The sequence below is a fragment of the Buttiauxella sp. AC038 genome (assembly GCF_979253565.1).
Window position 1 is genome coordinate 173015 of the sequence record NZ_CEEDCQ010000001.1, and the last position, 922746, is coordinate 1095760.

The 922746-nt window shown below is 50.0% G+C and carries 834 protein-coding genes, 19 tRNA genes, 4 rRNA genes, 1 other RNA gene, 19 pseudogenes, 2 riboswitches and 1 other annotated feature (2 of these 880 only partly in view); of the genes and pseudogenes, 515 read left to right on the forward strand and 362 right to left on the reverse strand.

Annotation, left to right across the window (positions count from 1 at the left end):
* Positions 1–365: the 5' portion of a 7-cyano-7-deazaguanine/7-aminomethyl-7-deazaguanine transporter gene (locus tag AC0IXI_RS00800; RefSeq protein ID WP_064514660.1), read on the reverse strand. It extends 301 nt beyond the left edge of the window; only the first 365 of its 666 coding nucleotides appear in the window; it begins with the start codon at positions 363–365; its stop codon lies off the left edge, out of view.
* 175 nt (positions 366–540) lie between these two features.
* Between AC0IXI_RS00800 and tusA the strand changes: the two genes are divergently transcribed.
* The 4 genes from tusA to AC0IXI_RS00820 all read left to right on the forward strand — a co-directional run bounded on the left by tusA (position 541) and on the right by AC0IXI_RS00820 (position 3816).
* Positions 541–786: a sulfurtransferase TusA gene (gene tusA, locus AC0IXI_RS00805; protein ID WP_064514924.1), complete on the forward strand. Its 246-nt coding sequence runs from the start codon at positions 541–543 to the stop codon at positions 784–786.
* 198 nt (positions 787–984) lie between these two features.
* Positions 985–1968, forward strand: coding sequence for a TRAP transporter substrate-binding protein (locus tag AC0IXI_RS00810; RefSeq protein WP_310608871.1), 984 nt, complete (start codon positions 985–987; stop codon positions 1966–1968).
* 34 nt (positions 1969–2002) lie between these two features.
* The gene (locus tag AC0IXI_RS00815) at positions 2003–2512 is read left to right on the forward strand and encodes a TRAP transporter small permease (RefSeq protein ID WP_064561319.1); all 510 of its coding nucleotides are present in this window, start codon (positions 2003–2005) and stop codon (positions 2510–2512) included.
* A gap of 14 nt (positions 2513–2526) precedes the next feature.
* Complete coding sequence (locus AC0IXI_RS00820) at positions 2527–3816, forward strand: TRAP transporter large permease (RefSeq protein WP_064514654.1); 1290 nt, start codon at positions 2527–2529, stop codon at positions 3814–3816.
* Positions 3817–3853: 37 nt separating this feature from the next.
* Here AC0IXI_RS00820 and AC0IXI_RS00825 read toward each other — a convergent pair whose 3' ends face one another.
* The 4 genes and pseudogenes from AC0IXI_RS00825 to AC0IXI_RS00840 all read right to left on the reverse strand — a co-directional run bounded on the left by AC0IXI_RS00825 (position 3854) and on the right by AC0IXI_RS00840 (position 7654).
* Positions 3854–4264: a helix-turn-helix domain-containing protein gene (locus AC0IXI_RS00825; RefSeq protein WP_134185856.1), complete on the reverse strand. Its 411-nt coding sequence runs from the start codon at positions 4262–4264 to the stop codon at positions 3854–3856.
* Positions 4261–4571 (reverse strand): annotated as a pseudogene (locus tag AC0IXI_RS00830) (type II toxin-antitoxin system HigB family toxin). The gene AC0IXI_RS00825 and the pseudogene AC0IXI_RS00830 overlap by 4 nt, the downstream one beginning before the upstream one ends.
* Positions 4572–4713: 142 nt before the next feature.
* Positions 4714–6921, reverse strand: coding sequence for a Zn(II)/Cd(II)/Pb(II) translocating P-type ATPase ZntA (zntA, locus tag AC0IXI_RS00835; RefSeq protein WP_471681810.1), 2208 nt, complete (start codon positions 6919–6921; stop codon positions 4714–4716).
* Between the two features lie 106 nt (positions 6922–7027).
* Positions 7028–7654: a lysoplasmalogenase gene (locus AC0IXI_RS00840; protein WP_064514650.1), complete on the reverse strand. Its 627-nt coding sequence runs from the start codon at positions 7652–7654 to the stop codon at positions 7028–7030.
* Between the two features lie 265 nt (positions 7655–7919).
* Between AC0IXI_RS00840 and AC0IXI_RS00845 the strand changes: the two genes are divergently transcribed.
* Positions 7920–8276, forward strand: coding sequence for a DUF2500 domain-containing protein (locus AC0IXI_RS00845; protein WP_064514649.1), 357 nt, complete (start codon positions 7920–7922; stop codon positions 8274–8276).
* Positions 8277–8414: 138 nt separating this feature from the next.
* On the opposite strand, the gene AC0IXI_RS00850 is transcribed toward AC0IXI_RS00845, so the two are convergent.
* On the reverse strand, positions 8415–8684 hold the full coding sequence (locus AC0IXI_RS00850) for a DUF1145 family protein (RefSeq protein ID WP_064561314.1): 270 nt from the start codon (positions 8682–8684) through the stop codon (positions 8415–8417).
* Positions 8678–9271: a 16S rRNA (guanine(966)-N(2))-methyltransferase gene (gene rsmD, locus AC0IXI_RS00855; RefSeq protein WP_471681811.1), complete on the reverse strand. Its 594-nt coding sequence runs from the start codon at positions 9269–9271 to the stop codon at positions 8678–8680. The genes AC0IXI_RS00850 and rsmD overlap by 7 nt, the downstream gene beginning before the upstream one ends.
* Before the next feature lie 160 nt (positions 9272–9431).
* Here rsmD and ftsY point away from each other — a divergent pair, with 160 nt between their 5' ends.
* From ftsY to AC0IXI_RS00880, 5 genes are all read left to right on the forward strand, one after another.
* Positions 9432–11150, forward strand: a complete 1719-nt coding sequence (gene ftsY / locus AC0IXI_RS00860; protein WP_471681812.1) for a signal recognition particle-docking protein FtsY — start codon at positions 9432–9434, stop codon at positions 11148–11150.
* Between the two features lie 2 nt (positions 11151–11152).
* Positions 11153–11821, forward strand: a complete 669-nt coding sequence (ftsE, locus tag AC0IXI_RS00865; protein WP_034460521.1) for a cell division ATP-binding protein FtsE — start codon at positions 11153–11155, stop codon at positions 11819–11821.
* Complete coding sequence (gene ftsX, locus AC0IXI_RS00870) at positions 11814–12869, forward strand: permease-like cell division protein FtsX (RefSeq protein ID WP_134185846.1); 1056 nt, start codon at positions 11814–11816, stop codon at positions 12867–12869. Before ftsE ends, ftsX begins: the two co-directional genes overlap by 8 nt.
* 256 nt (positions 12870–13125) lie before the next feature.
* Positions 13126–13980 (forward strand): RNA polymerase sigma factor RpoH, encoded by an 855-nt coding sequence (gene rpoH / locus AC0IXI_RS00875; RefSeq protein WP_034499532.1) that lies wholly within the window; start codon positions 13126–13128, stop codon positions 13978–13980.
* Between the two features lie 347 nt (positions 13981–14327).
* A complete protein-coding gene (locus AC0IXI_RS00880; protein WP_413499651.1) occupies positions 14328–15431 on the forward strand; it encodes a branched-chain amino acid ABC transporter substrate-binding protein in 1104 nt (367 codons plus the stop codon).
* A 281-nt stretch (positions 15432–15712) separates the two neighbouring features.
* On the opposite strand, the gene panM is transcribed toward AC0IXI_RS00880, so the two are convergent.
* On the reverse strand, positions 15713–16093 hold the full coding sequence (gene panM, locus AC0IXI_RS00885) for an aspartate 1-decarboxylase autocleavage activator PanM (protein ID WP_413499652.1): 381 nt from the start codon (positions 16091–16093) through the stop codon (positions 15713–15715).
* Positions 16094–16509: 416 nt separating this feature from the next.
* Here panM and livK point away from each other — a divergent pair, with 416 nt between their 5' ends.
* From livK to ugpQ, 10 genes are all read left to right on the forward strand, one after another.
* Positions 16510–17622: a high-affinity branched-chain amino acid ABC transporter substrate-binding protein LivK gene (gene livK, locus AC0IXI_RS00890; protein ID WP_064514639.1), complete on the forward strand. Its 1113-nt coding sequence runs from the start codon at positions 16510–16512 to the stop codon at positions 17620–17622.
* Between the two features lie 70 nt (positions 17623–17692).
* Positions 17693–18619 (forward strand): high-affinity branched-chain amino acid ABC transporter permease LivH, encoded by a 927-nt coding sequence (livH, locus tag AC0IXI_RS00895; protein WP_064514637.1) that lies wholly within the window; start codon positions 17693–17695, stop codon positions 18617–18619.
* Complete coding sequence (locus AC0IXI_RS00900) at positions 18616–19902, forward strand: high-affinity branched-chain amino acid ABC transporter permease LivM (RefSeq protein WP_064514635.1); 1287 nt, start codon at positions 18616–18618, stop codon at positions 19900–19902. Before livH ends, AC0IXI_RS00900 begins: the two co-directional genes overlap by 4 nt.
* Positions 19899–20666, forward strand: a complete 768-nt coding sequence (gene livG / locus AC0IXI_RS00905) for a high-affinity branched-chain amino acid ABC transporter ATP-binding protein LivG (RefSeq protein ID WP_034460506.1) — start codon at positions 19899–19901, stop codon at positions 20664–20666. The genes AC0IXI_RS00900 and livG overlap by 4 nt, the downstream gene beginning before the upstream one ends.
* 1 nt (position 20667) lies before the next feature.
* Entirely contained in the window at positions 20668–21381 is a 714-nt protein-coding gene (gene livF / locus AC0IXI_RS00910; RefSeq protein WP_034499522.1) for a high-affinity branched-chain amino acid ABC transporter ATP-binding protein LivF, read from the forward strand.
* Positions 21382–21582: 201 nt separating this feature from the next.
* On the forward strand, positions 21583–22902 hold the full coding sequence (ugpB, locus tag AC0IXI_RS00915; RefSeq protein ID WP_064514633.1) for a sn-glycerol-3-phosphate ABC transporter substrate-binding protein UgpB: 1320 nt from the start codon (positions 21583–21585) through the stop codon (positions 22900–22902).
* A gap of 106 nt (positions 22903–23008) precedes the next feature.
* Positions 23009–23896, forward strand: coding sequence for a sn-glycerol-3-phosphate ABC transporter permease UgpA (gene ugpA, locus AC0IXI_RS00920; protein WP_064514631.1), 888 nt, complete (start codon positions 23009–23011; stop codon positions 23894–23896).
* Positions 23893–24738: a sn-glycerol-3-phosphate ABC transporter permease UgpE gene (gene ugpE, locus AC0IXI_RS00925; RefSeq protein WP_471681813.1), complete on the forward strand. Its 846-nt coding sequence runs from the start codon at positions 23893–23895 to the stop codon at positions 24736–24738. Before ugpA ends, ugpE begins: the two co-directional genes overlap by 4 nt.
* A gap of 3 nt (positions 24739–24741) precedes the next feature.
* Positions 24742–25812, forward strand: a complete 1071-nt coding sequence (locus AC0IXI_RS00930) for a sn-glycerol-3-phosphate import ATP-binding protein UgpC (RefSeq protein WP_471681814.1) — start codon at positions 24742–24744, stop codon at positions 25810–25812.
* On the forward strand, positions 25809–26552 hold the full coding sequence (ugpQ, locus tag AC0IXI_RS00935) for a glycerophosphodiester phosphodiesterase (RefSeq protein WP_064514624.1): 744 nt from the start codon (positions 25809–25811) through the stop codon (positions 26550–26552). The genes AC0IXI_RS00930 and ugpQ overlap by 4 nt, the downstream gene beginning before the upstream one ends.
* On the opposite strand, the gene AC0IXI_RS00940 is transcribed toward ugpQ, so the two are convergent.
* Positions 26539–26991 carry a DUF2756 family protein gene (locus tag AC0IXI_RS00940; RefSeq protein WP_064514621.1) on the reverse strand — a complete coding sequence of 151 codons (453 nt, stop codon included), beginning with the start codon at positions 26989–26991 and terminating at the stop codon, positions 26539–26541. The genes ugpQ and AC0IXI_RS00940 overlap by 14 nt on opposite strands.
* A 252-nt stretch (positions 26992–27243) precedes the next feature.
* On the opposite strand from AC0IXI_RS00940, the gene ggt reads away from it, so the two are divergent.
* The 3 genes from ggt to msrA all read left to right on the forward strand — a co-directional run bounded on the left by ggt (position 27244) and on the right by msrA (position 30451).
* Positions 27244–29010 (forward strand): gamma-glutamyltransferase, encoded by a 1767-nt coding sequence (gene ggt, locus AC0IXI_RS00945; protein ID WP_471681815.1) that lies wholly within the window; start codon positions 27244–27246, stop codon positions 29008–29010.
* A gap of 172 nt (positions 29011–29182) precedes the next feature.
* Complete coding sequence (gene msrB / locus AC0IXI_RS00950) at positions 29183–29695, forward strand: peptide-methionine (R)-S-oxide reductase MsrB (RefSeq protein ID WP_471681816.1); 513 nt, start codon at positions 29183–29185, stop codon at positions 29693–29695.
* Positions 29696–29725: 30 nt separating this feature from the next.
* Positions 29726–30451, forward strand: a complete 726-nt coding sequence (msrA, locus tag AC0IXI_RS00955; protein ID WP_471681817.1) for a peptide-methionine (S)-S-oxide reductase MsrA — start codon at positions 29726–29728, stop codon at positions 30449–30451.
* A gap of 33 nt (positions 30452–30484) precedes the next feature.
* Here msrA and yhhY read toward each other — a convergent pair whose 3' ends face one another.
* Positions 30485–30988, reverse strand: coding sequence for an N-acetyltransferase (gene yhhY, locus AC0IXI_RS00960; protein ID WP_134185834.1), 504 nt, complete (start codon positions 30986–30988; stop codon positions 30485–30487).
* Positions 30989–31441: 453 nt separating this feature from the next.
* Between yhhY and AC0IXI_RS00965 the strand changes: the two genes are divergently transcribed.
* The 5 genes from AC0IXI_RS00965 (at position 31442) to gntU (ending at position 36773) form a co-directional block, all read left to right on the forward strand.
* Positions 31442–32479 carry an oxidoreductase gene (locus AC0IXI_RS00965; protein ID WP_471681818.1) on the forward strand — a complete coding sequence of 346 codons (1038 nt, stop codon included), beginning with the start codon at positions 31442–31444 and terminating at the stop codon, positions 32477–32479.
* Between the two features lie 124 nt (positions 32480–32603).
* Positions 32604–33299, forward strand: coding sequence for a pirin family protein (locus AC0IXI_RS00970; RefSeq protein ID WP_134185830.1), 696 nt, complete (start codon positions 32604–32606; stop codon positions 33297–33299).
* A gap of 228 nt (positions 33300–33527) precedes the next feature.
* Positions 33528–34523 carry a gluconate operon transcriptional repressor GntR gene (gene gntR / locus AC0IXI_RS00975; RefSeq protein WP_064514609.1) on the forward strand — a complete coding sequence of 332 codons (996 nt, stop codon included), beginning with the start codon at positions 33528–33530 and terminating at the stop codon, positions 34521–34523.
* Between the two features lie 379 nt (positions 34524–34902).
* Positions 34903–35436 (forward strand): gluconokinase, encoded by a 534-nt coding sequence (gene gntK, locus AC0IXI_RS00980; protein WP_064514608.1) that lies wholly within the window; start codon positions 34903–34905, stop codon positions 35434–35436.
* Positions 35433–36773, forward strand: a complete 1341-nt coding sequence (gene gntU / locus AC0IXI_RS00985; RefSeq protein ID WP_064514606.1) for a gluconate transporter — start codon at positions 35433–35435, stop codon at positions 36771–36773. The genes gntK and gntU overlap by 4 nt, the downstream gene beginning before the upstream one ends.
* Positions 36774–36892: 119 nt before the next feature.
* On the opposite strand, the gene xylB is transcribed toward gntU, so the two are convergent.
* Positions 36893–38347: a xylulokinase gene (xylB, locus tag AC0IXI_RS00990; RefSeq protein WP_471681819.1), complete on the reverse strand. Its 1455-nt coding sequence runs from the start codon at positions 38345–38347 to the stop codon at positions 36893–36895.
* Positions 38348–38537: 190 nt separating this feature from the next.
* Entirely contained in the window at positions 38538–39860 is a 1323-nt protein-coding gene (gene xylA / locus AC0IXI_RS00995; protein WP_413499666.1) for a xylose isomerase, read from the reverse strand.
* 376 nt (positions 39861–40236) lie between these two features.
* On the opposite strand from xylA, the gene xylF reads away from it, so the two are divergent.
* From xylF to xylR, 4 genes are all read left to right on the forward strand, one after another.
* On the forward strand, positions 40237–41229 hold the full coding sequence (gene xylF / locus AC0IXI_RS01000) for a D-xylose ABC transporter substrate-binding protein (RefSeq protein ID WP_064514601.1): 993 nt from the start codon (positions 40237–40239) through the stop codon (positions 41227–41229).
* Between the two features lie 58 nt (positions 41230–41287).
* Positions 41288–42820: a xylose ABC transporter ATP-binding protein gene (locus AC0IXI_RS01005; protein WP_424220799.1), complete on the forward strand. Its 1533-nt coding sequence runs from the start codon at positions 41288–41290 to the stop codon at positions 42818–42820.
* A complete protein-coding gene (gene xylH / locus AC0IXI_RS01010) occupies positions 42807–43988 on the forward strand; it encodes a xylose ABC transporter permease XylH (RefSeq protein WP_134185822.1) in 1182 nt (393 codons plus the stop codon). The genes AC0IXI_RS01005 and xylH overlap by 14 nt, the downstream gene beginning before the upstream one ends.
* Positions 43989–44081: 93 nt before the next feature.
* Positions 44082–45260, forward strand: coding sequence for a D-xylose utilization transcriptional activator XylR (xylR, locus tag AC0IXI_RS01015; protein WP_134185820.1), 1179 nt, complete (start codon positions 44082–44084; stop codon positions 45258–45260).
* 78 nt (positions 45261–45338) lie between these two features.
* Here xylR and AC0IXI_RS01020 read toward each other — a convergent pair whose 3' ends face one another.
* A complete protein-coding gene (locus AC0IXI_RS01020; RefSeq protein WP_034460478.1) occupies positions 45339–46172 on the reverse strand; it encodes a protein bax in 834 nt (277 codons plus the stop codon).
* A 314-nt stretch (positions 46173–46486) separates the two neighbouring features.
* Here AC0IXI_RS01020 and AC0IXI_RS01025 point away from each other — a divergent pair, with 314 nt between their 5' ends.
* Positions 46487–48505 (forward strand): alpha-amylase, encoded by a 2019-nt coding sequence (locus tag AC0IXI_RS01025; RefSeq protein WP_471681820.1) that lies wholly within the window; start codon positions 46487–46489, stop codon positions 48503–48505.
* Between the two features lie 187 nt (positions 48506–48692).
* Entirely contained in the window at positions 48693–49949 is a 1257-nt protein-coding gene (gene avtA, locus AC0IXI_RS01030; RefSeq protein WP_471681821.1) for a valine--pyruvate transaminase, read from the forward strand.
* A 100-nt stretch (positions 49950–50049) separates the two neighbouring features.
* On the opposite strand, the gene AC0IXI_RS01035 is transcribed toward avtA, so the two are convergent.
* The 4 genes from AC0IXI_RS01035 to hydN all read right to left on the reverse strand — a co-directional run bounded on the left by AC0IXI_RS01035 (position 50050) and on the right by hydN (position 56160).
* On the reverse strand, positions 50050–51072 hold the full coding sequence (locus AC0IXI_RS01035) for a HoxN/HupN/NixA family nickel/cobalt transporter (RefSeq protein WP_134186039.1): 1023 nt from the start codon (positions 51070–51072) through the stop codon (positions 50050–50052).
* 4 nt (positions 51073–51076) lie between these two features.
* A complete protein-coding gene (hypF, locus tag AC0IXI_RS01040; protein ID WP_471683186.1) occupies positions 51077–53296 on the reverse strand; it encodes a carbamoyltransferase HypF in 2220 nt (739 codons plus the stop codon).
* A 115-nt stretch (positions 53297–53411) separates the two neighbouring features.
* Positions 53412–55562: a formate dehydrogenase subunit alpha gene (fdhF, locus tag AC0IXI_RS01045; RefSeq protein WP_134185813.1), complete on the reverse strand. Its 2151-nt coding sequence runs from the start codon at positions 55560–55562 to the stop codon at positions 53412–53414.
* 52 nt (positions 55563–55614) lie between these two features.
* The gene (gene hydN, locus AC0IXI_RS01050; protein ID WP_064514584.1) at positions 55615–56160 is read right to left on the reverse strand and encodes an electron transport protein HydN; all 546 of its coding nucleotides are present in this window, start codon (positions 56158–56160) and stop codon (positions 55615–55617) included.
* A gap of 260 nt (positions 56161–56420) precedes the next feature.
* Between hydN and AC0IXI_RS01055 the strand changes: the two genes are divergently transcribed.
* Both AC0IXI_RS01055 and AC0IXI_RS01060 read left to right on the forward strand, forming a co-directional pair.
* Positions 56421–56735: a type II toxin-antitoxin system RelE/ParE family toxin gene (locus AC0IXI_RS01055; protein ID WP_064514582.1), complete on the forward strand. Its 315-nt coding sequence runs from the start codon at positions 56421–56423 to the stop codon at positions 56733–56735.
* Complete coding sequence (locus AC0IXI_RS01060; RefSeq protein ID WP_083962926.1) at positions 56732–57016, forward strand: helix-turn-helix domain-containing protein; 285 nt, start codon at positions 56732–56734, stop codon at positions 57014–57016. Before AC0IXI_RS01055 ends, AC0IXI_RS01060 begins: the two co-directional genes overlap by 4 nt.
* A 78-nt stretch (positions 57017–57094) precedes the next feature.
* Here the strand turns inward: AC0IXI_RS01060 and hycI are convergent, their stop codons facing one another.
* From hycI to hycA, 9 genes are all read right to left on the reverse strand, one after another.
* A complete protein-coding gene (hycI, locus tag AC0IXI_RS01065; RefSeq protein WP_064514580.1) occupies positions 57095–57568 on the reverse strand; it encodes a hydrogenase maturation peptidase HycI in 474 nt (157 codons plus the stop codon).
* Positions 57561–57971, reverse strand: a complete 411-nt coding sequence (locus AC0IXI_RS01070; protein ID WP_064514579.1) for a formate hydrogenlyase maturation HycH family protein — start codon at positions 57969–57971, stop codon at positions 57561–57563. Before AC0IXI_RS01070 ends, hycI begins: the two co-directional genes overlap by 8 nt.
* A complete protein-coding gene (locus tag AC0IXI_RS01075) occupies positions 57971–58735 on the reverse strand; it encodes an NADH-quinone oxidoreductase subunit B family protein (RefSeq protein WP_134185809.1) in 765 nt (254 codons plus the stop codon). The genes AC0IXI_RS01070 and AC0IXI_RS01075 overlap by 1 nt, the downstream gene beginning before the upstream one ends.
* Positions 58732–59277 (reverse strand): formate hydrogenlyase complex iron-sulfur subunit, encoded by a 546-nt coding sequence (locus AC0IXI_RS01080; protein ID WP_471681822.1) that lies wholly within the window; start codon positions 59275–59277, stop codon positions 58732–58734. Before AC0IXI_RS01080 ends, AC0IXI_RS01075 begins: the two co-directional genes overlap by 4 nt.
* 12 nt (positions 59278–59289) lie before the next feature.
* Positions 59290–60999 carry a hydrogenase large subunit gene (locus AC0IXI_RS01085; protein ID WP_064514573.1) on the reverse strand — a complete coding sequence of 570 codons (1710 nt, stop codon included), beginning with the start codon at positions 60997–60999 and terminating at the stop codon, positions 59290–59292.
* A gap of 17 nt (positions 61000–61016) precedes the next feature.
* Positions 61017–61943, reverse strand: coding sequence for a respiratory chain complex I subunit 1 family protein (locus tag AC0IXI_RS01090; protein WP_471681823.1), 927 nt, complete (start codon positions 61941–61943; stop codon positions 61017–61019).
* A 10-nt stretch (positions 61944–61953) separates the two neighbouring features.
* A complete protein-coding gene (gene hycC / locus AC0IXI_RS01095) occupies positions 61954–63762 on the reverse strand; it encodes a formate hydrogenlyase subunit 3 (protein WP_471681824.1) in 1809 nt (602 codons plus the stop codon).
* Positions 63759–64364 carry a 4Fe-4S dicluster domain-containing protein gene (locus tag AC0IXI_RS01100; RefSeq protein ID WP_064514567.1) on the reverse strand — a complete coding sequence of 202 codons (606 nt, stop codon included), beginning with the start codon at positions 64362–64364 and terminating at the stop codon, positions 63759–63761. The genes hycC and AC0IXI_RS01100 overlap by 4 nt, the downstream gene beginning before the upstream one ends.
* An 87-nt stretch (positions 64365–64451) precedes the next feature.
* A complete protein-coding gene (gene hycA, locus AC0IXI_RS01105; RefSeq protein WP_064514566.1) occupies positions 64452–64907 on the reverse strand; it encodes a formate hydrogenlyase regulator HycA in 456 nt (151 codons plus the stop codon).
* 812 nt (positions 64908–65719) lie between these two features.
* On the opposite strand from hycA, the gene hypA reads away from it, so the two are divergent.
* The 7 genes from hypA (at position 65720) to yajD (ending at position 71989) form a co-directional block, all read left to right on the forward strand.
* Complete coding sequence (hypA, locus tag AC0IXI_RS01110) at positions 65720–66079, forward strand: hydrogenase maturation nickel metallochaperone HypA (protein ID WP_422569449.1); 360 nt, start codon at positions 65720–65722, stop codon at positions 66077–66079.
* A complete protein-coding gene (gene hypB / locus AC0IXI_RS01115; RefSeq protein ID WP_064561277.1) occupies positions 66072–66935 on the forward strand; it encodes a hydrogenase nickel incorporation protein HypB in 864 nt (287 codons plus the stop codon). Before hypA ends, hypB begins: the two co-directional genes overlap by 8 nt.
* Complete coding sequence (locus AC0IXI_RS01120; RefSeq protein ID WP_034460456.1) at positions 66926–67186, forward strand: HypC/HybG/HupF family hydrogenase formation chaperone; 261 nt, start codon at positions 66926–66928, stop codon at positions 67184–67186. Before hypB ends, AC0IXI_RS01120 begins: the two co-directional genes overlap by 10 nt.
* Complete coding sequence (hypD, locus tag AC0IXI_RS01125; protein ID WP_064514562.1) at positions 67186–68307, forward strand: hydrogenase formation protein HypD; 1122 nt, start codon at positions 67186–67188, stop codon at positions 68305–68307. Before AC0IXI_RS01120 ends, hypD begins: the two co-directional genes overlap by 1 nt.
* Positions 68304–69314 carry a hydrogenase expression/formation protein HypE gene (hypE, locus tag AC0IXI_RS01130; protein WP_471681825.1) on the forward strand — a complete coding sequence of 337 codons (1011 nt, stop codon included), beginning with the start codon at positions 68304–68306 and terminating at the stop codon, positions 69312–69314. The genes hypD and hypE overlap by 4 nt, the downstream gene beginning before the upstream one ends.
* A gap of 116 nt (positions 69315–69430) precedes the next feature.
* On the forward strand, positions 69431–71515 hold the full coding sequence (flhA, locus tag AC0IXI_RS01135; RefSeq protein ID WP_134186035.1) for a formate hydrogenlyase transcriptional activator FlhA: 2085 nt from the start codon (positions 69431–69433) through the stop codon (positions 71513–71515).
* 126 nt (positions 71516–71641) lie between these two features.
* The gene (gene yajD, locus AC0IXI_RS01140) at positions 71642–71989 is read left to right on the forward strand and encodes an HNH nuclease YajD (RefSeq protein WP_034460453.1); all 348 of its coding nucleotides are present in this window, start codon (positions 71642–71644) and stop codon (positions 71987–71989) included.
* Positions 71990–72032: 43 nt separating this feature from the next.
* On the opposite strand, the gene AC0IXI_RS01145 is transcribed toward yajD, so the two are convergent.
* Positions 72033–72497, reverse strand: a complete 465-nt coding sequence (locus tag AC0IXI_RS01145; protein WP_064514558.1) for an NUDIX hydrolase — start codon at positions 72495–72497, stop codon at positions 72033–72035.
* A 451-nt stretch (positions 72498–72948) separates the two neighbouring features.
* On the opposite strand from AC0IXI_RS01145, the gene wecA reads away from it, so the two are divergent.
* Complete coding sequence (gene wecA / locus AC0IXI_RS01150) at positions 72949–74049, forward strand: UDP-N-acetylglucosamine--undecaprenyl-phosphate N-acetylglucosaminephosphotransferase (RefSeq protein WP_134185803.1); 1101 nt, start codon at positions 72949–72951, stop codon at positions 74047–74049.
* Positions 74050–74135: 86 nt separating this feature from the next.
* Here the strand turns inward: wecA and AC0IXI_RS01155 are convergent, their stop codons facing one another.
* Positions 74136–74960 (reverse strand): AraC family transcriptional regulator, encoded by an 825-nt coding sequence (locus AC0IXI_RS01155; RefSeq protein ID WP_134185801.1) that lies wholly within the window; start codon positions 74958–74960, stop codon positions 74136–74138.
* 237 nt (positions 74961–75197) lie between these two features.
* Here AC0IXI_RS01155 and AC0IXI_RS01160 point away from each other — a divergent pair, with 237 nt between their 5' ends.
* The 4 genes from AC0IXI_RS01160 to ompA all read left to right on the forward strand — a co-directional run bounded on the left by AC0IXI_RS01160 (position 75198) and on the right by ompA (position 80784).
* Entirely contained in the window at positions 75198–76595 is a 1398-nt protein-coding gene (locus tag AC0IXI_RS01160) for an MFS transporter (RefSeq protein ID WP_134185798.1), read from the forward strand.
* A 9-nt stretch (positions 76596–76604) separates the two neighbouring features.
* Complete coding sequence (locus AC0IXI_RS01165) at positions 76605–78572, forward strand: glycoside hydrolase family 127 protein (RefSeq protein WP_413499500.1); 1968 nt, start codon at positions 76605–76607, stop codon at positions 78570–78572.
* Positions 78573–78891: 319 nt separating this feature from the next.
* Positions 78892–79515, forward strand: a complete 624-nt coding sequence (locus tag AC0IXI_RS01170; protein ID WP_134185794.1) for a helix-turn-helix domain-containing protein — start codon at positions 78892–78894, stop codon at positions 79513–79515.
* A 222-nt stretch (positions 79516–79737) separates the two neighbouring features.
* Positions 79738–80784 (forward strand): porin OmpA, encoded by a 1047-nt coding sequence (gene ompA / locus AC0IXI_RS01175; RefSeq protein ID WP_471681826.1) that lies wholly within the window; start codon positions 79738–79740, stop codon positions 80782–80784.
* A 178-nt stretch (positions 80785–80962) separates the two neighbouring features.
* Here ompA and AC0IXI_RS01180 read toward each other — a convergent pair whose 3' ends face one another.
* The gene (locus tag AC0IXI_RS01180) at positions 80963–81832 is read right to left on the reverse strand and encodes an ROK family protein (protein WP_064514544.1); all 870 of its coding nucleotides are present in this window, start codon (positions 81830–81832) and stop codon (positions 80963–80965) included.
* 188 nt (positions 81833–82020) lie between these two features.
* Between AC0IXI_RS01180 and exaC the strand changes: the two genes are divergently transcribed.
* Positions 82021–83559, forward strand: coding sequence for an acetaldehyde dehydrogenase ExaC (gene exaC, locus AC0IXI_RS01185; protein ID WP_471681827.1), 1539 nt, complete (start codon positions 82021–82023; stop codon positions 83557–83559).
* Positions 83560–83620: 61 nt separating this feature from the next.
* Here the strand turns inward: exaC and selB are convergent, their stop codons facing one another.
* The 4 genes from selB to AC0IXI_RS01205 form a co-directional block, all read right to left on the reverse strand.
* The gene (gene selB, locus AC0IXI_RS01190; protein ID WP_471681828.1) at positions 83621–85468 is read right to left on the reverse strand and encodes a selenocysteine-specific translation elongation factor; all 1848 of its coding nucleotides are present in this window, start codon (positions 85466–85468) and stop codon (positions 83621–83623) included.
* The gene (gene selA / locus AC0IXI_RS01195) at positions 85465–86853 is read right to left on the reverse strand and encodes an L-seryl-tRNA(Sec) selenium transferase (protein WP_424221431.1); all 1389 of its coding nucleotides are present in this window, start codon (positions 86851–86853) and stop codon (positions 85465–85467) included. The genes selB and selA overlap by 4 nt, the downstream gene beginning before the upstream one ends.
* 70 nt (positions 86854–86923) lie before the next feature.
* Entirely contained in the window at positions 86924–87532 is a 609-nt protein-coding gene (locus AC0IXI_RS01200; RefSeq protein WP_471681829.1) for a glutathione S-transferase, read from the reverse strand.
* A 38-nt stretch (positions 87533–87570) separates the two neighbouring features.
* Positions 87571–87873: a LysR substrate-binding domain-containing protein gene (locus AC0IXI_RS01205; protein WP_243839626.1), complete on the reverse strand. Its 303-nt coding sequence runs from the start codon at positions 87871–87873 to the stop codon at positions 87571–87573.
* Positions 87874–88335: 462 nt separating this feature from the next.
* On the opposite strand from AC0IXI_RS01205, the gene AC0IXI_RS01210 reads away from it, so the two are divergent.
* The 6 genes from AC0IXI_RS01210 (at position 88336) to AC0IXI_RS01235 (ending at position 93363) form a co-directional block, all read left to right on the forward strand.
* The gene (locus AC0IXI_RS01210; RefSeq protein WP_064514516.1) at positions 88336–90255 is read left to right on the forward strand and encodes a PTS mannitol transporter subunit IICBA; all 1920 of its coding nucleotides are present in this window, start codon (positions 88336–88338) and stop codon (positions 90253–90255) included.
* Between the two features lie 111 nt (positions 90256–90366).
* Complete coding sequence (gene mtlD / locus AC0IXI_RS01215) at positions 90367–91515, forward strand: mannitol-1-phosphate 5-dehydrogenase (protein WP_471681830.1); 1149 nt, start codon at positions 90367–90369, stop codon at positions 91513–91515.
* A 50-nt stretch (positions 91516–91565) separates the two neighbouring features.
* Positions 91566–92135: an MltR family transcriptional regulator gene (locus AC0IXI_RS01220; protein WP_471683187.1), complete on the forward strand. Its 570-nt coding sequence runs from the start codon at positions 91566–91568 to the stop codon at positions 92133–92135.
* A gap of 52 nt (positions 92136–92187) precedes the next feature.
* Positions 92188–92550 (forward strand): YibL family ribosome-associated protein, encoded by a 363-nt coding sequence (locus tag AC0IXI_RS01225; protein WP_064514511.1) that lies wholly within the window; start codon positions 92188–92190, stop codon positions 92548–92550.
* Between the two features lie 256 nt (positions 92551–92806).
* A complete protein-coding gene (locus tag AC0IXI_RS01230) occupies positions 92807–93061 on the forward strand; it encodes a type II toxin-antitoxin system Phd/YefM family antitoxin (protein ID WP_424221433.1) in 255 nt (84 codons plus the stop codon).
* A complete protein-coding gene (locus tag AC0IXI_RS01235) occupies positions 93061–93363 on the forward strand; it encodes a type II toxin-antitoxin system RelE/ParE family toxin (protein WP_064514508.1) in 303 nt (100 codons plus the stop codon). The genes AC0IXI_RS01230 and AC0IXI_RS01235 overlap by 1 nt, the downstream gene beginning before the upstream one ends.
* A 30-nt stretch (positions 93364–93393) precedes the next feature.
* Here AC0IXI_RS01235 and ghrB read toward each other — a convergent pair whose 3' ends face one another.
* The 5 genes from ghrB to AC0IXI_RS01260 form a co-directional block, all read right to left on the reverse strand.
* Positions 93394–94368, reverse strand: a complete 975-nt coding sequence (gene ghrB, locus AC0IXI_RS01240; protein ID WP_471681831.1) for a glyoxylate/hydroxypyruvate reductase GhrB — start codon at positions 94366–94368, stop codon at positions 93394–93396.
* A 58-nt stretch (positions 94369–94426) separates the two neighbouring features.
* On the reverse strand, positions 94427–95725 hold the full coding sequence (locus tag AC0IXI_RS01245) for an MFS transporter (RefSeq protein WP_413499506.1): 1299 nt from the start codon (positions 95723–95725) through the stop codon (positions 94427–94429).
* 69 nt (positions 95726–95794) lie between these two features.
* Positions 95795–96733 carry a sugar kinase gene (locus AC0IXI_RS01250; RefSeq protein ID WP_064514502.1) on the reverse strand — a complete coding sequence of 313 codons (939 nt, stop codon included), beginning with the start codon at positions 96731–96733 and terminating at the stop codon, positions 95795–95797.
* Between the two features lie 3 nt (positions 96734–96736).
* A complete protein-coding gene (locus tag AC0IXI_RS01255) occupies positions 96737–97486 on the reverse strand; it encodes a sugar phosphate isomerase/epimerase family protein (protein WP_064514499.1) in 750 nt (249 codons plus the stop codon).
* A gap of 110 nt (positions 97487–97596) precedes the next feature.
* On the reverse strand, positions 97597–98616 hold the full coding sequence (locus tag AC0IXI_RS01260) for a LacI family DNA-binding transcriptional regulator (protein ID WP_064514497.1): 1020 nt from the start codon (positions 98614–98616) through the stop codon (positions 97597–97599).
* A 246-nt stretch (positions 98617–98862) separates the two neighbouring features.
* Here AC0IXI_RS01260 and AC0IXI_RS01265 point away from each other — a divergent pair, with 246 nt between their 5' ends.
* Both AC0IXI_RS01265 and AC0IXI_RS01270 read left to right on the forward strand, forming a co-directional pair.
* The gene (locus AC0IXI_RS01265) at positions 98863–99405 is read left to right on the forward strand and encodes an isochorismatase family protein (RefSeq protein WP_471681832.1); all 543 of its coding nucleotides are present in this window, start codon (positions 98863–98865) and stop codon (positions 99403–99405) included.
* Positions 99402–100319, forward strand: coding sequence for a GlxA family transcriptional regulator (locus AC0IXI_RS01270; RefSeq protein ID WP_471681833.1), 918 nt, complete (start codon positions 99402–99404; stop codon positions 100317–100319). Before AC0IXI_RS01265 ends, AC0IXI_RS01270 begins: the two co-directional genes overlap by 4 nt.
* Here AC0IXI_RS01270 and AC0IXI_RS01275 read toward each other — a convergent pair.
* Positions 100316–101311 carry an acyltransferase gene (locus AC0IXI_RS01275; protein ID WP_471681834.1) on the reverse strand — a complete coding sequence of 332 codons (996 nt, stop codon included), beginning with the start codon at positions 101309–101311 and terminating at the stop codon, positions 100316–100318. The two genes, AC0IXI_RS01270 and AC0IXI_RS01275, sit on opposite strands and share 4 nt — an antisense overlap.
* A 142-nt stretch (positions 101312–101453) precedes the next feature.
* On the opposite strand from AC0IXI_RS01275, the gene AC0IXI_RS01280 reads away from it, so the two are divergent.
* From AC0IXI_RS01280 to glyS, 3 genes are all read left to right on the forward strand, one after another.
* Positions 101454–101765, forward strand: a complete 312-nt coding sequence (locus AC0IXI_RS01280; RefSeq protein WP_064514490.1) for a YsaB family lipoprotein — start codon at positions 101454–101456, stop codon at positions 101763–101765.
* A gap of 232 nt (positions 101766–101997) precedes the next feature.
* Positions 101998–102909 carry a glycine--tRNA ligase subunit alpha gene (gene glyQ, locus AC0IXI_RS01285; RefSeq protein WP_034460421.1) on the forward strand — a complete coding sequence of 304 codons (912 nt, stop codon included), beginning with the start codon at positions 101998–102000 and terminating at the stop codon, positions 102907–102909.
* A gap of 9 nt (positions 102910–102918) precedes the next feature.
* Positions 102919–104988 (forward strand): glycine--tRNA ligase subunit beta, encoded by a 2070-nt coding sequence (gene glyS, locus AC0IXI_RS01290; RefSeq protein ID WP_064514488.1) that lies wholly within the window; start codon positions 102919–102921, stop codon positions 104986–104988.
* 170 nt (positions 104989–105158) lie between these two features.
* On the opposite strand, the gene uspF is transcribed toward glyS, so the two are convergent.
* The 9 genes from uspF to AC0IXI_RS01335 form a co-directional block, all read right to left on the reverse strand.
* A complete protein-coding gene (uspF, locus tag AC0IXI_RS01295; protein WP_064514486.1) occupies positions 105159–105593 on the reverse strand; it encodes a universal stress protein UspF in 435 nt (144 codons plus the stop codon).
* 205 nt (positions 105594–105798) lie between these two features.
* Positions 105799–106089, reverse strand: coding sequence for an HTH-type transcriptional regulator (locus AC0IXI_RS01300; protein WP_064514484.1), 291 nt, complete (start codon positions 106087–106089; stop codon positions 105799–105801).
* 258 nt (positions 106090–106347) lie between these two features.
* Complete coding sequence (locus AC0IXI_RS01305; RefSeq protein WP_134185770.1) at positions 106348–107730, reverse strand: MFS transporter; 1383 nt, start codon at positions 107728–107730, stop codon at positions 106348–106350.
* Between the two features lie 287 nt (positions 107731–108017).
* Positions 108018–111548, reverse strand: a complete 3531-nt coding sequence (locus AC0IXI_RS01310; protein WP_471681835.1) for a 5-oxoprolinase/urea amidolyase family protein — start codon at positions 111546–111548, stop codon at positions 108018–108020.
* Between the two features lie 79 nt (positions 111549–111627).
* Positions 111628–112263 (reverse strand): urea amidolyase associated protein UAAP2, encoded by a 636-nt coding sequence (locus AC0IXI_RS01315; RefSeq protein ID WP_134185766.1) that lies wholly within the window; start codon positions 112261–112263, stop codon positions 111628–111630.
* Positions 112257–112970, reverse strand: a complete 714-nt coding sequence (locus AC0IXI_RS01320; protein WP_471681836.1) for an urea amidolyase associated protein UAAP1 — start codon at positions 112968–112970, stop codon at positions 112257–112259. Before AC0IXI_RS01320 ends, AC0IXI_RS01315 begins: the two co-directional genes overlap by 7 nt.
* A gap of 14 nt (positions 112971–112984) precedes the next feature.
* Entirely contained in the window at positions 112985–113749 is a 765-nt protein-coding gene (locus AC0IXI_RS01325; RefSeq protein ID WP_034460402.1) for an ATP-binding cassette domain-containing protein, read from the reverse strand.
* A gap of 9 nt (positions 113750–113758) precedes the next feature.
* A complete protein-coding gene (locus tag AC0IXI_RS01330) occupies positions 113759–114571 on the reverse strand; it encodes an ABC transporter permease (RefSeq protein WP_064514471.1) in 813 nt (270 codons plus the stop codon).
* Between the two features lie 14 nt (positions 114572–114585).
* The gene (locus tag AC0IXI_RS01335; protein ID WP_424221440.1) at positions 114586–115641 is read right to left on the reverse strand and encodes a putative urea ABC transporter substrate-binding protein; all 1056 of its coding nucleotides are present in this window, start codon (positions 115639–115641) and stop codon (positions 114586–114588) included.
* 60 nt (positions 115642–115701) lie between these two features.
* Positions 115702–115796, reverse strand: a riboswitch (guanidine-I (ykkC/yxkD leader).
* 315 nt (positions 115797–116111) lie between these two features.
* Between AC0IXI_RS01335 and AC0IXI_RS01340 the strand changes: the two genes are divergently transcribed.
* From AC0IXI_RS01340 to cspE, 4 genes are all read left to right on the forward strand, one after another.
* The gene (locus AC0IXI_RS01340; RefSeq protein ID WP_471681837.1) at positions 116112–116822 is read left to right on the forward strand and encodes a DUF3053 domain-containing protein; all 711 of its coding nucleotides are present in this window, start codon (positions 116112–116114) and stop codon (positions 116820–116822) included.
* A 157-nt stretch (positions 116823–116979) separates the two neighbouring features.
* Positions 116980–117249: a hypothetical protein gene (locus AC0IXI_RS01345; RefSeq protein WP_064514465.1), complete on the forward strand. Its 270-nt coding sequence runs from the start codon at positions 116980–116982 to the stop codon at positions 117247–117249.
* A gap of 14 nt (positions 117250–117263) precedes the next feature.
* Complete coding sequence (locus tag AC0IXI_RS01350; protein ID WP_083962923.1) at positions 117264–117602, forward strand: hypothetical protein; 339 nt, start codon at positions 117264–117266, stop codon at positions 117600–117602.
* 269 nt (positions 117603–117871) lie between these two features.
* Positions 117872–118084: a transcription antiterminator/RNA stability regulator CspE gene (gene cspE, locus AC0IXI_RS01355; RefSeq protein WP_034460397.1), complete on the forward strand. Its 213-nt coding sequence runs from the start codon at positions 117872–117874 to the stop codon at positions 118082–118084.
* A 64-nt stretch (positions 118085–118148) separates the two neighbouring features.
* Here the strand turns inward: cspE and yiiM are convergent, their stop codons facing one another.
* Together yiiM and sodA are read right to left on the reverse strand one after the other, a co-directional pair.
* A complete protein-coding gene (yiiM, locus tag AC0IXI_RS01360) occupies positions 118149–118823 on the reverse strand; it encodes a 6-hydroxyaminopurine reductase (protein ID WP_232921777.1) in 675 nt (224 codons plus the stop codon).
* Positions 118824–118893: 70 nt separating this feature from the next.
* Positions 118894–119514: a superoxide dismutase [Mn] gene (gene sodA / locus AC0IXI_RS01365; protein WP_064561221.1), complete on the reverse strand. Its 621-nt coding sequence runs from the start codon at positions 119512–119514 to the stop codon at positions 118894–118896.
* A gap of 465 nt (positions 119515–119979) precedes the next feature.
* Between sodA and AC0IXI_RS01370 the strand changes: the two genes are divergently transcribed.
* The 3 genes from AC0IXI_RS01370 to AC0IXI_RS01380 are packed head-to-tail and all read left to right on the forward strand — an operon-like array spanning position 119980 to position 122793.
* Positions 119980–120963, forward strand: a complete 984-nt coding sequence (locus AC0IXI_RS01370) for a TRAP transporter substrate-binding protein (RefSeq protein ID WP_134186027.1) — start codon at positions 119980–119982, stop codon at positions 120961–120963.
* A 17-nt stretch (positions 120964–120980) separates the two neighbouring features.
* Positions 120981–121493, forward strand: a complete 513-nt coding sequence (locus AC0IXI_RS01375; protein WP_134185757.1) for a TRAP transporter small permease — start codon at positions 120981–120983, stop codon at positions 121491–121493.
* On the forward strand, positions 121486–122793 hold the full coding sequence (locus tag AC0IXI_RS01380; RefSeq protein ID WP_134185755.1) for a TRAP transporter large permease: 1308 nt from the start codon (positions 121486–121488) through the stop codon (positions 122791–122793). Before AC0IXI_RS01375 ends, AC0IXI_RS01380 begins: the two co-directional genes overlap by 8 nt.
* 38 nt (positions 122794–122831) lie before the next feature.
* On the opposite strand, the gene rhaR is transcribed toward AC0IXI_RS01380, so the two are convergent.
* The 3 genes from rhaR to AC0IXI_RS01395 form a co-directional block, all read right to left on the reverse strand.
* Positions 122832–123677, reverse strand: a complete 846-nt coding sequence (rhaR, locus tag AC0IXI_RS01385; protein WP_471681838.1) for an HTH-type transcriptional activator RhaR — start codon at positions 123675–123677, stop codon at positions 122832–122834.
* Positions 123678–123751: 74 nt separating this feature from the next.
* Positions 123752–124585, reverse strand: coding sequence for an HTH-type transcriptional activator RhaS (rhaS, locus tag AC0IXI_RS01390; RefSeq protein ID WP_134185751.1), 834 nt, complete (start codon positions 124583–124585; stop codon positions 123752–123754).
* 265 nt (positions 124586–124850) lie between these two features.
* Positions 124851–125522: an oligogalacturonate-specific porin KdgM family protein gene (locus AC0IXI_RS01395; protein WP_134185750.1), complete on the reverse strand. Its 672-nt coding sequence runs from the start codon at positions 125520–125522 to the stop codon at positions 124851–124853.
* 484 nt (positions 125523–126006) lie between these two features.
* Between AC0IXI_RS01395 and rhaB the strand changes: the two genes are divergently transcribed.
* From rhaB to AC0IXI_RS01455, 12 genes are all read left to right on the forward strand, one after another.
* Entirely contained in the window at positions 126007–127479 is a 1473-nt protein-coding gene (rhaB, locus tag AC0IXI_RS01400; protein WP_134185749.1) for a rhamnulokinase, read from the forward strand.
* Positions 127476–128735, forward strand: a complete 1260-nt coding sequence (locus AC0IXI_RS01405) for an L-rhamnose isomerase (RefSeq protein ID WP_471681839.1) — start codon at positions 127476–127478, stop codon at positions 128733–128735. The genes rhaB and AC0IXI_RS01405 overlap by 4 nt, the downstream gene beginning before the upstream one ends.
* Before the next feature lie 99 nt (positions 128736–128834).
* A complete protein-coding gene (gene rhaD / locus AC0IXI_RS01410; protein WP_471681840.1) occupies positions 128835–129659 on the forward strand; it encodes a rhamnulose-1-phosphate aldolase in 825 nt (274 codons plus the stop codon).
* An 83-nt stretch (positions 129660–129742) separates the two neighbouring features.
* Positions 129743–130735 carry a rhamnose ABC transporter substrate-binding protein gene (gene rhaS / locus AC0IXI_RS01415; RefSeq protein ID WP_471681841.1) on the forward strand — a complete coding sequence of 331 codons (993 nt, stop codon included), beginning with the start codon at positions 129743–129745 and terminating at the stop codon, positions 130733–130735.
* A 102-nt stretch (positions 130736–130837) separates the two neighbouring features.
* On the forward strand, positions 130838–132349 hold the full coding sequence (locus tag AC0IXI_RS01420; protein WP_471681842.1) for a sugar ABC transporter ATP-binding protein: 1512 nt from the start codon (positions 130838–130840) through the stop codon (positions 132347–132349).
* Positions 132349–133356 (forward strand): ABC transporter permease, encoded by a 1008-nt coding sequence (locus AC0IXI_RS01425; RefSeq protein WP_422569574.1) that lies wholly within the window; start codon positions 132349–132351, stop codon positions 133354–133356. The genes AC0IXI_RS01420 and AC0IXI_RS01425 overlap by 1 nt, the downstream gene beginning before the upstream one ends.
* A complete protein-coding gene (locus tag AC0IXI_RS01430; protein WP_424222333.1) occupies positions 133349–134353 on the forward strand; it encodes an ABC transporter permease in 1005 nt (334 codons plus the stop codon). Before AC0IXI_RS01425 ends, AC0IXI_RS01430 begins: the two co-directional genes overlap by 8 nt.
* A 52-nt stretch (positions 134354–134405) precedes the next feature.
* Complete coding sequence (gene fucO, locus AC0IXI_RS01435; RefSeq protein ID WP_413499520.1) at positions 134406–135554, forward strand: lactaldehyde reductase; 1149 nt, start codon at positions 134406–134408, stop codon at positions 135552–135554.
* Positions 135551–135865 (forward strand): L-rhamnose mutarotase, encoded by a 315-nt coding sequence (gene rhaM, locus AC0IXI_RS01440; RefSeq protein WP_134185738.1) that lies wholly within the window; start codon positions 135551–135553, stop codon positions 135863–135865. The genes fucO and rhaM overlap by 4 nt, the downstream gene beginning before the upstream one ends.
* A gap of 402 nt (positions 135866–136267) precedes the next feature.
* Positions 136268–137581: a 6-phospho-beta-glucosidase gene (locus AC0IXI_RS01445; RefSeq protein ID WP_471681843.1), complete on the forward strand. Its 1314-nt coding sequence runs from the start codon at positions 136268–136270 to the stop codon at positions 137579–137581.
* A gap of 17 nt (positions 137582–137598) precedes the next feature.
* On the forward strand, positions 137599–138849 hold the full coding sequence (locus AC0IXI_RS01450) for a PTS sugar transporter subunit IIC (protein WP_413499522.1): 1251 nt from the start codon (positions 137599–137601) through the stop codon (positions 138847–138849).
* Between the two features lie 33 nt (positions 138850–138882).
* Positions 138883–139611: a GntR family transcriptional regulator gene (locus AC0IXI_RS01455; RefSeq protein ID WP_134185732.1), complete on the forward strand. Its 729-nt coding sequence runs from the start codon at positions 138883–138885 to the stop codon at positions 139609–139611.
* A gap of 30 nt (positions 139612–139641) precedes the next feature.
* Here the strand turns inward: AC0IXI_RS01455 and AC0IXI_RS01460 are convergent, their stop codons facing one another.
* Positions 139642–140607 (reverse strand): chemotaxis protein, encoded by a 966-nt coding sequence (locus tag AC0IXI_RS01460; RefSeq protein ID WP_413499523.1) that lies wholly within the window; start codon positions 140605–140607, stop codon positions 139642–139644.
* 165 nt (positions 140608–140772) lie between these two features.
* Here AC0IXI_RS01460 and AC0IXI_RS01465 point away from each other — a divergent pair, with 165 nt between their 5' ends.
* The 3 genes from AC0IXI_RS01465 (at position 140773) to AC0IXI_RS01475 (ending at position 144504) form a co-directional block, all read left to right on the forward strand.
* Complete coding sequence (locus tag AC0IXI_RS01465; protein WP_422569583.1) at positions 140773–141819, forward strand: LacI family DNA-binding transcriptional regulator; 1047 nt, start codon at positions 140773–140775, stop codon at positions 141817–141819.
* A gap of 161 nt (positions 141820–141980) precedes the next feature.
* Positions 141981–143051, forward strand: a complete 1071-nt coding sequence (locus tag AC0IXI_RS01470; RefSeq protein WP_471681844.1) for an SIS domain-containing protein — start codon at positions 141981–141983, stop codon at positions 143049–143051.
* A gap of 91 nt (positions 143052–143142) precedes the next feature.
* Positions 143143–144504, forward strand: coding sequence for a PTS transporter subunit EIIC (locus tag AC0IXI_RS01475; RefSeq protein ID WP_424222325.1), 1362 nt, complete (start codon positions 143143–143145; stop codon positions 144502–144504).
* 61 nt (positions 144505–144565) lie between these two features.
* Here the strand turns inward: AC0IXI_RS01475 and AC0IXI_RS01480 are convergent, their stop codons facing one another.
* The 9 genes from AC0IXI_RS01480 to fdhD form a co-directional block, all read right to left on the reverse strand.
* Complete coding sequence (locus tag AC0IXI_RS01480; RefSeq protein WP_471681845.1) at positions 144566–145123, reverse strand: P-loop nucleotide/nucleoside kinase family protein; 558 nt, start codon at positions 145121–145123, stop codon at positions 144566–144568.
* Positions 145120–145557, reverse strand: a complete 438-nt coding sequence (locus tag AC0IXI_RS01485) for a PTS sugar transporter subunit IIA (protein WP_134185720.1) — start codon at positions 145555–145557, stop codon at positions 145120–145122. The genes AC0IXI_RS01480 and AC0IXI_RS01485 overlap by 4 nt, the downstream gene beginning before the upstream one ends.
* Positions 145558–145566: 9 nt before the next feature.
* Positions 145567–145836 carry a hypothetical protein gene (locus AC0IXI_RS01490; protein WP_413499526.1) on the reverse strand — a complete coding sequence of 90 codons (270 nt, stop codon included), beginning with the start codon at positions 145834–145836 and terminating at the stop codon, positions 145567–145569.
* Positions 145837–145904: 68 nt separating this feature from the next.
* Complete coding sequence (locus AC0IXI_RS01495; protein WP_424222323.1) at positions 145905–146747, reverse strand: class II fructose-bisphosphate aldolase; 843 nt, start codon at positions 146745–146747, stop codon at positions 145905–145907.
* On the reverse strand, positions 146734–148101 hold the full coding sequence (locus AC0IXI_RS01500; RefSeq protein WP_064561195.1) for a PTS sugar transporter subunit IIC: 1368 nt from the start codon (positions 148099–148101) through the stop codon (positions 146734–146736). The genes AC0IXI_RS01495 and AC0IXI_RS01500 overlap by 14 nt, the downstream gene beginning before the upstream one ends.
* Complete coding sequence (locus AC0IXI_RS01505) at positions 148094–148408, reverse strand: PTS sugar transporter subunit IIB (RefSeq protein ID WP_134185714.1); 315 nt, start codon at positions 148406–148408, stop codon at positions 148094–148096. The genes AC0IXI_RS01500 and AC0IXI_RS01505 overlap by 8 nt, the downstream gene beginning before the upstream one ends.
* 11 nt (positions 148409–148419) lie before the next feature.
* Positions 148420–149400 (reverse strand): 6-phosphofructokinase, encoded by a 981-nt coding sequence (locus AC0IXI_RS01510; protein ID WP_413499562.1) that lies wholly within the window; start codon positions 149398–149400, stop codon positions 148420–148422.
* Positions 149401–150015: 615 nt separating this feature from the next.
* Positions 150016–150384 (reverse strand): acid resistance repetitive basic protein Asr, encoded by a 369-nt coding sequence (gene asr / locus AC0IXI_RS01515; RefSeq protein WP_064514407.1) that lies wholly within the window; start codon positions 150382–150384, stop codon positions 150016–150018.
* Between the two features lie 119 nt (positions 150385–150503).
* Positions 150504–151328: a formate dehydrogenase accessory sulfurtransferase FdhD gene (fdhD, locus tag AC0IXI_RS01520; protein WP_471681846.1), complete on the reverse strand. Its 825-nt coding sequence runs from the start codon at positions 151326–151328 to the stop codon at positions 150504–150506.
* Positions 151329–151625: 297 nt separating this feature from the next.
* On the opposite strand from fdhD, the gene fdnG reads away from it, so the two are divergent.
* The 5 genes from fdnG to AC0IXI_RS01545 are packed head-to-tail and all read left to right on the forward strand — an operon-like array spanning position 151626 to position 158121.
* Positions 151626–154676, forward strand: a complete 3051-nt coding sequence (gene fdnG, locus AC0IXI_RS01525; protein ID WP_424222322.1) for a formate dehydrogenase-N subunit alpha — start codon at positions 151626–151628, stop codon at positions 154674–154676.
* 12 nt (positions 154677–154688) lie between these two features.
* Positions 154689–155594 (forward strand): formate dehydrogenase subunit beta, encoded by a 906-nt coding sequence (gene fdxH, locus AC0IXI_RS01530; protein ID WP_064561184.1) that lies wholly within the window; start codon positions 154689–154691, stop codon positions 155592–155594.
* Positions 155591–156226, forward strand: coding sequence for a formate dehydrogenase cytochrome b556 subunit (gene fdoI, locus AC0IXI_RS01535; protein WP_471681847.1), 636 nt, complete (start codon positions 155591–155593; stop codon positions 156224–156226). The genes fdxH and fdoI overlap by 4 nt, the downstream gene beginning before the upstream one ends.
* Entirely contained in the window at positions 156223–157152 is a 930-nt protein-coding gene (gene fdhE, locus AC0IXI_RS01540) for a formate dehydrogenase accessory protein FdhE (protein WP_064514396.1), read from the forward strand. The genes fdoI and fdhE overlap by 4 nt, the downstream gene beginning before the upstream one ends.
* A 60-nt stretch (positions 157153–157212) precedes the next feature.
* Complete coding sequence (locus AC0IXI_RS01545; RefSeq protein ID WP_471681848.1) at positions 157213–158121, forward strand: alpha/beta hydrolase; 909 nt, start codon at positions 157213–157215, stop codon at positions 158119–158121.
* An 80-nt stretch (positions 158122–158201) separates the two neighbouring features.
* On the opposite strand, the gene AC0IXI_RS01550 is transcribed toward AC0IXI_RS01545, so the two are convergent.
* The 5 genes from AC0IXI_RS01550 to AC0IXI_RS01570 form a co-directional block, all read right to left on the reverse strand.
* Positions 158202–158762 carry an RNA polymerase sigma factor gene (locus AC0IXI_RS01550; RefSeq protein ID WP_413499564.1) on the reverse strand — a complete coding sequence of 187 codons (561 nt, stop codon included), beginning with the start codon at positions 158760–158762 and terminating at the stop codon, positions 158202–158204.
* Positions 158763–158767: 5 nt separating this feature from the next.
* Positions 158768–159244 (reverse strand): hypothetical protein, encoded by a 477-nt coding sequence (locus tag AC0IXI_RS01555; protein WP_471683188.1) that lies wholly within the window; start codon positions 159242–159244, stop codon positions 158768–158770.
* 198 nt (positions 159245–159442) lie between these two features.
* Positions 159443–159664 (reverse strand): YgdI/YgdR family lipoprotein, encoded by a 222-nt coding sequence (locus tag AC0IXI_RS01560; protein ID WP_134185701.1) that lies wholly within the window; start codon positions 159662–159664, stop codon positions 159443–159445.
* A 172-nt stretch (positions 159665–159836) separates the two neighbouring features.
* A complete protein-coding gene (locus tag AC0IXI_RS01565; protein ID WP_134185699.1) occupies positions 159837–160196 on the reverse strand; it encodes a hypothetical protein in 360 nt (119 codons plus the stop codon).
* Between the two features lie 299 nt (positions 160197–160495).
* Positions 160496–160822, reverse strand: a complete 327-nt coding sequence (locus AC0IXI_RS01570) for a type II toxin-antitoxin system HicB family antitoxin (RefSeq protein ID WP_471681849.1) — start codon at positions 160820–160822, stop codon at positions 160496–160498.
* A 282-nt stretch (positions 160823–161104) separates the two neighbouring features.
* Between AC0IXI_RS01570 and AC0IXI_RS01575 the strand changes: the two genes are divergently transcribed.
* On the forward strand, positions 161105–161299 hold the full coding sequence (locus AC0IXI_RS01575; protein ID WP_471681850.1) for a toxin-antitoxin system HicB family antitoxin: 195 nt from the start codon (positions 161105–161107) through the stop codon (positions 161297–161299).
* Between the two features lie 23 nt (positions 161300–161322).
* Here the strand turns inward: AC0IXI_RS01575 and AC0IXI_RS01580 are convergent, their stop codons facing one another.
* Positions 161323–162147: a DUF2971 domain-containing protein gene (locus tag AC0IXI_RS01580; protein ID WP_471681851.1), complete on the reverse strand. Its 825-nt coding sequence runs from the start codon at positions 162145–162147 to the stop codon at positions 161323–161325.
* A 36-nt stretch (positions 162148–162183) separates the two neighbouring features.
* Positions 162184–162278, reverse strand: a tRNA-Sec gene (locus tag AC0IXI_RS01585).
* A gap of 339 nt (positions 162279–162617) precedes the next feature.
* Between AC0IXI_RS01585 and yicI the strand changes: the two genes are divergently transcribed.
* Positions 162618–164942, forward strand: a complete 2325-nt coding sequence (yicI, locus tag AC0IXI_RS01590; protein WP_471681852.1) for an alpha-xylosidase — start codon at positions 162618–162620, stop codon at positions 164940–164942.
* Between the two features lie 90 nt (positions 164943–165032).
* Here the strand turns inward: yicI and AC0IXI_RS01595 are convergent, their stop codons facing one another.
* On the reverse strand, positions 165033–165626 hold the full coding sequence (locus AC0IXI_RS01595) for a YhgN family NAAT transporter (RefSeq protein WP_064514385.1): 594 nt from the start codon (positions 165624–165626) through the stop codon (positions 165033–165035).
* Between the two features lie 159 nt (positions 165627–165785).
* Here AC0IXI_RS01595 and asd point away from each other — a divergent pair, with 159 nt between their 5' ends.
* The 6 genes from asd to glgP all read left to right on the forward strand — a co-directional run bounded on the left by asd (position 165786) and on the right by glgP (position 176761).
* Positions 165786–166892 (forward strand): aspartate-semialdehyde dehydrogenase, encoded by a 1107-nt coding sequence (gene asd / locus AC0IXI_RS01600; protein ID WP_064514384.1) that lies wholly within the window; start codon positions 165786–165788, stop codon positions 166890–166892.
* Between the two features lie 389 nt (positions 166893–167281).
* Entirely contained in the window at positions 167282–169468 is a 2187-nt protein-coding gene (gene glgB, locus AC0IXI_RS01605; protein ID WP_471681853.1) for a 1,4-alpha-glucan branching enzyme, read from the forward strand.
* The gene (gene glgX, locus AC0IXI_RS01610; RefSeq protein WP_471681854.1) at positions 169465–171447 is read left to right on the forward strand and encodes a glycogen debranching protein GlgX; all 1983 of its coding nucleotides are present in this window, start codon (positions 169465–169467) and stop codon (positions 171445–171447) included. The genes glgB and glgX overlap by 4 nt, the downstream gene beginning before the upstream one ends.
* Positions 171448–171461: 14 nt before the next feature.
* Entirely contained in the window at positions 171462–172745 is a 1284-nt protein-coding gene (gene glgC / locus AC0IXI_RS01615) for a glucose-1-phosphate adenylyltransferase (protein ID WP_064514378.1), read from the forward strand.
* A gap of 112 nt (positions 172746–172857) precedes the next feature.
* Complete coding sequence (gene glgA, locus AC0IXI_RS01620) at positions 172858–174291, forward strand: glycogen synthase GlgA (protein WP_471681855.1); 1434 nt, start codon at positions 172858–172860, stop codon at positions 174289–174291.
* 22 nt (positions 174292–174313) lie between these two features.
* Positions 174314–176761: a glycogen phosphorylase gene (glgP, locus tag AC0IXI_RS01625; RefSeq protein ID WP_064514373.1), complete on the forward strand. Its 2448-nt coding sequence runs from the start codon at positions 174314–174316 to the stop codon at positions 176759–176761.
* Between the two features lie 59 nt (positions 176762–176820).
* Here the strand turns inward: glgP and AC0IXI_RS01630 are convergent, their stop codons facing one another.
* From AC0IXI_RS01630 to glpE, 3 genes are all read right to left on the reverse strand, one after another.
* Positions 176821–177579, reverse strand: a complete 759-nt coding sequence (locus AC0IXI_RS01630; protein WP_310606703.1) for a DeoR/GlpR family transcriptional regulator — start codon at positions 177577–177579, stop codon at positions 176821–176823.
* A gap of 22 nt (positions 177580–177601) precedes the next feature.
* The gene (gene glpG / locus AC0IXI_RS01635) at positions 177602–178432 is read right to left on the reverse strand and encodes a rhomboid family intramembrane serine protease GlpG (protein ID WP_413499537.1); all 831 of its coding nucleotides are present in this window, start codon (positions 178430–178432) and stop codon (positions 177602–177604) included.
* 177 nt (positions 178433–178609) lie between these two features.
* On the reverse strand, positions 178610–178939 hold the full coding sequence (gene glpE, locus AC0IXI_RS01640; protein ID WP_134186019.1) for a thiosulfate sulfurtransferase GlpE: 330 nt from the start codon (positions 178937–178939) through the stop codon (positions 178610–178612).
* A 318-nt stretch (positions 178940–179257) separates the two neighbouring features.
* On the opposite strand from glpE, the gene glpD reads away from it, so the two are divergent.
* Complete coding sequence (glpD, locus tag AC0IXI_RS01645; protein ID WP_064514367.1) at positions 179258–180766, forward strand: glycerol-3-phosphate dehydrogenase; 1509 nt, start codon at positions 179258–179260, stop codon at positions 180764–180766.
* Between the two features lie 99 nt (positions 180767–180865).
* Here the strand turns inward: glpD and malT are convergent, their stop codons facing one another.
* The gene (gene malT, locus AC0IXI_RS01650) at positions 180866–183574 is read right to left on the reverse strand and encodes an HTH-type transcriptional regulator MalT (RefSeq protein WP_064514365.1); all 2709 of its coding nucleotides are present in this window, start codon (positions 183572–183574) and stop codon (positions 180866–180868) included.
* Between the two features lie 376 nt (positions 183575–183950).
* On the opposite strand from malT, the gene malP reads away from it, so the two are divergent.
* On the forward strand, positions 183951–186353 hold the full coding sequence (gene malP, locus AC0IXI_RS01655; protein WP_471681856.1) for a maltodextrin phosphorylase: 2403 nt from the start codon (positions 183951–183953) through the stop codon (positions 186351–186353).
* Between the two features lie 8 nt (positions 186354–186361).
* The gene (gene malQ, locus AC0IXI_RS01660) at positions 186362–188443 is read left to right on the forward strand and encodes a 4-alpha-glucanotransferase (protein ID WP_471681857.1); all 2082 of its coding nucleotides are present in this window, start codon (positions 186362–186364) and stop codon (positions 188441–188443) included.
* Between the two features lie 75 nt (positions 188444–188518).
* Here malQ and nfuA read toward each other — a convergent pair whose 3' ends face one another.
* Positions 188519–189094, reverse strand: a complete 576-nt coding sequence (gene nfuA, locus AC0IXI_RS01665; RefSeq protein WP_064542768.1) for a Fe-S biogenesis protein NfuA — start codon at positions 189092–189094, stop codon at positions 188519–188521.
* Positions 189095–189152: 58 nt separating this feature from the next.
* Complete coding sequence (gntX, locus tag AC0IXI_RS01670; protein ID WP_064514357.1) at positions 189153–189836, reverse strand: DNA utilization protein GntX; 684 nt, start codon at positions 189834–189836, stop codon at positions 189153–189155.
* A 38-nt stretch (positions 189837–189874) separates the two neighbouring features.
* Here gntX and bioH point away from each other — a divergent pair, with 38 nt between their 5' ends.
* Positions 189875–190648, forward strand: coding sequence for a pimeloyl-ACP methyl ester esterase BioH (gene bioH, locus AC0IXI_RS01675; protein ID WP_424222216.1), 774 nt, complete (start codon positions 189875–189877; stop codon positions 190646–190648).
* Positions 190649–190725: 77 nt separating this feature from the next.
* Here bioH and feoC read toward each other — a convergent pair whose 3' ends face one another.
* The 5 genes from feoC to greB form a co-directional block, all read right to left on the reverse strand.
* The gene (feoC, locus tag AC0IXI_RS01680) at positions 190726–190965 is read right to left on the reverse strand and encodes a [Fe-S]-dependent transcriptional repressor FeoC (protein ID WP_064561159.1); all 240 of its coding nucleotides are present in this window, start codon (positions 190963–190965) and stop codon (positions 190726–190728) included.
* Between the two features lie 9 nt (positions 190966–190974).
* Entirely contained in the window at positions 190975–193296 is a 2322-nt protein-coding gene (gene feoB / locus AC0IXI_RS01685) for a Fe(2+) transporter permease subunit FeoB (RefSeq protein WP_134185672.1), read from the reverse strand.
* A 54-nt stretch (positions 193297–193350) separates the two neighbouring features.
* A complete protein-coding gene (feoA, locus tag AC0IXI_RS01690; RefSeq protein ID WP_064514348.1) occupies positions 193351–193575 on the reverse strand; it encodes a ferrous iron transporter A in 225 nt (74 codons plus the stop codon).
* Positions 193576–194087: 512 nt separating this feature from the next.
* Positions 194088–196418, reverse strand: coding sequence for a Tex family protein (locus AC0IXI_RS01695; protein WP_471681858.1), 2331 nt, complete (start codon positions 196416–196418; stop codon positions 194088–194090).
* 119 nt (positions 196419–196537) lie between these two features.
* Positions 196538–197011: a transcription elongation factor GreB gene (gene greB, locus AC0IXI_RS01700; protein WP_064514344.1), complete on the reverse strand. Its 474-nt coding sequence runs from the start codon at positions 197009–197011 to the stop codon at positions 196538–196540.
* A 237-nt stretch (positions 197012–197248) separates the two neighbouring features.
* On the opposite strand from greB, the gene ompR reads away from it, so the two are divergent.
* Positions 197249–197968, forward strand: a complete 720-nt coding sequence (ompR, locus tag AC0IXI_RS01705) for an osmolarity response regulator transcription factor OmpR (RefSeq protein ID WP_001157751.1) — start codon at positions 197249–197251, stop codon at positions 197966–197968.
* A complete protein-coding gene (envZ, locus tag AC0IXI_RS01710) occupies positions 197965–199317 on the forward strand; it encodes a two-component system sensor histidine kinase EnvZ (protein ID WP_034460303.1) in 1353 nt (450 codons plus the stop codon). Before ompR ends, envZ begins: the two co-directional genes overlap by 4 nt.
* A gap of 114 nt (positions 199318–199431) precedes the next feature.
* On the opposite strand, the gene pckA is transcribed toward envZ, so the two are convergent.
* The 5 genes from pckA to AC0IXI_RS01735 all read right to left on the reverse strand — a co-directional run bounded on the left by pckA (position 199432) and on the right by AC0IXI_RS01735 (position 205650).
* Positions 199432–201051: a phosphoenolpyruvate carboxykinase (ATP) gene (pckA, locus tag AC0IXI_RS01715; RefSeq protein ID WP_471681859.1), complete on the reverse strand. Its 1620-nt coding sequence runs from the start codon at positions 201049–201051 to the stop codon at positions 199432–199434.
* 409 nt (positions 201052–201460) lie between these two features.
* On the reverse strand, positions 201461–202339 hold the full coding sequence (gene hslO / locus AC0IXI_RS01720; RefSeq protein ID WP_064514340.1) for an Hsp33 family molecular chaperone HslO: 879 nt from the start codon (positions 202337–202339) through the stop codon (positions 201461–201463).
* A 27-nt stretch (positions 202340–202366) separates the two neighbouring features.
* On the reverse strand, positions 202367–202768 hold the full coding sequence (hslR, locus tag AC0IXI_RS01725) for a ribosome-associated heat shock protein Hsp15 (RefSeq protein ID WP_064514338.1): 402 nt from the start codon (positions 202766–202768) through the stop codon (positions 202367–202369).
* Positions 202768–203448, reverse strand: a complete 681-nt coding sequence (gene yrfG, locus AC0IXI_RS01730; RefSeq protein WP_471681860.1) for a GMP/IMP nucleotidase — start codon at positions 203446–203448, stop codon at positions 202768–202770. Before yrfG ends, hslR begins: the two co-directional genes overlap by 1 nt.
* A gap of 60 nt (positions 203449–203508) precedes the next feature.
* Complete coding sequence (locus tag AC0IXI_RS01735; RefSeq protein ID WP_134185666.1) at positions 203509–205650, reverse strand: intracellular growth attenuator family protein; 2142 nt, start codon at positions 205648–205650, stop codon at positions 203509–203511.
* Positions 205651–205979: 329 nt separating this feature from the next.
* On the opposite strand from AC0IXI_RS01735, the gene nudE reads away from it, so the two are divergent.
* Positions 205980–206540 carry an ADP compounds hydrolase NudE gene (nudE, locus tag AC0IXI_RS01740; protein WP_134185664.1) on the forward strand — a complete coding sequence of 187 codons (561 nt, stop codon included), beginning with the start codon at positions 205980–205982 and terminating at the stop codon, positions 206538–206540.
* Positions 206541–206588: 48 nt separating this feature from the next.
* Here the strand turns inward: nudE and mrcA are convergent, their stop codons facing one another.
* On the reverse strand, positions 206589–209141 hold the full coding sequence (gene mrcA, locus AC0IXI_RS01745) for a peptidoglycan glycosyltransferase/peptidoglycan DD-transpeptidase MrcA (RefSeq protein WP_064514330.1): 2553 nt from the start codon (positions 209139–209141) through the stop codon (positions 206589–206591).
* A gap of 80 nt (positions 209142–209221) precedes the next feature.
* Between mrcA and pilM the strand changes: the two genes are divergently transcribed.
* From pilM to trpS, 12 genes and pseudogenes are all read left to right on the forward strand, one after another.
* On the forward strand, positions 209222–210085 hold the full coding sequence (gene pilM / locus AC0IXI_RS01750) for a type IV pilus biogenesis protein PilM (protein WP_134185662.1): 864 nt from the start codon (positions 209222–209224) through the stop codon (positions 210083–210085).
* Positions 210085–210636, forward strand: coding sequence for a PilN domain-containing protein (locus AC0IXI_RS01755; protein WP_471681861.1), 552 nt, complete (start codon positions 210085–210087; stop codon positions 210634–210636). The genes pilM and AC0IXI_RS01755 overlap by 1 nt, the downstream gene beginning before the upstream one ends.
* Complete coding sequence (locus tag AC0IXI_RS01760) at positions 210620–211087, forward strand: HofO family protein (RefSeq protein ID WP_471681862.1); 468 nt, start codon at positions 210620–210622, stop codon at positions 211085–211087. The genes AC0IXI_RS01755 and AC0IXI_RS01760 overlap by 17 nt, the downstream gene beginning before the upstream one ends.
* The gene (locus AC0IXI_RS01765; protein WP_422569553.1) at positions 211077–211463 is read left to right on the forward strand and encodes a hypothetical protein; all 387 of its coding nucleotides are present in this window, start codon (positions 211077–211079) and stop codon (positions 211461–211463) included. The genes AC0IXI_RS01760 and AC0IXI_RS01765 overlap by 11 nt, the downstream gene beginning before the upstream one ends.
* The gene (hofQ, locus tag AC0IXI_RS01770; RefSeq protein WP_422569552.1) at positions 211402–212649 is read left to right on the forward strand and encodes a DNA uptake porin HofQ; all 1248 of its coding nucleotides are present in this window, start codon (positions 211402–211404) and stop codon (positions 212647–212649) included. Before AC0IXI_RS01765 ends, hofQ begins: the two co-directional genes overlap by 62 nt.
* Before the next feature lie 319 nt (positions 212650–212968).
* The gene (aroK, locus tag AC0IXI_RS01775; RefSeq protein WP_034460280.1) at positions 212969–213490 is read left to right on the forward strand and encodes a shikimate kinase AroK; all 522 of its coding nucleotides are present in this window, start codon (positions 212969–212971) and stop codon (positions 213488–213490) included.
* A 60-nt stretch (positions 213491–213550) separates the two neighbouring features.
* Positions 213551–214639, forward strand: a complete 1089-nt coding sequence (aroB, locus tag AC0IXI_RS01780; protein ID WP_064514320.1) for a 3-dehydroquinate synthase — start codon at positions 213551–213553, stop codon at positions 214637–214639.
* A 97-nt stretch (positions 214640–214736) separates the two neighbouring features.
* Positions 214737–216056 carry a cell division protein DamX gene (gene damX / locus AC0IXI_RS01785; protein WP_471681863.1) on the forward strand — a complete coding sequence of 440 codons (1320 nt, stop codon included), beginning with the start codon at positions 214737–214739 and terminating at the stop codon, positions 216054–216056.
* Positions 216057–216120: 64 nt separating this feature from the next.
* Positions 216121–216938: pseudogene (dam, locus tag AC0IXI_RS01790) on the forward strand (adenine-specific DNA-methyltransferase).
* A 45-nt stretch (positions 216939–216983) separates the two neighbouring features.
* Positions 216984–217661 (forward strand): ribulose-phosphate 3-epimerase, encoded by a 678-nt coding sequence (gene rpe / locus AC0IXI_RS01795; RefSeq protein ID WP_064514313.1) that lies wholly within the window; start codon positions 216984–216986, stop codon positions 217659–217661.
* Positions 217654–218355: a phosphoglycolate phosphatase gene (locus tag AC0IXI_RS01800; protein ID WP_422569550.1), complete on the forward strand. Its 702-nt coding sequence runs from the start codon at positions 217654–217656 to the stop codon at positions 218353–218355. Before rpe ends, AC0IXI_RS01800 begins: the two co-directional genes overlap by 8 nt.
* 4 nt (positions 218356–218359) lie before the next feature.
* Positions 218360–219364, forward strand: a complete 1005-nt coding sequence (gene trpS, locus AC0IXI_RS01805; RefSeq protein WP_064514309.1) for a tryptophan--tRNA ligase — start codon at positions 218360–218362, stop codon at positions 219362–219364.
* 109 nt (positions 219365–219473) lie between these two features.
* Here trpS and AC0IXI_RS01810 read toward each other — a convergent pair whose 3' ends face one another.
* From AC0IXI_RS01810 to nirB, 5 genes are all read right to left on the reverse strand, one after another.
* The gene (locus AC0IXI_RS01810) at positions 219474–219644 is read right to left on the reverse strand and encodes a DUF4223 family protein (RefSeq protein ID WP_064514307.1); all 171 of its coding nucleotides are present in this window, start codon (positions 219642–219644) and stop codon (positions 219474–219476) included.
* A 341-nt stretch (positions 219645–219985) separates the two neighbouring features.
* Positions 219986–221359 (reverse strand): siroheme synthase CysG, encoded by a 1374-nt coding sequence (gene cysG / locus AC0IXI_RS01815; protein ID WP_471681864.1) that lies wholly within the window; start codon positions 221357–221359, stop codon positions 219986–219988.
* A 19-nt stretch (positions 221360–221378) separates the two neighbouring features.
* Complete coding sequence (nirC, locus tag AC0IXI_RS01820) at positions 221379–222185, reverse strand: nitrite transporter NirC (RefSeq protein WP_471681865.1); 807 nt, start codon at positions 222183–222185, stop codon at positions 221379–221381.
* Positions 222186–222286: 101 nt separating this feature from the next.
* Entirely contained in the window at positions 222287–222613 is a 327-nt protein-coding gene (gene nirD, locus AC0IXI_RS01825) for a nitrite reductase small subunit NirD (protein WP_064514301.1), read from the reverse strand.
* Positions 222610–225162, reverse strand: a complete 2553-nt coding sequence (nirB, locus tag AC0IXI_RS01830; protein WP_471681866.1) for a nitrite reductase large subunit NirB — start codon at positions 225160–225162, stop codon at positions 222610–222612. Before nirB ends, nirD begins: the two co-directional genes overlap by 4 nt.
* Positions 225163–225389: 227 nt before the next feature.
* Between nirB and AC0IXI_RS01835 the strand changes: the two genes are divergently transcribed.
* A complete protein-coding gene (locus AC0IXI_RS01835; RefSeq protein ID WP_134185641.1) occupies positions 225390–226673 on the forward strand; it encodes a cytosine deaminase in 1284 nt (427 codons plus the stop codon).
* A gap of 30 nt (positions 226674–226703) precedes the next feature.
* Here AC0IXI_RS01835 and tsgA read toward each other — a convergent pair whose 3' ends face one another.
* Entirely contained in the window at positions 226704–227888 is a 1185-nt protein-coding gene (tsgA, locus tag AC0IXI_RS01840) for an MFS transporter TsgA (protein WP_471681867.1), read from the reverse strand.
* Between the two features lie 280 nt (positions 227889–228168).
* On the opposite strand from tsgA, the gene ppiA reads away from it, so the two are divergent.
* From ppiA to argD, 4 genes are all read left to right on the forward strand, one after another.
* A complete protein-coding gene (gene ppiA / locus AC0IXI_RS01845) occupies positions 228169–228741 on the forward strand; it encodes a peptidylprolyl isomerase A (RefSeq protein WP_064514292.1) in 573 nt (190 codons plus the stop codon).
* A gap of 107 nt (positions 228742–228848) precedes the next feature.
* A complete protein-coding gene (locus tag AC0IXI_RS01850) occupies positions 228849–229451 on the forward strand; it encodes a putative adenosine monophosphate-protein transferase Fic (protein WP_471681868.1) in 603 nt (200 codons plus the stop codon).
* Between the two features lie 33 nt (positions 229452–229484).
* Entirely contained in the window at positions 229485–230048 is a 564-nt protein-coding gene (gene pabA / locus AC0IXI_RS01855) for an aminodeoxychorismate synthase component 2 (protein ID WP_134185637.1), read from the forward strand.
* A gap of 100 nt (positions 230049–230148) precedes the next feature.
* Entirely contained in the window at positions 230149–231369 is a 1221-nt protein-coding gene (gene argD, locus AC0IXI_RS01860; RefSeq protein WP_413499556.1) for a bifunctional acetylornithine/succinyldiaminopimelate transaminase, read from the forward strand.
* A gap of 3 nt (positions 231370–231372) precedes the next feature.
* On the opposite strand, the gene AC0IXI_RS01865 is transcribed toward argD, so the two are convergent.
* The gene (locus AC0IXI_RS01865) at positions 231373–233457 is read right to left on the reverse strand and encodes a YccS/YhfK family putative transporter (RefSeq protein WP_471683189.1); all 2085 of its coding nucleotides are present in this window, start codon (positions 233455–233457) and stop codon (positions 231373–231375) included.
* A gap of 189 nt (positions 233458–233646) precedes the next feature.
* A complete protein-coding gene (crp, locus tag AC0IXI_RS01870; RefSeq protein ID WP_034499073.1) occupies positions 233647–234279 on the reverse strand; it encodes a cAMP-activated global transcriptional regulator CRP in 633 nt (210 codons plus the stop codon).
* Positions 234280–234594: 315 nt separating this feature from the next.
* Here crp and AC0IXI_RS01875 point away from each other — a divergent pair, with 315 nt between their 5' ends.
* On the forward strand, positions 234595–234999 hold the full coding sequence (locus AC0IXI_RS01875) for an OsmC family protein (protein WP_064514284.1): 405 nt from the start codon (positions 234595–234597) through the stop codon (positions 234997–234999).
* Positions 235000–235019: 20 nt separating this feature from the next.
* On the opposite strand, the gene AC0IXI_RS01880 is transcribed toward AC0IXI_RS01875, so the two are convergent.
* The 3 genes from AC0IXI_RS01880 to AC0IXI_RS01890 all read right to left on the reverse strand — a co-directional run bounded on the left by AC0IXI_RS01880 (position 235020) and on the right by AC0IXI_RS01890 (position 237248).
* Positions 235020–235898, reverse strand: coding sequence for a phosphoribulokinase (locus AC0IXI_RS01880; protein ID WP_064514282.1), 879 nt, complete (start codon positions 235896–235898; stop codon positions 235020–235022).
* A gap of 113 nt (positions 235899–236011) precedes the next feature.
* Positions 236012–236230, reverse strand: coding sequence for a YheU family protein (locus AC0IXI_RS01885; RefSeq protein ID WP_034460225.1), 219 nt, complete (start codon positions 236228–236230; stop codon positions 236012–236014).
* Position 236231: 1 nt separating this feature from the next.
* Positions 236232–237248: a hydrolase gene (locus AC0IXI_RS01890; RefSeq protein WP_064514280.1), complete on the reverse strand. Its 1017-nt coding sequence runs from the start codon at positions 237246–237248 to the stop codon at positions 236232–236234.
* A gap of 62 nt (positions 237249–237310) precedes the next feature.
* Here AC0IXI_RS01890 and AC0IXI_RS01895 point away from each other — a divergent pair, with 62 nt between their 5' ends.
* Positions 237311–237910, forward strand: coding sequence for a LysE family translocator (locus tag AC0IXI_RS01895; protein ID WP_134185631.1), 600 nt, complete (start codon positions 237311–237313; stop codon positions 237908–237910).
* A 34-nt stretch (positions 237911–237944) separates the two neighbouring features.
* On the opposite strand, the gene AC0IXI_RS01900 is transcribed toward AC0IXI_RS01895, so the two are convergent.
* The gene (locus tag AC0IXI_RS01900; RefSeq protein ID WP_471681869.1) at positions 237945–239849 is read right to left on the reverse strand and encodes an ABC transporter ATP-binding protein; all 1905 of its coding nucleotides are present in this window, start codon (positions 239847–239849) and stop codon (positions 237945–237947) included.
* A gap of 125 nt (positions 239850–239974) precedes the next feature.
* Here AC0IXI_RS01900 and kefG point away from each other — a divergent pair, with 125 nt between their 5' ends.
* The 4 genes from kefG to slyD all read left to right on the forward strand — a co-directional run bounded on the left by kefG (position 239975) and on the right by slyD (position 243237).
* Positions 239975–240526 carry a glutathione-regulated potassium-efflux system ancillary protein KefG gene (gene kefG / locus AC0IXI_RS01905; RefSeq protein WP_064514274.1) on the forward strand — a complete coding sequence of 184 codons (552 nt, stop codon included), beginning with the start codon at positions 239975–239977 and terminating at the stop codon, positions 240524–240526.
* Positions 240526–242334 carry a glutathione-regulated potassium-efflux system protein KefB gene (gene kefB, locus AC0IXI_RS01910; RefSeq protein WP_064514272.1) on the forward strand — a complete coding sequence of 603 codons (1809 nt, stop codon included), beginning with the start codon at positions 240526–240528 and terminating at the stop codon, positions 242332–242334. The genes kefG and kefB overlap by 1 nt, the downstream gene beginning before the upstream one ends.
* A 14-nt stretch (positions 242335–242348) precedes the next feature.
* Complete coding sequence (locus tag AC0IXI_RS01915) at positions 242349–242549, forward strand: YheV family putative zinc ribbon protein (protein ID WP_064514270.1); 201 nt, start codon at positions 242349–242351, stop codon at positions 242547–242549.
* A gap of 97 nt (positions 242550–242646) precedes the next feature.
* Positions 242647–243237 (forward strand): peptidylprolyl isomerase, encoded by a 591-nt coding sequence (gene slyD / locus AC0IXI_RS01920; protein WP_064514268.1) that lies wholly within the window; start codon positions 242647–242649, stop codon positions 243235–243237.
* A gap of 52 nt (positions 243238–243289) precedes the next feature.
* On the opposite strand, the gene AC0IXI_RS01925 is transcribed toward slyD, so the two are convergent.
* A complete protein-coding gene (locus tag AC0IXI_RS01925; RefSeq protein ID WP_034460204.1) occupies positions 243290–243508 on the reverse strand; it encodes a protein SlyX in 219 nt (72 codons plus the stop codon).
* A gap of 226 nt (positions 243509–243734) precedes the next feature.
* On the opposite strand from AC0IXI_RS01925, the gene fkpA reads away from it, so the two are divergent.
* The 11 genes from fkpA to bfr all read left to right on the forward strand — a co-directional run bounded on the left by fkpA (position 243735) and on the right by bfr (position 251926).
* Entirely contained in the window at positions 243735–244568 is an 834-nt protein-coding gene (gene fkpA, locus AC0IXI_RS01930; RefSeq protein ID WP_064514265.1) for an FKBP-type peptidyl-prolyl cis-trans isomerase, read from the forward strand.
* 177 nt (positions 244569–244745) lie between these two features.
* Positions 244746–245468 (forward strand): helix-turn-helix transcriptional regulator, encoded by a 723-nt coding sequence (locus AC0IXI_RS01935; RefSeq protein ID WP_034460202.1) that lies wholly within the window; start codon positions 244746–244748, stop codon positions 245466–245468.
* Positions 245468–245854, forward strand: a complete 387-nt coding sequence (tusD, locus tag AC0IXI_RS01940) for a sulfurtransferase complex subunit TusD (protein WP_064514263.1) — start codon at positions 245468–245470, stop codon at positions 245852–245854. The genes AC0IXI_RS01935 and tusD overlap by 1 nt, the downstream gene beginning before the upstream one ends.
* Positions 245854–246213 (forward strand): sulfurtransferase complex subunit TusC, encoded by a 360-nt coding sequence (tusC, locus tag AC0IXI_RS01945; RefSeq protein ID WP_064514261.1) that lies wholly within the window; start codon positions 245854–245856, stop codon positions 246211–246213. The genes tusD and tusC overlap by 1 nt, the downstream gene beginning before the upstream one ends.
* Before the next feature lie 6 nt (positions 246214–246219).
* Positions 246220–246507 carry a sulfurtransferase complex subunit TusB gene (tusB, locus tag AC0IXI_RS01950; protein WP_134185625.1) on the forward strand — a complete coding sequence of 96 codons (288 nt, stop codon included), beginning with the start codon at positions 246220–246222 and terminating at the stop codon, positions 246505–246507.
* 126 nt (positions 246508–246633) lie between these two features.
* Complete coding sequence (gene rpsL, locus AC0IXI_RS01955) at positions 246634–247008, forward strand: 30S ribosomal protein S12 (RefSeq protein WP_003023654.1); 375 nt, start codon at positions 246634–246636, stop codon at positions 247006–247008.
* Positions 247009–247098: 90 nt separating this feature from the next.
* Positions 247099–247569, forward strand: coding sequence for a 30S ribosomal protein S7 (gene rpsG / locus AC0IXI_RS01960; protein ID WP_034499040.1), 471 nt, complete (start codon positions 247099–247101; stop codon positions 247567–247569).
* A 93-nt stretch (positions 247570–247662) separates the two neighbouring features.
* Positions 247663–249777, forward strand: a complete 2115-nt coding sequence (fusA, locus tag AC0IXI_RS01965; protein WP_034499038.1) for an elongation factor G — start codon at positions 247663–247665, stop codon at positions 249775–249777.
* Between the two features lie 73 nt (positions 249778–249850).
* Positions 249851–251035, forward strand: a complete 1185-nt coding sequence (gene tuf, locus AC0IXI_RS01970; protein ID WP_232863769.1) for an elongation factor Tu — start codon at positions 249851–249853, stop codon at positions 251033–251035.
* Between the two features lie 148 nt (positions 251036–251183).
* Complete coding sequence (gene bfd, locus AC0IXI_RS01975; RefSeq protein WP_034461786.1) at positions 251184–251378, forward strand: bacterioferritin-associated ferredoxin; 195 nt, start codon at positions 251184–251186, stop codon at positions 251376–251378.
* 71 nt (positions 251379–251449) lie between these two features.
* Positions 251450–251926 carry a bacterioferritin gene (gene bfr, locus AC0IXI_RS01980; RefSeq protein WP_134187850.1) on the forward strand — a complete coding sequence of 159 codons (477 nt, stop codon included), beginning with the start codon at positions 251450–251452 and terminating at the stop codon, positions 251924–251926.
* On the opposite strand, the gene AC0IXI_RS01985 is transcribed toward bfr, so the two are convergent.
* Positions 251910–252428, reverse strand: coding sequence for a prepilin peptidase (locus AC0IXI_RS01985; RefSeq protein WP_424221958.1), 519 nt, complete (start codon positions 252426–252428; stop codon positions 251910–251912). The genes bfr and AC0IXI_RS01985 overlap by 17 nt on opposite strands.
* Positions 252429–252808: 380 nt before the next feature.
* Between AC0IXI_RS01985 and rpsJ the strand changes: the two genes are divergently transcribed.
* The 31 genes from rpsJ to AC0IXI_RS02140 all read left to right on the forward strand — a co-directional run bounded on the left by rpsJ (position 252809) and on the right by AC0IXI_RS02140 (position 267677).
* A complete protein-coding gene (gene rpsJ, locus AC0IXI_RS01990) occupies positions 252809–253120 on the forward strand; it encodes a 30S ribosomal protein S10 (protein WP_034461784.1) in 312 nt (103 codons plus the stop codon).
* Positions 253121–253151: 31 nt separating this feature from the next.
* The gene (rplC, locus tag AC0IXI_RS01995; RefSeq protein WP_064514251.1) at positions 253152–253781 is read left to right on the forward strand and encodes a 50S ribosomal protein L3; all 630 of its coding nucleotides are present in this window, start codon (positions 253152–253154) and stop codon (positions 253779–253781) included.
* A gap of 10 nt (positions 253782–253791) precedes the next feature.
* On the forward strand, positions 253792–254397 hold the full coding sequence (rplD, locus tag AC0IXI_RS02000; RefSeq protein ID WP_034461782.1) for a 50S ribosomal protein L4: 606 nt from the start codon (positions 253792–253794) through the stop codon (positions 254395–254397).
* A complete protein-coding gene (gene rplW, locus AC0IXI_RS02005; RefSeq protein WP_034461781.1) occupies positions 254394–254696 on the forward strand; it encodes a 50S ribosomal protein L23 in 303 nt (100 codons plus the stop codon). Before rplD ends, rplW begins: the two co-directional genes overlap by 4 nt.
* Positions 254697–254713: 17 nt before the next feature.
* The gene (gene rplB / locus AC0IXI_RS02010) at positions 254714–255535 is read left to right on the forward strand and encodes a 50S ribosomal protein L2 (RefSeq protein WP_034461780.1); all 822 of its coding nucleotides are present in this window, start codon (positions 254714–254716) and stop codon (positions 255533–255535) included.
* Between the two features lie 16 nt (positions 255536–255551).
* The gene (gene rpsS / locus AC0IXI_RS02015) at positions 255552–255830 is read left to right on the forward strand and encodes a 30S ribosomal protein S19 (RefSeq protein ID WP_001138115.1); all 279 of its coding nucleotides are present in this window, start codon (positions 255552–255554) and stop codon (positions 255828–255830) included.
* A 13-nt stretch (positions 255831–255843) separates the two neighbouring features.
* The gene (rplV, locus tag AC0IXI_RS02020) at positions 255844–256176 is read left to right on the forward strand and encodes a 50S ribosomal protein L22 (RefSeq protein ID WP_034461779.1); all 333 of its coding nucleotides are present in this window, start codon (positions 255844–255846) and stop codon (positions 256174–256176) included.
* 17 nt (positions 256177–256193) lie between these two features.
* Positions 256194–256895, forward strand: coding sequence for a 30S ribosomal protein S3 (rpsC, locus tag AC0IXI_RS02025; protein ID WP_000529945.1), 702 nt, complete (start codon positions 256194–256196; stop codon positions 256893–256895).
* An 11-nt stretch (positions 256896–256906) separates the two neighbouring features.
* On the forward strand, positions 256907–257317 hold the full coding sequence (gene rplP, locus AC0IXI_RS02030) for a 50S ribosomal protein L16 (protein ID WP_008927134.1): 411 nt from the start codon (positions 256907–256909) through the stop codon (positions 257315–257317).
* Positions 257317–257508, forward strand: coding sequence for a 50S ribosomal protein L29 (gene rpmC / locus AC0IXI_RS02035; protein ID WP_008457158.1), 192 nt, complete (start codon positions 257317–257319; stop codon positions 257506–257508). Before rplP ends, rpmC begins: the two co-directional genes overlap by 1 nt.
* Complete coding sequence (gene rpsQ, locus AC0IXI_RS02040) at positions 257508–257762, forward strand: 30S ribosomal protein S17 (RefSeq protein ID WP_034461775.1); 255 nt, start codon at positions 257508–257510, stop codon at positions 257760–257762. The genes rpmC and rpsQ overlap by 1 nt, the downstream gene beginning before the upstream one ends.
* 166 nt (positions 257763–257928) lie before the next feature.
* Positions 257929–258300, forward strand: coding sequence for a 50S ribosomal protein L14 (rplN, locus tag AC0IXI_RS02045; RefSeq protein WP_002438705.1), 372 nt, complete (start codon positions 257929–257931; stop codon positions 258298–258300).
* A 10-nt stretch (positions 258301–258310) separates the two neighbouring features.
* Positions 258311–258625 carry a 50S ribosomal protein L24 gene (gene rplX / locus AC0IXI_RS02050; protein WP_034461774.1) on the forward strand — a complete coding sequence of 105 codons (315 nt, stop codon included), beginning with the start codon at positions 258311–258313 and terminating at the stop codon, positions 258623–258625.
* Positions 258626–258639: 14 nt separating this feature from the next.
* Positions 258640–259179, forward strand: a complete 540-nt coding sequence (gene rplE / locus AC0IXI_RS02055) for a 50S ribosomal protein L5 (RefSeq protein WP_064514249.1) — start codon at positions 258640–258642, stop codon at positions 259177–259179.
* 13 nt (positions 259180–259192) lie between these two features.
* Positions 259193–259498, forward strand: a complete 306-nt coding sequence (rpsN, locus tag AC0IXI_RS02060; protein WP_034461771.1) for a 30S ribosomal protein S14 — start codon at positions 259193–259195, stop codon at positions 259496–259498.
* A gap of 30 nt (positions 259499–259528) precedes the next feature.
* Complete coding sequence (gene rpsH / locus AC0IXI_RS02065; protein WP_034461770.1) at positions 259529–259921, forward strand: 30S ribosomal protein S8; 393 nt, start codon at positions 259529–259531, stop codon at positions 259919–259921.
* A 13-nt stretch (positions 259922–259934) separates the two neighbouring features.
* Positions 259935–260468 (forward strand): 50S ribosomal protein L6, encoded by a 534-nt coding sequence (gene rplF / locus AC0IXI_RS02070; RefSeq protein ID WP_034461769.1) that lies wholly within the window; start codon positions 259935–259937, stop codon positions 260466–260468.
* Positions 260469–260477: 9 nt separating this feature from the next.
* Positions 260478–260831: a 50S ribosomal protein L18 gene (gene rplR, locus AC0IXI_RS02075; RefSeq protein WP_034461768.1), complete on the forward strand. Its 354-nt coding sequence runs from the start codon at positions 260478–260480 to the stop codon at positions 260829–260831.
* Positions 260832–260845: 14 nt separating this feature from the next.
* Positions 260846–261346: a 30S ribosomal protein S5 gene (rpsE, locus tag AC0IXI_RS02080; RefSeq protein ID WP_034461766.1), complete on the forward strand. Its 501-nt coding sequence runs from the start codon at positions 260846–260848 to the stop codon at positions 261344–261346.
* A 6-nt stretch (positions 261347–261352) separates the two neighbouring features.
* Positions 261353–261532 (forward strand): 50S ribosomal protein L30, encoded by a 180-nt coding sequence (gene rpmD, locus AC0IXI_RS02085; protein ID WP_004846568.1) that lies wholly within the window; start codon positions 261353–261355, stop codon positions 261530–261532.
* Positions 261533–261535: 3 nt separating this feature from the next.
* Positions 261536–261970: a 50S ribosomal protein L15 gene (rplO, locus tag AC0IXI_RS02090; RefSeq protein WP_034461765.1), complete on the forward strand. Its 435-nt coding sequence runs from the start codon at positions 261536–261538 to the stop codon at positions 261968–261970.
* Between the two features lie 7 nt (positions 261971–261977).
* Positions 261978–263309, forward strand: a complete 1332-nt coding sequence (gene secY, locus AC0IXI_RS02095) for a preprotein translocase subunit SecY (RefSeq protein WP_034461764.1) — start codon at positions 261978–261980, stop codon at positions 263307–263309.
* A gap of 30 nt (positions 263310–263339) precedes the next feature.
* Complete coding sequence (gene rpmJ / locus AC0IXI_RS02100) at positions 263340–263456, forward strand: 50S ribosomal protein L36 (RefSeq protein WP_000868187.1); 117 nt, start codon at positions 263340–263342, stop codon at positions 263454–263456.
* Between the two features lie 146 nt (positions 263457–263602).
* The gene (gene rpsM, locus AC0IXI_RS02105) at positions 263603–263959 is read left to right on the forward strand and encodes a 30S ribosomal protein S13 (RefSeq protein ID WP_034461763.1); all 357 of its coding nucleotides are present in this window, start codon (positions 263603–263605) and stop codon (positions 263957–263959) included.
* A gap of 16 nt (positions 263960–263975) precedes the next feature.
* Positions 263976–264365 carry a 30S ribosomal protein S11 gene (rpsK, locus tag AC0IXI_RS02110; RefSeq protein WP_004138423.1) on the forward strand — a complete coding sequence of 130 codons (390 nt, stop codon included), beginning with the start codon at positions 263976–263978 and terminating at the stop codon, positions 264363–264365.
* A 31-nt stretch (positions 264366–264396) separates the two neighbouring features.
* Positions 264397–265017 (forward strand): 30S ribosomal protein S4, encoded by a 621-nt coding sequence (gene rpsD, locus AC0IXI_RS02115; protein WP_064514247.1) that lies wholly within the window; start codon positions 264397–264399, stop codon positions 265015–265017.
* A gap of 25 nt (positions 265018–265042) precedes the next feature.
* The gene (locus AC0IXI_RS02120; RefSeq protein WP_034461761.1) at positions 265043–266032 is read left to right on the forward strand and encodes a DNA-directed RNA polymerase subunit alpha; all 990 of its coding nucleotides are present in this window, start codon (positions 265043–265045) and stop codon (positions 266030–266032) included.
* Between the two features lie 40 nt (positions 266033–266072).
* Entirely contained in the window at positions 266073–266459 is a 387-nt protein-coding gene (rplQ, locus tag AC0IXI_RS02125; RefSeq protein ID WP_034461760.1) for a 50S ribosomal protein L17, read from the forward strand.
* Positions 266460–266569: 110 nt separating this feature from the next.
* Positions 266570–266929, forward strand: coding sequence for a DnaJ family domain-containing protein (locus AC0IXI_RS02130; protein WP_413499869.1), 360 nt, complete (start codon positions 266570–266572; stop codon positions 266927–266929).
* Positions 266930–266931: 2 nt separating this feature from the next.
* Positions 266932–267351, forward strand: a complete 420-nt coding sequence (gene zntR, locus AC0IXI_RS02135; protein ID WP_471681870.1) for a Zn(2+)-responsive transcriptional regulator — start codon at positions 266932–266934, stop codon at positions 267349–267351.
* A 62-nt stretch (positions 267352–267413) separates the two neighbouring features.
* Positions 267414–267677 (forward strand): alternative ribosome-rescue factor A, encoded by a 264-nt coding sequence (locus AC0IXI_RS02140; RefSeq protein ID WP_074392011.1) that lies wholly within the window; start codon positions 267414–267416, stop codon positions 267675–267677.
* Here AC0IXI_RS02140 and mscL read toward each other — a convergent pair.
* The 5 genes from mscL to def form a co-directional block, all read right to left on the reverse strand.
* On the reverse strand, positions 267631–268044 hold the full coding sequence (mscL, locus tag AC0IXI_RS02145) for a large-conductance mechanosensitive channel protein MscL (protein ID WP_034461758.1): 414 nt from the start codon (positions 268042–268044) through the stop codon (positions 267631–267633). The two genes, AC0IXI_RS02140 and mscL, sit on opposite strands and share 47 nt — an antisense overlap.
* Positions 268045–268202: 158 nt before the next feature.
* Positions 268203–269579: a Trk system potassium transporter TrkA gene (gene trkA / locus AC0IXI_RS02150; RefSeq protein ID WP_034461757.1), complete on the reverse strand. Its 1377-nt coding sequence runs from the start codon at positions 269577–269579 to the stop codon at positions 268203–268205.
* A 48-nt stretch (positions 269580–269627) separates the two neighbouring features.
* On the reverse strand, positions 269628–270917 hold the full coding sequence (rsmB, locus tag AC0IXI_RS02155) for a 16S rRNA (cytosine(967)-C(5))-methyltransferase RsmB (RefSeq protein WP_134187854.1): 1290 nt from the start codon (positions 270915–270917) through the stop codon (positions 269628–269630).
* A gap of 76 nt (positions 270918–270993) precedes the next feature.
* Positions 270994–271941 (reverse strand): methionyl-tRNA formyltransferase, encoded by a 948-nt coding sequence (fmt, locus tag AC0IXI_RS02160; protein ID WP_134187856.1) that lies wholly within the window; start codon positions 271939–271941, stop codon positions 270994–270996.
* A 21-nt stretch (positions 271942–271962) separates the two neighbouring features.
* Entirely contained in the window at positions 271963–272472 is a 510-nt protein-coding gene (gene def / locus AC0IXI_RS02165) for a peptide deformylase (protein ID WP_064514237.1), read from the reverse strand.
* A 128-nt stretch (positions 272473–272600) separates the two neighbouring features.
* Here def and dprA point away from each other — a divergent pair, with 128 nt between their 5' ends.
* From dprA to AC0IXI_RS02195, 6 genes are read left to right on the forward strand one after another with little or no spacing between them, the layout of a single operon-like run.
* Positions 272601–273725: a DNA-protecting protein DprA gene (gene dprA / locus AC0IXI_RS02170; protein ID WP_471681871.1), complete on the forward strand. Its 1125-nt coding sequence runs from the start codon at positions 272601–272603 to the stop codon at positions 273723–273725.
* Positions 273697–274170, forward strand: coding sequence for a DUF494 family protein Smg (smg, locus tag AC0IXI_RS02175; protein ID WP_064514233.1), 474 nt, complete (start codon positions 273697–273699; stop codon positions 274168–274170). The genes dprA and smg overlap by 29 nt, the downstream gene beginning before the upstream one ends.
* 24 nt (positions 274171–274194) lie before the next feature.
* On the forward strand, positions 274195–274737 hold the full coding sequence (locus AC0IXI_RS02180; protein WP_064514231.1) for a DNA topoisomerase family protein: 543 nt from the start codon (positions 274195–274197) through the stop codon (positions 274735–274737).
* A 5-nt stretch (positions 274738–274742) separates the two neighbouring features.
* On the forward strand, positions 274743–275315 hold the full coding sequence (gene tsaC / locus AC0IXI_RS02185; RefSeq protein WP_413499866.1) for an L-threonylcarbamoyladenylate synthase type 1 TsaC: 573 nt from the start codon (positions 274743–274745) through the stop codon (positions 275313–275315).
* 3 nt (positions 275316–275318) lie between these two features.
* Positions 275319–276137, forward strand: coding sequence for a shikimate dehydrogenase (aroE, locus tag AC0IXI_RS02190; protein ID WP_471681872.1), 819 nt, complete (start codon positions 275319–275321; stop codon positions 276135–276137).
* Complete coding sequence (locus AC0IXI_RS02195) at positions 276134–276391, forward strand: DUF1488 family protein (protein WP_134187863.1); 258 nt, start codon at positions 276134–276136, stop codon at positions 276389–276391. Before aroE ends, AC0IXI_RS02195 begins: the two co-directional genes overlap by 4 nt.
* Here AC0IXI_RS02195 and AC0IXI_RS02200 read toward each other — a convergent pair.
* A complete protein-coding gene (locus AC0IXI_RS02200; RefSeq protein ID WP_413499868.1) occupies positions 276367–276921 on the reverse strand; it encodes a gamma carbonic anhydrase family protein in 555 nt (184 codons plus the stop codon). The two genes, AC0IXI_RS02195 and AC0IXI_RS02200, sit on opposite strands and share 25 nt — an antisense overlap.
* Before the next feature lie 510 nt (positions 276922–277431).
* Here AC0IXI_RS02200 and AC0IXI_RS02205 point away from each other — a divergent pair.
* From AC0IXI_RS02205 to rrf (AC0IXI_RS02235), 7 genes are all read left to right on the forward strand, one after another.
* A 16S ribosomal RNA gene (locus AC0IXI_RS02205) occupies positions 277432–278971 on the forward strand.
* A gap of 69 nt (positions 278972–279040) precedes the next feature.
* Positions 279041–279117 (forward strand) — tRNA-Ile (locus AC0IXI_RS02210).
* Between the two features lie 114 nt (positions 279118–279231).
* A tRNA-Ala gene (locus tag AC0IXI_RS02215) sits at positions 279232–279307 on the forward strand.
* A gap of 206 nt (positions 279308–279513) precedes the next feature.
* A 23S ribosomal RNA gene (locus tag AC0IXI_RS02220) occupies positions 279514–282422 on the forward strand.
* A 111-nt stretch (positions 282423–282533) separates the two neighbouring features.
* Positions 282534–282649 (forward strand): 5S ribosomal RNA (gene rrf / locus AC0IXI_RS02225).
* Between the two features lie 15 nt (positions 282650–282664).
* Positions 282665–282740: transfer RNA gene (locus AC0IXI_RS02230), tRNA-Thr, on the forward strand.
* A 39-nt stretch (positions 282741–282779) separates the two neighbouring features.
* Positions 282780–282895: ribosomal RNA gene (gene rrf / locus AC0IXI_RS02235) — 5S ribosomal RNA — on the forward strand.
* The 16S, 23S and 5S rRNA genes sit together here with 3 tRNA genes alongside, the layout of an rRNA operon.
* 97 nt (positions 282896–282992) lie before the next feature.
* On the opposite strand, the gene AC0IXI_RS02240 is transcribed toward rrf (AC0IXI_RS02235), so the two are convergent.
* The 4 genes from AC0IXI_RS02240 to AC0IXI_RS02255 form a co-directional block, all read right to left on the reverse strand.
* Positions 282993–283751, reverse strand: coding sequence for an amino acid ABC transporter ATP-binding protein (locus AC0IXI_RS02240; RefSeq protein WP_064514184.1), 759 nt, complete (start codon positions 283749–283751; stop codon positions 282993–282995).
* A 10-nt stretch (positions 283752–283761) separates the two neighbouring features.
* On the reverse strand, positions 283762–284862 hold the full coding sequence (locus AC0IXI_RS02245; RefSeq protein WP_064514182.1) for an amino acid ABC transporter permease: 1101 nt from the start codon (positions 284860–284862) through the stop codon (positions 283762–283764).
* Positions 284863–284871: 9 nt separating this feature from the next.
* The gene (locus AC0IXI_RS02250; protein WP_471681873.1) at positions 284872–286053 is read right to left on the reverse strand and encodes an amino acid ABC transporter permease; all 1182 of its coding nucleotides are present in this window, start codon (positions 286051–286053) and stop codon (positions 284872–284874) included.
* 70 nt (positions 286054–286123) lie between these two features.
* Entirely contained in the window at positions 286124–287149 is a 1026-nt protein-coding gene (locus AC0IXI_RS02255) for an amino acid ABC transporter substrate-binding protein (protein WP_064514179.1), read from the reverse strand.
* Between the two features lie 307 nt (positions 287150–287456).
* On the opposite strand from AC0IXI_RS02255, the gene AC0IXI_RS02260 reads away from it, so the two are divergent.
* Positions 287457–287594 carry a hypothetical protein gene (locus AC0IXI_RS02260; protein WP_471681874.1) on the forward strand — a complete coding sequence of 46 codons (138 nt, stop codon included), beginning with the start codon at positions 287457–287459 and terminating at the stop codon, positions 287592–287594.
* A 79-nt stretch (positions 287595–287673) separates the two neighbouring features.
* On the opposite strand, the gene AC0IXI_RS02265 is transcribed toward AC0IXI_RS02260, so the two are convergent.
* Positions 287674–287895 (reverse strand): hypothetical protein, encoded by a 222-nt coding sequence (locus AC0IXI_RS02265; protein WP_034459881.1) that lies wholly within the window; start codon positions 287893–287895, stop codon positions 287674–287676.
* A gap of 356 nt (positions 287896–288251) precedes the next feature.
* Between AC0IXI_RS02265 and AC0IXI_RS02270 the strand changes: the two genes are divergently transcribed.
* Positions 288252–288575, forward strand: coding sequence for a DUF1889 family protein (locus AC0IXI_RS02270; protein ID WP_134184857.1), 324 nt, complete (start codon positions 288252–288254; stop codon positions 288573–288575).
* A gap of 128 nt (positions 288576–288703) precedes the next feature.
* On the opposite strand, the gene fis is transcribed toward AC0IXI_RS02270, so the two are convergent.
* From fis to msrP, 10 genes are all read right to left on the reverse strand, one after another.
* On the reverse strand, positions 288704–289000 hold the full coding sequence (fis, locus tag AC0IXI_RS02275) for a DNA-binding transcriptional regulator Fis (RefSeq protein ID WP_000462905.1): 297 nt from the start codon (positions 288998–289000) through the stop codon (positions 288704–288706).
* A 25-nt stretch (positions 289001–289025) separates the two neighbouring features.
* The gene (dusB, locus tag AC0IXI_RS02280) at positions 289026–289991 is read right to left on the reverse strand and encodes a tRNA dihydrouridine synthase DusB (protein ID WP_064514176.1); all 966 of its coding nucleotides are present in this window, start codon (positions 289989–289991) and stop codon (positions 289026–289028) included.
* A gap of 401 nt (positions 289992–290392) precedes the next feature.
* Positions 290393–291274, reverse strand: a complete 882-nt coding sequence (prmA, locus tag AC0IXI_RS02285) for a 50S ribosomal protein L11 methyltransferase (protein WP_422568641.1) — start codon at positions 291272–291274, stop codon at positions 290393–290395.
* Between the two features lie 11 nt (positions 291275–291285).
* Positions 291286–292740, reverse strand: coding sequence for a sodium/pantothenate symporter (gene panF, locus AC0IXI_RS02290; protein WP_064514171.1), 1455 nt, complete (start codon positions 292738–292740; stop codon positions 291286–291288).
* Positions 292730–292972 carry a YhdT family protein gene (locus AC0IXI_RS02295; RefSeq protein WP_064514169.1) on the reverse strand — a complete coding sequence of 81 codons (243 nt, stop codon included), beginning with the start codon at positions 292970–292972 and terminating at the stop codon, positions 292730–292732. The genes panF and AC0IXI_RS02295 overlap by 11 nt, the downstream gene beginning before the upstream one ends.
* Before the next feature lie 99 nt (positions 292973–293071).
* Positions 293072–294418 carry an acetyl-CoA carboxylase biotin carboxylase subunit gene (gene accC / locus AC0IXI_RS02300; protein WP_064514167.1) on the reverse strand — a complete coding sequence of 449 codons (1347 nt, stop codon included), beginning with the start codon at positions 294416–294418 and terminating at the stop codon, positions 293072–293074.
* 10 nt (positions 294419–294428) lie between these two features.
* On the reverse strand, positions 294429–294902 hold the full coding sequence (gene accB, locus AC0IXI_RS02305; protein WP_064514164.1) for an acetyl-CoA carboxylase biotin carboxyl carrier protein: 474 nt from the start codon (positions 294900–294902) through the stop codon (positions 294429–294431).
* A gap of 21 nt (positions 294903–294923) precedes the next feature.
* Positions 294924–295376 (reverse strand): type II 3-dehydroquinate dehydratase, encoded by a 453-nt coding sequence (gene aroQ / locus AC0IXI_RS02310; RefSeq protein ID WP_034459855.1) that lies wholly within the window; start codon positions 295374–295376, stop codon positions 294924–294926.
* A gap of 232 nt (positions 295377–295608) precedes the next feature.
* Positions 295609–296208 carry a protein-methionine-sulfoxide reductase heme-binding subunit MsrQ gene (gene msrQ, locus AC0IXI_RS02315; RefSeq protein ID WP_134184855.1) on the reverse strand — a complete coding sequence of 200 codons (600 nt, stop codon included), beginning with the start codon at positions 296206–296208 and terminating at the stop codon, positions 295609–295611.
* Positions 296209–297213 carry a protein-methionine-sulfoxide reductase catalytic subunit MsrP gene (gene msrP / locus AC0IXI_RS02320; RefSeq protein WP_134184853.1) on the reverse strand — a complete coding sequence of 335 codons (1005 nt, stop codon included), beginning with the start codon at positions 297211–297213 and terminating at the stop codon, positions 296209–296211.
* 285 nt (positions 297214–297498) lie between these two features.
* On the opposite strand from msrP, the gene csrD reads away from it, so the two are divergent.
* The 8 genes from csrD to tldD all read left to right on the forward strand — a co-directional run bounded on the left by csrD (position 297499) and on the right by tldD (position 309813).
* Entirely contained in the window at positions 297499–299439 is a 1941-nt protein-coding gene (gene csrD / locus AC0IXI_RS02325; RefSeq protein ID WP_471681875.1) for an RNase E specificity factor CsrD, read from the forward strand.
* A 307-nt stretch (positions 299440–299746) separates the two neighbouring features.
* Entirely contained in the window at positions 299747–300790 is a 1044-nt protein-coding gene (mreB, locus tag AC0IXI_RS02330) for a rod shape-determining protein MreB (protein WP_000913396.1), read from the forward strand.
* A 68-nt stretch (positions 300791–300858) separates the two neighbouring features.
* On the forward strand, positions 300859–301884 hold the full coding sequence (mreC, locus tag AC0IXI_RS02335; RefSeq protein ID WP_064514156.1) for a rod shape-determining protein MreC: 1026 nt from the start codon (positions 300859–300861) through the stop codon (positions 301882–301884).
* The gene (mreD, locus tag AC0IXI_RS02340; protein ID WP_471681876.1) at positions 301884–302372 is read left to right on the forward strand and encodes a rod shape-determining protein MreD; all 489 of its coding nucleotides are present in this window, start codon (positions 301884–301886) and stop codon (positions 302370–302372) included. The genes mreC and mreD overlap by 1 nt, the downstream gene beginning before the upstream one ends.
* A gap of 8 nt (positions 302373–302380) precedes the next feature.
* A complete protein-coding gene (locus tag AC0IXI_RS02345; RefSeq protein ID WP_134184849.1) occupies positions 302381–302974 on the forward strand; it encodes a Maf family protein in 594 nt (197 codons plus the stop codon).
* Entirely contained in the window at positions 302964–304433 is a 1470-nt protein-coding gene (gene rng / locus AC0IXI_RS02350) for a ribonuclease G (protein ID WP_064514154.1), read from the forward strand. Before AC0IXI_RS02345 ends, rng begins: the two co-directional genes overlap by 11 nt.
* A 59-nt stretch (positions 304434–304492) precedes the next feature.
* Complete coding sequence (gene yhdP / locus AC0IXI_RS02355) at positions 304493–308293, forward strand: AsmA2 domain-containing protein YhdP (protein WP_471681877.1); 3801 nt, start codon at positions 304493–304495, stop codon at positions 308291–308293.
* Between the two features lie 74 nt (positions 308294–308367).
* A complete protein-coding gene (gene tldD, locus AC0IXI_RS02360; RefSeq protein WP_064514150.1) occupies positions 308368–309813 on the forward strand; it encodes a metalloprotease TldD in 1446 nt (481 codons plus the stop codon).
* 68 nt (positions 309814–309881) lie between these two features.
* Here the strand turns inward: tldD and aaeR are convergent, their stop codons facing one another.
* Entirely contained in the window at positions 309882–310823 is a 942-nt protein-coding gene (gene aaeR, locus AC0IXI_RS02365; protein ID WP_134184845.1) for an HTH-type transcriptional activator AaeR, read from the reverse strand.
* A gap of 159 nt (positions 310824–310982) precedes the next feature.
* Here aaeR and aaeX point away from each other — a divergent pair, with 159 nt between their 5' ends.
* The 5 genes from aaeX to AC0IXI_RS02390 all read left to right on the forward strand — a co-directional run bounded on the left by aaeX (position 310983) and on the right by AC0IXI_RS02390 (position 316057).
* Positions 310983–311186, forward strand: a complete 204-nt coding sequence (gene aaeX / locus AC0IXI_RS02370) for a p-hydroxybenzoic acid efflux pump operon protein AaeX (protein ID WP_034459825.1) — start codon at positions 310983–310985, stop codon at positions 311184–311186.
* Between the two features lie 7 nt (positions 311187–311193).
* Positions 311194–312126, forward strand: coding sequence for a p-hydroxybenzoic acid efflux pump subunit AaeA (aaeA, locus tag AC0IXI_RS02375; RefSeq protein ID WP_134184843.1), 933 nt, complete (start codon positions 311194–311196; stop codon positions 312124–312126).
* Between the two features lie 12 nt (positions 312127–312138).
* Positions 312139–314100: a p-hydroxybenzoic acid efflux pump subunit AaeB gene (gene aaeB, locus AC0IXI_RS02380; protein ID WP_471681878.1), complete on the forward strand. Its 1962-nt coding sequence runs from the start codon at positions 312139–312141 to the stop codon at positions 314098–314100.
* 199 nt (positions 314101–314299) lie between these two features.
* On the forward strand, positions 314300–315754 hold the full coding sequence (locus tag AC0IXI_RS02385; RefSeq protein ID WP_471681879.1) for an NAD-dependent succinate-semialdehyde dehydrogenase: 1455 nt from the start codon (positions 314300–314302) through the stop codon (positions 315752–315754).
* A gap of 30 nt (positions 315755–315784) precedes the next feature.
* On the forward strand, positions 315785–316057 hold the full coding sequence (locus AC0IXI_RS02390) for a barstar family protein (RefSeq protein WP_134184836.1): 273 nt from the start codon (positions 315785–315787) through the stop codon (positions 316055–316057).
* A 67-nt stretch (positions 316058–316124) separates the two neighbouring features.
* On the opposite strand, the gene yhcN (AC0IXI_RS02395) is transcribed toward AC0IXI_RS02390, so the two are convergent.
* From yhcN (AC0IXI_RS02395) to argR, 3 genes are all read right to left on the reverse strand, one after another.
* Entirely contained in the window at positions 316125–316391 is a 267-nt protein-coding gene (gene yhcN, locus AC0IXI_RS02395) for a peroxide/acid stress response protein YhcN (RefSeq protein ID WP_064514141.1), read from the reverse strand.
* A gap of 107 nt (positions 316392–316498) precedes the next feature.
* The gene (yhcN, locus tag AC0IXI_RS02400) at positions 316499–316762 is read right to left on the reverse strand and encodes a peroxide/acid stress response protein YhcN (protein WP_064514139.1); all 264 of its coding nucleotides are present in this window, start codon (positions 316760–316762) and stop codon (positions 316499–316501) included.
* A gap of 387 nt (positions 316763–317149) precedes the next feature.
* A complete protein-coding gene (argR, locus tag AC0IXI_RS02405) occupies positions 317150–317620 on the reverse strand; it encodes a transcriptional regulator ArgR (RefSeq protein WP_034459812.1) in 471 nt (156 codons plus the stop codon).
* 434 nt (positions 317621–318054) lie between these two features.
* Here argR and mdh point away from each other — a divergent pair, with 434 nt between their 5' ends.
* The gene (gene mdh, locus AC0IXI_RS02410; protein WP_232866313.1) at positions 318055–318993 is read left to right on the forward strand and encodes a malate dehydrogenase; all 939 of its coding nucleotides are present in this window, start codon (positions 318055–318057) and stop codon (positions 318991–318993) included.
* A gap of 70 nt (positions 318994–319063) precedes the next feature.
* Here mdh and degS read toward each other — a convergent pair whose 3' ends face one another.
* The 3 genes from degS to zapG all read right to left on the reverse strand — a co-directional run bounded on the left by degS (position 319064) and on the right by zapG (position 322197).
* Positions 319064–320131: an outer membrane-stress sensor serine endopeptidase DegS gene (gene degS, locus AC0IXI_RS02415; RefSeq protein WP_064514134.1), complete on the reverse strand. Its 1068-nt coding sequence runs from the start codon at positions 320129–320131 to the stop codon at positions 319064–319066.
* An 86-nt stretch (positions 320132–320217) separates the two neighbouring features.
* Positions 320218–321588: a serine endoprotease DegQ gene (degQ, locus tag AC0IXI_RS02420; protein WP_134184830.1), complete on the reverse strand. Its 1371-nt coding sequence runs from the start codon at positions 321586–321588 to the stop codon at positions 320218–320220.
* Positions 321589–321795: 207 nt separating this feature from the next.
* Complete coding sequence (gene zapG / locus AC0IXI_RS02425) at positions 321796–322197, reverse strand: Z-ring associated protein ZapG (RefSeq protein ID WP_064514130.1); 402 nt, start codon at positions 322195–322197, stop codon at positions 321796–321798.
* Between the two features lie 180 nt (positions 322198–322377).
* Between zapG and zapE the strand changes: the two genes are divergently transcribed.
* The 8 genes from zapE to AC0IXI_RS02465 all read left to right on the forward strand — a co-directional run bounded on the left by zapE (position 322378) and on the right by AC0IXI_RS02465 (position 329666).
* A complete protein-coding gene (gene zapE, locus AC0IXI_RS02430; RefSeq protein ID WP_064514128.1) occupies positions 322378–323496 on the forward strand; it encodes a cell division protein ZapE in 1119 nt (372 codons plus the stop codon).
* Positions 323497–323745: 249 nt separating this feature from the next.
* Positions 323746–324174, forward strand: coding sequence for a 50S ribosomal protein L13 (gene rplM / locus AC0IXI_RS02435; protein ID WP_064514126.1), 429 nt, complete (start codon positions 323746–323748; stop codon positions 324172–324174).
* Positions 324175–324188: 14 nt separating this feature from the next.
* Positions 324189–324581: a 30S ribosomal protein S9 gene (gene rpsI, locus AC0IXI_RS02440; RefSeq protein ID WP_034459799.1), complete on the forward strand. Its 393-nt coding sequence runs from the start codon at positions 324189–324191 to the stop codon at positions 324579–324581.
* Positions 324582–324899: 318 nt separating this feature from the next.
* Positions 324900–325541: a stringent starvation protein SspA gene (gene sspA / locus AC0IXI_RS02445; protein WP_034498882.1), complete on the forward strand. Its 642-nt coding sequence runs from the start codon at positions 324900–324902 to the stop codon at positions 325539–325541.
* Positions 325542–325544: 3 nt separating this feature from the next.
* Positions 325545–326042: a ClpXP protease specificity-enhancing factor gene (gene sspB / locus AC0IXI_RS02450; protein WP_064514124.1), complete on the forward strand. Its 498-nt coding sequence runs from the start codon at positions 325545–325547 to the stop codon at positions 326040–326042.
* Positions 326043–326213: 171 nt separating this feature from the next.
* Complete coding sequence (locus AC0IXI_RS02455) at positions 326214–326996, forward strand: transcriptional regulator NanR (RefSeq protein WP_064514123.1); 783 nt, start codon at positions 326214–326216, stop codon at positions 326994–326996.
* 180 nt (positions 326997–327176) lie between these two features.
* A complete protein-coding gene (gene nanA, locus AC0IXI_RS02460; protein WP_471681880.1) occupies positions 327177–328076 on the forward strand; it encodes an N-acetylneuraminate lyase in 900 nt (299 codons plus the stop codon).
* Between the two features lie 90 nt (positions 328077–328166).
* Positions 328167–329666, forward strand: a complete 1500-nt coding sequence (locus AC0IXI_RS02465) for an MFS transporter (RefSeq protein ID WP_064514119.1) — start codon at positions 328167–328169, stop codon at positions 329664–329666.
* 98 nt (positions 329667–329764) lie between these two features.
* Here AC0IXI_RS02465 and AC0IXI_RS02470 read toward each other — a convergent pair whose 3' ends face one another.
* Together AC0IXI_RS02470 and gltB are read right to left on the reverse strand one after the other, a co-directional pair.
* Positions 329765–331183, reverse strand: a complete 1419-nt coding sequence (locus AC0IXI_RS02470) for a glutamate synthase small subunit (protein ID WP_471681881.1) — start codon at positions 331181–331183, stop codon at positions 329765–329767.
* A gap of 9 nt (positions 331184–331192) precedes the next feature.
* The gene (gene gltB / locus AC0IXI_RS02475) at positions 331193–335650 is read right to left on the reverse strand and encodes a glutamate synthase large subunit (RefSeq protein WP_134184826.1); all 4458 of its coding nucleotides are present in this window, start codon (positions 335648–335650) and stop codon (positions 331193–331195) included.
* A 680-nt stretch (positions 335651–336330) separates the two neighbouring features.
* Here gltB and mnmL point away from each other — a divergent pair.
* The 4 genes from mnmL to mtgA all read left to right on the forward strand — a co-directional run bounded on the left by mnmL (position 336331) and on the right by mtgA (position 341275).
* Positions 336331–337263: a tRNA modification radical SAM protein MnmL/YtqA gene (mnmL, locus tag AC0IXI_RS02480; RefSeq protein ID WP_471681882.1), complete on the forward strand. Its 933-nt coding sequence runs from the start codon at positions 336331–336333 to the stop codon at positions 337261–337263.
* A gap of 50 nt (positions 337264–337313) precedes the next feature.
* A complete protein-coding gene (gene arcB / locus AC0IXI_RS02485) occupies positions 337314–339662 on the forward strand; it encodes an aerobic respiration two-component sensor histidine kinase ArcB (RefSeq protein WP_134184822.1) in 2349 nt (782 codons plus the stop codon).
* A gap of 234 nt (positions 339663–339896) precedes the next feature.
* Positions 339897–340550, forward strand: coding sequence for an isoprenoid biosynthesis glyoxalase ElbB (gene elbB / locus AC0IXI_RS02490; protein WP_064514111.1), 654 nt, complete (start codon positions 339897–339899; stop codon positions 340548–340550).
* A complete protein-coding gene (gene mtgA / locus AC0IXI_RS02495; RefSeq protein WP_064514110.1) occupies positions 340547–341275 on the forward strand; it encodes a monofunctional biosynthetic peptidoglycan transglycosylase in 729 nt (242 codons plus the stop codon). Before elbB ends, mtgA begins: the two co-directional genes overlap by 4 nt.
* Position 341276: 1 nt before the next feature.
* Here mtgA and npr read toward each other — a convergent pair whose 3' ends face one another.
* From npr to AC0IXI_RS02550, 11 genes are all read right to left on the reverse strand, one after another.
* Positions 341277–341549 carry a PTS phosphocarrier protein NPr gene (gene npr, locus AC0IXI_RS02500; RefSeq protein ID WP_034459769.1) on the reverse strand — a complete coding sequence of 91 codons (273 nt, stop codon included), beginning with the start codon at positions 341547–341549 and terminating at the stop codon, positions 341277–341279.
* Positions 341546–342400, reverse strand: coding sequence for an RNase adapter RapZ (gene rapZ / locus AC0IXI_RS02505; RefSeq protein ID WP_064514108.1), 855 nt, complete (start codon positions 342398–342400; stop codon positions 341546–341548). The genes npr and rapZ overlap by 4 nt, the downstream gene beginning before the upstream one ends.
* Before the next feature lie 53 nt (positions 342401–342453).
* On the reverse strand, positions 342454–342945 hold the full coding sequence (gene ptsN, locus AC0IXI_RS02510) for a PTS IIA-like nitrogen regulatory protein PtsN (protein WP_064514106.1): 492 nt from the start codon (positions 342943–342945) through the stop codon (positions 342454–342456).
* 78 nt (positions 342946–343023) lie between these two features.
* On the reverse strand, positions 343024–343311 hold the full coding sequence (hpf, locus tag AC0IXI_RS02515) for a ribosome hibernation promoting factor (RefSeq protein ID WP_064514104.1): 288 nt from the start codon (positions 343309–343311) through the stop codon (positions 343024–343026).
* A 22-nt stretch (positions 343312–343333) separates the two neighbouring features.
* Entirely contained in the window at positions 343334–344767 is a 1434-nt protein-coding gene (rpoN, locus tag AC0IXI_RS02520; RefSeq protein ID WP_134184820.1) for an RNA polymerase factor sigma-54, read from the reverse strand.
* A gap of 104 nt (positions 344768–344871) precedes the next feature.
* Positions 344872–345597 (reverse strand): LPS export ABC transporter ATP-binding protein, encoded by a 726-nt coding sequence (gene lptB / locus AC0IXI_RS02525; protein ID WP_034459758.1) that lies wholly within the window; start codon positions 345595–345597, stop codon positions 344872–344874.
* 6 nt (positions 345598–345603) lie between these two features.
* On the reverse strand, positions 345604–346161 hold the full coding sequence (gene lptA / locus AC0IXI_RS02530) for a lipopolysaccharide ABC transporter substrate-binding protein LptA (protein ID WP_471681883.1): 558 nt from the start codon (positions 346159–346161) through the stop codon (positions 345604–345606).
* Positions 346130–346705, reverse strand: a complete 576-nt coding sequence (gene lptC / locus AC0IXI_RS02535) for an LPS export ABC transporter periplasmic protein LptC (protein ID WP_064514098.1) — start codon at positions 346703–346705, stop codon at positions 346130–346132. The genes lptA and lptC overlap by 32 nt, the downstream gene beginning before the upstream one ends.
* Positions 346702–347268 carry a 3-deoxy-manno-octulosonate-8-phosphatase KdsC gene (kdsC, locus tag AC0IXI_RS02540; RefSeq protein WP_471681884.1) on the reverse strand — a complete coding sequence of 189 codons (567 nt, stop codon included), beginning with the start codon at positions 347266–347268 and terminating at the stop codon, positions 346702–346704. Before kdsC ends, lptC begins: the two co-directional genes overlap by 4 nt.
* Positions 347269–347284: 16 nt before the next feature.
* Positions 347285–348271 (reverse strand): arabinose-5-phosphate isomerase KdsD, encoded by a 987-nt coding sequence (gene kdsD, locus AC0IXI_RS02545; RefSeq protein ID WP_424221647.1) that lies wholly within the window; start codon positions 348269–348271, stop codon positions 347285–347287.
* A 15-nt stretch (positions 348272–348286) separates the two neighbouring features.
* Positions 348287–349264, reverse strand: a complete 978-nt coding sequence (locus AC0IXI_RS02550) for a calcium/sodium antiporter (RefSeq protein WP_134184816.1) — start codon at positions 349262–349264, stop codon at positions 348287–348289.
* A 231-nt stretch (positions 349265–349495) separates the two neighbouring features.
* On the opposite strand from AC0IXI_RS02550, the gene mlaF reads away from it, so the two are divergent.
* The 7 genes from mlaF to murA all read left to right on the forward strand — a co-directional run bounded on the left by mlaF (position 349496) and on the right by murA (position 354309).
* Positions 349496–350311, forward strand: a complete 816-nt coding sequence (gene mlaF, locus AC0IXI_RS02555; protein WP_064514090.1) for a phospholipid ABC transporter ATP-binding protein MlaF — start codon at positions 349496–349498, stop codon at positions 350309–350311.
* A gap of 7 nt (positions 350312–350318) precedes the next feature.
* Positions 350319–351101 carry a lipid asymmetry maintenance ABC transporter permease subunit MlaE gene (gene mlaE / locus AC0IXI_RS02560; RefSeq protein WP_064514217.1) on the forward strand — a complete coding sequence of 261 codons (783 nt, stop codon included), beginning with the start codon at positions 350319–350321 and terminating at the stop codon, positions 351099–351101.
* A gap of 4 nt (positions 351102–351105) precedes the next feature.
* A complete protein-coding gene (gene mlaD, locus AC0IXI_RS02565; RefSeq protein ID WP_134184814.1) occupies positions 351106–351657 on the forward strand; it encodes an outer membrane lipid asymmetry maintenance protein MlaD in 552 nt (183 codons plus the stop codon).
* Between the two features lie 18 nt (positions 351658–351675).
* Positions 351676–352305: a phospholipid-binding protein MlaC gene (gene mlaC, locus AC0IXI_RS02570; protein WP_134184812.1), complete on the forward strand. Its 630-nt coding sequence runs from the start codon at positions 351676–351678 to the stop codon at positions 352303–352305.
* Positions 352305–352607 (forward strand): lipid asymmetry maintenance protein MlaB, encoded by a 303-nt coding sequence (gene mlaB / locus AC0IXI_RS02575; protein WP_134184809.1) that lies wholly within the window; start codon positions 352305–352307, stop codon positions 352605–352607. Before mlaC ends, mlaB begins: the two co-directional genes overlap by 1 nt.
* A gap of 125 nt (positions 352608–352732) precedes the next feature.
* Positions 352733–352987: a BolA family iron metabolism protein IbaG gene (gene ibaG, locus AC0IXI_RS02580; protein WP_034459734.1), complete on the forward strand. Its 255-nt coding sequence runs from the start codon at positions 352733–352735 to the stop codon at positions 352985–352987.
* 53 nt (positions 352988–353040) lie between these two features.
* Entirely contained in the window at positions 353041–354309 is a 1269-nt protein-coding gene (gene murA, locus AC0IXI_RS02585; RefSeq protein ID WP_064514082.1) for a UDP-N-acetylglucosamine 1-carboxyvinyltransferase, read from the forward strand.
* A 41-nt stretch (positions 354310–354350) separates the two neighbouring features.
* Here murA and sfsB read toward each other — a convergent pair whose 3' ends face one another.
* Together sfsB and ispB are read right to left on the reverse strand one after the other, a co-directional pair.
* Entirely contained in the window at positions 354351–354614 is a 264-nt protein-coding gene (gene sfsB / locus AC0IXI_RS02590; protein WP_064514080.1) for a DNA-binding transcriptional regulator SfsB, read from the reverse strand.
* A gap of 224 nt (positions 354615–354838) precedes the next feature.
* Positions 354839–355810, reverse strand: coding sequence for an octaprenyl diphosphate synthase (gene ispB, locus AC0IXI_RS02595; protein WP_064514078.1), 972 nt, complete (start codon positions 355808–355810; stop codon positions 354839–354841).
* 260 nt (positions 355811–356070) lie between these two features.
* On the opposite strand from ispB, the gene rplU reads away from it, so the two are divergent.
* The 4 genes from rplU (at position 356071) to cgtA (ending at position 358931) form a co-directional block, all read left to right on the forward strand.
* Positions 356071–356382: a 50S ribosomal protein L21 gene (gene rplU, locus AC0IXI_RS02600; RefSeq protein ID WP_034498836.1), complete on the forward strand. Its 312-nt coding sequence runs from the start codon at positions 356071–356073 to the stop codon at positions 356380–356382.
* An 18-nt stretch (positions 356383–356400) separates the two neighbouring features.
* Positions 356401–356658, forward strand: coding sequence for a 50S ribosomal protein L27 (rpmA, locus tag AC0IXI_RS02605; protein WP_024549632.1), 258 nt, complete (start codon positions 356401–356403; stop codon positions 356656–356658).
* 118 nt (positions 356659–356776) lie between these two features.
* Positions 356777–357742 carry a DMT family transporter gene (locus AC0IXI_RS02610; protein WP_064514076.1) on the forward strand — a complete coding sequence of 322 codons (966 nt, stop codon included), beginning with the start codon at positions 356777–356779 and terminating at the stop codon, positions 357740–357742.
* A 16-nt stretch (positions 357743–357758) separates the two neighbouring features.
* The gene (gene cgtA, locus AC0IXI_RS02615) at positions 357759–358931 is read left to right on the forward strand and encodes an Obg family GTPase CgtA (protein ID WP_064514074.1); all 1173 of its coding nucleotides are present in this window, start codon (positions 357759–357761) and stop codon (positions 358929–358931) included.
* A 40-nt stretch (positions 358932–358971) separates the two neighbouring features.
* Here the strand turns inward: cgtA and pmrB are convergent, their stop codons facing one another.
* The 3 genes and pseudogenes from pmrB to dacB form a co-directional block, all read right to left on the reverse strand.
* Positions 358972–360030: a two-component system sensor histidine kinase PmrB gene (pmrB, locus tag AC0IXI_RS02620; RefSeq protein ID WP_471681885.1), complete on the reverse strand. Its 1059-nt coding sequence runs from the start codon at positions 360028–360030 to the stop codon at positions 358972–358974.
* A complete protein-coding gene (pmrA, locus tag AC0IXI_RS02625) occupies positions 360027–360689 on the reverse strand; it encodes a two-component system response regulator PmrA (protein ID WP_064514070.1) in 663 nt (220 codons plus the stop codon). Before pmrA ends, pmrB begins: the two co-directional genes overlap by 4 nt.
* A 3-nt stretch (positions 360690–360692) precedes the next feature.
* Positions 360693–362125, reverse strand: a pseudogene (gene dacB / locus AC0IXI_RS02630) (serine-type D-Ala-D-Ala carboxypeptidase).
* A 254-nt stretch (positions 362126–362379) separates the two neighbouring features.
* Between dacB and greA the strand changes: the two are divergent.
* Positions 362380–362856 carry a transcription elongation factor GreA gene (gene greA / locus AC0IXI_RS02635; RefSeq protein ID WP_034459707.1) on the forward strand — a complete coding sequence of 159 codons (477 nt, stop codon included), beginning with the start codon at positions 362380–362382 and terminating at the stop codon, positions 362854–362856.
* A gap of 106 nt (positions 362857–362962) precedes the next feature.
* Here the strand turns inward: greA and yhbY are convergent, their stop codons facing one another.
* The gene (yhbY, locus tag AC0IXI_RS02640; RefSeq protein ID WP_064514066.1) at positions 362963–363256 is read right to left on the reverse strand and encodes a ribosome assembly RNA-binding protein YhbY; all 294 of its coding nucleotides are present in this window, start codon (positions 363254–363256) and stop codon (positions 362963–362965) included.
* 126 nt (positions 363257–363382) lie between these two features.
* On the opposite strand from yhbY, the gene rlmE reads away from it, so the two are divergent.
* From rlmE to mtr, 18 genes and pseudogenes are all read left to right on the forward strand, one after another.
* Positions 363383–364012 (forward strand): 23S rRNA (uridine(2552)-2'-O)-methyltransferase RlmE, encoded by a 630-nt coding sequence (rlmE, locus tag AC0IXI_RS02645; protein ID WP_064514064.1) that lies wholly within the window; start codon positions 363383–363385, stop codon positions 364010–364012.
* Positions 364013–364068: 56 nt separating this feature from the next.
* On the forward strand, positions 364069–366006 hold the full coding sequence (ftsH, locus tag AC0IXI_RS02650) for an ATP-dependent zinc metalloprotease FtsH (protein WP_064514062.1): 1938 nt from the start codon (positions 364069–364071) through the stop codon (positions 366004–366006).
* A 99-nt stretch (positions 366007–366105) separates the two neighbouring features.
* A pseudogene (gene folP, locus AC0IXI_RS02655) lies at positions 366106–366930 on the forward strand (dihydropteroate synthase); the annotation flags it as partial.
* Between the two features lie 15 nt (positions 366931–366945).
* Entirely contained in the window at positions 366946–368283 is a 1338-nt protein-coding gene (gene glmM, locus AC0IXI_RS02660) for a phosphoglucosamine mutase (protein ID WP_471683190.1), read from the forward strand.
* A 234-nt stretch (positions 368284–368517) separates the two neighbouring features.
* Complete coding sequence (gene secG, locus AC0IXI_RS02665) at positions 368518–368847, forward strand: preprotein translocase subunit SecG (protein ID WP_034459692.1); 330 nt, start codon at positions 368518–368520, stop codon at positions 368845–368847.
* A gap of 45 nt (positions 368848–368892) precedes the next feature.
* Positions 368893–368979: transfer RNA gene (locus AC0IXI_RS02670), tRNA-Leu, on the forward strand.
* Between the two features lie 60 nt (positions 368980–369039).
* Positions 369040–369116 (forward strand) — tRNA-Met (locus AC0IXI_RS02675).
* A 210-nt stretch (positions 369117–369326) separates the two neighbouring features.
* On the forward strand, positions 369327–369779 hold the full coding sequence (gene rimP / locus AC0IXI_RS02680) for a ribosome maturation factor RimP (protein ID WP_072009469.1): 453 nt from the start codon (positions 369327–369329) through the stop codon (positions 369777–369779).
* A gap of 27 nt (positions 369780–369806) precedes the next feature.
* Positions 369807–371294: a transcription termination factor NusA gene (gene nusA, locus AC0IXI_RS02685; protein WP_034459687.1), complete on the forward strand. Its 1488-nt coding sequence runs from the start codon at positions 369807–369809 to the stop codon at positions 371292–371294.
* A gap of 24 nt (positions 371295–371318) precedes the next feature.
* Positions 371319–374003: a translation initiation factor IF-2 gene (gene infB / locus AC0IXI_RS02690; RefSeq protein ID WP_064514056.1), complete on the forward strand. Its 2685-nt coding sequence runs from the start codon at positions 371319–371321 to the stop codon at positions 374001–374003.
* A gap of 68 nt (positions 374004–374071) precedes the next feature.
* Positions 374072–374476 (forward strand): 30S ribosome-binding factor RbfA, encoded by a 405-nt coding sequence (rbfA, locus tag AC0IXI_RS02695; RefSeq protein ID WP_034459684.1) that lies wholly within the window; start codon positions 374072–374074, stop codon positions 374474–374476.
* Positions 374476–375420, forward strand: coding sequence for a tRNA pseudouridine(55) synthase TruB (gene truB, locus AC0IXI_RS02700; RefSeq protein WP_471681886.1), 945 nt, complete (start codon positions 374476–374478; stop codon positions 375418–375420). Before rbfA ends, truB begins: the two co-directional genes overlap by 1 nt.
* 153 nt (positions 375421–375573) lie before the next feature.
* Positions 375574–375843, forward strand: a complete 270-nt coding sequence (gene rpsO / locus AC0IXI_RS02705; protein WP_064514052.1) for a 30S ribosomal protein S15 — start codon at positions 375574–375576, stop codon at positions 375841–375843.
* Between the two features lie 245 nt (positions 375844–376088).
* Entirely contained in the window at positions 376089–378218 is a 2130-nt protein-coding gene (gene pnp / locus AC0IXI_RS02710) for a polyribonucleotide nucleotidyltransferase (RefSeq protein ID WP_134184797.1), read from the forward strand.
* Between the two features lie 117 nt (positions 378219–378335).
* Positions 378336–379220, forward strand: coding sequence for a lipoprotein NlpI (nlpI, locus tag AC0IXI_RS02715; protein WP_064514048.1), 885 nt, complete (start codon positions 378336–378338; stop codon positions 379218–379220).
* A 110-nt stretch (positions 379221–379330) separates the two neighbouring features.
* The gene (gene yrbN / locus AC0IXI_RS02720; protein WP_110510645.1) at positions 379331–379408 is read left to right on the forward strand and encodes a protein YrbN; all 78 of its coding nucleotides are present in this window, start codon (positions 379331–379333) and stop codon (positions 379406–379408) included.
* Positions 379401–381392 (forward strand): DEAD/DEAH family ATP-dependent RNA helicase, encoded by a 1992-nt coding sequence (locus tag AC0IXI_RS02725; RefSeq protein WP_134184795.1) that lies wholly within the window; start codon positions 379401–379403, stop codon positions 381390–381392. The genes yrbN and AC0IXI_RS02725 overlap by 8 nt, the downstream gene beginning before the upstream one ends.
* 157 nt (positions 381393–381549) lie before the next feature.
* Positions 381550–382792: pseudogene (gene mtr / locus AC0IXI_RS02730) on the forward strand (tryptophan permease).
* 31 nt (positions 382793–382823) lie between these two features.
* Here the strand turns inward: mtr and AC0IXI_RS02735 are convergent.
* The 3 genes from AC0IXI_RS02735 to ubiU all read right to left on the reverse strand — a co-directional run bounded on the left by AC0IXI_RS02735 (position 382824) and on the right by ubiU (position 385789).
* On the reverse strand, positions 382824–383819 hold the full coding sequence (locus AC0IXI_RS02735) for a luciferase-like monooxygenase (protein WP_064514042.1): 996 nt from the start codon (positions 383817–383819) through the stop codon (positions 382824–382826).
* Between the two features lie 81 nt (positions 383820–383900).
* Positions 383901–384785, reverse strand: a complete 885-nt coding sequence (locus AC0IXI_RS02740; RefSeq protein ID WP_064514215.1) for a U32 family peptidase — start codon at positions 384783–384785, stop codon at positions 383901–383903.
* Between the two features lie 8 nt (positions 384786–384793).
* Entirely contained in the window at positions 384794–385789 is a 996-nt protein-coding gene (gene ubiU, locus AC0IXI_RS02745; RefSeq protein WP_413499110.1) for a ubiquinone anaerobic biosynthesis protein UbiU, read from the reverse strand.
* 247 nt (positions 385790–386036) lie between these two features.
* Here ubiU and ubiT point away from each other — a divergent pair, with 247 nt between their 5' ends.
* Both ubiT and AC0IXI_RS02755 read left to right on the forward strand, forming a co-directional pair.
* Positions 386037–386561 (forward strand): ubiquinone anaerobic biosynthesis accessory factor UbiT, encoded by a 525-nt coding sequence (gene ubiT / locus AC0IXI_RS02750; protein WP_471681887.1) that lies wholly within the window; start codon positions 386037–386039, stop codon positions 386559–386561.
* The gene (locus AC0IXI_RS02755; protein ID WP_064514037.1) at positions 386555–387061 is read left to right on the forward strand and encodes a GNAT family N-acetyltransferase; all 507 of its coding nucleotides are present in this window, start codon (positions 386555–386557) and stop codon (positions 387059–387061) included. Before ubiT ends, AC0IXI_RS02755 begins: the two co-directional genes overlap by 7 nt.
* On the opposite strand, the gene AC0IXI_RS02760 is transcribed toward AC0IXI_RS02755, so the two are convergent.
* Positions 387045–387353 carry a GIY-YIG nuclease family protein gene (locus AC0IXI_RS02760; protein WP_064514035.1) on the reverse strand — a complete coding sequence of 103 codons (309 nt, stop codon included), beginning with the start codon at positions 387351–387353 and terminating at the stop codon, positions 387045–387047. The genes AC0IXI_RS02755 and AC0IXI_RS02760 overlap by 17 nt on opposite strands.
* Positions 387354–387406: 53 nt before the next feature.
* On the opposite strand from AC0IXI_RS02760, the gene AC0IXI_RS02765 reads away from it, so the two are divergent.
* Both AC0IXI_RS02765 and AC0IXI_RS02770 read left to right on the forward strand, forming a co-directional pair.
* Entirely contained in the window at positions 387407–387847 is a 441-nt protein-coding gene (locus AC0IXI_RS02765; RefSeq protein ID WP_134184787.1) for a YhbP family protein, read from the forward strand.
* A gap of 18 nt (positions 387848–387865) precedes the next feature.
* Positions 387866–388507, forward strand: a complete 642-nt coding sequence (locus AC0IXI_RS02770; protein ID WP_134184785.1) for an NAD(P)H-binding protein — start codon at positions 387866–387868, stop codon at positions 388505–388507.
* A 6-nt stretch (positions 388508–388513) separates the two neighbouring features.
* Here the strand turns inward: AC0IXI_RS02770 and nrdG are convergent, their stop codons facing one another.
* The 5 genes from nrdG to treR form a co-directional block, all read right to left on the reverse strand.
* Positions 388514–388978, reverse strand: a complete 465-nt coding sequence (gene nrdG / locus AC0IXI_RS02775) for an anaerobic ribonucleoside-triphosphate reductase-activating protein (protein ID WP_471681888.1) — start codon at positions 388976–388978, stop codon at positions 388514–388516.
* Entirely contained in the window at positions 388979–391114 is a 2136-nt protein-coding gene (gene nrdD / locus AC0IXI_RS02780) for an anaerobic ribonucleoside-triphosphate reductase (RefSeq protein ID WP_471681889.1), read from the reverse strand.
* Between the two features lie 346 nt (positions 391115–391460).
* Positions 391461–393119, reverse strand: a complete 1659-nt coding sequence (gene treC, locus AC0IXI_RS02785) for an alpha,alpha-phosphotrehalase (RefSeq protein ID WP_471681890.1) — start codon at positions 393117–393119, stop codon at positions 391461–391463.
* Between the two features lie 130 nt (positions 393120–393249).
* Positions 393250–394668 carry a PTS trehalose transporter subunit IIBC gene (gene treB / locus AC0IXI_RS02790; protein ID WP_064514023.1) on the reverse strand — a complete coding sequence of 473 codons (1419 nt, stop codon included), beginning with the start codon at positions 394666–394668 and terminating at the stop codon, positions 393250–393252.
* Between the two features lie 125 nt (positions 394669–394793).
* Complete coding sequence (gene treR / locus AC0IXI_RS02795) at positions 394794–395741, reverse strand: trehalose operon repressor TreR (protein WP_471681891.1); 948 nt, start codon at positions 395739–395741, stop codon at positions 394794–394796.
* 386 nt (positions 395742–396127) lie between these two features.
* Here treR and mgtA point away from each other — a divergent pair, with 386 nt between their 5' ends.
* The gene (gene mgtA, locus AC0IXI_RS02800; RefSeq protein ID WP_471683191.1) at positions 396128–398839 is read left to right on the forward strand and encodes a magnesium-translocating P-type ATPase; all 2712 of its coding nucleotides are present in this window, start codon (positions 396128–396130) and stop codon (positions 398837–398839) included.
* A 175-nt stretch (positions 398840–399014) separates the two neighbouring features.
* Positions 399015–401405 carry a beta-N-acetylhexosaminidase gene (locus tag AC0IXI_RS02805; protein WP_471681892.1) on the forward strand — a complete coding sequence of 797 codons (2391 nt, stop codon included), beginning with the start codon at positions 399015–399017 and terminating at the stop codon, positions 401403–401405.
* 65 nt (positions 401406–401470) lie between these two features.
* Here AC0IXI_RS02805 and ridA read toward each other — a convergent pair whose 3' ends face one another.
* The 8 genes from ridA to arcA (AC0IXI_RS02845) form a co-directional block, all read right to left on the reverse strand.
* On the reverse strand, positions 401471–401857 hold the full coding sequence (ridA, locus tag AC0IXI_RS02810) for a 2-iminobutanoate/2-iminopropanoate deaminase (protein WP_471681893.1): 387 nt from the start codon (positions 401855–401857) through the stop codon (positions 401471–401473).
* A gap of 76 nt (positions 401858–401933) precedes the next feature.
* Positions 401934–402395: an aspartate carbamoyltransferase regulatory subunit gene (pyrI, locus tag AC0IXI_RS02815; protein ID WP_471681894.1), complete on the reverse strand. Its 462-nt coding sequence runs from the start codon at positions 402393–402395 to the stop codon at positions 401934–401936.
* Between the two features lie 17 nt (positions 402396–402412).
* On the reverse strand, positions 402413–403345 hold the full coding sequence (gene pyrB / locus AC0IXI_RS02820) for an aspartate carbamoyltransferase (RefSeq protein WP_471681895.1): 933 nt from the start codon (positions 403343–403345) through the stop codon (positions 402413–402415).
* Between the two features lie 257 nt (positions 403346–403602).
* Entirely contained in the window at positions 403603–404082 is a 480-nt protein-coding gene (locus AC0IXI_RS02825; protein ID WP_064514009.1) for an arginine repressor, read from the reverse strand.
* Positions 404083–404238: 156 nt separating this feature from the next.
* Positions 404239–405708: an arginine-ornithine antiporter gene (gene arcD, locus AC0IXI_RS02830; RefSeq protein ID WP_064514007.1), complete on the reverse strand. Its 1470-nt coding sequence runs from the start codon at positions 405706–405708 to the stop codon at positions 404239–404241.
* 75 nt (positions 405709–405783) lie between these two features.
* On the reverse strand, positions 405784–406788 hold the full coding sequence (gene argF, locus AC0IXI_RS02835; protein WP_064514005.1) for an ornithine carbamoyltransferase: 1005 nt from the start codon (positions 406786–406788) through the stop codon (positions 405784–405786).
* A 95-nt stretch (positions 406789–406883) separates the two neighbouring features.
* Entirely contained in the window at positions 406884–407795 is a 912-nt protein-coding gene (locus AC0IXI_RS02840) for a carbamate kinase (RefSeq protein ID WP_471681896.1), read from the reverse strand.
* Between the two features lie 16 nt (positions 407796–407811).
* The gene (arcA, locus tag AC0IXI_RS02845) at positions 407812–409032 is read right to left on the reverse strand and encodes an arginine deiminase (RefSeq protein ID WP_471681897.1); all 1221 of its coding nucleotides are present in this window, start codon (positions 409030–409032) and stop codon (positions 407812–407814) included.
* A gap of 672 nt (positions 409033–409704) precedes the next feature.
* On the opposite strand from arcA (AC0IXI_RS02845), the gene AC0IXI_RS02850 reads away from it, so the two are divergent.
* On the forward strand, positions 409705–410157 hold the full coding sequence (locus tag AC0IXI_RS02850) for a NanQ anomerase/TabA/YiaL family protein (protein ID WP_064513999.1): 453 nt from the start codon (positions 409705–409707) through the stop codon (positions 410155–410157).
* 46 nt (positions 410158–410203) lie between these two features.
* Here AC0IXI_RS02850 and argF (AC0IXI_RS02855) read toward each other — a convergent pair whose 3' ends face one another.
* On the reverse strand, positions 410204–411211 hold the full coding sequence (argF, locus tag AC0IXI_RS02855) for an ornithine carbamoyltransferase (RefSeq protein WP_471681898.1): 1008 nt from the start codon (positions 411209–411211) through the stop codon (positions 410204–410206).
* The gene (gene argL / locus AC0IXI_RS02860; protein WP_424221085.1) at positions 411208–411276 is read right to left on the reverse strand and encodes a putative translational regulatory protein ArgL; all 69 of its coding nucleotides are present in this window, start codon (positions 411274–411276) and stop codon (positions 411208–411210) included. The genes argF (AC0IXI_RS02855) and argL overlap by 4 nt, the downstream gene beginning before the upstream one ends.
* A 99-nt stretch (positions 411277–411375) precedes the next feature.
* On the opposite strand from argL, the gene rraB reads away from it, so the two are divergent.
* The 6 genes from rraB to uhpT all read left to right on the forward strand — a co-directional run bounded on the left by rraB (position 411376) and on the right by uhpT (position 417708).
* Entirely contained in the window at positions 411376–411804 is a 429-nt protein-coding gene (gene rraB / locus AC0IXI_RS02865; protein WP_064513995.1) for a ribonuclease E inhibitor RraB, read from the forward strand.
* A 56-nt stretch (positions 411805–411860) separates the two neighbouring features.
* A complete protein-coding gene (gene miaE, locus AC0IXI_RS02870) occupies positions 411861–412622 on the forward strand; it encodes a tRNA isopentenyl-2-thiomethyl-A-37 hydroxylase MiaE (RefSeq protein WP_471681899.1) in 762 nt (253 codons plus the stop codon).
* Positions 412623–412747: 125 nt separating this feature from the next.
* Entirely contained in the window at positions 412748–413338 is a 591-nt protein-coding gene (uhpA, locus tag AC0IXI_RS02875) for a transcriptional regulator UhpA (RefSeq protein ID WP_064513989.1), read from the forward strand.
* On the forward strand, positions 413338–414840 hold the full coding sequence (gene uhpB, locus AC0IXI_RS02880; RefSeq protein WP_471681900.1) for a signal transduction histidine-protein kinase/phosphatase UhpB: 1503 nt from the start codon (positions 413338–413340) through the stop codon (positions 414838–414840). Before uhpA ends, uhpB begins: the two co-directional genes overlap by 1 nt.
* A gap of 9 nt (positions 414841–414849) precedes the next feature.
* Positions 414850–416178, forward strand: a complete 1329-nt coding sequence (gene uhpC, locus AC0IXI_RS02885; protein ID WP_064513986.1) for an MFS transporter — start codon at positions 414850–414852, stop codon at positions 416176–416178.
* A 138-nt stretch (positions 416179–416316) separates the two neighbouring features.
* Positions 416317–417708: a hexose-6-phosphate:phosphate antiporter gene (gene uhpT / locus AC0IXI_RS02890; RefSeq protein ID WP_471681901.1), complete on the forward strand. Its 1392-nt coding sequence runs from the start codon at positions 416317–416319 to the stop codon at positions 417706–417708.
* A 53-nt stretch (positions 417709–417761) separates the two neighbouring features.
* Here uhpT and AC0IXI_RS02895 read toward each other — a convergent pair whose 3' ends face one another.
* Positions 417762–418265: a GNAT family N-acetyltransferase gene (locus AC0IXI_RS02895; protein WP_064513981.1), complete on the reverse strand. Its 504-nt coding sequence runs from the start codon at positions 418263–418265 to the stop codon at positions 417762–417764.
* A gap of 197 nt (positions 418266–418462) precedes the next feature.
* On the opposite strand from AC0IXI_RS02895, the gene AC0IXI_RS02900 reads away from it, so the two are divergent.
* Positions 418463–419104, forward strand: coding sequence for a DUF898 family protein (locus AC0IXI_RS02900; RefSeq protein WP_471681902.1), 642 nt, complete (start codon positions 418463–418465; stop codon positions 419102–419104).
* Complete coding sequence (locus AC0IXI_RS02905) at positions 419020–419667, forward strand: DUF898 family protein (protein ID WP_471681903.1); 648 nt, start codon at positions 419020–419022, stop codon at positions 419665–419667. The genes AC0IXI_RS02900 and AC0IXI_RS02905 overlap by 85 nt, the downstream gene beginning before the upstream one ends.
* Positions 419668–419703: 36 nt before the next feature.
* On the opposite strand, the gene AC0IXI_RS02910 is transcribed toward AC0IXI_RS02905, so the two are convergent.
* From AC0IXI_RS02910 to pepA, 4 genes are all read right to left on the reverse strand, one after another.
* Positions 419704–420920 (reverse strand): IS3 family transposase gene (locus tag AC0IXI_RS02910; RefSeq protein WP_471681904.1). Its coding sequence is split into 2 segments (ribosomal slippage): positions 419704–420573 and positions 420576–420920, totalling 1215 coding nucleotides; the frame shifts between segments, so codons are not numbered across the junction.
* A 108-nt stretch (positions 420921–421028) separates the two neighbouring features.
* Entirely contained in the window at positions 421029–423884 is a 2856-nt protein-coding gene (locus tag AC0IXI_RS02915; protein WP_471681905.1) for a valine--tRNA ligase, read from the reverse strand.
* 6 nt (positions 423885–423890) lie between these two features.
* On the reverse strand, positions 423891–424349 hold the full coding sequence (locus AC0IXI_RS02920; RefSeq protein ID WP_471683192.1) for a DNA polymerase III subunit chi: 459 nt from the start codon (positions 424347–424349) through the stop codon (positions 423891–423893).
* 75 nt (positions 424350–424424) lie between these two features.
* A complete protein-coding gene (pepA, locus tag AC0IXI_RS02925; RefSeq protein ID WP_064513975.1) occupies positions 424425–425936 on the reverse strand; it encodes a leucyl aminopeptidase in 1512 nt (503 codons plus the stop codon).
* Between the two features lie 276 nt (positions 425937–426212).
* On the opposite strand from pepA, the gene lptF reads away from it, so the two are divergent.
* On the forward strand, positions 426213–427316 hold the full coding sequence (gene lptF / locus AC0IXI_RS02930) for an LPS export ABC transporter permease LptF (RefSeq protein WP_064513973.1): 1104 nt from the start codon (positions 426213–426215) through the stop codon (positions 427314–427316).
* Complete coding sequence (gene lptG, locus AC0IXI_RS02935; protein WP_064513971.1) at positions 427317–428396, forward strand: LPS export ABC transporter permease LptG; 1080 nt, start codon at positions 427317–427319, stop codon at positions 428394–428396.
* A 181-nt stretch (positions 428397–428577) separates the two neighbouring features.
* Here lptG and AC0IXI_RS02940 read toward each other — a convergent pair whose 3' ends face one another.
* Positions 428578–430080: a helicase HerA-like C-terminal domain-containing protein gene (locus AC0IXI_RS02940; RefSeq protein WP_134184756.1), complete on the reverse strand. Its 1503-nt coding sequence runs from the start codon at positions 430078–430080 to the stop codon at positions 428578–428580.
* Positions 430081–430216: 136 nt separating this feature from the next.
* On the opposite strand from AC0IXI_RS02940, the gene AC0IXI_RS02945 reads away from it, so the two are divergent.
* Positions 430217–431854 carry a glycerone kinase gene (locus AC0IXI_RS02945; RefSeq protein ID WP_471683193.1) on the forward strand — a complete coding sequence of 546 codons (1638 nt, stop codon included), beginning with the start codon at positions 430217–430219 and terminating at the stop codon, positions 431852–431854.
* A gap of 75 nt (positions 431855–431929) precedes the next feature.
* Here AC0IXI_RS02945 and AC0IXI_RS02950 read toward each other — a convergent pair whose 3' ends face one another.
* The gene (locus AC0IXI_RS02950) at positions 431930–432430 is read right to left on the reverse strand and encodes a M48 metallopeptidase family protein (protein ID WP_410371069.1); all 501 of its coding nucleotides are present in this window, start codon (positions 432428–432430) and stop codon (positions 431930–431932) included.
* A gap of 116 nt (positions 432431–432546) precedes the next feature.
* Between AC0IXI_RS02950 and rlmG the strand changes: the two genes are divergently transcribed.
* The gene (gene rlmG, locus AC0IXI_RS02955; protein ID WP_064513965.1) at positions 432547–433683 is read left to right on the forward strand and encodes a 23S rRNA (guanine(1835)-N(2))-methyltransferase RlmG; all 1137 of its coding nucleotides are present in this window, start codon (positions 432547–432549) and stop codon (positions 433681–433683) included.
* Here the strand turns inward: rlmG and AC0IXI_RS02960 are convergent.
* Positions 433680–435698, reverse strand: a complete 2019-nt coding sequence (locus AC0IXI_RS02960) for an oxidoreductase (RefSeq protein WP_471681906.1) — start codon at positions 435696–435698, stop codon at positions 433680–433682. The genes rlmG and AC0IXI_RS02960 overlap by 4 nt on opposite strands.
* A 464-nt stretch (positions 435699–436162) precedes the next feature.
* Between AC0IXI_RS02960 and AC0IXI_RS02965 the strand changes: the two genes are divergently transcribed.
* Complete coding sequence (locus AC0IXI_RS02965; RefSeq protein WP_413499157.1) at positions 436163–437545, forward strand: carbohydrate porin; 1383 nt, start codon at positions 436163–436165, stop codon at positions 437543–437545.
* Between the two features lie 38 nt (positions 437546–437583).
* Here the strand turns inward: AC0IXI_RS02965 and lsrK are convergent, their stop codons facing one another.
* Together lsrK and lsrR are read right to left on the reverse strand one after the other, a co-directional pair.
* Positions 437584–439182 carry an autoinducer-2 kinase gene (gene lsrK / locus AC0IXI_RS02970; protein WP_471681907.1) on the reverse strand — a complete coding sequence of 533 codons (1599 nt, stop codon included), beginning with the start codon at positions 439180–439182 and terminating at the stop codon, positions 437584–437586.
* A gap of 29 nt (positions 439183–439211) precedes the next feature.
* Positions 439212–440183 carry a transcriptional regulator LsrR gene (gene lsrR / locus AC0IXI_RS02975; protein ID WP_064513960.1) on the reverse strand — a complete coding sequence of 324 codons (972 nt, stop codon included), beginning with the start codon at positions 440181–440183 and terminating at the stop codon, positions 439212–439214.
* A 230-nt stretch (positions 440184–440413) separates the two neighbouring features.
* On the opposite strand from lsrR, the gene lsrA reads away from it, so the two are divergent.
* Genes lsrA through lsrG form a run of 6 tightly spaced genes read left to right on the forward strand, consistent with a single transcriptional unit; the run spans position 440414 to position 446138 of the window.
* Complete coding sequence (gene lsrA, locus AC0IXI_RS02980) at positions 440414–441895, forward strand: autoinducer 2 ABC transporter ATP-binding protein LsrA (protein ID WP_471683194.1); 1482 nt, start codon at positions 440414–440416, stop codon at positions 441893–441895.
* Positions 441892–442923 (forward strand): autoinducer 2 ABC transporter permease LsrC, encoded by a 1032-nt coding sequence (lsrC, locus tag AC0IXI_RS02985; protein WP_064513956.1) that lies wholly within the window; start codon positions 441892–441894, stop codon positions 442921–442923. The genes lsrA and lsrC overlap by 4 nt, the downstream gene beginning before the upstream one ends.
* Positions 442924–443925 (forward strand): autoinducer 2 ABC transporter permease LsrD, encoded by a 1002-nt coding sequence (gene lsrD / locus AC0IXI_RS02990; protein ID WP_471681908.1) that lies wholly within the window; start codon positions 442924–442926, stop codon positions 443923–443925. It abuts the gene before it with no gap.
* 2 nt (positions 443926–443927) lie between these two features.
* Complete coding sequence (gene lsrB, locus AC0IXI_RS02995) at positions 443928–444947, forward strand: autoinducer 2 ABC transporter substrate-binding protein LsrB (RefSeq protein WP_471681909.1); 1020 nt, start codon at positions 443928–443930, stop codon at positions 444945–444947.
* Positions 444948–444957: 10 nt separating this feature from the next.
* The gene (lsrF, locus tag AC0IXI_RS03000; protein WP_471681910.1) at positions 444958–445848 is read left to right on the forward strand and encodes a 3-hydroxy-5-phosphonooxypentane-2,4-dione thiolase; all 891 of its coding nucleotides are present in this window, start codon (positions 444958–444960) and stop codon (positions 445846–445848) included.
* Positions 445845–446138 (forward strand): (4S)-4-hydroxy-5-phosphonooxypentane-2,3-dione isomerase, encoded by a 294-nt coding sequence (lsrG, locus tag AC0IXI_RS03005; protein ID WP_064513947.1) that lies wholly within the window; start codon positions 445845–445847, stop codon positions 446136–446138. Before lsrF ends, lsrG begins: the two co-directional genes overlap by 4 nt.
* Positions 446139–446197: 59 nt before the next feature.
* Here lsrG and AC0IXI_RS03010 read toward each other — a convergent pair whose 3' ends face one another.
* On the reverse strand, positions 446198–447022 hold the full coding sequence (locus tag AC0IXI_RS03010) for a glycosyltransferase family 17 protein (RefSeq protein ID WP_064513945.1): 825 nt from the start codon (positions 447020–447022) through the stop codon (positions 446198–446200).
* A 119-nt stretch (positions 447023–447141) separates the two neighbouring features.
* Positions 447142–448533: a putrescine aminotransferase gene (gene ygjG, locus AC0IXI_RS03015; protein WP_208326135.1), complete on the reverse strand. Its 1392-nt coding sequence runs from the start codon at positions 448531–448533 to the stop codon at positions 447142–447144.
* Between the two features lie 453 nt (positions 448534–448986).
* Here ygjG and AC0IXI_RS03020 point away from each other — a divergent pair, with 453 nt between their 5' ends.
* Complete coding sequence (locus tag AC0IXI_RS03020) at positions 448987–449880, forward strand: diguanylate cyclase (RefSeq protein ID WP_471681911.1); 894 nt, start codon at positions 448987–448989, stop codon at positions 449878–449880.
* 3 nt (positions 449881–449883) lie between these two features.
* Here AC0IXI_RS03020 and AC0IXI_RS03025 read toward each other — a convergent pair whose 3' ends face one another.
* The 6 genes and pseudogenes from AC0IXI_RS03025 to proP form a co-directional block, all read right to left on the reverse strand.
* Entirely contained in the window at positions 449884–450606 is a 723-nt protein-coding gene (locus AC0IXI_RS03025; RefSeq protein WP_471681912.1) for an ABC transporter ATP-binding protein, read from the reverse strand.
* Positions 450593–451429, reverse strand: a complete 837-nt coding sequence (locus AC0IXI_RS03030) for an ABC transporter ATP-binding protein (protein ID WP_134184737.1) — start codon at positions 451427–451429, stop codon at positions 450593–450595. The genes AC0IXI_RS03025 and AC0IXI_RS03030 overlap by 14 nt, the downstream gene beginning before the upstream one ends.
* A complete protein-coding gene (locus tag AC0IXI_RS03035; protein ID WP_471681913.1) occupies positions 451422–452255 on the reverse strand; it encodes an ABC transporter permease in 834 nt (277 codons plus the stop codon). The genes AC0IXI_RS03030 and AC0IXI_RS03035 overlap by 8 nt, the downstream gene beginning before the upstream one ends.
* Entirely contained in the window at positions 452255–453304 is a 1050-nt protein-coding gene (locus AC0IXI_RS03040; protein ID WP_134184735.1) for an ABC transporter permease, read from the reverse strand. Before AC0IXI_RS03040 ends, AC0IXI_RS03035 begins: the two co-directional genes overlap by 1 nt.
* Positions 453305–453370: 66 nt before the next feature.
* A pseudogene (locus tag AC0IXI_RS03045) lies at positions 453371–454940 on the reverse strand (ABC transporter substrate-binding protein).
* Positions 454941–455246: 306 nt separating this feature from the next.
* On the reverse strand, positions 455247–456752 hold the full coding sequence (gene proP, locus AC0IXI_RS03050) for a glycine betaine/L-proline transporter ProP (RefSeq protein WP_424221594.1): 1506 nt from the start codon (positions 456750–456752) through the stop codon (positions 455247–455249).
* Between the two features lie 293 nt (positions 456753–457045).
* Between proP and AC0IXI_RS03055 the strand changes: the two genes are divergently transcribed.
* Together AC0IXI_RS03055 and AC0IXI_RS03060 are read left to right on the forward strand one after the other, a co-directional pair.
* Entirely contained in the window at positions 457046–458566 is a 1521-nt protein-coding gene (locus AC0IXI_RS03055; protein WP_471681914.1) for a methyl-accepting chemotaxis protein, read from the forward strand.
* Between the two features lie 96 nt (positions 458567–458662).
* Positions 458663–459694, forward strand: coding sequence for an NADP-dependent oxidoreductase (locus AC0IXI_RS03060; protein WP_064513927.1), 1032 nt, complete (start codon positions 458663–458665; stop codon positions 459692–459694).
* A 33-nt stretch (positions 459695–459727) separates the two neighbouring features.
* Here the strand turns inward: AC0IXI_RS03060 and AC0IXI_RS03065 are convergent, their stop codons facing one another.
* Positions 459728–460744, reverse strand: coding sequence for a LacI family DNA-binding transcriptional regulator (locus AC0IXI_RS03065; RefSeq protein WP_064513925.1), 1017 nt, complete (start codon positions 460742–460744; stop codon positions 459728–459730).
* A gap of 403 nt (positions 460745–461147) precedes the next feature.
* Between AC0IXI_RS03065 and ascF the strand changes: the two genes are divergently transcribed.
* Positions 461148–462605 carry a PTS cellobiose/arbutin/salicin transporter subunit IIBC gene (gene ascF, locus AC0IXI_RS03070; protein WP_471681915.1) on the forward strand — a complete coding sequence of 486 codons (1458 nt, stop codon included), beginning with the start codon at positions 461148–461150 and terminating at the stop codon, positions 462603–462605.
* A 17-nt stretch (positions 462606–462622) separates the two neighbouring features.
* The gene (locus AC0IXI_RS03075; protein WP_064513920.1) at positions 462623–464053 is read left to right on the forward strand and encodes a 6-phospho-beta-glucosidase; all 1431 of its coding nucleotides are present in this window, start codon (positions 462623–462625) and stop codon (positions 464051–464053) included.
* A 48-nt stretch (positions 464054–464101) separates the two neighbouring features.
* Here AC0IXI_RS03075 and AC0IXI_RS03080 read toward each other — a convergent pair whose 3' ends face one another.
* Complete coding sequence (locus AC0IXI_RS03080) at positions 464102–465037, reverse strand: LysR family transcriptional regulator (protein ID WP_471681916.1); 936 nt, start codon at positions 465035–465037, stop codon at positions 464102–464104.
* Positions 465038–465209: 172 nt separating this feature from the next.
* Between AC0IXI_RS03080 and AC0IXI_RS03085 the strand changes: the two genes are divergently transcribed.
* The 3 genes from AC0IXI_RS03085 (at position 465210) to AC0IXI_RS03095 (ending at position 468861) form a co-directional block, all read left to right on the forward strand.
* Complete coding sequence (locus AC0IXI_RS03085; protein WP_064513916.1) at positions 465210–466544, forward strand: MFS transporter; 1335 nt, start codon at positions 465210–465212, stop codon at positions 466542–466544.
* Positions 466545–466558: 14 nt separating this feature from the next.
* On the forward strand, positions 466559–467725 hold the full coding sequence (locus AC0IXI_RS03090) for a M20 aminoacylase family protein (RefSeq protein ID WP_064513914.1): 1167 nt from the start codon (positions 466559–466561) through the stop codon (positions 467723–467725).
* Between the two features lie 119 nt (positions 467726–467844).
* On the forward strand, positions 467845–468861 hold the full coding sequence (locus tag AC0IXI_RS03095) for a class I SAM-dependent methyltransferase (RefSeq protein ID WP_471681917.1): 1017 nt from the start codon (positions 467845–467847) through the stop codon (positions 468859–468861).
* Positions 468862–468894: 33 nt separating this feature from the next.
* Here the strand turns inward: AC0IXI_RS03095 and AC0IXI_RS03100 are convergent, their stop codons facing one another.
* The 4 genes from AC0IXI_RS03100 to AC0IXI_RS03115 form a co-directional block, all read right to left on the reverse strand.
* The gene (locus AC0IXI_RS03100; protein ID WP_232921237.1) at positions 468895–469398 is read right to left on the reverse strand and encodes a YjjA family protein; all 504 of its coding nucleotides are present in this window, start codon (positions 469396–469398) and stop codon (positions 468895–468897) included.
* A 116-nt stretch (positions 469399–469514) separates the two neighbouring features.
* Entirely contained in the window at positions 469515–470156 is a 642-nt protein-coding gene (locus AC0IXI_RS03105; protein WP_064513908.1) for a TetR/AcrR family transcriptional regulator, read from the reverse strand.
* Between the two features lie 109 nt (positions 470157–470265).
* Positions 470266–470739: a threonine/serine exporter gene (locus tag AC0IXI_RS03110; protein ID WP_232864649.1), complete on the reverse strand. Its 474-nt coding sequence runs from the start codon at positions 470737–470739 to the stop codon at positions 470266–470268.
* Entirely contained in the window at positions 470730–471506 is a 777-nt protein-coding gene (locus AC0IXI_RS03115) for a threonine/serine exporter family protein (RefSeq protein ID WP_034459513.1), read from the reverse strand. The genes AC0IXI_RS03110 and AC0IXI_RS03115 overlap by 10 nt, the downstream gene beginning before the upstream one ends.
* Positions 471507–471807: 301 nt before the next feature.
* Here AC0IXI_RS03115 and pobA point away from each other — a divergent pair, with 301 nt between their 5' ends.
* The 5 genes from pobA to AC0IXI_RS03140 all read left to right on the forward strand — a co-directional run bounded on the left by pobA (position 471808) and on the right by AC0IXI_RS03140 (position 475460).
* Positions 471808–472992: a 4-hydroxybenzoate 3-monooxygenase gene (gene pobA / locus AC0IXI_RS03120; RefSeq protein WP_134184717.1), complete on the forward strand. Its 1185-nt coding sequence runs from the start codon at positions 471808–471810 to the stop codon at positions 472990–472992.
* Positions 472993–473037: 45 nt separating this feature from the next.
* Positions 473038–473916: a helix-turn-helix domain-containing protein gene (locus AC0IXI_RS03125; protein WP_471681918.1), complete on the forward strand. Its 879-nt coding sequence runs from the start codon at positions 473038–473040 to the stop codon at positions 473914–473916.
* A 198-nt stretch (positions 473917–474114) separates the two neighbouring features.
* A complete protein-coding gene (locus AC0IXI_RS03130; protein ID WP_471681919.1) occupies positions 474115–474582 on the forward strand; it encodes a hypothetical protein in 468 nt (155 codons plus the stop codon).
* A gap of 20 nt (positions 474583–474602) precedes the next feature.
* Positions 474603–474764 (forward strand): LuxR C-terminal-related transcriptional regulator, encoded by a 162-nt coding sequence (locus AC0IXI_RS03135; RefSeq protein ID WP_471683195.1) that lies wholly within the window; start codon positions 474603–474605, stop codon positions 474762–474764.
* Positions 474765–474785: 21 nt separating this feature from the next.
* On the forward strand, positions 474786–475460 hold the full coding sequence (locus AC0IXI_RS03140) for a hypothetical protein (RefSeq protein ID WP_471681920.1): 675 nt from the start codon (positions 474786–474788) through the stop codon (positions 475458–475460).
* Positions 475461–475538: 78 nt separating this feature from the next.
* Here the strand turns inward: AC0IXI_RS03140 and AC0IXI_RS03145 are convergent, their stop codons facing one another.
* Positions 475539–475997, reverse strand: a complete 459-nt coding sequence (locus AC0IXI_RS03145; protein ID WP_422569279.1) for a YbaK/EbsC family protein — start codon at positions 475995–475997, stop codon at positions 475539–475541.
* A gap of 414 nt (positions 475998–476411) precedes the next feature.
* Between AC0IXI_RS03145 and AC0IXI_RS03150 the strand changes: the two genes are divergently transcribed.
* Positions 476412–477758 carry a PTS sugar transporter subunit IIC gene (locus tag AC0IXI_RS03150; RefSeq protein ID WP_064513892.1) on the forward strand — a complete coding sequence of 449 codons (1347 nt, stop codon included), beginning with the start codon at positions 476412–476414 and terminating at the stop codon, positions 477756–477758.
* 45 nt (positions 477759–477803) lie between these two features.
* On the opposite strand, the gene fhuF is transcribed toward AC0IXI_RS03150, so the two are convergent.
* Together fhuF and AC0IXI_RS03160 are read right to left on the reverse strand one after the other, a co-directional pair.
* Positions 477804–478592: a siderophore-iron reductase FhuF gene (gene fhuF / locus AC0IXI_RS03155; RefSeq protein WP_424221589.1), complete on the reverse strand. Its 789-nt coding sequence runs from the start codon at positions 478590–478592 to the stop codon at positions 477804–477806.
* Positions 478593–478690: 98 nt separating this feature from the next.
* A complete protein-coding gene (locus AC0IXI_RS03160) occupies positions 478691–479776 on the reverse strand; it encodes a GGDEF domain-containing protein (protein ID WP_064513888.1) in 1086 nt (361 codons plus the stop codon).
* A gap of 270 nt (positions 479777–480046) precedes the next feature.
* Between AC0IXI_RS03160 and AC0IXI_RS03165 the strand changes: the two genes are divergently transcribed.
* Positions 480047–480286 (forward strand): DUF1435 domain-containing protein, encoded by a 240-nt coding sequence (locus tag AC0IXI_RS03165; protein ID WP_134184877.1) that lies wholly within the window; start codon positions 480047–480049, stop codon positions 480284–480286.
* 50 nt (positions 480287–480336) lie between these two features.
* Here the strand turns inward: AC0IXI_RS03165 and AC0IXI_RS03170 are convergent.
* The 4 genes from AC0IXI_RS03170 to rsmC form a co-directional block, all read right to left on the reverse strand.
* Positions 480337–480423: transfer RNA gene (locus AC0IXI_RS03170), tRNA-Leu, on the reverse strand.
* A gap of 34 nt (positions 480424–480457) precedes the next feature.
* Positions 480458–480544: transfer RNA gene (locus tag AC0IXI_RS03175), tRNA-Leu, on the reverse strand.
* A gap of 29 nt (positions 480545–480573) precedes the next feature.
* Positions 480574–480660: transfer RNA gene (locus AC0IXI_RS03180), tRNA-Leu, on the reverse strand.
* A 119-nt stretch (positions 480661–480779) separates the two neighbouring features.
* Positions 480780–481814, reverse strand: a complete 1035-nt coding sequence (gene rsmC / locus AC0IXI_RS03185) for a 16S rRNA (guanine(1207)-N(2))-methyltransferase RsmC (RefSeq protein ID WP_064513886.1) — start codon at positions 481812–481814, stop codon at positions 480780–480782.
* A gap of 232 nt (positions 481815–482046) precedes the next feature.
* On the opposite strand from rsmC, the gene AC0IXI_RS03190 reads away from it, so the two are divergent.
* From AC0IXI_RS03190 to AC0IXI_RS03255, 14 genes and pseudogenes are all read left to right on the forward strand, one after another.
* On the forward strand, positions 482047–482469 hold the full coding sequence (locus AC0IXI_RS03190) for a DNA polymerase III subunit psi (protein WP_064513884.1): 423 nt from the start codon (positions 482047–482049) through the stop codon (positions 482467–482469).
* Positions 482438–482881 (forward strand): ribosomal protein S18-alanine N-acetyltransferase, encoded by a 444-nt coding sequence (gene rimI, locus AC0IXI_RS03195; protein WP_064513883.1) that lies wholly within the window; start codon positions 482438–482440, stop codon positions 482879–482881. The genes AC0IXI_RS03190 and rimI overlap by 32 nt, the downstream gene beginning before the upstream one ends.
* An 18-nt stretch (positions 482882–482899) precedes the next feature.
* Positions 482900–483574: a pyrimidine 5'-nucleotidase gene (yjjG, locus tag AC0IXI_RS03200; protein ID WP_064513881.1), complete on the forward strand. Its 675-nt coding sequence runs from the start codon at positions 482900–482902 to the stop codon at positions 483572–483574.
* 110 nt (positions 483575–483684) lie between these two features.
* The gene (gene prfC / locus AC0IXI_RS03205; RefSeq protein WP_064514205.1) at positions 483685–485274 is read left to right on the forward strand and encodes a peptide chain release factor 3; all 1590 of its coding nucleotides are present in this window, start codon (positions 483685–483687) and stop codon (positions 485272–485274) included.
* A gap of 342 nt (positions 485275–485616) precedes the next feature.
* Positions 485617–486234, forward strand: a complete 618-nt coding sequence (gene osmY / locus AC0IXI_RS03210) for a molecular chaperone OsmY (RefSeq protein WP_064513879.1) — start codon at positions 485617–485619, stop codon at positions 486232–486234.
* Positions 486235–486373: 139 nt separating this feature from the next.
* Complete coding sequence (locus AC0IXI_RS03215) at positions 486374–486535, forward strand: DUF1328 domain-containing protein (RefSeq protein ID WP_064513877.1); 162 nt, start codon at positions 486374–486376, stop codon at positions 486533–486535.
* Positions 486536–486667: 132 nt separating this feature from the next.
* Positions 486668–487738 carry a patatin-like phospholipase family protein gene (locus AC0IXI_RS03220; RefSeq protein ID WP_413499074.1) on the forward strand — a complete coding sequence of 357 codons (1071 nt, stop codon included), beginning with the start codon at positions 486668–486670 and terminating at the stop codon, positions 487736–487738.
* On the forward strand, positions 487735–488514 hold the full coding sequence (locus AC0IXI_RS03225) for a TatD family hydrolase (RefSeq protein WP_134184701.1): 780 nt from the start codon (positions 487735–487737) through the stop codon (positions 488512–488514). Before AC0IXI_RS03220 ends, AC0IXI_RS03225 begins: the two co-directional genes overlap by 4 nt.
* Positions 488515–488681: 167 nt before the next feature.
* The gene (locus AC0IXI_RS03230) at positions 488682–489959 is read left to right on the forward strand and encodes a NupC/NupG family nucleoside CNT transporter (protein WP_064513871.1); all 1278 of its coding nucleotides are present in this window, start codon (positions 488682–488684) and stop codon (positions 489957–489959) included.
* Between the two features lie 235 nt (positions 489960–490194).
* Positions 490195–490974 (forward strand): deoxyribose-phosphate aldolase, encoded by a 780-nt coding sequence (gene deoC, locus AC0IXI_RS03235; protein WP_064513868.1) that lies wholly within the window; start codon positions 490195–490197, stop codon positions 490972–490974.
* 59 nt (positions 490975–491033) lie between these two features.
* On the forward strand, positions 491034–492353 hold the full coding sequence (deoA, locus tag AC0IXI_RS03240) for a thymidine phosphorylase (RefSeq protein WP_064513866.1): 1320 nt from the start codon (positions 491034–491036) through the stop codon (positions 492351–492353).
* Positions 492354–492426: 73 nt separating this feature from the next.
* Positions 492427–493650 (forward strand): phosphopentomutase, encoded by a 1224-nt coding sequence (gene deoB / locus AC0IXI_RS03245; RefSeq protein ID WP_413499072.1) that lies wholly within the window; start codon positions 492427–492429, stop codon positions 493648–493650.
* 141 nt (positions 493651–493791) lie between these two features.
* The gene (deoD, locus tag AC0IXI_RS03250) at positions 493792–494511 is read left to right on the forward strand and encodes a purine-nucleoside phosphorylase (protein ID WP_034459469.1); all 720 of its coding nucleotides are present in this window, start codon (positions 493792–493794) and stop codon (positions 494509–494511) included.
* A 139-nt stretch (positions 494512–494650) separates the two neighbouring features.
* Positions 494651–494902: pseudogene (locus AC0IXI_RS03255) on the forward strand (type II toxin-antitoxin system HipA family toxin YjjJ); the annotation flags it as partial.
* A 149-nt stretch (positions 494903–495051) separates the two neighbouring features.
* Here the strand turns inward: AC0IXI_RS03255 and lplA are convergent.
* Positions 495052–496068, reverse strand: coding sequence for a lipoate--protein ligase LplA (lplA, locus tag AC0IXI_RS03260; RefSeq protein WP_471681921.1), 1017 nt, complete (start codon positions 496066–496068; stop codon positions 495052–495054).
* A gap of 19 nt (positions 496069–496087) precedes the next feature.
* Complete coding sequence (locus AC0IXI_RS03265; protein WP_064513858.1) at positions 496088–496738, reverse strand: YtjB family periplasmic protein; 651 nt, start codon at positions 496736–496738, stop codon at positions 496088–496090.
* Between the two features lie 119 nt (positions 496739–496857).
* Between AC0IXI_RS03265 and serB the strand changes: the two genes are divergently transcribed.
* The 3 genes from serB (at position 496858) to nadR (ending at position 500539) form a co-directional block, all read left to right on the forward strand.
* Positions 496858–497835, forward strand: coding sequence for a phosphoserine phosphatase (serB, locus tag AC0IXI_RS03270; protein ID WP_064513856.1), 978 nt, complete (start codon positions 496858–496860; stop codon positions 497833–497835).
* Positions 497835–499217: a DNA repair protein RadA gene (gene radA, locus AC0IXI_RS03275; RefSeq protein ID WP_064513854.1), complete on the forward strand. Its 1383-nt coding sequence runs from the start codon at positions 497835–497837 to the stop codon at positions 499215–499217. The genes serB and radA overlap by 1 nt, the downstream gene beginning before the upstream one ends.
* A gap of 89 nt (positions 499218–499306) precedes the next feature.
* A complete protein-coding gene (gene nadR / locus AC0IXI_RS03280; protein WP_064513852.1) occupies positions 499307–500539 on the forward strand; it encodes a multifunctional transcriptional regulator/nicotinamide-nucleotide adenylyltransferase/ribosylnicotinamide kinase NadR in 1233 nt (410 codons plus the stop codon).
* 44 nt (positions 500540–500583) lie between these two features.
* Here nadR and ettA read toward each other — a convergent pair whose 3' ends face one another.
* Positions 500584–502251 (reverse strand): energy-dependent translational throttle protein EttA, encoded by a 1668-nt coding sequence (gene ettA / locus AC0IXI_RS03285; RefSeq protein WP_064513850.1) that lies wholly within the window; start codon positions 502249–502251, stop codon positions 500584–500586.
* Positions 502252–502482: 231 nt separating this feature from the next.
* On the opposite strand from ettA, the gene sltY reads away from it, so the two are divergent.
* Positions 502483–504417: a murein transglycosylase gene (gene sltY, locus AC0IXI_RS03290; protein ID WP_134184695.1), complete on the forward strand. Its 1935-nt coding sequence runs from the start codon at positions 502483–502485 to the stop codon at positions 504415–504417.
* Between the two features lie 62 nt (positions 504418–504479).
* On the forward strand, positions 504480–504809 hold the full coding sequence (trpR, locus tag AC0IXI_RS03295) for a trp operon repressor (RefSeq protein WP_064513845.1): 330 nt from the start codon (positions 504480–504482) through the stop codon (positions 504807–504809).
* Here the strand turns inward: trpR and yjjX are convergent.
* A complete protein-coding gene (yjjX, locus tag AC0IXI_RS03300) occupies positions 504806–505321 on the reverse strand; it encodes an inosine/xanthosine triphosphatase (RefSeq protein WP_064513843.1) in 516 nt (171 codons plus the stop codon). The two genes, trpR and yjjX, sit on opposite strands and share 4 nt — an antisense overlap.
* Before the next feature lie 51 nt (positions 505322–505372).
* Here yjjX and gpmB point away from each other — a divergent pair, with 51 nt between their 5' ends.
* A complete protein-coding gene (gpmB, locus tag AC0IXI_RS03305) occupies positions 505373–506020 on the forward strand; it encodes a 2,3-diphosphoglycerate-dependent phosphoglycerate mutase GpmB (protein ID WP_134184691.1) in 648 nt (215 codons plus the stop codon).
* Here gpmB and robA read toward each other — a convergent pair whose 3' ends face one another.
* On the reverse strand, positions 506021–506890 hold the full coding sequence (robA, locus tag AC0IXI_RS03310) for an MDR efflux pump AcrAB transcriptional activator RobA (RefSeq protein WP_064513839.1): 870 nt from the start codon (positions 506888–506890) through the stop codon (positions 506021–506023).
* 207 nt (positions 506891–507097) lie between these two features.
* Here robA and creA point away from each other — a divergent pair, with 207 nt between their 5' ends.
* From creA to creD, 4 genes are all read left to right on the forward strand, one after another.
* Complete coding sequence (gene creA, locus AC0IXI_RS03315) at positions 507098–507568, forward strand: protein CreA (RefSeq protein ID WP_034459446.1); 471 nt, start codon at positions 507098–507100, stop codon at positions 507566–507568.
* Between the two features lie 13 nt (positions 507569–507581).
* Positions 507582–508277 carry a two-component system response regulator CreB gene (creB, locus tag AC0IXI_RS03320; protein ID WP_134184689.1) on the forward strand — a complete coding sequence of 232 codons (696 nt, stop codon included), beginning with the start codon at positions 507582–507584 and terminating at the stop codon, positions 508275–508277.
* On the forward strand, positions 508277–509704 hold the full coding sequence (creC, locus tag AC0IXI_RS03325) for a two-component system sensor histidine kinase CreC (protein ID WP_413499069.1): 1428 nt from the start codon (positions 508277–508279) through the stop codon (positions 509702–509704). The genes creB and creC overlap by 1 nt, the downstream gene beginning before the upstream one ends.
* A gap of 87 nt (positions 509705–509791) precedes the next feature.
* Positions 509792–511150 carry a cell envelope integrity protein CreD gene (gene creD, locus AC0IXI_RS03330; RefSeq protein WP_134184685.1) on the forward strand — a complete coding sequence of 453 codons (1359 nt, stop codon included), beginning with the start codon at positions 509792–509794 and terminating at the stop codon, positions 511148–511150.
* A gap of 71 nt (positions 511151–511221) precedes the next feature.
* On the opposite strand, the gene arcA (AC0IXI_RS03335) is transcribed toward creD, so the two are convergent.
* Positions 511222–511938: a two-component system response regulator ArcA gene (gene arcA, locus AC0IXI_RS03335; protein WP_034459438.1), complete on the reverse strand. Its 717-nt coding sequence runs from the start codon at positions 511936–511938 to the stop codon at positions 511222–511224.
* A gap of 96 nt (positions 511939–512034) precedes the next feature.
* Between arcA (AC0IXI_RS03335) and yjjY the strand changes: the two are divergent.
* The 6 genes and pseudogenes from yjjY to thrC all read left to right on the forward strand — a co-directional run bounded on the left by yjjY (position 512035) and on the right by thrC (position 518301).
* Positions 512035–512177: pseudogene (yjjY, locus tag AC0IXI_RS03340) on the forward strand (YjjY family protein).
* Positions 512178–512580: 403 nt separating this feature from the next.
* Positions 512581–513309 carry a tRNA/rRNA methyltransferase gene (locus AC0IXI_RS03345; RefSeq protein WP_134184683.1) on the forward strand — a complete coding sequence of 243 codons (729 nt, stop codon included), beginning with the start codon at positions 512581–512583 and terminating at the stop codon, positions 513307–513309.
* A 157-nt stretch (positions 513310–513466) separates the two neighbouring features.
* Positions 513467–513535 (forward strand): thr operon leader peptide, encoded by a 69-nt coding sequence (thrL, locus tag AC0IXI_RS03350; RefSeq protein WP_072009468.1) that lies wholly within the window; start codon positions 513467–513469, stop codon positions 513533–513535.
* Positions 513474–513591 (forward strand) — a sequence feature (Thr leader region). (Overlaps the previous gene by 62 nt.)
* A gap of 26 nt (positions 513592–513617) precedes the next feature.
* Positions 513618–516080 carry a bifunctional aspartate kinase/homoserine dehydrogenase I gene (thrA, locus tag AC0IXI_RS03355; protein WP_413499066.1) on the forward strand — a complete coding sequence of 821 codons (2463 nt, stop codon included), beginning with the start codon at positions 513618–513620 and terminating at the stop codon, positions 516078–516080.
* 1 nt (position 516081) lies between these two features.
* Positions 516082–517011, forward strand: coding sequence for a homoserine kinase (thrB, locus tag AC0IXI_RS03360; RefSeq protein WP_064513827.1), 930 nt, complete (start codon positions 516082–516084; stop codon positions 517009–517011).
* A gap of 3 nt (positions 517012–517014) precedes the next feature.
* Entirely contained in the window at positions 517015–518301 is a 1287-nt protein-coding gene (gene thrC / locus AC0IXI_RS03365; protein ID WP_134184679.1) for a threonine synthase, read from the forward strand.
* Between the two features lie 119 nt (positions 518302–518420).
* Here the strand turns inward: thrC and AC0IXI_RS03370 are convergent, their stop codons facing one another.
* Positions 518421–519761, reverse strand: coding sequence for an AppA family phytase/histidine-type acid phosphatase (locus AC0IXI_RS03370; RefSeq protein ID WP_471681922.1), 1341 nt, complete (start codon positions 519759–519761; stop codon positions 518421–518423).
* Positions 519762–520073: 312 nt separating this feature from the next.
* Here AC0IXI_RS03370 and AC0IXI_RS03375 point away from each other — a divergent pair, with 312 nt between their 5' ends.
* Positions 520074–520370 (forward strand): DUF2502 domain-containing protein, encoded by a 297-nt coding sequence (locus tag AC0IXI_RS03375; RefSeq protein ID WP_064513822.1) that lies wholly within the window; start codon positions 520074–520076, stop codon positions 520368–520370.
* Between the two features lie 32 nt (positions 520371–520402).
* On the opposite strand, the gene yaaA is transcribed toward AC0IXI_RS03375, so the two are convergent.
* The gene (gene yaaA / locus AC0IXI_RS03380; RefSeq protein ID WP_064513821.1) at positions 520403–521176 is read right to left on the reverse strand and encodes a peroxide stress protein YaaA; all 774 of its coding nucleotides are present in this window, start codon (positions 521174–521176) and stop codon (positions 520403–520405) included.
* Between the two features lie 69 nt (positions 521177–521245).
* A complete protein-coding gene (locus AC0IXI_RS03385; RefSeq protein ID WP_471681923.1) occupies positions 521246–522691 on the reverse strand; it encodes an alanine/glycine:cation symporter family protein in 1446 nt (481 codons plus the stop codon).
* 216 nt (positions 522692–522907) lie between these two features.
* Here AC0IXI_RS03385 and tal point away from each other — a divergent pair, with 216 nt between their 5' ends.
* The 3 genes from tal (at position 522908) to AC0IXI_RS03400 (ending at position 526008) form a co-directional block, all read left to right on the forward strand.
* Complete coding sequence (gene tal, locus AC0IXI_RS03390; RefSeq protein ID WP_064513817.1) at positions 522908–523861, forward strand: transaldolase; 954 nt, start codon at positions 522908–522910, stop codon at positions 523859–523861.
* Positions 523862–523971: 110 nt separating this feature from the next.
* The gene (gene mog, locus AC0IXI_RS03395) at positions 523972–524559 is read left to right on the forward strand and encodes a molybdopterin adenylyltransferase (RefSeq protein WP_064513815.1); all 588 of its coding nucleotides are present in this window, start codon (positions 523972–523974) and stop codon (positions 524557–524559) included.
* 123 nt (positions 524560–524682) lie between these two features.
* Positions 524683–526008 (forward strand): MFS transporter, encoded by a 1326-nt coding sequence (locus tag AC0IXI_RS03400; RefSeq protein WP_034459401.1) that lies wholly within the window; start codon positions 524683–524685, stop codon positions 526006–526008.
* Between the two features lie 55 nt (positions 526009–526063).
* Here AC0IXI_RS03400 and satP read toward each other — a convergent pair whose 3' ends face one another.
* On the reverse strand, positions 526064–526633 hold the full coding sequence (satP, locus tag AC0IXI_RS03405) for an acetate uptake transporter (RefSeq protein WP_064560874.1): 570 nt from the start codon (positions 526631–526633) through the stop codon (positions 526064–526066).
* Positions 526634–526929: 296 nt separating this feature from the next.
* Between satP and dnaK the strand changes: the two genes are divergently transcribed.
* From dnaK to nhaR, 4 genes are all read left to right on the forward strand, one after another.
* Positions 526930–528849 carry a molecular chaperone DnaK gene (dnaK, locus tag AC0IXI_RS03410; RefSeq protein ID WP_134184671.1) on the forward strand — a complete coding sequence of 640 codons (1920 nt, stop codon included), beginning with the start codon at positions 526930–526932 and terminating at the stop codon, positions 528847–528849.
* A 97-nt stretch (positions 528850–528946) separates the two neighbouring features.
* On the forward strand, positions 528947–530086 hold the full coding sequence (gene dnaJ / locus AC0IXI_RS03415) for a molecular chaperone DnaJ (protein ID WP_034459395.1): 1140 nt from the start codon (positions 528947–528949) through the stop codon (positions 530084–530086).
* Positions 530087–530308: 222 nt separating this feature from the next.
* Positions 530309–531487, forward strand: a complete 1179-nt coding sequence (gene nhaA, locus AC0IXI_RS03420; protein ID WP_471681924.1) for a Na+/H+ antiporter NhaA — start codon at positions 530309–530311, stop codon at positions 531485–531487.
* A gap of 66 nt (positions 531488–531553) precedes the next feature.
* A complete protein-coding gene (nhaR, locus tag AC0IXI_RS03425; protein ID WP_064513805.1) occupies positions 531554–532447 on the forward strand; it encodes a transcriptional activator NhaR in 894 nt (297 codons plus the stop codon).
* Positions 532448–532521: 74 nt separating this feature from the next.
* Here nhaR and rpsT read toward each other — a convergent pair whose 3' ends face one another.
* Positions 532522–532785 carry a 30S ribosomal protein S20 gene (gene rpsT / locus AC0IXI_RS03430; protein WP_064513803.1) on the reverse strand — a complete coding sequence of 88 codons (264 nt, stop codon included), beginning with the start codon at positions 532783–532785 and terminating at the stop codon, positions 532522–532524.
* A gap of 326 nt (positions 532786–533111) precedes the next feature.
* On the opposite strand from rpsT, the gene ribF reads away from it, so the two are divergent.
* Genes ribF through ispH form a run of 5 tightly spaced genes read left to right on the forward strand, consistent with a single transcriptional unit; the run spans position 533112 to position 538800 of the window.
* On the forward strand, positions 533112–534044 hold the full coding sequence (gene ribF, locus AC0IXI_RS03435) for a bifunctional riboflavin kinase/FAD synthetase (RefSeq protein ID WP_064513801.1): 933 nt from the start codon (positions 533112–533114) through the stop codon (positions 534042–534044).
* A 28-nt stretch (positions 534045–534072) separates the two neighbouring features.
* Entirely contained in the window at positions 534073–536889 is a 2817-nt protein-coding gene (gene ileS / locus AC0IXI_RS03440) for an isoleucine--tRNA ligase (RefSeq protein WP_134184669.1), read from the forward strand.
* Positions 536889–537395: a signal peptidase II gene (gene lspA / locus AC0IXI_RS03445; RefSeq protein ID WP_064513797.1), complete on the forward strand. Its 507-nt coding sequence runs from the start codon at positions 536889–536891 to the stop codon at positions 537393–537395. Before ileS ends, lspA begins: the two co-directional genes overlap by 1 nt.
* A 3-nt stretch (positions 537396–537398) precedes the next feature.
* Complete coding sequence (gene fkpB, locus AC0IXI_RS03450; protein ID WP_034459386.1) at positions 537399–537869, forward strand: FKBP-type peptidyl-prolyl cis-trans isomerase; 471 nt, start codon at positions 537399–537401, stop codon at positions 537867–537869.
* Entirely contained in the window at positions 537850–538800 is a 951-nt protein-coding gene (gene ispH / locus AC0IXI_RS03455) for a 4-hydroxy-3-methylbut-2-enyl diphosphate reductase (RefSeq protein WP_134184667.1), read from the forward strand. Before fkpB ends, ispH begins: the two co-directional genes overlap by 20 nt.
* Positions 538801–538871: 71 nt before the next feature.
* Here ispH and AC0IXI_RS03460 read toward each other — a convergent pair whose 3' ends face one another.
* The 6 genes from AC0IXI_RS03460 to AC0IXI_RS03485 all read right to left on the reverse strand — a co-directional run bounded on the left by AC0IXI_RS03460 (position 538872) and on the right by AC0IXI_RS03485 (position 545341).
* On the reverse strand, positions 538872–539777 hold the full coding sequence (locus tag AC0IXI_RS03460) for a dihydrodipicolinate synthase family protein (protein ID WP_471681925.1): 906 nt from the start codon (positions 539775–539777) through the stop codon (positions 538872–538874).
* Positions 539777–541489, reverse strand: coding sequence for a dihydroxy-acid dehydratase (ilvD, locus tag AC0IXI_RS03465; protein WP_471681926.1), 1713 nt, complete (start codon positions 541487–541489; stop codon positions 539777–539779). Before ilvD ends, AC0IXI_RS03460 begins: the two co-directional genes overlap by 1 nt.
* Before the next feature lie 14 nt (positions 541490–541503).
* Positions 541504–542910, reverse strand: coding sequence for an MFS transporter (locus tag AC0IXI_RS03470; protein ID WP_064513789.1), 1407 nt, complete (start codon positions 542908–542910; stop codon positions 541504–541506).
* 60 nt (positions 542911–542970) lie between these two features.
* Positions 542971–543612: a 2-dehydro-3-deoxy-6-phosphogalactonate aldolase gene (locus AC0IXI_RS03475; protein ID WP_064513787.1), complete on the reverse strand. Its 642-nt coding sequence runs from the start codon at positions 543610–543612 to the stop codon at positions 542971–542973.
* On the reverse strand, positions 543609–544511 hold the full coding sequence (locus AC0IXI_RS03480) for a 2-dehydro-3-deoxygalactonokinase (protein ID WP_471681927.1): 903 nt from the start codon (positions 544509–544511) through the stop codon (positions 543609–543611). The genes AC0IXI_RS03475 and AC0IXI_RS03480 overlap by 4 nt, the downstream gene beginning before the upstream one ends.
* Before the next feature lie 98 nt (positions 544512–544609).
* Positions 544610–545341: a FadR/GntR family transcriptional regulator gene (locus AC0IXI_RS03485; protein WP_471681928.1), complete on the reverse strand. Its 732-nt coding sequence runs from the start codon at positions 545339–545341 to the stop codon at positions 544610–544612.
* 100 nt (positions 545342–545441) lie between these two features.
* Between AC0IXI_RS03485 and rihC the strand changes: the two genes are divergently transcribed.
* The 3 genes from rihC to AC0IXI_RS03500 all read left to right on the forward strand — a co-directional run bounded on the left by rihC (position 545442) and on the right by AC0IXI_RS03500 (position 547800).
* The gene (rihC, locus tag AC0IXI_RS03490; RefSeq protein WP_471681929.1) at positions 545442–546359 is read left to right on the forward strand and encodes a ribonucleoside hydrolase RihC; all 918 of its coding nucleotides are present in this window, start codon (positions 545442–545444) and stop codon (positions 546357–546359) included.
* Positions 546360–546461: 102 nt separating this feature from the next.
* A complete protein-coding gene (locus AC0IXI_RS03495; RefSeq protein WP_413499055.1) occupies positions 546462–547025 on the forward strand; it encodes a glucose-6-phosphate isomerase family protein in 564 nt (187 codons plus the stop codon).
* Positions 547018–547800 carry a glucose-6-phosphate isomerase family protein gene (locus tag AC0IXI_RS03500; protein WP_064513777.1) on the forward strand — a complete coding sequence of 261 codons (783 nt, stop codon included), beginning with the start codon at positions 547018–547020 and terminating at the stop codon, positions 547798–547800. Before AC0IXI_RS03495 ends, AC0IXI_RS03500 begins: the two co-directional genes overlap by 8 nt.
* Positions 547801–547884: 84 nt before the next feature.
* Here AC0IXI_RS03500 and AC0IXI_RS03505 read toward each other — a convergent pair whose 3' ends face one another.
* The 5 genes from AC0IXI_RS03505 to AC0IXI_RS03525 are packed head-to-tail and all read right to left on the reverse strand — an operon-like array spanning position 547885 to position 552191.
* Positions 547885–548700 (reverse strand): PTS system mannose/fructose/sorbose family transporter subunit IID, encoded by an 816-nt coding sequence (locus tag AC0IXI_RS03505; RefSeq protein ID WP_034459364.1) that lies wholly within the window; start codon positions 548698–548700, stop codon positions 547885–547887.
* On the reverse strand, positions 548700–549497 hold the full coding sequence (locus AC0IXI_RS03510; RefSeq protein ID WP_064513773.1) for a PTS mannose/fructose/sorbose/N-acetylgalactosamine transporter subunit IIC: 798 nt from the start codon (positions 549495–549497) through the stop codon (positions 548700–548702). Before AC0IXI_RS03510 ends, AC0IXI_RS03505 begins: the two co-directional genes overlap by 1 nt.
* Positions 549498–549508: 11 nt before the next feature.
* Positions 549509–550003 (reverse strand): PTS sugar transporter subunit IIB, encoded by a 495-nt coding sequence (locus AC0IXI_RS03515; RefSeq protein ID WP_064513771.1) that lies wholly within the window; start codon positions 550001–550003, stop codon positions 549509–549511.
* 9 nt (positions 550004–550012) lie between these two features.
* A complete protein-coding gene (locus AC0IXI_RS03520; protein WP_064513769.1) occupies positions 550013–550441 on the reverse strand; it encodes a PTS sugar transporter subunit IIA in 429 nt (142 codons plus the stop codon).
* 4 nt (positions 550442–550445) lie between these two features.
* Positions 550446–552191: a class I mannose-6-phosphate isomerase gene (locus tag AC0IXI_RS03525; protein WP_471681930.1), complete on the reverse strand. Its 1746-nt coding sequence runs from the start codon at positions 552189–552191 to the stop codon at positions 550446–550448.
* A gap of 198 nt (positions 552192–552389) precedes the next feature.
* Here AC0IXI_RS03525 and AC0IXI_RS03530 point away from each other — a divergent pair, with 198 nt between their 5' ends.
* From AC0IXI_RS03530 to kefC, 7 genes are all read left to right on the forward strand, one after another.
* Complete coding sequence (locus AC0IXI_RS03530; RefSeq protein WP_064513763.1) at positions 552390–553397, forward strand: LacI family DNA-binding transcriptional regulator; 1008 nt, start codon at positions 552390–552392, stop codon at positions 553395–553397.
* A gap of 169 nt (positions 553398–553566) precedes the next feature.
* Positions 553567–554388 carry a 4-hydroxy-tetrahydrodipicolinate reductase gene (gene dapB / locus AC0IXI_RS03535; RefSeq protein ID WP_471681931.1) on the forward strand — a complete coding sequence of 274 codons (822 nt, stop codon included), beginning with the start codon at positions 553567–553569 and terminating at the stop codon, positions 554386–554388.
* 466 nt (positions 554389–554854) lie between these two features.
* A complete protein-coding gene (carA, locus tag AC0IXI_RS03540; RefSeq protein ID WP_064513760.1) occupies positions 554855–556015 on the forward strand; it encodes a glutamine-hydrolyzing carbamoyl-phosphate synthase small subunit in 1161 nt (386 codons plus the stop codon).
* A gap of 19 nt (positions 556016–556034) precedes the next feature.
* Positions 556035–559259 carry a carbamoyl-phosphate synthase large subunit gene (carB, locus tag AC0IXI_RS03545; RefSeq protein WP_064513758.1) on the forward strand — a complete coding sequence of 1075 codons (3225 nt, stop codon included), beginning with the start codon at positions 556035–556037 and terminating at the stop codon, positions 559257–559259.
* A gap of 162 nt (positions 559260–559421) precedes the next feature.
* Positions 559422–559655, forward strand: a complete 234-nt coding sequence (locus AC0IXI_RS03550; protein WP_064513757.1) for a YgdI/YgdR family lipoprotein — start codon at positions 559422–559424, stop codon at positions 559653–559655.
* Positions 559656–559759: 104 nt separating this feature from the next.
* Positions 559760–560290 carry a glutathione-regulated potassium-efflux system oxidoreductase KefF gene (gene kefF, locus AC0IXI_RS03555; protein WP_154150684.1) on the forward strand — a complete coding sequence of 177 codons (531 nt, stop codon included), beginning with the start codon at positions 559760–559762 and terminating at the stop codon, positions 560288–560290.
* A complete protein-coding gene (gene kefC / locus AC0IXI_RS03560) occupies positions 560283–562139 on the forward strand; it encodes a glutathione-regulated potassium-efflux system protein KefC (RefSeq protein ID WP_471681932.1) in 1857 nt (618 codons plus the stop codon). Before kefF ends, kefC begins: the two co-directional genes overlap by 8 nt.
* A gap of 54 nt (positions 562140–562193) precedes the next feature.
* Here the strand turns inward: kefC and AC0IXI_RS03565 are convergent, their stop codons facing one another.
* Positions 562194–562808 carry a LysE family transporter gene (locus tag AC0IXI_RS03565; protein ID WP_064513754.1) on the reverse strand — a complete coding sequence of 205 codons (615 nt, stop codon included), beginning with the start codon at positions 562806–562808 and terminating at the stop codon, positions 562194–562196.
* A 282-nt stretch (positions 562809–563090) separates the two neighbouring features.
* Here AC0IXI_RS03565 and folA point away from each other — a divergent pair, with 282 nt between their 5' ends.
* Positions 563091–563570 carry a type 3 dihydrofolate reductase gene (gene folA, locus AC0IXI_RS03570; RefSeq protein WP_064513752.1) on the forward strand — a complete coding sequence of 160 codons (480 nt, stop codon included), beginning with the start codon at positions 563091–563093 and terminating at the stop codon, positions 563568–563570.
* 171 nt (positions 563571–563741) lie between these two features.
* Here folA and apaH read toward each other — a convergent pair whose 3' ends face one another.
* The 6 genes from apaH to lptD are packed head-to-tail and all read right to left on the reverse strand — an operon-like array spanning position 563742 to position 570490.
* Complete coding sequence (gene apaH / locus AC0IXI_RS03575) at positions 563742–564593, reverse strand: bis(5'-nucleosyl)-tetraphosphatase (symmetrical) ApaH (RefSeq protein ID WP_134184647.1); 852 nt, start codon at positions 564591–564593, stop codon at positions 563742–563744.
* A gap of 4 nt (positions 564594–564597) precedes the next feature.
* Positions 564598–564975 (reverse strand): Co2+/Mg2+ efflux protein ApaG, encoded by a 378-nt coding sequence (gene apaG / locus AC0IXI_RS03580; RefSeq protein WP_034459334.1) that lies wholly within the window; start codon positions 564973–564975, stop codon positions 564598–564600.
* A 2-nt stretch (positions 564976–564977) separates the two neighbouring features.
* Entirely contained in the window at positions 564978–565802 is an 825-nt protein-coding gene (rsmA, locus tag AC0IXI_RS03585; protein ID WP_064513749.1) for a 16S rRNA (adenine(1518)-N(6)/adenine(1519)-N(6))-dimethyltransferase RsmA, read from the reverse strand.
* A complete protein-coding gene (pdxA, locus tag AC0IXI_RS03590; RefSeq protein WP_471681933.1) occupies positions 565799–566788 on the reverse strand; it encodes a 4-hydroxythreonine-4-phosphate dehydrogenase PdxA in 990 nt (329 codons plus the stop codon). Before pdxA ends, rsmA begins: the two co-directional genes overlap by 4 nt.
* Complete coding sequence (gene surA / locus AC0IXI_RS03595) at positions 566781–568073, reverse strand: peptidylprolyl isomerase SurA (protein ID WP_064513744.1); 1293 nt, start codon at positions 568071–568073, stop codon at positions 566781–566783. The genes pdxA and surA overlap by 8 nt, the downstream gene beginning before the upstream one ends.
* Before the next feature lie 53 nt (positions 568074–568126).
* Positions 568127–570490: an LPS assembly protein LptD gene (gene lptD, locus AC0IXI_RS03600; protein ID WP_471681934.1), complete on the reverse strand. Its 2364-nt coding sequence runs from the start codon at positions 570488–570490 to the stop codon at positions 568127–568129.
* A gap of 183 nt (positions 570491–570673) precedes the next feature.
* Between lptD and djlA the strand changes: the two genes are divergently transcribed.
* A complete protein-coding gene (gene djlA, locus AC0IXI_RS03605; RefSeq protein ID WP_034459322.1) occupies positions 570674–571483 on the forward strand; it encodes a co-chaperone DjlA in 810 nt (269 codons plus the stop codon).
* Positions 571484–571514: 31 nt separating this feature from the next.
* Here djlA and rluA read toward each other — a convergent pair whose 3' ends face one another.
* The 6 genes from rluA to araB all read right to left on the reverse strand — a co-directional run bounded on the left by rluA (position 571515) and on the right by araB (position 581646).
* Positions 571515–572174, reverse strand: coding sequence for a bifunctional tRNA pseudouridine(32) synthase/23S rRNA pseudouridine(746) synthase RluA (gene rluA / locus AC0IXI_RS03610; protein ID WP_471681935.1), 660 nt, complete (start codon positions 572172–572174; stop codon positions 571515–571517).
* On the reverse strand, positions 572174–575080 hold the full coding sequence (rapA, locus tag AC0IXI_RS03615) for an RNA polymerase-associated protein RapA (RefSeq protein ID WP_471681936.1): 2907 nt from the start codon (positions 575078–575080) through the stop codon (positions 572174–572176). The genes rluA and rapA overlap by 1 nt, the downstream gene beginning before the upstream one ends.
* Positions 575081–575223: 143 nt before the next feature.
* The gene (gene polB, locus AC0IXI_RS03620) at positions 575224–577584 is read right to left on the reverse strand and encodes a DNA polymerase II (RefSeq protein ID WP_471681937.1); all 2361 of its coding nucleotides are present in this window, start codon (positions 577582–577584) and stop codon (positions 575224–575226) included.
* A 75-nt stretch (positions 577585–577659) separates the two neighbouring features.
* Positions 577660–578355, reverse strand: coding sequence for an L-ribulose-5-phosphate 4-epimerase (gene araD / locus AC0IXI_RS03625; RefSeq protein ID WP_471681938.1), 696 nt, complete (start codon positions 578353–578355; stop codon positions 577660–577662).
* A 71-nt stretch (positions 578356–578426) separates the two neighbouring features.
* Entirely contained in the window at positions 578427–579929 is a 1503-nt protein-coding gene (gene araA / locus AC0IXI_RS03630) for an L-arabinose isomerase (protein ID WP_471681939.1), read from the reverse strand.
* 10 nt (positions 579930–579939) lie between these two features.
* Positions 579940–581646, reverse strand: a complete 1707-nt coding sequence (gene araB / locus AC0IXI_RS03635; protein ID WP_471681940.1) for a ribulokinase — start codon at positions 581644–581646, stop codon at positions 579940–579942.
* A gap of 340 nt (positions 581647–581986) precedes the next feature.
* On the opposite strand from araB, the gene araC reads away from it, so the two are divergent.
* Complete coding sequence (gene araC / locus AC0IXI_RS03640) at positions 581987–582832, forward strand: arabinose operon transcriptional regulator AraC (RefSeq protein WP_471681941.1); 846 nt, start codon at positions 581987–581989, stop codon at positions 582830–582832.
* Positions 582833–582932: 100 nt separating this feature from the next.
* Positions 582933–583706, forward strand: coding sequence for a DedA family protein (locus tag AC0IXI_RS03645; protein WP_134184628.1), 774 nt, complete (start codon positions 582933–582935; stop codon positions 583704–583706).
* On the opposite strand, the gene thiQ is transcribed toward AC0IXI_RS03645, so the two are convergent.
* The 4 genes from thiQ to sgrR all read right to left on the reverse strand — a co-directional run bounded on the left by thiQ (position 583690) and on the right by sgrR (position 588919).
* Complete coding sequence (gene thiQ, locus AC0IXI_RS03650) at positions 583690–584394, reverse strand: thiamine ABC transporter ATP-binding protein ThiQ (RefSeq protein ID WP_064514201.1); 705 nt, start codon at positions 584392–584394, stop codon at positions 583690–583692. The genes AC0IXI_RS03645 and thiQ overlap by 17 nt on opposite strands.
* Positions 584395–584472: 78 nt before the next feature.
* A complete protein-coding gene (thiP, locus tag AC0IXI_RS03655; protein WP_134184626.1) occupies positions 584473–586110 on the reverse strand; it encodes a thiamine/thiamine pyrophosphate ABC transporter permease ThiP in 1638 nt (545 codons plus the stop codon).
* Positions 586086–587069, reverse strand: coding sequence for a thiamine ABC transporter substrate binding subunit (gene thiB / locus AC0IXI_RS03660; protein WP_471681942.1), 984 nt, complete (start codon positions 587067–587069; stop codon positions 586086–586088). The genes thiP and thiB overlap by 25 nt, the downstream gene beginning before the upstream one ends.
* A gap of 36 nt (positions 587070–587105) precedes the next feature.
* A riboswitch (TPP riboswitch) is annotated at positions 587106–587205 on the reverse strand.
* Between the two features lie 25 nt (positions 587206–587230).
* A complete protein-coding gene (gene sgrR, locus AC0IXI_RS03665; protein WP_471681943.1) occupies positions 587231–588919 on the reverse strand; it encodes an HTH-type transcriptional regulator SgrR in 1689 nt (562 codons plus the stop codon).
* Between the two features lie 88 nt (positions 588920–589007).
* On the opposite strand from sgrR, the gene sgrT reads away from it, so the two are divergent.
* Both sgrT and AC0IXI_RS03675 read left to right on the forward strand, forming a co-directional pair.
* Positions 589008–589169, forward strand: coding sequence for a glucose uptake inhibitor SgrT (sgrT, locus tag AC0IXI_RS03670; RefSeq protein WP_072011208.1), 162 nt, complete (start codon positions 589008–589010; stop codon positions 589167–589169).
* Between the two features lie 141 nt (positions 589170–589310).
* The gene (locus AC0IXI_RS03675; protein WP_064513714.1) at positions 589311–590489 is read left to right on the forward strand and encodes a sugar efflux transporter; all 1179 of its coding nucleotides are present in this window, start codon (positions 589311–589313) and stop codon (positions 590487–590489) included.
* Between the two features lie 44 nt (positions 590490–590533).
* Here AC0IXI_RS03675 and hemW read toward each other — a convergent pair whose 3' ends face one another.
* Genes hemW through AC0IXI_RS03700 form a run of 5 tightly spaced genes read right to left on the reverse strand, consistent with a single transcriptional unit; the run spans position 590534 to position 593853 of the window.
* Positions 590534–591670, reverse strand: coding sequence for a radical SAM family heme chaperone HemW (hemW, locus tag AC0IXI_RS03680; protein ID WP_064513713.1), 1137 nt, complete (start codon positions 591668–591670; stop codon positions 590534–590536).
* The gene (locus AC0IXI_RS03685; RefSeq protein WP_471681944.1) at positions 591663–592256 is read right to left on the reverse strand and encodes an XTP/dITP diphosphatase; all 594 of its coding nucleotides are present in this window, start codon (positions 592254–592256) and stop codon (positions 591663–591665) included. The genes hemW and AC0IXI_RS03685 overlap by 8 nt, the downstream gene beginning before the upstream one ends.
* Positions 592257–592284: 28 nt before the next feature.
* Positions 592285–592575 (reverse strand): DUF167 family protein YggU, encoded by a 291-nt coding sequence (gene yggU, locus AC0IXI_RS03690; RefSeq protein WP_064513708.1) that lies wholly within the window; start codon positions 592573–592575, stop codon positions 592285–592287.
* Positions 592572–593126, reverse strand: a complete 555-nt coding sequence (locus tag AC0IXI_RS03695) for a YggT family protein (RefSeq protein ID WP_064513707.1) — start codon at positions 593124–593126, stop codon at positions 592572–592574. Before AC0IXI_RS03695 ends, yggU begins: the two co-directional genes overlap by 4 nt.
* Before the next feature lie 22 nt (positions 593127–593148).
* Complete coding sequence (locus tag AC0IXI_RS03700) at positions 593149–593853, reverse strand: YggS family pyridoxal phosphate-dependent enzyme (RefSeq protein WP_064513706.1); 705 nt, start codon at positions 593851–593853, stop codon at positions 593149–593151.
* Between the two features lie 15 nt (positions 593854–593868).
* Here AC0IXI_RS03700 and AC0IXI_RS03705 point away from each other — a divergent pair, with 15 nt between their 5' ends.
* The 3 genes from AC0IXI_RS03705 to AC0IXI_RS03715 are packed head-to-tail and all read left to right on the forward strand — an operon-like array spanning position 593869 to position 595598.
* A complete protein-coding gene (locus AC0IXI_RS03705; RefSeq protein ID WP_471681945.1) occupies positions 593869–594873 on the forward strand; it encodes a type IV pilus twitching motility protein PilT in 1005 nt (334 codons plus the stop codon).
* Between the two features lie 54 nt (positions 594874–594927).
* Positions 594928–595110 (forward strand): type II toxin-antitoxin system HicA family toxin, encoded by a 183-nt coding sequence (locus AC0IXI_RS03710; protein ID WP_424221869.1) that lies wholly within the window; start codon positions 594928–594930, stop codon positions 595108–595110.
* Between the two features lie 23 nt (positions 595111–595133).
* The gene (locus tag AC0IXI_RS03715; RefSeq protein WP_471681946.1) at positions 595134–595598 is read left to right on the forward strand and encodes a type II toxin-antitoxin system HicB family antitoxin; all 465 of its coding nucleotides are present in this window, start codon (positions 595134–595136) and stop codon (positions 595596–595598) included.
* On the opposite strand, the gene ruvX is transcribed toward AC0IXI_RS03715, so the two are convergent.
* The 8 genes from ruvX to metK all read right to left on the reverse strand — a co-directional run bounded on the left by ruvX (position 595595) and on the right by metK (position 602796).
* Positions 595595–596014, reverse strand: a complete 420-nt coding sequence (gene ruvX, locus AC0IXI_RS03720; RefSeq protein WP_064513699.1) for a Holliday junction resolvase RuvX — start codon at positions 596012–596014, stop codon at positions 595595–595597. The genes AC0IXI_RS03715 and ruvX overlap by 4 nt on opposite strands.
* On the reverse strand, positions 596014–596577 hold the full coding sequence (locus tag AC0IXI_RS03725) for a YqgE/AlgH family protein (RefSeq protein WP_134184875.1): 564 nt from the start codon (positions 596575–596577) through the stop codon (positions 596014–596016). Before AC0IXI_RS03725 ends, ruvX begins: the two co-directional genes overlap by 1 nt.
* 128 nt (positions 596578–596705) lie before the next feature.
* On the reverse strand, positions 596706–597653 hold the full coding sequence (gene gshB / locus AC0IXI_RS03730) for a glutathione synthase (RefSeq protein WP_064513696.1): 948 nt from the start codon (positions 597651–597653) through the stop codon (positions 596706–596708).
* 15 nt (positions 597654–597668) lie between these two features.
* A complete protein-coding gene (gene rsmE / locus AC0IXI_RS03735) occupies positions 597669–598400 on the reverse strand; it encodes a 16S rRNA (uracil(1498)-N(3))-methyltransferase (protein ID WP_064513694.1) in 732 nt (243 codons plus the stop codon).
* A gap of 53 nt (positions 598401–598453) precedes the next feature.
* The gene (endA, locus tag AC0IXI_RS03740) at positions 598454–599161 is read right to left on the reverse strand and encodes a deoxyribonuclease I (RefSeq protein WP_064513692.1); all 708 of its coding nucleotides are present in this window, start codon (positions 599159–599161) and stop codon (positions 598454–598456) included.
* 92 nt (positions 599162–599253) lie between these two features.
* Positions 599254–599769: a SprT family zinc-dependent metalloprotease gene (locus AC0IXI_RS03745; RefSeq protein ID WP_134184872.1), complete on the reverse strand. Its 516-nt coding sequence runs from the start codon at positions 599767–599769 to the stop codon at positions 599254–599256.
* A 72-nt stretch (positions 599770–599841) separates the two neighbouring features.
* Positions 599842–601236 carry a sugar porter family MFS transporter gene (locus tag AC0IXI_RS03750; protein ID WP_134184611.1) on the reverse strand — a complete coding sequence of 465 codons (1395 nt, stop codon included), beginning with the start codon at positions 601234–601236 and terminating at the stop codon, positions 599842–599844.
* Positions 601237–601641: 405 nt separating this feature from the next.
* Positions 601642–602796, reverse strand: coding sequence for a methionine adenosyltransferase (metK, locus tag AC0IXI_RS03755; protein ID WP_471681947.1), 1155 nt, complete (start codon positions 602794–602796; stop codon positions 601642–601644).
* Between the two features lie 471 nt (positions 602797–603267).
* On the opposite strand from metK, the gene AC0IXI_RS03760 reads away from it, so the two are divergent.
* The 4 genes from AC0IXI_RS03760 (at position 603268) to speB (ending at position 606722) form a co-directional block, all read left to right on the forward strand.
* The gene (locus AC0IXI_RS03760) at positions 603268–603363 is read left to right on the forward strand and encodes a hypothetical protein (RefSeq protein WP_420535598.1); all 96 of its coding nucleotides are present in this window, start codon (positions 603268–603270) and stop codon (positions 603361–603363) included.
* Between the two features lie 102 nt (positions 603364–603465).
* Positions 603466–603612, forward strand: a complete 147-nt coding sequence (gene yqgB / locus AC0IXI_RS03765) for an acid stress response protein YqgB (RefSeq protein WP_157092057.1) — start codon at positions 603466–603468, stop codon at positions 603610–603612.
* Positions 603605–605581 carry a biosynthetic arginine decarboxylase gene (gene speA / locus AC0IXI_RS03770; protein ID WP_471681948.1) on the forward strand — a complete coding sequence of 659 codons (1977 nt, stop codon included), beginning with the start codon at positions 603605–603607 and terminating at the stop codon, positions 605579–605581. Before yqgB ends, speA begins: the two co-directional genes overlap by 8 nt.
* Positions 605582–605801: 220 nt before the next feature.
* A complete protein-coding gene (gene speB, locus AC0IXI_RS03775; RefSeq protein ID WP_034457777.1) occupies positions 605802–606722 on the forward strand; it encodes an agmatinase in 921 nt (306 codons plus the stop codon).
* Positions 606723–606861: 139 nt separating this feature from the next.
* On the opposite strand, the gene loiP is transcribed toward speB, so the two are convergent.
* A complete protein-coding gene (loiP, locus tag AC0IXI_RS03780) occupies positions 606862–607620 on the reverse strand; it encodes a metalloprotease LoiP (RefSeq protein ID WP_034457774.1) in 759 nt (252 codons plus the stop codon).
* A 265-nt stretch (positions 607621–607885) separates the two neighbouring features.
* Between loiP and tkt the strand changes: the two genes are divergently transcribed.
* The 14 genes and pseudogenes from tkt to AC0IXI_RS03850 all read left to right on the forward strand — a co-directional run bounded on the left by tkt (position 607886) and on the right by AC0IXI_RS03850 (position 627283).
* Positions 607886–609877 (forward strand): transketolase, encoded by a 1992-nt coding sequence (tkt, locus tag AC0IXI_RS03785; protein WP_064560800.1) that lies wholly within the window; start codon positions 607886–607888, stop codon positions 609875–609877.
* A gap of 118 nt (positions 609878–609995) precedes the next feature.
* Positions 609996–611066 carry a 7-bladed beta-propeller protein YncE gene (yncE, locus tag AC0IXI_RS03790; RefSeq protein WP_471681949.1) on the forward strand — a complete coding sequence of 357 codons (1071 nt, stop codon included), beginning with the start codon at positions 609996–609998 and terminating at the stop codon, positions 611064–611066.
* Positions 611067–611202: 136 nt separating this feature from the next.
* Entirely contained in the window at positions 611203–613170 is a 1968-nt protein-coding gene (locus AC0IXI_RS03795; RefSeq protein ID WP_471683196.1) for a TonB-dependent receptor domain-containing protein, read from the forward strand.
* 369 nt (positions 613171–613539) lie between these two features.
* Positions 613540–614559 carry an erythrose-4-phosphate dehydrogenase gene (epd, locus tag AC0IXI_RS03800; RefSeq protein ID WP_134184605.1) on the forward strand — a complete coding sequence of 340 codons (1020 nt, stop codon included), beginning with the start codon at positions 613540–613542 and terminating at the stop codon, positions 614557–614559.
* Between the two features lie 48 nt (positions 614560–614607).
* Positions 614608–615771, forward strand: coding sequence for a phosphoglycerate kinase (gene pgk / locus AC0IXI_RS03805; RefSeq protein ID WP_134184603.1), 1164 nt, complete (start codon positions 614608–614610; stop codon positions 615769–615771).
* A gap of 101 nt (positions 615772–615872) precedes the next feature.
* On the forward strand, positions 615873–616952 hold the full coding sequence (fbaA, locus tag AC0IXI_RS03810; protein ID WP_064513655.1) for a class II fructose-bisphosphate aldolase: 1080 nt from the start codon (positions 615873–615875) through the stop codon (positions 616950–616952).
* Positions 616953–617480: 528 nt separating this feature from the next.
* On the forward strand, positions 617481–618419 hold the full coding sequence (gene tdcA, locus AC0IXI_RS03815) for a transcriptional regulator TdcA (protein ID WP_471681950.1): 939 nt from the start codon (positions 617481–617483) through the stop codon (positions 618417–618419).
* Between the two features lie 100 nt (positions 618420–618519).
* Positions 618520–619508 (forward strand): annotated as a pseudogene (tdcB, locus tag AC0IXI_RS03820) (bifunctional threonine ammonia-lyase/L-serine ammonia-lyase TdcB).
* Between the two features lie 87 nt (positions 619509–619595).
* Entirely contained in the window at positions 619596–620927 is a 1332-nt protein-coding gene (gene tdcC / locus AC0IXI_RS03825; protein WP_134184599.1) for a threonine/serine transporter TdcC, read from the forward strand.
* Positions 620928–620957: 30 nt separating this feature from the next.
* A complete protein-coding gene (gene tdcD, locus AC0IXI_RS03830) occupies positions 620958–622166 on the forward strand; it encodes a propionate kinase (protein ID WP_471681951.1) in 1209 nt (402 codons plus the stop codon).
* A gap of 64 nt (positions 622167–622230) precedes the next feature.
* Positions 622231–624525 (forward strand): formate C-acetyltransferase, encoded by a 2295-nt coding sequence (gene pflB, locus AC0IXI_RS03835; RefSeq protein ID WP_471681952.1) that lies wholly within the window; start codon positions 622231–622233, stop codon positions 624523–624525.
* Positions 624526–624684: 159 nt separating this feature from the next.
* Positions 624685–625539 (forward strand): small-conductance mechanosensitive channel MscS, encoded by an 855-nt coding sequence (gene mscS, locus AC0IXI_RS03840; protein WP_064513642.1) that lies wholly within the window; start codon positions 624685–624687, stop codon positions 625537–625539.
* A gap of 140 nt (positions 625540–625679) precedes the next feature.
* Positions 625680–626315, forward strand: a complete 636-nt coding sequence (gene argO / locus AC0IXI_RS03845; RefSeq protein WP_134184593.1) for an arginine exporter ArgO — start codon at positions 625680–625682, stop codon at positions 626313–626315.
* A gap of 233 nt (positions 626316–626548) precedes the next feature.
* A complete protein-coding gene (locus AC0IXI_RS03850; RefSeq protein ID WP_064513638.1) occupies positions 626549–627283 on the forward strand; it encodes an oxidative stress defense protein in 735 nt (244 codons plus the stop codon).
* A 114-nt stretch (positions 627284–627397) separates the two neighbouring features.
* Here AC0IXI_RS03850 and argP read toward each other — a convergent pair whose 3' ends face one another.
* The gene (gene argP / locus AC0IXI_RS03855) at positions 627398–628297 is read right to left on the reverse strand and encodes a DNA-binding transcriptional regulator ArgP (protein ID WP_064513636.1); all 900 of its coding nucleotides are present in this window, start codon (positions 628295–628297) and stop codon (positions 627398–627400) included.
* A gap of 168 nt (positions 628298–628465) precedes the next feature.
* Between argP and rpiA the strand changes: the two genes are divergently transcribed.
* The 3 genes from rpiA to AC0IXI_RS03870 all read left to right on the forward strand — a co-directional run bounded on the left by rpiA (position 628466) and on the right by AC0IXI_RS03870 (position 631372).
* The gene (gene rpiA / locus AC0IXI_RS03860; protein ID WP_134184591.1) at positions 628466–629125 is read left to right on the forward strand and encodes a ribose-5-phosphate isomerase RpiA; all 660 of its coding nucleotides are present in this window, start codon (positions 628466–628468) and stop codon (positions 629123–629125) included.
* Between the two features lie 280 nt (positions 629126–629405).
* Entirely contained in the window at positions 629406–630644 is a 1239-nt protein-coding gene (gene serA / locus AC0IXI_RS03865; protein ID WP_064513632.1) for a phosphoglycerate dehydrogenase, read from the forward strand.
* Between the two features lie 116 nt (positions 630645–630760).
* Positions 630761–631372: a DUF2238 domain-containing protein gene (locus AC0IXI_RS03870; RefSeq protein ID WP_471681953.1), complete on the forward strand. Its 612-nt coding sequence runs from the start codon at positions 630761–630763 to the stop codon at positions 631370–631372.
* 2 nt (positions 631373–631374) lie between these two features.
* On the opposite strand, the gene AC0IXI_RS03875 is transcribed toward AC0IXI_RS03870, so the two are convergent.
* From AC0IXI_RS03875 to zapA, 3 genes are all read right to left on the reverse strand, one after another.
* A complete protein-coding gene (locus AC0IXI_RS03875; RefSeq protein WP_471681954.1) occupies positions 631375–631971 on the reverse strand; it encodes a 5-formyltetrahydrofolate cyclo-ligase in 597 nt (198 codons plus the stop codon).
* Between the two features lie 26 nt (positions 631972–631997).
* Positions 631998–632181: non-coding RNA, 6S RNA (gene ssrS / locus AC0IXI_RS03880), on the reverse strand.
* A 41-nt stretch (positions 632182–632222) separates the two neighbouring features.
* Positions 632223–632552: a cell division protein ZapA gene (gene zapA, locus AC0IXI_RS03885; RefSeq protein ID WP_034457736.1), complete on the reverse strand. Its 330-nt coding sequence runs from the start codon at positions 632550–632552 to the stop codon at positions 632223–632225.
* A 168-nt stretch (positions 632553–632720) separates the two neighbouring features.
* On the opposite strand from zapA, the gene AC0IXI_RS03890 reads away from it, so the two are divergent.
* The 8 genes and pseudogenes from AC0IXI_RS03890 to AC0IXI_RS03925 all read left to right on the forward strand — a co-directional run bounded on the left by AC0IXI_RS03890 (position 632721) and on the right by AC0IXI_RS03925 (position 642988).
* The gene (locus AC0IXI_RS03890) at positions 632721–633299 is read left to right on the forward strand and encodes a YecA/YgfB family protein (RefSeq protein ID WP_134184585.1); all 579 of its coding nucleotides are present in this window, start codon (positions 632721–632723) and stop codon (positions 633297–633299) included.
* Positions 633300–633323: 24 nt separating this feature from the next.
* Positions 633324–634640 carry a Xaa-Pro aminopeptidase gene (gene pepP / locus AC0IXI_RS03895; protein WP_471681955.1) on the forward strand — a complete coding sequence of 439 codons (1317 nt, stop codon included), beginning with the start codon at positions 633324–633326 and terminating at the stop codon, positions 634638–634640.
* On the forward strand, positions 634637–635815 hold the full coding sequence (gene ubiH / locus AC0IXI_RS03900; RefSeq protein ID WP_471681956.1) for a 2-octaprenyl-6-methoxyphenyl hydroxylase: 1179 nt from the start codon (positions 634637–634639) through the stop codon (positions 635813–635815). Before pepP ends, ubiH begins: the two co-directional genes overlap by 4 nt.
* Before the next feature lie 24 nt (positions 635816–635839).
* Positions 635840–637042 (forward strand): FAD-dependent 2-octaprenylphenol hydroxylase, encoded by a 1203-nt coding sequence (gene ubiI, locus AC0IXI_RS03905; RefSeq protein ID WP_471681957.1) that lies wholly within the window; start codon positions 635840–635842, stop codon positions 637040–637042.
* A 524-nt stretch (positions 637043–637566) separates the two neighbouring features.
* Positions 637567–638664: a glycine cleavage system aminomethyltransferase GcvT gene (gcvT, locus tag AC0IXI_RS03910; RefSeq protein ID WP_471681958.1), complete on the forward strand. Its 1098-nt coding sequence runs from the start codon at positions 637567–637569 to the stop codon at positions 638662–638664.
* Positions 638665–638686: 22 nt separating this feature from the next.
* Complete coding sequence (gene gcvH / locus AC0IXI_RS03915) at positions 638687–639076, forward strand: glycine cleavage system protein GcvH (protein ID WP_064513618.1); 390 nt, start codon at positions 638687–638689, stop codon at positions 639074–639076.
* Positions 639077–639301: 225 nt separating this feature from the next.
* The gene (gcvP, locus tag AC0IXI_RS03920; RefSeq protein ID WP_471681959.1) at positions 639302–642175 is read left to right on the forward strand and encodes an aminomethyl-transferring glycine dehydrogenase; all 2874 of its coding nucleotides are present in this window, start codon (positions 639302–639304) and stop codon (positions 642173–642175) included.
* A 70-nt stretch (positions 642176–642245) separates the two neighbouring features.
* A pseudogene (locus tag AC0IXI_RS03925) lies at positions 642246–642988 on the forward strand (SDR family oxidoreductase).
* A 51-nt stretch (positions 642989–643039) separates the two neighbouring features.
* On the opposite strand, the gene AC0IXI_RS03930 reads toward AC0IXI_RS03925, so the two are convergent.
* The 3 genes from AC0IXI_RS03930 to AC0IXI_RS03940 all read right to left on the reverse strand — a co-directional run bounded on the left by AC0IXI_RS03930 (position 643040) and on the right by AC0IXI_RS03940 (position 644823).
* Complete coding sequence (locus AC0IXI_RS03930; RefSeq protein WP_471681960.1) at positions 643040–643315, reverse strand: pentapeptide MXKDX repeat protein; 276 nt, start codon at positions 643313–643315, stop codon at positions 643040–643042.
* A gap of 98 nt (positions 643316–643413) precedes the next feature.
* Positions 643414–644202 carry a molybdopterin-dependent oxidoreductase gene (locus tag AC0IXI_RS03935; RefSeq protein WP_134184570.1) on the reverse strand — a complete coding sequence of 263 codons (789 nt, stop codon included), beginning with the start codon at positions 644200–644202 and terminating at the stop codon, positions 643414–643416.
* Positions 644203–644211: 9 nt separating this feature from the next.
* Positions 644212–644823, reverse strand: a complete 612-nt coding sequence (locus AC0IXI_RS03940; protein ID WP_064513608.1) for a cytochrome b/b6 domain-containing protein — start codon at positions 644821–644823, stop codon at positions 644212–644214.
* 140 nt (positions 644824–644963) lie between these two features.
* Here AC0IXI_RS03940 and AC0IXI_RS03945 point away from each other — a divergent pair, with 140 nt between their 5' ends.
* Complete coding sequence (locus tag AC0IXI_RS03945) at positions 644964–645677, forward strand: response regulator transcription factor (protein ID WP_064513606.1); 714 nt, start codon at positions 644964–644966, stop codon at positions 645675–645677.
* Between the two features lie 3 nt (positions 645678–645680).
* Positions 645681–647147 carry a sensor histidine kinase gene (locus AC0IXI_RS03950; protein WP_134184568.1) on the forward strand — a complete coding sequence of 489 codons (1467 nt, stop codon included), beginning with the start codon at positions 645681–645683 and terminating at the stop codon, positions 647145–647147.
* A gap of 43 nt (positions 647148–647190) precedes the next feature.
* On the opposite strand, the gene AC0IXI_RS03955 is transcribed toward AC0IXI_RS03950, so the two are convergent.
* From AC0IXI_RS03955 to AC0IXI_RS03970, 4 genes are all read right to left on the reverse strand, one after another.
* On the reverse strand, positions 647191–648582 hold the full coding sequence (locus AC0IXI_RS03955; protein ID WP_471681961.1) for a cytochrome-c peroxidase: 1392 nt from the start codon (positions 648580–648582) through the stop codon (positions 647191–647193).
* Positions 648583–648784: 202 nt separating this feature from the next.
* Positions 648785–650218: a 6-phospho-beta-glucosidase gene (locus AC0IXI_RS03960; RefSeq protein WP_134184564.1), complete on the reverse strand. Its 1434-nt coding sequence runs from the start codon at positions 650216–650218 to the stop codon at positions 648785–648787.
* A 165-nt stretch (positions 650219–650383) separates the two neighbouring features.
* Positions 650384–651112: a MurR/RpiR family transcriptional regulator gene (locus AC0IXI_RS03965; protein ID WP_064513598.1), complete on the reverse strand. Its 729-nt coding sequence runs from the start codon at positions 651110–651112 to the stop codon at positions 650384–650386.
* 15 nt (positions 651113–651127) lie between these two features.
* The gene (locus AC0IXI_RS03970) at positions 651128–651724 is read right to left on the reverse strand and encodes an HD domain-containing protein (RefSeq protein ID WP_471681962.1); all 597 of its coding nucleotides are present in this window, start codon (positions 651722–651724) and stop codon (positions 651128–651130) included.
* A 183-nt stretch (positions 651725–651907) separates the two neighbouring features.
* Between AC0IXI_RS03970 and trhA the strand changes: the two genes are divergently transcribed.
* A complete protein-coding gene (trhA, locus tag AC0IXI_RS03975; RefSeq protein WP_134184562.1) occupies positions 651908–652561 on the forward strand; it encodes a PAQR family membrane homeostasis protein TrhA in 654 nt (217 codons plus the stop codon).
* A 145-nt stretch (positions 652562–652706) separates the two neighbouring features.
* On the opposite strand, the gene ygfZ is transcribed toward trhA, so the two are convergent.
* On the reverse strand, positions 652707–653693 hold the full coding sequence (ygfZ, locus tag AC0IXI_RS03980; RefSeq protein ID WP_471681963.1) for a tRNA-modifying protein YgfZ: 987 nt from the start codon (positions 653691–653693) through the stop codon (positions 652707–652709).
* Positions 653694–653939: 246 nt separating this feature from the next.
* Here ygfZ and sdhE point away from each other — a divergent pair, with 246 nt between their 5' ends.
* Together sdhE and AC0IXI_RS03990 are read left to right on the forward strand one after the other, a co-directional pair.
* Positions 653940–654206: an FAD assembly factor SdhE gene (sdhE, locus tag AC0IXI_RS03985; RefSeq protein WP_064513590.1), complete on the forward strand. Its 267-nt coding sequence runs from the start codon at positions 653940–653942 to the stop codon at positions 654204–654206.
* Positions 654187–654609 carry a protein YgfX gene (locus tag AC0IXI_RS03990; protein ID WP_064513587.1) on the forward strand — a complete coding sequence of 141 codons (423 nt, stop codon included), beginning with the start codon at positions 654187–654189 and terminating at the stop codon, positions 654607–654609. The genes sdhE and AC0IXI_RS03990 overlap by 20 nt, the downstream gene beginning before the upstream one ends.
* Before the next feature lie 7 nt (positions 654610–654616).
* Here AC0IXI_RS03990 and fldB read toward each other — a convergent pair whose 3' ends face one another.
* Positions 654617–655138, reverse strand: coding sequence for a flavodoxin FldB (fldB, locus tag AC0IXI_RS03995; RefSeq protein ID WP_422569332.1), 522 nt, complete (start codon positions 655136–655138; stop codon positions 654617–654619).
* Between the two features lie 100 nt (positions 655139–655238).
* Between fldB and xerD the strand changes: the two genes are divergently transcribed.
* The 9 genes from xerD (at position 655239) to AC0IXI_RS04040 (ending at position 665161) form a co-directional block, all read left to right on the forward strand.
* On the forward strand, positions 655239–656135 hold the full coding sequence (xerD, locus tag AC0IXI_RS04000; RefSeq protein WP_134184556.1) for a site-specific tyrosine recombinase XerD: 897 nt from the start codon (positions 655239–655241) through the stop codon (positions 656133–656135).
* A gap of 23 nt (positions 656136–656158) precedes the next feature.
* On the forward strand, positions 656159–656875 hold the full coding sequence (gene dsbC / locus AC0IXI_RS04005; RefSeq protein ID WP_034457702.1) for a bifunctional protein-disulfide isomerase/oxidoreductase DsbC: 717 nt from the start codon (positions 656159–656161) through the stop codon (positions 656873–656875).
* A gap of 7 nt (positions 656876–656882) precedes the next feature.
* The gene (recJ, locus tag AC0IXI_RS04010; RefSeq protein ID WP_471681964.1) at positions 656883–658616 is read left to right on the forward strand and encodes a single-stranded-DNA-specific exonuclease RecJ; all 1734 of its coding nucleotides are present in this window, start codon (positions 656883–656885) and stop codon (positions 658614–658616) included.
* A gap of 118 nt (positions 658617–658734) precedes the next feature.
* Positions 658735–659833, forward strand: a protein-coding gene (gene prfB / locus AC0IXI_RS04015) for a peptide chain release factor 2 (protein ID WP_134184552.1) whose coding sequence is annotated in 2 segments (ribosomal slippage) — positions 658735–658809 and positions 658811–659833 — 1098 coding nt in all. Because the reading frame shifts where the segments join, the coding sequence is not laid out codon by codon here.
* A gap of 9 nt (positions 659834–659842) precedes the next feature.
* Positions 659843–661357 carry a lysine--tRNA ligase gene (gene lysS / locus AC0IXI_RS04020; RefSeq protein ID WP_064513582.1) on the forward strand — a complete coding sequence of 505 codons (1515 nt, stop codon included), beginning with the start codon at positions 659843–659845 and terminating at the stop codon, positions 661355–661357.
* A gap of 52 nt (positions 661358–661409) precedes the next feature.
* A complete protein-coding gene (gene actS / locus AC0IXI_RS04025) occupies positions 661410–662195 on the forward strand; it encodes an amidase activator ActS (RefSeq protein ID WP_134184550.1) in 786 nt (261 codons plus the stop codon).
* Between the two features lie 222 nt (positions 662196–662417).
* Positions 662418–663665 carry a peptidase T gene (gene pepT / locus AC0IXI_RS04030; protein WP_413499025.1) on the forward strand — a complete coding sequence of 416 codons (1248 nt, stop codon included), beginning with the start codon at positions 662418–662420 and terminating at the stop codon, positions 663663–663665.
* The gene (locus tag AC0IXI_RS04035; RefSeq protein WP_064513577.1) at positions 663662–664861 is read left to right on the forward strand and encodes an MFS transporter; all 1200 of its coding nucleotides are present in this window, start codon (positions 663662–663664) and stop codon (positions 664859–664861) included. Before pepT ends, AC0IXI_RS04035 begins: the two co-directional genes overlap by 4 nt.
* A 226-nt stretch (positions 664862–665087) precedes the next feature.
* Positions 665088–665161, forward strand: a tRNA-Gly gene (locus AC0IXI_RS04040).
* A 148-nt stretch (positions 665162–665309) separates the two neighbouring features.
* Here AC0IXI_RS04040 and AC0IXI_RS04045 read toward each other — a convergent pair.
* From AC0IXI_RS04045 to AC0IXI_RS04060, 4 genes are all read right to left on the reverse strand, one after another.
* A complete protein-coding gene (locus tag AC0IXI_RS04045) occupies positions 665310–667535 on the reverse strand; it encodes a sensor domain-containing phosphodiesterase (protein WP_413499024.1) in 2226 nt (741 codons plus the stop codon).
* A 124-nt stretch (positions 667536–667659) separates the two neighbouring features.
* Complete coding sequence (locus AC0IXI_RS04050) at positions 667660–668958, reverse strand: sensor domain-containing diguanylate cyclase (protein ID WP_422569346.1); 1299 nt, start codon at positions 668956–668958, stop codon at positions 667660–667662.
* A gap of 224 nt (positions 668959–669182) precedes the next feature.
* On the reverse strand, positions 669183–669701 hold the full coding sequence (locus AC0IXI_RS04055) for a hypothetical protein (protein ID WP_471681965.1): 519 nt from the start codon (positions 669699–669701) through the stop codon (positions 669183–669185).
* The gene (locus tag AC0IXI_RS04060) at positions 669698–670480 is read right to left on the reverse strand and encodes a winged helix-turn-helix domain-containing protein (protein ID WP_064513558.1); all 783 of its coding nucleotides are present in this window, start codon (positions 670478–670480) and stop codon (positions 669698–669700) included. The genes AC0IXI_RS04055 and AC0IXI_RS04060 overlap by 4 nt, the downstream gene beginning before the upstream one ends.
* Positions 670481–671458: 978 nt before the next feature.
* Here AC0IXI_RS04060 and AC0IXI_RS04065 point away from each other — a divergent pair.
* Positions 671459–672064 carry a helix-turn-helix domain-containing protein gene (locus tag AC0IXI_RS04065; RefSeq protein WP_064513556.1) on the forward strand — a complete coding sequence of 202 codons (606 nt, stop codon included), beginning with the start codon at positions 671459–671461 and terminating at the stop codon, positions 672062–672064.
* A gap of 96 nt (positions 672065–672160) precedes the next feature.
* On the opposite strand, the gene AC0IXI_RS04070 is transcribed toward AC0IXI_RS04065, so the two are convergent.
* From AC0IXI_RS04070 to AC0IXI_RS04080, 3 genes are all read right to left on the reverse strand, one after another.
* Entirely contained in the window at positions 672161–673534 is a 1374-nt protein-coding gene (locus AC0IXI_RS04070; protein WP_134184540.1) for an HlyD family type I secretion periplasmic adaptor subunit, read from the reverse strand.
* Positions 673521–675692, reverse strand: a complete 2172-nt coding sequence (locus AC0IXI_RS04075; RefSeq protein ID WP_243839613.1) for a type I secretion system permease/ATPase — start codon at positions 675690–675692, stop codon at positions 673521–673523. Before AC0IXI_RS04075 ends, AC0IXI_RS04070 begins: the two co-directional genes overlap by 14 nt.
* Before the next feature lie 115 nt (positions 675693–675807).
* Complete coding sequence (locus tag AC0IXI_RS04080; RefSeq protein WP_471681966.1) at positions 675808–677151, reverse strand: TolC family outer membrane protein; 1344 nt, start codon at positions 677149–677151, stop codon at positions 675808–675810.
* 402 nt (positions 677152–677553) lie between these two features.
* Between AC0IXI_RS04080 and AC0IXI_RS04085 the strand changes: the two genes are divergently transcribed.
* The gene (locus AC0IXI_RS04085) at positions 677554–692169 is read left to right on the forward strand and encodes a retention module-containing protein (RefSeq protein ID WP_471681967.1); all 14616 of its coding nucleotides are present in this window, start codon (positions 677554–677556) and stop codon (positions 692167–692169) included.
* A 57-nt stretch (positions 692170–692226) separates the two neighbouring features.
* On the forward strand, positions 692227–692577 hold the full coding sequence (locus AC0IXI_RS04090) for a tryptophan synthase subunit beta (protein WP_134184536.1): 351 nt from the start codon (positions 692227–692229) through the stop codon (positions 692575–692577).
* Positions 692578–692851: 274 nt separating this feature from the next.
* Here the strand turns inward: AC0IXI_RS04090 and lapD are convergent, their stop codons facing one another.
* From lapD to AC0IXI_RS04115, 5 genes are all read right to left on the reverse strand, one after another.
* Positions 692852–694792, reverse strand: a complete 1941-nt coding sequence (gene lapD, locus AC0IXI_RS04095; RefSeq protein WP_134184534.1) for a cyclic di-GMP receptor LapD — start codon at positions 694790–694792, stop codon at positions 692852–692854.
* A 9-nt stretch (positions 694793–694801) separates the two neighbouring features.
* Complete coding sequence (gene lapG / locus AC0IXI_RS04100; RefSeq protein ID WP_064513550.1) at positions 694802–695440, reverse strand: cysteine protease LapG; 639 nt, start codon at positions 695438–695440, stop codon at positions 694802–694804.
* 82 nt (positions 695441–695522) lie between these two features.
* Complete coding sequence (locus tag AC0IXI_RS04105; protein ID WP_471681968.1) at positions 695523–696389, reverse strand: amino acid ABC transporter substrate-binding protein; 867 nt, start codon at positions 696387–696389, stop codon at positions 695523–695525.
* Position 696390: 1 nt separating this feature from the next.
* A complete protein-coding gene (locus tag AC0IXI_RS04110) occupies positions 696391–697305 on the reverse strand; it encodes an amino acid ABC transporter substrate-binding protein (RefSeq protein WP_064513521.1) in 915 nt (304 codons plus the stop codon).
* On the reverse strand, positions 697295–699490 hold the full coding sequence (locus AC0IXI_RS04115) for a putative bifunctional diguanylate cyclase/phosphodiesterase (RefSeq protein ID WP_064513519.1): 2196 nt from the start codon (positions 699488–699490) through the stop codon (positions 697295–697297). The genes AC0IXI_RS04110 and AC0IXI_RS04115 overlap by 11 nt, the downstream gene beginning before the upstream one ends.
* Before the next feature lie 762 nt (positions 699491–700252).
* On the opposite strand from AC0IXI_RS04115, the gene AC0IXI_RS04120 reads away from it, so the two are divergent.
* From AC0IXI_RS04120 to AC0IXI_RS04175, 12 genes are all read left to right on the forward strand, one after another.
* Positions 700253–702433: a sensor domain-containing phosphodiesterase gene (locus AC0IXI_RS04120; protein ID WP_243839607.1), complete on the forward strand. Its 2181-nt coding sequence runs from the start codon at positions 700253–700255 to the stop codon at positions 702431–702433.
* Positions 702434–702562: 129 nt separating this feature from the next.
* Positions 702563–704662, forward strand: a complete 2100-nt coding sequence (locus tag AC0IXI_RS04125) for a methyl-accepting chemotaxis protein (RefSeq protein ID WP_083962910.1) — start codon at positions 702563–702565, stop codon at positions 704660–704662.
* Positions 704649–705716 carry a chemotaxis protein CheB gene (locus tag AC0IXI_RS04130; protein WP_064513515.1) on the forward strand — a complete coding sequence of 356 codons (1068 nt, stop codon included), beginning with the start codon at positions 704649–704651 and terminating at the stop codon, positions 705714–705716. The genes AC0IXI_RS04125 and AC0IXI_RS04130 overlap by 14 nt, the downstream gene beginning before the upstream one ends.
* On the forward strand, positions 705713–707137 hold the full coding sequence (locus AC0IXI_RS04135; RefSeq protein ID WP_134184530.1) for a CheR family methyltransferase: 1425 nt from the start codon (positions 705713–705715) through the stop codon (positions 707135–707137). The genes AC0IXI_RS04130 and AC0IXI_RS04135 overlap by 4 nt, the downstream gene beginning before the upstream one ends.
* An 8-nt stretch (positions 707138–707145) precedes the next feature.
* Positions 707146–709290: a hybrid sensor histidine kinase/response regulator gene (locus AC0IXI_RS04140; RefSeq protein WP_471681969.1), complete on the forward strand. Its 2145-nt coding sequence runs from the start codon at positions 707146–707148 to the stop codon at positions 709288–709290.
* 11 nt (positions 709291–709301) lie between these two features.
* Positions 709302–709682, forward strand: coding sequence for a response regulator (locus tag AC0IXI_RS04145; protein ID WP_245163493.1), 381 nt, complete (start codon positions 709302–709304; stop codon positions 709680–709682).
* 33 nt (positions 709683–709715) lie between these two features.
* The gene (locus tag AC0IXI_RS04150) at positions 709716–711374 is read left to right on the forward strand and encodes a diguanylate cyclase (protein WP_245163492.1); all 1659 of its coding nucleotides are present in this window, start codon (positions 709716–709718) and stop codon (positions 711372–711374) included.
* Positions 711371–711895 carry a chemotaxis protein CheW gene (locus tag AC0IXI_RS04155; protein ID WP_064513506.1) on the forward strand — a complete coding sequence of 175 codons (525 nt, stop codon included), beginning with the start codon at positions 711371–711373 and terminating at the stop codon, positions 711893–711895. The genes AC0IXI_RS04150 and AC0IXI_RS04155 overlap by 4 nt, the downstream gene beginning before the upstream one ends.
* Positions 711879–712238, forward strand: coding sequence for a hypothetical protein (locus AC0IXI_RS04160; protein WP_064513504.1), 360 nt, complete (start codon positions 711879–711881; stop codon positions 712236–712238). The genes AC0IXI_RS04155 and AC0IXI_RS04160 overlap by 17 nt, the downstream gene beginning before the upstream one ends.
* Before the next feature lie 220 nt (positions 712239–712458).
* Positions 712459–713469: a sensor domain-containing diguanylate cyclase gene (locus AC0IXI_RS04165; RefSeq protein WP_422569056.1), complete on the forward strand. Its 1011-nt coding sequence runs from the start codon at positions 712459–712461 to the stop codon at positions 713467–713469.
* Positions 713470–713508: 39 nt separating this feature from the next.
* Complete coding sequence (locus AC0IXI_RS04170; RefSeq protein ID WP_064513500.1) at positions 713509–714690, forward strand: acetyl-CoA C-acetyltransferase; 1182 nt, start codon at positions 713509–713511, stop codon at positions 714688–714690.
* 472 nt (positions 714691–715162) lie between these two features.
* Positions 715163–715858, forward strand: coding sequence for an oligogalacturonate-specific porin KdgM family protein (locus AC0IXI_RS04175; protein ID WP_064513498.1), 696 nt, complete (start codon positions 715163–715165; stop codon positions 715856–715858).
* 180 nt (positions 715859–716038) lie between these two features.
* Here the strand turns inward: AC0IXI_RS04175 and AC0IXI_RS04180 are convergent, their stop codons facing one another.
* Entirely contained in the window at positions 716039–717214 is a 1176-nt protein-coding gene (locus AC0IXI_RS04180; protein WP_064513496.1) for an oligogalacturonate lyase family protein, read from the reverse strand.
* Positions 717215–717659: 445 nt separating this feature from the next.
* On the opposite strand from AC0IXI_RS04180, the gene kduD reads away from it, so the two are divergent.
* A complete protein-coding gene (gene kduD / locus AC0IXI_RS04185; RefSeq protein ID WP_064513494.1) occupies positions 717660–718421 on the forward strand; it encodes a 2-dehydro-3-deoxy-D-gluconate 5-dehydrogenase KduD in 762 nt (253 codons plus the stop codon).
* A gap of 59 nt (positions 718422–718480) precedes the next feature.
* On the opposite strand, the gene AC0IXI_RS04190 is transcribed toward kduD, so the two are convergent.
* The 5 genes from AC0IXI_RS04190 to AC0IXI_RS04210 form a co-directional block, all read right to left on the reverse strand.
* Positions 718481–719611 (reverse strand): oligogalacturonate lyase family protein, encoded by a 1131-nt coding sequence (locus tag AC0IXI_RS04190; RefSeq protein ID WP_134184520.1) that lies wholly within the window; start codon positions 719609–719611, stop codon positions 718481–718483.
* A gap of 83 nt (positions 719612–719694) precedes the next feature.
* Positions 719695–720984 carry an ABC transporter substrate-binding protein gene (locus AC0IXI_RS04195; RefSeq protein ID WP_134184518.1) on the reverse strand — a complete coding sequence of 430 codons (1290 nt, stop codon included), beginning with the start codon at positions 720982–720984 and terminating at the stop codon, positions 719695–719697.
* Positions 720985–720999: 15 nt separating this feature from the next.
* Positions 721000–722127: an ABC transporter ATP-binding protein gene (locus AC0IXI_RS04200; protein ID WP_134184516.1), complete on the reverse strand. Its 1128-nt coding sequence runs from the start codon at positions 722125–722127 to the stop codon at positions 721000–721002.
* A 13-nt stretch (positions 722128–722140) separates the two neighbouring features.
* Complete coding sequence (locus AC0IXI_RS04205; protein ID WP_064513487.1) at positions 722141–723055, reverse strand: carbohydrate ABC transporter permease; 915 nt, start codon at positions 723053–723055, stop codon at positions 722141–722143.
* Positions 723048–723938, reverse strand: coding sequence for a carbohydrate ABC transporter permease (locus AC0IXI_RS04210; RefSeq protein WP_064513485.1), 891 nt, complete (start codon positions 723936–723938; stop codon positions 723048–723050). The genes AC0IXI_RS04205 and AC0IXI_RS04210 overlap by 8 nt, the downstream gene beginning before the upstream one ends.
* 688 nt (positions 723939–724626) lie before the next feature.
* Here AC0IXI_RS04210 and wzz(fepE) point away from each other — a divergent pair.
* On the forward strand, positions 724627–725736 hold the full coding sequence (gene wzz(fepE) / locus AC0IXI_RS04215; protein WP_134184514.1) for an LPS O-antigen length regulator Wzz(fepE): 1110 nt from the start codon (positions 724627–724629) through the stop codon (positions 725734–725736).
* Positions 725737–725795: 59 nt separating this feature from the next.
* Here the strand turns inward: wzz(fepE) and AC0IXI_RS04220 are convergent, their stop codons facing one another.
* Complete coding sequence (locus tag AC0IXI_RS04220; RefSeq protein WP_064513482.1) at positions 725796–726119, reverse strand: cupin domain-containing protein; 324 nt, start codon at positions 726117–726119, stop codon at positions 725796–725798.
* 164 nt (positions 726120–726283) lie between these two features.
* On the opposite strand from AC0IXI_RS04220, the gene AC0IXI_RS04225 reads away from it, so the two are divergent.
* Together AC0IXI_RS04225 and AC0IXI_RS04230 are read left to right on the forward strand one after the other, a co-directional pair.
* Entirely contained in the window at positions 726284–726979 is a 696-nt protein-coding gene (locus tag AC0IXI_RS04225; protein ID WP_471681970.1) for an aspartate/glutamate racemase, read from the forward strand.
* 206 nt (positions 726980–727185) lie between these two features.
* Positions 727186–728352, forward strand: a complete 1167-nt coding sequence (locus tag AC0IXI_RS04230; protein WP_064513478.1) for an MFS transporter — start codon at positions 727186–727188, stop codon at positions 728350–728352.
* A gap of 1 nt (position 728353) precedes the next feature.
* On the opposite strand, the gene AC0IXI_RS04235 is transcribed toward AC0IXI_RS04230, so the two are convergent.
* Positions 728354–729277, reverse strand: a complete 924-nt coding sequence (locus tag AC0IXI_RS04235; RefSeq protein ID WP_471681971.1) for a LysR family transcriptional regulator — start codon at positions 729275–729277, stop codon at positions 728354–728356.
* A 112-nt stretch (positions 729278–729389) separates the two neighbouring features.
* On the opposite strand from AC0IXI_RS04235, the gene lysA reads away from it, so the two are divergent.
* Complete coding sequence (gene lysA / locus AC0IXI_RS04240) at positions 729390–730649, forward strand: diaminopimelate decarboxylase (protein ID WP_134184508.1); 1260 nt, start codon at positions 729390–729392, stop codon at positions 730647–730649.
* Here the strand turns inward: lysA and AC0IXI_RS04245 are convergent.
* Positions 730622–731650 (reverse strand): LacI family DNA-binding transcriptional regulator, encoded by a 1029-nt coding sequence (locus AC0IXI_RS04245; protein ID WP_134184506.1) that lies wholly within the window; start codon positions 731648–731650, stop codon positions 730622–730624. The genes lysA and AC0IXI_RS04245 overlap by 28 nt on opposite strands.
* 315 nt (positions 731651–731965) lie before the next feature.
* Between AC0IXI_RS04245 and AC0IXI_RS04250 the strand changes: the two are divergent.
* From AC0IXI_RS04250 to AC0IXI_RS04265, 4 genes and pseudogenes are all read left to right on the forward strand, one after another.
* A pseudogene (locus tag AC0IXI_RS04250) lies at positions 731966–733302 on the forward strand (PTS sugar transporter subunit IIC).
* 7 nt (positions 733303–733309) lie between these two features.
* Positions 733310–734737 (forward strand): glycoside hydrolase family 1 protein, encoded by a 1428-nt coding sequence (locus AC0IXI_RS04255; RefSeq protein WP_422569063.1) that lies wholly within the window; start codon positions 733310–733312, stop codon positions 734735–734737.
* A gap of 89 nt (positions 734738–734826) precedes the next feature.
* The gene (locus tag AC0IXI_RS04260; protein WP_134184500.1) at positions 734827–735600 is read left to right on the forward strand and encodes a GntR family transcriptional regulator; all 774 of its coding nucleotides are present in this window, start codon (positions 734827–734829) and stop codon (positions 735598–735600) included.
* Complete coding sequence (locus AC0IXI_RS04265) at positions 735597–736046, forward strand: GNAT family N-acetyltransferase (RefSeq protein ID WP_413499307.1); 450 nt, start codon at positions 735597–735599, stop codon at positions 736044–736046. Before AC0IXI_RS04260 ends, AC0IXI_RS04265 begins: the two co-directional genes overlap by 4 nt.
* A 3-nt stretch (positions 736047–736049) precedes the next feature.
* On the opposite strand, the gene galR is transcribed toward AC0IXI_RS04265, so the two are convergent.
* The gene (gene galR, locus AC0IXI_RS04270; protein WP_413499306.1) at positions 736050–737057 is read right to left on the reverse strand and encodes an HTH-type transcriptional regulator GalR; all 1008 of its coding nucleotides are present in this window, start codon (positions 737055–737057) and stop codon (positions 736050–736052) included.
* A gap of 687 nt (positions 737058–737744) precedes the next feature.
* On the opposite strand from galR, the gene aas reads away from it, so the two are divergent.
* Together aas and lplT are read left to right on the forward strand one after the other, a co-directional pair.
* Positions 737745–739904: a bifunctional acyl-ACP--phospholipid O-acyltransferase/long-chain-fatty-acid--ACP ligase gene (aas, locus tag AC0IXI_RS04275; RefSeq protein WP_413499305.1), complete on the forward strand. Its 2160-nt coding sequence runs from the start codon at positions 737745–737747 to the stop codon at positions 739902–739904.
* Positions 739897–741093 carry a lysophospholipid transporter LplT gene (gene lplT, locus AC0IXI_RS04280; RefSeq protein WP_413499304.1) on the forward strand — a complete coding sequence of 399 codons (1197 nt, stop codon included), beginning with the start codon at positions 739897–739899 and terminating at the stop codon, positions 741091–741093. The genes aas and lplT overlap by 8 nt, the downstream gene beginning before the upstream one ends.
* Positions 741094–741234: 141 nt before the next feature.
* On the opposite strand, the gene AC0IXI_RS04285 is transcribed toward lplT, so the two are convergent.
* The 11 genes and pseudogenes from AC0IXI_RS04285 to mutH all read right to left on the reverse strand — a co-directional run bounded on the left by AC0IXI_RS04285 (position 741235) and on the right by mutH (position 752299).
* On the reverse strand, positions 741235–742245 hold the full coding sequence (locus tag AC0IXI_RS04285) for an SIS domain-containing protein (protein ID WP_413499303.1): 1011 nt from the start codon (positions 742243–742245) through the stop codon (positions 741235–741237).
* A gap of 21 nt (positions 742246–742266) precedes the next feature.
* Positions 742267–743331 (reverse strand): SIS domain-containing protein, encoded by a 1065-nt coding sequence (locus AC0IXI_RS04290; RefSeq protein WP_413499302.1) that lies wholly within the window; start codon positions 743329–743331, stop codon positions 742267–742269.
* 7 nt (positions 743332–743338) lie between these two features.
* Positions 743339–744187 (reverse strand): PTS system mannose/fructose/sorbose family transporter subunit IID, encoded by an 849-nt coding sequence (locus tag AC0IXI_RS04295; protein WP_413499301.1) that lies wholly within the window; start codon positions 744185–744187, stop codon positions 743339–743341.
* A pseudogene (locus AC0IXI_RS04300) lies at positions 744165–744942 on the reverse strand (PTS mannose/fructose/sorbose/N-acetylgalactosamine transporter subunit IIC). Before AC0IXI_RS04300 ends, AC0IXI_RS04295 begins: the two are co-directional and overlap by 23 nt.
* A gap of 13 nt (positions 744943–744955) precedes the next feature.
* Positions 744956–745429 (reverse strand): PTS sugar transporter subunit IIB, encoded by a 474-nt coding sequence (locus AC0IXI_RS04305; RefSeq protein WP_413499299.1) that lies wholly within the window; start codon positions 745427–745429, stop codon positions 744956–744958.
* 15 nt (positions 745430–745444) lie between these two features.
* On the reverse strand, positions 745445–745867 hold the full coding sequence (locus AC0IXI_RS04310) for a PTS sugar transporter subunit IIA (RefSeq protein WP_314142437.1): 423 nt from the start codon (positions 745865–745867) through the stop codon (positions 745445–745447).
* A 103-nt stretch (positions 745868–745970) separates the two neighbouring features.
* On the reverse strand, positions 745971–748745 hold the full coding sequence (locus AC0IXI_RS04315) for a sigma 54-interacting transcriptional regulator (protein ID WP_471681972.1): 2775 nt from the start codon (positions 748743–748745) through the stop codon (positions 745971–745973).
* A 298-nt stretch (positions 748746–749043) separates the two neighbouring features.
* Entirely contained in the window at positions 749044–750084 is a 1041-nt protein-coding gene (locus tag AC0IXI_RS04320; protein WP_471681973.1) for an NADP(H)-dependent aldo-keto reductase, read from the reverse strand.
* A 394-nt stretch (positions 750085–750478) separates the two neighbouring features.
* Positions 750479–750697, reverse strand: a complete 219-nt coding sequence (locus AC0IXI_RS04325; RefSeq protein WP_034457556.1) for a YgdI/YgdR family lipoprotein — start codon at positions 750695–750697, stop codon at positions 750479–750481.
* Between the two features lie 126 nt (positions 750698–750823).
* Positions 750824–751537 (reverse strand): TerC family protein, encoded by a 714-nt coding sequence (locus AC0IXI_RS04330; RefSeq protein WP_134184490.1) that lies wholly within the window; start codon positions 751535–751537, stop codon positions 750824–750826.
* Between the two features lie 75 nt (positions 751538–751612).
* Positions 751613–752299, reverse strand: a complete 687-nt coding sequence (gene mutH / locus AC0IXI_RS04335; RefSeq protein WP_064513434.1) for a DNA mismatch repair endonuclease MutH — start codon at positions 752297–752299, stop codon at positions 751613–751615.
* Positions 752300–752984: 685 nt separating this feature from the next.
* Between mutH and rppH the strand changes: the two genes are divergently transcribed.
* The 12 genes from rppH (at position 752985) to recD (ending at position 771587) form a co-directional block, all read left to right on the forward strand.
* Complete coding sequence (rppH, locus tag AC0IXI_RS04340; protein ID WP_034457550.1) at positions 752985–753515, forward strand: RNA pyrophosphohydrolase; 531 nt, start codon at positions 752985–752987, stop codon at positions 753513–753515.
* Positions 753516–753527: 12 nt separating this feature from the next.
* Positions 753528–755774 (forward strand): phosphoenolpyruvate--protein phosphotransferase, encoded by a 2247-nt coding sequence (ptsP, locus tag AC0IXI_RS04345; RefSeq protein WP_471681974.1) that lies wholly within the window; start codon positions 753528–753530, stop codon positions 755772–755774.
* 328 nt (positions 755775–756102) lie between these two features.
* A complete protein-coding gene (gene lgt / locus AC0IXI_RS04350; protein WP_064513429.1) occupies positions 756103–756978 on the forward strand; it encodes a prolipoprotein diacylglyceryl transferase in 876 nt (291 codons plus the stop codon).
* Positions 756979–756984: 6 nt separating this feature from the next.
* Positions 756985–757779 carry a thymidylate synthase gene (gene thyA, locus AC0IXI_RS04355; protein WP_471681975.1) on the forward strand — a complete coding sequence of 265 codons (795 nt, stop codon included), beginning with the start codon at positions 756985–756987 and terminating at the stop codon, positions 757777–757779.
* Between the two features lie 184 nt (positions 757780–757963).
* A complete protein-coding gene (locus tag AC0IXI_RS04360; RefSeq protein WP_064513425.1) occupies positions 757964–758437 on the forward strand; it encodes a prepilin peptidase-dependent protein in 474 nt (157 codons plus the stop codon).
* On the forward strand, positions 758428–758988 hold the full coding sequence (locus tag AC0IXI_RS04365; RefSeq protein WP_134184480.1) for a prepilin peptidase-dependent protein: 561 nt from the start codon (positions 758428–758430) through the stop codon (positions 758986–758988). Before AC0IXI_RS04360 ends, AC0IXI_RS04365 begins: the two co-directional genes overlap by 10 nt.
* Positions 758985–759419, forward strand: coding sequence for a DUF2509 family protein (locus AC0IXI_RS04370; protein WP_064513421.1), 435 nt, complete (start codon positions 758985–758987; stop codon positions 759417–759419). Before AC0IXI_RS04365 ends, AC0IXI_RS04370 begins: the two co-directional genes overlap by 4 nt.
* Positions 759401–759742: a prepilin-type N-terminal cleavage/methylation domain-containing protein gene (locus tag AC0IXI_RS04375; RefSeq protein WP_064513419.1), complete on the forward strand. Its 342-nt coding sequence runs from the start codon at positions 759401–759403 to the stop codon at positions 759740–759742. The genes AC0IXI_RS04370 and AC0IXI_RS04375 overlap by 19 nt, the downstream gene beginning before the upstream one ends.
* 7 nt (positions 759743–759749) lie before the next feature.
* Positions 759750–763124 (forward strand): exodeoxyribonuclease V subunit gamma, encoded by a 3375-nt coding sequence (gene recC, locus AC0IXI_RS04380; protein WP_471681976.1) that lies wholly within the window; start codon positions 759750–759752, stop codon positions 763122–763124.
* A gap of 155 nt (positions 763125–763279) precedes the next feature.
* Positions 763280–766168 (forward strand): pitrilysin, encoded by a 2889-nt coding sequence (ptrA, locus tag AC0IXI_RS04385; protein WP_471681977.1) that lies wholly within the window; start codon positions 763280–763282, stop codon positions 766166–766168.
* Between the two features lie 44 nt (positions 766169–766212).
* A complete protein-coding gene (gene recB, locus AC0IXI_RS04390; protein ID WP_471681978.1) occupies positions 766213–769755 on the forward strand; it encodes an exodeoxyribonuclease V subunit beta in 3543 nt (1180 codons plus the stop codon).
* Positions 769752–771587: an exodeoxyribonuclease V subunit alpha gene (recD, locus tag AC0IXI_RS04395; RefSeq protein ID WP_471681979.1), complete on the forward strand. Its 1836-nt coding sequence runs from the start codon at positions 769752–769754 to the stop codon at positions 771585–771587. Before recB ends, recD begins: the two co-directional genes overlap by 4 nt.
* A gap of 24 nt (positions 771588–771611) precedes the next feature.
* Here recD and argA read toward each other — a convergent pair whose 3' ends face one another.
* Positions 771612–772943, reverse strand: a complete 1332-nt coding sequence (gene argA, locus AC0IXI_RS04400) for an amino-acid N-acetyltransferase (protein ID WP_064513409.1) — start codon at positions 772941–772943, stop codon at positions 771612–771614.
* 234 nt (positions 772944–773177) lie between these two features.
* On the opposite strand from argA, the gene amiC reads away from it, so the two are divergent.
* A complete protein-coding gene (amiC, locus tag AC0IXI_RS04405) occupies positions 773178–774434 on the forward strand; it encodes an N-acetylmuramoyl-L-alanine amidase AmiC (RefSeq protein WP_064560626.1) in 1257 nt (418 codons plus the stop codon).
* Positions 774435–774553: 119 nt separating this feature from the next.
* On the opposite strand, the gene AC0IXI_RS04410 is transcribed toward amiC, so the two are convergent.
* From AC0IXI_RS04410 to AC0IXI_RS04425, 4 genes are all read right to left on the reverse strand, one after another.
* Positions 774554–774630, reverse strand: a tRNA-Met gene (locus AC0IXI_RS04410).
* Between the two features lie 61 nt (positions 774631–774691).
* A tRNA-Met gene (locus tag AC0IXI_RS04415) sits at positions 774692–774768 on the reverse strand.
* Between the two features lie 62 nt (positions 774769–774830).
* Positions 774831–774907 (reverse strand) — tRNA-Met (locus AC0IXI_RS04420).
* Between the two features lie 62 nt (positions 774908–774969).
* Positions 774970–775046: transfer RNA gene (locus tag AC0IXI_RS04425), tRNA-Met, on the reverse strand.
* Between the two features lie 232 nt (positions 775047–775278).
* Between AC0IXI_RS04425 and mltA the strand changes: the two genes are divergently transcribed.
* Together mltA and tcdA are read left to right on the forward strand one after the other, a co-directional pair.
* Positions 775279–776379, forward strand: coding sequence for a murein transglycosylase A (gene mltA / locus AC0IXI_RS04430; protein WP_064513405.1), 1101 nt, complete (start codon positions 775279–775281; stop codon positions 776377–776379).
* Between the two features lie 81 nt (positions 776380–776460).
* Positions 776461–777270 (forward strand): tRNA cyclic N6-threonylcarbamoyladenosine(37) synthase TcdA, encoded by an 810-nt coding sequence (gene tcdA / locus AC0IXI_RS04435; protein ID WP_424221663.1) that lies wholly within the window; start codon positions 776461–776463, stop codon positions 777268–777270.
* On the opposite strand, the gene csdE is transcribed toward tcdA, so the two are convergent.
* Both csdE and csdA read right to left on the reverse strand, forming a co-directional pair.
* Entirely contained in the window at positions 777261–777701 is a 441-nt protein-coding gene (gene csdE / locus AC0IXI_RS04440; protein WP_422569073.1) for a cysteine desulfurase sulfur acceptor subunit CsdE, read from the reverse strand. The genes tcdA and csdE overlap by 10 nt on opposite strands.
* Positions 777702–778907 (reverse strand): cysteine desulfurase CsdA, encoded by a 1206-nt coding sequence (csdA, locus tag AC0IXI_RS04445; protein WP_064513398.1) that lies wholly within the window; start codon positions 778905–778907, stop codon positions 777702–777704.
* Positions 778908–779110: 203 nt separating this feature from the next.
* Here csdA and AC0IXI_RS04450 point away from each other — a divergent pair, with 203 nt between their 5' ends.
* From AC0IXI_RS04450 to rlmM, 4 genes and pseudogenes are all read left to right on the forward strand, one after another.
* The gene (locus tag AC0IXI_RS04450; protein ID WP_034457528.1) at positions 779111–779338 is read left to right on the forward strand and encodes a YgdI/YgdR family lipoprotein; all 228 of its coding nucleotides are present in this window, start codon (positions 779111–779113) and stop codon (positions 779336–779338) included.
* A gap of 369 nt (positions 779339–779707) precedes the next feature.
* The gene (gene gcvA / locus AC0IXI_RS04455) at positions 779708–780625 is read left to right on the forward strand and encodes a glycine cleavage system transcriptional regulator GcvA (protein WP_064513397.1); all 918 of its coding nucleotides are present in this window, start codon (positions 779708–779710) and stop codon (positions 780623–780625) included.
* A gap of 49 nt (positions 780626–780674) precedes the next feature.
* A pseudogene (locus tag AC0IXI_RS04460) lies at positions 780675–781069 on the forward strand (DUF423 domain-containing protein).
* The gene (gene rlmM, locus AC0IXI_RS04465) at positions 781062–782162 is read left to right on the forward strand and encodes a 23S rRNA (cytidine(2498)-2'-O)-methyltransferase RlmM (protein WP_064513393.1); all 1101 of its coding nucleotides are present in this window, start codon (positions 781062–781064) and stop codon (positions 782160–782162) included. Before AC0IXI_RS04460 ends, rlmM begins: the two are co-directional and overlap by 8 nt.
* A 41-nt stretch (positions 782163–782203) precedes the next feature.
* On the opposite strand, the gene xni is transcribed toward rlmM, so the two are convergent.
* Positions 782204–782974: a flap endonuclease Xni gene (xni, locus tag AC0IXI_RS04470; RefSeq protein ID WP_134184464.1), complete on the reverse strand. Its 771-nt coding sequence runs from the start codon at positions 782972–782974 to the stop codon at positions 782204–782206.
* A gap of 186 nt (positions 782975–783160) precedes the next feature.
* Between xni and AC0IXI_RS04475 the strand changes: the two genes are divergently transcribed.
* Complete coding sequence (locus AC0IXI_RS04475) at positions 783161–784345, forward strand: aminotransferase-like domain-containing protein (RefSeq protein ID WP_134184462.1); 1185 nt, start codon at positions 783161–783163, stop codon at positions 784343–784345.
* 52 nt (positions 784346–784397) lie between these two features.
* On the opposite strand, the gene kdgT is transcribed toward AC0IXI_RS04475, so the two are convergent.
* Positions 784398–785393 carry a 2-keto-3-deoxygluconate transporter gene (kdgT, locus tag AC0IXI_RS04480; protein ID WP_134184460.1) on the reverse strand — a complete coding sequence of 332 codons (996 nt, stop codon included), beginning with the start codon at positions 785391–785393 and terminating at the stop codon, positions 784398–784400.
* Between the two features lie 408 nt (positions 785394–785801).
* On the opposite strand from kdgT, the gene kduI reads away from it, so the two are divergent.
* Positions 785802–786638, forward strand: coding sequence for a 5-dehydro-4-deoxy-D-glucuronate isomerase (kduI, locus tag AC0IXI_RS04485; RefSeq protein ID WP_151993272.1), 837 nt, complete (start codon positions 785802–785804; stop codon positions 786636–786638).
* Positions 786639–786819: 181 nt separating this feature from the next.
* Here kduI and AC0IXI_RS04490 read toward each other — a convergent pair whose 3' ends face one another.
* The 4 genes from AC0IXI_RS04490 to queF form a co-directional block, all read right to left on the reverse strand.
* Positions 786820–788184 (reverse strand): L-serine ammonia-lyase, encoded by a 1365-nt coding sequence (locus AC0IXI_RS04490; protein ID WP_134184455.1) that lies wholly within the window; start codon positions 788182–788184, stop codon positions 786820–786822.
* A 66-nt stretch (positions 788185–788250) separates the two neighbouring features.
* Positions 788251–789549, reverse strand: a complete 1299-nt coding sequence (locus AC0IXI_RS04495; protein WP_134184453.1) for an HAAAP family serine/threonine permease — start codon at positions 789547–789549, stop codon at positions 788251–788253.
* 475 nt (positions 789550–790024) lie between these two features.
* Positions 790025–791389 (reverse strand): nucleotide 5'-monophosphate nucleosidase PpnN, encoded by a 1365-nt coding sequence (gene ppnN, locus AC0IXI_RS04500; protein ID WP_064513378.1) that lies wholly within the window; start codon positions 791387–791389, stop codon positions 790025–790027.
* A gap of 115 nt (positions 791390–791504) precedes the next feature.
* Entirely contained in the window at positions 791505–792347 is an 843-nt protein-coding gene (queF, locus tag AC0IXI_RS04505) for an NADPH-dependent 7-cyano-7-deazaguanine reductase QueF (RefSeq protein ID WP_064513376.1), read from the reverse strand.
* Positions 792348–792415: 68 nt separating this feature from the next.
* Between queF and syd the strand changes: the two genes are divergently transcribed.
* The 8 genes from syd (at position 792416) to AC0IXI_RS04545 (ending at position 800824) form a co-directional block, all read left to right on the forward strand.
* Positions 792416–792964, forward strand: coding sequence for a SecY-interacting protein (syd, locus tag AC0IXI_RS04510; protein WP_064513542.1), 549 nt, complete (start codon positions 792416–792418; stop codon positions 792962–792964).
* A gap of 654 nt (positions 792965–793618) precedes the next feature.
* The gene (locus AC0IXI_RS04515) at positions 793619–793948 is read left to right on the forward strand and encodes a YqcC family protein (RefSeq protein WP_064513374.1); all 330 of its coding nucleotides are present in this window, start codon (positions 793619–793621) and stop codon (positions 793946–793948) included.
* Entirely contained in the window at positions 793948–794718 is a 771-nt protein-coding gene (gene truC, locus AC0IXI_RS04520) for a tRNA pseudouridine(65) synthase TruC (protein WP_134184449.1), read from the forward strand. The genes AC0IXI_RS04515 and truC overlap by 1 nt, the downstream gene beginning before the upstream one ends.
* A 27-nt stretch (positions 794719–794745) precedes the next feature.
* Positions 794746–795195 carry a flavodoxin gene (locus AC0IXI_RS04525; protein ID WP_064513370.1) on the forward strand — a complete coding sequence of 150 codons (450 nt, stop codon included), beginning with the start codon at positions 794746–794748 and terminating at the stop codon, positions 795193–795195.
* A 347-nt stretch (positions 795196–795542) separates the two neighbouring features.
* Positions 795543–796904, forward strand: a complete 1362-nt coding sequence (locus tag AC0IXI_RS04530; protein ID WP_471681980.1) for an MFS transporter — start codon at positions 795543–795545, stop codon at positions 796902–796904.
* Entirely contained in the window at positions 796901–798250 is a 1350-nt protein-coding gene (locus tag AC0IXI_RS04535; RefSeq protein ID WP_422569078.1) for an enolase C-terminal domain-like protein, read from the forward strand. Before AC0IXI_RS04530 ends, AC0IXI_RS04535 begins: the two co-directional genes overlap by 4 nt.
* Positions 798251–798269: 19 nt before the next feature.
* Positions 798270–799604, forward strand: a complete 1335-nt coding sequence (gene gudD / locus AC0IXI_RS04540; RefSeq protein ID WP_064560571.1) for a glucarate dehydratase — start codon at positions 798270–798272, stop codon at positions 799602–799604.
* A gap of 71 nt (positions 799605–799675) precedes the next feature.
* Positions 799676–800824 carry a glycerate kinase gene (locus tag AC0IXI_RS04545; protein ID WP_134184445.1) on the forward strand — a complete coding sequence of 383 codons (1149 nt, stop codon included), beginning with the start codon at positions 799676–799678 and terminating at the stop codon, positions 800822–800824.
* 77 nt (positions 800825–800901) lie between these two features.
* Here the strand turns inward: AC0IXI_RS04545 and barA are convergent.
* Positions 800902–803660 (reverse strand): annotated as a pseudogene (gene barA, locus AC0IXI_RS04550) (two-component sensor histidine kinase BarA).
* A 60-nt stretch (positions 803661–803720) separates the two neighbouring features.
* On the opposite strand from barA, the gene rlmD reads away from it, so the two are divergent.
* The 7 genes from rlmD to adhP all read left to right on the forward strand — a co-directional run bounded on the left by rlmD (position 803721) and on the right by adhP (position 814479).
* Positions 803721–805034, forward strand: a complete 1314-nt coding sequence (gene rlmD / locus AC0IXI_RS04555) for a 23S rRNA (uracil(1939)-C(5))-methyltransferase RlmD (protein ID WP_471681981.1) — start codon at positions 803721–803723, stop codon at positions 805032–805034.
* A 56-nt stretch (positions 805035–805090) separates the two neighbouring features.
* Complete coding sequence (gene relA / locus AC0IXI_RS04560) at positions 805091–807319, forward strand: GTP diphosphokinase (RefSeq protein WP_134184439.1); 2229 nt, start codon at positions 805091–805093, stop codon at positions 807317–807319.
* Positions 807320–807381: 62 nt separating this feature from the next.
* Entirely contained in the window at positions 807382–808173 is a 792-nt protein-coding gene (mazG, locus tag AC0IXI_RS04565) for a nucleoside triphosphate pyrophosphohydrolase (RefSeq protein ID WP_471681982.1), read from the forward strand.
* A 225-nt stretch (positions 808174–808398) separates the two neighbouring features.
* Complete coding sequence (gene pyrG / locus AC0IXI_RS04570) at positions 808399–810039, forward strand: glutamine hydrolyzing CTP synthase (RefSeq protein WP_134184435.1); 1641 nt, start codon at positions 808399–808401, stop codon at positions 810037–810039.
* A gap of 84 nt (positions 810040–810123) precedes the next feature.
* A complete protein-coding gene (eno, locus tag AC0IXI_RS04575) occupies positions 810124–811428 on the forward strand; it encodes a phosphopyruvate hydratase (RefSeq protein ID WP_034497984.1) in 1305 nt (434 codons plus the stop codon).
* Between the two features lie 470 nt (positions 811429–811898).
* Positions 811899–813251, forward strand: a complete 1353-nt coding sequence (ltrA, locus tag AC0IXI_RS04580) for a group II intron reverse transcriptase/maturase (RefSeq protein ID WP_471681983.1) — start codon at positions 811899–811901, stop codon at positions 813249–813251.
* Positions 813252–813462: 211 nt separating this feature from the next.
* Complete coding sequence (gene adhP, locus AC0IXI_RS04585; RefSeq protein WP_471681984.1) at positions 813463–814479, forward strand: alcohol dehydrogenase AdhP; 1017 nt, start codon at positions 813463–813465, stop codon at positions 814477–814479.
* A 49-nt stretch (positions 814480–814528) separates the two neighbouring features.
* On the opposite strand, the gene AC0IXI_RS04590 is transcribed toward adhP, so the two are convergent.
* On the reverse strand, positions 814529–815641 hold the full coding sequence (locus AC0IXI_RS04590) for a M20 family metallopeptidase (RefSeq protein ID WP_471681985.1): 1113 nt from the start codon (positions 815639–815641) through the stop codon (positions 814529–814531).
* A gap of 299 nt (positions 815642–815940) precedes the next feature.
* On the opposite strand from AC0IXI_RS04590, the gene queE reads away from it, so the two are divergent.
* Positions 815941–816612, forward strand: coding sequence for a 7-carboxy-7-deazaguanine synthase QueE (gene queE / locus AC0IXI_RS04595; RefSeq protein ID WP_064513343.1), 672 nt, complete (start codon positions 815941–815943; stop codon positions 816610–816612).
* A 49-nt stretch (positions 816613–816661) separates the two neighbouring features.
* Here the strand turns inward: queE and AC0IXI_RS04600 are convergent, their stop codons facing one another.
* Together AC0IXI_RS04600 and AC0IXI_RS04605 are read right to left on the reverse strand one after the other, a co-directional pair.
* Positions 816662–818140, reverse strand: a complete 1479-nt coding sequence (locus AC0IXI_RS04600; RefSeq protein ID WP_422569084.1) for an FGGY-family carbohydrate kinase — start codon at positions 818138–818140, stop codon at positions 816662–816664.
* 27 nt (positions 818141–818167) lie between these two features.
* Entirely contained in the window at positions 818168–819472 is a 1305-nt protein-coding gene (locus AC0IXI_RS04605) for an MFS transporter (protein WP_422569085.1), read from the reverse strand.
* A 337-nt stretch (positions 819473–819809) separates the two neighbouring features.
* Between AC0IXI_RS04605 and AC0IXI_RS04610 the strand changes: the two genes are divergently transcribed.
* From AC0IXI_RS04610 to AC0IXI_RS04630, 5 genes are all read left to right on the forward strand, one after another.
* On the forward strand, positions 819810–820595 hold the full coding sequence (locus AC0IXI_RS04610; RefSeq protein ID WP_422569086.1) for an SDR family oxidoreductase: 786 nt from the start codon (positions 819810–819812) through the stop codon (positions 820593–820595).
* Positions 820596–820795: 200 nt separating this feature from the next.
* Positions 820796–822250, forward strand: coding sequence for an FAD-binding oxidoreductase (locus AC0IXI_RS04615; RefSeq protein WP_413499276.1), 1455 nt, complete (start codon positions 820796–820798; stop codon positions 822248–822250).
* A gap of 63 nt (positions 822251–822313) precedes the next feature.
* The gene (locus AC0IXI_RS04620; protein WP_413499275.1) at positions 822314–823669 is read left to right on the forward strand and encodes an MFS transporter; all 1356 of its coding nucleotides are present in this window, start codon (positions 822314–822316) and stop codon (positions 823667–823669) included.
* Entirely contained in the window at positions 823647–824408 is a 762-nt protein-coding gene (locus AC0IXI_RS04625) for an adenine nucleotide alpha hydrolase family protein (protein WP_471681986.1), read from the forward strand. The genes AC0IXI_RS04620 and AC0IXI_RS04625 overlap by 23 nt, the downstream gene beginning before the upstream one ends.
* An 8-nt stretch (positions 824409–824416) precedes the next feature.
* Positions 824417–825271, forward strand: coding sequence for an electron transfer flavoprotein subunit alpha/FixB family protein (locus AC0IXI_RS04630; RefSeq protein ID WP_471681987.1), 855 nt, complete (start codon positions 824417–824419; stop codon positions 825269–825271).
* Positions 825272–825291: 20 nt separating this feature from the next.
* Here the strand turns inward: AC0IXI_RS04630 and AC0IXI_RS04635 are convergent, their stop codons facing one another.
* The 4 genes from AC0IXI_RS04635 to queD form a co-directional block, all read right to left on the reverse strand.
* The gene (locus AC0IXI_RS04635; RefSeq protein WP_413499272.1) at positions 825292–825867 is read right to left on the reverse strand and encodes a glycerol-3-phosphate responsive antiterminator; all 576 of its coding nucleotides are present in this window, start codon (positions 825865–825867) and stop codon (positions 825292–825294) included.
* 20 nt (positions 825868–825887) lie between these two features.
* Positions 825888–826127, reverse strand: coding sequence for a 4Fe-4S dicluster domain-containing protein (locus tag AC0IXI_RS04640; protein WP_413499271.1), 240 nt, complete (start codon positions 826125–826127; stop codon positions 825888–825890).
* Entirely contained in the window at positions 826124–827404 is a 1281-nt protein-coding gene (locus AC0IXI_RS04645) for an FAD-dependent oxidoreductase (RefSeq protein ID WP_471681988.1), read from the reverse strand. The genes AC0IXI_RS04640 and AC0IXI_RS04645 overlap by 4 nt, the downstream gene beginning before the upstream one ends.
* A 116-nt stretch (positions 827405–827520) precedes the next feature.
* On the reverse strand, positions 827521–827883 hold the full coding sequence (gene queD, locus AC0IXI_RS04650; RefSeq protein ID WP_208326137.1) for a 6-carboxytetrahydropterin synthase QueD: 363 nt from the start codon (positions 827881–827883) through the stop codon (positions 827521–827523).
* Between the two features lie 312 nt (positions 827884–828195).
* On the opposite strand from queD, the gene cysJ reads away from it, so the two are divergent.
* The 7 genes and pseudogenes from cysJ to AC0IXI_RS04685 all read left to right on the forward strand — a co-directional run bounded on the left by cysJ (position 828196) and on the right by AC0IXI_RS04685 (position 837623).
* Positions 828196–830001, forward strand: coding sequence for an NADPH-dependent assimilatory sulfite reductase flavoprotein subunit (gene cysJ / locus AC0IXI_RS04655; protein ID WP_471681989.1), 1806 nt, complete (start codon positions 828196–828198; stop codon positions 829999–830001).
* A pseudogene (gene cysI, locus AC0IXI_RS04660) lies at positions 830001–831714 on the forward strand (assimilatory sulfite reductase (NADPH) hemoprotein subunit). The gene cysJ and the pseudogene cysI overlap by 1 nt, the downstream one beginning before the upstream one ends.
* Before the next feature lie 112 nt (positions 831715–831826).
* Positions 831827–832558, forward strand: coding sequence for a phosphoadenosine phosphosulfate reductase (gene cysH / locus AC0IXI_RS04665; protein WP_134184425.1), 732 nt, complete (start codon positions 831827–831829; stop codon positions 832556–832558).
* Positions 832559–832926: 368 nt separating this feature from the next.
* On the forward strand, positions 832927–834144 hold the full coding sequence (gene manD, locus AC0IXI_RS04670; RefSeq protein ID WP_134184424.1) for a D-mannonate dehydratase ManD: 1218 nt from the start codon (positions 832927–832929) through the stop codon (positions 834142–834144).
* A gap of 23 nt (positions 834145–834167) precedes the next feature.
* Positions 834168–835943, forward strand: coding sequence for a sodium:solute symporter family transporter (locus tag AC0IXI_RS04675; protein ID WP_471681990.1), 1776 nt, complete (start codon positions 834168–834170; stop codon positions 835941–835943).
* 95 nt (positions 835944–836038) lie between these two features.
* The gene (locus AC0IXI_RS04680; protein ID WP_064513330.1) at positions 836039–836815 is read left to right on the forward strand and encodes an SDR family NAD(P)-dependent oxidoreductase; all 777 of its coding nucleotides are present in this window, start codon (positions 836039–836041) and stop codon (positions 836813–836815) included.
* Between the two features lie 112 nt (positions 836816–836927).
* Positions 836928–837623, forward strand: coding sequence for a FadR/GntR family transcriptional regulator (locus tag AC0IXI_RS04685; RefSeq protein ID WP_064513328.1), 696 nt, complete (start codon positions 836928–836930; stop codon positions 837621–837623).
* A gap of 7 nt (positions 837624–837630) precedes the next feature.
* On the opposite strand, the gene AC0IXI_RS04690 is transcribed toward AC0IXI_RS04685, so the two are convergent.
* Complete coding sequence (locus AC0IXI_RS04690) at positions 837631–839742, reverse strand: heparinase II/III domain-containing protein (protein ID WP_471681991.1); 2112 nt, start codon at positions 839740–839742, stop codon at positions 837631–837633.
* 162 nt (positions 839743–839904) lie between these two features.
* Positions 839905–840945 carry an aminopeptidase gene (locus tag AC0IXI_RS04695; protein ID WP_064513324.1) on the reverse strand — a complete coding sequence of 347 codons (1041 nt, stop codon included), beginning with the start codon at positions 840943–840945 and terminating at the stop codon, positions 839905–839907.
* A gap of 270 nt (positions 840946–841215) precedes the next feature.
* On the opposite strand from AC0IXI_RS04695, the gene cysD reads away from it, so the two are divergent.
* From cysD to rpoS, 12 genes are all read left to right on the forward strand, one after another.
* A complete protein-coding gene (gene cysD, locus AC0IXI_RS04700) occupies positions 841216–842124 on the forward strand; it encodes a sulfate adenylyltransferase subunit CysD (protein WP_034497961.1) in 909 nt (302 codons plus the stop codon).
* An 11-nt stretch (positions 842125–842135) separates the two neighbouring features.
* A complete protein-coding gene (gene cysN / locus AC0IXI_RS04705) occupies positions 842136–843563 on the forward strand; it encodes a sulfate adenylyltransferase subunit CysN (RefSeq protein WP_064513322.1) in 1428 nt (475 codons plus the stop codon).
* Positions 843563–844168, forward strand: coding sequence for an adenylyl-sulfate kinase (gene cysC, locus AC0IXI_RS04710; RefSeq protein ID WP_471681992.1), 606 nt, complete (start codon positions 843563–843565; stop codon positions 844166–844168). Before cysN ends, cysC begins: the two co-directional genes overlap by 1 nt.
* A gap of 51 nt (positions 844169–844219) precedes the next feature.
* Positions 844220–844543 carry a DUF3561 family protein gene (locus AC0IXI_RS04715; RefSeq protein ID WP_134184418.1) on the forward strand — a complete coding sequence of 108 codons (324 nt, stop codon included), beginning with the start codon at positions 844220–844222 and terminating at the stop codon, positions 844541–844543.
* A gap of 184 nt (positions 844544–844727) precedes the next feature.
* Positions 844728–845042: a cell division protein FtsB gene (gene ftsB, locus AC0IXI_RS04720; RefSeq protein WP_064513316.1), complete on the forward strand. Its 315-nt coding sequence runs from the start codon at positions 844728–844730 to the stop codon at positions 845040–845042.
* Positions 845043–845062: 20 nt separating this feature from the next.
* Positions 845063–845773, forward strand: coding sequence for a 2-C-methyl-D-erythritol 4-phosphate cytidylyltransferase (ispD, locus tag AC0IXI_RS04725; protein ID WP_471681993.1), 711 nt, complete (start codon positions 845063–845065; stop codon positions 845771–845773).
* A complete protein-coding gene (ispF, locus tag AC0IXI_RS04730; protein WP_471681994.1) occupies positions 845773–846252 on the forward strand; it encodes a 2-C-methyl-D-erythritol 2,4-cyclodiphosphate synthase in 480 nt (159 codons plus the stop codon). The genes ispD and ispF overlap by 1 nt, the downstream gene beginning before the upstream one ends.
* The gene (gene truD / locus AC0IXI_RS04735; RefSeq protein ID WP_064513309.1) at positions 846252–847298 is read left to right on the forward strand and encodes a tRNA pseudouridine(13) synthase TruD; all 1047 of its coding nucleotides are present in this window, start codon (positions 846252–846254) and stop codon (positions 847296–847298) included. The genes ispF and truD overlap by 1 nt, the downstream gene beginning before the upstream one ends.
* Before the next feature lie 348 nt (positions 847299–847646).
* A complete protein-coding gene (gene surE, locus AC0IXI_RS04740) occupies positions 847647–848408 on the forward strand; it encodes a 5'/3'-nucleotidase SurE (RefSeq protein WP_424222893.1) in 762 nt (253 codons plus the stop codon).
* Positions 848402–849028, forward strand: coding sequence for a protein-L-isoaspartate(D-aspartate) O-methyltransferase (locus AC0IXI_RS04745; RefSeq protein ID WP_064513306.1), 627 nt, complete (start codon positions 848402–848404; stop codon positions 849026–849028). Before surE ends, AC0IXI_RS04745 begins: the two co-directional genes overlap by 7 nt.
* A 180-nt stretch (positions 849029–849208) precedes the next feature.
* Complete coding sequence (nlpD, locus tag AC0IXI_RS04750) at positions 849209–850294, forward strand: murein hydrolase activator NlpD (protein WP_471683197.1); 1086 nt, start codon at positions 849209–849211, stop codon at positions 850292–850294.
* A 182-nt stretch (positions 850295–850476) separates the two neighbouring features.
* Positions 850477–851469, forward strand: coding sequence for an RNA polymerase sigma factor RpoS (gene rpoS / locus AC0IXI_RS04755; RefSeq protein ID WP_034497934.1), 993 nt, complete (start codon positions 850477–850479; stop codon positions 851467–851469).
* A gap of 121 nt (positions 851470–851590) precedes the next feature.
* On the opposite strand, the gene mutS is transcribed toward rpoS, so the two are convergent.
* Together mutS and AC0IXI_RS04765 are read right to left on the reverse strand one after the other, a co-directional pair.
* A complete protein-coding gene (gene mutS / locus AC0IXI_RS04760; RefSeq protein ID WP_134184410.1) occupies positions 851591–854152 on the reverse strand; it encodes a DNA mismatch repair protein MutS in 2562 nt (853 codons plus the stop codon).
* Positions 854153–854299: 147 nt separating this feature from the next.
* Positions 854300–854781, reverse strand: a pseudogene (locus tag AC0IXI_RS04765) (CBS domain-containing protein); the annotation flags it as partial.
* Between the two features lie 68 nt (positions 854782–854849).
* Between AC0IXI_RS04765 and AC0IXI_RS04770 the strand changes: the two are divergent.
* Entirely contained in the window at positions 854850–855020 is a 171-nt protein-coding gene (locus AC0IXI_RS04770) for a hypothetical protein (RefSeq protein ID WP_162829812.1), read from the forward strand.
* Here the strand turns inward: AC0IXI_RS04770 and AC0IXI_RS04775 are convergent.
* The 8 genes and pseudogenes from AC0IXI_RS04775 to srlA all read right to left on the reverse strand — a co-directional run bounded on the left by AC0IXI_RS04775 (position 855017) and on the right by srlA (position 860619).
* The gene (locus tag AC0IXI_RS04775; RefSeq protein ID WP_134184408.1) at positions 855017–855634 is read right to left on the reverse strand and encodes a Fic/DOC family protein; all 618 of its coding nucleotides are present in this window, start codon (positions 855632–855634) and stop codon (positions 855017–855019) included. The two genes, AC0IXI_RS04770 and AC0IXI_RS04775, sit on opposite strands and share 4 nt — an antisense overlap.
* Before the next feature lie 40 nt (positions 855635–855674).
* On the reverse strand, positions 855675–856640 hold the full coding sequence (gene gutQ, locus AC0IXI_RS04780) for an arabinose-5-phosphate isomerase GutQ (protein ID WP_134184406.1): 966 nt from the start codon (positions 856638–856640) through the stop codon (positions 855675–855677).
* Positions 856633–857406, reverse strand: coding sequence for a glucitol operon DNA-binding transcriptional repressor SrlR (gene srlR, locus AC0IXI_RS04785; RefSeq protein WP_134184404.1), 774 nt, complete (start codon positions 857404–857406; stop codon positions 856633–856635). The genes gutQ and srlR overlap by 8 nt, the downstream gene beginning before the upstream one ends.
* 68 nt (positions 857407–857474) lie before the next feature.
* On the reverse strand, positions 857475–857834 hold the full coding sequence (gene gutM, locus AC0IXI_RS04790; protein WP_134184402.1) for a transcriptional regulator GutM: 360 nt from the start codon (positions 857832–857834) through the stop codon (positions 857475–857477).
* Positions 857835–857925: 91 nt separating this feature from the next.
* Positions 857926–858705, reverse strand: a complete 780-nt coding sequence (srlD, locus tag AC0IXI_RS04795; RefSeq protein WP_134184401.1) for a sorbitol-6-phosphate dehydrogenase — start codon at positions 858703–858705, stop codon at positions 857926–857928.
* A gap of 20 nt (positions 858706–858725) precedes the next feature.
* On the reverse strand, positions 858726–859088 hold the full coding sequence (gene srlB / locus AC0IXI_RS04800) for a PTS glucitol/sorbitol transporter subunit IIA (protein ID WP_134184399.1): 363 nt from the start codon (positions 859086–859088) through the stop codon (positions 858726–858728).
* 8 nt (positions 859089–859096) lie between these two features.
* Positions 859097–860061: pseudogene (gene srlE, locus AC0IXI_RS04805) on the reverse strand (PTS glucitol/sorbitol transporter subunit IIB).
* 9 nt (positions 860062–860070) lie between these two features.
* Positions 860071–860619, reverse strand: a complete 549-nt coding sequence (gene srlA / locus AC0IXI_RS04810; protein WP_134184386.1) for a PTS glucitol/sorbitol transporter subunit IIC — start codon at positions 860617–860619, stop codon at positions 860071–860073.
* A gap of 250 nt (positions 860620–860869) precedes the next feature.
* Between srlA and mltB the strand changes: the two genes are divergently transcribed.
* From mltB to luxS, 18 genes and pseudogenes are all read left to right on the forward strand, one after another.
* Complete coding sequence (gene mltB, locus AC0IXI_RS04815) at positions 860870–861943, forward strand: lytic murein transglycosylase B (RefSeq protein WP_064513298.1); 1074 nt, start codon at positions 860870–860872, stop codon at positions 861941–861943.
* Positions 861944–862201: 258 nt separating this feature from the next.
* Positions 862202–862894 carry a metal ABC transporter ATP-binding protein gene (locus AC0IXI_RS04820; RefSeq protein ID WP_064513540.1) on the forward strand — a complete coding sequence of 231 codons (693 nt, stop codon included), beginning with the start codon at positions 862202–862204 and terminating at the stop codon, positions 862892–862894.
* A complete protein-coding gene (locus AC0IXI_RS04825) occupies positions 862891–863775 on the forward strand; it encodes a metal ABC transporter permease (protein ID WP_471681995.1) in 885 nt (294 codons plus the stop codon). Before AC0IXI_RS04820 ends, AC0IXI_RS04825 begins: the two co-directional genes overlap by 4 nt.
* Positions 863772–864650: a metal ABC transporter substrate-binding protein gene (locus AC0IXI_RS04830; RefSeq protein WP_471681996.1), complete on the forward strand. Its 879-nt coding sequence runs from the start codon at positions 863772–863774 to the stop codon at positions 864648–864650. The genes AC0IXI_RS04825 and AC0IXI_RS04830 overlap by 4 nt, the downstream gene beginning before the upstream one ends.
* Positions 864651–864779: 129 nt before the next feature.
* Positions 864780–865289 carry a nicotinamide-nucleotide amidase gene (gene pncC, locus AC0IXI_RS04835; RefSeq protein WP_064513294.1) on the forward strand — a complete coding sequence of 170 codons (510 nt, stop codon included), beginning with the start codon at positions 864780–864782 and terminating at the stop codon, positions 865287–865289.
* An 83-nt stretch (positions 865290–865372) separates the two neighbouring features.
* Complete coding sequence (gene recA / locus AC0IXI_RS04840; protein WP_064513292.1) at positions 865373–866437, forward strand: recombinase RecA; 1065 nt, start codon at positions 865373–865375, stop codon at positions 866435–866437.
* Between the two features lie 75 nt (positions 866438–866512).
* A complete protein-coding gene (locus AC0IXI_RS04845) occupies positions 866513–867010 on the forward strand; it encodes a regulatory protein RecX (protein ID WP_471681997.1) in 498 nt (165 codons plus the stop codon).
* 362 nt (positions 867011–867372) lie between these two features.
* Positions 867373–870000, forward strand: a complete 2628-nt coding sequence (gene alaS / locus AC0IXI_RS04850) for an alanine--tRNA ligase (RefSeq protein ID WP_064513288.1) — start codon at positions 867373–867375, stop codon at positions 869998–870000.
* A gap of 249 nt (positions 870001–870249) precedes the next feature.
* Positions 870250–870435, forward strand: coding sequence for a carbon storage regulator CsrA (gene csrA, locus AC0IXI_RS04855; RefSeq protein ID WP_013574027.1), 186 nt, complete (start codon positions 870250–870252; stop codon positions 870433–870435).
* Between the two features lie 325 nt (positions 870436–870760).
* Positions 870761–870853 (forward strand) — tRNA-Ser (locus tag AC0IXI_RS04860).
* A gap of 4 nt (positions 870854–870857) precedes the next feature.
* A tRNA-Arg gene (locus AC0IXI_RS04865) sits at positions 870858–870934 on the forward strand.
* Between the two features lie 197 nt (positions 870935–871131).
* A tRNA-Arg gene (locus AC0IXI_RS04870) sits at positions 871132–871208 on the forward strand.
* A 64-nt stretch (positions 871209–871272) separates the two neighbouring features.
* Positions 871273–871349 (forward strand) — tRNA-Arg (locus AC0IXI_RS04875).
* 64 nt (positions 871350–871413) lie between these two features.
* A tRNA-Arg gene (locus AC0IXI_RS04880) sits at positions 871414–871490 on the forward strand.
* Between the two features lie 297 nt (positions 871491–871787).
* A complete protein-coding gene (gene yqaB, locus AC0IXI_RS04885) occupies positions 871788–872354 on the forward strand; it encodes a fructose-1-phosphate/6-phosphogluconate phosphatase (protein WP_471681998.1) in 567 nt (188 codons plus the stop codon).
* A pseudogene (locus tag AC0IXI_RS04890) lies at positions 872351–872778 on the forward strand (YqaA family protein). The gene yqaB and the pseudogene AC0IXI_RS04890 overlap by 4 nt, the downstream one beginning before the upstream one ends.
* A gap of 204 nt (positions 872779–872982) precedes the next feature.
* The gene (gshA, locus tag AC0IXI_RS04895; RefSeq protein ID WP_064513538.1) at positions 872983–874539 is read left to right on the forward strand and encodes a glutamate--cysteine ligase; all 1557 of its coding nucleotides are present in this window, start codon (positions 872983–872985) and stop codon (positions 874537–874539) included.
* 154 nt (positions 874540–874693) lie between these two features.
* Complete coding sequence (luxS, locus tag AC0IXI_RS04900; protein ID WP_134184367.1) at positions 874694–875209, forward strand: S-ribosylhomocysteine lyase; 516 nt, start codon at positions 874694–874696, stop codon at positions 875207–875209.
* A 74-nt stretch (positions 875210–875283) separates the two neighbouring features.
* On the opposite strand, the gene emrB is transcribed toward luxS, so the two are convergent.
* From emrB to AC0IXI_RS04970, 14 genes are all read right to left on the reverse strand, one after another.
* Positions 875284–876825 (reverse strand): multidrug efflux MFS transporter permease subunit EmrB, encoded by a 1542-nt coding sequence (gene emrB, locus AC0IXI_RS04905; protein WP_471681999.1) that lies wholly within the window; start codon positions 876823–876825, stop codon positions 875284–875286.
* Positions 876826–876840: 15 nt separating this feature from the next.
* Complete coding sequence (gene emrA, locus AC0IXI_RS04910) at positions 876841–878013, reverse strand: multidrug efflux MFS transporter periplasmic adaptor subunit EmrA (RefSeq protein WP_064513280.1); 1173 nt, start codon at positions 878011–878013, stop codon at positions 876841–876843.
* Positions 878014–878147: 134 nt separating this feature from the next.
* Entirely contained in the window at positions 878148–878678 is a 531-nt protein-coding gene (mprA, locus tag AC0IXI_RS04915; RefSeq protein ID WP_064513278.1) for a transcriptional repressor MprA, read from the reverse strand.
* Between the two features lie 85 nt (positions 878679–878763).
* Positions 878764–879105: an L-valine transporter subunit YgaH gene (gene ygaH, locus AC0IXI_RS04920; protein ID WP_134184363.1), complete on the reverse strand. Its 342-nt coding sequence runs from the start codon at positions 879103–879105 to the stop codon at positions 878764–878766.
* Positions 879102–879842, reverse strand: a complete 741-nt coding sequence (locus AC0IXI_RS04925; protein ID WP_154152829.1) for an AzlC family ABC transporter permease — start codon at positions 879840–879842, stop codon at positions 879102–879104. The genes ygaH and AC0IXI_RS04925 overlap by 4 nt, the downstream gene beginning before the upstream one ends.
* A 124-nt stretch (positions 879843–879966) precedes the next feature.
* A complete protein-coding gene (locus AC0IXI_RS04930) occupies positions 879967–881097 on the reverse strand; it encodes an MFS transporter (RefSeq protein WP_471682000.1) in 1131 nt (376 codons plus the stop codon).
* 212 nt (positions 881098–881309) lie between these two features.
* The gene (gene proX, locus AC0IXI_RS04935) at positions 881310–882302 is read right to left on the reverse strand and encodes a glycine betaine/L-proline ABC transporter substrate-binding protein ProX (RefSeq protein ID WP_064513271.1); all 993 of its coding nucleotides are present in this window, start codon (positions 882300–882302) and stop codon (positions 881310–881312) included.
* Between the two features lie 55 nt (positions 882303–882357).
* On the reverse strand, positions 882358–883437 hold the full coding sequence (gene proW / locus AC0IXI_RS04940; RefSeq protein ID WP_064513270.1) for a glycine betaine/L-proline ABC transporter permease ProW: 1080 nt from the start codon (positions 883435–883437) through the stop codon (positions 882358–882360).
* Positions 883434–884633: a glycine betaine/L-proline ABC transporter ATP-binding protein ProV gene (proV, locus tag AC0IXI_RS04945; RefSeq protein WP_471682001.1), complete on the reverse strand. Its 1200-nt coding sequence runs from the start codon at positions 884631–884633 to the stop codon at positions 883434–883436. The genes proW and proV overlap by 4 nt, the downstream gene beginning before the upstream one ends.
* Positions 884634–885066: 433 nt before the next feature.
* Positions 885067–886029: a class 1b ribonucleoside-diphosphate reductase subunit beta gene (nrdF, locus tag AC0IXI_RS04950; protein ID WP_064513266.1), complete on the reverse strand. Its 963-nt coding sequence runs from the start codon at positions 886027–886029 to the stop codon at positions 885067–885069.
* 9 nt (positions 886030–886038) lie between these two features.
* Positions 886039–888186, reverse strand: a complete 2148-nt coding sequence (gene nrdE / locus AC0IXI_RS04955) for a class 1b ribonucleoside-diphosphate reductase subunit alpha (RefSeq protein ID WP_424222369.1) — start codon at positions 888184–888186, stop codon at positions 886039–886041.
* Complete coding sequence (gene nrdI / locus AC0IXI_RS04960; protein WP_134184353.1) at positions 888159–888569, reverse strand: class Ib ribonucleoside-diphosphate reductase assembly flavoprotein NrdI; 411 nt, start codon at positions 888567–888569, stop codon at positions 888159–888161. Before nrdI ends, nrdE begins: the two co-directional genes overlap by 28 nt.
* Positions 888566–888802, reverse strand: a complete 237-nt coding sequence (nrdH, locus tag AC0IXI_RS04965) for a glutaredoxin-like protein NrdH (RefSeq protein ID WP_134184351.1) — start codon at positions 888800–888802, stop codon at positions 888566–888568. Before nrdH ends, nrdI begins: the two co-directional genes overlap by 4 nt.
* A gap of 217 nt (positions 888803–889019) precedes the next feature.
* Positions 889020–889451: a carboxymuconolactone decarboxylase family protein gene (locus AC0IXI_RS04970; protein WP_064513258.1), complete on the reverse strand. Its 432-nt coding sequence runs from the start codon at positions 889449–889451 to the stop codon at positions 889020–889022.
* Between the two features lie 131 nt (positions 889452–889582).
* Between AC0IXI_RS04970 and pdxR the strand changes: the two genes are divergently transcribed.
* A complete protein-coding gene (gene pdxR, locus AC0IXI_RS04975; protein WP_471683198.1) occupies positions 889583–890914 on the forward strand; it encodes a MocR-like pyridoxine biosynthesis transcription factor PdxR in 1332 nt (443 codons plus the stop codon).
* A gap of 105 nt (positions 890915–891019) precedes the next feature.
* Here pdxR and AC0IXI_RS04980 read toward each other — a convergent pair whose 3' ends face one another.
* Positions 891020–891346, reverse strand: a complete 327-nt coding sequence (locus tag AC0IXI_RS04980; RefSeq protein WP_034457412.1) for an ElaB/YgaM/YqjD family protein — start codon at positions 891344–891346, stop codon at positions 891020–891022.
* A gap of 160 nt (positions 891347–891506) precedes the next feature.
* Between AC0IXI_RS04980 and AC0IXI_RS04985 the strand changes: the two genes are divergently transcribed.
* Positions 891507–891848 (forward strand): DUF2002 family protein, encoded by a 342-nt coding sequence (locus AC0IXI_RS04985; RefSeq protein ID WP_064513255.1) that lies wholly within the window; start codon positions 891507–891509, stop codon positions 891846–891848.
* A 38-nt stretch (positions 891849–891886) separates the two neighbouring features.
* Here AC0IXI_RS04985 and alaE read toward each other — a convergent pair whose 3' ends face one another.
* Complete coding sequence (gene alaE, locus AC0IXI_RS04990; RefSeq protein WP_064513254.1) at positions 891887–892342, reverse strand: L-alanine exporter AlaE; 456 nt, start codon at positions 892340–892342, stop codon at positions 891887–891889.
* 334 nt (positions 892343–892676) lie between these two features.
* Between alaE and AC0IXI_RS04995 the strand changes: the two genes are divergently transcribed.
* Positions 892677–892964 (forward strand): DUF2623 family protein, encoded by a 288-nt coding sequence (locus AC0IXI_RS04995; RefSeq protein WP_064513252.1) that lies wholly within the window; start codon positions 892677–892679, stop codon positions 892962–892964.
* 45 nt (positions 892965–893009) lie between these two features.
* Here the strand turns inward: AC0IXI_RS04995 and AC0IXI_RS05000 are convergent, their stop codons facing one another.
* Positions 893010–893189, reverse strand: coding sequence for a hypothetical protein (locus AC0IXI_RS05000; protein WP_134184349.1), 180 nt, complete (start codon positions 893187–893189; stop codon positions 893010–893012).
* A gap of 83 nt (positions 893190–893272) precedes the next feature.
* Positions 893273–893797: a rhodanese family protein gene (locus AC0IXI_RS05005; protein ID WP_134184346.1), complete on the reverse strand. Its 525-nt coding sequence runs from the start codon at positions 893795–893797 to the stop codon at positions 893273–893275.
* 198 nt (positions 893798–893995) lie between these two features.
* Here AC0IXI_RS05005 and AC0IXI_RS05010 point away from each other — a divergent pair, with 198 nt between their 5' ends.
* From AC0IXI_RS05010 to AC0IXI_RS05020, 3 genes are all read left to right on the forward strand, one after another.
* Positions 893996–895531, forward strand: a complete 1536-nt coding sequence (locus tag AC0IXI_RS05010; RefSeq protein ID WP_413499259.1) for a sensor domain-containing diguanylate cyclase — start codon at positions 893996–893998, stop codon at positions 895529–895531.
* 67 nt (positions 895532–895598) lie between these two features.
* Positions 895599–896363, forward strand: a complete 765-nt coding sequence (locus AC0IXI_RS05015) for an EAL domain-containing protein (RefSeq protein ID WP_471682002.1) — start codon at positions 895599–895601, stop codon at positions 896361–896363.
* Positions 896364–896432: 69 nt separating this feature from the next.
* The gene (locus AC0IXI_RS05020) at positions 896433–897191 is read left to right on the forward strand and encodes an EAL domain-containing protein (protein WP_134184340.1); all 759 of its coding nucleotides are present in this window, start codon (positions 896433–896435) and stop codon (positions 897189–897191) included.
* A gap of 35 nt (positions 897192–897226) precedes the next feature.
* On the opposite strand, the gene AC0IXI_RS05025 is transcribed toward AC0IXI_RS05020, so the two are convergent.
* Genes AC0IXI_RS05025 through AC0IXI_RS05055 form a run of 7 tightly spaced genes read right to left on the reverse strand, consistent with a single transcriptional unit; the run spans position 897227 to position 903513 of the window.
* The gene (locus tag AC0IXI_RS05025; RefSeq protein ID WP_134184338.1) at positions 897227–899323 is read right to left on the reverse strand and encodes a flagellar biosynthesis protein FlhA; all 2097 of its coding nucleotides are present in this window, start codon (positions 899321–899323) and stop codon (positions 897227–897229) included.
* Positions 899310–900443 (reverse strand): flagellar biosynthesis protein FlhB, encoded by a 1134-nt coding sequence (flhB, locus tag AC0IXI_RS05030; RefSeq protein ID WP_134184336.1) that lies wholly within the window; start codon positions 900441–900443, stop codon positions 899310–899312. Before flhB ends, AC0IXI_RS05025 begins: the two co-directional genes overlap by 14 nt.
* A complete protein-coding gene (gene fliR, locus AC0IXI_RS05035; RefSeq protein ID WP_134184334.1) occupies positions 900443–901216 on the reverse strand; it encodes a flagellar biosynthetic protein FliR in 774 nt (257 codons plus the stop codon). The genes flhB and fliR overlap by 1 nt, the downstream gene beginning before the upstream one ends.
* Positions 901217–901222: 6 nt before the next feature.
* Positions 901223–901495 (reverse strand): flagellar biosynthesis protein FliQ, encoded by a 273-nt coding sequence (fliQ, locus tag AC0IXI_RS05040; RefSeq protein ID WP_166671967.1) that lies wholly within the window; start codon positions 901493–901495, stop codon positions 901223–901225.
* The gene (gene fliP / locus AC0IXI_RS05045) at positions 901492–902253 is read right to left on the reverse strand and encodes a flagellar type III secretion system pore protein FliP (protein ID WP_413499256.1); all 762 of its coding nucleotides are present in this window, start codon (positions 902251–902253) and stop codon (positions 901492–901494) included. Before fliP ends, fliQ begins: the two co-directional genes overlap by 4 nt.
* A complete protein-coding gene (locus AC0IXI_RS05050; protein WP_134184330.1) occupies positions 902250–902642 on the reverse strand; it encodes a FliM/FliN family flagellar motor switch protein in 393 nt (130 codons plus the stop codon). The genes fliP and AC0IXI_RS05050 overlap by 4 nt, the downstream gene beginning before the upstream one ends.
* Complete coding sequence (locus AC0IXI_RS05055) at positions 902635–903513, reverse strand: flagellar motor switch protein FliM (protein ID WP_134184328.1); 879 nt, start codon at positions 903511–903513, stop codon at positions 902635–902637. Before AC0IXI_RS05055 ends, AC0IXI_RS05050 begins: the two co-directional genes overlap by 8 nt.
* 470 nt (positions 903514–903983) lie before the next feature.
* Here AC0IXI_RS05055 and AC0IXI_RS05060 point away from each other — a divergent pair, with 470 nt between their 5' ends.
* The 7 genes from AC0IXI_RS05060 to fliJ all read left to right on the forward strand — a co-directional run bounded on the left by AC0IXI_RS05060 (position 903984) and on the right by fliJ (position 910645).
* Complete coding sequence (locus AC0IXI_RS05060; RefSeq protein WP_134184326.1) at positions 903984–905003, forward strand: sigma-54 interaction domain-containing protein; 1020 nt, start codon at positions 903984–903986, stop codon at positions 905001–905003.
* 79 nt (positions 905004–905082) lie between these two features.
* Positions 905083–905412, forward strand: a complete 330-nt coding sequence (fliE, locus tag AC0IXI_RS05065; protein WP_471682003.1) for a flagellar hook-basal body complex protein FliE — start codon at positions 905083–905085, stop codon at positions 905410–905412.
* A gap of 9 nt (positions 905413–905421) precedes the next feature.
* A complete protein-coding gene (gene fliF, locus AC0IXI_RS05070) occupies positions 905422–907113 on the forward strand; it encodes a flagellar basal-body MS-ring/collar protein FliF (RefSeq protein ID WP_134184322.1) in 1692 nt (563 codons plus the stop codon).
* On the forward strand, positions 907070–908128 hold the full coding sequence (locus AC0IXI_RS05075) for a flagellar motor switch protein FliG (protein WP_134184320.1): 1059 nt from the start codon (positions 907070–907072) through the stop codon (positions 908126–908128). The genes fliF and AC0IXI_RS05075 overlap by 44 nt, the downstream gene beginning before the upstream one ends.
* 3 nt (positions 908129–908131) lie before the next feature.
* The gene (gene fliH, locus AC0IXI_RS05080; RefSeq protein ID WP_134184318.1) at positions 908132–908881 is read left to right on the forward strand and encodes a flagellar assembly protein FliH; all 750 of its coding nucleotides are present in this window, start codon (positions 908132–908134) and stop codon (positions 908879–908881) included.
* The gene (gene fliI / locus AC0IXI_RS05085; protein WP_134184316.1) at positions 908874–910190 is read left to right on the forward strand and encodes a flagellar protein export ATPase FliI; all 1317 of its coding nucleotides are present in this window, start codon (positions 908874–908876) and stop codon (positions 910188–910190) included. The genes fliH and fliI overlap by 8 nt, the downstream gene beginning before the upstream one ends.
* A gap of 23 nt (positions 910191–910213) precedes the next feature.
* Positions 910214–910645 carry a flagellar export protein FliJ gene (gene fliJ / locus AC0IXI_RS05090; RefSeq protein ID WP_471682004.1) on the forward strand — a complete coding sequence of 144 codons (432 nt, stop codon included), beginning with the start codon at positions 910214–910216 and terminating at the stop codon, positions 910643–910645.
* A 5-nt stretch (positions 910646–910650) separates the two neighbouring features.
* Here the strand turns inward: fliJ and flgN are convergent, their stop codons facing one another.
* From flgN to AC0IXI_RS05110, 4 genes are all read right to left on the reverse strand, one after another.
* Positions 910651–911079 carry a flagellar export chaperone FlgN gene (gene flgN, locus AC0IXI_RS05095; protein WP_471682005.1) on the reverse strand — a complete coding sequence of 143 codons (429 nt, stop codon included), beginning with the start codon at positions 911077–911079 and terminating at the stop codon, positions 910651–910653.
* Positions 911080–911084: 5 nt separating this feature from the next.
* Positions 911085–911360 carry a flagellar biosynthesis anti-sigma factor FlgM gene (gene flgM / locus AC0IXI_RS05100; protein WP_134184302.1) on the reverse strand — a complete coding sequence of 92 codons (276 nt, stop codon included), beginning with the start codon at positions 911358–911360 and terminating at the stop codon, positions 911085–911087.
* 105 nt (positions 911361–911465) lie between these two features.
* On the reverse strand, positions 911466–911879 hold the full coding sequence (gene flgA / locus AC0IXI_RS05105) for a flagellar basal body P-ring formation chaperone FlgA (RefSeq protein ID WP_471682006.1): 414 nt from the start codon (positions 911877–911879) through the stop codon (positions 911466–911468).
* Positions 911870–912223, reverse strand: coding sequence for a hypothetical protein (locus tag AC0IXI_RS05110; RefSeq protein ID WP_471682007.1), 354 nt, complete (start codon positions 912221–912223; stop codon positions 911870–911872). The genes flgA and AC0IXI_RS05110 overlap by 10 nt, the downstream gene beginning before the upstream one ends.
* Positions 912224–912321: 98 nt before the next feature.
* Here AC0IXI_RS05110 and flgB point away from each other — a divergent pair, with 98 nt between their 5' ends.
* The 12 genes and pseudogenes from flgB to AC0IXI_RS05170 all read left to right on the forward strand — a co-directional run bounded on the left by flgB (position 912322) and on the right by AC0IXI_RS05170 (position 922131).
* Entirely contained in the window at positions 912322–912672 is a 351-nt protein-coding gene (flgB, locus tag AC0IXI_RS05115) for a flagellar basal body rod protein FlgB (protein ID WP_471682008.1), read from the forward strand.
* 18 nt (positions 912673–912690) lie between these two features.
* The gene (gene flgC, locus AC0IXI_RS05120) at positions 912691–913116 is read left to right on the forward strand and encodes a flagellar basal body rod protein FlgC (RefSeq protein WP_422569658.1); all 426 of its coding nucleotides are present in this window, start codon (positions 912691–912693) and stop codon (positions 913114–913116) included.
* Positions 913117–913119: 3 nt separating this feature from the next.
* Positions 913120–913800 (forward strand): flagellar hook assembly protein FlgD, encoded by a 681-nt coding sequence (flgD, locus tag AC0IXI_RS05125; protein ID WP_413499242.1) that lies wholly within the window; start codon positions 913120–913122, stop codon positions 913798–913800.
* 25 nt (positions 913801–913825) lie between these two features.
* Entirely contained in the window at positions 913826–915046 is a 1221-nt protein-coding gene (gene flgE / locus AC0IXI_RS05130) for a flagellar hook protein FlgE (protein WP_471682009.1), read from the forward strand.
* Complete coding sequence (locus tag AC0IXI_RS05135) at positions 915046–915777, forward strand: flagellar basal body rod protein FlgF (protein WP_413499240.1); 732 nt, start codon at positions 915046–915048, stop codon at positions 915775–915777. The genes flgE and AC0IXI_RS05135 overlap by 1 nt, the downstream gene beginning before the upstream one ends.
* A 23-nt stretch (positions 915778–915800) precedes the next feature.
* Positions 915801–916586 (forward strand): flagellar basal-body rod protein FlgG, encoded by a 786-nt coding sequence (flgG, locus tag AC0IXI_RS05140; RefSeq protein ID WP_134184288.1) that lies wholly within the window; start codon positions 915801–915803, stop codon positions 916584–916586.
* 33 nt (positions 916587–916619) lie between these two features.
* Positions 916620–917285 (forward strand): flagellar basal body L-ring protein FlgH, encoded by a 666-nt coding sequence (flgH, locus tag AC0IXI_RS05145; protein ID WP_471682010.1) that lies wholly within the window; start codon positions 916620–916622, stop codon positions 917283–917285.
* A gap of 12 nt (positions 917286–917297) precedes the next feature.
* Positions 917298–918392: a flagellar basal body P-ring protein FlgI gene (locus AC0IXI_RS05150; protein WP_134184284.1), complete on the forward strand. Its 1095-nt coding sequence runs from the start codon at positions 917298–917300 to the stop codon at positions 918390–918392.
* Positions 918393–918401: 9 nt separating this feature from the next.
* Positions 918402–918692, forward strand: a pseudogene (locus tag AC0IXI_RS05155) (rod-binding protein); the annotation flags it as partial.
* 107 nt (positions 918693–918799) lie between these two features.
* Positions 918800–920173 (forward strand): flagellar hook-associated protein FlgK, encoded by a 1374-nt coding sequence (flgK, locus tag AC0IXI_RS05160; RefSeq protein WP_471682011.1) that lies wholly within the window; start codon positions 918800–918802, stop codon positions 920171–920173.
* A gap of 21 nt (positions 920174–920194) precedes the next feature.
* Positions 920195–921103, forward strand: a complete 909-nt coding sequence (gene flgL / locus AC0IXI_RS05165; protein ID WP_471682012.1) for a flagellar hook-associated protein FlgL — start codon at positions 920195–920197, stop codon at positions 921101–921103.
* 5 nt (positions 921104–921108) lie between these two features.
* Positions 921109–922131, forward strand: coding sequence for a hypothetical protein (locus AC0IXI_RS05170; protein ID WP_471682013.1), 1023 nt, complete (start codon positions 921109–921111; stop codon positions 922129–922131).
* Between the two features lie 7 nt (positions 922132–922138).
* Here AC0IXI_RS05170 and AC0IXI_RS05175 read toward each other — a convergent pair whose 3' ends face one another.
* Both AC0IXI_RS05175 and AC0IXI_RS05180 read right to left on the reverse strand, forming a co-directional pair.
* Positions 922139–922606: a hypothetical protein gene (locus AC0IXI_RS05175; RefSeq protein WP_413499235.1), complete on the reverse strand. Its 468-nt coding sequence runs from the start codon at positions 922604–922606 to the stop codon at positions 922139–922141.
* Positions 922578–922746, reverse strand: partial view of a winged helix-turn-helix domain-containing protein gene (locus AC0IXI_RS05180; protein WP_471682014.1) — the 3' portion only. 761 nt of this gene lie beyond the right edge of the window; only the last 169 of its 930 coding nucleotides appear in the window; the start codon falls outside the window, past its right edge; its stop codon occupies positions 922578–922580. Before AC0IXI_RS05180 ends, AC0IXI_RS05175 begins: the two co-directional genes overlap by 29 nt.

Here is a 922746-nt window from a genome sequence, read left to right on the forward strand (position 1 = left end):
CCCAACGCGTACGCCATAAAGCTTGCGACAGCGATACGGGCGACGAACAGGTTGAAGTGCAGCAATGCTTCGAACCCTTGCCAGGTGCCCATGTAAAACAGTGCAGAAATGGCGTACGAAATAATTAGCGCGGGCAGCATCACGGCAAAAATTATGCGTCGTGCCAGAGGTGCACCAAAAATGCGTACCGTCAGGTCGGTTGCGAGGAAGATAAACGGAAAGCTAAACGCGCCCCATGTGGTATGGAAACCAAAAACCGAGACCGGTAATTGCACCAGATAGTTACTGGAGGTGATCACCAGCAAATGGAATAGCGATAGCCAAAACAGCGCTTTAGTGCGCTGAGTAGAATTGAACTGCGTCATTTTGTAGCCTTTTTAGTGGTGGGGTGAGGGAACCCAATACGCTTTTTAAAGCGGGGGCGATGATACTGCTTTAGTCCCGCTTTGCAATGGTTAATTTTAACGCAATCGTTCACGTGACTTGCACGAGAATCTTCCCGGCGTAAACTATCGCGGTTTGTTAAATTCGAGACCGATGATGACCGATCTTTTTTCTAATCCTGACCACACTCTTGATGCCCTGGGCCTACGCTGCCCGGAACCCGTCATGATGGTACGCAAAACAGTGCGCAATATGCAGGCTGGCGAAACCCTGCTGGTGATTGCTGATGACCCAGCCACTACGCGTGATATCCCTGGATTTTGCATTTTCATGGAACACGAACTGCTTGCTAAGCAAGTGGAATCATTACCTTACCAATACCTGTTGCGTAAAGGCCAGTAACGCCGCGCCAGCCCTTTGCTCCCCGCTTTGGGCTTCTGAACCCTCTTTGCATCTCTTATGAACCCCAATTTCATTTTTTGTCGCTTTTTGTGAAGTGCTTCACCCACGCTTTTCTCCACGTAGTCTAATTTTTAAACGACAAATTAAAACATTGTTTTACTTCCTACCTCACATTTCTACCTCTGCTGGAGCGACACAATGAAGAAGACCTTTCTGCCTGCTTTTGCTGGTTTATGTCTGTCTACCGCGTCAGTTCTGTTTGCACATTCTGCTATCGCGCAAGTGATTAAAGCTGCCGACGTTCACCCGGAAGGGTATCCGAACGTGGTTGCGGTTCAGCACATGGGCGAAAAACTCAAACAAGAAACCAACGGTGATTTAGAAATTAAAGTGTTCCCAAGCGGCGTGCTTGGCGATGAAAAACAGATGATTGAACAGGCGCAAATGGGGGCTATCGATATCATTCGCGTTTCGATGGCACCGGTTGCGGCAATCCTGCCAGATGTTGAAGTTTTTACCCTGCCTTACGTGTTCCGCGATGAAGACCATATGCACAAAGTGATCGATGGCGATTTAGGGAAAGAGATTGGCGACAAGCTGACTAACAACCCGAAATCCCGCCTGGTCTTCCTCGGCTGGATGGACTCCGGTACACGTAACCTGATCACTAAAAACCCGGTGGTGAAGCCTGAAGATCTCAAAGGCATGAAAATCCGCGTTCAGGGTAGTCCGGTAGCACTCGCAACACTTAAAGACATGGGCGCCAACTCGGTCGCCATGGGGGTGAGCGAAGTGTATAGCGGGATGCAAACCGGCGTTATCGACGGTGCTGAAAACAACCCGCCGACGTTTATTGCCCACAACTACATGCCAGTTGCCAAAAATTACACCTTGAGCGGCCACTTCATCACGCCAGAAATGCTGCTTTATTCCAAAGTGAAGTGGGACAAATTAACGCCTGACCAGCAGCAAAAAATCCTTACCCTGGCGCGTGCTGCACAAATGGAACAGCGTGAACTGTGGAATGCTTACAACAAACAAGCGCTGGAAAAAATGAAAGCCGGTGGCGTTCAGTTCCATGAAATCGACAAAGCCTGGTTTGTGAAAGCGACTGAGCCGGTTCGTAAAGAGTATGGCGATAAGCACCAGGACCTGATGAAAGCTATTGCTGACGTTAAGTAACTATTGTCGCTAACGCATTTGTGGAGGGCATCTTATGTCCCAACGCTACTCAGACTTGATGGATAAAGTTTATTTGCTGGCGATGGTTATTGCCGGGCTGTCTCTTTTGGTGATGACCATCATTATACCGATTGGGATTTTCTCTCGTTACGTTCTGAACCGTGGGGAATCCTGGCCGGAACCGGTAGCAATAATCTGCATGGTGACCTTCACGTTCATCGGCGCGGCAGTCAGTTACCGCGCCGGTTCACACATTGCGGTGAATATGCTGACAGACCGCCTGCCGCTGGCGGCGCAGACCTTTTGCGCACGTATCGTCGATTTGCTGATGCTGCTCATCTCACTGGTGATGTTCTATTACAGCTTCTATCTGTGTGCCGATTTATGGGAACAGCCTGTTGCCGAATTCCCGGTTCTCACTTCCGGTCAAACCTACCTCCCGCTGCCTGTCGGCGCGATTTTAATGATTCTGTTTGTTGTCGAGCGACTGCTGTACGGCTCTCAAGAGAACCGCCCAATCGTATTGCTGGGTAATCACGGTTAAGACCAGGGGATAACATGGACGCATTTATATTATTAGCCACACTAGCGGTGCTGCTTGCAGTGGGAATGCCCGTGGCCTTTGCCGTTGGGCTAAGCGCCATCGTGGGTGCGTTATGGATAGATTTGCCGCTGGAAGCGATCATGATTCAAATCACCAGTGGGGTGAATAAATTTACCCTGTTGGCGATCCCGTTCTTTATTCTGGCGGGGGCGATTATGGCGGAAGGGGGAATTGCCCGTCGCCTGGTGAACTTTGCGTATATTTTCGTTGGCTTTATTCGCGGCGGTTTATCGCTGGTGAATATCGTGGCGTCCACTTTCTTTGGCGCGATTTCCGGATCGTCCGTGGCGGATACTGCGTCCATTGGCAGCGTGATGATCCCGGAAATGGAGGCAAAAGGTTATCCACGCGAATATGCTGCTGCGGTTACAGCGAGTGGATCGGTACAGGCGATTTTGATCCCGCCAAGCCATAACTCGGTGATTTACTCGTTAGCTGCAGGCGGCACTGTTTCTATCGCAACGTTGTTCATTGCGGGCGTATTACCAGGGTTACTGCTCGGGGTCAGCTTGATGGTGATGTGCCTAGGGTTTGCCCATAAGCGCGGTTACCCGAAAGGTGAACGCATTCCCTTCAAGCAAGCGGTGAAGATTTTCTTCGATGCACTTTGGGGCCTGATGACGGTGGTAATCATCCTCGGTGGGATTTTGACCGGGGTATTTACCGCAACCGAATCGGCGGCTGTCGCCTGCGTTTGGGCGTTCTTCGTGACCATGTTTATCTACCGTGACTATAAATGGAACGAACTGCCAAAGCTGATGTTCCGCACCGTAAAAACAGTCTCTATCGTTATGATTCTGATTGGTTTTGCGGCAGCATTTGGCGCGGTCATGACTTACATGCAACTGCCGTCACGCATCACCGAATTCTTCACGTCGCTGTCAGACAACAAGTACGTCATTCTGATGTACCTCAACGTCATGCTGCTGCTGATTGGCACCCTGATGGACATGGCGCCGATTATCCTGATCCTCACGCCAGTACTGCTGCCGGTGACAAATTCGCTGGGCATCGACCCGGTGCATTTCGGGATGATCATGATGGTGAACCTCGGCATCGGTTTGATTACGCCGCCGGTCGGTTCGGTGCTGTTTGTCGCCAGTGCGGTGAGTAAGCAGAAAATCGAAGTAGTGGTTCGCGCTATGCTGCCATTCTACGCCATGTTGCTGGTGGTGCTGGCGATGGTGACCTATATTCCGGCCGTTTCATTGTGGCTGCCGCATATGTTGGGCATGACGAGTTAAGTTAGCTGTCTAACCCTCGTCCCGGATGGGGTGAGGGTTAGATAAACAATGCGGGAGAAATACCAAATCGCAGGGACAGCTTTCTGATGTGCTCAATAGTGAGCTGGCGTTCTCCGCTCAGTACGCGTGACACCATTGATTTGCTGCCAATTTCTTGCTGAAAATCACTTTGATTCAACTGGTATTGATCCATCAACGTTTTGAGCACGGCAATGCCGGATGGCAGGACATTCATTTGCTCACGAAAGGCGATAACCTCTGGCAGTTGGTTTTCATACTCAGAAATCTTCAGGCTGACTAAATCCAGCAGTGGGTTGGTTGGCTCATTGACCAGCAGATATTCCACCAATTCCAGTGCTGCCAGATACTCTTTCTCACCCGTGTTGCCCGCAAGAAACGGCACGGCGATTTTCAGCGCTTCAGCGGCTTTAAGTGCGTCTGCAATCATCTTTTCTTTCTCCGGTGAGTTTCGGTAAATCTGATGTAATCCGCATGTGTCATGATGTCGCGAACATAAAATTTCTGGCTTTCAAAAAATATGAGCGCAATTAACCGCAATTCGTTACGGGCAATATTGATGACATAGTGCTTGTCGAGATATTTAAAATTATCGAGTGTGGATAGATTTTCTTGAGTGATTCGGGTGTCGGGAAATACCCTTTTTCGATAATTCGCGCCAGCATGAGAAGTTCTTGTGCATGCTGAGGAAATCTTTTGCTGGCTTCGCTCAATGCTCTTAGAGAGATCAAATGCATACTTCGTCCTGAAGTTGACTATCTGGCAATTAATATACGCCTGGTTGCCAACTAGTCAACCAAGCGCCGAGAAATGCCATTGTCATCTGTGATGATTTTTCTTGCCAGCAGAGCACATTAAATGTCCGAGCCTTAACGCAAATTAACGCTTACGCAGCAACCGCAGAGCATTCGCGGTCACCAGCGCGGTCGCACCCGAATCGGCTAACACGGCAAGCCACAGGCCGGTGAGTCCCAGCAGCGTGGTCACCAGGAAAATCCCCTTCAACCCCAACGCGATAGTAATGTTCTGGCGAATATTATTATGCGTCGCCCGGGCAAGACTTATCATGCTGGCCAGCTCCGTCAGGCGGTTGTGCGTGAGAGCTGCGTCTGCGGTTTCGAGTGCCACATCGGTGCCGCTTCCCATGGCAATGCCGATAGTTGCGGCTTTCATGGCGGGAGCGTCGTTGATGCCGTCGCCAACCATCGCCAGCGGTGCACGGGCATTGAGTTCATTCACCGCGCTGACTTTGTCGGCAGGCAACAGGCTTGCGCGATAATCCATGCCTAATTCCTGCGCGATGGCGGCTGCTGCACGTGGGTTATCACCCGTTAGCATCACGCTCTGAACACCAAGCTTGTGCAGTGCAGCAACTGCCATTTTTGCATCGCTGCGTAAGGTATCGCGTAATGCCAGAACGCCAAGTAACTTGCCTTCTTGTAACAGGGCAACCACCGTCTGGCCTTCGGCTTCAAGCTGGGTGATTCGCTGCTGCCAGCCTGCATCCAGCACAGTCTCAGCAAGTTTACCCGGTGAACTGAGCAGCAATGTTTCGCCATTGATTGTGGCTTCCACACCAATACCTGCCAGCGCCCGGTGCGCACTGGTGTCGGGCAATGCCAGATTGCGGTTTTGCGCTTCACGCACTATCGCCTGGGCAAGCGGGTGTGACGAGCCAAGTTCCACTGCTGCAGCCAGCGCCAGCAGGTCGTTTTCACCGATCTCGCCATTCACTGCAATGGTGGTGACTTGCGGTTTGCCTGCGGTCAGCGTCCCGGTTTTATCGAAAGCGATATGCTGAATTTTTCCAAGGCGTTCGAGTGCCGCACCGCCTTTAATTAACGCGCCACGGCGAGCGGCCGCCGCAAGCCCTGAGGTGATCGCCGCAGGGGTAGAAATCACCAGCGCACACGGGCAACCAATCAGTAACAGCGCCAGACCTTTATAGATCCACTCGCCCCAGCTTTGCCCGAACAGCAGCGGAGGAATAACCGCCGCGAGCAGCGCAATCGCCATAATAATCGGCGTGTAAATCCGGCTGAAACGGTCGATGAAACGCTCAATTGGCGCCCGGCGTTCATCTGCTTCTTCAATTAAACGCAGGATGCGGTCGATTGCGCTATCGCCTGGTTCGGAAATGACTTCGAGCTGAACAAGTCTGTCGACGCTGGTGCTTCCTGCCGGGACTTTTTCATCTTGCTGGCGTTCAACCGGAATGGACTCGCCGGTTAATGCGCTTTCATCGAAACTGGCAAAAGGCGTTAGCAAGCGGCCATCAGCAGGCAAACGCCCACCGGCAGCGACTTCGATAACATCTCCCGGACGTAAATCAGCGAGCGCGATGCTTTCACGTTCACCATTACGAATACGAGTCGCGACTTCTGGTTTCAGCGCCATCAGTGCGCTCACACCACGGCGCGCGCGGCTGGCGGCGTAAGATTCCAGGCGCTCACCAATTAAGAACAGCAGTAATACCATCGCGGCTTCTGCGGTCGCCCCGATAAACAGTGCGCCAATGGCGGCAACACTCATCAACGTTTCGATGGCAAACCAGTTACCGGTGCGCATCAGGCGCACTGCCTGGCGTGCGATGGGCCACAGGCCAACCAGTGTGGTGGCGATGAACGCTATGTTGCCGAACGGGTGGTTAAACTGCTCAAGACCCCAGCTCAGCGCCATCATAACTATCAGTAAGATGAGCGGTAAATTTTCATGCCAGGCGGATGTTTTCGGGGCGGGGGCGGCACTGTTTCTCAGGTTGTAACCTGCAGCTTTCACGGCTTTTTCAACGTCGCCTCGAACATCGCGCTGCGCGGTGACCAGAAGTTTTTCCGTGCTGAACAACACCTGGACGCGCTGCACATCGGCAATTTGTTTGACGGCGTTTTCAACTTTGCGGGCGCAGGCGGCGCAGTCCATGCCATCGACCAACCAGCTATAACGTTCGCCGGTATCAGGCAGCATTTCTGTTTCCGGGGCTACAGTGGCGTTGCTACAGCAATCATTACCATGGCATGCGTCCGTTTTTATCGGCAACGGGCTGAGCTTTGCCTTCGCAAATTGTGGTGTCTTTGGGGAGTTGAGCATGCGCCCTCCTGGGTAATGATAATGTTCTCATTACGCATGTTACTCTCTGGAGTTGACTCCAGAGTCAAGAGGGAAACTTGAGGGGCGGTAAATACCGCCCGCAAGGTCAAATATACAGAGCGCGGACAATCATAAAGTGCCCGGCAAAATAGCATGCCGCAGCGATGGCGCTGTCACCTGTGAAGCGGCGGCGGTAATGGCTGCCCAGCCAGACTATGTTGCCCAACAGCAGCAGCGTTGCGCCAATAAAGCCTGAGAAACTCGGGCGTGTTGGCAGGAAGAAATAGAGCTCACCGGCCAGCCACACCATCACCAGCGTCATGCCGATAAACGTCAGAATCGGCCAACGGAAGGTTTCGAGGCGTGTCCAAATGACGGCGGTCAGTAGCGCGCCAATAACCAGCAGAACCAGCGGCAAAGGCCAGAAGAAACTGAACGTCATTTGGCTGGCAAAATAGAGGGTATACAACAGGTGCGACAGGAAAAACGCCCCGATGGCATACAACATGCGCTGGGTTGGAAGCAGGGTGAGAGCGTCACCGAGCAGCGTTGCCGCAAGCCCCGCGAGGATCAAATAGCCAGTTGCGTTGAACATCGGCGCTTGCCAGGCCAGCAGTAATAAAAGCAAAAGGGTGACAGGTTTGAAGACCCAGCGTTGCCAGGTTGGCCCACGGTAGGAGGCATCAACGTACAGCCAACCGGAGAAGAATACGGCGATGAATGACCAGAGCATGGCGTGTCCTTTTTCATGCCCTTCATCCTTCAAGCTGCAGGGGTGTTGGCTGCGCTCACTAACCCCAGTCACTTACTCAAGTAAGCTCCTGGGGATTAGCTCCCTTGCCGCCTACCTGCAACTCGAATGCTAAAGGACATTGAATTTAAATGTATCGCACAAAAAGCACGATGCTACCTGTCAGTCTAGTGGTTAACATCGTCAGATGACAACGCCACTGCGTGCAGGGTATTCTTAAAAGTGCCTGACAAATCGAGATAAATCTATGAGTAAAATGCCACTTTTCTTCATTGCTGTTGTTGCGGTTATCGTCGTGGCGGCGTCTTTTCGCTTTGTGCAGCAGCGCCGTCAGAATGCTGAAAATGATGCGGCACCGGTGATGGAAAGAAGCGTATTGGTGGCGACAAAACGTGAATCGCCAACCACCGATCGTCGTACACGACAGCGCCAGGTCACACCTGTCGAAGATACAATGCGTTATGAGGTTTGGTTTCGCCCACAAAGTGGCGGAATGGAACTAAAAATGCGCGTGACGGCAGAGCAGTATCACTCGATGAGCGTGGGTGACGCAGGGACTTTGCAGTACAAGGGAACGCGCTTTGTGGGCTTCATCCCCGACTAATAACAGGCTATTTTATTTGCCATTTTTGACCAGGGCAGTGCTCGGAATCCTCACGTACTGCGTGTACGCTCCGGTTTCTCCGCGCTGTCCGTGTCCGAACTGGCTGCAACAATTACGCTTGGTGGCACCGCATTATGATTATTTGCCCTGGCGGAGCTTCTTCTGCCAGACCAGCAGTTCAAATACCCCAAAGATAAAAATCTTAATCTGCTGAGCGCGACTGAGCGGTGGGCTGCCTTTTGGCTGAGTCGATTTCAGCAATGCTAACTGCATACCGTGCATCAGCACCGTGAAGATCAGCGCGACGTTAATGAAGATATTCAGCGGGCGCGGGAACGGATGGACAATATTTAGTAACAAAAATGCCCAGACGCCGAGCATCAACAATCGACCTATGTTAATCAGCATGACTCTGCTCCTTGAATTTCACGGCTATACAAACGATACGCGACCTGTCCCGCGACTTTTTCACGGTGCAAAGACCAGCTTACAGGCACTGCTGGCGTTCCGTTTTCCACTTCGCTTTCAACGTAAATCAGCGCTTCGTTAGTCAGCCAGCCATTACTTTCCAGTAAGGCTAATGTCTCTTCCAGCAAGCCTTTGCGGAATGGTGGGTCAACAAAAACGATGCTGTGCGGTTCACCGGGCTGCGCCAGGAAATTAAGCGTATTGGTGTTCACAACTTTTCCGTTGGTCGCTTTCAGCGTGGCGAGATTTTTTTGCAACTGCTGTGAAACATTGCGATCCATCTCCAGCAATGTGGCACGGCTCGCGTAACGCGACAAGGCTTCAAGCCCCAATGCACCGCTTCCTGCAAAACAGTCCAGCACGGTAGCATCGACCATGGTGGGTGCCAGCCAGTTAAACAGCGTTTCACGCACTCTGTCCGTGGTAGGACGCAGGCCAGGGCTGTCTGGAACGGGCAGTTTGCGGCCGCGCCATTGGCCACCAATAATACGGATCTGGCCGGTGCCAGTAGATTGCGGTTTTTTCATGAGACTCACTGCGATGCAATTTCTTGCCGTCTAGTGTAACGGTGTGTGTAAGGCGGGGAAAGTGATAGACTAAGGCATTCATTAGATAATTATTTTCAGTGCCCGTGGCATGCTCAATCGGGCCTGTGCCATGAATTAACAGCGAGGGGTGTGTTCGCAAATGGCGAAAGAGAAAAAACGTGGCTTTTTTTCATGGTTAGGCTTTGGCCAGAAAGAGCAGGCTTCTGAACAAGAACCAGAACAAAAAGTAGCAGAAGAACAACCGGTTGCCGAAGAAGTTGTTGAGCAAATTATTGAAGCTGAACAACCGCAAGCCGCTGACGAAACTGCACAGCCAGAAGAGATTAAGCCAGAAGCGCAAACTGAGATTCAGCCAGAAGTTTTACCTGAAGCTGAACCTGTTGTGCTTGAAAAGCATGAAGAACCTGAAGCCTTCGCTGAAGAGATCGTAGAAGTCACTGAAAAACTCGTCGAAAGCGAAGTGGCTGCGGTTGAAGCGGAAATTATTCCAGAACCAGAACCAGAACCAGAACCAGAACCAGAACCAGAACCAGAAGTTACCGCGCAAGCTGCGGTCGAACACGAAGAGTTGCCGGTTCCTGAAGAGATAGTCACGCCAGAAGCGGCGCAGGTTGAATCATTAGAAGAGTGGCAGCCTGAGCAAGAACCTGTCGTATCTGAAACTGTTGTCGAAGCGGTCGTTGAAGCCGAACCGGTTGTCGAGACTGAAGAACTTGTTGAACCTGAAGAGGTTGCAGTCGCTCCGGTTGAAGCTATCGCAGTTGAAGACGTCGTAGTTGAAGATATTGCGGTTGAAGAAGTTGTTATTGAAGCTCCGGTAGAAGACGTCGTTGAAGACGTTCCAGTTGCCGCCGCTATCGTTGAAGATGTTCCTGTGGACGTTGAGCCTGAAGAAACTCAGGCCGAAGAGGTCCAGCACGAACAAGAGCGACCAACCAAAGAAGGTTTCTTTGCTCGCCTTAAACGCAGCCTGATTAAAACCAAACAGAACCTCGGTTCCGGATTTATCAGTCTGTTCCGCGGCAAGAAAATCGACGATGATCTGTTTGAAGAACTCGAAGAGCAGCTGCTAATCGCTGACGTTGGTGTTGAAACCACGCGCAAAATCATCACAAATCTGACAGAAGGCGCGAGCCGTAAAGAGTTGCGTGACGCAGAAGCGTTGTACGGTCTGCTGAAAGAAGAGATGGGCGAAATACTCGCGAAAGTTGATGAGCCGCTGAAAGTTGAAGGCAAAACGCCATTCGTTATCCTCATGGTTGGCGTTAACGGCGTGGGTAAAACCACCACCATCGGTAAACTGGCTCGTCAGTTCCAGCAGGAAGGCAAATCGGTGATGCTGGCGGCGGGTGATACCTTCCGCGCCGCTGCCGTGGAACAACTGCAGGTGTGGGGCGATCGTAACAATATTCCTGTTATTGCTCAGCACACAGGGGCTGATTCCGCCTCAGTGATTTTCGATGCCATTCAGGCCGCGAAAGCACGTAATGTCGACGTCCTTCTGGCGGATACCGCTGGGCGTTTGCAGAACAAATCGCACCTGATGGAAGAGCTGAAGAAAATTGTTCGCGTGATGAAAAAACTGGACGGGAATGCACCGCATGAGGTTATGCTCACCCTCGATGCCAGCACCGGGCAGAATGCGATTAGCCAGGCTAAATTGTTCCATGAAGCCGTTGGATTGACAGGCATTACGCTAACCAAACTCGATGGTACAGCCAAAGGCGGCGTGATTTTCTCCGTTGCCGATCAGTTTGGTATTCCGATTCGCTATATTGGCGTCGGCGAGCGTATTGAGGACTTGCGTCCGTTTAATGCGGGCGATTTTATTGAGGCACTTTTTGCCCGAGAGGATTAACAATGATTCGCTTTGAACACGTTAGTAAGGCCTATCTCGGTGGGAGACAAGCGTTGCAGGGAGTGACCTTCCATATGCAACCTGGCGAGATGGCTTTCCTGACCGGCCACTCAGGCGCGGGGAAAAGTACCCTGCTCAAGCTTATCTGCGGTATTGAGCGGCCAAGCGCCGGGAAAATTGCTTTTGGCGGCCATGATATTAGCCGCCTCAAGAGCCGCGAAGTGCCGTTCCTGCGTCGCCAGATTGGAATGATCTTCCAGGATCACCATCTGTTGATGGACAGAACCGTTTATGACAACGTGGCAATCCCGCTGATCATCGCGGGTGCCAGCGGTGAAGATATTCGCCGTCGCGTTAGTGCGGCACTGGATAAAGTCGGCCTGCTAGATAAAGCGAAGAATTTCCCGATCCAACTCTCTGGTGGTGAACAGCAGCGTGTGGGGATTGCCCGCGCTGTGGTGAACAAGCCCGCCGTGTTATTGGCGGATGAACCAACCGGTAACCTCGATGACGCACTCTCGGAAGGGATTTTGCGTCTGTTCGAAGAGTTCAACCGGGTGGGTGTAACCGTTTTGATGGCGACGCACGACATGGGGCTGATATCCCGCCGTAATTATCGCATGTTGACGTTAAGTGACGGCCATTTGCATGGAGGCCTGGCAGGTGAATAAACGCAGCGCGCTCAATCACATAAAGCGCTTCAGCAACAAGCTGGATAAAATCAACTCGCTGAATAAGCTAGGGGATTTAGGTCGCTCGGTGAAAAAACGTGGCAAAGGGCCTCAGTCGAAAAGCAAATCTCTAAAAGGTGGCGTGAACGAACAGTTCCGTTACGCCTGGCAGGGCGCTTTACAAGACCTGCGCAGCAAGCCATTAGCTACTTTCCTGACGGTGATGGTTATCGCCATCTCCCTGACGCTGCCTAGCGTGTGCTACATGGTTTACAAGAACGTGAATCAAGCTGCCACGCAGTATTATCCTTCCCCACAAATCACGGTTTACCTCGATAAAGCGCTGGATGACAATGCCGCGCAGCAAGTGGTTGGCGCGATTCAGGCAGAAGAGGGCGTCGATAAAGTTAACTATCTTTCCCGTGACGAAGCGCTGGGTGAGTTCCGCAACTGGTCGGGCTTTGGTGGCGCGCTGGATATGCTGGAAGAAAACCCGCTGCCTGCGGTTGCCGTGGTTAACCCGAAACTCGATTTCCAGACTACCGACCACCTGAACACTTTGCGTGACCGCGTCGCCCGTATTAACGGTGTAGACGAAGTGCGCATGGATGACAGCTGGTTTGCACGGCTGGCGTCGCTGACAGGCCTTGTGGGCCGCGTAGCTGCGATGATTGGTGTGCTGATGGTTGCCGCAGTGTTCCTGGTCATTGGTAACAGTGTTCGCCTGAGCATTTTTGCCCGCCGCGACTCCATCAACGTGCAGAAACTGATTGGTGCGACGGATGGATTCATCCTGCGTCCGTTTTTGTATGGCGGTGCGTTGTTAGGTTTCAGCGGGGCATTTTTATCGCTGATCCTGACCGAAATTCTGGTGTGGCGGTTATCTTCTGCGGTGACAGAAGTCGCGCAAGTGTTTGGAACTAAGTTCGATCTTACCGGTTTAGGCTTCGATGAATGCCTGCTGTTACTGCTGGTTGCGTCCATGAGTGGATGGTTGGCGGCATGGATCGCAACGGTACAACATTTACGTCGTTTTACCCCAGAGTAAAAATTTTTTGATATACTTGTTCCCTGCTACGAATTACCCGTCAGCAGGGGACACGCTCCCACCTCGGTATGTGTTTCTCCTGCCCAGTTTCATAGCTCTGTCACATTTTGTGTGTAATATATGCACAGCTTTACAGTGAACTTGTGGATAACATCACTGTCTGAGTTTACTGTGGATGGTACGGTTTGGCGCTTGACGTGTGGTCAGGTGCAGCATGGTGTAGCAACCTGTACGTTAGTCTTAAGAGAGGGTTTGAATGACCAAAGAAATGCAAAATTTAGCTTTAGCCCCTGTTGGTAACCTGGAATCTTATATCCGGGCCGCTAATTCCTGGCCGATGTTAACGGCTGAGGAAGAGAAGGAGCTGGCTGAAAAGCTGCATTACCAGGGCGATCTGGAAGCAGCGAAAAGGCTGATCCTGTCTCACCTGCGCTTTGTTGTTCATATCGCTCGTAATTACTCGGGCTATGGCTTGCCGCAGGCTGACTTGATTCAGGAAGGCAACATCGGCCTGATGAAGGCTGTGCGCCGCTTTAACCCGGAAGTGGGTGTCCGTCTGGTGTCGTTCGCCGTGCACTGGATCAAAGCTGAAATTCACGAATACGTTCTGCGTAACTGGCGTATTGTGAAAGTGGCAACCACTAAAGCACAACGTAAGTTGTTCTTTAACCTGCGTAAAACTAAACAACGTCTGGGTTGGTTCAACCAGGACGAAGTGGAAATGGTCGCCAACGAGCTGGGGGTTTCCAGCAAAGATGTCCGTGAGATGGAATCTCGCATGGCGGCGCAGGACATGACGTTCGACATGGGCAACGACGACGATTCAGACAGCGCGCCAATGGCTCCAGTGCTGTTCTTGCAGGATAAGTCTTCTAACTTTGCCGATGGCATTGAAGACGATAACTGGGAATCGCACGCGGCTGATAAACTCAGCGACGCTATGCTGGGTCTGGACGAGCGTAGCCAGGATATTATCCGTGCCCGTTGGCTCGACGAAGACAACAAAAGCACGCTGCAAGAACTGGCTGACCGCTATGGCGTTTCCGCCGAGCGTGTGCGCCAGCTTGAAAAGAACGCGATGAAAAAACTGCGCATGGCCATCGAAGCGTAAGTTATTCAGCCAGACAAAAAAAACCGCCTTTCGAGGCGGTTTTTTTATGCCCGTCACTTTCCTTCCCTATTGTGAAAAAATTGTTATTCCAAAAACCGCAAATTCGGGTATGTTTTTAACTCTGAGTGCGGCGAAGGCACACGCGGTATTCGTAAATCAAAAATAAAATCGTGCCAAAACAACACAACAATTACCCATTAGCATTCGAGTTGCAGGTAGGCGGCCAGGGAGCTTATCCCGATGAGCTTACTAAGGTAAGTGATTCGGGTAAGTGAGTGCAGCCAACACCCCTGCAGCTTGAAGGATGATGGGTAAATACCAATCACAACAAAAATGGGGATCTCAGGATGAACATGAAGGGCAAAGCGTTATTGGCTGGTTGTATTGCGCTTGCAATGAGCAACGCGGCATTTGCTAAGGACATCAAAGTAGCGGTAGTTGGGGCGATGTCTGGCCCGGTTGCACAGTATGGCGACCAGGAGTTTACCGGTGCAGAACAAGCGGTTGCTGACATTAATTCCAAAGGCGGCATCAAAGGCGACAAACTGGTTATCACTAAATACGACGATGCTTGTGACCCGAAACAAGCGGTAGCGGTCGCCAACAAAGTGGTTAACGACGGCATCAAATATGTTATCGGTCACCTGTGTTCTTCTTCCACTCAGCCTGCGTCTGACATCTACGAAGACGAAGGTATTCTGATGATTACACCAGCGGCAACAGCGCCTGAGCTGACCGCGCGTGGTTACAAATTGACAATGCGCACCACCGGCCTGGACTCCGATCAGGGCCCAACGGCGGCAAAATACATCCTTGAGCATGTAAAACCGAAAAATATCGCGGTAATTCATGACAAGCAGCAGTATGGCGAAGGCCTGGCGCGCTCCGTTCAGGACAACCTGAAAAAAGGCGGCGCTAACGTGGTGTTCTTTGACGGTATCACCGCAGGCGAGAAAGACTTCTCAACGCTGGTGGCACGCCTGAAGAAAGAGAACATCGACTTCGTTTACTACGGTGGCTACCACCCGGAAATGGGCCAGATCCTGCGTCAGTCTCGTGCAGCAGGCCTGAAAACTCAGTTCATGGGTCCAGAAGGTGTGGCGAACGTTTCGCTGTCTAACATCGCGGGTGAATCAGCCGAAGGCTTGTTAGTGACTAAGCCGAAGAACTACGACCAGGTTCCGGCGAACAAACCGGTTGTAGATGCGATTAAAGCGAAGAAACAAGATCCAAGTGGTGCGTTCGTATGGACCACATACGCAGCACTGCAATCTCTGGCTGCAGGCCTGAACAAGTCAGAAGATCCGGCTGAAATCGCGACGTACCTGAAAGGCGCAACGGTTGATACTGTAATGGGTCCGTTGAGCTGGGATCAGAAGGGTGACCTGAAAGGGTTCGAGTTTGGTGTGTTTACCTGGCATGCTAACGGTACTGCTACCGACGCCAAATAATTTATCGGGCACCTTTCGCGCCGCAGATGCGTTGGCTGCGTTGTTACTTGGCCCATCCTTGGGCCTCGCCCTTGTAGGGCCGCTGCAAGCAGCGTTCAAATCTGTTCCTGACAGATTTGTTAACCCCGGTCACTTACTGGAGTAAGCTCCCGGGGATTTCACAACTTGCCGCTTTCCTGCAACGCGAAATGCTTCGATAAATGGGGGAGCGATAACAATTACAGTTATTTCCCCCCATTTTTGTAGGTCGGATAAGCGAAGCGTCATCCGACGCTTCTATATCACTTTCCCCAACCGCTATTCTCAGCAGTAAACCCTACCGCTTCCATAAACGCATTCATCACATCGCGGTCTTCTACTCCCGCGTCGCTCATCCACCAATCGGTGATGTCAGGATTATCACGAATTACTTCTTCGACCAGATACTGCCCAACGCCACGGCGACGGGTGATTTCACGTACCCGCAGCGAATCCAGCGCGGCTTCATTGCCCGTGAGCGTAACCCGCATCGCTCCGAGCAGTCGGTCATTAAATTTTGCAGCGTAAATTCTGTGAGTATCAGTCAAAGCAAGCGAAGCGCTGGAGTATTCCGGCCAGATCTTAGCAAGATCAATCTCATCCTGAGCACTACACTCAAACAGACGAATGATGGTGAGTTTCATAAGCGAGCTAACCAAAAAGCGGGAAAACCCCGAGTGTAACCAATTTATTTGCGCCAGACGCTTTATCTTTTATCTGTCATATACCAGACGATTAATTTTTACGGCAAACGTATGCCAGTTCGATAAGCGGTAGATTGAAATATGGTCAGTATAAAACCCTAAAACCTAGTGATTTATTCCGCTCTTTGTATCGCTATTTTATGCTGAAAAAGCTGCTTTTTTTTGTTTAACTATGAGCAAATACAGAATAATATCTTTGCTTAATAGCCTGAAAAATAGAGAGTTTAGCTTTAAAAATTGTAAATTTTGGCGCTAAGCCCTTAAAGGCGCTCATAAAAATGGTTAAAGGCTAAAAAACACACAGTGCGTTTTTTGGTCACTATAAAACCACATAATCACGAACAGGAATTGGATCTATGAAAATGAACGCGAAGACATTACTCGCTGGAGTTATTGCGCTGGCGGTGTCTCACGCGGCAACCGCAGCAGACATCAAAGTTGCGGTTGTTGGTGCAATGTCTGGCCCGGTTGCGCAGTGGGGCGATATGGAATTCAACGGCGCGCGCCAGGCAATTAAAGACATCAACGCTAAAGGCGGCATCAAAGGCGACAAACTGGTTGCGGTTGAATACGACGATGCTTGTGACCCGAAACAAGCGGTAGCCGTTGCCAACAAAATCGTTAACGACGGTGTGCGTTATGTCATTGGCCACCTTTGCTCCTCTTCCACTCAGCCTGCGTCTGATATCTACGAAGACGAAGGCATCCTGATGATCACTCCGGGTGCAACGAACCCAGAGCTGACTGCCCGTGGTTACAAAATGATTATGCGTACCGCTGGCCTGGATTCTTCCCAGGGCCCAACGGCGTCAAAATACATTCTCGACACTGTGAAACCGAAGCGCATCGCGGTCATTCATGACAAACAGCAATATGGTGAAGGCCTGGCACGCTCTGTACAAGACGGCTTGAAAAAAGGCGGCGCGAACATCGTCTTCTTCGACGGTATCACTGCGGGCGATAAAGACTTTTCCACGCTGGTTGCGCGTCTGCAAAAAGAAAATATCGACTTCGTTTATTACGGCGGCTACTACCCGGAAATGGGTCAGATTCTGCGCCAGGCCCGTGCTGTTGGCCTGAAAACCCAGTTTATGGGGCCAGAAGGCGTGGGTAACGCATCACTGTCTAACATCGCGGGTGCAGCAGGTGAAGGTATGTTAGTGACCATGCCAAAACGCTATGACCAGGACCCGGCGAACAAAGCTATCGTAGACGAGTTGAAAGCTGAGAAGAAAGATCCGAGCGGCCCGTATGTCTGGATCACTTACGCAGCCGTGCAGTCTCTGGCGACCTCGCTTGAGCGCACGGGTAGTGCAGAACCTGCTGATTTAATCAAAGATTTGAAAGCAAACGGTGCGAAAACCGTGATTGGGCCGCTGAACTGGGATGAGAAAGGCGATCTGAAGGGATTTGATTTTGGTGTCTTCCAGTGGCATGCCGACGGTTCGTCTTCTGTAGCGACGAAATAGTAGCGGCAATTCTGGATCATCCCACCTCCCCGACGGCTATGCGTTGGGGAGGAATAAATAAGGTTATTGTATGTCCGAGCAGTTCCTCTACTTCCTGCAACAGATGTTTAACGGCGTCACGCTGGGCAGTACTTACGCGCTGATTGCTATCGGTTACACCATGGTTTACGGCATTATCGGCATGATCAACTTCGCCCACGGCGAGGTGTATATGATCGGCAGTTACGTCTCGTTTATGATCATCGCAGCGCTGATGATGATGGGCATTGATGTGGGCTGGATGCTGGTGGGTGCAGGTTTCATTGGTGCTATTGTCATCGCCAGTGCCTACGGCTGGAGCATCGAACGTGTTGCTTATAAGCCGGTGCGTAATTCTAAGCGTCTGATTGCACTGATCTCTGCTATCGGGATGTCCATCTTCTTGCAAAACTACGTCAGCCTGACTGAAGGTTCACGTGATATTGCGCTGCCAAGCCTGTTTAACGGCCAGTGGGTCGTCGGTGCTAGCGACAACTTTACCGCAACCATTACCACCATGCAGTTGGTGATTTGGGTGGTGACATTCCTTGCGATGCTGGCGCTGACGCTGTTTATTCGCTACTCCCGCATGGGTCGTGCGTGCCGTGCGTGCGCAGAAGATTTGAAAATGGCGAGCCTGCTCGGAATTAACACCGACCGCGTTATCTCCCTGACCTTCGTGATTGGCGCAGCCATGGCTGCGGTAGCGGGTGTTCTGCTGGGCCAATTCTACGGCGTTATCAACCCATACATCGGTTTTATGGCCGGGATGAAAGCCTTCACCGCAGCGGTTCTTGGCGGTATCGGCAGTATTCCTGGTGCGATGATTGGTGGCCTGATTTTAGGTGTTGCAGAAGCGCTGACCTCCGCGTATCTGAGCACTGAATATAAAGATGTTGTCTCCTTTGCGCTGCTCATCGTGGTTCTGCTGGTTATGCCTACCGGTATCCTGGGTCGCCCGGAGGTAGAAAAAGTATGAAACCGATGCATGTTGTTTTGGCGCTGCTTTCGGCGGCCATATTTTTCGTGCTGGCGGGCGTCTTTATGGGCGTTCAGCTAAGTCTTGATGGCACTAAGCTTGTAGTCCACAGCGCTGAAACGGTGCGCTGGGAATGGGTGTTGATTGGTACGGCGATTGTCTTCGTCTTCCAGTTACTGCGTCCTGCATTCCAGAAAGGCATGAAAAAAGTCTCCGGGCCGAAGTTTGTGCTGCCTGCGTTAGATGGTTCTACGCCGAAACAAAAACTGTTCCTGGCGGCACTGTTGGTGCTCGCGGTTGCGTGGCCGTTTGTGGTGTCACGCGGTACGGTGGATATCGCCACGCTGACCATGATTTATATCATTCTCGGCTTGGGCCTGAACGTGGTTGTCGGTTTGTCTGGCTTGCTGGTTCTGGGTTACGGCGGTTTTTATGCCATCGGCGCTTATACCTTTGCGCTGCTCAACCACTACTACGGTTTAGGGTTCTGGACATGCTTGCCAATCGCCGGCCTGGTGTCTGCGGCGGCAGGTTTCCTGCTCGGTTTCCCGGTGTTGCGTTTACGGGGCGACTACCTTGCGATTGTGACGCTCGGCTTTGGTGAAATCGTCCGTATTTTGCTGCTCAACAACACCGAAATTACCGGTGGCCCGAACGGTATCAGCCAGATCCCAAAACCTACGCTGTTCGGTCTGGAATTCAGCCGCAGCACGCGTGAAGGCGGGTGGGACACCTTCAGCAACTTCTTTAACGTCGCCTATAACCCCGGCGACAGGATTATCTTCCTGTACCTCGTTGCGCTGTTGCTGGTTGTGCTGTCGCTGTTTGTGATTAACCGACTGCTGCGTATGCCGCTGGGCCGTGCGTGGGAAGCGTTGCGTGAAGATGAAATCGCTTGCCGTTCGCTTGGCCTGAACCCAACGCGCATCAAACTGACCGCGTTTACCATCAGCGCCGCGTTTGCAGGCTTTGCCGGTACGCTGTTTGCTGCACGTCAGGGCTTTGTTAGCCCGGAATCCTTCACCTTTGCCGAATCTGCATTCGTACTGGCGATTGTCGTGCTGGGCGGTATGGGCTCGCAATTTGCCGTTATCCTCGCCGCCGTGCTGCTGGTGGTGTCGCGTGAATTGATGCGTGATCTGAACGAATACAGCATGTTGGTACTTGGTGGCTTGATGGTGCTGATGATGATTTGGCGTCCACAAGGCTTGCTGCCAATGTCGCGTCCGCAATTGAAGCTTAAAAAAGAGCAAGTGGAACAAGTGAAAGGAGAGCAGGCATGAGTCAGCCATTGTTATCCGTAAACGGCTTGATGATGCGTTTTGGCGGCCTGCTCGCCGTAAACAATGTTTCTCTGGAACTGCATCCACAAGAAATTGTTTCGTTAATCGGTCCTAACGGTGCCGGTAAAACCACGGTGTTTAACTGCCTGACCGGCTTCTACAAGCCATCAGGCGGTACGATTCTGTTGCGTGATCAGCACCTTGAAGGGCTGCCGGGTCAACAAATTGCACGTATGGGCGTGGTGCGTACTTTCCAACACGTTCGTCTGTTCCGCGAAATGACCGTGATTGAAAACTTGCTGGTTGCTCAGCATATGCAGCTGAAAACGGGTGTGTTCTCAGGTCTTTTGAAAACGCCTGCTTTTCGCCGCTCACAAAGCGAAGCGCTGGACCGCGCTGCAACTTGGCTTGATCGTATTGGCCTACTTGAGCAGGCTAACCGCCAGGCGAGCAACCTGGCGTATGGCGATCAACGCCGCCTTGAGATTGCACGTTGCATGGTGACTCAGCCAGAAATTCTGATGCTTGATGAACCAGCGGCTGGCCTTAACCCGAAAGAAACGCATGAGCTCGATGAATTAATCATGGAGTTACGCAACCATCACAACACCACCGTGCTGTTAATCGAGCACGATATGAAACTGGTGATGGGCATTTCTGACAGGATTTACGTGGTAAACCAGGGAACGCCGCTTGCGAATGGCACGCCGGAGCAAATCCGTAATAACCCTGACGTAATCCGTGCATATTTGGGTGAGGCTTAATATGGAAAATATCATGTTGTCATTTGACCATGTGAGCGCCCACTACGGAAAAATCCAGGCGCTTCATGAGGTCAGTCTGCATATTAAACAGGGCGAAATTGTTACCCTGATTGGCGCGAACGGCGCGGGAAAAACAACGCTGCTCGGCACATTGTGTGGTGATCCGCGCGCTTCCAGCGGCAAAATTACTTTTGATGGCAAAGACATTACCGACTGGCATACCGCGCGCATCATGCGTGAAGCCGTGGCGATCGTGCCTGAAGGCCGCCGCGTGTTTTCTCGCATGACTGTAGAGGAAAACCTGGCGATGGGCGGCTTCTTTGCGGAACGCGACCAGTATCATGAACGCATCCAACGCGTTTACGAACTGTTCCCGCGCCTGCTGGAGCGCCGTATTCAGCGTGCGGGCACTATGTCCGGTGGTGAGCAGCAAATGCTGGCGATTGGCCGTGCATTGATGAGCCAGCCGCGTCTGTTGCTGTTAGATGAACCATCGCTCGGTCTTGCGCCAATTATCATCCAGCAGATTTTCGACACTATCGAACAACTGCGCAGCGAAGGCATGACCATCTTCCTGGTCGAGCAGAACGCCAACCAGGCGTTGAAACTCGCTGATCGCGGCTACGTGCTGGAAAACGGCCACGTGGTGCTGGAAGACACCGGTGATGCGCTTCTGGCTAACGAAGCGGTACGTAGCGCCTACCTCGGCGGCTAGTTTATCGCTTCAAACCTAAGGAGCCTTTTGGCTCCTTTTTTATGACATTTTGCCTCCAGTCATAATTCCTTCACTTCATCGTAACGATCCTGTCACCTCACGGTTATTTTTCTGTCATTCGCGCATGTCATGTTTTGATGCGAACAAAAACGCGTATTTTCGCGCAACTTATTCAACTCAAAATAATTCGAGAGATAAGACATGACTGCATCGTTACGACACACCGCAATTTGCCTTGCGCTAGGATGCGTATTTAGCAGCAGCGCTATCGCCGCCACCTCCATTCCGTTCTGGCATTCAATGGAAGGCGAACTGGGCAAAGAAGTTGATTCACTGGCTCAACGCTTTAACCAGACGCATCCAGACTACAAAATTGTTCCGGTTTATAAAGGTAACTACGAACAAAACCTGGCGGCAGGGATTGCGGCTTTCCGCTCGGGTAATGCGCCAGCTATTTTGCAGGTTTACGAAGTAGGCACTGCGACCATGATGGCCTCGAAAGCTATCAAGCCTGTGTATGAAGTGTTTAACGATGCGGGCATTAAGTTCGACGAATCCCAATTTGTGCCGACGGTTTCCGGTTACTACACCGACGCGAAAACCGGGCATCTGCTTTCCCAGCCTTTCAACAGCTCCACGCCAGTGCTGTATTACAACAAAGATGCCTTTAAGAAAGCTGGCCTCAACCCGGACCAGCCGCCAAAAACCTGGCAGGACCTGGCTGAATACACCGCAAAACTTAAAGCGGCAGGCATGAAATGTGGTTATGCCAGCGGCTGGCAGGGCTGGATTCAAATTGAAAACTTCAGCGCGTGGAACGGCTTGCCGGTTGCGACCAAAAACAACGGTTTTGATGGTACTGACGCCGTGCTGGAATTCAATAAACCAGAGCAGGTGAAACACATCGCTCTGCTGGAAGAGCTGAATAAGAAAGGTGATTTTAGCTACTTTGGCCGTAAAGATGAGTCCACCGAGAAGTTCTACAACGGTGATTGCGCCATCACAACAGCCTCTTCCGGTTCGCTTGCTGATATCCGCCATTACGCCAAATTCAACTACGGCGTGGGCATGATGCCTTACGACTCAACCATTCCGAACGCACCACAAAACGCCATTATCGGTGGGGCAAGTCTGTGGGTTATGCAGGGTAAAGACGCCGCAACATACAAAGGCGTTGCCGAGTTTATGCAGTTCCTTGCTCAGCCAGAAATCGCCGCTGAGTGGCACCAGAAAACAGGTTATCTGCCAATTACCAAAGCGGCTTATGACCTGACGCGCGAACAAGGCTTCTACGAGAAAAATCCAGGTGCTGATATCGCTACGCGCCAGATGATGAACAAGCCGCCATTGCCATTCACCAAAGGTCTGCGTTTGGGCAACATGCCACAGATTCGTACCATTGTAGATGAAGAACTGGAATCGGTATGGACCGGCAAGAAAACCCCTCAACAGGCGTTAGATAGCGCGGTTGAACGTGGAAATCAGCTGCTGCGCCGTTTCGAGCAGTCGACGAAGTCTTAAGTTTTGTTGGTGTCGGATGGCGCTTCGCTTATCCGACCCACGAAAGCCGTTGTAGGGTGGATTAGCGCATGCGACATCCACCATTAATCTCTATAAGAGCAACACTATGTCATCATCTCGTCCGGTGTTTCGTTCCAGCTGGCTTCCGTATGCCCTTGTCCTGCCGCAACTGGTTATCACCATTATCTTTTTCATCTGGCCTGCGGGCGAAGCGCTGTGGTATTCACTCCAGAATGTCGATCCCTTTGGGCTTTCGAGTACTTTTGTCGGGCTGGATAACTTCAAACAGCTTTTCCACGACAGCTACTATCTCGACTCTTTCTACACCACCTTAATTTTCAGTGGATTAGTAGCGGGTAGCGGCCTGCTGGTATCACTGTTTTTCGCCGCCCTGACGGATTACGTGATTCGTGGCAGTCGTATTTACCAAACGCTCATGCTGCTGCCGTATGCGGTGGCCCCGGCGATTGCCGCCGTATTGTGGATCTTCTTGTTTAACCCTGGGCGCGGCCTGCTAACCCACGTTCTTGAGCAGTTTGGTTACCACTGGAACCACGCGCAAAACAGTGGCCAGGCGATGTTCCTCGTGGTGTTTGCTTCGGTCTGGAAGCAAATCAGCTACAACTTCTTGTTCTTCTTTGCCGCCCTGCAGTCGATTCCTCGATCCCTGGTCGAAGCCGCTTCCATTGACGGAGCTGGCCCGGTGCGCCGCTTTTTCAAGTTGTCGCTGCCGTTGATTGCCCCGGTCAGTTTCTTCCTGCTGGTGGTAAACCTGGTCTATGCCTTTTTCGACACCTTTCCGGTTATCGACGCCGCAACAGGCGGTGGGCCAGTGCAGGCGACCACCACGCTTATCTACAAAATTTATCGCGAAGGTTTTGCCGGACTCGATCTCTCCGCGTCGGCCGCGCAATCAGTGGTGTTAATGCTGCTGGTGATCATCCTGACCGTGGTTCAGTTTCGCTTTGTGGAACGTAAGGTACGCTACCAATGATTGAGAACCGCCGTGGGCTGACGATTTTCAGCCACACCATGCTGATTCTGGGCATCATCGTGATTCTGTTCCCGCTGTACGTCGCATTTGTGGCGGCAACGCTTGATAACGAAGCCGTTTTTCAGACGCCAATGACGCTGATTCCGGGCACGCATCTGCTGGAAAACATGGGCTATATCTGGACGCACGGCGTGGGTGCCAACAGTGCGCCATTTGGCCTGATGCTGCTGAACAGTTTTGTCATGGCGATGGTGATTACTGTCGGCAAAATCACAGTTTCCATGCTCTCCGCTTTCGCCATTGTCTGGTTCCGCTTTCCGCTGCGTAACCTGTTCTTCTGGATGATTTTTATCACTCTGATGCTGCCGGTTGAAGTGCGTATTTTCCCGACGGTGGAAGTGATCGCCAATCTCAAAATGCTCGATAGCTACACCGGCCTGACGCTGCCGTTAATGGCATCAGCGACCGCAACCTTCTTGTTCCGCCAGTTCTTTATGACGCTGCCTGACGAGCTTATGGAAGCGGCGCGTATCGACGGTGCATCGCCGATGCGTTTCTTCCGCGACATCGTGCTGCCGCTCTCAAAAACCAACCTCGCGGCGCTGTTCGTCATCACCTTTATCTACGGCTGGAACCAGTATCTGTGGCCGTTGCTGATTATCAGCGACGTTAACCTCGGTACGGCTGTCGCGGGTATTAAAGGGATGATGTCGTCTGGCGAAGGCTCTACACAGTGGAACCAGGTGATGGCGGCGATGCTGCTGACGCTGATTCCGCCGGTAATTATTGTTTTAGCCATGCAACGCGCGTTTGTGCGTGGCCTTGTTGATAGTGAGAAGTAACCCATGGCAGGATTAAAACTACAGGCAGTAAGCAAAAGCTGGGATAACAAAACCCAGGTGATTCAACCGTTAACGCTGGATGTGGCAGACGGCGAATTTATCGTGATGGTTGGCCCGTCGGGCTGCGGCAAATCAACATTGCTGCGTATGGTCGCCGGCCTTGAGCGTGTTACCAGTGGTGATATCTGGATTGATCGCCAGCGCGTCACCGAAATGGAGCCGAAAGAACGCGGCATCGCGATGGTGTTCCAGAACTACGCGCTGTATCCACATATGAGCGTAGAAGAAAACATGGCCTGGGGGCTGAAAATCCGTGGCATGGGCAAAGCACACATCCAGCAGAAAGTGGTGGAAGCGGCCCGAATTCTGGAGCTCGATGGTTTACTTAAACGCCGCCCGCGTGAGCTTTCCGGTGGCCAACGCCAGCGTGTGGCAATGGGGCGCGCGATTGTGCGCGATCCGGCTGTTTTCCTGTTTGATGAACCACTCTCAAACCTTGATGCCAAGCTGCGTGTGCAGATGCGCCTGGAATTACAACAGCTACACCGCCGCCTGAAGACGACCAGTTTGTACGTCACACACGACCAGGTTGAAGCGATGACACTGGCGCAGCGTGTGATGGTGATGAACAAGGGCGTCGCCGAGCAAATCGGCACGCCAGTCGAAGTCTACGAACGCCCGGCAAGCCGCTTTGTGGCGAGTTTTATCGGCTCACCCGCTATGAACTTGCTGGAAGGGAATATCAGTGCTGACGGCTCGCGCTTTGAGCTAGCAGGCGGCATGGCGTTACCACTGGGAAATGCGGCAAACCTGCAACGAGGACGGTCTGTAACCCTGGGTATCCGCCCGGAACATATTGCGCTAAGCTCACAAACCGCAGGCGGAATCCCCTTTATAGTGGACACGCTGGAGATGCTCGGCGCGGATAATTTAGTGCACGGGCGTTGGGGCGAGCAAAAAATGGTGGTGCGCCTGTCGCACCAGGAGCGCCCGCAACCCGGCAGCACGCTTTGGCTGCATCTGCCTGAAAATAATCTACATTTCTTTGATAAAGAAAATGGACAACGTTTATGAGTAACTGGCCATACCCAAAAGTCGCGGCCCATCGTGGCGGCGGAAAACTGGCACCGGAAAACACGCTGGCAGCCATTGATGTTGGTGCGCGCTACGGTCATACCATGATTGAGTTTGATGCCAAACTTTCACAAGACGGGCAAATCTTCCTGCTGCACGACGACACGCTTGAGCGCACCAGTAATGGCTGGGGAATTGCGGGTGATTTGCCGTGGGATAAGCTGCTGAATGTTGATGCCGGAAGCTGGTTTAGCGGTGAGTTTAAAGGCGAGCCATTACCTCTGCTTTCGCAGGTTGCCGCACGCTGTAAACAGCACGGCATGATGGCAAACATCGAAATCAAGCCGTCGACCGGCACCGATACGCAAACCGGGCAAGTTATCGCTCTGGCAGCCATTGAATTATGGCAGGGGCAAACCGCACCGTTGCTGTCTTCGTTTTCTATCGAAGCGCTGGAGGCGGCGCAAAATGCCGTGCCTGAACTCCCACGCGGGTTGTTACTCGATGAATGGCGTGATGACTGGCGGGAACTGACCACCCGACTTGGCTGCGTTTCCATTCACTTGAACCATCAATTGCTTGATGAGTCTCGTGTGAATGAGCTTAAAGCGGCGGGACTGCATATTCTGGTTTATACGGTGAATGCTCCCCAACGAGCAGCAACGCTGCTGCGCTGGGGAGTTGATACCATTTGTACCGACCGTATTGACCAGATTGGCGCTGATTTTACGGCCCAATAGTTTTCAGCGGAATACTCGGCTGTAATGGCGCTGAGTGATTACTTTGGTTAAGCATGCTGCCATTGCTTTTCGGTTGCAGCATGTGATCCTGACTGCTTGTACTGCTACTTCCACTCAACATCCCGCCGTTGTTATTTGGCAACACCTGCTGCGTTCCTACTTCCATCTCATTCGGCAGCGTTTTTTTCACCTTAAAGACGTCCTGCTGGGAATTATTGTTTATCTGCCCTTCCAAATGCTGTTGTTGCATACGCGTCTGCGTTTGTAACTGCTGATTCAACATCCCTTTTTGCTGTATCTGCTGCGTTTGCATCTGCTGCTGCATGCGTTGCTGACTTGGGATCTGGTAATCCGGTTGGTTTGGATTATTCAGGGTATTAATCGGCTGTGCCAAACAGGTCAATGGCAGCACAGCCGCCAGCATGAGTATTTTTTTCATCTTCACTTCCTCCATTTGGGGGATCTACTAAGTTTAATCGTTTTCCGTAGTGACGAAGATTATTTAGGAATTATGGACCAGGCTTTATGGGCGATTGACTCTAAAACCCGTCGCCTTTCACGTTACAGATGCGTTGGCTACGTTCACTCACCCGAATCACTTAGTCCACTAAGCTCATCGGGATTCGTTCGCTTGCCGCCTTCCTGCACCATGGAATCCATAGGGTTTTATAAATATATGGAGAAAACAACGATGAAGCAGTGGAAAAAGATTCGTTTAGAAATTCTGCGCTGGATGACCGTTCCCGCGCTGATGATAGGACTGTGCCTCTGCGTTAGTGCTGCGCCCCCTCCGGTTGCAGCTCCTGTTTCCTACGGTGTGGAAGCGGACGTATATCACCCGGTACGTGCTGAAAATGGCATGGTGGCCTCGCAAGATTCACTCGCAACACAAGTGGGTGTCGATATCCTTAAACAGGGTGGCAACGCGGTAGATGCCGCCGTTGCCGTGGGCTTTGCGCTAGCGGTAACACACCCGCAGGCGGGTAATATTGGTGGCGGCGGCTTTATGATGCTGCGAACCAAAGATGGCAAAACCACCGCCATTGATTTCCGTGAAATGGCGCCAGAAAAAGCCACGCGCGATATGTTCCTCGATGCGCAGGGCAATGCTGACAGCAAAAAATCCCTTACTTCTCATCTTGCTTCAGGCACACCAGGCACAGTGGCAGGCTTCTCAATGGCCCTGGAAAAGTACGGTACTTTGCCGCTCAACAAAGTTATCCAGCCCGCCATCAAACTGGCGCAAGATGGTTTCACAGTGAATGATGCACTGGCGGAAGACCTGAAAGTCTATGGCGCAGAAGTGCTCCCTAATCACCCAAACAGCAAAGCTATTTTCTGGAAAGCTGATGGGGAACCGCTGCAAAAGGGCGACAAACTGGTGCAGACGAACCTCGCCAAAAGCCTGGAGATGATTGCCGAAAATGGCCCTGATGCCTTCTATAAAGGGGCCATTGCCGACCAGATTGCCGATGAAATGGCAAAAAATGGGGGGTTAATTAGCAAGGCCGATCTGGCGAATTACAAGGCTGTCGAACGTGCGCCAATCAGCGGTGACTACCGTGGCTACCAGATTTTCTCTATGCCTCCCCCGTCATCTGGCGGCATTCACATCGTTGAAATCCTTAATATTCTGGAAAACTTTGATCTCGGTAAATATGGTTTCGGCAGTGCCAATGCGATGCAGCTTACCGCTGAAGCTGAAAAATATGCTTATGCGGATCGCTCGGAATACCTCGGTGACCCTGACTTTGTGAAAGTGCCGTGGCAGGCGCTAACTAACAAAGCCTATGCCAAATCACTGGCGGAAAAGATAGACATCAACAAAGCGCGCCCGTCGAGTGAAATCAAACCCGGTAAACTCGCGCCGTATGAAAGTAACCAGACCACTCATTTCTCCGTGGTGGATAAAGATGGCAACGCCGTTGCAGTGACCTATACGCTCAATACTGTATTTGGCACCGGCATTGTTGCAGGCAACACCGGCATTCTGATGAATAACCAAATGGATGACTTCTCGGCTAAACCGGGCGTGCCGAACGTTTATGGGCTGGTCGGTGGCGATGCTAATGCCGTTGGGCCGCATAAACGCCCGCTGTCGTCGATGTCGCCAACTATTGTGGTGAAAGATGGCAAAACCTGGCTGGTTACAGGTAGCCCGGGCGGTAGCCGAATCATCACTACTGTGCTGCAAATGGTGATGAATACCATCGATTATGGAATGAACGTCGCTGAAGCAACTAATGCACCACGTTTCCATCATCAATGGTTGCCTGATGAGTTAAGAGTCGAAAAAGGCTTTAGCCCGGATACACTTAAGCTGCTGAAAGATAAAGGGCAGAACGTCCAGGTGAAAGAGGCGATGGGCAGTACGCAAAGTATTATGGTTGGGCCAGATGGCTCGCTATATGGCGCTTCTGACCCGCGTTCGGTTGATGATCTCGCCGCTGGTTATTAATCAATAACACCACTCCTCCCGCTGGGGAGTGGTGTTTTCACAGACTATTCCTTTCATTACTCATCTCGGCGCTGATAACTCCAGTTGTCTCAAAAAGTTTAATCTTTCGGGAGGATTCGGAGACTTGTTCTTTTGTAGTTTGGTGACATCAGATACTGGAAAAGTTGAGGTAATGATGATCAACCGACGTAATTTCCTGCTGGGAAGTAGTGTGGTTTCAGGCGTGGCGTTGATGGGGTTGTTACCATCGCTGTTTTCCCGCAAAGCTGTTGCGCAGGCACTGGCTGAAAAATTTGAATTCACGCTAACAGATGCCCAGTGGCATCAACGCTTAAGTGACGCGCAATTTTATATTTTGCGCGAAGCGGGCACCGAGCGGCCCTATACCAGCCCATTGAATGATGAGCACCGCAAGGGTGAATTTTCCTGCGCCGGATGCAAGCTTCCCCTTTTTTCTTCAGAGACTAAATTCGACAGCCATACAGGTTGGCCGAGTTTCTGGCAGCCTTTACCCAATGCAGCACTCACCAGCCGGGATATTTCGTTGGGTATGGTGCGCGACGAAGTGCACTGCCGCCGCTGCGGTGGGCATCTCGGGCATGTATTTGATGATGGCCCAAAACCCACGGGCTTGCGCTACTGCATGAATGGGTTGGCGATGATATTTACTCCAAAAGCGGTTTAAGTCAGGCATAACCTGTAAGTGAGTCTCTCCATGAAAATTAACCGAAAAAGTATTCTGTCTCTGCGTAATTACAGCTTAATTGTGGGCCTGGTGGCGGTATCCGCGTTTGCCTTTCAGAGCAGTGCCTGGTCGATGGGAGGAGCTGAACCCGCTGTGGTTATTCCCGCGCCTGCACGCGATGAAGCACCTGGCTCATCACACAGCGAAACTGCGTTGTTCTCTGGTGGCTGCTTCTGGGGAATTCAGGGTGTATTCCAGCACGTTAAAGGTGTGACTAACGCAGTATCTGGCTATGCTGGTGGCGATGCGCAGACCGCGAATTACGATCAGGTTAGTAATGGCGATACGGGCCATGCGGAAACTGTCCAGGTCACTTACGACCCAACTCAGGTGACGTACGGTGAATTGCTGCATATCTTCTTTTCTGTTGGCCATAATCCAACCGAACTAAATAGACAAGGTCCGGATACCGGAACGCAATATCGTTCAGCTGTGTTTCCGATGAATGCGCAGCAGTCCGAAGTGGTGAAAGCGTATATCGCACAACTGAATGGCAGCCATAGTTACAGCAAGCCGATAGTGACGAAAGTGGAAAGTAATGGGCATTTTTATCCGGCGGAGGCTTACCATCAAAACTTCTTAAACGACAATCCGAATCACCCGTACATTGTGGTGAATGATTTGCCGAAAATTAAAGAATTGCAGCAGTACTTTCCACACAACTACCGTGAGCAGGCTGTACTGGTAAAAGAATAAATTAAGCGGGGGAGGTGAACTCCCCCGTGGCCTTTACTGCATGTTCACTTTGTGGCGCGCCATATAATACGCATCCACATACTGCCCATCACGTAACGCGAAGTTTTTGCCTGTGCCTTCAATCTCAAAGCCGAATTTGCGGTAAACCGAGAGTGCAGGTGCATTATCAACAAACACTGTCAGCTCAATACGGTCGATACGCAGCCAGTTATCACACAGGTCGGTCATCGCGGCCATAAGCGCGCTGGCAACGCCTCTGCCTTGATAGTTGCTATCTACGCCCATACCAAATGTCGCGACGTGGCTGCGTCGCGCAGACTGCTCAACCATCAACATAAGCTGGCCAACAACTTTGCCATCAATACATGCGACCAGGTTACGGCTGCCTGGCTTCAGGTCGGCCATCCGATCGATGAACAGTTTTAGCGGAGGATGAGGAATATGTAGCGTGTCACGGTATAGCGCAGGCTGGGCATAAATTTGCTGCAGGGATTCTAAATCTCCGATTTCCGCGTGACGAACTACGATTTCACTCATTCCTTTTATCCTCAATTGGTTAGGTAACCCCTTCAACATTATTGACTTTTTAATTTTCGTCAACTGCCAATTTTTTCTAAAAAAAGTAGACAAGTGCGAATGATAATGATTATTATTGCCATGCGTTCAGGGGAGACCCCTACGGAGACATCCTGAAAGCACGACATTGCTCACATTGCTTCCAGTATTACTTTAGCCAGCTCTGCTGGCTTTTTTTGCCCTGCTTATTTGAAGCTGTAGCTGTGTTGGCTGCACTCACTCACCCGAATCACTTACATAAGTAAGCTCATCGGGATTCGTTCCCTTGCCGCCTTGCTACAACTCCAACTAATTTGGGCAAAACCTTCGATCTTTATTATAAAAACATTGTTTTCGTAGGACGGCTTAGCGCCGCGACATCCGCCAAATACTCAAGTATGGTAATTGCAATTCAAAGTCAAAAAGGACGAAGCAATGACCCTACACTGCGCTTTTATAGGTTTTGGCAAAAGTACCACGCGTTACCACCTCCCTTACGTTCTGGTCCGCAAAGATAAATTCCACGTTGCCCATATTTTCCGCCGCAATGAAAAGCCGGATATCGAGCAGCAGCCGGAATATAACCACATTCATTTCACCAGCGATCTGGACGAAGTGCTGAACGACCCGCAGGTCAAGCTGGTGGTGGTTTGCACCCACGCGGATAGCCACTTTGATTACGCGAAACGCGCGCTGGAAGCAGGCAAAAATGTGCTGGTGGAAAAACCGTTTACCCCAACACTTGCTGAAGCCAAAGAGTTGTTCGAACTGGCGAAAGCCAAAGGGCTGACCGTCACGCCTTACCAGAATCGCCGTTTTGACTCCTGTTTCCTGACGATGAAAAAAGCCATCGAAAGCGGAAAACTTGGCGATATCGTTGAAATTGAAAGTCACTTTGATATGTATCGCCCGGTTGCGGAAACTAAACCAGGGCTGCCGGCAGATGGTGCGTTCTATGGCCTCGGTGTGCATACCATGGACCAAATCATCTCGCTGTTTGGCCGCCCCGATCACGTTGCCTACGATATTCGTAGCGTGCGTAATAAAGCCAACCCGGACGATACCTTTGAAGCGCAGCTTTTCTATGGCGATATGAAAGCCATCGTCAAAACCAGCCATTTAGTCAAAATCGATTACCCGAAATTCCTGGTGCACGGCACCAAAGGCTCGTTCATTAAGTACGGTATCGACCAGCAAGAAACCAGCCTTAAAGCGTACATCATGCCGGGCGAACCGGGCTTTGCGGCAGACAGCAGCGTAGGCGTGCTTGAATATGTCAACGCCGCGGGTGAAACCGTACGCGAAGAGCTGAAACCGGAAGCGGGAGAATACGGGCGTGTATACGACGCGCTGTACGAAACCATTGTTAACGGCAAGCCAAATTACGTCAGAGAAATTGAAGCATTAACCAACCTTGAGATCCTCGAACGTGGTTTCGAGCAAGCTGCACCTTCTACTGTGACCCTCGCTTAACCAGAAATTTAACGCCTCTGACTCATTCACTTTTTTTGAACAGAGGCGTCAATTTTCACCCTCTATGATCATTTCCGATTCGGGTCCACACTTAGCCCATCAAACGAATTGCGGAGAAATGAAGATGATCTTTTTAAGAAAAGCTGAAGAACGTGGTCATGCGAATCATGGTTGGTTGGATAGCTGGCACACCTTCTCATTCGCTAACTATTACGATGCCAATTTCATGGGTTTCTCGGCATTACGTGTGATTAACGAAGACGTAGTGGACGCTGGAGAAGGATTCGGTACCCATCCGCACAAGGACATGGAAATCCTGACCTATGTGCTGGAAGGCGCGGTTGCACACCGGGACAGCATGGGGAATGAAGAGAAGGTTCCTGCGGGTGAGTTCCAGATTATGAGCGCCGGCACCGGGATTACTCACTCCGAGTACAACCCAAGCAAAACTGAGCGCCTGCGTTTGTACCAAATCTGGATCATTCCAGACAAAACTGGCATCACGCCGCGTTACGACCAACGTCGCTTCGATGCACCGCAAGGCCGCCAACTGGTGCTTTCACCGGATGCACGTGAGGGTTCCTTGCTGGTGAATCAGGATATGGAACTGTCGCGTTGGGCGCTGGCGAAAGACGAACAATCTGTTTATCAGATTCCGGCTGAACGCCGTATCTGGATTCAGGTCGTGAAAGGTGATGTGTCGATTAATGGCACTCAGGCCAAAACCAGCGATGCTATCGCCGTGTGGGATGAACAAGCGATTTCGATTCATGCCAATAGTGAAAGTGAGATTCTTTTGTTCGATTTACCTCCAGTCTAATACCCGTCATCCTTCAGGTTGCAGCGGTGTTGGCTACGTAAATTCGCCCCAGTCACTTACTTTAGTAAGCTCCCGGGGACTTATTTCCTTGCCGCCTTGCTGCACCCCGAATGATTTTGGGTATTTAAATGCATAATTACCGGTCACAACCTTCCTCGGAAACAGGGGAAGGTTGTGCTTTGTCCGTGCTAAACTTCGTTGTCGATAGTTAACCCGCACAGCAGGACAATGAAAAAGAAAAGACCGGTATTACAGGACGTTGCAGACCGCGTTGGCATAACCAAAATGACGGTCAGTCGCTTTTTGCGTAACCCTGACCAGGTTTCCGCTGCGTTACAGGTAAAAATTGCCGCAGCCCTTGATGAACTTGGCTATATTCCGAACCGCGCACCAGACATCCTCTCCAATTCTACCAGTCGCGCAATCGGCGTGTTGTTGCCTTCGCTTACCAACCAGGTTTTCGCTGAAGTGCTTCGTGGTATTGAAAACGTTGTCGATGCTTACGGCTACCAGACCATGCTTGCTCACTACGGCTACAAACCGGAGTTGGAAGAAGAGCGTCTGGAATCAATGCTTTCCTGGAATATCGACGGTCTTATCCTTACCGAGCGTACCCATACTCCGCGCACCTTAAAAATGATTGAAGTGGCGGGTATCCCAGTTGTTGAATTGATGGACAGCATTTCGCCGTGCCTGGATATTGCCGTAGGGTTTGATAACTTCGAAGCAGCACGCCAGATGACTGCCGCCATTATTGCGCGTGGCCACCGCCATGTAGCGTATCTCGGTGCACGTCTTGATGAACGTACTGTGATTAAGAAAAAAGGCTATGAGCAGGCGATGAACGATGCCGGCCTTGTGCCATATAGTGTAATGGTCGAAAACTCCTCCTCATATTCCACCGGTATTGAATTGTTCCGTCAGGCCAGGCGTGAATATCCGCAGCTCGACAGCATCTTCTGTACTAACGATGACTTAGCCATCGGTGCGGCATTTGAATGCCAGCGTCAGGGCTTGAGTATTCCAAAAGATATGGCGATTGCCGGTTTCCACGGCCACGATATTGGGCAGGTAATGGAACCGCGTCTTGCCAGCGTACTGACGCCGCGTGAACGTATGGGGCGTATTGGTGCTGAGCGTTTGCTGGCGCGGATACGTGGCGAAACTGTTACGCCGCAGATGTTAGATTTAGGTTTTACTCTCTCTCCCGGCGGTTCAATTTAATTCCCCCGTCATACTTCAAGGTGCAGGTGTGTTAGCTGCACCCGCGCGCCCCAGTCACATAGTTATCTATGTTCCTGGGGACTTACGGCCTTCCTGCACCTCGAATTATTTAGGGGGAATGGCAGTATTTTTTGATTTGGTTCACAATTATACGCTTTGCAAGCTAATGGTTATTGCTTATTGCGCAATCAGCTTAGACAATGTTACCGATAACAGTTACCCGTAACAGTTTTAATATTCCCAAAATAATTCGAGTTGCATCGCGGCGGCAAGAGAAGGAGTTCCGATGAACTTAGTAAACTAAGTGATTCGGACGAGTGAACGCAGCCAACAAAGAGGTAGCTTGAAGAATGAAGGGTATAACAGTCGGAGCTACGCTATGAGCACTACCAACCATGACCACCATATCTACGTCCTGATGGGCGTTTCTGGCAGCGGTAAATCTGCTGTTGCAAGTGAAGTAGCACATCAACTCAAAGCCGCGTTCCTTGACGGTGACTTCCTTCATCCTCGCTGCAATATCATGAAAATGGCATCCGGTGAGCCGCTCAACGATGAAGACCGCAAACCATGGCTGCAAGCGTTAAATGACGCGGCTTTCGCCATGCAACGCACCAATAAAGTCTCCCTCATTGTTTGCTCCGCACTGAAAAAGGTTTATCGCGACCAATTGCGCGACGGTAACCCAAATCTCTCTTTCATCTACATGAAAGGGGATTTTGAAGTCATTGAAAACCGTCTGAAAGCACGTAAAGGTCACTTCTTCAAAACTCAGATGTTGGTCACTCAGTTTGAAACGCTGGAAGAACCAAAAGCTGATGAACCTGATGTTCTGGTGGTGGATATTGACCAAACGCTGGAAGGCGTGGTGGCCAGCACTATTGATGTGATTAATGAAGGCAGTGCGCAGTGAGTACATTAACACTTGTTTTAACAGCAGTAGGTTCGGTTTTACTGCTGCTGTTTTTAGTGATGAAGGCTCGTATGCATGCCTTCGTCGCTTTGATGGTGGTTTCAATTGGTGCAGGGATATTTTCCGGGATGCCGCTCGATAAAATCGCGGCAACCATGGAAAAAGGCATGGGTGGCACACTTGGATTTCTGGCCATCGTCGTCGCACTCGGTGCGATGTTTGGCAAGATTCTTCATGAAACAGGTGCCGTAGACCAGATAGCCGTCAAAATGCTGAAGGCTTTTGGCAAGAGTCGCGCACATTACGCGATTGGCCTCGCGGGTTTGATTTGTGCGCTACCGTTGTTCTTCGAAGTTGCCATTGTTCTGCTGATTAGCGTGGCGTTTTCTATGGCCCGTCATACCGGAACAAACCTGGTCAAATTAGTTATTCCTCTGTTCGCAGGTGTCGCCGCTGCCGCAGCGTTTCTGCTGCCAGGGCCTGCGCCAATGCTGCTCGCCTCCCAGATGCACGCCGACTTTGGCTGGATGATTCTGCTAGGCCTGTGCGCCGCCATTCCAAGTATGATTATCGCCGGGCCGTTGTTTGGTAACTTCATCAGTAAATACGTCGAACTGCATATTCCTGACGACATCACCGAACCGCATCTGGGCGAAGGCAAACTGCCATCGTTCGGCTTCAGCCTGTCGCTTATTCTGCTGCCGCTGGTGCTGGTTGGCATGAAAACCATTGCTGCACGTTTCGTCGAACAGGGTTCCACGCTGTACGAATGGCTTGAGTTTATTGGTCATCCGTTCACCGCGATTCTGGTGGCGTGTCTGGTGGCTATTTATGGCCTGGCATATCGTCAGGGAATGGCGAAAGAAAAGGTCATGGAAATCTGCGGCCACGCGCTGCAACCGGCTGGCATTATCTTGCTGGTTATCGGTGCGGGCGGGGTGTTTAAACAAGTGCTGGTGGATTCTGGCGTTGGCCCTGCACTGGGCGAAGCACTGACGGGTTTAGGTTTGCCCATTGCTTTAACCTGTTTTGTGCTGGCTGCTGCGGTTCGCATTATTCAGGGTTCAGCAACGGTTGCTTGCCTGACCGCCGTTGGTCTTGTGATGCCGGTTATTGAGCAGCTGAACTATAACGGCGCACAAATGGCTGCTTTGTCGATTTGTATCGCGGGTGGTTCTATTGTTGTGAGCCACGTTAACGACGCTGGTTTCTGGTTGTTTGGTAAATTCACTGGTGCAACCGAAGGGCAAACCCTGAAGACCTGGACCATGATGGAAACCATCCTCGGCACCACGGGTGCGGTTGTTGGGATGATTGCGTTCTCGCTGCTGTCTTAAGCATTCGAGGTGGATATCGCTAACGCTAATCCACCCAACAACTGTTTTCCGTAGGTCGGATTAGCGCAGCGACATCCGACATTTACTGGGCGGGCACATCACCGCCCAGCAAAATATCTCTATGACATCAACGGCAAAAGCTGCTGATAAATCTGGCTAAACACTTTACGGCGAGTTTTGTAACGCTCATGGCGTGCCATATCTGGCTTGTGTTGCTGCTCAAGCGGTAACTGCGCAAGCATTGATTGCAAAGGTTTATCTGGTGACATGGCGATTTGAGCCAGACGCGCCGCACCCAACGCTGGGCCAACATCACCTCCCGTACGGTAATCCAGCGTTTGCCCACTAATATCTGCCAGCATTTGCCTCCAGTACGGGCTACGCGCACCGCCTCCGATTAGCGTCACGCTTTGTGGTGTCACTCCACAGGAATGCACCACGTCCATACCTTCAGCCAGCGCATAACCCACCCCCTCAAGCACTGCACGAGCCAACTCTGCCGGGCCATGTTGATGTGTCAGGCCAAAGAAAACCCCTTTTGCCTGAGGATTGTTATGCGGAGTACGCTCGCCGGAAAGATACGGCAGGAACCACACATCGCCTGCTTCCTCATTCGCTTTTTCAGCAGCTGCCAGTAATGCTGGAACGGTATCTAACCCGGTGAGTTTTGCAGCCCAGTCAAGGCAGGATGCGGCGCTTAGCATCACGGACATCAAGTGCCAGCGGTTTGGCAGCGCGTGGCAGAAACTGTGTACGGCGCTTTCAGGCTTACTGCGAAAGCCATCGCTAACGGCAAAGTAAACGCCAGATGTGCCCAGCGACAACATTGTCTGGCCGACATCCATCATGCCTACGCCAACAGCCCCTGCGGCGTTATCCCCACCGCCTGCAACAACTGGCACGGCGGACATATTCCAGGCCTTAGCCACGTCTTCTTTCAGCTTGCCGGTGATTTCACTGCCTTCGAATAATTCAGGCATTTGCTGGCGGCTCAGCTGGCAGGCGTCGAGCATTTTGTCGTTCCAGTCGCGCTTCGCGACATCCAGCCACATGGTGCCTGCCGCATCGGACATATCGCTGGCGAACACACCGGTCATGCGCAAACGCAGGTAATCTTTCGGTAACAGGACTTTATCTATTTGCGCGAAAACCTCAGGCTCATGGCGTTGAACCCATAGCAGCTTCGGCGCAGTAAAACCTGGCATCATCAGGTTGCCGGTAATCTTGCGAGATTCTGGTACGGCGGCTTCCAGCAGCGCACATTCTTCACCGCAGCGGCCATCGTTCCACAAAATCGCCGGGCGTAAAACGTTCTGCTGTTTATCAAGCAGGGTTGCGCCATGCATTTGCCCGGCAATCCCCAGCGCTTTCACGCCCTGAAGAGAATGCTGCTCGCCAAGTGCTTTCATTGCTCTGTCTGTCGCTTGCCACCAGTGCTCTGGATCTTGCTCAGACCACAACGGGTGGGGGCGTGAAACAGTCAGTGTTTCAGTGCGTGATGCCAACACCTCGCCTTGCTCGTCCAACAAAATCGCTTTAACACCCGATGTTCCGAGATCGATTCCTATGTACATACCGACTCCTACTTATATGCCCGTCATACTTCAAGTTTCAGGGGTGAGATCCTTTGCCGCGTTACTCGGCAGAGCCTCGCCCCGTTGGGGCCAGCGCAAGCACTGTTCAAAATGCTGAAGCCTTTTGTCCTGCAACTCGAGTTATTTAGGGCATTCGCTACAGGTTGCACTTCATGACTACGGCTTAAATTTATTTATCAAAAAGATAATGATTCACCAGGTTTTCCAGTAGCTCCTGATGCCCGCTTTGATGCTGCGGTGCCAGGTTATGCTGCTCAGCGTACTGTGCAATCTGCGCAAGAGACATTTGTCCTTTCAGAATTTGCTGGCCCAGTTCACCATTCCAACCGGCATAACGCTTCGCAACGCGTTTATCCAGTTCACCGTCTTCAATCATACGAGCCGCAATTTTCAGCGATAGTGCCATCACATCCATGGCCCCAATATGACCATAGAACAGATCGTATTTATCAGTGCTTTGGCGGCGCACTTTGGCATCAAAGTTCAGGCCGCCCGTGGTGAAACCACCTGCTTTCAGGATTTCGTACATCACTAATGAGTTTTCTTCCACGCTATTTGGGAACTGGTCGGTATCCCAGCCCAATTGCGGGTCGCCACGGTTGGCATCAACCGAACCAAAGATGCCCAGGGCAATAGCACTGGCGATTTCGTGATGGAACGAGTGACCCGCAAGTGTTGCGTGGTTTGCTTCGATATTTACTTTGATCTCTTTTTCCAGACCAAATTGTTTCAGGAAACCATAAACCGTGGCGACATCGTAATCGTACTGATGCTTCGTTGGTTCTTGTGGTTTTGGTTCGATAAGCAACGTGCCACGGAAACCAATTTTGTGTTTGTGCTCAACGACCATTTGCAAGAAGCGGCCAATTTGCTCGCGTTCTTGACGCAAATCGGTATTAAGCAGGGATTCGTAGCCTTCACGACCACCCCAAAGCACATAGTTTTCACCGCCCAGTTTGTGAGTGGCGTTCATCGCGGTCACCACTTGCGTGGCGGCCCAGGAAAACACTTCCGGATCCGGGTTGGTTGCCGCACCCGCACCAAAGCGTGGATTGGTGAAGCAGTTAGCGGTACCCCACAGCAATTTCACACCGCTTTCTTGCTGCTTTTGCGCCAGCACGTCGGTCATTTGTGCGAAGTTGTTCAGATACTCTTTCAGTGACGCGCCTTCTGGCGATACGTCCACATCATGGAAGCAGTAATACGGCACATTCAGTTTGTGGAAGAATTCAAACGCCACATCCGCTTTCAGTTTTGCCAGGCCTAATGCATCGCCTGCTTGTTGCCATGGACGTTCAAAGGAACCGGCACCAAACATGTCGGCACCGTTCCAGCAGAAGTTATGCCAGTAACAGGCGGCAAAACGCAGGTGCTCTTCCATGCGTTTACCCAGAACAATTTCGTCCGGATTGTAGTGGCGGAAGGCCAGAGGGTTAGTGGATTTAGTACCTTCAAAACGTACACGTTCAAGTTGGTCGAAATAGGCTTGCATAATTGACTCCGTAATCATAATCAAGAGGGGGGCGGCAAGTAAGAGATTCTGTAACTATCCTGTATTTTCCTCCGACGTTGCTCAATTACGTTATTTCACACTGCGATTAAGAGAATGCTCAAACGTGCGCCATCTCGCAAAAAATGATGAAAATAAACCAAAAAACAACTCGAGCATTATTCCAGTAAATATCGCAATGAAATGGATTTCTAAATTAAAGTACGATCGCCATCATAAATTAACAATTAAACAAAAAAACGTAATGAGAAGATAAAAATCTGTAATTGCTGGATTGCCATTCACAGACAACAATTGCCCGGTCGATAGATGTTAATAATATTTAATCCGATTTATCTCACCCTACAGGTATAACAAAATGAAGATTAAGAACCTTTTACTAACGTTGTGTGCCTCGCTCGTCCTTACCAGCATCAGCGGTATCGCTAAAGAAGTTAAAATCGGTATGGCAATCGATGATTTACGTCTTGAACGCTGGCAGAAAGACCGCGATATTTTTGTTAAAAAAGCCGAATCGTTGGGCGCGAAAGTCTTTGTACAATCCGCTAATGGCAACGAAGAAACGCAAATGTCGCAAATCGAAAACATGATTAACCGTGGCGTAGATGTGTTGGTCATTATCCCTTACAACGGCCAGGTTTTAAGTAATGTGATTGCCGAAGCAAAAAGAGAAGGGATAAAAGTATTAGCTTATGATCGCATGATTAATAATGCCGACATTGACTATTATATCTCTTTCGATAATGAAAAAGTCGGCGAATTGCAGGCGCAAAGTATTGTTAATAAAGTGCCTTCTGGTAATTATTTTTTAATGGGTGGCTCGCCTGTTGATAATAATGCAAAACTGTTCCGCGCCGGGCAGATGAAAGTATTAAAACCTTATATTGATAGTGGGAAAATAAAGGTTGTCGGCGACCAATGGGCTGATGGTTGGCTGCCTGAGAATGCATTGAAAATTATGGAAAATGCCCTCACCGCCAATAACAACAAAATTGATGCAGTTGTGGCATCAAATGATGCCACTGCGGGTGGTGCAATACAGGCGTTAAGTGCGCAGGGTCTGGCTGGCAAAGTGGCGATTTCCGGGCAGGATGCTGATCTTGCCGGGGTGAAGCGCATTATTGCCGGTACGCAAACCATGACGGTCTATAAGCCCATCACCAAATTGGCAAATACCGCCGCTGAAATTGCCGTGGAATTAGGAGAAGGCAAACAACCTGCATCTGATGCTGTATTGAATAATGGCATTAAAGATGTTCCCTCGCGTCTACTGACACCTATCGAAGTCGATAAAGCCAATATCGATAGCACCGTTGTGGCAGACGGTTTCCACAAGAAGAACGAGCTATAACCCACTCCGCCCGTGTTTTTTGCGCGGGCGATACCTTTAAAGCAGGTAAGGAGGGGTCATGCCTTGTTTACTGGAAATGAAAAATATCACCAAAGCTTTCGGCGTTGTGAAAGCAGTGGATAACGTCAGCCTGGCGGTGGATGCCGGTGAAGTGATGTCCCTTTGTGGTGAAAACGGCTCTGGTAAATCCACGCTGATGAAAGTGCTGTGCGGTATCTATCCCTACGGCAGTTACGAAGGTGACATATGGTTCGCCGGTGAAAAACTTCAGGCGAGCCATATCCGCGATACCGAACGCAAAGGTATTGCGATTATTCACCAGGAGCTGGCTCTGGTTAAACACTTAACAGTACTCGAGAATATTTTCCTCGGTGCTGAGCTTTCACAATATGGCGTGCTGGATTACGACAGCATGACGCTGCGCTGCCAAAAATTGCTGGCGCAGGTGAGCCTGAATATTTCCCCGGATACGCGCGTCGGTTCGCTGGGGCTTGGGCAGCAGCAATTGGTCGAAATTGCCAAAGCGCTTAATAAACAAGTGCGCTTACTCATTCTGGATGAGCCTACGGCATCACTAACTGAGCAAGAAACTGGGGTGCTACTAGCAATTATTCGTGATCTACAGGCTCATGGTATTGCCTGTATTTACATCTCCCACAAACTCAATGAAGTGAAAGCTATTTCCGACACCATTTGCGTTATCCGCGATGGGCAGCCGATTGGTACACGGGATGCGGCATTGATGCGTGAAGAAGACATCATCACCATGATGGTGGGGCGCGAGCTTACGGCGCTTTATCCTAATGAACCGCATCAGACTGGTGAAGAAGTGCTGCGCGTTGAGCACCTCACTGCCTGGCACCCGGTCAATCGGCATATCAAGCGAGTCAATGACATTTCGTTTTCACTGCATAAAGGTGAAATTCTTGGGATAGCAGGCTTGGTCGGCGCAGGGCGTACCGAAGCTGTGCAGTGTCTGTTTGGCGTCTGGCCGGGCAAGTATGAAGGTCGTATTTTCATTGATAATCAACCGGTCACTATCGGCAATTGCCAGCAGGCGATAGCTCACGGCATTGCGATGGTGCCAGAAGACCGCAAAAAAGATGGCATCGTGCCGGTCATGGCTGTTGGGCAAAACATCACACTTGCCGCATTAAGCCAGTTTTCTGGCGCGTTAACTCACCTGGATGACGCTGCCGAACAAAACTGCATTCTGCAATCGATTGGGCGACTGAAAGTTAAAACGTCATCACCAGAATTGGCAATCGGTCGCCTGAGTGGTGGCAACCAGCAAAAAGCCATTCTTGCGCGTTGCCTGCTTCTCAATCCACGCATTTTGATTCTCGACGAACCCACGCGTGGCATTGATATCGGCGCGAAATACGAAATCTACAAACTTATTAATCAGCTGGTTCAGCAAGGTATTGCGGTCATTGTTATCTCATCGGAATTGCCGGAAGTGCTCGGCCTGAGTGACAGAGTGCTGGTGATGCATGAGGGGCGAATCAAAGCCAATCTGATTAATAATAACCTGACCCAGGAGCAGGTTATGGAAGCTGCACTGAGGAGCGAAAAGCATGTCGAAAAGTAATCCGTCTGAAATGAAACTCACGGCACCTGCGGCATCACCTTTTGCCGGGCTGCGGGCACTTAATCTCCAGGTTTTTGTCATGATCGCGGCGATCGTGGTGATTATGCTGTTCTTTACCTGGACCACCGAAGGCGCTTATCTCAGTGCCAGAAATATCTCCAATTTGTTACGCCAAACCGCGATCACCGGGATTCTGGCGGTCGGCATGGTGTTCGTCATCATTTCGGCAGAAATCGATCTGTCTGTTGGCTCGATGATGGGTCTGCTGGGCGGAGTGGCCGCCATTTTTGATGTCTGGCTGGGCTGGCCTTTACCGCTCACGATTGCCGTAACGCTGGTTCTTGGCCTCGTTTTAGGTGCGTGGAACGGTTGGTGGGTGGCGTATCGCAAAGTGCCGTCATTTATCGTGACGCTTGCCGGGATGCTGGCGTTTCGCGGTGTGCTGATTGGTATTACTAATGGCACCACCGTGTCGCCAACCAGTGCGGCGATGTCGCAAATCGGGCAAAGTTACCTGCCAGATGGTATTGGCTTTGGTATTGGCACTTTAGGGCTGGTGATTTTTGTTGCCTGGCAATGGCGGATGCGCACTCGACGCCAGGCTCTGGGGCTGGAAACACCCGCCTCCACAGGTGTCGTAGGGCGACAAGCCATCACAGCAGTTATCGTGTTGGGGGCTATCTGGCTACTCAATGATTACCGTGGCGTACCTACACCTGTGCTGATCCTCACGTTATTACTGCTAGCGGGAATGTTTATGGCGACTCGCACAGCGTTTGGCAGACGTATTTACGCGATTGGCGGCAATATCGAGGCGGCGCGGCTATCGGGTATAAATGTGGAGCGCACCAAGCTTGCGGTGTTTGCCATAAACGGTTTGATGGTGGCGATTGCCGGGTTAATTCTCAGCTCGCGATTGGGGGCTGGCTCTCCGTCTGCCGGGAACATTGCTGAACTGGATGCCATTGCAGCATGTGTCATTGGCGGTACGAGTCTTGCTGGCGGTGTGGGAAGCGTTGCTGGGGCGGTGATGGGGGCATTTATCATGGCTTCGCTGGATAACGGCATGAGCATGATGGATGTCCCTACGTTTTGGCAATACATCGTAAAAGGTGCCATTTTATTGCTGGCTGTGTGGATGGATTCAGCAACAAAACGCAAAGCGTAAGTGTGCAAATGTTCACAATGCCGGGGCGATGTTTCCCGGCATTGTTGCAATTGTGGTATTGAGTTTAATGTTTTGTTATCAGGGAATAAAAGCATGTTTGAGAAACGTCATCGCATTACGTTGTTATTCAATGCCAACAAAGCCTACGACCGCCAGGTAGTGGAGGGAGTTGGAGAATATTTGCAGGCGTCTCAATCTGAGTGGGACATTTTTATTGAAGAAGATTTTCGTGCCCGCATCGACAACATCAAAGAGTGGCTAGGCGACGGCGTGATTGCCGATTTTGATGATACTGAAATCCAGCGTTTATTAGATGGGGAGGATGTTCCGATTGTTGGTGTAGGAGGGTCCTACCATTTACCAGAACACTATCCACCCGTACATTACATTGCTACCGACAACCATGCCCTGGTGGAAAGTGCATTTTTGCATCTAAAAGAGAAGGGCGTTCAACGTTTCGCCTTCTATGGTTTGCCGAACTCCAGTGGCAAGCGTTGGGCAATGGAGCGTGAGTACGCTTTTAACCAACTTGTGGCAAAAGAAAAATACCGGGGTGTGGTTTATCAGGGTATAGAAACGGCCCCCGAGAATTGGCAGCATGCGCAAAACCGCCTGGCGGATTGGGTGCAAACACTCCCTCCGCAAACGGGGATTATTGCCGTGACGGATGCACGTGCACGTCACCTGCTGCAAGTTTGCGAACATCTGCATATCCCTGTGCCGGAGAAGCTCTGTGTGATTGGGATAGATAACGAAGAACTAACGCGTTACCTATCGCGCGTGGCGCTCTCATCGGTTGCGCAGGGGACAAGGCAGATGGGCTACCAGGCCGCAAAGTTGTTGCATCGTTTGATGGACAATGAACCACTTGCTTTACAACGCATTCTGGTGCCGCCGGTGCGTGTGGTTGAACGCCGTTCAACGGATTACCGTTCTTTGCATGATCCCGCAGTGATTCAGGCAATGCACTACATCCGAAACCATGCCTGTAAAGGTATCAAAGTTGAGCAAGTTTTGGATGCTGTAGGGATCTCGCGTTCGAATCTCGAGAAGCGGTTTAAAGAAGAAGTTGGTGAGACGATTCATACAATAATTCACACCGAAAAGTTAGAAAAAGCGCGCAGTTTGCTGGTGTCTACGTCTTTGTCTATCAATGAAATATCGCAAATGTGCGGTTACCCATCACTGCAATATTTCTATTCGGTATTTAAAAAAGAGTATGACTCAACGCCGAAAGATCATCGTGAAAGGCATAGTGAAATATTGGTTTAGTGAATGAGTTAAGCAAAAAAAACGCCTTCGAATTGAAGGCGTGAATTATTACTTATTATTAACATTCTATTTTTTTAATTAGTTCGGTGCCATAAAGCGCTGATTGGTTTGGTACATCGCAAATAGGTAATTGTTATAGCTACTACCTTTTGTAGAATACCCTTTCAGCTTATGAATCATATTGCTGGCAGTCACTTCCTGATCCGCTTTACGCAATTGCGCACGTGATTTACGGAAGGAATTATAGGCCGGATGCGTGTTCAAATTTGTTACGTAAGCGTTAACGCCTTCTTTAACTGAATCGTAATGCAAATAGCCTTTAACTTTACCTGGTTCGCTGTTGCAATGGCGCTTGCTGCACTTCATACCAAACAAGTTGTTATTGCTACGGGCAAGTTTAGACGTACCCCAGCCGCTTTCAGCTGCAGCCATCGTTGCCACCATGTTGGTAGGAATGATGTCGACTTTTTCCATCAGCGTATTCCACGGCACACGCTTAGTATTACCATTCCACGCAATTTTGTAGCGCTGGGTAATTCCTTTCAAGCGAGTACGCTCTGATGGTGACCAGCGTTTTTCATACTGCTTAGAAACCAACCAGTTACGGTCTGCAGTAATCGCTGCATTTTGACTAGTAATATATGGCATGACCGTCCGGAGAAACGCTTTTTTTCTAGGTGTTCCGGAAGGGTATTTTCGCAAGTCAGGGAGCGATGCAATTTCACTATTGCGAGAATACTCTTTTTTACTACTTACCAATTTCTTACTGTGTGTCGTTGTGCTTTTGGTCTTAACTATGTGGGCTTTATGCGATTTTGGCTCATGTTTACTTGCTAATACCCCAGTTGAAAAACTGAAGGTGAGTAACATAAGTATCGCAGCCCCAAATCGTCGGAAATGGGTTGATATCATTAGATCTCCTGGTCGGATCGTTACGTTTCCAGTGCCTTATTTATAAAAGGTTTCGAATAAAGTAAACGCGGATACTAACAAATTTAGACCTTCTGAGCACCAAAATAAATAATCCGATTCTTAATTGATGTCACGTACGATCTTCTTATGACGGTAAAAAGTATCGTAATATGCGATGGTTATCCCATATTTGAGCAAACTGATAACCCCGTCACTCACCCTATTATCTCATCCCCAACTATCCATTTTGAGGATGAATTCAGTTAATTAAAACAGTGCCAAACTGAATAAAAGATAAACACGGGCTTAACCCTATGAAAAAATTACCTCTGCTATTTATCCTGTTCCCTGGACTGGTACAAGCCGCCTGGACAGCTCCCGGTTTACCTGCGTTTCAAGAGCAAAATCCAGGGCTATTTGTGAGCGAAGGTAAGCTTGCGAAAGGCATATTACCGCTCACTCTTAAATCAGATCAATCATGCTGGCAACCTGCGGAATCAATCAAACTTAACCAGGCGCTGTCGCTTAAACCTTGCGAAGGGGAAGCACCCGTCTGGCGTTTATTTCGTGAAGGAGAGTATCGGGTTCAAATTGATACGCGCAGCGGCACTCCTACGCTCATCCTGAGCGTCAATAGCGAGGCACAAGCCGCTCCTGTTGATGTTACCCGTCAGTGCCCTAAATGGGATGGTAAACCGCTCACAGTGGATGTCAGCAAAACCTTTGCTGAAGGTAGCGAGGTCCGCGATTTCTACAGCGGTGCTACAACAACGGTCAAACAAGGCCAGGTTACGCTGATGCCTGCGGCAAATAGCAACGGCCTGTTGCTTCTGGAATCAGCCTCTACCAAAGAGACTGCTCCGTTTAGCTGGCACAATGCCACGGTCTATTTTGTGCTGACTGACCGCTTTGAGAATGGGAATCCGAAAAACGATAACAGCTATGGCCGCCATAAAGATGGAATGCAAGAGATCGGCACGTTCCACGGTGGTGACCTGGCTGGACTAACCCAAAAACTCGATTATCTACAGCAACTGGGTGTGAACGCATTGTGGATAAGCTCGCCTCTCGAGCAAATTCACGGTTGGGTTGGTGGCGGCACAAAAGGGGATTTCCCACACTACGCCTACCATGGTTACTACACCATGGACTGGACAAAACTCGATGCCAATATGGGGACTGAGGACGAACTACGTACGCTGGTAGACGAAGCCCATAAACGCGGCATTCGAATTTTGTTCGACATCGTGATGAACCATACAGGTTATGCAACGCTTGCCGATATGCAGGAATACGATTTTGGTGCGCTGTATCTTAAAGGTGACGAGCTGACTAAAACCCTCGGCAAGCACTGGACAGACTGGAAACCAGGCCCTGGCCAGAGCTGGCACTCCTTTAATGATTACATCAACTTTGGTGATAAAACGGCCTGGCAAAACTGGTGGGGGAAAAACTGGATTCGCACCGATATTGGCAATTACGACTCCCCTGGATTTGACGACCTCACCATGTCGTTGGCCTTCCTGCCAGATTTAAAAACGGAATCCACACAACCGGCGGGCTTGCCGATCTTTTATCGCAATAAACCCGATACCAAAGCAAAAGAAATGGCGGGTGCAACGGTGCGAGATTATCTGACGCATTGGCTGAGCCAATGGGTGCGTGATTACGGCATCGACGGTTTCCGGGTGGATACGGCAAAGCATGTCGAAAAAGCCGGCTGGCAGCAGCTTAAAGAGCAATCTGTTACTGCACTGGCCGAATGGAAAAAAGCTAATCCAGATAAAAATCTGGATGATGCGCCGTTCTGGATGACGGGTGAGTCCTGGGGCCACGGCGTGATGCGGAGCGATTACTACAACAGCGGCTTTGACGCGATGATCAATTTTGATTATCAGGAACAAGCGTCGAAAGCGGTGGATTGCCTGGCAAACATCGATCTCACCTGGCAGCAGATGGCGACTAAATTGCAGGAGTTCAATGTTCTTAGCTACCTTTCCTCGCATGATACCCGCCTGTTCCGTGAAGGAGGGCAGCGTGCGGCAGAGTTGCTCTTGCTGGCTCCGGGTGCGGTGCAGATTTTCTATGGTGATGAGACTGAGCGCCCATTTGGCCCGACAGGTTCCGACCCGCTTCAGGGAACTCGTTCTGATATGAACTGGGGGCAAAATGTTGCCACTCTGTCGCACTGGCAGAAAATCAGCCAGTTCCGAGCCCGCCACCCGGCAATTGGCGCGGGTAAGCAGAATACACTGAGCATGAAGCAAGGGTACGGCTTTAGCCGTGAATCCGCAGATGACAAAGTGATGGTCGTTTGGGCGGGGGATCAATAACGAATGGCGCTTCGCTTACCCGGTCTACAAATGCACTTGTAGGCCGCAAAGCGAAGCGCAGTACTTAATGCTTTTTATCTTATCTAAAGCAGCATATTCCATGACTGCGACTATCCTTAATGCGTTTGCACCGCGTCTTCTCCGGCGTTATGGTTAGCCTCTTTTGATAGTCAAAGACCTCTACGTTATGACGTTTTCACTTTTCGGCGACAAATTTACCCGCCATGCAGGCATCACACGCCTGATGGAGGACCTTAACGACGGCCTACGCACACCTGGAGCTATTATGCTCGGTGGCGGTAATCCTGCCCAAATTCCTGCGATGAACGACTACTTCCAGGATTTACTGGCAGACATGCTGGCAAACGGGAAAATGACCGATGCACTATGCAACTACGACGGTCCGCAGGGGAAAAGTGAGTTACTTGGCGCGCTTGCAGAAATGCTGCGTACAGAATTAGGTTGGGATATTGCTCCACAGAATATTGCACTGACTAATGGTAGCCAAAGCGCATTTTTCTACTTGTTTAATCTGTTCGCGGGTCGTTATGCGGATGGCAGCACTAAAAAAGTCCTGTTCCCGCTCGCTCCGGAGTACATCGGTTATGCCGATTCAGGCCTTGAAGAAGACCTGTTTGTCTCTACGCGCCCAAATATCGAGCTGCTGCCAGAAGGCCAGTTTAAGTACCACGTAGATTTCGAACACCTACACATTGGCCCGGACACCGGCATGATTTGCGTGTCGCGCCCAACCAACCCGACGGGCAACGTCATTACCGATGAAGAGCTGATTAAACTCGACGCTCTGGCGCACCAGCATGGTATTCCACTGGTGATTGATAACGCGTATGGCGTGCCGTTCCCGGGCATTATTTTCACCGAGGCACGCCCGCTGTGGAATCCGAACATTATCCTTTGCATGAGCCTGTCGAAACTCGGCCTGCCGGGTAGCCGCTGCGGTATCATCATCGCCAATGAAAAAATCATCTCTGCGGTCAGTAATATGAACGGCATTATCAGCCTGGCTCCCGGTGGGGTTGGCCCGGCAATGGCCACTGAAATGATTAAGCGTAACGATTTGCTGCGCTTGTCTGAAACAGTGATCAAACCGTTCTATTACCAGCGTGTTCAGGACACGATCGCGACTATTCGTCGCTATTTATCGCCAGAACGCTGCCTGATCCACAAGCCAGAAGGGGCGATTTTCCTTTGGTTGTGGTTTAAAGACCTGCCGATTTCGACCGAGCTGCTTTATCAGCGCCTGAAAAAGCGCGGTGTATTGATGGTGCCGGGGGATTACTTCTTCCCAGGACTTGATAAGCCGTGGCCGCACACGCATCAGTGCATGCGCATGAACTATGTGCCGGAGCCGGAGAAAATCGAAGCGGGAGTGAAGATCCTTGCCGAAGAGATTGAACGCGCGTGGGCTGAAAGCGGTAATTGATTGAATTGTAACGGTGGATGTCGCTTGCGCTAATCCACCTTACAATGGTTTTCGTAGGTCGGATTAGCGTGAGCGACATCCGACATTATTCTGCAATTCTCTAGCGAACCACCAACGAATCGTATCCCTTCCAGCGGTAGTTCAGCATCGACACAATCCAGCAGCCAATAAACAGCCCAACCACGATAAAGCCCGCATTGCCGAGGTTTTCATTTAGCGCATCGACCCACTTCCACATGCCGGAGTGCAGGTTGAATTTATCCGCTAACAACCCTAACGCTTCCATGCCGCCAATAAACAGCGCCACCACAACGGATGTGCCCGTAATCGTCATGTTGTAATAGAGCTTGCGCTGCGGTTTGTTAAACGCCCAGCCATAAGCGCCAACCATAATCATATTGTCGAGCGTATCAATCAGCGCCATGCCGCTGGCAAACAGCGCTGGGAACACCAGAATCGACCATATCGACATCCCGCTGGATGCGCTGGCGGCAGAAATGCCCAATACGCCAATTTCTGTTGCGGTATCAAACCCTAAACCAAACAAAAAACCGACCAGATACATATGCCAGCTTTTGCTAATCAGCTTAAACGTGGAGCGGAATAGCCAGCTCATCATGCCGCCGCCGTTAAAATCGGTGTCTTCGGCAGACAGCGACTCGCCACGTTTTAACTGACGGAAATTGCGCCATACGCCGCGTAAAATCACCAGATTGACCAGCGCCATTGCCAGCAAGAAACACGCCGATACGGCAGTGCCAATCACGCCGCCCACATCATGGAACCAGTCCATATCATTTTGAAATGCCGCCGCGGTTGCGGCAATCGCGATAGACGCCAGCACCACAATGCTGGAATGGCCGAGTGAGAACCAGGCGCCGATACCAAACGGGCGTTTCCCTTGCTGCATCATCTTGCGCGTCACGTTATCAATTGCCGCGATATGGTCGGCGTCCACCGCATGGCGCAAACCGTAGCACCAGGCCAGGAGACTGGCGGCCATCAGCGCGGTGCTGTGGTGAAACGAAACCAGCGCCCAGGCCCAGGCGGCAAGATTGGCTGCGACTAAAACCACCAACAAAACAGCGGCACGCGGATTATCACGAAGAACACGCAATAACATCATTTTATCCTTGTGGGGGAAGGGTGATACGGGCGGCGGCAACAAGCGCCTGGCCCAATGCAAGGGCACCGTCACCAGCAGGCAACTGTGTCGGGAAGAGCAGATTGAAATCTACTAGGTGATACGAAAATCTTTCGCGCATCAGGCGGTTATGCAGCACGCCGCCGCTGAAGACGAGAGTCTTTATGGCGAGCCTTTGCGCATGGCTGCGGGCTAAATCAGCAAAACCTTTTGCCAGGGCGTCATGAAATGCCCAGGCGCGAGCGGACGCGCAGTCATGCCTGCTCAACCACTGCTGCCAGAATGTCGCCATGTCGAGCTGGCCTGCGATAACCGGCAGCGTAACGGGGTGGAGGCACCCGCGACTTTGTGACGCCAGTGCTTCGAAGCGGCAGGCGGCTTCCCCTTCATAGCTTTGCTGTAAGGGCGTGCAGTGCAGCGCCGCTGCGGCGGCATCGAAAAGGCGGCCCGTGGAGGAGGCGACTGGCGCATTAATGCCACGTTCAATGGCAGTGGCCAGCAATGGCCAGTTTTGTGCGCGAACGACGGCCGTTTCCGGGTGGCGTTGCCAGTCAGGTACAAACGCCAGGCAATGGGCGAGCAGGTTACGCCATGGCTGGCGAGCGGCGAGGTCGCCACCAGGCAGCGCCACTGCAGGCAAGCCACCGAGATGTTCACAGTCGCGATAGTTAACCCGCAGGCATTCGCCGCCCCAGAGTTGGTCGTTCTCGCCATAACCAATGCCATCAAGAGTTAGGGCAATCACATCGCCACCATCCTGTGGCCAGTTGTGTTCAGCCATACACGCCACCGCGTGAGCGTGATGATGTAAAACGGTGCTCACTGGCAAACACATTTCTTTCCCGATGCGGGAGCTGTGGTAGCCGGGATGCGCGTCTATGGCGACATGTTGCGCTTTAAAGTCATAAGCCTCACACATTAACGTGCGCGCTTTTTGCCACTGCTGTTCCACGCCTTCTTCAGCGAGATCGCCCAGATGCTGGCTCAGCACCGCCTGGTTGCCGCGCAGCAAGCAGAAGGTGTTTTTCAGGTCAGAGCCTAACGCCAGAATCGGCGGCAGTGCGTCAAAACCTGGGGGTAACGGAAGTGCATCTGGCACAAAACCTCTGGCACGACGCAGCATCTCACCGTTTGCCCGTACCACGGAATCATCCATGCGCTGGACGATATCGCGGTTGTGCAGCAACCAGCCGTCGGCAATCTCAGTCAACTCTTCAACCGCCTGCTGATTGGTTATGGCGGGCGGTTTGCCGTTTAAATTGCCGGATGTCATCACCAGCGGGCCACCAAAATCCTGCATCAAAAGGTGTTGTAGCGGGTTGGCTGGTAACATCACGCCAACTTCGCTTAGGCCTGGGGCGATAAACGTGCTTACTTCGTGCAAAGCAGATTTTGCCATTAGCACAATCGGTGCCGCTGGCGTGTTGAGCTGTGCCGTTACCTCTGCGGGCAACCGGTGCGAATCGGGCAGCATGACAGCCAGCGGTTTAGAAAGGCGATGTTTGCGGGCGCGTAAGCGCGAAACGGCGGCATCGTTGCTTGCATCAACCGCCAGGTGGAAACCACCCAGCCCTTTAATCGCGATGATTTTCCCGTCTTTTAACGCTGCAATGGCTGCTTGTAACGCCTCTTCGCGCGCGAGTTTTTGCTCGCCACATTGCCAACTAATTTGCGGCCCGCACTCCGGGCAGGCGACAGGCTGGGCATGGAAGCGGCGATCCATTGGGTCGCGGTACTCTTTTTCGCACGCCGGGCAGAGCGGGAACGCAGCCATCACCGTGTTTGGGCGGTCATAGGGCATGGCATTAATTATCGTAAAGCGCGGGCCACAGTGGGTGCAGTTGATAAACGGATAGCGATAACGGCGATCGTGCGGGTCATTCAGCTCGCTCAGGCAATCCGGGCAGGTTGCGGCATCCGGAACGATTTGCGTGTCCATCGAGCTGCTCGCGCTGTGGCGAATGGTGAAATCATGGGGGAGTGTTTCCCACAGCATTGTCGATTGTTCAATGCTATCGATACGCGCCAGTGGCGGGCATTTGGCGTGAAGCTGGGTGATAAACGCATCGGCGGGGGAAGTCAGGCGCACCAACACACCGGCGCCGTCATTGCAGACATCGCCTGTGAGTTTGAGAAGTTGTGCCAGTTGCCAGACGAATGGCCTGAAGCCAACGCCCTGTACTTTGCCGCGAATGCGTAGCATCACGCCGTTAAAATTCACTATAGGTACTCGTCTGGGGAAATTTTGTCGGATGTCGCTTACGCTAATCCGACCTACAAAACCCGTAGGAGGGATTAGCGCAGCGTCATCCACCGTTTTAAGCTTCTACTGCCTGGCGCAAACGCGCTTTCATATCGCTATACGTCGTCTGAGCGTAGTTTTCTGCCCACTGCTGGTCGGCAATTTGGCTGACGTTGACCGCGCAATACTTGGTTTCCGGTGTTTTGGAAATCGGGTCAAGGTTGTCCTGAGTCAGCTCATTACAAGCCCCAATCCACCACTGGTAAGTCATGTACACCGAGCCCACGTTAATGCGCTCGTTCACTTCGGCACGGCTGATAACTTTGCCGCGACGCGAACTGACCCACACCAGTTGCTTGTCTTTAATCCCAAGCAGGTTGGCATCTGTCGGGTTCATCTGCACAAAACCAGGTTCATCGGCCAGAGTCTGCAATGCAGCACAGTTCCCGGTCATTGAACGGCAGGAGTAGTGGCCGACTTCACGCACGGTGCACAGCACCAGTGGATATTCGGCATCCGGTACTTCGGCTGGCGCACGCCACTGCGCAGCAAACAGCTGGCCTTTGCCGGTTGGGGTATCGAACTTGCTGTCTTTGTAGAGATACGGCGTACCCGGGTGATCGAGCGTCGGACACGGCCACTGTACATGGCCCATATCGCCCATTTTCTCGTAGGTTACGCCATAGAAAAGCGGGCAGAGTTCACGCAGTTCGTCCCAGATTTGCTGGTTGTTGTCGTAGTGCATTGGGTAGCCCATCTCGGTGGCGAGCAGGCTGATAATTTCCCAGTCACGTTTGACGTTGTACTTCGCATCAATGGCTTTTTCAAAACGCTGGAAACCGCGGTCAGCACAAGTAAACACGCCGCCGTGTTCGCCCCAGGAAGTGGCTGGCAAAATAACGTCGGCCACTTCAGCGGTTTTGGTCATAAAGATGTCCTGCACGACGACAAAATCGAGCGCTTCAAAACCTTTGCGTACCAGGCCAAGATCGGCTTCGGTCTGCAACGGGTCTTCGCCCATGATGTAGTAGGCTTTCATCTCGCCATGGATAGCCATATGCGGTACTTCGGTGATACGCACGCCAACCTGGTCGTCCATATCTTCAACGTTGATGCCCCAGGCTTTGGCGAATTTCGCACGTACTTCTGGGTCAACCACATCCTGGTAACCCGGGAACTGGTTTGGCAGCACGCCCATGTCACACGCGCCCTGCACGTTGTTCTGGCCACGAACCGGGCCAACGCCGACGTTTTCACGCCCGAGGTTTCCGGTCAGCAGCGCAAGGCTTGAAAGCCCTTTCACTACGTCAACCGCCTGGCCGAACTGTGTCACGCCCATACCCCACATAATGGTGGCTGAAGGTGCGGCGGCAAAAGTACGCATTGCCTGACGCACCTGGTGCGCCGGAACACCGGTCAGGTGCTCAACGTCTTCTGGCGCGTAGTCTTTAACCACTTCACGGTAAGCGTCCAGGCCTTCGGCAAATTTCGCAACGTACTCGGTGTCGTAGAGATTCTCTTCGAGCAGCACGTAACCAAAGGCATTCACCAACGCCATATTGCAGCCGTTTTTCAGTTGCAGATGCTGATCGGCAATACGCGCGGTTTCGATGCGGCGCGGATCGCAAACAATGATTTTCGCGCCATGTTCTTTGGCTTTAATCACACGACGCGCCACGATCGGGTGCGAATCGGCGCAGTTATAGCCAAACACCAACAGGCATTTTGAGTTTTCGATATCGCCGATGGAGTTACTCATCGCGCCATTACCCAGCGTCACCTGCAAACCTGCGACCGACGGCCCGTGGCAAACACGCGCACAGCAGTCAACGTTGTTGGTATGCAGCACACCGCGTGCAAACTTCTGCATCACATAGTTGGTTTCGTTACCTGTCCCACGTGACGAACCTGTCGTCATAATTGAGCGTGGGCCATGCTGCTCTTTGATAGCTTTCAGGCGTTTAGCCGTGTAGCTAATCGCCTCTTCCCAGCTCACCGGCTGAAGCTTGCCGCCTTTTTCATAGCGGATCATTGGCTGCGTCAGACGCGGTGTGAGCAGCTTGGTATCGTTGAGAAAATCCCAGCCGTAATAGCCTTTCAGGCAGAGTTCATTTTGGTTAGTCACGCCATCAGCCGCTTCGGCACGGATAATTTTGTTCTTCTCAACAACCAGTTTCAGTTTGCAGCCTGCACCACAGTAAGGGCAGACGCTGGTAATTTTTTTCATCAGTAACAGACCTGTTAAAAGTTGAAAATTTCGTTCCCGTCAGGGGATGAAATTAGAAAATCAGGGATGAAGTTGCATCGAACGCAGCACGGCGGCGTTTTTCGGCACTCATTTGTTCAAGTTTATTGCGATCAACACAGATAATTGCGTTGGTTGGGCAGGCTTCCATACAGGCCGGGCCTTCTGAACGGGTGTGGCAAAGGTCGCATTTATTCGCTTCGGCTTTTTCTGCCATCACGTTAAGACCTGCACCGCTGTTACGTACAACAGGGCGAACAACCACTTCCATTGCGCCATACGGGCAGGCAACCACACAGGTTTTGCAGCCGATGCAACGTTCTTGCATCACATTCACAAACCCATGCTCGCGGCTGATTGCGCCATTAGGACAAACGTTGGCGCACGGTGCGTCTTCGCACTGGCGGCACATTGTCGCGGTGGAAACATTCACGCCTTTAATCACATGAATACGTGGAAGGAAGGTTTGCGGTGTTAATACCGCGCAATCTTGTGCTTCCTGATGTGCTACGACACAGGCCACTTCGCAAGTGCGACAGCCAATACATTTGCTCGAATCAGCAATGATGAAACGGTTCATCATAGACTCCTGGATAGAGTGTTTTTTTATAAGACTGCTCTAGGCATACATAAAGTGTGCCAACTTTGAAACTAGCGTGATTCAAGGCTTTGCGTATTGATCGGGGGAGGGGTGACAGTGACTTCGACACATTTGACGATGTCATTTGGGCAGATGACAGAGAGTTCTGGAAAGCTGCTCGCAGTTCGTGCCAATAAGTAGAGAAATTGATTAGGGAAAGCTTCCCCTCTTGATATGTTTCAGGGAACGGAGGGGTTAGAATGTATACAATATTGACGCATGGAGCTGCTGCTGAAGAACTTGTTGCTTTGCCTTCACAATTGCGAGGCCGCATGTTTCGCTTAATTGAACGTCTGGCATCTGAAGGTAATCAGCTAAAAATGCCTCATAGCCGAGTCCTGGGAAATGGGCTTTTCGAACTACGAGTTGGTGACAAAGATATTGCTCGAGCGGTCTATGCTTTTAGTTATGGGCAAACCATTTATATTTTGCATGCCTTTACGAAAAAGACAGCTAAGACGCCGGCTAACGCAATCGACATTGCCCGGTTAAGGCTGAAGGAGTTTATGAAGTGAAACCACTCTCTCTTGATGAATTGAAAACAAAAATGCTTTCTGATGCTGAGTCCGTTCAGGCATATAACGAAGCCGATCAGGAGCTGATGCTGATTCAGGCACTTTATGAAATGCGTGAAAGAGCAGGGCTTTCGAAAACAGAGTTGGCTAACAAACTCGGGACAAATTCATCAGGTATTAGCCGTCTTGAGAAGAACCCACTTAGCGCTAGCGTGAAGACGCTTGAACGCTATGCTGCAGCCTGTGGCGCAAAGATCTCACTCAATATTCAGTACATGTGATATCAAATGGTCGGATGTTGCTGCGCTAAACCCTACAAAACCTGCAAGTCAGATAAGCGCAGCGTCACCCGGCAACTATTACTCGAACTCCGGCGCTTCTAAATCCGCAAAACCGCCTTTAGCTTCCCAGCCCGCCAGACGTTGATACACCGTTTCCACCGCCGCTTTTATCGCGTCGGTCATCGGGTAGTAAAAGCCGACAATATCAGGCTGAATGCCGAGGAAAATCACCTCGCCAACATCTTCTTTAATCTGATCGATTAAATAGTTAAGCGGCATGTTGTGGGTGGTCATCATAAACATTTCAGCGATATCGTCCGGGTCGATGACACGGATTTCGCCTGGGTTCAGTCCCATATCTGTGGCATCAACCAGCAGCAATCTTTCCGGGCGCAATTCGCGAATTGCCACCACATCATTTTCAGGAGCGGTGCCGCCGTCAATAACAATCCAGTCGCCTTGTGGGGCGGCCTGGCATTTCTCGGCAAGTAGCGGGCCTGCGCCATCGTCACCCATCATGCTGTTGCCGACACACAGTAAAACGTTAGTCATAGCGTCTCCGTACCATCAAATAAATGGCGGGTTCTTGTTGAATAGCTTGCAGCATATCGAGCAATTCCTGGCTCCACTCTTGCTGCTGCTCAGTTTGCGTGGGTTTGGCGGCATCAAACGCTTTCGCCAGCAAAACCACGTGGCTTTGGTCGATAACGATTTCACCGTAACGCGGCACACCTTCCATTTTGCGCCGCGCTTCGCTGCCCTCTTCAAGCGTGGAAATCCACGCTTTGTAAGGCTCATACGAGCAAACCAGGTTCTCTTTCAGGCAGTCGATAACGCCGAGGTGGTGGCCGATTGCCAGGCTGTAATAAACCACCTGCTGCGCATCACTCGGTGTGTTGTCGTTTTCATCGACAAACTTACGGCTAAGCTGGCAAAACACCACCGACTCGCTCATTACACGCGCTCCTGCTTAACCAGATCTTCCAGATGCGTGACGATTTCAGTCAGACGCGGATCGTTCTCGTGCGCCAGCCACTGCTGAACGCTGCCGCCACCGGCGGTGAGGTTTTCCATATAGCTGTCAGCAATCTGGCGGCCATAGCGATAACCCGCAAGGCTGCGTGCGGCACGGTCGATACGAACACGCAATGGCTGAACCATATCCGGGTGCAGAATTTGCGCCGGTTGTGCATCCATTTCACTGGCTTCACGCGCGTGGATTTTTTGCTCCAGCAGACCAAGCGCCATCGCAAAACCATACAGCGTTGCCGCAGGCGTTGGAGGGCAACCCGGAATATAGACATCCACCGGAACGATTTTGTCGGTGCCGCCCCAGACGCAATACAGGTCGTGGAAGATACCGCCGCTGTTACCGCACGCGCCGTAGGAGATGCAAATTTTAGGGTCCGGCGCTGATTCCCAGGCACGTAGCGCGGGGGAACGCATGGCGCGAGTCACAGCGCCGGTAAACAGTAAAATATCCGCGTGACGAGGAGATGGAACAACTTTAATCCCGAAGCGTTCTGCATCGAAAAGTGGCGAAAGGGTAGCAAAAATTTCAATTTCGCAGCCGTTGCAACCGCCACAGTCAACGCGATAAACATACGCGGAACGCTTAATTTTTTTGAGCAGTGAGGCTTTCATGCTGGCGATGGATTCATCCACCGTCATTGGTACTGGCATGCCTTTATCGTCACGTGGACCGAGTAACATACTCATGAGCGCACCTCTCTTATCTGGCGGCTAAGATCGATTTGGTCGGAAGAGACCAGGCTTTGCTGGCGTTTGCATTCCGGGCAAGTTTCAAACGAGGCGCGATGCGCTTCGGCAAGCTTGTCGCCATTGTGCTCAAGCAAGGCAATCGCGTAATCAATCTCTTTTTGTACCGCGAAAGGCTTGCTGCACTGGCGGCAGTTGCACAAGTCAAAACGCGCCTGTTGCAGGAAGTCGGCTTTGTTCCAGACGGCCAGTTCATATTCCTGAGAAAGCTTGATGGCAGCCGTTGGGCAAACTTCTTCACAGCGTGCGCAGAAAATGCAGCGCCCAAGGTTGAAGGTCCACGCCAGTTGCCCCGCCACGAGGTCGGTTTCCACCGTTAATGCGTTCGATGGGCAGGCGTTAACACACGCCGCACAGCCGATACATTGCTGTGGATTATGTTCCGGTTTACCACGGAAGTTCGGATCCACGGCTATCGGTTGTAGCGGGTACGACTCAGTGGCCACGCCGCCTTTAATGGCTTTTTTGATGAAGTTAAACATGGTGACTCCAGCTTATTTCAGCGGCGAATTGGTGCGCTCAATGCTGTAGCGCTCAAGCTCTTTGTACGGCACCACTTTGGTCTTGCGCTTACGCACATCGACAATCGTCATGCGGTCGGTACATGAGTAGCAAGGATCCAGGCTGCCGATGATCAATGGCGCATCAGAAACGGTGTTACCGCGCAGCATGTAACGCAGTGTTGGCCAGTTGGCATACGTTGCCGCACGGCAGCGCCAGCGATACAACTTCTGGTTATCGCCAGTCATTGACCAGTGAATATCGTCACCGCGTGGTGCTTCGGAGAAGCCAAGGGCGAAGCGGTTTGGAATGTAGGTGAAACCATCTACAGCCAGTGGGCCGCCAGGCAGGTTATCGAGACCGAAATCAATCATGTTCAACGCGGTATAGACTTCGTTGATACGCACTTTCAGGCGTGAAAGCACGTCGCAGCCTGTTTCACTATGAACTTCCATTGGCAGCAAACCGTAACCAACGAACGGGTGATCGGCGCGGGTATCACGAGCGTGACCGCTGGCGCGAACCATTGGGCCGACGTTACTGAAATCGCGAGCGATTTGCGGGTCAAGGCGGCCAATGCCGACAGTGCGCTGTTCGATGTTTGGCGTGGTCATCAGAATATCGACCAGATCTTTCACTTCGCGACGCATCTGTTGGGCAAGCTGGCGCGTCTGGATCATGTCATCTTTCAACAGATCGCGACGAATCCCGCCGATCAGGTTCAGGCCGTAAGTCTTACGTGCGCCGGTGAGGATTTCTGCCATTTTCATGGACATCTCACGCACGCGGAAGAACTGCATAAAGCCTGAGTCGAAGCCAACAAAGTGACAAGCCAGGCCGAGGTTCAGCAGGTGGCTGTGCAGGCGTTCAACTTCCAGCAAGATGGCGCGGATCATCTGGGCGCGTTCTGGCACCACGATACCCATCGCGTTCTCAACTGAGGTGGTGTACGCGGTGCTGTGGGCGAAGCCGCAGATGCCACATACGCGGTCAGACAAGAAGGTGACTTCGTTGTAACCCATGCGGGTTTCAGCCAGTTTTTCCATGCCACGGTGGACGTAGAACAGGCGGTAATCGGCGTCGATAATGTTTTCGCCATCAACGAACAGACGGAAGTGACCTGGTTCATCGCTGGTTACGTGCAGTGGGCCAATCGGCACCACGTTGTTCTTCTTGCTGCCCAACTCATTGATGAACTGGTAAGTTTCCTGATCGCTGGTTGGTGCCGGGCGCTGACGGTAATCCATGCTGTCTTTACGCAGTGGATACAGGTCATCTGGCCAATCATCTGGCAGCACTAAACGGCGCTCATCCGGCAGGCCAACAGGTTGCAGGCCGTACATATCACGCACTTCACGCTCGCCCCAAACCGCAGCAGGAACGCGTGGTGTAACGGATGGGAACTCTGGTTTGTCAGCGTCGACTTCTACGCGCACGGTGATCCAGCATTTCACGCCGGTTTCCATCGAAAGCACGTAATACACCGCATAATTGCCGCACAACTGGCGTTCGTCGTTACCGAACAATACGGATAACCAACCGCCTTGCTGGTAGTAAAGCCACTCCACCACTTCTGGCAGCATGTTGAGCTTCACGGTGACGGTGATTTGGTCTTTGGTTTGCCACGCTTCGTCGATCACCGCATGAGGAAATTGCTTATGCAAAGCGGCGAGATAATGTTGGCCAATCTTTTCTTCAGACATAGATAAATTCTCTTAAATCACGCCGCCAGCAAGGAGACGAAGGCTAAAAAGGCAAAGCCAAAACCGGCCCAGGTAACTGTTGAGGCTTCCAGCATGCGTAAACGCGCCATACTGTTTTCAAACAGTGCGATAATCAGCACGCCAGCAACCAGTTTTACTGCCGCCAGAACCAGCGCAATCACGAGGCCGCCCCAGCTAAATTCGCTCATCTGGCCCCATGGCAGGAACACGCCAACAAACATCTGCAGCACGACCAATTGCTTGAGGGAAATCCCCCATTTCAGCACCGCAAAACCTGCGCCGCTGTACTCGGTCAGCGGGCCTTCCTGCAACTCTTGCTCAGCTTCTGCGAGGTCGAACGGCAGCTTGCCCATTTCGATAAACGTGGCGAAGGCACAAGCAGCGAGTGCCAGAATCAGCGTCAAACTCTGCGCGGCAGGCCAGTGGTAGATGGTGGAGGCGATATTGCTGATGTGAGTACTGCCAGCAACTTGTGCCGCAACCCACAGCCCCAGAATCAGGATTGGCTCAACCAGCACACCAAGCATCGCTTCACGGCTGGCACCAATGCCGGTAAACGGGCTACCGGTATCCAGTCCTGCAATCGCAAAGAAGAAACGGGCAATCGCGAATAGGTAGATGAGAGTTATCAAATCGCCCAGCGACGGCAGCGGTGACCAGAGGGTCACAACCGGCAGCGCGGTGGCAATCGTCAGCATGACGCCAACCATCACAAACGGCATCATGCGGAACACCCAACCGGACGCGGCCGGGGCCACGCTCTGGCGGCTGAACAATTTGAACAGGTCACGATATTCCTGCATCACGCCCGGCCCACGGCGGTTGTGCATGCGGGCGCGAGTGACGCGGGTAATACCGGACAGCAGTGGCGCGACGGCAAACAGAACCAGCGCCTGAATCAACGAAAAGAAAATGGTATTCATCTCAGGCTCCTTAAGCGCAAACCGCAACCAGCAACACGGCCAGTTCGATCATCGCCAGGCGACGGAACGTACCGGCAAGGCAATCACACTGCCAGCCAGGTACCCATTTCACCGGGTTCAGGGTTTTGCGCAGTTTCAGCAGTGGCGCGAACGCCGCTTTAACTGGCTGAGCAAAGCCACCCGCAGTAATCACCATCGCTTGTTCGTGGTCGTAGCCACAAACCCAGGCCGTGCCGCGTGTACGGTTTGGCAGACGATCGCCACGGAAAATCACCATCAGAATGAATGGCAGCAGTGGGCTGGCAATCAGCAGCAGGGTGATCATCGGTTGTGAAACGGTGGTGTTTGCGGTTTCCAGCGGCAGTGGAATTGCGTTTTGCAACAGCGGAATCAGCCACGGAGCGGCAACACCGGCAATCACACAACATGCTGCAAGCGCCGCCACACTCAGGTTCATCAGGAACGGTGCAGACGTCGCGTTTTCAGCTTCTGGTGTGCGTGGTGCGCCAAGGAAGGTGACGCCATAGACTTTCGCCATACACATCACTGCCAGTGCGCCAGTAATCGCCAGGCCTACAGCCAGCATTGGGCCTAAGAAACGTGCGATAAACAGCGGCAAGGTACCGAGATGGAAGAACGACTGATAAATCACCCACTCGCCGGCAAAGCCATTAAGCGGAGGCAGTGCGGCCATCGCCATTAAACCAACCAGCATCGCGATGGAAATCAGCGGCATACGCTTGCCGATACCACCGAGTTTTTCGATGTCGCGATGACCAGTACGGAACCACACCGCGCCTGCGCCAAGGAACAACGTGGTTTTGAATACGCTATGGTTGAACAGGTGATACAGGCCACCAATCATGCCGAGCGCAACCAGCGTGGATTCATTCAGTGCAAGACCCATCATGCCGCAGCCCAGGCCGAGTAGAATAATGCCGATATTCTCAAGGGAGTGGTAAGCCAGCAGACGGTTGATATTGTGTTCCATCAGCGCATACAGGCCGCCAATAAACGCAGTAATCATCCCCAGAATGACGACCAGAACACCCCACCACAGCGGCATAGTGTTGCTGATGAGCGAGAAGCTCATGATGCCGTACAGGCCAATTTTCAGCACAACGGCAGAGAATAATGCAGCAGCCGGAGCAGATGCATTGGCGTGTGCCTGAGGTACCCAACCATGAAGTGGGATAATGCCTGCCATCAAACCAAAACCAACCAGGCCCAGCAGCCAGACAACAGAGCTAATCGGCGCGCCGTTGGTCATCAGGTGCAATTCGGCGTAACTCAACGTGCCGTACTGGTTCCACAGCAACCAGCACGCAACCGCCAGCAGGACGGTGCCGAGACGGCCCAGCGCAAACCACAACTGCCCGGACTTCTGGCAGCCAGTCAGGAAGTAGCCGCTCAGTGCGACGATTTCTGCCAGCACAACTAACATGCCGATATTATCGGCCACCAGTGCTGCCACCGCTGCGGCCATCACCAGGTTTACCAACAAGCCATTAGCTTTAACGGCGTGATGACGATGCCAGTCGATATTAAACAGAGAGATAAACAGACCCGGCAGACCCAGCGTTACTAGCCAGATGCCGTTAAAGGCGTTGAGCTGTAGATGCAACTGCCAAACTTGCGCCATACCGCTAAACCCGGTTAACGCATCGAAACCGGCAATCAGTACCAGTACAGAGCTAATTGCGCCACCAAGCCCAGCAATAACGCCGCTCAGCGGTTTATTAAATGCCGTGATACCTGCCAGAATTGCACTTAGCAGAAAGCCCATCAGCGCCCAATGAATCAGGATAAAAGCACTCATTTTTTCACCTCTGGTTGGGTAAACAGAGTGAGATCGCCAAGCGTCGTGCCCAGAGTCAGTTCACGTTTAAGTTTGCTTGATTTGGCAATGTCATTGTTATCAACCACGCGCAGCGCTTTGGTTGGGCAGGTGCGTACGCACGCCGGACCATCTTCATCGAAACTGCACATGTCGCATTTCACCGCGATTGCGCGAATGCCAGGCACCCAGTCAATAAGCGTACTGACACGCGCAGGGGCCGGTGGCGCAGGTGGCGCTTTCGGGCTGTTAGCGTTTGCCGGGATATGAATAGGACGGCTGCCGGAGAATTCGATAGAGCCGAATGGGCAGGCGATAGCGCACAGTTTGCAACTTACGCACAGGCTTTCATTAAGCTGTACGGCCCCATCGATGCGGGTGATGGCATTAGCCGGGCAAACGCCCGCGCAAGGTGCATCTTCGCAGTGGTGGCACATTTGCGGCGCGGAATCATTAGCATCACGCATCACTTTCAGGCGCGGCATAGATTGCAGGCCATGCAGACGGTGCGTTTCAGAGCAAGCCGCCTCACAGGTGTGGCAACCCATGCAAAGTTTGGAGTCGGCGATAATAAAGCGATTCACCAGGTCTTCCTTAGAACACGTCATCAATTTTGACGAAACTGTGCCGACGGCTGTCGTTTCGACAGTTTTCGACACCCAACATGGCTATCAGGCCTGAGCGCTTTGTTGTAGCTGCCCCATCGATACCGGAGTATCGGTGTGAACGGCGCTGTACAAGCTTTCGTATACCGGGTGAATTTTTTCGAGGTAATGCTCGAGAACACTTTCACGGTTACGGTTGCTGATGCTGTTATCGATGCGGCCTTCGTCATCAAGGATTGCTTTGGCAATCAATACTCTATCTTCGCCATTACGCTTCTCAACGTAGTACTCGATGGTATGGCTGTTGAAGCCTTCGGCCAGGCGCACGTGAATGACGAAATGGTCAAATAAGAAGAAGCGCAGGGAATCATCAGGATTGCACCCTACGGCGTGATGCAGTTTTGCTTTAGAAAGGGTGATGCCCTGAATCAAGCTATTGCAGTAATGTTGCCATTGCGCGAGCAAGCGCTGGTGCTTGTCGGCAATGTATTCGGCTTTTTCGCTCAGTTCCCAAATGTTCATTATTAAATCACTCTGTTTTTGCTGTTGCGTCTACAGAGCACGTTTCGTGCCAATATTGTATTTTGTTGAAATTATTGGTTTTTGTATTAATAGGATACAAGTAGCCACAGGAATGACATGTCATTTCGTCATGTTTGACGGGGAGAATGTCGCCATGGGATATGCCAGCCTCGTTGTTTTCCGTTCACCCGAAAGTTATTCGTTCCCACATAGATCTGCGAACGGTGAACGTGCCAGGTGGCTCACGCCAGCCCCCTGGCGACCCCGGCGCCCGGTGATTAAATTGCCGCTGCGCGGTAAACCCCAGCTTATCCCCAACGTTCAGGGTCGTTCGCGACTCGTTCCAGACGATCGCTCTCTTTCGCTGCTCCCGGCAGCTCAACCCTGACTTATGGGTAACGCTGGGGCAATTTATACCGGGAACAAGGTCAAAACCGGCTCCGTGCTGTCTTTAGCTTTTGACGTTGACCTTGTGTTCCGGCTTCAATCGCGCCGTTTTTTACCCTTCAGTCGGGGTCACGTGGCCGGGAGCCACGTGAGTGAGCGATCGTCGGGAACGAATCGCGAACGACCCCGAATGTTGGGTGAAAAACGGTGTTTACCGCTTGCGGCGATTGATTTGCCGGACGCCTGGATTATCAAGGGGTTGGCGTAAACCCCTTGATACGTTCACCGTTCACAAATCCATGCGGGATCGAAAAACGTCCGGGTGAACGGAAAACCTCCATACCCTATATACCTCGTATGGGCATCGCCCCCAAATTCCTGGCATCATCCTTGCATTACCTCCAGCAGACATCCCCGGAGGCAATATGCACGAAATCACCCTCTGCCAACGCGCACTGGAACTCATCGAAGCTCAAGCCCGCCAGCACGGCGCCACCCGCGTTACTGGTGTTTGGCTTGAAGTAGGCGCTTTCTCATGCGTTGAGCAAAGCGCACTGGAGTTCTGTTTCGAATTAGTGTGCCGCGACACAGTAGCTGAAGGCTGCCAGCTTCATATTCACCAACAAGAAGCGGAGTGCTGGTGCTACGACTGCCAGCAACACATCACCTTGTTAACCCAGCTGGTACGGCGCTGCCCGTTGTGCGAAGGCAGCAATTTACGCGTAGTGGCAGACGATGGCGTGCAGATTAAGCGTCTGGAAGTGGAGGAGACGAATCATGTGTAGTACTTGTGGTTGTGCTGAAGGCAACTTGTATATAGAAGGCGACGAGCGCAACCCGCACTCAGGATTCCGTAGCGCACCTTTCGCGCCAGCTGCGCGCGCAACAATGCAAATCACCGGGGTGAAATTTGCCCCCACCGCCGATGAACAAGGCGACCTGCATTATGGCCACGGTGCCGCAGGCACCCACGCGCCGGGTATGACTCAGCGCCGTATGTTGGAAATCGAACTTAACGTGCTGGATAAAAATAACCAGCTCGCAGTGTATAACCGTGAACAGTTTGCGAAACAGCAACAGCTGGTCCTGAACCTGGTTTCAAGCCCGGGTTCCGGCAAAACCACATTGCTGACCGAAAGCCTGAAGCGCCTGCACGGCAATGTGCCTTGCGCCGTTATTGAAGGCGATCAGCAAACGGTGAACGATGCCGAGCGTATTCGTGCTACCGGCACGCCAGCCATTCAGGTGAATACCGGTAAAGGCTGCCATCTCGACGCGCAAATGATTCGTGATGCCATGCAGCGACTGCCGCTTGAGCGCAACGGCATTCTGTTTATCGAAAACGTCGGCAACCTGGTGTGCCCGGCGAGTTTTGACCTTGGCGAACGCCATAAAGTGGCGGTGCTTTCCGTGACCGAAGGTGAAGACAAACCGCTTAAGTATCCGCATATGTTTGCCGCCTCTTCATTAATGCTGCTTAACAAAATCGACCTGCTGCCGTATTTGCAGTTCGATGTTGAGAAGTGCCTCGACTACGCCCGCCAGGTGAATCCAAATATTGAAATCCTGTTGGTTTCTGCGACCAGCGGCGAAGGCATGGATGAGTGGCTTAATTGGCTGGAGACGCAACGATGTGTATAGGCATTCCGGGCCAGATTGTTGAAAAACTGCCAGACGGCAGCGCCAAAGTAGATGTGTGTGGTATCAAACGCGATGTAAACCTGATGCTGGTGGGCGATGCGCAAATCGGCCAGTGGGTGCTGGTTCATGTTGGTTTTGCGATGGCGATTATTGATGAAGCCGAAGCTCGCGACACCTTAGATGCCCTGCAAAACATGTTCGAAGTGGAACCCGATGTCGGCGGCCTGCTGTTTGGGGAAGAACGCGGATGATGCACTTCGTTGACGAATACCGTGCGCCGGAAAAAGTCATGCAGCTTATTGATGTGCTGCGTGAACGCGCCCCAAAACTGACTTACACCGCCGAGCGTCCTCTGCGCATTATGGAAGTCTGTGGCGGCCATACTCACGCTATCTTTAAGTTTGGCCTCGACCAGTTGCTGCCCGAAAACATTGAGTTTATCCACGGACCGGGTTGCCCGGTTTGCGTGCTACCGATGGGGCGCATTGATGCGTGTATTGAAATCGCCAGCCATCCGGAAGTGATTTTTTGCACTTTTGGCGATGCGATGCGTGTGCCGGGTAAAAACGGTTCGCTGATGCAGGCCAAAGCGCGTGGCGCAGATGTGCGCGTGGTTTACTCGCCAATGGACGCCCTGGCGATTGCGAGCCATGACCCAGATCGCAAAGTGGTATTTTTCGGCCTCGGTTTTGAAACAACGATGCCGACCACCGCGATTACGCTCAAACAAGCGAAAGCGCAGGGCATTAATAATTTTTACTTTTTCTGCCAGCATATTACGCTTATTCCAACGCTGCGTAGCTTGCTGGAGCAGCCGGATAACGGCATTGATGCCTTCCTGGCTCCCGGCCACGTCAGTATGGTGATTGGCACCGAAGCCTATGATTTTATTGCCACCGAGCATCAGCGCCCGCTGGTGGTTGCTGGATTTGAACCACTGGATTTGCTGCAAGGTGTGGTGATGCTGGTTGAGCAAAAAATCCATCAAAACAGCAAGGTGGAGAACCAATACAAACGTGTGGTGCCGGATGCTGGTAATAACCTTGCGCAGGAAGCTATTGCAGACGTATTTACCGTGCGTGGTGATGCTGAATGGCGTGGGCTAGGTACTATTAGCGATTCTGGCGTTCAACTGACTGACGAATATCGTCAGTTCGATGCGGAAGATCATTTCAAACCCGCACCGCAGCAGGTTTACGACGACCCGCTCGCCCGTTGTGGCGATGTGCTCACCGGGCGCTGCAAACCGCATCAATGCCCGATGTTTGGCAAAACCTGTAATCCACAAAATGCCTTTGGCGCACTGATGGTGTCATCTGAAGGGGCATGTGCTGCCTGGTATCAATATCGCAGCCAGGAGTGTGAAGCATGAAAACAATCGAATTGGCCCACGGCAGCGGCGGCCAGGCAATGCAAAAATTGGTAGCTGACTTGTTTATGCAGGCGTTTGATAATCCCTGGCTTGCTGAGCAAGAGGATCAGGCGCGTTTACCGCTGGCTGAACTCACCGCAAGCGGCGATCGCCTGGCATTTTCAACCGACAGCTATGTAATCGACCCGCTGTTTTTCCCCGGCGGCGATATAGGCAAGTTAGCCATTTGCGGTACGGCGAACGATGTAGCTGTCAGCGGTGCAACGCCACGCTGGTTATCCTGCGGGTTTATCCTTGAAGAAGGCTTGCCGCTTGAAACACTGGAGCGTGTGGTTACCAGTATGGCGGCTACCGCAAAAGCGGCGGGTATCGTGGTGGTTACCGGTGATACCAAAGTCGTGCAGCGTGGAGCGGCAGATAAGCTGTTTATCAATACGGCTGGGATTGGCGCCATTCCCGTAGGTTTGAACTGGGGTACGCAACAGATCGGCGTGAGTGATGTGCTGATTGTCAGCGGAACTCTGGGCGACCACGGAGCGACTATCCTAAATCTGCGAGAATCGCTGGGTCTGGAAGGTGCGCTAATCAGTGACTGTGCGGTGCTGGCACCTCTGATCGCGCCACTGCTCAATATTCCCGGGGTTAAAGCATTGCGTGACGCGACGCGCGGCGGCGTGAATGCTGTACTGCATGAGTTTGCAGCGTCGTGTGGTTGTGGAATGGAAGTGGCGGAAAGTCAGCTGCCATTGAAGCCGGCGGTGCGTGGTGTTTGTGAATTGCTTGGTCTCGATGCGCTTAATTTTGCCAATGAAGGTAAATTGGTTATCGCTGTAGAGCGTGAATCTGCTGAAGCGGTACTTACAGCACTGCGTGCTCACCCTTTAGGAAGGGACGCGGCAATTATTGGTGATGTTGTTGAACGTAAAGGTGTACGTGTCGCCGGGCTATATGGTGTAAAACGGACATTAGATTTGCCGCATTCAGAGCCGCTGCCACGCATTTGTTGACCTAAGCCAGGAGCGCTGTGTGCCGTCCTGGCTACACTAAAGCGTCTAGCGCCATTTATATGATAAATATATTCCCTACCCGGTAACTCACCGGGTCTATTTTTTGGATGAGCAAAATGCCATACACACCGATGAGTGATCTCGGGCAGCAGGGCCTATTTGATATTACGCGTACCCTGTTGCAGCAACCTGATCTCCCGGCACTTGCCAATTGCCTGACTCAATTGGCAAAACAAGGTGCGCTGGCGAACAGAGTGAATATTCTGCTTTATCATCCGCTACATCAGCGCGTGGCCTTCTATGGCATGGATAAACACGGCAAAGAACTGCATTACGAAGATGAAATGGTGCTGGCTAATGGGCCGGTGCGGCGTGTGCTTTCGCGCCCGGAAGCGTTGATTTGTACTCAGGAAGAGTTCAATGACACCTGGCCACAGGTGATGAACCTTGAACTGTATGCGCCCTTTGGTCGTTACTGTCTGTTGCCGCTTGCCGCAGAAGGGAAAATCTTTGGCGGCTGCGAGTTTATTCGCGACAACGATACTGCCTGGACAGATAAAGAACTCAACCGCATGCATACCCTGGCCCATGTTGTGGCCCTGGCTGCGGAACAAATCCAAAACCGTATCGACTCAAATCTAGGTTACCAACAACTGTGCCGCGAACGTGACGATTTCCGTATCCTGGTTGCAGTGACAAACGCGGTACTTTCTAAGCTCGATCTTGATGAACTTATAAGCGAGATCGCCAACGAGATTCACCACTATTTCTCGATAGACTCGATAAGTATCGTGCTACGCGGAAACCGCAAAGATCGCCTTACCGTCTATTCCACCCATTTCGTGAAAGAACAGTCGCCAATCCACGATCAGAGTGATGTCGCTTTAGGGGGGACACTTTCTGAACGGGTATTCAAAAGCGGTGAAATGCTGCTATTGAATCTGCATCACGGTGACCAACTCGCGCCATATGAGCGCATGTTGTTTGAAATGTGGGGTAACCAAATTCAGACGCTGTGTCTGCTGCCTCTCACTTTTGGCAATAACATTGTGGGTGTGTTGAAGCTGGCGCAATGTGAAGCGGGCGTCTTTACTCCGCAAAACCTCAAGCTTATGCGCCAGATTGCGGAACGTATTGCCATTGCAGTAGATAACGCGCTGGCGTATCAGGAAATCAATCGCCTGAAAGAAAACCTGGTCGATGAGAACCTCTATCTCACCGAGCAAATCAATAATGTCGCCAGTGATTTTGGTGAGATTATTGGCCGCAGCGACGTGATGTCGAATGTGCTTAAACAAGTCGAGATGGTAGCCAAAAGCGACAGTACGGTGCTGATCCTCGGCGAAACGGGTACCGGTAAAGAGCTGATTGCTCGCGCTATTCACAACCTGAGCGAACGCAACAGCCGTCGTATGGTGAAAATTAACTGTGCGGCGATGCCTGCCGGGTTGCTGGAAAGCGACTTGTTTGGTCATGAGCGCGGTGCATTTACCGGTGCAAATACTCAACGTATCGGGCGTTTTGAACTGGCAGATAAAAGCTCGCTGTTCCTTGATGAAGTTGGCGATATGCCGCTGGAGTTACAGCCTAAGCTGTTGCGTGTGCTACAGGAGCAGGAATTTGAACGCCTTGGCAGCAACAAAGTTCAGCAGGTCGATGTACGCCTGATTGCCGCCACCAACCGCAATCTGAAAGAGATGGTGAGTGAGCGTGAATTCCGAAGCGATCTCTATTATCGCCTGAACGTGTTCCCGATTATGTTGCCACCGCTCCGTGAGCGCCCGGAGGATATTCCGCTGTTGGTGAAATCTTTCACCTTCAAAATCGCCCATCGTATGAACCGTAATATTGACAGTATTCCAGCCGAAACCTTGCGCGCACTCAGCCGTATGGATTGGCCAGGTAATGTGCGTGAACTGGAAAATGTGATTGAACGAGCGGTTCTGTTAACTCGCGGCAATGTGTTGCATCTTTCCTTGCCTGAGATGGACTACCAGCAGCTGGAAGAAAAACCGATGCAGCTTGTCGCGAGCGAAGAAATCCGCGAAGGCGAAGATGAAGCGCAGAGAATTTTGCGTGTGCTGAAAGAAACCAATGGTGTGGTTGCCGGCGCACGTGGTGCGGCACAGCGATTGGGATTAAAACGCACGACGTTGCTTTCACGTATGAAACGTTTGGGGATTGATAAAGAGAAGATTTAGCCGGAAACTGGCTATATCCGTCCTACTTCAAATTGCGTCTTTGTTGGCCGCGCTCACTTGCCGCCGCGACGCAATTCGAATTATTTTGGGTATAAACCTACTTTTCTAACCTGGTAATGACGAATCATGGCACTGATCCCGAAAAACTATACGCGGCTGGAAAGCGGCTATCGTGAGAAAGCATTAAAAATCTACCCGTGGGTGTGCGGGCGTTGTTCACGTGAGTTTGTTTATTCAAACTTGCGCGAGCTGACGGTTCACCATATCGATCATGACCACACTAATAACCCGGAAGATGGCAGCAACTGGGAACTTCTGTGTCTGTATTGCCACGATCATGAGCACTCAAAATACACCGAAGCTGACCAATACGGCACAACCGTGGTCGCGGGCGAAGATGCACAGAAAGACGTGGGTGAAGCGACCTACAATCCGTTTGCAGATTTAAAGTCGATGCTTAATAAGAAGAAGTAGTTATCAGGTGGGCAAACATCACTGTGGCCCACCTTTTACATTTTTAATTCTCTGATTCTTCATCATCTACTATTTCCGCCAAGATCGTTGTCAGTCCCTCAGGGAATATCACCTCGTCAGTCTCTAGCAACTCTGATTGCGTCCACCATTTCTGCTGGCTTATCACCCGTTTTTCGTTTTCACTCCAACCCGCCTGTGAAAGCTCACTTTCAGAAGCATTGATGACATAAAAGCGCTCATCAGCCTGTACGGTTTCACCACTCGGTAGTTGCATCATGAATGTGCGTCGTGCAACAGATGGCCCGCACTCAAGCCTTACGAGGCCAGTTTCCTCGTGCAATTCGCGAATGGCTGCTTGTTCAAATGATTCTCCGGGTTCAAGGCCGCCTCCGGGCGTTGCCCAATAAACCTTTCCTTCCAGCGCATCATCACGATGAGAAAAACGAAATAATAGTACCGCACCGCTATTGTTGAGGATGAGCAAGCGAGAAGAAGGGCGAGTACGAATCTTCATTTTTTGTCCCGGCACTCCAGATCACCGCTAGAGATTTAAAGTTTCCATTATTATTAAGATATATTGATGGGCATAAAGAAAAAAACACAAAAAAAACCTGTATTAATTATTTGATGATTTTAAAAAAATAATATATGAGTAGCTCGGAAAGCAATTGGTAATAAAGTGGTTTTTTAAGGCTTTGTTTTATATAAACAATATAAAGTAACGATAAAAATAGTAACGTTACTAAACGTATTTCAGGCTAATACCTATCAGGAATTATGATTTTTGACCTGAAAATTTAGACGTAATATAATGGCGCTACTTTCGTATTTATCCTATGTTAATAAAATGTGTGGCTATCGTGCCAGTCCTACGCATTTAATGAATTTCTCTAATGTTTTGTGGAAATTTCTACATTCTCCATAGGGGCAACTTTGCTAAAAAGAAATAAGGTATTGCCATGAGTATCGAAGTTCTCATTATGTTCTTAACAGCGATGACTGCCCTCCTTATCGCTCGTCAGCTTGCCTTGAAGTGTGGTTTGGTTGACAAGCCCGGTGGGCGTAAGCAACACAAAGGAGAAATTCCGTTAGTCGGTGGGATATCATTCTACTGTGCCATAGTGGTTTTTTTCCTATTTTGGCCTGAAGTTCTACCGCACACAGAAACACATTTTATTCCCTACTTAATCAGTATCTCGCTACTGCTTTTCGTCGGTATTGCCGATGATCGTTTCGACTTGCCGGTGATACCTCGCGTGTTTATCCAGGCATTGTCTGCAGTTGTGATTATGGTTGATGGTTTATACCTTCATACACTCGGCCATGTGTTGGGTGGGTACGAACTCGTGCTCGGCCCAGTAGGTTACCTGGTGACGCTTTTCGCCACCTGGGCTGCAATCAACGCTTTTAATATGGTTGATGGTGTAGATGGCCTACTCGGCTCCGTTGCTAGTGCAACATTTGCGGCTTTGATGGTGGTCTTCCTACTGGCTGGTTCACATTTGCGTGCCATGTGGTGTTTATTGATGATTATTGCCTTAATCCCTTATTTAATGCTCAACATGGGGTTAATCGGTAATAAACGCTTCAAAGTATTCATGGGTGATGCTGGAAGTATGGTGATTGGTTTTACGATGCTCTGGCTGGTGATACTTGGAAGCCAGGGCGGCGAAGCTGTGATGGCTCCCGTTACGGCTCTGTGGGTAATAGCTCTGCCACTGATGGATATGGTGACTATCATGGTGCGTCGCATTCGCCGTGGACATAGCCCTTTCCGTCCTGACCGCGATCATTTACATCATATTTTAATGCGTAGTGGGTTAACGGCTCGCCAGACTGTGCTGGTTATGACTCTACTCACGGCAATTTTTGCTGGTTTCGGGATTGTGCTTTCCCAAATTGGTGTCGCGGAGTGGTTCTCTCTGGTCGTGTTCCTTGGCTTATTTACAGGTTATTTGGTGGTAAATAATAAGCTCCAAAAACGTAATCCAGATTTGAGAGCAAAAATTGGCCAGCAGTATAACGCTACTGCTAGTGCCGATATACCAACAGGTAACTGATAATTCAGCCTACTTCAAGTACAAAACCCACTCATTGTGGGTTTTGTACTTTTAGTCCTGGGAGCGGTCTTTATCAGCATTTACGCTCAATCCGAATTAATATGTATCTTACAGTAACGTCGCTTCCATGCTGCTGGTGTCAATCCCATCGCTTTACGAAACACTTTCCTGAAATACCCCACGTCCTGGAATCCGCAACATTCGGCAACTTCGCTAAGCGAGCAGGAGTCAGTAATCAGCATTTTCTCTGCACTTAGTACACGCTGGCGGTGAATGGCTTCGGTAATGGTTAACTGGAATGTCTGGCGATAAACACGGCCTAGATAATCCGCATTGCAATGTAACTTATCGGCGAGTGTGGAGGTGGAAATCGGCAGATGAAACTGCGTACGAATGAGCTGCTGTGCTTTGTACGCTAATGCAACTCCGCTGTTATCTGGCTGAGGGTTATCATTCGCGGCTACGGAAAGTTGTTGCATGATCAGCAATAAAATTAATTCCAGAGCACCGCTGCGGTTGATGGCTTCTTGCTCGCTTAAAAACTGGCGAAATAAAGAAATAACATATTGTGGGTTATGGACTTTCCCATGTTGTGGCAGGGAGATGAGCGAAGCGGGTAATTCTGTTTGTGATTCGTGCTGCGGATTAATTTCAAAGTGCAGCCAGTAGAATTTTAAATCCGCCGGGAAGGTTCCGACTCCGACGTGTTTTCTGTGAGGCCAAAGTAGCAGGCTTTCTCCCTCTTTTACGCTGAACAGCGTGTCATCCTCACGGATCGTAAGTGTCCCTTTTTCAACGAAAATCATTTCCCATGAGTCCAGTTTTCGCTGCGGGTGGTTACCCACGCCACGGGAAATAAACAAGCCACCGTTTTGCACGGAAATGGGTAAAGTAATTTTTAAATCAAGCAATTACGATTTTCCTCAAGCCACTTCATCAACCTAGTGTAGATAAGAAATACAGGGTGCAGTTATCGGTACTGGTATTTGGCGATCTCCCTCACAGTTTTATCTTCAGGTCGGAATCGTCACCTTTTTATACTTTGTTATCGCCTTGTTGATACTTAGATTGAATGCAAAATTATTCGGGTCATTTGCAAATACAAAAATAATAACTCCAGACTTTTTACCCGATGCGAGGCGTAAATCATGACCTCTACCCCTATAGATAATATTGCTACTTCGACGTTAAGTGACCGACTCTCCATACGCGAGAAAATAGGTTATGGATTAGGTGATGCAGGCGGCACCGTCATTACCTGCCTAATCATGAACTTCCTGACCTTTTTCTACACCGATGTGTTTGGTTTAACCCCGGCAATTGTCGGCACACTGTTTATCGCACTGCGTGTCTTTGACGCTATTTCCGATCCGTTAATGGGAATTCTTGCTGACCGAACCCAGAGCCGCTTTGGTCGCTTCCGTCCCTGGCAACTGTGGGTTGCTGTACCTATTGGCATTATCGGCGTATTGACCTTCACCGTGCCTGACCTTAGCGCCAACATGAAAATTCTGTGGGCATTCGGAACTTACCTTTTACTTTCAGTTGGCTATACCGCGATTAACGTCCCCTACTGTGCGCTGATCAATACCATGACCACACGCCATGATGAGGTCATTTCCTGCCAGTCCTGGCGCTTTGTACTTTGTGGGGTTGCAGGCTTCCTGGTTTCAGTTGGCCTCCCGTGGTTGGTAGAAATCATCGGCCAGGGCAATGCCGTAAAAGGCTACCAGATGGGCGTCGGCATTTTATGTGCGGTCGCGGTCGTAATGTTCTTGTGCTGCTTCTTCTGGGTTCGCGAACGTGTGCCATTGGCGCTGATGGGCAAATTCACGCTGCGTGAGCACCTGGCGGGTTTGCGCAAAAACGACCAGTTACTGCTGAGCCTGGTGATGTCGTTCCTGCTGATTAACGTCTTTAACCTGCGCGGCGGCGGCTACATGTACTTCATCACTTATGTGCTGCAAGGTAGTGCCGGCTTTGCTTCGCTGTTCTTTACCATGGTGACCTTTGCCTCGATTCTCGGTGCTGTGATTGTTAACCCTCTGGCCAAGCGCTTTGATACTGTAAAGCTTTATTACTACACCAATCTCGTACTGGCAGTGCTCGCGTTTGGAATGTGGCTACTGCCTACCGGCCCATCTTTCCAGACGCTGTGGTTACTGGTGATTCTGGCTAACGGCATCATTCTTGGTTTCACCTTACCGCTGCACTTTTCCATAATGGCCTTTGCTGATGATTACGGTGAGTGGAAAACCGGCGTGCGTTCCTCGGGCATGAATTTTGCCTTTAACCTGTTCTTTATCAAACTTGCCTGGGCTGCGAGTGCTGGGATCTTAAGCCTGGTCTTTATATTCGTTGCTTATAAGCCAGGACTAGAACACCAGACGCATGCTTCGCTTCAAGGCATTACCGCGCTGGAAACCCTGCTACCAGCAGCATTTCACTTATTATTGGCTCTGGCGATTCGCCGTTGCCGTCTGAATAATCCAATGATGGCGAAAATTTCTACTGACCTACGTCAGCGCCATGTCCAGACCGCCTGAGGAGTTGTTATGAATCAGCCAGATGTATTACAGGAAGTTGACCTGCACAAACTTAAAGTAACCGATGCGTTTTTGGGACAGTACCAACGCCTGGTGCGCGATGTGGTGATTCCTTATCAGTGGGATGCCCTAAACGACCGTATTACTGAGGCAGACCCAAGCCATGCTATCGAAAACTTTGAAATAGCGGCAGGTCGCAAAGATGGCGAGTTCTACGGCATGGTTTTTCAGGATAGCGATGTAGCGAAATGGCTGGAGGCAGTGGCATGGTCACTGTGCCAGAAGCCAGATGAGGATCTTGAGAAAACCGCAGATGAAGTTATCGAACTGGTGGAAGCAGCACAGTGTGAAGATGGTTACCTAAACACCTATTTCACCGTAAAAGCGCCAGAGGAACGCTGGACTAATCTTGCCGAGTGCCATGAGCTTTATTGCGCAGGGCATATGATTGAAGCGGGTGTCGCCTTCTTCCAGGCAACAGGAAAGCGCCGTCTATTGGGTGTGGTTTGTCGTCTGGCTGATCATATCGACCAAGTGTTTGGCCCAGGTGAAAATCAGCTTCATGGTTACCCGGGGCATCCTGAGATCGAGTTGGCGTTGATGCGTTTGTATGAAGTAACTGACAACCATCGCTACTTAGATCTCGTAAATTACTTTGTTGAGGAACGCGGAGCACAGCCGCATTTCTACGATATTGAATATGAAAAACGTGGACGTACCTCGCACTGGAACATTCATGGCCCGGCGTGGATGGTAAAAGACAAAGCCTACAGCCAGGCGCATGAACCGCTGGTGCTCCAGCAAACAGCTATCGGCCATGCGGTGCGTTTTGTCTACCTGATGGCTGGTGTTGCACATCTTGCGCGTTTGCATAAAGACGAAGAAAAACGCCAGACCTGCTTGCGTTTGTGGGACAACATGGTCCAACGCCAGCTGTACATCACAGGCGGTATTGGTTCTCAAAGCAGCGGAGAGGCATTCAGCTCGGATTACGATCTGCCAAATGACACGGTTTACGCGGAAAGTTGTGCCTCTATCGGTTTAATGATGTATGCCCGTCGTATGTTGCAAATGGAAGCCGACAGTCGTTTTGCAGATGTGATGGAGCGTGCGTTATACAACACGGTGCTGGGAGGCATGGCGCTGGATGGTAAACACTTTTTCTATGTGAACCCGCTTGAAGTTCATCCAAAATCGCTGGCCTTCAACCATATTTATGATCATGTAAAACCTGTTCGTCAGCGCTGGTTTGGCTGTGCCTGCTGCCCACCAAATATTGCACGTGTTCTGACATCGCTCGGCCATTATATTTACACGCCTCAACCGGATGCTCTGTATGTGCATCTGTATGTTGGTAACGAAATGGCCGTATCGGTGGGCGAGAAAGAGCTGCGTCTAAAAGTCAGTGGTAACTACCCCTGGAATGAGCAGGTCGATATCACCGTGATATCACCGCAGGCGGTGCAACATATCGTGGCACTGCGTCTGCCGGACTGGTGTGAAAACCCGCAAGTGCTGCTCAATGGCGAACCCTGCGTCGGTGACGTGCGCAAAGGGTATCTACATCTTAACCGCGAATGGCAGGAGGGTGATCGTATTAGCCTGACGCTGCCGATGCCAGTGCGTCGTGTATACGGCAACCCTTTACTGCGCCATGTCGCCGGGAAAGTTGCCTTGCAGCGCGGGCCGTTGGTGTACTGCCTGGAAGAAGCGGATAACGGTGCAGAATTGCATAACCTATGGTTACCAAAAGAGAGCACATTTAGCCTGATTGAAGGGAAAGGTATTTTTGCGCACAAGGTGCTGATTCAGGCTGATGGACTGCGTATGGCAAGCGAGCAAGCTGACCAACAGGCACTGTATCACTATGACAAATCACCGGTGAAAGCCGAGCCGAAAAAGCTCACTTTTATTCCATGGTTTAGTTGGGCGAACCGTGGGGAAGGTGAAATGCGAATTTGGGTTAACGGCGAGTAAGCCGAAATATTGGGATCTCTTGATGCAGAGATCCCAAGTATTTATCCTCTCAAAATAATAACCCAGCACACTGCTAAGTTATTTCATTTAAAATTAAATTGTTTCTGGATATTCCCCTTCAGTATTTCTGAAACCCCCTTAATAACCCCCTTGAAAAACCATGATTTTTTTTATTTTTAAACTAGATATATAATTAACCTGACTTGAAGAGGATTTGGTGGCTATTAGAACGCTAAATTATTGGTTTTACTGGAACACAGAAAGCTGAATTTTAGAAAAAGAGAAGGCACACTAAGCATTAATTTACTGAGGATAACCGATGACAATACCCACTCGCCCGGACGATTCTATGCAATGTCTGTTCTCAGCACTTGAACCAGTAAGTTCGGAGATAAAAGTTATCCCTCGCAAAAGAATGAGCTGGGAATACAAAGGTAAACCACAACTATATCTCTTTATGGAAGGTGAGATTTCGCTAGTACGTGTTACTGATGGTCTGGTTGTTGCAAGTGCTTATGATCCTCATATTTTTGGCTTGGGCGAGGCTATCCAGCCCAAGCGCTACCATATTCTACGTGTCGAGAAAAAGTCGCGAATTTTGGCCGTTGACGTTGAAAATGCATTAAAAATATTCGATGAACAGAACCTGTGGCGTGATGTATCCACTACCTTAGCTTATTTCAACGCTTACCTCGTTTATCGCGATGAAATGGTGTTGCAACAGCGTACTTACTCCGTCATTCGCAGCCACCTGCAGGAGATGATTGGACTGCCGCTCGAAGCTCGGCTCAACACTTCTATCCTTGATTATATTCGCCTGAGAACGCATTTATCGCGTAGCAGCATTTTGAATGTTATTTTCGTGCTGAAAACTGAAAAACATATAGAGATAAAGAGAGGCGGTTTTTTAGTCGCCATAAATAATTTGCCAGAAAAGATTTGATAATATCTTGGGTAATAGCACGAATGGCAAAGCTATAAAATTTTAGCACTTTATGTTAACTTTACGCATCGGTTGTATGATGCGCCTGAATATTTTTTTATTTAAAAATAAACTGTTTAATATTTCTAATTAAGGAACTATTTCCTTATTATCCCGTTCGACAAACTTATGGCGATTTAATTCTGAGTCGTTTGCTCAGATATGGGATATGTTAGGGAATATATGAAAAAGACTCTTGTGGCTTTAATCGTGCTGAACGCTTGCGCTGTTTCTAACGTATTTGCTGCGGCAGACGCGAACACCTGGTACGGCGGCGCTAAAATGGGCTGGTCGCATTATTTTGATGCCAGCGGCAACAAAGATTTCAACGATAACGTGAGCAACGCAACTGACTTTGATTTCGATAAAGACAACGTCAGCGGCGGCGTATTTGCAGGTTATCAAGTTCTTCCATGGTTAGCGGTTGAAGGTGGATACGACTACCTGGGCAACATGGGTATCAACGGTAATAACGGTGTTGCTGGCGGAAAAATGGAAAGCCAGGGCCTGCAACTTTCTCTGAAAGCGAGCTACGGCTTGACTGACAACTGGGATATTTATGGCCGTGCTGGTGCGATGGGTTACCGCGCAGAAGTTAACAACGCAGGTCATAGCAATTTTGAAACTGGCGTGCGCCCGTTGGCCGCAGTCGGTACTGAATATGCGTTTACCAAAAACTGGGCTGGCCGTCTGGAATACCAGTGGGTAAGCAATGTAGGTAACTCTAACCAGATTGGTATTAGCAGTGATGTAAGTTCGTTATCCGCAGGTGTTGTTTATCGCTTCGGCCAGCATGATGATGCAGTAATCGCACCGGTTGTGGAACCTACGCCAGCGGCTCCAGAAGTGAAGAAATTTAACCTGAAATCAGACGTGCTGTTCGGCTTTAACTCTGCAGAGCTGACTTCAGAAGGTCACGCAGCAATTCAGCAGCTGTACAACAGCCCGGATATGCAAGCGGCGAAAAACAGCTCAACAACAGTTGTTGGCTACAGCGATCGCCTGGGTTCAGAGCAATACAATCAGCAGCTTTCTGCTCAGCGTGCACAAGCAGTCGTTGATGCACTGATAGCGCAAGGTTTGCCTGCTCAGAATGTGCGTGCCGAAGGCCGTGGTGAAAGTGATTCCGTGACCGGCAATACTTGTGCAGACGGTATGCCTAAGTCACAACTGATTGATTGCCTGGCTCCAGACCGCCGTGTTGTGGTTGAGATTGCAGGCGAACAGTAAGTATTCACCCCTGAGAACGTGAATTCATCCCGAAAGTGCAGAAAGAAGTTACCTTGATTATTTCGTGCCACGCCCTGGAAGCATGTAAGCGCATTTTTCCTGTGTGGCACGAAATATGAAAGGTATATAAGAAATATTTCATTAATCGTCCGTTGCCCGACAAATTCGTCGGGCTTTTTTATTTCTGTTTTGCCAGCCAAACTGCGCCGAGCATGCCAGCTTTATTCCCCAGTTTGCAGGGGCGAATCGGCACTTGTAGCACATCCCAGAACTTAAACCCTTCAAGGTGACGTTCCAGCATTGGGTACAGCATCGGCTGAGTACTGACGCCGCCGCCCAGCAAAATCGCTTGAGGATCAAATAGCGAGACAACGCTATAAATCCCACGCGCCAGGTATTTCACCCAGTTGTCGATAACTCCCTGAATATGCAGATCTGTTTCAGCGCGGGCAAAAATATCCTGGCCGCGAATTTTCTCATCTGCCGGGATATTCATCTCGCGTCGACATGCATCCATCAGCCCTTTGGCTGATGCCAACTGATGCATGTCCTCACCATATTTTCCTACCGGCAATACGCCAAATTCACCGGCCCGGAAGTGCGAACCGCGCATCAGTTCTCGGTTTACGATAATGCCACCGCCAATGCCGGTACCAATCGTCACGCAGACCAGAGAATCATATTCATTGCCCGCACCCAACCACATCTCGCCGAGGGCTGCGCAGTTAGCATCATTTTCAACGGTAATTGGCAGGTCTGTTAGTTCGCCAAAAATCTCCAGCAAATTGCAGCCATCAAGAAACTCAAGCGCCCCCGCTTTGGGGACATTACCGGTATGAGGGTTGATATAGCCGGGGAAACTGATGGCTATCCCGGCAATTTCATTATGCTGTCGATAGCCTGCCACCACACTTTGCCAGGCATCCAGAAACTGCTGGCGGTCATAGTGAGTGTCATACTCTTCAGCGATCAGCACCTCCCCCTCTTCAGTGAACAAACCATGCTTAACGTGGGTGCCGCCCACATCGAAACTAATAAACAGGCGCATGAGCAATCCTTGTAGCGAAACGGGAAAAGGTAAACTTTAAGTATGTCTCAAAACCAATAACCTGCAGGCTGATTACTCTTAATCAGCGAAAAACCAATCCGTGACCTGTGTCGTAAAGCGCTCAAACATTGGCGAAGAATTCACCGCTGGCGACTACGCTTGAGAGTGCAAACGACAAGGAGATTCACATGACAAATAATCCTCCCGATACCCGAATTATCCCGGGCGAGTATGGTTTCCCGCTCAAGCTTAAACCTCGTTACAACAACTTCATTGGTGGCCAGTGGGTAGCTCCTGTCGAGGGAAAATACTACGAAAACCTCACCCCAGTTACTGGGCAACCACTGTGTGAGATAGCCAGCTCCAGTAAAGGCGATATTGATTTAGCGTTAGATGCCGCGCATGAGGCAAAAGCAGGCTGGGGCGCTATGTCAGTTCAGGAACGTGCCAATATTCTGCTAAAAATAGCCGATCGCATGGAGCAGAATATTGAGCTGCTGGCGGCGGCTGAGACCTGGGATAACGGCAAACCAATCCGTGAAACCAGCGGTGCCGACGTGCCTCTGGCTATCGACCATTTCCGCTATTTTGCTTCCTGTATTCGTGCTCAAGAAGGCGGCATCAGCGAAGTTGATGGCGATACTGTGGCGTATCACTTCCATGAACCTCTCGGTGTGGTAGCGCAAATTATTCCGTGGAACTTCCCACTGCTGATGGCGAGCTGGAAAATGGCTCCGGCACTGGCTGCGGGCAACTGCATTGTCCTGAAACCAGCACGTTTGACACCGCTGTCGGTTCTGCTGCTGATGGAATTGGTGGGAGATTTGCTACCGCCGGGTGTCATCAACGTAGTGAACGGTGCTGGCGGTGAAATCGGTGAATATCTGGCAACCTCCAAACGTATCGCCAAAGTAGCGTTTACCGGCTCCACTGAAGTGGGTCAGCAGATAATGCAGTATGCAACTCAAAACATTATCCCGGTCACGCTGGAGTTGGGCGGTAAATCCCCAAATATCTTCTTTGCTGATGTGATGGACGAAGAGGACGCATTTTTCGACAAGGCACTGGAAGGTTTTGCTCTGTTTGCCTTTAACCAGGGTGAAGTTTGTACCTGTCCAAGCCGTGCACTGGTGCAAGAATCTATCTATGAACGCTTTATGGAGCGTGCGATTCGCCGTGTGGAATCCATCCGCAGTGGTAACCCTCTGGACTCACGTACCCAAATGGGGGCGCAGGTGTCACAAGGGCAGATGGAAACCATCCTGAACTACATCGATATCGGCAAAAAAGAAGGGGCTGATGTCCTGACTGGTGGGCGCCGCAAAGCACTAGAGGGTGACCTGAAAGCGGGTTATTACCTCGAGCCAACCATTCTGTTCGGCAAAAATAATATGCGCGTTTTCCAGGAAGAGATCTTCGGACCGGTGCTCGCCGTGACGACCTTCAAAACCGTGGAAGAAGCACTGGAGCTTGCGAACGATACCGAGTATGGCCTCGGCGCTGGTGTCTGGAGTCGTAACGGTAATCTGGCGTACAAAATGGGTCGTGGCATTCAGGCGGGGCGCGTGTGGACTAACTGTTATCACGCTTATCCAGCCCATGCGGCGTTTGGGGGCTACAAACAATCCGGTATTGGGCGTGAAACTCATAAAATGATGCTGGATCATTATCAGCAGACCAAGTGCCTGTTGGTGAGTTACTCGGATAAGCCGTTAGGGTTGTTCTGATATGATCTGAAACAGACACGTCTCACTCTGGCATTGAGCCAAGTGAGATGTGTTGGTCACGCTATTTCTCAGCCAGGAATAGCGCTTTATCACGCAGTAGGTGGTCATTGCCACGGCGGCGGGTAAAACCAATTCGATCAAAGTATTCGAGAATTTGCACCGCCAGTTTGCGACCCACGCCGAGACTGTCTCGGAAATCCGCAGCGCTGGTAGCTCCTTGCGTTTGATCCAGTTCGCGGATCAAATTAGCAAAGGTTTGAATCCGATCGTTACGGTAATAACGATCTTTTAAGATCGCAGTCACTAGCCCAAGTTGCGCGGCAAAACGCAGTAGCTGACGTACTACTTGTTCATCTTGTTGTGTTTCCCGAGCCAGATCGCGTACCCACCATGGCTCATCACCAAATAGTGCGTCAATTTTCTCCCAAACTGCCAACTGCTCTGTGGAAAAGCCCGGTTTGTGATCGGGCAGATGCAGCCAGCCTTGTCGGCTTGCGAGTACCCCTTCCTGGCGCATTTTTTCAATCAATGCCAAAACCAGTGGCTCATCTTCACTTGGTAAAGCCATGCGACGCAGACGCTCACGACCAGGGCCGGGCTGGTCGTCATGCTGTTGGTGATAACGCTCCAGGGTATCGAGCAGTTTTTGCTTCCAGCGTGCGGCCATTTCCTCGCTAAGCAGGCTATTGCCCGCGCGAAGAAAATCGGTTCTGTTTAGCAACTCTTGTAAGCCCTGAGAGGTCAGTTGCCGTGCCCAGCCGAAATCAGTCAGGATTACGGCGCTTCGTTGTAGATGGATATCGAGCACCTGCTGGTCATTTTCTGCCTGTTTAAGCTGTTGTAACCATGCGAGGAATGCAGGCTGGCGTTTACCGCGGCGTGGAGCGTGCAGAAGAATGGCTCGCGCTCCTGCAAGTGTGACGCGAGCGGATATATCACGCAGAACCAGGCGGTCATTGTCTGCAAGCCATAACGGCGTATCCAGAACCAGTTCGGCGAGGTCATCTTCTAGCAGAGAAATGCGCCCGGTGACATGACTTGCTGCATGGTGGATATGCAGCGGCTGCCATTGTTGCAGCTGTGCATGGCTTTGCAGTTGAACGATCACGCGCTCAACGGACTGAAGGGGTTGTTCCGCTAGTAGCCAGTCGCCACGTTTGATATCCAGTTTTTCCGCATCGCCGCTAATGTTGATCGCTATGCGTTGCCCGGCAAAAGCGGTGTCGGTTTTACTATTTTGGGCATGTAAACCACGAACACGCATCGGTTTATCAGCACCGGTTAACCACAGCGTGTCACCAATTTTTACTTCGCCACTCAATGCGGTTCCGGTCACTACCAAACCCGCCCCTTTGACGGTAAAAGCACGGTCAATTGCGAGACGGAAACGGTGCTGGCGCGGGTGTGCACGTTCCGGCAGCGCAAGTAAGTGTTCACGTAGCTCGTCAATTCCTGTGCCACTGGTGGCTGCTGTGACAAACAAAGCCGCCTCTGGCCAGCCAAATTCACTGAGTGTTTCCAGCACCGCTTCGCGTACTTCATCTATTCGCGCATCACTCACCCGATCGGCTTTGGTCAAGGCCACGGTAAGCGACGGTTTGCCGGTTAATTGCAAGATAGCGAGATGTTCGCGAGTTTGCGCCATCACGCCATCATCGCAGGCGACAACTAACAGCGCGTGGTCGATACCCCCCACGCCTGCCAGCATATTGGCGAGGAATTTTTCATGCCCTGGCACATCAATAAAACCGGGAATGCGGCCATCGGATTGTGGCCAGTATGCATAGCCCAGGTCGATAGTCATGCCGCGCTTTTTCTCTTCGGGCAGACGGTCAGCATTCACGCCAGTTAAGGCTTGCAGCAGGGTAGTTTTGCCGTGGTCAACATGCCCGGCGGTAGCAATAATCATGGGTTCAGGTTCTCCATGAAACCAGCTTCATCTTCAAGGCCACGTAAATCCAGCCATAAGCGCCCATCGCTGATGCGGCCAATAATCGGTTTTGGTCGTTCGCGCAGGGCTTGTGTGAGCGCGGCAAGCGTTGCGCCACGCCCATCTTTTGGTGTGAACGTTAGCGCGGCACTTGGCAAACGATCCACCGGTAGTGAGCCGCTGCCAATTTGCGATAAACACGGTTCGACGCAAACGGTAAATTGCTCGCCATATTTGCTTTCAAGGGCAGGTAACAGGCGTTGTGCAAGCTCTGTGATTTCACTAGCGCTACGGGTTAGCAGGCGCAGCGTCGGCAATCGTTCGACCAGCGTTTCCGGGTGTTGATATAGGCGTAACGTCGCTTCGAGTGCAGCCAGCGTCATTTTATCGGCGCGTAATGCCCGTTTTAGCGGGTGGCTTTGAATGCGGGCGATAAGATCTTTTTTGCCGACGATAATGCCCGCCTGCGGGCCGCCGAGCAGTTTATCACCAGAGAAACTCACCAGGCTTACGCCTGCCGCAATCAACTGTTGCGGCATAGGCTCTTCTGGCAATCCCCACTGAGTTAAGTCGACCAGCGAACCGCTGCCTAAATCAGTAACAACAGGGATATTCAGCTCAGTTCCGAGTGCCACCAGTTCTGCTTCATCGACCGCTTTAGTAAAGCCCGCAACCTGATAATTGCTGGTGTGGACTTTCATCAATAGCGCCGTATTTTCATTCGCCGCCTGGCGGTAATCTTTCAAATGCGTGCGGTTTGTTGTGCCAACTTCCACAAGTTGGCAACCCGCCTGGCGCATCACATCAGGAATACGGAATGCGCCACCAATTTCGACTAACTCGCCACGTGAAACCACAACCTCTTTGCCGCTGGCACATGCCGCCAACATCAGCAATACGGCTGCCGCGTTGTTATTAACGATACAGGCGTCTTCCGCACCGGTCAGTTCACAAAGTAGGCCCGCCAATGCTCGGTCACGGTGCCCGCGCTCTGCACCATGTAAGTCATATTCCAGTGTTACGGGATAGCGCATTGCCTGAGTCACAGCCTCAATTGCGGCTTCTGCCTGCAATGCGCGGCCCAGATTGGTATGCAGTACCGTGCCGGTCAGGTTAAATACTGGTAATAGGGCGCTGCGCTGGCCTGATTCAAGCTGAAGCTGCGCATGTGCTGCCCAATCGTTGTTCCAGGGCGGCAGGATTTCCTGAGTGCGAATGTGTTCCCGTGCCACCTCAAGCATCTCTCGTAAGGTATTCACCACCTGAGTGTGGCCGAAATGGTGCAGCAAAGTGCTAAATGAGGCGTCACGTAACAGTTTATCGATTGCTGGAAGTTGGCTGTACAAGGTGCGATGGGTAGTCATAGCAAGCCGCAGAATGGTGAAATATTGCGATAGTTTACAGGGGGAGTTGCCCCCCTGTCATGGCGGGAGATCATGCTGTTGGCGGTTCGGTCCGTGCAAAACTTTCACGTTCGAAAAGTTTCTCAACCAGTTTCACTAAATGTGGGCGGTCGACACACCAGCCAGGCGAAACGCGACGGAAATTGAGATAGCCCACAGCGCATGCCACCGCAATGGTCGCGACGCTTAGGTTTTCCGCATCCAGTTTTTTATCTGCGACGTACTGTTCGAGCAGTGTCAGGCTGCGGCTGATTTTTTCACGTTGGCGCAGCAGTTCCGTTTCTGATTGCTGCTCCGACGGGCGCTGGCGTTCGCGTACTGAAACCAGAGCCGCGTCCATAATGCCATCGGCCAGCGCTTCTATCTGGCGCATTTGCAGTGCAGCTAATGGATCTCGCGGGATGAGGGCTGGGGCGATATCCAACAGCTCAAGATATTCGGCAATCACCGGTGAATCGAACCAGTATTGCCCATCTCCGGTGACCAGCGCCGGGACTTTGCCCAGCGGGTTGTATTGCGGCGTGTTACTTTCTGAAGTCCATGGGTTGTCGTTTACAAATTCAAAAGTTATACCTTTCTCCAGCATTATCACTGAAATTTTGCGCACATACGGGCTGGTGTAATTGCCGATCAGTTTCATCACATCGTCCATTTTTGCCAACAAAACGTAAGTATGGTTCAGATTGTTGGCAACGGCGATTTGATGTAGTCCAGAAACGCCCGCAGCCCACAGGTCATGTACTGGCGATTGGGGTAGTAAAGTTGCCACTGTTCGGGTTCAGGCAGCCACTCCTCCAGCATGCTGACAAGCTGGCCACTTTCCAGCCACGGCCTGGCCTGCTGCTCGTAGAGGTAACTGATACCCGCGCCACAGAGCACGGCTTCCAGCCCTGAATCCATATCGTCGACCGTGAAAAGCACTATCAGAACTTGTTTGAGCAGGCCCGAAGCTTTGTTGGCGCTGCATAATAAATAGTGCAATCGGTGGATGGCGCCTGCGCTTATCCACCCTATAACTAATAGTCTTGTGCGTTGCCGCTGCGCTGTAATTTTCTGACAAAATCAAATCAACCGACACCGCCGGGTTGCCCCGGATCACACTCCATAAAAATCACTTAAAATTTCTTGTGATGCTAATCACATATAAATAACAAAGTCACAACCATGAAATGTGATTCCCATCACGTTTAGGCGTCAACTATGCGCAAAAAATAGCTGCTGTGTTTTTTTACACACTGATTATGTGACGCAGATCTCCTGATCGTAGTTGGTCACACCCATCAATTGGTGATCCTTGTCACATAAATTTCCACTCGCTGGACAGTTTCACGATTCAGTGCCAAATTCGCCTCACTTAGAGCATCTGGCAGCGTTGCTTGCCACCACATTAACAATAAACCTCGGGCTGCTTTTCAGCACGTAAACACAATAAGGGGTGTGCGTATGTCATCCGATATCAAGATCAGAGTGCAAAGCTTTGGTCGTTTCCTGAGTAACATGGTAATGCCAAACATCGGCGCGTTTATCGCCTGGGGTATTATCACCGCCTTATTTATCCCGACCGGTTGGTTGCCAAGTGAAACACTGGCGAAACTGGTAGGCCCAATGATTACCTATCTGCTGCCATTGCTCATCGGTTATACCGGTGGTCGCTTAATCGGTGGCGACCGTGGTGGTGTGGTGGGTGCAATCACAACCATGGGTGTTATCGTCGGTGCAGATATGCCGATGTTCCTCGGCGCGATGATTGCAGGCCCTCTGGGTGGCTGGGCGATTAAACATTTCGACGCGTGGGTAGACGGCAAAATCAAATCCGGCTTTGAAATGCTGGTGAACAACTTCTCCGCTGGCATCATCGGTATGATTCTGGCGATTCTGGCATTCATGGGTATCGGCCCTGCGGTTGAAGTCCTGTCCAAAGTACTGGCGGCGGGCGTTAACTTCATGGTTGTTCATGACATGCTGCCACTGGCTTCTATCTTCGTAGAACCAGCGAAAATCCTGTTCCTGAACAACGCAATCAACCACGGTATCTTCTCACCGTTGGGTATTCAGCAGTCCCACGAACTGGGCAAATCAATCTTCTTCCTGATTGAAGCAAACCCAGGTCCAGGTATGGGCGTGCTGTTGGCGTACATGTTCTTCGGTCGTGGTAATGCTAAGCAGTCTGCGGGCGGCGCGGCAATCATCCACTTCCTGGGCGGTATCCACGAAATTTACTTCCCATATGTGCTGATGAACCCACGTCTGATTCTGGCCGTTATCCTCGGCGGTATGACTGGCGTGTTCACTCTGACCATCCTGAACGGCGGCCTGGTTTCTCCGGCATCTCCGGGTTCCATCCTGGCAGTTCTGGCGATGACACCAAAAGGTGCGTACTTCGCGAACATCGCAGCAATCGTTGCAGCAACAGCAGTCTCCTTCGTGGTCTCAGCAATCTTGCTGAAAACCAGCAAAGTTAAAGAAGAAGACGATATCGAAGCAGCAGCTCGCCGTATGGCAGAGATGAAAGCTGAATCTAAAGGTGCAACTGCGCCACTGGCGGTAGGTGCTGGCCTGTCTAACGACCTGAGCCACGTACGTAAAATCATCGTAGCGTGTGATGCAGGCATGGGTTCAAGTGCCATGGGTGCTGGCGTGCTGCGTAAGAAAGTCAGCGATGCAGGCCTGAAAAATATCTCCGTGACTAACTGTGCAATCAACAGTTTGCCGGATGATGTTGACCTGGTGATTACGCACCGTGACCTGACCGAGCGTGCGATGCGCCAGGTTCCACAGGCACAGCATATTTCCCTGACCAACTTCCTGGATAGCAGCCTGTACTCCAACCTGACCGAGCGTCTGGTGGCCTCCCATAACCTGAGCGAGAAAGAAGTGAAGGTAATGAGCAGCCTGGAAGACAGTTTCGTACCAAGCGAAGAAGGGCTGTTCCGCTTGGGTGCTGGCAACGTGTTCCTCGGCCTGACTGCCACCAACAAAGAAGAAGCCATTCGCTTTGCGGGTGAGCAACTGGTGAACGGTGGTTACGTCCAGCCTGAATATGTTGATGCGATGTTTGAACGTGAAAAACTGACCCCAACTTATCTGGGTGAAGGTATCGCAGTTCCGCACGGTACAGTTGAAGCGAAAGACCGCGTACTGAAAACCGGCGTTGTGTTCTGCCAGTACCCACACGGTGTTCACTTCGGTGAAGAAACTGATGATATTGCCCGCCTGGTTATCGGTATTGCCGCTCGCAATAACGAACACATCCAGGTTATCACCAGCCTGACCAACGCGCTGGATGATGATTCAGTGATTGATCGCCTGGCGAATACCACCAGCGTTCAGGAAGTTCTCGACCTGCTGGCAGGTAAGAAGTAAGTCTCCATTTCCCTCTCCCGAATGGGAGAGGGTTCTGGTGAGGTTGGTCAATACCACAAACCTCCTCACCCGAACCCTCTCGGGTAATTCAAATTTAAGAAGGTGAACGACATGAAAGCATTACATTTTGGTGCAGGTAATATCGGACGTGGCTTTATCGGAAAATTGCTGGCAGATGCCGGTATTGAACTGACCTTTGCCGATGTAAACCAGACTGTGCTGGACGCGCTGAATGCGCGCCATAGCTACCAGGTTCACGTTGTTGGCGAGCAAAAGCAAATCGATACCGTTTCCAATGTTAATGCTGTTAGCAGCATTGGCGATGAAGTTATTACTCTGATTGCCGATGTAGACCTGGTGACCACGGCAGTCGGACCGGTAGTGCTTGAGCGTATTGCACCAGCCGTGGCGAAAGGTCTGGTTCTGCGTCGTACCAACGGTAATGAGAAACCACTGAACATTATCGCTTGCGAGAATATGGTGCGCGGCACCAGCCAGCTTAAAGGCCACGTCATGAAGGCGCTGTCGGAAGATGATCAGGCCTGGGTTGAGCAACATGTTGGCTTTGTTGATTCTGCAGTGGACCGTATCGTTCCACCGTCAGAATCTGCTACTAATGACCCGCTTGAAGTCACGGTTGAAACATTCAGCGAATGGATTGTTGATAAAACACAGTTCAAAGGTGATCTCCCGAACATTCCTGGCATGGAACTTACTGATAACCTGATGGCGTTTGTTGAGCGCAAACTCTTCACGCTGAATACCGGGCATGCTATAACCGCATACCTTGGCCAACTGGCCGGTCATCAGACCATTCGCGATGCGATTTTGGATGAAAGAGTCCGTGCTGTCGTGAAAGGGGCAATGGACGAAAGTGGTGCGGTGCTTATCAAACGCTACGGTTTTGATGCAGACAAACACGCAGCCTACATCCAAAAAATCCTTGGTCGTTTCGAGAACCCATATCTGAAAGATGATGTAGAGCGCGTAGGCCGCCAGCCACTGCGTAAGTTAAGTGCGGGCGACCGTCTGATTAAGCCACTGCTTGGCACCATCGAATACGGCTTGCCACACCTGAACCTGGTTGAAGGTATTGCCGCAGCGATGCATTACCACAGCGCAGAAGATCCGCAAGCTCAGGAACTGGAAAAACTGCTGGCAGAAAAAGGCCCACAGGTCACTCTCGCAGAAATTTCTGGTCTTGATGCCAATAGCGACGTGGTAGCTCAGGCGGTGAAAGCGTACGAAGCTAAAGCGTAGCAGAAGAGAGCGGGTGCAGTGGATGCTGCACCCAATAGAAAATTTTAGTGATGCAGGCAAAGATGGAAGAAACCCAGGCCTTTGAAAACCGTGTGCTTGAGCGTCTCAATGCCGGCAAAACCGTACGCAGCCTGCTGATTACCGCGGTCGAACTTCTCACCGAAGCGGTTAATATCCTGGTGCTTCAGGTCTTCCGTAAAGACGACTATGCGGTGAAATATGCGGTTGAACCCTTGTTGGATGGTGACGGGCCACTAGGGGATCTTTCCGTGCGTCTCAAACTTATCTACGGGCTTGGCGTGCTCAATCGAGCGGAGTACGAAGATTGCGAACTGTTGATGGCTTTGCGTGAAGAGTTAAATCACGACGGTAATGAATATAATTTTACCGACGATGAAATGCTTGGCCCATTCGGTGAACTGCACTGTGTTTCTACTCTACCGCCGACACCAAAGTTTGTGGATGGCAGCGATCCTGAGCTGTTTGCTATGCAAAAACAGCGTTACCAGCAAATCGTTCGTTCGACGATGGTGCTCTCTTTGACCGAGCTGATCTCGCGGATCAGCTTAAAAAAGCCTTCCAAAAGTAATTCTGACCGAACTCCCTTTTCGCCCTCTTAAGCCGAATGGTGTATCCTTGCCAGCAATGAAAGTTATTCACGGTTAATCAAAAATGAAAGAAATCGAAAAAGCAGAAATCAAACGCCTGAGCGATCGCCTCGATCTTATCCGTCACGAGATGCCAGAACTGCATCTGATCAACGACGCTGAAAAGTACGCTGAGATGGAAAAAGAGAAAGCGAAGCTGGAAATTGAGATTGTGCGCCTGCAAGCGGTGCGCAACCAGAAGTTGAGCAAAGAAGCACAAAAACTGATGGCACTGCCGTACAAGCGTCCCATCACCAAAAAAGAACAAGCCAACATGGGCGCTCTGAAAAAAGCGGTACGTGGCTTGGTTATCGTCCATCCAATGACGGCGTTAGGCCGTGAGATGGGCCTCGAAGAAATGACAGGTTTTTCTAATACCGATTTCTAAGTTAACACTCGATTTTAAAAAGGGATGATCCTTTAAGGTTCATCCCTTTTATTTTGCTTAAAATTCCTGTTTTGCGAAGCTTATTCATAACTTATTCCCTTCCCATTGGATTCAATTCTCACAGCATCTATTCTCTGACACTTGTGTATGAACTAGCCGATACCAGGCGACAAAGACTCGCTCCTGTTCTCTACGTAGTTTAAAATAGATACATATCGAACGATTTATACCTATTCAATCGAAGTGAGGGTGAGGGATGATCAGTTTTACAGCCAACCAGGCAAAAACTCAGTTTGGGGAAATGATTGCTAAAGCGCAGCGTGAACCAGTGAGCATCACCAAAAATGGCAAACCTTCTGTTGTTGTGATGTCCATTGCCGATTACAACGCTATCGAAGAACTCAAGTTGCAGAATCTGCGCGATAAGCTTGAACGTTCCGTTGCTCAGATTAAAACAGGCAATGTCTGTGACGGTGACGATGCGTTTGATGAGTTACTGAAGGATCTTTAATGGCTGGATATAAGCTGACGGAAGAGGCACGAGAGGATTTGCGCGAGCTAAAGGGATTTTCACTGAAGCAATTTGGTAATCTTATGACTCGTGAATATCTGGTTGGTATGCGCGTTACGCTACAGCATTTGGCAAAAATGCCGGGGATGGGAATGGATGAATCTGACGACTTATTTCCTGGTGTATGGAGCTTTCCCTATATGAGCCATATGCTCTATTACCAAAAAGCCGAAGCAGGGATTGTCGTTATCGGTATCATTCATCAGAGTCGAATGCCGGAATTGCTGCTAAAAAGGCGATAAGCCAGCAGTTCCCCACTGGCTTTTTTATTTCTACTTCAATACCTGCGGGTTCACGCAGTTTTCCTTCACGTTGCCACTTAGTGCAGCAATCAAGTTATCCACCGCACAGGCCGCCATGTTATAGCGGGTTTCATGCGTGGCAGAACCGATATGCGGCAGGGCAACAACGTTCGGCAGGCTGAGCAGCGGGGAATCTATCGGCAGCGGCTCTTGTTCAAATACGTCCAGACCTGCGGCGTGAATTGTGCCGTCCATCAGTGCCTGAATCAGCGCTTTTTCGTCAACCACCGGGCCGCGCCCTGCGTTAATCAGAATCGCTGAGGATTTCATTTTTGCCAGTTGCTCAGCGCCAATCAGATGATAAGTTTCATCGGTCAATGGCAATGAGATACAGACGAAATCGGACTCGGCCAGCAGGGTGTCGAGGTCGCAATAACGAGCGTTAAAGCGGTCTTCCGCTTCCTGATGGTGGCGGCGAGCGTTATACACAATCGGCATGTTAAAGCCGAAGTGAGCACGTTGTGCCAGCGCCAGGCCAATGCGGCCCATGCCTAAAATCCCCAACGTCTTGTGGTGCACGTCGATGCCAAACCAGTCTGGCCCGATACTGCCTTGCCATTCGCCAATTTTTACACGCTCTGCCACTTCCACTGCACGTCGAGCTGTCGCCAGCACTAATGTCATCATGGTATCCGCGACGGTTTCAGTCAGCACGGTCGGTGTATGCATCAGCGCGATACCGCGTGAAGTCAGCGCATCGACATCAAAATTGTCATAGCCAACAGAGACTGTGGAGGCTGCACGCAGCTTTGGCGTGTGTTCCAGAAACGCTTTGTCGACTTTCTCACTCGAGCCAAGGATCCCCTGTGCATCCGCAAAAACCTGCGCATTTTGCTGGACAGTTTGCGGGCTTAAATCGTTCAGTTGAGTGACGGCAAAGTGGCTTTCAAGGCGGGCAAGGAGGTCGTCAGGTAACTTTTTGTAGAGGATGACGGACGGCTTCATAGCGTTCTCCGTTGAGTTAAGTACAGTCCAGGCGGCATAACGACCGCCTGGTTTGAGATTAGGCGTGGTGTGCTTCCACCGGAACTTGTTGGTTTCTCGCCGGTTTCACTATCAGAGTTAGCCATACTGACGCGAGCAATGCTACCCCCATAAAAACGTAGGAAGCGGATGGGTTGCCTGTTGCACCGTTAAGGTAGCCAACAAACCAGGAGCCAACAAACGACCCCAGTGCACCCATGCTATTGATTAAGGCCATCGCGCCACCGGCAACATTACGTGGCAGCATTTCCGGGATAATCGCAAAGAATGGGCCATATGGCGCGTACATGGCGGCACCGGCAATCACCAACAGAGTGTAGGAAACCCAGAAGTGATCCGCACCAACCAGCCAGGAACCGAGGAAGGCCAGCGCACCAATCAGCAGCAGTGGCCAGACGAACAGCTTACGGTTCTGCATTTTGTCCGAAGCCCAAGAAACCACAATCATCGCGATAGTGGCCGCCAGATAAGGAACCGATGACAACCAGCCGACTTCCACCATTCCCATACCCGCCGTTCCTGCGCCACGGATGATTGATGGCAGCCACAGCACGAAGCCGTACACACCAATACTCCAGCAAAAATATTGCATACACAGCAGCACCACATTGCGCGAGCGGAATGCTTCGCTGTAGTTACGTACGGCTTTAATGCCTTCTTGTTCCTTCTCAAGCTGAGTCTGCAACGCGGATTTTTCAGCATCAGACAACCAGCCAACTTGCGCAGGTTTATCTTTGACTAGCATCCACCAGGCGAATGCCCAGATAACCGCTGGAATGCCTTCAAAAATAAACATTTCACGCCAGCCAAATGCCTGAATCAGGTAGCCCGAAACGACGGACATCCACAGCACCGTCACCGGGTTGCCAAGAATCAAGAAAGTATTCGCCCGCGAGCGTTCAGACTTAGTAAACCAGTTACTGATGTAAATCAGCATCGCAGGCATCACGGCGGCTTCCACCACGCCGAGGATAAAGCGAATCGCCGCCAGTGCCGGAATATTGCTGACCATCCCGGTGAGTGATGCACAACCGCCCCACAAAATCAGGCAAACGAAGATCAGTTTGCGCACGCTGCGGCGTTCGGCGTACATCGCACCAGGTATCTGGAAGAAAAAATAACCGAGGAAAAACAGGGCGCCAAGCAAAGACGAAATCCCTTTGGTGATCCCGAGATCGTCGTTAATGCCAGCGGCAGATGCAAAGCTAAAGTTAGCACGGTCGAGGTACGCCAGGCTGTAGGTGATAAACACGATTGGCATGATGTACCACCAACGTTTTGGCGCGGTTACCTTTGATGAAAGGGACTGGGTTTTCATGGGGCTTGCCTCTATGTTGAGGAGAGTCGCATCATGCCGAGTGTAGGGCACAGCTGATGCAGTCTTCGTTTATTCGCCAAGCGCGCTACGGGTCGGTAACCCTTCGCTATCGCCGATGACTTGTATCGCCAGTGAGCCGATTTTATTACCGCGGCTAACGGCATGTTGTAAGGTTTTTCCCTCCAGCAAAGCGCTGATTACGCCCACCGCAAAGCCATCGCCCGCGCCAACAGTATCGACCACGTTATCGACCTTAATCGCAGGCACTGCACCTTTATCGCCAGCGGCAGTTTTAAACCAGGCGCCGTCCGCACCCGTTTTCAACACCACGGTTTTGACACCCTGGTCGAGATAGAAATCGGCAATCGCTTCCGGGGTTTTGTGCCCTGTCAGGATTGCGCCCTCGCTTAATCCTGGCAGCACCCAGTCTGCCTGGAAGGCGAGTTGATTCAATTGTTTCACCATTTCGGCTTCACTTTTCCACAGCACCGGACGCAGATTCGGATCGAACGAAATGGTTTTCCCTTGCTGCTTCATCATGCGAGCGGCGTGATTGAGCAGTTCTAATGAGCTCTCCGACAGTGCTGCCGCCACACCGCTTAAGTGCAGATGGCGTGCGGAGCAAAAGTACTCTGCGTTTAAATCCGCAACCGACAGGTGGCTGGCTGCCGAGCTTTTACGGAAATATTCCACAATGGGATCGGTTCCATTTTCTGCTTTAGATTTAAGCTGAAAGCCTGTAGCAAAGCGCTCGTCCGTCGTCACTCCGTGGCTGTCGATATTCTCTTTCGCCAGTTGTTGCAGAACATAGCGGCCAAAAGAGTCATTGCCCACCCGGCTAACCCAGCCCACTTTCAGGCCAAGACGCGCAAGACCCGTGGCAACGTTCAGCTCTGCCCCTGCGACACGTTTCACAAACTGTTCTGCGGCTGCTAAATCGCCGCTTTGGCTGGCGACAAACATCGCCATTGCTTCACCAATGGTAATGACATCAAGTTGCGTCGACATCGCTTACTCCTCGCGTAATAAGTTGACGTAATGGCGGGTGACAGCCGTCAGGTCGCGGCCTTCGAGCGGGAATTCGATTCCGCGTGGCGCATCGGCTGGCAGGTTATTGAGTAATTCGAGCCAGCGCGGTTCGGCATCATCAAGTGCAATGGCCCGATAGTGGTAATGGTGTGGCACGGCGGCTTTGACGTGGATATAGCTGACAGAAGATGCCAGCACGCGAGCGGCGGCCTCTGGAGATTCATCAACCCACAGCCAGTTCGCCATATCAAAAGTGAGCGTCACTGGAAGATTTAGCACCTTGCAGGCGGCCTGGAAGCGCTGCATCGGGACGAGTTTGCCACACAGGGTTTGGTCGTTTTCCACGACTAATGGCACATTACTTTGCGCCAGCCACTGCTGCAAAACAGAAAACTGCGAGCTGCCGCGAAAATGGCCGAGCGAAAGTTTCAGCCAGCTTGCATTCAGCTGGTGGGCTTCAAGTAACAAAGAGGGGATCAGCGGGTTCAGTTTGCCGTCTTCGGCGAACAGCGGCTCCGGCGCGGAATAACAGGCCTCGAGGCGGTGTCCGGCAATTTGCTGCGCCAGCTCTGGCAGGGCATCGAGCTGCGTATTGCTTAACAGCTCGCGGCGGATTTCGACGCCATCGGCACCCGCCCCGGCAATAATGGGCAATAGTGCTTGTTGGCCGCCCAGCGCCGCAATGCGGTCATGCCCGTAAGCCGCGGTGACAACAATAATTTTTCTCGGCATTTAATTCTCCGGCCAGGCTCATCTAAATAATATAACTATTACGCTAGATGGAACCGGTTCCAAATAAAAGCCAGCCGTGTCTAATTTATGATCACTATCACGAACATTGATTAACGGGTGGTGGAGCCGCGAACGATTAATTCGCCAGAAAAGACCTGCTCATAAACGGTGTCACTACCGCCTTCAATGCGCTTCACTACTTGCTGGAGAGCGGCATAACCAATCTGCCAGGTTGGCTGTTTAAGCGTGGTGATACCAACGCCGGCAAGCTCCGCCCATTCGAGTTCATCAAACCCCAGCAGGCCAATATCGGAGCCCCAGTGCAGGCCGATACGTCGCAGGGAGCGGGCCACCTGAAGTGTGAGTGCGCCGTTTGCGGAAATCACAGCTTTACGCATTCCCCGATGGCCAGAATGGAACTGGCGCAGCGTGTTGTCCATCAACTCGCCTTCGTGCAAAGGCACTTCCGCGTTTTCGGCAACAATGCCCGGGTAACGTTTGAGGGTGGCGTGGAAGGCATTCAGGCGCTCGCGGCGGGTGTTCACCGTGCCGAGAGGTTCACTGAGGAACAAAATGGCTTCAAACCCTTGTTCGACAAGGTGTTCGGTGGCGGTTGTTGCGGCCTGAATGTTATCAAGACCTACCACGTCGCAGGCAAAATCAGGAATTTTTCGGTCAATCAGCACCATCGGCAGGGCGGATTGTTGCAGGCGATTTAACCCTTCTTCGCGCATCCCCACCGCATTCACCACAATCCCTTCCACCTGATAACTGCGCAGTAAATCCAGGTAATGCAGCTCCTGGTCCACTTCGTTGTTGGTGTTACAGACCAGCGGCGTAAAGCCCTTTTCACGGCACGCCGCTTCAATGCCACTGAGCACATCGACAGAGTAGGGGTTGGTGATATCGGCAATGATCAGGCCGATTAAGCGGGTACGCCCACGTTTCAGGCCGCGAGCCATTTGGCTTGGGCGGTAATCGAGTTGCGCAATCGCCGTTTCAATACGCAAACGTAAGTCGTCAGACAGCACATTTTGCTCGCCGTTAAGATAGCGGGAAACACTGGTTTTACCGGTCTTTGCCGCTCTTGCGACATCGCTTATCGTTGGGCGCGCTGCCTTGCTGATCATGATTTTCTCCGAAGGGTTTCAGGCTCGAGAGTAACACAGTTTATAAGGGCTGGTGGATGACGCTGGCGCTTATCCACCCTACAAAATCTTGGTGCTTCGTAGGTCGGATAAGCGTTAGCTTCATCCGACACAATCTCAAATATTTCATCTGGTCCCATTTCACCCTCATACTGTCCGTTTTTGGTATTAGCAATCGCACTAACCCTTGTCACAATGGCCTCATACCCACTGATGAGGAGTCCGAAAATGTCCCGTTCCGCATTGATTAATATCGACACGCAGCAATCTTTTTTCCATCGCGATTACTGGCAAGAAGAGGATCTCCCGGCATTCCAGCAGGCTATTACACGGCTGATTTCTGGCTGCCAGGATTTGAAAATACCGGTGGTGGATATCTTCCATGTTGACGATGAAGGCCCGTTTTCCCTGGCTTCCGGCTATGTTAAAGCGATGCCGTTTTTGCAACATCAGGCGGATGTGGCGTTCCAGAAACACGTACATAACGCATTTACCGATACCGGTCTCGATCTTTGGTTACGTAGCCGTGACGTTAACCACCTGATTATCTGCGGTATTCGTACTGAACAGTGTTGCGAAACCACCACGCGAGTAGCGTCTGATTTGGGTTATCACGTTTCATTTGTCAGCGAAGCGATGCTCACCTTCCCGATGAGCTGGAAAGGGGTTACGCTGGATACGCAAACCCTGCGCCATCGCACTGAAACGGTGCTGGCGGGGCGTTTTGCCGAAATTCAAACTGTTGCTGAGTGCCTGGAGTCTTTATCGTGAGTATTGGGGTCTGGTTCGTTGTGTTGCCTGGTGTTCTGTCTCTTGACCTGAGTGGCCCTGCGGAAACGCTGAAGCTTGCAGGCGATGCTTTTCACCTGCATTTCATCGGCCCGGACCCGCAAGTTTCTACCTCCATTGGACTCAATTTTTCGGGCATCGAACCGCTGCCAGAAAGTTTCCCGCCAGGCAGTTTGTTAGTGCTTCCCGGCGTTTGCGATTCAAATCGTTACTTTGATACGCCACAGGCTGAGGCGGTGCGCCGTTGGTTGACGCGCCTGCAGCCGCAAATTCATAGCCAGCAACTCAATTTAATGTGCGTCTGTTCTGGCTCACTGCTGGCGGCGAAAGCCGGGCTGATGAGCGGCGTGCAATGCACCACGCACCACGATGTGCTGGCAAGATTACGCGCAGCCGCTCCCACCGCTCAGGTAAAAGAAAATCGTATTTTTGTCGAAGACCGGGGCATCTGGACCAGCGCCGGAATTACCTCCGGGATTGATCTCTCGCTGCATCTGATTAACCGCTATTGCGGCCCGAAAGCGGCACTCGACGTGGCGCGTGAGATGGTGGTGTGGTTTCGCCGTTCGGGCGACGATCCGCAATTATCGCCGTGGCTGCGTTACCGTAACCACATTCACCCGGCGGTTCATCGTGCGCAGGATTTGCTTTCGGCAGCACCAGAATCGGCGTGGGATGTGCAGGAAATTGCCGATAAAGTTCACGTCAGTTCGCGCCATTTATCGCGGCTTTTTCAGCAGCATTTGGGGATTTCAGTGCGGGATTATCTCGAACAATTGCGCCTGGCTATTGCCGAACAGCGCTTATTGCAGGGGCAACGCATGGAGCAGGCGGCGGTTGCGGCGGGCTTTTCATCACCACGCCAGCTGCACCGCGCCCGCGCCAGGAATGCTTAGCTCACCCATTTTCGCGTATCAAGCCGCTGTAATCCCATGGAAAGCAGCAAACTTCCGGCGAGTGTTGCGCCGAAAATCCACAAAATATCGAGAACCGGCGAGCTGGTTAGTTGGTAACCGTGAGTGCGCAAGAAGTGAATAATTAACGCATGGAAGCCGTAAATCCCTAGCGAATTCTGAGAAATTAAAGCCAAACCCGGCAATGGCCTGTTATTAAGGCAATTTTTTATCACGACCAACAAACTAATCGCGGCGATAAACACCAGCGGCCCGCAATAAACATAGAAAGTATCGGCAAAATTACCGTTCACTTCTAATTGATGGCGCGTACCTGTTGATATCGAAAAGATACACAACGCAAACAAGCCTGCTGCCAGCCCGCTAATCCAGCGTTTATCCGTTTCCAGCATGCCAATCGCGCGACCTAACAAGCCATACAGCACGTAATAAAACGTGTCGCCGCGAATATATAAATTAATCGGCAGCCATTTCACCCCGCCCAGTGTTTGCGGCACGGTATTGGGGTTGGCGATAACACCCAGCAAAACCATCAGCCCGAGAATCACCATCGCGTTGACTTTGTTCACCTGAATCAACGGGGAAAGCAGGTATATCACCATGATCGCAAAGAAGAACCATAGGTGATAGAACACCGGTTTTTGTAGGATGTAGCGCAGCGAAAGCCCCGCGTTGATGGGGGTCAGTAATTTGATGTAGATAAGCGCGACCACGCTGTAAAACAGCAGACAGGTGACGATGCGCAAAAAGTGACGCTGCTGTGCACTGCGTTCACCAAAAAACAGATAGCCTGAAATCATGAAGAACAGCGGAACGCTGACGCGAGAAGCCGAGTTGAGCACGTTTGATAAATCCCAACTAAATGGCGTGACAATATTCGCATTGGTGATGTACCAGGTGGTGGTATGGATCATAACGACCATCAGGCACGCAATCCCGCGCAAGTTATCAATCCAGTTAATTTTTTGCTGCATTCGTTCCTCGATGGCTTAAACGGGTATTAATCTGAGTTTGCATTCACTATCTTGTCAGGCGCGAAGCGGGTTTGCAGAATATGAAATACCTGTTAATTATTGAATAACAATAACGATTTTAACGTACACGTAACGAATGATGATGCCAAAAATAAAAAATAGCAGTTGGGTTCTCGTTTTTTGTGCTCTGTTACTGAGCGCTTGCAGTACACCGGAGCAACAACCGCAATATGCCCAGGGTGCACAGCAACCTGCAGTCGAAGGTGGTGCGATGATTGAAACCTGTAAGCAGGAAGCGGCATATCGCTACAACACCCGTGAGCAACAAATCAGCGTGGTGGATTTTAAGCAGTATCAGGGTAGTTACGAGATTCAAGGCAGCACCGTTCGCAAGGAAGGGTTTACCTGCTCATTCGACGAAAGCGGCCAGTTTTTGCACCTTTCATCTACATAAAGCCGCAACACAAGGCAAACGCACGTGGATTCGGGCTGTATACATGCCCTCAACAGGTACACTCGTCACCCTTCAAGTTGCCTCTGCGTTGGCTGCCTTCACTCACCCCAGTCGCTTAGTCTACTAAGCTCCAGGGGATTCATTCAGTTGCCGTCTTGATGCAACTCGAATGGTTTTGAGTGTATACTGACCGCTTCTCTTTTTAACCCTCTCGAACGCGTGCGAAATCAACATGCAAAAGTTTGATACCAAGACCTTTCAAGGCCTGATCCTGACTTTACAGGACTACTGGGCGCGCCAGGGCTGCACCATTGTTCAACCTTTGGACATGGAAGTCGGCGCCGGCACCTCTCACCCAATGACCTGCCTGCGGGCTTTAGGGCCAGAGCCGATGGCGACTGCATATGTGCAGCCATCCCGCCGTCCTACCGATGGCCGTTACGGTGAAAACCCGAACCGCTTACAGCACTACTATCAGTTCCAGGTGGTGATCAAGCCTTCTCCTGACAACATTCAGGAGCTGTACCTTGGGTCGCTTAAAGAGCTGGGTATGGACCCAACTATTCATGACATTCGCTTCGTAGAAGACAACTGGGAAAACCCAACGCTGGGTGCCTGGGGTCTGGGCTGGGAAGTGTGGCTCAACGGCATGGAAGTGACTCAGTTCACCTATTTCCAGCAAGTTGGCGGCCTGGAATGCAAACCGGTTACCGGTGAAATCACCTACGGTTTAGAGCGTCTGGCAATGTACATCCAGGGCGTAGACAGCGTTTACGATCTGGTCTGGAGCGACGGCCCGCTGGGTAAAACCACTTATGGCGACGTGTTCCATCAGAACGAAGTTGAGCAATCAACTTACAACTTCGAACACGCCGATGTGGATTTCCTGTTCTCCTGCTTTGAGCAGTATGAGAAAGAAGCGCAGCACCTGCTGGCGCTGGAAAACCCACTGCCACTGCCTGCTTACGAACGCATTCTGAAAGCCGCGCACAGCTTTAACCTGCTTGATGCCCGTAAGGCCATCTCGGTTACCGAGCGTCAGCGCTACATTCTGCGTATTCGTACTCTGACTAAAGCCGTGGCCGAAGCCTATTACGCTTCTCGTGAAGCGCTTGGCTTCCCGATGTGCAATAAGAACAAATAAGAGGCTGCCATGTCTGAAAAAACTTTCCTGGTGGAGATTGGCACTGAAGAGCTGCCACCAAAAGCCCTGCGCAGCCTGGCCGAATCCTTTGCTGCGAACGTAACCGCGGAACTGGATGCAGCGAACCTCGCTCACGGCGAAGTAAAATGGTTTGCCGCTCCACGCCGTCTGGCGCTGAAGATTTCTAATCTGGCACAGTCTCAGCCTGACCGTGAAGTTGAAAAACGTGGCCCGGCCATCTCTGCGGCATTTGACGCAGAAGGCAAACCAAGCAAAGCCGCTGAAGGCTGGGCTCGTGGCTGCGGCATCACCGTCGATCAAGCTGAGCGTCTGGCGACCGATAAAGGCGAATGGCTGCTGTACCGTGCGCACGTTAAAGGCGAAAGCGCGCAAGCCCTGCTGCCTGCGATGATTGCCACAGCGCTGACCAAATTGCCGATTCCAAAACTGATGCGTTGGGGCGATAACAACACCCAATTCGTGCGTCCGGTTCACACTGTGACCCTGCTATTGGGCGAAGAAGTTATTCCTGCAACAATCCTTGGCATTGCGTCCGATCGTGTTATTCGCGGCCACCGCTTTATGGGCGAGCCAGAATTCACTATCGACAACGCCGATCAGTACCCTGAAATTCTGCTGGAACGTGGCAAAGTTATTGCCGACTACGAGCAGCGTAAAGCGGTTATCAAAGAAGGCGCTGAAGAAGCGGCTCGCAAAATTGGCGGTAACGCCGATCTGAGCGAAAGCCTGCTCGAAGAAGTGACTTCTCTGGTGGAATGGCCGGTTGTGCTGACCGCGAAATTCGAAGAGAAATTCCTCGCCGTTCCTGCGGAAGCGCTGGTTCACACCATGAAAGGTGACCAGAAGTACTTCCCGGTTTACGCCAATGACGGCAAATTGTTGCCGAACTTTATCTTTGTTGCCAACATCGAGTCGAAAGACCCGATTCAGATTATCTCTGGTAACGAGAAAGTTGTGCGTCCACGTCTGGCCGATGCCGAGTTCTTCTTCAACAGCGACCGTAAAAAGCGTCTCGAAGACAACTTGCCGCGTCTGGAAACCGTTCTGTTCCAACAACAGCTCGGTACGCTGCGCGACAAAACTAACCGCATCGAAGCCCTTTCAGGCTGGATTGCTGGCCAGATTGGCGCAGACGTAAACCACGCAACTCGCGCCGGTTTGCTGTCTAAATGCGATCTGATGACCAACATGGTGTTCGAGTTTACCGACACCCAGGGCGTGATGGGCATGCACTATGCGCGTCACGATGGCGAAGCAGAAGATGTTGCTGTTGCGCTGAACGAGCAGTATCAGCCGCGCTTTGCGGGTGATGCACTGCCGTCTAACCTGGTGGCCTGTGCTGTGGCAATCGCCGATAAAATGGATACCCTTGCGGGCATCTTCGGTATTGGACAGCACCCGAAAGGTGACAAAGACCCGTTTGCTCTGCGTCGTGCCGCTCTTGGCGTTCTGCGCATCATCGTTGAGAAAAACCTGCCGCTTGATCTGCAAACGCTGACCGAAGAGGCTGTGCGTCTTTACGGTGATAAGCTGACCAACCAGAAGGTTACCGACGAAGTCATCGACTTTATGCTGGGTCGTTTCCGCGCCTGGTATCAGGAAGAAGGCCACAGCGTGGATACCATCCAGGCCGTGCTGGCTCGCCGTCCGACCAAACCAGCAGATTTCGATGCGCGTATGAAAGCGGTATCTCACTTCCGTACGCTGGAATCTTCATCTGCCCTGGCTGCTGCGAATAAGCGTGTTTCAAACATTCTGGCGAAGTCAGACGAGACGCTGAACGACCATGTTCACGCATCCGTTTTGAAAGAAGCCGAAGAGATTCGTCTCGCGACTAACCTGGTTGTGCTGCGCGACAAACTGGAACCGTTCTTCGCTGAAGGCCGTTACCAGGAAGCGCTGGAAGAACTGGCAAACCTGCGCGAGCCGGTGGATGCGTTCTTCGACAAAGTGATGGTGAATGCAGAAGACAAAGATCTGCGTATTAACCGCCTGACGCTGCTTTCCAAACTGCGCGAGCTGTTCTTGCAGGTTGCGGATATTTCCCTGCTGCAATAAGTTCTCTGCCGTTTTAAAGAACCCGCTTCGGCGGGTTTTTTCGCCTGAATGTTTACGCTTGATTATCAATGGGCTAGCTATTTCCCAGACAGGTTGTCGCGATGCTAATCCGGCCTGGGAAAAAATATGCCATTAACCTCAAACCCCGCAGCGCGGGGTTTTTTTATGACTCAGCGAACAACCAATACCGAGCATTTTGCATGGCGAACCACTGCAGCAGCGTTTGAGCCAAGAAGATAGGTAGACATGCTTGGGCGGTGGGAAGCCAGAATAATCACATCGGCGTCAATGTCATCGGCCAGTTGGAGAATATGATCTTTCGGCGAACCGCTCAGAACGTGCTTTTCAATCCGATCTTCAGGCAGGTTAAATTTAGCCACTATTTCGCTCAGCGATTCCATGGCGGCAGCTTCCCTCTCTTTGGCATCTGGTGCAATCGAAGCATAGCCCAGGCCGTAAGCGGCAAAATAGGTATAGTCAGGGATGACGGCCAGAAAATGGATCGTGGCATCGTCCTGCTTTGCATACCCTTCAACATGGGGGATAACCTGCTGTGTCAGCTCTGTTTCGGAAATATCGATAGGAACCAGGATTTTCTTAGACATACAACCTCCTTTTGCTTTACGTGTTAATAACCCTCTCTAAGTTATGGATTAGATTTGTGATTACGGAAGTGACACAGGTCAGGTTTTCGAGCATTGCCGCTTCGTTTCATACTATTTACGTAGCCTTCAGAAACGACAAACCCCGCTCAGGCGGGGTTTTGGATAACAATTTTGGGATAAGGCAATCAGGGTACAAAGTACAAAATCATTCCATCAACTGCTTACTGATTGTTGGATTCGCTTGCATTAAGCGCATCAACTTCAACTCGGTATTGGAGGGTCTGAGCCGTTTTGATTCCCACTCCTGTACCATTGAAACACTCACACCCATTGCGCGGGCGAAATCATCAATCTTAAGCCCGGTACTTTTTCTTAGTTGTTCAAATTCAGAAAATGCATTGGGCTTATCATTAAGTGCCATCATTTGATGCTTATCTTTAAAAACAATCTGCTCAAGGTTACTTAGCAGCTCAAACATTGGATCTTTATATTCCATCGAGAACTCCTCATAAATCACACATCGACCTCGTGAACGGTAAGAAGCCTATTAAGAGTAGTTGGAAAAAAAGCGGGCAGATGGTTTTCACGCTAACTATTTTCTTGCTGTGTCAGGCTTATGCGTTTCAGCAAAAAAACTAAGCGGCATAACGAATTGAAAAGTCTGTGATGAGCGGGATTGAGTATAAATTTGTAAATGGTTATGCATTTTACGCAAAACGGCGGGACTGGCCCGCCGTGCTTAAAGATTTTTCCATCATGCTTTTTGCGTAACTTTATCCAGCTCATGGTTATTGGCGCGGTTCTCAGCCAATGTGCGCTGGCCCGCCCAGGATTTCACCATCAGCGCGCTCGCGGAAAGTAGGGCCGGAATTGCCAGTAGCATGAAAATAGTTTTGAACGACAGTTCAGCTTGCATCAAGAATGCACCACTAAACGCCCCAAGAATTCCGCCAAAACGTCCAAGCCCCAACATCCATGCCACACCGGTTGCACGACCTTGTGTTGGGTAGAACCCGGCGGCTAGCGCAGGCATTGAAGATTGCGCGCCGTTCATAATGGTGCCTGCGATAAACACCATCACGCCCATTAATACCAGGCTTGAAGTAGAGAACCCTACCAGGCACACAAAAAGACCTGTCAGCAAATAACCCACGGCGACCACTTTGTTTGGGTTCAGCTTGTCCATCAGTGCGCCAATAATCAGAACCCCAATGCCACCACCGAGTGGGAACAAAGCGGTGATAATCGACGCCTGACTAAGCGTTGCGCCTGTTTCACGAATCAGCAGCGGTAGCCAACTGGTCAGCAGATAGAAAATCAGCAGGCCCATGAAATAGGTCAGGCAGAGCATTAAGGTTCCTACCAGATATCTTGGTGAGAAAATCACGCCCAGCGCGGTTTTATCTTTAATATGACCGCCGACTTCGTTCAGCACGAAGCGCAGATTTTCGCCTGACGGCAGTGGGGCAATGCGTCGCAAAATAGTGGCGATATCTTTCTGCGGCTTGTTCTTCACCACCAGATAACGAGCCGATTCCGGCAACCAAATCATCAACACCACTGAAAGAATGAGTGGCATGACGCCGCCCAGCACCAGTACGCTCTGCCAGCCGTAATGTGGGATCATCCATGCGGAGACAAAACCGCCCATTGAAGAACCAATCGGGAAGCCGACAAACATCAGGTTCACCAGCAGGGCGCGTTTACGTTCTGGTGCATATTCTGACATCAGCGTTGCCGCGTTCGGCATTGCAGCACCCAGGCCAAGCCCGGTGAGGAAGCGGAGTAGAGCAAGTGATGTCAGGCTGGTGGCAAAGGCGGTCAGCAGGCTAAAACCACCGAATATCAGAATCGATAACACCAACACCTTTTTACGCCCGATGCGGTCAGCCATTGGTCCGGCAGTTAATGCACCGACTGCCAGCCCAACCAGAGCGGCACTCATCACCGGGCCAAGGTCAGATTTCTGTACGCCCCATTCCTGTACTAAGTCTGAGGCGATAAAACCAATAATCGCGGTATCGAAGCCGTCCAATGCCACCGTAATGAAACAGAGGATGAGGATCATCCACTGATATCGGGAAAACTTATTATTGTTAATAAATGCCTGAATATCTGTCGTTGTTGTCTTTGTCATAAGGCACGTCCTGAAGGATGCTGAGGTGTTCGATTATCGAACAATGATTCGTTAATCGTTCGTTAAATCAAACCACTCAGCAGGCTATTGGGCAATCATTCGGCAGGTGTTTGTGTGCGATTATCGTACTGATTGGGATGGGGATATGCATACTTATGAAATAACACATTAAATATTAGTGGGTTAAATAAAAATCCTTGCTGCGCGGATTTGTGAGTGAGTTAACAAATGAGCAACATGTGAAATGGGCGGGCCGCCAGTGCAACCCGCCATATAAAAAGTGAAAATCAGGCCGCGGTTTCAATCACCATCAGCAACTGCCCGGCGTGGACCTGATTGCCTTGTTGGCGCTGGAAGGTGCGGATAACGCCATCCACCGGTGAAGTAATTGGGATTTCCATTTTCATAGATTCCAGAATGCCAATGGTTTGGCCCGCTTTTACCTGCTCACCGGGCTCAACCAGCCATTGCCATACACTCCCGGCGACCTGGCTTTCTACTCCGCAGCAGGAGTCAGGGATGTACTCTTCATTAGACGGGGCTTCATCCAGCGCACTATCAAAGGTGAATTGCCCTTCAGCACGCCAGCGAGACAGTTCCTCATCAAAAGCATGTTGGCGCTGCTGCTGGAAGGTATCGATGGTTTCTGCTTCTTGATCAAGCATTTGCTGATAATCATCGAGGCTAAATTCCTCTTCTTCAATGCGCAGCGGGTAGTCGCCCCACGGGAAACGTTCACGTATTTCCAGTAGTTCTTGAGCACTGACTTCGTAGAAACGAATCTGGTCGAAGAAGCGTAGTAGCCACGGTTTGGTGAATACATCTGTCTGGCGATCTCGGTTCCACATTTGCAATGTGCGCCCGATAAACTGGTATCCTCCAGGCCCTTCCATGCCGTAAACGCACATGTATGCGCCACCGATTCCCACGGAGTTTTCTGCAGTCCAGGTGCGTGCCGGGTTGTATTTGGTGGTGACCAGGCGATGGCGCGGGTCGAGCGGTGTCGCCACCGGTGCGCCAAGGTAAACATCTCCCAGCCCCATTACTAAGTAACGGGCATCAAAGACAATCTTTTTGACTTCATCAACTGAATCAAGGCCATTGATACGGCGGATAAATTCGATATTGCTTGGGCACCACGGCGCACCGGGGCGCACCGACTGAGTGTAGCGGGTAATTGCTTCACGGCAGGCGGAATCGTCCCAGCTCAGTGGGAGCCAGACGGTACGCGACGGGACTTTAGCGTTTTGCAGATCGCCAAGATCTTTATCGGCTGCCACGATCCTTTCCAGCAGTTGCTGGCGAGGGCAAAGATGGTTATCGAAATGAATTTGTAATGAGCGAATACCGGGGGTCAGTTCAAGACGTCCTTCTTGCGGATAGGCTTCCAGGCGCTGCATTAGCGCGTGGACACGAAAGCGCAGGGCGATATCCAGCATCTGCTCACCGTATTCCACCAGTAAAAAGCGGTCTCCTGCCGCACGGATGGTGACGGATGGCATGCCGTTGTTGGCGGGATCGTGGTAGAGGATTGGGGAGGCGATTCGGTTTTCCAAACCATCCAGACTCACCGCGACAAACTCAATTGTGTCCCCGGCTTTAAGCTGCCCGAGCTTCCACAAATCGTTACTGATGACCGTCGCCGGGCAGACAAAGCCACCGAGCGACGGGCCGTCCGGCCCTAAGATCACCGGCATATCACCAGTAAAATCCACGGTGCCAAAGGCATAAGCATTGTCGTGAATATTTGACGGGTGCATTCCTGCCTCACCGCCATCGCTGCGTGCCCAGGTCGGTTTTGGGCCAATCAAACGAATACCGGTACGACTCGAGTTGTAATGCACCTGCCAACGCGCTGCAAAAAACTCCTCAATATCCTGCTCGGTGAAAAACTCCGGTGCGCCGTGCGGCCCGTAAACCACCCGGATCTGCCAGCTATTGCTCAGCTGCGGGTAATCTTGTTCCGTTAAAGAAGCAGCAGGGCGATGCTCCGCTGCGGCCAGGTGCAACACATCGCCAGCACGCAGCGCACACCCGGCATGACCACCAAATTTACCCAGCGTAAAGGTGCTGCGGCTACCGAGATACTCTGGGCAGTTCAGCCCGCCCGCCAGCAGCAAATAGCTACGGCAACCCGCGCCGGTAATGTCGCCCAGCGTCAGGGTTTGCCCGGCATTAGCGTTAATCACCACACCTGTTGATACCGTTTCGTCATCCAGTTTTGCGGCAATTTCAGCACCGGTCAGCACGAAAGCGCACGGCTGATTAAAGCGCAGTGTCGGGCCGCGTAACGTAATTTCCAGGCCAGCGGCCTGCGCGCTGTTGCCCAAAAGCTGATTGCCAACGGTAAAGGCGCGGCTGTCGAACGGGCCGGAAGGCGGCACGCCGACATGCCAGTAACCGCTGCGGCCTGGTGCATCCTGGATAGTGGTCATGGTGCCGCCGGTAATCACATCCAGCGTTGCGGGTTGCCAGTTCACCTTGCCAAGCGTGGCGGTGATGACTCTCCCTTCCTGTACTTCTGGCAAAGTCAGTAAATATCGCAGCCAGTTCAGGTTGGTTTCAATGCCATAGAGCGATGTTTGCTGCAATGCGTTTGATAGCGATAACAGCGCCTGTTCGCGGGAATCAGCATGAACAATTACTTTTGCCAGCATCGGGTCGTAAAAAGGCGAGACTTCGCAGCCGGTTGCCAGCCAGTGATCGACACGAAGCACAGCGCCTTCTATCGCCTGTGGGAATATGACTTCGCTTAACAGTCCGGCCACCGGCTGGAAGTTTTTCGCCGGGTCTTCGGCATAAACCCGCACCTGAATCGCATGGCCGTGCGGCGTAGTGCGCAAGGTTTCTAACGCAGGGAGTTCATTTGCACCCAGTGCCACCATCCAGCTCACAATATCCACGCCGTAAACCATTTCGGTTACGCCATGTTCAACCTGCAAACGGGTGTTCACTTCAAGGAACCAGAACTGCTCGCTGACATCGTCGTAGACGTATTCAACCGTCCCGGCGCTGCGATAATTAACCGCTTCGCAAAGTTCGACTGCCGTGCAGTGAAGGGCGCTGCGGGTCGCATCAGACAGGCGTGGGGCAGGGGTTTCTTCAATCACTTTTTGATTGCGGCGCTGTGCTGAACAATCGCGTTCGCCCAGCGCGATAACGTTACCGGCTCCGTCACCAAAAACCTGCACTTCGATATGGCGTGCGTGGGCGATAAATTTCTCTAAAAAGACGCCATCGTCGGAGAAGTTGTTACCTGCGAGGCGTTTTACGCGGGTAAATGCTTCTTTCAATGCTGATGCATTATCGCAGCATTGCATGCCAATCCCACCGCCGCCCGCCGTGCTTTTCAACATCACCGGGTAGCCGATACGATCCGCTTGGGTTAAGGCAACCTCAAGTGAGGTCAGCAACCCACTGCCAGAAAGCAGTGGCACGTTATTTAACTCTGCCAGTTCTCGGGCGCGATGTTTCAGGCCAAAGGCCGCCATCTGTTCAACCGTCGGGCCGAGGAATACCACATTTTCTGCATCGCAGCGCTCAACAAAACTGGCGTTTTCACTCAGGAAACCGTAGCCCGGATGCACGGCTTCAGCGCCGCTTTCGCGCAGGATCGCAAACAGTTTGTCCTGGTTGAGATAAGTTTCGCGTACGTTGCCGTCACCTAACGAGAAGGCAATATCGGCCTGGCGCACGTGCTGGGAGTGTTTATCGGCTTCGGCATAGACCGCAATTGCAGTGATGCCCATTTGCTTCAGGGTGCGGATAATACGCACCGCAATCGCGCCACGGTTGGCAATCAAGACTCGTTTAAACATAACCGTTTCTCAGGCTCGCAGGTCGTCCTGCTTTCAATTCGGGCGCTGGAGTGCGGGCCGTCCCGCGGCGCTAAATGTATTACCAGACGGCGACTTCAATCGGCGTTGGGTTGTAACCATTACAAGGGTTGTTGAGCTGTGGGCAGTTGGAGATCATCACCAGAACGTTCATTTTCGCCACCAGTTCGACGTATTTCCCTGGCGCTGAGATGCCATCGGCAAATTGCAGCCCACCTTCTTTGGTGACCGGTACATTCATAAAGAAATTGATGTTGTGGGTGATGTCGCGGCGCGTCAGGCCATATTCCGGGTGCTGCGCCACGGCAAGCAACCAACTATCACGGCAGGCGTGCATATGGCGTTTTTCAAGTGAATAGCGAACGGTGTTGCTCTCTGTAGCACAGGCACCGCCAAGGGTGTCGTGACGGCCACAGGTATCAGCCACAATTTCCAGCATCGGTCGGTCTTCACTGGAGCGCAGTACGCTGCCCGTAGTGAGAAAAACGTTGCGCTGGCCGCGCAGCGTATCCGTCACGCTGTAGCGCTCGGCGGTGTCGTCAGCGTTATAAAACAGCGTATCTGCCGCCTGGTTGCCTTCCAGATCTGTGATGCGCAGCGTCTGGCCCTCTTGCAGACGATAAACCCAATAATCACCGGCGTTTACCGTGGCTTTGAGCTGGGCAGTTTCTGTATGGCGTGGGCTTTCAGTCAGCATCCGCAGGCTCCTTCAGTCAGGATATAAAGTTCGTTGTTATGCAGGCCGCGGCAGTTTTCTTCACGTTGCAGGCAGATTTCTGGCAGCGGTTGGCGGGTTGCGTCCAGCTGAATACCCAGCACCTGGCGCGGGTACGCATTGGCGGTGTTCAACGGGTGCGGGCAGGTGTGAAGAATCACTAGCGTGTCCATCGCAAAACGCAGGGTGACAGATGCACCCGCAAGGCCCTGCTGCTCGAGTGTTAAATCACCTTCATCGCTTGCGGTGACTTTGGCGAAAAAGTTGATATTCGCTGCCATATCGCGTTTCCCAAGGCCGTATTTCGCCAGTTCAATCAGAAAGCTGTCGTAGCCGTTTTGGTGGCGTTCGTTGTGGGCCTGTTGGTAATCCAGTACGCCGAATTGCTCTGCGATTTGCGCGGCATTGCTGCTGCCACAGACGGTTTCATGCCAGCCGAAAGTGTCTTGTTCAATGCCGCAGAAGATGCGCCCCATATCGGAATAGAGGCAGTGCCCGGTGGTTAAGCGGAAGGTGTGCTGGCATTTCAGGGTGTCCGGCGCGTTGTAGCGTTCCAGCAGGTTTTCCGGGTTGTAAAACAGCGCGGCAGCGTTCACGCCACCGTTAATGTCGGTGAGCGTTAAAGCTGTTCCCTTGCGCATAATCAGCGACCAATGGCTGCCTGCGGGAAGTTCGGTTTGATAGGCCATGTAGGCTCCTTATTTCAGGCGACTTTACGTTCAGGTTCGGCGTCCACCGGGCTGGCGGGTTTTTTATCAAGCGGGATATCGTAGGTAATGCTCGCACCCCAGCGGTCCGGCGCTTGCGGGTCGTGACGCACTTTGTCGAACACCCACAGCCTTGAACCGAGCGAAAATCCCTCTTTCAGATCGTGTGTAATCATGAAAATGGTCAGGCGGTGGCGCTCCCACAAATCGCTAATCAGCAGGTGCATTTCGTTGCGAATGCCGGGGTCGAGTGCGCCAAAAGGCTCATCAAGCAGCAGAATGCGTGGCTGTTTCATCAGTGCCTGAGCCAGCGCCAGGCGCTGCTGCATACCGCCAGAAAGTTGGTGTGGGTATTTGTTTTGTGCAGGCAGTAAACCAACTTGATCAAGCATTGCACGGGCGCGCTCACGAATTTCCCTGCGCTTTTTACCCCACACACGCCCCAGCCAGCGGGCGGTGCTGAACTCTTCTGCCAGCATCACATTGCCAATCACCGTCAGGTGCGGAAACACCGAGTAGCGCTGGAAAACCACGCCGCGCTGCGCGTCCGGTTCTTGTGAGATAGGTTTGCCATCCAGTAAAAATTCCCCTTTGGTGGCCGATTCGGTGCCGAGCAGCATTTTCAGGAAAGTGGTTTTCCCGCAGCCTGAAGCCCCGACAATCGAGACAAACTCACCTTCTTCGACGGTGACATTCAGCCGTTCCAGCACCACCTGGTCGCCATAGTGCTTTTCGATATTTTTCAGTTCGAGCAACGCCATAGCGCCTCCTTATTTTGCGTAGTACCACGGGAAGCAGCGGCGGTTGATGACGCGCAGCAGCAGATCGAGCGTGAAAGCAAGCAGCGTAATCCACGCCACATACGGCAAAATTACGTCCATCGCCATATAACGGCGCATCAGGAAGATGCGGTAACCGAGCCCTTCGGTGGCGGCAATCGCTTCGGCGGCAATCAGGAATAACCAGGCAGAACACAGCGACAAACGCACCGCATCAATCAGGCGTGGCAAAAGCTGTGGCAGAACCACGCGCCAGAGGATTTGCGCGCTATGGCCGCCAAGCGTCTGGGCTTTCACCATTTGTTCATGGGGAATGGCCTGCACCTGAAGCTGCAAATCACGCACGATAAACGGCGTAATGCCGATGACAATCAGCACCACTTTTGACACTTCTCCCAAACCAAAGGTGATGAAAAGAATCGGTAAAATCGCCAGCGGTGGGACCAGCGCTATCAGGGTAATCAGCGGTGAAAGCACCGAACGCACAACTGGCAGCGCCCCGCAAAACAGGCCAAAAATTAGCGCCAGAAATGCACTCAGCCCCACGCCGACCAGAAGGCGAAGCAGGCTTGCCGCACTGTCCGTCCAGAACAGATATTCTCCGGTACGCGGGCTTGGCGTGAATGCCATGCGGTCGATGGCTGCCCACATCGCATCAAATCCTGGCAATAGCTTGTCGTAGCTGTTTGCCGCAAGACGTGCATCAGATGCCACCAGATAGAAGAAGATCATCGCAACTAATGGCAGGGCGCCCATCAGCACACGAGTCATTGGCTGGGGTTGGTAGTTAATAATTTTGCGCATAGGGCACCTCAGGTTTAGAGCGCGTTGCTTACGACGAGGCGAAGGAACTCATCAGTGAAGCGCAGTTTGGTGTTGTTGGTGTCGCCCCAATTCCCGGCAGGTGTTGCAACGCCTACCACGTCGGCGGACGGCGCGGCGTCACCCAATAAACCGTGTTTAAAGGAGAATTCGGCAACCATCTGCATGGTGGTTTTCAGTTGTGGGCTGTCAGTGAAATCGAGTGCCAGTTTCGGGTCGCTGAACAGGTGTGTGGCAGCAAGTTGGGCATCAAACCCAGCTAAATCTGTGCCTGCGGCCTGGCCCATTTGGGTACGTGCGGTTTTGGCGGTTTCTGATTCCCCCAGCATCACTTTCAGCGTTTCAAACCACGCGCCGGTCAGTGCTTTGCCAAGCTCAGGGTGGGCTTTCAGGGTTGCGGTGTTGACCACTAACAAGTCGAGAATTTCGCCGGGGATTTGCGCGGAAGAGAACAGTAATTTGGCGTTCGGTTGTTTTTGCGCTTCGGCCAACAGCGGGTTCCAGGTGACGATGGACTTCACTTCCGGAGTGGTAAACGCGGCGACCAGATCCGCATCGGCGGTATTCACCACTTTCACATCACGCTCGCTCAGGCCCGATTTTTCCAGAGCGCGAGCCAGTAAATAGTGGGAAACAGAAAGCTCGACCAGGTTAACGGGCTGGCCTTTTAATTCGGCAACAGATTTTGCGGATTTAGAGAGGATGCCGTCATTACCGTTGGAGTAGTCGCCAATAATCAGCGCGGTGCTATCTACGCCGCCTGCGGCCGGAATGGTGAGCGCGTCCATGTTGGTCATGGTGCAGCCGTCAAACCCTCCCGCGGTGTATTGGTTTACTGATTCGATATAGTCGTTAACCTGCACGAACTTAATATCGATGCCGTATTTATCGGCCCACTTTTTGACGATGCCGCTTTGTTGGGCGTAATCCCATGGCATCCAGCCTGCGTAGATAGACCAGCAGAGTTTAAACGAGGGTTTTGCGGCAAAGCTGCTGACACTAAACAGCGCGAGTGCGGCAAACAAGATTCCACGGTGGCAAGCTTTAAGCATGGTGGTTCCTCTGACGGTTGCGGAAAAAGGTGCAGGAGGGCGGCGCTCAATGGTCGCTTATCCTCCCGGGCTTTTGTCCCGCCGTGTAACCGCCAGAGGGCGGTCGACCACTCTCGGACCAGCATCTTTCGACCGGAACCCTAGTGATCCATTACCAAATTGTATGGCGACATCGGTTGCCCGTATCACCCCTGCATCCAGATATCAGCAAGATGAATGCCAGGTATGAAAAATAGTTGATTTATCTATTTATAACAGAGGATTAACGTACGTTTATGGGTGTGCACAGTTGAAGGGAGATGTGCCAATAAGGTGCAGGGTGGCGTATGAAAATGCACCATTTCAGCGCAAATATGCCTGAAAGAGATTGTTGTGAAAGGGTATCTTGCAAAGTCAGGTTGGACTATCCTTAGCAGCATTATTGGGTGCGCATTTGCGTATTTGCATTGAATGGTGAAGGAGTAGAAAAGATGGCGACAGGTAAGTCCTGGTCACGCTGGTTTGCGCCGCTTGCGGCAATTTTAATGGTGGTGAGTCTGAGTGGCTGTTTTGATAAAGAAGGCGATCAACGTAAAGCGTTTATCGATTTCTTACAAAACACAGCGATGCGCAGCGGTGAACGCCTGCCAACGCTGACAACGGATCAGAAAAAACAATTCGGTCCGCTGGTTTCTGATTACGCGATTTTGTATGGCTTTGCCCAACAGGTAAACCAGGCAATGGATGACGGCATGGAGCCAGTCGCCGATAGCGTAAACAGCATTCGTGTACCACAAGATTATATGACTCAGCGTGAACCTCTGAGCCAGGCTAACGGTTCACTGAACGTGTTGGGCCAACAGGTGCAGAATGCCAAAATGCAGGCAGACAGCGCTCGTTCCACCTTAAAGCAGCCTGACGATTTGAAAGTTGTTTACGACAAGGTTTATCAGAAAGTGGTTACTGCTCCGGCAGACGCAATGGCTCCACTGATCCCTGCGGCACAAACTTTCACAGCACAACTGGTGCAAGTGGGTAACTTCATCCAGCAGCAGGGCACTCAAGTTGGCTTTACTGCTGGTGGCATTCAGTTCCCAACCTCACAGCAGGCAAGCCAGTACAACTCGCTGATTGCTCCGCTGGCTTCACAGCATCAGGCATTTATGCAGGCATATTCTGCTGCTCAAACTTCAATGCAGTAATTGCTGTTTTCCCCGTCGCAAGGCGGGGAATATTCTCCCTCTTTAGCATTCCCCATCCGCACTTAATTCCTGCCCAAGGTACAAATTTGTCATAAATTTGACACCGCCTGATGCTGTTCATAAACTCGTCATTAACTGTCCGTTATGAGGAGTTCTCATGCCAAATACAATGTCCCAAAAGACTGCCCGAGAAGGGTTAAGCAACCCTGAGCTTTTTGAGGGCGGCGTTTACGTCACGAAAAACGGTGTCGCGGAACTCTTTGTTCAGACAGCCGCTGAGCGCCAGTTGGAAGAGGCTGAGCGTTTACGCGAACGCCAGAGCAACGCGCTATTAAAACTGGTGATGAAGGCCAAGCACGAAGTGACAGAAGGGAAAACGGTTTCGCCTGAAGCTGCCCTCCAACGACTCCGTACTGCAAGGAAATAAACAGGGAGTATAAAGTGAAGGAACACCACATTGTACTTACCGAAACTGCGGTGAAAAGCCTGCAGGATATTGAATTCTTTAAGTCACAATTTATCGGTGTTGAGGCTGCTGGAACATTCATTGAATCGCTGTTATTACGTTCGGTTGCGGCTATTTCAGAGGACCCAACCCGATATCGTATAAACGGTACTCTCGCGGACAAAGGTGTCAGGATTCGTGAGTGGCTGGATGTGGAAAATGAGTATCGTTGTTTTTATGACGACAGCAACCATTCTGAAATCGGCATTTTACTCTATGCAAGCATGAAGGAAGATTTCGAATCGGCGCTCTATCGCCACAATGTTATTTACTGAGTTTACCGCTACTCTGAGTTTCCAGACCGCAGATGGCCTGAGCTCCAGCCCTGCGGACGGCTAAAATAAACCTTGTTATTCACTACTGTTATATGAGTTAATGCATTCATCGGTTTGAAGCACAGACCCTTAAGCAGTTTAGTAGCGCAGTCCTCAAAGAGTTATCATAGATACCCTTCGACGTGATCTACCTTCCTTTATCGCTTTAAAAAATCTGTAATACATTCCAATTGCGCCGGAAGGCAAATTTAATTTAAAAGGTAATATCTATGTCTAACAAAATGACTGGTCTCGTAAAATGGTTCAACTCTGACAAAGGCTTCGGCTTCATCACTCCTGACGATGGCTCAAAAGACGTGTTCGTACACTTCTCTGCTATCCAGATTGATGGCTACAAGTCTCTGGACGAAGGCCAGAAAGTGTCTTTCACCATCGAAAGTGGTGCTAAAGGCCCAGCTGCTGGTAACGTAACTAACCTGTAAGGTTAACGTTAGCAAAGCTAAGAATTTTAAAACCCGCTTCGGCGGGTTTTTTCGTATCTGGGGTTTATTTCCCAAACAATCTCCGGGAATTATCTTCGATCTTCCCTAGCAGACGCCGTTTCTGCATAGTTCGCGTCCAGCTCACGGATAGCCCTGCAGCCGAAAGTAACCGGTGATACTGCTCATCATCAAATGGCATATGCCATGCTGTCGCAATCGCTTCTGCGACCGTCACATCACTAACGCGAGAAACCAGCTCAAGCGGTGATTCCGTCGATACATTTCCCGCCATTACGACCCGATAAAGCCAGCCGCAATAACCCGTTTCCTGCATCAAAGAAGACATATCGCTAATGCCAAAATGGTAATTCAGCTTGAAGCAGGGTGAGCGCGGCTGCGTGACCTGAATCAGTGCTTCTCCCCAACGGAAAATATCGCCGATATAGACATCTTTTTCTGTCAGGCCTTCGGTCGATAAGTTTTCACCGTAGGCAGGAGCGGTAAAAAGCTCAGCTTGTTCGGGGAATTCACGCGCCCAGTGAAGATAATGTTCACGTGGGTAGTGGCATAACGCGCGATCCGGCCCGCCATGAATGACTTTTTCAGCCTGCTGATCGCCTTCAAGGCCCAGTTCGGTGAGTTTAAGTTCACCATCGACCTGATATTTGGCAATAGCACTCGGCCTACTGCCCTGATATTCACGAATTTTGCCGATATAAACGTTTAGCGAATAGTGCATCTGAACCTCCCTGCAACAGACATAAAAAAAGCGAGCCATCAGGCTCGCCTCTCGTCAGCTGCAATGCAACTTATTTTTTAGCGGCAAAACGTGCTGCTGCTTCGTCCCAGTTCACTACATCCCAGAATGCTTTGATGTAGTCAGGGCGACGGTTTTGGAATTTCAGGTAGTAAGCGTGTTCCCAAACGTCCAGGCCCACGATTGGGAAACCGGAAACGCCAGAAACAGCTTCGCCCATCAGTGGGCTGTCCTGGTTTGCGGTAGAAACCACAGCCAGTTTGTCGCCTTTCAGTACCAGCCACGCCCAGCCTGAACCAAAGCGAGTTGCTGCTGCTTTCTCAAATTCTGCTTTGAAGTTATCAACGCTACCGAAGTCACGCTCGATGGCTGCCTTCAGGTCACCTTGCAGGGTGGTGCCAGTTTTCAGGCCTTTCCAGAAGAAGCTGTGGTTAGCGTGGCCGCCTGCGTTGTTACGCAGAACGGTTTTCTTGTCTGCTGGCAGTTGATCCAGTTTAGTGATCAGCTCTTCAACTGGCAGGCTTGCGAACTCTGGCAGAGACTCCAGCGCTGCATTCGCGTTGTTTACGTACGCCTGGTGGTGTTTGCTGTGATGGATTTCCATCGTTTGTTTGTCGAAATGTGGTTCCAGGGCGTCGTATGCGTAAGGCAGGGATGGCAGTGTATAACTCATATTCATCATCTCCATTTATACCCGTCCCCCTTCAAGCTGCAGATGCGTTGGCTGCGTTCACTCATCCGAATCATTAGTTTACTAAGATCATCGGGATTCGTTCACTTGCCGCCTTCCTGTAACTCGAAGGTCTAAGGGATATTATCGAACGGCGAACAAGCTGTTAACGCCGCGTAATCAGTTGGTTCATTATAGTTAATTAAATGATATTGAAAATGATTATCAATGCCGTACTTTTAGCATGGTTATAACTTTTCGTTATCTATCTGAATAAAATAATGGTTTGAACGTTGATGCGCCTGCCTCCCAGCGTAAAATGCTGAAAATCCTGAAATGTGAAACACGCTTTCAAAATCTTTCTCACAGCGCCACCTTTCTCCTCGTTCTGGCAAAATCCACAAGGTGTTGATCGGCTTATCCTCGTATTTTCGCTCCAGGAAAAACCATAATCATCACGAGGGAGTTATGAACATATCACGGACAGTGAATACTCTACTTTTATGCTGTTTAGCTACTCTGGCTTTTAGGTCTAACGCTGAAACCGTCCTACGCCTTGCCTATGCTGAAAACAGCCAGCCAGTTAAAGACGCGCTTCATTTTTTGGGAAAACAAATCGAAGAGAAAACCGCTGGTGAAGTGAAGGTTATTTACTTTCCCGACGCTCAGCTTGGAGGTGAACGAGAACTGGTAGAACTGACACAGGTTGGGGTTGTCGATATCACCAAAGTTTCATCCGGTTTGATGGAAAGCTTCTCCCCTATGTATGGCGTGTTTTCCCTGCCGTATCTGTTTGCTGATATTGAAGAATATTACAAAGTAATGGATAACGCTGATGTGATGGAGCCAGTTTATCAGTCTACTGTCGCACAGGGTTTTTTCGGCATCGGCTGGTATGACTCAGGCGCCCGCAACTTTTATATGAGCAAGGGGCCCATCCGTAAGATAGAAGATCTTCGCGGCAAAAAAATCCGCGTCATGCAAAGTGACACTGCTATTCGCACGCTTAAGCTGCTGGGTGCATCACCTATCGCGATGAGTCAGGCTGAAGTTTATACCTCTCTTCAACAGGGCATTCTGGATGGAGCCGAGAACAACGAATTTGCTCTGACTATCGCCCGTCACGGCGAAGTTGCCCGCTACTACACCTACGATATGCACACCCGCATCCCCGACATTCTGTTAATGAGCTCTTTAACCCTGGAAAAGCTGACACCTGAACAGCAAAAAATTGTTAAAGCAGCAGTAAAAGCATCGATTGAGTTTGAGAAAGCAGCCTGGGATAAGGAAATCGAAAAAACCCGACAACAAGCGATGAAAGACTTCAAGGTGGAGTTCTTTGAAATCGACAAAAAACCCTTCCAGGACGCTGTACAGCCAATTTATGAGGGGCTGAAAGATAAGCCTGCTCTCTATTCGCTGTATCAAAATATTCAATCAGCAAAACACTAATTTTACAGGATCGGATTATGGATACGTTAAGAAAGATACTCGATCAAATCCTTGGCAGTATTTGTTGTCTGTTGCTGGCAACGATGGTGTGTATTGCCTGTTGGCAGGTGATTAGCCGTTATATTGTTGGCGTGCCAAGCACCACCTCAGAAGAACTTTTACGCTTTTCACTGGTATGGCTTTCAATGCTGGGAATGGCCTACGTTGCCGGGAAGAATCAGCATATTAGCCTGACAATATTAGTCGACAAAGTGTCCCCAGCCGTTCGCCGCTGGTGGATGATTGTGCTGCAGTTGACCTTCGCGGCCTTCTCCATTTGGGTACTGATTATCGGTGGCCTGAAAATATCCTCAATATCGATGCTACAAATCTCACCGGCGCTAGGTATTCCCATGGGGAAAATCTATTACGCTCTGCCAGTCGCGGGCATTCTGATTATTGCTTACAGCCTGATGAACATTCTGGATTTGTGCAAAGCAATGAATACAGAGATGGATTCCAGCACTACCATGGAGAATCAACATGATTGATCCAATCCTTGCATCTTTCACGCTGGTAAGTGTTTTTGTAGTGCTCCTCGCCATGGGCGCTCCTATTGGTATCTGCATCGTTATTGCGTCATGCGGAACAATGATGCTGGCTTTACCTTTTGATATTTCAATGTTTGCTACTGCACAGAAAATGTTTTCCAGCCTGGACAGCTTTGCCTTATTAGCAGTGCCATTCTTCGTATTATCTGGGGTGATAATGAATAGCGGAGGAGTCGCGACCCGGCTTGTTAACTTCGCCAAACTGTTTACCGGAAAACTGCCTGGTTCACTTTCTTATACCAATATTATCGGCAACATGATGTTTGGTGCCATTTCCGGTTCAGCCATTGCTGCATCGACCTCAATTGGTGGCGTTATGGTGCCAATGAGTGCAAAAGAGGGTTATAGCCGTAGCTTTGCCGCGGCGGTAAATATCGCCTCAGCGCCAACAGGGATGCTGATTCCGCCGACTACCGCATTCATTTTATATGCACTGGCGAGTGGTGGAACGTCCATTGCTGCACTATTTGCCGGTGGCCTGGTGGCGGGAGTTATGTGGGGCGTGGGCTGTATGTTGGTTACATTGGTTGTGGCCAAACGTAATAACTACCGTGTGTTTTTTGCTCTGCAAAAAGGCATGGCGATGAAAGTCACCATGGAAGCGGTGCCGAGTCTGTTGCTGATTGTGATCATTGTCGGCGGAATTGTGAAAGGTATTTTCACCGCTATTGAAGCCTCAGCGATTGCCGTGGTCTATACCTTGATACTCACGATGGTGCTTTACAGAACCATCAAGATTAAAGATTTACCGGACATCCTGATCCAGACCGTGGTGATGACAGGAGTCATCATGTTCCTGCTGGCAACATCTTCGGCAATGTCATTCTCAATGTCGATAACTAATATTCCGGCGGCACTAAGCGACCTGATTTTGGGTATCTCTGATAACAAGTTAGTCATCTTGCTTGTCGTGACAATATTTTTGCTGGTTATCGGCGCGTTTATGGATATCGGTCCTGCCATCCTGATTTTCACCCCTATACTGCTGCCAATTATGGTGAAGTTGGGGGTAGATCCGGTGCATTTTGGGATCTTGATGATCTACAACCTTGCGATAGGCACCATCACACCTCCAGTAGGAAGCGGGCTTTATGTTGGGGCCAGTGTGGGTAAGGTTAAAGTAGAAGAAGTGATAAAACCGCTAATTCCATTCTATATTGCCATCATTGGTGTGCTGTTTATCATTACCTATATACCTGAAATTACGTTGTTCTTACCTCGTATATTGGGAGTGATGTAACAACACGACTGCACTCGGCAAGCCCGAGTGCAGTGCCTTCAGTCTGCGAGATGGCGTTGTCGCCACTGGCTGGGGGTCATCTCCATTTCCCGCGTAAACACCGCAGAAAAATAGTTACTGTCTTCAAATCCACAACGGGTTGCCACTTCACTCACTAAATAATCTGTATGGCGAAGAAGATATTGAGCATGGCAAATCTGCAACTGGCGCAAATAATGGTTAACCGTCATTCCCGTCTGCTGTCGAAATTGCTGGCGTAGTGCCCGCTCATTACATTGATTGTCATGGCAAAACTGCTCCAGCATAAATGTCCGTTCCAGGTTGCCCGCCAGCGCTGTAATCAGCTTATCTAACAATGTTTCACTGGAAGTGACTGGTACGCTGTCAACGGCATAGCGATGCCGATGCAAAGTAATCAACAGCTGAGCAAAAAGTGTTTCTGTTAGACAAAACGAAAAGGCTTCTGCTTTGCGGCTTTCCTGTTCAATCTGCGTGATAATTTGCCGTACGAGGTTCATGCCATTGGTGCCAAGACGCGAGTAAGGTTGAAATGACCCGTCTTCCAGACCAGGGATCAAAGCCTTCCAGTCAAGATTCAGTTTCAGTCGCTCAGGGCAATAGATAATATTTTGTAAAACGAGGTCGTTTACCGAGGCATAAGAGTGACGGTCTTCAGCACGAATATAGAATAAATCACCACGGGTGATGCGATATGGGCGATCGTTGAGGATGTGTAATCCATTTCCGCGCCAGACAATCACCAGCTCGCAGAATTCATGGGTATGTTCGGCAAAAACATCCTGCGGATAGCGATCCGCCACGTTAACTGCTTGCTCAGTACCGGAGAAGAAATCAGATTTTCGCAGGATTAACTGGCCGGCCACGGGCTCTCACCTCTGAAGATAACGACCTGATATTATCTCCCGATAGTGAAAGCAAAACGGTGACTATCTTCTCGTTACTGGAGTTGGGTATCACGTCCGTGGCGAATATCGCGCGGTGACCAGCTGAACTCACGTTTAAACAACGTGGAAAAGTGGTTGCTGTCACCAAAGCCGCATTCGAAAGCAATGTCAGTCACGCTATTTTCGCTGTGGCGTAACAAATGGCGGGCCTTAATAAGACGTAGACGGTTAAGGTAGCGCTGGGGGGTAAGGCCTGTTTGCTGTTTCATTTGGCGATGTAACGTACGCAATGACAAAGAAAATGTATCAGCCAAATGTTCCCAATTGATCTCACAGGCAAAATTATCCTCAAGCCACATCATCAAATGATTAAGCTGCATATCGTTCTCTTTACCGCTTTCATTCAGGCTGGTCTTACGGAGCAGTACTAACAATTGCATGAACAGTACTTCACGAGTGGCAATTGAATGAATATTGTCGCAGTCGCATTGCACCATTTGATCGATAAGCGGGCGAGCCTGCTGCAATACTGACTGATTGACCCGCCAGTGCGACGGATAGTTTCCCTCTTCTTCTTGCGGCAGCAACTTATCCAGGCCTGAAATAAACTGAAACCCTTGCGGAGAGCGATAAAGAACATTCGTCAGACAGAGATTTTCTGTGTGTTCATATAAATGACGGTCGTGATCGCGCACGAAGCACACCATTCCCCGGCTTAGAGTGTGGGGTAAGCCATTGAAGACATGTATCCCTGTTCCGTTTTCGACAATGACGATTTCAAAGAAATCATGATCATGTTCTGGAAAGGCAAATTGAGGAGCACGCGGTTCAATCGCAACAGAAGCATGACCAGACTTGAAGAAATCAAAGCCGTGTAATTGTGCCATTCTCTCTACCCTCAACCAATGTAATGTGTCCAGAGCATAGTGAATGAGAAGAATTATCACCTTGAATTTTTGACAGTAAAAAAAGCAAATATTGCATGATTTTCAAGAAACCAAGGTATTCATTCAAAAATGACTACGAGATCACAGTCGGATCTCTCTACTTTATTACTTGCTCCCCTAATAATGTGTCTTAAATAAATCCGGGTGATTATTGTTTCAACCGGATTTGTTCAATGAATATTCAGGGAATGGTTTTAGGAATTTATTAGAATGTATAGCCAATACCCACTCGGAAACGAGTCTGACGTTCATCACTGGTACTATTCACTGACACATTACCGACTTCAACAAACGGTGACCATTGGCCCACTATATAGGCAGTTCTGAAGTTATATTCGTAGTTATCTTTCTTGCCGTCATACAAATTATACTTATCAGCTTTCTTATAAATACCCTCTAAGGTCCAGTCAAAATTATTCCATTTATATCCTGCCCACGCATCCATACGGTTAATAGTATCGTCATCTCGGGAATCAGACGAACGTCTTACATACTCGAAGCGATAACGCGCGCCTACCCACCAGCTTTCATTTAGCGTCCATGTTGCTCTAAAATAAGGTTTATATACCGAATAACCGTTGCCTGTTTCTAGTACCATTCCTGGCTGCCAGGCGACTGCACCAGTAGTAAACTGGTAGCTCGCGGTATATTCATTACCTTGAACCTCCATATCATTAAAAGCTTTATTGGTATCATCGCCGCCAGATTTTGAAATGGCTTCAATAGCAAAACCAAAACCATTGTTAAATCTATGTGAAATATAAGCACGATCGTAATTCGCTTTACTGTCGTCGAGATACTCATGACGAACATCAACGTAAACAGCTTGGGCACTTGTAGCAACAAGAGGTAATAAAAGAAGCAGAGATTTTTTCATAGCATGTCCATTTACATTAAAAGTATATTTAAAAATAAAGTTAAAGCTTTCTTTGAAAATTTAAATGGAAGGTAAATGTAGAGAAACAATGTTTCAATTAAATTATTTTGTTTTATTTAAAAATGAGATGGCAATCAAAAAAACAAAATAAACGAATCATTTAAAACCTCTCTCATTAAATGAAGAACAAGAAAAATGATTCAATTTAATATATTCATTAGAGATTGGGATGTGTTTAAGTTATTGATATTAATAATTAAATATATAATGAATTGATAATTTATATACTGCCACATAAAACCACATTCAAATATATGTATTTCTTTTTGGTTTCAAATAACCTCACATATTGCTAATCGTGATGTAACACGCACCCATCTTTGTTTTATTGCCAGCCTTAAGATTTCACTGTCATTCCCGTGAAGGTGGGCCCTGCCAGTAATTCATACACTTTCTGGTAATTGTCGATATAAGGGACACCATCATGACTTTTCGCTACTGTACCGCTGTTGATTTAGGTGCATCGAGCGGGCGCGTAATACTAGTGTGCTACGACCGTGAGCAACGCACACTTACACTTCGCGAAATCCACCGTTTTGTGAATAGCCTTAAAAATGTGGGCGGCGTAGAAACTTGGGACATCGACAGCCTTGAAGCTGAAATTCGCACCGGCCTGCAAAAGGCTTGTGACGAAGGTTTCGCTATCGATAGCGTCGGAATCGACACCTGGGGCGTGGATTACATATTAATTGACCGTGATGGTAATCGTGTTGGGTTGCCCGTTTCCTACCGTGATAACCGCACTGATGGCGTGATGGATAATGCCTTTAAACTGTTAGGCCGTGAAGAGATTTACCGCCGCACCGGTATTCAGTTTCTGCCATTCAACACGCTTTACCAGTTCCGTGCTCTGGCAGAGCAGCATCCTGAACTACTCGACAAAGTCGCACATGCACTGCTAATCCCTGACTATTTTTGCTACCGCCTTACAGGGGTGCTTAATTGGGAGTACACCAACGCCACCACGACACAACTGGTCAATATCAGCAGCGATAATTGGGATGAAACTTTGCTGGATTGGGCAGGCATCCCGAAGAAATGGTTCGGAACACCGACTCATCCTGGCAATATTATTGGGCAATGGGTTTGCCGTGAAGGCAACAAAATCCCGGTTGTCAGCGTTGCCACTCACGATACCGCCAGCGCCGTTATTGGTGCCCCACTCAAAGACAAAGATGCAGCTTACCTGTCCTCTGGCACTTGGTCGCTGATGGGTTTTGAGAGCAAAACGCCTTATGCCAATAGTGCAGCACTGGCCGCTAACATAACCAATGAAGGCGGTGCTGAAGGACGCTACCGGGTGCTGAAAAACATTATGGGGATGTGGCTTTTGCAGCGCGTCACCAAGGAGCTGGGCACCACCGATCTGGCGGATCTTATCGATCGCACCCAAAAAACCACAGCCTGTCGTTTTGTGATTAACCCGAACGACGATCGTTTTATTAATCCCGAAAGCATGAGTCGTGAAATTCAGGCTGCGTGCCGTGAAAGTAATCAGCCAGTGCCATTCACCGACCACGAACTCGCCCGCTGTATTTTCGACAGCCTGGCTCTCTTGTATGCCAAAACGTTGGAAGAACTGGCCGCCGTTCGTGGGCGCCGATTTAGCTGCCTGCACATTGTGGGCGGTGGCAGCCAGAACCAGCTTCTCAACCAGCTTTGTGCCGATGCCTGCGGTATTCCGGTACTCGCCGGGCCGGTTGAAGCCTCAACGCTTGGCAACATCGGCTGCCAGTTAATGGCGCTGGACGAAATTAACGACATCGATGAGTTCCGTAAAATTATTGTCGCCAGCTACGAGCTGAAATCTTTTTCCCCACAAACAGATAGCGAAATAGCCCGTTATATCGCGCAGTTTCCGCTGAATATTCAAACACGAAAGGAGTTTTGCGCATGACCACATCTCTTGAAACAGCCTGGGAACTGGCAAAACAGCGCTTTGCTGCTGTCGGTGTTGATGCTGAAGCCGCACTGCAACAGCTTGATCGCCTGCCCGTCTCCATGCATTGCTGGCAGGGCGATGATGTTGCGGGATTTGAAAATCCAGAAGGTGCATTGAGCGGTGGGATTCAGGCAACAGGCAACTATCCGGGCAAAGCCCGCAATGCAGCTGAATTACGCGCTGACCTGGAACGCGCATTAAGCATGATCCCTGGCCCAAAACGCCTGAATCTGCACGCCATTTATCTGGAATCTGAGCAGCCCGTTGCACGCGATAAAATCAAACCCGAGCACTTTAAAAACTGGGTTGAGTGGGCAAAGGCCAACAAACTGGGGCTGGACTTTAACCCGTCTTGCTTCTCGCACCCGTTGAGCGCTGATGGTTTTACGCTCTCACACGCTAACGATGAAATCCGCCAGTTCTGGATTGATCACGTTAAGGCCAGCCGCAAAGTGTCCGCGTACTTCGGCGAACAACTTGGCACGCCGTCAGTCATGAACATCTGGATCCCGGATGGCATGAAAGACATCACCGTTGACCGCCTGGCTCCGCGCCAGCGTTTAGTGGCCGCACTTGATGAAGCGATGAGCGAAAAACTCAACCCGCAACACCATATCGACGCAGTAGAAAGCAAGCTGTTCGGCATTGGTGCGGAAAGCTACACCGTGGGCTCCAACGAATTCTATTTCGGTTATGCGACCAGCCGCCAGACCGCACTGTGTCTGGATGCGGGCCACTTCCACCCGACCGAGGTTATCTCCGACAAAATCTCCAGCGCCATGTTGTATGTGCCGCGCCTGCTGCTGCACGTGAGCCGCCCGGTGCGTTGGGACAGCGACCACGTTGTGCTGCTGGATGACGAAACTCAGGCGATTGCCAGCGAGATTATTCGCCACGATCTGTTCGATCGCGTGCACATCGGTCTGGATTTCTTCGACGCTTCAATCAACCGCATCGCTGCGTGGGTTATCGGCACGCGCAACATGAAGAAAGCGCTGCTGCGTGCATTGCTGGAACCAACCGAAACCCTGCGCCAGCTTGAACTTGAAGGCGACTACACCGCACGCCTGGCACTGCTGGAAGAGCAGAAATCGCTGCCGTGGGCGGCGGTCTGGGAAATGTATTGCCAGCGCAATGACACGCCGGTTGATGCCCAGTGGCTGAAAACAGTGCGGACTTATGAAAAAGACGTGCTGAGCCAACGCGGCTAACCACCCTCATCCCAACCTTCTCCTAAGAGGGAGAAGGACAAAATATGATTAATTACCTCTCCCTTTGGGAGAGGTATACACAACAGGAACCACAAGACTATGCAGAACATCCTTAAAGCCTGGTTTGTAGAAGGCATGATCAAAGCAACGAGCGACGCCTGGCTGAAAGGCTGGGACGAGCGTAACGGCGGCAATATCACCATGCGTCTCGATGAAGCGGATATCGCGCCATTCCAGGCTGATTTCCACGCTGCTCCGCGTTATATCGCGCTAAGCCAGCCGATGCCTGAACTGGCGAACACGCCGTTTATCGTCACCGGTTCCGGCAAATTCTTCCGTAACGTGCAGCTCGACCCGGCGGCAAATATTGGCGTGGTGAAAGTGGACAATCGCGGTACGGGCTACCACATTTTGTGGGGGCTGGAGAACGAAGCGGTGCCAACGTCTGAACTGGCTTCGCATTTCCAGTCACACATCGTGCGTATCAAAACCACCGGCGGTAAAGACCGCGTGATCCTGCATTGCCACGCCACCAACCTGATTGCCCTGACCTATGTGCTGGAAAACAACACGGATGTGATTACCCGTAAATTGTGGGAAGGCAGCACCGAATGTCTGGTGGTGTTCCCGGATGGCGTGGGCATTCTGCCGTGGATGGTGCCGGGCACCGACGAAATTGGCACCGCGACCGCTGGCGAAATGACAAAACATTCGCTGGTGTTGTGGCCGTTCCACGGGGTATTCGGTAGCGGCCCGACGCTTGATGAAGCGTTTGGTCTTATCGATACCGCTGAGAAGTCGGCTGAAGTGCTGGTAAAAGTTATTTCGATGGGTGGCATGAAACAAACCATCTCTCGTGATGAGCTTATCGCGCTCGGCAAACGTTTCGGTGTCACCCCGTTAGCCAGTGCTTTAGAACTGTAAGTCGTAAACATAGGGTGGATTAATCCACCCTATGAAAAAAATAAAAAACACCTGCAAACCCTACATACATCGGAGTACAAGCAATGAAAACTAAATCAATACTAGGTTGTACGCTTACCGTTGTTGCACTCGCTCTGTCCACCTCTGCCCTTGCTGAAGTGAAAATCGCGCTGGTGGCGAAATCCCTCGGCAATGGTTTCTTTGAAGCCGCGAACGTCGGGGCACAAGAAGCCGCCAAAGAGTTGGGCGATGTGAAAGTGATTTATACCGGCCCAACCACGGCGACGGCCGAAGCACAAATTGAAGTCCTCAACGGCTTGATCGCTCAAGGTGTTGATGCCATTGCTATTTCTGCCAATGACCCTGACGCACTGGTTCCGGTGCTGAAAAAGGCCATGCAGCGTGGGATTAAAGTGGTTTCCTGGGATTCCGGCGTGGCAAAAGAGGGCCGCCAGATCCACCTTAATCCTTCCAATAACGCATTGATTGGCGAAACCAACGTCAAACTGGCCGCCGACGCCTTAAAAGCCATGAACCTGGAAAAGGGCGACGTCGCGATCCTGAGCGCAACACCCACCTCAACCAACCAGAATATCTGGATTGCTGAGATGAAAAAGGTGCTGCCGAAATATCCTTCCGTGAACCTGGTAACGGTCGCTTATGGCGATGATCTGTCTGATAAAAGCTACCGCGAAACCGTCGGCTTGCTGAAATCCTACCCTGATTTAAAAGTCATTGTTTCGCCGTCATCCGTCGGGATTGTTGCTGCGGCACAAGCGGTGAAAGACCAGGGGAAAATCGGCAAAGTTTATGTGACGGGTCTCGGCCTGCCATCTGAAATGGCGGGTGCGGTGAAATCTGGTGCCTCGAAAAGTTTTGCCATCTGGAACCCTATCGATCTGGGCTATGCCGCAACCTATCTGGCGGACGATTTAGTGAAAGGGACGGCGACGAAAACCGAGGCCAGCATGGGCAAACTGGGCAAAGTGAAGCTGGATGCCGACGGCAGCGGTGCGATGGCTGAGCCGTTTGTTTACGATGCCAGCAACATCGATAAATTCTCCAAAATCTTCTGATTGGGTATTGGCGGGTGACGCTTTGCTTACCCGCCTTACAAAAGCCAAACGTAGGGTGGATAAGCGTTCGCGCCATCCACCATTTTGGATGGGGAATTGACCATGACACTCACCACACCATTGCTGTCCCTGAAGGGAATAACCAAAGTTTTCCCCGGCGTACGCGCCCTCGAAAACGTTCATCTGGATTTGTGGCCGGGCAAAGTCACGGCGCTGATCGGTGAAAATGGCGCGGGTAAATCCACGCTGGTCAAAGTTATGACCGGGATTTATCAGCCGGAAGAAGGCGAACTGCTTTATAAAGCGATACCGATTACGCTGCCGAACCCGGAAGCGGCGCACAAAGTCGGTATCACAGCGATTCACCAGGAAACGGTGCTGTTCGATGAACTGACCGTCACCGAAAATATTTTCGTCGGCCACTATATTTACCGCGGCTTCTTCAAGAAGCTCGACTGGCCCGCCATGCACCAGCAGGCGCAGGAAATCCTCACTCGCCTCGAAGTGCAAATTAACCCTCGCGCCACGCTCAAAACTCTCAGTATTGCCCAACGCCATATGGTAGCGATTGCCCGCGCGTTATCGTTTGAAGCGCAAGTGGTGATCCTCGATGAACCGACCGCCGCACTTTCCCAGCATGAAATCGTCGAGTTCTATCAAATCGTTGAACGCCTGAAACGCGAAGGCAAAGCGATTCTGTTTATCTCGCACAAGTTCGACGAAATCTTTGCCATCGCCGATCACTACACCATTCTGCGCGACGGCGTGTACATCGGCTCCGGGCAAATCGACGATATCAGCGAAGAACGCATGGTCACCATGATGGTCGGGCGTGAAATCACACACGCCTTCCCGAAAGTGAACTGCGAACCTGGTGACGTGGTGTTAGAGGTGAAAGACCTCTGCCATCCAACCGAATTTGCCCATATCGACTTCACGCTTCGCAAAGGGGAAATCCTCGGTTTCTACGGCTTAGTCGGTGCAGGGCGTACAGAACTGATGCAGGCGCTATCGGGTGTTTCACGCCCGTCCCACGGTGAAATCTTGCTCAACGGCCAGGCGATGCAGTTCCGCCAGCCAGCGGACGCGATTAAAGCCGGGATTGTCTGCGTGCCGGAAGAGCGCCAGAAGCAGGGCGCGATTATCGAACTGCCGATTTATCAAAACATTAGCCTGCCGCAACTGAGCCGCCTTAACCCGCGCGGCGTATTAAACGAAGCGCGTGAATGGGCGCTGGCGGACGAATATGCCAAACGCTTACAGGTCAAAGCGTTTAGCTGGAAGCAGGCGGTTGAAACGCTGTCCGGCGGCAATCAACAAAAAGTGGTAATCGGCAAATGGCTGGCAACTCAGCCGACGGTAATCATTCTTGATGAACCGACCAAAGGAATCGACATCGGCTCGAAAGCCGCAGTGCACCAGTTTATGTCCGAGCTGGTTGGCCATGGGCTGGCAGTGATTATGGTGTCGTCGGAACTGCCGGAAGTGATGGGCATGGCGGATCGTATTATCGTGATGCACGAAGGGTTGATGGTGGCGCAATATCAGGCGGGCGAGGCGAGCGCGGAGACGATCGTTAGCGCGGCCAGCGGTTCCCACGAGGAGGCGGCATAATGTGGCAATCTCTTCTTAAACATCGTGAATTTCTGCTGGCGGGCGTCATCCTATTGATGGTGCTGGGCATTGGCAGCCGCGTGCCGTCGTTCCTGGCCCCTGGCAACCTGGTTGAGATGTTTAACGACACCTCGATTCTTATCATTCTCGCGCTCGGCCAGATGATGGTGCTGCTGACCAAAGGCATTGATTTGTCGATGGCGGCGAACCTCGCGCTGACCGGCATGATTGTCGCGCTACTTAACTTCCACTATCCGCAAATCCCGGTCTGGGCGTTGCTCTCGCTGGCAACCGTTCTTGGTCTGGTGATGGGCGTGATTAACGGTTTGCTAGTCTGGAAACTTGGCATTCCGGCGATTGTCGTCACCCTCGGCACCATGAGCATTTATCGCGGCATTATCTTTTTGCTGTCAAACGGCGGCTGGATCAACGCTCATCAAATGAGTAGCGACTTTCTCGGCTTACCGCGCGCAGTGGTTTTAGGAATGCCGTTGCTGAGCTGGTGTGCGGTCGCCGCTCTGTTGCTGGTGGGTTACTTCTTGCGTTACAGCCGCACCGGGCGGGCGATGTACACCGCGGGCGGCAATGCAACAGCGGCGTATTACACCGGCATCAACGCCGGAAAAATGCAGTTCATCAGCTTTAGTTTGTCGGGCGCGCTGGCGGGATTCTGCGGTTATTTGTGGATTTCTCGATTTGCCGTTGCGTATGTCGACGTAGCTAACGGTTTTGAACTGCAAATCGTCGCAGCCTGTGTCATTGGCGGAATCAGCACCATGGGCGGTATCGGGCGTGTGCTCGGTTGCCTGCTTGGGGCGCTGTTCCTCGGCGTTATCAACAATGCGCTGCCGGTGATTGGCGTGTCGCCGTTCTGGCAAATGGCGATATCCGGCGCAGTGATTGTGGTGGCGGTGTTGCTCAATGAACGCGGCAACAAACGCAAAGGGCGGCTGATTCTGCGCGACGCAGCGCTGGCGCGACAAACTCCGGGAGTGAGCCATGAATAAGACGCTGATTTCTGAATCTGTTCCACCGCAGGCCGCGACAGCTCCATTATTGCGCCGCTTGCTGTGCTGGGAGTCGTTTTTGCTGGCGGTGACGCTGGCGGTATTTGTGGTGAACGCACTGGCCTCGCCGTATTTCCTCAATATCTGGAACCTGTCGGACGCCACCTTCAACTTCACCGAAAAAGCGATCATCGTGTTGCCGATGGCGATGTTGATTATCGCCCGGGAAATTGACCTGTCCGTTGCCTCAACTATTGCGCTCAGTTCAACGGCGATGGGCTTTTGTGCGCAAGCAGGAGTCGATACCGCAGGCTTGGTCTGTATCGGGCTTGGCGTCGGGCTGCTGTGCGGTTTGTTCAATGGCCTGCTGGTCACACGCTTTAACCTTTCGTCGATTGTGATCACCATCGGCACCATGAGTTTGTATCGCGGCATTACCTACATTTTGCTCGGCGACCAGGCACTGAATCACTACCCGGAAAGTTTCGCCTGGCTTGGGCAGGGTTACGTCTGGGGCGCGTTGTCGTTCGAGTTTGCCCTGTTCATGGTGTTGGCGGCGGTGTTCGCCTTCTTGCTGCACAAAACCAACTTTGGCCGCCGGACGTACGCCATCGGTAATAACCCGACTGGCGCGTGGTATTCCGGCATTAACGTGAAGCGCCACAACCTGATGTTGTTTGTGCTGGTGGGCGTGATGGCGGGACTGGCGTCGGTTTTACTGACCTCACGTCTTGGCAGCACGCGCCCGACGATTGCGATGGGTTGGGAGCTGAGCGTGGTGACGATGGCGGTGCTGGGCGGTGTCAATATTCTTGGCGGCTCCGGCAGCATGGCGGGCGTGATTATCGCCGCATTCCTAATGGGGCTGGTGACCTTCGGCCTGAGTCTGCTGAATGTGCCGGGCATCGTGATGTCGATTATCGTCGGCGCGATGCTGATCACCGTGATTTCGCTACCGATTATTACCCGGCGCGTTTTAGCACGTCGGCGAGGATGAATACCGAGACGATGGCCGGGTGGCCATCGTCATAATATTAAGGAGAATAGCAATGAGCTTTATGTTGGCCTTACCAAAAATCAGCCTTCACGGCGCGGGTGCCATCGGCGACATGGTGAAATTAATCGCCGCCAAACCCTGGGGAAAAGCGTTAATTATCACCGACGGGCAACTGGTAAAAATGGGCCTGCTCGACAGCTTGTTTAGCGCGCTCGACGAACATCAGCTTTCATACGAACTGTTCGATGAAGTGTTCCCGAACCCGACAGAAGAACTGGTGCAAAAAGGCTTCGCGGCGTATCAGGCAGGCGACTGTGATTATCTGATTGCTTTCGGCGGTGGCAGCCCAATCGACACGGCTAAAGCGGTGAAGATCCTCACTGCCAACCCAGCCCCATCAACCGCCTATTCAGGTGTGGGTAAAGTGACTAACCCAGGCGTGCCGCTGGTGGCTATTAACACCACTGCCGGGACTGCGGCTGAGATGACCAGCAATGCGGTCATCACCGATTCCGTGCGCCACGTAAAAGAAGTGATTATCGACACCAATCTGATCCCGGATATTGCTGTGGATGATGCCAGCGTGATGCTCGACATCCCGGCAAGCGTCACTGCTGCAACCGGCATGGACGCGCTAACTCACGCCATAGAAGCCTATGTTTCCGTTGCCGCACACCCGCTGACCGATGCCAACGCGCTGGAGTCTATCCGCCTGATTAGCAAGTGGTTACCAAAAGCGGTCGAAAACGGACACAACCTCGAAGCGCGTGAAATGATGGCTTACGGTCAATATCTGGCGGGTATGGCGTTTAACAGCGCAGGCCTGGGTCTGGTTCATGCATTGGCGCATCAGCCGGGCGCGACTCATAACCTGCCGCACGGTGTTTGCAACGCGATTTTACTGCCAGTTATTGAAGCTTTTAACCGCCCGAAAGCCGTTGCACGTTTTGCGAAAGTTGCCGCAGCGATGGGCGTGAATACTCAGGATATGAACGAAGAAGAAGCCAGCTTTGAGGCGATTCTGGCGATTCGTGCGCTTTCTACTCGCGTCGGTATTCCATCTGGCTTTAGCCAGCTTGGAATTCAAACCACAGATATTGAAGGCTGGCTGGATAACGCTTTGGCCGACCCATGCGCAGGGTGTAATCCACGCCCGGCAACACGTGAAGAAGTGCGCGAGCTTTACCTGGAGGCGTTATGATCCGCAAAGCCTTTGTGATGCAGGTAAACCCGGATGCTCATGAAGAGTATCAACGCCGCCATACGCCGATTTGGCCAGAGCTGGAAGCGGTACTTAAACAGCACGGTGCTCATCACTACGCTATTTATCTTGATGCACAACGCCATCTACTTTTTGCCACGGTAGAGATTGAGTCTGAAACCCGCTGGAATGCTGTCGCACAAACGGAAGTTTGCCAGCGCTGGTGGAAGCATATGAGCGAGATTATGCCGAGTAATGCGGATAACAGCCCGGTGAGTGCCGAGTTAAAAGAAGTGTTTTATTTAGAGTAGGGATACTTTGAGAAAACGAGGGTCACAAAAGTTGATAAATGGGTTTTGTAGGGTGAATAAGCGATAGCGTCATCCACCATTTAAGCCGGTCATTGCAGGTGAAAGAGTGGGATGACGCTCCGCTTATCCGACCTACGAAGAAGTTTGTCATCAATCCCTGGGTCACGTTAGTGGCCCTTTTTCTCTTTGCTGGCGATCGCTTGCAACACTTCAATATTCATTCGCTCACCTTCAGCCTCTTTCAGACGGCGGCGGCGCTTGCCCTCACTCTGAACTGTCAAATAATCCTTGATAGTTATAACCCTTCTCTTTATGTGACAAACCTCCAAAGTTCTGCGGTCACGCTGTGATATTTTCTTTCTGCAAACTGGCGTATGCCAGATGAAGTGAAAAGGAAAATTCATGAAGCCATTAAAAGTTGTCACCCTTGGCGGTGGTTCGGGTTACACGCCAGAACTGATAGACGGATTTATTAAACGACACGCCGAACTTCCGGTGAGTGAATACTGGCTGGTGGATATTGAAACCGGCCGTGAAAAGCTGGAGATCGTCGGCAAACTAGCGCAACGAATGGTGAAAAAAGCGGGTATCGCCATGACGGTGCATCTCACCACCAACCGCCAGCAGGCGCTGAAAGATGCCGATTTTGTTACCACGCAAATTCGCGTCGGCCAGCTTGCGGCACGCATTCAGGATGAAAAAATCCCACTGATTTATGGTGTTCTCGGGCAGGAAACCACCGGGCCAGGCGGGTTTATGAAGGCGCAGCGCACCATTCCGGTATTGCTGGAAATCTGCAAAGAGATGGAAACCCTGTGCCCGGATGCGTGGCTGATTAATTTCACCAATCCCGCCGGAATTGTCACCGAGGCCATTGAAAAGCATAGCAAGATTAAGTCGCTGGGGATTTGCAGCGGCGCAAACAGCATGATGATGGATATCGCGAAAGCTTACGGCGTAGGGCGCGAGGCCATTGATGCCCGCATTATGGGGCTGAACCATTTAATTTTTGCCGACCGTATTACGCTGCATGGCGAAGAAATTACTGCCGACTTTATTGAGAAATTAGCGCAGGGCGTAAGTGATAACAAATTAAAAAATATCCCCGACATCGGTCTGCCTGCTGAATTTATCCGCGCGCTGAAGTTCTATCCGCTCTCATATTTAAAGTATTTCTACCTCAATAAAGAGATGGTCGAACACGAACTCGAAGCGTTGCGAAACGGCGGCACGCGTGGCGAGCGTTCACTACAAATCGAAAAAACACTGTTTGATATCTATCGCAACCCGCATCTTTGTGAAAAGCCGCCGGAACTCTCCAGCCGTGGTGGCGCGTATTATTCCGATACCGCCTGCTCGATTATTAGCGCGTTGTATAACAATAAAAAAGAAGTGCATGTCGTTAACACGGCTAATCGCGGCACCACACCAGATTTGCCTGATGACGCGGTCATTGAAACCAATGCGGTGATCGATAAACAGGGTGCTCGCCCTCTGGCTTACGGGCGTTTGCCGTCGCGCATTCGCGGGCTAATTCAGAGTGTAAAAGCTTTTGAAGAATTAACCATCGAAGCGGCAATGACCGGAGATCGTCACACCGCATTATTGGCGTTGGCGGCGCATCCTCTGGTGCCATCTGTCGAAATCGCCGGGAACATTCTCAAAGACTATTTGGCAGCGAACCGCGATTTTTTACCACAATACACGGATGAATAACGCAAAAGGGATATTCCATGCAAAGCTTCCTGGAAAACAAATTTATACCCGTTTTAATGAAGATAGGCAATAACGTCATTTTGGTGGCGATACGCAACGGTATCGCTTTCACACTACCGTTTATTATTGCCGGCAGCCTGTTCTTAATTGTCGCTAATTTACCTATTCCCGGCTGGAGTGAATTTCTTGGCCCGTATGCGAACAAACTCAGCGTGCCGGTGCAGGCAACCTTTGGCATCATCGGGTTAATTGCTGCCATTGGTATCAGCTATAACCTGGCGAAGCAATATCAACTTGATGGCCTGAGCTGTTGCTGTATTACCGTCGCGGTATTTGTTCTCGCGCAGTTGGATGGCGATTATAAAATTAACGTCGATAACTTTGGTGCAGCCGGGCTGTTTTCAGCCATTATCCTGTCGATATTCACGGTTTATACGGTGCGGTTTTTTATCACTCACAAAATCTATATTCGTATGCCAGAAGGTGTCCCGCCCGCCGTGCTGCAATCTTTTATCAGCCTGGTTCCGGCGGTAGTTTGCCTGACGATTGTGTGGTTTGTGCGCGTGATTCTGAATTTCGATATTAATGCATTCTTTTCGCTATTACTCAGCCCGCTGGTCTATGGCCTGGACACGCTGCCGGGAATGTTAGTGTTGGTCGCGCTGATTTCATTATTATGGAGTTGCGGTATTCACGGTACTAACGTGCTTTCGGGGATCACCAGCCCCATCTTTTTAAAATTCATTGCAGAAAATACCCAGGCGTATCTCAGCGGCCAGCCGGTTCCACATATTACCGCCGAAGGGTTTTATAACTTCTTTATTTGCGCGGGGGGATCGGGTGCCACTATGGGCCTGGTGTTAGCAATGTTGTTGTCGAAAAGTCGTTATTACAAATCTATTGGTCGCGTCTCTTTTGGCCCGTCTATTTTCTGCATCAACGAGCCGGTGATATTTGGTGTGCCGATGGTACTCAACCCGATCATGATGTTCCCGCTAATTGTCGCGCCATTAGTCATTTGTACCTGCTCTTATCTGTTGATGGATTTTGGCATTATCGGCAGGCCGGTATTCCAAATTCCCTGGACGATGCCGCCGATTCTTAACGCTTATTTCGCCACGGGCGGGAACATTCCAGCGGCAATTTGGTCTGGCTGTATGATTATTGTTTCAACAATTATCTACTATCCGTTCTTCCGAATAATGGAAGTCAAACAGTTGGCGATTGAAGCTCGGGAAGCGCAGTTATTGGCTGAGGTGGTACACTAACGGCCCGATGATGACGCAAAGATTTGAATCCCTATGGCTGCGCGATATATAGAAATTAAAAACAGTATTCAAAAAGATATCCTCAGCCATCGCTATCAGGTTGGTGAGAAAATCCCCTCGGAAAGAGAGCTGGCCGCGCAGTATGGTGTCACGCGCGTGACGCTGCAAAAAGCAATGCATGTGCTTGAACAAGAGGGGTTTATCGAGCGAATCCATGGCAAAGGGATGTTCGTCACGAAAGTGATTGAAGATAACGTCTATATGCTCAACAACGGCACTGGCGATTCTATTTTAGGTTTTTCCCGCGAGTTTGGTCAGCAGGCGAAAATCTCAAGTCGGTTGGTGACGCATAAAATCATTCCCGTACCACAAACGGTGGCGTCGCAACTGGAATTGGATGCACAACAGGATGTCCATTTTATCCGCCGCATCCGTTTCATTGACGACGTGCCAGTGTTGGTTGAAGACTCGTGGATAAACAGCGAAATTATCGCCACCATCCCGCAAGCAGTACTTGAGCAGAAATCACTGTATCAGTACATCGAAGAAGTCACGGGCAAAAAGATTAAGTTTTATAACTCGGTGATTGAAGGTGATTTATTTAATGACGAGTTGGCGGCTTTGCTTTCTATTTCACCCGGCCTGCCGATGCTGAAAGTCTCCGGCGTGACGAAACTTGAAGACGGCAAAGCGTTCAACTTTTCATGTAGCTACAACCGCGCCGACAAATTCAAAATTAAAAATAGCTGGGTGGGGAAGTAAGGTTTTCCCTCGACCTTCCCACCTTTCTATTCAAAGCACCGCGCCATCCAGCGCCTTATGAATCACCCCGGAAAGCTCCTTCACATCGAATTTGGCGACATAACCATTCGCGCCCACTTTGCGCACGTGATCTTCGTTGGCGCTACCTGATAGAGACGAGTGAATCACCACAGGAATCTGCTTTAACACGATATCCGATTTGATATTACGGGTCAGGGTGAAGCCATCCATTTCCGGCATTTCAATATCTGTTAGCACCATACCAATACGATCGGTGATCGGCTGGCCAGCGGCTTTAGCTTCTGCGGCAATCACTTTGATTTTCTCCCACGCTTCAAGCCCCGTGGAATGCATCATCACCGGAATACCCATGCCTTTCAGGCCTTGCTCAAGCATCTGGCGGGCGACTTTTGAATCTTCGGCAACAATCGCGACAGCACCCGGTTTCAGAGGGTTTGTGTTCCCTTCGATGGCCGCCATATCGACTTTGCGCCCGGAAGGAATAATGTCGTAAAGAATCTGTTCAACATCGAGTACCAGCGCCAGCTCGCCTTTGTATTCGTCGCTATTGAGTGAAGCGATACTGGTGATATTGCGGCTACTCACACCAGATTCGGCAGCGTGAACCTGGCTCCAGTCGAGGCGGATAATATTTTCTACCGACTCCACCGCAAATGCCTGCGTGCTACGGGCGTATTCGGTAATTAAAAGAAGATTGAGGCCAGTTTTTGGCGTGCAGCCGGTAACGGCGGGCAGGTCGATAACCGGGATAAATTGGTCACGAATATTTGCCATGCCCAACAGCGGTGACATCATCCCTGCAGCGCGATTAATTTTCGGCATTGGCACAATTTCGCGCAGTTTAAACACGTTGATGCCATACAGCTCTGATTTTCCGCCGTGCTGGCCTTCCCCTAAGCGGAACAACAACAGCTCAAACTTGTTGGATAACGCCAGGTTAGCCCTTTCATCAATATCTTTTTGAAAACTATCCATTTAAACCTCTGGTTGTAACCCGGCGGGTCATCGTTGCCCCGTTCCCTGTTTAAGTTATCGGCAGATGGAATAAAAAGTGCAGTCTGTTTGGATGAAGAAAATCCCCCTTTGCTTCACTCGGCGCGTTGCCCTACTATTAACGCCTTGTAGGGACGAGACAAAAAAATGAAAAAGCCGCTAACAATCAAGGATATTGCAGAACTGGCCAATGTATCTATTGCGACAGTTTCCCGTGTTCTGAATAACAACAGCTGGGTGGCGGATAAAACTCGCGCCAGGGTTGAAAAGGTTATTCAGGAGCAGCAATTCAGCCCCAATTTGTTGGCGCGCGGTATGATTTCCAAAAAGACACAGACGCTGGCGATTGTCGTTTCCGATATCAGTAACCCATATTTTGTGATGCTGGTTGCTCAAATCGAAAATGAGAGTTTACGGGCGGGATATAAAGTCACACTCTACGATACTCAATCAGCTAATAAATCCTCATCACAGAGTGAAATTATTCCTGAAGAAAATATTTTTAACTCGATTACTGATAGCCAAATTGATGGAGTTATTATTCTTGGTGGGAATATTGATTATAATAATGTGCCAGACTCTTATTCCCATGAGTTGAAGAAACTTTGTGCGGCCATTCCGGTTATTGTTGTTGGGCGGCAATTAGGCGGTGTAGATTATTCTTGTGTAGAGCGCGATCAGTCTGGGTGTGTTGCACTTGCAACTAATCATCTGATAAGTAAGGGCTATAAAAGCATCGGGTTCATTGGTGGCTCGAAAAGTGTTTATATCACCAAGCAACGCATAGATTCATTTAAAAACACGCTTCAGCAAGCTAATATAATGGTTGATGATAGTCACATTGTATTAAATAACTTCTACTTACAACATGGCTATGAAGCGGTAGATAAGTTGCTCTCGCAAAGTGAAAAATTGCCCGAAGCTATTGTGGCGATTAATGACCATGTGGCAAAAGGTGCAATTCGGGCATTAAAAGATAAAAATATTTCTGTGCCTGAAGATATTGCTATTGTCAGCTGTGAGTATTTCCCCGGTAGTGAATATTTCATTCCACGAATTACCACGGTGAACCATCACAATGAACTCATCGGTAAAACAGTGATGCAAGTTTTAATGACATTGCTGAAAGATACGAGTGAATCTGTAGTGCCTGAAAAAATCCAGCTGAGCCTGATACCAGGCGAGTCCTGCTAGCTCTCTCTTAGCATTTCAGTATTTCTGACGGCTCCAAAACCCCCGTACACGATATTTTTTGATCCCCACCACAATTGCTGAAAAGTGGATTGACAACCCCACGCGTGCTCCTCTAGCCTAAAACCTGAAAACGTTTTCAGGTTTTGATTTCAGGAGGGCCAATGAAGCCGACAATGATGACTTACATTCACGAAGAGCAAGCTACACTTTCAGCAATGCTTGATCGTTATCCGCATGATCTACCAGCGATTAAAGGAAAGAGCACGTGGTTGGTTCTAGCTACTGGTTCAAGTATAAACGCCATCAAAAGCGCGAAATACTATGTTGAAAACCTGGCGAACGTGCGCGTTACCGTGGAGGAGCCGTTCCACTTCCAGCACTACGAAAAAATGGATACCGCGACCGATCTGGTGCTTGGCGTATCGCAAAGTGGCGAAAGCACATCCACCATCAATGCGATAAAACACATTCGTAAAAGTTTCCCGGTGGTGACGTACGGTTTAACCAGCAAACTGTTAAGCGAACTGGCGAAAACTGTCGATCACGCCATCGATATTGAAATTGGTGAAGAGCGCGTGGGTTACGTCACTAAAGGTTATGTGGCGACTATTTTTAAATTCATGTTGCTGGGTCTTTATACCGCGCGTTGCAATGGTTTAATCACTGAAACGCAGGAAGCCGAAGAGTTAGTGAAATTAGCCATAGCAGTAAAATCTATCCCACAGATTATTGATACAACTGAAGTCTTTTTCGAAAAATGGAAAGATGAGCTAACTGCCTCCCCAAGATTTACGGCAATTGGCTATGGCCCGAGTGTGGGTGTGATTAAAGAAATGGAAACCAAGTTTGCAGAAACTATTCGCGTGCCATCGCAAGGGGTAGAACTGGAAGCCTTTATGCATGGCCCTTATTTCGAAGTGAACGGCAATCATAGGATGTTTTTCCTCGACACGCCTGGAGAAGCGCGTGAGCGTTTATTACTTCTGAAAGCTTATGAGCAAAAATATACCGATTATATTTACACCGTTAAATTAGGCGAAAGTAGCGATGAAAGAACGCTCGCCATTAATGATGAGGTAGATATATTTATCGCCCCGTTACTGATGGTTATTCCTTTCCAGATTCTGGCGCACCATATCGCTGAAGCGAAAGGTAATAACTTGCCACAGCGTATTTTTACCGATTTTGGTATTTCTGTTAAGAGTAAAACAAAACCTGGCGATTACGCCTAATTATTCTTTGATTACTAATTTACCCTACAACGTTGCCCGATACTTTATCGGGTAATAAATACAGCGCAAACCTTGAAACTAAGGAAATACCATGACGACATATAGTCAGCTTGCCCAACAAATAATTAAACATGTTGGTGAGCCTGGGAATATTGAACATATTACTCATTGCGCAACACGCTTACGTTTTACATTAAAAGATAAAAATAAAGTGAACCCGGAAGCGTTATATGGTCTTCCTGAAGTCGTGAAATTAGTGGATAGCCCGAGTCAATTCCAGATAGTCATTGGCCCGAAAGTCGATCAGGTATGTTCAGCGATTAAAGAGCAGCTCGGTGAACAAACGCCTGTAGCTGAAGAAACAACTGCGCAAGGCTCATGGGCAAGCCGCTTGCTGGCTACACTTTCCGCTATTTTCACGCCTTACATCGGTGTGCTGGCGGGGGTCGGTGTCGTAAAAGGGATTGTGGTATTGCTGCAGACAATGAACCTGGTGGATACGCATTCTTACGTGTTCACCGTGTTTAACGCGCTGTCGAGCGGTGTGTTTGTGATGTTGCCGTTGTTTATTGCAGTTACGGCATCTGAACGTTTTAAAACGAATAAATTTACCGCGCTGGCACTGACTGCGGCGATGATTTTCCCTTTAACCGAACCAAGTGTTCCCGGTGCATTCCATATTATGGGACTTGCGCTGAACGTTAAGATTTATGGTGGCGCGGTTATCCCTGCTGTATTTGCCGTGTTGTTCCTGAGCTATGTGGAACGCTGGCTGAAGAAGATAATCCCGGAGCTGGCTGCATTTGTATTTGTGCCTTGTTTATCGCTCATCATCTGCGGATTTGTGGTGTTCACCTTAATTGGCCCGATTGCGGATTACGTTGGGGTCGGTATTGCTAACGGATATGCATGGCTTTATGGCCTCAGCCCGGTCATTTCTGGCGCACTGCTGGCAGGTATCGGCCAGCTGTTTGTGGTGTTCGGTGTGCACTGGGGCATCATCCCGCTGGCGCTAATCAATATTCAGGTTAACGGTTATGACACCATTATGGCGATGTTCATGTCGGCGGTAATGGGGCAGTTTGGCGCGGCATTCGGCGCAATCTTTATTGCCCGCAACCTCAAGGACAAACAGATCGCGATTTCTGCCTCAATTTCTGCCTTCTTCGGTATTACTGAACCGGCGCTGTATGGCGTGAATCTGAAATACAGAATGTTATTTGTGTTCGGTTGTATTGGTGCCGCGTTGGGCGGTGGCATTACCGGTTTGCTGGGCGTTAAAACTTACAGCTTCCTGCCAGTGCTTAATGTGTTCGAGTTAGGTCTCTTCAGCGGCCCAGACTCAAAAATGATTTATGAAGTGTTTGCGATAATCGTCGCATTTACTGTCCCTGCGGTTCTGACAATTATTTATGGTAAGACGCGCAAACTCGTGGCTTCACCTGCTTCTTGATTGCTCCCTAAGCCCTCTGGAACGCAGAGGGCTTAATCGGCTAATGAAAGCAACATTCGGGTTAGTCTCCAAATTCTTCACTCAGCCATGCAAGGAGACCAGCGGTGTCTATCGGCTGTCGGTGGTCCACAGTGAAAACTGGTCCAAGTGACATCGGCTCTGCGTTATCCGCAAGTTTTACCAGCTCTGGCAGATATTCTTCCCCTGGGTGCCCGTGGCGTCTTACGCCAAGCCGCTGCGCATAGCGTTCGGCGGCAAGGTTACCTGGGATATGATTCCACACCTCCAGAACCCGGGTGACACCTGCCTGCTCAAGATAGCGTTCAAGCGCCCCTTTCGGCTGGAAGCCGAACCATGCATCAATAATAAAGACGCATTGCTCCGGGCTGTCGGCGACAATCGACCAGATCACTTCATAGGCGGCATTTCCCAGACGGCGATTGAATGGGCGATCAATTTCATCGAACTGAGCCATAAAAGGCTCTTTTATGCCATCGATGGTCAGTAGCGGTAGTGCAAAATGTTCGGACAATAAGCGGGAGATCGTGCTTTTGCCTGACGCGGGTACGCCGTTCACAAGTACGACCGTTTTGCCCCGTGTTCGCGTGGTCTGGCTCATAATATTGCGATCACCTCTTCCTTGCCTTTTGCCCGACGCAGTTTTGCCATGACATCGTCATCGCCCAACAAATTCACTATCGCGCGGATACCTTCTTCGATATGCCCATTGCTGTCGCAGGCGGCAAACATAATCACGATATCGGCCTTTTCGCTGTCGGCAAAGGCGATGGGTTCCTCAAGCAAAACCAGACTGAAGCCATTTTTTATCACCCCACATTCGGGGCGAGCGTGGGGCATGGCGACGCCCTCTTCAAAAACGTAATACGCACCATGCTCAAGGGTGTTATTAATTACTGCCTGGTAGTAGGAGGGCAGGATATAGCCATTATCAACCAGCGGCTGAGCCGCAAGTCTAATCACCTTTTTCCAGTCCGTTTCGCGCACGCCAACTTGTATTGCCTGCGCTTCAATTAATAACTCTTTAATGGCCATGAGTTCTCCCTAAATACTCTTACGAATAATATTTCTCAGCTCATCAATTTTGACAAATAAAGCATCGATATGCTGACGGTGTGTTTTACTCTTCGCAAAAACTTGTAACGCCTGGTTATAGCGCAACATTAATGCTTTTTGTGTTTCGCCATTATTTGGGTTTTCCGTCAACGTATTTTCCAGAGCAGTTAATTCAGTTTCAAGTTGCACGGCTTGAATGTCATATTGCGCCGTATCCGAATTATTACCGTGAAAAAATTTTTTCAAAGATCCAAACATAGCTAGCTCCCGCCCGACGGTTGCCACGCAACCAGGGTTACAATGAAGAGTAGAGGATAACGCCTGCTTTATTTAAATAATGCGATCTTTTCGATTAATACAGCAGCGACTGCATCATTTGCTGGTATTAAAAATTTGCGCACGCTGTCATTCACTTTTCCTTTCTCAAAGGTTTCTTTGCAGTGCCCAACCCATTGCACGTTCATTTCAGTACCGACGTTGACCTTATCAATGCCCCCGGAGACGGCGCGGCGCATATCTTCATCGCTGACACCTGTGCCACCGTGCAGAACCAGCGGGGTTTTGGTCACTTCGCTGATATCCGCCAGGCGTTGATGCTGAATTTTCGCTTTGCCGGTATATAGGCCGTGTACTGTACCGACGGACACCGCCAGCATATCCACCCCGGTTTCATCAACGAAACGTTTAGCGTCTTCGGTGGTGGTAAAGCAGATATCTTCCATGGCGACCGCTTTGCCATCTTCTGAGCCGCCAATCGCTCCCAGTTCTGCTTCTACTGAGATATTACGCGGGCGGGCAATATCAATAACCTTACGTGTATTCGCAATATTATCCGCCATGTCCAGATGGGAACCGTCATACATTACTGAACTAAACCCTGCATCGATGGCTGTTTTAATGGACTCAATATCTGAGCAGTGATCCAAATGCAAGCAGGTTGGTATTTGCTGGCTTTCGGATAAAGAACGAATTGAATCGACTAATAAACGATAACCTAAATATTCCGCAGTCCCGGTAGAAATTTGAATCATTAACGGGCTATTGGTTGCTTTGGCAGCTTTAAAATAAGCGGGCAGCATTTCAAGGCAATGCAAATTAAATGAACCTACCGCTTTAAATTTACGCTCTTTGGCTACCTGTAATAAATCTGGGAAGTTATACAGACTCATGTGCTTTTTCCTCTTGAGGTTTGGTTGATTTGCCATTCACGAACCAGGCGATAAGCGCTACGAACAGGATGAATAAGCCGACAAACGTCCAGTTATTCTGGAATACATGTCCCAAAATTAGGCCGCTACTGATCACATCAGAATCACTGAAAGTCACACCGGTAAAGCCGTAGCTTTCAAGCATTGGCACCAGGATGGCAGGAAGGAAGGTAATAAACAGGCCGTGCACCACACCGCCGATGATTGCGCCGCGTCTGCCGCCCATTGCGTTACCGAAAATCCCTGCTGTGCCGCCAGCAAAGAAGTTGGTCAACAAGCCGGGCAGAATCATCGCCAGGCCAAACATTGGGAAGACAATCATGCCGATGATGGAGCCGACAGTTGTGGCAAGGAAACCAACAATCACGGCATTGGGGGCGTAAGGGAACAGAACCGGGCAGTCCAGCGCAGGTTTGGCATCAGGCACGATACGCATCGCAATACCACGGAACGCAGGTACCAACTCGTTAAGCAGTAGCCGCACACCGCTATAGAGTACGAATACCCCGGCAACAAACTGAATCGCCTGCATAAAGGCAAACATCAGGTAATTCACGCCGTGAGAGTATTGGCCGATATATTCCGGGCCAGCCGCCAGCGCCGGGATGAGGTACATAGGGATCATCACCACGGCCATCGAAAGGTAAGTATCTTGCAAGAATTTGAAGTTATCCGGCAGCACCAGATCTTCGGTAGATTTAGAACCTTTGCCGACAACCTTCGCCACCGCAGCCTGCACCAGATAACCAATAGTGCAGAAGTGACCCAGAGCTACATCGTCAGAACCGGTAATACGGCGCACTACGGGTTGAGCGAGAGCAGGCATCAACACAGCCATAATTCCACCGAAGATCCCACCAGTAAGAATCAACGGCAGCCCAGTCAGCCCGGCTTTATAGCCGATCACTGCACCAATCGTTGCCATCCAAAGCAGTGCTTGCCCAGTGAGAAAGATGTATTTAAACGGCGTGATACGGGCAATGATGATGTTGACGATAAATATCACCATTAGCGTGAGTGCCACTTCGGAACCCAGTTCGCGGTTTGCAAGGCCGGCAATAGCTGCCACATCGGTGATGTAGCCTTTCATGCCAAAGCCGTGGGTGAAGATATCGTTCAAGAAAGTCAGGGTATCTACAATAATGTTGATACCCGCCATCATGATTAAAAAACCAAGCAGCGTTTTAAACGTCCCTTCCGCGACTTTACCCTTTGATTTTTTTTGCAGCAAAAGACCGAGCATGGCAATAAAGGCAATCAATATTGATGCCTGTCCTAGCAGGTCTTTAACAATAAAGTTAATGATGCTATTCATGGTCGTATACCTTCACATTGCGATCTTTTAAAAAGGCGACAATCTTTTGTTCGATTTCGTCTTTATCCGTGAGGCGGTGCAGCACAATGACGCGTTTAATTTCCTCTTCACTGGCATCGGCAGTTAAAATATCGGCGAACGTTTTTTGCGTTAAAATAATGTCAGATTTAAAGGCCCCCGCTTCTGATACGGTGGTGTGATCAATTTCTGCCGGAATCTGAAGTTTTTTAAGTACGGCAGTTGCAGCCATTTCAATGGCGAAACTGGAACCTAAACCGCAGCCACATACACAAAGAATTTTAAGCATTGAAAGTCTCCTCAAATAATATTGAGCTGCTTCGCTAATTTATAATGATGCCCTTCGGTGTCGACGAGGCGTTTTTGCATACTGATTAAATCTATAGGGATCGGTTTGTTACTCGAATTAATAATAATGGCTTTATTTCTCATACCGGACTGGATACAACGAACGACTTCACCTGCCATAATAGTGCCCTGATAGATTTCCTCGCAGGTAGGGTCACCGTTACGCAGGCTATAACCAATAATTGACTTACGAATACGTACGCCAATTTTTGGTTCAAGCTGTTTAATCATGGTGTCAATTGCCCCTTGGAAACCGGGGGAATACTCTTTGGTATAACCTTCAGAGCACAGGATCACGACGCTATTTTGTGTCTCAAGTCGTGCGCTAATCTTATGTGCCAGTTCGCTTAACGACTGCTGGCACTCGGGGATGAGCGCAAAATCAGCATTGCTTTTAATCGCCGATTGCAGCGTTAATTCACCGCAGTAGCCGCCCAACAGTTCAACCATAAAAACACGCCCTGGCAAAGCACGGCCTGTATTACGCAGCTTGGCGACTTCTTTAATCACTTGTTCACATGCAGTTGAAAAACCGATGGTGTAATCACTACCGTAAACATCATTGTCGATGGTCATACCGACACCGAAACAATTCACACCATATTCACTGAGGTTATTCAAAAATTGTAATGAGCCATCACCACCGGCCATAATAAGCACATCGATATGCAGGGTTTTTAACTGTTTTGCGATAGTTTCATATTCGCTACCCTTTAATTTACGGTTGGTGCGACCCGAAGACATAATAGGAATGGATGCTACGGAAAAATCCACTAAATCACGGATGGAAATATCCTGGTGGCTATTCTGCAATAGACCTGGAATACCACCGTTAAACAAAACGATTTCTGCTTGAGCCAGTCGGGAAACCTGAAAAACAAAGTTATTTATCCCCGTGACATCACCGCCGCTAATTACCATGCCGATTCTCATGACACTTATCTCGTCTGTTTTCCTTGCAGACATTTTTCCCTTTAAACAAGCCTTGAATTTGCAAGCGATATCACAAAATTGGGATTCATTTATTCGGATGAGCGGTTGACAGGTGTTTCTTAGGGGCAATATTTGTGATTTAAGTCACGAACTTTTGATATAAGCTCTATGAACTAAGGGTAAAGAAAATCTCTATATTTCAATGGATTAATATTATCGATTGGGAAATGGAATTCACCGATGTTATTTGAGTTGTAAATGAAGAATATCAGCTTTCAAAAATGTGACTACTCACGCATTTTTCTGCGGATGAAAGGGAGTGGAATTAATTAAGAGGCGTGAAAGAAAGAGGAAAAACTGTTTACAAGACAGTCAGGCGGAATTTAGTTTTTCAGAAGTGTGATGCACGAAAGATTGGTGGGTTAAGAACCCAGGCGGATTTTAAGTTGTGGACGGCGTGAAAAACAAAAAGTAGCAGCAGACCGCAGCCATTCCGTAAAGAATGACCAGCATTAAGATGATTTCAAACCGAAAGCGTTTTAGCAGTTGCTCAGGTTTGATAACAAAACACCCGGCAAGCCGGGTGTTTTTAATAATGAGGGGTTTCATTGCAACTTATGCAGCTGGTTTAACCGCTGGTTTTGCTGCTGGCGCTACTGGTGCAGCGGCTTTTTTGTGGTGCTTTTTAGCAGCCTGAGCTTTCTGTGGCGCTACTGGAGTTGCAGTGGTAGCGGCTTTTTTGTGGTGCTTTTTAGCAGCCTGGGCTTTCTGTGGTGCTGCTGGAGTTGCAGTTGTAGTGGCTTTTTTGTGGTGCTTTTTAGCTGCTTGCGCTTTCTGAGCTACCGGTGCTGCTTTATGGTGTTTCTTGTGGTGCACAGTAGTGGTGTGTTTTGCTGGAGCAGGTGCTGCAGTAGTTTCAGCAGCGAAAGCAACAGAGGACATACCCATTACAGCAACAGCAATCAGAGTTAATACTTTTTTCATTTTGATAGTCTCGTATTTGTTTATGTGTGGGTTGTTGGCCCGTTGAAATAACTTTATGCCAACAAACAAATACGTTCAGTGAGTGATTGGTGTCGGTACGTAACGGAATGTACAGCCTGTTAACACAACCGCTGCGGATGGGTATAAACCGTGGCTCGACCTGGTTTGCTAAATCCAACGAGCGTCAGGTTGCAGCGGCTTGCCACTTCAACGGCAAGCGTGGTTGCGGCTGAGACGGCAAACAGAATCTCCACCCCGCACTGGGCCGACTTTTGCACCATCTCATAGCTGGCGCGGCTTGAGACTAAAACTGCACCGTTTTGCCAGGCCTCACGCCCACGGGCGCCAAGCAATTTATCCAGGGCTACGTGGCGGCCGATATCTTCTTTGCCATCCAGAATAGTGCCGTTTTCATTAAGCCAGAGTGCGGCATGCGTGCAGCCGGTGAGTTGCCCGACTGGCTGGTAGTCGCGCATCTGGTTTAAGGCTGCATCAAGGTTGTTCAGGTCGAATGTTTGCGTAAACGGCAGGGGAGAGATTGGGCGGCCAATATCGTTGAGTTGCTCAACGCCACAAACGCCACAGCCAGTGCGCCCGGTAAGAGAACGGCGGCGTTCTTTCAGCCCCATAAAGCGGCGGCTTGAGAGCTCAATTTGCACTTCCAGGCCGTTACACACTGGCGAAACATCAATTCCGTAAATGTCTGATGGCGATTCAATTATCCCTTCTGATAAGGAAAAACCTAATGCAAAAAGCTCCAGATCTTTGGGAGATGCCATCATTACCACATGCGAAATACCATTGTAGACCAGAGCCACCGGGACTTCTTCAGCCAGCCAGTCGCCTTTAGCCTCGAGTAAATCGTGGCGTTGCCATAACTCAATCGTCCGGGCACCAGTGATGGTGTTCACATTTTCGTTCTGATTTGGTTCGGAATTGTTCACTTTGTCTTAACCTGATTGGAACAGCCTTAATCCTAATGTGGTATTCTGGAAACACTACCCCTATTGGATTAGGGGGTATTTCCAGTTTGGGTTTGATTGTGAACCTTCATCGGTCAAACCGCAAAAATTACACTTATTTACCCTAAATAATTCGAGTTGCATCGCGGCGGCAAGAGAGCGAGTCCCGATGAGCTTAGTGAACTAAGTGATTCGGGTGAGAGAACGCAGCCAACAAAGATGCAACTTGAAGTATGACGGGTATAAAGCTTGTGAAAAATGTCGAAACAAGGAGCACCCATGCAGGTCAGCAGAAGACAGTTCTTTAAGATCTGTGCTGGCGGTATGGCAGGGACTACGGCAGCCGCATTGGGCTTTGCCCCAGGCGTGGCACTTGCGGAAACACGGCAATATAAATTGCTGCGCACCCGTGAAACGCGTAATACCTGCACATACTGTTCCGTTGGTTGTGGGCTATTGATGTATAGCCTCGGCGACGGCGCGAAAAATGCCAAAGCATCTATCTTCCATATCGAAGGCGACCCGGATCACCCGGTTAACCGTGGTGCACTTTGCCCTAAAGGTGCAGGACTTGTGGATTTCATCCACAGCGAAAGCCGTCTGAAATTCCCGTCTTACCGCGCACCAGGCTCGGATAAGTGGGAGCAGATCAGTTGGGAAACGGCATTTGACCGTATTGCCAAACTAATGAAAGCTGACCGCGATGCCAACTTTATTGCCCAGAACGACCAGGGAACCACGGTTAACCGTTGGCTCTCCACCGGCATGTTGTGCGCATCCGCTTCCAGTAATGAAACCGGCTATTTAACCCAGAAATTTTCCCGCGCCCTCGGCATGCTTGCCGTGGATAACCAGGCGCGTGTCTGACACGGACCAACGGTAGCAAGTCTTGCTCCAACATTTGGTCGCGGTGCGATGACCAACCACTGGGTTGATATCAAGAACGCCGATCTCGTTATTGTGATGGGTGGAAACGCGGCAGAAGCTCATCCAGTCGGGTTCCGCTGGGCGATGGAAGCCAAAATCCACAACGGCGCGAAGCTGATTGTTATCGATCCGCGCTTTACGCGAACCGCATCGGTGGCGGATTTCTACACTCCGATTCGTTCCGGTTCTGACATTGCTTTCCTGTCAGGCGTGCTGCTGTACCTGATAAACAACAATAAATTCAACCGTGAATACGTTGAGGCTTACACCAACGCCAACCTGATTGTGCGTGATGATTACAGCTTCGATGACGGCCTGTTCTCGGGCTACGACGCGGCAAACCGTAAATACGACAAAACCACCTGGAACTATGAGCTGGACGAAAAAGGTTTCGCCAAACGCGACCTGACGCTGACTCATCCGCGTTGCGTGTGGAACCTGCTCAAAGAGCACGTTTCTCGCTACACGCCGGAAGTGGTTTCCAATATTTGCGGCACCCCGAAAGATGATTTCCTGAAAGTTTGTGAATACATCGCAGAAACCAGCGCAAAAAATAAAACTGCATCGTTCTTGTATGCGCTGGGCTGGACGCAACACTCCGTGGGCGCGCAGAACATTCGCACCATGGCGATGATTCAGTTGCTGCTTGGCAACATGGGAATGGCAGGCGGTGGCGTGAACGCCCTGCGCGGTCACTCCAATATTCAGGGTCTGACGGACCTCGGCCTGCTGTCACAAAGCTTGCCGGGCTACATGACGCTGCCGAACGAGAAACAAGCCGATCTCCAGACTTATCTTGCCGCCAACACGCCGAAACCGCTGCTGGAAGGCCAGGTCAACTACTGGGGCAACTATCCGAAATTCTTCGTTTCGATGATGAAAGCTTTCTTTGGCGACAAAGCCACAGCGGAAAATAGCTGGGGTTATGACTGGTTGCCGAAGTGGGACAAGGGCTACGACGTCCTGCAATATTTCGAGATGATGAACCAGGGCAAGGTGAACGGTTATCTGTGTCAGGGCTTCAACCCTGTTGCCTCGTTCCCGAACAAAAACAAAGTTATTGCGTCACTGTCGAAGCTGAAATTCCTCGTGACCATCGACCCGCTGAACACTGAAACCGCGAACTTCTGGCAAAACCACGGCGAATTTAATGATGTTGACCCGTCGAAAATCCAGACCGAAGTGTTCCGCTTGCCATCCACCTGCTTTGCCGAAGAAAACGGTTCTATCGTTAACTCCGGCCGCTGGTTGCAGTGGCACTGGAAAGGTGCGGACGCCCCAGGGGAAGCGCTGAACGATGGCGAAATCCTCGCGGGCATCTTTAGCCGCATGCGCCACATGTACCAGGCCGAAGGCGGTGCGCTGCCTGAGCAAGTGCTGAACATGACCTGGAATTACCAGACGCCTGATAACCCGGCGCCGGAAGAAGTGGCGATGGAAAGCAACGGTAAAGCGTTGCAGGACGTTGTCGACCCGGCAACCGGTACGGTTCTGGTGAAAAAAGGCCAACAAATCAGTTCATTTGCTCAACTGCGCGATGACGGTACCACTTCAAGTGGCTGCTGGATCTTCGCTGGCTCCTGGACGCCAGACGGCAACCAGATGGCACGCCGTGATAACGCTGACCCGTCTGGTTTGGGTAACACGTTAGGCTGGGCCTGGGCGTGGCCGCTTAACCGTCGCATTCTGTATAACCGTGCTTCTGCTGATCCTGCAGGTAAACCGTGGGATGAAAAACGCCGCCTGATTTCCTGGGATGGCGCGAAGTGGAGCGGCGCGGATATTGCCGACTACAGCACTGCCGCGCCGGGCACCGACGTTGGGCCGTTCATCATGCAGCCGGAAGGTTTAGGGCGTCTGTTTGCTATCGACAAGATGGCAGAAGGGCCGTTCCCTGAACATTACGAGCCGTTTGAAACACCGCTTGGCACCAACCCGCTGCACCCGAACGTGGTTTCTAACCCAGCGGCGCGCGTGTTTAAAGGTGACCTGGAAGCGATGGGCAAACACGACAAGTTCCCGTATGTCGGCACCACGTATCGTCTGACCGAGCACTTCCACTACTGGACCAAACACGCGGTACTCAACGCCATCGCGCAGCCAGAGCAGTTTATCGAGATTGGCGAGAAGCTCGCAAATTCACTCGGTATTGCTCACGGCGACACGGTGAAAGTCTCCTCCAACCGTGGCTTTATTAAAGCCAAAGCGGTGGTGACCAAGCGTATTCGTCAGCTCGATGTGAACGGCCAGAAAGTGGACACCATCGGTATTCCGATTCACTGGGGTTATGAAGGCGTGGCGAAGAAAGGCTTTATCGCTAACACCCTGACGCCATTTGTCGGTGATGCCAACACGCAAACGCCTGAATTTAAGGCGTTCCTGGTCAATGTGGAAAAGGTGTAGCGGAGAGGAATTATGGCTTATCAATCTCAAGATATTATCCGCCGTTCCGCCACCAACGGCCTCACGCCCGCGCCTCAGGCGCGGGATCACCAGCAAGAGGTCGCGAAACTTATCGACGTGACCACCTGCATTGGCTGTAAAGCCTGCCAGGTGGCCTGTTCGGAGTGGAACGATCTGCGCGATGAGATCGGCAGCAACGTCGGGGTGTATGACAACCCGGCGGATCTGACCGCGAAATCGTGGACGGTGATGCGTTTCTCGGAAGTGGAGCAAAACGACAAGCTGGAATGGCTGATCCGCAAAGATGGCTGTATGCACTGTGCGGATCCGGGCTGCCTGAAAGCCTGCCCGGCTGAAGGCGCGATCATTCAGTACGCCAACGGCATTGTCGATTTCCAGTCCGAACAGTGCATCGGCTGCGGTTACTGTATCGCCGGTTGCCCGTTCGACGTGCCGCGCCTGAACCCGGAGGACAACCGTGTCTACAAATGCACCCTGTGTGTAGACCGTGTGACCGTCGGCCAGGAGCCTGCTTGCGTTAAAACGTGCCCAACCGGGGCGATTCATTTCGGCTCGAAAGAGGATATGAAAACGCTGGCGGGGGATCGTGTGGCTGAGTTGAAAACGCGTGGTTTCGACAACGCCGGATTGTACGACCCGGAAGGCGTTGGCGGCACTCACGTCATGTACGTGCTGCATCATGCGGACAAGCCGACGCTGTATCACGGCCTGCCGGAAAATCCGTCCATCAGCCCAACCGTGAAATTCTGGAAAGGTGTCTGGAAGCCGCTGGCCGCCATTGGCTTTGCTGCAACCTTTGCCGCCAGCGTGTTCCACTATGTGGGTGTCGGCCCGAACCGTGCCGAAGAAGAGGACGATAACTTGCACCATGAGGATGACGAGGTGCGCAAACCATGAAAAAACAAGTGACTATTCAGCGTTATAGCGCGCCTGAGCGCATCAACCATTGGGTAACCGCCTTCTGCTTTATGTTGGCGGCCATTAGCGGGCTGGGCTTTTTCTTCCCCTCCTTCAACTGGTTGATGCATGTTCTCGGCACGCCGCAGCTGGCGCGCATCCTCCACCCGTTCGTCGGTGTGGTGATGTTTGCCTCGTTTATCATCATGTTTTTCCGTTACTGGCACCACAACCTAATCAATCGGGATGATATCTTTTGGGCGAAGAATATTCGTAAGATCATCGTCAACGAGGAAGTGGGTGATACCGGGCGTTATAACTTCGGCCAGAAATGCGTGTTCTGGGCGGCGATTATTTTCCTGGTGTTACTGCTGGTGAGCGGCGTGATTATCTGGCGTCCTTACTTCGCTCCTGCTTTCTCAATCCCGGTGATTCGCGTAGCCCTGATGGTGCATTCATTTGCGGCAGTGGCACTGATTGTGGTTATTATGGTCCACATCTACGCCGCCCTTTGGGTGAAAGGCACGATTACTGCGATGGTGGAAGGCTGGGTCACAACGTCCTGGGCGAAGAAACACCATCCGAAATGGTATCGTGAAGTTCGCCAAAAACAGGAAAAACGACAGGAATGAGTATTCGCATAATCCCGCAAGACCAGCTGGAGAAGAGCGACAAACGTACGGCGGAGATGATCCCGCCGTTACTGTTCCCCCGGCTGAAAAATCTCTACAACCGCCGTGCAGAACGCCTGCTTGAGTTGGCCGCCGATAATCCGCTGGGTGATTTCCTGCGCTTTGCCGCGCTAATCGCCCACGCCCAGGAAGTGGTGCTGTACGACCACCCGCTGGAAATGGACTTAACGGCGCTGATTCAGAAATCCTCTGAAACGGGCAAACCGCCGTTAGACATCCATGTTCTGCCGCGTGACCCACACTGGCAGCGTTTGCTTAACTCGCTGATTGCTGAGCTAAAACCAGAGATGAGCGGCCAGGCACTGGCGGTTATCGAAAACCTGGAGAAAGCCTCAACGCAAGAGCTGGAAGAGATGGCTACTGCGCTGTTTAACGCTGATTTTGCACTGGTTTCCAGCGACAAAGCCCCGTTCATTTGGGCGGCGTTATCGCTCTACTGGGCGCAAATGGCAAGCCTGATTCCTGGGCGTGCGAAAGCGGAATACGGTGAGCAACGCCAGTTTTGCCCGGTTTGCGGTTCGATGCCGGTTTCCAGCATCGTGCAGATTGGCGGCACCAGCGGCCTGCGTTATCTGCACTGCAACTTGTGCGAAACCGAGTGGCACGTGGTGCGGGTGAAATGCAGTAACTGCGAGCAAACCCGCGATTTGAACTACTGGTCGCTGGAAAGCGAGCAGTCAGCAATTAAAGCGGAAAGCTGTGGCGACTGCGGCACTTACCTGAAGATTCTATATCAGGAAAAAGATGCCAAAGTCGAAGCCGTGGCCGACGATTTAGCCACACTGGTGCTGGATGCTCGCATGGAGCAAGAAGGCTTTGCCCGCAGCAGCATTAATCCTTTCCTGTTCCCAGGGGAAGGCGAGTAATCAGTTCCCAGGGCGGAGAGCTTTGGCTTATCCGCCCTGGTCATCACGCAGGATAACAATATGTCCCTCGAACCCGGAATCGCCGGGCTGGTTGATGAGTTCATCGACTCCGGCCGCCCTTCTTCACGCCAACAAACTTTTGCCGAACGCCGGGCCGGGTATATCGCCAGCACGGTTTTAGCGGGCGAAACGGAAACCCGGGTCGACGTGAAAGACATCTGTCTTGATGGCTGCACGTTACGTATGTTTTCCCCGCTCAATGCCACCGGATCGCTTCCTGCCGTGATCTACTACCACGGCGGTTGCTTTGTTAGCGGTGGGTTTGAAACCCATGACAATCAGTTACGCCAGCTTTGCTATCACAGTGGTTGCCGGGTGATTGCCGTTCAGTATCGCGTGGCACCGGAGCACACTTATCCGGCAGCGCATGATGATGCTGAGCGTGCAGCGGACGCTATCTGGCAAGCGGCTGATCAGCTGGAAGTGGATTGTGAACGAATAACGCTCGCGGGCGACAGCGCTGGTGGACATATTGCCCTGGTCACCGCCCTGCGCCTGAAAAGTGCGGGAAACTGGTTGCCTGCGCGCCTCATGCTGATTTACCCGATGCTGGACGCGACGGCAGAATCTGTCAGCTATCAGGAAAATGGCTACGACTACATCATTACCCGCGATACGCTGCTTTCCGGCTACGAAGCCTATATGCCCGATCTGGACGCAATGGATGATGAAGCCAGCCCGTTATTTCGTGAAGATTTTGCAGGCTTGCCACCGGTGCATATCATCACCGCTGAATACGACCCCCTTCGCAATGAAGGCGAGGTGCTGCATGAGTGCCTGATGGACCAGGGCGTTGAGTCCACCTGCCAACGCTATCTCGGTGTGATCCACGGCTTTTTCCAGCTTGGTGGTATCAGCCAGGCAGCGCGCGACGCCATGCGTGATGTTGCGTGGCGGGTCGGTCAATAAGCTCAATCAATCCCTTGCACCACTCCGGCCAGGCTATGCTGGCCGGGGCTTTTCGTTCAGAGAAACCCGACTCTGCGCACTCAGCCTTCCGTTAGCTCATCATAAAGATTGCGAAGACGGGTTCGTAGATAAAGCACGGCCTTGTGCTTGCGGGATAACAGTGCCTGAACGCTAATGCCTGTTTCTTCCGCTAACTCCTTAAAGCTGTAGCCGTGGAGTTCGGTTTTTTCGAACGCCTCACGCTGCGCCACAGGAAGCTCCGACATCGCATCTTCCAGCTCATCCCAGAGCAATTGACTCAAATATTCGTCTTCCGGTGACTGCGGCACGCCAAACAACGTTTCCGCCAGTTCGTCTTCCGGAAGAAAACCCTCATCGTCGTCAGAATAATAGTCAGAAAGCGGAAGCTCGCGCTTTTTACGTGCCCTGTCGGTCATTTCATTACGAGCGGCGCGAAACAACCAGGCGGCGACGTTCTCCACCGGTTGCTCCACTTTCATCAACTGCCATGTCACTTCTTGCAGGATATCGTCTGCGTCATCACGAACCGGCGTGCGGCCAACGATAAAAGCTTTCAGCTTCGAGCGACATGCAGTCAGTGCCAACATGACTCGAGAGTGTCCTGCCGTCCCGGCTTTCATTACCGTCACTCAGCCTGCGTCGGTTTCTGGGCGCTATCTTCCGGCTTCTGACGGCAATGCTCATTCTCACCCTGCCGCTCGTGGCGATCGGCATGATGCTCATCGCGATGATGGCAATGGCCGCGACCATGACGCCAGAATCCACCGCGGCGCTGTTGAACAAACTGTTCGCGCTGCTCTGGTGTCATTTGCATCCAGCGTTCATGCATACGGCGGCGCTCCCGGCCCATACCGAACATCCCAGGACGCAGCCCAAGGCCGCCGAACAGAATACGGCACAGCACCAGCAACCCAAGCGCCTGCCAGAAGCCAATGCTTTTCACGCCGATAATCGCAGGCAGCAGTGCATTCCACAGAGACATCACCAGCAGGCTCAGCGCGATAATAAACACAATGCCCATCAGCAGTGGTTTAGCCATCGGGTGACCACCGAATCCGCGACCGTGCTCCCGGCCATGTCCACGCATATCAAAATCTCTCATCATTTTTACTCCTCATCAGATTAGTTAATTATTGCTTCTGATGAGGTAGACGAATGAGAAGTAGAAATATTGTCGGGAAAATGAAAAATTTTTCTGTTCGGAGTGAAGGCGCATCCTCTCCGGCACGTGTTTTTTGCGGTGAATAAGTGGGGGATGTAATACCAGCCAATCTAAATTGGCTGGTATTTGCATAACAAATCAGTCCTTCTTAATCATCTGCACGATTTGGTCGTCATTAATCTGGCGCTCGTTGCCTTGCTGATCGGTGTAACTAATCAGGCCAGTATCTGAATCCACTTGTGGTTTCCCCTGCGTCACAATCATATCGCCTGCTTTGGTCGACATAACGTAATCGCTCGAACACGCCGTGACCGAAAGCGCTACACCGCTTAACAGCAGAACTGCCATCAATTTTTTCATGCTGAAATGTCCCTTTTAAATAAGAAGGGGATTCTACCTGTTGTGCTCAAGACAGATTGTTAAGGTGTATGACGAAGGGTTTTTGGAGCTATGGTGCTGCTTTGCTACAAAATAAAAAAACCGCATGGCTTTACCATACGGTTTTTTAACTTTTTCAAGGTATTAACGCTGTTTAAGAACTCAAATGCGCTTGTTTCCTGCGTGCGACGTCAATAAACAAAATGCTGGCAGCAAAGGATAAACAGGACGTAATAATCAGCACCAGAAGGTATGAAGTGACGTAGTTATATTCTTTGTCTAAATGAGTCAGCTGTTCAGAAATCAGGTCGATGTTATCTACCGTGTAGCTTCTGCAAGCATAAAGCCCGTACCAAAAGGCACTGAAGCCGACCAGACACGTGTAACAGAACCAGGTGAGTTTTTTATCTATGTACTCAAGATAAAATTTGGGGTCGGAGTAGGCCACTTTGAGAAGCCCAAAAAAACAGCCAAAGTAGATGCCAATCAACCACTTCAACACATCCCAGTTCATACAAACCTCTTAAATTGCTGCTACCTGTTTCGTCAGGCATTAAAAAAGGGCTACGCTTCACGTAACCCCTTGTTTTATTTCGTTTACGCCAGGTAAGTCTAACGGACTGATTCTTTTGCTTATGTGGCGGAAATAATATCGGCGCAGTATCTCACATGCTGGGGTGACAAAGAAGAGCGTGCAGGGGCGTGTGGATGAAGGCGTTGCTTTAAAAAAATGGCAGATGTCGCAAGCTAATCCGCCCTACAAAACCTGATTAATTGCTGGCAACGCTAATCACGCATCATGTTGCTTAATGATTAATTTTGCGCCCTGATTGAGTAACTGATTAATTTAATACTCTCGCCGCATGCCAGCGCGATACGTTCAAGAGCTGCATGGTCTTCAGGCGTTAGACGAGCAGAAATCTTCCCGCTGTATGATTTATAAGGCTCAATGTTTTTTGCACGGCATGTATCAAGAAAGAATTTCAGAGATTCGGCTCCCTCTGTTTTCAATTCCTGCACACTGTAGGCGTAAAAATCTGCACCGCCGTTTAAGCCAACGAACTCGCCGCGAAACATTTCAATGTCTGGGTCGAAGCTAACAATGGCTGTGTGGCCGTCAATTTTAAGCATGTTATTCATGGTTTGATTCCCGGACCAGTATTCGTTGGGGGAATAAGCGCATCAACATAATGCTGGCAGGCGTCGAGCACCTGGAAGAGATCGTGCGTGGCACCGAGCGGGGTTTTTAATAGCGATGTGATTGCGGATTCAGTAACTGGTTGTGGGTATGCGGTTTCAGCGTGAGTGATTGTGGTGAGCCTCCGTCTAGTACTCGTAATACTTTTCGGGGGCGTTTTTTTTCAGGTAGCCCTATGGTAGGGTGTGTACCTTTAAGGCCACACTAAACTCAAGGGTACATACATGTCAACGGTCAAATATGATGCTAAACAGTCCGCTTCCGGTAAAAATCCTGCTTTTCAGATCAGGATCTCACCAGAGCTGAAAGCTCAATTTGAAGTTGCAGCGAAAGATGCAGGTATGAGCTTGGGGAATTGGTTGAAGACGCTTGGCAGGAAAGAGTTACAGCGTTTGGGGATTGATATTAAATATCCGTAGTTACTGATGCGTAATAGTTAAGTTCAATCGACTTCTACCGCAAATTTTAATTTAGATTTTTTAGCTTTTGTTATAATTACATGTGAATACTTTTTATTAGACATCAACGTATTATACATAGACTCTTCAAATTGATGAGTCACTTGGCAACCAAGTATTACTCTTTTTATTGATTCAGGAGGTAATGGATACAAGTCATAAGTATTGTCTATTTTAGTGGCGGCATCCTTTTCCATTGCAAATATTCTCCACTCTTGTTCGTATTCCCACTCTTTACTTTTAACTAAGTAGTGCTTGGCAATATCATTTGAAATAGGATCGATTTTTGGAATCTCATCCAAATAATCCACCTTTCTTAAATGTCCATACTCATCTTTTAAGCTTCTTCCTTTATGGAAAAAATTATTTTTTGGATCAAATTCAATTACAAATCCGGTGTGGGAGGATGCGTAATGAGCCCACATCAAAAGATTATTAGGCTTTTCGGTAAAACATAAGACTCTTGTTATTCTTATAAATTCTTCATTAAACTTGGTCAGACTTTCAGATGTTATACTAACTATATTATTTCTGTTTGCGTTAAATTTTGAGTTCAAAAATAGTTTAGTACTTTCAAGAACTAGTTTTTTATGTTCGGGGGTAAGACTTTCAAGTAATAATCTCTGCTCCAAATTTAGATTTTCTATGATATCGAGGCTTTTAATACGTTCCTGCAGGTTTTGCATGAACCCGTCAAGGTCATACAAAGAATGAAACTCAAATGGATCATTAAATTGTCGAGGGTTATTAAAGCAAATTAAGTTATTTTGTAATACATCAATACGTTCCGGCGGAAAGTATTTGAACATTTTCTGTCCTTATTACTAATAATTTTTATGCAAAAATGGCGGAAGATCACAGGAGTTGAACCTGCCCGGCACCGCTGGCGGCACCAACTGGATTTGAAGTCCAGCCGCCTCACCGGAGACGACGATCTTCCTAGCCTCGATTGCTACATGGAGGCGGTGCGCAGTATACCGACTTTTCCCCCTTACCAAACAATGCTTTGTCCTTTCCCCAATCATTTCTCAGAAACTATTAGCCAGATCAATCAAACCGCCCGAAAAACACCCATTCCTTAACTCTTAGTCTGCTAAGAGAGCGACACTGCTCACAGTTATTAAGAAACGTAATCTGATAACCAGAAATTGGAATTCCGGCCCGCCTCCCGATGCTTTAAAACCTGAACTATCGAATTTTTTACACTCGCTTTTAAAGGTGATCACCAGACCCACTGGCACACCGTTTCCAAAAATTCAGTATTCAAAAGGACGGCATAATGAAAATTAGTGACGGTAACTGGCTGATTCAGCCCGGTTTAGCGCTTATCCACCCGGTGCAGGTTTTCGATGTGGAGCAGCAGGGTAATGAGATGGTGGTGTACGCGGGCATGAAAGATGTGCGCGAACGTGGCAATCAGCTCGATACACCTCTGTTTACGCTGCGCTTTTTCTCCCCGCAGGAAGGGATTGTCGGTGTGCGCATCGAGCACTTCCAGGGCGCGGTGAATAACGGCCCGCATTACCCGTTGAACGTGTTGCAGGACGTGAAAGTCACCATGCAGAACACGGAAGCGTTTGCCGAGCTGAAAAGCGGCAACCTGGCGGTGCGTGTCACCAAAGGCCTGGACTGGGCGCTGGATTTCCTGCGTGACGGCGTGCGTATCACCGGCAGTGCGGTGAAAAACAACGGCTACGTGCAGGACGGTAATACCGGAAATACCCATATGTTCGAGCGTCTGGATTTGGGCGTTGGCGAAACGGTTTACGGTCTGGGCGAGCGTTTTACCGCGCTGGTGAAAAACGGCCAGACAGTGGAAACCTGGAACCGCGACGGCGGCACCAGCACCGAACAATCTTACAAAAATATTCCGTTTTACCTGACTAACCGTGGCTACGGCGTGCTGGTGAACCATCCGGAATGTGTCTCTTTTGAAGTGGGTTCCGAGAAAGTCTCCAAGGTGCAGTTCAGTGTCGAAGGTGAATATCTCGAATATTTCGTGATTGACGGCCCAACGCCGAAAGCGGTGCTCGACCATTACACCCGCTTCACTGGCCGCCCGGCGCTGCCACCAGCGTGGTCGTTTGGCCTGTGGCTCACCACTTCCTTTACCACCAACTATGACGAAGCGACGGTCAACAGCTTTATCGACGGTATGGCGGAACGCAATTTGCCGCTGCACGTTTTCCACTTCGACTGCTTCTGGATGAAAGCCTTCCAGTGGTGCGATTTCGAGTGGGACCCGGTGACGTTCCCGGACCCGGAAGGGATGCTGAAACGCCTGAAAGCGCGCGGCCTGAAAATCTGCGTGTGGATAAACCCCTACATCGGCCAGAAATCCCCGCTGTTCCGCGAAGGGATGGAAAAAGGCTATCTGCTGAAACGCCCGAACGGCGCGGTGTGGCAGTGGGATAAATGGCAGCCAGGCCAGGCGATTGTCGATTTCACCAACCCGGCAGCTTGCGAGTGGTATGCCGGGCACCTGAAACGCCTGGTACGCATGGGTGTGGATTGCTTCAAAACCGACTTCGGCGAGCGTATCCCGACTGACGTAGTGTGGCATGACGGCTCTGACCCGCAGAAAATGCACAACCATTACGCGTTCATCTATAACGAGCTGGTGTGGAATGTGCTCAAGCAGGAGCTGGGTGAAGAAGAGGCGGTGCTGTTTGCGCGTTCGGCTTCCGTGGGCGCACAACAATTCCCGGTTCACTGGGGTGGCGACTGCTACGCCAACTACGAATCTATGGCGGAAAGTCTACGCGGTGGCTTGTCGCTCGGCATGTCCGGTTTCGGTTTCTGGAGCCACGATATTGGCGGGTTCGAAAACACCGCACCTGCGCATGTATACAAACGCTGGTGCGCGTTCGGGCTGCTCTCCAGTCACAGCCGCCTGCACGGCAGCAAATCCTACCGTGTGCCATGGGCGTATGACGACGAAGCCTGCGATGTGGTGCGCCACTTCACGCAGTGGAAATCGCGCATGATGCCGTATCTGTACCGCCAGGCCGCGTTTGCCGCAGAATTCGGTACGCCGATGATGCGCTCGATGATGCTGGAGTTCCCGGACGACCCAGGTTGCGATTATCTCGACCGCCAGTACATGTTGGGTGAGTCAGTGATGGTTGCGCCGGTGTTCAGTGAAGCGGGTGACGTGCAGTTCTATTTGCCGGAAGGCCTCTGGACGCATCTGTTCAACAACGTTGAAGCGCAGGGAAGCCGCTGGCATAAAGAGCAGCACGGTTTCCAGAGCCTGCCAGTGTATGTGCGTGACAACACGCTGTTGGCGCTCGGTAATAACGACCAGAAGCCGGATTACGCATGGCACGAAGGCACCGCCTTCCAGCTGTTTAATCTCGACGATGGCCGCGAAGCAATTTGCGAAGTCCCGGCGGCAGACGGTTCGGTTATCTTCACGCTGAAAGTGAAGCGGGAGGGCAACACGCTGACGGTGCAGGGTAAAGGCCAGGCGAAAGACTGGACGCTGTGTCTGCGTAATATCGGTAATGTGAAGAGCGTGAAGGCAGGTAAGAGTGTTGCGGGCGAGCAGGGTGTGGTGATTACGCCAGATTCAGCTGAGTCAGGTTTGGTTATCGAGCTTTAGTGAATGTGTCGGATGTCGCTAACGCTAATCCGACCTACGAAGAGCAGTTGTAGGGTGGATTAGCGCAAGCGACATCCACCGTTTTTTTATTTAACCCTTCATCCACACCCGCAACCCATCGAGGAACATTTGGGTTGCCAGCATGACCAATATCAGCCCCATTAAACGCTCCAGCGCATTCACCCCTTTCTCGCCCAACAGGCGTAAGAAAAGAGAAGATTGCAGCAAAATTGCCACGGTACCGCCCCAGGCCAGTAAAAGTGCGGCGACTAAATGCCCCATCTGGTTTGGATACTGATGCGATAACAGCATTAAAGTTGCCAGAAGTGTCGGTCCGGCAACCAATGGAATCGCCAGTGGCACGATAAAGGGTTCTTCACCCGCAGGCAGGCCAGAAGCGTTTCCTTCCTTGCTTGGGAAAATCATTCTGATGGCGATCAGGAACAGAATAATCCCGCCGGAAATCGACACGCTTTCCGCACGCAGATTAAGAAACGCGAGAATTTTTTCCCCGGCAAAAAGGAAAATAAGCATGATTATCAGCGCAATAAGCAGCTCGCGGATCATGATGGCCCGGCGGCGCTTCGGCTCGGTATGCTTGAGCACCGACATAAAAATCGGCAGGTTTCCTAACGGGTCCATAATCAGGATTAACAGTACTGCCGCAGAAATGATTTCGGTCATGAATGGTGTTCTCTAATAAATAACGTGTTCATTGATAAGTTCTATTTCTAATAGCTTGCATATCATTGATTAATTTCACTTGCGACTTCGGCAGCATTTTGTAAGGTGAACAGTAATCTCAATTAATGTACACAACACACATCCGCAGGATTAGTCGCTATGAAAAATGTTGGTTTTATCGGTTGGCGCGGTATGGTCGGTTCCGTTCTCATGCAACGCATGGTTGAAGAACGCGATTTTGACGCCATTCGCCCAGTTTTCTTCTCCACTTCCCAGTTAGGCCTCCCGGCCCCGTCTTTTGCAGGCCAGAACAATGGTACGCTGCAAGACGCATATGACCTGGAAGCGCTGAAGGCACTGGACATTATCATTACCTGCCAAGGCGGCGATTATACCAACGAAATCTATCCAAAGCTCCGTGAAAGCGGCTGGCAAGGTTACTGGATTGATGCAGCGTCTTCACTGCGTATGAAAGATGACGCGATTATTATTCTCGACCCGGTAAACCAGCACGTTATTCAGGAAGGTCTGAACAACGGCGTGAAAACCTTTGTTGGCGGTAACTGCACAGTTAGCTTGATGCTGATGTCCCTTGGCGGCCTGTTCGCAAACGACCTGGTTGACTGGGTTTCTGTTGCGACTTACCAGGCGGCATCCGGCGGCGGTGCACGCCATATGCGTGAACTGTTGACCCAGATGGGCCAACTGCATAGCCATGTTGCCAGCGAGCTTGCTGATCCTGCATCTGCCATTTTGAATATCGAACGTAAAGTGACTGATCTTGCTCGTGGCGGCAGCCTGCCAACCGATAACTTCGGTGTGCCATTGGCTGGCAGCCTGATCCCATGGATCGACAAGCAGCTTGATAATGGCCAGACCCGCGAAGAGTGGAAAGGCCAGGCTGAGACCAACAAAATCCTTAACACCGGCACTATCATTCCAGTTGATGGCTTGTGTGTCCGCGTTGGCGCACTGCGCTGCCACAGCCAGGCATTCACCCTCAAACTGAAAAAAGATGTCTCTCTGCCAACCATCGAAGCGATGCTGGCCGGGCATAACGATTGGGTCAAAGTCGTGCCAAACGACCGTGATATCACTATGCGTGAGCTGACACCTGCGGCAGTAACCGGCACGCTCACTACTCCAGTCGGGCGCTTGCGTAAACTGAATATGGGTCCTGAGTACTTGTCTGCCTTCACTGTTGGCGACCAGTTGCTGTGGGGCGCTGCCGAACCGTTACGTAGAATGTTGCGCTTGCTCGCATAATTACACTTACTGACCAAAGGGGCATTGCAGCCCCTTTTTTTATCACGTCATATACCCTTCATACTTCACGTTATGGATGTGTTGGTTGCACTCCGTCACCCCAGTCACTTACTTAAGTAAGCTCCTGGGGATTCCTGAGCTTACCGCCTTCCCATAACGTGAATTATTTGGGTATACATGAAGCGTATGACTTTCGTTCATTAATTTTCGGGAGCAAAACAGAGCGTTGGCTATGCTTTATTCAGGGCAGTGAAAAACTGTCTTGATGGGTTGTTGGGCGGAGCAGCTTACAGGAGTTCCATTTACGCTGCCTGTTGGGTCAATGATAACTTTCACCTGAGCGTGTAAGCGTAGCGCCGGGATGAAACATAAAAAACAGGACGAATTCCATGTCTGTTCATCCAGAGAAAGACGTGATAAATGCGCTAATTGCGGGTCATTTTGCTGATCCTTTTTCGCTGCTGGGAATGCATAAAACTGAAGCCGGGCTGGAAGTTCGCGCCCTGTTACCGAACGCGACAGAAGTGTGGATTATCGACCCGAAGACCGGTGGGAAGGTCGGTAAGTTAGAATGTATTGATTCGCGCGGTTTCTTTTGCGGGGTAATCCCCCGTCGTAAAAATATCTTTCGTTACCAATTGGCTGTCGTCTGGCATGGCCATGAAAACCTGATTGATGACCCATATCGCTTTGGCCCGCTAATTCAGGAGATGGATAGCTGGCTGTTGTCCGAAGGCACGCATCTACGCCCCTATGAAACGCTCGGCGCGCACGCCGACACAATGGATGGCGTTACCGGTACTCGTTTCTCCGTTTGGGCACCTAATGCCCGCCGTGTCTCAGTTGTTGGTCAGTTCAACTATTGGGATGGCCGTCGTCACCCGATGCGTTTGCGCCGTGAAAGCGGTATCTGGGAACTCTTTATTCCAGGTGCTCATCCAGGGCAGCTCTATAAATTCGAACTGATTGATACTGATGGGCATCTGCGCCTGAAGGCCGATCCGTATGCGTTTGAGTCGCAAATGCGCCCGGAAACCGCGTCGCTGATTTGCGGCTTGCCTGATAAAACCACCCTTAGCCCCGCGCGCCAGCATGCGAATGGCTTTGACCAGCCAATTTCCATTTATGAAGTGCATCTTGGTTCCTGGCGTCGCCATGCCGACAATAATTTCTGGCTCAGTTACCGCGAACTGGCAGATCAACTGGTACCGTACGTCAAAGAGATGGGCTTTACTCACCTCGAACTGTTGCCGATTAACGAGCACCCGTTCGATGGCAGTTGGGGCTACCAGCCACAAGGAATGTATGCGCCGACGCGCCGCTTCGGCACGCGAGATGACTTCCGCTACTTTATTAATGCCGCGCATGCTGCGGGCTTAAACGTGCTGCTGGACTGGGTTCCAGGGCATTTCCCGACTGACGATGCAGGGCTTGCGAAATTCGATGGCACCTCGCTGTATGAACACGGCGACCCGCGCGAGGGTTATCACCAGGACTGGAACACCCTGATTTACAACTATGGGCGGCGTGAAGTCAGTAACTATCTGGTGGGCAACGCACTCTACTGGATTGAACGTTTCGGCATCGACGGTTTACGCGTTGATGCGGTGGCATCGATGATTTATCGCGATTACAGCCGTCAGCCTGGCGAGTGGATACCTAACGATAAAGGCGGGCGTGAAAACCTCGAAGCTATCGAATTCCTGCGTAATACCAACCGTATTATTGGCGAGCAAACACCGGGTGCGGTGACCATGGCTGAAGAGTCTACCGATTTTACCGGTGTGTCTCGGCCACCTTCCATGGGCGGCTTAGGTTTCTGGTTTAAATGGAACCTCGGCTGGATGCACGACACGCTCGATTACATGAAACTCGACCCGGTGCATCGCCAATTCCATCACGACAAAATGACTTTCGGCATGCTGTACAACAGCACCGAAAACTTCGTGCTGCCTTTGTCGCACGATGAAGTGGTGCACGGCAAAAAATCCATTCTCGACCGTATGCCGGGTGATGCCTGGCAGAAATTTGCCAACCTGCGTGCTTATTACGGCTGGATGTGGGCATTCCCCGGCAAGAAGTTGCTGTTTATGGGCAACGAATTTGCCCAGGGTCGCGAATGGAACCACGACAGCAGCCTCGACTGGCATTTGCTGGAAGGGGGCGACAACTGGCACCACGGTGTGAAACGCCTGGTCCGCGATTTGAACCATACTTACCGTCACCACGCTGCGATGCACGAGCTGGATTTTGACAGCTACGGCTTTGAATGGCTGGTGGTCGAAGACAACGTTAATTCGGTGTTTATCTTTGTGCGCCGCGACTCGAAGGGCAATGAAATCATTGTTGCCAGTAACTTCACTCCGGTGCCGCGCTACAACTATCGCTTTGGTATCAACCAGCCGGGGCGTTGGCGCGAAGAGCTGAACACGGACTCAATGCATTATCACGGCAGTAATGCGGGGAACAGTGGCGCGGTATACAGCGACGAGATCCCAAGCCACGGGCGTGACCATTCTCTGAGTCTGACGTTGCCACCACTCTCAACAATTTGGTTGGTACGGGAGGCGGAATGACACAACTGACTGCCGGGAGCCCGGCTCCGTATGGTTCGTTTTTTGATGGCAAAGGTGTCAATTTCACGCTGTTTTCGGCTCATGCAGAAAAAGTCGAACTCTGCGTTTTTGACGAACACGGCCACGAGCGTCGTTATGACTTGCCGGTGCGCACAGGCGACATCTGGCATGGTTATTTGCCCGATGCTAAACCTGGCCTGAAATACGGCTATCGCGTCCATGGCCCGTGGGACCCGCAAAACGGGCACCGTTTTAACCCGGCAAAACTGCTGCTAGACCCTTGCGCTCGAGTAGTTGTTGGCGGTGTCGATAACCACCCTCATCTTCACGGTGGTTATGACGAGCCGAACCTGGAAGACAGCGGCCCACACATGGCGAAATGCGTGGTGGTGCGCGATAAATTTGACTGGGAAGGCGACGAACACCCGCGTACCCCTTGGGGCGACACGGTTATTTACGAAGCGCATGTTCGTGGGTTGACGCTTCTGCACCCTGAAATACCCGAAGAGCTGCGTGGCACTTATGCCGCACTCGGCCATCCGGTGATGATTAACTATTTCAAACGCCTCGGGATCACGGCGCTTGAACTGATGCCGGTCGCGCATTTTGTCACAGAGCCACGCGTCGCCCATTTAGGTTTAAGCAACTATTGGGGCTATAACCCGCGTTCGTTTTACGCCGTCGAAGGCTACTACGCGGTGAATCATGACCCGCTGGCGGCTGCTAACGAGCTGCGTGGTGCGGTGAAAGCGCTGCACGAAGCGGGCATTGAGGTGATTCTCGACATCGTTCTTAACCATAGTGCGGAGCTGGATCGCGATGGCCCGACTCTCTCCCTAAGCGGAATCGACAACCGTAGCTATTATTGGTTAATGGATAACGGTGATTACCAGAACTGGACCGGTTGCGGTAATACGCTGAATCTGAGTACGCCAGGCGTGGTGGCGCAGGTGGTGGATTGCCTGCGTTATTGGGTCGACAGCTGTCACATTGATGGTTTCCGTTTCGATTTGGCTTCTGTTATGGGGCGCACTCCGGAATTTCGCCAGGATGCGCCGTTGTTTGAAGCCATCAAAAATGACCCGGTTTTGTCGCAGATAAAACTGATAGCTGAACCCTGGGATATTGGCGCGGGGGGTTATCAGGTCGGCAACTATCCACCGTTATTTGCGGAGTGGAACGATCATTTTCGTGATGGCATGCGCCGTTTCTGGCTGCGACAAGATTTATCGGTGGGAGGATTCGCTTGCCGCTTTGCCGGTTCAAGCGATGTCTATCGACATGGGGATCGCCTCCCTTCGACCAGCATCAATTTAATCACGGCTCACGACGGTTTTACGCTGCGCGATTGTGTCAGCTTCAATCAAAAACACAATGAAGCGAACGGTGAAGACAACCGTGATGGCACCAACAATAACTACAGCAATAACTATGGCTTCGAAGGGCTGGAAGCTTCACTGAATATTAAGGAAAGACGGCGCGACAGCGTTCACGCCTTGCTGACGTTGTTGCTGCTTTCTCAGGGTACGCCGATGCTTTTGGCCGGTGATGAACACGGTCACAGTCAGCATGGTAATAACAATGCTTATTGCCAGGATAACCAACTGACATGGCTTGACTGGGAAAACTGCAACGATGGCTTAACCACTTTTACCGCGGCATTGATTCATCTACGCAAGACGATTCCAGCACTTACCCGGAATGTCTGGTGGGAGGAAGGCGATGGCAATGTGCGCTGGTGGAATAAAGAGGCTCAACCTCTGAATGCTGACGAGTGGGAGAACGGGGTTCATCGGTTACAAATCCAACTCTCAGACCGTTGGCTAATAACGATTAACGCTACCGAAGAAGTGGCTGACATCGTTCTACCCGAAGGGGAATGGCGTGCTATTCCTCCGTTTGCCGGCGAAGACAACCCGGTGGTAATGGCTGTATGGCATGGTCCCGCGCACGGAGTATGCGTTTTCCAGAAATCATAAAAAAGGAGTCAGTCATGGTTAGGCTTGATAAGAACGATCCTCTGATGTTGGCAAGACAACTGCCAAATAAATCTGTAGCCCTGATTCTGGCTGGTGGGCGCGGTACCCGATTGAAAGATTTGACCTCAACGCGCGCCAAGCCTGCTGTCCACTTTGGTGGCAAGTTCCGTATTATTGATTTTGCACTGTCGAATTGCATTAACTCAGGTATTCGCCGTATTGGCGTGATTACGCAATATCAGTCTCACACGTTGATACAGCATATTCAGCGCGGCTGGTCATTCTTCAGCGAAGAGATGAACGAGTTTGTCGATTTGCTCCCGGCGCAGCAACGTGTGCATGGTGAAAACTGGTATCGCGGCACCGCCGATGCTGTCACGCAAAACCTCGATATTATCCGCCGCTACAAAGCGGAGTATGTGGTTATCCTCGCGGGTGATCATATCTACAAGCAAGATTACTCGCGCATGTTGATTGACCATGTGGAAAAAGGCGCGCGTTGTACCGTGGCCTGTATGCCAGTTCCGATCCATGAAGCATCAGCATTTGGCGTGATGGCGGTTGATAACGAAGAGAAAATAATCGAGTTCGTTGAGAAACCAGCTAACCCACCATCTATGCCTGGTGACGACAGTAAAGCGCTCGCCAGTATGGGTATCTACGTGTTCGATGCAGATTACCTCTACGAACTGCTGGAAGCTGACGATAAAGACGAATCCTCAAGCCATGATTTCGGGAAAGATATCATTCCGTACGTCATGAAATCCGGCTCGGCCTTCGCCCACCCATTCCCACTTTCTTGCGTGCAGTCAGACCCGGATGCCGAACCCTACTGGCGTGATGTGGGGACGCTTGAAGCCTACTGGAAAGCCAACCTCGACCTCGCTTCGGTAACGCCAGAGCTGGATATGTACGACCGGGATTGGCCAATCCGCACGCATATGGAACCGTTGCCTCCGGCGAAGTTTGTGCAAGACCGCTCCGGCAGCCACGGCATGACGCTGAACTCACTGGTTTCTGGTGGCTGCATTATTTCGGGCTCGGTGGTGGTTCAGTCGGTGCTGTTCCCACGCGTGCGCGTTAACTCGTTTTGCAATATTGATTCGTCAGTATTACTGCCAGATGTCGTCGTCGGGCGTTCCTGCCGTTTGCGCCGTTGCATTATCGACCGCGCCTGTGTCATTCCTGAAGGGATGGTCGTCGGGGAAAACGCCGAAGAAGATGCACGCCGTTTCTATCGTTCTGAAGAAGGCATTGTGCTTGTCACCCGTGAAATGCTGGCCAAGCTGCCTGGTTAAGTTTTAAAGGATTGATCACCGTGCAGCAAGGGCTGCACGGTGAAGTTTTATCGTTTGGCGCTCCTGATGTTTACTTGATGAGAGCGCTGCGACTTTCCATACGGGAGCGATAATGCAGGTCTTACATGTATGTTCTGAAATGTTTCCACTGCTGAAAACGGGTGGTCTGGCAGATGTGCTTGGCGCGTTACCGGCGGCACAAATTGCAGGCGGGGTGGAGACGCGAGTCCTGCTGCCTGCTTTCCCTGATATTCGTCGTGGCATTGTTGATGCACAGGTTGTTGCACACCGCGACACCTTCGCGGGTCATATGACTTTGTTATATGGCCATTTCAACGGCGTGGGGATTTACCTCATTGACGCTCCACATTTATACGAACGCCCCGGCAGCCCATATCACGATACCAATCAGTTCGCTTACACCGACAACGTGCTGCGTTTTGCATTGTTAGGTTGGGTTGGTGCTGAGATGGCATGTGGTCTGGACCCCTTCTGGCGCCCGGATATCGTGCATGCGCATGACTGGCATGCGGGCCTGGTACCTGCGTACCTGGAAGCGCGTGGTCGCCCGGCAAAGTCGGTATTTACCGTCCACAACCTGGCGTACCAGGGACTGTTTTATGCCCATCATATGAATGAAATTGATCTGCCCTGGTCGTTCTATGGCATGAATGGCCTGGAGTTCAATGGTCAAATTTCGTACTTGAAAGCTGGCCTTTACTATGCTGATCATATTACGGCGGTCAGCCCGACTTATGCCCGCGAGATAACCGAACCGCAATTTGCCTACGGAATGGAAGGGCTGTTGCGCCAGCGCCACCGCGAGGGTCGGTTGTCCGGCATTCTTAACGGTGTGGATGAGAAAATTTGGGACCCGGCTCATGACTTACTTCTGGCTGCTCGCTATACCCGCGACACGCTTGAGGAAAAGGCTGAGAACAAACGCCAACTGCAGGTGGCGATGGGACTTAAGGTTAACGATAAAGCGCCGCTGTTTGCAGTCGTTAGCCGTTTAACCAGCCAGAAAGGCCTGGATTTGGTGCTGGAAGCGTTGCCGGGGTTACTCGAGCAAGGTGGGCAACTGGCATTACTGGGCGCGGGTGATTCGGTGATGCAGGAAGGATTCCTTGCGGCGGCGGCAGAACATCCAGGGCAGGTGGGTGTCCAAATTGGTTATCACGAAGCTTTCTCGCACCGCATTATAGGCGGGGCAGATGTCATTCTGGTGCCAAGCCGTTTTGAACCTTGCGGCTTAACGCAATTGTATGGCCTGAAGTACGGCACATTGCCATTGGTGCGGCGTACAGGCGGGCTTGCAGATACCGTGTCTGACAGCTCGCTGGAAAACCTGGCTGACGGTATCGCCAGTGGATTCGTGTTTGAAGACAGTAATGCCTGGTCGCTGTTAAGAGCGATTAGACGTGCCTTCGTGTTGTGGTCTCGCCCTTCGCTGTGGCGATTTGTTCAACGTCAGGCAATGGGCATGGATTTTAGCTGGCAGGTAGCGGCGCATTCCTACCGCGATCTGTACCAACGTTTGCTGTAGCCATCCACCAGGAATCACTGATATGAACGCACCCTTTTCCTATGCTTCACCAACGCTCAGTATTGAGGCTCTAAAGCACTCAATCGCCTATAAACTGATGTTTACGGTGGGCAAAGATCCTGCCATTGCGAACAAACATGAGTGGCTAAACGCCACGTTGTTTGCGGTTCGTGACAGGTTGGTAGAGCGCTGGCTGCGTTCTAACCGTGCTCAGCTATCCCAGGAAGTTCGCCAGGTTTACTATCTGTCGATGGAGTTTTTGATTGGCCGCACGCTCTCCAACGCACTGCTGTCATTGGGTATTTATGATGACGTCAAAAATGCGCTGGAAGAAATGGGGCTGGATCTTGAAGAGTTGATTGACGAAGAGAACGACCCCGGCCTCGGCAATGGCGGGCTCGGTCGTCTCGCCGCCTGTTTCCTCGATTCATTAGCAACACTGGGCTTGCCTGGCCGTGGTTACGGCATTCGCTACGATTACGGTATGTTTAAACAAAATATCGTTGATGGCCGCCAGAAAGAGTCGCCGGATTACTGGCTCGAGTACGGTAACCCGTGGGAGTTCAAGCGCCACAACACACGCTACAAAGTGCGCTTTGGTGGGCGCGTACAGCTTGAAGCCAAAAAATTCCGTTGGGTAGAAACTGAAGAAATTCTTGCGGTCGCGTATGACCAGATAATCCCTGGCTACGATACCGATGCAACAAACACGCTGCGTTTGTGGAATGCGCAAGCCAGTAGCGAAATCAACCTGGGTAAGTTTAACCAGGGCGATTATTTCGCAGCGGTAGAAGATAAAAACCATTCGGAAAACGTCTCGCGCGTGCTCTACCCGGATGACTCGACCTATTCAGGCCGCGAACTGCGTCTGCGTCAGGAGTATTTCCTGGTGTCGTCAACGGTGCAGGACATTCTCAGCCGTCATTTCCAGCTCCATAAAACCTATGACAATCTGGCGGATAAAATCGCCATTCACCTCAACGACACACATCCGGTATTAGCGATTCCTGAGCTGATGCGTTTGTTAATCGACGAGCATAAGTTCAGCTGGGAAGATGCGTTTGAAGTTTGCTGCCAGGCATTCTCCTATACCAACCACACTCTGATGAGCGAGGCGCTGGAAACCTGGCCGGTAGATATGCTGGGCAAAATTCTGCCGCGCCATTTGCAGATAATCTTCGAGATTAACGACTACTTCCTGAAAACTTTGCAGGAGCAGCATCCAAACGATACCGCTCTGCTGGGGCGCACTTCGATTATTGATGAATCCAATGGCCGTAAAGTGCGTATGGCGTGGCTTGCAGTGGTAGTAAGTCACAAAGTGAATGGCGTTTCTGAACTGCACTCCAACCTGATGGTTCAGTCGTTATTTGCTGATTTTGCTGCCATCTTCCCGATGCGTTTTTGTAATAAAACCAATGGCGTAACACCGCGTCGCTGGCTGGCTTTGGCTAACCCACCGCTTTCAGAAGTGCTGGATGAAAATATTGGCCGCACCTGGCGTACCGATCTCAGCCAGTTGAATGACCTGAAACAGCATATTGATTACCCAACGGTGCATCAGGATGTGCGTAAGGCGAAGCTTGCCAACAAGAAGCGTCTGGCAAGTTACATCGGCCAGCAGCTCAACGTGGTGGTGAATCCGAATGCGCTGTTTGATGTGCAAATCAAACGTATTCACGAGTACAAACGCCAGCTGATGAATGTGCTGCACGTGATTACACGCTATAACCGCATTAAGGCAGATCCGACAGCCGATTGGGTGCCGCGCGTGAATATCTTCGCCGGTAAAGCGGCGTCAGCGTATTACATGGCAAAACACATCATTCACCTCATCAATGATGTGGCGACGGTGATCAACAACGATCCGGTGGTGAAAGACCGCCTGAAAGTGGTGTTTATCCCGAACTACAGCGTGAGCCTTGCGCAGATCATTATTCCGGCGGCGGATCTCTCCGAGCAGATCTCTCTGGCGGGAACCGAGGCATCCGGCACCAGTAATATGAAGTTTGGCCTGAACGGCGCGCTGACCATCGGCACGCTGGATGGGGCAAACGTCGAAATGCTGGAGCATGTGGGGGCGGATAATATCTTTATCTTTGGTAATACGGCGGAAGAGGTTGAAACGCTGCGGCGTAAAGGCTATCAGCCGCGCGAATATTATGAAAAAGATGAAGAACTGCACCAGGTGCTGACGCAAATCGGCACGGGCACGTTTAGTCCTGGCGAACCGACGCGCTACCGCGACCTGCTGGACTCACTGATTAACTTTGGTGACCACTATCAGGTGCTGGCAGATTACCGCAGCTATGTGGATTGCCAGGATAGGGTAGATGAGCTGTATCGCCAGCCGGAAGAGTGGACGATCCGCACGATGCACAATATTGCCAACATGGGGTATTTCTCATCCGACAGGACGATTCAGGAATACGCCGATGAGATTTGGCATATTAAGCCGGTGAGATTGTAATTATTCCCCTCACCCTCACCCTCAGGGAGAGGGTGAGGGTTGTTCCACGCAAAACAATCTCAGCATAACTCCAGTTGCACATTGTTCTCAGCAATCACCTGCATCACGCCCGCAGGCGGCATCACATCGGTGTAAACCGCATCAACCAGGCCAATACTACCCAGATTCACCATCGCATTACGGCCGAATTTAGAGTGATCGACAACCAGCATCACGCAGCGAGAGTTTTCAATGATGGCGCGTTTGGTGCGAACTTCGTGGTAATCAAACTCCAGCAGCGAACCGTCACCGTCGATGCCACTAATCCCCAGAATGCCGAAATCCAGTCTGAACTGAGAGATAAAATCGAGCGTCGCTTCCCCGATAATTCCACCATCACGGCTGCGTAATTCGCCCCCGGCGAGAATAATGCGGAAGTCCTCTTTAACCTTCAGCGTGTTCGCCACGTTCAGGTTATTGGTGACTATGCGCAAATTGCTGTGATTCAACAACGCATGCGCGACGGCTTCCGGCGTGGTGCCGATATCAATAAACAGCGTGGCACCGTTAGGGATCTGACTGGCGACCTTCTGGGCGATACGCTCTTTTTCCGCTGTCTGAGTCGCTTTACGGTCATGCCACGGCGTATTCACCGAACTTGAAGGCAGTGCTGCGCCACCGTGATGGCGCATGATCAGATTCTGCTCGGCGAGATCGTTCAGATCACGGCGAATGGTTTGTGGACTGACTTCAAACTGTTCGACTAGCTCTTCGGTGCTGACATAGCCTTGTTTTTTTACCAGTTCGACAATCGCATCATGACGTTGTGTTTGCTTCACGCTGTTTTATTCTCCTGAAATGCTATGTTCGTTTTCGCGCATGCATTGTATCAACCAGCGCCATCGCAAGCCCAACAACCAGGCCGGTAATATGCGCGGCGTTGGCGATCGACATTCCTAAAACATCGAAAAATCCTATCACAATCCACAATACCGCAAAGCCTAACAGGCCGCGCTGCATATAGATGCCGCTGTCCGGGTCGCGTTCGCCGCGCAGCCAGACATAACCCATCAGCGCGTAAACCACACCGGACAAACCACCAAACAACGGGCCGCCAAATTTAGCCTGTACGAAACCGCTCAATAAAGCTGAAATCAACGTTAATGTGATGAGTTTTCCGCTGCCGAGGCGCTTTTCCACCGGGCCGCCGAGATACCACCACCACAGTAAGTTAAACGCGATATGCATAATAGAAAAGTGCATCAAAGCATGGCTGAAATAGCGCCACAATTCATAGTGCAAACTGTCTTTGTACGGCCACGCTAACCAGACCATAACCGCACGGTCGCCCATCACTTGCATCATCAGGTAGACCAGCACACAGGCGGCCATGATCACCATTGTGAAGGGGCCAGCTTTCTGCGTAATCGTGGCGAGGAACGGATAGCGTTGATACTGCAAGCCGCTGCCAGTGTGGCCGGTATTCCAGCTTGCTGCCAGATAACGTGAATCACCAGGATTGGCGAGGAATTGTTCAAGCTCAGCACGAACGCGCGACTCCTGGCTGTCATTAGCCAACCAGATATCGCTTTGTTCATGCCGTTGAATCGTGAGGATAATCCCCTGCGTCGCCATATAGTCGACAAATGCCTGCGCGACTCGCGGGTTGGCAAACGAGGTAATCATGATCATAAGGTTTCAGTTAAATCCATACAAAAGAAATGAGTATACCCGTCATACTTCAAACTGCATCTTTGTTGGCTGCACTCATTCACCCAAATCACTTACTAAAGTAAGCTCATCGGGATTCATTCCCTTGCCGCCTTGATGCAGTTCGAATTATTTAGGGTAAGGCAGTCGCACAACAATTTAAGACGCGCCGTGTTCGACTTCAGCCGGGAAATGACGATGCCATGCGTCAAAACCACCATCGACGCTGTACACCTGATCGTATCCTTGTTGCAGCAAATACTGCGCCGCACCTTTACTGCTGTTGCCGTGATAGCACATCACCATGACAGGGGTTTCAAAATCGGTTTGCTGCATAAAAGCGACAAGGCGGTCGTTAGTCAGATGGAACGCGCCCGGCGTATGGCCCATCGCAAAGCTTTGTGGATCGCGGATATCCACTAACACAGCGTGTTTTTGCTGCAACTTCTGGTGCGCTTCTTCCACACCAATACACTCAAAAGTTTCCATGGTTTTGCTCGTCATTTTATTGAATTGCCTTGCGCTATATTAAGGGAATCTGCCCTCTGGCCGCTGATATACCCGTCGCCTTTCAAGTTGCAGGGTTGTTGGCTGCCCTCATTCACCCGAATCACTTACTACAGTAAGCTCATCGGGATTCATTCGTTTGCCGCCTACCTGCATCTTGAAGTAGCTCGAGTATATTAACGTCATTATGTTATCCATATCACGCAGTAATGTTTTTTTTCGTTACAAACCGCGCGTACTCTTGCTAGTATGAGCGATAACGAACATATTTGAACTTTAACGAAAGCGTGTGAGGGCAACATGGAAACTAAAGATCTGATTGTGATTGGCGGAGGAATTAACGGGGCAGGTATCGCCGCTGACGCCGCAGGCCGTGGTTTATCCGTGTTGATGCTTGAAGCGCAGGATCTGGCCAGTGCCACATCATCGAATAGCTCGAAATTGATTCATGGTGGCCTGCGCTACCTGGAGCATTATGAGTTTCGCCTGGTGAGTGAAGCATTAGCCGAGCGCGAAGTGCTGCTCAATATGGCACCGCATATTGCCTTCCCGATGCGCTTTCGTTTGCCACATCGCCCGCATCTGCGCCCGGCGTGGATGATTCGAATTGGCCTGTTTATGTACGACCATTTGGGTAAACGTACCAGTTTACCTGCGTCCACCAGTTTGCGTTTTGGCGCAGATTCTGTCCTGAAACCTAATATTGTGCGCGGTTTCGAATATTCTGACTGTTGGGTAGACGATGCCCGCCTGGTGTTAGCGAACGCGCAGATGGTGACGCGTGAAGGTGGCGAAGTGAAAACCCGCACCCGTGCCACTAGTGCTCGCCGTGAAAACGGCCACTGGATTGTCGAAGCGCAGGACATTGATACTGGCGAAACCTTTACCTGGCGCGCTCGTGGCCTGGTCAATGCTACCGGCCCTTGGGTGAAGAACTTCTTTGACGATGGCCTCCAGTTGCCTTCGCCATATGGCATCCGCCTGATCAAAGGCAGCCATATCGTCGTGCCACGCGTGCACAACCAGAAGCAGGCTTACATTCTGCAAAACGAAGATAAGCGCATTGTGTTTGTGATCCCGTGGATGGATGAGTTTTCGATTATTGGCACCACCGATGTTGAATATAAGGGCGACCCGAAAGATGTTCACATCGATGACAATGAAATTAATTACCTGCTGAATGCGTATAACGCGCACTTTAAAAAGACACTGAGCCGCGAGGACATTGTCTGGACATACTCTGGCGTGCGACCGCTGTGTGATGATGAGTCTGATTCACCGCAAGCTATTACGCGTGACTACACGCTTGATATCCATGACGAGCAGGGTAAAGCCCCACTGTTGTCTGTGTTTGGCGGTAAGCTCACCACGTATCGTAAACTTGCGGAACACGCGCTGGAGAAGCTGAAAGGTTATTACCCGAAAATGGGGCCAGCATGGACCAAAGGCTGCACATTGCCGGGTGGCGATATCAATGGCGACCGTGATGATTACGCCGCGCAGTTGCGCCGCCGTTACCCGTTCCTGACCGAAAGCCTGGCACGCCGTTACTCACGTACTTACGGTAGCAACAGTGATTTGATTCTGGGCAGAGCTACCAGCATCAGTGATTTAGGTGAAGATTTCGGGCATGAGTTTTATGAGGCCGAATTGCGTTACTTGGTTGAGCATGAGTGGGTGCGTGGCGTTGATGATGCCATCTGGCGTCGTACCAAATTGGGTATGTGGTTAAGCGAAGAACAACAGGCGCGAGTGGCACAGTGGCTGGGAAAGCGGGGCGCTAAGGCGAAGTTATCGCTGGCGTCTTAAAACTAGCGGTGGATGACGCTTGCGTTTATCCACCCTACAACCACCTTTCCTATAGTGCGGATAAGCATTAGCTTCATCCGCTAGTTTTATTTCAGAAAGTTAAACCCCGTAACCCATCATCTTCAATAACTTCTGCGCATGCTGCACCGCATCCTGGCGGTGTGCGACACCCAGTTTCTGATACAAATTACGAATGTGCGTTTTAATCGTCGTGGCCGCAACATCCAGCTCGCCGGCGATTTGCTCATTGCTATAGCCTGAATAAATCAACCCTAAAACCTGCCATTCGCGCTGAGTCAGTGGACTGGTACGAATAAGCTCCGGCACTTCAGGGTGCGTCAGTAAACGGTTAACAAAGTTCTCATCAAAATGGGCGAACTTATGGCGGTGATGCTGGTTAATTTCACGCAAAATGCGCTGCGCGCGGTGTTGATCCAGCTCAGGCAGTGTGTTGAGTTGAATTAACTGGCGCAACTGCTGCGCCATGGCTTCGCCTTCAATCACAAAATGGCTGATAAACCCGGTGCGGTTAGCCAGCGCCAGCGCTTCGAGCAACACACGTTGTGCATCGCTTTTACGCCCGGCCTGCCAGTAAAGCTGGTTTAGCAGTAACAGGTTGCGGTTAAGGTCGCTCATCAGGCGCAGGCTGCGCGCATTTTCGTTTAACTCTTCGAGCACCATTTCGGCGGGTTCGAATTCACTCAGCAAAATTTGCGCGCGAGCGATGTTACGCCACTGGCTTTGTAGGAAATGGTTGTTGGCGAATTCTGGTTTCGGCGTCAGGCGTAGCCAATTGGCAGCAGATTTTTTATCGCCCGTCATTTGCCAGTAAATCACCCGCACTTTGTCGGCGTTGGAAACCCAGTCGCTATGGAATGCACCATTGCCCAGCAAGTTTTCAAGTCGGTTCAGGTGATTACGCGCATTGTCCAGGTCGCCTCGTGCCAATGAACATTGCACTAACAACGCCATGCACTGTAATTGCTGTTGTGGCTGATAGCCTGAAAGCACTTCCAGACCCATGCGTGTGGTTGCTTCAGCTTCATCCAGGCGCGACCACGCCCAAAGCAATTGCGCGCGAATACGCAATAAAAACTCATGCAGTGGGAGCTGCTCAAGATGCTGCTCTTCAATAAGCGCAAAGGCTTTCTCTTGCGATTCCCAGGCAGACTGAAGGAAGCCTTGTGCCAGTAAGATTTCGCTCTGCTGACATAAGCCCCATAACGCGTAATGCCACATATCGTGGCGGCGTGCCATTTGTTCAGTTTGCTGCATTACCGACAGCGATTTGGTCAGCTCGCCTTTGCAGTGCAGCACTTCGCCGTGAACTGAAGTTGCGACAATGCGGCTGTAGAAACTAGCCAGCGGCAGCATGTCGAGAGCAATCATTGCGAGGCGTTCTGCTTCTTCAGGGTTACCGTCATTAATGGCAACCTGGGCGCGCAAGGCATTAAATTCGCCGTGCATGACATCATCCATCACGACATTCATTTCTTGTTCAGCACGCGCCAGAAGAGTGTTCACTTCGCTGTAGCGATGTTGGCTTTGCATCAGCCACGCCTGAAGCAAAACAAGTTTTGGGTTTTCCAGCAGGCTTTCCCACGGTAGTGCTTTTAACGACTCTTCCAGCAATGTGAGTTCGCTGTGATTAAACAGTGCCCAGGCATGATGCAGCAAGATGTCGCGCAGCAGGGTGGCGTCGCCTGCGGCAAGGGCATGGTGAATAGCTTCGCTTGGGAAACCCTGCGCCATCCAGCTTTCTGCGGCGGCGCGATGAATATCCGGAAGTTCTGTCGCCAGTTCCCACTGGCAACGCTGGCGCAGGAAATTGCCAAACAGCGGATGGAAACGGAACCATTCGCCGCTGTCATCCATGCGTTGGATAAACAATCCTTGCCGCTCAGTCTCTTCAAGGCGCATCTGGCCGTTTTCTTCGCCCGTGACGCGCACAATCAATGCATCGTTCATCGAACGCAGGACTGAGCTACGCAGCAGGAAGTTACGCGTTTGCGCATCGACATTATCCAGCACTTCATCGGCCAGATAGTCGGATAAGTGGCTGGCATTAATGCCCGAAAGACGACGCGCAGAGTGATGCGCCGATGAGTTGCTGTTTTGGCGTGCGGAAAGCGCAATTAATTGCAGCGCGGTTGCCCAGCCCGCAACATCATCACACAAGCTGTTGCTGTCGGTATGTTCTAGTGGAGAATTGAGCCGATGGTCAAAGAATTGCTTCGCTTCCGGATGGGTAAACGCGAGTTGCTGGCTACCAATTTCAAGCAGCTGATCGCGCACGCGTAAATTGGCGATACCCAGCTGTGGCAAATTGCGCGACAACACGACCAGCGTCATATTTTCTGGCTGGTGGCGAATGAAAAAGCGCATAGCTTCATGAATTACAGGGTTAGTAATGAGATGGTAATCATCAATCACTAAAAATAGTGGGCGATGCCATTCCACCATTTCAATAAAGAGCTGTGCGAATAATGCTGTCAGGCTTGAGTATTGGCGTTTTTGCACCATCACTTCGCTGGTCACACAATGACCAGATGTTGCTTGTTGAATAGCCGCTATCAAATAGCTGGCGAATCTTTCTTGTTGGTTATCACCCTCATCCAGAGAGTACCAACCTAGCTCATTTTTCCCTGCCGCCCACTGAGAAATCAGTGTGGTTTTCCCATAACCCGCCGGGCTGGTTATTAGCGCCAGCCGATAGTTATTAGCGGTCGATAATTTCATCAACAGCCGGTCGCGGACCACTGTATTTTCCAGACGAACTGGACGACTTAATTTGGAGGGGATCAGCATGGTCAATCACTTCACTGTGTATGAGATATGCACGAATGCGATTTTTTTCACGCTTCGTAATTAATACTAACTACAAGGTCGACCAGATTAAGGCTTATTGCAAGATTGTTAAGGGTTTCAGACGTTGTAAGTTGCACTTTGTCACAAATCTATTGATTAGATGAATCCATTCGAGGCGTAGAGTTGGTCGAAGCAAAAATTCAGTGCTGGTGGGCATTCTGCCAGCAAGCACCTACCGTTAAGTGGCGGCGATCACATTTTTAGCTACTCCCCGCTACTCCTCCCTCCCTAATCCCCCTCAGGAGGAGGAATAAGCCCAGGCCACCCGGCACACTAACGGGTAATGAAATTAGAACATCACAGGACCCGAGCCCCTATGTCACAGACGACCTTCAATAAAGCACAATTTCAGGCTGCACTGACACGTCAGTGGCAGCGTTACGGACTTCACTCTGCTTCCGAAATGACCCAGCAACAATGGTGGCATGCGGTGAGTGGTGCGCTGGCCGAATTGCTGGCAGCGCAGCCTGTTGCGAAACCTGAGAAGCAGCAGCGCCACGTAAACTACATCTCGATGGAGTTTTTGATTGGTCGTCTGACGGGCAACAACTTGCTGAACCTTGGCTGGTATCAGGAAGTGGCGGATGAGCTGAAAGCGTTTGATATCAACCTGACTGATTTGCTGGAGGAAGAGACCGACCCTGCGCTAGGCAATGGTGGCCTGGGACGTCTTGCTGCGTGTTTCCTGGACTCTATGGCAACGGTTGGCCAGTCTGCGATTGGTTACGGTCTGAATTATCAATATGGCCTGTTCCGCCAGTCCTTCCAGGATGGACGTCAGATGGAAGCGCCTGACGACTGGAAACGTGGCAGCTACCCGTGGTTCCAGCATAACGCAGCGCTCGATGTACAAGTGGGCGTTGGCGGTAAAGTGATTAAAGACGGCAAAACCGTGCGTTGGGAACCGGCGTTTATCTTCCATGGCGAAGCCTGGGATCTGCCAGTTATTGGTTACCGTAACGGTGTGGCGCAACCACTGCGTTTGTGGCAGGCAAAACACGCGCATCCGTTTGACCTCACCAAATTCAACGACGGCGATTTCCTGAAAGCAGAACAGCAGGGCATCGACGCTGAAAAACTGACTAAAGTGCTTTACCCGAACGACAACCACCTGAACGGCAAGAAACTGCGCCTGATGCAGCAGTATTTCCAGTGCGCTTGTTCAGTGGGCGATATTTTACGTCGCCACCATCTTGCGGGCCGCAAGCTTAAAGAACTTGCTGATTACGAAGTGATTCAGCTGAACGACACCCACCCGACTATCGCGATTCCAGAGCTGCTGCGTGTGCTTATCGACGAGCACCAGATGAGCTGGGACGACGCATGGGCCATCACCAGCAGAACCTTCGCTTACACCAACCACACTTTGATGCCTGAAGCGCTGGAGTGCTGGGGCGAGAAGCTGGTGAAAGCGCTGTTGCCGCGTCATATGCAGATTATCAATGAGATCAACGCACGCTTTAAGAAGTTGGTTACTAAAACCTGGCCGGGCGACGAGGCTGTCTGGGCGAAACTGGCCGTTGTGCACGACAAACAAGTTCGCATGGCGAACATGTGTGTTGTCAGTGGCTTCGCCGTGAATGGCGTTGCGGCGCTACACTCAGATTTAGTGGTCAAAGATCTGTTCCCGGAATATCACCAGCTATGGCCGAACAAATTCCATAACGTCACCAACGGCATTACACCGCGCCGCTGGATCAAACAGTGCAACCCGGCGCTGGCAGCTCTGCTTGATAAGAAACTCAAGAAAGAGTGGGCCAACGATCTGGATGTGCTGGAAGGCCTGGAAAAATACGCCGATGACGCGAAATTCCGCAAAGAATACCGCGACATCAAATACCAGAACAAAGTGAAGCTGGCGGCATTTGTGAAAGCGCGTACTGGCATTGTGATAAGCCCGGATGCGTTGTTCGACGTGCAAATCAAACGCCTGCACGAATACAAACGCCAGCACCTGAACCTGCTGCATATCCTGGCGCAGTACAAAGAAATTCGTGAGAACCCAACAGCCGCCCGCGTGCCGCGTGTGTATCTGTTTGGCGCGAAAGCGGCACCGGGTTACTACCTCGCCAAAAATATTATCTTCGCGATCAACAAAGTCGCCCACGCCATCAATAACGATCCGATCGTTGGCGATCAGCTGAAAGTGGTATTCCTGCCTGACTACTGCGTTTCTGCGGCGGAAGTGATGATCCCGGCGGCGGATATTTCTGAACAAATATCTACCGCAGGTAAAGAAGCATCCGGTACCGGCAATATGAAACTGGCACTCAACGGTGCACTGACCGTTGGCACGCTGGATGGTGCGAACGTCGAAATCGCCGAGAAAGTGGGTGAGGAAAACATCTTTATCTTTGGCCACACCGTCGAAGAAGTGAAAGCGCTCAAAGCCAAAGGCTACGACCCGGTGAAATGGCGTAAGAAAGATAAAACGCTGGATGCGGTGCTCAAAGAGCTGGAGAAGGGCATTTATGCCGATGGCGATAAACATGCGTTCGACCAGATGCTGCACAGCATCGGTAAACAAGGCGGCGACCCGTATTTAGTGATGGCAGATTTCACCGCATACGCAGAAGCGCAAAAACTGGCGGATGCACTGTATCTCGACCAGGAAGCCTGGACGCGCGCCGCCATTCTTAACACGGCTCGTTGCGGCATGTTCAGCTCCGATCGCTCTATCCGTGATTATCAGCAACGTATCTGGCAGGCAAAACGCTAAGGGAACGCATGGACAGCAAACGTCTTGATAACGCCGCCCTTGAGGCGGGAATTAGCCCAAACTACATTAACGCCCATGGCAAACCGCAGGCTATTCCTGCGGATACCAAGCAGCGTTTGCTGGAAGCCATGAGCCGTACCACCACCTTGAAAAAGGTGGCACTGACGCCAGTGGCAAATGTGCTGGTGTTTACTTCCGGCACTCGCATGGCGACGGTGCTGGAAGGCAACGGTGATTACAGCTGGCAGTTGACGACCGAAGAAGGTAAGCAGCATAAAGGCCATGCACTGGCAGGCAAAAAACTGACTCTGCCTGCCGCGCTGGCGGAAGGCTACCACGACCTGACGGTCAGCCAGAATGAACACCACTGGCAGTGCCGCGTGATTGTTGCGCCAAAACGCTGCTATGAACCTGCGGCACTGATGCAGGATGAAAAACTGTGGGGCGCGTGCGTTCAACTTTATACCTTACGTTCCGCACATAACTGGGGAATTGGCGATTTCGGCGATTTACAGCGCATGCTGGTGGATGTCGCAAAACGGGGCGGGGCATTTATTGGCCTGAACCCAATCCACGCGCTGTATCCGGCAAACCCGGAAAGCGCCAGCCCGTATAGCCCGTCGTCACGCCGTTGGTTGAATGTGATTTATATCGACGTGAATGCAGTCGATGATTTCTTGCTCAGTGATGAAGCGCAAGACTGGTGGAAAATGCCGGTCACGCAGCAAATGCTGAATGAAGCCCGTGATGCGCAATGGGTGGATTATTCCACCGTGACCGTGCTGAAGATGGCTGCTCTGCGCATGGCGTGGAAGCAGTTTTCGCGGCGCGGTGCGCGTGATGAACAAGTAGTCGCATTCCAGAAGTTTGTGCAGGAAGGTGGTGATAGCCTCTATTACCAGGCCGCTTTCGATGCGCTGCACGCATACCAGGTAAAAGAAGATGAAATGCGTTGGGGCTGGCCGGTATGGCCGGAAGGTTTCCGCGACGCGCATAATCCTGAAGTAAAAGAGTTCTGCACCGAACACAGTGACGAAGTGAATTTCTATCTGTGGCTGCAATACCTGGCCTACGTTCAGTTCGATGCATGCTGGCAAACCAGCCAGGGCTTTAAAATGCCAATCGGCCTGTATCGCGACTTAGCGGTAGGTGTTGCCGAAGGCGGTTCTGAAACCTGGTGTGACCGCGAGCTTTACTGCTTGAAAGCCTCGGTGGGTGCCCCGCCGGATATTCTCGGTCCGCTCGGCCAGAACTGGGGTTTACCACCGATGGACCCGCATGTGATTACGGCGCGTGCCTATCAGCCATTTATCGAGCTGCTGCGCGCCAATATGACCAGCTGCGGTGCATTGCGTATTGACCACGTGATGTCGATGCTGCGTTTGTGGTGGATCCCTTACGGTGAAACCGCAGATAAAGGCGCATATGTGCATTACCCGGTCGACGATCTTCTGTCGATCCTCGCGCTGGAAAGTAAACGTCATAATTGCATGGTGATCGGTGAAGATCTGGGTACTGTGCCGGTTGAGATCGTCGGTAAGCTGCGCGACAGCGGGGTTTACTCGTATAAAGTGCTCTATTTCGAGCATGACGACGAAAAGCAGTTCCGCTCGCCAAAAGCGTGGCCGAAGCAGTCAATGGCGGTTGCTACGACTCACGATTTACCGACGCTGCGTGGTTACTGGGAAAGCGGTGATTTGACGCTGGGTAAAACGCTTGGGCTTTATCCAGACGACGAGATGTTGACTGAGTTGTATAAGGATCGTGAACGGGCGAAACAAGGTTTGCTGGATGGGTTGCATAAATATGGTTGCCTGCCAAAACGCGCCGGACACAAGGCTTCAATGATGGCGATGACATCAACGCTTAATCGTGGAATGCAGCGCTACATCGCCGATAGCAACAGTGCGTTACTGGGCCTGCAGCCGGAGGATTGGTTGGGTATGGCGGAGCCGGTGAATATTCCAGGCACCAGCTATCAATATAAGAACTGGCGTCGCAAGTTATCGACTTCGCTTGAGGCGATATTCGCCGATGAAGAAGTGAATAAGTTGCTAAAGGATTTGGATAAGCGACGTAAGAAGAGATAAACAAAACCCCGCGATGCGGGGTTTTTTATTCGTATTTTGTAGGTCGGATTAGCGTAGCATCATCCGACACATCAATTAGTAGTACGAGTGCTCGCCGCGCTGGTGTTCGGTCAAATCGCGAACGCCTTTCAGTTCCGGGAACTCAGCCAGCAGCTGCTTTTCGATGCCTTCTTTCAGGGTCACGTCTACCATTGAACAGCCGTTACAACCGCCGCCAAATTGCAGAATCGCAAAACCTTCATCAGTGATTTCCATCAGCGTAACGCGACCGCCGTGGCCTGCCAGCTGTGGGTTTACCGTCGCTTGCAGCATGTATTCAACGCGCTCCATCAAAGGCGCATCATCGGAAACTTTACGCATTTTGGCGTTTGGCGCTTTCAGCGTCAGCTGTGAGCCAAGCTGGTCGGTGACGAAATCAATTTCAGCATCTTCAAGATAAGGTTTGCTCAGTTCATCGACATATGCGGTCAACTGCTCGAATTTGAGGGCAGTATCTGACGCTTCTACCGCATCCGGCGGACAGTAAGAAACCCCGCACTCCGCATTTGGAGTACCAGGATTAATGACGAATACGCGAATTTGCGTCCCTTCTTCCTGACCTGCCAGCAGTTTGGCAAAGTGGGATTGTGCTGTATCGGAAATACGGATCATAACGATTGCTCAATAGTTGACTATTTTAGTCGGTTATAATACGCCCATCATCGAGGGTCTACAAGGTTCGACAAAGGCACCACACCTGGATAGTCGCCGCGCCCTGCTTTTTCAGCATCCGCGCAATTTCCGCCACCGTACTGCCCGTCGTGACGACATCATCCACAATAATTATATGGCGCCCAGCCACTGGAAAATCAACCCTGAAAGCACCTTTAAGATTGTTGCGACGCATACGTGCGTTCAGTTGATGCTGCACCTGCGCAGCGCGGATCCGCAGCAACCCTCGCGGCATATAGTCACATTGCAGCCAGTGTGAAAGCTGTCTTGCCAACAGGTCGCTTTGATTAAAACCACGCCGCCAGGCACGACGCGAATACAATGGAACACTCACGATACAATCGGGTTTAGGCCACTGGCTAAAGCGTTTTGCTTGCAGTACACGCAACAGCATTAAACGCGCCAATGCCGGAGCCAGCGCGACAGTGGCGTTAAATTTAAACCGCTGAATAAGCTGACTTAGCGGTGGGCCATAATCCGTGACGAACAACAACGCATCCCATTCCGGTGGTTTTTGCAGGCAACGGCCGCAGGGCGATTTTGTATGTGTGGCAGGTAATCCACAGCGCGGACAGCAGGGCGGCGGAGCGGGTAATGCTTTAACGCAGCATGAACAAAGGCCCCAATGTGCGCAGGTGAGTGGCATCTGGCATAGCCAACATAGCCCTGGGATTGTTAGCATATTCGCTTCCTTGCAGATAAAAATGAGAACAGTAACTGATGAGCAAGCTTTGGTGGCAGACAAAAGGTGAAGGGAAAGATGATCTTGTGCTGCTGCACGGATGGGGGCTGAATGCGGAAGTGTGGCATTGCATTTGTGAGGAATTAAGCTCGCATTTTCGTCTTCATCTTGTCGACTTGCCAGGCTATGGCCGCAGCCAGGACTTCGGGGCGCTCTCACTAGAGGAAATGGCTGATATCGTGTTGGCGCAGGCGCCAGAGCAGGCGATTTGGCTTGGCTGGAGTCTGGGTGGGCTGGTGGCAAGTCAGGTTGCATTAAGTCATCCGGAGCGTGTGAAATGGCTGGTGACTATCGCGTCCTCGCCTTGTTTCACCGCTCAGGATGAGTGGCCGGGCATTAAACCTGACGTTCTTGCGGGTTTCCAGCATCAGTTGAGTGAAGATTTTCAGCGTACCGTTGAGCGCTTTTTGGCGCTCCAGACGCTGGGAACAGAAACCGCACGCCAGGATGCACGCCGTTTGAAAGCGGTAGTGCTTGAGCAACCAATGCCGGGTGTTGAGGTGTTAAACGGTGGGCTGGAAATTCTCAAGACCGCAGATTTACGCGAGCCTTTGCGCCAGCTTACAGTGCCGTTCTTGCGTTTATACGGTTATCTGGATGGGCTGGTGCCGCGTAAAATCGCGGGTTTGTTAGATGAACAGTGGCCGCAAAGCGAAGCAGTGATTTTCCCGAAAGCGGCTCATGCGCCGTTTATTTCGCATCCACAGGATGTGTGCCTGGCGCTTGAGGCGTTTCAAAAGCAGCTTGGTTAATGTCGGATGTCGGTTCGCACGCGTTTCAGTTCATTTGCGGGTTTTGTAGGGGGATTAGCGTAAGCGACACCCTCCACCTACGCGCGCAACGCCCACACTTCCCGAACACATTTCTTCCCTTCAGGGCAGCTCTTGCAGCTCCCCGTCAGGCAATCGCTCGGGTCTTCGGTGATACGCATTGCTTTACCCATCGCTTCAAGGCGGCTCAGCATTGCATTCACCAATGGCAACGGCGTGGCGAGCTGTTGGCTAATTTGCGTGGCATCCATGCGCCCTTGTAGCGCCAGCGCATCACGAATCTCAATTAAGCTCGCCATACCTTCTCCTTAGTGGCAATCGCCAGCAGTGCTTTTACAGCAGGCCGCTTCGACTGTTTTACGGGTTGTCATCAGGCTGACATCCACACGGCTGCGAGCTTTACGCAACCCACCAATTAACAGCACGTTGAACAACACCACCGCGAGAATACAGACCAGGCTGTACTTCGGATGAGCACTAAACGTTACCGTCTGGTAGTAAAGCGTGGACAGCGAGTAGGCGATATTTAGCCCCCACAATACCGAGAACATCATCCAGCCACGGCTGGACTCGCGGGCGACCGCACCCATCACCGAAATGCAGGGGATATAGAGCAGAACGAAAATCAGGTAGCTATAGGCCGCAGCCGGGCTGCCAAATTTGCTGCTCATCACACCCATTGCGCCGCTTGCCATTTCACCGTCGCCTTTGCTGGCTTCGATTGGGTTGAGCAGCACGCTCAGGCTGAAGGTGTCTTTCAGGCTTTGCCAGGTTTCACCTGCTGCGCCGCCTAACTCATCAAGCAAATTGAAACTTGCAGCATCAAACGGTTCTTCGTGCATGTCTTCAGCGGTGTAAAGCGTGTTGAGCGTACCGACCACCACTTCTTTTGCCATGGCGCCAGTGAACAGGCCGACGGTCGCCTGCCAGTTATCTTCGTGAACACCAATCGGTTTTAGCAACGGAGTGAGCACACGGCTGACCGACGCCAGCGCCGAATCGTTGATGTTGTCCACTTCTTTGCCGCTAAACGAGAAGCTATTTAGCGCACCAATGAAAATACTGACGATGACGATAACTTTACCGGCACGCAGCACAAAACCTTTCAGGCGTTGCCAGGTTTGCAGCAGCAGGCTTTTCAGGTGCGGAACGTGGTAGACCGGCAGTTCCATCACAAATGGCGTTGCTTCACCACGCATGATGGTGTGCTTGAGCATCAGCCCGGTCAGAATCGCCATCACGATGCCAAGAATATAGAGTGAGAAGACAACCAGCGCACCTTGCTGCCCGAAGAACGCGGCGGCAAATACTGCAAAGATGGCAAGGCGTGCGCCACATGACATAAACGGCGCCATCATGATGGTCATCAGGCGTTCACGCGGAGCATCGAGCGTACGTGCACCCATCACCGACGGCACGTTACAGCCAAAGCCAACAATCAAGGGTACGAATGATTTGCCCGGCAGGCCGAGGGATTGCATCAGGCGATCCATCACAAATGCCGCACGCGCCATGTAGCCGGAGTCTTCAAGGAACGAGAGGAACAGGTACATCATACCGATTTGCGGCACCAGTGGCAGCACGGTGTTGATACCACCGCCGATACCCTGTGCTAAGAAAATCGTCAGCCAGCTTGGGAAGTGAAGTGTGGCGCCAATCCACTGAATACCGTGGATAAAGATGGCCGCAGAACCGCCGTCAAAAATGGGCTGCAATGCGCCGCCGATGTTAATCGCCAGCAAGAACATCAGGTACATCACCAGCAAGAAAACAGGCAAACCGAGGAAACGGTTAAGAATGATTTTATCCATCATTGCCGTTAAGCGATGCGGTTCGGCGGTCAGACTGTTGCTGATTGAATCACAGATGGCGGCGATGGTTTGATAACGCGCATCGGCAATCAGCAGTGCGGGGTCTTCGTTCTCTTCTGCCAGTTGTGCACGTACCGCGTCCAGTTTGTCAGCGGCATGACCGGCATATTCAAGGCTGTAGATATCGCCTTCGAGCATTTGCAGCGCTAACCAACGGCGTTGCTGCTCTGGCATATCCGCAGGCATTTCTGCCGCAAGCTTGTCGGCTTCTTCAAGCAGACGTGGCGGATAAAGCACTAAATCGCTATGCGTGTTTGGCTGGCGGCGGTCGATTGCCAGTTTCAGGCCTTCCATGCCACGGCCACGAGTGGAAACCAGTGGAACGACCGGGCAGCCCAGGCGTGCAGCCAGCGCGTCGATATCAATGCGAATATCTTGCTTCTCGGCGATGTCGAGCATGTTAAGCGCGACGACACACGGAATGCCGAGTTCGAGCAATTGCAGCGTCAGATACAAATTGCGCTCAAGGTTGGACGCATCGACGACATTTATCAGTAAGTCTGCATCACCACTCAAGATGTAGTGGCAGGCAATTTGTTCATCCAGAGAAGTTTGCGATGAAATGGTGGTCAGCGAGTAGGTACCCGGCAGATCAACAAGTGTGACCTGATGTGCAAGCGTTGAAAACTGACCTTCTTTACGTTCTACGGTAACGCCCGCCCAGTTACCCACTCGCTGGCGTGAACCGGTGAGCTGGTTGAATAACGTGGTTTTCCCGGAGTTAGGGTTACCGATTAAGCCGATAGTTAATTTTTTCATTTTTTTCGTGAACTTAAAGAAAATAGCAACGAGCGCGAGCGCTCACCCCGCCAATCAGGCAATGGCTTCAACGTGCAGTAATTCGAGATCTTTTTTACGTAGTACCAGGCTGACGCGACGTGTTTCGATATGAATTGGGTCGCCTAACGGCGCAACACGTACAACGTTGAATGAAGAGCCAGGCAACATACCGAGTGATAATAATTTTTGGCGGTATGACGGACTAATTTCGCTGGAAAAGCCGGTAATCTTCCACGCACTACTTGGTAAGAAACGCATAAGACCTACTTAGAGCTGGGCTCGGGTATTTAAAAATATCGTTGGGCATTGAGGAGAAATAACGAACAAATCAATGATAATGAGAATGGTTTCTGTCTTCAATAATTATTTTTGTGGTGAATGACTCGTTTGAATTTATTTTTTTAGGGAGGTTTTATTAATTATAAATGTGGGGCGCACAAGCTATTTTTATATAAAAACCATTAATAACAATAAGTTGCATTTATTTTAAAATGATAATTTTATTATTTTATCTCTACTAATGTTGTCATGATATTTCAGGTGTTACATGTTTGATAAATATTAGTGGTGTTTTTATATTTTTGCGAAAATTGATCTATAGCAAACTCACTCTATTTTCTGACGAATTACTGCGGATGCTAAAGAAATGTTATTCATTCGCTACCGGGCATGAAAGAGGCAAATTGTGCTGAATTTAACTCCGGGGAAATAGATGGGGGTTTATTCCGCCCCCTCCTGATGAAAGGAGAGGGGGAAATCAGCATTAAGGATTAACGTTTCTTACCCAATGCCGCTGCCAGTGCATCACTCATCGCACTGTTACCGGCGCTGCTGCCAGCATTATCACGCCCGCGAGGTTTTTGCGGCTGTGCCGGGCGGCGTTCGGTTTGCTCACGCGGTGCGGAACCACGGCGGTTGGACTCACCTGGCTGCTCATCCAGACGCATGGTGAGCGCAATACGTTTGCGCGCCAGATCCACTTCCATCACTTTCACTTTGACGATATCACCAGCTTTCACCACTTTATGCGGGTCGTCGATGAATTTGTCGGAAAGTGAGGAAATGTGGACTAAACCATCCTGATGCACGCCGATATCTACAAACGCACCGAAGTTAGTCACATTGGTGACAGCCCCTTCCAGCACCATGCCAGGCTGAAGGTCGTTCATGGTTTCAACGCCATCAGCAAACTTCGCTGTTTTGAACTCAGGGCGCGGGTCACGGCCTGGTTTTTCGAGCTCTTTGATGATGTCGGTCACTGTTGGCACACCAAAGCGTTCATCGGTGAAATCGCGTGGGCTCAGGCCGCGCAATGCTTCGCCGTTGCCCATCAAATCCTGTAGCGCTTGTTCGGTCGCAGCCAGGATACGCTGAACAATTGGGTAGGCTTCCGGGTGAACGGTGGAGGCATCCAGCGGGTTATCACCGTGGTTAATACGCAAGAAACCTGCGCACTGTTCGAAGGCTTTTGGCCCCAGACGGCTCACTTTCAGCAATTGCTGGCGGTTCTGGAAACGGCCATTTTCATCACGCCAGTTAACGATGTTCTGCGCCATCATGCGCGTTAAACCTGCCACGCGAGTAAGTAATGGCACCGACGCGGTATTCAAGTCCACGCCAACGGCGTTTACACAGTCTTCGACGACCGCATCCAGTTTCTTCGCCAGCTGTGACTGGCTCACATCGTGCTGATACTGGCCGACACCGATAGATTTCGGGTCGATTTTCACCAGCTCCGCCAGGGGATCTTGCAGGCGGCGAGCAATAGAAACCGCACCGCGAATCGAAACATCGAGATCCGGGAATTCCAGTGCTGCCAGTTCAGATGCCGAATAAACCGATGCGCCTGCTTCGCTGACAATCACTTTCTGCGCGGTGACTTTCGGGAATTGCTCTTGAACGTCGAGGAAGAAACGCTCGGTTTCGCGTGATGCAGTGCCGTTGCCGATCGCTACAAGTTCGACGTTGTGCTTCTGACAAAGCGCGGCGACGGCAACAGCCGCTTTCGCGGCTTGGCCGGTGTGTGGGTAAATGGTATCGGTGGCGACCAGTTTGCCGGTTGAATCAACAACCGCGACTTTCACGCCGGTACGCAGGCCTGGATCGAGGCCCATGGTGGCACGCAGGCCAGCCGGAGCGGCCATCAATAAATCATGCAGGTTGCGGGCGAAAACGTTGATCGCTTCGTCTTCGGCGCGTTCACGCACGGTCCCCATCAGCTCGGTTTCGAGGTGCATCAGCACCTTGATGCGCCAGGTCCAGCTCACCACGGCGCGACGCCAGGCGTCTGCTGGTGCGTTATTCAGGCGTAGGCCGAGATGGTCGATAATGATTTGTTCGCAATAGCTTTCACGCGGTGGTTCATCGTGTTGCGGATCGGCATTGAGCGCAAGCTGTAAAATACCTTCGTTGCGGCCACGGAACATTGCGAGCGCACGGTGTGAGGGAGCGGTAGCAATCGGTTCGTGATGGTCGAAGTAGTCACGGAATTTTGCGCCTTCCTCTTCTTTGCCAGCCACGACATTGGCAACCAGATGCGCATTTTTCCACAAGTAGTTACGCACTTTTGCCAGCAGCGCGGCGTCTTCGGCAAAACGCTCCATCAGAATGTAGCGTGCGCCATCGAGTGCGGCTTTGGTGTCGGCAACGCCTTTATCGGTGTCAACGTAACTTGCAGCGGCTTCTTCCGGCGTGTGGGACGGGTCATTCCACAGCAACTCAGCCAGAGGCTCCAGACCTGCTTCGATAGCAATTTGCCCGCGCGTACGGCGCTTTTGCTTATACGGCAAATAGAGGTCTTCAAGCTCGGTTTTGCTCAGCGTGCCATTAATGGCTGATGCGAGTTCGTCGGTCAATTTACCCTGGTCGGTAATGGATTTCAGGATGGTCTGGCGGCGGTCTTCCAGCTCGCGCAGATAGCCAAGACGGGTTTCTAACTGACGCAGTTGCGTGTCATCCAGACCGCCGGTGACTTCCTTACGATAACGCGCAATAAATGGCACGGTATTCCCTTCGTCCAGCAGGCGAACGGCGGCATCAACCTGTTCGTTGCGGGCCTTTAGTTCGCTGGCAATAATGCGGCAGAGTGAATCATTCATCATGGTTTTTTCATCTGTTTGAGTCGAAATTATTGGGGATAGTTATACGGATTGGAGGGTGAAAATGCCAGCCACAGCGCCTGAGTGGTGATGAATCGGACAGTTCTGCGGCTGGCTTGTGCTTATTTCACATACTCGATTTCATTGACGTACCACTGCGCTTCACCGGCGGGCGTTTGCACGATAGCGAGGTCACCCACTTCTTTTTTCAGCAGGGCGCGTGCCATTGGAGAATCAATAGAAATGTAATCTCTGCGGCCAAAAATTTCGTCATAGCCCACAATGCGAAAACGCATCTGGTTTCCTGCGTCATTTTCAATTTCCACCCACGCGCCGAAGAACACTTTGCCTTCTTGTTGCGGTGAATAGTCGACAATCTTCAACTGTTCGAGGCATTTCGTGAGATAACGCACTCTACGATCTATTTCTCGCAGACGTTTTTTGTTGTACTGGTAGTCGGCATTTTCACTGCGATCGCCAAGGCTTGCCGCCCATGTGACCTTTTTTGTCACCTCTGGACGCTCTTCACGCCACAAGTAGTCCTTTTCTTGTTTGAGCTTTTCATAGCCTTCGCGGGTAATTAATGGCGTTTTCATCAGCAAGCCTTGCATGGGTGAAACAATTAAAGGTGATTTAAACCGAAATATCAGGGTGATGGCAATCCCGGAGATTTGCGAAGTAGGTCATTATTCTGTGTTAAAAAGTGCCCATAACCATCTGTTTAATATGCTTTGTAACAATTTCGACTAGAATATATACCAGAATTGACTGGTCGTAACGCTCCAGTTTTTTAAGAATACGCACTCACTGTTCGTGCCTTTGGGAGTATAAGAATGCAAGAGAATTATAAGATTCTGGTCGTGGATGACGACATGCGCCTGCGCGCGCTGTTAGAACGTTATCTCACCGAACAAGGCTTCCAGGTCCGTAGCGTTGCTAACGCAGAACAGATGGATCGCCTGCTAACCCGTGAGTCCTTCCACCTGATGGTGCTTGATCTGATGCTACCAGGTGAAGATGGCTTGTCTATTTGTCGCCGTCTGCGCAGTCAAAGTAATCCAATGCCAATCATTATGGTCACCGCCAAAGGCGAAGAAGTTGACCGTATCGTTGGGCTGGAAATTGGCGCCGATGATTACATTCCAAAACCATTCAACCCGCGTGAACTGCTTGCGCGTATCCGTGCTGTTCTGCGCCGCCAGGCCAATGAACTGCCGGGCGCTCCTTCTCAGGAAGAAGCGGTTATTGCGTTTGGTAAGTTTAAACTGAACCTCGGCACCCGTGAGATGTTCCGTGAAGACGAGCCTATGCCATTAACCAGCGGCGAGTTCGCAGTGCTGAAAGCACTGGTGAGCCACCCTCGTGAGCCATTATCACGCGATAAGCTGATGAACCTGGCCCGTGGCCGTGAATACAGTGCGATGGAACGTTCTATTGACGTGCAGATCTCCCGCCTGCGCCGCATGGTTGAAGAAGACCCTGCGCATCCACGCTATATCCAGACCGTATGGGGCCTGGGCTACGTATTCGTGCCGGACGGTTCCAAGGCATGAGGCGAGTCCGCTTCTCCCCCAGAAGCTCGTTTGCACGCACGCTGTTACTGATAGTCACCTTGCTGTTCGTCAGCCTGGTGACGACCTATCTTGTGGTGCTGAACTTCGCCATTTTGCCGAGTTTGCAGCAGTTTAATAAGGTACTGGCTTACGAAGTCCGTATGCTGATGACCGATAAGCTGCAATTGGAAGATGGCACGCAACTGGTGGTTCCGCCTGCATTTCGGCGTGAAATCTACCGTGAATTGGGTATCTCTCTTTATTCCAATGAAGCGGCGGAAGACGCGGGTTTACGCTGGGCTCAGCATTACGAATTCCTCAGTCATCAAATGGCGCAGCAGTTGGGTGGCCCAACCGAAGTTCGGGTTGAGGTTAACAAAAGCTCGCCGGTTGTCTGGCTGAAGACGTGGCTGTCACCGAATATCTGGGTTCGCGTTCCTCTGACTGAAATTCATCAGGGCGACTTCTCACCACTGTTCCGCTATACGCTTGCGATAATGCTGCTGGCGATAGGCGGCGCATGGCTGTTTATTCGTATTCAGAACCGACCCTTGGTTGACCTTGAACATGCTGCTCTGCAAGTAGGTAAGGGGATCATTCCGCCACCGCTTCGTGAATATGGCGCGTCTGAGGTGCGCTCTGTTACCCGGGCGTTCAACCATATGGCTGCTGGTGTGAAGCAACTCGCCGATGACCGCACGCTGCTAATGGCGGGTGTTAGTCACGATTTGCGTACACCACTCACTCGTATTCGTCTGGCAACAGAAATGATGAGTGAAGAAGATGGCTATCTGTCTGAATCGATTAACAAAGATATCGAAGAGTGTAATGCGATAATCGAGCAGTTCATCGATTACCTGCGTACCGGGCAAGAGATGCCGCTGGAAACTGCCGATCTCAACACCGTGTTGGGCGAAGTAGTGGCAGCGGAGAGTGGATACGAGCGAGAAATCGACACCGATCTGCAAGCCGGAGAATTGCTGGTCAACATCCACCCGTTATCCATTAAACGTGCCGCGGCCAATATGGTGGTGAACGCAGCGCGTTACGGAAATGGTTGGATTAAGGTCAGCAGTGGCGGCGAGTTAAACCGTGCCTGGTTCCAGGTGGAAGATGACGGCCCAGGGATTAAACCTGACCAGCTCAAGCATCTGTTCCAACCTTTCGTGCGTGGTGATAGTGCGCGGAGCACCAGCGGCACCGGTTTAGGGCTGGCGATTGTGCAGCGTATTATCGACAACCATAACGGCCTGTTGGATATCGGCGTTAGTGAGCGGGGCGGTTTGCGGATACGGGCTTATTTACCGTTACCGATGAACAAAACGGTCAGCCAGTTAAAAGAAAGCTGAGTGATAAATAAAAAAGCGAACCTTTGAGGTTCGCTTTTTTGTAGCTCGGGTTAGCATAGATGGTGGATGTTACTTGTGCTAATCCCCCATACAAACTCATTCGCTATTCGAAAATTAAATCTTCGGCCCTGCGCTTACAAGTGCTGCACCCGCTGGAGTGTCGGTATATTTTTCGAAGTTCTCGATAAACAACTTAGCCAGTTGCTCCGATTTTTCCTGCCACTGTTGTGGTGATGCATACGTTTTACGCGGGTCCAGAATATTGCCTTCCACGCCTGCCAGTGCTGTTGGAACAGCAAGACCAAAGATTGGTAGGGTGAACGTTTCGGTATCGTCCAGAGAACCATTGAGAATAGCGTCGATAATTGCGCGCGTGTCTTTAATGGAGATACGCTTACCTGTGCCATTCCAGCCAGTGTTAACCAGATAGGCCTGTGCACCTGCCGCCTGCATGCGTTTCACCAGCACTTCGGCATATTGCGTTGGGTGCAAAGAAAGGAATGCTGCGCCAAAGCAAGCAGAGAATGTTGGCGTCGGCTCGGTGACACCACGTTCAGTACCCGCCAGTTTGGCCGTGAAGCCTGACAGGAAGTGATACTGGGTTTGGTTGGCCGTCAGGCGCGAAACCGGTGGCAATACACCAAAAGCATCAGCAGTCAGGAAGATAACTTTCTTGGCATGCCCAGCTTTCGAAACCGGCTGAACGATGTTTTCGATGTGGTAAATCGGGTAAGAAACTCGAGTGTTCTCGGTTTTCGAACCGTCGTCAAAATCAATTGAACCATCGGCACGTACCGTTACGTTTTCCAGCAGCGCGTCACGACGAATCGCATTATAAATTTCTGGCTCTGCTTCCTGGGATAAACGAATCGTTTTTGCGTAGCAACCGCCTTCGAAGTTGAACACGCCGTCATCGTCCCATCCGTGTTCGTCATCACCAATCAGGCGGCGTTTCGGATCGGTAGAAAGCGTTGTTTTACCTGTGCCAGACAGACCAAAGAACACAGCAACATCGCCTTTTTCGCCGACGTTTGCCGAACAGTGCATTGAAGCGATGCCTTTTAGCGGCAGCAGGTAGTTCATGATTGAGAACATCCCTTTCTTCATTTCGCCGCCGTACCAGGTGCCGCCAATCAGTTGCACGCGCTCGGTAAGGTTAAACGCGATGAAGTTTTCAGAGTTCAAACCCTGCTCTTTCCATTGTGGGTTGGTGCACTTGGCGCCATTCATCACCACAAAATCTGCTTCGAAAGTTTCAAGCTCTTCTTCGGTTGGACGGATGAACATGTTCTTAACGAAATGAGCCTGCCAGGCCACTTCGGTAATAAAACGCACCGACAGACGGGTGTCTGCATTCGCACCGCAGTAAGCATCAATAATAAAGAGGCGTTTGCCAGAGAGTTGGTTAGTGACCAGACCTTTCAGATGCTGCCAGGTTTCTTCACTAAGCGGTTTATTGTCATTTTTACCTTTGCCGTTATCTGCCCACCACAGCGTGTCGCGGGTGGTGTCGTCACGGACGATGTATTTATCTTTAGGGGAACGGCCGGTAAATATGCCGGTATCTACGGCTATTGCACCGAGATTGGTTTCAATGCCGCGCTCAAAACCTTCCAGATTGGGGTTGAGTTCTTCGTGATACAGAGTGTCGTAATCGGGGTTGTAAACCACTTCACTTGCGTCATGAATTCCATAAGCCTTGAGATCTTGCGGGGTTATGCCTTTAACTCGCATTTCACTGCTCCTTAGCCAATTTGTACTGCCTGAGATTGTAGGGTTGTTTATTGGTTGTTAACCGCGACACCTATCATAGATTTGAGCATCCACTCGAATCTATATATACCCTTCGCCCTTCAAAATGCGGGGGTGTTGGCTGCTCTCATTTACCCTAATCACTTACTTGAGTAAGCTCATCGGGATTCATTCGATTGCCGCCTATCTGCATTTTGAATAGCTTGGGTATAGCGGAAAACGCTGTGAAGCGAGTCACAACGGGGTGAGAGTATGGCAGGAAATGCTAGTACGGCAGGGAAAATATTCTGAATATGTTAAAAAATAGTGCGATTAACGGACGAGGTGTGATTAAGCACTCAATTCTATGAAACGAAGATTTGCCCTTCCATAAATGGAAGGGCAAAAGACATTAATGCACTTGCGGATCTGCTGGGGATGCGTTGTTGCGGATCTCTGCAATGTCCATGGCGTTGAACACGTAGTGATTACCGCAGTAGTCACAGTTCATGTCGATTTCGCCTTCTTCTGCAATGATGCTATTCACTTCTTCATCAGGCAGAGTTCTTAGTGCATCGGCACAGCGTTCGCGTGAACAGGTACACTTAAATTCAACGTTTTGAGGATCGTAAAGTGTCACTTCTTCTTCGTGGTACAAACGCCACAGCACGTCATTAGCTGGTAGGGTCAACAACTCTTCAGCCTTGATGGTTTCAGTCAGTGCCGCCAGGTGGTTGAAATCGTCAGCCTGTGCGTCTTGCGCTGGCAGAACTTGCAACAACATGCCACCCGCTGCTGGTTTGCCTTCAACATCACCAGTGCGGATAAACAGACGCGTTGGCAACTGCTCGGAACGTAAGAAGTAATCTTCCAGACATGCCGCCAGAGTATCACCTTCAAGCCCAACAACACCCTGGTAACGCTCTCCTTGAGCCGGGGTGATAGTAATGACCAGATAGCCATTGCCAACCAACGTTTTTAGATCCGCATCGGCAGGGATATCACCTTTAAAACGCGCAACACCACGCATTTGCTGGTTATTGTTGCCGTTAATCACTGCGAGGGTCATAGGACCATCACCCTGCAATTGCACAGTGATATCACCATCAAACTTCAGCGTTGCAGTCAGTAGACTGGTTGCGACCAGCAATTCACCAAGAATGGTTTTTACCGGGGCTGGGTAATCATGGTTTTGCATGATTTGCTGCCAGGTGTCGGAAACCGTTACCAGTTCACCGCGAACGGCAAAGTTTTCAAACAGGTAACGATGTAGTTGGTCGTGTTGGGTCATAATTTTCTCTCATTCGGATGACATCTTTTATTCGTTGCCACCGTGTTTAAATTTCATCAAATCACGACGCTCTTTTTTATCCGGGCGTCGGTCGGGGTGGGGCATGGTCAGCGCGTTCATTTTGCGTGCCAGCGCTACTTTTTCCCGCTTAGTGATACTTTCCGCTGTCTCTTCATAAAGCTGCGAGGCATCGGTGGCCGGGCGGCGCTGTTCAGTTAGCGCCAGCACTTTAACGGTTTTCTCGTCATTGCCCTGGCGTAGCGTCAACATGGCATTCAGCTCAACGATTTTACTCGGTTTGCTGCGTTGCCCGTTGTAATGCACCTTACCGCCTTCAACCATTTCCCGAGCAATAGCTCGCGTTTTATAAAAACGTGCAGCCCACAGCCATTTGTCGAGACGCACACCTTCAGACGATTTTTCTTTCATCACGACTCCTTAGATATCAACTTCGGGAGTAGTCGGCGATAGTCGTTCAATGCCGGATGATGTTGGTAAGTTTTGTCAGCCTGGCCAGAATCGGGATTGGTCACGCCCAGGCAATAACGAATACCAAACTTCGCGGCAGAGTCCAGAATAGCTTCGCTATCGTCAATAAATAGCGTTCTGGCGGGTTCCAGCCCGGTATGCTCGGCAACGGCTTGCCACAACCGCTGATCTTCTTTCGGATAACCAAATGTGTGGGTGGAAAGCAATAAATCAAGGTGTTGGCCTAAACCGGTATGTTCAAGTTTGATGGCCAGATTATGTGGATGGGCATTCGTCAGTAAGATACGCCGCTTGCCGCAGTCTTTCAGGGCATTAAGGAACGGGACGGTATCTTCACGCAGCACGGCATTTGGCCCTTGCGTGGTGGTCATTGCACAAATATCCAACCCCAGACGCTCGCTCCAGTAATCCAGACAGTACCAGTTTAGCGTATGTTGCACGGCGTGATATTCGCGGGCAATCAACTGATGGGCTTCATCCAGTGGAATGTTTCTTTGCTCACTGACTGTTTCTGGCACCAATTTTTGCCAGAAGTGGCTATCGAACGCGAGATCCAGCAATGTGCCGTCCATATCGAGCAATACGGTATCGACATCCTGCCAGGCAATATCAATATGCATAGGTTCGGACCTGATTAGAGGAGACTGCGCGACAGGTTAGCACAACCTGCCGCGTGACGTTTAGAACAGCGGGCGTACAGCGGAGATCGTGGTTAACGATGGATTTATACAGTTATCGTAGTACTGCTGGATTTGCGCCAGGCGATTGCGGCTGCGGCGGTAGCGGCGAATCGCCAGCACGCCGTTAATGAGCAGACAGGCAATCATGCCGATAAGCAACAGTGTAGTACTGATGTAGCGCCACAGGCTGCTGCTATCCGGGATTTTATGCAGGGTGATGTGCTGCGTACCGTTTGCATCCTGATAGATGCCGGTAATAATTCCCTCGGCACTAAACGGCGTTTTAAGCAGCATATCGGCTAGACGCTGGAATTCACTCCACTGCTCCTGGGCCGGAATGTCATACAACGGAACCGGTGGCAAAGGCTGGTCTACGAGATCACTTCCTTCATCGCTAATAATCACATACCCAGCAGGAGCAGGACTGTTCAGAGACTGTGCGGCACGTGCTGTTTCACGAATAAAGAATGGCGCTGTCGAGGTGGTGACCAGGTTATCTAGTGACTCGGCACTGACCGGTCGCAGCAGAACATTTACGCCTGTAAGTTTTCCTGAATCTGCCTTTTTGGTCAGCGTATCCCAATCCTTGGTATTACCCAGATTGACTAGCGCATTTTTCAGGCGAACACATTCATCTTCTGCGGTACATAGCGCCTGCGTTTTCAGCACAATACCGGCGAAATCATCCAACAACACCATGCCTGATTTTTGAATAGCACTACGTAGCTGCGGGTTTACTTTCGAATCGTCACTGGTTTGCGGATGAATTTGCCCACTCACCGCCTGAGTCAGTGCTGTGGCTTTATCCATGATATCGGATTCAGGCAACGGCAACGCCTGCGCGTTATTCCAGATGATTTGCGAACAGTCGAAGGGGGTAAACGGATAAGATTGTCGATTGGTATAATTACTAGGCGTGTGGATATTGCACATGCCAGTACCGTTTACTTTCAGCGTATCACCAACACGGAGTGTCGTTTTATCGAGGTCTGCTACGGTGGTTGCTTCGATAGTTTGCGCGCCTTTTAGCTTGGAGATACTCAGTTTTAAAGGCATCTCCAGCGGCACCCAAATTGTCAGCATGATCAAAACGGCCAGGCTTCCAATGGCAATCACCAGATTGCGAACCCAATGCTGAATAGGGAAGTTGCGTACTTCGTCATGCAGTGACAGGAATCGACCCTGGCGAATCACATGCCTGTCGAGATAAATATCAATATCGGTTTTTTGCCCAAGGTCCTGAGCAACATATGGTTGCCAGTGCGCAGGGTAGATCAGGTCAATTATCCCCAAAGAGATATTGTTAATCTGATCCTGATTCGATTCCCCAAAAAGCCCCCAGCGCTTAGGTGTACCGCGTAAACAGTGGACCTCACGTAGAGCATTTTTTGCCGGAGGAGCAAACAGGCCCCAAAGGCTCGCAGCCAGTAGCATAAATGCACCACCGACTAGCCATGGCAACACAACTGCAGGCGTAACCAGGCACAAAAACAGCATTACAAAGGCGACACAAATAAGAATGGCTTCGCGTAACCCATCGGGACGGCTCAGTGCATACTCTTCAGGTGTTTCCTGGCGGATATTGAGCAGCTCAATTTGTTCGCTTTCTTCGCCACGAATAGATGCCTGACTATGGGGCGTTTGTTCCAGTGCAAAACCACGATTTTCGCTGCTGTAGTCGATAAGCGTGTGCCCGTTAAGGGAGATAACCAACGGCATGGTTTCAGTACGAATCAACTCAACGTAGTTATCGTTACTAATGTACTGTTCCCAGAATGGTGGAAGATGCACCTCTACTGAATCAAGGTAATAGCGCCACTTATTCGGGTCGTCAGTTGATAAGCCATAGCGGGTGATGGAGCGTGTGAGAGCAAGTGCTGTGTTGCTCAGGGAATTTAATACTAGTTTTGTCGGTGCAGCACTGGCACCTGAAGGCCCCACGATATCCTGCGTGCGGTCTAATGATTCAATATAGTTTTCAACGGCATTGCGTTCGTCTGTGGTCAACTTGCGTGAAGTTGCACCGCTAAACGATGGGGCTTGTGAAGCACGAGCGCGTAAGCGCAGGCTGCGCCAGATAAGCCATCCCGCAATTAAGATGCAGGCCAGCATAGCAGCTAAAAGAAGTAATAAGGTGCTCATGCCTTCCCCATCAAACACTCGTTTTCTTATTAAAACGCAGCAAGTTGCACCCTTTATAGCATTTGGGTGTAAAAAACGTTATCGGCAGGTACGGCCTCAATCTTGAGGCATTTTTGTATGTATAGCCTGCTGTAACATAATGTTAGCAAAGCGACTTTACGAGAAATATCAGCAAATTCCTATTTCATTTGTCGTCTATTGACACGTGGCACAGGTCTTGAAAAATCACCTAAAGTTGCAAAAATGTAAATAATAACTAATGTCCGTTGCGTGAGATATGTGGCATAACGCACAATGGAGCACCTGCATTTACTGTTAGCCCAGCAACGATGAGCAAACCATTACAAAAACCGACCATTTTACATGTTGAAACCGTGGCTCGTTCACGGCTGTTTAATGTCGAAACGGTGGACCTGGAGTTCAGCAACGGTGTGCGCCGAGTCTATGAGCGTATGCGCCCATCTGCCCGCGAAGCTGTAATGATAGTCCCTATCGTTGATAACCATTTGATTTTGATTCGCGAATACGCCGTTGGTACGGAATCATATGAACTTGGCTTCTCTAAAGGGTTAATTGACCCGGGCGAGACTGTCTTTGAAGCAGCGAACCGCGAGTTGAAAGAAGAGGTTGGCTTCGGAGCTAATCAGCTGACATTCTTGAAGAAATTGACAATGGCACCGTCCTATTTCTCCAGCAAAATGAACATCGTGATTGCTGAGAATCTCTATCCAGAATCTCTGGAAGGTGATGAGCCAGAAGAACTACCGCAAGTGCTTTGGCCGATAGAGTCAATGCTTGATCTGCTAAATGAGGAAGATTTTAGCGAAGCGCGAAATGTGAGTGCGCTTTTCCTCGTGCGTGAATGGTTGAAAGAGCAGGGGCGTTTGTAACTTTTTCTCTTAAAGCCCGTTTCAAGGTGAAACGGGCTTTAACACTACCTAGAACAGCTCGTGGGTCTCGCCGTTATCAATTATCGTAGTCCCTACTTCATGCACAGCCTGCTGCGTCGGTTGGGTGCCTTCAATAAAGAATTCAGGACGGCTATTCCCGCCATTAGCAAGTTGCCCGGTGCTGCGATCGATATTGACCGTAACAATGCCTGGTGGCGGCGTTAACGGCTCTTCCGGAACACCTTCCAGTGCGGCTTTCATAAACTCATCCCAGGCTGGTTGAGCACTCTTCGCCCCACCTTCATAACCTGAAATTTGGTCCTTAATCGCCCCTGATGCTGATGTACGTCCAAGGTCGCGACGATGATCATCAAAGCCAATCCAGACAGATGTCACCACGCCCGGTCCGTAGCCTGAGAACCATGCATCTTTCGAACTGTTTGTCGTACCGGTTTTGCCGCCGATATCATTGCGTTTCAAATCACGCCCTGCTCGCCAGCCAGTACCTTGCCAGCCTGGTTCGCCAAAGATGTTTGAGTTCAACGCACTCTTAATCAGGAACGCCAGTGGGGTGTTGATAACATGTGGCGCGTATTCAGGCGGACTGCTCTGTGCAACTAACTCCGTATTCGCTTGTTCAAGCTTCGGCATTGGAACGCTAACGTTCTGTTTTTCCTCAGACTGTGCGACGTCTTCGACATTCTGATTTTCCAGCACGTTAGACTTTTGCGTTTCACCGTAAATCACCGGGATATCACAATCCGGGCAAGCCACTTTCGGTTTCGCTTCAAAGATTGTCCCACCGATTTCATTCTCAATTTTAGAGATGTAATACGGGTCAACCAGGAAGCCACCGTTAGCCATCACCGAGTAACCGCGCGCAACTTGCATTGGTGTGAAGGATGCCGAGCCTAACGCCAGCGATTCGGTATGCACGATGTTTTGCGCAGGGAAGCCAAAGCGTTGCAGATATTCAGCCGCATAATCCACGCCCATCGCGCGCATTGCACGTACCATTACCACGTTTTTCGACTGACCAAGACCCTGACGCAATCTTATTGGTCCGGAATATTCTGGTGGAGAGTTTTTCGGGCGCCAATCGGAACCCGCACCAGCATCCCAGCGCGAAATTGGCACATCATTGAGCACGCTTGCCAGCGTCAAACCTTTGTCCATTGCCGCTGTGTAGAGGAATGGTTTGATGTTGGAGCCAACCTGACGTAATGCCTGCGTTGCGCGGTTGAACTTGCTCTGATTGAAATCAAAGCCACCGACCAGGGCGACTACAGCACCATCATGTGGGTTGATGGAAACCAGGGCGGAGTTCACATCAGGGATTTGTCCAAGCCACCAATTATCATCGACTTTTCGCACCCAGATTTGCTGCCCGGCCTGTACTACATCGGTCACTTTTCGTGGCGTTGGGCCCTGAGCAGTATCTGAACGATAAGGACGCGCCCAGCGCATGCCGTCCATGTTGATGGAAACGGCGCTGCTATCCGCCAACAATGCGGTAGCTTCATTCGGTGATGCTTGCGTAATCACAGCAGGGAAAAGTGGGCCGTAGACCGGTAGATTCTTTAACGAATCGACAATCTTCGTTTTGTCCCACGGTGTTTCACCTACTTTCCACAGCACGTTTGATGGGCCGCGATAGCCGTGGCGCATATCATAGGCCATAACGTTGTTACGTACGGCTTGTTGCGCGGCTTGCTGAGTTTTGCGAGTGATGGTGGTGTAAACCTTATAACCATCTTCGTAGGCCTTCTCACCATACTTAGCAACCATGTCCTGGCGGACTAATTCAGACAAGTAAGGTGAGGAGAACGCGATTTCCGGTGCGTGGTAATTCGCATCGATTGGTTGATTTCGCGCTTCATCGTATTGCGCCTGAGTGATGTAGTTCTCACTCAACATACGCGATAACACCACATTACGGCGGGAAGTTGCGCGATCAAGCGAGTACAGCGGGTTAAAGGTTGACGGTGCCTTTGGCAAACCGGCAATGACCGCTATTTCACTCAGGCTTAACTCATCAACTGACTTCCCAAAATAGACTTGTGCTGCAGCACCCACGCCATAAGCGCGGTAACCGAGATAAATCTTGTTGAGGTAAAGTTCGAGGATTTCGTCTTTGGTCAACAATTGCTCAATACGAATTGCCAGGAACACTTCTTTTATCTTACGCGTCAGCGTGCGTTCAGGACTTAAGAAGAAGTTACGTGCCAACTGTTGGGTGATAGTACTTGCGCCCTGCGATGCATGACCAGAAAACAGTGCCACGCTGGCGGCACGGAATATCCCAACCGGATCAACACCATGGTGTTCGTAAAATCGGCTGTCTTCCGTCGCAATAAACGCTTTCACCATCACTGGCGGAATTTGATCGAGCGTTACCGGAATACGGCGCTTCTCACCATATTGCGCGATTAACTCGCCATCAGCCGTATAAACCTGCATTGGAATTTGCAGTCGCACGTCTTTCAGCGTGGCGACATCAGGCAACTGCGGCTCAATAAATTTGTAGAGCCCGAAGATCGAGCCTGCTCCCAGCAGAATGCAACAGACTGCAAGGATTAATAAATACTTTACGAACTTCACCTTAAATTTCCCATTACGTTTCCATTGGGCAGTTTATAAACAACCGCGCGGTAGTATAAAGGCAAGCCAGTGGCATTGGTATGGCATTTTCCGTAACCGGCGATAAGGAGATCGTAAACATGGTATTCACAACCTGGCAAATTGGCATGGATATTCAACACGAAAGCATTCGGGTTGTGGCTGTTCAGCGCCAACGGCAAGGGTGGCAACTTCGGCATTGGTGGCAATTGCCATTGCCTGAAGGCACCTTTAGCGACGGGCTAATAATGAATACTGAAGCGCTGACTAAAGCACTGGTGGAGTGGCGAAAAGAGTTACCGCTACGTCACCAGATACGCATCTCTTTTCCTGGGTCACGGACATTACAACGCCCGGTCCCGGCACCCGATAAACGTTTGTCTGAACCCGCAAGAGAAGCTTATATCGCCTCAGCAACTGCCCGCCAGTTGCAGATGACATCGGCTCAATTGTGTTGGGATTATTTACCGTCACAAGATGTTGCTGATCCACATTTGATAGTAGCTGCGCGCCAGACAGATGTCGCTGCGTTGCTCAAAAGTCTGGCCGCGATAAGGCTATATCCGGCGACAGTAACCCCTGGAGCCAGCGCATTGCCGGCACTCGTTTCTCCGTGTCGGCTGGAGAAATGTCAGTACCTGGTTCATCAAGAACAGGGCCATTGGTTATGGTCTTCTAATGAGCCTGTGCCACGTTGGGGATGGAGTGATACCAATGCAATACCAACAATTTTCGACTTGTGTCAGCAATTAAAAACCGAGCCTGAGTTGGTTGCATTGAGCCAGGTGCAATCTTCACCAGTTCCGGCGAATATTTTATCTTTGGATGCCTGGCGAGCGTTTTACCGTTTGCAGCCTCCATTACCTCGTAATGGCTCTGAATTTACGGTCGCGATAGCGCTGGCGATAGGTAGGGTATTCAGCTAATGCGCCTGATTAATTTACTACCGTGGCGCCAGATACAGCGCCAGCAACGTGTACGCCGCTGGAGCCTGTTATTCAGCCTGGTTTTGGTGCTTGTGCCGTTGCTTGTAATGGGAGGGCGGCAGTTTGCCATATGGGAAATTCACCAACAGCAGGCACGAAAAGATTACCTGACAAGTATGCAATCTGCATTGCAGCATCTCTATCAACAGCGGTTGGTTCTGCAGAAGCAGAACCAAGAAATACTGCGCTTGCAGCGCATTCGTGAAGCGCAGCAAAAAGCTATCCGGATATGGGAAAAACGTTTGATCCGTATCGCTAGCATTATGCCAGATGGGGCCTGGCTGTCTTCCTTAACAATGCAAAAAGGGCAATTGATAGTAAAGGGCCGCACCAACCTTCTTGACGATTTACAGGGGCTGGAAAAGGAGCTTGCTCATCTTGAAGGTATTTCTACAGTTCGGACAGGTGCGGTCCAGCACGAAGCCCAGGGCGGCTTTGGTTTTGTTTTCACCTTAACGATATCTGAGGTGGCAAATGCCCTGGTTAATTGAACGCTGGCTGAGTGGCCCAGGCTGGAGGCGTGTGGCGATATTTGCTGCCGTAACGGGCTTAGTCACAGTTGCTGCCTGGATGAGTTTTATACGGCCACATCATTCTCATTTTTCTCAGTTAGAAGCAGACAGCAAGCAGACAACTCAACGCATTGCTGAGTTGCAACGCAAAATCCTTCAAGTTTCACCTTCTGAATTGCACGTGCGTTTATCTAATTTACGGGCATTTTCCATAGCGGAGTTCGTTGGGGAATCAAGGGGCAAGTTGCTGAAATGGCAGCCTGAAAATAAGGAGGGAACACTGGAAATTCTTTTGCCATGGGAGGAGCTACCGAGTTTATTTATCAGGCTTGCAGAATATCGAGTGGTATCGGGGCACTCTTTCACCATTACTGCACAAGGTGGCTTGCTCAAGCTTATGATGAAAATGGAGTTTTCCGATGAATCGTAGCATTTTTTGGGTAGGATTGATGGTCATTCCAACTGTGAGTGCTATGCCTCCAAACCCCTTTCAGCAGCATATTTCTCCTTGTGAAAAACTGACCGAGCAGTTGGCGGCCTGGGTATTACAGGGAGTAATCAGTTCGCCCACTGCGAGTACTGCGTTGATGCTCAGTCCACAAGGTATCGGGCAGCGAATCAAAGTAGATAAAGAGCTCTTTCCCGATGTACGCATTGAAAATGTCGGGGTGGGGTATGTGGTGGCGAGGGTTAATCCTGCCTGCAAACCCTCTTCTTATCGTTGGGACATAAAAGGAAAAACATATGCCATGGATGCGGGTATTTCTTCTGGTGTTGGCTCTGCCTCTCTCCTGCCAGGCAGGTAAAGGCATATCTCTGGTCTTGGACAATGCGCCGGTAACCCAGGTTTTACAGGCATTAGCTGAAAACCAAAACGTTAACCTTATGGTTGCTCCAGGGGTGGATGGAGTACTTTCGCTTAACTTGATTGATGTGCCGTGGAAACAAGCATTTGAATTGGTATTGAATAGTGCGGAGCTTAGCCAGCAGCGGGAAGGTAATGTAATACAGATTTTTCCGAAGGCTCGCTTACGTGAGCAACAAGCGCAAGCGGTGGAGCAGCGAAAACAACAGGCACTTGATCAACCTATGTTCTACCAGGTCTTTACTCCTCATCATGCCGATGTTGAAGATTTATCGACATCACTAAAATCTGGTGGAAATAAGTTGTTGAGTGCTCAGGGTAATATCACGGCTGACAAACGCACTAACCGGCTGATTGTGCGAGATAACAAGGCAGTGCTCAAACAGATTGCTGACTGGGTGAAAGAAATGGATTTGCCAATTGGGCAAGTGGAAATTTCAGCCCATATTGTCACTATCAACCAGGATAAGTTACGTGAGCTTGGCGTGAAGTGGTCAACTGCCGAACAAAAAGGGGAAAGTAAGCTTCATCAGACCACAGGCTTTTCAGCCGATCTTTCTGTCAATAACGCTACCACAAAGGTTGGTTTTAACATCGCTCGAATAGATGGACGACTGCTGGAGCTTGAATTGTCTGCTCTGGAACAACAGCAACAGCTTGAAATCATTGCCAGCCCGCGCCTGATGGCGGCACATCAACAGCCTGCCAGCATCAAGCAAGGTACGGAGATCCCTTATCAGGTATCCAGTGGCGAGAGCGGGGCAACTGCAATAGAGTTTAAAGAAGCTGTTCTGGGGATGGAAGTGACGCCAACTATTCAGTCAGATGGCAATATTCGTCTAAAATTGCGCATTAGCCAAAATATGCCTGGCCGTAGCATTCAACAATCTGATGGTGAAGTTTTGGCCATAGACAAGCAAGAAATTGAAACTGTTGTTGCGGTGAAAAATGGCGAAACCCTTGCCCTTGGCGGGATCTTCCAGCAACACAACACTGACAGCAGCGACAGCGTCCCTTTGCTTGGCTCAATACCTATTGTGGGCAGCCTGTTTCGCCATGATGCAAAAAATCATCAACGCCGTGAATTAGTGGTATTTATTACCCCTCGACTTATCCCTGTTTCGTAGCGTTTTCTTTCCTCATCGTGCAGTTTTTCTTTGAAACGTTGCCCAGGTGTTTGACGGCAGAGAGGAATTAGCTTACAAGGTGTACCGTTTCGAGAGGCTGGTTGCTCAAGTCTTGTGACAGATAACCCCGATTCATGCATTTTCTTCTTCATAAGAAGGCTGGGGAATATAATCGGTTGCCAAACCACCTTGAGTATTGAGATAATTTTCAGTCTGACTCTCGCACTATCGCTTATGAGGTTTCAGTTCATGTCCCGCTGCACCTGGTTGTAACAGGGCGGGTTTATCATCAACGAATTGTCTTAGTAGTACCGAAAAAATGGCAGAGAAACGCAATATCTTTCTGGTTGGGCCTATGGGTGCCGGCAAAAGCACTATTGGGCGTCAGTTAGCTCAGCAACTCAATATGGAATTTTTCGATTCTGATCAAGAGATTGAGAAACGTACCGGAGCTGATGTGGGCTGGGTATTCGACGTTGAAGGCGAAGACGGCTTCCGCGATCGCGAAGAAAAAATCATCAACGAACTCACTGAAAAACAGGGCATTGTGCTGGCAACTGGCGGCGGTTCTGTAAAATCTCGTGAGACCCGTAACCGTCTCTCAGCCCGTGGAGTTGTGGTGTATCTTGAAACCACAATTGAAAAACAGCTTGCTCGTACGCAGCGTGATAAAAAACGCCCACTACTGCAAGTTGAGACTCCGCCGCGTGAAGTTCTTGAAGCCTTAGCTCAGGAACGCAATCCTCTTTATGAAGAGATTGCTGATGTGACGATTCGCACTGACGACCAAAGTGCCAAAGTGGTTGCTAACCAGATTATTAATATGTTGGAAAGCAACTGATTCTGGCTTAATCGAAAAAAACGCCTGCGGGCTAAGCAACATCAAGGTGGACTTCGCGTTATGGAGAGGTTAACAGTCACTCTCGGGGAACGTAGTTACCCTATCACCATTGCTGCTGGGTTATTTAGTGACTCGGCATCTTTTGGGCCGCTGAAGGCTGGCGACCAAACGATGCTGGTGACCAATGAAACCCTGGCGCCGCTCTACCTGGATAAGGTGCGTGGCGTGCTGGAGCAAGCGGGCGTTAAAGTCGATTCCGTCATCCTTCCGGATGGCGAACAATTTAAGAGTCTCGCTGTATTAGACACTGTCTTTACTGCGTTACTTGAAAAGCCACATGGTCGTGACACGACACTCATTGCCTTGGGCGGTGGTGTCGTCGGTGACCTGACTGGCTTTGCCGCAGCGAGTTATCAACGCGGCGTGCGCTTTATTCAAGTTCCAACCACTTTGCTTTCGCAAGTGGACTCTTCTGTTGGCGGTAAAACAGCCGTTAACCACCCCCTAGGTAAAAATATGATTGGCGCGTTCTACCAACCTGCTTCGGTAGTGGTGGATCTCGACTGTCTGAATACTTTACCTGCTCGGGAGTTGGCATCTGGTCTGGCAGAAGTCATTAAGTACGGAATTATTCTCGACGGCGATTTCTTTAACTGGCTTGAAGAAAACCTGGATGCATTGCTTGCGCTGGATGGTAAAGCAATGGCCTGGTGTATTCGTCGTTGTTGTGAGCTGAAAGCAGAAGTTGTTGCCGCTGACGAGCGCGAAAGTGGCTTACGTGCTTTACTGAATTTGGGCCACACCTTTGGTCACGCTATAGAAGCAGAAATGGGCTATGGCAATTGGCTACACGGTGAAGCTGTTTCCGCAGGTATGGTTATGGCGGCACGAACAGCTCAGCGTTTAGGGAACTTCAGTGAGGCAGATGTGCAGCGCATTATTAAATTGCTGCAACGTGCCGGGCTGCCAGTTACTGGGCCGAAAGAAATGTCTGCTGCTGCGTATATGCCCCACATGATGCGTGACAAAAAAGTTTTGGCTGGTGAGCTGCGCTTAGTGCTGCCGCTGGCAATCGGGAAGAGTGAAATGCGTGGCGGAGTTCCACACGATATCGTTTTGTCCGCCATTGCTGATTGTCAGCAGGCTTAATTATTAGAAATTTCGGTCGCTGAAGTCAGGCGATTTTTAACTTCAGGTTATGTGCTGAGTTTGAATTGCTGGCACAAGCCTTTGAGTGGGGTGTTAAATGGATGAATTTAAACCGGAAGACGAACTGAAACCCGATCCTAGCGATCGTCGTTCAGGCCGTAGCCGCAAAGCTGATGAGCGCGAAAATGAGCCGCAAATCAATGTCGATGATGTTGAGTTAGACTCTGATGAGCCTCGTCCAGCGCGTACCCGTCGTGCTCGTGATGAAGAAGAGTATGAAAACGACGACTCCCTGCAAGTTGACGCAGAAGAACGTCGCCCGGCACGTACCCGCAAAAAATCCGCTAAACAGAAAGTCCCGGTTTCCCGCCAGCACCTGATGATGGGCATTGGTATTCTTGTCCTGTTGCTGCTAATCATCGGAATTGGTTCGGCCCTGAAAGCCCCTTCTACTGATACTGAAACAGCGAATAAGAATCCGAACGCTGAAAAGAATATCGATTTGTCCGGCTCTGCTGCTGACCAGGCTAATGGCGCGCAACCGCAGCCAGGTGACACATCTGCTGCTAATCAGACCGAAACCGCAGGTAACCCGCAAGAAGTGACTCTTCCTGCAATTTCTTCAACGCCGTCTGATGCGCAAACTCAACCTGCGCCACAGGGCCAACAGCGTGTTGAAGTTCCGGGCGATCTGAATAATGCACTGACTCAACAGTCCGGCCAGATTGACAATGCAGTTACCAGCTCAACGCTGCCAACAGCACCGGCGACTGTCGCGGCAGTTGCAGGCAGCAATGGTTCAACAACGGCACCACGTCCGGTCGCGAAAGCAGAGCCAGTGAAACCTGCAGCGCCACGTCAGGAACGCAAAACGGCTGTCATTGAACCGCAACACAAAGCTCAACCAGCGAAGCAACAGCCTGCCGTGAAAAGCACAGTAACAGAGCCAAAACCTGTTGCTACAGCTAAACGCAGCGAACCTGTCACAGCGCCAGCACAGACTGCACCAGCTAAAGCGCCTGTCACTGCCGCAGCTCCGCAGCAAACTACAGCTGCACCGCAAGCAACAGCAACAACATCTGCACCAAAAGCGACAGCAGCACCGGTTACAGCTGCAACTGGCGCTGTCGCGGGTGATGCAGGCGCAATCAAAGGTGCGCCGGGTAGCCATTACACCCTGCAGCTTAGCTCTTCTTCAAACTCAGCAAACCTGAATGCATGGGCGAAGAAAGAGAATCTGCAGCACTATATGGTTTACCAGACTGTGCGAAATGGTCAGCCGTGGTATGTGTTGGTTAGCGGTATCTATGCCAACAAAGATGAGGCAAAACGTGCCGTTGCGACATTGCCAGCTGATGTGCAAGCCAAGAACCCATGGGCAAAACCTATCCATCAGGTTCAGTCTGATCTGAAGTGATGAACAAGCGCAGCCGCTGTTGGAACCTTTCCACAGCAGGAAAAGGTGTAAATAGTTAGGCAGCATGAAAAAAAATCGCGCTTTTCTGAAATGGGCGGGGGGAAATACCCCCTGCTCGAAGACATTAAAAAGTATCTGCCGAAAGGTGATTGTCTGATTGAGCCGTTCGTCGGCGCCGGCTCAGTCTTTCTGAATACTGATTACTCTCGTTATATCCTCGCAGATATTAACAGCGATCTGATTAACCTCTATAACATCGTCAAAACCCGTACGGATGAGTACGTTCAGGAGTCCCGTAAACTCTTTACTGCCGAGCAAAACGATGAGCAGGCGTTCTATCTCAATCGTACCGAATTTAACCAGTGCAAAGATGAGTTTCGTCGTGCATTGCTGTTTTTATATCTGAACCGCCATTGTTACAACGGCCTGTGTCGTTATAACCTACGTGGTGAATTCAATGTCCCGTTTGGCCGTTACATCAAACCCTACTTCCCTGAAGAAGAGTTGTATCATTTTGCCGAACGAGCGCAGAACGCCACATTCTTATGTCAGTCGTATGATGTCAGCATGGCGGATGTCAGTGCAGGGTCTGTTGTCTATTGCGATCCTCCCTACGCGCCTTTGTCGGCAACGGCTAATTTTACGGCGTATCACACCGATAGCTTTAACGCTGTGCAGCAGCAACATCTCGCGCAGTTAGCTGAAAACTTGCAAGGAAATCGCATTCCGGTGCTGATTTCTAACCATGATACGGAACTCACCCGGTTGTGGTATCACCAGGCCAAACTGCATGTCGTGCAGGTGCGTCGCAGCATTAGCCGGAATGGTGGAGCACGTAACAAGGTGGACGAACTGCTGGCGCTGTATAAAGTCAGTGCCTAAGACGTTTCGTCCGCAGTCTTTTTTGATTTGCTATTGGAGAAGCGGATGAAACAGTTTTTGATTGCCCCCTCAATCCTCTCAGCCGATTTTGCCCGCTTGGGTGAAGACACGGCTGCAGTGCTGGCTGCTGGTGCGGATGTCGTCCATTTCGATGTTATGGATAACCATTACGTTCCTAACCTCACTATTGGTCCGATGGTGTTAAAAGCCCTGCGTGACTACGGTATTACTGCCCCTATTGATGTGCATCTGATGGTGAAGCCCGTTGACCGTATCATTCCGGATTTCGCCGCGGCTGGCGCCAACATCATTACCTTCCACCCGGAAGCGTCAGAGCATGTTGACCGTTCCCTGCAACTGATCAAAGAGCACGGTTGCAAAGCAGGCCTGGTGTTTAACCCAGCGACATCGTTGAGTTGGCTTGATCACGTCATGGATAAACTCGATGTGATTTTGCTGATGTCCGTTAACCCAGGTTTTGGCGGCCAATCATTTATTCCACATACGCTGGAAAAACTGCGTCAGGTGCGTGAGCGCATTGACGCTTCTGGCTATGATATTCGTCTGGAAGTAGACGGTGGCGTGAAAGTCGACAATATCGCTGAAATTGCTGCGGCAGGTGCTGATATGTTTGTTGCCGGTTCGGCAATTTTCAATCAGCCAGACTACAAAGCCGTTATTGAACGTATGCGTAGTGAGTTAGCAAAGGTAAGTCATGGATAAGTTAAGTAAAATTCGCGGTATCGCCTTTGATTTAGACGGTACTCTGGTCGACACAGCATTGGGTCTGACGCAGGCAATGGACCAGGCGCTGTATGCACTGGAGTTGCCGACGGCGGGTGAAGACAATGTGGAAAAGTGGATCGGTAACGGTGCAGATGTGCTGGTTAAGCGTGCACTGACCTGGGCGCTGAAAGGTGAAGAGCCTGAAGCTGACCGATGCAGCATCGCTCGTAAATTGTTTGATGCCTACTATGCGCAAACAGCAGAAGAGGGCAGCTTCCTGTTCCCGGAAGTCGCTAATACGTTAGCTGTTTTGGCCGAAAAAGGCTTGCCGATGGGGCTGGTAACTAACAAGCCAACACCGTTTGTGTTACCGATGCTGGAAAGATTGGGCATTGCGCAATATTTCAAAGTCATTATTGGTGGCGATGATGTGGAAAACAAAAAACCGCATCCCGAAGCGCTGCATAAAGTGATGGAAGAGTTGAATCTTAGCGCGGAAGAACTGCTTTTTGTGGGCGACTCCCGCAACGATATTCTCGCGGCTCAAGCGGCTGGATGCTATTCCATTGGCCTGACTTACGGTTATAACTATGGTGAGTCCATCGAGTTGAGCAAACCCGATTACGTGTTTGACCATTTCAACGATTTACTGCCCGCGTTAGGGCTCTCTAACAAAGAACATCAGGAATAAGAACATGAGTAAGCCCATCGTCTTTAGTGGCGCACAGCCATCAGGTGAATTGACCATTGGTAACTACATGGGTGCGCTGCGTCAGTGGGTCAACATGCAAGATGATTACCACTGCATTTACTGCATCGTTGATCTGCACGCGATTACTGCGCGTCAGGATGCAACGCAATTGCGCAGCCGCACTCTCGACACGCTGGCACTGTATCTAGCTTGTGGTATCGACCCTGCTAAAAGCACCATCTTTGTACAGTCTCACGTGCCAGAACATGCACAGCTGGGCTGGGCACTAAACTGCTACACCTATTTTGGTGAGCTGAGCCGTATGACTCAGTTTAAAGATAAGTCTTCTCGTTATTCTGAGAACATCAATGCTGGCCTGTTTGACTACCCGGTATTGATGGCAGCAGATATTTTGCTGTACCAGACCAATTTGGTGCCGGTTGGTGACGATCAGAAACAACACCTGGAGCTGAGTCGTGATATCGCAGCACGTTTCAATGCGCTGTATGGCGACGTGTTTAAAGTGCCAGAACCGTTTATCCCGAAATCAGGCGCGCGCGTGATGTCTCTGCTTGAGCCGACCAAGAAAATGTCTAAATCAGATGATAACCGTAATAACGTTATCGGCCTGTTGGAAGACCCGAAATCGGTCGTGAAGAAAATCAAACGCGCGGTAACTGACTCTGACGAGCCACCTGTTGTGCGTTACGATCCGGTGAATAAAGCAGGGGTTTCCAATATGTTGGATATTCTTTCTGCGGTTACTGGTAAGCCTATCCCTGAACTTGAGCAGCAGTTCGAAGGCAAAATGTATGGCCACCTGAAAGGTGAAGTTGCTGATGCCGTATCTGGTATGTTGACTGAATTGCAGGAGCGTTATCACAATTTCCGTAACGATGAAGCTTATCTGCAGCAGGTGATGAAAGAGGGTGCTGAAAAAGCGCGTTCACACGCCAGCGTTACACTGAAGAAAGTCTATGAAGTGATTGGGTTTGTCGCACAGCCTTAATGACTTATGGCTCGTATACTCTCTTAATGGGGAGAATATCGTAGCTGTCTAATAATAAAAAACCGCCCTCTTAAATCCGGGCGGTTTTTTAATTTTTACTTCTGAACTATTATTGTGGAGTTGCTGGACCACAGCCACCAATGATTTTAGAAATAGAAATTGCTGGGTGCAGCAGATAATCATAACCACAAGATTTATCTTTGTTCTCAATGTGGCCTGTACAACCAGACAACAGAGCCAGGACAGCCAGTGCAGAAGCAGCTTTTACGAACTTGTTCATTGATATTCCCTATCATTAATTATTTGTATACCCGTCATCCTTCAAGCTGCATATGCGTTGGCTGCGTTTATTCACCCGAATCACTTACCAGAGTGAGCTTATCGGAATTCGCGCACTTGCCGCTTTTGTGCAGCTCGAATTATTTGGGGTATATGTAATGACCTTTCAAAAAGGTGGTTAATTATAGGGTTTACTAATGGTATTACTAAGTCTGAAATCAGACACGTTATTGTATGAAATAAATATTGCTTATGATGATTGGTAAAGTAATTAAATGCTTGTAAACAAAAAAGGCTTGCCGAGAATACTCGGGCAAGCCTTTTTGTTATCTTAAATAAGAATTAATGATTCGAGAACCAGTTTAACTTATCGCGCAATGCAACGACTCGGCCGACAATAATTAATGCCGGGCTTTCAACCTGCGTCGATAATTTACCAAGCTCACTTAATATTCCGCTGACCACGCGTTGTTTGACCGCAGTGCCATTTTCAACTAACGCGACAGGCATTTCCGCGGACATACCGTATTGAATCAGTTTCTCCTGGATAGCAGGAGCCTGGTTTAAGCCCATATAGAACACCAGCGTCTGTTTTTCTGCAGCCAGGTTTTCCCAGTCCAACTCACCACCAGTTTTCAGGTGCCCGGTAATGAGACGTACGCTTTGCGCATAATCGCGGTGAGTTAGCGGAATGCCGGAATAAGCTGAACAGCCGGATGCTGCAGTAATTCCTGGTACGACGGAGAACGGAATGCCCCCATCGCACAGAGTTTCTAACTCTTCGCCACCGCGTCCAAAGATAAACGGGTCGCCACCTTTCAGGCGTACCACACGTTTACCGCTTTGCGCTTCACGCAACAGGATCTGGTTAATCTCTTCTTGTGGGACACAGTGATAACCCGCGCGTTTACCAACGAATATGCGGTCAGCATCACGGCGCACCAGGTTCATGATATCGTCGGAAACCAGGCGGTCATAAACCACCACATCGGCCTGCTGGATTTGCTGTAGCCCTTTGAGTGTCAACAGACCCGCATCTCCTGGGCCTGCGCCGACTAAAACAACTTCACCACGATGATCTAAAGGCGTGGCAAACATCGACTCAGTTTCTTTATCGATAGCCTGCTTGTCTTCGTTTGCCAGATATTGTGCCAGGCGGTCGTTTGTGAAGAATTTTTCCCAGAATCGGCGACGCTCGCCCATGGTTTTGAAATTCGCTTTTACCCGGCCACGCAGCGTCCCGGCATAAGCGGCAATTCTCCCCAAATGTAGCGGTAGAATGGCTTCGAGTTTTTCACGCAGCAGGCGGGCAAGAACTGGGGAGGTACCGCCGGATGAAACAGCTACCATCAGCGGTGAACGGTCGATAATCGACGGCATAATAAAACTGGCTTGTTTTGGGGCATCGACGACATTACAGAAAATACGGCGGGATTCGCACGAATCGCTGACTTGCTGATTCACCACATCGTTGTCTGTCGCGGCGATGGCCAGCCAGCAAATATCGAGCAGTGCGACGTCGAACTCACCCTGAACCAGGGTAATCATGCCCTGTTCCGCCCACACATGAAATTGCGGGGAAAATTCCAGGGCATTTACAGTGACTTGTGCACCTGCCTCCATCAACAAACGCGCTTTACGTTCTGCAACATCGCCACCACCGACTAGTAGGCAGGCACGACCTTGCAATTGACAAAATATAGGCAGGTGATCCACGTTCAATCCTCAAAAGAAATTAGTTGCGGGCAGTCTCCGGCGCGGTGACTTGCGCAGGCTGGGGACGCTCGGCTTTTGGAGTAGCATACCAATAACCCAGACCCATGAATACTACGCCAGAAAGGGTATTCCCAAGCGTTACCCACAGCAGGTTGTGGCCGATTCCCGCCATAGTGTATGCATCGCTGTGATGACCAAACCAGGACAGAGCAAACAGTGTTATGTTGGCGATGGAGTGTTCATAGCCGGACGCGATAAATGCCAGTAGACACCACCAGATAGCAATGAATTTCGCAGCACCTTCAGTACGGACCGCCATCCAGATTGCCAGGCAAACCAGCCAGTTACACAACGCACCTTTAAAGAACAGCACCATGGCTGGAGCCGAAGTTTTTGCCAGCGCCGCGGTGTGAACCAGGCTTGTGTCTAACGGCAGTAGACTACCGCCGCCCCATTTGTACAGCAGGGCAACAAACACGGAGCCAATCAGGTTACCCAGCCAGGTTTGCGGCAAAATGCCCCACATTTGACCATGGGAAATGGTGCCTGCTTTAACACCAAAAGTCAGGAACATAGTATGGCCGGTGAATAATTCAGAGCCAGCGATGATAACCAGTGTCAGGGCGATACCGAAGGTCGCTCCCATCACTAGTGGGCGCAAAGATGGCTCGACCTGGTTACCGAGGGTGAATATTAGAATGATCCCAAGGCCCACGTATGCACCAGCCATTGCGGAGCTGATCCAGAAACCAAGCGGGTTGTTTTGCGACAATCGGGCAATACGGGCGGCATTCGCCGCGCATTTATTAATGGTATCGGTGAACATTTTTGTTATCCCAACAAATTGAAAGAAAAAGAGAATCTAAAAAATCGCAGAGGGAAGAGTTTTATGTCCTCCGCTCTACGATGAAGCCTCAAGGACTTGTTTTAAGCTTTAATCTGAACCTGGCCGTCCTGAACGCGCGCTGGGTAGTGCGCAATTGAGCGGCTCTCGTCTTCCATGCACAGTCCGTCTCGCAGTCTGAAGTGCTGCTTTTTCAACGGACTGGCGACCCAAAGTTCGCCCTGGTGTTCGGCGATAAGGCCACGAGATAACACGCTCGCTTCGAAGAACGGGTCAATGTTGTTGATGGCGAAAACCTGGTCGTCATTGCGTGGGCGGAAAATTGCAATTTGCTCATTACCTACCAACGCGCAAACACCGGTAGCTGGCAGGATGTCGTTTAACTGGCAAACAGTAGTCCACTGGCTCATACATTTTCCTCCACTTCTTCTACCAGGGTGACCGGGATACGCTCGTATGGTGTCGCTGGGCGATGCTGTTCACGTTCAGGAACAATTTGTACGTTCGGGTCGCGCACCGGGCTGTTGATAAAGTGTTTGAAGCGGACCTGAGCTTCTGGTGTGTTGACTGTCTCAGTCCATTCGCAAATCACTTTCTCGCGCAGGCGTTCCAGTTCGGCTTCAAGTTGAGCGTTCAGGCCCAGCTTGTCTTCGATGATGACTTGTTTCAAATACTCAATGCCGCCTTCCAGGCTGTCGAGCCATGGCGCAGTACGAGTCAGTTTGTCTGCGGTGCGGATATAGAACATCATGAAACGGTCGAGATATTTGAGTAGCGTTTCACTGTCTAAGTCAGCAGCCAGTAAATCGGCGTGGCGTGGTTTCATCCCGCCGTTACCGCAGACATACAGGTTCCAGCCTTTTTCGGTTGCGATAATCCCGACGCCTTTACCCTGTGCTTCCGCACATTCGCGAGTACAGCCAGAGACACCAAACTTCATTTTGTGTGGGGTGCGAATGCCTTTATAACGGTTTTCCAGCTCAACGCCGAAACCAACGCTATCGCCAACGCCATAACGACACCAGGTGCTGCCCACACAGGTTTTAGCCATACGCAGTGCTTTCGCATACGCGTGGCCTGTTTCAAAACCGGCTTCAATCAGCTGACGCCAGATCTCGGGTAAGTCATCTTTTTGCGCGCCAAACAGGCCGATACGTTGGGAACCGGTGATTTTGGTGTAGAGATTGAATTCGCGAGCGATACGGCCCACTTCCATCAAACCTTCAGGGGTAATTTCCCCGCCCGCAGAACGTGGAATAACGGAGTAAGTGCCGTCTTTCTGGATGTTGCCCAAGAAGTTGTCGTTGGTGTCCTGAAGCGGCGTGTGCTGTGGTGCCAGCACATAGTCGTTCCAGCAAGAAGCCAGCAGGGAACCGACGGTCGGTTTACAGACTTCGCAGCCGTAACCTTTGCCGTATTTTTGCAGCAACTCGTCGAAGGATTTAATACCTTCAACGCGGATAAGGTGATAAAGCTCCTGGCGTGAAAACGCGAAGTGTTCACATAGGTTATGGTTAACTTCGATACCTTGTTTGCTCAGCTCAGCGTTCAATACCTGAGTGATCAATGGGATGCAGCCACCACAGCCTGTACCGGCTTTGGTTTCCGCCTTCAGTGCAGCAACAGTATGGCAGCCGTTGTTGATGGCTTTAACCAGATGCCCTTTGGTGACATCGAAGCAGGAACAGATCTGCGCGCTGTCCGGGAGCTTATCAACACCAATGGCTGGTTTGCCGGAGCTTGCATGGGCTGGCAGAATCAGCGCATCCGGGTTTTCTGGCAGCTCGATGTTATTGAGCACCAGTTGCAGCAGGTTGCCGTAATCGCTGGTGTCGCCCACCAGAACCGCGCCGAGCAGGGTTTTGTTGTCGGCACTGACAATCAGGCGCTTATAAACTTCTTTGCTTTCGTCGAGATAAACATAGCTGCGGCAATCTGGGGTGCGGCCATGCGCATCACCAATCCCGCCCACATCTACGCCGAGTAATTTCAGCTTGGCGCTCATGTCTGCGCCTTCAAAGGCGTTTTCGGTGCCAAGCAGGTGGTCAGCGGTAACCTGGGCCATTTTGTAGCCAGGGGCGACCAGGCCGAATGTGCGGTTATTCCAGCTGGCACATTCGCCGATGGCGTAAATGTCCGGGTCAGAAGTCTGGCAGGTATCATTGACCGCAATACCGCCGCGTTGACCTGTTGCCAGGCCGCACTGGGTAGCCAGTTTATCGCGAGGGCGGATACCGGTTGAGAAGACGATAAAGTCGACTTCCAGATCCGTACCGTCAGCAAAGCGCATGGTTTTACGCGCTTCATTACCAACCTGAACGATTTCCTGGGTGTTTTTGCTGGTATGAACCCGCACGCCCATGCTTTCGATTTTATTGCGCAGCTGCTCGCCGCCCATGCGGTCGAGCTGCTCGGCCATTAACATGGGTGCGAATTCGATAACGTGCGTTTCAACGCCAAGGTTTTTCAGTGCGCCTGCGGCTTCAAGACCCAGCAAGCCACCACCGACTACGGCACCGCGCTTGCTGCGGCGGGCACATGCTTCGATGGCGTTCAAATCTTCGATAGTGCGGTAGACGAAACAGTCTTGTGTTTCAGAACCTTTAATCGGCGGGATCCACGGGTAAGAACCGGTCGCCATCACCAGTTTGTCGTAATACACGGTACGACCGGTATTCGAGTGGATCACTTTTTCCTGGCGGTTAATGGTGATAGCGCGTTCGCCAACCAGCACATTTACACCGTGTTTCTCGTAGAAGCCGTCACGAACCAGGGATAATTCTTCAGCAGTATGATGGGAAAAATAGGAAGATAAATGCACGCGATCGTAGGCTTTGCGCGGCTCTTCACAGAAAACAGTAATGTCGAATTGGCCTGGCTGGGCTTTATCAAGTAAGTCCTCGATAAAGCGATGGCCGACCATGCCATTACCGATGATTGCGATTTTGACTTTGCTCATAATTGCCTCAATTTCTTTTCTATTACTGCCTACCTTAACGATTCAGCAATGGCGATTATTGATACAAATCAAATACACCTTTATATACCTCTTAATGGGTATATTGCTGATTTTAGTGGGTTTTTCTAAGTTGCGGAAATGTTTAGCTATTCGCGGGAAGACAATAAATGTCCCCATTTTGCCTTGTGTGCTATGAAATAGGGGCGGCTAATTAACAAGGAGTGGGTATGAGCAATCTGGCGTTGGAGTTGATTCAAAATGTGCGTCTGGTCGGGCGCGAAGGCTTATGGCAAATAGCTATCGGAAATGGGCGCATCAGCACCATTAAACCAATGAGTGAAACCCAAACCGAAAGCCAGCAGGTGCTTGATGGGCGAGGCGGTCTTGCTATCCCCCCATTTATTGAGCCTCATATTCACCTTGATACCACGCAGACCGCCGGGCAACCGAGCTGGAATCAGTCTGGCACCTTATTCGAAGGCATTGAACGTTGGGCTGAACGAAAAGCGCTTCTGACGCATGAAGATGTCAAACAACGCGCCTGGCAGACGCTGAAGTGGCAGATTGCCAACGGCATTCAGTATGTCCGCACCCACGTTGATGTCTCAGACCCTACACTGACCGCGTTAAAAGCGATGCTGGAAGTGAAGCAAGAAGCGGCTCCCTGGATTGAGGTGCAAATAGTCGCCTTCCCGCAAGAAGGGATTATGTCGTACCCCAACGGGGAAGCGCTGCTTGAAGAAGCACTGCGACTGGGGGCGGATGTGGTGGGGGCAATCCCGCACTTTGAATTCACCCGTGAGTACGGCGTTGAATCGCTGCATAAAGCTTTCGCACTAGCGAAAAAGTACGATCGCCCGTTAGATATTCACTGCGATGAAATTGACGATGAACAGTCGCGGTTTGTCGAAACCGTCGCGGCACTGGCGTTGCGCGATGGCATCGGCGAGCGCGTAACCGCCAGCCATACCACGGCGATGCACTCTTACAACGGTGCTTATACTTCGCGTTTGTTCCGCTTGTTGAAAATGTCCGGGATTAACTTTGTCGCCAACCCGCTGGTAAATATTCATCTGCAAGGGCGCTTTGATGATTACCCAAAACGCCGTGGTATCACGCGGGTGAAAGAGTTACTCGAAGCGGGGATAAACGTCTGCTTTGGGCATGATGATGTGTTTGACCCTTGGTACCCGCTCGGCACCGCCAATATGTTGCAGGTGCTGCATATGGGGCTGCATGTCTGCCAGATGATGGGTTACCAGCAAATCGACGAAGGTTTGAAGCTGATTACCGATAACAGTGCACGTACGTTTGGTGTGCAAGAGTACGGTATTACTGAGGGGAATGCGGCGAACCTGATTATTCTTCCGGCCGAGAATGGCTTTGATGCGGTACGCAGGCAGGTGCCGGTGCGTTGGTCAGTGCGGGAAGGGAAAGTTATTGCGACCACGCAATTGTCACAAACCTGGGTGATGCTGGATGAAGCAGAAGAGATAAAATTCGGCGGGTAAATAGACCCGCCGTTAGCTTTGCGGCTGCGGTTAGTTTACCGCTGCCACCGCGTTATGCTGGCGGTGTTTCGTTACCAGACTGAGAATCAGGCACATGATAAATACCACTGCGTACAAGGCGTTTGAGGTTTGCAGCGCCGCGTGCGGGCCGCTGTGAGCCACAATCGGGCCGGTAACCACAAAGGTCAGCATGGTGCCGATGGTGCCGCAGGTCAGTACGAAGTTAACCAGTTTTGGCGAAGCGATTTTGGTCTGCAATGAACCCAGGGTGATTACAGAGGTGTAAATCGCGCTGGAGAAGAAGCCAAGCGCCAAAATAAACCATGCCAGATGTGCCGGTTCGCTTTTGTTAAACAGGTACATCAGAACAGTCGCTGCACCCGCCAGAACAGTCAGAATACGTTGCAGGTCGAAGAAACGCAGAATAAAGCTGAACGCCCACATCCCAAACATATAAGACATCCAGAAATCGCTGACCAACTGGCCCGCATCATTGAGGTTCATACCCAGGCTTTTGGCGTATTCCGGAACCCAGGAGATAAAGCCCAGTTGGCCGAGGATGTAGCACAAAGCCGCGATGGACAGGAACAGCACGCCCACACCCCATTTTTCTTTTTCGGCGACTTTTTCAGGTTGCGGTGCGTGTTTACCCAATGCCGGGAAGTCACAACCGATGGTCAGGATGAAGATAGCGACATAAACCAGACCGATGCAGACATAAACCCAATACCAGTTGATGCTACGAGCCAGCAGAAACGCGGCCACCATTGGGAAAATCATCCCTGCCATACTGAAGAAGGAGTCGGTAAACAGCAGACGTGAACCACGCTCACGGCCTTCATACATGTGCGTAATCAGGAAGGTACCAATGGACATCGTGATACCACTGACCAGTCCCAGAACAAACATCGCGACTGAGAAAATAGTCAGGTTATCGCCAAAGATAAGCCCGGCAACGGCCAGCACCATCAGGATGAAACCAAAACGCAGCTGAGTTTTGAGCGGTACAATTTCCATTAACCAGGCATTCAGGAAGATAGAAATCAAAATGCCCACGTTCAGGAAAGTAAAGGTGTTACTCATGCTGGAAACAGGGACGTGGAAGTATTCAGCGATATTGCCCATCACCATCCCGGTGACGATCACCAACGCACCAGTTAGGGCGTAGGAGAAGAAGCTGATCCATGTGAGCTTAATGCGGTTGCTGTTAGTCATGACAAGCCTGTGAATAGAAATGTAAAGTGCTTTGACAGCACTCGAGAAGAATGGATTTTAGTCAAAAACGTGACTCATTCATACAATTTATAATTCATTTGCTGCAACGACTTGAGCTTAAGGTGACCAGTGTCACGATTAATCGCGTTATATGATTATTGATTCATTTAACTTATTGATTTGTGTGAAAGTAAAAAACCGTAAATGGCTGGCGCATACTTGAGTGCGTCTTTACAATCTAGCAACTTGCCTCATTCACTGCATTCGTAAGGAATTATTCATGCTCAAATCGACTCTGGCGGCTGTAGCAACTGTGTTTGCTCTAACCGCTCTTTCTCCTGCGGCACTTGCTGCTAAAGGTGACCCACACGTCCTGTTGACCACATCAGCGGGTGAAATTGAGCTTGAGTTAAATAGCCAGAAAGCCCCAGTTTCTGTGAAAAACTTTGTGGATTACGTTAACAGCGGCTTCTACAACAACACCATTTTCCATCGCGTGATCCCGGGCTTCATGCTTCAGGGCGGTGGCTTCACTGCAGATATGAATCAGAAGCAGCCTAATCCACCGATTAAAAATGAAGCCGATAACGGCTTGCGTAATACTCGCGGTACTATTTCTATGGCGCGTACTGCCGATAAAGACAGCGCGACCAGCCAGTTCTTCCTCAATGTGGCAGATAACGCCTTCCTCGATCACGGCCAGCGCGACTTCGGTTATGCAGTATTTGGTAAAGTTGTGAAAGGGATGGACGTTGCCGATAAAATCTCTCAGGTACAAACTCATGACGTTGGCCCATACCAAAATGTGCCGTCAAAACCTGTAGTTATCCTCTCCGCGAAAGTTCTGCCTTAACAAATTCCTGCGCGGGTACCCCATGCCCGCGCAAAATCTCCCTTCCAGCACTTCTACCGATTGCTGCTTATACTTGTGGCAACTATGGGTCATGTTAGGGAGGCACCATGACAAAGAAAATGACCGACAAACAAAAGTCCCGTCTTTGGCAACAGCTGCGTAGTCGTTCATTTCAGGCTAGTTCCCGGCTGGATATTCTTGAGCCTCATGCGCAAGATGAGATTATCGCGCAGCGTGTAGAAACGATTGAACTTGGCCCGTTGCATCGCGGATTACCCTGGTTGTGTGCTATCCATCAGCAGCTTTTTCAGGATATTTTCGACTGGGCAGGCGAGCTACGAGACGTTGATATTTCCAAAGGGGAGATACAGTTCTGCCATTTCGAGTACATCGAAAATGAAGGCAACGATCTGATGCAAGAAATGGAGGACGAGCATTATCTGGTCGGTCTTTCCAGAACTGAGTTCGTTCAGCGCCTGTCGCATTACTATTGTGAAATTAACGTACTTCATCCGTTTTTTGTTGGCAGTGGTAGGGCGCAGCGCGTGTTCTTCGAGCAGTTAGCGATTCATGCCGGTTACATCCTCGATTGGAAAGACGTGTCGCCTGAAGGATGGGCAACGGCGAATCAGGCGGGAGCGTTGGGCGATCTGGCACCGCTTACGGAGATTTTCACTAAAGTCGTGAGTGAAGCGCGCGAAAGCGAATAGAATAGCGCGGTTCTTTTTTACCCTGGAGCCGCGATGCTACTGCTTATCGACAATTACGACTCATTTACCTGGAACCTTTATCAATACTTTTGTGAATTAGGCGCAGAAGTGGTGGTGAAACGTAACGATGAGCTGACTCTTTCTGATATCAGTGCCCTGGCACCAGAAAAACTGGTCATCTCTCCTGGCCCTTGCACCCCCACCGAAGCCGGGATTTCACTTGCGGCGATTACTCATTTTGCCGGGCAGTTACCGATTCTCGGTGTCTGTCTTGGTCACCAGGCGATTGCTCAGGCGTTTGGTGCGAAGATTGTTCGCGCTGAAAAAGTGATGCATGGCAAAACATCAGCCATTACGCATAAGAATTCTGGCGTCTTCAATGGCCTGAACAACCCTCTCACCGTCACGCGTTATCACTCTTTGGTTATCGCTCCTGCCACGTTGCCTGCGTGCTTTGAAGTCACAGCATGGACTGATAAACAAGAAATTATGGGTATTCGCCATCGTGAGTTTGACCTGGAAGGTGTGCAGTTTCACCCGGAAAGCATTCTCAGCGAGCAGGGGCACCAGCTGTTAGCCAATTTCCTTAATCGTTGATTTTATATTGCCAGGTAATGATTTTTTATGCATATTTCATGATTATATTTTCATAATATCTTTCATGCGTTTTTATGCGTAAAAAGGGGATGGGCAATAAATGGCAACTGAACAATCAGCAATTACCCGCGCAACTTTCGATGAAGTTATTTTGCCGATTTATGCACCGGCAGAGTTTATCCCAGTAAAAGGCAAAGGTAGCCGCGTATGGGATCAACAAGGGAAAGAATATGTGGATTTCGCAGGTGGGATTGCTGTTACTGCGCTAGGTCACTGCCATCCAGCTTTAGTTGAAGCGCTAAAAAGCCAGGGTGAAACGCTATGGCATACCAGTAATGTTTTCACCAATGAGCCCGCTCTACGACTTGGCCGCAAGCTGATTGACGCCACTTTTGCTGAACGCGTGCTGTTTATGAACTCTGGCACCGAAGCGAATGAAACAGCCTTTAAATTGGCTCGCTACTACGCTTCGACCCGCCATAGCCCGTATAAAACAAAGATTATCGCTTTCCATAACGCCTTCCATGGTCGTTCTCTGTTTACTGTTTCAGTGGGTGGGCAACCGAAGTATTCCGATGGTTTTGGCCCGAAACCAGCTGACATCATTCATGTGCCATTTAATGATTTGCATGCGGTAAAAGCCGTGATGGACGACCATACCTGCGCGGTCGTGGTCGAACCGATTCAGGGTGAGGGTGGCGTTACGGCGGCAACGCCAGAGTTCTTGCAAGGCTTGCGTGACCTTTGTGATGAGCACAAAGCCTTATTGGTATTTGATGAAGTGCAGTGTGGTATGGGGCGCATCGGCGAGTTGTTCGCCTATATGCATTACGGTGTGACGCCAGATATTTTGACCAGCGCGAAGGCTCTTGGCGGTGGCTTCCCGGTCAGCGTGATGCTGACGACTCAGGAAATTGCTTCGGCGTTTCATGTCGGTACACACGGTTCAACCTACGGCGGCAATCCTCTGGCCTGCGCAGTCGCGGGCGCGGCGTTTGATATCATCAACACGCCTGAAGTGCTGAATGGCGTCACGGAAAAACGCCAGCAATTCGTCAAGCATTTGCAACAAATCGACGAGCAGTTCGACGTGTTCAGCGATATTCGCGGCATGGGTTTATTGATTGGTGCCGAGCTAAAGCCACAATACAAAGGGCGCGCGCGTGAATTTTTGTATGCGGCAGCACAGGAAGGCGTGATGGTTTTGAACGCCGGGCCAGATGTGATGCGTTTTGCCCCGGCGTTGATTGTGGAAAGTGCCGATATCGCTGACGGTATGGCGCGCTTTGCCAAAGCCGTTGCGAAGATCGTTAACGGATAATCATCAATCTGAGCGCCGCAGGCGGCTCAGCCAGATTCCGTGATGTGGCCGTTGACGCCATGCAACCGAAGATATGGTATGCATGGTGCTGAGATGGCCCAGTATCCTCTGCAAATGCTGTTCCATCGTACTTAATGGCCCGTTTGGAAGCCCTTCTAGCGGGTCCAGAATATTCGCATCATTGGTTTCCCCAGGCCCATCATACTGAAGCCGCTGTTGGCATCGTTGCAGCGCAATTTCACATGACTGCAAATAGCGCTGGGCAAGATCTGGCGTCAACATATTGTGTTCGCGAGCCAAAGTCGTCATTGCGTTAATATGCTCGACAATAAACTGACTGTGCGTCACCCACAGTTTCATATCCGCCAGATAATGCGAATTAAACCCAGGTTCCTGCATCGCCTGGTTCAGGGAGTTAAACAGGGCGTTATGTGCCTGGTTGACCTTCATACGTTCATAAGCGAGCGGCGTTGGTTCGGGGTCATTACTGAGAATCAGGCGAATTGCATTTTGATCCCTTTCCAACGCATCGTGGGCGTTCTGGCGTAACAAGCCACTCTGCCATTGTGGCCACAGCCACACCATGCCGCCAAAGGCTATCAAGCAGCCTAGCAACGTATCTATCAGGCGAGGGACGATATACTGCTCGGCACTTAATGTTATCAATTGCAGGGTATAAACGGCGGTCACCGTAAAGCCTATCGTCGCCCAGCCGTAGCTTTTGCGAATAAACAGATAGCTCACCAGCGTAATGACCAGCATCGCGCCCAGAGCAATGCTTTTCGGGAAGTGGAAGTGAAGCGCAATACCTGCAATGGCAAGGCCTGCAATGGTGCCCGCCGAACGGTGGAGAATACGAACTCGTGTGGCACCGTAGCCGTTTTGCGTCACGAACATTACCGTCATTAAAATCCAGTAGGGCTTGGGCAGATGTAAAAATGCACCCAACAGACTGGCTATCGTGAGCATCACACCCAATCTTGCTGCGTTGCGAAGCGCCGCTGACTTCAACGATAAATAACTTTTCAATGCCGCCCACAGTGGCAAACGGCGTTGCCGGTCTTCCATTAAATCACGGACATACAGCGGGCGTTGGGTGCGTAGCACGCGAGCGATACGGCTGAAGTGGTAATGGCAAAATTGCCCAACCGGGTTATCTGGATTCTGACGGGCGATTTTCTCAAGGGCGTCGATCTGTTTTTCCATCGTAAAACGCTGTGGATAACGATGGTAAAGAATGTCGTCAGCCAGTACGCGTAAGCGCGCCGCGATGGTCTGAGCATTCCATCTAATAACCGCTTCTGCATGGCTTTGCTCGACGAGCTTCTGAACTTCAGCTGGTTGGTGAAGGCTTACCGAGATGTGCTCTTGCAAATCCAGTGCTACCTGGAATGCACGTAGCAAACGCTTGTAGCCGTTTTGCTGGTTTGCCGCCAGCATATGAAGCTGTTGGTAGCATTGGGTAATGAGATCCACCGCTTTTTGCTGACGAGCCAGCAGAGGAGGGAGCGCTTTTTCCGGATCGGTATGTTGAGTCAGCATGCCGTATTTTGCTTCACAGTAATCTGCCAACTGCCGATAGAGCAGGCTCAATGATTCCCGCAGCGGCTGCTCGCGCCACATCCAGAACCAAAACCAGTTAAATACGCCGTACCAAATCGTACCGGAGACATACAGCACCATCGGTTTCCAAATCGGCATATTTCCGGCCATGCTGAGTGTAAATATGGCAGCAATGAGTGATGCGGGAAGCAGACGAGCGTGCAAGGAACTGATTTCTGCCGTGACCCCAAGCAAGAGCGCCATCACGACCAATATCACCGGCAACGGTACGGAGGTATAAAGTAATAAAAGCTGCATGATCAGACTGCTGATGGCAAAAAGGCTGCCGCCAACAATCAGACGTTTGAAGAAGCGCTTATGTGGAGTATCAAGGCCCGCAATATTGCAACAGGCAGGAACTAACGAGAAAAGCAGGCCAGACTGGAGATCGCCGACGAGCAAACCTACTGCCACCGGAAGGCACAGCACCAGCGTTTGCCGCAGTGCGTAGTTAACTTCAGGATGGTAGATCAGCCGTCGCCACATTTGCTCGTCATACTTCAAGTTGCAGGGTTGTTGGTTGTACTCAGTCACACCAGTCACTTACTTTAGTAAGCTCCTGGGGATTCCTGAGCTTACCGCCTACCTGCAACATGAATTATTTAGAGCAAGTGAGGGAAGTGTAGAGACAAAAAAGGCGTGTTATGAAGCAACACGCCATTTTTTAGACGGAGATTAACGAGTGCCGTATACGACGATCGTTTTACCGTGAGCGGAGATCAGATTTTGATCTTCCAGCATTTTCAAGATACGACCAACAGTTTCGCGAGAGCAACCCACGATCTGACCGATTTCCTGACGGGTAATTTTAATCTGCATACCGTCTGGGTGGGTCATTGCATCAGGTTGTTTAGCCAGGTTCAGCAGCGTCTGCGCGATACGACCAGTCACATCCAGGAATGCCAGATTACCCACTTTCTCAGATGTAACTTGCAGACGGCTAGCCATTTGTGAAGACAGGCGCATCAGAATATCTGGGTTGACCTGGATCAGCTGGCGGAATTTTTTATAAGAAATTTCAGCCACTTCACAGGCACTTTTAGCACGAACCCAGGCACTACGTTCCTGACCTTCTTCGAACAGCCCTAACTCACCAATGAAATCGCCCTGATTTAGATAGGAGAGGATCATTTCCTTGCCCTCTTCATCTTTAATCAGAACAGCCACAGAGCCCTTGACGATGTAATACAGCGTCTCTGCTTTCTCACCTTGGTGAATGAGTGTGCTCTTCGATGGATACTTATGAATGTGGCAATGGGACAAGAACCATTCGAGAGTCGGGTCTGTTTGCGGTTTGCCAAGCACCATGCGCGGTTATCCTCTGTTTTATAACTGGCTACCAACGACAGGACGCTAAACATCCTGTCTGGCGTTGCAAGTAATTAGAATATTCCCCACCTTGGGGAGATGGCATGCAAGTCATTCTTGCTGCCTGTAATTAGTGATGTCCTCTGCATACATGCATTACGTCAATGTATCGATGTAGCATCTGGATTGTTTTAGCATAGCTTTTGGCAAGTGTCTCCTGTTGTCTCGTTTCAGCTTGACGCATGTCGCCTTCCGTTGCCAGATTTGCTGAATCTGCGTACTCTGAAAGGTAATTTTTCTACAGGAGTAAGCAGCATGCAGGCACGAGTGAAATGGGTTGAAGGGTTTACCTTCCTGGGCGAGTCCGCTTCAGGGCACCAGATCCTTATGGATGGCAATTCTGGTGATAAAGCACCAAGCCCAATGGAAATGGTGCTGATGTCCGTTGGCGGTTGCAGTGCAATTGACGTAGTTTCTATTTTGCAAAAAGGCCGCTACGCCGTGACCGACTGCGAAGTGAAATTGACCTCTGAGCGCCGTGAAGAGGCTCCGCGTTTGTTTACGCACATCAATCTGCATTTCATCGTGACAGGCAAAGAGCTAAAAGATGCTGCAGTTTCCCGCGCAGTAGACCTCTCTGCTGAGAAATACTGCTCTGTAGCACTGATGCTTGAAAAAGCGGTCAACGTTACTCATAGCTATGAAGTGATTGATGCTTAGTGTGTAAAACAGGGCGGTGATTAGCCGCCCTGATTAATGTTTCGCCCTTCCGCCAGTCGCTTAACGAGCGGCGTCATAATTAATTCCATTGCCAGACCCATTTTGCCGCCCGGCACCACCAAAGTATTGATGTGGGAAATAAACGACCCTTGCAGCATGGCAAGCAAATACGGGAAGTCGATGTCATCCAGCCCGCGAAAATGAATCACCACAAAACTTTCATCCAGAGAAGGGATGCCGCGAGCCGCAAATGGGTTAGACGTATCAACAGTTGGAACGCGCTGGAAGTTGATATGGGTGCGGGAGAATTGCGGTGTGATGTAATTGATATAGTCGTCCATAGAACGAACCACAGAATCCATTACCGCTTCTCGGGAATGCCCGCGCTCGCTGGTATCGCGCACTAACTTTTGTATCCACTCCAGGTTCACAATCGGTACTACACCAACCAGCAAATCGACGGCCTTAGCCACATCGTGCTGTGGCGTAACTACACCGCCGTGCAAACCTTCATAAAACAAAACATCAGTGGGTTCTGGCAATGGTTGCCATGGCGTGAAGGTTCCGGGGATTTGGTTCCAGGGTACGGCTTCATCGTAAGTATGTAGATACTTGCGTGACTTACCCTGCCCGGTTCTGCCGTACTCAATGAACGTCTGTTCAAGCAAACCAAAGTCATTGGCTTCCGGGCCGAAATAGCTGATATGGCGCCCCAGGTCGCGTGCTTTACGAATAGCCATATCCATTTCAGGACGAGTGAAACGATGGAAACTGTCACCTTCGACTTCCGCTGCACGTAAATTGAGTTGCTGGAAGATTTTACGGAAGGCAAGGCTGGTTGTTGTCGTTCCCGCGCCGCTGGAACCTGTTACGGCAATAACCGGATGTTTGGCTGACATAAGGCAACAACTCCATGGGTGATAGCAAGTGTGTGTAAGTAAGGGCTGGTCCTCACCCTCAGGGAGATAGCTGGGTGAGGGTGGTTTTATTATGCAGTATAGAAGTTAAACGCTTAGCCGCGAAACTGCCCGCGAGCCATAATATTTACCGTTTCATGGAGTTCCGACCATACCAGCACAGCCTCACCACTTTGCAGCTGGCGCTTAACATCGGCCACTTTCTGCTCCAGTGAACGCTCTTGTTCACCATAATCGGTGCCTTCGCGTAATACAAAGGATTCAATCAGATTATCAAGCGTTTCGGGAGGCAGATCTTGCCAGGGAATCATCATATTACTGGTCCAAAAATTGAGACAGCCACTGCGGGATACGTTGCTCAAGCCACATTTCAGGGCGCCGTAACGTGCCACCCACAAACCCAACATGCCCACCGTATCGCGTGAGTTGATACTCGATATTGGCAGGTAAGATAGCTTTATCGGGGATCACATGGTGATCCATAAACGGGTCATCTTTTGCGTGGATGATGAGCGTCGGCGTTTTGATTTGTGGCAGCAGCGGCATAGCGCTGCACTGGCGGTAATAATCGATAGCGTCAGCAAAGCCGTGAATTTTTGAGGTAATCAAATCGTCAAACTCGCGCAGACGACGCATTCCTTTAAGCTGACGCATATCTACCGGGAGTGTGCCCGGATAGCTTCTTAACTTACGTGCGGCATTCTTCTTCAGCAGATTTAAAAGATAGTGCTGATAAACGCGTGAGAAGCCTTTTTCGATATGTGCGCTGCAATGTTCAAGCATCAGAGGGGCTGAAACCACTACACCGGCCTGAAGCGTACAATCGGCACCTTGTTTTGCCATCAGGCAGGCGAGCATGTTGCCGCCGAGAGAAAAACCGACCGCCGCCGTTGGCACTTTGCCATAACGGGTACTGAGCCAGTTAAGGAAGTAACTTCCATCTTCCGTTTCACCGGAGTGGTAGATACGCTTCATGCGATTAGGTACACCACTGCAACCACGGAAATGCATTACCACGCCTAACCAGCCTTGCTTGCTGGCGGCCTCGATTAAACCGTGAGCGTATGGGCTGTGCAGGCTACCTTCGAGTCCATGAAAAACGACTAACCGTGGTTTATGCATTGCCTGGCGCGGGTCCTCGCTCCAGGCAAGATCGACAAAATCCCCGTCTGGCATGTCAAGACGCTGCCAGTGAGGTTTGAAATTGAGGCGACGGCGAATCAAACGCGGAAGCATGGTTTGCAGGTGTGGATTACTCACACCCTTCAACGGACGAAATTGCTCATCTTCTTCGTGATTAAAATTCAATACTGCGGGACTTGTCGTAGCCATATCACACTGTTAGTTTCATTTAGTTTGCTAATTAACTTTACGGGGTGTGGAACACCCATTTCATGGAAACGCTTTTTTTCTCAATGCTGGGCTTTCTCTGGGTTGCTGCTATCACACCTGGCCCAAACAATATGCTACTCACTTCATCCGGGGCGAATTACGGATTCCTGCGCACCATACCATTGATGATAGGCATTATGCTGGGAATGCAATGCATTCTATTGCTGGTGGCGTTTGGCGTCGGTAGCTTAATCCTTTTATATCCAGCTTTGCACCTTATCCTGAAGATTGCCGGGAGTGTTTACCTATTATGGCTGGCCTGGAAAATCGGCTCCGCAACCTATGAAAAACTGGAAACGGATGCACCGCCACCTGAACCGATTCCTTTCTGGCAGGGCGGTTTATTACAGGTTATCAACCCTAAAGCATGGTTGATGGCGCTAGGCGCAGTAGCAAGTTTCAGCCTTGCAGGTTCCCAGTATCTGCACTCGGTTGTGTTAATCAGTATTGGTATTGCACTGGTTAACATTGTCGCAGGCATCATCTGGATTGCCTTTGGCAGCATGATTGGCACATTGCTTCGTAGCCGCCGCGCCTGGACAATCTTCAACGTATTTATGGGATTGCTGACGGCTGCGTGCGTGCTGCTGATTTGGCATTGAGTCGTTTGGCCTCACTTTTAGTGAGGCCAAATAGTCATTCGGCCTGCATCATCTGTTCTAACTGATCATGCGCATCAAGCCATTCCATCTCACATTCTTCCAGAGCTGACTTCACTTTCACCTGAGTTTGCAGGCATTCGGTCATTTCTGCTTTGCGACTTTGGTCGTAAATGGCGCTGTCAGCCAGCTTTTCTTCGACTTGAGCAAGCTGCACATTTAACTTTTCCATCTGCTTTTCAAGCGTGGTGATTTGCTTACGCAATGGTTGAGTTAGCGTGCGTAATTCGGCTTCGCGGCGTTTTTGGTCTTTACGTGCCTGGGCGCTGTTGGCGTTATCTTTCGCGGAATCGTCGGGCTGGTTTTCCTGCTTTTGCAGATCCACAAGCCACTGTTGATAATCTTCCAGATCGCCATCAAACGCTTCCACTTTGCCATCGTGAACCAGGTAGAGATCGTCGGTAGTTGAACGCAACAGGTGACGGTCGTGCGATACCACAACCAGCGCGCCTTCGAAATCAATCAACGCTTCGGTCAGCGCTTGACGCATGTCGAGATCAAGGTGGTTGGTCGGTTCATCGAGCAGCAGCAGGTTGGGGCGCTGCCACACAACCAATGCCAGAACCAGACGCGCTTTTTCACCACCAGAGAAGCGAGCTGTTTGCTCGGTGACTTTATCGCCCCGGAAGCCGAAACCGCCGAGATAATCACGCAACTGCTGTTCAGACTCTTTCGGTGCGATACGTGCAAGATGTTGAAGTGGGGATTCGTCAGCGCGTAAATATTCCAACTGATGCTGAGCGAAGTAGCCTAGCTTGATGCCTTTTGCCAAGCCGATATCACCCTGCAACGGTTTGATTTCTTCCGCCAGCAGTTTGATAAGCGTTGATTTACCAGCACCGTTGCGACCGAGCAAACCAATGCGCGAGCCAGGCACCAGATTCAGTTTGATGGAATCAAGGATCACTCGCTCGCCATAACCAGCACTGACTTTTTCCATTCGCAATAGCGGATTCGGCAAGCTTTCTGGCTCGCGGAAACTGAAGTGGAACGGGTTGTCGACGTGTGCCGGCGCAATCAATTCCATGCGCTCGAGCATCTTCACCCGGCTCTGCGCTTGTTTTGCTTTGCTGGCTTTGGCTTTGAAACGATCGATAAAGCTTTGCAAGTGAGCAACACGCTCCTGCTGGCTTTCATACATCGACTGCTGCTGAGCAAGGCGCGTCGCGCGTTGGCCTTCAAACGAAGAGTAGTTGCCGGTGTATTCAAACATCGACTCTTGTTCGATATGAATAATTTTGCCCACCACCGGGTCAAGGAAGTCACGGTCGTGAGAAATCAGAATCAATGTGCCCTGATAACTTTTCAGCCAGCGCTCAAGCCAGATTACGGCGTCTAAATCCAGGTGGTTGGTTGGTTCATCAAGCAGAAGTAAATCTGAGCGGCAGATCAGTGCTTGTGCCAGGTTCAGGCGCATACGCCAGCCACCGGAAAAATCACTGACCGGGCGTTCAAGTTGTTCATTGCTGAAGCCTAAACCGTGCAGAAGGCTCGACGCACGTGAGCGAATCGTCCATGCATCAACCGCATCGAGCTTGCCGTGCACCAGTGCAATTGCATGGCCATCGTTGCGCTCATTGGCTTTTGCCAGTTCCGCTTCAAGCTGGCGGAATTCACGGTCGCCATCAATAACATATTCAATGGCTGGCATCGCCAGTGCAGGGGTTTCCTGGTTTACCCAGGCCAACGCCCAGTTACCAGGATAGGTCATACTTCCGCCATCGGCGCTGATCTCGTTCTTCAGCAGCGCCAGCAGCGTGGATTTACCGCAGCCGTTTTTACCCACCAGACCCACTTTCTGGCCCGGATTGATGGTAGCGGTGGCGTTATCCAGCAGAACGCGGGTACCGCGACGAATTTGTAACGAGGAGAAAACAATCATAAAGCGCCGTATGTTCAGAGTATGTTAAATTGTCATTATATTAAGGTAACGTGATGCTATCGGCACCGCGTCGGGCTGCATGGTAGCCCAAAAAAATCACTATGACGACGCCCTGGAGGGTAATGATGTCGCAGCCGCCGAAAGTTTTGCTGCTATATGCCCATCCGGAGTCACAAGACTCGGTCGCAAACCGCGTCTTACTCCAGCCGGCGCAGCAGCTTGCCAATGTCACTGTGCATGATCTTTATGCGCACTATCCTGACTTTTTTATTGATATCTATCGCGAGCAGGCATTACTGCAAGAGCATGATGTCATCGTCTTTCAACATCCGCTTTATACCTATAGCTGCCCCGCATTGCTAAAAGAGTGGCTGGATCGCGTGTTGAGCCGTGGCTTCGCAAGTGGTGTCGGAGGTACCGCTCTGGCGGGAAAGTATTGGCGTAGTGTGATTACCACCGGAGAGCCAGAAGGCGCTTATCGGCACGATGGTTTTAACCGCTTCCCACTGACCGATATTTTACGTCCCTTTGAACTCACTGCCGCCATGTGCCGTATGCACTGGATGAACCCGATGATTGTTTACTGGGCACGTCGGCAATCTCCCCAGGAGCTGGCCAGCCATGCGAAAGCTTATGGTGAATGGTTGGCTTCACCGACATTACCGGGAGGCCGCTGATGGAAGGTTCTGACGTATTACTGGCCGGAGTGCTGTTTTTGTTTGCTGCTGTAGTTGCCGTACCTATTGCCGCCCGTTTAGGGATTGGCGCAGTGCTGGGCTATTTGCTGGCAGGTATTGCAATTGGGCCGTGGGGATTAGGATTTATCAGCGATGTAGATGAAATCCTTCACTTCTCGGAATTGGGCGTTGTATTCCTGATGTTTATCATCGGGCTGGAACTGAACCCTTCCAAACTTTGGCAACTTCGGCGTTCGATATTTGGTGTCGGTGCGGCACAAGTATTACTCAGTGCCACGATCCTGGCTGGGCTGCTGATGTTGACTCAGTTTTCCTGGCAAGCCGCGGTAATTGGCGGGATTGGCCTGGCGATGTCATCAACGGCGATGGCGCTACAGCTGATGCGTGATAAAGGTATGAATCGCAACGAGTCTGGGCAGCTTGGTTTTTCTGTGTTGCTGTTTCAGGACTTGGCGGTCATTCCGGCGATTGCGCTAGTGCCGTTGTTGGCCGGTAATGACGGCGGGCATACCGACTGGATAAAGATCGGCTTCAAAGTACTGGCTTTTGCGGGGATGTTGGTTGGCGGGCGTTATCTGCTGAAACCGGTATTTCGCTTTATTGCGGGTTCCGGCGTGCGCGAAGTCTTTACAGCGGCGGCATTACTGTTGGTGTTGGGGTCAGCATTATTTATGGATGCGCTGGGCTTCTCAATGGCGCTTGGGACGTTTATTGCCGGCGTGTTATTGGCAGAAAGCGAATACCGGCACGAACTGGAAATCGCGATTGATCCTTTTAAAGGATTATTGCTCGGCTTGTTCTTTATCTCCGTTGGCATGGCATTAAATCTCGGCGTGCTTTACACCCATATCTTCTGGGTTGTTTTAGGCGTAGTGGTGTTGGTGGCGGTTAAAGCCGGCGTACTGTATGGCCTGTCGTGGTTTTTCGGTTTGCGCAGCTCCGAGCGACTACAGTTTTCAGGCGTGCTAAGCCAGGGCGGGGAGTTCGCATTCGTACTTTTCTCTACGGCTTCATCACAAAAGCTGTTCAGCGGTGACCAAATGCCGCTGTTGCTGGTGACGGTTACACTTTCAATGATGACCACGCCACTGCTGATGAAAGGCGTTGATGCCATTCTGGCGCGGCGATTTAATGTTGCTGACGACGAAAACGATGAAAAGCCTTACGTTGAAGACGATCAGCCGCAAGTCATTATTGTCGGCTTTGGGCGTTTTGGGCAGGTGATTGGCCGCTTGCTGATGGCGAACAAAATGCGCATTACTGTTCTTGAGAGAGACATTAGCTCAGTCAGTCTGATGCGTAAATATGGCTATAAAGTCTATTACGGCGATGCCACGGAGCTTGAGTTGCTGCGTTCGGCAGGAGCGGAGACCGCAAAGTCTATCGTTATCACCTGTAATGAGCCGGAAGACACAATGAAAGTCGTCCATTTGTGTCAACAACACTTTCCACACCTGGCGATACTGGCGCGAGCCCGTGGTCGTGTAGAAGCGCATGAATTGTTGCAAGCTGGAGTGACACAGTTCTCACGTGAAACTTTCTCCAGTGCGCTCGAATTAGGTCGCAAGGCGCTGATGACATTGGGGATGCATCCTCATCAGGCGCACCGCGCGCAGCTTCATTTCCGCCGTCTGGATATGAGCATGCTGCGTGAGTTAATGCCGATTCATACTGATAACGCACAAATTTCCAGGGTGCGTGAAGCGCGTCGTGAGTTAGAAGAGATTTTCGAACGCGAGATGCAGCAAGAGCGTCGGCAGTTCGATGGTTGGGATGAATTTGAATAAATAGGGTGAAGCGAATGCCGGTGCGTAAACGTTTTATTGCCGGGGCTGTTTGCCCCGAATGCCAGGAGCGAGATTCCCTCGCGATGTGGCGTGAGAATAATGTCGATATTGTTGAGTGTGTTAAGTGCGGCCACCAAATGCGTGAGGCGGATAAGCAAGTTCGTGAGCATGTTCGCGAACAAGAGCAAGTCATTGGGATTTTTCATCCGGACTAGCGAGATGCTCCAGCTTTTTTAAGCTTAGGGGTACACCGGCGCTAAATTCCGCTACAATCGGCGCCAGTTTTTTTCTCACGCTCGCTCAGGAGATATCATGAAAGTAGCAAAAGACCTGGTGGTCAGCCTGGCTTACCAGGTACGTACAGAAGACGGTGTGTTGGTTGATGAGTCTCCGGTGAGTGCGCCGCTGGACTATCTGCATGGTCACGGCTCCCTGATTTCAGGTCTGGAAACTGCGCTGGAAGGTCACGTTGTTGGTGATCGTTTCGACGTGAATGTTGGCGCAAATGACGCTTACGGCCAGTATGACGAAAACCTGGTGCAACGCGTTCCTAAAGACGTGTTCATGGGCGTTGATGAGCTGGAAGTTGGTATGCGCTTTATGGCTGACACCGACCAGGGCCCAGTACCAGTTGAAATTACTGGCGTTGAAGATGAGCACGTTGTTGTTGATGGCAACCACATGCTGGCAGGTCAAAACCTGAGCTTCAACGTAGAAGTTATCGCAATTCGCGAAGCAACTGCTGAAGAACTGGCTCATGGCCACGTTCACGGCGAACATGATCATCACCACGATCACGACCATGAAGGTGGTTGCTGTGGTGGTCACGGTCACGGCGACGACCATGAACATGAACATGGTAAAGGCGGTTGTGGCGGTAATGGCGGTTGCGGTTGCCACTAATCTGCGAAAGATAAAAAAAGGCGTGTCACTGACACGCCTTTTCTTTTGGTAACTAGTAATGCGGAGGTGGAGTCTCTTCGGCTTCTGATGCCACCATCGAAGGCTGGCTGGCTTTTAGTTTTTCAACTAGCAAGCGGAAATGCTCGCGCAGTTTGACCATCTCTAATTCATGAGCCGTTACCGTCTGATTTAACTCTTCTATAGTAATCTCCTGGAAAGCAAGACGACTCTCAAGTTCTTCTAGCCGTTGTTCGGTCGATTTCTGTTGCATGGCTAATACTCCTGGCCTGCGGATGGACAATTTCTGGCGATTCTACTGAAAAATTCTGCACGGTACAGCGTCGTTTTGCTCAGGACGAAACTTCTTTATACAAAAAGAGTCTGAATTTGTCTCGATAAGGCGCGGAGAGATTGTGTAGATTTCTTCCACGACGTTATAGTACGTCTCTTAGTTGATAATAACCTTGGGGTTAGAGGCCCCGGCCCTGGAGAAATGGATGAAATCACTGTTTAAAGTAACGCTACTGGCGACCACGATGGCCGTTGCCCTGAGCGCTCCGGCGTTCGCTGCCCCTGCGACTCCGGCTGCTGCTAAAGATGCTGCTGCCCCTGCGGCACCAGCTGCAAGCAACGCAGCATTCAAAAATGACGACCAGAAATCTGCGTACGCATTAGGTGCTTCGCTGGGCCGTTATATGGAAAACTCTCTGAAAGAACAAGAAAAGCTGGGGATCACGCTGGACAAGAACCAGCTTATCGCCGGCGTTCAGGATGCATTTGCTGACAAGAGCAAATTATCCGATCAGGAAATTGAGCAGACTCTGCAAGCTTTCGAAGCTCGCGTGAAGTCTTCCGCTCAAGCGAAAATGGAAAAAGACGCTAAAGAAAACGCGGATAAAGGCAAAGCCTTCCGTGATACTTTCGCAAAAGAGAAAGGTGTTAAAACTTCTTCTACTGGCCTGATGTATAAAATCGACAAAGCCGGTACAGGTGAAGCACCAACCGACAGCGACACTGTTGTTGTGAACTACAAAGGTACGCTTATCGACGGTAAAGAGTTCGACAACTCTTACACCCGTGGCGAGCCACTCTCTTTCCGTCTTGACGGTGTTATCCCAGGCTGGACTGAAGGCCTGAAAAACCTGAAGAAAGGCGGGAAAATCAAACTGGTTATTCCACCAGAACTGGCTTATGGCAAAACTGGCGTTCCGGGAATTCCGGCTAACTCCACACTGGTATTCGACGTTGAGCTGCTGGATATTAAACCAGCGCCTAAAGCAGACGCGAAACCAGAAGCCGCTCCAGAAGCTGATGCAGCTAAGAGCAAATAAGGCATTATTAACCGCCGTCCTCAGGGGCGGCGGTTTTTTATTTGAGGCAGGATATAATAAAAGCTGGAAAGCGCCTCTTACGCTGTATTACCTTAGCAGGCTGCGCAACAACGAGTATGAGTCTGCCCTGACACCATTTAAGCGCGACAGGCTCTCTGTAGAGGGTGGTATCTTTAAATGTCCAATTCGCTTTTAACCAATGAAACCAGTGAGCTTGATTTACTGGACCAGCGTCCTTTCGAACAAACCGACTTTGAAATATTAAAATCCTACGAAGCGGTGGTGGACGGGTTAGCGATGCTGATTGGTTCTCACTGTGAAATTGTGTTGCACTCGCTGCAAGATCTGAAGTGTTCCGCTATTCGCATCGCAAATGGTGAACACACTGGGCGCAAAATTGGCTCGCCGATTACCGATCTTGCCTTACGTATGCTGCATGATATGACTGGTGCGGATAGTAGCGTTTCCAAATGCTATTTCACCCGTGCAAAAAGCGGTGTCCTGATGAAGTCAGAGACTATTGCCATTCGTAACCGTGATGAACGTGTTATCGGCTTATTGTGTATCAACATCAATCTTGATGTTCCATTCTCGCAAATTATGTCGACGTTTATTCCGCCAGAAACGCCTGAAGTGGCTTCATCGGTGAACTTTGCATCCTCAGTTGAAGATCTGGTTATGCAGGCGCTGGAATTCACGATTGAAGAAGTGAATGCCGATCGCAATGTGTCCAACAACGCCAAGAATCGGCAGATTGTGCTGAACCTTTACGAGAAAGGTATCTTTGATATCAAAGATGCGATTAACCAGGTTGCCGATCGTTTGAATATTTCTAAGCACACGGTTTATCTCTATATCCGTCAATTCAAAAACGGTGATTTCCAGGGGCAGGATAAGTAATGCGTTTTGCCATCCTGGTGACAGGCCCAGCTTATGGTACGCAGCAGGCGAGTAGTGCGTTGCAGTTTTCTCAGGCCGTTATTGCTCAAGGGCACACATTAGAAAGCGTGTTCTTCTACCGCGAAGGTGTTTATAACGCAAACCTTCTTACATCCCCTGCAAATGATGAATTTGATATTGTTCGCGCGTGGCAGCAACTCAATGAACAGCATGGTGTTGAATTGCATATCTGTGTTGCAGCGGCGCTGCGTCGCGGTGTTACTGACGCAGAGCAAGCTAAACAGCTCGGTTTACCTTGTCATAATATGCAGCCTGGCTTCACCCTTAGTGGGTTAGGGGCACTGGCTCAGGCTTCGTTGAGCTGTGATCGGACGGTACAATTCTGATGAAGCGTGTAGCATTCGTATTTCAATCAGCACCTCATGGAAGCGCCAGCGGGCGTGAAGGGCTTGATGCCTTACTTGCCACATCAGCACTAACCGAAGACATCGGCGTGTTTTTCATTGGCGACGGGGTTATGCAACTGATACCAGATCAGCAACCAGGCCTTATCCTCTCCAGAGACTACATCGCGACATTCCGCGTGCTGCCGTTGTACGATATCGAGCAGTGTTATCTCTGCGCGACTTCGATCCGTGAACGAGGGTTATCGCCAGAAAGAAACTGGGTTCTCGATGCTAAACCGCTTGAGCCTGATGCATTGTGCGAAATGCTGCATCAATTTGATGTGGTGCTAACCTTCTGAGGCGACATGCTGCATATTTTACAACACTCACCTTTTCAGACCGATTTTGAATCGTTGCTGCGCTGTGTGAAGCATGGTGATGAACTTTTATTACGGCAAGATGCGGTCATTGCAGCCCTCTCAGGGACCAAAGCCCTTGATTTACTGCTCTCAGCCCCCATTACTGTGTATGCTCTGCAGGAAGATATCGAGGCTCGCGGCTTAACTGCTCAAATTTCAACCGGTGTAGGCAAGGTCAGCTATACTGACTTCGTTGCATTGACGGTTAAACACGAACAACATATTTCCTGGTAAAATCCAGGATTGTTGTATATTTCTTGACACCTTTTCGGCTCAGCCCTAAAATTCTGCGTCCTCATATTATATGAGGCCGTTTTATTACGTGTTTACGAAGCAAAAGCTAAAACCAGGAGCTATTTAATGGCAACAGTTAACCAGCTGGTACGCAAACCACGCGCTCGCAAAGTTGCAAAAAGCAACGTGCCTGCGCTGGAAGCCTGCCCGCAGAAACGTGGCGTATGTACTCGTGTATATACTACCACTCCTAAGAAACCAAACTCCGCACTGCGTAAAGTATGCCGTGTGCGTTTGACTAACGGTTTTGAAGTTACCTCCTACATCGGTGGTGAAGGTCACAACCTGCAGGAACACTCAGTGATCCTGATCCGTGGTGGTCGTGTAAAAGACTTGCCAGGTGTTCGTTACCACACCGTTCGTGGTGCACTTGACTGCTCCGGCGTTAAAGACCGTAAGCAATCTCGTTCCAAGTATGGCGTGAAACGTCCTAAGGCTTAATGGTTTCCGTTAAGTAAGGCCAAACGTTTTAAATAAATGTCAAACTCAATAGAGTTTTGGACAACCCTGAATTAACAACGGAGTATTCCCATGCCACGTCGTCGCGTCATTGGTCAACGTAAAATTCTTCCAGATCCTAAGTTCGGATCAGAGTTGCTGGCCAAATTTGTAAACATTCTGATGGTAGATGGTAAGAAATCTACTGCTGAATCTATCGTGTATACCGCGCTGGAGACCCTGGCTCAGCGTTCTGGTAAACAAGCACTGGAAGCTTTCGAAGTCGCTCTGGACAACGTTCGTCCGACTGTCGAAGTTAAGTCCCGCCGTGTTGGTGGTTCTACTTATCAGGTTCCAGTAGAAGTACGTCCGGTTCGTCGTAATGCTCTGGCAATGCGTTGGATCGTAGAAGCTGCTCGTAAACGCGGTGATAAATCCATGGCTCTTCGCCTGGCGAACGAACTTTCTGATGCTGCAGAGAACAAAGGTACTGCAGTTAAGAAACGTGAAGACGTTCACCGTATGGCTGAAGCCAACAAGGCGTTCGCTCACTACCGTTGGTAATCCCTTCGGAGTGTTAGTCACCAAGCGGGCGCTTCATGTGAGCTGCCCGCTTTGGGTTACTTAAATGAACGTCCTAGGATATAGAGGAATCAAATGGCTCGTAAAACACCCATTGAGCGTTACCGTAACATTGGTATCAGTGCTCACATCGACGCCGGTAAGACTACTACTACCGAACGTGTTCTGTTCTACACCGGTGTAAACCACAAAATCGGTGAAGTTCATGATGGCGCAGCCACTATGGACTGGATGGAGCAGGAGCAGGAACGTGGTATTACCATCACGTCTGCTGCGACCACCTGTTTCTGGTCTGGTATGGCCAAACAGTTCGAACCACACCACATCAACATCATCGACACCCCAGGGCACGTTGACTTCACCATCGAAGTTGAACGTTCCATGCGTGTTCTTGATGGTGCGGTAATGGTTTACTGTGCTGTTGGTGGTGTTCAGCCACAGTCTGAGACCGTATGGCGTCAGGCAAACAAATATAAAGTTCCACGTATCGCGTTCGTTAACAAAATGGACCGTATGGGTGCTAACTTCCTGAAAGTTGTTGACCAGATCGAAAAACGTCTGGGCGCAACTCCGGTGCCTCTGCAACTGGCAATCGGCGCGGAAGAGAAATTCACCGGTGTTGTTGACCTGGTGAAAATGAAAGCCATCAACTGGAATGAAGCCGATCAGGGCGTGACCTTCGAATACGAAGAGATCCCAGCTGATATGCAGGAACTGGCCGAAGAATGGCGCCAGAAACTGGTTGAAGCCGCTGCTGAAGGTTCTGACGAACTGATGGAGAAATTCTTTGGTGGCGAAGAGCTGACTGAAGAAGAAATCAAAACTTCTCTGCGTAAGCGCGTACTGAACAACGAAATTATCTTGGTTACCTGTGGTTCTGCATTTAAGAACAAAGGTGTTCAGGCGATGCTGGATGCGGTTGTTGAATATCTGCCAGCTCCAACTGACGTTACTGCGATTAACGGTATGCTGGACGACGGTAAAGACACTCCGGCTGTTCGTCACTCAGACGACAACGAGCCGTTTGCTGCTTTGGCGTTCAAAATCGCAACTGACCCGTTTGTTGGTAACCTGACCTTCTTCCGCGTTTACTCTGGCGTTGTTAACTCTGGCGACACCGTGTTCAACCCGGTGAAATCAGCGCGTGAGCGTCTGGGCCGTATCGTTCAGATGCACGCTAACAAACGTGAAGAGATCAAAGAAGTTCGCGCGGGCGATATCGCTGCAGCTATTGGTCTGAAAGAAGTGACTACCGGTGATACCCTGTGTGATCAGGACAATGTGATCATTCTGGAGCGTATGGAATTCCCTGAACCGGTAATTTCTATCGCTGTTGAACCGAAAACTAAAGCTGACCAAGAAAAAATGGGTCTGGCTTTGGGTCGTCTGGCTAAAGAAGATCCATCATTCCGCGTATGGACTGATGAAGAAACTAACCAGACTATCATCGCTGGTATGGGTGAGCTTCACCTCGACATCATCGTTGACCGTATGAAACGTGAATTCAACGTTGAAGCTAACGTTGGTAAACCTCAGGTTGCTTACCGTGAAGCGATTCGCGCGAAAGTTACCGATGTTGAAGGTAAACACGCTAAGCAGTCTGGTGGTCGTGGTCAGTACGGTCATGTTGTTATCGACATGTACCCACTGGAGCCGGGCTCGAATCCGAAAGGTTACGAGTTCGTCAACGACATCAAAGGTGGTGTGATCCCAACGGAATACATCCCTGCTGTTGATAAAGGCATCCAGGAACAGCTGAAGTCTGGTCCTCTGGCGGGTTATCCAGTAGTAGATCTCGGCGTGCGTCTGCACTTCGGTTCTTACCACGACGTTGACTCCTCTGAACTGGCGTTTAAACTGGCCGCTTCTATTGCCTTCAAAGATGGCTTTAAGAAAGCGAAACCAGTTCTGCTTGAGCCTATCATGAAGGTTGAAGTCGAAACTCCGGAAGAGAACACCGGTGACGTTATCGGTGACCTTAGCCGTCGTCGTGGTCAGCTGAAAGGTCAAGAATCTAACGCTACTGGCGTTCAGATTCACGCTGAAGTTCCGTTGTCTGAAATGTTCGGTTACGCAACTCAACTGCGTTCACTGACCAAAGGTCGTGCATCTTACTCCATGGAATTCCTGAAGTATGATGATGCGCCAAACAACGTTGCTCAGGCCGTAATCGAAGCTCGCGGCAAATAAGCCCAGAGTTTTAAAAAACATTGATCCCGTGCTCTCTCCTTGAGGGGAGAGCGCAACAGTAAGGAATATAGCCGTGTCTAAAGAAAAATTTGAACGTACAAAACCGCACGTCAACGTCGGTACTATCGGCCACGTTGACCATGGTAAAACCACTCTGACTGCAGCAATCACTACCGTTCTGGCTAAAACCTACGGTGGTTCTGCTCGTGCTTTCGACCAGATCGATAACGCACCAGAAGAAAAAGCTCGTGGTATCACCATCAACACTTCCCACGTTGAATATGACACCCCGACTCGCCACTATGCGCACGTTGACTGCCCAGGGCACGCCGACTACGTTAAAAACATGATCACCGGTGCTGCTCAGATGGACGGCGCTATCCTGGTTGTTGCTGCGACTGATGGCCCAATGCCACAGACTCGTGAGCACATCCTGCTGGGTCGTCAGGTTGGCGTTCCTTACATCATCGTGTTCCTGAACAAATGCGACATGGTTGATGATGAAGAGCTGCTGGAACTGGTAGAAATGGAAGTTCGTGAACTTCTGTCTATGTACGACTTCCCAGGCGACGATACTCCAATCGTACGTGGTTCAGCGCTGAAAGCACTGGAAGGCGACGCGGATTACGAAGCTAAAATCATCGAACTGGCTGGCTACCTGGATACCTATATCCCGGAACCAGAACGTGCTATCGACAAGCCGTTCCTGTTGCCAATCGAAGACGTATTCTCCATCTCCGGCCGTGGTACTGTTGTTACCGGTCGTGTAGAGCGCGGTATCGTTAAAGTTGGTGAAGAAGTTGAAATCGTTGGTATCAAAGATACCGTGAAATCAACCTGTACTGGCGTTGAAATGTTCCGCAAACTGCTGGACGAAGGCCGTGCTGGTGAGAACGTTGGTGTTCTGCTGCGTGGTATTAAACGTGAAGATATCGAACGTGGTCAGGTACTGGCTAAGCCAGGCTCTATCAAGCCGCACACTCAGTTCGAGTCAGAAGTTTATATCCTGTCCAAAGATGAAGGCGGCCGTCATACTCCGTTCTTCAAAGGCTACCGTCCACAGTTCTACTTCCGTACAACTGACGTGACTGGCACCATCGAACTGCCAGAAGGCGTTGAGATGGTAATGCCGGGCGACAACATCAAAATGGTTGTTACCCTGATCCACCCAATCGCGATGGACGACGGTCTGCGTTTCGCAATCCGTGAAGGCGGCCGTACTGTAGGCGCGGGTGTTGTTGCTAAAGTTATCGCTTAATCGCTGATACCTTTGTATGAAAAAAGAGCGCTCAGGCGCTCTTTTTTTTGCTATTTTTGCCGCTTACTCACTTAAGCAATATGCGTGTGCTATTGTAATCATAACTATTCTCATTTACACTTTGCGCGTAATTTGAACGGGAGTGCTTATGTACGTTTGTTTGTGTAATGGTGTAAGTGATAAAAAAATTCGGCAGGCAGTGCGCCAGTTTCATCCACAATCTTTCCAGCAGCTTCGCAAGTTTGTGCCAGTGGGAAACCAATGTGGCAAATGCATTCGCGCAGCACGAGAAATCATGCAAGAAGAGCTATTGCAGATCCCAGAATTTAAAGAGATTGCCTAAGACGGTCACTTTTTTTGACTTACTCCGTGCTACATCTACGCTTCATGTAGTGGAAGCGGAGGGAGTAAAAAATGAAAGGTGATATTAAGATAATAAATTATCTCAATAAATTATTGGGAAACGAGCTTGTCGCGATAAATCAGTATTTTCTCCATGCGAGAATGTTCAAAAACTGGGGCCTGATGCGCCTCAACGAAGTTGAGTACCACGAATCCATTGATGAAATGAAACATGCCGATAAGTACATCGAGCGTATTTTATTTCTCGAAGGCATTCCAAACTTGCAAGATTTAGGCAAGCTCCATATTGGTGAAGATGTCGAAGAAATGCTTCAATCTGACCTTAAATTAGAAATGGAAGGTGCCAAAGATTTGCGTGAAGCCATTGCTTACGCAGATACCATTCATGACTATGTCAGTCGAGATATGCTGATCCAAATTCTTGCAGAGGAAGAGCACCATATCGACTGGTTGGAAACTGAATTAGATCTCATCTCTAAAATTGGTTTGCAGAATTATATTCAGTCGCAAATCAAAGAAGGAAATTGAGTTCTTTAAACAGCGGGAAGGAGGAATATATCCATCCTGCTGAACCACCCGCTATCGCAAGGTATGGGCCAAAGGGTAGCGGAGTGGTAGTCAGTGAAATTCTCTTCTTTCTTAATAACTTTGATATTAAGACCGCAAACAGGCCCATTGATGAGGCTGTGAACAAAATCCACCCCAAACTCTGCCATCCATGCCATGCTCCTAAGGCAGCCAAAAGCTTCATATCTCCGTAGCCGATGCCCGCGCACTTTCGCCAGTAAAAATAAATCCAGTACAACCCCCACAAACTGAGATACCCGCAAATGGCGCCAAGCACTGATGCTGCTAAATTCTCGGGTATAAAACACAGCTGATACAGTAACCCAGACCATAACAAGGAGTAAGTCAGATTATCCGGGAGCAACATGCATCGATAATCTATCCAGGCTAGCCGTAGTAAAAGCCCAATATAGAGAGTGAAAAAGGGAAGTTCGAATAGGGTAGGGGATGTAGACATAGCCATTGATGACTCTGCAGTGAGATGATTTTCAACACTAAATTAATATACATGTGAAAACAAAATGAAGATTATTCAGGCGCGAGCAGCCCTCCAGGGAAGATTCTATGGCTAGTCAATTTTGCATCTCGAGTTGAAGGTGTGCCGTACCCTTGCATAAAAGATTGTTTAATTCGTATCCATGGCTTGATTAAGGGGCAGATTTACGTATAATGCGCGGGCCTGTCTTAATCGACGGCTGGCTCAATACGAGCCTGGCAGTGAAGCTACTGTCGACAATGTTCCCAATTGGGGAACTATGTATGAACGATTACACTCCCCCATCAATCGTAATGGGTGTGAGTAGTGATTTTTTTCGTCTATAAAATAATTGGAGCTATGGTCTCATGCAGAGCCAAAGAATCCGTATCCGTCTTAAAGCGTTTGATCATCGTCTGATTGATCAATCAACTGCGGAAATCGTCGAGACTGCTAAGCGCACTGGTGCGCAAGTACGTGGTCCGATCCCGCTGCCGACCCGCAAAGAGCGCTTTACCGTTCTGATCTCTCCGCACGTCAACAAAGACGCGCGTGATCAGTACGAAATTCGCACTCACAAGCGTCTGGTTGACATCGTTGAGCCAACTGAGAAAACCGTTGATGCTCTGATGCGTCTGGATCTGGCTGCTGGTGTTGACGTGCAGATCAGCCTGGGTTAATCAGGTCATTGACGATTGAGAGGTTGAAACAATGATTGGTTTAGTCGGTAAAAAATTGGGTATGACCCGTATCTTCACTGAAGACGGCGTTTCTATCCCAGTAACCGTGATCGAAGTAGAAGCAAACCGTGTTACTCAGGTCAAAGACCTGGCTAACGATGGCTACCGTGCTGTTCAAGTTACCACTGGCGCTAAAAAAGCTAGCCGTGTAACTAAGCCGGAAGCTGGTCACTTCGCTAAAGCTGGCGTAGAAGCTGGCCGTGGCCTTTGGGAATTCCGTCTTGCAGAAGGCGAAGAGTTCACTGTAGGTCAAGATGTTAGCGTTGAGCTGTTTGCTGAAGTTAAAAAAGTTGACGTAACTGGCACCTCTAAAGGTAAAGGTTTCGCAGGTACCGTTAAGCGCTGGAACTTCCGTACCCAGGACGCTACACACGGTAACTCCTTGTCTCACCGCGTTCCGGGTTCTATCGGTCAGAACCAGACTCCGGGCAAAGTGTTCAAAGGCAAGAAAATGGCAGGCCAACTGGGCAACGAACGTGTAACTGTTCAGAGCCTGGATGTAGTACGCGTTGACGCTGAGCGCAACCTGCTGCTGGTTAAGGGTGCAGTTCCGGGTGCAACCGGTAGCGACCTTATTGTTAAACCAGCTGTGAAGGCGTGAGGAGATAGCAATGGAATTAGTATTGAAAGACGCGCAAAGCGCGCTGACTGTTTCCGAAACTACCTTCGGTCGTGATTTTAACGAAGCGCTGGTACACCAGGTTGTTGTTGCTTATGCAGCTGGTGCCCGTCAAGGTACTCGTGCTCAGAAGACTCGTGCTGAAGTAACTGGTTCCGGCAAAAAGCCGTGGCGCCAGAAAGGTACCGGCCGTGCGCGTTCAGGTTCTATCAAGAGCCCGATCTGGCGTTCCGGTGGCGTAACCTTCGCTGCTCGCCCGCAGGACCACAGTCAAAAAGTTAACAAAAAGATGTACCGCGGAGCGCTGAAAAGCATTCTGTCCGAACTGGTACGTCAGGATCGTCTGATCGTTGTCGAACAGTTCTCTGTTGAAGCGCCTAAAACTAAGCTGCTTGCTCAGAAACTGAAAGACATGGCCCTGGAAGATGTGCTGATCGTAACTGGCGAACTGGATGAGAATCTGTTCCTGGCTGCGCGTAACCTGCATAAGGTTGACGTGCGCGACGCAGCAACAATCGATCCAGTTAGCCTGATCGCCTTCGACAAAGTCGTTATGACTGCTGATGCAGTTAAGCAAGTTGAGGAGATGCTGGCATGATCCGTGAAGAACGTCTGCTGAAAGTACTGCGCGCGCCGCACGTATCTGAAAAAGCATCTATGGCGATGGAAAAAACTAATACCATCGTTCTCAAAGTTGCAAAAGACGCGACCAAAGCAGAGATCGTTGCTGCTGTTGAGAAACTGTTCGAAGTTGAAGTTAAAGGCGTTAATACCTTGCTTGTTAAAGGTAAAACTAAGCGTCATGGACAGCGTATCGGTCGTCGTAGCGACTGGAAAAAAGCTTACGTCACCCTGAAGGAAGGCCAGAATCTGGACTTCGTCGGCGGCGCTGAGTAAGTCGGAGGAGAAAAACAATGGCAGTTGTTAAATGTAAACCGACATCTCCGGGTCGTCGCCACGTAGTTAAAGTGGTCAACCCTGAGCTGCATAAGGGCAAACCATTTGCTCCGCTGGTTGAAAAAAACAGCAAATCCGGTGGCCGCAACAACAATGGTCGTATCACTACTCGTCACATCGGTGGTGGTCACAAGCAGGCTTATCGTATTGTTGACTTTAAACGCAACAAAGATGGTATCCCGGCAGTTGTTGAACGTCTTGAGTACGATCCGAACCGTTCTGCGAATATCGCACTGGTTCTGTACAAAGATGGCGAACGCCGTTACATCCTGGCCCCTAAAGGCCTGAAAGCTGGCGACCAGATTCAATCTGGCGTTGATGCTGCAATCAAAGCAGGTAACACCCTGCCGATGCGCAATATCCCGGTTGGTTCTACCGTTCATAACGTAGAAATGAAACCAGGTAAAGGCGGTCAGCTTGCACGTTCTGCTGGTACCTATGTGCAGATCGTTGCACGTGATGGTGCTTACGTTACCCTGCGTCTGCGTTCTGGTGAAATGCGTAAAGTCGAAGCTGACTGCCGTGCAACCATGGGCGAAGTCGGTAACTCTGAGCATATGCTCCGCGTTCTGGGTAAAGCAGGTGCTGCACGCTGGCGTGGTGTTCGTCCTACCGTTCGCGGTACTGCGATGAACCCAGTCGACCACCCACATGGTGGTGGTGAAGGTCGTAACTTTGGTAAGCACCCGGTAACTCCGTGGGGCGTTCAGACCAAAGGTAAGAAGACCCGCAGCAACAAGCGTACTGATAAATTCATCGTACGTCGCCGTAGCAAATAATTTTAGAGGATAAGCCATGCCACGTTCTCTCAAGAAAGGTCCTTTTATTGACCTGCACTTGCTGAAGAAGGTAGAGAAAGCGGTGGAAAGCGGTGACAAGAAGCCCCTGCGCACTTGGTCCCGTCGTTCAACGATCTTTCCTAACATGATCGGTTTGACCATCGCTGTCCATAATGGTCGTCAGCATGTTCCGGTATTTGTTTCCGACGAAATGGTCGGTCACAAACTGGGTGAATTTGCACCGACACGTACTTATCGCGGCCATGCTGCTGATAAAAAAGCCAAGAAGAAATAAGTAGGAGGAAGAGATGGAAACTTTAGCTCAACATCGCCACGCTCGTTCTTCTGCTCAAAAGGTTCGCCTTGTTGCAGACCTTATTCGCGGTAAGAAAGTGTCGCAGGCACTGGAAATTTTGACCTTCACCAACAAGAAAGCTGCGGTATTGGTCAAGAAAGTTCTGGAATCTGCCATTGCTAACGCTGAACACAACGATGGCGCTGACATTGACGATCTGAAAGTCGCGAAAATCTTCGTAGACGCAGGCCCAAGCATGAAGCGCATTATGCCGCGTGCAAAAGGTCGTGCAGATCGCATCCTGAAGCGCACCAGCCACATTACTGTGGTTGTGTCCGATCGCTGAGACTCTGGAGACTAGCAATGGGTCAGAAAGTACATCCTAATGGTATTCGCCTGGGTATTGTAAAACCTTGGAACTCTACTTGGTTTGCGAACACCAAAGAATTCGCTGACAACCTGGACAGCGATTTTAAAGTTCGTCAGTACCTGACAAAGGAACTGGCGAAGGCGTCTGTATCTCGTATCGTTATCGAGCGTCCAGCTAAGAGCATCCGTGTGACTATTCACACTGCTCGCCCTGGCATCGTAATCGGTAAGAAAGGCGAAGACGTAGAAAAACTGCGCAAGGTCGTAGCGGATATCGCTGGCGTTCCTGCACAGATCAATATCGCCGAAGTTCGTAAGCCTGAACTGGACGCAAAATTGGTTGCTGATAGCATCACTTCACAGCTGGAACGTCGTGTTATGTTCCGTCGTGCTATGAAGCGTGCTGTACAGAATGCCATGCGTCTGGGCGCTAAAGGTATCAAAGTTGAAGTTAGCGGCCGTCTGGGCGGCGCCGAGATCGCACGTACCGAATGGTACCGTGAAGGTCGCGTGCCGTTGCACACTCTGCGTGCTGACATTGACTACAACACCTCTGAAGCGCACACCACTTATGGTGTAATTGGCGTTAAAGTGTGGATCTTTAAAGGTGAGATCCTGGGTGGGATGGCTGCTGTTGAACAACCGGAAAAACCGGCTGCTCAACCTAAAAAGCAGCAGCGTAAAGGCCGTAAGTAAGGAGAGTCGCTGTGTTACAACCAAAGCGTACAAAATTCCGTAAAGTGCACAAAGGCCGCAACCGTGGTCTGGCTGCTGGTACGGATGTTAGCTTCGGCACTTTCGGTCTGAAAGCTGTTGGCCGTGGTCGTCTGACTGCACGTCAGATCGAAGCAGCACGTCGTGCAATGACCCGTGCAGTTAAGCGTCAGGGTAAGATCTGGATCCGTGTATTCCCGGACAAACCGATCACCGAAAAGCCGCTTGAAGTGCGTATGGGTAAAGGTAAAGGCAACGTAGAGTATTGGGTTGCCTTGATTCAGCCTGGCAAAGTCCTGTATGAAATGGACGGCGTACCAGAAGAGCTGGCCCGTGAAGCATTCAAGCTGGCAGCAGCGAAACTGCCGATTAAAACCACCTTTGTAACTAAGACGGTGATGTAATGAAAGCAAAAGAGCTGCGTGAAAAGAGTGTTGAAGAGCTGAACACCGAGCTGCTGAATTTGCTGCGTGAGCAGTTCAATCTGCGTATGCAAGCAGCAAGTGGCCAGCTGCAACAGACTCACCTGCTGAAGCAAGTGCGTCGTGATGTTGCACGTGTTAAGACTTTATTGACTCAGAAGGCGGGTGCGTAATGACCGATAAAATCCGTACTCTGCAAGGTCGCGTTGTTAGTGACAAAATGGAGAAATCCATTGTTGTTGCTATCGAACGTGTGGTGAAACACCCGATTTACGGTAAATTCATCAAACGTACGACCAAACTGCACGTACATGACGAGAACAATGAATGTGGTATCGGTGACGTGGTTGAAATCCGCGAATGCCGTCCACTGTCTAAGACTAAGTCTTGGACGCTTGTTCGCGTTGTAGATAAAGCTGTTCTGTAATACAGTGAGCTTTGTCTAACGAATAAACGGCTCAGTAAATGAGCCGTTTATTTTTTCTACCCATATTCAGGAACCGGTGTTATAATGCCGCGCCCTCGTTTATGGGGCTTTTTAACGACCTAATTATGGGTCCCGAAGTAGTAGTTGACATTAGCGGAGCACTGAAATGATCCAAGAACAGACTATGCTGACCGTAGCCGACAACTCCGGCGCGCGTCGCGTAATGTGTATCAAGGTTCTGGGTGGCTCGCACCGTCGCTACGCAGGCGTCGGCGACATCATCAAAATTACCATCAAGGAAGCAATTCCTCGTGGTAAGGTGAAGAAAGGCGATGTCCTGAAAGCGGTAGTGGTGCGCACCAGGAAGGGTGTTCGTCGCCCGGACGGTTCTGTCATTCGCTTCGATGGTAATGCATGCGTTATTTTAAACAATAACAGCGAGCAACCAATCGGCACGCGTATTTTTGGGCCGGTAACTCGTGAACTACGTAATGAAAAGTTCATGAAAATTATCTCTCTGGCACCAGAAGTACTCTAAGGAGCGAATCATGGCAGCTAAAATCCGTCGTGATGACGAAGTTATCGTGTTAACCGGTAAAGATAAAGGTAAGCGCGGTAAAGTTAAGAATGTCTTGTCTTCCGGCAAGCTTATTGTTGAAGGTATTAACCTGGTTAAGAAACATCAGAAGCCGGTTCCGGCCCTGAACCAACCAGGTGGCATCGTTGAAAAAGAAGCTGCTATTCAAGTTTCTAACGTTGCACTCTTCAATGCGGCAACCGGCAAGGCTGACCGTGTAGGCTTTAGATTCGAAGAGGGCAAAAAAGTCCGTTTCTTCAAATCTAATAGCGAAACTATCAAGTAATTTGGAGTAGTACGATGGCGAAACTGCATGATTACTACAAAGACGAAGTAGTTACAAAACTCATGAGTGAGTTTAACTACAATTCTGTCATGCAAGTCCCTCGGGTCGAGAAGATCACCCTGAACATGGGTGTGGGTGAAGCGATCGCTGACAAGAAACTGCTGGATAATGCAGCAGCTGACTTGACAGCAATCTCCGGTCAAAAACCGTTGATCACCAAAGCACGCAAATCAGTTGCAGGCTTCAAAATCCGTCAGGGCTATCCGATCGGCTGTAAAGTAACTCTGCGTGGCGAACGCATGTGGGAGTTTCTTGAGCGCCTGATCACCATTGCTGTACCACGTATCCGTGACTTCCGTGGCTTGTCCGCTAAGTCATTCGATGGCCGTGGTAACTACAGCATGGGTGTCCGTGAGCAGATCATCTTCCCAGAAATCGACTATGACAAAGTCGATCGCGTTCGTGGTTTGGATATTACCATTACCACTACTGCGAAATCTGATGATGAAGGCCGTGCTCTGCTGGCAGCCTTTAACTTCCCATTCCGTAAGTAAGGTAGGGTTACTAATGGCTAAGCAATCGATGAAAGCACGCGAAGTCGTTCGCGTGAAACTGGCCGACAAATACCGCGCTAAACGCGAGGAATTGAAAGCTATCATCTCTGGTGTGAACTCATCCGACGAAGAACGTTGGGATGCTGTTCTTAAGCTGCAGTCTCTGCCGCGTGATTCCAGCCCGTCCCGTCAGCGTAACCGCTGCCGCCAAACTGGTCGTCCGCATGGTTATGTGGGCAAATTCGGGTTGAGCCGTATCAAGCTTCGTGAAGCCGCTATGCGCGGTGAAGTACCTGGCTTGAAGAAGGCTAGCTGGTAATATCCAATTGAATCACGGGAGTAAAGACAGATGAGCATGCAAGATCCGATCGCGGATATGCTGACCCGTATCCGTAACGGTCAAGCCGCGAATAAAGTTGCGGTCACCATGCCTTCCTCCAAGCTGAAATTGGCAATTGCCAACGTGCTGAAAGAAGAAGGCTATATTGAAGATTTTAAAATCGAAGGCGACATCAAGCCTGAACTGGAACTGACTCTTAAGTATTTCCAGGGCAAGGCTGTGGTAGAGAGCATTCAGCGAGTCAGCCGCCCAGGTCTGCGCATCTATAAGAAAAAAGATGAGCTGCCTAAAGTTATGGCCGGTATGGGTATTGCTGTCGTTTCTACCTCGAAAGGTGTTATGACTGATCGTGCAGCGCGCCAAGCTGGTCTTGGTGGCGAAATTATCTGCTACGTAGCCTAATTGGAGGAATAAAATGTCTCGTGTTGCTAAAGCACCGGTCGTTATTCCTGCTGGCGTAGAGGTAAAACTCAACGGTCAGGTTATTTCGATCAAAGGTAAGAACGGCGAGCTGACTCGTACAATCAACGATGCTGTTGAAGTTAAACACGCTGATAATGCACTGACTTTCGCTCCGCGCGAAGGTTTTGCTAACGCGTGGGCCCAAGCGGGTACCACTCGTGCGCTGTTAAATGCAATGGTTATCGGTGTTACCGAAGGCTTCACTAAGAAGCTGCAGCTGGTTGGTGTAGGTTATCGTGCAGCAGTTAAAGGCAATGCGGTGAGTTTGGCCCTAGGCTTCTCTCATCCTGTTGAACATGCTCTGCCAGCGGGAATCACTGCTGAATGTCCAACTCAAACTGAAATCGTGCTGAAAGGCGCTGATAAGCAGATGATTGGACAAGTGGCTGCTGATCTTCGCGCCTACCGTCGTCCTGAGCCTTATAAAGGCAAGGGTGTTCGTTACGCCGACGAAGTCGTGCGTACCAAAGAGGCTAAGAAGAAGTAAGGTAACACTATGGATAAGAAATCTGCTCGTATCCGTCGTGCGACCCGCGCACGTCACAAGCTCAAAGAACTGGGTGCGACTCGTCTGGTGATTCACCGCACGCCTCGTCATATTTATGCACAGGTTATCGCACCAAACGGTTCAGAAGTCCTGGTAGCTGCATCTACTGTAGAGAAAGCTATCGCTGAGCAACTGAAGTACACTGGAAATAAAGACGCCGCTACAGCTGTGGGTAAAGCTGTTGCAGAGCGCGCACTGGAAAAAGGTATTACGAAAGTATCCTTTGACCGTGCTGGTTTCCAATATCATGGTCGTGTCCAGGCACTGGCAGATGCTGCCCGTGATGCTGGCCTTCAGTTCTAAGGTAGAGGTGTAAGATGGCTCACATCGAAAAACAAGCTGGCGAACTGCAGGAAAAGCTGATCGCGGTAAATCGCGTATCTAAAACCGTAAAAGGTGGTCGTATTTTCTCCTTCACTGCTCTGACAGTGGTTGGCGATGGTAACGGTCGCATTGGTTTTGGTTACGGAAAAGCGCGTGAAGTTCCAGCAGCTATCCAGAAAGCGATGGAAAAAGCCCGTCGCAACATGATTAACGTCGCGCTGAACCACGGCACCCTGCAGCACCCTGTTAAAGGTGTGCACACAGGATCTCGTGTGTTCATGCAGCCGGCTTCCCAGGGTACCGGTATTATTGCCGGCGGTGCAATGCGCGCCGTTCTGGAAGTCGCTGGAGTTCATAACGTTTTGGCTAAAGCATATGGTTCCACCAACCCGATTAACGTGGTTCGTGCAACTATTGATGGCCTGGCGAATATGAAATCTCCGGAAATGGTCGCTGCCAAGCGTGGTAAATCCGTTGAAGAAATTCTGGGGTAATTGACCATGGCAAAGACTATTAAAATTACACAAACCCGCAGTGCGATCGGTCGTTTGCCGAAACACAAGGCAACGCTGCTTGGCCTGGGTCTGCGTCGTATTGGCCACACCGTAGAGCGCGAGGATACTCCTGCTGTACGTGGTATGGTCAACGCGGTTTCCTACATGGTTAAAGTTGAGGAGTAAGAGATGCGTTTAAATACTCTGTCTCCGGCCGAAGGGTCTAAGCACGCTTCCAAGCGTCTGGGTCGTGGTATCGGTTCTGGTCTCGGCAAAACCGGCGGTCGTGGTCACAAAGGTCAGAACTCTCGTTCTGGCGGTGGCGTACGTCGTGGGTTCGAAGGTGGCCAGATGCCGTTGTACCGTCGCCTGCCGAAATTCGGTTTCACCTCTCGCAAAGCAATGATCACTGGTGAGATTCGTCTTTCCGATCTGGCGAAAGTTGAAGGCGACGTAGTTGACCTGAACACGCTGAAAGCAGCAAACATTATCGGTATCCAGATTGAGTTCGCGAAAGTGATTCTGTCTGGCGAGGTTTCTCGTCCGGTAACTGTTCGCGGCCTGCGTGTCACTAAAGGCGCTCGTGCTGCTATCGAAGCTGCTGGCGGTAAAATCGAGGAATAAGTAGCAGATGGCAAAGCAACCGGGATTAGATTTTCAAAGTGCTAAAGGCGGGTTTGGCGAGCTGAAACGCAGACTGATGTTTGTTATCGGTGCGCTGATTGTGTTCCGTATTGGCTCTTTTATTCCGATCCCTGGTATTGATGCCGCTGTACTTGCCAAACTGCTTGAGCAACAGCGAGGCACTATCATTGAAATGTTTAACATGTTCTCTGGTGGTGCTCTCAGCCGTGCTTCTATCTTTGCATTGGGTATCATGCCGTATATTTCGGCATCGATTATTATCCAGCTTCTAACGGTGGTTCATCCAGCGTTAGCAGAGTTGAAGAAAGAAGGGGAGTCTGGTCGTCGTAAGATCAGCCAGTACACCCGTTACGGCACCCTGGTGCTGGCAATATTCCAGTCAATCGGTATTGCTACCGGTTTACCGAATATGCCTGGTATGCAAGGCTTGGTGTTAAACCCAGGCTTTGCATTCTACTTCACAGCTGTTGTGAGCCTTGTCACGGGAACTATGTTCCTTATGTGGCTAGGTGAACAGATTACTGAACGTGGTATCGGAAACGGTATCTCAATCATAATCTTCGCTGGTATTGTTGCGGGTTTGCCGCCGGCCGTTGGCCATACTATCGAACAAGCAAGGCAAGGCGACCTGCACTTCCTTCTGTTGCTGTTGGTTGCAGTACTAGTATTCGCAGTGACCTTCTTCGTTGTTTTTGTTGAACGTGGTCAACGCCGCATTGTGGTAAACTACGCAAAACGTCAACAGGGTCGTCGTGTCTATGCTGCGCAGAGCACGCATTTACCGCTGAAAGTGAATATGGCTGGTGTTATTCCAGCAATTTTTGCTTCCAGTATTATTCTGTTCCCGGCAACGATTGCATCGTGGTTTGGGGGTGGTACCGGTTGGAACTGGCTGACTACAATTTCGCTGTATTTGCAGCCTGGGCAACCGCTTTATGTGTTACTCTATGCGTCTGCAATCATCTTCTTCTGTTTCTTCTACACAGCGTTGGTTTTCAACCCACGTGAAACAGCAGATAACCTGAAGAAGTCCGGTGCATTTGTACCAGGAATTCGTCCGGGAGAACAAACGGCGAAGTATATTGATAAAGTGATGACCCGCCTGACCTTGGTTGGTGCGTTGTACATTACCTTTATCTGCCTAATCCCGGAGTTCATGCGTGACGCAATGAAAGTGCCTTTCTACTTCGGTGGAACCTCGCTGCTCATTGTTGTCGTGGTTATCATGGACTTTATGGCTCAAGTGCAAACTCTGATGATGTCTAGTCAGTACGAGTCTGCATTGAAGAAAGCGAATCTGAAAGGCTACGGCCGTTAATAGTCGCTTGAGAAGTTACGGAGAGTAAAAATGAAAGTTCGTGCTTCCGTCAAGAAATTATGTCGTAACTGCAAAATCGTTAAGCGTGACGGTGTTATTCGCGTGATTTGCAGCGCCGAACCGAAGCATAAACAGCGTCAAGGCTGATTATCTCGTATATTTTTCTTGCAAAGTTGGGTTGAGCTGGCTAGATTAGCCAGCCAATCTTTTGTATGTCTATGCGTTTCCATTTGAGTATCCTGAAAACGGGCTTTTCGGTATGGGACGCATAATCTAAATAGTAGGAGTGCATAGTGGCCCGTATAGCAGGCATTAACATTCCTGATCAAAAACATACCGTGATCGCTTTAACTTCGATCTACGGTGTAGGCAAGACTCGTTCAAAGGCCATTTGTGCTGCGGCGGGTATCGCTGAAGATGTTAAGATCAGAGAGCTGTCTGAAGAACAAATCGACACGCTGCGTGACGAAGTTGCCAAATTTGTCGTTGAAGGTGATCTACGCCGTGAAGTGAGTATGAGCATCAAGCGTCTGATGGACCTTGGTTGCTATCGCGGTTTGCGTCATCGTCGTGGTCTGCCAGTACGCGGTCAGCGTACGAAGACCAACGCACGTACCCGTAAGGGTCCGCGCAAACCGATCAAGAAATAATCGGGGTGATTGAATAATGGCAAAGGCACCAGTTCGTGCACGTAAGCGTGTAAGAAAACAAGTCTCTGACGGCGTGGCTCATGTCCATGCTTCTTTCAACAACACAATCGTTACTATTACTGATCGTCAGGGTAATGCATTGGGTTGGGCAACTGCCGGTGGTTCCGGTTTCCGTGGCTCTCGCAAGTCCACTCCGTTCGCAGCTCAGGTTGCAGCAGAGCGTTGCGCAGAAGCTGTGAAAGAATACGGTATCAAGAACCTTGAAGTTATGGTTAAGGGACCGGGTCCAGGCCGCGAATCTACTATTCGTGCTCTGAACGCCGCTGGTTTCCGCATCACTAATATTACTGATGTGACTCCGATCCCTCACAACGGTTGTCGTCCGCCGAAAAAACGTCGCGTATAACGCTCGTTTTTAGGAATGTTGGAGAAAGAAAATGGCAAGATATTTGGGTCCTAAGCTCAAGCTGAGCCGTCGCGAGGGCACAGACCTGTTCCTGAAGTCTGGTGTTCGCGCGATCGATACCAAGTGTAAAATTGAACAAGCTCCTGGCCAGCACGGTGCGCGTAAACCGCGTCTGTCTGACTATGGTGTGCAGTTGCGTGAAAAGCAAAAAGTTCGCCGCATGTTCGGTGTTCTGGAGCGTCAGTTCCGTAACTACTATAAAGAAGCAGCACGTCTGAAAGGCAACACCGGTGAAAACCTGTTGGTTCTGCTTGAAGGTCGTCTGGACAACGTTGTCTACCGTATGGGCTTTGGCGCTACTCGTGCAGAATCACGTCAGTTAGTTAGCCATAAAGCAGTTATGGTAAATGGTCGCGTTGTTAACATCGCTTCTTATCAGGTAACTCCGAATGACGTAGTTAGCATCCGTGAGAAAGCCAAAAAGCAATCTCGCGTGAAGGCCGCTCTGGAGCTGGCTGAACAGCGTGAAAAGCCAACCTGGCTGGAAGTTGATGCTGCTAAGATGGAAGGTGTGTTCAAGCGTAAGCCTGAGCGTACTGATCTGTCTGCGGACATTAACGAACACCTGATCGTCGAGCTTTACTCCAAGTAAAGCTTAGTACCAAAGAGAGGACACAATGCAGGGTTCTGTGACAGAGTTTCTAAAACCGCGCCTGGTAGATATCGAGCAAGTGAGTTCGACGCACGCCAAGGTGACCCTTGAGCCTTTAGAGCGTGGCTTTGGCCATACTCTTGGTAATGCACTGCGCCGTATTCTGCTCTCATCGATGCCGGGTTGCGCGGTGACAGAGGTTGAGATTGATGGTGTACTACACGAGTACAGCACCAAAGAAGGCGTTCAGGAGGATATCCTGGAAATCCTGCTCAACCTGAAAGGGCTGGCGGTGAGAGTTCAAGGTAAAGATGATGTTATTCTTACTCTGAATAAGTCTGGCATTGGCCCTGTGACTGCAGCCGATATCACCCATGATGGTGATGTCGAAATCGTCAAGCCGCAACATGTGATCTGCCACCTGACTGATGAGAACGCATCTATTAGTATGCGTATCAAAGTTCAGCGCGGTCGCGGTTATGTGCCGGCCTCTGCCCGAATTCATTCGGAAGAAGATGAGCGCCCAATTGGTCGTCTGCTGGTCGACGCCTGCTACAGCCCTGTAGAGCGAATTGCCTACAATGTTGAAGCTGCGCGTGTAGAACAGCGTACTGACTTGGATAAGCTGGTCATCGAAATGGAAACCAACGGTACAATCGATCCTGAAGAGGCGATTCGTCGTGCGGCAACCATTCTGGCTGAACAACTTGAAGCTTTCGTTGACTTACGTGATGTTCGTCAACCAGAAGTTAAAGAAGAGAAACCAGAGTTCGATCCGATCCTGCTGCGCCCTGTTGACGATCTGGAATTGACTGTCCGCTCTGCTAACTGCCTTAAGGCAGAAGCTATCCACTATATCGGTGATCTGGTACAGCGTACCGAAGTTGAGCTGCTCAAAACGCCTAACTTGGGTAAAAAATCTCTTACCGAGATTAAAGACGTGCTGGCTTCCCGTGGTTTGTCTCTGGGCATGCGCCTGGAAAACTGGCCACCGGCAAGCATCGCTGACGAGTAACCGGATCACAGGTTAAGGTTTTACTGAGAAGGATAAGGTCATGCGCCATCGTAAGAGTGGTCGTCAACTGAACCGCAACAGCAGCCATCGCCAGGCTATGTTCCGCAATATGGCAGGTTCACTGGTTCGTCATGAGATCATCAAGACGACTCTGCCTAAAGCGAAAGAGCTGCGTCGCGTAGTTGAGCCGCTGATTACTCTTGCCAAGACTGATAGCGTTGCTAATCGTCGTCTGGCATTCGCCCGTACTCGTGATAACGAGATCGTGGCAAAACTGTTTAACGAACTGGGTCCGCGTTTCGCAGCCCGTACTGGTGGTTACACTCGCATTCTTAAGTGTGGCTTCCGTGCAGGTGACAATGCTCCGATGGCTTACATCGAGCTTGTTGATCGCGCCGAGTCTCAAACAGAAGCTGCTGCAGAGTAATCTGTAGTAACGTGAAAAAACCGGGCTTGCCCGGTTTTTTTATATCTGAAATTCGCCCTCCCGTGCTTTAAAAGCATATCTTTGTTATATCCCCAGTTTTTGCAGAGTTGATTAAGTGGTTATTTGATCAATGGGCAGAACCTCCACAACGCAAAGGTGAGTTTGATTCATTGCCTGGGTCAGGGAAACCTCTCGAACTCGATGATGATTCATATACCCCACTGGAATTGCGGGCGGCTTGGCGTCTAATGAAAAATTCCGGCTGCTTGCCTCCTGAGCTTCAACTGCGTAAGGATGCAATTGAGTTGAATGATTTGCTCAGATCGATAGATCATTGCCATCCAGAATACGTAGCTACCAGTAAGAAATTGCTATTACTTGAGTTCAAACTTCAGAATGCAGGAATGAGTACTGATTTTCTACATGGAGAGTATGCTGATAGATTGCTTCATAAATTTGATGAGGAATGATCATGTTTCGTATTGGAGAGTTGGCCAGACTGGCAGATGTGACACCCGATACCATCCGCTATTATGAAAAGCAGCAAATGATGGATCATGAAGTTAGAACTGAAGGAGGATTTCGGCTTTTTAGTGAAAGTGATTTGCAGCGCCTGAAGTTTATTCGTTATGCAAAGCAGTTAGGTTTTACGCTGGAAACTATCCGTGAACTGTTGTCGATCCGTATCGATCCTGAACATCACACCTGTCAGGAATCAAAAAGTATCGTGCAATCGAGACTCACAGAAGTTGAGTCTAAAATTAAAGAGCTTCAGCACATGCAGCGATCGTTACAGAGATTAAATGATGCATGTTGTGGTACTGCCCACAGCAGCGCATATTGTTCAATCCTTGAAGCGCTGGAGCAGGGGGCTAGCCAGCGAAAAGAATAAATTGTGATTTGTCAGATAGAGGCATAAAATCGTGCCGTTATTTTAATCAATCTGGAGTTTGTATGAGCAAGTATCAACATCAGAAAGGGATCATCAAAGATAATGCCATTGAGGCTTTGCTACACGACCCACTATTTCGTCAAAGAGTTGAGCAGAATAAGAAAGGTAAAGGGAGTTACCAACGTAATACAAAACATGGCAAACGAGGTAACTGGGAGGCCAGTGGCAAACAAGCAAATCGCTTTTTTACCACTGGCCTTCCTTTTTTTACTAACGCATTCAGATTCGTTCGTTCTGCTGTTTCAGCAGATCGCGAATTTCGCTGAGTAATACTTCTTCTTTGGTTGGTGCCGGTGGTGCTGCAGGTTCTTCTACTTTCTTACGGTTCAGTTTGTTTATCGCTTTGATCGCAAGGAAAATCGCGAAGGCAACAATCACGAAATCAAAGATATTCTGAATAAATACGCCGTAATGCATCACTACTGCTGGAATATCACCCGCAGCAGGTCTTAATGTTAAGGCGAACTGTTTAAAATCTACGCCGCCAATTAACAAACCAAGTGGCGGCATAATAATATCCGCAACTAGTGATGAAACAATTTTCCCGAATGCGGCCCCAATAATTACACCTACTGCCAAATCCACAACATTTCCGCGCATCGCAAATTCACGGAATTCTTTTAACATGCTCATTTTTCTCTCCTTGTACCGGCTGACGTTAATAAGTCTAACAAATGATGACCCGATTGCCATTACATCAGGAAATAAGAATCCCCGCTAATGCCTTAATATTAAGAGGGTTTATTGGGTAAAGAGAATTACGGGTAGAATGTTTATCTACCCGTTGAAGGTTATAAGAAGAAAGGACTTGGCTGGAATAGACGTTCCACATCGCTCACAAATTTCTTATCTGTCAGGAACATAATTACATGGTCGCCCTGTTCTATACGTAAATTGTCATTGGCGATCATGACATCGTTTCCCCTGACTACAGCACCAATTATCGTACCTGGCGGAAGCTTTATTTCATCAATAGAACGACCTACTACGCGTGAAGTACTTTCATCGCCATGGGCAACCGCTTCGATTGCTTCAGCCACTCCCCGACGTAGAGATGATACCCCTACGATATCGGCTTTACGCACATGGCCCAATAATGCTGAAATGGTGGCTTGCTGTGGTGAAATTGCAATATCAATTACGCTGCCCTGGACCAAATCGACGTAGGCTTTACGTTGGATAAGAACCATGACTTTCTTGGCACCCATACGTTTAGCCAACATAGCGGACATAATATTTGCTTCATCGTCATTGGTAACAGCGATAAACAAATCAACTTGTTCAATATGCTCTTCGGCTAACAGCTCTTGGTCCGATGCATCACCATAGAATACGATGGTGTTTTGCAGCATTTCGGCGAGTTCGGCAGCACGCTGCGGATCGCGTTCGATAAGTTTAACGCTGTAATCTTTTTCAAGACGTTGTGCCAGACCCGCACCAATATTACCGCCACCTACCAGCATAATTCGCTTATATGGTTTTTCGAGGCGCTGTAACTCACTCATTACAGCCCGAATATGTTGAGAGGCGGCAATGAAGAAGACTTCATCTCCCGCTTCAACGATAGTCGAACCTTGCGGGCGAATCGGACGGTCATGACGGAAAATCGCGGCAACGCGTGTCTCGATATGCGGCATATGTTCGCGCATAGTGGATAGTGCATTTCCGACTAACGGGCCACCGTAATAGGCTTTCACAACGGCAAGGCTTACTTTGCCTTCAGCAAAATTAACTACCTGAAGCGCGCCTGGGTATTCAATCAGTCGGTAAATATTGTCGATTACCAGCTGTTCCGGCGCGATAAGGTGATCAATTGGCACTGCTTCGGCATTGAATAAACGCTCGGCATCACGAACGTAATCAGGTGCACGAATTCGCGCGATTCGGTTTGGAGTATTAAAAAGCGAATATGCTACCTGACAGGCAATCATGTTCGTTTCATCAGAACTGGTTACTGCGACCAGCATATCGGCATCATCTGCGCCAGCTTCACGCAAAACGCGCGGATGCGAACCGTGACCCTGCACAACGCGTAAATCGAACTTATCCTGCAAGCTGCGCAGACGATCCTGATTGGTATCAACAACAGTAATGTCGTTGTTTTCACCTACCAGGTTTTCTGCCAGTGTGCCGCCGACCTGGCCCGCACCGAGAATGATTATTTTCATTTTTTATAGCTTCATTTGAGATGAAACCTAAGACTCAGCAAACCTGAATCAGCTTTTAATTAGCTTAGCGTAAAAGAAGCCATCACCATCTTCCGGAGAAGGGAGATTCTGGATCCCAGGTATTTCTGGTGTACCTGTTTCCACCAGTTTCGCCTCTGGATGCTGCGCCAGGAATGCCGCGACTTGCAGATAGTTTTCTTCCGGCAGGATAGAACATGTAGCGTAAACCAATGTGCCACCCGATTTCAGTTTTGGCCAAATGGCTTCCAGAATTTCTTTTTGTAGTGCAGCTAATTCAGGGATGTCTCTGTCGCGACGCAACCATTTGATATCTGGATGGCGGCGAATAACACCCGTGGCTGAACACGGTGCATCAAGAAGAATGCGATCAAATTGTTGATTAGCACACCACTGCTCAGGGAAACGCCCGTCTCCTGATTTAACCTCTGCACTCATACCCAAACGTTGCAAGTTTTCGTGCACACGCTTCAGGCGCTGTTCATCAATGTCGACAGCCATCACGCGTGCTTTAGGTGCAGCTTCAAGTATATGAGTGGTTTTGCCGCCAGGTGCTGCGCACAAATCGAGGATCGCATCGCCATCTTGCGGATCCAGCAGATCAACACAACCTTGCGCTGAGGCATCTTGAACCGTCACCCAACCGTCTTCAAAACCCGGTAATGCATGAACTGGTGCAGGAGTTTCCAGGCGCACAGCATCGCGATATTGCGGATGAGCATGACCTTCCAGCCCATTTTCTGCTAATAACGCCATCCATTCTTCACGAGTATGGTGTTGGCGATTAACACGCAGCCACATAGGAGGGCGCTGGTTGTTGGCATCGACAATAGATTGCCATTGGCCCGGATAGGCTTTTTTCAGCCGTTGCAGTAACCAGCTCGGGTGTAAGGAACGGCTTTCATGTTTAGCCGCTTCAGCCATCAGCTCTTCTTGTTGACGCTGGAACTGGCGTAATACGCCGTTAATCAAACCCTTAAGTGATTGCTTCTTGATAGCAACTGCGCCTTCAACTGTTTCTGCCAGAGCGGCATGAGCAGGAATGCGGGTGTAAAGCAGCTGATAAAAACCTACCATAATCAGATAGTGGATGGTGCGTTGCTTGCCCGTCATCGGGCGAGACATCAACTTACCAATCAACCATTCCAGCTGAGGCAGAGTGCGTAATACGCCAAAGCAAAGCTCCTGAAGCAGTGCTCTATCTTTATCAGAGACTTTTTGTTGCATAGCAGGCAGGACATTGCTGAGCGATTGACCTTGTTCCACAACTTGTTCAATCGTTTGTGCGGCCATACTGCGAAGATTTAATGTTTTTTTCATACGTACGCTCTGGTTTTTCGGCGCTTAAAAACAAAAATGCCCAGGTGATTGACCTGGGCGCAAAGGATTTCTTTTCTCAGGCGAGAAGTGCACCTGGCTTAAACCATTCACTGCGAGAGTTCAGGAGATCCTGAGCAGTCATCGCTTTCTTTCCTGCTGGTTGAAGGGATTGCAGATTTAAAATCCCGTCGCCGGTTGCCACCTGAATACCCTGTTTATTGGTTTCAATGATGGTTCCAGGTGCTGCGTCAGTGAGTTGATTGATTACTGATGCTTGCCAAATTTTGACGGGTTGGCCGTCAATTTCCAGCCAACTCATTGGCCATGGGTTAAAGGCGCGGATGCAACGCTCGAGTTGTGCAGCAGATAGCGACCAGTCGATACGCGCCTCTTCCTTGCTGAGTTTCTCAGCGTACGTGACCAATTCCTCGCTCTGAACTTCTGGTGTTGCACGCCCTGTAGCCAGTTGGTTTAACGTTTCCAGTAACCCTTGAGGGCCAAGGTTTGCCAGCTTATCGTAAAGCGTTGCGCTGGTATCAGTGGCTTCAATTGGGCAGGAGAGTTTCACCAGCATATCGCCCGTATCCAGGCCCACGTCCATTTGCATAATGGTCACGCCAGTTTCGGCATCACCAGCCCATAACGAACGCTGGATAGGTGCTGCACCACGCCAGCGTGGCAGCAGCGAGCCATGAACATTAATACATCCCAGGCGTGGCATATCCAGAACCGCTTTTGGCAGAATTAAACCATAAGCTACAACCACCATGACATCGGCGTTCAAACTAGAAACCAGTTCCTGATTTTCGGCCGGACGCAAAGAAGCTGGTTGAAATACAGGGATATCCCTTTCAGTCGCCAGTACTTTAACTGGGCTTGGCATTAACTTTTTGCCACGCCCAGCAGGCCTGTCGGGTTGTGTGAATACGCCAACTACCTGGTGCTGAGAAGACAACAGCGCGTCAAGATGACGCGCTGCGAAGTCAGGAGTGCCAGCGAAAATAATACGCAGTGAATCAGACACATTATTCCCTTGTGTGATGGATTAGGCGCTCTTATTCAGACGAGCCATTTTTTCCAGTTTCTGACGAATACGCTGACGCTTCAACGGCGAAAGGTAATCAACGAAGAGTTTACCAACCAGGTGATCCATCTCGTGTTGAATACAAATGGCAAGCAGGCCATCCGCTTCCAGTTCGTATGGCTTACCTTCACGGTCCAGAGCGCGGATTTTGACTCTTTCCGCTCGCGGAACAAGAGCACGTTGTTCTGGAATGGACAGGCAACCCTCTTCGATACCAGTATCGCCGCTTTTCTCCAGCAACTCAGGGTTAATCAAAACCAGGCGTTCGTCGCGGTTTTCAGAAACATCAATCACAATGATACGTTGATGGATATCCACCTGTGTTGCTGCAAGGCCAATACCTTCCTCTGCGTACATTGTCTCGAACATATCATCGACAATCCGCTGAATCTCAGCATTCACCTCTTTGACCGGAGCCGCCACAGTGCGAAGGCGCTCGTCCGGAAAATGTAATACCTGCAAAACTGACATAAATATCCAGAGCTGTGTTCAATTGATAGAAAGATTATTACCTCTATTCTAGACATTTCCCCGCCTGATTGACAGCATCAGTGACCAATCGCAAGGATTGCTTTTATAGCTTATGGCAGGAGGAAGATATGCCACCAAAGGAGATATGGCTACGCTTGATGGCTGTTCAAAGTCTCAGTGGAGATAAGCTATTAAAAATTGCCCATTTCTTACTAAACGAGCCGGAATGCACGGTCACTCATCTATCAAACTCTGGCTTATCTGCCCTGCAGATTTCATATTTTCTGGAATTTAGTGAAAAAGAGCTGGAAGCTTCACTTTGCTGGCTTGAGCAACCCCGTCACCATCTTCTTACTGCCGATAGTGCCAATTATCCCGAGCAGTTGCGGGCAATAGATTGCTACCCGGCAGCGCTATTTGTTGCAGGTGATATTGAGCTTCTTGCCAGTAACCAATTAGCCGTAGTCGGTAACCGTAACCTTTCTCTTTATGGCGAACGGTGGTGCCGAATGTTTTGTGAGCCATTAGCTACTGCGGGATTAACGATAACGAGTGGTTTGGCTTTAGGTATTGATGCTGTAGCGCATCGCGCAGCATTAAACGTACATGGAAAAACAGTAGCTGTTTTAGGAAACGGGCTGGCAAATCTTTACCCTAAACGCCATAAACAATTGGGTGAGCAGATTATTGCTGAGGGTGGTGCCATTATCTCTGAGTTTCCACTGAATACCACGCCATATCCGGGTAATTTTCCACGCAGAAATCGAATTATCAGTGGCTTGAGTCGGGCTGTTTTTGTCGTGGAGGCAAGTGAGCGCAGCGGCTCTTTGGTGACTGCACGATATGCTCTTGAACAAGGGCGGGAGCTTTTTGCATTACCGGGAGCAATTGGCAGCCCAGGGAGTGAAGGCCCCCACTTGCTCATCAAGCAAGGCGCTACTTTAGTCAGTCATCCCTCAGACATACTTGAGCATCTGGAAAATGAACTGCAATGGCTTCCCTCTATCCCCAAGGCCTTAATATATTCACACAATGAAGGGGATCGAACATTGCCATTTCCTGAGCTGTTGGCTAACGTAGGAGATGAGGTTACACCTGTTGACGTCGCCGCTGAACGTGCCGGCCAACCTGTGCCAGTTACGGTAGCCCAGCTACTCGAACTGGAGTTAGCAGGATGGATCGCAGCTGTACCCGGCGGCTATGTCCGATTGAGGAGGGCATGCCATGTTCGACGTACTAATGTACTTATTTGAAACCTACATCCACAACGAAGTGGAAATGCGAGTTGATCAAGATAAATTGACGCGTGATCTCGCCGATGCTGGTTTTGATCACGAAGACATTTATAACGCTCTTGTATGGCTTGAAAAGTTGGCGGACTATCAGGAAGGTCTGACTGAACCCATGCAACTAGCTGCTGATCCACTTTCTATGCGTATGTATACCGCAGAGGAATGCCAGCGACTTGATGCAACTTGTCGGGGGTTTTTACTATTTCTGGAACAGATTCAGGTGCTGAACCTCGAAACCCGTGAAATGGTCATTGAACGAGTATTAGCGTTAGACACCGCTGAGTTCGAACTGGAAGACTTAAAGTGGGTGGTGCTAATGGTACTGTTCAACATTCCGGGGTGCGAAAATGCATATCAGCAAATGGAAGAATTACTCTTCGAAGTAAATGAAGGTATGCTGCATTAAATTAAAGCCGCGGCATGAGATGTTATGACCAAATCAGCACTGTTCACTGTGCCTAAAAATGAACCCTGTCCCCAATGTGGGGCAGGGTTAGTCATTCGTTCTGGTAAACACGGCCCTTTTCTTGGCTGTTCTCATTACCCGGAATGTGATTATGTTCGCCCGCTAAAAAGCCTGGCTGATGGCCATGTGGTTAAAGTACTTGAAGGTCAACACTGTCCTGTATGCCAGGAAAATCTGGTATTACGCCAGGGGCGTTTCGGCATGTTCATTGGTTGTAGCAATTATCCAGCTTGTGATCACACCGAAGTTATCGACAAACCCGATGAAACTGCAATCAATTGCCCGCAATGCCAGAAAGGTAAATTAGTCCAAAGACGTTCTCGATTTGGTAAAACCTTTTGGTCATGCGATAGCTATCCGACCTGTCAATTCGTCATTAATAGCAAACCGGTGGCAGGCGAATGCCCTGCGTGTCACTATCCGTTAATCATCGAAAAGAAAACGGCACAGGGATTGAAACAATTCTGTGCCAGCAAACAATGTGGAAAGCCGGTAACGGTGGAATAAAGCTTGTGAAGACAAACCTGCAAACAGAGCAACTCCAAGAGATCGTTGCCGCCCTAAAACAACAACATGTGATCGCATATCCAACCGAAGCTGTGTTTGGCGTCGGTTGTGATCCTGACAGTGAGCTGGCAGTTACGCGTTTACTAGAGTTAAAACATCGTCCCGTAGATAAAGGCCTTATCCTGATAGCTGCGAGTTTCGAGCAACTTGTTCCTTATATAGATAGCTCCGTGCTTTCGCAAATGCAGCGAGAAACCGTATTCTCTTGTTGGCCAGGACCTGTGACCTTTGTTTTCCCTGCTCTTCCTTCAACGCCGCGCTGGCTAACGGGTCGATTTGATTCCTTAGCCGTGAGGGTCACTGATCATCCATTGGTTCGTGATTTATGCCTGGTTTTTGGAAAACCTTTGGTTTCTACCAGTGCCAATTTATCTGGTTTGCCACCTTGTCGTACGGCTGATGAAGTCTTGGCTCAATTTGGTGACGGCTTCCCGGTTCTGCGTGGCGATACCGGAGGCAGGTTGAATCCATCTGAAATTCGTGATGCTTTGACCGGCGAACTTTTTCGCCAGGGGTAATTAATGAACACCTTTGCCGTTTTTGGTAACCCAATTCAGCACAGCAAATCACCGCAAATTCATCAGATGTTTGCTGAGCAGTTAAAAATAGAGCATCCATATGGCTGTGTGCTGGCACCTGTAGATGCTTTTATTGAAACTCTTGAGCAATTTTTCCAGGCAGGCGGTAAAGGCGCCAATATTACGGTTCCTTTTAAAGAGCAAGCATTCGCCCGTGCTGATCAACTGTCAGAGCGCGCAGCATTAGCCGGTGCGGTTAATACGCTTAAGCGCCTGGACGATGGGCGCCTGCTCGGCGATAACACCGATGGGATTGGTCTTTTAACCGATCTGGAGCGTTTATCGTTGATCAAACCAGGTCGGCGTATTTTGTTGTTGGGAGCGGGTGGCGCGGCTCGGGGAGTTTTACTACCTCTGCTTTCGCTTGATTGTTCTGTGACGATAACCAACCGTACATTTTCTCGAGCCATGGATCTCGCACTACTATTTAGCCACACTGGCAGTGTTCAGGCGTTAGAGCAGTCTGAGCTGGAGGGGCATGAGTTCGATCTTATTATTAATGCCACCTCTAGCGGAATTGCTGGTGACATTCCTGCTATTCCAGCATCGTTGCTTTCGAGCAATGTTCAGTGCTACGACATGTTCTACCAAAAGGGCGAAACCCCTTTCTTACACTGGTGCAAACAACACGGTGTTCAAAACTATGCTGATGGTTTAGGAATGCTGGTGGGTCAGGCTGCACATGCCTTTTTCCTGTGGCACGGTGTGTTACCAGAAGTCGCGCCAGTAATAGAGAAGCTAAAGCAGGAAATGTCGCAGTGAACCAGTCGATCCTGTTTCCCGATCGTGAGCAATGGGACGATCAACTTCTGGCGGTCTGCTTTCCTGCATTAGTAAATGGCTTTCAGGTGATGTGCAGTATTACCGGGGAAACTATCGCCAGCCGTTATGGTGGCGATAATAAAGAATCATGGCTTGAGCTCTTTCGTCTTAATCGTTGGGATTTGGAAGACGAAGCGGAGGCGTTAATTGAAGCTGATGAACATGACAATCAAGGCTGCGTCTGGCTTTCCTGAGCAAAGTACTCATCTTTCCAGCGAACGTAGTTATTGGCTGAGTATTTTAAGCCTTCCAGTTCTTCAGCCGTAAGAGGGCGGATCTGCTTCACTGGGCTACCCAGATAAAGGAAGCCGCTCTCAAGACGTTTATTTTGCGGCACCAAACTTCCTGCCCCGATCATTACATCGTCTTCTATTACTACACCATCCAGTAAAATCGACCCCATTCCTACGAGCACGCGGTTACCGATCGTGCAGCCGTGCAGCATGACCTTATGTCCCACAGTCACATCTTCACCGATAATAAGTGGATTGCCTTCTGGGTTATAGGAAGACTTATGCGTTACATGCAACACACTCCCATCCTGAATATTGCTACGAGCACCAATAGCCACATAGTTAACGTCACCACGGATAGCAACTAGTGGCCAAATACTCACATCATCGGCAATTCGCACATCACCAATCACAACACTTGAGCTATCAAGCATCACTCTTTGGCCAACTTCAGGATAGGTTTTTTGAAAAGGACGTAATACTGCAGACATAAATACCTCTGAAAGTTCTCTTCGTAGATAGACTGTGGCTGCTTTCTTAACCGATGGCAAGGAGGTAAAGCATCAAAAACAAGGCGAATTGGACATGATCGCAGCGAAAAGGGCGAAAACTAATCAGTCGGAAGAAAAGATCGAAAAAAGGGTTGTGCTATAAAAAGAGATCCCTATAATGCGCCTCCATCGACACGGAACATGTGAACAACATCACAGAGTAACGGCGGCGATGAGAGTCAAATATCCTGAAATTAAGGGTTGACTCTGAAAGAGGAAAGCGTAATATACGCCACCTCGAGTTAGCAAGCGAAAGCGCCTAACTCACTGCTCTTTAACAATTTATCAGACAATCTGTGTGGGCACTCGCAGGATTGATATCTCAGATACCTTCGGGTATCAAAAAAATATCAAGTCTTGAAGAGTGACCAAGCAGTAATTCATTTAGTTGAATTATTACGAAAGTTAATTTTTGAGCACCGCTTCACGAGTTGAAGCAAATCAAGCTTTTAATTGAAGAGTTTGATCATGGCTCAGATTGAACGCTGGCGGCAGGCCTAACACATGCAAGTCGAGCGGTAGCACAGGGAGCTTGCTCCTGGGTGACGAGCGGCGGACGGGTGAGTAATGTCTGGGAAACTGCCTGATGGAGGGGGATAACTACTGGAAACGGTAGCTAATACCGCATAACGTCTTCGGACCAAAGAGGGGGACCTTCGGGCCTCTTGCCATCAGATGTGCCCAGATGGGATTAGCTAGTAGGTGAGGTAATGGCTCACCTAGGCGACGATCCCTAGCTGGTCTGAGAGGATGACCAGCCACACTGGAACTGAGACACGGTCCAGACTCCTACGGGAGGCAGCAGTGGGGAATATTGCACAATGGGCGCAAGCCTGATGCAGCCATGCCGCGTGTATGAAGAAGGCCTTCGGGTTGTAAAGTACTTTCAGCGAGGAGGAAGGCATTGTGGTTAATAACCGCAGTGATTGACGTTACTCGCAGAAGAAGCACCGGCTAACTCCGTGCCAGCAGCCGCGGTAATACGGAGGGTGCAAGCGTTAATCGGAATTACTGGGCGTAAAGCGCACGCAGGCGGTTTGTCAAGTCGGATGTGAAATCCCCGGGCTCAACCTGGGAACTGCATTCGAAACTGGCAAGCTAGAGTCTTGTAGAGGGGGGTAGAATTCCAGGTGTAGCGGTGAAATGCGTAGAGATCTGGAGGAATACCGGTGGCGAAGGCGGCCCCCTGGACAAAGACTGACGCTCAGGTGCGAAAGCGTGGGGAGCAAACAGGATTAGATACCCTGGTAGTCCACGCCGTAAACGATGTCGACTTGGAGGTTGTTCCCTTGAGGAGTGGCTTCCGGAGCTAACGCGTTAAGTCGACCGCCTGGGGAGTACGGCCGCAAGGTTAAAACTCAAATGAATTGACGGGGGCCCGCACAAGCGGTGGAGCATGTGGTTTAATTCGATGCAACGCGAAGAACCTTACCTACTCTTGACATCCACAGAATTCGGCAGAGATGCCTTAGTGCCTTCGGGAACTGTGAGACAGGTGCTGCATGGCTGTCGTCAGCTCGTGTTGTGAAATGTTGGGTTAAGTCCCGCAACGAGCGCAACCCTTATCCTTTGTTGCCAGCGGTTCGGCCGGGAACTCAAAGGAGACTGCCAGTGATAAACTGGAGGAAGGTGGGGATGACGTCAAGTCATCATGGCCCTTACGAGTAGGGCTACACACGTGCTACAATGGCGCATACAAAGAGAAGCGACCTCGCGAGAGCAAGCGGACCTCATAAAGTGCGTCGTAGTCCGGATCGGAGTCTGCAACTCGACTCCGTGAAGTCGGAATCGCTAGTAATCGTAGATCAGAATGCTACGGTGAATACGTTCCCGGGCCTTGTACACACCGCCCGTCACACCATGGGAGTGGGTTGCAAAAGAAGTAGGTAGCTTAACCTTCGGGAGGGCGCTTACCACTTTGTGATTCATGACTGGGGTGAAGTCGTAACAAGGTAACCGTAGGGGAACCTGCGGTTGGATCACCTCCTTACCTAAAAGATACGAACTTGCGTAGTGCTCACACAGATTGTCTGATAGAAAACGAGCAGTAAAACCTTATAGGCTTGTAGCTCAGGTGGTTAGAGCGCACCCCTGATAAGGGTGAGGTCGGTGGTTCAAGTCCACTCAGGCCTACCAAATTCTCCCCTGTTCTGCGTTGCAACTCCGGCTCACATACTGATGTATGTGTCGCGAAGTCGCGCCTTGAACAATGAAGAATTCACGGTAAATCAAAGGTTTTACGAAATCGATGGGGCTATAGCTCAGCTGGGAGAGCGCCTGCCTTGCACGCAGGAGGTCAGCGGTTCGATCCCGCTTAGCTCCACCATCATTTCATGCTCACCCAATACTTCTAAGTGTACTGTTTAACAGTGTGCTGAGAAGTATTTGCTCTTTAAAAATCCGGAACAAGCTGAAAATTGAAACGACACACTGTTTCCTTTCTCCGTAATAAGAAAGGAATAGAAGTGTGTTCGAGTCTCTCAAATTTTCACAACATACGAGTGTGTCTTACGAGACATCTTCGGGTTGTGAGGTTAAGCGACTAAGCGTACACGGTGGATGCCCTGGCAGTCAGAGGCGATGAAGGACGTGCTAATCTGCGATAAGCGTCGGTAAGGTGATATGAACCGTTATAACCGACGATTTCCGAATGGGGAAACCCAGTGCAATTCGTTGCACTATCGTTAAGTGAATACATAGCTTAACGAAGCGAACCGAGGGAACTGAAACATCTAAGTACCTCGAGGAAAAGAAATCAACCGAGATTCCCCCAGTAGCGGCGAGCGAACGGGGAACAGCCCAGAGTCTGAATCAGTTTGTGCATTAGTGGAAGCGTCTGGAAAGTCGCAGGGTACAGGGTGATACTCCCGTACACAAAAATGCACTTGCTGTGAACTCGAAGAGTAGGGCGGGACACGTGGTATCCTGTCTGAATATGGGGGGACCATCCTCCAAGGCTAAATACTCCTGACTGACCGATAGCGAACAAGTACCGTGAGGGAAAGGCGAAAAGAACCCCGGCGAGGGGAGTGAAACAGAACCTGAAACCGTGTACGTACAAGCAGTGGGAGCCTCTTTTATGGGGTGACTGCGTACCTTTTGTATAATGGGTCAGCGACTTATATTCTGTAGCAAGGTTAACCGTATAGGGGAGCCGCAGGGAAACCGAGTCTTAACTGGGCGTTAAGTTGCAGGGTATAGACCCGAAACCCGGTGATCTAGCCATGGGCAGGTTGAAGGTTGGGTAACACTAACTGGAGGACCGAACCGACTAATGTTGAAAAATTAGCGGATGACTTGTGGCTGGGGGTGAAAGGCCAATCAAACCGGGAGATAGCTGGTTCTCCCCGAAAGCTATTTAGGTAGCGCCTCGTGAACTCATCTTCGGGGGTAGAGCACTGTTTCGGCTAGGGGGCCATCCCGGCTTACCAACCCGATGCAAACTACGAATACCGAAGAATGTTATCACGGGAGACACACGGCGGGTGCTAACGTCCGTCGTGAAGAGGGAAACAACCCAGACCGCCAGCTAAGGTCCCAAAGTCATGGTTAAGTGGGAAACGATGTGGGAAGGCACAGACAGCCAGGATGTTGGCTTAGAAGCAGCCATCATTTAAAGAAAGCGTAATAGCTCACTGGTCGAGTCGGCCTGCGCGGAAGATGTAACGGGGCTAAACCATGCACCGAAGCTGCGGCAGCGACGCTTAGGCGTTGTTGGGTAGGGGAGCGTTCTGTAAGCCGTCGAAGCTTACCTGTGAGGGTAGGTGGAGGTATCAGAAGTGCGAATGCTGACATAAGTAACGATAAAGCGGGTGAAAAACCCGCTCGCCGGAAGACCAAGGGTTCCTGTCCAACGTTAATCGGGGCAGGGTGAGTCGACCCCTAAGGCGAGGCCGAAAGGCGTAGTCGATGGGAAACAGGTTAATATTCCTGTACTCGGTGTGACTGCGAAGGGGGGACGGAGAGGGCTATGTTAGCCGGGCGACGGTTGTCCCGGTTTAAGCATGTAGGCGGAGAGTTTAGGTAAATCCGGACTCTTATCTAACGCTGAGGTGTGATGACGAGGTACTACGGTACTGAAGTAACAAATGCCGCACTTCCAGGAAAAGCCTCTAAGCATCAGGTCACATCAAATCGTACCCCAAACCGACACAGGTGGTCAGGTAGAGAATACCAAGGCGCTTGAGAGAACTCGGGTGAAGGAACTAGGCAAAATGGTGCCGTAACTTCGGGAGAAGGCACGCTGTCGGTAGGTGAAGTCCCTCGCGGATGGAGCTGAAGGCAGTCGAAGATACCAGCTGGCTGCAACTGTTTATTAAAAACACAGCACTGTGCAAACACGAAAGTGGACGTATACGGTGTGACGCCTGCCCGGTGCCGGAAGGTTAATTGATGGGGTTAAGCGCAAGCTGAAGCTCTTGATCGAAGCCCCGGTAAACGGCGGCCGTAACTATAACGGTCCTAAGGTAGCGAAATTCCTTGTCGGGTAAGTTCCGACCTGCACGAATGGCGTAATGATGGCCAGGCTGTCTCCACCCGAGACTCAGTGAAATTGAAATCGCTGTGAAGATGCAGTGTACCCGCGGCAAGACGGAAAGACCCCGTGAACCTTTACTATAGCTTGACACTGAACACTGGTCCTTGATGTGTAGGATAGGTGGGAGGCTTTGAAGCGAGGACGCCAGTTCTTGTGGAGCCAACCTTGAAATACCACCCTTTAATGGCTGGTGTTCTAACGTAGACCCGTAATCCGGGTTGCGGACAGTGTCTGGTGGGTAGTTTGACTGGGGCGGTCTCCTCCTAAAGCGTAACGGAGGAGCACGAAGGTTAGCTAATCACGGTCGGACATCGTGAGGTTAGTGCAAAGGCATAAGCTAGCTTGACTGCGAGAGTGACGGCTCGAGCAGGTGCGAAAGCAGGTCTTAGTGATCCGGTGGTTCTGAATGGAAGGGCCATCGCTCAACGGATAAAAGGTACTCCGGGGATAACAGGCTGATACCGCCCAAGAGTTCATATCGACGGCGGTGTTTGGCACCTCGATGTCGGCTCATCACATCCTGGGGCTGAAGTAGGTCCCAAGGGTATGGCTGTTCGCCATTTAAAGTGGTACGCGAGCTGGGTTTAGAACGTCGTGAGACAGTTCGGTCCCTATCTGCCGTGGGCGCTGGAGAATTGAGGGGGGCTGCTCCTAGTACGAGAGGACCGGAGTGGACGCATCACTGGTGTTCGGGTTGTCATGCCAATGGCATTGCCCGGTAGCTAAATGCGGAAAAGATAAGCGCTGAAAGCATCTAAGCGCGAAACTTGCCCCGAGATGAATTCTCCCTGGGAACTTGATTCCCCTGAAGGAACGTTGAAGACTACGACGTTGATAGGCTGGGTGTGTAAGCGTAGCGATACGTTGAGCTAACCAGTACTAATGATCCGTGAGGCTTAACCTTACAACACCGAAGGTGTTTTGGTTGAGAGACTAAGCATTTGATTTTCAGCTTGAACCGAGATTTTAAGTCGATGGTTATGTGAAAGCATGACGGTTGATGAAACAGAATATGCCTGGCGGCACTAGCGCGGTGGTCCCACCTGACCCCATGCCGAACTCAGAAGTGAAACGCCGTAGCGCCGATGGTAGTGTGGGGTCTCCCCATGCGAGAGTAGGGAACTGCCAGGCTCCAAATTAAAGTGTGCTGATATGGCTCAGTTGGTAGAGCGCACCCTTGGTAAGGGTGAGGTCCCCAGTTCGACTCTGGGTATCAGCACCAGTTTTTAGGTTTAAAGTTCGGCGCTGGATAAAGAATTTGCCTGGCGGCAGTAGCGCGGTGGTCCCACCTGACCCCATGCCGAACTCAGAAGTGAAACGCCGTAGCGCCGATGGTAGTGTGGGGTCTCCCCATGCGAGAGTAGGGAACTGCCAGGCTTCAAATAAACAAAAAGGCCATCCTTGCGGATGGCCTTTTTGTTTTGTATTTCCAGCGGAAATAAAAGGCCACTTACGTGGCCTTTCTCGTTAAATATTAATGAATAACCTGAGACAAGAAAGCACGAGTACGTTCCGACTTAGGGTGAGCAAAGAACTCATTTGGTGGTGCCTGCTCCACGATCTCACCTCTATCCATAAAGATCACTCTGTCAGCCACCGTTCGCGCAAAGCCCATTTCATGCGTTACACACAACATTGTCATGCCAGACTCAGCCAGCCCAATCATGGTATCCAGCACTTCTTTAACCATTTCCGGATCCAGCGCAGAAGTGGGTTCATCAAACAGCATGATCTTAGGTTTCATACACAGTGAGCGCGCAATCGCCACACGTTGCTGTTGTCCGCCAGATATTTGCCCCGGGAATTTATGCGCATGCTCTGCGATGCGTACCTTTTCCAGATAGTGCATTCCGAGAGCTTCAGCTTCTTTCTTGGGCATCTTGCGCACCCAGATCGGGGCAAGAGTGCAGTTCTGCAAAACGGTCAGGTGTGGGAACAGGTTAAAGTGTTGGAAAACCATCCCGACCTCAGTCCTAACCTTCTCTATATTACGTAAATCATCGTTGAGTTCGGTTCCATCAACGACAATGCGCCCTTGTTGATGCTCTTCCAGGTGATTAATGCAGCGTATAGTTGTTGATTTACCTGAACCGGAAGGTCCACACAGGACAATGCGCTCGCCTTGTTGCACCTTCAAATTGATATCTTTAAGTACGTGAAACTGCCCGTACCATTTATTCACATTCTCCAGCATGATCATCGCATCAGCGGGTTGCATCGTAATCTGGCTCATTTATTCATCCTCAGTGCGGTGTTCGTCCGGTGTTAAAACGTTTTTCAAGATGCTGGCTGTAGCGCGACATGCTGAAACAGAAAATCCAGTAGATGAGTGCTGCGAAGACATAGCCTTCGGTCGACATTCCAAGCCAGGCAGGATCGACAGTGGCTTGCTGTACGCTGCTAAACAGATCAAACAAACCAATAATGATCACCAGACTGGTGTCTTTGAATAGAGCAATAATGGTGTTAACCAGGCCTGGAATGACCATCTTTAATGCCTGCGGGAGGATCACTAATCCCTGGGTTTTCCAGTATCCCAACGCCAGAGATTCTGCGGCTTCGTATTGCCCTTTTGGTAGCGCCTGCAAGCCACCGCGAACCACTTCAGCGACATAAGCCGACTGGAAAAGGATCACTCCAACCAATGCGCGGATAAGTTTGTCTATGCTTGTTCCTTCAGAAAGAAACAGCGGCAGCATGACGGATGACATGAACAACACGGTGATTAGCGGAACGCCTCGCCAGAACTCGATAAATATCACTGACAAGATCCTGACTACCGGCATCGTCGAACGGCGACCTAAGGCCAGTAAGATCCCTAATGGCAACGCCCCGGCGATCCCGACGGATGCAATGATCAACGTTAATGTCAACCCGCCCCACTGGCGTGTCTCGACACGATCCAGCCCTAAAAAGCCACCGTATAATAAACCCCAAACAACCAGCGGATAGATAACGGCCCATGCGGCGATGTAACGGCCACGGCGAGGCATCGCATTCCAGAACATTGGAATGATGGAAGCCAGACCAATTAGCAGTGCAAGGTTAATGCGCCAGCGTTGATCATGCGGGTAGAGCCCATACATAAACTGTCCGAAACGTGCGTGGATAAACACCCAGCATGCCCCTTCTTTTGTGCAGTCCGCACGGGTTTCACCAATCCAGTTAGCCTGGAAAATCGTCCAGTTTAACAAGGGTGGAATCAGCACCCACATCATCCACAAACAGAAAATAGTCAGTAAGCTATTAGACCAGCTGGAAAAAAGATTCTTACGAGCCCATTGCACGGCACTTGAGCGAACAGCTTTTGGGCGCGTGTGATGTGACACTAATGCTTTTGTCATCGTAATTCCTTAGCGCTCAATCAGGGCAATTCGCCGATTATAGATATTCATCAGTAACGAAATAGTCAGACTTATAATCAGGTAGACTGACATCGTTATGGCAATAGTTTCAATGGCTTGACCCGTCTGGTTGAGCACTGTTCCTGCGAACAATGAGACCATGTCCGGGTAACCAATAGCGGCTGCCAGTGATGAGTTTTTGACGATATTGAGGTACTGACTGGTGAGTGGCGGGATGATGACGCGCATTGCCTGAGGAATAATAACCTGCCGTAATGTGACAGGGTTCGGTATGCCCAGGGAACGTGCTGCTTCGTGTTGGCCGTAGGGGACAGACTGAATTCCCGCGCGGATAATTTCGGCAATAAAAGCGGATGTATACACCGACAATGCTAAAGTTAATGCCGCTAGCTCAGGAATGAGAACCATCCCCCCACGGAAGTTAAAGCCCCGTAAAGCGGGAACATCCCAGTGTAATGCTGCGCCAAAAAACCCGTGTGCCAGTAGCGGTAACAAGATCAGTAATCCCAGACCGTAAGGCCAGGTGCGACGCAATTGCCCGGTTTTTATCTGATGCATTTTGTTATAGCGATACAAGCCTGCCGAGATTATCAGTGCTAACAAAATGGCACCGGTGAAAGCCAGTACACCTTCACCAATCTGCGGGGAGGGGATATAGAGCCCGCGGTTACTCAGAAAGAGAAGGTCGAATGCGTTGACTGCCTGACGAGGGCCGGGCAGGTTGCGAAGAACGGCAAAATACCAAAAGAAGATCTGCAATAATGGAGGGATATTGCGGAATGTCTCAATGTAGAAAGTAGAAAGTTTACGTAGCAACCAGTTATCGGATAGCCGGGCAAGCCCCAGAAAGAAGCCGATAAATGTAGCAAACACAATGCACAATGCGGAAACCAACAAAGTGTTCAGCAGACCGACGACAAACACGCGGCCATAAGTATCACCCTGCTCATAATCAACGAGATGCTGAACGATACCGAAGCCAGCGGCTCGGTCGAGGAATGCAAAACCTGAGGTAATGCCACGATTACTAAGGTTGGTGACGGTGTTATGAATCAGATAAATAGCGATGCCTACGACGGCAACGACAGCAATAATCTGGAACAGCCAGGCACGAACCGCTGGGTTAGAAAAGGAAATATCACCTTTTACGATTGGGCGGCGATGGGACATAAGCGAACCTCAGTAACATAAACTCAAACCCTGGGCACTACCGAAGTAGTGCCCATTTCTGACGTCTCGCTTAGCGAACAGGCGGTGCGTACTGAATACCACCTTTGTTCCACAGGTTGTTTTGCCCACGTTTGATTTTCAACGGGCTATCAGAACCGACGTTATGTTCGAAGATTTCAGCGTAGTTACCGACTTGTTTGACGATGTTGTACGCCCATTTATTATCGAGCTTCAGGTCTTTACCGAAATCGCCTTCTTTACCTAACAGGTGAGCCATATCCGGCGTGGTTGGATTAGCAGCCATCTGATCAACGTTTTTAGAGTCAATCCCCATCTCTTCAGCATTGAGCATGGCGAATAAAGTCCAGCGCACGACGGAGAACCAGTCTTCATCACCACGGCGTACGACTGGGCCTAAAGGCTCTTTTGAAATGACTTCAGGAAGAACCACCCACTCACCTGGTGTGCTCAGTTTGATGCGCAGTGCATAGAGTTGAGATTGGTCGGAAGCCAGAGTATCGCAGCGGCCTGATTCCAGAGCCTTGGCTGACTCATCGGAGCGATCGAATGTTACAGGGGTGTACTTCATATTATTTGCTTTGAAGTAATCGGCGACGTTCAGTTCGGTATCGGTACCTGCCTGAATACAAACGGTCGCGCCATCCAGTTCTTTAGCGCTCTTCAGGCCTGCTTTGTTGTGCGTCAGGAAACCGATGCCATCGTAATAAGTGACGCCGGTAAACATCATTCCCATGCCAGCATCGCGTGATGAAGTCCAGGTGGTATTACGCGACAGAATATCTACTTCGCCTGACTGGAGAGCCGTAAAACGCTCTTTTGCGGTCAGCGGGGTATATTTAACTTTCGAGGCATCCCCAAATACCGCAGCGGCAACGCCACGACAAACGTCCACATCAATGCCGGTAAATTTACCGTTTGCATCAGCGTAAGAAAAACCAGGCAAGCCGTCACTTATCCCGCATTGCACAAAGCCTTTCTTCTTTACCGCATCAAACGTAGTGCCAGCATGAGCCTGATTGACTACCGCGAATAATGCACCGGCAGCGACCAGAGTGGAGATCAGAGTCTTTTTCATAATGCATCCTGTGTGGCGAAATTATCGTTATAAGTGTCGGCATCCGTATGGCGCCGTTTTTCCTGTCTGTGGCATCTGCCAGTCTGGTTAAAGCAAAGGGAGTGCCAAGATTGCGAGAGACGGCATGCGTGTGCCTCCCGTCGCAGTAAGCTGAGTGTAGACAGGAAAAATTACTTACAACGCCCCATAACGGGGCGAAAATGAAACCTACGCCACATTTCAGCGCAAAAAAGTTTCAGATTTTGATCATATGAAAAGAAGTAATTTCAGGCGTTAACATTAGCGTGAATAGCATATGTATTGGTTTGTGGAAGAAGTCACATCTGCTGCTGCAATAAAACAAAATCTGAAAGAAGTGAGTGATTTGTTTCACGCCAAAAAATGTTGGGGATACAAGCCAGTGAAGCTAAAAAATGAAGTGGTAGGAATGGATGCACTTAAATAATGCAAAGGAAAATGACTGCGGATTTTCTAATAAAAAAGCGCGCCCTGTAGGGACGCGCTTTGCAAATATGGGATGTACTTTATTTAGTTAATGCAACGATACCCAGAGTTAAGCCGGCAATCGCTGCGGCACCACCGGCAATTGCACCCGCGGTTTCCCAGTTATCCTGAGTCGTCCCTTTCATACAGGTGTTGGTGTGCACCAGGCGGCCCTGATCGTCATAGACTGGCACGCAAGGTGAGTTGGTTGCACAACCTGCCAGAAGTGTAGAAAGCAGCGCAGCGGCAATTAGCTTTTTCATATGGAACCTCATTAAACCAAACCCCGTTCAGGGATAACTCGTGCGTTAAGGCGACAATTATCTAATAACCTGAACCGGTGCGAATGTGGTGATTTTATCACCGCAGTGGGCATGGAGAGCAGAGAGGAATAATTGCAATTCATGTGCTGTGTAAACAAAGTGGAGAAAAGCGGGCATAGGCAAGAAAGTGTGGAGAAAAAGTGAAGTTAAACATTTTCAGATAGTCAGTCGTGTCACAACTATTAAAAAGGGTGCCTTACCAAGGGTGGTAACTATTTAAACCTTATGGTTAATTGGTAATGGTCAGTGCGTGCTACAGGCTCGTTTAACACACGGTTAATTTTAAGGATAAGAATATGCCAGCTGTCATTGAAAAAGCATTGGACTACATTGGCGGTATGAATACATCCGCATCAACTCCACATTCTATGGATGAGAGTACAGCTAAGGGGATATTTAAGTATCTGAAAGAGCTGGGAGTGCCGGTTAGTGCAGATGATGTTACGGCAAGAGCTAATCAGGAGGGATGGAACGCTGAATTCACCAAAAAAGTCGCAGGCTGGGCTGATAAAATTGAGTCTGGTAACCGCGTTCTTATTAAAAACCCTGAATACTTTTCTTCATATATGCAAGAGCAACTCCGGGCGCTAGTACAAGCCGAACATTCACCAACCGAGTAGGTTTACAGAACGCATTTGTTCGCTTTTGTTCGGGGATTAGCCTTTCACCAGGCAGATTACAAACGTTAAAAAAGGCGCTTCCCCATGCCGAGTAGCGCCTTTTTAAACAACAACTTAACTGATTAATATCAGTTCATGCCGTATTTTTTCAATTTTTTACGCAGCGTGCCACGGTTGATGCCCATCATCAGGGCAGCGCGGGTTTGGTTGCCACGGGTGTATTGCATCACCATGTCCAACAATGGCTGCTCTACTTCAGCCAATACCAGCTCATACAGATCGTTAACATCTTGACCATTCAGTTGAGCAAAATAGTTCTTCAGTGCTTGTTTCACGGAGTCACGAAGAGGTTTTTGGGTAACCTGATCCTGTGAGTTAACGGTAGAAACGGTTAGTACGTCAGAATTTACGCGTTGTTCGAACATAGTTCTGTCAGCTCTTTATTTCTAATTACGCAAGATTTTCGAAGTATGCCTCCAACGCCTCAAGCTGTTCGCTTGCATCTTCAATGGCGTTGAATGTGCGCCGAAACTGGTCATTTGGAGCGTGTTCCTGTAAGTACCAGGAGACGTGTTTGCGAGCAATTCGGTATCCCTTAGCATGACCATAAAAGTCATGAAGTTCACCAATATGCCCACAAAGTAAGCGCTTTACCTCTGCCAGAGGCAGTGGAGGAAGCAACTCTCCAGTGTCCAGATAATACTGGATTTCCCGAAAGATCCAGGGTCTTCCCTGAGCCGCGCGTCCTATCATAAGAGCATCAGCCCCTGTGTAGTCGAGCACAGCTCTGGCTTTAAGCGGGTCAGTAATGTCACCATTCGCGATTACCGGAATGGAAACTTTCTGCTTAACTGCCCGAATGCTGTCGTATTCAGCATCTCCCTGAAATAAACAGGCGCGTGTGCGTCCATGAATTGTCAGAGCCTGAATGCCACAGTCTTCAGCCAGTTGGGCAATCTCTTCACAGTTACGGTGCGCCGTATCCCAGCCAGTGCGAATCTTCAACGTTACAGGTACGTCAACTGCGTTAATTACCGTTGTCAGGATAGACTTCACCAGATTTGGGTATTGCAGCAACGCAGAGCCTGCGAGTTTACGATTCACTTTCTTAGCAGGGCATCCCATATTGATATCAATAATCTGGGCGCCATTAGCCACGTTAATGCGTGCGGCCTCTGCCATCTCATCAGGATCACTACCGGCAATTTGCACGGTGCGAATACCTGGTTCATTCACGTGCACCATTCGTAAACGTGATTTATCACTCGCCCAAACTTCAGGGTTGGAGGACATCATCTCGGAAACAGTCAGTCCGGCTCCCATCTCGTAACACAGCGTCCTGAATGGTCTGTCAGTGATGCCAGCCATAGGTGCTGCTATCAGTCGATTTCTGAGCTGGTGTTGTCCAATGCGCATGAGTTAAGAAATGACCATACTTGCCTGCAAGGCGGCGTATATTACGCATTTTTAGCCTGAGATGAAAGGCCAAACTTTGAACAATCAGCTGTCGTAGATCAATGAATCCTTATCTCGTGAAGTGATAAAAATAAATTAATTATATTTTTCAGTGCGTTATGTATTATTGGTTGATTTGTGCGCTTTTATATTTTCACCACATTCAGGGGTAATTCATTATTTTTTACGTATAAGACACCAGATAAAGTGCTGCTTAAATCACCAGAATTAGTGTTTTTCTGCGATCGGCATCTCATTTTACTGCGAGTTATCACTGGGATGAATTGTTGTAAACGGAGTGTTGCACGAGGAGTTTTGAGATCAGTAACGTGGCTTGATACCACGTTACTGAAAGGAAGGTTTTAGAGTTTGATACCGGTAATTCGGCACCATTCTTCTTTTTCTGCGACTGGATCGAGCGTGAATTTTTCCTGATATGCTTCGCAAACCCCCTCGGCCTGGCTTGCCAGAACGCCAGAAAGTCCAAGGAAACCGCCCTGAACAGGCAGCACGCTGATTAACGGGGCTAACTCACGCAAAGGGCCTGCCAGGATGTTAGCAACGACCACATCGGCGCTCATGACTTCTGGCTGGTCTTTAGGCAGATACAGTTCCAGGCGATCAGAAACACCATTGCGTTCTGCGTTATCGCGGCTGGCCTGAATCGCCTGCGGGTCGATATCAATACCAATTGCTTTCACTGCGCCCAATTTCAGTGCGGCAATAGCAAGAATGCCTGAGCCGCAGCCAAAATCGATAACGGTTTTGCCCGCCAGATCTAAGCTATCAAGCCACTCAAGACACAAAGAGGTCGTTGGGTGAGTGCCGGTACCAAACGCAAGGCCTGGATCCAGCATCACGTTCACTGCGCTAGCGTCTGGCACATCGCGCCAGCTTGGGCAAATCCACAGGCGTTTCCCAAAGCGCATTGGGTGGAAGTTATCCATCCATTCACGTTCCCAGTCTTTGTCTTCGATCTGCTCGATTTTATGGTGGAAACCAACGTTCAGCAGTGGGCAGTTTTCGAGGATAGCGACCACATCGTTCATGTCGGCTTCAGCGTCGTACAGACCGATCACATCGGTATCGCCCCATAAACGGGTTTCGCCAGGTAGTGGCTCAAATACCGGTGTGTCATGGGTATCCTGAAAGGTTACGGATACAGCGCCGCTTTCAATCAGTGCGTCGCCGAGTTCTTCAGCGGTTGCGCCAGTAGTATTAATTTTCAGTTGAATCCATGGCATAGCGAAACTCTTTATTTATCAGTAGTTGAAACGAGTGCTGGTACAGGTAAAGGCTGGCCAAAACGGTTGCCTACCAGGAACGCCAGCAAACTTAATAATAAGGATGGCACAATTGGGTGGAAGCCCAGGAACTGGATTTTGAAGCTCGCCAGCGCTGCATACAACCCGCCACCGACAATCATTGCGCTTAACGCGCCTGCGGCATTTGCCCGTTCCCAATAAAGACCGAGCACTAAAGGCCACAGGAACACAGCTTCTAACCCACCGAATGCCAGCAAATTCAGCCAGATGATCATTTCAGGCGGACGCCATGCTGCAAGTAGCAGTAACGCACCTAAAATCAGCGTGATCACCGATGACATTCTTTTCAGACGCTTTTCGTTAGTGATCTGATCCGGTCGCATATTCAGATAAAGATCTTTGACGATCGTAGCTGACGATTGAAGCAGCTGGGCATTAATTGTCGACATGATTGCTGCCATTGGTGCTGCGAGGAAAATCCCCGCTGCGAATGGTGGTAGAACTGTGACCATTAATGTTGGGATAACTAAATCCGGTACTTTCAAATCCGGTATCACTGCGCGGCCTAACGCACCCGCCAAATGCATACCAAACATCAAAATCGCTACCACAATCGTGCCGAGGATAATTCCACGGTGTACGGCTTTGCTGTCTTTATAAGAGATGCAACGCACCGCCGTGTGAGGCAATCCAATCACGCCGAAACAGACCAGCACCCAGAATGAGGTCATGAAGGTTGGAGAGAGGATGTCATCGGCACCCTGTGGTGAGACAAGCTTAGGGTCAATGCGTTGAAGCGTATCTACCGCGTTGTGCAAGCCACCCGCAGCGTGAACGATACCCATCAACAGCAGAATCGTTCCAACCAGCATCACCATTCCCTGCATCGCATCGTTGAGAACGCTGGCACGGAAGCCACCGAATGCAGTGTAAAGCGCGATACTGATACCAAAAATCAGCAAACCAGTTTCGTAAGGAATACCCGCAGCGGTTTCCAGCAAGCGGGCCCCGCCAATGAACTGCACGGTCATGGCACCGATAAATGCCACCAACAGGCTAATACTTGCCAGCCACACCAGCAGCCGGCTTTGGTAGCGCGCATACAGCATGTCGTTCAGGGTAACGGCGTTATAGCGACGCGCCAGAATGGCAAACTTTTTACCCAGAATCCCCAGTGATAACCACACCGCGGGAAGCTGAATCATTGCCAGCAAAACCCAGCCCAGGCCATATTTATAAGCAGCTCCAGGACCGCCAATAAACGAGCTGGCGCTGATATAGGTGGCGGTGAGCGTCATCGCTAATACGAAGCCACCCATTGAACGGCTACCGAGGAAATACTCGTTAAGGAAATTTCCTGTCGTGCGACGCCTCATGGCATACATTGAAATGCCAAAGACGACTAACAGATAGGCTACCAGCGGCAGTACGACTTCAAGCTGCATGATCATCCTCCAATGGGATATCGCGGAAGATGAACTTCACCATGGCCCAGCACAGCAAAATAAACAGCAGAGGTACCAGCAGGCACGCCATTTCAAACCAGTGTGGGAGACCTGTTGGGCCGATATCGTTATTAGGTAAGTAAGCAGCCACTAACCATGCTGCGAGATAAAGAAGGGTTAGCCAAAGCGCCCAGCGGGCTTCTTTATGGGCCTGAACAAAACGCGCGTCCATTGTTGTCCCTTGAGTTGGCGGAAAGCGGCGATTGTAACGCATAGCCAAAAAAGAAAAAGGCCGGATAACCGGCCTTTTAGCGATGTTGACTGAGAAAACTTAGTCCTGAAGACCCAGTTTCTTCTCCAGATAGTGGATGTTAGTCCCGCCGTGCTGGAAGTTTTCATCGTTCATGATGCGAGTCTGCAAATCAACGTTGGTTTTGATGCCATCGATGATCAGCTCAGCCAGGGCGTTCTTCATACGCGCAATCGCCACTTCACGGGTTTCACCGTAACAAATAAGTTTTGCGATCATTGAATCGTAGTATGGAGGAACAGTGTAGCCGGAATAGATATGCGATTCCCAACGTACACCAAAACCACCCGGCACATGGCAGCGAGTAATTTTGCCAGGACTTGGCAGGAAGGTATTCGGGTCTTCGGCGTTAATACGGCATTCAACCGCGTGGCCTTTAACCTGAACATCTTCTTGCTTGATAGACAGTGGTTGTCCTGCAGCAATGCGAAGCTGTTCTTTAATCAGATCAACACCGGTGATCATTTCTGTTACCGGGTGTTCAACCTGGATACGGGTGTTCATCTCGATAAAGTAGAACTCACCGTTTTCGAACAGGAACTCGAATGTACCTGCACCGCGATAGTTGATATCGATACACGCTTTAGAACAGCGCTCACCGATGAATTTACGCAGCTCAGGCGTGATGCCTGGTGCTGGCGCTTCTTCCACAACTTTCTGGTGACGACGCTGCATAGAGCAGTCACGTTCAGCCAGATAGATCGCTTTACCCTGGCCATCAGCAAGAACTTGAATCTCGATGTGGCGTGGGTTTTCCAGGTACTTCTCCATATAGACCATATCGTTGTTGAAAGCAGCTTTTGCTTCCGCACGGGTCATATTAATGGATTGTTCCAGATCGGCATCGTTACGTACGACACGCATACCACGACCGCCGCCGCCGCCGGACGCTTTAATAATTACCGGGTAACCGATGCGTTTAGCATGGGCACGGTTTTTATCCATATCGCCGTCAAGAGGGCCGTCAGAGCCTGGTACGCAAGGTACACCAGCTTTCTTCATTGCGTTGATTGCAGAAACTTTATCGCCCATCAGACGGATAGTTTCAGCACGCGGGCCAATGAAGATAAAGCCTGAACGCTCAACCTGCTCAGCGAAGTTGGCATTTTCAGACAGGAAGCCATAACCCGGGTGAATCGCAACGGCGCCAGTAATTTCTGCCGCAGAGATGATAGCCGGGATATTCAGATAGCTTTTTACGGACTGAGCCGGGCCGATACAAACAGTTTCGTCCGCCAGCAATACGTGTTTTAGATCGCGATCGGCAGTGGAGTGTACAGCGACAGTCTTGATGCCAAGTTCTTTACAGGCACGAAGAATACGCAATGCAATCTCACCACGGTTAGCGATGACAATTTTATCCAGCATGTTCGCCTCGTTACTCGATGACGACCAGCGGCTCGTCAAATTCAACCGGTTGACCATTTTCAACCAGAATGGCTTTCACCACACCGGCTTTGTCAGCTTCGATCTGGTTCATCATTTTCATTGCTTCAACGATACACAGAGTGTCGCCAACGTTAACCTTCTGGCCAACTTCAACAAATGATTTAGCATCCGGGCTTGGGGTGCGGTAGAAAGTACCGACCATTGGGGAACGCACGATGTGACCACTGATTTCAGCAGCCGCCGGTGCTTCTGCCGGAGCGGCAGGTGCAACAACGTTAGACAGGCCGGCCTGTGGCTGTGGCTGGTACATTGGCGCAGCATAAGCCTGTTGCATCATCGGGTAGCCGGTGTTTACCGGTGCACGACTGATGCGAACAGATTCTTCGCCCTCAGAAATTTCCAGTTCAGAAATGCCTGATTCTTCAACCAGCTCGATCAGTTTTTTAATCTTACGAATATCCATGAGTGGGTTCCGTACTCTTGTTTAGATGGATTTTGACAAGCGTTTTACCGCCGTCTGTAGTGCATATGAATAGCCGTCAGCGCCTAATCCGCAGATGACACCAACCGCTTTATCAGAAAGATATGAATGATGGCGGAACGGTTCGCGCGCATGCACATTGCTCAGATGGATCTCGATAAACGGAATATCCACCGCTAACAAGGCATCACGCAGCGCAACGCTGGTATGTGTAAACGCGGCCGGATTAATCAGAATAAAATCGACAGTGTCTTTAGCCTGATGAATTCGGTCGATCAACTCATATTCAGCATTAGATTGCAGGTGGCTGAACGAGACATTTAGCGTTTTTGCTTCTTCTTCGAGAGAGTTAACAATTTGCGCTAGCGTCAGCGTGCCGTACTTCTCAGGCTCGCGTGTTCCCAGCATGTTAAGATTCGGACCGTTCAAAAGCAAAATGTGAAAATTAGCCGACATCGTGCTGCCATCTCCTGCAATTTGTAGGTATTTTACAAAATATACCTAAGTTGCTCGGTTGTCACCTTCAGAGCCAGAAAATGGCCTGTCAGAAAAACCAAAGTCGCACATTATAACGATTTCGTAGCATTTGGCAGCTAAATACTGGTCTTATCAGGGAAGATGATCAACTCATATCCTTTTTAGGGGCACAGTTGATCACTTTTCTGCGGAGAAGAACACATATCTGGAGTTAACGCAGCCACATCCGGAATTTCTTATAGCGCAAGGCCAAAAGGATGAATGCGCCAAGAGCATACAGCAACGGTTGCGGGGAAATAACCTTTACTGACCATAAAAAATGTATGGGGGCGAGAATTGCGACCAGATAAACGAAGTTATGCAGTTTTTGCCAGCGTGAACCTAATTTTCGTTGTAAAGATTGGGTCGATGTTGCCGCCAATGATAGCAGCACCAGCCAGCTGATTACTCCTAAAGTCAAATAGGGGCGCGTGACCAACTCCTTGCCGAGCAGTGCCAGATTGCTGATTCCCAGTTCCAGCATGGCGTAGCTAGTTAGATGAAGAGTGCCCCAGGCAAAACACCACAACCCCAGTAGGCGACGGGTACGAATCAGCAGTGGTTGTTTACCGTATCGCGCTAAAGGGGTGACCAGGAGAGTCGCCAGCAGTAACTTGAGCGCCATCCTGCCGGTAAAATGCTGGATATCCTTCGCCGGATCGGCGCTCAAAAAACCTTGGTTTGCGGCATAAAATAGCCAGACAAAAGGTAAGAATGCCGCGAGATGTAACCCCACTTTTAGCCACGTGATTTGCTTTGCAGTTAATCTCACTTAGAAATTCTCCTTCAGATTTAAACCTCGGTACAGCGTAGCAACCTGATCGGCATAACCATTAAACAGCAATGTAGGTTGGCGTTTTACATCAAGCACGCCACCTGAACCAATGAATCTTTCACTCGCCTGCGACCAGCGTGGGTGGTCAACATTTGGGTTTACGTTGGCATAAAATCCATATTCATTTGGAGCTGCCATATTCCAGGTGGTGGGCGGTAGTTCACTAACCAGTTTGATACTGATGATCGATTTAATCCCTTTAAAGCCATATTTCCACGGAACGGTCAGGCGGATTGGCGCGCCGTTTTGCGGCGGTAGCGCTTTGCCATAAACACCCACAGTCAGCAAAGTTAGCGGATGCATCGCTTCATCAAGTCGCAGTCCTTCAACGTAGGGATACTTCAAACCGCCGCCAATAAATCGATCTTTCTGTCCAGGCATTTGCTCAGGGTCGTAAATTGTTTCGAAGGCGACATATTTCGCATTGCTGGTGGGTTCAACCAAAGCCAGCAACTTGCTGAGTGGGAAACCAATCCACGGCACAACCATTGACCAGGCTTCAACACAACGCATGCGATAAATTCGCTCTTCAAGCGTGAATTTTTTGTAGAGATCGTCGTAATCCAGTGTCAGTGGTTTTGCTACTTCGCCACTAATGGTGATTTTCCATGGATCGGTTTTCAGACTCCCGGCGTTTGCCGCAGGGTCGGCTTTATCCAAACCAAACTCGTAGAAGTTATTGTAGCCAGTGACTTTATCTTCCGGGGTCATGGCGAGCTTCGCCTGCCATTGTTCCGGTTTGCTAAATTGCAAAGGTTTCCCTGAAGGCGCTGGTGGCCGGTCATTACCTTTAAACCAGGAAAGAATATCTGCATTTGCAGTCTGAGGAAGCGAGAGTGCAGCCGCACTGATACCTAGTGCTTTCAGTACCTGGCGGCGTTTCATCATAAAAACGGATTCAGCTGTGACATCAGCTTCTGTGAAGCGGGCGACCTTCTTCATCTTTTACTCCAGCGTGGCTTTATTCCCTAAGCATGACGGAGAACACTAAACCCTGCGAATTTGTCACAAAAAATTGAAAATTAAACATAGTTCTAGGTGTGTTGAATATTTGTTAATAGAGGAAGGGTTGTCAGCGGCTATACTTGAGTTTCAGTGTGCAAAACACCTGCTTTGCAACAAAGGGTGAGAATATGTTCACTGTGTTTGCCAGGGCACCTCTTTTGCTATGTAATGCCGCATCAGGTCAGGCTTGGTATATCTTCACCAAACGGAGTTAACACAAGGATGCGATTAACGACGAAACTCTCTGCTTTTATGACATTGCTGACGGGGCTCGCTATTTTTGTGACGCTCGTTGGTTGTTCATTAAGCTTCTTTAATGCGATGCATTATAAAGTGCATCAGCGTGTGGTTGCTGTTGCCACCATTATTGATAACGATTTAGTTTCCAGTTCACCAGATGCTCTGATCAAGCGCCTCAATGAGGTGATGGTTCCGATTGATATCATCGCGGTCGATTTCAAAATTGGCGATAACACCGTTTATCAGCACCAATTGACCCAAACCTATCGCTTGCTGGGAAACAGCTACAATTTCCGCACCGTGACTGTTGAATTAATGAAGCATCCCGGCATGTTTCTCAGTTTGACCTATCGCGATCCGGTCGCGGATTACTACAAATCTCTTTTCGCGACGGTACCTCTTTCTATCACGATTGGATTCATGCTTATCGTGCTGTTCTTTGCTATCCGCTGGATGAAAAAACAGCTTGCCGGGCAAGAGTTACTGGAAAGCCGTGCGCGACGAATTCTGAATGGCGAAAGAGGTGTTGAAGTACGTGGCTCGGTGCTGGAATGGCCGCCACAAGCCAGTAGTGCGCTTGATGTGTTGCTTTCAGATCTGCAAAACGCCAGCGAACAACGTAGCCGAATGGATACTCTGATTCGTGCTTTCGCCGCACAAGATGCGAAAACGGGTCTGAATAATCGCCTGTTCTTTGATAACCAACTGGCGACTTTACTCGATGAGCAGGAGCAAGTTGGCGCGCATGGTGTGGTGATGATTATTCGTTTACCGGATTTTGAAACACTGCATGAAACTTGGGGGCGAAACGCAGTAGAAGAGTATTTGTTTACGATTATTAATATGTTATCGACATTTGTGATGCGCTATCCGGGGGCTTTGCTGGCACGCTATTTCCGTAGTGATTTTGCCGTTTTGTTGCCGCACCGCACATTGAAAGAAGCCGATAGCATTGCCAACCAATTACTGAAGGCCGTCGATTCGCTGCCCCCAACGCGAATGTTGGATCGTAATGACATGATGCATATCGGTATTTGCGCATGGCGTAGCGGGCAAAGCAAAGAGCAAGTTATGGAGAATGCAGAGGTGGCGACGCGTAATGCTTCCCTGCAAGGAACCAACGGCTGGTCGGTTTATGACGATAGTTTGCCGGAAAAAGGGCGTGGTAACGTTAAATGGCGTACGCTCATTGAGCAGGTGTTGCAACGTGGCGGTCCACGCTTCTACCAAAAACCGTCCGTGAAGCGCGATGGCTATGTGCATCATCGGGAAATTATGTGTCGGATTTTCGACGGTGAACAAGAAGTATTGGCGGCAGAGTATTTGCCGATGGTTAAGCAGTTTGGTTTATCGGAGCAATATGACCGACAAATCATCGCCCGGCTATTGCCGTTAGCAGGATTCTGGCCTGAAGAAACGTTAGCCATTCAAGTGTCGGTTGAATCACTGATTCGGGCTCCTTTCCAGCGTTGGTTGCGTGATGCGTTAATGCAATCTGAAAAATCACTTCGGCGACGTATTCTTTTTGAACTTGCAGAGGCAGATGTTTGTCAACACATCAGCCGTTTGCAACCTGTGATTCGTTTGATCAAAGCATTTGGCGTACGTATTGCAGTTTCCCAGGCGGGATTGACCGTAGTGAGTGCGTCTTATATTAAAGAGTTGGATGTAGAGTTGATAAAACTGCATCCAGGGCTTGTGCGTAACATTGAGAAACGAACCGAAAATCAGCTGTTTGTACAGAGTCTGGTTGAGGCTTGTAACGGGACTCAGACACAAGTTTTTGCGGTCGGTGTAAGAACGCGAAGTGAATGGCAGACACTGGTAGAGAAAGGCGTGGCGGGTGCTCAGGGGGATTTTTTTGCGGCCTCTGAACCGCTCGATAGCAACGTGAAAAAATATTCGCAAAGATACTCGGTTTAACCTGCCGTTTATAAATATTTCACGTAGAATAACGCGCGCTGCATCTCAAGGGGGTGGATACGCCTGCTGACCAGATTGTTAAAGCACGAATGAACCCAGTTTGCTTCCTTGCACTGTTCGTTTAACCTACAGCGTTTGTTTAATTCCTCTGCGGTTCGAGGATAAACGTGCCGAAAGTGTAACGGTCGTAGTAAACTGCACAAATTTTCACCATTGCAGAACATTTATGCGCCTTGTCGCTGCAATGAGTGGTTGGTAAAGTAAGCGGATTTTGTTTCCGCCCCAGCTTTCAGGATTATCCCTTAGTATGTTGAAAAAATTTCGTGGCATGTTTTCCAATGACCTGTCCATTGACCTGGGTACCGCGAATACCCTGATTTATGTAAAAGGACAAGGCATCGTACTGAATGAGCCATCTGTCGTGGCCATTCGCCAGGATCGTGCCGGTTCACCTAAAAGTGTTGCGGCCGTAGGTCATGATGCTAAACAGATGCTGGGTCGTACCCCTGGCAACATCGCGGCTATCCGTCCGATGAAAGATGGCGTTATCGCTGACTTCTTCGTGACCGAAAAAATGCTGCAGCACTTTATCAAGCAAGTGCATAGCAACAGCTTTATGCGCCCAAGCCCGCGTGTTCTGGTTTGTGTGCCAGTTGGCGCAACTCAGGTTGAACGCCGTGCTATCCGTGAATCTGCGCAAGGTGCAGGTGCTCGTGAAGTATTCCTGATTGAAGAGCCAATGGCTGCGGCTATCGGTGCTGGCTTGCCAGTTTCTGAAGCAACTGGTTCTATGGTTGTGGATATCGGTGGTGGTACTACTGAAGTTGCCGTTATCTCTCTGAACGGTGTGGTTTACTCCTCTTCCGTTCGTATTGGTGGTGACCGCTTTGATGAAGCCATCATTAATTATGTGCGCCGTAACTACGGTTCACTGATTGGTGAAGCAACCGCTGAACGTATCAAACACGAAATCGGTTCTGCTTACCCAGGCGATGAAGTGCGCGAAATCGAAGTTCGTGGTCGTAACCTGGCTGAAGGTGTTCCACGCGGCTTTACTCTGAATTCCAATGAAATCCTCGAAGCCCTGCAAGAGCCTTTGACCGGCATCGTGAGTGCGGTAATGGTTGCGCTGGAGCAGTGCCCACCAGAATTGGCTTCTGACATTTCTGAGCGCGGTATGGTTCTGACTGGTGGTGGCGCATTGCTGCGTAACCTCGACCGTCTGCTGATGGAAGAAACAGGCATTCCGGTAGTAGTTGCAGAAGATCCATTGACTTGCGTAGCCCGTGGTGGTGGCAAGGCACTGGAAATGATCGACATGCACGGCGGCGACTTGTTCAGCGAAGAGTAATCAGCCACACGTAAAAGGCAGTGACCATCACTGCCTTTTCCTTGCTGGCCCTGGAATACGCATAGCCTATGAAGCCAATTTTTAGCCGTGGCCCTTCGTTGCAGTTTCGCCTAATTCTGGCGGTGCTGGTGGCGATTGGTGTCATTATTGCCGATAGCCGTCTGGGTACGTTCAGTCAAATTCGAACGTATATGGATACTGCCGTCAGCCCTTTCTATTTTGTCTCAAATGGTCCCCGTGAATTGCTCGACAGCGTCTCGCAAACACTGGCATCACGCGATCAGCTAGAACTCGAAAATCGTGCACTGCGTCAGGAACTGATCCTGAAAAACAGCGAATTACTGATGATGGGTCAATATCGTCAGGAAAACGCACGTCTGCGCGAATTGCTTGGTTCACCGTTGCGTCAGGACGAGCAAAAAATGGTGACTCAGGTTATCTCTACCGTTAACGATCCTTACAGTGACCAGGTTGTCATTGATAAAGGGAGCGTGAATGGGGTCTATGAAGGTCAGCCAGTCATCAGTGATAAAGGTGTTGTAGGTCAGGTCATTGCGGTGGCTAAACTCACCAGCCGTGTTTTGCTTATCTGTGATGCGACCCATGCGCTACCGATTCAGGTACTGCGCAATGACATTCGCGTTATTGCGGCGGGTAACGGCTGTACTGACGATCTGCAACTGGAACATTTACCGGCAAATACCGATATTCGCGTAGGCGATGTATTGGTGACGTCTGGTTTAGGTGGTCGCTTCCCTGAAGGTTATCCGGTGGGTGTCGTTTCCTCTGTGAAACTTGATACTCAACGTGCGTACACAGTTATTCAGGCTCGCCCAACCGCGGGTTTACAACGTCTGCGTTATTTGCTGCTGTTGTGGGGCGCGGATCGTGAAGGCAAAACCCCTATGCCGCCGGAAGAGGTTCATCGCGTAGCTAATGAGCGTCTGATGCAAATGATGCCGCAGGTATTGCCTCCGGCTGATTCTGTTGGCCCGCCAGCCCCAGCTCCGATTCCACCTCCGGCAACCGGAATGACTCAGGCTCCTGCAGGGAAGCCCGCTTCTCCTGCACCTGCTACCCAGGGAGGGCAGTAGTGGGGAGTTACCGTAGTCAGGGTCGTTGGGTAATCTGGCTCTCTTTCCTTGTCGCCTTGCTGTTACAAGTAATGCCCTGGCCTGACAATCTGAAAATCTATCGTCCGGACTGGGTTTTACTTATTCTGCTGTACTGGATTCTGGCGTTGCCCCACCGGGTAAATGTTGGCACTGGTTTTGTGGTGGGTGCCATACTGGATCTGATCAGCGGTTCCACTCTGGGCGTGCGAGCGTTATCTCTGAGTATCGTTGCTTACCTGGTGGCGTTGAAGTACCAGCTATTCCGCAATCTCGCGCTTTGGCAACAGGCTTTAGTGGTTATGCTGTTGTCATTGATGACAGATGTCATTGTTTTCTGGTCTGAATTTTTAGTCATTAACGTATCTTTCCGTCCGGAAATTTTCTGGAGTAGCGTGGTTAACGGCGTGCTGTGGCCATGGATATTTTTGCTGATGCGTAAAATTCGCCAACAATTTGCTGTGCAATAGGATTTAACATGACATCTTTGTATCTGGCATCGGGTTCTCCACGTCGTCAGGAACTTCTGACTCAGTTGGGTGTGTCATTTGAGCGCATCATTACCGATGTAGAAGAACAGCGTCTTAGCGGTGAGAGTGCGCAACAATATGTTATGCGCCTGGCGCGAGATAAAGCGCGGGCAGGTGTGGCATTAGCGCAACATGACTTACCGGTTTTAGGTGCAGATACTATTGTTATCTACAATGGCAACGTGTTGGAAAAACCTAAAGATGAACAACATGCTGCCGAAATGCTGCGCATGTTGTCCGGGAATCAGCATCAAGTGATGACGGCAGTAGCGTTAGCCGATCGCGAATCGTTACTGGATTGCCTGGTGACGACTGAAGTGACATTTCGCGCATTATCAGAACAGGATATCGCCGGCTACGTGGCCTGCGGTGAACCCATGGATAAAGCAGGTGCATACGGTATTCAAGGGCTTGGTGGTTGTTTTGTCAGGAAGATTAATGGCAGCTACCATGCTGTAGTCGGCTTACCGCTAGTTGAAACCTATGAATTGCTGAGTAATTTTCACGCTTTGCGTGATGGACGAGGAAAACATGACGGCTGAATTATTAGTCAACGTGACCCCATCGGAAACTCGGGTGGCTTACATTGATGGTGGAATACTGCAAGAGATCCATATTGAACGCGAAGCACGTCGCGGGATCGTAGGGAATATCTACAAAGGTCGTGTAAGCCGGGTACTTCCGGGAATGCAGGCGGCATTTGTAGATATTGGCCTTGATAAGGCAGCGTTTCTTCACGCTTCTGACATCATGCCACATACCGAATGTGTGGCTGGTGAAGAGCGAAAAAACTTCACAGTACGCGATATCTCCGAACTGGTGCGCCAGGGGCAAGACCTGATGGTTCAAGTGGTGAAAGATCCGCTGGGTACTAAAGGCGCGCGACTGACCACTGATATCACACTGCCGTCCCGTTACCTGGTCTTTATGCCAGGAGCCTCGCATGTGGGGGTCTCTCAACGCATTGAAAGTGAAGCTGAGCGTGAGCGCCTTAAACGTGTGGTTAACGCATATTGCGACGAGCAAGGCGGATTCATCATCCGTACTGCGGCAGAAGGGGTATGTGAAGACGATTTATCTGCAGATGCAGCTTACCTAAAGCGTGTATGGACAAAAGTCAGCGAACGCAAAAAACGTAATAAAACACGATGCCAGCTGTACGGTGAATTAGCGTTGGCACAACGTGTACTGCGTGATTTCGCAGATGAGGCACTTGACCGAATTCGTGTCGACTCCCGCCTGACTTACGACATGCTGCTGGAATTTACCGCAGAGTACATGCCGGAAATTCACGGCAAAATTGAACACTACAGCGGTCGCCAGCCTATTTTCGACCTGTTTGACGTTGAGAACGAAATTCAGCGCGCGCTGGAACGAAAAGTTGAGCTGAAATCTGGCGGCTATCTGGTTATCGATCAGACTGAAGCCATGACTACCGTGGATATCAACACGGGGGCATTTGTTGGTCATCGCAATCTCGACGATACTATTTTTAATACTAATATCGAAGCGACGCAGGCTATTGCCCGCCAGTTACGTTTGCGTAATCTGGGCGGCATTATCATCATCGACTTCATTGATATGAGTAATGAAGATCATCGCCGTCGCGTGTTGCATTCTCTTGAGCAAGCGTTGAGTAAAGACCGTGTGAAAACCAGTATTAATGGTTTCTCGCAGCTTGGCCTGGTTGAAATGACACGTAAACGCACGCGCGAAAGCGTTGAACATGTGCTGTGTAATGATTGTCCAACTTGCCACGGTCGCGGTACCGTGAAAACGGTTGAAACGGTCTGTTATGAGATTATGCGTGAAATTGTCCGCGTGCATCATGCTTACGATTCTGACCGCTTCCTGGTTTATGCCTCACCAGCCGTGGGGGAAGCACTGAAAAGTGAAGAGTCCCATTCACTGGCCGAAGTTGAAATTTTTGTCGGCAAGCAAGTCAAAGTACAGATCGAGCCGCTCTATAATCAGGAGCAGTTTGACGTCGTTATGATGTAGCTCTCTGTGCGGTTGGCGCAGGTTCGAGTCCCGCTCCGGCGGCTAACAAGGAGATATACGTGAGGCGACTGCCCGGCATTCTGCTACTCACTGGCGCAACGCTTATCGTTATCATCGCACTGCTGGTGAGTGGTTTGCGGCTGGTTTTGCCGCATCTCGATGCCTGGCGCCCGGCTTTGTTAGATAAAATCGAAGCGATGACTGGCACGCCTGTCGACGCCAGCCAGATAAAGGCAAGCTGGGAGAATTTTGGCCCGACGCTCGATGTGCGTGATATTAAAGCGGGTCTGAAAGACGGCGGTGAGTTGAGCGTTAAGCGTGTGACGCTGGCGCTCGACCTTTGGCAAAGTATTTTGCATGCGCGCTGGCAATTCCGCGATCTCACTTTTTACCAAATGCAGATGCGTACTAATACCCCATTGAGTCAAAACAAAGGGGATAGTAAATTCGAGCCGGGTAAAATCAGCGATCTCTTTTTACGCCAGTTCGATCACTTTGATTTGCGCGACAGCTCCCTTAGTTTCCTGACTCTATCTGGCCAACGAGCCGAACTCACGATCCCACAACTTACCTGGCTTAACACCAAAAACCGTCACCGTGCTGAAGGATTAGTCAGTCTGTCGAGCTTTACCGGACAACACGGTTTGGCAAAAGTACGGATGGATTTACGGGACGAAAATGGCCTGCTGAATATCGGCAAAGTCTGGCTACAGGCTGATAACGTTGACGTAAAACCCTGGCTCGGCCGCTGGATGAAGGACAATGTTAATTTACAGACTGCCAAATTCACCCTCGAAGCATGGATGGATATCAAAGATGGCGATATTGCTGGTGGCAATATCTGGCTGAAGCAAGGCGGTGCAAGTTGGGCAGGTAAAAGCTCTTCTCACCAGCTGTCTGTTGATAATTTAATGGCTCACGTCAATCGTTCTGATGCGAGCTGGGATCTTGCTATTCCTTCAACCAATATCACGCTTGATGGTAAAACCTGGCCGAAAGGTTCGCTATCTTTAGCGTGGATTGCTCCGCAGGATGTGGGTGGAAAAGGGAATACTCGTGGTGACGAATTGCGGGTGCGCGCCACAAATATGGAGCTGGAAAGCTTCACTGGTTTACTGCCGATTGCCGAGAGAATCTCACCCGATTTAGGTGATATTTGGACCTCCTTGCAACCTCGCGGGCACATTGATGTGTTGGCACTGGATATCCCGCTCCAGCAAACGGAAAACACCCGTATGCAAGGGCGCTGGAAAGACGTGAGTTGGAATCAATGGAAAATGCTTCCCGGTGTCGAACACTTCGCAGGTTCAATTACCGGTAGCGTTGCCCACGGGCAGCTTAATGCACAGATCCTCGATGCTAAAATGCCTTATGAAGGTGTATTCCGCGCACCGCTAGAGATTGAACATGGCGCCGCAACGCTTGAGTGGCGGAAAAATGCTTCTGGTTTCCAGCTTGATGGCAAAAATCTTGATGTAAAAGCTCGCTCGGTATGGGCGGCTGGCGACTTCCGTTATTACCAGCCTGAGGGTGGTGACCCATGGTTAGGTATTTTAGCCGGAATCAGTACCAACAACGGTGCTGATGCCTGGCGTTATTTCCCTGAAAACCTGATGGGCAAAGAGCTGGTTGATTACCTCAGTGGTGCTATTCAGGGCGGTGAAGCTGAAAACGCGACGTTGGTCTACGGCGGCAACCCCCATCTTTTCCCTTATCTGCATAACGAAGGACAGTTTGAGGTCTACGTTCCGCTACGCAATGCTAAATTTGCTTTTCAGCCTGACTGGCCTGCATTAGAAAACCTGAATATTACACTTGATTTCATCAATGACGGTTTATGGATGAAGTCTGATGAAGTGAAACTCGGGGGCGTTACTGCGCGCAACCTCACGGCGATTATCCCGGATTACTCGAAAGAAAAACTGTTGATTGATTCTGATATCAACGGCCCTGGAAGTGCAGTTGGCCCGTATTTCAAAGAAACACCTCTAAAAGATTCGCTGTCTGCTGCTCTTGATGAACTCCAGATCGGTGGGGATGTAAATGCTCGCTTACATCTGGATATCCCATTTAATGGCGATATGACCACGGCTTCTGGCGACGTCCAGCTTCACAATAATACGCTGCTGATAAAACCTCTCTCCAGCACGCTGAACAACCTGACGGGTAAATTCAGTTTTGTGAACGGCGATTTGAAAAGTGAACCGTTGAAAGCTTCCTGGTTTAACCAACCAGTAGGTATTGATTTTAATACCAAAACGGGTGAGAAAGATTACAAGATTGGCGTCAATTTGCTGGGCGACTGGCAGCCAACAAAAATGGGTGTTTTGCCTGAGCCGGTTAACAAAGAGTTGAGCGGTAACGTTCCGTGGAAAGGTGATGTGGCGATAACGCTTCCTTATCACGGAGAGGCAAATTATCAGGTCAATGTGGATGCAGACCTAAAAAATGTGAGTAGTCACTTACCTGCTCCTGTGAATAAATCAGCGGGCCAGGCACTGCCATTGAAAATCGCAGTTAAAGGCGACCTGAATAGCTTCAATTTGACAGGTAATGCTGGGCCGACAAACCACTTCTCCAGCCGCTGGCTTCTGAATAAGAAACTAACACTGGATCGCGCTATTTGGGCAACGAACAGTCACACAATTCCACCGTTACCTGACAATCCGGGTGTTGAGCTTGATCTCCCTGCGATGGACGGCGCGCAATGGTTAGCGCTCTTTAGCCAAGGTGCGGCGGAAAGTGTCGGTAACTCTGCATCATTCCCATCAGATATTACGTTACGTACGCCTTCGCTGACTTTCGCTGGGCAGCAGTGGAATAACCTGAGTCTGGTTTCCCACGCGATACCTGGCGGTACGCGTGTTGAAGCACAGGGGCGTGAAGTGAATGGCTCGTTGACGATGCAAGATAATGCACCGTGGCGTGCAGCAATCAAATACCTCTATTTCAACCCTGACTGGGGTAATAGCACTGCCAAAACGACCAGCACTTCTCCACTGGGAGACAATACTTCAATTGATTTCCGCAGCTGGCCTGATCTGCAACTGCGTTGCGCCGAATGTTGGCTGTGGGGGCAAAAATATGGCCGTATTGAAGGTGATCTTGCTGTTAAAGGGAACACGCTGGAATTAGAAAATGGCTTAGTCGATTCAGGATTTGCAAGACTAACCGGCAGTGGTCAATGGGTTAACAGTCCAGCAGAAGAGCGCACCTCCATAAAAGGTAAACTTCATGGCAGCAAGCTTGATGCCGCAACCAATTTCTTTGGGGTTAAAACGCCAATTCAGGGTTCATCATTTGATGCGGATTATGATTTGCACTGGCGTGATAAACCCTGGCAGCCAGACTTTGCTTCACTAAACGGAATCTTACATACCAAATTGGGTAAAGGTCAGATTGCCGATCTGGGCACAGGCCACGCCGGGCAATTGCTGCGTTTGGTGAGTGTCGATGCGCTAATGCGTAAGCTGCGTTTCGATTTCAGCGACACCTTCGGTGATGGTTTCTATTTTGACTCCATCCGCAGTACGGCCTGGATTAAAGATGGTGTGTTGCATAGCGACGATACGTTGGTTGATGGTCTGGAAGCTGATATCGGCATGAAAGGCTCCGTTGATCTGGTTCGACGTCAGTTGGACCTTGAAGCTGTTGTCGCACCTGAAATCTCGGCAACCGTTGGTGTGGCGACTGCATTTGTAGTTAACCCAATAATAGGTGCCGCCGTGTTTGCCGCGAGTAAAGTGTTAGGGCCTTTGTGGAGTAAAATCTCCGTGTTGCGCTATCACATCACGGGATCGGTCGATCAACCGCAAATTAATGAAGTGCTCCGTCAGCCAAGAGTTAACGACGCTAAGTGATTTGACGCGAACGGCTAATTGCCGCAAGCTCAATAGATATCTCCAATCGATAGACAAATAAGAGTAGCGAAACGATGAGTCTGAACCTGGTAAGTGAGCAGTTGCTGTCTGCGAATGGCTTAACCCATCAAGATCTTTTTTCCATTTTGGGACAATTGTCCGAGCGCCGACTCGACTATGGCGATCTCTATTTCCAGTCCAGTTATCACGAATCCTGGGTGCTGGAAGACCGCATCATTAAAGACGGCTCTTATAACATCGATCAAGGTGTTGGCGTGCGTGCGGTCAGCGGTGAGAAAACCGGTTTTGCTTATGCCGACCAGGTCAGCTTACTGGCACTAGAACAAAGTGCCCATGCGGCCCGAAGCATCGTGCAGGATAAAGGAAATGGCCGCGTACAGACATTAGGTGCTGTGCAGCATAGCGCGCTTTATACCAGCGCTGACCCGCTGCAAAGCATGACGCGCGAAGAGAAACTCGACATCCTGAAACGTGTTGATAGCGTAGCCCGTGCGGCAGATAAGCGCGTTCAGGAAGTGACAGCCAGCCTGACTGGTGTTTACGAATTGATTCTGGTCGCGGCAACTGACGGTACACTGGCAGCTGACGTTCGCCCATTAGTGCGTCTTTCTGTTAGCGTGCAGGTTGAAGACGACGGCAAACGTGAACGCGGCTCAAGCGGTGGCGGTGGTCGCTTCGGTTATGACTATTTCCTCGAAACCGTTGATGGCGAAGTTCGTGCCGACGCGTGGGCGAAAGAAGCTGTGCGTATGGCACTGGTGACCCTTTCTGCTGTAGCAGCACCTGCAGGTACGTTCCCAGTAGTGCTTGGCGCGGGCTGGCCGGGCGTGCTGTTGCATGAAGCGGTTGGTCATGGTCTGGAAGGCGATTTTAACCGTCGCGGTACTTCCGTATTCAGTGGTCAAATGGGCCAACTGGTTGCTTCTGAGCTTTGCACTATTGTTGATGACGGCACCATGGCCAATCGCCGTGGTTCCGTTGCCATTGATGATGAAGGTGTTCCGGGCCAGTACAACGTATTGATTGAGAATGGCATCCTGAAAGGCTATATGCAGGACAAACTGAATGCCCGCTTAATGGGTGTTGCGCCAACAGGTAATGGTCGTCGCGAATCTTATGCACATCTACCAATGCCACGTATGACCAACACTTATATGCTCGCTGGTAAGTCTACTCCGCAAGAGATCATCGAATCCGTTGAGTACGGTATTTATGCTCCTAACTTTGGTGGCGGTCAGGTAGATATCACATCTGGTAAGTTTGTGTTCTCAACTTCCGAAGCCTATCTCATCGAAAACGGTAAAGTGACGACTCCGGTAAAAGGCGCAACGCTGATTGGTTCCGGTATTGAAACGATGCAGCAGATTTCGATGGTAGGTAATGACCTGGCGTTGGATAACGGTGTTGGTGTGTGTGGCAAAGAAGGGCAGAGTCTGCCAGTCGGAGTTGGCCAGCCAACGCTTAAAGTCGATAACTTAACGGTTGGCGGCACAGCGTAATATTATACTTTCTCTCGTAATAATCAGCCGGGTTAACCCCGGCTGATTTATTTTCAATATCGCCCATTTTACCCCACCTCTTTCCCGCGTCCTTTGTTGTCGCGTACCCCTTGATAAAGATGCGAAACCTTCACGAAATACTCGGTCAGGTAGTTAATACAAACCTGTACTTTCAGAGGCAGCTTATCTTTTTCGGTATACAGCGCGTACACCGGGCGCGGATCGGATTGATAGCTCGGCATTAAGATCTCAAGCGTCCCATCATTGATCTCATCGATCACCCACATCAGTGGTACGTAAGCGATCCCGGCACCTATTTTTAGCCAGCGGCTTAACGTCATAGGATCGTTTGTGACAAAGCGACCTTGCGGGATCATACGTGTGGTGAGGCCTTCCGGGGCGATCAACTCAAATTCATTGTGCGGGCGAATGCTATATTCCAGCCAGGAATGGCTGGCAAGATCGGCAGGTTTTTCTGGTGTACCGTTTTGTTGCAGGTAGCTTTTTGCGGCACAAATTACCATCGGCATCGACCCGAGGCGGGTTGAGAACAGGCTTGAATCCTGCAATGCACCAACACGAATAACCACATCCAGGCCATCGGCAATCAGGTCCGGTGCCGGAATGCCCGTGACAAGATTTACTGTCAACTCAGGGTACTCTTTGAGCATGTCAGCGGTCATGGACGCGAGGACATTTTGTGCCATAGTTGAAGAACTTCCGATGCGCAGCGTGCCAATTGGTGTGTTGTTAAATGCATAAAGTTGTTCATGCACAGCCTGCGCTTCATGTAGCATCTTGCGGCAACCGAGGTAGTAAATTTTACCCGCTTCGGTCAGCCCAATACTGCGTGTGCTGCGGTTTAGCAGCTTGACCTGTAACTCATCTTCTAATTTGGAAACGGTTTGGCTGATGGATGATACGCTCATTTCCAACTGCCTGGCCGCGGCGGTGAAAGAGCCAAGTTCGACAACTTTGGCAAATACCGACATGCGTTTAAGTCTTTCCATTGTTCACTCTGAGTTAAAAGTGATTTAGATCACAGATTATAGATAACGGGCTAACTATTGCGGTAATATATTATTAACAACACGACCCGTATCACTCGTTAGCTCAGTATTCCTGGCCGTCCCAGGGTTTGTGTCTTCCGTATTTTCTGCAAGGTTAACATGAGTCTATTTCCCGTTGTCGTGATATTCGGTCTTTCTTTTCCGCCGATATTCTTCGAGCTAATTCTTTCGCTGGCGTTGTTCTGGTTGGTTCGCCGTCTGCTTACACCGACGGGAATTTATGATTTTGTCTGGCACCCGGCATTATTTAATACAGCGCTTTATTGCTGCCTGTTTTATCTGATCTCTCGTCTGTTTGTTTGAGGTTGATGTGAAAGCACTAACAAGAAAAATAACTCGCACTGCCATCACACTGATTCTGGTGCTGCTGGCTTTCATCGCTATTTTCCGTGCATGGGTGTTCTATACCGAATCCCCATGGACGCGTGACGCTCGCTTTACCGCAGATGTTGTCGCGATTGCGCCAGATGTATCGGGTTTAATCACCGATGTGAAGGTTCGTGACAACCAACTGGTGAAGAAGGACCAGATTCTGTTCACCATCGACCAGCCGCGTTATCAGAAAGCGCTGGAGCAAGCACAGGCCGATGTTGCTTACTACCAGGCTCTGGCCGGGGAAAAACGCCGTGAAGCAGGGCGTCGTAATTCATTAGGGACTCAGGCGATGTCGCGTGAGGAGATTGAGCAATCTAATAACGTGCTGCAGACCGTTTTGCATCAGTTAGCGAAAGCTGAAGCGACCCGTGACTTGGCACAGTTGGATATGCAACGCACTATTATTCGTGCGCCAGCCGAAGGTTGGGTAACAAACCTTAATGTTTATACCGGTGAATTTATTACCCGTGGTTCCACTGCAGTTGCGCTGGTTAAACGCGGTACGTTCTACATTCTGGCCTATATGGAAGAAACCAAACTGGATGGTATTCGCCCGGGTTACCGTGTGCAAATCACGCCGCTTGGTAGTAATCGCGTATTGCGCGGAACTGTAGACAGCATTTCTGCCGGGGTAACCAACGCCAGCAGTACTCGAGACACCAAAGGGATGGCGACAGTTGATTCCAACCTTGAATGGGTGCGTCTGGCTCAGCGTGTACCAGTGCGAATTCATCTTGATGAACAACAGGCTAACCTTTATCCCGCCGGGACAACCGCAACTGTCGTGGTGACTGGAGATAAAGACCGCGATACCGACCACGACTCGGTATTCATCAAATTCATGCATCGTCTGCGTGAGTTCGGCTAAGCGTAGGTTGATATGTATTTTATCTCGCGGTTACATCTGCGCTTTGCTATCAAGCTGGCCTTTGCCATCGTATTGGCAATGTTTGTCGGGTTCCAATTTCAGCTCGAAACACCGCGCTGGGCGGTGCTGACAGCAGCTATCGTTGCGGCAGGCCCGGCGTTTGCCGCAGGCGGTGAACCTTATTCTGGTGCTATTCGTTACCGCGGGATGCTGCGTATTGTCGGCACCTTTATCGGTTGTTTTGCTGCCCTGTTTATTATCACCTTACTGATTCGTGCACCGGTAGTGATGCTGCTGGTTTGCTGTATCTGGGCCGGTTTTTGTACCTGGATTTCCTCACTGGTTAAAGTCGAGAATTCTTACGCGTGGGGGCTTTCCGGCTACACGGCGCTGATTATTATCGTCACAATTCAGGCCCACCCCCTTTTGACACCGCAGTTTGCGGTTGAGCGCTGCAGTGAAATCGTGATTGGTATTGTTTGCGCGATTCTTGCTGACTTGCTCTTTTCTCCACGTTCCATCAAGCAAGAAATTGATCGCGAGTTAGATAATTTGCTGGTGGACCAATATCGGCTGATGCAGTTGTGTATTGCACATGGTGAAAAAGAAGAAGTCGATAAAGCGTGGGCTGGGCTTGTGCGCCGCACTACAGCTCTTGAAGGGATGCGTACCAATCTCAAAATCGAATCTTCACGTTGGGGGCGAGCAAACCGTCGCCTGAAGGCAATCAATACAATTTCGCTTACGCTCATCACGCAGGCCTGCGAAACCTATCTGATTCAAAACACGCGTCCGGAATTCGTCACTCCAGAGTTCCGCACGCTGTTTGAGACTCCGGTGGAAACCGCTGCTGATGTTCATAAGCAAATGAAGGTTGTCCGCAAAGTCATTTCCTATGCCGGTGAAAAAAATACGCCCGTCACCATCAGTAGTTGGGCTGGTACTGTCACCCGCTACATGTTGCTCAAACGCGGTGTGGCCAGCAATGTTCGTATCAGTGCGGTGGAAGAGGAAGTATTGAACCAGGAAGTGGTGGTCAAAGTGCAGTCTGCCGAAGGCCATCACGCGATGATCAACTTCTGGCGCACGACTGTTTCATGCCTGCTTGGGAGTTTGTTCTGGCTATGGACGGGTTGGACATCAGGAAGCGGCGCTATGGTTATGATCGCCGTCGTGACATCACTGGCGATGCGCTTACCCAATCCGCGCATGGTTGCGATCGACTTCTTATATGGAATGCTGGTGGCGCTACCGCTAGGTGCTTTCTACTTCCTGGTTGTCATTCCTTCTACGCAACAAAGTATTCTACTGCTGTGTATTAGCCTCGGTTTGCTTGGTTTCTTTATCGGGATTGAAGTACAGAAACGACGTCTGGGCTCGATGGGCGCATTGGCTGGGACAATCAACATCATTGTTCTCGATAACCCGATGACGTTCCACCTCAACACTTTCCTGGACGGCGCGTTGGGGCAAATTGTGGGCTGTTTCCTGGCATTGATGGTGATATTGCTGATTCGCGATAACTCGAAAGAACGCACCGGTCGTACATTGTTGAACCAGTTTGTCTCGGCTGCGGTTTCAGCACTCACTACCAATAAAAATCGCCGTAAAGAGAACCATCTTCCTGCGCTGTATCAGCAACTTTTCTTGCTGCTTAATACCTTCCCGGGGGATATCGACCGCTACCGTTTAGCGCTGATCTTGATTATTGCTCACCAGAGATTGCGCGATGCGCCGATTCCGGTGAATGACGATCTTTCTGCTTTCCATCGCCAACTGCGCAACACGGCAGATCGCGTGATTTCTGCATCCAGCGACGACAAAAGGCGGCGTTACTTCCAGCAACTGCTGGAAGAATTAGATATCTACCAGGAGAAATTGCGGGTCTGGGAGGCACCGATACAGGTTACCGAACCGGTGAAACGCCTGGCGCATGTGCTGCATAAATACCAGCACGCATTCATCGCTGCCTGACCCGAGCCGACGCAATGCGTCGGCTTTTTTGTATCTATACTTATACCCGTGATACTTCAACTTGCAGATGCGTTGGCTGCGTTTGCTCACCCGAATCACTTACCAGAGTAAGCTCATCGGGATTCACTCGCTTGCCGCCTGCCTGCAACTCGAATTATTTTGGGTATATCAGATGCCCAATTCATAACAGGAGAAAACTATGACAAATCAGGCACTCCAGGACAGTGAATTATTCAACACTGGCTATCTCGTAAATGGTGAATGGCGCAAGCTGAGTGAAACTTTCGAGGTTATTAACCCCGCAACGGGCGAGGTTGTCGCCAAAGTCGCAAAGGCTGGTAAAAAAGAGGCTGAAGAAGCTATTGCCGCTGCCGTTAAAGCCTTTCCCGCATGGCGTGCAAAAACCGCCAAAGAACGCTCCACCATTCTCTACCGTTGGTTCCAGTTGATAATTGAGAACAAAAGCTGGCTCGGCCGCTTGATGACTACCGAACAAGGCAAACCGTTGAAAGAGGCAGAAGGGGAAGTCGAGTACGCCGCGAGTTTTATTCAGTGGTTTGCGGAGCAGGCTAAACGGGCAAATGGTGAAATTATACCTGCGATCAAACCGGGCTCACGCATTCTCGCCACCCGTGAACCGATTGGCGTTGTAGCCGCCATTACTCCGTGGAATTTCCCGATGGCAATGCTGACCCGCAAACTCGGCCCGGCGCTCGCCGCGGGCTGTACCGGAATCATCAAGCCTGCTAATAACACGCCGCTATCGGCATTTGCTTTACTGGCGCTGGCGAAGAAAGCAGGCGTGCCTGATGGCGTGCTAAATGCTGTAGCCGGTAATACGCAAGAAATCAGCGACGCGATAATGGCGAGCCATGAAGTGCGGAAGATTTCGTTTACTGGATCCACCGCCGTTGGCAAAACGCTGGTGCGCAATGCTGCGGAAACCATGAAAAAAGTCTCCATGGAATTAGGCGGTAACGCGCCGTATATCGTCTTTGATGATGCCGATATTGATGAAGCCGTGAAAGGTGCGATTGCTAACAAATTCCGTAACGCCGGGCAGGTTTGCGTCAGTGTTAACCGTTTCTTTATTCAGGAAAAGGTTTACGACCAGTTCGTCAACAAGCTGGCCGATGCGGTTAAAGCCCTCAAAGTTGGGAATGGCCTGGAAGAGGGCGTCGCCATCGGGCCATTAATTGAGAAATCCGCAGTCGATAAGGTCTGTGAACACGTGGAAGATGCGCAAGCGAAGGGGGGCAAAGTACTGGTGGGTGGCAAGAGCCATGAATTGGGTGGCAATTTCTGGCAACCCACGGTGATTGTCGATGCTAATGACGACATGAAACTGGCGCAGGAAGAAACTTTTGGCCCGGTGGCTGCCTGTTTCCGATTCAAAACGGAAGAGGAAGTTATTGAGCGTGCGAACAATACGCCATTTGGTTTGGCAGCCTACTTCTATACTCAGAATCTGTCGCGCGTATTCCGTGTCTCTCAGGCGCTTGAAAGTGGGATGATAGGGATTAACGAATGCGCAGTTTCGACTGAACTGGGACCATTTGGCGGCGTGAAAGAGTCCGGTCTTGGTCGTGAGGGTTCGGTATTGGGTCTGGATGAGTTTCTGGAAGTCAAAACCTTGCATATTGGTGGGTTGTAGAGCGATTCGTTCTGGTTAAGGTGGCAAGCAATGAAAAAATACACCTTTGATTTTAGTCAGATAGAAGACCAGCCTGGATTCTATCGTCACTTTACCCAGGCATTTCAACTTGAGAAAAAGCAGGTCCACGATCTCGACAGCTTATGGGATGTGGTCGTCGGGGGCACTTTACCCCTCCCGGCGGAAATCGAGTTTGTTCATTTACCAGAGATGCAAAGGCGGCGTTACGGGGCTTTGATTTTGCTTTTTGACGAAGCAGAGGAAGAGCTGGAAGGGCAATTGCGCTTTAACGTGCGCGGCTAACGCTATTTTAGATATAAAAAAGCCCCCGCGAGCGGGGGCAAAGTCGTCAGAATTTGACGACGAGGGTTTATTTATACAGTTCAGCGGTGGCGTGCCAGCTATCGCCAGTACGTGCTTCGGTAATGCGATATGCCGATGCACCTTCTTTAGTCGCCTTCTGTGATAATTCCTGACGCATATCCATTGGCGCACTGCCAGTCTGACTGACAGAAATGCTACCCATAGATTGCATGTTTTGTGCTTGTTCGCTGTTTACCTGATGCGCGGCTGCGTTAGCGCCGAAAGAGATAACAGAGAAAAGGCTCAGTGCTGCGATGGTTAATTTGGTTTTCATGATGTCTACTCCTGAATTATGTTCTCAACGACCGGAAGGGCTTAACTGCGTTTATTGTTCTTGGGGTCGTCGTTTTGATTAATCGGTATTACTTATACCTGCCAGGCTTATTTATACAGCTCAGCAGTGGCGTGCCATGCATCACCAGAACGTGCTTCAACGATGCGATAAGAAGATGCACCTTTCGCTTCAGCTTTTTCATTCAGCATTTGGTGCATATCCATTGGTGCACTCCCTATCTGGCTTACAGAAACTGTGCCTATCGGCTGAAGATTCTGTGCCTGTTCTGCGTTAACAGATGTGGCTGCGAAAGCACCAAATGACAGCATTGAAAGCAGGCTGGCGGCTACTACTGTTGATTTCATGTTCATAATTTTTACCTCGTCGTATTCTTTTATTTGGGTCCTCGTTCCGTGACCCTCATCACAAAATCAAGTATACACTAATAACGTTGAAAATTAATACCACGCTAATTATTCTCTATGAAACTTTACAATAATAGAGGTTTTCTTTATTACGTAAAGTTATTAAAAATGATCTTTTATTGCTTTGTCTATGTTAAATATAAGTAAAAACAATGAGATATCAGACTTTGACTTTTTGTGCGGTTCATCACATAACTTGCTGATGGGTTGGGTTTTTAAAGTAGGAGCAGATGTGAAGAATGAAATTTGCAGGCAGGTACAAGAAAACAGAAGGATGTTATCAAGCAGGTTGCTCCCGCCGTTCAATAACAGCGGGAACAGCCGTTTTAAGACTTAAAGCTCTTGTTCGAAGAGCACCAGAATCGCTTCATAAAGCTCTTTAACCGTGAAGTCTTTGGCAGGCGTAGTAAAGATAGTGTCGTCTCCGGCAATCGTGCCCAGGATCCCTTCAGCTTTACCTAAAGAATCCAGTAGGCGTGCAATCAACTGTGCAGCACCCGGGCTTGTGTGGATAACGACAACGGCATCGTTGTAATCAATATCCAGTACCAGATTTTTTAATGGACTGGATGTGGTCGGCACACCCAATTCAGCAGGCAAACAATACACCATTTCCATTTTTGCATTGCGAGTACGCACCGCGCCAAACTTGGTCAGCATGCGGGATACTTTGGACTGGTTAATGTTTTCGAAACCTTCATTTTGCAAGGCATGGACGATCTCGCCTTGAGAACTAAATTTCTCTTCTTTCAATAATGCTTTGAATGCTTTGACTAATTCTTCTTGTTTTGAGGAAATACGCATAGGTCACCCATATTCAGGTCAGCAAAGATAACATTATTATGCATTTAAATGAATTTTTATGCAAATCAATGGCTGGGTGTAAGCTTGAAATAATGTTATGAAAGGGGCTGATTTTATCAAATTTTGTTATCGAGAAACATGCCTTCGTCACGACTCGAAAATAAGTTGTTAGGTAAATTAAATGTTATCAAAATGATGTTGTTTTGCTGCGTAGGGAGGGGTAATGTAACCGCCTGTTGATGTGACAACATCAGGTTGTGACCGGGCGCTAAGGCGTCGTTTCCACCCGGCGAGTAAATGCAGCAGTAACGTTTCAGGATTGCGTAACTTCGCAAACCTTGAGCGGGAATATTGTAATTACCCCTTCTCTGGATTATGGTCGCCACCGCATGGAGTTACGGCACCTATTTGCTAACCATAATAAGGAGTTTAGGATGAAAGTTGCAGTCCTCGGCGCAGCAGGCGGAATTGGCCAAGCGCTTGCCCTTCTACTCAAGACCCAACTGCCTTCAGGTTCAGAACTCTCTCTGTATGATATTGCACCTGTAACCCCAGGTGTTGCAGTCGATCTGAGTCATATCCCGACCGATGTAAAAATCAAAGGTTTCTGTGGTGAAGATGCAACTCCTGCACTGGTTGGTGCGGATGTGGTGCTTATCTCTGCCGGTGTAGCACGTAAACCAGGTATGGACCGTTCTGACCTGTTTAACGTCAATGCGGGAATCGTGAAGAATCTGGTTCAACAGATTGCTAAAACTTGCCCTAAAGCCTGTATCGGTATTATCACAAACCCTGTGAATACCACCGTTGCTATTGCAGCGGAAGTGCTGAAAAAAGCAGGTGTGTACGATAAAAACAAATTATTTGGCGTAACTACGCTGGACATCATCCGCTCCAACACCTTTGTTGCTGAGCTGAAAGGCAAACTGCCGACCGATATCGAAGTCCCTGTTATTGGCGGACACTCTGGCGTGACTATTCTGCCACTGCTGTCTCAGATCCCAGGCGTAAGCTTCACTGAGCAGGAAGTTGCTGATTTAACTAAGCGTATTCAGAATGCAGGTACTGAAGTTGTAGAGGCGAAGGCTGGTGGCGGGTCTGCAACCCTGTCAATGGGTCAGGCTGCTGCACGTTTTGGTCTGTCTCTGGTTCGCGCGCTGCAAGGCGAAAGCAATGTGGTTGAATGTGCGTATGTTGAAGGCAATGGCGAGCATGCTCGTTTCTTCTCTCAGCCGCTGCTGCTGGGTAAAAACGGTATTGCAGAGATCAAATCTTACGGCAAACTGAGTGCGTTTGAGCACCAGGCGCTGGAAGGTATGCTGGATACCCTGAAGAAAGATATTACTCTTGGTGAAGAGTTCGTTAACAAGTAAACACCAGGCTTCAGTGATAAAAAAACCGGAACTGAGTTCCGGTTTTTTATTGCCTGTGATTCAGCATTTATCAGTTAGTGGCTGGATATTCCTGAATCGTCACTTGTAACGTCAGCTTCTTATCATCGCGCATTACTTCAACCGGAATGACTGAGCCTGGGCGAATTTCTGCCACCTGATCCATAGTGCCTAATGCCGAAATCGCTGGTTTATTGTTCACCGAAATAATCACGTCGTTAACCAGAAGGCCTGCTTTCGCCGCTGGACCGCCAGGTGAAACTTCGTTAACGATAATCCCCTGAATCTGATCAATGCCGGTAGCCGGGCCATGCAATGGTGTTATCTCACGCCCGCCAATACCTATGTAGCCACGAATCACGCGGCCATCGCGAATAAGCTTATCCATGATTTTGGTGGAAAGCTGAGTCGGGATTGCAAAGCCAATACCTTCCGGTGTTTCGCCATCATTACTTTTATCAAACGACAACGTGTTAATACCCATTAACTCACCTAGTGAGTTAACCAGCGCACCGCCTGAGTTACCGTGGTTAATTGAGGCGTCAGTTTGCAGGAATGACTGGCGGCCTGAAGGGCTAAGGCCAATACGACCCGTCGCGCTGATTATCCCCTGCGTAATGGTCTGCCCAAGGTTATACGGGTTGCCAATCGCCATGACGACATCACCAATATGCGGCACCCGCTTATTGTTGATAGGAATAACGGGGAGGCTGGTGGCATTGATCTTCAACACAGCGAGATCGGTAAGGCTGTCGGAGCCAACCAGTAGCGCTTCAAACACACGGCCATCTTGCAGTGCAACGATGATTTGCTCGGCATCATTAATAACGTGTTTATTGGTAATGATGTAACCACGCTCGTCCATGATGACGCCTGAACCGAGAGTTTTAATTTCTAGCTGATTTTGCGAATTGTTACCAATGCTGCGGTTGTATACGTTTACCACAGCAGGCGCAGCGCGTCGCACCGCAGAGTTGTAGCTCACCGGAGTTTCATCAGCACTGTCAAACTTTGAGGGGGCTAAAGGGACGATTTTCTGGCGCAGCGTTGGTAATGCAACCAACAACAATCCAGCCACAATCAGGCCAATTACCACCGAGCGTAATATCTTTAGAAACATGGATTTGAATTAGTTAATAATAAGCCGGAAGCAGAATAGCATGAGTTAATCGGACATCGTACAGAGATGTCCGATTACTGATCAGATTAACGTACTAACAGATATATGCTCTCTTCACCACGCGCCACATGCAACGCAATGACGTCTGGTTTGCTTTCCAGAACCTTACGCATTTCCGCGATACTTGAGACCCGCTCGCGGTTCACGCCAATGATAAAATCATCTTTGTGTAACCCGGCTTGTGCCGCAGGTGTACCTTTTTCAACGCTGTCGAGTTTAATGCCCTTAGTGCCATCTTTTAACTGGCCATCACTCAGGGTTGCGCCTTGTAAGGCTGGCATAATCAGTTCTGCGTTGGCTGATGATGCAGTACTTTTATCCAGCGTCACGCTCACTTCCAACGGTTTCCCATCGCGCAGTAGGCCCAGTTTCACTACAGTTCCGGGTTCAGTTGTGGCGATTTTAGCTCGCAATTCAGCAAAACTACTGATGGCTTTGCCATTCAGGCTAGTAATCACATCACCGGCTTTCACGCCTGCTTTTGCTGAACCTGATTGCGGTAAGACTTCGCTGATGAACGCGCCACGCTGAGTTGTGAGGTTGAAGGCTTTAGCGATATCCGCACTCATCTCAGTACCTTTAATACCGAGCAAGCCGCGTTTGATTTCACCAAATTCCATCAGTTGTTTAGCCAGGGTTTGCGCCATATTACTTGGAATAGCAAAACCGATACCGACACTACCGCCGCTTGGCGCGAGAATCGCGGTATTAATGCCGATAAGCTCGCCGTTCAGGTTCAGCAACGCGCCACCGGAGTTACCACGGTTAATGGAAGCATCTGTCTGAATAAAGTTTTCTAACCCTTCAAGGTTAAGACCACTACGACCGAGTGCTGAAACGATACCTGATGTGGCTGTTTGCCCAAGGCCAAATGGGTTACCTACGGCTACCGCGAAATCACCAACGCGCAACTTGTCTGAATCAGCCACGGCGATTTGCGTCAGGCCACTCGCATTCTGGATTTGAATCAGTGCGATATCACTTTGGTCATCACCGCCAATTAATTTGGCATCAAACTCACGTCCATCATTTAACTGCACGCTGATTTTCTCAGCATGGTTAATGACGTGATTATTTGTTAACACATAGCCTTTCTCTGCATTGATGATGACGCCAGAGCCAAGACCTTCAAATGGCTGAGATTCCGATGGTGGCATGTCATCACCAAAGAACTTTTTAAACTCTTCTGGGACTTTCTGGCTCGGTGCTGCAGCTGTGCCTTCTACCTGCACGCTGACTACCGCGGGTAATACTTTTTCCAGCATTGGTGCAAGGCTTGGTATTGCTGCCTGGCCCGGAACTTGTGCTGGCAACGCCGCATTTACCTGCGATGCAATACCGAAAGTTAGTCCGATACTTATCGCTAATGCACTCAACAACAGTGTTTGTTTCTTCATTGGTGGCTTGCTCTCGTGACCTGGAAAAAGGAAAACCCGACCGACCTGTCATCTATCAAGCTACAGGGGATGACACTCCGATGTTATTGAAATATCAACCGGGTAACAATGTTGTTATAGAGTGATGAGATACTAGTAAATGATAGCTGTGCGTGAGAGAGATTGGGGTACGAAAACCGTACCCCAGGAAAAAATACAGAATTGTGATTAATCGCGTTTTGCGCGTTCGGTACGCAGCAAACCGGATGCGCCATCGGAATAGTCACGCGGCATTTGAACCGGTGCCTGATCGTTGCTGGCTTCAGACTCAGCGAGGCGGTTACGGAATGGATTCGCTTCTGCTGACATTTCTGGCAACAAGCTGCTGGAGCTTTTTGCCATGTGTTGATAAAGCTGGCGGTAATCATCAGCCATGTTATCGAGCAATTCGGCACTACGTGCAAAATGGCTGACTAACTCTTCACGATACTCTTCAAGTTCCGCTTTGTTTTTCTCAATCTCGTACTGCATAGCTTGCTGCTGACGCAGCTTGCGGTTGCCGAAACGCATAGCAACTGCACCAACGATGATGCCAACAACTAACCCAATTAGCGCATATTCCCAGGTCATGAACTTCTCCCGTTGTATTGTGTTTCCGTAGGGTAATGTAGCCACTATAACCGTTAACCTAAGAGAAGTGGAATCCTGACGCAGCATCGCTTAGGGTAGAACGGCCTTTTTTTCGACAACCGTCCTTTTTTGAGCATTAAGTAAACGGCAATCCGATTTTTAAGGGAATACCATAATACCATGCAAAATCTCTCCCCTGCATCGCGCTACCAACAAGCCCTGACCGAGGGCAGCTATCAACCGGATGATGTGCAACGTGAGGCTGTCGCCAGACTGGACGTCATTTGGCAGGCATTAACCAGTCAAACGCCAACAGTGGCAGCTAGCGGTAATTTCTTTGGCAAACTCTTTGGTAAACGTAGCGCTTCGACAAATCAGGAGCCTGTCCGTGGGCTGTATATGTGGGGTGGAGTGGGGCGAGGGAAAACTTGGTTAATGGATATGTTTTTTCAGAGTTTACCTGGCGAACGCAAGCTACGGTTGCACTTTCATCGATTCATGCTGCGTGTACATGAAGAACTGGCTGAGTTACAGGGGCAAATAGATCCACTGGAAGTCATTGCAGACCGCTTCAAATCCCAGACGGACATTCTTTGTTTTGATGAGTTTTTCGTGTCGGATATCACGGATGCGATGTTGCTCGGCACGCTAATGCAAGCGCTGTTTGCTCGCGGTATTACGCTTGTGGCTACATCCAATATTCCGCCGGATGATCTGTATCGTAACGGTCTACAGAGGCCGCGATTTATCCCTGCGATTGACGCGATAAAGCGCCACTGTGAAATCATGAACGTTGATGCGGGTATCGATTATCGCTTGAGAACGTTGACCCAGGCCCATTTATGGCTTTCCCCACTTAATGACGAAACCGCAGGGCAAATGGAAAAACTCTACACAGCGCTGGCCGGTGCGGCGCGGGAAGGAGAGCCAGTGCTGGAAATTAATCATCGTCCATTAGCCACTTTAGGTCTTGCCAATCAAACGCTTGCTGTTGATTTCAATACATTGTGTGTCGATGCTCGCAGTCAGCATGACTACATCGCATTGTCGCGTCTGTTCCATACCGTGATGTTGTTTAATGTACCGGTAATGAATACGCGTAATGAAAATGAAGCGCGTCGCTTCATCGCACTGGTAGATGAGTTTTACGAACGTCACGTCAAGCTGGTGGTATCAGCACAAGTTTCGCTGTTTGATATTTACCAGGGGGAAAGGCTGCGCTTTGAGTTCCAGCGCTGCCTGTCGCGCCTGCAGGAAATGCAAAGTGAAGAGTATTTGCGGTTGCCACATATGCCTTAAACGGCAATGTGCAATTGGGGCTGACTATAAAGTGAGACAAAAACGACAAAAAGGTTCGACCTTTAGGGGCGACTTCCCTATAATCTTGCGACCCCACGTTACAACCAAAGTTTTTTTCCCAAAACTTGGTCGTGCTGGCATTGGCTATTCGAAGGGGTAGGTTTGCCGGACTTTGTCGTGTGAACCTTGAACTGATTTTAAACGTTTGGGTGAACACCTACGTGTAACTATATATTGGGTAAGCTTTTAATGAAAACTTTTACAGCTAAACCAGAAACCGTACAGCGCGACTGGTTCGTTGTTGACGCTGACGGTAAGACCTTAGGTCGTCTGGCTACTGAATTGGCTAGCCGTCTGCGCGGTAAGCACAAAGCGGAATACACTCCGCACGTTGATACTGGTGATTACATCATCGTTCTGAACGCAGAAAAAGTTGCTGTAACCGGCAACAAGCGTACTGACAAAGTGTATTACCGCCACACCGGCTACGTCGGTGGTATCAAACAAGCGACCTTTGAAGAGATGATTGCTCGCCATCCTGAGCGTGTGATTGAAATCGCGGTTAAAGGCATGCTGCCAAAGGGCCCGCTGGGCCGTGCTATGTTCCGTAAACTGAAAGTTTACGCGGGCACCGAGCACAACCACGCGGCACAGCAACCGCAAGTTCTGGACATTTAATCGGGATTATGGCAATGGCTGAAAATCAATACTACGGCACTGGTCGCCGCAAAAGTTCTGCAGCTCGCGTTTTTATCAAACCGGGCAGCGGTAAAATCATCATCAACCAACGTTCTCTGGAACAGTACTTCGGTCGTGAAACTGCCCGCATGGTAGTTCGTCAACCGCTGGAATTGGTTGATATGGTTGAGAAATTCGATCTGTACATCACTGTTAAAGGTGGTGGTACTTCTGGTCAGGCTGGTGCGATCCGTCATGGTATCACCCGCGCTCTGATGGAGTACGACGAGTCCCTGCGTGGCGAACTGCGTAAAGCTGGTTTCGTTACTCGTGATGCTCGTGAAGTTGAACGTAAGAAAGTCGGTCTGCGTAAAGCACGTCGTCGTCCTCAGTTCTCCAAACGTTAATTGTCGTCTGCTTTTGCAGAATACAATTTGCGAAAAAACCCGGTCTTGTACCGGGTTTTTTTATGCCTGAAAATTATATTTAGTGTTGCTAACTTCATGATAGCACTAGCTTTTCAGTCAAAATCCAGATCCATCCCCCACAAAACCCGTAAAATCTGGTAAACTATCAACCAATTTTCTGCCCTCATGTCGGCATCAGTTTGTTTTTGCCTCTTTTTTGGCAACTGGTGGTGTTCCGGCGTCTTGGGTATCAAACGGTCAGGTTAGTTGCCGCTTGCGGCTATTAGCAGTAATTTTCTGATAAACTTGGAGGTTTTCATGGCTGTCGCTGCCAACAAACGTTCGGTGATGACGCTGTTTTCCGGTCCTACTGACATCTATAGCCACCAGGTGCGTATCGTACTGGCTGAAAAAGGTGTTAGCGTTGAAATTGAGCATGTGGAAACGGATAACCTGCCTCAGGATCTGATTGACCTCAACCCAAATCACAGCGTACCGACCCTGGTTGACCGCGAACTTACCCTGTGGGAATCCCGCATCATCATGGAATATCTTGATGAGCGTTTCCCGCACCCACCATTAATGCCGGTTTATCCGGTTGCACGTGGTGAAAGTCGCCTGTACATGCATCGTATCCAGAAAGACTGGTATTCACTGATGCACATCGTGATGAACGGTTCTGCTCAAGAAGCTGATGCTGCACGCAAGCAATTACGTGAAGAACTACTGGCCATCGCACCTGTATTTACTCAGAAACCTTTCTTCCTGAGTGATGAATTCAGCCTGGTAGATTGCTACCTGGCGCCGCTGCTGTGGCGTTTGCCGCAGATGGGTATTGAGTTGACAGGCGCGGGTTCTAAAGAGATGAAAGGCTATATGACTCGCGTGTTTGAGCGTGATTCATTCCTCGCTTCTTTGACCGAACCTGAGCGCGAAATGCGTCTTCAGACCCGGGGCTAATTGATGGAAATGTCGCAATTGTCACCACGTCGCCCTTATCTGCTTCGTGCTTTTTACGAGTGGCTACTGGATAACCAGCTCACACCGCACTTGGTTGTGGATGTGACATTGCCAGGCGTGCATGTGCCTATGGAATATGCACGTGACGGGCAAATTGTCCTGAATATCGCGCCGCGAGCGGTAGGAAACCTGGAGCTAGCCAATAGTGATGTGCGTTTTAATGCGCGTTTCGGTGGTGTGCCACGTCAGGTGTTTGTTCCTATGGCTGCGGTTCTGGCTATTTACGCGCGTGAAAATGGTGCTGGCACCATGTTCGAGCCGGAAACCATCTATGACGAAGATGGTGAAAGTCATAACGATATTGAGCAGCAACCATCGGATTCAGAAATGGTGATGCAGGTGATCGATGGCTCACGCCCCGATCACGATGAAGATGACGATGGTCCGGATGACGAGCCCCCACCACGTGGTGGCCGTCCGGCATTACGCGTTGTGAAGTAACTCGCGAAATCATGCCCCTCAAAGTGCAAATCGAAGCCAGTCTTATGACTGGCTTTTTATTGTCTTAAACAAGCTGACAGACTGCATCTTTACGTAAGACATGATTTGCTGTGTTATGATTCGGCTATATTATTTGCGATGCTTCTTCCATAAACGGCCGATTCTGACGCTATGAGTACATTTGACGAGCAACCACCTGAGACGACTGAGACCATCGGTCATACGATGCGCCGTCGCCCGCTTGCGCGTAAAAAGCTCTCTGAAATGGTAGAAGAAGAGCTTGAGCAAATGATTCGCAGACGTGAGTTTGCTGAAGGTGAACAACTGCCTTCCGAGCGCGAACTTATGGCCTTTTTCAATGTTGGTCGTCCTTCAGTTCGTGAAGCACTGGCGGCACTTAAAAGAAAAGGTCTGGTGCAAATTAGTAACGGAGAGCGCGCTCGCGTTTCTCGTCCTTCTGCAGATACCATCATTGGTGAGTTGTCTGGTGTAGCGAAAGATTTCCTTTCGCGTCCTGGCGGGATTGCGCACTTTGAACAATTGCGTATGTTTTTTGAATCTAGCCTGGTTCGCTATGCCGCTGAATTTGCCACAGACGATCAAATAGCTCGTCTTGGAAAAGCGCTGGAGATGAACAACCAGGCCCTGGATGATAACGATCTGTTTATTCGATCCGATATCGAATTCCACCGGGAATTGGCGGAGATCCCTGATAATCCGATCTTTATGGCAGTGCATGTCGCATTGCTAGACTGGTTGATTGCGGCGCGTCCAACGGTTTCTCAGGACGTTCTTCATGCCCACAACAACATTAGCTATCAACAGCATATTGAGATTTATAACGCGATTCAGGCTCGTGATCCTGATGCTGCTGACGCGGCATTAAAAGTTCATTTGAAAAGCGTGTTCGCCTCCTACTATCCCACTCCGCGCAAACGCACTTCCAAGAAGTAGCCAACTTTAATCTGAGATCCCTCGCACGATTTTTTAGTACGTCTCATTAACCATCATAATTTCATATGAGCAAGATCGCATCCTGAGCGCTTAGTGATGTGGTGTTTACTTTTTGATCTGGTATAACAGGTATAAAGGTATATCGTTATGTTAAGAAACCAGACAACAATAGAGGCGTATATGACACAGAATCTTCGCGGTGTGATGCCCGCACTGCTTACTCCGTTCAATCAGCAACAACAGGTAGATACCGACAGCTTGCGCCGTCTGGTTCGTTTCAATATTGAACAGGGTATAGATGGTATCTACGTAGGAGGATCGACAGGAGAGGCCTTTCTACAGAGTGCGCAGGAACGTGAGCAAGTGCTCGAAATCGTTGCTGAAGAAGCCAAAGGGAAAATAACTCTGATTGCGCATGTAGGCAGTATCAGTACTCATGAGAGCCAGGTGCTGGCGAGTGCCGCACACCGCTACGGTTTTGATGCCGTCTCCGCCGTAACACCATTCTACTATCCATTTAGTTTCAATGAACATTGCGATCACTACCGCGCAGTAATTGATGCATCTGAAGGTTTGCCAATGTTGGTCTACAACATACCAGCATTAAGTGGCGTGAAACTCACTCTCGAGCAAATTGATACCTTAATCAATTTGCCGGGTGTGGGAGCATTAAAACAGACGTCGGGTGATCTCTACCAAATGGAACAGATCCGTCGTGCCCATCCAGATCTGGTGCTCTACAACGGTTATGACGAGATCTTTGCATCTGGTCTGGTTGCAGGAGCAGATGGTGGTATTGGTAGTACTTACAATGTAATGGGATGGCGCTACCAGGCAATCAGGCAAGCAGTTCAGAGCGGCGATATGCAACGTGCCAGTCAGCTTCAAAGTGAATGTAATAAAGTTATTGATGTACTGATTAAAGTGGGTGTTTTCCGTGGACTGAAAACTTTACTGCATTACATGGATGTTGTTGCTGTACCGCTGTGTCGCAAACCATTCTCGCCAGTGGAAGAGCATTATCTACCAGAGCTTAAAGCACTCGCAGCCCAGCTTCAGGAAGAACGTGTAGCGTTCTGAATGAGATAAATAAACCATGGTGTTGTAAACCATACCTAATCAGACCCAACTAAAGGACGAGTTTTTACGAACTCGTACCGGGAGTGCTTTATGAATAACACTGCCCAACGGATCCCGTGGTATCGCCATTTAACTAAGCCGCAATGGAAAGCATTTTCAGCCGCCTGGATTGGCTACTTATTGGATGGTTTTGATTTTGTCTTGATAGCGTTAGTACTAACTGAAATTCAAAGTGAATTTGGCCTTACCACTGTTCAGGCGGCGAGTTTGATCTCTGCGGCCTTTATCTCGCGCTGGTTTGGCGGTCTGGTTCTAGGTGCAATGGGCGATCGTTATGGCCGAAAGCTTGCGATGATAACCAGCATCGTGTTGTTCTCTTTCGGTACGCTGGCATGCGGCTTTGCTCCAGGCTTTACGACGATGTTTCTTGCTCGTCTGCTGATTGGCATGGGGATGGCTGGTGAATATGGGTCTAGCGCCACCTATGTCATCGAAAGTTGGCCTAAACATATGCGTAATAAGGCGAGTGGCTTTCTTATCTCAGGCTTCTCTGTAGGCGCAGTGATTGCAGCTCAAGTATATAGCGTTGTGGTACCGGCATGGGGCTGGCGCGCGCTGTTCTTCATCGGTATTTTGCCTATTATCTTTGCGCTCTGGCTGCGTAAAAATATTCCGGAAGCAGAAGACTGGAAAGAGAAGTTTGCTGATACAAAACCAACCAAAACCATGGTGGATATTTTGTACCGTGGCGAGCATCGGGTTATCAATATTGGCCTGACAGTTGTCGTTGCAACGGCGCTTTACTTCTGTTTTGCCGGTAACCTTGGCAACGCGGTACTTATTGCTGTACTAGGTTTGATATGTGCTGCGGTGTTCATCAGCTTTATGGTGCAAAGCAGCGGTAAGCGCTGGCCAACAGGTGTCACACTGATGGTTGTGGTGTTCTTTGCCTTCCTTTATTCATGGCCTATTCAGGCACTGTTACCAACATATCTGAAAACTGAGCTGGCCTACGACCCAAAAACCGTTGCACATATCCTGTTCTTTAGCGGTTTTGGTGCTGCAGTCGGTTGCTGTGTAGGTGGTTTCCTCGGTGATTGGTTAGGTACTCGCAAAGCTTATGTCTGCAGTCTCCTGGCGTCGCAATTATTGATTATTCCGGTATTTGCCATTGGTGGCGGTAACATTTGGGTGCTGGGTCTGCTGTTGTTCTTACAACAGATGTTGGGGCAAGGAATCGCAGGTATTTTACCAAAACTGATTGGTGGTTATTTCGATACCGAACAGCGTGCTGCGGGTCTGGGCTTTACCTATAACGTTGGTGCGCTGGGTGGTGCACTGGCTCCGATAATTGGCGCCACTATTGCTCAGCGCCTCGATTTAGGCACTGCACTTGCGTCGCTTTCGTTTAGCCTGACCTTTGTAGTCATTCTGCTGATTGGCCTGGATATGCCATCACGGATTCAGCGCTGGATTCATCCTGAAGCAGTACGGACTCACGATGCAATAGATGGGAAGCCGTTTAGTGGGGCTGGTGTTGTTAAAGAAGGGGCGGTTAAGGGACCGATGATGCACAAAGCTGTGAAATAAAGCAGTCTGATAGAACATAAAAAAGCCCGGTGATTTTCATATCACCGGGCTTTTCGTATTGATAAGTCAGGTAAGCGAATCGCTACCTGACAGACAAATTACACTTCAAGGAAGTTCAGTATCCCGTCAGCCGCTTTACGGCCTTCAGCGATTGCAGTTACCACCAGATCGGAACCACGAACAGCGTCACCGCCAGCAAAGATTTTCGGGTTGCTGGTCTGGAATGGATTATCACTACCTTCCGGTGCCAGAATACGGCCCTGGCTATCGAGTTCAACACTATGTTTTTCCAGCCACTGCATGGCATGTGGACGGAAACCAAACGCCATAATCACCGCATCGGCAGGCACAACGTGTTCTGAACCAGCGACAATTTCTGGACGACGGCGGCCATTGGCATCCGGTGCACCCAGCTCAGTACGAGCCACTTTCACACCCGATACGCGACCGTTGCCATTCACTTCGACACCCAGTGGCTGCACGTTGAACTGGAACTCAACACCTTCTTCACGCGCATTTTTCACTTCGCGTTTAGAGCCCGGCATGTTCTCTTCATCACGGCGGTAAGCACAGATGACGTGCGTTGCACCCTGGCGAATAGAACTACGCACGCAGTCCATCGCGGTATCACCACCGCCAAGTACCACAACGCGTTTGCCTTCCATATTCACATACGGCTCTTCTGGTGAGTCGCAGAAGCCCATGATCTTTTTGGTGTTAGCAATGAGGAACGGTAGGGCGTCAAATACGCCTGTTGCATCTTCATTCTCTAAACCACCGCGCATTGACTGATAAGTGCCAACACCCAGGAACACGGAATCATACTCTTTCAGCAGGTCGTCAATCTGAACGTCACGGCCCACTTCGGTGTTCAACTTGAATTCGATGCCCATGCCACTGAAGATTTCGCGGCGTTTGGTCATCACTTCTTTTTCCAGCTTGAACGCTGGAATACCGAAGGTCAGCAGGCCACCAATTTCTGGGTGACGGTCATAAACCACAGCTTTCACACCGTTACGTGCCAGCACATCAGCACATGCAAGCCCAGCAGGGCCAGCACCGATGATGGCAACACGCTTGCCGGTTTGCTTAACGCCCGTCAGGTCTGGTTTCCAGCCCATCTCAATCGCTTTATCGTTGATATAGCGCTCGATGTTACCGATGGTGACGGCACCAAACTCGTCGTTCAGCGTACAAGAACCTTCGCAAAGACGGTCTTGTGGGCAAACACGTCCACACACTTCCGGCAGGCTGTTTGTCTGGTGAGACAGTTCAGCCGCTTCAATAATGCGCCCTTCGTTGGCAAGCTTCAGCCAGTTTGGAATGTAGTTATGAACCGGGCATTTCCATTCACAGTACGGGTTGCCACAAGACAAACAGCGGTCTGCCTGTGCTTTGGCTTGGCCTTCTGAGAACGGCTCGTAAATTTCCACAAATTCAATTTTACGGATCTTGAGCGGTTTCTTTGGCGGATCAACGCGCTGTAAGTCGATAAATTGATAAACGTTTTGACTCATCGTGACCTCTTACTGCGCCTGCACCCGCAGCTCAGCTGCGGAACGACTGCGGTGACCCAACAATGCTTTAACATCACTGGACTTCGGTTTAACCAACGTGAATTTCGAGGCAAATTCCGGCCAGTTAGCCAGAATTTCTTCGCCGCGCTGGGAACCCGTCAGTTGCACATGCTCGGTAATCATTCCGCGCAGGTGTTCTTCGTGAATAGCCAGCTCATCAACGTTGAGCAGTTCAACCAACTCAGGGTTAACGCGTTTACGGAAATCACCATCTTCATCAAGCACGTAAGCGAAACCACCGGTCATACCTGCACCAAAGTTCACGCCCGTCTTGCCGATGACACAGACAATGCCGCCAGTCATGTATTCACAACCGTTATCGCCAATGCCTTCTACCACGGTAATCGCACCGGAGTTACGCACAGCGAAACGCTCACCCGCACGGCCTGCAGCATAAAGTTTGCCGCCTGTTGCACCGTACAAGCAGGTGTTGCCTATGATTGTTGCTTCGTGGCTGCGGAAGAATGAACCTACCGGAGGACGCAGCGAGATCAAACCGCCAGCCATACCTTTACCGACGTAGTCGTTGGCATCGCCAGTCAGGTGTAACTCAACGCCACCGGCGTTCCATACACCAAAGCTTTGCCCGGCAGTACCGCTGAAATGCGCTTTAATCGGATCGGCTGCAAGCCCCTGGTCGCCATTATGCTGTGCAATATAACCAGACAATGTGGCACCCACTGAACGGTCAGTGTTGCGGATATCAAACCAGAACGTTTTGCTCTGCTTGTCATCAACATACTGCTTCGCCTGAGCGAGCAGTTGAGCGTTCAGGTCGCCTTTATCGAATGGCGGGTTCGTTTCAGTCCAGTAGACTGCTTTGCCCGGCATAGGCTCCGCTGTTTTCAGCAGATTCGACAGATCCAGGTTTTGTTGTTTGGCAGTGAAACCGTCCAGCTCTTTGAGCAGGTCAGTACGGCCAATCAAGTCAACCAGGCGCTTCACGCCTAACTGCGCCATCAACTCACGTGTTTCACGGGCAATGAATTCAAAGTAGTTTGTCACTTTGAATGGCAGGCCGTGATAGTGGTTTTTACGCAGTTTTTCATCCTGAGTTGCAACACCGGTTGCGCAGTTGTTCAGGTGGCAAATACGCAGGTATTTACAACCCAATGCGACCATTGGACCGGTACCGAAACCAAAGCTTTCTGCGCCAAGAATCGCGGCTTTGATGATGTCTAAGCCCGTTTTCAGGCCGCCATCAACTTGCAGGCGAATCTTATGACGCAGGCCGTTCGCAACCAGTGCCTGTTGTGTTTCCACCAGACCCAGTTCCCACGGGCAACCTGCATATTTCACTGACGACAGCGGGCTTGCACCGGTACCACCGTCGTAACCGGCGATAGTAATCAGGTCGGCATAGGCTTTCGCCACACCTGTTGCGATGGTGCCAACGCCTGGTTCGGAAACCAGTTTGACAGAGATCATCGCCTTCGGGTTGACCTGTTTCAGGTCGAAAATCAGCTGCGCCAAATCTTCGATAGAGTAGATATCGTGGTGCGGCGGAGGTGAAATCAGCGTAACGCCAGGTACGGAATAACGCAGTTTTGCGATATACGGCGTAACTTTATCACCCGGCAACTGACCACCTTCGCCAGGCTTAGCACCCTGAGCGACTTTAATCTGGATAACATCGGCGTTCACCAGGTAAGCCGGGGTCACACCGAAGCGGCCAGAAGCGACCTGTTTGATACGGGACACTTTATTGGTGCCGTATCGCGCAGGGTCTTCACCACCTTCACCGGAGTTGGAGTTGCCGCCGATGCTGTTCATCGCTTCTGCCAGCGATTCGTGTGCTTCCGGGCTCAATGCACCGATAGACATCGCAGCAGTATCGAAACGTTTATAAAGCTCAGTGGCAGGCTCAACATCTTCAATCTTGACTGTTTCATCTTGCGGGTTCAGAGCAAGCATATCGCGCAGTGTTGCCACCGGGCGCTCGTTCACAAGTTTCGCGTACTCTTGATAATCTTTGTATTCGCCACTGTTTACTGCTTTTTGCAGCGTCTGAACCACGTCCGGGTTGTAAGCGTGATATTCACCACCGTGAACGTATTTCAGTTGCCCGCCCTGGTCCAGCGGCTTGCGAGCGAGCCATGCGCGCTTAGACAGGTTCAACAAATCTTGTTGGAAGTCGTTAAAGCCTGCACCACCAATACGGCTGACAACGCCCTGGAAACACAGCTCAGAAACTTCTTTATGCAGGCCGACCGCTTCAAACAGCTTCGAGCAACGATAAGAGGCGATAGTCGAGATGCCCATTTTGGACATGATCTTGTACAGACCCTTGTTGATACCGTTGCGGTAGTTCTGCATGACTGCACGGTACGGCTTTTCGATAGCAGTGCTGTCGACTAACTTCGCCAGTGTTTCGTAGGCGAGGTATGGATAGATTGCCGTCGCACCAAAACCGAGCAGAACAGCGAAGTGGTGCGGGTCACGCGCACTTGCCGTTTCAACGATAATGTTCGCATCGCAACGCAGATTTTTCTCGACCAGGCGAGTCTGTATCGCGCCAACCGCCATCGGCGCCGGAACGGGCAGGCGATCTTTCGCGATGTTACGGTCAGACAGCACTAACAGAACCGTGCCGTTGCGAACCATGCGTTCAGCTTCATCGCACAGTGTATTGACGGTTTCGTGGAGCGACTGGGTGGAAGCATCGTAAGTGATGTCCAGCGTGTCAGCCCGATAATGCTCTTCTTCAAGCGTTGTCAGCTGCTGGAAATCAGACCATAACAGAATTGGCGATTTGAAGCTCAGGCGGTGAGCCTGGCCTTCTGCTTCACAGAAGACGTTCATTTCGCGGCCAATGCTGGTTGCCAGTGACATAACGTGCGCTTCACGCAGCGGGTCGATTGGCGGGTTAGTTACCTGCGCAAACTGCTGGCGGAAGTAGTCGTAAATAATACGTGGCTGGCTAGAAAGTACAGCAAACGGGGTGTCGTCACCCATTGAACCCACAGCTTCCTGGCCATTCTCACCCAGTACACGAATCACAGAATCCAGCTCTTCTACGCTGTAGTTAAACTGTTTCTGGAAGCTTGCGAGGGTATCGTCATCCATTTCACGGGAGCCAACTTCTTCGTCTGGTAAATCTTCAAACGGCACCAGGCGACGGACGTTGTTTTCCATCCACTCTTTATACGGGTGGCGGCTCTTCAAATCGGCATCGGTTTCAGCTGAATGCAGAATTCGGCCAATACGCGTATCGATAACCATCAACTCGCCAGGACCGACACGGCCTTTCTCGATGACTTCGTCAGGCTGGTAATCCCAGATCCCAACTTCAGAAGCACAAGTGATCAGCTTATCTTTAGTGATGACGTAGCGCGCCGGGCGCAGGCCGTTACGGTCCAGGTTACAGGCAGCGTAACGCCCATCTGACATAACGATACCGGCCGGGCCATCCCATGGCTCCATATGCATGGAGTTAAAGTCGAAGAAGGCGCGTAACTCTGGGTCCATGTTCGGGTTGTTCTGCCAGGCTGGTGGAACCAGTAAACGCATGGCGCGAACAATATCCATACCGCCTGCTAACAGCAGCTCGAGCATGTTATCCATGGAGCTTGAATCGGAACCGGTTTCGTTCACGAATGGCGCTGCGTCATGCAAATCCGGAATCAATGGAGTCTGGAACTTGTAGGTACGGGCACGTGCCCACTGGCGGTTACCGGTGATGGTGTTGATTTCACCGTTGTGCGCCAGGTAGCGGAACGGCTGAGCCAGCGGCCAGCGTGGTACGGTGTTGGTGGAGAAACGTTGGTGGAACAGGCAAATAGCTGATTCCAGGCGTAAGTCCGCCAGGTCCAGGTAAAAGCGCGGCAAATCTGCCGGCATACACAGACCTTTATAGATGTTAACCAGGTTGGAGAGACTACAAACGTAGAAGTCTTTATCCTGGATGCGTTTCTCAATGCGGCGGCGGGCGATAAACAGGCGACGTTCCATATCACGTGGGCGCCAGCCAGCCGGAGCATTAACAAAAATTTGTTCGATGCGAGGTTTTGAGGAGAGGGCGATTTCACCGAGTACGTCTTCATTGGTTGGCACTTCGCGCCAGCCGACAATCGACAAGGTCTCGTTTTGCAACTCTTCTTCAACGATGCGGCGGCTTGCACTTGCCAGCGCGTCGTCTTTGTTTAAGAAAATCATGCCTACCGCATAATTTTTTGCCAAACGCCAACCACGTTCTTCCGCAACGATTCGGAAGAAACGGTCAGGTTTTTGCAACAGCAGGCCACAACCATCACCGGTTTTACCATCGGCGAGGATTGCTCCACGGTGTTGCATTCGGGCCAGTGCGTGAATAGCAGTACGCACTACCTTGTGGCTAGGTTCGCCTTCTATGTGGGCGATCAGGCCGAAACCACAGTTATCCTTCTCAAGGGATTTATCGTACAACATATCAGTGAACCTCCCCAGGCTCTACGTGATTCCCGATACCGATTGCGTCCAGACGCAGCAAGGGCATGGCGACGGGGTTTGCGCATCTACGCTCACCTCGCGTGTCGCCCTCTTTATGTCTAACGCATCCGGTTGCACAAGTATTGAGGACTTGCTTTAGAGGGAATCTTAATTACTGCATAAATATGGTGGGCACAGAACCCACCCAGAAAGCTTCCAGCGGATTTCCAAGTTATCGGGAAAGCGCACACAGGTCAAATGGCATTCTTATTTATACGATTATGTGCTAAATGGTATTTAACATCATGAATGTAAACATTTTATTATCATTTTTATCGTATTTAAGCGGCAGGAGGATCGCCTGGGTATTGTGATCTCTCTCACTATCTGGCGGGCTGCAAAATTCCAGACCGTGCTGGCAATGCTTAAGTTGGCAGGATCTTGTGCTATCAATGAGGTCTGGCGTGTTGTATGCCACTGTTTTTCACAAGGGCACATATTCTTTAAAAATAGAGGGTCAATATAAGGAAAAGTAATCATCTTATGCGTGCGTAAAACTGCACTAATTTTGCATTGTTATGCAACAGATAAAGCTGCGCCAAAGCGATTGATCCAGGTCATCGCTAAATTGGTCAGATAATGGCAGGCTACGTCCCTTTTACAGGGTGGCCCATCAGATTATGCAGTTACAAAAATTAGTCAATATGTTTGGTGGGGATCTTCAGCGTCGTTACGGCCATAAGGTCCATAAACTCACGCTGCACGGCGGTTTCAGTTGCCCAAACCGAGACGGCACTATTGGACGTGGCGGCTGTACTTTTTGCAATGTGGCCTCTTTTGCCGATGAAACCCAACAAAACCACTCTATCGCTGATCAACTGGAGCGCCAGTCGCAGTTGGTGAATCGCGCGCAGCACTACCTTGCTTATTTTCAGGCGTACACCAGTACGTGGGCGGAAGTACAGGTGCTGCGTTCGATGTACCAACAAGCCGTCAGTAAGGCATCTATTGTTGGGCTATGCGTTGGTACACGTCCGGATTGTGTACCGGACAGCGTGCTGGATTTGTTAAGCGAATACCATGAGAAAGGCTATGAGGTCTGGTTAGAGCTGGGCTTGCAGACGGCACATGATAAAACGCTACATCGTATTAATCGTGGGCATAATTTTGCCTGCTACCAGGAAACCGCGCGCCGTGCCCGTGCCCGGGGTTTAAAAGTGTGCAGCCATTTGATTGTCGGCTTGCCGGGTGAAGGGCAGGCGCAGTGCATGGAGACGCTGGAAAAAGTCGTTGAGACAGGCGTGGACGGTATCAAACTCCACCCATTACATATCGTCAACGGCAGCACGATGGCCAAAAGCTGGCAGGCAGGGCGGTTGCAGGCGATTGAATTAGAAGAGTATGCGACAGTCGCCGGGGAGATGATTCGCCATACTCCGCTTGATGTCGTGTTCCATCGCATTTCGGCTAACGCACGGCAGCCAACCCTGTTGGCACCACTGTGGTGTGAGAATCGTTGGGCCGGAATGGGCGCTATCGATAAGTATCTGACTGAGCATGGCACACAAGGTTCGGCGATAGGTACACCATGGAGCCCGGCAATTCTGTTGTAATCCCTAAGCGTGCGGTATATTTAGCTGATTGATGACGAGGGAAACGTTCCATGAAGCAAATCCGGTTACTGGCACAATATTACGTTGATTTGATGGTGAAGCTCGGATTAGTGCGCTTCTCGTTGTTGCTGGCCTCTGCCCTTGTGGTGTTGGCTATTGTGGTGCAAATGGCCGTGACCATGCTGTTACGTGGCCAGGTTGAAAGTATTGATGTCGTCCGTTCTATCTTCTTTGGCCTGTTAATTACGCCCTGGGCCGTCTATTTCCTTTCCGTGGTGGTTGAACAGCTCGAAGAGTCGCGCCAGCGGCTTTCAAAGCTGGTGCAGAAACTTGAAGAGATGCGCGAACGCGATCTAAAACTCAATGTGCAGCTCAAAGACAACATTGCACAGTTGAACCAGGAAATTGCCGACCGCGTTAAAGCCGAAGATGAACGCCGTACCATGCTTGAGCAATTGAAAGTTGAGATGCAGGAGCGTGAAGAGACGCAACTCCAGCTTGAGCAGCAGTCGTCATTCTTACGCTCTTTCCTTGATGCTTCCCCGGACCTGGTTTTCTATCGCAATGAGGACAAAGAGTTTTCGGGTTGTAACCGTGCGATGGAACTGTTGACGGGCAAAAGCGAAAAACAGCTGATTAGCTTGAAACCGGAAGATGTCTATTCGCCAGAAGCGGCGCAGAAGGTTATCGAAACGGACGAAAAAGTATTTCGTCATAATGTTTCCCTTACCTACGAACAATGGCTGGATTACCCCGATGGGCGTAAAGCCTGTTTTGAAATTCGTAAAGTGCCTTATTACGACCGTGTCGGCAAACGCCATGGCTTGATGGGCTTTGGTCGCGATATTACTGAGCGTAAGCGTTATCAGGATGCGCTTGAGGGCGCCAGCCGCGACAAAACTACCTTCATTTCTACGATTAGCCATGAACTACGTACACCGCTGAACGGTATCGTCGGTTTAAGCCGTATCTTACTTGATACCGAACTGAATGCTGAACAAACAAATTATCTCAAGACCATTCACGTTTCGGCGATCACGCTGGGTAATATTTTCAACGATATCATTGATATGGATAAGCTTGAACGCCGTAAGGTTCAGCTTGATAATCAACCAATTGATTTCACCAGCTTCCTTGCTGATCTCGAAAACCTCTCCGGCTTGCAGGCGCAGCAAAAAGGGCTGACGCTTGAAATGAACCCAACCCTACCGTTGCCGCATAAAGTGGTGACGGACGGTACGCGTTTGCGCCAGATTCTCTGGAACCTCATCAGCAACGCCGTGAAGTTCACCCCGAAAGGCGGGTTAGTCGCTGTGCGTGTGCAGTATGAAGAAGAGAATACGCTGCGCTTTGAAGTGCAGGATTCCGGTATTGGTATTCCGCAGGATGAGCAGGACAAGATCTTCGCCATGTATTATCAGGTGAAAGATAGCCACGGTGGTAAACCAGCAACTGGTACGGGGATTGGTCTGGCGGTATCGCGCCGTCTGGCTAAGAGCATGGGTGGCGATATTACCGTTAGCAGTAAGCCGGGTGAAGGCTCTCTGTTTACCCTGACAATTCAGGCACCGCGCGTGGCGGATGAAGTTGAAGATACCCTTGAAGACGACGAAATGCCGCTGCCAGCGTTGCACGTGTTGCTGGTGGAAGACATTGAGCTCAACGTGATTGTTGCACGCTCGGTGCTTGAAAAGTTGGGTAATAGCGTAGATGTCGCAATGACGGGCAAAGAGGCGTTAGAAAAATTCACCCCGGGAGAGTATGACCTGGTGCTATTGGATATTCAGTTGCCTGATATGACGGGGCTGGATATTTCCCGTCAGCTGACAACACGTTACGCCCGTGAAGATTTACCGCCGCTGGTGGCCTTGACTGCTAACGTATTGAAAGATAAAAAAGAGTATCTGGATGCTGGCATGGATGATGTGCTGAGCAAACCACTCGCAGTTCCGGCGTTGATGGCGATGATCCAAAAATTCTGGGACAACCAAAAATCAGAGTCTGAAAAGGAGTCTCCAATGTCTCAAGTTAATAGTGAAAAGCAACAAGCCTTGCTCGATATTCCGATGCTTGAGCAGTACATGGACTTAGTAGGACCAAAACTGATTACTGATGGACTGGCGATGTTTGAAAAAATGATGCCGGGTTACCTGAGTGTGTTGGATTCCAATATGACCGCACGCGACCAGAAAGGTGTGGTGGAAGAAGGCCATAAAATTAAAGGTGCTGCGGGCTCTATTGGATTGCGCCATTTACAGCAAGTTGCTCAGCAAATTCAGTCGCCGGACTTACCAGCCTGGTCAGAAAATGTGGGTGAGTGGATTGAAGAATTGAAGCATGAATGGCAACACGATGTTGATGTTCTGAAAGCCTGGGTTGCGAACGCCCCCAAAAAATGACCCCGGATAAACCGGGGTGCGCGAATTCTGCGCCAACACCAGGGAAAAGCCCGGTTGCGCCGTAAGTTATAAGTTTTTATCCAGTCGGCGCAGCCGATAATCTCGTATGCTGCTCAGGCATTAAGATAGCAAATCTTAAATGATTTGTTACGTGAATCAGTAAAATGTGTGAAGCATAGCGATCAAATCATAATAACTGATGATAACTATCGCATGATCAATAGGAATGGCCGAATGAAGAAGATTGGTGTGGTGCTTAGTGGCAGTGGGGTTTACGACGGTAGCGAGATTCAAGAAGCGGTTATTACTCTATTGGCAATCGCTCGCTCTGGCGCTGAAGCTGTTTGTTTTGCACCTGATAAACCTCAAGCAGAAGTTATTAATCACCTGACTAATAATAAGTCTATTGAGCATCGTAATGTACTGGTTGAAGCAGCTCGAATTACCCGGGGGGCTATTACTCCACTGGAGCTGGCCGATGCTAACGAACTGGATGCGTTGATTGTTCCAGGTGGCTTTGGTGCGGCAAAAAATCTGTGCGATTTTGCCAGTAAAGGTAGTGAGTGTCAGATTGATGGCGATTTACGCCGCCTTGCCAGGGATTGTCACGCGCAGGGTAAGCCTCTTGGTTTTATCTGTATTGCTCCTGTGATGTTGCCAAAGATTCTTGATGTACCAGTGCGTTTGACCATTGGCACGGATATCGACACCGCAGAAATAGTTGAAGAGATGGGGGCAGAACATGTCCCTTGCCCGGTCGATGATATCGTGGTTGATGAAGAGCAAAAAGTAGTGACCACGCCAGCTTATATGTTGGCAACACGTATTGATGAAGCCGCATTGGGCATCGAGAAACTGGTCGCTCGCGTTATGGATATGACTGCATGAAGAAAGGGCGAATTGCGCTCTTGAGTACCCTGAGGCGCTGGCTATTTCGCGGTGTACTGGCTTTCGCCGGAGTCTGGCTGGCGGGGGTTATTCTGTTTAGCTTTTTGCCTGTGCCGTTTTCAGCCGTAATGGTAGAGAGGCAGCTCAGCGCCTGGTTTAGCGGTGATTTCGGTTACGTAGCTCACTCGGATTGGGTAAGTATGGATGAGATCTCACCGTTGATGGGGCTTGCGGTTATTGCGGCAGAAGACCAGAAATTTCCCAACCACTGGGGATTTGACGTTAATGCTATCGAAAAGGCCATTGCCCATAATGAACGTAATGAAAATCGCGTTCGCGGCGCATCGACACTTTCTCAGCAAACTGCCAAGAACTTGTTTTTGTGGGATGGACGAAGCTATGTCCGTAAAGGTCTTGAGGCTGGGCTAACGCTGGGTATGGAGGCCGTCTGGACTAAACGCCGCATTCTCACGGTTTATCTAAATATCGCGGAATTTGGCGAGGGGATTTTTGGTGTGGAAGCCGCTTCACAGCGCTATTTCCACAAACCAGCAAGCCGTCTGACGGCATCAGAAGCGGCATTGCTGGCTGCTGTATTGCCCAATCCGATTCGCTTTAAAGCGAATGCACCTTCTGGCTATGTACACCAGCGGCAGCAATGGATATTGCGCCAGATGCGCCAGTTGGGTGGCGAGTCATTCATGGCGCAGAATGAGCTGAAGTAAATTAGTCTTCGTCAAAACCTGAATTAAACAGGGCGATAACCGCATTCAAGGCTTGCTCTTCTTCAGGCCCGGTAACTTCAATTTCGATGTGTCCACCTTTAGCGGAATCCAGCATCAGCAATGCAATCACGCTGTTGGCTTCCGCCTCCGTGCCAGCCTCGTTACGCAGCATTACTTCGGCATCAAAGCTTTGCACCAGTTCGAACAGTTTCATTGCTGGGCGCGCGTGCATGCCCAGTTTGTTGGTGATCTCAACGGTCTGTTTTACTGTCATGTTTTGCGTTTTTCCAGCGTACGGTGACGGGATTGCACATTTTTCCCGCGCGAACGGAAATAGTCTGCCAGTTGTTCAGCAATATAAACTGAACGGTGTTTACCGCCTGTACAACCAATTGCCACAGTCAAATAGCTGCGGTTATTGGTTTCCAGCATCGGTAACCACTGCTCAAGATAACTGCGTGTCTGGTAGATAAAATTGTGCACTTCGGTGTGACGGTCAAGGAACGCAGCGACAGGTCTGTCGAGACCAGTCATCGGACGAAGCTTCGGATCCCAATGCGGGTTTGGCAGGAAGCGTACGTCGAATACGTAGTCAGCATCGATTGGAATACCGTGTTTAAAGCCGAAGGACTCGAACACCATAGTCAATTCGCGTTCACGTTTGCCGAGCAGGCGCGTACGCAACATTTCCGCAAGTTCGTGCACTGACATTTCAGAGGTATCGATAATCAGATCAGCTCTGGATTTCAGTGGTTCCAGCAGGTCACTTTCTTCATCAATTGCACTTTCTAACGAAAGATTTTTGTTGGAAAGTGGATGCAATCGACGCGTGTCGCTATAACGACGGATCAGCGTATTGCGATCGGCGTCGAGGAATAATAATTGTGGCGAAAATGAGTCAGGCAGATTACTCATCGCCTGTTCAAAAATTTCCGGGTTTTCCGGCATGTTACGCACGTCGATGCTCACTGCCGCAGAAATTTTTCGCTCTGCGAGAGTTTTGGCAAGATCAGGTAACAGCACCACTGGTAGATTATCTACGCAGTAGAATCCCATATCTTCTAGTGCACGCAAGGCTACAGACTTCCCTGAACCAGAGCGGCCGCTGACGATCATCAGCACCATTTTTTCACTCCCCCAACTTCTCTTGCTGTGATGTCAACACAATCACAGCCAGATTATTCACTTTCACTACCATGTTCTGTTTCGGTAATGATCTGATAAAGCTCTTCATCGCTTTGCGCAGAACGCAGGCGTCGACAAATTGTTTTGTCTGCCAGACGCTTTGCCACCAGAGATAATGTGTGCAAATGCGTTTTTGTTTGATCCGCCGGTACAAGCAGCGCAAACATGAGGTCTACCGGCTGGTTATCAATCGCATCAAATGCGATAGGGGTCTCCAGTTTAATAAACACCCCAACCGCGCGGGTGGTATCTTCTTCCAGCTTCCCATGAGGTATAGCGATACCGTTACCGATACCGGTACTCCCCATACGTTCGCGCGTCAGCACGGCTTCAAAAACCACTTGTGGTGGCAGGCCGAGTTGCTTTGCTGCCAGCTCACTGATGATTTCCAGTGCACGTTTTTTACTCTGGCAATGTACGTTGGTACGAGTACATTCCTTGTTCAGGACATTACTAAGTTGTAGAGCAGAATCGTTGTTCATCATAAGTTCACCTAAGCACCCTGTTATGCTAACGGCCCGTTAAGTAACGAGCCGTCTATGCTGGAACAGTTGCCCGGATTATCAGTGTTGTTTTAGTTTATCTTTATGTTTGGTTAACTGGCGCGCCAGTTTATCAATTAAGCCATCAATTGCCGCATACATATCCTGGCCATCAGAGCTTGCATGGATTTCACCACCATTCACATGAAGCGTTGCATCGGCAATATGCGTGACCTTTTCAACCTTTAACACAATGTAGACCTGGTTAATTCTATCGAAGTACTGCTCCAGTTTGGCAAACTTCGTACTCACAAAATCGCGCAGTGCGTCAGTGATTTCGACGTTTTGTCCTGTAATGTTGAGCTGCATAGTGTCTTCCTTATCGGTTAAGTCATACCAGCTGTTTACGCTGATTTGACGGTGGTATGGATAAAGACTCTCGGTACTTCGCAACAGTGCGGCGTGCCACCATGATCCCCTGATCGGATAGCATAGTCGTTAACTTGCTATCACTCAGAGGTTTCGCAGGGTTTTCCGCAGCAATTAATTTCTTCACCAGTGCCCGAATCGCCGTAGATGAGGCCTCGCCTCCGCCTTCGGTATTCACATGGCTTGAGAAGAAATACTTCAATTCAAAAATGCCGCGTGGACTGTGCAAATATTTTTGCGTGGTCACACGGGAAATAGTCGATTCATGCATTTCGACTACTTGGGCGATATCAGCAAGAACCATCGGTTTCATGTGCTCTTCGCCGTGCTCAAAAAAACCTTGTTGCTGCTCAACGATACAGCGACTGACGCGCAGCAGCGTATCGTTGCGACTTTCAAGACTTTTAATCAACCACTTCGCTTCTTGCAGGTTACTGCGAATAAATTGTGAGTCGCTGTCATTGCGGGCATTGGTACCCATTGCAGCGTACTGCTGATTAATTTTAAGGCGTGGAATGCTGTCGGCGTTTAATTCTACCGTCCAGCGCCCCTGAATCTTTTTGACCAGAATATCGGGAATGACATATTCGGGTTCACTGGTTTGAATCGATTGGCCTGGGCGTGGATCCAGAGACTGAATCAGGCACATTGCCTCTTTCAGAACTTCTTCTTTCAGGCGAGTGACGCGCATCAGGCTACGGAAATCATGGTTGGCCAGTAGATCCAGATGATCGCTGACAATCAGTCGTGCCTCGGTCAGCCACGGTGTTTCTCTGGCGTACTGAGAAAGTTGGATGAGCAAGCAATCGCGGAGATCGCGTGCGGCAACGCCAACAGGATCAAAACGCTGGACGCGTTTAAGTACCGCTTCTACTTCGTCGATCGTGATTTCTTCATCGCCCATGCTTTCCAGAATTTCTTCCAGCGAAACCGTGAGATAACCCATCTCATCGACAGCATCGACAATAGATGTCGCAATGGCAGTATCGGTATCAGAGAACGGAGTGAGATCGACCTGCCACATCAGGTAATCCTGAAGTGACTGGGTAGTTTCCCCTTGATAAACCGGCAGCTCGTCATCACTGTAATCAGAGCCTGTTCCTGATGGCGTGCCCGCGGTGTAGATCTCGTCCCAGCTGGTATCTAACGGCAATTCGTCAGGCATCTCTTTTTGTTCGAGAGCTTCACGGGTATCTAACGCTTCGTTTTCACGAACTTCCTGAGTTTCAATTTCTTCATGCAGATCGGTTTGCTCAAGCAGTGGGTTACTTTCCAGGGCTTGTTGGAGTTCTTGCTGAAGCTCTAACGTTGACAACTGCAACAGGCGGATTGCCTGCTGTAACTGTGGAGTCATAGCAAGTTGTTGGCTAAGCCGTAATTGCAAACCTTGCTTCATATTCAGAGCGAGCTTCCTCAGGTATATACCCGGCATACTTCGAGTTGCCCGAACGTGGGCAACTCGAATTACCCAGAGTATTAATAATTATACTTCCTACCCTATCAGAGTCTGAACTCTTCGCCCAGATAGACGCGCTTAACATGCTCATCTTCCAGGATTTCCGCAGGCGTGCCATGGGCAATTAACTGGCCCTGGCTTACGATGTAGGCTCGTTCACACACGGCCAACGTTTCGCGTACGTTATGGTCAGTAATCAGCACACCAAGCCCGCTATCGCGCAAGTGCTCGATAATCCGCTTGATGTCGATGACGGAGATTGGGTCAACACCTGCAAAAGGTTCGTCCAAAAGAATAAATTTCGGGTTTGCAGCCAGAGCGCGGGCAATTTCAACACGACGGCGCTCACCACCAGACAGAGACTGCCCGAGGTTATTGCGCAGATGCTCAATGTGAAACTCTTCCATCAACTCATTCGCACGGTCTTCACGCTGCTCAGCGCTGAGGTCATCACGAATTTGCAGGACAGCCATCAAGTTATCGAACACGCTTAAGCGACGGAAAATTGACGCTTCTTGCGGTAAATACCCAATCCCGCGACGGGCACGAGCATGAAGCGGCAGAAGACTAATGTCTTCATCATCAATAATGATGTTCCCTGCATCACGCGGCACAATGCCAACAACCATGTAAAAAGTCGTGGTTTTGCCTGCACCGTTAGGGCCAAGTAAACCGACAATTTCACCTGATTTAACGGTCAGGCTGACGTCTTCAACAACGCGGCGGCCTTTGTAGGCTTTGGCGAGATGTTTTGCAATTAAAGTAGCCATAACGAATTAGTTACTCTTTTTCGGGGCTGGCGCCGGAGCCTGGCCGTCTTTTTTCTGCAATTGAGAAGGGACCAGAACTGTGGTGACACGTTTCCCTTTTTCGCTAAAGGCCTGCATTTTCTGCTCTTTAACCAAATAGGTAATTTTGTCGCCTTTAATATTGCTGTCGACCTGCTCAAGATAGGCATTGCCAGTCAGTACGACAAAATCGTTCTGCAACTCATAGTGCATGGTCGCTGAGTGGCCACTAACGGGTTTACCACTATCTTGCATCTGATAGAACGTGGCTGGATTACCGTAGCCATCAATGATTTCTTTACCTTGCTCACCGCCCGGACGGGTCACAACCACTTTATCAGCGTTAATTTTGATACTGCCTTGCGTCACGATCACATTGCCGGTGAAGGTGGCGACGTTGCCTTGCATATCCAGCGACTGTTGGTCAGATTCAATGTGAATCGGCTGATCGGTATCACCGGTCAGCGCAAATGCCGAAAAACTGGCGGCTAAAAGCGTACTAGTCAGTACTAAATTACGGCTGAGTTTGTTTATTCTGGATTTCATAGGATGTTCTAACCTTTTCAATCAGCTCGGCATTTTTGCTGCGTAAGTTTCCACGCATTTTGAGGCCGGTAGAGTTAAAGCTGGTTCCGTACAAGGTTACCTGGTCATCAGACGCAACATCCTGAGTGACTAAATTAACCTGCGCATTGTCCGTGGTAATTTTGCGTAGCTGTGAATCTGGTGTCAGGGCTGTCAGCACCACATTTCCGTACAAATACAGCATCCGATCGTTAGTCAGTTTGGCGCGATCTGCCCGTAATGACCAGGTTGCTACTTTGTTTTCGTCATACTGTGTCATCACCGGATTGGTGAACCATGAAACAGCAGTGTCGGAAAAGTATTCAACGTGTTCTGCGACCAGCCGGTAATTTAAAGCCCCTTCAGGACTGTAGGCGAGGGTCGTAGAATGTTCACTTTTATAGGTCGGCTCGTTACTGTTCACTGTTTGTGGTGCAACAGTGTCTTTATCGACCAGATTTACACCAATCAATACCAGTGCCAGCAATGAAAGCAGGATGATAACCCAACGTCTGGTCTTACTCATATAGATAGCCCTTTGGCCTCATCAAGCTTTCCTTGGGCCAGTAAAAGGAGATCGCAGACTTCGCGTACTGCTCCTCGTCCGCCAGCAATACGTGTAACGTAGTCTGCACGAGGAATAAGTAAAGGATGAGCGTCCGCTACCGCGACACTCAAACCTACTTTAGCCATTACAGGCCAGTCGATTAAATCATCCCCGACATAAGCCACTTGCTCAGCTGGAATGGCGAGCTTATCTAATAGATCCTGAAAAGACAGCAGCTTGTCAGATTGACCTTGATAAAGATGGGTAATGCCAAGCGTTTCGCACCTGTCCTCAAGAAGTTTTGCTTTCCGGCCAGTAATAATCGCCACTTCGATATCAGAGGTTAGTGCACAGCGAATTCCATAGCCATCACGCACGTTGAATGCTTTCAGCTCTTCGCCGCTATTACCCATATAAATCAGGCCGTCAGACATTACACCGTCAACGTCTAAAATAAGCAGGCGCACGTTTGCTGCCCGCTCCATCACGCGCGTGCTTACCGGCCCATAACAAGTGGCAAGAGACGCTTCATGGTTACTCATTAAGGCTAATCCTTTGTTAAACCACGCCTGCGCGTAGCATGTCATGCATATGTACCACACCCAGTAGTTGCTCGCCATCTGCAACCAGTACTGAGGTTATATGGCGGGACTGCATCAAGTTCAGTGCATCAACCGCCAATAGCGTTGGGCGAACACGAATTCCGCCGACAGTCATGACATCTGCGATATTCAGGGAGTGGAGATCAACGCCCATATCAAAGACTCGACGTAAATCACCATCAGTGAAGATCCCTTCAATTTTCATCAGGGAGTCACAGATTACGGTCATACCCATATTTTTGCGCGTTATTTCCAGTAATGCATCGCGCAATGAAGCATCTTTACTGACATGGGGGATCTCATCGCCAGTGTGCATAATATCGCTGACACGTAATAACAGTTTACGTCCCAATGCACCGCCTGGGTGAGAAAGTGCAAAATCTTCTGCAGTAAAGCCACGAGCTTTCAGTAGAGCAACAGCAAGCGCATCACCCATCACAAGTGTTGCCGTGGTGCTGGATGTTGGAGCCAGTCCTAACGGGCAAGCTTCTTGGGGAACCTTGACACAAAGATGGACATCGGCCGCTTTGCCCATTGAACTTTCCGGGCGACTGGAGATGCAAATCAGTGGCACCTGCAATCGTTTGAGAACCGGAATCAGCGCCAGAATTTCGTTTGACTCGCCAGAGTTTGAAATAGCGATAACAATATCTTGCGTGCTAACCATGCCGAGGTCGCCATGGCTTGCTTCACCTGGGTGAACGAAAAACGAAGGTGTACCGGTACTTGCAAAAGTTGCCGCCATCTTTTTACCGATGTGACCCGATTTGCCCATACCCATGACAACTACTTTGCCCTGGCAATAAAACATTTTTTCACAGGCCGCAGAGAAGTCTGTATTGATGTATTGCTCAAGTTGATCCAGGCCTTCACGTTCGATCTTCAGTACTTCTTTACCTGCTTGCTGAAAGTCAAAACCCGGTTGTAATTCTATCTGTGACATAATTTCCGTTCCGCTTTACCCTACGACAGGTGATGCAATAAACCACAGCATCACAATCCATACGAAGAAACTACATGTTAACAGAGCACCTGCTGCCTTGCCGATAGAGCGTGATTTACGCCAGCAAAGTACTGCAAAAATGGCACTGACTACCAACATGACCCAATAGTCACGAGCAAAGGCGTGCGGGTCAATTTCACCCGGTGCAATCAAGGCAGGAATACCCAATACCAAAACAATATTGAATATGTTCGAGCCGATAATATTGCCAATCGCAATATCGTCTTCACCTTTACGTGCACCTGCGATGGTCGTTGCAAGTTCAGGCAGGCTCGTGCCTACAGCAATAATCGTCAGGCCAATCACTAACTCGCTTACGCCAAAGTAATGCGCGAGTACGCTGGCGTTATCGATAACCATGCGAGTGGCCATCGGCATAATAATTAAAGCCACGGCGAGCCATAAAAATGCGACGGGACGGCTCCCTTCACGAGGAAGCTCTGCCAGCTGTTCGCGGGTCAGGTTGTCAGCCCCTTCATTTCCGGCAAGGCGAGCTATTTTAATCGTAAACAGCAGATAAGCTACTGCGACAGCAATCAGTATTACGCCATCAATACGGCTAAGCTGGTTATCAAAAAGAAGCCATCCGATCACGCCGCTGACGACTAACATTAGGGGCAATTCACGCCGTAGAATATCGGAATTCACGGTAAATGGATGCAAAAGTGCCGCTAAGCCGAGAATCAGTAAGATATTGGTGATATTCGAACCTAATGCTGTTCCCACCGCTAAATTCAATTGGCCATTTAGAGCGGCAGAGCTTGCGACAAGCAGTTCAGGTAATGATGTCCCGATGCTTACAACGGTTAAACCGATAAGGAGTGGCGGAACGCCGAAACTACGGCAAAGTATCGAGGCGGCGAACACCAGACGATCCGCGCCATAGACGACCAAAAGCAAACCGATAATTAACAGAGCTGTAGCTAACAGCATGCAAAATCCTTTATTCAGGTATAATCGCCGGTCTCGTGCTGTGAAAGTACCGGCAGAGCATACAGATCTGTAGGCCATGGTATGAATTCTTAATTCTGACTTTATGTGGCAGAAAAGTAAAACAAATGCCAGTTTTCGCTAATCAGGGCTGATAACATTCTGTGAAAATGTTGGGTTGGAACTGAGTTGCTATCCAATGCTTCGTCCGTGAACTTGATAAAAGGAAAGATGATGAGCCAGACGCAGACGAATCTGGTCGAAATTCGCGATGTTAGTTTTACTCGCGGCAGTCGGCGCATCTTTGACAATATTTCTCTGAACGTGCCTCGTGGCAAAATTACGGCCATCATGGGGCCTTCAGGAATTGGTAAAACGACATTGTTGCGGCTGATTGGTGGTCAAATTCAGCCTGACAATGGCGAAATCCTATTCGACGGTGAAAACGTGCCGGCTATGTCGCGCTCACGACTATATAACGTGCGTAAACGTATGAGCATGCTGTTTCAATCCGGCGCGTTATTTACCGATCTCAATGTCTTCGAAAATGTGGCATATCCGCTTCGCGAACATCGCCGCTTGCCGGAGGAGTTGCTGCATAGCACCGTTATGATGAAGCTTGAGGCGGTGGGATTACGTGGAGCCGCTAAACTGATGCCAAACGAACTCTCTGGCGGTATGGCTCGACGAGCTGCACTTGCGCGTGCCATCGCACTCGAACCTGACCTTATAATGTTTGATGAGCCATTCGTTGGTCAGGACCCTATTACAATGGGTGTGCTGGTTAAACTGATTTCAGAATTAAACAGCGCATTGGGTGTTACCTGTATTGTGGTTTCGCACGATGTACCTGAAGTGCTGAGCATCGCAGATTACGCCTATATTGCAGCAGATCAGCATATTGTCGCTGAAGGGACTCCAACCGCCTTGCGCGAAAATTGTGACCCTCGGGTTCGTCAGTTCCTTGATGGTATTGCCGATGGACCAGTACCGTTCCGCTATCCGGCAACGGATTATCGGAATGACTTATTATCAAAAACAGGGAGTTAAGTTACTCATGCTCTTTAATGCACTGGCATCGTTCGGGCAGCGGGGACTGAAAACCTGCGCGTCATTCGGCCGGGCCGGGATAATGCTTTTTAATGCGCTGGTGGGGAAACCGGAATTCCGCAAACATGCGCCATTGCTGATTCGCCAGCTGTATAACGTCGGCGTATTGTCGCTGCTGATTATTATCGTTTCTGGTCTGTTTATCGGCATGGTTCTTGGCTTGCAGGGCTACTTAGTTCTGACGACTTATAGTGCGGAATCAAGCCTGGGGATGCTGGTTGCCTTGTCGCTATTGCGTGAGCTTGGGCCTGTGGTGGCAGCGCTGTTGTTTGCTGGTCGCGCAGGTTCGGCTTTGACCGCCGAAATTGGCCTGATGAAGGCAACAGAACAACTTTCCAGTATGGAGATGATGGCGGTTGATCCTTTGCGCCGTGTCGTTTCTCCTCGTTTCTGGGCTGGTGTAATTTCCTTGCCGTTACTGACGCTTATCTTTGTCGCAGTAGGGGTATGGGGAGGAGCGCTGGTTGGTGTGAACTGGAAGGGAATCGACTCTGGGTTCTTCTGGTCTGCCATGCAAGATGCCGTCAACTGGCGTACCGATCTGATTTACTGTGTTATCAAGAGCGTAGTGTTTGCGATAACCGTTACCTGGATTGCGTTATTCAATGGCTACGATGCTATTCCTACGTCCGCAGGGATTAGCCGGGCAACAACACGAACCGTTGTGCACGCTTCATTGGCCGTTTTAGGGCTGGATTTTGTGCTCACTGCACTGATGTTTGGGAATTAAGTTCATGCAAACTAAGAAATTTGAAACTGGGGTTGGGGCATTTTTAATTATTGCATTGGCAGCCATCGTCTTCTTGTGTCTGAAAGTGGCTAATGTCACTTCGCTGCGCAGTGAGCCAACGTATCGGGTTTACGCCACCTTTGACAACATCGGTAGCCTGAAAACCGGTTCTCCATTACGCCTTGGCGGCGTAGTGATTGGACGCGTTGATGACATTACACTTGATCCAAAAACGTACTTACCGCGAGTCACTCTGGATATCGAAGAACGCTATAACCATATTCCTGATACCAGTTCGTTAGCTATCCGCACTTCAGGTTTACTCGGTGAGCAATACCTCGCACTGAACCTTGGTTTTGATGACCCTGAACTAGGTTCATCTATCCTTAAAGAGGGCGGCACGATTCAGGACACTAAATCAGCCCTGGTGTTGGAAGATCTGATTGGCCAATTCTTGTATAAGAGCGGTAATGGCGATAATCAGAAATCAGAGGATTCCTCATCGCAGGATTCAGAGAATAATAGTGCAGCGCCACAGCCTGGCACGACGCACTAATCTAAGAGGAAAAGTTTTATGTTTAAAAGATTTATCATGATTGCCATGTTGGTTATTGCGCCACTGGCGAATGCTGCGGATCAAAGCAACCCATACAAACTGATGGGCGAAGCGGCGCAAAAAACATTTGACCGACTGAAAAACGAGCAGCCTAAAATTCGTCAGAATCCGGACTATTTGCGTGAAGTTGTTGGGCAAGAACTTCTACCATATGTGCAGGTGAAATACGCGGGTGCACTGGTACTGGGCCGCTACTATAAAGATGCCACCCCTGCACAGCGTGATGCCTACTTCAAAGCGTTCGAGGCGTATCTGAAACAGGCCTACGGCCAGGCGCTTGCGATGTATAACGGGCAATCCTACCAAATCGCACCTGAGCAGCCTCTGGGTGATGCGACCATTGTGGCGATTCGTGTAACGATTGTTGATCCAAACGGCCGTCCACCTGTGCGTCTTGATTTCCAGTGGCGCAAAAACACACAAACTGGTAACTGGCAGGCTTACGACATGATTGCTGAAGGTGTCAGCATGATTACCACTAAGCAAAACGAGTGGAGCGATATCCTGCGTACCAAAGGGATTGATGGTTTGACGTCTCAGCTGCAATCAATCTCTAAACTGCCAATTACCCTGGAAAATAAAAAGTAATGGCTGATGAACTTAACTGGCAGCGTGAAGCCGCAACGTTGCACCTGGCGGGTGAGTTAGATAGCGATACGGTGGGGCCAGTATGGCGTCAGCGTGAGCAAATCATGGCTGGTATCAAAGTGTTAAATCTTTCTGGTTTATCGCGTGTAGATACTTCAGGTTTAGCGCTTTTGATTCATCTTGTGGATTTTGCCCGGTGTCAAAATGTTGAGATAGAACTCCAGGGCGCCAGCGAGAACTTACAGACGCTGACTAAACTTTATAACCTGCCAGAAGACATCCTTCCTGCTTTTGCAGGCTAGTGTTTTCATAGCGTTACTATCATTGCCCCTGATCTAATTGGATCAGGGGCTTTTTGCTTATTTAAGCCTGCGCCACTTTCCTCTAAGATGTGTGGCTTGTTTCCTTAACCGACGAATTATATCCCATGGAAAATCATGAAATTCAGACAGTGCTGATGAATGCACTGCCCCTCCAGGAAGTCCACGTCTCAGGCGATGGTAGCCATTTTCAGGTGATTGCGGTGGGTGAGTTATTCGCCGAGTTAAGTCGCGTGAAGAAGCAACAAACAGTTTATGCGCCATTGATGGAGCTGATTGCTGATAACCGTATCCATGCGGTTTCCATCAAGACCTATACTCCGCAAGAGTGGGATCGCGATCGTAAACTTAATGGTTTTTGAGCAATTCGCCACGGCGGGTTGTAACGATTTGAATTTAATAGAGAGCAGTTGCAATGGATAAATTTCGAGTTCAGGGGCCAACCCGACTGAGTGGTGAAGTGACGATCTCCGGGGCGAAGAACGCCGCGCTGCCGATCCTCTTCGCAGCACTGTTGGCCGAAGAGCCAGTTGAGATTCAAAACGTTCCAAAACTGAAAGACATTGATACCACAATGAAGCTGTTAAGCCAGTTGGGTACCAAAGTTGAACGTAACGGTTCAGTGTGGATCGATGCCAGTGAAGTAAATATCTTCTGTGCGCCTTATGATCTGGTTAAGACCATGCGTGCTTCTATCTGGGCGCTTGGGCCGCTGGTCGCACGCTTTGGCCAGGGCCAGGTTTCTTTACCTGGCGGCTGTGCAATTGGTGCACGTCCGGTTGATTTGCATATTACCGGCCTTGAGCAACTGGGTGCGGAAATTAAACTGGAAGAAGGCTACGTTAAAGCTTCTGTTCAGGGCCGTCTGAAGGGTGCGCATATTGTGATGGATAAAGTGAGCGTAGGTGCCACTGTTACCATTATGAGTGCTGCAACTCTTGCTGAAGGTACAACTATCATTGAAAACGCTGCCCGTGAGCCGGAGATCGTTGATACAGCGAACTTCCTCAACACGCTGGGTGCGAAAATTACAGGTGCAGGCACCGATCGCATTACTATCCAGGGCGTTGAACGTTTGGGTGGCGGTGTTTATCGTGTGGTGCCAGATCGTATCGAAACCGGTACTTTCCTGGTAGCAGCTGCGATTTCTGGTGGGAAAATTGTTTGCCGTAATGCTCAACCAGACACGCTTGATGCGGTGCTGGCGAAGCTGCGCGAAGCGGGTGCTGATATTGAAGTTGGCGAAGATTGGGTTAGCCTCGATATGCACGGTAAGCGTCCAAAAGGCGTGACAATCCGTACTGCGCCGCACCCAGGCTTCCCTACAGACATGCAGGCTCAGTTCACTTTGTTGAACCTCGTGGCGGAAGGTACTGGTGTTATCACTGAAACCATTTTTGAAAATCGCTTCATGCACGTCCCGGAACTTATCCGTATGGGCGCACATGCAGAGATTGAGAGCAATACAGTGATTTGCCACGGCGTTGAGAAGCTATCTGGTGCACAAGTAATGGCAACCGACCTGCGCGCGTCAGCAAGCCTCGTTCTGGCGGGTTGTATCGCAGAAGGGACCACCGTGGTTGATCGGATTTACCACATCGATCGTGGCTACGAGCGCATTGAAGATAAACTTCAGGCGTTAGGTGCGAAGATTGAACGTGTGAAAGGTAATAGCGGCGAATAAAATTCGTTGTTAAAAAGAAAAACCGGGCTTGCCCGGTTTTTTTATCTTTTCCGCATCAAACTCATTCGGTCAATGAACTGATGAGTTTCCGGATCGTAGTAGCGTGAAGGCCAAATCACCCAAGGTGAAGTTTCCAGTGCCTGCGCGATGATTAATTCACCTTTTGGCCAGGGGCGTGTCAACGTATTAGCCAAAGTAGAAGAGCTCAGACCTGCTTTCCGTGATTCAGCCGCAAGTGATGTTCCGCGTTTGCGTAGCCCTGCAATGATATCTGCCGGGTGCCAGTCAGTATTGTTACTTTCCATGTTTCTCCCTGTAACCACTTCTATTTACCGGTTTACTCAATTGCGGTTATAGCACAGCATTCACCCAAAAGACTCCAATAAATGGCGTAAAAATTCAAATTTGTGTTAACACACACAAAGTGAATGAAACCAATGAATACAGGATCCTGCGGGGAGTGGTTTTGAGGGCTGGAATGAATTTATTGGAAACTTAGTGCGCCTTTAAACGGCGCACTAACTAGAGATTAACGATCGCGTTGAACAGCCATGCGAGCCAGAGCAATTAAAGCTTCTTTGTACTCGCTTTCAGGCAGAACATTCAGAGCTGAAATAGCTTTGTCAGCTTCTTGTTCTGCTCGTAGTTGAGTCCATTCCAGCGAGCCACAGGCCGCCATAGCATCTAACACTGGCTGCAGTAAATGACGCCCGTTGCCTTGCTCAATAGCCTCACGAATCATCTTTGCTTGCTCAGCGTTACCGTTACGCATTGCGTGCAGTAAAGGGAGAGTCGGCTTGCCTTCGTTCAGGTCATCACCCACATTTTTACCAAGTGTTTGCCCATCGGCACTATAGTCCAGAAGATCGTCGATAAGCTGGAAAGCAGTGCCGAGATAGCGGCCATAATCCTGAAGTGCGAGTTCTTGTTCCGCAGTTGCATCAGCTAAAATACCTGAGCACTGAGCTGCAGCTTCGAACAAACGCGCTGTTTTGCTGTAAATCACCCGCATATAGCTTTCTTCAGTAATATCAGGGTCATTACAATTCATCAATTGCAGAACTTCACCCTCGGCTATGACATTCACCGCTTCGGACATCACTTCCAGAACCTTGAGCGAGCCTAGTTGAGTCATCATCTGGAAGGCGCGGGTATAAATAAAATCACCAACTAATACACTAGCGGCATTGCCAAATGCGGCGTTAGCCGTTGCCTTCCCGCGACGCATATCTGACTCATCAACGACATCATCATGAAGTAGTGTCGCGGTGTGGATAAATTCAATGAGAGCCGCAATATTGATATGCGCGCTTCCCTGATAACCAAGCGTGCGAGCAGCAAGAACAGCAATCATTGGGCGGATACGTTTACCACCGCCACTGACGATGTAATACCCTAACTGATTGATCAATTGGACATCTGAATTCAACTGTTCAAGGATGACCGCATTGACTCCCGCCATATCTTGCGCGGTTAACTCGTTAATTTTTTCTAAATTCATCGCAAAAGTCTGGCTTAAAGTCCTGTTTACCACATGTCTTTATGGAATCACGTGAGGGTAGAGGAGTAATAATGTAGTACAGATTGTACTGAAAAAACGAGGCAGATAAACGGCTGGTGTGATGTTGCGTTTTTTTCTACTCTGTTTAATGACAGGGCTTGTCAAAGGCTCTCGTTTTGCGTAATATTCGCGCCCTATTGTGAATATTTATAGCGCCACCTGAAACATACGTAGGGTGCGTGCGGAAAGCGGAGTTTTATATGTACGCGGTTTTCCAAAGTGGTGGTAAACAACACCGAGTAAGCGAAGGTCAAACCATTCGCCTGGAAAAGCTGGACATCGCAACTGGCGAAGCAGTTGAGTTCGCAGAAGTTCTGATGATCGCTAATGGTGAAGAAATCAAAATCGGCGTTCCTTTCGTCGATGGCGGCGTAGTTAAAGCTGAAATTGTTGCTCATGGTCGTGGCGAGAAAATTAAGATTGTTAAGTTTCGTCGTCGTAAACACTACCGTAAGCAGCAGGGTCATCGTCAGTGGTTCACTGATGTGAAAATCACCGGCATCAGCGCTTAATACAGGGGAGCATATTAAATGGCACATAAAAAGGCTGGCGGCTCTACTCGTAACGGTCGCGATTCCGAAGCTAAACGTCTGGGCGTAAAACGTTTCGGCGGAGAAGCAGTTCTGGCAGGCAGCATTATCGTTCGTCAACGTGGTACTAAATTCCACGCTGGCACCAACGTAGGTTGCGGCAAAGATCATACTCTGTTCGCTTTGACTGACGGTAAAGTTAAGTTCGAAGTTAAAGGTCCGAAAAACCGTAAGTTCATCAGCATCGTTGCTGAATAAGTTTTTCGCGTCCCGGTAACGGATAGAAGCCCCGCAACACGTTGCGGGGCTTTTTACATTCTGCGACCGGTAAATCAATGAAGTATTTTCTTCAGATTTCGGGTTGCAGGATTAGATCATGAAACAGCAGGCAGGGATTGGCATTCTCCTGGCGCTTACAACAGCAATTTGCTGGGGTGCATTGCCAATAGCGATGAAACAGGTGCTGACGGTAATGGAACCGCCAACGGTTGTTTTTTATCGCTTCCTGATGGCAAGTCTGGGTTTGGGTAGTATTCTCGCGATACGCGGAAAATTGCCTCCTTTGGCGTTGTTCAGAAAGCCACGTTGGTTGGGCCTACTCGCGATTGCAACGGGTGGCTTGTTCGGTAACTTTTTGCTGTTTAGTTCATCACTACAGTATTTAAGCCCGACGGCATCTCAAGTTATTGGCCAGCTTTCCCCGGTGGGAATGATGGTGGCAAGCGTTGTTGTGCTGAAAGAAAAAATGCGCGGTACGCAGGTCATCGGGGCCACAATGCTTCTTTGCGGGTTGGTGATGTTTTTTAATACCAGCCTGATAGAAATTTTTACCCGCCTGACAGATTACACCCTTGGGGTGATTTTCGGTGTTCTGGCGGCGACAGTGTGGGTCACCTATGGTGTGGCGCAGAAGGTATTATTACGCCGCCTGGCCTCGCAACAGATCCTCTTTTTACTGTACACTTTATGTACTCTTGCGCTTTTTCCATTGGCTCAGTTGGATAAAATCTTCCAACTCAGTAATTGGCAACTGGCGTGTTTAGTTTTCTGTGGCCTGAATACACTGGTTGGGTATGGGGCACTGGCAGAAGCCATGGCACGGTGGCAGGCGGCACAGGTTAGCGCCATTATTACGCTAACTCCGCTGTTTACTTTGCTATTTTCAGATTTATTAGCGTTAGCCTGGCCCGATTTCTTCGCCATGCCGTTACTTAACCTTGTGGGTTATTGCGGCGCGTTTATCGTGGTTGCAGGTGCGATGTATTCAGCCATTGGTCACCGTCTTTGGGGACGCTGGCGCAAAACCGAAGCTGTTCTTCCAGTACAACGTTCGGGCGAATGATTTACGGAGAAGTGAAATGAAGTTTGTTGATGAAGCAACGATCCTGGTCGTAGCAGGTGATGGCGGTAACGGCTGCGTTAGCTTCCGTCGTGAAAAATATATTCCCAGAGGCGGCCCGGACGGTGGTGATGGCGGTGATGGTGGTGATGTGTGGCTTGAGGCTGACGAAAACCTCAACACCCTTATCGACTATCGCTTTGAGAAATCTTTCCGCGCTGAACGTGGTCAAAATGGCCAGAGCCGTGACTGTACCGGTAAACGTGGTAAAGACATTACCGTTAAAGTGCCTGTAGGGACGCGTGTTATCGATCAGGGCACTGGCGAGACTATGGGTGACATGACCCAGCATGGTCAGAAGCTGATGGTTGCTAAAGGCGGCTGGCACGGTTTGGGCAACACCCGTTTCAAGTCGTCTGTAAACCGTACACCACGCCAGAAAACCATGGGTACCCCAGGTGAGAAGCGTGATATCCAACTTGAGCTGCTGCTGTTGGCAGACGTGGGTATGCTTGGTTTGCCAAATGCGGGTAAATCTACCTTTATTCGTTCTGTCTCTGCGGCAAAACCAAAAGTGGCGGATTATCCGTTTACTACGCTTATCCCAAGCCTTGGTGTTGTCCGTATGGATAACGAGAAGAGCTTTGTGGTTGCCGATATTCCAGGGCTTATCGAAGGTGCAGCTGATGGCGCAGGCCTCGGCATCCGCTTCCTGAAACACCTTGAGCGTTGCCGCGTGTTATTGCACCTCATCGATATCGCACCAATTGACGAATCAGATCCGGTTGAAAATGGCCGAGTCATCATTGGTGAGTTGGAAAAATACAGCGAGAAACTTGCTGAGAAGCCACGCTGGTTGGTCTTCAACAAATGCGATTTGATGAGCAAAGAAGACGCCGAAGCGCGTGCAAAAGAAATTGCGACCGCAATGGGCTGGGAAGAGAAGTACTACCTGATCTCTGCAGTTAACCGCGAAGGCGTTAATGCACTGTGCTGGGATGTAATGGACTTCATCATTGCTAACCCGAAAATCACTGAGCTTCAGCCTGTTGCTCCTGAGAAAGTCGAGTTTATGTGGGATGATTATCATCAACAGCAACTCGATGCAGTAGAAGCAGAAGAAGATGATGACTGGGATGACGACTGGGATGAAGATGACGACGAAGGTGTCGAAATCATCTACCAAAAATAAGACGTTATCTAATGAAGGGCCGGAATTTTTCCGGCCTTTTTTATTGGCTTTGCGAAGGTATCCAGCAACTTGCTAGCAGACCAACTCCTTCTGGGCCGTTTTCCAAATCTAACTTTCCATGGTGTAACTGCACAATACGCTGGACAATATTCAGCCCAAGACCACTGCCACCATAACGTTCATCCATACGACGGAACGGGTCGGTAATCGTCTTGCGGTGCTGTTCATTAATGCCAGGTCCCTGATCAGCAATCATCAGTGTCGCGCCAGCCCCCTGAGCATCTAACGAAACCGTTATAATACTTTTCGTCGGGCTGTAACGGGATGCATTTTCCAGCAGGTTACGTAGCATCAGGCGCAGCAATACCGCATCCCCTTGCACCATATTTTCGCTTTCTTTTGCCCAGACGATGGTTTGCTCGCGTAAGGCGACCATTTCTTCCATTTCCATCTTGAGCGGCGAAATAATGTCGCGTTGCCAGTTCAGCGTATCGTAATGCCCACTCGCCAGAGCCTGCCCCGCACGCGAGAGCATTAGCAACTGCTCTATGGTATGCATCAGCTGATCTATTCGCTCCAACAGCATAGGGGCTTGCTGAACGCCTGAGTTTGCCATCAACTCAAGGTGCAGTCGGATGCCAGCAAGCGGCGTACGAAGCTCGTGTGCGGCATCTGCAGTAAATAAGCGTTCTTGCTGAATGGTATGAGCAAGCCTTGCCAGCAATTGATTCAGTGAATTGGTGACGGCAACCATCTCTTCCATGTCTGAATACATTGGCAGAGGGGTAAGATTATCAGCGGAACGATTAGCAAGGCTGGTACGCAGGCGATTCAATGGACGGGTAATCCAGGTGATCGCCCAGAAAGAGAAGAACAATGTGAAACCAATCATCACCAGGGAAGGAACAAGCAATGAAGCAATAGCTTCGCGGATCTCTTTCTCTACATGCTGATTTCGTGCCTTGGCAGACAGCGTTTCACTGACCAGGAAACTGATTTGCTCACGACTTTCATGCCATAACCAAATGACACTAATTAGCTGGAAAAACAAGAGAATAAGAGCGAGAAGAATCATCAATCGCTGGCGCATGCTATTCATGTTCGGCTCTCCAGTCGATAGCCAACACCACGCACGGTTTTTATTCTGTCTTTGCCTAGCTTGCGTCGAAGATTGTGGATATGCACTTCTAGCGTATTTGAGCCAGGGTCATCCTGCCAACTGTAGATATCTTGCTGTAATGTTTCACGGTGCACCGTCTGCCCGATTCGCATCATTAAGCGTGTGAGTAACGCGAACTCTTTGGGCGTGATTTCAACAGCCAGGTCTTGTAGCAGCACTTGCTGAGTTTGCAGGTTGAGTGTCAGATCATCATGCTGAAGAAGGTTATCGCTATGTCCCTGATAGCGGCGAATCAATGCCCGCGTGCGAGCTTGTAATTCAGCTAGAGCAAAGGGTTTGACCAGATAATCATCGGCACCAGAGTCCAGACCGTTAACTCGATCTTCAAGCGCGTCACGTGCTGTTAATATCAACACTGGTGTACTGATACTACGGCGTCGCCATTGCCTCAAAAGAGTGGCACCATCTTTGTCTGGCAGGCCAAGATCGAGGATGATCATGCCATATTCACCACTTTCTATCAGTGCATCCGCTTCGGCGGCTGTCGTTGCACAATCGAGAGCATAACCCTCGTTGTTTAATGCCAGCACCAGGCCTTCCCGTAACAGTAAATCGTCTTCAACAATCAGCAGTTTCATAACTCAATTATTCTGGTAGATATCCTTATAGAGGCGACTTTCAAAGCGCACTAATGGGATACGACGGTTACGTTGATCGGCAGGCTCAACAGCATAGCCTGACAAATATTGCACAAAGGCCATGCGCTGGCCGCTAGCAGTGGTGATAAATCCGGCAAGGTTATATACACCTTGCAGTGAGCCTGTCTTAGCCGAAACTTTGCCGTCAACACCTGCCTGATGTAGGCCTGCACGATACTGCAGTGAGCCGTCATAACCGGCCAACGGTAACATTGAGATAAAGTTAAGCTCAGTGTCATTCTGGGCGATGTATTGCAACACCTGCATCATGGTGGCGGGTGAAATCAGATTATGTCGAGACAATCCCGAACCATCTACGACGATACTATTACCTAAATCGACACCCGCTTTTTGGCGCAGAATTTGTCGTACTGCATCAGCACCTGAACGCCAGGTCCCTGGTACGCCAAAACGGTTATGGCCGATGGTGCGAAAAACAGTATCGGCGATCATGTTGTCTGATTTCTTTAGCATTACCTTTAGCAAATCGTGCAGTGGTGCAGATTGCTTGCTGGCAATTACCGTTCCAGGGGTATTGGATTGCGTCTGACGCAATAAGGTTCCGCTATAACTGATCCCAGCCTCTTTCAGCTCGGCCTTCAAAATCGCTCCCGCGTAACTGGCTCCATCTTGTATCGCGAAAGCGAGTGGGAGGGGTCTGCACGTTGTGTCATGCAGCCGGTAAGCGTAAAACGATTCAAGTCGCCTGGCACTACATCCAGTTCACAATATTGTGCATCTGGTGAGCCTTTGGCGAGAGTTCTCACCTGGCTGAACATAACCACAGGATAGTAGGAAGCGATGCGGATGAAGGCTAAATCATCAGCTTTTGGGGCACTATAGAGCGAAACAGAAAAACAGTTTCGGTCGACGATTGCAGCAGCGGGCGGGGCGCTAAAACACTGAGTCATGTCATTCCACGGCCAGCCAGGCGCTTTGTCATGACTGGCGAATATGGATGTGTCGATCAGTACATTACCTTGAATTTGCTGTACGCCTGATTTTTTCAGGACTGCGACCATATTGCGAATATCCTGACGTTTTAGCGTAGGATCGCCACCAAATCGGGCAATAAGGTCACCTTGCAATACACCGTTATTGACTTGCGCATTACTTTCAAGCGTGGTGTTAAACCTGAAATCTGGGCCCAATTGTAATAATGCTGCCAGAGCCGTGATGACTTTTTGGGTGCTTGCGGGCAGCGCCATCTGTTGACTGTGGTAGTCAATCAATGGGGCCGGCGCACCAACTTTTTGCACCATCAAAGCCAGGTTCGCGCCAGCGGGTAGCTGGGAAGTATAGTCTTCAACGTTGGCGGCCTGGACGGTAAACACCACAGCACTGGTCAATCCAATGACAAATCTAAAAAATCGCATAATCTCGCGGTAACAACCTGGAAACGTATCGTCATACTACGGTGCAACGCAGTGCAAAGTAAACGATGACCCTTAGTGAACTCCAGGGTAAAATACAGGTCAATTTGGAAACCGTTACTGGCCTGGTGCTTTGCTCCGGGTCAGTTTTATTTTGCTTAGTGCCAGGGGTTTGGCTTATTTAAAGCAAACCAGGCTCTGGATTCAGGAATACCGTTTGGTAATTCTGAACAGGAAAGTTTTGAAGAGGTATAACAATGCAACCTATTCCGATGACCCTACGTGGCGCAGAAAGATTACGTGAAGAGCTGGATTTCCTGAAGTCTGTGCGCCGCCCACAAATTATTGCCGCGATTGCTGATGCTCGCGAACATGGCGATCTGAAAGAAAACGCTGAGTACCATGCCGCGCGTGAGCAACAGGGTTTTTGTGAAGGCCGTATCCAGGATATCGAAGCGAAGCTGTCCAACGCTCAGATTATCGATATCACCAAAATGCCAAACAATGGCCGTGTCATTTTTGGCGCGAGCGTTACAGTTTTGAATCTGGATAACGACGAAGAGCAGACTTATCGCATTGTTGGTGATGATGAAGCTGATTTTAAACAGAATCTTATTTCAGTGAACTCACCGATTGCTCGTGGCCTTGTGGGCAAAGAGCAGGAGGATGTTGTTGTTATCCGCACGCCGGGTGGTGATGTTGAGTTCGAAATACTAAAAGTGGAATATTTATAATATCTGCTACGCTTTTTTATAGCGTGGCGTATTGTAAAGAAAGGAAAAAGGCCGCACCGCGGCCTTTTATCAACTAACAGAGCGTGGCATTTTGCACACTCTCTGCTTATTTCGGCAGAGAGATTTTGCGCTCTTTAGACGCGCGATAGAGCACCAGCGTTTTACCGATAACCTGTACATTACAGGCGCCGGTTTCACGCACGATGGCATCCACGATCAGGGTTTTAGTTTCGCGATCTTCCGTTGCGATTTTCACCTTGATTAACTCATGATGTTCAAGCGCTTGTTCAATCTCGGCCAGTACCCCTTCGGTCAAACCGTTATTGCCAAGCATAACTACTGGCTTGAGCGGATGAGCAAGACCTTTCAGGTGCTGTTTTTGTTTAGTACTCAGATTCATCGTATTTTTTGCTTACGTTGGGATTGAAAACGGTTCATTCTACCGCCATATCTCCCGTATCGCCAATCGGCTGTGCTGATAACTCTTACAGCCTGCTATTCACGATGAACAAAGTTGGAATTTGAGATGACAGGTAAAAAGCGTTCTGCCAGCTCTAGTCGCTGGCTGCAGGAACACTTTAGCGATAAATATGTAATTCAGGCGCAGAAAAAAGGGTTACGTTCCCGTGCCTGGTTTAAACTTGATGAAATACAGCAAAGTGACAAACTTTTTAAGCCAGGAATGACTATTGTTGATCTTGGCGCTGCTCCCGGAGGCTGGTCACAGTATGTGGTGACTCAAATCGGGAATCAGGGGCGAATCATTGCTTGCGATCTTTTACCAATGGATCCTATCGTTGGTGTTGATTTCCTTCAGGGTGACTTTCGTGATGAATTAGTCGTGAAAGCTCTGTTGGATCGTGTTGGTGACAGTAAAGTTCAGGTTGTCATGTCAGATATGGCTCCAAATATGAGCGGGACACCGGCAGTTGATATTCCTCGGTCTATGTATTTAGTAGAGCTGGCACTGGAAATGTGTCGTGATGTTCTTGCACCGGGTGGTAGTTTTTTAGTGAAAGTGTTTCAGGGCGAAGGTTTCGATGAGTACCTGCGGGAAATTCGCTCCCTGTTTACGACAGTTAAAGTTCGTAAACCGGACTCTTCTCGTGCCCGCTCACGTGAAGTGTACATTGTAGCGACTGGGCGAAAAGTATAGTCCCCTGACGCTGTTTGTTAACACAGTTGTAATATGAGGTTAATCCCTTGAGTGACATGGCGAAAAACCTAATACTCTGGCTGGTCATCGCGGTTGTGCTGATGTCTGTGTTCCAGAGCTTTGGGCCCAGCGAGTCAAACGGCCGTAGGGTGGATTACTCCACTTTCCTGTCTGAAGTAAATCAAGACCAGGTTCGCGAAGCGAGTATCAATGGACGTGAAATCAAAGTTACCAAGAAAGATAGTAACCGATACACGACTTACATCCCCGTTAACGATCCTAAGCTGCTTGATAATCTGCTGACCAAAAATGTGAAAGTAGTAGGCGAACCGCCTGAAGAGCCAAGCTTGCTGGCTTCTATTTTCATCTCCTGGTTCCCAATGCTATTGCTAATTGGGGTCTGGATCTTCTTTATGCGTCAAATGCAGGGCGGCGGTGGCAAAGGTGCCATGTCGTTTGGTAAAAGCAAGGCGCGTATGCTCACCGAAGACCAAATTAAGACCACTTTTGCTGACGTTGCTGGCTGTGACGAAGCAAAAGAAGAGGTTGCTGAGCTGGTTGAGTACCTTCGTGAGCCAAGCCGTTTCCAGAAACTGGGCGGTAAAATCCCGAAAGGCGTGCTGATGGTTGGCCCTCCGGGTACCGGTAAAACCTTGCTGGCGAAAGCCATTGCGGGTGAAGCGAAAGTACCGTTCTTTACTATTTCCGGTTCTGACTTTGTTGAAATGTTTGTGGGCGTGGGTGCATCTCGTGTTCGTGACATGTTTGAACAAGCTAAGAAAGCGGCACCATGCATCATCTTCATTGATGAAATCGACGCCGTAGGCCGTCAGCGTGGCGCGGGTCTTGGTGGTGGTCACGATGAGCGTGAACAGACACTGAACCAGATGCTGGTTGAAATGGATGGCTTCGAAGGTAACGAAGGTATCATCGTTATCGCTGCGACTAACCGTCCAGACGTACTTGACCCAGCGTTGCTGCGTCCAGGTCGTTTTGACCGTCAGGTTGTTGTTGGCCTGCCAGACGTGCGTGGTCGTGAGCAAATCCTGAAGGTGCATAGCCGCCGTGTGCCACTGGCTCCAGATGTCGATCCAGCAATCATTGCACGTGGTACTCCAGGCTTCTCCGGTGCGGATCTTGCAAACCTGGTGAACGAAGCTGCTCTGTTTGCTGCCCGTGGCAACAAGCGCGTGGTTTCCATGGTTGAATTCGAAAAAGCGAAAGACAAAATCATGATGGGTGCTGAACGTCGCTCCATGGTGATGACAGAAGCGCAAAAAGAATCCACCGCATACCACGAAGCGGGTCACGCAATTATTGGTCGCTTGGTTCCAGAGCATGATCCTGTGCATAAAGTAACTATCATTCCGCGCGGTCGTGCGCTGGGTGTGACGTTCTTCCTGCCAGAAGGTGATGCAATTAGTGCGAGCCGTCAGAAACTTGAAAGCCAGATTTCTACGCTGTACGGTGGTCGTCTCGCTGAAGAAATTATTTACGGTGCTGAACATGTTTCTACCGGTGCGTCTAACGACATCAAAGTAGCAACATCTATCGCTCGTAACATGGTTACCCAATGGGGCTTCTCTGAGAAACTCGGTCCGTTGCTATATGCGGAAGAGGACGGTGAAGTGTTCCTGGGCCGCTCCGTGGCGAAAGCGAAACATATGTCCGATGAAACTGCACGTATCATCGATCAGGAAGTGAAGCTGTTGATTGAGCGTAATTACGCTCGTGCTCGTCAGCTCCTGAATGAAAATATGGATATTCTTCACACCATGAAAGACGCACTGATGAAGTATGAAACCATCGATGCTCCACAGATTGATGATCTGATGAATCGTCGTGATGTGCGTCCGCCAGCGGGTTGGGAAGAATCAAATAGCGGCAACAACAATTCTGATAACAATGGTACACCACGAGCACCGCGTCCGGTCGACGAACCGCGTACGCCAAATCCTGGTAATACTATGTCAGAGCAGTTGGGCGATAAATAAGTCGTCTCTGCCGAATGTTACTGCAGTAATCTATAAAACCCTGGGCTTGTCCCGGGGTTTTTGTTTTTGTCTTAACCAAAGTCTATGCAGGGAATTTTGATGAAACTCACCGCACAGGGCACTACGCTCGATCTTTCTCATCCTCATATCATGGGTATTTTGAACGTCACGCCAGACTCTTTTTCCGATGGTGGAAAGCACAATTCGTTAGTGGAAGCCTTAAAACACGCTAACGCGATGATCAATGCGGGTGCGACGATTATTGATATTGGTGGTGAGTCGACTCGCCCAGGGGCGGCTGACGTGAGTGTAGATGAGGAGCTGTCGCGTGTGATTCCGGTCGTGGAAGCAATTGCACAGCGCTTTGAGATCTGGATTTCAGTCGATACCTCCAAACCTGAGGTGATTCGCGAAGCGGCTCGGGTTGGGGCACATATAATTAACGATATTCGCTCGTTGCAGGAACCTGGTGCGCTTGAAGCAGCCGCTGAAACTGGTTTGCCTGTTTGCCTGATGCACATGCAGGGCGAACCTAAGAATATGCAGCAGGCTCCGCGTTACGATGATGTTTTTGCAGATGTGAATCGCTTTTTTATCGACCAAATAGCCCGCTGTGAAGCGGCAGGCATCGCAAAAGAAAAATTGTTGCTCGACCCCGGCTTCGGTTTCGGTAAAAATCTGACCCACAATTACCAACTTTTGGCCCGACTTTCCGAATTCCATCACTTTGGCTTACCGCTATTGGTGGGGATGTCGCGTAAATCAATGGTTGGCCAACTGCTTAATGTCGGGCCGGATCAACGCCTGAGTGGCAGTATTGCGTGTGCAGTCATTTCTGCGATGCAAGGGGCTAACATCATTCGAGTTCACGATGTAAAAGAGTCAGTCGAAGCGATGCGCGTGGTGGAAGCCACACTTTCAGCGAAGGAAAAAAACGCTATGAGTAACCGTAAATATTTTGGCACAGATGGCATCCGCGGTCGTGTAGGCGATTCCCCAATTACCCCTGACTTTGTGCTGAAGCTCGGCTGGGCTGCGGGTAAAGTATTAGCACGCCACGGCTCGCGTAAGATTATTATCGGCAAAGATACTCGTATCTCTGGTTACATGCTGGAGTCTGCTCTCGAAGCGGGCCTCGCTGCTGCGGGTTTGTCTGCTTCATTCACCGGTCCGATGCCAACGCCTGCCGTTGCTTATCTGACCCGAGCATTCCGTGCCGAAGCAGGGATCGTTATCTCTGCATCGCATAACCCGTTCTATGATAACGGGATCAAATTCTTCTCAATTGACGGCACAAAACTGCCCGACGAAGTTGAAGAAGCCATTGAAGCTGAAATGGAAAAAGAGATCACCTGTGTTGATTCCGCGGAACTTGGCAAAGCCAGCCGTATTGTTGATGCGGCAGGTCGCTATATCGAATTCTGCAAAGGCACATTCCCTAATGAGTTAAGCCTCAGCAGCCTCAAAATTGTTGTCGATTGCGCCAATGGAGCGACTTATCACATTGCGCCAAATGTGCTTCGTGAGCTGGGTGCTACGGTCATTACCGTGGGTTGTGAACCGAACGGCGTCAACATCAACGAAAAATGTGGTGCCACTGACGTGCGTATGCTGCAGGAACGAGTGCTGGCTGAAAAAGCTGACATCGGTATTGCACTTGATGGTGATGGTGATCGTGTCATCATGGTGGACAATCTGGGCCATAAAGTTGATGGTGATCAGATCCTCTACATTATTGCTCGTGAAGGACTCCGTCAGGGCCAGTTGCGCGGTGGTGCTGTTGGTACGCTGATGAGCAATATGGGTCTGGAACTGGCCTTAAAGCAGTTGGGTATCCCGTTTGCACGTGCAAAAGTGGGCGACCGCTATGTACTGGAAAAACTTCAGGAGAAAGGCTGGAGAATTGGTGCTGAAAACTCAGGTCATGTGATCCTGCTAGATAAGACCACCACTGGTGACGGTATCGTTGCAGGTTTGCAAGTACTTACCGCTATGGTGCGTAACCATATGAGCCTTCATGACTTGTGTAGCGGAATGAAATTATTCCCACAAGTTTTGGTTAACGTGCGCTTTACTGCGGGCAGCGGCGATCCACTTGAACACGACACCGTGAAAAAAGTGACCGCTGAAGTTGAAGATGCATTGGGTAACCGTGGCCGTGTGCTGTTGCGTAAATCGGGCACTGAGCCTTTAATCCGCGTGATGGTAGAAGGTGAAGATGAAGCGCTGGTTATCGAGTATGCCAACCGCATCGCCGATGCCGTAAAAGCGGTTTAATTTATTACTGCTGTGGTTGTGTGAAAAGGCGGCATTTGCCGCCTGTTTTATAAACAAATCCAAATGTATTGCTGTTTTTTTCTCCAGTCAGTGAAATGTGAATAAATTGCCCTTGCGCGTGACCCCGGCTTTGGTTAGTATTCTTACCCGCTTCAGTGGGTAAACTTAAACGTATCCGCTTGACTGGTTTGAAGCTTTGGTATGCGGTAATACCGCAAGGAACAGGTTGATAATATGTACGAAGCTCTTTTAGTTGTTTTCCTTATTGTAGCCTTGGGCCTTGTGGGTCTTATCATGCTGCAACAAGGTAAAGGCGCTGATATGGGAGCCTCCTTCGGAGCAGGCGCTTCCGCTACGCTGTTTGGTTCAAGTGGTTCTGGTAATTTCATGACCCGCATGACCGCTGTGTTAGCAACGCTGTTCTTTATCATCAGCCTGGTACTGGGTAACCTCAATACCAACAAAACCGATAAAGGAAGTGTGTGGGATAATTTAACTCAGCCAACAAAAACTGAGTCACAGCCAGCGGCACCTACCAAGCCGAGCAGCGATATCCCGCAGTAAGTAGTAAGCTTCAATACGGTAAGAAGTGATTGCCGTGTTCAAAGTGCCGAGGTGGTGGAATTGGTAGACACGCTACCTTGAGGTGGTAGTGCCCGATTGGGCTTACGGGTTCAAGTCCCGTCCTCGGTACCAAAATATCTGCATTTCTTGCATTTTATGCAATATCGGCGTAATATTTGCCACGTTTTCGGACGCGGGGTGGAGCAGCCTGGTAGCTCGTCGGGCTCATAACCCGAAGGTCGTCAGTTCAAATCTGGCCCCCGCAACCACTTTCCCTGAGAGTTCTTTTTCAAATATACTGTGAACACCAGATGGTGCCTCGCGAAGAATTTAGAAAAAAATTCTCCTGGATATTGTCCGAGCCGCATTCGCGGTGTACAGGGTTCAGTTATATAAAGCCTCGATTTATCGGGGTTTTTTGTTATCTGACTTTAGAATAACTGGGCTATATGCCCTTTTTTTATTTCTTGGGGGTGGGCTTGTCCACATTAGAGCAAAAATTAACAGAGATGATTTCAGCACCGGTCGAGGCGCTGGGCTATGAGTTGGTAGGAATCGAATTTGTTCGAGGTCGCCAATCCACGCTGCGCATCTATATTGATAGTGAAGATGGCATCAATGTTGATGATTGTGCTGATGTCAGTCACCAGGTAAGCGCAGTACTGGATGTCGAAGACCCTATCACTGTTGCTTACAACCTGGAAGTTTCCTCACCAGGCCTTGATCGCCCAATGTTCACCGCCGAGCATTACGTTCGTTTTACCGGTGAAGAAGTAAGCATTGTGTTGCGAATGGCCGTGCAAAACCGTCGTAAATGGCAGGGTATTATTAAAGCCGTAGAAGGTGAGATGATCACGGTTACGGTGGAAGGCAAAGATGAAGTGTTCGCGCTGAGCAACATCCAGAAAGCGAACCTGGTACCCCACTTTTAATAGTTTGGATTGAGGTGAAAACCCAGGATGAACAAAGAAATTTTGGCTGTTGTAGAAGCAGTTTCCAACGAAAAATCACTGCCGCGTGAGAAGATTTTCGAAGCGCTGGAAAGTGCACTGGCAACAGCGACCAAGAAAAAATACGAACAAGAGATTGATGTGCGCGTTAGCATCGATCGTAAAAGTGGTGACTTTGATACTTTCCGCCGTTGGGTCATTGTAGAAGAAGTTACTCAACCTACGCGTGAAATCACTCTTGATGCAGCTCAATTCGAAGATCCAGAGCTGAATGTTGGCGGATATGTTGAAGACCAGATTGAATCTGTAACCTTTGACCGTATCACTACTCAAACTGCAAAGCAGGTTATCGTACAAAAAGTACGTGAAGCTGAACGTGCAATGGTGGTTGATCAGTTCCGCGAGCACGAAGGTGAAATCATCACCGGTGTGGTGAAGAAAGTTAACCGCGAGAACATCTCTCTTGATCTCGGCAGCAACGCTGAAGCTGTAATTCTTCGCGAAGATATGTTACCGCGTGAAAACTTCCGCCCTGGTGACCGTATCCGCGGTGTGCTTTATGCTGTGCGTCCGGAAGCTCGTGGTGCTCAACTGTTTGTTAGCCGTTCTAAGCCTGAAATGCTGATCGAATTGTTCCGCATTGAAGTGCCGGAAATTGGCGAAGAAGTTATTGAAATCAAAGCCGCTGCTCGTGATCCTGGTTCTCGTGCGAAAATCGCCGTGAAAACCAACGACAAGCGTATCGACCCAGTAGGTGCTTGTGTTGGCATGCGCGGTGCGCGTGTTCAGGCAGTTTCTACTGAACTGGGCGGTGAGCGTATTGATATCGTGCTGTGGGACGATAACCCGGCACAATTCGTTATCAATGCTATGGCTCCGGCTGACGTGGCTTCCATTGTTGTTGACGAAGACAAACATACAATGGATATCGCGGTAGAGGCAGGCAATCTGGCACAAGCAATCGGTCGTAACGGACAAAACGTTCGTCTGGCCGCACAGCTGAGTGGCTGGGAACTCAACGTCATGACTGTTGATGACCTGCAAGCCAAGCATCAGGCTGAAGCACATGCTGCCATTGATACCTTTACCAAATACCTCGAGATCGACGAGGATTTTGCCACTGTATTGGTAGAAGAAGGCTTCTCCACCCTCGAAGAGTTGGCATACGTGCCGATGAAAGAGTTGCTGGAAATTGACGGCCTTGATGAAGATACAGTGGAAGCATTACGTGATCGCGCCAAAAACGCCCTCACCACACTGGCATTAGCGCAGGAAGAAAGCCTGGGCGATAACAAACCTCAAGAGGATCTGCTGAACCTCGAAGGTATGGATCGCAACTTGGCCTTTAAACTCGCTTCACGCGGTGTGAGCTCGCTGGAAGATTTGGCTGAGCAAGGTGTCGACGATCTGTCAGATATTGAAGGTTTAACCAACGAGAAAGCCGGGGAATTGATTATGGCTGCTCGCAATATCTGCTGGTTTGGCGGCGAAGCGTAATAAACTGTAGCAGGAAGGAACAGCATGACAGATGTAACCGTAAAAGCGCTGGCCGCAGAGATTCAGACCTCCGTGGACCGCCTGGTACAGCAATTTGCTGATGCAGGGATCCCTAAGGCTGCTGATGATTCTGTCTCGGCCCAGGAAAAACAGACATTACTGGCGCACCTGAATCGTGAACACGGTTCTGCGCCAGATAAGTTGACATTACAGCGCAAAACGCGCAGTACTTTAAACATTCCAGGTACCGGTGGGAAAAGTAAATCGGTACAAATCGAAGTCCGCAAGAAGCGCACCTTTGTGAAACGTGATCCGCAAGAGACAGAACGTCTTGCCGCGGAAGAACAGGCGCAGCGTGAAGCGGAAGAGCAAGCCCAACGTGAGGCGCAGGAAGCTGCCAATCGTCAGGCGCAAGAAAAAGCTAAACGTGAAGCTGAAGATAAAGCTAAGCGTGAAGCCGCTGATAAAGCGAAACGTGAAGCTGCGGAAAAAGACAAAGTGAGCAATCAACAAGACGATATGACGAAAAGCGCCCAGGCAGATAAAGCCCGTCGCGAAGCTGAAGCTGCAGAGCTTAAGCGCAAAGCTGAAGAAGAAGCCCGTCGCAAATTAGAAGAAGACGCCCGTCGTGTAGCTGAAGAGGCCCGTAAAATGGCTGAAGCTAACGCAGGTGTTTGGACGGAAGAAGAGAAAGTGGAAGACGATAAATCTGATTACCATGTAACCACTTCTCAACACGCTCGCCAGGCTGAAGACGAAAACGACCGCGAAGTTGAAGCTGGCCGTACTCGTGCTCGTACTGCGACAACTAAAGCACCACGCCAGAAAAAAGGCGGCAAACACGGCGAGTCTAAAGCTGACCGTGAAGAAGCGCGTGCTGCAGTTCGTGGTGGTAAAGGTAAGCGTAAACCAAGTTCTCTGCAGCAAGGCTTCAACAAGCCTGCGCAGGCAGTTAACCGTGACGTCGTAATCGGCGAAACAGTGACTGTTGCAGAACTGGCTAATAAAATGGCTGTTAAAGGCTCTCAGGTCATCAAAGCGATGATGAAACTGGGCGCAATGGCAACCATTAACCAGGTCATCGACCAGGAAACCGCACAGCTGGTTGCCGAAGAGATGGGCCACAAAGTTATCCTGCGCCGTGAAAACGAGCTGGAAGAAGCGCTGATGAGCGACCGTGACACTGACGCAGTTGCTGAGTCACGTGCTCCAGTTGTTACCATCATGGGTCACGTTGACCACGGTAAAACTTCCCTGCTCGACTACATTCGTTCTACTAAAGTAGCGTCTGGCGAAGCGGGTGGTATTACCCAGCACATCGGTGCATACCACGTAGAAACTGAAAACGGTATGGTTACCTTCCTGGATACCCCGGGCCACGCAGCGTTTACGTCTATGCGTGCTCGTGGTGCTCAGGCAACGGATATCGTTGTTCTGGTTGTTGCTGCAGACGATGGCGTGATGCCACAAACTATCGAAGCTATCCAGCACGCGAAAGCGGCGCAGGTGCCGGTAGTGGTTGCAGTGAACAAAATCGATAAGCCAGAAGCTGATCCAGACCGCGTTAAGCAGGAACTGTCTCAGTACGGCATCATGCCAGAAGAGTGGGGCGGTGAAAGCCAGTTCATCCACGTATCTGCTAAAGCAGGTACTGGTATTGACGAACTTCTGAACGCAATCCTTCTGCAAGCTGAAGTTCTCGAACTGAAAGCAATGCGTGATGGTATGGCGAGCGGTGTGGTTATCGAATCCTTCCTGGATAAAGGTCGTGGCCCGGTAGCAACTGTTCTGGTTCGTGAAGGTTCCCTGAATAAAGGCGACATCGTTCTTTGTGGCTTCGAATATGGCCGTGTTCGTGCAATGCGTGACGAAATGGGTCGTGAAGTTACTGAAGCGGGTCCGTCTATTCCTGTTGAAATCCTTGGTCTGTCTGGTGTTCCGGCAGCGGGTGATGAAGTAACAGTTGTTCGTGACGAGAAAAAAGCTCGTGAAGTTGCTCTGTATCGTCAGGGTAAATTCCGCGAAGTTAAACTGGCTCGCCAGCAGAAATCTAAACTTGAAAACATGTTCGCCAACATGACCGAAGGCGAAGTGTCTGAAGTTAACGTTGTGCTGAAAGCGGACGTTCAGGGTTCTGTTGAAGCGATCTGCGATTCCCTGCTGAAACTGTCTACTGATGAAGTTAAAGTTAAAATCATCGGTTCCGGTGTTGGTGGTATCACTGAGACTGACGCTACGCTTGCTGCAGCTTCTAACGCTATTCTGGTTGGCTTCAACGTTCGTGCTGATGCATCTGCACGCCGCGTTATCGAGTCAGAAAGCCTGGATCTGCGTTACTACTCCGTCATCTACCATCTGATTGACGAAGTTAAAGCAGCAATGAGCGGCATGCTGTCTCCGGAACTGAAACAACAGATCCTCGGCCTGGCCGAAGTTCGCGACGTGTTCAAATCACCGAAATTTGGCGCAATCGCAGGTTGTATGGTTACCGAGGGTGTGGTCAAACGTCACAACCCAATCCGTGTTCTGCGCGACAACGTTGTTATCTATGAAGGCGAGCTGGAATCCCTGCGCCGCTTCAAAGATGACGCTAACGAAGTTCGTAACGGTATGGAATGTGGTATCGGCGTGAAGAACTACAACGATGTGCGTGTTGGTGATGTGATCGAAGTATTCGAAATCATCGAAATCCAACGTACCATCGCCTGATATCAGCCGGGTACATAGGTAATATCTTTAGGGGGCCGAGCGCCCCCTGATTTTATGGAGAATTTATTATGGCGAAAGAATTTGGTCGCCCACAGCGTGTTTCCCAGGAATTGCAGAAAGAAATCGCAATCATCCTGCAGCGCGAAATTAAAGACCCGCGTCTGGGCATGATGACCACCGTTTCTGGTGTCGAAGTGTCACGCGATCTGGCTTATGCAAAAGTGTTTGTAACCTTCCTGAACGATAAAGACGAACAAGCAGTGAAAGAAGGCATCAAGGTTTTACAGGATGCTTCTGGCTACATTCGTTCTTTGCTGGGCAAAGCAATGCGCCTGCGTATCGTGCCTGAACTGACTTTCTTCTACGATAACTCGTTGGTTGAAGGTATGCGCATGTCGAATCTGGTTTCTAACGTCATCAGAAACGATGATGAGCGCCGTGTAAACGATACGGATGACAGCAAGGAGGATTAATGAGTCGTCCTCGTCGTCGTGGTCGTGATATCCACGGAGTACTGTTGTTAGATAAACCTCAGGGTTTATCTTCGAACGACGCGTTGCAGAAAGTGAAGCGTATTTATAACGCTAACCGTGCCGGTCATACCGGAGCGCTTGACCCGCTTGCAACCGGAATGCTGCCGATTTGCCTCGGAGAAGCGACAAAATTCTCGCGTTATCTACTTGATTCCGACAAGCGTTACCGTGTTATTGCCCGCCTTGGGCAACGCACTGATACTTCTGACGCTGATGGCACTGTCGTTCAGGAGCGTCCGGTAACCTTTACCGAGCAAGAGCTGGCGCAAGCGTTAGATAGCTTTCGTGGTGAAACACAGCAAGTTCCATCGATGTACTCCGCACTGAAATATCAAGGCAAGCCACTTTATGAGTATGCGCGCCAGGGTATCGAAGTGCCGCGTGAAGCACGGCCTATCACGGTTTACGAACTTCTGTTTATTCGCCATGAAGGCAATGAACTTGAGTTGGAAATTCACTGTTCTAAGGGAACGTACATCCGGACCATCACTGATGATTTAGGTGAAAAACTCGGTTGTGGTGCCCATGTGACTTTCCTGCGTCGCCTTGCAGTGAGCAAGTATCCTGTCGAACGCATGGTAACGCTTGAGCAATTGCATGCATTGGTTGAGCAAGCACAAGCGCAAGAAATTGAGCCATCGGTGCTGTTAGATCCATTATTGATGCCAATGGATAGTCCGGCTTCAGACTTCCCAATCGTGAATTTATTACCTGCTGTTGCGGGTTACTTCAAGAATGGGCAGCCAGTGCAAGTGGCGGGTAGCCCGGCAGAAGGGCTAGTCCGCGTCACCGAAGGTGATGAAGGCAAATTTATCGGCATGGCCGAAATTGATGATGATGGACGCGTAGCGCCTCGTCGTCTGGTTGTTGAGTATCCGCTCTGACACCTGGAGTTGCCTTGCGATAAGAGGTGGCTACAGGTAAAATGGCGCGGCTTAACTTTCATACCTTTGTTTAACATTGTTGTGAAAGTGCACTGGAGTTGCTGAATTAGAGATCGGCACTCTATCTTTTTATCTATAATTTTGGAGTTTAAAATGTCTCTAAGCGTTGAAGCTAAAGCAAAAATCGTTTCCGAGTTTGGTCGTGGTTCTAACGACAGCGGTTCTACCGAAGTTCAGGTTGCACTGCTGACTGCTCAGATCAACCACCTGCAGGGTCACTTCTCTGAGCACAAAAAAGATCACCACAGCCGTCGTGGTCTGCTGCGTATGGTTTCTCAGCGTCGTAAACTGCTCGACTACCTGAAGCGTAAAGATGTAGCACGTTACACCAGCCTGATCGAGCGTCTGGGTCTGCGTCGCTAAGTCTTGCGAGTTTCAGAAAAAGGGGCCTTTTAAGGCCCCTTTTTTCAACCAGATGGCAGCAATTCTATGGAAACTAATGTATTGTTGCAGTGTGTGATCTTTGTTGCAGAGGTTCGCGCGGCTAATGAGAGGCTTTATCCGCATGGGCGGGTTAGGGTTGTCATTAGTCGCGAGGATGCGATAGAGATCGGGTTAAACGGAGCAAGTGCAATCACCTGCTACCAAAGATTATTAAGGATATTATTTTGCTAACTCCGATTGTCCGTAAATTTCAATACGGTCAGCATACGGTCACAATAGAGACCGGTATGATGGCTCGCCAGGCTACCGCAGCAGTAATGGTCAGCATGGACGACACCGCTGTATTCGTGACCGTAGTCGGTCAGAAAAAAGCGAAAGCAGGCCAGGATTTCTTCCCTCTGACTGTTAACTATCAGGAGCGTACTTACGCTGCTGGTCGTATCCCGGGTAGCTTCTTCCGTCGTGAAGGCCGTCCAAGCGAAGGTGAAACACTGATCGCGCGTCTGATTGACCGTCCAGTGCGTCCGCTGTTCCCGGAAGGTTTCGTGAACGAAGTTCAGGTTATCGCGACCGTTGTTTCCGTGAACCCACAAGTTCACCCAGATATCGTTGCAATGATTGGTGCTTCTGCCGCTCTGAGCCTGTCTGGTATTCCGTTCAACGGCCCAATTGGCTCTGCACGTGTTGGTTATATCAATGACCAGTATGTTCTGAACCCAACTGCTGATGAACTGAAAACCAGCAAGCTGGACCTGGTTGTTGCCGGTACCGAAGGTGCTGTGCTGATGGTTGAATCCGAAGCTGAACTGCTGAGCGAAGACCAGATGCTGGGCGCGGTTGTATTTGGCCACGAACAACAGCAAATTGTTATCCAGAACATCAACTCTCTGGTTGCTGAAGCTGGCAAACCACGTTGGGACTGGCAGCCAGAAGCGGCTAACGAAGCGCTGAATGCACGCGTTGCTGCACTTGCTGAATCCCGTCTGAGCGATGCTTACCGTATTACTGATAAGCAAGAGCGTTACGCACAAGTCGACATCATCAAATCTGACGTTATCGCTGCATTGTCAGCTGAAGACGATTCAATTGATGCTGGCGAAGTAAGCGACATTCTGCACGCTATCGAGAAAAATGTTGTTCGTAGCCGTATTCTGGCTGGCGAGCTGCGTATCGATGGCCGCGAAAAAGACATGATCCGTGGTCTGGATGTGCGTACTGGCGTTCTGCCACGCACTCACGGTTCTGCACTGTTCACCCGTGGTGAAACTCAGGCGCTGGTTACAGCAACTCTGGGTACCGCACGTGATGCACAGAACCTGGATGAGTTGATGGGCGAACGTACCGACAACTTCCTGTTCCACTACAACTTCCCTCCGTACTCCGTAGGCGAAACCGGCATGGTCGGTTCACCGAAGCGTCGTGAGATTGGTCATGGTCGTCTGGCTAAGCGTGGCGTACTGGCTGTTATGCCAGAAGCTGACCGCTTCCCGTACACCGTGCGTGTAGTGTCAGAAATTACTGAATCTAACGGTTCTTCTTCCATGGCTTCCGTATGTGGTGCTTCTCTGGCACTGATGGATGCAGGCGTGCCAATCAAAGCCGCTGTAGCCGGTATTGCGATGGGTCTGGTTAAAGAAGGCGAGAACTTTGTTGTTCTGTCTGACATTCTGGGTGACGAAGATCACCTGGGCGACATGGACTTTAAAGTTGCTGGTAGCCGTGAAGGTATCTCTGCACTGCAGATGGATATCAAAATCGAAGGCATCACCCGCGAAATCATGCAGGTGGCTCTGAACCAGGCTAAAGGTGCGCGTCTGCATATCCTTGGCGTGATGGAACAGGCTATCAACGCTCCGCGTGGCGATATCTCTCAGTTCGCTCCACGTATTCACACAATCAAAATCAACCCAGACAAGATCAAAGACGTGATCGGTAAGGGTGGTTCTGTGATTCGTGCGCTGACCGAAGAAACCGGTACAACTATCGAAATCGAAGATGACGGCACCGTGAAAATCGCGGCGACCGATGGCGAGAAAGCGAAGTTTGCTATTCGTCGTATCGAAGAGATCACTGCTGAAATCGAAGTCGGCCGTATCTACCAGGGTAAAGTTACTCGTATCGTAGATTTCGGTGCATTCGTTGCTATCGGCGGCGGCAAAGAAGGTCTGGTGCACATTTCTCAAATCGCTGACAAGCGCGTAGAGAAAGTGACTGACTACCTGCAGATGGGTCAAGAAGTTCCAGTTAAAGTACTGGAAGTTGACCGCCAGGGCCGTGTTCGTCTGAGCATCAAAGAAGCAACTGAGCAGTCCCCAGCGGAAAGCGCAGCACCAGCTGCACCAGAAGCTGAGTAAGCTATACCGATTAAGCTCTCCATGGCGACATGGAGAGCTATTTATTACGGGGCAGGGAGTCTCGTTTTAGAGCCGGCGGACAGGACGTCATCCATATGTTGTCTTCGGGAGTGGGAAATGAAGCCTTTTTTGCGCTGGTGTTTCGTTGCGACAGCTCTCGCGCTGGCAGGATGCAGCAACTCCTCCTGGCGTGAACGTGAAGTCCTGGCGGTGCCATTGCAGCCGACTTTGCAGCAAGAAGTCATTCTTGCACGCATGGAACAGATACTTGCCAGCCGGGCTTTAACCGATGATGAGCGCGCGCAGCTTTTATATGAGCGCGGAGTGTTGTATGATAGCCTTGGCTTGCGGGCTCTAGCGCGAAATGATTTTTCACAAGCGTTGGCAATCCGCCCCGATATGCCTGAAGTATTCAATTACTTAGGTATATATTTAACGCAGGCAGGCAATTTTGATGCTGCCTATGAAGCGTTTGATTCTGTACTTGAGCTTGATCCAACTTACAACTATGCGCATTTAAATCGCGGTATCGCCCTCTACTACGGTGGTCGTTATCGTTTAGCGCAAGATGATCTGCTAGCGTTTTATCAAGACGATCCCAATGATCCTTTCCGTAGTCTGTGGCTCTATATTGCTGAAAGCAATTTAGATGCAAAGCAGGCTAAAGTGGCGTTACAACAGCGCCTCGATAAATCGGACAAAGAGCAATGGGGATGGAACATTGTCGAGTTCTACCTGGGGAACATTAACGAAAAAACGTTAATGGAACGCCTCGAGGCGGACGCAACGGATAACACCTCGCTCGCTGAGCATCTCAGTGAAACCAACTTCTATTTAGGTAAGTACTACCTAAGTCTGGGGGAAAAGGACAGCGCCACGGCACTGTTCAAGTTAGCGGTCGCTAACAACGTACACAACTACGTTGAGCATCGTTATGCATTGTTGGAATTAGCGCTCTTGGGCCAGGAGCAAGATGACCTGGCAGAATCGGACCAGCAATAGCTGACGAACATCGATCAGCCCATAAACTTTTTTATTAAAGTCATCACCTTAACGGGTGAGGGCGTTTTTGTTCGTTAATCAACCAAATTTGAGCCGGTTCACACTTTTCAATGAAAATTGCAGGTCAATTTCACGATGAGTTATGTAGACTGGCCGCCATCTACGAGGCACGTGTACTACATGACTGACATCATCGAGACTACTACTATCGAAACTACTTTTTCTGATCTGGGTCTTAACGACTCCATCCTTAAAGCCCTGAACGATCTGGGTTACGAAAAACCATCTCCAATCCAGGCAGAGTGTATCCCACAGCTGCTGGCTGGCCGCGATGTACTGGGTATGGCCCAGACTGGTAGCGGCAAAACTGCAGCGTTCTCTTTACCGCTGCTGCACAACCTTGATCCAGAGCTAAAAGCACCACAAATCCTGGTGCTGGCACCGACCCGCGAACTGGCGGTTCAGGTTGCTGAAGCCATGACGGATTTCTCTAAACATATGCATGGCGTAAACGTTGTTGCCCTTTACGGTGGCCAGCGTTATGACGTGCAGCTGCGCGCCCTGCGTCAGGGACCACAAATTGTTGTTGGTACCCCAGGTCGCCTGCTTGACCACTTAAAACGCGGTACGCTGAATCTGTCCAGCCTGAAAGGTCTGGTACTGGACGAAGCTGATGAAATGTTGCGTATGGGCTTCATCGAAGACGTTGAAACCATCATGGCTCAGATCCCAGAAGGTCACCAGACCGCTCTGTTCTCTGCAACTATGCCAGAAGCGATTCGTCGTATTACTCGTCGCTTCATGAAAGATCCGCAGGAAGTGCGCATTCAATCTAGCGTGACTACTCGCCCGGACATCAGCCAGAGCTATTGGACTGTGCACGGTATGCGTAAGAACGAAGCACTGGTTCGTTTCCTCGAGTCTGAAGATTTTGATGCGGCGATCATCTTCGTACGTACCAAAAACGCAACTCTGGAAGTGGCTGAAGCGCTGGAACAGAGCGGCTATAACAGTGCTGCACTGAACGGTGACATGAACCAGGCACTGCGTGAGCAAACCCTGGAGCGTCTGAAAGACGGTCGTCTGGATATCCTGATTGCAACCGACGTTGCAGCTCGTGGCCTGGACGTTGAGCGTATCAGCCTGGTTGTTAACTACGACATCCCGATGGACTCCGAGTCTTACGTTCACCGTATCGGCCGTACAGGTCGTGCTGGTCGTGCTGGTCGTGCTCTGCTGTTCGTTGAGAACCGTGAGCGTCGTCTGCTGCGTAACATCGAACGCACCATGAAGCTGACTATTCCTGAAGTTGAACTGCCAAACCGCGATCTGCTGAGTGAGCGTCGTCTGGCTAAGTTTGCAGCTAAAGTTCAGCAGCAACTGGAAAGCAGCGATCTGGATCTGTACCGTGGTCTGCTTGCAAAAATCCAACCTTCTGCTGAATCAGAAGAAGCGCTGGATATGGAAACACTGGCTGCAGCACTGCTGAAAATGGCACAGGGCGAACGTCCTCTGATCCTGCCACCAGATGCACCAATGCGTCCACGTCGTGAATTCCGTGAGCGCGATGAGCGTTTCGAACGTTCAGACCGTGCACCACGTGGCGATCGTCCAGATCGTGCACCGCGCGGTGACCGTCCAGAGCGTTCAGATCGTCCACAGCGTGATGGTGATGCACCACGTCGCGAACGTCGTGATGTTGGCGATATGGAACTGTACCGCATTGAAGTTGGCCGTGATGATGGTGTTGAAGTTCGTCATATCGTTGGCGCTATCGCTAACGAAGGTGATATCAGCAGCCGTTACATCGGTAACATCAAACTGTTCGGTACTCACTCTACTATCGAACTGCCAAAAGGCATGCCGGGCGAAATCCTGCAGCACTTTACCCGTACTCGTATTCTGAACAAACCAATGAATATGCAGCTGATGGGTGATGCTCAGCCTCGTACTGACCGTGGCGGCGAACGTCGTGGCGGCGGTGCAGCAGCAGGTGCTGGTCGTGGTTTCGGTGGTGGTGAGCGTCGTGAAGGCGGTCGCGGTCCACGTCGTGATGGCCCAGCAGGTGCTGGTGCACCACGTAGTTTCAGCGGCGAACGTCGTGAAGGCGGTCGTGGCCCACGTCGTGAAGACGGTGCAGCTCCTGCTCGTCGTCGTACAACAGAAGCATAATCACAGAAGTTTATGCCTGCTGTTTACCAGCAGGCAGTGATAAAAATCCTGGTTAATGCAACCGGGATTTTTTTATCCAAATTGTACTCATGTACTGGTACAATGTAGCGCAGCAAGGCTGTCACTTCGACAGTCGTTCTTTGTCTCAGGAATTCGTATGGCAACTTTAGCAACCACCCACGCCTCGCCGTCTATTTTTGGTGGGGTAATGATTATTGGCGGCACTATTATTGGTGCAGGAATGTTCTCTCTGCCGGTGGTGATGTCTGGGGCGTGGTTCTTCTGGTCTATTGCAGCGTTATTAGTGACCTGGTTTTGTATGCTGCATTCCGGATTGATGATTCTGGAAGCCAACCTCAACTACCGCGTAGGCTCAAGCTTTGATACCGTCACTAAAGATTTGCTGGGTAAAGGTTGGAATCTGATCAATGGCCTCTCTATCGCTTTTGTGCTGTATATCCTGACCTACGCCTACATTTCGGCAAGCGGCTCGGTGATTCACCACACGCTTGGCAAAATGTCTGTCGATTTCCCCGCAAGGTTCGCCGGGTTGATATTTGCCCTGGTGGTCGCTTTTATCGTCTGGCTCAGTACCCGCGCAGTCAGCCGCATGACGACCATCGTGCTTGGCGCGAAAATCTTGACTTTCTTTATGACGTTTGGCGGCCTGATGTGGCATGTCGAACCCGCAACACTTCTCGATAGCAAAGCCATCAACCCAAGCTATTTGCCGTATATGTTTATGACGTTGCCATTTTGCCTGGCCTCATTTGGCTATCACGGCAATGTGCCGAGCCTGATGAAGTATTACGGTAAAGATCCACAGACTATTAAGCGTTGCCTTGTCTGGGGAACGCTGATGGCGTTGGTGTTGTACATCATTTGGTTGGTGGGCAGTATGGGAAATATTCCGCGCAGTGATTTTATTGCGATTGCTGATAAAGGCGGGAATATTGATGTGTTGGTCGGTGCATTGAGTGGTGTACTGAACAGTCGTACCCTGGATTTACTGTTGATCGTTTTCTCCAACTTCGCTGTTGCCAGTTCATTCCTGGGGGTGACATTAGGCTTATTCGATTATCTGGCCGATCTGTTTAAATTTGATGACTCACCTTTAGGTCGCTTGAAAACCGCGTTAGTGACTTTCATCCCGCCAATGTTAGGGGGGTATCTGGCCTGATGGATTTATCTACGCGATTGGATTTGCGGGGTTGGCGGCGACTATCTGGGCGGCAATTGTTCCAGCTCTTCTCGCAAAAGCTTCTCGCAAGAAATTTGGCAGCCCGACTTACCGGGTGTGGGGCGGGAATAAAATGATTGTGCTGATTCTTATCTTCGGTGTGACAAACGCCGCTATCCATATCCTTTCAAGCTTCGATTTACTGCCGGTTTATCACTAAGTTTTCGCCCCTCCACCGAGGGGCGAAAACTTTACAGGCTCTCGTAAACATCCATCGCCAGGTCAAAGGAATGCAGGCGAGCTTGGGTATCAAAAATCTGGCCATTAACCATAATTTCATCAGCCTGCGTTTCACGCAGCAATGAGATCAGACCGTGGCGTACTTTCGCAATATCACCCACCAGAGACATGCTCAATGCCTGCTGCACGCCATATTTCTCTGCCGGGCTCCAGAAGCTATCCATGTTTTCAATCGGCGGTGGCAACTGGCCCGTTTCGCCACGACGCAATTTAGCGAAAGCTTGCTGCATCGAGGTAAACAGGAATTCGGCATCGCGGTTGCTGTCAGCTGCAATAATATTGATGCATACCATTGCATACGGTTTTTCCAGGCGGGCAGACGGTTTGAACTGGGCACGATAAAGTTGCAGCGCCTGGAACAACATATCGGGTGCAAAGTGTGAAGCAAAGGCGAACGGCAGCCCAAGTTGGGCCGCCAGTTGGGCGCTATACAAGCTTGAACCCAGCAGCCAGACAGGAATTTTAGTGTTGTAGCCAGGAACCGGGCGCACTGCCGGGTTTGGGTCTGTGGCATCAAACCATGACACCAGTTCACTGACATCGCGTGGGAAATTGTCGATATCACCACTCATATGGCGGCGCAACGCCATCATAGTGCGCTGGTCGCTTCCCGGCGCGCGACCTAATCCTAAGTCAATACGCCCAGGATAAAGAGTCTCCAGGGTGCCAAACTGCTCGGCAATCACGAGAGGTGAGTGGTTCGGCAACATCACGCCACCGGAACCGAGGCGCAACGTTTCGGTATTCGCCGCCAGATAGCCAATCAACACGGACGTCGCAGCACTCGCGATGCCGGTCATATTGTGGTGCTCTGCTAGCCAGTAGCGGTGATAGCCGCGCTTCTCGGCCAGGCGAGCTAAATCTAAGGATCGATGAAACGCATCACGAGGCTGGGAGCCTTGTGGAATAGGGGCTAGATCGAGTAGTGAAAAAGGAGTTTGAGACATAACGGCTCACTCTGTTTATTGATGATTGTCTTTCAGTATTGCCGAAAACCATCAACAATTAAGTAACAAAGTGAGCCTTTTTTAGCTCTGAGTCACCAGTTCTAAGCCAGCAACGCGTCGCCAGTAGCCATTACAATCGTTTTGCTGTGCCAAAGATAACGGCGCATTGCCATTCTCATTTTTGCGGAAGGCTTCCAGAACGCGAAGTGTTTCCATACCCATCGGTGATAAACGCACCATATCGACTAAGCCTTTCATCGAGGCCAGTTCGTTTCCGAGGTTGTACACATAGCCGCTCATGGTCTGAATTCCATTAAGCACAAACACTTGCTGATTTTCCTGAGACAACATGTTGCGGCCGACAGGATATTTAATGCAGCAGGTTTCGCATTCATCTTTTGGTTTGTCTTCGGAACGTGCGGTGAAACAGCGTGCGGAATACGCCAAAGGCAAATGGCCATAGCTGAGCACTTCGACTTCAAACTTATTGCGAATACCCAACTCGTCACACTGAGTGAGCATGTTTGCCAGCCAGTCACGTGAAAGCTCAACCGGCATACACCAGCGAACCATACCTTGTTTGAGCAGTATGCGCAGCGTCACCGCGTTATAGCAGTTGAGCGCGTGGCCTGCGACAAACGGCAGTTTGCGTTCTGCCGCCATATTCACGGCACCGAGGTCATTGGCTTCAATCAGGAAATCACCATTCTCGACGTAGCGTTTTAGCTCGTTTAATTCAGACGGAGCTTGAACCAGTGCCAGCGTGGAGAGGACAACTTGCTTACCCTGGCTTGCCAGGCTTTTCGCCATATCCAGCCATTCGCCCGTTTTGGTTGCACGGCGCTTGCTGCACACTGACTCACCAAGATAAATCGTCTCGGCACTGCTGTTTGCTGCAGCCTGGTAAAATTTTTCCAACGTCTCTTTTGGCCAGTAGTACAGCACTGGCCCTAATGAATATTTCATGGTCATCCCTACTGCCATTTACGGTGATAGGCACCGAGAGTGGTTTGCGTGCCTTCGGCCATCGCTCCCAGATCTTCCATCCACGCAGGTTTCGCACGGTAGTTTTCCGGATCAGACATACACAGATCGATTGCTTGACGCCAGACTTTCGCTACCTGGCTGACATAGGCCGGGCTACGCTGGCGGCCTTCGATTTTCACCGACGCAATATTCGCGGCTAATAATTCAGGCAGCAGTTCAAGTGTGTTCAGGCTGGTTGGCTCTTCAAGAGCGTGATATTTCTGATCGTCAACCAGATAGCGACCTTTGCAAAGCGTCGGATAACCTGCGTTTTCACCATCCTGATACCTGTCGATAAGTACATCATTGAGGCGTGACTCAAGGCCTTGCGGAGTTTGTTGCCAACGCACAAAGCGCGCAGGGGAACAGGCTCCCACCGTGTTAGGCGACTCACCGGTCAGGTAGGAGGAAAGATAGCAACGCCCTTCGGCCATAATGCACAGGCTACCAAAAGCAAAAACCTCTAGCGGTACAGGGGTTACGCGAGCCAACTGTTTTACCTGATGAATGGATAACACGCGTGGTAAAACAACACGCGCAACGTCGAAGTTGCGATGATAAAAGCGGACTGCTTCTTCATTGGTGGCGGAGGCTTGTACCGATACGTGGCGCTCAATATGCGGATAACGCTCAGCCGCGTATTCAAGCATGGCGAGGTCGGCCAGAATTAAAGCGTCGGCTCCGAGTTGCGCTGCCATATCTACTGCATGTTGCCAGCGCACGTAGCCGTCCGGATGCGCAAACGTATTGATAGCGATATGCAATTTACGGCGATGTTGATGCACGTAACTTACCGCTTCTTGCAGTTTCTTCTCCGTGAAATTCAGTCCAGCAAAATGGCGGGCGTTGGTATCATCTTTAAGACCAATGTAAACCGCATCGGCACCATTATCGATGGCCGCTTTCAACGCCGGTAAGTTTCCAGCTGGGCAAAGCAACTCCATAATTTATCCTGAATCATTGGGTAACCTGAGAGGAAACCCATGCGGCCCAGTGTCGGACAGCAAAATTGTTAACGAACTGGGATTTTAGTTAACCCGTCCACGACAAATTTTGATTTAAGGCAGCTAATGGCGTATTGATGAAATCAATATGATGGTATTGATAACCCGCAAACTTGTTGATTTACACCGCTACGGAGAATGGCTGGTGTGGCAAAATGGTGGTTAAATTTCTCAAGGAGTAAAGCTTGTGTTGGATAAATTGCGTTCACGCCTGGTCCATCTCGGCCCGTCACTGTTAAGAACACCGGTTAAACTGACGCCCTTTGCTCTAAAGCGCCATGTGCTTGAACAGGTTCTTGGCTGGCAGTTCCGTCAGGCAATGGAAGAAGGTGAACTCGAATTTCTTGAGGGACGCTGGTTAAGTATTGAAGTGCGTGATCTCGGTCTAAAATGGTTTACTTCGGTACAAGATAACAAACTGGTTGTGCGGGAAGATGCTCCGGCTGATGTGAGTTTCAGTGCGACAGCCAACGATTTGTTGATGATCGCTGCACGTAAACAAGATCCCGATACCCTGTTTTTCCAACGCCGCCTGATGATTGAAGGTGACACTGAACTGGGTCTGTACGTCAAAAATTTAATGGATGCCATTGAGCTGGATGCGATGCCAAAACCACTACGCATGCTGCTACTGCAACTGGCTGATTTTGTCGAAGCGGGGATGAAGCATAAACCTGCTCCAGAAAGTAACTCGGTAGGTGAGCCATGCTAATTCGTGTAGAAATACCTATTGATGCTCCAGGCATCGACGCTTTACTTCGCCGCTCCTTTAATAGCAATGGTGAAGCAGATTTGGTGAAGGATTTACGAGAAGACGGCCTTTTAACACTGGGTGTTGTTGCCACGGATGACGAAGGTCAGGTCGTGGGTTATGCCGCATTCAGTCCGGTTGCGGTCGAAGGTGAAGAACTACAGTGGGTTGGTCTTGCGCCACTGGCTGTAGACGAAGCTTATCGCGGCCAGGGGCTGGCGAAAAAACTGGTTTATGAAGGACTCGATTCACTCAATGAATTTGGTTATGCCGCCGTTGTGACATTGGGCGAACCTGCGCTATATAGCCGCTTTGGTTTTGTTCCCGCTGCACAATTCGATTTGCGCTGTGCCTGGCCTGATACCGAAGCCTATTTTCTGATTCATCCACTGGCCGATGATGCGCTCAATGGCGTGAGTGGTTTAGTGGAATATCACGAGCATTTTAACCGAGAGTTTTGATCTCTGATTTCGTTTGAAGGCCTGCCAAAAGGTCTTCAAACGACAATGCTCCTTTTACCAACATCTCTTTCTGCGCTTTAGTTAGCTGCTTGATGCGATACTCCAGGCGCAATGCGCTTGAGCGATCGCCCACCAGATGGCTAAAGGCCAATGTTAACTCACCTTTCCCACGCAGTGCTTTCGCACCTTTCCCGGTTTGATGCTGAGAGAAACGGCGCTCCACATCGGTGGTAATGCCCGTATATAAACGGTTATCGAGGGTGCGGATTAAATAGAGATACCAGGGGGACATAGGTCGGGCGCATAATTGATGTTTTCCGCAGAATATCACTCTTCAGGTTGCACATGGAAACTCTCAATGCCATTAGTCGTTGGCTGAACAAACAGCATGTACTGACTTACTGCGCAGGCAGTAATGGTGATTTATGGTGCGCAAATGCGTTCTACTTATTTGATGAACAGCGTGTCACTTTTTACCTGTTAAGCGAAACTCACACTCGTCACGGAGAGTTGATTGGAAACCAGGCCAATGTAGCCGGAACGGTTAATGGGCAGCCCAAAACCGTCGCGTTAATTCGTGGCGTACAGTTCCGCGGCGAAATCACGCTGGTGGCTGAGCAAGAAGCCGATAGCATTCGTGCTCGTTACTGCAAGCGCTTCCCAGTAGCGCGAGTGATGAAGGCACCGGTGTGGGAAATTCGTCTTGATGAAATAAAAATGACCGACAACACGCTCGGTTTTGGTAAAAAGCTCCACTGGCTGCGAGATGACACTAAACTTGGTTAATAGGCGACAGGAGAACTTATGAACCGGGTTTTGATTACGGGGGCCACAGGTCTTATTGGTGGGCACTTACTACGTATGCTAATCAATGAGCCGCAGATCGGTCATATTGTTGCTGCGACCCGTCGCCCCTTGCCTGCAATGAATAAAGTCACCAACCCCTACGATCCTCAGTTGAGTGATGCACTCACACAATTGACCGAGCCGATTGATACAGTCTTTTGCTGCCTCGGTACCACGATGAAAGAAGCGGGCAGCAAAGAAGCTTTTGTGCTGGCGGATTACACGCTAGTGGTGGACACCGCCATCACTGGGCTGCGTTTGGGAGCTAAACAGATGCTGGTGGTTAGCGCCATTGGCGCGAACAGCAAATCGCCATTCTTTTATAACCGGGTAAAAGGTGAGATGGAGGAGGCATTGATAGCGCAACAGTGGCCGCGTCTGACGATTGCTCGTCCATCCATGCTGCTCGGCCATCGGGAGTCACAGCGTTTAAATGAGTCGCTGTTTGCACCATTGTTCAAAATCATGCCTGGGAAGTGGAAGTCCATCGAAGCAAGGGATGTGGCGAAAGCAATGCTGCATGAGGCGCTTAAGCCTGCAGGCGAGGGTGTGAATATTCTGGACTCAAGTCAGTTACGTGAAATAGCAAAAGCCCCATAAGGGGCTCTATCGCAAATGATGTACGACCTGGTTGCTACTGCCGCGCCAGACCAGCGCTGGGTCTTTCAAATCCTGAATGAACTTGCCATCGATTAACACGTTAATTAAATCAACCACTTCGCGCTGAGCTTCGGTTAATTCATCGAGCTTGTAACCCGTCCACATCCAGATATCTTTGCCAAGGCATTCCGCCCGTACTCGCTGCACCAGCTTTAGCACATCCGCGATGTTTTGCGGATGAAGCGGGTCGCCGCCGGAAAGCGATAACCCCTGGCGGCGGATACGCATGTCGTTCAGATCGGCAATAATCCGGTCTTCCATCTCCTGGGTGAACGCCATACCGGAATTCAGCCGCCAGGTGCTTTTGTTATAGCACCCGGGACATTCATGTACGCAGCCGGAAACGAACAGCGTGCAGCGTGTTCCCGGCCCGTTTACGATGTCTACCGGATAGTATTGGTGGATGTTCACTTAACCAATCTGCCCGTTACCCAAATGCTTCACGCGGCGCTTCACTTCTTCCTGCTTACCGGCGTTAAACGGACGTGCATCCGGGCTGCCAAGATAACCGCAAACACGGCGTGTTACGGATACGCGAGCCGCGTCGTGGTTGCCACATTTCGGGCAGGTAAAACCTTTGCTGGTGCATTCAAACTCACCAGTAAAGCCACACTCGTAGCACTCATCAATTGGTGTATTGGTGCCGTAATACGGAACGTGTTTGTAGCTGTAATCCCAGACGTCTTCCAGCGCTTGCAGGTTGTGCTGGATGTTCGGGTATTCGCCGTAACAGATGAAACCACCATTCGCGATAGGTGGATACGCTGCTTCAAAGTCGATTTTGTCGTATGGATTAACTTTCTTCTCAACATCTAAGTGGAAGCTGTTGGTGTAGTAACCTTTGTCGGTCACGCCTGGAACCACGCCAAACTCAGCGGTATCAAGACGGCAGAAGCGGTCACACAGGTTTTCACTTGGTGTGCTGTAGAGGCTGAAACCGTAGCCAGTCTCTTCTTTCCAGCTGTCGGTTGCCTGGCGCAGACGCTCAACAATTGCGACGGCTTTCGCACGCAACTCTTCGCTGTCGTAAACGTGCTGATTACCAAACAGTGCATTCACCGTTTCGTGGATGCCGATGTAACCCAGAGAAATCGACGCACGGCCATTTTTGAAGATTTCAGAAACGTCGTCGTCTGCTTTCAGGCGCACACCGCAAGCCCCTTCCATATACAGGATTGGTGCAACACGCGCTTTCACACCTTCCAGGCGCGCAATACGCGTCATCAGTGCTTTGAACGCCAGCTCCAGACGGCTATCGAGCAGCGTCCAGAAGGCAGCTTCATCGCCTTTCGCTTCCAGCGCAATGCGTGGCAGGTTCAGGCTGATAACGCCGATGTTGTTACGGCCATCGTGAATCTGCTCACCGTTTTCTTCGTACACACCAAGGAAACTGCGGCAACCCATAGGCGTTTTGAACGAGCCGGTGACTTTAACGACCTGGTCGTAGTTCAGAATGTCCGGATACATGCGTTTGCTGGCGCATTCCAGAGCGAGCTGTTTGATGTCGTAGTTTGCATCGCCAGCCTTGTGGTTCAGGCCATCTTTAATAGCGAAGACCAGTTTTGGGAACACCGCAGTTTTACGGTTTTTACCCAGACCCGCGATGCGATTACGCAGAATAGAGGTCTGAATCAGGCGTGATTCCCAGCTAGTTCCCAGGCCGAAACCGAAGGTCACGAATGGTGTCTGACCATTAGCGGTGTGGAGCGTATTCACTTCATATTCCAGCGACTGGAAAGCGTCGTAACACTCTTTCTCAGTACGTGAAAGCGCATAACCTTTAGCGTCTGGAATCTGCCATTCTTCGGCAGTTTTACGGTGCTTCTCAAAGCTTTCTGTAACAAATGGCGCCAGCACTTCATCAATGCGATTAATTGTGGTGCCGCCATAAATGTGGCTGGCAACCTGGGCAATGATTTGTGCGGTAACAGCTGTTGCTGTTGAGATGGATTTTGGCGGCTCAATTTCCGCATTACCCATTTTAAAGCCGTGCGTCAGCATGCCTTTAAGATCGATAAGCATGCAGTTAAACATCGGGAAGAACGGGGAGTAGTCCAGATCGTGGTAATGAATGTCCCCACGTTCATGCGCCAGAACCACATCACGCGGTAACAGGTGCTGTGAGGCATAGTGTTTAGCCACGATACCGGCTAACAGGTCGCGCTGAGTCGGGATAACTTTGCTGTCTTTATTGGCGTTTTCATTGAGCAAAGCGGAGTTGGTTTGTTCTACCAGACCACGAATTTCCTGGTTCAGGCGGCCACGCTTCTCACGTTCGATATCGCGGTCGTGGCGATATTCAATGTAAGCGCGTGCAAGTTGCTTGTAGTCACCAGCCATCAGTTGGTTTTCAACTGCGGTCTGGATTTCGCCAATATCTACCTGGCTGCGGCCTTCCATCTGCGTGCGGACAATATCTGCTACGGTGGCGCAATAGTCTGCGTCATCGACTCCCGCTGCTTTAGCTGCACGAAGAATAGCTTCTTTGATGCGCTCTGAAGTGAAAGGCACTTTGCACCCATCTCTTTTCATCACATGCGGTGTCATGATCTCTCCATTTTTAAAAAAGGTTATCCACAAAGGATTAGAATTGCCCGCGAGCTGTATTTACCCGCGTTACCATAGGTTTTTTGTTTTAGGGCCTATGTTTATCCACAGATAATCCCCAGAATTGTCTGTAGGACATGTTGTTATAATAGACGGGAACTACAACATGTTGGGTCGGGGTGCATTTTAAGGTCTATATGTAGTGATTTGCATCAAAGATGTTTGCGATTTTATTGATGCAGAACAAAGTAAATCGGGCACAGCAGGAAGGATGGGCAGTGGGCAAAACTCTTAAAATTTGAAGGAGGAGATCTCCCTCAAATATGAGGGAGAAATCGGGTAAGGATTAACCTTGCAACCAATAAACAGCTTCGAAAGGCCGTAAGCTTATCTCGCCAGGTTTACCTACAGCGTCAGAATAGTTACTCATCAGTACATCCCAGTCACCTTCGAAGGCTTCCGGCATCCACCACTGGTTTTCACGGCTGAGGTTGGCAGCCACGACTAATGTTTGCCCTTGCCACTCACGGCGGTAACACCATAAATATGGGTGCTCCGGCAGCAAGTCCTGATAACTACCCCAGGTAAACACAGGGTTTGCTTTGCGCAGCTTAATCAGTTGCTGGTAGGCATAAAATACCGAGTCCGGGTCATCAACCGCTGTTTTAGCGTTGATGGTTTGATAGTTATCGCACAGGTTAATCCACGGAGTTCCCTGGGTAAAACCTGCGTTTTCACCATCGTCCCACTGCATCGGTGTGCGGCTGTTATCGCGCGATTTACTGGCAAGAATGGCCAGCAGATTGTCGCTATCCCGGCCTTGCGCACGCAGTTCGGCGTACATGTTGTGGCTTTCCACATCGCGATAATCAACGATGCGTTTAAAGTGCGGATTGGTCATCCCCAGCTCTTCGCCCTGGTAAATATATGGCGTACCTTGCATACCGTGCAGCACCATGCCCAGCATTTTCGCCGCGGGAACGCGCAGTTCACCTTCATCGCCAAAGCGCGACACGATGCGCGGTTGGTCGTGGTTACACCAGAACAACGCATTCCACGCCACATTGTGCATGCCTTGCTGCCAGTGGCTGAAAATCGCTTTCAGCGCGACGTAATCAGGAGCCGCCAGCGCCCATTTTTGCCCGCCAGGGTAGTCAACTTTCAGATGATGGAAGTTGAACGTCATCGACAGTTCATTGCTGTTTAGCGCAGCGTATTGCTGGCAGTTATCAAGCGTGGTTGACGACATTTCACCAACAGTCATCAACCCGCGTGGTGTAAACACATCACGGCTGAATTCTTGCAGATACTCATGAATGCGCGGCCCGTCGGTATAGAAACGACGCCCATCGCCGCCATCAATATCGGCTGGGAAATCTTGATCTTTCGATATCAGGTTGATCACATCCAGGCGCAAACCATCTACGCCACGATCGGACCAGAACTCGCAGACTTTCTTCAGTTCCACGCGAACCTGCGGATTTTCCCAGTTCAGATCCGCCTGCTCAGGAGCAAACAGATGCAGATAATACTGGCCGCTTTCCGCATGCCAGCGCCAGGCGTTACCACCGAATTTAGAGCGCCAGTTGTTTGGCACCATATCCGGTGTGCCGTCACGCCAGATATAAAACTCGCGGTACGGACTCTCTTTATTCAGCGCTTCGTGGAACCATGCGTGCTGCGTTGAGGTGTGGTTAAACACCATATCCAGAATGATACGAATCCCGCGGTCGTGCGCTTCAGCGACCAGCTTGTCGAAATCATCGAGGGTGCCGTAAGTCGGGTCAATCGCGCAGTAGTTGGCAACGTCATAGCCATTATCAATCTGCGGGGAGATATAAAACGGGGTCAGCCAAATTGCATCAACACCCAGCAGTTTTAAGTAGTCCAGGCGTTTAATGACGCCTGCAAGATCGCCGGTGCCGGTGCCGGTCGTATCCTGAAAACTCTTCGGGTAGATCTGGTAGATGACACCATGTTGCCACCAGGGAGGAGTTGTATTCATAAATCATTCCTAAAACCAGTGAGGCCAATGTGACCTCTGTTGTCGGATGACGCTAACGCTTATCCGACCTACGAAAAGCCGTTGTAGGGTGGATAAGCGCTAGCGTCATCCACCACCGATTGTGAACCGACTAAACCACCAACAACGTGCCCTGACGGTATTTGCGCTTATACATCACGCTGGTCAGTACGATTGGCACAATCACCGCAATCAGAATCGCCAGGGAATAAACTTCCCAGTAACGTGGCTGAATGGACAGAATGCCAGGCAAGCCGCCAACGCCAATCCCGTTTGCCATCACGCCGCTCAGGCCACACAACAAGCCTGCAAGCCCTGAGCCAACCATTGCGCACAGCATCGGGAAGCGGTATTTCAGGTTGATGCCGTACATCGCCGGTTCGGTAACACCGAGGTAGGCGGAAATCGCTGCCGGAACTGAAATCTCACGTTCGTTATGTTTACGGCTGCAAATAATGATGCCGACAACCGCTGACGCCTGAGCAATGTTAGACAGTGCAATCAGTGGCCAAACCGGTGTGCCACCCATGCTCTGAATCATCTGCATGTCGATGGCGAGTGTTGTCTGATGCACGCCGGTAATCACCAGCGGTGCGTACAGGAAGCCAAACAGTGCTGCACCTATCGGCGCAAAACTGCCGGTCATCAGGTGGCGAACCGCAAAGGCCACACCGTCGCCAATCCAACGACCAAACGGGCCGATAAACGCATGCGCCAGAAATACCGCCAGAATCAGTGAACAAACAGGCACTATTACAAGATAGAGGTAATCTGGCACGATGCGTTTCAGACGCGTCTCAATAAAGCCAAGAGCAAGACCTGCCAGCAGTGCTGGAATTACCTGCGCCTGGTAGCCCACTTTTTCGATGGTAAACCAGCCAAAATTCCACACTTCAGGAATTTTGCTACCTAATTCATAGGCATTCATAAGTTGTGGGGAGACGAGCGTGACGCCAAGTACAATCCCAAGGATAGGCGTTCCACCCATTTTCCGCACAGCTGACCAGCAAATACCGACCGGCAGATAGAAGAAAATAGCTTCGCCAATCAGCCACAAGAAGTCGTAGATGGATTGCAGTGAAGGGTGCATTTGCGCGAGCGTAAGCCCGTTGCTCATTGGCAAATCGCCAATCACATTACGGAAGCCGAGGATCAAACCACCGCTGATCAAAGCTGGTAACAGCGGGAAGAAGATCTCGGCGAAGTGGGAAATTAACTGCTCGTGCCATTTCATGTTCTGGCGTGCGGCGAGCTTCGCTTGCTCTTTATCTGCGGAGCTGTGCCCTGTGGCGGCAATCAGCGCCTGATAGTAATCACCCACTTCGGGGCCAATCACGACCTGGAATTGCCCGGCATTGGTAAAGCAGCCTTTTACCATCGGCAGCTCTTCAATCTCTTTTGGTGAAGCTACTTGTGGGTTGTTCAATACAAAACGCAGCCGGGTAATGCAATGACTCACGGTTGCGATATTGCCCCGTCCGCCGACCAGGTCTATCAGCTTTTCTATATCCTGTTGTTTCACTTTGGCCATGATGAGGTTCCGAAGTAGGTAGGGAGAAGTTATCTGCCAGCAAGGTTATCTTTTAATCTTTTTACCGGGAATGGGAACGTTCCCGAAACAAGGCGACGATCACAATAAACCTGAGTTTGGAGCGTTTATTGAAGAGTGCAGGGGATGACTATCTGGCGTAACTCACGATCTTGCGTAACTTGCCCAATCAACTGCAATACTGCCTGGCGACCTGCTTCGGCATAGCCAGGGTCGATAGTGATGATTTCCGGATGCAGGAACTTCATCAGTGGCGTATTACCGACGCTCGCTAGTTGCAGCGTGGTGCGTTGGTGTTCCTGTAGATATTTGCTGGCGCCCAGAGCGAGGGTGTCGGTCGCGCATAGCAGGGCGGTGGTTTCTGGCAACAAAACTTCAGCGACGTGTTCGTAACCTTGTTTCATCGCCAACCCCGGCAATGCCACGTTTGGCGTCAGTTGGCGCTGTTTGCAGAAGGCGAGATAAGCTTCATGGCGGCGTAAACCTGTTGTCACATCACTATGCGGCACGCCAAGAAAACTAATATGACGATGGCCCTCGGCATAAAGTTTCGCCATCAGGCTGGTGATAGCGCCTTCGTCGTCATAACAAACGGAAGCAAAGCCCTTGGCATCACGCGCCATCAGAACCAGCGTCGATTGCCACGGAGTGAGCATCTTTTCGTTGATGCCGGTAAAACCAAACAGAATCACACCGTCGATATTGCGCCGCTTGAGCATGCCAAGATGTTCTTCCACCAGCTCCGGGTCGAACTGGCTTTCCATCATGATCGGGTCATATCCTTGCTCGTACAGCGACGGCAGCATGGTTTGTACCGCGAGGTTTTCGGAGAGTGAATCCAGACGCGTCACAATAATGGCAACCACTTTATCGCTCTGGCCACGCATGGCACGCGCCGAGCGGGAAGGGGAGAAACCCTCTTGCTGCATGACCGCTTCCACTCGTTCTCGTGTACGGGCACTGACGCCGCTTTCATTATTCAGAACACGGGAGACCGTGGATTTACCGACACCGCTTAAACGGGCTATGTCTTTAATAGTGAGGCGGCTTTGCATCGTTTAGGTTCCCGGCAGTCAATTGCTCATTAGAATCAAGGCAAGCCAACAATACCACAATGGAAAAAATCTGGTTTACGCCAGGTTTAGGTTTAAGGGCGTAGAATGCCCGCGACTAGTGTAATGACTTTTACTTTTAACCGGAGGCGACATGGAACCTGATCCCAGTCCAGACCCTGTAATGACAGGAATAATCCGGTAAGACTCCCTTCTTTGAAGCAATTGCCTTTGAAGCGACTGCCTTACCGGATTGCGTAAGGCAGAGATCTATCTTGTATCAATCAACGATGTCCCTGCTGAAGAAATTATTTGGCCTGCAAGGCAAGGATTAGCCGCGCCTGCATGTCACCAGGCTCCGCATTGCGTGGGGCCGAGGGACTACTATGCTGTTAAAAAATTTGACCCGGCAGTTGTTTGCACAACTGAGCCGCCACCTGCCACGTCGCTTGATCCAACGCGACCTGATGCCGGATGACAATACCGTTGCTCATGCTCAAGAGGTTCCCGCCTCTCTGAGCGAAGCCTGCCTGAAATATGCAGCCGCTCCTGAAGAGCAACTTTATCGCGATTTCAAAAGCCACCCGGAAGGGCTGAATGCGCAGGAAGTTGAACAAGCCATTGAGCTTCATGGCCTCAACCAAATCCCGGCGCAAAAGCCGTCGCCGTGGTGGGTTCATCTTTGGACCTGCTACCGCAACCCTTTCAATATCCTGCTCACCATTCTCGGCATTGTTTCCTACTCCACTGAGGATATGTTTGCCGCAGGCGTCATTGCGCTGATGGTGGTGATTGCCACATTGCTCAACTTCGTTCAGGAAGCGCGTTCCACTAAAGCGGCGGACACGCTCAAAGCGATGGTCAGCAACACCGCGACCGTACTGCGTGTAGTGAATGAAAGCGGTGAAAATGCGTTTATCGAAATCCCGCTCGAAAGCCTGGTGCCGGGCGACATTGTTAAACTGGCGGCAGGCGATATGATCCCGGCGGATCTGCGCGTGATACAAGCGCGTGATCTCTTCGTCGGCCAGGCCTCGCTGACTGGCGAATCCTTACCGGTTGAAAAGGTCGCGATCAGCCGTGATATGTCGCACAACAACCCGCTGGAATGCGACACGCTGTGCTTTATGGGCACAAACGTGGTGAGCGGCACAGCGCTTGCGATGATCATCTCAACAGGTGGCAATACCTGGTTTGGCCAACTGGCCGGGCGTGTCACGCAGCAAGAAAGCGAGCCGAATGCGTTCCAGAAAGGCATCAGCCGTGTGAGCTGGGTACTGATCCGCTTTATGCTGGTGATGACACCAATTGTGCTGCTGATCAACGGCTTCACCAAAGGTGACTGGTGGGAAGCGGCGCTGTTTTCGCTCTCGGTTGCAGTCGGCTTAACGCCGGAAATGCTGCCGATGATCGTTACCTCGACGCTGGCCCGTGGTGCGGTGAAACTCTCTAAACAGAAAGTGATCGTCAAACACCTGGATGCTATTCAGAACTTTGGTGCGATGGACATTCTGTGCACCGACAAAACCGGCACGCTCACGCAAGATCGCATTGTTCTGGAATCGCACACCGATATTCTCGGCGCGGTGAGTCACCACGTTCTGCACACCGCCTGGCTTAACAGCCATTATCAAACCGGGCTTAAAAACCTGCTGGATGTCGCGGTGCTGGAAGGTGTTGATGAAGATCATGCCCGCAATGCTGCTGCACGCTGGCAGAAAGTTGATGAGATCCCGTTCGACTTTGAACGCCGCCGTATGTCAGTCGTGGTATCTGAACAGCCGGATGTGCATCAGCTGATCTGTAAAGGCGCGTTGCAGGAGATCCTGAATGTTTGTACTCAGGTTCGTTATGGCGACGAGATCGTACCGCTCAGCGAAACTTTGCTGGCGCGTATCCGCCGTGTGACTGACGATCTGAACCGCCAGGGTTTGCGTGTGGTCGCCGTTGCCAGCAAATTCTTGCCTGCACGCTGTGAAGATTATGGCCGCGTGGATGAATCGGATCTGATTCTTGAGGGCTACATCGCCTTCCTCGATCCACCGAAAGAAACCACCGCGCCTGCGCTGAAAGCACTTAAAGCAAGCGGCATTGCCGTTAAGATCCTGACCGGTGATAGCGAGCTGGTGGCGGCGAAAGTGTGCCGTGAAGTGGGGCTGGATGTCGGCACGTTAGTGACCGGTAGCGAAATCGAAAACATGGCTGACGCTGAGCTTGCTGCACTGGCTCTGCGTACCACGCTGTTTGCCCGCCTGACGCCAATGCACAAAGAACGTATCGTGCGCCTGCTGCGTGGCGAAGGGCATGTAGTCGGCTTTATGGGCGATGGCATTAATGACGCGCCAGCTCTGCGCGCCGCCGACATCGGGATTTCAGTGGATGGCGCGGTAGACATTGCGCGTGAAGCTGCAGATATCATCCTGCTGGAAAAAAGCCTGATGGTGCTGGAACAAGGCGTGATTGAAGGGCGCAGAACCTTTGCCAACATGCTGAAATACATCAAAATGACCGCCAGTTCTAACTTCGGTAACGTGTTCAGTGTGCTGGTGGCCAGTGCCTTCTTGCCATTCTTGCCAATGCTTCCGTTGCACTTACTGATTCAGAACCTGCTATACGATGTCTCCCAAGTGGCGATTCCGTTCGATAACGTTGATGACGAGCAAATCAAGAAACCACAGCGCTGGAACCCGGCGGATTTAGGCCGCTTTATGGTGTTCTTCGGGCCGATAAGCTCCATCTTCGACATTCTGACATTCTGCGTCATGTGGTGGGTGTTCAAGGCAAACGTGCCAGAAGCACAAACCCTGTTCCAGTCTGGCTGGTTCGTGGTTGGGTTACTGTCACAAACATTGATTGTGCATATGATTCGTACCCGCCGCATTCCGTTCATTCAGAGTCGTGCTGCGTGGCCATTGATGGTGATGACGCTGGTCGTGATGGTGGTTGGGATTGGCCTGCCGTTCTCGCCGCTGGCAAGTTATCTGCAACTCCAGGCGCTGCCGCTGAGCTACTTCCCATGGCTGATTGCAATCCTTGCCGGATATATGACGCTGACTCAGTGTGTGAAGGGGTTCTATAGCCGCCGTTACGGCTGGCAGTAATATACCCATCATCCTTCAAGCTGAAGCGGCGTTGGCTGCAACTCGAATGCAGTAAAAATCAGCGGGATGTGATCCGCATCTCGCTGATTCTCGCCATAACCTTGATGAATATTTCTACACGTGTTACCAGATTGTTTTTGCTTTTTTCTGGCCCGTCATTGTTAAAGGAATATTCATGTTTAAATCAATACGTTTGAGCCTGCTGGCAGGTTGCATTGCTGCAACTTGTCAGGCCTGGGCTGCTCCGGCAGGTGATTTACCATTAATGCCCTGGCCGCAGCAGGTTGACCGCCCGGCCGCAGAAGGGACGCTGGTTCTCGACAACGCCATTTCCATTAAAATCAGCGGCGACAAACTCCCCGGCGCAATTGACCGTTGGCGGCAGAGAATATCTCAGCAAACGGGCTGGCAATTACAACCTGCACAGGCCAACCCTGCAAAACCCACCATTGATATCCAAATCAAACAAGCCGTTGCCTCATTACCTGAACTCAACAGCGATGAAAGCTACCAGTTAAGCGTCACTGCTGGCGGCGTAAAGCTCACGGCAAACACGCGCTTTGGCGCGATGCGCGGCATGGAAACCCTGCTACAGCTCATTCAGAACGGCCCGGAAAACACCGCCATTCCGTTTGTGGCTATCAAAGATCAGCCGCGCTTCCCGTGGCGTGGGTTGTTAGTGGATTCAGCCCGCCACTTCATGCCCATCAAAGATATTCTGCGCCAGTTAGATGGCATGGCCGCCGCCAAAATGAACGTTCTGCACTGGCATTTGACTGACGATCAGGGCTGGCGCTTTGCCTCTACTGCCTATCCAAAATTGCAGCAACTGGCGAGTGATGGTGACTTTTATACTCAGGCACAAATGAAAGAAGTGGTGCGCTACGCCGCATCGCTCGGTATTCGAGTGGTGCCAGAAATGGACTTGCCGGGCCATGCATCGGCGATTGCAGTGGCTTATCCGGAACTGATGAGCGCACCGGGACCGTACCAAATGGAGCGCCACTGGGGCGTGCTAAAACCACTGCTTAACCCGACTAATGATGCCGCTTATAAATTTGTCGATACCTTAATTGGCGAGCTGACGGCCATTTTCCCGGACAGCTATTTGCACATTGGTGGCGATGAAGTTGATGACGAGCACTGGAAAAATTCATCGCAAATCCAGGCGTTTATGAAGCAGCATAATATTGCCGACACACACGCTTTGCAGACCTACTTCAACCAACGGCTGGAGAAGATCCTCGAAAAACATCACCGCCAGATGATGGGTTGGGATGAGATCTACCATCCGGATCTACCGAAAAGTATTCTGATCCAATCCTGGCAAGGGCAGGACGCTCTGGGGATGGTCGCGGCGAACGGTTACAAAGGTATTTTGTCGACCGGCTTCTATCTCGATCAACCGCAATCAACGGCTTACCACTATCGTAATGAGATCCTGCCGCAAGGGTTGAATGGGATCGATAAGCTTACCGAGTCAGACAGCGCGCAAAGTTGGTTCTTCAATATGCCGCGCCTAAAAGGCAGTGCGGTGGAAGGTAGTTTCACTCTGGTGAGCAGTCAGACGGCATGGCGTGGCTTTATCGACTTCAAAGGTAAATCCCGCCGCGCGGTACGTGAGATTGAATGGCTGAGCCCAAACCAGGTGACGTTCACCGTCGATACCTGGATGGGAGAAACACGCCCGGTATTAACGCTCGATAAAGACAAATTGAGCGGCTATATGCTGGTGGGTAATGTGCGTTACCCGGCAACCGGCCAGAAATTAGATGACGTGCCTGATGGCATTCAGCCGGTCGTGCCAACACCTGAGCAGATGAACAATATTATCGGTGGCGAGGCGGCGCTGTGGGCCGAAAACGTCGCATCGCCGCTACTGGATATCAAGCTGTGGCCGCGTGCCTTTGCGGTCGCTGAACGTTTGTGGTCCGCCGAAGATGTGAAAGATATCGATAATATGTATCAGCGTCTGCAGGCGATAGATGCATGGTCGACGGTTTCAGTGGGCTTGCAGCAGCATGCCGCCGCCGCGCAACAGCTCACGCGCCTTGCTGGCACGACGGAGATTTTGCCGTTGCAGATTCTCGCTCAGGCGGTTGAACCGGCGCAGTACTACACTCGCCAGCACCTGAAATTCCAGGCCGGAAATTACCATCATTTTGAGCCACTAAACCGCTTTGCTGATGCACTAGGTGCGGAAAGCAACCAGGTGCGCTCACTCGATATGTGGGCTGATAAACTGGTGGCTGATCCTGAAGACAGCAACAGCGCCGAGTCGCTGCGCCATACCTTCGCGCGTTGGCAAAGTAACACGCCGGATGTCCTGGCGCTGATCGATGGTAACTATCAGCTTAAGGCGTTAAAACCGGTGGCTGAAAATGTCGATAAACTGGCGGGAATAGGGCTGCGTTTAACGGATCTGGTAGCAAAACAGGGAACGTTGAGCGCTGATGAAGTTCAGGGGATTCAGAAACAGCTCGATGATGCGGCACAAACGCAAGATGAGGTCGTTGTTGCGGCAGTCTATCCGTTACAGAAATTGTTGCGGGCGAGTGTGAAATAGGTCGGATTGGCGTAGCGACATCCGACAAAATTTAAGGCCGCGTTTGCGGCCTTAAAATTGAAACGTTAGCGGCGAATGGCAATCGCTTCGATCTCAATCATCACATCTTTAGGCAGACGAGCTACTTCAACGCAAGAACGCGCAGGGAAAGTTGCTTTGTGCTCATTAAAGAATGCTTCGTAAGTTGCGTTTACGGTCGAAAAGTCATTCAGATCTTTGACGAAAACAGTCGTTTTAACGATATCGCCAACTTTCAGGCCAGCGGCTTCAACAATCGCCTGCACGTTTTCCAGAGACTGGCGCGCTTGTGCTGCCACATCTTCCGGTACGGTGCCTGTTTTTGGGTTCACTGGGATCTGGCCAGAAGTGATAATCATGCTGCCAAGATCGACACCCTGAACATATGGGCCGATTGCTGCTGGGGCGTTTTCGGTGCTGATAATACGAGACATATATCATTCCTTAATGGTTCGTAGGCAAACAAAAAGCTCCCGCCCATTATAGAGGCGAGAACTTCAGCGGCAATGATTAATCTGCCAGCACAACGTGATGCGCAAACTCTTTTTCACAATATTTGCATTTGAGACTGATGTTTTCGTCGCGTTTTTTCACTGCAAACGAAGAATGAACGGGTTCGCTGCGGCTGATGCAGTTGGTATTCGGGCAAACCAACACTTTATCGATGCGTGAAGGCAGGCTCGGTTTGCTCTTACCGACCACTTCATATTCATCAATGCGGTTGACCGTTGCATGCGGTGCATACAGTGCCAGTTGGTTAACTTGCTCATCCGTCAGGAAGGTGTTTTCGATTTTAATCAGGTCTTTACGGCCCTGTTCTTTTGAAGGCAAGTTCAGGCCGATAGTGATGCGCTGGTCTGTTTCCGTTAACTGGAAAAGAGTCAGTAACTTAAAGCCAACATGTGCAGGAATATGATCGATAACCGTACCGCGTTTGATCGCTTCAACTTGTAATTTGTTGTCGTGTGTCATCTTTATCTTCCTCTCACTCAAACCAGTTCACGATTCAAAACTAACGCCAGCAAAGCCTGACGAGCATAAATACCGTTGCCTGCCTGCTGGAAATACCAGGCGTGCGGGGTTTTATCGACATCCGTAGTGATTTCATCAACGCGTGGCAGCGGGTGCAGTACTTTCATGTTTTCGCGGGCATCGGCAAGGTCTGCTGCACGTAGGACAAACTGCGCCTTCACGTTGGCGTATTCAGACGGGTCCAGCCGCTCTTTCTGCACACGAGTCATGTACAGAATATCCAGCTCGCCTACCACGTCGCCGATAGCTTCATGGCAGCTCCAGACGATGCCTTTTTCATCCAGCATATCGAGAATGTATTTCGGCATCGCCAGCGCATTTGGCGCGATAAAGTAGAAGCGGTTGCCTTCAAATTTCGCCAGCGCCTGCGCCAGTGAGTGCACGGTACGGCCATATTTCAGGTCACCCACCATGGCGATATTCAGGTTTTCCAGGCGGCCCTGTGTTTCCTGGATGGTGAACAAATCCAGCAGGGTTTGTGTTGGGTGCTGGTTGGCACCGTCACCGGCATTCAGCACCGGCACATTGCCAGAGAACTCGGTTGCCAGGCGTGCAGCGCCTTCTTGCGGATGGCGCATGACGATTGCATCAACATAGGTGCTGATTACTGAAATAGTATCGGCCAGCGTTTCGCCTTTCTTACCCAGCGAGGTATTGCTGCTGTCGGAGAAGCCGACAACTGATGCACCCAGGCGGTGAATCGCGGTCTCAAAAGAGAGACGAGTACGCGTTGAAGCCTCAAAGAAACAGCTGGCAACAACGATATGTTTCAACAGTTCAGGTTGCGGATTGGCTTTCAGTTTTGCCGCGGTAGATAACACCAGTTCAAGTTCTTCACGACTGAGATCGTTTATGGAAATGATATGTTTTTGATATAGGGGGTTAGCCATGTTTATCTCCTGTTCTCGGGCGTCGGGCAAAAAAAAGCCCCTCAATGAGGGGCCTTTGGAATTGATTGATGCAACGGAAAGAAAAACAGGTTAGCGCCGTCTTTTAGACGACGTGGTGTGGCAATTTTTTGAACACACTGGACCATGCTTCCTCCGGCAAATTGTGGCGCATTATACGCATGTGGGAGGACACTTCAAGGGATAAATTCACATATTTTAGCCATTAGCAATCGGTTGCTGTGAATATTTATCCGACTCTAATGTAATCCAAGGGTTTGCATAACTCGCCGATGGACCTGTGCGGTTTTTTGTACCTCGCGTGGTGCAATCCATACAATGCTGCTGCCCGCTACTACGCCTAAAATCTCTGGCACTGCTCGATAATCGAGAATTCTTGCTATGGCCCGCCCGTATCCATGAACGGCATGAATCATGACAAACTCAGCATTATGCTCGACGCTAATCACCATCTCTGCGATTGAACGTGCTGCATCCGGTGCGGGTTGAGATTGCGGATTTAATGCATAAATTTTCTGACCTTTGGCGTTGCGTACTTTTATAACGCCAAGCAATTTCAGCAGCCGGGACACCGTAGACTGACTAATGTTTTCAAATCCGTGGAGCTGCATATCGCGACGCAGTTCTTCTTGCGATTGATAGCTTTTATGGACAATGAGTCTTTGGCAGAGTGTTAGTTGATTATGATCCTTCTCAGAGGGGGCGTGGGATACGCTCATTGCATTCACCATTCCTTGATTTATCAGGCGACTAATTTACGCCGCTTATAAATTTAAACTGTTCGTTTGATCGGGTTTTTCAAGGTTTATCAATAATAAATGTTGCAAATTATTAGGTTTAAAGAATTTAACGCCCCCTAAGGGGCGTTAAACATATCAAGTGATCTGTATTGATCCGGAAACAACCAGTTTTAATGTCCAGGCCGCCAACAGCAAGATCGCCGCCGCAATCGCCCATTCATAACCCTTCAGCATTTGTTGCCCCTGCTGTTTCTTCTGCCACAGGAAGACCAAAAGCCCTGGGGTGAACAACAACGAACTCAGTAGCATTGAGTCGCCAGCGGCATAGCACAACCAGAATCCGTAGACGGTGGCGATGATGCCGAGAATCAATCCGCTGGTGCGTGATTCCCCTTTCGCATAGCGTTCGCCCGTCCAGGCCAGTTTCAGCCCATAGGCGGCGCTAAACAGATAAGGAGGCAGAATGGCAGCGGTTGCGATAGAGAACAGCGCCTGATAACCCGCCTGGTAGAACAGAGTGAGGATGAGGAATAACTGGATCAGGCCGTTGGTTATCCACAATGAGAACGAAGGGGAATGTCTGGCGTTCTCTTTGGCGAAGATTTTCGGGAAGATACCGTCTTTGGCGGCAACGCGGGGCAGTTCTGCGGCAAAAAGCGTCCAGGCGAGCAGGGCGCCTGCAACAGAAAGAATAACGCCACCTGCAACAAATTTAGCGCCCCATGGCCCAACCACACTCTCCAGCACACCGGCCATAGAAGGGTTTCTCAGCCCGGCAAGTGACGCCTGGTCCAAAATCCCCATCGACAACACGCTGACCAGCACATAAATAGTCAGTGCGCCCAGTAAACCAATCACTGTAGCTTTACCAATATCGCTACGATTTGCGGCACGCGCAGAAACGACGGTCGCTCCTTCAATACCGATAAACACCCATGTGGTCACCAGCATGGTATTTTTCACCTGATCGAAAAGCTCAGGCGCGGTGCCGTTGACGACCATCATGCGGCCCCAAAAATCGGCGGTGAACACGCCAATCTTAAAGGCTATCAACACGGCGACGATAAATACCAGCAGGATAACCACTTTGACGACGGTGAGTATGGTGTTGATGTAAGCCGCTTCACGCACGCCACGCAGAACCAGCGCGTGTACCAGCCACAGCACTACAGATGCGCCGATGATCGACGGCAGGTTATTACCATCGCCGAATACCGGGATGAAAAAGCTCATCGCGCTAAACAGTAATACCGCGTAGGAAACGTTGCCCAGCCAGGCGGAGAACCAGTATCCCCAGGCGGACTGGAAGCCGATGAAATCGCCGAATCCAGCGCGAGCGTAGCTATAGACGCCCCCTTCAAGTTCCGGACAACGGGAGCTGAGGTTTTGATAGATAAATGCGAGACATAACATCCCGACTCCGGTAATTACCCAACCAATGAGTAACGCGCCCGGTGAGGCGACGGAGCCAAAGTTTTGCGGCAGGCTGAATACCCCACCGCCAATCATTGAACCAATTACCAGCGCAACCAGCGCGCTAAGCCCTAATTTTGTTTCTTTTGTTGTGGATGTCGCGGCGACATCACCGTGGGTAGCATCGGCCATTTTCATTTCCTCTTGCTGTGGGATACAGCATGAATGCGCGGGTGGCGGCGAGACTATTCCCGCCGCCAGTGCGAATTACTCTCCTAGCGTGGCAACCATGACGGCTTTAATCGTATGCATGCGGTTTTCGGCTTCATCGAAGACAATGGAATGTGCTGATTCAAAGACTTCTTCAGTCACTTCCAGCCCTTTCAGGCCGTACTCCTGCTCGATTTCTTTACCGACTTTGGTGTTTTCGTTGTGGAAAGCAGGCAGGCAGTGCATGAATTTCACATTCGGGTTGCCAGTGGCATTAATGACGTTTTGGTTAACCTGATAAGGCGTCATGATGCTGACGCGTTCAGCCCAGGCTTCTTTAGGCTCGCCCATAGAAACCCACACATCGGTGTAGAGGAAATCAACGCCGGCAACCCCTTCTTCGACGCTGTCGGTCAACATGATGCGGCCACCTGTTTCTTTGGCGATAGCGCGGCATTGTTCAACCAGGGCAGGTTCTGGCCAGAACGCTTTTGGTGCCACCAGGCGAATATCCATACCCATCTTCGCAGCACCCACCATCAGGGAATTACCCATGTTGTTGCGTGCATCGCCCAGATAAGCGAAAGCGATGTCCTGAAGTTTTTTGTCCGGTGCGTGTTCAAGCATGGTCATCAAATCCGCGAGAATTTGAGTCGGGTGATATTCATTGGTCAGGCCGTTCCACACCGGAACACCGGCGTACTCGCCCAGCTCTTCAACGATATCCTGGCCGTAGCCACGATATTCGATGCCGTCATACATCCGACCTAATACGCGGGCGGTATCTTTCATTGATTCTTTATGACCAATCTGTGAGCCGCTTGGGCCGAGATAAGTCACCAGAGCACCTTGATCAAAGGCACCAACTTCAAATGCGCAGCGTGTGCGGGTGGAGGTTTTTTCAAAGATTAGCGCGATGTTTTTGCCCACCAGGGTTTTCTTCTCAGTACCTGCTTTTTTGGCGGCTTTCAGTTCGCGAGACAAATCGATCAGGTACTGGATTTCTACAGGTTTGAAGTCCAGCAGTTTCAGGAAGTTGCGGTTTTTCAGGTTAATAGTCATTTTTACATCCTTAATATTGTTGGTGGATGACGCTGCCGCTTATCCGCCCTACGCTTTGAGGGTAAGTGCTGCGCCATCCGACAAAATTGCTGCAGCTATTCGCGAATCAGTGTGCCTTTCTCGCCTGCCAGAATTGCCGGGCCATCTTCGAGCGCACCAATTCCGGCAATACCGTGGCACTGCGCGACGAATTTGCTGCAGGCGGCGACCTTCGGTCCCATAGAACCGGCATCGAATTTCATGGCGTCTAACTCTTGCGGCGTAATATGCGAAATCGGGCGTTGCGCAGGGGTTCCCCAATCGAAATAGACCGCGTCCGCATCGGTGAGGATCAAAAGCGCATCGGCCTCGATCTGGCGTGCCAGCAATGCGGCGGAAAGATCTTTATCAATCACCGCTTCGATACCGTGGTAGCCATCGGCTTTTTCCACTACCGGAACACCGCCGCCACCGTTACAAATCACCAGGTGATCGCGCTGGATAAGGGCGGTGATCGCATCGCTTTCCACAATCTGTTTTGGTTGTGGGGATGGCACCACACGGCGGAAATACTGGCCGTCGGCTTTAACTGTCCAGCCTTTTTCAGCAACCAGCATGTCGGCTTGCGCCTTGTCATAGACCGGGCCGATGTACTTCGTTGGGTTCTGGAATGCGGGGTCATTGGCATCCACTTCAACCTGAGTCAGCAGTACGCTGACTTCCCGGTTTGGCAGCTGGTTTTTCAGTGACTGCTGTAACATGTAGCCAATCATTCCCTGGCTTTCGGCCCCAAGAATGTCGAGCGGATATGGCGTCACTTTTTCATAGGCACTGTTTTGTAGTGCCAGCAACCCGACCTGCGGGCCATTGCCATGAACCAGCACCACACGCCAGGAGGAGGTGAGTTGTGCGATAGTTTTAGCCGCTAAATCAATGTTATTACGTTGTATTTCCGCTTCCAGAGGCTCGCCGCGCTTCAATAGTGCATTGCCGCCCAGTGCTACAACCAGTGTCGGTTTGTGTTCCATTTCATTTCTCCCTGGATTAAATACCGTCACGTTCTAATGGGCAGCTCATGCAGCGTGCGCCACCGCGACCACGACCCAGCTCGTCACCAGGAATCGGCAGGACTTTGATGCCCGCTTTGTCGTATTTCTCGTTGGTCCAGATATTGCGTTCATAGCCAATGACCACACCCGGGCGCACGGTTAACACGTTGTTGGCGTCATTCCATTGCTCACGTTCTGCTTCGAACGCATCACCGCCGGTAGTGATTAAACGGACTTGATCGATGCCCAGCGCCTGTTCAATGGCGTGCAGCAGGTTTGGCTCCTGGTGGCGTTTGATGCCGCCACGGCCATCCGGGGTTAATGTCCAGCACTGAGCGTCTTTGCGGACCACTTCCGGGTAGACGGAGAAGGTGTCGATATCGATGTGTGTCATCACTGTATCTAGGTGCATACAGGAGCGGTGTTTAGGCAGTTCAACGGCAATAACGCGAGTGGCTTGTTGATGTTTGAATAATGATTCAGCGAGGAACTCCACACCTTGCGGAGTGGTGCGCTCAGATAAACCAATTAATACCGCGCCACGACCAATAACTAATACGTCACCACCTTCTAATGTTGCGTGGTCATAATTAATATTGTCGTCACCGTAATACTTAATAAAATTGCCATCGGTAAATGTTGGATGCCAGCGGTAGATGGCCCGCAGGTTATTTGTTTCACGTTGGCGTGCGGCTTTCGCCATTGGGTTAATAGATACGCCATTATAAATCCAGCAGGAAGTATCGCGGGTGAATAAATGGTTCGGCAGCGGCTTCATAATAAAGTCGGTGACTTCATGGGTATCGACAACCATATTTTTAATATAAGTTGGAATTTCACCATAAGTCAGGCCACCACTCAGCCTGCGAGCCAATTCACGGTGTGGCATATCGGCAAGCCAGCTGCGAATATCGGAGGCAAATGCCGGGCCAAGGCGGTAGTCAGAAATCTGTGTTGCCAGCAGCCAGGCCTTGGCATCGCTAACGTCCAGGGTTTGAGTCAGAAGGTCAGTCAGTAATAAAACTTCAACCCCCTCACTACGTAATGTATTGGCAAATATATCGTGTTCTTCACCAGCACGTTCTACAGATAAAACGTCGCCAAATAATAATTCCTGGCAATTAGAGGGGGTGAGTCTTTTCAGGCTCAGATTAGGGCGGTGCAGCATTACACTGCGAAGTTGTCCAATTTCGGAACCAACATAGTGCTTATCCATGACTATTCCTTTGCATTAATCCTGAGATGAAAATATCAGTGGTAATAGTTAACTATTACCGCAAGTTAAATAGGCTTTCGAAATGTCTTCGAGGCGTATGTTAATTTCATGAGGGATATTTAATGTGAGCTTAATCACGCACTCAAGGGGCTTTTTAATTCTCTGTTAATTAATTGATAGCTGTCATGGAATTATAAATAAAGTCATTAGTAAGTCTGAATAAATACGCGAAATTATGCATATTCTATTTTATTAGTGTTAACCCAATGTTATTGAGTGACTAAAATGATGTTTTTTAATTAATTGAAATTTATGGATATTTTGAAATTTAAATATAACTATGCATAAAGCCGTATTTTTCATCCACATCATGGGAAAATAAACAAAATACTTATGACTAAACTTGCACTTACTTACCAAGCTTAAAATGTGACTGGTGGTTAGTTTTAAATAATTTTGTTTTTTAAACAGCAGATTACGAATGAGTCTGCCGGGGTCTATTTTGAGGTTATGCTTTTTTCATGCATAAAAACCTCATGGCTGATACAAAGCTGTAACATGTTTTGCGCTAAACATGCGCCAGCACAGGTTTTCTTAAAAAATTCATGGCGGCAAATGGTGAATGCTCGTATAAATACCGTAATAAAACATCGTTTCAAAAAGGTATTAATCATGATTATTGGCAACATTCATTCTTTGCAATCCTGGCTTCCGGAAGAACTGCGTCAGGCGATTGAGCATGTTAAACAGCACATCACTCCTGAAACCCCGTTGGGCAAGCATGACATCGACGGTAACCGTCTATTTATGTTGGTTTCTGAAGACTCTACGCAACCGATTGAAGAGCGCCCAGCAGAGTTTCACCAGCGCTATCTGGATATCCAGATTGTGATGCGCGGCCAGGAAGGTATGACATTTAGCTGCCTGCCTGCGGGCACGCCAGAAACTGACTGGCTGGCTGACAAGGACATCGCGTTCCTGCCAGAAGGCGAGCAGGAAAAAACCATCGTGTTAAATGAAGGGGATTTCGTGGTGTTCTATCCAGGCGAAGTTCACAAGCCGCTGTGCGCTGTTGGCAAGCCTGCGACCGTGCGTAAGGTCGTTGTGAAGATGTTGATGGCCTAAAAATAATGCCGGGTAGCGCAGTGTGCTTACCCGGCTTTAAAACTCATTAAATATCCGCAAGGGTGGCGACCATCACCGCTTTGATGGTGTGCATGCGGTTTTCAGCCTGATCAAACACAACGCTATTTGCCGATTCAAACACCTCGTCCGTCACTTCCATACCGCCATGCAGGCCATATTGTTCTGCCATCTGCTTGCCCAGCGTCGTCTGGTCATCATGGAATGCAGGTAGGCAGTGCAGGAATTTAACCTGCGGATTACCGGTTAACGCCAGCATCGTGCTATTAACTTGATAAGGGCGCAGCAGGTTAATACGCTCAGCCCATTTCTCTTTGGCTTCACCCATTGATACCCACACATCGGTATAAATGAAGTCAGCGCCTTTAACGCCTGCGGCAATATCTTCAGTGAGCGTGATTTTCCCGCCATTGTGAGCGGCCATTGCCTGGCACTCTGCCACCAGCTTTTCATCAGGCCAGCAGGCTTGTGGAGCCACAAGGCGCAGATTCAGCCCGGTAAGTGCCGCGGCTTCGAGCATGGAATTGCCCATGTTATTACGCGCATCACCCGCATAGACCAGCGTCATTTCTTTGAAAGTTTTGCCTGGCATGTGCTCCTGCATTGTCAGCAGGTCGGCCAGCAATTGCGTGGGATGGTACTCATTGGTCAACCCGTTCCACACCGGCACGCCAGCATGCTGCGCCAGTGTTTCAACGATTTCCTGACCAAACCCGCGATACTGAATACCGTCATACATACGGCCCAATACACGGGCCGTATCTTTAATTGATTCTTTATGCCCAATCTGGCTGCCGCTTGGGCCGAGATAAGTGACGCGAGCGCCCTGGTCAAATGCGGCAACTTCGAAAGAGCACCTCGTACGAGTCGAGTCTTTTTCGAAGATGAGCGCAATATTTTTTCCAGTAAGATGCTGAACTTCAATGCCTTTTTTATTATCGTTTTTTAGTTTGGCAGAGAGAGCAAGTAACTCGTGAAGCTGTGCAGGGGTGAAATCCAGTAATTTAAGAAAATGCTTTTGATAGAAATGACTCATATTTTCCTCGCATGGCACCTGCCACTTATTGAATTAAAATTCAATTTATATGTATGATTATGCATTTGCAACCCCCGGCGAATAAATCTTTATCGGGAAAGGTGGAGGCAAACTCAGCCGTGTGTGAAAATAGAAGTATCTGCCTACAAATTGAGGAAAGGGCCATGGCAAATCCAGAACTGCTCGAAGAGCAACGCGAAGAAACGCGTTTGATTATTGAAGAATTACTGGAAGACGGCAGCGATCCTGACGCGCTGTACACTATTGAGCATCACCTTTCCGCAGACGATTTCGAAACTCTTGAAAAAGCAGCTGTTGAAGCTTTCAAAATGGGTTACGAAGTTACTGACCCGGAAGAGCTGGAAGTGGAAGAGGGTGATACCGTTATCTGCTGTGACGTGCTGAGCGAAAGTGCGTTAAAAGCTGAGCTGTTGGATGAGCAAGTAGAGCAACTGCTGAACCTCGCTGAAAAATTTGGTGTGGAATATGACGGTTGGGGCACTTACTACGAAGATCCGAATGGCGAAGACGGTGAAGAAGGTGATGACGACGAAGATTTAGCCGACGAAGACGACGACGGCGTCCGCCACTAATCTCTTCTGTGCAGCGGCGATTGCCGCTGCACATCAACGAAAGATAACAACTCATTATGAACTACCCGCAACTCCTCTCCCCGGTGCTGCATTTTCTGCACTGCCCAACACCTGATGCATGGATTGAAAAGGCCCGCCAGCCTGAGCATTTGCCATTGCTGCTGACTGACCATCTGGTGTGCGAACTCAAAGCGGCACAAACGGCCATGTTCCTGATTCGTAAATATGTCGCCGATAAAAGCAGTGCGCAGTTTTTACTTGATTGGCTAAAACCCTACGAAGATTTCGCTTTCCGTGAGGGAGCCGAACCTGATTTTGTCGCGCTGCATAAAACCTTGAGCAAAAACGTCATGCCGCAAACGCAGAGTGCCTGGGGCCAGCAACTTATCGACAGCATGGTGTTGTTGATTAAAGAAGAGCTGCACCACTTTTGGCAGGTGCGCGAGATCATGCATGCCCGCAACATTGCCTACGTGAAAATGACCGCCAGCCGTTACGCCAAAGCGCTGCTGGGCCAAACGCGAACGCATGAGCCGGTAATGCTGGTGGATAAACTGATTTGCGGGGCGTATATCGAGGCGCGATCCTGTGAGCGTTTCGCCGCTCTGGCACCGCATCTGGATGATGAACTACAGAAATTCTATTTGTCGCTGCTGCGTTCGGAAGCCCGGCATTATCAGGATTATTTAGCCCTGGCAGAACAGATTGCAGGTGGGGACATCAGCGATCGTGTGCGTTTCTTGGGCGAGGTCGAAGCGGCATTAATTAACAGCCCGGATGAAGAGTTTCGTTTCCACAGCGGCTTACCTTCCTCTTAAACCGCAGGATCCTGAAGTGCCGCTGTATGTTCATCTGCCTGTGGCCTCCCTCGAATTGCTTAAGGCTTGAACAGCTTCGCGCTTATCGCTAAGGTAAGCGCGTTTTTACCTTCCTGGAAAGTATCATGATAACCATCGCCCTTATTGACGACCACCTTATCGTCCGCTCCGGCTTTGCACAGCTGTTGGGGCTGGAGCCGGATTTTCAGATTGTGGTTGAGTTCGGCTCCGGGCGCGAAGCGCTGGCTGGGCTGCCGGGGCGCGGCGTGCAGGTGTGTATTTGCGACATCTCGATGCCGGATATTTCCGGGCTGGAACTGCTCAGCCAGCTACCCAAAGGGATGGCGACGATTATGTTGTCGGTGCACGATAGCCCGGCACTGGTGGAGCAGGCTTTAAACGCTGGCGCGCGAGGCTTTCTGTCAAAACGCTGTAGCCCGGATGAGCTGATTGCCGCCGTGCATACGGTAGCGACGGGTGGCTGCTACTTGACGCCAGACATCGCCGTTAAACTGGCGGCCGGACGGCAGGATCCCCTAACCAAACGCGAGCGCCAGGTGGCGGAAAAACTGGCCCAGGGCATGGCGGTGAAAGAGATTGCCACCGAGCTTGGGTTATCGCCAAAGACGGTTCACGTGCATCGCGCCAATCTGATGGAAAAACTCGACGTCAGTAACGATGTCGGTCTGGCTCACCGCCTGTTTGACGGATGGTGATGCAACCTTTTTTCTCCCGGCTTATCTCCGTCGCCGCCAGCTTTTTTATCTTTACGGCCAGTTGGTTTTGCCTGTGGAGCATTAGCTTGCACCTGGTGGAACGGCCTGAGCTTGCCGTGCTGCTGTTTCCTTTTGGCCTGCGTTTAGGGCTGATGCTGCAATGCCCGCGTGGCTACTGGCCCGTATTGCTCGGCGCGGAGTGGTTGATGCTCGTCTGGCTGGCGCAGGAAGTCGCACTGGCGCATCTTCCGTTGTTAATGGTCGGCGGTGTGCTAACCCTTCTGCCTGTGGCGCTGATTTCCCGCTATCGCCATCAGCGTGACTGGCGCACGTTGCTGCGTCAGGGCGGGGCGCTGATTGCCGCCGCACTGTTACAGTCGTTGCCGTGGCTTGGGCAAGGGCAGGAGACCCTGAACGCGCTGTTGCTGACGTTGACCGGCGGGTTAACCCTGGCTCCAACTTGCCTCGTTATCTGGCATTACCTCACCAGTACCGTCTGGCAACCGCTGGGGCCAGGACTGGTTTCACAGCCAGTGAACTGGCGTGCCCGTCACCTTATCTGGTATCTGCTGCTGTTTGTTGTCAGCCTGTGGCTACAACTTGGGCTACCTGACGAACTTTCCCGCTTTACCCCGTTTTGCCTGGCGTTGCCGATTATCGCCCTGGCCTGGCATTACGGCTGGCAGGGCGCGCTGATCGCGACGTTGATGAACGCCATTGCGCTGATCGCCAGCCAAACCTGGCACGATCATCCGGTGGATCTACTGCTTTCGTTGCTGGCACAAAGCCTGACCGGGCTGTTGCTGGGCGCGGGTATCCAGCGCCTGCGCGAGCTTAACCAGTCCCTGCAAACTGAGCTTGCGCGCAATCGCCGCCTTGCTGAACGCCTGTTGGAAACCGAGGAGAGCGTGCGGCGCGAAGTGGCGCGCGAACTCCATGACGATATCGGCCAGACCATTACCGCGATTCGTACCCAGGCGGGGATTGTGCAGCGCCTGGCACCGGGTAACGAAGGGGTCAAGCTGGGTGGGGCGCATATCGAACAGCTCTCCCTTGGGATTTACGATTCGGTACGCCGCCTGCTGGGAAGGCTGCGCCCACGCCAGCTGGATGATTTATCCCTGGAGCAGGCGATTCGTTCGTTGATGCGTGAAATGGAACTGGAAAGCCGTGGCATCGTGAGCCACCTCGACTGGAAAATCGACGAGCCGCTACTGAGTGAAAGCCAGCGCGTTACGCTGTTCCGCGTTTGCCAGGAAGGGCTGAACAACATTGTGAAACACGCCAGTGCCAGCGCAGTAACGATCCAGGGCTGGCAGCAGGACATACGCCTGATGTTGGTGATTGAAGATGACGGCAGCGGCCTGCCTACTGACTCCGGGCAGCAAGGTTTTGGCCTGGCAGGTATGCGCGAACGGGTTACGGCGCTCGGCGGAAACCTCACTATTTCCTGTACTCACGGCACGCGCGTCAGCGTCAGTTTGCCATTGCGATATGCGTAAGGACTGACGATGTTCACTTTCCTGAAAGCCCCACCGGCGGCGACGCCAGTCAGCGATAAAGCTGAAATTGACGCACGCTATAGCTACTGGCGTCGGCATATTCTAATCACCATCTGGTTGGGCTATGCGCTGTTTTACTTTACCCGTAAAAGCTTTAATGCCGCCGCGCCAGAAATCCTCGCCAGCGGCGTGATGACACGTACCGACATCGGCCTGTTGGCTACGCTGTTTTACATAACTTATGGGTTGTCGAAATTTTTCTCCGGCATCGTCAGTGACCGCTCAAACGCCCGTTATTTTATGGGGTTGGGGCTTATCGCCACCGGTGTGGTTAACATTCTTTTTGGTTTCTCCACCTCCCTTTGGGCATTCGCGTTGCTGTGGGTGCTGAATGCCTTTTTCCAGGGTTGGGGTTCGCCGGTATGCGCCCGTTTGCTCACGGCATGGTACTCCCGTACCGAGCGCGGTGGCTGGTGGGCGGTATGGAACACCGCGCATAACGTCGGTGGGGCGCTAATCCCGATGGTGGTCGGCGCGGCGGCACTGCATTACGGCTGGCGTGCCGGGATGATGATCGCCGGTTCACTGGCTATTCTGGCCGGGTTATTTCTCTGCTGGCGTCTGCGCGATCGCCCACAAACCGTGGGCTTGCCGCCGATAGGAGACTGGCGGCACGATGAACTGGAAATCGCCCAGCAGCAGGAAGGCGCAGGTCTGACGCGCCGGGAAATCCTCTACAAGTACGTGCTGGGGAATCCCTATATCTGGCTGCTGTCACTGTGTTATGTCCTGGTTTACGTGGTGCGGGCGGCGATCAACGACTGGGGTAATCTCTATATGTCGGAGACTCTGGGCGTGGATCTGGTCACTGCGAACTCGGCGGTAACGATGTTTGAGCTCGGCGGGTTTATCGGCGCACTGGTGGCAGGCTGGGGATCGGACAAACTCTTCAATGGCAACCGTGGGCCGATGAACCTGATATTTGCCGCCGGGATTTTGCTCTCGGTAGGCTCGCTATGGCTGATGCCATTTGCCAGCTATGTGATGCAGGCGGCCTGCTTCTTCACCACAGGTTTCTTTGTGTTTGGCCCGCAGATGCTTATCGGCATGGCGGCGGCAGAGTGCTCGCATAAAGAAGCTGCGGGGGCTGCGACTGGCTTTGTTGGCCTGTTTGCTTACCTCGGCGCATCTTTGTCTGGCTGGCCGCTGGCTCGCGTGATCGATATCTGGCACTGGAACGGTTACTTCGCGGTGATTGCCATTGCGGCAGGTATTTCTGCGCTGCTGTTGCTGCCGTTCCTGAATGCCCAGTCGCCACGCGTCCGTAGCGAAGCGTGATACATCTCACCTTTTTACCTCGAATGGCGCAAAACTAAGAAATTTTCCAGGTTGTTCCTGGAAGCCATCTCAGGCCAAAGCCGCCACTGATTTTTACAATGCCTGCTATCACGCAGGTTTTTAAATCAGGAGTAACCCATGCTGGCCATATTAAATCAGGTGCGCAAGCCGACCCTGGATCTGCCGCTCGATGTGCGGCGCAAGATGTGGTTCAAACCCTTCATGCAGTCTTACCTGGTGGTCTTTATCGGCTACCTGACCATGTATCTGATCCGTAAGAACTTCAACATCGCGCAGAACGACATGATCTCTACCTACGGGTTGAGCATGACGCAGCTGGGGATGATAGGCCTGGGCTTCTCCATCACCTACGGCGTGGGTAAAACCCTGGTTTCCTACTACGCAGACGGCAAAAATACCAAACAATTCCTGCCGTTTATGCTGATCCTCTCGGCTATCTGTATGCTGGGCTTTAGCGCCAGTATGGGCACCGGTTCGGTCAGCCTGTTTTTGATGATTGCTTTCTACGCCCTGAGCGGTTTCTTCCAGAGCGCGGGTGGCTCATGCAGCTACTCCACCATCACCAAATGGACGCCGCGCCGCAAGCGCGGAACCTATCTGGGGCTGTGGAATATCTCCCATAACCTGGGCGGTGCGGGGGCCGCAGGCGTGGCGCTGATTGGCGCGAACGTTCTGTTCGACGGCCACGTTATTGGCATGTTTATCTTCCCATCCATCATTGCGCTGATTGTTGGCTTCATTGGCCTGCGTTATGGCAGCGACTCTCCTGAATCTTACGGTCTGGGCAAAGCTGAAGAATTGTTTAGCGAAGAAATCAGTGAAGAAGATAAAGAGACCGAAGACGAGTCGATGACCAAATGGCAAATCTTCGTGGAGTACGTGCTGAAGAACAAAGTTATTTGGCTGCTGTGCTTCTCCAATATCTTCCTCTACGTCGTGCGCATCGGTATTGACCAGTGGTCCACGGTTTACGCATTTCAGGAGCTGAAGCTCTCCAAAGAAGTGGCGATTCAGGGCTTTACTCTGTTTGAGGTAGGGGCATTGGTCGGCACGCTGCTGTGGGGCTGGTTGTCGGATCTGGCGAACGGTCGCCGTGCGCTGGTGGCCTGCGTTGCGCTGGCATTAATCATCGCGACTCTCGGCGTTTATCAGCACGCCAGCAACCAGTATGTCTACCTGGCATCACTGTTCGCGCTGGGCTTCCTGGTGTTTGGTCCACAATTGTTGATTGGTGTGGCGGCGGTGGGCTTCGTTCCGAAAAAAGCTATCGGTGCGGCTGACGGCATCAAAGGTACTTTCGCCTATCTGATTGGCGACAGCTTCGCTAAGTTAGGGCTTGGGATGATTGCCGACGGTACGCCAATCTTTGGTCTGACTGGCTGGGCAGGGACTTTCGCAGCGCTTGATGCCGCGGCAATTTGTTGTATCGTACTGATGGCGATGGTTGCGGTGATGGAAGAGCGCAAAATCCGCCGCGATAAGCGTATTCAACGGTTAGCGACCCAATAAAAAGTTGCAGGGTTTACTGGATTGAATAGATTCAGTAAACCCGTTTAAAACGGTTACAGAGACTTAATCATCCGCACTTCGCAATCCACATGGCCGGTGCAGCCAAGCGGCTCAGAAATATGTTCAAAGCCCAGACGCTCATACAGCGCGATGGCTTCAGTCAGAAACGCCGTGGTTTCCAGATAGCAGCGCTTAAAGTCTTTTTCGCGGGCAAAATCCATTGCCTGCAACGCCAGGCGTTTTGCCAACCCTTTGCCACGCACTACTGGCAGGAAATACATCTTCTGCAATTCACAAATGTCCGGTTCGCTGCACGTTAACGGCGCGACACCACCACCACCGACGACTTCACCATCCACTTCCACAACCCAATAGGCATGACCCGGTTGGCTGTAGACCTGATAAAGCTCATCGAGATTCGGATCTGCCACGGTATAGCCTTTATCGGCGGTTAAGCCGTATTCAGCAGAGACTTCGCGGATAACGCGCGCGATGGCCGCATTGTCCTGGGGGGTTATCCGGCGCAGTGCGATTTCAACCGGAGCAGCAAGATTCATAGCGTGGACTCATTAATGATGGGCTAAAGACAGCTCATTTTAATACCACTGTGAAACTTAACAAGCAAGTTTCTAAAATGTTCATTGATTCCCGCTTCGACATATTTAAAGATGTTAATGTGCGCTTAAACGCTAATCGACAAATTCGGCTGTATTAATAATTAAAAATAATAAGGAATAATTCCTTAAGGATAACTATGTCTGAGCAACAGGGGTGTACGGAAGTAAATTATTCAAGAAATCTAATGTTTCATGGTTTGGGGAAAGAGTATTTTCGTCTTTGTATCGTTAATTTTTTGTTAATAATAGTAACACTTGGCGTTTTTGCTCCCTGGGCTTTTGTACGTTCTAAAAAGTATTTATATAGTCATACTGAATTATCAGGATCTCGGTTTTCCTATAATGTTACAGGGAGCTCAATATTCATAAGCTGGGTGTTTGCAGGTGTTTTTTTACTTTCGCTTTATATGTCAATTTATCATCATGCATCTGCTCCCACTTGGTGCTTAGTCGCTGTGGTTATTTTATTTTTACCATGGCTTATGATGAGAAGTATTCGTTATCAAATGCAATCAACTATGCTTAATAATGTACGTTTTAATTTTAAATGTAGTGGTTTGAAAGCATGGTGGGTGGTGTTAGGCTGTCCAGCGTTATTATTTGCAGTGCTTTATTTTATTTGCCTAATCACTATGAGTGTCGTGTTCATTGTAATATCTATTAATCTTAAGAATATGATGATTATCATTGCGATATGCGTGATGTTTGGTTTTTTTGGGGTGGACTTGTACAAGGCATTACAAGTGCATTGTGGCTACGTTTGCTTTTTAACAGACTGAGCTTTGGTAAGCAAAAATTTAGTGCAGAAATTAGTATCAGAAAATGTACCAGGATTATATTTGGCGGTATTTTAGTACTGCTTCCATTCATGGTAGCAATAGTTGGATTAAACTTATCGTGGCTGATAAAAGCATTATCAATAACTATGTCGGGGTATGTAGAGTCTCCATATACACTATCTGAACTTGAATCAATTAGCTCGATGATTAAGATTTCTTATTATCTTTACTTTTTCGGTGCAGTACTGTGTTGGAGTTATATCTATGTCACACTGAGAGGTTATTATTTTAACTCTGTAGTTTTTAGTGAAAAGATTGCTTTCCGTTCCACGCTTACGGTGATAGGTTTTATTATCCAACTAGTAATAAATAGTTTACTGACAGTCTGTACTTTAGGGTTCGGCTATCCGTGGGCGCGAGTTCGCTATTGTCGCTACCTTGCGAGTAATACTTGGGTAGATGGTGATTTAGACGCATTAGATCTGCAAGACCATGACGACAAAATCGCCGCAGATATTGTGAGCCGAATTTCGTGTGGGATCGTACCAGATATCAGTTTGTAGTGACCCGTCCTAGCATAGGTTGACACTTTTATGCTTCTAAAACGCCTGATGCACTTCATCAGGCGTTTTGTATTTTAACGACAGATGCGGGCGTTGATGGTTATAGATCTTCACCGACTCATCCACCATCCTTCTCGCCTGTTCCAGATCTGCCGGCCGACTCAACAAATACTCATTTTTCAGTATCCCGTTTATCCTTTCTGCCAGCGCATTCTGGTAACAGTCGTATCCGTCCGTCATTGAGCACAGTAGTCCATGCTTTTCATGCACTGACTGATACATTCCCGAGCAGTACTGAAATCCTCGGTCTGAATGATGGATCAACGGCGTCATTGTTCGTCGTGTCTTCAACGCGTTCGTGAGCGCTTTCACGACATGCTCCGTATGCAGGCTTTCATGAACATGATGGCCCACGATCTTCCGTGAAAATGCATCCGTTACCAGACTGATATACACCGTATTCGTCTGCGTCGGGAGGTAAGTGATATCCGCGACCCATACCTGTTCAGGCTTCGATATCACGACCTTTCCAGGCCCCTCTTTCAGCAGGTTTGGATGTCTATGGAAACGGTGATGACTATTTGTTGTTTTATGGTAGGCCCTCCTGGGGCGGACCAGAAGATGAGCCAGTCTCAGGATAGTGAACAGCCTGTCTCGTCCGATATGCAGCATCGGTTCGGGGGTATTTTGCAGGATATAATGGAGTTTGCGTGTCCCCAGCCGCGGCTGCTTGAGCCTGAGTGTGGTGACCTCTCGGGTAATGCGTTGCACGCGCTCTGCTCTGCGTTTTTCACGCTCACATCCCTGATACCACGCCTGGCGGCTTATTTTCATAAATCGGCAGATTTTAACAACCGTCAGTCCGGGTGTTTGTGTTTGCGCGATAAGGCAGCTAACTGCTTTTTTGTCAGGGCGGCTCCAAATTCAGTATTCATGATTTTGACGACGGCTTCAAAAAACTGCGCTTTGCCTTCAGCTTCAGCCAGTTGCTGCTCAAGTTCTTTAATGCGTTGCTCAGGAGTGAGGGGAAGAGACGGGACCATATTATCTCCTGTCACATAGCTTCTGATGGAAGATTGCCAGTCGAGGTGACCATATTGACGTAACCATTTCAGAACGGTAGAGGCACCCTGGATACCATAGCGTCTCTGGGCCTGGCGATAGGTCATTTCACCTTTTTCGACCTGTTCAATAACTGATAATTTAAAGGATAGCGGGTAATCGCGTTGCGTGCGTTTAACGTATTGTTTCATCACATCCTCCTTAAAGCCTCTGGAAAATGTGTCAACGTTATTCAGGACGGGTCATAGTCATAAAAAAGGCCGGGAAATCTCCCGGCCTTCTCATATCAATGCACTCAATTACAGCGCAGCTATAGTTTCTTTCTGCTCAGCCAATTTCACTTTAGCTTCGCCACATGCCGCCAGACGTTCGCGTTCTTTCGCAACTACGGCTTCTGGCGCGCGCGCCACAAAACCTTCGTTAGACAGCTTGTTTTCGATGGATGTAATTTCAACATCCAGCTTCGCCATCTCTTTGTCCAGACGCGCAAGTTCAGCCGCTTTGTCGACCAGGCCTGCCATTGGAATCAGCAGCTCTGCACCTTCGATGATTTTGGTCACGGAAACCGGGCCTTTATCATCAGCAGGCAGCAGGGTGATGCTTTCCAGACGCGCCAGGTTTTGCAGGAAGGTACGGTTCGCATTGACACGACGCTCCGCTTCCGCGCTCACGTTACGCAGCAGGATTGGCAGTGGTTTGCCCGGAGAGATGTTCATCTCAGCACGAACGTTACGTACTGCGGTGATTGCCAGCTTCAGCCACTCGGTATCTGCAAACGCAGCTTCGTCGTCCTGTGCGCTGTTATACGCCGGGAACGGTTGCAGCATGATGGTATCTGCGGTGATGCCTTTGAAGGTCTTCACGCGCTGCCAGATGGTTTCAGTGATGAATGGAATGATTGGATGCGCAAGACGCAGCAAACCTTCCAGCACGTTAATCAGCGTATTACGCGTACCGCGCAGTTCCGCTTCAGTGCCACTGTTCATCACCGGTTTGGTCAGCTCCAGATACCAGTCACAGAACTGGTTCCAGGTGAATTCATACAGAATGTTGGCAGCGATATCAAAGCGATAGCTGTCCAGCGCTTCACGGTATGCTTTCACTGTGCGGTTGAATTCCGCCAGAATCCAGCGATCCGCCAGAGACAGAACCATTTCGCCGCCGTTAAAGCCGCAATCCTGGTCTTCGGTGTTCATCATCACGAAACGGCTGGCGTTCCACAGCTTGTTACAGAAGTTACGATAACCTTCCAGGCGTTTCATGTCCCAGTTGATATCGCGACCAGTAGACGCCAGAGCTGCCAGCGTAAAGCGCAGTGCATCGGTGCCGTGTGGTTCAATGCCGTTCGGGAATTGCTTCTCGGTGCGTTTACGGATTTTCTCAGCCAGTTGTGGCTGCATCATGTTACCGGTGCGCTTCTCGAGCAGGTCTTCCAGGGAAATACCGTCAACCATATCCAGTGGATCGATAACGTTACCCTTGGACTTGGACATTTTCTGCCCTTCGTCATCACGGATAAGACCGGTCATATAGACGGTTTTAAACGGAACCTGTGGCTTGCCGTCTTCATCTTTGATGAAGTGCATGGTCAGCATGATCATGCGTGCAATCCAGAAGAAGATGATGTCGAAGCCGCTAACCATCACGCTAGTTGGGTGGAAGGTGCGCAGCGCTTCGGTGTTCTCAGGCCAGCCGAGGGTGGAGAATGTCCACAGGCCAGAAGAGAACCAGGTGTCGAGAACGTCTTCGTCTTGATTCAGTGCAACGTCGCCGCCAAGGTTGTTTTCAGCGCGAACTTCCGCTTCGTTACGGCCAACATACACATTGCCTTCGGCATCGTACCAGGCTGGGATACGGTGACCCCACCACAGCTGACGAGAAATACACCAGTCCTGAATATCGCGCATCCAGGAGAAGTACATGTTTTCGTACTGCTTCGGCACGAACTGAATGTCGCCTTGCTCAACCGCTTCAACCGCGACTTTCGCCAGCGGAGCGGTGCGCACGTACCATTGGTCGGTCAGCATTGGCTCAATAACCACGCCGCCACGGTCGCCGTATGGAACGGTCAGATCGTGTGGTTTGATCTCTTCGAGCAGGCCCATTTCATCGAACGCAGCAACTACCGCTTTACGCGCCGCGAAACGCTCAAGTTTCTGGAACTGAGCGGGGATTTCATTGCTATACACATCGGCTTCTTCGCCGTTGGTATCAAACACTTCTGCGCTCTCACGGATATCACCGTCAAAGGTCAGAATGTTGATCATTGGCAGCGCATGACGGCGGCCAACTTCGTAGTCGTTAAAGTCGTGAGCAGGCGTGATTTTCACGCAGCCGGTGCCTTTTTCCATATCAGCGTGTTCATCGCCAACGATTGGAATGCGGCGGTTAACCAGCGGCAGCACGAGGAATTTGCCGATCAGATCTTTGTAACGTGGATCTTCCGGGTTCACTGCTACGCCAGTATCGCCGAGCACGGTTTCTGGACGCGTGGTAGCAACAACCAGGTAATCTTTGCCATCAGCGGTTTTCGCGCCGTCAGCCAGCGGATAACGCAGATGCCACATAGAACCTTTGGACTCGCGGTTTTCAACTTCCAGATCGGAAATCGCAGTGCGCAGTTTCGGGTCCCAGTTAACCAGGCGTTTGCCACGATAAATCAGATCTTCTTTATACAGGCGCACGAACACTTCTTTCACCGCGTTGGACAGGCCTTCATCCATGGTGAAGCGCTCGCGCTCCCAGTCTACGGAGTTGCCGAGACGACGCATCTGACGGGTGATGGTGCCACCAGACTCTGCCTTCCACTGCCAGATTTTCTCGATAAAGGCGTCGCGGCCGTAGTCGTGACGTGTTTTCCCTTCTTCGGCGGCAATTTTGCGCTCAACGACCATCTGGGTCGCGATACCGGCGTGGTCAGTCCCCGCCTGCCACAGAGTATTTTTACCCTGCATGCGCTGGTAACGAATCATGGTGTCCATGATCGTTTGCTGGAAGGCGTGACCCATATGCAAGCTGCCGGTAACGTTCGGCGGCGGGATCATGATGCAGAAGCTTTCCTGGCTGGTGTCGCCATTTGGCTTAAAGTAGCCCTGCTGTTCCCAGTGCTCGTAAAGCGGCTGTTCGATATCTTGCGGGTTATATGTCTTTTCCATTGTCTGCTATGTCGTTCCCGGCGGGGTATGAGTCGCCGTAGTCAAGTGGAAACCAGCAACGCGATACGCCTTATAGCGATCACGGGCCAGTTGTTTTTGAGTGTCTTCGTAAGGTACGAAGTCTATCACTTCATGGAAAGCGGTGGCAAAATCTGCGAACTGTGGCAACAGGCTAATCAGCACATCGCGGGGTGAACTACCACGCCGTTGTGGCCAGGCCAATTCTACCGGAGCGCCATAACGTGGCCCCTCACCGGCAAGATTATGCGGTACAAACGCGTGCGCGTCGCGCTGCCAAAGTGCTTCATCCAGACGGATAGCTTGTTGTTCATCAACACAAGCAATCAGCAGGCGTTTTCCTGCACGAAAGCTTTCTGCCGCCAGTTCACACACCAACGCTTCAACGGCACTCAACTCATCGGATGGCGTGTCGTTGTCGAGCAGGTAGAACGTCGCGTTTTTCATTAAGCCAGCTTTTTCTTGTGAATGGTGTTTCACTCTAACCCTCTCTTGGGTGAGGGCTAGAGTGAGGGCGTTAAATTACTCTTCGCCGTTAAACCCAGAACGGTTCAACAGGAATTGTGATAACAGCGCAACAGGGCGTCCGGTTGCGCCTTTGGCTTTACCTGAACGCCATGCAGTACCTGCGATATCCAGGTGCGCCCAGTTGTACTTACGGGTAAAGCGCGACAGGAAGCAGGCTGCGGTAATTGCGCCACCTGGGCGGCCACCAATGTTTGCCATATCAGCAAAGTTGGAGTCGAGTTGATCCTGATACTCATCAGCAATCGGCAGACGCCACGCGCGGTCACCGGCTTGTTCAGATGCGCCGATAAGCTCGTGTGCCAGTGGGTTGTGGTTAGACATCAAACCGGTGATGTGATGGCCCAGGGCAATCACACACGCGCCGGTCAGCGTCGCCACATCAATTACCACATCAGGCTCGAAGCGTTCAACATAGGTCAGCACATCACACAGCACCAGACGGCCTTCGGCATCGGTGTTCAACACTTCAACCGTTTGGCCTGACATGGTGGTCAGCACATCGCCCGGGCGATAAGCACGGCCACCAGGCATGTTTTCACAGCCCGCCAGTACGCCAATCACGTTAATCGGCAGGTTCAGCTCTGCAACCATACGCATTACGCCGTATACGGATGCAGCACCGCACATATCGTACTTCATCTCATCCATGCCTTCGGCAGGTTTGATAGAAATACCGCCGGAGTCAAACGTCAGGCCTTTACCGACCAGCACGATTGGGCGCACATCAGGATCGGTGCTGCCTTTGTATTCAATAACCGACATCAGCGATTCGTTCTGGGAACCATCACCCACCGCGAGGTAGGAGTGCATGCCCAGTTCTTTCATCTGCTGTTCGCCAATCACGCGAGTGACGACATTTTTGCTATATGAGTCAGCCAGCTGACGCGCCTGGGAAGCCAGGTAAGCCGCGTTACAGATGTTTGGTGGCATGTTGCCAAGATCTTTTGCCGCTTTAATACCGGCTGCAATAGCCAGACCGTGCTGAATGGCGCGCTCACCGCTGGTCAGTTCACGGCGGGTTGGCACGTTAAACACCATTTTACGCAGCGGGCGGCGTGGCTCGCTTTTGTTGGTTTTTAACTGGTCGAAGCTATACAAAGACTCTTTTGCCGTTTCTACTGCCTGGCGTACTTTCCAGTATGTGTTGCGGCCTTTGACGTGCAGTTCGGTCAGGAAGCAGACAGCTTCCATTGAACCGGTATCGTTCAGAGTATTAATCGTTTTCTGGATAACTTGCTTATACTGACGTTCATCCAGTTCACGCTCTTTGCCACACCCAATCAACAGAATGCGCTCTGAGAGGACGTTTGGAACGTGGTGGAGCAACAAAGTTTGACCGGGTTTCCCCTCGAGCTCACCACGGCGCAAAAGTGCGCTGATGTAGCCATCGCTGATTTTATCGAGTTGTTCGGCGACCGGGGACAGGCGACGCGGTTCAAAGACTCCCACAACGATGCAGGCACTACGCTGTTTCTCGGGACTACCGCTTTTTACACTGAACTCCATGCACTACGCTCCTGAATCTTAAAGACAACGGCGGTGGCTACAGCTAGAATTGCAAGCTTTCGTAACTCATCTCCGCGGTTGCGATGACTTCGTGTTAATCTTACGAGTATGTTTTTTACGGTTTCGGCAACGTCATTTAAATCACCCTGCGCCAGTATTATGCCGGGCTTTTTAATCTTAGCGATGTTTTCGACGACTCAAGAGAATAAATGACGTATAAGCGATGAAACAAGCGATTTTCCTGCAAAAAGACTCGTTTTCACAGGCGTATTTAATGTGATTATCATAAGATATCTGGTTCGGGAGACGCTCAAAAGCCAACTTGCGATCCTCTTCATCCTGCTACTGATCTTCTTTTGTCAGAAGCTGGTCAGGATTCTCGGGGCGGCGGTTGACGGCGATATTCCGACAAACCTCGTACTTTCTTTGTTAGGACTTGGTGTGCCTGAAATGGCGCAGCTCATCCTTCCACTTAGCCTTTTCCTTGCGCTGCTCATGACGCTAGGCCGACTGTATACCGAAAGTGAAATCACGGTAATGCATGCCTGCGGTTTGAGTAAAGCGGTGCTGATCAAAGCTGCAATGATCCTCGCACTCTTTACCGGTGCAATTGCAACAGTCAACGTAATGTGGCTTGGGCCGTGGTCTTCTCGTCATCAGGACGAAGTATTGGCTGAGGCCAAAGCTAACCCTGGTATGGCTGCACTTGCTCAAGGGCAATTCCAGCAAGCGACCGACGGCAACTCAGTTTTGTTCATTGAAAGCGTTGACGGCTCAAGTTTTAAAGACGTTTTCCTGGCTCAGTTGCGCCCGAAAGGTAATGCACGTCCATCGGTAGTGGTTGCGGATTCCGGCCATTTATCCCAACGCCCAGACGGTTCGCAGGTTGTGACGCTCAATACCGGTACGCGTTTCGAAGGTACGGCATTACTGCGCGATTTTCGTATTACTGACTTCCAGGATTATCAGGCGGTTGTAGGGCACCAGACGGTGGCGCTTGACCCTGAAGATTCCAGTCAGATGTACATGAAAGCCCTGTGGACTAACGATTCGCCAAATGCTCGCGCTGAACTGCATTGGCGTCTGACACTCATCATGGCCGTTGTCATTATGGCGTTGATGGTGGTGCCATTAAGCGTGGTTAACCCACGGCAGGGGCGCGTGCTTTCAATGCTTCCGGCTATGTTGTTGTATCTGATTTTCTTCCTGCTTCAGACCTCGTTGAAATCGAATGCGGCGAAGGGGAAAATCGATCCGATGATCTGGATATGGTTGGTTAATCTGGTCTATTTTGCCATCGCGATTGTCCTCAATGTGTGGGATACGGTGCCGATGCGCCGGCTACGTGCAAGCTTTAGCAAAACACGAGGAGCGGCATAAATGTTTGGTGTTCTCGACCGTTATATCGGTAAAACCATCTTTACCACCATCATGATGACACTCTTCATGCTGGTGTCGCTGTCGGGCATTATTAAGTTTGTCGACCAGTTGAAAAAGGCCGGGCAGGGTAGCTATTCAGCAATGGGCGCAGGTGTATATACCGTCCTTAGCATTCCAAAAGATATCCAGATCTTCTTCCCGATGGCAGCACTGCTTGGTGCTCTACTTGGGTTGGGGATGCTGGCGCAACGTAGTGAACTGGTGGTGATGCAAGCTTCTGGTTTTACGCGTATGCAAATCGCGCTGTCAGTGATGAAAACGGCTATTCCGTTGGTGTTACTGACCATGGCGATTGGTGAATGGGTTGCTCCGCAAGGCGAGCAAATGGCGCGTAACTACCGTGCACAGCAGATGTATGGCGGTTCTTTGCTGACAACTCAGCAAGGCTTGTGGGCTAAAGATGGCCACAGTTTTGTCTATATCGAGCGCGTGAAAGGCGATAACGATTTGGCGGGCGTGAGTATTTATAGTTTTAACAAAGAGCGTCGCCTGCAATCTGTTCGTTATGCGGCATCGGCCCAGTACGATGTGGAACATAAGGTATGGCGTTTGTCACAGGTTGATGAGTCAAATCTGACAAATGAGAAGCAAATTACCGGTGCCCAAACCGTTAGCGGTGAGTGGAAAACCAACCTGACCCCAGACAAACTGGGTGTGGTGGCGCTGGACCCGGACGCACTTTCTATCAGCGGCCTGCACAATTATGTGAAGTATCTGAAATCCAGTGGCCAGGATGCCGGGCGTTACCAGCTCAACATGTGGAGCAAAATCTTTGCGCCGCTCTCCGTTGCGGTAATGATGCTGATGGCTCTGTCATTCATCTTTGGCCCGCTGCGTAGCGTGCCAATGGGTGTGCGGGTTGTCACTGGTATCAGCTTTGGTTTCGTCTTCTACGTGCTTGACCAAATCTTTGGCCCGCTAAGCCTCGTGTATAGCATCCCACCGATTTTGGGTGCGTTGTTACCCAGTGCGACGTTCTTCCTTATCAGTCTTTGGATGATGATGAAGCGCTCGGGCTAATACCCGTCATACTTCGAGTTGCAGGGGTGTTGGCTGCGCTCGCAAATCCCAGTCACTTACTTATGTAAGCTCCTGGGAGTTTGCTCTCTTGCCGCCTACCTGCACCTCGAATTATTTTGGGTATTGACCTGATTGACTAAAATGGCCTTTCTCGTAAAAGCGAAGGACTAAAGTGTAGAAATTACCGTTTACGCCCACCCATAATACTGCCTAAAACTCCGCGAATAATTTGGTTAGTTACCTGGCGTGCCGCACTCTTCGCCATGGTTTGCACTACGCCATCTTTCTTGCCGCCACGCGGCCCTGTGGTGCCAAACAGAATATCTTTCAGCCCGCCGAGAATACCGCTATCAACCGCTACAGCTTCACCTTTAGCAGGTGGTGCATTTTGTTGCTCACCAGCCGTCTGAACGCCCTTTTGCAAACGCTCATACGCCGATTCTCTGTCGACAGTTTCATCGTATTTGCCGTACAGCGGTGAGTGGTTAAGTAACCCGTTGCGTTCATCGTCAGTGACTGGTCCCATACGTGAACACGGGGCGATAACCATGGCTCGCTCAACCACTGTTGGGCTGCCTTTTTCATCCAGCAATGAGATAAGTGCCTCGCCGGTTCCTAACTCCTGAATCGCTTTTTCGGTATCGAATTTTGGATTTGCGCGCATGGTTTGTGCGGCGGTTTTTACGGCTTTTTGGTCTTTAGGCGTAAAAGCACGCAGTGCATGTTGAATGCGGTTACCGAGCTGGCCGAGCACGGTGTCTGGAATATCAGATGGGTTTTGGGAAACAAAATAGACCCCAACGCCTTTGGAACGAATCAGGCGAATTACCTGCTCGATTTTGTCCAACAATACCTGTGGGGCATCGTTAAACAACAGATGCGCTTCGTCGAAGAAGAACACCAGTTTGGGTTTTTCCAGGTCGCCCGCTTCAGGTAATTGCTCATAGATTTCCGAAAGCATCCACAACAGGCTGGCGGCGTAAAGTTTGGGCATCTGATAGAGCTTTTCGGCTGATAGAATATTGATAATTCCTTTACCATTAGCATCAGTGCGCATCCAGTCTTTGATATCCAGCATCGGTTCGCCAAAGAAATATTCAGCTCCCTGTTGCTCAAGCTGCAACAGCCCACGCTGAATGGCACCCACAGATGCACTGCTGATATTGCCATATTGGTTCTGGAACGATTTTGCGTTATCGCCGATGTACTGTGTTGCTGCCCGTAGGTCTTTAAAATCGAGCAGTAATAAACCCTGATCGTCAGCAATGCGGAAGATGATTTGCAGTACGCCGGACTGGACTTCATTGAGGTTGAGCAGACGTGAAAGTAGCAATGGGCCAAGATCGGACACCGTTGCTCGCACCGGGTGGCCTTTTTCGCCAAAAATATCCCACAAGACAACTGGATTGCTATGAGGTGACCAGTCAGTCACGCCAATTTTGGCAAGCCTTGCGAGCAGCTTTTCGGATTCAGCACCCTCTTGCGCAATACCCGTGAGGTCGCCTTTTACATCAGCCATAAATACTGGCACACCGATTTCTGAAAATGACTCGGCCAGTTTTTGCAGCGTCACGGTTTTACCAGTGCCCGTAGCCCCGGTTATTAACCCGTGACGGTTTGCCATACTGGGCAACAGATGCAGTTCTTGTTCGGTGGTTCTGGCAATCAGGAGCGGCGCAGTCATGGTGATTTTCCTGTGGCAACATTTCCATAAGCATAGCAAGTGGATAGGGAACGTCATCACGCAAAAATCCTGGTTTGCGGCATCTCTCGCAGCAAAGGCTATGCTTTGCATATGTATTACTTATTGTTGGGAAACTATGTCCAGATTCTTCTTTAATGACCGCCAGCAAATGGTCAACGATGCCATCGAAGGCGTCATCATCAGCTCTCGTTTTCATAACCTGGCCCGGTTAGATACCGATCCCGCTATTCGCGTGGTGGTACGTAAAGACTGGAACAAAAGCAAAGTAGCGATTATTTCTGGCGGTGGTTCGGGCCATGAACCAGCGCATGCAGGCTTTGTTGGTAAGGGGATGCTCACCGCTGCGGTATGTGGCGACCTGTTCGCATCACCGAGCGTGGATGCGGTATTAAACGCCATTGTGGCCGTTACCGGCGACCGTGGTTGCCTGCTTATCGTCAAAAACTATACCGGTGACCGCCTGAATTTCGGGCTGGCAGCCGAGAAAGCTAAAAAGCACGGCCTGAGAGTGGAGATGGTTATTGTTGGTGATGATATTTCTCTGCCCGATAACAAGCAGCCGCGTGGAATTGCCGGGACGGTACTGGTACACAAAATTGCGGGCTTTGCCGCAGAGCAGGGGAAATCACTGAGTGATGTTCGAGACATCGCGCAAAGTGCCTGCGACAGCATTGCCAGCATCGGTGTCGCCATGCAAACCTGCAATCTGCCCGATCAAAACGAGGAAGAAGGGCGCATCAAAGGCGGCCATGTTGAGTTAGGGCTGGGTATCCACGGTGAACCTGGTGCAAGCACTGTTGCCAGCCAGAACAGTCAGCAAACGGTGGCGACGCTGGTAAAACATTTGCGTAAAAAGACCGGTACAGACACAAGGCTTGCGGTGCTAGTCAACAACCTGGGCGGAGTGTCATCGCTGGAGATGGCTATTCTGACCAAAGAGCTTGCGCATTCAGAATTAAAAGAACAAATCGACTATTTGATTGGCCCGGCGCCGTTGGTTACCGCGCTTGATATGAAAGGTTTTTCGCTCTCAACCATTGTGCTTAATGACCAATTTATTAAAGCGTTACAGGCAGATGTAGAAACGGCGGGCTGGCAAACCATGGTGAAGCTTCACACAATGCCGATGCAAAAACACAGCATTATCCGTAAGGGGATGCAGGTAAAATCATCGGAAAATGCCACGGTGAAAGCACTGGTCGCCAGTATCACAAAGACGCTTATCGAGCAGGAAAAAGTGTTGAATGCCCTGGATGCTAAAGTTGGGGATGGCGACACCGGCTCGACATTTGCACAGGGTGCGCGGGATATCGCGCAGCTTAACGATGACGGAAAGCTGCCATTAAATGATTCGGCCGTTTTGCTGGAGTTGATTGGTGAACGGCTTGCCACTGTGATGGGCGGCTCAAGCGGTGTATTGATGTCCATTTTCTTCACGGCTGCCGGGCAAAAGGTGGCTAAAAAGCAGCCGATTGCCGATGCGCTGTTGTTTGGTCTTGAACAGATGAAACGCTACGGCGGTGCCGATCTTGGCGATCGGACGTTGATAGACGCATTACAACCAGCGCTTGAAGCCTTGAAAGATAGCGATTTGAACGCTGCAGTGAAGGCTGCACAAGATGGTGCAGAGGCAACGGTGCAGATGCAAAAGGCGAATGCCGGGCGCTCGTCATATGTGAACAGCGATAACCTGAAAGGGGTGAAAGATCCTGGGGCTGTGGCGATTGCTGCGGTCTTTGCCGGGTTGAAGTAATGGCATCGTGATTGTGTCGGATGTCGCTGGCGCTAATCCGACCTACAATTGCATGATTTGGCAGGAAGATGTTGCTCAAGCCTGCCCGTTCAATGCCATCTGCGTTAACCAAAGCCGCGTATCAAACTCCAGTTGGTGATATTGCGGCTCCATATGGCAGCACAGTGAATAGAATGCTTTGTTGTGGTCTTTCTCTTTCAGGTGAGCCAGCTCGTGAACCACAATCATGCGCAAAAAGGCTTCTGGCCCATTCTTAAATACCGTCGCGACACGAATCTCCGCTTTGGCTTTTAGCTTGTTTCCCTGAACGCGTGACACTGCCGTGTGTAAGCCCAGTGCATTATTTAGCACGTGAATCTTGCTGTCATAAGCCACTTTATTCACCGGTGGCGCATTGCGCAGATACTGGTTTTTCAGATCTTGCGTCCACGCATACAACGCTTTATCGGTGGTGATGTTATGCGTATCCGGATACCGTTTTTGCAGCACCTCGCCCAGACGTTGTTCCGCAATTAATGTTCTGACCTGTGCGAGCAAATGCTCGGGATAGCCTTGAAGGTAGGTTAAATTGCTCATTAGATCTCGCTCGCTCGACGTCTTTCAAAAGGCAGTTGCGCAGTTTGAGGAAAAAAAGGGTATACTCACGCCCCCATTCGGGGATTACGCCGAAATTTTACCATCCAGGAGGGCCGATGAGCCAATTAGACGACGGTTTCCGTTCACTGACACTAAAACGTTTTCCAGAAACGGATGACGTTAACCCACTACAGGCGTGGGAAGCTGCCGATGATTATCTTTTGCAGCAACTGGACGAAATCGAAATCAGTGGCCCGGTCCTGATTTTTAACGACACTTTCGGGGCCCTGTCTTGCGTGCTGGCTGAACACAAGCCATACAGCATCAGTGACTCGTATCTTAGCGAACTGGCTATCCGTGAGAACTTGCGTGAGAACGGCATCGTTGAATCCAACGTAACGTTCCTTGATAGCACCGTTAAATACCCGGAAGCGCCAGCCGTGGTTCTGATTAAGATCCCTAAAACGCTGGCACTGCTTGAGCAACAGCTTCGTGCTTTGCGCCATGTTGTGACCCCTGAAACACGTATTATCGCGGGTGCAAAAACGCGTGATATTCACAACTCAACCATCGAGTTGTTTGAAAAGATCCTTGGGCCAACCACCACAACACTTGCGTGGAAAAAAGCGCGTCTGATCAACACGACGTTCAATGCTCCGGCAATTAAAGAAGTACCCGAAACGCTGAACTGGAAACTGGAAGGCACGCCGTGGACGATTCATAACCACGCTAACGTCTTTTCCCGTACCGGTCTGGATATTGGCGCGCGCTTCTTTATCGAAAATCTACCGACAGGCCTTGAAGGTGAAATTGTTGATTTAGGTTGTGGTAACGGCGTGGTCGGTTTGCACTTGCTTGAGCAAAACCCGGAAGCGAACGTGGTATTTGTTGATGAATCACCGATGGCCGTTGCTTCAAGCCGCCTGAACGTTGAAACCAACATGCCAGAAAACCTGGATCGTTGTGAGTTTATGATCAACAACGCATTGTCCGGTGTTGAGCCATACCGCTTTAACACTATTCTGTGCAACCCACCGTTCCATCAGCAGCATGCGCTGACCGATCAGGTTGCGTGGGAAATGTTCCACCACGCCCGTCGTTGCCTGCAAAATGGCGGCGAGCTGTACATCGTTGCTAACCGCCATCTGGATTACTACCATAAACTGAAGAAGATCTTCGGTAACTGTGACACCGTTGCTACGAACAAGAAATTCGTCGTATTAAAAGCCGTGAAACTAGGCCGTCTTCGCTAAATTTCCAGTGCTAAACGGGTGCCCTGCGCGATTGCGCGCCGGGCATCCAGCTCCATCGCCACATCCGCACCACCAATCAAATGCATTGTTTTCCCCAGTTCACGCAACGGTTGCGCCAGTTCACGGCGTGAGTCTTGCCCGGCACAAATAATCACGTTATCGACCGCCAGCGTTTGTGGCTCTCCACCGACTGTAATATGTAGCCCTTCATCGTCAATGCGTTCATAAGTCACACCCGCCACCATTTTCACACCGCGAGCTAACAGTGTTGTGCGATGGATCCAGCCCGTTGTTTTGCCCAATCCTTCGCCTGGCTTACTGGTTTTGCGCTGTAGCATCACAATCTGGCGTGGGCTTTTATGCAGATGCACACCTTCCGGGCGCAAGCCCCCCGCATGTTGCAGGCTAGTGTCGATGCCCCATTCCACGCAAAACTCGGCGATATTCTGGCTGGTGGACTCCCCTTCCTGGCTTAAATACATCGCGGTATCAAAACCAATTCCGCCAGCACCGATGATTGCCACGCGGTCACCCACTGGCGCTTTCTCACGCAGTACATCGATATAATTGAGCACTTTAGGATGCATGATCTCGTCGATAAGCGGCAAGCGTGGCTCGATGCCGCAGGCGAGAATAATCTCGTCGAACTCTTTAAGCAGCGGGGCGGTGACGTACTGATTCAGGCGTACTTCAACGCCCGTAATCCCTAGCATGCGGCGGTAGTAGCGCAGTGTTTCGTAAAATTCCTCTTTGCCGGGGATCTGCTTGGCAATATTAAACTGCCCACCGATTTCCGAAGCGGCATCGAATAATGTCACTTTGTGGCCACGCGCTGCGGCGTTGATCGCAAAAGCTAATCCTGCGGGGCCTGCCCCCACTACCGCCAGGTTTTTATGCACTGTGGCCGGGACGATGGGCATTTTGGTTTCATGACAGGCACGCGGGTTTACCAGGCAAGAAGTGACTTTACCGAGGAAAATCTGGTCCAGACACGCCTGATTACAGCCGATGCAGATATTGATCTCATCTTCACGCCCTTGCTCGGCTTTAGACACAAACTCAGCATCGGCGAGGAATGGCCGCGCCATTGACACCATATCGGCATCACCTTCGGCAAGGATCTTTTCGGCAGTTTGCGGATCGTTAATGCGGTTGGTGGTGACTAAAGGGATCGAAACCTGTCCTTTTAATTTGCGTGTTACCCAGCTGAATGCACCGCGCGGCACCGGTGTTGCGATGGTTGGAATACGCGCTTCATGCCAGCCAATGCCAGTGTTAATCAACGTGGCACCGGCTTTTTCAATCGCTTTTGCAAGTTCAACGGCTTCTTCAAACGTGCCGCCGCCATCGACCAAATCCAGCATCGACAGGCGATAAATGATAATAAAATTCGCTCCCACTTTCTCACGCACCGCGCGTACCACTTCTACCGCAAAACGCATGCGTCGGGTGTAATCGCCACCCCATTCATCATCGCGCTGGTTGGTCCTTGCCGCCAGAAACTGGTTAATTAGGTAGCCTTCAGACCCCATGATTTCCACGCCGTCATATCCGGCTTGTTGCGCGAGATGTGCGCACTGAGCAAACTCTTCAATCAACGTAAGGATTTCATCATGGGTTAATGCATGAGGCTTAAAGCGGTTAATCGGAGCCTGAATAGCGGAAGGGGCGACCGGGTTTGGCTGGTAGCTGTAGCGCCCGGTGTGCAGGATTTGCAGGGCAATCTTCCCACCTTCACGGTGCACGGCGTCGGCCACGATGCGGTGGTGGGCAAGCTGGCTTTCATCATTGAGTACCGCGCCGCTTTCTACACCGACACCCGAAGGGGAAGGGGCAACGCCGCCAGTCACAATCAATGCCACACCGTGACGCGCACGCTCGGCATAAAAAGCGGCTAAACGCTCGGCGCCATTCGGATGTTCTTCAAGTCCGGTATGCATCGAACCCATCAGCACACGGTTTTTAAGCTGGGTGAAACCCAGATCTAGCGGGGCAAGCAGCGACGGATAGCTCATATTCTCTTCCTGAAAGGTCATTATTATTATGTGGTCGGATGAGTTAGTAATTTAGCGGGATGTAGCGTAAATGTGGAAAAGTTGTCTGATGATTGTGACGTGATTCAAAGAACGATGAAGTTTTTCCTCTCCAGCAACGCGGCCTTCCGATTGCTCTCAGTTATGAATTTACGTTTACGTATGCATAAATTTCGTTAAAAAACTGAGGGTAATATATATATATCTATTTTCATATTCTCATGATGAATATATCATCGCTCTGTTTTAATTTTTATTTATTCGAATGTGATAAAGCTACGGTTCTGGCACTTAATATTTTGAAGTGAAAAATAAAAGTTGCTATTTTGTTTTTTGTTGTAATTAAAGCTAGAGCTGCGATTTATTTTATTCTCTATATATTAGTATGCTCTTATCTATTCACGAGGATTATATAAATTATTCATTTATAAGGATGTATGATGCGTATAAAAATAAAGTTTTTAGCATTATTTACGAGTGCGGTAATATCCAGTGGAGCTATGGCTTCAAACAATGAACGTGCGTTAGAACAACGTCTTGACCTGTTAGAACAAAGGCTTATAGCAGCTGAAAAACGTGCGTCCACGGCAGAATCAGAAATTCAAAAAATAAAATCTACCCCAGCACCCGTCACTGCTCCTGTTACTGTTGTCAGTGAGCAATCTGTTAATAGTAAAACCGATAATCAATCACCAAAATTACAATTAACGGGGTACGGAGATCTAAAAATTTATGGCGACGTGGAATTTAATATGGATGCCGCCAGCCGCAGTAATGGTCTGACATCTATGCGTCGTAGTGCCAATATTAACTGGGCAGATGGTAATAACGAACGCTGGGATATTAATGGTCGTTTACTGCTTGGGTTTGATGGTTATCGCCGAATGGATGACGGCAAATTTGCGGGTTTCACTGCACAACCATTGGCAGACTTAACCGGGCATATGAATCTTGATGATGCAGCGTTCTTCTTTGGCCAGGAAAATGACTGGAAAATTAAGATCGGGCGTTTCGAAGCCTACGATATGTTCCCGCTTAACCAGGATACCTTTGTCGAGTACTCGGGCAATACTGCAAATGATCTTTACGGTGATGGCTACGGCTATATCTACATGATGAAAGAAGGGCGTGGGCGTAGCGATTCTGGCGGTAGCTTCCTGATGAGCAAAACAATAGATAATTGGTATTTTGAGTTGAATACCTTGCTGGAAGACGGCACCTCGCTCTACCAGGACAAGGAATATCATGGTAACGAATTGACTAAAGATAAGAATGTGGCTTATCTGCGTCCGGTGATCTCTTGGTCGCAAGATGCATTCTCGGTTGCTGCCGCGATGGAAGCCCAAGTGGTGGATAACGCTTACGGTTACAAAGATGCCAACGGTAAAATAGTAGATCAATCCAGCCGTACTGGTTACGGCTTGACCATGACGTGGAATGGACTGAAAAACGATCCGGATAACGGCATCGTTGCTAACTTCAATACGGCCTACCTCGACGCCGCCGATGAAACCGATTTCACCGCAGGTGTCAACGCATTGTGGCAGCGCTTCGAGCTAGGTTATATCTACGCGCATAACGACATTGATAAGTTTGATGTTAACTCAGCGATGGGTACCTGTGACGACGATTGCTGGATAACCAATGCCGGCACTTACGATATCCACACCATCCACTCTTCCTATCAATTCCCGAACGTGATGGGTATGAAGAACTTTAATATTTATCTCGGGACTTATGTGTCGTGGGTTAGCGCTGATCATGACGGCAGTGATGGCGACGACAACACGCGCTACGGTGGACGTGTGAGATTTAAATATTATTTCTAATGTGAGTTAGAAGCGCCCTCACCCTAACCCCGGACCGTTCAGCCCTCAGGGAGAGGGCCTGGTTGAGGGCGCATCACCAGGCCTGGGGCCTTCCACATAGAAGTGGTTAAACCGCTATCCACCAGTGTAAGCTGGTCAGCATACACCTTCGTCCATTTGCGTTTCATCTCGTCATACAGCTGACGGTGCGCTCGATTTGGCGTGAATTCGCGTTGCCATTGCACAAGGCGCTCACCCGCCTCAGCAAGGTCGTTAAACAACCCAGCACCTACGCCTGCGGCAATAGCACAACCGAGTGCTGTCGCCTCCTTAACGACTGGCACACGCACTGGTAACCCTGTTACATCACTCAGGATCTGGCTCCACAACGCGCCTTTAGAACCACCGCCTGCAAATACCAATGATTCAAACTGGATGCCGGAAAAACCGGAAATCTGCTCAAGATTGCACGCTGAAACAATCGCAGCATTCTCTTCTAACGCGCGGAATAGTGTCGCTTTATTGCATTTTTCGGGGTCGATTGAGAGGTTAATAAACGACGGTGCTGCGTGATACCACTGTTTGAAATGCATGGCGTCGGAGAAAATCGGCATCACGCCGTGAGAGCCCGCAGGAACTCGCGCAGCCATATCTTCGAGCAGGGCGTAAGTGTCCACGCCAAGCCTTTCTGCCAGCAGTTTTTCTTCGGCGCAGAAAGCATCCCGGAACCAACGCATCGTCAGGCCGGTGAAGAAGCTGATGGATTCCGCCTGCACCATGTTGCCGATGACATGCGGGTTAATGCGGATATTCATCTCCGGATCGGTTTTGATAGCAGGCAGGTTCACTACCTGCTGCCAGAATGTCCCACCCAATACTGCCGCCTGCCCGGCGCGGACAACGCCAAGCCCGACACAACCTAGCTGCACATCGCCACCACCCATAACCACCGGGGTGCCAGCCAGTAAACCACTGTGCTGCGACGCTTCTTGTGTTACACCACCAAGTACCGTACCGGTTTCTTTAACTGGCGAGAGAATATCTGCTCGCAATCCAGCCATATCCATCAGTGACGGTTGCCAGTCACGGGTCGCCAGATCAAGCATTCCTGTTGTACCTGCATTAGAAGGATCAACCGCCAGCTCGCCGCTGAGTTTCGCTGCCAGCCAGTCGCTGATCATGGTCACGGTCGCGGCCTGGCGATAAATATCCGGACGATGATGCGCAAGCCACAACAGGCGCGGCATAGCGCTTAGCGCCAGCGTTTGGCCAGAAACATGATAAACCTCGGATTCAAACTGGAAATCATGGATTTCTTGAAGTTCGCTGACTTCACGGCTGGCGCGGGCATCAACGTTGGCACATGCCCAGATAGGATCGCCGTTATGATCGTAGAGCACGATCCCTTCGCGCATCGAACAGCAGGAAACGGCGCTGATAGCACCCGGTGGAAGATGTGCTTTTTGGAGAGTTTCACGGATGCACTGGCAGGCAAGCTGCCAGTTGGTTGAGAGATCAAACTCCATCGATCCGGGGACATCGGTGATGCTTAAATGTTTCCATTCAGCCTGGCCGACGGCAATCTGGTGGCCTGAAGTATCAAAGATGACGGCGCGAATACTGCCCGTCCCGGCGTCTAATGCCAACAAGTAACTCATTGATTATCCCCGCAACCTAAGGCGCGAGGTTAATCAGCCAAAGCTAACACTGCCCGCGCAGTCTCTTCTTCCGTCACCAGGCCGTTTATTCGCAGGCCTCGAAGTGCGGCATAAATAGCGTCCGCTTTGTCCACGCCTCCCGCGACACCCACAATGGTTGGGAGATGCGCCAGGTCGTCGAGCGTTACGCCAAGCAGTTCGCGGTGAATTTCCAGAGCTTCCACCAGTTCGCCATCCGCTTGCAGGAAATAGCCAAGAATATCGCCCACAGCACCTTTGCGGGCGTACATCAGTTGTTCTCCCTCGCTGATATAACCGGAACGTAAAATGGTCGCATCACGCTTCTGATTGATAGCGCCGATACCCACCACTGCGACATCCGCGGCCGTGGCGGCGAGAATGACATCCCGCACGCTCGACTCCATGCGTAAAATCTCTGCCACTTGTGGCGATGAAACCCGCAGTGGTGCCGGGATCATGCTAACGCTACATGCTGCATCCAATTGTCCGATGCCAGTCATGTACGGCCCAACACCGCCGGAAAGCGTCACCAGACGAATCTGTTGCGAGCTGATAAAACCACTCAAATGTTGGAGGCAATTCATCGTTGCCTCACCAAATCCCACCGCCAACAACTGCCCTGGTTCCAGAATCCCCATCAGTGATTGCGCTGCGCCAATGCCTAATCGCGTGTTCATCGGCGGGGTGTTATGCGCGGGAAGTACACGCGCAATTTTGAGGCCGAATCGCTGCTGCAACTGGGTTTCCAGTGCCAGGCATCCTTCAAAACGCGAGTTAATCTGTACGCGAATCACCCCAGATTGACGCCCTTTCTCCAGTAAGCGTGAAATCTTTAACCGTGGCAGCCCAAGTCGCTCACCAATATCATTCTGCGTCAGGCCGTCGTGGTAGTAAGACCAGGCCACGCGTGCCAATAGCTCTTCTTCGGCCATGGGGAGCGCTGCTAGTTTCCCTTCTTCTGCTGCTCGTTTATCGCTCATAAGTGAACTCTTATTAAAATTTAGATCATATGTTCGAAGGTGCGGGTAAGAAAATGTGAAGCGCACGGCAAAAAGATCATTTTCAGATGCAAATGGTTTAGCTGATCTATTTAAAAATTTTGTGATCTCTGCCCTGTTGTAAAAATTACCCGGCGTCTACGCTTTTGAACATTATTAATTCAATTTCTCTTTTGTTCAATTGTGGAGTGACGATGCCCAACCCCACCGCAATGCTTGAAGCACGCCAGATAAGCAAACAGTTTTCTGGTGTGAGCGTGCTCAAAGCTATTGATTTTGCTCTGTATGCAGGGCAGGTGCACGCATTGCTGGGCGGTAATGGGGCAGGGAAATCCACACTGATGAAGATTTTTGCCGGGGTGGAAACCCCCGATAGCGGTGAACTGAAGGTACAAGGCAAAGCATTTGGGCGGCTCAAACCAGGGCAGGCGCACGAGTTAGGCATTTACCTTGTGCCGCAGGAACCGATGCTGTTTCCAAATCTGACGGTGCGCGAGAACATCCTTTTTCGGCTGCCGCGGCAAAACGATATGGAAAAGCGCCTGCAACAGAAAATGCGGCAGCTTGAATGTCAGATCCCTCTTAGCGCTACAGCCAGTACGCTGGAAGTTGCCGATCAACAGATGGTGGAGATCCTGCGTGGTTTAATGCGTGAGGCGAAGATCCTGATCCTGGACGAGCCTACCGCGTCTCTCACACCGGGTGAAACCGATCGCTTGTTCCGCCAGATCCGCGCGTTGCAAAATCTGGGCGTCGGAATCATTTTTATCTCCCACAAGCTGCCCGAAATTCGCCAGATCGCCAGCCATATCTCAGTGATGCGTGACGGTGCCGTAGTGTTACAAGGTGAAACTGCGCAGCTACTTGATGAGCAGTTGATCAACGCCATGACCCCTGGCGATAAGCAGCACAAACTCAGTGATACGCAAAAACTATGGCTGGCGCTGCCGGGAAACCGCCGCACCGAAGCGCAGGATTTCCCGGTACTGCGCGTACAGGAGCTGACCGGTGAAGGATTTATCGATCTCAGTTTTGAACTGTACGCAGGTGAGATCGTAGGCCTGGCCGGGCTGGTGGGATCCGGGCGTACTGAACTGGCAGAAACGCTTTATGGTCTACGGCCGGTGCGCGGTGGGCACATTTATTTAGAAAATCGTGAAATTAGCGGCGATCGCACCAAATCACGGCTCGATCGTGGGCTGATTTATTTGCCAGAGGATCGACAGGTTTCCGGGCTATTTCTTGATGCGCCGATCCGCTGGAACACAGTGGTGCTTAACGAGCCGGGCCTGTGGCAACAAAGCAGGCGGGAGTCCGCGATAGTGGAACGTTACCACCGGGCGCTTGGGATCAAACTCAACGATGCCGGGCAGACGGTGCGCACGTTATCTGGTGGTAATCAGCAAAAAGTCCTGCTGGCGCGATGTCTTGAAGCCAATCCATTGTTGCTCATCATTGATGAGCCAACGCGCGGTGTGGATGTGGCGGCGCGAGCGGATATCTATCAACTGATCAAAAGTGTGGCGGCGCAAAATGTTGCAGTGCTGATGATCTCATCCGATCTTGATGAGTTCAGCGGGCTTGCGGATCGCGTGCTGGTGATGCACCAGGGCGCCATGAATGGTGAGTTACGTAAGCCAGCAATCACTGTGGATCGCATGATGAGTATGGCGTTTGGCGGAGGTAAAGCATGAAAACATTGCTGCGCAACCGTGAACTCAGCGCGCTGCTGGCGATAGTTGCCCTATTTGGCGTGTTGGTCGCACTTAATCACAACTACTTCAGCTTGCAAACGCTAAGCATGATATTCACCAGCGCTCAGATCCTGATCCTACTGGCGGTAGGAGCTTCGATGGTGATGCTGACGCGCAATATCGACGTTTCGGTGGGATCGACCGTTGGACTGTGTGCAATTGCTGTCGGTGTGGCGCTTAACAGCGGCTTCAGCTTGCCGGTGTCGATGCTTTTTGCCTTGTTGATTGGCGCGGTGGCGGGTTTTTTTAATGGGATTTTAGTCGTCTGGTTGCGCATTCCCGCGATTGTCGCAACGCTTGGTACGCTCGGGCTTTATCGCGGCGGTATGTTGTTATGGACAGGAGGCAAATGGATTGAAGGACTGCCCCCTAATCTGAAATCGCTCTCCGAACCTGTCGCTTTGGGGATTTCCCCGCTTGGTTTCACGGTTCTTGCTTTAGTGGCTATCGCTGCCTGGGTATTTGCACGAACCGCTTTCGGGCGTGATTTTTACGCTGTGGGCGACAACCTGGCCGCTGCTCGTCAGCTTGGTGTTTCGGTAAACCGCACTCGTCTTATGGCATTCACTTTCAATGGCATGCTGGCTGCCATCGCTGGGATTATTTTCGCTTCGCAAATTGGCTTTGTACCTAATCAAACCGGCAGCGGGCTGGAGATGAAAGCTATCGCAGCTTGTGTGTTGGGCGGTATTTCTCTGCTTGGCGGTACAGGAACCGTCATTGGCGCATTTCTCGGTGCATTTTTCCTGACGCAGATCGACACCGTTCTGGTGCTCTTCAAACTCCCTGCCTGGTGGAATGACTTTATTGCAGGTCTGGTTTTACTCGGGGTGCTAGTGCTGGATGGGCGATTACGCCAGGCACTGGCGCGCCATCAGCGGGCGCAGAAATACAGCCGTTTTGTACCGCCATTACCGGGTGCGAAAAATGTGCGGCCTTTTCCTCGTAAGAAAAAGGATGTGGCGTAGATGAAGCTAAAACTCAACTGGGAAGTGGCGCTGCTTCTTATTCTGGTGGCTGAAATCTTGCTGTTTGGCGCAATTAATCCCCGCATGTTAGACATCAATATGCTGCTGTTTAGCACCAGCGATTTTATCTGCATCGGGATAGTGGCGTTGCCGCTGACGCTTGTGATCATCAGCGGTGGCATTGATATATCGTTGGGTTCAACCATTGGCCTGTGCGCTATTGCGCTGGGGGTGATGTTGCAGGCAGGTTTGCCAATATCTTTAGCCATAATTTTGACCCTGGCAGTCGGCCTGCTGTGCGGATTGTTTAATGCGGCATTGATTCACTACGCCGGCATCAGCCCGCTGGTTATTACACTCGGCACGCTTTATCTGTTCGGCGGCGCGGCGTTGTTGCTTTCCGGTATGGCAGGTGCGACGGGTTATGAAGGTATTGGTGGCTTCCCGGATGCGTTTACCAACTTCGCCAACCTCACTCTTTTCGGCCTGCCTATTCCGCTGGTGATGTTTGCCGTTATCACGCTGATTTTCTGGCTACTGACCCACCGCGCGCGCTTTGGCCGCCATATTTTTCTGATTGGCCAAAACCCTCGTGCGGCGCGTTATGCGGCACTGCCGGTGAACGGCTCACTGTATGGGGTCTACGGCATGGTGGGATTGGCGTCGGCTATTGCGGCGATTGTGCTGGTTTCGTATTTCGGCTCGGCGCGTTCTGATTTAGGGCGCGATTTGTTGATGCCTGCTTTAACGGCGGCTGTGTTGGGTGGCGCGAATATTTATGGCGGCTCCGGTTCGATTTTGGGAACAGCACTGGCGGCTCTGTTGGTGGGGTATTTGCAACAAGGTTTACAGATGGCTGGCGTGCCTAATCAAGTATCGAGTGCGTTGTCCGGTGCGCTGTTGATTGTGGTGGTCATTGGTCGTTCGGTGAGTTTGCACCGCGAATATCTACAAGCGGCGTGGCGTCGTTTGCGCGGTAACAGAAAACTAACGGGAGTGTGATTATGAAGCAGACAACAAAACGCGTCCTGCAACTCAGTGCATGGGCATTAGCCTTTGGTGTGGTTAGTGTGCAAGCCGCCGACAGGATTGCCTTTATTCCAAAACTGGTTGGCGTGGGCTTCTTTACCAGCGGCGGTAATGGCGCGATGCAGGCGGGCAAAGATCTCGGTGTTCCGGTGACTTACGACGGGCCAACTGAACCAAGCGTCTCCGGCCAGGTGCAGCTTATCAACAACTTCGTCAATCAGGGTTATAACGCGATTATTGTCTCGGCAGTTTCGCCAGATGGGCTGTGCCCGGCGCTTAAACGCGCCATGCAGCGCGGGGTAAAAGTGCTGACATGGGATTCTGATACTAAACCCGAATGTCGCAGTATTTACATCAACCAGGGAACGCCGCAACAGCTCGGTGGCATGCTGGTGGATATGGCGGCCAAACAAGTTACTAAATCTGCTGCTAAAGTTGCATTCTTCTACTCGAGCCCAACGGTGACGGATCAAAATCAGTGGGTAAAAGAGGCGAAAGCGAAGATTGCCAAAGATCATCCGCAGTGGGAAATCGTTACCACCCAGTTTGGCTATAACGACGCGACTAAATCTCTGCAAACCGCTGAAGGGATCTTAAAAGCGTACCCGGATCTGGATGCGATCATTGCACCCGATGCTAACGCATTACCTGCTGCCGCACAGGCCTCTGAAAACCTGAAACGCACCAATGTTGCGATTGTCGGTTTCAGCACACCAAACGTCATGCGCCCATATGTTGAACGTGGAACGGTGAAAGCCTTTGGCCTATGGGACGTGGTTCAGCAGGGTGAAATTGCGGTTAACGTCGCAAATACCATGCTGAAAAAGGGCGATCTTAATGTTGGTGACACTGTTGATGTGGCGAAAATTGGCAGCCTGAAAGTCGAGCCTAATAGCGTACAGGGCTACCAGTATCAAGCGAAAGGTAACGGCATTGTGCTGCTGCCAGAACGCGTGGTGTTTACCAAAGACAATATCGGCAAATACGATTTCTGAGGGTGGGAAAATGGCAGATCTTGACGATATCCGCGAGGGCAAAGATTACGGTATTGGCCGCCCTCAGGAGAACAAAGCGTTTTACCTGAAGGGGAGTGGGGCACTGGATTGGGGGATGCAGTCGCGGCTGGCGCGTATTTTCAATCCTGACTCTGGGCGTACCGTGATGTTGGCATTTGACCACGGTTATTTCCAGGGGCCCACTACCGGTCTTGAACGCATTGATTTATCTATCGCACCTCTATTCCCGGAAACCGATGTGCTGATGTGTACACGCGGAATACTGCGCAGCGTTGTGCCGCCTGCTACCAACAAACCGGTGGTATTACGCGCTTCTGGCGGGAATTCGATTCTCAGTGAACTGTCGCGTGAAAGTGTGGCTGTGACTATGGAGGATGCGTTGCGCCTCAATGCCTGCGCGGTGGCGGCGCAGATTTATATCGGCAGTGAATACGAACATCAGTCGATCAACAACATCATCAAGCTGGTGGATGAAGGTACACGCTATGGCATTCCAACGCTCGCTGTAACCGGTGTGGGTAAGGAGATGGCGCGTGATGCTCGCTATTTCTCGCTCGCCAGTCGAATCGCTGCAGAAATTGGTGCGCAGTTTGTGAAAACCTATTTTGTCGAAGAGGGTTTCGAGAAGGTTGCTGCCAGTTGTCCGGTGCCGATCGTTATCGCCGGAGGCAAGAAGCTTCCAGAACAAGAGGCGCTGGAGATGTGTTTCCTGGCTATCGATCAGGGTGCATCCGGCGTGGATATGGGACGTAATATTTTCCAGTCAGACGCGCCACTTGCCATGCTAAAAGCGGTGAAAAAGGTGGTTCATGAAAATGCCACCGCCCGTGAGGCGTATCAGTTCTGGCTCGATGAGAAGCATCTGGGAGGCAAAGCATGAATGTGACGCTGGTAGAGATTAATATCAAACCGGAACGGGTCGATGAGTTTATGGACGTGTTCCGCGCCAACCACGAAGGGTCAATCAAGGAGCCGGGGAATCTGCGTTTTGATGTGTTGCAGGACCCTGATGTGGCGACGAGGTTCTTTATTTATGAGGCTTACCAGGACGATGAAGCCGTGCTGGCGCATAAGCAAACGCCGCATTATCTGACCTGCGTTGAGAGGCTCGATGAGATGATGTCAGAACCGCGTAAGAAGAGGAGTTTTGTGGGGTTATTGCCAGCTTAGTATTAGCACCCTAACCCTCTCCTTCAGGAAGTGGGTTAGGGTGAGGATGGTTTTAAACCTTAGCGAATAAACTCTGCAAACTTATGAGCATTTTGTTTCAAATACTCAGGGAAATCCCCACTTGGTAAATCAACCACTTGCAGGTTTCTTTCTCGAGCCCAAATATCCAACCCGTTCTCAATTGCATTCTTTATATGTTCTTGATTGTTAAGCTCAGGGGTGTCGTATTCCGTGTGCGAAATAGTCGACATTTTTTCTGAGATACGTTCAGCCGTCATGATCCAAGAGAAATGCCAGCCGGCGTTATGCACAATATTGTTTCTTAATTTAAACCAGCGCCACTTCAACCAGTTTTTGCGAATTTTTGAGCGTTTTACATTACGCAACGTTTCTGGCTCGCCATTAAAGAATGTACGCAGATTTTTATAACTGGTCATTCTCGGTAACGTGCACTGGCGGGGCGTGCCATCGCTATTAAATACCTGCAAATTAAACTGATAATTATAGAAATTCTGGTAGAGCGTGGAGCAAAGGTAGTTTGGCTTATACTCTGCAAGCGCGGCTGGGCGAATAATTTCATCGACATCAGACACGATGATGATGTCTTGCTCCTTCGCTGCCGTCAGCCCGTTCATTATGGCGTTCCGCGTTCTGGCCTCATTCGTCCAACTGTCTGCATCCGGCTTTTCATCAAAGACAACATAGATAATCTTGTCCTTAAATTGCGCGAATTTGTTGATATCAAAATTCAGCTCGACTGGCTGCCCAGTAAAGGAGTGTGTCGATTCAACAATGACAAACTTATCAACATAGTCATTGAGTGTATTGAGTCGAATATCGAGCAACATATCTTCGTCATAGTAGAGGAAGCAGTCGTAGATCATAGGGCGGAGACCAGATTTTAAATATTGAAAAGATCAGCGAGTATAGAGCGTTCAGAGGGGTAAAAAAATAAGTTTGCTTATAATATCCCCCGGCATTATAGCTCCGGGGGATCATTCGATCACAGGGCTAACTCAGTTTTGTTGCTGTTGGCATAAAGCAATTTCAATGCCTTCCTCGCACAGCCCAACACATGTTCACACTGCTCAATCGTGATAGTCAGTGGAGGCTCAATACGAATGGTTTTCGAATTGTTGAGCGTTCCGGCGACCAGTACCTGCTGGCGGAACATTTCACTGGCAAAGTTATAGCCAATTTCGTTGTCGCTAAACTCGATGGCAATCAACAAACCTTGCCCACGTGCATCAACCACCAGTTCCGGAAACTCACGTTTCAGGGCCTGGAAGCCATCCACCAACAGTTGTCCTTTCTGTTGTGCTTGTGCCGGTAGATTCTGCTCAAGCAGAACATGAATGGTTGCAAGTGCCGCCGCGCAGGCTAGCGGATTGCCGCCAAATGTTGTGGTGTGTAGGAAAGGATTATCAAACAGCACAGAGAATACTTCTTCTGTCGCAACGGTGGCACCAATCGGCATTACGCCACCGCCTAGTGCTTTGGCGAGGCATAAAATATCAGGCTGTACGTTCTCATGTTCGCAGGCGAACATTTTGCCCGTACGTCCCATACCGGTTTGCACTTCATCAAAAATGAGTAGTGCGCCAAATTCGTCACATAATTTACGAACCGCCGGTAAATATCCTGCTGGTGGGATAATCACACCGCCTTCTCCCTGAATAGGTTCAAGGATTACAGCTGCAACTTCATCACCGGTTTTACGGCACTCACTGAGCATGGTACGCATCGCGTCTATATTGCCGAACGGAACATGCCTGAAGCCTGGAAGTAACGGCATAAACGGTTTACGGAAAGCCGATTTTGCTGTTGCTGACAACGCCCCGAGAGATTTGCCATGAAACGCGCCGCTGGCGGCGATAAAGGTAAATTTCCCGCGTGGAGATTGATAGGCCTTGGCGAGTTTAATCGCGGCTTCAACCGATTCTGTACCGCTGTTGCTAAAGAAGCTGTATTTCAGTTTACCCGGAGTGAGGGTCGCAAGCGTTTTGGCGAGCATCGCCCGTAAGGGGTCGAGCAGCTCCTGACTGTGCAGGGGTTGTTTTTCGAGCTGATGCTGTACGGCGGATACCACTGTTGGATTACGGTGCCCCACGTTAAAAATGCCGAACCCACCCAGACAATCTAAATATTCCTTACCCTGGGTGTCGACAAGCGTATTTAAACTACTCGCTTGCCACTCTACGGCTCCGTAATCCCCGCCGGCGGTCACTGATTTGCGATACTCAAGAAAACCCGGATTCACATGCTGTTGGAAGTTTTCGATAACCTCGCGATTTAACGCCTTCATTTCCTCATGAGTTAATGACTTCTTTTCGATGATGTTGAGAGCGTGCGCTGTGCAGGCAAGAGCCGAAGCGCTAGTAGGTAACCTGTTCAAAATGTGCTCCTGGGAATGACGTATCACGCGATACACAAAATAAGTATTGCAGGGAATACGCCACTTCGCTTCCCATAAGTGAAATCAGGATAAACGATCTGACGAAATTCAAGTTGCGCAATAAATAGTCACAAAGAATCACATTCCGTGGATAAAAATGCTGACATAAAGCGGCTTTGTTCTTCGTTATCCGGTTTTTGTGCACCGTAACCGTGCGTCATGCTGCTTTAGAGTGCATTGCACTGCAAAGTTAACTTTTTTATTTCTCTCATTGCAAAGAAGTCAGTGTAATTTCATTTTTTTTGAAACTAATAAGAACTCAGTAAATTACAGAAGGAATGCTTGTAAGTTTAATGATTATTGCAGTTATAATTCGCGCGGGAAATTTCTCACCATTGAACGTTATCTTTTGTGGTGGTTATTTAATCAATATGACGTGAGTGTGGTTTGAAAATGATTATCAATGACCTTGATTACTCCTTGTCTGAATTAAATATTGCGATGAAGGAACATTATGACTGGGCTGGAAAATTCCTGCGCTTGAGTCTATTGGATGGCGAGGTCGACAGCGATATCCTCGACCCAATGTCACACCAGCGTTGCCGGTTTAGCCGCTGGCTGTCGCTACGTCTGAATGGCAGTGCTCTGGATAAAGAGATGGTCATGGCCATCAATACAAATCATATCCTTATGCATGATGTTGCCCGCGAGTTAATGCAGTCTATTATTCAAAAAAATGTCACAGACTCATTGCTAGAAAAATACCAACAGGCGCAGCACGAATTTATTCATAGCCTTGATCGTTACAAAGAACATCTATTTTCCTACCGTAATTTGCATGATGCATTAACTGGCTTGCCACTACGCCACTTGTTATATCAAGAATTTACATTTTTCCGTGAACAGTGCCAACGTACCTGCCGTAATCTTTATTTGTTAATTATGGATATTGACCATTTTAAAACAATTAACGACACCTGGGGGCATAATGCAGGGGATGATGTATTACGCAGCGTGGCCTTGACGTTAAAAGATGCCACACGCAGAACTGAGCGTATTTATCGTTTTGGTGGCGAAGAATTCATTATCTTGTTGGATGCAAGAAATGACGAGGACGCGCAGAAAGCTGCAATGCGTATTCGCGAACATTTACAGCAACATCAAATCACCGTGGGTGACGAGCAGATTAGTGTAACGGCCACTGGTGGGCTGACAAACGTCTCGCATACAGATTCATTACATGAGGCGATTAGTCGTGCTGATAAGGCAATGTACTGCGGTAAAAATAGCGGGCGCAATCGCTGCATTATGTCTACTGCAGCAGAAGAGATGATTGCGCTCGACTAGTGGTTATGCAGCGTCCATACGGTGCTCGCCTCGCACCAGAGCGGCGCGGTCAAACTCATGTGTAATGACCCCGCCTGCCATATAAGCCGCACGGTCCGACATATGCGCAATCACATCTGCGTCATGGCTAACGAGTAGATAGGTCATGCCAAACTGTTGTTTGAGACGGTTTAACAGATTGAGAATTTCTGCCTGTACCGACATATCGAGTGCTGAAGTGGGTTCATCAAGCAGCAGAATCTTAGGCCGCAACAGCAGTGCTCGGGCAATGGCTACGCGTTGGCGCTGCCCGCCGGAAAGCTGGTGCGGATAGCGCTTCATTGCATCGGTTGGTAGCCCTACCTGAAGTAGTGCCTCTTCCACACGATCGGCTATTTGCACTTCCCCATGAATCGTTAGTGGCTCAGCCAGCGTGCGGTAAATGCTGTGATTTGGATGCAAGGAGGCATACGGGTCCTGGAATACCATTTGCACGTTACGGCGCAAATCACCCTGAAAACGCACACCGGGTTTGATTAACCCATCCAGCAGTTTTACTCCACCTTGCCACTCGCGTTGTAAACCCGCAAGGACGCGCAAAATAGTAGATTTCCCGCACCCTGACGCGCCAATTAAACTGAATGTTTCCCCTGAATTAATGGCGAAACTGGCATCGCGAACGGCAGTTTTTAGCTGGCCTTTTGCGGCAAACTGCACGCACAAATTATTGACCTCAACGAGCGCCATTATTTTCTCCCTGCAGATTCTGGCTGCGGTCTAAAGTCGGTAGCATCATGCCGTAAGTTGCGGCGTTAGGGCGGCATGTCCAGAGTGTGCGGGTATAAGGATGTGTTGCTGCGGCAAGCTGACTGGCAGCCATCTCATCCACTTTTTGTCCCTGATACATCACCAGTACACGCTGGCAATGCTGGGCAACAAGCGGGAGATCGTGGCTAATTAGTAACATTGCCATCTGGCGCTGCTCGCATTGCTCCACCAGCAGTTCCAGAATCTGGTTGCGCAGACGAGCATCCAGCGCAGAAGTAGGTTCGTCGGCGATCAACACTTTTGGATTGTTGACCAGAGCGATTGCTATCATCACGCGTTGCCCCATGCCGCCGGAGAGTTCCGCCGGGTAGCGTGACAGCACATTTTCCTGTAACCCAACAGCGTTGATCACTTCTCGGATCCGCTCACGGCGCTGTGAACCAGATAGCTTTTGATGCAAGCGCAGTGCTTCATCAATTTGCTGTGCAACGCTTTTCACCGGATTGAGTGCGTAGCGTGGGTCTTGTAAAACCATCGCGATATCATTGCCACGCAGGCGTTGCCAGTCACGGTTACGCATACTGAGCAGATCGTTATCCAACACTTTGAGCTGAGTTGCGCTTACCTTGCCTGGCCTACGCACCAGACCCATTAACGCTCTGGCGGTCATCGATTTACCGGAGCCGGATTCGCCTACCAGTGCCAGCCGTTCGTTACCTAGCGTGAATGAGAGGTTATTTACGACCCGAGCGCCTGGGTAATCAATGTTTAATCCACTGACTTCAATACGATTCTCAGTCATTTCCAGGCTCCAGCACGTCGCGTAATCCATCACCCAGTAAGTTAAATGCCAGGCTGCTAATCAAGATGGCGGTACCTGGGATGGCTGCAATCCACCACTGATCGAAAATAACCTGCATACCGTCAGCGATCATCGAACCCCATTCTGCCATTGGCGGTCTGGCTCCCAGGCCTAAGAAACCTAACCCGGCTGCGGCTAGAATAATCCCAGCTAAGTCTAGCGCCAGGCGCACAATCGCCGAAGGTAAACACAGCGGCAGAATGTGACCTGCTAAAAGGCGCGTTCCACGAATTCCCATCATTTCTGCGGCGGCGAGATAGTCGCTATGGCGCAGGCGCTGAATTTCGCTGCGCGCCTGACGCGCATAGGCAGGCCAAGTGGTGAGTGCCAGCGCCAGAGCGCCATTCACAAGGCCTGGGCCAAGCATTGCCACAAAAGCAAAGGCCAGAATCAGGCGTGGCATCGACATAACGACATCGGTAAAACGCATTAACATACGCTCCAGCCAACCGCCGTAATAGCCCGAAAGAATACCGATCAGCATCCCAACGGGGAGCGTTATCACTGTGACCAGCAACACCAGCCCAAGAGCAGGGCGTGAGCCATAAATCAGACGTGAGAGTAGGTCGCGGCCATAGCTATCGGTACCCAACCAGTGCTGAGCATTGGGCGCTTGCAGACGTGCAGCGGCATCCTGCCAGTTCGGATCGAACGGTGCGAGTAGCGGAGCGAAGATGGCAATCAGCACTAGCAGGGTAATGATGATTAACCCGCACAGTGCCGCCGGTGAGCGCAATGTGCGGCGTAAAAAGAGATAAGACGGCATTAGCGCACCCTCGGATCGGTGACACGCACCAGCACGTCAGTCAGATTGTTGATAATGACAAACGACACGCCAATCAACAGCGTGCCGCCCATAATCGCTGTGGTGTCGCCAGCAAATAGAGCGGTGGTGAGATAGCGCCCAATACCCGGCCAGGAGAAGACCGTTTCAGTCAGTACCGCACCTTCAAGCATGCCGGTGTACGCCAGCGCAATAACCGTAAACAATGTGCCGCGAATATTGGGCAGCACATGGCGCACCAGAATCGCCATCTCCCCGGCGCCTTTGGCGCGCGCAAGCGTGATGTACTCTTTGTTCATTTCGCTCAGACAAGCGGTACGTGTGAGGCGGGTAATACTTGCCAGCGAATAATAGGCGAGTAGTAACACGGGTAATGTAAGGTGATTGATAGCATTCAGGAAGGCATCACGATCGCCGGATAGCCAGGTATCAACCAACACAAAGCCTGTTTTTGCTTCCACACTGTACTGATAAATATCGTCCAGACGCCCCGGCCCAGCACTCCATTGAAGCCGCGCATAGAAAAACGCCAGCATCAGCAGACCCAACCAGAAGATAGGGACTGAATTGCCAAGCAGTGTGAACGTGCGCACCGCTAAATCCCATGGTGAGCCGGCAAATCGAGCACAAAGCACACCAAAAATAACGCCCATAACGCTGCCAATAATCAGCGCGAGGGTGGCAAGCTCAAGTGTTGCCGGGAAGGCGGCGAGTAAATCGTGTAACACCGGCTGCCCAGTGGCGCTGGCGGTGCCCAAATCGCCATGAGCAAGACTGGTCAGGTAATGCCAGAACTGAACGGGAAGGGGCTGGTCCAGACCAAGCTGGTGGCGCACCTGATCGTATGTGGCCTGGCTTGCATGATCGCCAACGATTTGCAGTACGCGGTCGACAGGCGAAAGCGCCGACAGGGCAAAAGTGATAAGCAGTAAGCCGATAATCGTTAGTGCCAGGGTAAACAGCCCCTGGAGCAGCGTCAACAACGAGCGGCTTAAGCGACTCGATGCTGAAAGGGTGGAGATGTCCGACATGTGGAACTCTTCTTAAACATATTTCGCGGATTGTCTCCTTCCCCTAAGAGGAAGAAGACAAAGCAGTTATTTGCTTACTCGATCGTAATACACCATATCCGCATTCAAACCCTGCTGGTAGCCCTTCACATTCTCACGCACAACGATCTGAGTTTTACCCTGATCCACAAATACGTACGGCGAATTGTGCTGAACTTCTTCCTGTATTTTTTTATACAGATCCAGGCGTTTAGCCGGGTCAGCTTCCGCAACTGCGGCCAGAGTCTGCTTGCTTAACTCCGGAATCTGCCAGCCGTTTAAGCCTGCAACGGTACTTGTTTTGCCATCGTTATAAGCAAAGGCACTGGCGTTGGAGTGGGCGTCAAAGTAATCCGGGATCCACAAGCGGATCGCGGCCTGGTGTTGTTTGGCACGAACGCGGGCATAAACCTGGCTCGCCTGCGGCTGGCAGAAGATCAACCTTCACGCCGCCCTGAGCAAAGCTTGCCTGCATAGACTGCGCGATGGTGATAAACGGTGGTTTATTTTCTACATCCAGCGTGAAGTGGGCGTCTTTGATGCCTGCTTTAGCGAGGATCTCTTTCGCTTTTGCCGGGTCAAATTTGAATGGGTTGTTGTCCAGTGCGCCTGCAAAACCTACTGGCAGGAAGCTCTGGTGGATAAAGTACTGGCCTTTTAACAGATCTTTGGTGATGCCCTGGTAATCCACCAGATAACGAGAGGCTTCCCAGAGGGCAGGGTTTTTCAACAGTGGGTTTGCATCGTTACCCGCGTTGAACACCATATAGTTCTGCTCGGCAGAAGGGATGCTCAGCACTTTCACGCCCGGTTTACCTTCCAGCGCGCTGGTCTGATCCGCACCCAGGTCACGGGCAATATCGGCGTCACCTTGCTGAATCAGCAGGCGGCGAGCTGCCGGGTCTGGAACGTTTTTAATGATGATGTTTTTAACTTTAGGTGCGTCACCCGGTGAGGTTGGGTTGGCGTCTAACACAATCGCCTGATGCGGCTGGTAAACTCGCATCTTGAATGGGCCGCTGCCAGCCGAGTGCATTTTCAACCATTCGTTACCGAAATCGCCCGCTTTCGCGTTAGGGCTAACGGCTTTTTCATCCACGATAGAGGCAATCGGCGTGGAGAGAATATTCAGCGCCACCGCCGGGCTAACGTCAGCCGTCCAGTGTAGTTCCAGCGTGTGGTCATCGACCTTTTTCAACTGGCTGGCGATGTTGTCTGGTTGCCAGCCAAGGACGTTAAGAATAAATGCCGGGGATTTATTGAGCGTAACCGCACGGGTATAAGAGAAGATAACGTCTTCCGGGCGCAGCGGGTTACCCGATGAGAATTTGGCATCCGGGCGCAGCTTAATGGTCAGTTTTTTGTTAGCCGCATCGCCCTGCCAGCTTTCAGCCAGCACCGCGACTAATTTGGCCGGGTCTTCACGGTCGGCCTGCACCAGGCGCTGGTAAAGGCTCGGCACCGTTTGAATGCTCGACAGCTCATTCGCTTCGGCAGGATCAAGGCTGACGATATCGTCCAGTCCCTGGGCAACAATTAAAGTATTTGGCGGTGTTGCGGCAAAGCTGCTCGCGGAGATGGCAGCCAGCAGCAGTAATGGCATTATTTTTCTTTGCATGTGACACCCTTATACCCTTCATAATTCAAGTTGTTGATGCGTTGGCTACGCACCTTCACCCCAGTCACATAGTTATCTATGCTCCTGGGATTCACGCGCTTGCCGCCTTCCTACAACTCGAATTATTTTGGGTATATATCAATTTTGTTTGAGCAGGTTACGTTAGGTGAGTTATGAATATTCGCAAAGTCCAAAAAATACTTTGCTTATAAATTTTAGACATAACCAATTCCTTCCAGGAATGAAGGTTAAAGCCAGAAATGAAAACGCCGGGCATTGGCCCGGCGTTTTTGATGCTGCTAAAAATTACTCGTTAATGCGCGGGTGTTGATCCACCAGATTGGTACGCTTCGCCTGTAATTCTTCAATCTCACGGTCGATATCTTCGATTTTTTGCTCGATGTTATCGTGGTGTTCCTGAACAATTTCACGTGCTTCGGCAATATCAGAAGCCGCTGGTGTGGCACCTTTCAGCGGCTTATTGGCGGTCTCTTTCATGGTCAGGCCGGTAATCAAACCGATAGCCGCAACCACCATCAGATAATAAGCTGGCATCATCAGGTTTTCGGTAGTTTCCACTAACCATGCTGCAAGCGTTGGCGTAATACCGGCTACCAGTACCGAAATATTAAAGGCACTTGCCAGCGCACTATAACGAATATGCGTTGGGAACATGGCAGGCAGCGTGGATGCCATAACCCCGGTGTAGGAGTTTAGAATTACCGCCAGAATCAGCAGCCCGGCAAATATCAGCCCCAGCACATTACTGTTAATCAGAATAAAAGCAGGGATTGCCAGCAACAATAATGCGATGCTGCCGCCTACGATAAATGGACGACGGCCAAAACGGTCGCTCAGCAGGCCGATTACCGGCTGCACAAACAGCATCCCAATCATAATAGCGATAATAATCAGTACGCCATGTTCCTCGGAATAGTGCAGGTTGTGGGAGAGATAGCTTGGCATATACGTGAGCAACATGTAGTAGGTCACGTTGGTTGAAATAACGATACCGACACAGGTCAGCAGGCTGCGCCAGTGCTTAGTGGCTATCTCTTTGAAAGAAACTTTTGGGCCATCAGTCAGACCTTCTTTATCGCCTTGTTCAAGCTTTTCGATGTGCTGCTGGAACGCAGGTGTCTCTTCAAGCGCATGACGCAGATACAGGCCGATAATCCCTAATGGCAATGCCAGGAAGAACGGCAGACGCCAGCCCCATTCGAGGAAGTTAGCTTCACCGACAATCGCCGTAATCAGCACCACCACGCCCGCACCACAGACAAAACCGGCAATGGAACCGAAGTCCAGCCAGCTGCCCATAAAGCCGCGTTTACGGTCTGGCGAGTATTCGGCGACGAATATTGAAGCACCGGTGTATTCACCACCCACTGAGAACCCTTGCGCCATTTTCGCAAGTAACAACAGGATTGGCGCCCAGATACCGATAGTCGCGTACGACGGAATCAGGCCAATACAGAAGGTACTCAATGACATAATGATGATGGTTATGGACAGGATCTTCTGGCGACCATATTTGTCACCGAGCATGCCGAAGAACAGGCCACCCAACGGGCGAATCAGGAAGGGAACAGAGAAGGTACCCAAGGCGGCAATCATCTGCACACTAGGGCTGGCATCCGGGAAGAAAACCTTACCGAGGGCGTAGGCAACAAAGCCGTATACGCCGAAATCAAACCATTCCATCGCATTGCCAAGCGATGCGGCAGTAATCGCCTTTTTAAGGCGACTATCGTCGATGATGGTGACGTCACTGACCTTAATAGGTCTGACTTTCTTTTTCCTTTTTAACATTATTATCCTCTTTTTCCTTGCGGGGGCGAAACGGCCCCGTACTAAGTGTAGTGTGCCGATTGCAAATTGAAGGTCAAAACTCCAGCACTTAGCGTCACTATGACATTTTCATTAATAACTTCATGAAATTAATGGGAAATGTGCTCCCCATCCAAAATCATTATAAAAAATATGGCTTAGTTAAAAAAGTGTGATCGTCGTCAAGTTTAACCGCTAAAGGAAATTTTTGCAGCGCCGAAATAACAATACAACTAAAAATATTAACAATTGGATAACCTGCCAAGGGAGTTGCTATGACTGCGCGCACGGCTGCTACACAGCATGAATACCTGCTTGATGACGACACGACATTGATGTCGACAACCGATTTAAAAAGCACAATCACCCATGCGAACGACGCATTTGTGAAGGTCAGTGGTTACTCGCTTCATGAACTTACAGGCCAGCCCCACAACCTGGTGCGCCACCCCGATATGCCCAAAGCCGCCTTTGCCGATATGTGGTTCACCCTGCAAAAAGGAGAACCCTGGACCGGTATCGTCAAAAACCAGCGCAAAAACGGCGATCACTACTGGGTGCGGGCTAACGTCGTGCCGGTGGTGCGTAACGGCAAAACTACTGGCTATATGTCGATCCGTACCAAAGCGAAGCCGGAGGAAATCGCAGCGGTCGAGCCGCTGTATAAGGCGCTCAGGGAAGGGCGCTGCAAACGTCGTTTATTTAAAGGATTAGTGCTACGTAAAGGTTGGCTGGGTAAATTGCCCGCTCTCCCGCTGCGAGGCCGCATTAGGCTTATCATGAGCGGTGTGTTTTTGCTGATGGTGGCAGCCTCTATTTCATTGGGGCAGGGGGCGTTGCCTGTGCTTATCAGTGCGTTAGCAAGTCTACTTGCCTGCGTGTTGCTGGAGTGGCAAATTGCCCGCCCGCTGGAAAATGTCGCCCGCCAGGCGCTGGAAGTCGCCACGGGAAATCAACAGCGTGTGCAGCATCTTGCGCGAACGGATGAAATTGGTATGACGCTGCGTGCCATTGGCCAGCTAGGTTTGATGTGCCGCTGGCTGATTCATGATGTCAGCCATCAGGTTGAGAACGTGCGCAGTGGCAGCGAAACGCTGGCCCAAGGCAATGTGGAACTCAATGAGCGCACGCGCCAGTCGGTGGTCAACGTGCAGCAAACCGTCACCACCATGGGCCAGATGGCGGTGTCGGTGCAGAACAACTCAGAAACTGCCGCAGCGGCCGATAAGCTTTCCAGTTCCGCGAGCGAGGCCGCAGCCCATGGCGGCAAGGCGATGGAAACTGTTGTGACTACCATGGATGAAATCGCCGACAGTACGCAGCGTATCGGCTCGATTACCAGCCTTATCAATGACATTGCCTTCCAGACCAATATTCTGGCGCTTAATGCAGCCGTGGAAGCGGCGCGTGCCGGTGAGCAAGGGAAAGGTTTTGCCGTGGTGGCCGGTGAAGTGCGAAACCTGGCGCAGCGCAGTGCGACTGCGGCAAATGATATCCGCAAACTTATCGATGCCAGCGCCAGCAAAGTGCAATCCGGCACCATTCAGGTTCACGAAGCGGGGCGCACCATGAAAGACATTGTTGAACAGGTGCGAAACGTGACTCAGTTACTCGGGCAAATCAGCAATGCGACTTCCGAGCAGGCGGAGGGGTTGTCTGATTTAACGCGTGCGGTGGCTGAACTGGACGCTATCACGCAAAAAAATGCGGCGTTAGTTGAAGAGAGTGCGGAAGTGTCGGCGATGGTGAAACACCGGGCAACGCGTCTGGAAGATGCCGTGACGGTTTTGCATTAATTTTAAATGGCACATTTTTCACCCCATGTCGGTGGATTATTAGCTAGTCTGGGACTAACTGAATTTTTACTCACGACCCAATCAATGGAGAGCGTTATGACTCAGTCGTCCCAGATTAACCGTCGCTTTGTGTTAGCGAAGCGCCCGCAGGGTATGCCGACCAGTCAAGATATCAAACTGGAAGACGCGCCTGTTCCACAACCTGCCGCAGGTCAGTTACTGCTGCGCACGCTCTATTTATCACTCGACCCGTATATGCGCGGGCGTATGGATGATGCCGAGTCTTATTCCGCACCGCTGGCTATTGGCGATGTCATTGGTGCAGGCACCGTCTGCCGTGTCGAAAAATCTCAACATGCGGATTATAAAGACGGTGACCTGGTTCTGGCATACACCGGCTGGCAGGATTACGCGTTGTCCAATGGCGAAGGTTTGCAGAAACTCGATGCCAATATGCAGCACCCTTCTTACGCGCTCGGTCTGCTCGGTATGCCTGGTTTTACCGGTTACATGGGCCTGACCGACATTGGCCAGCCAAAAGCGGGTGAAACTGTGGTTGTCGCGGCGGCCAGCGGTGCCGTGGGCTCAGTGGTTGGGCAAGTGGCAAAATTGCTCGGAGCAAAAGTCGTCGGGATTGCGGGCGGCACTGATAAATGCCGCTACGTCACTGAAACGCTGAAATTCGATGCTTGTATTGACCATAAAGCCCCGGACTTTGCCGAGCAGCTGAAAAAAGCCTGTAGCAAAGGCATTGATGTCTATTTTGAAAATGTCGGCGGGGCGGTATTTGACGCAGTGCTGCCGCTACTCAATACCAAAGCGCGAATCCCGGTGTGTGGCGTTATCAGCCAGTACAACGGCATGAACAGCGCGTTTGAACAAGACCGCTTGCCATTGCTGATGGGCACCATCCTGAAAAAACGGCTGCGCGTACAAGGCTTTATTATTTCTCAGGATTACAGCGACAGTTACCCGCAATTCTTTAATCAGATGAGCCAGTGGCTGACGGAAGGGAAAATCCAGTTCCGTGAAGATATCGTCGATGGTCTGGAAAACAGCGTTGAAGCGTTCCGTGGTTTGCTGAGTGGTAAGAACTTCGGCAAATTAATTGTAAAAGTCGCGAGCTGATTTTTATTGAAACGGCGCGAATGCGCCGTTTTATTAACCTTTATATGGCCCGTCAATCACTGAATTTCTTGCCAGTAAATCTGACGTAAATACATTCTCTTTCGACAAATATCCGCCATCGAGCATGGATATTAAGCGGTTGATAACCTCGCTTATCATATCGCTCACGGGATCTTTAATGCTGGTTAAAGCTGGTGAGAGATAAGGTGCGGTAGGTATATTATCGAAACCGATAATTGATATTTCACCAGGAACAGAAATACCCATATCGTTTAATTGTTTCATTGCGCCAACCGCCATTTCATCATTACTGGCGAGGATTGCGCTGATCTTGTTTGTGCGCGCAAGCAACGTTTCAACTGCCGCAACACCGCTGGCTGGCGTCCATTTCCCTTGTGCAATCAGATCTTCATTTACACCAATATCATATTGATTTAACGCTTCTTTATAGCCTGACAAACGCTCAATAGCGGTAGGGGAGTCCATTGAGCCGGTAATAAAGGCAATATCGCGATGCCCACGTTCAATCAGATATTTTGTTGCCTGGAAACTGGAGCCTTTATGATCACAAAAAACGCAGTGGCTTTGGTTTTTTCTTAATTTTCGGTTAACCACCATAATCGGTTTTTTATGCTGCTCAATAATCAAATCCATTTCATCAATGGTTAAAAAGCGCGGGTAAATAATTACCGCATCACAGCGTAAATCGAGCAGAAATTGAATCGCTTCACGTTCTTCTTGTGCGCTGTGTTTACCATCGACCAGAATGAGCTGGCGACCATTATCTTCTAATTTCTTGGCAGCCTGCGAAAGTATTTCACTGAAATAACTGCCGTGATAAAGCGTGTTGGTGACCACTAAACCAATGCATTCCGATTTATTCGTTGCCAGGTTACGCGCCAGTAAATTTGGCCGATATCCCGCTTCCTCAATCGCTTTAAAGACCTGCTCTTTGGTGGCTTCGCTGACGTATCCCTTGCCGGATAAAACGCGTGAAACAGTGGCTTTTGAGACGCCGGCTTTTTTTGCCACTTCTTGCATTGTCGACATGGGAGCTTCCTGGCTTTGTTGAATGTGCCCATTTTACACATTCCGCGATGACAAAATACTGCCCTATACCCGTCATACTTCAAGCTGCTTCTTTGTTGGCTGCGTGATCTCGCCCGGGTCACTTACTTAAGTAAGCTCCCAGGGACTCGTTCCCTTGCCGCCTCGAAGCAACTCGAATTATTTAGGGTATGAAAGCGGTGATAGTGGCCTTAAAAGACTGATTATGGCGATCGTAATCACAAAATTAACAATATGTAAAATTAGTATTTGATCTGTTTATTTTTCATGTCCAATCTAATGTGGAACCGGTTACCTATTTCTCGAACCCCTACACGTCGACGCGGTGTTACCGGCATAAATCATTCATAACTACATGAATTTAAATACGAAAGAGTGGTAGCTCATGGCTAAGAATTATGCGGCAGTATCACAGTCGATAGTCGACGCAATTGGTGGCGCAGGTAACGTTGGCGCGGTGACTCATTGCATGACGCGTTTGCGGTTCGTACTCAATGACGACAGCATCGTAGATACTGCAAAACTGAAAGCTATCAATGGCGTGATGGGTGTCGTTCGCAGCGAAAATCAGTGCCAGGTGATTATCGGTAACACCGTGTCTCAGGCCTATGCTGAAGTACTGAAACTTTTGCCAGAAGGCATGCAGCCCGCTGAACCCGCACAAGGCAAAAGCAAAATCACCCTGAAACGCATTGGCGCAGGGATTCTGGATGCCCTGATTGGCACCATGTCACCGCTGATCCCCGCCATTATTGGCGGCTCAATGGTAAAACTGTTGGCGATGATTCTGGACATGACCGGCGTCTTCGAGAAAGGCTCTTCAACGCTTGTCATTCTGAATGTGATTGGTGATGGCGCGTTCTTCTTCCTGCCTGTCATGGTCGCGGCTTCTGCGGCGGTAAAATTCAAAACCAATATGTCGCTGGCCATCGCGATTGCCGGGGTTCTGGTTCATCCAAACTTTGTCGACCTGATGGCGAAAGCGGCCCAGGGGCAACACGTTGAATTTATGGGGATGTCGGTCACTGCGGTGAAATACACCTACACCGTTATCCCAGCGCTGTGCATGACCTGGCTGCTGTCTTACATCGAAAGATGGGTTGACCGTATCACGCCTGCGGTCACGAAAAACTTCCTGAAACCGATGCTGATTGTGCTTATCTCAGCCCCGATTGCCATCATGCTGATTGGCCCGCTGGGTATCTGGATTGGTACCGGTATTTCTTCACTGGTTTACACCATCCACCACTACCTTGGCTGGTTGTCGGTGGCGATTATGGGCGCGCTGTGGCCACTGCTGGTGATGACAGGCATGCACCGTGTATTCACGCCGTCTATTATTCAAACCATCGCGGAGACGGGCAAAGAAGGGATGGTTATGCCATCTGAAATCGGTGCCAACTTATCACTCGGCGGTTCATCTTTAGCAGTGGCATGGAAAACGAAAAACCCTGAACTGCGCCAGACGGCTCTTGCTGCGGCAGCCTCAGCGATAATAGCGGGTATTTCTGAACCTGCGCTTTATGGTGTGGCGGTGCGTCTTAAGCGCCCATTGATTGCGGCATTAATCAGTGGTTTTGTCTGCGGAGCGGTCGCCGGAATCGGCGGGCTGGCGAGCCACTCGATGGCCTCTCCAGGTTTATTTACCAGCGTGCAGTTCTTTGACCCCGCGAATCCAATGAGCATCGTATGGGTGTTTGGCGTGATGATCCTGGCGGTGGTGCTCTCTTTCTTCCTGACACTGTTACTGGGCTTCGAAGATATCCCGGTTGAACAAGAACAAACTAAAGAGAAAGAACAAGTACAGCCAAACGCCGTTGTTGCATCTGCAAGCGCAAATTAATTTAGAAGAGGAATCTCATGAGCGAATCTCTATTTCCGAAGGATTTTTTATGGGGCGGAGCGATAGCTGCGAACCAGGCTGAAGGCGCATATCTTGAAGGCGGTAAAGGGCTAACCACGGTTGATACCATCCCGCATGGTAAAGACCGTATGTCGGTAAAACTGGGTATCGAAAAGCGTTTTAGTTTGCGTGATGACGAATACTACCCGAGCCATGTCGGTATCGATTTCTATCATCGTTACAAAGAAGACATCGCGCTGATGGCCGAAATGGGTTTCACCGTATTTCGTACTTCCATTGCCTGGAGCCGTATTTACCCTAATGGCGATGAATTAACGCCAAACGCGGAAGGCATCGCTTTTTACCGTGACATGTTTGCCGAGTGTAAAAAGTACGGTATAGAACCGCTGGTCACACTGTGCCATTTCGATGTGCCAATGCATCTGGTTAAAGAGTACGGTTCCTGGCGTAACCGCAAAATGGTGGAGTTTTTTACCCGCTATGCGCGTACCTGTTTTGAAGCGTTCGATGGCCTGGTGAAATACTGGCTCACTTTCAACGAAATCAATATCTTGCTACACAGCCCATTCTCTGGCGCAGGTCTGGTATTCGAAGCAGGCGATAATAAAGAACAAGTGAAGTACCAGGCGACGCACCACGAACTGCTGGCAAGCGCCCTGGCGACTAAAATTGCCCACGAAGTGAACCCGAACAATCAGGTGGGCTGTATGTTAGCGGGTGGGAATTTCTACCCGTATTCTTGCAAACCTGAAGATGTTTGGGCTGCACTGGAAAAAGACCGTGAGAACCTGTTCTTTATTGATGTGCAGGCGCGTGGTGCTTATCCGGCCTATACCAAACGCTTGTTCCGCGAGAAAGGTTTTGAGCTTGAAGTGCAGCCTGGTGATGACGAAATCCTTAAAAACACTGTCGATTTTGTCTCATTCAGTTACTACGCTTCGCGCTGCGCTTCGGCTGATATGAACGACCAAAACAGCAATGCGGCAAACATCGTGAAATCCCTGAAAAACCCGCATATTCAAGCGAGCGAATGGGGTTGGGGTATTGACCCGCTCGGTCTGCGCATCACCATGAACATGATGTACGACCGCTACCAGAAACCGTTATTCCTGGTGGAAAACGGACTCGGTGCAAAAGATGAAATTAACGAGCAAGGCGAAATCAACGACGACTATCGCATCAGCTATTTGCGTGAGCACATCAAAGCGATGGCAGACGCCATCGACGACGGTATCCCGGTTATCGGTTACACATCGTGGGGCTGCATTGATTTGGTATCAGCATCGACCGGAGAAATGAGCAAGCGCTACGGCTTTATCTACGTTGATCGCGACGACCAGGGCAACGGTACACTCGCCCGCACGCGTAAAAAATCGTTTTACTGGTACAAGAAAGTGATAGCCAGTAACGGTGCTGATTTGAGCTAACTTGTGAGCCATGCGGCCTGGCCTTGTAGCCTGGCCGCAATAAAACGTCTAAACCCGCGCCACCATCTCCAGTGCATCACTATCCTGCAACCAGTCACGCGTATTAATCCTCAGCATTTCCATAAAGGTATTTCCGGCGGTTGAAAGCCTGGCAATATTTGGGCACAAAATGCAGATGCTGCTGGCCGGAAGCACTTCGCGCAGCACCAGCGGCCGAAGGTTCGGGCTGTAGCCTGGAAAGCGCAGGCGCACGGATGTCCACATGCTTACCGCATCCGTTTGTTCCATCATGCGCGCCATGATCCAGGGTGATGAGCAGTGGATAATATTTTGCGGTAGCGGCAGGTTATAACGACGAAAAACTTGCCCAAGAATGGAGTGCTCACCGGGTTCATCCCAGTCCAGCCAGGGGTAATCCATCAAATGCTTCAGTGAGGTTGTGTGTGTGACGGGGTGCTGGTTACCGGCAATCACCGAGTTGCCAAGGGCATACAGCGTTTCGTAATACATGCCGTTTGGCGCCACATTGCTGGCGGTGGTGATGACGGCAATATCCAGCCGTTGGTTCTCAAGCGCATCGTGAATTTGCTGCGGCCTGCCTTCCATCACAATCAGTTTTACGCCGGGATAGCGTGCCTGAAATTGAATCAGCGTGTTGGTAAATGGCCCGTAAGAGGCCGCCGAAGTAAAACCAACCCGTAACTGGCGCATGGCTTTGCCAAGCAGGTTGTCGATTTCATCCCGTGCCTGATGCAGGGAGCGATCGATGTCTCGAGCGTGGCGCAGCAAAACCTGCCCATACTCATTTAACGTTACGCCGCGTGATGAGCGTTGCAGAATCGGCATGCCGATTTCAGCTTCCATTTCCTGAATTGTTTTAGAAATGGCGGGTTGTGTGAGGTGTAACGCCTTTGCCGCTTTGCCGATGCTGCCTTGCGCGGCAACTTCCAACAAAATATCTAACTGATTTAGTTTGATTTTCAATTTTCCGTACCGCCTGAATCATCACCGTGGTGCAAATTTTGCTCTCTTACAATACAAATAAGATAACCAAAGGCATAACTAATTTTTATGATTGTAATGTTCTTTTTTTATGCAGATAGTTAAAACACAACCCCAGTTTGTTTACATCTGAGTAACAAAAAAGGACGTGAGCATGAAACAGCGTGTCAGCTATGCCCAGGTGGATGCCGAGATGTCAGCCTCGCTTCCGTATGATGCGCCGTTGGTCCCGGAGCGCGCTAACGCTAAGTCGTTGGTGGCAGTTACTCTCGGCAATGGCCTCGAGATTTACGACTTTGCGGTTTACAGCTTTTTCTCGGTGATCATTGGTCATCTGTTTTTCCCAAGCTCCAACGATTACACCTCATTGTTACTGGCTGTCGGGACCTTTGGGGTTGGCTTTGTGATGCGCCCGCTCGGCAGTATGGTCCTTGGGAGTTATGCCGATAAACACGGGCGTAAATCGGCAATGACGCTGATCCTCGGTCTGATGTCCTTAGGTGTCATGATGGTGGCCTTTGCGCCGACTTATCAGCAGGTGGGGATCATGGCGCCGGTTGTGCTGGTGGCTGGGCGTATGCTTCAGGGGTTCTCAGCGGGTGGGGAAGTTGGGGCGGCGACCTCATGGTTGATGGAAGCGGGGGATAAATCTCGCCGTGGTGCACGCGTCAGCTGGCAGATGACCAGCCAGGGTGGGGCGGCACTGTTTGGTGCGGCGATGGGCGCGGGATTAAGCCATGTCCTGAGCGAGCAACAGCTCTATGACTGGGGCTGGCGTATACCGTTTATTGTTGGCCTGGCGATTATGCCGATTGGTTTGTATATCCGCCGCCAGCTTGCCGAAACGCATACTGTGACGCCAACCGTTAGTGCAGAAAACCCGACTTTTACGCTGTGGCGCGAACATCGCCGCGCTTTGTTACTGGGCATTTTGCTGGTGATGAAAGGCACCACGACCTTTTACATCATCATCTACTACATGCCTGCTTATATGGTTAACACGCTGCATATGCCAGCCAGTACGTCGTGGTGGGTGAGTTTGACGGCGGCGGCATTAACGCTGGTGGTGCCTTTCTTTGGCGGCAAACTGGCGGATAAATTACCTAAACGCAAACCGATCTTGATCGCCTGTGCATTAGGATCATTTGCCCTGATCTGGCCGATCTTCGCCACCATTCTGCACGGTGCGCCGCTCGGCATTACCCTGGCGCTGATCGCCGTGGATCAGATCCTCGCCAATATCAGTTCCGCCGCCTTTTTCTTGTTGATCCTCGAAGCCTTCCCAAAAGCAGTTCGTGCTTCTGGTATGGCTATGGTTTATGCCATTGGTGTCACGCTGTTTGGTGGTTTCGCACAATTGATCGTGACCTGGCTGTTAAAAGTCACCGGGCAACCCATGGCCCCAGCCTGGTATTTGATGTTCTGTGCTGTGGTGACATTCGGCGCATTGCTGGCCTGGCATGAACGCAAAACTTTCTGTGATGAATAAAAAGGAATAACCCTATGCTGATTAAAGAAATTCTCGACCACGAAGAAGAGATGATTGCTATCCGCCGTGATTTCCATCAACACCCGGAATTAGGTTTTGAGGAGTTCCGCACCAGCGATCGCATCGCCCAATTGCTGACGGGTTGGGGTTACGAGGTGCATCGTGGCCTGGGCGGAACAGGCGTGGTTGGGACGTTAAAAGTCGGGAAAGGCGGTAAGCGTTTGGGCATCCGTGCCGATATGGACGCACTGCCGATGCAGGAACAAACCGGGCTGCCGTGGGCGAGCGTGAATGAGGGGAAAATGCATGCCTGTGGGCATGACGGACACTGCGCGATTTTGTTATCAGCAGCACGTTATATGGCAGAGCACCGCCCGTTCAACGGCACGTTGCACCTGATTTTCCAGCCGTCAGAAGAGTCTATCGGTGGTGCAAAGCGCATGATTGATGACGGTTTATTCAAGCTGTTCCCATGCGATGCGGTGTTTGGCTTGCACAATTTCCCGCTGCTTCCTGCCGGGGAAATCGCCACCAAACCTGGCGCACTAATGGCCTCGTCAGACAGCATGACGATTACGCTTGAAGGCAAAGGCGGGCACGGATCGATGCCGGAGCATTGTATTGATCCTACCGTTGCCGGGGCCTCGATCGTGATGGCGCTACAAACGATTGTCTCGCGCAATGTTGATCCGCAGGATTCTGCGGTGGTGACCGTAGGGAGCCTGCAAAGTGGCACCACGCATAACATTATCCCGCACAGTGCGGTGCTTAAACTGAATATGCGTACCTTTAAATCAGAAGTACGCGATGCGGTAAAACAGCGGATCCAGACGCTGGTGAATGCCCAGGCTGAAAGTTTTGGTGTTAAAGCCTCGATCGCGGTGGATTTTGGCTACCCGGTGACGGTGAATGATCCTCAACAGACCGAGTTTGCACTGCAAATAGCACGTGACGTTTTTGGATCCGATAAAGTTGCCGATCCTTCGCAGGTAAAAAGTGCGATGGGCAGCGAAGACTTCTCGTTTATGTTGGAGGAAGTTCCTGGTTGTTATCTGTGGCTTGGCACGGCGACGGGCAAAAATGACTATTCGGTTCACCATCCTTTGTATCAATTTAACGATGCCTGTATTTCGGGTGGCGCGACATATTGGGTCAAACTGACCGAGTCATTTTTACGTTAAATTCCCAGCCCTCATCCTGAGTAAAGCAGGGTGAGGGTGCCCGTAAATTACAACTTTCTGCTGACTGTGAATAACCCTACATTTTCTAGACTGAAAGAAAACGTGTGTAGAGGTTTAACATGTCCTGGCAGCCTTTTCTCTCAGTGATCCCAGGCTCTGTACCTGCGGATCTGGCCATTAAACATATCTCTTACAGTGATATAAGCGATAGCTGGCCGATGAAAGATCAGGTTTTAGAGCAGATTGATGATATCAACCAGCAGTTAGAAGGTGATCCGACACTCGAAGCCCCGGAAATTTTTGTGGATGGTCAGGGAATGCGACGGATACGCTATCGAAACAAGCTGTCAGAACAAGCCTTTATAAACCGTCCCGCACTTGAAGAGTGGCGTTGCCAGTTGGTCCCTACAGCTCTTTCATTATGGTCTGTGCAGCATCCGCTTGCCGAGCGCCTGATAAGCGGAAGGGAAATAGATAGCAACAGCCGGGCATGGTTTATACATGCCAATGATGCACAAGGTGTTCGGTCACGAGCGAAAGTGATGTCGGCGATTGCTGATGTGTATATCAATAATCATGTTACAGGCAACTGGATAAGTCTTGCCTGTGGCGCTGCGGTACCCGTGCTTAGAGCATTGCGTGGTGCGAAATTACGCGCGCAGAAATTCACTATATTGCTGGTTGATCACGACAGGCAGTCGCTGAAATTTGCCCGTGGGCTTGCGACACAATATGGCCTCGTGGAAGGGCATCATTTTCAGCTGTTAATGAGGAATTTATTCGACCGGATGATTTTCAGTGACAAGCTGGTTCAGGAACTGGGCGAACAGTCAGCTGAACTCGTTGATGGTCTGGGGATTTTCGAATATTTTTCGACATCTGAAGCGGTGAGTTTTATTCGCCATGCGTTGCGCTTAGTTAAGCCAGGCGGTGTGTTGGTTATTTCCAATATGCTGACTTCTAGCCCGCAGCTTGCCTTTTTATTGCGCTGTATCGGCTGGCCAACGCTCTATCCGCGCACATTACCTGAGCTAAGAGATATTATTATTGCAGCGGGTGTCGATTTGAAAAATGTCACCGTTACGTTACCCAGTGATGGTGTCTACGCCGTGTTGGAAATCAATGTGAAATCCTGAATCTGCCCCCGGGATCAGGGGCAGGCAAACAGATTAAGACAGATAATTTACGCCTTGCTTCAGGACAAAATCACAAGCCTGAGTTTTCACTTTTTCTGCCAGCGGTGAATTACCGATGGTTTTCAGATCCAATTGCTGGCCTTTGCCGGTATTCAGTAAGCCCATCAAACCCTGAGTGTAATCTTCAGGCGGAGTTTGCTTTGTGCCGCTATCTAAACCTAATTTATCCATCAACTGATTTTTGATGTTTTCAGGGTTGGTTGCTGATACCAGTTTGTTCTTCATGCAGTACTGCAAAATACCTGCCGCATTCGTCATGCTGTCTGAACTCAGGGCTTTAGTGCCGCCGCCAAGCAGGCTGGTCAGTGACGCCATTGAATTGCCGGTTGTTGCGGTGCTACCGCTGGAGGTGGTGGTTTTGCTTAACTCTGTTGCCGCGCTGGAGAGTTGATCTTGCCAGCTTGATGCCATCGCCTGGCCGGTAAATACGGACGTTGCCAGCGCCAGAGCGCATATAACACGATTGCTTGCTTTCATCTTTTATACTCTTTTTCGATAACCTGCATCGCAGGAGAATTTCCGCCGAGTATACCGCTTTCTCTGGGCCTGTTGAGGCTCAGAGAGTTCTTAAAGCAGCTGGATTACCGAGTTATTTACGGCCCGATATAGCGCAGTACCACTTTTACCGCCATTTCGCGGTAATGGGCCGTGCTATCAACCGGTTCCGCACCATCTTCGAAGAAGTTTGAAAAGGTATAGCTGTTAGCAACATGGTAAAAACTAAAGCTACTGATCAGGCGGTGAACGTCTTTGGCGCAAACCTGCTTATTGAACAGCTGTTTTTCCTGCCCGCGTGTGAGTACATCTTGCAATACTTCCAACGCGCTGCGGTTAATTTCGCGCAGGTAAGCTGACTCTTTTACGAAGCGCCCGCGCTGCATGTTTTCCATACAGATGATGCGAATAAAATCCGGGTGTTCGGCATGGAAATCAAATGTCCATTCCACCAACTCCACCATTGCTTCTACCGGCGGTTGGTCGGAGAGATTGAGCTTGCGCTCACAGCTACGAATTTGGGTATATACATACTCAAGCACCTGAACATACAGCAGCTCTTTGCTTTTGAAGTGATATACCACCATCCGCTTTGTGGTGTTAGCTTTCTCGGCAATCTGTTCCATGCGTGCGCCGTTAAGGCCAAATTCAGCGAACAAACTAATGGCGCTGAAGAAAATCTTTTCTTTCAGACTGGCGTCATCAAAACGCTCAGGAAGATAAATTTCGTGGGTTTCCACGCAAGGCTCCTTAATGTCATCAGACCGTGGGTAACAGACCTGGCCTGATGACATTAAAACAAGTTTGCGTGGGCAAAGCACTGATGAGTTAGCGAAGCCCTGAAACACATCACACTCGCGGGCGTTTACGGTAAAGCCACAGGCCAGGAATAGATAAGCCAATCGACAATGCGCCGAGGATAAACGAAGCTTTCAGGAAGTTGGTGAGCAGCTGAATCATGAGGTCTTCGGTGTAACCAAAGTGGCTAAGTTTCACCGCTGAAATCATCGCGGTGTAGGCAGAAATGCCTGGGAACATGGGAATTACCGCGGCTACGGTGAACACTTTAGGATGGGCCAGGTACCAACGTGACCACTGTATTCCAATCGTGCCTATCAGAAGGGAGGCGATAAACGTACTCCATTCGATGTTCATACCTGCTGCCATCATTGCCATTCGGGAACCGTGGCCAATCGCGCCGAGCAGAGCGCAGTAAGGCAAAGCACGCTGCGGGACGTTAAACACCAGCGCAAAGCCTAGCGCGGGAATTGCCGCAAGCACCATGTCTTGTAGCAACGCCAGTAAAAAATCGATTATTCCCATCCGCGCAACCCCCATAGTGACATGGCCATCACTACACCAATACAGGTAGCAAGTGTAAGTAGGCTCGCCATTGCCCATCTTGCAAGCCCGGTATTGACGTGACCTTTAAACATATCGGCTACGGCATTAATCAGCGGAAAACCCGGCACCAGTAACAGCACACTTGCCGCCATGGCAATATTTGATGTCGTGGCAAATGGGCCTTTGGCAATGAGTAACCCAGAAATTGTGGTAGCAACAAATGCCGTAATGCAGAAATTAATTTGAGGGTGTAGGTGGCGTGCGGTAAACACCAGGCGAACATACATCGCTACAGAACTGGCAAGAAAGGCGACGAAGGCACCATCCCAACCGCCTTTATTTAGCTTACAGAAGCAGCCACAAGATAGGCCAACCATTAGCACCACTAGCCAACGTGGATAGCGCAGCGGTTTTATATGCGCAAAACGTTTCAAAACATCCTTATGATCCAGAAGCTTATGCTCGGCCATAATCACTATGTGTTGCACTTCTGTCACTACATGCATGTTGATGCCGCGGTCAGTGTTTTTACGGGTGGTGGTAAGGCACTGATTGTCTTTTATGGTGCTTAGCACAATAGCATTTGCTGAAATTGAGCTTTCAACGCTATCCATGCCTAAGGCAATGCCAAGGCGACAGGAAAGTTCTTCCACCAGTGCGCTTTCGGCACCATGTTGCAGCAAAAAAAGCCCACACTGGATGCAAAGGCGAGTCACGTCCCGTTGCGTGTTTACATCTTCCGACATACCTGTCCTATGAAAGGTAGAAGCGACGATAGCCGCTCAAATTTTAACATCCCTCATTATTAGCATATGCCGCTACCTGGACTCAGGCGCTCCAGATCAACATTTAACCAAATAACCTATTTCGCACACTTTTTCGGCGAACTATGAACTCGTCCACACTCTTTGCATGACTTTCGAAAAGTGCACGTTTTAGACCGATATTGGCCTTCTTTTTCCCTCTGATGACGTTAAAAATGCATTAACGAGCAATTGTTAAACATAAAAATAACATTTTAATAACGCATATCAGAGAACGTATCCTATGAAAACTCAGGTAGTGATTATTGGTGCTGGTCCATCGGGTCTACTGTTGGGGCAGTTACTGCATAACGCAGGCATCAGCAATGTGGTGCTTGAACGACAACCACCCGAACATGTTTTAGGCCGTATCCGTGCAGGCATCCTGGAAAATGGCACCGTAGATTTATTACGTGAGGCTGGGGTCAGTAAAAGAATGGATGCGGAAGGGTTAGTCCATGAAGGTGTTGAGTTTCTGGTCGATGGTAAGCGTATCCCTGTTGCGCTAAAAGAACTGACGGGCGGAAAGACGGTGATGGTGTATGGCCAGACGGAAGTAACTCATGATTTGATGGGAGCGCGCCGAGCAACTGATGCTGTTTCCATATACGGCGTTAGCAACGTGCAATTATTTGATGTCAAAAGTGATTGTCCATATGTCACTTTTGAGAAGCAGGGCGAAACCTGCCGTATCGATTGTGACTACATAGCGGGTTGCGATGGCTTTCACGGTGTTTCCCGTAAAGCTATTCCTGAAGAAGTCACTCGTGAGTATGAGCGTGTTTATCCATTCGGCTGGCTAGGGTTGTTATCAGATACGCCTCCAGTGAATCATGAGCTTATTTATGCCCATCATGAGCGGGGATTCGTTTTGTGTAGTCAGCGCTCACTAACTAGAAGCCGCTACTATTTACAGGTCTCGCTTAGTGACAATGTTGAATCCTGGTCAGATGAACGCTTCTGGGGCGAACTAAAGCAGCGGTTGCCTAAAGAGCTGGCTGAGAAGTTAGTGACTGGTCACTCACTTGAGAAAAGTATCGCCCCATTACGTAGTTTTGTGGTTGAGCCGATGCAATATGGCCATCTTTTCCTGGTGGGCGACGCCGCTCATATCGTACCGCCGACGGGGGCGAAAGGATTAAATCTTGCCGCATCTGACGTAAACTATCTGTATCGGATTTTGAGCAAGGTGTATCACGAAGGGCGAACTGATTTGCTGGAGACTTATTCACCAATGGCGTTGCGCCGGGTGTGGAAAGGGGAGCGTTTTAGCTGGTTTATGACGAATCTGCTTCATGATTTCGAAGGCATGGATGAGTTTGACCGTAAGATGCAACAGGCCGATCGTGACTACTATCTGTCATCGCGTGCGGGTTTGACGACCATTGCCGAAAATTATGTCGGGTTGCCATTTGAATCCATTGAATAACCTATACTTTCGGCATTGAATTTGATCATCACGAAAGAGGATGTCATGGCCCAGAACACCAGTATTCCGGTATTCAAACTTTATGGTGAAAGCCGGAACTGGCCTGCATCTGATTTGCTGCATTGCGAGTCTATCCACAGCCGTAGTAGCCTTTATGAATGGCATATTCGTACGCATCAACATGCGGATTTAGTTCAACTGCTTTATTTGCATAAAGGTCAGGTGGAGATAGACATTGAGGGCTGTACTCACCACGTGACGCATGCCTGCATTCAAGTTGTTCCAGCCTTATGCGTGCATGGTTTTAAATTTTCGCCCGGAGCACAGGGCTATTCACTGTCTTTTTCAGCGCCATTAATAACGCAGTTTGAACAACAGTTTGGTCGCCCTTTGCAGGTGCTCTCACAAGCAACCTGCCTACCGGTGAAAGGCTCTCGCAGGCAAATTAATACTCTGTTTAGCACTGTGCAAAGTGAGTATGAGGGGCAGGGTGAAGCGCGCGATATGATGTTGCATTCACTGATCAGCGCCTTGCTGGTTTGGCTTAATCGGCAATGTACTCCGGCCCCGAGTGGCAGTTCGCGTGTTGAGCGAAAACGCTCAGTGATTCATCAGTTTAACCAACTCGTTGAACGACATTATCGTGAGCAACTTTCGGTAACGCATTATGCAAGTACCGTAGGGCTATCCAGTGTGCATTTAAATAATCTGTGCCATGAGTTTTATGGCTACAGCGCACTAAACGTATTGCATCAAAGGCTGTTGCTTGAAGCTCGACGCAGTTTGCTCTACACCAGCATGACAGTTAGTCAAATTTCTGATTATCTTGGTTTTAGTGACTCAACTTACTTTTCACGTTTTTTCCGCCGCCATATGGCAACTACGCCAAAGGATTTTCGTAATCATCCAATTCGGGATCTTTAAGCTAATTTCCTTTTTTAAAGTAATTTTTTATATTAAATTATTTTTTTCTTTTCCATCACTCTATTAGCTTGTTTTCTATTAAATATAATGAATTTAAAATGCTAATTTCCATTGGTATTGTTTTTTTGATTTTTATTTTTCATGTATATCTATTATTCTTGTTTTTTTCATTGTTGATATATTGATCAAGGGAATGATATGAAAAATACCATCACCACAAGTAATGATTTAAGCCAAATAATGATTGTTGTGCCCTGTGCGTTAACGGTAGTAGGTATCATGCATCAACTCAAAACAGAGCCAGGAATTAAAGATGTGATTAATATCATCAAACATATTGATGACGCTTATGATGAAATTTTAAAAAAACCTTACTCCATGGTTATTTTAAATATCAGTAACACCTCAAAGCAACTAGCTGATGAGATAAGGTTTATTAAGTGGTGCCGAAAGGAAAAGCCAAATATAACTATTGTTATTTACACTCACAATCATAAGGTTAGCATTCTAAAGTATCTTTCATCTCTTGGTATACGAGTAATAATATCTCAGTATGAGCTGCCCTCCATATTCATGGAACTGTTAGTAGAATCGCTCTCTAGTAGCATCGCTCTATATAGCCCAATGATAAAAAAATACTACAAGAGCAGATTTCTGGTGAGCTGACGGTATGCGAAACTCAGGTAATTGAGCAGCTATTTTTAGGCCATAACGTCACTCAAGTAGCTCACCATTTAGGGCGTGATATCAGAACAGTAAGCGCGCATAAAAGACATGCAATGGAAAAATTGGGATTGCATTGTGATAAAGATCTCCATGTTTTTGGCTGTGAACTTACAGGGAACTAATTATTTTATAAGGAGATTAATATGCCAGAAAACAAAGTACGCATCTTGCTGCGTAACCCATTTTGCCGTGCGGTAGTTATTAGTAAACGCCCTTTGATGAGAGAAGGTTTACAGATTGTTATGAGAGAAACAGCGGCAGAATCTTCACAGATTTTGTTGGCTGATTATTTTGATCTGACTTCAGACATCCTGGATAAAGTTGATGTTGTTATGCTTGAACTGGATAGTTCTCAACAGGAGATTCTGGAACAATGTGACTATCTGAACTATCTAAAAAGTAAATCTCAGCATGTAAGATGGATATTTATTTTACCTCTGCATCTACGGAATATTGCGGTTGAGCGATTGCTAACAGCCAATACTTCGTTGCTGTCTTTACATGAACCGACGAGTAGTATTATTGAGCATATATTTAATAACACGGATGATATTGAAAGAATCAGCAAGTATCTTTTGCTGGAGCAAGCAGAGCAGGCATCTGTTAATGATATGGTAAAAATGAGTTTAACTTTTTCAGAATGCCGAGTTTTACGGCTAATTAGTAAAGGTTGGAAGTTGGTTCAAATTGCGACTCTCCTTGAAAAAAACTATAAAACCGTTAGTGCGCAAAAAAAAGCGCTATGCGCCGATTGGAAATTAAAACAGATGCCGAAATGTATGCCTGGATATTCAGTGATCATGGAAAGCGGGAGTTAAATATTCCACCTTATAATCAGTGAGTATGAAAATAATAAGGTACGACTGAGGAGCTTAAATCCGTCCTCAGTCTCCTGATTATTGGCACACATCAACCCAATTTGCAGCGGTGAGTTCTGCTAAGCGAGCAGGGGAAATACGCACTGCACTATGAATGGCTCCGGCAGCAGGTAAAACCTCCTCGTACTGTTTAAGTGAAATATCGCAGTAAACTGTTAACGGATTTTCTAGTCCAAAAGGACACACTCCGCCCACGGGGTGGCCTGTCCAGGTAACAACCTCATCACTGCTAAGCATGCGGGCTTTGGCCCCAAAAACAGTTTTAAGTTTTTTATTATCCAGGCGTGTGTCACCTTTCGCGACAACCAGCACCACTCTATCCTTCACTTTCAACGACAATGTCTTAGCAATCTGCCCAGGCTCAACGTTATGGGCTACTGCAGCTAAAGCAACAGTTGCTGTGCTTTGATTCAATTCAATGATGTTGATATCGGGGGCGTTTTCGGCAAAGAATTGCCGGACGGACTGCAGGCTCATGCTTTTCTCCCATTTTGTTCAGCAAATAATTTGGCATAAGTATGTGCTATATGTAAACCAGTGAACCCGACCCTGATTGTGTCGAATGAAAGGGCGACATTGTGATGCGAAATACCTAAAGAAGTTAAAGTTTCAGTGATTTCTGGATCTTCTTCACATTCACTGCAACCGGTTTCAGTAACCGGTTGCAGTACGTCAATTAGCGATGAATACTGAAACGGTCACACACCTGTACCCAATAATAAGAGCAGCCTATGAAACCGATTTTTTTATGCTGTGCCACTGATGTCGAATTGAAAGCTGTATCTAAAAAGGTCCCGGTTTCGGGGACGAATTCTATGAATTACGGACTGTTGCGCGGCGATACTTTTCCCGCGGCTACATTCGCGTTGATAGCCTGACTGGAGTTCCGATATGTCTACGAATCACGCAGCTTTTAATTTGATTTTCCGTTTTGTAGAAAACTACGTTAGTCCCGTTGCGGGACGAATCTCTTCACAGCGCCATGTTATGGCGATTCGTGATGGGTTTATTTCCGCGATGCCATTTATGATTGTCGGTTCGTTCTTATTGGTCTTTGCCTATCCACCGTTCTCGCCAACCACCACCTGGGGGTTTGCACGTGCGTGGCTGGATATGGCGAAACAGTTTGAAGGGCAAATTCTGACGCCGTTTGATATGACGATGGGCATTATGTCTATCTACATTTGTGCGGCTATTGCCTATAACCTCGGTAAGCACTATGTGAAGTCGCACGGTCTGGACCCATTCATGTGTGCAATGCTTTCACTCATGGCTTTCTTGCTGGTGGCAGCACCAAAAACTAAAGGCACGATGCCGGTAGATAGCATGGGAGGGACAGGGATTTTCACTGCAATTCTGGTGGCGATTTACTGTGTCGAAATGATGCGTTTCCTGAAAGCGCATAATATCGGAATCAAACTCCCGGACCAGGTTCCACCGATGATCAAAAACTCCTTTGATCTTCTGATCCCCGTTCTGGTTGTGGTGCTAACGCTTTACCCGCTGAGCCTGTTCATTCAGTCTGAGTTTGGCATGTTGATTCCACAAGCCATTATGTCACTGTTTAAACCGCTGGTTTCTGCGGCGGACTCACTGCCTGCTATTTTGCTGGCGGTGCTGATTGGACATCTGCTTTGGTTTGCAGGAATTCACGGCGCGGCCATTATTTCTGGCATGCTGCAAATGTTCTGGCTGACCAACCTCGGTATGAACCAGAGCGCGTTGGCACAAGGTGCACCACTGCCGCACATCTTTATGGAAGCGTTCTGGACGTTCTTTATCGTGATTGGTGGTTCGGGTGCAACCATGGGGCTGGTGATTTGCTATCTGCGTAGCAAATCAGCTCACCTGCGCTCAATTGGGCGACTAAGCGTGGTGCCAAGTTTCTTTAACATTAACGAACCGGTCATTTTCGGTACGCCAATTGTTATGAACCCAGTGTTCTTTATTCCGTTCCTGCTGGCTCCAATGGTTAACGCCGTGCTGGCGTGGGGCGCAATGAAGATGGATTTGATTGGCCGCGTGATTTCAGTTGTGCCGTGGACTGCTCCTGCACCAATCGGTGCAGCTTGGGCTCTGGGCTGGGATTTCCGCGCGGCGATTCTGGTTATTCTGCTGGCTGTGGTTTCCGCCATCATCTACTTCCCGTTCTTCAAAGTATACGAGAAGCAGTTGCTGGAACAAGAAGCGGAAGAAGCACAGAGATCATCTGGAGAAGAGAGCCAACAGGCTGCTTAATAGAAGAGCGATAAGTGAAATGAAACGGTGGGGAAACCCACCGTTTTACTTTAACGTACAGTCACCGCAACGTTGTACATCTGGCAGTTTATAGCGTTGGCAGCAGGTGCGACGTACCAGCAAACCTTCACGGAGAATGACGGTACGGTAGAGGGGATTATCCTGACCATCCTGCAGTTGTTTCTCAAAGAAACAGGCATGACGTAACTCGGCAATTGTCGATTCATCCAGCAACTCTCTGAGCTCGCCAAAAAACCAGTTCAGCAGATATCCCGTATTACTCCAGATGAGTTTTCCATTGATTTCGCTACTGTTTTCCAGTGCATCAACGACGGGCATTAACCCTTTAATAAGTAGTTTTTCAAGGCGTTGGGTTAACGACATTGTCGTCGCCATCTTATCTTCCTGAACGTCTAGCCAGAAAGTAGCAGCTCTGCCTGTTTCATGAAACTCAACATGGATATGTTGCGGGTCGATATCCAGTGCTCGAGGTTGGGTAATCAATGCCATGACTAGCGGTGGAACCAACAAGCCAAGATACCATTGTGCCCATAGCGATTTTAGCGGCTTCCCTTCACGCACTAGCTGTGGCTGGTTCCGGTAAATGTGGTCACTGTAGCAGGCGAGAAGTGAAGTTAAGGCCGCAGGTTGTGCCCACTGGTGCAGAGCCAGGCTGGTGTGAGGCGCAGGTTCATTGAGTTTGATGATGTCGTTGAAGTATGGTCGATGCATAGCAAAATGCGCGCGTAACTCATCCGCGAGCGTCGGCTGCGAATGCGTAAATGGCGGTAGCCACGCAAAATCGTCGTTAAGCTGAGAAGATTGAAACGCCATCTACAAACAAGACCACTAATACAAATGATAATGATTGCCAATCCTATCTATAGATGGCGCCTTTAGCAAGGTTGTTTTGTGTTCAAGGCATTTAGCCGTTAAAAATGAGCGGGCTCTGTTTGCGAATGAAGGAGAGTTTCGCTGACAAAGATGCTATTACGGCCCTGTCGCTTAGCACGATAAAGTGCGCCGTCAGCTTTGCGCAATGCTTCTTCAATGTCATGCTGCTCAAGTGCTGCAAGGCCGATGCTTATAGTAAGATGGGTCGCCACGCTTTTATTAAACATGTGCTGAATATTTAAATCATAAACGCGTTGGCGAATGCGCTCTGCTGTTTGCAAGGCTTGTTCAGGATCGACATCAACCAGTAAAACCATAAACTCTTCACCCCCATAACGCGTGACGACATCACGTGAACGAACAGCGTCACGAATGGCCGCAGAGACATGCGTCAGAGCCTTATCGCCCATGTTATGGCCATAGTTATCGTTGTAGGATTTAAAATGGTCGATATCCAGCAGCAGTATGTAATGCTGGCCGCTGCCGACTGAGAGCAGAGTATCAAAACGGTTCTGGAACCCACGGCGATTATTCAAACCGGTAAGTGGATCTAACATACTCAGATCGTTAAGGGTTTCTTTTTCTTCAAGCAGCTTATTCATCAAACGACGCGTAAAGTTATCATGACGCTGATGAATGATATGTTGAATGGTTATCCCCACGCCTGGCAGAACAATTGAATACAACAGGCGCGGCCAGTTGGCACCCTGATCAAGCCAGAATATGATTAAGGTGGCCGGCAGACATGCGGCAATAAATGCTTGTATATTATTAATAAAAGATATTGCGCCAATAAATAATATTGCCAATAAGGCAATAATCAAAAAAGAAACGTCTTTATTTGGCATTACAGAGACTTTTATATAGATATGCCCCGCCCAGAGTAAGCCAATTATTAACGAAATGAAGTTAATGTTAATTAGTTTCTTTTTATTTACCAGTTGCCAAAGCAGACAGGACAGGCTTACCACCAGCACCAGAACAATGGGTACTGTAATATGTTGCGTATTAGTTGCCGGGGATATCATGCTAAATCCCGCAGAAAACGCATTTAATAATAAAAATAAACGCAAAGAGAGTTGATGTTTCCCTTTGAGTAAAGTTGACCAATTTGTTGCTGTCATATCAAAAATAGTTCTTTCGACTCATGTCGACATCATGCTGTGAATGAAGTAGGAAAATATATCCGGAAAGTGATTACTTCATGTAGGCAATAGGTGTTAATCAGAGATTTAACATTATGGGCCAATCTATCACCTTACTGAATATATGTCATCTGATGATGCGGAAAGCTTAACATTTCTCATGTAAAACTGACGATACGCTATCGCTGACAAACGAGAAATAATATCATATGATATTGGTTATCATTACCAATTGATGAGATAGCGATGATGTTACAACGTCAGTTAGAAAGTGCATGGGGTGTGTTGGTACCGGCAGGCATCGTCGCCGCGTTACTGTATCTAGATCTTTCTTTTAGTCAGTGGCGCGTCTTGATTGTATTGGGATTATTGGTGACCACAGCCATGCTGTACCATAAACGGTTACGTCATTTTGTGCTGCTACCGTCATGCGTTGCATTTGCCAGTGGGCTTGCTTTGGTGATGATGAATATGGGAACGATGAAATAGTGAGATAAAATCGAGGGATAAGAGAGTACTGCTGAGAAGTTGATAAGAATTGGTGCGAAGAGAGGGACTTGAACCCTCACGCCCGTTAGAGCACTAACACCTGAAGCTAGCGCGTCTACCAATTCCGCCACCTTCGCAAATCAAGTCTTATCTAAGATATCGCCTTCGCATTGGTGCGAAGAGAGGGACTTGAACCCTCACGTCCGTAAGAACACTAACACCTGAAGCTAGCGCGTCTACCAATTCCGCCACCTTCGCGCAGTGCGAACGATATCTTGCGTGGTTAATGGTGCGAAGAGAGGGACTTGAACCCTCACGTCCGTAAGAACACTAACACCTGAAGCTAGCGCGTCTACCAATTCCGCCACCTTCGCATACCCACAACACCGAAGTATTGTAACCACGGAGGCGCATTCTAGATGTTTTCTGCGCGTCGTCAACAGTTAATTTGGTGCCGCTTTTCTAATCGCTGTAAAAAGCGGCACTGTGTGTGTTAGCGCTTCTTCTTTGCCCCACGCACAACCACTGAGCGGTAAACTTTGAAACGGCCCGTCTGCGCGATCACTTCATGATTACCAAACGTTTCATCCAGCACGTCCGGATAGGCGAGGAAGGCGTTCGCGACAATACGTAATTCACCGCCAACACTCAGGTGACGAATTGCGCCACGAATCAACTGGTGCGCAGCATCAAGGCTGGTTTGCAGGCCATCGTGGAACGGTGGGTTAGAGATAATCATGTCAAAACGACCATTCACTTCTGAATAGACGTTGCTGGCGATAACTTCGCCTTCAATTCCGTTGGCAGCAAGCGTTGCGCGGCTGGCAGCAACTGCCGGTGCGGAAACATCACTTAATGTCAGACGAACTTTTGGAGAATGCTTAGCAAGTGAAACAGCTAACACGCCAGCGCCACAACCCACGTCCAGCACTTTGCCTTTGGTGTGCGCAGTCAGCGTGGAAAGCAGCAATTTACTGCCGGTATCCAGGCCATCACGGCTAAATACGCCAGGCAGGGTTTTGACGGTCAGGCTTTCGTGTTGGTACTCATCCCACCAGGAATTTTCATCAAACTGCGGCTGTGTTTCCAGACGACCGTGATAGAAGCCACAACGGCGCGCGCTATCGATTTTGTTGAGTGGGCAAAATTCAGCGAGCATCTGCTCAGCACTACGCACTCCGCTACGGTTTTCACCGACAACAAAAATATCGCTGCCAATGGGCATCAACGACAAAATATTCATCAGCTGGAACTGAGCTTCTGGCTTATTTTTCGGCCAGTAGTAAACCAGGGTATTGCAGTCGCCAATGCTGCTGGCGTCAGCCACCAGGCCGTATTGTGCATCTTCGCCCATCTGAGCGCTCAATACCTGCCAGTGGTGAAATTGTTGGGTATGAACGCGACTTGCTGCCGTTTCGAAACGGGCTGGCAGATCGTCTTGTAAGTCACCGGCAAACAGCACGCGGCTTTCGGTAAAATCATCGCTATGGCGCAGTAGCACTTCACTTGCCGGGGTTAACGCAGTCATCAAATTACTCCTGGGAAATCAGAACCGGGATTATACACTTCTTACTCGAAGTTGCAGCGGCGTTCACTGCACTCATTCACCTGAATCACTTACTCAAGTAAGCTCATCGGGATGACTTCGTTTGTTGCCTTGCTGCCACTCCGATTAATTCGTGTAATAGAGCTTTAATGGCGCATATTCGATGAATTTGCTATATTTGCGCCCCAATTGGCACTCTCTACCTGGTTTCGCTATGCCTCATATACCTTTGCGACGAGACTGGTTGTTACAACAACTGGGCATTACCCAGTGGGAGTTGCGGCGCCCGGCTGCGTTGCAGGGCGAAATTGCAGTCTCACTGCATGAAAACGTCAGGCTACTGATGGTCGCCGAAGCGCTTCCTGCTTTAAACGATCCGTTAGTTAACGATGTTTTGCGTAGCCTGAATTTGGATGCACAGCAGGTCATGCAACTGACACCAGAACGGGCCGCGATGCTGCCAGGTGATAGCCGCTGTAATAGCTGGCGATTGGGCGTGAGTGAACCTCTTCCCATACCAGGCGCGCAATTAGCGACCCCCGAATTAAACGAGCTTTATCAAAATGGCGCCGCTCGACAGGCGTTGTGGCAGCAAATTTGTGAACATGAAAACGATTTCTTCCCTCACCACAAGTGACTTGAGCGCGGCTTACGCCATCGAACAGCGCAGCCATGCTTTCCCATGGAGTGAAAAAACCTTCGCCAGTAATGAAGGTGAGCGCTATCTCAATTTGCGTCTCGACGTAGACGGCAAAATGGCGGCGTTTGCGGTGACGCAAGTCGTGTTGGATGAGGCGACGCTGTTTAATATTGCGGTCGATCCCGATTTTCAACGTCAGGGATTAGGTCGCCAGTTGCTGGAGCATTTGATCAGCGAACTGGAAAAGCGAGATGTGTTTACCCTGTGGCTTGAAGTGCGCGCGTCGAACACAGCTGCGATAGCACTTTATGAAAGCCTGGGTTTTAACGAGGCGACGATTCGCCGTAACTACTACCCGGCTAAAGAGGGTCGCGAAGATGCCATCATCATGGCATTACCGTTAGGCTAATTTGAAAAAGGTGTGTTGATGAACTGGGACTGGATTTTATTTGATGCTGACGAAACGTTATTTACCTTTGACGCGTTCGGCGGTTTGCAGCGGATGTTTCTCGATTATAGCGTGACCTTTACCGCTGAAGACTTCCAGGATTACCAGGCAATTAACAAGCCTTTATGGGTCGATTACCAGAACGGTGCCATTAGCGCGCTTCAGTTACAGCATCAGCGTTTTGAGGGCTGGTCCGAAAGGTTATCAGTTCCTGCGGGTGACTTAAACGCTGCATTCCTCAACGCCATGGCCGAAATTTGTGTGCCGTTGCCAGGGGCTGTTTCGCTGCTTAATGCGTTAAAAGATAAAGTAAAAATCGGTATTATCACCAACGGTTTTACCGCATTACAGCAAATTCGCCTGGAGCGCACCGGTCTGCGTGATTATTTCGATTTGCTGGTGATTTCTGAACAGGTCGGTGTCGCGAAACCCGATCGTAAGATTTTTGATTACACCTTTGAGCAAATGGGCCAGCCGCCGCGCGACCGAGTATTGATGGTTGGCGACACTGCGGAATCAGATATTTTAGGCGGCATGAACGCAGGAATTGCCACCTGCTGGCTCAATGCCCATGGACGAAGCTTACCTGAAGGCATCATGCCGACCTGGGAAGTGACCACATTAAGTGAACTGGAGCAATTGTTGTGTAATTAATGACTGCTTACAGCCGATTGTTAAACCTGACCTGATGGGTAGAATAGCCGTCAGGTAACGTTCATTTGCCGCGCAGTGATGTCTGTGCGCAATTCACAGAAGATTTCATTATGACTTTGTCTCCTTTTTTGCAAGAAGTGGGGAAACGCCGCACTTTTGCGATCATTTCTCACCCCGATGCCGGTAAAACGACTATCACTGAAAAAGTGTTGCTGTTCGGACAGGCAATTCAGACTGCCGGTACTGTAAAAGGCCGTGGTTCCAGCCAGCATGCTAAATCTGACTGGATGGAAATGGAAAAGCAGCGTGGTATCTCGATTACCACTTCTGTCATGCAATTCCCGTATCACGACTGCCTGGTTAACCTGCTCGATACCCCAGGGCACGAAGACTTCTCCGAAGATACTTATCGTACTCTGACCGCAGTTGACTGCTGTTTGATGGTTATCGATGCCGCGAAAGGTGTAGAAGATCGTACCCGTAAGTTGATGGAAGTTACCCGTCTGCGTGATACGCCAATTCTCACCTTCATGAACAAACTGGACCGCGATATCCGCGACCCAATGGAAGTGATGGATGAAGTTGAACGTGAGCTGAAAATCGCCTGTTCACCAATCACCTGGCCAATCGGTTGTGGCAAGTTGTTCAAAGGTGTTTATCACCTTTATAAAGACGAAACTTACCTCTACCAGACTGGTAAAGGTCACACCATTCAGGAAGTGCGCATTGTTAAAGGGCTAGATAACCCAGAGCTGGATGCTGCTGTTGGTGAAGACCTGGCTGCACAATTGCGTGATGAGCTGGAACTGGTTCAAGGCGCTTCCCACGAATTTGATCGTGAGCTGTTCCTTGAAGGTGAGCTGACCCCTGTCTTCTTCGGTACTGCATTGGGCAATTTTGGTGTTGACCACATGCTCGATGGCCTGGTTGATTGGGCACCTGCTCCAATGCCGCGCAAAACTGATACTCGTGAAGTAAAAGCAGCAGAAGATAAATTCACCGGCTTCGTATTTAAGATTCAGGCCAATATGGACCCGAAACACCGTGACCGCGTTGCCTTTATGCGTGTGGTTTCCGGTAAGTATGAAAAAGGCATGAAACTGCGCCAGGTTCGTACCGGTAAAGATGTGGTGATTTCTGATGCGCTGACTTTTATGGCAGGCGACCGTTCGCACGTTGAAGAAGCGTATCCAGGCGATATTATCGGCCTGCACAACCACGGCACCATTCAGATTGGTGATACCTTCACTCAAGGCGAAATGATGAAGTTCACCGGTATTCCGAACTTCGCACCGGAACTGTTCCGTCGTATTCGTCTGCGTGATCCATTGAAACAGAAACAGTTGCTGAAAGGTTTGGTACAGCTTTCTGAAGAGGGCGCGGTACAGGTATTCCGTCCAATCGCGAACAATGATCTGATTGTTGGCGCGGTCGGTGTGCTGCAGTTCGACGTGGTTGTGGCGCGTCTGAAAAGTGAATACAACGTTGAAGCGATTTACGAGTCGGTCAACGTCTCAACGGCGCGTTGGGTAGAAAGCACAGACGTTAAGAAGTTTGAAGAATTCAAACGGAAAAACGAAATGCAGTTGGCCCTTGATGGTGGTGATAACCTGGCTTATATCGCTCCAACAATGGTCAACCTGAACCTGACACAAGACCGTTACCCAGAAGTCACGTTCCGTAAAACCCGCGAGCATTAATCGTCTCTCAGGGCGCGGCAGCCGTCGCGTCCTGCTACTTTTCCCGTCTTATTAATCCCTTACGGATTGTTCTTAATTTCCCGCATTTCCCTCATGTTCACCCACTTTCGCCATGCAATTCCGTGATTGTTGTCTATATTTAACAAACCAGTGACAAATTGGTTGGTTGAAAATGCCACGTAAATGAAGATTTCTGGCGGGTTCATTCGTACTCAATTTTCCTGGCGCTATTAAAAACTGATCGCAAAATTTTTAGGCCGTACCACTTGGCCTGATGTTTAAGGAAAGCCGGTACCTGAAGGCTTGTGCTCAAATAGTGAGCAAAACTATAGGAATTAATCGATGACTATGACTACGACTAAGATTTCTAAAACTCTGTTAGCTGTTGTTCTTGGCTCTGTGCTGGCAAGCGGTAGCGCTTTAGCAGAAGACAAGATGCTTAACAAAACCGAATCGACAGCGGACACAGCAGGCGAAAAAATTGATAGCTCCGTAAAAGACGTCGGTAATTTCATGGATGACAGCAGTATCACGGCGAAAGTGAAAGCCGCCCTGGTCGATCATGACAATATCAAGAGTACCGATATCTCCGTGAAAACCGACAAGAAAGTGGTAACGCTCAGTGGCTTTGTTGAAAGCCAGGCGCAGGCCGAACAGGCCGTAACTGTCGCAAAAGGCGTGGAAGGGGTTTCTTCCGTGAGCGACAAACTTCATGTGCGTAACGGGTCTGATAAATCTGTCAGCGGTTATGCAGGCGATACTGCGACCACTAGCGAAATTAAAGCTAAACTTTTAGCTGATGACATCGTCCCTTCACGTCACGTGAAAGTGGAAACCACTGAAGGTGTTGTACAGCTATCCGGTACCGTGGAATCGAATGCACAGTCTGCTCGAGCCGAAAGTATCGCTAAAGCAGTTGATGGCGTGAAAAGCGTCAAAAACGACCTGAAAGTGAAGTAACAGGGCATATAGAAACTTTCTCCTTCGGTGTAATGCCGGGGGAGTAGGTCAGCAACATCGTTACTCAATATCGCCAATGAGTGTGTATCTGGCACTCATCCAGAAGCGATTCGGGTTCATTATGGTTAAGGAGAAGCTTATGTTTCGTTGGGGCATTATTTTTCTGGTCATTGCGTTGATTGCAGCAGCACTGGGTTTTGGTACTCTCGCGGGTACTGCGGCAGGTGCAGCAAAAATTGTCTTCGTGGTAGGTATTATTCTGTTCTTGGTTAGCCTGTTTATGGGTCGAAAACGCCCATAGCAATATTTACGTGCTATAACATTTAGAGACAGACCAGAGAGCCAGTCTATTTAGACTGGCTCTCGCGTTTTTAAGCGACTAACAAATAACCAATATCTAATAATAAATATCCTTTAGATTAAGGAAAGCAGGGTGGGACAAAGAATACCCGTAACGCTCGGCAATATTTCGCCGCTTGCGCTTCCAAAGTTTCGTCCCGGAAAACTCGCCATTGTTTGTGAAGGTGGCGGGCAGCGTGGGATATTCACAGCCGGCGTGCTGGACGAATTTATGCGCGCTAATTTCAACCCGTTTGACCTCTTCTTAGGCACTTCTGCCGGTGCGCAAAACCTTTCAGCTTATGTTTGTAACCAGCCGGGTTATGCCAGAAGAGTGATCACTCGTTTTACGACAACTCGCGAATTTTTTGATCCTCTGCGCTTTGTGCGTGGCGGGCATCTCATCGATCTCGATTGGCTTGTGGAATCCACCTCAGCAAAAATTCCGCTCTCGATGGGCACTGCAGAAAAAATGTTTGAGTCTGGTAAAGCGTTCTATATGTGCGCTTGTCGCAGCGATGACTACACGCCGGGATATTTTTCCCCGGACAGCGGCACATGGCTGAATCTTCTGAAAGCCTCAAGCGCGATTCCAGGCTTTTACCGTAGCGGGGTGGAGATTGACGGCATCGGTTACCAGGATGGGGGAATAAGCGATGCGGTACCGGTGAGAGAAGCTGTGCGCCTGGGGGCCGATACTTTGGTCGTAATTCGCACCGTCCCTTCGCAAATGTATTACACACCTGAATGGTTTAAACGTATGGAGCGTTGGCTTGGCGACAGCAGCCTGCAGCCCTTATTAAACCTGGTACATCACCATGAAGCCAGCTATCGCGAGATTCAGAACTTCATTGAAAAGCCGCCAGGTAAACTGCGTATCTTCGAGATTTACCCACCGAAACCATTGATGAGCTCTGCATTGGGAAGCCGATTGCCCGCGCTAAATACCGACTATAAAACTGGACGTTTATGCGGACGCTACTTCCTCGCAACCATCGGGAAATTGCTCTCGGATAAGCCGCCAATAAAACGCCACCTTCCGCGTATTGTCGTTCCGGGGCCGGTGGTCGTTCCGCAAGCCGTGGTCACTGAGCCATTGTCTAAAGCGGTGATTGAAACACCAGAAGCTAACGACTCCACTTTCAATAACGAAGATACGGCGTGACGATGACGTTTTACGATACCCATTGTCACTTCGACTTTCCGCCGTTTAGCGATGATGAAGCCAACAGCATTGCCCTCGCGGCGCAAGCGGGCGTAACAAAAATCATTGTTCCGGCAATCGAAGCTGACCGGTTTAACACGGTGCTGGCGCTGGCAGACAATTACCCGGCGCTATATGCCGCAGTCGGTTTGCATCCAATAGTGATTCACAAGCATCAGGATGCGTCTTTAGCGCTGCTTGAGCATTACCTTAAACAGCGGCCGGAAAAATTAGTGGCTATCGGTGAGATAGGACTCGATCTTTATATGGAAAATCCGCTTTTTGATAAACAAGAAGCGATGCTGGATGCGCAGCTAAAACTGGCAAAACGTTATGACTTACCTGTGATTCTCCATTCACGTCGCACGCACGACAAACTTGCCGCGCATTTGAAGCGTCATAATTTACCGCGCACTGGTGTGGTACATGGTTTTTCGGGGAGCCTGCAACAGGCCGAGCGTTTTGTGGCGATGGGTTACAAAATTGGTGTGGGTGGCACGATTACTTACCCACGTGCTAGCAAAACGCGAGATGTTATGGCGCGCTTACCCCTTAGCGCGCTGGTACTGGAAACGGATGCACCTGATATGCCGCTTAACGGCTGGCAGGGGCAGCCGAATCGCCCGGAACGCATTGTTAATGTTTTTCAGACACTTTCTACACTGCGTTCAGAATCTCCCGAAGTTATCGCGAATGCGATCATTAATAACTGCAATGAATTATTTGCAATGAAATAGTAAGTAACAAAATGTGACTTGGCTCACTTAATAAGACAAACGTTTCCGTGAATGTCTATAAATACGTGATTGCCATTCCATTTACTGGCCTCCCTGCCGTTATAATCCCGCCTCACTAAGGTTTTTTAGCTCGCTTTCCTTTTTCATTCAATACACAGGGATTCTGTATGCAACTACTCATGGGATTGATCGGCATGATCGTTCTGCTGCTGATCGCCGTTCTACTTTCCAGTAATCGCAAAGCAATTAATCTGCGTACTGTTTTAGGTGCATGGATTATTCAGGTCGGTATCGGGGCGCTAATCCTGTATGTTCCGGTCGGTCGCCAGGTTCTGCTCGCTATGTCCGAAGGGGTCGCTAACGTAATTGGTTACGGTAACGCCGGTATTTCCTTCCTGTTCGGTGGCTTAGTTTCAGACAAAATGTTCGAAGTCTTTGGCGGCGGCGGATTTATTTTCGCACTGCGTGTTCTGCCAATTATTGTCTTCTTCTCCTCACTGATTGCTGTGCTGTACTACCTTGGCATTATGCAGTTTGTTATTCGTATTCTCGGCGGTGGTCTGCGCAAGATTCTGAAGACTTCCCGTACAGAATCTCTGTCTGCAACAGCAAATATCTTTGTTGGTCAGACTGAAGCTCCGCTGGTTGTTCGTCCTTATATCGCCACTATGACGCGTTCAGAACTGTTCGCTGTAATGTGTGGTGGTTTGGCTTCTGTTGCAGGTTCAGTACTGGCAGGTTACGCGCAAATGGGCGTGCCACTAGAGTACCTGATTGCCGCTTCATTTATGGCAGCCCCTGGCGGGTTACTGTTCGCCAAAATTATCCTGCCTGAGACCGAAACGCCAAACGACTCACCTGAACTGGACTCTTTGAAAAATGATCCAGACCGCCCGGCAAACGTGCTGGATGCTGCGGCATCAGGTGCAGCTTCTGGTATGCAACTGGCTCTGAACGTGGGCGCAATGCTGCTGGCGTTTGTTGCTTTAATTGCACTGCTTAACGGTATGCTTTCTGGCATTGGTGGTTGGTTCAACTATCCGCAACTGTCTATGGAACTGATTCTCGGCTGGGTGTTCTCACCGCTGGCATGGGTTATCGGTGTACCGTGGAGTGAAGCTAACGTTGCTGGTTCCTTCATCGGCCAGAAGTTAATCATCAACGAATTTGTGGCGTACCTGAACTTCGGGGAATACCTGAAAGATGACGCGACTGTAGCGGCAGCAGGTCTGCAAGTTCTGTCAGATCACACCAAAGCAATTATCTCCTTCGCTCTGTGTGGTTTTGCTAACCTTTCTTCTATCGCTATCCTGATTGGTGGACTTGGAAGCATGGCTCCAAACCGTCGTCATGATATTGCCCAGTTAGGTCTTAAGGCTGTAGCAGCAGGTACATTGTCAAACCTGATGAGTGCCACAATTGCCGGGGTCTTCCTGTCATTATAAAAAAGAGATGTTAAAATTATAACATCTCTGTGAAATCAATGGCTGGCGCTTGCGCCGGCCATTTTTTATATCTGGCGATGACTTTTCCGTTATCACTCGTTGTTAAATCACATATACTGTACAAATTATGTAATTTCATCGTGGCTTTTGTGAAGCTATCCGCAAAACCATCAGGGTTGTGAATGTTATAATTATAACATCGCAACTGATTCTATATCTTTTGTTGGAGAATGTTATGACCGATTTAACTGCAAGCAGCCTGCGCGCCCTGAAACTGATGGATCTGACCACTCTGAATGACGATGACACTAATGAAAAAGTGATCGCACTTTGTCATCAGGCAAAAACTTCAGTGGGCAACACCGCAGCTATTTGTATCTACCCGCGCTTCATTCCAATCGCGCGTAAAACTCTGAATGCTCAGGGCACACCTGATATTCGCATCGCGACGGTGACCAACTTCCCACACGGCAACGACGATATCGAAATCGCGCTGGCTGAAACTCGTGCTGCTATCGCTTATGGCGCAGACGAAGTTGATGTGGTTTTCCCATACCGTGCGCTGATCGCCGGTAACGAACAAGTTGGTTTCGAACTGGTGAAAGCCTGTAAAGAAGCCTGTGCTGCGGCTAACGTTTTGCTGAAAGTCATCATCGAAACTGGTGAGCTGAAAGAAGAAGCGCTGATTCGTAAAGCTTCTGAAATCTCTATCAAAGCAGGCGCTGATTTCATCAAAACCTCTACTGGTAAAGTGCCAGTCAACGCAACACCTGAAAGCGCACGCATCATGATGGAAGTTATTCGTGATATGGGCGTTGAAAAAACTGTTGGTTTCAAACCAGCTGGTGGCGTGCGTACTGCTGAAGATGCAGCGCTGTTCCTGTCTATCGCTGATGACCTGTTTGGTGCTGACTGGGCTGATTCGCGTCACTACCGCTTTGGTGCTTCCAGCCTGCTCGCGAGCTTGTTAAAAGCGCTGGGTCATGGCGACGGCAAAAGCGCAAGCGCTTACTAATCTCTTCCTTTGCGGCGGGCTCCCCGCCGCATTTCACCTGATGCACTCAGGGGGTTACCTTGTTCCTCGCTCAAGAAATTATTCGTAAAAAACGTGATGGCCATGCTCTAAGTGATGAGGAGATTCGTTTCTTCATTAATGGTATTCGAGATAACACCATCTCCGAAGGGCAGATTGCCGCACTGGCAATGACCATTTTCTTCCACGACATGACTATGCCTGAACGCGTATCACTGACCATGGCGATGCGAGATTCAGGAACCGTGTTGGACTGGAAGAGCCTTAACCTGAACGGCCCAATCGTTGATAAACACTCAACGGGCGGCGTGGGTGATGTGACGTCCTTGATGCTCGGCCCAATGGTGGCGGCATGCGGTGGTTATATCCCAATGATCTCTGGCCGAGGTTTAGGCCACACTGGTGGTACGCTCGATAAACTTGAAGCGATCCCAGGCTTTGATATTTTCCCGGACGATAACCGTTTCCGCGACATCATCAAAAATGTCGGCGTGGCGATTATCGGCCAGACAAACTCGCTTGCTCCGGCTGATAAACGTTTTTACGCCACGCGTGACATTACCGCGACCGTAGATTCCATTCCGCTTATCACCGCGTCGATTCTTGCGAAGAAACTGGCAGAAGGCCTGGATGCGCTAGTGATGGATGTGAAAGTGGGCAGTGGCGCATTTATGCCAACTTACGAGCTTTCCGAATTGCTTGCTGAAGCGATTGTTGGCGTGGCAAATGGCGCGGGCGTTAAAACCACGGCATTGCTGACTGACATGAACCAAGTGCTGGCATCCAGCGCGGGTAATGCTGTTGAAGTGCGTGAGGCCGTGCAGTTCCTGACTGGCGAATACGTGAATCCACGTCTGCATGAAGTGACCATGGCGCTGTGCGTGGAAATGTTACTTTCCGGCAACCTTGCGAAAGACGACGCCGAAGCGCGTGCCAAACTGCAAGCAGTGCTGGATAACGGTAAAGCGGCAGAAGTATTTGGTCGTATGGTTGCAGCTCAAAAAGGGCCGGCAGACTTTGTCGAAAATTACGCGAAATACCTGCCAACCGCGGTTCTGAGCAAACCTGTATTCGCAGACCGTGCTGGTTTCGTAAATCAGATGGACACTCGTGCATTAGGTATGGCGGTTGTTTCCATGGGCGGTGGTCGTCGTCAGGCTTCTGATTCTCTGGACTACAGTGTTGGCTTTACCGACATGGCTCGTCTGGGCGAGAGTGTAGATACCTCACGTCCACTGGCAGTGATTCATGCAGCAAGTGAAGCTCAATGGCAGGAAGCGGCACGTGCTGTTAAAGCGGCAATTAAAGTTAACGAGACCGCACCGGCACAAACGCCAGATGTGTATCGCCGTATTAGCTAATTGCTGGCATACTGATCTGATCACTTTTTGAAACGCCTCCGGGCGTTTCAGGCGCAACGACGCAGGAGAAATTATGAAACGTGCATTTATTATGGTGCTGGACTCTTTCGGTATCGGCGCAACAGAAGATGCAGCAAAATTTGGCGATGTTGGCTCTGATACTTTCGGGCACATCGCAGAAGCTTGTGCCAAAGGCGAAGCAGACAAAGGCCGTAAAGGGCCACTGAATTTGCCAAACCTGACCCGCCTGGGTCTGGTGAAAGCCGCCGAAGGCTCTACCGGCAAAATCCCAGCAGGTATGGACGGTAATGCAGAAGTTATCGGTGCATATGGCTGGGCGCATGAACTGTCATCAGGTAAAGACACGCCGTCTGGCCACTGGGAAATCGCCGGTGTTCCTGTGTTATTTGACTGGGGTTACTTCTCTGATACGCAAAACAGCTTCCCGCAAGAATTGCTGGATAAACTGGTTGAGCGTGCAAACCTGCCAGGTTACCTCGGTAATTGCCACTCATCCGGTACTGTGATTCTCGATGAGTTGGGCGAAGAGCATATGAAAACCGGCAAGCCGATTTTCTATACCTCTGCTGACTCGGTGTTCCAGATTGCTTGCCATGAAGAAACTTACGGCCTCGATAAACTTTATGAGCTGTGCGAAATCGCACGTGAAGAGTTGACCGAAGGTGGCTACAACATTGGCCGTGTTATCGCGCGTCCGTTTATCGGCGATAAAGCCGGTAACTTCCAGCGTACTGGTAACCGCCATGACCTGGCTGTTGAACCGCCAGCACCAACCGTGTTGAAAAAACTGGTTGATGAGAAAAATGGTCAGGTTGTTTCCGTGGGTAAAATTGCGGATATCTATGCTGAAGTCGGTATCACCAAAAAAGTGAAAGCAACCGGTCTGGATGCGCTGTTTGACGCCACCATCAAAGAGATGAAAGAAGCGGGCGACGACACTATCGTGTTCACCAACTTCGTTGATTTCGACTCATCTTACGGCCACCGCCGTGATGTAGCGGGTTACGCTGCAGCTCTGGAACTGTTTGACCGCCGTCTGCCAGAACTGATGGCACTGCTGAAAGAGGACGATATTTTAATCCTCACCGCTGACCACGGTTGTGACCCAACCTGGCAAGGCACTGACCATACTCGCGAACACATTCCGGTGCTGGTTTACGGCCCGAAAGTGAAAGCCGGTTCTTTAGGTCACCGTGAAACCTTCGCCGATATCGGTCAGACGGTTGCTAGCTATTTCGGTACGTCTCCGATGGATTACGGTAAGAACATGCTGTAATACCCGTCATTCTTTGAGCCGCAGGGGTGTTGGCTGAAAAAGCTCACCTGCGACTCGAATTATTTAGGGTATATGGATTACAGATTTGGGTGAGATGTTTTATCCGCCCAGACGTTTACCTCTTAAAACAAGGATATAGATATGGCAACGCCACATATTAATGCTGAGATGGGTGATTTCGCAGACGTCGTTTTGATGCCTGGCGACCCGTTGCGTGCAAAACACATCGCAGAAACTTTCCTCGAAGATGTTCGTGAAGTGAACAACGTGCGTGGCATGTTGGGCTTCACCGGTACTTATAAAGGCCGCAAAATCTCTGTAATGGGTCACGGTATGGGTATTCCGTCCTGCTCCATCTACACCAAAGAACTGATCACTGATTTCGGCGTGAAGAAAATCATTCGTGTGGGTTCTTGCGGCGCGGTTCGTGCTGATGTGAAACTGCGTGACGTGGTTATCGGCATGGGCGCTTGTACCGACTCTAAAGTTAACCGTCTGCGTTTTAAAGACCACGATTTCGCAGCTATCGCTGACTTCGATATGGTTCGCAATGCCGTTGATGCGGCTAAAGCGCTGGGCGTAGACGCTCGCGTAGGCAACATCTTCTCCGCGGACCTGTTCTACACGCCAGACCCAACCATGTTTGACGTAATGGAAAAATACGGCATCCTGGGTGTGGAAATGGAAGCTGCAGGTATCTACGGCGTGGCAGCAGAGTTCGGTGCTAAGGCACTGACTATCTGTACTGTATCTGACCATATCCGTACTCACGAGCAGACGACTGCGGAAGAGCGCCAAACTACCTTTAACGACATGATCAAGATTGCTCTTGAGTCTGTGTTACTGGGCGACAAAGAGTAAGATTCAAAAGGGTGCTTCGGCACCCTTTATTGTTCATAGTATCTATTCACTCAAACCCCTTCATTCTCCTCGGTTTCTTTACCTTTCAAATATATAGCGCTATAAATCAATTCAAGTATCTATTCACTAATCTATTCTCATGAGCGCTCTGACTGATTTATTACTACACGGGCCACAAACTGCAAACTCATTGCGGCAGCGTTTGGGTGTCAGCCAGGCGACGTTTTCACGTCTGGTAAATACTGAAAGTGATGTAATCAAAGCGGGGGCGGCCAGAGCGACTCAATATGCCCTGATCAGACCTGTGCGTCAGATTCGGCAGTTTCCATTGTGGCAAATAGATGATGCGGGGCAGGCCTGGCGTTTTGGTGACTTGTACCCCATCTGGCCGAGAGACATCTGGCTGGAAATGCTGATATTTGCACGGCAATTCTGGCTTGAGGCAAGCCAGAACCAAGAAATTAGCCAGGCGTTTCGCGAGCTATGCAGGGGGATGGCATTAGAACTTGATACCGTTGAGGCAAGCATTAAACGGCTCGCTTAGCGCACCGTCTGAGCAATCCACGTGCTCAACTCGCGTAATTCCGTTTCTTGTTCCGGAAAATCGGCAATCAACGTTTCACACTGCTGTTGCAACATATCGCTACGATACAAACAACCCTGCAAGCGCGCCGCCAGAGCTTCCAGCGGGGCCGGATTCAGGCTATCAGTGAAGATTTGCGTGCGCGTGATATGCCCTTTCTCAACGTCGAAATGCAGCTCAACACCGCCCCAGGTAAAACGCTGATCCAGCAAGTGACTGAATGCAGGTGCCTGGCCGAAATTCCATTCCCAGCTGCTTTGGCGAGCAAAGATTTCCGTAAACCCAGGGAGGTCGGGCAGGGCATCAGGCGAGATATGTTCTGCTTCAACGCGCTCGCCGTAATAAGCAAAGAATGATTCGCGCACGGCATCGCAAATTTGCTCATGAGTCAGGCCAGGATGGATCTCGCCAAGATTGGTAACGCGGCCGCGTACTGAGGTAATACCTTTGGCCTGGAGTTTTTTCTCATCTGGATTCAGGTAGTTAGCCAGGCGGCTTAAATCTGCGTTGAGCAACAGTGTGCCATGGTGGAAGCCGCGGTCCATGGTTTCTTTATACGCGGACCCTGAAACTTTGCGTGGCCCTTCAGCAGTGGCAACTTCCAGATCGTTGCGCCCGGAAGCAGTCGCGCTAATTCCCAGTGAATTGAGTGCATTCACCACAATGGCGGTAGATACGCTTTTATCGTATTCAGGCTTCCCGGCCATAAACGTGAAACAGGTATTCCCCAGATCGTGGAAAACCGCGCCGCCGCCACTGCTGCGCCTTGCCAGGCGCACGTTATCTTCTTCCATGCGACGGGTATTGCACTCTTTCCACGGGTTTTGCGCCCGCCCAATAACTACGGTATCTGCGTTACGCCATAAAAAGAGTACGCGCTGGGTCGCGGGCATCTGGCGGAAAATACACTCTTCTACGGCCAGGTTGAACCAGGGATCGTAAGAGTCAGAAATCAGTAGTCGTAAGGTAGTCATCGTAGAAATCCTTTCTTATTTACGGCTTATTATCAGCCTGTTCTTCCTCATCTTCTTTCACTTCGGTATTTGCAGTGAGAAGGAAAGGAGACTGCTGCCAGCGGGTGCGTTTGCCCTGCAAAAGAGTACGCGTCAGCACAATGCCAATTGCCAGTGCCAGCAACATCATCAGGCGCAAAATATTTGTGGTGTTATCCACCTGTTTAGCTTCGGTAGCGAGCGTGTGGGTATCAAGCGTGATTCGCAGATAGCCAACCGGCCCGTCTTTATCTTCAATCGGCTGAACAATTTGCTGATTAAAATAACTGCCTGCTTTTTTGCCATCCAGCGCCAGCCTGTCACGCACGCCAATTCCTTCACCTGCTCGCGCGATTTGGCCGCCGCTATCGTCATAAACGCCCGCATCGAGAATACGGCTATCTTGGGTCAATAACTTGAGGACGGCTGAAATCTTTTTCTCATCTGGGTTTTCGGATTTCATCAGCGGTGTCAGGTTGTAACTCACCTGGCGCGCCAAAGTTTTGGCCAGCTCTTCAAGCTGTACATTACGGGCTTGTTGGTGCCCCTGGCTAAACCATGAAGCCCCCTGCATCAACGCGACTAAAAGTGCGAGGCAGATAAGCACAATCACTGCACGATGCAGCCTGAATTTCATTTTTGCCCGAGCCATAATGCACCTTAGGAAAATTGCCGATTTTACTGCGCAGTTTAATGTTGCCAGAAGCGGCTCTGACAAGGTAGCCTCATGCGTTGTTTTGTCCCGGCCTTTATCTTTATTCTGGAGTTATGATGCCAAATAGTCTGACCTGGTGCGACCTGCCGACCGATGTCTCTCTCTGGCCTGGGTTGCCGCTATCGTTAAGTGGTGATGAAGTCATGCCACTCGATTACCGTGCTGGCCGCAGTGGCTGGCTTCTGTATGGTCGGAATCTGAATAAAGAGTGCCTGAATCACTACCAACGTAAATTGGGTGCGGCGATGGTAATCGTCACCGCATGGTGTGTTGAAGACTATCAGGTTATTCGCCTGGCAGGTTCATTAACACCGCGAGCAACTAAGCTTGCGCACGAGGCTGGGCTGGATGTCGCACCGCTGGGTAAAATCCCACATCTTCGCACGCCGGGTCTGCTGGTGATGGACATGGATTCCACCGCCATTCAAATCGAGTGCATTGATGAAATCGCCAAACTGGCAGGCACCGGTGAAATGGTAGCGGAAGTGACGGAGCGCGCGATGCGTGGCGAACTCGACTTCGCGGCAAGCCTGAAGCAACGTGTTGCGACCCTCAAAGGAGCAAATGCTTCTATTTTGCGCCAGGTACGTGATGAACTGCCACTGATGCCAGGGCTGACTTCTCTGGTGCTTAAGCTTGAATCGCTAGGCTGGAAAGTGGCTATTGCTTCCGGCGGCTTCACCTTCTTTGCGGAATATCTGCGCGACAAACTGCATTTGCATGCAGTAGTGGCAAATGAGCTGGAAATTTGCGACGGCAAGCTGACGGGTGAAGTTATTGGTCAAATTGTTGATGCTCAGTTCAAAGCAGATACGCTCAAGCGCCTCGCGGATAAATATGAAATCCCTGTCGAACAAACTGTTGCGATTGGTGATGGCGCGAATGATTTACCGATGATTCTGTCTGCCGGGCTGGGTATTGCTTATCACGCGAAACCGAAGGTTAATGAGAAAACAGAAATCACCATCCGTCATGCTGATTTGATGGGTGTATTCTGTATTCTTTCAGGCAGTCTTATTCAGGAAGAACGCTAATGGCCAAAGCGCCGAAACGTGCATTTGTCTGCAACGAATGTGGTGCAGATTATCCTCGCTGGCAAGGGCAATGCAGCGCCTGCCAGGCGTGGAACACTATCACTGAGGTGCGCATTGCCGCCTCTCCGACAGTTGCGCGTAACGAGCGTTTATCTGGTTATGCCGGCAGTGCGGGCGTCAGCAAAGTACAAAAACTTTCTGATATCAGCCTCGAAGAACTGCCACGTTTTTCTACCGGTTTTAAAGAGTTCGACCGCGTACTGGGCGGCGGTGTGGTGCCGGGTAGCGCCATTCTGATTGGCGGTAACCCTGGCGCGGGTAAATCCACGCTGCTGCTGCAAACACTGTGCAAACTCAGCGAACAGATGAAAACGCTGTACGTCACGGGTGAAGAGTCGCTGCAACAAGTGGCGATGCGTGCGCACCGCTTAGGTTTGCCGACTAACAACCTGAATATGCTTTCGGAAACCGGCATTGAGCAAATCTGCATGATTGCCGAAGAAGAAGCGCCGAAGCTGATGGTAATCGACTCCATTCAGGTGATGCATATGGCCGACGTACAATCGTCGCCGGGCAGCGTAGCGCAGGTGCGTGAGTCTGCCGCTTACCTGACGCGCTTTGCCAAAACGCGCGGCGTGGCGATTATCATGGTCGGCCACGTCACCAAAGATGGTTCACTTGCCGGGCCAAAAGTCCTCGAACACTGTATCGACTGCTCGGTGATGCTTGATGGCGATGCCGATTCCCGTTTCCGCACCCTGCGCAGCCATAAAAACCGCTTTGGTGCGGTGAATGAGCTGGGCGTATTTGCCATGACGGAACAGGGTCTGCGTGAAGTGAGCAACCCTTCCGCTATCTTCCTGAGTCGTGGTGATGAAGTGACGCCCGGTAGCTCTGTGATGGTTGTGTGGGAAGGGACGCGTCCGCTGCTGGTAGAAATTCAGGCGCTGGTGGATCAATCTATGATGTCCAACCCACGCAGGGTTGCTGTTGGCCTGGAACAAAACCGTCTGGCGATTTTATTGGCCGTTTTGCACCGCCATGGCGGGCTGCAAATGGCTGACCAGGATGTGTTTGTTAACGTGGTTGGCGGTGTGAAAGTTACCGAAACCAGTGCCGACCTCGCGCTTTTACTGGCGATGGTTTCAAGTCTGCGCAACCGGGCTCTGCCACAAGATTTAGTGGTGTTTGGTGAGGTTGGGTTGGCAGGTGAAATTCGCCCGGTGCCAAGCGGGCAGGAACGTATTTCTGAAGCCGCAAAACACGGTTTTAAACGGGCGATTGTGCCGCAGGCGAATGTGCCGAAAAAATTACCAGAAGGGATGCAGGTCTTCGGGGTGAAAAAACTTGCTGATGCGCTGTCGGTATTTGACGACTTATAATTGATACCCGTCATAATTCAGGTTGCAGCAGTGTTGGCTGCAACTCGAATGATTTAGGGTATATTTCCCATTTTGCAGGAGCAGGCAACATGTCGTCTTTTGAGTACCTGAAGACTGCTATTCGTCAGCAGAACGTTACGCTACAGCAAGTTGCAGAATCCTGCGGCATGACCAAGGGTTATCTTAGCCAGTTACTGAACGCCAAAATCAAAAGTCCAAGTGCGCAGAAACTGGAAGCATTACATCGTTTCCTCGGCCTTGAATTTCCCCGGCGTGAGAAAAAAGTGGGCGTTGTCTTCGGAAAGTTTTATCCGCTGCATACCGGCCATATCTACTTGATTCAACGCGCCGCAAGCCAGGTTGATGAGTTACATATCATCATGGGCTATGACGAAACCCGCGATCGTCTTCTGTTTGAAGACAGTGCCATGTCGCAACAGCCGACAACCGGTGACCGTCTGCGCTGGTTGCTTCAGACCTTTAAATACCAGAAAAACATTCGCATTCATTCATTTAACGAAGAAGGGATGGAGCCGTATCCACACGGTTGGGATGTCTGGAGCCGCGGCATCAAAGCTTTTATGGAAAGCAAAGGCATAAATCCTGACTGTATCTACACCTCTGAAGAGAATGATGCACCACGTTTTATCGAACAGCTCAGTATTGAAACCGTGCTTATTGATCCGAAACGCACATTTATGAATATCAGCGGTGGGCAGATCCGCGAAAACCCGTTCCGCTACTGGGAATACATTCCAACTGAAGTGAAACCGTTCTTTGTCCGAACCGTCGCGATTCTGGGCGGTGAGTCGAGCGGTAAGTCGTGGATGGTGAATAAGCTCGCCAACATTTTCAACACGACCAGCGCCTGGGAATACGGGCGTGACTATGTCTTTTCCCATCTGGGTGGCGATGAGATGGCATTGCAATATTCTGACTATGATAAAATTGCGATTGGCCATGCTCAGTACGTTGATTTTGCAGTTAAATATGCCAATAAAGTCGCTTTTATCGATACTGACTTTGTCACCACTCAGGCATTCTGCAAAAAATATGAAGGGCGTGAGCACCCATTTGTGCAGGCGCTGATTGATGAGTACCGCTTTGATCTGGTGATTTTGCTGGAAAACAATACTCCGTGGGTAGCCGATGGCTTGCGTAGCCTGGGCAGTGATACCGACAGGAAATCGTTCCAGAATCTTTTGGTGTCGATGCTTGATGAGAACAACATCAGCTACGTTCATGTAGAAGAACCTGACTACGATTCTCGCTTCTTGCGCTGTGTTGATTTGGTGAAGAACATGATTGGCGAGCGGGGATAATCGGGCTTGTCAAAAAAGGGGGCGCATTAAGCGCCCCATTTTTATTACTTCGTTACGCGCTTGTACTTAATACGCTTAGGTTCCAGCGCATCCGCACCCAGGGTGCGTTTCTTGTACTCTTCGTACTCAGTAAAGTTGCCTTCGAAGAATTCCACTTTGCCTTCATCCTGGTAATCCAGAATGTGCGTGGCGATACGGTCCAGGAACCAACGGTCGTGCGAGATAACCATTGCACAGCCTGGGAATTCCAGCAGGGCGTTTTCTAACGCGCGCAGGGTTTCGATATCCAGGTCGTTTGTTGGTTCATCGAGCAGCAGTACGTTGCCGCCAACTTGCAGTAATTTTGCAAGGTGCAGACGACCACGCTCACCACCGGACAACTCACCGACACGTTTACCCTGGTCGACGCCTTTGAAGTTAAAGCGACCAACGTACGCACGGCTTGGCATTTCGGTGTTACCGACACGCATGATGTCCTGGCCGCCGGAAACTTCTTCCCACACGGTTTTGCTGTTGTCCATTGCATCACGGAACTGATCCACAGACGCCAGTTTGACGGTTTCGCCCAGTTCAATGGTGCCGCTATCTGGCTGTTCCTGGCCAGACATCATACGGAACAGGGTAGATTTACCCGCGCCGTTCGGACCGATGATCCCGACAATTGCACCTTTCGGTACAGAGAATGTCAGGTCTTCAATCAGCAGGCGGTCGCCGTAGGATTTACGCAGATTGGTAACCTCAACGACTTTATCGCCCAGACGTGCGCCTGGTGGAATAAACAGTTCGTTGGTTTCGTTACGTTTCTGATATTCAGTGTTATTAAGCTCTTCAAAGCGAGCCAGACGCGCCTTGCCTTTGGACTGGCGGCCTTTCGCACCCTGACGTACCCACTCCAGCTCTTTCTCGATGGATTTACGGCGAGCCGCTTCCGAAGAGGCTTCCTGAGCCAGACGTTCGTCTTTCTGCTCAAGCCAGGAGGAGTAGTTACCTTCCCACGGAATACCTTCACCGCGGTCAAGTTCCAGAATCCAGCCTGCAACGTTATCGAGGAAGTAACGGTCGTGGGTAATCGCCACAACAGTGCCTTCGAAGTCGTGCAGGAAGCGCTCGAGCCACGCCACGGATTCAGCATCCAGGTGGTTCGTTGGTTCGTCGAGCAGCAGCATGTCTGGTTTTTCGAGCAGTAGGCGGCACAGTGCTACACGGCGGCGTTCACCACCGGACAGGTTAGCAATTTTCGCATCCCAGTCAGGCAGACGCAGCGCATCAGCAGCACGTTCTAGTTGCACGTTCAGGTTGTGACCGTCGTGTGCCTGAATGATTTCTTCAAACTTACCCTGTTGGGCAGCCAGCTTGTCGAAATCGGCGTCCGGCTCGGCGTATTTAGCATACACTTCGTCGAGGCCTTTCAGGGCATTAACCACTTCAGCCACGGCTTCTTCAACCGACTCACGGACGGTATGTTCAAGGTTGAGTTGCGGTTCTTGCGGCAGATAGCCGATTTTCAGTCCTGGTTGTGGACGAGCTTCGCCTTCGATGTCGGTATCAATGCCGGCCATAATGCGCAGCAGCGTGGATTTACCGGAACCGTTCAGACCCAGTACGCCAATCTTGGCGCCAGGGAAGAAACTAAGAGAGATATTTTTCAGGATATGACGTTTCGGCGGAACAACTTTGCCGACTCGATGCATGGTATAAACGAATTGAGCCACAGTGCGACTTCGCCTCTTTTTCGTGATTTAAGATGGTTCGTATCAAAGGCGAAGTGTAGCCGTTTTCAGCAGGTAATCCCAGCAGGGGAAGTAGGATGTGTTACCCGAAACACTCTGGACAGTGTTATACCCAAAATAACGTGCTCTGGCGTGGCGAAACAGCAATAGCAGAGTTAGCATGAAGTAACTAATGGCGGCATGATGCTGCCTGTAAATATGTGAGGAGAACTTGTGGGGAAAGCCAAACAAGTCGCGGGACAATTGCTGGTGGCAATTGTAAGCCTTGCGGCATTAACTCATGCAGTTCGTGCGGATTCGCTCGATGAGCAACGCAGCCGATACGCACAAATCAAACAAGCGTGGGATAGCAAGCAAATGGATGTGGTGCAGCGAATGATGCCCACGTTGCAGGATTATCCTCTCTATCCTTATCTCGAATATCGCCAGATTACAGATGACTTAATGAATGAGCCAACGCTTGTCGTTAGTCGCTTTATTGAGGCAAACCCAACACTGCCGCCAGCCCGCTCCCTGAAGTCACGCTTTGTGAATGAACTCGCCCGTCGTGAAGACTGGCGTGGCTTGCTGGCATTTAGCCCTGAGCAGCCGGGCACGACTGAATCTAAATGTAATTATTACTACGCGAAATGGAACACCGGCCAGACGGATGACGCATGGGCGGGAGCAAAAGATTTATGGCTGACCGGGAAGAATCTGCCGTCAAGCTGTGACCGTTTATTCTCGGCGTGGCGCTCTTCAGGGACACAAGATCCGTTGGCCTATCTGGAGCGTATTCGCCTGGCGATGAAAGAGGGCAATACCTCGCTGGTCAACAACCTCGCAAGCCAAATGCCTGCGGATTATCAGACCATATCCAGCGCGCTAATAACTCTGCAAAACAATCCCAATTCGGTGCTGACTTTTGCGCAAACCGTGGGTGCAACAGACTTTACGCGTCAGGCTGCGGCAATTGCTTTTACTCGAGTGGCCCGGGATGACGTAGAAAATGCGCGCATGATGATCCCTTCACTGGTGCAAGCGCAGCAACTTAATGACTCTCAGGCTCAGGAGCTTAGAGATACCGTCGCCTGGCGTTTGATGGGCAATGATGTTACGGCCGAACAGGCTGCATGGCGCGATGATACCATTATGCGTTCAGAATCCACGACGCTAGTTGAGAGACGTGTACGTATGGCGCTGGGAACGGGCGATCGTACTGGCCTGAATACCTGGCTTGCGCGTTTACCGATGGAAGCCAAAGAGAAAGATGAATGGCGCTATTGGCAAGCAGATCTATTGTTGGAACGAGGCCGGGATGCGGAAGCCAAAGAAATTCTGCATTCTTTAATGCAGCAACGCGGATTTTACCCAATGGTGGCAGCCCAGCGTTTAGGGGAAGACTACCCGTTGCGTGTAGACAAAGCGGTAGCGGTGAATCCTGCGCTGGTCCAGGGGCCAGAAATGGCACGAGTGCGCGAGTTAATGTACTGGCAGATGGATAACACTGCGCGCAGCGAATGGGCTAATTTAATCACCAGCCGCAGCAAACCAGAGCAGGAAGGATTGGCACGTTACGCGTTTGATCAAAACTGGTGGGATCTTAGCGTACAGGCAACGATCGCCGGGAAGCTCTGGGATCATCTGGAGGAACGTTTCCCTCTGGCGTATAAGGATGTTTTCTCTCGTTATGTTAGCGATAAAGATATCTCGCAAAGCTATGCAATGGCGATTGCGCGTCAGGAAAGTGCCTGGAACCCGAAAGTGAAATCACCTGTTGGAGCCAGCGGCTTGATGCAAGTTATGCCCGCTACGGCTGCGCATACTGTGAAAGTCTTCAACATTCCAGGTTACAGCAGCCCCTCTCAGTTACTCGACCCTGAAACCAATATCAATATTGGCACCACGTATTTGCAGTCCGTCTATCAGCAATTTGAGAAGAACAGGATCTTCTCCTCAGCTGCTTATAATGCGGGGCCGGGTCGAGTCAGAACCTGGCTTGGTAACAGTGCCGGTCGCATCGATGCAGTTGCGTTTGTTGAGAGTATTCCCTTCTCTGAAACGCGCGGATATGTGAAAAACGTGCTGGCTTATGATGCGTATTATCAATACTTCATGGGTAAATCCGCACCGTTGCTGACGGACACTGAGTGGCAACGCCGTTATTGATTTTGGGGTGTCCATGTTATGCTATCGTACTAGTTAATTAGTATGAAGTAGGGTGGCATAACATGACTCAGCACTCTCAATACTCGGCAGAACATGCCGAACAAAGCAATCAAGAGTGGCTCCGCTTTGTGGAGTTACTACAGCAATCGTTCGATAAGCAGTTGCATATGCCGTTGTTGATGTTGCTACTGACACCAGACGAACGCACAGCCCTTGGGACTCGTGTCAGAATTGTCGAAGAGTTACTGCGCGGCGAGATGAGTCAGCGTGAGCTTAAAAATGAACTAGGTGCGGGGATTGCGACTATTACCCGTGGTTCAAATAGCTTGAAATCTGCTCCACCAGAGCTGCGTGCATGGCTGGAGCAGGAATTATTGAGCGCTAAAGGTTAACGATAAACGTCGTTATGAAATGGGCTCAACGCCAGAATAACCGCCTGGTGGTAAACGCTACTGCGAGTCAATTTCCCGGCGGTAAACACGCCAATCGCACCCTCTTTACGGCCAATTTTATCGATACCGGTATAGGCAGACATCACAGGCCCTAACGCTTCGCCTGCACGTACTTTTTCAAGAATGATGGTGGGAAGTGGGAGCGTTGCTGAACGGGCTTCGCCACGCTTATTTTGGTTTTCAATCACTACCCAACTGAATGTACTGTCATCATCAATTCCTGCCTCAACTGCCACCCAAAAATCAGCTTCCGGACGCACCTGACGGGCGTTCATAATTCGGCATCGTGCGCCAGTTCGCGTTTCATGGTTTCCAAATGGCTGTTCAGGCACACCACTATCGACGGCGACGGGTTCAATATGGCAGCATCCCTCCCCATAGATATCGTCGAATGCCTGGTGAATTGCCTGAATTTTGGCTGGATTAGTTGTTGCGCAGACGACATGGTACATAATCAGTGAAACTCTCAAGAAATTGTTGCCGCAGTATAACGGAAAAAACGCATGTTACAGGTATACCTTGTTCGCCACGGCGAAACGCAGTGGAATGCGCAACGCCGCATTCAGGGCCAGTCAGACAGTGCGCTGACTGAAAAAGGAGAACGCCAGGCCGAGCAGGTGGCCGAGCGGGTTAAAACGCTAGGCATTACTCATGTGATTGCCAGTGATTTGGGGCGCACGCGCCGCACCGCTGAGATAATTGCGCAGGCATGTGGTGTGGATGTCACGCTGGATGCGCGTTTACGTGAGCTGGATATGGGCGTGCTAGAACGCCGTAATCTGGACACGCTAAGCGAAGAAGAAGAGAGTTGGCGTCGTCAGTTAGTTAATGGCACTGCTGATGGGCGTATTCCCGAAGGGGAAAGCATGCTCGAGATGAGTGAGCGTATGCACGCGGCTTTGAATGCTTGCCTGGATTTACCCGCTGGCAGTCGCCCATTGCTGGTTAGCCACGGTATGGCGTTAGGCTGCCTGGTGAGTACGATTCTGGGGTTACCGGCCTGGGCTGAACGTCGCTTACGTTTAAGAAACTGTTCGATTTCCCGTGTTGATCACCAGCAAAGCCCGTGGTTGGCTTCCGGCTGGGTGGTTGAAACGGCAGGGGACATTTCTCATCTGGATGCCCCTGCGTTGGATGAACTTCAGCGTTAGTTAACGACGTACTGGGATCAGATACTCACATCTGATCTGCATCGGACGGTCATGAACACGCGCTTCTTCTTGCGGGAAGAAGCGTTCAATATCCTGGCCTTTGCGACGAGTCAGATTCAGAGACGGCATGCAGGTTCCGTAAATGGTCAGGATAAACTCCTGTAAACCCGTGCCCGGCCCTTCGTAGTCGAACTGCACGTAATCCCCACCTTCCAGGCTGACCGGATGAGAGTCGGGTAAGAAACCATTTGCCATTTCAGGTGTTAACGCCGTGGTATAGAAGACTTCTTGTTCGTCGTCTTTCTCGATGCTTGGGCGCGGCTCATGCAGACCATACAATACGCGCGGCAGTGTCGGAGAATTCCCGAGGAACTGTGTCCAGAACTGGATACGCATTTCATTACGGAAATCAGAGATTTGCTCAAGCGTGCAGCTGTAACTTTGCGTGACCCCCACCAAATGTGTTTTTGGCAGAGTGATAAATTGCGCTTGAGGAAGAGTAAACTCATCTAAACGCAGCGGCGGACGCATACCGAAAGCGCTCCAGTCAGGTGAGCGACGATAGAGTGCCGGTGTTTGGGCAAATTGCTTTTTGAAGGCGCGAGTGAATGTCTGCTGAGAATCAAAGCGATACTGCAAAGCAATATCAAGGATAGGTCGAGCGGTTAGACGCAACGCCACAGCTGACTTTGATAAACGACGTGCGCGGATGTATGCACCGATGGCATGACCCGTAACATCTTTGAACATCCGTTGTAGATGCCACTTGGAATAACCTGCTTTTGCCGCCACATTATCAAGAGACAGTGACTGATCCAGATGGCCTTCTAGCCAAGTTAATAGATCGCGAATGATCCCTGTCTGATCCATATAATATCCTCATCCTGGCACGGTGAGTGCCGTCAATGTGGGCGATGATAGCACTTTTTGTTTGCATGACATTCAGAGTTTTTTTTAACAAGACGTGCCAAAATCAGTTACTCATTCGAACAATTTTATTAATAACGTGATATTTAACGGTTTTTTAGCCCAAGGTGTGAATAGTCGCTTAAGGCAATCTTAACTAATGGTAACAATATGAAATATAAAGTTTTAGTCGCGCTTAGTTCGTTGCTATTTATTTCACTGGGTGTCCAGGCGGAAGAAATTGGCTCAGTTGATACCGTTTTCAAGGTGTTTGGCCCTGACCATAAGATAGTTGTTGAGGCATTTGACGATCCGGATGTTAAAAACGTCACTTGCTATATAAGCCGTGCAAAAACGGGTGGTATTAAAGGTGGGCTAGGACTCGCAGAAGATACTTCAGATGCGGCGATTTCTTGCCAGCAAGTTGGGCCAGTAGAGCTAAGCGAAAAAATTAAAGCGGGTAAAACTCAGGGTGATGTTGTGTTCCAGAAACGGACATCATTGGTGTTCAAGAAACTGCAAGTCGTGCGTTTTTATGATGCTAAACGTAACACTCTGGCCTATCTGGCGTATTCCGACAAAGTGGTTGAAGGTTCACCAAAAAATGCGCTGAGTGCGGTGCCAATTATGCCGTGGAAGTAACAGGGAGCACGCGATGAGCCAGGCCACTATCTGGTTAGTTGAAGATGAAACCAGTATTGCTGATACGTTGATCTACACGTTACAGCAAGAGGGGTTTTCCGTGCGTGCCTTCGATCGCGGCTTGCCTGTGCTGGACGCTGCACATCAAGAACGCCCGGATCTGGCTATTCTGGATGTTGGCCTGCCTGATATTAACGGCTTTGAATTATGTCGCCGCCTGCTGGCTGATTACCCGGATCTACCGCTGCTGTTTCTTACCGCGCGCAGTGAAGAAGTCGATAGGTTGATTGGCCTTGAGATTGGCGCTGATGATTACATCGCCAAACCGTTTTCCCCACGTGAAGTTTGCGCGAGGGTGCGAACGGTGCTGCGTCGCCTGCAGAAACAACGGCAGGCTTTAGCCGGGAGCGCCCTGCGGATTGGCCTGTTCGAGTTCAATGAAATGGCCGCGCAGATCTCCTGGTGCCAGCAGCCATTGCTGCTGACGCGTTACGAGTACCTGCTACTGAAGACTTTTTTACAGTGGCCGGGTCGAGTATTTTCCCGCCAACAATTGATGGATCTGGTATGGAGTACTGCCGAAGAAAGTTTTGATCGCACAGTCGATACACACATTAAAACGCTGCGTGCCAAACTGCGGGTGATCAACCCCGATCTTTCACCGATCAACACGCATCGTGGCTTAGGCTACAGTCTTGGTGTTAATTAATGCGCATCGGGATGCGCCTGCTGCTGGGCTATTTTTTGATTGTGGCGATTGCGGCCTGGTTTGTGTTGTCTATCTTTTTACAGGAAGTTAAGCCTGGCGTTCGACGCGCAACGGAAGGCACCCTAATTGATACCGCTACGCTACTGGCCGAATTTGCTAAAGCCGATATGCTGGTGGGAAATGCACAAAACGGCCAGCTCGCGCAGGCGTTTTCCCGGCTTAATCAACACTCCTTCAAGGCCAATATCAGTGGCATTACCAAATCCAAAAATGAATACCGTGTTTATCTAACTGATACGAAAGGCATCGTTTTATTTGATTCCAGCGGCAAAGCAACTGGTGAGGATTACTCGCGCTGGAATGATGTATGGCTGACGCTACAGGGTAAATACGGTGCACGCAGCACGCCGGTAAACGCTAACAACCCTGAAAGCACAGTGATGTATGTGGCCGCACCCGTGCGCGACGGGAAAAACATCATTGGTGTGTTGAGTGTTGGTAAGCCAAACAGCGCAATGGACCCGGTTATACGCCGCAGTGAGCGGCGCATTCTGTGGGCGGGCATTGCATTACTGGGCATCGCTTTGCTGATTGGTTTCGGGTTTGTGTTGTGGATTAACCGGGCCATTGGGAAACTGGTTCGCTATGCAGACTCGGTCACGACCGAGCACCCTTTACCGCTACCTAAACCGGGCAGTAGCGAATTGCGTAAATTGGCGTTGGCGCTAGAAAGTATGCGGCTGAAACTCGAAGGGAAAACGTATATAGAGCAGTACGTTCATGCCCTGACTCATGAGTTGAAAAGCCCGATGGCGGCGATTCGTGGTGCGGCAGAAATTTTACGTGAAGGCCCGCCGCCAGAAGTTGTGGAGAAGTTCTCTGCGAACATTCTTCAGCAAAATCTGCGCATGCAGCAGCTGGTCGATAATCTATTATGCCAGGCGAAACTGGAAAGCCGGGTTGAAATCACGGCTCAACCGATAAGTCTGGCAGTGCTATTTTCCTCGCTATGCGAAAGCCGCGAAGTGCTCGCCCGCAGTAAACAAATCTTGCTAAGAATCGATAAAAATGTTCCCGAAGAACTTACCGTTGATGGTGATCCAGCTTTGCTTGAGCAAGCTGTTGGGAATTTGCTGGATAATGCGCTCGATTTTACTCCACCCGCTGGGGAGGTGGTTTTAAGTGTTGAACAGAATATTGGACAGACTACTATTCTGGTTTCTGATACAGGAAGCGGGATACCTGATTATGCAAAAGAACGCGTATTCGAACGTTTTTACTCATTGCCCCGCAGCAACGGGCAAAAAAGCAGTGGCTTAGGACTGGCATTTGTCCGTGAAGTCGTACGTTTGCATCGTGGAACCATAACTCTTGAGAATCGTCCTGAAGGTGGTGTGCAAGCTCGATTAGCATTGCCTGAAAAATAACTCCCGCACTTCACCGTCCCTTCACATAACTTCATTTAGCCCCCACAAACGCTCGCTATCCTCTGCCCATCAAAAATGGAGGGGATTATGTTTAAATCTGCGTTGTTCTGGAAAGTCATGACCTTGCTAGGATGTATGGTGGTGTTGCTGATTCCATTAAATATGTTGAGTTCGTTAGTTAATGAACGCAGCAGTTATCGGGATGATGTTGAACAGTCACTGCGCCAAAGTGCCAGTGGCCCGCAAACAATTACTGGTCCACTGATCGCCATCCCCATAACGGAGCTAACGACCGTTATGGAAGACAATAAAGAGATTAAGAAAGAGCGCCGGTTCATTCGTTACTACCTGCCGGAGAACTTGAGTATTGTGGGGAAGCAAACCGTTGAACCACGTCATATCGGTATTTATGAGGGGCAAATCTGGCGCACGGCTATCACGCTAAATGCTACGTTTAATCGCCAATTGCTCTCAAACGAGGTAGGTCCCGATACTCTTATTGGTACGCCATACGTGGTGCTGGCAGTTGGCGACTCACGCGGTATTGGCAAAGTGGGTGAATTGGATATCAACGGTGAGTCTTATCCGATTGAACCCGGTAGCAACCTGCCTGGAGTAGGGCAGGGGCTACATGCCATTCTCCCTGTAAAACGTCTTCAGGATGAGAAACTCACGCTGCGTTTTAACCTGGATTTGATGGGAACTAAACAGCTTGCTGTGGTGCCTGTTGGGCGTAATAGCCAGTTCAACTTAACCAGCAACTGGCCGCATCCTGGATTTATGGGCGATTTTTTGCCGCAGCAGCGGACTGTCACTGAGAGTGGATTTAGCGCCAGCTGGCAAAGCACCTGGTTTGCTAACAATTTGAACACCAGTTTCTATGATGGTCAGCTGATTGACGTCGACCGTCTGCCAGCCTTTAGCGTCACAGTAGCGAACCCGGTGGACCAATATCAACTGACTGACCGCGCTGTAAAATATGCCATCTTGCTGATTGGCTTGACGTTTATGAGCTTCTTCTTGCTGGAGACACTGACCGGACTGCGTGTTCACCCGATGCAGTATTTGCTGGTTGGGCTATCGCTTGTGATGTTCTATCTCGTTCTACTGGCTGTATCGGAGCACATTGGATTTAACGGAGCATGGCTGCTGGCGAGCCTGGTTTGTGCCGGAATTAACGGTTTTTACCTTAAGGCTGTACTCAATAGCGGCAAAGCGAGTGCGATGTTTACTCTGGGATTATTGATGCTTGATGCGGTGCTCTGGCAGCTGCTGCAGTCTGAAGACAGTGCTCTACTGCTCGGTACAGGCGTCCTTTTTGCAGCGCTCTCAGCCATTATGTTACTGACACGAAATATCGACTGGTACGGAATGAGAAGGAAAGTGCAGGTGCCAGAAAATGGCGAGATCCAGGAAGATCCGGAGCGGTTCCGCTTGTGGAAATAGATAGATAATCGAGACAAAAGAAAAGGGCGGATTAAAAATCCGCCCTTTCACATTCATGTTTGATTACAGGTTTATTCCTGTAAATCGCCGCAGAAGCGATAACCTTCGCCGTGAATCGTAGCGATGATTTCAGGTGTATCTGGGGTCGATTCGAAATGCTTACGAATACGACGAATTGTGACGTCAACGGTACGATCGTGTGGCTTCAGCTCACGGCCTGTCATTTTCTTCAGCAATTCAGCGCGGGACTGAATTTTCCCTGGGTTTTCACAGAAGTGCAGCATGGCGCGGAATTCGCTACGCGGCAACTTATACTGCTCGCCATTTGGACTGACCAATGAACGGCTGTTGATATCCAATTCCCAACCATTGAACTTGTAGCTTTCAACGGAACGACGTTCTTCGCTGATTGCACCCAGGTTCATAGTACGAGACAACAGGTTGCGCGCACGGATGGTTAATTCGCGTGGGTTGAATGGCTTAGTGATGTAATCATCTGCACCGATTTCAAGACCAAGGATTTTATCCACTTCGTTGTCGCGGCCAGTCAGGAACATCAATGCCACATTGGCTTGCTCACGCAATTCACGTGCGAGCAGCAGGCCATTTTTGCCTGGCAAATTGATATCCATAATGACCAGGTTGATGTCATTATCGGAAAGGATTTGATGCATTTCAGCGCCATCAGTCGCTTCAAAAACATCATAACCTTCTGCTTCAAAAATGCTCTTTAACGTGTTGCGTGTTACTAATTCGTCTTCGACGATAAGAATATGCGGGGTCTGCATGTTTGCTACCTAAAATTGCCAACTAAATCAAAACAGGAAGTACAAAAGTCCCTGACCTGCCTAATACATGCCAAAAATTAACATGCTGGGCGTAACATGACTAAAGTACGTAATTGCGTTCTTGATGCACTTTCCATCAACGTCAACAACATCATTAGCTTGGTCGTGGGCACTTTTCCCTCTGGACCCGACGGTGTCAAAAACGGTTGTTATCCTATACCATTTTAACAGCAACATAACAGGCAGGACCGCTTTAGACATCTGATAAAACTACGCTTCGTTGACATATATCAAATTCAATTGTAGCACGTTAACAGTTTGATGAAATCATCGTAGCGTTTTGCCACATTCCATCACAATATTTTAATAATATATATAGTTACATGAATTGATTAGTAAAGAACATAAATCAGATTGATGATGGTGTTAATGTTGTTTTTTTACCATTAAAAACAATTAGATAATGCTGTTTATTGCATGTTTTCTTGCTGGTCAAACCACCAATATGTATTCAAGGTGCTTATGATTCGCATTACATACATTTTATATATGAATGTTGCTTTAATGTAAATTTTTGATGCGTATTATCATTTGAAACTTGTGAATGTCCAATAACGGGCACTTTTTTTAAAGAGAGTTTTAATGCGTTTTATAATTATTCTGGTCGCACCCGCCAGAGCTGAAAATGTTGGTGCAGCAGCCCGAGCGATGAAGACCATGGGATTTGCTGAATTGCGTGTAGTTGATAGCGAAGCCGATCGACAACCTGAGGCACGCTGGGTCGCGCATGGTTCTGGCGATGTGCTCGATAATGCACAGCATTTTAATACGCTGGCGGAAGCCTTGCATGATGTCGATTTTACGATTGCAACCACTGCCCGCAGCCGCGCTAAATTTCATTACTACGCCACACCGCAACAATTGGTTCCATTACTTGAAGAAAAGCGTACCTGGGTAGGGACTGCGGCACTGGTGTTTGGCCGTGAAGATTCGGGGCTGACCAATGAAGAACTCGAACTGGCGGATGTTCTGACCGGCGTACCAATGGTTGCGGATTATCCATCGCTTAATCTTGGTCAGGCTGTAATGGTCTACTGTTATCAACTGTCAGCGCTTATGCAGCTCCCTGCGCCAGAACATGATGTGGTGGATGCTAAACAGCTAAGCGCATTGCGTTCTCGTCTCACTGCTTTGCTTGAGCGTGTTGAGGCGAGCAGCGACCAAAAAATGGTTGATTGGTTACAGCAGCGTCTTGGCTTGTTAGCGCAGCGAGATACGGCAATGTTGCACCGTTTGCTGCATGATATCGAAAAAAAACTGCCAGAGAATAATGCTGTAAACTGCTTTAATAGCAGTGAGGATGGGGTGTAATTCCCCCATTTTTTCAGCGTAATAAGCGCGGTTTTTGCTGCTTTTTCAGCGTTCAAAAGCTGTGCCACTAACAGTGGTAAAATTAAAAATAAATTGACTTAGGCCGTCGGATACTTTAGTCAATATAGGTAAATCATATTACGAGCACACAACATCCATGATTCGCATCAGCCCAATGACAACAATTATTACAACCACCATTACCACAGGTAACGGTGCGGGCTGACGCATACCAGGAAAAACGAAAAAAGCCCGCACCTAAACAGTGCGGGCTTTTTTTTGGACTAAAAACTCAAGGGTAATAATAAATGCGAGTGTTGAAATTCGGTGGTACTTCAGTGGCAAATGCGGAGCGTTTTCTGCGTGTTGCCGATATCCTGGAAAGTAATGCCAAACAGGGGCAGGTTGCGACCGTGCTGTCTGCCCCGGCGAAAATTACCAATCACCTCGTTGCCATGATTGAAAAAACAATTGGCGGCCAGGATGCCTTACCGAATATCAGCGATGCAGAACGCATTTTCAGCGAACTTCTGAATGGTCTCGCAGATGCACAGCCGGGTTTCCCTGTCGTGCAGCTCAAGGGATTTGTTGAGAAGGAGTTTGCGCAGCTGAAGCATGTTCTGCACGGGATTAGCCTTTTGGGGCAATGTCCGGACAGCATCAACGCCGCTATCATCTGCCGTGGCGAAAAGCTCTCTATCGCTATTATGGCTGAATTGCTTAAAGCTCGCGGTCACAATGTGACGGTTATCAATCCGGTAGAAAAACTTCTCGCTGTTGGGCATTACCTTGAGTCTACTGTAGATATTACTGAGTCCACTCGTCGCATTGCTGCCAGCCGTATTCCGGCAGACCATATGATCCTGATGGCGGGCTTTACTGCCGGGAACGATAAAGGTGAGTTAGTCGTTCTGGGTCGTAATGGCTCTGACTATTCAGCGGCCGTGTTGGCTGCGTGTTTACGTGCAGATTGTTGTGAGATCTGGACTGATGTTGATGGCGTTTATACTTGCGACCCACGTCAGGTACCGGATGCAAGGCTTTTAAAATCGATGTCGTATCAGGAGGCCATGGAGCTTTCTTACTTCGGCGCCAAAGTTCTTCATCCACGTACTATTTCCCCAATTGCTCAATTCCAAATCCCTTGTCTGATTAAAAATACTGGTAACCCGCAAGCGCCAGGCACTTTAATTGGTGCAGAGAGTGATGAAGATGACCTGCCGGTTAAAGGCATCACTAACCTGAATAATATGGCGATGTTTAACGTTTCAGGCCCAGGGATGAAAGGCATGGTTGGTATGGCGGCACGCGTCTTTGCTGCTATGTCTCGAGCTGGAATTTCGGTGGTGTTGATTACTCAGTCATCCTCTGAATACAGCATCAGCTTCTGTGTGCCGCAGGCGGATTGCGTACGTGCGCGACGTGCGATGGATGATGAGTTCTATCTCGAACTCAAAGAAGGTCTGCTTGAACCACTGGCGATCATGGAGCATCTGGCCATTATCTCTGTCGTCGGGGATGGGATGCGTACTTTGCGCGGTATTTCCGCTAAGTTCTTCGCAGCCCTTGCCCGCGCCAACATCAATATCGTCGCCATCGCACAGGGCTCTTCAGAGCGTTCTATCTCGGTTGTGGTCAGCAATGATGATGCCACCACAGGTGTGCGTGTGACTCACCAGATGCTATTCAATACCGATCAGGTTATCGAAGTGTTCCTGATTGGCGTCGGTGGCGTGGGTGCTGCACTGGTTGAGCAGGTGAAACGTCAACAGGCGTGGCTGAAGCAGAAGCATATTGACCTGCGTGTATGTGGTATTGCGAATTCGAAAGCGCTGCTCACCAATATTCACGGCCTGAATCTGGATAACTGGCAGGAAGAGTTGGCCCAGGCGAAAGAGCCGCTCAACCTTGGCCGCCTGATTCGTCTGGTAAAAGAGTATCACCTGTTGAACCCGGTCATTGTTGACTGTACCTCCAGCCAGGCAGTTGCTGACCAGTATGCTGATTTCCTTGGTGAGGGTTTCCACGTGGTGACGCCGAATAAAAAGGCGAACACTTCCACCATGAATTACTACCACCAGATGCGTAACGCGGCGGCAAAATCGCGCCGTAAGTTCCTTTATGACACCAACGTAGGTGCGGGTTTGCCGGTTATCGAAAACCTGCAAAACCTGCTGAATGCGGGTGACGAGTTACAGCGTTTCTCCGGCGTTCTTTCGGGTTCCCTGTCGTTTATTTTTGGCAAGCTGGACGAGGGCATGAGCCTTTCAGAAGCCACCAAAGTTGCCCGTGAAATGGGGTATACCGAACCCGATCCGCGTGATGATCTCTCTGGTATGGATGTGGCGCGTAAGCTATTAATTCTGGCGCGTGAAACCGGCAGTAATTTTGAGCTTTCGGATATCATCATTGAGCCAGTATTACCGGAGTCATTTGATTCTACAGGTGATGTCGAGTCATTTATGTCACGTTTACCGCAGTTGGATGATGAGTTCTCTGCGCGAGTTGCAAAAGCCCGTGATGAAGGAAAAGTGCTGCGTTATGTTGGCGTGATTGAAGAAGACGGTAGCTGTAAAGTTAAAATTGATGCGGTGGATGGCAACGACCCATTGTATAAAGTTAAAAATGGCGAAAATGCGTTGGCCTTCTACAGCCATTATTACCAGCCTTTGCCGTTAGTCCTGCGTGGCTACGGAGCAGGGAATGATGTTACTGCTGCCGGTGTTTTCGCCGACTTATTGCGCACTTTGTCATGGAAGTTAGGAGTTTAAGATGGTTAAAGTATACGCCCCGGCTTCCAGTGCCAATATGAGCGTCGGGTTTGATGTTCTGGGCGCGGCCGTATCGCCGATAGATGGCTCGCTGCTTGGGGATTACGTGACTGTCGAAGCGGCAGACACTTTTAGTTTGAACAACATCGGGCGCTTCGCCAGCAAATTGCCAGACGAGCCGCGCGAAAACATCGTTTATCAGTGCTGGGAGCGCTTCTGCCAGGAAATCGGCAAGAATATTCCCGTGAAGATGACTCTGGAAAAGAGCATGCCGATTGGTTCCGGCCTCGGTTCCAGCGCTTGTTCAGTGGTCGCAGGCCTGATGGCGATGAATGAATACTGCGGCAAACCATTGAGCGATACGCGTTTACTGAGCTTGATGGGCGAGCTGGAAGGGCGCATTTCAGGCAGCGTTCATTATGATAACGTAGCGCCGTGTTTCCTCGGTGGCATGCAGCTGATGATTGAAGAAAATGGCATCATCAGCCAGTCTGTACCGGGTTTTGATGAATGGCTTTGGGTGCTGGCGTATCCGGGGATTAAAGTCTCTACCGCAGAAGCACGAGCCATTCTACCGGCGCTTTATCGCCGCCAGGATTGTATTAGCCACGGTCGTCATCTGGCGGGCTTCATTCACGCATGCCACACCCGCCAGCCACAACTTGCGGCAAAACTGATGCGTGATGTGATTGCTGAGCCTTATCGCGCTAAATTGCTGCCGCGCTTTAACGAGGCACGCCAGGCTGCTGCAGATATTGGTGCGCTGGCGAGTGGTATTTCGGGTTCCGGTCCAACTCTCTTTGCGTTGTGCGATAACACTGATACCGCACAACGCGTGGCTGACTGGCTCAGCCAACACTATTTGCAGAACCAGGAAGGTTTTGTACATATTTGCCGTCTGGATACGGCGGGCGCACGAGTTCTGGGATAACGCATGAAACTGTATAACCTTAAAGATCATAACGAGCAGGTCAATTTTGCCCAGGCGATTGTGCAAGGGTTGGGTAAGCAGCAAGGGCTGTTTTTTCCACATGATTTGCCGGAATTTGAACTGACAGAAATCGACGAAATGCTGAAGATGGATTTCGTCTCCCGCAGCAGCAAAGTTCTGTCTGCCTTCCTCGGTGATGAAATTCCGCAGGAAATCCTCGAAGAGCGCGTGCGTGCGGCCTTCGCCTTCCCTGCACCAGTTAAAAGCGTTGAACCGGACATCGGCTGTCTTGAGCTGTTCCATGGCCCAACTCTGGCATTTAAGGATTTCGGCGGGCGCTTTATGGCGCAGATGCTGACGCATATCAGCGGTGACAAGCCGGTTACGATTCTGACTGCAACGTCTGGTGATACTGGTGCTGCGGTTGCCCATGCATTTTATGGACTGAAAAACGTGCGTGTGGTGATTTTGTACCCGCGTGGCAAAATCAGCCCGCTGCAGGAAAAACTGTTCTGCACGCTTGGCGGTAACATTGAAACTGTCGCAATCGACGGTGATTTTGATGCCTGCCAGGCGCTGGTGAAACAAGCGTTTGATGATGAAGAGCTGAAAGTGGCGCTGGGGTTAAACTCTGCCAACTCCATCAACATCAGCCGTTTGCTGGCGCAGATTTGCTATTACTTTGAAGCGGTTGCTCAACTGCCTCAGGAAGCGCGTAACCAGTTAGTGGTTTCCGTACCAAGCGGTAACTTTGGTGATTTGACTGCGGGCCTGCTGGCAAAATCACTCGGCCTACCAATCAAGCGTTTTATTGCGGCGACCAATGCGAACGATACCGTTCCACGCTTCTTAGCTAACGGCGAATGGACCCCGAAAAAGACTGTGGCGACGCTTTCTAACGCCATGGATGTCAGCCAGCCAAACAACTGGCCGCGCGTGGAAGAGTTGTTCCGCCGTAAAACCTGGCGTTTGACCGATCTGGGTTATGCGACAGTGACTGACGAAACCACCAAAGCCACCATGCAAGAGCTGAAAGCGGTGGGTTATGTTTCTGAACCACACGCTGCCATTGCTTACCGTGCGCTGCGTGACCAGCTCCAGCCGGGCGAATACGGCCTGTTCCTGGGAACGGCGCATCCAGCGAAGTTTAAAGAGAGCGTGGAAGAGATTCTGGGCGAAACTCTGCCGCTGCCTGCAGAACTTGCTGAGCGTGCTGACTTACCGCTGCTCTCCCATAATCTACCAGCCGATTTTGCCGCGCTGCGCGAATTGATGATGAACAAAGCGTAATTGTCTTTCCGTTTATAAGGCAACGATACTCAGTAAAGCCGCTTGCTTAACCGCAAGCGGCTTTTTCTTTTCGTATATCGGAGTAAAAGCTTATGTGCAGTAGCCAGTTTTTCTCTCTGCTACTGCAATTGGCAGCCCGGTTCTTCGCTTTGGCTAACCACGCGTTTGAATGTTGGCAGCGGGCAATATCCTTCAGCCGTTTGGTCACTACAGCCAGGAATTTTTAGCTGCACACTTCCTGCGGGTTCCTTAAGGCTAAGCGGTGTTTGAGCGCGTAACTGCACGAGTGTCTGATACACCATGCTCACGCTAACGTATTGTTTCCCTGACTTATCGGCCAAACGCTCAAAGACTAAAGCGCCGCCCGGAGGGGTATTATCGGGTTGCCCAGGTAGCGTCCAGCGCATGTTGAGCATGCCTGCGATATTGGCAATATTAGTATCGTGCCCGGCAATAAACAGGATCTTATTGTCAGGTGAGATATCAGGTAGTTTGCTTACGTCGGCTTTCGGCTCCAGCGCATTGCTGATGGTCTGTAATAAAGGCGTTCCGTTATGTGCGGCGATGTAAGGTGTGCGCGCCATCAAATCAAACTGGGTGTTATGCAGTTTCAATAGCGACGCCCACTCTTGCTCTGAATGAATATTCCCCCACGCCGCTTGCGGCATCCCTTGGGCATATTCCAGTAGGAAAATTTCAGCAAGCGTAGACGAAAGGCCAATGGCCCCGTCGAGAGCGACTTTGTTGCCATTATCTTTTATCGACAGCTTGCTCGGCATGGATTGCGCTAAATCACAGCTTTTATCCGCGCTGTGTTTCTGACACCAGGCAGACGTCGAAAAGTTGAGAGCCCTGTTCATCAAGGCCAGAGAGGGAATATAGCGCTGGTTCAGATTCTCAATGGGCGTTTGAGCTTCTTTTTCAACGGCCTGTTGGATTTGAGTTTTATCCATTGAACAGGTGCCCGCTTTCACCGGATGGAACAGCGGATCGGCTTTTTCAAGATTCTGTTGGTGGTGAATAGTTAAACCACATTGCGGGGCAAGTCCTGCCAGGAAAGCTTCGCCCGTTTTAAGCGTGCGTTGATCGACATCTGCCCAGACGTAAACTGAATTCGGTGTAGGGCAATTTTCCTGCGATAAAATGCCCTGTTGTTGAAACTTCTCGCGATAAAACCCGCCCATCAGGCTAATCAGATGCTCACCGCGTGGCGTGATATAACCCAGTTTTACTGGCCATTCGGGCCAGGTATTGGGTGTTACGTCGCGCATGGTCTGTGTCATTTTGGTGGGGGCTCGCACACCGTGGCGGCTGAGGATAACCACTTTTTCAACCTGGTAGCCTAAAGCTGGAGTGTCGTTGGCATATGCCGTCGAGCCTAATGAAAATATGGCGCTCAGTGCTACGAACAGACCAGGGTGAAGCCTCAGTTTTTGGCGTTTAAACGCAGGTATTGTCATCTACAGCCTCTTTATTTTTGGCGTGTTAAAGCTGGATCTTCAGTTCGACAAATATACTCCAGAAGCAAAGGGGTAACGTCGAGTTCGTCTCGTTGTTGTATTAGTCCACAAAAGAAAATCCACGCAGGCATATGAATTTAGTGACCAGAATCATGGAGGAATTGTGCAGGAAACAAGGAGGGAAAATGTAGGAATTCCCATTAAATGCGCACGATGAGAGATTAGGATTGCAGAGAATAACAAGGCGGTATTATTCGGCATATGCTGGCTTCAGTAACCCATAACGGGCACGAATGCAGTAAGGAGTAACTTATGTTGAAATCAATTATTCTGGCCTTGTCGATTCTGGTCGTGGCTCCGCTGGCTGCACAGGCTTCAGAAATTACGCTAATTCCAGCGGTGAAGCTGCAAATTGGCGACCAGGATCGGGGCGGTAATTACTGGGACGGCGGCCACTGGCGGGACCGGGGCTGGTGGAACGACCACTATGAATGGCGTGATAACAGATGGCATCCGCATGACCATCATGACGAGCGCCATGATCATGACCACCATGATAAGGACCATCACGATAACGGCAACCACTATGGCCAATACAAACATCACTAAACAAAACGCCAGCATTGCGCTGGCGTTTTGTTTTACTGCTCGTGGCGTTTAAACACTAATTCATTCTTACTCGACATTGTTTCATCGAAGAAATAGCCGTCTGTGTTAAAGCCCGTGAGTTGCTCAGGTTTAGTCAGGCGATTTTGAATGATGTAGCGGCTCATCAGGCCACGGGCTTTCTTGGCATAGAAACTAATGACTTTAAATTTGCCATTCTTCTCATCAAGGAACACCGGCTTGTAGATTTCTGCATTGAGCTTTTTCGGTTTTACCGATTTGTAGTATTCATCTGAAGCCAGGTTAATCACAACATTGTCACCCTGAGCTTCCAGCGCCTGATTCAGTTTCTCGGTGATGGTGTCACCCCAGAAATGATACAGATCTTTACCCTGCGGGTTCTCAAGCTTAATACCCATCTCCAAACGATACGGCTGCATTAGATCAAGTGGGCGTAATACGCCGTACAATCCGGAAAGCATCCGTAAATGCTGCTGTGCGAACTCGAAATCTGCATCGCTAAACTCTTCAGCCTGCAAACCTGTATAAACATCACCTTTAAACGCCAGAATCGCCTGACGCGCATTTTGAGGGGTGAATTCCGGGTGCCATTCGTTAAAACGGGTTTCGTTCAGGGATGCCAGTTTGTCGCTGATATGCATCAGGGAGGAGATTTGCGGGGCGCTAAGTTTACGCGCCACGGCAATCAGTTGCTGAGAATAGTCCAGCAACTCGGGCTGTGTGTAGCGATCGGTAGGGAGGTCGCTTTGATAATCCAGTGTTTTTGCAGGTGAAATTAGAATTAGCATATCTGTTCCTTGCCGATTAATGCCCACTACTTTAGCAAATTTACTGAAAGTATTAGCCGATGGTTGCGATTAGCGCCTGGTTTCAGGTGGTTCCGGATTGTCCCAGATACCCGGTGCCAGCTGGCTTTTAATTTCCGGAAAGCGATTTGGGTCGAAAACGGGTGTTTTACCTAATTTTAACTGCCGCAGGTAATCGATACTGAGATCGCGGGCGATAGGCGAAAGCAGCAGAATTGCCGTGAGGTTAGTGACAGCCATAAACGCCATTGCTACGTCTGCCATTTGCCAGACTAATGGCAATGGAGAAAGAGTGCCAAACATCACCATTACCAGTGCCAGGCAACGGAATAACACAGTAGCAAAAGGGCTTTTTTGTTGTAAAAAAAGAAGGTTGTTTTCTGCATAGGCATAGTTGGCGACAATCGATGTGAATGCAAACAGCATAACAATGATTGCGATGAATCCAGTTCCCCACGACCCCACTACACTACTCAGTGCTTGTTGTACCAGCATTATGCCGTTCATGTCAGGACTTGCCGTATCCAGAATGCCCGAAAACAGGATAATCCCGGCGGTGGCTGAACAGATGATTATTGTATCAATCAACACACCAAACATCTGCACCAACCCTTGTGATGCGGGATGTGGCGGCCATGTCGCGGCAGCGGCTGCAGCGTTAGGTGAAGAACCCATGCCCGCTTCGTTAGAAAACATACCGCGCTGAAAACCTGTGGTGATTGCCTGACTAATAGTGAATCCAAGAGCGCCTGATGCCGCTTCTTGCCAGCCGAATGCGCTTTTGAACACCAGCGAAACCACTTCAGGTAAACGCTCAATATTCATTGCCATGACGACCAGGCTCATCAACACCCAGATAAGCGCCATAAACGGAACCAACCATTGGGCGACGCGCGCGGTGCCACGCATTCCACCCCAAATAACACCAGCTGTTAAGACAACAAGCCCGATGCCAATCCAGGTTTTGGGAATGCCGAAAGCGTTATTCACGGCATTGGCGATGGAGTTCGCTTGCACCGCATTGAAGATCAAACCAAAGGCTATCATCAGAAAGATGGAGAACATCACCCCCATCCAGCGCATTCCCAGCCCACGTTCCATATACCACGCCGGGCCACCGCGATAATTGCCTTCGATATCGCGTGTTTTATAAAGTTGGGCAAGGGTGCATTCGGCAAAAGAGGTCGCCATTCCGAGCATGGCTACGACCCACATCCAGAAAATAGCACCAGGGCCACCGAGTGTAAGAGCAAGCGCCACGCCAGAAAGATTACCGCTACCTACACGTGCAGCGAGGCTTGTGCAAAGCGCCTGAAATGAGGATATTCCGGAAGAATCTTTATTTTTATTCGCCAGAATTATGCTTCGAAGCTGGGTCAAATAGCGGAATTGTACAAAACCACAGCGCCAGGTGAACCAAAGGCCTGCGCCGACTAACAAATAAATGAGGATAGAACCCCATAGTATCTCATTGATAAACAGAAAAAAATCTGCCATTAACATCCCTCGTTTGCATGCGTTGCGAGCACAGCTAATGCGCGGTGGTCGCGCATGATCCTTTAGATTGCAGGCAAATAATACACGGTATTTATCACTTTCGCGTTCAGTTCCTGCCGATGTGTTGCTGCGGTTGCACCTGAATTGCGTCGTGATATCATCAAGCCAGACCGGTTACATCCCCCTAACAAGTTACATCTAATGAGAAACACTATCATGACGGATAAATTGACCTCCCTGCGTCAGCTAACCACAGTAGTTGCGGACACCGGGGATATTGCGGCAATGAAGCTGTATCAACCGCAAGATGCCACCACTAACCCATCTCTGATCCTGAACGCTGCGCAAATCCCTGAATATCGCAAACTGATTGACGATGCGATTGCGTGGGCGCGCGAGCAGAGCAGCGATCATGCACAACAGGTTGTGGATGCGACTGACAAGCTGGCGGTGAATATTGGTCTGGAAATCCTGAAACTGATCCCAGGTCGTATTTCTACTGAAGTTGATGCGCGTCTGTCTTATGACACCGATGCCAGCATCACTAAAGCAAAACGTCTGATTAAAATGTACAACGATGCGGGTATCAGCAACGACCGTATCCTGATCAAACTGGCTTCTACCTGGCAGGGCATCCGTGCTGCTGAGCAGTTGGAAAAAGAAGGCATCAACTGTAACCTGACTCTGCTGTTCTCCTTCGCTCAGGCGCGTGCTTGTGCTGAAGCAGGTGTGTTCCTGATTTCTCCATTCGTGGGTCGTATCCTCGACTGGTACAAAACGAACACTGATAAGAAAGAGTACGCACCGCATGAAGATCCAGGTGTGGTTTCTGTTTCTGAAATCTACCAGTACTACAAAGAACACGGCTATGAAACCGTGGTTATGGGCGCAAGCTTCCGTAACCTGGGTGAAATCATCGAACTGGCTGGTTGTGACCGTCTGACCATCGCACCTGCTCTGCTGAAAGAGCTGGCTGAAAGCGAAGGTACGGTTGAGCGTAAACTGTCTTACACTGGTGAAGTGAAAGCACGTCCAGAGCGTATGACTGAATCCCAGTTCCTGTGGAGCCACAACCAGGATCCAATGGCAGTTGATAAACTGGCTGACGGCATCCGTAAGTTTGCTATCGACCAGGAAAAACTGGAAAAAATGATCGGCGACCTGCTGTAATCATTACGTGTGGCAGGCTCCGCCCTGCCACGCTTTTTAGTGTTTCACCTCTGTCTGCTGCTCCCTCCACCGTGTATCATTCCGTTAAGTTTTGAATCTCCGGGAATGATATGAATACCTTACGCATTGGCTTAGTTTCCATCTCCGACCGCGCTTCGAGCGGTGTATATCAAGATAAAGGCATTCCGGCGCTTGTTGACTGGCTGGAGCGCACCATAACGACTCCTTTCCAAATTGAAACGCGCTTAATCCCTGATGAACAACCGCTTATTGAGCAGGCGCTGTGTGAGCTGGTGGATGAAATGGCATGTCATTTGGTGTTAACCACTGGCGGCACAGGCCCTGCACGCCGCGATGTCACTCCTGATGCAACGCTTGCGGTTGCGGATCGTGTAATGCCTGGCTTTGGCGAGCAGATGCGCCAGATAAGCCTGCACTTTGTGCCGACGGCAATTCTTTCACGCCAGGTTGGAGTGATTCGCAAGCAGGCACTCATTCTGAATTTACCTGGGCAGCCGAAGTCAATTCAGGAAACCCTGGAAGGCGTAAAAGATGCTGACAACAAGGTGGTAGTGTCGGGTATTTTCGCAAGTGTACCGTATTGTATACAGTTATTAGATGGACCTTACATTGAGACGGATAGCTCTGTGGTAGCAGCTTTTCGCCCTAAAAGTGCCATTCGCGATACAAACTCCTAAAACCAAGTTGTTTGCGGTATAAGATGTAGTCACTCTGGTATGTGGAGTGTGGTTCGTTATAGTGAATTTGCTTTACAGCAAAATGGAAACTAATAACCACACTCACTCTGGAAGCAGGCTCTTATGGCACAACAACTCAATTCAACACATCGCACCAGGCCCCTGAATCGTCAGGATTACAAAACCCTGACCCTTGCCGCTTTGGGTGGTGCGCTAGAGTTCTACGACTTCATCATTTTCGTCTTTTTTGCCACCGTCGTTGGAGCGCTTTTTTTCCCGGCCGATATTCCCGAGTGGCTTCGTCAGCTACAAACTTTTGGTATCTTTGCTGCAGGCTATCTGGCTCGTCCGCTGGGTGGAATCATCATGGCGCACTTCGGCGACCTGGTTGGTCGTAAAAAAATGTTCACCTTGAGCATTTTACTGATGGCGCTGCCAACGCTTGCGATAGGGATGCTGCCAACCTATGAAACACTCGGTATCGCGGCACCTATATTGCTACTTCTGATGCGTGTGCTTCAGGGCGCGGCAATCGGTGGTGAAGTGCCCGGAGCATGGGTATTTGTCGCAGAACACGTTCCCTATAAACGTATTGGTATTGCATGTGGCACCTTAACTGCTGGTTTAACTGCCGGTATTTTGTTGGGGTCTGTAGTTGCTACCATCATTAATACCTCGATGACCCAGCAGGCAATTCACGATGGCGGCTGGCGTATACCGTTCTTCCTCGGTGGGATTTTCGGCCTGGTGGCAATGTATTTGCGCCGCTGGTTGCAAGAAACTCCCATCTTCCTTGAGATGCAGCAACGCAAAGCACTGGCGGAAGAGTTGCCGTTGAAATCTGTCATCGCAAACCATAAAAAAGCGGTCGTGATTTCGATGCTGCTGACCTGGTTGTTGTCAGCGGGGATTGTGGTGGTCATTTTGATGGCGCCAACCTGGCTGCAAAAACAGTTGGGTATTGCACCCGCGTTGACGCTTCAGGCGAACAGTATCGCCATCGTAATGTTGTGCATTGGTTGTATTCTGGCTGGGCTGATTATTGACCGTATCGGTGCCAGCAAAACCTTTACTTTCGGCAGCTTACTATTGGCTGTGTGCAGTTGGATGTTCTATCACCTGACGGCAATTTATCCTGAATATCTTTTCTTATTCTATGGGCTTGCTGGTTTGAGCGTTGGGGTTGTGGGGGCAGTGCCGTTTGTGATGGTGCGAGCGTTCCCGGCGGAAGTGCGTTTTAGCGGTATCTCGTTCTCTTACAATATGTCGTATGCCATTTTTGGTGGCCTGACGCCAATCTTTGTCACGATGTTGTCTGCCATATCACCAATGGGACCTGCCTGGTATGTACTGGCACTGGCAATGGTTGGGCTGGGATTGGGGATTTGGTTGCGCAAAGATTTAACGCATGAAGATAAGGTGGTTGAAAGGCCGCTGCAACATTCATAAAAAAACGCGGAGGCTAGCCTCCGCGTTTTTGTTTTCTTACACGTGAGTGCAGGAATTAGTGTTTTTCACCAATTGGCAGCACGGTACGGCCAAACTGCTCATTGAGCACTTCGCCCATTGCCAGATAAATGGCGCTTGCACCACAAACCAGGCCAATCCAACCCGCAACGCGAACGATGCTTTCGTTATCTACCAGGTGGCCAATAGCCAGCAGGGCAAACAGTACTGTCAAGCTACCAAACACGAACTGCAGCATGCGTGGCGCAGAAGCCAGGGTGCCGAAGAACATGAACAGTGTGAATACGCCCCACAAACCGAGGTACGCACCGAGGAAGTGTGCGTTCGCAGCATCTGCAAGACCCATCTTAGGCATGATCAGAATGGCGACCAGAGTCAGCCAGAAAGAGCCATAAGAAACGAAAGCTGTCAGGCCGAAAGTATTACCTTTCTTAAATTCTAACAGGCCGGCAAAAATTTGTGCGATACCACCGTAGAAAATGCCCATTGCAAGGATGTTGACATCAAAAGGGAAGATGCCGGTGTTATGCAGATTGAGCAGAATGGTGGTCATGCCGAAGCCCATCAAGCCCAGGGGAGCTGGATTAGCCAACTTAGTGTTGCCCATAGTTCCTCTAAAATTCGTCTGAAAATGATTATATGTCGTCGCCACACAACTGCTAAAGGGCAGCGGGGCGCGGCATCATAATCAGGTCGAGAGCCTGAGTCCATGATCTAAACAGGTGTGAAGATGAAAATTTTTTTGCCTTGCCCCTTGATGGCGAGCCGAGTGACCCCATCTTGTATGCAACCGCAGTTGATGGACCTGTAAAAAATCATGTTTGGGCAGTTGAAAGACTCTTGTTTGCCCGCATAACAGGTTCACGACCATATGACGAACAAATTTTAAGTGGAGACGTTTAGATGGGTAAAATTATTGGCATCGACTTGGGTACTACCAACTCTTGTGTAGCGATTATGGATGGTACTACTGCTCGCGTTCTGGAAAACGCCGAGGGCGACCGCACCACTCCTTCTATCATTGCTTATACGCAAGATGGTGAGATTCTGGTTGGTCAGCCGGCTAAACGTCAGGCAGTGACTAACCCGCAGAACACACTGTTCGCGATCAAACGCCTGATTGGCCGTCGCTTCCAGGATGAAGAAGTGCAGCGTGATGAAGCTATCATGCCGTACAAAATTATTGGCGCTGATAACGGTGATGCATGGATTGACGTTAAAGGCCAAAAAATGGCACCTCCGCAGATCTCTGCTGAAGTGCTGAAGAAAATGAAGAAAACCGCTGAAGATTACTTGGGCGAACCAGTAACTGAAGCTGTTATCACCGTTCCTGCATACTTCAACGATGCTCAGCGTCAGGCAACTAAAGATGCTGGCCGTATCGCAGGTCTGGAAGTAAAACGTATCATCAACGAACCAACCGCAGCGGCTTTGGCCTACGGTCTGGATAAAGAAGTTGGCAACCGTACTATCGCGGTATACGACTTGGGTGGTGGTACTTTCGATATCTCTATCATCGAAATTGATGAAGTTGATGGCGAGAAAACCTTCGAAGTTCTGGCAACCAATGGTGATACCCACTTGGGTGGTGAAGACTTCGATAGCCGTCTGATCAACTACTTAGTGGAAGAGTTCAAGAAAGATCAAGGTATCGATCTGCGTAACGATCCACTGGCTATGCAGCGTCTGAAAGAAGCTGCTGAAAAAGCGAAAATTGAGCTGTCTTCTGCTCAGCAGACCGACGTGAACCTGCCGTACATCACAGCAGACGCGACTGGTCCAAAACACATGAACATCAAAGTGACTCGTGCAAAACTGGAATCCCTGGTCGAAGACCTGGTAAACCGTTCTATCGAGCCGCTGAAAGTTGCACTGCAAGATGCTGGCCTGTCTGTATCCGATATCCAGGACGTAATCCTGGTTGGTGGTCAGACTCGTATGCCAATGGTGCAGAAGAAAGTTACTGAGTTCTTTGGTAAAGAACCACGTAAAGACGTTAACCCGGACGAAGCTGTTGCAATCGGTGCAGCTGTTCAGGGTGGTGTGCTTGCTGGTGATGTGACTGACGTACTGCTGCTGGACGTTACCCCGCTGTCTCTGGGTATCGAAACCATGGGCGGTGTGATGACTTCACTGATCAACAAAAACACCACTATCCCGACTAAGCACAGCCAGGTGTTCTCCACAGCTGAAGATAACCAGTCTGCGGTGACTATCCATGTGATTCAGGGTGAACGTAAACGTGCAGCTGATAACAAATCTCTGGGTCAGTTCAACCTGGATGGTATCAGCCCAGCACCACGTGGCATGCCGCAAGTCGAAGTTACCTTCGACATCGATGCTGATGGTATTTTGCATGTGTCTGCAAAAGACAAAAACAGCGGTAAAGAGCAGAAAATCACCATCAAGGCTTCTTCTGGTCTGAATGAAGAAGAAATCCAGAAAATGGTGCGCGATGCGGAAGCTAACGCCGAGGCTGACCGTAAGTTCGAAGAACTGGTTCAGACTCGCAACCAGGGTGACCACCTGATGCACAGCACTCGTAAGCAGGTTGAAGAAGCAGGCGATAAACTGCCAGCTGACGACAAAACTGCAATCGAGTCTGCACTGAGCGCACTGGAAACTTCTCTGAAAGGCGAAGACAAAGCTGACATCGAAGCGAAAATGCAGGCGCTGGCAGAAGTTTCTCAGAAACTGATGGAGCTGGCTCAGGCACAGCATGCAGAACAGCAAGCAGGTAACGCTACTGACGCTGGTAACTCTGCAAGCAAAGACGACGATGTTGTTGATGCTGAGTTTGAAGAAGTTAAAGACAAAAAATAATCGCCCTTTTGTAAGTTAAAGTGTGATGTGAATAGAAGCACGGGCGTTGAGGTTTTCCTCTGCGCCCGTGCCCGCATGTTAGGGGCAGACAAAAAAGATGGCGAAGAGAGACTATTACGAGGTTTTAGGCGTTCCGAAAAACGCGGAAGAGCGTGAAATCAAGAAAGCCTATAAACGCCTGGCAATGAAGTTCCACCCAGATCGTAATCAGGGTGACAAAGAGTCCGAAGGCAAGTTTAAAGAAATTAAAGAAGCCTACGAAATCCTGACCGACGAGCAAAAACGTGCAGCCTATGACCAGTATGGTCACGCCGCGTTTGAGCAAGGCGGTATGGGCGGTGGTGGTCACGGCGGATTTGGCGGTGGCGGTGCTGACTTTGGTGATATCTTTGGCGACGTATTCGGTGACATCTTCGGTGGTGGCCGTCGTCAGCGTGCATCCCGCGGTGCCGATTTACGCTACAACATGGACTTAACGCTGGAAGAAGCGGTTCGTGGCGTCACCAAAGAGATCCGCATCCCAACGCTTGAAGAGTGTGGCGTTTGTCACGGTAGTGGCGCGAAAGCGGGCTCCAAGCCACAGACTTGCCCGACTTGTCATGGACAAGGCCAGGTGCAAATGCGTCAGGGCTTCTTCACCGTGCAGCAAAGCTGTCCACACTGTCAGGGTCGCGGTTCAATTATTAAAGATCCGTGCAACACCTGTCATGGACATGGTCGTGTAGAAAAAACCAAAACGCTGTCGGTGAAAATCCCGGCTGGCGTTGATACCGGCGATCGTATTCGTCTGGCAGGTGAAGGCGAAGCGGGTGAGCACGGTGCACCATCAGGTGATTTATACGTCCAGGTTCAGGTTAAACAGCACCCAATCTTTGAGCGTGAAGGTAACAACCTGTATTGCGAAGTGCCTATTAACTTTGCAATGGCCGCTTTGGGTGGTGAAATTGAAGTCCCAACACTGGATGGGCGTGTAAACCTGAAAGTGCCTGGTGAAACGCAAACTGGTAAATTGTTCAGAATGCGTGGTAAAGGGGTGAAATCTGTACGTGGCGGGGCCCAGGGTGACCTGTTATGCCGCGTTGTTGTAGAAACCCCAGTTAGCCTGAATGAAAAGCAGAAACAATTGCTGCGCGATCTGGCGGAAAGTTTTGGTGGGCCGAGTGGCGAAAAGAACAGTCCGCGTTCAAAGAGCTTCTTTGACGGCGTGAAGAAATTCTTTGACGATCTAACCCGCTAAACCTAACTTCCTTATTGGTAGTAAAAAAGCCTGAATCGAATATTTTTGATTCAGGCTTTTTTTATGCGCCAAGAATTCATTAGTTTTTTATGTGATTTGATTCGTTATTTCCGATCATTGAATGCAATATAATCTACTTTTATCGATGTGTTAGGCGCGCTATGCTTAATACATATTAATGCCCTAAATGATTTAAGGCAGTTTGAAAACCGGGATGAAAAGATGACAAAAAAACTAAGATACTTTTTCAATAATGATGCCTCCAGCGGCATCTTTTTAATCCTTGCCGCTGTGTTGGCAATGGTTCTTGCCAACTTGAGCTCCACCAGTGACCTGTACCAGTCGTTTTTAAATACGCCGGTAGAGGTGCGTATTGGTTCGCTGGATATCAGTAAAAATCTACTGTTGTGGGTCAACGATGCATTGATGGCAATCTTCTTCCTGATGATTGGCCTTGAAGTAAAACGCGAAATGGTAAGTGGCTCACTTGCCAGCATGCGCCAGGCATCGTTCCCGGTTATTGCGGCATTGGGCGGTATGGTCGTCCCTGCAGCAATCTATTTGCTGTTCAACTTCCAGGACCCGATTACCCGTGAAGGCTGGGCGATTCCGGCGGCAACCGATATCGCTTTCGCACTGGGTATTCTGGCATTGCTGGGTAATCGTGTACCTGTCGCACTGAAAGTGTTCCTGATGGCTTTGGCCATTATTGATGATTTGGGCGCGATCGTAATTATCGCTCTGTTCTACACCAGCGATCTCTCCATCCTTTCGCTGGCTGTTGCTGCTGGTGCTATTGCTGTACTGGCATTACTGAATATCTGCAATGTGCGCCGTACTGGTTTGTATATTTTGGTTGGCGTGGTGTTGTGGACCGCAGTATTGAAATCGGGCGTTCATGCAACGCTTGCTGGGGTAATTATTGGTTTCCTTATCCCACTGAAAGAAAAAGATGGGCGCTCTCCAGCGAAAGAATTGGAGCATGTGCTGCATCCTTGGGTCGCATTCTTGATTCTGCCGTTGTTTGCTTTTGCCAATGCGGGCGTTTCATTAAGCGGTGTGACTTTTGCCGGGTTAACCTCATTGTTACCGATGGGGATTATGGCGGGTCTGTTTATCGGCAAGCCACTGGGTATTAGCCTGTTCTGCTGGGCAGCACTGAAGCTGAAACTGGCAACGTTGCCTGAAGGGACGACCTGCAAGGAGATCATGGCGGTCGGTGTGCTGTGCGGGATTGGTTTCACAATGTCTATCTTCATTGCATCGCTGGCATTTGACGGTGCAGATCCGGCGCTGATTACCTGGGCCAAACTGGGTATTCTATTGGGGTCACTGTTCTCAGCCGTCGTCGGTTACTGCATGTTGAGAAGCCGATTCAGCTCGCAATTACAGCATCATTAATTTATATACTAACGGCTCCTCGGGAGCCGTTAGCTAATGGATTGTTTATCAGGGAGTGAAAAACATATGTCACACATAAATTACAACCATCTCTATTACTTCTGGCATGTCTGCAAGGAAGGGTCAGTGGTAGGTGCTGCTGAAGCACTGTATTTAACGCCACAAACCATAACCGGCCAGATCAAAGCGCTCGAAGAACGCCTGCAAGGCAAACTGTTCCGTCGCCAGGGACGTGGTCTGGTGCCTTCTGAATTAGGCCAGCTTGTTTTCCGCTATGCAGACCGTATGTTTACCTTAAGCCAGGAAATGCTGGATATCGTGAACTACCGCAAAGAGTCCAGCCTGTTGTTTGATGTGGGGATTGCGGATGCATTGTCTAAACGACTGGTGAGCGGTGTGCTCGATGCAGCAGTCGTTGAAGATGAGCAAATCCATCTTCGCTGCTTTGAATCGACTCACGAAATGCTGTTGGAGCAACTCAGCCAGCATAAGCTGGATATGATTATCTCCGACTGCCCGATTGATTCAACTCAGCAGGAAGGGTTGTTCTCGGTGAAAATTGGCGAATGTGGCATTAGTTTCTGGAGCCAAAATCCGGTGCCAGATTTGCCTTTCCCTGCCTGTCTAGAAACCCGACGCTTATTGATTCCAGGCCGCCGGTCGATGTTAGGGCGTAAGATTTTGAACTGGATTAACACTCAAGGATTGAAGGTTGAAATTCTCGGTGAGTTTGATGATGCGGCGCTGATGAAAGCCTTTGGTGCGGCACACAATGCGATTTTTGTCGCGCCGACCCTATACGGGCAGGATATCTATAACGACGAGAATATTGTTGAGATTGGGCGAATCGAGAATGTTATGGAAGAGTATCACGCCATATTTGCTGAACGAATGATTCAACACCCGGCGGTGCAGCGTGTGTGCAATCGGGATTACTCGGCTTTGTTTAAAGAGATTTAAATCAGGACTCAAATTTCAGATATAAAAAAACCGGCATAAGCCGGTTTTTTTTCAAGCTAACAACAAGTTGGCGATTAAGCCAGTTTGTTGATGTGCGCTACAAGGTTAGCCTTATGACGCGCAGCTTTGTTTTTGTGGATCAGACCTTTGCTAGCCTGACGATCCACGATTGGTTGCATTTCGTTAAATGCTTTCTGTGCAGCAGCTTTGTCGCCAGTTTCAATCGCTGCGTATACTTTCTTGATGAAAGTACGCATCATAGAGCGACGGCTTGCGTTGTGCTTACGAGCCTTTTCAGACTGTACAGCACGTTTCTTAGCTGATTTGATATTAGCCAAGGTCCAACTCCCAAATATGATCTATGTAGACAATTCAAAGGCCGAGGAATATGCCCTCTTAGCCTTCTTTTGTCAATGGATTTGTGCAAATAAGCGCCGTTAAATTTCCGGAGCCTCTTACGTTGTGATGGCGCGGATTCTACCAGCATAACGGTCATGAATACAGCTTTAAGCAACAAAAATCGTCCAGTGATGTGCATCCATGTAGAAACCAGGCGCCAGTTCGATGAAATCCTTGATGCTTTATGCCAAAGGGTACAATCGCCGGTTAACCTTCACCGTGGTAATTGATATAATCCGCCGATTTCCACTGTTTTGAGCCAGCCATGAAGCTGATACGCGGCATACATAATTTACGCCAGAACCACCACGGGTGTGTCCTCACCATTGGTAATTTTGATGGCGTGCATCGAGGCCACAAGTCCCTTTTAAAAGGGTTGTGTGCACAAGGGCGTGCGCGAAATCTGCCGGTGATGGTCATGATCTTTGAACCGCAACCGCTTGAGCTGTTCGCGGGTGATAAAGCTCCAGCGCGCCTCACACGCCTGCGCGAGAAGCTGCGTTATCTGGCTGAGTGTGGTGTGGACTACGTACTATGCGTGCGGTTTGATCGCCGCTTTGCGGCACTCACAGCACAAAGTTTTGTCAGCGATCTGTTGGTAGACCGCCTCGGGGTAAAATTCCTCGCGGTCGGTGATGATTTCCGCTTTGGCGCTGGTCGCCAGGGGGATTTCTTGTTATTACAGAAGGCTGGCCTCGAATATGGTTTTGACGTTACCAGTACGCAAACTTTCTGCGAAGGTGGCGTGCGAATCAGTAGCACGGCTGTTCGCCAGGCACTGGCTGATGACGACTTAACGCTTGCCGAAAGTCTATTGGGTCATCCGTTTATTATCTCCGGGCGTGTCGTCCATGGTGATGAACTGGGAAGAACCATTGGTTTCCCCACGGCGAATTTACCGCTGCGTCGTCAGGTTTCCCCGGTGAAAGGGGTGTTTGCAGTAGAAGTCGCAGGCCTTGGCGATAAACTGCTGCCGGGTGTTGCCAATATTGGTACACGGCCAACGGTAGCGGGCCTGCGCCAACAGCTGGAAGTCCATTTGCTGGACGTTGCAATGGACTTATATGGGCACCATATTGATGTGGTGCTACGTAAAAAAATACGAAATGAACAACGGTTTGCTTCGCTTGATGAACTGAAAGCGCAAATCGCCAAAGATGTGGTAACCGCCCGCGAATTTTTTGGGCCCAATACCTGAGCAAGCTAACTACGGAACCGAGAATCTAATGAGTGACTTTAAATCTACCCTGAATTTACCGGAAACAGGGTTCCCGATGCGTGGCGACCTCGCCAAACGCGAACCGGGCATGCTGGCTCGCTGGAATGATGATGACCTGTACGGCATCATCCGTAATGCAAAGAAAGGCAAAAAATCCTTCATTCTGCATGATGGCCCTCCATACGCGAACGGCAGCATTCACATTGGTCACTCAGTTAACAAGATTCTGAAAGACATTATCGTGAAGTCCAAAGGTCTTTCCGGTTTTGACTCTCCGTATGTTCCAGGTTGGGACTGTCACGGTCTGCCAATCGAACTGAAAGTAGAACAGCTGATCGGCAAGCCTGGTGAGAAAGTTTCTGCGGCTGAATTCCGCGCAGCATGCCGTAAATACGCGGCAGAGCAGGTAGACGGGCAGCGTGCCGACTTCATCCGTCTGGGTGTGTTGGGCGACTGGTCACGTCCATACCTGACTATGGATTTCAAAACCGAAGCGAACATCATCCGTGCGCTGGGTAAAATCGTCGGTAACGGTCACCTGCATAAAGGGGCTAAACCTGTGCACTGGTGCGTTGACTGCCGTTCAGCCCTGGCTGAAGCGGAAGTTGAGTATTACGACAAAACCTCTCCATCTATCTTCGTTAGCTTCCAGGCTGTTGATGCTGATGCGGTAAAAGCGAAATTTGGCGCAACTCAGGTTGATGGCCCGGTTTCCATGGTTATCTGGACCACCACACCGTGGACTCTGCCAGCTAACCGTGCGGTTTCTCTGAATGCAGAATTCGAATATGCGCTGGTGCAGGTTGATGGCCAGGCGTTGATCGTTGCTAAAGATTTGCTCGAAAGCGTAATGAAGAGCGCGGCTATCACCGAGTGGACTGTTCTGGGCACCGCTAAAGGCGCCGATCTGGAACTGACTCGCTACAAGCACCCGTTCTTAGATTTCGATGTGCCGGCGATTCTTGGCGAGCACGTCACGCTGGAAGCAGGTACTGGTGCAGTGCATACCGCTGGCGGCCACGGCCCTGACGACTACGTGATCAGCCAGAAATACAATCTGGAAATCGCTAACCCGGTTGGCCCGGACGGTTGCTACCTGCCAGGTACTTATGAAGGTCTGGATGGCGTACAGGTGTTCAAAGCGAACGACCTGATCGTTAACATCCTGCGTGATAAAGGCGTTCTGCTGCACGTTGAGAAACTGCTGCACAGCTATCCGCACTGCTGGCGTCACAAAACACCAATCATCTTCCGTGCAACACCTCAATGGTTCATCAGCATGGATCAAAAAGGCCTGCGCGCGCAGTCACTCAAAGAGATCAAAGGCGTGCAGTGGATCCCGGACTGGGGCCAGGCGCGTATTGAATCTATGGTTGCTAACCGCCCGGACTGGTGTATTTCCCGCCAGCGTACCTGGGGCGTGCCAATGTCGATGTTTGTACACAAAGACACTGAAGAGCTGCATCCGCGTACTCTGGAATTGATGGAAGAAGTTGCTAAGCGTGTTGAGCAAGATGGCATCCAGGCGTGGTGGGATCTCGACCCGCGCGACATTCTGGGTGACGACGCTGACAACTACACCAAAGTGCCAGACACCCTGGACGTGTGGTTCGACTCCGGTTCAACGCATTCATCTGTTGTTGATGTACGCCCTGAATTCAACGGCCATGCAGCAGATATGTATCTGGAAGGTTCGGATCAGCACCGCGGCTGGTTCATGTCTTCACTGATGATTTCGACGGCGATGAAAGGCAAAGCGCCTTACCGCCAGGTACTGACTCACGGCTTCACCGTTGATGGTCAGGGCCGCAAAATGTCCAAATCCATCGGTAACACCGTTTCTCCGCAGGACGTGATGAACAAACTGGGCGCGGATATTCTGCGTCTGTGGGTGGCATCAACGGATTACACCGGTGAAATTGCGGTGTCCGATGAGATCCTGAAACGCGCTGCTGACTCTTATCGTCGTATCCGCAACACCGCTCGTTTCCTGTTGGCGAACCTTAACGGCTTCAATCCAGAAACCGATATGGTGAAACCGGAAGAGATGGTTGTTCTGGATCGCTGGGCTGTCAGCTGTGCGCAGGATGCACAAACCGATATCCTCGCGGCTTACGAAAACTACGATTTCCACGAAGTGGTGCAACGCCTGATGCGTTTCTGCTCCATCGAAATGGGCTCGTTCTATCTCGACATTATCAAAGACCGCCAGTACACCGCGAAGCCTGACAGCGTAGCGCGTCGTAGCTGCCAGACTGCACTGTTCCACATTGCAGAAGCGCTGGTTCGCTGGATGGCACCAATCATGTCCTTCACCTCTGACGAAATCTGGGCGTTCCTGCCAGGCAATCGTGAGAAATACGTCTTCACCGGCGAGTGGTACGAAGGTCTGTTCGGCCTGGCTGACAGCGAAACGATGAACAATGAATACTGGGACACGCTGTTAACCGTGCGTGGCGAAGTGAACAAAGTTATCGAACAAGCGCGCGCTGATAAGCGTGTGGGCGGCTCTCTGGAAGCAGCAGTGACCCTGTATGCCGACAGCGAACTGGCGGCGAAGCTCAACAGCCTGGGCGAGGAATTGCGATTTGTCCTGTTGACCTCAGGTGCTGAAGTTGCCGATTATTCGCAGGCAACTGATGACGCACAGCAAAGCGAAATCCTGAAAGGATTGAAAGTTGCCCTGCGTAAAGCCGACGGTGAAAAATGCCCGCGTTGCTGGCATTACACTACCGACGTCGGTCTGGTTGCGGAACACGCAGAAATCTGCGGCCGCTGTGTCACCAACGTAGCCGGTGACGGCGAAAAGCGTAAATTTGCCTGATGAGTAAATCGATCTGTTCGACCGGACTGAGCTGGCTGTGGCTGGTGGTCGTGGTACTGATTATCGATCTGGGCAGCAAATACCTGATCCTCCAGCATTTCATGCTGGGGGACACCGTATCGCTGTTCCCGTCGCTGAATCTGCACTATGCCCGCAATTACGGTGCCGCGTTTAGTTTCCTTGCGGATAAAGGCGGCTGGCAGCGCTGGTTCTTCGCGGGTATCGCCATCGGTATCTGTGTGATTCTGGCGGTGTTGATGTATCGCGCCAAAGCAAGCCAGAAGCTGCATAATATCGCCTATGCTTTAATCATTGGCGGTGCACTCGGTAACTTGTTTGACCGGTTGTGGCACGGTTTTGTGGTCGACATGATTGATTTCTATGTCGGCGACTGGCACTTCGCCACGTTTAACTTAGCTGATACGGCAATCTGTATCGGTGCGGCGCTGATTGTCCTGGAGGGGTTCTTCGTCTCCTCCGACAAGCCCGCAAAGCAAAAAGGGTAACCCATGGCTGAGTCTATCCAGGCCAATAGCAGAGTATTAGTGCATTTCACGCTGAAACTCGAAGATGGTTCCACTGCCGAGTCGACCCGTAATAACGGCAAGCCGGCACTCTTCACGCTGGGTGACGAAACACTGTCACCGGGCATGGAAGACCAGCTTGTCGGCCTGAAAGCAGGGGACAAAAAAGCCTTCTCACTGGCACCTGAATCGGCGTTTGGTATTCCAAGCCCGGACATGATTCAGTATTTCTCACGTCGTGAATTTATTGATGCGGGTGAGCCGGTGCCAGGGGCGATTATGCTGTTCACCGCAATGGATGGCAGCGAGATGCCAGGTGTTGTGCGTGAGGTTAACGGTGATTCCATCACCGTTGACTTTAACCACCCACTCGCCGGGCAAACCATTCATTTTGATATCGAAGTACTGGAAATTGACCCGGTACTGGAGGCGTTGAATGCAGATCCTGTTGGCTAACCCTCGCGGCTTTTGTGCCGGGGTAGACCGCGCTATCAGCATTGTTGAAAACGCGCTGGCCATTTACGGCGCGCCAATTTATGTCCGTCACGAAGTGGTCCATAACCGCTACGTGGTAGACAGCCTGCGCGAACGTGGGGCGATTTTCATCGAGCAAATCAGTGAAGTGCCTGATGGCGCAATCCTGATTTTCTCAGCACATGGTGTTTCCCAGGCGGTGCGTAACGAAGCCAAAGGCCGTGATTTAACGGTATTCGATGCGACCTGCCCGCTGGTGACCAAAGTGCATATGGAAGTGGCTCGCGCCAGCCGCCGTGGTGAAGAATCCATTCTGATTGGCCATGCTGGTCACCCGGAAGTGGAAGGCACCATGGGCCAGTACAGCAACCCAAAAGGTGGTATGTATCTGGTTGAATCACCGGAAGATGTCAGCAAGCTGGATGTGAAAAACGAAGCCAAACTTTCGTTTATGACCCAGACCACGCTATCTGTGGATGACACTTCTGATGTGATTGACGCGCTGCGTAAACGCTTCCCGAAAATCATTGGCCCGCGTAAAGACGATATTTGCTACGCCACTACCAACCGTCAGGAAGCCGTGCGTGCGCTGGCTGATGAAGCGGATGTGGTGTTGGTGGTTGGCTCGAAAAACTCGTCCAACTCCAACCGTCTGGCAGAGCTTGCACAACGCATGGGCAAGGCCGCATATCTGATTGACGATGCGACCGATATCCAGGAGTCCTGGGTTAAAGATGCGGAATGCGTTGGTGTTACGGCAGGTGCGTCTGCGCCAGATATTCTGGTGCAAAACGTTCTGGCTCGCTTGCGTGAGTTAGGTGGCAGCGAAACCCGTGAGCTTGTTGGGCGCGAAGAAAATATTATCTTCGAAGTGCCGCGTGAACTGCGTATGGATGTGAAAGAAGTCGAGTAATCGTTATCCATCGCAAACACCAAATTCAAAAGGGGAGCTTATGCTCCCCTTTTTTGATCAAGCGTCACTCCTCACAGTTGGAAGTCAGTCAGGAAGCGATCAATCGTCTGATGGTCTTCACTGGACAGTTGCCAGCCAGGCTTGCGGCAATAGTCCGTTGCGATAATCCCACGCTTCATCAAAATCGTTTTCTCAACCTGAATGATGTATTCGCAATGCGTCATCCAGCGTTGGATATAGGGTAACAGCGCCTGATGCAGTGCCTCTGCCAGTGCTGTTTCGCCCCGCTGCCAGTGCTGATAAATCCGCACATACACTTCAGCAAAAGAACAACCCGGCATCACGCCTTTTCCGCCTGCTGTCAGCATTTGCAACATGTACAAACCGGCATATCCATTGAGTACGCTGGCCTGTGGGGCTTTAACGAGAAACTCCCTTGTATAATCCACTGGTGGATTACACTCGATTTTGAATACCGCATGCGGGTAGCGGTCTGCGACTGCTGCTAGTTGTTCAGGCGTAATCGGCAACCCGGTTTCACCCGGCGCGTACTGCACCATCACCGGAATATCCACCGCTTCCAGCACGGCAAAAATATGTGCCTGAATCGCTTGTGGATTAGGGCTGAGGAAAAACGGTGGCAGCAGCATCAGCGCATCCACACCCAGAGAGGCGTAGTATCGGGCACGTTTCACGGCCACTTCCGTGCTGTGATCGGTCACCGACATCGCCCGATAAAGCGGGCTACCTGCCAGTGTGCTGACAAACATTTGTGCAAGCCGGTTACGCTCGCTGTCTTCCAGTTTGGGAAACTCGCTGGCGATACCAAAAAGCGTGGTGCCTTGCACGCCAGTCGTCGCGAGATGCTCCAACAGGCGCACAAAACTCACTTCATCAATTTCGCCTCTAGAGGTAAAAGGCATCGCAACAATAGGGTTTACCCCGACGATATTCGTCGCGCTATAGCGCTGAGTCATCAGTCGTCCTCCCGGTCAGCCAGCACGGCACCCTGTGCGGCGGGCAGTGCCCAACGGCGATACAAACGCAGGAAGCCGCGTGGCACTTCTTTATCTACCGGTTTCCAGTGCTCGCGACGGGTTGCCAGTTCGGTTTCTGAAACGTGCAATGTCAACTTGCGAGTCGGGATATTTATTGAGATTTCATCGCCATCTTCTACCAGACCCAATTCGCCGCCATCCACCGCTTCCGGTGAAATATGGCCGACGAACAGACCACGGTTGGAGCCTGAGAAACGCCCGTCAGTAATCAACGCACAAGTATCAGAAAGCCCCATACCTTCAAGCGATTTCATGGGCTTGTACATCTCTGGCATTCCCGGCCCGCCTTTTGGCCCTTCATAACGCAGCACCAGCACGCTACCCGGCTGGATTTGGCCGGACATAATGGCTTCAACGGACTCTTGCTCACTGTTAAACACCACCGCAGGGCCACGGAATATCATCAGGTTTTCCGGTACGGCAGCAGGTTTCACCACGCATCCGAGTGGCGACAGATTGCCGTGCAGCACAGCAACACCGGCCTCATTACGCACGGGAATGGCTAAGGTATGGATGACTTCCGGGCGGCAACTCCGGGTTGCTTCGGTCAGCAACTCAGCTTTGGTTTTTCCGGCCACGGTCAGCGCATTCAGATCCATCAATTTGCTGATTTCATATTCGACCGCTTGCACACCACCGGCTTCCCAGAAGTCGATCATGTCGTGTTCAGAGGCCGGATAAAGCGAGGCAACCAATGGCACCTGATGGCTTAACTCATCAAAAGCAGACAGCGGCAAATGGCCCAGCTCTGCTTCATAATAAATTGCCTGTAAATGCAGAATTGCGTTGGTCGAACCGCCCGTAGCCAGCAAATAAATCATCGCATTGCGGATGGATTCAGCGGTAATGATCTGGCGTGCATTAACGCCATCCAATACCAGTTTGACGGCCTGACGACCGGTTTCCACAGCACATTCGCGGCGCTCTTTTGAGATAGCAGGCAGCGTACTGCTACCCGGTAAACTCATTCCCAGCACTTCTCCGATACAGCACATGGTGTTCGCGGTGCCATACATGGTGCAGGAGCCAGGGCCGGGTTCGGCGATATTTTCAATGTGGGCGAACTCTTCTTCGCTGATTTCACCGCGCATTTTCCAGCCAATGGCTTCGGTGACGATATTGCCGTCCCAGTGTTTACCTTTATATTCAGCCGGGTACATTGGGCCGCCGTTAACCATAATCGCCGGGATATCCAGGCGTGCAGCGGCCATTAGCATCGCCGGAACGATTTTGTCGCACGAGCCGAGTAGCACCATGCCGTCAAAACGGTGGGCGCGCATCATCACTTCAATCGACGCGGTGATCACTTCACGGGCAGCGAGGATGTAACGCATCCCCAGATGCCCTTCAGCTATCCCGTCGCAAGGGGCGATAGTGCCAAACACCATTCCGACACCACCGGCTTCATCAATGCCTTCGAGCACTTTGGCGGTCAGTTCATTCAGGTTTGCATGTCCCGCCGTCGCATTGGTGTAGCTGTTCACTACTGCGATTACAGGCTTACGCAGTTGTTCATCGGTATGACCCATGGATTTGTACAGCGCACGTTTCAGTGCGCCATCGTCACCTTCGAGGATCGGGTTGAAATGCGTGCCACAACTGGCACATCCGCCACCGCCACATCCACTCATAGTTTCTATCTCTTCTAAACGTTGCGATTAATAGTCGCGTTAATATGTTGGGCAGCATCAAGCTGCTCACCGCTCTGTTCGGGTACAGCGATAACTTTCTTCGGATTCGCCAGCCGTGCTGGCAGGGCGAGAATGAGTGGCGCACACAGCAGCAAGAAGGCCGCGAGGATATATAAGCCCGTGTCGGTGCGCCCGGTGGTGTCTTTCAGCCAGCCCAATACTGTCGGGCCAAAGAAACCTGCCAGGTTGCCGATGGAGTTGACGAAGGCGATACCTGCGGCTGCGGCCGTGCCGGAAAGCAGGGCGCCAGGCAGGCTGATGTAGGTTGGAATCAATGCCAGGGTGCCGGACATCGCCACGCAAATCCACGCCATCATCCAGAAGGTGGAGCCGCTGCAATACGCACTCAATGCCAGGCCCACGCAGCCAATCATGGCGGGAATAGCGATGTGCCAACGACGTTCTTGTTTCAGGTCAGAATGGCGACTGTTCCACACCATAAAACAGGCACCGAAGACATATGGCAGTGCCGCGAGCAGGCCGATATGGAAATCGTCGCTGACGCCTGAGGATTTGATGATCGACGGTAGCCAGAAGTTGATGCCGTAGTAACCGATGTTGAAGCTAAAGAACACCACCGCCAGCAGCCAGACGTAGCCGTTTTTCAACATTCCTTTCACGCTGCTATCCACTTTGCCTTGGTTGGCACGTGCACGATTGGCGGCATCTTTTGCCAGATCGTTAATGACGACCTGTTTTTCGGCATCGCTCAGCCACTTCGCTGACTTCACATCGTTATCGAGATAACGCAGCACCACAAAAGCGAGCAGGAAAGAGGGAATTGCTTCAACCAGGAATAGCCACTGCCAGTTGTGCAGGTGGCCAACTCCTTCAAACATCTTTAGGATCAAGCCCGAAAGCGGGCTGCCGATAATGGTCGAAAGCGGCGTAACCAGAATAAACAGACCGAGTGTGCGAGCAGAGCGCCACGACGGGAACCACAGCGTGAGATAGAACACGATGCCAGGGAAGAAGCCGGCCTCTGCCACACCGAGTAAAAAACGCACTATGTAAAACTGCGTTGGGGTGGTGACAAACATCATGCCAGCCGAAAGCACCGCCCAGGTTGCCATAATGCGGGCAATCCAGAAACGCGGCCCGAAACGCTGCATCAGCAAGTTGCTCGGCATCTCAAACAGGAAATAACCGATAAAGAAGATGCCCGCACCCAACCCATACACGGTGTCACTGAAGTTCAGTGCATCTTGCATGTGTAGTTTAGCGAACCCGACGTTAACGCGGTCCAGATAGGCGAAGAAATAACATAAGATCAAAAACGGGATTAGGCGTCGCGTTATCTTGCTATAAACCTTTGACTCCGCTGTCGAAGCTGTGGGTTTGTTGTCCAGAGTTTTGCTCATTGTTCTGTCTCCAGAAAATTCAGGGTAAGAGGTTTTTTATTGTGTAGGGAATCTAATGTTCTATTGCTCAAGCCAGGCTTGCTGATATGCCTGCGCCCGTTCACGTAATACAGCCATGCTCATACCTGCCTGATACAACCCGCCACCCAGGCCAAAACCATCGGCTCCTGCCTGAATATAGCTGCGCATTTGCGCGGCATCCGGTTGGATACCACCGACGGGTAAACAGGCCACTTCTCGTGGGACGACTGCGCGGAACGCTTTGGTTATTACTGGGGTGATATGCTCGGCCGGGAATAATTTCAGCGCGCTCGCCCCGGCATCTATGGCGCTAAAAGCCTCGCTGGGTGTCATGACGCCAGGGAGACTTATCAAGCCGCGTTTCACCGAATGGCGAATCACATCGGGATTACAGTTTGGGGAGATGATCAATTGCCCGCCGCATTCAGCAACGCTATCAACTTGTTCCACATTTAACACCGTGCCCGCACCCACATAGCCACGGTTGCCTACGGTGTCTCTCATCAGGTGAATAGATTTCAGTGCAGATGGGCTATTAAGGGGGACTTCCAGGTAATGGAAACCGCACTCCAACAGAATTTCTGCGGCTTCAACAGCGTGCTCGGGCGTTATACCGCGCAAAATGGCAATCAACGGTAGAGGCTCTTGTTGCCAGCGGGCAATAAATTGTTCCGGGCTCATTTTTGCATTCCTTGTAGTCGAGTAAAGAGGTGACTGAGGCCCGTCACGAAGCAGGCGTCGCCATCAGCCGATAGCAGATTGAGGTCCATCTGGTTTGCTGCAAATTGATATCGAGCTATCAGCGCCGGGTTGCCCACAACCCAGGCGTGTTGGCCTGCGGGAAGTGCTTTAAGTTCATAGCCAATCACCAGGCCTGAGAGATAGCTGTGAACGTGGTATTCCTGGATTTCTAAGGCCAGACGGCGTGTTCGCGCTGAAAAGATCAGGTGACTGAATGGCGCATCACGCAGGGCTGTTGCCACGCCAAGCAAGAAAGCCTCTTCACTTTCTTTCTGTTCTGGTAGTGCGCGCCCAAGGATTGAGTGCTGGCTTAAAAGCGAGAAGAGTTCACCGCTCATAAATGTTGAGAAGGCGGTGATTTCCCAGTTCACGATCGTCGCGTGTTTGCTGTGAGTGCCTGGCAGCAAGACCAGATGTTCATTTGCAGGATGTAATGCGGCGAGCCCCAGTAATTGGACTTCTTCGCCACGCATGACGTCGGGCTGGTGATATTGGCTCATCCCCTGTACGCCAGGCACAATCCACGCTGGACTGCCCCATGGTGTCGTGAAAGCCAGTGTCCGAGTGATTAAATTGTCGATGTCGCAAGGCAGCGGAGCGTAGGGTATTTCCCGCCAGCCTTGCTGTGAGCCGACCATCCCCGCCATCACGACGGGCAATGCTCCATGCTGCTCAAGCCACGGTTGCAGTAAGTTTTGCAGCGTGCTGGCAAATTGCCCTTGTTCAATGGACAACAACCCGCAGGCTTGATTGATTTGGGCAACTTGTACACTTTCCTGCATCAAAAATGCCCGGAAATTAGTCGTGCCCCAGTCGATGGCGATCCAGTTGTTTTTCATTTCAAGTAATACAAACCATGTAATCTTGTAATACAAGAATGCTAGAGCAAAAAACACCCACAATCTGTGAGAGAGATCGAAATTACATCAGGAGAGGATCAAATAATGTGGTCGAACATTTCCGGACGATCTTGCCAGATGCGTTTTTTGGCCGCATTCAACAAGATGGTGCGCATTTGCTGGCGGGCAGTCTCGACTTGTTTCAGGCGAATAGCATCAAACAGTTGAAAGTGATCATCAACGGCGGCTTTGGTCTGGCGAACATCTTTCTCAATCGTCTGTTTGAAAGACAGTTCCATGGCTGCGGAAAGCGCATTACCGAGAGCCAGTAAGAAAGGATTATGAGTAGCACGCAGCAGCGCATGGTGAAATGCCAGATCACCTTCTTCAAATAAGGCTCTTTGCGCTTCAACCTGACCTTTACGCATCAACTGGAGTGCGTCTTCCATCGCTGCCAAATCATGTCCGTTGGCGTTTAATGCTGCGAGTGTTGCCACATTTGGCTCGAAAATCAGGCGTGTCACAATCAGTTGTTCAACCAGTTTCAGGTCAACTTCACCTTCAGACAGCCACCCCAGAACATCAATATCCAACAGACTCCACTGTTCACGATTATTTACCGTGCTGCGTTTTTTTGCCTGTATGGAGATAAGCCCTTTTGCGGCAAGTACCTGGAGGGCATTGCGTACTGAAGTGCGGGAGACTTCATACTCCACGGCCAGTTCGTTTTCACCTGGTAAAGAAAGCCCCGGCGCGAGATCGCCATGCATGATACGGCGTGCAAGATGCTGGGTGACAGATTCAGAAATATTTGTCTGTGGGACTTTCATTACACTTTCTCGGTCGTGACTAAACATGGAAATGAGCTACATAGTAAGCTAATCGCGCCGTAATCGCACCGTATGTACTTAAAAGATAAGAGAGCAATGTATGAGTAGAACTCCAATCATTCTCGATACCGACCCTGGCATCGACGACGCCGTAGCCATTGCCGCTGCACTTTTTGCCCCGCAGCTTGATTTGAAGTTGCTGACCACGGTCGCAGGCAATGTCAGCGTCGAGAAAACGACCCGCAACGCGCTGCAACTGATGCACTTCTGGCACAAAGATATTCCTGTTGCTCAAGGGGCAGCCACGCCGCTGGTGCGTAAATTGCGCGATGCGGCCTACGTGCACGGCGAGTCCGGCATGGAAGGTTATGCATTTGTCGACCACCAACGCCAGCCGCTGGATAAACCCGCTTTTCAGGCTATTTATGAATGCCTGAACGCAAGCCCTGAAGCTATCACGCTGGTGGCCATCGGGCCGTTGACCAATATTGCGCTGTTGCTCACGCAATACCCGCAATGCAAAGCGAAGATCAAACGGCTGGTGATCATGGGCGGATCGGCGGGGCGCGGCAACTTCACACCAAACGCCGAGTTTAATATCGCCATTGATCCAGAAGCTGCAGCACGAGTGTTCGAAAGTGGGCTGGAAATTGTGATGTGCGGCCTGGATGTCACCAATAAAGCGATGTTAAGCCCTGCATATTTAGAGCAGCTCCCATCTCTTAACCAAACCGGAAAAATGCTACACGCGCTATTTAGTCATTACCGCAGCGGCAGCATGGCGACAGGTTTGCGGATGCATGATTTATGCGCCATTGCCTGGTTGGTGAAGCCTGAGTTGTTCGTTGTGAAGCCCTGTTTTGTGGCTGTTGAAACCCACGGAGAATTCACTTCTGGCACGACTGTTGTGGATATCGAAGGGCGCTTTGAACGGCAACCCAATGCTCAGGTTGCGCTGGATTTGGATGTCGATGGTTTTCAGGCATGGGTGGCGCAAGTCCTGGCGTTGGCACCCTGAGAATTTGCGCGACATAGATCGACTTTCTCCGGTCTGATTAAACGGTTAATCGATTAACCTGCTATGCTAATTTTGCAGTTCTCCTTGGGCCGGAGAAACAACATGACTATTCCTTTCTTTATACCACCAGGTGTGGCGTTAGCTAACGGCCATTTCACGGCTGAAAATATCATTACTAAGGTCACGCACAGCGGGGATCTGGCTGGCATATTTCACGATCAAACTGCCTGGCGGGCGATCTCTTCAGAAACGCCAATTTACCAGGTTGAAATGCTGAGTTCAGCGCAAGGTGACGGCGAGCTTTATGTGGGAACCACGCATCTGAATCCGGGGCGTGTTGGCGACGAATTTTACATGACCAGAGGGCATTTTCATCAACGGCGCGAGCAAGGTGAGGTTTATTTTGGCCTGCGTGGAAGTGGCCTGTTGCTACTGCAAACTGAGCAGGGTGAGACGAGGCTGGAGCAAGTCTTCGCTGGCTCTGTCCACATCATTCCAGGTTTTACAGCACATCGTCTAATCAACACCGGAACGGAAATTCTCTCAGCACTGGCAGTCTGGCCAACCATTGCCGGGCATGACTATGCCTCGTTGGCAAAGGGCTTTGCGCTACGCGTTATAGAGCAGGATGGCAAAATTCAGGCGAAGGAGGTGCAAAATGGCTGAGCCGCTCCTCAATTTCGGACTGGATATGCAGGTCCATCACCAGCCAATGGGTTTTAGCTACGGCGAAGAGGTAATTGGGCCAGTGCCGGAGATCCGTAAACTCGATCAGATCCGTGCTTCATTGCGTGATCCTTTGTGCCAGGGGCCGGAAGATGTTTATGCGATAGTCATGGATGTTGCTCGATTGCAGGACAGAGAAGAACTTAAAAAACGGATGTTACTGTTTGGCGTGGTGACTTACGCTTCCGGGCGGTTGGGCGATGAACCTGTCCGCAGCCAGGGGCATATTCATCGGATTAGTGCGCACAGTGGCTGGTCGCCGCCAGAGTTATATGAAATCTGGCAGGGTAAAGCGATTATTTACATGCAGGAATATGTTTCCGACGATCCGGGGCGCTGCTTTGCAATCGTGGCCGGGCCTGGAGAAAAAGTGCTGGTGCCGCCGGGTTGGGCGCATGCCACGATCTCAGCTTCACCTGATGAACCGCTGACATTTGGTGCCTGGTGCGACCGGGAATATGGATTTGAATACGAAGCCGTGCGGGCATACAAAGGGCTGGCGTGGTATCCACTATTGCAGGATGAGCATATTGCCTGGCAGCATAACCGTCGCTATATGCCGGGGCGTTTGCAGGTGACTTCACCACGCAGCTATACCGAATTTGGGATTACCGATGAGCCGCTATATCAACAATTTATTGATGATCCCGCGCGTTTTCAATTTATCTCAAAGCCAGGAATGATGAGCCAGAAGTGGGTGGGTTTCCATCCTTAAAAGAGTCGGATGTCGCTCACGCTAATCCGACCTTCGGGCTTGGTGTTGTACGGTGGATAGGCGTAAGCGTCATCCACCGTTTTTTTAAGAGAACAACCCCACTGCTACGCCTACTGCCGCTAACACTAATAACAGCAACATCGCTTTCACCGGTGACACGCCGCGTTTTGCCATCAAATACCAGGTACCAATCACCACCAACAATGGCAATAAATTCGGGAAAATCCCGTCCAACATTTGTTGCACATGAATATTCACGCCGTCTTTGGTGACAAATTCAAGTCCGGTGCCGAGCTTCACGTAACTTGCCGCCACGCCACCCATCACGAATACGCCGAGCAACGATAGCGCTTCACGCAGGCGAGTCGATTTGCTGCTCACCAGCATCTCAACGGACGTCGATCCCATGCGGTAGCCTTTCAGGAACAGGAACCACGAGCCAGGAATAATAATCGCCAGCCACGCCACGCAGTAAAACAGTGGCCCTAGAATATTCCCTCCCGCCGCCAGCGCCATCCCGATACTGAGCAGAATCGGGATTAACATCCCTGGAATCATTGAATCGCCAATTCCAGCCACTGGCCCCATCAGTCCCACTTTCAGGGTGTTGATAGTTTCGCCGTCGATTGGCTCACCGTTGGCGCGCTTCTCCTCAAGACCCAGCACCATGCCGTTGACTATCGCACCCAACTGCGGCTCGGTGTTATAGAACGACGCGTGGCGTTTGAGCATCTCTTTGCGTTGTTCATCATCGGGATAGAGCTTTTTCGCCACCGGCAACATACTCAAGCAAAAGCCGAATGACTCCAGGCGCTCAAAGCTCATTGAGGAGAGGTTGTACATCATCCAACTACGCCAGCAACGGCGCAGATCCTGGCGAGTGAGTTTACGTTCTTCCATCAGAATTCATCCTCATCATCAGCGGGCGTGGAGGCTGTACGTTCAGCCTGTGGCTCAGGTTTGTAGTTGTAGTGAATCAGTGCCAGTAACGCGCCGACAATCACCAGCGCCACCATATTTAGCTTCAGGAAAACAATGCAGATAAACCCCACCAGGAAGTAAATCAACATGCTGTAATTCTTGATGATTTGTTTAAGCAGAATGGCGATACCGACAGCTGGCAGAATCCCGCCGAGCACGTTCATAGTGGAAAGAACGATGTGCGGCAGGCTGTCCATAAAGGCGTTGATATACTGCGCGCCGAAATAGACCGCGATAAACGTTGGAATAAAACGCATCAGGAAGTTGGTGGCTTGCGGCCAGATAGCGCTGTTGAGATACACGCCGCGCTCGTCGCCCTTTTCCAGCGCGATATCCGCACGGTGGTTCCACCAAGAATTGAGCACCATCATGGCGTTGAATAACACGGTGCCCGCAATACCTATAGTGGCAGCTAACGCTACAGCCACTTCAGGGCCTTTATTGGAAAGAATACCCAGTGCAATGGCCGGGAAGGCCACAAAGTTGAGATCCGCAGGCATAGAACCACCGGGGGTTACCATGGCGATATACACGGCCTGAACCGCCACGCCGATGATAATCCCGGTTTGCACATCGCCGAGAATAAAACCTACCAGCATCCCTGAAACCAGTGGGCGGGTAATCAGATACCAGCCGCCAGTCAACCCCAGTAGCCATGGGCTACTAAGCGCACCGAGGTAACAGAGAATGCCGATTAGAGCTGCTTCGAAAGCCATAATGCACTCCTTTATTTGAGTTTTTGTCGAGCATCTTGCCAGCTGTAACTGCTGGCATCGGGTACCAGTCGAAATTCAATCTGGTGCCCGTGCTGCGAGAGATAGTCGAACGCCGCTATCTCTTCGGGATTCACAGACTGATTCGGGCCAATGGTGGTGGTAGTGGCTCGTGCGCTCATCGGACCAACGTTGATTTTCTTATTGCTGTTTTGCAGGCTGATACCGGCTTCTTCAATGCGTTTAAGCGTCACCGGAGATTTACCAATCACGAAATAGTGCTTCTCACTGGCGATGATCTTCGGCAGTTTTTCAATCGCGGTGGCGGTATCAAACAACCAGACTTTGGTGTCCTGCACCGCACCTTTCATCACCGAAGACAACAACGGATCGGCGGCAACAGCGTCATCAATGGCGATGATCCCATCGCACGGCAACTCCTTTGCCCAGCGGGTGATCAACTGGCCGTGGATCACCCGATCGTCAATGCGTACAAAAGAAATACTCATCGCTGCCCCTTAGAAATCATCAGATTGTGTGGTTTCAGCCAGTTGGGCCTGAACCAGCGAGTCGCGCGACTCTTCCAGTAAAACCGCTGCTGCTTGGGCGACATCGGTCAGATCTTTTATTTCATCGCTTAGCAATAGCATCGGGAAATTAACACCTCCCAACACCGCCATTGGCGGCTGCGTTTGCGGATCGAACGCATGATGGCAGGCGATATTCCACGGCGTGCCGCTTTGCAAATCGCACAACACCAGCACACCATCAGCATCTTTGGCGGCCTGTTTCAGCACCGCGGCAAACTCATCGCCAAAACTATTGATGCCCTTGTTCTCAGTGAGCATCACCGGGAATACATGCGGCAATTCGCCATAAACCATTTTGCTACCGGCCAGTAGTGCTTCGGCAAGCGAGCCATGTGTTGCCAGAATTACGTTAATCATCTTGTTATCCTCTTACCCAGGCTTTCATGGTGGCGAGCTGTTGACCTACACCGCTGCCATATGGGGAAATGCGATATTCGCCGACTGCCGCTGGAACAATGAAGGTTTCGGCGTAATGCACCACAAAGGGTTCGAATGCGCCGCTCGGGCTTTCAACCAGCGCTTCACTGCCTTCCACCAGATTCAGTACGTTCACGCCACCATGAGTGTGGTGCGTGACTGGCTGTGTAAACCAGTGGCGGCGGGTTTCGATAAACTCACGTTCATGTAGACCCGTACGTTCTTCGCGCCAGCCATCACCTTCCGCGATAGGCTCGAAATGATTCACCAGATGCTCGGTGACCCATTGCGTATCACGTTGCCAGTCAATCACTTGCGCGCCATGTTCCAGATGTAGCGGACGTGGTAGACCATCCAAACCGAGGCGGCCCCAATCCCACAATTTGAAAGTGAAAATATACGGCGTTGCGCTGATCTCCAGCACCATTGCACCGGATCCAGAGCAGTGAACGGTACCTGCCGGGATCAGGAAGTGATCGTGTTTACGTGCCGGGAAACGGTTAACGAATTTCTCATCATCAAAAGCTTTTTCACCCCGCTGCGCACTCGCAAGATCGTCGAGCATTTCCTGTGGATTAATACCGGTTTTGGTCCCCAGATACACTTCCGCACCAGGCTCTGCTTCCAGCATGTAATAGCTCTCATCCTGGGTGTAATGCATGCCGAAATGCTGCTGGATGTATTCGGTAATCGGGTGAACCTGGAAGCTTAAATTCTGCCCGCCGATGGTATCGAGGAAGTCGAAGCGGATCGGGAATTCCGCACCAAAACGGGCATGCACACGCTCGCCAAGCAACGGGCGAGGGTAGAGCAATACCAGATCCTGAGAGGGGATCTCGATCCGCACATCACCAAAACGCAGTAACAGGCTGTTCTCCTCGGGCACACAGTCAAAACACCATGCGTAATTTGGTTTTGAGGGATCGAGATCGAATTTGTCTTTCATCCATTGACCGCCCCAGACTCCTGGGTCGAAGAATGGCACTACGCGGAACGGTTGTTGCGTGGTTTGTTGCAGCGCGTAGCGTAGCGCTTCACCGCTGACCATTGCTGGTTGTTCGGCATTGGTATCGAGTAGGAAATCTACACGTTTCAGAAGCGGCGTTTTATGACGATCAAACACACGCCACTCAATGAAAAACGCGCGTTTGTAGCGGCGCAGAATATCTTCATCTGTATTATTCGCGCCCCAATTGCCTAGTTCACCACGGCGAAAACGCTGCTGGATTTCCCAGCGCGCCAGATCCGCATACACCAGAACATCCCCTGAATGAATAAGTGCTGCTCCCGGGCCGTAAACCACTACCAATCCTTCGGTTATTTCAGCGACCTCTAGCTGTGCGGCGGCGAGTTTTTCCGGGCAAAGAAACTCATTTAATTCATGGCATGAGAGTACGCCAAACACCCGGTCATCCGTCAGGTTGCGTGCCAGCAAATCATGCAGATGTTGTTCACTTAAGCGCGCAGATTCGGCATTAATGGTGAGTGTTGGGTTGAGTTGTGCAATGAGTTGCGCGTGAATCTCTTCGAGTTGAACGCCTGGGTAGCAGTCAATAACCAACACGGTTTTTCCCGAGCGAGCAAGTTGCTTACTGACGGCTTGTTGGATTGCGGGCCAACCCTGCCATGCGTGATGGTCAAATCCCGAAACGCTGACTTCGGGATACTTATCGTATGATGCCGGATGCATATTCTTCTCCCTGTTCTTGATAAATTAAGATTAATCGATTAACCGACTTTGAACAGGGTGGTAAACGCGATTAACCCGCCACTTTTAGCAAGATGTCGCCTGAAGTTGAGTTATCTGTGATGGCTTTCACATGGAGAAATGCATTTTTTTGGTTATTCGATTAATCTGAGAATAATTGCTAAATACCAAGGAGTGCTAATGAGCACCGTAACCCTTGCCAAAGTCGCAAAGCAGGCGGAAGTTTCAACTGCTACCGTTTCAATGGTGTTGCGTAACCGAGGCAGAATTTCTGACGCCACTCGAACCCGTGTGCTGAAAGCTCTGGATGACCTGGGGTACGTGTATAACCAAACGGCAGCCAATTTACGCAATCGCACCAGTAATCAGGTCGGACTGCTGCTGCACGATATTACCAACCCTTTTTACGGTGAAATGACTGCCGGGCTAAGCCAGGAAATGGAACGTCACGATCTGCTGCTATTTTTGGCAAACAGTGAAGAGTCCGGCGAGCGCCAGCAAAAATTTGTCGATTCTCTGATGCGCAATAACGCCTGCGGCATGGTGTTGTGCGCGGCACGGGAAACGCCCTCGATATTTTTCGAAACCCTGAAGCGCCGTAATATTCCGGCGATTATGGTGGTGCGCCCCATGGACGATGTGGACTTCGATTTTGTCGGCACCGATAACTTTTTGGGCACTCAGTTGGCGACACAGCATCTGTTACGTCTTGGGCATCGCAACATTGCATTTATCGGCGGTAGTGAAAATTCTATTAGCCGTGCACAGCGTATCGGCGGCTACAGCAGCAAACTGCTAGAGCACCGTATCCAGCCGAAAAGTGAATGGGTGGTTTCATCGCTCGCGAGTCAAAGTGATGGTGCCCGCGTGGCTGAAGAGCTATTCCGGCAGTATCCGGAAATCACGGCCGCTGTCTGTTATCAGGATATTGTGGCACTCGGCGTCATGCAGACACTGCGTAAAATGGGACGCCAGCCAGGCATCGACTTCGCGCTTGTAGGTTTTGACGATATTACCGAGGCATCTTTGGTTCAGCCGGCGCTGACGACAGTTTCGGTCGCCGCTAAAGAGATTGGTCGCAAAGCTGGAGAGCTGTTATTTAGCCGTATTCAGGGTAACGATGAGCCCCCAAAACGTATCATCCTGCCTCCAACGCTAGTGGTGCGGGAGTCATGTGGGTTTGCATAATGGGTGATTTAAAACCTTTTGATTATCAGGTGAATGATGGGTTTTACTGATAACTTCAGCGTTTTGTCATAAATTTCTTATTATCGGTGTTTTCGAGTGGCGGCTTGTGAGCGGGCTGGTTAACCTGAGAACGTTATATATGCAGATTAATATAGAAAAGAGAGTGAATATGGATGGATCACAAGTCCGTGTAGCAATCGCGGGTGCGGGTGGTCGCATGGGGCGACAACTGATTCAGGCTGCATTACAGCTGGATGGCATCAAACTCGGTGCAGCACTTGAGCGTACAGGGTCATCCCTGGTTGGTAGTGATGCAGGTGAATTAGCCGGTGTAGCGAAAACAGGCGTTATCGTGAGCGACAGTCTGGATGCCGTGGTCAACGACTTCGATGTCTTTATCGATTTCACTCGTCCTGAAGGCACGCTGAACCATCTGGCTTTCTGCCGCCAACACGGTAAGGGCATGGTTATTGGGACGACGGGTTTTGATGATGCGGGCAAACAGGCGATTACTGACGCTTCAACACAGATCCCAATTGTCTTTGCCGCCAACTTTAGCGTTGGTGTGAACGTGATGCTCAAGCTGTTGGAAAAAGCTGCAAAAGTGATGGGCGACTATACCGATATCGAAATCATCGAAGCGCATCATCGTCACAAAGTTGATGCTCCATCGGGTACCGCTCTGGCGATGGGCGAGGCTATTGCTCATGCGATGGATAAAGACTTAAAAGAGTGTGCGGTCTATTCCCGTGAAGGGTACACCGGCGAGCGCGTTCCAGGCACTATTGGTTTTGCCACAGTGCGTGCAGGCGACATTATTGGTGAACATACGGCGATGTTTGCGGACATCGGCGAGCGTATTGAAATCAGCCATAAAGCATCCAGTCGTATGACTTTTGCAAATGGTGCAGTTAAGTCTGCATTATGGCTGAGTGCTATGAAAAGTGGTATTTATGACATGCGTGATGTCCTTGATCTTAATAGTTTGTAGTCGTTATTACCCATCGTGATGTGGTTATTTCAATCGTAATTACTTGATTGATAGGGCAATATTTTATTGCCCTTTTTATTTAATGTGATTTTTGTTGTTTTTTTTAATTATTTGTTTGTAATGCTTGTAATTGTACATTTATGACCCGTTAATCATTGTTTCTTTATCATTTTTGACCATTTGGTCCACTTTTTACCTTCTTGCAATCAGATTCCCATTCATCCAGGCCCGCAACCGATTACGCACCGTAAGTTAGCTGTTGATTTCACCGGTCAATTCCTCTTTTTCACATCAGATCGCTAAAAAACACATAAAAAGTTGCGCTTATGGTAGACTTTTCCCCGGCCGCTCACTAGAATGCCGCCGTTTGTCAAAAATCCAAATGACAGGCTGTTTTGCATTGATTCCTGAATTCGTTTTGAATTAATATGCAAATAAATTGACTGTTTATTCCCTGGAGGGCGTTTTGATTAAGTCAGCAATATTGGTTCTGGAAGACGGAACCCAATTCCACGGTCGGGCCATTGGGGCATCGGGTTCGGCCATTGGGGAAGTCGTTTTCAACACCTCTTTGACCGGTTATCAAGAAATCCTCACTGATCCTTCCTACTCCCGCCAGATTGTCACTCTTACTTATCCTCATATCGGAAATGTCGGCACCAATGCTGCTGACGAAGAATCCTCCCAGGTACATGCGCAAGGCCTCGTTATCCGTGACCTACCACTGATTGCCAGCAACTACCGCAATACCGAAGACCTTTCTTCCTATCTTAAGCGCCATAACATTGTGGCCATCGCCGATATCGATACCCGTAAGCTGACCCGAATTCTGCGTGAGAAAGGTGCACAGAACGGCTGCATTATTGCCGGTGATAACCTGGACGCCACTCTGGCTCTTGAGAAAGCAAAAGCCTTCCCTGGCCTTAATGGTATGGATCTGGCGAAAGAAGTGACCACTCAGGAAGCTTACGCCTGGCAGCAGGGGAGCTGGACACTTGAAGGCGAGTTGCCTGAAGCGGCTAAAGAAGAAGATTTACCGTTCCATGTCGTCGCCTACGATTACGGCGTGAAGCGCAACATTTTGCGCATGTTGGTTGACCGCGGCTGCCGCCTGACGGTGGTTCCGGCGCAAACATCAGCTGAAGATGTGTTGAAGATGAATCCAGACGGCATCTTCTTATCTAACGGCCCAGGTGACCCGGCACCATGTGATTACGCTATCAGCGCAATCAAATCCTTCCTGGAAACCGACGTGCCGGTATTCGGTATCTGCTTAGGCCACCAGTTGCTGGCTCTGGCAAGCGGCGCGAAAACCGTGAAGATGAAGTTTGGTCACCACGGTGGTAACCACCCGGTTAAAGATTTGGATCGCGATTGCGTGATGATTACTGCTCAGAACCACGGTTTTGCGGTAGAGGAATCAACACTTCCGGCGAACCTGCGCGTGACCCATAAGTCACTGTTCGATGGCACGCTGCAAGGCATCCATCGTACCGATAAAGCGGCATTTAGTTTCCAGGGCCACCCTGAAGCAAGCCCGGGTCCACACGATGCGGCACCACTGTTTGACCACTTTATCGAATTGATTAAGCAATACCGTTCTACCGCCACTCTTAATAGCAAGTAAGTATCAGGAGCTAAATAAAATGCCAAAACGTACAGATATAAAAAGCATCCTGATCCTCGGCGCAGGTCCAATTGTTATCGGCCAGGCGTGCGAGTTCGACTACTCCGGTGCTCAGGCGTGTAAAGCGCTGCGTGAAGAGGGTTACCGTGTCATTCTGGTGAACTCCAACCCTGCAACAATTATGACCGACCCGGAAATGGCCGATGCGACTTACATCGAGCCGATTCACTGGGAAGTGGTGCGCAAAATCATTGAGAAAGAGCGCCCGGATGCGGTTCTGCCAACCATGGGCGGCCAGACTGCGCTGAACTGTGCGCTGGAACTGGAACGTGAGGGCGTGCTGGCTGAATTCGGCGTCACCATGATTGGTGCTACCGCTGATGCTATTGATAAAGCTGAAGACCGCCGCCGTTTCGACGTGGCGATGAAAAAAATCGGCCTTGATACTGCGCGTTCTGGTATTGCACACAATATGGAAGAGGCGCTGGCTGTTGCGGCTGACGTGGGTTATCCGTGCATCATCCGCCCTTCATTCACCATGGGTGGCAGCGGCGGCGGTATCGCTTACAACCGTGAAGAATTCGAAGAAATCTGCGAGCGTGGTCTGGATCTTTCGCCAACCAAAGAGCTGCTGATTGATGAATCCTTGATCGGCTGGAAAGAGTACGAAATGGAAGTTGTGCGTGATAAAAACGACAACTGCATTATTGTCTGCTCTATCGAAAACCTTGACCCGATGGGTATCCACACCGGTGACTCCATCACTGTTGCGCCAGCGCAAACGCTGACCGACAAAGAATACCAAATCATGCGTAACGCCTCGATGGCGGTGCTGCGTGAAATCGGCGTAGAAACGGGCGGTTCTAACGTGCAGTTCTCGGTCAACCCGAAAACTGGCCGTCTGATTGTTATCGAGATGAACCCGCGCGTGTCGCGTTCTTCGGCGCTGGCTTCTAAAGCAACCGGCTTCCCGATTGCGAAAGTTGCTGCGAAACTGGCGGTGGGTTACACCCTCGATGAGCTGATGAACGACATCACCGGCGGCAAAACGCCTGCGTCGTTTGAACCGTCTATCGACTACGTTGTGACTAAAATTCCTCGTTTTAACTTCGAGAAGTTCGTCGGCGCTAACGACCGTCTGACCACGCAGATGAAATCTGTGGGTGAAGTGATGGCGATTGGTCGCACACAACAGGAATCACTGCAAAAAGCGTTGCGCGGCCTGGAAGTGGGCGCAACCGGTTTTGACCCGAAAGTGAATCTTGATGACCCTGAAGCGCTGACCAAAATTCGCCGCGAGCTGAAAGACGCTGGTGCTGAGCGTATCTGGTACGTTGCTGATGCATTCCGCGCGGGCATGTCTGTTGATGGCGTGTTCAACCTGACCAACATTGACCGCTGGTTCCTGGTACAGATTGAAGAGCTGGTGCGTCTGGAAGAGAAAGTCGAAGAGATTGGCATTACTGGCCTGACTCACGACTTCCTGCGCTTCCTCAAGCGTAAAGGTTTTGCAGATGCGCGTCTGGCTAAACTGGCTGGCGTTCGCGAATCTGAAATCCGCAAACTGCGTGAGCAATACAAATTACACCCGGTTTATAAGCGTGTTGATACCTGTGCGGCTGAGTTCTCAACAGATACGGCCTACATGTACTCCACTTATGAAGATGAGTGCGAAGCTAACCCGAACAACGACCGTGACAAAATCATGGTGTTGGGTGGCGGCCCGAATCGTATCGGCCAGGGTATCGAGTTCGACTACTGCTGCGTTCACGCATCCCTTGCGCTACGTGAAGATGGTTACGAAACCATCATGGTTAACTGTAACCCGGAAACCGTTTCTACCGACTACGACACCTCTGACCGCCTGTACTTCGAGCCTGTAACCCTCGAAGACGTGCTGGAAATTGTCCGCGTTGAGAAACCAAAAGGCGTTATCGTGCAGTACGGCGGCCAGACTCCGCTGAAACTGGCTCGTGAACTGGAAGCAGCTGGCGTACCGATTATCGGTACCAGCCCGGATGCCATCGACCGTGCAGAAGACCGTGAGCGTTTCCAGCACGCTGTTGACCGCCTGAAGCTGAAACAGCCTGCCAACGCCACCGTCACCGCCATCGAAATGGCGGTAGAGAAAGCGGCACACATTGGTTACCCGCTGGTTGTGCGTCCATCCTACGTTCTGGGTGGCCGCGCGATGGAAATCGTCTATGACGAAGTCGATTTGCGCCGTTACTTCCAGACAGCGGTTAGCGTTTCAAACGACGCGCCAGTGCTGCTCGACCGCTTCCTCGACGATGCGGTAGAAGTGGATGTTGACGCAATTTGCGACGGTGAAACCGTGCTGATTGGCGGCATTATGGAACACATCGAACAGGCAGGCGTTCACTCCGGTGACTCCGCATGTTCATTGCCAGCTTACACGCTGAGCCAGGAAATCCAGGACGTGATGCGCCAGCAGGTGCAGAAACTGGCTTTCGAACTGCAAGTTCGCGGTTTGATGAACGTGCAGTTTGCGGTGAAAGATAACGAAGTCTACCTGATTGAAGTTAACCCACGTGCAGCGCGTACTGTACCGTTTGTCTCTAAAGCAACCGGCATGGCGCTGGCTAAAGTAGCGGCGCGCGTGATGGTTGGGCAAACCCTTGTACAGCAGGGCATGACCAAAGAAATCATCCCACCGTACTACTCCGTAAAAGAAGTGGTGTTGCCGTTCAACAAATTCCCGGGCGTTGACCCACTGTTAGGGCCAGAAATGCGCTCAACCGGTGAAGTCATGGGCGTTGGCCGCACCTTCGCAGAAGCTTTCTCCAAAGCAATGCTGGGCAGCCAGTCCACCATGCGTAAACCAGGCCGCGCACTGCTGTCTGTTCGCGAAGGTGACAAAAAACGTGTGGTAGACCTGGCGGCTAAATTGCTGAAGCAGGGCTTCGAACTGGACGCAACCCACGGTACTGCGGTTGTGTTGGGTGAAGCAGGTATTAACCCGCGTCTGGTGAACAAGGTGCATGAAGGTCGTCCGCACATTCAGGACCGTATCAAGAATGGCGAATACACCTACATCATCAACACCACGGCTGGCCGTCAGGCAATTGAGGATTCCAAGCTCATTCGCCGCAGCGCACTGCAATACAAAGTGCACTACGACACCACGCTGAACGGTGGTTTTGCTACCGCGATGGCGCTGAACTCTGACGCGACAGAAAAAGTGATTTCAGTGCAGGAAATGCACGCGCAAATCACTAAGTAATCGCTTCGTAGAGCTTTCTAAACCCGCCTCGGCGGGTTTTTTTTCGTTTATTGTCTGCACCGGGACGCCTTCAGAGTGTTCTGTATTTTCCAGCGAAGCCGGAAAATCCTGCTAATGTTTTTAGTCTGAAGATGAGAAATGACTACAAACAGGGAGAACAACATGAAAAACAAAATTCTACTGGCGTCCTTATTCGCTACCGCAACGTTGCTGACCGTAGCAGGCTGTTCATCTAACCAGGCGGTAAAAACCACAGATGGCAAAACCATTGTCACAGATGGTAAGCCACAGGTTGATGACGAGACTGGCCTGGTTTCTTACAAAAATGCGGAGTCCGGCAAGACTGAGCAGATCAACCGCGATCAGGTTAAATCGATGGGCGAACTGGATAATTAATTCAAGACTTCCCACTTAGCCCGACTGGAATTATGACTATTAGCCTGTTGAATTACTGACTACACTCTTTGAGAAAAGAATGCGGTAAAACAACAGGCTAATTGATGATTTTAATTATTTATTCACACCCTTACCCGCAACACTCTCACGCAAACCGAAAAATGCTTGAGCAAGCCTCGCTTTTGCCCGATGTAGAAGTGCGCTCCCTCTATGAGTTATACCCCGATTTCAACATTGATATTGCCGCCGAGCAGGAAGCATTAAGCCGCGCAGATTTGGTTATCTGGCAGCACCCGATGCAGTGGTACAGCACTCCGCCATTAATGAAACTGTGGATCGACAAAGTCCTTGCTCACGGCTGGGCATACGGGCGTGGTGGTAAGGCACTACACGGTAAAAATGTCATGTGGGCGGTTACTACTGGTGGTGGCGATAACCATTTTAATCTGGGTGACCATCCAGGCTTTGATGTGCTTGGACAACCCTTGCAGGCGACTGCGCTTTACTGTGGCATGAACTGGCTGCCGCATTTCACCGTTCATTTCACTTTCGTTTGTGATGAAAACACGCTCGAAGTACAGGCCGAGCAATATAAACAACGGTTACTCGACTGGCGGGAGGCGAACCATGGATAGTCATAGCATGATTCAGGCGCTGATTTATCTCGGCTCCGCCGCGATCATTGTGCCCATTGCGGTGCGCCTTGGATTAGGTTCGGTGCTTGGCTACCTGATTGCCGGGTGCATTATCGGCCCGTGGGGATTACGTCTGGTTACCGATGCCGAAACTATTCTGCATTTTGCGGAGATCGGCGTGGTGTTGATGTTATTTGTGATTGGTCTGGAGCTTGACCCTCGTCGCTTGTGGACGCTACGCGCCTCGGTGTTTGGCGGAGGTGCCCTGCAAATGGTGGCGTGTGGTTTGCTGCTCGGCTTGTTCTGCATGTTCTTAGGGCTGCGTTGGCAGGTGGCGGTTTTAATCGGCCTAACGCTGGCGCTTTCTTCTACCGCCATCGCTATGCAAGCCATGAACGAGCGTAACCTGACGGTTTCGCAAATGGGGCGCAGCGCGTTCGCCGTGCTGTTATTCCAGGATATCGCAGCAATTCCGCTGGTGGCGATGATTCCGTTATTAGCCAGTAGCGGTGCGACTACGACCCTGGCTGCGTTTTCCATTTCAGCTCTGAAAGTGGTTGGTGCATTGGCCATCGTTATATTGCTGGGCCGCTATGTGACGCGCCCGTTGCTGCGGTTCGTTGCGCGTTCCGGCCTGCGTGAAGTCTTCAGCGCCATGGCGCTGTTTATGGTGTTTGGTTTTGGCTTATTGCTTGAAGAAGCTGGGCTTTCGATGGCGATGGGAGCGTTTCTTGCCGGTGTGTTACTGGCAAGTTCCGAGTATCGCCATGCTCTGGAAAGTGATATCGAACCGTTCAAAGGTTTGCTGCTCGGGTTGTTCTTTATCGGTGTGGGCATGTCGATAGATTTCGGTACGTTGCTTGAGAATCCGCTGCGGATTATCGCGCTGCTCTTCGGATTCCTGGCGATCAAAATCATTACGCTCTGGATTGTGGCAAAACCGCTCAATGTGCCGCGTAAACAACGGCGCTGGTTTGCTGTTTTGCTGGGACAAGGTAGTGAATTTGCTTTCGTGATTTTTGGTACAGCAAGAATGGCTGAGGTGTTAGATGACAGTTGGGCGAAATCTCTGACCCTTGCTGTTGCGCTATCAATGGCGGCAACGCCGCTACTGCTAGTATTGCTCAACCGCCTGGAGAAGTCGGGTAAAGAGCAGGCGCGAGAAGCGGACGAAATCGATGAAGAACAGCCGCGAGTGATTATCGCAGGCTTCGGTCGTTTCGGGCAGATTGCCGGCCGTTTGTTACTCACCAGCGGGGTAAAAATGGTCGTTCTTGATCACGACCCAGACCATATTGAAACGCTGCGTAAGTTTGGCACCAAAGTCTTTTATGGTGATGCAACACGCGTGGATTTACTGGAGTCCGCCGGGGCTGCAAAAGCTGAAGTGCTGATCAATGCTATCGATGATCCTGATGCCAATATGCAACTTGCAGAGCTGGTGCAGGAACATTTTCCGCATCTGAAAGTGATTGCGCGAGCACGCGATCTTGACCACTTCATTCGCCTGCGGCAGTTGGGTGTTGAACAACCAGAGCGTGAAACATTCGAAGGCGCATTAAAAGTGGGGCGCCGGGCACTGGAAGGTCTGGGCGTTGGCAGCTACGAAGCGCGTGAGCGAGCCGATCACTTCCGACGTTTTAATACGCAGATGGTTGAAGAGATGGTTCCGGCTCCAGACTGGTCGGCGCGAGCCGATGTGCTCAAACGCACCAGTGCCATGCTGACTGAGGTGATTAACGAAGATCGTACACATCTGAATGTGATTCAGCGCCACGGCTGGCAGGGGACGGAAGAAGGGCTTCATTCGGGGAAACTGGCCGATGAGCCGCCAGTGAAACCGGAATAACTAAAAAGCTCCCAAATTTGGGAGCTTTTTTAAATCTATTGGTTTGAGCAAAAGTCAGCTCAAAGCTACTTTAATCCCTAGCGCAATCAACATTCCACCCAGCAGTTTATCGACAATTTTCTGTGCCTTAGCCAGGCCGCGACGAACAGGCTCGCTTTGGATTAACACGACCAACAGAGGCCACCAGACCACGGACAGCATCAGAATAACTCCGGCGTACCAAAGTTTTTCCATGGTCCCCGAATTCACGTTCAATACCTGGGTGAAAACAGAAAGGAAGAATAGGGTCGCTTTGGGGTTCAGCAGGTTGCACAAATAGCCCTGTAAAAAGGCTTTCTTAAGGGTCGTTTGTTGGCGCTCAACATTGCTGACATCCATTTTACTGCTGCCGCGTGCGAGTAATGCCTGGAAACCAATCCAGATCAGATAAGCGGCCCCGGCATATTTCAACAGGTCAAATAACCATGGCGTGGTGGTAATAACCACCGCTAAACCCGCAACACAATAAGTCATGTGAGTTGCCACGCCGCTGATGACGCCCAGCGAGGTCATCATTGCCGCAGTGCGTGAATAGCGGGCGGCATTCTTAATGACCAGAAAGAAATCAGGCCCAGGAGAGAGCATCCCCAAAGTGGCAATTGTGGCGACAAAAAGCGTGGTTTCCAGCATGGTTTTATCCGGCAAAATAGAGGAAAAGTGTGAACTGCGACAACTATAACGCAGCTATCACGTAAACTTATAGTGGATGGTCTTCCACAGTTAAGAATTTTTTACGTTCCTTCTGGCAATTTTAAGCTAACTCATTGTTCCTGCTGAATCAGGAAGCAATGCGTTACAGGTTTACAGTCGCAGAATAAAAAAATTCTTACGGACAGGCTTGCGGATAGTCGACGAAAGAATGCGCTTTCCGTATAGTGGCGGCAATTTTTTCACCACCCTTGGGTTAATAGAATGATCAGTCTGATTGCTGCATTAGCGGTAGATCGTGTAATTGGCATGGAAAACGCCATGCCCTGGGATATCCCTGCCGATCTGGCATGGTTTAAACGTACTACGCTCAATAAACCTGTCATCATGGGGCGTTTGACCTGGGAATCGATTGGTCGTCCTCTTCCTGGTCGCAAGAATATCGTCATTAGCAGCAAGCCCGGCACCGACGATCGCGTTGAGTGGGTTTCATCCGTAGAAGATGCCATTAAAGCCTGTGGCGATGCGGAAGAGATTATGGTGATTGGCGGTGGGCGTGTTTACGAACAGTTCCTGCCGAAAGCACAGCGCTTGTATCTGACGCATATTGATGCGGAAGTGGAAGGGGACACGCACTTCCCGGATTACGACCCGGATGAATGGCAGTCTACCTTCAGCGAATTTCATGACGCCGACGAGCTCAACTCGCACGGCTACTGCTTCGAAGTACTGGAACGTCGTTAAGGCGTTGAGAATGAAAAAAACGGTTAGCTAGTATATCCAAAATAATTCGAGTTGCAGGAAGGCGGCAAGGGAGTGAATCCCCAGGAGCTTACTAACGTAAGTGACTGGGGTGAACGAGAGCAGCCAACGCTCATGCAACTTGAATTATGACGGATATAACCGGGTTTTTTATTATGAAGCGATAGCCGTTTCTCCACCGCCAACATCTTGCTGGCGATTCGATGGCTGGGTGAAATATTTTTTATCTTCCCAGCGTAGGCATGTTAGCTCACCACCCCAGCAGCATCCTGTATCCAGCCCGTAAATCCCTTCAGGTGTACCTTTACCTTCCAGTGATGCCCAGTGCCCGAAGATAACGGAGTATTCATCGGTAACCGGCCCTGAAATAGCAAACCACGGTTTAAGCGGCGCAGGAGCGCTTTCTGGTGTGTCTTTGCAGTACATATCCAGTTGCCCGTTCGGGAAGCAATAACGCATGCGGGTCAGCGAATTGGTAATAAAGCGCAGACGAGCGAGCCCTGAAAGTTCAGGCGACCAATTGTTAGGCATATCGCCATACATTGCATCGAGGAATAATGGATAGCTGTCGCTTGAAAGCACGGCTTCAACATCACGCGCACAGGCCATTGCAGTATTCAAATCCCACTGCGGCGTAATCCCGGCATGTGCCATCACCAGTTTTTTATCTTCATCAACCTGAAGCAAAGGTTGGCGACGTAACCAGTTCAGCAGTTCGTCGGCATCTGGCGCTTCCAGCAATTGGGAAACGCGATCTTTAGGTTTATTACGGCTAATGCCTGCATAAACCGCCAGCAGATGCAGATCGTGGTTACCAAGAACAATACGCACGCTATCGCCAAGGCCACGTACGTAGCGCAGAACTTCAAGCGATCCGGGTCCACGCGCGACGAGATCGCCCGTAAGCCATAAAATATCTTTGCCAGGCGTAAACTCAACCTGTTGTAGCAGGGCTACCAGTTCATCGTAACAACCATGAACATCGCCAATCAGGTATGTAGACATCGTATCAGTGAATAAAGGCTGGGATAGCCAGACGGAATACGGGAATAGCGACACGGAAAGCATCGCCCTGAGAGTCGACCATTTCGTAATGGCCTTGCATGGTGCCAAGCGGTGTTTCAAGTACCGCACCGCTCGTGTAGCTATATTCGTTGCCCGGTTCAATATGCGGCTGGACGCCAATCACGCCCTCGCCCTGAACTTCAGTTTCATGGCCGTTTCCATTGGTGATAAGCCAATAACGACCAAGCAATTGCACCGGTGTTCGCCCCAAGTTACGGATGGTTACAGTGTAAGCAAAGACGAAACGTTCGTTCTCCGGGGAGGACTGCGCTTCGATATAAACGCTTTGTACCTGAATGCATACGCGGGGCGAATTTAACATCGTTAACTCTCCTTTGGCTGCTGCGGATTGTCAGCCAAATAGTTTGCCAGTTGGCAATACTGTGCGACTGAGATGTTCTCAGCGCGTAGGGTTGCGTCGATTCCCAGTTCCGCCATCACCTCTGGACTAAACAGATGCCCAAGGCTGTTACGAATCGTTTTGCGACGCTTGTTAAAGGCTTCAGTGGTGATGCGGCTTAACACACGCAGCTCTTTAACAGGGTTCGGTATTACTGCATGTGGCACCAGGCGCACGACGGCAGAATCAACTTTCGGTGCCGGTGTGAAGGCCGTTGGTGGCACTTCAAGTACTGGGATCACATTGCAATAATACTGCGCCATGACTGATAAACGACCATACGCTTTACAGTTAGGGCCAGCAACTAAACGATTTACCACCTCTTTTTGCAGCATAAAGTGCATGTCAGCAATGGCATCAGTATAGCTAAAGAGATGGAACATCAATGGCGTGGAGATGTTATACGGCAGGTTGCCAAAAACGCGCAACGGCTGACCGATTTTTTGCGACAGCTCTCCAAAATCCATTGTCATGGCATCTTGCTGATAAATAGTCAGCTTCGGTGCCAGGAATGGGTGCGTTTGCAGACGGGCTGCAAGATCACGGTCGAGTTCGATGACGGTCATTTCATCAAGGCGTTCACCCACAGGCTCGGTTAATGCGCCAAGGCCGGGGCCGATTTCAACCATCGCCTGGCCTTTCAGTGGATTAATAGCAGAGACAATACTGTCGATAACGAACTGGTCATTAAGGAAGTTTTGTCCAAAACGTTTACGGGCTAAATGGCCCTGGTGGACACGAGTATTCATTGAGTATTAGCAATCATCTTGATGGCGAGATTAAGCGCCGTAATAAAACTGCCGACCTCGGCTTTCCCCTGGCCGGCTAGATCTAGCGCGGTGCCATGGTCAACCGAAGTGCGGATAAAAGGTAAGCCTAGCGTGATATTTACCGCTCGACCAAAGCCCTGATATTTGAGTACAGGTAAGCCCTGGTCGTGGTACATCGCCAGCACTGCATCGGCGTTATCGAGATACTTAGGCTGAAACAGCGTATCTGCCGGTAGCGGGCCAGAAAGCTTCATTCCAAGACCGCGCATTTCATTCAGTACTGGAATGATGGTATCAATTTCTTCAGTACCCATGTGGCCACCTTCCCCGGCATGGGGGTTGAGGCCACAAACCAGTACATGCGGCTGCGCGATACCAAACTTGGTTTGCAGGTCATGATACAGGATGGTGATTATCTGGCGTAATAATTCTGGCGTTATCGCATCACTAATGGCTTTAAGCGGCAGATGTGTCGTCACCAGCGCAACGCGAAGTTCTTCGGTCGCCAGCATCATCACGACTTTTTCGCTGTGCGATCGCTCTTCGAAAAACTCGGTATGCCCGATAAAGGGGATACCAGCATCGTTAATGATGCCTTTATGTACCGGCCCGGTGATCAGCGCTGCAAATTCACCCTTGATACAACCATCACATGCCCGAGCCAGCATATCCACTACATACTCACCATTCTTCACATCAAGCAACCCCGGTTTGACTGGTGCTCGTAGTGCTATGGGCAGTATGGTGAGTGTTCCGGCAGTTTGCGGGTTTGCAGGAGCATCAGGCGAGTAAGGAATGAGCTGAAGAGGAAGACCGAGAAGAGCTGCACGTTCCAGGAGTAATTCGGGAGACGCTGCGACAACCACTTCGACAGGCCAGTCGCGCTGTGCCAGCGCAATGACCAGATCAGGACCAATCCCGGCAGGTTCGCCGGGAGTGATGACTACACGTTGGATATTAGCCATTGCTACCTATGACTTTCACATAAGCAGATGCGCGTTGTTCTTGCATCCAGGTCTGTGCTTCTTCAGAGAACTTACGGTTGAATAGCATGCGATACGCGCGGTCTTTCTGCGCAGCATCAGTCTTATCAACGCTACGAGTATCCATAAGTTCGATCAAGTGCCAGCCGAAGGAGGAGTGAACCGGTGCACTCAACTCACCTTTATGCATTTTCGACAGTGCATCACGGAAGGCAGGATCATAGATATCGGTAGCAGCCCAACCCAAGTCACCGCCCTGATTTGCTGAACCTGGATCTTCAGAGAAGGATTTTGCTGCCGCAGCGAAGGTCGTTTTTCCACTCTTAATATCAGCTGCAATCTGGTTTAACTTAGCTCGCGCTTGGTCGTCACTCATGATTGGCGATGATTTCAGTAAGATATGACGTGCATGAACTTCAGTCACAGAAATGCTCTGGCTCTGGCCACGCAGATCGTTCACTTTCAGGATATGGAAACCAACACCTGAACGAATCGGACCGATTACGTCACCTTTTTTCGCCGTGCCTAATGCCTGAGCGAAAATAGTTGGCAGTTCCTGGATACGACCCCAACCCATTTGACCGCCTTTCAGTGCTTGCTGGTCAGCAGAGTAGGTGATTGCCAATTTTCCGAAATCGCCACCATTTTGCGCTTGTGAAACGATGTCACGCGCTTGCTTTTCCGCATCGTCTACCTGAGTAGAAGTAGGGTTTTCCGGCAATGGAATCAGGATGTGGCTCAGGTTAAGTTCGGTGCTGCTGTCGTTTTGGCTACCAACCTGTTGCGCAAGGGAATCAACCTCCTGCGGCAGAATAGATACACGACGACGAACTTCACTATTACGCACTTCCGAAATGGTCATCTCTTTGCGGATCTGTGCACGGTAAGAATTGTAATTAACTCCGTCATAGGCCAGACGACTACGCATCTGATCCATGTTCATTTTGTTCTGGGCAGCGATATCAGCAATAGCTTTATCAAGCTGCTCATCCGTCACTTTAACGCCCATTTTCTGACCCATCTGCAGCATGATCTGGTCCATGATCAGACGTTCCAGAATTTGATGACGCAGAGTGTTGTCGTCGGGAAGTTGTTGCCCGGCTTGTTGGGCGCCGCTCTTCACTGACTGCATCATGCCGTCAACGTCACTTTCCAGTACCACACCGTTATTCACTACGGCTGCAACTTTATCGACCACTTGTGGGGCCGCGAAAGAGGTGTTCGCCACAAGGACGACACCGAGAAGCAGCGTTCTCCAATTCTTCATACTTTTTCCATTTCTTAGCCGCAAAGCGGACTGCTAATTCAAGTCAAAGTGAATTACATCGAGCTCTGATACGGCAGAATGTTTGAACGCAACATCTGCTGTGTGCCCAGGCCGTAGTTAGAACTCAGGCCACGTAACTCGATGTTAAAGCCAATTACGTTGTCGTATTTGCTTTGGTTATCTTCCCAACCGTTAATTTTGCGCTCATAACCTAAACGAATCGCATAACAGCAAGAGTTGTACTGCACGGCTAACATGGAGTCAGCCGCTTGTTGTGCATTGGTATCGTAGTAATACGCGCCAACAACAGACCAGCGATCAACGATAGGCCAGCTTGCCGTCATCCCAACTTGTGAGATTCCGTCTTTGTACTGGTCAGCATTAATGTTGATGTTAGAAACAGTGGCGCCGATGTATTCAGGGCTTGCGTAACGGTAGTTAAATTGTACCAGGCGATCGTTATCTTTACGATATTCGATAACGCCGTTACCGGTCGCAATATTATCAAGCCGTGTATCGTACTGTAAGCCACCGCGTAAACCCCAGCGGTCAGTCATGCGCCAATAGGTATCGCCAGCCCATACCACAGAACCTGTTTCGTCACCTTTTTCACTGTTAATCGTTTCATCACCAGTACGAGACTTGGTGAAGTAGTAGATTTGACCAACAGAAACATTAAAACGTTCAACAGCTGCGTCATCATAAACACGAGTTGTAACCCCCGTGGTGACCTGATTGGCTGAAGCTATACGGTCAAGGCCGCCGTAAGTACGATCACGGAACAAGCCATTGTAGTCAGATTGCAACAACGCAGAATCGTAGTTGTTGATGTTACTTTGGTCGCGGTACGGCACATACAGATACTGTACGCGTGGCTCAAGGGTTTGCGCCCAGCCTGCTGCAGAGTCCATATCGCGGTCGAAAATCAGTTTACCGTCCATTTTGAATTGAGGCAGGGTACGGTTAACCGTAGACTCTAACTTGCTGTTGCTATTGACATTTTTTTCGTATTTTTCGAGATTGTCCTGCTGATAGTGTGTTGCCATCAGCTTTGCTTCGGTATTCAGGCTTGCCCAACCATTGGATAACGGTAGGTTAATTGTTGGCTCAATATGCAGGCGTGTAGCTTCCGGCATGTTGTTATTAAAGTTAGTAAACTTAACAGCCTGACCATAGATACGCGTATCAAACGGTCCAACGTCGCTTTTATAGTAGTTCATATCCAACTGTGGCTGAGCACTGTATGAATTTGCACCGCTATTACGTTGAGAATCGAAAATCTGGAACTGTTTTGTTGCAAGTGTGGCGTCGAAGTTTTCAACGGCATAACCAACACTGAATTTCTGTGTGGCATAACCGTCAGTACTAGAACCATATTGCGAAGTAAAGTCGTTGAAGTAGTTTGGATCACTGACTTTGGTGTAGTCGATATTAAAACGCCACACCTGATCCATCACACCGCTGTGATTCCAGTAGAACAACCAACGGCGTTCATCCCCTTCAGGGTTCTTCGCGGTATCGTCTTTGTATTCCTCATCAGACAACAGGTAGTCGAATTCCATAATACCCGCGCCAGCTTTGGTCAAGTAACGGAATTCGTTCTGCCATTGAGTACCACGTTGCTCCATATAGTGCGGAGTGATTGTGGCATCAAAGTTTGGTGCGATGTTCCAGTAATACGGCAGAGAAAACTCAAGGCCATTATTGGTACTGTACTTCGCATTTGGGATCAGGAAACCGGAACGACGTTTATCACCGATTGGCAATTGCAGATAAGGGCTATAGAAGACCGGAACCGGGCCCAGTTTAAAACGGGCATTCCAGATTTCCGCGACTTCTTCTTCACGGTCCTGAATGACTTCACTTCCCACAACGCTCCAGGTATTAGAACCCGGCAAACAGGAAGTAAATGTGCCATTTTCCAGAATGGTGTAGCGATTATTGCCGCGCTGTTTCATTAGATCGGCAGTACCCCGCCCCTGGCGGTCTACCATTTGGTAGTCACCTTCCCAGACGTTGGTATCTTTGGTGTTCAGGTTTGACCAGGCTTTTGGCCCTTTAAGAATAACCTGATTATCATCGTAGTGTACGTTGCCGACAGCATCGACCGTGCGGACAGGGTCCGGCTGACCTTCAACCTGTTTTTGGTGTAGCAACACTTCATCAGACTGTAGGCGGCTATTGCCTTGCTGAATATCAACATTGCCAGTAAACACCGCATCATCAGGATAATTTCCTTTTGCGTGATCGGCATTTATAGTAACGGGTAGGTTATTGGTATCTCCCTGAATTAAAGGGCGATTGTAACTTGGGATACCAAGCATACACTGCGACGCAAGATCGGCAGCCATACCTTGTTGACTATACAGCGCTGCGCCAATCAAGGTGGCCAGCAAGGTGGGAATACGTTTTTTCATACGTGTTATTCGTTGTTCCATCATCAATGGCTTAGCGTCGGCAAACGGTCAGAGACTAACTTACTCATCACCACAGCGCTAGTGTTAATCCTTCCCGTTCAGCAGAGTGCCGTTAGGCACCGCTATCAATGACGGGTATGATAAAGCAAATTCTAGCCGACGGCATGACGATTTGGGGAGTATATGCAGTATTGGGGAAAAGTACTCGGTGTCGCAATAGCACTAATTATGGGTGGTGGCTTCTGGGGTGTGGTTTTAGGATTGCTGATTGGCCATGCCATCGATAAGGTGCGTAGCCGTCGTCAGTCCTGGTTTTCTAACCAACAACAGCGTCAGTCACTATTTTTTAGCACCACATTTGAAGTGATGGGCCACCTGACTAAGTCAAAAGGGCGCGTCACAGAAGCAGACATCCAGATAGCCTCGCTATTAATGGATCGCATGCAATTACATGGTGATGCGCGCAGTGCTGCACAACACGCATTTCGTGTAGGCAAAGAGAACGGTTATCCGCTGCGTGAAAAAATGCGTCAGTTACGCAGCGTGTGCTTTGGCCGTTTTGACCTAATTCGGATGTTTCTTGAAATTCAAATTCAGGCGGCGTTTGCTGATGGCTCTTTGCACCCTAACGAACGGGAAGTGTTGTACGTTATTGCGGAAGAGCTTGGCATTTCACGCATCCAGTTCGATCAGTTCTTACGCATGATGGAAGGCGGGCAGCAATTTGGTGGCGGATACAATCAGTCGCAAGGCGGTGGTTTCCAGCAACAGCGTGGTCCGACACTCGAAGATGCGTGCAATGTACTCGGCGTTAAAAGCACGGATGATGCGACTGCCATTAAGCGTGCGTATCGCAAATTAATGAGCGAGCATCACCCTGATAAGCTTGTTGCTAAAGGTTTACCGCCAGAGATGATGGAGATGGCCAAGCAGAAAGCGCAGGATATCCAGAAAGCGTACGATCTGATTAAGACGGCGAAAGGATTTAAGTAATAGAAAAGCCTCTCAAGTTGAGAGGCTTTTTTTAGAAGTCAGACGGGGCGCGGAACGTCATGGGGGTTCCATACTCTGGGTGGGTAATGGTCAGCATTTCAGCATGAAGCTGTAAACGTGGAGCCATTGCCAGGGCTTCTGGTGTCGCGTAAAAGCGATCGCCAAGAATGGGGTGACCCATTGCCAGCATATGCACGCGTAACTGATGTGAACGCCCGGTAATCGGTTTTAACAGCACTCGAGCCGTGTTATCCGCTGCATAATCCAGAACCTGATATTCCGTCTGTGCCGCTTTGCCGGTTTCATAACACACTTTCTGCTTTGGCCGGTTTGGCCAGTCACAAATCAGCGGTAAATCCACCAGACCCTCTTCCGGCTGAGGATGGCCCCAAACCCGCGCCACATACTGCTTTTTCGGCTCACGTTCACGGAACTGACGCTTCAGCTCGCGCTCTGCCGCTTTAGTCAGCGCAACGGCGATTACGCCGCTGGTGGCCATATCCAGGCGATGCACTGATTCTGCCTGCGGGAAGTCACGCTGAATGCGGGTCATCACGCTGTCTTTGTGCTCATCCAGACGGCCCGGTACAGACAACAAGCCCGAAGGCTTGTTGACGACCATGATATGGTCATCTTGATAAAGGATGACCAGCCAGGGATCGGTTGGCGGGTTATAGGGTTCCATTAACATTATTGGTGTGTCACCACGATCAGACGCAAAGCATCCAGGCGCCAGTTGGCTTGCGCAAGGCTTTCTAACACTTGTTGACGGTTGTTTTCGATTGCTTCGAGTTCATCATCACGAATGTTTGGGTTCACCGCTTTCAGCGCTTCCAGACGGGAAAGCTCAGAGCTTAACTTCTCATCAGCTTCTTCGCGCGCCGCTTTAATCAGCACTTGTGCCGCAGCTTCCACTTTCTCTTCTGCCAGTTGCAAAATTGCGTGAACATCTTGCTGAACTGCGTTCACCAATTTGCTGCCAGTATGGCGATTCACCGTGCTGAGCTGGCGGTTAAAGCTTTCAAACTCAACCTGAGCAGCAAGGTTGGTGCCGTTTTTGTCCACTAACATACGCACTGGCGTTGGCGGCAGGAAGCGGTTGAGTTGCAATTGCTTCGGTGCTTTTGCCTCTACAACATAAATCAGCTCCAGCAATAACGTTCCTACTGGCAGCGCTTTGTTTTTCAACAAAGAGAGCGCACAGCTGCCGGTATCGCCAGACAGAATCAGATCCAGGCCATTACGGATGATCGGGTGTTCCCAGGTAACAAACTGTGCATCTTCACGCGACAGGGCCACTTCACGTTCGAAGGTGATAGTACAACCATCTTCTGGAAGCCCTGGGAAATCAGGCACCAGCATGTGATCGCCTGGGGTCAGTACCACCATGTTGTCGCCGCGGTCGTCCTGGTTGATGCCGACGATATCGAACAAGTTCAGGGCAAAACTCACCAGATTGGTGTCGTTGTCCTGCTCGGAAATGGACTGCGCCAACGCTTGTGATTTCTCACCGCCGTTGGAGTGAATTTCCAGCAGGCGGTCACGACCCTGTTCGAGCTGAATCTTCAGCGCATCATGTTGCTCGCGGCACTGCTTAATCAGCGCATCAAAACCGTCGGTATTCTCAGGTGCTGCCAGATACTCAATCAGTTGTGGATAGACACTGTCGTAAATTGTGCGGCCGGTTGGGCAAGTGTGCTCGAACGCATCCAGACCTTCGTGGAACCATTTCACCAGTACTGATTGCGCAGTTTTCTCGAGGTACGGAACGTGGACCTGGATATCGTGCGCCTGGCCGATACGGTCCAGACGGCCAATACGTTGTTCCAGCAGGTCCGGGTTAAACGGCAAATCGAACATGACCAGCTGGCTTGCGAACTGGAAGTTGCGGCCTTCGGAACCAATCTCGGAACACAGCAGAACCTGAGCACCGGTATCTTCTTCGGCAAACCATGCGGCTGCACGGTCACGTTCGATGATGGACATACCTTCATGGAACACGGCGGCACGAATGCCTTCACGCTCACGCAGAACTTGCTCAAGTTGCAATGCTGTCGCCGCTTTGGCACAAATCACCAGCACCTTCTGAGAGCGGTGGCTTGTCAGGTAACCCATCAGCCATTCAACACGCGGGTCGAAGTTCCACCACGTGCCGCTATCACCTTCAAATTCCTGATAAATCTGCTCGGGGTAGAGCATATCGCGTGCACGTTCTTCCACGGATTTACGTGCGGCCATGATGCCGGACACTTTAATCGCGGTTTGATACTGCAGCGGCAGTGGCAAACGAATGGTATGCAGTTCGCGTTTCGGGAAACCTTTCACGCCATTACGGGTGTTACGGAACAGCACACGGCTGGTGCCATGGCGGTCCATCAGCATGGAGATCAGCTCCTGGCGTGCCGCAGCGCTACCTTCACGGTCGCTGTTTGCGGTTTGCAGCAGAGGCTCGATATCCTGCTCGCCAATCAATTCACTCAGCATATTGAGTTGATCGTTGGTCAGGTGATTGCCTGCTAACAGCAATGCAACAGCATCGGCCACAGGGCGGTAATGTTGCTGCTCTTCAACAAATTGCTCGAAATCGTGGAAACGGCTCGGGTCCAGCAAACGCAAACGTGCGAAGTGGCTTTCCATTCCCAACTGCTCAGGCGTTGCGGTTAACAGCAAGATACCCGGAATGTGTTCTGCCAGCTGTTCGATGGCCAGGTATTCACGGCTCGGGGCATTTTCGCTCCACACCAAATGGTGGGCTTCATCCACCACCAACAAATCCCATTCGGCTTCACAAAGATGCTCAAGGCGTTGCTTGCTGCGGCGCACGAAATCAAGCGAACAGATAACCAGTTGTTCTGTTTCGAATGGGTTATCGCTGTCGTGCTGGGCTTCGGCGTAACGCTCGTCATCAAAGAGAGCAAAACGCAGGTTAAAGCGGCGGAGCATTTCAACCAGCCACTGGTGTTGCAGGGTTTCCGGCACCACGATCAGGACGCGTTCAGCGCTGCCAGCCAGCAGTTGCTGGTGCAGAATCATCCCGGCTTCAATGGTTTTACCTAAACCTACTTCGTCAGCGAGCAATACGCGTGGCGCATGACGACGACCAACATCGTGGGCAATGTTTAGCTGGTGTGGTATCAGGCTGGTGCGCATGCCGCGCAGGCCGCTCCACGGTTGGCGATACTGCTCGCTTTGGTAAACACGGGAACGGTAACGCAGGGCGAAGCGGTCCATGCGGTCAATTTGCCCGGCAAACAGTCTGTCTTGCGGCTTGCTGAACACCAGTTTGCTGTCGAGGAAAACTTCGCGCAGAGTCGTACCGGCTTCTTCGGTATCCAGACGAGTACCGATGTAGGCCAGTAAGCCGTTTTCTTCTATAACTTCATCAACTTTGAGTTGCCAGCCTTCATGGCTGGTGACGGTATCACCCGGGTTAAACATCACGCGCGTGATAGGTGAGTCATTTCTGGCGTACAGTCGATTTTCACCGGTGGCAGGGTAGAGCAGGGTTACCATGCGTGTGTCTAAAGCGACCACGGTTCCCAGTCCCAGTTCGCTTTCGGTATCGCTGATCCAACGTTGACCAAGTGTAAAAGGCATAAGATTTCGGCTCTATTATCAGTGACTAAGATTTGCAGGCAATAGTAAAACGACCGCGCGCAAAGGGGGCGGTAGTTCAAAAGTAGATTTAAGGATGATTCAGGAGGGCGCTATGGTACTGGAAGGAAACGCGTTCGTCACCGTCAAAATAACCCTAACTGTCCTGTCATCAGTGTAGCAAAGTCATCCTCAAGGAAGGGTAAAATTCCTTCAGCCACGGGTTGGAGCTGGCGGGTCAGGTAGTGATCGTAGTCCAGCGGCGATTCCTGATAATCCACAGGCTCAGGACCGCTAGTGGTAATCACATACTTGATTGTCCCGCGGTTCTGATATTGTGCAGCCCGCCCAAGCCGTTGATTATGCTCATCCGCAAGGCGTGCAGCACGGACATGCGGCGGCACATTTTTTTGATATTCGCTTAATGGCCGACGCAGGCGTTTACGGTAAATCAGCTGATCATCCAGTTCACCGGCCATCAAACTGGCGATAGTTTCGCGAATATAATCCTGATACGGTTCGTTGCGAAAAACCCGTAAATAAAGCGTTTTCTGGAACTCTTGCGCCAGCGGCGTCCAGTCAGTACGCACGGTTTCCAGCCCTTTAAACACCATTCGCTGCTTATCATTTTCCTGAATCATTCCGGCGTAGCGTTTTTTGGAACCTTCAACGGTGCCGCGAATGGTTGGCATCAGGAAGCGGCAAAAGTGGGACTCGTATTCCAGCTCAAGCTGACTGTCCAACTGCTGAGTCTGTTGCAGATGGGCTTTCCACCACGCATTAACGTGATTCACTAATTGCTGGCCTATACGCGCCGCATCTTCTTCTGAGTGGGCTTTTTTCAGCCAGACAAACGTGGAATCCGTATCTCCGTAAATCACGTCATAGCCCTGAGATTCAATCAGCTCTCGGGTTTGCAGCATGATCTGGTGCCCACGCATGGTGATCGACGAGGCAAGGCGAGGATCAAAGAAGCGGCAGGCACTGGTACCCAATACGCCGTAAAACGCATTCATAATGATCTTTAGCGCCTGGGACAAAGGCTTGTTGCCATGGCGTTTGGCTTCATCGCGCCCTGACCAGATTTGCCCGACGATTTCCGGCAGGCAATGTGTGGTTCGGGAAAAATGCGCACCGAGAAAACCCTCAACGGAATGCTCAGGTTCCGGGTGCGCCATTCCTTCAACCAGGCCTACAGGGTCGATAAGAAAAGTACGGATAATCGACGGATAAAGGCTTTTGTAATCGAGCACTAACACCGAGTCATAAAGGCCCGGGCGTGAGTCCATAACATAGCCGCCGGGACTCGCCTGCGGGGGGACGCTGCCAAGATTTGGGGCAACATAACCGGCGCGGTGCATACGCGGAATATAAAGGTGACCAAATGCGGCAACCGAACCACCATGCCTGTCCAACGGCAAACCGTTGACCGTTGCCCGTTCCAGTAAAAATGGCATCAACTCGGTTTTATGGAAAATGCGTGTCACCAGCTCACAGTCTTTAAGGTTGTATTTCGCCAGTGCCGGTTTATCTTCCGCAAAACGCCGGTCAATTTCGTCCATCCGTTGCCACGGGTTATCAATCGCTTTGCCTTCACCAAGCAGTTCCCGGGACACTGTCTCCAGGGAAAACGAGGAGAAATTCCAGAATGCGGAACGCAGGGCTTCGATACCGTCGATAATCACGCGCCCTGCGGCCTGAGCGAAAAACACACCTTGTTTAAAACCGTGCTCACGCCATTCGAGCAAATTGTTCTCGCGCCCAAGGCGCAGCGGAACCTGATAACGATCGGCCATTTTTTGCAGCACACGCAAATCGAACTGCACCACATTCCAGCCGATCAACACATCGGGATCGTGCTCGGCAAACCAGCTATTGAGTTTTTCGATAAGCAGTGGCCGGCTGGCGACGTATTCCAGCGTGAAATCCAGCCCGCTGGCGTCACCGTTTTCCGGTCCAAGCATGTAGACGACACGCTGCCCGCAACCTTCCAGGCCGATGCAATAGAGCTCACCGTGGCGATTTGTTTCTATATCCAGCGATACCCATTTCAGCGGCGGGCGGTAATCCGGCGCGGGTTTCAGCTTAGTTTCAACCACCCAATTATTTAGCTGTTCGCCGCTAAACCAGACGGGAGCAGTAATAAAACGCTCCATCAAGAAGCGCTCTGGCGGGCGAAGATCGGCTTCGTAAACTGTTATTCCGCCATCACGCAGCACTTTTTCGATACGCATAAGCTGGCGATGCTGTCGGCAATAAAGGCCGCAAACAGGTTGGCGGTGGAAATCTTTGAGGGGCAGCGGTGTGAGCCGATACTGGCTTTCTTTCGCGAGCAAGCGAGCAACTTCGGATTGTTGCGACTGGGGGATAAACGCGACCGACTCCTGGCGCGGCAGACGCACTTTAACCGGGCCATCGTCCGTAGCCAGCCAAAACTCAACTTCAGTACCGAGCGGGGTATCTCGCCAGTGACGCGTTAGCAAAAAACCTTGGCGGGCTTGTGACACGCTGCATTCTCATAAAGGAAAAGTGGTCTGATTATAGACCACTTCATGCAGGTTTACTGCTTTTATATACAGTGTTTACTGCCCGTAATAAGCCTTAGCACCATGCTTTCGCAAATAATGTTTATCGAGCAATGTTTGCTGCATATCCGGTAATTCTGGCGTGAGCTGGCGGCAGAATATGCCCATATAGGCCACTTCTTCCAGCACGATGGCGTTATGCACGGCATCAACCGGATCTTTTCCCCAGGCAAATGGGCCGTGAGAATGCACCAGCACACCAGGCATTTGTGCGGCATCGATCCCTCGTTCAGCAAAGGTTTTTACGATGACTTCACCGGTTTGCCATTCGTAATCACCGTTGATCTCTTCATCGGTCATTTTGCGAGTGCAAGGAATGGTGCCGTAAAAGTAATCCGCGTGAGTGGTGCCCGTTGCGGGAATGGATTTCCCGGCTTGCGCCCAAATGGTCGCGTGGCGCGAGTGGGTGTGGACGATGCCGCCGATGTGCGGAAATTGCAGATACAGCAGGCGATGGGTTGGTGTGTCGGACGAAGGTTTTTTATTGCCTTCAACCACTTCGCCGGTTTCGAGGCTCACCACTACCATGTCTTCAGCCGTCATGATGCTGTAATCGACGCCGGATGGTTTGATGACCAGCACCCCCCGTTCACGATCGACGGCGCTGACGTTACCCCAGGTCAGCGTCACCAGATTGTGTTTTGGCAGCGTGAGATTCGCTTCGAGTACCTGACGTTTGAGTTGTTCTAACATATCGTTCTCCGGGATTTCCCCTCACCCGAACCCTCTCTCAGGGAGAGGGCCGGGGTGAGGGGCAAAACGTCTTAGCGTTTGAAGCTGTAATAAACCTCGTTCCAGCGCAGCGAATCTTTAAATGCAGGCAGGCGGGTGTCGTTGTCGATAACCGACAGTTCGATGCCATGCAGTTCGCTGAACAAGCGCATATCGTCAAGCGTCAGAGACTGGCTGAACACCGTGTGGTGTGCGCCACCAGCCAGGATCCACGCTTCAGAAGCGGTTGGTAGATCGGGCTGTGCTTTCCACAGAGCATTAGCCACCGGAAGCTTCGGCAACTGGTGCGGGGCTTCAACGGTATCAACGCAGTTCACCAGCAGGCGGAAACGATCGCCAAGATCGATAAGGCTCGCGTTCAGAGCAGGGCCAGTTTGCGTTGAGAAGATCAAGCGGGCAGGATCGTCTTTGCCACCGATCCCTAAATGCTGCACATCGAGAATCGGTTTTTCAGCCAGTGCGATCGAAGGGCAGACTTCCAGCATGTGGGAGCCGAGCACCATATCGTTGCCGTTTTCGAAGTGATAGGTGTAGTCCTCCATGAAAGAGGTGCCGCCTTGCAGACCGGTTGACATCACCTTCATGATGCGAAGCAAAGCGGCGGTTTTCCAGTCGCCTTCGCCCGCAAAGCCGTAGCCTTGCTGCATCAGGCGTTGCACTGCCAGACCCGGAAGTTGTTTCAGGCCATGCAGGTCTTCAAAGGTGGTGGTAAAGGCGTTGAAACCGCCATGTTCGAGGAACTGTTTCATCCCCAATTCAATGCGCGCGGCATCAATGACGTTCTGGCGTTTTTCACCATTGATTTGCGCAACGGCGGTCAGGCGGTAACTGCTTTCGTATTCATCGACCAGCGCGTTGACATCCCCTTCGCTGACAGCGTTAACCACTTCAACCAGGTCGCCGACCGCATAGGTATTAACGGAGAAGCCGAATTTCATCTGCGCGGCAACTTTGTCGCCATCGGTCACGGCAACTTCACGCATGTTGTCACCAAAACGCACCACTTTTAGCTGACGAGTATCTTGTTTGGACACCGCCTGGCGCATCCAGGAACCAATGCGTTGATGGGCATGTGGATCTTGCCAGTGACCCGTCACCACGGTGTGCTGTTGGCGCATACGTGCGCCGATAAAACCGAACTCACGGCCGCCATGCGCGGTCTGGTTCAGGTTCATAAAGTCCATATCAATGCTTCCCCATGGGATTTGCGCATTGAACTGGGTATGGAATTGCAGCAGCGGCTTGGTCAGGATGCTCAGGCCGTTGATCCACATTTTTGCCGGCGAGAAGGTGTGCAGCCACACCACCATTCCGGCACATTTATCGCTGTAGCTGGCATCGCGGCAGATAGCGGTAATTTCATCCGGCGACGTACCCAAAGGTTTCAACACCAGTTTGCACGGCAGTTTGGCTTCTTTGTTGAGCGCATTCACAACCTGCTCGGCGTGTTGATTTACCTGACGCAACGTTTCCGCACCGTAGAGATGCTGGCTGCCAATTACAAACCACACTTCATATTGTTCAAAAATGTTCATCGTCATGTCCTTAATGGGTCACAGTGGCCTGAGCTACACGAGTAACCGCAGCTGGGGCAGAAGGGAGATAGTGTTGTTCCGCGCTAACCGCCCATTGCTGGTAACGGCGATAGAGCTGTTCAAAGCGCTCGGCGCGTTGGGAATCAGGTTGTAGGGTGCTTTCAATCTGGCTGGCCATAGCGAGCTGGGCGCGGGAAATATCCGCGTGAATGCCAGCAGCAACGGCGGCAAAAATGGCGGCGCCTAATGCGCAGCACTGGTCAGAGGCAACAATCTGCAATGGACGATTTAGTACGTCAGAGCAAACCTGCATGATGACCGGGGATTTTCGTGCAATTCCGCCAAGCGCCATCACGTGAGTGACGGGAATACCTTGTTCGGTGAAGCACTCCATAATGGCGCGGGCACCAAAGGCGGTTGCGGCAATCAGCCCACCGAACAGTGCGGGTGCATCGGTTGCCAGGTTTAAATCGGTGATCACCCCTTTCAGGCGCTGGTTGGCATTCGGGGTGCGGCGGCCGTTAAACCAGTCGAGTACGACCGGCAGATGCTCAAGAGAGGGGTTCTTAGCCCAAGCTTCCGTCAGCGCCGGTAGCAGTTGTTTCTTGCTGGCATTGATTTGCTCACGCAGTTCCGGATGTGCAAGCGCCAGTTGTTCCAGCGGCCAGCCAAGGACACGGCCAAACCAGGCGTAGATATCGCCGAATGCCGATTGCCCGGCTTCGAGGCCGATAAAATCAGGGATCACGCTACCATCAACTTGCCCACAAATGCCTTTTACGGCGCGGTCGCCAACGGTGGGTTTGTCGGCAATCAAAATGTCGCAAGTTGAGGTGCCGATAACTTTCACCAGCGTGTTCGGCTGTGCACCCGCGCCAACAGCGCCCATATGGCAGTCAAACGCGCCACCGGAAATCACCACGTTTTGCGGCAGACCGAGGCGCTCAGACCATTCGGGGGAAAGTGTCCCAACCGGAACATCAGCAGTCCAGGTTTCGGTAAACATCGGGTAAGCCAGATTCTGGTTAATAACCGGATCTAACTCGTCAAAGAAACTGGCCGGAGGAAGACCGCCCCAGCTTTCATGCCACAAAGACTTATGCCCGGCGCTACAGCGTCCACGGCGAATATCCTGCGGTTGGGTGGTGCCGGAAAGCAGCGCGGGAACCCAGTCGCACAATTCAATCCACGATACAGCCGCTTTTGCCACTTGTGGGTCAGCGCGGGTCACGTGCAGGATTTTTGCCCAGAACCATTCGCTCGAGTAGATGCCGCCGATATAACGGGAGTAGTCATCTTTGCCGGGCTGATGGCACAAGCGGGTAATGGCTTCGGCTTCTTCTACGGCGGTGTGATCTTTCCACAACACAAACATGGCGTTCGGATTGCCGGCAAATTCTGTCGTCAGAGCCAGCACATTTCCTTGGGCATCAATTGGCGCGGGTGTGGAGCCGGTGCTGTCAACGCCAATCCCGCAAACCCGGGCGCGCTGTTCAGCCGTCAGTTCGGCGAGAACGGTTTTTACTGCCCGTTCCATGGACTCAATATAGTCTCGTGGGTGATGGCGAAACTGGTTATTTGGGGCGTCGCAATATTGGCCTTCCTGCCAGCGCGGATACCATTCCACACTGGTCGCAAGCTCTGCACCATTTTCACAATCAACGGCTAAAGCGCGAACAGAATCGCTACCAAAATCGAGGCCCAGCGCAATCGACATTTTTAAACTCCCTGACCTGTTATCTATGGAAATGACATTAGTTTTTATGCAGAAAAACAGTCAGGTCGTATTCGCTGTAGTTATGGAGAAATGTGCTGTGCCTTCGAGAAGTGTGACGCCCCGCAAATAATCGATGTGGATATTTCTGCTACTTTTATAAACACATTGGTTATCTTCTTAAAACCTCCTGGTTGTCAGATAAAAAGCATAGGTTCAGGTAAATTGCGGCGTTATGATGAAAATCGGACGGTTTACGGTTCAGACAGTGTTGCCCTGGCAAGGCATAGCACGGATATGGACAAATTGTTTCTGTACCCCCTCTTGAATAGCGAGCTTGTTGATGGCTGAAATGCAAAATGACCCTCTGTTACCGGGGTACTCTTTTAATGCCCATTTAGTCGCGGGATTAACGCCGATTGAAGCCGAAGGGCCGCTGGATTTTTTCATCGACCGTCCGTTAGGAATGAAAGGTTACATCCTGAATTTAACGGTGAAGGGTGAAGGGGTTATCAATAATCAGGGGAAAAACTACGTCTGCCGTCCTGGCGATATTCTGCTTTTCCCTCCGGGTGAAGTGCATCACTATGGCCGCGCCCCGGACAGTAAAGAGTGGTATCACCAGTGGGTTTACTTCCGCCCGCGTGCGTACTGGCAGGAGTGGTTAAACTGGGACCCTATCTTTGCGCATACCGGTTTCTTCCGTCCTGATGACGCCCATCAGCAGAATTTTTCACAGTTGTTTGGCCAGATAATTGAAGCCGGGCAGGCAGAAGGGCGCTACGCCGAATTGCTGGCGATTAACCTGTTAGAGCAGTTGTTGTTGCGGCGCATGGAGGTGCTGAATGCTTCCCTCAATCCACCGCTTGATAACCGTGTCCGCGATGCCTGCCAGTATATCAGCGACCACCTGGCCAATAACCATTTTGATATTGCAGGGGTGGCGCAGCATGTCTGTTTATCGCCTTCTCGCCTGTCGCACTTGTTCCGCCAGCAGCTTGGCGTCAGCGTTTTAAGCTGGCGTGAAGACCAACGCATCCTGCAGGCCAAACTGTTGCTCAGCACCACCCGCATGCCGATTGCCAGCGTCGGGCGCAACGTCGGTTTTGAAGACCAGCTCTACTTCTCGCGCGTTTTCAAAAAGTGCACAGGAGCCAGCCCGAGCGAGTTTCGTGCCGGCTGTGAATAATATATGTGAATAGCCGCTATTATTGATTCATACAAATGATGGCTTGACGCTTCATTCCACACTCAGGAGAATCGCCCACTCGTTTCTCGACGGACGCTTTATGGAAGCTTTGCTGGAACACTTTATTACTCAGTCAGTGGCGTATTCGCTTTTTGCGGTGATGCTGGTGGCTTTTCTGGAATCTCTGGCGCTGGTGGGGCTTATCCTTCCTGGCACGGTAATGATGGCGGGGCTTGGTGCGCTGATTGGTGGCGGGCAGGTTGGGTTCTATCACGCCTGGGCTGCGGGGATTATCGGTTGCCTGCTGGGCGACTGGATTTCGTTCTGGCTGGGAGGCCGCTTTAAAGGGCCGCTGCATCGCTGGTCGTTTATGAAAAAGAACAAAGCGCTGCTGGATAAAACCGAGCATGCGCTGCATCAGCACAGCATGTTTACCATCCTGGTTGGCCGCTTTGTTGGCCCAACGCGCCCACTGGTGCCGATGGTCGCGGGCATGTTAGATCTTCCGGTTTCTAAATTTATCGTCCCGAATATTATTGGCTGCATTTTCTGGCCACCCATCTACTTCTTGCCGGGGATTCTGGCGGGTGCCGCGATTGATATTCCTGCGGATATGCAAAGCAGCAGCTTTAAATGGCTCTTGCTGCTAGTAGCACTGGGGCTGTGGCTAGCGGGATGGTTGTGTTGGCGCTGGTGGCGCAGTGGTAAAGCAAGTACTGACCGTTTAACTCAGTACTTGCCGCGCGCTCGTTTGCATTGGTTAGCACCAACAATGACGGTGCTGGCCGTGGGGAGCTTTGTTGCAATCCAGATGCACCCGATGATGCCGATTTACCGCAGCATTCTTTGGAAAGTGCTCACCGGGCACCACTAATACCCAACAGTGCTGATGCACTGGCTTCTCCGCTCAATAAGGTTGCCGTATCGCCATCCCAGGCGATACGGCCATCGACCACCACCAGACTTCTTTCGGCAATTCGTGCTGCATCTTCAATACTGTGTGACACCATCAATAGCGTCAGCTGTTGCTGGCGACACAGGTTATCGAGCAGTTGCAGCATCTCCTGGCGTAGCGCCGGGTCGAGTGCTGAAAATGGTTCATCAAGCAGTAAAATCGGTTGTTCGCGCACCAGGCAACGGGCAAGAGCGACACGCTGGCGCTGGCCGCCGGAAAGCTGCGCTGGCAGCCTGTCGAGTAAATCACTTATCGCCATCTGGCTGGCAATCGTCGCCAGGCGTTCCTGTTGTGCCGCGCTGAGCTTAAGGCCGGGGTTTAGCCCCAGGCCAATGTTCTGGCGCACCGTAAGGTGGTTGAAAAGATTGTTCTCCTGGAACAGCATCGATACCGGGCGCTGTGCGGGTGCCGTCGCCGTATGGTCGTTGCCATGCAGCATAATCTGCCCGCTGGCAGGGGTGAGAAAACCGGCAATCAAACTCAGCAGCGTACTTTTCCCCGCCCCGCTTGGTCCCAGCACCGCAACGCGTTCTCCGGCGTTAATTTGCATCGAAAAGCGCATCGGTAAATGGTGATAGAGCCAGGTTACATCAGTTAGCGTTAGCATTCCCTTCATCCTTCAAGTTGCAGGTGTGTTGGCTGCGTTCTTTCATCCAGGTCACATAGTTTTCTATCTTCCCAGGCTTCATTCACTTGCCGCCTTCCTGCAACCTGAATCATTTTGGGAATCGCGTCCCGGAAGTTTTTCAATCAATGTGAATAAAGCAAAGCACAGTATCAGCAGGATAAGCGCAGTAACCGCACCATCCTGGCTACGATATGAACCAATTTGTTGATAAAGATAAAACGGCAGCGTGCGGAAATCTTCATTGCCGAACAGCGCCACTACGCCAAAATCACCAATCGACAGCACACAGGCAAATGCCAGCGCTTGTGCCAGAGGCCGTTTTAGCGCGCGTAATTCGATATAACGCAGGCGGTTTAAGCCGCTGATATTCAGCGACTGGCACAGCTTGTTGTAGCGTTCTGCCACATCCAGCATTGGGTTTTCCAGCACTTTCAGGGCGTAAGGAACCGCCATTAATGCATTGGTGAAAATCACAATGCCATCGGCGGATTGCGGCAAACCTACCGTGTTATTAAGCAACAGGAAAAAGCCGGTCGCCAGCACGATGCCTGGCATGGCGAGAATTAACATGCCGCTCAACTCCAGCGCTTGCCCGGCAAATGCGCGGTTGCGCAGGCGCAATTCCCGCGAACTCCACAGCAGCATTACCGTAATGACGACGCTTATCAGCCCCGCGCCGACTGCAATTCTTAACGAGGTGAATAATGCCTGCCAGAGAATTGGCTGTGAAAGCACGCTGTTAAATCCGCTGTTGATGCCATCAATGATGACCGCCAGCAGCGGGGGCAATAGCAGCAACATTGCGAGTGAAATTAACAACCCGTCGCACAGTTTTCGGCGTAGGTTATCTTGCGGGTCGCGCCAGCCTTGCATTTGGCTGATTCCCACCGGAATCGCTTTGCTCAGCCGCTGGCTCATCAAAACGAGGCCAAGGCAGCAAACCATTTGTACTATTGCGAGCAGTGCCGCACGTGCGGGATCGTAGTCGTAACTGAGGGCCTGGAAGATAGCCAGTTCAATGGTGGTTGCCTGCGGCCCGCCGCCGAGCGAAAGCACGGTGGCAAAACTTGCGAAGCAGAGCATAAAAATCAGTGCGGCGGCAGGAAGGATCTGGCGCCGTAGCCACGGCCATTCGACAAAGCGGAAGAAATTCCAGCCCTGCATACCAAGCTGTGCGGCGACCTGGCGCTGTTCGCTGGGGATATTTTCCAGCGCCTGAAGCAGCAGGCGGGTTGCCATCGGCAAGTTGAAAAATACGTGTGCCAGCAAAATGCCTTTCAGGCCATACGGTGAGAACCCCCATTCGATGCCAAGTCTGGCGCACAATGAGGCCAGCCAGCCTTCGCGGCCATACACCGTCAGAATCCCAAACACGGCAACTAACACCGGCAACACCAGCGTCATGGCGCACAGACGTAACAGTGCTAATCGCCCTGGGAAACGGCGTCGGTAAAGCGCCCGGGCCAGAAAAATAGCCGGGAGCACCGAAAGGGCAGCCGAGAGAAATGCCTGCCAGAAAGAGAAGCGCAGCACATGCCACAAATAACTATCCTGCACCAATGCGCGGATATCGGTTTGAGGCGCGTTAAACCACAACGCCAGAAAAGCTGCCAGGGCGACGGCGACCACCAGCGTGGCGGCGCATAGCCCTGGAATCAGCCAGCCGGGGATCAGCGGCTGACGGAGCGTTGCCATTCACTGATCCAGCTGGCGCGATGGGATGAAACGTCTTGCGGGCTAAACTCCAGCGTGGTCTGTGGTTTGACCAGGCCGTTAAAGCCTTCCGGCAATTTCACATCTGTTACCGGATACATCCAGTTGCCGGTTGGAATGGTGTTCTGGAATTCAGGCGTTGTGATGAATTTCATGAACTTTTGCGCCAGCTCAGGCTGTTTGCTGGAGGCCAGGCGGCCCGCTACTTCGACCTGCAAATAGTGCCCTTCGCTGAAATTGGCTGCCGCGTAGTTATCTTTTTTCTCTTCAATAATGTGATATGCCGGAGAAGTGGTGTAGCTCATCACCAGATCGCCTTCACCTTTCAGGAACAGGCCGTAGGCTTCGGACCAGCCTTTGGTGACGGTGACGGTTTTCTTCGCCAGTTTCGCCCAGGCTTCAGGCGTTTTGTCGCCATATACTTTTTGCATCCATAACAGCAGGCCGAGACCTGGCGTGCTGGTGCGTGGATCCTGGTAAATCACTTTCCATTTCTGGTCGCTTTCAACCAATTCTTTCAGGCTTTTCGGCGGGTTTTTGAGTTTGTTTTTGTCATACACAAAAGCGAAATAACCGTAATCGAATGGCACAAAGGTATTGTTGTTCCACCCGCCAGGAATGTTTAGCGAGCTGGTTTCAACATTGCTCGGAGCAAACAATTTCGTTTGTGCCGCCGCTTCCAGCAGGTTGTTATCCAGCCCTAAAACCACGTCAGCTTTGCTGTTTTTACCCTCCATGCGTAGGCGGTTAAGCAAGGAAACACCATCTTCGAGTGCGACGAATTTCAGCTCGCAATTGCAGTCCGCTTCAAAGGCTTTTTTTACCGCAGGGCCTGGGCCCCAGTCGGCAGCGAAGGAGTCGTAGGTGTAAACAGTCAGCAGGGGTTTGGCGAAAACAGGGGCTGCGATGAGCGCCAGTAACGGCAGGAATTTTTTGAACACTTTGCACCTCTTGGAATTAGGGGTGGCAAAGGACTTTGAGAATTGAGCCTCAAATCCCTTCGCCGGCGTTATCCGGATCAGGTTCGACGGGTATTATCTCAGCCAGACTTTCGTCTTAGCACCCCGTTGAGAACGCGTGCATTGTAATGATTTTGTGAAACTTACGAAAGCTCTTTACCCGTACTCAAAGATTGCGGTTCCGGTGGTGCAAACCATGCCGATTTAAAATCAAACCAACCCAATGTGTTCATTCGCACACCGCGCATACTGCGTTGCCCTTCAATGCGCAGCCAGTGGTGGATTAACGGCAAAATATCATTATTTTCAACGCGACTCTGGCACCATTCCGGGAGCGAAAGCTCACCGTTATGCCATTTTCGGGTATCCGTTTCCCAGTCATTCGCAATGCATTTCTGAATCAGCGGCACTTCATAAAGATGCGAATAGAGTGAAAACTCCAGCGGCAGCGTGAAGTTGGCACTGTTCAGCCAGATATCACTTTCTGCCTCACCCTGGTGCCACTCTTCATAACTGACTTCCTGCACCACCAGTTTTACCCCCATGCGGGCCAGCAACTCTTCCATCACTTTACTGATCATGCGGTGTTCAACGTGGTCGCGGTAAAACGTCAGCGTTACAGATTCCAGACTATCAGGTTTTTCAAGCACCGGTTGTGGGCGCGCGTGGTGCCAGCGCGGCAGTAAACCATACGCAGGAAACCAGTACTGCTGGTTTTGAGCACCCGCGCTATAAAGCAGATGAATGGGGGCCAACACATGGCTTAGCCAGCGGCGAACGTCGTCATTACTGCCAGATTTGGATCGCCTATCAAACAAAATGTAATAGCAGCCTTCTTCCAGACGGCTTTCGACGGCTTTTTCACTATCAGGCATGCCCGATAGTTGCACTGCGCAACTGACATCTTCACCGATCTCTGGCAATACCCAGAAATTTACCTCGTCAATCAATGCGCGATAGCCGAAGTAATCATCGTAAGCCTGAATTTTCAATTGGTTGTTATTGTTGCGCACCACCGAATAGGGGCCTGACCCAACAGGCTGACGGGCAAAATTGCTTAATGTCTGCCATTCACGCGGCAGGATCATTGCGTTAACACTGCCCAATAACCAAGGTAGCCATTGGTCGGGCTGCGAGAGCGTGATATCCAGCGTCCATGTGGTTGGCGAGCTGATTTGCGTAATGTGTGCGTAGAGTGGCAACGCATTAATTCGTTGCAAAGATGTCATGACATCCAGCATGTCCAGTTCGCGGCCATGGTGAAAATGAATGCCGGGGCGCAGATAAAAACGCCAGTGTAATGGGGAAATTTGCTGCCAGTGATGGGCAATATCTGCTTCCAGTTCCCCATTTTCCTCATTTATACGGATTAACCCACTGAAAATTTGCCTGGCAATATGGGTTTCCGAGCGGCGTAATGCCGAGCCTGGTAACAGATTTAATAGCGGGCGGTAATAGAGCACGCGCAGGATATGCCGCCCCTGGCGGAAGCTGCGGCCCAGATGGGAGATCAACATCTGGCGTACTGCGGCTTTGTCACCGACGATCTGCACCAGTTGATCAATACGATCCTGCTCGAGAAGATCTTCTGCCCGCTGTTGTTGCAGCGCAAGGCCGGTATACAGGAATTCCAGCTGTGAACGCTTGCCGCGCCCGACCTCTGCTTTCCAGCTGAGCCAGCCCTTTTCCTGCATCGCGCTCAGTAGTGTACGCATATGGCGGCGGGAACAATTCAGCAGATCTGCCAGCTCATTGAGCGTGGTTTCCTGCGGTTTACCTTCAAAGTTTTGCCATAAACGTATGAACTGTTGTTGCAGACGACTGCTGGACATAAAAGAGGAACTCCCGTCAGAAACTCATCAATTTAACTTTCCTCATATTACGCCAATAATCATCAACGTTGAAAGCGAGGAGGTACATATGAAACGGTCGCCAGTTGTTAAGTTCTATCAACAGTATTTTACCGCAACCCAAAGTGTTTCCGCTGGATGGCTGGCTCGCCTGACAGCATCGCAACGTCTAAGGATGCTTGAGGACTTAATGCAGTGGGAGGTGACAACTTCCGTGACCGTGAAGTACTGACTCGTTGATACATGTGTGACTGAGAATTGGTGAATTTCACCTGGCCAGCAGATTGTTCCTGCTGGCTTTTTTATACCCGTCATTAGGGTATAGTTTACGTTTTGCACACCCAGTGAGCGCTCGAACAAAAGGAATTTCTGCATGCTGTGGTTTTTGACACGAGGACGCCGCCTCAATCCGGTGTACGCCGCATTTATGGTTGTGGCTTTTATGATGGGGATTGCGGGTGCACTTCAGGCTCCCACTCTTAGCCTGTTTTTAACGCGTGAAGTGCAGGTGCGACCGTTCTGGGTCGGGCTGTTTTATACCGTCAATGCGATAGCCGGGATACTCGTCAGCCTGGCGCTGGCGAAGCGTTCAGATAACCGGGGCGACCGTCGCAAACTAATTATGGTTTGTTGCGTTATGGCCGTGGCAAACTGCGTGTTGTTTGCTTTTAACCGCCATTACCTGACGTTAATTACCGTTGGCGTTATGTTCGCGTCTATTGCCAACACGGCGATGCCACAAATCTTCGCTCTTGCCCGCGAGTATGCCGATAGCTCGGCGCGAGAGGTGGTGATGTTCAGCTCGATAATGCGTGCGCAGCTCTCGCTTGCCTGGGTTATCGGGCCGCCGCTGTCATTTATGCTGGCGCTAAACTACGGTTTCACCACCATGTTCCTGATCGCGGCCGGGATTTTCGTTATCTCGCTGGCGCTCATTTTCTTTGCACTCCCCTCAGTGAGCAGGATTGAACAACCCGCAGATGTTGCCCTCACGCAGGTCAGCGGCTGGAAAGACAAAAACGTTCGCATGCTGTTTATCGCCTCCATGTTGATGTGGACCTGCAACACCATGTACATCATTGATATGCCGTTATGGGTCAGCACTGATTTAGGGCTGCCTGAATCGCTGGCGGGGCTTCTGATGGGCACCGCTGCGGGCCTTGAGATCCCGGCGATGATCCTTGCAGGTTATTACGTTAAGCGTTTTGGTAAACGCCGTATGATGGTGATTGCTGTGGCGGCTGGCGTGTTGTTCTACGTCGGATTGATTCTGTTCCATAGTCGCACGGCGCTGCTGTTACTTCAGCTTTTTAACGCGGTGTTTATCGGGATTGTCGCCGGTATCGGGATGTTGTGGTTCCAGGATTTGATGCCGGGCAGGCCGGGTTCGGCGACCACTTTATTTACAAACAGTATTTCGACGGGCGTGATTCTGGCGGGCGTGTTACAGGGTGCGCTGGCGGAGAGCTTCGGGCACCATTCAGTGTACTGGCTAATTGCGGGGTTGTCGGTGTTGGCGTTGATTCTGACCAGTCGGGTAAAGAATATTTAAGCTGAAATAATGTCGGATGACGCTGTACGTCATCCGACAGATAATCATTCGGCCAGAAAAATTTCTAATAGCGAATTCAAAAACAGCTTACCGTGTTCGGTAATCTGCCAAAACTCTTCTGTCTCAATCAAATAATCTTTAGCCATTGCCTCGTCTAACTGCGCACGAATCACCGACTCATCAAGCCCGGTATACAGGCTAAATTCGTTGCGAGGCGCGGCTTCCAGCAGACGGAAACGGTTCATAAAGAACTCGAATGGTTTGTCGGCTTGTTCAACATCGTGCTGCTTATCGAGGTATTTGCCTTCCATGTAACCGCGCGGATGACGAGTTTTGGCGGTACGCATAATGCGTCCGTCTTCAAATGTCACCTTGCCGTGGGCACCGCAGCCAATCCCCAGATAATCACCAAAGCGCCAGTAGTTCAGGTTGTGCTGGCACTGGTAGCCTGGTTTCGCATAGGCCGAGGTTTCGTATTGCTGGTAACCGGCAGCCGTCAGCAGTTTGTCGCCCTGCTCGAAAATATCCCACAGTGCGTCGTCGTCCGGCAGTTTTGGCGGGCGTGAGCTAAACAAAGTATTCGGCTCAATCGTCAGCTGATACCACGAAAGATGCGGTGGGTTCAGTTCAATCGCCTGGCGCAAATCATCGAGCGCTTCTTCCAGAGTCTGATCCGGCAGGCCGTGCATGAGATCCAGGTTAAAGCTGCGCAAGCCAAGACCGTTTGCCAGATGTGCTGCACGCTTTGCTTCGCCAGAATCGTGAATACGCCCCAGGCGCTTGAGTTTCGGTTCGCTGAAACTCTGCACGCCGATAGAGATGCGGTTCACGCCAGCGCGCTGGTAACTCACGAAACGGTCTGCTTCTACCGTCCCGGGGTTCGCTTCCATGGTAATTTCCGCATCCGCTGCCACCGGTAGGCGTGCACGCACACCGTCGAGCAGGTTTTGCATCGCCTCGCCTGAAAGTAGACTCGGCGTACCGCCACCAATAAAGATGGTCTTTATTTCACGTCCTTGTGCCATTGGCGCGTCATTTTCCAGATCGCGCAACAGGTGGGCGACATACTCATCGTGCGGTACGTCGCCTTTGAGTGCATGAGAGTTGAAGTCACAGTAGGGGCACTTCTGCACGCACCACGGGATATGAATATAGAGACTCAGAGGTGGCAAATTAGCCATTTTTCATTGCTTCCAGTAACAGTTTCAGTGCTCGCCCACGGTGGGAGATCGCACGTTTTTCATCACGAGTAAGCTCACCGGCAGTTTTGCTTTCACTCGGGACAAAGAAAATAGGGTCGTAGCCGAAGCCACCCTGGCCTGCTGCTTCGCGGGTAATCTGGCCTTCCCAGCTACCGTGACACACGAGTGGCGTTGGATCTTCTGCATGGCGCATATAGACCAGCACGCAATGGAATCGTGCTTTGCGCTGATCGTCCGGCACATCTTTCAGTGTAGCCAGTAACTTTTCCAGGTTCTGCTGGTCGGATGCATCCACGCCTGCGTAGCGTGCGGAGTAAATCCCCGGAGCACCACCCAGCACATCAACAGCCAGACCGGAGTCATCGGCGATGGCAGGCAGGCCGGTAACCTGTGCGGCATGGCGCGCTTTCAGAATGGCATTCTCGATAAACGTCAGCCCAGTTTCTTCGGCTGACTCCACGCCCAGCTCAGTTTGCGCCACAACATCCAGACCAAAATCGCCCAGTAAATCGGCGAGTTCACGCACTTTACCGGCGTTACCGGTTGCGAGGACAACTTTTTGCATAGTGAGAAAATCCTGTGAAATTGGCTAATTATTCGAGCAAAGCCGCGACTTCCGTCGGGATGTGTTGCGGGTCGATAATCTTAATTTGTTTATGGCGGCCCAGTTCGCCTTTCTCAAGCAGCACCTGGCTTTTGGCAACTTTGAACTGCTTAGCCAGGTATTTTACCAGATGAGCGTTAGCTTTGCCGTCTATCGGTGGGGCGGTGATGGCGACTTTAAGCTCGTCGCCATGTAGCCCGATAATGCTATCCCGGCTGGCTTTAGGCTGAATATACAGCCGTAAAACCAGCCCGTCGGAGTTAAGGCTCACTGCACTCACAGCAAATACCAAAGCCCCGGGAACAAGTCCATGCCGAGGTAATTCAGCGCGTAGAGAATCAAAATGACGATCATCGCTGAAAAATCGATGCCACCCATAGCCGGAAGCACGCGGCGAATGGGCGCCATCATTGGCTCAGTGAGCTGCATCAACACGTATTCAATTGGGCTGCGGCCCTGGCTTATCCAGCTCATCAGCGAGCGGATAATGATCACCCAGAACACCAGCGTACCGGCGGATTTGAGCAGTGATAACAAGCCCACCAGCAGGTTCATCGGGTCAAGCGATAAAGCGCCAACCTGAATGAGCAGCAAAACCGGGTACTTCAATGTGGTGAGAATAAACGCCACCAGCAAAGAGGCGGTATCAATTGGCCCAATCGACGGAATGATCCGGCGCAGCGGTCCAACAATCGGCTGGGTAATCTTGACGATAAACTGCGCAAAAGGGTTGTAAAAGTCACAACGCGACCACTGCATCCAGATGCGAATCAGCAGCACCATCACATACAGTTCAATCAGTGTTTTGACCAGGAAAGTCAACGTCAGCATGGCGTTCCTCAAAATTTAGTGATTAACGTGCGGAATAATCCCGCGCGCCGAAAATAGCGGTTCCAATGCGCACCATGGTGCTGCCTGCGGCAATCGCGGCGTCCATGTCATCGGTCATGCCCAGGGACAACGTATCAACCGTTGGGTAACGGTTTTTGAGCGATTCGAAAGCTGCTGCCATTTTCTGGCAAACCGCTAACTGACGCTCGTAATCAGGTTCAGGGGCAGGAATTGCCATCAAACCTCGTAACACCAGACCCGGCAGAGCGGCAATATCAGCCGCGAGTGTTTCAAGCTCACTTATCGCAATGCCAGATTTGCTTTGTTCATCACTGATATTGATTTGAATCAGCACGTTAAGCGGAGCCATTTCGTCCGGGCGTTGTTCGCTCAGACGGCTGGCAATGCGCAACCGATCAACGGTGTGGCACCAGTCAAAATGCTCTGCAACCAGACGGCTTTTGTTCGACTGCAACGGGCCGATAAAGTGCCACTCAAGGGTTTCTTCGCCGTTTTCGGCAAAGTAACGAATTTTATCCACGCCTTCCTGCACGTAGTTTTCACCAAACGCGCGTTGCCCGGCAGCAACGGCTTCTGCGATGGCACCCGCAGGCTTTGTTTTGCTCACTGCAAGCAAAGTCACTTCTTCTGGAGCACGGCCGCAGCGTTCAGTTGCCGCTAAGATTTTATTCTGAACCTGTGCCAGATTGTGCGCTATCTCGTTCATAGGTTGGAAAGTGATATGGATATCGAAGAAATTGTGGCCCTTAGTGTAAAGCATAATGTCTCTGATCTACACCTGTGTACGCAGCTTCCTGCTCGCTGGCGCAGGCAAGGGCGGCTTGAACCTCTGCCCGAAAGTGCGCCAACCCCCGCAACGTTGCTGAGCATCTGGCTGACAAACGGGCAACGAGAAGAATTAGAGCAACACGGGCAACTGGATTTTGCCGTTACACTGGCAAGTGGCACCCGGCTGCGTGCCAACGCTTTTCGCCAGATGCAAGGCGACTCGCTTGCTTTGCGGATACTCACCTCTCACAGCCCAAAATTTGAATCGCTAAACGTTCCTGCCATTATTCCGGAATTACTGAAATCTGCTGATGGCTTAATTCTGGTCACCGGGGCTACGGGCAGCGGTAAATCCACTACGCTTGCGGCGATGGTGGATCATCTCAACCATCATCTCGACGGGCATATTCTCACCCTGGAAGATCCTATCGAGTTTGTTCATCACCCGAAGCGCTGTTTGATTCAGCAACGAGAACCGGGGCAGCATTGCCGATCGTTTGCCGCAGGTTTACGTGCGGCACTGCGTGAAGATCCCGATGTCATTTTGTTGGGCGAATTGCGTGACAGCGAAACTATCCGCCTTGCACTTACCGCCGCAGAAACCGGGCATTTAGTTCTCGCAACGCTCCACACTCGTGGGGCGGCACAAGCAGTAGAGCGGCTGGTGGATGTGTTTCCCGCAGAAGAAAAAAACATGGTGCATAGCCAACTGGCGGGCAGTTTAAAAGCGGTGTTGGCACAGAAATTATTGCCCGATAGCTGTGGCGGAAGGGTGGCTCTGTTCGAGTTACTGGTCAATACACCTGCCGTAGCGAGCCTTATCCGTGAAGGGAAAACCCACCAATTACCGGGGCAAATACAAACCGGGCAGCAATATGGCATGCAAAGTTTTGCTCAAGGTGAAGCGGTGTTACGTGCGGAAGGTCGTATTGCCGATGGGGAAAAAAATGATGGTTAAAATAATTGCTCATGTGTGTATTGGTGTGTATTGTTTTTCCATCAGGAGAAAACCATGAACTCTTCTGACCTGATTAAGGAACTGAAGGCCGCAGGATGCGAACCCGCCAGAAATTCGGGAGGCAGCCACTGGATCTGGTGCTCGCCAAATACCGGGAATACTTTTCCGGTTCCGCATCCAAAGAAAGATCTTCCCATCGGTACTGTCAGATCCATTCGTAAACGCGCGGGAATATGATTCCCAACTCACGGAGATTACCTATGTTTTTTTCTGTTGGCGTGGAGATGCCTACAAACGAGAACGAAGCGTTCGGTCTGGTTGTACCGGCGTTGTGCAATGATGATTTTGGCTGTGTATCAGCGGCAGATTATCAGGATGAAATCGCAGAAATGGGACGCGAGGCAATTTTGTTAATCGCGGATGAAATGGTAAAGCGTGGCGTCGACATTACGCAGCTTAAAGATGCCGGGCCATTCGTCTACGCGGCAAATCCAGAATATGCGTATTGTAGCCAATGGCTGCTGGTTGATGTGGATTTGTCGGCCCTGGAAGGAAAACAACAGCGGATAAACATTACTCTGCCGGATACGCTACTTATGCGAATTGATAACCGTGTAAAACAGCCATCATCGGGTTACCGGGATCGCAGTCATTTTCTGGCCGTCGCAGCAAGGCATGAGCTGATTGATGAGTCTTCAGACATGCCTGACAACAAAAAAGACTAAGGATTATAGTCAAACCAACTTTCAAGAATCACAACGGCTGAGGCGGAATCAATGCTGCCCTTATTGAGGGCGCGGAAACCGCCGTGCTCGAATAACCCTGCACGAGCTTCCACGGTGCTTAGGCGCTCATCCTGCAATGAGACTTTTACACCAAAACGGCCATGCAGGCGGTTGGCAAACTTACGTGCGCGCGCGGTGAGTGGCTGCTCGGTACCATCCATATTCAGTGGCAAACCTACGACGACTTCATCGGGTTGCCACTCTTTGAGGATTTTCTCGATAACGTTCCAGTCGGGTGTGCCATCCTGTGCTTTCAGGGCGGTTAAAGGGCGTGCTGTTCTGGTAATGCGTTGGCCAATGGCGACACCAATACTTTTGGTACCGAAATCAAAGGCTAATAAAGTCCCACTGCTCATCAGGCGTGTCCCGCTTCACTTGGCATGTTATGGATATCAATGCCGATTAATTTTGCGGCTTCTCGCCAGCGTTCAGAAATCGGGGTATGGAAAAGAATCGATGCATCTGCTGGAGCGGTTAGCCACGCGTTGTCGAGAATCTCTTGTTCCAGTTGGCCTTTTTCCCACGAGGAGTAACCGAGCGCGACAATCACATCCGTAGGTTGTTTTGCCGTGCCAATGGTTTCCAGCACATCGCGAGATGTGGTGATCACGGTGTCGTCCGAAATACGGATACTGGAGGCGAAACAATCTGGAGGGGAGTGCAAAATAAAACCGCGGTCTTCCGCCAGCGGGCCGCCAATAAAAACAGGTTTATCAAGGCGAATGGCTGGGTCACGGGGTTCTGGTTCGATTTTTAATTTTTGTAGAACACCATCAACCTGAAGGTTTTCAAGGGGTTTATTAATAATTATCCCCATTGCGCCTTCGTCGTTGTATTCGCAGATATAAACGACGGCTCGCTTAAACAGAGGATCCTGGAGCGCCGGCATGGCAATTAGAAAGTGATGCTGTAAATTCATTGTCAGAGGTTTTGGTTCCGGTTGAATAAGCGACATTTTATGCGCAGGGAATAGTCAGTTTATCATTATTGAACTGCTCTGGACACTCGGCCCATCCTTGGGCCATACCCCTGAAAAAGGGCGCCGGACTATTTCGCCAGGCGTTTTTCGATAGCGTCAAACAACATGCCAGTAATAGAAACCGGGAATTCGGCTTCGATTTCACGAATGCACGTTGGGCTGGTGACGTTAATCTCGGTCAGACGGTCACCGATGATATCCAGGCCAACAAAAATCAGCCCTTTCGCTTTAAGCGTTGGGCCAACACGGCGGGCAATTTCCCAGTCGCTTTCGGTCAATGGGCGCGGTTCGCCACGTCCACCTGCTGCCAGGTTGCCACGGGTTTCACCGCCCTGGGGAATACGCGCCAGGCAGTAAGGAACAGGTTCGCCATCAACCACCAGAACCCGCTTGTCGCCATCGACAATGGCAGGCAGGTAATTCTGCGCCATGCAGTAACGGTTGCCGAGTTCAGTCAGCGTTTCAGCGATGACGCCAATGTTTGGATCACCTTCTTTAACGCGGAAAATTGAAGCGCCACCCATGCCATCTAACGGCTTGAGGATGATATCGCCGTGCTTTTGCCAGAACGCTTTAAGCTGCGCTTTGTTGCGAGTCACCAGTGTTTCTGGTGTCAAATCAGCAAACCAGGCGGTGAACAACTTTTCGTTACAGTCGCGCAGGCTTTGCGGTTTGTTAACGATCAACGTGCCTTGTTCTTCGGCGCGCTCAAGAATATACGTCGCGTAGATAAATTCGGTATCAAACGGAGGATCTTTACGCATCAATACGACGTTGAGATCCGCAAGCTTGATGTCTTGCTCACTACCAAATTCGTACCATTTATCGTAGTTCTGCTCGACAGTGACCAGGCGAGTGCGTGCGTGTGCTTCGCCGTTGATCAAATACAGATCGGCCATTTCCATGTAATGCAGTTCATAACCACGGCGCTGTGCTTCCAGCAGCATGGCAAAGCTTGAGTCTTTCTTGATGTTAATGTTTGCGATGGGGTCCATCACGATGCCGAGCTTGATCATTGTTTTTCTCCGGTTTTAGCCCAGGTCGCCAAAACGCACTTGCAGCGCAGTAATGGCTGTGAGCGCGGTAGTCTCAGTGCGTAGAACGCGAGGTCCCAACAGAATATCAGTAAACTGATGACGTGCGGTCATGGCAATTTCATCAACCGTTAAACCGCCTTCCGGGCCAATTAGCAGGCGCACACGTTCAACAGGTTGCGGCAATGTATTAATACTGGCGCTGGCACGAGGATGTAGGTTGAGCTTGAGGCTTGCATCATCTTCAGCACACCACAGTTCAAGATCCATCGCCGGGCGAACTTCTGGCACGATATTGCGACCGCATTGCTCGCAGGCGGCAATAGCAATTTTCTGCCACTGTCCCAGTTTCTTGTTCAGGCGCTCGGCATCCAGTTTTACGCCACAGCGTTCAGAAAACAAAGGCGTAATCACATTCACACCCAGTTCGACGGCTTTCTGAATCGTGAATTCCATCTTCTCACCGCGCGACATGACCTGGCCGAGATGTAGATGAAGTGGGGACTCACGGTCATCAACGTTCGCGCTCAGGACTTTGACCCGCACGCTTTTTTTATCGGCCTGAATAATTTCAGCCTCAAAAATCTGATTGCTGCCGTCAAACAATTGCAACGCGTGGCCTGCACTCATGCGCAATACGCGGCCAACATGATTTGCTGCATCTTCGCAAAGTGCGATGTCCTGGCCGACGGAAAGGAGTTCAGGGTGATGAATGCGGGGTATACGCATGGTTTTTAATATCCAAAAGCGGGAACAGTGATAACAATTCCCGCTAGTGTAGGTTAGCTGTTTTGTGCCTGGCAAGCCCGCAGCACATAAGGGTTATGATTGCCCTGAACTTTAGCGATGCGTTCGTCGCGTTCGCACTCCCAGGTGGTGACTGGATATTGCTTATTCCACGCCTCAAACAGCTGGGTTTGCTGGCGAGAAAGGTTTAGCTGATATTGGTCACGCATATAGAAGTATGTGCGGGCGATGGCGCCACGGGCACGCGCTGGTGGCTCGGCAATCTTTTCTTTGAAGTCCACTTTCATTGCGCATTGCCCATACTGGCCTTCGCCGCCATTCCACTGGCTATACATAAAGTTGTTACGGTCAGCATTCACTTCACCAACAGCTGGTTGCAGGTTATGCATATCGCTCTCCATCTTGCGATATTCCGGGTCTTTAGCGCAGTTTTTACGGCCACCATCTTGCCAACATTGGCGCTGATGGCCGAACTGCCAGGCTGGAACAACATGTTCCCATTCGATACGTGAGGCACGGTTTTCATTTTTACGCACTTTGTAGCCGCATGACTCCAGATCGGGAACACCCTTTTTCCCTTCCCAGTTAATTTTACATCCACAATAGAAGTCGCCAGGCGCGTCGGCATTCACTTTGGCACCAGCCGCTTTTGCCTGAGAGAAATTATTGATACCGGAGCTGAACGTAGAGAAAGAGCAGAGGGCTGCAACAAGTGCAACAGCCAAAGAAATTTTGCGAGACATTTCCAGAATCCTTACTAAATCGAGTCCGCACACTACCGCACGATTTATTGGGATTCAATCAGCAAAATCAGGAAACTTTATGGATAATATTTTTAATTACAGTGGGTTGTAACGTCAGGTTTTAACAGGTCGCCACATTGCACACAGCGGTATTCTGACTCGCCGCGCAGGACTTTGTTATGACGGCGCACCGTCAACTGATGCTGTTGGCAACGGCAGCGATAGGGGAAGGTGTTTTTGCGAACGGATTGCACTTCAAACTTATGTGTCCGGCGGGCAGGAACGCCAAGCACTGTTTCCATCATCCATTTCCACTCTTTGCCATGTGGCGCTACGCGGCCAAAGTGTTTCCACACCAACAAATGAGCCAGTTCGTGAGGTACCACCTCATCAATAAAGGTCTGCTGGTTTTCCATTAACAACACCGGGTTGAGACGGATTTCGTAGCTATCCATCCATGCTGTGCCCGCAACTGTGCCTCGCTGCTGATATACCAGCTTCGGTTCCGGGTAGTTACGGCCTAAGTGCAGATTAGCCTGTTGAAGCTTTTCCCGTAGGCAACGCATAACGGCTTGCTGGAGTGCGATGGGGAGTCTTGGGGATTTCATAGCGGCAAAGAATAGTGCGAGGTGGTGCATGGTGCAAGCCCTTCTCCCGTTAAGGAGAAGGGCGGCTATTGCTTAGTTGTGAGCGCCAATCTCACGTAAACGGCGGCCTTTCATCAGGTTACGTTCGATGTGCTCCAGGGAAACGTGTTTAGTTTCAGGAACCAGCCACACGGTGAGAACAATAAAGAACAGGTTCAACGCGCCGTATACCCAGAAAGTATTCGCATTGCCCAGCGTGTTAAGCATGGTCAGGAACGTTGCACCCACGATCATGTTCGCAATCCAGTTGGTGGCGGTTGAGCAAGTGATACCAAAATCGCGCCCTTTAAGCGGCTGGATTTCAGAACACAGTACCCAAATCAGCGGGCCGGCACTCATTGCAAAACCAACGATAAACATTAGCAGCATGGCGATAGCAAAGTATTGCGCGCCCTGGGAATGAATACCAACGTGCAGCATAGTCCCGAGAATGCCCATGCCCACGGCCATAACCATGAAGCCTAGTACCAGTGTAGGTTTACGGCCCCAACGGTCTACCAGACCAATAGCAATGAAGGTTGCCAGTACGTTGATAAGACCAACGATGACGGTGCCCCACATCTGCTGAGTGGTATTGGTGAAGCCAGCAATTTCGAAGATTTTCGGTGCGTAATACATGATGACGTTCATACCAGTGAACTGTTGCATCACCTGAAGCAGAACACCCAGGAACACGGCACGACGGAAGTGGCTGTTTTCTTTAAACAATGACCAGCCGCTTTGTTTCACCTTCAGGCTTTCACGGATTTCTTCCAGTTCGCGTTTTGCTTCAGCACTGGTGTCACGTAAGCGCATCAGGACACGCTCAGCATCATGGAAGCGACGTTTTGCGGCGAACCAACGTGGGCTGTCTGGCAGGAAGAATACGCCAACCAGCAAGATCAAAGCAGGAATGGTGATAACACCCAGCATCCAGCGCCATGAACCGTTATAGCTGAAAGCTGTATCGGAAAGGTAAGCGCCAAGAATACCGATGGTAATCATCAACTGGTACATGGAGATCATGCTGCCACGGATTTTTTCTGGTGCAATCTCAGACAGGTAAAGTGGTGCGGTATAAGACGCAACACCGACTGCCAGGCCGAGCAATACACGGGAGAGAATCAGAATTTCAGTGTTCGGTGCAAAAGCCGAACACAGTGAACCTGCAACGAAAAGCACTGCGCCAATCATCAGGCTGTATTTACGCCCGATGCGGAAGGAGAGCCAGCCACTGCCCACGGCACCGACAGCTGCACCAAACATCATCGAACTTACAACCCATTCTTGCTGGTGCGCAGTTATCTGGAAATCTTTAGCGATAAACGGTAACGCACCGGCAATCACGCCAATATCGAGGCCAAATAACAAACCGGCCAGGGCTGCAAGAAAACAGACAAAAAAGGTCATGCTTTTGTTCGAGCGCCCTTGTTTTTTTATTTCAGGCATAGTGCTCTCCAGTTGAATAATTTGGGGGATATCTCGCTATTAAGGTTAGGTTAACGCGACGTAAAATTGTGTGATTCAACTCACGTTAGTGTAATCGGTTACACTAGTGTCAAGAACTGTATATGTAATTTATATAATTAAAACAGTGAATTGAGTGTAGAAAATAAAACCAAAATTTTCCATGCAAGACTAATCTGAAATGTTTTGTAACTAGCGCAGCAACAAAATGTTGTCATGCAGAACTGTCTTAATTAATGCCTTGTTAACGCCAATGTAACCGTTCCCACTGGTGTTGTTTGTTACGAGAGATTTTGCGGGAAGAGGATTTTAAGTGTTGTAGGGGGTAAAAAGAAAAAGGCCAGCGAAGCGCTGGCCTTTAAAGTTTGATGGTGAACTGGCTAGAGGTTATTTCAGGCCAGCAGCATCACGCAGCAATTCTGCTTTGTCGGTTTTTTCCCAAGGGAAATGCTCACGACCAAAGTGACCGTATGCTGCGGTTTCTTTGTAAATTGGGTGCAGCAGATCCAGCATCTGAATCAGGCCGTACGGACGCAGGTCGAAGAACTCACGTACCAGCAGGGTCAATTGCTCGGTAGAGATTTTCTCAGTACCGAAGGTTTCAACCATGATGGAAGTTGGCTCAGCAACGCCGATTGCGTAAGAGACCTGGATTTCACAACGGTCAGCAAGGCCCGCAGCAACGATGTTTTTCGCCACATAACGTGCCGCATACGCCGCAGATCGGTCCACTTTAGATGGATCTTTACCAGAGAATGCGCCGCCACCGTGACGAGCCATGCCGCCGTAGGTATCAACGATAATTTTACGACCGGTCAGACCGCAGTCACCCATTGGACCACCGATAACAAAACGGCCTGTTGGGTTGATATGGTATTTAGTGGAAGCATTCAACCATTCTGCTGGCAGAACTGGCTTGATGATCTCTTCCATCACCGCTTCTTGCAGCGTTTTCAGTGCAACATCTTCTGAATGCTGAGTAGACAAAACGACCGCATCGATGCCAACGATTTTACCGTCGCCATACTGGAAAGTGATCTGGCTTTTTGCATCCGGACGCAACCATGGCAGTGAGCCATTCTTACGAACTTCAGCCTGGCGTTGAACCAGACGGTGTGCGTAAGTGATTGGCGCTGGCATCAGCACTTCGGTTTCGTTGGTCGCATAACCAAACATCAGGCCCTGGTCGCCTGCACCTTGCTCCAGCGGGTCAGTACGGTCAACGCCCTGGTTGATATCCGGGGACTGCTTACCGATAGCGCTCAGCACTGCGCAAGAGTTGGCATCAAAGCCCATATCAGAATGCACGTAGCCGATTTCACGAATCGTTTGACGAGTGATCTCTTCGATATCAACCCAGGCGCTGGTGGTGATTTCACCGCCAACCAGAACCATGCCGGTTTTCACGTAAGTTTCGCAAGCTACGCGCGCTTTTGGATCCTGTTCCAGGATCGCATCAAGCACCGCATCGGAGATTTGGTCAGCGATTTTATCGGGATGCCCTTCTGATACAGACTCGGACGTAAAGAGGTGTTTGGCCATGTTTTATTCACCCTAAGAGAATTAGGTTAGTGCAGACTGCTGTTTATCGGCGCTCGAACCAGTGCGATGTACTGGTAACGTGAGTTTTCACCACAGGTTTCATTTCAGGCAGTCTAACAGTTAATCGGTATAGATGGATTAACATCTGGACGTCTATTCTAGGTTATCCATTAATCAGATTACCAGTGATTTTTACGCCTGCAAGTCTGCGCAAATAATCTCGGGTGGCAAATTTTACCGACAGGGCCGCAATCCAGGGATTTTTACTTTGCAATTTTCGGCTGTAATCGGTATAAAGCGGCGCGCGCGGCTCATTCAACAAGCACACAGTTTTTGTGTTGCCCACTTCCAGCCGGGTTGAGCAAATTTCTGAGCTTTGGCTTGTCGCATACCCAAACCGTATGCGTGGAGGTGATACGATTGAAAAACCGCTTTAATTCGCAAACTCTGGCGACCGTCCAGGTCGTGCATATGCTCCTCGCATCCAGCAACTCTTTGCTACAACTGCATTCCTGCCGATGTTATACCCATCTTGGCGCATCGATGGATTCTCGGGCCGGTTTTTAAACCCTCGAAATTCAGAACTTGGGCTCTCTTGTCATCGATAAGAGTATTCTCGTGGTTTCGCCGCTCCGCGCAACGGAGTTCGGTTACGTGTTTTACTATGATATGAAAAAGAAACCGGTCGCACAGTTAGTCTGTCAGCGTCTTATGCTGCTTTTACGCGCTGTTAATGGGTTGTTATTGCGGGATACCCCTGCGATAGTAGTCAACAGTTTTGCACATTCGTTTAAATTTGAGGTTCGCCATGTCTGACAAAATCTCTTCTGTTTCGGGTTCGTCAGTGGGCGAGCAGGATGTACACCGCTCCATGCAGGAGATTGCCATGAGTTCCCAGGAAGCCAGCAAGATGCTGCGTACTTACAATATTGCCTGGTGGGGTAATAACTATTACGACGCCAACGAACTCGGTCACATTACCGTTTGCCCGGACCCGGATGTCCCGGAAGCGCGTGTTGATCTTGCTGAACTCGTAAAAGCCCGTGAAGCACAGGGGCAGCGTTTACCTGCACTGTTCTGCTTCCCGCAGATTTTGCAGCACCGTCTGCGTTCTATAAATGCAGCGTTCAAACGTGCTCGTGAATCCTACGGCTACAAAGGCGACTATTTCCTCGTTTACCCAATCAAAGTGAACCAGCACCGTCGCGTCATTGAATCACTGATTCATTCCGGTGAGCCTCTGGGCCTGGAAGCAGGTTCTAAAGCGGAACTGATGGCGGTTCTGGCTCATGCCGGTATGACGCGTTCAGTTATTGTGTGTAACGGCTATAAAGACCGTGAATACATCCGCCTGGCGTTGATCGGCGAGAAGATGGGCCACAAGGTTTATCTGGTCATCGAGAAGATGTCAGAAATCCGCATTGTGCTGGAAGAAGCTGAGCGCCTGAATGTGGTTCCACGCCTCGGTGTGCGTGCGCGTTTGGCGTCACAAGGCTCCGGCAAATGGCAGTCTTCAGGCGGCGAGAAATCCAAATTCGGTCTGGCGGCGACGCAGGTTCTGCAATTGGTTGAGATGTTGCGTGAAGCCGGTCGTATCGACAGCCTGCAATTGCTGCACTTCCACCTTGGTTCGCAAATGGCGAACATTCGCGATATCGCTACTGGCGTTCGTGAATCCTCTCGCTTCTACGTTGAACTGCACAAGATGGGCGTCAACATCGAATGCTTCGATGTGGGCGGCGGTCTGGGTGTTGACTATGAAGGGACGCGTTCTCAGTCCGATTGTTCGGTCAACTACGGCCTGAACGAATATGCGAACAACATCATTTGGGCGATTGGCGACGCGTGTGAAGAAAACGGCCTGCCACACCCAACGGTTATCACTGAGTCTGGTCGTGCGGTAACCGCGCACCACACCGTTCTGGTGTCTAACATCATCGGTGTTGAGCGTAACGAATACACCACGCCAACGGCTCCGGCTGCAGACGCGTCCCGTGCGCTGCAAAGCATGTGGGAAACCTGGGGCGAAATGCACGAGCCGAACAACCGTCGCTCGCTGCGTGAATGGCTGCACGATAGCCAGAATGATTTGCATGATATCCATACCGGCTATTCCGCAGGGAGTTTCTCTTTGCAAGAACGTGCCTGGGCGGAGCAGCTTTATCTGAGCATGTGCCATGAAATTCAGCGCCTGCTCGACCCAAGCAACCGTGCGCACCGTCCGATCATCGACGAGCTACAAGAGCGTATGGCGGATAAGATTTACGTCAACTTCTCGCTGTTCCAGTCGATGCCGGATGCGTGGGGCATCGATCAGCTGTTCCCGGTGCTGCCGCTTGAAGGGCTGAACCAGGTTCCTGAGCGTCGCGCGGTACTGCTGGATATCACTTGTGACTCCGACGGTGCTATCGATCACTACATCGACGGTGACGGCATTGCGACAACCATGCCGATGCCAGAATACGATGCAGAAAACCCACCACTGTTGGGCTTCTTCATGGTTGGCGCATACCAGGAAATTCTGGGCAACATGCACAACCTGTTTGGTGATACAGAAGCGGTTGATGTGTTTGTCTTCCCTGACGGCAGCGTAGAGGTCGAGCTTTCTGACGAAGGCGATACCGTTGCGGACATGCTGGAATATGTTCAGCTTGATCCAAAAACCTTGCTGAAGCATTTCCGTGATCAGGTTAAACAGACCGATCTGGATGCTGGTTTGCAGCAGCAGTTCCTCGAAGAGTTCGAGGCTGGGTTGTATGGCTATACTTATTTAGAAGACGAGTAAATTACTCGGCGTACTTCGAGTCGCAGGTGTGTTGGCTGCACTCACTTACCGCCTACCTGCAACGCGAATTACTAGAGTAATTAGTATACAAATAAGGCTGCGTTCGGCGATAATCCGTGCCAACAAGCAGTCTGAATGAATACAGTCCCTTCCTCGTCGGGTTTAACGACGCGGAGGGGACTTTTTTTGCTAATCATTACCATCATCGTGAGGTCAAACCATGAGCACCTTAGGCCATCAGTACGACAATTCCCTGGTATCCAATGCCTTCGGTTTTTTACGTTTTCCGCTGAACTTTATGCCATATGACAGCGATGCTGATTGGGTTATCACTGGCGTTCCTTTTGATGCGGCAACGTCTGGCCGTGCAGGTGGTCGTCATGGCCCTGCGGCAATCCGTCAGGTGTCTACCAATCTGGCATGGGAAGGCAACCGCTTCCCGTGGAACTTCGATGTGCGCGAGCGTTTGAACGTTGTTGACTGCGGCGACCTGGTTTACGCCTTCGGTGATGCGCGTGACATGAGCGAACGTCTGCAAGCTCACGCAGAAAAACTGCTGGCTGCTGGCAAGCGTATGCTCTCTTTCGGTGGTGACCACTTTGTGACTCTTCCGCTGTTGCGCGCCCACGCGAAGCACTTCGGTAAAATGGCACTGGTGCATTTCGATGCGCACACCGATACCTATGCGAATGGTTGCGAGTTCGACCACGGCACGATGTTCTACACCGCTCCTAAAGAAGGTTTGATCGACCCGAACCACTCAGTGCAAATTGGTATCCGTACTGAGTTCGATAAAGACAACGGTTTCACCGTGCTGGATGCAGGCCAGGTTAACGACCGAACTGTTGACGACGTGCTGGCTCAGGTTAAGCAGATTGTTGGCGATATGCCGGTTTACCTGACCTTTGATATCGACTGTATCGACCCTGCTTTCGCACCAGGTACCGGTACTCCGGTTATCGGTGGTTTGACGACTGACCGCGCACTGAAACTGGTTCGTGGTTTGAAAGACCTGAACATCGTTGGTATGGACGTTGTGGAAGTGTCTCCAGCTTACGACCAGTCCGAAATTACTGCATTGGCTGGCGCAACTCTCGCGCTAGAAATGCTGTATATCCAGGCGGCTAAGAAGGGCGAGTAATCAGGCTATTTTACTTGCCATTTTAAACCCGGGCAGTGCTCGCCATCCTCACGTACTGTGTGTACGCTCCGGCGGCTGCGCGCTGCCCGGGTTCAAACTGTCTGCGATAATAACGCCTGAAGTGCTTAGTTGACTGAAGTTACTTCAAACCATCTGCAGCCATACGGTCACGAATATGTTGCGCACGTTCGGCTGAAGCAGGGTGGTCATCAAGCATTGAGCTTTGGCGACCTTCTTCCGCTTTTGCTAACTTCTCAAAACTGGTCGCCAGGCCAATTGGGTTGATTCCACGTTTTCTCAACAAATCATACGAGTAGTCATCAGCTTCAGACTCCTGGCGTTGGGAGAACTGTGCGTTCACCAGTTTTTCACCCAAATCGCCCAGTTGTGACTGCGATAAACTACCAATCACACCGCCCGCTGAGGCTGCTGCTACGCGGGCTGCGTTAGTGCCCAATGCAACCTGCATGCCTTTCTTCACATGACCGAGTGCAACGTGGCCCATTTCGTGGCCGATAACTGCTTCGACTTCGTTATCGTTCATCATGTCCATCAGGCCGCTGTATACGCGGATACAGCCATTAGCCATCGCAAACGCGTTCACATCTTTGGTGACATACACCTTGTAGTTCACCGGCATGCCGTTGATGTTGTCGCCCAGGGCTGAGGAAATTTTGCTTAGACGTTTAGCATATTCACTACTAGCTGGTGCAATGCTCGCTTTGCTGTCGAGCTCAGCACAAGATTTGTCACTCAACTCTTTCACCTGCGCATCACTTAATGTGTACGCCTGAAATGCTTCCGCACCGGAAGCGAGCAGACCGTTAGAGTCCATGTTCTGGCAGCCGCTCAGTAGGGCAGCAACGCTCAGGCTTAATAAAATTGGGCGCAATTTCATGCCAATATCCTTAATTAGTGATAACTGCTCAGAGGTGATTCAGCCACAAACCATTGGCTAGTCGCTTCAGTATAAAGAAGTTAGCCAAACTCGCGCATCAACTTGCGCAACATGCGAGCAGGTTCCAGAGATTTCTTAACCAGACAAAAGGATGCTCCATGTACATGGCACACCGCTTGCGGTACATTGATGGCAATTTTTTGGGCGTAGCCCATAACGCATAGTAGTCAAGGCCTGACCTTCAACCATCCGATCTGGAGTCAAAATGTCCTCTCGTAAAGAGCTTGCCAATGCTATTCGTGCACTCAGCATGGACGCAGTACAAAAAGCCAAATCCGGTCATCCGGGCGCCCCTATGGGTATGGCCGACATTGCCGAAGTCCTGTGGCGCGATTTCCTGAACCATAACCCGCAGAACCCTGCATGGGCTGACCGTGACCGCTTCGTGCTGTCTAACGGCCACGGCTCAATGCTGATCTATAGCTTGCTGCATCTCACAGGTTATGACCTGCCGATTGAAGAACTGAAAAACTTCCGTCAGCTGCATTCCAAAACTCCGGGTCACCCGGAAGTGGGCTATACCGCGGGTGTTGAAACCACAACTGGCCCGCTGGGTCAGGGTGTTGCGAACGCAGTGGGTATGGCCATTGCTGAACGCACCATGGCAGCACAGTTCAACCGTCCAGGTCACGACATCGTTGACCACTTCACCTACACCTTTATGGGTGATGGCTGCATGATGGAAGGTATTTCCCATGAAGTTTGCTCTCTGGCGGGTACGCTGGGTCTGGGTAAACTGGTTGCCTTCTATGATGACAACGGTATCTCCATCGACGGCCATGTTGAAGGCTGGTTCACTGACGATACTGCGAAACGCTTTGAAGCCTATGGCTGGCACGTAGTACGCGGCGTTGACGGTCACGATGCAGACGCTATCAAACGCGCTGTTGAAGAAGCTAAAGCCGTTACCGACAAACCTTCACTGCTGATGTGCAAAACCATCATCGGTTTCGGTTCGCCAAACAAAGCCGGTACGCACGATTCCCACGGTGCACCTTTGGGTGACGCGGAAATCGCACTGACCCGTGAAGCTCTGGGCTGGAAACACGCGCCATTCGAAATCCCGTCTGAGATCTATGCTCAGTGGGACGCGAAAGAAGCCGGTCAGGCGAAAGAAGCAGCATGGAACGAGAAGTTCGCTGCATACGCTAAAGCCTTCCCGCAAGAAGCTGCTGAATTTACCCGTCGTATGAAAGGCGACATGCCTGCTGAGTTTGCGGCGAAAGCGCAGGAGTTCATCAAGAACCTGCAAGCGAACCCTGCAAAAATTGCCAGCCGTAAAGCGTCTCAGAACACCATCGAAGCATTCGGCCACCTGCTGCCTGAATTCCTCGGCGGCTCCGCTGACCTCGCGCCTTCTAACCTGACTATCTGGTCTGGTTCTAAAGCAATCAATGAAGATCTGGCCGGTAACTACATCCATTACGGTGTACGTGAATTCGGTATGACCGCGATTGCCAACGGTATCGCGCTGCACGGTGGTTTCCTGCCGTACACCTCTACCTTCCTGATGTTTGTTGAATATGCCCGCAACGCGGTGCGTATGGCAGCATTAATGAAGCAACGCCAGGTGATGGTCTACACTCACGACTCAATCGGTCTGGGCGAAGATGGTCCAACTCACCAGCCTGTAGAGCAGCTTGCTGCCCTGCGCGTGACACCAAACATGAGCACATGGCGCCCATGTGACCAGGTTGAGTCTGCGGTGGCGTGGAAATACGCAGTAGAACGTCACGACGGCCCGACCGCGCTGATCTTCTCCCGTCAGAACCTGGCACAGCAGGATCGTACCGAACAGCAACTGGCAGATGTTGCACGTGGCGCATACGTTCTGAAAGATTGTGCAGGCACGCCTGAGCTGATTCTGATTGCAACCGGTTCAGAAGTTGAACTGGCAGTGGCTGCGTGGGATCAACTGACGGCTGAAGGCATCAAAGCGCGCGTGGTTTCCATGCCGTCTACTGATGCATTCGACAAACAAGATCCAGCTTACCGTGAAGCCGTGCTGCCGAAAGCGGTTGCTGCGCGTGTGGCTATCGAAGCCAGCATCGCTGACTACTGGTACAAATACGTTGGCCTGAACGGTGCAGTTGTGGGCATGACCACCTTCGGTGAGTCTGCTCCGGCTGAGCTTCTGTTTGAAGAGTTTGGTTTCACCGTTGCAAACGTAGTGAAACAAGCTAAAGCAGTTCTGTAAAACGTAATCCCCCTAAGGCCAGCAAACATTGATTGCTGGCCTTTTTTTTATCTGTTGTTGATAATGCAATTGAAAATTATTATCATTCACATTCGTAAATAAATGTGAATCTAAGTAAATGAATCGACATACTTTGTACGGATACCAGAAATCGGGCTTCATTGCTTTAACCGTCGCACTATTGATGAGCTCACTGAGCGCGAGCGCTAAACCACTCCCTGAAAAGGACTTTCTTACCGTTCCGGTGGGTAATGGCGTTTATGAGCTGGCATATGACGCCTCTCAAAACGTTCTGTTTGCTGCCTCTGCCCCTTCGTTTGATAAAGATAAAACGGATGGTCTGGTCTACAAGCTGAACCCAGACACGTTGAAGACAACGGGGAAAATCACCACTGAGCGACGCGTATTTGCCACACTGCTGGATGAAGAAAACCATATTCTGTATATCGGTAACACCCTTGAAGGGGCCGTCACGCTTATTGATACGCGCGCCGACAAAGAGATTAAAACGGTTCAACTGAGTGATATCAGCAATCCCAAAGAAATCGTTCACACCCGTGAAATGGCGCTCGATAAAAAACGCCAGCGCTTATATGTATCAGGCGTTACTCAGAAAGGTATTATTTGGGTTATCGACACGCAAAAACAGCAGCATATTGCGACCATTGAAAATATGGGTGAATATCCAACCGGGTTGACTGTCGATGAAGATAAAGGGCGAGTTTATGCTGTCAACGGCAGTGGGGAATTGATTACGCTTGATGCCAGCGATAATAAAATTATTTCGCGAGTTAAAGTTGAACCGCAGAAAAAACACTTCTTCTTAAATATCGCGCTGGATAATAAAAAAGAGCGTGCATTTATTACCGATCCTGATTTACCTGATGTTTTGGTGGTTTCACTAAAAGACAGCAAAATCATTGATCGTATTAAGGTGATTAACTCTCTGGCTGTGATGTACAACAATGGCCGCAACGAGGTGTATATCACTCACCGTAACGCGCAGCTGATTAGCGTTGTCGACGCTGATACTTATAAAGTGAAAGCCAGCATCGTGACATCGGCCTTGCCTAATAGCCTTGCTCTCTCAGCGGATGGCCACACTCTTTATGCCAGCGTGAAGCAGGGTGAAAAAGAGATAGGTAAAAAACCGGACTACATTATTAAAGTCGATCTCGAAAAAATCTAACTCACTTTTCATTAAAAGAACAATAAAGCCCTGTGGTGAAAATTCACAGGGCCGGCAGGCTTTTTTTCAATATCTTGGGTAATAAAAAATGGCAACGAATAAGCAGTTGGTGTTCGCAAGAAGAGTGGCAGGAATAATGGTGCTAGCAGGGGGCGCTATGCTTCCCGTGTTGGCCGAGGAAAATAACGCTTCTCTTAAAGAATCTGAAGATCAAATGGTCGTGACGGCATCGGGTTTTTCTCAACAGAAAAAAGATGCCCCGGCGACAATTTCTGTTATTGACAGAAAACAGCTCGATGAAAAACCAAACAGGAATGTCGCCGAAGCCATTCAGGATTTACCCGGCGTTAATGTGGGTTCGGGTTCAAGCGATATGGCAACCGGCAGTATTATGATGCGCGGTATGGACTCAGGCTATACCGCATTTATGGTTAATAGCGTGAAACAAAATACCGGTGAGTCACGGCCTTATGGGCAGGATATTGGTGCCGAGGTTAACTTCCTGCCGCCGATGGAAGCTATCGAACGAATTGAAGTCATTCGCGGGCCAATGTCATCGCTATATGGTTCCGATGCCATTGGCGGTGTGGTGAACGTTATCACCAAAAAACCTTACGGCGTACAAGACTGGACCGGGGCATTGGTGGCAAACACCTTCATTCAGGAAGACAGTGCATTCGGTAATACCAACCAAATGAATTTGTTCGCAATGGGGCCAATTGTGCCCGACGTGCTGGGTATTAGCGTCGCGGCCGACTGGCTAAATCGCCGTGACGACGAGCGCAATAATTACTTCAGCAAGAACGATCGTAAATCTATTGATATGACCGTTGGCCTTGCGGCAAACGAAACTAACCTTTTTGATCTGAATGTGGTGACGGGAAAACAGAAGAAAAACCGCGACGACGCGCCATGGATGTGGACGTTTGACAGGGATGCGGTGACGCTGAGCCACAGCGGTTGGTATGCCGAAGATACGATCGCGACCAATAACTATCTCAACTATGAGAAGGGTCGCTCTAAATACAACCTGGACGGCGATGCACCGCAGCACATTGAGACTGAAAACTACGTTGCGAATAGCCAGACCACTTTCTCGTTCGAGAATCATAAACTCACCGTTGGGGCTAACTTCACCCGCGAAGAGCTGAACGATCAATTTGCGGTTTCCAGTAAAGAAGCGCCTGGCGTTGAACCGGTGACCAAAATCAGCCGCGACGGTTGGGCATTGTTTGCTGAAGACGGCTGGCAGATTGGGGACTTTACGTTGACCACCTCTGCACGTATGGACCGCGACAACTATTTTGGCACACACATCACGCCAAAACTTTATGGCAACTGGGCCATTACGGACGCCTGGGCTCTGAAAGGTGGCGTATCTTCAGGTTATAAAAAACCTGAGTTGCGTGAAACCTCAGCCGACTTCGTGACGCCACGGGGCTCATTACCACCGTACCCTTATTTGACCGTGGGTAACGATGACCTGAAACCAGAGAAAAGCGTCAACTCCGAACTGGGCTTGTACTGGGCTGGAGAAAAACTGGCGTTAGACGGCACGGTTTTCTACACCCAATTTAAAGATAAAATCTCGGAAGAGACTATTTGCGAAACGACGGCGACTAACCAGTGCCAGATGAACGGCTATAAAGCTGATTCCATCAGCAAATACTTTAACGTCGGCAAAGCTGATGTTTACGGTGTGGAGCTGAATGCGGACTGGCAAGTGACGGAAACCGTGAAGGCCAACGCAAACTACACTTATAACCATAGTGAGCAGAAAACAGGTGTGAATAAGGGTTATGCGCTCAATGACTTCCCACGCCATATGGCGAACTTGTCACTGACCTGGTCGGCGACACAAGCGTTAGATCTGTGGAGCAAAACAAATTACCGCAGTAGCAATCGCGATACCGGCGACCATATTGATTATGACGCCTGGACGATGGTTGACCTCGGTGCGCGTTACCAGTTGAACAAAAATACTCAGCTTATGGCTGGGGTGTACAACGTGTTTGATGCCGACCCACAACGTGTCAGCCCATGGGGTGATTACGGGCTGGTCGAGGGGCGTCGTTATAATCTGGGGGCCCGAATCGAATTTTGATTGAAAGCCTGTCAGGATAAACGCTGCCAGCTGGCAGCGTTTACTCTCCATCGTTGAAATCCAGTTTTACTACGGAGCCTGTAATTCTGGGTAGTCGCGTGTTTACGCTGTCTACTATTCGTTCTTAGCCCATAATTCGTTGCAGTTATTCCATCGAAAATGTGACCTGCGTCAGAAGATTAGTTGCCTGTCCTGGGGTAACGTTCCATTTATTCCCTGTTTCGCTTACCATAGCTGAAGCGTTTCAGTCGACTAAATGTTCGACAATTAAGCAAACAAATGCAGTTTCAATAGTGCGAGGATTCCCCTCAGACGATTGCTGGATTACTCTGTCAGCCACTTAGTCTCAGGGATTCTGGCAGGAGAGATATGACCGTACGCATAGCAATTAATGGCTTCGGTCGCATTGGGCGCAACGTGGTACGTGCTTTGTACGAATCCGGTCGCCGTGCGGAAATTACCGTCGTAGCAATCAATGAACTGGCTGATGCTGCGGGTATGGCGCATCTGTTGAAGTATGACACCAGCCATGGCCGCTTCGCCTGGGACGTCCGTCAGGAGCGCGACCAGTTATGGGTAGGCGACGACGCCATCCGTATTTTGCACGAACCGGAAATTGCTAATTTGCCTTGGCGTGAACTGGGCGTTGATGTGGTGCTCGATTGTACCGGTGTGTTTGGCTCCCGTGCAGACGGTGAAGCTCATCTGGCCGCCGGTGCCAAAAAAGTCCTCTTCTCTCATCCAGGCGGTAACGACCTCGACGCCACCGTTGTTTACGGTGTGAATCATGAAAGTGTGGTTGCTGAGCATCGCATTGTTTCCAATGCTTCTTGCACCACAAACTGCATCATTCCAATTATCAAACTGCTTGATGATGCTTACGGTATTGAGTGGGGCACAGTGACTACCATTCATTCTGCCATGCATGATCAACAGGTTATTGACGCCTATCATCCAGACTTGCGCCGCACCCGTGCTGCCAGCCAGTCTATTATTCCTGTTGATACGCGTCTTGCTGCTGGAATCGCACGTATTTTCCCGAAATTTAACGATCGTTTTGAAGCGATCGCGGTGCGAGTTCCGACCATCAACGTCACGGCAATAGATTTAAGCGTGACGGTGAAAAATGCAGTTAAAGCCAATGAAGTCAACAAGTTGCTGCAAAAAGCAGCACGAGATTCATTTCATGGTATAGTTGACTATACGGAATTACCATTGGTCTCGACTGATTTTAACCACGATCCGCACAGTGCCATTGTTGACGGCACACAAACCCGGGTCAGTGGGCAACATCTGATTAAAACTCTAGTCTGGTGTGATAATGAATGGGGCTTTGCTAACCGAATGCTCGACACGACGTTAGTCATGGCCGCAAGTGGTTTCAGGTAGAGCGCATATGCGTTCGCAAAACTTTAAGAATCAACGAGAGGATTCACCATGTCTGTAATTAAGATGACCGATCTGGATCTGGCTGGTAAGCGCGTTCTGATCCGTGCAGATTTGAACGTACCAGTTAAAGAAGGGAAAGTGACATCTGACGCACGTATCCGTGCATCACTGCCAACTATCGAACTGGCCCTGAAGCAAGGCGCTAAAGTGATGGTAACTTCTCACCTGGGTCGTCCGACTGAAGGCGAGTACAACGAAGAATTCTCTCTGCTGCCGGTTGTTAACTACCTGAAAGACAAATTGTCTTCCCCGGTTCGTTTGGCTAAAGATTACCTCGACGGCGTTGAAATTGCTGAAGGTGAACTGGTTGTTCTGGAAAACGTTCGCTTCAACAAAGGCGAAAAGAAAGACGACGAAACTCTGTCTAAGAAATACGCTGCTCTGTGTGACGTATTCGTAATGGACGCTTTCGGTACTGCGCACCGTGCACAGGCTTCTACTCACGGCGTTGGTAAATTTGCTGACATCGCTTGTGCAGGTCCGCTGTTGGCTGAAGAGCTGAGCGCACTGGGTAAAGCACTGAAAGAACCAGCTCGTCCAATGGTTGCAATCGTTGGCGGTTCTAAAGTTTCTACCAAACTGACTGTTCTTGATTCCCTGTCCAAAATCGCTGACCAGCTGATTGTTGGCGGTGGCATCGCGAACACCTTCGTTGCTGCTCAAGGCCACAACGTAGGTAAATCTCTGTACGAAGCAGACCTGGTTGACGAAGCTAAACGCCTGCTGACTATCTGTGATATCCCAGTTCCTGCTGACGTTCGCGTTGCAACTGAGTTCTCTGAGACTGCTACTGCAACTCTGAAATCTGTAAACGACGTGAAATCTGACGAGCAGATCCTGGATATCGGTGATGCATCTGCGCAGCAACTGGCTGAAATCCTGAAGAATGCAAAAACCATTCTGTGGAACGGCCCGGTTGGCGTGTTCGAATTCCCGAACTTCCGTAAAGGTACTGAAATCGTTGCTAATGCAATTGCAGACAGCGAAGCATTCTCTATCGCAGGCGGCGGTGACACTCTGGCAGCAATCGACCTGTTCGGTATTGCTGACAAGATCTCCTACATCTCCACTGGTGGCGGCGCATTCCTCGAATTCGTGGAAGGCAAAGTACTGCCAGCAGTAGCGATGCTCGAAGAGCGCGCTAAGAAGTAATGATTACGGGCAGGTTTTCCTGCCCGTTTGTTTTTGCCGCCGCTCAGTCTTAGGTGGCACAAACGTTTTTTCTAACGGCCGACGATACAGGACAACCAAACATGTCTAAGATTTTTGATTTCGTAAAACCAGGTGTGATCACTGGTGATGACGTACAGAAAGTTTTCCAGGTAGCAAAAGAGAACAACTTTGCTCTGCCAGCAGTTAACTGCGTAGGCACCGACTCTATCAACGCCGTATTGGAAACTGCTGCGAAAGTTAAAGCTCCAGTTATCGTTCAGTTCTCTAACGGTGGCGCTGCATTCATCGCTGGTAAAGGCGTGAAAACTGACGTTCCTCAGGGCGCTGCAATCTTGGGTGCTATCTCTGGCGCACATCACGTACACCAGATGGCTGAACATTACGGCGTGCCAGTAATCCTGCACACTGACCACTGCGCTAAGAAATTGCTGCCGTGGATCGATGGCCTGTTAGACGCGGGTGAAAAACACTTCGCAGCAACTGGCAAACCACTGTTCTCTTCTCACATGATCGACCTGTCTGAAGAGTCTCTGGAAGAAAACATCGCGATCAGCTCTAAATACCTGGAGCGTATGTCCAAAATGGGCATGACTCTGGAAATTGAACTGGGTTGCACCGGCGGCGAAGAAGATGGCGTAGATAACAGCCATATGGACGCTTCTGCTCTGTACACTCAGCCAGAAGACGTTGATTACGCTTATACCGAACTGAGCAAAATCAGCCCACGTTTCACCATCGCTGCTTCTTTCGGTAACGTGCACGGTGTTTACAAGCCAGGTAACGTGGTTCTGACCCCGACTATCCTGCGTGATTCTCAGGACTATGTTTCTAAGAAACACAACCTGCCGCACAACTCTCTGAACTTCGTATTCCACGGTGGTTCCGGTTCTACAGCTCAAGAAATCAAAGATTCCGTGAGTTACGGTGTTATCAAAATGAACATCGATACCGATACTCAGTGGGCAACTTGGGAAGGTATCCTGAGCTACTACAAAGCTAACGAAGCTTACCTGCAGGGCCAGTTGGGCAACCCTAAAGGCGAAGATCAGCCGAACAAGAAATACTACGATCCACGCGTATGGCTGCGTTCTGCACAGACTTCAATGATCACCCGTCTGGAGCAGGCTTTCAAAGAACTGAACGCAGTAGACGTTCTGTAATCTTCGTAGCTTAATTGCTGTATCGAAAAGCCCGCCTTGTGCGGGTTTTTTTATGTGCAGTAATGAGAACGCAATCGTTTATATCTCAAAATTTAAAAATAAAATATCCTGTTAAACTCACTGTTTATTATCCAATAATTCCTTTATTTAACTTCATTAAATGATCAAATATACATCGGTGGATGTATTAATTAATTTTTAAAAATAACAAAATTAGTTTACATTGCACCTTCAGCCCTAAGATAAATCTTCTCTTGCTATTATAAAATGCAGTATGAACAGCTGCTTATTTAAACTTATATGATTAAATTATCTCCATAACTTAATTTTATTAGGGGGCTTAAGGTTGATGCGCATCATATTAAAGGCTGATTGTTTTTATATATGTATTTGTTTTTAAAGCATTTATTTAAGTTGATTGCTTTGCATGCAATTAACTCTCAAGTATTTGTGAGTCAAGCCACATAACATCCTGTGTGCAATTCGTTATGATCTTCTGCATGGAAAGTTAATTGAGCGCAGAACTTCATGGACAATAATTCTTTACCAAAGACACAACACCTGATGGTATTCCAGGAAGTTGTCAGGAGTGGTTCATTTGGTTCTGCGGCAAAACAGCTTGGTCTTTCCCAACCAGCAGTCAGTAAAGTTATTAGTGAGATGGAAGCTTATTTTGGCTTAGAGCTCATCATCAGAAAAAACACCGGCGTAAAATTAACCGAAGCAGGCAAAGTGCTACTGACATACTCAGAATCCATCACGCGCGAACTGAGAAATATGTGCAGCGAAATGAGCCGTATGATTGGCAATACTGTCTGTGATGTATCACTTGGTTATCCTTCCCTGATCGGTTTTACTTTTTTGCCGGGCATGATGAAAGAGTTTAAAGGGCTCTTTCCACAATCTCAGGTATCAATGTTCGAAGCCCAGCTTTCCTCATTCTTACCTGCAATCCGTGATGGTCGTTTGGATTTTGCAATCGGTACTCTGAGTGATGAAATGCTACTGCAAGATCTCCATATTGAGCCTCTGTTTGAGTCAGAATTTATTCTGGTCGCGAACCGAACACGGGTAGTCAAAGGAACGACTACGCTAAGTGCTCTAAGCCATGAACAATGGGTCTTGCCGCAAACGGAAATGGGATATTACAGCGAACTCCTTACTACGCTGCAAAAGAATAATATTAAAAGCGAAAATATCGTTAAAACTGATTCGGTAGTGACTATTTATAATTTAGTGTTGAATGCCGACTTCCTGACGGTAATCCCTCGAGATATGATTGCCCCATTTGGTTCTAACCAATTTATAAAAATTCCTGTTGAAGATAAATTACCTATAGCTCGCTACGCTGCGGTGTGGTCTAAAAATTACCGAATTAATCATTCTGCAGCCACATTAGTTGAGCTTGCCAAAAAACATTCATTGCGTAGCCAGTTTCAATTTAGCCAATTAACTGAAGTTGCTTAGCCTAATTCAGTAATTGATAAATATATAACTCATTCAAGGTGATTGATTTAATAAGCAGTCACCTCCTGTATTGTTTTAGCTTTTTAATGTTGAGGTCAACATGCATATCGACTATGAACTTCCTGTTACTATTATTGATGTCCTTGAAGCGAAGAAAAGACTCGCTGGATATATATATAAAACAGGAATGCCCCGTTCTAATTATCTCAGCGAATGCTGCAAGGGCGAGATATTTTTGAAATTTGAAAATATGCAGCGTACAGGTTCATTTAAAATACGTGGTGCTTTTAATAAGCTTAGCTCCTTAACAGAAGAAGAAAGAAAAAAGGGGTAGTGGCTTGTTCTGCTGGCAACCACGCGCAAGGGGTTTCGCTTTCTTGCGCTATTCTGGGAATCAATGGCAAGGTGGTGATGCCTAACGGTGCACCGAAATCTAAAGTGGCAGCAACTACCGATTACTCAGCACAGGTAGTGATGCACGGCGATAACTTCAACGACACCATCGCTAAGGTTAGCGAAATTGTTGAGATGGAAGGGCGTATCTTCATACCGCCGTATGATGATGAACATGTTATTGCCGGGCAAGGCACCATCGGCCTCGAGATTCTTGAAGATTTATATGATGTAGATAACGTTATTGTGCCGATTGGCGGTGGTGGCTTAATCGCGGGCATTGCGTTGGCGATTAAATCAATCAACCCGACAATTAATATTATCGGTGTCCAGGCTGAAAATGTGCATGGTATGGCTGCATCATTTTATAAAGGTGAACTGATGGCACACCGTACTTCAGGTACATTAGCCGATGGTTGCGATGTTTCCCGTCCGGGCAGAATAACCTATGAAATCGTGAAGAAATTAGTTACCGATATTGTATTAGTCAGTGAAGATGAAATTCGCAACAGTATGGTGGCGCTAATCCAACGTAATAAAGTTGTGACTGAAGGCGCTGGCGCACTGGCCACTGCGGCTTTATTAAGTGGAAAATTGGATCACTATATTAAAGGCCGTAAAACAGTAAGCATTATCTCTGGCGGAAACATCGATCTTTCGCGTGTTTCGCAAATCACAGGATCAGCAGATATTTGATATAACCAACTAATTCGGGTTGCACTCAGGATAATAAATGTGTAACCCGGAATATAACGGATATTGAATTATTAAAGGAACTCTATTATGAGTAATACTGATGCAACCCTTATTGGCCAAAAAGCTGTATCGCAATGGCGAAAATCTGACACCACCTGGACATTAGGCTTATTTGGCACCGCTATCGGCGCCGGGGTTTTATTTTTCCCTATTCGTGCAGGTTACGGCGGCTTAATTCCAATATTGATTATGTTGTTTCTGGCTTATCCCATTGCATTTTACTGCCACCGCGCACTAGCACGCCTGTGTCTTTCCGGGAGCAACCCTTCTGGAAATATTACCGAAACGGTAGAAGAGCATTTTGGTAAGACAGGTGGTGTGGTCATTACCTTCCTGTACTTCTTCGCCATTTGCCCGTTGCTGTGGATTTACGGCGTTACGATTACCAACACCTTTATGACTTTCTGGGAAAACCAGCTGCAACTCATGCCCCTAAACCGCGGTGTGGTGGCTCTGTTCCTGCTGCTGCTGATGGCTTTTGTTATCTATTTTGGCAAAGACCTGATGGTCAAAGTCATGAGCTATCTGGTTTTCCCGTTTATTGCCTGCCTGATCTTGATTTCTGTCTCGCTGATCCCTTACTGGAACTCTGCGGTTATCGACCAGGTGAGTCTCAGCGATATTTCGTTTACCGGCAGTGACGGTATTCTTGTGACCGTATGGCTCGGTATTTCCATCATGGTCTTCTCCTTTAACTTCTCGCCGATTGTCTCTTCGTTTGTGGTTTCCAAACGCGAAGAGTATGAGAAGGACTTCGGCAGGCAGTACACCGAAGACAAATGCTCGAAAATTATCTCCCGTGCCAGCATGTTGATGGTGGCTGTTGTGATGTTCTTCGCCTTCAGCTGCCTGTTCACGCTTTCACCGCAAAATATGGCCGAGGCTAAAGCGCAAAACATTCCGGTGCTTTCTTATCTGGCTAACCACTTCTCATCAATGGCGGGTACAAAATCGACCTTCGCCACTACGCTTGAGTATGGCGCGTCGATTATTGCCCTGGTCGCTATCTTCAAATCCTTCTTCGGCCACTATCTTGGCACACTTGAAGGACTTAACGGTCTGGTCCTCAAGTTTGGGTATAAGGGTGATAAAACCAAAGTATCCGGTGGCAAACTCAACCTTATCAGCATGGTCTTTATCATGGGGTCGACCTGGGTTGTGGCTTACGCCAACCCGAACATCCTCGATTTGATTGAAGCTATGGGTGCGCCGATTATCGCCTCTCTGCTTTGCCTGCTGCCAATGTATGCCATTCGCAAAACCCCTGCGCTGGCGAAATATAAAGGCAGGACCGAAAACATTTTTGTCACAGTAATTGGTTTGCTGACCATTCTTAATATTGTCTTCAAGCTTATCTAATGACTTACTCAGGATGAGTGGAATTTAAAAATGAATGAATACCCGGTAGTGCTGACGATTAACTGTGGTTCTTCTTCGGTAAAGTTTTCAGTATTAGATGCAGAAACTTTCGATGTGCTTTTATCTGGAATTTGCGAAGGTATTAATACCGAGAGTGCATTTTTAACGGTCAATGATGGAGAGCCAGTTATTCTGGCTCACCAAAATTATGAAGAGGCACTCGCGGCAATATCTGCTGAACTTGAGAAACGTCATTTAATTGATAGTGTGGCCTTTGTTGGCCACCGTATTGCTCATGGTGGTTCTTTATTTAGCGAGTCGGTATTAATTACTGATGATGTCATAGAAAAAATTCGCCAGATTTCACCTTTGGCTCCGCTGCACAATTATGCCAATTTACACGGCGTGGAATCTGCACGCCTTCGTTTCCCTGGCGTTCCTCAAGTCGCGGTATTCGATACCAGCTTCCATCAGACCCTAAAGCCCGAAGCTTATTTGTACGGTCTGCCATATCGTTACTTTGAAGAGTATGGTGTGCGCCGCTATGGATTCCATGGCACTTCGCATCGTTACGTGGCGCAGCAGGCATGTGATTTATTAGGCCTGAACGTAGAGAATTCGGGGTTAGTGATTGCTCACTTAGGTAATGGTGCTTCGGTGTGCGCGGTGCAAAATGGCGAAAGCATCGATACTTCAATGGGTATGACGCCACTCGAAGGCCTGATTATGGGTACGCGCTGCGGTGATGTGGATTTCGGGGCGATGGCCTGGCTTGCAAGGCAGACCGGACAATCCATGGATGACCTTGAGCAGGTAGTCAATAAAGAGTCAGGGCTACTGGGGCTTTCGGGTTTATCGTCAGATTTACGTACCCTGGAAAATGCCTGGCACAACGGTGATGAGCGGGCACAACGGGCGATAAAAGCATTTGTCCATCGTATTGCCCGAACGATTGGCGCGCACACAGCTGCATTAAATCGCCTGGACGGCATTATTTTTACCGGTGGTATTGGTGAAAATTCAATACTTATTCGCCGTCTGGTTTCTGAGCGTTTACGGGTATTTGGTGTTGAACTGGATATTGATAAGAATAACCAACCTAACCGCTCAGGTGAGCGAATTATTTCCTGCAAACAGTCTCCCGTTATTTTAGCGGTTATTCCTACCAATGAAGAAAAGATGATTGCACTTGATGCTTTGCATTTAGGTAGAGAATGCTATCTCGCCGAATACGCCTGATATACCCCCGCAACTCGAAATTCAAAGGGTATATATAAATAATATGCTTTAAAGGAATGAAGTAATGAAAGTAGATGTTGATATTACCAACGATAATTATTCCCATGCCTGGCAGCAATTCTCGGGCGTAGAATGGAAAGCGACAATTAATGTTCGGGATTTTATCCAGCATAACTATACCCCGTATGAAGGTGATGAATCATTCTTAGCAGGCGCAACTCCAGCGACCACTGCGTTGTGGGAAAAGGTCATGGACGGCATTCGTATTGAGAATGCCACCCACGCGCCAGTCGATTTCGACACTAATATTGCCACCACGATTACCGCGCATGCACCGGGTTATATCGTCAAAGAGCATGAAAAAATTGTCGGTTTGCAAACCGATAAACCGCTAAAGCGCGCCTTACACCCTTATGGTGGCGTGAATATGATCAAAAGCTCTTTTGAAGCTTATGGTCGTGAAATGGACCCAGATTTTGAATATCAGTTCACCTCGCTGCGTAAGACGCATAACCAGGGCGTATTTGATGTTTACTCACCGGATATTTTGCGCTGCCGTAAATCAGGTGTGTTGACTGGCTTGCCAGATGGCTACGGGCGTGGCCGCATTATTGGCGACTACCGCCGTGTTGCGCTTTACGGGATTGCATACCTGGTGCGCGAGCGTGAATTGCAGTTTGCCGATCTGCAAAACCAGCTTGAGCGTGGTGAAAATCTTGAAGCGGTAATTCGCTTGCGCGAAGAGTTGTCTGAACATCGCCGTGCACTGCTGCAAATTCAGGAGATGGCGGCAAAATACGGTTTTGATATTTCGCGCCCGGCAAGCAATGCACAAGAAGCGCTGCAATGGCTCTATTTTGCCTACCTGGCTGCGGTGAAATCTCAGAATGGCGGGGCGATGTCACTGGGCCGCACCACCACGTTTATCGACATTTATATCGAGCGCGATATAAAAGCTGGGCTGCTGACAGAGCAGCAAGCACAAGAGCTGGTCGATCACTTCATTATGAAAATCCGCATGGTGCGTTTCCTGCGTACACCGGAATTTGACACGCTATTCTCCGGCGATCCTATTTGGGCGACCGAAGTCATCGGTGGAATGGGGCTTGATGGTCGCACGCTGGTCACCAAAAATGCCTACCGTTACCTGAACACGCTGTACACCATGGGGCCTGCACCGGAGCCGAACCTGACGATTCTCTGGTCGGAAGCATTGCCGAAACCTTTCAAAGTTTATGCGGCGAAAGTTTCCATCGAAACGTCATCTCTGCAATACGAAAATGATGACCTGATGCGCTGTGATTTCGACAGCGATGACTATGCGATTGCGTGCTGCGTCAGTCCGATGGTGATTGGCAAGCAGATGCAGTTCTTTGGTGCACGAGCCAACCTCGCTAAAACGCTGCTGTATTGCATCAACGGTGGCATGGACGAAAAACTCAAAATCCAGGTCGGCCCGAAAATGCCAATGCTGCTCGATGAGGTATTGGATTACGACAAGGTAATGGGCAGCCTCGACCACTTTATGGACTGGCTGGCAATGCAATACATCACCGCGCTCAATCTTATTCACTACATGCACGACAAATACAGCTACGAAGCCTCGTTAATGGCTCTGCATGACCGGGATGTCTATCGCACCATGGCATGCGGTATTGCCGGGTTGTCGGTGGCAGTGGATTCGCTTTCTGCGATTAAGTACGCCACGGTGAAACCGGTGCGCGACCAAAACGGGCTGGCGGTTGATTTCGTCATTGAAGGTGACTACCCGCAATACGGTAATAATGATGATCGTGTTGATGCCATTGCCTGCGATCTGGTTGAGCGCTTTATGAAGAAGATCCAGGCGCTGCCAACTTATCGCAATGCGGTGCCAACTCAGTCGATCCTGACGATCACCTCAAACGTGGTGTATGGGCAAAAAACCGGTAACACGCCAGATGGTCGCCGTGCCGGTATGCCATTTGCACCAGGGGCGAACCCAATGCACGGGAGGGATCGGAAAGGTGCAGTGGCTTCATTAACGTCGGTCGCTAAACTGCCGTTCAGTTACGCTAAAGATGGTATCTCTTATACCTTCTCGATTGTTCCTGCGGCATTAGGGCGTGATGACGCCGTGCGCCAGTTAAACCTGGTGGGATTGCTGGATGGTTATTTCCATCACGATGTGCGAACTGAAGGCGGGCAGCATCTGAATGTAAACGTCATGAACAGGGAAATGCTACTTGATGCCGTTGAACACCCGGAAAACTACCCGACGCTGACCATCCGCGTTTCCGGCTATGCGGTGCGTTTTAATGCTCTGACGCGTGAACAGCAGCAAGATGTCATTTCGCGCACCTTTACCCACTCGATCTAATGCCTTTGAGCATTAATTCGCTTCCCTGAAACCCGCCGCGCGCGGGTTTTTTTCGGCCAAATTTGTGAGCAACTTGGCATATTCGGTTGTTTTGTTTACCCTTTAAAGTCTCTGTTGTGCTTTTCAGGCGCAAATTTCAGTAAAGACAAGGAACCGTGAATGGAAGATCTCAACGTAGTAGACAGTATTAATAATGCTGGAGGCTGGCTGGTGCGCAACCAGGCGTTACTGCTGAGCTATGCGGTCAACATTGTGGCGGCGATTGCGATAATCATCGTCGGGATGATCGTGGCTCGCGTGGTTTCCAATACGATTAACCGTGTGATGTTGGCGCGTGGTATTGATGCGACGGTAGCTGATTTCCTTTCCGCTCTGGTGCGTTACGGCATCATCGCATTTACGTTAATTGCCGCGCTGGGGCGTGTTGGCGTTCAGACTGCGTCCGTTATCGCAGTCCTCGGTGCCGCAGGTTTAGCCATTGGTCTGGCGTTGCAAGGTTCGCTTTCTAACCTGGCGGCAGGCGTGTTGCTGGTGACCTTCCGCCCATTCCGCGCGGGTGAATATGTTGATCTTGGCGGTATTGCGGGCTCCGTGCTGAACGTGCAGATTTTCTCCACCACTTTGCGCACTGTGGACGGGAAAATCGTTGTGGTGCCTAACGGTAAAATCATCGCCGGCAATATTATTAACTTCTCCCGCGAACCGGTGCGCCGCAACGAATTTATCATCAGCGTGGCGTACGATTCGGATATCGACAAGGTTAAGCAAATCCTGACAGATATCATCAACAGCGATGAGCGCGTGCTGAAAGACCGCGACATCACCGTGCGCCTCAATGAGCTTGGGCCGTCAGCCATTAACTTTGTGGTGCGTGCCTGGAGCAACAGCGGCGACCTCCAAAACGTCTATTGGGATGTGCTGGAACGCGTTAAGCGTGAGTTTGATGCGCAGGGAATCAGCTTCCCTTATCCGCAAATGGATGTGAATTTCAAACGAGTGAAAGAAGCTGCGTAAGCGTGATTTTCTGGGGCCAGTTTCGGCTGGCCTATTCTCCATTAGCAATACTTATAAACCATTAAAATTATCCATTTCCTCTAATAATTATTCCCAATTAAACTCCTCTTTAATTGCTAAACATTAAAGAGTGAATCATCGTGTTATCTTACTTTTTTCAAGGCCTTACATTAGGCGCTGCGTTAATCTTGCCGCTCGGCCCACAAAATGCGTTTGTGATGAACCAGGGTATTCGCCGCCAGTATCATCTGATGATCGCCTCGCTTTGCGCCTTAAGCGATGTGCTGCTGATTTGCGGTGGGGTTTTTGGAGGTAGTGCGCTGCTGATGCAGTCACCATGGCTGCTGGCGATCGTGACGTGGGGCGGTGTGGCATTCCTCTTGTGGTATGGCTGGGGCGCATTGCGTACCGCGATGAGTAGCAGCGTAGAACTGGCTTCAGCAGAAGTGATGAAGCAGGGGCGCTGGAAAATTATCGCCACCGTGCTGGCGGTAACCTGGCTTAATCCGCATGTTTATCTGGATACTTTTGTTGTACTGGGGAGTCTCGGTGGGCAACTGGCTGATGAACCGAAGCGCTGGTTTGCATTAGGTACCGTGAGTGCGTCTATCCTATGGTTTTATGGTCTGGCTCTTCTCGCAGCCTGGCTTGCGCCACGTCTGCGCACCGCGAAAGCTCAGCGGATTATCAATGGCGTAGTGGGCGTGGTGATGTGGGTTATCGCGTTGCAACTTGCGTCAGATGGGGTTCGCCATATCGCTTCCCTGATAGGGTAATTAGCCATCACCCGTCATACTTCAAGTTGCATGTGCGTTGGCTTTCCTCGCTCACCCCAGTCACTTACTTGAGTAAGCTCCTGGGGATTCACTGCGTCGCCGCCTGCCTGCAACTCGAATTATTTTGGGTGTAAATCCGATAGACAAGTTACCATTCCAGGCTAAGCTTGCTGCCAGACGTCCGTGTATTTTGCGGGTGTAATGACAGTGGAATGTAGCATGGAGGAATTACAGTGAAGTTTAAAACCCTGGCATTAGCCGCTTTAGTGGGATTAGGTTCGGTTCCGGCGTTGGCCGACGAGTTGCCAAATGGCCCACATGTTGTGACATCCGGCACCGCTAGCGTGGATGCTGTTCCTGACATTGCTAAGCTCGCAATCGAAGTCAATGTATCAGCCAAAGATGCTGCATCAGCTAAAAAACAAGCTGACGATCGTGTTGCACAATACCTGACATTCTTGCAGCAAAGTGGCATCGAGAAGAAAGACATCAATGCTGCCAATCTTCGTACTCAACCAGAATATGAATATCTGAAGGATGGTAAAACGCAGCTTAAAGGCTACATTGCCGTGCGTCAGGTGGATGTCACGCTGCGTAAACTCGACAAAATGAACGAGTTGCTTGATGGCGCATTAAAAGCAGGTCTTAACGAAATTCGTTCTGTTTCTCTGGGTGTTGCGAACCCGGAATCATACAAAGACAAAGCGCGTAAAGCCGCTATCGACGATGCCGTTCGCCAGGCTAAACTGCTGGCCGAAGGCTTTAGCAGCAAGTTGGGCCCAGTTTATAGCGTGCGTTACCATGTCTCTAACTACCAACCAGCGCCGATGGTGCGGATGATGAAAGCTGACGCGGCTGCGCCGGTTTCAGCCCAGGATACCTACGACCAGCAAACTATTCAGTTTGATGACCAGGTTGATGTGGTGTTTGAGCTGGAACGCGCTAAGAGCGAGCAGTCTGCACAATAAATGGTGAATGGCGCTTGCGCTTATCCACCCTGTAAAACTGCAAAAATGTAGGTCGGATAAGCGTTATCGTCATCCGACAAAACAAGAAGGCCGCTAAATATTAGCGGCCTTCTTCTATTCTGCGTCCTGTCGTAGAACTTTATGCCCGTATTCCAGCAGTGCGTCGGTAACGTTGCGCATCATGCGGCTTTCCGGTGCAAAACGGTGCCAGTACAGCATACGGCGTTGCATCAGGCCTGGCGTCAGGTCAATCAGCTCACCGCTATTAATCTCTCTTTCGATTTGCAGATGCGGAATCATGCAGCATGTGGTGCCCTGGCGAGCCAGTTGCACAAAGGCTTCTGACGAGTTAACGATATGGCACGGTACGCTGCCCGGTGACAAATCGAAGTTTTGCTGCAAGAACGCCTGGTGCATATCGTCGAGATGGTCAAACGCGACAGCAGGGGCTTTTAGCAGGGCAGAACGCGTGACGCCGTTCGGGAAATAGCGCGCGGCAAAATCTTTTGAACCGACAAACAAATAATCCAACGCACCCAGTCTGTCGACCAGGCAGCTTGGCAGCGGCTGTGGCTGAATGGACACCGCACCGACTACTTCACCACGACGCAGGCGTTCTTGTGTTCGGGTTTCATCTTCCACCTGAAGATTCAGGCGGATAGGGGAGTCGGCAAGCACAGGCGCGAGCGCTGGCAGCAGCCAGGTAGCCAGACTGTCGGCGTTGACCGCAAGAGACAGAAGGAGTGGTGTGGAACCAGTTTGCTCATCGCCCAACCACTCTTCTTCAAGCAATTCCACCTGGCGCAATAACGCCAATAGCTTTTGTCCTTGTTCGGTTGGACGAGGAGGCACGGTGCGCACTAACAATGGCTGGCCGAACATATTTTCCAGTTGCTTGATACGTTGTGAAACGGCTGATTGAGTGATGCAGAGCTTTTGTGCCGCACGCTCAAAACCACGTTCACGAATAACTGCATCCAGCGCCTGTAGTGTTCTATAGTCCGGGCGTTTCATTGTTGTTAGCTGACTCCTGTTTTTGTTATCCCAGCACTATGACATAAATTTGCACTCGATCCAGACCAAAACCACAAAGATCGGATGAGTTCAGCCATTCACGGGGACAATCTCATGGCTCTTGCACTATAATGCGCGTCAGTTTTCATAGCACACAGGCAAAAAACCATGACGCAGGATGAACTGAAAAAAGCAGTCGGCTGGGCAGCATTACAATACGTGCAACCAGGCACGATCGTTGGTGTGGGTACCGGCTCAACGGCCGCACACTTTATTGATGCTCTCGGGACTATCAAACATCAGATTGATGGTGCTGTTTCAAGCTCCGACGCTTCCACCGCCAAACTGAAAAGCCTTGGTATAACTGTTTTTGATCTTAACGAAGTTGACTCACTGGGCATCTACGTTGATGGCGCAGATGAGATCAACGGCCAGATGCAAATGATCAAAGGCGGTGGCGCCGCTCTGACCCGTGAAAAAATCATCGCGTCTGTGGCGGAAAAGTTTATCTGTATCGCTGATGCGTCTAAGCAGGTGGGTATACTCGGTAATTTCCCGCTGCCAGTTGAAGTGATTCCAATGGCGCGTAGTTGTGTGGCTCGCCAACTGGTCAAACTGGGCGGCCGCCCTGAATACCGCCAGGGTGTGGTGACCGATAACGGCAACATCATTCTTGATGTTTATGGCCTGAGCATTGCCGAGCCAATCGCACTGGAAAATGCGATTAACGGCATCCCTGGTGTCGTGACGGTTGGCCTGTTTGCTAACCGTGGTGCGGATGTGGCGTTGATTGGTACTGCCGATGGCGTGAAAACCATTGTGAAATGATATGACCGGGGCGCAGTAGCGCCCCTTAAAATGAATAAAAAATGACAAAATAATCTAACGCTAAATTTGGTGACATATGTCACATTATTAACAACTGTCTACTTTTCATTCCTGGTTATCTTCCCTGATTAGCATTTTCTGCTGCCCTATACGCCTTATTCCTTTTCTGACGAGATGCCTGCGCAATCGTTTATATTGCCCCGCCCGTAATTTTTGATATTTTGGCAGAAGGGTGTCTTATCACACAGCACAACATCAGTTCTAAAAATAGGGTCGGGAAATGGCAAAAGTATCACTGGATAAAGACAAGATTAAATTCCTGCTGGTGGAAGGCGTACACCAGAAAGCCGTGGATAACCTTCGCGCAGCAGGCTATACCAACATCGAATACCATAAAGGCGCGCTGGACAGCGAAGCCCTGAAAGAGTCGATCCGTGATGCGCATTTCATTGGTCTGCGTTCCCGCACTAACTTAACTGAAGATGTTCTGGCTGCTGCTGAAAAGCTGGTGGCGGTGGGTTGTTTCTGCATCGGTACTAACCAGGTTGACCTGAATGCTGCGGCTAAACGCGGCGTGCCAGTGTTTAATGCTCCGTTCTCCAACACGCGTTCTGTTGCTGAACTGGTTATTGGCCAACTGTTGCTGCTGATTCGTGGTGTGCCAGAAGCTAATGCTAAAGCACATCGTGGTGTGTGGAATAAAGTGGCTGTGGGTTCTTATGAAGCGCGCGGCAAGAAACTCGGTATCATTGGTTACGGCCATATCGGGACTCAGTTGGGTATTTTGGCTGAAGCGCTTGGCATGAACGTCTTCTTCTACGATATCGAAAACAAACTGCCGTTAGGCAATGCCACTCAGGTGCAGCACTTGTCTGATTTGCTCAATATGAGCGACGTAGTCAGCCTGCATGTGCCTGAAAACGCCTCCACCAAAAATATGATTGGTGCCAATGAACTGGCATTAATGAAACCAGGCGCGCTGCTTATCAATGACGCACGTGGCACTGTGGTGGATATTCCTGCCCTGTGTGATGCTTTAGCACGTAAGCATCTGTCTGGCGCGGCAATCGATGTGTTCCCAACTGAGCCTGCGACGAACAGCGATCCGTTTAACTCACCACTGTGTGAATTTGATAACGTGATCCTGACTCCGCACATCGGCGGTTCTACTCAGGAAGCGCAGGAAAACATCGGTCTGGAAGTGGCTGGCAAGCTGGCGAAATACTCTGACAACGGTTCCACATTGTCTGCCGTGAACTTCCCTGAGGTTTCCCTGCCATTGCACGGTGGAAGCACCAGCCGTTTACTGCACATTCACGAAAACCGCCCGGGGATTTTGACCGCGCTTAACCAGATTTTTGCCGACCAGGGCATCAACATCGCCGCTCAGTACCTGCAAACAACGCCGCAAATGGGTTATGTGGTGATAGATGTGGACGCTGAAGAAGATGTTGCTGAAGCTGCACTGAAATCTATGAAGGCGATTCCAGGCACTATTCGCGCTCGTCTGCTTTACTAATCTCAAATCTACGGGAGCCTGCATGGGCTCCTGTTTTTTCTTAAAGTCCTTTTCCTAAGTTGTTTTTTTAGCCTGTCCCACGGATAGTTACGCTTTTAGCCAGGCGGCGAAACAACATGACCAGTACATTCTTAAAATCCGGTGCCTTTATACTGCTGTTGATTCTCATCTATACGGGCCTTAGCACCGCAGACAGGCTTACCTGGCTGATGGAAGTCACGCCGGTCATTATTCTCGTCCCTCTGCTTTTAGCGACTCACGCTCGCTACCCGCTGACTCCGCTGCTGTATACGCTGATTTTCTTCCACGCCATTATTTTGATGGTCGGCGGTTTGTATACCTACGCGAAAGTACCCATTGGCTTTGATGTGCAGGAATGGTTCGGCCTGAGCCGCAACCCGTATGACAAACTCGGCCATTTCTTCCAGGGACTGGTTCCGGCTCTAGCTGCACGGGAAATCCTGATTCGTGGTGGCTATGTCCGTGGGCGTAAAATGGTCGCGTTTCTGGTCTGCTGCGTAGCGCTCGCCATCGGTGCATTGTATGAACTCATTGAATGGGCGGCGGCGTTGTCATTAGGGCAGGGTGCAGATGAGTTTTTGGGTACGCAGGGCGATGTCTGGGACACGCAATCAGATATGTTTTGTGCGCTTCTCGGTGCGTTGTTTACGGTTTTGATACTGCAATACTGGCACACAAAGCAGTTACTGAAACTGCGTGTAGCCTGAGTTTACCACTGCCAGATACGCGATGGCGTGACCACCGCAGGCAGCGGGATATCCCACTCTTGCGCAGGTAACACCGGAACGTGCTGGCAATCGTGTGCCAGCCCAACTGGCCACAAGCCATGCTGCTGCCAGTTCTGCAACGTACGGTCGTAAAAGCCGCCACCCATTCCCAGCCTCTGCCCTTGTTCGTCGAACGCGACCAGCGGCGTAATCAGCACATCCAGTTTATCTAGCGGCAGCACGTCACGCACATCAAGTTTAGGCTCAAGGATTTTCAGACGATTCATCACCAGATGGCTATCCTCGGCATAACGCAGGAACAGCAAATTGCCTTTACTAAAGGGATGCAGGACGGGCAGGTAAACGGTTTTTCCCGCGTGCCATAAGGCGCGTATCAGTGGCGTGGTATCTAGCTCACCGTCAAACGACAAAAACACAGCGACCGTCGCAGCTTTCGCAATGGGCTCATAAGCAAGCATGCGCACAGCGGCAAGTTCAGCAAAATGGTGTTGTTCAGTTGGCGTGAGTGCACGGCGTCGTTGCCGAATGTGTTGTCGGATTTCTGAGCGAAGCGATGGGATTAGCTGAATTTTCGTCATGGTGATGACTAATTTGGTAGAAAGAGGGAATCTCCGAGATGCCGCCGCAGGCTGTAACCCTTGAACCCTTGGTTCAAGGTGAGTGCAGCGTCAGAATCATCAGGCTTCTCGGACGGACCGAGCATGCTCACAGAATCTGGATCACCACACTCTTGTGGTATGAAATATCGGCTCAGGGGACTGGCCCGCATGCAAACATCTCAGAGAAATTTGGTCTTCAAAGTCACTCTACCATAGGTAACTGTGAAGTGTTATTCAAAATTTGGACCCTGTCTTTCTGTTATGCGACCTTGCTCAAGCAACGCTTGTTCGATGGTCTGCTGTAACATCCGAATACGTTCTTCCATATTGGAAGCGTAGTCGCGGGTTTTCGATTTTTCCTGAGCCAGTTCGTAGCAAATGTTCAGTGCTGCGATGAAAACTAACTGCTCAGTATTTGTGACTCTAGTGCGAACTTTTAAATCTTGCAACCGCTGATTAAGCTCTTCGGCCGCAAGATTCAGTGCATCCTGTTGTTCAGGCGGACAATTCACGCGCAATGAACGACCGAAAATTTGGATATCGACTGGTTGTGCAGACATGCCACCTTCCTGCTGTTAACTCGCCTGCCTCTCGCTAACCTGTGCCAGGCTACGAAAGGGGCGTCACTATAGCTATCCCGAAATGAAGATACAAGCCCTTTTCTGGTGCCTTGGGGTCCCTGGTGGTAGCATAACATGAACTATCCCTGCCAACGATGGCGAATGCGCATGTCTATACAGAACACTATGCCTGACTACGACTTAGTCGGCCAACTATTGAACCAACAAGGTGTGGGCCTGACGGCCTCTGAAATGCACGGCTTGATTAGCGGTATGCTGTGCGGTGGCAACAAAGATACCAGCTGGCAGCCACAGCTACACGACCTGACAAACGAAGGGCTGGCCTTTGGTCAAAACCTTGCCGACACATTGCGCCAAATGCACGGTGCAACGAGCGATTCGCTGGAAGATGACGGTTTCCTGTTCCAGCTTTACCTGCCCGATGGCGACGACGTTACCGTATTCCAGCGTGCCGACGAACTGGCGGGTTGGGTAAACCACTTCCTGCTGGGCCTTGGCGTAACGCAGCCAAAGCTCGATAAAGTCACCGGCGAAACCGGGGAAGCTATCGACGATCTGCGCAACATTGCGCAATTGGGCTACGACGAGGATGAAGATCAAGAAGAGTTGGAAATGTCACTCGAAGAGATTATCGAGTATGTGCGCGTTGCGGCATTGTTGTGCCACGACACCTTCACGCGCCAGGTTCCGACCGCGCCAGAAGTGCAAAAACCCACTCTGCATTAATCATTATTAGCTTCAGGAGGTGTGATGAATCAGCACGAATTTCTCCGGCGCCGTCAGGCGTTGTTAGCCAAAATGGCACCGGCAAGCGCCGCGCTCATCTTTGCCGCTCCCGAGGTAACACGCAGTGCCGACAGTGAGTACCCGTATCGCCAGAATAGCGATTTCTGGTACTTCACGGGTTTCAATGAACCGGAAGCGGTATTGGTGCTGATTAAAAGCGACGAAACCCATAATCACAGCGTGCTGTTCAATCGCCTGCGCGATAAAACCGCAGAAATTTGGTTTGGGCGTCGCCTTGGCCAGGAAGCGGCACCCGAGAAACTGGGCGTTGACCGTGCGCTGGCATTTTCCGAAATTGATGAGCAACTGCATCAGTTGCTCAATGGTCTCGATGTTGTCTATCACGCGCAGGGCGAACACGCTTACGCTGACACCATCGTTTTTGCCGCCCTTGATAAACTGCGCCGTGGCTCACGCCAGAATCTTGCCGCCCCCGCGACATTGACCGACTGGCGTCCGTGGGTTCACGAGCAGCGCCTGTTTAAGTCGGAAGAAGAGATAGTCGCCATGCGCCGCGCCGGGGAAATCACGGCACTCGGGCATACCCGTGCGATGGAAAAATGCCGTCCGGGGATGTTTGAATACCAGCTCGAAGGCGAAATTCTTCACGAATTTAATCGCCACGGTGCGCGCTTCCCGTCTTACAACACCATTGTTGGCAGCGGCGAAAACGGCTGCATTTTGCATTACACCGAAAATGAAAGCCAAATGCGTGATGGCGATTTGGTGCTGATCGACGCCGGTTGTGAATACAAAGGTTATGCCGGTGACATTACCCGCACCTTCCCGGTGAACGGTAAATTTAGCGCACCTCAACGGGCGATTTACGACATCGTTCTTGAGTCACTGGAAACCGCTCTCCAGCTCTACCGCCCGGGCACCTCAATGCAAGAAGTCACCACGCAGGTGGTACGCATTATGGTTAACGGCCTGGTCAACCTTGGGATTCTCAAAGGCGATGTTGACCAGCTGATTACTGATAACGCCCATCGTCCATTCTTTATGCATGGCCTGAGCCATTGGCTGGGGCTGGATGTGCATGACGTCGGTCATTACGGTAAAGACCGCTCACGCCTGCTTGAACCTGGCATGGTGATTACCGTTGAGCCTGGTTTGTATATTGCGCCAGATGCCGATGTGCCCGCTGAGTACCGTGGTATCGGTATTCGTATCGAAGACGATATCCTCATCACCGCTGACGGTAACGAAAACCTGACGGCAAGCGTGGTGAAATCGGCGGATGACATTGAAGCGTTAATGGCGGCGGCACGGCACTCATGAGCGTGATTATTGTCGGTGGCGGTATGGTGGGTGCGACGCTCGCGCTGGCTATATCGCATTTGACCCAGGGAAAGTTGCCGGTTCATCTGATTGAAGCGGTAGCACCTAACTGTGCGGCGCACCCTGGTTTTGATGCGCGCGCCATCGCCATTGCGCAAGGGACGTGCCAGCAATTAACCCGCATCGGGGTGTGGCCTGCCATTCAGGACTGCGCGACGGCTATCACAACTGTTCATGTCAGCGATCGCGGGCATGCTGGTTTTGTTACGCTGGAAGCGCAGGATTATCAGATTCCTGCACTGGGGCAAGTGGTCGAACTGCATGATGTTGGGCTGCGGTTATTTGCGTTGTTACGCAAAGCGCCTGGCGTGACGTTGCATTGCCCGCAGCGTGTCGCGTCCTTTACTCGTGAAACCGATAAAGTGAGCGTTAAGCTCGATAATGGCGAATGCATTGAAGGCCAATTGTTGGTGGCTGCAGATGGTTCTCGCTCACAGCTTGGTGCGCAGTGTGGCATGACCTGGCAGCAGCAGGCTTATCAGCAAGTGGCGGTTATTGCCAACATCACCACATCGCAGCCCCATAATGGTCGTGCTTTTGAGCGTTTTACCGAGCATGGGCCGCTGGCAATGTTACCGATGTCTGATGGGCGATGTTCGCTGGTCTGGTGCCATCCTCTGGCGGCTCAGTCTGGAATTGCGCAGTGGGATGACGAGCGGTTCTGCAATGAACTGCAACGCGCATTTGGCTGGCGGCTTGGGCGCATCACCCATGCAGGCGCGCGTGCGCAATATCCTCTGGTATTAACCACGGCCACGCAGTCGGTTTCTCACCGTGTTGTGCTGGTGGGCAATGCTGCGCAAACTCTGCATCCGATTGCCGGACAGGGCTTTAACCTGGGTTTGCGCGATGTGATGTCGCTGGCTGAAAACCTGGCGGTGGCACATGAAGCATCTCAGGATATTGGCGGCTATGGCGTTTTGGCTGAATATCAGCAGCGCCGCCATGAAGACAAAATTGCCACCATTGGTGTGACCGATGGCCTGGTGCAGCTGTTTGCTAACCATTGGGCTCCGCTTGTCGTGGGGCGCAATCTCGGGCTGATGGCGATGGAACATTTTACTCCGGCACGTGATTTGCTGGCTATGCGTACCCTCGGTTTGGTTGCACGTTAAAACAGGTTTTTAAGGAGAGTCAATTTGCAAAGCGTTGATGTGGCGATTGTTGGTGGTGGCATGGTTGGACTGGCGGTTGCCTGTGGTCTGCAAGGCAGCGGCTTGCGTGTTGCGGTGCTGGAGAACCATCTCCCACAGCCGCTGGCACCTGAATCTGCACCCGCTTTGCGCGTTTCGGCCATCAATGCCGCCAGCGAAAAACTGCTGACTCACCTTGGCGTCTGGCCGAAAATTATCTCCCAGCGTGCCAGTTGCTATCACGGCATGGAAGTGTGGGATCAAGACAGCTTCGGGCATATCGCGTTTGATGATAAATCCTTTGGTTTCAGCCATCTTGGCCACATTATCGAAAATGCGGTGATTCACCATGCATTGTGGCAACGCGCCGAACAGTGCAGCGATATCACTTTGATGTCCCCGGTTGAATTGCAGCAAGTTGCCTGGGGCGAAAACGAAGCATTCATTACCCTTAAAGATGGTGCCATGCTGACTGCACGCCTGGTCGTCGGGGCTGATGGTGCCAACTCCTGGCTGCGCAACCAGGCCGATATCCCGCTCACTTTTTGGGATTATAAACACCATGCGCTGGTGGCAACTATTCGCACCGCTGAACCCCATCAAGCGGTAGCTCGCCAGGTGTTTCATGGCGAGGGGATCCTGGCTTTCTTGCCATTAAGCGACCCGCATTTGTGCTCCATTGTCTGGTCATTACCACCGCTTGAAGCAGAGCGTTTGCAGCAGGCGACAGCCGAAGAATTTAACCAGGTGCTCAGCGTGGCCTTCAATATGCGCCTGGGTTTGTGCAGCGTTGCAAGTGAGCGTCAGGTTTTCCCGCTGACTGGCCGCTATGCCCGCAATTTTGCCGCCCACCGTCTGGCATTGGTTGGCGATGCGGCACACACAATCCATCCGCTTGCCGGGCAGGGCGTGAACCTGGGCTTTATGGACGCCGCTGAACTGATTGATGAAGTGCGTCGTCTGCATCGCCAGGGCAAAGACATCGGTCAGCATATGTATTTACGCCGCTACGAGCGCAGCCGTAAGCACAGTGCGGCAATGATGCTTGCTAGCATGCAGGGCTTCCGTGATTTGTTTGCCGGAAGCAATCCGGCGAAGAAACTGCTGCGCGATATTGGCCTGAAACTGGCCGATACCCTTCCAGGCGTGAAACCGCAATTAGTTCGTCAGGCGATGGGTCTACACGATCTTCCAGACTGGTTAAGATAAATGCTCGTCATACTTCAAGCTGCAACGGCGTTGTCTGCACTCAGTTACCCCAGTCACTTACTTTAGTAAGCTTCCGGGGATAGCCAAGTTGGCCGCCTTGCTGCAGCTCGAATTATTTAGAGCATTCGGTGTGATAACGATCACCTTCTCTCATTTGAAAAATTCTAATCTCACCTGTTATTTCGGATTACTTTTTCTCATCCCACGTTTTTGGCGTTGTAGTGAATTTGTTTCTGAAATGGTCGTAAATGTTAGCTAACGCTAAATTCTGACTTAAACACTTCTTATTTATGCGTAGTGTCTCGCATTTTTCCAGTCGAATACTCTGCATGCTGCGCCTTCTATTTTGGTCATAAGCTAATGCTATAACGGTTTTAGCCTTATGGTTTACTCCCCCATTCAGTGGTAACTTCAGACAAAAGGTAACGTTTGCGTCGCCCTCGGGATCGAAGGCGGTGCTGGGTTTCGTCTGAAGAAAAGAAAAGCGAAATGCGCTTTTCAACCAGATGGTTAAAGAGGAAAAAATGACTCAAAAGACCCCTTTGTTTGAACAGCACAATCTCTGCGGTGCGCGCATGGTGGACTTCCACGGCTGGATGATGCCATTGCATTATGGCTCGCAGATTGATGAGCACCATGCAGTGCGCAACGATGCCGGTATGTTTGATGTCTCCCACATGACCATCGTTGACCTGAAAGGCAGCCGTACCCGCGAATTCCTGCGTTATCTCGTCGCCAATGACGTAGCCAAACTCACCCAACCGGGTAAAGCCCTCTACACCGCCATGCTTAATGCCTCCGGCGGTGTTATCGATGACCTGATTATCTATTTCCAGACCGAAGACTTCTTCCGCCTGGTGGTGAACTCTGCCACCCGTGAAAAAGATTTGGCCTGGATTAACCAACACGCCGAACCGTTCTCTGTCTCCGTTACCGTGCGTGATGACTTGTCGCTGATTGCCGTACAAGGGCCAAACGCTCAGGCAAAAGCCGCGCAGCTGTTTACCGAAGATCAACGCCAAGCGGTTGCTGGTATGAAGCCATTCTTCGGTGTTCAAGCGGGTGATCTGTTTATTGCGACCACCGGTTATACCGGTGAAGCGGGCTACGAAATTGCGATGCCAAACGAAAAAGCTGCCGAATTTTGGGCGCAGCTGGTCGAGATTGGCGTGAAACCTTGCGGGCTTGGCGCGCGTGACACGCTGCGTCTGGAATCCGGTATGAACCTGTATAGCCAGGAAATGGATGAGAGTGTTTCTCCACTGGCTGCCAATATGGGTTGGACTATCGCCTGGCAACCGGAAGACCGTGATTTTATTGGTCGTGAAGCCCTGGAGAGCCAGCGTGAGAAAGGCACCGATCAGCTCGTGGGTTTGATCATGACGGAGAAAGGCGTATTACGTAATGAGCTGCCTGTTCGCTTTACTGATGAATCAGGCAACATCTGCGAAGGCGTCATCACCAGCGGAACGTTCTCGCCAACACTGGGTTACAGCATTGCTCTGGCGCGTGTTCCGGCAGGTATCGGCGAAACCGCCATTGTGCAAATCCGTAACCGTGAAATGCCCGTTAAAGTGACCAAACCAATTTTTGTTCGCGGCGGTAAAGCTGTCGCGCAGTGAATTTGAAATCAGGAGAAAAACAATGAGCAATGTTCCTAACGAATTGAAATACAGCAAAGAACACGAATGGCTGCGTAAAGAAGCTGATGGTACTTACACCGTTGGTATCACTGAACACGCGCAAGAGCTGCTGGGCGATATGGTGTTTGTCGACCTGCCAGAAGTGGGCGCAACAGTGAGCACCGGTGATGATTGCGCCGTTGCCGAATCTGTCAAAGCGGCTTCTGATATTTACGCGCCAATCAGCGGTGAAATCATCGCAGTAAACGATGCACTCAGCGATGCGCCCGAGCTTATCAACAGCGAGCCATACGCGGCAGGTTGGATCTTTAAGATCAAAGCCAGCGACGAGTCCGAACTGGACGGTTTGCTGGATGCGACTGCGTACGAAGCGCTGCTAGAAGACGAGTAAATTCCCTTCATCCTTCGTGTTGCTGGGGTGTTGGCGTAGCTCAAACACCCCAGTCACGTACTTATGTACGCTCCTGGGAATGTTTTCACTTGCCGCCTGGCAGCAACACAAATGATTTTGGGAATCGGAATTATTCGGGTGAGCTGTACCAGCCCGGTTTTGTAGGGTGGATAAACGTAGTGCCATCCACCGCTAAAGCCCCACATGTTTCAGGAATCACCGCTCATGACCCAGTCTTTACGTCAGCTTGAAAATCACGAAGCGTTTATCGACCGTCACATTGGACCAGACGCGCAACAGCAACACGAAATGCTGGAGGCGGTTGGCGCTCGTTCGTTAAACGAGCTGATTGCTTCAATCGTTCCGGCTGATATCCAGCTTGCCGAGCCACCACAGGTGGGTGAGGCTGCAACCGAATTCGCGGCCCTGGCTGAATTAAAGACCATTGCCAGCCGCAACAAACGTTTTAAAACGTATATCGGCATGGGCTACACCGCGGTGCAAACTCCCCCGGTGATTCTACGTAACATGCTGGAAAATCCAGGCTGGTATACCGCGTACACACCGTATCAGCCTGAAGTATCACAAGGCCGTCTTGAAGCACTGCTTAACTTCCAGCAAGTAACGCTGGACCTGACGGGTCTTGATATCGCCTCTGCTTCTTTGCTGGATGAAGCCACCGCCGCAGCCGAAGCCATGGCTATGGCTAAGCGCGTTAGCAAACTGAAAAACGCCAATCGCTTCTTTGTTGCCGCTGACGTACACCCGCAAACGCTGGATGTGGTGCGCACCCGTGCTGAAACCTTTGGCTTTGACGTGATTGTTGACGACGCTGCGAAAGTGCTGGATCACCAGGACGTGTTCGGTGTGTTGCTGCAACAGGTGGGCACTACCGGCGAAGTGCATGATTACAGCGCTTTGATTGTTGAGCTGAAACAACGCAAAGTCATCGTGAGTGTTGCCGCTGACTTTATGACGCTGGTTCTGCTGACTGCACCTGGCAAACAAGGTGCCGACATCGTGTTTGGTTCCGCACAGCGTTTCGGTGTACCAATGGGCTACGGCGGCCCACATGCTGCATTCTTTGCAGCACGAGACGAATTCAAACGTTCTATGCCAGGTCGCATTATCGGCGTTTCCCGCGATGCGGCAGGCCGCACTGCGCTGCGCATGGCGATGCAAACTCGCGAGCAACATATCCGCCGCGAGAAAGCCAACTCCAACATTTGTACCTCCCAGGTTCTGCTGGCGAACATCGCGAGCCTGTATGCGGTGTTCCACGGCCCGGCTGGCCTGAAACGCATTGCCGGGCGCATCCACCGCCTGGCCGATATTCTGGCGGCTGGTTTGCAACAAAAAGGCCTCGTGCTGCGCCATAAACACTGGTTCGATACCCTGTGTGTAGAAGTGGCCGATAAAGGCGCGATTCTGGCGCGTGCTGAAGCTAATGAAATCAACCTGCGTAGCGACATTCTCAATGCAGTTGGCATCACGCTTGATGAAGCGACCACGCGTGAAGATGTGCAGGCGTTGTTCACTGTATTGCTGGGTGACAACCACGGCCTGGATATCGACAAATTAGACCAAAACGTAGCGGGCGATAGCCTGTCGATCCCAACGGGTATGCTGCGTACTGACGAATTCCTGACCCATCCAGTATTCAATCGCTACCACAGCGAAACCGAAATGATGCGTTATATGCATTCGCTTGAGCGCAAAGATCTGGCGCTTAACCAGGCGATGATCCCGCTCGGTTCATGCACCATGAAGCTGAATGCTGCCGCTGAGATGATCCCAATTACCTGGCCTGAATTCTCAGAATTGCATCCGTTCTGCCCGGCAAACCAGGCAGAAGGTTATCACCAGATGATTTCCCAGCTATCTGACTGGCTGGTGAAACTGACCGGTTACGACGCGCTTTGCATGCAGCCAAACTCAGGTGCGCAGGGCGAATATGCGGGCCTGCTGGCGATTCGTCGCTACCACGAAAGCCGCAATGAAGGCAGCCGTAATCTGTGCCTGATCCCAAGCTCTGCGCACGGGACTAACCCGGCGTCAGCGCAAATGGCGGGCATGGAAGTGGTGGTGGTGGCTTGTGATAAACAAGGTAACATCGATCTGCACGATCTGCGTCTGAAAGCAGAACAAGCGGGCGATGCGCTGTCTTGTATCATGGTCACTTACCCATCCACCCACGGCGTGTATGAAGAGACTATCCGCGAAGTGTGCCAGATCGTTCATCAGTTTGGCGGCCAGGTTTACCTGGATGGCGCAAACATGAACGCACAGGTGGGGATTACTTCTCCGGGCTATATCGGCGCGGATGTTTCGCACCTTAACCTGCACAAAACCTTCTGCATTCCACACGGTGGTGGCGGCCCAGGTATGGGTCCAATTGGCGTGAAAGCGCACCTGGCTCCGTTCGTACCAGGCCACAGCGTGGTGCAAATTGAAGAGATGTTGACCCAGCAGGGTGCGGTTTCCGCAGCGCCGTTTGGTAGCGCATCAATTTTGCCAATCAGCTGGATGTACATCCGCATGATGGGTGCGCAGGGGCTGAAGAAGGCCAGTCAGGTCGCCATTCTGAATGCGAACTATATTGCGACTCGCCTGAAATCGGCATTCCCGATTCTGTACACCGGGCGCAGCGGCCATGTGGCGCATGAATGTATTCTCGACATTCGCCCACTGAAAGAAGAGACCGGCATTAGTGAGCTGGATATTGCCAAGCGCCTGATTGATTTCGGCTTCCATGCACCGACTATGTCGTTCCCGGTTGCGGGTACGCTGATGGTTGAGCCAACGGAATCTGAAAGCAAACTGGAGCTGGATCGCTTTATCGATGCGATGCTGACAATCCGCACTGAAATCGACCGTGTTGCGCGTGGTGAATGGCCGCTGGAAGATAACCCGCTGGTTAACGCGCCGCACACGCAGGACGAAATTGTTGCTGACTGGACGCATCCATATACCCGCGAACTGGCGGTGTTCCCGGTAGGCCATAGCAATAAATATTGGCCAACTGTGAAACGTCTGGATGATGTATATGGCGACCGCAATCTGTTCTGTTCTTGTGTGCCAATGAGTGAATATCAGTAACATTTATCACGCGATACACTCTTAAGGGCGCTTCGGTGCCCTTTGTTTTATCTGTAGATCAGGAGGCAAAATGGGCGTGGTTCTGGTAACGGGCGCAAGTCGTGGCATAGGTAGGGCGACCGCTATCCTGTTGGCACAGGCTGGCTACAAAGTTGTGATTAATTATCAGCAAAGCAAACAAGCCGCTGATGAAGTGGTAAGTATTATTCGTGCGCACAGCGGCAAGGCACTTGCCATCAAAGCGGATATTGCCGATGAACTGCAAGTGACGGCGATGTTCGCCGAAATCGACAATGCTTTTGGGCCAGTGACCGCGCTGGTCAACAACGCCGGGATTTTGTTCCAGCAATCCACCATTGAAGAACTGACCGCTGAACGTATCAATCGGGTGCTGGCGACCAACGTCACTGGCTATTTCCTCTGTTGCCGGGAGGCCGTAAAACGCATGGCGTTTCGCCACGGTGGAAAGGGGGCGCGATTGTTAATGTTTCGTCTGCCGCGGCACGTTTAGGTGCTCCGGGTGAGTACGTTGATTATGCGGCGTCGAAAGGTGCGGTAGACACGTTAACCACCGGGCTTTCTGTGGAGGTCGCAGCGCAGGGTATTCGTGTAAATGGCGTGCGGCCAGGTTTTATCTATACCGAAATGCATGCTTCTGGTGGTGAACCCGGTAGAGTCGATCGCGTAAAAGATCTCTTGCCGATGAAACGTGGTGGCCAGCCAGAAGAGGTCGCACAGGCCATCGCCTGGTTGCTTAGCGATAACGCCTCTTACGTGACGGGAAGTTTCCTGGATTTAGCGGGCGGTAAATAAGACAAATGGCAGTCACCTGAATGCTTCGGTGAGCTGCCATTATTCGGGTTATTACTTTTTACCCATCTCGTCTTTAGCCATATTGTCTTTAGACATATTGTCTTTGGACATATGATCCTTAGACATACCGTCTTTTGACATATGGTCTTTCGACATGCAGTCTTTTTTCATACTGTCTTTAGAGCAGTCATGGGACATTTTCCCCATGTTATCTTTGGCCATATTATCTTTGGCCATATTATCTTTAGCCATATTATCGGCAGCATTTGCAGCCGTTACGCCAAAGAATAATGCTGAGCACATCAGGGCAGTGTAGAGTTTTTTCATTTTTTATATCCTCGTCGTTTAATTAACTACTTAGGTTTGTGAAATCAGAGTAATTCGTATGGCAGTCAACGTATCTGCCGCTTGAATTATGAAGGGTATTAACTTCCGCCGAACCAGTTATATCCCTGATCCTCCCAATAACCTCCGGGATAACGATTGGTGACTTCCATAACTAAAATATGCTTTGGGTTTTTATAACCTAACTTGGTTGGCATTCTTAATTTCATGGGGAAACCATATTTACGTGGCAATATTTCACCGTCGTAAGTCAATGCAATAATGGTTTGTGGGTGCAGCGCTGTCGCCATATCAATACTGGTGTAGTAATCGTCAGCGCATTTGAAGCTGACATAACGCGCATTTAAATCGGCACCAATGCTTTTCAGAAACAGCGAGAATGGCACGCCGCCCCATTTGCCAATGGCGCTCCAGCCTTCAACGCAGATATGGCGTGTCACCTGACTGACCTGAGCCATCTGGTGCAGTTGGGCGAGTGTCCACGGGCGTTTATCAGCCACTAAACCGGTGACTTCCAGGCGGTATGCGTCGCCATTAACCACAGGTGCTTCCTCTTCACTGTAAAAAGCATTGAAGGGGAATGGCCTTGTCATCATGCTTTCTGGATAAACCGGAGCCAAGTCATTGGCATTAAATAACCAGCCCTGCACCCGATCATTAAAACGTGATATACGGCTTAATGTGTTTTCTACCGATTGATTATCACTAATATCGCAACCGGTTAGCATCATCAAACCACCCAGCGTTAAGCCTTGTTTTAAAAAACGGCGGCGGCCTTCCGATGATAACTGCTTATTAATTTCTTGTGTGGCATCGTGAATAATGACCGCTTTATCCGAGTCAGAGAAAAGCTTATTTTTATTGTTCATCTTTTTCCCTTATCGTCCGCGTAGCATGGCGAGTAAAGTTTTTGGCACCAGCGCCACCATAATCAGGTGAATGACGACAAACCCCACCATTCCAGACATGGCATAAAAATGAATAAAACGCGCGTTGTCATAACCACCCAATAATTCGCGTAATAGTGGAAACTGCACTGATTTCCACACCACCAGACCTGAACAAACTAGAATGATCCCGTCGAACATCACGAACAGATACGCCAGTTTTTGTACGGTGTTGTAGTGGTTGAGATCCGCATGGGCCAACTTCCCACGTAGAGCAGCAAGAAAGTCCTTTATCAACTCGCGCGGCGACAGCGGCCAAAATTTGCGTTTCAGGCGTCCGCTAAAAATATTAATCAGCAGATAAGCCCCGCCATTTATGCCAAACAGCCACATTCCTGCAAAATGCCACTGCAACGCACCGCCTAACCACCCACCGAGGGTTAACTCGCCTGGAAAAGTAAAATTAAACAGTGGTGAGGCGTTATAAATTCGCCATCCGCTTGCCACCATGACAAGCATCGCCAGTGCATTCAGCCAGTGGCAAATCCTCAACCACATCGGATGTACGATAATGGGTTTAACCTGAAACGTTGGAGTATCCATCGTTTTATTTCCGGTTATTGCGTTGAAATAAGTGTGGCCTAAATCTGTTCGCCAAAGTCTCACGAAAAGTTAAATTAAATGTGATAACTCCACGCCCGTTTGTTGTATAGACTTCTTGTAATAGAGGCATAAAAGGCGAAGTGATGAAGCCCAAAAAGTTATTAATCGTCGAGGATGACGAAAATATTGCTGAACTTCTGCAACTCCATTTGCGAGAAGAAGGCTATGAGATTGTCCATGCAGCAGACGGCACTCTGGGGCTAGAACTACTGAAACAGGGCGGTTGGGATGCGCTAATTTTGGATCTCATGCTGCCTGGTGTTGATGGCCTGGAAATATGCCGCCACGCTCGCACCATGACGCGTTATACGCCGATTGTGATGATAAGCGCGCGATCCAGTGAAACACACCGGGTTTTAGGGTTGGAACTTGGCGCCGATGATTACCTGGCAAAGCCATTTTCGATGCTGGAACTTGTCGCGCGCGTTAAAGCGCTTTTCCGCCGCCAGGAAGCGATGAGCCAGAACCTGATGCAGGATGCAGGAACACTGACTTTTGACCGACTTACGATTGACCCGCTGGCGCGAGATGTGCGCCTCAGAGAACAACCTGTTGAATTGACGCCGCGCGAGTTTGACTTGCTGTGGTTTTTTGCCAAACACCCTGGCAAAGTTTTCTCCCGGCTCAATTTGCTCAACCAGGTTTGGGGCTATCAACACGAAGGTTATGAACATACGGTAAACACGCACATCAATCGGCTACGCATCAAGATTGAAGATAACCCCGCAGAGCCTGAATTCATTCTGACTGTGTGGGGAAAAGGGTACAAATTCATCGCACCGCGACACGAGTAAACCATGCGAAAACTCACTCTTTCACAGCGCCTGACTCTGGTTTTTGCGTTGTTGCTCATCACCTCTTGCTCCCTGCTGGGGTGGCTGCAAATTCGCACCAGCACGCAGTATAGCCAGGCGGTCATTCAACAGCTTTCCGGCTCACTGGCTGAACACATCAACCAGAGCTACCCGCTGCTTGGGCAAGATGGCCTGAATAATGATTCTGTGCGCACGCTGTTTGATCATCTCATGACGGTAAACCCAAGCGTTGAAGTTTATCTGTTGGATGAGAAAGGCAATATCATTGGTGATGCCGCGCCACCGGATCATATTAAACGCCATCAAGTCGATCTGGATCCGATCCAGTCAGCACTTAACGATCGGCAGTATCCGATCTACGGTGACGATCCGCGCAGTATTGATGGTAAGAAAGTGTTTAGCGTGGCACCGATGCGGCAAAACGGGCAGGTAAAAGGCTATCTGTATGTCATTTTGCTCGGTGAAAATTACAATGCGCTCGCCAGTGACGCGCAGTCGAATACGCTATTTAAAGTGGTTCTGCTTTCCATCAGCCTGGTTGCGTTATTGGGGTTGATTGTTGGGGGGCTGGCATTTCGCTGGATTACCCGGCCACTGCGCTCGCTTTCACGCCAGGTTAATGCGCTGGAAACCGGCGGAATGGCAGAAATGCAGGCTATGGCCGCGCTGCCTTCCGAAAAAATACAGAGCAATGATGAAATTAGCCTGTTACGCCAGGGGGTTATCATGATGGCGCGGCGGATTTCGGAACAATGGCACCGCCTTTCGCAGCAAGACCAGTTGCGTCGTGAGTTTATCGCCAATATTTCTCATGACCTGCGCACTCCGTTAACCTCACTTCACGGTTATCTGGAAAGTTTATCGGTTATGTCTGCAACACTTTCCGAAGCCGAGAAAAAACGGTATCTGGAAATCGCTTTAGCGCAGAGCCAGAAAGTACGGACTCTTGCACAATCATTGTTTGAGCTGGCGCGTCTGGAATATGGCGTGGTGAAGCCGCAGAAAGAGCATTTCTGCCTGAGTGAACTGTTGCAGGATGTCTTCCAGAAATTCGAACTCATGACGCAAACTCGTCAGCTGCAACTGGTGGCCGATATTCAACCTGGTTTGCCGTTAATTGATGCGGATTTGGGGATGATTGAGCGGGTGCTGACTAACTTGCTCGACAATGCGATTCGCCACACTCCAGAGCAGGGAACTGTCGCGGTACGTTTGTGGAAAGAGGGCGAAAAAGTGATGGTGCAGATTAGCGATAGCGGACCTGGCATCCCACAGGAACTGAAAGAGGGATTGTTTGTGCGCCCGTCGATTGTTAATCAGTCACACGTCAGAGTCGGTGGATTAGGGCTGATGATTGTTCGCCAGATGCTGCAGCTACACGGTAGCGATATTGCGCTGGTGGAAAGACCAGAAACGGGTGCCTGCTTCCGCTTCGCCTTGCCTGTCTAAAAAAAGACCGCTTGCCCATGCAGGCAAGCGGTAACTGGCTGGTTTAGTTGAGCGGATAAGGGGTATATACACCGTTCAGTGTGTTCAGGAATGCCACAATGTCATCAACATCTTTCTGCGGCAATGTGGTTCCAACCTGGTACTTCAACATCTCTTTAACTGCTTCATCAAGCGTGTTGACATCCCCCCTGTGGAAGTAGGGTGCGGTGAGTGCAACATTACGCAGCGTCGGTACTTTCTGACGCAGACGGTCACGTACTTCGTTGGTGACATTCATGCGTCCGATATCGGCACTGGTGACTTCACCAAAGCTAAAATCTTTTTTCAGCCCAAGGGGTTCAAACGAGCGGCCACCCAGAATTTTCCCGCTGTGGCAGGTAGCGCATTTGTTGTCTTTGAAAAGCTGATAGCCATGCTTTTGCTGTGCGGTCAGTGCCTTATCATCACCTCTTAAATACAAATCGAAAGGGGCATTCGGTGTGATAAGGGTTTTCTCAAACTCTGCAATTGCATCGGTTATTGTGGCACCGGTTAAGCCCTGCGGATATACGGCGGTAAAATCGCGGAGCAGGATTGGATCCTGGTTGAGTTTGCCTGTGATTTCATCCCAGGATTTTGAGGCCATTTCAATTGGGTTCAACGGCGGGCCACCAGCCTGTGCTTGAAGATCTGGCGCGCGCCCGTCCCAGAATTGCTCAATATTGAACACTGAGTTAAACACGGTTGGTGCATTAATCGGGCCGATAGCACCTTCTACGCCCTGCGAGGTTTTACGTCCGTCTACACCGCCTGCACCAAGCTGGTGGCAATGTGCGCAGGAAATAGTGTTGTCGCCAGAAAGGCGAGGATCGTGATAAAGCCGCATCCCCAGAGCCACTTTTTGCGCATCAACAGGAAGGGATTCAGGGATAGGCTGAACAGGTTCATTACGGCGATTTTCAGCCATATCAGGCGTCGCGTAGTAATTCAGACGCTGGTGTTTAACCCACTCAAGCAGCGTACTCCGCTCTGCTTCATACATCTCTCCTGCCCAATGAAGTGCAATGTATCGCGTGGGCGGCATGGTTTGATGCTCCATAACCCACTCTATTTTGGTGATATCGCTTTGTGGCGCGGCGGTATTGTTATTCAGACTTTCCCGGATTTGGGTCAGATTAAAGGATTTATAGCCGAGCTGGATGTCGTACTCCATTAGCTGTTTGGCTATTGGGAAGGAAGCATAAAAGGGCAGTTTTGCAGAAGGGGTATGGCAGTAATCACACCCTTTTTCCTGAAGAATATTAAGAACTTTAGTATTAAGTACCGAAGGCTCCTTTTGCGCGAACGAAGCATCAATACGCTGTTTATCATGATAGTGCACATAGCCGACCAGCCCGAGATAACACGCAGCGCCACCCACGAAAGCTATCCCCAATAGTTTTATTATTTTTTTCATTGATTTTCCCTTTCTCAGAGGTAAAGCAGAATCCGCACTCCTTAAAATCCACAGATTCCATATGGCTATGATGGTGATGAATTTAAGCGGATCGCTTGTTGCGCAGCATCAAGGGAAAAGGCAGGCCTGGGCTATCGTTTAAATAGCCTGTACCAATCAAGACAGGGGAATGAAGGGCACCAAAGTGCCCTTTTAGAGAGGATTAGATATTTTCGCCGTTGCTGGCAATCACTTCTTTGTACCAGTTAAAGCTCTTCTTGCGTGAGCGGGACATATCGCCAGTACCATCATCGTGCTTGTTCACATAGATAAAGCCGTAGCGTTTGCTGTACTGTCCGGTGGTGAAGGAAACACAGTCAATACAGCCCCAAGGGGTATATCCCATCAAATCTACGCCGTCATACGTGACCGCTTTCATCATTTCGGAAACATGAGCTTTCAGATAATCAATGCGGTAATCGTCGTTGATTGAGCCATCTTCTTCCACTTTGTCGTAAGCGCCAAAACCATTCTCAACGATGAACAGTGGTTTCTGGTAGCGTTCATACAGCTCACACAGCGCATAACGCAGGCCAACCGGGTCAATTTGCCAGCCCCAGTCAGAGGCTTTAACGTGTGGGTTTGGCACGCTGCCCTGGAAACCAGACAACGCATCGCCACTGCCACCGTCTGCTTTCACAGCATTCGTCATGTAATAGCTAAAACCAAGGTAATCACACACGCCTTCACGCAGGATCTGCTCGTCGCCTGCTTCCATTTTGATGTTGAACTCGCGGCGCTCCCACTCGTTTAACACATAAGATGGGTAGTAACCACGCAGTTGCACGTCGGTAAAGACATAACGTTCACGCATCGATTCTTGAGCGAACATTTGATCTTCTGGTTTGCAGGAGAACGGGTACAGCGGCACCATCGCCAGCATGCAGCCGATCTGCATCTCCGGATTGATGCGGTGACCAATCTTCACCGCCATAGCGCTCGCCACGAACTGGTGATGCAGAACTTGATACATCACCTCTTCTGGGTTGTCGTGCTCGGTGTAAACCACGCCAGAGCAGCAATAACCGAACAGCGGCGCACGCCAGTTGCGCTGGTTATTGATTTCGTTGAAGGTCATCCAGTATTTCACTTTGCTCTTGTAGCGTTCAAACACCACTTCGGCAAAACGAACAAAGAAATCGACCACTTTACGGTTGGTCCAGCCACCGTATTCGGTCACCAGATGGTGCGGCATTTCAAAGTGGGATAGGGTGATAACCGGCTCAATGTTGTATTTCAGCAACTCATCGAACATGTCGTCATAGAATTTGAGCCCTTCTTCATTAGGCTGAAGTTCGTCACCTTTCGGGAAAATACGCGTCCAGGCGATTGAAGTGCGGAAGCATTTGAAGCCCATCTCTGCAAACAGCGCGATGTCTTCTTTGTAACGCCCATGGAAATCAATGGCTTCATGGTTCGGGTAATATTTGCCAGGGATAACTTCCTGAGTGATTTCACGCGGCACGCCATGAGCGCCACCTGTCAATACATCACAAATACTTGGGCCTTTACCTTCTTTGTTCCAGCCACCTTCAACCTGGTGTGCAGCAACTGCACCACCCCATAAAAAATCTTTTGGTAAAGTCAGTTTTTTCATATTTTGTAATCTCACTGTCAGTGCCAGAAATAATGTGGGATACATCACAAAATGGCAGTGCATTAATAAGCTCTGGTCTGGAGTCTAGCAAATGAGATTTAATTGTCACGATATAACAAATCACGATTCATGTGATTTGTTACACGGAAAAAACAGGCTGTTTTTTTATGCCATTTTCTTAGCCAATTTACGACCGATGGTCTCTAAAATATAAATGACAGGGATTTGCGTGGTGATGTCATACACCCCGCCGACGCGTGTAAGTGGAATGTGCCAGGAGATATTAAAGTCTGCAAGCTTTGCCAGCGCTGAGTTCTCATGGCTGGTAATGGAGAGCACTTTACAGTTGTGCAGGCTGAACTGGCTGGCGAAGCGCAGGATCTCTTCTGTTTCACCGGAAACTGACAGTACAATTGCCAGGGCATTTTTCGCCATGTCATTAGTGACTGGGAAATAAGGGTCATCAATATGGTTACTGAATTTACCAACGTTAGAAAAGAAGCGTGCGCCATATTTTGCTAAGGCGCCAGATGTTCCGGCGCCGACAAATATAATACGTTCTGAAGAACAAATAATATCAACAGCACGGTCGATTAAATTATCGAACTCTTCATTATTGGTACTTTTAAAAAAGCTGATGATTTCACTTGGACCAAAATTCACCAGCTGTTCATCATTCTGTTCCAGATATAATTTAAAGCGCACACGAAATTCAGAATAGCCTTCGCAATTTAGCTTGCGGCAAAAACGCAGCACGGTAGTCGTGGAAACGCCCACCGCATCAGCCAACTCGCGGATAGTCATGTACATCACTTTGTCACGATTTTTGATGACAAAGTTATAGACCAGCATTTCCAGGCCATTGAGATTGGCAATTGCTGCATGAGTAAACATCTGGGTCTTCCCGAATTAAATTAACCAGCCTTTTTCTTGCGCTGAATATAAATGACCGACGACATGTTGCCATAATTCCGGCCAGCTTTCGCCCACCAGCGCGTTGCGCTTCAAGACTTGTTCGAGTGAAATTCCATTCTCGCGCCAGCTTTGCCCATCGTTATGCAAATTTTGCAGGATAGGCAGGATTCTATCGAGTGCACCTGCGAAGCGAGAATCGGCAGTGGCACCAGCTTCATATTCCTGCCAGAGCTGTAAAAACAGAGTGCTCTGTGGTTCGGATAACAGTCCAAACAACCTTTCAGCTGCGATGGCTTCTTTGTCGGCAATGGCTGCGCGAGCGGCAAGGTCATAAACCAGGACATCACCGACATCTATCTCGACGATATCATGGAGTAATGCCATCTGGACGACGCGGGAAATATCAACATTTTCTGGTGCGAAGGGAGCAAGACTCATGGCTGCTACGGCAAAATGCCAGCTGTGTTCCGCCGAGTTTTCGGGGCGGCCATGACCGATAATCTTAGTGCGCCGCTCAATAAGTTTTAGCTTGTCGATCTCCATCAGAAAGTTAATCACTTCACTCATTGCGCCAAAGGCTAGCTGCGTCATCCTGGTGCTCCATTGGTAAATTGTTAGTGTGAATATATTGTATCTATACCGTTATATGCTCTGACGGATTTATTTTAGCGTACAGGTGTTAGCTGGAATCATTCTCAGCTATGCTGTTCCGGTCATCCTTCAAGTTGAGTGTGCAATGCATTATCCATCTTTTGTCTCACCGGGAGTTGCCATATGGCTGACAAACCATTGATAGCGAAAGGATATTCAATGGCGGAGGAAATCGCCAATAGTATTAGCCACGGTATAGGGCTGGTTTTTGGGATTGTCGGGCTGGTTTTGTTACTGATACAAGCGGTTGATACCAACGCAAGTGTGACAGCAATAACCAGTTATAGCCTGTACGGCGGCAGCATGATTTTGCTGTTTCTCGCTTCAACGTTGTATCACGCGATTCCCCATCAACCCGCCAAGCGCTGGCTGAAGAAATTTGACCACTGCGCAATTTATTTGTTGATAGCCGGGACGTATACGCCATTTTTACTCGTGGGCCTGGATTCGCCTCTGGCGCGCGGGCTGATGGTTGTGATTTGGGGGCTGGCGCTGGCCGGAATTATTTTTAAGCTGACCATCGCACATCGTTTTAAAGTTTTGTCGCTGGTGACTTATCTGCTGATGGGCTGGTTATCGCTGGTGGTGATTTACCAGATGGTAATTAAACTCGCGCCGGGCAGCGTAACGCTGTTGGCAGTTGGCGGGGTGATTTACTCGCTGGGAGTGATTTTCTACGTCTGCAAGCGGATTCCATACAACCACGCAATCTGGCACGGTTTTGTGCTCGGCGGCAGTGTTTGCCACTTCCTCGCGATCTATCTCTATATTCATTAATTACCGATATTGATCAAGCAATTCCCCAAAATAATTCGAGTTGCAGAAAGGCGACCAGACCATAACTCCCCAGAGCATAGATAACAATGTCACTGGGGCGCATAGGCGTAGTCAACGCATCTGCAACTTGAAGTATGACGCGTATTTACTCATCTTCTAATGAATAAGGCAGTCGCTCGATAACAAGCTCGCTGCCGTTATCGTCGCGAACGCGCAGCACGCTATTGGCTTCCAGATCGTTGTTCATCACAACCTGCACCAGTACTCGCCCATCATCAAGCTGGCTGGCTGCCAGTACCGTACCGGTGCGACGCCAGTTATCACCCATTTTCAATTCCAGGTCTTCACCCGCTTCGGGTAAACGGCTGGCTTTCCCTGCAAGGAACCACAACGCACGCTTGTTAGCGCCACGGAATTTCGCCCGCGCCACCATTTCCTGGCCGGTGTAACACCCTTTTTTGAAGCTGATACCACCGAGTGCCTGAAGGTTGGTTGCCTGCGGAATAAATTGCGCGCTGTTTACCGGTTCAATGACGGGAATACCGGCTTCAATCTCCAGAGCTAACCATTGCTGGCTGTCGTTACGCTGTGCTTCGCCCTGTAATTTTTCAGCCAGTGATTGAGCGGTAGATTCATCCGTTACCAGCATGAAACGCTCGGCAGGCAAGTTGAACCATAGGAGCGTGGTCGCACCTTCTTGAACCACCGGATTCTCTGCATCTGGCAAGGCTGCAAATAGATTAGCCAGCGCAGCACGAGCCTGGAAACCTGCAACGCCCATCAGCACGCTTTCATCATCTGGAGCGATGGTGACTTTAGAAAACACTGCATATTTTTTTAGCTCAACAAGCTGCGCATCACGCAGATTGCGGCGCTCAATTAAGGCAAATCCCTCGCCACGATGGAACAGGCGCAAGTTGCTCCACATTTTCCCTTTCGCATCGCAGTGTGCGCAAAGTGTGTGTTGGTTTGCCGCAAGCTGTGCGATGTCAGCAGTGACCTGGCCTTGCAGATACGATTCTGCATCTTTGCCCGTCACGGTTGCCAGAGCCCAATCATCAAGAGTCATGAGTGTTAGCGGCAGGCGAGCTGCGGCTGTAGGCTGACGTGGAGGAAATGGAGTGAAAGCCATAATTATGTCCCTGGTTTTTGAGCTGATGTATTGGCTCAATGGTAAAAGAGCCATTTGGCAATGCAAGTAGTTTGATAACGCGAGCTGTGTGCTTACGAGTTTTCTCGCAAGGTTAATGCAACAGCAACGCATTACAGATTTTTCTCACGATAAAGCGCGCAAACGGTAACATTCATTTAATGCGTGCATAAAAACACGTTACACTAACATTTGTACCTACTTTGTCAGAGAACCAGGAAAGAGCACATGGATATCAATAACAAAGCCCGAATTCATTGGGCGTGCCGCCGGGGAATGCGCGAGCTGGATATTTCGATTATGCCATTCTTCGAATATGAATATGACTCGTTAAGCACTGAGGATAAGCAGTTGTTTGTCCGTTTGCTGGAAAGCGATGATCCAGACCTGTTCAATTGGTTAATGAATCATGGCAAACCGGCAGATACAGAGCTGCAACGGATGGTGACACTGATTCAGACACGGAATAAAGAACGTGGTCCTGTGGCAATCTGATCTTCGCGTCTCCTGGCGTGCACAATGGCTGTCTCTTTTGGCTCACGGTCTAGTCGCCCTGTTAGTGCTGCTAATGCCGTGGCCGATGAGCTATACGCTAATCTGGATGCTGCTACTTTCGCTAGTTGTATTTGACAGTGTCCGCAGCCAGCGGCGCATCCATGCTTGCCAGGGCGAAATGAAACTCCTGACCGACTACCATCTGCGTTGGCAAAACCAGGAGTGGGAAATCGTTGGTTCCCCTTGGGTTTTACGCAGTGGCATGATGCTGCGCTTACGCCGGGTCGGGCGCAAACGCTGCCAGCATTTATGGCTGTCCGCTGACAGTATGGATACAGGTGAGTGGCGTGATTTACGTCGCCTGATGCTGCAACAACAGGCGAGTGGGAGTGGGGAAGCTTAAACAGCTTTCAGGCAAAATGTTCGGCCATTTCCGCAAGAATTTGCTCACACCAGGTTTCGATTCGCTCATCGCTTAAATCGTACTGATTGGTTTCATCTAGCGCCAGCCCAACGAACAGTTGCCCATCGGCAATAACCGGTTTCGGGCTAGTAAACTCGTAGCCTTCAGTTGGCCAATAGCCAATAAACTGAGCACCGCGTGGCGCAAGTTTGTCGTGCAGCATGCCCAGAGCATCAAGGAACCATTCACCATAGCCGAGCTGATCGCCCATGCCATAAAGCGCAACCAGTTTGCCTTCAAGATTCAGATTATCCAGTTGATCCCAGATGGCTTCCCAGTCTTCCTGTAATTCGCCGAAATCCCAGGTGGGAATACCGAGAATTAACACATCGTATTGTTCCATCATGGCTGGTGAATCATCTTTCAGATTGTGCAGCGTCACCAGTTCCGGGCCAATGATGTCACGAATTTTTTCGGCAGCCATTTCGGTGTAACAAGTGCTGGAGCCATAAAAAAGGCCAATGTTCATCGCGTTAACAACTCTTTTAAAAACGTGCAGGATTGCAAGTGTATCAGATCCCATTGTGCATCATGCATAATGGACACAATTCGCCAAATGTGAGGCTGCAGTGGAACAGGATCTGGCCCGAATCGAACAATTTCTTGATGCGCTCTGGCTTGAGCGGAATCTCGCACAAAACACATTAGACTCCTACCGTCGGGATCTGAAGATGGTGGCGGAGTGGCTGGAACGTCACTCTTTGAGCCTGCTGAATGTACAAACTGGCGATTTGCAGTCGCTGTTTGCTGAGCGCCTTGAAGGTGGATATAAAGCAACAAGTTCAGCGCGTATGCTGAGCGCTATTCGTCGGTTGTTTCAGTATCTCTACCGCGAAAAATTACGCGAAGATGACCCGAGTGTGATGCTTTCATCGCCAAAACTACCGCAGCGTTTGCCGAAAGATTTAAGCGAAGCGCAGGTAGAGCGTCTCCTGCAAGCTCCTTGTGTCGACCAGCCTATCGAGCTGCGTGACAAAGCAATGCTCGAATTATTGTATGCTACTGGGCTGCGTGTATCGGAGCTCGTTGGGCTGACGATGAGTGATGTCAGCCTACGCCAGGGAGTCGTACGGGTCATCGGTAAAGGTAATAAAGAACGTCTGGTTCCAATGGGTGAAGAAGCGGTTTACTGGCTGGAAAACTACCTGGAACATGGGCGGCCATGGCTGCTCAATGGCGTGTCGATTGATACCGTTTTCCCGAGCAATCGTGCCCAACAAATGACGCGCCAGACATTCTGGCATCGTATTAAACACTATGCGGTGCAGGCTGGAATCGATAGCGAAAAGCTGTCACCGCACGTTCTGCGACACGCATTTGCCACGCATTTACTGAACCATGGTGCGGATTTGCGAGTCGTACAGATGTTGCTTGGACACAGCGATTTGTCCACCACACAAATTTATACGCATGTAGCGACAGAGCGGTTACGCCAGCTACATCAACAGCACCACCCACGAGCGTGAGTGGTAGAAGATAAGGAATCATCATGAAAAAGCGTTTGTGGCTGCTCCCATTGTTAGCGGTCTCTGTGTCCGGTTTTGTTCATGCTGACGACGCAGCAATCAAGCAGTCTCTTGCTAAGTTAGGCGTACAAAATGCTGACATTCAGTCGGCACCTGTTGCGGGCATGAAAACGGTATTAACCGATAGCGGCGTTTTGTATGTGACCGAAGACGGTAAACACGTTATTCAGGGGCCGCTGTACGATGTGAGCGGCGCGCAGCCTGTTAACGTCACCAATCAGCTGCTGGTGGGTAAACTTAAAGCGCTTGAAAAAGAGATGATCGTTTACAAAGCGCCGCAAGAGAAACACGTCATTACGGTGTTTACCGACATTACCTGCGGCTATTGCCACAAGCTGCATGAAGAGATGAAAGACTACAACGCGCTAGGTATTACCGTGCGTTACCTGGCCTTCCCACGCCAGGGTCTGCAAAGCCAGACTGAAAACGATATGAAAGCCATCTGGTGTGCAAAAGACCCTAAAAAAGCCTTTGATGCAGCAATGAAAGGCGAAGCGGTAGCTGGCGGGACTTGCGATATGAATATCGCGAACCATTACAACCTGGGCGTGCAGTTCGGCATCCAGGGGACGCCTGCGATTGTGCTGAGTAACGGCACGGTTATTCCTGGCTACCAGGGGCCGAAAGAGATGAAGCAAATGCTGGATGCACACCAGCAACTGACCAATGTAGGTGGGTAGTTAACGGGTGAAACAGCAAACACAACTTCGCCGCCGTACGGTCGATGAATCCGTGGTGTTACCCCAGCAATTGCACCCACTTTTAAAACGCCTTTACGCCAGCCGTGGTGTGCGCGGCGAGCAAGACCTGGAACGCAGTGTGAAGGGAATGCTCTCGTGGCAACAACTTAATGGCATGGATAAAGCCGTTGAGATACTGCATAACGCTTTCCGAGAAGGCTTGCGCATTATCGTGGTCGGCGATTTTGATGCTGACGGCGCAACCAGCACTGCGTTAAGCGTGCTTGGACTGCGCAGCCTTGGGTGCCAAAACATTAGCTATCTCGTACCTAACCGTTTCGGCGACGGTTATGGTTTGAGCCCGGAAGTGGTGGATCAAGCTCATGCGCGTGGCGCGCAGCTGATTTTGACCGTCGATAACGGCATCTCATCCCATAGTGGTGTTGAGCGTGCCCATGCGCTGGGCATTCCGGTGGTGGTTACCGATCACCACCTGCCAGGGGCAGAATTGCCTGCGGCAGATGCCATCATCAACCCCAACCTGGTCGATTGCGAGTTTCCGTCTAAATCCCTCGCAGGCGTTGGCGTTGCCTTTTATCTGATGCTGGCGATGCGGGCGCATCTGCGTGATTGCGGCTGGTTTGAACAACAAGGCCTGGCCATTCCGAACATTGCAGAGTTGCTGGATCTGGTGGCGTTAGGCACCGTGGCCGATGTTGTGCCACTGGATATGAATAACCGCATTTTGACCTGGCAGGGCTTGAGCCGTATTCGTGCTGGCAAGTGTCGCCCGGGGATTAAAGCGCTGATTGAAATCGCCAACCGTGAGCCGCATAAACTGGCGGCAAGCGACTTAGGTTTTGCTTTAGGCCCGCGTCTGAATGCTGCCGGTCGCTTGGATGATATGTCCGTGGGTGTAGCGTTACTGCTCAGTGAAAATATTGGCGAAGCACGCATGCTGGCTAACGAACTTGACGCGCTAAACCAGACGCGAAAAGAGATTGAGCAGGGCATGCAGGTTGAAGCTCTCACGTTGTGCCAACAACTGGAACACAGCCACGATGAGCTGCCGTATGGCCTGGCGATGTACCACCCGGAATGGCATCAGGGCGTGGTTGGTATCCTGGCTTCACGTATTAAAGAGCGTTTTAACCGCCCGGTTATCGCTTTTGCACCCGCGGGTGATGGCACGCTGAAAGGCTCAGGCCGCTCGGTGCAAGGCTTGCATATGCGCGATGCTCTTGAGCGGCTTGATACGTTGTATCCTGGCATGATGCTGAAATTTGGCGGCCACGCGATGGCTGCAGGTTTGTCGTTGGAAGAAGCTAAATTCGAAGAGTTCCGCCAGCGTTTTGGCGATCTGATCGGCGAATGGCTTGATCCCGCATTGCTTCAGGGCGTGATTTGGTCAGACGGTGCTATTTCTGCGCAAGAGATGACACTGGAAACCGCCGAGATGCTGCGTGACGCCGGGCCGTGGGGGCAGATGTTCCCTGAGCCACTGTTTGACGGCAAATTCCGCTTATTACAGCAACGGCTGGTCGGGGAACGCCATCTTAAAGTCATGGTTGAACCCATCGGCGGCGGCCCGTTGATTGACGGCATCGCCTTTAACGTGGATACAGCATGCTGGCCGGATAACGGCGTGCGTGAAGTTGAATTGGCTTTCAAGCTGGACGTAAATGAGTTTCGCGGTAATCGCAGCGTTCAGTTGTTAATCGATCATATCTGGCCTCTATAGCCCTATTACTTGGCTATTAACGGGCAACAAAACTATAAAAAGCGGCGTAATTCCGGTAAACTTTCCGGTTTACGACCGCATTTTCGTCTTCTGTCATCAACATAAGATAATACAGACCATGTTTGAAATTAACCCGGTAAAAAACCGCATCCAGGACCTTACGGAGCGCAGCGACGTTCTTAGGGGGTATCTTTGACTATGATGCCAAGAAAGAGCGCCTGGAAGAAGTAAACGCAGAGCTGGAACAACCTGATGTGTGGAACGAACCTGAACGCGCACAAGCGTTAGGTAAAGAGCGTTCTTCACTGGAAGCGATTGTCGAAACATTCGATCAAATGACTCAGGGGCTGGAAGATGTTTCCGGTTTGCTGGAGCTGGCTATTGAAGCCGACGACGAAGACACTTTCAACGAAGCCGTTGTCGAGTTAGATCAACTGGAAGGCAAACTGGCGCAGCTTGAGTTCCGCCGCATGTTCTCCGGTGAGTACGACAGCGCCGATTGCTATATCGACATTCAGGCAGGTTCTGGCGGCACCGAAGCGCAAGACTGGGCCAGCATGCTGATGCGAATGTATCTGCGTTGGGCTGAATCACGCGGCTTCAAAACCGAAATCATTGAAGAGTCTGATGGCGACGTTGCGGGTATTAAATCTGTGACTATTCGTATTCAGGGCGAATATGCCTTTGGCTGGTTGCGTACTGAAACTGGCGTGCATCGCCTGGTACGTAAGAGCCCGTTCGACTCCGGTGGCCGTCGCCATACCTCGTTCAGCTCCGCCTTTGTCTACCCGGAAGTTGATGACGATATTGATATCGAAATCAACCCGGCCGATCTGCGTATCGACGTTTACCGCGCCTCGGGTGCGGGTGGTCAGCACGTTAACCGTACAGAATCTGCGGTGCGTATTACCCACCTTCCGACCAATACCGTGACTCAGTGCCAGAACGACCGTTCGCAGCATAAGAACAAAGATCAGGCGATGAAGCAGATGAAGGCGAAGTTATACGAGCTGGAAATGCAGAAGAAGAATGCTGAGAAGCAGTCGCTGGAAGACAACAAATCGGATATCGGCTGGGGCAGCCAGATTCGTTCTTACGTACTGGACGACTCCCGTATCAAAGACTTGCGTACTGGTGTAGAAACCCGTAACACGCAGGCGGTACTGGATGGCGATCTGGACAAATTTATCGAAGCAAGTTTGAAAGCAGGGTTATGAGGAATCAACATGTCTGAACAACAAGAACAGGGCACCGAAGCGGTCGATCTTAACAATGAACTGAAATCCCGCCGTGAGAAGCTGGCTGGCCTGCGTGAGCACGGCATTGCTTTCCCAAATGACTTCCGTCGCGATCATACCTCAGACCAATTGCATGCTGACTTCGATGCGAAAGAGAACGAAGAGCTGGAAGAGCTGGGCATCGAAGTGGCTGTTGCTGGCCGAATGATGACACGCCGTATCATGGGTAAAGCGTCTTTCGTTACCCTGCAAGATGTTGGCGGCCGCATTCAGCTTTACGTTGCGCGTGACGATTTGCCAGAAGGCATCTACAACGAGCAGTTCAAGAAATGGGACCTCGGTGACATCCTGGGTGCACGCGGCAAGCTGTTCAAAACTAAAACCGGTGAGCTTTCTATTCACTGTACTGAACTGCGTTTGCTGACTAAAGCTCTGCGCCCGCTGCCGGACAAATTCCACGGTCTGCAGGATCAAGAAGCACGATACCGCCAGCGTTACCTGGATCTGATCTCCAACGAAGAATCCCGCAACACCTTTAAAATCCGTTCGCAAATCATGGCTGGCGTGCGTCAGTTCATGGTGGAACGTGGGTTTATGGAAGTTGAAACGCCAATGATGCAAGTGATCCCGGGTGGTGCGTCTGCACGTCCGTTCATCACGCATCACAACGCGCTGGATATCGATATGTACCTGCGTATCGCGCCGGAACTGTATCTGAAGCGCCTGGTCGTGGGTGGCTTCGATCGCGTATTCGAGATCAACCGTAACTTCCGTAACGAAGGTATTTCTCCGCGTCACAACCCAGAGTTCACCATGATGGAACTCTACATGGCGTACGCGGATTACAAAGATCTGATTGAACTGACCGAATCTCTGTTCCGTACTCTGGCGCATGACGTGCTGGGTACTGCGCAAGTGAAGTATGGCGAAGAGATCTTTGATTTCGACCAGCCATTCGCCAAATTGACCATGCGTGAAGCCATCAAAAAATACCGCCCGGAAACTGATATTGCAGATCTGGACGATATGGGCAAAGCACTGGAAATCGCAGCAGCTATCGGCATCAAAGTCGAGAAGAGCTGGGGCCTGGGCCGTGTAGTCACCGAGATCTTCGAAGAAGTGGCTGAAAGCCATCTGATTCAGCCGACCTTCATTACTGAATACCCGGCAGAAGTTTCTCCACTGGCGCGTCGTAATGACGAAAATCCAGAAATCACCGACCGCTTCGAGTTCTTCATCGGTGGTCGTGAAATCGGTAACGGCTTCTCCGAGCTCAATGATGCAGAAGATCAGGCGCAGCGCTTTGCTGACCAGGTTAATGCGAAAGACGCAGGCGACGACGAAGCGATGTTCTTCGACGAAGACTACGTGACTGCTCTGGAGCACGGCTTGCCACCAACGGCGGGTCTGGGCATTGGTATCGACCGTATGGTTATGCTGTTCACTAACAGCCACACTATCCGTGACGTTATCTTGTTCCCGGCTCTGCGCCCGGTTAAGTAAGTTGTACTCGTTCCTCCCTGCGCTGCAGGGAGGAACATCTTCTTCTCAGTTAATGTATTCGAGGATTGGTTTGCGCAAGGAAAGCACAGTCAGAAAGTGGGCACCGAATGCCGTTATCCTGGTGCTAAGCCTGTTACTCGTCGCTTGCTCATCAAATAAAGCGGGCACCACTCAAGCCTCTTCAGGTAGCTACAGCGGTTCGGTTTATACCGTCAAACGTGGTGACACACTCTCGCGCATCTCGCGTATGACCGGCACAAGCGTCGGCCAATTGGCACGCCTCAATGGTATTCCTGCTCCTTATACGCTGGAGATAGGGCAAAAAATCCGTGTTAAAAGTAGCTCTGGCTCTTCATCTTCATCGAAGAAAACAGCCGTGGCGAAAACCTCTAAACCGCGTTCATCGTCCACAAGTAGCGTTGCGAAAGTCGCCGCTCCTCCGGTTGGTTCAAAATGCTGGCTCTGGCCAACATCCGGTAAAGTTGTTGCGCCGTTCTCCGACAGCGATGGTGGGAATAAAGGTATAGATATTGCCGGTAAGCGTGGGCAACCTATTTATGCTTCTGCCGCTGGTACAGTGGTTTACGTGGGTAACCAGCTTCGCGGTTACGGCAATTTAGTGATGATTAAACATAACGAAGAGTACATCACTGCTTATGCTCACAACGAAACGACATTGGTAAACACCAGTCAGAAAGTTAGCGCCGGGCAGAAAATTGCCACAATGGGCAGCAGCGGTTCAGATTCGGTGAATTTGCATTTCCAGATTCGTTATCGTGCAAATGCTATCGACCCTCAGCGCTACTTACCACCTCCAGGTAGTAAGCCATCTTGCTAATTAACAGAAGCCAGATATTTTCTGGCTTCTAATAAATACCATCCCTATTGATCTTTATCAGACACCGTCATCCTTTCCTGGCTAATAATGCTGATCACTTTAATTCATAATATGAATGGTAAATATGTTGCAGAATAATAACTAAGTTATAAAAAATATAACCCGGTTAATTAACGTTGTAATATTTATCAACCATTTCATGTTAATGGTGAGTAGCAAACAATGACAATACGTATTAATGCAGACCAAATAATAGATACCTTTATCCGGTATACAACAATCAACACCACTTCCGTTCCCGAAAATAACCAACTTCCCAGTTGCGAAAATCAGTACAAATTAGCTCAGCTTGTTGTGAGTGAATTTTCCAACGTGAATACCGTCGAGACTTCCATTAACGCTAATGCCATTACCGTTCTGAGTCTTGCGGCAAACAGCCCGGAAATGCCATCCATTGCCTTCTTCGCGCATCTTGATACTGCGCCAGATAACGCCAATGACACCCATGCCGTGCGCGTGAAAAACTACGATGGTAAAAATATCGTACTGCCTGCGACTGGGGAAGAGATAACCGTTGAGGCGTTCCCTGAACTGTTGAACTATGTCGGCCAGGACATCATTACCACAGATGGTACCAGCCTGTTGGGTGCTGACGATAAAGCGGCAATTGCGGCGGCAGTGGAAGCCATTCGTTATATGGTTGCGAACCCTGAGTTTAAACATGGCGATATCAAACTGGTGTTATTGCCAGACGAAGAAATTGGTATTCGTGGAGCTAAAGCGTTAAACGTGGCGCAGCTAAATGCTGATTTCGGTATTTGCCTGGATTGCTGTGGTATCGGCGAATATGTTATTGAAAACTGGTACGCAGGTAGCGCCAAAATGACATTCAAAGGCGTGACGGCTCACCCTATGAGCGCGAAAGGCAAGTTGGTCAATGCTGTATTAATCGCCAACGAAGTGATCAACGCATTGCCAGCAAGTGAACGCCCGGAATTAACGGAAGGCCGTGAAGGGTATTTCTGGGTGAATAAAATCACCGGTAATACCGTGAATGCCATACTCGAAATTGCCCTGCGTGATTTTGAAATTGAAGGTTACCAGAGCCGAAAAGCGTTATTGCAGTCCATCACTGAGCAACTGCAAAGCCGTTATGGCCAGGAAAATATCACCCTGGAATTATCGGATACCTACGATAACGTGAAAGCCGGGCTTGATAAAAAGCCGGAAATTATTGCCAGCGTTCAGCAGGCAATGCGTAACCTGAGCATTGAGCCGAAACCGTTAATTATGCGCGGCGGTTATGACGGTAGCGTGATTACGCCTGCCGGCTTACCGACGGTTAATATCTTTACTGGTGCCCATAATTTCCATTCCACCAAAGAGTTCTTGCCCGCAGAGTCTCTGCGCCTGGCAAGTGAAATGCTGTTGGAAATCGTTGCTCTGAGTGCTCAAGAGGTGCCTGCGTGAATAAGTGGATAACTGAATTTGTTTTGTATGCCGTCTACATGGTCTTTGGCGCAGCCTGGGCCACTACCGGTGCCGTTATGCCGCAAATCATGGCCGATTTTAATATCGACGTGTCCCATGCGGCGTTAATGTCGAACGTCATTCTGTGGGCGAAAATTTTAGGTGCTTTCTGCACCTCGATTTTGACCGCGCAACTCGGCGCGAAAAAGTCCTATCTTCTGGGCTGCGTGTTGACCGGATTATCGATATTCATTCCATGGACCAATAACTTCGACCTGCTGTTAGTGATTCGTTTTATGGGTGGCCTGGGTGGGGCAATCTGCCTGGTTTCTCTTGTGCCGACCGTGGCACGTTTGTTCGATAACAAAACAGCATCTGCGCTTAACAGCCTGAACTGCACCTCCAACATCATCGGCACGATTATCGCGTTGACGCTGGCGGGTAGCCTTTCGATTTACTTTGGTGGCTGGAGAAACCTGCTGGCAGTTTATGGTGTGATAACGCTGGTTCTGGGTGCTGTGTGGCTTATTGTCTTTACTGATGAAGAGGTTGCCGTTACCACTGCAAGCAACGACGGCAGCACGGATAAACTGCGCATCATGAAAGATGCGATTTTTAACCGCGTAGTGTGGGGGATGATTGCCCAGTACGTCGGCGCGATGATCATGATGATTTTCATGTTCACCTTCCTGCCGCTTTACTACGCCAAATACGCGCACCTGCCGCCAGAATCGCATGCTCACCTGAGCGGCACGGTAAACCAGGTCGGGATTATGCTCGGCGCAATCGCTGGACCATTCTGCAAAGCTCGCGGCTACCATTACAAAAACTGGTTGTTTAGCACCAGCATCGCGATGGCAATTACGACCTTTATTATGCTGTTCGCAACCAATGACATTTTGATTTTGGTCTGCTCATTCCTGACGGGTTTTGTTTTTGCGACCTGGTTTGCTTTTATCTTCTCAATTCCAAAAGAGACATTAAAAGGGGCCAATACCCAAACGGTGACCTACACGATGTCGACTTTCTGGGTTTGTACCTTTGTTATCGCCACCGCGAACAGCCAACTGATTGGCTGGTCGATTGATGCAACTGGTAGCTTCACAATGGGCTTTATCTGGGTGTTTGCGCTGATGGTTGTTTCACCTATCGTCGCACTGATGGTATTCCCGAAAAAAGCGGCAGCTCACGCTTAAGGAATAAGGGGAACCCATAGGGTTTCCCTTCATTTTTACCGTAAGTCAGAGCAGGGGAGCTGGGTAAATAATCCCCCATGTAACACTCTAGCCTTCACCTCCATACGACCCCGTAAGATTTGACAACACACAGGTTGTAAAAACAATCGCTTAATAATCCACCACATAAACTTAAAAGGCGCTTGCCAGCGAAAGCTGAACGTCTATAATGCCTACGCACTTCAAAGCGGGTGTAGTTCAATGGTAGAACGGCAGCTTCCCAAGCTGCATACGAGGGTTCGATTCCCTTCACCCGCTCCAGCTCATCTCTTCCAAATTACCTGTAATCTAACGAACCCAGTGAATATGTGCTTTACGCCACTTTTGCGTCCTGAATTTGCTTGATTATTATCCATCACGACAGCAGAAAACCCCTTGCATCATGCTTTCTGCTGCCTGATTTTATGGCTTAAACAGTTGCCGGTAAGGTTTCGATAGGCGCAGGCTTACCGATGAAGTAGCCCTGAACATAGTCAATTCCCATGCGGAATAGAGCATTCTGAATCGCTTCTGTTTCGACAAACTCAGCCACTAACGTCATGTTTTTCATTCTTGCTAACTCACAAATAGATTCCACGATTTTGTAGTCCATCTCGCTGGAAATAATATTGTGGATAAAACTGCCATCGATTTTGAGTATGTCCGCCTGCATATTTTTGAGTCGCGCATAGCTCGCATAACCCGTTCCAAAATCATCGATAGCAATTTTACAACCTAAACGCTGTAGTGCATCCAGTGTCTTATCGGCTTGTAAGTTGTTGGTAAGCTCATCGGTTTCGGTCACTTCCAGAACGAGCTGCTCAGGCGCAATACCGTACTTAATCAGCATATTTTCAATGAGATGTGCCATATCTGTGCGGCAGATTGATGCTGGAGTCAGATTAATGGCGAAGCATTGGTTTGGCCGTGAATGACGGGTTTCGTCCATATATTTCATGGTGTTATTTAGCACCCATAAATCAATGCTCGATGACATGCCAAATTCATTTGCTAGCGGTAAAAAAGTATCCGGGAAAATAAGTTCATCATTGTTACCAAGCATCCGCAGCAGGACTTCATGGTAGCGATGACCATTTTTGCTTTCTATTGGCTGAGCCATCAAAACAAACCGATCTAACTCAAGCGCACGTTGAAGTTGATTCATCATGTCGACTTTAGTTTTAACCTGATTTTGTACCTGCCGACTGCTTTGCTTTCTCATATCCACGGGCAAGTTTGTCGTCAGGGAGATCTCTGCCAGTGCTCGGAGTTCACCAATTAATAGATAAAGATGACCCACAGGGTAGTTAATGATGCAGTAGCTACAACCAATTTGTGGGTAAAGCTTTACCCCATCACGGGTGTAACGGAAATCTTTTGCTTTGTTGTGCAGCTCAGAAATCCTTTTTTCTGCATTTAAAGGGGACATCCGGACAATTAAATCGTGACCAGAACTTATATAAATAAGCTCATCGTTTTCCAGTACCGGTTTCAAAAAATGAGCCAGTTGTTGCTTATATTGAACTTGCATCAGCAAACCATAGTGGCGGCCTAGTAATTCAAGGTCAGGGACATATAACTGACATAAAACAGAGACTGTATTTTTATTTAAATCTGTATCTAGTGCCAGCAAATTTGGTAGGTGAACTACCGGGTCGATGCTCATTAGACGCTTAGTCTTAATATTCAAGGCTCTTTGCCGTGAAATATTGATAGCCATAAGGATAATGGTTATTGAAAACGCTGCGAAGCAGGACGTTGCAACAGCCAGATGTAACTTGTAATCGACTGTATGAGGAATATAACTTTGATAGTTATTGCACAGTACGACCAATAACACCCACCAAATGAGAGAAATGGCAGCATGGCCCAGACGTAGCGTTCCCCAGATCATGACTGGTAACAGTAACGTCAGGGTATATACGGAGTTTATCAGTGTTGGCTTATGATTAATTGGTGAGATCATGAGCGCCGTAAGCAATGTCATTGCACTAAATAGACAAATGAGCTCGAGTGCTCGCAGGTCTTCTGCAACTTGATTACGGATTTTTTCAACATATTTCTTCATGTATGATGGCGTTCTGAATGAACGAATTACCAAATAACACATTGGCAAGCCAATCATATTCCCAACCAGCATTCCCTGATAATTTATCAATGTTCGCGTGGTGAATGGGGTTATGTACATCATTTTTTGATGTACACCATACATGCCTAAGTAGAGTACGGTCTGGAAATAATTAAGGAACAATGTGGCATTAATGAATACTAACCAGAAAATACGTTGCCAGGTTAGGTTATAGCGCCCGAAACTAGCTCGACCACGTTTCCCGGTGAAATAGTAATAACCAGCACAACTTATTCCTGTCGATGTAAAATAATGCAATACGGACATCAATGCTGGTTCCAGGCCACGATCAGGAGCCACACGGAAAAATACACACAGTATGATACCAGGAAGCGCCTTAAAACCATAAATCATGGTAAGGGCTGTCATAAGTGCCATGTTGAGATAAAAGAAAGGTATCTCGAAACCATCAACGTAGCCGTAGGAACTCATATACTGAGTTATAGGATACAGGATGAAGGGGAGAACAAGTGGTAAAGCCCACCATTTGTCTTTGTACTTGTTATACAACGCAGTAAATTTCATCATCAATGTCTGCTTTTTTACTAATTCCAGTGTCTGGAATGATTTACAAGCATCCATTGCTTAAAAATAAGTGTTACTAACACTCGGCTATCGTGCTCTATTAATACACTCTTGTATTAACCTGGCATCATGTGGGTAATGTCATGGCTATCTCATCGTAAAAGATGACATTGTTTTTCCCTTTGTCTTTTATGTAATACATCGCCACATCAGCTTTTTTCAATAGTGTGGCAACATCTTGCCCATGGTCAGGGTAAATTGAAATCCCAATGCTGGCAGATAAAAAATCGACTGTTGTTGCTGAGAGTTCGTAGTTATCTGAGATTCTGGAAAGCAAGGTTTTAGCAAGTTGGATCACTGCATCTTCTGTTTGTTCGCAAACGACGATGATGAATTCATCACCACCAATTCTTGCAACAAAGCCTCCCTTGCCAACAACGTTCCTGAGCATTTTAGATATCTTTACCAGCAGCTCATCACCAATGGCATGCCCCCAGACATCGTTAACACGTTTAAAACCATCGAGGTCAATAAACATAATGAACAGTGGCTGTATCTGTTTCTCAAACAGTGTATTTAAATGACTTTGTAAATAAACGCGGTTAGGTAATTGAGTTAACGAGTCATGTTGCGTCATTTGTTTTAATTGCAAATTCTTCGAGATTAACTCTCTTTTTAGAAGCTCATTGCTTAAATGCTCTTTGAAATTAATAAACCAGATGAAGATTGCTAACATAAATACTAGGGCGATGAGTATTATCATCGTCATCGCAATCGTATTTTCGATGTTGTCATCATGATTTATAGCAAGAGATGATGCGGCTACTGGAGCCATATTCATTTTGCTGGTACCTAAAAAGTGCATGATTGCTACACCGGTACAAAGAGTAATTGTGGCACCCAATCGGCAGAAGTTGGCATAGCTGTCGTTTTTACTCGTCATAACCAACATCAGATGGGTTAAATGCAACATGCCTAATGAAGTAATAAAAATAACGATTAGCGAAAGAGTGATATGAGCATTGCTGACAGACCAATCTCCCGCATTGATGATTGCAGCCATTCCCAGGTAGTGCATGGATGCCGCGGTTGCAGAAAATATCAATGCAGGCAGCAGATAATGATTTTTGCGTAATTGTTTGAATAAAAAGCAGCCAAACCCGAGCGAGCAGCCAATTATAGCAACAAGTAAGGAGGCCAGCGTTATCTTAATGTTATAATTTATAATGTGACTATGATGATGTGCTTGCATCACCATGTAGTGTAAAACCCATATCCCACAGCCCATAGTTGGGCCGCTAAATAAAGGCCAGCAGTTATGTTTTTTTCGAGCGCCAGCCTTACATAGCCAAAAAGAGACATAAAAAGCCAGGCACGCAATAATTACTGCGAGTAGGACTAATGAAATATCATAATTAAATAACATATTTAACTTAAAGTTCACTCTTAAAGGCGTGCATGTTTATTATAATCTTAATGTGCAGTGGGATAATAACGATGTACTTAATATCTTCAAGATTTTTTTATTCTTTTTCATAAATTAAAGACAACCAAAGAGTTGATTGTCTTTTTAGGTGCTGAAAATTTTGTAGTTATGGCCAGACCTTGTTAAATCCATCCATGCACAGTGGCGATGTTTACAGCTAAACGTCACGCATCATCAGGTAGCATGTACTTCTGGCAGTACAAGTAAGGTATACCTTCACGAGTGATGAGGTCAGCGTCCTTGTTCAGCGTAAAAATATCGATATCGGTCACTCCTGAGCTTTTCAAATAAAAGTCAGGAAGAAATTGCTGAACAATGCCTGCTGGGGTTGTTTCACGGTTTGAAATGACAATCTGACGAGAGACCCAAACAGGGCTACGCCCATAGTCTGCGAGTGTAAACAGGACGGTTCGCTGGACGGTATACTCTTCTTGCGGGGTAACGTTAATGATGCCGTTAATGTGCGCAATGCCTTTGCCATCCGCGGATTTGAAATCGACAATTCCACGAAATGATGCGTTGTCTCTGACTATCTGCAAAGTCGCCCTGCAGGCGAGGCTATGCGGGTTTTCGTAAGAAGGGTGGTGAAGATACAGCACCACGCCAGAAAGTATCGCGAGACATACTAAAAAAACGATGCGCGTTTGTGTTCGAAGAGAGGCAATCGCGGTGAGTATCTTCATTTACTATCATACCGAGGGTAATAGACTGACTGACAGGAATTATCATGTGACAAATCCATACCGGTAGTGCACAGAATGATTGAGATATTTTTCGTCTCAGGATATGCCGTTATATAGAGAAATTTATTATCACTACACATCTCAGGATGTTCCTTGATAAACCCCTCATGGCGGAGATAGTTGCTGGCATCATCATTAAAAAAATAGTGGCATTGGCCATCATATTTTTTTGAAGCAACATAACCCGAGAAATAATTTTCGCTGGTTACTTTTGGGTAGAGAAGCACACCAGCTATTAGCACGGTAAACATAATAATGAGCGTTTCTACCAGATTTAGTTTCGGCAGTTTTTTATTTTCGACTCTATTGGTTTCCGTTACAGAGGGCGTCTCTGTAAGTTCGATATCAACCTCAGATACAGCATAATCCCACTTTTTTTCAATGGTTATTTCTTGTTGAATAAGTAGACCTTTGCGCGGAACCGTGGTGATTATTTGCTTCTCTACATTCATTTGTAAAAATGACTTTCGTAGAGAGAGAATACTTTGATAAAAGGCGTTAAAGCTAACTTGCCTGTGGCTTTCACCCCATGCGAAAGCGAGTAACTCATTCTGAGTCACAATTTCAGCGTGATTTCTGAGCAACAACAGCAGGCATAAGGAGGCTGTCGGCTTGAGCTTTATCTGTTCATGGCTGTCTGTATGCACCAGACACTGTTTCTCAGGTAGGAATATTATTTTATTTTCAATGAGATAACATAGATTATCTGCTTCGGACATGTTGCCAGTACTCTCGTTGACTCAGGCTGGTTTTCCACCTGCCATTATAAGCACAATGTGGCATGGAATAATCCAGCCTTTTAGCGACTTTACCCTGTAGGTACTTCTCGGATCATTAGTACACTTATGATTAACAAGTTGTTAACTGTTTTTATACATTAAAAGTTATTTAAAATCAATATCTTATGGTTTTTTATTGTTTCTTTTTTAACTGAAAAGAAAAAGTTATCAACGCAAAGATTAAAAAAATTACGTATCTGCCTTCAGATAAATATACTCACTGACAGAGCAGCACGAGGGGGCAGGCGTGGTATCTCAGGGTTAGATTCTCAATAATGTAAATTTGAAAATGAAATTTAATAACTGAGTATTTCAGTCGCCTTTACTCATCGTTGATGATGTCTCACCATAACAATGGGGCTATGGCCATTGAATAAACTATTTCAATTAATAGTATGTATTTATGGGGTTTCAACCCTGGTGTTTATGTTATTCAGAGTGGTATGGCTTTTAAAGCAGGTAAGAAAATATCAGCAGAATGATACTGCCTGGTTTAAAGATAAAATTGATACCGTAATTGTGATATCAATTGTTTGGCCATTGTATTTATTATATATTATTTTTCAAGCTATTTTTAATCCCTGCTGTATATGGAATGACAGTTGTGACTGTTTAAAAAATGACATGCGGTGATATTATTTTCCCGAGTGATTGTTTCATTGTTAGATAATTAAATTATCATAAAGTATGTGGTTGTTCATGAGCGTAGAATATTGTCTGGCAGGGAATTCATAAGGCTATTCTTTTCAAATCGCCATCCTACAATCCTCAGTATCTGGCTTATCAATCGCAGGTTTACCGTAATGTTCTATATTGATATACGTGCCGAGTAGCGGGTTATCAATTTACATTAGGGTGATCTCCTTTGCTTTTCGCCAGGAGATAATCTCAATCCCATAACTAGAGTAAGAGAAGCTGATGTCCATTCTTAATTTTGATGAATCTGTAATGCTCATTGGAGATGAGATTAAAAAATCTGAAAACGCTTATTTCTCTCTGAGAAAAAAACGTCAGCGCATTGAAATGAAAAGAGATGGAAACATCTTTTATCTTGAGAAAGGCTCCGTCTCTGTTTACCGAGTTGAAAATGACCTTGTTACGGTGAGCTTTACCGCACCCGCTATCCTTGGCCTGGCACAGATGCGTAATGATGTGATGTCTCATTACCTGCGGTGTGACACGGACTGTGAGATGTGGGTGATGAATTCGACTAATGCTAATGAGATGCTCAGCAAGAAAAACCTATGGATACATGCATTTGATATTTTGACTAATCATCTGCAGCGTTATTTCCAGCGTGAAAATCTACGTTCACATAAAACGATTCGCGAAATTGTGACGGAACATGTGAAGCACATTTGGTCCCTTGAGCCTGAAATTCGTGAAAAAACATCAGTTTACACATTCATACTCAGTAGGAACCACATTTCACGTAGCGCTATCCATAAAGTGCTTCAGGAGTTGGTTAACGAGGGTAAATTGACATTGAATCGTGGGAAGTTGTCTTCGTTTAATGGCCAGTAAGACAAACTTGAGTGTGATGTTTTTAACGCCAAACAGCTACTGAATCTCACCATAAAAAAAGCCGCAACATCATCTGTTGCGGCTTTTTTATCGTTTCTATCTTTCGCGTAACGCTTCTGCTTTGGCGCGAATAATCGGCTTCAGCAGATAACTCAGAATAGATTTCTTACCAGTTATGATATCGACTGAGGCGACCATACCCGGAATGATGACCATTGGATGCTCTTTGGTCCCCAGGTAGTTCTTATCTGTGCGCAGGCGTGCAATGTAGTAACTGTGGCCTTCTTTATCGGTTACGGTATCCGGGCTTAGCTGTACCAACTCGCCATTCAGACCACCGTAGGTGGTGTAGTCGTAAGCGGTAAACTTCACCACCGCATGTTGCCCTGGGTGCAGGAAGGCAATGTCACGCGGCTGAATTTTCACTTCGATAAGCAATTTGTCATCAAGTGGCACGATTTCTACTAAGTCACTGCCGGGCTGAATAACTCCACCAATGGTGTTAACCATAATCTGCTGGACGACACCGCGAACAGGCGAAACTACCATGGTTCGATTGACGCGGTCTTCAAGAGCCTTGCCAGTGGCTTCTGCTTTGCTCAGATTCGTGCGTGCTTCGTTAAGCTGTGAAAGCGCATCGCTCTGGAAGCGGTTACGACTTTCGCCAATCTTATTTTCAATCTCTTTCGTTTCTGATGCGGATTTAGGAATAGAAAGAGTGATGGAGTCCAGCAGCCCTTTAGTTTCCACTTCAGTGCGGCGTAAGCGCAGGATTTCAACTTTAGAAATTGCACCTGATGCCAACAGTGGCTCAGACATTTTGATCTCTTGCTGCAGTAAACCCAGGCTGTTCTTGTACTGTGCCTGTTTGGACTGGAAGTCACGCAACTCCTGTTTTTTCTGCACTAACTGTTCCTGAAGACCTTCGATTTCATTCTGGAACTGGCGACGGCGACTATTAAATAAATCGACTTCCCCGCGTGCTACTTCTGGAGCCTTCTTAGCAATCTCATCAGAAATAACAAACTCTTTGTCTTCGGCTTCCGCTGTCAGACGGTCGATTTTAGCCTGCAAGCCGAGTTTGTCTGCTTCAGTCTCACCAACATTTGATGCAAAACGAGTGTCATCCAAATGAATCAACGGCGCGCCAGCTTCAACGATTTGCCCTTCATGCACATACAGCTCGGTGACAATACCGCCTTCCAGGTTCTGTATTTTTTGCAAGCGTGATGACGGGATGGCTTTACCTTCGCCACGTGTAACTTCATCAAGTTTGGCAAATCCTGCCCAAACGAACGCCAGTAAGACTAATACCAGGATAGTCCAAAGAGTCAGACGAATAACGCGCGGTGAGTCATCAATCAGAGCATGACTCACCTCGTTAATGTTATCGGCCTGGTTCTCATCGCGACCTTTAAAGTAGTGGCGAATTTGCGGGCGTAAACGTGCAAATAACTCAGCGAGACGCATTGATTTGACCCTTCTTCAGCGCATCCATAACAATGGCTTTCGGGCCATCAGCAATAATGCGTCCTTTATCAACAATAATCAGTCGATCAACCAGTGTCAGCATCGACGCTTTATGCGTCACGAGTAACAGTGTTTTATCAGCGACAAATGGCACCAGCGCTTGTTTAATCTTGTCTTCACTGGTGTTGTCCATAGCACTGGTTGGTTCATCAAGCAACAGGACTGGTGGCTCCAGCAGGAGTGCACGAGCCAGTGCAACAGCCTGGCGCTGCCCGCCGGACAACTGCATACCACGCTCACCCACTTGCAAGTTGTAACCGTCAGGGTGAACACGAGCAAATTCGTTAACGCCAGCAAGTTCCGCGGCGCGCAGCATCGTTTCATCGTCGACATAACGGGCACCACAAATCAGGTTATCGCGCAGTGAACCATTAAACAGCTGAATGTCCTGAGGAACATAACCAATGCTGTGGCGCAAATCGTTGACGTCCAACTGACGAGCATCTACATCGTCGATCAAAATATTACCGCCGGTTGGCTGGTAAAGATTGATTATCAACTTGCTAATCGAGCTCTTGCCCGAGCCACTACGACCGATAATACCTACGCGTTCGCCGGGCTTAATGGTCAGATTAATCTTTTGCAGTGAAGGGTTTTTCTGCTCGGGATAACTGAAATCGACATCTTTGAATTCAATGCTGCCACGGAAGGTTTCACGCTTCAGAGGGTGCTCATGATCGCGTCTTTCCTGCGGCATCGACATCATTTGTTCGGTGTTTTTGATAGTCAAACGCGCCTGGTGATAACGGGCAATCAACCCGGTCAACTGACCCATTGGCATCAGCGCACGGCCATTAAGCATGTAGCAGGCAATCAGGCCGCCCATGCTCAGCTTGCCGCCAATAATCATATACACGCCGACGATAATCATGATGACGCCAGACATTTGCTGGAACCATCCGGTCAAGTTGCTGGCTAAGCTGGATAATGTTTTAACGCGTAATTCCAGGCGGCTTAAACTGCCCAGAGTTTGCTCCCATTGATACTGGCGTTCGCTTTGCGCGTTGTTGACTTTGATAGCGTCCAGGCCACTGAGTGTTTCAATCAGCAATGCCTGACGCTCACTTGCCAAACTCATTGTTTTGGCAACGGCAGCATTTACCGGTTTCTGCAACGCCCAGCTAATCACCAGTGCGATAGGGAAGGTGAGTAACGGAATCCATGCCAGCGTCCCGCCGATAATGCCAATCACCAGCAGCAGCACCAGCGTAAACGGTAAATCGATAAGCGTGGTCAACGTGAGTGAAGAAAGGAAATCACGCAGCGACTGAAATTCATGAATGTTTTGTGCAAAGCTACCTACGCGAGCAGGGCGCGCTTTCATCTCCATGCCGGTAATACGCTCAAAGAGCGTGGCAGAGATAATCAGGTCACTCTTTTTACCGGCAATGTCGAGGCAGACACCGCGCAGCATTTTTAAGATCAAATCGAAAACAAACGCCATGCAAATACCGACGGCCAAAACCCACAACGTCACCGTGGCATGATTGGGTACAACCCTGTCATACACGTTCATGGTGAACAGCGGAGTTCCCAGCGCAATCAGGTTAATCAGCAAGCTTGCTAATATCGCATCCATGTAGAGATAGCGAGACAGCATCAGCGTGTCTTTGAACCAGGATTTTGTACGCGGCAGGAAAGATTCAGACTGTAAGTCAAACTCATGGCGAGGGTGCGCGAAAATCACCTGGCCTGCGTAGTTTTTCTCAAGCTCAGCTGCATCAATATTGATCTCACCGCCTTCGCTCTCGCTTGGCATAATGCGAGCAGTACCATCGGCGTTCCAACCAAGTAGTACGGCGGCACCCCCATCACGTAGCAAAAGAATCGCAGGCAGAGACATAGCGGCGATTTTATTGAGCGAACGTTTGATGACACGTGCTTTTAAACCTGCACGAGCGGCAGCACGAGGCAAAATAGCCAACGTCAGGCGATCGTTCTCCAGCGGCAGCCCACTACTCAGTGTTGAGCGGCTTGCTGATTTACCATGCACAGAACAAAGAACCAGCAGGCAATCAAGCAATGGATCGTCATTGCGACTGCGCGGGTCATGATAATGCGACTCCTCAATAGGAGGAGCCTCTGACATTGTATTCATGTGTTCAACTTGTGAATTCATTGATGAGAATGTTCCTGACGCAATTATTCAGCAAAAATAAAAAATAGCTAATGCTGAAATAGTTTATTGGGAAACTATTTCAGTTAATTAAATGCTAATTAAGTTCAGGTAATGAGTTATTTTCTGGAGAGTCTATTGGTTGACCTGCAGGCACTGGATTAATTTTAAGTGCTTTTAATAATTCACCCGTACGCGCGCAAATACGATAACCCGTCGTAATTTCCAGATAACGTAATTCAACAAGGCGGCGTTTAGATGAGAATACTTCATTTTCACTATCCAATAAATCCAGCAGAGTTCGTTCACCCAGGCTGAACTGATCCTGATAAGCGGTACGAACTTTCACGCTGCGGTCGGCATAATCTGTGGCCGCAGGAATTTGGTCTCTGGCGCTTTTTAATGCTGACCATGCAAGGCCAATTTCCTGATTCATCTGGCGCAGGGTGTTATTACGCACGTCCTGAGATTGTTTTTCCTGATACGCACGGGACTGCATTGCTGCTTTATCGCTGCCGCCCTGGTACAGGTTGTAATGCAGTTTCACCATCGCCTGCCACTCTTCAGAATGGGCGCGAGTCGTGTCGGTGTCATTACTGATGCTGCGAGATACCGCTACATCAACACGTGGATAAAACGTTGATTTTGAAGCTTCATATTGCTGGCGAGCAGCCTGAATATCGGCATTGGCAGATTTCAGCAGCGGGCTGTTGTCTTCCATTATGCGTTTGGCATCTTCAAGCGATTTTGGAAGGAAGGCATCAATACTTTCAGGCAGACTCAGGTTTTCAGGCGCTTCACCGGTCACACTCATGAATGTAGTATTGGCATCTTCGAGGTTGGTTTGCTCAGTCAACAAGTTGTTGCGAGCCTGCGCCAGACGCGCTTCTGCCTGCATTAAATCGCCTGAACGGCCAACACCCTGATCGGTACGTAAATGAATCTGGTCGTAGATACGTTCATGGTTCGCGAGGTCATCTTCTGCCAGATGCACATATTCCTGGCGTTGCAATACATCAAGGTAGGCCTGAACCACCTGGAATGCGGTATTTTCGCTGATGTTGAGCACGTTAAAAGCGCGGGAATCAACGGTTGCCTTTTGACGGCCAACTTCACTCGACGTCGCAAAACCGTCGAATACATTCTGGTTGAGGCTAAGCGTGGCGTCGTTTGGAGACAAATTCATGCCATTATTACTGCCACCTGCTCGCGTGGTAGCATCATTGATGTTTTTCTTGCCTGCTTCTGCATCTACATTCAAAGAAGGAAGATATCCCCCGCGCGCTGCGCGCAAATCCTGCTCTGCAGAATAACGACTATTTACTGAAGCATTGACTTCTGGATGGCTGGATAAAGCTTGATTTACGGTATTTTGTAAAGTTGCTGCATTAACTGATGGTATTGATAAACAACCAAGTATAAAAAGGGAAACCTTCTGCATTTTATGAAGCCTTTATATTGCGCGCGTTAACGATATCCCTATATCACGCCTTATATCCATTTCAATTTTAACACGAAACATCATATTAATTAACAAGCGCAGAGGTGTTTATCTGATTACATTAAACGAGGCTTTCATTCGAAATGAAATTTAATGTTCTGTAATGTGATGTTTCACTTTGCGTCATTTTTGATTATATTTAACGCTCAGTCAAGTCTCCGATAATAGAGTTCTAATAACTGTGTTTTTTTCTACATTTATTAATTCTCCCGAAGAGCCAATGTCCATTAATGGGCATTTTTTGCTTTTTGGGGATGTTTTCGAATGAAAGAATAATGTTATTAATTATTTAATTTATCGTGGCATTTATAAAAATAACGATGATATTCAAGAGAGGTATTAGTGAGCAATTTACTTGGTGTGATTAAGGCAGTAATTGGTCTGGTTTACGTAGTTGAAGCAGACGGCTCACAGCGTCTCTTGAAAGAAGGCGACAGAATCTACAGTGGCGAAGAGATTGTTACCGGGGACAGCGGCGCGGTTAGTATGGAACTGCCAAATGGCAAAACCCTGGATCTCGGACGTAATAGCCACTGGAGTGAGCATGGCTTGAATGCAGTAAGTACTGCAGAGCATGACACTCAGGATGTCGCATCGTTACAGAAATCCATTGCTGACGGCGCTGACCCGACACAAGCATTAGAAGCAACCGCTGCGGGCAATGAAGCACCGGTGCAAATTGAAGGCGGCGGCGGTGGTCACACTCTTGTTCAGTTAGATTTAACCGGGCAGATAATTGATCCAACCGCCGGTTTTAAAACAGTAGGACTGGGTTCGCCGACATGGGAACTTAACTTACCTGAGAACGGCTTAGCCGATGCTGGAGCACCTCCAGTTTTACCACCGTTAGTTAACATTGATGATTTTGCTGGTAACGATGGTTTTATTAACAAAAATGAAATCAATCACACAAATATCAGCGGTACCAGTAATCAAAATCACATCACACTGACCTTCACAGATAGCCAAAAAAACACAATCACCATCGACGTACCTGTCAATAATGGCCATTGGACATTACAACCAGATTTAAGTGGACTGGTGGAAGGTGAGATAAACGTTACCGCCACAGCTACAGATGTATCTGGCCGCAGTGCATATAGCACGACTGATGCCGTGATCGATGTTACTGATTTGCACGACAACATCACCATCGACAACGTCACATCTGATAACGTTATTAACATCAACGAATCTCACGAAGCGCAGACCTCCGTTCACGGAACAGTTAGCGGCGATGCAAAAATCGGTGATGCCATCACATTAACCGTCGATGGCAAGGAATATCACGATGTCGTTATCGATCTCGGTAATGGCAATCTGGGCTATCGGATTAATGTCTCGACTCAGGGGCTGTTGGCCAATCCGAATATTCATGCCACGGTGACGTCAACCGATGAGGCTGGGAACACGACTCAGGCATCCAGCGATCATACTGTAGCTATTGATACCAACGTTTCTGCCGATATCACCATTCATCAGATTTCCGGTGACGACATCCTCAATGCGGCGGAAAGCCAGCAGCCAACCACCACCATCAGCGGCACCGTGGGCGGCGATGCGCGTGTGCATGATGTGGTGACGCTGACGGTTAACGGCCATGAATTTACCGGCACCGTGCAGCCAATGCCGAACGGCCAACTGGGTTACGCGATTGATGTAAACACCGCGGATCTGGCCAACGGTCAGCAGGTGCATGCGAGTATCACGACAACGGATTACGTGGGTAACACCGCGACCGCGACGGCCGATCACAGTGTCAGCCTCGACTATGTGGCCACCGCCGATATCACCATTCATCAGATCGCTGGCGATGACATCATTAATGCTGCCGAAAGTCAGAAGCTGACCACCACCGTGACCGGGACCGTGGGCGGCGATGCGCGGGTGCACGATGTGGTGACCCTGACCGTCAACGGCCATGAGTTCACCGGCACGGTGCAGCCGATGCCGGACGGTCAACTGGGTTACGCGATTGACGTGAACACCGCGGACCTGGCGAACGGCCAGCAGGTGCACGCCACCATCACCACCACTGACGGTGCCGGCAACACCGCGACCGCGACGGCCGATCACAGTGTCAGCCTTGACTACGTGGCCACCGCCGATATCACCATTCACCAGATCGCCGGTGATGACATCATCAATGCGACGGAAAGCCAGCAGCTGACCACCAGAGTGACCGGCACCGTGGGCGGTGATGCGCGCGTACACGACGTGGTGACCCTGACGGTGAATGGTCACGAGTTTACCGGTACGGTGCAGCCGATGCCGGATGGTCATCTGGGTTACAGCATCCCCGTGAACACCGCGGACCTGGCGAACGGCCAGCAGGTGCATGCGAGTATCACGACAACGGATTACGCAGGTAACACCGCCACCGCGACGACAGAGCATGCGGTGAGCGTGGATTATGTGGCCACTGCCGATATCACCATTCACCAGATCGCCGTTGATGACATCATCAATGCGACGGAAAGCCAGCAGCTGACCACCAGAGTGACCGGCACCGTGGGCGGCGACGCGCGGGTGCACGATGTGGTGACGCTGACGGTGAACGGCCACGAGTTCACCGGCACGGTGCAGCCGATGCCAAACGGCCAGCTCGGTTACAGCATCCCCGTGAACACCGCAGATCTGGCGAACGGCCAGCAGGTGCATGCGAGTATCACGACAACGGATTACGCAGGTAACACCGCCACCGCGACGGCAGACCATGGCGTGAGTGTGGATTATGTGGCGAGCGCTGATATCACCATTCACCAGATCGCCGTTGATGACATCCTCAATGCGGCGGAAAGCCAGCAGCCAACCACCACCATCAGCGGCACCGTGGGCGGCGATGCGCGTGTGCATGATGTGGTGACGCTGACGGTTAACGGTCATGAATTTACCGGCACCGTGCAGCCAATGCCGAACGGCCAACTGGGTTACGCGATTGATGTAAACACCGCGGATCTGGCCAACGGTCAGCAGGTACATGCGAGTATCACGGCGACGGATTACGCCGGTAACACCGCGACCGCGACGGCAGACCATGGCGTGAGTGTGGATTACGTGGCCACCGCCGACATCACCATTCACCAGATCGCCGTTGATGACATCATCAATGCGACGGAAAGCCAGCAGCTGACCACCAGAGTGACCGGTACCGTGGGCGGCGACGCGCGGGTGCACGATGTGGTGACGCTGACCGTCAACGGCCATGAGTTCACCGGCACCGTACAGCCGATGCCGGATGGCCATCTGGGCTACAGCATCCCCGTGAACACCGCAGATCTGGCGAACGGCCAGCAGGTGCATGCGAGTATCACGACAACGGATTACGCCGGTAACACCGCCACCGCCACGGCGGACCACAGTGTCAGCCTCGACTATGTGGCCACTGCCGATATCACCATTCACCAGATCGCCGTCGATGACATCATCAATGCGACGGAAAGCCAGCAGCTGACCACCAGAGTGACCGGCACCGTGGGCGGCGACGCGCGCATACACGACGTGGTGACCCTGACGGTGAATGGCCACGAGTTCACCGGCACCGTGCAGCCGATGCCGGACGGCCAGCTCGGCTACAGCATCTCCGTGAACACCGCGGACCTGGCGAACGGCCAGCAGGTGCATGCGAGTATCACGACAACGGATTACGCCGGTAACACCGCCACCGCCACGGCGGACCACAGTGTCAGCCTCGACTATGTGGCCACTGCCGATATCACCATTCACCAGATCGCCGTTGATGACATCATCAATGCAACGGAAAGCCAGCAGCTGACCACCAGAGTGACCGGCACCGTGGGCGGCGACGCGCGGGTGCACGATGTGGTCACCCTGACCGTCAACGGCCATGAGTTCACCGGCACGGTACAGCCGATGCCGGACGGCCAGCTCGGCTACAGCATCCCCGTGAACACCGCAGATCTGGCGAACGGCCAGCAGGTGCATGCGAGTATCACGGCGACGGATTACGCCGGTAACACCGCGACCGCGACGGCAGACCATGGCGTGAGTGTGGATTATGTGGCGACCGCTGATATCACCATTCACCAGATCGCCGTTGATGACATCATCAATGCGGCGGAAAGCCAGCAGCTGACCACCAGAGTGACCGGTACCGTGGGCGGCGACGCGCGGGTGCATGATGTGGTGACGCTGACAGTGAATGGCCATGAGTTCACCGGCACCGTACAGCCGATGCCGGATGGCCAACTGGGCTACGCGATTGAAGTGAACACCGCGGATCTGGCGAACGGCCAGCAGGTACATGCGAGTATCACGGCGACGGATTACGCCGGTAACACCGCGACCGCGACGGCAGACCATGGCGTGAGTGTGGATTACGTGGCCACCGCCGACATCACCATTCACCAGATCGCCGTTGATGACATCATCAATGCGACGGAAAGCCAGCAGCAGACCACGAATGTGACAGGCACCGTGGGCGGCGACGCGCGCGTACACGACGTGGTGACCCTGACGGTGAACGGCCATGAGTTCACCGGCACCGTACAGCCGATGCCGGATGGCCATCTGGGCTACAGCATCCCCGTGAACACCGCAGATCTGGCGAACGGCCAGCAGGTGCATGCGAGTATCACGACAACGGATTACGCCGGTAACACCGCCACCGCGACGGCGGACCACAGTGTCAGCCTCGACTATGTGGCCACTGCCGATATCACCATTCACCAGATCGCCGTCGATGACATCATCAATGCAACGGAAAGCCAGCAGCTGACCACCAGAGTGACCGGCACCGTGGGCGGCGACGCGCGCGTACACGACGTGGTGACCCTGACGGTGAATGGCCACGAGTTCACCGGCACGGTGCAGCCGATGCCGGACGGCCAACTGGGCTACAGCATCCCCGTGAACACCGCGGACCTGGCGAACGGCCAGCAGGTGCATGCGAGTATCACGACAACGGATTACGCCGGTAATACCGCCACCGCGACGGCAGACCATGCGGTTAGCGTGGATTACGTGGCGACAGCCGACATCACCATTCACCAGATCGCCGTTGATGACATCATCAATGCGACGGAAAGCCAGCAACTGACCACCAGAGTGACAGGCACCGTGGGCGGCGACGCGCGGGTGCATGATGTGGTGACCCTGACCGTCAACGGCCATGAGTTCACCGGCACGGTGCAGCCGATGCCAAACGGCCAGCTCGGCTACAGCATCCCCGTGAACACCGCAGATCTGGCGAACGGCCAGCAGGTGCATGCGAGTATCACGACAACGGATTACGCCGGTAACACCGCCACCGCCACGACAGAGCATGCGGTGAGCGTGGATTATGTGGCCACCGCTGATATCACCATTCACCAGATCGCCGTTGATGACATCATCAATGCGACGGAAAGCCAGCAGCTGACCACCAGAGTGACCGGCACCGTGGGCGGCGACGCGCGCGTACACGACGTGGTGGCCCTGACGGTGAATGGCCATGAGTTTACCGGTACGGTGCAGCCGATGCCGGATGGCCAACTGGGTTACGCGATTGAAGTGAACACCGCGGATCTGGCGAACGGCCAGCAGGTACATGCGAGTATCACGGCGACGGATTACGCCGGTAACACCGCGACCGCGACGGCAGACCATGGCGTGAGTGTGGATTACGTGGCCACCGCCGACATCACCATTCACCAGATCGCCGTTGATGACATCATCAATGCGACGGAAAGCCAGCAGCTGACCACCAGAGTGACCGGCACCGTGGGCGGCGACGCGCGCGTACACGACGTGGTGACCCTGACGGTGAACGGCCATGAGTTCACCGGCACGGTGCAGCCGATGCCAAACGGCCAGCTCGGTTACAGCATCCCCGTGAACACCGCAGATCTGGCGAACGGCCAGCAGGTGCATGCGAGTATCACGACAACGGATTACGCAGGTAACACCGCCACCGCCACGGCAGACCATGGCGTGAGTGTGGATTACGTGGCGACAGCCGACATCACCATCAATCAGATTGCCGGCGACGACATCATCAATGCGGCGGAAAGCCAGCAGCAGACCACGAATGTGACAGGCACCGTGGGCGGCGATGCGCGCGTGCACGATGTGGTGACCCTGACAGTGAACGGCCATGAATTCACAGGCACGGTGCAGCCACTGCCGGATGGCCAACTGGGCTACAGCATCCCCGTGAACACTGCAGATCTGGCGAACGGCCAGCAGGTGCATGCCAGTATCACGACAACGGATTACGCGGGTAACACCGCGACCGCCACGGCAGACCATACGGTCACCCCGGACTATGTTGCCGAAGCGACCATCACTATCGATGACATCACCACAGACAACGTGCTGAACCATACTGAGCTAAACAACCTAACGCAGTCCATCACCGGTACTGTTGGCGGAGATGCGAAAGTTGGTGATGTTGTTGACCTGAACTTTAATGGCACTCATGTCTATGGAAAGGTAGAAGAATTTGGCAATCATCAGTTGGGTTACAAAATTGATGTCAATTCTTCAATCTTTGGTGATAACAACGTCATTTTAAATAAAGACGTCAATTTCACTGCATCGGTCACTTCTCACGATAACGCGCAAAATGAAGTCACTGTCACGACCGATCACACGGTTCATGTCGATAACCATGCTTACAATGGTGTGAGCATTAACGCCGTGGCGGGCGACAACATTGTTAGCCACGCTGAGTCACAGCGAGAAGTCTTTATTACTGGGCAAGTTAGTGGAAAAGATGCGCAGGTTGGTGATGATGTTGAAGTCCTTGTTCAAGGAACAACATACACTGGCAAGGTACTGGCTGATTCTAATGGTCACCTGTATTACAAAGTACCGGTACCTGCTGGCGCATTGACTGAAGGCAATACTAGTGCCCAGGTAACAGTGACGAGCCACGATAAAGTGGGTAACGAAGCTGTTGCGACTCAGACTCATAACTTCTCTGTTGACCTCCATGCAGATGCCACTATCAACATTCATGAACTTACCGCAGGCTCAGTTCTGAATCACGATGAACTGGCTGCGCCGAAGCAGTTGATTACTGGTGGCGTCGGGGGTGATGCTCGCATAGGGGATAAAGTCTCCATAGAGATTAACGGGCACTTTTACGGCGGGAAAGTTATTGATTTGGGGAATGGCCATCTCGGTTACCAGATCCCAGTGGATTCTTCAGCATTCGGTGATAACCATCAAAAGCTGGATAGTAACGTTAAAATCATCGCCAACGTCACTTCTCATGACGCTGTGGGTAACGAAGTGACAGTGAGCACTGAGCACAGTGTTCATATCGATAACCACGCTGAAGCGGTTAACACCATTGGGACCGTAGCGGGCGATGACATCGTCAATGCGCACGAAAGCCGTATGCCGACCTTTATCAGTGGCGCTGTTACAGGCGATGCGCAGGCAGGCGACCCAGTAATCGTTCATGTTAACAATGTTGATTACAACGGCGTGGTGGTGAAAGGTTCTGACGGTAAATTGCACTACGAAGTGCCGCTACCAAACGGCGCGCTGCATGAAGGCCAAAATAACGTGACGGTGACGATCACCGGCCATGATGGATCCGGTAACATTTCAACCGCGGTGGATCATAAAACCGTCACCGTTGACACCCATGCAAATAACTCCGTCACCATTAATGACGCCACCAGTGACAATATTCTCAACCACACTGAATTAGGCCACCATAATCAAACCATCACGGGCGTTGTCGGTGGTGATGCGCAGATTGGCGATGAAGTCACACTCGAAATTAACGGGCACTATTATCGTGGTCGCGTTGAGGATATGCATGACGGGAAAGGTACACTGGGCTACAAAATCCCGGTTCCTTCGACAGAATTCGGTGATAACAAAACTATTCTGAATAAAGATGTTTCTGTTAAGGCCACTCTTGTATCCCATGACGCTGCCGGCAACGAAGCTATTGTTGTCAGTGAACACACCATTCACGTTGATAACCATGCCTACAATGGTGTGACGATTAACACTGTGGCGGGTGACGGCGTCGTTAACGCCGGTGAGTCAAAGCATGAAACCCTGGTAACAGGAAGAATCACCGGTAAAGACGCGCACATCGGCGATGCGGTGGACGTGACTGTTGGCAAGACAACCGTCCACGGGACTATTTTTGCTGACCCGCAAGGTCACCTTTATTACGAAGCGAAAATCCCGACTGGTGTGCTGATCGAAGGTAACAATGACGTGACGGTAAAAGTGACCAGTCACGATACGGCTCATAACGAGGCGGTGGCGACCGAGCACACGACAATCACGCTCGATACTCATGCTGATGCAACAATAGCCATTGATAGTGTCACTAAAGATAACATCCTGAACCACGATGAGCTGAATGCGGCAAAACAGTTCGTTAATGGTGTCGTGGGTGGCGATGCCCAGGTTGGCGATAAAGTCTTGATCGAGATTAACGGGCATTCTTTCGGCGGAAAAGTGATTGATTTGGGTAACAACCAGCTTGGCTACCATATTGCTGTTCCACCATCGGCGTTCAGTGATAATCAAGGCTCGATCCACAAAGATGTCACTTTCACCGCCACCGTGACTTCTCACGATGCAGCCGGTAATGAAGTCAATCAGACGGCGAACGGTCTTGTCCATATTGATAACTTTGCCGAAGCGGGTATCACCATGGATCTGGTGTCCGGTGATAACACCATCAACCAGATGGAATACAAACATCAGCAAACCACTAAAGTGACCGGCACTGTTACCGGTGTTGATGTCCATCAGGGCGATAAAGTTATCGTCACGGTGAATGGCCATCAGTACGAAACGACTGTAGAACCGCAGCCACAGTTGAATGGTGCTCTGGGCTATAGCTTAGAGGTTAAAAACAACGATCTGGGTGCCGACGGGACGAAAAGTAACCTGACTGCACATGTGGTTGGACATGATAGCGTCGGTAACGAACAGCTCGCCGAAGTGACAACTGTTATAACCGTTGACCGCCATGCTGAAGCGGCCATCACAATTGATAAAGTGACGGGCGACAACTGGATCAATGGTCAGGAATCCCAGAACGAATTTACCAAGGTTACCGGGACCGTAGGCGGTGATGCAAAACAAGGCGATCTGGTTACGCTGCATGTAAACGGCCTTGAATTAACTGGCCGGGTCGATGCTAACCACCATTACAGCATTGATGTCAGCACCTATGACTTGATGAAAGATCCAAATTTAAAGGCAACTATTACCGTTACGGATCAGGCCAATAACGTGGCAACAGCCGAAGCCGACCAGCATGTCAATGTGGATACTAAGGTTGAGGCGACCATCTCCGTCGATTCAGTTACGCCGGATAACACGCTTAACGGTGAAGAACTTAACCATCATTACACCCTGGTAAGCGGTAAAGTCACGGGTGAAATGAATGTAGGTGATCCACTGACGCTGAAGGTTAACGGTCATGAATATCATGGCACAGTTGAAACTCAGGCTGATGGCAACAAGGGTTACAACATTCTGGTAGAAGCGACGGATATTCATCAGGATCCGAATATCCATGCCAGCATTGATGTAACTGACACCGCGCTTAACCACACAGTTGCAACTGCTGACCATCATGTGAATATCGACGACCATGCAGCAGCTTCAGTGACAATCAATATTGTGTCAGGCGACGATATTCTGAATGGGCTGGATCAAACCTCACCAACCACGACGATCAATGGTCGTGTTGGGGGAGAAGTTGAAGCTGGGGATACAGTTGATATTACTGTCGATGGGAAGGTTTACCACGCCACTGTAGGGCCGCAGTCATTCCTCGGCGGTGGCTTGGGTTATAGCTATGACGTGCCAACCAAAGGGTTGCTCAATAACCCACATATTACCGCAACTGTCTCCATCGAAGATGGCGCGCATAACACTGTGACAGCTGGTACGACACATGACGTATCAAGCGATGATCATGCAACTGCCTCCATCACAATTGATCGCGTTACTGACGACAACACAATTAATAATGCTGAAGCTCACAATCCTCATACAACCATTACCGGCCATGTGACCGGGGATGTGCATCCTGGCGACCAGGTTGATCTCACGGTAAACGGTCAGCATTACTACGGTAGCGTGAACGATAAAGGGCGCTACAGCATTGATGTCAGCACCAGCGATTTGCTTTCTGGCGACAATAAACCCGTCATTCATGCATCGGTAACGGGTTCAGATGCGGCAGGTAATAGCGTACTGGCTGAGGGCAATCGTATTGTAAATATTGATACGCGTGCGGAAGCTGGTATCGATATTCATCATTTGGGACTGGATGCTGGAAATGATTTCTGGGTTATAGATGGACATGTCACCGGTGATGCAAAAGAAGGTGACGTGGTGACCATTCATGCCGGAACTAAAACCTTTACGACGAATGTCATAGTCCTTGCGGATGGTAAGTTAGGTTTTAGCAGCCATGATGAGATTAATGGTCACGATTTAGATATTAACGCAAAAGTCACTGTAGAAATCACTTCCACTGACCCGCACGGTAATACCTATACAGCCAGAGCGGATAGCGTTGGCCAAGGTGCTCCATGGCCTATCAATACTGGTGACCATACTGGCGGTACCACCACCCCACCACAGGTCAACCCGCCTCACGTTGACATAACTATCAGCCCGGTTGCGGGGAATGACGTCATCAATAAAGTTGAGTCAGAAGCGGGCCATACGGTCATTCGCGGTACGGTTCACGGTGATGTTCACCCGGGTGATGAAGTAACGCTTCATATTGGTAAAGATACCTATACCGGTCACGTTGTCGAACTACCGAATCTACCTGGTGAATTTGGCTATGAAATCCCTGTTGATACCACAAGCCTGCTCAACAGTCCGGATATCACGGCACTGGTAACGGGGCATAACGGCGGCGGCAGCCAGGAGTTCACGGTATCTAAAGATCTGACGATTGATAAGGATGTTACTGCCACTATTCAACTTGATAATATTGCCGGCGACAACGTTATCAATATTGCTGAATCGAAAACTGGTACCACTACGGTTTCTGGAACAGTGACTGGCGACGGTATTAAAGACGGTAGCAATGTGACAATCATGGTTAACGGCCATGCGGTTACTACGCAGGTACATACAGACTCGAATGGTGACTTGAGATTCAGTAAAGAGGTGAGTATTGACGATCTGCGTCAGTCTCACGATATTACCGTTAGCGTCACCGGTCATGATGACCAGGGCAACGCAATTACGGTTAGCGATGGTAAAACCGTTGCGGTTGATACTGAGATTAAAGCGACGGTCAGTATTGATAAAGTTACCGACGATAACATCCTGAACTTTGATGAGAGCAGGCAAGGAAAAACCGCAATCACAGGTCATGTTACCGGTGATGTAAACCCTGGTGAGCATGTCACTTTGCAGGTCAATGGTGTGGAATATAAAGACGTCGAGATTGATAAAAACCTGAATTACACGGTTGATGTTAATACCAGCGACTTGCGGAAAGGCGACACGATTACTGCGGAAGTTACCGGGCATGATGATGCGGGAAACAGCATCGTAGGTACTGCGACTCATCACTATTCAATCGACACCAACGCTGAAGCTTCTATCACCATACACACTGTTTCTGGTGACAATATCCTCTCCGCTAAGGATCTCAGTGCAACGGAAACGGAGATAAGCGGCACCGTAGGTAAAGATGCTGCTCCTGGAGATCAGGTGACGGTTATCCTTAACGGTGTTCCGACCAGCACAACTGTCATTCCTCTACCGGGTATGAACGGTCAGTTGGGTTATTCCTTGAAGGTGCAAACGGCCGATTTGAAAGCCGAATTAGAAGCTGAATCAAAGGTAAATCCTGGGACCGATCCGGCGATTACCGTGACAGTCACCGGGACTGATGATGCGGGTAATGCTTTTAGTCAAAGCGAGAACAAAACTGTCACTATCGACGATCATGCTGATGTGACTTTGACGTTCGATAAAGTCACAGCAGATAACGTTATTAACCTGGCCGAAAGCCATAATCCAACCACAGAGATTAGCGGCAGGGTCACAGGTGATGTCAAAGAAAATGACATCGTAACGGTGACCGTTAACGGCAACGATTTGCCTGCAACGCTCCATAAAGATAGTAGTGGTGGATTCACTTTCAAAGTGAACGTCAGTACGTCTGAGCTCCAGCTCCATCATGAAATCACCTATAAAGTGACGGGTACTGATGATGTGGGCAATACCGTGACACGGGTTGAAACCAACACCATCACCGTGGATAAGGATGCGTCAAACACCATTCACCTCGATGCCGTCGCGGGTGACGATAAAGTCAACATCGTGGAATCTCACAGCACCAACACTATTCTGCATGGTGTTGTGACAGGTGATGTCATCGACGGCAAGATTACTGTTGAATTGAACGGTGCTAAGGTCAGTGTTGATGTTGATCTTAAGGACGTTGTAATTTCTGAAAACGCCAACGGTGAGAAGACCTTCGAAATTCCGGTTGCGACAAATCTTCTTCATGAAGGTGCTAACAATGTCGTCATTACCGTAACTGGCCACGATCTGGCAGGTAACCCTGCAACGTCGACCGACACTCACAACATTACCCTCGATACTACGATTGGTGCCCATATCACCCTCAATTCTGTGGCAACGGACGATGTCATCAATGCCGCAGAGTCTGACCATGTTTCTGTCACCGGCACGGTTACTCCTGATGGAGATGCAAAACTGGGTGATGAAGTCTCGGTAATGGTTAATGGCAAGACACCATTCGTCGGAAAAGTTATAGATCTGGATGGCCAGGGTCATCTGGGGTATGACATTCATGTGGATAAAGGTTTACTGCAGGAAGGGAAAAACACCTTTGATGTGAGTATCAAAGCGACGGACGATGCGGGTAACGAAATCACTGTTCACGATGGACACGAAGTGCAGATGGACACCCAGTTGGCTGCCACTATCACCCTTGATCCTGTGGCAGCGAACAATGTGGTCAATGCCGCAGCGGTAGACCATGTTTCGGTAACCGGCATGGTTGGTACAGATGCAGACGCACATGTAGGCGATAAAGTGACGGTGACGGTTAACGGCACTGAATTCAAAGGTGATGTTGTTGATGTGGATGGTAAGGGCCAGCTGGGCTACAACATTCATGTGGACAGAGCGTTACTGCATGAAAATGCCAACACCATAAAAGTGAGTGTCGATGCGAAGGATGCTGCCGGTAACAACATCACCGTTAATGAAGAACACATTGTACATGTGGATACTCAGCTCGATGCCAACATCACCCTTGATCCTGTTTCAGCGAACAATGTGGTCAATGCCGCAGCGATAGACCATGTTTCTGTGACCGGTACGGTGGGTACGGATTCAGATGCAAAACTGGGTGATGAAGTCACGGTGACGGTGAACGGCAAGTCGTTCACGGGTGAGGTTAAAGAGATTAATGGTCACCTAGGTTACGACATTCATGTAGATAAAGGGTACCTGCACGAAGGGACAAATACCTTTGATGTGAGTATCAAAGCGACGGACGGTGCCGGAAACGAAATCACCGTTCATGCCGGACATGATGTGCAGGTGGATACGCAGCTTGGTGCCTCCATTACGCTCGAGCCAGTGGCAGGCAACGATGTCATCAATGCCGCCGCTGCTGACCATGTTTCGGTGACCGGCACGGTGGGTACGGATTCAGATGCAAAACTGGGTGATGAAGTCACGGTGACGGTGAACGGCAAGTCATTCACCGGTGTGGTTCAGGATATTAATGGCCATCCGGGTTACAACATTCCGGTGGATAAAGGGTATCTGCATGAAGGGAGCAACACCTTTGATGTGAGTATCAAAGCGACGGACGGTGCCGGTAACGAAATTACCGTTCATGCCGGACATGAAGTGCTGATGGATACCCATCTTAACGCCGCCATCCATCTCGACAACGTGGCGGGTAACAATGTTATCAATGCCAAAGAAGTTGACCATGTTTCTGTCACCGGCACAATTGACAGGGATACCGATGCACAGCTGGGCGATCATGTGACGGTGACGATTAACCACCAGTCGTTTACAGGTGTGGTTAGTGTTATTAATGGCCACCTGGGTTACGACATTCCTGTTGATAAAGGATACCTGCAAGACGGGAAAAACACCTTTGATGTGAGTATTAATGCGACGGATAAAGCCGGTAACGCCATCACCGTTCATGACTCACATGATGTGCTAGTGGACACCCACGCTGACGCCAAAATCACTATCAACAATGTCACTGACGATAACCGTATTGACTCGCAAGAAGCGCGTCATCATGTGACTCATATTACCGGCCAGATCGACAGCGCAGATGTGCATAACAACGAACATATCAATGTCACCATCAATGACAAACATTATGACGTGGTACTGCACGAAGATAATGGCCATCTGACCTATGACGTTCCGGTTAATACCAATGAGCTCCATATTGGTAAAAATAGCGTGGGTGTTTCAGTTATCGCTAACGACGATCATGGCAACACCAACGTTATCCATCAAAAAGCTGATTTTACGATGGATGATCCATCCCATCGTGGAAAGCATGACGTAGATGGTAGTGACAAGTCACATCATGCTGCTAATGCACATTCTCACGATAATGGATTAAGTAACCTGTTTGATGACAGTCACGATACTTTCTCCTTTAATCTTGCCCATGATTCTAAAGGTCATCACGGTGATGAAAGCCTGAAGATTTTTACCGGTAAAGAAAATCACGGAAACGAGAAAGTTGATCTGAGCGATCTGGCTAAAGAGCTGCATGAAAACCCAGATATCACACATATGATTAAAGCTGGAGATGCACCAGGTGGAAAAGGCGACGCACAGCACCCGGCACATCCAGTTCATACCGCAGGTGACCCGAGCTCTGTAATGGGTCACGACGCTCATGACTCGCATGGCTCATCGCATTACTCGATGGACCACCTAATCCCAAAGCCTGAGCATTACCATTCATAATTGAGAGCCGCCGCCCTTAACCGGGCGGTGATTCCTACGCATATAAAGGTATCGAAAATGTATTACGTTCAACGTAATGAAGAAGGCCAACTGACGCGAGTTGAGAACGAGCCGTTTGTCGGCATGACGGGTGAGATTTTCTCACAGACTCCGGAGATTGCGGCGTGGAACAATGCCCGCGATGTGGTTGATGGGACTTTACAGCATCGTGAGTTGCTTCAGCGAAGCGACCTGGAAATGGTCCGTGTTCTGGACGATTTGATTTTCTTGCTGATTCAAAAGGGCGTGATAACGATTACTGACTTGCCGCCAATGGCGCAAGTTAAGCTGATGAATCGTGCGCAGGCGCGCCAGGGATTGGGTGGGTTAGAGGATTTATTGAACTCTGACGACCAGGGCATCTTCTAAATAGCCGTCATATTTCGAGCTGCTTCTGCGTTGACTGCGTTCACAAACCCCAGTCACTTACTTTTGTAAGCTCCTGGGGATTATGCGGCCCATTCATGGGCCTTACCCCTTTGGGGACGCTGCAAGCAGCGTTCAAATTTGTTCCAGACAAATTTGTTGCTCTCTTGTCGCCTTGACGCAACGCGAACTATTTAGGCTATTTCATTGATGATACTATGCTTTATGGTTTGTTAGGGTGGATAAGCGCTAAGCGCCATCCACCCTTTTTCCTGCATCAAAATGGCGCGGGTTCGCCCAACAACTGCCCCATCGCTCCATAAATCCCAACTTCTTGCAGCACTCGCAGTTCACCTTCGGTTTCTACTCGCTCGGCAATCAATGGCAGATCAATGTTGTTGGTCGCACCGTGTAACACGTCAATAAACAAGCGCTTATCATTTTCAATATCAATATGGCGGATATAGCTGGAGTCGATTTTCAGATAAGCCAGGCCCCATTGTGACAGGTGGCCAATCATATCGAAGCGACTACCGAAGTGTTGCAGGCCCAAGCCACAGCCATACTGGTTCAATGACTTGATAAACACTTCCATCTGCTCAGGTTCTGGCAACTGGTTTTCATCCAGCTCCAGAATTAAGCGGTTGGCAAGCTGCGGGCTTTGCTTCAGTGGGCTGAGGAGCTGTTTGATGCTCGCCTCATTGGCCAGTGAATTTCCGGACAAGCTGAGCGCCAGATAGCCTGGGAAGCTTTTCAACTGCTTCAGCGTCAGGCTCAACATCACCTGGTCAAGACGTTGGCTCCATCCAAAGCGGTGAATCCATGGCAGGAAGCGGCCAGCGGTAATGCTGTTGCCGTTTTCATCCACGATGCGCGACAACACTTTGTAATGAATAACTTTCTGTGTGTTTTTACAATTGACAACCGGCTGGAAGAATAACTGGAATTGTTCTTTACTCAACGCGTTCTCAAGGCGAGTAAACCACAGATGTTGGTCTTCCAGGGCGGCATCAGTTTGTACTACAGGCAGGAAATTAGTCTGATGCGTGGTATGCGTTTCTGATTCCGTCAGCGCGCGGTCAGCCTGAACAATCAGCGACTGCGCTGAATCGCCGTAGCTAAACGGCACCATTCCGGTATGTCCGACAGGGTTCATGTCAGACATACCGGTGGCATAGAATGCGGCAAGCTGCTGATTGAGCGAGTTTTGCAAATTCAGCATTTCATTGTGTGTGACACCCGGGCAGAGCAGGGCGAATTCACCACCACGGATACGCGCAAGAATACTGTCTGAGCCGGCGTATTGGTTTCTCACCACATTCATCATATCGGCAACATGTTTGAGCAGGTTGTCAGTATGCGGGCCGCCAAAACGTTGGTTCAAGCCACCCAAATCCTGAATACGCAGTAATAGTAAATATCCTGGCGCGGTTTCTTCGTCGCTTAAACGTGTTTGCATCTGCATATCGAAAGCACGGCGGTTCGCAATACCTGTCTGGCTGTCGATATAGGCTTCATTGTGCAGGCGTTCACTGTGTTCAGCCTGGTCTTCAAACAATGATTTAAGTTTGGTGACCATCAGGTTCATGGCTTCAACCACACGGCGCAGCTCTGGGGTTTTCGGTAAGTCGATCTGAGTCAGGTATTCACGGCGAGTAATAGCTTGTGATTGTTTGACCATGTAGTTGAGAGGGCGCAATTGGCGGCGTAATAGTGCGGCACCCGCCAGAATACATACGACGCTACAGGCCAGCATCCACAACAGGTTTGCCAACGTACTTTCCCACAAACGCTTAATGGCAAAGACTGGGTTACTTACTACTTCGACGCGTGCAGCCTGCTGCCAACCGCGCATAATGGTGGCTTCCGCGGCTTGCGGAGAGACATTAACCAGCGCAACGAACCAGTGTGGAACCTCAGGAATAGACAAAGAGGCGGTGCGCTCAAGGATGATTTTCCCGCTACTCTGATCGATAACGCGGATAGCATCGTAGTATCCACTATCAAAAATCGAGCTAACCATAAGCTCGATCATTGCCGGATCGTCAACGTGCGGAGTTAGTGATAAGCCCAGCGCCGTTGCAGCATCCTGCGCATGAGACAGCAGCTGATTATTGTACTGCTCTCGAGAACTTTCGAGATTAACAATAAAACTGCCGCTGAAGATAATCAGCATAAAAAGAAAGATAGCTATAAGAAGCTGTTTGAAAAGAGACACAGGCTTATCCTATTCATCAACCGGGAAACCTTCGTCCCGCATTTTTTTCAACACATCCTGCCAGCGAGAAAGGCGCTTACTATCCCCGACACGTTTATTATTCTGACTTCCTGGTAACCACAGACCGTTATCATTAAAGGAATACACAGGTAATAAATCCGTACGCTTTGTTGCAGGCAAAATATTATCCGTCAAACTATCAAGCACTATCGGTATTGCATCGGGTGTTTCATACCAGGTTAATACCATGTGTGCTCTATCAAGACGCAAGGCTTTAACGTAGGTAATACGCAGCTTTTCTCCCGAAACACCTAACTGACGTAATGTGAAATATTTAGCGATGGCGTAGTCTTCGCAATCTGCCTCCCCTTTTCGTAGGGATTCTATCGGTGTGGCCCAGTAGTCGATTACGTGCCAGATATCAATATCTTCACGATAGTGCAGCTTCTGGTTAAAAAAGTGATTCACTGCACTTAATTGTTCAGACTCACTTTTGTTTCGCTGCTCAAGCAGTAACTGCTGCCAGTCATCAATTCGCTGCCCGGCATCAAAAGATGCAGGGCCATAAAGCTTGTCGGTGCGTTGTTGAATGGTGGTGAAATCCCAGGCAGCACGTAACGAGCTCCCCGCCAATAACAACAACAGCATGCCAGAAAATATGAAATGCGCAGGTAGTCTGGTATGCAAAAATTTCCTGACTGAGTTCAATTACACGTCCACATAGAGGCGCTTAATATTGGGTTTTCTGTGTGTTTTTTACGACCACTTTCTGCATCAGCCACTTGTTGACCAACTGAGCATTAAGTGGTGATTCGAATATTTCCCCCAGAGTTTTGTCGACAAAAGCGACAAACATTGGGTCTTTCTTTCTCATCATGAGGGCATATTTCATTTTATCACCAACAACCTCATGCGAAACAACGAAGTCTTCAGGGTGTTCGCTTTGGTTGATATACGGGTAAGCCAGAATATCATCCAATATTAATGCGGCTGTACGCTTTTGCGTCATCATATCGAAAGCGTCTTGCACAGTATCCGAAGTAACAATCGAAAGGCTAAGGTTTTTTTCGCGATTAATCCTGTTCAGTTCTAACAGGTCTTTAGAACCACGCGGTACAGCAATGGCTCTGCCTTTTAAATCATTAAGGGTTTTAATATTATTATTGCGAAAGGACACAATGCGCATGTTTGCAACAAAGTAATCAATAGAAAAAGAGACGCTGTTTTGGCGCTCAGGTGCAACAGTGTTAACGCTGCAATCTAAATCAATCTTGCTGGAATTGAGTGCAGAAACACGCTCGGTAAATAAAATAGGGATATAATGAACAGCGAGTTTTTTGATACCCAGACTTACTCGTAATTCATCAGCAATCATATTACACAGTGCAATGGTGTAGCCCGTGACTTTTCCGTCGCTATCACGGAATGAAAACGGCTCAAGCTGGCGATAGCCGATATTTAATGTGTTACTTGATTTGATATGCTCAAGAGTCACAGAGGTTGGCTCCGCGGACAACGGCTGCGATGCCATGCTTAATGGTATAAACATCAATGCATTGAGTAAATGCTTTAGCTTGAGACTAAATAAATTTTTCATTTTAGTTCGCATTGCTTGACGTTGATGCAATTAGTGCCTTTAGTGCAGTCGACATAGGTATGTTGAGATTTATCGCTTTCGGCGGAATGGGTGACATAAACCAGTGTTGATATAAATTATTAAAGTCCTTACTGACGAGGATTGATTTCATTGTGTCATCAATGAAATTTTTAAATTCATTATCATTTAATGGCAGGAGTAACCCTGCAGGTATTGGCTGGCTAAACACTTCATCCGATATTTCGAACTGCTCAGGATCAGGGGAGAGGCTCATCATACCTTTAAGCAATACGTAGCTTGAAATTAATGCCGGCAATTCCCCTGATTCAACACTCTGAAATGCTGCATTATTATTATTTTCTAGCTCTATATTAAGGTTAAGATCGTTCACCTTATTAAGCTGATGCAGTTGCTCAACATAGATTGTGCCACTTTTTACTAGCACACTGTGGCCGGCTAAATCTTCGATTGTGTCTGTGTCATTATTTTTTCGTGTGATAAATCGCGTGCTGGAAAAGAAAAAGGGGAGGGTGAATTCTGCTTGTTGGTGGCGTGCTTCTGAATAAAATGCCGGAATGCACATCATGTCCGTCGCGTGGTTTTTGATTAAAACAAACTGCGAGGCGGTGCTGCTTTTTATCCAGCGCACTTTGAGATCTTTTATTTTCAACTTAACTTTGAGTGCATCAACGATTTTATTACAAATATCTATGGTATAGCCTGCCGGATTCTGAGACTCGACATACGAAAATGGGAATGCATCATCCTGATAACCGAGTGTGATGGTCTTTGTCTCGGCTATCCTGTCCAGGGTTGGCTTACTATGAATGTTATGCGCCCGGCACAGCGGGCTTATCAAAAGCAATAGTGCAATGGTCAGATACGAGGTTCTACAAAACAATGGCTTATTCAGCATTGCAAACCTCACCATCGATGACTTTATTGCCAAAGGTTGGCTCCAGATCTTTTTCTGGCAACGGCCGACTGTAATAGTAGCCTTGTACGTTTTGGCAGGAAATGCGTCGTAAAATAGTGCGCTGCTGTTCGGTTTCAACACCTTCAGCCGTCACACTCATGCCATATTTCTGGGCAAATTGAATCAGCATTACTACCAGATACTGACTGGCACTTTCTTGTTCCAGTTTCATAATCAGCGTGCGGGCAATTTTAATGCGCGTGAATGGGTAAATTAGCAGGTAATCCAATGCTGCATACCCAGTGCCCAGGTCATCCATTGCAATTGAGATGCCCATCTCACGAATGCTGTTAAAGACGGGTAATGCGATGGACTGATCCAGTTTTTCGGATTCAGTGACTTCGATTTCAAGGCGATTTGCCGAGAGGCCACTTTGTTTCAGTGCATCAACAATAATATCAAGCAAACCAGGGCTATGAAGTTGATAGGCCGAAATGTTAACGGCAACTTTTATTGTCTCAGGCCACTTAGCGGCTGCCATACAGGACTGGCGAATAATCCACTCGCCCAGGCGGATAATCAGACCTGATTCTTCAGCAATATTAATGAAGTAATCAGGGTATATCAGACCTTTGGTTGGATGGTTCCAACGAATGAGCGATTCATAACCACAAACAGTTTCATTTTCCAAATCGACAATCGGCTGGTAGTGCAGCACAAACTCATTGTTATCAATGCTATTAATGATTTCCTGGTTCACAAACACACTGTTGGTGTGCTTCATCATCATGCCATCTTCAAAGAAGTGGTAGCAGCCACGGCCACTGTGTTTTGAGGCATACAAGGCCAGGTCGGCATTGATCATCAGCGTCGTAGCGCTATTGCCCTGCGAAGGTGCCGTGACAATCCCGACGCTACAACTGATGGCGAAGGAGTTTGTGCCGTAGGTAAACGGAATGCTTAATGCACGGACAATTTTTTGCGACAACGCGGCGGCTTCCAGGCAATTGTCTGACTTCACGCTCTGAAGAATTGCAAACTCATCGCCACCCAGACGTGCAGCAAAATCTGTTGGCCCTAACAGCAGTGACAAGCGTTGGGCAACACCGATAAGCACTTCATCCCCGGCTGAGTGGCCGAAGGTATCGTTTACCGGTTTAAAGTTATCAAGATCAATAAGCAGAAGGTTGAATAGCTGACCGTTCTGATTCACTTCGCGGATACACTTATCAAGAGCCTGGCTAAAGGAAGCACGGTTCGGGAAGCCGGTCAGTGAATCATGGTGAGCCATGTATTCCATTTTTTGCGACATCTCCTGCATGCGTTGCAGGTAATCTCGTTCCACCATCGCCACACGCAGTTTTTCAATTGCCGATGCAAGCTTACCGATTTCGTCATCCTGGTCTAAGAAAGGCGTAATATGGTCGGTTTGCTCGTGTGCAATGCGGGTCAAAGAGTTAATAAGCACAGGGACCGGGCGGAACAGTCGGCGCATAAAGAGGGTAACCAGCGCGAGTGTTGCCAATAAAACTAATGCCAGAATGACAAGGGTCTTCTTCAACATGGCGTCGTAAGCTGCATATAGCTGACTTTTATCGCCAATGCTGCTGATCAAACTACCAAGAATTTCACCTGATGGCGCAAGGATTGGGACGGCACTAATAAAGCACTCTTTTCCGTTAATAGAAGCGAAGCCAATATAGTAGTTCACCAGAACGTCTGTGGCTCTTTGCCCTTTAAAGACTATTTTTGCTTCTTGTGAATCTGAAGTATTGCTGATGCCCTGAAAGCCTTTTTCTGGCGTATAAAGGAAAAGCCAGGTCGGGTTACGGGTTTGCACTGAAGCCAGTGCCAATACATCGACAGGGTTATAACCGGTTTGGATGACTGAGTCAGGGTCACCAAGTTTATGTTCTGAGACAATACGTGTAATTTGCCCGGTTGAGCTCGTTCCTACCGCAACATTGGTGTACACGTTACGGACGATGTAAGTCATTATTTGAGCATTCGCTTCAGCCTGGTGTACCCATTGCTGGTAAGAGAAGCTATCTATCAGGCCCCAACCAGCACATGCACCTGCCCCAAACGCAATAAGAATACCAGCCAACAAGAATTGGGTTATTTTCCCTGCGATAGAATGGTGCCAACCTTTTACGCGTTTAAGCGAGAAAAAATTTTTAGCCACAGATTGTTAGTTTCCTGATAAATGCGAATGACTCATGAATTAAAACTTTGGTATTAACTCATTACTATATATTGTCTGGTTGTTGCTTTTATGTGAGTTTTTATGGGGTGCATCAGACGTTGCGTCAACAATAATGAACTATAGTGTAGTATTATTGATTGGATAATAAATAAAGGTAAAACGACGCGCCGGGACTATAGTTAACACTGCTAGTCAAGTCAATCATAATAAATGCATGCTAAAATACACCGCCACGTTGATTGATTCTCTTTAACGTCTGTATTAAATAAACACGTTAAGCACTATTGTGTATTGTCCTTCATTAAACATTATATAATTAGTTGTGCTTAATGATATTTTCTTTAATTTTGTTGTTTTTCAGTGTGTTGAGAGCTTGTTTTGTTAGGTATTAGATATTTTTAATTGTTTATGATTGTCCATTTTTACCTATAAATAGCTGTTCTTTTTTGTTCGAAAAATGAATACAATTAAAAATGACTTGAGGATGGATGCGGTTTTAACATTCATTAATCATAAATATTATTAAAGTTAAGCGTAATTGTTAGTTATTTGTTTTTATCACTGTTGGCTTGGAAGTGTGTATGTTCTTTTTTGCTATGGTGTGAATGTTAATTAATTACGGCATTTGTTTTAATTCATTATATCTGCTGCAAGATTTTTGTCCATTTAGCAATACACTCACCACATCACATTAATCACATACGAAAGCATACAAGACGGGTTAAATACTTGGACTCTACAGTGAGCAATAGCACAGCGTATACCAATAAACGGTGGGTTTTACCGCTGGTACTTCCGTGCCTGCTCTACTTACTGGCGCAACTACTTAGCAGTCATCTGATTTTTGATAATCATGTATTGGTAGTGTATGACCTGAGATTAGCGGCCCTGTCTGCTTTGCTGGTGTTGTTTGGCTACAGAGTCATTGCTGGAGTTACTCTGCTCGCGGTTTATACATTGATATACCGCCCGGAACCTGAAATCTATGAACTGTTTTGCTATCAGTTCGCAGCGTTGATCAGCTATTTCCTTTATAAACAGAGTACGGGTTGGCGTAGTGCGGCAAGTTTTGGTCGCATAACGCTCACGACCAAAAGAATTGTTTGGCTATGCATTTGTAATGCTTTGCTAAACACAGTTATGAGTGAAGTGATTTGCCTGTTTACGAACAACCATGTTGATTCGAAAATGGTTCTGGACCATGTTTTCAACTCGGAAGTTCTGGTCAGAATACAAGGGGTGATGAACGGGTGTGTTACCGGTATTCCTTTGTTTTATACAGTGTTAAGGATTATTTGCCGTCCCAGGTATTGGTTTACTTGCCTAAGGACGATGAAGGCTCAGTTTTCTGCAAGCGTGAGTTTCCCCCAATTTGCCGCGTGGTCGTTACTGCTGATTGCTCTGATGTACTGCCTGAATACTACTTACCAGGGCAACATCTTATTCACGTTTTATAGCCTGATATTAATCTTCCCGCTCATGCTATGGAGCTCTGTTCGTATCGGTTATGTTTTCACGGCGCCTGTCTGGACCGTAATGATGATCGTTTTGGCAAAGAACAACGTAAATTATATCGCGCTAAACGATGACTTCATGCTTCATCAGGTGTTTGTTTCAACGGCTATTTTTATCTTTACCCAGACCATTGTCATCATGGGCGTTTTGGCCAGATTCAATACGTTACGCTTCGAACAGTTGCTTCATATGGGGTTCACAGACCCCATGACCAACATGCCTAATCTCAGGGCATTAAAGGCTGATATAAAAGCATCCCCTAACTCTACCGTTTGTCTGATACAGGTCCCTGAAGTGGATCTGTTTGCCCGGCGATATGGCACGCACTTTCGTGCCAGATATCAGAAAAAACTAGCTGAAGAGTTACGCACAAAACTGAATGACGATGAAAAGGTTTACTACCACGCGGGCTACGGTCTGTTGCTGAAACTTGAGCAGCCGAGCTGGGGAAGACTTAGCATTCTGTACCGGTCAGCGAATACGTTTCGTTATTCCCATAATAACCAGCAACTCGGCTTTCGCAGTGGGCTTGGTTATTGCCGGGCCACACAATTCTGCAATGACGTTTACAGCCTGACAGGAAAGCTGGGCATCGTCTCCGGGCTATCAGTTGTGAGCGGCAAGCCTGAAAACCTCGAAGCTCAGTCCAGCCGCGAGATTGAAAACCATATTGTGGGCCGTACTGACATTCGCACAGTCTTACAGAAAACGCTGGATAACGACGCATTTGTCTTAATGGCGCAGCCCATCGTCAGTACTCGTGGTGAAGAGCGGTATCACGAAATACTGCTGCGAATGCTGGATGAAGAAGGTCGTTTTATTCCGCCTGATCGGTTCTTACCGGTGGCAACTGAAGCGGGCCTTGCGCCAGATATTGATTTGTGGGTCATTAAAAACACTTTAAAAACAATGCAGTTACATCCTGAGCACTGTTTTTCGATTAATCTGGCTCCGGTAACGGTGTGCCGTGCAAGTTTCGTTAATAGCGTGCAGTTATTGCTTACGCAGTTTGGCGTGGACCCACATCGCATCATCTTTGAAATAACCGAAGCTGATGCACTGTCGGATACCGAGCAATCTGAGAACACGGTTCGTTCGCTTAAGAGCCTGGGTTGTCGGGTTGCTATTGATGACTTCGGAACGGGCTTTTCAAGCCATGCCCGCTTAAGAGATGTCAGCGCCGATATTTTGAAAATCGACGGTTCATTTATCCGTGAAATTACGGAAAACGAACTCAGCCACTACATCGTTGAGTCGTTCTGCCATGTGGCAAGAATGAAGAATATGCAGGTAGTCGCTGAATATGTTGAAAACGAAAAGATTCAACGAACCCTTGAAAAAATGAACGTGGACTGGCTCCAGGGATACCACATCGGTAAGCCTGTGCCTTTACTAACGTTGGTATGAAATGGCTGTGAAAAATCACTCCCTTAGAATGATTTTTCTGGCCCTTACGCTCGCGTGTCCAGTGAGTACTGCACGTAGCAAGACATTAATTCGGCATTAATTTCACATTATCTAGATCACTGGAATCTCATGCATAAATTCTTAAACATGCAGCAACCCGCGGAAGCTGACGCCTTAGATACTACGGAAAAATTTCTGACATCATGGCTGCATAAGTTGCAAATCGGTGTCGCCATGAAGCTGGGCCTGATGCTGGTTTCATGCATTGGCATATTGTTGGTTGGTGCATCCTTCCTACTTTCATCTTACCTGGCGACTCAGTTGCAAGATAATGCGCTGGAGGTTCTGCGTTCAAATACGCGGATTTTCCACAATAACATCACCACTGAATACAAAAGGGTATTGCGGGACGCTGAACGTTATAGCAACGTTTATATTAATAATTACCAAAATATGTCCCCAGCTCCGCTGCATTCGCTGGATGAGAATGCCCTCAAAGATTTATTAAATGATACCAAAATCAATGCTCATTTCACTGAGTTAACCAGCGTATTCGCTTCCACCTTAGTGCGTGAAGGCGATCAGTTTGTGCGAGTTTCTTCTACCTTGCAGGGTAAAGAAGGAAAAATTGCCACTTCTACTGTTCTGAGCCATGACAACCCTGCATATACAGCGTTACTCAAAAACAAACCTTTCTCTGGTGTGGTGGTGATTTACGGAAAACAGTTCATTAGCCACTACGAACCGATTGCCGATAAATTCGGCCAGGTTGTCGGTGCGGTGGCAATTGGTTTTGACGTCAAACTTGCCTTGCAGCCGGTCATTAAAGAATTGTTAGCTGTGCATATCGGCGAGGGTGGCTACGCATATGTGTTGGATGCTGGGTTTAGTCCTGGTGCGATGGTTGCACACCCGACTCTGGTGAATCAGCATGTTGAAAACCTGACCGACGCTCACGGTTACAAGCGCTACGCCGATATTTTAGCGCGTAAAAACGGCACGATTTATTACGAAACTGTGAGTGGTTATGGCGCAGCGCCTCGCAAAAGAGTCGCGGTGTTTGAATATATTGATGGGATTAACTGGATCATCGCCACCACCAGTTATGTTGATGATGTTGCCCGCAGCAGCAACCTGGTACGCAATAGCCTGCTGCTTTTCAGCTTGCTGCTGATGCCGGTGATTTTGCTGTTGATTGCCGGAACCAGCCGAATCCTGATTTCCAAGCGCTTGCAGAACGTATTGAAAATTTCTCAATCGATTTCTCAAGGTGACCTTACCGTTGATATTCGTATCGATCATAAAGATGAAATCGGTGAACTGCTGAGCGCTAATGAAAAGATGCGGGCTTCTTTGCATGCGTTGGTAGGTGGGGTTGTTTCTCATGCTCATCACGTACATGAAGCGGCACTGAAAATTACTGAGGCTGTTGATGGCCAGGCTTCTACTAGTGTTGAAACCTCTTCTTCGGTAGCAGAAATCACTTCGACGATGGAAGAGTTGTCGGCTTCTTCTACGCAGATTGCCGAGCATTCTCGCGCAGTCGTAGACATTGCCAATGTGACTCTTGATGACTGTAACAAGGGTTCCGACTCGATGGGTGAATTGCTTACTCGCATGTCTGATATCGACAGCGACAACCAGCAAAGCATGCGCGAAATTATGATGCTCGGTAACAAGTCTAAAGAGATAAGCCGCGTGATGGTAATCATCAACAACGTCGCGGATCAGACTAAGCTCATTGCCTTCAATGCAGCGCTGGAAGCTTCAAGTGCTGGTGAGTCCGGTAAACGTTTCTCGGTGGTTGCAGCAGAAATTCGCCGTCTGGCAGACTCAGTGACTGAATCTACTTTTGAGATTGAGAATAAAATCAGCGAAATTCAGAACTCGATTAATCGCCTGGTTCTTAACGCAGAGAAAGGTAGCAACAGCATTAAAGCAGGTACCAAAGCCTGTAAAGTCAGCGCCGATCGTTTACACGATATTGTGGCTACAGCTGAGCAAACATCCACTGCTGCTATGCAGATTTCACTGTCGACTCAACAGCAGAAAACCGCAAGCAATCAGGTTGTTATGGCTTTGCGTGAAATCGTGGTTGCCAGTAATTATACCTCTCAATCAATTAAAGACATTCTGTCCATCAGCCAGGATATGACTCAGTTATCTGAAGAGTTGAACCAGGCCTCAGGGTCTTTCAAATTGACGGATAGACCTGATGAACAGGCCTAAAATCAGGGTGCTCATCGTCGATCATGGGAGTGTGTCGCGTAACTCCCTGATTCGACAGCTTGAGATTAACAACAACATCGAAGTCGTAGGCCAGGCAGTGCATCGCGAACAAGCGGCGACGCTGGTCCAAAAGATGGCTCCGCAACTTCTGTTGTTGACCTTAGGTGCGCCAGGTCCGGAAAACGTAGAAACCGTCGAAACGATCATGGCGACCTGCGCAATTCCTATCATGGTGATGCGCTATTATTCCGATGCGCAGTGGGATGCCGAGTTCATCACACGTGGAGCGCTGGCTGTGGTGAGCAACCAGGGGGACTCGGTGCTCGCGACCAAAGCCCTACACCGTCAGGTTGAAATGCTGGTCGGGGTTAAAGTGATTCGCCATATCCAGGGTTTGCGCCACCACCCCGAGGTTCAGCCCGATTGCGTTCAGGCTCCTGTCTTTGACGAGGCATATCACCGAGAGTGGCCTTATGTATTGGCAATCGCCTGCTCAACGGGTGGGCCGCAGGCGCTGAGCAAATTACTGCAGGCACTGCCTGCAGATTTTCCTTGCCCGATTATTATTGCTCAGCACATTGCCGACGGTTTTGCCAAAAGTATGGTGGAGTGGCTGGATAGCGTCACTGGACTTGTTGTTCAGCTTGCTCAGGAAAACGACGTCCTGTGTGCAGGCCATGTCTATATCCTGCCTCCCGAACACCATCTGGTGGTTAAGAAATACCATCGGTTAGCTGCCATTCCTCGTAAAACGAGCGATGTCTATCATCCGAGTTGTAACTTACTGCTGGAGTCCGTCGCTGAGGTTTATGGTGAAAAATCCGTCGGACTCATCATGACCGGTATGGGGAGTGATGGCTGCCATGGAATTGAAGCCATCTATAAAAAAGGCGGTAAAACGCTGGCTCAAGATGAAAACTCTTCTGTCGTGTTCGGTATGAATAAATTCGCCATCGATAAAAATATCATCCATAAAATTCTGCCGTTGGAAAAGCTTGCCGGGACTTTGTTATCGATGGCTCGCCTTGGGTCCTATGAGGGCAAACAACCATGATCCCAAATATTGCGGCCTTTAAAACACTTATCAAGGACAGAGTGGGCCTGCACTTTTTTAATGGCATGGAAGGATTGCTCAATGCGGCATTGCATCAGCGCATCTCTGAGCGCGGAAAAGAGAGCTTCGAAGAATACTATGAGATTCTCAGTGTCTCGACTGTCGAGTTCGACAAACTTCTTAGCCTGCTGACGATTAACGAAACCTACTTTTTCCGTGAGCCAGATGTGCTGGACATCATTTGCGATAAGCTGGTGCCACGCATTCTTGAGCAGCGCAGCGGCCCAGTGCGCATCTTAAGCGCAGGCTGTTCTTCGGGTGAAGAAGCCTACTCTCTGGCAATAAAACTTCATCAGAAATTCCACGATAAATTTACTGACAATGTGGATATTCACGGCTGTGACATTGACACAAAGATTCTGGATAAAGCCCGAGTGGCAAGTTATTCCAGCTACTCTTTCCGTGGTGTTGATCCGTTGTTGCAGCAAACCTATTTCACGCGCAACGGTAACCAGTTCCAGTTACACGATGTGATTCACAATAAAGTGAAGTTCCATCGCGCAAATATCGTCAAAGAACAGCTACAGCCCAAATTCGATATTATTTTGCTGCGTAACGTCTCCATCTATTTTGATGTCGAAACGCGCCGAGCGCTGCATTTTAATCTGCTGAACATGCTGCAACCGGAAGGGGCGCTCTTCTTTGGTAACGCGGAGACGCTGGCAAATAACTTTGGCATCCTGAAACTCAAGCAAGAGTTCGGCAATTTCTACTTTTGCCAGCCCCAGGCATCACGAACTCATGCTCCGGCACCCAGCGTACAGCCAAGAATTATTACTCCGGTTATTCCCGCCGAAGCACCATTTGTTGCCGCTCCTGTTCCTTCTGCACAGCAGTACGATAACTGGATTAAAAAGGCTCTAGCTTGCGTTACGGATAAACGCTTTGCCGAGGCGGAAGAGTGGATAGGCCAGGTGCTCGATAGCGATATTCATAATCAGGAAGCACTGGTTATCAAAGGAGCCATTGCGCTGGAAAAATGTGAATTCGAGCAAACGGCTCTGAGTGCGAAACACGTGCTGGAGCTGGATGAATGGTCTGCGGAAGCAAAAATGTTGCTCGGCATGGCAATGATGTGGCAGCAGCATACCCAACAAGCCATTGCCTGGTTTAAAGAGGTTGTTTATCAACAACCAAGTTATTGGCCTGCCCATTACTACCTTGCGGAAATGTACCGACAAAGTGAGTTATACCGCCCGGCCCAGCGGACCTACCGCATTACACTGCAATTACTCAACGCCGAAATGAACAATGCTGGGAACGCCTGCGCGCTGCGGCTGCCACTGTCATTTCCGAGTAATTCGTTTCGTTTTCTTTGTGAACATCAGTTGGCGCAGTTCACCACTCAGGATGGGCAATAGAGAACCGTATGGCTATCGATCTTAAAAAATTTGTGCTGCGCTTTATTGATGAAGCAAACGGCCATTTACATACCGTAAAAGAGGGGGCGTTCCTGCTCTCGTCTGGTCAAAATACCGACGCACAAATCGGAGAGATGTTCCGTGCGGCACACACCCTGAAAGGGGGCGCGCGTATGCTCAAATTACAAAGCATCGCCGATGTTACCCATCAGCTTGAAGAGATATTAAGTGAGCTACGAGATAAGAAACTCGAGCCTAACCAAAACCTTGGCACCTTAATTCTTCAGGCTTGCGACTACATTTCAAATCAACTGGCGCAGCTGTCGGCAAGTGAAGGTAATAATCAGCTGCCTCCGGCAGATGTTGCATTATGCGAGCAATTAGCCCGTGCCAGCCGTGGAGAAATAGACACAGCGGCTGATGAAGTGGTTAAAGCTCCGGTAGAAAAGCCAGTCACGATGCCATCGCTTGAAATATTAGACGGTGGGTTAAAACAGGCGGGTTCGGTACGCGTTAAGCTCGACAAACTCGATGACCTGATTAACATCCTCGGTGAAGTTGTCGCCAGTCATGACCGCCTTGAGCAGCAGGTACAGAGTTTAGTTAATCTGGGGCCGCGTATCTCTCACATGGATGTAGAACAACTGCGCAAGCAGGTCCTGCAATTCAGCCGCAAGCTAAAAGAAGATTTTCAGGTTCAGCATCTTCAGATGTACGAACTTTATGATGTTGCCACCACCATTCGTATGCTTCCTGTTTCGATGCTCTTTGAGCCGGTCTCTATGCAGGTGCGTGAATTAGCGGCCTCCCTGAATAAGCAGGTGGATTGCCGCATTTTAGGTGGCGAAGTTGAGATCGACAGACAATTAATAGACAGACTTTCCGAGCCGCTAACCCACCTGCTGCGTAATGCTATCGACCACGGTATTGGTGAAGCGGCTGAACGCGTAGCACTTGGGAAGTCGGCTCGTGGCACCATCACGCTGACGACTCAGCAAGACGGGCGCGGAATTTTGTTACGCGTAGAAGATGATGGTCGTGGTCTGGATTACCCGGCGATTCGCTCTAAAGCAGTGGCTCGTGGTTTGGTTGATGCAGCTGTTGTTGATCAGCTTTCAGAGCTCGAATGTAACGAGCTTATTTTCCACCCGGGTTTCTCAACCAGCAAGATTGTCACTGAATTATCCGGCCGTGGTGTGGGCCTGGATATTGTTCGCAAGACTATTGTGACTGATTTACAAGGCACGCTTCAGGTCCATAGCCGCCCAGGGCAAGGCACCACCTTTATAATTAGGCTGCCCATTTCTCTGGCAATGATGCGCATTTTGCAGTTTGAACAGCAGAACCATCTTTTTGGCCTTGCTGCTCAGTATGTCGTTGAGGTTGTTAAATATTCTCGTGGTGAAGTTCGTGACATTGCCGGTCGTCCGGCAATTATTCTGCACAACGAATTTATCCCGGTTATCTCAGCTGCCGAATTACTGCGCATCAACGAGAGGCCCGGAGGGCAAAACTCATCGGCCTCTAATGCGAGCGACTCGCTGCTTATCATCATTCAGAACCAGTTTGGCAAGATGGCGATGCTGGTGGACCGATTGCTCGACGAACGCAGCATGATGATTAAGCCTCTGCCAAAGCATATGCAGCAGCAGCCGCTTGTCTCCGGCATGGTTCTGAGCCAGGACAACCAACTGGTCAGTATCTTGCAAGTTCCGGTTCTGATGGAGATGGCACAAAAACAAGGGCAGCCACGGACTGCTGCACCTAAGCCGCAGGTTCGACAGAACTCATGGCATGTGCTGATAGTCGATGACTCATTGAATACGCGTGAAATTGAGAAAAACGTTCTGGAAGCACACGGCTATCAGGTCACGCTCGCCGAAGATGGATTCTCGGGGTTACAAAAAGCGCGTCTAACACAGTTTGACGCAGTATTGACGGACGTAGAAATGCCTGTGATGGATGGATTCTCGCTCACTAAAGCATTGCGTGCCGAAGATAACTACCAACATATTCCGATTATTATCGTGACTTCACGGGCTAAAGAAGAAGATCGCCGCCGAGGAATCCAGGTGGGTGCGGATGCATATATAGCCAAGGGTGATTTCGAACAGGACAGCCTCATAGAAACATTAAAAATGCTTTTATGCTAAAGGCTTAAAAAGTGAGAAAAGAGATGCGTGTTTTATTAGTTGATGATGATTTGTTTGCCGCTGAATTGGCTTCGGTATTTCTGGAAATGAGCGGCTATGAAGTGGTGCTTGCTGAAAGTGCAATGACCGCATTAGCCAATCTTGATTCTGATGATGGAATCGATTTGGTCATCAGCGATTTCCATATGCCGGAAATTACCGGGCTGGATCTATTAGAGGTTTTGCGGGCCAACGGTTGGAAAAAACCTTTTATTTTACTCAGCGCCAGTGAGATGACAGACATCACCATCATCCCAGATTGTTGGGTGAAGAAAGACGAGAATATGGCAGAAAGACTGGTGGCTGTAGTGAATGAATTACTTAAGCCAGATGCTGCGGATGAGCAAATATAAATCATGATAAAACAAGAATTTATGCAGAATACGATGAATACTGCTCAAGATAAAATCGCTCGTTTGCGTCAGCGCTTTTTGCAGCGTATTCCCGTGATGTTGGACCAGGCTGATGGGCTGCTGGCGAAATTAGTCGTTGAGCCGAACGAAGTGGATAGTAAGCAATTGCACCTTTTGTTGCATAGCATCCACGGAACCAGCGCGTCGTTTGGGTTCACGAAAATTGCCAGCCAGGCTGCTGAAGGTGAGCATCTGCTGGTGAGCCATTCTGTTTCGGATACGAAGTACACCAAGCTTGGCGAGATAATGCGGCAGTTATATGCATTAACTGAAGAGCAGGCGGAGAGCGCACGTCGTGGGGCAGATTCTTTAGTTAAGTTCCCCATAGCGGCTTCTACTCAGGAAGAGGTTGCGATTAACCGCACCATTAAGCCTGTTTATCTGTGTGATGATGAATGCGATCAGGCTGAATTACTGGCAACCCAACTTCGCTGCTTTGGCTTTATCTGTTATGTGTTTACCAACACGGCAGATTTTACCAAAGCAGTGTTATCACAGCCGCCGTCAGTGGTCATTATGGATGTCAGCTTCCCGGATAACGCTTATGGCGGCCCGCTTGCGATGTCTGACCTGAGAAGTAAAGTCGGCACACCTTTCCCGGTGCTTTATCTTTCCTGCCATAGCCATTTCCACGCCCGCATCAATGCGATTAAAGCGGGATGTGATGGTTACTATGTGAAACCTGCATCAACCACCGATTTAGTTCAGGAGCTGCACCGCTTAACGCAGCCGTCACTGAAAAAACCGTATCAGGTTTTACTGATTGATGATGAGCCCGAAGTCGCGCAATACAATGCCGAAATGCTGCGTATGGCGGGAATGGAAGTGCATGTTCTTACCCAGGTTCCGCACCTGCTCAATGTTCTCAATACCCATCCGATCGATATTGTTCTGATGGATTTCCACATGCCGGACTACAGTGGCGAAGAACTGACAAAACTGATTCGTCAGATCCCACAACATATCGGTTTGCCAATCGCCTATCTCTCCAGCGAAACCAATAAAAAAACCCAGTTTGGGGCGATGAGTACCGGTGCGGAAGATTTTATTATTAAGCAGGCCGATCCGCAGGAGTTAATTAATGCGGTTTCAATTCGAGCAGAAAGAATGCGTACGCTGCGTGCTCGTATGTCTCAGGATAGTTTGACGGGCCTGTATAACCACTCAACGACGACGCATTATCTGGAAAGCGCGATCACCGAGTCCAACTACAGCGGCATTCCATTTAGTCTGGTCATGGTCGATTTAGACCACTTTAAAAATATCAATGATACCTACGGCCATGTTGCGGGCGATCAGGTGATTCTGGGTATCTCACAGCTTTTCTCACATCGTTTACGCAGCACCGATATTGTGGGGCGCTATGGCGGGGAAGAGTTTGCGATAATTATGCCGGCCACCACCAAAGAACAGGCAGCCGCAGTGGTTGAAAGACTGCGTCAGGGATTTGAAAAAATTCACTTCTCAGTCAACCAGACTAACTTCAGTAATACCTTCAGTGCGGGAATTGCCTCCTGGCATCCGGGAGACAAAATAGAAACTATCCGCGAACGTGCAGACCAGGCTCTATATTCAGCAAAACAGCATGGCCGTAACCGTTATTGTATTGCTGATGATAAGGAAGTGGCATGAGCGAGCCATTAGAGCAAATACTCAGTCTTTATCAGGATGAGCATCGGGAAATTGCCAACGTTGATGAACCGCAATGTAGCCTTGTTTTGTTTAAGCAAGCTGACAAAAATTTTGCTTTTTACGGTTCGCAAATAAAAGAGATACTGGCCGAGCGCCCTGTTTCATGGGTGCCGGGCTGCCCGCCTTCTCTTGAAGGGGTGATTAATCATCGCGGTCGCGTTGAGTCGGTGATTAACATAAATCGGCTAATTGAAACCGCGGGGCAGGATGTACCAGGCAAACGCACAATTCTTATTGGCCGTGGCAATAAAATGCAAAGCGGGGTTCTTATCGATAAATTAATAGATGTGCTGGATGTGGCTGAAAGCCTGATTCATCCAGCGGCTGATAATTTATCTGCTGCCATGCAAAAAGTGGTGGTCGGGATCGTTCCTGTCGGGCACGAGTATTTTGCGCTGCTGGATTTGAATTTAGTCTTTGAGCGTTATCTGGAAACCAGCGGCTATGACTCACTCGCTTAGTCTTGCGGCAGTAAGAATCACTCTCGGGAATATGCATTTTTATATTCCGACATCGCAGGTGCAGCGCTGTGTGCTGGCAGTGCCCGATACACCAGAAATACAGCGATTTAGCCATTGGTTAGGGCTGCCGGATGAACCGCAGCGCGGCATGCATCTGCATTTATTGGTGCCTGCGAGCAATGTCGCAAACGGATGGTATTTCTGGGGAGAGCTGGAAAATGTGGTACTGCTGCAAAATGAAATACTCCCTCTGCCTGTGATACTGCAGCAATGCTGCAAATTACCCGGGCTGCGTGCGCTGGTGCAGGATGAAAGCCTGAGTCCGTTATTAAGCTGGCGGTGAATCTTACACCGCCTGCTCTCTTCGTTATCACCACGTCGATTTCGCAGACAACTCCCTGAGCTACACACTTCTCCAATCTTCTGAACAAATGAATCCATCCACTGGAAGCAGACTCCCATTTGTCATATTTGGCAGGGGAAGTCGTATGAAAAATATGTTAAAAACGTGCGCATCTGAGCCTTATATCTGTGCGATTAATTAAAAAGGTATACCCGATTTTATGTCTGACAATCTTATCGAGCGCATTTCCACCGCGTTAGAATCTGAATACACTCTTGAGGGACTTGTCCGACAGCTGCTGGAAATGCTCGAACTGGTAACCAATATGGAGTCAACTTATCTGACGCGAATCGAACCTGATGGCAGTTTCCAACATATTCTTTTTGCTCGTAATTCCCGACATATGCAAATTCCTGAGGGGCTTTGCGTGCCGTGGGGTGACACGCTTTGCAAGCGCGCACTCGACGAAGGAAAGCGCTATACCTGCGATGTAGCGAATGTATGGGGCGATTCCCAGGCCGCGAAGGCATTAGGTATTACCACTTACGTCAGTACGCCTGTCACGCTTGCGGATGGTTCTTTATATGGAACACTTTGCGCAGCCAGTTCTGAGCATCGCATTTTGACCGAGCGTAGCGAGCAAGTCCTGCAATTGTTTGCGCAGTTGATTGCTCAGCAAATTCAAAATGAACAGCTTTTGCAGCAACTTCAGCAGGCAAATGCCGCGCTTACCACCGCCAGCTATACTGATGAACTGACCGGGCTGCCTAATCGTCGAGCTGTATTTGAACAGTTACCGAAACTCTTTTCGCAGGCTCGTAATGATGCGCGCTTTGTGTTGTTGGCTTTTGCTGATCTTGATGATTTCAAAGAAATTAATGACGCTTATGGTCATGGCGTTGGCGACAGCTTTCTGTGCGCAATTGGGCGGCGTTTACAAGAAGGAACGCGTCCTGATGAAATCATTGGACGTGTTGGTGGTGATGAGTTTGTTGTGGCAAGCGTTGGGCCTTCAGCCTCTGATGAGGCTCTACAAGCGGCGAAGGCATTCAAAATTAGGCTGGCAAACTTGCTGACTGGCGAGTATCAGCTACATTCCAGTGTGATTAATTATGCGGGCCCCAGCATTGGTGTTGTCGCAGTCAACCCAGCAGATACCGATCACGATTTAGCTTTGCGTGAAGCTGATGCGGCAATGTACATCGAAAAAGATCGTCGCCGGGGCTTATAACCTTTCCAGAAAAGCAGTCGCAACGTTGCGGAGATAATGATGAAAGATGTTGTGATCGTGGGGGCTGCACGAACGCCTATTGGCTGCTTTCAAGGGGCTCTTTCACCACGTAGCGCTTCGGAACTGGGGAGTGCGGTGGTTAAAGCGCTACTAGAACGCAGCGGCGTAAGTGAACAAGAAGTTGATGAAGTGATTCTGGGCCAGGTTCTAACTGCGGGGGCTGGGCAAAACCCCGCGCGACAAACCGCACTGAACAGTGGTTTGCCGTGGTCTGTTTCCGCTATCACTATTAATGATGTTTGTGGCTCCGGTTTAAAAGCGCTTCATCTTGCGACGCAGGCGATTCAGTGCGGTGAAGCAGACGTGGTGATTGCTGGTGGACAGGAAAATATGAGTCGCGCACCACACGTTTTGGCCGATAGCCGTAACGGTGCAGGCCTGGGTAATAGCCAACTTATCGACAGCCTGGTTCACGATGGATTGTGGGATGCCTTCAACGACTACCATATGGGCGTGACGGCTGAAAACCTTGCGCGTGAATATGGTATCAGCCGTGAAAGCCAGGATGCCTACGCTCTGGCATCACAACATAAAGCGCGGGCAGCGATTGATGCCGGGCGTTTTAAAGATGAAATTGTGCCGGTGACTGTTGAACTCAACTCCGGGAAATCAGTAGTTGTCGATACTGACGAGCAGCCGCGTACCGATGCCAGTGCCGAAGCCCTGGCGCAACTGCGCCCAACCTTCGATATTTTGGGAAGCGTAACCGCGGGAAATGCCTCATCTATTAATGATGGTGCTGCCGCTGTGTTAATGATGAGTGCCAGCAAAGCCGAAGAGCTGAATTTGCCGGTTCTGGCTCGTATCAGAGCATTTGCAAGCGTTGGTGTTGATCCTGCATATATGGGCATTGCACCTGTGACAGCTACGCAGCGTTGCCTTGAGCGAGCAGGTTGGTCGCTTGATGAGTTGGATTTGATTGAAGCGAATGAGGCCTTTGCGGCGCAGGCGCTTTCGGTGGGAAAAATGCTTGAATGGGATGAGCGCAAAGTGAATGTCAACGGCGGCGCGTTGGCGCTGGGGCATCCAATTGGTGCCTCTGGTTGTCGAATCCTGGTTTCGCTAGTGCATGAAATGATTAAGCGTGATGCCAAAAAAGGCCTGGCGACGTTGTGTATTGGAGGCGGGCAGGGCGTCGCTCTAGCCATCGAGAGAGATTAACGCCCTACACAGTGCTGTTTATCAATGGAAAGGCACCTTCGTTATGAAGGTGCCTTTTTCTTTGAACGGGATCTCATTGTTATGATTGTTTTTCCCTTGTTAAGAACCCTTCAGCTCATTTGCCTTAACCCTCATTCTGTGTAAATAATTTTATTGTAATTCCCTCCGTTATTATTCGAATTAAAATGAATTAAAGGGGGCTGTAGTTTTATTAAAGTCACAAAAATGGTTTATGTAAATAAATTAAAACATTATTGAAATGATGTTTTACTGGCCGACCTTGCATTTTTCGCGTGATGGATGTCGCTTAATTTCGATAAGAATTGTTTGTTTTGTTGATAGCCGTCACGAAGATTACCATGTGTTAATTTTGACATAAATATTTACGATCTTGATCACTAAAATGATGTTCATTTAAAAATAAAATTCAGTTTCATAATAATGAAACGATATTTCAATGAGGGATTTATTTATGTTGAAGAAAACTCTGGGTCTGGCAATGTTGATTGGTGCTTCTTTTGCAGCTCAAGCTGTGACCGTCGACTTACGCCATGAATTCATTGACGGTGGTAAAACGGACTCAACCAACGCCGATCGCGTCTCAGTTTCACATCGTTTTGCAAATGGTTTCGGTTTCTCTGTAGAAGCGAAATGGAAATCAGGCGGTGATAATACCGATCAGCCATTTAGTGACTTTGTTGGTAATGGCCATGAAGAAGCTATTAGCTGGCAATGGAAAGCCGATAAAAATTTCTCTGTAACACCTGGTTTTAATATTGAAAGTAACGATAGCCGTTCTATCTATAAGCCAAACTTACGTGTGCAATATAGCTTCGACAATGGCTTCTATGTTGCTGCTCGTTACCGTTATGATTACACCCGCTACCCGGCTAATGCTAAGAAAGATGACGATAAAGTCAACCGTGGTGACGCATGGGCAGGCTTCGTGATGGGGGACTGGCGTACCGAGCTAAACTATGTTTATGCACGTAGTGAAGAGGGTAATGCTCGTAATAATAACAAGCCTTATTCTCAGGAATACAACGTGAAGTTGGCTTATAAATTGGATAAAAACTGGGCTCCATATGGTGAAGTCGGTAACGTAGGGGTAAATGATCGCGATGACCGTCAGACCCGTTTACGTGTCGGTGTTGCATACTCCTTCTGATAGTTTAATCCTTTAATATCCTCTCCCAGCCTCTGCTATTAGCAGAGGCTTTTTTATATTTGAATATGACATAAAGCAATTAGTTTTAAGTACACAGTCAATACCCTAAATAAATAGATATAAAAAAGCCCTCTCATAAAGAGAAGGCAAGGCCTACACAGGGCACACTATGTTTATTTATCAGGCAGAAATTAACTCTGGATTAGCAGGCATTTTGGCAATATACAGTGCAGGTTTACCATCTTTATCTGAGCTGAATAAGATGGCACTGTCATCCGGAGTAAATGAAGGATGCGGATGCGTAACCTGGCGGCTATTAGCAAAAGTTGCCCAGGAAGTATCGTGGCGCGCTACACGGAAATAAGCTTTTTTCGCTACATCGAAGGCATATAAATACGGATCGTTGTCGATGGTATAACCACTAGTATCTTTAACGTCGACCGGAGTACCCGAACCGTCACCCACCAGCAGCGAACCATCGAAGTTACTCATCAGGTGTGAACATGCTGGCATCTGCATGACTTCTGTATTTTCGCCGTTATCCGGATTGTAGCTATAAATAGTACGGCCTTGCTGGCCTTTCAGGTAGGAAACGTACATTAAGGACGAACCGTTCGGCACCCAGAATTCATGCGTGCAGCTTTCGCCTTCGGCGTGCTCTTTTACTTTGCGCACGTTGCTACCATCTTCGTTGACCATCCACATACGTGCATCAACCAGGTCGTGTGGGCCTTCGTGACAGAACGCAACGGTGTTGTCATCGAACGGGCGGTAGATTGGGTGGCCGAGCCAGTTTTTTTCCTGGTGGATAACGGCACTTTCACCGGTTTGCAGATCAACACGCAGCAAGCGGCAGTTTGGTCCTTTATGGAAAAAGTCATGGAAGATCTTCCAGTCGTTTAACGGTACCCAATCATCTTTGGAGATTTCGATACCCACAAGTTTTGTGCAATCGCTGTTGGCAACCCATGTTCCGTAACCAACCCAGTCAGCAGGCACACGATAAACTTCACGTTCAACCAGCGTTTCAAGGTTAACTTCCAGCAGCGTGCGTTCGTTCTTCACATAATAGAGAGATTTGTCATCCGGGGAGAGGAAGCCACCAAAGGTGTTGTCGCCAGTGCCTTCAGTTAATTGCACCGCTTCGGCGGCGGCGATATCCAGCAGATAATAGTTCCAGTTACCGTCAAATTCGCCAGCAAACAGTAGCTTACTGCCATCCTGAGTGAAGCATTTTTGATAGAAGTAATTGCGATGGCACGTTACTTCTGGTGGCGTTAAACGGGTGACTTCGACGCCTGTGTCTGGGTCCTGACTCACTTCATAAACCAGCTTAACCCGCATACCTTTAGCCATGATGCTCTCCTTAAAATGACAATTCATATACCCGTCATTCTTCAAGCTGCAGGGGGGCTGCAACTCGAATGCTAACGAGTATTCGGTGAAAGTTATGTTCAAAATCTTGGTGTTAATTTATCAAAACATTGTTTCAATATGTGTGATTGCATTCACTAAACTGCAAAACCACTGACAATACTTTCAGTAAAGAGATGCATTTAAGGGGATAAATGCAGAGGGAACGTGATCGAAATATCAAATCTGAAAAGTATTGCCCATAATTTGAAACAACGTTTCATTTATAATTGAAAAGCAGTTTCAACCAGATTACTATGAATCCATCAAAGATTACGGAACAGCGTTTTTACCGTAAGTGATTTATGAGTTGCGCAATTTGCGTGAACAAAATTTTCCCCAAGATGCTTGCGCTTACAGCAGGCCCGTATAAAAAAAGGAAACCTACATGATTCTGGATTCATTCTCCCTACAAGGTAAAGTTGCTGTTGTTACTGGTTGTGATACAGGTCTGGGCCAGGGTATGGCTATCGGTCTTGCTGAAGCAGGTTGTGACATTGTTGGTATCAACATCGTTGAACCGGCTGAAACCATCGAGCGCGTAACTGCTCTGGGTCGCCGCTTCCTGAGCCTGACCGCTGACCTGCGCCAGATTGATGGTATTCCATCTCTGCTGGAGCGTGCGGTTGCTGAGTTCGGCCAAATCGACATTCTGGTTAACAACGCAGGTCTGATTCGTCGTGAAGATGCAATCAACTTCAGCGAAAAAGACTGGGACGATGTAATGAACCTGAACATCAAGAGCGTGTTCTTTATGTCTCAGGCTGTGGCTCGCCAGTTCATTGCTCAAGGCAAAGGCGGCAAAATCATTAACATCGCTTCTATGCTTTCTTACCAGGGTGGCATCCGCGTACCGTCTTACACTGCTTCTAAAAGCGCAGTTATGGGTGTGACTCGTCTGCTGGCTAACGAGTGGGCACAACACGGTATCAACGTGAATGCTATCGCACCGGGCTACATGGCGACCAACAACACCCAACAGCTGCGTGCTGACGAAGAGCGTAGTGCGGCGATTCTTGAGCGTATCCCAGCGGGTCGTTGGGGCCTGCCAGAAGATCTGAAAGGTCCAATCGTGTTCCTGGCCTCTCCTGCATCTGATTACATCAACGGTTACACCGTTGCAGTTGATGGCGGCTGGTTAGCACGTTAATCCACCTGACCAAACCAGACTAAATAGAAACCTCCTGAAATCAGGAGGTTTTTTTATATCTACACCCTTGCTAAATACAACGCAGGCATCCCTTCTTCGTCAGATGTGTAAAGCACCCATTGGTTATCCGGGCTAAATGAAGGATGCGGATGCGTCACCTGGCGGTTACCATCCAGCACTTTCCAGGAAGTATTGTGGCTACAGACTGCTTTTTGCGTACCTTTCTTTAGATCAAACACCCAAATGAAGGGATCGTTGAGATCGATATTTCCCGTTTTGTGCGGTGCGCCATCACCGACAACCAGCGAGCCGTCGTGGTTGCTCATCAAATGCGAGCAAGGCGGAATGGTTCGGAGTTGGCGATTCTCAAGCGTTTGTGGATCGGCGCTCCATAAATAGCGGTGCGCATCACCTTCTTTATGGGCGACGTAGTAAAGTGCGGAGCCGTCCGGCACCCAGAACTCATGTGTAAAACTTTCACCTTCGTCATGCTGGCGAACTTTACGCTGATTGCTACCATTCTGGTTAATCAGCCACATGCGAGCATCAATGGCATCACGCGGGCCTTCGTGGCAAAACGCCACGGTTTCATCGTCAAACGGGCGGTAAATTGGGTGACCCAGCCAGCGTTTTTCTTGCAAGATGACCTGCTGCTCACCGCTGTGTAAATCGATGCGAATCAGGCGGCACTCCGGGTTTGTGAAGTAGAAATCACGGAATTTTTGCCAGTCGGTGAGCGGTGACCAGTCACTCTTTTTGATTTCAATCCCCACCAGTTGGCTACAATCGGAATTCGCAACCCAAGTGCCATAAGCCACCCATTCATCATCGACTTCATAAACTACGTATTCTTCGAGTGAATGCAGATCAACGCGGCGTAATTCGCGAGCGTTTTTCACATACCACAGCGACCGATCATCAGCCGATAAAAAGCCGCCGAAAGTATTGTCACCTTCACCTTCGGTGAGTTGTGTTGCCATTTGCTTTTCTAAATCGAGTGAATAGTAATTCCAGTGCCCTTCGAACGCGCCGCCGAAAATTAGCCGCTGCCCATCGTCGCTAAAACATTTTTGGTAGAAATAATTACGGTGGCAAATAATGTGCGGTGGGGTGAGTCGTAATACTTCAGTTCCGGTTTCCTTGTCGCGTCGGGCGCGGAAGGAAAGTTGGATTTTCTTACCTTTAGCCATAACGAATTTCCTTATTTGTTTAAAAAAATACCCCACCTCGCAAGCGGGGCAGGGTATCTATCTGCAAATATGAGGCTGATTAATTAACGCATTGCGCGTTTCAGAATACGGTTACCCTGACGTTCAAACTCAGCAGCAGTTTCTTCTACGGTTTTCTGGCCATAGTCGATGTACTGCAAAGAAGTACCGAACAGGGAAACAATCTGCGGGTCATCGAAGTATGGCGATGTTGGCAGTTTGTTTGGCAGAGATTGCGCCAGTTTCAATCCGGCAACCGCTGGATCATTATCTTTGATCACGCCATCAGCAGTCAGTTGGGTTACAGCCGCTTTGCTCAACGGTACGCCGCGCTCCAGACCCAACGCTTCCACGCCCGCTTTTTCGTTCAGCAAGAAGTTAATCAGCATGGCTGCTTCTTTCGGGTGCTTGGTCGTTTTGCTGATAGAGAACATCTGCGCTGGTTTAAAGAACATACCGGCATCTGTTGCACCTGGCAGCATCGGGTAAGAACCCAGTTCGAGTTTCGCTGGTGGCTTTAGGTTATCGGAATACTTTTTAATGGTGGAGTTCCACATATAAGTACCGGCCCATTCTCCCTCAATCCACGGTTTCATCTCGTACATATTGCTCTTACCAAATGACGCATAGTATTTGGTGTCAGGCATTACGTGGCTGTCGATAAGCTTTTTGTACATACCAAAGAACTCAACCCACTGTTCTTTGGAGTAGCCGAATTGCTTTTTCGCGGTATCGATTTCAGGAATATTATATTTCTGAACCATATAAGAGCGCAGCAGAGACAGCGTATCCTGGTGCTCTAACACCACTGGGAAATACTGCTTGCCCAGTTTGGATTCAAAGGTTTTACCCGCCGCCATCAACTCATCCCAGGTTTTCGGGTATTCAACGCCCGCTTTTTTCCAGGTTTCATCGTTGAAATAGAACACACGCGCAGTCACGGAGATTGGAATGCCGTTCAGCTTGCCGTCAACGGTGGTGGTTTGCAGCTCTTTCGGGTCAAACTGAGTCAGATCCAGCTCACCTTTCACGGTGTTCAAATCGTAGAAGCCCGTGCCGGTTTTGGAGAAAATTGGCAGCCAGTTCCAGTTAGTCTGCATCACGTCAGGCTCGGTACCGCCCGCAATCTGTGTAGTCAGACGTGAAAGGTGGCCGTCCCAACCGGTGTATTCAGACTTCACCTTAATGTTTGGGTGTTCTTTCTGGAACTCTTCAACTGCTTTCAACGTAACCTGATGGCGTCCGTTGCCGCCCCACCAGGACATACGTAACTCAACATCATCTGCCGCGAACGCCGAGCCGGCAGCCATTGCTAAGGTAGAGGCAATCAGGGTACTTAATAGCACTTTTTTCATTATCATAGACTCCTGTCAGAGAGAGATGTTTTGTTCTGTTTTTGCGTCGAAAATATGACATTTTTCCATGTCAAACTTGAAATACACCTTACGGTGAAGGCCTTTCTCAATCATTGGCTTAGCTTCATCGGAAGGGATGCGGCAGGTCATTTCAAAATCAGCTACTTTCAGGTAGATGAAGAATTCGTGGCCCATATTCTCTACACGCACCATTTCACCGCTTGAATGGCTCTCAGCGAACGGTTCATCAGAGATTGAAATAAACTCAGGACGGATGCCGAAGAAGATGTCCTGATTTTTGTATTCAGCACAACGCTTCTGCTGGCGCTCGTTCAGAGCGAGGGTGTCATTACCGACGCTAATTTGCAGGCTGCCGTCTTTTTCAATCAGCTTGCTCGGGCGAATGTTCATTTCTGGCGCACCGATAAAGCCTGCCACGAACATATTTTTCGGGAAGTGATAGAGGTTATCTGGCGTATCCACCTGCATGATGTGACCCAGTTTCATCACGCAGATACGGTCGCCCATGGTCATCGCTTCTGTCTGATCGTGGGTCACGTAAACGGTAGTCGCAGGCTTGCCGCTTTTCTTGAGTTGCTTATGCAGGTCGGAGATACGAATACGCATCGACGCACGCAGCTTGGCATCAAGGTTAGATAACGGTTCGTCGAACAAGAACACGTCAGGCTTTTTCACAATCGCACGGCCAACGGCCACACGCTGTGCCTGGCCGCCTGATAACTGGCGCGGTAGGCGGTCCATCAGCTCGTCGAGCTCAAGAATTTTGGCCGCTTCATTCACCTGGGACTCGATTTGCTGTTTTGGCAGCTTGCTGAGTTTCAGGCCAAAGGCCAGGTTTTCACGCACGGTCATGTGTGGATACAGTGCATAGTTCTGGAACACCATCGCGATACCGCGAGATTTAGGGGCCAGGTTGTTCACCACGCGGTCGCCGATTCTGACTTCACCGCCACTGATCGTTTCCAAACCTGCCAGCATACGCAGGGTGGTTGATTTCGCGCAGCCAGATGGGCCGACGATAACCATAAACTCACCGTCTTCAATCTTCAGGTCGATACCATGAACCGCCTGGAAGCCGTTGGAGTAAACTTTTTGCAATTTGTTGAAAATAACTTCAGCCATGATATTCCCTCACTTAACCTTTAATTCCGCTGCTGGTCACGCCTTGTACGAAGTAGCGTTGAGCCAGGAAGAAGATGATGATCGATGGCAGAATGGAGATGCTCGCCATTGCCAGAATTTCGTTCCATGGAGCGCCTTCAGTCACGTCGATAGACATTTTGAGCGCCAGTGCAATTGGGTATTTGTCTACGCTGTACACATAAATCAGCGGCCCGATAAAGTCGTTCATAGACCACATGAACTGGAACAGGGCGACAGAGATAATGGCCGGTTTCAGAATCGGCACTACCACATACCAGAGCACCTGGAAGGAGTTACAGCCATCAATCTGTGCGGCTTCTTCCATATCGCGTGGAACGCCACGCAAGAACTGGATCAACATGAAGACAAAGAATCCCTGGGTTGCGAATGCCATTGGCAGCCACAGCGGCAGGTAGCTATTCAACATGCCCATTTCACGGAACATCAGGTATTGCGGGATTAACAGTACGGTGCTTGGCAGCAACATAGTGGTAATCAACGTCGCGAACCAAAACTTCTTGAACGGGATTTCGAAACGGGCAAAGCCGTAAGCGACAATCGTTGAAGAGATAATGGTTAGCAGTACTTTTGGAATCACATACTGCATTGTGTTCCACATATAGTGGCCAAAGGTGTACTCAGTACCGGTTTTCCAGCCGTTAACGAAGCCGTCGCTGGTTGGGTTTGACGGCCACAAACCGAGGGTTGTGAAGATCTCATGGTTCGGTTTAAACGCCGCAGAGAACATCCACACCAACGGGTATAGCATCAACAGACCGACAATAATCAGCACCACATAACGGATGGTGCGGCTGATTTTTTCACGGCGCAACGTACGCGCGATCTCTTCTTCTGCAAGGTCCGTCGCATTTTTAGCCGCTAGCTGGCTTGGTTGGATATCAGCCATTTTTGCCTCCCTTATCTGCGGAGTAGAACACCCAGTATTTCGATGACTTAAAGGCGATGGAGGCAAAGACCGCCACGACCAGGAACAGTACCCACGCCAGCGCCGCGCCATAACCCATATCGAAGTATTTGAAGGCTGTGTCGTAGATATACAGTGAGAACAAGTAGGTGTAGTGAGTCGGGCCGCCACCGGTGATGATGTACGGTGCTGTAAACTCCTGGAACGCCTGCGTGGTTTGCATGATGAAGTTGAAGAAGATAACCGGCGTAATCAAAGGCACGGTCACTTTCGTGAACATCTGCCATTTAGACGCGCCATCAATCATTGCTGCTTCATATTGTGATTGCGGAACGTTTTGCAGTGCGGCCAGGAAGATGACCATCGCCGAACCGAACTGCCATACACGCAAAAGCGTAACGGACATCAGCGCCAGAGACGGTTCACCCAGCCAGTTCACCGGGTCGAGACCGAACACACCAATAAAGCTATTCAGTAGGCCGTCGATGGCAAACAGTGCGCGCCACAAAACGGCGATGGCGACAGAGCTACCCAGAATTGACGGGATGTAATACGCAGTACGGAAGAAACCGATGCCGCGCAGTTTAAAGTTCAGAACAAATGCGATACCGAGTGCGAAAGCGAGTTTTAACGGAATGGTTAAAAACACATACGCAAAAGTGACGCCCATGGATTTCCAGAAGAGCGAATCTTCGGTCAACATGTAGCGATAGTTCTCTATACCGGTGAATACCGGCGGGTTCATCAGATCGTACTCAGTAAAACTGAGGAAGAAAGATGAAACAAACGGGAAGGCAGTAAAGACTAACAACCCTATTATGTAGGGCGAAATCCATGCCAATCCCAGCATTTTGTTTTCATTCATACATACCTACCTGGTGGTCAATGGTTTAAAAATTGTTTTGCAAAAATCGTTCTCGAAACTCATTGCCTCACCCGTGAAGCTATACGGATGGGTCGGAAAGAGGTGGGCGTGCCTGTCATATTCATTCCCTGATAATTAATTGATAAATAAAGATTAAAAATCCATGTCGTTTGTTCGTGTTCTGTATTTACATTCAGATTTCATAAACATGCGAACCATGGTTCCCGATTAGTAAAACAGCGTTTTAATTAATCCTATTACGATTTGTAACTGAGTCATTCAATTCATGATGGAAATGTGATCAAAGTCGAAACACTGTTTCGATAATGTGAAATGGACGAGGTTTTGCTCGGGATGAAAAAAGGAAGGGAGAAATTCTTAGTTTTTAAACTGCAATAGTTGGTGGTTGTTTTTCAGTTGATTCTTAGGAATAATGACCATTCATTAAAGAGAGTTACGTTTCGTTACAGAGTTAAGGGTTTGTTATCAGTGCATTACCAAATGGTAATTATGTTATTTACAGTCAGTTTTTGATATCGACAGTGACATGCACAAGGAGAAGATATACAGCCTTTCTTATGGTTTAAAACCCAACCTATTTCTCATTCTTTGGCGTAAGCGCTGCTTAATTTCCTGCTCCTGGAAGTTAGACGGGTATTTTTCTCAATAACTTAAAAACCGGCTAGTTATGTCTTCTATAGAAATGAAAACCAATCAATTAGAGAACGCGTCTCCATACCCACTTATGGCACCTCGCCATGAAGAGATCGATTTACTAGGCCTGATGTCTGCTCTTTACGCGGCAAAAAAACAGATAATTACCATTACGCTACTGTTTGCATTATGTGGACTGGCTGTCAGTTTTCTACTGCCGCAAAAATGGACTAGTGAAGCGATTATCACCCCGCCTGAAACAAGCAATCTAATTGGGCTGCGTCGTGCGTTGGTAGATATGACGGTGCTTGGCGTGGATGCGAATATTGATGCGGGTAGTCTCTATAATATGTTTTTGAAGAAATTTGATTCGCAAGAGCTGCGCGAGCAATTTCTGGCAAAATCTCCTTATGTACAGGCATTGGTGAAAAATGCTGAGGTGGATAAGAGTGCGCTATATCGCGCAATATCCAACGTTTCGGAAAAATTCAAAGCAGTAAACAATATCGATTCTAAAAAAACTGACAATGCCCCTTATTCTTCCTGGACACTAAGTTTTACCGCACCAGATGCAGAAGATGCTCAACAGGTACTGCAGAAATACGTTGAGTTTGTTGCTGCTGAAGTGAGCAAAGACGTTATCTCCAATGTAAAAAATGCTCTCGAACTCAAAGTGGCATTTGAAAAAAACAAACTGGCGCTGGACCGTACTGCGCTTGAGAACGAGCACAATGTTAACCTGGAGCGTCTGGGATATTCGTTGCAGGTAGCCAATGCTGCGGGCCTGAAAGACCCGGTATATAGCAACGGGCAGGCGGTAAAAGACGACCCTGATTACTCCGTTGCTCTTGGCGCTAAAGGGCTTACAGAAAAGCTAAAAATTGAGCAATCAATTAAAGATGTGGCTCAGTTGAATGCTTCTGTGCAAAACCGCGATCACGTTCTTACTTCCTTAGAAGCCATAAAGCTAGGCGAAATTGATTTCAAACCTTACCAATTCCAGATGCAGCCTTCATTACCACTGAAAAAAGATGGTCCAGGTAAATCCCTGATTATTGTGTTGGCGACACTGGTGGGTTTGATTGTCGCTTCGGGTATGGTGTTAGTTCGTGGTGCATTCACATCTCGTATGCATATTGATTGAGACATCTAAATTAGAATTTGTCATAAGCGGCGCCTTCTCAGGCGCCGTTTTTTTGTACCTTACTTCAGGAAATCTTCACGCATTGGGGTGAAGGTGTCCAGCAGGGTACCCGCCTTCAGGCATACGCAGCCATGCATCACATGCGGTTCTTTATATAGCGTATCACCCGCTGTAACGCGGTGAGTCTCATCACCGATAGTGAATTCAAACTCGCCAGAAAGTACGTAAGTCAACTGCTCATGTGGATGGTTATGCATCGGGCCAATTGCGCCAGCTTCAAAGTTAACCTGCACACCCATCATTTTACCGTCATGCGCCAGAATACGACGGCTCACGCCAGCACCTAAATCTTCCAGTTTGGTATCTTTAATAAAAGTGAACATTCGCGATCCTTTTTTATGTGAAACGTTGTTTCATTTAATTAATCGTATCTTGAAAAGTCCTTTTACGATAGTTCACCCCCGCGTTTTGTAAGGCAGATCACGCTTTCCTGCCAGGTAATTTCCCTGATATAACCAAAGTAATAAAAGTTAACAGGTGAAAAGTCATGAAAACAATTGGTTTGCTGGGCGGGATGAGTTGGGAGTCGACCATTCCTTATTATCGGTTAATTAATGAAGGCATTAAGGAAAAATTAGGCGGCCTACATTCAGCGAAAATTGTTCTGCATAGTGTTGATTTTCATGAGATTGAAGCTTGCCAGTCAAAAGGCGAATGGGATCTGGCGGGCGAGATGCTGGCACAAGCAGCGGTGGGGCTACAGAAAGCCGGAGCGGAAGGTATTGTGTTGTGCACCAACACGATGCACAAAGTCGCGCACCATATTGAATCGCGCTGTGGGCTGCCGTTCCTGCATATTGCTGATGCAACCGGGCGTGCGATTACTGCGCAAAATGTGCAGCGTGTTGCGTTGCTTGGCACGCGTTACACCATGGAACAAGATTTCTATCGTGGCCGCCTGAGCGCTGAATTTGGTATCGAATCTCTTATCCCTGAAGAGCCTCAACGTTTGCGTATCAACCAGATTATCTTCGAAGAGCTTTGCCTTGGGAAAATCACCGAAGAATCGAAACGCTACTATCAGCAAGTGATTGAAGAGCTACAGGGGCAGGGTGCACAAGGTGTGATTTTTGGCTGTACTGAAATCGGGTTGCTGTTAAACCAACAGGATTCCCCGCTCCCGGTCTTCGATACCGCAGCGATTCACGCGGCCGACGCGGTGAATTTCATGCTGACCGAGTAATATTTTTTTATTCATTATTTCAAATGGTTAAACGGTAAAAAAGAGTATCCTTAGCGTACGCCGGGTCGCCCCGGCGTTTTTTGTGTTATTAATTTGTTAAGCAGCGCACGCTTTTCCAAACAAGCTGCACCTCTGACATCCTCGTAATCCGGCGGTCGAACATAGTTCTCCCGCCTTTTGTTATTTCTGCAACCTGGAGTTATTCCATGCCTATTTCCTTACTCGCGCTGGCGATGAGTGCATTTGCCATCGGCACGACGGAGTTCGTTATTATGGGCCTGTTGCCCGATGTGGCAGGGGATCTGGCGATCTCTATTCCCACAGCCGGCTGGTTGATTAGTGGCTATGCGCTAGGTGTGGCGATTGGCGCACCTATCATGGCGTTGCTCACGGCAAGATTGCCGCGCAAACTCTCACTGGTACTACTGATGGTGATTTTTATTGTCGGTAACATCCTGTGTGCCTTAGCGCTGAATTACCATTTCCTGATGTTAGCTCGCGTTATTACGGCACTTTGCCACGGCGCATTCTTCGGCATTGGCGCGGTGGTAGCCGCAAGTCTGGTTGCTCCCAATCGTAAGGCCTCAGCGGTGGCACTTATGTTTACTGGTCTGACGCTTGCCAATGTGTTGGGCGTACCGATTGGCACCTGGTTTGGGCAATTGTACGGTTGGCGTTCGACGTTTTGGGGAGTGGCAATTATCGGTGTGGTCGCATTTATTGCGCTGATTGTCAGCCTGCCATCGCAGAAAGAGGAAGCGCCGACCGACCTTAAACGTGAAGTCAGCGCGCTGGCCAACGGTAAGCTGTGGCTGTCGCTTGCGATGACGGTGTTTTTCGCCGCAGCTATGTTCACCTTATTTAGCTACATTGCCCCAATGTTGTTACAGGTGACTGGTGTCACTCATCAGGGCGTAAGCTGGACGCTATTCTTGATTGGCGCGGGTTTAACGGTCGGTAATATTCTTGGTGGGCGTCTGGCAGATTGGAAAGTTTCTTTTAGCCTGATACTGAGTTTTAGCCTGATTGCTATCTTCTCTCTGCTGTTTCGCTGGACCAGCCACGGTATGTGGCTTGCGGAAATTACCTTATTCCTTTGGGCAATGGCGGCTTTTGCAACGGTTCCCGCGCTGCAAATCAACGTTGTGCTGCACGGTAAAGATGCACCGAACCTGGTTTCGACACTGAATATTGCGGCCTTTAATGTCGGGAATGCGCTCGGTGCATGGGTTGGCGGCACAGTTATTGCTCACGGTTTTGGTCTGACTGCCGTTCCGGTCGCGGCAGCAGGGCTTGCGGCTATCGGGCTTATCATTTGCCTGATTAACTTTAGCAGCGGAACGGGTCACCATCAGCCGGTGACCGAGCAGTAATTCAGGCATCGAGCAGTTGATTTAGCGGCTTGATGTAAATCTGCATACTATTTTGCAGGTGTTCGCTGAAAGCCGTGACTAGCGCAGAAGCAGGGCGGTGAAGTGGGCGAATCAGGCTCACCGTAAACGGCACCGCCACGCTAAATCGGCGGGCAACCACGCCACTTGAAGCATAATCCAGAGCGGTCAACGGATTGACCACCGATACACCCGCCCCCGCACGTACCATCGCGCAAACGGAGGCTGCACTGTGCGTTTCCATCACCATTCGTCGCTTAACGTCGTGCTCCTGAAAAAGTGAATCCAACAACTGGCGATAACTGTCGGTACGCGACAGGCTAATGTAATTCTCTCCGGCGAAATCTTGCGGTGAGAGCACTTTTTTATCGGCGAGGCGATGCCCTGCGGGTAACACGCACACTTCATTGAGCGTCAGTAACGTCTGGCGCTCCGTTCCGGCAGGCGTTGTGGTGTTTTCGGTTAACCCTAAATCATGGCGCTGGGCTGATAGCCACTCCTCTAACAGCGGTGATTCCTGCGGCACAATATTCAGACTTAATTCCGGGTAGCGTGCCAAAAAAGGTTGAACCAACATCGGTAAGAATGATTGTGAAAACACCGGCAGACAGGCTATGGAGAGCTCGCCCTGGCGGAATTCACGTAGGCTCTCAGCGGCACTCAGAATTCTGTCCAGCCCGTACCAGGATCGCTGTACTTCCTCGAATAATCGTAAACCTTGAACTGTCGGGTGCAAACGCCCGCGGCTACGTTCGAACAATTGCAGACCAATCAACTTCTCAAGTCTTGCCAGTTCGCGGCTAACGGTAGGCTGCGAGGTATGCAGTAACCCTGCGGCTTCGGTGAGGTTACCGGCGGTCATTACCGCGTGGAAAATTTCAATATGACGCAGAGTTATTGAGGGCATGATGGTCTCCTTAATCTATATCAGTTTTGCATAGACTCGGGATAAAGCGATATTTTTTCTTCATTTCACTCTGTGGCGTAATACAAAAAACGAATTGTTGCCGGAGCCAACCATGCCACGCCCACTGAATAACACCGACACTGCTTTGAATGCGCAAAACCTGCTGGCATTGCCTGCCGAATTTGGCTGTCCAGTCTGGGTTTACGATGCTGAAATTATTCGCCAGCAGATTGCTCAACTGCGTCAGTTTGATGTGATTCGCTTCGCGCAAAAAGCGTGCTCCAATATTCATATTTTGCGTCTGATGCGTGAGCAGGGCGTGAAGGTCGATTCCGTTTCGCAGGGTGAAATTGAGCGTGCGCTGGCTGCAGGTTACAAGCCATTGGAAAATCACGACGACATCGTATTCACCGCCGATATGATTGACCAGCCGACGTTACAACTGGTCGCCGAACAACAGATTCCTGTGAACGCGGGTTCCGTGGATATGCTGCAACAGCTTGGCGAGGTTTCTCCAGGTCATCGCGTCTGGTTGCGTGTCAACCCAGGCTTCGGCCATGGCCACAGCCAGAAAACCAATACCGGTGGCGAAAACAGCAAACACGGTATCTGGCACGCAGATTTACCGCAGGCACTGGAAGTTATTCAGCGCTACAAACTGCATTTGGTCGGCATCCATATGCATATTGGTTCTGGTGTGGATTACGGTCACCTTGAGCGTGTTTGTGGTGCGATGGTGCAGCAGGTGATTGATTTTGGTCAGGATCTGGAAGCGATTTCCGCAGGTGGTGGCTTGTCTATTCCGTATCGTGAAGGTGAAGAGACTATCGACACCAATCACTATTACGGACTGTGGAATGCTGCACGTGAAAAAATTGCTCAGCGTCTGGGACACCCGGTGAAACTTGAAATTGAACCTGGCCGTTTCCTGGTAGCAGAGTCAGGTGTGCTGGTGGCTCAGGTGCGTTCGGTTAAAAACATGGGCTCACGCCACTTTGTGCTGATTGATGCCGGGTTTAACGATCTCATGCGCCCGTCGATGTACGGCAGCTACCACCATATTTCTGCTTTAGCGGGTGATGGACGTGAGCTGACTCAGCTCCCGTTAGTCGAAACTGTCGTCGCCGGGCCATTATGTGAATCGGGGGATGTATTTACCCAGCAGGAAGGCGGTAAAGTGGAAACGCGTGCACTGCCGCCAGTGCAGGTGGGGGATTATCTGGTACTGCACGATACCGGGGCGTATGGCGCATCGATGTCATCCAATTACAACAGCCGCCCATTGTTGCCTGAAGTGTTATTTGATAATGGCGCGGCGCGACTGATTCGCCGCCGCCAGACTATTCAGGAATTGCTGGCACTGGAAATGTAATACGGGCCCGGGCCGACTGAATCACGTAATACCAGCTTGCCAACAAACGGTGGGATTGCTTCAAGTAACTCGCCGTTTGCCAGTTTTATGACTTGATCGATAGCCGTGGTTATCATGCTATCGATAGGCAAATAGACACTGGATAGTGCAGGTTCCAGCCACTGAGCGCTCGGTGCATCATCGAAACCAAACAACGAAATATCCTGTGGAATGCGCACGCCTGCCTGATGCAAAGCTTTCGAAGCACCCAATGCCATATCATCGTTGCAGGCAAACAGTGCGGTAAATGGTACGCGACTTTCAAGCAATTCCTGACACAGTTTATGGCCGAGTTCCATGCTTGAATCACCATATTTGACCCGCTCTTCACTAAAGGCAATACCATGCTTTTGTAGCGCTTTTCGATAACCCATCAGGCGCGCCTGGCCAGTTGGTGTGGAAATTGGCACCGTAATGCATGCAATGTCGCGATGGCCTTGCTGAACGAGATATTCGGTCGCCTGAAATGCAGCATCTTGTTGCTCGAAGAACACGCAGCGATCGCGAGCCTGGCTTACATCACGGTTAATTACGACCAGTGGCACTTTGATGCTATTGATGAGTGAAAGTAATGTACGTTCATTCATAAACCGGGTGTACAGCACAATAGCGTCGCAATGCCTGTCCACCAGCATTTGAACGGCTTCCAGCTCCTTTTGTGGCGTGTCGTGCCCATCAGTGACAATCAGCTGTTTACCCCAGGCTTCAGTCTGGCGTGAGGCTTGCTGGAGCAGGCGTCCAAAGTAGAAGCCATCAAAAGTAGACACCACCAGACCCACGCTATTACTGCTGCGATTGGCAAGGGATCGCGCCAAAAAGTTAGGCCGGTAGCCCAATTCTTCCATGGCGTTAAACACCTGTTCACGGGTGCTCTCTTTGACTTGCCCAATCCCGTTGAGCACGCGTGATACCGTTGCTTTAGAAACACCAGCGCGTAGCGCGACATCCAGCATTGTTACCATCAATTCATTCCTGATTAAGACGCTAGCTGCGTGGTCGCATGATTTCGCTAGTTTAACATGCTGTGCTTATGAAACATCGTGCTTGCGGCTTCGCTATGTCATTTGTCGTACCCGATCACGCTTTTGAATGATTCAGAATGTTTATATTAATTTGGTATACCAAATTAATTAAATTGGTTGGCATTGGAATTCCAATATAACAATGTGGGACATTTATCACGGAAATGTTAAGAAGTTGGTTCTATTTTTGGTATACCAAAAGTTCGTTAAACATCATCCTACATAATAAAAAACGACAACACAGAGGTATACCCTATGGCTTTGCAGGAAAAGTTAATCGACTCTCTGGGAAGTTTTGCCACTAAATTCAATAGCTACCGCTATATTATGGCGATCAAATCTTCCTTTATTACCCTGATGCCAGTGATCATCGTCGGGGCATTCTCAGTACTAATATCGAACATGGTGCTGGATCCCAAAAACGGTCTAGCCAGTTTTTCCGCGCTGTCGTTTCTCGCACAACTAAAGCCGATTACCGCGGCGATAAACTACGCCACGCTTAACTTTTTGAACATTGGTGCGGTGTTCCTGATTGGTATCGAATTGGGCCGGATCAACGGTATTAAAAGTCTGTTCCCGGGCTTGCTGGCGGTGATCTGCTTTATCTGTGTTACGCCGACCACCATCGAGATGATGGTCGACGGGCAGATGCACATGGTGAAAGACATTCTGGCACGCCAGTTTTCTGATACCCGCAGCCTGTTCCTTGGCATGTTTATCGCCATTTTGTCGGTTGAAATTTACTGCTGGCTAGAAAAAGGGAAGGGCTGAAGATCAAAATGCCTGACACCGTTCCACCAAACGTTTCGGCCTCTTTCTCAGCACTCATCCCGTCGATCATTACCGTTACCGCTATAGCGACCTTTGGTTTTATCTTCCATCAAACTACCGGCATGTATTTGTATGACGCGGTCTATCAGGTGGTGCAACAGCCGCTGGAAAAAGTGGTGCAAAGCCTGCCGGGGATTTTGCTGTTGATGTTTGTGGCGCAGCTTTTCTGGGTTATCGGAATTCACGGTAACCAGATGATTAAGCCTATCCGCGAGCCACTACTGCTGGGGGCGATTACCGTCAACATGAGTGCGTTTGAGCAGGGTAAAGAGATTCCTAATATCATCACAATGCCTTTCTGGGATGTGTATATGAGCATTGGTGGTTCTGGCTTAACCATCGGCCTGCTGATTGCGGTGATGATTGCGACAAAAAGAAAAGAAATGAAAGAGATAGCCAAACTCTCTTTTGGCCCTGGTATCTTCAATATTAACGAGCCAGTGATTTTTGGTATGCCGATTATGCTTAATCCTATTTTGGCCATTCCCTTCATCATTACGCCACTGGTTACCGGCACTATCGGTTACTTCGCAACCGCCATGGGCTTTGCCGGTAAAGCCGTTGTGATGGTGCCGTGGACCACGCCGCCGCTGATCAACGCCTGGCTTTCGACCGCGGGTTCTATGGGCGCGGTGGTCACGCAATTGGGCTGCATTCTGGTTTCCATTCTGATTTACCTGCCATTTGTGAAAATTGCTTCTCGCCGTGCCGAACAGGCGCAACTGCTGGCCGAACAGCAACAAATTGCCAATAACGCGTGAGGAAGGTATGAGCAACGTAAAAATCACCATCCCAGAAGATTTCATCCTTGGCGCTGCGGCATCGGCCTGGCAAACCGAAGGCTGGAGCGGCAAGAAAGAGGGGCAGGATTCGTGGCTGGATGCCTGGTATAAAAACGACAGGCATGTCTGGCATGAAGGCTATGGTCCGGCGGTCGCCACGGATTTTATTAATCGTTATCGCGAAGATGTGGCGTTGATGAAACAGGCGGGGTTGACGCATTACCGCACCTCCATCAACTGGTCACGCTTTTTCACTGATTATGAAAATGGCGTTGTTGATGAAGAGTATGCGCAGTACTACGACAATCTGATCGACGAAATGCGCCGCACCGGCATTGAGCCGATGATCTGTCTCGAACACTACGAACTGCCTGCCACATTGTTTGAAACTTACGGTGGGTGGGCATCGAAGAAAGTCGTCGATTTGTATGTGTTATACGCGGAGAAAGTTTTTGCCCGTTATGCCCACAAGGTGAATCGCTGGTTCACCTTTAATGAGCCGATTGTGGTGCAAACTCGTGTTTATCTTGATGCATTGCGCTGGCCATATGAGCAGAACACTCATAAATGGATGCAGTGGAATCACCATAAAAACCTCGCCACAGCAAAAGTTGTGAAATTGTTCCGCGAGAAAGGATATAGCGGCACCGTGGGGTGCATTCTTAATCCCGAAGTCACTTACGCACGTTCCAGTGCCGCCCATGATCAGCAAGCCGCGCAAATTTACGATCTGTTCTACAACCGCGTATTCCTCGACCCTCTGGTGAATGGTGAATATCCACAGCAGTTGATTGAGCTGCTTGAAAAACACAATGTGCAATGGGATTACACAGAACAAGAACTCGCGATCATCCGCGAAAATACCGTTGATGAATTGGGGATTAACTTGTACTACCCACATCGGGTAAAAGCACCATCGAGAGCCTGGAACCCGGAGACGCCATTCCATCCGGCTTGTTATTATGAGCCGTTTGAGTTGCCGGGGCGGCGGATGAATAAATCGCGTGGCTGGGAAATTTACCCACGCATTGTTTATGACATGGCGATGCGCATTAAAACCGAATATCACAATATTCCGTGGTTTGTCGCAGAAAGCGGAATGGGTACAGAAAATGAAGCGCAGTTCCGCAACGCCGACGGTGTGATTGAAGATGATTATCGGATTGCGTTTATCAGTGAACACTTGTACCAGACGCTGCGCGCCCGTGAAGATGGGGCAAATTGCCAGGGTTATATGCTGTGGGCATTCACAGATAATGTTTCGCCAATGAATGCATTCAAAAACCGTTACGGTTTGATTGAAATTAATCTGCAAAACAACCGTGAGCGGCGCGCAAAAAAATCAGCTCATTGGTATCGGTCAGTCAGCGAATCTCGAACGTTACAGCTCAACCTTGATGATGAATGGAAATAATATTTCAGATGAATAGTTTGATAAGCTAATGGGTATTAATCAGCGGCAGGACACTATGCCGCTTTTTTAGCAAATACATAGGTAACATTGTGGATAAGCTCGTACTTTCGCCAGAAAAAAAACAATACCAGGAAATTGGTGAGGATCTGCGCGCGCAAATAATACAGGGATTGTATCCGGTCGGCTCGCGTTTACCGCCGGAACGAAATATTGCTGAGACTTACGGAGTTAGCCGCACCATCGTCCGTGAAGCGCTGCTCATGCTTGAACTGCAAGGTACGGTCGATATTCGACAGGGATCGGGAGTGTATGTCACCCGTGTTCCTGCAGAAAACGAAGCGGAAGAAGAAGCCTTTTTCAGTAGCGATATTGGCCCATTTGAAATGCTCCAGGCCCGCCAGTTGCTGGAAAGCAATATCGCGGCGTTCGCCGCCAAAATGGCAACTAAAGCTGATATCGACAATCTCAAGCGTATTCTTGAACAAGAGCAGCGTGCCATTGCGATTAATGACCTGGGCCAGGACAACTGCAAAATGTTTCATCTGGTGTTGGCAGGCGCTTCGCAAAACCAGATGCTACTGGCGACGGTTGAAAGTATCTGGCGTCATATGGACAGCAGCCCAATGTGGCAGCAACTACGCGCGCATATCGATTCCCGCAGTTATCGCTTGAAATGGCTTGGTGACTTACAAACTATTCTGGCCGCACTTCGCCGCCGGGACGTGATGGGGTCTTGGCAGGCAATGTGGCAGCATCTTGAGAACGTGAAAAACAGTCTGCTTGAACAGTCTGATTCTGACGCCCCCGATTTTGATGGTTATTTGTTCGAGTCCGTTCCTATCTTCCAGGGAAAACTGATGTGAAAATTGTGCCACTTTACGTCGTGCCGCAACATGAACAGCAAGTCACCGACTGGCTGTGGCAGGCGTTTGGCACTCCCGATAGCCGGGACTTTTTCGCCTCGATTATCACGACCAGCCAGCGGGAAGGTGAAATGCCGCTGACGTTTGTTGCCGTAGAAGGTGAGAAACTGGTTGGCACTGTGGGATTATGGCGCTGCGACCTGATTAGCCGCCAGGATCTTTATCCATGGCTGGCTGCACTTTACATTGATGAAAACCAGCGCGGACATGGCTTAGGGGCAAAACTGCAACAACACGTTATCGAACATGCCCGTGAGTTAGGTTACCCGCAACTTTATCTCTACTCAGCCTGTAAAGGCTATTACGAACGCTTTGGCTGGCAGTTCATTGGCGATGGCCTGGACTACCCAAATACGCCCGTCCATCTGTACCAATTCACTCTCTGAAAATCATTCGCCTGAATACGCAATGACTGAATGACGGCGTACAAGTGTTGGGCTAAACATATGAGTGATTTCCGGTAATTCACGTTTTTCAGCCAGCGCCAGTGCCAGTTCCGCAGCTTGTGCTGCCATAGTGATTATCGGATAACGCACTGTCGTCAGACGTGGACGCACATAGCGCGAGATCAGCACATCATCGAAACCAATCAACGAAATCTCTTTTGGTACATCAATCCCGTTGTCGTTTAGAACGCCCATCGCACCTGCGGCCATAGAATCGTTATAACAGGCGACGGCACTGAAATGTTTCCCACGGCCTAATAATTCGGTCATGGCCTGTTCACCGCCACTTTCATCCGGCTCTCCGTAAGTCACTAAGCGATCATTCACCGTCAAGCCGTGCTCCGTTAGCGCATCGTAGTAACCCTGGAGCCGGTCATCAGCATCGGAAATCTGGTGGTTGGAACACAGATAACCAATTTTGGTATGGCCTTGCTGAATCAGATGTCGTGTCGCGAGCCACGCGCCATAGCGATCGTCCAGCGCCACACAACGCTGCTCAAAACCTGGCAAGATGCGGTTAATTACCACCATCCCAGGCATCTGCTTCATTAGTGAAATCAATTCACTATCAGGAATCATCTTCGCGTGAACCACTAATGCCGCACAACGATGGCGAATGAGTTGTTCAATGGCCTGGCGCTCTTTTTGTTCGTTGTGATAACCGTTGCCGATCAACAAAAAATTACCGGTGCGGTAAGCAACTTGTTCGACTGCTTTTACCATTGCGCCAAAGAAAGGGTCGGACACATCACCAACGATAAGGCCAATAGTTTCAGTAGTTTGCTGTGCCAGCGCACGGGCATTGGCGTTAGGGTGATAATTTAGCTCTTCCATCGCGCAGGTGACTGCCTGCCGTGATGCATCGCTGGCTTTTGGTGAATCATTAATGACACGAGACACAGTGGCGACAGAAACGCCTGCCAGTCTTGCTACATCCTTTATTGTCGCCATCGTAAATATTCCTTGGTGGGTAAACGCTTACACAACTTTAAGTGTTACGGAAAAGACGCGTCACTTCAAGGTCGCAACTGTATTCCTCGTCGCAAACCTATGCAAAATGGGGGCGTTTTTAGTGTAATCGTTACACTTAGCGAACACGGGAATTCAAGCGCAGCGGCAGACAGAGGCATGTTCTGGATTTTTAATGATTTCAGACTAAATCTTTGCTTACAGTTTGCAGCGTGCTGTTGCTATTTCGCCATGGCGAAAAGTATTCAGCCACTGCTACATTTGAAGTCCCAGAGGTATTGATAGGTGATGTCAGCATCTAATGCTGATCACATGATTTACACCAACCTGCGCGGATGCGCAGGTTTTTTTGCCCAAAATTTGCCTGCCTGTAACAAGACGCGATGTTTTAAACACCTGGTTGCACTTTCCGCTAATTCTCTTGCTTTTTCTCGCTGGTGACACTGACTGGACTGAGCCACAATTCAGATCCCAGAGGTATTGATTGGTGAGAATTCTAGTTACGTTGTTAAGTACAATTCTTTTGCACCAACCTGCGCAGATGCGCAGGTTTTTTTGCCTTTTTTTCAGACTCTACACACGTTCCGACTCTCGCTCCTATGCAGTTAGTCATGTAATCTGCCGCTACACTTAATTGCCTGCGGTTCATTAATGACAAAGGGAGTTGCTATGCTATTTGGTTTTTTCCGTACGCTTTTTCGTATTCTGTTCAGGGTGCGACTTCATGGCGATCAACAACTTCTTTCCCAATCACGCGTTCTGATTGTCCCCAATCACGTCTCTTTTATTGACGGAATTTTACTGGCGTTGTTTTTACCGGGGCGCCCGGTTTTTGCTGTGTACTCATCGATTAGCCAGCAGTGGTATATGCGTTGGTTAAAATCGCTAATTGATTTTGTGCCGCTTGACCCAACAAAACCGATGTCGATTAAGCATCTGGTTCGCCTGATTGAGCAGGGCAGGCCGGTTGTCATCTTCCCGGAAGGGCGCATCACGGTGAGTGGCTCATTGATGAAAATTTATGAGGGCGCAGGGTTTGTTGCCGCTAAATCTAATGCGACTGTTATCCCTATTCGCATTGACGGTGCTGAACTGACATTTTTCAGCCGCCTGAAAGGGTTGGTCAAACGCCGCTTATTCCCGCGCATTAATCTGCACATTCTGCCACCTACTTCAGTTGCGATGCCTGATGCGCCGCGTGCCCGCGACCGCCGCAAAATGGCTGGTGAGATGCTTCATCAAATTATGATGGAAGCGCGTATGGCAGTGCGCCCTCGGGAAACATTGTACGAGGCGCTGCTTTCCGCGCAGTACCGCTATGGTGACCGTAAAAACTGTATCGAAGACATTAATTTCAAACCTGATACTTATCGTAGCCTGCTGACCAAAACGCTGTTTGTTGGACGCATCCTGAATAAATACAGTGCGCCGGGCGAAACCATCGGGCTGATGTTGCCGAATGCGGCAATAACCGCAGCTGTGATTTTTGGTGCTTCATCGCGCGGCCGGATTCCTGCCATGATGAACTACACAGCAGGCGTGAAAGGGTTGACCAGCGCGATTACGGCAGCACAGCTCAAAACGATTTTCACTTCGCGCCAGTTCCTCGACAAAGGCAAGTTATGGCACCTTCCAGAGCAGCTCACGCAGGTGCGTTGGGTGTTCCTGGAAGATTTAAAAGCTGATGTGACGCTTAGCGATAAGCTATGGATATTCGGCCATTTATTCGTGCCGCATCTAGCACAAGTTAAACAGCAGCCAGAAGATGCTGCGATGGTGCTGTTCACTTCCGGCTCCGAAGGGAACCCAAAAGGTGTCGTGCATAGCCACAAAAGTTTGCTGGCAAACGTTGAGCAAATTCGCACTATTGCCGATTTCACCGCCAATGACCGCTTTATGTCAGCGCTGCCGCTATTCCACTCTTTTGGTCTGACGGTAGGTTTGTTCACACCGCTACTCACCGGCGCGGAAGTATTTCTTTACCCAAGCCCGCTGCACTACCGCATTGTGCCGGAACTGGTATATGACCGTAACTGTACCGTGCTGTTTGGCACTTCTACGTTTCTTGGCAACTATGCTCGTTTTGCTAATCCATATGATTTCTACCGTCTGCGATATGTCGTGGCGGGGGCGGAAAAACTTCAGGAAAGCACCAAACAAATCTGGCAGGACAAATTCGGCCTGCGCATTCTTGAAGGCTACGGCGTAACTGAGTGCGCACCAGTGGTTTCCATCAACGTTCCAATGGCGGCGAAAGTCGGGACTGTGGGGCGAATTCTCCCGGCGATGGATGCCCGTCTGATGGCGGTTCCTGGTATCGAAGATGGTGGTCGGCTGCAACTGAAAGGGCCGAACATCATGAAAGGTTATCTGCGTGTGGAAAATCCTGGCGTGCTGGAAGCACCGAGTGCTGAAAACGCACTGGGTGAAGTTGAACCTGGTTGGTACGACACGGGTGATATCGTCAAATTTGATGAAAACGGTTTTTGTGTGATTCAGGGACGAGCAAAACGCTTTGCAAAAATTGCCGGTGAAATGGTTTCGCTGGAAATGGTGGAGCAACTGGCACTCGGCGTTTCCCCAGAAAAAATGCATGCAACCGTTATCAAAATGGATGCAGCAAAGGGTGAGGCACTGGTGATGTTCACCACTGATAACGAACTTAACCGCGAAAAACTGCTGCAATATGCTCGCGCTAATGGTGTGCCAGAGCTGGCTATTCCGCGCGATATTCGCTTCCTGAAACAGTTGCCTGTGTTAGGTAGCGGTAAACCCGATTACGTAAGCCTGAAAGCGCTGGTAGACCAGCCGGAGACACAGAATGCATGATAATGCCGTGAACGATACCTCAATCTGGTCCAGAGGTATGATGGCAGTTACCGGCGCGCAGTTTCTATCGGCGTTTGGTGATAACGCACTGCTGTTTGCCACGCTTGCGGTGCTGAAACAACAGTTTTACCCCGACTGGAGCCAGCCTGTTTTGCAGATGGTGTTTGTCGGTGCGTACATTCTGTTTGCTCCGTTTGTCGGCCAGATAGCTGATAGCTTTGCCAAAGGGCGGGTGATGATGTTCGCCAACAGTCTCAAGCTGATGGGTGCGGCGATTATCTGCTTTGGCTTCAACCCGTTTGTCGGCTATACGCTGGTGGGCGTGGGGGCGGCTGCTTATTCACCAGCTAAATATGGCATTCTCGGTGAACTAACCACCGGCGATCGTCTGGTGAAGGCTAATGGCCTGATGGAATCTTCGACCATTGCCGCAATCTTGCTAGGTTCAATGGCTGGCGGTGTGCTGGCCGACTGGCATATCGTGGCGGCACTTAGCGTGTGCGTACTGGTGTACGCGGGCGCGGTTGTTGCCAACCTATTCATCCCCAAACTTGCTCCTGCGCGTCCTGGGCAGTCATGGCGCTTTACACCGATGACGCGCAGTTTCTTCACGGCGTGTCGCTCACTTTGGCACAATGGTGAAACTCGTTTCTCACTAGTTGGCACCAGTTTGTTCTGGGGTGCAGGTGTAACACTGCGCTTCTTACTGGTGTTGTGGGTACCAGTGGCGCTGGGTATTACCGATAACGCGACGCCAACGTATCTGAATGCGATGGTGGCGGTGGGGATTGTCGTGGGGGCCGGTGCGGCGGCGAAACTGGTGACGCTTAAAACTGTAGCGCGTTGTATGCCTGCCGGTATTTTGATTGGCGTTGGCGTACTGTTCTTCGCCATGCAAACCGCATTGCTGCCGTCTTATATGCTGCTGGTGCTGATTGGTATTATGGGTGGTTTCTTTGTTGTGCCGCTGAACGCATTGCTTCAGGAACGAGGGAAACATTCGGTTGGTGCGGGGAATGCTATTGCAGTGCAGAACCTCGGTGAAAATACCGCGATGTTACTGATGCTCGGGTTGTATTCGCTGGCGGTTAAAACTGGCGCATCGATAGTCGGCATAGGCATTGGTTTTGGCGCAGTGTTTGCGCTGGCTATTGCTGGATTATGGGTTTGGCAGATGCGTCAGAAATAGATTTTCTCCTCCCTATTTAAATAGGTGATTAATATATAGCCAGGAGAAGGAGAAAATCAGAGTCAGGATTAACATTGTTGTCTGTGGCTCGGCACTTCCTGAGTCGGGTGGGGTAAGTCGCCACCCGACATTTTTATCCCGCTAGTAATCAAACTGACGGTAATAACGACGAATATCCAGACTGTGTCCGGTGTAGTGTTCAAAGTGGGCGGCAAGCCGATCCACCAGCAGTGTGGAAACTACGCATGGTGCCAAAATCCAGCGGAACTCGTCGTCTATACCGGTGAGAGTGAACTCGCGTGGATCGATCACTACCAGGTTTTCCGTGATTTTTCCGGCAAAGGTCTCAACTCGGTCATCAAGCTCGCGGCATTTGCCTTCTCCTTTCACCAAAAATAAGGGCACGTCTTTTTCCAGCAATTCCAGAGTGCCGTGGAAAAACTCTGCCGAACTCACAGCCTTAGTGCGTTTCCACTGCATCTCTTCGAGGATGCACATGGAGAACAGATACACCTCGCCCCACATCTCCGCGCCGCCGATCCACATCATGTAGTCTGCGCTGTGGTAGCGGCTGGCGATTTCATCTGCTCGATCGTTAAACTTGCGCTTCGCCTGCAGCAGGTTTTCCGGTAGCAGCTCAAGCTGGCTGGCAAAACGATCGTAGCCGCTGAACTCGCCGTTCAGGGAGACGATGCGGAAGAACAACCAGTAAAGCAGCATGTATTCATATTCCACACCATTCTTGTGCTGCATGGGGATATGCCAGGTTGCCGCCTCGGCGAGTGGGGAATCTGCATTTTTCGTGATAGCCACCACTCGAATACCCTGCGCTTTGCACCACTGGGCGATAGCTACGGATTCTTTGGTATCCCCCGATTTTGACAGGGTGATCACCACAGAATCTTTATTAAGCTTTTTATTGCCCTTGCACAGTAGCTCCGCCGCCTGCTCGGTGTAGACCGGTAGCGCGGTTACCTCTTTGGCAAACTCCTGCATGGCCATCATCGGTGCCAGCGAGCCGCCTACCGAAGCAAAGAAAATATTGCTAAAGCCCGCCGAATGGATATTCTCCGCCACCTGCTCTGCTGTTTTACGCGCAGCGATAATATTGCGAGCACTGGTCAGATACTCGTCCTGATTAAAACCTAACATAGTGATTCTCCTTAACAGGAATTAAATTTTGCTCTTCAGCACATTGTCGAAATCATCAAAAATTCGTAGGCTTAAATTTATGCCTTTCGCTGCCGAAATATGAAATGACAGCAGTTGAAAAGGTATTACTAGCAATAAAGGGGCAAAGTTATGGGCTAAGGAAATATCCAGCCCAAGGGTATCCGGTTCGTTATTTTCAGCAGCGAGAGTGACGGTAAATGCTGCCCCCAGCGCGGGCCGCATATAGTCCCGCAGCGCGGCGCTGCGCCGGTGCGGGTGGTCTTCAATAAAGAACAGCGTGTGATCCGGGTTGGCCTCAAGGTACGGCCCGTGCATATATGCTTCAAGCTCAAAACCGCTGGAAGGCTGACGTACGGTTTCCGTGAACTTGGTTTCGCACTCCTTCGCCACGCCGACCAGCGCCCCGTAACCGATGGCAACAAAGCGACGGGCCTGTGCCAGATGGTCCCGGTGACGGCAGAAAAAAGCATTACTCTTATTGATGACGCCAGGTATCGCCTGTGCTGCCTGCTGCAAATCTGCCAGAGTCGTAGTACGTTCTGCCGGGGTTAACTGCCCCTGGCTTTCCGCCACGATAAGCGCAATTAGCAACAGATTGATTACCGTGGCGCTGAAGCCACGCGTCACGAAACCAACGCTTTCAATACCGGTATTGATATCGAGCACGCCATCGGCCTGCTTTGCCGCTGGACTTGAGGGGCTTGCGGTCAGGCAGAATACCGCAATGCCCAGCGCCTGTACTTTTTGCATAGCCTCAAGAGTGGAGGCGCTTTTCCCGCTTTGGGAGATCGCAATCACTAAATCTGTGGCCGGGTCGACACGCTCATAGTGGACGAAATTATAGGGCTCTTTAATTTCCACCAGGATGCCAAAATGCTGTTCAAAATAATATCTGGCGCATAACGCCGAATTATAAGATGAGCCCGTGGCGAGCAGCGTTATTTTATTTACTGTTCTACCAATAAGGTGGTTTCTTAGGGGGGCTAGCTTATCTTCGAACTCTCGTAATATAACCTGCAGAGTTTCCGACTGCTGGTCAATATAATCCAACATGGTTGCCATCATCTTCTCCTCAGAATAAACCAATCCATGAGCCGAATATACCCACTAGTGCCATGCCGCCAAGAATGGCTAGTGGTTTCACCTTCCGGCCCAGCAGCCAGTAGACAATGCCGAAACTCAGCAGCGGTAACAGTGAAGGCATCACGTCGTTGATGATGTCCTGTACTTGGGTTTTCGCCTCGCCGGTGCCGAAGCTCACGGGTATGGTGATATTGATCATCGAGGCGGTCATTGCCCCTACTACCATCAGGCCGATGATCGAGGCGCCGTAGGTCAGATTCTCCATCATCCCGCTCTTCTGGATGCGCTGCAGCACGCCGGTGCCCAGCACGTAGCCCCAGCGGGTGAACAGATAGCGCACCGCGAGATGAGGAATGTTGAACACTAACAGAAACAGAATCGGCCCAAGGATACTGCCCTTCAGCGCCAGGCTGGTGCCGATGCCGGTGGCTATCAGACGCAGGGTTCCCCAGAAGAAAGAGTCCCCAAGCCCCGCCAGCGGCCCCATTAGCGAAGCTTTCACACTGTCGACGGAGGCGGCGTCCATCCCCTTCGAGCTGCTGTTCTTCTCCTCCATCGCCGCGGTGATCCCGAGGATCAGTGTGACAATGTGCGGCGTGGTGTTAAAGAATGCCAGGTGGCGCTTGAGCGCGCAGGCCAGATCCTCTTTGCTGGTGTAGAGTTTCTTCAGCACCGGGATCATGGCGTAGACAAACGCCAGGTTCATCTGCCGCTCGTAGTTCCAGGAGAACTCCATCTGGAACGAACGCCAGAACACGCTGCGCAGCTCTTTATTGGTAATTCCCTCTGCGGGTTCTTCCGTCACCTGCGTTTCCTCAGAAATCATCTTCATCGTCATGCTGAACTCCTTGTGCCGCGGACGGGCGGGGGGTTAAATTGCGTTACATTGACCATCACTACGGCTGTAATGGCTCCCAGAATGGCGATACCAGTCACCGGGATTTTCAGGTAGGCCATCAGCACAAATCCCAGGAAGAAGTAAGGCGCAACCTTTTTGTTAATCAGTAGGCGAGCCAGCATGGCGAAGCCCAGCGCAGGAATAATGCCAGTGGCCACGCTCAGGCCGTGCTTGATGAACTCTGGAATAGCGTCCAGTAGGCTCTTCACCGCACCGCTGCCCACCATAAAGGATACGGTGACGACGGTTGCCAACATCAACGACAGACCAAAGCCAGCGATAAGATGCATGCGTTCAATGCCTCGTGTGTCTGCCTGCTCCGCATAGGCATCCGCCTTCTGGCTAAGGCTTGGGATAAACAGCCCAAGATAGATATTTTTCAGTACCAGCGTCAGGGTGGCGATAGGTAACCCCAGCAACAGTGCGGTTTCTGTCCCTGCTCCGGAGGTGATGGCAAAGGCCACCCCGAGAATGCCGCCGGTGACGACATCCGGTGGAATAGAGGCGCCTACAGAGAACGAGCCGATAAACGCCAACTCAAGCGTCGCTCCCATAATCACGCCGGTTTGTATGTCACCTAATACCAGCCCGGTCAGCAAACCAGTCACTATCGGACGGGATATTAACGAGGTACCTAAGGCATATTCGGACTGGGCAATGAAGGCTACCAGCCCGAGTAATAGTGCTTCTACCATAATGTTTCCCTCACTATTTAATTCGTTCGGCGAATAATACTTTCCTGTCGTTAGGCACCTGCCGGATTTCTATTTCCGTACCCGCTTTAACTAGTTCATTGAGCAAGTTAATCTCCTCAGGTCGGACATTAATTGCTTTGGAAATATTCTGGCTTCCTTCTTTGGGTTTAATACCACCTAAGTTAATGCTTGTTATTTCTGGAATTGCACAGGCCAGTCGCCAGGCATCCTCTACGGACTCCACAACGATAAATAATTTATATTTATCGGTAACGCCGCTTTTAATCGCCGCAATGGCATCGGCAATATTTTTTAGTACCAGCTTTACCGCTGGCGGTTTGGCAAGCTTGATGGTGGTCTTACGCAGTTCGTCGTCCATTACCGCATCGTTGGCAATTAAAATACAGTCAGCACCAACGTACTGGGTCCAGGAGAAAGCCACCTGCCCGTGGAGTAAGCGGTGGTCAACACGTAGGAACGTAATCATTTTTATTGTCCTCGGTTAAAAGTCTTTGTCAGCAACCAGAGCTGCATCAATCGTTTGATTACAGTACTGAATACTCTGCCGGGCATTAGCCAGAGATTCACTAATTAGCAAAGGAGTATCTTCATCCACCGTGGAAATGAGTAAGTCGATAATCAGTGGGAGATTAAGCCCGGCAATTAGATGAAAGCCAGGACGTTTAATAAAACGAGCAAATTCATTATTTACGCTACCAGCAAATATATCGGTTAATACTATCAGCTCGTCATCATGTGTAAAGGAAGCCATCAGGTTATTCACCTGCTCGATTAAGTCTTCTCCTTCATTAATATAGGCACACAGTGTATGGATATTATCCTGTCGCCCTAAAATTAGCTCAACCGAATTGAGAATACCTGTCGCGAAGTTTCCGTGGCTGGCAAAAATATAGTGTCGTTTCATCCTGACCTCGAAATAGATTCCACCTGTTAAGAGGATAATTGCAAGCGTCGTGCCAGAAACAGTGGCACGACGGTTGAGAAAGGCTTACAACGGGAGGGATCGACTAAAACTCTTGATCATATTGAAGAAATTCTGTTTCTACATGCAAAATGTCGTGGATATAAAACAGCTCTGCTTCAGGGATTTTGACACTATAACTGGTCTCAATGACACTAAAGGCCTCCCGCAGCGCAGCGAGATGATTTCGTTGACACTGTCCGCGACACCCTGCATAGCTCTGGATAGCAGCCTGGCGGATGAGTCGTTCAATCAGGCAACTTACATGGATATAGAGTGCAACCTTGCGGTCGTTTGGCAAGGTGATTGCGGTAAGGTGTTGGTAGCGTGCCAGAAACTGTTCTACCTGGTTAATCACCTTACTGGTATCGAGGATGGTGACCGACTCAATCACTCGCCGCAAAGAGAAGTTTTTTACGATGCATTCGTTAATGTGCATCACATTCTCATGGCTGGTGATGTCGCCAAACAGCGCCAACAGCACCTCGTTGCCCTGGCCGGAAATCAGCGTATCGAGCGAGATGTATGGCACATCTGCAATCCTCGGGTCGAGGGTGCCGACTAGCGCCAGCACGTCGAAGCGGGAGAAGATTGGTTCACCCTTTTTATTCTGCGCCAGGGTTTCGTACTCATAGGCTACCACTTCAATGCCCAACTCTTGGGGGATGCTCGCTTTGAGCAGGCTGCAGAGATTGCTGGCGGCTCCTATACCGGTAGCGCAGGTGGTGATAATCGCCTTAGGTTTGTTCAGTTCTGGCCAGATGGTTTTGTGCTCCACCGGGAAATCCTTAGCAATGGCACAGGCGATGGTTTCCAGATAATCCCCCTGCAAAATCCGCTCTCCAACATAGAGCGCCATGCGCGTAGAGACATTGTTGATGATGGTCACCGGCATGCTGACCTTGTGGCTGAAGTACTGATGAATGTCGTTAAGCGATCCCATATCTACAAGAATCACCAGGCTGCTAGCTTGGGCATTACGCTCCACGTACTCTGTTACTTGCTGGGCAATGACTTGGGGTGTGACGTCCAGCGGCATGTCAAAGGACTCATAGACGGTCTGTTTTAACAGCCGGTTCGCTACGTTGGCTATGCTGCTCGCAGTAGCGTAGCCGTGGGCGAGAATAACTGCTTTGGTCACCAGTTGGCTGATTTGCACGCTGGTTTTATTCAGCCAAAGCAGCAGCAAAATGCGATCCATTCCCTGGATACGTAGATCTAACCGGCGGGTGAGTGAGGCCAATACCTCCTCGCAGAACAGATACAGCAGCGGGTACTTTTGCTCTAAGAAACGTTCGAACTGTTTGCACCGTTCAGCATTAATGCGTGCTGGCTCAACGTTTGAGCGGTGTACCAGATAATGCCCGAGGGCGTAGATGCAATTACCGTTGAACTGGATACTGTAGCTTTTCTCCAGCCGATAAAACTCTTCGCGCACCTGACTTGTAATCAGCAACAGCATCTGCGAGCAGGCCTGGTCCTGATTATCAAAAATCAGCCGGTCAAAAAGCGCTTCGATTTCGTTGCCAATGCGCAGCTCAACATCTTCCCACTGCAGTTGGACGCTGCGGTACTTTTCAAACAGTGTAAGTACGTTGAGTTGTACATCGTGGATCAACACCCGCGCCGCATCCTGAGCATGGAGCAGCCACGGCAGGCTGGTGTTTTCATCCAGTTCAATATCTTCATGCTGCCCGGTCATGGCTTCGTTAAGCGCCGGGAATTGGGCCATCACCGATTCCGGTAGATCATGAATCGTTACCTTCAGTGTCTGTCCTCCCTCCAGCCGGGCAAACGACGAAGCCACAGTGTACTTTATGACGTTTTTAAGCTCGCCGACGTTTCCGCGAAACACATAATGAGCCAGTACCGATAGCAGGCGTGAACTGATACGCAGCCCAAGGCCAACTTTTTTAGACTCCAGCCAGAAGAACTGCAGAATCAGTGCTTCCTTCTCTTTTCGGCTGCGGCTTTCCAGCTCTGGCAGCGCCACGTGAATTGGGATACGGCGAATAAAAGTGGTCAGAAAAGTGCTGTGGATATCTTCAGTGGTGGCGAAAACCAGACGCACGGAAACCCGATGGCCGCCGGCGGTTTCTCCCACGCGGTATATTTCCCCCTTATCCAGCCAGGTAAAGAGCTTCTCCTGGCCTTCGGCGTGGAGACGATGCACCTCATCAAGAAATAAAATGCCGCCGTCCGCCGCCTCGAAAGCCCCAGTTTTATCACTATTGGCTCCGGTGAAGGCTCCTTTAACATAACCAAACAGGTTAGCGGCCAGCAGCTCTGGGTTGCTGGCGTACTGGGCGCAGTTAAAGGTGACAAAGGGTGCACTGGCACTAATCAGGCCATGGGTGATAGCGTATTCGTGCATCAACTGGGCCATATAGCTTTTGCCCGTGCCGCTATCGCCTGTAATCAACAACGGCAGTCCGTTGTCGGGATAAAAAAGTGCGGTTTTAAGCTGCTCGATAGGTTTTTTCAGCGAGCCCTGATGGCCAATCAACAGAGAAAAATGGTCCCGTTGTTCACGCTCACCATTATCGTCAGCAAGCAATTCAGCAACGCTCGTAAACTCGTTGTACGACAGGGCATAAAACTGTTGTTCAAAGCTCGTTTTATGCAGAAAGTAGACGGGACGGGTATTGATCTTTATCAGCACACCCTCTGCGACCAGTTGGTTGAGATAGTGGCTGGCGGTGTTGCGCTGCAAACCAAAGCGCTGCGCCAGGTGGCTGGTGGTGAATGTCTCACTTATCTCGTGAGGATCAAAAAAATCGGTCTGATTAATCAGAAAAGTGAGCAGATCATCTTTACGCATCGGGCGTTCCTTTACAGCCGCAAGCAAGCTCCTATGATGCCGTGAAAATGTCTTGGCAGAGATCGGCAAGGAAGAGGATTTTTACTTTTGTGGGCGGCTACACAAAAGCCGCACCGACAACGCTACGTCAATATGACAATGCCGCGATCATTCTTACATCTTGCATTCTTTTCGTCTCATCTTTGAGTTCGGCTGCAAATGGCATACATTTTTCCAATGTGCAGCTTACAGATCTCATCCTCACAAATTGCTCGAAAGAGATCTGTATAAGAGACAGATTCTGGGAGGGTTTTACATATTAAGGCGCAGGATAAGTATAAACGCGGTTCACCGCTTCCAGCTCTTCAATCACCTCTTCACTTAAGTCCAGATGTAGGCTCTCAAGGTTAGTTTTTAGCTGCTCAAGTGTGGTGGCCCCTAACAGCGTGCTAGCGACAAACGGCTGACGGCGAACAAAAGCCAGAGCCATCTGGGCCGGGTCAAGATTGTGTCGCTTAGCAACATCAACATAGGCGGCAACCGCATGCTGAGTCTGTTCACCGCTATAACGAGTGAAGCGGCTAAACAGCGTGTTGCGAGCGCCAGCAGGTTTAGCTCCGTTGAGATATTTACCGGTCAGCGTTCCGAACGCCAGACAGGAATAAGCCAGCAACTCCACACCTTCGCGCTGAGTAATTTCTGCCAGCCCCACTTCAAAGCTGCGGTTCACCAGACTGTATGGGTTCTGAATGGTGACAATGCGCGGTAAATCATGCTTTTCAGCAAGTTGTAGATAACGCATCACGCCCCATGGCGTTTCATTGGAGACGCCGATATAGCGGATTTTCCCGGCACGCTGGAACTCAGTTAGTGCTTCCAGGGTTTCAAGCAGGGTGACCGGTACGGCGTTATCGGTCCACGTATACCCCAATTTGCCAAAGCAGTTGGTGGCACGTTGTGGCCAGTGGACCTGATAAAGGTCGATATAGTCGGTTTGCAAACGCTTCAGGCTGGCATCTAACGCATCACGAATATTTCTGCGATCCAGTATTTGATTTGGGCGGATGCCGGCATCGTTGTTACGGCTTGGGCCACTGACTTTTGTGGCGATAATCAGTTTTTCGCGATTCGCGCGCTGCTTTAACCAGTTACCGACGTAGGTTTCTGTTAAGCCTTGGGTTTCCGGGCGAGGTGGCAGAGGGTACATTTCTGCGACATCAATCAGGTTAACACCCTGGCTGATTGCGTAATCGAGTTGTTCATGAGCATCGGCTTCGCTGTTTTGCTCACCAAACGTCATGGTTCCCAGCCCTAGCGTACTTATTTCAAGAGAGCTATGGGGGATACGGTGATAGTGCATAGCCGCTTTCCTTATTCTTCTGTCTTATCCGTCAGGCAAGCACCCGACAAAAAATAGACTAATACCCAAAATAATTCGAGCTGCATCGCGGCGGCAAGTGAATTAATCCCAATGAGCTTACATAAGTAAGTGATTCGGGTGAATAAACGTAGCCAACAATGATGCAGCTTGAAGTATGACGGGTATAAACATGGCAGAGGGAAGGGAAAAGCGGAAGGGGGAAGTGAAGAAAAAGTGTTACAGGCCAGCGAGGCGCTGATCATCTGATGATCCCCAAAATATTTCAAGCTGCAGGAAGGCGGCAAACGAGAAAATCCCGATGAGCTTACTCTAGTAAGTGATTCGGGTGAGCGAGAGCAGCCAACGCATCTGCAACTTGAAAGATGAAGGGGAATTAGCGTTCAATAATCTGTGAAACATCATCGCGATTAATCTGCATCTCATTGCCTTGCTGATCGCGATAGCTAACCAGACCGGTGTCGTCATCGACTTGCGGTTTACCATCAGTCAAGATCATACGGCCATCTTTGGTTGCCATCACGTAATCGCTGCTACAACCTGAAACCGCAAATGCCAGACCGACAGCGGAAATTATAACTGCCCATTTTTTCATTGTTATTCGCCTCGTGTGGTGTGGAATGACATATACAGTCTAGTAATAACTCGGGCAACCGTTAAAAGTAAGCAGTAAATTCTTAAAAAAAACAGCGGGGAAGCGAAAATGCTTCCCCTGAGACGACTAAAGCGGGTTCTTTTTGTTGCGAATAAGATTCAGCGTTTCTACAGCTATTGAGAAGAACATCGCAAAGTAGATGTAACCTTTCGGCACATGAATATCGAAGCCTTCCAGAATCAGAGTAAAACCGACCAGCAACAAGAAAGACAGCGCCAGCATTTTCACCGAAGGGTGGCGTTCCACAAAATCACCAATCGATTTTGCAGCAAACATCATCACCATTACGGCAATCACCACGGCTGCCATCATAATAAACAGATGATCGGACAGGCCAACGGCTGTAATGACTGAATCCAGACTGAAGATAATATCCAGCAGCATTATCTGCACGATTGCGCCAAAGAAGGAGTGAACGTTGGTTTTAATTCCTTCCTCTTCGCCTTCAATGGACTCGTGAATCTCTTTACTCGCTTTCCAGATTAAGAACACGCCACCTAATGTCAAAATAAGGTCTCGTGCCGAGAACGCATGGCCCATCAAGGAAAATAGGGGGTGAATTAAGTGCGTCATCCAGGCGATAGACGCCAGTAACACCAGACGCATAATCATCGCAGCACCCAGTCCCAGGCGGCGGGCTTTGGCTTGTTGTGCTTTGGGCAGCTTCGCCACGACAAGTGAAAGGAAGATGATATTGTCGATACCCAGTACGATTTCCAGAATCGTCAGGGTGCCCAGCGCCATCCACGCGTTAGGGTCGGTAATCCATGCAAACAACATTAAACAAATCCTGCCTGAAAATATAAAACGCCAATTATAAACGCCAGCCAGGAACAGGGTGCAAGTTAAATGAATCTACAACGAGAAATGATTAGCCAGTAAAGAGGCGGTAAAGTTCTTTTTCAGATAAAAACCGCGCGGGAGCGTAAGAATTGGCGCGCCATCTGCACCGAATGCATTGGTTAGCGCTTTGCTGTTGGCGGCTTTGGGGCGTAACTGCAGCACTTCTCCGTGGCGTGCTGTGATGCGCTCAACCTGGCCGAGCACAATCAAATCCATTAATTCTTCCCAATCCTGACGCAACTGCTGCTCTTCCTCTTCGGAAGGAGCCCACAGCAAAGGGGTGCCAATATGCCGCTCAGCAAGGGGGATTTGCCGCTCTCCTTCAACCGGAACCCACAGCACCCGTTTTAATTTGTGGCGCACATGGCTGGTTTCCCACGTCACCCCGGTGTTGCCGGTGAGCGGGGCCACGCAAACAAAAGTAGTTTCCAACGGGCGGCCAAATCTATCCACAGGGATGGTTTTCAGCTCAATTCCTAATGCTGCGAAATCTTGTTCAGGTTTGCTACCGGCACTGGCACCCAACCATAGTTCAAGTAAAACACCGATCCAACCTTTGTCACGCTTTAGATCCTTTGGGATCGGCAATCTGGCTAGAGCTGCCAGTTCACCTAGCGTATAACCTGCCAGCCTCTGAGCTTGTGTCAGTAAAATCTGTTCGTTTTCTGGAGGGTTAACTAAGGGATTGAGTGTTTGCATGATGTCTTGTTACTGGTTGGTCAAAAAGTGAACGCGGTTTACCCACAACGTGGAAATAGTTTAGCGTCTCGGGGATAAGAATAACAATATACTGATTTTGCATCATTTTTATCGCCTAAAATTTTCACTTATCATTTCTTCAAAAACCTTTTCCCATTCTGGTCACCGGGAGTGAACAGGATCTTACACCGGGTTATCCACAGAAAAATGGGATAAGTGATAAAAAAGCTCACTACTGGTTCGATTTACAGCCTTGACTGGGGGTGAAACCCAATTTTTCGACAGAATGTGACTAACTTGTTGGCACAATCTGTGGATAAAAACGTCATTGGTCGATCTTTCATCAGCGTGAGATCTTAGTGTGTGATGATCGTCACATTACTGAGCTGAGAGTTATTCATTCTATCTTTATTGCACTGAATATATTGAATATTTTATTTCATCTTTTTAACGAGCTTCAGGAGTTATCCTAAGTTGTCCCGAGTGTATAAGGTAGTTCTTCACAGTTATATCCACAGAAAAAGTGAATAAACTGCGAGGCCCATCCACGTTAATGTTTATAACTCGGTCATATTTTGTGAGTTATTCAAATGTTATTCCTTCTGAGAAGCGTTACACAGTGGTTTACCGTCTAGCGCTTGTATGAAACAATCGCCCTAATCTAAGTTTGTTTTGAGGTAGTCCGGTGATCGATGATGATGGCTACCGCCCGAATGTTGGTATCGTAATCTGTAATCGGCAGGGTCAAGTAATGTGGGCCAGGCGTTTTGGTCAACATTCCTGGCAGTTTCCGCAAGGTGGCATCAATCCTGGCGAATCCCCGGAACAGGCAATGTACCGGGAACTTTTCGAGGAAGTGGGTTTACAGCGAAAAGATGTCCGAATACTCGCCTCGACCCGAAACTGGTTACGTTACAAGTTACCTAAACGTTTGGTGCGTTGGGACACAAAGCCGGTTTGTATCGGCCAGAAACAAAAATGGTTTCTCTTGCAGTTGATCAGCAGCGATAACGATATCAATATGCAAACCAGTAGTACCCCAGAGTTTGATGGTTGGCGTTGGGTTAGTTATTGGTATCCGGTTCGTCAGGTTGTCTCCTTTAAACGCGATGTTTATCGTCGGGTGATGAAAGAGTTTGCCAGCGTCGTAATGCCGCTACAGGAAGTTGCGCCACCACGTAATAACGCGCCTGCATGGCGACGTAAAAGAGGTTAAGTCACGCGAAAAATGCTCACCCGTCTGCGAGAAATAGTCGAGAAGGTTGCCAGTGCCCCGCGCCTCAATGAGGCGCTGGATATTTTGGTTACAGACATCTGCCTTGCGATGGATACCGAGGTATGCTCGGTTTATCTCGCAGATCATGACAGGCGCTGCTTTTATCTGATGGCAACACGTGGCCTTAAAAAGCCACGTGGTCGCACCATTACACTCGCATTTGATGAAGGCATTGTCGGACTGGTTGGGCGTCTTGCAGAGCCGATAAACCTTGCGGATGCGCAGAAGCACCCAAGTTTTAAATATGTTCCTGCAGTAAAAGAAGAACGTTTTCGCGCCTTCCTGGGTGTTCCTATCATCCAGCGTCGCCAGTTGCTGGGTGTGTTGGTAGTACAACAACGGGAGCACCGGCAATATGATGAAAGCGAGGAGTCTTTCCTCGTCACGCTCGCCACACAAATGGCGGCAATCCTCTCTCAATCACAGCTAGCTGCCTTATTTGGTCAATATCGCCAAACGCGTATTCGTGCGTTGCCTGCATCTCCAGGTGTGGCGATTGCCGAAGGTTGGATGGATTCAACACTTCCGTTAATGGAGCAAGTGTCTGAGGCATCTACACTCGATACGACACTTGAGCGTGAACGTCTAACTGCTGCTCTTGAAGAGGCTTCTAACGAATTTCGTCGCTATAGCAAACGCTTTGCAGCGGGGGCTCAGAAAGAAACTGCGGCCATCTTTGACCTCTATTCTCATCTTCTTACCGATGCCCGACTTCGTCGTGAACTATTCGAAGAGGTGGATAAAGGGTCGGTGGCAGAATGGGCAGTTAAAACCGTCATCGAAAAATTTGCGGAGCAATTCGCAAGCCTCAGCGACAGCTACCTAAAAGAACGAGCGGGCGATCTCCGCACGCTCGGTCAACGTCTGCTATTCCATCTTGATGACAACATTCAGAGCCCAAATACATGGCCTGAACGCTTTGTGCTGGTGGCTGATGAGCTATCTGCAACCACGCTCGCTGAGTTGCCGCAAAACCGCCTGGTTGGTGTTGTTGTGCGCGATGGTGCTGCGAACTCGCATGCTGCAATCATGGTGCGGGCGTTGGGTATTCCAACCGTCATGGGGGCTGATATTCAGCCTTCAGTGCTGCATCGCCGCACGTTAGTTGTCGATGGCTACCGCGGTGAACTGCTGGTTGATCCTGAAACCGTGCTGTTGCAGGAATACCAGCGGCTCATCACTGAAGAAAACGAACTCACCCGCCTGGTTGAAGGCGACGTTGATCAGCCAGCGGCATTGAAAAGCGGCGAACGCGTTCAGGTAATGTTGAATGCGGGTCTTAGCCCGGAACATGAACAACTGCTTGGCAGCCGGATTGATGGTATCGGGCTTTATCGCACCGAAATCCCCTTCATGCTGCAAAGCGGCTTCCCATCGGAAGAAGAGCAGGTCGCCCAGTATCAGGGCATGTTGCAGATGTTTAACGAAAAGCCGGTCACGCTGCGTACGCTTGATGTCGGTGCCGATAAACAACTGCCGTATATGCCAATTAGTGAAGAAAACCCGTGTCTGGGCTGGCGAGGTATTCGTATCACGCTTGACCAACCCGAGATTTTCCTCGTGCAGGTGCGGGCCATGCTGCGTGCTAACGCTGCCACTGGCAACCTGAGCATTCTGCTACCGATGATCACTAGCATCGACGAGATTGATGAGGCACGCCGCCTGATTGATCGAGCCGGGCGTGAAGTAGAAGAAGTACTGGGTTATGAGCTACCTAAGCCGCGTATTGGCGTGATGGTTGAAGTCCCTTCGATGGTATTTATGATGGGGCACCTTGCCAGTCGGGTTGATTTTATCTCTGTGGGCACCAACGACCTGACGCAATACTTGCTGGCCGTCGATCGCAATAACACTCGCGTTGCAAGCCTGTATGACAGCCTTCACCCGGCAATGATCCGTGCGTTGAGCCACATTGCGAAAGAGGCGGAACGTAACGGTATTGACCTATGTTTATGTGGTGAAATGGCGGGTGACCCGATGTGCGTGGCTCTGTTGGTTGGTATGGGTTATCGCCATTTGTCGATGAACGGCCGCTCGGTGGCTCGCGTCAAATATCTGTTGCGTCACATTAGCCTGGAAGAGACACAGCAGCTTGCGCAGCGTAGCCTGGAGGCTCAATTATCGACAGAAGTGCGCCACCAGGTAGCTTCCTTCATGGAACGCCGGGGTATGGGCGGGTTGATTCGCGGCGGGCGCTAATTTCTGGCCCATCAGGCTATTTTATTTGTATTTTGAACCCGGGCAGTGTTCACAATCCTCACGTACTACATGTACGCTCTGGTTGTGGCGCGCTGTCCGTGTCCAAAATGCCTGCAACAATAACGCCTACTGGAATAGGTACTAAGCCGGCGGACTGTTCACCCTCCCCATCTGGCATTACATATCTTTTACAACTTCACCAGCTTAACGGACTTAACCCTTGAGCCCTTTGTGCTATGATCCGCTGCTTTCGGAGCGCATCCGCACAGATGCGTACTTGCAACCCATCGTCGACTTTCGGTGGGGTAACAATGGTTTGTGGTGACAGATGAATAGTGGCTATCTGCATTTCCCTGAATTTGACCCGGTGATTTTTTCCGTCGGGCCAGTCTCTTTGCACTGGTACGGAGTGATGTACCTGGTTGGTTTCGTGTTTGCTATGTGGCTTGCAGGTCGTCGCGCCAATAAGCCAGGTAGCGGTTGGACGAAAGACGAAGTCGAAAACCTGCTTTATGCTGGCTTCCTTGGGGTATTCCTCGGCGGACGCCTTGGTTATGTTTTCTTCTACAACCTGCCATCCTTCCTTGCTGACCCACTGTACCTGTTTAAAGTCTGGGATGGCGGTATGTCCTTCCATGGCGGACTGGTTGGTGTTATCTGCGTGATGATTTGGTTTGCGCGCCGTACTCGCCGCTCATTCTTCCAGGTTGCTGATTTTATTGCACCATTGATCCCATTTGGTTTGGGCGCAGGCCGCTTGGGCAACTTCATCAATGGTGAACTGTGGGGCCGTGTTGATCCTAACTTCCAGTGGGCGATGCTGTTCCCGGGCTCCCGCAGTGAAGATATTGGCCTGCTGGCGACTCACCCTGAATGGCAGTCGCTGTTTAATACCTACGGTGTCTTACCACGTCATCCTTCTCAGCTTTACGAGATGGTTTTGGAAGGTATCGTGCTGTTCATCATTCTTAACATCTTCATCCGTAAACCGCGCCCAATGGGGGCTGTATCCGGCCTATTCCTGATTGGCTATGGTGCTTTCCGCATTATCGTTGAATTCTTCCGCCAGCCGGATGCGCAGTTTACCGGTGCGTGGGTGCAGTACATCAGCATGGGGCAAATCCTCTCGATTCCGATGATTGTCGCCGGTGTGGTAATGATGGTTTGGGCGTATCGTCGTCGTCCGCAGCAACAGCTTTCGTGAGGAAACATGCAACAGTATCTTGATTTGATGAAACATGTGCTGGAAAACGGCACTCCAAAAGATGACCGCACTGGCACCGGTACGCTGTCGATTTTCGGTCATCAGATGCGCTTCAATTTACAAGATGGTTTCCCGCTGGTTACCACTAAACGCTGCCATCTACGCTCCATTATTCATGAACTGTTATGGTTCCTGAAAGGTGACACTAACGTTGCTTATCTGCATGAAAATAACGTCTCTATCTGGGATGAATGGGCAGATGAAAATGGCGACCTTGGCCCAGTGTATGGCAAGCAGTGGCGCTCTTGGGCAACGCCAGATGGCCGCCATATTGACCAGTTAACAACCGTGATTAACCAGCTTAAAAATGACCCGGACTCGCGCCGTATTATCGTTTCGGCGTGGAATGTGGGTGAGCTGGATAAAATGGCCCTGGCTCCATGCCATGCGTTCTTCCAGTTCTATGTGGCTGACGGAAAACTTTCCTGCCAACTCTACCAGCGCTCATGCGACATCTTCCTTGGTCTGCCATTTAATATCGCCAGCTATGCGTTACTGGTGCATATGATGGCGCAGCAGTGCGACCTGGAAGTGGGGGACTTTGTCTGGACCGGTGGTGATACCCACTTGTACAGCAACCACCTCGAACAAACTCGTTTGCAGCTAACGCGTGAGCCACGTGCCCTGCCAAAACTGGTGATCAAGCGTAAACCTGAATCACTGTTCGATTACCATTTCGAAGATTTCGAGATCGAAGGCTACGATCCGCACCCTGCGATCAAAGCGCCAGTCGCTATCTGACGACCGACAGCCTGCCATAACCGGTGCCATTTGTGCGCCGGTTTTTTTTGCCTGAATTTCGTCTTTGCGAGCCTCTTTCCAGCACTTTTGCAACCTAATGAAACAGTAAAACTATCCTTCGAGTCACCCCGAAAAATAGTTCTTTGGCTGTGGCGAAGAATTTTTCGGCTGGCACACTGCCGCCATGAAAACAAAACAACAAGGCTTTAGCCTGATAGAAATGATGGTGGTAATGATCATTGTTGCGGTACTTGGCGCAGGTGGTGTGTTTGGCTGGCAACAGTGGCAGCAACAGCAACGGCTGTGGATAACCACCCAACATGTCCGCAATTTGCTTGAACAACTACGAAGTGATGCTAACTGGCATAACCGAGACCATCTGTTAGTCGTGAAGCGAACAGAAAAAATGTGGTGTCTTACTAGTAAGTTGGTGGAGGACAGTGAATGTCATTCTGACAAACGCTGGCGATTGATCCAGCCTTTTACTGATGTTGATATCACTGAGATAACGCCAGGTATGGGGTTTTATGGATTGAGAAATACCGCCTGGCCTGGACATATCATGTTGCAAAGCTTGGCTGGCAAATGGCGGGTTGTTCTATCGGCTCAGGGAAGAGTTCGTGTCTGCGAGGTTATAGGGAGCAACAAATGCAGCTAAATCAGCAGGGATTCACCTTACTGGAAACGCTCATTGCAATGGCATTAAGTAGTATTGTTTTGCTAGGTGCAGGACGGTTATTTCCAGCTCTGCAACAAGCAGTATTGCAGCAATATCAAAAAGAAAGCCTACAAGAGTCACTCTGGCAGTTGGCGTTCAGTTTGGGGAAACAGTTGCAAAGAGCAGGCTACTGTCACGGAAGCTGCCAGGGAGATGGGTTGATACTGCGCAAAGAGGGCGGATGTGTTTTGTTGCAATGGGATAGCAATAGTAATGGGCGCTGGGAGCCCTCCAGCCATGCCGAGACTGAATTGGCAGGCTATCGACTAAACGGTAGCAATCTGGAATTTATGCGCGGAGCTACCAGTTGTGAAGGGAGTGGCTGGGAGAAAGTATCCGATCCAGCAATAATGGCTATACAGAAATTCTCGGTGACCCGCCAGGCTCGTCACTCAATGCCTCCGCTGTTAATAATTGAACTGGAAGCGGCTTTCAAAAAAGGCCAAAACCTGGTGTCTTTGCGCCATACCGTAGTGGGATATAACTTGTGAGTGGGCATCCTGAGCGGGGAAATATTACCCTCGGGTTCGTGCTGCTGTTGTTTGCGCTGGGGTTATTAATGCTAGGTGGATTACAACGACAGTTAAGTCACCAGCGTCACTTAGTCGCCAGCGAAGTGGGTTTTCTTAAGCAATATGCTGCTGCCATTTCTGCTCAAGCCTGGGGAAGTCAGTTAACCTGGCAACCTCAGCAAACCTGGCAGTGCCAGCAAGAAATAGAAAAAGGCTGGAAAGCCTGCGTCTTATTGGTCGAGAGAAATGAGGTGCTGATGGCGGTGCGTGGGACTTATTCAGGGGCGCAATTGCCACTGACACTGTGGCGATGGGGTGTTGTAGATAATTCACATTGGTTATCGACCCCTCATGGCTGGCTGGATTTTTGCCCTTTAGCTGAGGTGCCCAGATGTCAGTTACCACAGTAAAATCGTTAGAGCGCGGATTTAGCCTGATAGAAGTGTTGTGTGCTATGGCACTATTTTCAGTGGTGATGCTGGCTCTGCTGGGGTATTACCGGGTATTACAACAAGGTTTTCAGTCGCAATGGCATTCTCGCCAGCTATGGCGTTTAGCCGTAGAAATGAGCGAGCCTGATGTGCCATTGCCAACAGATGGATGGAAAGTCAGTCGACAGCAGACATCAGCGGCGGGATGTGTCAGCATCGCCGTTACTATTATTAGCCCTGGCGGGCGAACCGGGCAGCTATCGCGGCTACATTGCCCGCAAAAAGAGAAAAGTCAGGAGTAGCGATTCTATGTTGCGTGTTTACCATTCCAACCGGCTGGATGTGCTGGAAGCAATTATGGAATTTATTGTGGAAAGGCAACCGTTGCCGGACCCTTTCCAGCCTGAAGTGGTATTGGTGCAAAGCACCGGTATGGCTCAGTGGCTACAAATGACGTTGGCACAAAAATTTGGTATCGCAGCGAACATTAGCTTCCCGCTTCCAGCCAGTTTCATCTGGGATATGTTTGTCCGTGTGTTACCAGACATTCCTGAGCAAAGTGCTTTCAACAAGCAAAGCATGAGCTGGAAATTGATGACGCTCATCCCCACGATGCTGGAGCAGCCTGAATTTTCACTGCTGAGTCAGTATCTTGAAGAAGATGATAATGGGCGAAAACTCTCCCAGTTAGCCTCAAGAATTGCTGACCTCTATGACCAATATTTAGTTTATCGGCCTTCATGGTTAAGCCTGTGGGAAAAAGGTGAACTCGCAGACAATGTGGGTGAAGCCCAATTGTGGCAGGCCCCGCTGTGGGCTGCGTTGGTACGGCATACGCAAGAACTTGAACAGCCGGAATGGCACCGTGCAAATCTCTATCAACGTTTCATTGATACTCTGGAAAAAAGCAGTGAATGCCCGCCGGGCTTACCAGCGCGTGTATTTATTTGTGGTATTTCGGCATTGCCACCGGTTTACCTTCAGGCGCTACAGGCACTTGGTAAGCACATTGACGTGCATTTGCTGTTTACCAACCCTTGCCGCTACTACTGGGGCGATATTAAAGACCCCGCTTATCTTGCACGTTTGATCAGCCGTCGACGTCGTAGCCACGCGCAGCGAGACATCACGCTGCCACTGTTTAAAGATTGCGACACCGCCTCAGCATTGTTCAACGATGATGGTGAGCAAGATATTGGCAACCCACTACTGGCCTCATGGGGGAAGTTGGGGCGTGATTACACGTACTTGTTAGCTGAATTACAGCGTTTTGAAGAGATTGATGTATTTGTCGATATTGAGCCTGACAACGTGCTGCGCAATGTGCAGTACGATTTGCTGGAGCTGCAAAACAATGCTGTCACCGGATTAACCGAAGAAGAGTTTGAACATAGCCATAAGAAACGCCTTCTTGCCCTTAATGATCAATCAGTGACATTCCATGAATGTCACAGTCCTCAGCGTGAAGTCGAAGTGCTGCACGATCAACTGCTTGCGATGCTGGATGCTGATCCGTCGCTAACACCACGAGACATTATCGTGATGGTGGCCGATATCGATAGCTACAGCCCATTTATCCAGGCAGTATTTGGTAATGCTGTTGGTGAGCGCCGCTTACCCTTTGCTATTTCTGACCGTCGCGCCAGGCAGGCTCACCCGGCTCTGCAGGCGTTTATTTCTCTACTTTCCCTTCCTGATAGCCGTTTCGCAGCACAGGATGTTCTTGCGCTGCTTGAGGTTCCCGCACTGGCTGCTCGCTTCTCAATTAACGAAGAAGGGCTGCGCTATTTGCGCCAATGGGTCAATGAATCTGGGATCCGTTGGGGAATTGACGACGACAATGTGCGTGAATTGGATCTTCCCGCAACCGGGCAGCACACTTGGCGCTTTGGTCTCACGCGTATGCTGTTGGGTTATGCAATGGATAGCCAGGCGGGTGAATGGCAGTCAATTCTCCCTTACGATGAGTCGAGCGGTTTAATTGCTGAACTTGTCGGGCAACTGGCTGAATTATTAATGCAGTTGAACATCTGGCGTAGAGAGCTCTCTGTAGCTCGGCCATTAGCCGAATGGACAACAGTCTGCCGCGACATGTTATCGAGTTTCTTCTTGCCTGATACTGAAACAGAAGGTGCGTTGGCGTTGATTGAACAGCAGTGGCAAGAGATCATTAAATATGGTCTTGAGTCGCGTTACCAGGAGCATATCTCGCTGACGTTATTACGTGACGAGCTGGCCCAGCGCCTCGATCAGGAACGTATCAGTCAACGTTTCCTGGCCGGGCCAATAAACTTCTGTACCCTGATGCCGATGCGTTCCATTCCTTTCAAAGTTGTGTGCTTGCTTGGTATGAATGATGGCGTTTATCCGCGCACGCTGGCGCCACTTGGGTTTGATCTAATGAGCCAGAAGCCGCAACGTGGTGACCGTAGCCGCAGAGACGATGACCGTTACTTATTTCTTGAAGCCCTCAATTCGGCGCAATTACGTTTTTATATCAGCTATATCGGGCGGTCTATTCAGGACAACAGCCAACGCTACCCTTCAGTGCTGGTTGACGAATTATTGGACTACATCGCGCAAAGTCATTGCTTGCCACAGGATACGGAACTCACCTGTGATGAAAGTAGTGAGCTTGTGAAAAAGCATCTGGTCCAGCGGCATTTTCGCACTCCTTTTGAGGCTGGTAATTTTTTGCCAGGAGCGTTAGTACAAAGCTATGCCAACGAATGGCTGCCAGCTGCAAGTGAGCAGGGCCATGCCCAGGTGGCATTTATTCAACCATTACAAGAAGAGAGCCAGGAAGTCATTACGCTCGACCAATTACAGCGTTTCTGGCGTCATCCTGTACGAGCGTTTTTCCAGATGCGTCTGGGTATCCATTTTCGACTTGAAGAGAGCGATTTACCCGATGCCGAGCCGTTCACATTAGATAGTCTGGAGCGTTTCCAGATGAATCAGGAACTGCTCAATACTTTGGTTCAGGAAGGTGACACACAGCAACTATTCCGCCGCTACCGTGCGGCAGGCTCGTTGCCGTATGGAGCTTTCGGTGAGATTTTATGGGAAACCCAGTTAACAGAAATGGCTGAACTGGCGCAAAAAGTGAGAGCCGAACGGCAAAACGGTAACAGCCTGGAGGTCTCGCTAGATTTAGACGGAACAAGGCTTGAAGGTTGGTTGTCGGATGTGCAGGCTGATGGCTTATTACGCTGGCGTCCTTCCATCCTCAATCCGGCACACGGTCTGCAGCTATGGATTGAACATGTTGTCTGGTGTGCATTGGGAGGCGATGGCGAAAGCCGACTGTACGGACGGGATTCAACAGAGTGGAAATTCCCTGCACTTGATGTGACCCAGGCAAAAAGCTATCTCCAGCAACTTATTGATGGTTATCGGAAAGGATTGGTACAACCGCTCTTATTGCTTCCCATGAGTGGTGGAGCATGGATAAAAGCCTGTTATGAACCCGCAAATGATGCCATTTTATGGGATGATCAAACGCAACAGAAAGCCAAAAGTAAACTGTTGGCGGCCTGGGAAGGGAATCAGAGAGTTGAAGGTGAGGGGGCCGATATGTGGTTACAACGCCTATATCGTACGCTTGAGCCTGATTACTACGAGGCGATTATAAGAGAGGCAGAGCGCTACTTACTGCCGCTGTTTCGTTTCAATAAAGCTTAAATGGCTGTATAAAAATTGCACAACCCGGCGGGTTCATCTATGATGCGCTACTTGCTCAGGGTTGGCGAAAAAAGAAACAACTAAAATTGCAGATTGTTTTTAAAAGTTGTTAATGATGAGTGAGTTAGGAAGTTTCGTGATTATGAGGTTCGTGAATGCCTAAATGCAGCACCTGGTTAAAACCGCTTTTCTTGTTGTTAGTTGCCATTTGGGCACCATTAAGTCAGGCAGACACGGGTTGGCAACCTATCCAGGAAACTATCCGCAAAAGTGAGAAAGACAACCGTCAATATCAGGCTATACGTCTTGATAATGGTATGACAGTCCTGCTGGTTTCTGATCCGCAAGCTGTTAAGTCATTGTCTGCGTTGGTTGTTCCTGTTGGATCTTTAGAAGATCCTAACGACCATCTTGGCTTGGCTCACTATCTTGAACATATGACGCTGATGGGCTCTAAAAAATATCCGGAGCCGGATAGCCTGTCAGAGTTTCTCAAAAAGCATGGTGGCAGCCATAACGCCAGTACTGCAACTTACCGCACTGCGTTTTATCTCGAAGTGGAAAACGATGCGCTGGAAGGGGCAGTTGACCGTTTGTCTGATGCTATTGCTGAGCCAAATCTCGCCCCAGAATATGCCGAACGTGAACGTAATGCGGTTAATGCTGAGCTGACCTTAGCTCGCGCCCGTGACGGTATGCGTATGGCGCAAGTTAGTGCTGAAACTATCAACCCTGCACATCCGGGTTCGCGTTTTTCCGGCGGTAACCTTGAAACTCTGCGCGACAAACCAGGCAGTAAGCTGCTGGACGCCCTGGTAGCTTTCCGTGATAAATATTATTCTGCGAACCTAATGAAGGCTGTTATTTACAGTAATAAACCATTGCCGGAACTGGCAAAAATTGCTGTGGAAACCTATGGACGGGTGCCGAATAAAAACATTGAACGGCCAGTTATTAATGTGCCGGTTGTCACGGATGCGCAAAAAGGAGTCGTAATTCATTACGTCCCCGCATTGCCTCGCAAAGTGGTGCGTGTTGAATTCCGTATCGACAATAATAGCGATAAATTCCGCAGCAAAACTGATGAGTTAATTGGCTATTTGATTGGCAACCGTAGCAACAATACACTTTCTGACTGGCTGCAAAAGCAGGGGCTGGCAGATAGCATCCGTGCCGATTCCGACCCGTTAGTTAACGGCAATAGTGGCGTGTTCGCTATCTCTGTATCGTTGACTGATAAAGGTCTCGCGCAGCGTGATGATGTGGTTGCGGCTATTTTCAGTTACTTAAATAAAATGCGTGAGAATGGCGTCGATAAAAGTTATTTCGACGAGCTTGCCCATGTTCTCGATCTCGACTTCCGTTATCCATCAATAACCCGTGATATGGATTACGTAGAATGGTTAGCAGACACCATGTTACGCGTGCCTGTCGAGCACACACTTGATGCTGTCAACATCGCCGATCAATACGATCCAGCGGCTATTAAAGCACGCCTGGATATGATGACGCCGCAAAATGCACGTGTCTGGTATATCAGCCCGAAAGAGCCACATAACAAAACGGCTTATTTTGTAGAAGCGCCTTATCAGGTCGATAAAATCACACCGCAAGTCTTCAATACCTGGCAGGAAAAAGCGGCAGCAATCAAACTGGCATTGCCACAATTGAACCCGTATATCCCGGATGACTTTACGTTAGTTAAACCTGACAAAACCTATGCTCACCCAGAATTACTGGTGAAAGAACCCGGTCTGCGTGTGTTGTATATGCCAAGCCACTATTTTGCCAGCGAACCGAAAGCTGACGTGACGATGGTGCTGCGTAACCCGCAGGCAATGGATAGTGCGAAAAACCAGGTATTGTTTGCCCTGAATGACTACCTGGCAGGCATCGCGTTGGACGAGTTAAGCAACCAGGCTTCGATTGGCGGTATTGGTTTCTCGACTAATGCCAACAGCGGTTTGATGGTTAATGCCAATGGTTACACCCAACGTTTGCCGCAACTTTTTGAAGCGCTGCTAAAAGGCTATTTCTCCTATACACCGACTCAAGAGCAGTTGGATCAGGCAAAGTCATGGTATGCCCAAATGATGGATTCGGCAGACAAAGGCAAAGCTTACGATCAGGCGATTATGCCGGTGCAGATGGTGTCGCAGGTGCCGTATTTCCAGCGTGAGACGCGCCGCGCGTTGCTGCCTGCTCTGACGATAAAAGACGTGCTTGATTACCGGGAAGTTTTAAAAACAGGTGCTAAACCTGAGTTTTTAGTTCTGGGCAATATGTCTGCTGATCAGGCAAAAGAGCTTGCGCATAACGTACAAAGCCAGCTGACTACCAAAGGTAATGAGTGGTGCCGCAATAAAGACGTGCTTGTTGATAGCAAACATTTAGCGATGTTTGAAAAAACAGGAGGCAGCACAGATTCCGCGCTGGCAGCAGTTTATGTACCGAAAGGTTTCGATGAAACGGTCAGTACTGCTTACAGCTCAATGTTGGGGCAAATCATTCAGCCGTGGTTCTACAACCAGTTGCGTACCCAGGAGCAACTGGGCTATGCGGTGTTTGCTTTCCCGATGTCAGTTGGCCGCCAGTGGGGGATTGGTTTCTTACTGCAAAGTAACGATAAGCAACCAGCCTACTTGTACCAGCGTTTTAAAGCGTTTTACCCAACGGCTGAACAGAAGTTGCGTGAGATGAGCGCTGAAGATTTTGCTCAAATGCAGCAGGGGATGATCAGTGAAATTATGCAGGCACCGCAGACCTTGTCACAGGAGGCCTCACAACTGAGCAAAGATTTCGATCGCGGAAACCTGGATTTTGATTCGCGTGATAAAGTAGTCGCCGAAATTAAAAAACTGACGCCGCGAAAACTGGCTGATTTCTTCCATCAGGCAGTGATTGAACCACAGGGAATAGCTGTACTGTCGCAAGTTTCTGGTAGCCACAATGGCAAGTCAGATTATGCCACTCCGAAAGGCTGGAAAACCTGGAAGGAGGTCAGCACTCTGCAGCAATCATTGCCGCGTGTAGACGCTAAGTAATGGCGGCCACGGCACCTGCAACTTGAAAGACAATAGGTATAATAATGACCGGAATCACTCAGCCGCTTGACCCCCTAAGTTTACCTCTGACGGGAGAGCGGTTGATTGAAGCCTCTGCCGGTACCGGAAAGACATTTACCATTGCGGCACTCTATCTGCGTTTGCTGCTTGGCCTGGGTGGGGAAAATGCCCATCCCCGGCCACTCTCAGTTGAAGAATTATTGGTCGTAACCTTTACTCAGGCGGCGACTGAAGAGCTCCGCGGCCGTATTCGCGCCAATATTCATGAACTGCGTATCGCCTGCGTACGTAAGCGCACTGACAATCCCTTGTTCCAAAAACTGCTCACAGAAATCCCTGACCTTCACCAGGCTGCCCAAGTTTTGCGCCTTGCAGAACAGCAAATGGACGAAGCGGCCATTTTCACTATCCATGGTTTTTGCCAGCGAATGCTCAGCCTTAATGCCTTCGAATCAGGCATGCTGTTTGAGCAACAACTCATTGAAGATGAATCACGGCTGCGTCGTAATGCCTGTGCTGACTTTTGGCGTCGCCATTGTTACCCACTTCCTAAACCGGTCGCGCAGGTTATGGCAGAGGAGTGGGCTGGCCCGGAAGAACTTCTCAGAGACATAAACAGCTGGTTGCAAGGTGAACAACCGGTACTTAAACAGCCGCCAGCTGATGATGAAACGCTACTTGCACGGCATCAGAAAATAATTAACGCCATTGAAGATGTGAAAGCGCAATGGTGTGCTTGCGCGGATGAAATTGCGCAACTCCTAAGTGTGGCGAAGATAGACCGCCGTAGTTACAGCAGTAAAAACCTACCTAATTGGCTGAATATTGTTGGCACATGGGCTCAGACAGAAACCACAACTTATAAATTGCCTGACCAACTGGAGCGTTTCTCTCAGTCGATGCTCGACGAGAAAACCAAAGAAGGCCAACCGCCGCAGCATCCTGTTTTCAGAGCGATTAACGATTTATTGGGTGAGCCGCTAACACTGCGTGATTTAGTTATCGCGCGTGCTATGGCTGAAATCCGCTATACCGTGCAGCAAGAAAAACGCCGTCGCGGTGAGCTGGGTTTCGACGATATGTTGACCCGGCTGGATGAAGCTCTGCATAAGCCGGGTGGCGACGCCCTGGCAGCCGCCATTCGTGGGCGTTTCCCGGCGGCAATGATAGATGAATTCCAGGATACCGATCCTCAGCAATATCGCATCTTCAGGCGGCTGTACATCAACCAGCCGGGTACTGCGTTATTGCTTATTGGTGACCCGAAACAGGCGATTTATGCGTTCCGCGGGGCGGATATTTTTACCTACATGAAAGCTCGTCATGAGGTAAGTGCCCACTACACGCTGGACACTAACTGGCGTTCATCCCCTGCAATGATAAACAGCGTGAATACTCTGTTTCAGCAACTGAGTAACCCTTTCTTATTCCAGCAAATCCCATTCTTAGCGGTCAAAGCGGCTGAGAAAAACAGTGGACTGCGTTTTACTTTCAAAGGGAAGAACCAGGCGGCTATGTCGCTCTGGGCACAGTCGGGTGACGGTTGCGGTGTGAGTGATTACCAACAAATCATGGCCATGCAGTGTGCGCAGCAGATTCGAGACTGGCTGACTGCCGGGCAGCGCGGTGAGGCTCTATTGTGGAAAGGTGAGGTATCTCGCCCGGTACAGTCATCAGACATCACTATTTTGGTTCGTAGTCGCGGTGAAGCTTCAATTGTTCGGGAGGCTTTGAGCGCGCTCAATATTCCCTCTGTTTACCTTTCAAATCGTGACTCGGTTTTTGCAACGCCTGAAGCGCGAGAGATTTTGTGGATCCTGCAGGCTGTACTTGCCCCTGAAATTGAAACAGCACTGAGAAGTGCGGTTGCGACCAGTATGCTTGGCCTTGATGCGCAAATGATTGAGGCGCTGAATAACGATGAAAATGCCTGGGATCAGTTGGTTGAAGAGTTTTCTGAATATCGCCAAACCTGGCTGCGCCGGGGCGTCATGCCGATGCTGCGGGCGCTGATTGCTCGTCGGCAGGTTGCTGAAAACTTGTTGGCAACGCCGGGAGGTGAAAGGCGTCTTACCGACATTTTACACATCAGCGAATTGCTACAAGAAGAAGCAGCGCAAACTGACAGTGAACATGCTCTGGTTCGATGGTTGGCACAGCAGGTCGCAGAACCTGATAGCAACGCCTACAGCCAACAATTACGTCTCGAAAGCGACAAGCATTTGGTTCAGGTTGTCACTATCCATAAATCAAAAGGGCTTGAGTACCCATTGGTCTGGTTGCCATTCATCGCCAACTATCGGGCGCAAAACAGTGGTCTGTACCATGACCGTTCAACATTCTCGCCGTTGCTGGATTTAAGCGACGATGAAGAAAGCCTGAGCCTTGCGGAAGAAGAGCGCCTGGCAGAGGATTTACGTTTGCTGTACGTGGCTCTGACTCGTTCAATCTGGCATTGCAGCCTGGGTGTCGCTCCGTTATTTAAAGGGAACCGAGCCAAAAAAGGGGCCAGCGATCTGCATCTGGGCGCGTTGGGGTATCTGCTGCAAAAAGGTGAAGCGAAAGATGCTGCCGGTTTACAGGCATGTTTGCAGGAACTGGTCAGTGAGTCGATTAGCGTCGAAGAACCTCACTCGGAAGACTATAGCCCGTGGCAGCCTGTCAGTACCGCAATCCCGGAACTGAGTGCCAGAGTGATGAAAAGGCAGGTTGCTGATAATTGGCGCGTGACCAGTTATTCCGGATTGCAGCAGCATGGCAGCAGCCAGGTACTGGATCTATTACCTCGATTAGATGTGGACGCTGCAGGTGTAGCGCCAGTGCAAAGTGAGCCATCACTAACTCCGCATAGCTTCCCACGCGGTGCGGGGCCGGGCACATTTTTGCATAGCTTATTCGAAGGCATTGATTTTACTCAGCCGATTGACGATATATGGGTTGCAAAGCAACTCACAGAGCAAGGTTTTGCTGAAGAGTGGCTACCCGTGTTAACGCAGTGGTTAAAGGCCATTTTGCAGGTTCCGCTCAATGATTCGGGCGTGTCGCTTAACCAGTTAACGCCACAGGAAAAACAGGTCGAGCTGGAATTTTATCTGCCAATTGAAAGTGATTTGCAGGCTGCGCATCTGGATAAGCTGGTGCGGGAATACGATCCGCTCTCTGCGGGCTGCCCTCCGCTGAATTTCAAACAAGTGCGTGGCATGTTGAAAGGGTTTATTGACCTGGTTTTCCGCTGGCAAGAGCGTTACTACCTGCTGGATTATAAATCCAACTGGCTGGGTGAAGACAGCAGTGCTTATACCCAGGAAGCGATGGCGGGTGCGATGCAATCCCATCGTTACGACCTGCAATATCAGTTATATACGTTGGCTCTGCACCGCTATTTGCGCCACCGTATGCCTGACTACGATTACCAAAGGCATTTTGGTGGTGTTATTTATCTGTTTTTACGGGGTGTTGAAAGCAATGGCTCGTCCCAGGGAATATTTACAACACGCCCTTCTGTACAATTAATTGAGCAGATGGACGCATTGTTTGCCGGGCAAACGGACGAGGTTACGCCATGAAAATGTCTGAGTTGCTACAGCAGGCAGTCGAGCAAAAATTGTTGCGCGCATTGGATGCACAATTCGCCATGATGATTTCCAGTGACGAGCAGCCCGCAGTCATGCTGGCAGCGGCACTTGTCAGCCACGATGCGGGTGAAGGGCATGTGTGTATCCCACTTTCGCGTTTAAAGCCGGAGTTCTGTTTTGCCGGGCGGCAACCTGATTTTGCTGAGCAACTTTTCGCTGTGATTGGTATCAACGCCAATTGGTACGAGCTGCTATTGGCATCTGATGCGGTAAGTGAGTATGAAGGGGCAACACCGCTGAAATTAATTGGCGAGCGCTTGTACCTCAACCGGATGTGGCAAAACGAACAGTCTGTCGCGCGGTTTTTTGGTGAAGAGAACTGCGTAATCCCACTTGATGAAACGCAGATTATCCGTGTATTAAATCAACTCTTTGAGCCAACAGCCGATATCGACTGGCAAAAGGTTGCTGCGGCCGTGGCACTGACACGACGTATTTCAGTGATTTCTGGTGGGCCAGGAACCGGGAAAACCACTACGGTGGCCAAATTGCTCGCAGCACTGGTTCAGCTGTCGGACGCAAAACCTTTGCGTATCCAACTGGCGGCTCCAACAGGTAAAGCTGCTGCACGTTTAACCGAATCCTTAGGTTCCGCTCTACGGCGTTTGCCGTTGGATGATGCGCAAAAAGCCTCGTTGCCTAGCGATGCTTGTACCTTGCACCGCTTATTGGGCGCACAACCTAACAGCCAACGTCTGCGATATCACGCAGGGAACCCATTGCATCTTGATGTGCTGGTGGTAGATGAAGCCTCAATGGTGGATTTGCCAATGATGGCAAAGCTGATTCATGCGTTGCCAGCACACGCGCGGATCATTTTCTTAGGCGACCGCGATCAACTGGCATCGGTGGAAGCGGGGGCTGTGCTCGGGGATATTTGCCATTATGTAACACACGGATATTCTCCTGTTCGTGCGGCCGAATTAAGTCGACTGACGGGTTACTCACTGGTAACAGGTGAAGGAACAGAAGCCAGTGTGCTGCGTGACGGGCTTTGCTTGCTGCAAAAAAGCTACCGTTTTGATAGCAAATCAGGGATTGGGCAGTTGGCCTATGCTGTTAATGCAAGCGATGTGAAACAGGCTAAAGTGGTGTTTGCTAAAGGTTTTGGCGATATCACAAAGCAGCCATTGTGCGAAACTAAAGACTACGCGTTGATGATTGCTGATGCAGTGGATGGGTATCGGCCGTATCTGGAGTTAATACGCAATCACGCAGAACCTGCAGCTATTATTGAAGCTTTCGGGCGTTATCAGTTGTTGTGTGCATTACGTGATGGCCCGTTTGGCGTCAGTGGCCTGAACAATAGAATCGAACTCGCGCTGATTCAAAAAAGGCTCATTGAGCGGCCAAATCAGGCCGCTTCAAGATGGTATAACGGCAGGCCAATTATGGTTTCGCGTAACGACAGCTCGTTAGGCCTATTCAACGGTGATATTGGTATCGCGTTAGACAGAGGCGAGGGGCTACGCGTCTGGTTCCCGATGCCGGATGGCACAATAAAATCAGTGCAGCCGAGCCGTTTACCAGGGCATGACACCGCCTATGCTATGACGGTGCACAAATCCCAGGGGTCGGAATTTGATCACGCCGCCCTTGTTCTGCCAAATCAGTATACCGCTGTGGTTACGCGTGAACTGGTCTATACCGCCATCACTCGTGCTCGAAGCAGGCTATCTTTGTATGCCGATGATCGGGTTCTGGAAAAGGCAATTGTGACGAAGACAGAAAGACGCAGCGGATTGATGGAGAGTTTTAGCTAGCCCTGGAAAGGGCTAGCTTATTGGTTAGGCTAAATCCGCCATCAGCACTTTCGAACGGCGTTGATAGTTGTACATCTCTTTTTTACTTTCAGGCAGCAGCTCAACATCGACCGGCATAAATCCGCGTTCCTGGAACCAGTGAATGCTACGGGTGGTCAGCACGAACAGCTTGCTCAGTCCCATTTGGCGGGCTTGCGTGGCAATACGTTGCAGCAGCACTTCACCGCGCGATGAACTGCGATAGTCAGGGTGAACTGCTACGCAGGCCATTTCGCCAATCCCTTCTTCAAGGAATGGATAGAGTGCTGCACAGGCGATAGTCAGATTGTCGCGCTGAATAATGGTGAACTTGTCGATCTCCATTTCCAGTTGCTCACGCGAGCGGCGTACCAGAATCCCTTGTTGTTCAAGAGGGCGAATCAACTCCAGAATACCGCCGATATCGTTAATGGTAGCGCGACGAATTTGCTCCGCACTCTCCATAACAATTTGTGTACCGATCCCGTCGCGGGAGAAAAGCTCCTGCAACAGTGCGCCATCTTCCTGGTAACTAATTAAATGGCTGCGACGCACACCGCTACGACAGGCTTTCAAAGCACCCCGTAAGAAACGCACGGTGCCGGAGTGGTAATCACCGGCTTCTTCGAGTTCTTCAATACGTTTTTGCGCATCGTTAGGGAACAGTTCGGAGACAATATTGCCGTTGTCGTCGATAACACCCTGAGAAGAGCAGAAGCCAATCATTTTTTCGGCTTTCAGTTTGACTGCCAGTTGGGTGGCAATCTCTTCTGAAGTGAGGTTGAAACTTTCACCCGTGACCGATACCGCAACCGGGCCCATCAGCACGATTGCACCGTTATCAAGCTGGCGGTGAATAGCTTCTTCGTCGATACGACGCACGCGTCCGCTGTGGCAGTAATCCACGCCATCATCCACGCCCAATGGCTGCGCGATAATAAAGTTACCGCTGACCACGTTGATATGTGCGCCCTGCAAAGGCGTGTTGCCAAGGCTCATGGACAAACGCGCGGTAATATCCAGCTGCAATAAACCGGCCGCTTGCTTTACCAGCTCCAGCGTTTTTGCATCCGTAACACGCGTATGTTTATGATAGATAGGCTCATGATTATGCGAAGCCAGATTGGCATCAATCTGTGGGCGTGCGCCGTACACCACCACCAGACGAATCCCCAAGCTGTGCAGCAGCCCAATATCATTAACGATACTGGAAAAGTTCTCGTGTTCGATGGCTTCGCCGCCAAGCATAATGACAAACGTTTTTCCCCGATGGGCATTTATATAGGGAACAGAATGGCGGAATCCCTGTACCAGTTCGGTTCTACGTTCCTTCACCACGGCCAGACCTCATTGCATGATTATTCGTAATTTCTGTATTTTTATTCTTTTATTGCCTCCGGTGCAAGCGGCAATTTCCACAAAGCGAATATTTCTGAATTCAGCCTGCCAGGTGCTTGATTGCGAATGTTTACCCTTTAATGAGTGACAGCCCGGGCCTGTTTCGTTAAAGTTTTCGGCTCAAAAAATAAAATTGATTATTCGATTCCCGGAAATACACCGCTCAGGAGAGCTATGTCAGATTCCAGTCCATTAATAACTCGGCGCCGGTTGCTCCAGGGAGCAGGTGCTATGTGGCTTTTGAGTGTCAGCCAGGTCGGTCTTGCAGCTTCAAGCCTGGTCGTTGCGGTGCGTGTCTGGCCCGCTTCGTCTTACACTCGTGTCACGCTGGAATCGAACAAAGAGCTTAAATATAAGCAGTTCGCATTGAGCAACCCGGATCGCGTCGTTGTCGACATCGAAGGTGTGAATTTAAATTCAGTATTGAAAGGCATTGGTGGCCAGATTCGTGCTGACGATCCCTTCATCAAATCTGCGCGTGTCGGGCAGTTTGACCCGCAAACCGTGCGCATGGTTTTTGAACTCAAACAGAACGTCACACCACATCTGTTTGGACTGGCCCCGGTAGCTGAATTTAAAGAGCGTCTAGTGATGGATTTGTATCCAGCGAATATGAATAGCGAGCAAGATCCGCTGTTGGCATTGCTGGAAGATTACAACAACGGCAAGCTGGATAAAGACAAGCCGCCGTCGCCAGAACAAGGGCCGCAACCGGGTAAAGCCGGGCGTGACCGGCCAATTGTTATCATGCTAGATCCCGGCCACGGTGGGGAAGATCCCGGTGCGATTGGGCCGAACAAAACGCGCGAAAAAGATATCGTTCTGCAGATTGCTCGCCGCCTGAAAGCGCTGATTGATAAAGAAGCGAATATGAAAGCCTACATGACCCGCAATGAGGATGTGTTTATCCCGTTAAAAGTCAGGGTCGCGAAGGCACAGAAGCAGCGTGCCGATCTGTTTGTTTCTATTCATGCTGATGCGTTTACCACGGGGGCTGCTCGCGGATCCTCCGTTTTTGCGCTCTCAACCAAAGGCGCGACCAGTACCGCCGCTAAATTCCTCGCCCAAACGCAAAACGCCGCCGACTTAATCGGTGGCGTCAGTAAGAGTGGCGATCGTTACCTCGACCATACGATGTTTGATATGGTGCAGTCGTTGACCATCAACGATAGCCTTAAGTTCGGCAAAGAAGTGCTGGCCCGGTTAGGGAAGGTGAACAAACTGCATAAAAACAGCGTCGATCAGGCGGGGTTTGCGGTTCTGAAAGCTCCGGATATTCCATCCATTCTGGTAGAAACTGCCTTTTTGAGTAATGTTGAGGAAGAGCGCAAGCTGCGAACCGCGACATTCCAGCAGGAAGTGGCCGAGTCTATTCTGGCAGGTATAAAGGCTTATTTTGCGGATAGTGCGCGATTAGCGCGGCTCGGTTAATCCCCGTCATACTTCGAGCCGCGGCTGAGTTGGCTGCGCTCGAATTATTTAGAGGATAGTAGAACTGTGTGAGCGAATTGCAGATACAAAAAAAGCACTCCTGAGAGTGCTTTTAATATTGGTTGCGGGGGCCAGATTTGAACTGACGACCTTCGGGTTATGAGCCCGACGAGCTACCAGGCTGCTCCACCCCGCGTCCGTAAACTTCTTTAGTACCCAAATGACTTTCATCATTGCGCGAAACTCAGCGACTTAGTTGGTTGCGGGGGCCAGATTTGAACTGACGACCTTCGGGTTATGAGCCCGACGAGCTACCAGGCTGCTCCACCCCGCGTCCGTATAACTATTTACTGCTAATGGTTTTCACCACTGCGCTAAACTCAGCGACTTTGTAGTTGGTTGCGGGGGCCAGATTTGAACTGACGACCTTCGGGTTATGAGCCCGACGAGCTACCAGGCTGCTCCACCCCGCGTCCGTATAACTACTTACTGCAAATGGTTTTCACCACCGCGCTAAACTCAGCGACTTTTTAATTGGTTGCGGGGGCCAGATTTGAACTGACGACCTTCGGGTTATGAGCCCGACGAGCTACCAGGCTGCTCCACCCCGCGTCCGTGGAAGCGCACTATACTCTGCCCGGCTTTTGATGCAACCTTTTTTTAATAAATGCCCGATTTGTCACATGTAGCTGATAATAATTTACTTTAAGTACAGATAGTGAACACATCTGGTCTGTGTGGGGTCCAACACGTTTAATTCTTGCCTGGTGTTTGCTATCTTCCCGTGGCTGCATACTTGAAGTATCCCGGGCCAGGCGCGAAATATAATCAGGGCGAGGAAGTAATGATAGGACGTTGGACGAAGTACATTGTAACTGGGGTAATGGTTGCCATTCTGGCGGGCTGTTCCTCAAAACCGACAGATAAAGGCCAGCAATATAAGGACGGGAAGTTTTCTCAGCCTTTTTCACTCGTCAACCGCCCCGATGCGGTGGGTGCACCGATTAACGGTGGCGACTTTGCTGAACAAGTTAACCAGATTCGTTCTGCGTCTCCGCGCCTCTATAATAGCAAGAGCGATGTTTACGGTGCCGTGCAGCAGTGGCTACGTGCCGGTGGCGACACCAGCAAGCTAAGCCAGTACGGTATTGATGCCTGGCAGATGGAGGGTGCAGACAACTACGGTAACGTGCAATTCACCGGCTACTACACACCTGTGGTACAGGCGCGTTACACCCGCCAGGGCGAGTTCCAGTATCCTATCTACCGTATGCCGCCAAAGCGTGGGCGCTTACCGTCTCGTGCTGAGATCTACAGTGGTGCTTTGAGCGACAGCTATATCATTGCTTACAGCAACTCCTTAATGGATAACTTCATTATGGATGTGCAGGGTAGCGGCTATATCGATTTCGGCGACGGCCAGCCATTAACCTTCTTTGGTTACTCGGGTAAGAACGGCCACGCCTACCGCAGTATCGGCAAGGTGCTCATCGACCGCGGTGAAGTAAAGAAAGAAGATATGTCGATGCAGGCGATTCGCCACTGGGGAGAAACCCACAGCCCGGCGCAAGTGCAGGAACTGCTTGAGCAGAACCCCTCTTTCGTCTTCTTTAAACCAGCAAGCTTCGCGCCAGTGAAAGGGGCGAGTGCTGTGCCGTTGATTGGCCGTGCCTCTGTTGCATCTGACCGTTCTATTATTCCTGCGGGCACCACTATTCTGGCAGAAGTCCCGTTACTGGATAACAACGGCAAATTCAGCGGGCAATATGAATTGCGCGTCATGGTTGCGCTGGATGTTGGCGGTGCGATTAAAGGGCAGCACTTTGATATCTACCAGGGGATTGGGGCTGATGCCGGTCACCGTGCGGGTTGGTACAACCATTACGGTCGCGTTTGGGTGCTGAAAAATGCGCCGGGCACGACTAACAGTGTATTCACGGGTTAATCTTCCCGCAGACGGGCTGTATAATCAGCCTGTCATCTATATCTGCAATAACACCCGCAAAGATTTTCCGAGGATAACGTAATGTCTGTAGTTTTGACCGACGCCTGGCTGCAACGCTTTGGTGGTACTGCTCGTTTGTACGGCCGCGATGCTCTGCAACTGTTCGCTGATGCGCATGTTTGCGTGATTGGCATTGGTGGCGTGGGGTCGTGGGCGGCAGAAGCGCTGGCTCGTACCGGTATCGGTGCAATTACGCTTATCGACATGGACGATGTTTGTGTGACGAACACTAACCGTCAGATCCACGCTTTGAGGGCTACGGTAGGGCAGTCCAAGGCAGAAGTGATGGCGGCGCGTATCCGCGAAATTAACCCGGAGTGCCGTGTCACGGTAGTGGATGATTTTATTACCGCTGACAACACCGCGCAGCTGCTCAACCAGGGCTTTAGCTACGTGATTGATGCGATTGATAGTGTGCGCCCAAAAGCCGCCTTGATAGCTTATTGCCGGCGTTACAAGATCCCGTTGGTGACCACGGGTGGAGCGGGCGGCCAAATTGATCCGACACAGATCCAGGTGACCGATCTGGCGAAAACGATTCAGGATCCATTAGCGGCAAAACTGCGTGAAAGATTAAAAAGCGATTTTGGCGTGGTGAAGAACAGCAAAGGAAAGCTCGGAATTGATTGCGTGTTTTCCACCGAAGCGTTGGTTTATCCGCAGGCTGATGGCTCGGTATGTGGGATGAAAAGTACCGCCGAAGGCCCGAAACGCATGGATTGTGCATCCGGTTTTGGTGCGGCAACCATGGTCACCGCCAGCTTTGGTTTCGTGGCGGTGTCCCATGTATTAAAGAAAATGATGGCAAAAGCGGCGCGTAATCAGGCCTGAGCCGCAGCGCGCACGGCTTGCGCTAATGACGCAAGCCCGCTGCTGCGTGAAGCACTTAACTGGTTGCGCAGGCCAAGATCATCAAACAGAGCAAGCGGATCTTCATTCCGCAATTGTGCCGCCGTTTTCCCTTCAATGGCGGTGAGTAACACCGCCAGCAAACCCCGAACGATTCGCCCTTCGCTATCACCAAAGAAATGCAGCGTGCCATTTGCCTGAAGGTTATGACCCAACCAGACGCGGTTTTCACAGCCTGCGATTTCGATTTCATCATTTTTTAAGTCTGCGGGCAGTGCCGGAAGCTGTTTCCCTAACAGGATTAGCTGGCGGTATTTATCTTCCCACTGCTGTAACGGCGCAAATGTAGCTCGCAGGCTGTCAGCGGTGATTGAGGTGCCAAAAGGGTGACCGGCCAGGAATCCACTTGTCATTTAATCCACCAAAATTTCCAGCGCATTGTCGATGGCTTTAACCAACGCATCTACATCGCTTTGTGTATTGTACGGCGCAAAAGAGGCGCGCAGTGTCCCGCTCACCCCTAATGCTGCGAGCAACGGCTGAGCACAGTGTTGCCCGGCGCGTAGTGAAATACCGGCTTCTGCCATCAATGTGACCATGTCATTGTGGTGAACGCCCTCGAAATCGAACGCCAGTAGGCTTGAGTCCTGGCAGCGGAAACTGCGAAAACCAGAGCGCTTAGCCAGCTGCGCTTCCGCTAGTGTTGCAAGCCCCCGGCTATAAGTTTCTGCTTCTGTTAAATCAACCGTTTCAAGCCACTCGAGTGCTGCACTCAGGCCAATCACTCCCGCCACATTTGGCGTACCGGCTTCAAAGCGATACGGCACCGGCTGCGTTTTAAACCCTTCAAACGAGACATGGGTGATCATCTTGCCGCCGCCAAGCCATGGCGACATTTCTTCTAACAGCTCGCTTTTACCGTATAGCGCACCGATGCCGGTTGGGCCATAAAGTTTGTGGGCAGAGAAGGCATAAAAATCGATATCCAGCGCTTGTACGTCAGGCGGGCAATGCACCACGCCTTGTGCGCCATCGACCATGACTACGGCACCCGCGGCATGAGCCAGCGTGATGGCCTTAACCAGGTCCGGGCAGCCGCCTGTGACGTTGGACATCTGCCCTAATGCCAGAATTTTGGTCCGCTCATTGAGTAACTCTGGCAGTTTGCTTAAATCAGCGAGGTAATCTTTGCCAAGCGGCAACTTAATGACCTTCGCACCCGTTTGCTCGGCAACCATTAACCATGGCACAAAGTTAGCGTGGTGTTCGGCTTCGCTAACAATAATTTCATCACCAGGTTGCAGGCGAGGGCGTGCATAACACTGTGCTACCAGGTTTATCGCTTCGGTTGTGCCACGCGTCCAGACAATATCTTTGCCTGAAGGAGCGTTGAGTAGAGCCGCGACGCTGTCACGGGCGGCTTCATAGCGTTCTGTAAGGCGCTGTGCCGCCGCAAACTGGCTGCGATGAACATTACCGGCGCTAAGGCTATAAAACTGCTCAGTCGCTTCAATAACGGCAAGGGGCTTGAGTGTGGTAGCGGCGCTATCGAGATAAACACCGGCATCTGCGAGTGCCGGAAACTGGCTGCGAAACTGGGCAGGATTAAAAGTTTTCATGATTTTCCTCGTATCCAATCCGTAGATCGTGGCGCATTTGCTTTAATCACACAAGGGATCAATGACCTTCGGAATAATCTGCATAAATCTGCATAAACTGGCAAGCTCGTGAAAGAGAGTTATGCTAATTAATGTTAGGTGAGTATTTCACCCACTAAATTTTTTACAGTTAATCAGCATTAAACGCTACTAAGGAGAAGAATATGAACAAGGCAGCCGCAGCAGTATTTGTAGGTGTTATGGCTTTTGGTCTTTCAGGATGTTCTAGCCCGAATTACGTAATGCACACCAACGATGGCCGTACCATTGTGTCCGATGGCAAACCGAAAACTGATGATGAAACCGGGATGATTTCGTATAAAGATGCCAACGGCAACAAGCAGCAGATTAATCGTACTGATGTGAAAGAGATGGTTGAACTGGATCAGTAATCTTTTTGCTCGAATTGCAGTTGTTCAAACTACAGGCAAAAAAAGCACCGCAATTTGCGGTGCTACATTAATCACTATGGACAGACAGGGTAAATGTACAGGAAGTGAAAAAGGGGTAGCTTAGCTACCGGGGTCTGGAATGCCAGACCAATTGCAAACACAACAACACAACATCACAACCGTAAGCCAAAAGCCCTCCGAAACACGCATTTCAGATAACTTTTCGTTCCGGCTCAGGAAGTGACGCCACTATAGGTATTTGCTGGTGCATCCTCAACGGACAATTTATAATGGCTCAGATAAAAAAACTAATAGGTTAACTAAGTTCGCCTGTTTGTTAATAGACTTTAACATTTAAGCCAATCAACTATGTCCAAGCGTTTGCCACCTTTAAATGCCTTACGTGTATTTGACGCCGCTGCTCGTCACCTGAGTTTTACTAAAGCGGCTGATGAATTATTCGTGACACAGGCCGCCGTGAGCCACCAGATTAAGTCTCTGGAGGATTTTCTGGGTCTTAAGCTGTTCCGCCGTCGCAACCGTTCTTTGTTGCTGACAGAAGAGGGGCAGAGTTATTATCTGGACATCAAAGAGATATTTACGCAACTGACAGAAGCAACGCGTAAGCTTCAGGCGCGTAGTGCTAAAGGTGCGTTAACGGTCAGTTTACTGCCAAGTTTTGCCATTCACTGGCTTGTGCCACGCCTAACTAGCTTTAATACAGCTTATCCGGGAATCGACGTACGAATTCAGGCTGTTGACCGTCAGGAAGATAAACTTTCTGATGATGTCGACGTCGCGATTTTTTACGGGCGTGGAAACTGGCCGGGTTTGCGAGTGGAAAAGCTTTATGCAGAATATTTGCTGCCGGTCTGCTCGCCTTTGCTGTTAACGGGCGATAAACCAATCAAAACTCCTGAAGATTTAGCCCATCATACTTTGCTGCATGATGCTTCTCGTCGTGACTGGCAGACCTATACTCGTCAATTAGGCGTAAGCCATATTAATGTGCAGCAAGGCCCTATCTTCAGCCACAGTGCGATGGTGTTACAGGCTGCGATTCACGGGCAAGGCATTGCGCTGGCGAATAATGTTATGGCGCAATCAGAGCTTGAAGCGGGCCGCTTAGTTTGCCCATTCAACGATGTTCTGGTGAGTAAAAACGCGTTTTATCTTGTTTGTCATGACAGCCAGGCAGAACTGGGTAAAATAGCGGCCTTCAGGCAGTGGATTCTGGCGAAAACAGCGAGCGAACAAGAAAAATTCCGTTTTCGCTACGATCAATAAGCAAACCATCGCGTAGCCATGCCGCTACGCCTTACTTTAGGGTTACACCATGACCAGCCGTTTCATGCTGATTTTTACCGCAATTAGCGGTTTTATCTTTGTTGCTCTCGGGGCCTTCGGGGCTCACATTTTGAGCAAAACGCTTGGTGTTGTGGAGATGGGCTGGATTCAAACCGGCCTTGAATATCAGGCTTTTCACACATTAGCGATTTTTGGTCTGGCGGTTGCTATGCAGCGTCGGATCAGCATCTGGTTTTACTGGAGCAGCGTATTTATGGCGCTCGGTACAGTTCTATTTAGCGGCAGCCTTTATTGTCTGGCGCTGTCTCATTTACGCCTTTGGGCGTTTGTTACCCCGTCGGTGGAATCAGTTTTCTGGCCGGTTGGATATTGATGTTGATTGGTGCAATGCGCCTGAAACGTAGGGGCGTAAGCCATGAATAAAGTTATTTTGTATTGCCGACAAGGCTTTGAGAAAGAGTGCGCGGCGGAGATTACCGATAAAGCCAGTCAACGCGACATTTTTGGTTTTGCTCGTGTTAAAGAAAACAGCGGTTATGTTATTTACGAATGTTATCAGCAAGATGACGCCGATAAGCTGGCGCGTGAGCTGCCATTTAAAGATTTGATCTTTGCTCGTCAGATGATTGTTGCCGGTGAACTGCTTAAAGATCTTCCAACCGACGATCGTATTACACCAATCACTGGAATGCTGACTGGTGTCGTGGAAAAAGGCGGCGATCTGCGCGTTGAAGTTGCCGACACCAATGAAAGCAAAGAACTGATGAAGTTCTGCCGTAAGTTAACGGTGCCATTGCGTGCGAGCCTGCGTGAAGCGGGGATTCTCACCAATTACGAAACGCCAAAACGCCCGGTTGTGCATGTGTTCTTTATCGCGCCAGGCTGTTGTTATACCGGCTATTCCTATAGCAACAATAACTCGCCTTTCTATATGGGCATCCAACGTCTGAAATTGCCTTCGGAGGCGCCAAGCCGTTCAACCTTGAAACTGGAAGAGGCTTTCCATACTTTCATTCCGGCTGATGAGTGGGACGAACGTCTGGCAAACGGGATGCATGCCGTTGACCTTGGAGCCTGTCCAGGCGGTTGGACTTACCAATTAACGCAACGCAACATGTGGGTTTGTTCTGTTGATAATGGTCCGATGGCGCAAAGCCTTATGGATACAGGGCAAGTGACCTGGTTGCAGGAAGATGGTTTCAAATATAAGCCAAGCCGCAACAACATCTCCTGGATGGTTTGTGACATGGTTGAGAAACCGGCGAAAGTGGCAAATCTGATGGCTACGTGGTTAATTAATGGCTGGTGCCGTGAAACCATTTTCAACCTCAAGCTGCCAATGAAGAAGCGCTATGAAGAAGTGTCGCAAAACCTGGCATTGATTCATGAAAAACTGGCGGAACATGGTATCAGCGCTGAGATTCAGGCTCGCCAGTTGTACCACGACCGTGAAGAAGTAACCGTACACGTGCGCCGTATGTGGGCGGCTGTCGGTGGTCGTCGCGACGAAAGATAATAAATTCGCCCCTCATCCCAACCCTCTCCTGATGGAGGGGGCTATGGTGGGGGTGTCCCACCCGGCAAGCGTAACTGCTGTAAATTCCCGTCAAGCACCAAATCTGTTTGTAGCTGCGCAACCTGGCGGCTAATAAACGCTATTTCCCGATGCTGCTCTAATTTCTTACGCCATTTTTCTGGCACTTCATCCAGCCTTTCGTACAGCGCTTCCAGTGTGGAAAATTGATTGATTAGCTGCGTGGCACTTTTCGGTCCAATACCCGGAACGCCGGAAATTTTGCTGCTGCTTATCCCTGCAAGTCCCCAAAAATCAGCCAGCTGTTCAGGCTGAACGCCATATTCCTGTGCAATAAAAGGCGCATCTAACCAGCGCTTTTGAAAATAATCACGGATTTGAATCGTGGGCGCTAATAGTTGGCAAAAACCTTTATCGGTCGAAACGATGGTGGCGCGATGCCCACCGGCTGCTATTTTTACTGCAAGAGTTGCCGCCAGGTCATCTGCTTCATTTCCCTGAGAATGCCAACAAGCCACACCTCTTTTAGCGAAGGCTTCCCGCAAGAGTGGCATTTCTTGGTGCAAGGTATCTGGCATTGGTGCGCGCCCCGCTTTATAGTCAGGCAAGACCTGATGTCGCCAACCTTCACGACGGTCTTCGTCGTCAAACACGGCGACCGCATGCGTAGGCTGACTGTGTGTTATCAGCGCATCAAGGGCATGCAGACAAGTTTCAACGCAGGGTGATCCCTGGACCGCATGAATACGACGTATCAGGTTCAGGGCGTCAACGATAAGTAAATGAATCATCATGAGTATTTCGCTTTCGACATTTGCTTTGTACACACTAACATTTCTGTAGAGTGACCGCGAATTCGGCAAGCGCAATCAGGAAAGCGGCTCGCAATAAAAGTCGTATTTATTGATCTGAAAATGCATTGCTAACTAGTTAGGTTGCTATGTATATTTTTAATAAATAGAAAAACCAGAGACAACAACATGAGTAATAGTTCACACCTCGCACATCGTATTCAGGCTCTACAACCGTCAGCAATCAGAGAATTATTGAAGCACAGCAAAATGCCTGGCGTGATTTCGCTCGCCGGAGGCATTCCTTCCAGCGAATTGTTTGATACCGAAGGGCTAGGTGTCGCGACTCAAAAAGTGGTCGCTGAGAATTTTAACGATGCTTTCCAATATGGTTTGACTGAAGGCAATGTTGAATTACGTCATCAGCTAGTTGGATTGTGTCAGGAACGCGGCATTACCACTACGCCTGATCAACTTCTGATCACTTCGGGTTCGCAGCAAGCATTGGATTTGCTGATGCGTGCGTTGGTGAATCCGGGTGATGTGTTTGTTGTTGAGCGCCCAACTTATCTGGCGACGCTGCAAATCCTCAACCTCAATGAAGCTAATGTGAAATCAGTGGGCAGCGACGAGCACGGTATGATCGTCGATGAACTGGAAGAATTGCTGAAGACAACACGCATTAAAGGTGTCTACATCGTTCCGACATTTGGCAACCCAAGCGGCACAACACTCAGTGCCAGCCGCCGTGAAAAACTGGTCAAACTGGCAGAAGAGCACCATTTTGTCATTGTTGAAGATGATCCGTACGGGGCTATTAGTTTCTCTGACACGCGTGAAAAAACCTTGCTGCAAGTGGCTACTGAACGTGGCAGCAAAGATAACGTAGTCTATACATCAACATTTTCTAAGATTCTGGCACCAGGGCTGCGCGTAGGTTGGATTGTTTTGCCAGAGTGGATGAAGCAAAAAGTGGCCATCATTAAACAAGCCACGGATTTGCACGCTAACTCATTTACGCAATCTCTGGTGTCGGCGTATCTGACACTTGATCGCCTGAATCCGCAAATCGAACTTATTCGTGAAGCGTATAAGAAGAAGTGTCTGAGCTTGTCGACGTTTTTACAACAGGAACTCGGTGAGCACATCACCTTCAATCAGCCGCAGGGTGGGATGTTCTTGTGGGCCGCTTTCCGCTACGAATTTGACACTACTCGTTGGTTACAGCAGACCCTGGAAAAAGGTGTCGTGTATGTACCTGGTGAGTTCTTCTTTAGTGATAATGCTGATAAGAAAACGCTACGTTTCTCTTACGCAACAGCCACTGAAGAGCAGCTTTATGAGGCCGTTCAGCGACTTAAATCTGCGCTGTAAGATGTAAAAATGGAGCCGAAAGGCTCCATTTTTGTATTAAGTATTTTAACTATTAATGTGAAAGCTCAACCACATCATCTGTTTCGCTCTTTTTAACGACCGTGCCACCCATACGTTTTGAGTACAGTGCGGTAATAATTGGCACCAGAATGGCGGTCACAATCACGCTTGCTGCAACCAGGGCTGTTGCTGATGCGGCAACTGGCTCAAATGCAGGGTTGATTTGCGCAATGATAACCGGGTTTGCCACTGCAGCTCCTGCTGCGGAAGATGCTGCAATACCCGCTGTACCGTTGCCGCCACCAATGTATTTATCAGCCAGAATCAGTGGAATACCGGTGATAATGATTACCGCGACACCCAAAAGCACACCGAGCAGACCAGTGTGCATAATCACGGTCAGGTTGATGGTGTTACCCAGCGCAAAGCCGAAGAACGGAATCAGTACTGGCGTTGCTTTGCTGAAGAAAGTACGGAAATCGTGATCAAGGTTACCCAACGCAAAACCAATCAGGAATGGCAGCACGGCACCGATAAAGTGGTGAGGTTCAAATGAAGCCAGACCTGCGGAACCCAGAATCACCATGGTCATCAGTGGGCCAGATTCCAGAGACATCAGGACAAATGCACCTGACTCTTCTTTAGTCCCGTACTGGTTCATCAGGCTCGCATACAGGCCACCGTTTGTCATGTCCATCGCAGAAACGAGGGCCAGAACCGACAAACCTGCAAACATACCTGTCTGAATACCACCTTCAGGAATAAAGGATGCTGCAATCATTGCCACAACCCAGGCAACTGCAATTTTGGTTAGTACCAGGGTGCCAGACTTGCGAAGAACCGTACCTGTAGCACGAAGATCAATTGAGGCACCAATACAGAAGAACCAGACCGCCAGAATTGGAACGGTGCCGCTTATCATCCCTTTAGTAAATGAACCAAAATAGGCGCCAGTATCTGGAGCAAAAGTATTTAAAATAGCTCCAAGTATCAATGGAACCAACATCATCCCACCAGGAATGCGTTCAATAGTAGCTTTGATCTTCATGGTAATTCCTTATGATTTTTTCATCAATTACAGCGTGTTAATGAAAAAATGACTTAACAGTTAGCGGCGAAAACCGTTTGTTTTCCCTGATTAATTAGTATGTTGGGTCAGAGATGCTATTTGCTCTTAATGGCAGTTTCATAAACGTTATAGAGCTAGTTACCACGGCCAATCTGCCAGGTAACGCTTCGTGAGATAAACTATCCACCGATTGGAACTGCACTTCAATCAAATTGAAACGATATTTCAATTTGGATCACATTATTTATTTATTCTGGTGATAAACTGTCTATGTGGTGCAGTTAAATGTAGAGCTATTGTGAATAACTCTATTTTAATTGCTAAATTATTATTAATAGTAACGGGCGTGATTTTGTTTCCGCCTCTTATTCCCAGTAAGGAAAAGTAATGGATATTCGTCAAAGCATTCATAGTGATCATGCAAAAACACTGGATACTGCCGGTCTGCGTAAAGAGTTTCTGATTGAAACTATTTTTACCGCCGATGAGTACACCATGACCTACAGCCACATTGACCGCATCATTGTTGGTGGTGTCATGCCAGTAACTCGCACTGTGAGTGTTGGCGGTGAAGTGGGCAAACAGTTAGGTGTGAGCTACTTCCTGGAACGTCGTGAGCTGGGTGTGATTAACATTGGTGGGCAGGGCACAATTACTGTCGATGGGACTTGCTACGAAATTGGCGCTCGTGATGGTCTGTATGTTGGTAAAGGTGCTAAAGAAGTGGTGTTTGCAAGCATTGATCCGGCAAACCCAGCACGCTTCTACTATAACTGCGCACCGGCTCATACTACTTACCCAACTAAGCGCGTAACGCCTGCGGATGTTTCTCCGGTTACTCTGGGCGACAGCGTTACCAGTAACCGTCGTACCATCAACAAGTACTTCGTTCCGGATGTACTGGAAACCTGCCAACTGAGCATGGGTCTGACCCAACTGGAACCCGGCAACCTGTGGAACACTATGCCTTGCCATACTCACGAACGTCGTATGGAAGTCTATTTCTACTTTGGACTTGAGCAGGATAGCTGCGTATTCCACATGATGGGCCAGCCGCAAGAAACTCGTCACATTGTGATGCAAAACGAGCAAGCTGTGATCTCACCAAGCTGGTCAATTCACTCAGGTGTGGGTACCCGTGCGTATACCTTTATCTGGGGTATGGTTGGCGAGAACCAAGTGTTTGATGATATGGACCATGTGAAAGTGGGCGACTTGCGCTAAACCCTCGTCATACTTCACGTTGCAGATGTGTTGGTTTCACTCGGTCACCCAAATCACTTACTAGAGTAAGCTCATTGGGATTCCCTTACTCACCGCCTTTCTGCAACGCGAATTATTTAGAGGGTCGCCTGGATATAAAACCGCCATTAAAAAAGGCTCTCAGATGAGAGCCTTTTTGGTATTAATCGCAGGACACTTTCATGGCCAGCCCGCCGCGAGAAGTTTCTCGATATTTGGCGTTCATGTCTTTGCCTGTTTCGTACATGGTGTCGATAACCTTATCGAGGCAGACACGAGGTTCGCTTGTACGGCGTAATGCCATACGTGCCGCATTCACCGCTTTCACCGCCGCAATAGCATTACGCTCAATGCATGGCACCTGAACTTGCCCGGCAACCGGGTCGCATGTCAGACCAAGGTTATGCTCCATGCCGATTTCCGCAGCAATACACACCTGACTTGGGCTACCACCCAACAGTTCAGCAAGACCTGCCGCGGCCATAGAACAGGCAACGCCGACCTCGCCCTGGCAACCGACTTCTGCACCTGAAATTGATGCGTTCATCTTATACAGAGAACCAATTGCACCGGCAGCGAGGAAGTATCGTGCGCAAGAGTTGGTATTAACTTCGCGAATGAATTTGTCGTAATAGGCCAAAACTGCTGGAACGATGCCGCATGCGCCGTTAGTCGGAGCTGTAACAACACGCCCACCGGCAGCATTCTCTTCGTTCACCGCCAGGGCGAACATGTTAATCCAGTCCACAACAGCCATTGGATCAGAGTTGTTCTTGTCACTGCTGACCAACATTCTGCGCAATGCTGCTGCGCGGCGTGGCACACGCATTTTGCCCGGCAGCACGCCTTCGGTGGTGATACCACGTTCGATACCGCTGCGCATCACATCCCAGATGTTTGCAAAGTGGGTGTCGATTTCAGACTGAGTGCGCAGCGCGCGTTCGTTGAGCATCATCAGGCCAGACAGGGAAAGCCCACTCTCTTTGCAATGACGCTGCAAATCCGCCGCACTTTTATAGGGATACGGCACGGTAACTTTTTGGCTATCTTCGAGGCCAAAATGCGCTTCATCAACGATAAAACCGCCGCCGATGGAGTAATAAGTTTGGCTATAGATAACCTCGCTGCCCGCAAGCGCAGTAATACGCATACCGTTTTCATGCAGTGAAAGATTATCTTCGTGGAAGTTCATGCAGCTATCGACCGGGAATTCCACTTCACGCTGGCCGTTAGCCAGTAACAGACGACCGTGAGTATTCACGTCCTGAATGAAGTGAGGGATAGCATCGATATCGACAGTGTCTGGCATGTTGCCAGCCAGTCCCATGATAATGGCGATATCAGTATGGTGGCCTTTGCCGGTGAGGGAAAGTGAACCATATACATCAACCACTACACGCGTGACGTTCTGCAAAATCCCTTGCGCGATTAAATCGTCTGCGAATTGCTTACCGGCTTTCATCGGGCCGACGGTATGGGAACTGGAAGGGCCAATACCGATTTTGAAAATATCGAATACGCTAATCATGTTGCGTCCGTTGCCTGAATAACTTAATGAAAAAACCGCCAACAGGAAGCTGGCGGTTTAGAACTGTTAGATGAACAGCGAGTATAGAGAGTAAGAGATAGCAGAAATAGCGACTAGACCCATAATCACCACAAATACATTGCTGATATGACCGCTATATTTGCGCATCGCTGGTACTTTCTGAATCGCATACATCGGCATCAGGAACAGAATCATTGCAATGATTGGGCCGCCGAGAGTTTCAATCATGCCCAGAATGCTTGGGTTCAGGGTGGCGACAATCCATGTCGATACCAGCATGAAGATTGCAGTAATGCGGTTCAGCTTACTAATTTCGATGCTCTTGCCTTTGCCGCGCAGGGACTTGATAACCATCCCATTGAAGCCTTCACGAGCACCTAAATAGTGGCCGAGGAAGGATTTGGTGATAGCGACGATAGCGATAATCGGTGCCATCCACGCAATCACTGGCGCATTAAAGTGGTTAGCCAGGTAAGACAGAATAGAGATGTTCTGTGCTTTTGCTTCGGCCAGGTTCTCTGGAGAAAGGCTCAGTACGCAGCTGAATACGAAGAACATCACGGTAATAACCATCATGATGTGTGCGTAGGACAGGATGCGGGAGCATTTTTTCTCTGCTTCTTCACCATACTCGTTACGTTTCGCTACAGCGAAGGCAGAGATGATTGGTGAGTGGTTAAAGGAGAACACCATTACCGGAATTGCCAGCCACAGTGTCATCCACAAACCGCTCCCGGTTGCCGGGCTTGCGCTAAATGACATGGTATCGAATGCCGCGCTGCTCCAGTTAGGGATCAGATACAGAGCCAGAACCATCAGAGCGGCAACGAATGGGAAGACCAAAATACTCATTGCTTTAACGATCATCTGCTCGCCGAAACGAACGATAGTCATCAGGCCAACGATCAGAATCAGAGATAACAGCGCGCGCGGCGGAGAAACCAGACCCAATTGGTGAGTAATAAAGCTATCAACGGTGTTGGTGATAGCAACGCTATAAACCAGCAAAATTGGGTAGATAGCAAAGAAGTAGAGCAGGGTGATTACTTTACCTGCGCCAACGCCAAAGTGCTCTTCTACAACTTCAGTAATGTCTTCGCCAGGATTTTTACCTGACAGCACGAAACGAGTCAGACCACGATGGGCAAAGAACGTCATCGGGAACGCGAGGATTGCCATAATGAACAGCGGGATCAGACCGCCTACACCGGCATTAATTGGCAAGAACAACACGCCTGCACCGATTGCTGTACCGTACAGCCCCAGCATCCACATGGTATCGGACTTGCGCCACGAACTTTTGCTCTCGACAGAGGCAATACTGCCGGTTTGAGTGGTTTCCATCTACTACTTCTCCAAAGGAACATATGATTCGAAATCTGGTTCAATCGCGATGACTTGCCATTGACTACTGAAACTTAATGCTGTTTACAGGCTATTTTATAGTAATTTTGGCCAGTGATAATCAGCGGGCGGAAAGATACATTCATGACGTCAATTCATCAGTGATCAAGATCCCAATTGTAAGAATCTACTGTTTGTATGGTTTTTTGCAGTTTTTCAGTCTGCGACTGATATTTTATGCAGTGTTTATACCCTAAAGATGATGTTTTTGTGGTTTATAAAACGAGGTTTCATTACTGGGTTGTGGTGTAATTGCCTGTATAAGCACGATTTTTAGCGAAGAGGTATACGAAAACATAAGTTTTCATGAAGAGATAAATTCTGATACCGGTAACATGTAGAAAAATGAATAAAACAGCAAAAGGGTAAAAAAGTGGGGGAAAAAAGATGGGCGGAGTGACTCCGCCCAGGTGAGTTAGGTACAGATTTCGTAGCAAGGAATATAAGCACTGCCTGGTAATTTCATACGGTGCTGGGCGACAAATCCCTGGAGGAGAACATCCATGCGTTTCATCATGTCTGCATCACCGTGGATTTTATATGGCCCGAATTTTTCAATTGCGCGGATCCCGCCTTCTTTAACGTTACCCGCAACAATCCCAGAAAATGCCCTACGCAAAGATGCAGCCAGTTGTTCTGCCGGTTGGTCTGGATACAACTTGAGATTTGCCATGTTTTCATGGGTTGGCTCAAACGGCATCTGCAAATCTGGCGCAATTCGAATCGACCAGTTGAAGCTATAAGCATCACCCGTTTCACGGCGATTCTCTTTCACTTTCGGCATAGCCTTTTTCATCTGACGGGCCACTTCAGCCGGGTCGTCAATAATGATTTGATAATGACGGCGTGCCTGCTCACCCACGGTGTTGACGATGAACTCATCGAGCACACGGAAGTAGTCAGCACTTTCTTTCGGCCCGGTCAGAATCAGTGGCAATACTTGATCATGGTTGTGAGGATTCATCAGAATGCCGAGCAGGTAAAGCAGCTCTTCCGCGGTACCTACCCCACCAGGGAAGATGATGATGCCATGCGCAATACGAACAAACGCTTCAAGGCGTTTTTCGATATCAGGCATGATAATCAGCTCATTCACTAGTGGATTCGGTGGCTCAGCGGCAATGATTGATGGCTCGGTCATACCAATAAAGCGGCTTTCTTTATAACGCTGTTGGGCATGACCTACCGCCGCACCCTTCATTGGTGCTTCCATAGCGCCAGGGCCACAGCCGGTACAAATATTGAGTTCACGCAGGCCTAGTTGTGTGCCGACGCGACGCGCATAGAGGTATTCGTTTTCGTTGATTGAGTGCCCGCCCCAGCATACGACCAGGTTTGGCGCTTCGCCGACGTGCAATGCACGGGCATTACGTAAGATAGAGAACACCATATTGGTGATATTTGCCGGTTCTTCCAGATCGAGATTCTGGAAGCGACCAGCGCTGGAAAGTTGACCGTTAACGAATAAAATATCGCGTAATACGGCAAACAAGTTAGCTTGCAAAGCCCGGATGATACGACCATCGACGAAAGCGTCTTCAGGAGGGTTAATCAGTTCGAGTTTGACACCACGTTCGCGGCGCAAAATGTTGATATCGAAGTTTTCGTAACGCGACAACAGCTCTTTACTGCTATCCGTCTGGCTTCCTGAGTTAAGTACGGCAAGTGAACAATTGCGAAACAGTTGATAAAGGTCGCTACTGGCCGTGCGCTTAAGCATGTCCACTTCCAGTTGCGACAACATATCCATTGAGCCTAGCGGGCTAATATGTGTAATCAAGTTAACTCCTTACGAAGCGTAAAGTGCCGCTCCCAATGATTACAATAGCCCTGCAATGTTCAATTTAACAACCTGAAAACAATAATCCCTCCTCAGGCTGCGAGGCGTTTCGCACTTATTGACGAACCAGACGCCCAAATGCCGGGTGGAAATCAGTATTTGTGCGCCACGGGTTAATGTCCAGGCCGCCACGACGGGTATAGCGTGCGTAAACGCTCAGGCTTTCCGGGTTACAAAAATGCTGAATGTCATTGAAGATGCGCTCAACGCACTGTTCGTGGAATTCATTGTGATGACGGAACGATACCAGATAGCGCAGCAGCTTTTCCCGGTCGATGCGCGGGCCACGGTAGCGTATTTGCACGGAACCCCAATCTGGCTGGTGGGTGATCAGGCAGTTGGATTTAAGCAGGTGGCTGACCAGCGTTTCCTCTACGATTTCGTCGCCAGCGGCACCAGTGAGGTAATCGGCGTTAAATTCGTAGTTATCAATAGTGATATTTTGCTCATCAATGCACTCGCCTGTGAATGCTGCAATTTCCTGGCCTTCGAGTTCACGTAAACGGAACAACACCACGCTGACATCGCCTTGTGCGCAGGCGCTTAAATCACGCTTTAACGTTTCTTCGACGCTTTCCCAGTCTGCGAATTGTGTCTGGTTAAAGCTGTTCAAATAGAGCTTAAAGCTTTTGGACTCAACCAGGTTCACGCTGTTTGCATCAAGCTGCACATGCCCGACTGCCACCTGAGGCAAACCGTTACTGTTCAACCACGACAGTTCGTACAAGGTCCAGATATCGCCACCACTAAATGGCAGATTATCAGCCTGTAAGCCAAGCGGGTCGCGATTAAGACTACGCGGTACAGGCTGAAGTAAAGATGCCTGGTATTTATCCTGGTAAGCGGTTGGCTTGCCCAGCGTCAGGCCGCTCAGTGCCTGGTGTTTTTCATAAGACATGTGTCACCAATAGAATGCAGGTACAATTGGCCTTTATTGTACCGCAGCCTTGAGGGAGTGAGAAATTGGTGGATAACGACGTACGTCAGGCACTGGAAGATTTTACCAATCGCTTTTGTCATGCATGGCGTGAGCAGGTGGGTGGGTGGCCCGCGAGCGAAGAATTATATGGTGTGCCGTCGCCGTGTATCGTGACAACTACGGGTGACGATGTGCGTTGGCAGCCGCAACCTTTTGCACCGGAAAACGATCTTGGTGCTGTAGAACGAGCAATGGACATTGCATTACAGCCTGCGGCGCATCAGTTCTACACCACGCAATTTGCCGGCGACATGCCTGCACTTTTGGGGAGCCAGTCCTTAACTTTGTTACAGGCCTGGAGCGAAGATGATTTCCAGCGTGTTCAGGAAAACCTGATTGGCCATCTGGTCACGCAAAAAAGACTGAAACTTTCACCAACGCTATTCCTTGCGACCACACCCGATGAAATGGAAGTGGTGTCGCTGTGCAATTTAAGCGGTGAAGTGGTGCTGGAGAAAATTGGTACTAAGCAGCGCAAAACACTCGCCCCATCGCTGATTTCTTTCCTTAACGACCTTGAGCCACAGGTTATTTAAGCGCGGATCGCTGATGGGCTTGTGAGAGATCTCTTACACAAGCTGTAAGAGATCTCTAACTTTACGTGCAGACTTTTGTGAGTGATAAATAACAAAATCATTATTTATCATTATATTATGATTATTCTGATCTGCTTTTGAATGAAAGTTATCGTAAGCTTCAGTTGTGAGTGCCTTGCCAGAGTGAACGAAATGGTAGATTCTATGTCCGTCGACAGGAAGTCGGGAAGTGAAGGAGATGTCAGGATGATGTCACTTCATTGAAGAAGCGGAACACACTAGGATGGTGTTGCAAGGAAGGCTTCAGGACGAAGCAAGGATCACTCAGGAAGAGTAAGGGACACCTCCAGGACGGAGAAAGAGAGCCGAATTTGGATGTTCGGTGGGTCTGGAAGACCAAAGGATATTGCATCAGGACGATGCCGGAACACCTCAGGATGATGGTAGCAGGAAGCGAGTACGACGGATTGTAGGTCAGGAGACCGCAGGACATAGTTGTCACGGACGAGCAGGGAGCACCAAAAGTAGCCGGATTAGCTGCGAAACGAACCGGGAGCACTGTTTATACAGTGCTCCCTTTTTTTATGCTTTTTTTCGCCCATAGCAAGAAGTGGTATGATTGCCGGCTTCTTTTGACTGATGCCGGAGGTTTTCATGGAACGCCACGCGCTGGTACGCCAGCATTTACTTATCATTGAACAAGTTTTGCGTGACCATCAACTTTGGCAGGGCTGTGCTCCAGACGCTGAAGCCTTTGAAAGCACGCAACCATTTTGCCTGGATACAATGCAGCCCCATGAATGGTTGCAATGGGTTCTGATTCCACGAATGCACGCACTTCTTGACGCTCAACACCCTCTGCCTGCTGATTTTGCCCTCGCGCCTTATTACGAAATGGCGATGGATGCAGCACATGTCGGGCGCGATCCGCTGTTAAAAGCGCTACAAGATCTTGATGTGCTGTTTGCGAGTGACACGAAATAATGCTGGAAATTATTTATCAGGATGAGTGGCTGGTGGCCGTTAACAAGCCTTCTGGTTGGTTAGTTCACCGTAGCTGGCTTGACCGGCATGAAACCGTTTTTGTGATGCAAACCGTGCGCGACCAAATCGGCAAGCACGTTTTCACCGTTCATCGCCTCGACAGGCCAACATCCGGCGTACTGCTGATGGCGCTTTCCAGCGAAGTCGCGCATTTATTGTCTCAGCAGTTCGAAAATCACCAGATTCAGAAGCGCTATCATGCTGTGACGCGTGGTTGGCTTGAAGATGATGCGGTGCTTGATTACCCGCTCGTTGAAGAGCTGGATAAAATCGCCGATAAAAAAGCGACTCAGGATAAAGAGGCGAAGCCCGCAGTAACGCATTATCGTGGTCTGGCGACAGTGGAAATGCCAGTTCCGGTTGGGCGTTACCCAACAGCACGCTACAGCCTGGTTGAACTCGAACCTAAAACTGGTCGTAAACACCAGTTACGCCGTCATATGTCTCACTTGCGCCACCCGATGATTGGTGACTCAAAACATGGCGATTTGCGTCAAAACCGTGCAGCTGCGGAACATTTTGGCTGCGAGCGTTTAATGCTTCACGCAAGTCAGCTTTCGCTAAATCACCCGGTTACCGGTGAACTGCTGTGTCTTCGTGCGAGCCTTGATGGCACCTGGATGCAGATGATGTCACAGTTTGGCTGGAGCGGATTGCTGAGTGATATCGAAAAGGTTGAGTTTGTTGCAAGCAACGGCCAGGATGAATAATACAGCCGTAACGCAAGGAGTTAACTGATGGCCGAAGTGGGAATTTTTGTAGGCACGATGTATGGAAACTCGCTGTTGGTGGCAGAAGAAGCCGAAGCGATTTTAAAAAAGAAAGGTCATAAAGCCACTGTATTTGAAGATCCTGAGCTTGCCGACTGGCAAAAATACAGCGACAAGTACGTATTGATTGTCACTTCAACAACCGGTCAGGGCGATTTGCCAGACAGTATAGTTCCTCTGTTTCAGGCGATAAAAGACAAAGTCGGTTACCAGCCAGATTTGCATTACGGTTTGATTGCCCTGGGCGACAGCAACTACGAGCATTTTTGTGGCGGCGGGAAGCAGTTTGATTCCTTATTGCAAGAGCAAGGTGCTAAACGTGTGGGTACAGTTTTAGCCATTGATGCTAACGATCATCCCGAACCCGAATCGGTCTCTAACCCATGGGTTGAGCAGTGGGCTGCATTGTTAAAGTAACAACATGAATCCAGGGCGGGTGACGTCACACTTACCTGCCCTCCGACTAAAATTGGCACATCGTTTCACCTCAAGCATAATCCCTTCGTTTTATCCGGTTGTTTCAAAAATCGTGAACCATCCCCCAACACGTTGGACATACGCCATAAAGTGCTCAATAAGCGCGCGATAAAACTGTGTCTTTGCACGGTGAGGCGTTTTAACTCCCTTCATATACTTTCCATCGGCCACATAAAAACCGCAGATTCAGCACCACAAAAAATACTGCGGATGGGCCGATACCTCATTCTGATACCCTACAAGTGCAGAATGGATCATAGCCAAAAGCTATAATTCAGGAGTGCAACATGAACACAATTAGCCAAACGGCGAGCGTTGCCGAAAAAAGGACCAACGCTCGTTATTGGATAGTCGTCATGCTCTTTATCGTCACCTCGTTTAACTATGGTGACCGCGCCACGTTATCTATTGCTGGTTCGGAGATGGCAAAAGATATCGGCCTCGACCCGATTGGCATGGGTTATGTGTTTTCCGCATTTTCCTGGGCATACGTCATAGGGCAAATCCCTGGCGGCTGGTTGCTGGATAAATTCGGCTCAAAACGGGTTTATTTCTGGTCCATCTTTATCTGGTCGATGTTCACCTTGTTGCAAGGTTTCGTCGATATTTTCAGTGGTTTTGGCATCATCATCGCGCTGTTTACTTTGCGCTTCCTGGTGGGCCTGGCCGAAGCACCTTCCTTCCCCGGCAACAGCCGAATAGTCGCTGCGTGGTTCCCGGCACAGGAACGCGGCACGGCGGTTTCCATTTTTAACTCCGCACAGTATTTCGCGACGGTGATCTTCGCGCCAATCATGGGTTGGCTGACGCACGAAGTGGGCTGGTCACACGTGTTCTTCTTTATGGGCGGATTGGGCATCATCATCAGTTTTGTCTGGCTTAAAGTGATTCATGAGCCGAACAACCATCCGGGTGTGAACAAGAAAGAGCTGGAGTACATCGAAGAGGGCGGCGCGCTGATCAACATGGATCAGAAGAAGCCAAAAGAGCATATCCCGACGGCGCAGAAGTGGGGCCAGATCAAACAGTTGATCGGATCACGCATGATGATTGGGATCTATATCGGCCAGTATTGTATTAACGCCTTAACTTACTTCTTCATTACTTGGTTCCCGGTTTATCTGGTGCAGGAAAAAGGGATGTCGATTCTGAAAGCCGGTTTTGTGGCTTCCGTTCCAGCGGTGTGTGGGTTTGTCGGCGGTGTGCTTGGTGGTGTGATTTCAGACTGGCTGATGCGTCGCACCGGTTCGTTAAATATTGCGCGTAAAACGCCAATCGTACTGGGGATGTTGCTCTCCGTCAGCATGGTGTTCTGTAACTATGTCGAATCAGAGATGATGATTGTCGGCTTTATGGCGATGGCGTTCTTTGGCAAGGGCATCGGGGCTCTGGGTTGGGCTGTGATGGCCGATACCGCACCAAAGGAAATCAGCGGCCTGAGCGGTGGATTGTTCAATATGTTCGGTAACGTTTCTGGCATCGTGACGCCAATTGCTATCGGCTACATTGTCGGCACAACCGGTTCATTTAACGGTGCGCTGATTTACGTTGGGATTCACGCGGTTGTCGCGGTACTGAGCTACCTGGTCATTGTTGGCGATATCAAACGTGTTGAACTGAAACCCGTCACGGTAGGGCAATCATCATGAATACTCAGGCAAGCCCGATTATTACGGATATGAAAGTCATTCCGGTGGCGGGGAATGACAGCATGCTGCTGAATATCGGCGGCGCACATGGCGCCTTTTTCACCCGCAACATTGTGGTTCTTACTGATAACGCCGGTCACACCGGCGTAGGTGAAGCACCCGGTGGCGAAGTGATTTACCAGACGCTGGTCGATGCAATTCCGCAAGTTGTGGGTCAGGAAGTCGCGCGAATGAATCGCGTGGTCCAGAACGTTCACAAAGGTAACCAGTCGGCTGATTTCGATACTTTCGGCAAAGGTGCCTGGACGTTTGAATTGCGCGTCAATGCGGTGGCAGCCCTGGAAGCCGCACTGCTCGACCTACTCGGCAAAGCGCTCAATGTTCCGGTGTGCGAACTGCTCGGCCCGGGTAAACAGCGTGATGAAGTGACCGTTTTGGGTTATCTGTTTTATATCGGCGACCGCCGCAAAACCGATTTGCCGTATCTGGACGGGCAAAATGCAAAGCATGCCTGGTATGATTTGCGCCACCAGCAAGCGCTGAGCAGCCAGTCGATTGTACAGCTGGCAGAGGCTGCACAAGATCGTTATGGTTTCAAAGACTTCAAACTTAAAGGTGGTGTTCTACCTGGCGAACAAGAACTTGATGCCGCCCGTGAGCTGAAAAAACGCTTCCCGGATGCCCGCATTACTGTTGACCCCAATGGCGCATGGCTGCTGGATGAAGCAATCGCATTATGCAAAGGGATGGGCGATGTTCTGACCTATGCCGAGGACCCATGCGGCGCGGAGCAAGGCTATTCAGGGCGTGAAGTGATGGCTGAATTCCGCCGCGCCACAGGCTTACCTGTTGCGACCAATATGATTGCCACCAACTGGCGCGAAATGAATCACGCCATCATGCTTAACGCTGTGGACATTCCGTTAGCCGACCCACACTTCTGGACGCTCAGTGGTGCGGTTCGTGTCGCGCAGATGTGCGATGAATGGGGGCTGACGTGGGGCTGTCACTCTAACAACCATTTCGATATTTCACTGGCGATGTTTACCCATGTGGGTGCCGCGGCACCGGGTAAACCTACAGCTATCGACACCCACTGGATTTGGCAGGAAGGTGAACAGCGCCTGACCAAATCGCCGCTGCAAATCGTTAACGGCAAAATTGCAGTGCCAGATGCACCAGGCTTAGGTGTTGAGCTTGACTGGGAACAGGTGCAAAAAGCCCACGAGGTGTATAAATCTCTGCCGGGCGGCTCGCGCAACGATGCAACAGCGATGCAATATCTGGTACCTGGCTGGAAGTTTGATCGTAAATGCCCGGCATTTGGCCGCAACTCATTCATATGAAAGAAAAGGAATAAGTAACATGACAACTTCGACCCCGATAGTTACTGCGATGCAGGTTATTCCCGTTGCAGGCCACGACAGTATGCTGATGAACCTGAGCGGCGCACACTCGCCGTTTTTCACCCGCAATATTGTGATTATCAAAGATAACTCCGGCCATACGGGCGTGGGTGAAATCCCCGGTGGTGAAAAAATTCGCCAGACTCTGGAAGAGGCCGCCGCTCTGGTAATTGGCAAAACGCTTGGCGAGTATAAAAACCTTCTCAACCTGGTTCGTGCCGAGTTTGCCGACCGTGATTCCGGTGGCCGTGGTTTACAGACTTTCGATTTGCGCACCACGATCCACGTTGTCACGGGTATTGAATCCGCCATGTTAGATTTGCTCGGCCAACATTTGGGCGTGAATGTGGCGTCTTTATTGGGCGACGGGCAGCAGCGCAGCGAAGTTGAAATGCTGGGCTATCTGTTCTTCGTCGGCAATCGCAAACAAACTCCGTTGCCTTATCAAAGCCAGCCCGATGAGAAATGCGACTGGTATCGCATTCGCCATGATGAAGCCATGACACCGGATTCTGTTGTGCGCCTGGCAGAAGCCGCTTATGAGAAATATGGCTTCAACGATTTCAAACTCAAAGGCGGCGTATTAGCCGGGAGTGAAGAGGCCGAAGCGGTAACGGCGCTGGCAAAACGTTTCCCGCAGGCTCGTGTAACGCTTGACCCAAATGGTGCCTGGTCGCTCGACGAAGCGATTAGCATCGGTAAGCAATTGCGCGGCGTTCTGGCGTATGCGGAAGACCCGTGCGGCGCTGAACAAGGTTATTCAGGTCGCGAAATTATGGCGGAATTCCGCCGTGCGACAGGCCTGCCAACTGCAACCAATATGATTGCTACCGACTGGCGTCAAATGGGCCACACGCTTTCGCTGCAATCCGTCGATATTCCATTGGCTGACCCGCATTTCTGGACCATGCAAGGTTCGGTGCGTGTCGCGCAAATGTGCCACGAGTTTGGCCTGACCTGGGGCTCGCATTCCAATAACCACTTTGATATTTCACTGGCGATGTTCACCCACGTTGCCGCAGCCGCGCCAGGCAAAGTCACCGCCATCGACACCCACTGGATCTGGCAGGAAGGCAACCAGCGCCTGACTAAACAACCTTTCGAAATCAAAGGCGGCATGGTGCAGGTTCCAACCACGCCAGGCCTGGGTGTTGAGCTGGATATGGATCAAGTGATGAAAGCGCACGAACTTTATCAACAGCACGGGCTTGGCGCGCGCGATGACGCAATGGCGATGCAGTACTTGATCCCAGAATGGTCGTTCAATAATAAGCGTCCTTGTATGGTTCGATAGGCTATACAAAACCCTCTGAAACCGCGTAGGTCGGATTAGCGTAGCGACATCCGACATTAAATGGACGGCATATGAAAATTGTCATCGCACCAGATTCTTACAAAGAGAGCCTCAGTGCTCTTGAGGTGGCGACACAAATTGAAGCCGGTTTTCGGGAAGTGTTCCCGAATGCCCATTATGTGAAATTGCCCGTCGCTGATGGAGGTGAAGGCACCGTAGAAGCGATGGTCGCTGCAACAAACGGTGAAATCATTGAAGTGGATGTCACCGGGCCGTTGGGTGACCAGGTTCAGGCGTTTTACGGGATTTCGGGCGATAAACAGCAGGCCTTTATCGAAATGGCTGCCGCAAGTGGCCTTGAGCAGGTTCCACCGGAATTACGCAATCCACTCAATACCACGTCGTGGGGAACCGGTGAGCTGATTCGTTTTGCGCTCGATAGTGGTGTGCAAAGTATCCTGATTGGCATTGGTGGCAGCGCCACCAATGACGGAGGGATCGGTATGTTACAGGCACTTGGTGCACGCTTACTGGACAGCAATGGCGAACCTCTGGGCTTTGGGGGGCGGGAAGTGGCACGGCTCGCGAGCATTGATATTTCAGGCCTGGATAAACGGCTTAAAGAGTGTCGTATTGAAGTTGCGTGTGACGTTACCAATTTACTAACGGGTAAAGAGGGCGCTACGGCGGTGTTTGGCCCACAAAAAGGTGCCACACCTGAGATGATTAGTGAACTTGACCAGGCTCTGGATCACTATGCAAAAATTATCGCCCGAGACCTCGATATCGACGTGCTGACGCTTTCTGGCGGCGGTGCTGCGGGAGGAATGGGCGCGGCGCTGTACGCTTTTTGTGGAGCCGAATTGCGACAAGGCATTGATATAGTCACCGAAGCATTAAAACTTGATGAATTGGTGCGCGATGCAGATCTGGTGATTACCGGAGAAGGGCGTATCGACAGTCAGTCAATTCACGGCAAAGTACCGATTGGCGTGGCGAAAGTCGCCAAGCGCTACAACAAGCCAGTGATTGGCATTGCCGGGAGTTTAACGGCGGATGTAGGCATAGTGTATGACCACGGCCTGGATGCCGTATTTAGTGTCTTATACAGCATCTGCAGCCTGGAAGAAGCTCTGGATAATGCGGGAGATAACCTGCGTATGGCCGCGCGAAATATTGCCGCAACGCTTGCAATAGGTGGTGGATGTCGCCTGCGCTAATCCACCAACAAAAACAAAACCTTCTGAAACCGCGTAGGTCGGAGTAGCGTAAGCGACATCCGACATCAACACGATACTTATCCCAACATCCGCTTTGCTTCTTTGGCAACATTGTTCATCTCATCAAGAAGTTCAAAGAGTTCAGGTTCAAGATCTTCTGGTTTCACACCGCTACGCAGCTCATGCTCAAGTGTTCGACACAAGTTTTTCAGCCGTGGCACGCCGCTGTAGCTACAACTGCCGTGAAGTTTGTGAATGATTTCGACCAGCTGTTCCGGGTTTTCTCCCACCAGCTGCTCTTCAACTTTGTTGCGCACTTCAGGCAAGAACGCCAACAGCATTTGCAGCATATCGCGTGCCAGATCCGGCTTGTTTGCGGCTTGTTGTAGCGCCAGTGCCCAATCAAGCGTCTGATTTTGATTGCTGATTTGCGGTGTGGTTTCTACATTTGCAACCAGTGCAGGGGCGGTGATTGCCCCCGGCTGATAACGCATCAGCAAACTATAAAGTTTTTTCTCTTCGATTGGTTTGGCAAGGTAGTCATTCATCCCGGCGCTTAGCAGCTTCTCTTTTTGCCCCGCCATGGCGTGTGCTGTCACCGCAATTACCGGCGTTTGCTGGTGGTGCGGCATCTGGCGAATTAACTCACAGGCGCGGATACCATCCATTTCCGGCATCTGAATGTCCATCAGGATAATGTCTATCTGCATCTGTTTTGCACGTTCGATGGCCTGCACACCGCTGCCACACAGTTCGACGTTCTGCACATGATCTTCAAGCAATGCGCCAATCAGTTTCAGGTTGGCAGGGTTATCGTCAACCGCCATAACAGTAAGCGGGAGTTTCTTGTTTTCAATACTCTCAACCACAGTGGAGTTTGCATCAAAAGTGTGTTCAGCGAGTAGCGGCAACAGTCGGGTAGAGGTGATAGGTTTCAGCAGGCACGCCGTCACCCCTTGTTTTTTAAGATCCTCCGCATCAACTTGTGCATGACTTGGTAATGCGAAAATCAGGCAGTCAGCCATGGAGGCCGCTTTCGCAAGCTTCGGATTTAGCATGGTTAACGTGTCGTGGAACGTAACCGGAATGCCGAGCAGCATAATATCGTAGTGACCTTCGGCAAGAGTCGAAAACGCCGGGCTGTAGATGACTTCGAGCGGAGTATTCGCCAGAATATTGAGCGTACTTTGTGCCGCAGTGGCGTTTTGTTCCACATAGGCAATGCGTTTCCCAGCCAGGTTTTCGGTAGAATAACCATCCAGAACTGCATTGGAATTCAAATCCAGGTTGATATAGAACCAGAAGGTTGAACCCTGATTGGGTTGGCTGTGGAAGGAGATATCCCCCCCATTTCGGTAACCAGTTTCTGTGTAATAACCAGGCCCAGGCCGGTACCGCCGTGACGACGTGAAATGCTGGCATCAGCCTGACGAAACGCCTGGAATAAACGCGATTGTTCCTGCTCAGGAATACCGATACCGGTATCGTGAATTCGCATTTCAACTTGTACTTTATTATTGCCCTGCGAGCGTTTTTCGACCACCAGGTCGATATTGCCGCTTTCGGTAAACTTAATCGCGTTGCCTACCAGATTCGTCACCACCTGCTGCAAACGCAGTGGGTCGCCAATCACGTTATCCGGCACATCATTTTTGATATTAAGCGTTAGCTCCAGCCCTTTATCATGAGCCGAATGGGCAAGCAGAGTGACGACTTCATCGAGCGCATTACGCAGCGGGAAAGGAATGCTTTCAAGGATCAGTTTGCCCGCTTCCAGTTTCGAGAAATCAAGCACGTCATTAATGATTGTCAGCAGGTTATTAGCTGAACGTTCAATGGTATGCAGGTGATCGCGCTGGGTGGCATTCAAATCCGTTTTCAGCGTCAAACGAGTAAAGCCAATCACGCCATTAAGCGGCGTGCGCAATTCGTGAGACATATTGGCAAGGAATTCAGACTTAATACGTGCCGCTTCCTGAGCGCGTTTCTTCGCCAGATCCAGCTCCACGTTCTGGATCTCCATCTGCTCGAGTGTTTCACGCAGATCGGAAGTGGCCTGGTCAATATTGTGCTGCATCTCTTCGTGATAAGCGGTGAGCGACATTGCCATCGAATTGATGCCATTTTTTAGCATATCTAATTCGCCGAGCATGAAACCTTCGACACGACTATCGAGCTGCCCGCGTCTTATCCTGTCGACGGTATTCACCATATTACGAATTGGCCCGGTGACATCGCGCATCAGCCGGTAGGCAAACAACATCGCAATACCGACGCAGAACAACATCATCAACGTCGAGATAAAAATTTCCCGATATTGCTGTAAACGCACGGATTTGAGATCGAGCTCGATGGCGACATAACCGAGCGTGTTGCCTGCCGGTTTGGCATCGGTCACCTCAGATTCGTCCGGGGAGTAGCTTTCTGAAATAATCGGGGTGCGCAGAATAATCGAATCGCCGTGCCGCGAGATGCTTAAACTGTGCGGCGGTTTTTCATTATGCGGCAGCTTCAATGCAGCCGCATTTAGCTGATAATTAGAAGTAACAAATAGTTTGTTGTTCTCGTCGAACACTGAAATTGCTCGCACGATATCGGAATGACGGCGGTGCAACACGCTGACCAACTGGCGAATCGACTCTCGGCTGTGAAAACTCATGCCATATTCGCTTGCGACCGCCAGCGGCTCGATAATGTTGGCGCCAGAGTCTTCAAGCTGACGCTGCAAGTCGTTGTATCGATGGACGACAAAAAAGATGCTGAGCAATAAACCGATCATTAATGTCGGCGCCAGAATCAGGATCATCATGCGTGCGCGCAGGCTGTAGTTGGTCATGGGGTTCCGATATGGGACAATTGAAGCAATAGTTAATATTTTAAGAGAGCACTCAGGCTCATGGCGCAATTCTACTCTGCAAAGCGACGGGTTACGACTCGTCAGATCATAACCGTGACGGTTAATGACCTTGACCCATTTGGCCAAGGTGTCGCACGCCACAACGGTAAGGCGCTTTTTATCCAAGGCGCGCTGCCTGGTGAACAAGTCGAAATTACCATTACTGAAGATAAACGTAACTTTGCTCAGGCTAAAGTTAAGCGGCGTTTAAATGATAGCCCGCAACGTGTGACACCGCGTTGCCCGCATTTTGGTGTCTGTGGTGGCTGCCAGCAGCAGCACGCCAGTATCGAACTGCAACAGCAAGCGAAATCAAAGGCGCTGGCCCGCATGATGGGCGCGCGTGAAAACCCGGCAGTGGTGAACGAAATTATTTCTGGAACACCATGGGGTTATCGCCGCCGCGCGCGCTTAGGGTTGAATTACCAGCCTAAAACACAGACCTTACAAATGGGGTTTCGCAAATCTCAGGACAGTGAGCTGGTGAATATTCACCATTGCCCGGTTCTGGCGCCCCAACTTGAAGCGTTACTGGAACCATTGCGCCAATGTTTGTCAGAATTAAAAGCGGTTAGGCGTTTAGGGCATGTTGAATTGGTCCATGCAGATAATGGCCCGCTTATGGTGCTGCGCCATTTAGATGCACTTCATGATGATGACCGACAAAAACTGGAACGCTTTTCGCATTCTCATGGCGTCACGCTGTATTTAGCGCCGGACAGTGAGACACTTACGGCCTTGGGTAATGACGAACCTTGCTATCATTCAGACGGGCTACGCTTAACGTTCAGCCCACGGGATTTCATTCAGGTGAATGATGGCGTGAACCAGCAGATGGTCGCCCGAGCTATCGAGTGGCTGGATATTCAGCCAACTGACCGCGTACTGGATTTGTTCTGCGGAATGGGAAATTTTACGCTCCCACTCGCAATGCGTGCCGGAAGCGTCGTCGGGGTGGAAGGCGTTGCTGCACTGGTGGCGAAAGGTGAATATAATGCACAATGTAATTCACTGAAAAATGTCACATTCTTCCATGAAAATCTTGAGGATGATGTGACTCGTCAACCCTGGGCTGCTCAAGGGTTTGACAAAATATTGCTCGACCCTGCACGAGCGGGGGCTCCTGGTGTCATGCAGCATGTGATTGCACTCGCACCTGAGCGAGTGGTCTATGTTTCATGTAATCCGACGACGCTTGCTCGTGATAGCGAGGCATTGCTGGAAGCAGGTTACCAACTGCGCCAACTCGCCATGCTGGATATGTTCCCGCACACGGGGCACCTGGAGTCGATGGCGCTGTTTGAGCGAAATTAAGTGGTTAAATCAAGTCGAGCGACTTGATTTTAGTACCCCACCGAAGAGGACGGACAATGGTTGCGGTAAGAAGTGCACATCTCAATAAAGCTGGCGAATTTGCGCCCGATAGATGGATTGCGAGCCTCGGGATCACCAACCAGCAGTCATGTGAACGCTTAGCCGAAACCTGGCGGTATTGCGAGCAACAGACCAAAGGCCGTCCTGACGCAGAATTGCTGTTGTGGCGCGGCGTCGAGATGGTGGAAATCCTGTCGATGCTGAGCATGGACAACGACACGCTGCGAGCCGCGCTTCTGTTCCCTCTTGCCGATGCGGGCGTGGTCACCGAAGAAGTGATGCGCGAAAGCATTGATAATCAGGTTGTGACGCTGATTCACGGCGTGCGCGATATGGCTGCGATTCGCCAACTGAAAGCCGCTCATACGGATTCAGTTTCTGCTGAGCAGGTCGATAACGTTCGTCGCATGCTATTGGCAATGGTGGACGATTTCCGCTGCGTGGTCATTAAACTGGCGGAGCGAATTGCTCATTTGCGCGAAGTCAAAGACGCACCGGAGGACGAACGCGTTCTGGCGGCAAAAGAGTGCACCAATATTTATGCACCGCTCGCTAACCGTCTCGGCATTGGCCAACTCAAATGGGAGCTGGAAGACTACTGCTTCCGCTACCTGCATCCTGATGAATACAAACGAATCGCGAAATTGCTGCATGAGCGTCGTATCGACCGTGAGCATTACATCGACGATTTTGTCAGCGCACTGCGTAAAGCGATGAAAGAAGAGGGTGTTAAGGCTGAAGTTTATGGCCGCCCTAAACATATCTACAGCATCTGGCGCAAGATGCAGAAGAAATCCCTCGCCTTTGATGAGCTGTTCGATGTGCGTGCCGTGCGCGTGGTGGCTGAACGTTTGCAGGATTGCTACGCAGCACTCGGTATAGTGCACACCCATTATCGCCATATGCCTGACGAGTTCGATGACTACGTCGCCAACCCGAAACCTAACGGTTATCAGTCGATTCATACGGTGGTGTTGGGGCCAAACGGCAAGACGATTGAAATCCAGATCCGAACCAAGCAGATGCATGAAGATTCGGAGCTGGGTGTTGCTGCCCACTGGAAGTATAAAGAGGGTAATGCCAAAAGCGGCAGTTCAGGCCATGAAGATCGCATTGCGTGGCTGCGTAAACTGATAGCCTGGCAAGAAGAAATGGCGGATTCCGGCGAACTGCTGGATGAAGTGCGCAGCCAGGTATTTGATGACCGCGTGTATGTGTTTACGCCAAAAGGCGATGTGGTGGATTTACCGGCAGGCTCCACGCCGCTTGATTTTGCTTACCACATTCACAGTGATGTGGGGCACCGTTGTATCGGTGCGAAAATCGGCGGGCGCATTGTGCCGTTTACCTACCAGTTGCAAATGGGCGACCAAATTGAAGTAATTACCCAGAAGCAGCCTAACCCAAGCCGTGATTGGTTAAACCCAAACCTGGGCTATATCACGACGAGCCGCGGGCGGGCGAAAATCCACAACTGGTTCCGTAAACAAGATCGCGACAAAAATATTCTCGCCGGGCGGCAGATCCTTGATGATGAAATTGAACATCTGGGTATCAGCCTGAAAGAGGCCGAGAAATCATTACTGCCACGTTATAACTTCAACGATATCGAAGAGTTACTGGCGGCAATTGGTGGCGGTGATATTCGTCTTAATCAGATGAGTAACTACCTGCAAGCGCAGTTTAACAAGCCGACCGCAGCTGAGCAGGATGAACAAGCGCTTCGCCAACTGAAGCAGAAGACTCACACACCGCAATCGCGCAGCAAAGATAATGGCCGCGTAGTGGTTGAAGGTGTCGGCAATCTGATGCACCACATTGCGCGTTGCTGCCAGCCGATTCCAGGCGATGAGATTGTCGGTTTTATCACCCAGGGCCGCGGTATTTCGATTCACCGCGCTGACTGCGACCAGCTTGCGGAGCTGCAATCCCACGCGCCAGAACGCATTGTTGATGCAGTGTGGGGCGAAAGCTACTCCAGCGGTTATTCGCTGGTGGTGCGCGTTACCGCCAACGATCGCAGCGGATTGCTGCGCGATATCACCACTATTCTGGCGAATGAAAAAGTGAACGTATTGGGCGTTGCGAGCCGCAGCGACACCAAACAGCAACTGGCGACCATCGACATGAATATCGAAATCTACAACCTGCAAGTGCTGGGCCGTGTGCTAGGTAAATTGAACCAGGTGCCGGATATTATCGATGCGAAGCGATTGCACGGTTAGACGTTTGTGACAAAAGGGCGGGAGCAATCCCGCCTTTAAATTTTGCATTGCAAGGAATTGAAATGAACCAAATCGATCGCCTTCTGGGCATCATGAAGCGCCTGCGCGACCCGGAAACTGGCTGTCCGTGGGACAAAGAGCAAACCTTCGCCACCATCGCACCCTATACGCTCGAAGAAACTTACGAAGTGCTTGACGCCATCAACCGCGAAGATTTTGATGATCTTCGTGGTGAACTGGGTGACTTGCTGTTCCAGGTCGTCTTTTACGCACAAATGGCGCAGGAAGAAGGGCGCTTTAATTTCGACGATATCTGTAAAGCCATCAGCGATAAACTCGAACGCCGTCACCCGCATATTTTTGCAGACGGTACCGCAGGAAACAGCACCGAAGTGCTGGAGCGTTGGGAACAAATCAAAAGTGATGAGCGTGCTGAAAAAGCACAACATTCCGCACTCGATGATATTCCTCACGCGTTGCCTGCGTTAATGCGTGCGCATAAAATCCAGAAACGTTGCTCAACGGTTGGTTTCGACTGGACCACGCTTGGCCCGGTTTTAGACAAAGTCTATGAGGAGATCGACGAAGTGATGTTTGAAGCTAAACAGGTCGTCGTTGATGAAGCCAAACTGGAAGAGGAAGTCGGTGATTTATTGTTCGCGACCGTCAATCTTGCACGCCATTTAGGGACCAAAGCCGAGACAGCTTTACAGAAAGCCAATATCAAATTCGAGCGCCGTTTCCGCCAGGTGGAAGAGATTATTGCCGCCAGAGGCCTGACAATGACCGGAGTTGACCTGGAAATCATGGAACAAGTCTGGCAAGAAGTTAAACGCCAGGAAACTGATATCTAACACGTTTTTGTGGTCAAGCGCATTTTATGGCCATTTCGATTTAACAAGCTCTTGATTTGAGTCAAAAACATTTCTACCAGACGGGCTATTTTCAGTGCCCTGACAAAGTGCGAGGTCAGGGCTTAGCAGACAGAATGAAAGTTTGTGGCGCCGATACTGTTCGGGTATACTACTTTCCCGTCCTGGTACTCCCATCGTCTTTAAACCTAACTTCTCAGGTTCAGCATGACAACGAACTATATTTTTGTGACCGGCGGGGTCGTTTCCTCTCTGGGTAAAGGCATTGCCGCAGCCTCCCTCGCAGCTATTCTCGAAGCCCGTGGCCTCAACGTATCCATCATGAAACTCGATCCGTATATCAACGTCGATCCGGGTACCATGAGCCCTATTCAACATGGGGAAGTGTTCGTTACAGAAGACGGCGCTGAAACCGACCTGGATTTAGGTCACTACGAGCGTTTCATTCGCAACAAAATGACGCGTCGTAACAACTTCACCACTGGCCGTATTTACTCAGAAGTTCTGCGTAAAGAGCGCCGTGGCGACTATCTGGGCGCGACCGTCCAGGTTATTCCGCATATTACGAATGCTATCAAAGAACGCATCCTTGAAGGTGGCGAAGGCTACGATGTCGTGCTGGTTGAAATCGGCGGTACTGTAGGTGATATCGAATCCCTGCCGTTCCTCGAAGCGATTCGTCAGATGGCGGTAGAAGTGGGTCGTGAGCACACGCTGTATATGCACCTGACTCTGGTGCCATATTTGGCTGCTGCCGGTGAAGTGAAAACTAAACCGACCCAACACTCCGTAAAAGAACTGCTTTCTATCGGTATTCAGCCAGATGTGCTGATTTGCCGTTCAGACCGCGTTGTTCCGGCAAACGAACGTGCAAAAATTGCATTGTTCTGTAACGTGCCGGAGAAAGCGGTTATTTCTCTAAAAGACGTTGATTCCATCTATAAAATTCCAGGCCTGTTGAAATCACAGGGGCTGGACGATTATATTTGTAAACGATTCAGCTTGAACGTTCCTGAAGCTAACTTGTCCGAATGGGAACAAGTTATTTATGAAGAAGCGAATCCGACAAGCGAAGTCACGATTGGTATGGTCGGCAAGTACATTGAACTGCCAGATGCCTACAAATCTGTGATTGAAGCGCTGAAACACGGTGGTTTGAAAAACCGTCTTACCGTTAACATCAAGCTGATTGACTCGCAGGATGTTGAAACTCGCGGTGCTGAAGAAGTGCTGAAGGGATTGGATGCTATCCTTATCCCAGGCGGTTTCGGTTACCGTGGTGTGGAAGGCAAAATCGCCACCGCGCGCTATGCTCGTGAGCAGAACGTTCCATATCTGGGCATTTGCTTAGGTATGCAGGTTGCGCTGATTGAGTTCGCACGGAACGTTGCAGGCATGGCTAACGCCAACTCAACTGAATTTGTGCCAGACTGTAAATACCCGGTGGTCGCCTTAATCACCGAGTGGCGTGACGAAGAAGGTAACGTTGAAGTCCGTACTGAAAAGAGCGACTTAGGCGGCACCATGCGTCTTGGTGGCCAGCAGTGTCAGTTGACCGATGGTAGTCTGGTGCGCCAGATGTACGGTGAGCCGACCATTACTGAGCGCCATCGCCATCGTTATGAAGTCAACAACATGTTGTTGAAGCAAATTGAAACAGCAGGTCTGCGCGTTGCGGGCCGTTCCGGTGATGACCAACTGGTAGAAATCATCGAAGTGCCAAATCATCCTTGGTTTGTTGCTTGCCAGTTCCACCCGGAATTTACTTCTACTCCGCGTGATGGGCACCCACTGTTCGCAGGCTTTGTGAAAGCTGCCGGTGAGTACCAGAAGCGTCAGGCGAAGTAAGCAGAAAGTTAGAACGACAACGCGCGAATGTTTCGCGCGTTGTTTGTCTGGAGTTTTAGTTTAACTTGTACTGAGGAAAATCTAATGTCCAAAATCGTTAAAGTCATCGGTCGTGAAATCATCGACTCCCGTGGTAACCCGACTGTTGAAGCTGAAGTTCATCTGGAAGGCGGTTTCGTAGGTATGGCTGCTGCACCATCAGGTGCTTCAACTGGTTCCCGCGAAGCGCTGGAACTGCGCGATGGCGACAAATCTCGCTTCCTGGGCAAAGGCGTTCTGAAAGCCGTTGCTGCAGTTAACGGCCCGATCGCTGCGGCTGTAATTGGTAAAGATGCGAAAGACCAGGCTAACATCGATAAGATCATGATCGACCTGGACGGTACCGAAAACAAATCCAACTTCGGCGCTAACGCAATCCTGGCTGTTTCTCTTGCTGCTGCTAAAGCTGCTGCTGCCTCTAAAGGCCTGCCGCTGTACGCACACATCGCTGAACTGAACGGCACCCCAGGCAAGTTCTCTATGCCTCTGCCAATGATGAACATCATCAACGGTGGCGAGCACGCAGACAACAACGTTGATATCCAAGAGTTCATGATTCAACCAGTTGGTGCTAAAACTCTGAAAGAAGCCATCCGTATGGGTTCTGAAGTGTTCCACACCCTGGCTAAAGTTCTGAAATCTAAAGGTATGGGTACTGCTGTTGGTGACGAAGGTGGCTATGCGCCAAACCTGGGTTCCAACGCTGAAGCACTGGCTGTAATCGCTGAAGCGGTTAAAGCGGCAGGCTACGAGCTGGGTAAAGACGTTACTCTGGCTATGGACTGTGCTGCTTCTGAATTCTACAAAGACGGTAAATACGTTCTGGCTGGCGAAGGCAACAAAGCTTTCACCTCTGAAGAATTCACCCACTTCCTGGAAGACCTGACCAAACAGTACCCAATCGTTTCTATCGAAGACGGTCTGGACGAGTCTGATTGGGATGGTTTCGCATACCAGACTAAAGTTATGGGCGACAAACTTCAGCTGGTTGGTGACGACCTGTTCGTTACTAACACCAAAATCCTGAAAAGAGGTATCGACAACGGTATCGCTAACTCCATTCTGATCAAATTCAACCAGATCGGTTCTCTGACCGAAACTCTGGCTGCGATCAAAATGGCGAAAGATGCTGGCTACACTGCAGTTATCTCTCACCGTTCAGGCGAAACTGAAGACGCTACCATCGCTGACCTGGCTGTTGGTACTGCTGCAGGCCAGATCAAAACTGGTTCTATGAGCCGTTCTGACCGTGTTGCTAAGTACAACCAGCTGATTCGTATCGAAGAAGCTTTGGCTGCTGCGGGCACACCAGCTCCGTTCAACGGTCTGAAAGAAGTTAAAGGTCAGTAATTCGTTACTGCTTTAAATTCTGATTAAAAAACCCGCTTCGGCGGGTTTTTTTGTGGTGTGCCGGGCATGCTCAGCAGCTCGGGGGTGAAAGTCCCCTGTCCAGCCTGATGGTGGTGAAGGACTAGTGAAGCGCAAGGGCGTCGCCGCGAGGCGGGGTCTGAAGGAAGCGTGGAGCAAAACCATGACCTGACGAACAGAAATCCAATATGAGGCCTACCCGGCAGGCGGAGCAAGCCGTTGATTGCGAAGGCCATAACCATCAAGAGCCGGGGTGGTAGATTGGGCAGGTGTGTGGTGAAAGCGGCTGAGCTTACCCCGGGAGGCCTGTCCGGCGTTCTGTATTCAGAACTGAGCGCATCGTAAGGTGCGCTGACCGGCGGACAGGAGTCAGCAGAGGGCATAGTAGGACGCAATGTCTGAAGGCCCGAACGGTAATGAGTGATGAGTATCAGCGGAGGTTCTGAACGGTCATGCAGCAGAAAACGCATCGCGGCCCTGAAATCCGAAGACGGGGTGAAGCCCCGGACGCCGGTTCTCAGGGGGCTGAAACCGTGCAGGCACCGACGACCAGAGAAAGTCCGTCGTCAACAGTATGGCTGATGGAAGCCATCTGCGAACCAGTCAATCTCAGGCAAGCCCTGAAAAGAGTGAAGGCCAATAAAGGTGCGGCGGGAGCCGACGGCATGAGCGTAAGCGAACTGCCGGAGTACCTGAAATACCACTGGCCCGAACTGAAAGCGCAACTGCTGTCCGGCAGCTATCGCCCATCCCCTGTAAGAAGAGTGACCATCCCGAAACCCGGTGGCGGCGAACGCCAGCTGGGTATCCCGACGGTGGTGGATCGCTTTATCCAGCAGGCGATGATGCAGGTGTTGCAGGCGCAATGGGATGCGTCGTTCAGCGACAGTAGCTACGGGTTTCGCCCCGGACGCTCGGCCCATCAGGCAGTGAACCAGGCTCAGGAATATATCGGGTCCGGGTATCACTGGGTGGTCGATCTCGATCTGGAGAAGTTCTTCGATCGGGTGAACCACGACGTGCTGATGGTCCGGATAGCGAAACGGGTGTCGGATAAACGGGTACTGTCACTTATCCGCAGGTTCCTGAACGCAGGCGTGATGGAAGCAGGGCTGGTAAGGCCGGTGACAGAAGGGACGCCGCAGGGCGGCCCGCTGTCGCCGCTGTTATCAAATTTGCTGCTGGACGACTTCGATAAGGAACTGGAGAAACGTGGCCTGAAGTTCGCCCGTTACGCAGACGACTGTAATGTTTATGTGAAAAGCGAACGTGCAGGCAATCGTGTGATGGCGGGACTGACGTACTGGCTGAGCCGGAAACTGAAGCTGAAGGTCAACGTGAAGAAGAGTGCGGTAGCGCATCCGGAGTCGCGTAAGTTCCTGGGTTACAGCTTCAGAAGAGGGAGAAAGGCGTGGTGCGTGGTGTCACCGGAATCGGTGAAGCGGTTCAAAATGCGGATAAGAGAACTGACGGGGCGTAACACGGGCAGAAGTCTGGAGCAGCTTATCGAGTCGTTAAAGCGATATATGATGGGCTGGGAAAGCTACTACAGGCTGAACGAGTGGCCATCGCTGATAAGAGAGCTGAACGGGTGGATAAGGCGCAGGCTGCGAAGCGTTCTCTGGAAACAGTGGAAAACGAGCGGCAAGCGCTTCAAAGAGCTGCATGGTCGGGGTGTGAGAAAAGACCTTGCAGCGCAAACGGTAGGGAGTTGCCATAAACAGTGGCGGATAAGCTGTAGCCCGGCGCTGAACATAGCCCTCCCCAATAATCTGTTCGTCAGACTGGGCCTGCCGGAGCTTTAGGCGGGTGACGATAAACATAACCGAACCGCCGTATACGGACCCGTATGTACGGTGGTGTGGGAGGAGGCTGGTCGTGAGATCAGCCCCTATCCCGATCCCTTTATTCGCCAAACCAGAGTCACCCTCGCATAAACCGGGAATGCAGTTTGCGGTTGCCTGTGCTCTCGACCAGGATTAGTGAGTTATTTCACTCACAGGTCAGGAGACCGCCATGAAAGCTGCAGTTGTTAACAAAGACCACTCTGTCGGCATCATAGATAAGCCCGTTCGCCCACTTGAGTACGGCGAGGCATTACTGACGATGGAGTGTTGCGGTGTTTGTCACACCGATTTGCATGTGAAAAACGGAGACTTTGGTGATGTAACTGGCATTACGCTGGGTCACGAAGGTATCGGAGTAGTGAAATCTATCGGCCCAGGTGTCACTTCGCTGAAAGTGGGGGATCGTGCAAGTGTCGCCTGGTTCTTCCGTGGATGCGGAAATTGCGAATATTGTAATACCGGTAACGAAACGCTGTGTCGTAGCGTAACGAACGCAGGGTATACCGCAGATGGCGGTATGGCCGAAGAGTGCATCGTTGTTGCTGACTACGCGGTAAAAGTCCCCGACGGCCTCGAGTCTGCCGCAGCCAGCAGCGTGACTTGTGCGGGCGTGACAACTTACAAAGCGGTGAAAGTTTCGCATATCCAACCAGGGCAGTGGATTGCGATTTACGGCTTAGGTGGTCTTGGTAACCTCGCACTGCAATACGCAAAGAATGTGTTTAATGCCAAAGTTATCGCTATCGACGTGAATGATGCACAACTGGATTTCGCGAAAGAGTGCGGAGCAGATTTAGTCATTAACTCGCGCAATGAAGATGCGGCAAAAGTTATCCAGGAAAAAGTAGGTGGCGCACATGCGGCTGTAGTCACTGCTGTTGCAAAAGCGGCATTTAACTCCGCAGTCGATGCCGTTCGTGCTGGCGCGCGTATTGTTGCCGTTGGCCTGCCTTCTGAGTCTATGAGCCTGAACATTCCTCGCCTGGTGCTCGATGGCATCGAAGTTGTTGGTTCGTTAGTCGGCACTCGCATGGACCTGACTGAAGCCTTCCAGTTTGCTGCCGAAGGCAAAGTGGTGCCTAAAGTCACCATGCGCCCACTTGAAGATATCAATGCGATCTTCAAGGAAATGGAAGAGGGTAAAATCAAAGGCCGCATGGTGATTGATTTTAAAACGAAGAAGTAAGCGTTGCTGGGCAAATTAAATATGGCCGGGTTTCCCCGGCCATTTGATTTTATAGCGACTGAATCACGCGTTTAAGCAGCCGAATTCTCGGCTCGATGCTGTCTATCTCCAGATATTCTGACGCACTGTGGAAACCAGCGCCGATCGGGCCAAACCCATCAAGCGACGGGACACCTAATGCGGCGGTGTGATTAGCATCGGAACCACCACCCACAGATTTCCAGCGTACGTCGATACCTTCGGCCACACCGGCCTGTTCGACAATTTGCATTAACTTTTCAGTATCTGCTGTTGGTGACATGGCTGGTTTATGTGCTTGCTGTTTAACAGCGGTTTTCACATCGCGCTCGAATTCCCGCTGGCTATAAGCCTGGATTGCAGCATGGACTCGCGCATATTCATCGTTGTCCTGGAAGCGGACATCGACAATCATCTCCGCGTGTTCCGGGACGATATTCGCCACGACACCGCCAGAAATTACACCGACGTTGATAGTGGTGCCTTTTGACATATCTGCCAGATCACTAATTTCCAGAACGGCACGCGCCATCGCTTTTATCGCCGAACGACCTGATTCCGGGTCATTTCCAGCATGAGCCGCAACGCCCTTAAACGCCAGTTTGTATCCGGCAATGCCTTTGCGTGCTTTAACTAAAGAACCATCAGCCCTTGCGGCTTCGCACACCAACACGCAGCGGCTGCGTTTTGCCAGTTCGCCAATCCAGTGATGAGAATGCACTGAACCGGTTTCTTCATCCGGGTTCATGGCCACGCCAATTGATAGGCGCTCAAGGGTTGCTTTGTCCATCTCGCGCAGTGCCCAGAGAATATTCAGCAGCCCGCTTTTCATATCGGATACGCCAGGGCCGTATGCACGGTTTCCTTCAATGCGGAAAGGGCGCTCAGCCACAGTTCCGACTGGGAACACGGTATCCATATGCCCGACGAGCAGCACGTCATACCGATCAGCATTGGGTTTGTTGGTTGCGAATAACCCTGGCCCAACGTTTTCACCGAGTGAGATTCTGTCGCATTGCCAGTTTTCGTCCTGATACCAGTGCTGAATAATTCTGCTGGCTTCCTCTACGCCATCAATAGTTGCTGTTCCACAGTCGATGTTGACTACTTTTTTTAGTTCTTGAAGATACTGTTTTAAATCCATGGGGGTACTCCAGAATCATAGTTAACGTGGCGCCAGGCATCCTGCAGCTGTGAGCCCATCAGAAAAATGGCTGGAGCGATGCTAAAAGTGTCTGGTGAATGGGAACATGACGATGATCAAGCCGTGTGGCATAGAGGCAAAGCAAGGGGGATTGTTGTGATGATAACCATGTTTTATATGCGTTATGAGGCGTTTTTCAGGGATGATTCTGGAACATATGCCGCCGCAGCCGCGTTACGCATGATCTCAGCCGTCACTTCTGCGATAATTACTCTTTACACCTATTATCTGAGAAGACTATGCAGTATCCGATTAACGAGATGTTCCAGACCCTGCAAGGGGAGGGCTATTTTACTGGTGTGCCCGCCATTTTTATTCGCCTACAAGGCTGCCCAGTGGGCTGCGCGTGGTGCGATACCAAACACACCTGGGATAAACTCGCGGATCGTGAAGTCTCTTTGTTCAGCATTCTGGCTAAAACCAAAGAAAGCGATAAATGGGGCAATGCCAGTGCCGAAGATCTGCTGGCGATTTTCCAACGCCAGGACTATACCGCCCGCCATGTAGTGATTACCGGTGGCGAACCTTGTATTCACGATCTCACGCCACTGACCTCGCTCTTTGAGCACCACGGCTATAGCTGCCAGATTGAAACCAGCGGCACGCACGAAGTGCGCTGCACCGCGGGAACCTGGGTTACCGTTTCGCCTAAAGTGAATATGCGCGGGGGTTATGATGTGTTATCTCAGGCGTTAGAACGTGCCGATGAGATTAAACATCCGGTAGGGCGTATGCGTGATATTGAAGCGCTGGATGAACTGTTAGCGACGCTGATAGATGATAAAAAGCGCATTATCGCACTACAGCCAATCAGCCAGAAAGAAGATGCGACGCGCCTGTGTATTGAAACGTGCATTGCCCGCAACTGGCGGCTTTCGATGCAGACACATAAGTATTTGAATATCGCTTAATGAAAAACGCCAGATGAAGCCTGCCGCATCCGGCGTAAATTAAAACCAACTACGCGTTTGACCAGCTTTGAATGGCGTCGACTTTGCTTAGGTCGCCATGGAAGACCTCGTAGGATTTTTTAAGTATCACATCGGTGTGCTTCGTCAAATCCCGGAAGATCCCTTCATTCATGGCGGCATACAGCGCGGCATTTCTTTCAACAGGCGTAAAGGTATCTTTTACCCGTACCATTTTTTCCACGGCTACCTCGTAAGAAGGGTAAACCCCTAGGCCGACTGCGGTATTTATTACCGCTCCCAGGCTTGCGCAGCCATTAATCACATTGCGTTTTGCGGGCAGGTTAAACACGTCAGCAAAGATCTGCATAAAAAGGTCACTGTTTGAGCCACCACCTGTAATGATGATGTGCCTGGCTGAGTTCCCCATTTCCTGGCACATGTTGTCGTAATTATTTTTCAGCGTTAGCGCCACACTTTCCAAAATGGATCGATAAATCCAGGCATAATCCATATTGGCGTTAAACCCGATCATCGCGCCTCTTTTGTACGGTTCCCACGGGTTGGTTAGCCAATCCAGTACCGTCATTAAGCCATCGCAGCCAGGTGAAACTTTTGATGCCTTTTGGTTTAATAAATCTTCCGGCGAAAGGCCCTGGGATTTTGCATCCTGAATTAAGGAGTCGCCCAACATGTCTCTCAACCAACTGACGGTCCACATGCCTTTGCGAATGCCGTAGCCTTCATATAGCAACGTCTCAGGGATGGAGGACATAATCGGCCAGTACCAGGTGGGATCTTTAGGTAACTGTTTGCCATTCATCATCAGGGCGATATAGGTGCCCAACGAAATCACGGCGGTTTCATCATCTAACAAGCCTGCGCCGAGTGCTTCTACCGCTTTATCGCTGGTGCTACACACCACCGGTAAACCTTCCGGAAAGCCTGTTGCCCGTGCCGCATCGCTGGTGATATGGCCTAATACTGTTCCTGGCATCTGAACATCAAACAGCATGTGGCGCGGGAGATTAAATTTCTTTATCACTTCAGCATCGTCACTCCACGCCCAGGTTTTGTAATCCACCGGCCATTGACCAAAATAGTTGGCGACATTGTCTTTGCGCTCGCCGGTTAACCGGTGTGACAAATAACCTGAGAATGAAGTGACGTACGCAACCTCGGGATTAGTATGCTCATAAGGCCTGGTGACTCGCGCATCCTGCCAGCTAATCAGCGGAGCCGCAGGTGTACCATCGGCTTTTAATAAGGCGCGGCAACAACGAATAGAACCCAGCCCAATCCCGACAATTTCCGCTTCGTTGCCTGCAAACTGGTTCATGAGATCTTTTCCAGCGAAGCATAAAGAGGTCCATAAATCGTCGTCAGGATGTTCTACCGTGTTGGCGTCTGGGGTGTGCATGGGTTGCAGTAGGCCTTTTCCTTCGCAAACCACATTTCCTGCCAAATCATACATCACGACTTTAGTGCTCTGGCTCCCACCATCAATTCCAATGATATATTTCTTAGACATTTCCCTTCTCCTGTAATGATTCCGCTATCACTGGCCTGATGTCTCCGTGGCGAGTGATGCCGAGTTTTTTGATTCGGTGTCGGTTGCGCGTATTTTTCGCGACAGTAAAAAGGTAAAAACCATCACGATGCAAAGTGCGGTAAGCCCCATCAGCCACATGTTTCGGTAAGCCTCGGCGGCGGGTAACGTGTCCTGCCAGTGGCCGACAACGGGGTAGACGAAGACATCTGGCAGAAAGCCAATGACGGAACAAATTCCTACGGTGGTTCCCATGATGAACGTCGGGGTACGTGCTTCACCAGGGCAGGCGAAATACAGCCCGCGTGAGGCGTAGCATGTAAAAGCAAGCAGCAGGATCAGGCCAATACCTACCGCGACTGACTGCGGATTTTGGTTGGTCATCAGCAGAGCGAGCAGCGTAATAGCGCCGACTAGGGCAAGAAACTGAACGACGCGTGTCGGGGATTTAAAACGGCTGAAGGTGGTGATAAGCCCACCTAATGGGCCGCACATGGCGCGGAAAATTTTATTGATGACGATCCCCATATAACTGGCAGCCACCAAAGACATGCCATAAATTTCAGTAAGATAGTTGGTGGAGTAGCTGAGAATGGCGTAGATGGTATAAACGCCAAAAATAATCATGCTGCAATACCAGGTCGTGGGGATTTTCAGCACTGAAATGATATCGCTAAGTTGAAAGGCGGGTTTCGAGGCTTCTTTTTCCTGCGCTTCGCGGGCAGTAAAACCATCGCTAACAAAGAACCAGCACAGAATGCCCAGCACGAGGTAAACGCCGCTGTAGATAAGGATCACTGCTTTGAGGCTGTCGGCGTTATCCGGGGCAAATCGGGAAAAAATCCACATGGTAAACACCGCTAGTGCCATAACGCCCACACCACGCAGCCCTTCCATCCAGCCCATGATTTTGCCTTGTTCGCTGTGGTCACCCAGCAGTGATGCGGCTTTAATCGATACTGACCACAGCATCAAAATCGTGGTAATAGCAAAGGCAACCTGAATAACGAGCATCACCCATAACGGTGGATAAAAAGCCATGAGGCAGCCTAATAAGCCGGTGGTGATCATTGCTGTCGTCATCATAATACGATGTGAAAACTTGTCGGCAATAATACCACTGGGTGCGTAAAGAATAATGGCGGTTATTCCAAAAGTGCTCATGATTAACCCAATCTCGACGTTAGAAAACCCCATGAATTTCGCCATCGGAATTTGATAAATATAACGTAGATAGGCCAGGTCAAAACTCACACCACCACTAATACTTATTATTGCCAGGGTTACCCAGCGGCGAAAATTGGATTGTTGCATAGCGTTATCTCGTCGTTGTTCATTTTGATAGGCAAAAAAAGAAAAGCAACCCACCCTTGCGGATAGATTACTTTTCTCATCGTCTCTAGTAATTGCCAGAATAAGTAACATAACATTCTGTTGGTTATTGTGATAATTATCACGATTTAAAATCAATGGTCGAATATCAAAGGTTAAAATAGGTGAAATAAAAGAATGTGATTTTAATCACGAAATGAGGGTGCGCGCTGTGATACTTATTTTACCCAGTTACTAGAGATGATGAGAAAAGTAGCTTCCCTTACGGGGGGAGTTTACTTTTCTCATTTTTTTTGTCCTGAATAAACTGGAGCCGAACATGTCATTAAGCGCACTGAATGAATTTTCACTGGATTTTTTCTCCCTGAAAGGGAAAACCGCCATTGTCACTGGGGGGAATAGCGGTCTGGGGCAGGCATTTGCCGTTGCCCTGGCAAAAGGTGGTGCAAATCTGTTTATCCCAAGTTTCATCACAGATAAGGGTGAAACGCGTGAACTGATTGAAAAACAAGGTGTTAGCGTAGAGTTCATGCAGGTGGATATCACTGAAAAAGGCGCGCCAGCCCGCGTAATCGCAGCTTGCAAAGAGCGTTTTGGTGGAGTAGACATTCTGGTGAATAACGCTGGGATCTGTAAGCTCAACAAGGTACTGGATTTTGGACGTGAAGACTGGGACCCGATGATCGACATCAACCTGACGGCGGCATTTGAACTCAGTTTTGAAGCGGCAAAATTAATGATCCCGCAAAAAAGTGGCAAGATAATTAATATCTGTTCCCTGTTCTCTTATTTGGGCGGGCAATGGTCACCTGCTTATTCTGCAACCAAACATGCGCTTGCCGGGTTTACTAAAGCGTATTGTGATGAGTTGGGCCAATATAATATTCAGGTTAACGGCATAGCCCCTGGGTATTATGCGACAGAAATTACCACTGAAACACGTAAAAACCCTGAAACCAATAAACGCGTACTTGACCATATTCCGGCAAACCGTTGGGGTGAAACGCAGGATTTAATGGGGGCAATGGTATTTTTAGCCAGTCGTGCCTCAAATTATGTTAACGGGCATTTATTGGTTGTCGATGGTGGTTATCTGGTTAGATAATTTAATAATGCAGGTGGTTTCTTTAAACTTTTTATACCCGTTATACTTCAAGTTACAGGGGTGTTGGCTGCATTCACAAATTCCAGTCACTTACTAAAGTAAGCTCCTGGGAATTTGCTCTCTTGCCGCCTACCTGTAACTCGAATTATTTAGGGTATAGATAATAATGATTCCCTTAATATATTCAGGAAGGACGAACTATGTCGTTAACACGAGCAGCGATTGTTGAGCATTTGCAGGAAATTGTTGGCCCACAGCAAGTGATCACCGACGAAAAAGTATTACAGAAAAACAGTATCGATCGCTTCAGAAAATATGCGGATATTCATGGAGTATTCACGCTGCCACTTCCGGCAGCCGTGGTGAAGTTAAGCAGCAGCGAGCAGGTTTCGCAGGTTCTTGCTTTCCTGAATAAGCACCGTATTAACTGCGTGCCGCGTACTGGTGCATCGGCAACAGAGGGCGGGCTGGAAACGGTTGTTAAAGATTCTGTGGTGCTGGATGGCTCAGGTCTGAATAACATTATCAGCCTTGATATCGAAAACATGCAGGCTACCGCGCAATGCGGTGTTCCGCTTGAAGTGCTGGAAAACGCGCTGCGGGCCAAAGGCTACACCACGGGTCATTCCCCGCAGTCAAAACCACTGGCGCAAATGGGCGGGCTGGTGGCGACTCGCAGCATCGGGCAATTCTCTACGCTGTACGGTGCGATTGAAGATATGGTGGTTGGCCTTGAGGCTGTGATGCCAGACGGCACCATTACGCGCATTAAAAATGTACCGCGCCGCGCCGCTGGGCCGGATATCCGCCACATCATTATCGGTAACGAAGGCGCACTTTGTTATATCACCGAAGTCACAGTGAAAATCTTCAAATACATGCCAGAGAATAACCTGTTCTACGGCTACATCCTCGACAACATGAAGACCGGTTTTAACATCCTGCGTGAAGTGATGGTTGAAGGATACCGTCCGTCTATCGCACGCCTGTACGACGCCGAAGATGGCACTCAACACTTCACTCATTTTGCTGATGGCAAATGTGTGCTGATCTTCATGGCCGAAGGCACCAAACGCCTTGCCGAGGCAACAGGCGCAGGCATCGAAGAGGTGGTGGCGCGTTACCCTGAATGCCAGCGCGTAGACAGCAAACTGATCGAAAACTGGTTCAATCACCTGAACTGGGGGCCGGAGAAAGTGGCGGCTGAGCGCCTACAGATCCTCAAAACCGGCAATATGGGCTTCACCACTGAAGTTTCCGGAAGCTGGAGCTGTATTAACGAGATTTATCATCGTGTTATCGAACGCATTCGCACTGAATTCCCTCATGCGGACGACATCACCATGCTCGGCGGTCATTCGTCACACAGCTACATCAACGGCACCAACATGTACTTTGTTTACGACTACAACGTGGTGGACTGCAAACCAGAAGAGGAAATCAACAAGTACCATAATCCCCTCAACAAAATCATTGTTGAAGAGACGATCAAACAGGGTGGATCGATGGTGCACCACCACGGTATTGGGAAGCACCGTACGCACTGGACCAAACTGGAACATGGCAGCGCCTATGCCCTGCTAAAAGGGTTGAAAGATCAGTTTGATCCTCATGGCATTATGAATACCGGCACTATCTATCCGATTGAAAAATAGGATGTAGTGTGGCCCCGCCTGGGGCCGCACTTTGTTTTGCTGGTAGACATAAGGAATCCGCTCATGCCTGCACCCACTATTCGTATGGATGATCTGCCGCTTAATCGTTTCCACTGCCGTATTGCCGCGCTGACTTTTGGCGCACACCTTACTGATGGTTATGTGTTGGGCATAATCGGTTTTGCTTTGATCTCCCTGAAAACACAACTATCGCTGACTACGCTGCAGGAAGGGTTGATGGGCAGCGCGGCGCTGTTCGGTTTGTTCCTTGGTAGCTTAGTGTTGGGATGGCTTTCGGATTATGTCGGGCGACAAAAAATCTTCAATTTCAGCTTTATACTGATAACGCTCGCCTCCTTCTTACAGTTTTTTGCGCAGACAGCGGAACAACTTTTCCTGCTGCGAATGCTGATTGGTATTGGTCTGGGGGGCGACTATTCCGTCGGGCATACCATGTTGGCAGAATTCGCACCACGTCGTCATCGAGGAGTGCTGCTGGGCGCGTTCAGTGTTGTATGGACGGTGGGTTACGTTATGGCGAATTTTATTGGCCACTATTTTGCGGACAGCAGCCCGGATATCTGGCGTTGGTTGCTGGCTTCCTCCGCACTGCCCGCCGGAATTATCACGCTATTGCGCTGGGGGACGCCGGAATCACCCCGTTGGTTAATGCGCCAGGGGCGCTTCAGAGAAGCCCACATTGTGGTACGCCGTCATTTTGGCCCGAATGTGTTGTTGGGCGATGAAATGGCGGTATCGACTTCACGCCATATCAGTACCCTTTTTTCCTCCCGCTACTGGCGGCGAACGGCGTTCAACAGCCTGTTTTTTGTCTGCTTAGTGATCCCCTATTTTGTTATCTACACTTGGTTGCCGACGATTATGCAAACCGTGGGGCTGGAACATTCCCTGCGTGCCAACCTGTTGCTGAATTCACTGCTGGTTGTCGGCGCGGTGTTGGGGCTGGTTCTGACGCAATATTGTTCACGGCGCAGCCTGCTTATTGGCGGTTTCTCTCTCCTTGCTTCGTGCCTGATAGCCCTGGCGTTTACGCCAATTAGCAATACTCTGTGTATCTTTGCGCTGTTCATTATTTTTACTACTGCGATTTCTGCCATCAGTAACCTTGTCGGCGTACTACCCGCAGAAAGTTTCCCTACGGATATTCGCTCGCTGGGGGTGGGGTTTGCTACCTCAATGAGCCGCCTGGGGTCCGCTATCAGCACAGGTTTGTTGCCATTAACGCTGGCAGCCTGGGGGCTGCAATACACGATGCTACTGCTGGCGGGAGTTTTGCTACTCGGGCTGGTGGTTTCCCTTCTTTGGGCGCCGGAAACAAAGGATCTGACACTTGTCGCCGCTTCCGGAAATAAAGAACAGTCATCAGGAGTGATAAATGAACATTCTGCTGGCATTTAAAGCGGAGCCTGAACTCACCATGCTGCCGGAGCAGGCATGGAACGATGCGCAACACGGGTCGCTGGATCTCTCTTACGCACGATATCAGGGCGGGGCGGATGAACAGGCTGCGGCAGAAATTGTGCTGCGCCAGCAAGCAACACTGAACCTGACCGCGTTGACAGTGGGTGACACACACGCTGAACCGTTTATGCGGTACTTAAACGCATTGGGATTTGCCAGGCTTGTCCGAATTGTTCCACCAAAAGAGGCCGAACTACGTTTTTCCCCGCAATACATCGCAGAATTGCTTGCACGCTGGGTTGAACAACATCCGCAATCATTGATCCTCATTGGCAGCCAAAGCAGTGAAGGTAACAATTCACAAACTGGATTTTGGCTCGCAGAGCAGCTTGGCTGGCCCGTGTTGGCAGGTGTAGTGGACTTTTCGCTCGATGTCGAAAGCGAACAGGTGGAGGCGGTGCTGATTCAAAACGATGAACGGCTACAGTGCCGTGTTCAGCTTCCGGCGGTGCTGATTGTGATGAACGACGGGCGCTACAGTTTGCGGGTGCCTGGCATCCGGCAGAAGCTGGCAGCAAGCAAAGCGGAAATCATTTGCGCCCCAACGGAGCAGGCCAACACCCAACCTGACGTGAAGCTAAAGCGGGAACAACATCGGCGTGTTGCGCAGAAAATAGAGGGAAGCTGTGCACAAGAAAAAGCACAGAAACTTTACGATAAATACCTGCGTGGGTAGCTATCACGATGAAGATTGCCCTGGTTGTGACTGAACAGAACCCACGCCAGCTTGCGGAAATGACCACGTTTGTTGATCTTTCGGAGCTTGAGAGCGAAGCATGTGAGATATGGCGAGCGTCAGGTATCACAGAAAACATTCTGACGGCACTGGAAACCCGTTATCGGGAAGCGCCACAAGATATGCTGTTATTTGCTTCCGGTATTCAGGGAAACGAACTTGCCACACGTCTGGCTGCACGGTTAAAGGGCGAAGCCTATTGCGGTGTGATTAAGGGGGAATTTGGTTCGCCGCAACCGCAGTTTACTCGGCCAGTTTACGGGAATGCACTGGTGGGGACGTTTAGTGCCAGGGGGAAGCCGTGGTGCGTCTCGGTTGCTCGCTCTTCGCGTTCTGATGTTTCATTCGTCACCTTCCCGCAAGTTGTTCTACCTGTCAGTGCGCAGCCGCCAGCCTGGTTGGTTGCTGTGAAACGGCTTGAAGAAATCCCCCGTCCGGCTCTTAATCAGGCTCGCTTCGTGGTCGTTGCGGGGCAGGGCGTGGCTTCTTTACAGAATATGGAAAGAGTCAAAGAGCTGGCCCGGCAAATTGGTGCCGAAACGGGAGCCAGCCGCCAGGTTGTGATGAATGCCTGGTGCGAAATGGAGAGTCTAATCGGCATGTCTGGCGCGCTGATTGCGCCGGAAGTTTGCATTGTTGCCGGGGTTTCAGGCGCTTCGGCATTTAACGTGGGCATTCGCGACAGCCACCTGGTGATCGCCATTAATAACGATCCTGATGCCGCCATATTTAATACCGCAGATGTGATCGTGGTGGATGAAATGATGCCAGTGCTGGAAGCACTGGCAGAGTGTTTTCGTTAATGCCACTACGTGGCTGCGGGCTACAACAGTGTTTTCGCCAACGCCCACACACCACGGTTGGTGGTGGAAAGTGCCAGCACGCCCGCATTTAACGCGGAGTTTGCATCTTCTTCATCACACACCAGCCCACCGGCAATAATCGGCAGATTAATTTTCTCGGCCACCCAGCCCAGCACTTTTGGCATACAACCCGGCAGGATTTCAATACAGTCCGGGTTAGATTGCGCCACTTGCTTATCAATATTGTGATAGGAAATGGAATCCACCAGGAACAGGCGATGGATGGCAAAGAAGCCCTGTACACGGGCGGCTTTCACCATTGATGCCTTGGTACTGATAATGCCATCGGCTTGCGTCACCAGTTTAAGGAAGTTAATCACGATCTCTTTGTTGGATGTCCCTTCCAGCAAATCGACATGAATAAACGCGTATTTATTCGCTTTCTTAATCTGCTGAATAATGCCGGTGATGGTGCAGATATTGCCGTACAGCACTGAAATAAACAGGCAGTCAGATTGCAGGGCGAGTTGGAGACTTTCAGTGTCTTTAACAGCAGCAATCACCGGGTTTTGTTTCAATAAATGAAGTAAGGGCACAGCATGTTCTCCACAATCAATCAACCAAAACGAAATTGAATACCACGTCCAGCACTGGGGTAGCGCCAGCTCTCCAGAGTTTGCTCATCAGCCAATAAACGGCAGGTTCCACACTCAAGGCAACCGTGCGATTCCACCCGTAATCGACCATTATCATCAGTCTTATATAACCCCGCAGGACAGCATTTCACCAGCAGATCCTGCATGGCTGGTGGAACCAGCGATGCCGGGATAATGTGCGCTTCACTCTCCGGTTTCATAGACTTTTTATCCCTCGCAGCAGATCTTTCATAATTGGGATCACCCCCTGACGGCGTGAATGTTTCCACAACCGTTTTGCCAGATGCTCAGGGCAGATAGCGCCCGTTTCATAGTGTTCACGTTGCACTTCGGCGAAAAGTTGCGGATAAGCTGAAAAAAGTGCAGGCGTTTGCAGCATTAATTCGGGTAAATGTTGATAACGAGTGAGCACGGCCCACAGCGCACTGGTGTGCAAATATTGATGATAAACATCGCGCAGAGCTTTGCCGGAAGGTCGGGACGCCAGTGCTTGCGTGGCGGCTTTTGCCGAAAGCATGGCTAAATCCATACCGCGAATCGTTAGTGCGGTATTGACGCAAAAACGGGCGCTATCACCCACTACCAGCCAGCCATTTCCGGCTAAATTTTTTGGAACGCTACGCAGCCCACCCTCTGGTACCAGGTGGGCTGCGTATTCCAGTAATTCGGTTTGTTTCAGGAGTGGGCGCACTAATGGATGCTGTTTGAGATTTTCCAGTAACGTTGGTGCAGCAATATTGCCTACTTTTATGGCTGAAAGTGGGCAGACAACACCCAGTGAAAGCGTGTTTTTATTGGTATACAGAAAGCCGCCTGAAGGAAGTGCCCCATGTAGCTCACCGCTAAATAGCCAGGCAACACCTTCGTTATTCTCAAGTGAGAAACGGTTTTCCAGCACATCTTGTGGCAAAGACAGCACTTCTTTCATGCCGATGGCGATTTCATGCGCCGCGGGTTTGCGGAGTAAACTGTGGCGTTCTGCCAGCACAGTATTTGCACCCTCTGCCAGCACAACAGTGGTGGCAGATAGCTTTTCGCCATCGACCATCACACCTTTCACTGCGTCGCCTTCCATCAGCAATTGTTCGACCTGGACACCGGTCAGGCATTCAGCCCCTGCGAGTTCGGCTTGCTGCATAAGCCAGGGATCAAAGCGGGTGCGTAACACAGAGTAGGAAGTGGTGGCCGGTGAAAAGGCTGGGTGGCGATAATCAAACGTGGTGGCGCTTTGCCCACCCAGCAGCGAGATTTTTTCCTGGGTGATTTGGCGCTCAAGCGGAGCGTGCAAGGCAAAATTCGGGAGAATGCTTTCCAGCGCGTAACTATAAATACGGCCGCCGGACATATTCTTTGCGCCGGGTTGCGGGGCCCGTTCAAGTAATAAAACAGATAACCCTTCCCGCGCGCATAACAAGGCGCAGGTGGAGCCTGCAATCCCTGCTCCGATAACGATGACATCAAAATCTGGCGTGTTCATCCTGAACCTCTGCTGTTAACGACAGTGCAGAATAACAGTGAAGGAAAAGGATAACGGTGACGATATTCACGTAGGGCGGATAAGCCTGCGCCATCCGCCAAATAGTGTCGGGCTAATTAGCCCTTATACACACAACCGGCGGTACAGGTTTCTTTTACCATCACTGAACTGAGCAGTGGGACAATCGGCTTCATCTCATCCCAAATCCATTTTGCCAGCACTTCGCTGGTTGGGTTCTCAAGCCCAGGAATATCATTCAGATAATAATGATCCAGCCTGTCATAAGTCGGTTTAAATGCCGCCTTCAGCTCAGAAAAATCCATGATCCAGCCGGTATAAGGATCAACCTCGCCAGTGATTTCCAGACGCACCATAAAGGAGTGGCCATGCAGGCGACCGCACTTGTGGCCTTCTGGCACATGCGGCAGGTGGTGAGCGGCTTCGAAGGTAAAATCTTTAAACAGAGTGGTGGTCATTATTACTATCTCAATAGGACGAAAAACCGCCGCATAGTACCGGAATCCACTATTTTAAGCATTAACTAAAACTATCATCATTGGTTAAAGGTTCTATTTAGTCATGTTTACTAATTTAAATTGATATAAATCAAAGGATTAATTAACCACTTTTAACGTTATGGATTACCCGTAAAAGCGGTTAGTCATTTTGGTTATTTGATATTTCTATCCCTTCTTTAATTGTTATTATCCTGATGGTTAACCTTACACCATGAATGCTTTTTACCGTTGAATGATGAAAACGGACCTTTTGCTACTGGAACCCAATCAAGCATGACAACTCAGGCCCCACCGACCGCTTTGCTGCCGCTTACCCCGGAGCAACTGGCACGCCTTCAGGCGGCGACAACCGATTTCTCGCAGACGCAACTGGCCTGGTTATCCGGCTATTTCTGGGGGATGATTAATCAACAACCGGGTGCTGTTACCACGGCTCAGCCACCGGCAGCAGACGTTCCGGTTATTACCCTGATTTCTGCATCGCAAACCGGTAATGCGCGTCGCGTGAGCGAACAACTACGTGACGATTTACTGGCAGCAAAACTGAACGTTAACCTGGTTAACGCGGGCGACTATAAATTTAAACAAATTGCCCAGGAAAAACTGCTGGTTGTCGTGACTTCAACGCAAGGTGAGGGCGAACCGCCTGAAGAAGCGGTGGCGTTGCACAAATTCCTGTTTTCGAAAAAAGCACCAAAACTGCCTGGCACTGCATTTGCCGTATTCAGCCTGGGCGACACGTCCTACGAATTCTTCTGCCAGTCAGGTAAAGACTTTGATAACAAACTGGCGGAACTCGGTGGTGAGCGCCTGTTGGACCGCGTGGATTGTGACGTAGAGTTCCAGCCAGCAGCCAGTGAGTGGCGTGCAAAAATTGTCGACGTCCTGAAATCTCGTGTGCCGGCAGAAACGCCAGCCCAAGCAGCGGTCACCGCAACGGGCGTGGTCAACGAGGTTTTCTCAAGCCCGTACACCAAAGAAGCGCCGCTGACCGCAACGCTTGCGGTTAACCAGAAAATCACCGGTCGTGACTCTGAAAAAGATGTGCGCCATTTCGAAATCGATTTGGGTGATTCTGGCCTGCGTTACCAGCCAGGTGACGCACTCGGTGTCTGGTATCAAAACGATCCTGCACTGGTGAAAGAGCTGGTTGAATTGCTGTGGCTAAAAGGCGATGAAAGCGTCACTGTTGACGATAAAACGCTGCCGCTTACTGAAGCGCTGGAGTGGCATTTCGAGCTGACTGTCAACACGGCAAACATTGTTGAGAAATACGCGCAGATTACCCGCAATGCAGCGCTGCTGGATTTGGCGGGTGATAAAGCTAAGCTGCAACACTTTGCTCATAACACACCGATTGTCGATATGGTGCGTTACGCACCAGCAGAATTAACCGCTGAGCAGCTAGTTGAATTGCTGCGCCCATTGACGCCACGTCTGTACTCCATTGCATCATCTCAGGCCGAAGCTGAAAACGAAGTGCACATTACCGTTGGCGTAGTGCGTTACGGCATTGAAGGCCGGGCCCGTACCGGAGGCGCTTCTGGTTTCCTGGCTGATCGCCTTGAAGAAGATGGCGAAGTACGCGTGTTCATCGAGCACAACGATAACTTCCGACTGCCAGCTAACCCGGAAACCCCTGTGATTATGATTGGCCCAGGCACTGGTATTGCCCCGTTCCGTTCGTTCATGCAACAGCGTGAAAACGACGGCGCAGGTGGTAAAAACTGGTTGTTCTTCGGCAACCCGCACTTTACTGATGATTTCTTGTATCAGGTTGAATGGCAGCGTTACGTCAAAGACGGCCTGCTAACCAACATTGATCTCGCCTGGTCGCGTGACCAGGAACATAAAATATACGTACAAGATAAACTGCGCGAAAAAGGCGCGGAACTGTGGAACTGGATTAATGAAGGTGCCCACATTTACGTCTGCGGCGATGCAAATCGCATGGCAAAAGACGTTGAGCAGGCATTACTGGAAGTGGTAGCTGAGTTCGGTGGCATGGATACCGAAACGGCAGATGAATTTTTAAGTGAGCTGCGCGTTGAGCGCCGTTATCAGCGAGATGTCTACTAATGAGCGAAAAACACCCAGGACCATTAGTGGTCGAAGGCAAGTTAACTGATGCTGAGCGCCTGAAACGCGAAAGTAACTTTCTGCGTGGCACTATCCAGGAAGATTTACAGGATGGTCTGACCGGCGGCTTCCGCGGCGACAACTTTTTGCTGATCCGCTTCCACGGAATGTATCAGCAGGATGACCGTGACATTCGTGCTGAGCGTGCGGAGCAAAAGCTCGAGCCGCGTCACGCGATGATGCTGCGTTGCCGTCTGCCGGGGGGGATTATTACCACCGAGCAATGGCGTGCGATTGATAAGTTTGCCGAAGACAAAACCATCTACGGCAGCATTCGCCTGACCAACCGCCAGACTTTCCAGTTCCATGGCATTCTGAAAAAGAACGTGAAACCGGCACATGAGATGCTGCATGAAGTTGGGCTGGACGCACTGGCAACCGCCAACGACGTGAACCGCAACGTGTTGTGTACCTCGAACCCGGTGGAGTCTGAACTGCACCAGGAAGCCTACGAATGGGCGAAGAAGCTCTCTGAACATTTGCTGCCACGTACTCGCGCATATGCAGAGATCTGGTGGGATCAAGAGAAAGTCGCGACGACCGACGAAGAGCCGATCCTCGGTGCTACCTATTTGCCACGTAAGTTTAAAACCACAGTTGTTGTACCGCCGCAGAACGATGTCGATCTTCATGCCAACGACATGAACTTCATCGCCATTGCGAAAGACGGCAAGCTGGTGGGCTTCAACCTGCTGGTGGGGGGTGGCTTGTCTATCGAACATGGTAACAAAGCAACGTATGCCCGTACCGCGAGCGAGTTTGGCTACATTCCGCTTGAGCACACACTGGCGGTGGCGGAAGCTGTTGTCACCACGCAGCGTGATTGGGGCAACCGTACTGACCGTAAAAATGCCAAAACCAAATACACCCTTGAGCGCGTTGGTGTTGACGTGTTTAAAGCGGAAGTTGAACGCCGTGCGGGTATTACATTCGAGCCGACGCGCCCGTACGAATTTACCGGGCGTGGCGATCGTATTGGTTGGGTAAAAGGCATTGACGACAAATGGCACCTGACGCTGTTTATCGAAAATGGCCGGATCTTGGATTACCCGGGGCGCCCACTGAAAACTGGCTTGATGGAGATCGCCAGGATCCACAAAGGCGATTTCCGCCTGACGGCAAACCAGAACTTGATCGTGGCGGGTGTGCCAGCAAGTGATAAAGCAGCGATCGAGAAGATCGCCAAAGAAAGCGGCCTGATGAACGCGGTGAAACCACAGCGTGAAAAACTCGATGGCCTGCGTTTCCTTCCCGACTTGCCCGCTGGCAATGGCCGAAGCTGAACGCTTCCTGCCGCAGTTTGTGACTAAAGTTGAAGAAGTGCTGGAAAAGCACAACGTGCCGGATGAACACATCGTCACGCGTGTTACCGGCTGCCCGAACGGCTGTGGCCGTGCGCTGTTGGCTGAAATCGGCCTGGTGGGCAAAGCACCTGGGCGCTACAACCTGCACATCGGCGGTAACCGTATCGGTACGCGTATTCCGCGTATGTACCGTGAGAACATCACTGAGCCAGAAATTCTGGCATCTATTGATGAACTGGTTGGGCGTTGGTCGAAAGAGCGCGAAGCGGACGAAGGCTTCGGTGATTTCACCATCCGCGCGGGGATTATTCGCCCGGTGCTGGACCCGGCCCGGGATTTGTGGGACTAGCCATTTTGAAGTCGGATGACGCTAACGCTTCTCCGACCAACTAAAGACCGTTGTAGGGTGGATTGGCCGCAGGGGCCGGCCACTATGATATCAAGCAACTAGCGAGGCACGTATGTCGGTACTCGATCTAAAAGCGTTGAATGAACTGCCGAAAGTTGAGCGCATAATGGCGCTGGGTGAGGTTAACAGCCAGCTCGAAAAGCTCACGGCGCAGCAGCGTGTCACCTGGTCGCTGGAAAACCTGCCGGGGGAGTTTGTGCTCTCCTCAAGCTTTGGTATTCAGGCTGCGGTCTCTTTGCATCTGGTGACGCAACAATTCCCGGATATCCCTGTGATCCTCACCGATACCGGTTATTTGTTCCCGGAAACCTACCAGTTTATTGATGAGCTGACGGATAAGCTGAAACTGAATCTGAAAATATTCAGCGCGAAGGAAAGTGCGGCGTGGCAGGAAGCGCGTTACGGCAAGCTGTGGGAGCAGGGTGTTGAAGGCATTGAGAAATACAATGACATCAACAAAGTTGAGCCAATGAACCGTGCGCTGCGCGAGTTGGGCGGCCAAACGTGGTTTGCTGGCCTGCGCCGCGAGCAATCTGGCAGCCGTGCCAATTTACCGGTGCTGGCGATTCAACGCGAAGTCTTTAAAATCCTGCCAATCATCGACTGGGACAACCGCCAGGTTTACCAATACCTCACCGCCAATGGTCTGAAATACCACCCGCTGTGGGATCAGGGCTACCTCTCCGTGGGCGACACTCATACCACGCGTAAGTGGGAAGAGGGTATGGCAGAAGAAGAAACGCGTTTCTTTGGTTTGAAGCGCGAGTGCGGTTTGCACGAGTAACACACGAAAGCACAATAATCCCGAAGCCTGTCGCGCAAAGCCGATGGGCTTTTTTATGATTAGAACACGTCTTTATTTTTATTAGTCATACTAATGGATTCGTGATATTTCACAGTCCCCCTCGCAACTGCAAATTCATCATTGTTATCACTTTAAATATAACGCAATATAATCAATGTGTTATAGATATTTATTTCAGGCGTTTTCATAAATACTGCTAATATTTACTATCTGGAAACAAATAACCCCTCGTCTGGTAACTTAAAAATTACGACATTGTTCACACAATAGTCAGTTTATAAATACTATAGTACGACAAATACAATAATTTACTCCCCCTGTCTTTTCTCAACCCTACGAGAGTTGCTATGAAGATCGAACGTATAAAAGTGCTGGTGAGCCGGCCTGGACGAAATTTTGTTACGGTAAAAATTGAAACGGACGAAGGGATTTATGGTGTGGGTGACGCCACACTGAATGGCAGGGAAATGGCCGTTGCAGCGTACCTGGAAGAGCACATTGCTCCGTGTCTTATCGGCAAAGATCCGCGCAATATCGAAGATATCTGGCAGTACCTTTATCGCGGTGCGTACTGGCGTAAAGGCCCGGTGACGATGACGGCGATCGGCGCAATCGACATGGCGTTGTGGGACATTCTGGGCAAACACGCGGGGCTACCGGTCTGGCAACTGCTGGGTGGAAAAAGCCGTCAGGGCGTGACGGTGTATGTTCATGCCAACGGCGAAAGCATCGATGAAGTGCTGGATAACACGGCGAATTTTATTGAACAGGGCTACAAAGCCATTCGTCTGCAATGTGCGATTCCATCCACCAAAGGCACTTATGGCACGCTGGAAGGGAAGAAAAATTACTATGAGTTGCAGGGCAATCGCCCGTTGCCGCCGGAACAGGCGTGGTCTACGCGCAAATACATGAATTTTATACCTGAGTTGTTCAAAGCGGCTCGCGAACGTTTCGGTTACGGCATTGATTTATTGCATGATGTACATAGTCGTCTGACACCAATAGAAGCGGCACGGCTAGGGAAACTGCTGGAGCCGTATGATTTGCTGTTTTTAGAAGACACCGTCACGGCAGAAAACCCGGCTGGTTATCAAATTATTCGCCAGCACACCACGACGCCGCTGGCCGTGGGTGAAATATTTAATACCATTTGGGATGCAAAAGAGTTAATCGAAACGCAATCGATAGATTATATACGCACCGCAGTTTCACATGGCGGGGGAATAACACCGATGCGTAAGCTCAGTGCATTTGCCGACCTTTATCACGTGCGTATGGCACCGCATGGTGCACCGGATTTATCACCCATATCCACAATGGCCCATTTGCATCTTAATAGTTGGGCACCTAATTTTGGTATCCAGGAATTTGTTGGTTTTGGCACCCCTGAATTAAACAGCATCTTTAAATACGAATTGCCCCTCAAGGATGGAATGCTATTGGTTTCTGATAAACCTGGTTTGGGAATAGATATAGATGAAGCCGCCATGGGTAATTACCCCTATGTCAGATCTTATCTTCCTGTTAGCCGCCTCGAAGACGGAACGCTCTGGAACTGGTAATCCTCTGACCTAAGGGTACGATTATGATCTATGATACCGCTGTAATCTGTGGTTATTTCATCTTAATGGTGTTGATCAGTTTTATATTTAAAAAAATGGCCAGTAAATCCTCCAGTGATTATTTCCGTGGCGGTGGGCGCATGTTGTGGTGGATGGTGGGGGCGACGGCGTTTATGACGCAGTTTAGCGCCTGGACATTTACCGGAGCCGCCGGGAAAGCGTTTAGCGATGGCTTTATGGTGGCAGCAATATTCCTCGGCAATACCATCGCATACGGAATATCCTGGCTATGGTTTGCAAAACGTTTCCGCCAGGTGCGGGTAGACACGGCCACTGAAGTGATTCGTCATCGCTTTGGTTCGCAGAACGAACACTTCTTCACATGGGTGATTATCCCACTGAGTATTCTGAGCGGCGCGGTAATGATGAATGCGCTGGCGATATTTGTTAGCACCGTTTTTGACTGGGATCTTTCGGTCACGATTTGGGTTACCGGTATTGTGGTGTTAATGATTTCGTTATTAAGCGGAGCCTGGGGCGTGGTTGCTTCAGACTTTGTGCAAACCTTAATTGTTGCGATTATTTCTGTTGCCTGTGCCATTGTTGCATTAGTCAATGTTGGCGGCCCGGTAAATATGGTCACTCACTTCCCATCCGGCTTTATTATGGGGCCGAATATGAATTACGGAGTGGTGATATTAGGCTCAGTTATCTTCTTTATTGTAAAACAGCTGCAAAATATAAATAACATGCAGGACTCTTACCGTTTCCTGAATGCGAAAGACTCAAAGAATGCCCAAAAGGCCGCTTTCTTTGCCATGATATTAATGGCTGTAGGAACGCTGATTTGGTTTATTCCACCGTGGGTTTCTGCCAGCCTGTACCCGGATGCCACTGCGCAATATGCCGCACTCGGAAATAAAGCCTCGGACACTATTTATTTGAGCTTTGTTGAACGGGCAATGCCAGCGGGAACCGTTGGTTTGTTAGTTGCCGGTTTATTTGCCGCAACCATGTCGACAATGGACCCGGCTTTGAATCGTAATAGCGGTATTTTCGTGCGCAGTTTCTGGGTGCCGGTGGTTTGCCGTAATAAAAAGATCAGTGATCGTGCGGAGCTGTTTGCCGGGAAAATGTTCTGCATTGTGAACGGCTTGCTGGTGATTATTGTTTCGCTGTTCTTCAGTCATCTTGAAGGCATGAGTTTGTTTGACCTGATGATGTCGGTTTCAACACTTGCTCAGGCTCCACTCCTGGTGCCGCTTTTCTTCGGTATGTTTATCAAGCGCACTCCGCGCTGGGCCGCGTGGGGAACAGTGGTATTCGGCATCTTTGTATCGTGGATGTGTATGGATGTGTTGACCTCGAAAGCACTCGGCCAGTTGCTGGGAATTGAGTTTACCAAACGCGAGCTGAGCGAAATCAACGTCATCATTAATATCGTTGCGCATCTGGTTCTCACGGGTGGTTTCTTTATCTGCACCAAACTGTTCTATCGCGAAACGTCATATTCCGTGAAAGAGCAGCAGCAGATTGAAACCTTCTTCAAGAATATTGAAACCGAAGTGGTGGAAGACGATCAGCAGAGCGCGTTTGACCGCTTGCAACGCGAAAAAATCGGCTTGATTACCATGCTGATGAGCGGCGGAATGGTGCTGATGGTGCTGATTCCAAACCCGCTGTGGGGGCGATTATTGTTCCTGGGATGTGCCGCATCGATATTCCTCGTGGGGTATTTGCTACGCCTGAGTTGCCGCGTGGGGCAGAATTCCCCGCAGCAAGCGAAACATATGCTTTAACTCGCAAAAGCGCCTTTTCCCGGGCGCTTTTCTTTTGCTTAGCCCGAACGGGTTGGTAGTATTTGTAATACTAAATGACAAATAGAGGTGATCCGATGTTTTCTGATTTACGGAATAAACGTGTATTAGTGACTGGCGCTTCGGCAGGCGTAGGTTTGGCAGCAGCAGAGGCATTTTTACGCTGCGGCGCAAAAGTGGGTATTAATGGCCGCCGCTCCGCGCAGGAGATGGAACCGCAGCTTGCCAGACTTCGCAGTTTAGGTGGCGAAGTTTGCTATTTCCCGGCTGATTTATCCCAGTCAGGTGCCTGTCAGCAATTGGTCAGCGCTTTTGTCGAACAATTTGGTGGCCTCGATGTGCTTATCAATAACGCGGGGGGATTAGGTGGGCGCGCAGGTCTTGAGAGCATCGACGATGACTTCTACGACCGCGTCATGGACTTGAACGCACGCTCGGCATTAATGATGACCAAATATGCGATTCCTCATCTGCGAGAATCGGCAAAAATCAGTGGTGAAACCGCCTCGGTAATCAGCACCGGTTCGATTGCAGGGCGTGAAGGTGGTGGCATTGGCGCAGGAATTTACGCGGCGTCAAAAGCCTGGTTGCACGACATTCATCGCAACTGGGTGAAAGAATTCACCAAAGATAATATTCGCTTCAACATTGTTTCGCCGGGCACCATTGATACCGCGTTCCATGAAGATAAACCGCAGGAACTGCGTGACAAGATTGCCGGGTCGATAGCGATGGGGCGTTTTGGGCGCAGTGAAGAGGTGGCTCCAAGTTTCCTGTTCTTTGCATCTCATAAAATGAGCGGCTACATTACCGGCCAGATTTTAGATGTAAATGGCGGCCAGATGGCCCCTTAAAGGTATCTGTCATACTTCGGGTTGCAGCGGTGCTGACTGCAACTCGAATTATTTTGGCTACATGGTTTAGTGATACACTAATTTCCTTCCCTTTTTCAGGTATGACAAAAGCATGCAATTCACAACCATTGCTACTACGCAACGCGGTCTGGATGGACTTATTGCCAGCGACATCGCCCGCAAGATTCTTTCCGGGCAACTTTTGCCGGGGGATATTTTGCCCAGCGAAGTGGAACTTTGCGAACAGCTCGGCGTGAGCCGTACGGCATTGCGTGAGGCGCTCAAACTTGTGTCATCGAAAGGGATGCTTGAATCTCGCCCGAAAGTGGGAACCCGTGTTCGCCCGCGTAATAACTGGAATATCCTGGATGTTCAGTTGCTCGAGTGGATGAATGGCATGGAAGGGACGCTGGAGATGTATCACCAGTTTCTCGAGTTCCGCCGCGTTATTGAGCCGCATGCGACACGCCTTGCCGCGTTGAATGCCACCAGCGAGCAGCGTATAGAGCTTTCTCGAGTGCATGAAGAAATGTGCGCCGTGGCGAAAGAGTTCGATCCCGATCGCTGGGTTGATGTGGATACGCGCTTCCATCGTGCTATTTTCCTGGCTTCGGGAAATTGCTTCTATGCCCCGTTTGGCAATGTACTGACCACCGTGTTTAAGTGGTTTATTAGCCATTCGTCGAAAGAAGGCGGTATGTGTCTGGAAGACCATCACCGCATTTATCGCGCGATTATGATTGGCGACGGTGAAGCCGCCTATGCTGCATCGCTGGCATTAATGACCGCCAGTAAGCACCGCCTGTAAACCCCTGTCATACATCAAGCTGCACCGAAAACTGCCCAAATCCTGGGCGGTTATCGACGATGATTTCCAGCGCTTCACCTTGCACAAAATAGACCGCGACTTTGGTTTGGGCATTCTGTTCATGCTCAAGCACTTCGACACGTTTTACCTGCCCGTGCGCATTGCGTGAGGTTTCGCTGGCTTCATCAAAATAGCCGTGGCTTTCAATAGTGGTGGCAAATACCACGTTGTCGCCATGAGTACGCCATAACCAAGCAGGTTCAACACGTAAATTGAACTGCGGATCGCCAGCACCGGTCTGAGCAATAATCAGCTCGCCGCCCTGGGGCAACGCGCCCGTTGCGGTGTAAAAAGTATCGCCATCAAGCCAGGTCAGTTGCCCACTTTCACCTTCAGGAACCGGGCTGCGGGCGCAATCCCATAAATGCTGATAGCCGTGCCGATCGCCTAATGGCTGCCATGACCTCGAATAATTCATTGGTAGCGAGGTGTTGATCAGTTGTCCACGCCCGTGCAGGCAATAATCATATTGATGTTTATCGCTGCTGCTTAGACTGAAAAGATCAAGCACCAATGGCTTTTCGCACTGCGGCACATTGAGTAATAACACCGTGCGCTGCTGGCTGACGCCGGCCCAGTCATCGTGGCTGCGAGCGCTCATCCCCTGGCCGTGTGGGTTATTGGTGATAAAGAAGTGCGTTTCACCGTGGTGCAACGCGGCCTGGTTTTTATCAAAATTATGCTGACAGCCTTCATCTACCACCACCGTGTTGTGGGCGACGGTTTGTTTACAGTAGCTATTGTTTTCGGGAATGTAGCGCCCGCCAAATTTTGATTCGATATTGACCCAGCGACCGAAACCGTAATCGCGTAAAAACTCGCGACCACGATTAAACAGGCTCAGGTGCAAGCCGTCGAAATGACCGTGGTTTAACGCCGAATGCATTCCGGCAATATTGCCGTGGCCGCCCCAGTACAGCAGCGCCATATTGTCATCTTGCTGATTATCCCGCACCCGCAACACGCCGATAGCCCCACGCTCACCGTTCTGGCCATCACGAACTAACTGGCTTGGCCATGGTAAAGATTGAGTTGGCGAATTTTCCAGATGTTTGCAAAGTGATAAAGCCCCGAGCCCCGGCCAGACGCATGACTGCCAGCGGGCCAACTCAGCCAGACGGGCATCCGCTCCGTAATGCTGCCAGCACAGGCTGACGGCGATAACGGCACCTTCATCGCGTAAGTCCATCGTTTTTGACGCGTCATTTAAAGCCGGAAGCGTACCGTCGGGGAAGGCCAGCGCAAACAAGGTGTAACAAGCGCATTGAATAATACGATGGTTATATTCCCAGATATTCAGTTCAGGCTGGCGGCGGGAGATGGCTTCGGCGAGCAGCAGGAGAGGGCGCAGAGCAAAGCGCTGGTAATAAAGCCCTTCTATATAGTAACCGTCGCATGAAAATAGTTGGTTAAGCTGCGCGAAGAAGCCGCCAGTTTTACTATCTCGCGCCAGGCCATACAGCGAATCCAGCACCCATTCATCATCACCTAACACGTACCCGCAAATCGCGACTGCCGCGACCGACCACATCCCATGGTTATGCACAATATCGAAGGTTGCAGCGTGAGTATGCGTGGCGTCGTACGCCATCAGACGCAGCAAATTGCTTTCAATATGTTGGATTTGTTCAGCGGTAGATTCAGTTTTTACACAATGCCAGGCTTCAGCGGCATAGAGCAAAAACATATGTTCGTTAAGCGTCTGGTGGAATAAACGCCCTGGCGGATTGGTGTCGTGGCTAATGGCATCACCCAACTGCGGGTAGCGATCGGCATAGATGCAGAGAATCTGAATCACCCGTTCTTTGTAACGCGCATCCTGAGTAATGAGCCATAAACGGCCCGCAAGATTCATCATCTGGTAATTCAGTTTGTGCTGTGTGTGTTCCGGCCCGCCGCCTTCCCCATGCCCGGGAACCCACAGCGGTGCATTCAGCCATTGTTCAACTTGCTGCTGCTGGAGGCGCAGGGTTTCGCCCAGCAGAGTATTGCGCGTCAAATGGATACGTAGCGCTGCGGCATCGTCGTTATCAATAAATAGCGGGGACCAAGTGGACATAGCCTTCTCTCTGACACTTATTAGTATGACTATTTAAGTTTCGGATACCGGGTTGTGTCCAGAATGAAAGGCGAAATGAGTCGAGCAGGTCACATAATTGTGTTTTTATTAGTCATACAAAATGGCCGGCTTTATCGATCCGGCCAGTTTAGATTTGCAGGGTTATTGCTTCGCTTTTGCCAGCTCTTTCACCAGTGGCAGCATCACTCGCACCACATCATGGCTGCGTTTCTCGATGCGCGTTGGTAGCCACTTATCCAGATACTGTTGGTTATCGATTAAGCCATTATGCCAACTGGTTCCATCCGGGAAGGCTTTGCTTTTCGCTCGTTGCTGATAACCATCTTTCTTGCCCAATGACCAGTTAGTTGCTTCAACAGAAAGCACGGGAATGCCGGCTTCATCAAACACATCGGCGTCGTTACAACAACCGGTTCCTTTCGGATATTTGGCATTTAGTCCTGGATTAGTCGCGGCTTTAACATTTAACTGGCGCGCCAGTTTTAATGCACGATCGCGCGTCAGTTTACTGACCGCGGTTGGTGTTGATTTACCGCTATTGAAATAGAGTTTATCGCCGACAATCAGGTTATCGAGATTAATCACCAGCAATGTATTTTTCTTCTCGCTGGCCGACATGCGCTTAAGAACATCTTCCGCACCTAGTTTGCCAATTTCTTCACCACTGGTGGCGATAAAACGGATGCCATAGCGAGTTGGAATATCTTTCAGGCGCGTTGCAAGCTCAAGCATAACGCCCAGCCCTGAAGCATTGTCATCAACACCTTGCAGCGTTAAACCACCAAGATTGTTATTTACATCGTTATCACTGAGCGGTGAATAGGTATCGAGGTGCGCCATGATAATGATTTGCTGCGGCTCAATTCCTTCACGTGCGGCAATGACAGAGCTTGCACTAACGTTATGCCAGCTCTGATGACCATCTTTGGTGGTGTACAAATAACGAGTGTTAAAGCGGCGAATATCGCTTTGGTAACCAAGCTGGCTAAATTGCTGCTTGATGTAGTCTGCGGCCAGCATTTCCGAGGGGCTACCGGTCATGCGTCCTGGGAATACCGTAGCAATGTGGCGTGTTTGTTGACTGGCAATTTTGCCCATTGGCGTTGTGTTGGCAACTGCGGGCAAGGTACAGCAAATGCTTAACGCCAGGCTGGTTAGCGAGTGGCGCATTGCGGAAAACATAGTGGAGGTCCTTCAACCAGGAAAATTTTTTGCACGCATAGTATGAAACTGTGACGGACGTTACACAATTTCAATTGCTCTGAAAGCCACGTTAAATCGCTGGTTCAGCACATTTTGTTATTTGCTTTTCCATGGCGTTATTCCTTTGTGGAACTACTCATTCCAATTCGTAATTTCATTACAAATAATCCTCAGCCGTATAGTCCCCTAATGAATTTTTAAACGGAGGTTCTATGACCCTCCGTACTAAACCTCGGCTAAGGGAAGTTTATGGACCAGAAACGACTTACACACTTGCGGCAGTTGGAGGCGGAAAGCATCCATATTATCCGTGAGGTCGCCGCCGAATTTGCCAATCCGGTGATGATGTATTCCATCGGTAAAGACTCCTCGGTGATGTTGCATTTGGCCCGTAAAGCCTTCTACCCAGGCACGCTTCCTTTCCCGCTGCTGCATGTTGATACCGGCTGGAAATTCCGTGAGATGTACGACTTCCGTGACCGTACCGCGAAGAACTACGGTTTTGAGCTGTTAGTGCATAAAAACCCGGAAGGGGTGGCGATGGGCATCAACCCATTCGTGCATGGCAGCGCTAAACATACTGACATCATGAAAACTGAGGGTCTGAAGCAGGCGCTAAGTAAATACGGTTTTGATGCCGCTTTTGGTGGCGCGCGTCGTGATGAAGAAAAATCCCGTGCTAAAGAACGTATCTATTCGTTCCGTGACCGTTTCCATCGCTGGGACCCAAAAAACCAGCGTCCTGAACTGTGGCACAACTACAACGGCCAGATTAATAAAGGTGAGAGCATTCGCGTGTTCCCGCTTTCTAACTGGACCGAATTGGATATCTGGCAGTACATCTTCCTGGAAAATATTGAAATCGTTCCGTTGTATCTGGCAGCACCGCGTCCTGTGCTGGAGCGCGATGGCATGTTGCTGATGGTTGACGATGACCGCATCGATTTACAGCCAGGTGAAGTGATTGAGCAGAAAATGGTGCGCTTCCGTACCCTCGGCTGCTGGCCACTGACCGGCGCCGTTGAATCCGAAGCGCAGACATTGCCGGAAATCATCGAAGAGATGCTGGTTTCGACCACCAGTGAACGTCAAGGGCGGGCAATTGACCGCGACCAGGCAGGCTCGATGGAGCTTAAAAAACGCCAGGGTTATTTCTAAGGAGCCGCCAGATGAACACCACTATTGCACAACAAATTGCTGATGAAGGCGGCGTTGAAGCCTATCTGCACGCACAACAAAATAAAAGCCTGCTGCGCTTTCTGACCTGCGGCAGTGTGGATGATGGTAAAAGTACGCTAATTGGTCGCTTGCTACATGACACGCGTCAGATTTATGAAGACCAACTTTCATCGTTGCACACCGACAGCAAACGCCACGGTACGCAGGGCGAGAAACTAGATCTGGCATTGCTGGTGGATGGTCTGCAAGCCGAGCGTGAGCAGGGCATTACTATCGATGTGGCTTACCGTTATTTCTCCACCGAAAAACGTAAATTCATTATTGCTGATACCCCGGGGCATGAGCAGTACACCCGCAATATGGCGACCGGTGCCTCGACTTGCGATCTGGCGATCTTATTGATCGATGCGCGTAAGAGCGTGTTGGATCAAACGCGCCGCCACAGTTTTATCTCTACGCTTTTGGGGATCAAGCATCTGGTCGTTGCGGTTAACAAAATGGATCTGGTGAGCTTTAGCGAAGAGACTTTCGAGCAGATCAAACAAGATTACCTGACCTTTGCCGAGCAGCTTCCTGCGGATCTGGATATTCGTTTTGTACCGCTTTCAGCACTGGAAGGTGACAACGTTGCCACGCAAAGTTCGAACATGCCGTGGTACACCGGCCCAACGCTGCTGGAGCTTCTGGAAACGGTTGAAGTGAAGCGTATCGTTGAGCAACAGCCGATGCGTTTCCCGGTGCAGTACGTGAACCGCCCAAATCTGGATTTCCGTGGTTATGCCGGAACCCTGGCATCGGGTATCGTGAAAGTTGGGCAACGCGTTAAAGTTCTGCCATCGGGCGTTGAGTCAGCCATTGCGCGAATCGTCACTTTTGATGGAGATTTGCAACAAGCTGCTGCGGGCGAAGCCATTACGCTGGTGCTGAAAGATGAAATTGATATCAGCCGTGGCGACCTGCTGGTTGATGCAAATGACACGCAGCCTGCGGTACAAACGGCGAAAGTCGATGTGGTGTGGATGGCTGAACAACCGCTGGTGCCGGGGCAAAGCTATGACATCAAAGTCGCCGGCAAGAAAACCCGTGCGCGTGTCGACAACATTCACTACCAGGTCGAAATTAACAGCCTGACACAGCGTCTGGTGGAAAGCCTGCCGCTGAACGGTATTGGCCTGGTCGACTTAACCTTTGATGAACCGCTGGTGTTGGATAAGTACCAGGAAAACCCGGTCACTGGCGGGTTGATTTTCATCGACCGTCTGACCAACGTGACGGTTGGCGCTGGCATGGTGCGTGAGCCGCAAGAAGAGGTGTATCAGGAGCCGTCAGCGTTTAGCGCGTTTGAGCTGGAATTGAATGCGCTGGTGCGTCGCCACTTCCCACACTGGGGTGCACGCGATTTGCTGGGAGGCAAATAATGGCTGAGCACGACGAAAACGTCGCCTGGCACGCCCATCCGGTCACGGTTGAGCAGCGTGAAAAACTACACCAGAACCGGGGCGCGGTGCTGTGGTTTACCGGGCTTTCGGGCTCGGGCAAATCGACTGTTGCCGGAGCGCTTGAAGAAGCGCTCCATCAGCTTGGTGTGAGCACATACTTACTTGATGGCGACAATGTGCGTCACGGTTTGTGTAGCGATTTGGGTTTTAGCGATGCCGATCGTAAAGAAAACATTCGTCGTGTTGGCGAAGTCGCCAATTTAATGGTCGATGCCGGGCTGGTGGTGCTAACCGCATTTATTTCGCCACATCGTGCGGAACGGCAAATGGTGCGCGACCGTGTTAGAGAAGGGCGGTTTATCGAAGTGTTTGTTGATACTCCACTTTCTATCTGCGAAGCGCGCGATCCGAAAGGTTTATACAAAAAAGCCCGTGCGGGCGAGCTGCGTAACTTCACCGGAATTGACTCAGTCTATGAAGCACCAGTGAATCCGGAAATACACTTAGACGGCGAACAATTAGTAACAAATTTGATAGCCCAATTATTAGACCTGTTGCGTCGTGACGTTATTATCAAAACCTGAGAGATAACCAGTCGCGTTATGCGACTGGATTACAGGGTTTACGGATTCGTTATGCGCAATGGCACTAACATGGCAATTACATCGGCTGAAGCAAGCCCTGGTACCGAAGAGACAACCTGGTCATTGGCCGGCGCGTTCATCGGTTTTTTGTCATGGCTATTGGCGCTGGGTATTCCTTTCCTGATTTATGGCCCTAACACGCTGTTTTTCTTCCTCTATACCTGGCCATTTTTCCTCGCTTTACTTCCTGTAGCGGTCGTCGTGGGAATTGCGCTGCACTCTCTTCTACGAGGCCGTTTGATCTTTAGCTGCATTGCTACGGTGCTTGCCGTAACGCTGATGTTTGGCATCCTTTTCTTATGGCTGATGGGTTAATCTTAAAATATTCGCCAAACCGTAACAGACTATTTATCGCTGCATGTCCGCTAACTCACCTGCAAACGCGCATGTTGGCGCTTTCTGTGATAAATTCTGCCGCAAATACGAAGGGCCACCTTGTGCCCAGAGCGAAGCTCGATAAAATTTTGTGCGATGATTGTGCCGTTTTTCAGGGGGCAGGATGGGTAAACTAACGCTGCTATTGCTGGCCTTGTTGGTCTGGCTGCAGTATTCGCTGTGGTTTGGAAAAAACGGCGTACATGACTACACGCGAGTAGATGACGACGTTACTGCGCAGCAGGCGACGAACGCTAAACTCAAAGCGCGTAACGATCAGCTGTTTGCGGAAATTGACGATCTTAATGGCGGGCAGGAAGCCATTGAAGAACGTGCACGTAATGAATTAAGCATGACCAAGCCGGGTGAAACTTTCTACCGCCTGGTACCCGATAGCTCTAAGCGCTTAACTAACAGTGCCGGGCAGAACAATCGATAATCAAGCGTAAGTGAATCTACATGGCAGACTCCTCCCCGGACGTAATTGCCGTGGTGCCGGCAGCAGGTATCGGCAGCCGCATGCAAACGGAATGTCCTAAGCAATATCTAAAAATCGGCGATAAAACTATTCTTGAACACGCAGTGGCGAGCCTGATGGCTCATCCACGCGTGGCTCATGTCGTTATCGCCATTAGCCCAACCGATAGCTGGTTTGCCTCTTTGCCCCTTGCCTCTAACCCAAATATCACCGTGATAAACGGCGGTGCACAGCGTGCTGACTCGGTGCTTGCCGGACTGAACGTGGTGAAAAATGCGCAATGGGTTCTGGTGCATGATGCGGCGCGCCCTTGCCTGCATCAGGATGATTTAGCCCGTTTGCTGGATATCACTGAGACGAGCAAAATTGGCGGTATTCTGGCAGCTCCGGTACGTGACACGATGAAACGTGGCGAACCGGGTAAAGCACTGATTGCGCATACTGTCGATCGTGAAGACCTTTGGCACGCTTTAACACCTCAGCTGTTCCCTCTGGAATTACTGCGTAGCTGCTTGCAGCGCGCACTCGATGAGCATGCCTCGATTACTGATGAAGCCTCGGCTCTGGAGTATTGTGGCTTCCATCCCGAATTAATTAGCGCCCGCGCCGATAATATAAAAGTGACTCGTCCTGAAGACCTGGCGTTGGCGGAGTTTTACCTCACGCGGTTAACCCAAACGGAGAATAAATAATGCGTATTGGACATGGTTTTGATGTACATGCCTTTGGTGGCCCTGGCCCAATTATCATTGGTGGTGTGCGCGTACCTTACGAGCAAGGGCTGCTTGCACACTCGGATGGCGATGTCGCTCTGCACGCATTAACCGATGCTTTGTTAGGGGCTGCCGCAATGGGCGATATCGGCAAATTATTCCCGGATACAGACCCGTCGTTTAAAGGTGCAGATAGCCGTGCGTTGTTGCGCGAAGCCTGGCGTCGTATTCAGGCGAAGGGCTACACATTGGGTAACGTCGATGTGACGATTATTGCCCAAGCTCCAAAAATGGCTCCGCACATCCCACAGATGCGCGTGTTTATTGCCGAAGATCTCGGCTGCCATATGGACGATGTGAACGTAAAAGCGACCACCACTGAGAAGCTCGGTTTTACAGGCCGTGGTGAAGGCATTGCCTGCGAAGCGGTCGCATTGCTGCATAAGGCGCGCAAATAATGGATATGCAGAATCTGACCTGGTTGCACGGCAAACCACAAGGCACCGGGTTAATCAAAGCCAGTCCAGAGGACTTCGTGGTTATCGAAGACCTGGGTTTTGGGCCGGATGGTGACGGTGAGCAACTACTGTTACGCATCCTGAAAAATGGCTGCAACACCCGTTTTGTTGCTGACGCGCTGGCGAAATATCTGAAGGTTCCAGCCCGCGAAGTGAGCTTTGCCGGGCAGAAAGACAAGCATGCAGTAACCGAACAGTGGTTCTGTGTACGCCTTCCTGGCAAAGAAATGCCGGATATGAGCGGGTTTGAGCTTGAAGGCTGTCAGGTGCTGGAATATGCCCGTCACCGCCGTAAATTGCGCCTCGGTGCTTTGCAGGGCAATCGTTTTACGCTGGTGCTGCGTGAAGTGAGTGACCGTGCCGATATTGAGCAGCGTTTGAATACAATTTTGCATCGTGGAGTGCCGAATTATTTCGGTAGCCAGCGTTTTGGTATTGCAGGTAATAACCTGCACCAGGCTGTGCGTTGGGCGCAAACCAATGCACCTATCCGCGATCGTAATAAGCGCAGTTTTTATCTGTCCGCTGCTCGTAGCGCCATGTTTAACCAGATCGTCAGCGAAAGGCTGAAAAAGTCTGATTTTAACCAGGTTATCGATGGTGATGCGCTGCAACTTGCCGGGCGCGGGAGCTGGTTTGTTGCCACGCAGGAAGAGCTTCCTGAGCTGCAAAACCGTGTCGATAGCGGTGAATTATTGATTACTGCACCGCTACCGGGTGACGGTTCCTGGGGCACGCAAAACGCCGCGCTGGAGTTTGAACAGAGTTGTGTTGCTGGGGAAACGGATTTGCAGGGGTTGCTGGTGCGTGAGCGTGTTGAAGCGGCTCGCCGCGCCATGCTGGTGATGCCCAAAGAGTTGAGCTGGAGCTGGTGGGATGACATCACCGTTGAGCTGAATTTCTGGCTGCCAGCCGGCAGTTTTGCAACCAGCGTGGTGCGTGAATTAATGAACGCACCGGGTAATTACGCGGATATTGCAGAGTAAGGTAGAACTCATTCATAGCGGGTAATGACATTACCCGCTTTTTTTTGTTTTAAATTCCACATTGATTTTTTCTCTGACAGTCCCTCAACCTCTTGTTTTCGGCGCAATCCTCAGACCACAGCAGGTGATTTAGTCAACATTGGATTGTATAGTAGCCCCTGGACAGGACTTTGTGGTGAATGTTACAAAAACTGCAACAATTTCATTACGGGTGCACTAAAATCAGCAGAATGGGATAAAACAACAGGTTGGACCGTTTTTGACGGGTAAAACATCCCAGAGCGTTGAGATGCCTGGAGCCAACATGTGGTTTTATCCTTTTCATATAAAAGAAGCTTTAAATTTAATATGAGAATACTTTTGAGTAACGATGACGGGGTCAACGCGCCGGGCATTCAAGTTTTGGCGACCCGACTAAGGGAATTTGCTGACGTGCAGGTGGTAGCCCCCGACCGTAATCGCAGTGGGGCATCAAACTCACTGACGCTCGAATCTTCATTGCGTACTTTCACTCTCGCAAACGGCGATATTTCTGTGCAGATGGGCACGCCGACTGACTGCGTTTATCTTGGCGTTAATGCCTTGATGCGCCCGGCTCCTGATGTGGTTGTTTCCGGGATTAACGCCGGCCCTAATTTGGGCGACGACGTTATCTATTCAGGCACAGTTGCGGCGGCGATGGAAGGGCGACACTTAGGTATTCCGGCACTGGCTGTTTCTCTTAATGGCCATGAGCATTATGAAACTGCCGCAGCGGTAACCTGTACGATTCTGCGAGCGCTGATGCGCGAGCCGCTGCGAACAGGGCGCATTTTAAATATTAACGTGCCTGATTTGCCACTTGAACAAATCAAAGGTATTCGTGTCACCCGCTGTGGTAGCCGTCATCCTTCCGATAAAGTGATTCCGCAAGAAGATCCTCGCGGTAATACCCTGTATTGGATTGGGCCTCCAGGCGACAAATTTGATGCTGGCCCGGATACCGATTTTGCCGCTGTTGATGAAGGTTATGTGTCGGTTACGCCGTTGCATGTTGACTTAACCGCCCACAGTGCTCGTGAGGTGGTTAGCCACTGGTTGAGCAAGTCAGGAGTGGATGAGCAATGGTAAGCAAACGCGTACAAACCCTTCTCGAACAGCTACGCAATCAAGGTATCAAGGACGAAAAAGTTCTTGATGCAATTGCGCAGGTGCCTCGGGAAAAATTTGTCGACGAAGCGTTTGAGCACAAAGCCTGGGAAAATACTGCATTACCCATTGGCTCAGGCCAAACCATTTCGCAGCCTTATATGGTTGCAAGAATGACCGAGTTACTTGAACTGACTCCTGAGAGCCGTGTGCTGGAGATCGGTACGGGTTCCGGGTATCAAACTGCCATTCTGGCGCACCTGGTGCATCATGTTTGTTCAGTTGAACGCATTAAAGGCCTGCAATGGCACGCAAGGCGACGTTTAAAACAACTCGATCTGCACAATATCTCAACCCGTCACGGTGATGGTTGGCAGGGCTGGCATGCGCGCAGTCCATTTGACGCTATTATTGTTACGGCAGCACCGCCGGAGATTCCCAGCGAACTCTTAGCACAGCTGGATGAAGGCGGAATTTTAGTTCTCCCTGTAGGCGAAGATCGGCAGTTTCTTAAACGTATTCGTCGCCAGAGTGGGGAATTTGTCATTGATACGGTAGAAGCCGTTCGTTTTGTGCCCTTAGTGAAGGGCGAGCTGGCATAACCCGGAAATATCTTGTTTTTTTCTAAGGGTTTTGGCGTAACGTAACGCGCATAAGATAGTGATGCCTGGCCGTCAGCGCCAGTTCTGCCGTATTTTCATAAGCATATGATTGTTTTTCTTGGGGGATAAATGAGCGCGGGAAGCCCAACTTTTACTTTACGCCGTATTGCAGCGTTGTCGCTGGTTAGCCTTTGGTTAGCTGGCTGTACCAGCAATAACAGCCAGGCGCCTATTAGTTCTGTAGGTGGTAGCAGCAATGCCGGTAGTAGTTCATCCGGTGGAATGCTGATTACCCAGCCACCGAAAATGTCCACCCAAAGTCAGACTTCGCAAATTCAGCCTGTACAACAGCAGCCAGTAATTCAACCGATGCAAACACAGTCACAGACCGTTGTTTCAACGCCAGTTCAAACAGAAAACGGCCGTATCGTTTATAACCGCAAGTATGGGAACATTCCGAAAGGCAGCTATGCCGGCGGCAGCACTTATACCGTTAAACGCGGCGACACTCTTTTCTATATTGCATGGATTACCGGGAACGATTTTCGTGACTTAGCCCAGCGCAACAATGTCCCGGCCCCGTACGGCTTAGAAGTAGGTCAGACCCTGCAAGTGGGCAGCTCTTCTGGGACGCCAATCACTGGCGGAAATGCGGTCACAACGGCTGATGCCAGCGCGCAAGGCGTCGCTCCGCCACCTGTGCAAAATACCACCGCGGTGGTTGCTTCTAAACCTGTAATTACGTATTCTGAGGATTCAGGTGAACAGAGTGCTAACAAAATGTTGCCGAATAATAAAGGTACTGCGACTGTCGTCACAGCACCGGTTACGACACCTGTGGTTAGCTCTACGACTACTGTACCAACTGCCAGCAGCACGTCCGATAGCGCGCCAATTTCAACCTGGCGCTGGCCGACTGAAGGCAAGGTTATTGAGAACTTCTCTGCTACTGAAGGTGGCAATAAAGGGATCGATATCGCAGGCAGCAAAGGCCAGGCTGTTGTTGCTACCGCCTCCGGGCGAGTGGTGTATGCCGGTAACGCGCTGCGTGGTTACGGTAATCTAATCATCATTAAACACAACGATGATTACCTGAGTGCCTACGCCCATAACGATACAATGCTGGTCCGGGAACAACAAGAAATCACGGCGGGGCAGAAGATAGCTACCATGGGTAGCACCGGAACCAGTTCAACACGTTTACATTTTGAAATTCGTTACAAGGGGAAATCCGTCAACCCGCTGCGTTATTTACCGCAGCGATAAGCCGGCAAAGTACTTTTAAATGCACATAGGAATTTAGGCGGTATCAAGGCGGCAACTGAGTGAATCCCAGTGAGCTTACTTTAGTAAGTGACTGGGGTGAATGAAGGCAGTCAACGCGGAGATCGTTTAAAGGACGAAGTGCAAAGGTATTTTGCCCAGGGATCACGGGTAGGAGCCACCTTATGAGTCAGAATACGCTGAAAGTTAACGAGTTAAATGAAGACGCGGAATATGATGAGAATGGAGTTGAGGTCTTTGACGAAAAAGCCCTCGTAGAAGAGGAACCCAGTGATAATGACATAGCCGAAGAGGAGTTGTTGTCACAAGGTGCCACTCAGCGTGTGCTTGACGCAACTCAGCTTTATCTTGGGGAGATTGGTTATTCCCCATTATTAACAGCCGAAGAAGAGGTGTATTTTGCCCGCCGCGCACTGCGTGGTGATATCGCTTCTCGTCGACGCATGATCGAAAGTAACTTGCGTCTGGTGGTTAAGATTGCCCGTCGTTATAGCAATCGTGGTCTGGCTTTGCTGGACTTGATTGAAGAGGGGAATCTGGGGCTGATCCGTGCTGTTGAGAAGTTTGACCCAGAGCGTGGGTTCCGTTTCTCAACATACGCAACATGGTGGATTCGTCAGACCATCGAACGGGCAATCATGAACCAAACCCGTACGATTCGTTTGCCGATTCATATCGTGAAAGAGCTGAACGTTTATCTGCGTACTGCTCGTGAGCTTTCCCACAAACTCGACCATGAGCCGAGTGCGGAAGAGATTGCTGAGCAACTGGATAAACCTGTTGATGATGTCAGCCGCATGCTGCGTCTCAACGAGCGTATTACTTCAGTAGACACCCCGTTGGGTGGTGACTCTGAAAAAGCGCTGCTGGACATTCTGGCTGACGAGAAAGACAACGGTCCGGAAGACACCACGCAAGACGATGATATGAAGCAGAGCATCGTAAAGTGGTTGTTTGAACTGAACGCGAAACAGCGTGAAGTACTGGCTCGTCGTTTTGGCCTGTTAGGCTATGAAGCTGCAACACTGGAAGATGTTGGCCGTGAAATTGGTCTGACTCGTGAACGTGTTCGCCAGATTCAGGTAGAAGGTTTACGTCGTCTGCGCGAGATTTTGCAGACGCAAGGGCTTAATATCGAAGCGTTGTTCCGCGAATAATCGACTCTTCAAATAAAAAGCGGTGACTAAGGTCACCGCTTTTTTTATGGTTTTTTCAGCGCGGATGACGCCTGCAACTGCTATCCCGTAGGTCGGATTAGCATAGCGACATCCGACATTTCTACACCAAACTCTTCAAACGATAAATCCACTCCAGCGCCTGGCGTGGTGACAGCGAATCCGGATCTAACGCTTCCAGAGCCTCAATCGCAGGCGACGTTTCTTCAGCGACCGACAGCAACGACATCTGCGTACCATCAACCTGTGTGGCTGCGGTATTGTTAGAAATCGTCTCCAGCTCACGTAGTTTTTGACGTGCTCGTTTAATCACATCTTTTGGCACGCCTGCAAGCGCGGCAACGGCCAGGCCATAACTTTTGCTCGCCGCGCCATCTTGCACGCTGTGCATAAAGGCGATGGTGTCACCGTGTTCGATAGCATCAAGATGAACGTTCGCCACACCCTCCATTTTCTCAGGCAGCGTAGTCAGCTCAAAATAGTGCGTTGCAAACAGGGTCAGTGCTTTGATGCGATTAGCCAGGCTTTCGGCACACGCCCAGGCTAATGACAAACCATCGTATGTGGAAGTCCCGCGACCAATTTCATCCATTAGTACCAGGCTGTTCTCGGTGGCGTTATGCAGAATATTTGCCGTCTCGGTCATCTCCACCATAAAGGTTGAACGCCCGGAAGCCAGATCGTCAGCCGCCCCTACGCGGGTGAAAATACGGTCGATTGGCCCAATCTCTGCCTGCTGTGCAGGAACAAAACTACCGATGTAGGCAAGCAGCACGATCAACGCCGATTGGCGCATGTAGGTGCTTTTACCGCCCATGTTAGGGCCAGTGATAATCAACATGCGGCGTTGAGGTGCAAGACTTAGCGGGTTGGCAATAAACGGTTCGCTAAGAACTTGCTCAACGACTGGATGACGACCATCAACAACTTTAATCCCCGGTTTATCAGTCAGTTGCGGACAGGTGTAATTCAGGCTGTAAGCGCGCTCAGCAAGGTTAACCAGCACATCCAGTTCCGCCAAAGCAGTAGCACTTTGCTGCAACGCTTCAAGATGTGGCAACAGCGTATCGAACAACTGATCGTAGAGCTGTTTTTCCAGTGCAAGAGCTTTGCCTTTTGATGTAAGAACTTTGTCTTCGTACTCTTTAAGCTCAGGAATAATATAGCGTTCGGCATTTTTCAGCGTCTGACGGCGCACGTAATGAATCGGCGCGTGGTGACTCTGGCTGCGGCTAATCTGGATGTAATAACCATGCACACCGTTAAAACCGACTTTCAGCGTATCCAGACCAAGCTTTTCACGCTCGCGGATTTCCAGCCTATCAAGATAATCCGTTGCGCCATCAGCCAGCGCACGCCACTCGTCTAACTCTTCGTGAAAACCCGGTGCAATCACACCGCCATCGCGCACCAGCACGGGCGGCGATTCCACTACAGCGCGTTCAAGTAATTCACGCAGCTCAGTGAACTCACCCATATTTTCACGCAGTGTCTGCACATATTCTGTTGGCACATCGGCTAGCATTTCACGCAATTGAGGTAGTTGTTGGAAAGCGTGGCGCATACGCGCTAAATCGCGTGGACGCGCAGTGCGTAATGCCAGACGTGCCAGAATACGTTCCAGATCGCCAACCTGACGCAGCACCGGCTGGATTTCAGCGGTACGCTCTTGTAAGGCTGCAATGGTCTGCTGGCGTTTTTGCAGCACGTCGATATTGCGAATCGGCATATGCAGCCAGCGTTTCAGCATGCGGCTACCCATCGGAGTCACGGTGCAGTCCAACACTGAGGCGAGCGTATTTTCAAAGCCACCAGACAGGTTTTGGGTTATCTCCAGATTACGGCGCGTTGCCGCATCCATAATGATGCTGTCTTGCTGGCGGTCCATGGTGACGGAGCGAATATGCGGCAGGGAAGTGCGCTGCGTATCTTTAACGTACTGTAACAAGCAGCCTGCGGCACACAATGCGTGATGGGCATTTTCAACGCCAAAGCCAATCAGGTCGCGGGTACCAAATTGCATATTCAACTGTTGGCGTGCGGTGGATATTTCAAACTCCCACAGCGGGCGACGCCGCAAGCCACGGCGGCCTTCAATCAAACGTGTCTGGGCAAAATCTTCCGCATACAGCAGTTCAGCAGGATTGGTGCGCTGGAGTTCGGCAGCCATGGTTTCGATATCTTCAGGCTCTGACAGACGAAAACGCCCGGAGCTGATATCGAGTGTGGCATAACCAAAACCCTTCCCGTCTTGCCAGATTGCCGCCAACAGGTTGTCCTGGCGCTCTTGCAGCAGGGCTTCATCGCTGATAGTGCCTGGCGTAACGATACGCACGACTTTGCGCTCCACCGGACCTTTGCTGGTGGCGGGGTCACCAATCTGTTCGCAAATAGCTGCAGACTCACCCAGATTAACAAGCTTGGCTAAATAGTTTTCGATGGCGTGATGTGGAACACCCGCCATTGGAATCGGTTCGCCTGCGGATGCACCACGTTTAGTCAGCGAGATATCGAGCAGTTGCGACGCACGTTTTGCATCGTCATAAAACAACTCGTAAAAGTCTCCCATGCGATAGAACAACAGGATCTCAGGATGCTGAGCTTTCAGGCGCAGGTACTGCTGCATCATCGGGGTGTGGTGGTCGAGGTTTTCAGTAGTAGTCATTTGATTTTATTAACCAACTTCACGATAAAATGAAGAAACGATCCAGAGTGTTCTGGTCAGGATCGAGAATGGGGCAAAGCGTATCACAATGGGGGAGGGGGTTAACATCTTATCGAAAAGGTTACGAGCCGGATCGAAAACTCGGGTTTATATCATCCCCGCCTGGTGGAAATCGTGCAGGTTAATCGCGCCAACCAGTTGACCGGTTTCATCGACCACAGGTGCCGCACTAATACGTTTATTCATGAGTGTTTCTTTGGCTTCAGCCGCTCGCGTTTCGGTCTGGAGTACGGAACATTGAGTGGTCATTGCATCGCAAATACCCGCTTCAAGTTTGCCGCCCCCCACCAGCCAACGGCGTAGATCGCCATCGGTGAATACGCCCACAACCTGATGATGCGTATTGGTCACGCACACCAGGCCCAACCCTGTGCGGCTCAGGTGATGTACGCGGTTTAACAGGCGCACCCCTAAAGCCCCAGCAGGATGGGAGCGAGTTCATTAAAGCCTCGTTCCTGCATAACGGCCATGGCAAGTGCGTCACCCATCATGAGGGTATTCACCGCGCTTGATGTGAGGATTACCACGCAGTGCGGCGCACTCATGGATACAAGATCTATTAGAGGCTTAATCTGATAATTTTGGTATACTGTTTGAACGATGTTTTTAGCCCAGATTCTGCTTTTCAGGAGTAATGATGAGTAACAACAAAAAAACTCAGGCAAGCTACGCTAAGCCATCTCGCGCTGACATCGTTCGCTCGGTAGCAACATCTACGGCTGTTGAAACAGGGCAGTCCTCCGAGAAGATCGAAGCTTCCCTTGAAGCGACGCGCAAAAAGTTCGCTCATTTACGTCTTGCGGTTTAACCCTTTCTTAATGCTTCTCTGACCCAGTGTCTCATCGGCTCGTAGTCCATTGATATGCCTGCATGGATAGCCGAGATATACTGGGTTTTGTTTTGCTCCCAGCTTTGATAATCCAGCGGTTTGTATCCTCCCTGAACGGCCATCACGTCGGCTAGCAGTCGCGACAGGCGCCCGTTTCCCTCTCTGAATGGATGGATAAGTATCAGCTCGACATGGGTGATGGCGAGGGCGGTGATGAGCTGTTCTTCGTCCATGCCGCTACACGGCGTGTATTGAGCCAGATACTTCGTGTTGAACTCGTTCAGCAGTTTTGGCAACTGTGCTGAGGGGGCAAACATAAAACCGCCCTTGCTGATATTGACCGCTCTTTCTTGTCCAGCCCACTCGTAGATGTTACCTAACCAGCGGCGATGCCAGCTTTTTAGCATGGTTACGCTGAGCTGTCCTTCCGGGAATTGTTCTTCAAAAACGGACTGGTAGAGTTGTTCTAACAGGACAAGTTCGGCCTCATCCATCTCATCAGAAGAAGCGATACCCAGTTTATTAGCCAAAACCTGCTCACCAGAGTCTTTCTCATACTGGCCTTCGCGACTGGATACATGGTATCGGCTCATGGAGATGCCCTGTGTTATTAGAAGGATCGAAAACTCGGGTTTATATCATCCCCGCCTGGTGGAAATCGTGCAGGTTAATCGCGCCAACCAGTTGACCGGTTTCATCGACCACAGGTGCCGCACTAATACGTTTATTCATGAGTGTTTCTTTGGCTTCAGCCGCTCGCGTTTCGGTCTGGAGTACGGAACATTGAGTGGTCATTGCATCGCAAATGCCCGCTTCAAGTTTGCCGCCCCCCACCAGCCAACGGCGTAGATCGCCATCGGTGAACACCCCCACAACCTGATGATGCGTATTGGTCACGCACACCAGGCCCAGCCCTGTGCGGCTCAGTTCGAGTAAGGCATCCATGACTGTTGCTGTGTCCGCGACGGCTGGAAGCTGATCCCCTGTGCGCATCAGGTGATGCACGCGGTTTAACAGGCGCGCCCCTAAAGCCCCAGCAGGATGGGAGCGAGCAAAGTCTTCTTCATTAAAGCCTCGTTCCTGCATAACGGCCATGGCAAGTGCGTCACCCATCATGAGGGTATTCACCGCGCTTGATGTGGGGGCGAGGCGCATAGGGCAGGCTTCGCGTTCAACAGAGATATCGAGTATCGCCAGCGCAGCGTTGGCGAGCGGGGAGTCGGGTTTACCCGTAATGGCAATCAAGGTGACGGCTTTTTCCTGGAGGCGCGGGATGATTAAGTCCAGTTCTTTGGCCGTGCCAGAATAGGAGATAAACAGCATGATATCGCGGCTCTCAATCATCCCTAAATCGCCATGAAGGGCTTCCGCAGGATGTACGAAGAAAGCAGGGGTGCCGGTGCTGGCAAGCGTTGCGGCAATTTTCTTACCAATATGCCCTGATTTACCCATCCCTGAAACAATCACTTTGCCTTCACAGGCAAGCATTGCTCGGGCGGCACTCACGAAGTGTTCGCCCAGCCTGTCTGATAAACGGCTGGCTTCATACAGTTCTAATTCCAGCGTTTCGCGCGCGATACGTACCATGCGTTCAGTCATGTTTTTCCTCGGTAATAATCACGTTGATTCCCTTTTCCTGTAACGCCGTCAAAAATGCCTCGCTGATGCCGCTGTCGGTAATAATGGTGTGGACGCTGTCCAGCCCACACACAATGTTCGGACTCTTGCGACCAAATTTAGATGAGTCAGCCATGAGGATCACCTGACGCGCTGCATTGCACATCGCTTTACTGACGGTATAAACCTCATTAAATGTGGTGACGCCGGCATTGAGATCGATGCCATCGGTGCCCATAAACAGTTTATCGAAGCTGAATTGTTCAAACGCGGTTTCGGCCAGTTGACCATGAAAAGAGGCTGATTTTTTACGGAAGGTGCCACCCGGCATCAGGATAGTTTGCTCGTTATCGAGTTCTGACAGCGCATTAACAATATGAAGGCTGTTGGTCATGACGGTGATGTTATTAAAGCGCTGTAAGAGCGGAACCATTTGCAGCACCGTGCTCCCGGCATCAAGAATAATCGAGTCACCATCGTGGATGAATGTCACCGCCACATCTGCGATTTGTTGTTTTTTATGGGTGTTAATTAACGTCTTGTGGTCGATAGGCGGATCGGGTTCATCCTTGCTGAGTACTACGCCGCCATAGGTACGGATAACCGTCCCGGTATTTTCCAATAGCACCAAATCTTTGCGGATAGTGGTGCCCGTGGTGGCAAAATATTGCGCGAGATCGTCAACGGAACTTTTTCCTTGTTTTTGCAGATACTCCAGGATTGCGGCCTGTCGCTGGCGTGGTTTCATAAGCTCTTATTACCTTGCGCTAATTTTTAGTTTGATAATTTCGCAAGCAATAATCGTTCGAAACGAAATTATCCATGTTTCACTTTAATCGCTAATGATAGAGCATTCTGACAGTTCCGATCATGGGGGAAGATCACATCAGGTTGTAATTCCTTTCGGTTCATCCCGTGTATTTGTGACAAAGGTAAGGGCCTGGCAAAAATAGTGATGCCTTTCATCATTAAACTGTCGCAGATATTTTGGTGTTCATCGAATGCCAGCGCAATCACCACGCGGGGCCTGAAGCGCGCCCCCGAGCGCCCAATACCCACGGCTCCTTTCTGGCATAGCTTTTCAAACGAGCGATTGAAATGGCGTATTTGCCAGCCGCCCAGAACAAGTTGACTCAGCCAGGCGATAACTGCGACGGCAATAAGTGCATTGGTCATTTTTCTCTCTCTGACGAGGTGGATAGCGCGTATGCTGCCATACGGCTATCCAGCCGTGGTGTTAAAACATCAATGGTTAAAACATCAACGGTTAAAACATCACCTGTCCGCCGGTAATGTTGATGGATTGACCGGTGCAGTACGATGCTTTTTCGCTGGCATAAAACAGCAGAGTATTCAGCACATCCTGATAGTCGCACCCGCGCTTGAGCGGGACTTTATCAATGTAATACTGCTCGACCTCATCTGCCGCAATGCCCAGTTTCTCGGCATATTGCGGCAGTAATGACTGAAACATTGGCGATTTCAACAGGTTGCCGAGCATCAGGGCATGAACGGTAATGCCATATTCCGCTAAATCTAGCGCCAGAGATTGTGTCAGCCCTACGCCGCCAAATTTTGCTGCGCTGTAACCGGAGTTATGCTTACTGCCCACTTTCCCGGATTTTGAATTGATTTGGATGATGCGGCCATGGATACAATCGCGAATCATCAGGGCTGAAAACGCTTTGGCACACAGAAAATAGCCCACCAGATTGACTTGCAACGAGCGGTCAAAATCACCCAGCGCGAAATCACCAATAAACGCGGCTTTGGCAATCCCGGCGCTATACACCAATAAATTAACCTGGCCAAAAATCTCATCTACCCCGTTTGCCAGCGCGGTTACGCTCTGTTCGCTGGTGGCATCAGCACCAAATCCCCAGGCCATACCGGTACCGTACTGGTCGTTAATTTCTTGAGCGACACGGGCAGCTTTTTCGCTTTGGATATCCACTACGGCAATTTTGTAACCTTCCTTCGCAAGCCCATGGGCGAGAAATGCTCCGAGGGTTTGTCCTCCGCCAATGACAACGGCAACTTGGTTCATGTTCTACTCCTTTAATGTATTTAAGCTAAAAACTTCAACTGGCAGCCGGTTTCAATATTCTGGGGTAGCGGTCCGTTAACATGGACGTTTCCCGGGTATTCGGCGCGTGCTTCGCCGTCGAAACGCAGGGTGATATGCCCCAGTTCCTGTAAGTTCTGCTGGGCGACATCGCCAACAGCGGTGACATCGTAATGCTGCCCATTGAGTTCAAAACTGATGCCGGGTTCAAGCGTGCCGTTCAATGCGCCGTGGCAGTGAATAAAACAGAAGTCCTGAATATCGGCGGGAGCGCCTTCCCGAAACGTGATCAGCATGTTGTCCTCCAGCGCGTCGCGAGCTGACTGGCCGATGAACGTGATGGTCGTTTGATAGATAGTTCGCATAACTCACCCTATTGATAGATAAAGCCGGAGACTAACCAGGCGATGAGGACGGTCGGCGCGCCCGTTAAAAAGCGGCCGACTAATACCGATGGCACGCCGACACGCACCGTATCCTGCCGGGCTTCAGCCAGAGACAGACCCACCGGAATGAAGTCACAGGCTGCTTGCGCGTTGATGGCAAACAGCGCGGGCAGCGCCAGATGAGGGGGAATATGGCCGAGGCCAATTTGTACGCCAATCAATACCCCAATCACCTGTGCGATGACCGCCCCCGGGCCAAGGAAAGGTGAGAGCAGCGGAAACGAACAAATGAGCGCCAGGGTTATCAGCCCGATGGGGTTGTTGGCCAGCGGAGCCAGGCCGTGAGCAATCCAGTCGCCTAATCCTGAGGCCATGATGATGCCGATAAGCGCCGAGACAAACGCCATAAACGGCAGGATGGTTTTTAACACGGTATCGATGGTGTCGCGCCCGGCCTGAAACAGCACCGCCACAGCCGAGCCCATACCCATGCCGACTTTTGCCAGCAAACCATCGCTTTGTTCGGTTATTTTTTTACGGGTGTCGTAGTCACGAACCGGCGCTTTCGCGATGGGCTGCGTTTCATCAGCCTCCCAAGTGATGTTTTCTTCTCGCACACCAGAAACATAAATATCTTCAACGATATACTGCGCCATTGGCCCGGATTTTCCGGTGGCATGAATATTGATGGTGGGTATGCGGCGTTTCGGGTACAGCCCGCAGCGCAATGTTCCGCCACAGTCGATCACCGCCACGCCGATTTCAGCTTCCGGCGGCTCGCCTTCTTTAAAGCCATCTACCGCCTGCCAGCCAGTCATTTCACTCAGTTTATCGATAATCGCCGGGCGAGTTCCTGCGGTGATATAGACGATTTTTTTCCAGGTTCGACCGGAAGAATCAGCGGGCCGCCCCAACCACCCTGGCCTTTATCAATACGAATATTTTGCGTCATGATTTTTCCTTAAAGTCGCACCTGGCGTTCAAGTTCGATACCCATTTTCTTCTCGAAAATCGAGGTTGTGAGGTCGGTTATCCAACCACGGAAGAAGTTAGTGACCAGGCCGACGAGCAGGTAACTCACTGCGAGTGGGCCGAGTGGCAGACCCAGCGTGGTCAGCCCACTGGCGATCCCGAGATACACAAACAACTCGCCAGGATTGATGTGAGGGAAAAGGCCATTCATTGAGTGGCAACTGTATGAAGCGGCGGCGTAATAGCTCGGTTTGTACTTCTCGGGCATAAAGCGCCCCAGGCTTAACGTCATCGGGTTGCAGAACACAAACGTACCGATGCAGGGCAGTAACAGGTAACGGGAAACCGGGTTTCCGGCACAGCGCTGGGCCATACGTTCGATGCGATGTTGGCCGATGAAATTAATTAACGCGTTCATTATCACCAGCAGGCTTATCAGCAGCGGAAGAATGCCGGTCACCATGCTGGTAAAAACTTCTCCCCCTTTTTGGAACAGGCCAATAAACCATTCAGCTCCATGGGTAATCATGTCGATCATTGTTATCTCCTGAAGGATAAATGCTCACTCTGCGTTCAGTGGCAGTTCATAATAATCACTTTGAAACCTTCTGGTATGTTATTTAGATCTCATTATGAAACATAAAACTGTTAATTTGAAAGATTGTGGGGTTTGCATTGAAAATTACGCGGATGAAATGAAAGGAGTTAGAAAGGGGGATCACGGATTATTGATTTTGATTTACCATAAGGAATACACCTCGTCGTTAGCTATATGGATATCCCAACACATGCGTTACTCCGTCGCGTTACTTCCGCTTATTGTTTTGCTCGCCGCTTGTAGCAGCAAACCGAAAACAGAAACTCAGCCTCAACAAACCGGCACGCCTACTGGGGGGTTCTTGTTGCAACCGCAGCATGATGTGTTTATGCAGACGGGGGATTTTGCTAACAATCCGGAGGCTGAGAAATTCATCGATAAAATGGTGAATAAGCATGGTTTTGACCGCCAGCAATTGCACGAAGTGCTTTCTCAGGCCAAACGCCTGGATTACGTTTTGCGTTTAATGGACCAGCAGGCACCGACTACTGCACCACCAGCAGGTCCAAACGGTGCATGGTTACGCTATCGCGGCAAATTTATTACCCCGGATAATGTGCAAAATGGTGTCGCGTTCTGGAATCAATATGAAGACACTCTAAAACGCGCCTTCCAGGTTTATGGCGTGCCGCCAGAAATTATTGTTGGCATTATTGGTGTTGAAACACGTTGGGGCCGTGTGATGGGGAAAACACGGATTGTCGACGCACTTGCTACGCTCTCGTTTGCCTACCCTCGTCGTGCGCAATACTTCTCTGGCGAACTGGAAACCTTCCTGTTGATGGCGCGTAACGAAGGCGATGACCCGCTGGCTTTGAAAGGTTCATTCGCTGGGGCGATGGGTTACGGCCAGTTTATGCCTTCGGCCTTTAAAGAATATGCGGTGGATTTCAACGGTGATGGCCATGTAAACCTGTGGGACCCTGAAGATGCTATCGGCAGTGTAGCGAACTACTTCAAAGGCCATGGCTGGGTGAAAGGTGATTTGGTTGCGGTTCCTGCCAACGGCCAGGTGCCGGGGCTTGCGAACGGTTTTAAAACTAAATATTCCGTTTCCGCACTCGCTGAGTCTGGTTTAAGCCCAACTGCTTCTCTGGGCAACCACCAGGAAGCAAGCTTGTTGCGCCTGGATATGGGCGATAGCTATCAGTACTGGTACGGTTTGCCGAACTTTTACACCATCACGCGTTATAACCACAGCACGCATTATGCGATGGCGGTCTGGCAGCTCGGTCAGGCAGTAGCGCTGGCTCGCGTTCAGTAATCTTCACCCCGCCTTGTTCTGAGGCGGGGTTTGCTTCCCAGATTGTTATGAAGGTTTTTCCTGATCGTCGATCAGGAATTTACATCGCATTCGATTTGGTTTATGTTATGTTATGTTATAACAAATCAAATTCAGTGGTTTTCCTGCAATGCTTCCTATACGGACACTATTCACAGTGGCTGCGCCTGTCCGATTTTGCGCGGTCTTAATTCTGCTGGCTGGGTTATGGCTGGCTATTCGCTGGGCGATAGCACTGCCATGATCTCGCTAAATCAGCTAGTACTGGGTTATCAGGGAAGGGCTGTGACACCGCCATTAACCGGCCATATTGTGAAAGGCAGTATGACGGCCATCATCGGTGCCAATGGCACAGGGAAATCGACCCTTCTCAAGACGATCCTGAAGTTACAGTCGCCCGTTTCTGGGCAATTGTCTTTTACTGAGGGGCGTCCACGTATTGCATGGCTGCCACAACTTGCAGAAATGGAAAGGCAGTTTCCTACCACGGTTTACGATGTGGTTTGCATGGGAGCATGGCCCGCTCGAGGTCTGTTTTCCTCGTTGAATCGCCAAATCCGTCTGCGAGTAGCCGATGCCATTGAGCGTGTTGGCCTTACTACATTAAGCAAGCAACCCATCGAAGCGCTTTCCGGCGGCCAGTTTCAAAGAATGCTGTTTGCACGCCTGCTGGTACAAAACGCGCCATTAGTATTGCTTGATGAGCCTTTTACTGGCGTTGATTCACAAACCAGTGATTTTTTGATGACGCTTATCTGCCAGATGCATCAGGCGGGCCAGACAGTTATGGCGGTGCTGCACGATAACGAGCTCGTTAGCAGGCACTTCCCGCAGGTTTTGTTGCTCACGCAAGACCATTTCCATTGGGGCGATACCGCTGAAGTACTGCCCCATTACTGCAAATCAAGCATCAATTTGGCGTTATCTGCATGATTTATCACTTCTTCTTTGAACCGTTTATTGCTTACGGCTTTATGCGACGCGCACTTGTCGCCTGCCTTGCACTATCGATAAGTACAGCCCCATTGGGGATCTTTTTACTTTTACGACGTATGAGTCTGGTGGGGGATGCACTGTCTCACGCCATTTTGCCTGGCGTTGCTGTGGGGTATTTACTGGCGGGTATGTCGCTGGTTGCGATGGGGATTGGCGGCTTTGTTGCGGGCGTGCTGGTTGCGCTAATTTCAGGGCTTGTGAGTTCACGTACCAATCTTAAAGAGGATGCCAGTTTTGCCGGTTTTTATCTTGGCTCGCTGGCGTTGGGGGTCACGTTGATTTCATTACGTGGTTCCAGCGTTGATCTACTCCATCTTCTATTTGGTTCCATTCTGGCGGTGGATAGTCAGTCAACAATCTTTGTTGGCGTGATAGCCAGCGTGACGCTGCTTATTCTGGCTGGTTTATATCGTGGACTGGTGATGGAAACTTTCGATCGCAGCTTTTTACAGGTCAATAACCGCCTGGCCCCTCATCTTATTCACGGTATATTTCTCGCGTTATTGGTCCTCAATTTAGTCGCCGGGTTTCAAATCCTCGGGACCCTAATGTCTGTCGGTCTGATGATGCTTCCCGCTGTTTCGGCACGCTGCTGGGCGAAAACCCTACCAGGGGCGATGTTTATCGCTATTGTCTGTGGTTTGTTGTCGGCCTGGATTGGGCTTGCATGGTCTTTTGCCGCCGCATTGCCAGCCGGCCCTGCCATTGTTCTCACGGCAAGCGTCGGCTTCTTTATCTCGATTCTTTTTGGTTCGCGCAGCGGGCTGGTTCGTAGCCTTTGTCGAGGCTTGATAACAACAAGCAAGGGGATTAAATGAAACGTTTTGGGATGATGGTGTCATTGGTGTTGGCGTGCTCAAGCCAGGCTGCGTTGGCGAAAAACCTCAATGTGGTTGCCAGTTTTACCGTGTTGGCGGATATGGCAAAACAAGTAGGTGGTGAGCATGTCACGGTGAAAAGTTTGGTGGGGCCAGATGGCGACCCACACAGCTTTGAGCCGTCGCCGCAAGACAGCGTGGCGTTAAGCAAAGCTGATGTGGTTATCGTGAGCGGCCTGGGAATGGAAGGGTGGATGGACCGCCTGGTCAGCGCATCAGGCTATAAAGGCAAGGTGATTGTTGCCTCTGAAGGTATTTCTATGCGTAAAATGATCGATGGCGGTAAACAAATTACCGACCCTCACGCCTGGAATAGCGCCGAAAATGGCGCAATCTACGCACAAAATATTACCAGGGCGCTGGTGGCGGCTGACCCGGAAGATGCAGCTGCAATCAATGACAGTGGCTCCGAGTATGTCACCCGCCTGAAATTGCTCGATAGTTGGGCGAAAACGCGTTTTGAAGCTATTCCGAAATCAAAGCGTAAAGTACTCACCAGCCATGATGCGTTTGGCTACTTTGGTCAGGAATATGGTGTGACTTTCCTGGCGCCAGTGGGCTTCTCGACCGAAGCGGAAGCTAATGCCAGTGACGTTGCTGGGCTTATCAAACAACTCAAAAATCAGCAGATTAAAACTTACTTCATCGAGAACCAGACTGACCCCCGTCTGGTAAAACAAATTGCTGCCGCAAGTGGCGCGCAGCCGGGTGGAGAGCTTTACCCCGAGGCGCTTTCAGCCGCAAACGGGCCAGCCAGCACTTATGAGATGGCCTTCAAGCACAATGTGGATGCCATCGCTAACAGCATGAAGTGATTTAATCGGCCAGTATTCGCTGGCCGTTCTTTTTTCTGGAACTGCCTCGAGAAATCTAATGTAATCCTCTGAAAGATAGGTTAAGTGCTATCGTGTAACCCAGCGATATGCCTACAATCGGAGCAAGCCATGACAGACAAAACATTGCATCAACTCAGTCGCCAGGTCGGCGAAGCGCTCGGGGAGCTCGGCGCCACTATTACTACTGCCGAATCCTGCACTGGCGGCTGGATTGCAAAAGTGATTACCGATCTTTCAGGCAGTTCTGCCTGGTTTGAACGTGGTTTTGTTACCTACAGTAATGAGGCTAAGCACCAAATGATTGGTGTTGATAGCGCAACGCTGGAAACGCATGGTGCAGTGAGTGAAGCCGTGGTGCGTGAAATGGCGCAAGGCGCGCTTTATGCGGCTGCTGCGGATTACGCGATTGCTGTCAGTGGTATTGCCGGGCCAAATGGCGGTAGTGAAGAAAAACCTGTCGGGACGGTGTGGTTTGGCTTCGCTTCAAAACTTGATGGCACCATCGCCCACTGCCAGATTTTTGCTGGTGACCGTGATGCCGTTCGACGCCAGGCCACTGAATATGCGCTGCAAACCCTGTGGGAAGAATTTCTCAAAAATAAGCTTGATACTGTATGACCATACAGTATAATTGGCACAACAAAACAGCATAGTAAGCAGCGTGGCGCATCCGTGTATCACCCTGCATGACAGGAGTAAAAATGGCTATCGACGAAAACAAACAGAAGGCGTTAGCGGCAGCACTTGGCCAAATTGAAAAGCAATTTGGTAAAGGCTCCATCATGCGTCTGGGTGAAGACCGTACCATGGATGTGGAAACGATCTCTACCGGTTCACTTTCACTGGATATTGCGCTTGGTGCAGGTGGCTTACCAATGGGCCGTATCGTTGAAATTTACGGGCCAGAATCTTCTGGTAAAACGACGCTGACTTTGCAAGTTATCGCCGCCGCTCAACGTGAAGGTAAAACGTGTGCGTTTATCGATGCTGAGCACGCTCTGGACCCGATTTACGCTAAGAAACTGGGCGTAGATATCGACAACCTGCTTTGTTCACAGCCAGACACTGGTGAACAAGCGTTGGAAATCTGTGATGCGCTGGCACGTTCCGGTGCAGTAGACGTACTGGTTGTTGACTCCGTTGCCGCTCTGACGCCGAAAGCTGAAATTGAAGGCGAAATCGGTGACTCTCATATGGGCCTCGCGGCACGTATGATGAGCCAGGCAATGCGTAAACTGGCAGGTAACCTTAAGCAATCCAACACCCTGCTTATCTTCATCAACCAGATTCGTATGAAAATTGGTGTGATGTTCGGTAACCCAGAAACCACTACCGGCGGTAACGCACTGAAGTTCTACGCTTCTGTACGTCTGGATATTCGTCGCATTGGTGCGGTGAAAGATGGCGATAACGTGGTGGGTAGTGAAACCCGCGTTAAAGTGGTGAAAAACAAAATTGCTGCACCATTTAAGCAAGCCGAATTCCAGATCATGTACGGTGAAGGTATCAACTTCTACGGCGAACTGGTTGATTTAGGCGTGAAGCACAAGCTGATTGAAAAAGCAGGTGCCTGGTACAGCTACAACGGTGAGAAGATTGGCCAGGGCAAATCAAACTCCAGTAACTTCCTTAAAGAAAACAAGCCAATGGCTGCTGAAATCGAGAAGAAACTGCGTGATATGCTGCTGAATAATCCAGATGGTACACCAGACTTTGTTGCTGATGACCACGACAAAGACGTTGCTGAATCCAAAGAAGACTTCTAAATCCCATAAGGGCTGCTACGGCAGCCCTTATTTGTTTCTGTCTTACTACATTTTCTTTTAAACAGGTTATCCGCTATGCCTGCCGAATCTACTTCCCGCCGCAGTCCTTATTCTCGCTTATTAGACAAAACCACTCGTATCCTTGCGATGCGCGATCACAGTGAACAAGAACTTCGCCGTAAACTTGCGGCACAGCCTACATTCCCCGGAAAACCAAGAGCTGAAGAAGACCCATTCACGCCTGAAGATATCGAAAAAGTCATTGCCTGGTGTTATGAACACCGCTGGTTGGACGATGCTCAATTTGCCTCACGTTTTATCGCAAGCCGCAGCCGCAAAGGTTATGGCCCGCAACGTATCCGCCAGGAATTGCAGGGCAAAGGTATCGCGCGTGATCTGAGCGAAGCCGCAATGGAAAATTGCGAAGTAGACTGGCAAGAGATGGCTCGAGACATTGCCGAGCGAAAATTTGGCGAGCAACTTCCCACAGAATGGAAAGAGCGAGCTAAAGTGCAGCGTTATCTTCAGTATCGTGGCTTCTATATGGAAGACATCCAGGCTGTTTATTCTTGATATACCCTTCATACTTAAAGTTGCCTCGGCGTTAGCTTCACTCGTTCACCCGACAAATCTGCTGGGAGCTGATTTGAACGCTGCCAGCAGCGCCCCGAAGGGGTGAGGTCCATGGATGGGCCGAATAATCACTTACTGGAGTAAGCTCATCGGGATTTTCTTGCTTGCCGCCTTGACGCAACTTTAATTATTTTGGGTATAAAAAACGAAATTTTTCCGATTAGGCATACACGGGATTTTACTTCCCTCATAAGAAAACTTATCTTATTCCCACTTTTTCCAGGTAAACAGGTTACGGCCAAAGCATTAAAATTGGCTACACCCGGTTTGCAACTCCTCGTTAGCTTGATTTCAGGATAATTATGAGCAAGAGCACCGCTGAGATCCGTCAGGCGTTTCTCGATTTTTTCCATAGTAAAGGTCACCAGGTTGTAGCGAGTAGCTCCCTGGTTCCGAATAACGATCCTACTTTGCTGTTTACCAATGCCGGGATGAATCAGTTCAAGGATGTTTTCCTTGGTCTCGACAAGCGTAATTATTCCCGTGCAACAACGTCTCAGCGTTGTGTCCGCGCCGGTGGTAAGCACAATGATCTGGAAAACGTCGGTTACACTGCCCGTCACCATACTTTCTTTGAAATGCTGGGTAACTTCAGCTTCGGTGATTACTTCAAACATGATGCCATTAACTTCGCATGGGAATTATTGACCGGCGAACAGTGGTTTAATCTGCCAAAAGATCGTCTTTGGGTCACTGTTTACGAGACTGACGACGAAGCGTTTGAAATCTGGGAAAAAGAAGTTGGCGTGCCACGCGAGCGCATTATTCGCATTGGCGATAATAAAGGTGCTGCATATGCATCTGACAACTTCTGGCAGATGGGTGATACCGGCCCATGCGGCCCATGTACCGAAATCTTCTTTGACCACGGCGACCATATTTGGGGCGGCCCTCCGGGCAGCGCTGAAGAAGATGGTGACCGCTATATCGAAATCTGGAACCTTGTGTTCATGCAGTTCAACCGTCAGCAGGATGGCACTATGCTGCCACTGCCTAAGCCGTCTGTTGATACTGGTATGGGTCTGGAACGTATTGCTGCAGTTCTGCAACACGTTAATTCCAACTATGAAATCGACCTGTTCAGCAAGTTGATCCAGTCTGTTGCTAAAGTGACAGGTGCTACCGATCTGACCAGCAAATCGCTGCGTGTTATCGCTGACCATATTCGCTCTTGCGCATTCCTTGTTTCTGATGGCGTGACTCCGTCGAACGAAGGCCGTGGCTATGTGCTGCGCCGCATCATTCGTCGTGCAATCCGCCATGGCAACATGTTGGGCGCGAAAGAAACCTTCTTCTACAAACTGGTTGGCCCATTAGTTGAAGTCATGGGTGCTGCGGGTGAAGAACTGCATCGTCAGCAAGCGTTGGTTGAACAAGTTCTGAAAACCGAAGAAGAGCAGTTTGCTCGCACGCTTGAGCGTGGTCTGGCATTGCTGGATGAAGAACTGGCTAATCTGAAGGGTGATACTCTGGATGGCGAAACTGCTTTCCGTCTGTATGACACCTACGGTTTCCCGGTTGACCTGACGGCGGATGTTTGCCGTGAGCGTAACCTGAAAGTTGATGAAGCAGGCTTTGAAGCTGCGATGGAAGAACAACGCCGTCGTGCGCGTGAGTCCAGCGGCTTTGGCGCTGACTACAACAGTATGATCCGCGTTGATTCAACCACAGCGTTTAAAGGTTACGACCACACTGATTTAACTGCTAAAGTCACCGCGCTATTTGTTGATGGCAAAGCTGTTGAACAAATTACTGCCGGGCAAGAAGCTGTTGTGGTGCTCAATGAGACCCCATTCTATGCGGAGTCTGGCGGCCAGGTCGGTGATAAAGGCGCGATTAAGGGTAACGGCATAGACTTTGCTGTTAACGATACGCAGAAATATGGTCAGGCGATCGGTCATCTGGGCAAGCTCGTTTCTGGTGTTGTGAAAGTGGGCGATAGCGTAAAAGCTGAAGTTGATGAAGAGCGACGTTCGCGTATTCGTCTGAACCACTCTGCAACTCACTTGCTGCACGCAGCACTGCGTCAGGTACTTGGCACGCATGTCGCGCAGAAAGGTTCTTTGGTTAACGATAAAGGCCTGCGTTTTGACTTCTCTCATTTTGAGGGAATGAAACCTACAGAAGTGCGTGCGGTAGAAGATATCGTCAACGCACAGATTCGTCGCAACCTGCCGATCGAAACCAACGTCATGGATCTGGAAGCTGCTAAAGCTAAAGGTGCAATGGCGCTGTTTGGTGAGAAATATGATGACCATGTGCGCGTGTTGAGCATGGGTGATTTCTCTACTGAACTGTGTGGCGGCATTCACGCAAATCGCACTGGTGATATTGGCCTGTTCCGTATTGTTGCGGAATCCGGTACCGCTGCAGGCGTACGTCGTATCGAAGCTGTAACAGGTGAAGGTGCGCTGGCAAACCTGCATGCACAGAGCGAACAACTACAGGATATTGCTCAACTGCTTAAAGGTGACAGCCAGAACCTGAACGAGAAAGTGCGTTCGGTACTGGAGCGTACCCGTCAGCTCGAGAAAGAGTTGCAGCAGTTGAAAGAACAGCAGGCGGTGCAGGAGAGTGCAAACCTTTCCAGCAAAGCTGTCGATGTAAAAGGCGTGAAACTCCTCGTGAGTGAGCTCGCCAACGTCGAACCGAAGATGTTGCGTACTATGGTTGATGATCTGAAAAATCAGCTGGGTTCGGCAATCATCGTTTTGGCGACGGTATCAGAAGGTAAAGTTTCTCTGATTGTGGGTGTCTCTAAAGATGTGACCGACCGTGTGAAAGCGGGGGAGCTGATTGGGGTTATCGCTCAGCAAGTCGGAGGCAAAGGGGGCGGTCGTCCAGATATGGCTCAGGCAGGTGGTACAGACACGGCAGCATTACCAGGTGCTCTGGCCGGTGTTGAAGCCTGGGTCGCGGCTAAGCTCTAAGTAAAAAAATAAAGTGCAGACAGACGCCATAACTCATTCAGGTTATGGCGTCTTCTTAATCTGCACACACTCAATAATGATAAAGTCAGGTTAAAGTTGCGTATATCGGCTAGACTTAGTCATATCAGAAGGTAATGTTGTGGTCATTGACAGTTTATGTGTTTGTCACCACTTACTTTTTGGCGTATATGATGGAGAATGCCGGGATACAGAGAGACCCGACTCTTTTAATCTTTCAAGGAGCAAAGAATGCTGATTCTAACTCGTCGAGTTGGTGAGACCCTCATGATTGGGGATGAGGTGACCGTGACAGTGCTTGGGGTAAAAGGTAACCAAGTTCGTATTGGTGTTAATGCCCCTAAGGAAGTTTCTGTTCACCGTGAAGAGATCTACCAACGTATCCAGGCTGAAAAATCGCAACAAACGAGTTACTAAAGTTACTGCGTCTCGCTAATCACTAGCGAGACGCTTCCTTTAGCGCACCCTTTTCTTCGCTTTATCCCGCAATACTCCCTTCATTTCTCGTTATCCCCATAATTTCTTATTCATCCCGAACGCTTCCTTTTAGCTATTACCCTTATCCTGCCTGTTGATAAAACACTCTTTTTGCTGTCAATTCGGCCTTATTGTGCGTGAAGTGTGCAATTGATTATTAGTTGGGAAAAATTGTTTGACTTATAAGTGCAGGAAAGTAATATGTGCGCCACGCAGTGCCGATGAGCAGAAACAAGTTCAACGGTACACCTCGAAAGAGGCGTGTGGTGAGGTGGCCGAGAGGCTGAAGGCGCTCCCCTGCTAAGGGAGTATGCGGTCAAAAGCTGCATCCGGGGTTCGAATCCCCGCCTCACCGCCATTTTGCACCCATAGCTCAGCTGGATAGAGTACTCGGCTACGAACCGAGCGGTCGGAAGTTCGAATCTTCCTGGGTGCACCATTCTTCCTACTACCATTTTGCGCCGGTAGTGTTCCAAAGAAAGTTAATTTCTTAAGGAGCGACAGGGAGAAAAACGTTGCTTTAGCAACGGCCCGTTTGGGCAAGCACCGTGAGTAACTCTCAGGATGCACCATCTAGTTTGATGTTGTTTAGAGCAACAAACAGCATTAAGTCAGCAGTAAAAGAAGTAATCCTGTGCACCCATAGCTCAGCTGGATAGAGTACTCGGCTACGAACCGAGCGGTCGGAAGTTCGAATCTTCCTGGGTGCACCATTCTTCTTCAATATTACGGCAAGTTCAGTAATATTGAGACAGAAGTCAAAAGCAGTACCTCGATGCACCCATAGCTCAGCTGGATAGAGTACTCGGCTACGAACCGAGCGGTCGGAAGTTCGAATCTTCCTGGGTGCACCATTCTTTTTCAATGTTATGGTTAGTTCAGTAATATTGAGTCAGAAGTCAAAAGCAGTACCCCGATGCACCCATAGCTCAGCTGGATAGAGTACTCGGCTACGAACCGAGCGGTCGGAAGTTCGAATCTTCCTGGGTGCACCATATTTCCCCTAAATACCAGCAATGGTAGCGCTTCAGAGAAATTCGATTTCTCAGCAAGCACAAGGGAAGATAACGTTGCTTCAGCAACGGCCCGAAGGGCGAGCCTTCGGCGAGTAATCTTCCTGGGTGCACCATTTTCTCCCCAAGTTTTACCTCCTGAATTTCAAAAACAAAATCCCCTATAATGCCATATTTACCCATTAGTCACCTTCTGAACCATCTCAATTACAAATAAGCGACAATATTATTGGTTTACGATAAAGTAACGCCTCAATATTGAGTGATGTGAGGGATGAGATGTACGAACGTTACGAAGGTCTAATTTTCGATATGGACGGAACCATCCTCGATACCGAACCTACACATCGCAAGGCGTGGCGTGAGACGCTGGCAGGCTATGGCATGCAGTTCGACGAACAAGCAATGGTTGCGTTGAATGGTTCACCTACCTGGCGTATTGCGCAGGTAATTATCGAACTCAATCGTGCAGATCTTGACCCTCATCGTCTGGCGCAAGAAAAAACGCAGGCCGTTAGAGCTATGCTTCTTGATACGGTGCGCCCACTTCCCCTTATTGATGTAGTCAAATCCTGGCATGGGCGTCGCCCAATGGCTGTGGGTACGGGCAGTGAAAGCGATATCGCCGAAGCGCTGCTCAACCATTTAGGCTTACGTCAGTATTTCTCTGCTGTTGTTGCCGCAGACCATGTCAAAAATCACAAACCCGCTCCCGATACTTTTTTGCTGTGCGCTGAATTAATGGGTGTCGCACCAAATAAATGTGTGGTGTTTGAAGATGCAGATTTTGGCCTGGAAGCTGCAAGAGCGGCGGGAATGGATGGCGTGGACGTCCGTTTGCTGTGAGTGAGGGACTATCACTTTTTTCATTATTTACCAGTAGCTTTCTAAGCGCTACGTTATTGCCAGGAAGTTCCGAAGTGGTGCTGGTAGCACTATTAGTTGCAGGCTCTGGCCCAACCTGGTTACTCATCTTAATAGCAACAATGGGTAATAGCCTTGGTGGCTTAACTAACGTTATTCTGGGGCGTTTTTTTCCATTGCGGGAACAATCGCGCTGGCATGGGAAAGCAACTGGCTGGCTGGTACGTTTCGGACCGGCAACATTATTACTCAGTTGGATGCCGTTACTCGGCGATCTACTGTGCCTGTTGGCTGGCTTATTACGAATGAGCTGGGGACCGGTAATCTTTTTTTATGCCTTGGTAAAGCGCTTCGCTATATCGTTGTAGCGGCTGCAACGGTTCAAGGCATGGCGTGGTGGCACTAATTGCATGGACTGATATACCTATTATCTTTCTAGCTGCAGGTGTGTTGGCTGCAATCGCAAACCCCAGTCACTTACTCAAGTAAGCTCCTGGTGATTTGCTCTCTTGCCGCCTTCCTGCAGCTCGAAATCTAAAGGGTATAATTATCATCGCCATTTAAAACAATTATGCTTAATAAAAATGAATTCGACAGGCGGGAGGTCAATTTGATCCCGAACGTATCACAGGCGCTGGCCTGGCTGGAACAGCATCCTCAGGCAGTTAAAGGTATTTGTCGTGGTCTTGAGCGTGAAACGCTGCGAGTCACACCAGATGGTCAGTTGGCAACAACGGGCCACCCGGAAAGCCTTGGTTCAGCGCTGACACACAAATGGATCACGACTGATTTCGCGGAAGCGCTACTGGAGTTTATTACTCCAGTTGATGGTGATATCGACCATATGCTGACATTCATGCGCGATCTCCATCGCCATACAGCCCGTGAACTGGGTGATGAGCGTATGTGGCCGCTGAGCATGCCGTGTTATATCAACGATGGTCAGAATATCGAGCTGGCGCAGTATGGCTCGTCCAACAACGGGCGTTTTAAAACGTTATACCGCGAAGGTTTGAAAAACCGTTACGGTGCGTTGATGCAGACTATTTCGGGTGTGCACTACAACTTTTCGCTGCCGCTGGAGTTCTGGCAGGCGCGTCTGGGTGTTGAAGATGCTGAAAGCGGCAAAGAAGCGATTTCCGCCGGATATTTCCGCCTGATTCGCAACTATTACCGTTTTGGTTGGGTTATCCCATATTTGTTCGGGGCATCGCCGGCGATTTGTTCTTCCTTCCTGCAAGGGAAAGAAAGCGCACTGCCATTTGAAAAAACCGAATGTGGCATGAATTACCTGCCATATGCGACTTCATTGCGACTGAGCGACTTGGGCTACACCAATAAATCCCAGAGTAACCTTGGTATTACGTTTAACGATCTGGAGACTTATGTCGCCGGGCTGAAGCGCGCGATTAAAACGCCATCGGAAGAGTATGCACAGATGGGCGTTGAGAAAGATGGCAAGCGCCTTCAAATCAACACCAACGTGCTGCAAATTGAAAATGAACTCTATGCACCTATTCGCCCTAAACGCGTTACAGGGCCGGGTGAGTCGCCTTCTGATGCATTGATGCGCGGCGGGATTGAATATATTGAAGTGCGTTCACTTGATATCAATCCGTTCTCACCAATTGGTGTTGATGAGCAGCAGGTTCGTTTCCTCGACCTGTTCATGATTTGGTGTGTGCTGGCTGATGCGCCTGAAATGAGCAGTGACGAATTGCTTTGCACCCGCACAAACTGGAATCGTGTGATTCTGGAAGGCCGCAAACCAGGCCTGACACTGGGTATAGGTTGTGAAACCGCGCAGCATCCGCTGGCTAAAGTGGGCAAAGATTTGTTCACAGATTTACGCCGTGTAGCCGAAACGCTGGATGGTATTGCGGGCAATAGCGAATATCAGGACGTTTGTGATCAGCTGGTCGCCTGTTTTGACGATCCGGAATTAACGTACTCGGCACGCATTCTGCGGTCTATGATTGATAATGGCATTGGCGGAACCGGGCTTGCGTTGGCTGAGCAGTATCGTCAGATGCTGACACAAGAGCCGCTGGAGATTTTGACCGAAGACGTGTTGCAGAAAGAACATGATGCTTCATGGCAGCGCCAGCGAGACATCGAAGCCAGTGATACCGAGCCGTTTGATGTGTGGCTTGAGAAACACGCTTAGTAGAAAAGAAAAAGGCCACAATCAGTGTGGCCAAAATATACATCTCTGAATAAGGGATGATGATAACAAATGCGCGTCTTTCATATATTCAGAGTAGTGTGAGAAAGAATGGTTCATTTTATTTTTAAAAAAATCACTTATCGGAGGTGATCAGATGCCGTTGTTGGATAGCTTCACAGTTGACCATACCCGCATGGGCGCACCAGCAGTGCGTGTAGCGAAAACGATGCATACGCCTCATGGCGATACTATCACTGTATTTGATCTGCGTTTTTGCATCCCGAACAAGGAAGTGATGCCAGAAAAAGGTATTCATACTCTTGAACACCTGTTTGCTGGTTTTATGCGTGACCACCTGAATGGAAATGGCGTAGAGATTATTGATATTTCACCAATGGGCTGCCGCACGGGCTTCTACATGAGCCTGATTGGTGTGCCTGATGAGACGCTCGTTGCCGATGCATGGAAAGCGGCAATGGAAGATGTGCTGAAGGTGAAAGAGCAAAACCAGATCCCAGAGCTGAACGTTTACCAGTGTGGCACTTACCACATGCACTCGCTGGAAGAAGCGCAAGATATCGCCCGTCATATCCTTGAGCATGGCGTAAGCGTAAACAGCAACGAAGAGCTGGCTCTGCCGAAAGAGACACTCAAAGAGCTGCATATCTAGTTCTGATTAGGCGTAAGCGCCAATAGCAAAAGGGGCCAATCGGCCCCTTTTGTATTTCTGACATTCTTTCTGACTTAGTGCGCTCCGCCACCACCACCACCACCGGCACCAAACGGTGGTCTGGCAAACCAGATTAGACCCAGCAACAGAATAAATATTCCTGCAGAAACCCAGAAAATCTCATTGGCTGAGATAATCAGCCCCTGATTGGTAATCTGCTGCGCAATATAGCCAGAGGCTTGTTGCGGCGACATCCCCAGATTTTCCAGTTTTGAATACATCTCCTGCGCATTCGGGTTAAACGGTGAAACGGACTCAGTTAACTGCGAATGGTGTAACGCCTCGCGGTTAGTCCACAGCGTCGTGGTTATCGATGTACCAATCGAACCGGCAAGGGTTCGGGTAAAGTTCGACAAACTCGATGCAGCCGCCATACGCTCAGGCGGTAGCCCGGAAAGCGTAATTGTCGTCAGTGGCATAAAGAAGCATGCCACGGCGAAGCCCTGAATAAACTGCGGCCAGGCCGACGCGCCGAAATCCATTCCCGGCTCGAAGGTATATGCACGCCAGTAGAAACAGACGGCGTACATAATAAAGCTGAACGTCACCAGCCGTCGCATATCGAGCTTATGAGCAAAACGCCCGATAATCGGCGACAGCAATACAGGAAGAAGTCCGACCGGTGCCGATGCCAGACCTGCCCAGGTTGCCGTGTAGCCATATACCTCCTGCAACAGCTGCGGCAGCAACACAATTGCGCCGAAGTAGAGCATGTAAGCGAGACTGATACACAAGCAACCAATGGTGAAGTTTCGCGACTTAAACAACGACAAGTCGACTATCGGGTTGTCGTCCGTTAGCTCCCAGACAATCAAGAAACTAATCGTCACCACCGCGACGATTGTCAGAACGACCACTTCCGTTGAGTTAAACCAATCCAGCTCTTTACCGCGGTCGAGCATGATTTGCAGGCTACCAATCCCCACCACCAGCAGCGCAAGGCCGATGGCATCAATACGGCGCTGCTCGGTTTTGGTTTCACGGCCACGCAGCGTTTGCATCGTCAGCAGAACAACCACCGCCCCGATCGGCACGTTAATAAAGAAGATCCAACCCCAGTGGTAGTTATCACTGATAAAACCACCGAGAATTGGCCCACAAATCGGCGCCACGATAACCGTCATCGACCACAGCGCCAGCGCGATACTTCGCTTAGCAGGCGGGTAGTTATTGAGCAGCAGGCTTTGCGAAAGCGGAATCAACGGCCCGGCAACGATCCCCTGGATAACGCGGAAGAAGATCAGCATCTCCAGACTTTTGGACACGCCGCAAGCCCATGAAGCCAGCACGAACAGAATCGTCGACCACATAAACAACTTCACTTCACCAAAGCGCTTAGCAAGCCACCCGGTGATAGGAATTGAGATGGCGTTGGCCACCCCAAATGAAGTGATAACCCAGGTCCCCTGGCTCAGAGACGAGCCAAGGTTACCGGCAATGGTCGGAATGGCCACGTTGGCGATGGTAGAATCCAGCACCTGCATAAAGGTCGCCAATGACAAGGCGATGGTCATGATGACCAGCGGTGCCCCTTCTAGCGGTTTTTGTTGTGCCATACAACCTCCGCTTTGTTAACCCGCATTGGCCTGGATGATGTTATTAATCAGCTCATTAGCAGGTGCCAGGTTAAGTTCGCGCGCGTTACTTTCATACACCGGAGAGTGACGCGTCTCGTTAGCCAGAATACTGCCTTCACGGTTGCTGGTATCCACGGTAACTAATGTGGATAGACCAATACGTAGCGGATGTTCTTGAAGTTGCTTCGCATCAAGCTCAATACGTACTGGCAGGCGCTGAACGACTTTGATCCAGTTGCCGGTAGCGTTTTGCGCCGGGAGCAGTGAAAACGCGCTGCCGGTGCCCATGTCCAGGCCTACGACCTTGCCAGTGTATTCAATTTTGTCGCCGTAAATATCACTGACAACCGTTGCAGGTTGGCCGATACGTATATGCGCAAGCTGCGTCTCTTTAAAGTTCGCATCGACCCACAAACCACTTGCTGGCACGATAGCCATCAGAGGAGTTGTTGGGCTTATTTGCGCACCAACCTGAACAACGCGGCGTGAAACATAGCCGGTCATTGGGCTGACAATTTTTGTGCGGGCTAGCGCCATCCATGCGTTACGCAACTCGGCAGCCGCTTGTTTAACACTTGGCTGCTCTTCGAGTTTGCTACCCAGAACCATGGCCTGGTTTGCATTGTATTGTTGAATGGCAACATCCAGTTGCGCTTGAGCCGTCGCGACGGCATCTCGGGCGTGTTGCAATTCTTCACGGCCAATCAGGTTTGCGTTACCCAAAGGTACGCGGCGATTAAGGTCGCTTTGAGCTTGAGCAAGCGAAGTCTTTTGCAGCTCAATATTGGCCTGCAACTGCTTACTATTAATCATTAACTGACGTGTCTGGCGCACGCTTGAAGCCAGCACGGTTTGTGCCTGCTCAAAAGCTTGCTCAGCGTCAGCCTGGTCTAACGTTACCAGAACATCGCCCTGTTTAACGAAGTCGGTATTTTCAGCCCAAACTTTGGTTACGCTTCCGGAAACCTGGGACATTATCTGTACCTGATTACCGGCCACATACGCATCATCCGTATTTTCGTAGTGACGTAACACCAAAAACCAATAAATCCCATATGCCACAGCAATAATTACAAACAGCAAGGTCAACACAAGTAAGGCACCTTTACGTTTGCCTTTCTTGTTACCCGGCTGTTGCGGGGTTTGAGTCTCCGCATGTGCGCTCATGCTTATCTCCACACTTTTTTATTATAGTGATCGGCTGAGCCGACCTGTTAGACCCAACAGGCCAGCAAGGTGAGTTGCTGGCCTGTCGGTATTCATCTTTTTTGGGGTATTACGATTTCACGCGATGACAGCATTTAGCGCACGGCTTCAAGTACAGTCTGGTTTTCGTCCATTTCATCAAGGCGGGTCAGCAGTTTGCGGGTAATATTTTCCAACTGCTCTTTCTCCGTACCGCTCAGCGCAGACCACAGCTCATGCAGGCAGTGGTGTTGCGGCGGTAACACCTGACGTATGAATTCCTGACCTTTTTCGGTCAAATGCAGATGCAGGCAGCGGCGATCGTTATCGCTTTCACGGCGTTCAATCCAGCCACGCTTTTCCAGCTCATCGGCAATTCGGGTCGCGTTGGTTCGAGAAGAACCTAAAGCACAGCTTAGTTCAGAAGGCTGGATGCTATGGTTTTCCTGAGATTCAAGAGTGATCAACGCCATAAATAGCGTCTCGTTAATGCCCTGAGCTTTCAGCATCTTATTGCGGTTTTCCAAAAGCTTGCCTTGCATGTGCATGCACAGGCGCGTCAGAAGGACTTCCTGGTATGGGAATTCTTCGTAGCGTTTGGCGCGAAATTTTAGCATTTGTTCAATGGGCGTAAACGAACTATCCATTTTGGCATAACCTCATTAGTTGCGGTCGATATAATAACGATGGTGACAAATAAAGTAAATGTATTGTTTATACGTTTTTTAATCGTCAGACGGCGATCACCATCATGAGTTTCCAGGTTAATCCATAACCCAGAGCACTTAATAACGTCGGGATAATAATGCTGCGAGTTTTATAAAAGCTCAGCCCGAGAATGATAAAGCCCATAAGCGTTGGGACCAGACGCTGCGCATCGTGCATGATCTCAGGCACACTTGAGACCACCAGCAGGGCGCAAATTGATGCAATGCCAATACTATCGAGCAGCACGCCTGTCGCACCAAGTTTGGCTGGACGTGTCGAATTTGCCCTGATTCGCAGAGGCAAATAACGGAACAGGTAGTTCGCAAGCCCGACCAGCAGACCCAGCAAAAGTACTTGTGTACTCATCCCGGTTCTCCTTGATAAAACGCCTGCACTAACGCCGCCAGGCATCCACACGCAATGCCTGCAAAAATCGCAGCAGGAATCGAAATCAGCGTGACGCCCAATAGTGCACCAGCAAGCGATGCGGTCACGATCCAGGATTGCTTACGCTGGAATGACGCCAGCAAGAAGCTCAGAAATAGGGCAGGCAGCATAAAACCTAGCGCTGCTTCTACTGCCGGGAAGTTATCCAGCAAGCCATTTCCGGACCAGGAACCCAGCGCCGTACCCAGAATCCATGAAAACCAGGAGCTGAATGCGATACCGATCATCCAGTTTTCGCTCCAGCGACGATTATCACGGACCAGTTTCGCTGTTGCGGCAGCAAACACTTCGTCGGTCAGGCCAAAGGCCCAAATCGCGGTTTTAGGTTTACTTAACTGGCGAGTGATTCGTTGGCGCAGGGAAGGGCCGTATAAGACGTGGCGCACATCCATTGCCATTACTGTTAATGCTGCCACCCATAGCGAGCTACCCGCAGCCAGCAATGCGGTAATAACAAACTGGCTAGCGCCTGCATAAATAATGCAGGAGAAAAATAGACTTTCGAATGGGGTAAATCCTAGCTTTGTGGCATTCAGCCCAAACGCGAATGCTACCGGGATATAACTGATGACAATCGGTAAACTGTCTTTCAGCCCTTCAACCCAGGTAGCATCATTTTGGTTAGTATTTAAGTGATCTGTTGCAGGACTATCCATATTAACTATTTATCTATTTCTGACGTTAATGTCACTCGAATGAACAAACAGGGATAACCTTAACAGACTGGTACGACCCTTAATACCCCAAATTATTCAAGGGGAATGTAAAGGATTAGAGCCATCACGGCTGACGGTGATAGCCACGCCACCACACTACTAAATTTAGTAGGGCGATGATGGCACCTGCTGCGCAAACGCCATTCCATCCAGCATGTTGATATGCACTGGCAGAAATGACTGAACCTGCGGCGCCACCAATAAAGTAGCTGGTCATGTAACCGGCGGTTAAGCGATTTCGTGCATCCGGCATCATGCGATAGATAACGGTTTGGTTAGTGATATGCACACCCTGAACCGTTAAATCCAGCACCAGAATGCCAATGATTAGCGCGATGACTGAATACTGCCCCATTGCGGTCGCAATCCACGACAGCAGCAGCAGCACCAGCCCAATGGTTGTGGTGAGATGTGCTTTACCTTTATCTGCAAATCCACCCGCCGGACGTGCACCCAGCGCACCCGCTGCACCCGCGAGGCCAAACAGGCCAATCATCCCATCCGAGAAGTTAAATGGCGGCGATGCCAGCAGAAATGCCATTGATGTCCAGAGGATACTGAAGTTGGCAAACGTCAGGCAGCCCAATAATGCGCGAGTACGCAATAGAGGGTTTTTGATAAACAAGCCGAATACAGAGGACAGTAACTGCGGATAATTCAGATGAGTTTCAGTCTTCACTTTCGGCAAGCCGCGCCACAGGGCTAAAGCCATCAAAACCATGAGCACACTGGCAACCCAGTAAACGGTACGCCAGCCACCAAGACTTGCCAGCAGCCCGGCAACGGTACGTGCAAGCAAAATACCGAGCAGCAGGCCACTCATAATCGTGCCAACCACTTTGCCGCGCTTTGCAGGTTCAGCAAGCGTTGCTGCAAGCGGCACCAGAATTTGTGCAACGACCGAGAACAAGCCGGTGAGTGCAGTGCCAAGAATCATCATCCATAACGTCTGGCTCAGCGCGACAATCACCATGCCGCCTGCGGCAAGCAGCGTCATAAAGACAATTAACCCGCGGCGCTCGAACATATCGCCTAGTGGCACCAGCAACAACAAACCTGCGGCATAACCCAGTTGTGCGGCGGTTACAATAAATCCGGCCTGGTTAATCGAAAGGGAAAACGCATTAGCGATGGTATCGAGTAGCGGTTGCGCGTAGTAGTTACTGGCAACGGCCAAACCCGTGGCAATAGACATCAGGACGATAAGCGCGGGGCTAAGTCCAGGGGGGTATTTTTCATTGTTATTCTTCAACTTGCGATGATGGTGCGGGAATAATAACGAAAATTAACGTAAGCAGGAGTCGGATTGTGCGGTTTGTTTTGGTAGGAATACCCTCTCCAGGCAGGAGAGGGTTAGGTTTTCACCTTCTCCCGAAGAGAAGGCCGGTCTCAAATCAATACAAAGGCTTACTTAGCGGCTAAAGCTTCTTTCACCCAGCCATCAAACTGCGCCTGGTGTGCTTTAATCCAGCCATCAACGTGGCCCTGAATATCTGCTTCTGAGGATTTACCGTTATGCATCATCGCATTCTCGGCATTGATATCCGCCAGTGGCAGTTTCATCAGGCTAAACAGTTTCGCTGCCTGCGGGTTTTTCTCGGCCCAGGCTTTGTTTGCCACGATATGCATGGTGTTCACTGGGAAACCATAGTTCGCGCCATTCGGCAGTTTGGTGTCGATATTCTTTTGCTCACCCGGCAAGGACGAGAACGGCACCTGCAACCACACCACATCTTTCCCAGGTTTGAGCACATCGCTCACCCAGTATGGCGTCCAGGTGTAATACAGCACCGGTTTGCCTTCTTTATAACGTGCAATGGTATCCGCCATCATCGCTGAATAATTACCGTGGCTAACCGTTACCGTATCGGCCAGCTTATAGGCTTCGTTCTGATGGTTAATCACCGCTTCACAACCCCAACCCGGCGTACAACCCATCATGTCGGCTTTGCCATCGTTGTTGCTGTCGAACAGTTTGGCAATCTTCGGATCTTTTAGCTGCTCAACGTTGGTGATGTGGTATTTATCTGCGGTCTTTTTATCGATGAGATAACCCTGCGCCGCGCCGGTCACATACGTGCCTTCGCGATAAAACTTGTTACTGCCACCCGCAGCGGCATACATATCGTCATGCAGTGGCTGCCAGTTCACTGCGGTAAATGTGGCATCGCCAGAGGCAATCGAGGTGTAACCCACGTTGTAATCCACTTCGCTTGCCGTATTTACGGTGTAACCCAGTTTTTCAAGGGCACGGCTGACAAGCTGTGTCTGGAAGGATTCTTCAGAAATGGTGCTTTGAATTGGCTGAACCGTAATGCCTTTACCCGGCAAGTCAGCGGCAAAAGTGCTGGTGGTAACGAGTGTGGCAAGAGCTGTCGCGAAAAGAGTCGTGTGTCGCATCGTTATTCCTATTTTTGGTGATGGGGCATGAGGCGGCACGCATGCCGCCACAGGCTTATTTAATGAAGGGACGGGTCAAGAGACCAATTGGGCCGGTATTGAACCAGCGGCGGTTGCCACGGCTGCGCGAATCGCGGCCAATGGACTGAGTTAAGCGGTCGAGAATAATGGCAAGAATGACAATGCCGACGCCGCCGACGGTCGCAAGACCCATATCGAGGCGGCCAATACCGCGCAGAACCATCTGGCCCAGGCCACCAACGGCAATCATCGAGGCGATAACCACCATCGAAAGTGCCAGCATCAGTGTCTGGTTAACGCCCGCCATAATGGTCGGCATCGCCAGCGGTAACTGAACCTTGAACAACATCTGGCGCGGGCTTGCGCCAAAAGAACGCGAGGCTTCAATTAGATCTTCCGGCACCTGCTTAATACCCAGAATCGTCAGGCGCACAATTGGTGGCAGGGCAAAGATAATCGTCACTACCACACCTGGCACGTTACCGATACCGAACAGCATTACGATTGGCACCAGATAAACAAACGCTGGAGTGGTTTGCATCGCATCCAATAGGGGGCGAATTATTTTTGCTGCCCGTTCGCTGCGTGCCAGCCAAATCCCCAGCGGCAGGCCGATTATCATGCAGAACATCAGGGCCGTCAGTACCAGCGCCAGCGTTACCATAGCTTGTGACCAGGCACCAATCGCGCCAATCGCTACCAGCGAAATCAACGTTGCGATACCCATTCCCAGGCTCGACATCTGCCAGGCAATCAGCGCAAACAGAATGATGGCAACCGGTGCTGGCATCCCCAGCAAGAAGTGCTGGAAGCCACTGAGGATATAATCCACCGGCACGCGAATGCCCTGAAACACCGGGCGGAAGTGTGTCACCACCCAGTCGATGCCGTGAGTTACCCAGCTATCGAGTGGGATCAGCGTCTTATGGAACGGATCCAGAATGTTAAAATGTTCTGGCTGTGGCGCAGGAGCTGAATTCAGCCAGTCTGCACTGCCACTTGCCGCAGGCGTGGATGCCGCTTGGCTTCCCCACGCATCAGCAGTTGCAGCGGCATGGTTGGTTGTTGTGTCGGCAGCCGCACTGCCGGTATCCCACGGATTTGCTTCACTCATTGACTTACCCCCTCACGATCTAACGCCTGGAGCAGCACCCCTTTTGAGATGATACCCACGTACTGACTCTCTTCACCTATGACCGGAACCGCGCACGGAGCCTGGCCTACATGGGTGAGCAGATCGCTTAGTGACGTATCAGCGGAAACTGCCGCCGGAGATTCGAGGTAAGCATTATCCAGACCCTGACCAGCAGCCAACGCCGCTTTCAGTGAGTCGGTCGAGACAATACCGAGGAATTTTTGCCCGCGTTCGATGACATAACCGAATTCACGATCTTCGTCTTGCAGCAATTTCAGCGCAGAACGAGGGCCAAAACCGGCGGTTTTACGCAGCAGGCCAGCAGGGCTTCGGCGGGCAATATCTTTGGCGCTAAATACCTGACTAATATCCACACCTCGGAAGAAGGTGCGTACATAATCATTTGCCGGATTATTGAGAATTTCATCCGGTGTACCGACCTGTATTACTTCACCACCTTGCATAATGGCAATTCGGTCGCCAATACGCATTGCTTCATCTAAATCGTGGGAGATAAATACAATGGTACGTTGGTGTTTAGCTTGCAATTTAATTAATTCATCCTGCATTTCAGTACGAATTAATGGATCGAGTGCGGAGAAGGCTTCATCCATCAATAATATATCTGGATTAATTGCCAATGCGCGGGCTAAACCAACACGTTGACGCATACCGCCAGAAAGCTCATCAGGATAAGCGTGGGAATAATTTTCAAGCCCTACCTGACGCAATGCATCAAGAGCTTTTTCCTGACGTTCTTTTAACGGAATTCCCGCTAATTCCATGCCGAAAGCAGTGTTATTTAACACCGTCATATGGGGCATCAGAGCAAATGACTGGAATACCATTGAGATCTTGCTCTTACGCACTTCACGCAGTTGTGCGTCTGATATCTTAGCGATGTCTACACCATCAATCAGTACCTGCCCACGGGTTGGTTCAATCAGGCGATTGAGAAGGCGAACCATGGTGGATTTACCGGAACCCGATAACCCCATGATGACAAAAATCTCGCCTTCTTCAATTGCCAGACTGGCGTCTTTTACGCCAAGCGACAGCCCTGTTTTTTCCAGTAATTCGGCTTTTGAAATACCCTTTTCAATATATTTATATGCGCGCTGTGGGTGCTCACCAAATACCTTATATAAATTCTTCACTTCAAGTTTAATTGCCATGCAATAAAGTTATTCCTGTATTTATATATTTATACACAATTCCTGATGGAAATATTCACTGCATATACCCTAACATACTCAGAATCTGAGACAACCCTCGATTTCTGATATATCCAATATCCGCGCGGCTTGAGTGGGCAGAATTTCCCATGAGTAAAGGGCTGAGAGCAAATCAGAGAAAGATGATATTTTTTGTAAGCGAAGGCGAAATTTGCCTGAATAGCGTGATATTCAGGCGGAAATGTAAACAGCGATTTTGTAGTGTTGACTGAAAATATCAACGCCAGAAATGTGCGGTTTATTTGGCTTAATTTACGATAAGAAACCAAAATAATTCGAGTTGCAGAAAGGCGACAAAGCCGCAAGTCCCCAGGAGCATAGATAACTATGTGACAGGGGGGCGCGGGTGCAGTCAACGCACCTGCGGCTGTTTTTAGAAATCCCAGTCTTCGTCTGTAGTTTCCACCGCTTTCCCCATTACATACGATGAGCCAGAACCCGAGAAAAAGTCGTGGTTCTCGTCCGCATTGGGGGAGAGTGCTGCCAGTATCGCTGGGTTCACCTCTGCCATTTCAGGCGGGAATAGCGCGTTGTAACCCAGGTTCATTAATGCCTTATTCGCGTTGTAGCAAAGAAAGGCTTTCACCTCTTCCTGCCAACCCACATCACCGTAAAGCGCATCGGTATAAGCGACTTCGTTATCGTAAAGATCCATCAGCAAATCGAGGGCAAAGTTTTGCAGCTCGGTCTGGCGCTCAATGCTTTGCTGCGCCAGCACTTTCTGGAATTTGTAACCGATATAATAACCGTGCACCGCTTCGTCGCGAATAATCAGGCGAATCAGGTCAGCCGTGTTAGTTAATTTGCCACGGCTCGACCAGTACATCGGCAAATAAAATCCAGAATAGAAGAGGAAAGACTCCAGAAATACGCTGGCAATTTTCTTCTTCAATGGATCATCGGCGTGGTAATGAGCGAGGATAATTTGCGCCTTACGTTGTAGTGGCGGGTTTTCTTCGCTCCACGCATACGCCGCATCAACATCTTTAGTCTGGCAAAGCGTTGAGAAAATCGAGCTATAGGAGCGGGCGTGCACCGCTTCCATAAAGCTCACGTTAGACAAAACGGCTTCTTCATGCGGCGTTATTGCATCATTCATTAATACCGGTGCGCCAACCGTATTCTGAATAGTGTCCAGCAGAGTCAGCCCGGTAAACACGCGGATAGTCAGTTGCTGTTCTTCATCGCTGAGCGATTGCCAGGCCGGAATATCGTTCGACAGTGGGATTTTCTCTGGCAACCAGAAATTGCTGGTCAGGCGATTCCACACTTCGAGATCTTTCTCATCCTCGATATTGTTCCAGTTGATGGCACTTACGCGGGTTAACTCAGTCATGATTTCTCCTTATAAAGCGCAGGACACACAGCCCTGCACCTCCGTTCCATCCAGTGCCATCTGGCGCAAGCGAATGTAGTAGAGCGTCTTGATGCCTTTTTTCCAGGCATAAATCTGCGCTTTATTAATGTCACGAGTGGTGGCGGTATCGCGGAAAAACAGTGTCAGCGATAAACCTTGATCAACGTGGCGAGTGGCTTGCGCATAGGTGTCGATAATTTTTTCCGGGCCGATATCGTAGGCATCCTGGTAAAACTCCAGGTTGTCGTTAGTCATAAACGGAGCCGGATAATAAACACGACCGATTTTACCTTCTTTGCGAATCTCGATACGTGAGACTATCGGGTGGATGCTTGATGTTGCGTGGTTGATATAAGAGATCGAACCCGTCGGCGGGACAGCCTGCAAATTCTGGTTATACAGGCCGTATTCCATTACGTCGTCACGCAACTGTTGCCACTCTTCGCGGCTGGGAATAGCGACCCCGGCTTTGGCAAATAACGCGCGCACCTTCTCGGTTTTTGGCTGCCAGCTTTCTTGCAGATATTGGCGGAAATATTCGCCATTCGCATAACGTGATTGCTCGAAACCTGCGAAGCGCTGTTTGCGTTCTCGTGCCAGTAAATTTGATGTGCGTACTGCATGCCAGGTCACGGTATAAAAATAGAAATTAGTAAAATCCAGACCTTCTGGCGAGCCGTAAGCAATACCTTCACGCGCCAGATAACCATGGAGATTCATCTGGCCGAGGCCGATGGCGTGTGACGCGGCGTTTCCTGCTTCAATCGACGGTACTGAGCGAATGTGGCTCATATCGGAAACCGCTGTTAGCCCGCGAATTGCGACTTCGATAGTCTCGCCAAAATCGGGGGAATCCATGGTATGGGCGATATTCAGTGAGCCGAGATTGCAGGAAATATCTTTACCTGTTTGTTGGTAATCGAGGTTTTCGTCGTAAGTAGAAGGGCTATTAACCTGCAAGATCTCTGAACACAGGTTGCTCATATTAATACGCCCGGCAATCGGGTTTGCGCGATTTACCGTGTCTTCAAACATGATGTACGGGTAACCAGACTCAAACTGGATCTCGGCCAGTGTCTGGAAGAAATCACGCGCATTAATAAAGGTTTTGCGAATACGCTCGTCCGACAGCATTTCTTCGTAAAGTTCGCTGACGGCAATATCACCAAATGGCTTGCCGTAAATACGCTCGACATCATAAGGCGAGAACAACGCCATCGGCTGGTTATCTTTCGCCAACTGGAAAGTGATATCCGGGATCACTACGCCAAGCGAGAGCGATTTGATGCGAATTTTTTCATCAGCATTTTCGCGCTTGGTGTCGAGAAAACGCAAAATATCGGGATGATGGGCGTGAAGATAAACCGCGCCCGCGCCCTGGCGCGCACCGAGCTGGTTGGCGTACGAAAACGCATCTTCCAGCATTTTCATCACCGGAATAACACCGGACGACTGGTTTTCGATGCGTTTAATCGGCGCGCCAACTTCACGCAAATTGGAGAGCAGGAAAGCTACGCCACCGCCACGTTTCGAAAGCTGCAATGCGGAATTTACCGCGCGGCCAATCGACTCCATATTGTCTTCAATTCGCAGCAAGAAGCAGGACACCAGTTCGCCGCGCTGCATTTTCCCGCAGTTCAGAAAAGTGGGCGTGGCAGGCTGGAATCGGCCGCTGAGCATCTCATCTATCAATTGCGTGGCGAGGTTTTCGTTACCCTGCGCCAGTGTTAACGCCACCATGCACACACGGTCCGGGAAATGTTCCAGATACTCTTTACCGTCGTAAGATTTCAGGGTGTAGCTGGTGTAATACTTCCAGGCGCCGAGAAATGTCTGGAACTGGAAACCACTGTTGAGCGCCTTCTCAAACAACGTGACGACAAAACGACTGTCATAGCGTTGTAGCACGGCATTGTCGTAATAACCTTCAGCCACAAGATAGTCGAGGCGAGCTTGCTGGTGGGGAAACTGGCGCGAACGGGGTAGCACATGTTGTTTATGGAATTGCTCTACCGCCAGCTTATCTTTCTCAAACTGGATATGGCCTTCGGAATCATAAAGATTCAACATGGCGTTGAGTGCGTGATAATCCGCGCTTTCCGTCGCCATTACGCTGATAGCTTCTGTCGTTGCCAAAATTCTTTGACTCCCTTACGCACGTTTTCAATATCTTGCTCGGTGCCGAGTAACTCAAAACGATAGAGATACGGTACCTGGCATTTCTGGGCTATCACGTCGCCCGCCCGGCAAAATCCTTCGCCGAAATTACGATTACCGCTGGCAATCACACCGCGCAGTAACGAGCGATTCGTAGGATTATTTAAAAAACGAATGACCTGGGCCGGTACGGCGCCGGCAATTCCGCCACCGCCGTAGCTTGGCACTATCAAAATATAAGGCTCTGGAACGATCAGTCGCTGTTTGAAATCCAGCGGAATGCGCAGCGCGGGTAATTCCAGGCGTTCGACAAAACGCAGAGTATTTTCCGAGGTGCTGGAGAAGTAGACGAGATGACTCATGCAGTCGCCAGGTTGCGCAGACGGTTGATCATATCCGGCCGGAATCCGCTCCAGCTCTCTTGTTCTGTGACCACAACCGGCAACTGGCGAAAACCAAGGGCGCGTAATTCGTCGGCGGCTTCCGGGGTTAAATCGAGATTAATCAGTTCGTAAGTGAACCCACGGCTTTCGATGGCGCGTTTAGTTGCGTGGCATTGGACACAGTCATTTCGAGTGTATATGGTAATGCGCATGATTCTTATTCTCTCCGATGTTGAGAATATGAATACTAGATGTGGGTGTTAAAATAATCAACCATACAAGATATAGTCTTTTTCGATAAGGACAGCAAAGGTGATGAGCGGGGCAGGTTGCGGGCAAAAAAGAATTTTTAGGGTGGATTAGCGTTAGCGAAATCCACCACTATTGTGCGGGTGTCGGATGTCGCTGTGCTAATCCAACCAGAAAAAACTACATACGCATACTGATTGCCAGGCGGTTGAACGCATTCATCAGGCTTGCAGTGAAAGTAAGATCGCTAATCTCTTGTGCGGTGAAGAATTGCAGCAACGGTTGGTACACTGCATCTTCTGCACCACCTTCGGTAATTAAGGTTATTGCTTCGGCCCAGGCCAGTGCCGCGCGCTCTTTATCACTGAAGTGATTACTCACTTTCCAGCCCGCCAATGCATCTAGCTTGGTCTGGTCTACGCCATCTTTGCGCAGTGCTTTTGAGTGCATCTCGAGGCAATAGGCGCAGCCGTTAATTTGCGAGACGCGCAGGAAAACAAGTTCAATCAGGGTCGAGCCGAGCGAGCTTGATTCCAGGCCTTTCAGTGCCTGAAGCATAGGCTTAAATACGGCTGGGGAAAGGTCGTAATAAGGCTGGCGTAATTCAATCATGGGGTGATCCTCGTGTTGGTGTGCGGGCAATTTAGCACTATGATGGACTGCTAAAGAGAGCCATAAATTAACTAATAAAGCAGGCCATAATGGCAAAGTCGATTGAACCCGTAGTGAGTGCTCACCATTCGATACCGCGTTACCAGCAAATCGCGCGACAGCTTAAGCAGGCAATCAGTGATGGCGAGCTGGTTGCCGGAAGCCGTTTGCCATCAAGTCGCACCATGGCGCTGGAACTTGGGGTGGCCCGGGCAACAGTGGAAAATGCCTACGGGGAGCTGGTTGCGCAAGGGTGGCTGGAAAGACGTGGCCAGGCAGGGACCTTTGTCAGCTTGTCGGTGACGAAAGGCGCAAATAACCCCGAGACGACAACCAGCCAACCGCAAGGTACGCCACGTCCGTTCCAGGTGGGTTTACCCGCGCTGGATGCATTCCCGCGCGCATTGTGGGCGCGAATTATGGGACGGCGCTTACGTCTGCAAACACGCTACGATTTAGTGTTACCCGAAGCGAATGGGGAATCGACATTACGCCAGGCCATTGCCGATTATTTACGTTTTTCACGCAGCATCGACTGCCACCCGGAGCAGATCTTCATCACCGCAGGTTTTCAGGCTGCAATGAGGCTGGTTGTGCATGCGCTAGCCAAACCTGGTGACGGAGTCTGGCTCGAAGATCCCGGTTATCGCTATGTACGCCCGGTATTTTCAGAAGCGGGGATGGCATTACATCCGGTGCCGGTCGATGGTGAAGGGATGCAGATTGATTATGGTATTAATCATTTTCCCGATGCGCGTTTTGCACTTTTGACCCCGGCTCATCAAAGCCCGCTGGGCGTGGCTTTATCCATAACTCGCCGTCGCCAGTTGCTTGATTGGGCTGCGACAAATCATAGCTGGATTATTGAGGACGATTACGACAGTGAGTTCCGCTACCACGGAAAACCGCTGCCGCCGATAAAAAGCCTCGATGGTCCGCAGCGCGTTATCTATGCCGGAACGTTCAGTAAATCTTTGTTTCCCGCTTTACGCGTCGCCTGGCTGGTGGTGCCGCAACAGGAGGTTGAGGCATTTTCACAGCACACACATTTCCTGCCATGTACTGCCCCATTGTTGATTCAACAAACCATTGCAGATTTCCTGCGCGAAGGGCATTTCTGGCGGCATTTGAAAAAGATGCGTTTGTGCTACAGCGAGCGAAGAGTATGGCTGGAGAATGCTCTGCAACAACAGGGGTTTGATGTCGTCCCACAGGCGGGAGGCATTCAACTGGTGATGCGCGTAAAGGGTGATGACCGTGTACTGGTGGCTAAAGCTCGCGATGCAGGGCTTGCGGTACAAGCATTAAGTGACTGGCGAATGGTGACAACAGTGGAAGGGGGAATATTGATGAGTTTTACTAATCTCACCTCACAAGCGATGGCGTTAAAAGCCGCGAAACAGCTACGCGATGCGATTAGCTGAAATCAAATAGCCAACAAAGACGCCGCTTGAGGAATTACGGATATAAAAAACCCCGGAAGTGGCTCCGGGGTTAGACGCATATTTATTATCACTACACTTTTCGGATTATCGACGGGAAGCTAATAAAGCCCCGATGAAAATACCTACAGCGGCGCTGATACCCACGCTCTGCCATGGTTTATCTCGTACATATGTATCGGCACAACCTACCGCATCACAAGCGGCCTGTTTTACGCGGGTGCGACCATGAAGGCGGGCTCTGGTCTCTTTAAGCAGAGACTCCGCTTTTTTGCGGGCAGCTTCCCCTTCTTCTTTAACATCGCTACCGAACGATTTAAGAACCTCTTCCAGCGTGTCAGCCAGTTGGTTCACGTCACGGTTAATATCATCAACGCCTTCGTCTACATCATTTCGATTTACGCGGTTAAACATTGGTTTCTCCCTTTTTGCGATGTACTACTCAGTGTAGACCATAATTTTTAGTAATGAGTCAGTTCACTCTCTTTCACCGTCTTTATGGACTAATCTGAAAGCGTTGCTAATGCTGGTTATTGTAAGGTTGCGCTGCAATAGAAGATGACGAGGAAAAAATATGTATTTACGACCTGATGAGGTGGCCCGCGTTCTTGAAAAAGCCGGTTTTACCATGGATATAGTGACACCGAAAACCTACGGATACCGGCGTGGGGAAAACTACGTTTATGTAAATCGTGAGGCGCGGATGGGGCGAACAGCTTTGATCATTCACCCCACGTTAAAAGAACGAAGCCAGACACTGGCAGAGCCTGCGACAGATGTAAAAACCTGCGATCATTATCAGCAATTTCCACTCTATCTGGCTGGTGAAACCCATCAGCATTACGGTATTCCGCATGGATTTAGTTCACGTGTCGCCCTGGAACGTTACTTGTCTGGCTTATTTGGCGAGCACTAATTCGAATGAGGCGTTGTTGGGTTCACACCTCAACGCTATCACACCTCTGCTTTTGCGCTTCGATAACCGCTGATACGGAATAAACGACGGCAATAATCAAGAAAATAGCCATACGCAGCGCCCATAAGCATCGAGACGATAATATTTGAACTTACCGCCGCGACTATTTGATTCCAGTCTGCTCCAACCGACCACAAAATAGCGACGTACACAGGTGACTGGAAAGTCACGTAAGCCAGTACATCGGCGAGATTTTTCGCCCAACTGGCCTGGCTATAGCGTTTGGTAAAACGCATAAATGCATCACGGTAAAAACCGTATGGCCAGGCAATCAGAATGTTTACGGGAATGGCGACCAGGCGCGAAGAGAGTGATTGCTCAAAACTCATGCCTGAGAGAAAGATTTCAATCATCATGTTCACAACCGAGCAATACACTACCATCGCAAAAGTATCTGCGACTGCATGGCGCAGGCGTGACTCAGGAGAAAACATTATTCTAACTCCGCATGATAATTAGCGATATACACTGCCATTGAGTGCTAATGGCAGTGCTAATAAATGATTTGTTTATGTCAGCTAGATTATATCCCTGCGTGCAATTCGACAATTAGTGATAAATTTTTATTTAAAGGCATTTTGTCAATAAAATCCGCTAAATGAGACATATCAGACAGAGTTTCCTGATTTTGTCGTTTGGCTATTAATTTTTCATTTAAAATCATTATCTTAAATTTTTCATGCATAGCCTCATTTTTAAGGCTATCCAGGGCCTGAAAATTCGTTATATAATTTGTTATATAGCGATGTGATCAACAGGAGCATTCAAGTGGATAATCATTTTGGAAAGGGATTGATGGCAGGGCTGAAAGCCCGTGAAGCTGACAGTGTCACCAGGGTGACTCGCTTTTGCTCGGACTACAAACGCGGGTTTGTGCTGGGGTTTAGCCATCGTATTTCAGAACAAACGGGCGACCGCCAACGCGCTGCATGGGAAGCTGGGGTCTTGACTCGTCGCTACAACCTCGACAAAGAACTGGTGGCAGATTTTTTCAAAGAAGTGAATGCTGATACTGCAGTGAAATGCTTTTTTGCAGGTTATGAAAGAGGTTACTGATAATAGTTTTTCGGCGGGCAAAACAAGACCCGCCTGAGATAAGCATTAGCAAACGCCAAAATCGTCATCTTCTTTATACAGCGCAACGTCTTCTGCCTTTAAGGTGACTGTTTCGCCTGTCAAAATGCTTCTGGGCGTACAGAACAGAGTATCTCCCTGAACATCCAGAACTTCATATTTTGGGCCGCCTTTTTTGGGCTGCACCAGATCGCCTGCTTTGAACATAGTTTTCCTCTTTCAACGAAGATAAATAAACAACGTCTATCGTTAACCATAGCCCAAAGCGGCAGGATACATGTCGATTTAACCTAACGTTTGTTCCACGGCATTTTTTCTAGCAGACGTGCCATGCCACAAAAGCCGCTTATACCTGCAAAGAGCAAACCTGCACCCACAAATCCTGAAAGTAAGAAGAAACCCGGATGTACTGCATAACCCAGCACTACGCCTGCAAGCACCAACGTACCCGCAGCAATTTGTACCTGGCGCATCAAAGGTAATGGTTGTGATTTATCCGCCAGAATTTCCTGCCCGTCTTTCTTCCAGGCATCCAACCCACCAGTGAGGATCAAAACTTTCGCCGGAGCCACAGCATCAGCCAGCTTTTGGGCATTTTGCGTGGTGCGCATGCCGGATTGGCAATGAAAAATCACGGTATCGAAAGGGTCGAATGGGCCAAGGCGGTCACCGTTTTCGATGGCCGAAAGCGAGAGTAAATGCGCCTCAGGGATATTCTCACGGGCATGTTCGTCCCGCTCGCGGATATCAATCAACGCGGCTCCTTGAGCGACCAGAATTTTGGCCTGTACCGGGGAAATAGTCTCGATAGTCATGTTGTTCCTATTGGCAATAGAGTGCTTTTACTGAGTTAAGGAGACGATAAAACAAAAAAGAATGCACGGTTTTTTGGAGTTTTTTGATCGGCAAATTTAAGAATTTGAGTTCATGAGTCGTTTTGTTTTGATGAAGTGTGAAGATCTGGCGTCAAGGCATCAGTATCGGGTTATGGCATTGTTAAGTGGATTTCAGACATGGAAGTTAGTAAAAAGTCAGGCACAGTGAACCGTTTACTGACCGTATTATTTTTGGTGATGTTAATTCCTTTTATGATGGTTTCTATTTGGTCATTTGCTAATATACATAAAAATAATATAGAAGTTTTTGAAAATAACCTGACGCGATTTACACATAATACAGCAATGGAAAGTGTTAATCGCCAGTTAGAAGAGATTGATATTGTATTCCAGATTCTGAATAGCCGAATGACATATGCCGGCACTCAGGTTTTTATTAATGAAGAGAAAGGAATCCTTCATTCAATTATTGCATCAATTGTTAATACATTATCTTTTTTTGATACGGCTATTATTTCTGATATCAAAGATAATTACCGTACATACCCAGAAATAAAACGAGATGATTTCATACCAAGTAAACGCCCCTGGTATCCAAGTCTTAAAAACCAAAAAGGTATTCATTATTCTGAGCCTTATTCAGATGTCCTTGCTGAGTCTAGTGATCCTGAAGTTCGTACTATCACCGTGAGTATGAACCTGTTTGATGAAGAACTACAAAAATATGGAAACATAGGTTTTGACTTGGATATGGATACCATGAGTTCTGCCTTGATAAATGTGGTGGTTCCTTTTGAGGGGAAGTTTTTAGTCGCCTCAAAAGATGGCACTGTCATTATGAATGCAAATATTAAAGATATTTTTCGTCAAAAAGTGCCATTAAAATGGGTTGAAAAATCCATTGATTTAGAAGGCCATTTTTATGATGAAGAAACAAAGAAACATATTTATTACCGCTCTTTTACCGATCCATATTGGTTAGCATTTACGATTGTTGATGACGAAAAATATAATGAATTTATTAATGATGCTCCACAATCATTGATATACATCATTTCAGTATGCCTAATCATATATGTAATTTTGCTTTGCTTATGTCGTGTATACATCAGAGAGATAATTGGCCGTCTGTATATGGGCGTCAACGGCATTAGTTATGATGGCCAAACGCAGGATCTGGAAAAAATCTATACTAAAATAAAAAATAGCCAGGTTGAACTTAAAGAAGTTCGCCGTATTTCGGGTGAAGATGCTTTAACCGGAATTGGAACCCGGCGTAAATTTGATGACCGAATGGCTGAGTTGATTGATTGCAATTCCCCATTCTATCTGGCAATCCTGGATCTGGATAATTTTAAAAGTATCAATGATACGTTTGGTCACACTGTAGGTGATTCGGTGCTTAAATATGTCAGTAAGGTTGGTAAATCTATAATCGAGCCGGACTATGATATTTATCGTTTTGGTGGGGAAGAATTGGTCGTGCTGTTCCATGGCGGGGAATACGATGTCTACTTTGACTTGCTGGAAACATGGCGCATTACCATATGCCAGCGGCAATGGCGAGAAACCACATTGAATGTAACTTTTAGCTGTGGCATCGCGCGTTGGCAGCCAGGTGAAAGTGCACAGGATATTATAACCAAAGCAGATAAAGCGTTGTATGAGGCGAAGCACTCAGGGAAAAATGCGATTTACACTGCAACTGACTAAATAGTGAGGTGAATTATGCAGGAATGGGCCGCTTCATATTTAGTCTTAATCATGGAAGGAAAATAAAATGACGGTTGATAATGAGGATGTCAGAAAGATACTGGCTAATATTTCTCAGGGGAATCCTGAGCAGTCTCTCGTCATTTATTTGCAGCCGATTATTAACATGGTTGATGGCCAATGTGTGGGTGCTGAGGCGTTAGTGCGTGGGAGAGTTGAGAGCAAGCTTGTGTTCCCGGACCGCTTCATTGGTCTGCTGGAACAAAATAAAGATATTCGTAAGGTCGGGGTTTACGTACTGCAACGAGCTATTCAGTTCAGTAAAGAACATGACCTCCACCAACAGGATAATTTCAGCATCAGTAGTAATTTTTCGCCTATCGAAATCAACGATCGCAGTGTCGTTGAGAAAATTAAAAGTATTACTGATGCAACAGGGTATCCAAGCCACAAAGTGACCATTGAGATTACTGAAACAGATATTTCTCTTAGTTCACAAGGCCGGCAGAATGCCAGCTGGTTGCAGCAACAAGGTTTTGTGATTGCCTGGGATGATATTAGTCATCTCGATGATTTGAGCAAAAACAGCCGTGAATTTTGCAGCAATGTCATTAAGCTCGACCGTAGCCTGCTCAATGAAGAGTGTTTGCCGCAGGCTCGTGAAATCATCTTGTTATGTAAGACCAAAAAATTACAGCTGGTTGCCGAGGGTGTGGAATATGCCTGGCAGCGAGATTGGTTGCTCGAACAAGGCGTTACTGCTTGTCAGGGATACTATTATTCCCCGCCTGTAAACAAACAAGTTTTTGCACAGAAATATATTAGTGCCTGAGTCCATTTTTCGCGCTGAGAGTCCACGTTTGTAGTTTTTCTCTGGCCCATATTATAAAGAGGTAATAACATGAGCGACATTGGCTCAAATTTTATTCTTAGAAAAATAACCCATAGCGATTTTTCTAACGTAGTGGATTTTTACGTCCAGCCAATTTTCAATTTGTCATCTTTCCAGTGTGTCGGTGCCGAGGTGCTATTACGTGGGATGCATCGGCACAACATCATTCAGCCAGCGCAATTTCTACAGCAGCTTGAAGAAAATGACGGCATTATTAATGTCGGAAAATATATCATTGGTAAAGCTTTTGAGTTTTTACAACAAGAAGTGTTATCGCGCAAACCTGATTTCTTCCTCAGCATCAATCTGGCACCCCATCAACTCAATGATGAAACCTTTTCAGAAAGCATTATGGCGCTTCAGGAAGTATTCGCAATACCAGCAAAATCTGTGATTTTTGAGATAACGCAATCTGCTGAGGAATTAGCGGAAAGTGGTGAGAAAAATATTCAGCAATTGCAAAGTGCTGGGTTTTCTTTTGCCTGGGATGATGTGGGCAGTATTGATGATGTACAAAACAAACTGGCGCAGGCCGCATGCGATTTTATCAAACTGGACCGCAGCTGCCTTAAGAATGGTAGTAACGAGAAAACTCCTGAGCTCATAATTGAAGCACATAAAAATAATGCTTCAATTATTGCTGAAGGGGTAGAAACCATGGCGCAAACGTCGATGTTGTTAAAACACAATGTCGAACTGGCTCAGGGTTTTCTATTTTCTCGCCCATTGAAGAAAATAGATTTTGTACAAAGTTATATTCGTACCTAGCCCAGCGTTCATCATATTTAGCGCTGGGCTACCCATCAGGCCAGCGTCCCCACAATATTCAGATCCGCTTCATCAGGCACTTCGTTATAAGACAACACATGCAAACCAGAAGCAAACAGGCGACCATAGCGAGAAATTAACGGGCGTAGTTGTGGCGTTACCAGCAGCAATGGCGCCATACCTTGCGCTTTCATATGCTCCTGAATCATTGGCATCGTGTTTTGTAACTGCGTCAGAATATTCGGGTCAACCGGGAAGTTATCCAGTCCAACTTTTCCACTTTGCTGTGCGTGATTGAGGGCGTTGAGCAGAATGTTTTCCAGTTCATTATCCAGTGTATAAGCCTGAAGGCTGCGCTTTTCTCCGTTGATATTATGGATAATGGCGCGGCGCAGTGCGAAGCGCACATCCGAGGTTAATAGCACCGGATCTTTCGTTAATGCGGCACTTTCAAGCAGAGTCGCTGCAATGGTATTAATGTCTTTCAGTGAAATCTGCTCTAATAACAACTGGCGATAAACTCGCAGCAAAAGGCTGTAGTTAAGTTGGGCAATTAAATCCTCTGCCAACTTCGGCGCCTGCTGGCTCAAACGATGATGCAAATGCGTGATGTCGTCGTAATTAAACAATTCAGGCAAATAATTTCGCGCAATTTTATTGACGTGAGTTGCGACGACGCTTGCACAATCCACCACCTGATAACCCAGGTTCAAAGCCTTTGCTTTTTGCTCCGGTAATATCCAGGTAATCGCCATGCCATAAGCAGGGTCAGTATCGAGCACCCCATCGATTTCGCCATACAGTTCCGCCCCTGGAATTGCCATTAATTTGTCGGCATGCACTTCACCGGTCGCAATGCGAATACCGTTGATATGAACTGCGTACTGAGAGGGCTTCAGGCGGAAGTTTTCCCGAATCCGTATTTCGGGCAACAGTACGCCGCAGGTTTCAGAAATCACCTGGCGCACGCCACGAATACGTTGAGAAAGCGGGCTACCTCGAGTGGTATCCACCAGAGTCACCAACTTATAGCCCAGATTCAAACCAATCGGTTCCACCTGAGGAATGCTGTCCCAGTCAATAACGGGTGGATTGTCGTGGGAAATTGCTTCATTGATGGCATCAATTTCAATGATCGGCTGTGGTGCTGCCACTTTTTTGCTCTGTTTCCATCCAGCAAAAATCAGCAGTGCGGTAAAACTCAGGAACGCGATGTGTGGCATACCCGGCACGATAGCCAGCACGAACATGACAAACGCGGCGGTATAGAGAATGGAAGGGCGCGCCAGTAACTGCGTGTTAATTTCGGTGCTGATGTCGTTACCGTCACCCACGCGGGTCACAATAATTGCCGCAGCAGTTGAAAGCAGCAGAGAAGGAATTTGCGCGACCAGACCATCACCGATCGACAGTAAAACATACTGCTGGAAGGAGTGGCCAACATCGAGATTATGGGCAAATACACCGATACAGATACCGCCGATAATGTTGATTATCAGGATCATAATCCCGGCAATCGCATCGCCGCGCACAAACTTCGATGCACCATCCATTGCACCATAGAAATCTGCCTCACCGGAGACATCCTGGCGGCGCTGTCGAGCCTGCTCCTGATTAATTAAGCCTGCGTTCAGGTCAGCATCAATCGCCATTTGCTTGCCTGGCAGCGCATCAAGCGTGAATCGTGCGGAGACTTCGGAAATACGCTCCGCACCTTTGGTGACCACCACAAAGTTAATGATCATCAGGATCACAAACACCACGAAGCCGACGACAAAGTTACCGCCGATAACCACCTGGCCAAAGGCTTCAATGACTTTACCTGCCGCACCTTCCCCTTCGTGACCATGTAATAACACCACGCGAGTGGATGCGACGTTCAGGGTCAGACGCATTAGCGTCGTAATCAGCAAAATGGTCGGGAAAATCGCAAAGTCGAGCGGGCGTTTACTGTTGACCGAAACCAGCAACACAATGACGGCCAGCACGATATTGAAGGTGAACAGAATATCGAGGATTAACGGCGACAGTGGCAGCATAATCATAGCCAGCACGCAAAGTAATAACAGAGGAATACTCACGTTACTTCGCCGAATCAGGTTGAAGTAACCCGTAAATTTACCGTTTGCCATCTGTTTTCATTACCTCTTTTGGGATGTCCATATGCTTGTTCAATTGCGGCTTTATATCGCTGCGTCCATTGCGCCACTCTTTAATCTGCATCACGTAGGTGAGTACATGTGCAATGGCGCGAAATAGCTGGGAAGGAATTTGTTGGTTTACGCGCGTGCTGTAATAAATGGCACGCGCGAGCGGTGGAAACTCAACGATTTCAATCTGGTTTTGAGTGGCGACTTCTCGAATATACAGGGCGATATCGTCCATCCCTTTGGCGAGAATATAAGGGGCCTGCGCCTTATTTGGGTCATATTTCAACGCGACGGCATAGTGGGTCGGGTTGGTTAAAATCACGTCAGCGGTCGGCACGACTTTATTAATCTGCCCCTGCGCCATTTGCCGTTGCAACTGGCGGATTCGCCCTTTTACCTGTGGGTTGCCGTCGTTATTTTTATGTTCATCGCGTACTTCTTGTTTGGTCATGCGCATCTTTTTCATAAACATGAAAATAGATAACGGCACATCAATAAAAGCGAAGATGATAATCACGCCGATCAACCACCAGAATGACTGGCGCAGAATCAACAAACCTTCTTCAATCCCCTGGCGCAACCATATGCGTTGTAAGCCCAGCAATTCAGGCAAATTATCCTGAATCAGCGACCATAAGACGGCCATCAGCACGCTGCATTTCAGCAGCATTTTCAGGACGTCAACATAGTGGCTGGATGAAAACATACGTTTCAGACCACTGATTGGGCTTATCTTTTTGAAGTCGGGAAGCAGCTTATTCGGTGTGAAAATCCAGCCACCGGGTACCAGCGTTGAAATGATGCAAACCAGCGGAATGGGTACTAACGTCAAAACGAATTTCAGCAGCAACCAGACATGATGCATCAAGAACTGTTCGAGAGCTGCATCGTCGTTGAGTTTTCCCGCCATGGTCGCAACGGAAAAAAAGGAGTCCTGAACCAGCTGGCGGTAGAACGGGAAAAAGATCATCAGAGTGATAAGCGATGTGACCAGACCAGCGGCCATCGTCAGATCTTTTGAACGCGCAATATCCCCTTTTTCGCGCGCTTTACGAAGCTTGCCGTGGGTAGCCTTTTCGCTTTTATCTCCCGAACCTGACATTAGTAAACCCTTACCGAATCAAGTTTGCTGAGAATGTAATTCGTCAGGCTGAGATAGTGCTCAGGGATATTACTGACCATCAATGCAAGGCACAGCAGGCCAAACAGCATGCTGATAGGAAAACCTAACGAAAACAGGTTCAGCGTCGGTGAAATACGGTTCAGTAAGCCAAACGAGCCTTGCACCATTAGCATCACAAAACCGGTAGGTAGCGCGATTAATACGGATGAGGAAACCAGCCAGCCGAGACTTTGAACCAGGGTTTGCAGCGACAACGAAGTGATTGCTTGTCCTGGTGGCCAATAGGTAAAGCTTTTATACATTATGGTGACGAGCAGCAGATGCCCGTCCATGGTGAAAAAAAGCAGCACGCTATAAACAAAGATTATTTGTGAAATTACCGTGGTGGAGTTGCCGTTACTGGGGTCATTCATTACCGCCATACCGAGACCCATATTCATTGAAAGAATATGTCCGGCGGTTTGCAGGGCCACAAAAACCAACTGCAACATGGCACCAAACAGAAAGCCCCACAGGATCTGCTCACCAATCAGCACAACGCTGCGCATCGAAAGCAATTCAGTTAGCACCACAACTTGATGCAGCATTGGGGAAATGACCGCCGTAAGCGCAATAGCGAGGCCAATTTTGATGCGCCGGGAAATGGATCGTTGATCAAATACCGGGCTGAAATGGATAAACGACAAAATGCGCACAAACGGCAGAAAAGCAGCCATCAACGGGGCGAACAGTGTCGGAATGTCAAAGCCCATAATGATTTAGCCAACCAACCGTGCAGCCTGATGGAAAATTTCAATAGTGAAATCAGACAGTTTAATCAGCATCCATTTTCCCGCTACCACCAGAACCAGCAACGTAACAACCAGGCGCGGCAAAAAGCTGAGGGTTTGTTCGTTAATCTGCGTGGTAGCCTGGAAGATACTGACCACCAGGCCAACGAGCAGGCTGGGTACAATCGCCACCACAGAGATAATCAGCACCAACAAGATGGCACCGGACATAATCTCCCCGGCGGTGTCCATGGTCATCATCCCGAAACTCCTTGTACACTGGTGGTCAGCGTGCTGACAATCAGGTTCCAGCCGTCGCAAAGCACAAACAGCATCAGTTTGAATGGCAAGGAAACAATCAGCGGTGACAGCATCATCATCCCCATCGCCATCAAAATACTGGCGACAATCAGGTCGATAATCAGGAACGGGATGTAAATCATAAAGCCAATCTGGAAGGCCGTTTTCAGCTCGCTCAGTACAAAAGCGGGTACCACGATACTGAGATCCATTGCCATCGGATCGCCTTTCTCGCCCGCAATCGACATGATTTGCGCCATAGAGGTTTTACTGGTTTGCGCCAGCATGTATTTCTTTAGCGGTTGCTCAGCGGTGGTCAGTGCTTCTTTAAGCGAAATTGCATCATTCTGATAGGGAACAATGGCCTGGTCATAAACGGTGGTCCACACCGGGCGCATGACCAGCATGGTCAAAGCCAGCGCGATCCCGGTCAGGATTTTATTCGGCGGGCTTTGTTGTAAACCAAGTGCCTGGCGCAAAATCGCCAGCACAATAATAAAGCGCGTGAAGCAGGTCATCATCAGCACCATGATCGGCAAAAAGCCGAGCAGGGTCATCAGAATCAGAATTTCAACCTTAACGCTGTAATCCTGGCCGCTACCATTGCTGGTGGTGCTAAGCAGGGTAATATCCCCGTTCGCGGCAAGCAGGTGAGGCGAAATAAGCAGCCCGGTTAACAACAATAACCCCAGGCCAGTGCTGTGAAAATGGCGACTCATTGCGTCAGTTTGCCTAAATCATGGTTGCTAAATTCGATGATACGCAGGCCGTATTTATCATTAAGCACTACCACTTCGGCTTTACCGAACTGAATGCCGTTCACCTTTAAATCCAGCGGTTCACCCGCCATCTTATCCAGCTCAATCACGCTGTCGTTGCTGATGGTCATCAGCTCAGCCAATGAAATACTCACCGAAGCAACTTCCAGCGTCAGGTTTACCGGAATACGGCTAAACAGCGCCATTTTACGCAGTTGTTCACTGCGGCTTTCCGTCGCAGTCCTCTCCACAGATTTAGCGGCGGAAATTTCTGCGTCATGCCCGGCAGTTTCCGGCAGGTCGATTTCGTCCAGATTAAAATCAATGGACAGGTCATTTTGATCACTCATACTTCATCTCTGGAGTTTTATCATTAAATTCAGAAAGATATAACCGTCCTCGTTCTTCAGCGACGACTGAGCTAAAAATCTGTTCATTCTCAATAAAAACCGGTAAAGGTTCATTCAACGAAACGGGAATGATGTCACCTGGTCCAATATTTAATAGTTGGGCGACGGTGAGATTAATGGATACCAGACGGCCCGTAAGGGTCAAAGGCATATTGGTAAACATATGTTCTATTTGTTCAGATGAGAGATTCTTAGCCTGAGGCTCACTGCTTTCGCCATCTGCGCGTGAAGTGGCAAGAAGTAAATCAACGTGATGCGCATCCAGCAATATAGAAAAGCAATATTCATCATAACCTTCAAGCCAGAACCGAACAGAATAAGGCCATTGATGAATAATCGAGGTGTAATCATTCTTTAGTTCAAGCGTTTCATTTAATACTTCCTTGACCATTGCCAGCTGCAAAAGCTCCTGGCCAAGTTTTATTTTTAACCGGTCTTCAGTTTTTGTTACCGATTGGTTGAGGTCTAAAGAGACAGTATTCCCTTCTTTGCTCAGTCCATAATAGGTATGCAAAATGCTCAGTAAAAACTTGCGATTAATATCGAAGCCAATACTTCCATAAGGTGTGGAGAATATCTGTGCATTCTTGCAATGATAATCAATATCAAAGGTCAGGTTGTTCAATAGAGCATTGAGTCGATATTTCTTTAAAAAGAAAATACCTAACCTGGCTTCAATACTGTCAAATTTAGCGCTGATTATTTTGGGTATCTTGTGATAGGCCCTGCCAAGTTTACTGACATCCAGTCGCGTGAGTTCAGGACAATCAGAAGCCTGATAAACACGAGTTCTATGCGATGCATTCTGCATGATGTGTCCATTATCATTCAGTGTGCTTACGTTAACGCTTCTTTAATATGTGGCGTTGTGCTGACGAGTAAATAAATAATCATTATGCATAGTGACTATTTTTTTTGGCGTGTTGCAGGTTACGTATGCAGCATTATGTTACAGGCGTAAAGTATGTCTTTTGGTTATGTTTAGTTCAAGTGTTGGCGGCTCATTAATGTATTAATTATTTAAGTTTTTGGTTAATTAATCTGCGTTAATTTATTATTAATCTTTTGATTTTAAAGGGTTTAATTGTGATTTTTGTTAATTGTTCTTTAAAGGGGATTAATGAGGGGACAAGTATAAGCACTTAGGTATACTTCTGTTGGGAAAATTCTTATTAGGGTTTTGAAACCAACTTTTATTGATAGCCTACGCATTATTGACCGGGATGGTCAGTTAGTCACTTTGACTCTCACTTATGCGACGAGATACTTGTGGATTTGGATATGGATAGTTTAACTCAGGATAGCATTGCAAACAGCCACGGGTTTATTGCTCATGCTGCTGCTAGCGTGAGTGCTTTTAATTTGGCAAAAAGAGTAGCCGAATTTAATGTTGCAACCATTATTACCGGTGAAACAGGAACCGGTAAAGAATGCATCGCACGTACCATCCATCATTACAGCGTGGGTGTGAATGCTCCGTATGTTGCGGTAAATTGTGCAGCAATTCCTGAGACGATGCTTGAATCCATTTTATTTGGTCACATAAAAGGTGCTTTTACGGGGGCGCTCAGTAGCATGCCGGGGAAGTTTGAACTGGCAAATAATGGCGTTTTATTGCTTGATGAAATTGGCGATATGCCTCTGAGCCTGCAAGCTAAATTATTACGGGTTTTGCAGGAGCAGGAAGTAGAGCGCCTGGGAAGCCATAAAAAGATCCCCCTCGATATTCGTGTCATCGCTTCTACCAATAAAGATTTAACCACTGAAATTGCTGAAGGGCGCTTTCGCCAGGATTTGTATTATCGCCTGGCTGTGGTTCCTATTCATGTTTCTCCTCTGCGTGAAAGACCAGAAGATATCATTCCGTTGGCATTGAATTTCATCAAGAAATATCAGTCGAGACATCTACAAAATAAAAAACTCAGTGATGACGCGCGCTTTGCGTTATTAAAATATTCATGGCCAGGAAATATTCGCGAGCTGGAAAACGTTATTCAACGCGGATTGATTCTGAGCTCCAGTGACGTGATTCAGGCACAGGACTTGTCATTGCCTGTATCGCACGAAAATACCCGTGCAAATAACACATGGGGTAGCGGTAGCCCGACTTTAGTCACTCCAGTTTGTGACGCGATTCGTGGTGTGAAAGTCCACGGACGGTTGGCGGAATATCAGTACATTATTGATTTACTTAAACAACACAACGGCAATAAATCGCGTACAGCGCAGTCACTGGGCATTACACCGCGTGCATTACGTTATCGCCTGGCAACCATGCGTGGCGATGGAATTTACGCCTGACTGGGTTCAAAGCTTCACAGGAAGAAATAATAAATGGATAAAATTCAGTTGGTTGCTTTCTCATCTGCGCAGCAGAGCAATGCTGCAACGAATGCAGCAAAACATGCTCACTTCTTCACAAGGCATTATTGCCCCAGCGCAGCAAATCGGCGGTGAATTTTCTGCCTCTTCCCTTTCTGGCTCATCCGCGGGTTCGTTCAGCCAAATGATGAACGAAGCCGTGAATCGTGTGGATGCCATACAGCATAGTGCGGCCGCGCAACAGATCGCCGTAGAAACAGGGTTAAGCGATGATTTGACGGGCGCAATGGTGGAAAGCCAGAAAGCCAGTGTCGCGTTTTCGGCGATGGTGCAGGTGCGCAATAAGCTCACATCTGCCCTCGACGAAGTCATGAATATGGCTGTGTAAGGTTTTGATGTGATAGATAAAATAAAACAAAGATTCCCGATGACCTTTGAACATGGGCTCACGGGAAACAAGAAAAACATGCTGCTGGGCGCTGCGGGCTTAATGCTCGCCAGCGCTATAGTCACATCTTTGTGGATGACCAATCACAATTATGTGGCGTTGTTTGGCTCCCAGGAAAACGTACCCGTGAAGCAGGTTGTTGATGTTCTGGGTAACCAGACCATTGATTACCGTATCGATCCTGCCAGCGGCATCATTATGGTTGACAGCAGTAAACTGGCAAAAGCACGTATGGCGCTGGCGGAACAGGGTGTGACGGCCATTATGCCTGGCGGCTACGAATTAATGGATAAAGACGAATTGCTTGGCAGCAGCCAGTTTATTCAGAACGTCCGTTATAAGCGCAGTATTGAAGGTGAACTGGCGCAAAGCATTATGGGGCTTGACCCGGTAGAGGCTGCGCGAGTGCATCTGGGGCTGATGGAGTCCAGTTCGTTCGTACTCACTAACCAACCGGAAAGCAGTGCGTCCGTGATGGTGCGTTTACGTGCGGGGCAGCATCTCAACGACCAGCAAGTGGCATCTATTGTGCAACTGGTGGCTGGCAGCGTTCCTGGCTTAAATGCAGGTCAGGTGCGGGTTGTCGATCAAACCGGCAATCTTCTCTCTGAAGGCATCGAAACTGATAACGGCCAGATGGCGGGTATCAGCAAAGTTCGTGACATCAGCCAGCAGATCAAAAGTGAAACCGAAAAGAACATCGCCAATTTGCTCAACTCTATTGTTGGGCAGGGGAATTTCCGTACTAGTGTCGTGCCGCAAGTGGATTTCAGCGCAATCGAAGAGACGCAAGAACGTTTTGCGGGCGACCCACGAATCAGCGATGAAAGCATTAATCAGGAAAACGCCACCGATGAGTTAGCGATGGGCATTCCTGGTTCGTTGAGTAACCGTGCCCCTGCGGCGACTCCTGCACAACCACCGGCCACTGCGGCGGCGACACCCGCCACACCCGCAACCAGCAATCCTCAAGCGCTCTCGAGTCGCAGCCAGACTCAGCGTAAATATGCCTATGACCGCGATGTACGCCATATCAAACATCCGATCTACAAACTCGAAAAAATGTCCATTGCCGTGGTGTTGAACCAGTCAGCCCCCGCACTGGAGAAATGGACGCCGGAACAATTCACCGCGCTCAATAAGCTGATTGAAGATGCCGCTGGGGTAGACAAGCAACGGGGAGATTCACTGACCCTCGACCGCCTTGTCTTCACGCCTGCTGGCTCCCTGGATATCCCGTCAATGAAATGGTGGCAGGATCCGGATATTCGCGATTGGGGGCAGATGGGCGGTATTGGGTTCCTTGCTTTACTGCTACTACTGCTTGGAGTTCGGCCATTGGCGCGGCGTTTCACGCCAAATTCACAGCAACAAGTTGCCAACTTGCAGGATGAAAACAGCGGAGTGCTGTTGGAAGGCGAAACCTCAAGCGACGACGAATCACTGGTACAGGCTTTGCCGAAGTCCTCCTTCCAGGTTGAGGATAATCTCCCACCGCAAAGTTCAGGGCTAGAGACGAAAGTGGAATTCTTACAGACGCTGGCGCAAGGCGAAACCGAGCGCGTGGCTGAAGTGTTAAAACAATGGATAAATAGCAATGAGCGAAATAGCGCAGCCGCAACCGCAAGCAAACAAGACTAATCGCACACCGGGGAACGCTGCCAATAATGGGCGCAGCCGTCTGGAGCAAGCGGCTATTTTGCTGCTCAGTATTGGCGAAGAAGCCGCCGCCACTGTGATGGCGAAACTGAGCCGTGAAGAAGTGGTACGCGTCAGTGAAACGATGGCGCGTTTACACGGCATCAAAGTCACACATGCCCGAAATGCGATGAATAACTTCTTCCAGGATTACCGGGAGCAGAGCGGTATTAATGGCGCTTCCCGTAACTATCTGAAGAACATTCTTGATAAAGCGCTGGGCAGTGAGATTTCCCGTAGCGTGATTAATGGCATCTACGGCGATGAAGTGCGTTATCGCATGGCGCGACTGCAATGGGTTGATACGCCGCAGCTCGCAAGCCTTATTGACCAGGAACACTTACAGCTGCAAGCCGTTTTCCTTGCGTTCTTGCCACCGGATGTGGCGGCCAACGTATTGAGCTGCCTTGAAGAGTCGCGCCGTGATGAAATTATCTATCGTATTGCGCGACTCGATGACGTTAACCGGGATGTGATTGACGAGCTGGATCGCATTATCGAACGCGGTGTGGCGGTGTTGTCTGAACACGGTTCAAAACTGGTGGGGATTAAACATGCGGCGGACATCGTCAACCGCATTCCGACTAATCAGCAGGAACTGCTCGAGCAACTGCGCATTCGTGATGAGGACGTGGTTAACGAACTCAAAGATCAAATGTATGAATTCTTCATTCTCAGCCGCCAGACCCCTGCGGTGCTGCAACGTCTGATAGATGAAATCCCGCTTGAAGAGTGGGCGGTGGCGCTTAAAGGCACCGAGCCAGTTCTGCGCCAGGCGATTTATAGCGCGATGCCAAAACGCCAGGTTCAGTTATTACAAAGTACCGGGACCCGTTTAGGCCCGGTGCCGGCAAGCCGTGTTGAACAGGTGCGCAAAGAGATTATGGCAACCGTTCGTGAACTGGCAGAAGAGGGTGAGATTCAGGTGCGTCTCTTCTCTGAAGTGACGATGGAGTAACGGATGAGCCAGCCAACAAAATCGCTATTTGCCAAACCTCTTGCGGCAACCGCCCGGCCAAGAGTGCATAAATTTCCGCCGCTACACCGCAACCGCCAACTTGTCGATGGCGCGCTGGGTGACGCCGGGTTCAATGCGCCGTTCCTCGATAACGCCAGTCTGCAACAACAGCTTGCTGATGGCTTTCAGGAAGGCATGAAGCAAGGGTTTGAACAGGGCCTGGAAGAAGGGCGCGGCGAAGGTTATCAGGAAGGTGTGCGTCTGGGCTTTGACGAAGGTATGCGCAAAGGTCACGACGAAGGCAAAGTTGCCGGTCGGCAACTATTTATTGATGCATCCCAACCATTAGATAGCGTCACCGAACAGGTTAAGCAGTATCTGGCTGATTATGAAACCCGGCGACGCAATGAGTTGCTGCAACTGGTGGAAAAAGTCACCCGCCAGGTGATTCGCTGCGAACTTACTTTGCACCCAACGCAACTGCTAACCCTGGTGGAAGAAGCCATCGGCAGCCTCGCCAAAACGCCGGAACAGTTGAAAGTTTGCCTGAATGCGGAAGAGTATCGCCGTATTAGCGAAGCGGAACCTGAACGTTCGAAAGAGTGGGGGCTGTGTGCCGATCCGCAAATGCAGCCGGGGGAGTGCCGGGTAGTAACCGAAACCACGGAAATGGACATTGGTTGCGAGCATCGTCTGGAACAATGCATGGACGTGCTAAAAGATACCCTCCTGCCGGAGACGCAGGATGCATAACATTGATTTCGAACAGGCGCTCAAATCGATAGAGAATATTAACCTCGCCCGTGTAGCGGGGCGCCTTGTTCGGGTCAATGGTTTGCTGCTGGAATGCGTCGGCTGTGTGCTGGCTATTGGTCAGCATTGCCGTATTGAAAGCCACGACGGCAGCATGATGGATGCACAGGTTGTCGGTTTCGACCGTGAAATTACTCACCTGATGCCGTTTAAGCACCCGGTTGGGCTGATTGCCGGAGCCAAGGTTTACCCCGCCGAAAAAGAAGAATCGGTGATGGTGGGGATGCAATGGCTTGGGCGCGTGGTCAACGGCCTGGGTGAACCACTGGATCAAAAAGGTAAATTGCAGGGGGATACCCCGTTACCCCGCCATATTGCGCAAATTCACCCACTAACCCGCCGCTCGGTTGATGAACCGCTTGATGTGGGTGTGCGGGCTATCAACGGCCTGCTAACAATCGGTAAAGGGCAGCGAGTTGGCCTGATGGCAGGCAGTGGCGTAGGCAAAAGTGTGCTGCTGGGCATGATCACTCGTTACACCCGCGCAGATGTGGTTGTGGTGGGGTTGATTGGCGAGCGTGGACGCGAAGTTAAAGAGTTTATCGAACATTCGCTGGGTGAAAGTGGGCTGGCAAAATCAGTGGTTGTTGCCGCTCCGGCGGATGAATCACCACTGATGCGCCTGAAAGCGACTGAACTGTGCCATGCCATCGCTAGCTACTATCGCGATCGCGGTCTGGATGTGTTGCTGCTGGTCGATTCCCTGACGCGTTATGCGATGGCCCAGCGTGAAATTGCGCTCTCACTCGGTGAGCCTCCAGCCACAAAAGGCTATCCACCGTCTGCTTTTGGTCTGATCCCAAAACTGGTGGAAAGCGCCGGAAATAGCGAGGGGCAAGGCACGATGACGGCAATCTATACCGTTCTGGCTGAAGGTGACGATCAACAAGATCCGATCGTCGACTGCGCCCGTGCAGTTTTGGATGGGCACATTGTACTTTCAAGACACCTGGCGGAAGCCGGGCACTACCCGGCTATCGATATTTCCCAGTCGATCAGCCGCTGCATGTCGCAGATCGTCACTACCGACCACCAACGCGCCGCGCGTACCTTAAAACAACTGTACGGCGAATACATGAATATCAAACCTATGTTGCCGCTTGGGGGATACGTTGCAGGCAGTGACCCACTGGTGGATCGTGCGGTCGGGATGGCTCCTGCTATCCACCACTACTTACAACAGGAAGTTGGCTTTGGTGCGACGCTTGAAAATACCATCGAGGATTTACAGTCGTTGGTTCAGCGTTAAATCGAGTGACAAAGAGGTAAAGGATGCCAAGAACCATCAGAACGCTTGAACACCTGGTACAGATGCGTGCCCGAACGGTGAAAGATCTCAGCGGAAAATTATCGTCCCAACAGCAGCTGTGCCAGCGTTATGAAAACAATATTCAGGCGCTCAATAACCTGGCGCTAACGCCCACGGGTGCAGGAAACACCCATGCCGCCATGATGACCAATCAAGCGCATTATAAGAAAAACATCCAACGTATTATCAACTGGCAAAAGCAAGAGCAGACGCTTGCGGATATGAAAATGCAGGAGATCCAACAGAATTTACTGCATGAAGCGCGCCGTGAGCGCGGATATCAACTGGTGCTTGAGCAACGGCAGGATAAATTCGCCAGTGAAGAAGCGCGCAAAGATCAGAAAACTACAGATGCGATGTCGGCCCAAAGCTGGATGCGACGCTTACGATCTTGATTTTCTCAGTAGAGCCAGTCTGCGGGCTGGCCTGCGTTAACCACATTTTCCATAACCTGCTGCTGCATATGCAACACCATGCCATTGCGTTCATTTAATTGTTGGCATAGCTGAGCGTGGCGTTGTAAATCTTCCCAAAGCGCACTAATTTTTCCCTGATGCTGCTCGGGTAACCGTTGAATAAATTGCCGCAACCCCGCTTTGTCCGCGCTAAAACCCAGTGTCTGTAATGACTGCTGGCGGCTCGTTGCGCTATTGGTAAGCTGCTGGTAAATCTGCATCAATTCCTGATTCACACGGCTGAGTTGCTCGCTATTGCGCTCCAGCAACAACGTGCGTTGTTCTTCGAGTAAATTCTTCAGCATGATATAGCGCAGCCTGTCTTGCACCATATCCTGCAACAAAGCGGTCATCCGTTGGCCTGTTGTTTGCATAATTATTACCGTTGAAAGTATTTCTGGATAGAAAGCGTCAGGTCATCAAGATTGACGTGCAATTGACCATTGCTGATGGCTTGCTTCATTTCCGCTACGCGGTCCATATCTACTTCCGGCAGGTTTTGCAGTGCTTTCTGAGCATCACCCAAAACAGGGTCAACGGCTGCAATCGGTGCGCTGCGAAGTGGTGCTGACGCTTTCGTTTCACCTAATTCTTTGGTGGCCTGGCTGTTTTGCGTCGGCTGGATTTGCGAGTAGTGGTTTTGGTTAATTTTCATTTTTCTCTCCCGAGGTAAACCCGGCTCATCTGCAAAAATTTTCTTCTGTCAGTATAAAGCGACGGAAATCTTCGAAAACTTTAATCTTTGAATAAAAAATGACGGTTATCGAGTAGCAACAAGAATATGCACCATACCCGGCGATACCACTATTGCATCAACGGTTCGCTGGCTGCTGATGTTCTTCACCCGAATCACATCCCCTTTACGCCCCTGTTTCATAGCTTCTCCCGAAGTACTCGCTTCGATGCCATTCTGGCGAGCCACCATCAACACGCTTTGCCCACGCTCCACCATTATCGGCTGCTCTAACTGAGCGGAATTCACAATCTGCGCGGATGTAATGCGGCGCTTTACCGTTTGGCCGATGGCTTCTTCTGTCGTGGTAAAGAACTGGGCATTGAGTGGGGCAATATCCTGAACACGAAGCACCACATCCTGTGCATCAATCACACGCCCGCGGTCCAGCGTTTGCATGGCAACAACGATAGGCAGATTGACCGCGGTTTTTACTGCCACCGTCTGCGTCCAGCCTTGTGCGTCTGGGCATGTGACATCGTAGCGGAGTCGGTACAACGTGCGTCTGGCTGCGGGCGTAGCCAGCAGATTTTTTTACATACCGGCAGCGTTGATGCTTCGGTGGGAAGCACCGTTTCAAGCTGTAAGTCATATTTTCCCCAGCCTTGATTTTGCGCCATCTCTTTGACTTCTGCCTGAGCGATTTTCCTGGCGATTTTATCGAGCTGATGAGTCGCATCTGCGGCATTTGCTGCACTGCATACCAGACTCAGCCCGGCAAAAAACAGGGGGAAGAGGTTTTTCCGCATTGGCGCGAGCGAAAATGTTATTTGTTTTGAAATCATGTCTTTATAAACCTGGCACGTAAATTGCTTTTAAAAGGATTCCTCTGAGAGAAATCTGTGCCAGGAGTACAGAGGACGCAGGACTGTAAGGAGTGACAGTGAGCATTAGTTTTGACAAGGCATTAGGCGTACATCCACAGGCATTGCAGCTCAGACTGACCAGGGCAGAGCTGTTATCCACCAATCTTGCCAACGTGGATACCCCTAATTTCAAGGCTAAAGATATTGATTTTGCCGCGCAGATGCAACGTTCAAAACAGTTGTTGTTTCCGGGGACGCAAACCGAGGTGAAATATCGCCTGCCATATCAACCCTCTGCGGATGGGAATACGGTGGCGCTGGATGTAGAACAGGCTGCATTCGCCAAGAACAGCATGGACTACCAAATGAGCCTGACGTTTCTGAAAATGAAATTTTCGGGATTGCGGGCTGCCATCGAAGGCAAATAATTCGTTCAGGAAGAAAGTATGGCTTTTACGGACATTTATCGAATTTCTAGTTCTGCGATGACGGCGCAAACCGTCAGGCTGAACACCATCGCCAGTAACATGGCCAACGCCGATGCTGCATCTGCAAGTGCGGATACGGTGTATAAAGCACGCCGCCCCGTTTTCGCATCTGTCTACCAGAACAGCCAACTCGCCGGAAACAACGCCTTTGCAGGTGCCCGTGTGCAGATTATGGACGTGGTAGAAACCGGCCAGGCTGTTTCCCGTTATGAGCCGCATCACCCGATGGCGAACAGCCAGGGTTACGTTTATTACCCGGATATCAACGTGGTGGAGGAGATGGCAGACATGATGTCGGCGTCTCGCGGTTTTGAAACCAGCGCGGAAGTTCTCAGCAATGTCAAAAGCATGCAGCAAAGTGTGCTGCGTCTGGGTGAGGTGTAATTGATGAATGTAACGGATACCTCCACTTTCGCGGCGGACACCAGCGGAAGTTCTATTTCCGCTAATGGACAATCGGCATCAGGCATGAATGACATGTTCCTGAAATTGCTGGTGGCGCAGGTGCAAAATCAGGACCCGCTCAATCCAACTGATGGTACGGAATATGTCGGGCAACTGGCACAGCTTTCTCAGGTGCAGTCGATGGAGAAGGTCGCAAGCCTGATGCAAAACAGCAGCATCATGATGGACAACTTGCAGACGCTCACCACCGCTAATCTGGTGGGGCAGAACGTGATGGTGCAAACCGACCGCGTGGAATTGCAGGGTGACTCGGTACTTAATGGCCGCCTGACGCTGGAACACCCCGCGTCATCGGTAACGGTGCATGTTAAAGACGCCAGCGGCAATGAGCACAAGATTGATTTGGGCCGCCAACAAGCCGGGCTGGTGGACTTTACCCTCGATGCTAAAAAACTGGGTTTGCCGGAAGGTAAATACACCCTGAGTGCTGTCACCGATACCGCTGAGAAGTCCATTCCAATGGAAATTGGCGGCACAGTAAGCAACGTGCGTATCCCATTAAAAGGCGGCGTCACGATGCTGAAAATCGCCGGACTTGGAGAAGTCCCGTACAGCAGTATCAGTCAGTTTGGTGGACAGGCTTCCGGCACGCGTCGGACGTAACAACTTTTGTAATCAGGATGAAATCATGAGTTTTAGCATCGCAACGTCAGGTCTTAATGCTATCAGCCAGCAGCTTGGGGCCATCAGTAACAATATCGCCAACACCGGGACGGTAGGATACAAGTCCGGTCGTGCGGAGTTTGCCGCTCTTTATGCACAGTCTCAGCCTCTGGGCGTGGGCGTAACCGGAGTTACACAAAGTATTACCCGTGGCGGCAATATCATTAGCTCCAGCAACTCACTGGATCTGGCGATTTCCGGTAACGGCTTTTTTGTCGTTCGCGACAGCACTGGCACCACTTCCTACACCCGAGCCGGGTATTTCGGTACTGATAAAGACGGCAATCTGGTGAATAACCTGGGCATGAACATGCAAGGTTACCCGGTAGATGCTAACGGGAATTTGCAGGTGGGTAGCGTCAGCAACCTGAGCATTATGAGCGGTTCTATTCCGGCAAAAGCGACACAAAAAATAAACTTTACTGCCAACTTTGATGCCAACGCAAAAGCGATTCCAAAGACCGATTCTCAGGGTGATGCAATCGACTTTAATGAGAAAGACGAAACAACTTATAACAATACCTACACCACCCAGATATTCGATTCTCTGGGGCGAGAACACACACTAACTCAGTATTTCGTTAAAGATAGTGATAACAAATGGACGGCGCATCTTCGCCTTGATGGGCAGAAGCTAGCGGCACCTGCCGATTCAGAAATAGCAGTAGAGTTTAGTGATTCCGGGATTCTGGCGAAACCTATCGGCATGACCGATCTTGAAATTGCTATTCCTGGCGCGAGTTCATTAGCCATTGAGATGAGCTACGCCGGCACCACCCAATATGGCTCAGATTTCTCAGTAAGCCGCAACCAGGGTGATGGCTATGCCTCTGGTGAGCGTACCGGGCAGCAAGTCGATGAGAAAGGCAATGTTTATGCGACCTTCTCTAACGGCGAACGCATGTTGCAGGGCCAGCTTATCATCGCCAACTTTGCCAACCCGAATGGCCTGCAATCACAAGATGGCACCACATGGGCGCAAACCGGCTCATCAGGTTCACCGTTAATTGGCGCACCGGGCAGCGGTCTTCTGGGTTATATCAAATCTAATGCGCTGGAAGAGTCCAATGTCGATTTGACCTCAGAGCTAGTCGGCTTAATGAGCGCCCAACGTAACTACCAGGCGAATACCAAAGTTATCAGCACCAATGACAACATGATGAACGCCTTGATGCAGGCGGTGTAATGGATCATCTCATTTATACCGCGATGAGTGGCGCCAGCCGCAGCCTGATGCAACAGCAGGTTCACGCCAATAACCTCTCCAACGTCAACACCAGTGGCTTTCGCGGCGACCTGGACAAAGCGATGTCTACGAAGGTTGCGGGCAGCGGCTATGACTCCCGTTATGTGGTGCAAAACGCCAACGGTGGCGTGGACATGACATCAGGATCGCTTGAGGAAACTGGGCGTGACCTGGATGTCGGTATTGTCGGCAACGGGCTGATTGCGCTGCAAATGGGCGGTCGTGAAGTGTTCACGCGCAATGGACATATTGATGTCAGTGAGGATGGCGATCTAACGATTAATGGCCAGCCGGTGATCGGCGAGGGTGGGCCGATTGTGCTGCCGCCGTTTGCCCAGGTCTCCATTGCCAACGACGGCACCATTTCCATCGTTCCGCAGGACGGGGACATCAATGCGTTGATGGATGTTGACCGTATCAAGCTCGTGGACGTGGCAACCAACCAGCTCAGCAAAGATAACAACGGCTTTTTGGTCAGCAACAACCGCACTGAACCACGCAGTGAAACCGTGTCGCTTGCAAGCAAACATCTTGAAAGCAGCAACGTTTCAGCCATCAGTGAAATGATTGCCAATATGTCGCTGAACCGCAGTTTTGAAACGCAGATCAAAATGATGAAAGTGGCAGAAGATCTTGCCCAAGCCGGGAATCGCGTGATCCGCGCGACCTGATTTGACTATTAAGGGAATAAACAATGAATCCAGCATTATGGATCAGTAAAACCGGTCTGGCGGCGCAGGACGCCAAAATGAACGCAGTTTCCAATAACCTCGCCAACGTCAATACCACCGGGTTTAAACGCGATCGCGTGGTCTTTGAAGACCTGTTTTATCAGAACATGCGTGCACCCGGCGTGCAGGCAAACCAGGACACCGCGACACCGGGTGGCATGCAGTACGGCAGCGGGGTAAAAGTGGTCGGCACGCAGAAGTCCTTCACCGTGGGCAGTATGCAAGTCACCAACCAGAAAATGGATGTGGCGATTGCCGGTCAGGGTTTCTTCCAGATTGAAATGGCGGATGGCACCGTGGGTTATACCCGTTCGGGCAACCTGCAAGTGAACAGTGAAGGTGTCGTCACGACTGCACAAGGGCAACCACTAATCCCACAGATCGAACTGCCGGTGAACACCAAAGAGGTGAACATTGCCAAAGATGGCACCGTTTCCGTGCTAGTGGCAGATGAAGTGGACCCGGTAGAGCTGGGGCAAATCACGCTGGTTAACTTTGTCAATCCAGCCGGTCTTTCGGCAGTCGGCGGTAATCTTTATCGCGAAACTGCTGCCAGCGGTGCGCCCGTTGAAGGTGTTCCTGGTGAAGAAGCATTAGGGCAACTTGAGCAGGGAACATTGGAAGGTTCCAACGTGCAAGTGGTGGAAGAGATGGTTGATATGATCACCGTCCAACGTGCCTACGAGATGAACGCCAAAATGGTTTCCGCGGCTGACGACATGCTGAAGTTCGTCACGCAGACGCTATAAAACGCATGGATTGCGATTAAGAAGTGAATGGAAATGAAAAAGAAAATGCTTGTTGGGCTGTTAGCCCTGGTTTTGGCGGGTTGTGAAAGCCCGGCTCTTTTCGTTAAGAAAGACGATGCAGCCTACGCCCCACCGGAAGAACTGGCGGCAGTAACGCCTGCTGTTTCAGGCGGTGGCCTGTATAACAGTGGTTACAGCTGGTCTTTAGTTCAGGATCGCCGTGCCTATCGCGTGGGGGATATTTTGACCGTCAACCTGGACGAGTCTACCCAGTCCAGCAAGCAGGCCACCACCAATTTTGGCAAGGAAAACGACGTGACGATAGGCGTGCCGGAAGTGTTCGGCAAAACTCTGGATAAAGCCAGCGCCTCTATCAGTGGCGATCGTAACTTCAAAGGTGCGGCTAATTCTGCACAGCAAAATATGCTGCGCGGTGCCATCACCGTTGCGGTGCACAAAGTCCTGCCTAATGGCGTGATGGAAGTGCGCGGCGAAAAATGGCTGACCCTCAATCAGGGCGACGAATATATGCGCGTGTCGGGGCTGGTCAGGCCGGAAGATGTCTCGCAATCGAACACGATTTCGTCCCAGCGTATTGCCAACGCGCGTATCTCATATGCCGGGCGCGGTGCGCTCAGTGATGCCAACGCCGCCGGATGGCTGACGCGCTTCTTTAACCATCCACTGTTCCCGATTTAACAGGAGAAACCCATGCGTAACATGGTGTCAGGTTTTTTGCTCCTGCTGGTTTGTATCGGCCAGGTTCATGCAGAGCGGTTAGGGAATATCGTTGATATTCAGGGTGTGCGTGGCAACCAGCTGGTGGGATACAGCCTGGTGGTCGGGCTGGATGGTACAGGGGATAAAAACCAAGTCAAATTCACCAGCCAGTCGGTCACCAACATGCTGCGCCAGTTTGGCGTCCAGATGCCGGCCAAAATTGACCCGAAGGTGAAAAACGTGGCGGCGGTTGCCATCAGCGCCACGTTGCCGCCGATGTACGCCCGTGGGCAATCCATTGATATTACGGTCTCCTCGATTGGTGATGCGAAAAGCCTGCGTGGGGGCACGCTGTTATTGACTCAGTTGCGTGGTGCCGATGGCGAAGTTTACGCGCTGGCGCAAGGCAACGTTGTGGTTGGCGGCTTTAAGGCCGAAGGTGATAGCGGTTCAAGCATTACCATGAACACCCCAACCGTGGGTCGTGTCCCTAACGGTGCGAGTGTGGAGCGTGAAATCCCTACTGATTTTCAGGCTAACAGCCAGGTGGTGCTCAACCTGAAACGGCCAAGTTTTAAAACCGCCAACAATGTTGCTTTGGCAATAAACCAGGCGTTTGGCTCAATTGCGACCGCGCAAAGCGCCACCAACGTAATGGTACGTGCGCCGGAACAACCGGGCGCACGCGTGGCGTTTATGTCCACTCTCGAAGATTTGCAAATCACAACCGGTAAGCAGCAGCCGCGTGTAGTGTTTAACGCCAGAACTGGCACGATTGTGATTGGCGATGGTGTGGTGGTACGTGCGGCAGCCGTTTCTCATGGCAACCTGACGGTTTCCATTCAGGAAACACCGCAAGTCAGCCAGCCTGCGCCATTCGGCCAGGGAACGACAACTGTGACACCCAATTCGAATATTAATGTTAATCGCGAACGTGGACAGATGGTGGTGGTGCCTGCCGGAACCAGCCTGAGAAATATCGTCAACACGCTCAACAGCTTGGGTGCATCACCGGATGACACGATGGCGATTTTGCAGGCGCTGAGCGAAGCCGGTGCAATGGATGCAGAACTGGTAGTGATTTAAGGAAAGATAATGATCGACTCGCTGACTACAAGAACCCATACCATCCCGGGCGATTTTACCGGAACGCAAAAAGCGCAGAACCTTGAGCAGGCGGCGGAACAGTTCGAAGCGCTATTTTTACGATCCATGCTCAGCCAGATGCGCAAGGCTTCGGATGTGTTAACGGCAGGGGATAATCCGTTTTCCAGCAAGCAGGAAACGATGATGCGCGATTTTTATGATGACAAACTCGCCTCTTTGCTGGCTTCACAACGTAGCAGTGGTATTGCGTCGCTCATCATAAAACAGATGGGGCCGCAGGTGGACGGCATGGACCGTGCGCTTAAGTTAACCGGGCCAGGGGTCGCTTTACCTGTTAAAGAGAAGGAATTGACTCCGCCCATAACGCGCTCAGAGCAAGGATCATAATGAACATTATCAATATCGCTTTTTCGGGCGCGCAGGCTGCGCGGCAGGGCATGAGTACCACGTCAATGAACGTGGCAAACTACCTTACGCCGGGTTATAGCCGCCAGGGCATTATCCAAAGTGCCATCGGCACCAACGGCGACAGTTTCTCCGCTGGCAACGGCGTACGCGTAGATAGCATTCGCCGTATTTCCGATCAGTATCTGGTCAATCAGGTATGGCACAGCAACACGCGTGCGGAATATTACGATGCCGGGCAGAAATATTTAGGGGCGCTGGAAAGCGTCATTGGCACCGACAGCACCAGCCTGGGTGGCGGGCTGGACAAATTTTTCGCCGCACTGAATGCGTTAACTACCCAGCCAGATTCACCTGCCCTGCGTCAGCAATTGCTTAATGAAGGCCAGTCTCTGGCGACTCGTTTTAACAACGTCGACAGTTTCATCAGCAGCCAGAAAGTTTCTATCAATACCCAGCGTGATGCGCTGGTGGGTAACGTCAATGTGCTCAGTAAAAACATCGCCAGTTACAACCAGCAAATCGCCGATCAGGAAGCGACGGGCGGCAATGCCAGCGTGCTGCGTGACCAGCGTGATGAACTAGTAAAAGAGCTGAGCAGCATGGTTAGTGTGAAAGTTTCTGAGGATGCATCTGGCCGCTACAACGTTTCCTTAAACGATGGCCAACCGTTGGTAAATGGCCGCAATTTCGGGCTGCTCAAGTCCACCATGAACCAGCAAGGTGAGCAGGAAGTTTCGCTAGAATTTCTTAATACTACTTTCGGTGTTTCTTCGGCTATCGGCGGGCAGTTAGGTGCACTCAATGACTACGAGCAGGGCACGCTGAAAACCATGCAAAGCGCGGTGCGTGATATGGCCGAGCAATTTGCTAAAGAGTTCAATGCACAGCTGGCGGACGGCTATGATCTGAGCATGAGCGGACAGAAGGGTAAGCCGCTGTTTGTCTTTGATCTCACCAGTGGCAAAGGCATGCTGCAAATCAGCGACCTTAAACCCGATGAGCTGGCGCTGTCAGACAAAGCCGATGAAAGTGGCAATGGCAACAACCTGACAGCGCTTATCGAGCTTAAGAACAAAAAAATTGCCATCGGGAATATGGGCAATATGAGCGTCAACGAAGCCGCTGCGGCGATTATCAGCACAGTGGGAATTGCCAGCCGCCAGAATAAAACTGAGCTTGAAGCGGCCACTTCCGTCTCATATCAGGCGCAAACACAGCGTGATAATCTGAGTGCGGTTAACCAGGATGAAGAGGCCATGAACCTCCAGGTTTATATGCAGGCTTATCAGTCCAACCTAAAAGTGATCGCAACTGGCAACCAGATTTTCAGCGATTTACTGATGCTGTTCTGATAACAGAAAAAGGAATTTATCATGCGTATCAGCAGTCTTTACCACTCGTCCGCTATGTTGCACCAGATGAATAACAACGGTGCGCGGCTGAGTAAATTAATGGAACAAATGGCGACACAAAAGCGCGTCAATGTGCCTTCTGACGACCCGGTTGCCAGCAGCCGTTTGGTGCAATTAAACCGTGAGCAATCAGCAATCGATCAATATCAAAGCAACATCACGCGTTTGTCTGGCAACCTGTCGATTCAGGAATCCCATGTGACCGCCATGAGTGACCAATTGCTGGCACTGAGCGATAAGCTTCTGGCTGCCAGCAATGGCACGAACAGCGACAAAGATATGGCAGGATTTTCAGCTGAAATATCCCAAATGCTGGAATCGCTGGTGTCCTCAATGAATGCTAAAAATGAAGACGGGCACTACATTTTTGCTGGCACTAAAACCAATACCCAACCAGTGGTTTTTGATAGCACAACCGGGACTTACAGCTACGCCGGGAACGATGCAACGCGCTCAACGACAGTGGCAAATGGCATTGAAATTGCGGAAAATACCAACATCAGTAACGCTTTTTCTGGCAGCAATAACGATCTCAATATGCTGAATTTGCTCAAAAGCGTGAGCGACAAAATGGCGACGCCAGGCGTGGATTACAAGGACGATTTAAAGCTGTTGCTGGGTGAGACGAAAGCGGCCAGCGATAAAATAGCGGCGGTGTATACCGACCTGGGCGGCAAACAAAACCGCCTGTCGCTTATCGATGATGCCCATTCCGATATTAAAATTTCCCATGGGCAGGTCATTCAGGAGCTATCGTCACTTGATGCCGCTACCAGCTACGTCAATATTCAGCTCTACACGCAGGCGGTTCAGGCGTCGAACAAATCGTTCATGATGATAAGCCAACTTTCCCTCTTTAATCAGATGTAATCATTATGCAGGTTGGATTAAACCAGGCAGGACTTCCTTTAAGCACGCCTTCGAACCTTGGGGGAGTGAAACAGACCGCGGCGGTGGCAAAGCAGGCACAGCCGCGTGCACGAAATACTGATAACCGGTTCCCGGAATCACCGCTCATTTCTACACGCCCGCTGCGTTATAACGTGCAGCTTAATCAGCAGCTGACTTCAGTCCAGCAGGCGGACAATTATTTATCGCAGGTTGAAAGCCAACTCTTACAACTGCGTTATGCGGTTGGCCATGGCTCACTGCGTGGGGATGCCACAAACGACGCTGCCCGTTCCCTTTCGGCACTCTTGAGTCAACGCCCGGATCTAACGGCGGGAACTGTCGACAGGCATCTGGAGGTTGACCCAGAGCAGACCGCGCAGGTGCATTTTACGCTGCCAGCGGCTGGGCGAATTTTGCAAAATGATGAAAGCGAAACGCTGATTTTCTCGCTTGCCGGACAGCGGCGCGAAATGGTGGCGGTATCGCTCGAAGCAGGTGCCACGCCTCGTCAGAATGTGATGCGGTTAAACCAGGGGCTGGGGCGGTTTGGTATTCATGCAAGCTTAGATAAGCAACAGTCATTGGCATTTAGCGTGGATGAAAAAAACTGGCCGCAGGTCAGCAGCCAGTTAAGCGTGCGTGGGGAAGGAAAGCGCTTTTCCGCCAATGAATTCACTGCGCTATTGGCTCGCCCGGAACCAGCCGTGACCGATACGCTCAGCCAGTTAGCACAACAACCTGCGCTGATGCGTGAGTATCAAGGAGACGTTCAGCAGGCACTGGAGCAAGTCACTCAGCAGCGCGGCCAGTTGTACAACCACCAGGATAATGTGCGTCGAAGAATCAATGAGATGGCGACGCAATACCGCCCTACGGAGGCGTTGGAACATGCCCGCGCGCTGCGTGCGCATTTACAAAATAGTGACCAGAATTATGCCGCAACTGCCAGAGCGTTAGGTGCACAGGCAAATTTGCGACAGGGTACGGTCAGCAATTTACTGCGTTAATGAGTAATCAGTCACTCAGCGGAAACAAAAACATCATCCCACTTTGCCCAATGACTAACGGTTTTTTGTTCACGGTCATTGGGTAAACCCACACTACATTATGACGCAGGAAGTCGATAAAACTGAAAATCAATTTGTGGTTTTCAGGGTTGCTATAACGAATCGGGACGTAATCGTAAAACACCCGCCCGCGCTTACGTATAACTTCATCAAGCTTGCCACGCAGCACAAACATCGCATCATCTTTGCGCGTTAATGTGAACAGCAGTGCTTCATCCATATCCATAATCTGCGCTTGGTATACTTCGCGCTGATCGGACATTAAATCGTAAAAACCTATCTCCATCGTCCCTTTTATCGGGGCAATTTTGGCCTTCGCCGAGCCGGCATGCAGATGTGATATTCCGCCAAAAAACAGGGCAATCAGGATTACGACCAGGCTGAGATTAAGATTTTTTACACGGTGCAATTTCATTTAATTTTCGCTCGGTTTCGCCAAAAATAGTGTTATTGAGTCTCTGGTTATCAATCCGCCAGTGATAAAGCGTCATTGCCAGTTGCTGGTTTGCGCAGGTGGTTTCAATTGAGAAGGTATAATTAAGCACTTGCTCATCG

What these genes read in the sequence shown, in the direction of transcription:
- tusA (WP_064514924.1), top strand. Translation starts at nt 541, where the DNA reads ATGACCGATCTTTTTTCTAATCCTGACCACACTCTTGATGCCCTGGGC.
- AC0IXI_RS00810 (WP_310608871.1), top strand. Translation starts at nt 985, where the DNA reads ATGAAGAAGACCTTTCTGCCTGCTTTTGCTGGTTTATGTCTGTCTACC.
- AC0IXI_RS00815 (WP_064561319.1), top strand. Translation starts at nt 2,003, where the DNA reads ATGTCCCAACGCTACTCAGACTTGATGGATAAAGTTTATTTGCTGGCG.
- AC0IXI_RS00820 (WP_064514654.1), top strand. Translation starts at nt 2,527, where the DNA reads ATGGACGCATTTATATTATTAGCCACACTAGCGGTGCTGCTTGCAGTG.
- AC0IXI_RS00825 (WP_134185856.1), bottom strand. Translation starts at nt 4,264, where the DNA reads ATGATTGCAGACGCACTTAAAGCCGCTGAAGCGCTGAAAATCGCCGTG.
- zntA (WP_471681810.1), bottom strand. Translation starts at nt 6,921, where the DNA reads ATGCTCAACTCCCCAAAGACACCACAATTTGCGAAGGCAAAGCTCAGC.
- AC0IXI_RS00840 (WP_064514650.1), bottom strand. Translation starts at nt 7,654, where the DNA reads ATGCTCTGGTCATTCATCGCCGTATTCTTCTCCGGTTGGCTGTACGTT.
- AC0IXI_RS00845 (WP_064514649.1), top strand. Translation starts at nt 7,920, where the DNA reads ATGAGTAAAATGCCACTTTTCTTCATTGCTGTTGTTGCGGTTATCGTC.
- AC0IXI_RS00850 (WP_064561314.1), bottom strand. Translation starts at nt 8,684, where the DNA reads ATGCTGATTAACATAGGTCGATTGTTGATGCTCGGCGTCTGGGCATTT.
- rsmD (WP_471681811.1), bottom strand. Translation starts at nt 9,271, where the DNA reads ATGAAAAAACCGCAATCTACTGGCACCGGCCAGATCCGTATTATTGGT.
- ftsY (WP_471681812.1), top strand. Translation starts at nt 9,432, where the DNA reads ATGGCGAAAGAGAAAAAACGTGGCTTTTTTTCATGGTTAGGCTTTGGC.
- ftsE (WP_034460521.1), top strand. Translation starts at nt 11,153, where the DNA reads ATGATTCGCTTTGAACACGTTAGTAAGGCCTATCTCGGTGGGAGACAA.
- rpoH (WP_034499532.1), top strand. Translation starts at nt 13,126, where the DNA reads ATGACCAAAGAAATGCAAAATTTAGCTTTAGCCCCTGTTGGTAACCTG.
- AC0IXI_RS00880 (WP_413499651.1), top strand. Translation starts at nt 14,328, where the DNA reads ATGAACATGAAGGGCAAAGCGTTATTGGCTGGTTGTATTGCGCTTGCA.
- panM (WP_413499652.1), bottom strand. Translation starts at nt 16,093, where the DNA reads ATGAAACTCACCATCATTCGTCTGTTTGAGTGTAGTGCTCAGGATGAG.
- livK (WP_064514639.1), top strand. Translation starts at nt 16,510, where the DNA reads ATGAAAATGAACGCGAAGACATTACTCGCTGGAGTTATTGCGCTGGCG.
- livH (WP_064514637.1), top strand. Translation starts at nt 17,693, where the DNA reads ATGTCCGAGCAGTTCCTCTACTTCCTGCAACAGATGTTTAACGGCGTC.
- AC0IXI_RS00900 (WP_064514635.1), top strand. Translation starts at nt 18,616, where the DNA reads ATGAAACCGATGCATGTTGTTTTGGCGCTGCTTTCGGCGGCCATATTT.
- livG (WP_034460506.1), top strand. Translation starts at nt 19,899, where the DNA reads ATGAGTCAGCCATTGTTATCCGTAAACGGCTTGATGATGCGTTTTGGC.
- livF (WP_034499522.1), top strand. Translation starts at nt 20,668, where the DNA reads ATGGAAAATATCATGTTGTCATTTGACCATGTGAGCGCCCACTACGGA.
- ugpB (WP_064514633.1), top strand. Translation starts at nt 21,583, where the DNA reads ATGACTGCATCGTTACGACACACCGCAATTTGCCTTGCGCTAGGATGC.
- ugpA (WP_064514631.1), top strand. Translation starts at nt 23,009, where the DNA reads ATGTCATCATCTCGTCCGGTGTTTCGTTCCAGCTGGCTTCCGTATGCC.
- ugpE (WP_471681813.1), top strand. Translation starts at nt 23,893, where the DNA reads ATGATTGAGAACCGCCGTGGGCTGACGATTTTCAGCCACACCATGCTG.
- AC0IXI_RS00930 (WP_471681814.1), top strand. Translation starts at nt 24,742, where the DNA reads ATGGCAGGATTAAAACTACAGGCAGTAAGCAAAAGCTGGGATAACAAA.
- ugpQ (WP_064514624.1), top strand. Translation starts at nt 25,809, where the DNA reads ATGAGTAACTGGCCATACCCAAAAGTCGCGGCCCATCGTGGCGGCGGA.
- AC0IXI_RS00940 (WP_064514621.1), bottom strand. Translation starts at nt 26,991, where the DNA reads ATGAAAAAAATACTCATGCTGGCGGCTGTGCTGCCATTGACCTGTTTG.
- ggt (WP_471681815.1), top strand. Translation starts at nt 27,244, where the DNA reads ATGAAGCAGTGGAAAAAGATTCGTTTAGAAATTCTGCGCTGGATGACC.
- msrB (WP_471681816.1), top strand. Translation starts at nt 29,183, where the DNA reads ATGATGATCAACCGACGTAATTTCCTGCTGGGAAGTAGTGTGGTTTCA.
- msrA (WP_471681817.1), top strand. Translation starts at nt 29,726, where the DNA reads ATGAAAATTAACCGAAAAAGTATTCTGTCTCTGCGTAATTACAGCTTA.
- yhhY (WP_134185834.1), bottom strand. Translation starts at nt 30,988, where the DNA reads ATGAGTGAAATCGTAGTTCGTCACGCGGAAATCGGAGATTTAGAATCC.
- AC0IXI_RS00965 (WP_471681818.1), top strand. Translation starts at nt 31,442, where the DNA reads ATGACCCTACACTGCGCTTTTATAGGTTTTGGCAAAAGTACCACGCGT.
- AC0IXI_RS00970 (WP_134185830.1), top strand. Translation starts at nt 32,604, where the DNA reads ATGATCTTTTTAAGAAAAGCTGAAGAACGTGGTCATGCGAATCATGGT.
- gntR (WP_064514609.1), top strand. Translation starts at nt 33,528, where the DNA reads ATGAAAAAGAAAAGACCGGTATTACAGGACGTTGCAGACCGCGTTGGC.
- gntK (WP_064514608.1), top strand. Translation starts at nt 34,903, where the DNA reads ATGAGCACTACCAACCATGACCACCATATCTACGTCCTGATGGGCGTT.
- xylB (WP_471681819.1), bottom strand. Translation starts at nt 38,347, where the DNA reads ATGTACATAGGAATCGATCTCGGAACATCGGGTGTTAAAGCGATTTTG.
- xylA (WP_413499666.1), bottom strand. Translation starts at nt 39,860, where the DNA reads ATGCAAGCCTATTTCGACCAACTTGAACGTGTACGTTTTGAAGGTACT.
- xylF (WP_064514601.1), top strand. Translation starts at nt 40,237, where the DNA reads ATGAAGATTAAGAACCTTTTACTAACGTTGTGTGCCTCGCTCGTCCTT.
- AC0IXI_RS01005 (WP_424220799.1), top strand. Translation starts at nt 41,288, where the DNA reads ATGCCTTGTTTACTGGAAATGAAAAATATCACCAAAGCTTTCGGCGTT.
- xylH (WP_134185822.1), top strand. Translation starts at nt 42,807, where the DNA reads ATGTCGAAAAGTAATCCGTCTGAAATGAAACTCACGGCACCTGCGGCA.
- xylR (WP_134185820.1), top strand. Translation starts at nt 44,082, where the DNA reads ATGTTTGAGAAACGTCATCGCATTACGTTGTTATTCAATGCCAACAAA.
- AC0IXI_RS01020 (WP_034460478.1), bottom strand. Translation starts at nt 46,172, where the DNA reads ATGATATCAACCCATTTCCGACGATTTGGGGCTGCGATACTTATGTTA.
- AC0IXI_RS01025 (WP_471681820.1), top strand. Translation starts at nt 46,487, where the DNA reads ATGAAAAAATTACCTCTGCTATTTATCCTGTTCCCTGGACTGGTACAA.
- avtA (WP_471681821.1), top strand. Translation starts at nt 48,693, where the DNA reads ATGACGTTTTCACTTTTCGGCGACAAATTTACCCGCCATGCAGGCATC.
- AC0IXI_RS01035 (WP_134186039.1), bottom strand. Translation starts at nt 51,072, where the DNA reads ATGTTATTGCGTGTTCTTCGTGATAATCCGCGTGCCGCTGTTTTGTTG.
- hypF (WP_471683186.1), bottom strand. Translation starts at nt 53,296, where the DNA reads ATGCTACGCATTCGCGGCAAAGTACAGGGCGTTGGCTTCAGGCCATTC.
- fdhF (WP_134185813.1), bottom strand. Translation starts at nt 55,562, where the DNA reads ATGAAAAAAATTACCAGCGTCTGCCCTTACTGTGGTGCAGGCTGCAAA.
- hydN (WP_064514584.1), bottom strand. Translation starts at nt 56,160, where the DNA reads ATGAACCGTTTCATCATTGCTGATTCGAGCAAATGTATTGGCTGTCGC.
- AC0IXI_RS01055 (WP_064514582.1), top strand. Translation starts at nt 56,421, where the DNA reads ATGTATACAATATTGACGCATGGAGCTGCTGCTGAAGAACTTGTTGCT.
- hycI (WP_064514580.1), bottom strand. Translation starts at nt 57,568, where the DNA reads ATGACTAACGTTTTACTGTGTGTCGGCAACAGCATGATGGGTGACGAT.
- AC0IXI_RS01070 (WP_064514579.1), bottom strand. Translation starts at nt 57,971, where the DNA reads ATGAGCGAGTCGGTGGTGTTTTGCCAGCTTAGCCGTAAGTTTGTCGAT.
- AC0IXI_RS01075 (WP_134185809.1), bottom strand. Translation starts at nt 58,735, where the DNA reads ATGAGTATGTTACTCGGTCCACGTGACGATAAAGGCATGCCAGTACCA.
- AC0IXI_RS01080 (WP_471681822.1), bottom strand. Translation starts at nt 59,277, where the DNA reads ATGTTTAACTTCATCAAAAAAGCCATTAAAGGCGGCGTGGCCACTGAG.
- AC0IXI_RS01085 (WP_064514573.1), bottom strand. Translation starts at nt 60,999, where the DNA reads ATGTCTGAAGAAAAGATTGGCCAACATTATCTCGCCGCTTTGCATAAG.
- AC0IXI_RS01090 (WP_471681823.1), bottom strand. Translation starts at nt 61,943, where the DNA reads ATGAATACCATTTTCTTTTCGTTGATTCAGGCGCTGGTTCTGTTTGCC.
- hycC (WP_471681824.1), bottom strand. Translation starts at nt 63,762, where the DNA reads ATGAGTGCTTTTATCCTGATTCATTGGGCGCTGATGGGCTTTCTGCTA.
- hycA (WP_064514566.1), bottom strand. Translation starts at nt 64,907, where the DNA reads ATGAACATTTGGGAACTGAGCGAAAAAGCCGAATACATTGCCGACAAG.
- hypA (WP_422569449.1), top strand. Translation starts at nt 65,720, where the DNA reads ATGCACGAAATCACCCTCTGCCAACGCGCACTGGAACTCATCGAAGCT.
- hypB (WP_064561277.1), top strand. Translation starts at nt 66,072, where the DNA reads ATGTGTAGTACTTGTGGTTGTGCTGAAGGCAACTTGTATATAGAAGGC.
- AC0IXI_RS01120 (WP_034460456.1), top strand. Translation starts at nt 66,926, where the DNA reads ATGTGTATAGGCATTCCGGGCCAGATTGTTGAAAAACTGCCAGACGGC.
- hypD (WP_064514562.1), top strand. Translation starts at nt 67,186, where the DNA reads ATGCACTTCGTTGACGAATACCGTGCGCCGGAAAAAGTCATGCAGCTT.
- hypE (WP_471681825.1), top strand. Translation starts at nt 68,304, where the DNA reads ATGAAAACAATCGAATTGGCCCACGGCAGCGGCGGCCAGGCAATGCAA.
- flhA (WP_134186035.1), top strand. Translation starts at nt 69,431, where the DNA reads ATGCCATACACACCGATGAGTGATCTCGGGCAGCAGGGCCTATTTGAT.
- yajD (WP_034460453.1), top strand. Translation starts at nt 71,642, where the DNA reads ATGGCACTGATCCCGAAAAACTATACGCGGCTGGAAAGCGGCTATCGT.
- wecA (WP_134185803.1), top strand. Translation starts at nt 72,949, where the DNA reads ATGAGTATCGAAGTTCTCATTATGTTCTTAACAGCGATGACTGCCCTC.
- AC0IXI_RS01160 (WP_134185798.1), top strand. Translation starts at nt 75,198, where the DNA reads ATGACCTCTACCCCTATAGATAATATTGCTACTTCGACGTTAAGTGAC.
- AC0IXI_RS01165 (WP_413499500.1), top strand. Translation starts at nt 76,605, where the DNA reads ATGAATCAGCCAGATGTATTACAGGAAGTTGACCTGCACAAACTTAAA.
- AC0IXI_RS01170 (WP_134185794.1), top strand. Translation starts at nt 78,892, where the DNA reads ATGACAATACCCACTCGCCCGGACGATTCTATGCAATGTCTGTTCTCA.
- ompA (WP_471681826.1), top strand. Translation starts at nt 79,738, where the DNA reads ATGAAAAAGACTCTTGTGGCTTTAATCGTGCTGAACGCTTGCGCTGTT.
- AC0IXI_RS01180 (WP_064514544.1), bottom strand. Translation starts at nt 81,832, where the DNA reads ATGCGCCTGTTTATTAGTTTCGATGTGGGCGGCACCCACGTTAAGCAT.
- exaC (WP_471681827.1), top strand. Translation starts at nt 82,021, where the DNA reads ATGACAAATAATCCTCCCGATACCCGAATTATCCCGGGCGAGTATGGT.
- selB (WP_471681828.1), bottom strand. Translation starts at nt 85,468, where the DNA reads ATGATTATTGCTACCGCCGGGCATGTTGACCACGGCAAAACTACCCTG.
- selA (WP_424221431.1), bottom strand. Translation starts at nt 86,853, where the DNA reads ATGACTACCCATCGCACCTTGTACAGCCAACTTCCAGCAATCGATAAA.
- AC0IXI_RS01200 (WP_471681829.1), bottom strand. Translation starts at nt 87,532, where the DNA reads ATGAAACTGATCGGCAATTACACCAGCCCGTATGTGCGCAAAATTTCA.
- AC0IXI_RS01210 (WP_064514516.1), top strand. Translation starts at nt 88,336, where the DNA reads ATGTCATCCGATATCAAGATCAGAGTGCAAAGCTTTGGTCGTTTCCTG.
- mtlD (WP_471681830.1), top strand. Translation starts at nt 90,367, where the DNA reads ATGAAAGCATTACATTTTGGTGCAGGTAATATCGGACGTGGCTTTATC.
- AC0IXI_RS01220 (WP_471683187.1), top strand. Translation starts at nt 91,566, where the DNA reads ATGCAGGCAAAGATGGAAGAAACCCAGGCCTTTGAAAACCGTGTGCTT.
- AC0IXI_RS01225 (WP_064514511.1), top strand. Translation starts at nt 92,188, where the DNA reads ATGAAAGAAATCGAAAAAGCAGAAATCAAACGCCTGAGCGATCGCCTC.
- AC0IXI_RS01230 (WP_424221433.1), top strand. Translation starts at nt 92,807, where the DNA reads ATGATCAGTTTTACAGCCAACCAGGCAAAAACTCAGTTTGGGGAAATG.
- AC0IXI_RS01235 (WP_064514508.1), top strand. Translation starts at nt 93,061, where the DNA reads ATGGCTGGATATAAGCTGACGGAAGAGGCACGAGAGGATTTGCGCGAG.
- ghrB (WP_471681831.1), bottom strand. Translation starts at nt 94,368, where the DNA reads ATGAAGCCGTCCGTCATCCTCTACAAAAAGTTACCTGACGACCTCCTT.
- AC0IXI_RS01245 (WP_413499506.1), bottom strand. Translation starts at nt 95,725, where the DNA reads ATGAAAACCCAGTCCCTTTCATCAAAGGTAACCGCGCCAAAACGTTGG.
- AC0IXI_RS01250 (WP_064514502.1), bottom strand. Translation starts at nt 96,733, where the DNA reads ATGTCGACGCAACTTGATGTCATTACCATTGGTGAAGCAATGGCGATG.
- AC0IXI_RS01255 (WP_064514499.1), bottom strand. Translation starts at nt 97,486, where the DNA reads ATGCCGAGAAAAATTATTGTTGTCACCGCGGCTTACGGGCATGACCGC.
- AC0IXI_RS01260 (WP_064514497.1), bottom strand. Translation starts at nt 98,616, where the DNA reads ATGATCAGCAAGGCAGCGCGCCCAACGATAAGCGATGTCGCAAGAGCG.
- AC0IXI_RS01265 (WP_471681832.1), top strand. Translation starts at nt 98,863, where the DNA reads ATGTCCCGTTCCGCATTGATTAATATCGACACGCAGCAATCTTTTTTC.
- AC0IXI_RS01275 (WP_471681834.1), bottom strand. Translation starts at nt 101,311, where the DNA reads ATGCAGCAAAAAATTAACTGGATTGATAACTTGCGCGGGATTGCGTGC.
- AC0IXI_RS01280 (WP_064514490.1), top strand. Translation starts at nt 101,454, where the DNA reads ATGCCAAAAATAAAAAATAGCAGTTGGGTTCTCGTTTTTTGTGCTCTG.
- glyQ (WP_034460421.1), top strand. Translation starts at nt 101,998, where the DNA reads ATGCAAAAGTTTGATACCAAGACCTTTCAAGGCCTGATCCTGACTTTA.
- glyS (WP_064514488.1), top strand. Translation starts at nt 102,919, where the DNA reads ATGTCTGAAAAAACTTTCCTGGTGGAGATTGGCACTGAAGAGCTGCCA.
- uspF (WP_064514486.1), bottom strand. Translation starts at nt 105,593, where the DNA reads ATGTCTAAGAAAATCCTGGTTCCTATCGATATTTCCGAAACAGAGCTG.
- AC0IXI_RS01300 (WP_064514484.1), bottom strand. Translation starts at nt 106,089, where the DNA reads ATGGAATATAAAGATCCAATGTTTGAGCTGCTAAGTAACCTTGAGCAG.
- AC0IXI_RS01305 (WP_134185770.1), bottom strand. Translation starts at nt 107,730, where the DNA reads ATGACAAAGACAACAACGACAGATATTCAGGCATTTATTAACAATAAT.
- AC0IXI_RS01310 (WP_471681835.1), bottom strand. Translation starts at nt 111,548, where the DNA reads ATGTTTAAACGAGTCTTGATTGCCAACCGTGGCGCGATTGCGGTGCGT.
- AC0IXI_RS01315 (WP_134185766.1), bottom strand. Translation starts at nt 112,263, where the DNA reads ATGCTGACTGAAAGCCCACGCCATACAGAAACTGCCCAGCTCAAAGCC.
- AC0IXI_RS01320 (WP_471681836.1), bottom strand. Translation starts at nt 112,970, where the DNA reads ATGGCCTATCAAACCGAACTTCCCGCAGGCAGCCATTGGTCGCTGATT.
- AC0IXI_RS01325 (WP_034460402.1), bottom strand. Translation starts at nt 113,749, where the DNA reads ATGGCGTTGCTCGAACTGAAAAATATCGAAAAGCACTATGGCGACCAG.
- AC0IXI_RS01330 (WP_064514471.1), bottom strand. Translation starts at nt 114,571, where the DNA reads ATGCGCAAAATTATTAACTACCAACCCCAGCCAATGACTCGTGTGCTG.
- AC0IXI_RS01335 (WP_424221440.1), bottom strand. Translation starts at nt 115,641, where the DNA reads ATGCTTAAAGCTTGCCACCGTGGAATCTTGTTTGCCGCACTCGCGCTG.
- AC0IXI_RS01340 (WP_471681837.1), top strand. Translation starts at nt 116,112, where the DNA reads ATGGCGACAGGTAAGTCCTGGTCACGCTGGTTTGCGCCGCTTGCGGCA.
- AC0IXI_RS01345 (WP_064514465.1), top strand. Translation starts at nt 116,980, where the DNA reads ATGCCAAATACAATGTCCCAAAAGACTGCCCGAGAAGGGTTAAGCAAC.
- cspE (WP_034460397.1), top strand. Translation starts at nt 117,872, where the DNA reads ATGTCTAACAAAATGACTGGTCTCGTAAAATGGTTCAACTCTGACAAA.
- yiiM (WP_232921777.1), bottom strand. Translation starts at nt 118,823, where the DNA reads ATGCACTATTCGCTAAACGTTTATATCGGCAAAATTCGTGAATATCAG.
- sodA (WP_064561221.1), bottom strand. Translation starts at nt 119,514, where the DNA reads ATGAGTTATACACTGCCATCCCTGCCTTACGCATACGACGCCCTGGAA.
- AC0IXI_RS01370 (WP_134186027.1), top strand. Translation starts at nt 119,980, where the DNA reads ATGAACATATCACGGACAGTGAATACTCTACTTTTATGCTGTTTAGCT.
- AC0IXI_RS01375 (WP_134185757.1), top strand. Translation starts at nt 120,981, where the DNA reads ATGGATACGTTAAGAAAGATACTCGATCAAATCCTTGGCAGTATTTGT.
- AC0IXI_RS01380 (WP_134185755.1), top strand. Translation starts at nt 121,486, where the DNA reads ATGATTGATCCAATCCTTGCATCTTTCACGCTGGTAAGTGTTTTTGTA.
- rhaS (WP_134185751.1), bottom strand. Translation starts at nt 124,585, where the DNA reads ATGGCACAATTACACGGCTTTGATTTCTTCAAGTCTGGTCATGCTTCT.
- AC0IXI_RS01395 (WP_134185750.1), bottom strand. Translation starts at nt 125,522, where the DNA reads ATGAAAAAATCTCTGCTTCTTTTATTACCTCTTGTTGCTACAAGTGCC.
- rhaB (WP_134185749.1), top strand. Translation starts at nt 126,007, where the DNA reads ATGACTTTTCGCTACTGTACCGCTGTTGATTTAGGTGCATCGAGCGGG.
- AC0IXI_RS01405 (WP_471681839.1), top strand. Translation starts at nt 127,476, where the DNA reads ATGACCACATCTCTTGAAACAGCCTGGGAACTGGCAAAACAGCGCTTT.
- rhaD (WP_471681840.1), top strand. Translation starts at nt 128,835, where the DNA reads ATGCAGAACATCCTTAAAGCCTGGTTTGTAGAAGGCATGATCAAAGCA.
- rhaS (WP_471681841.1), top strand. Translation starts at nt 129,743, where the DNA reads ATGAAAACTAAATCAATACTAGGTTGTACGCTTACCGTTGTTGCACTC.
- AC0IXI_RS01420 (WP_471681842.1), top strand. Translation starts at nt 130,838, where the DNA reads ATGACACTCACCACACCATTGCTGTCCCTGAAGGGAATAACCAAAGTT.
- AC0IXI_RS01425 (WP_422569574.1), top strand. Translation starts at nt 132,349, where the DNA reads ATGTGGCAATCTCTTCTTAAACATCGTGAATTTCTGCTGGCGGGCGTC.
- AC0IXI_RS01430 (WP_424222333.1), top strand. Translation starts at nt 133,349, where the DNA reads ATGAATAAGACGCTGATTTCTGAATCTGTTCCACCGCAGGCCGCGACA.
- fucO (WP_413499520.1), top strand. Translation starts at nt 134,406, where the DNA reads ATGAGCTTTATGTTGGCCTTACCAAAAATCAGCCTTCACGGCGCGGGT.
- rhaM (WP_134185738.1), top strand. Translation starts at nt 135,551, where the DNA reads ATGATCCGCAAAGCCTTTGTGATGCAGGTAAACCCGGATGCTCATGAA.
- AC0IXI_RS01445 (WP_471681843.1), top strand. Translation starts at nt 136,268, where the DNA reads ATGAAGCCATTAAAAGTTGTCACCCTTGGCGGTGGTTCGGGTTACACG.
- AC0IXI_RS01450 (WP_413499522.1), top strand. Translation starts at nt 137,599, where the DNA reads ATGCAAAGCTTCCTGGAAAACAAATTTATACCCGTTTTAATGAAGATA.
- AC0IXI_RS01455 (WP_134185732.1), top strand. Translation starts at nt 138,883, where the DNA reads ATGGCTGCGCGATATATAGAAATTAAAAACAGTATTCAAAAAGATATC.
- AC0IXI_RS01460 (WP_413499523.1), bottom strand. Translation starts at nt 140,607, where the DNA reads ATGGATAGTTTTCAAAAAGATATTGATGAAAGGGCTAACCTGGCGTTA.
- AC0IXI_RS01465 (WP_422569583.1), top strand. Translation starts at nt 140,773, where the DNA reads ATGAAAAAGCCGCTAACAATCAAGGATATTGCAGAACTGGCCAATGTA.
- AC0IXI_RS01470 (WP_471681844.1), top strand. Translation starts at nt 141,981, where the DNA reads ATGAAGCCGACAATGATGACTTACATTCACGAAGAGCAAGCTACACTT.
- AC0IXI_RS01475 (WP_424222325.1), top strand. Translation starts at nt 143,143, where the DNA reads ATGACGACATATAGTCAGCTTGCCCAACAAATAATTAAACATGTTGGT.
- AC0IXI_RS01480 (WP_471681845.1), bottom strand. Translation starts at nt 145,123, where the DNA reads ATGAGCCAGACCACGCGAACACGGGGCAAAACGGTCGTACTTGTGAAC.
- AC0IXI_RS01485 (WP_134185720.1), bottom strand. Translation starts at nt 145,557, where the DNA reads ATGGCCATTAAAGAGTTATTAATTGAAGCGCAGGCAATACAAGTTGGC.
- AC0IXI_RS01490 (WP_413499526.1), bottom strand. Translation starts at nt 145,836, where the DNA reads ATGTTTGGATCTTTGAAAAAATTTTTTCACGGTAATAATTCGGATACG.
- AC0IXI_RS01495 (WP_424222323.1), bottom strand. Translation starts at nt 146,747, where the DNA reads ATGAGTCTGTATAACTTCCCAGATTTATTACAGGTAGCCAAAGAGCGT.
- AC0IXI_RS01500 (WP_064561195.1), bottom strand. Translation starts at nt 148,101, where the DNA reads ATGAATAGCATCATTAACTTTATTGTTAAAGACCTGCTAGGACAGGCA.
- AC0IXI_RS01505 (WP_134185714.1), bottom strand. Translation starts at nt 148,408, where the DNA reads ATGCTTAAAATTCTTTGTGTATGTGGCTGCGGTTTAGGTTCCAGTTTC.
- AC0IXI_RS01510 (WP_413499562.1), bottom strand. Translation starts at nt 149,400, where the DNA reads ATGAGAATCGGCATGGTAATTAGCGGCGGTGATGTCACGGGGATAAAT.
- asr (WP_064514407.1), bottom strand. Translation starts at nt 150,384, where the DNA reads ATGAAAAAAGTATTAACTCTGATTGCTGTTGCTGTAATGGGTATGTCC.
- fdxH (WP_064561184.1), top strand. Translation starts at nt 154,689, where the DNA reads ATGGCTTATCAATCTCAAGATATTATCCGCCGTTCCGCCACCAACGGC.
- fdoI (WP_471681847.1), top strand. Translation starts at nt 155,591, where the DNA reads ATGAAAAAACAAGTGACTATTCAGCGTTATAGCGCGCCTGAGCGCATC.
- fdhE (WP_064514396.1), top strand. Translation starts at nt 156,223, where the DNA reads ATGAGTATTCGCATAATCCCGCAAGACCAGCTGGAGAAGAGCGACAAA.
- AC0IXI_RS01545 (WP_471681848.1), top strand. Translation starts at nt 157,213, where the DNA reads ATGTCCCTCGAACCCGGAATCGCCGGGCTGGTTGATGAGTTCATCGAC.
- AC0IXI_RS01550 (WP_413499564.1), bottom strand. Translation starts at nt 158,762, where the DNA reads ATGAAAGCCGGGACGGCAGGACACTCTCGAGTCATGTTGGCACTGACT.
- AC0IXI_RS01555 (WP_471683188.1), bottom strand. Translation starts at nt 159,244, where the DNA reads ATGAGAGATTTTGATATGCGTGGACATGGCCGGGAGCACGGTCGCGGA.
- AC0IXI_RS01560 (WP_134185701.1), bottom strand. Translation starts at nt 159,664, where the DNA reads ATGAAAAAATTGATGGCAGTTCTGCTGTTAAGCGGTGTAGCGCTTTCG.
- AC0IXI_RS01565 (WP_134185699.1), bottom strand. Translation starts at nt 160,196, where the DNA reads ATGAACTGGGATGTGTTGAAGTGGTTGATTGGCATCTACTTTGGCTGT.
- AC0IXI_RS01570 (WP_471681849.1), bottom strand. Translation starts at nt 160,822, where the DNA reads ATGAATAACATGCTTAAAATTGACGGCCACACAGCCATTGTTAGCTTC.
- AC0IXI_RS01575 (WP_471681850.1), top strand. Translation starts at nt 161,105, where the DNA reads ATGTCAACGGTCAAATATGATGCTAAACAGTCCGCTTCCGGTAAAAAT.
- AC0IXI_RS01580 (WP_471681851.1), bottom strand. Translation starts at nt 162,147, where the DNA reads ATGTTCAAATACTTTCCGCCGGAACGTATTGATGTATTACAAAATAAC.
- yicI (WP_471681852.1), top strand. Translation starts at nt 162,618, where the DNA reads ATGAAAATTAGTGACGGTAACTGGCTGATTCAGCCCGGTTTAGCGCTT.
- AC0IXI_RS01595 (WP_064514385.1), bottom strand. Translation starts at nt 165,626, where the DNA reads ATGACCGAAATCATTTCTGCGGCAGTACTGTTAATCCTGATTATGGAC.
- asd (WP_064514384.1), top strand. Translation starts at nt 165,786, where the DNA reads ATGAAAAATGTTGGTTTTATCGGTTGGCGCGGTATGGTCGGTTCCGTT.
- glgB (WP_471681853.1), top strand. Translation starts at nt 167,282, where the DNA reads ATGTCTGTTCATCCAGAGAAAGACGTGATAAATGCGCTAATTGCGGGT.
- glgX (WP_471681854.1), top strand. Translation starts at nt 169,465, where the DNA reads ATGACACAACTGACTGCCGGGAGCCCGGCTCCGTATGGTTCGTTTTTT.
- glgC (WP_064514378.1), top strand. Translation starts at nt 171,462, where the DNA reads ATGGTTAGGCTTGATAAGAACGATCCTCTGATGTTGGCAAGACAACTG.
- glgA (WP_471681855.1), top strand. Translation starts at nt 172,858, where the DNA reads ATGCAGGTCTTACATGTATGTTCTGAAATGTTTCCACTGCTGAAAACG.
- glgP (WP_064514373.1), top strand. Translation starts at nt 174,314, where the DNA reads ATGAACGCACCCTTTTCCTATGCTTCACCAACGCTCAGTATTGAGGCT.
- glpG (WP_413499537.1), bottom strand. Translation starts at nt 178,432, where the DNA reads ATGATCATGATTACCTCGTTTGCCAACCCGCGAGTCGCGCAGGCATTT.
- glpE (WP_134186019.1), bottom strand. Translation starts at nt 178,939, where the DNA reads ATGGAAACTTTTGAGTGTATTGGTGTGGAAGAAGCGCACCAGAAGTTG.
- glpD (WP_064514367.1), top strand. Translation starts at nt 179,258, where the DNA reads ATGGAAACTAAAGATCTGATTGTGATTGGCGGAGGAATTAACGGGGCA.
- malT (WP_064514365.1), bottom strand. Translation starts at nt 183,574, where the DNA reads ATGCTGATCCCCTCCAAATTAAGTCGTCCAGTTCGTCTGGAAAATACA.
- malP (WP_471681856.1), top strand. Translation starts at nt 183,951, where the DNA reads ATGTCACAGACGACCTTCAATAAAGCACAATTTCAGGCTGCACTGACA.
- malQ (WP_471681857.1), top strand. Translation starts at nt 186,362, where the DNA reads ATGGACAGCAAACGTCTTGATAACGCCGCCCTTGAGGCGGGAATTAGC.
- nfuA (WP_064542768.1), bottom strand. Translation starts at nt 189,094, where the DNA reads ATGATCCGTATTTCCGATACAGCACAATCCCACTTTGCCAAACTGCTG.
- gntX (WP_064514357.1), bottom strand. Translation starts at nt 189,836, where the DNA reads ATGCTAACAATCCCAGGGCTATGTTGGCTATGCCAGATGCCACTCACC.
- bioH (WP_424222216.1), top strand. Translation starts at nt 189,875, where the DNA reads ATGAGCAAGCTTTGGTGGCAGACAAAAGGTGAAGGGAAAGATGATCTT.
- feoC (WP_064561159.1), bottom strand. Translation starts at nt 190,965, where the DNA reads ATGGCGAGCTTAATTGAGATTCGTGATGCGCTGGCGCTACAAGGGCGC.
- feoB (WP_134185672.1), bottom strand. Translation starts at nt 193,296, where the DNA reads ATGAAAAAATTAACTATCGGCTTAATCGGTAACCCTAACTCCGGGAAA.
- feoA (WP_064514348.1), bottom strand. Translation starts at nt 193,575, where the DNA reads ATGCGTTTCTTACCAAGTAGTGCGTGGAAGATTACCGGCTTTTCCAGC.
- AC0IXI_RS01695 (WP_471681858.1), bottom strand. Translation starts at nt 196,418, where the DNA reads ATGATGAATGATTCACTCTGCCGCATTATTGCCAGCGAACTAAAGGCC.
- greB (WP_064514344.1), bottom strand. Translation starts at nt 197,011, where the DNA reads ATGAAAACGCCATTAATTACCCGCGAAGGCTATGAAAAGCTCAAACAA.
- ompR (WP_001157751.1), top strand. Translation starts at nt 197,249, where the DNA reads ATGCAAGAGAATTATAAGATTCTGGTCGTGGATGACGACATGCGCCTG.
- envZ (WP_034460303.1), top strand. Translation starts at nt 197,965, where the DNA reads ATGAGGCGAGTCCGCTTCTCCCCCAGAAGCTCGTTTGCACGCACGCTG.
- pckA (WP_471681859.1), bottom strand. Translation starts at nt 201,051, where the DNA reads ATGCGAGTTAAAGGCATAACCCCGCAAGATCTCAAGGCTTATGGAATT.
- hslO (WP_064514340.1), bottom strand. Translation starts at nt 202,339, where the DNA reads ATGACCCAACACGACCAACTACATCGTTACCTGTTTGAAAACTTTGCC.
- hslR (WP_064514338.1), bottom strand. Translation starts at nt 202,768, where the DNA reads ATGAAAGAAAAATCGTCTGAAGGTGTGCGTCTCGACAAATGGCTGTGG.
- yrfG (WP_471681860.1), bottom strand. Translation starts at nt 203,448, where the DNA reads ATGCATATTGATATTGCCTGGCAGGATGTCGATACCGTATTGCTCGAT.
- AC0IXI_RS01735 (WP_134185666.1), bottom strand. Translation starts at nt 205,650, where the DNA reads ATGAGCACCTTATTACTTCTTTTAGCTGCTATGCTGGCCTGCATCTTA.
- nudE (WP_134185664.1), top strand. Translation starts at nt 205,980, where the DNA reads ATGAGCAAACCATTACAAAAACCGACCATTTTACATGTTGAAACCGTG.
- pilM (WP_134185662.1), top strand. Translation starts at nt 209,222, where the DNA reads ATGGCATTTTCCGTAACCGGCGATAAGGAGATCGTAAACATGGTATTC.
- AC0IXI_RS01755 (WP_471681861.1), top strand. Translation starts at nt 210,085, where the DNA reads ATGCGCCTGATTAATTTACTACCGTGGCGCCAGATACAGCGCCAGCAA.
- AC0IXI_RS01760 (WP_471681862.1), top strand. Translation starts at nt 210,620, where the DNA reads ATGCCCTGGTTAATTGAACGCTGGCTGAGTGGCCCAGGCTGGAGGCGT.
- AC0IXI_RS01765 (WP_422569553.1), top strand. Translation starts at nt 211,077, where the DNA reads ATGAATCGTAGCATTTTTTGGGTAGGATTGATGGTCATTCCAACTGTG.
- hofQ (WP_422569552.1), top strand. Translation starts at nt 211,402, where the DNA reads ATGCCATGGATGCGGGTATTTCTTCTGGTGTTGGCTCTGCCTCTCTCC.
- aroK (WP_034460280.1), top strand. Translation starts at nt 212,969, where the DNA reads ATGGCAGAGAAACGCAATATCTTTCTGGTTGGGCCTATGGGTGCCGGC.
- aroB (WP_064514320.1), top strand. Translation starts at nt 213,551, where the DNA reads ATGGAGAGGTTAACAGTCACTCTCGGGGAACGTAGTTACCCTATCACC.
- damX (WP_471681863.1), top strand. Translation starts at nt 214,737, where the DNA reads ATGGATGAATTTAAACCGGAAGACGAACTGAAACCCGATCCTAGCGAT.
- rpe (WP_064514313.1), top strand. Translation starts at nt 216,984, where the DNA reads ATGAAACAGTTTTTGATTGCCCCCTCAATCCTCTCAGCCGATTTTGCC.
- AC0IXI_RS01800 (WP_422569550.1), top strand. Translation starts at nt 217,654, where the DNA reads ATGGATAAGTTAAGTAAAATTCGCGGTATCGCCTTTGATTTAGACGGT.
- trpS (WP_064514309.1), top strand. Translation starts at nt 218,360, where the DNA reads ATGAGTAAGCCCATCGTCTTTAGTGGCGCACAGCCATCAGGTGAATTG.
- AC0IXI_RS01810 (WP_064514307.1), bottom strand. Translation starts at nt 219,644, where the DNA reads ATGAACAAGTTCGTAAAAGCTGCTTCTGCACTGGCTGTCCTGGCTCTG.
- nirC (WP_471681865.1), bottom strand. Translation starts at nt 222,185, where the DNA reads ATGTTCACCGATACCATTAATAAATGCGCGGCGAATGCCGCCCGTATT.
- nirD (WP_064514301.1), bottom strand. Translation starts at nt 222,613, where the DNA reads ATGAGCCAGTGGACTACTGTTTGCCAGTTAAACGACATCCTGCCAGCT.
- nirB (WP_471681866.1), bottom strand. Translation starts at nt 225,162, where the DNA reads ATGAGCAAAGTCAAAATCGCAATCATCGGTAATGGCATGGTCGGCCAT.
- AC0IXI_RS01835 (WP_134185641.1), top strand. Translation starts at nt 225,390, where the DNA reads ATGAGCAATCTGGCGTTGGAGTTGATTCAAAATGTGCGTCTGGTCGGG.
- tsgA (WP_471681867.1), bottom strand. Translation starts at nt 227,888, where the DNA reads ATGACTAACAGCAACCGCATTAAGCTCACATGGATCAGCTTCTTCTCC.
- ppiA (WP_064514292.1), top strand. Translation starts at nt 228,169, where the DNA reads ATGCTCAAATCGACTCTGGCGGCTGTAGCAACTGTGTTTGCTCTAACC.
- AC0IXI_RS01850 (WP_471681868.1), top strand. Translation starts at nt 228,849, where the DNA reads ATGACAAAGAAAATGACCGACAAACAAAAGTCCCGTCTTTGGCAACAG.
- pabA (WP_134185637.1), top strand. Translation starts at nt 229,485, where the DNA reads ATGCTACTGCTTATCGACAATTACGACTCATTTACCTGGAACCTTTAT.
- argD (WP_413499556.1), top strand. Translation starts at nt 230,149, where the DNA reads ATGGCAACTGAACAATCAGCAATTACCCGCGCAACTTTCGATGAAGTT.
- AC0IXI_RS01865 (WP_471683189.1), bottom strand. Translation starts at nt 233,457, where the DNA reads ATGTGGCGACGGCTGATCTACCATCCTGAAGTTAACTACGCACTGCGG.
- crp (WP_034499073.1), bottom strand. Translation starts at nt 234,279, where the DNA reads ATGGTGCTTGGCAAACCGCAAACAGACCCGACTCTCGAATGGTTCTTG.
- AC0IXI_RS01875 (WP_064514284.1), top strand. Translation starts at nt 234,595, where the DNA reads ATGCAGGCACGAGTGAAATGGGTTGAAGGGTTTACCTTCCTGGGCGAG.
- AC0IXI_RS01880 (WP_064514282.1), bottom strand. Translation starts at nt 235,898, where the DNA reads ATGTCAGCCAAACATCCGGTTATTGCCGTAACAGGTTCCAGCGGCGCG.
- AC0IXI_RS01885 (WP_034460225.1), bottom strand. Translation starts at nt 236,230, where the DNA reads ATGATGATTCCCTGGCAAGATCTGCCTCCCGAAACGCTTGATAATCTG.
- AC0IXI_RS01890 (WP_064514280.1), bottom strand. Translation starts at nt 237,248, where the DNA reads ATGGCTACGACAAGTCCCGCAGTATTGAATTTTAATCACGAAGAAGAT.
- AC0IXI_RS01895 (WP_134185631.1), top strand. Translation starts at nt 237,311, where the DNA reads ATGGAAACGCTTTTTTTCTCAATGCTGGGCTTTCTCTGGGTTGCTGCT.
- AC0IXI_RS01900 (WP_471681869.1), bottom strand. Translation starts at nt 239,849, where the DNA reads ATGATTGTTTTCTCCTCGTTACAAATTCGTCGCGGTACCCGCGTTCTG.
- kefG (WP_064514274.1), top strand. Translation starts at nt 239,975, where the DNA reads ATGTCGCAGCCGCCGAAAGTTTTGCTGCTATATGCCCATCCGGAGTCA.
- kefB (WP_064514272.1), top strand. Translation starts at nt 240,526, where the DNA reads ATGGAAGGTTCTGACGTATTACTGGCCGGAGTGCTGTTTTTGTTTGCT.
- AC0IXI_RS01915 (WP_064514270.1), top strand. Translation starts at nt 242,349, where the DNA reads ATGCCGGTGCGTAAACGTTTTATTGCCGGGGCTGTTTGCCCCGAATGC.
- slyD (WP_064514268.1), top strand. Translation starts at nt 242,647, where the DNA reads ATGAAAGTAGCAAAAGACCTGGTGGTCAGCCTGGCTTACCAGGTACGT.
- AC0IXI_RS01925 (WP_034460204.1), bottom strand. Translation starts at nt 243,508, where the DNA reads ATGCAACAGAAATCGACCGAACAACGGCTAGAAGAACTTGAGAGTCGT.
- fkpA (WP_064514265.1), top strand. Translation starts at nt 243,735, where the DNA reads ATGAAATCACTGTTTAAAGTAACGCTACTGGCGACCACGATGGCCGTT.
- AC0IXI_RS01935 (WP_034460202.1), top strand. Translation starts at nt 244,746, where the DNA reads ATGTCCAATTCGCTTTTAACCAATGAAACCAGTGAGCTTGATTTACTG.
- tusD (WP_064514263.1), top strand. Translation starts at nt 245,468, where the DNA reads ATGCGTTTTGCCATCCTGGTGACAGGCCCAGCTTATGGTACGCAGCAG.
- tusC (WP_064514261.1), top strand. Translation starts at nt 245,854, where the DNA reads ATGAAGCGTGTAGCATTCGTATTTCAATCAGCACCTCATGGAAGCGCC.
- tusB (WP_134185625.1), top strand. Translation starts at nt 246,220, where the DNA reads ATGCTGCATATTTTACAACACTCACCTTTTCAGACCGATTTTGAATCG.
- rpsL (WP_003023654.1), top strand. Translation starts at nt 246,634, where the DNA reads ATGGCAACAGTTAACCAGCTGGTACGCAAACCACGCGCTCGCAAAGTT.
- rpsG (WP_034499040.1), top strand. Translation starts at nt 247,099, where the DNA reads ATGCCACGTCGTCGCGTCATTGGTCAACGTAAAATTCTTCCAGATCCT.
- fusA (WP_034499038.1), top strand. Translation starts at nt 247,663, where the DNA reads ATGGCTCGTAAAACACCCATTGAGCGTTACCGTAACATTGGTATCAGT.
- bfd (WP_034461786.1), top strand. Translation starts at nt 251,184, where the DNA reads ATGTACGTTTGTTTGTGTAATGGTGTAAGTGATAAAAAAATTCGGCAG.
- bfr (WP_134187850.1), top strand. Translation starts at nt 251,450, where the DNA reads ATGAAAGGTGATATTAAGATAATAAATTATCTCAATAAATTATTGGGA.
- AC0IXI_RS01985 (WP_424221958.1), bottom strand. Translation starts at nt 252,428, where the DNA reads ATGGCTATGTCTACATCCCCTACCCTATTCGAACTTCCCTTTTTCACT.
- rpsJ (WP_034461784.1), top strand. Translation starts at nt 252,809, where the DNA reads ATGCAGAGCCAAAGAATCCGTATCCGTCTTAAAGCGTTTGATCATCGT.
- rplC (WP_064514251.1), top strand. Translation starts at nt 253,152, where the DNA reads ATGATTGGTTTAGTCGGTAAAAAATTGGGTATGACCCGTATCTTCACT.
- rplD (WP_034461782.1), top strand. Translation starts at nt 253,792, where the DNA reads ATGGAATTAGTATTGAAAGACGCGCAAAGCGCGCTGACTGTTTCCGAA.
- rplW (WP_034461781.1), top strand. Translation starts at nt 254,394, where the DNA reads ATGATCCGTGAAGAACGTCTGCTGAAAGTACTGCGCGCGCCGCACGTA.
- rplB (WP_034461780.1), top strand. Translation starts at nt 254,714, where the DNA reads ATGGCAGTTGTTAAATGTAAACCGACATCTCCGGGTCGTCGCCACGTA.
- rpsS (WP_001138115.1), top strand. Translation starts at nt 255,552, where the DNA reads ATGCCACGTTCTCTCAAGAAAGGTCCTTTTATTGACCTGCACTTGCTG.
- rplV (WP_034461779.1), top strand. Translation starts at nt 255,844, where the DNA reads ATGGAAACTTTAGCTCAACATCGCCACGCTCGTTCTTCTGCTCAAAAG.
- rpsC (WP_000529945.1), top strand. Translation starts at nt 256,194, where the DNA reads ATGGGTCAGAAAGTACATCCTAATGGTATTCGCCTGGGTATTGTAAAA.
- rpmC (WP_008457158.1), top strand. Translation starts at nt 257,317, where the DNA reads ATGAAAGCAAAAGAGCTGCGTGAAAAGAGTGTTGAAGAGCTGAACACC.
- rpsQ (WP_034461775.1), top strand. Translation starts at nt 257,508, where the DNA reads ATGACCGATAAAATCCGTACTCTGCAAGGTCGCGTTGTTAGTGACAAA.
- rplN (WP_002438705.1), top strand. Translation starts at nt 257,929, where the DNA reads ATGATCCAAGAACAGACTATGCTGACCGTAGCCGACAACTCCGGCGCG.
- rplX (WP_034461774.1), top strand. Translation starts at nt 258,311, where the DNA reads ATGGCAGCTAAAATCCGTCGTGATGACGAAGTTATCGTGTTAACCGGT.
- rplE (WP_064514249.1), top strand. Translation starts at nt 258,640, where the DNA reads ATGGCGAAACTGCATGATTACTACAAAGACGAAGTAGTTACAAAACTC.
- rpsN (WP_034461771.1), top strand. Translation starts at nt 259,193, where the DNA reads ATGGCTAAGCAATCGATGAAAGCACGCGAAGTCGTTCGCGTGAAACTG.
- rpsH (WP_034461770.1), top strand. Translation starts at nt 259,529, where the DNA reads ATGAGCATGCAAGATCCGATCGCGGATATGCTGACCCGTATCCGTAAC.
- rplF (WP_034461769.1), top strand. Translation starts at nt 259,935, where the DNA reads ATGTCTCGTGTTGCTAAAGCACCGGTCGTTATTCCTGCTGGCGTAGAG.
- rplR (WP_034461768.1), top strand. Translation starts at nt 260,478, where the DNA reads ATGGATAAGAAATCTGCTCGTATCCGTCGTGCGACCCGCGCACGTCAC.
- rpsE (WP_034461766.1), top strand. Translation starts at nt 260,846, where the DNA reads ATGGCTCACATCGAAAAACAAGCTGGCGAACTGCAGGAAAAGCTGATC.
- rpmD (WP_004846568.1), top strand. Translation starts at nt 261,353, where the DNA reads ATGGCAAAGACTATTAAAATTACACAAACCCGCAGTGCGATCGGTCGT.
- rplO (WP_034461765.1), top strand. Translation starts at nt 261,536, where the DNA reads ATGCGTTTAAATACTCTGTCTCCGGCCGAAGGGTCTAAGCACGCTTCC.
- secY (WP_034461764.1), top strand. Translation starts at nt 261,978, where the DNA reads ATGGCAAAGCAACCGGGATTAGATTTTCAAAGTGCTAAAGGCGGGTTT.
- rpmJ (WP_000868187.1), top strand. Translation starts at nt 263,340, where the DNA reads ATGAAAGTTCGTGCTTCCGTCAAGAAATTATGTCGTAACTGCAAAATC.
- rpsK (WP_004138423.1), top strand. Translation starts at nt 263,976, where the DNA reads ATGGCAAAGGCACCAGTTCGTGCACGTAAGCGTGTAAGAAAACAAGTC.
- rpsD (WP_064514247.1), top strand. Translation starts at nt 264,397, where the DNA reads ATGGCAAGATATTTGGGTCCTAAGCTCAAGCTGAGCCGTCGCGAGGGC.
- AC0IXI_RS02120 (WP_034461761.1), top strand. Translation starts at nt 265,043, where the DNA reads ATGCAGGGTTCTGTGACAGAGTTTCTAAAACCGCGCCTGGTAGATATC.
- rplQ (WP_034461760.1), top strand. Translation starts at nt 266,073, where the DNA reads ATGCGCCATCGTAAGAGTGGTCGTCAACTGAACCGCAACAGCAGCCAT.
- zntR (WP_471681870.1), top strand. Translation starts at nt 266,932, where the DNA reads ATGTTTCGTATTGGAGAGTTGGCCAGACTGGCAGATGTGACACCCGAT.
- AC0IXI_RS02140 (WP_074392011.1), top strand. Translation starts at nt 267,414, where the DNA reads ATGAGCAAGTATCAACATCAGAAAGGGATCATCAAAGATAATGCCATT.
- mscL (WP_034461758.1), bottom strand. Translation starts at nt 268,044, where the DNA reads ATGAGCATGTTAAAAGAATTCCGTGAATTTGCGATGCGCGGAAATGTT.
- trkA (WP_034461757.1), bottom strand. Translation starts at nt 269,579, where the DNA reads ATGAAAATAATCATTCTCGGTGCGGGCCAGGTCGGCGGCACACTGGCA.
- rsmB (WP_134187854.1), bottom strand. Translation starts at nt 270,917, where the DNA reads ATGAAAAAAACATTAAATCTTCGCAGTATGGCCGCACAAACGATTGAA.
- def (WP_064514237.1), bottom strand. Translation starts at nt 272,472, where the DNA reads ATGTCAGTTTTGCAGGTATTACATTTTCCGGACGAGCGCCTTCGCACT.
- dprA (WP_471681871.1), top strand. Translation starts at nt 272,601, where the DNA reads ATGCCACCAAAGGAGATATGGCTACGCTTGATGGCTGTTCAAAGTCTC.
- smg (WP_064514233.1), top strand. Translation starts at nt 273,697, where the DNA reads ATGTTCGACGTACTAATGTACTTATTTGAAACCTACATCCACAACGAA.
- AC0IXI_RS02180 (WP_064514231.1), top strand. Translation starts at nt 274,195, where the DNA reads ATGACCAAATCAGCACTGTTCACTGTGCCTAAAAATGAACCCTGTCCC.
- aroE (WP_471681872.1), top strand. Translation starts at nt 275,319, where the DNA reads ATGAACACCTTTGCCGTTTTTGGTAACCCAATTCAGCACAGCAAATCA.
- AC0IXI_RS02200 (WP_413499868.1), bottom strand. Translation starts at nt 276,921, where the DNA reads ATGTCTGCAGTATTACGTCCTTTTCAAAAAACCTATCCTGAAGTTGGC.
- AC0IXI_RS02240 (WP_064514184.1), bottom strand. Translation starts at nt 283,751, where the DNA reads ATGAGCCAGATTACGATGCAACCCGCTGATGCGATGATCATGCTGGAG.
- AC0IXI_RS02245 (WP_064514182.1), bottom strand. Translation starts at nt 284,862, where the DNA reads ATGACAAAAGCATTAGTGTCACATCACACGCGCCCAAAAGCTGTTCGC.
- AC0IXI_RS02250 (WP_471681873.1), bottom strand. Translation starts at nt 286,053, where the DNA reads ATGTCCCATCGCCGCCCAATCGTAAAAGGTGATATTTCCTTTTCTAAC.
- AC0IXI_RS02255 (WP_064514179.1), bottom strand. Translation starts at nt 287,149, where the DNA reads ATGAAAAAGACTCTGATCTCCACTCTGGTCGCTGCCGGTGCATTATTC.
- AC0IXI_RS02265 (WP_034459881.1), bottom strand. Translation starts at nt 287,895, where the DNA reads ATGAAAAAGCTAATTGCCGCTGCGCTGCTTTCTACACTTCTGGCAGGT.
- AC0IXI_RS02270 (WP_134184857.1), top strand. Translation starts at nt 288,252, where the DNA reads ATGCCAGCTGTCATTGAAAAAGCATTGGACTACATTGGCGGTATGAAT.
- fis (WP_000462905.1), bottom strand. Translation starts at nt 289,000, where the DNA reads ATGTTCGAACAACGCGTAAATTCTGACGTACTAACCGTTTCTACCGTT.
- dusB (WP_064514176.1), bottom strand. Translation starts at nt 289,991, where the DNA reads ATGCGCATTGGACAACACCAGCTCAGAAATCGACTGATAGCAGCACCT.
- prmA (WP_422568641.1), bottom strand. Translation starts at nt 291,274, where the DNA reads ATGCCATGGATTCAACTGAAAATTAATACTACTGGCGCAACCGCTGAA.
- panF (WP_064514171.1), bottom strand. Translation starts at nt 292,740, where the DNA reads ATGCAGCTTGAAGTCGTACTGCCGCTGGTAGCCTATCTGTTAGTCGTC.
- AC0IXI_RS02295 (WP_064514169.1), bottom strand. Translation starts at nt 292,972, where the DNA reads ATGGACGCGCGTTTTGTTCAGGCCCATAAAGAAGCCCGCTGGGCGCTT.
- accC (WP_064514167.1), bottom strand. Translation starts at nt 294,418, where the DNA reads ATGCTGGATAAAATTGTCATCGCTAACCGTGGTGAGATTGCATTGCGT.
- accB (WP_064514164.1), bottom strand. Translation starts at nt 294,902, where the DNA reads ATGGATATTCGTAAGATTAAAAAACTGATCGAGCTGGTTGAAGAATCA.
- aroQ (WP_034459855.1), bottom strand. Translation starts at nt 295,376, where the DNA reads ATGTCGGCTAATTTTCACATTTTGCTTTTGAACGGTCCGAATCTTAAC.
- msrP (WP_134184853.1), bottom strand. Translation starts at nt 297,213, where the DNA reads ATGAAGAAGGTCGCCCGCTTCACAGAAGCTGATGTCACAGCTGAATCC.
- csrD (WP_471681875.1), top strand. Translation starts at nt 297,499, where the DNA reads ATGCGATTAACGACGAAACTCTCTGCTTTTATGACATTGCTGACGGGG.
- mreB (WP_000913396.1), top strand. Translation starts at nt 299,747, where the DNA reads ATGTTGAAAAAATTTCGTGGCATGTTTTCCAATGACCTGTCCATTGAC.
- mreC (WP_064514156.1), top strand. Translation starts at nt 300,859, where the DNA reads ATGAAGCCAATTTTTAGCCGTGGCCCTTCGTTGCAGTTTCGCCTAATT.
- AC0IXI_RS02345 (WP_134184849.1), top strand. Translation starts at nt 302,381, where the DNA reads ATGACATCTTTGTATCTGGCATCGGGTTCTCCACGTCGTCAGGAACTT.
- rng (WP_064514154.1), top strand. Translation starts at nt 302,964, where the DNA reads ATGACGGCTGAATTATTAGTCAACGTGACCCCATCGGAAACTCGGGTG.
- tldD (WP_064514150.1), top strand. Translation starts at nt 308,368, where the DNA reads ATGAGTCTGAACCTGGTAAGTGAGCAGTTGCTGTCTGCGAATGGCTTA.
- aaeR (WP_134184845.1), bottom strand. Translation starts at nt 310,823, where the DNA reads ATGGAAAGACTTAAACGCATGTCGGTATTTGCCAAAGTTGTCGAACTT.
- aaeX (WP_034459825.1), top strand. Translation starts at nt 310,983, where the DNA reads ATGAGTCTATTTCCCGTTGTCGTGATATTCGGTCTTTCTTTTCCGCCG.
- aaeB (WP_471681878.1), top strand. Translation starts at nt 312,139, where the DNA reads ATGTATTTTATCTCGCGGTTACATCTGCGCTTTGCTATCAAGCTGGCC.
- AC0IXI_RS02385 (WP_471681879.1), top strand. Translation starts at nt 314,300, where the DNA reads ATGACAAATCAGGCACTCCAGGACAGTGAATTATTCAACACTGGCTAT.
- AC0IXI_RS02390 (WP_134184836.1), top strand. Translation starts at nt 315,785, where the DNA reads ATGAAAAAATACACCTTTGATTTTAGTCAGATAGAAGACCAGCCTGGA.
- yhcN (WP_064514141.1), bottom strand. Translation starts at nt 316,391, where the DNA reads ATGAAAACCAAATTAACCATCGCAGCACTGAGCCTTTTCTCTGTTATC.
- yhcN (WP_064514139.1), bottom strand. Translation starts at nt 316,762, where the DNA reads ATGAACATGAAATCAACAGTAGTAGCCGCCAGCCTGCTTTCAATGCTG.
- argR (WP_034459812.1), bottom strand. Translation starts at nt 317,620, where the DNA reads ATGCGTATTTCCTCAAAACAAGAAGAATTAGTCAAAGCATTCAAAGCA.
- mdh (WP_232866313.1), top strand. Translation starts at nt 318,055, where the DNA reads ATGAAAGTTGCAGTCCTCGGCGCAGCAGGCGGAATTGGCCAAGCGCTT.
- degS (WP_064514134.1), bottom strand. Translation starts at nt 320,131, where the DNA reads ATGTTTCTAAAGATATTACGCTCGGTGGTAATTGGCCTGATTGTGGCT.
- degQ (WP_134184830.1), bottom strand. Translation starts at nt 321,588, where the DNA reads ATGAAGAAACAAACACTGTTGTTGAGTGCATTAGCGATAAGTATCGGA.
- zapG (WP_064514130.1), bottom strand. Translation starts at nt 322,197, where the DNA reads ATGACCTGGGAATATGCGCTAATTGGGTTAGTTGTTGGCATCATCGTT.
- zapE (WP_064514128.1), top strand. Translation starts at nt 322,378, where the DNA reads ATGCAAAATCTCTCCCCTGCATCGCGCTACCAACAAGCCCTGACCGAG.
- rplM (WP_064514126.1), top strand. Translation starts at nt 323,746, where the DNA reads ATGAAAACTTTTACAGCTAAACCAGAAACCGTACAGCGCGACTGGTTC.
- rpsI (WP_034459799.1), top strand. Translation starts at nt 324,189, where the DNA reads ATGGCTGAAAATCAATACTACGGCACTGGTCGCCGCAAAAGTTCTGCA.
- sspA (WP_034498882.1), top strand. Translation starts at nt 324,900, where the DNA reads ATGGCTGTCGCTGCCAACAAACGTTCGGTGATGACGCTGTTTTCCGGT.
- sspB (WP_064514124.1), top strand. Translation starts at nt 325,545, where the DNA reads ATGGAAATGTCGCAATTGTCACCACGTCGCCCTTATCTGCTTCGTGCT.
- AC0IXI_RS02455 (WP_064514123.1), top strand. Translation starts at nt 326,214, where the DNA reads ATGAGTACATTTGACGAGCAACCACCTGAGACGACTGAGACCATCGGT.
- nanA (WP_471681880.1), top strand. Translation starts at nt 327,177, where the DNA reads ATGACACAGAATCTTCGCGGTGTGATGCCCGCACTGCTTACTCCGTTC.
- AC0IXI_RS02465 (WP_064514119.1), top strand. Translation starts at nt 328,167, where the DNA reads ATGAATAACACTGCCCAACGGATCCCGTGGTATCGCCATTTAACTAAG.
- AC0IXI_RS02470 (WP_471681881.1), bottom strand. Translation starts at nt 331,183, where the DNA reads ATGAGTCAAAACGTTTATCAATTTATCGACTTACAGCGCGTTGATCCG.
- gltB (WP_134184826.1), bottom strand. Translation starts at nt 335,650, where the DNA reads ATGTTGTACGATAAATCCCTTGAGAAGGATAACTGTGGTTTCGGCCTG.
- mnmL (WP_471681882.1), top strand. Translation starts at nt 336,331, where the DNA reads ATGCAGTTACAAAAATTAGTCAATATGTTTGGTGGGGATCTTCAGCGT.
- arcB (WP_134184822.1), top strand. Translation starts at nt 337,314, where the DNA reads ATGAAGCAAATCCGGTTACTGGCACAATATTACGTTGATTTGATGGTG.
- elbB (WP_064514111.1), top strand. Translation starts at nt 339,897, where the DNA reads ATGAAGAAGATTGGTGTGGTGCTTAGTGGCAGTGGGGTTTACGACGGT.
- mtgA (WP_064514110.1), top strand. Translation starts at nt 340,547, where the DNA reads ATGAAGAAAGGGCGAATTGCGCTCTTGAGTACCCTGAGGCGCTGGCTA.
- npr (WP_034459769.1), bottom strand. Translation starts at nt 341,549, where the DNA reads ATGACAGTAAAACAGACCGTTGAGATCACCAACAAACTGGGCATGCAC.
- rapZ (WP_064514108.1), bottom strand. Translation starts at nt 342,400, where the DNA reads ATGGTGCTGATGATCGTCAGCGGCCGCTCTGGTTCAGGGAAGTCTGTA.
- ptsN (WP_064514106.1), bottom strand. Translation starts at nt 342,945, where the DNA reads ATGATGAACAACGATTCTGCTCTACAACTTAGTAATGTCCTGAACAAG.
- hpf (WP_064514104.1), bottom strand. Translation starts at nt 343,311, where the DNA reads ATGCAGCTCAACATTACAGGACAAAACGTCGAAATCACTGACGCACTG.
- rpoN (WP_134184820.1), bottom strand. Translation starts at nt 344,767, where the DNA reads ATGAAGCAAGGTTTGCAATTACGGCTTAGCCAACAACTTGCTATGACT.
- lptB (WP_034459758.1), bottom strand. Translation starts at nt 345,597, where the DNA reads ATGGCTACTTTAATTGCAAAACATCTCGCCAAAGCCTACAAAGGCCGC.
- lptA (WP_471681883.1), bottom strand. Translation starts at nt 346,161, where the DNA reads ATGAAATCCAGAATAAACAAACTCAGCCGTAATTTAGTACTGACTAGT.
- lptC (WP_064514098.1), bottom strand. Translation starts at nt 346,705, where the DNA reads ATGAGTAAGACCAGACGTTGGGTTATCATCCTGCTTTCATTGCTGGCA.
- kdsC (WP_471681884.1), bottom strand. Translation starts at nt 347,268, where the DNA reads ATGAGTAACCATGAAGCGTCTCTTGCCACTTGTTATGGGCCGGTAAGC.
- kdsD (WP_424221647.1), bottom strand. Translation starts at nt 348,271, where the DNA reads ATGTCACAGATAGAATTACAACCGGGTTTTGACTTTCAGCAAGCAGGT.
- AC0IXI_RS02550 (WP_134184816.1), bottom strand. Translation starts at nt 349,264, where the DNA reads ATGCTGTTAGCTACAGCTCTGTTAATTATCGGTTTGCTTTTGGTCGTC.
- mlaF (WP_064514090.1), top strand. Translation starts at nt 349,496, where the DNA reads ATGAGCCAGACGCAGACGAATCTGGTCGAAATTCGCGATGTTAGTTTT.
- mlaE (WP_064514217.1), top strand. Translation starts at nt 350,319, where the DNA reads ATGCTCTTTAATGCACTGGCATCGTTCGGGCAGCGGGGACTGAAAACC.
- mlaD (WP_134184814.1), top strand. Translation starts at nt 351,106, where the DNA reads ATGCAAACTAAGAAATTTGAAACTGGGGTTGGGGCATTTTTAATTATT.
- mlaC (WP_134184812.1), top strand. Translation starts at nt 351,676, where the DNA reads ATGTTTAAAAGATTTATCATGATTGCCATGTTGGTTATTGCGCCACTG.
- mlaB (WP_134184809.1), top strand. Translation starts at nt 352,305, where the DNA reads ATGGCTGATGAACTTAACTGGCAGCGTGAAGCCGCAACGTTGCACCTG.
- ibaG (WP_034459734.1), top strand. Translation starts at nt 352,733, where the DNA reads ATGGAAAATCATGAAATTCAGACAGTGCTGATGAATGCACTGCCCCTC.
- murA (WP_064514082.1), top strand. Translation starts at nt 353,041, where the DNA reads ATGGATAAATTTCGAGTTCAGGGGCCAACCCGACTGAGTGGTGAAGTG.
- sfsB (WP_064514080.1), bottom strand. Translation starts at nt 354,614, where the DNA reads ATGGAAAGTAACAATACTGACTGGCACCCGGCAGATATCATTGCAGGG.
- ispB (WP_064514078.1), bottom strand. Translation starts at nt 355,810, where the DNA reads ATGAATTTAGAAAAAATTAACGAGTTAACCGCGCAAGATATGGCGGGA.
- rplU (WP_034498836.1), top strand. Translation starts at nt 356,071, where the DNA reads ATGTACGCGGTTTTCCAAAGTGGTGGTAAACAACACCGAGTAAGCGAA.
- rpmA (WP_024549632.1), top strand. Translation starts at nt 356,401, where the DNA reads ATGGCACATAAAAAGGCTGGCGGCTCTACTCGTAACGGTCGCGATTCC.
- AC0IXI_RS02610 (WP_064514076.1), top strand. Translation starts at nt 356,777, where the DNA reads ATGAAACAGCAGGCAGGGATTGGCATTCTCCTGGCGCTTACAACAGCA.
- cgtA (WP_064514074.1), top strand. Translation starts at nt 357,759, where the DNA reads ATGAAGTTTGTTGATGAAGCAACGATCCTGGTCGTAGCAGGTGATGGC.
- pmrB (WP_471681885.1), bottom strand. Translation starts at nt 360,030, where the DNA reads ATGAATAGCATGCGCCAGCGATTGATGATTCTTCTCGCTCTTATTCTC.
- pmrA (WP_064514070.1), bottom strand. Translation starts at nt 360,689, where the DNA reads ATGAAACTGCTGATTGTTGAAGACGATTTACTGTTACGGGAAGGCCTG.
- greA (WP_034459707.1), top strand. Translation starts at nt 362,380, where the DNA reads ATGCAACCTATTCCGATGACCCTACGTGGCGCAGAAAGATTACGTGAA.
- yhbY (WP_064514066.1), bottom strand. Translation starts at nt 363,256, where the DNA reads ATGAATCTGAGTACTAAACAAAAACAGCACCTGAAAGGTCTTGCTCAT.
- rlmE (WP_064514064.1), top strand. Translation starts at nt 363,383, where the DNA reads ATGACAGGTAAAAAGCGTTCTGCCAGCTCTAGTCGCTGGCTGCAGGAA.
- ftsH (WP_064514062.1), top strand. Translation starts at nt 364,069, where the DNA reads ATGGCGAAAAACCTAATACTCTGGCTGGTCATCGCGGTTGTGCTGATG.
- glmM (WP_471683190.1), top strand. Translation starts at nt 366,946, where the DNA reads ATGAGTAACCGTAAATATTTTGGCACAGATGGCATCCGCGGTCGTGTA.
- secG (WP_034459692.1), top strand. Translation starts at nt 368,518, where the DNA reads ATGTACGAAGCTCTTTTAGTTGTTTTCCTTATTGTAGCCTTGGGCCTT.
- nusA (WP_034459687.1), top strand. Translation starts at nt 369,807, where the DNA reads ATGAACAAAGAAATTTTGGCTGTTGTAGAAGCAGTTTCCAACGAAAAA.
- infB (WP_064514056.1), top strand. Translation starts at nt 371,319, where the DNA reads ATGACAGATGTAACCGTAAAAGCGCTGGCCGCAGAGATTCAGACCTCC.
- rbfA (WP_034459684.1), top strand. Translation starts at nt 374,072, where the DNA reads ATGGCGAAAGAATTTGGTCGCCCACAGCGTGTTTCCCAGGAATTGCAG.
- truB (WP_471681886.1), top strand. Translation starts at nt 374,476, where the DNA reads ATGAGTCGTCCTCGTCGTCGTGGTCGTGATATCCACGGAGTACTGTTG.
- rpsO (WP_064514052.1), top strand. Translation starts at nt 375,574, where the DNA reads ATGTCTCTAAGCGTTGAAGCTAAAGCAAAAATCGTTTCCGAGTTTGGT.
- nlpI (WP_064514048.1), top strand. Translation starts at nt 378,336, where the DNA reads ATGAAGCCTTTTTTGCGCTGGTGTTTCGTTGCGACAGCTCTCGCGCTG.
- yrbN (WP_110510645.1), top strand. Translation starts at nt 379,331, where the DNA reads ATGAAAATTGCAGGTCAATTTCACGATGAGTTATGTAGACTGGCCGCC.
- AC0IXI_RS02725 (WP_134184795.1), top strand. Translation starts at nt 379,401, where the DNA reads ATGACTGACATCATCGAGACTACTACTATCGAAACTACTTTTTCTGAT.
- AC0IXI_RS02735 (WP_064514042.1), bottom strand. Translation starts at nt 383,819, where the DNA reads ATGTCTCAAACTCCTTTTTCACTACTCGATCTAGCCCCTATTCCACAA.
- AC0IXI_RS02740 (WP_064514215.1), bottom strand. Translation starts at nt 384,785, where the DNA reads ATGAAATATTCATTAGGGCCAGTGCTGTACTACTGGCCAAAAGAGACG.
- ubiU (WP_413499110.1), bottom strand. Translation starts at nt 385,789, where the DNA reads ATGGAGTTGCTTTGCCCAGCTGGAAACTTACCGGCGTTGAAAGCGGCC.
- AC0IXI_RS02755 (WP_064514037.1), top strand. Translation starts at nt 386,555, where the DNA reads ATGCTAATTCGTGTAGAAATACCTATTGATGCTCCAGGCATCGACGCT.
- AC0IXI_RS02760 (WP_064514035.1), bottom strand. Translation starts at nt 387,353, where the DNA reads ATGTCCCCCTGGTATCTCTATTTAATCCGCACCCTCGATAACCGTTTA.
- AC0IXI_RS02765 (WP_134184787.1), top strand. Translation starts at nt 387,407, where the DNA reads ATGGAAACTCTCAATGCCATTAGTCGTTGGCTGAACAAACAGCATGTA.
- AC0IXI_RS02770 (WP_134184785.1), top strand. Translation starts at nt 387,866, where the DNA reads ATGAACCGGGTTTTGATTACGGGGGCCACAGGTCTTATTGGTGGGCAC.
- nrdD (WP_471681889.1), bottom strand. Translation starts at nt 391,114, where the DNA reads ATGACACCGCATGTGATGAAAAGAGATGGGTGCAAAGTGCCTTTCACT.
- treC (WP_471681890.1), bottom strand. Translation starts at nt 393,119, where the DNA reads ATGAATACAACTCCTCCCTGGTGGCAACATGGTGTCATCTACCAGATC.
- treB (WP_064514023.1), bottom strand. Translation starts at nt 394,668, where the DNA reads ATGGCCAAAGTGAAACAACAGGATATAGAAAAGCTGATAGACCTGGTC.
- treR (WP_471681891.1), bottom strand. Translation starts at nt 395,741, where the DNA reads ATGCAAAGCCGCCTCACTATTAAAGACATAGCCCGTTTAAGCGGTGTC.
- AC0IXI_RS02805 (WP_471681892.1), top strand. Translation starts at nt 399,015, where the DNA reads ATGTTTAAATCAATACGTTTGAGCCTGCTGGCAGGTTGCATTGCTGCA.
- ridA (WP_471681893.1), bottom strand. Translation starts at nt 401,857, where the DNA reads ATGTCTCGTATTATCAGCACCGAAAACGCCCCAGCAGCAATCGGCCCA.
- pyrI (WP_471681894.1), bottom strand. Translation starts at nt 402,395, where the DNA reads ATGACACACGACAACAAATTACAAGTTGAAGCGATCAAACGCGGTACG.
- pyrB (WP_471681895.1), bottom strand. Translation starts at nt 403,345, where the DNA reads ATGGCTAACCCCCTATATCAAAAACATATCATTTCCATAAACGATCTC.
- AC0IXI_RS02825 (WP_064514009.1), bottom strand. Translation starts at nt 404,082, where the DNA reads ATGAGCGTATCCCACGCCCCCTCTGAGAAGGATCATAATCAACTAACA.
- arcD (WP_064514007.1), bottom strand. Translation starts at nt 405,708, where the DNA reads ATGGCCGATGCTACCCACGGTGATGTCGCCGCGACATCCACAACAAAA.
- argF (WP_064514005.1), bottom strand. Translation starts at nt 406,788, where the DNA reads ATGACTATTAACCTGAAAAACCGCAACTTCCTGAAACTGCTGGACTTC.
- AC0IXI_RS02840 (WP_471681896.1), bottom strand. Translation starts at nt 407,795, where the DNA reads ATGGAACACAAACCGACACTGGTTGTAGCACTGGGCGGCAATGCACTA.
- arcA (WP_471681897.1), bottom strand. Translation starts at nt 409,032, where the DNA reads ATGGATAAGCACTATGTTGGTTCCGAAATTGGACAACTTCGCAGTGTA.
- AC0IXI_RS02850 (WP_064513999.1), top strand. Translation starts at nt 409,705, where the DNA reads ATGATTATTGGCAACATTCATTCTTTGCAATCCTGGCTTCCGGAAGAA.
- argF (WP_471681898.1), bottom strand. Translation starts at nt 411,211, where the DNA reads ATGAGTCATTTCTATCAAAAGCATTTTCTTAAATTACTGGATTTCACC.
- rraB (WP_064513995.1), top strand. Translation starts at nt 411,376, where the DNA reads ATGGCAAATCCAGAACTGCTCGAAGAGCAACGCGAAGAAACGCGTTTG.
- miaE (WP_471681899.1), top strand. Translation starts at nt 411,861, where the DNA reads ATGAACTACCCGCAACTCCTCTCCCCGGTGCTGCATTTTCTGCACTGC.
- uhpA (WP_064513989.1), top strand. Translation starts at nt 412,748, where the DNA reads ATGATAACCATCGCCCTTATTGACGACCACCTTATCGTCCGCTCCGGC.
- uhpB (WP_471681900.1), top strand. Translation starts at nt 413,338, where the DNA reads ATGCAACCTTTTTTCTCCCGGCTTATCTCCGTCGCCGCCAGCTTTTTT.
- uhpC (WP_064513986.1), top strand. Translation starts at nt 414,850, where the DNA reads ATGTTCACTTTCCTGAAAGCCCCACCGGCGGCGACGCCAGTCAGCGAT.
- uhpT (WP_471681901.1), top strand. Translation starts at nt 416,317, where the DNA reads ATGCTGGCCATATTAAATCAGGTGCGCAAGCCGACCCTGGATCTGCCG.
- AC0IXI_RS02895 (WP_064513981.1), bottom strand. Translation starts at nt 418,265, where the DNA reads ATGAATCTTGCTGCTCCGGTTGAAATCGCACTGCGCCGGATAACCCCC.
- AC0IXI_RS02900 (WP_471681902.1), top strand. Translation starts at nt 418,463, where the DNA reads ATGTCTGAGCAACAGGGGTGTACGGAAGTAAATTATTCAAGAAATCTA.
- AC0IXI_RS02905 (WP_471681903.1), top strand. Translation starts at nt 419,020, where the DNA reads ATGCGTGATGTTTGGTTTTTTTGGGGTGGACTTGTACAAGGCATTACA.
- AC0IXI_RS02915 (WP_471681905.1), bottom strand. Translation starts at nt 423,884, where the DNA reads ATGGAAAAGACATATAACCCGCAAGATATCGAACAGCCGCTTTACGAG.
- AC0IXI_RS02920 (WP_471683192.1), bottom strand. Translation starts at nt 424,349, where the DNA reads ATGAAAAACGCGACGTTCTACCTGCTCGACAACGACACGCCATCCGAT.
- pepA (WP_064513975.1), bottom strand. Translation starts at nt 425,936, where the DNA reads ATGGAGTTCAGTGTAAAAAGCGGTAGTCCCGAGAAACAGCGTAGTGCC.
- lptG (WP_064513971.1), top strand. Translation starts at nt 427,317, where the DNA reads ATGTTTGGTGTTCTCGACCGTTATATCGGTAAAACCATCTTTACCACC.
- AC0IXI_RS02940 (WP_134184756.1), bottom strand. Translation starts at nt 430,080, where the DNA reads ATGACTGCGCCGCTCCTGATTGCCAGAACCACCGAACAAGAACTGCAT.
- AC0IXI_RS02945 (WP_471683193.1), top strand. Translation starts at nt 430,217, where the DNA reads ATGTCCAGATTCTTCTTTAATGACCGCCAGCAAATGGTCAACGATGCC.
- AC0IXI_RS02950 (WP_410371069.1), bottom strand. Translation starts at nt 432,430, where the DNA reads ATGAGCAATTTAACCTACCTTCAAGGCTATCCCGAGCATTTGCTCGCA.
- rlmG (WP_064513965.1), top strand. Translation starts at nt 432,547, where the DNA reads ATGAGCCAATTAGACGACGGTTTCCGTTCACTGACACTAAAACGTTTT.
- AC0IXI_RS02960 (WP_471681906.1), bottom strand. Translation starts at nt 435,698, where the DNA reads ATGAGCTATCCGTCGCTGCTTGCCCCGCTAGATCTGGGTTTCACCCAG.
- lsrK (WP_471681907.1), bottom strand. Translation starts at nt 439,182, where the DNA reads ATGAGTTACTTGTTGGCATTAGACGCCGGGACGGGCAGTATTCGCGCC.
- lsrR (WP_064513960.1), bottom strand. Translation starts at nt 440,183, where the DNA reads ATGAGCGATAAACGAGCAGCAGAAGAAGGGAAACTAGCAGCGCTCCCC.
- lsrA (WP_471683194.1), top strand. Translation starts at nt 440,414, where the DNA reads ATGCTTGAAGCACGCCAGATAAGCAAACAGTTTTCTGGTGTGAGCGTG.
- lsrC (WP_064513956.1), top strand. Translation starts at nt 441,892, where the DNA reads ATGAAAACATTGCTGCGCAACCGTGAACTCAGCGCGCTGCTGGCGATA.
- lsrD (WP_471681908.1), top strand. Translation starts at nt 442,924, where the DNA reads ATGAAGCTAAAACTCAACTGGGAAGTGGCGCTGCTTCTTATTCTGGTG.
- lsrB (WP_471681909.1), top strand. Translation starts at nt 443,928, where the DNA reads ATGAAGCAGACAACAAAACGCGTCCTGCAACTCAGTGCATGGGCATTA.
- lsrF (WP_471681910.1), top strand. Translation starts at nt 444,958, where the DNA reads ATGGCAGATCTTGACGATATCCGCGAGGGCAAAGATTACGGTATTGGC.
- lsrG (WP_064513947.1), top strand. Translation starts at nt 445,845, where the DNA reads ATGAATGTGACGCTGGTAGAGATTAATATCAAACCGGAACGGGTCGAT.
- AC0IXI_RS03010 (WP_064513945.1), bottom strand. Translation starts at nt 447,022, where the DNA reads ATGATCTACGACTGCTTCCTCTACTATGACGAAGATATGTTGCTCGAT.
- AC0IXI_RS03020 (WP_471681911.1), top strand. Translation starts at nt 448,987, where the DNA reads ATGATTATCAATGACCTTGATTACTCCTTGTCTGAATTAAATATTGCG.
- AC0IXI_RS03025 (WP_471681912.1), bottom strand. Translation starts at nt 450,606, where the DNA reads ATGGCGCTCGTTGAGGTCAATAATTTGTGCGTGCAGTTTGCCGCAAAA.
- AC0IXI_RS03030 (WP_134184737.1), bottom strand. Translation starts at nt 451,429, where the DNA reads ATGACTGAGAATCGTATTGAAGTCAGTGGATTAAACATTGATTACCCA.
- AC0IXI_RS03035 (WP_471681913.1), bottom strand. Translation starts at nt 452,255, where the DNA reads ATGCCGTCTTATCTCTTTTTACGCCGCACATTGCGCTCACCGGCGGCA.
- AC0IXI_RS03040 (WP_134184735.1), bottom strand. Translation starts at nt 453,304, where the DNA reads ATGTCGGACATCTCCACCCTTTCAGCATCGAGTCGCTTAAGCCGCTCG.
- proP (WP_424221594.1), bottom strand. Translation starts at nt 456,752, where the DNA reads ATGTTAAAAAGGAAAAAGAAAGTCAGACCTATTAAGGTCAGTGACGTC.
- AC0IXI_RS03055 (WP_471681914.1), top strand. Translation starts at nt 457,046, where the DNA reads ATGACTGCGCGCACGGCTGCTACACAGCATGAATACCTGCTTGATGAC.
- AC0IXI_RS03060 (WP_064513927.1), top strand. Translation starts at nt 458,663, where the DNA reads ATGACTCAGTCGTCCCAGATTAACCGTCGCTTTGTGTTAGCGAAGCGC.
- AC0IXI_RS03065 (WP_064513925.1), bottom strand. Translation starts at nt 460,744, where the DNA reads ATGTCGACAATGCAAGAAGTGGCAAAAAAAGCCGGCGTCTCAAAAGCC.
- ascF (WP_471681915.1), top strand. Translation starts at nt 461,148, where the DNA reads ATGGCTAAGAATTATGCGGCAGTATCACAGTCGATAGTCGACGCAATT.
- AC0IXI_RS03075 (WP_064513920.1), top strand. Translation starts at nt 462,623, where the DNA reads ATGAGCGAATCTCTATTTCCGAAGGATTTTTTATGGGGCGGAGCGATA.
- AC0IXI_RS03085 (WP_064513916.1), top strand. Translation starts at nt 465,210, where the DNA reads ATGAAACAGCGTGTCAGCTATGCCCAGGTGGATGCCGAGATGTCAGCC.
- AC0IXI_RS03090 (WP_064513914.1), top strand. Translation starts at nt 466,559, where the DNA reads ATGCTGATTAAAGAAATTCTCGACCACGAAGAAGAGATGATTGCTATC.
- AC0IXI_RS03095 (WP_471681917.1), top strand. Translation starts at nt 467,845, where the DNA reads ATGTCCTGGCAGCCTTTTCTCTCAGTGATCCCAGGCTCTGTACCTGCG.
- AC0IXI_RS03100 (WP_232921237.1), bottom strand. Translation starts at nt 469,398, where the DNA reads ATGAAAGCAAGCAATCGTGTTATATGCGCTCTGGCGCTGGCAACGTCC.
- AC0IXI_RS03110 (WP_232864649.1), bottom strand. Translation starts at nt 470,739, where the DNA reads ATGGGAATAATCGATTTTTTACTGGCGTTGCTACAAGACATGGTGCTT.
- AC0IXI_RS03115 (WP_034459513.1), bottom strand. Translation starts at nt 471,506, where the DNA reads ATGTCGGAAGATGTAAACACGCAACGGGACGTGACTCGCCTTTGCATC.
- pobA (WP_134184717.1), top strand. Translation starts at nt 471,808, where the DNA reads ATGAAAACTCAGGTAGTGATTATTGGTGCTGGTCCATCGGGTCTACTG.
- AC0IXI_RS03125 (WP_471681918.1), top strand. Translation starts at nt 473,038, where the DNA reads ATGGCCCAGAACACCAGTATTCCGGTATTCAAACTTTATGGTGAAAGC.
- AC0IXI_RS03130 (WP_471681919.1), top strand. Translation starts at nt 474,115, where the DNA reads ATGAAAAATACCATCACCACAAGTAATGATTTAAGCCAAATAATGATT.
- AC0IXI_RS03140 (WP_471681920.1), top strand. Translation starts at nt 474,786, where the DNA reads ATGCCAGAAAACAAAGTACGCATCTTGCTGCGTAACCCATTTTGCCGT.
- AC0IXI_RS03145 (WP_422569279.1), bottom strand. Translation starts at nt 475,997, where the DNA reads ATGAGCCTGCAGTCCGTCCGGCAATTCTTTGCCGAAAACGCCCCCGAT.
- AC0IXI_RS03150 (WP_064513892.1), top strand. Translation starts at nt 476,412, where the DNA reads ATGTCTACGAATCACGCAGCTTTTAATTTGATTTTCCGTTTTGTAGAA.
- fhuF (WP_424221589.1), bottom strand. Translation starts at nt 478,592, where the DNA reads ATGGCGTTTCAATCTTCTCAGCTTAACGACGATTTTGCGTGGCTACCG.
- AC0IXI_RS03160 (WP_064513888.1), bottom strand. Translation starts at nt 479,776, where the DNA reads ATGACAGCAACAAATTGGTCAACTTTACTCAAAGGGAAACATCAACTC.
- AC0IXI_RS03165 (WP_134184877.1), top strand. Translation starts at nt 480,047, where the DNA reads ATGTTACAACGTCAGTTAGAAAGTGCATGGGGTGTGTTGGTACCGGCA.
- rsmC (WP_064513886.1), bottom strand. Translation starts at nt 481,814, where the DNA reads ATGACTGCGTTAACCCCGGCAAGTGAAGTGCTACTGCGCCATAGCGAT.
- AC0IXI_RS03190 (WP_064513884.1), top strand. Translation starts at nt 482,047, where the DNA reads ATGCCTCATATACCTTTGCGACGAGACTGGTTGTTACAACAACTGGGC.
- rimI (WP_064513883.1), top strand. Translation starts at nt 482,438, where the DNA reads ATGAAAACGATTTCTTCCCTCACCACAAGTGACTTGAGCGCGGCTTAC.
- yjjG (WP_064513881.1), top strand. Translation starts at nt 482,900, where the DNA reads ATGAACTGGGACTGGATTTTATTTGATGCTGACGAAACGTTATTTACC.
- prfC (WP_064514205.1), top strand. Translation starts at nt 483,685, where the DNA reads ATGACTTTGTCTCCTTTTTTGCAAGAAGTGGGGAAACGCCGCACTTTT.
- osmY (WP_064513879.1), top strand. Translation starts at nt 485,617, where the DNA reads ATGACTATGACTACGACTAAGATTTCTAAAACTCTGTTAGCTGTTGTT.
- AC0IXI_RS03215 (WP_064513877.1), top strand. Translation starts at nt 486,374, where the DNA reads ATGTTTCGTTGGGGCATTATTTTTCTGGTCATTGCGTTGATTGCAGCA.
- AC0IXI_RS03230 (WP_064513871.1), top strand. Translation starts at nt 488,682, where the DNA reads ATGCAACTACTCATGGGATTGATCGGCATGATCGTTCTGCTGCTGATC.
- deoC (WP_064513868.1), top strand. Translation starts at nt 490,195, where the DNA reads ATGACCGATTTAACTGCAAGCAGCCTGCGCGCCCTGAAACTGATGGAT.
- deoB (WP_413499072.1), top strand. Translation starts at nt 492,427, where the DNA reads ATGAAACGTGCATTTATTATGGTGCTGGACTCTTTCGGTATCGGCGCA.
- deoD (WP_034459469.1), top strand. Translation starts at nt 493,792, where the DNA reads ATGGCAACGCCACATATTAATGCTGAGATGGGTGATTTCGCAGACGTC.
- lplA (WP_471681921.1), bottom strand. Translation starts at nt 496,068, where the DNA reads ATGACTACCTTACGACTACTGATTTCTGACTCTTACGATCCCTGGTTC.
- AC0IXI_RS03265 (WP_064513858.1), bottom strand. Translation starts at nt 496,738, where the DNA reads ATGGCTCGGGCAAAAATGAAATTCAGGCTGCATCGTGCAGTGATTGTG.
- serB (WP_064513856.1), top strand. Translation starts at nt 496,858, where the DNA reads ATGCCAAATAGTCTGACCTGGTGCGACCTGCCGACCGATGTCTCTCTC.
- radA (WP_064513854.1), top strand. Translation starts at nt 497,835, where the DNA reads ATGGCCAAAGCGCCGAAACGTGCATTTGTCTGCAACGAATGTGGTGCA.
- nadR (WP_064513852.1), top strand. Translation starts at nt 499,307, where the DNA reads ATGTCGTCTTTTGAGTACCTGAAGACTGCTATTCGTCAGCAGAACGTT.
- trpR (WP_064513845.1), top strand. Translation starts at nt 504,480, where the DNA reads ATGACTCAGCACTCTCAATACTCGGCAGAACATGCCGAACAAAGCAAT.
- yjjX (WP_064513843.1), bottom strand. Translation starts at nt 505,321, where the DNA reads ATGTACCATGTCGTCTGCGCAACAACTAATCCAGCCAAAATTCAGGCA.
- gpmB (WP_134184691.1), top strand. Translation starts at nt 505,373, where the DNA reads ATGTTACAGGTATACCTTGTTCGCCACGGCGAAACGCAGTGGAATGCG.
- robA (WP_064513839.1), bottom strand. Translation starts at nt 506,890, where the DNA reads ATGGATCAGACAGGGATCATTCGCGATCTATTAACTTGGCTAGAAGGC.
- creA (WP_034459446.1), top strand. Translation starts at nt 507,098, where the DNA reads ATGAAATATAAAGTTTTAGTCGCGCTTAGTTCGTTGCTATTTATTTCA.
- creB (WP_134184689.1), top strand. Translation starts at nt 507,582, where the DNA reads ATGAGCCAGGCCACTATCTGGTTAGTTGAAGATGAAACCAGTATTGCT.
- creC (WP_413499069.1), top strand. Translation starts at nt 508,277, where the DNA reads ATGCGCATCGGGATGCGCCTGCTGCTGGGCTATTTTTTGATTGTGGCG.
- creD (WP_134184685.1), top strand. Translation starts at nt 509,792, where the DNA reads ATGTTTAAATCTGCGTTGTTCTGGAAAGTCATGACCTTGCTAGGATGT.
- arcA (WP_034459438.1), bottom strand. Translation starts at nt 511,938, where the DNA reads ATGCAGACCCCGCATATTCTTATCGTCGAAGACGAATTAGTAACACGC.
- AC0IXI_RS03345 (WP_134184683.1), top strand. Translation starts at nt 512,581, where the DNA reads ATGCGTTTTATAATTATTCTGGTCGCACCCGCCAGAGCTGAAAATGTT.
- thrA (WP_413499066.1), top strand. Translation starts at nt 513,618, where the DNA reads ATGCGAGTGTTGAAATTCGGTGGTACTTCAGTGGCAAATGCGGAGCGT.
- thrB (WP_064513827.1), top strand. Translation starts at nt 516,082, where the DNA reads ATGGTTAAAGTATACGCCCCGGCTTCCAGTGCCAATATGAGCGTCGGG.
- thrC (WP_134184679.1), top strand. Translation starts at nt 517,015, where the DNA reads ATGAAACTGTATAACCTTAAAGATCATAACGAGCAGGTCAATTTTGCC.
- AC0IXI_RS03370 (WP_471681922.1), bottom strand. Translation starts at nt 519,761, where the DNA reads ATGACAATACCTGCGTTTAAACGCCAAAAACTGAGGCTTCACCCTGGT.
- AC0IXI_RS03375 (WP_064513822.1), top strand. Translation starts at nt 520,074, where the DNA reads ATGTTGAAATCAATTATTCTGGCCTTGTCGATTCTGGTCGTGGCTCCG.
- yaaA (WP_064513821.1), bottom strand. Translation starts at nt 521,176, where the DNA reads ATGCTAATTCTAATTTCACCTGCAAAAACACTGGATTATCAAAGCGAC.
- AC0IXI_RS03385 (WP_471681923.1), bottom strand. Translation starts at nt 522,691, where the DNA reads ATGGCAGATTTTTTTCTGTTTATCAATGAGATACTATGGGGTTCTATC.
- tal (WP_064513817.1), top strand. Translation starts at nt 522,908, where the DNA reads ATGACGGATAAATTGACCTCCCTGCGTCAGCTAACCACAGTAGTTGCG.
- mog (WP_064513815.1), top strand. Translation starts at nt 523,972, where the DNA reads ATGAATACCTTACGCATTGGCTTAGTTTCCATCTCCGACCGCGCTTCG.
- AC0IXI_RS03400 (WP_034459401.1), top strand. Translation starts at nt 524,683, where the DNA reads ATGGCACAACAACTCAATTCAACACATCGCACCAGGCCCCTGAATCGT.
- satP (WP_064560874.1), bottom strand. Translation starts at nt 526,633, where the DNA reads ATGGGCAACACTAAGTTGGCTAATCCAGCTCCCCTGGGCTTGATGGGC.
- dnaK (WP_134184671.1), top strand. Translation starts at nt 526,930, where the DNA reads ATGGGTAAAATTATTGGCATCGACTTGGGTACTACCAACTCTTGTGTA.
- dnaJ (WP_034459395.1), top strand. Translation starts at nt 528,947, where the DNA reads ATGGCGAAGAGAGACTATTACGAGGTTTTAGGCGTTCCGAAAAACGCG.
- nhaA (WP_471681924.1), top strand. Translation starts at nt 530,309, where the DNA reads ATGACAAAAAAACTAAGATACTTTTTCAATAATGATGCCTCCAGCGGC.
- nhaR (WP_064513805.1), top strand. Translation starts at nt 531,554, where the DNA reads ATGTCACACATAAATTACAACCATCTCTATTACTTCTGGCATGTCTGC.
- ribF (WP_064513801.1), top strand. Translation starts at nt 533,112, where the DNA reads ATGAAGCTGATACGCGGCATACATAATTTACGCCAGAACCACCACGGG.
- ileS (WP_134184669.1), top strand. Translation starts at nt 534,073, where the DNA reads ATGAGTGACTTTAAATCTACCCTGAATTTACCGGAAACAGGGTTCCCG.
- lspA (WP_064513797.1), top strand. Translation starts at nt 536,889, where the DNA reads ATGAGTAAATCGATCTGTTCGACCGGACTGAGCTGGCTGTGGCTGGTG.
- fkpB (WP_034459386.1), top strand. Translation starts at nt 537,399, where the DNA reads ATGGCTGAGTCTATCCAGGCCAATAGCAGAGTATTAGTGCATTTCACG.
- ispH (WP_134184667.1), top strand. Translation starts at nt 537,850, where the DNA reads ATGCAGATCCTGTTGGCTAACCCTCGCGGCTTTTGTGCCGGGGTAGAC.
- AC0IXI_RS03460 (WP_471681925.1), bottom strand. Translation starts at nt 539,777, where the DNA reads ATGACTCAGCGCTATAGCGCGACGAATATCGTCGGGGTAAACCCTATT.
- ilvD (WP_471681926.1), bottom strand. Translation starts at nt 541,489, where the DNA reads ATGAGTGGATGTGGCGGTGGCGGATGTGCCAGTTGTGGCACGCATTTC.
- AC0IXI_RS03470 (WP_064513789.1), bottom strand. Translation starts at nt 542,910, where the DNA reads ATGAGCAAAACTCTGGACAACAAACCCACAGCTTCGACAGCGGAGTCA.
- AC0IXI_RS03475 (WP_064513787.1), bottom strand. Translation starts at nt 543,612, where the DNA reads ATGAGCCCGGAACAATTTATTGCCCGCTGGCAACAAGAGCCTCTACCG.
- AC0IXI_RS03480 (WP_471681927.1), bottom strand. Translation starts at nt 544,511, where the DNA reads ATGAAAAACAACTGGATCGCCATCGACTGGGGCACGACTAATTTCCGG.
- AC0IXI_RS03485 (WP_471681928.1), bottom strand. Translation starts at nt 545,341, where the DNA reads ATGAAAGTCCCACAGACAAATATTTCTGAATCTGTCACCCAGCATCTT.
- rihC (WP_471681929.1), top strand. Translation starts at nt 545,442, where the DNA reads ATGAGTAGAACTCCAATCATTCTCGATACCGACCCTGGCATCGACGAC.
- AC0IXI_RS03495 (WP_413499055.1), top strand. Translation starts at nt 546,462, where the DNA reads ATGACTATTCCTTTCTTTATACCACCAGGTGTGGCGTTAGCTAACGGC.
- AC0IXI_RS03500 (WP_064513777.1), top strand. Translation starts at nt 547,018, where the DNA reads ATGGCTGAGCCGCTCCTCAATTTCGGACTGGATATGCAGGTCCATCAC.
- AC0IXI_RS03505 (WP_034459364.1), bottom strand. Translation starts at nt 548,700, where the DNA reads ATGGAAGAACGTAAACTCACTCGCCAGGATCTGCGCCGTTGCTGGCGT.
- AC0IXI_RS03510 (WP_064513773.1), bottom strand. Translation starts at nt 549,497, where the DNA reads ATGGCTTTCGAAGCAGCTCTAATCGGCATTCTCTGTTACCTCGGTGCG.
- AC0IXI_RS03515 (WP_064513771.1), bottom strand. Translation starts at nt 550,003, where the DNA reads ATGAGTATTTCTTTTGTACGCATTGACGATCGGGTGATCCACGGCCAG.
- AC0IXI_RS03520 (WP_064513769.1), bottom strand. Translation starts at nt 550,441, where the DNA reads ATGATTAACGTAATTCTGGCAACACATGGCTCGCTTGCCGAAGCACTA.
- AC0IXI_RS03525 (WP_471681930.1), bottom strand. Translation starts at nt 552,191, where the DNA reads ATGCATCCGGCATCATACGATAAGTATCCCGAAGTCAGCGTTTCGGGA.
- AC0IXI_RS03530 (WP_064513763.1), top strand. Translation starts at nt 552,390, where the DNA reads ATGAGCACCGTAACCCTTGCCAAAGTCGCAAAGCAGGCGGAAGTTTCA.
- dapB (WP_471681931.1), top strand. Translation starts at nt 553,567, where the DNA reads ATGGATGGATCACAAGTCCGTGTAGCAATCGCGGGTGCGGGTGGTCGC.
- carB (WP_064513758.1), top strand. Translation starts at nt 556,035, where the DNA reads ATGCCAAAACGTACAGATATAAAAAGCATCCTGATCCTCGGCGCAGGT.
- AC0IXI_RS03550 (WP_064513757.1), top strand. Translation starts at nt 559,422, where the DNA reads ATGAAAAACAAAATTCTACTGGCGTCCTTATTCGCTACCGCAACGTTG.
- kefF (WP_154150684.1), top strand. Translation starts at nt 559,760, where the DNA reads ATGATTTTAATTATTTATTCACACCCTTACCCGCAACACTCTCACGCA.
- kefC (WP_471681932.1), top strand. Translation starts at nt 560,283, where the DNA reads ATGGATAGTCATAGCATGATTCAGGCGCTGATTTATCTCGGCTCCGCC.
- AC0IXI_RS03565 (WP_064513754.1), bottom strand. Translation starts at nt 562,808, where the DNA reads ATGCTGGAAACCACGCTTTTTGTCGCCACAATTGCCACTTTGGGGATG.
- folA (WP_064513752.1), top strand. Translation starts at nt 563,091, where the DNA reads ATGATCAGTCTGATTGCTGCATTAGCGGTAGATCGTGTAATTGGCATG.
- apaH (WP_134184647.1), bottom strand. Translation starts at nt 564,593, where the DNA reads ATGTCTACATACCTGATTGGCGATGTTCATGGTTGTTACGATGAACTG.
- apaG (WP_034459334.1), bottom strand. Translation starts at nt 564,975, where the DNA reads ATGTTAAATTCGCCCCGCGTATGCATTCAGGTACAAAGCGTTTATATC.
- rsmA (WP_064513749.1), bottom strand. Translation starts at nt 565,802, where the DNA reads ATGAATACTCGTGTCCACCAGGGCCATTTAGCCCGTAAACGTTTTGGA.
- pdxA (WP_471681933.1), bottom strand. Translation starts at nt 566,788, where the DNA reads ATGGCTAATATCCAACGTGTAGTCATCACTCCCGGCGAACCTGCCGGG.
- surA (WP_064513744.1), bottom strand. Translation starts at nt 568,073, where the DNA reads ATGAAGAATTGGAGAACGCTGCTTCTCGGTGTCGTCCTTGTGGCGAAC.
- lptD (WP_471681934.1), bottom strand. Translation starts at nt 570,490, where the DNA reads ATGAAAAAACGTATTCCCACCTTGCTGGCCACCTTGATTGGCGCAGCG.
- djlA (WP_034459322.1), top strand. Translation starts at nt 570,674, where the DNA reads ATGCAGTATTGGGGAAAAGTACTCGGTGTCGCAATAGCACTAATTATG.
- rluA (WP_471681935.1), bottom strand. Translation starts at nt 572,174, where the DNA reads ATGTTAATGGAACCCTATAACCCGCCAACCGATCCCTGGCTGGTCATC.
- rapA (WP_471681936.1), bottom strand. Translation starts at nt 575,080, where the DNA reads ATGCCTTTTACACTTGGTCAACGTTGGATCAGCGATACCGAAAGCGAA.
- araD (WP_471681938.1), bottom strand. Translation starts at nt 578,355, where the DNA reads ATGTTAGAACAACTCAAACGTCAGGTACTCGAAGCGAATCTCACGCTG.
- araA (WP_471681939.1), bottom strand. Translation starts at nt 579,929, where the DNA reads ATGAACATTTTTGAACAATATGAAGTGTGGTTTGTAATTGGCAGCCAG.
- araB (WP_471681940.1), bottom strand. Translation starts at nt 581,646, where the DNA reads ATGTCGATTGCGCTGGGCCTCGATTTTGGTAGCGATTCTGTTCGCGCT.
- araC (WP_471681941.1), top strand. Translation starts at nt 581,987, where the DNA reads ATGGCTGAAATGCAAAATGACCCTCTGTTACCGGGGTACTCTTTTAAT.
- AC0IXI_RS03645 (WP_134184628.1), top strand. Translation starts at nt 582,933, where the DNA reads ATGGAAGCTTTGCTGGAACACTTTATTACTCAGTCAGTGGCGTATTCG.
- thiQ (WP_064514201.1), bottom strand. Translation starts at nt 584,394, where the DNA reads ATGCTAACGCTAACTGATGTAACCTGGCTCTATCACCATTTACCGATG.
- thiP (WP_134184626.1), bottom strand. Translation starts at nt 586,110, where the DNA reads ATGGCAACGCTCCGTCAGCCGCTGATCCCCGGCTGGCTGATTCCAGGG.
- sgrR (WP_471681943.1), bottom strand. Translation starts at nt 588,919, where the DNA reads ATGTCCAGCAGTCGTCTGCAACAACAGTTCATACGTTTATGGCAAAAC.
- sgrT (WP_072011208.1), top strand. Translation starts at nt 589,008, where the DNA reads ATGAAACGGTCGCCAGTTGTTAAGTTCTATCAACAGTATTTTACCGCA.
- AC0IXI_RS03675 (WP_064513714.1), top strand. Translation starts at nt 589,311, where the DNA reads ATGCTGTGGTTTTTGACACGAGGACGCCGCCTCAATCCGGTGTACGCC.
- hemW (WP_064513713.1), bottom strand. Translation starts at nt 591,670, where the DNA reads ATGGCTAATTTGCCACCTCTGAGTCTCTATATTCATATCCCGTGGTGC.
- AC0IXI_RS03685 (WP_471681944.1), bottom strand. Translation starts at nt 592,256, where the DNA reads ATGCAAAAAGTTGTCCTCGCAACCGGTAACGCCGGTAAAGTGCGTGAA.
- AC0IXI_RS03695 (WP_064513707.1), bottom strand. Translation starts at nt 593,126, where the DNA reads ATGCTGACGTTGACTTTCCTGGTCAAAACACTGATTGAACTGTATGTG.
- AC0IXI_RS03700 (WP_064513706.1), bottom strand. Translation starts at nt 593,853, where the DNA reads ATGAACGAGATAGCGCACAATCTGGCACAGGTTCAGAATAAAATCTTA.
- AC0IXI_RS03705 (WP_471681945.1), top strand. Translation starts at nt 593,869, where the DNA reads ATGGATATCGAAGAAATTGTGGCCCTTAGTGTAAAGCATAATGTCTCT.
- AC0IXI_RS03710 (WP_424221869.1), top strand. Translation starts at nt 594,928, where the DNA reads ATGAACTCTTCTGACCTGATTAAGGAACTGAAGGCCGCAGGATGCGAA.
- AC0IXI_RS03715 (WP_471681946.1), top strand. Translation starts at nt 595,134, where the DNA reads ATGTTTTTTTCTGTTGGCGTGGAGATGCCTACAAACGAGAACGAAGCG.
- ruvX (WP_064513699.1), bottom strand. Translation starts at nt 596,014, where the DNA reads ATGAGCAGTGGGACTTTATTAGCCTTTGATTTCGGTACCAAAAGTATT.
- AC0IXI_RS03725 (WP_134184875.1), bottom strand. Translation starts at nt 596,577, where the DNA reads ATGAATTTACAGCATCACTTTCTAATTGCCATGCCGGCGCTCCAGGAT.
- gshB (WP_064513696.1), bottom strand. Translation starts at nt 597,653, where the DNA reads ATGATCAAGCTCGGCATCGTGATGGACCCCATCGCAAACATTAACATC.
- rsmE (WP_064513694.1), bottom strand. Translation starts at nt 598,400, where the DNA reads ATGCGTATACCCCGCATTCATCACCCTGAACTCCTTTCCGTCGGCCAG.
- endA (WP_064513692.1), bottom strand. Translation starts at nt 599,161, where the DNA reads ATGTCTCGCAAAATTTCTTTGGCTGTTGCACTTGTTGCAGCCCTCTGC.
- AC0IXI_RS03745 (WP_134184872.1), bottom strand. Translation starts at nt 599,769, where the DNA reads ATGAAATCCCCAAGACTCCCCATCGCACTCCAGCAAGCCGTTATGCGT.
- AC0IXI_RS03750 (WP_134184611.1), bottom strand. Translation starts at nt 601,236, where the DNA reads ATGCCTGAAATAAAAAAACAAGGGCGCTCGAACAAAAGCATGACCTTT.
- metK (WP_471681947.1), bottom strand. Translation starts at nt 602,796, where the DNA reads ATGGCCAAACACCTCTTTACGTCCGAGTCTGTATCAGAAGGGCATCCC.
- AC0IXI_RS03760 (WP_420535598.1), top strand. Translation starts at nt 603,268, where the DNA reads ATGCTCCTCGCATCCAGCAACTCTTTGCTACAACTGCATTCCTGCCGA.
- yqgB (WP_157092057.1), top strand. Translation starts at nt 603,466, where the DNA reads ATGAAAAAGAAACCGGTCGCACAGTTAGTCTGTCAGCGTCTTATGCTG.
- speA (WP_471681948.1), top strand. Translation starts at nt 603,605, where the DNA reads ATGTCTGACAAAATCTCTTCTGTTTCGGGTTCGTCAGTGGGCGAGCAG.
- speB (WP_034457777.1), top strand. Translation starts at nt 605,802, where the DNA reads ATGAGCACCTTAGGCCATCAGTACGACAATTCCCTGGTATCCAATGCC.
- loiP (WP_034457774.1), bottom strand. Translation starts at nt 607,620, where the DNA reads ATGAAATTGCGCCCAATTTTATTAAGCCTGAGCGTTGCTGCCCTACTG.
- tkt (WP_064560800.1), top strand. Translation starts at nt 607,886, where the DNA reads ATGTCCTCTCGTAAAGAGCTTGCCAATGCTATTCGTGCACTCAGCATG.
- yncE (WP_471681949.1), top strand. Translation starts at nt 609,996, where the DNA reads ATGAATCGACATACTTTGTACGGATACCAGAAATCGGGCTTCATTGCT.
- AC0IXI_RS03795 (WP_471683196.1), top strand. Translation starts at nt 611,203, where the DNA reads ATGGTGCTAGCAGGGGGCGCTATGCTTCCCGTGTTGGCCGAGGAAAAT.
- epd (WP_134184605.1), top strand. Translation starts at nt 613,540, where the DNA reads ATGACCGTACGCATAGCAATTAATGGCTTCGGTCGCATTGGGCGCAAC.
- pgk (WP_134184603.1), top strand. Translation starts at nt 614,608, where the DNA reads ATGTCTGTAATTAAGATGACCGATCTGGATCTGGCTGGTAAGCGCGTT.
- fbaA (WP_064513655.1), top strand. Translation starts at nt 615,873, where the DNA reads ATGTCTAAGATTTTTGATTTCGTAAAACCAGGTGTGATCACTGGTGAT.
- tdcA (WP_471681950.1), top strand. Translation starts at nt 617,481, where the DNA reads ATGGACAATAATTCTTTACCAAAGACACAACACCTGATGGTATTCCAG.
- tdcC (WP_134184599.1), top strand. Translation starts at nt 619,596, where the DNA reads ATGAGTAATACTGATGCAACCCTTATTGGCCAAAAAGCTGTATCGCAA.
- tdcD (WP_471681951.1), top strand. Translation starts at nt 620,958, where the DNA reads ATGAATGAATACCCGGTAGTGCTGACGATTAACTGTGGTTCTTCTTCG.
- pflB (WP_471681952.1), top strand. Translation starts at nt 622,231, where the DNA reads ATGAAAGTAGATGTTGATATTACCAACGATAATTATTCCCATGCCTGG.
- mscS (WP_064513642.1), top strand. Translation starts at nt 624,685, where the DNA reads ATGGAAGATCTCAACGTAGTAGACAGTATTAATAATGCTGGAGGCTGG.
- argP (WP_064513636.1), bottom strand. Translation starts at nt 628,297, where the DNA reads ATGAAACGCCCGGACTATAGAACACTACAGGCGCTGGATGCAGTTATT.
- rpiA (WP_134184591.1), top strand. Translation starts at nt 628,466, where the DNA reads ATGACGCAGGATGAACTGAAAAAAGCAGTCGGCTGGGCAGCATTACAA.
- serA (WP_064513632.1), top strand. Translation starts at nt 629,406, where the DNA reads ATGGCAAAAGTATCACTGGATAAAGACAAGATTAAATTCCTGCTGGTG.
- AC0IXI_RS03870 (WP_471681953.1), top strand. Translation starts at nt 630,761, where the DNA reads ATGACCAGTACATTCTTAAAATCCGGTGCCTTTATACTGCTGTTGATT.
- AC0IXI_RS03875 (WP_471681954.1), bottom strand. Translation starts at nt 631,971, where the DNA reads ATGACGAAAATTCAGCTAATCCCATCGCTTCGCTCAGAAATCCGACAA.
- zapA (WP_034457736.1), bottom strand. Translation starts at nt 632,552, where the DNA reads ATGTCTGCACAACCAGTCGATATCCAAATTTTCGGTCGTTCATTGCGC.
- AC0IXI_RS03890 (WP_134184585.1), top strand. Translation starts at nt 632,721, where the DNA reads ATGTCTATACAGAACACTATGCCTGACTACGACTTAGTCGGCCAACTA.
- pepP (WP_471681955.1), top strand. Translation starts at nt 633,324, where the DNA reads ATGAATCAGCACGAATTTCTCCGGCGCCGTCAGGCGTTGTTAGCCAAA.
- ubiH (WP_471681956.1), top strand. Translation starts at nt 634,637, where the DNA reads ATGAGCGTGATTATTGTCGGTGGCGGTATGGTGGGTGCGACGCTCGCG.
- gcvT (WP_471681958.1), top strand. Translation starts at nt 637,567, where the DNA reads ATGACTCAAAAGACCCCTTTGTTTGAACAGCACAATCTCTGCGGTGCG.
- gcvH (WP_064513618.1), top strand. Translation starts at nt 638,687, where the DNA reads ATGAGCAATGTTCCTAACGAATTGAAATACAGCAAAGAACACGAATGG.
- gcvP (WP_471681959.1), top strand. Translation starts at nt 639,302, where the DNA reads ATGACCCAGTCTTTACGTCAGCTTGAAAATCACGAAGCGTTTATCGAC.
- AC0IXI_RS03930 (WP_471681960.1), bottom strand. Translation starts at nt 643,315, where the DNA reads ATGAAAAAACTCTACACTGCCCTGATGTGCTCAGCATTATTCTTTGGC.
- AC0IXI_RS03935 (WP_134184570.1), bottom strand. Translation starts at nt 644,202, where the DNA reads ATGAACAATAAAAATAAGCTTTTCTCTGACTCGGATAAAGCGGTCATT.
- AC0IXI_RS03940 (WP_064513608.1), bottom strand. Translation starts at nt 644,823, where the DNA reads ATGGATACTCCAACGTTTCAGGTTAAACCCATTATCGTACATCCGATG.
- AC0IXI_RS03950 (WP_134184568.1), top strand. Translation starts at nt 645,681, where the DNA reads ATGCGAAAACTCACTCTTTCACAGCGCCTGACTCTGGTTTTTGCGTTG.
- AC0IXI_RS03955 (WP_471681961.1), bottom strand. Translation starts at nt 648,582, where the DNA reads ATGAAAAAAATAATAAAACTATTGGGGATAGCTTTCGTGGGTGGCGCT.
- AC0IXI_RS03960 (WP_134184564.1), bottom strand. Translation starts at nt 650,218, where the DNA reads ATGAAAAAACTGACTTTACCAAAAGATTTTTTATGGGGTGGTGCAGTT.
- AC0IXI_RS03965 (WP_064513598.1), bottom strand. Translation starts at nt 651,112, where the DNA reads ATGTTTACTCATGCAGCAATTGCCAATCTCAATGGCCTGGAAATGCTG.
- AC0IXI_RS03970 (WP_471681962.1), bottom strand. Translation starts at nt 651,724, where the DNA reads ATGACGCAGCTAGCCTTTGGCGCAATGAGTGAAGTGATTAACTTTCTG.
- trhA (WP_134184562.1), top strand. Translation starts at nt 651,908, where the DNA reads ATGGCTGACAAACCATTGATAGCGAAAGGATATTCAATGGCGGAGGAA.
- ygfZ (WP_471681963.1), bottom strand. Translation starts at nt 653,693, where the DNA reads ATGGCTTTCACTCCATTTCCTCCACGTCAGCCTACAGCCGCAGCTCGC.
- sdhE (WP_064513590.1), top strand. Translation starts at nt 653,940, where the DNA reads ATGGATATCAATAACAAAGCCCGAATTCATTGGGCGTGCCGCCGGGGA.
- fldB (WP_422569332.1), bottom strand. Translation starts at nt 655,138, where the DNA reads ATGAACATTGGCCTTTTTTATGGCTCCAGCACTTGTTACACCGAAATG.
- dsbC (WP_034457702.1), top strand. Translation starts at nt 656,159, where the DNA reads ATGAAAAAGCGTTTGTGGCTGCTCCCATTGTTAGCGGTCTCTGTGTCC.
- lysS (WP_064513582.1), top strand. Translation starts at nt 659,843, where the DNA reads ATGTCTGAACAACAAGAACAGGGCACCGAAGCGGTCGATCTTAACAAT.
- actS (WP_134184550.1), top strand. Translation starts at nt 661,410, where the DNA reads ATGTATTCGAGGATTGGTTTGCGCAAGGAAAGCACAGTCAGAAAGTGG.
- pepT (WP_413499025.1), top strand. Translation starts at nt 662,418, where the DNA reads ATGACAATACGTATTAATGCAGACCAAATAATAGATACCTTTATCCGG.
- AC0IXI_RS04045 (WP_413499024.1), bottom strand. Translation starts at nt 667,535, where the DNA reads ATGATGAAATTTACTGCGTTGTATAACAAGTACAAAGACAAATGGTGG.
- AC0IXI_RS04050 (WP_422569346.1), bottom strand. Translation starts at nt 668,958, where the DNA reads ATGTTATTTAATTATGATATTTCATTAGTCCTACTCGCAGTAATTATT.
- AC0IXI_RS04055 (WP_471681965.1), bottom strand. Translation starts at nt 669,701, where the DNA reads ATGAAGATACTCACCGCGATTGCCTCTCTTCGAACACAAACGCGCATC.
- AC0IXI_RS04060 (WP_064513558.1), bottom strand. Translation starts at nt 670,480, where the DNA reads ATGTCCGAAGCAGATAATCTATGTTATCTCATTGAAAATAAAATAATA.
- AC0IXI_RS04065 (WP_064513556.1), top strand. Translation starts at nt 671,459, where the DNA reads ATGTCCATTCTTAATTTTGATGAATCTGTAATGCTCATTGGAGATGAG.
- AC0IXI_RS04070 (WP_134184540.1), bottom strand. Translation starts at nt 673,534, where the DNA reads ATGCGTCTCGCTGAGTTATTTGCACGTTTACGCCCGCAAATTCGCCAC.
- AC0IXI_RS04075 (WP_243839613.1), bottom strand. Translation starts at nt 675,692, where the DNA reads ATGAATACAATGTCAGAGGCTCCTCCTATTGAGGAGTCGCATTATCAT.
- AC0IXI_RS04080 (WP_471681966.1), bottom strand. Translation starts at nt 677,151, where the DNA reads ATGCAGAAGGTTTCCCTTTTTATACTTGGTTGTTTATCAATACCATCA.
- AC0IXI_RS04090 (WP_134184536.1), top strand. Translation starts at nt 692,227, where the DNA reads ATGTATTACGTTCAACGTAATGAAGAAGGCCAACTGACGCGAGTTGAG.
- lapG (WP_064513550.1), bottom strand. Translation starts at nt 695,440, where the DNA reads ATGCTGTTGTTGTTATTGGCGGGGAGCTCGTTACGTGCTGCCTGGGAT.
- AC0IXI_RS04105 (WP_471681968.1), bottom strand. Translation starts at nt 696,389, where the DNA reads ATGAAAAATTTATTTAGTCTCAAGCTAAAGCATTTACTCAATGCATTG.
- AC0IXI_RS04110 (WP_064513521.1), bottom strand. Translation starts at nt 697,305, where the DNA reads ATGCTGAATAAGCCATTGTTTTGTAGAACCTCGTATCTGACCATTGCA.
- AC0IXI_RS04125 (WP_083962910.1), top strand. Translation starts at nt 702,563, where the DNA reads ATGCATAAATTCTTAAACATGCAGCAACCCGCGGAAGCTGACGCCTTA.
- AC0IXI_RS04130 (WP_064513515.1), top strand. Translation starts at nt 704,649, where the DNA reads ATGAACAGGCCTAAAATCAGGGTGCTCATCGTCGATCATGGGAGTGTG.
- AC0IXI_RS04135 (WP_134184530.1), top strand. Translation starts at nt 705,713, where the DNA reads ATGATCCCAAATATTGCGGCCTTTAAAACACTTATCAAGGACAGAGTG.
- AC0IXI_RS04140 (WP_471681969.1), top strand. Translation starts at nt 707,146, where the DNA reads ATGGCTATCGATCTTAAAAAATTTGTGCTGCGCTTTATTGATGAAGCA.
- AC0IXI_RS04150 (WP_245163492.1), top strand. Translation starts at nt 709,716, where the DNA reads ATGAATACTGCTCAAGATAAAATCGCTCGTTTGCGTCAGCGCTTTTTG.
- AC0IXI_RS04155 (WP_064513506.1), top strand. Translation starts at nt 711,371, where the DNA reads ATGAGCGAGCCATTAGAGCAAATACTCAGTCTTTATCAGGATGAGCAT.
- AC0IXI_RS04160 (WP_064513504.1), top strand. Translation starts at nt 711,879, where the DNA reads ATGACTCACTCGCTTAGTCTTGCGGCAGTAAGAATCACTCTCGGGAAT.
- AC0IXI_RS04165 (WP_422569056.1), top strand. Translation starts at nt 712,459, where the DNA reads ATGTCTGACAATCTTATCGAGCGCATTTCCACCGCGTTAGAATCTGAA.
- AC0IXI_RS04170 (WP_064513500.1), top strand. Translation starts at nt 713,509, where the DNA reads ATGAAAGATGTTGTGATCGTGGGGGCTGCACGAACGCCTATTGGCTGC.
- AC0IXI_RS04175 (WP_064513498.1), top strand. Translation starts at nt 715,163, where the DNA reads ATGTTGAAGAAAACTCTGGGTCTGGCAATGTTGATTGGTGCTTCTTTT.
- AC0IXI_RS04180 (WP_064513496.1), bottom strand. Translation starts at nt 717,214, where the DNA reads ATGGCTAAAGGTATGCGGGTTAAGCTGGTTTATGAAGTGAGTCAGGAC.
- kduD (WP_064513494.1), top strand. Translation starts at nt 717,660, where the DNA reads ATGATTCTGGATTCATTCTCCCTACAAGGTAAAGTTGCTGTTGTTACT.
- AC0IXI_RS04190 (WP_134184520.1), bottom strand. Translation starts at nt 719,611, where the DNA reads ATGGCTAAAGGTAAGAAAATCCAACTTTCCTTCCGCGCCCGACGCGAC.
- AC0IXI_RS04195 (WP_134184518.1), bottom strand. Translation starts at nt 720,984, where the DNA reads ATGAAAAAAGTGCTATTAAGTACCCTGATTGCCTCTACCTTAGCAATG.
- AC0IXI_RS04200 (WP_134184516.1), bottom strand. Translation starts at nt 722,127, where the DNA reads ATGGCTGAAGTTATTTTCAACAAATTGCAAAAAGTTTACTCCAACGGC.
- AC0IXI_RS04205 (WP_064513487.1), bottom strand. Translation starts at nt 723,055, where the DNA reads ATGGCTGATATCCAACCAAGCCAGCTAGCGGCTAAAAATGCGACGGAC.
- AC0IXI_RS04210 (WP_064513485.1), bottom strand. Translation starts at nt 723,938, where the DNA reads ATGAATGAAAACAAAATGCTGGGATTGGCATGGATTTCGCCCTACATA.
- AC0IXI_RS04220 (WP_064513482.1), bottom strand. Translation starts at nt 726,119, where the DNA reads ATGTTCACTTTTATTAAAGATACCAAACTGGAAGATTTAGGTGCTGGC.
- AC0IXI_RS04225 (WP_471681970.1), top strand. Translation starts at nt 726,284, where the DNA reads ATGAAAACAATTGGTTTGCTGGGCGGGATGAGTTGGGAGTCGACCATT.
- AC0IXI_RS04230 (WP_064513478.1), top strand. Translation starts at nt 727,186, where the DNA reads ATGCCTATTTCCTTACTCGCGCTGGCGATGAGTGCATTTGCCATCGGC.
- AC0IXI_RS04235 (WP_471681971.1), bottom strand. Translation starts at nt 729,277, where the DNA reads ATGCCCTCAATAACTCTGCGTCATATTGAAATTTTCCACGCGGTAATG.
- lysA (WP_134184508.1), top strand. Translation starts at nt 729,390, where the DNA reads ATGCCACGCCCACTGAATAACACCGACACTGCTTTGAATGCGCAAAAC.
- AC0IXI_RS04245 (WP_134184506.1), bottom strand. Translation starts at nt 731,650, where the DNA reads ATGGTAACAATGCTGGATGTCGCGCTACGCGCTGGTGTTTCTAAAGCA.
- AC0IXI_RS04255 (WP_422569063.1), top strand. Translation starts at nt 733,310, where the DNA reads ATGAGCAACGTAAAAATCACCATCCCAGAAGATTTCATCCTTGGCGCT.
- galR (WP_413499306.1), bottom strand. Translation starts at nt 737,057, where the DNA reads ATGGCGACAATAAAGGATGTAGCAAGACTGGCAGGCGTTTCTGTCGCC.
- aas (WP_413499305.1), top strand. Translation starts at nt 737,745, where the DNA reads ATGCTATTTGGTTTTTTCCGTACGCTTTTTCGTATTCTGTTCAGGGTG.
- lplT (WP_413499304.1), top strand. Translation starts at nt 739,897, where the DNA reads ATGCATGATAATGCCGTGAACGATACCTCAATCTGGTCCAGAGGTATG.
- AC0IXI_RS04285 (WP_413499303.1), bottom strand. Translation starts at nt 742,245, where the DNA reads ATGTTAGGTTTTAATCAGGACGAGTATCTGACCAGTGCTCGCAATATT.
- AC0IXI_RS04290 (WP_413499302.1), bottom strand. Translation starts at nt 743,331, where the DNA reads ATGATGGCAACCATGTTGGATTATATTGACCAGCAGTCGGAAACTCTG.
- AC0IXI_RS04295 (WP_413499301.1), bottom strand. Translation starts at nt 744,187, where the DNA reads ATGACGATGAAGATGATTTCTGAGGAAACGCAGGTGACGGAAGAACCC.
- AC0IXI_RS04305 (WP_413499299.1), bottom strand. Translation starts at nt 745,429, where the DNA reads ATGATTACGTTCCTACGTGTTGACCACCGCTTACTCCACGGGCAGGTG.
- AC0IXI_RS04310 (WP_314142437.1), bottom strand. Translation starts at nt 745,867, where the DNA reads ATGAAACGACACTATATTTTTGCCAGCCACGGAAACTTCGCGACAGGT.
- AC0IXI_RS04315 (WP_471681972.1), bottom strand. Translation starts at nt 748,745, where the DNA reads ATGCGTAAAGATGATCTGCTCACTTTTCTGATTAATCAGACCGATTTT.
- AC0IXI_RS04320 (WP_471681973.1), bottom strand. Translation starts at nt 750,084, where the DNA reads ATGCACTATCACCGTATCCCCCATAGCTCTCTTGAAATAAGTACGCTA.
- AC0IXI_RS04325 (WP_034457556.1), bottom strand. Translation starts at nt 750,697, where the DNA reads ATGAAAAAATGGGCAGTTATAATTTCCGCTGTCGGTCTGGCATTTGCG.
- AC0IXI_RS04330 (WP_134184490.1), bottom strand. Translation starts at nt 751,537, where the DNA reads ATGTTGTTTGCATGGATTACCGACCCTAACGCGTGGATGGCGCTGGGC.
- mutH (WP_064513434.1), bottom strand. Translation starts at nt 752,299, where the DNA reads ATGCAAACACTCAATCCCTTAGTTAACCCTCCAGAAAACGAACAGATT.
- ptsP (WP_471681974.1), top strand. Translation starts at nt 753,528, where the DNA reads ATGCTCACCCGTCTGCGAGAAATAGTCGAGAAGGTTGCCAGTGCCCCG.
- lgt (WP_064513429.1), top strand. Translation starts at nt 756,103, where the DNA reads ATGAATAGTGGCTATCTGCATTTCCCTGAATTTGACCCGGTGATTTTT.
- thyA (WP_471681975.1), top strand. Translation starts at nt 756,985, where the DNA reads ATGCAACAGTATCTTGATTTGATGAAACATGTGCTGGAAAACGGCACT.
- AC0IXI_RS04360 (WP_064513425.1), top strand. Translation starts at nt 757,964, where the DNA reads ATGAAAACAAAACAACAAGGCTTTAGCCTGATAGAAATGATGGTGGTA.
- AC0IXI_RS04365 (WP_134184480.1), top strand. Translation starts at nt 758,428, where the DNA reads ATGCAGCTAAATCAGCAGGGATTCACCTTACTGGAAACGCTCATTGCA.
- AC0IXI_RS04375 (WP_064513419.1), top strand. Translation starts at nt 759,401, where the DNA reads ATGTCAGTTACCACAGTAAAATCGTTAGAGCGCGGATTTAGCCTGATA.
- recC (WP_471681976.1), top strand. Translation starts at nt 759,750, where the DNA reads ATGTTGCGTGTTTACCATTCCAACCGGCTGGATGTGCTGGAAGCAATT.
- ptrA (WP_471681977.1), top strand. Translation starts at nt 763,280, where the DNA reads ATGCCTAAATGCAGCACCTGGTTAAAACCGCTTTTCTTGTTGTTAGTT.
- recB (WP_471681978.1), top strand. Translation starts at nt 766,213, where the DNA reads ATGACCGGAATCACTCAGCCGCTTGACCCCCTAAGTTTACCTCTGACG.
- recD (WP_471681979.1), top strand. Translation starts at nt 769,752, where the DNA reads ATGAAAATGTCTGAGTTGCTACAGCAGGCAGTCGAGCAAAAATTGTTG.
- amiC (WP_064560626.1), top strand. Translation starts at nt 773,178, where the DNA reads ATGTCAGATTCCAGTCCATTAATAACTCGGCGCCGGTTGCTCCAGGGA.
- mltA (WP_064513405.1), top strand. Translation starts at nt 775,279, where the DNA reads ATGATAGGACGTTGGACGAAGTACATTGTAACTGGGGTAATGGTTGCC.
- tcdA (WP_424221663.1), top strand. Translation starts at nt 776,461, where the DNA reads ATGTCTGTAGTTTTGACCGACGCCTGGCTGCAACGCTTTGGTGGTACT.
- csdE (WP_422569073.1), bottom strand. Translation starts at nt 777,701, where the DNA reads ATGACAAGTGGATTCCTGGCCGGTCACCCTTTTGGCACCTCAATCACC.
- csdA (WP_064513398.1), bottom strand. Translation starts at nt 778,907, where the DNA reads ATGAAAACTTTTAATCCTGCCCAGTTTCGCAGCCAGTTTCCGGCACTC.
- AC0IXI_RS04450 (WP_034457528.1), top strand. Translation starts at nt 779,111, where the DNA reads ATGAACAAGGCAGCCGCAGCAGTATTTGTAGGTGTTATGGCTTTTGGT.
- gcvA (WP_064513397.1), top strand. Translation starts at nt 779,708, where the DNA reads ATGTCCAAGCGTTTGCCACCTTTAAATGCCTTACGTGTATTTGACGCC.
- rlmM (WP_064513393.1), top strand. Translation starts at nt 781,062, where the DNA reads ATGAATAAAGTTATTTTGTATTGCCGACAAGGCTTTGAGAAAGAGTGC.
- xni (WP_134184464.1), bottom strand. Translation starts at nt 782,974, where the DNA reads ATGATGATTCATTTACTTATCGTTGACGCCCTGAACCTGATACGTCGT.
- AC0IXI_RS04475 (WP_134184462.1), top strand. Translation starts at nt 783,161, where the DNA reads ATGAGTAATAGTTCACACCTCGCACATCGTATTCAGGCTCTACAACCG.
- kdgT (WP_134184460.1), bottom strand. Translation starts at nt 785,393, where the DNA reads ATGAAGATCAAAGCTACTATTGAACGCATTCCTGGTGGGATGATGTTG.
- kduI (WP_151993272.1), top strand. Translation starts at nt 785,802, where the DNA reads ATGGATATTCGTCAAAGCATTCATAGTGATCATGCAAAAACACTGGAT.
- AC0IXI_RS04490 (WP_134184455.1), bottom strand. Translation starts at nt 788,184, where the DNA reads ATGATTAGCGTATTCGATATTTTCAAAATCGGTATTGGCCCTTCCAGT.
- AC0IXI_RS04495 (WP_134184453.1), bottom strand. Translation starts at nt 789,549, where the DNA reads ATGGAAACCACTCAAACCGGCAGTATTGCCTCTGTCGAGAGCAAAAGT.
- queF (WP_064513376.1), bottom strand. Translation starts at nt 792,347, where the DNA reads ATGTCTTATGAAAAACACCAGGCACTGAGCGGCCTGACGCTGGGCAAG.
- AC0IXI_RS04515 (WP_064513374.1), top strand. Translation starts at nt 793,619, where the DNA reads ATGGAACGCCACGCGCTGGTACGCCAGCATTTACTTATCATTGAACAA.
- truC (WP_134184449.1), top strand. Translation starts at nt 793,948, where the DNA reads ATGCTGGAAATTATTTATCAGGATGAGTGGCTGGTGGCCGTTAACAAG.
- AC0IXI_RS04525 (WP_064513370.1), top strand. Translation starts at nt 794,746, where the DNA reads ATGGCCGAAGTGGGAATTTTTGTAGGCACGATGTATGGAAACTCGCTG.
- AC0IXI_RS04530 (WP_471681980.1), top strand. Translation starts at nt 795,543, where the DNA reads ATGAACACAATTAGCCAAACGGCGAGCGTTGCCGAAAAAAGGACCAAC.
- AC0IXI_RS04535 (WP_422569078.1), top strand. Translation starts at nt 796,901, where the DNA reads ATGAATACTCAGGCAAGCCCGATTATTACGGATATGAAAGTCATTCCG.
- gudD (WP_064560571.1), top strand. Translation starts at nt 798,270, where the DNA reads ATGACAACTTCGACCCCGATAGTTACTGCGATGCAGGTTATTCCCGTT.
- AC0IXI_RS04545 (WP_134184445.1), top strand. Translation starts at nt 799,676, where the DNA reads ATGAAAATTGTCATCGCACCAGATTCTTACAAAGAGAGCCTCAGTGCT.
- rlmD (WP_471681981.1), top strand. Translation starts at nt 803,721, where the DNA reads ATGGCGCAATTCTACTCTGCAAAGCGACGGGTTACGACTCGTCAGATC.
- relA (WP_134184439.1), top strand. Translation starts at nt 805,091, where the DNA reads ATGGTTGCGGTAAGAAGTGCACATCTCAATAAAGCTGGCGAATTTGCG.
- mazG (WP_471681982.1), top strand. Translation starts at nt 807,382, where the DNA reads ATGAACCAAATCGATCGCCTTCTGGGCATCATGAAGCGCCTGCGCGAC.
- pyrG (WP_134184435.1), top strand. Translation starts at nt 808,399, where the DNA reads ATGACAACGAACTATATTTTTGTGACCGGCGGGGTCGTTTCCTCTCTG.
- eno (WP_034497984.1), top strand. Translation starts at nt 810,124, where the DNA reads ATGTCCAAAATCGTTAAAGTCATCGGTCGTGAAATCATCGACTCCCGT.
- ltrA (WP_471681983.1), top strand. Translation starts at nt 811,899, where the DNA reads ATGCAGCAGAAAACGCATCGCGGCCCTGAAATCCGAAGACGGGGTGAA.
- adhP (WP_471681984.1), top strand. Translation starts at nt 813,463, where the DNA reads ATGAAAGCTGCAGTTGTTAACAAAGACCACTCTGTCGGCATCATAGAT.
- AC0IXI_RS04590 (WP_471681985.1), bottom strand. Translation starts at nt 815,641, where the DNA reads ATGGATTTAAAACAGTATCTTCAAGAACTAAAAAAAGTAGTCAACATC.
- queE (WP_064513343.1), top strand. Translation starts at nt 815,941, where the DNA reads ATGCAGTATCCGATTAACGAGATGTTCCAGACCCTGCAAGGGGAGGGC.
- AC0IXI_RS04600 (WP_422569084.1), bottom strand. Translation starts at nt 818,140, where the DNA reads ATGTCTAAGAAATATATCATTGGAATTGATGGTGGGAGCCAGAGCACT.
- AC0IXI_RS04605 (WP_422569085.1), bottom strand. Translation starts at nt 819,472, where the DNA reads ATGCAACAATCCAATTTTCGCCGCTGGGTAACCCTGGCAATAATAAGT.
- AC0IXI_RS04610 (WP_422569086.1), top strand. Translation starts at nt 819,810, where the DNA reads ATGTCATTAAGCGCACTGAATGAATTTTCACTGGATTTTTTCTCCCTG.
- AC0IXI_RS04615 (WP_413499276.1), top strand. Translation starts at nt 820,796, where the DNA reads ATGTCGTTAACACGAGCAGCGATTGTTGAGCATTTGCAGGAAATTGTT.
- AC0IXI_RS04620 (WP_413499275.1), top strand. Translation starts at nt 822,314, where the DNA reads ATGCCTGCACCCACTATTCGTATGGATGATCTGCCGCTTAATCGTTTC.
- AC0IXI_RS04625 (WP_471681986.1), top strand. Translation starts at nt 823,647, where the DNA reads ATGAACATTCTGCTGGCATTTAAAGCGGAGCCTGAACTCACCATGCTG.
- AC0IXI_RS04630 (WP_471681987.1), top strand. Translation starts at nt 824,417, where the DNA reads ATGAAGATTGCCCTGGTTGTGACTGAACAGAACCCACGCCAGCTTGCG.
- AC0IXI_RS04640 (WP_413499271.1), bottom strand. Translation starts at nt 826,127, where the DNA reads ATGAAACCGGAGAGTGAAGCGCACATTATCCCGGCATCGCTGGTTCCA.
- AC0IXI_RS04645 (WP_471681988.1), bottom strand. Translation starts at nt 827,404, where the DNA reads ATGAACACGCCAGATTTTGATGTCATCGTTATCGGAGCAGGGATTGCA.
- cysJ (WP_471681989.1), top strand. Translation starts at nt 828,196, where the DNA reads ATGACAACTCAGGCCCCACCGACCGCTTTGCTGCCGCTTACCCCGGAG.
- cysH (WP_134184425.1), top strand. Translation starts at nt 831,827, where the DNA reads ATGTCGGTACTCGATCTAAAAGCGTTGAATGAACTGCCGAAAGTTGAG.
- manD (WP_134184424.1), top strand. Translation starts at nt 832,927, where the DNA reads ATGAAGATCGAACGTATAAAAGTGCTGGTGAGCCGGCCTGGACGAAAT.
- AC0IXI_RS04675 (WP_471681990.1), top strand. Translation starts at nt 834,168, where the DNA reads ATGATCTATGATACCGCTGTAATCTGTGGTTATTTCATCTTAATGGTG.
- AC0IXI_RS04680 (WP_064513330.1), top strand. Translation starts at nt 836,039, where the DNA reads ATGTTTTCTGATTTACGGAATAAACGTGTATTAGTGACTGGCGCTTCG.
- AC0IXI_RS04685 (WP_064513328.1), top strand. Translation starts at nt 836,928, where the DNA reads ATGCAATTCACAACCATTGCTACTACGCAACGCGGTCTGGATGGACTT.
- AC0IXI_RS04690 (WP_471681991.1), bottom strand. Translation starts at nt 839,742, where the DNA reads ATGTCCACTTGGTCCCCGCTATTTATTGATAACGACGATGCCGCAGCG.
- AC0IXI_RS04695 (WP_064513324.1), bottom strand. Translation starts at nt 840,945, where the DNA reads ATGTTTTCCGCAATGCGCCACTCGCTAACCAGCCTGGCGTTAAGCATT.
- cysD (WP_034497961.1), top strand. Translation starts at nt 841,216, where the DNA reads ATGGACCAGAAACGACTTACACACTTGCGGCAGTTGGAGGCGGAAAGC.
- cysN (WP_064513322.1), top strand. Translation starts at nt 842,136, where the DNA reads ATGAACACCACTATTGCACAACAAATTGCTGATGAAGGCGGCGTTGAA.
- cysC (WP_471681992.1), top strand. Translation starts at nt 843,563, where the DNA reads ATGGCTGAGCACGACGAAAACGTCGCCTGGCACGCCCATCCGGTCACG.
- AC0IXI_RS04715 (WP_134184418.1), top strand. Translation starts at nt 844,220, where the DNA reads ATGCGCAATGGCACTAACATGGCAATTACATCGGCTGAAGCAAGCCCT.
- ftsB (WP_064513316.1), top strand. Translation starts at nt 844,728, where the DNA reads ATGGGTAAACTAACGCTGCTATTGCTGGCCTTGTTGGTCTGGCTGCAG.
- ispD (WP_471681993.1), top strand. Translation starts at nt 845,063, where the DNA reads ATGGCAGACTCCTCCCCGGACGTAATTGCCGTGGTGCCGGCAGCAGGT.
- ispF (WP_471681994.1), top strand. Translation starts at nt 845,773, where the DNA reads ATGCGTATTGGACATGGTTTTGATGTACATGCCTTTGGTGGCCCTGGC.
- truD (WP_064513309.1), top strand. Translation starts at nt 846,252, where the DNA reads ATGGATATGCAGAATCTGACCTGGTTGCACGGCAAACCACAAGGCACC.
- surE (WP_424222893.1), top strand. Translation starts at nt 847,647, where the DNA reads ATGAGAATACTTTTGAGTAACGATGACGGGGTCAACGCGCCGGGCATT.
- AC0IXI_RS04745 (WP_064513306.1), top strand. Translation starts at nt 848,402, where the DNA reads ATGGTAAGCAAACGCGTACAAACCCTTCTCGAACAGCTACGCAATCAA.
- rpoS (WP_034497934.1), top strand. Translation starts at nt 850,477, where the DNA reads ATGAGTCAGAATACGCTGAAAGTTAACGAGTTAAATGAAGACGCGGAA.
- mutS (WP_134184410.1), bottom strand. Translation starts at nt 854,152, where the DNA reads ATGACTACTACTGAAAACCTCGACCACCACACCCCGATGATGCAGCAG.
- AC0IXI_RS04770 (WP_162829812.1), top strand. Translation starts at nt 854,850, where the DNA reads ATGAGTAACAACAAAAAAACTCAGGCAAGCTACGCTAAGCCATCTCGC.
- AC0IXI_RS04775 (WP_134184408.1), bottom strand. Translation starts at nt 855,634, where the DNA reads ATGAGCCGATACCATGTATCCAGTCGCGAAGGCCAGTATGAGAAAGAC.
- gutQ (WP_134184406.1), bottom strand. Translation starts at nt 856,640, where the DNA reads ATGACTGAACGCATGGTACGTATCGCGCGCGAAACGCTGGAATTAGAA.
- srlR (WP_134184404.1), bottom strand. Translation starts at nt 857,406, where the DNA reads ATGAAACCACGCCAGCGACAGGCCGCAATCCTGGAGTATCTGCAAAAA.
- gutM (WP_134184402.1), bottom strand. Translation starts at nt 857,834, where the DNA reads ATGACCAATGCACTTATTGCCGTCGCAGTTATCGCCTGGCTGAGTCAA.
- srlD (WP_134184401.1), bottom strand. Translation starts at nt 858,705, where the DNA reads ATGAACCAAGTTGCCGTTGTCATTGGCGGAGGACAAACCCTCGGAGCA.
- srlB (WP_134184399.1), bottom strand. Translation starts at nt 859,088, where the DNA reads ATGCGAACTATCTATCAAACGACCATCACGTTCATCGGCCAGTCAGCT.
- srlA (WP_134184386.1), bottom strand. Translation starts at nt 860,619, where the DNA reads ATGATCGACATGATTACCCATGGAGCTGAATGGTTTATTGGCCTGTTC.
- mltB (WP_064513298.1), top strand. Translation starts at nt 860,870, where the DNA reads ATGCGTTACTCCGTCGCGTTACTTCCGCTTATTGTTTTGCTCGCCGCT.
- AC0IXI_RS04820 (WP_064513540.1), top strand. Translation starts at nt 862,202, where the DNA reads ATGATCTCGCTAAATCAGCTAGTACTGGGTTATCAGGGAAGGGCTGTG.
- AC0IXI_RS04825 (WP_471681995.1), top strand. Translation starts at nt 862,891, where the DNA reads ATGATTTATCACTTCTTCTTTGAACCGTTTATTGCTTACGGCTTTATG.
- AC0IXI_RS04830 (WP_471681996.1), top strand. Translation starts at nt 863,772, where the DNA reads ATGAAACGTTTTGGGATGATGGTGTCATTGGTGTTGGCGTGCTCAAGC.
- pncC (WP_064513294.1), top strand. Translation starts at nt 864,780, where the DNA reads ATGACAGACAAAACATTGCATCAACTCAGTCGCCAGGTCGGCGAAGCG.
- recA (WP_064513292.1), top strand. Translation starts at nt 865,373, where the DNA reads ATGGCTATCGACGAAAACAAACAGAAGGCGTTAGCGGCAGCACTTGGC.
- AC0IXI_RS04845 (WP_471681997.1), top strand. Translation starts at nt 866,513, where the DNA reads ATGCCTGCCGAATCTACTTCCCGCCGCAGTCCTTATTCTCGCTTATTA.
- alaS (WP_064513288.1), top strand. Translation starts at nt 867,373, where the DNA reads ATGAGCAAGAGCACCGCTGAGATCCGTCAGGCGTTTCTCGATTTTTTC.
- csrA (WP_013574027.1), top strand. Translation starts at nt 870,250, where the DNA reads ATGCTGATTCTAACTCGTCGAGTTGGTGAGACCCTCATGATTGGGGAT.
- yqaB (WP_471681998.1), top strand. Translation starts at nt 871,788, where the DNA reads ATGTACGAACGTTACGAAGGTCTAATTTTCGATATGGACGGAACCATC.
- luxS (WP_134184367.1), top strand. Translation starts at nt 874,694, where the DNA reads ATGCCGTTGTTGGATAGCTTCACAGTTGACCATACCCGCATGGGCGCA.
- emrB (WP_471681999.1), bottom strand. Translation starts at nt 876,825, where the DNA reads ATGGCACAACAAAAACCGCTAGAAGGGGCACCGCTGGTCATCATGACC.
- emrA (WP_064513280.1), bottom strand. Translation starts at nt 878,013, where the DNA reads ATGAGCGCACATGCGGAGACTCAAACCCCGCAACAGCCGGGTAACAAG.
- mprA (WP_064513278.1), bottom strand. Translation starts at nt 878,678, where the DNA reads ATGGATAGTTCGTTTACGCCCATTGAACAAATGCTAAAATTTCGCGCC.
- ygaH (WP_134184363.1), bottom strand. Translation starts at nt 879,105, where the DNA reads ATGAGTACACAAGTACTTTTGCTGGGTCTGCTGGTCGGGCTTGCGAAC.
- AC0IXI_RS04925 (WP_154152829.1), bottom strand. Translation starts at nt 879,842, where the DNA reads ATGGATAGTCCTGCAACAGATCACTTAAATACTAACCAAAATGATGCT.
- AC0IXI_RS04930 (WP_471682000.1), bottom strand. Translation starts at nt 881,097, where the DNA reads ATGTCTATTGCCACGGGTTTGGCCGTTGCCAGTAACTACTACGCGCAA.
- proX (WP_064513271.1), bottom strand. Translation starts at nt 882,302, where the DNA reads ATGCGACACACGACTCTTTTCGCGACAGCTCTTGCCACACTCGTTACC.
- proW (WP_064513270.1), bottom strand. Translation starts at nt 883,437, where the DNA reads ATGAGTGAAGCAAATCCGTGGGATACCGGCAGTGCGGCTGCCGACACA.
- proV (WP_471682001.1), bottom strand. Translation starts at nt 884,633, where the DNA reads ATGGCAATTAAACTTGAAGTGAAGAATTTATATAAGGTATTTGGTGAG.
- nrdF (WP_064513266.1), bottom strand. Translation starts at nt 886,029, where the DNA reads ATGACTGAGTTAACCCGCGTAAGTGCCATCAACTGGAACAATATCGAG.
- nrdI (WP_134184353.1), bottom strand. Translation starts at nt 888,569, where the DNA reads ATGAGTCATCTCGTCTACTTCTCCAGCACCTCGGAAAATACTCTGCGT.
- nrdH (WP_134184351.1), bottom strand. Translation starts at nt 888,802, where the DNA reads ATGCGCATTACCATATACACTCGAAATGACTGTGTCCAATGCCACGCA.
- AC0IXI_RS04970 (WP_064513258.1), bottom strand. Translation starts at nt 889,451, where the DNA reads ATGATTGAATTACGCCAGCCTTATTACGACCTTTCCCCAGCCGTATTT.
- AC0IXI_RS04980 (WP_034457412.1), bottom strand. Translation starts at nt 891,346, where the DNA reads ATGTTTAACCGCGTAAATCGAAATGATGTAGACGAAGGCGTTGATGAT.
- AC0IXI_RS04985 (WP_064513255.1), top strand. Translation starts at nt 891,507, where the DNA reads ATGTATTTACGACCTGATGAGGTGGCCCGCGTTCTTGAAAAAGCCGGT.
- alaE (WP_064513254.1), bottom strand. Translation starts at nt 892,342, where the DNA reads ATGTTTTCTCCTGAGTCACGCCTGCGCCATGCAGTCGCAGATACTTTT.
- AC0IXI_RS05000 (WP_134184349.1), bottom strand. Translation starts at nt 893,189, where the DNA reads ATGTTCAAAGCAGGCGATCTGGTGCAGCCCAAAAAAGGCGGCCCAAAA.
- AC0IXI_RS05005 (WP_134184346.1), bottom strand. Translation starts at nt 893,797, where the DNA reads ATGACTATCGAGACTATTTCCCCGGTACAGGCCAAAATTCTGGTCGCT.
- AC0IXI_RS05010 (WP_413499259.1), top strand. Translation starts at nt 893,996, where the DNA reads ATGGAAGTTAGTAAAAAGTCAGGCACAGTGAACCGTTTACTGACCGTA.
- AC0IXI_RS05015 (WP_471682002.1), top strand. Translation starts at nt 895,599, where the DNA reads ATGACGGTTGATAATGAGGATGTCAGAAAGATACTGGCTAATATTTCT.
- AC0IXI_RS05020 (WP_134184340.1), top strand. Translation starts at nt 896,433, where the DNA reads ATGAGCGACATTGGCTCAAATTTTATTCTTAGAAAAATAACCCATAGC.
- AC0IXI_RS05025 (WP_134184338.1), bottom strand. Translation starts at nt 899,323, where the DNA reads ATGGCAAACGGTAAATTTACGGGTTACTTCAACCTGATTCGGCGAAGT.
- flhB (WP_134184336.1), bottom strand. Translation starts at nt 900,443, where the DNA reads ATGTCAGGTTCGGGAGATAAAAGCGAAAAGGCTACCCACGGCAAGCTT.
- fliR (WP_134184334.1), bottom strand. Translation starts at nt 901,216, where the DNA reads ATGGGCTTTGACATTCCGACACTGTTCGCCCCGTTGATGGCTGCTTTT.
- fliQ (WP_166671967.1), bottom strand. Translation starts at nt 901,495, where the DNA reads ATGATGACCATGGACACCGCCGGGGAGATTATGTCCGGTGCCATCTTG.
- fliP (WP_413499256.1), bottom strand. Translation starts at nt 902,253, where the DNA reads ATGAGTCGCCATTTTCACAGCACTGGCCTGGGGTTATTGTTGTTAACC.
- AC0IXI_RS05050 (WP_134184330.1), bottom strand. Translation starts at nt 902,642, where the DNA reads ATGAGTGATCAAAATGACCTGTCCATTGATTTTAATCTGGACGAAATC.
- AC0IXI_RS05055 (WP_134184328.1), bottom strand. Translation starts at nt 903,513, where the DNA reads ATGCAGAATGCATCGCATAGAACTCGTGTTTATCAGGCTTCTGATTGT.
- AC0IXI_RS05060 (WP_134184326.1), top strand. Translation starts at nt 903,984, where the DNA reads ATGGATAGTTTAACTCAGGATAGCATTGCAAACAGCCACGGGTTTATT.
- fliE (WP_471682003.1), top strand. Translation starts at nt 905,083, where the DNA reads ATGCTGCAACGAATGCAGCAAAACATGCTCACTTCTTCACAAGGCATT.
- AC0IXI_RS05075 (WP_134184320.1), top strand. Translation starts at nt 907,070, where the DNA reads ATGAGCGAAATAGCGCAGCCGCAACCGCAAGCAAACAAGACTAATCGC.
- fliH (WP_134184318.1), top strand. Translation starts at nt 908,132, where the DNA reads ATGAGCCAGCCAACAAAATCGCTATTTGCCAAACCTCTTGCGGCAACC.
- fliI (WP_134184316.1), top strand. Translation starts at nt 908,874, where the DNA reads ATGCATAACATTGATTTCGAACAGGCGCTCAAATCGATAGAGAATATT.
- fliJ (WP_471682004.1), top strand. Translation starts at nt 910,214, where the DNA reads ATGCCAAGAACCATCAGAACGCTTGAACACCTGGTACAGATGCGTGCC.
- flgN (WP_471682005.1), bottom strand. Translation starts at nt 911,079, where the DNA reads ATGCAAACAACAGGCCAACGGATGACCGCTTTGTTGCAGGATATGGTG.
- flgM (WP_134184302.1), bottom strand. Translation starts at nt 911,360, where the DNA reads ATGAAAATTAACCAAAACCACTACTCGCAAATCCAGCCGACGCAAAAC.
- AC0IXI_RS05110 (WP_471682007.1), bottom strand. Translation starts at nt 912,223, where the DNA reads ATGATTTCAAAACAAATAACATTTTCGCTCGCGCCAATGCGGAAAAAC.
- flgC (WP_422569658.1), top strand. Translation starts at nt 912,691, where the DNA reads ATGGCTTTTACGGACATTTATCGAATTTCTAGTTCTGCGATGACGGCG.
- flgD (WP_413499242.1), top strand. Translation starts at nt 913,120, where the DNA reads ATGAATGTAACGGATACCTCCACTTTCGCGGCGGACACCAGCGGAAGT.
- flgE (WP_471682009.1), top strand. Translation starts at nt 913,826, where the DNA reads ATGAGTTTTAGCATCGCAACGTCAGGTCTTAATGCTATCAGCCAGCAG.
- AC0IXI_RS05135 (WP_413499240.1), top strand. Translation starts at nt 915,046, where the DNA reads ATGGATCATCTCATTTATACCGCGATGAGTGGCGCCAGCCGCAGCCTG.
- flgG (WP_134184288.1), top strand. Translation starts at nt 915,801, where the DNA reads ATGAATCCAGCATTATGGATCAGTAAAACCGGTCTGGCGGCGCAGGAC.
- flgH (WP_471682010.1), top strand. Translation starts at nt 916,620, where the DNA reads ATGAAAAAGAAAATGCTTGTTGGGCTGTTAGCCCTGGTTTTGGCGGGT.
- AC0IXI_RS05150 (WP_134184284.1), top strand. Translation starts at nt 917,298, where the DNA reads ATGCGTAACATGGTGTCAGGTTTTTTGCTCCTGCTGGTTTGTATCGGC.
- flgK (WP_471682011.1), top strand. Translation starts at nt 918,800, where the DNA reads ATGAACATTATCAATATCGCTTTTTCGGGCGCGCAGGCTGCGCGGCAG.
- flgL (WP_471682012.1), top strand. Translation starts at nt 920,195, where the DNA reads ATGCGTATCAGCAGTCTTTACCACTCGTCCGCTATGTTGCACCAGATG.
- AC0IXI_RS05170 (WP_471682013.1), top strand. Translation starts at nt 921,109, where the DNA reads ATGCAGGTTGGATTAAACCAGGCAGGACTTCCTTTAAGCACGCCTTCG.
- AC0IXI_RS05175 (WP_413499235.1), bottom strand. Translation starts at nt 922,606, where the DNA reads ATGAAATTGCACCGTGTAAAAAATCTTAATCTCAGCCTGGTCGTAATC.